This window comes from Thermogemmatispora argillosa, assembly GCF_059696725.1.
This window is the reverse complement of sequence record NZ_AP019377.1, coordinates 4,088,897-5,011,642: the sequence shown is the minus strand read 5'-3', so window position 1 is coordinate 5,011,642 and position 922,746 is coordinate 4,088,897. Positions and strand designations below refer to the sequence as shown.

At 59.3% G+C, this 922,746-nt stretch carries 712 protein-coding genes, 10 tRNA genes, 2 other RNA genes, 3 pseudogenes, 4 CRISPR repeat arrays and 1 riboswitch (2 of these 732 only partly in view); of the genes and pseudogenes, 360 read left to right on the top strand and 367 right to left on the bottom strand.

Annotated elements, in window-relative coordinates:
• The 9 genes from AC6H1L_RS19585 to AC6H1L_RS19545 form a co-directional block, all read left to right on the top strand.
• On the top strand, positions 1-949 hold the 3' portion of the coding sequence (locus AC6H1L_RS19585; protein WP_497599135.1) for an amino acid ABC transporter substrate-binding protein. Its footprint begins 401 nt before the window's first position; only the last 949 of its 1,350 coding nucleotides appear in the window; its start codon lies off the left edge, out of view; the stop codon is at positions 947-949.
• A 141-nt stretch (positions 950-1,090) separates the two neighbouring features.
• The gene (locus tag AC6H1L_RS19580; RefSeq protein ID WP_497599134.1) at positions 1,091-1,963 is read left to right on the top strand and encodes a branched-chain amino acid ABC transporter permease; all 873 of its coding nucleotides are present in this window, start codon (positions 1,091-1,093) and stop codon (positions 1,961-1,963) included.
• A 41-nt stretch (positions 1,964-2,004) separates the two neighbouring features.
• Complete coding sequence (locus AC6H1L_RS19575; protein ID WP_497599133.1) at positions 2,005-3,096, top strand: branched-chain amino acid ABC transporter permease; 1,092 nt, start codon at positions 2,005-2,007, stop codon at positions 3,094-3,096.
• Positions 3,086-3,922, top strand: a complete 837-nt coding sequence (locus AC6H1L_RS19570) for an ABC transporter ATP-binding protein (protein WP_497601574.1) — start codon at positions 3,086-3,088, stop codon at positions 3,920-3,922. The genes AC6H1L_RS19575 and AC6H1L_RS19570 overlap by 11 nt, the downstream gene beginning before the upstream one ends.
• A gap of 119 nt (positions 3,923-4,041) precedes the next feature.
• Complete coding sequence (locus AC6H1L_RS19565) at positions 4,042-4,755, top strand: ABC transporter ATP-binding protein (RefSeq protein ID WP_497601573.1); 714 nt, start codon at positions 4,042-4,044, stop codon at positions 4,753-4,755.
• 182 nt (positions 4,756-4,937) lie between these two features.
• Complete coding sequence (locus AC6H1L_RS19560; RefSeq protein ID WP_497599132.1) at positions 4,938-6,029, top strand: LacI family DNA-binding transcriptional regulator; 1,092 nt, start codon at positions 4,938-4,940, stop codon at positions 6,027-6,029.
• A 680-nt stretch (positions 6,030-6,709) separates the two neighbouring features.
• A complete protein-coding gene (locus tag AC6H1L_RS19555) occupies positions 6,710-8,134 on the top strand; it encodes a GH1 family beta-glucosidase (protein WP_497599131.1) in 1,425 nt (474 codons plus the stop codon).
• A gap of 721 nt (positions 8,135-8,855) precedes the next feature.
• The gene (locus AC6H1L_RS19550; RefSeq protein WP_497599130.1) at positions 8,856-9,614 is read left to right on the top strand and encodes a zinc ribbon domain-containing protein; all 759 of its coding nucleotides are present in this window, start codon (positions 8,856-8,858) and stop codon (positions 9,612-9,614) included.
• A gap of 191 nt (positions 9,615-9,805) precedes the next feature.
• Positions 9,806-10,537, top strand: a complete 732-nt coding sequence (locus AC6H1L_RS19545; RefSeq protein WP_497599129.1) for a metal-dependent transcriptional regulator — start codon at positions 9,806-9,808, stop codon at positions 10,535-10,537.
• 41 nt (positions 10,538-10,578) lie between these two features.
• On the opposite strand, the gene AC6H1L_RS19540 is transcribed toward AC6H1L_RS19545, so the two are convergent.
• Positions 10,579-11,610 carry a universal stress protein gene (locus AC6H1L_RS19540; protein WP_497599128.1) on the bottom strand — a complete coding sequence of 344 codons (1,032 nt, stop codon included), beginning with the start codon at positions 11,608-11,610 and terminating at the stop codon, positions 10,579-10,581.
• A 4-nt stretch (positions 11,611-11,614) separates the two neighbouring features.
• Positions 11,615-12,928 (bottom strand): Nramp family divalent metal transporter, encoded by a 1,314-nt coding sequence (locus AC6H1L_RS19535; RefSeq protein ID WP_497599127.1) that lies wholly within the window; start codon positions 12,926-12,928, stop codon positions 11,615-11,617.
• Positions 12,929-13,388: 460 nt separating this feature from the next.
• On the opposite strand from AC6H1L_RS19535, the gene AC6H1L_RS19530 reads away from it, so the two are divergent.
• The 7 genes from AC6H1L_RS19530 to AC6H1L_RS19500 all read left to right on the top strand — a co-directional run bounded on the left by AC6H1L_RS19530 (position 13,389) and on the right by AC6H1L_RS19500 (position 21,855).
• Positions 13,389-13,610 (top strand): hypothetical protein, encoded by a 222-nt coding sequence (locus tag AC6H1L_RS19530; protein ID WP_497599126.1) that lies wholly within the window; start codon positions 13,389-13,391, stop codon positions 13,608-13,610.
• A 997-nt stretch (positions 13,611-14,607) separates the two neighbouring features.
• Positions 14,608-16,092, top strand: a complete 1,485-nt coding sequence (locus tag AC6H1L_RS19525; RefSeq protein WP_497599125.1) for a vWA domain-containing protein — start codon at positions 14,608-14,610, stop codon at positions 16,090-16,092.
• Between the two features lie 396 nt (positions 16,093-16,488).
• Complete coding sequence (locus AC6H1L_RS19520; RefSeq protein WP_497599124.1) at positions 16,489-17,583, top strand: hypothetical protein; 1,095 nt, start codon at positions 16,489-16,491, stop codon at positions 17,581-17,583.
• The gene (locus tag AC6H1L_RS19515; protein ID WP_497599123.1) at positions 17,580-18,245 is read left to right on the top strand and encodes a ThiF family adenylyltransferase; all 666 of its coding nucleotides are present in this window, start codon (positions 17,580-17,582) and stop codon (positions 18,243-18,245) included. The genes AC6H1L_RS19520 and AC6H1L_RS19515 overlap by 4 nt, the downstream gene beginning before the upstream one ends.
• A gap of 84 nt (positions 18,246-18,329) precedes the next feature.
• A complete protein-coding gene (locus AC6H1L_RS19510) occupies positions 18,330-19,169 on the top strand; it encodes an SDR family oxidoreductase (RefSeq protein ID WP_497599122.1) in 840 nt (279 codons plus the stop codon).
• A 181-nt stretch (positions 19,170-19,350) separates the two neighbouring features.
• Positions 19,351-20,358, top strand: coding sequence for a GAF domain-containing protein (locus tag AC6H1L_RS19505; RefSeq protein ID WP_497599121.1), 1,008 nt, complete (start codon positions 19,351-19,353; stop codon positions 20,356-20,358).
• 237 nt (positions 20,359-20,595) lie between these two features.
• Positions 20,596-21,855: a lactate racemase domain-containing protein gene (locus tag AC6H1L_RS19500; protein WP_497599120.1), complete on the top strand. Its 1,260-nt coding sequence runs from the start codon at positions 20,596-20,598 to the stop codon at positions 21,853-21,855.
• A gap of 233 nt (positions 21,856-22,088) precedes the next feature.
• Here AC6H1L_RS19500 and AC6H1L_RS19495 read toward each other — a convergent pair whose 3' ends face one another.
• Both AC6H1L_RS19495 and AC6H1L_RS19490 read right to left on the bottom strand, forming a co-directional pair.
• On the bottom strand, positions 22,089-22,580 hold the full coding sequence (locus tag AC6H1L_RS19495) for a hypothetical protein (protein ID WP_497599119.1): 492 nt from the start codon (positions 22,578-22,580) through the stop codon (positions 22,089-22,091).
• A 506-nt stretch (positions 22,581-23,086) separates the two neighbouring features.
• Positions 23,087-23,254, bottom strand: a complete 168-nt coding sequence (locus AC6H1L_RS19490; RefSeq protein ID WP_497599118.1) for a hypothetical protein — start codon at positions 23,252-23,254, stop codon at positions 23,087-23,089.
• Between the two features lie 213 nt (positions 23,255-23,467).
• Between AC6H1L_RS19490 and AC6H1L_RS19485 the strand changes: the two genes are divergently transcribed.
• From AC6H1L_RS19485 to AC6H1L_RS19405, 17 genes are all read left to right on the top strand, one after another.
• Positions 23,468-24,595, top strand: coding sequence for a DegT/DnrJ/EryC1/StrS family aminotransferase (locus AC6H1L_RS19485; protein WP_497599117.1), 1,128 nt, complete (start codon positions 23,468-23,470; stop codon positions 24,593-24,595).
• Positions 24,586-25,674, top strand: coding sequence for a Gfo/Idh/MocA family oxidoreductase (locus AC6H1L_RS19480; protein ID WP_497599116.1), 1,089 nt, complete (start codon positions 24,586-24,588; stop codon positions 25,672-25,674). Before AC6H1L_RS19485 ends, AC6H1L_RS19480 begins: the two co-directional genes overlap by 10 nt.
• A gap of 120 nt (positions 25,675-25,794) precedes the next feature.
• Complete coding sequence (locus AC6H1L_RS19475; protein WP_497599115.1) at positions 25,795-27,255, top strand: nucleotide sugar dehydrogenase; 1,461 nt, start codon at positions 25,795-25,797, stop codon at positions 27,253-27,255.
• Between the two features lie 66 nt (positions 27,256-27,321).
• Positions 27,322-28,632: a glycosyltransferase family 4 protein gene (locus tag AC6H1L_RS19470; RefSeq protein WP_497599114.1), complete on the top strand. Its 1,311-nt coding sequence runs from the start codon at positions 27,322-27,324 to the stop codon at positions 28,630-28,632.
• Positions 28,633-28,670: 38 nt separating this feature from the next.
• Positions 28,671-30,203 carry an exopolysaccharide biosynthesis polyprenyl glycosylphosphotransferase gene (locus AC6H1L_RS19465; protein WP_497599113.1) on the top strand — a complete coding sequence of 511 codons (1,533 nt, stop codon included), beginning with the start codon at positions 28,671-28,673 and terminating at the stop codon, positions 30,201-30,203.
• 246 nt (positions 30,204-30,449) lie between these two features.
• On the top strand, positions 30,450-32,543 hold the full coding sequence (locus AC6H1L_RS19460; protein WP_497599112.1) for a P-loop NTPase: 2,094 nt from the start codon (positions 30,450-30,452) through the stop codon (positions 32,541-32,543).
• Positions 32,544-32,555: 12 nt separating this feature from the next.
• Positions 32,556-34,076, top strand: a complete 1,521-nt coding sequence (locus tag AC6H1L_RS19455; protein WP_497599111.1) for an O-antigen ligase family protein — start codon at positions 32,556-32,558, stop codon at positions 34,074-34,076.
• A gap of 38 nt (positions 34,077-34,114) precedes the next feature.
• Entirely contained in the window at positions 34,115-36,376 is a 2,262-nt protein-coding gene (locus AC6H1L_RS19450) for a glycosyltransferase (protein WP_497599110.1), read from the top strand.
• Positions 36,373-38,049, top strand: a complete 1,677-nt coding sequence (locus AC6H1L_RS19445) for a lipopolysaccharide biosynthesis protein (RefSeq protein ID WP_497599109.1) — start codon at positions 36,373-36,375, stop codon at positions 38,047-38,049. Before AC6H1L_RS19450 ends, AC6H1L_RS19445 begins: the two co-directional genes overlap by 4 nt.
• Entirely contained in the window at positions 38,046-39,314 is a 1,269-nt protein-coding gene (locus tag AC6H1L_RS19440) for a glycosyltransferase (RefSeq protein WP_497599108.1), read from the top strand. Before AC6H1L_RS19445 ends, AC6H1L_RS19440 begins: the two co-directional genes overlap by 4 nt.
• Positions 39,315-39,319: 5 nt before the next feature.
• On the top strand, positions 39,320-40,633 hold the full coding sequence (locus AC6H1L_RS19435) for a glycosyltransferase (protein ID WP_497599107.1): 1,314 nt from the start codon (positions 39,320-39,322) through the stop codon (positions 40,631-40,633).
• The gene (locus tag AC6H1L_RS19430) at positions 40,633-41,391 is read left to right on the top strand and encodes a polysaccharide deacetylase family protein (protein WP_497599106.1); all 759 of its coding nucleotides are present in this window, start codon (positions 40,633-40,635) and stop codon (positions 41,389-41,391) included. Before AC6H1L_RS19435 ends, AC6H1L_RS19430 begins: the two co-directional genes overlap by 1 nt.
• Positions 41,392-41,478: 87 nt before the next feature.
• Positions 41,479-42,621, top strand: a complete 1,143-nt coding sequence (locus tag AC6H1L_RS19425) for a hypothetical protein (protein WP_497599105.1) — start codon at positions 41,479-41,481, stop codon at positions 42,619-42,621.
• 440 nt (positions 42,622-43,061) lie between these two features.
• Positions 43,062-45,035: a non-ribosomal peptide synthetase gene (locus AC6H1L_RS19420; protein ID WP_497599104.1), complete on the top strand. Its 1,974-nt coding sequence runs from the start codon at positions 43,062-43,064 to the stop codon at positions 45,033-45,035.
• 181 nt (positions 45,036-45,216) lie between these two features.
• Positions 45,217-46,458: a cytochrome P450 gene (locus tag AC6H1L_RS19415; RefSeq protein ID WP_497599103.1), complete on the top strand. Its 1,242-nt coding sequence runs from the start codon at positions 45,217-45,219 to the stop codon at positions 46,456-46,458.
• A 10-nt stretch (positions 46,459-46,468) separates the two neighbouring features.
• Entirely contained in the window at positions 46,469-49,846 is a 3,378-nt protein-coding gene (locus AC6H1L_RS19410) for a non-ribosomal peptide synthetase (protein ID WP_497599102.1), read from the top strand.
• Positions 49,847-49,946: 100 nt separating this feature from the next.
• Entirely contained in the window at positions 49,947-57,359 is a 7,413-nt protein-coding gene (locus AC6H1L_RS19405) for an amino acid adenylation domain-containing protein (RefSeq protein ID WP_497599101.1), read from the top strand.
• Positions 57,360-58,182: 823 nt separating this feature from the next.
• On the opposite strand, the gene erpA is transcribed toward AC6H1L_RS19405, so the two are convergent.
• Complete coding sequence (erpA, locus tag AC6H1L_RS19400; protein ID WP_497599100.1) at positions 58,183-58,584, bottom strand: iron-sulfur cluster insertion protein ErpA; 402 nt, start codon at positions 58,582-58,584, stop codon at positions 58,183-58,185.
• A 271-nt stretch (positions 58,585-58,855) separates the two neighbouring features.
• Complete coding sequence (locus AC6H1L_RS19395) at positions 58,856-60,502, bottom strand: S8 family serine peptidase (protein WP_497599099.1); 1,647 nt, start codon at positions 60,500-60,502, stop codon at positions 58,856-58,858.
• 461 nt (positions 60,503-60,963) lie between these two features.
• Between AC6H1L_RS19395 and AC6H1L_RS19390 the strand changes: the two genes are divergently transcribed.
• Together AC6H1L_RS19390 and AC6H1L_RS19385 are read left to right on the top strand one after the other, a co-directional pair.
• Positions 60,964-62,049: a M20/M25/M40 family metallo-hydrolase gene (locus AC6H1L_RS19390; RefSeq protein ID WP_497599098.1), complete on the top strand. Its 1,086-nt coding sequence runs from the start codon at positions 60,964-60,966 to the stop codon at positions 62,047-62,049.
• A 232-nt stretch (positions 62,050-62,281) separates the two neighbouring features.
• On the top strand, positions 62,282-63,061 hold the full coding sequence (locus AC6H1L_RS19385) for a rhomboid family intramembrane serine protease (protein ID WP_497599097.1): 780 nt from the start codon (positions 62,282-62,284) through the stop codon (positions 63,059-63,061).
• A gap of 193 nt (positions 63,062-63,254) precedes the next feature.
• Here AC6H1L_RS19385 and AC6H1L_RS19380 read toward each other — a convergent pair whose 3' ends face one another.
• Entirely contained in the window at positions 63,255-64,301 is a 1,047-nt protein-coding gene (locus AC6H1L_RS19380; protein ID WP_497599096.1) for a GAF domain-containing protein, read from the bottom strand.
• A gap of 342 nt (positions 64,302-64,643) precedes the next feature.
• Here AC6H1L_RS19380 and AC6H1L_RS19375 point away from each other — a divergent pair, with 342 nt between their 5' ends.
• On the top strand, positions 64,644-66,074 hold the full coding sequence (locus AC6H1L_RS19375; RefSeq protein ID WP_497599095.1) for a mannosyltransferase family protein: 1,431 nt from the start codon (positions 64,644-64,646) through the stop codon (positions 66,072-66,074).
• Between the two features lie 133 nt (positions 66,075-66,207).
• Here AC6H1L_RS19375 and AC6H1L_RS19370 read toward each other — a convergent pair whose 3' ends face one another.
• Entirely contained in the window at positions 66,208-66,903 is a 696-nt protein-coding gene (locus tag AC6H1L_RS19370; RefSeq protein ID WP_497599094.1) for a LuxR C-terminal-related transcriptional regulator, read from the bottom strand.
• A 734-nt stretch (positions 66,904-67,637) separates the two neighbouring features.
• On the opposite strand from AC6H1L_RS19370, the gene AC6H1L_RS19365 reads away from it, so the two are divergent.
• Positions 67,638-68,567 (top strand): L,D-transpeptidase, encoded by a 930-nt coding sequence (locus tag AC6H1L_RS19365; protein ID WP_497599093.1) that lies wholly within the window; start codon positions 67,638-67,640, stop codon positions 68,565-68,567.
• Positions 68,568-68,989: 422 nt separating this feature from the next.
• On the opposite strand, the gene AC6H1L_RS19360 is transcribed toward AC6H1L_RS19365, so the two are convergent.
• A complete protein-coding gene (locus tag AC6H1L_RS19360) occupies positions 68,990-69,910 on the bottom strand; it encodes a C39 family peptidase (protein ID WP_497599092.1) in 921 nt (306 codons plus the stop codon).
• Between the two features lie 470 nt (positions 69,911-70,380).
• Positions 70,381-70,887: an acyl-CoA thioesterase gene (locus AC6H1L_RS19355; RefSeq protein ID WP_497599091.1), complete on the bottom strand. Its 507-nt coding sequence runs from the start codon at positions 70,885-70,887 to the stop codon at positions 70,381-70,383.
• 326 nt (positions 70,888-71,213) lie between these two features.
• Between AC6H1L_RS19355 and AC6H1L_RS19350 the strand changes: the two genes are divergently transcribed.
• On the top strand, positions 71,214-71,705 hold the full coding sequence (locus AC6H1L_RS19350) for a pyridoxamine 5'-phosphate oxidase family protein (protein WP_497599090.1): 492 nt from the start codon (positions 71,214-71,216) through the stop codon (positions 71,703-71,705).
• Positions 71,706-71,867: 162 nt separating this feature from the next.
• Here the strand turns inward: AC6H1L_RS19350 and AC6H1L_RS19345 are convergent, their stop codons facing one another.
• On the bottom strand, positions 71,868-72,089 hold the full coding sequence (locus tag AC6H1L_RS19345) for a heavy-metal-associated domain-containing protein (RefSeq protein ID WP_497599089.1): 222 nt from the start codon (positions 72,087-72,089) through the stop codon (positions 71,868-71,870).
• 24 nt (positions 72,090-72,113) lie between these two features.
• Positions 72,114-72,431, bottom strand: a complete 318-nt coding sequence (locus AC6H1L_RS19340) for a metal-sensitive transcriptional regulator (RefSeq protein ID WP_497599088.1) — start codon at positions 72,429-72,431, stop codon at positions 72,114-72,116.
• Between the two features lie 295 nt (positions 72,432-72,726).
• On the opposite strand from AC6H1L_RS19340, the gene AC6H1L_RS19335 reads away from it, so the two are divergent.
• The 3 genes from AC6H1L_RS19335 to AC6H1L_RS19325 all read left to right on the top strand — a co-directional run bounded on the left by AC6H1L_RS19335 (position 72,727) and on the right by AC6H1L_RS19325 (position 75,273).
• Positions 72,727-73,854: a WD40/YVTN/BNR-like repeat-containing protein gene (locus tag AC6H1L_RS19335; RefSeq protein ID WP_497599087.1), complete on the top strand. Its 1,128-nt coding sequence runs from the start codon at positions 72,727-72,729 to the stop codon at positions 73,852-73,854.
• A 339-nt stretch (positions 73,855-74,193) separates the two neighbouring features.
• Positions 74,194-74,880: a copper resistance CopC family protein gene (locus AC6H1L_RS19330; protein WP_497599086.1), complete on the top strand. Its 687-nt coding sequence runs from the start codon at positions 74,194-74,196 to the stop codon at positions 74,878-74,880.
• Positions 74,881-74,886: 6 nt separating this feature from the next.
• Positions 74,887-75,273 (top strand): FixH family protein, encoded by a 387-nt coding sequence (locus AC6H1L_RS19325; protein WP_497599085.1) that lies wholly within the window; start codon positions 74,887-74,889, stop codon positions 75,271-75,273.
• 76 nt (positions 75,274-75,349) lie between these two features.
• On the opposite strand, the gene AC6H1L_RS19320 is transcribed toward AC6H1L_RS19325, so the two are convergent.
• The gene (locus AC6H1L_RS19320) at positions 75,350-76,396 is read right to left on the bottom strand and encodes a sensor histidine kinase (protein ID WP_497599084.1); all 1,047 of its coding nucleotides are present in this window, start codon (positions 76,394-76,396) and stop codon (positions 75,350-75,352) included.
• Positions 76,397-76,653: 257 nt separating this feature from the next.
• On the opposite strand from AC6H1L_RS19320, the gene AC6H1L_RS19315 reads away from it, so the two are divergent.
• On the top strand, positions 76,654-77,445 hold the full coding sequence (locus AC6H1L_RS19315; protein WP_497599083.1) for a response regulator: 792 nt from the start codon (positions 76,654-76,656) through the stop codon (positions 77,443-77,445).
• 3 nt (positions 77,446-77,448) lie between these two features.
• On the opposite strand, the gene AC6H1L_RS19310 is transcribed toward AC6H1L_RS19315, so the two are convergent.
• Positions 77,449-80,133, bottom strand: a complete 2,685-nt coding sequence (locus AC6H1L_RS19310; RefSeq protein WP_497599082.1) for an MGH1-like glycoside hydrolase domain-containing protein — start codon at positions 80,131-80,133, stop codon at positions 77,449-77,451.
• A gap of 350 nt (positions 80,134-80,483) precedes the next feature.
• On the opposite strand from AC6H1L_RS19310, the gene AC6H1L_RS19305 reads away from it, so the two are divergent.
• The 8 genes from AC6H1L_RS19305 to nagZ all read left to right on the top strand — a co-directional run bounded on the left by AC6H1L_RS19305 (position 80,484) and on the right by nagZ (position 89,811).
• Positions 80,484-81,647 (top strand): acetyl-CoA acetyltransferase, encoded by a 1,164-nt coding sequence (locus tag AC6H1L_RS19305; protein WP_497599081.1) that lies wholly within the window; start codon positions 80,484-80,486, stop codon positions 81,645-81,647.
• A gap of 24 nt (positions 81,648-81,671) precedes the next feature.
• Complete coding sequence (locus AC6H1L_RS19300) at positions 81,672-82,082, top strand: Zn-ribbon domain-containing OB-fold protein (protein WP_497599080.1); 411 nt, start codon at positions 81,672-81,674, stop codon at positions 82,080-82,082.
• Positions 82,083-82,263: 181 nt separating this feature from the next.
• Positions 82,264-84,468 (top strand): acetate--CoA ligase family protein, encoded by a 2,205-nt coding sequence (locus AC6H1L_RS19295; RefSeq protein ID WP_497599079.1) that lies wholly within the window; start codon positions 82,264-82,266, stop codon positions 84,466-84,468.
• A 33-nt stretch (positions 84,469-84,501) separates the two neighbouring features.
• A complete protein-coding gene (locus tag AC6H1L_RS19290) occupies positions 84,502-85,005 on the top strand; it encodes a MaoC family dehydratase (RefSeq protein ID WP_497599078.1) in 504 nt (167 codons plus the stop codon).
• A gap of 296 nt (positions 85,006-85,301) precedes the next feature.
• The gene (locus AC6H1L_RS19285) at positions 85,302-86,048 is read left to right on the top strand and encodes a GntR family transcriptional regulator (RefSeq protein WP_084659202.1); all 747 of its coding nucleotides are present in this window, start codon (positions 85,302-85,304) and stop codon (positions 86,046-86,048) included.
• Between the two features lie 132 nt (positions 86,049-86,180).
• Positions 86,181-87,119: an N-acetylmuramic acid 6-phosphate etherase gene (murQ, locus tag AC6H1L_RS19280; protein WP_497599077.1), complete on the top strand. Its 939-nt coding sequence runs from the start codon at positions 86,181-86,183 to the stop codon at positions 87,117-87,119.
• 26 nt (positions 87,120-87,145) lie between these two features.
• Positions 87,146-88,129, top strand: coding sequence for an N-acetylglucosamine kinase (locus AC6H1L_RS19275; protein WP_497599076.1), 984 nt, complete (start codon positions 87,146-87,148; stop codon positions 88,127-88,129).
• Positions 88,129-89,811, top strand: coding sequence for a beta-N-acetylhexosaminidase (gene nagZ / locus AC6H1L_RS19270; protein ID WP_497599075.1), 1,683 nt, complete (start codon positions 88,129-88,131; stop codon positions 89,809-89,811). Before AC6H1L_RS19275 ends, nagZ begins: the two co-directional genes overlap by 1 nt.
• A 144-nt stretch (positions 89,812-89,955) precedes the next feature.
• Here nagZ and AC6H1L_RS19265 read toward each other — a convergent pair whose 3' ends face one another.
• From AC6H1L_RS19265 to AC6H1L_RS19255, 3 genes are all read right to left on the bottom strand, one after another.
• Entirely contained in the window at positions 89,956-90,930 is a 975-nt protein-coding gene (locus AC6H1L_RS19265) for a carbohydrate ABC transporter permease (RefSeq protein ID WP_497599074.1), read from the bottom strand.
• Entirely contained in the window at positions 90,927-91,847 is a 921-nt protein-coding gene (locus AC6H1L_RS19260; protein WP_497599073.1) for a carbohydrate ABC transporter permease, read from the bottom strand. The genes AC6H1L_RS19265 and AC6H1L_RS19260 overlap by 4 nt, the downstream gene beginning before the upstream one ends.
• A gap of 490 nt (positions 91,848-92,337) precedes the next feature.
• Positions 92,338-93,738, bottom strand: a complete 1,401-nt coding sequence (locus AC6H1L_RS19255; protein WP_497599072.1) for an ABC transporter substrate-binding protein — start codon at positions 93,736-93,738, stop codon at positions 92,338-92,340.
• A 484-nt stretch (positions 93,739-94,222) separates the two neighbouring features.
• Here AC6H1L_RS19255 and AC6H1L_RS19250 point away from each other — a divergent pair, with 484 nt between their 5' ends.
• The 7 genes from AC6H1L_RS19250 to AC6H1L_RS19220 all read left to right on the top strand — a co-directional run bounded on the left by AC6H1L_RS19250 (position 94,223) and on the right by AC6H1L_RS19220 (position 102,330).
• Positions 94,223-95,809 carry an NB-ARC domain-containing protein gene (locus tag AC6H1L_RS19250; protein ID WP_497599071.1) on the top strand — a complete coding sequence of 529 codons (1,587 nt, stop codon included), beginning with the start codon at positions 94,223-94,225 and terminating at the stop codon, positions 95,807-95,809.
• A gap of 151 nt (positions 95,810-95,960) precedes the next feature.
• Complete coding sequence (locus AC6H1L_RS19245) at positions 95,961-96,584, top strand: RNA polymerase sigma factor (RefSeq protein WP_497599070.1); 624 nt, start codon at positions 95,961-95,963, stop codon at positions 96,582-96,584.
• Positions 96,581-97,900, top strand: coding sequence for a WD40 domain-containing protein (locus AC6H1L_RS19240; protein ID WP_497599069.1), 1,320 nt, complete (start codon positions 96,581-96,583; stop codon positions 97,898-97,900). The genes AC6H1L_RS19245 and AC6H1L_RS19240 overlap by 4 nt, the downstream gene beginning before the upstream one ends.
• Positions 97,901-98,311: 411 nt before the next feature.
• Entirely contained in the window at positions 98,312-99,694 is a 1,383-nt protein-coding gene (locus tag AC6H1L_RS19235; protein WP_497599068.1) for an ABC transporter substrate-binding protein, read from the top strand.
• A 399-nt stretch (positions 99,695-100,093) separates the two neighbouring features.
• Positions 100,094-100,630 carry a hypothetical protein gene (locus tag AC6H1L_RS19230; RefSeq protein WP_497599067.1) on the top strand — a complete coding sequence of 179 codons (537 nt, stop codon included), beginning with the start codon at positions 100,094-100,096 and terminating at the stop codon, positions 100,628-100,630.
• A gap of 125 nt (positions 100,631-100,755) precedes the next feature.
• Complete coding sequence (locus AC6H1L_RS19225; protein WP_497599066.1) at positions 100,756-101,169, top strand: PleD family two-component system response regulator; 414 nt, start codon at positions 100,756-100,758, stop codon at positions 101,167-101,169.
• Positions 101,170-101,691: 522 nt separating this feature from the next.
• Positions 101,692-102,330 (top strand): helix-hairpin-helix domain-containing protein, encoded by a 639-nt coding sequence (locus AC6H1L_RS19220; protein WP_497599065.1) that lies wholly within the window; start codon positions 101,692-101,694, stop codon positions 102,328-102,330.
• Between the two features lie 43 nt (positions 102,331-102,373).
• On the opposite strand, the gene AC6H1L_RS19215 is transcribed toward AC6H1L_RS19220, so the two are convergent.
• Both AC6H1L_RS19215 and AC6H1L_RS19210 read right to left on the bottom strand, forming a co-directional pair.
• The gene (locus AC6H1L_RS19215; protein WP_497599064.1) at positions 102,374-103,216 is read right to left on the bottom strand and encodes an aminotransferase class IV; all 843 of its coding nucleotides are present in this window, start codon (positions 103,214-103,216) and stop codon (positions 102,374-102,376) included.
• A gap of 2 nt (positions 103,217-103,218) precedes the next feature.
• Positions 103,219-103,647: an EVE domain-containing protein gene (locus AC6H1L_RS19210; RefSeq protein ID WP_497599063.1), complete on the bottom strand. Its 429-nt coding sequence runs from the start codon at positions 103,645-103,647 to the stop codon at positions 103,219-103,221.
• 403 nt (positions 103,648-104,050) lie between these two features.
• On the opposite strand from AC6H1L_RS19210, the gene AC6H1L_RS19205 reads away from it, so the two are divergent.
• Together AC6H1L_RS19205 and AC6H1L_RS19200 are read left to right on the top strand one after the other, a co-directional pair.
• Positions 104,051-104,905: a RibD family protein gene (locus AC6H1L_RS19205; RefSeq protein WP_497599062.1), complete on the top strand. Its 855-nt coding sequence runs from the start codon at positions 104,051-104,053 to the stop codon at positions 104,903-104,905.
• Between the two features lie 360 nt (positions 104,906-105,265).
• Entirely contained in the window at positions 105,266-106,855 is a 1,590-nt protein-coding gene (locus AC6H1L_RS19200; RefSeq protein ID WP_497599061.1) for a chitinase, read from the top strand.
• Between the two features lie 630 nt (positions 106,856-107,485).
• Here AC6H1L_RS19200 and AC6H1L_RS19195 read toward each other — a convergent pair.
• The 3 genes from AC6H1L_RS19195 to lexA form a co-directional block, all read right to left on the bottom strand.
• Positions 107,486-108,439: a DedA family protein gene (locus AC6H1L_RS19195; RefSeq protein ID WP_497599060.1), complete on the bottom strand. Its 954-nt coding sequence runs from the start codon at positions 108,437-108,439 to the stop codon at positions 107,486-107,488.
• A 155-nt stretch (positions 108,440-108,594) separates the two neighbouring features.
• The gene (locus AC6H1L_RS19190; RefSeq protein ID WP_497599059.1) at positions 108,595-109,881 is read right to left on the bottom strand and encodes a hypothetical protein; all 1,287 of its coding nucleotides are present in this window, start codon (positions 109,879-109,881) and stop codon (positions 108,595-108,597) included.
• A gap of 489 nt (positions 109,882-110,370) precedes the next feature.
• Positions 110,371-111,009, bottom strand: coding sequence for a transcriptional repressor LexA (gene lexA, locus AC6H1L_RS19185; protein WP_297161883.1), 639 nt, complete (start codon positions 111,007-111,009; stop codon positions 110,371-110,373).
• A 394-nt stretch (positions 111,010-111,403) separates the two neighbouring features.
• On the opposite strand from lexA, the gene AC6H1L_RS19180 reads away from it, so the two are divergent.
• The 12 genes from AC6H1L_RS19180 (at position 111,404) to AC6H1L_RS19125 (ending at position 124,363) form a co-directional block, all read left to right on the top strand.
• Complete coding sequence (locus tag AC6H1L_RS19180; protein ID WP_052888665.1) at positions 111,404-111,925, top strand: bifunctional nuclease family protein; 522 nt, start codon at positions 111,404-111,406, stop codon at positions 111,923-111,925.
• A 694-nt stretch (positions 111,926-112,619) separates the two neighbouring features.
• On the top strand, positions 112,620-114,131 hold the full coding sequence (gene gltX, locus AC6H1L_RS19175; protein ID WP_497599058.1) for a glutamate--tRNA ligase: 1,512 nt from the start codon (positions 112,620-112,622) through the stop codon (positions 114,129-114,131).
• 125 nt (positions 114,132-114,256) lie between these two features.
• On the top strand, positions 114,257-114,943 hold the full coding sequence (locus tag AC6H1L_RS19170; RefSeq protein ID WP_497599057.1) for a DUF6483 family protein: 687 nt from the start codon (positions 114,257-114,259) through the stop codon (positions 114,941-114,943).
• 80 nt (positions 114,944-115,023) lie between these two features.
• Positions 115,024-115,707 carry a CPBP family intramembrane glutamic endopeptidase gene (locus AC6H1L_RS19165; protein WP_497599056.1) on the top strand — a complete coding sequence of 228 codons (684 nt, stop codon included), beginning with the start codon at positions 115,024-115,026 and terminating at the stop codon, positions 115,705-115,707.
• A 228-nt stretch (positions 115,708-115,935) separates the two neighbouring features.
• Complete coding sequence (locus tag AC6H1L_RS19160; RefSeq protein WP_497599055.1) at positions 115,936-116,886, top strand: UDP-glucuronic acid decarboxylase family protein; 951 nt, start codon at positions 115,936-115,938, stop codon at positions 116,884-116,886.
• A gap of 87 nt (positions 116,887-116,973) precedes the next feature.
• The gene (locus AC6H1L_RS19155) at positions 116,974-118,611 is read left to right on the top strand and encodes an O-antigen ligase family protein (RefSeq protein WP_497599054.1); all 1,638 of its coding nucleotides are present in this window, start codon (positions 116,974-116,976) and stop codon (positions 118,609-118,611) included.
• A 411-nt stretch (positions 118,612-119,022) separates the two neighbouring features.
• Positions 119,023-120,186: a lysylphosphatidylglycerol synthase transmembrane domain-containing protein gene (locus AC6H1L_RS19150; protein ID WP_497599053.1), complete on the top strand. Its 1,164-nt coding sequence runs from the start codon at positions 119,023-119,025 to the stop codon at positions 120,184-120,186.
• A gap of 220 nt (positions 120,187-120,406) precedes the next feature.
• Positions 120,407-120,592 (top strand): 30S ribosomal protein S21, encoded by a 186-nt coding sequence (gene rpsU, locus AC6H1L_RS19145; protein WP_081839175.1) that lies wholly within the window; start codon positions 120,407-120,409, stop codon positions 120,590-120,592.
• Between the two features lie 389 nt (positions 120,593-120,981).
• Positions 120,982-121,572 carry an rRNA maturation RNase YbeY gene (gene ybeY / locus AC6H1L_RS19140; protein ID WP_497599052.1) on the top strand — a complete coding sequence of 197 codons (591 nt, stop codon included), beginning with the start codon at positions 120,982-120,984 and terminating at the stop codon, positions 121,570-121,572.
• 11 nt (positions 121,573-121,583) lie between these two features.
• Positions 121,584-121,997 (top strand): diacylglycerol kinase family protein, encoded by a 414-nt coding sequence (locus AC6H1L_RS19135; RefSeq protein ID WP_497599051.1) that lies wholly within the window; start codon positions 121,584-121,586, stop codon positions 121,995-121,997.
• 269 nt (positions 121,998-122,266) lie between these two features.
• Positions 122,267-122,340: transfer RNA gene (locus tag AC6H1L_RS19130), tRNA-Arg, on the top strand.
• 463 nt (positions 122,341-122,803) lie between these two features.
• Positions 122,804-124,363 (top strand): peptide ABC transporter substrate-binding protein, encoded by a 1,560-nt coding sequence (locus AC6H1L_RS19125; RefSeq protein WP_497599050.1) that lies wholly within the window; start codon positions 122,804-122,806, stop codon positions 124,361-124,363.
• A 229-nt stretch (positions 124,364-124,592) separates the two neighbouring features.
• Here AC6H1L_RS19125 and thiO read toward each other — a convergent pair whose 3' ends face one another.
• Positions 124,593-125,732, bottom strand: coding sequence for a glycine oxidase ThiO (thiO, locus tag AC6H1L_RS19120; RefSeq protein WP_497599049.1), 1,140 nt, complete (start codon positions 125,730-125,732; stop codon positions 124,593-124,595).
• A gap of 291 nt (positions 125,733-126,023) precedes the next feature.
• Here thiO and AC6H1L_RS19115 point away from each other — a divergent pair, with 291 nt between their 5' ends.
• Complete coding sequence (locus AC6H1L_RS19115; RefSeq protein WP_497599048.1) at positions 126,024-126,911, top strand: manganese catalase family protein; 888 nt, start codon at positions 126,024-126,026, stop codon at positions 126,909-126,911.
• 197 nt (positions 126,912-127,108) lie between these two features.
• On the opposite strand, the gene AC6H1L_RS19110 is transcribed toward AC6H1L_RS19115, so the two are convergent.
• The 5 genes from AC6H1L_RS19110 to AC6H1L_RS19090 form a co-directional block, all read right to left on the bottom strand.
• Complete coding sequence (locus AC6H1L_RS19110; protein ID WP_497599047.1) at positions 127,109-128,041, bottom strand: DnaJ C-terminal domain-containing protein; 933 nt, start codon at positions 128,039-128,041, stop codon at positions 127,109-127,111.
• Positions 128,042-128,645: 604 nt separating this feature from the next.
• Positions 128,646-130,553 carry a molecular chaperone DnaK gene (gene dnaK / locus AC6H1L_RS19105; protein ID WP_497599046.1) on the bottom strand — a complete coding sequence of 636 codons (1,908 nt, stop codon included), beginning with the start codon at positions 130,551-130,553 and terminating at the stop codon, positions 128,646-128,648.
• A gap of 244 nt (positions 130,554-130,797) precedes the next feature.
• Positions 130,798-131,367 carry a nucleotide exchange factor GrpE gene (locus AC6H1L_RS19100; protein ID WP_497599045.1) on the bottom strand — a complete coding sequence of 190 codons (570 nt, stop codon included), beginning with the start codon at positions 131,365-131,367 and terminating at the stop codon, positions 130,798-130,800.
• A gap of 410 nt (positions 131,368-131,777) precedes the next feature.
• Positions 131,778-132,398, bottom strand: a complete 621-nt coding sequence (locus AC6H1L_RS19095) for a MerR family transcriptional regulator (protein ID WP_497599044.1) — start codon at positions 132,396-132,398, stop codon at positions 131,778-131,780.
• Positions 132,399-132,720: 322 nt separating this feature from the next.
• Positions 132,721-133,521 (bottom strand): hypothetical protein, encoded by an 801-nt coding sequence (locus AC6H1L_RS19090; RefSeq protein WP_497599043.1) that lies wholly within the window; start codon positions 133,519-133,521, stop codon positions 132,721-132,723.
• A gap of 357 nt (positions 133,522-133,878) precedes the next feature.
• Between AC6H1L_RS19090 and AC6H1L_RS19085 the strand changes: the two genes are divergently transcribed.
• The 4 genes from AC6H1L_RS19085 to AC6H1L_RS19070 all read left to right on the top strand — a co-directional run bounded on the left by AC6H1L_RS19085 (position 133,879) and on the right by AC6H1L_RS19070 (position 138,696).
• Positions 133,879-134,385, top strand: a complete 507-nt coding sequence (locus AC6H1L_RS19085; RefSeq protein WP_497599042.1) for a MerR family transcriptional regulator — start codon at positions 133,879-133,881, stop codon at positions 134,383-134,385.
• 476 nt (positions 134,386-134,861) lie between these two features.
• Positions 134,862-136,223, top strand: coding sequence for an MFS transporter (locus tag AC6H1L_RS19080; RefSeq protein WP_497599041.1), 1,362 nt, complete (start codon positions 134,862-134,864; stop codon positions 136,221-136,223).
• A gap of 753 nt (positions 136,224-136,976) precedes the next feature.
• Positions 136,977-137,786, top strand: a complete 810-nt coding sequence (locus AC6H1L_RS19075; RefSeq protein WP_497599040.1) for a lipoyl protein ligase domain-containing protein — start codon at positions 136,977-136,979, stop codon at positions 137,784-137,786.
• A 70-nt stretch (positions 137,787-137,856) separates the two neighbouring features.
• Complete coding sequence (locus tag AC6H1L_RS19070; RefSeq protein ID WP_497599039.1) at positions 137,857-138,696, top strand: PIG-L deacetylase family protein; 840 nt, start codon at positions 137,857-137,859, stop codon at positions 138,694-138,696.
• Positions 138,697-138,834: 138 nt separating this feature from the next.
• On the opposite strand, the gene AC6H1L_RS19065 is transcribed toward AC6H1L_RS19070, so the two are convergent.
• Complete coding sequence (locus tag AC6H1L_RS19065; RefSeq protein ID WP_497599038.1) at positions 138,835-139,764, bottom strand: C39 family peptidase; 930 nt, start codon at positions 139,762-139,764, stop codon at positions 138,835-138,837.
• 434 nt (positions 139,765-140,198) lie between these two features.
• Here AC6H1L_RS19065 and AC6H1L_RS19060 point away from each other — a divergent pair, with 434 nt between their 5' ends.
• Positions 140,199-141,917: a hypothetical protein gene (locus AC6H1L_RS19060; protein ID WP_497599037.1), complete on the top strand. Its 1,719-nt coding sequence runs from the start codon at positions 140,199-140,201 to the stop codon at positions 141,915-141,917.
• A gap of 89 nt (positions 141,918-142,006) precedes the next feature.
• On the opposite strand, the gene AC6H1L_RS19055 is transcribed toward AC6H1L_RS19060, so the two are convergent.
• Positions 142,007-143,635 (bottom strand): long-chain fatty acid--CoA ligase, encoded by a 1,629-nt coding sequence (locus AC6H1L_RS19055; protein WP_497599036.1) that lies wholly within the window; start codon positions 143,633-143,635, stop codon positions 142,007-142,009.
• Positions 143,636-144,071: 436 nt separating this feature from the next.
• On the opposite strand from AC6H1L_RS19055, the gene AC6H1L_RS19050 reads away from it, so the two are divergent.
• Entirely contained in the window at positions 144,072-144,278 is a 207-nt protein-coding gene (locus AC6H1L_RS19050; RefSeq protein WP_497599035.1) for a KGG domain-containing protein, read from the top strand.
• Here AC6H1L_RS19050 and AC6H1L_RS19045 read toward each other — a convergent pair.
• Both AC6H1L_RS19045 and folP read right to left on the bottom strand, forming a co-directional pair.
• Complete coding sequence (locus tag AC6H1L_RS19045; RefSeq protein ID WP_497599034.1) at positions 144,270-145,694, bottom strand: bifunctional folylpolyglutamate synthase/dihydrofolate synthase; 1,425 nt, start codon at positions 145,692-145,694, stop codon at positions 144,270-144,272. The two genes, AC6H1L_RS19050 and AC6H1L_RS19045, sit on opposite strands and share 9 nt — an antisense overlap.
• A gap of 21 nt (positions 145,695-145,715) precedes the next feature.
• Positions 145,716-146,627: a dihydropteroate synthase gene (folP, locus tag AC6H1L_RS19040; protein ID WP_497599033.1), complete on the bottom strand. Its 912-nt coding sequence runs from the start codon at positions 146,625-146,627 to the stop codon at positions 145,716-145,718.
• Between the two features lie 556 nt (positions 146,628-147,183).
• Here folP and AC6H1L_RS19035 point away from each other — a divergent pair.
• Complete coding sequence (locus AC6H1L_RS19035) at positions 147,184-147,678, top strand: B-box zinc finger protein (protein WP_497599032.1); 495 nt, start codon at positions 147,184-147,186, stop codon at positions 147,676-147,678.
• 29 nt (positions 147,679-147,707) lie between these two features.
• Positions 147,708-148,835, top strand: coding sequence for a polyprenyl synthetase family protein (locus AC6H1L_RS19030; protein WP_497599031.1), 1,128 nt, complete (start codon positions 147,708-147,710; stop codon positions 148,833-148,835).
• A gap of 163 nt (positions 148,836-148,998) precedes the next feature.
• On the opposite strand, the gene AC6H1L_RS19025 is transcribed toward AC6H1L_RS19030, so the two are convergent.
• Positions 148,999-150,507, bottom strand: a complete 1,509-nt coding sequence (locus AC6H1L_RS19025; RefSeq protein ID WP_497599030.1) for an EsaB/YukD family protein — start codon at positions 150,505-150,507, stop codon at positions 148,999-149,001.
• A 305-nt stretch (positions 150,508-150,812) separates the two neighbouring features.
• On the opposite strand from AC6H1L_RS19025, the gene AC6H1L_RS19020 reads away from it, so the two are divergent.
• From AC6H1L_RS19020 to ligA, 4 genes are all read left to right on the top strand, one after another.
• Positions 150,813-152,681, top strand: a complete 1,869-nt coding sequence (locus tag AC6H1L_RS19020) for a M28 family peptidase (protein WP_497599029.1) — start codon at positions 150,813-150,815, stop codon at positions 152,679-152,681.
• Entirely contained in the window at positions 152,682-154,328 is a 1,647-nt protein-coding gene (locus AC6H1L_RS19015) for a putative manganese-dependent inorganic diphosphatase (RefSeq protein ID WP_497599028.1), read from the top strand.
• 417 nt (positions 154,329-154,745) lie between these two features.
• On the top strand, positions 154,746-155,822 hold the full coding sequence (locus AC6H1L_RS19010) for a phospholipase D-like domain-containing protein (protein ID WP_497599027.1): 1,077 nt from the start codon (positions 154,746-154,748) through the stop codon (positions 155,820-155,822).
• Between the two features lie 548 nt (positions 155,823-156,370).
• The gene (gene ligA, locus AC6H1L_RS19005; RefSeq protein ID WP_497599026.1) at positions 156,371-158,452 is read left to right on the top strand and encodes an NAD-dependent DNA ligase LigA; all 2,082 of its coding nucleotides are present in this window, start codon (positions 156,371-156,373) and stop codon (positions 158,450-158,452) included.
• A gap of 210 nt (positions 158,453-158,662) precedes the next feature.
• Here ligA and glyA read toward each other — a convergent pair whose 3' ends face one another.
• The gene (gene glyA / locus AC6H1L_RS19000) at positions 158,663-159,955 is read right to left on the bottom strand and encodes a serine hydroxymethyltransferase (RefSeq protein WP_497599025.1); all 1,293 of its coding nucleotides are present in this window, start codon (positions 159,953-159,955) and stop codon (positions 158,663-158,665) included.
• 799 nt (positions 159,956-160,754) lie between these two features.
• Between glyA and fusA the strand changes: the two genes are divergently transcribed.
• On the top strand, positions 160,755-162,812 hold the full coding sequence (gene fusA, locus AC6H1L_RS18995) for an elongation factor G (protein ID WP_497599024.1): 2,058 nt from the start codon (positions 160,755-160,757) through the stop codon (positions 162,810-162,812).
• Positions 162,813-163,387: 575 nt separating this feature from the next.
• Positions 163,388-164,224, top strand: a complete 837-nt coding sequence (locus AC6H1L_RS18990; protein ID WP_497599023.1) for a hypothetical protein — start codon at positions 163,388-163,390, stop codon at positions 164,222-164,224.
• On the opposite strand, the gene AC6H1L_RS18985 is transcribed toward AC6H1L_RS18990, so the two are convergent.
• The 4 genes from AC6H1L_RS18985 to AC6H1L_RS18970 all read right to left on the bottom strand — a co-directional run bounded on the left by AC6H1L_RS18985 (position 164,221) and on the right by AC6H1L_RS18970 (position 169,508).
• On the bottom strand, positions 164,221-164,883 hold the full coding sequence (locus AC6H1L_RS18985; RefSeq protein WP_497599022.1) for an LON peptidase substrate-binding domain-containing protein: 663 nt from the start codon (positions 164,881-164,883) through the stop codon (positions 164,221-164,223). The two genes, AC6H1L_RS18990 and AC6H1L_RS18985, sit on opposite strands and share 4 nt — an antisense overlap.
• 306 nt (positions 164,884-165,189) lie before the next feature.
• A complete protein-coding gene (gene cysS, locus AC6H1L_RS18980) occupies positions 165,190-167,595 on the bottom strand; it encodes a cysteine--tRNA ligase (RefSeq protein WP_497599021.1) in 2,406 nt (801 codons plus the stop codon).
• Positions 167,596-167,891: 296 nt separating this feature from the next.
• Complete coding sequence (locus tag AC6H1L_RS18975; RefSeq protein ID WP_497599020.1) at positions 167,892-168,371, bottom strand: GatB/YqeY domain-containing protein; 480 nt, start codon at positions 168,369-168,371, stop codon at positions 167,892-167,894.
• Between the two features lie 171 nt (positions 168,372-168,542).
• Positions 168,543-169,508, bottom strand: a complete 966-nt coding sequence (locus tag AC6H1L_RS18970) for a hypothetical protein (protein WP_497599019.1) — start codon at positions 169,506-169,508, stop codon at positions 168,543-168,545.
• A gap of 263 nt (positions 169,509-169,771) precedes the next feature.
• Here AC6H1L_RS18970 and AC6H1L_RS18965 point away from each other — a divergent pair, with 263 nt between their 5' ends.
• From AC6H1L_RS18965 to AC6H1L_RS18955, 3 genes are all read left to right on the top strand, one after another.
• Positions 169,772-171,028, top strand: a complete 1,257-nt coding sequence (locus AC6H1L_RS18965) for an MFS transporter (RefSeq protein WP_497599018.1) — start codon at positions 169,772-169,774, stop codon at positions 171,026-171,028.
• 133 nt (positions 171,029-171,161) lie between these two features.
• The gene (pruA, locus tag AC6H1L_RS18960) at positions 171,162-172,742 is read left to right on the top strand and encodes an L-glutamate gamma-semialdehyde dehydrogenase (RefSeq protein WP_497599017.1); all 1,581 of its coding nucleotides are present in this window, start codon (positions 171,162-171,164) and stop codon (positions 172,740-172,742) included.
• Between the two features lie 85 nt (positions 172,743-172,827).
• Positions 172,828-173,802 carry an MBL fold metallo-hydrolase gene (locus AC6H1L_RS18955; protein ID WP_497599016.1) on the top strand — a complete coding sequence of 325 codons (975 nt, stop codon included), beginning with the start codon at positions 172,828-172,830 and terminating at the stop codon, positions 173,800-173,802.
• 125 nt (positions 173,803-173,927) lie between these two features.
• On the opposite strand, the gene AC6H1L_RS18950 is transcribed toward AC6H1L_RS18955, so the two are convergent.
• Positions 173,928-174,764 carry a DUF4388 domain-containing protein gene (locus AC6H1L_RS18950; RefSeq protein ID WP_497599015.1) on the bottom strand — a complete coding sequence of 279 codons (837 nt, stop codon included), beginning with the start codon at positions 174,762-174,764 and terminating at the stop codon, positions 173,928-173,930.
• Positions 174,765-175,370: 606 nt separating this feature from the next.
• On the opposite strand from AC6H1L_RS18950, the gene AC6H1L_RS18945 reads away from it, so the two are divergent.
• Positions 175,371-176,678, top strand: coding sequence for a phospholipase C (locus AC6H1L_RS18945; RefSeq protein WP_497599014.1), 1,308 nt, complete (start codon positions 175,371-175,373; stop codon positions 176,676-176,678).
• Positions 176,679-176,751: 73 nt separating this feature from the next.
• On the opposite strand, the gene AC6H1L_RS18940 is transcribed toward AC6H1L_RS18945, so the two are convergent.
• The 10 genes from AC6H1L_RS18940 to AC6H1L_RS18895 all read right to left on the bottom strand — a co-directional run bounded on the left by AC6H1L_RS18940 (position 176,752) and on the right by AC6H1L_RS18895 (position 186,668).
• Positions 176,752-177,375 carry an acyltransferase gene (locus AC6H1L_RS18940; protein WP_497599013.1) on the bottom strand — a complete coding sequence of 208 codons (624 nt, stop codon included), beginning with the start codon at positions 177,373-177,375 and terminating at the stop codon, positions 176,752-176,754.
• A gap of 98 nt (positions 177,376-177,473) precedes the next feature.
• Positions 177,474-177,911 (bottom strand): divergent PAP2 family protein, encoded by a 438-nt coding sequence (locus AC6H1L_RS18935; protein ID WP_497599012.1) that lies wholly within the window; start codon positions 177,909-177,911, stop codon positions 177,474-177,476.
• A gap of 12 nt (positions 177,912-177,923) precedes the next feature.
• Positions 177,924-178,169, bottom strand: a complete 246-nt coding sequence (xseB, locus tag AC6H1L_RS18930; protein ID WP_497599011.1) for an exodeoxyribonuclease VII small subunit — start codon at positions 178,167-178,169, stop codon at positions 177,924-177,926.
• A 214-nt stretch (positions 178,170-178,383) separates the two neighbouring features.
• Positions 178,384-179,598, bottom strand: a complete 1,215-nt coding sequence (gene xseA, locus AC6H1L_RS18925; RefSeq protein WP_497599010.1) for an exodeoxyribonuclease VII large subunit — start codon at positions 179,596-179,598, stop codon at positions 178,384-178,386.
• A gap of 14 nt (positions 179,599-179,612) precedes the next feature.
• Entirely contained in the window at positions 179,613-180,140 is a 528-nt protein-coding gene (locus tag AC6H1L_RS18920) for an acetyl-CoA carboxylase biotin carboxyl carrier protein (protein ID WP_497599009.1), read from the bottom strand.
• A 28-nt stretch (positions 180,141-180,168) separates the two neighbouring features.
• Positions 180,169-180,726, bottom strand: coding sequence for an elongation factor P (gene efp / locus AC6H1L_RS18915; RefSeq protein ID WP_297161697.1), 558 nt, complete (start codon positions 180,724-180,726; stop codon positions 180,169-180,171).
• Between the two features lie 13 nt (positions 180,727-180,739).
• The gene (locus AC6H1L_RS18910) at positions 180,740-181,840 is read right to left on the bottom strand and encodes a M24 family metallopeptidase (protein ID WP_497599008.1); all 1,101 of its coding nucleotides are present in this window, start codon (positions 181,838-181,840) and stop codon (positions 180,740-180,742) included.
• Positions 181,837-182,307 (bottom strand): type II 3-dehydroquinate dehydratase, encoded by a 471-nt coding sequence (gene aroQ / locus AC6H1L_RS18905; RefSeq protein WP_497599007.1) that lies wholly within the window; start codon positions 182,305-182,307, stop codon positions 181,837-181,839. The genes AC6H1L_RS18910 and aroQ overlap by 4 nt, the downstream gene beginning before the upstream one ends.
• Positions 182,304-183,995 carry a 3-dehydroquinate synthase gene (aroB, locus tag AC6H1L_RS18900; RefSeq protein ID WP_497599006.1) on the bottom strand — a complete coding sequence of 564 codons (1,692 nt, stop codon included), beginning with the start codon at positions 183,993-183,995 and terminating at the stop codon, positions 182,304-182,306. The genes aroQ and aroB overlap by 4 nt, the downstream gene beginning before the upstream one ends.
• Positions 183,996-184,070: 75 nt before the next feature.
• A complete protein-coding gene (locus AC6H1L_RS18895; RefSeq protein ID WP_497599005.1) occupies positions 184,071-186,668 on the bottom strand; it encodes a CHAP domain-containing protein in 2,598 nt (865 codons plus the stop codon).
• Between the two features lie 387 nt (positions 186,669-187,055).
• Between AC6H1L_RS18895 and AC6H1L_RS18890 the strand changes: the two genes are divergently transcribed.
• A tRNA-Val gene (locus AC6H1L_RS18890) sits at positions 187,056-187,130 on the top strand.
• Positions 187,131-187,521: 391 nt separating this feature from the next.
• Here the strand turns inward: AC6H1L_RS18890 and ispG are convergent.
• From ispG to rpsB, 9 genes are all read right to left on the bottom strand, one after another.
• Positions 187,522-188,760, bottom strand: coding sequence for a flavodoxin-dependent (E)-4-hydroxy-3-methylbut-2-enyl-diphosphate synthase (gene ispG, locus AC6H1L_RS18885; RefSeq protein WP_497599004.1), 1,239 nt, complete (start codon positions 188,758-188,760; stop codon positions 187,522-187,524).
• A 192-nt stretch (positions 188,761-188,952) separates the two neighbouring features.
• Complete coding sequence (locus tag AC6H1L_RS18880; RefSeq protein ID WP_497599003.1) at positions 188,953-190,197, bottom strand: M50 family metallopeptidase; 1,245 nt, start codon at positions 190,195-190,197, stop codon at positions 188,953-188,955.
• A 45-nt stretch (positions 190,198-190,242) separates the two neighbouring features.
• Positions 190,243-191,478 carry a 1-deoxy-D-xylulose-5-phosphate reductoisomerase gene (dxr, locus tag AC6H1L_RS18875; protein ID WP_497601572.1) on the bottom strand — a complete coding sequence of 412 codons (1,236 nt, stop codon included), beginning with the start codon at positions 191,476-191,478 and terminating at the stop codon, positions 190,243-190,245.
• Between the two features lie 367 nt (positions 191,479-191,845).
• Positions 191,846-192,742 carry a phosphatidate cytidylyltransferase gene (locus AC6H1L_RS18870; RefSeq protein ID WP_497599002.1) on the bottom strand — a complete coding sequence of 299 codons (897 nt, stop codon included), beginning with the start codon at positions 192,740-192,742 and terminating at the stop codon, positions 191,846-191,848.
• A 17-nt stretch (positions 192,743-192,759) separates the two neighbouring features.
• Positions 192,760-193,437, bottom strand: coding sequence for a polyprenyl diphosphate synthase (gene uppS / locus AC6H1L_RS18865; RefSeq protein WP_497601571.1), 678 nt, complete (start codon positions 193,435-193,437; stop codon positions 192,760-192,762).
• Positions 193,438-193,619: 182 nt separating this feature from the next.
• Positions 193,620-194,177 (bottom strand): ribosome recycling factor, encoded by a 558-nt coding sequence (gene frr / locus AC6H1L_RS18860; protein WP_297167906.1) that lies wholly within the window; start codon positions 194,175-194,177, stop codon positions 193,620-193,622.
• Between the two features lie 153 nt (positions 194,178-194,330).
• Complete coding sequence (pyrH, locus tag AC6H1L_RS18855) at positions 194,331-195,116, bottom strand: UMP kinase (protein ID WP_497599001.1); 786 nt, start codon at positions 195,114-195,116, stop codon at positions 194,331-194,333.
• 262 nt (positions 195,117-195,378) lie between these two features.
• Positions 195,379-195,975 (bottom strand): elongation factor Ts, encoded by a 597-nt coding sequence (gene tsf / locus AC6H1L_RS18850; RefSeq protein WP_497599000.1) that lies wholly within the window; start codon positions 195,973-195,975, stop codon positions 195,379-195,381.
• A gap of 877 nt (positions 195,976-196,852) precedes the next feature.
• The gene (rpsB, locus tag AC6H1L_RS18845) at positions 196,853-197,719 is read right to left on the bottom strand and encodes a 30S ribosomal protein S2 (protein ID WP_497601570.1); all 867 of its coding nucleotides are present in this window, start codon (positions 197,717-197,719) and stop codon (positions 196,853-196,855) included.
• Positions 197,720-198,254: 535 nt separating this feature from the next.
• On the opposite strand from rpsB, the gene AC6H1L_RS18840 reads away from it, so the two are divergent.
• The gene (locus tag AC6H1L_RS18840) at positions 198,255-198,986 is read left to right on the top strand and encodes a response regulator (RefSeq protein WP_497598999.1); all 732 of its coding nucleotides are present in this window, start codon (positions 198,255-198,257) and stop codon (positions 198,984-198,986) included.
• Positions 198,987-199,190: 204 nt separating this feature from the next.
• Here AC6H1L_RS18840 and dxs read toward each other — a convergent pair whose 3' ends face one another.
• The gene (gene dxs, locus AC6H1L_RS18835) at positions 199,191-201,158 is read right to left on the bottom strand and encodes a 1-deoxy-D-xylulose-5-phosphate synthase (RefSeq protein WP_497598998.1); all 1,968 of its coding nucleotides are present in this window, start codon (positions 201,156-201,158) and stop codon (positions 199,191-199,193) included.
• Between the two features lie 790 nt (positions 201,159-201,948).
• Here dxs and AC6H1L_RS18830 point away from each other — a divergent pair.
• Positions 201,949-202,536, top strand: coding sequence for a hypothetical protein (locus AC6H1L_RS18830; protein WP_497598997.1), 588 nt, complete (start codon positions 201,949-201,951; stop codon positions 202,534-202,536).
• 235 nt (positions 202,537-202,771) lie between these two features.
• Here the strand turns inward: AC6H1L_RS18830 and AC6H1L_RS18825 are convergent, their stop codons facing one another.
• Together AC6H1L_RS18825 and gatB are read right to left on the bottom strand one after the other, a co-directional pair.
• Positions 202,772-203,995, bottom strand: a complete 1,224-nt coding sequence (locus tag AC6H1L_RS18825) for a Glu/Leu/Phe/Val family dehydrogenase (RefSeq protein WP_497601569.1) — start codon at positions 203,993-203,995, stop codon at positions 202,772-202,774.
• A 214-nt stretch (positions 203,996-204,209) separates the two neighbouring features.
• Positions 204,210-205,703 carry an Asp-tRNA(Asn)/Glu-tRNA(Gln) amidotransferase subunit GatB gene (gene gatB, locus AC6H1L_RS18820; RefSeq protein WP_497598996.1) on the bottom strand — a complete coding sequence of 498 codons (1,494 nt, stop codon included), beginning with the start codon at positions 205,701-205,703 and terminating at the stop codon, positions 204,210-204,212.
• A gap of 500 nt (positions 205,704-206,203) precedes the next feature.
• On the opposite strand from gatB, the gene AC6H1L_RS18815 reads away from it, so the two are divergent.
• Positions 206,204-206,788: a GTP-binding protein gene (locus AC6H1L_RS18815; protein WP_322481196.1), complete on the top strand. Its 585-nt coding sequence runs from the start codon at positions 206,204-206,206 to the stop codon at positions 206,786-206,788.
• Between the two features lie 353 nt (positions 206,789-207,141).
• Positions 207,142-207,843 carry a LuxR C-terminal-related transcriptional regulator gene (locus AC6H1L_RS18810; protein ID WP_497598995.1) on the top strand — a complete coding sequence of 234 codons (702 nt, stop codon included), beginning with the start codon at positions 207,142-207,144 and terminating at the stop codon, positions 207,841-207,843.
• A 96-nt stretch (positions 207,844-207,939) separates the two neighbouring features.
• Here the strand turns inward: AC6H1L_RS18810 and AC6H1L_RS18805 are convergent, their stop codons facing one another.
• Entirely contained in the window at positions 207,940-208,455 is a 516-nt protein-coding gene (locus tag AC6H1L_RS18805; protein ID WP_497598994.1) for a hypothetical protein, read from the bottom strand.
• 570 nt (positions 208,456-209,025) lie between these two features.
• On the opposite strand from AC6H1L_RS18805, the gene glgP reads away from it, so the two are divergent.
• The 9 genes from glgP to AC6H1L_RS18760 all read left to right on the top strand — a co-directional run bounded on the left by glgP (position 209,026) and on the right by AC6H1L_RS18760 (position 223,266).
• Positions 209,026-211,569 carry an alpha-glucan family phosphorylase gene (gene glgP / locus AC6H1L_RS18800; RefSeq protein ID WP_497601568.1) on the top strand — a complete coding sequence of 848 codons (2,544 nt, stop codon included), beginning with the start codon at positions 209,026-209,028 and terminating at the stop codon, positions 211,567-211,569.
• 133 nt (positions 211,570-211,702) lie between these two features.
• Positions 211,703-213,715 carry an oxidoreductase gene (locus AC6H1L_RS18795; protein ID WP_497598993.1) on the top strand — a complete coding sequence of 671 codons (2,013 nt, stop codon included), beginning with the start codon at positions 211,703-211,705 and terminating at the stop codon, positions 213,713-213,715.
• Between the two features lie 39 nt (positions 213,716-213,754).
• Complete coding sequence (locus AC6H1L_RS18790; protein ID WP_497598992.1) at positions 213,755-215,761, top strand: mycofactocin system FadH/OYE family oxidoreductase 2; 2,007 nt, start codon at positions 213,755-213,757, stop codon at positions 215,759-215,761.
• 225 nt (positions 215,762-215,986) lie between these two features.
• Positions 215,987-218,125, top strand: a complete 2,139-nt coding sequence (locus AC6H1L_RS18785) for a glycoside hydrolase family 15 protein (protein WP_497598991.1) — start codon at positions 215,987-215,989, stop codon at positions 218,123-218,125.
• Positions 218,126-218,210: 85 nt separating this feature from the next.
• Positions 218,211-219,239, top strand: coding sequence for an electron transfer flavoprotein subunit alpha/FixB family protein (locus AC6H1L_RS18780; protein ID WP_497598990.1), 1,029 nt, complete (start codon positions 218,211-218,213; stop codon positions 219,237-219,239).
• Positions 219,240-219,424: 185 nt separating this feature from the next.
• A complete protein-coding gene (locus tag AC6H1L_RS18775; RefSeq protein WP_497598989.1) occupies positions 219,425-220,372 on the top strand; it encodes a quinone oxidoreductase family protein in 948 nt (315 codons plus the stop codon).
• A gap of 262 nt (positions 220,373-220,634) precedes the next feature.
• Entirely contained in the window at positions 220,635-221,954 is a 1,320-nt protein-coding gene (locus tag AC6H1L_RS18770; RefSeq protein ID WP_497598988.1) for an FAD-dependent oxidoreductase, read from the top strand.
• A 71-nt stretch (positions 221,955-222,025) separates the two neighbouring features.
• A complete protein-coding gene (locus tag AC6H1L_RS18765; RefSeq protein WP_497598987.1) occupies positions 222,026-222,328 on the top strand; it encodes a ferredoxin family protein in 303 nt (100 codons plus the stop codon).
• Positions 222,329-222,390: 62 nt separating this feature from the next.
• On the top strand, positions 222,391-223,266 hold the full coding sequence (locus tag AC6H1L_RS18760) for an electron transfer flavoprotein subunit beta/FixA family protein (protein WP_497598986.1): 876 nt from the start codon (positions 222,391-222,393) through the stop codon (positions 223,264-223,266).
• 133 nt (positions 223,267-223,399) lie between these two features.
• Here AC6H1L_RS18760 and AC6H1L_RS18755 read toward each other — a convergent pair whose 3' ends face one another.
• From AC6H1L_RS18755 to AC6H1L_RS18740, 4 genes are all read right to left on the bottom strand, one after another.
• Complete coding sequence (locus AC6H1L_RS18755) at positions 223,400-225,850, bottom strand: flippase activity-associated protein Agl23 (RefSeq protein ID WP_497598985.1); 2,451 nt, start codon at positions 225,848-225,850, stop codon at positions 223,400-223,402.
• Between the two features lie 110 nt (positions 225,851-225,960).
• On the bottom strand, positions 225,961-228,312 hold the full coding sequence (locus tag AC6H1L_RS18750; RefSeq protein WP_497598984.1) for a flippase activity-associated protein Agl23: 2,352 nt from the start codon (positions 228,310-228,312) through the stop codon (positions 225,961-225,963).
• A gap of 47 nt (positions 228,313-228,359) precedes the next feature.
• Positions 228,360-230,741: a DUF2298 domain-containing protein gene (locus AC6H1L_RS18745; RefSeq protein WP_497598983.1), complete on the bottom strand. Its 2,382-nt coding sequence runs from the start codon at positions 230,739-230,741 to the stop codon at positions 228,360-228,362.
• A gap of 359 nt (positions 230,742-231,100) precedes the next feature.
• Complete coding sequence (locus tag AC6H1L_RS18740) at positions 231,101-232,960, bottom strand: phospholipid carrier-dependent glycosyltransferase (protein WP_497598982.1); 1,860 nt, start codon at positions 232,958-232,960, stop codon at positions 231,101-231,103.
• 458 nt (positions 232,961-233,418) lie between these two features.
• Here AC6H1L_RS18740 and AC6H1L_RS18735 point away from each other — a divergent pair, with 458 nt between their 5' ends.
• Positions 233,419-235,200, top strand: a complete 1,782-nt coding sequence (locus tag AC6H1L_RS18735) for an acyl-CoA dehydrogenase family protein (RefSeq protein WP_497598981.1) — start codon at positions 233,419-233,421, stop codon at positions 235,198-235,200.
• 453 nt (positions 235,201-235,653) lie between these two features.
• Here AC6H1L_RS18735 and AC6H1L_RS18730 read toward each other — a convergent pair whose 3' ends face one another.
• Together AC6H1L_RS18730 and AC6H1L_RS18725 are read right to left on the bottom strand one after the other, a co-directional pair.
• On the bottom strand, positions 235,654-235,860 hold the full coding sequence (locus AC6H1L_RS18730; RefSeq protein WP_497598980.1) for a hypothetical protein: 207 nt from the start codon (positions 235,858-235,860) through the stop codon (positions 235,654-235,656).
• Positions 235,861-236,252: 392 nt separating this feature from the next.
• Positions 236,253-236,702 (bottom strand): cupredoxin domain-containing protein, encoded by a 450-nt coding sequence (locus tag AC6H1L_RS18725; RefSeq protein WP_497598979.1) that lies wholly within the window; start codon positions 236,700-236,702, stop codon positions 236,253-236,255.
• 378 nt (positions 236,703-237,080) lie between these two features.
• On the opposite strand from AC6H1L_RS18725, the gene AC6H1L_RS18720 reads away from it, so the two are divergent.
• Positions 237,081-237,380, top strand: a complete 300-nt coding sequence (locus tag AC6H1L_RS18720; protein ID WP_497598978.1) for a hypothetical protein — start codon at positions 237,081-237,083, stop codon at positions 237,378-237,380.
• A gap of 212 nt (positions 237,381-237,592) precedes the next feature.
• Here the strand turns inward: AC6H1L_RS18720 and lepA are convergent, their stop codons facing one another.
• The gene (lepA, locus tag AC6H1L_RS18715) at positions 237,593-239,407 is read right to left on the bottom strand and encodes a translation elongation factor 4 (RefSeq protein ID WP_497598977.1); all 1,815 of its coding nucleotides are present in this window, start codon (positions 239,405-239,407) and stop codon (positions 237,593-237,595) included.
• Complete coding sequence (gene mnmA, locus AC6H1L_RS18710) at positions 239,404-240,552, bottom strand: tRNA 2-thiouridine(34) synthase MnmA (RefSeq protein ID WP_497598976.1); 1,149 nt, start codon at positions 240,550-240,552, stop codon at positions 239,404-239,406. The genes lepA and mnmA overlap by 4 nt, the downstream gene beginning before the upstream one ends.
• Positions 240,553-241,289: 737 nt before the next feature.
• On the opposite strand from mnmA, the gene AC6H1L_RS18705 reads away from it, so the two are divergent.
• Entirely contained in the window at positions 241,290-241,706 is a 417-nt protein-coding gene (locus AC6H1L_RS18705; protein WP_497598975.1) for a hypothetical protein, read from the top strand.
• 431 nt (positions 241,707-242,137) lie between these two features.
• On the opposite strand, the gene AC6H1L_RS18700 is transcribed toward AC6H1L_RS18705, so the two are convergent.
• Positions 242,138-242,419, bottom strand: coding sequence for a hypothetical protein (locus AC6H1L_RS18700; protein ID WP_052888578.1), 282 nt, complete (start codon positions 242,417-242,419; stop codon positions 242,138-242,140).
• Between the two features lie 899 nt (positions 242,420-243,318).
• Here AC6H1L_RS18700 and AC6H1L_RS18695 point away from each other — a divergent pair.
• The 4 genes from AC6H1L_RS18695 (at position 243,319) to AC6H1L_RS18680 (ending at position 247,959) form a co-directional block, all read left to right on the top strand.
• Positions 243,319-245,187, top strand: a complete 1,869-nt coding sequence (locus AC6H1L_RS18695) for a S53 family peptidase (RefSeq protein ID WP_497598974.1) — start codon at positions 243,319-243,321, stop codon at positions 245,185-245,187.
• Between the two features lie 437 nt (positions 245,188-245,624).
• On the top strand, positions 245,625-246,200 hold the full coding sequence (gene aat / locus AC6H1L_RS18690; protein WP_497598973.1) for a leucyl/phenylalanyl-tRNA--protein transferase: 576 nt from the start codon (positions 245,625-245,627) through the stop codon (positions 246,198-246,200).
• 51 nt (positions 246,201-246,251) lie between these two features.
• Positions 246,252-247,400 (top strand): glycerate kinase, encoded by a 1,149-nt coding sequence (locus tag AC6H1L_RS18685; RefSeq protein ID WP_497598972.1) that lies wholly within the window; start codon positions 246,252-246,254, stop codon positions 247,398-247,400.
• Between the two features lie 358 nt (positions 247,401-247,758).
• Positions 247,759-247,959 (top strand): hypothetical protein, encoded by a 201-nt coding sequence (locus AC6H1L_RS18680; protein WP_052888571.1) that lies wholly within the window; start codon positions 247,759-247,761, stop codon positions 247,957-247,959.
• 177 nt (positions 247,960-248,136) lie between these two features.
• Here the strand turns inward: AC6H1L_RS18680 and rnpB are convergent.
• Positions 248,137-248,547, bottom strand: an RNA gene (gene rnpB, locus AC6H1L_RS18675) — RNase P RNA component class A.
• 219 nt (positions 248,548-248,766) lie between these two features.
• Between rnpB and selD the strand changes: the two genes are divergently transcribed.
• The 3 genes from selD (at position 248,767) to rpoN (ending at position 252,079) form a co-directional block, all read left to right on the top strand.
• Complete coding sequence (selD, locus tag AC6H1L_RS18670) at positions 248,767-249,834, top strand: selenide, water dikinase SelD (protein ID WP_497601567.1); 1,068 nt, start codon at positions 248,767-248,769, stop codon at positions 249,832-249,834.
• Between the two features lie 5 nt (positions 249,835-249,839).
• The gene (rnc, locus tag AC6H1L_RS18665; protein ID WP_497598971.1) at positions 249,840-250,529 is read left to right on the top strand and encodes a ribonuclease III; all 690 of its coding nucleotides are present in this window, start codon (positions 249,840-249,842) and stop codon (positions 250,527-250,529) included.
• Positions 250,530-250,633: 104 nt separating this feature from the next.
• Positions 250,634-252,079, top strand: a complete 1,446-nt coding sequence (gene rpoN / locus AC6H1L_RS18660) for an RNA polymerase factor sigma-54 (protein WP_497598970.1) — start codon at positions 250,634-250,636, stop codon at positions 252,077-252,079.
• Here the strand turns inward: rpoN and AC6H1L_RS18655 are convergent.
• Positions 252,065-254,107, bottom strand: coding sequence for an Rqc2 family fibronectin-binding protein (locus tag AC6H1L_RS18655; protein ID WP_497598969.1), 2,043 nt, complete (start codon positions 254,105-254,107; stop codon positions 252,065-252,067). The genes rpoN and AC6H1L_RS18655 overlap by 15 nt on opposite strands.
• Before the next feature lie 571 nt (positions 254,108-254,678).
• On the opposite strand from AC6H1L_RS18655, the gene gmk reads away from it, so the two are divergent.
• The 3 genes from gmk (at position 254,679) to AC6H1L_RS18640 (ending at position 257,330) form a co-directional block, all read left to right on the top strand.
• Positions 254,679-255,329 carry a guanylate kinase gene (gene gmk, locus AC6H1L_RS18650; RefSeq protein ID WP_497598968.1) on the top strand — a complete coding sequence of 217 codons (651 nt, stop codon included), beginning with the start codon at positions 254,679-254,681 and terminating at the stop codon, positions 255,327-255,329.
• 30 nt (positions 255,330-255,359) lie between these two features.
• Positions 255,360-256,376, top strand: a complete 1,017-nt coding sequence (gene glpX / locus AC6H1L_RS18645; RefSeq protein WP_497598967.1) for a class II fructose-bisphosphatase — start codon at positions 255,360-255,362, stop codon at positions 256,374-256,376.
• Between the two features lie 429 nt (positions 256,377-256,805).
• Positions 256,806-257,330 carry a cupredoxin domain-containing protein gene (locus AC6H1L_RS18640; RefSeq protein ID WP_497598966.1) on the top strand — a complete coding sequence of 175 codons (525 nt, stop codon included), beginning with the start codon at positions 256,806-256,808 and terminating at the stop codon, positions 257,328-257,330.
• A gap of 218 nt (positions 257,331-257,548) precedes the next feature.
• On the opposite strand, the gene AC6H1L_RS18635 is transcribed toward AC6H1L_RS18640, so the two are convergent.
• Entirely contained in the window at positions 257,549-258,634 is a 1,086-nt protein-coding gene (locus tag AC6H1L_RS18635; RefSeq protein WP_497598965.1) for an isocitrate/isopropylmalate dehydrogenase family protein, read from the bottom strand.
• Between the two features lie 172 nt (positions 258,635-258,806).
• Positions 258,807-261,404: a type I DNA topoisomerase gene (gene topA, locus AC6H1L_RS18630; protein WP_497598964.1), complete on the bottom strand. Its 2,598-nt coding sequence runs from the start codon at positions 261,402-261,404 to the stop codon at positions 258,807-258,809.
• Between the two features lie 478 nt (positions 261,405-261,882).
• Between topA and AC6H1L_RS18625 the strand changes: the two genes are divergently transcribed.
• The 4 genes from AC6H1L_RS18625 to AC6H1L_RS18610 all read left to right on the top strand — a co-directional run bounded on the left by AC6H1L_RS18625 (position 261,883) and on the right by AC6H1L_RS18610 (position 266,548).
• The gene (locus AC6H1L_RS18625) at positions 261,883-263,037 is read left to right on the top strand and encodes a glycoside hydrolase family 113 (protein WP_497601566.1); all 1,155 of its coding nucleotides are present in this window, start codon (positions 261,883-261,885) and stop codon (positions 263,035-263,037) included.
• 291 nt (positions 263,038-263,328) lie between these two features.
• Positions 263,329-264,990: a MurT ligase domain-containing protein gene (locus AC6H1L_RS18620; RefSeq protein WP_497598963.1), complete on the top strand. Its 1,662-nt coding sequence runs from the start codon at positions 263,329-263,331 to the stop codon at positions 264,988-264,990.
• Positions 264,991-265,869: a type 1 glutamine amidotransferase gene (locus AC6H1L_RS18615; protein ID WP_497598962.1), complete on the top strand. Its 879-nt coding sequence runs from the start codon at positions 264,991-264,993 to the stop codon at positions 265,867-265,869.
• A gap of 40 nt (positions 265,870-265,909) precedes the next feature.
• On the top strand, positions 265,910-266,548 hold the full coding sequence (locus AC6H1L_RS18610) for a ClpX C4-type zinc finger protein (RefSeq protein ID WP_497598961.1): 639 nt from the start codon (positions 265,910-265,912) through the stop codon (positions 266,546-266,548).
• Between the two features lie 354 nt (positions 266,549-266,902).
• Here the strand turns inward: AC6H1L_RS18610 and hpf are convergent, their stop codons facing one another.
• On the bottom strand, positions 266,903-267,571 hold the full coding sequence (gene hpf / locus AC6H1L_RS18605; RefSeq protein WP_497598960.1) for a ribosome hibernation-promoting factor, HPF/YfiA family: 669 nt from the start codon (positions 267,569-267,571) through the stop codon (positions 266,903-266,905).
• A gap of 407 nt (positions 267,572-267,978) precedes the next feature.
• On the opposite strand from hpf, the gene AC6H1L_RS18600 reads away from it, so the two are divergent.
• Complete coding sequence (locus AC6H1L_RS18600) at positions 267,979-268,263, top strand: DUF6788 family protein (RefSeq protein ID WP_497598959.1); 285 nt, start codon at positions 267,979-267,981, stop codon at positions 268,261-268,263.
• Between the two features lie 287 nt (positions 268,264-268,550).
• Positions 268,551-269,009: a transcriptional regulator NrdR gene (gene nrdR / locus AC6H1L_RS18595; RefSeq protein ID WP_052888556.1), complete on the top strand. Its 459-nt coding sequence runs from the start codon at positions 268,551-268,553 to the stop codon at positions 269,007-269,009.
• A 269-nt stretch (positions 269,010-269,278) separates the two neighbouring features.
• On the opposite strand, the gene AC6H1L_RS18590 is transcribed toward nrdR, so the two are convergent.
• A complete protein-coding gene (locus AC6H1L_RS18590; protein WP_497598958.1) occupies positions 269,279-269,710 on the bottom strand; it encodes a cyclic nucleotide-binding domain-containing protein in 432 nt (143 codons plus the stop codon).
• Positions 269,711-269,920: 210 nt separating this feature from the next.
• Here AC6H1L_RS18590 and AC6H1L_RS18585 point away from each other — a divergent pair, with 210 nt between their 5' ends.
• From AC6H1L_RS18585 to AC6H1L_RS18560, 6 genes are all read left to right on the top strand, one after another.
• Positions 269,921-272,149: a tetratricopeptide repeat protein gene (locus AC6H1L_RS18585; protein ID WP_497598957.1), complete on the top strand. Its 2,229-nt coding sequence runs from the start codon at positions 269,921-269,923 to the stop codon at positions 272,147-272,149.
• A gap of 229 nt (positions 272,150-272,378) precedes the next feature.
• A complete protein-coding gene (locus tag AC6H1L_RS18580; protein ID WP_497598956.1) occupies positions 272,379-273,152 on the top strand; it encodes a hypothetical protein in 774 nt (257 codons plus the stop codon).
• Positions 273,153-273,335: 183 nt separating this feature from the next.
• Positions 273,336-274,763 carry a hypothetical protein gene (locus tag AC6H1L_RS18575; RefSeq protein ID WP_497598955.1) on the top strand — a complete coding sequence of 476 codons (1,428 nt, stop codon included), beginning with the start codon at positions 273,336-273,338 and terminating at the stop codon, positions 274,761-274,763.
• A gap of 399 nt (positions 274,764-275,162) precedes the next feature.
• Positions 275,163-276,902 carry a peptide ABC transporter substrate-binding protein gene (locus AC6H1L_RS18570; protein WP_497598954.1) on the top strand — a complete coding sequence of 580 codons (1,740 nt, stop codon included), beginning with the start codon at positions 275,163-275,165 and terminating at the stop codon, positions 276,900-276,902.
• Between the two features lie 562 nt (positions 276,903-277,464).
• On the top strand, positions 277,465-279,183 hold the full coding sequence (locus tag AC6H1L_RS18565; protein WP_497598953.1) for a peptide ABC transporter substrate-binding protein: 1,719 nt from the start codon (positions 277,465-277,467) through the stop codon (positions 279,181-279,183).
• A 595-nt stretch (positions 279,184-279,778) separates the two neighbouring features.
• Complete coding sequence (locus AC6H1L_RS18560; protein ID WP_497598952.1) at positions 279,779-281,497, top strand: peptide ABC transporter substrate-binding protein; 1,719 nt, start codon at positions 279,779-279,781, stop codon at positions 281,495-281,497.
• A gap of 368 nt (positions 281,498-281,865) precedes the next feature.
• On the opposite strand, the gene AC6H1L_RS18555 is transcribed toward AC6H1L_RS18560, so the two are convergent.
• Positions 281,866-282,057, bottom strand: a complete 192-nt coding sequence (locus AC6H1L_RS18555) for a hypothetical protein (RefSeq protein ID WP_497598951.1) — start codon at positions 282,055-282,057, stop codon at positions 281,866-281,868.
• Positions 282,058-282,285: 228 nt separating this feature from the next.
• Here AC6H1L_RS18555 and AC6H1L_RS18550 point away from each other — a divergent pair, with 228 nt between their 5' ends.
• From AC6H1L_RS18550 to AC6H1L_RS18535, 4 genes are read left to right on the top strand one after another with little or no spacing between them, the layout of a single operon-like run.
• A complete protein-coding gene (locus AC6H1L_RS18550) occupies positions 282,286-283,245 on the top strand; it encodes an ABC transporter permease (RefSeq protein ID WP_497598950.1) in 960 nt (319 codons plus the stop codon).
• 12 nt (positions 283,246-283,257) lie between these two features.
• On the top strand, positions 283,258-284,352 hold the full coding sequence (locus AC6H1L_RS18545) for an ABC transporter permease (RefSeq protein ID WP_497598949.1): 1,095 nt from the start codon (positions 283,258-283,260) through the stop codon (positions 284,350-284,352).
• Positions 284,353-284,382: 30 nt separating this feature from the next.
• Positions 284,383-285,360 carry an ABC transporter ATP-binding protein gene (locus AC6H1L_RS18540; RefSeq protein ID WP_497598948.1) on the top strand — a complete coding sequence of 326 codons (978 nt, stop codon included), beginning with the start codon at positions 284,383-284,385 and terminating at the stop codon, positions 285,358-285,360.
• Positions 285,361-285,385: 25 nt separating this feature from the next.
• Entirely contained in the window at positions 285,386-286,393 is a 1,008-nt protein-coding gene (locus tag AC6H1L_RS18535) for an ABC transporter ATP-binding protein (RefSeq protein ID WP_497598947.1), read from the top strand.
• A gap of 524 nt (positions 286,394-286,917) precedes the next feature.
• Here the strand turns inward: AC6H1L_RS18535 and AC6H1L_RS18530 are convergent.
• Together AC6H1L_RS18530 and AC6H1L_RS18525 are read right to left on the bottom strand one after the other, a co-directional pair.
• The gene (locus AC6H1L_RS18530) at positions 286,918-287,334 is read right to left on the bottom strand and encodes a response regulator (protein WP_497598946.1); all 417 of its coding nucleotides are present in this window, start codon (positions 287,332-287,334) and stop codon (positions 286,918-286,920) included.
• Positions 287,335-287,654: 320 nt separating this feature from the next.
• Complete coding sequence (locus AC6H1L_RS18525) at positions 287,655-288,098, bottom strand: response regulator transcription factor (RefSeq protein WP_297160717.1); 444 nt, start codon at positions 288,096-288,098, stop codon at positions 287,655-287,657.
• Between the two features lie 330 nt (positions 288,099-288,428).
• On the opposite strand from AC6H1L_RS18525, the gene AC6H1L_RS18520 reads away from it, so the two are divergent.
• Together AC6H1L_RS18520 and metG are read left to right on the top strand one after the other, a co-directional pair.
• Positions 288,429-289,451, top strand: a complete 1,023-nt coding sequence (locus tag AC6H1L_RS18520) for a ThiF family adenylyltransferase (protein WP_497598945.1) — start codon at positions 288,429-288,431, stop codon at positions 289,449-289,451.
• Positions 289,452-289,788: 337 nt separating this feature from the next.
• Positions 289,789-291,483: a methionine--tRNA ligase gene (gene metG, locus AC6H1L_RS18515; protein WP_497598944.1), complete on the top strand. Its 1,695-nt coding sequence runs from the start codon at positions 289,789-289,791 to the stop codon at positions 291,481-291,483.
• A gap of 130 nt (positions 291,484-291,613) precedes the next feature.
• Here metG and AC6H1L_RS18510 read toward each other — a convergent pair whose 3' ends face one another.
• The 7 genes from AC6H1L_RS18510 to AC6H1L_RS18480 form a co-directional block, all read right to left on the bottom strand.
• Positions 291,614-292,657 carry an ROK family protein gene (locus tag AC6H1L_RS18510; RefSeq protein WP_497598943.1) on the bottom strand — a complete coding sequence of 348 codons (1,044 nt, stop codon included), beginning with the start codon at positions 292,655-292,657 and terminating at the stop codon, positions 291,614-291,616.
• A 165-nt stretch (positions 292,658-292,822) separates the two neighbouring features.
• A complete protein-coding gene (locus tag AC6H1L_RS18505) occupies positions 292,823-294,004 on the bottom strand; it encodes a tRNA (adenosine(37)-N6)-threonylcarbamoyltransferase complex transferase subunit TsaD (protein ID WP_497598942.1) in 1,182 nt (393 codons plus the stop codon).
• 228 nt (positions 294,005-294,232) lie between these two features.
• Entirely contained in the window at positions 294,233-294,847 is a 615-nt protein-coding gene (gene rimI, locus AC6H1L_RS18500; protein WP_497598941.1) for a ribosomal protein S18-alanine N-acetyltransferase, read from the bottom strand.
• A gap of 4 nt (positions 294,848-294,851) precedes the next feature.
• Complete coding sequence (gene tsaB, locus AC6H1L_RS18495) at positions 294,852-295,676, bottom strand: tRNA (adenosine(37)-N6)-threonylcarbamoyltransferase complex dimerization subunit type 1 TsaB (protein ID WP_497598940.1); 825 nt, start codon at positions 295,674-295,676, stop codon at positions 294,852-294,854.
• Entirely contained in the window at positions 295,666-296,223 is a 558-nt protein-coding gene (gene tsaE, locus AC6H1L_RS18490; RefSeq protein ID WP_497598939.1) for a tRNA (adenosine(37)-N6)-threonylcarbamoyltransferase complex ATPase subunit type 1 TsaE, read from the bottom strand. Before tsaE ends, tsaB begins: the two co-directional genes overlap by 11 nt.
• Positions 296,224-296,322: 99 nt before the next feature.
• Positions 296,323-296,847, bottom strand: coding sequence for a zinc ribbon domain-containing protein (locus tag AC6H1L_RS18485; RefSeq protein ID WP_497598938.1), 525 nt, complete (start codon positions 296,845-296,847; stop codon positions 296,323-296,325).
• Positions 296,848-297,057: 210 nt separating this feature from the next.
• Entirely contained in the window at positions 297,058-297,498 is a 441-nt protein-coding gene (locus AC6H1L_RS18480) for a YraN family protein (protein WP_497598937.1), read from the bottom strand.
• 185 nt (positions 297,499-297,683) lie between these two features.
• Between AC6H1L_RS18480 and AC6H1L_RS18475 the strand changes: the two genes are divergently transcribed.
• The 6 genes from AC6H1L_RS18475 (at position 297,684) to AC6H1L_RS18450 (ending at position 304,088) form a co-directional block, all read left to right on the top strand.
• On the top strand, positions 297,684-298,457 hold the full coding sequence (locus AC6H1L_RS18475; RefSeq protein WP_497598936.1) for an alpha/beta fold hydrolase: 774 nt from the start codon (positions 297,684-297,686) through the stop codon (positions 298,455-298,457).
• 64 nt (positions 298,458-298,521) lie between these two features.
• Positions 298,522-299,277: a YebC/PmpR family DNA-binding transcriptional regulator gene (locus AC6H1L_RS18470; RefSeq protein ID WP_497598935.1), complete on the top strand. Its 756-nt coding sequence runs from the start codon at positions 298,522-298,524 to the stop codon at positions 299,275-299,277.
• Between the two features lie 99 nt (positions 299,278-299,376).
• Positions 299,377-299,931, top strand: coding sequence for a crossover junction endodeoxyribonuclease RuvC (gene ruvC, locus AC6H1L_RS18465; protein WP_497598934.1), 555 nt, complete (start codon positions 299,377-299,379; stop codon positions 299,929-299,931).
• Between the two features lie 93 nt (positions 299,932-300,024).
• On the top strand, positions 300,025-300,609 hold the full coding sequence (gene ruvA, locus AC6H1L_RS18460) for a Holliday junction branch migration protein RuvA (protein ID WP_497598933.1): 585 nt from the start codon (positions 300,025-300,027) through the stop codon (positions 300,607-300,609).
• Between the two features lie 71 nt (positions 300,610-300,680).
• Positions 300,681-303,041, top strand: coding sequence for an ABC transporter substrate-binding protein (locus AC6H1L_RS18455; RefSeq protein ID WP_497598932.1), 2,361 nt, complete (start codon positions 300,681-300,683; stop codon positions 303,039-303,041).
• Between the two features lie 390 nt (positions 303,042-303,431).
• The gene (locus AC6H1L_RS18450) at positions 303,432-304,088 is read left to right on the top strand and encodes a hypothetical protein (protein ID WP_497598931.1); all 657 of its coding nucleotides are present in this window, start codon (positions 303,432-303,434) and stop codon (positions 304,086-304,088) included.
• Between the two features lie 166 nt (positions 304,089-304,254).
• Here the strand turns inward: AC6H1L_RS18450 and AC6H1L_RS18445 are convergent, their stop codons facing one another.
• On the bottom strand, positions 304,255-304,647 hold the full coding sequence (locus tag AC6H1L_RS18445; protein ID WP_497598930.1) for a hypothetical protein: 393 nt from the start codon (positions 304,645-304,647) through the stop codon (positions 304,255-304,257).
• 267 nt (positions 304,648-304,914) lie between these two features.
• Complete coding sequence (locus tag AC6H1L_RS18440) at positions 304,915-306,006, bottom strand: GGDEF domain-containing response regulator (protein WP_497598929.1); 1,092 nt, start codon at positions 306,004-306,006, stop codon at positions 304,915-304,917.
• 1,065 nt (positions 306,007-307,071) lie between these two features.
• Between AC6H1L_RS18440 and AC6H1L_RS18435 the strand changes: the two genes are divergently transcribed.
• Both AC6H1L_RS18435 and AC6H1L_RS18430 read left to right on the top strand, forming a co-directional pair.
• A complete protein-coding gene (locus AC6H1L_RS18435) occupies positions 307,072-307,746 on the top strand; it encodes an alpha/beta hydrolase (protein WP_497598928.1) in 675 nt (224 codons plus the stop codon).
• Positions 307,747-308,257: 511 nt separating this feature from the next.
• On the top strand, positions 308,258-309,298 hold the full coding sequence (locus AC6H1L_RS18430) for a type I phosphomannose isomerase catalytic subunit (protein WP_497598927.1): 1,041 nt from the start codon (positions 308,258-308,260) through the stop codon (positions 309,296-309,298).
• A 141-nt stretch (positions 309,299-309,439) separates the two neighbouring features.
• Here the strand turns inward: AC6H1L_RS18430 and AC6H1L_RS18425 are convergent, their stop codons facing one another.
• The 12 genes from AC6H1L_RS18425 to ftsH (AC6H1L_RS18370) all read right to left on the bottom strand — a co-directional run bounded on the left by AC6H1L_RS18425 (position 309,440) and on the right by ftsH (AC6H1L_RS18370) (position 324,739).
• Positions 309,440-309,862 (bottom strand): hypothetical protein, encoded by a 423-nt coding sequence (locus tag AC6H1L_RS18425; RefSeq protein WP_497598926.1) that lies wholly within the window; start codon positions 309,860-309,862, stop codon positions 309,440-309,442.
• Between the two features lie 294 nt (positions 309,863-310,156).
• The gene (locus AC6H1L_RS18420) at positions 310,157-312,361 is read right to left on the bottom strand and encodes a glycosyltransferase family 39 protein (RefSeq protein WP_497598925.1); all 2,205 of its coding nucleotides are present in this window, start codon (positions 312,359-312,361) and stop codon (positions 310,157-310,159) included.
• On the bottom strand, positions 312,330-313,760 hold the full coding sequence (gene thrC / locus AC6H1L_RS18415) for a threonine synthase (protein ID WP_497598924.1): 1,431 nt from the start codon (positions 313,758-313,760) through the stop codon (positions 312,330-312,332). The genes AC6H1L_RS18420 and thrC (AC6H1L_RS18415) overlap by 32 nt, the downstream gene beginning before the upstream one ends.
• Position 313,761: 1 nt before the next feature.
• Positions 313,762-314,802, bottom strand: a complete 1,041-nt coding sequence (gene thrB, locus AC6H1L_RS18410) for a homoserine kinase (RefSeq protein WP_497598923.1) — start codon at positions 314,800-314,802, stop codon at positions 313,762-313,764.
• A gap of 322 nt (positions 314,803-315,124) precedes the next feature.
• Positions 315,125-316,102, bottom strand: coding sequence for a branched-chain amino acid transaminase (locus tag AC6H1L_RS18405; protein ID WP_497598922.1), 978 nt, complete (start codon positions 316,100-316,102; stop codon positions 315,125-315,127).
• 237 nt (positions 316,103-316,339) lie between these two features.
• Positions 316,340-317,521, bottom strand: a complete 1,182-nt coding sequence (locus AC6H1L_RS18400; protein ID WP_497598921.1) for a 2-isopropylmalate synthase — start codon at positions 317,519-317,521, stop codon at positions 316,340-316,342.
• Between the two features lie 142 nt (positions 317,522-317,663).
• Complete coding sequence (gene ilvC / locus AC6H1L_RS18395) at positions 317,664-318,695, bottom strand: ketol-acid reductoisomerase (protein WP_497598920.1); 1,032 nt, start codon at positions 318,693-318,695, stop codon at positions 317,664-317,666.
• Positions 318,696-318,710: 15 nt separating this feature from the next.
• Complete coding sequence (gene ilvN, locus AC6H1L_RS18390; RefSeq protein WP_497598919.1) at positions 318,711-319,250, bottom strand: acetolactate synthase small subunit; 540 nt, start codon at positions 319,248-319,250, stop codon at positions 318,711-318,713.
• 41 nt (positions 319,251-319,291) lie between these two features.
• Positions 319,292-321,058: a biosynthetic-type acetolactate synthase large subunit gene (ilvB, locus tag AC6H1L_RS18385; protein WP_497598918.1), complete on the bottom strand. Its 1,767-nt coding sequence runs from the start codon at positions 321,056-321,058 to the stop codon at positions 319,292-319,294.
• Between the two features lie 199 nt (positions 321,059-321,257).
• A complete protein-coding gene (locus AC6H1L_RS18380) occupies positions 321,258-321,638 on the bottom strand; it encodes a hypothetical protein (RefSeq protein ID WP_497598917.1) in 381 nt (126 codons plus the stop codon).
• Positions 321,639-322,369: 731 nt separating this feature from the next.
• A complete protein-coding gene (thpR, locus tag AC6H1L_RS18375) occupies positions 322,370-322,987 on the bottom strand; it encodes an RNA 2',3'-cyclic phosphodiesterase (RefSeq protein ID WP_497598916.1) in 618 nt (205 codons plus the stop codon).
• Positions 322,988-324,739: an ATP-dependent zinc metalloprotease FtsH gene (ftsH, locus tag AC6H1L_RS18370; RefSeq protein WP_497598915.1), complete on the bottom strand. Its 1,752-nt coding sequence runs from the start codon at positions 324,737-324,739 to the stop codon at positions 322,988-322,990.
• A gap of 499 nt (positions 324,740-325,238) precedes the next feature.
• Here ftsH (AC6H1L_RS18370) and AC6H1L_RS18365 point away from each other — a divergent pair, with 499 nt between their 5' ends.
• The 6 genes from AC6H1L_RS18365 to AC6H1L_RS18340 all read left to right on the top strand — a co-directional run bounded on the left by AC6H1L_RS18365 (position 325,239) and on the right by AC6H1L_RS18340 (position 336,228).
• Positions 325,239-328,460 carry a molybdopterin-dependent oxidoreductase gene (locus tag AC6H1L_RS18365; protein ID WP_497598914.1) on the top strand — a complete coding sequence of 1,074 codons (3,222 nt, stop codon included), beginning with the start codon at positions 325,239-325,241 and terminating at the stop codon, positions 328,458-328,460.
• A 137-nt stretch (positions 328,461-328,597) separates the two neighbouring features.
• Complete coding sequence (locus AC6H1L_RS18360; protein WP_497598913.1) at positions 328,598-329,515, top strand: 4Fe-4S dicluster domain-containing protein; 918 nt, start codon at positions 328,598-328,600, stop codon at positions 329,513-329,515.
• 6 nt (positions 329,516-329,521) lie between these two features.
• A complete protein-coding gene (nrfD, locus tag AC6H1L_RS18355) occupies positions 329,522-330,661 on the top strand; it encodes an NrfD/PsrC family molybdoenzyme membrane anchor subunit (RefSeq protein ID WP_497598912.1) in 1,140 nt (379 codons plus the stop codon).
• Between the two features lie 287 nt (positions 330,662-330,948).
• A complete protein-coding gene (locus AC6H1L_RS18350; protein WP_497598911.1) occupies positions 330,949-333,582 on the top strand; it encodes a CDC48 family AAA ATPase in 2,634 nt (877 codons plus the stop codon).
• Between the two features lie 442 nt (positions 333,583-334,024).
• Positions 334,025-334,414, top strand: coding sequence for a hypothetical protein (locus AC6H1L_RS18345; RefSeq protein WP_497598910.1), 390 nt, complete (start codon positions 334,025-334,027; stop codon positions 334,412-334,414).
• A gap of 32 nt (positions 334,415-334,446) precedes the next feature.
• On the top strand, positions 334,447-336,228 hold the full coding sequence (locus AC6H1L_RS18340; RefSeq protein WP_497598909.1) for an ATP-binding protein: 1,782 nt from the start codon (positions 334,447-334,449) through the stop codon (positions 336,226-336,228).
• Between the two features lie 147 nt (positions 336,229-336,375).
• Here the strand turns inward: AC6H1L_RS18340 and AC6H1L_RS18335 are convergent, their stop codons facing one another.
• The 6 genes from AC6H1L_RS18335 to AC6H1L_RS18310 form a co-directional block, all read right to left on the bottom strand.
• Positions 336,376-336,894, bottom strand: a complete 519-nt coding sequence (locus AC6H1L_RS18335) for a hypothetical protein (protein ID WP_497598908.1) — start codon at positions 336,892-336,894, stop codon at positions 336,376-336,378.
• A gap of 91 nt (positions 336,895-336,985) precedes the next feature.
• The gene (locus AC6H1L_RS18330; protein ID WP_497598907.1) at positions 336,986-337,630 is read right to left on the bottom strand and encodes a protein-L-isoaspartate(D-aspartate) O-methyltransferase; all 645 of its coding nucleotides are present in this window, start codon (positions 337,628-337,630) and stop codon (positions 336,986-336,988) included.
• A 566-nt stretch (positions 337,631-338,196) separates the two neighbouring features.
• Positions 338,197-338,268: transfer RNA gene (locus tag AC6H1L_RS18325), tRNA-Val, on the bottom strand.
• 370 nt (positions 338,269-338,638) lie between these two features.
• Entirely contained in the window at positions 338,639-340,117 is a 1,479-nt protein-coding gene (gene lysS / locus AC6H1L_RS18320; protein ID WP_497598906.1) for a lysine--tRNA ligase, read from the bottom strand.
• A 340-nt stretch (positions 340,118-340,457) separates the two neighbouring features.
• A complete protein-coding gene (gene greA, locus AC6H1L_RS18315; protein WP_052888503.1) occupies positions 340,458-340,922 on the bottom strand; it encodes a transcription elongation factor GreA in 465 nt (154 codons plus the stop codon).
• 265 nt (positions 340,923-341,187) lie between these two features.
• Complete coding sequence (locus AC6H1L_RS18310; protein ID WP_497598905.1) at positions 341,188-342,138, bottom strand: biotin--[acetyl-CoA-carboxylase] ligase; 951 nt, start codon at positions 342,136-342,138, stop codon at positions 341,188-341,190.
• A 745-nt stretch (positions 342,139-342,883) separates the two neighbouring features.
• Here AC6H1L_RS18310 and AC6H1L_RS18305 point away from each other — a divergent pair.
• The 3 genes from AC6H1L_RS18305 to AC6H1L_RS18295 all read left to right on the top strand — a co-directional run bounded on the left by AC6H1L_RS18305 (position 342,884) and on the right by AC6H1L_RS18295 (position 346,683).
• Positions 342,884-343,138, top strand: a complete 255-nt coding sequence (locus AC6H1L_RS18305) for a DUF433 domain-containing protein (RefSeq protein ID WP_497598904.1) — start codon at positions 342,884-342,886, stop codon at positions 343,136-343,138.
• 700 nt (positions 343,139-343,838) lie between these two features.
• Positions 343,839-344,021, top strand: a complete 183-nt coding sequence (locus AC6H1L_RS18300; protein WP_497598903.1) for a hypothetical protein — start codon at positions 343,839-343,841, stop codon at positions 344,019-344,021.
• Between the two features lie 157 nt (positions 344,022-344,178).
• Complete coding sequence (locus AC6H1L_RS18295; protein ID WP_497598902.1) at positions 344,179-346,683, top strand: sugar phosphate nucleotidyltransferase; 2,505 nt, start codon at positions 344,179-344,181, stop codon at positions 346,681-346,683.
• A gap of 324 nt (positions 346,684-347,007) precedes the next feature.
• Here the strand turns inward: AC6H1L_RS18295 and AC6H1L_RS18290 are convergent, their stop codons facing one another.
• Both AC6H1L_RS18290 and AC6H1L_RS18285 read right to left on the bottom strand, forming a co-directional pair.
• The gene (locus AC6H1L_RS18290; protein WP_497598901.1) at positions 347,008-348,024 is read right to left on the bottom strand and encodes an NAD-dependent epimerase/dehydratase family protein; all 1,017 of its coding nucleotides are present in this window, start codon (positions 348,022-348,024) and stop codon (positions 347,008-347,010) included.
• Positions 348,025-348,438: 414 nt separating this feature from the next.
• Positions 348,439-348,639, bottom strand: coding sequence for a helix-turn-helix domain-containing protein (locus AC6H1L_RS18285; protein ID WP_497598900.1), 201 nt, complete (start codon positions 348,637-348,639; stop codon positions 348,439-348,441).
• 459 nt (positions 348,640-349,098) lie between these two features.
• Between AC6H1L_RS18285 and AC6H1L_RS18280 the strand changes: the two genes are divergently transcribed.
• The 5 genes from AC6H1L_RS18280 (at position 349,099) to AC6H1L_RS18260 (ending at position 358,247) form a co-directional block, all read left to right on the top strand.
• Positions 349,099-350,505 (top strand): metallophosphoesterase, encoded by a 1,407-nt coding sequence (locus AC6H1L_RS18280; RefSeq protein WP_497598899.1) that lies wholly within the window; start codon positions 349,099-349,101, stop codon positions 350,503-350,505.
• A gap of 100 nt (positions 350,506-350,605) precedes the next feature.
• Positions 350,606-353,761, top strand: a complete 3,156-nt coding sequence (gene polA, locus AC6H1L_RS18275) for a DNA polymerase I (RefSeq protein WP_497598898.1) — start codon at positions 350,606-350,608, stop codon at positions 353,759-353,761.
• An 88-nt stretch (positions 353,762-353,849) separates the two neighbouring features.
• Positions 353,850-355,022 (top strand): LL-diaminopimelate aminotransferase, encoded by a 1,173-nt coding sequence (locus AC6H1L_RS18270; RefSeq protein WP_497598897.1) that lies wholly within the window; start codon positions 353,850-353,852, stop codon positions 355,020-355,022.
• A gap of 262 nt (positions 355,023-355,284) precedes the next feature.
• Positions 355,285-357,429 carry an amylo-alpha-1,6-glucosidase gene (locus AC6H1L_RS18265; RefSeq protein WP_497598896.1) on the top strand — a complete coding sequence of 715 codons (2,145 nt, stop codon included), beginning with the start codon at positions 355,285-355,287 and terminating at the stop codon, positions 357,427-357,429.
• 332 nt (positions 357,430-357,761) lie between these two features.
• Positions 357,762-358,247 (top strand): Hsp20/alpha crystallin family protein, encoded by a 486-nt coding sequence (locus AC6H1L_RS18260; protein ID WP_497598895.1) that lies wholly within the window; start codon positions 357,762-357,764, stop codon positions 358,245-358,247.
• 480 nt (positions 358,248-358,727) lie between these two features.
• On the opposite strand, the gene AC6H1L_RS18255 is transcribed toward AC6H1L_RS18260, so the two are convergent.
• The 3 genes from AC6H1L_RS18255 to AC6H1L_RS18245 form a co-directional block, all read right to left on the bottom strand.
• The gene (locus AC6H1L_RS18255; protein WP_497598894.1) at positions 358,728-360,626 is read right to left on the bottom strand and encodes a protein kinase domain-containing protein; all 1,899 of its coding nucleotides are present in this window, start codon (positions 360,624-360,626) and stop codon (positions 358,728-358,730) included.
• A gap of 245 nt (positions 360,627-360,871) precedes the next feature.
• Positions 360,872-361,279 carry a RidA family protein gene (locus AC6H1L_RS18250; RefSeq protein ID WP_497598893.1) on the bottom strand — a complete coding sequence of 136 codons (408 nt, stop codon included), beginning with the start codon at positions 361,277-361,279 and terminating at the stop codon, positions 360,872-360,874.
• A 111-nt stretch (positions 361,280-361,390) separates the two neighbouring features.
• Entirely contained in the window at positions 361,391-362,440 is a 1,050-nt protein-coding gene (locus tag AC6H1L_RS18245) for a DUF4097 family beta strand repeat-containing protein (RefSeq protein WP_497598892.1), read from the bottom strand.
• A 460-nt stretch (positions 362,441-362,900) separates the two neighbouring features.
• On the opposite strand from AC6H1L_RS18245, the gene AC6H1L_RS18240 reads away from it, so the two are divergent.
• Positions 362,901-363,896, top strand: coding sequence for a hypothetical protein (locus AC6H1L_RS18240; protein WP_497598891.1), 996 nt, complete (start codon positions 362,901-362,903; stop codon positions 363,894-363,896).
• A gap of 276 nt (positions 363,897-364,172) precedes the next feature.
• On the opposite strand, the gene AC6H1L_RS18235 is transcribed toward AC6H1L_RS18240, so the two are convergent.
• A complete protein-coding gene (locus AC6H1L_RS18235; RefSeq protein ID WP_497598890.1) occupies positions 364,173-365,792 on the bottom strand; it encodes an AMP-binding protein in 1,620 nt (539 codons plus the stop codon).
• 96 nt (positions 365,793-365,888) lie between these two features.
• On the opposite strand from AC6H1L_RS18235, the gene AC6H1L_RS18230 reads away from it, so the two are divergent.
• The 4 genes from AC6H1L_RS18230 (at position 365,889) to AC6H1L_RS18215 (ending at position 370,337) form a co-directional block, all read left to right on the top strand.
• Entirely contained in the window at positions 365,889-366,071 is a 183-nt protein-coding gene (locus tag AC6H1L_RS18230; protein ID WP_497598889.1) for a hypothetical protein, read from the top strand.
• Positions 366,072-366,184: 113 nt separating this feature from the next.
• On the top strand, positions 366,185-367,813 hold the full coding sequence (locus AC6H1L_RS18225) for a GxGYxYP domain-containing protein (protein ID WP_497598888.1): 1,629 nt from the start codon (positions 366,185-366,187) through the stop codon (positions 367,811-367,813).
• A gap of 2 nt (positions 367,814-367,815) precedes the next feature.
• The gene (gene mftF / locus AC6H1L_RS18220) at positions 367,816-369,468 is read left to right on the top strand and encodes a mycofactocin biosynthesis glycosyltransferase MftF (protein ID WP_497598887.1); all 1,653 of its coding nucleotides are present in this window, start codon (positions 367,816-367,818) and stop codon (positions 369,466-369,468) included.
• Positions 369,469-369,515: 47 nt separating this feature from the next.
• Positions 369,516-370,337, top strand: coding sequence for an alpha/beta fold hydrolase (locus tag AC6H1L_RS18215; protein WP_497598886.1), 822 nt, complete (start codon positions 369,516-369,518; stop codon positions 370,335-370,337).
• A gap of 185 nt (positions 370,338-370,522) precedes the next feature.
• Here the strand turns inward: AC6H1L_RS18215 and mftC are convergent, their stop codons facing one another.
• The gene (gene mftC, locus AC6H1L_RS18210) at positions 370,523-371,764 is read right to left on the bottom strand and encodes a mycofactocin radical SAM maturase (RefSeq protein WP_497598885.1); all 1,242 of its coding nucleotides are present in this window, start codon (positions 371,762-371,764) and stop codon (positions 370,523-370,525) included.
• 32 nt (positions 371,765-371,796) lie between these two features.
• On the bottom strand, positions 371,797-372,114 hold the full coding sequence (gene mftB / locus AC6H1L_RS18205; protein ID WP_497598884.1) for a mycofactocin biosynthesis chaperone MftB: 318 nt from the start codon (positions 372,112-372,114) through the stop codon (positions 371,797-371,799).
• A 351-nt stretch (positions 372,115-372,465) separates the two neighbouring features.
• Here mftB and AC6H1L_RS18200 point away from each other — a divergent pair, with 351 nt between their 5' ends.
• The 3 genes from AC6H1L_RS18200 to AC6H1L_RS18190 all read left to right on the top strand — a co-directional run bounded on the left by AC6H1L_RS18200 (position 372,466) and on the right by AC6H1L_RS18190 (position 375,486).
• Positions 372,466-374,100 (top strand): peptidoglycan D,D-transpeptidase FtsI family protein, encoded by a 1,635-nt coding sequence (locus AC6H1L_RS18200; protein WP_497598883.1) that lies wholly within the window; start codon positions 372,466-372,468, stop codon positions 374,098-374,100.
• A gap of 332 nt (positions 374,101-374,432) precedes the next feature.
• Complete coding sequence (gene mftA / locus AC6H1L_RS18195; protein ID WP_497598882.1) at positions 374,433-374,642, top strand: mycofactocin precursor MftA; 210 nt, start codon at positions 374,433-374,435, stop codon at positions 374,640-374,642.
• Positions 374,620-375,486 (top strand): mycofactocin-coupled SDR family oxidoreductase, encoded by an 867-nt coding sequence (locus AC6H1L_RS18190; protein WP_497598881.1) that lies wholly within the window; start codon positions 374,620-374,622, stop codon positions 375,484-375,486. Before mftA ends, AC6H1L_RS18190 begins: the two co-directional genes overlap by 23 nt.
• An 83-nt stretch (positions 375,487-375,569) precedes the next feature.
• Here AC6H1L_RS18190 and AC6H1L_RS18185 read toward each other — a convergent pair whose 3' ends face one another.
• Complete coding sequence (locus AC6H1L_RS18185) at positions 375,570-376,547, bottom strand: VOC family protein (protein WP_497598880.1); 978 nt, start codon at positions 376,545-376,547, stop codon at positions 375,570-375,572.
• A gap of 380 nt (positions 376,548-376,927) precedes the next feature.
• On the opposite strand from AC6H1L_RS18185, the gene AC6H1L_RS18180 reads away from it, so the two are divergent.
• The 4 genes from AC6H1L_RS18180 (at position 376,928) to AC6H1L_RS18165 (ending at position 381,811) form a co-directional block, all read left to right on the top strand.
• Positions 376,928-378,034 (top strand): Zn-dependent alcohol dehydrogenase, encoded by a 1,107-nt coding sequence (locus AC6H1L_RS18180; RefSeq protein ID WP_497598879.1) that lies wholly within the window; start codon positions 376,928-376,930, stop codon positions 378,032-378,034.
• Between the two features lie 315 nt (positions 378,035-378,349).
• Positions 378,350-379,513 carry a thiolase family protein gene (locus AC6H1L_RS18175; protein ID WP_497598878.1) on the top strand — a complete coding sequence of 388 codons (1,164 nt, stop codon included), beginning with the start codon at positions 378,350-378,352 and terminating at the stop codon, positions 379,511-379,513.
• Positions 379,514-379,516: 3 nt separating this feature from the next.
• A complete protein-coding gene (locus AC6H1L_RS18170) occupies positions 379,517-380,623 on the top strand; it encodes an acyl-CoA dehydrogenase family protein (protein WP_497598877.1) in 1,107 nt (368 codons plus the stop codon).
• A 6-nt stretch (positions 380,624-380,629) separates the two neighbouring features.
• On the top strand, positions 380,630-381,811 hold the full coding sequence (locus tag AC6H1L_RS18165; RefSeq protein WP_497598876.1) for an acyl-CoA dehydrogenase family protein: 1,182 nt from the start codon (positions 380,630-380,632) through the stop codon (positions 381,809-381,811).
• A gap of 511 nt (positions 381,812-382,322) precedes the next feature.
• On the opposite strand, the gene AC6H1L_RS18160 is transcribed toward AC6H1L_RS18165, so the two are convergent.
• Both AC6H1L_RS18160 and AC6H1L_RS18155 read right to left on the bottom strand, forming a co-directional pair.
• Positions 382,323-382,538: a hypothetical protein gene (locus AC6H1L_RS18160; protein ID WP_297160450.1), complete on the bottom strand. Its 216-nt coding sequence runs from the start codon at positions 382,536-382,538 to the stop codon at positions 382,323-382,325.
• 664 nt (positions 382,539-383,202) lie between these two features.
• Positions 383,203-383,580: a hypothetical protein gene (locus AC6H1L_RS18155; RefSeq protein WP_497598875.1), complete on the bottom strand. Its 378-nt coding sequence runs from the start codon at positions 383,578-383,580 to the stop codon at positions 383,203-383,205.
• A gap of 261 nt (positions 383,581-383,841) precedes the next feature.
• Here AC6H1L_RS18155 and AC6H1L_RS18150 point away from each other — a divergent pair.
• A pseudogene (locus AC6H1L_RS18150) lies at positions 383,842-383,985 on the top strand (double zinc ribbon domain-containing protein); the annotation flags it as partial.
• 87 nt (positions 383,986-384,072) lie between these two features.
• A complete protein-coding gene (locus AC6H1L_RS18145) occupies positions 384,073-384,567 on the top strand; it encodes a ComF family protein (protein WP_497601584.1) in 495 nt (164 codons plus the stop codon).
• Here the strand turns inward: AC6H1L_RS18145 and AC6H1L_RS18140 are convergent.
• Positions 384,554-385,558: a hypothetical protein gene (locus tag AC6H1L_RS18140; protein ID WP_497598874.1), complete on the bottom strand. Its 1,005-nt coding sequence runs from the start codon at positions 385,556-385,558 to the stop codon at positions 384,554-384,556. The two genes, AC6H1L_RS18145 and AC6H1L_RS18140, sit on opposite strands and share 14 nt — an antisense overlap.
• A gap of 663 nt (positions 385,559-386,221) precedes the next feature.
• Between AC6H1L_RS18140 and AC6H1L_RS18135 the strand changes: the two genes are divergently transcribed.
• A complete protein-coding gene (locus AC6H1L_RS18135) occupies positions 386,222-388,834 on the top strand; it encodes a glycoside hydrolase family 48 protein (protein WP_497598873.1) in 2,613 nt (870 codons plus the stop codon).
• 123 nt (positions 388,835-388,957) lie between these two features.
• Complete coding sequence (locus AC6H1L_RS18130; protein WP_497598872.1) at positions 388,958-390,229, top strand: beta propeller repeat protein; 1,272 nt, start codon at positions 388,958-388,960, stop codon at positions 390,227-390,229.
• A 537-nt stretch (positions 390,230-390,766) separates the two neighbouring features.
• On the opposite strand, the gene AC6H1L_RS18125 is transcribed toward AC6H1L_RS18130, so the two are convergent.
• Entirely contained in the window at positions 390,767-393,268 is a 2,502-nt protein-coding gene (locus AC6H1L_RS18125; RefSeq protein WP_497598871.1) for a glycoside hydrolase family 9 protein, read from the bottom strand.
• Positions 393,269-393,885: 617 nt separating this feature from the next.
• Positions 393,886-395,187: a helix-turn-helix domain-containing protein gene (locus AC6H1L_RS18120; RefSeq protein ID WP_497598870.1), complete on the bottom strand. Its 1,302-nt coding sequence runs from the start codon at positions 395,185-395,187 to the stop codon at positions 393,886-393,888.
• Positions 395,188-395,749: 562 nt separating this feature from the next.
• Between AC6H1L_RS18120 and AC6H1L_RS18115 the strand changes: the two genes are divergently transcribed.
• Entirely contained in the window at positions 395,750-398,713 is a 2,964-nt protein-coding gene (locus AC6H1L_RS18115) for a cellulose binding domain-containing protein (RefSeq protein ID WP_497598869.1), read from the top strand.
• A gap of 202 nt (positions 398,714-398,915) precedes the next feature.
• On the opposite strand, the gene AC6H1L_RS18110 is transcribed toward AC6H1L_RS18115, so the two are convergent.
• The gene (locus tag AC6H1L_RS18110) at positions 398,916-399,947 is read right to left on the bottom strand and encodes a methyltransferase domain-containing protein (protein ID WP_497598868.1); all 1,032 of its coding nucleotides are present in this window, start codon (positions 399,945-399,947) and stop codon (positions 398,916-398,918) included.
• An 819-nt stretch (positions 399,948-400,766) separates the two neighbouring features.
• Between AC6H1L_RS18110 and AC6H1L_RS18105 the strand changes: the two genes are divergently transcribed.
• Together AC6H1L_RS18105 and AC6H1L_RS18100 are read left to right on the top strand one after the other, a co-directional pair.
• A complete protein-coding gene (locus tag AC6H1L_RS18105; protein ID WP_497598867.1) occupies positions 400,767-402,044 on the top strand; it encodes an L-lactate MFS transporter in 1,278 nt (425 codons plus the stop codon).
• Positions 402,045-402,269: 225 nt separating this feature from the next.
• The gene (locus AC6H1L_RS18100; RefSeq protein WP_497598866.1) at positions 402,270-404,561 is read left to right on the top strand and encodes an FdhF/YdeP family oxidoreductase; all 2,292 of its coding nucleotides are present in this window, start codon (positions 402,270-402,272) and stop codon (positions 404,559-404,561) included.
• Positions 404,562-404,823: 262 nt separating this feature from the next.
• On the opposite strand, the gene AC6H1L_RS18095 is transcribed toward AC6H1L_RS18100, so the two are convergent.
• The 5 genes from AC6H1L_RS18095 to AC6H1L_RS18075 all read right to left on the bottom strand — a co-directional run bounded on the left by AC6H1L_RS18095 (position 404,824) and on the right by AC6H1L_RS18075 (position 411,557).
• Positions 404,824-406,209, bottom strand: coding sequence for a glycoside hydrolase family 5 protein (locus tag AC6H1L_RS18095; RefSeq protein WP_497598865.1), 1,386 nt, complete (start codon positions 406,207-406,209; stop codon positions 404,824-404,826).
• A 189-nt stretch (positions 406,210-406,398) separates the two neighbouring features.
• Positions 406,399-407,316, bottom strand: coding sequence for a carbohydrate ABC transporter permease (locus AC6H1L_RS18090; RefSeq protein WP_497601565.1), 918 nt, complete (start codon positions 407,314-407,316; stop codon positions 406,399-406,401).
• 129 nt (positions 407,317-407,445) lie between these two features.
• Entirely contained in the window at positions 407,446-408,366 is a 921-nt protein-coding gene (locus AC6H1L_RS18085; RefSeq protein ID WP_497598864.1) for a carbohydrate ABC transporter permease, read from the bottom strand.
• A 302-nt stretch (positions 408,367-408,668) separates the two neighbouring features.
• Positions 408,669-409,994: a substrate-binding domain-containing protein gene (locus AC6H1L_RS18080; protein ID WP_497598863.1), complete on the bottom strand. Its 1,326-nt coding sequence runs from the start codon at positions 409,992-409,994 to the stop codon at positions 408,669-408,671.
• Positions 409,995-410,465: 471 nt separating this feature from the next.
• Positions 410,466-411,557 (bottom strand): LacI family DNA-binding transcriptional regulator, encoded by a 1,092-nt coding sequence (locus AC6H1L_RS18075; RefSeq protein WP_497598862.1) that lies wholly within the window; start codon positions 411,555-411,557, stop codon positions 410,466-410,468.
• A 339-nt stretch (positions 411,558-411,896) separates the two neighbouring features.
• Here AC6H1L_RS18075 and AC6H1L_RS18070 point away from each other — a divergent pair, with 339 nt between their 5' ends.
• Positions 411,897-412,337, top strand: coding sequence for an acyl-CoA thioesterase (locus AC6H1L_RS18070; RefSeq protein WP_497598861.1), 441 nt, complete (start codon positions 411,897-411,899; stop codon positions 412,335-412,337).
• Positions 412,338-412,729: 392 nt separating this feature from the next.
• Positions 412,730-414,733, top strand: coding sequence for an ATP-dependent zinc metalloprotease FtsH (gene ftsH / locus AC6H1L_RS18065; RefSeq protein WP_497598860.1), 2,004 nt, complete (start codon positions 412,730-412,732; stop codon positions 414,731-414,733).
• Between the two features lie 237 nt (positions 414,734-414,970).
• Here ftsH (AC6H1L_RS18065) and AC6H1L_RS18060 read toward each other — a convergent pair whose 3' ends face one another.
• Positions 414,971-415,609 (bottom strand): class IV adenylate cyclase, encoded by a 639-nt coding sequence (locus tag AC6H1L_RS18060; RefSeq protein ID WP_497598859.1) that lies wholly within the window; start codon positions 415,607-415,609, stop codon positions 414,971-414,973.
• A 576-nt stretch (positions 415,610-416,185) separates the two neighbouring features.
• On the opposite strand from AC6H1L_RS18060, the gene argJ reads away from it, so the two are divergent.
• Together argJ and AC6H1L_RS18050 are read left to right on the top strand one after the other, a co-directional pair.
• Complete coding sequence (argJ, locus tag AC6H1L_RS18055) at positions 416,186-417,397, top strand: bifunctional glutamate N-acetyltransferase/amino-acid acetyltransferase ArgJ (RefSeq protein WP_497598858.1); 1,212 nt, start codon at positions 416,186-416,188, stop codon at positions 417,395-417,397.
• A gap of 55 nt (positions 417,398-417,452) precedes the next feature.
• Positions 417,453-418,661, top strand: a complete 1,209-nt coding sequence (locus AC6H1L_RS18050; protein ID WP_497598857.1) for an acetylornithine transaminase — start codon at positions 417,453-417,455, stop codon at positions 418,659-418,661.
• A gap of 224 nt (positions 418,662-418,885) precedes the next feature.
• On the opposite strand, the gene AC6H1L_RS18045 is transcribed toward AC6H1L_RS18050, so the two are convergent.
• The 3 genes from AC6H1L_RS18045 to holB all read right to left on the bottom strand — a co-directional run bounded on the left by AC6H1L_RS18045 (position 418,886) and on the right by holB (position 421,846).
• Entirely contained in the window at positions 418,886-419,812 is a 927-nt protein-coding gene (locus AC6H1L_RS18045; protein ID WP_497598856.1) for a hypothetical protein, read from the bottom strand.
• Positions 419,813-419,881: 69 nt separating this feature from the next.
• Complete coding sequence (locus AC6H1L_RS18040) at positions 419,882-420,679, bottom strand: enoyl-CoA hydratase-related protein (RefSeq protein ID WP_497598855.1); 798 nt, start codon at positions 420,677-420,679, stop codon at positions 419,882-419,884.
• A 129-nt stretch (positions 420,680-420,808) separates the two neighbouring features.
• Complete coding sequence (gene holB, locus AC6H1L_RS18035) at positions 420,809-421,846, bottom strand: DNA polymerase III subunit delta' (RefSeq protein WP_497598854.1); 1,038 nt, start codon at positions 421,844-421,846, stop codon at positions 420,809-420,811.
• A 292-nt stretch (positions 421,847-422,138) separates the two neighbouring features.
• Here holB and AC6H1L_RS18030 point away from each other — a divergent pair, with 292 nt between their 5' ends.
• Together AC6H1L_RS18030 and AC6H1L_RS18025 are read left to right on the top strand one after the other, a co-directional pair.
• Positions 422,139-422,996 (top strand): RNA polymerase sigma factor, encoded by an 858-nt coding sequence (locus tag AC6H1L_RS18030; protein WP_497598853.1) that lies wholly within the window; start codon positions 422,139-422,141, stop codon positions 422,994-422,996.
• Positions 422,993-424,903, top strand: coding sequence for an anti-sigma factor family protein (locus tag AC6H1L_RS18025; RefSeq protein WP_497598852.1), 1,911 nt, complete (start codon positions 422,993-422,995; stop codon positions 424,901-424,903). Before AC6H1L_RS18030 ends, AC6H1L_RS18025 begins: the two co-directional genes overlap by 4 nt.
• A 255-nt stretch (positions 424,904-425,158) precedes the next feature.
• Here AC6H1L_RS18025 and AC6H1L_RS18020 read toward each other — a convergent pair whose 3' ends face one another.
• From AC6H1L_RS18020 to mtnA, 6 genes are all read right to left on the bottom strand, one after another.
• Positions 425,159-426,307 carry an acyl-CoA dehydrogenase family protein gene (locus tag AC6H1L_RS18020; RefSeq protein WP_497598851.1) on the bottom strand — a complete coding sequence of 383 codons (1,149 nt, stop codon included), beginning with the start codon at positions 426,305-426,307 and terminating at the stop codon, positions 425,159-425,161.
• 358 nt (positions 426,308-426,665) lie between these two features.
• A complete protein-coding gene (gene metK / locus AC6H1L_RS18015; RefSeq protein WP_497601564.1) occupies positions 426,666-427,958 on the bottom strand; it encodes a methionine adenosyltransferase in 1,293 nt (430 codons plus the stop codon).
• Positions 427,959-428,194: 236 nt separating this feature from the next.
• Positions 428,195-428,317: riboswitch (SAM riboswitch) on the bottom strand.
• A 239-nt stretch (positions 428,318-428,556) separates the two neighbouring features.
• Positions 428,557-429,825: an adenosylhomocysteinase gene (gene ahcY / locus AC6H1L_RS18010; protein ID WP_497598850.1), complete on the bottom strand. Its 1,269-nt coding sequence runs from the start codon at positions 429,823-429,825 to the stop codon at positions 428,557-428,559.
• A 157-nt stretch (positions 429,826-429,982) separates the two neighbouring features.
• Positions 429,983-430,951, bottom strand: a complete 969-nt coding sequence (locus AC6H1L_RS18005) for a PfkB family carbohydrate kinase (protein ID WP_497598849.1) — start codon at positions 430,949-430,951, stop codon at positions 429,983-429,985.
• Between the two features lie 164 nt (positions 430,952-431,115).
• The gene (locus AC6H1L_RS18000; RefSeq protein ID WP_497598848.1) at positions 431,116-431,751 is read right to left on the bottom strand and encodes an HD domain-containing protein; all 636 of its coding nucleotides are present in this window, start codon (positions 431,749-431,751) and stop codon (positions 431,116-431,118) included.
• Entirely contained in the window at positions 431,751-432,902 is a 1,152-nt protein-coding gene (gene mtnA, locus AC6H1L_RS17995) for an S-methyl-5-thioribose-1-phosphate isomerase (RefSeq protein WP_497598847.1), read from the bottom strand. The genes AC6H1L_RS18000 and mtnA overlap by 1 nt, the downstream gene beginning before the upstream one ends.
• Positions 432,903-433,241: 339 nt before the next feature.
• On the opposite strand from mtnA, the gene AC6H1L_RS17990 reads away from it, so the two are divergent.
• From AC6H1L_RS17990 to hepT, 8 genes are all read left to right on the top strand, one after another.
• A complete protein-coding gene (locus AC6H1L_RS17990; protein WP_162179504.1) occupies positions 433,242-433,778 on the top strand; it encodes an RNA polymerase sigma factor in 537 nt (178 codons plus the stop codon).
• A 428-nt stretch (positions 433,779-434,206) separates the two neighbouring features.
• A complete protein-coding gene (locus AC6H1L_RS17985; protein ID WP_497598846.1) occupies positions 434,207-434,626 on the top strand; it encodes a hypothetical protein in 420 nt (139 codons plus the stop codon).
• 299 nt (positions 434,627-434,925) lie between these two features.
• On the top strand, positions 434,926-436,806 hold the full coding sequence (locus AC6H1L_RS17980; protein WP_497598845.1) for a sensor histidine kinase: 1,881 nt from the start codon (positions 434,926-434,928) through the stop codon (positions 436,804-436,806).
• Between the two features lie 122 nt (positions 436,807-436,928).
• Positions 436,929-437,333, top strand: a complete 405-nt coding sequence (locus tag AC6H1L_RS17975; protein WP_497598844.1) for a response regulator — start codon at positions 436,929-436,931, stop codon at positions 437,331-437,333.
• 36 nt (positions 437,334-437,369) lie between these two features.
• Positions 437,370-438,932, top strand: a complete 1,563-nt coding sequence (locus AC6H1L_RS17970; protein ID WP_497598843.1) for a leucyl aminopeptidase — start codon at positions 437,370-437,372, stop codon at positions 438,930-438,932.
• Positions 438,933-438,993: 61 nt separating this feature from the next.
• On the top strand, positions 438,994-439,251 hold the full coding sequence (locus AC6H1L_RS17965) for a MoaD/ThiS family protein (RefSeq protein WP_497598842.1): 258 nt from the start codon (positions 438,994-438,996) through the stop codon (positions 439,249-439,251).
• Positions 439,252-439,354: 103 nt separating this feature from the next.
• Positions 439,355-439,768, top strand: coding sequence for a molybdenum cofactor biosynthesis protein MoaE (locus AC6H1L_RS17960; protein WP_497598841.1), 414 nt, complete (start codon positions 439,355-439,357; stop codon positions 439,766-439,768).
• A 483-nt stretch (positions 439,769-440,251) separates the two neighbouring features.
• The gene (gene hepT / locus AC6H1L_RS17955) at positions 440,252-441,091 is read left to right on the top strand and encodes a type VII toxin-antitoxin system HepT family RNase toxin (RefSeq protein WP_497598840.1); all 840 of its coding nucleotides are present in this window, start codon (positions 440,252-440,254) and stop codon (positions 441,089-441,091) included.
• A 162-nt stretch (positions 441,092-441,253) separates the two neighbouring features.
• On the opposite strand, the gene AC6H1L_RS17950 is transcribed toward hepT, so the two are convergent.
• From AC6H1L_RS17950 to AC6H1L_RS17920, 7 genes are all read right to left on the bottom strand, one after another.
• Positions 441,254-442,690, bottom strand: a complete 1,437-nt coding sequence (locus AC6H1L_RS17950) for a tetratricopeptide repeat protein (RefSeq protein WP_497598839.1) — start codon at positions 442,688-442,690, stop codon at positions 441,254-441,256.
• Between the two features lie 647 nt (positions 442,691-443,337).
• Entirely contained in the window at positions 443,338-444,081 is a 744-nt protein-coding gene (locus AC6H1L_RS17945) for a GntR family transcriptional regulator (protein ID WP_297160648.1), read from the bottom strand.
• 216 nt (positions 444,082-444,297) lie between these two features.
• Complete coding sequence (gene trxA, locus AC6H1L_RS17940; RefSeq protein WP_497598838.1) at positions 444,298-444,645, bottom strand: thioredoxin; 348 nt, start codon at positions 444,643-444,645, stop codon at positions 444,298-444,300.
• Between the two features lie 391 nt (positions 444,646-445,036).
• Positions 445,037-445,795: a Bax inhibitor-1/YccA family protein gene (locus tag AC6H1L_RS17935; protein WP_497598837.1), complete on the bottom strand. Its 759-nt coding sequence runs from the start codon at positions 445,793-445,795 to the stop codon at positions 445,037-445,039.
• Between the two features lie 269 nt (positions 445,796-446,064).
• Positions 446,065-446,274, bottom strand: coding sequence for a hypothetical protein (locus AC6H1L_RS17930; protein ID WP_497598836.1), 210 nt, complete (start codon positions 446,272-446,274; stop codon positions 446,065-446,067).
• 643 nt (positions 446,275-446,917) lie between these two features.
• On the bottom strand, positions 446,918-447,613 hold the full coding sequence (locus tag AC6H1L_RS17925; protein WP_497598835.1) for a hypothetical protein: 696 nt from the start codon (positions 447,611-447,613) through the stop codon (positions 446,918-446,920).
• A gap of 162 nt (positions 447,614-447,775) precedes the next feature.
• On the bottom strand, positions 447,776-448,039 hold the full coding sequence (locus AC6H1L_RS17920) for a 4Fe-4S dicluster domain-containing protein (protein ID WP_497598834.1): 264 nt from the start codon (positions 448,037-448,039) through the stop codon (positions 447,776-447,778).
• A gap of 781 nt (positions 448,040-448,820) precedes the next feature.
• On the opposite strand from AC6H1L_RS17920, the gene AC6H1L_RS17915 reads away from it, so the two are divergent.
• The 3 genes from AC6H1L_RS17915 (at position 448,821) to AC6H1L_RS17905 (ending at position 451,586) form a co-directional block, all read left to right on the top strand.
• A complete protein-coding gene (locus tag AC6H1L_RS17915) occupies positions 448,821-449,735 on the top strand; it encodes a class I SAM-dependent methyltransferase (protein ID WP_497598833.1) in 915 nt (304 codons plus the stop codon).
• Positions 449,736-449,880: 145 nt separating this feature from the next.
• The gene (locus AC6H1L_RS17910; protein WP_497598832.1) at positions 449,881-450,012 is read left to right on the top strand and encodes a hypothetical protein; all 132 of its coding nucleotides are present in this window, start codon (positions 449,881-449,883) and stop codon (positions 450,010-450,012) included.
• Between the two features lie 176 nt (positions 450,013-450,188).
• Positions 450,189-451,586, top strand: a complete 1,398-nt coding sequence (locus AC6H1L_RS17905) for a GNAT family N-acetyltransferase (RefSeq protein WP_497598831.1) — start codon at positions 450,189-450,191, stop codon at positions 451,584-451,586.
• Between the two features lie 125 nt (positions 451,587-451,711).
• Here the strand turns inward: AC6H1L_RS17905 and AC6H1L_RS17900 are convergent, their stop codons facing one another.
• The 3 genes from AC6H1L_RS17900 to AC6H1L_RS17890 all read right to left on the bottom strand — a co-directional run bounded on the left by AC6H1L_RS17900 (position 451,712) and on the right by AC6H1L_RS17890 (position 456,110).
• Positions 451,712-452,845: a carboxylate-amine ligase gene (locus AC6H1L_RS17900; protein ID WP_497598830.1), complete on the bottom strand. Its 1,134-nt coding sequence runs from the start codon at positions 452,843-452,845 to the stop codon at positions 451,712-451,714.
• Positions 452,846-453,066: 221 nt separating this feature from the next.
• The gene (locus AC6H1L_RS17895) at positions 453,067-454,800 is read right to left on the bottom strand and encodes a protein kinase domain-containing protein (RefSeq protein WP_497598829.1); all 1,734 of its coding nucleotides are present in this window, start codon (positions 454,798-454,800) and stop codon (positions 453,067-453,069) included.
• A 272-nt stretch (positions 454,801-455,072) separates the two neighbouring features.
• The gene (locus AC6H1L_RS17890) at positions 455,073-456,110 is read right to left on the bottom strand and encodes an aminopeptidase (protein ID WP_497598828.1); all 1,038 of its coding nucleotides are present in this window, start codon (positions 456,108-456,110) and stop codon (positions 455,073-455,075) included.
• 392 nt (positions 456,111-456,502) lie between these two features.
• On the opposite strand from AC6H1L_RS17890, the gene AC6H1L_RS17885 reads away from it, so the two are divergent.
• Positions 456,503-457,162 (top strand): type III secretion system chaperone family protein, encoded by a 660-nt coding sequence (locus AC6H1L_RS17885; protein ID WP_497598827.1) that lies wholly within the window; start codon positions 456,503-456,505, stop codon positions 457,160-457,162.
• Between the two features lie 137 nt (positions 457,163-457,299).
• Here AC6H1L_RS17885 and AC6H1L_RS17880 read toward each other — a convergent pair whose 3' ends face one another.
• Complete coding sequence (locus tag AC6H1L_RS17880; protein WP_497598826.1) at positions 457,300-457,584, bottom strand: hypothetical protein; 285 nt, start codon at positions 457,582-457,584, stop codon at positions 457,300-457,302.
• 323 nt (positions 457,585-457,907) lie between these two features.
• On the bottom strand, positions 457,908-459,950 hold the full coding sequence (locus AC6H1L_RS17875; RefSeq protein ID WP_497598825.1) for a protein kinase domain-containing protein: 2,043 nt from the start codon (positions 459,948-459,950) through the stop codon (positions 457,908-457,910).
• A gap of 920 nt (positions 459,951-460,870) precedes the next feature.
• On the opposite strand from AC6H1L_RS17875, the gene AC6H1L_RS17870 reads away from it, so the two are divergent.
• Positions 460,871-462,181, top strand: coding sequence for a DUF1015 domain-containing protein (locus tag AC6H1L_RS17870; RefSeq protein WP_497598824.1), 1,311 nt, complete (start codon positions 460,871-460,873; stop codon positions 462,179-462,181).
• 229 nt (positions 462,182-462,410) lie between these two features.
• Positions 462,411-463,220, top strand: a complete 810-nt coding sequence (locus AC6H1L_RS17865) for a carbon-nitrogen hydrolase family protein (protein ID WP_497598823.1) — start codon at positions 462,411-462,413, stop codon at positions 463,218-463,220.
• A 102-nt stretch (positions 463,221-463,322) separates the two neighbouring features.
• Here the strand turns inward: AC6H1L_RS17865 and AC6H1L_RS17860 are convergent, their stop codons facing one another.
• Both AC6H1L_RS17860 and AC6H1L_RS17855 read right to left on the bottom strand, forming a co-directional pair.
• A complete protein-coding gene (locus AC6H1L_RS17860) occupies positions 463,323-464,990 on the bottom strand; it encodes a HEAT repeat domain-containing protein (RefSeq protein ID WP_497598822.1) in 1,668 nt (555 codons plus the stop codon).
• 403 nt (positions 464,991-465,393) lie between these two features.
• Positions 465,394-467,007, bottom strand: coding sequence for a phage terminase large subunit family protein (locus AC6H1L_RS17855; RefSeq protein ID WP_497598821.1), 1,614 nt, complete (start codon positions 467,005-467,007; stop codon positions 465,394-465,396).
• A 409-nt stretch (positions 467,008-467,416) separates the two neighbouring features.
• Between AC6H1L_RS17855 and AC6H1L_RS17850 the strand changes: the two genes are divergently transcribed.
• The 4 genes from AC6H1L_RS17850 to AC6H1L_RS17835 all read left to right on the top strand — a co-directional run bounded on the left by AC6H1L_RS17850 (position 467,417) and on the right by AC6H1L_RS17835 (position 471,699).
• Entirely contained in the window at positions 467,417-468,139 is a 723-nt protein-coding gene (locus AC6H1L_RS17850) for an RNA polymerase sigma factor (protein WP_497598820.1), read from the top strand.
• A gap of 52 nt (positions 468,140-468,191) precedes the next feature.
• Entirely contained in the window at positions 468,192-469,442 is a 1,251-nt protein-coding gene (locus tag AC6H1L_RS17845; protein WP_497598819.1) for a hypothetical protein, read from the top strand.
• Positions 469,443-469,829: 387 nt separating this feature from the next.
• Entirely contained in the window at positions 469,830-470,783 is a 954-nt protein-coding gene (locus tag AC6H1L_RS17840; RefSeq protein ID WP_497598818.1) for an ABC transporter ATP-binding protein, read from the top strand.
• 58 nt (positions 470,784-470,841) lie between these two features.
• Positions 470,842-471,699: an ABC transporter permease gene (locus tag AC6H1L_RS17835; RefSeq protein ID WP_497598817.1), complete on the top strand. Its 858-nt coding sequence runs from the start codon at positions 470,842-470,844 to the stop codon at positions 471,697-471,699.
• 192 nt (positions 471,700-471,891) lie between these two features.
• On the opposite strand, the gene AC6H1L_RS17830 is transcribed toward AC6H1L_RS17835, so the two are convergent.
• Positions 471,892-472,884 carry a sigma-70 family RNA polymerase sigma factor gene (locus AC6H1L_RS17830; RefSeq protein ID WP_497598816.1) on the bottom strand — a complete coding sequence of 331 codons (993 nt, stop codon included), beginning with the start codon at positions 472,882-472,884 and terminating at the stop codon, positions 471,892-471,894.
• 271 nt (positions 472,885-473,155) lie between these two features.
• On the opposite strand from AC6H1L_RS17830, the gene AC6H1L_RS17825 reads away from it, so the two are divergent.
• Together AC6H1L_RS17825 and AC6H1L_RS17820 are read left to right on the top strand one after the other, a co-directional pair.
• Entirely contained in the window at positions 473,156-474,313 is a 1,158-nt protein-coding gene (locus tag AC6H1L_RS17825) for a hypothetical protein (RefSeq protein ID WP_497598815.1), read from the top strand.
• A 179-nt stretch (positions 474,314-474,492) separates the two neighbouring features.
• A complete protein-coding gene (locus AC6H1L_RS17820; protein WP_497598814.1) occupies positions 474,493-475,464 on the top strand; it encodes a uroporphyrinogen decarboxylase family protein in 972 nt (323 codons plus the stop codon).
• A 102-nt stretch (positions 475,465-475,566) separates the two neighbouring features.
• On the opposite strand, the gene AC6H1L_RS17815 is transcribed toward AC6H1L_RS17820, so the two are convergent.
• Both AC6H1L_RS17815 and AC6H1L_RS17810 read right to left on the bottom strand, forming a co-directional pair.
• Positions 475,567-475,803 carry a helix-turn-helix domain-containing protein gene (locus AC6H1L_RS17815; protein WP_497598813.1) on the bottom strand — a complete coding sequence of 79 codons (237 nt, stop codon included), beginning with the start codon at positions 475,801-475,803 and terminating at the stop codon, positions 475,567-475,569.
• A gap of 196 nt (positions 475,804-475,999) precedes the next feature.
• On the bottom strand, positions 476,000-476,236 hold the full coding sequence (locus tag AC6H1L_RS17810; protein ID WP_497598812.1) for a helix-turn-helix domain-containing protein: 237 nt from the start codon (positions 476,234-476,236) through the stop codon (positions 476,000-476,002).
• Positions 476,237-476,670: 434 nt separating this feature from the next.
• Between AC6H1L_RS17810 and AC6H1L_RS17805 the strand changes: the two genes are divergently transcribed.
• The 3 genes from AC6H1L_RS17805 to AC6H1L_RS17795 are packed head-to-tail and all read left to right on the top strand — an operon-like array spanning position 476,671 to position 478,271.
• Complete coding sequence (locus AC6H1L_RS17805) at positions 476,671-476,946, top strand: hypothetical protein (RefSeq protein ID WP_497598811.1); 276 nt, start codon at positions 476,671-476,673, stop codon at positions 476,944-476,946.
• Positions 476,930-477,211: a hypothetical protein gene (locus AC6H1L_RS17800; protein ID WP_497598810.1), complete on the top strand. Its 282-nt coding sequence runs from the start codon at positions 476,930-476,932 to the stop codon at positions 477,209-477,211. Before AC6H1L_RS17805 ends, AC6H1L_RS17800 begins: the two co-directional genes overlap by 17 nt.
• Entirely contained in the window at positions 477,162-478,271 is a 1,110-nt protein-coding gene (locus tag AC6H1L_RS17795; RefSeq protein WP_497598809.1) for a helix-turn-helix domain-containing protein, read from the top strand. The genes AC6H1L_RS17800 and AC6H1L_RS17795 overlap by 50 nt, the downstream gene beginning before the upstream one ends.
• Before the next feature lie 311 nt (positions 478,272-478,582).
• A CRISPR array of direct repeats spans positions 478,583-480,976; the repeat unit is 37 nt; unit sequence CTTTCAGTATCCTCTAGCGGATCGTCCCCTCTGCAAC.
• A gap of 658 nt (positions 480,977-481,634) precedes the next feature.
• On the opposite strand, the gene murJ is transcribed toward AC6H1L_RS17795, so the two are convergent.
• The 6 genes from murJ to AC6H1L_RS17765 all read right to left on the bottom strand — a co-directional run bounded on the left by murJ (position 481,635) and on the right by AC6H1L_RS17765 (position 489,819).
• Positions 481,635-483,167 carry a murein biosynthesis integral membrane protein MurJ gene (gene murJ / locus AC6H1L_RS17790; protein ID WP_497598808.1) on the bottom strand — a complete coding sequence of 511 codons (1,533 nt, stop codon included), beginning with the start codon at positions 483,165-483,167 and terminating at the stop codon, positions 481,635-481,637.
• 372 nt (positions 483,168-483,539) lie between these two features.
• On the bottom strand, positions 483,540-483,746 hold the full coding sequence (locus AC6H1L_RS17785; RefSeq protein WP_297166151.1) for a KGG domain-containing protein: 207 nt from the start codon (positions 483,744-483,746) through the stop codon (positions 483,540-483,542).
• Positions 483,747-484,259: 513 nt separating this feature from the next.
• Positions 484,260-484,679 (bottom strand): response regulator, encoded by a 420-nt coding sequence (locus AC6H1L_RS17780; RefSeq protein ID WP_497598807.1) that lies wholly within the window; start codon positions 484,677-484,679, stop codon positions 484,260-484,262.
• A gap of 189 nt (positions 484,680-484,868) precedes the next feature.
• Complete coding sequence (locus AC6H1L_RS17775; RefSeq protein ID WP_497598806.1) at positions 484,869-486,266, bottom strand: sensor histidine kinase; 1,398 nt, start codon at positions 486,264-486,266, stop codon at positions 484,869-484,871.
• Positions 486,267-486,527: 261 nt separating this feature from the next.
• A complete protein-coding gene (locus AC6H1L_RS17770) occupies positions 486,528-487,295 on the bottom strand; it encodes a CAP domain-containing protein (RefSeq protein ID WP_497598805.1) in 768 nt (255 codons plus the stop codon).
• Positions 487,296-487,803: 508 nt separating this feature from the next.
• Positions 487,804-489,819, bottom strand: coding sequence for a S9 family peptidase (locus AC6H1L_RS17765; RefSeq protein WP_497598804.1), 2,016 nt, complete (start codon positions 489,817-489,819; stop codon positions 487,804-487,806).
• 296 nt (positions 489,820-490,115) lie between these two features.
• Here AC6H1L_RS17765 and AC6H1L_RS17760 point away from each other — a divergent pair, with 296 nt between their 5' ends.
• Complete coding sequence (locus AC6H1L_RS17760; RefSeq protein WP_497598803.1) at positions 490,116-490,733, top strand: PadR family transcriptional regulator; 618 nt, start codon at positions 490,116-490,118, stop codon at positions 490,731-490,733.
• A 426-nt stretch (positions 490,734-491,159) separates the two neighbouring features.
• Here AC6H1L_RS17760 and AC6H1L_RS17755 read toward each other — a convergent pair whose 3' ends face one another.
• The gene (locus AC6H1L_RS17755) at positions 491,160-492,884 is read right to left on the bottom strand and encodes an MFS transporter (protein WP_497598802.1); all 1,725 of its coding nucleotides are present in this window, start codon (positions 492,882-492,884) and stop codon (positions 491,160-491,162) included.
• 538 nt (positions 492,885-493,422) lie between these two features.
• Between AC6H1L_RS17755 and AC6H1L_RS17750 the strand changes: the two genes are divergently transcribed.
• Both AC6H1L_RS17750 and AC6H1L_RS17745 read left to right on the top strand, forming a co-directional pair.
• Positions 493,423-494,367 carry an MBL fold metallo-hydrolase gene (locus tag AC6H1L_RS17750; RefSeq protein ID WP_497598801.1) on the top strand — a complete coding sequence of 315 codons (945 nt, stop codon included), beginning with the start codon at positions 493,423-493,425 and terminating at the stop codon, positions 494,365-494,367.
• 160 nt (positions 494,368-494,527) lie between these two features.
• On the top strand, positions 494,528-495,556 hold the full coding sequence (locus AC6H1L_RS17745; RefSeq protein WP_497598800.1) for a fumarylacetoacetate hydrolase family protein: 1,029 nt from the start codon (positions 494,528-494,530) through the stop codon (positions 495,554-495,556).
• Between the two features lie 162 nt (positions 495,557-495,718).
• Here AC6H1L_RS17745 and AC6H1L_RS17740 read toward each other — a convergent pair whose 3' ends face one another.
• From AC6H1L_RS17740 to AC6H1L_RS17725, 4 genes are all read right to left on the bottom strand, one after another.
• Positions 495,719-496,339, bottom strand: coding sequence for a hypothetical protein (locus AC6H1L_RS17740; protein ID WP_497598799.1), 621 nt, complete (start codon positions 496,337-496,339; stop codon positions 495,719-495,721).
• An 83-nt stretch (positions 496,340-496,422) separates the two neighbouring features.
• A complete protein-coding gene (locus AC6H1L_RS17735) occupies positions 496,423-496,968 on the bottom strand; it encodes a hypothetical protein (protein ID WP_497598798.1) in 546 nt (181 codons plus the stop codon).
• A 186-nt stretch (positions 496,969-497,154) separates the two neighbouring features.
• Entirely contained in the window at positions 497,155-498,948 is a 1,794-nt protein-coding gene (locus tag AC6H1L_RS17730) for a protein kinase domain-containing protein (RefSeq protein WP_497598797.1), read from the bottom strand.
• 145 nt (positions 498,949-499,093) lie between these two features.
• Positions 499,094-500,689 carry a tetratricopeptide repeat protein gene (locus tag AC6H1L_RS17725; RefSeq protein ID WP_497598796.1) on the bottom strand — a complete coding sequence of 532 codons (1,596 nt, stop codon included), beginning with the start codon at positions 500,687-500,689 and terminating at the stop codon, positions 499,094-499,096.
• 587 nt (positions 500,690-501,276) lie between these two features.
• Between AC6H1L_RS17725 and AC6H1L_RS17720 the strand changes: the two genes are divergently transcribed.
• From AC6H1L_RS17720 to AC6H1L_RS17695, 6 genes are all read left to right on the top strand, one after another.
• A complete protein-coding gene (locus AC6H1L_RS17720) occupies positions 501,277-501,993 on the top strand; it encodes a response regulator (RefSeq protein WP_497598795.1) in 717 nt (238 codons plus the stop codon).
• A gap of 5 nt (positions 501,994-501,998) precedes the next feature.
• Entirely contained in the window at positions 501,999-503,159 is a 1,161-nt protein-coding gene (locus AC6H1L_RS17715; RefSeq protein ID WP_497598794.1) for a histidine kinase, read from the top strand.
• Positions 503,117-503,566 (top strand): sensor histidine kinase, encoded by a 450-nt coding sequence (locus tag AC6H1L_RS17710; RefSeq protein WP_497598793.1) that lies wholly within the window; start codon positions 503,117-503,119, stop codon positions 503,564-503,566. The genes AC6H1L_RS17715 and AC6H1L_RS17710 overlap by 43 nt, the downstream gene beginning before the upstream one ends.
• Positions 503,567-504,427: 861 nt before the next feature.
• Positions 504,428-507,121 carry an aconitate hydratase AcnA gene (acnA, locus tag AC6H1L_RS17705; protein WP_497598792.1) on the top strand — a complete coding sequence of 898 codons (2,694 nt, stop codon included), beginning with the start codon at positions 504,428-504,430 and terminating at the stop codon, positions 507,119-507,121.
• Between the two features lie 489 nt (positions 507,122-507,610).
• Positions 507,611-508,087, top strand: coding sequence for a DinB family protein (locus tag AC6H1L_RS17700; protein WP_497598791.1), 477 nt, complete (start codon positions 507,611-507,613; stop codon positions 508,085-508,087).
• Positions 508,088-508,320: 233 nt separating this feature from the next.
• On the top strand, positions 508,321-509,169 hold the full coding sequence (locus AC6H1L_RS17695) for a nucleotidyl transferase family protein (protein ID WP_497598790.1): 849 nt from the start codon (positions 508,321-508,323) through the stop codon (positions 509,167-509,169).
• Here AC6H1L_RS17695 and AC6H1L_RS17690 read toward each other — a convergent pair.
• Together AC6H1L_RS17690 and AC6H1L_RS17685 are read right to left on the bottom strand one after the other, a co-directional pair.
• Positions 509,117-509,812, bottom strand: coding sequence for an FHA domain-containing protein (locus AC6H1L_RS17690; protein ID WP_497598789.1), 696 nt, complete (start codon positions 509,810-509,812; stop codon positions 509,117-509,119). The two genes, AC6H1L_RS17695 and AC6H1L_RS17690, sit on opposite strands and share 53 nt — an antisense overlap.
• Positions 509,813-510,289: 477 nt before the next feature.
• Positions 510,290-511,075: an IclR family transcriptional regulator gene (locus AC6H1L_RS17685; RefSeq protein ID WP_497598788.1), complete on the bottom strand. Its 786-nt coding sequence runs from the start codon at positions 511,073-511,075 to the stop codon at positions 510,290-510,292.
• A gap of 269 nt (positions 511,076-511,344) precedes the next feature.
• Between AC6H1L_RS17685 and AC6H1L_RS17680 the strand changes: the two genes are divergently transcribed.
• The gene (locus AC6H1L_RS17680) at positions 511,345-513,111 is read left to right on the top strand and encodes a CocE/NonD family hydrolase (protein ID WP_497598787.1); all 1,767 of its coding nucleotides are present in this window, start codon (positions 511,345-511,347) and stop codon (positions 513,109-513,111) included.
• A 200-nt stretch (positions 513,112-513,311) separates the two neighbouring features.
• Here the strand turns inward: AC6H1L_RS17680 and AC6H1L_RS17675 are convergent, their stop codons facing one another.
• Both AC6H1L_RS17675 and AC6H1L_RS17670 read right to left on the bottom strand, forming a co-directional pair.
• Entirely contained in the window at positions 513,312-514,781 is a 1,470-nt protein-coding gene (locus tag AC6H1L_RS17675; RefSeq protein WP_497598786.1) for a serine/threonine protein kinase, read from the bottom strand.
• A 217-nt stretch (positions 514,782-514,998) separates the two neighbouring features.
• A complete protein-coding gene (locus AC6H1L_RS17670) occupies positions 514,999-516,954 on the bottom strand; it encodes a HEAT repeat domain-containing protein (protein WP_497598785.1) in 1,956 nt (651 codons plus the stop codon).
• Positions 516,955-517,451: 497 nt separating this feature from the next.
• On the opposite strand from AC6H1L_RS17670, the gene AC6H1L_RS17665 reads away from it, so the two are divergent.
• The 6 genes from AC6H1L_RS17665 (at position 517,452) to AC6H1L_RS17640 (ending at position 523,519) form a co-directional block, all read left to right on the top strand.
• Complete coding sequence (locus tag AC6H1L_RS17665; RefSeq protein ID WP_497598784.1) at positions 517,452-518,153, top strand: dienelactone hydrolase family protein; 702 nt, start codon at positions 517,452-517,454, stop codon at positions 518,151-518,153.
• Positions 518,154-518,244: 91 nt separating this feature from the next.
• Positions 518,245-518,892 carry a LysE family translocator gene (locus AC6H1L_RS17660; protein WP_497598783.1) on the top strand — a complete coding sequence of 216 codons (648 nt, stop codon included), beginning with the start codon at positions 518,245-518,247 and terminating at the stop codon, positions 518,890-518,892.
• 289 nt (positions 518,893-519,181) lie between these two features.
• Positions 519,182-519,607 carry a helix-turn-helix domain-containing protein gene (locus AC6H1L_RS17655; RefSeq protein ID WP_497598782.1) on the top strand — a complete coding sequence of 142 codons (426 nt, stop codon included), beginning with the start codon at positions 519,182-519,184 and terminating at the stop codon, positions 519,605-519,607.
• A gap of 220 nt (positions 519,608-519,827) precedes the next feature.
• Positions 519,828-520,721 carry a hypothetical protein gene (locus tag AC6H1L_RS17650; RefSeq protein ID WP_497598781.1) on the top strand — a complete coding sequence of 298 codons (894 nt, stop codon included), beginning with the start codon at positions 519,828-519,830 and terminating at the stop codon, positions 520,719-520,721.
• Between the two features lie 40 nt (positions 520,722-520,761).
• A complete protein-coding gene (locus tag AC6H1L_RS17645; protein WP_497598780.1) occupies positions 520,762-522,324 on the top strand; it encodes a flotillin family protein in 1,563 nt (520 codons plus the stop codon).
• Between the two features lie 226 nt (positions 522,325-522,550).
• Positions 522,551-523,519, top strand: a complete 969-nt coding sequence (locus AC6H1L_RS17640; RefSeq protein ID WP_497598779.1) for a PspA/IM30 family protein — start codon at positions 522,551-522,553, stop codon at positions 523,517-523,519.
• A gap of 153 nt (positions 523,520-523,672) precedes the next feature.
• Here the strand turns inward: AC6H1L_RS17640 and AC6H1L_RS17635 are convergent, their stop codons facing one another.
• Positions 523,673-523,801, bottom strand: coding sequence for a hypothetical protein (locus AC6H1L_RS17635; protein ID WP_497598778.1), 129 nt, complete (start codon positions 523,799-523,801; stop codon positions 523,673-523,675).
• Between the two features lie 93 nt (positions 523,802-523,894).
• Complete coding sequence (locus tag AC6H1L_RS17630) at positions 523,895-525,907, bottom strand: response regulator (RefSeq protein ID WP_497598777.1); 2,013 nt, start codon at positions 525,905-525,907, stop codon at positions 523,895-523,897.
• 543 nt (positions 525,908-526,450) lie between these two features.
• Here AC6H1L_RS17630 and rpiA point away from each other — a divergent pair.
• The 11 genes from rpiA to AC6H1L_RS17575 all read left to right on the top strand — a co-directional run bounded on the left by rpiA (position 526,451) and on the right by AC6H1L_RS17575 (position 539,099).
• Complete coding sequence (gene rpiA, locus AC6H1L_RS17625; protein ID WP_497598776.1) at positions 526,451-527,209, top strand: ribose-5-phosphate isomerase RpiA; 759 nt, start codon at positions 526,451-526,453, stop codon at positions 527,207-527,209.
• A 262-nt stretch (positions 527,210-527,471) separates the two neighbouring features.
• Entirely contained in the window at positions 527,472-528,092 is a 621-nt protein-coding gene (locus AC6H1L_RS17620) for an ECF transporter S component (protein WP_497598775.1), read from the top strand.
• 19 nt (positions 528,093-528,111) lie between these two features.
• A complete protein-coding gene (locus AC6H1L_RS17615) occupies positions 528,112-528,951 on the top strand; it encodes an ATP-binding cassette domain-containing protein (protein ID WP_497598774.1) in 840 nt (279 codons plus the stop codon).
• On the top strand, positions 528,936-529,820 hold the full coding sequence (locus AC6H1L_RS17610; RefSeq protein ID WP_497598773.1) for an ATP-binding cassette domain-containing protein: 885 nt from the start codon (positions 528,936-528,938) through the stop codon (positions 529,818-529,820). The genes AC6H1L_RS17615 and AC6H1L_RS17610 overlap by 16 nt, the downstream gene beginning before the upstream one ends.
• A 21-nt stretch (positions 529,821-529,841) precedes the next feature.
• The gene (locus tag AC6H1L_RS17605) at positions 529,842-530,681 is read left to right on the top strand and encodes an energy-coupling factor transporter transmembrane component T family protein (protein WP_497598772.1); all 840 of its coding nucleotides are present in this window, start codon (positions 529,842-529,844) and stop codon (positions 530,679-530,681) included.
• Positions 530,682-531,074: 393 nt separating this feature from the next.
• Positions 531,075-532,532, top strand: coding sequence for an NAD(P)/FAD-dependent oxidoreductase (locus AC6H1L_RS17600; protein ID WP_497598771.1), 1,458 nt, complete (start codon positions 531,075-531,077; stop codon positions 532,530-532,532).
• 147 nt (positions 532,533-532,679) lie between these two features.
• Positions 532,680-533,573, top strand: a complete 894-nt coding sequence (locus tag AC6H1L_RS17595) for an FAD-dependent oxidoreductase (protein WP_497598770.1) — start codon at positions 532,680-532,682, stop codon at positions 533,571-533,573.
• Positions 533,570-534,037 (top strand): SRPBCC family protein, encoded by a 468-nt coding sequence (locus tag AC6H1L_RS17590; protein WP_497598769.1) that lies wholly within the window; start codon positions 533,570-533,572, stop codon positions 534,035-534,037. The genes AC6H1L_RS17595 and AC6H1L_RS17590 overlap by 4 nt, the downstream gene beginning before the upstream one ends.
• 285 nt (positions 534,038-534,322) lie before the next feature.
• A complete protein-coding gene (locus AC6H1L_RS17585; RefSeq protein ID WP_497598768.1) occupies positions 534,323-535,870 on the top strand; it encodes an amino acid permease in 1,548 nt (515 codons plus the stop codon).
• A gap of 167 nt (positions 535,871-536,037) precedes the next feature.
• Positions 536,038-537,516, top strand: a complete 1,479-nt coding sequence (gene glpK, locus AC6H1L_RS17580) for a glycerol kinase GlpK (protein ID WP_497601563.1) — start codon at positions 536,038-536,040, stop codon at positions 537,514-537,516.
• A gap of 329 nt (positions 537,517-537,845) precedes the next feature.
• Positions 537,846-539,099 carry an ROK family protein gene (locus AC6H1L_RS17575; protein ID WP_497598767.1) on the top strand — a complete coding sequence of 418 codons (1,254 nt, stop codon included), beginning with the start codon at positions 537,846-537,848 and terminating at the stop codon, positions 539,097-539,099.
• On the opposite strand, the gene eccCa is transcribed toward AC6H1L_RS17575, so the two are convergent.
• From eccCa to AC6H1L_RS17545, 6 genes are all read right to left on the bottom strand, one after another.
• A complete protein-coding gene (eccCa, locus tag AC6H1L_RS17570) occupies positions 539,096-543,208 on the bottom strand; it encodes a type VII secretion protein EccCa (RefSeq protein WP_497598766.1) in 4,113 nt (1,370 codons plus the stop codon). The two genes, AC6H1L_RS17575 and eccCa, sit on opposite strands and share 4 nt — an antisense overlap.
• Before the next feature lie 126 nt (positions 543,209-543,334).
• Positions 543,335-543,769: an EsaB/YukD family protein gene (locus tag AC6H1L_RS17565; protein ID WP_497598765.1), complete on the bottom strand. Its 435-nt coding sequence runs from the start codon at positions 543,767-543,769 to the stop codon at positions 543,335-543,337.
• Between the two features lie 164 nt (positions 543,770-543,933).
• Entirely contained in the window at positions 543,934-544,242 is a 309-nt protein-coding gene (locus AC6H1L_RS17560) for a WXG100 family type VII secretion target (RefSeq protein ID WP_497598764.1), read from the bottom strand.
• 309 nt (positions 544,243-544,551) lie between these two features.
• Positions 544,552-545,484 (bottom strand): serine/threonine-protein kinase, encoded by a 933-nt coding sequence (locus tag AC6H1L_RS17555; protein WP_497598763.1) that lies wholly within the window; start codon positions 545,482-545,484, stop codon positions 544,552-544,554.
• A 125-nt stretch (positions 545,485-545,609) separates the two neighbouring features.
• Entirely contained in the window at positions 545,610-546,488 is an 879-nt protein-coding gene (locus AC6H1L_RS17550) for a protein phosphatase 2C domain-containing protein (protein ID WP_497598762.1), read from the bottom strand.
• A 35-nt stretch (positions 546,489-546,523) separates the two neighbouring features.
• Positions 546,524-547,273, bottom strand: a complete 750-nt coding sequence (locus AC6H1L_RS17545; RefSeq protein ID WP_497598761.1) for a hypothetical protein — start codon at positions 547,271-547,273, stop codon at positions 546,524-546,526.
• Between the two features lie 182 nt (positions 547,274-547,455).
• Here AC6H1L_RS17545 and AC6H1L_RS17540 point away from each other — a divergent pair, with 182 nt between their 5' ends.
• Positions 547,456-549,279, top strand: coding sequence for a hypothetical protein (locus AC6H1L_RS17540; RefSeq protein ID WP_497598760.1), 1,824 nt, complete (start codon positions 547,456-547,458; stop codon positions 549,277-549,279).
• Between the two features lie 378 nt (positions 549,280-549,657).
• On the opposite strand, the gene rimM is transcribed toward AC6H1L_RS17540, so the two are convergent.
• The 3 genes from rimM to rpsP form a co-directional block, all read right to left on the bottom strand.
• On the bottom strand, positions 549,658-550,236 hold the full coding sequence (gene rimM, locus AC6H1L_RS17535) for a ribosome maturation factor RimM (protein WP_497598759.1): 579 nt from the start codon (positions 550,234-550,236) through the stop codon (positions 549,658-549,660).
• Positions 550,237-550,331: 95 nt separating this feature from the next.
• Positions 550,332-550,583, bottom strand: a complete 252-nt coding sequence (locus tag AC6H1L_RS17530) for a KH domain-containing protein (RefSeq protein WP_112428083.1) — start codon at positions 550,581-550,583, stop codon at positions 550,332-550,334.
• A 2-nt stretch (positions 550,584-550,585) separates the two neighbouring features.
• Positions 550,586-550,891, bottom strand: coding sequence for a 30S ribosomal protein S16 (gene rpsP, locus AC6H1L_RS17525; RefSeq protein ID WP_497598758.1), 306 nt, complete (start codon positions 550,889-550,891; stop codon positions 550,586-550,588).
• Between the two features lie 744 nt (positions 550,892-551,635).
• On the opposite strand from rpsP, the gene pyk reads away from it, so the two are divergent.
• From pyk to serA, 3 genes are all read left to right on the top strand, one after another.
• Positions 551,636-553,165, top strand: coding sequence for a pyruvate kinase (pyk, locus tag AC6H1L_RS17520; RefSeq protein WP_497598757.1), 1,530 nt, complete (start codon positions 551,636-551,638; stop codon positions 553,163-553,165).
• 291 nt (positions 553,166-553,456) lie between these two features.
• Entirely contained in the window at positions 553,457-554,620 is a 1,164-nt protein-coding gene (locus AC6H1L_RS17515; protein WP_497598756.1) for a pyridoxal-phosphate-dependent aminotransferase family protein, read from the top strand.
• Positions 554,621-554,656: 36 nt separating this feature from the next.
• Positions 554,657-556,375, top strand: coding sequence for a phosphoglycerate dehydrogenase (serA, locus tag AC6H1L_RS17510; protein WP_497598755.1), 1,719 nt, complete (start codon positions 554,657-554,659; stop codon positions 556,373-556,375).
• A 196-nt stretch (positions 556,376-556,571) separates the two neighbouring features.
• Here serA and AC6H1L_RS17505 read toward each other — a convergent pair whose 3' ends face one another.
• The gene (locus AC6H1L_RS17505; protein WP_497598754.1) at positions 556,572-557,261 is read right to left on the bottom strand and encodes a DedA family protein; all 690 of its coding nucleotides are present in this window, start codon (positions 557,259-557,261) and stop codon (positions 556,572-556,574) included.
• Positions 557,262-557,856: 595 nt separating this feature from the next.
• Here AC6H1L_RS17505 and AC6H1L_RS17500 point away from each other — a divergent pair.
• Complete coding sequence (locus tag AC6H1L_RS17500; protein ID WP_497598753.1) at positions 557,857-559,227, top strand: spinster family MFS transporter; 1,371 nt, start codon at positions 557,857-557,859, stop codon at positions 559,225-559,227.
• A gap of 175 nt (positions 559,228-559,402) precedes the next feature.
• Here AC6H1L_RS17500 and AC6H1L_RS17495 read toward each other — a convergent pair.
• A tRNA-Gly gene (locus AC6H1L_RS17495) sits at positions 559,403-559,477 on the bottom strand.
• A gap of 271 nt (positions 559,478-559,748) precedes the next feature.
• On the opposite strand from AC6H1L_RS17495, the gene AC6H1L_RS17490 reads away from it, so the two are divergent.
• On the top strand, positions 559,749-560,507 hold the full coding sequence (locus tag AC6H1L_RS17490; RefSeq protein ID WP_497598752.1) for a PspA/IM30 family protein: 759 nt from the start codon (positions 559,749-559,751) through the stop codon (positions 560,505-560,507).
• A 202-nt stretch (positions 560,508-560,709) separates the two neighbouring features.
• Here AC6H1L_RS17490 and AC6H1L_RS17485 read toward each other — a convergent pair whose 3' ends face one another.
• The 3 genes from AC6H1L_RS17485 to AC6H1L_RS17475 all read right to left on the bottom strand — a co-directional run bounded on the left by AC6H1L_RS17485 (position 560,710) and on the right by AC6H1L_RS17475 (position 564,309).
• The gene (locus AC6H1L_RS17485; RefSeq protein WP_497598751.1) at positions 560,710-561,060 is read right to left on the bottom strand and encodes a hypothetical protein; all 351 of its coding nucleotides are present in this window, start codon (positions 561,058-561,060) and stop codon (positions 560,710-560,712) included.
• Positions 561,061-561,458: 398 nt separating this feature from the next.
• The gene (locus AC6H1L_RS17480) at positions 561,459-562,313 is read right to left on the bottom strand and encodes a CehA/McbA family metallohydrolase (RefSeq protein WP_497598750.1); all 855 of its coding nucleotides are present in this window, start codon (positions 562,311-562,313) and stop codon (positions 561,459-561,461) included.
• A 7-nt stretch (positions 562,314-562,320) separates the two neighbouring features.
• Positions 562,321-564,309: a GAF domain-containing sensor histidine kinase gene (locus AC6H1L_RS17475; RefSeq protein ID WP_497598749.1), complete on the bottom strand. Its 1,989-nt coding sequence runs from the start codon at positions 564,307-564,309 to the stop codon at positions 562,321-562,323.
• Positions 564,310-564,627: 318 nt separating this feature from the next.
• On the opposite strand from AC6H1L_RS17475, the gene AC6H1L_RS17470 reads away from it, so the two are divergent.
• Positions 564,628-565,440, top strand: coding sequence for a TrmH family RNA methyltransferase (locus AC6H1L_RS17470; protein ID WP_497598748.1), 813 nt, complete (start codon positions 564,628-564,630; stop codon positions 565,438-565,440).
• Here the strand turns inward: AC6H1L_RS17470 and AC6H1L_RS17465 are convergent.
• The 5 genes from AC6H1L_RS17465 to rdgB form a co-directional block, all read right to left on the bottom strand.
• The gene (locus AC6H1L_RS17465; RefSeq protein ID WP_497598747.1) at positions 565,430-567,604 is read right to left on the bottom strand and encodes a molybdopterin-containing oxidoreductase family protein; all 2,175 of its coding nucleotides are present in this window, start codon (positions 567,602-567,604) and stop codon (positions 565,430-565,432) included. The two genes, AC6H1L_RS17470 and AC6H1L_RS17465, sit on opposite strands and share 11 nt — an antisense overlap.
• A gap of 106 nt (positions 567,605-567,710) precedes the next feature.
• Positions 567,711-568,565 (bottom strand): class I SAM-dependent methyltransferase, encoded by an 855-nt coding sequence (locus tag AC6H1L_RS17460; RefSeq protein ID WP_497598746.1) that lies wholly within the window; start codon positions 568,563-568,565, stop codon positions 567,711-567,713.
• Complete coding sequence (locus AC6H1L_RS17455; protein WP_497598745.1) at positions 568,501-569,676, bottom strand: tRNA-ribosyltransferase family protein; 1,176 nt, start codon at positions 569,674-569,676, stop codon at positions 568,501-568,503. Before AC6H1L_RS17455 ends, AC6H1L_RS17460 begins: the two co-directional genes overlap by 65 nt.
• A 90-nt stretch (positions 569,677-569,766) precedes the next feature.
• On the bottom strand, positions 569,767-573,003 hold the full coding sequence (locus AC6H1L_RS17450) for an exonuclease domain-containing protein (protein WP_497598744.1): 3,237 nt from the start codon (positions 573,001-573,003) through the stop codon (positions 569,767-569,769).
• A gap of 87 nt (positions 573,004-573,090) precedes the next feature.
• Complete coding sequence (gene rdgB, locus AC6H1L_RS17445; RefSeq protein ID WP_497598743.1) at positions 573,091-573,765, bottom strand: RdgB/HAM1 family non-canonical purine NTP pyrophosphatase; 675 nt, start codon at positions 573,763-573,765, stop codon at positions 573,091-573,093.
• A 357-nt stretch (positions 573,766-574,122) separates the two neighbouring features.
• Here rdgB and AC6H1L_RS17440 point away from each other — a divergent pair.
• A pseudogene (locus AC6H1L_RS17440) lies at positions 574,123-574,776 on the top strand (HD-GYP domain-containing protein); the annotation flags it as partial.
• A gap of 88 nt (positions 574,777-574,864) precedes the next feature.
• Here AC6H1L_RS17440 and AC6H1L_RS17435 read toward each other — a convergent pair.
• The gene (locus AC6H1L_RS17435; protein ID WP_497598742.1) at positions 574,865-575,254 is read right to left on the bottom strand and encodes a response regulator; all 390 of its coding nucleotides are present in this window, start codon (positions 575,252-575,254) and stop codon (positions 574,865-574,867) included.
• A gap of 567 nt (positions 575,255-575,821) precedes the next feature.
• On the opposite strand from AC6H1L_RS17435, the gene AC6H1L_RS17430 reads away from it, so the two are divergent.
• A tRNA-Thr gene (locus AC6H1L_RS17430) sits at positions 575,822-575,893 on the top strand.
• A 51-nt stretch (positions 575,894-575,944) separates the two neighbouring features.
• Here AC6H1L_RS17430 and AC6H1L_RS17425 read toward each other — a convergent pair.
• The 4 genes from AC6H1L_RS17425 to larC all read right to left on the bottom strand — a co-directional run bounded on the left by AC6H1L_RS17425 (position 575,945) and on the right by larC (position 581,799).
• Complete coding sequence (locus AC6H1L_RS17425) at positions 575,945-577,438, bottom strand: APC family permease (protein ID WP_497598741.1); 1,494 nt, start codon at positions 577,436-577,438, stop codon at positions 575,945-575,947.
• Positions 577,439-577,785: 347 nt separating this feature from the next.
• Positions 577,786-579,396, bottom strand: coding sequence for an APC family permease (locus tag AC6H1L_RS17420; protein ID WP_497598740.1), 1,611 nt, complete (start codon positions 579,394-579,396; stop codon positions 577,786-577,788).
• Between the two features lie 582 nt (positions 579,397-579,978).
• Entirely contained in the window at positions 579,979-580,539 is a 561-nt protein-coding gene (locus tag AC6H1L_RS17415) for a DnaJ family domain-containing protein (protein WP_497598739.1), read from the bottom strand.
• A gap of 36 nt (positions 580,540-580,575) precedes the next feature.
• Positions 580,576-581,799: a nickel pincer cofactor biosynthesis protein LarC gene (gene larC / locus AC6H1L_RS17410; protein ID WP_497598738.1), complete on the bottom strand. Its 1,224-nt coding sequence runs from the start codon at positions 581,797-581,799 to the stop codon at positions 580,576-580,578.
• Between the two features lie 232 nt (positions 581,800-582,031).
• Between larC and AC6H1L_RS17405 the strand changes: the two genes are divergently transcribed.
• Positions 582,032-583,021, top strand: coding sequence for a sensor histidine kinase (locus AC6H1L_RS17405; protein ID WP_497598737.1), 990 nt, complete (start codon positions 582,032-582,034; stop codon positions 583,019-583,021).
• 239 nt (positions 583,022-583,260) lie between these two features.
• Here AC6H1L_RS17405 and glgA read toward each other — a convergent pair whose 3' ends face one another.
• From glgA to extP, 6 genes are all read right to left on the bottom strand, one after another.
• The gene (glgA, locus tag AC6H1L_RS17400) at positions 583,261-584,712 is read right to left on the bottom strand and encodes a glycogen synthase GlgA (RefSeq protein WP_497598736.1); all 1,452 of its coding nucleotides are present in this window, start codon (positions 584,710-584,712) and stop codon (positions 583,261-583,263) included.
• Between the two features lie 305 nt (positions 584,713-585,017).
• Complete coding sequence (locus AC6H1L_RS17395; protein ID WP_497598735.1) at positions 585,018-586,523, bottom strand: hypothetical protein; 1,506 nt, start codon at positions 586,521-586,523, stop codon at positions 585,018-585,020.
• 421 nt (positions 586,524-586,944) lie between these two features.
• Positions 586,945-587,925 carry a c-type cytochrome gene (locus tag AC6H1L_RS17390; protein ID WP_497598734.1) on the bottom strand — a complete coding sequence of 327 codons (981 nt, stop codon included), beginning with the start codon at positions 587,923-587,925 and terminating at the stop codon, positions 586,945-586,947.
• Between the two features lie 311 nt (positions 587,926-588,236).
• The gene (locus AC6H1L_RS17385; protein WP_297164863.1) at positions 588,237-588,941 is read right to left on the bottom strand and encodes a QcrA and Rieske domain-containing protein; all 705 of its coding nucleotides are present in this window, start codon (positions 588,939-588,941) and stop codon (positions 588,237-588,239) included.
• Between the two features lie 39 nt (positions 588,942-588,980).
• Positions 588,981-589,520, bottom strand: a complete 540-nt coding sequence (locus tag AC6H1L_RS17380; protein ID WP_052888330.1) for a cytochrome b family protein — start codon at positions 589,518-589,520, stop codon at positions 588,981-588,983.
• 217 nt (positions 589,521-589,737) lie between these two features.
• Complete coding sequence (gene extP, locus AC6H1L_RS17375) at positions 589,738-590,559, bottom strand: selenite/tellurite reduction operon b-type cytochrome ExtP (RefSeq protein WP_497598733.1); 822 nt, start codon at positions 590,557-590,559, stop codon at positions 589,738-589,740.
• 971 nt (positions 590,560-591,530) lie between these two features.
• Here extP and AC6H1L_RS17370 point away from each other — a divergent pair.
• Complete coding sequence (locus tag AC6H1L_RS17370) at positions 591,531-592,667, top strand: HAMP domain-containing sensor histidine kinase (RefSeq protein WP_497598732.1); 1,137 nt, start codon at positions 591,531-591,533, stop codon at positions 592,665-592,667.
• The gene (locus AC6H1L_RS17365) at positions 592,664-593,338 is read left to right on the top strand and encodes a response regulator (protein ID WP_297166318.1); all 675 of its coding nucleotides are present in this window, start codon (positions 592,664-592,666) and stop codon (positions 593,336-593,338) included. Before AC6H1L_RS17370 ends, AC6H1L_RS17365 begins: the two co-directional genes overlap by 4 nt.
• 104 nt (positions 593,339-593,442) lie before the next feature.
• Here AC6H1L_RS17365 and AC6H1L_RS17360 read toward each other — a convergent pair whose 3' ends face one another.
• The 3 genes from AC6H1L_RS17360 to AC6H1L_RS17350 all read right to left on the bottom strand — a co-directional run bounded on the left by AC6H1L_RS17360 (position 593,443) and on the right by AC6H1L_RS17350 (position 597,379).
• Positions 593,443-593,790 carry a hypothetical protein gene (locus AC6H1L_RS17360; RefSeq protein WP_297166321.1) on the bottom strand — a complete coding sequence of 116 codons (348 nt, stop codon included), beginning with the start codon at positions 593,788-593,790 and terminating at the stop codon, positions 593,443-593,445.
• A 269-nt stretch (positions 593,791-594,059) separates the two neighbouring features.
• Positions 594,060-595,541 (bottom strand): hypothetical protein, encoded by a 1,482-nt coding sequence (locus AC6H1L_RS17355; RefSeq protein WP_497598731.1) that lies wholly within the window; start codon positions 595,539-595,541, stop codon positions 594,060-594,062.
• A 602-nt stretch (positions 595,542-596,143) separates the two neighbouring features.
• Positions 596,144-597,379, bottom strand: a complete 1,236-nt coding sequence (locus tag AC6H1L_RS17350; protein ID WP_497598730.1) for an NAD(P)/FAD-dependent oxidoreductase — start codon at positions 597,377-597,379, stop codon at positions 596,144-596,146.
• A gap of 184 nt (positions 597,380-597,563) precedes the next feature.
• Between AC6H1L_RS17350 and AC6H1L_RS17345 the strand changes: the two genes are divergently transcribed.
• The 5 genes from AC6H1L_RS17345 to AC6H1L_RS17325 all read left to right on the top strand — a co-directional run bounded on the left by AC6H1L_RS17345 (position 597,564) and on the right by AC6H1L_RS17325 (position 602,012).
• The gene (locus AC6H1L_RS17345; protein ID WP_497598729.1) at positions 597,564-598,043 is read left to right on the top strand and encodes a MarR family winged helix-turn-helix transcriptional regulator; all 480 of its coding nucleotides are present in this window, start codon (positions 597,564-597,566) and stop codon (positions 598,041-598,043) included.
• Between the two features lie 168 nt (positions 598,044-598,211).
• A complete protein-coding gene (locus AC6H1L_RS17340) occupies positions 598,212-599,732 on the top strand; it encodes an MFS transporter (RefSeq protein WP_497598728.1) in 1,521 nt (506 codons plus the stop codon).
• A 339-nt stretch (positions 599,733-600,071) separates the two neighbouring features.
• Entirely contained in the window at positions 600,072-600,518 is a 447-nt protein-coding gene (locus tag AC6H1L_RS17335; protein WP_497598727.1) for a Fur family transcriptional regulator, read from the top strand.
• Between the two features lie 93 nt (positions 600,519-600,611).
• Positions 600,612-601,247 carry a VIT1/CCC1 transporter family protein gene (locus AC6H1L_RS17330; protein ID WP_497598726.1) on the top strand — a complete coding sequence of 212 codons (636 nt, stop codon included), beginning with the start codon at positions 600,612-600,614 and terminating at the stop codon, positions 601,245-601,247.
• Positions 601,248-601,340: 93 nt separating this feature from the next.
• On the top strand, positions 601,341-602,012 hold the full coding sequence (locus AC6H1L_RS17325) for a phosphoribosylanthranilate isomerase (RefSeq protein WP_497598725.1): 672 nt from the start codon (positions 601,341-601,343) through the stop codon (positions 602,010-602,012).
• Between the two features lie 119 nt (positions 602,013-602,131).
• Here the strand turns inward: AC6H1L_RS17325 and AC6H1L_RS17320 are convergent, their stop codons facing one another.
• From AC6H1L_RS17320 to AC6H1L_RS17290, 7 genes are all read right to left on the bottom strand, one after another.
• Positions 602,132-602,560 carry a M67 family metallopeptidase gene (locus AC6H1L_RS17320; RefSeq protein ID WP_497598724.1) on the bottom strand — a complete coding sequence of 143 codons (429 nt, stop codon included), beginning with the start codon at positions 602,558-602,560 and terminating at the stop codon, positions 602,132-602,134.
• Complete coding sequence (locus AC6H1L_RS17315; RefSeq protein WP_497598723.1) at positions 602,554-603,489, bottom strand: PLP-dependent cysteine synthase family protein; 936 nt, start codon at positions 603,487-603,489, stop codon at positions 602,554-602,556. The genes AC6H1L_RS17320 and AC6H1L_RS17315 overlap by 7 nt, the downstream gene beginning before the upstream one ends.
• Before the next feature lie 15 nt (positions 603,490-603,504).
• Positions 603,505-603,786 (bottom strand): MoaD/ThiS family protein, encoded by a 282-nt coding sequence (locus AC6H1L_RS17310; RefSeq protein WP_497598722.1) that lies wholly within the window; start codon positions 603,784-603,786, stop codon positions 603,505-603,507.
• A 266-nt stretch (positions 603,787-604,052) separates the two neighbouring features.
• Complete coding sequence (gene moeB / locus AC6H1L_RS17305) at positions 604,053-605,231, bottom strand: molybdopterin-synthase adenylyltransferase MoeB (protein ID WP_497598721.1); 1,179 nt, start codon at positions 605,229-605,231, stop codon at positions 604,053-604,055.
• 379 nt (positions 605,232-605,610) lie between these two features.
• Complete coding sequence (locus AC6H1L_RS17300; protein ID WP_497598720.1) at positions 605,611-607,962, bottom strand: xanthine dehydrogenase family protein molybdopterin-binding subunit; 2,352 nt, start codon at positions 607,960-607,962, stop codon at positions 605,611-605,613.
• 672 nt (positions 607,963-608,634) lie between these two features.
• Positions 608,635-609,735, bottom strand: coding sequence for a right-handed parallel beta-helix repeat-containing protein (locus tag AC6H1L_RS17295; RefSeq protein WP_497598719.1), 1,101 nt, complete (start codon positions 609,733-609,735; stop codon positions 608,635-608,637).
• Positions 609,736-610,151: 416 nt separating this feature from the next.
• Positions 610,152-611,456 carry an O-acetylhomoserine aminocarboxypropyltransferase gene (locus AC6H1L_RS17290; protein ID WP_497598718.1) on the bottom strand — a complete coding sequence of 435 codons (1,305 nt, stop codon included), beginning with the start codon at positions 611,454-611,456 and terminating at the stop codon, positions 610,152-610,154.
• Between the two features lie 363 nt (positions 611,457-611,819).
• Between AC6H1L_RS17290 and AC6H1L_RS17285 the strand changes: the two genes are divergently transcribed.
• Positions 611,820-612,347, top strand: coding sequence for a CoA-binding protein (locus AC6H1L_RS17285; RefSeq protein ID WP_497598717.1), 528 nt, complete (start codon positions 611,820-611,822; stop codon positions 612,345-612,347).
• 242 nt (positions 612,348-612,589) lie between these two features.
• On the opposite strand, the gene AC6H1L_RS17280 is transcribed toward AC6H1L_RS17285, so the two are convergent.
• The 9 genes from AC6H1L_RS17280 to AC6H1L_RS17240 form a co-directional block, all read right to left on the bottom strand.
• Positions 612,590-613,474: an LLM class flavin-dependent oxidoreductase gene (locus AC6H1L_RS17280; RefSeq protein ID WP_497598716.1), complete on the bottom strand. Its 885-nt coding sequence runs from the start codon at positions 613,472-613,474 to the stop codon at positions 612,590-612,592.
• A gap of 147 nt (positions 613,475-613,621) precedes the next feature.
• On the bottom strand, positions 613,622-614,632 hold the full coding sequence (locus AC6H1L_RS17275; RefSeq protein ID WP_497598715.1) for a Gfo/Idh/MocA family protein: 1,011 nt from the start codon (positions 614,630-614,632) through the stop codon (positions 613,622-613,624).
• A 366-nt stretch (positions 614,633-614,998) separates the two neighbouring features.
• Positions 614,999-615,817, bottom strand: a complete 819-nt coding sequence (locus AC6H1L_RS17270) for a hypothetical protein (protein WP_497598714.1) — start codon at positions 615,815-615,817, stop codon at positions 614,999-615,001.
• Positions 615,818-615,923: 106 nt separating this feature from the next.
• Positions 615,924-617,213 (bottom strand): phenylacetate--CoA ligase family protein, encoded by a 1,290-nt coding sequence (locus AC6H1L_RS17265; RefSeq protein WP_497598713.1) that lies wholly within the window; start codon positions 617,211-617,213, stop codon positions 615,924-615,926.
• A 355-nt stretch (positions 617,214-617,568) separates the two neighbouring features.
• A complete protein-coding gene (locus AC6H1L_RS17260; protein WP_497598712.1) occupies positions 617,569-618,576 on the bottom strand; it encodes an FAD binding domain-containing protein in 1,008 nt (335 codons plus the stop codon).
• Positions 618,577-621,126, bottom strand: coding sequence for a xanthine dehydrogenase family protein molybdopterin-binding subunit (locus AC6H1L_RS17255; protein ID WP_497598711.1), 2,550 nt, complete (start codon positions 621,124-621,126; stop codon positions 618,577-618,579).
• A gap of 80 nt (positions 621,127-621,206) precedes the next feature.
• Positions 621,207-621,719: a (2Fe-2S)-binding protein gene (locus AC6H1L_RS17250; protein WP_497598710.1), complete on the bottom strand. Its 513-nt coding sequence runs from the start codon at positions 621,717-621,719 to the stop codon at positions 621,207-621,209.
• 225 nt (positions 621,720-621,944) lie between these two features.
• Positions 621,945-623,630: a mucoidy inhibitor MuiA family protein gene (locus AC6H1L_RS17245; RefSeq protein WP_497598709.1), complete on the bottom strand. Its 1,686-nt coding sequence runs from the start codon at positions 623,628-623,630 to the stop codon at positions 621,945-621,947.
• A 634-nt stretch (positions 623,631-624,264) separates the two neighbouring features.
• The gene (locus tag AC6H1L_RS17240) at positions 624,265-625,557 is read right to left on the bottom strand and encodes an amidase (RefSeq protein WP_497598708.1); all 1,293 of its coding nucleotides are present in this window, start codon (positions 625,555-625,557) and stop codon (positions 624,265-624,267) included.
• Positions 625,558-625,833: 276 nt separating this feature from the next.
• Between AC6H1L_RS17240 and AC6H1L_RS17235 the strand changes: the two genes are divergently transcribed.
• From AC6H1L_RS17235 to AC6H1L_RS17210, 6 genes are all read left to right on the top strand, one after another.
• Positions 625,834-628,092, top strand: coding sequence for a BACON domain-containing protein (locus AC6H1L_RS17235; protein WP_497598707.1), 2,259 nt, complete (start codon positions 625,834-625,836; stop codon positions 628,090-628,092).
• Positions 628,093-628,324: 232 nt separating this feature from the next.
• Positions 628,325-630,187, top strand: a complete 1,863-nt coding sequence (locus AC6H1L_RS17230; RefSeq protein WP_497598706.1) for a serine/threonine-protein kinase — start codon at positions 628,325-628,327, stop codon at positions 630,185-630,187.
• 222 nt (positions 630,188-630,409) lie between these two features.
• A complete protein-coding gene (gene speB, locus AC6H1L_RS17225; RefSeq protein WP_497598705.1) occupies positions 630,410-631,291 on the top strand; it encodes an agmatinase in 882 nt (293 codons plus the stop codon).
• 271 nt (positions 631,292-631,562) lie between these two features.
• Complete coding sequence (locus AC6H1L_RS17220; protein ID WP_497598704.1) at positions 631,563-632,420, top strand: hypothetical protein; 858 nt, start codon at positions 631,563-631,565, stop codon at positions 632,418-632,420.
• Positions 632,421-632,937: 517 nt separating this feature from the next.
• On the top strand, positions 632,938-633,774 hold the full coding sequence (locus AC6H1L_RS17215; RefSeq protein WP_497598703.1) for a hypothetical protein: 837 nt from the start codon (positions 632,938-632,940) through the stop codon (positions 633,772-633,774).
• Between the two features lie 991 nt (positions 633,775-634,765).
• Entirely contained in the window at positions 634,766-635,755 is a 990-nt protein-coding gene (locus AC6H1L_RS17210; RefSeq protein ID WP_497598702.1) for a polyprenyl synthetase family protein, read from the top strand.
• 405 nt (positions 635,756-636,160) lie between these two features.
• On the opposite strand, the gene AC6H1L_RS17205 is transcribed toward AC6H1L_RS17210, so the two are convergent.
• The 3 genes from AC6H1L_RS17205 to AC6H1L_RS17195 form a co-directional block, all read right to left on the bottom strand.
• Positions 636,161-637,888 (bottom strand): protein kinase domain-containing protein, encoded by a 1,728-nt coding sequence (locus AC6H1L_RS17205; protein WP_497598701.1) that lies wholly within the window; start codon positions 637,886-637,888, stop codon positions 636,161-636,163.
• Between the two features lie 853 nt (positions 637,889-638,741).
• Entirely contained in the window at positions 638,742-639,176 is a 435-nt protein-coding gene (locus AC6H1L_RS17200; protein WP_497598700.1) for a hypothetical protein, read from the bottom strand.
• Positions 639,177-639,468: 292 nt separating this feature from the next.
• The gene (locus tag AC6H1L_RS17195; protein ID WP_497598699.1) at positions 639,469-640,344 is read right to left on the bottom strand and encodes an LLM class flavin-dependent oxidoreductase; all 876 of its coding nucleotides are present in this window, start codon (positions 640,342-640,344) and stop codon (positions 639,469-639,471) included.
• A 207-nt stretch (positions 640,345-640,551) separates the two neighbouring features.
• Between AC6H1L_RS17195 and AC6H1L_RS17190 the strand changes: the two genes are divergently transcribed.
• Together AC6H1L_RS17190 and AC6H1L_RS17185 are read left to right on the top strand one after the other, a co-directional pair.
• Positions 640,552-641,022 (top strand): GNAT family N-acetyltransferase, encoded by a 471-nt coding sequence (locus tag AC6H1L_RS17190; RefSeq protein ID WP_497598698.1) that lies wholly within the window; start codon positions 640,552-640,554, stop codon positions 641,020-641,022.
• Between the two features lie 5 nt (positions 641,023-641,027).
• Positions 641,028-641,900 (top strand): Cof-type HAD-IIB family hydrolase, encoded by an 873-nt coding sequence (locus AC6H1L_RS17185; RefSeq protein ID WP_497598697.1) that lies wholly within the window; start codon positions 641,028-641,030, stop codon positions 641,898-641,900.
• A 78-nt stretch (positions 641,901-641,978) separates the two neighbouring features.
• Here AC6H1L_RS17185 and AC6H1L_RS17180 read toward each other — a convergent pair whose 3' ends face one another.
• Positions 641,979-642,521: a YceI family protein gene (locus tag AC6H1L_RS17180; protein ID WP_497598696.1), complete on the bottom strand. Its 543-nt coding sequence runs from the start codon at positions 642,519-642,521 to the stop codon at positions 641,979-641,981.
• A 283-nt stretch (positions 642,522-642,804) separates the two neighbouring features.
• Here AC6H1L_RS17180 and purU point away from each other — a divergent pair, with 283 nt between their 5' ends.
• From purU to AC6H1L_RS17160, 4 genes are all read left to right on the top strand, one after another.
• Positions 642,805-643,662: a formyltetrahydrofolate deformylase gene (purU, locus tag AC6H1L_RS17175; RefSeq protein ID WP_497598695.1), complete on the top strand. Its 858-nt coding sequence runs from the start codon at positions 642,805-642,807 to the stop codon at positions 643,660-643,662.
• Between the two features lie 323 nt (positions 643,663-643,985).
• Positions 643,986-644,522 carry a redoxin domain-containing protein gene (locus AC6H1L_RS17170; RefSeq protein ID WP_497598694.1) on the top strand — a complete coding sequence of 179 codons (537 nt, stop codon included), beginning with the start codon at positions 643,986-643,988 and terminating at the stop codon, positions 644,520-644,522.
• Positions 644,523-644,557: 35 nt separating this feature from the next.
• A complete protein-coding gene (locus AC6H1L_RS17165; RefSeq protein WP_497598693.1) occupies positions 644,558-645,145 on the top strand; it encodes a hypothetical protein in 588 nt (195 codons plus the stop codon).
• Positions 645,142-646,383 carry a trans-sulfuration enzyme family protein gene (locus AC6H1L_RS17160; RefSeq protein ID WP_497598692.1) on the top strand — a complete coding sequence of 414 codons (1,242 nt, stop codon included), beginning with the start codon at positions 645,142-645,144 and terminating at the stop codon, positions 646,381-646,383. Before AC6H1L_RS17165 ends, AC6H1L_RS17160 begins: the two co-directional genes overlap by 4 nt.
• Positions 646,384-646,468: 85 nt before the next feature.
• On the opposite strand, the gene AC6H1L_RS17155 is transcribed toward AC6H1L_RS17160, so the two are convergent.
• Together AC6H1L_RS17155 and AC6H1L_RS17150 are read right to left on the bottom strand one after the other, a co-directional pair.
• Positions 646,469-646,660 carry a hypothetical protein gene (locus AC6H1L_RS17155; RefSeq protein WP_497598691.1) on the bottom strand — a complete coding sequence of 64 codons (192 nt, stop codon included), beginning with the start codon at positions 646,658-646,660 and terminating at the stop codon, positions 646,469-646,471.
• A gap of 192 nt (positions 646,661-646,852) precedes the next feature.
• A complete protein-coding gene (locus AC6H1L_RS17150) occupies positions 646,853-647,854 on the bottom strand; it encodes a BON domain-containing protein (RefSeq protein ID WP_497598690.1) in 1,002 nt (333 codons plus the stop codon).
• Positions 647,855-648,061: 207 nt separating this feature from the next.
• On the opposite strand from AC6H1L_RS17150, the gene AC6H1L_RS17145 reads away from it, so the two are divergent.
• Positions 648,062-648,301, top strand: coding sequence for a hypothetical protein (locus AC6H1L_RS17145; protein WP_497598689.1), 240 nt, complete (start codon positions 648,062-648,064; stop codon positions 648,299-648,301).
• Between the two features lie 27 nt (positions 648,302-648,328).
• Here the strand turns inward: AC6H1L_RS17145 and AC6H1L_RS17140 are convergent, their stop codons facing one another.
• A complete protein-coding gene (locus AC6H1L_RS17140) occupies positions 648,329-649,717 on the bottom strand; it encodes a glycoside hydrolase family 1 protein (RefSeq protein ID WP_497598688.1) in 1,389 nt (462 codons plus the stop codon).
• A 178-nt stretch (positions 649,718-649,895) separates the two neighbouring features.
• Positions 649,896-650,051 (bottom strand): hypothetical protein, encoded by a 156-nt coding sequence (locus AC6H1L_RS17135; RefSeq protein ID WP_497598687.1) that lies wholly within the window; start codon positions 650,049-650,051, stop codon positions 649,896-649,898.
• Positions 650,052-650,324: 273 nt separating this feature from the next.
• Here AC6H1L_RS17135 and AC6H1L_RS17130 point away from each other — a divergent pair, with 273 nt between their 5' ends.
• Positions 650,325-650,972: a hypothetical protein gene (locus AC6H1L_RS17130; protein WP_497598686.1), complete on the top strand. Its 648-nt coding sequence runs from the start codon at positions 650,325-650,327 to the stop codon at positions 650,970-650,972.
• Positions 650,973-651,088: 116 nt separating this feature from the next.
• Here AC6H1L_RS17130 and AC6H1L_RS17125 read toward each other — a convergent pair whose 3' ends face one another.
• The 5 genes from AC6H1L_RS17125 to AC6H1L_RS17105 all read right to left on the bottom strand — a co-directional run bounded on the left by AC6H1L_RS17125 (position 651,089) and on the right by AC6H1L_RS17105 (position 656,761).
• Positions 651,089-651,295, bottom strand: coding sequence for a helix-turn-helix domain-containing protein (locus tag AC6H1L_RS17125; protein ID WP_497598685.1), 207 nt, complete (start codon positions 651,293-651,295; stop codon positions 651,089-651,091).
• Between the two features lie 269 nt (positions 651,296-651,564).
• Entirely contained in the window at positions 651,565-653,973 is a 2,409-nt protein-coding gene (locus tag AC6H1L_RS17120) for an FAD-dependent oxidoreductase (RefSeq protein ID WP_497598684.1), read from the bottom strand.
• Positions 653,974-654,162: 189 nt separating this feature from the next.
• Complete coding sequence (locus tag AC6H1L_RS17115) at positions 654,163-655,494, bottom strand: complex I 51 kDa subunit family protein (RefSeq protein ID WP_497598683.1); 1,332 nt, start codon at positions 655,492-655,494, stop codon at positions 654,163-654,165.
• Positions 655,487-656,227 carry a hypothetical protein gene (locus AC6H1L_RS17110; RefSeq protein WP_497598682.1) on the bottom strand — a complete coding sequence of 247 codons (741 nt, stop codon included), beginning with the start codon at positions 656,225-656,227 and terminating at the stop codon, positions 655,487-655,489. Before AC6H1L_RS17110 ends, AC6H1L_RS17115 begins: the two co-directional genes overlap by 8 nt.
• A gap of 3 nt (positions 656,228-656,230) precedes the next feature.
• The gene (locus AC6H1L_RS17105) at positions 656,231-656,761 is read right to left on the bottom strand and encodes an NADH-quinone oxidoreductase subunit B (RefSeq protein WP_416224287.1); all 531 of its coding nucleotides are present in this window, start codon (positions 656,759-656,761) and stop codon (positions 656,231-656,233) included.
• Positions 656,762-657,279: 518 nt separating this feature from the next.
• Between AC6H1L_RS17105 and leuB the strand changes: the two genes are divergently transcribed.
• Positions 657,280-658,389, top strand: coding sequence for a 3-isopropylmalate dehydrogenase (gene leuB, locus AC6H1L_RS17100; protein WP_497598681.1), 1,110 nt, complete (start codon positions 657,280-657,282; stop codon positions 658,387-658,389).
• A 231-nt stretch (positions 658,390-658,620) separates the two neighbouring features.
• On the opposite strand, the gene AC6H1L_RS17095 is transcribed toward leuB, so the two are convergent.
• From AC6H1L_RS17095 to AC6H1L_RS17040, 12 genes are all read right to left on the bottom strand, one after another.
• Positions 658,621-658,842, bottom strand: coding sequence for a hypothetical protein (locus AC6H1L_RS17095; RefSeq protein WP_497598680.1), 222 nt, complete (start codon positions 658,840-658,842; stop codon positions 658,621-658,623).
• A 292-nt stretch (positions 658,843-659,134) separates the two neighbouring features.
• Positions 659,135-663,970: a response regulator gene (locus tag AC6H1L_RS17090; protein ID WP_497598679.1), complete on the bottom strand. Its 4,836-nt coding sequence runs from the start codon at positions 663,968-663,970 to the stop codon at positions 659,135-659,137.
• Positions 663,971-664,126: 156 nt separating this feature from the next.
• The gene (locus AC6H1L_RS17085; RefSeq protein ID WP_497598678.1) at positions 664,127-666,280 is read right to left on the bottom strand and encodes a methyl-accepting chemotaxis protein; all 2,154 of its coding nucleotides are present in this window, start codon (positions 666,278-666,280) and stop codon (positions 664,127-664,129) included.
• Between the two features lie 56 nt (positions 666,281-666,336).
• Positions 666,337-666,975 carry a chemotaxis protein CheW gene (locus AC6H1L_RS17080; RefSeq protein ID WP_497598677.1) on the bottom strand — a complete coding sequence of 213 codons (639 nt, stop codon included), beginning with the start codon at positions 666,973-666,975 and terminating at the stop codon, positions 666,337-666,339.
• 83 nt (positions 666,976-667,058) lie between these two features.
• Positions 667,059-667,424, bottom strand: coding sequence for a response regulator transcription factor (locus AC6H1L_RS17075; RefSeq protein WP_052888275.1), 366 nt, complete (start codon positions 667,422-667,424; stop codon positions 667,059-667,061).
• Between the two features lie 593 nt (positions 667,425-668,017).
• Positions 668,018-668,452, bottom strand: coding sequence for a response regulator (locus AC6H1L_RS17070; RefSeq protein ID WP_052888274.1), 435 nt, complete (start codon positions 668,450-668,452; stop codon positions 668,018-668,020).
• Between the two features lie 2 nt (positions 668,453-668,454).
• Positions 668,455-669,858, bottom strand: a complete 1,404-nt coding sequence (locus AC6H1L_RS17065; RefSeq protein ID WP_497598676.1) for a DUF4388 domain-containing protein — start codon at positions 669,856-669,858, stop codon at positions 668,455-668,457.
• A 23-nt stretch (positions 669,859-669,881) separates the two neighbouring features.
• Entirely contained in the window at positions 669,882-670,649 is a 768-nt protein-coding gene (locus AC6H1L_RS17060; RefSeq protein WP_497598675.1) for a response regulator, read from the bottom strand.
• A 253-nt stretch (positions 670,650-670,902) separates the two neighbouring features.
• Positions 670,903-671,637: a response regulator transcription factor gene (locus tag AC6H1L_RS17055; protein ID WP_497598674.1), complete on the bottom strand. Its 735-nt coding sequence runs from the start codon at positions 671,635-671,637 to the stop codon at positions 670,903-670,905.
• Between the two features lie 2 nt (positions 671,638-671,639).
• Entirely contained in the window at positions 671,640-674,273 is a 2,634-nt protein-coding gene (locus AC6H1L_RS17050; protein ID WP_497598673.1) for a sensor histidine kinase, read from the bottom strand.
• A gap of 353 nt (positions 674,274-674,626) precedes the next feature.
• Positions 674,627-675,760, bottom strand: coding sequence for a lipocalin-like domain-containing protein (locus AC6H1L_RS17045; RefSeq protein ID WP_497598672.1), 1,134 nt, complete (start codon positions 675,758-675,760; stop codon positions 674,627-674,629).
• A complete protein-coding gene (locus AC6H1L_RS17040; protein ID WP_497598671.1) occupies positions 675,757-678,198 on the bottom strand; it encodes an MMPL family transporter in 2,442 nt (813 codons plus the stop codon). Before AC6H1L_RS17040 ends, AC6H1L_RS17045 begins: the two co-directional genes overlap by 4 nt.
• Before the next feature lie 225 nt (positions 678,199-678,423).
• Between AC6H1L_RS17040 and smpB the strand changes: the two genes are divergently transcribed.
• Both smpB and AC6H1L_RS17030 read left to right on the top strand, forming a co-directional pair.
• The gene (smpB, locus tag AC6H1L_RS17035) at positions 678,424-678,930 is read left to right on the top strand and encodes an SsrA-binding protein SmpB (RefSeq protein WP_497598670.1); all 507 of its coding nucleotides are present in this window, start codon (positions 678,424-678,426) and stop codon (positions 678,928-678,930) included.
• A gap of 107 nt (positions 678,931-679,037) precedes the next feature.
• A complete protein-coding gene (locus tag AC6H1L_RS17030) occupies positions 679,038-679,505 on the top strand; it encodes a PaaI family thioesterase (protein WP_497598669.1) in 468 nt (155 codons plus the stop codon).
• A gap of 24 nt (positions 679,506-679,529) precedes the next feature.
• Here AC6H1L_RS17030 and AC6H1L_RS17025 read toward each other — a convergent pair whose 3' ends face one another.
• The 10 genes from AC6H1L_RS17025 to AC6H1L_RS16980 form a co-directional block, all read right to left on the bottom strand.
• Positions 679,530-680,852, bottom strand: a complete 1,323-nt coding sequence (locus AC6H1L_RS17025; protein ID WP_497598668.1) for an MFS transporter — start codon at positions 680,850-680,852, stop codon at positions 679,530-679,532.
• A 164-nt stretch (positions 680,853-681,016) separates the two neighbouring features.
• Entirely contained in the window at positions 681,017-681,172 is a 156-nt protein-coding gene (locus AC6H1L_RS17020) for a hypothetical protein (RefSeq protein ID WP_497598667.1), read from the bottom strand.
• Positions 681,173-681,437: 265 nt separating this feature from the next.
• A complete protein-coding gene (locus tag AC6H1L_RS17015) occupies positions 681,438-682,169 on the bottom strand; it encodes a GNAT family N-acetyltransferase (RefSeq protein ID WP_497598666.1) in 732 nt (243 codons plus the stop codon).
• 106 nt (positions 682,170-682,275) lie between these two features.
• The gene (locus tag AC6H1L_RS17010) at positions 682,276-683,118 is read right to left on the bottom strand and encodes an ABC transporter permease (RefSeq protein WP_497598665.1); all 843 of its coding nucleotides are present in this window, start codon (positions 683,116-683,118) and stop codon (positions 682,276-682,278) included.
• 9 nt (positions 683,119-683,127) lie between these two features.
• Positions 683,128-684,069: an ABC transporter ATP-binding protein gene (locus AC6H1L_RS17005; RefSeq protein WP_497598664.1), complete on the bottom strand. Its 942-nt coding sequence runs from the start codon at positions 684,067-684,069 to the stop codon at positions 683,128-683,130.
• A 446-nt stretch (positions 684,070-684,515) separates the two neighbouring features.
• Positions 684,516-684,731 carry a hypothetical protein gene (locus tag AC6H1L_RS17000; RefSeq protein ID WP_497598663.1) on the bottom strand — a complete coding sequence of 72 codons (216 nt, stop codon included), beginning with the start codon at positions 684,729-684,731 and terminating at the stop codon, positions 684,516-684,518.
• A 284-nt stretch (positions 684,732-685,015) separates the two neighbouring features.
• Positions 685,016-685,390, bottom strand: a complete 375-nt coding sequence (locus AC6H1L_RS16995; protein WP_497598662.1) for a hypothetical protein — start codon at positions 685,388-685,390, stop codon at positions 685,016-685,018.
• Positions 685,391-685,532: 142 nt separating this feature from the next.
• A complete protein-coding gene (locus tag AC6H1L_RS16990; protein ID WP_497598661.1) occupies positions 685,533-688,031 on the bottom strand; it encodes a transglutaminase TgpA family protein in 2,499 nt (832 codons plus the stop codon).
• 1 nt (position 688,032) lies between these two features.
• The gene (locus AC6H1L_RS16985) at positions 688,033-689,256 is read right to left on the bottom strand and encodes a DUF58 domain-containing protein (protein ID WP_497598660.1); all 1,224 of its coding nucleotides are present in this window, start codon (positions 689,254-689,256) and stop codon (positions 688,033-688,035) included.
• A gap of 3 nt (positions 689,257-689,259) precedes the next feature.
• Positions 689,260-690,231 (bottom strand): AAA family ATPase, encoded by a 972-nt coding sequence (locus tag AC6H1L_RS16980; RefSeq protein WP_497598659.1) that lies wholly within the window; start codon positions 690,229-690,231, stop codon positions 689,260-689,262.
• Between the two features lie 385 nt (positions 690,232-690,616).
• Between AC6H1L_RS16980 and AC6H1L_RS16975 the strand changes: the two genes are divergently transcribed.
• From AC6H1L_RS16975 to mfd, 7 genes are all read left to right on the top strand, one after another.
• Positions 690,617-690,916 carry an acylphosphatase gene (locus AC6H1L_RS16975; protein ID WP_497598658.1) on the top strand — a complete coding sequence of 100 codons (300 nt, stop codon included), beginning with the start codon at positions 690,617-690,619 and terminating at the stop codon, positions 690,914-690,916.
• A gap of 177 nt (positions 690,917-691,093) precedes the next feature.
• Positions 691,094-691,384 (top strand): Asp-tRNA(Asn)/Glu-tRNA(Gln) amidotransferase subunit GatC, encoded by a 291-nt coding sequence (gene gatC, locus AC6H1L_RS16970; protein WP_297164408.1) that lies wholly within the window; start codon positions 691,094-691,096, stop codon positions 691,382-691,384.
• A gap of 3 nt (positions 691,385-691,387) precedes the next feature.
• Positions 691,388-692,854: an Asp-tRNA(Asn)/Glu-tRNA(Gln) amidotransferase subunit GatA gene (gatA, locus tag AC6H1L_RS16965; protein ID WP_497598657.1), complete on the top strand. Its 1,467-nt coding sequence runs from the start codon at positions 691,388-691,390 to the stop codon at positions 692,852-692,854.
• Positions 692,855-692,954: 100 nt separating this feature from the next.
• Positions 692,955-693,989, top strand: a complete 1,035-nt coding sequence (locus AC6H1L_RS16960; RefSeq protein ID WP_497598656.1) for a D-alanyl-D-alanine carboxypeptidase family protein — start codon at positions 692,955-692,957, stop codon at positions 693,987-693,989.
• A 204-nt stretch (positions 693,990-694,193) separates the two neighbouring features.
• Positions 694,194-695,396 (top strand): metallophosphoesterase family protein, encoded by a 1,203-nt coding sequence (locus AC6H1L_RS16955; RefSeq protein ID WP_497598655.1) that lies wholly within the window; start codon positions 694,194-694,196, stop codon positions 695,394-695,396.
• 100 nt (positions 695,397-695,496) lie between these two features.
• Positions 695,497-697,005 (top strand): aminoacyl-tRNA hydrolase, encoded by a 1,509-nt coding sequence (gene pth / locus AC6H1L_RS16950; RefSeq protein ID WP_497598654.1) that lies wholly within the window; start codon positions 695,497-695,499, stop codon positions 697,003-697,005.
• 594 nt (positions 697,006-697,599) lie between these two features.
• Positions 697,600-700,902, top strand: a complete 3,303-nt coding sequence (gene mfd / locus AC6H1L_RS16945; RefSeq protein ID WP_497598653.1) for a transcription-repair coupling factor — start codon at positions 697,600-697,602, stop codon at positions 700,900-700,902.
• 98 nt (positions 700,903-701,000) lie between these two features.
• On the opposite strand, the gene AC6H1L_RS16940 is transcribed toward mfd, so the two are convergent.
• The 6 genes from AC6H1L_RS16940 to AC6H1L_RS16915 all read right to left on the bottom strand — a co-directional run bounded on the left by AC6H1L_RS16940 (position 701,001) and on the right by AC6H1L_RS16915 (position 708,706).
• Positions 701,001-701,618 carry a DUF4388 domain-containing protein gene (locus AC6H1L_RS16940; protein WP_497598652.1) on the bottom strand — a complete coding sequence of 206 codons (618 nt, stop codon included), beginning with the start codon at positions 701,616-701,618 and terminating at the stop codon, positions 701,001-701,003.
• 380 nt (positions 701,619-701,998) lie between these two features.
• Positions 701,999-703,234 (bottom strand): hypothetical protein, encoded by a 1,236-nt coding sequence (locus AC6H1L_RS16935; protein ID WP_497598651.1) that lies wholly within the window; start codon positions 703,232-703,234, stop codon positions 701,999-702,001.
• A gap of 42 nt (positions 703,235-703,276) precedes the next feature.
• On the bottom strand, positions 703,277-705,508 hold the full coding sequence (locus tag AC6H1L_RS16930; protein ID WP_497598650.1) for a DUF2079 domain-containing protein: 2,232 nt from the start codon (positions 705,506-705,508) through the stop codon (positions 703,277-703,279).
• Positions 705,498-706,682, bottom strand: coding sequence for a lysylphosphatidylglycerol synthase transmembrane domain-containing protein (locus AC6H1L_RS16925; protein ID WP_497598649.1), 1,185 nt, complete (start codon positions 706,680-706,682; stop codon positions 705,498-705,500). Before AC6H1L_RS16925 ends, AC6H1L_RS16930 begins: the two co-directional genes overlap by 11 nt.
• The gene (locus AC6H1L_RS16920; RefSeq protein ID WP_497598648.1) at positions 706,679-707,716 is read right to left on the bottom strand and encodes a glycosyltransferase family 2 protein; all 1,038 of its coding nucleotides are present in this window, start codon (positions 707,714-707,716) and stop codon (positions 706,679-706,681) included. The genes AC6H1L_RS16925 and AC6H1L_RS16920 overlap by 4 nt, the downstream gene beginning before the upstream one ends.
• A gap of 222 nt (positions 707,717-707,938) precedes the next feature.
• A complete protein-coding gene (locus tag AC6H1L_RS16915; protein WP_497598647.1) occupies positions 707,939-708,706 on the bottom strand; it encodes a glycerophosphodiester phosphodiesterase in 768 nt (255 codons plus the stop codon).
• Positions 708,707-709,017: 311 nt separating this feature from the next.
• Between AC6H1L_RS16915 and fxsT the strand changes: the two genes are divergently transcribed.
• The 3 genes from fxsT to ssrA all read left to right on the top strand — a co-directional run bounded on the left by fxsT (position 709,018) and on the right by ssrA (position 713,012).
• Positions 709,018-711,960: an FxSxx-COOH system tetratricopeptide repeat protein gene (fxsT, locus tag AC6H1L_RS16910; protein ID WP_497598646.1), complete on the top strand. Its 2,943-nt coding sequence runs from the start codon at positions 709,018-709,020 to the stop codon at positions 711,958-711,960.
• Positions 711,961-712,112: 152 nt separating this feature from the next.
• Positions 712,113-712,490, top strand: a complete 378-nt coding sequence (locus AC6H1L_RS16905; RefSeq protein ID WP_497598645.1) for a thioesterase family protein — start codon at positions 712,113-712,115, stop codon at positions 712,488-712,490.
• Positions 712,491-712,644: 154 nt separating this feature from the next.
• Positions 712,645-713,012, top strand: a transfer-messenger RNA (tmRNA) gene (gene ssrA, locus AC6H1L_RS16900).
• A 15-nt stretch (positions 713,013-713,027) separates the two neighbouring features.
• Here the strand turns inward: ssrA and AC6H1L_RS16895 are convergent.
• From AC6H1L_RS16895 to AC6H1L_RS16765, 27 genes are all read right to left on the bottom strand, one after another.
• Positions 713,028-714,308 carry a tyrosine-type recombinase/integrase gene (locus AC6H1L_RS16895; protein ID WP_497598644.1) on the bottom strand — a complete coding sequence of 427 codons (1,281 nt, stop codon included), beginning with the start codon at positions 714,306-714,308 and terminating at the stop codon, positions 713,028-713,030.
• Between the two features lie 3 nt (positions 714,309-714,311).
• Positions 714,312-714,464 carry a helix-turn-helix domain-containing protein gene (locus tag AC6H1L_RS16890; protein ID WP_497601562.1) on the bottom strand — a complete coding sequence of 51 codons (153 nt, stop codon included), beginning with the start codon at positions 714,462-714,464 and terminating at the stop codon, positions 714,312-714,314.
• A 210-nt stretch (positions 714,465-714,674) separates the two neighbouring features.
• On the bottom strand, positions 714,675-714,995 hold the full coding sequence (locus tag AC6H1L_RS16885; protein ID WP_497598643.1) for a hypothetical protein: 321 nt from the start codon (positions 714,993-714,995) through the stop codon (positions 714,675-714,677).
• 30 nt (positions 714,996-715,025) lie between these two features.
• A complete protein-coding gene (locus AC6H1L_RS16880; protein WP_497598642.1) occupies positions 715,026-715,427 on the bottom strand; it encodes a hypothetical protein in 402 nt (133 codons plus the stop codon).
• Entirely contained in the window at positions 715,393-715,917 is a 525-nt protein-coding gene (locus AC6H1L_RS16875) for a DUF488 family protein (protein ID WP_497598641.1), read from the bottom strand. The genes AC6H1L_RS16880 and AC6H1L_RS16875 overlap by 35 nt, the downstream gene beginning before the upstream one ends.
• A 32-nt stretch (positions 715,918-715,949) precedes the next feature.
• A complete protein-coding gene (locus tag AC6H1L_RS16870) occupies positions 715,950-716,162 on the bottom strand; it encodes a hypothetical protein (RefSeq protein WP_497598640.1) in 213 nt (70 codons plus the stop codon).
• Between the two features lie 73 nt (positions 716,163-716,235).
• Positions 716,236-717,702, bottom strand: coding sequence for a radical SAM family protein (locus AC6H1L_RS16865; RefSeq protein ID WP_497598639.1), 1,467 nt, complete (start codon positions 717,700-717,702; stop codon positions 716,236-716,238).
• The gene (locus tag AC6H1L_RS16860; protein ID WP_497598638.1) at positions 717,699-717,932 is read right to left on the bottom strand and encodes a hypothetical protein; all 234 of its coding nucleotides are present in this window, start codon (positions 717,930-717,932) and stop codon (positions 717,699-717,701) included. The genes AC6H1L_RS16865 and AC6H1L_RS16860 overlap by 4 nt, the downstream gene beginning before the upstream one ends.
• Positions 717,933-717,996: 64 nt before the next feature.
• Complete coding sequence (locus AC6H1L_RS16855; protein ID WP_497598637.1) at positions 717,997-718,857, bottom strand: ATP-binding protein; 861 nt, start codon at positions 718,855-718,857, stop codon at positions 717,997-717,999.
• Positions 718,858-719,925: a winged helix-turn-helix domain-containing protein gene (locus tag AC6H1L_RS16850; RefSeq protein WP_497598636.1), complete on the bottom strand. Its 1,068-nt coding sequence runs from the start codon at positions 719,923-719,925 to the stop codon at positions 718,858-718,860.
• A 103-nt stretch (positions 719,926-720,028) separates the two neighbouring features.
• Entirely contained in the window at positions 720,029-720,970 is a 942-nt protein-coding gene (locus AC6H1L_RS16845; protein WP_497598635.1) for a hypothetical protein, read from the bottom strand.
• A 72-nt stretch (positions 720,971-721,042) separates the two neighbouring features.
• Complete coding sequence (locus AC6H1L_RS16840; protein ID WP_497598634.1) at positions 721,043-721,840, bottom strand: 3'-5' exonuclease; 798 nt, start codon at positions 721,838-721,840, stop codon at positions 721,043-721,045.
• A gap of 82 nt (positions 721,841-721,922) precedes the next feature.
• A complete protein-coding gene (locus AC6H1L_RS16835; protein WP_497598633.1) occupies positions 721,923-722,345 on the bottom strand; it encodes a hypothetical protein in 423 nt (140 codons plus the stop codon).
• Positions 722,342-722,614, bottom strand: coding sequence for a hypothetical protein (locus tag AC6H1L_RS16830; RefSeq protein ID WP_497598632.1), 273 nt, complete (start codon positions 722,612-722,614; stop codon positions 722,342-722,344). Before AC6H1L_RS16830 ends, AC6H1L_RS16835 begins: the two co-directional genes overlap by 4 nt.
• A 16-nt stretch (positions 722,615-722,630) precedes the next feature.
• The gene (locus AC6H1L_RS16825; RefSeq protein ID WP_497598631.1) at positions 722,631-722,951 is read right to left on the bottom strand and encodes a hypothetical protein; all 321 of its coding nucleotides are present in this window, start codon (positions 722,949-722,951) and stop codon (positions 722,631-722,633) included.
• Between the two features lie 35 nt (positions 722,952-722,986).
• Positions 722,987-723,505: a hypothetical protein gene (locus tag AC6H1L_RS16820; RefSeq protein ID WP_497598630.1), complete on the bottom strand. Its 519-nt coding sequence runs from the start codon at positions 723,503-723,505 to the stop codon at positions 722,987-722,989.
• A 186-nt stretch (positions 723,506-723,691) separates the two neighbouring features.
• Positions 723,692-724,198 (bottom strand): hypothetical protein, encoded by a 507-nt coding sequence (locus tag AC6H1L_RS16815; RefSeq protein ID WP_497598629.1) that lies wholly within the window; start codon positions 724,196-724,198, stop codon positions 723,692-723,694.
• Positions 724,199-724,213: 15 nt separating this feature from the next.
• Positions 724,214-725,299 (bottom strand): hypothetical protein, encoded by a 1,086-nt coding sequence (locus AC6H1L_RS16810; RefSeq protein WP_497598628.1) that lies wholly within the window; start codon positions 725,297-725,299, stop codon positions 724,214-724,216.
• A complete protein-coding gene (locus tag AC6H1L_RS16805) occupies positions 725,292-725,594 on the bottom strand; it encodes a hypothetical protein (RefSeq protein ID WP_497598627.1) in 303 nt (100 codons plus the stop codon). The genes AC6H1L_RS16810 and AC6H1L_RS16805 overlap by 8 nt, the downstream gene beginning before the upstream one ends.
• Before the next feature lie 209 nt (positions 725,595-725,803).
• On the bottom strand, positions 725,804-726,145 hold the full coding sequence (locus AC6H1L_RS16800) for a hypothetical protein (protein WP_497598626.1): 342 nt from the start codon (positions 726,143-726,145) through the stop codon (positions 725,804-725,806).
• Between the two features lie 34 nt (positions 726,146-726,179).
• Positions 726,180-726,413, bottom strand: a complete 234-nt coding sequence (locus AC6H1L_RS16795) for a hypothetical protein (RefSeq protein WP_497598625.1) — start codon at positions 726,411-726,413, stop codon at positions 726,180-726,182.
• Between the two features lie 96 nt (positions 726,414-726,509).
• Positions 726,510-726,902 carry a hypothetical protein gene (locus AC6H1L_RS16790; protein ID WP_497598624.1) on the bottom strand — a complete coding sequence of 131 codons (393 nt, stop codon included), beginning with the start codon at positions 726,900-726,902 and terminating at the stop codon, positions 726,510-726,512.
• A gap of 574 nt (positions 726,903-727,476) precedes the next feature.
• The gene (locus AC6H1L_RS16785; RefSeq protein WP_497598623.1) at positions 727,477-727,728 is read right to left on the bottom strand and encodes a hypothetical protein; all 252 of its coding nucleotides are present in this window, start codon (positions 727,726-727,728) and stop codon (positions 727,477-727,479) included.
• A gap of 103 nt (positions 727,729-727,831) precedes the next feature.
• The gene (locus tag AC6H1L_RS16780; RefSeq protein ID WP_497598622.1) at positions 727,832-728,125 is read right to left on the bottom strand and encodes a hypothetical protein; all 294 of its coding nucleotides are present in this window, start codon (positions 728,123-728,125) and stop codon (positions 727,832-727,834) included.
• Positions 728,106-728,561, bottom strand: a complete 456-nt coding sequence (locus AC6H1L_RS16775; RefSeq protein ID WP_497598621.1) for an NUDIX domain-containing protein — start codon at positions 728,559-728,561, stop codon at positions 728,106-728,108. Before AC6H1L_RS16775 ends, AC6H1L_RS16780 begins: the two co-directional genes overlap by 20 nt.
• An 11-nt stretch (positions 728,562-728,572) precedes the next feature.
• Positions 728,573-728,911: a hypothetical protein gene (locus AC6H1L_RS16770; RefSeq protein WP_497598620.1), complete on the bottom strand. Its 339-nt coding sequence runs from the start codon at positions 728,909-728,911 to the stop codon at positions 728,573-728,575.
• 30 nt (positions 728,912-728,941) lie between these two features.
• Positions 728,942-729,241, bottom strand: coding sequence for a hypothetical protein (locus AC6H1L_RS16765; protein WP_497598619.1), 300 nt, complete (start codon positions 729,239-729,241; stop codon positions 728,942-728,944).
• A 349-nt stretch (positions 729,242-729,590) separates the two neighbouring features.
• On the opposite strand from AC6H1L_RS16765, the pseudogene AC6H1L_RS16760 reads away from it, so the two are divergent.
• Positions 729,591-729,803, top strand: a pseudogene (locus AC6H1L_RS16760) (GntR family transcriptional regulator); the annotation flags it as partial.
• Between the two features lie 126 nt (positions 729,804-729,929).
• Positions 729,930-730,394, top strand: coding sequence for a UTRA domain-containing protein (locus AC6H1L_RS16755; protein ID WP_497601561.1), 465 nt, complete (start codon positions 729,930-729,932; stop codon positions 730,392-730,394).
• A 338-nt stretch (positions 730,395-730,732) separates the two neighbouring features.
• Here AC6H1L_RS16755 and AC6H1L_RS16750 read toward each other — a convergent pair whose 3' ends face one another.
• The 4 genes from AC6H1L_RS16750 to AC6H1L_RS16735 form a co-directional block, all read right to left on the bottom strand.
• Positions 730,733-730,891 carry a hypothetical protein gene (locus AC6H1L_RS16750; RefSeq protein ID WP_497598618.1) on the bottom strand — a complete coding sequence of 53 codons (159 nt, stop codon included), beginning with the start codon at positions 730,889-730,891 and terminating at the stop codon, positions 730,733-730,735.
• 256 nt (positions 730,892-731,147) lie between these two features.
• On the bottom strand, positions 731,148-731,399 hold the full coding sequence (locus AC6H1L_RS16745) for a hypothetical protein (RefSeq protein WP_497598617.1): 252 nt from the start codon (positions 731,397-731,399) through the stop codon (positions 731,148-731,150).
• 216 nt (positions 731,400-731,615) lie between these two features.
• A CRISPR array of direct repeats spans positions 731,616-732,025; the repeat unit is 37 nt; unit sequence GTTTCAATCCCCCATCGGGCTTACGCGGCCTTCCGAC.
• A gap of 204 nt (positions 732,026-732,229) precedes the next feature.
• The gene (locus AC6H1L_RS16740; protein WP_497598616.1) at positions 732,230-732,481 is read right to left on the bottom strand and encodes a hypothetical protein; all 252 of its coding nucleotides are present in this window, start codon (positions 732,479-732,481) and stop codon (positions 732,230-732,232) included.
• A 215-nt stretch (positions 732,482-732,696) separates the two neighbouring features.
• Positions 732,697-733,396: direct repeats of the CRISPR family, unit length 37 nt; unit sequence GTTTCAATCCCCCATCGGGCTTACGCGGCCTTCCGAC.
• A 204-nt stretch (positions 733,397-733,600) separates the two neighbouring features.
• The gene (locus AC6H1L_RS16735) at positions 733,601-733,852 is read right to left on the bottom strand and encodes a hypothetical protein (protein ID WP_497598616.1); all 252 of its coding nucleotides are present in this window, start codon (positions 733,850-733,852) and stop codon (positions 733,601-733,603) included.
• Between the two features lie 215 nt (positions 733,853-734,067).
• Positions 734,068-734,690: direct repeats of the CRISPR family, unit length 37 nt; unit sequence GTTTCAATCCCCCATCGGGCTTACGCGGCCTTCCGAC.
• A gap of 301 nt (positions 734,691-734,991) precedes the next feature.
• On the opposite strand from AC6H1L_RS16735, the gene AC6H1L_RS16730 reads away from it, so the two are divergent.
• Both AC6H1L_RS16730 and AC6H1L_RS16725 read left to right on the top strand, forming a co-directional pair.
• On the top strand, positions 734,992-735,285 hold the full coding sequence (locus tag AC6H1L_RS16730) for a hypothetical protein (RefSeq protein WP_497598615.1): 294 nt from the start codon (positions 734,992-734,994) through the stop codon (positions 735,283-735,285).
• Between the two features lie 45 nt (positions 735,286-735,330).
• Positions 735,331-735,720 (top strand): hypothetical protein, encoded by a 390-nt coding sequence (locus AC6H1L_RS16725; RefSeq protein ID WP_497598614.1) that lies wholly within the window; start codon positions 735,331-735,333, stop codon positions 735,718-735,720.
• A gap of 172 nt (positions 735,721-735,892) precedes the next feature.
• On the opposite strand, the gene AC6H1L_RS16720 is transcribed toward AC6H1L_RS16725, so the two are convergent.
• The 11 genes from AC6H1L_RS16720 to AC6H1L_RS16670 all read right to left on the bottom strand — a co-directional run bounded on the left by AC6H1L_RS16720 (position 735,893) and on the right by AC6H1L_RS16670 (position 745,663).
• A complete protein-coding gene (locus tag AC6H1L_RS16720; RefSeq protein WP_497598613.1) occupies positions 735,893-736,891 on the bottom strand; it encodes an exonuclease domain-containing protein in 999 nt (332 codons plus the stop codon).
• Between the two features lie 165 nt (positions 736,892-737,056).
• Positions 737,057-737,290, bottom strand: a complete 234-nt coding sequence (locus AC6H1L_RS16715; RefSeq protein ID WP_497598612.1) for a hypothetical protein — start codon at positions 737,288-737,290, stop codon at positions 737,057-737,059.
• Between the two features lie 167 nt (positions 737,291-737,457).
• On the bottom strand, positions 737,458-737,685 hold the full coding sequence (locus tag AC6H1L_RS16710) for a tyrosine-type recombinase/integrase (RefSeq protein WP_497598611.1): 228 nt from the start codon (positions 737,683-737,685) through the stop codon (positions 737,458-737,460).
• Between the two features lie 17 nt (positions 737,686-737,702).
• Positions 737,703-738,119, bottom strand: coding sequence for a site-specific integrase (locus AC6H1L_RS16705; protein WP_497598610.1), 417 nt, complete (start codon positions 738,117-738,119; stop codon positions 737,703-737,705).
• Between the two features lie 76 nt (positions 738,120-738,195).
• Complete coding sequence (locus tag AC6H1L_RS16700; protein WP_497598609.1) at positions 738,196-738,519, bottom strand: hypothetical protein; 324 nt, start codon at positions 738,517-738,519, stop codon at positions 738,196-738,198.
• Positions 738,520-738,969: 450 nt separating this feature from the next.
• Positions 738,970-740,313 (bottom strand): pyruvate dehydrogenase complex dihydrolipoamide acetyltransferase, encoded by a 1,344-nt coding sequence (locus AC6H1L_RS16695; RefSeq protein ID WP_497598608.1) that lies wholly within the window; start codon positions 740,311-740,313, stop codon positions 738,970-738,972.
• Positions 740,306-741,307 (bottom strand): alpha-ketoacid dehydrogenase subunit beta, encoded by a 1,002-nt coding sequence (locus AC6H1L_RS16690; RefSeq protein ID WP_497598607.1) that lies wholly within the window; start codon positions 741,305-741,307, stop codon positions 740,306-740,308. The genes AC6H1L_RS16695 and AC6H1L_RS16690 overlap by 8 nt, the downstream gene beginning before the upstream one ends.
• A 2-nt stretch (positions 741,308-741,309) precedes the next feature.
• Entirely contained in the window at positions 741,310-742,362 is a 1,053-nt protein-coding gene (gene pdhA / locus AC6H1L_RS16685) for a pyruvate dehydrogenase (acetyl-transferring) E1 component subunit alpha (RefSeq protein WP_497598606.1), read from the bottom strand.
• Positions 742,363-742,533: 171 nt separating this feature from the next.
• Positions 742,534-743,007 (bottom strand): CBS domain-containing protein, encoded by a 474-nt coding sequence (locus AC6H1L_RS16680; RefSeq protein WP_497598605.1) that lies wholly within the window; start codon positions 743,005-743,007, stop codon positions 742,534-742,536.
• Between the two features lie 574 nt (positions 743,008-743,581).
• The gene (locus tag AC6H1L_RS16675) at positions 743,582-744,787 is read right to left on the bottom strand and encodes an alpha-hydroxy-acid oxidizing protein (RefSeq protein WP_497598604.1); all 1,206 of its coding nucleotides are present in this window, start codon (positions 744,785-744,787) and stop codon (positions 743,582-743,584) included.
• A 180-nt stretch (positions 744,788-744,967) separates the two neighbouring features.
• Complete coding sequence (locus AC6H1L_RS16670; protein ID WP_497598603.1) at positions 744,968-745,663, bottom strand: helix-turn-helix transcriptional regulator; 696 nt, start codon at positions 745,661-745,663, stop codon at positions 744,968-744,970.
• A gap of 527 nt (positions 745,664-746,190) precedes the next feature.
• Between AC6H1L_RS16670 and AC6H1L_RS16665 the strand changes: the two genes are divergently transcribed.
• Positions 746,191-747,099, top strand: coding sequence for a Rieske (2Fe-2S) protein (locus AC6H1L_RS16665; RefSeq protein WP_497598602.1), 909 nt, complete (start codon positions 746,191-746,193; stop codon positions 747,097-747,099).
• A gap of 180 nt (positions 747,100-747,279) precedes the next feature.
• Here AC6H1L_RS16665 and AC6H1L_RS16660 read toward each other — a convergent pair whose 3' ends face one another.
• From AC6H1L_RS16660 to AC6H1L_RS16650, 3 genes are all read right to left on the bottom strand, one after another.
• Complete coding sequence (locus AC6H1L_RS16660) at positions 747,280-747,528, bottom strand: helix-turn-helix domain-containing protein (protein ID WP_112428347.1); 249 nt, start codon at positions 747,526-747,528, stop codon at positions 747,280-747,282.
• 1,198 nt (positions 747,529-748,726) lie between these two features.
• Positions 748,727-749,422, bottom strand: a complete 696-nt coding sequence (locus tag AC6H1L_RS16655) for a C39 family peptidase (RefSeq protein ID WP_497598601.1) — start codon at positions 749,420-749,422, stop codon at positions 748,727-748,729.
• Between the two features lie 381 nt (positions 749,423-749,803).
• Positions 749,804-750,280 carry a hypothetical protein gene (locus AC6H1L_RS16650; RefSeq protein ID WP_497598600.1) on the bottom strand — a complete coding sequence of 159 codons (477 nt, stop codon included), beginning with the start codon at positions 750,278-750,280 and terminating at the stop codon, positions 749,804-749,806.
• Positions 750,281-750,699: 419 nt separating this feature from the next.
• Here AC6H1L_RS16650 and AC6H1L_RS16645 point away from each other — a divergent pair, with 419 nt between their 5' ends.
• Together AC6H1L_RS16645 and AC6H1L_RS16640 are read left to right on the top strand one after the other, a co-directional pair.
• Entirely contained in the window at positions 750,700-751,788 is a 1,089-nt protein-coding gene (locus tag AC6H1L_RS16645) for a toprim domain-containing protein (protein WP_497598599.1), read from the top strand.
• 138 nt (positions 751,789-751,926) lie between these two features.
• Positions 751,927-753,930 carry an acetoacetate--CoA ligase gene (locus AC6H1L_RS16640; protein WP_497598598.1) on the top strand — a complete coding sequence of 668 codons (2,004 nt, stop codon included), beginning with the start codon at positions 751,927-751,929 and terminating at the stop codon, positions 753,928-753,930.
• A gap of 155 nt (positions 753,931-754,085) precedes the next feature.
• Here AC6H1L_RS16640 and AC6H1L_RS16635 read toward each other — a convergent pair whose 3' ends face one another.
• Complete coding sequence (locus AC6H1L_RS16635; RefSeq protein WP_497598597.1) at positions 754,086-754,265, bottom strand: hypothetical protein; 180 nt, start codon at positions 754,263-754,265, stop codon at positions 754,086-754,088.
• Positions 754,266-754,308: 43 nt separating this feature from the next.
• Here AC6H1L_RS16635 and AC6H1L_RS16630 point away from each other — a divergent pair, with 43 nt between their 5' ends.
• From AC6H1L_RS16630 to AC6H1L_RS16575, 12 genes are all read left to right on the top strand, one after another.
• Entirely contained in the window at positions 754,309-754,446 is a 138-nt protein-coding gene (locus AC6H1L_RS16630) for a hypothetical protein (protein WP_497598596.1), read from the top strand.
• A gap of 204 nt (positions 754,447-754,650) precedes the next feature.
• On the top strand, positions 754,651-755,577 hold the full coding sequence (gene pqqB, locus AC6H1L_RS16625; protein WP_497598595.1) for a pyrroloquinoline quinone biosynthesis protein PqqB: 927 nt from the start codon (positions 754,651-754,653) through the stop codon (positions 755,575-755,577).
• Between the two features lie 105 nt (positions 755,578-755,682).
• Complete coding sequence (gene pqqC / locus AC6H1L_RS16620; RefSeq protein ID WP_497598594.1) at positions 755,683-756,459, top strand: pyrroloquinoline-quinone synthase PqqC; 777 nt, start codon at positions 755,683-755,685, stop codon at positions 756,457-756,459.
• Positions 756,460-756,509: 50 nt separating this feature from the next.
• Positions 756,510-756,761 carry a pyrroloquinoline quinone biosynthesis peptide chaperone PqqD gene (pqqD, locus tag AC6H1L_RS16615; protein WP_497598593.1) on the top strand — a complete coding sequence of 84 codons (252 nt, stop codon included), beginning with the start codon at positions 756,510-756,512 and terminating at the stop codon, positions 756,759-756,761.
• A 102-nt stretch (positions 756,762-756,863) separates the two neighbouring features.
• Positions 756,864-758,084, top strand: coding sequence for a pyrroloquinoline quinone biosynthesis protein PqqE (gene pqqE, locus AC6H1L_RS16610; protein ID WP_497598592.1), 1,221 nt, complete (start codon positions 756,864-756,866; stop codon positions 758,082-758,084).
• A gap of 129 nt (positions 758,085-758,213) precedes the next feature.
• A complete protein-coding gene (locus tag AC6H1L_RS16605; RefSeq protein ID WP_322480683.1) occupies positions 758,214-758,456 on the top strand; it encodes a DUF2630 family protein in 243 nt (80 codons plus the stop codon).
• A 161-nt stretch (positions 758,457-758,617) separates the two neighbouring features.
• The gene (locus AC6H1L_RS16600) at positions 758,618-759,223 is read left to right on the top strand and encodes a hypothetical protein (protein WP_497598591.1); all 606 of its coding nucleotides are present in this window, start codon (positions 758,618-758,620) and stop codon (positions 759,221-759,223) included.
• Positions 759,220-761,772: a peptidase domain-containing ABC transporter gene (locus AC6H1L_RS16595; protein ID WP_497598590.1), complete on the top strand. Its 2,553-nt coding sequence runs from the start codon at positions 759,220-759,222 to the stop codon at positions 761,770-761,772. Before AC6H1L_RS16600 ends, AC6H1L_RS16595 begins: the two co-directional genes overlap by 4 nt.
• Positions 761,773-762,106: 334 nt before the next feature.
• Entirely contained in the window at positions 762,107-762,355 is a 249-nt protein-coding gene (locus tag AC6H1L_RS16590; RefSeq protein ID WP_069803490.1) for a mersacidin/lichenicidin family type 2 lantibiotic, read from the top strand.
• A 614-nt stretch (positions 762,356-762,969) separates the two neighbouring features.
• Positions 762,970-766,317 carry a type 2 lanthipeptide synthetase LanM family protein gene (locus AC6H1L_RS16585; protein ID WP_497598589.1) on the top strand — a complete coding sequence of 1,116 codons (3,348 nt, stop codon included), beginning with the start codon at positions 762,970-762,972 and terminating at the stop codon, positions 766,315-766,317.
• A 658-nt stretch (positions 766,318-766,975) separates the two neighbouring features.
• Positions 766,976-767,224, top strand: a complete 249-nt coding sequence (locus AC6H1L_RS16580; protein WP_497598588.1) for a hypothetical protein — start codon at positions 766,976-766,978, stop codon at positions 767,222-767,224.
• Positions 767,225-767,320: 96 nt separating this feature from the next.
• Positions 767,321-768,448: a YeiH family protein gene (locus AC6H1L_RS16575; protein WP_497598587.1), complete on the top strand. Its 1,128-nt coding sequence runs from the start codon at positions 767,321-767,323 to the stop codon at positions 768,446-768,448.
• A 120-nt stretch (positions 768,449-768,568) separates the two neighbouring features.
• On the opposite strand, the gene AC6H1L_RS16570 is transcribed toward AC6H1L_RS16575, so the two are convergent.
• The 5 genes from AC6H1L_RS16570 to AC6H1L_RS16550 form a co-directional block, all read right to left on the bottom strand.
• A tRNA-Leu gene (locus AC6H1L_RS16570) sits at positions 768,569-768,649 on the bottom strand.
• A 161-nt stretch (positions 768,650-768,810) separates the two neighbouring features.
• A complete protein-coding gene (locus tag AC6H1L_RS16565; protein WP_497598586.1) occupies positions 768,811-769,770 on the bottom strand; it encodes an acetyl-CoA carboxylase carboxyltransferase subunit alpha in 960 nt (319 codons plus the stop codon).
• Entirely contained in the window at positions 769,754-770,737 is a 984-nt protein-coding gene (accD, locus tag AC6H1L_RS16560; protein ID WP_497598585.1) for an acetyl-CoA carboxylase, carboxyltransferase subunit beta, read from the bottom strand. The genes AC6H1L_RS16565 and accD overlap by 17 nt, the downstream gene beginning before the upstream one ends.
• A 63-nt stretch (positions 770,738-770,800) precedes the next feature.
• Positions 770,801-771,658 (bottom strand): signal recognition particle-docking protein FtsY, encoded by an 858-nt coding sequence (gene ftsY, locus AC6H1L_RS16555; protein ID WP_497598584.1) that lies wholly within the window; start codon positions 771,656-771,658, stop codon positions 770,801-770,803.
• A 1,386-nt stretch (positions 771,659-773,044) separates the two neighbouring features.
• A complete protein-coding gene (locus AC6H1L_RS16550) occupies positions 773,045-773,260 on the bottom strand; it encodes a hypothetical protein (RefSeq protein WP_052888209.1) in 216 nt (71 codons plus the stop codon).
• 963 nt (positions 773,261-774,223) lie between these two features.
• Between AC6H1L_RS16550 and AC6H1L_RS16545 the strand changes: the two genes are divergently transcribed.
• Positions 774,224-775,306, top strand: a complete 1,083-nt coding sequence (locus AC6H1L_RS16545) for a sigma-70 family RNA polymerase sigma factor (RefSeq protein ID WP_497598583.1) — start codon at positions 774,224-774,226, stop codon at positions 775,304-775,306.
• Between the two features lie 355 nt (positions 775,307-775,661).
• Here the strand turns inward: AC6H1L_RS16545 and prfB are convergent.
• The 3 genes from prfB to AC6H1L_RS16530 form a co-directional block, all read right to left on the bottom strand.
• A protein-coding gene (gene prfB, locus AC6H1L_RS16540; protein WP_497598582.1) for a peptide chain release factor 2 occupies positions 775,662-776,781 on the bottom strand; the annotation gives its coding sequence in 2 pieces (ribosomal slippage) (positions 775,662-776,714 and positions 776,716-776,781; 1,119 coding nt in all).
• A gap of 153 nt (positions 776,782-776,934) precedes the next feature.
• Positions 776,935-777,453 (bottom strand): GNAT family N-acetyltransferase, encoded by a 519-nt coding sequence (locus AC6H1L_RS16535; RefSeq protein WP_497598581.1) that lies wholly within the window; start codon positions 777,451-777,453, stop codon positions 776,935-776,937.
• A gap of 94 nt (positions 777,454-777,547) precedes the next feature.
• Positions 777,548-778,519: a threonine ammonia-lyase gene (locus tag AC6H1L_RS16530; RefSeq protein ID WP_497598580.1), complete on the bottom strand. Its 972-nt coding sequence runs from the start codon at positions 778,517-778,519 to the stop codon at positions 777,548-777,550.
• Between the two features lie 485 nt (positions 778,520-779,004).
• Here AC6H1L_RS16530 and AC6H1L_RS16525 point away from each other — a divergent pair, with 485 nt between their 5' ends.
• Positions 779,005-781,146 carry an exonuclease domain-containing protein gene (locus AC6H1L_RS16525; protein WP_497598579.1) on the top strand — a complete coding sequence of 714 codons (2,142 nt, stop codon included), beginning with the start codon at positions 779,005-779,007 and terminating at the stop codon, positions 781,144-781,146.
• Between the two features lie 201 nt (positions 781,147-781,347).
• Complete coding sequence (dcd, locus tag AC6H1L_RS16520) at positions 781,348-781,980, top strand: dCTP deaminase (protein ID WP_497598578.1); 633 nt, start codon at positions 781,348-781,350, stop codon at positions 781,978-781,980.
• 121 nt (positions 781,981-782,101) lie between these two features.
• On the opposite strand, the gene AC6H1L_RS16515 is transcribed toward dcd, so the two are convergent.
• On the bottom strand, positions 782,102-787,498 hold the full coding sequence (locus AC6H1L_RS16515; RefSeq protein ID WP_497598577.1) for a HEAT repeat domain-containing protein: 5,397 nt from the start codon (positions 787,496-787,498) through the stop codon (positions 782,102-782,104).
• Positions 787,499-787,966: 468 nt separating this feature from the next.
• Between AC6H1L_RS16515 and AC6H1L_RS16510 the strand changes: the two genes are divergently transcribed.
• The 3 genes from AC6H1L_RS16510 (at position 787,967) to AC6H1L_RS16500 (ending at position 792,139) form a co-directional block, all read left to right on the top strand.
• Positions 787,967-789,745, top strand: a complete 1,779-nt coding sequence (locus tag AC6H1L_RS16510; RefSeq protein ID WP_497598576.1) for a glycoside hydrolase family 3 N-terminal domain-containing protein — start codon at positions 787,967-787,969, stop codon at positions 789,743-789,745.
• Between the two features lie 102 nt (positions 789,746-789,847).
• Complete coding sequence (locus tag AC6H1L_RS16505) at positions 789,848-790,282, top strand: hypothetical protein (protein WP_497598575.1); 435 nt, start codon at positions 789,848-789,850, stop codon at positions 790,280-790,282.
• Positions 790,283-790,300: 18 nt separating this feature from the next.
• A complete protein-coding gene (locus AC6H1L_RS16500; RefSeq protein WP_497598574.1) occupies positions 790,301-792,139 on the top strand; it encodes a lipopolysaccharide biosynthesis protein in 1,839 nt (612 codons plus the stop codon).
• On the opposite strand, the gene AC6H1L_RS16495 is transcribed toward AC6H1L_RS16500, so the two are convergent.
• The 8 genes from AC6H1L_RS16495 to AC6H1L_RS16460 all read right to left on the bottom strand — a co-directional run bounded on the left by AC6H1L_RS16495 (position 792,120) and on the right by AC6H1L_RS16460 (position 802,811).
• On the bottom strand, positions 792,120-793,232 hold the full coding sequence (locus tag AC6H1L_RS16495; protein WP_497598573.1) for a DmpA family aminopeptidase: 1,113 nt from the start codon (positions 793,230-793,232) through the stop codon (positions 792,120-792,122). The genes AC6H1L_RS16500 and AC6H1L_RS16495 overlap by 20 nt on opposite strands.
• A 153-nt stretch (positions 793,233-793,385) precedes the next feature.
• Positions 793,386-794,609 (bottom strand): glycosyltransferase, encoded by a 1,224-nt coding sequence (locus AC6H1L_RS16490; protein WP_497598572.1) that lies wholly within the window; start codon positions 794,607-794,609, stop codon positions 793,386-793,388.
• Between the two features lie 256 nt (positions 794,610-794,865).
• Entirely contained in the window at positions 794,866-795,714 is an 849-nt protein-coding gene (locus AC6H1L_RS16485; RefSeq protein WP_497598571.1) for a hypothetical protein, read from the bottom strand.
• Between the two features lie 54 nt (positions 795,715-795,768).
• Positions 795,769-796,518, bottom strand: coding sequence for a histidine phosphatase family protein (locus tag AC6H1L_RS16480; protein ID WP_497598570.1), 750 nt, complete (start codon positions 796,516-796,518; stop codon positions 795,769-795,771).
• Between the two features lie 478 nt (positions 796,519-796,996).
• A tRNA-Arg gene (locus AC6H1L_RS16475) sits at positions 796,997-797,072 on the bottom strand.
• A gap of 578 nt (positions 797,073-797,650) precedes the next feature.
• A complete protein-coding gene (locus tag AC6H1L_RS16470) occupies positions 797,651-798,073 on the bottom strand; it encodes an ArsR/SmtB family transcription factor (protein ID WP_297165498.1) in 423 nt (140 codons plus the stop codon).
• A gap of 391 nt (positions 798,074-798,464) precedes the next feature.
• Entirely contained in the window at positions 798,465-800,273 is a 1,809-nt protein-coding gene (gene aspS / locus AC6H1L_RS16465) for an aspartate--tRNA ligase (protein ID WP_497598569.1), read from the bottom strand.
• A gap of 177 nt (positions 800,274-800,450) precedes the next feature.
• Positions 800,451-802,811: a Stp1/IreP family PP2C-type Ser/Thr phosphatase gene (locus tag AC6H1L_RS16460; RefSeq protein WP_497598568.1), complete on the bottom strand. Its 2,361-nt coding sequence runs from the start codon at positions 802,809-802,811 to the stop codon at positions 800,451-800,453.
• Positions 802,812-803,749: 938 nt separating this feature from the next.
• Here AC6H1L_RS16460 and AC6H1L_RS16455 point away from each other — a divergent pair.
• The 7 genes from AC6H1L_RS16455 (at position 803,750) to AC6H1L_RS16425 (ending at position 811,534) form a co-directional block, all read left to right on the top strand.
• Positions 803,750-804,991, top strand: a complete 1,242-nt coding sequence (locus AC6H1L_RS16455) for a glycosyltransferase family 4 protein (protein WP_497601560.1) — start codon at positions 803,750-803,752, stop codon at positions 804,989-804,991.
• 89 nt (positions 804,992-805,080) lie between these two features.
• Positions 805,081-806,685 carry a sugar transferase gene (locus tag AC6H1L_RS16450; protein ID WP_497598567.1) on the top strand — a complete coding sequence of 535 codons (1,605 nt, stop codon included), beginning with the start codon at positions 805,081-805,083 and terminating at the stop codon, positions 806,683-806,685.
• 5 nt (positions 806,686-806,690) lie between these two features.
• Positions 806,691-807,866 carry a glycosyltransferase gene (locus AC6H1L_RS16445; RefSeq protein WP_497598566.1) on the top strand — a complete coding sequence of 392 codons (1,176 nt, stop codon included), beginning with the start codon at positions 806,691-806,693 and terminating at the stop codon, positions 807,864-807,866.
• A gap of 76 nt (positions 807,867-807,942) precedes the next feature.
• Positions 807,943-808,776, top strand: a complete 834-nt coding sequence (locus tag AC6H1L_RS16440) for a YveK family protein (RefSeq protein ID WP_497598565.1) — start codon at positions 807,943-807,945, stop codon at positions 808,774-808,776.
• A 219-nt stretch (positions 808,777-808,995) separates the two neighbouring features.
• Positions 808,996-809,676 (top strand): CpsD/CapB family tyrosine-protein kinase, encoded by a 681-nt coding sequence (locus AC6H1L_RS16435; RefSeq protein WP_497598564.1) that lies wholly within the window; start codon positions 808,996-808,998, stop codon positions 809,674-809,676.
• Positions 809,677-809,894: 218 nt separating this feature from the next.
• Positions 809,895-810,554 carry a hypothetical protein gene (locus AC6H1L_RS16430; protein WP_497598563.1) on the top strand — a complete coding sequence of 220 codons (660 nt, stop codon included), beginning with the start codon at positions 809,895-809,897 and terminating at the stop codon, positions 810,552-810,554.
• A gap of 59 nt (positions 810,555-810,613) precedes the next feature.
• Positions 810,614-811,534, top strand: a complete 921-nt coding sequence (locus tag AC6H1L_RS16425) for an alpha/beta hydrolase (RefSeq protein WP_497598562.1) — start codon at positions 810,614-810,616, stop codon at positions 811,532-811,534.
• A 285-nt stretch (positions 811,535-811,819) separates the two neighbouring features.
• Here AC6H1L_RS16425 and AC6H1L_RS16420 read toward each other — a convergent pair whose 3' ends face one another.
• The gene (locus AC6H1L_RS16420; protein WP_497598561.1) at positions 811,820-812,983 is read right to left on the bottom strand and encodes an acyl-CoA dehydrogenase family protein; all 1,164 of its coding nucleotides are present in this window, start codon (positions 812,981-812,983) and stop codon (positions 811,820-811,822) included.
• 358 nt (positions 812,984-813,341) lie between these two features.
• Here AC6H1L_RS16420 and AC6H1L_RS16415 point away from each other — a divergent pair, with 358 nt between their 5' ends.
• Positions 813,342-814,550, top strand: a complete 1,209-nt coding sequence (locus tag AC6H1L_RS16415) for a tRNA dihydrouridine synthase (protein WP_497598560.1) — start codon at positions 813,342-813,344, stop codon at positions 814,548-814,550.
• A 63-nt stretch (positions 814,551-814,613) separates the two neighbouring features.
• On the opposite strand, the gene queC is transcribed toward AC6H1L_RS16415, so the two are convergent.
• Entirely contained in the window at positions 814,614-815,294 is a 681-nt protein-coding gene (queC, locus tag AC6H1L_RS16410; RefSeq protein ID WP_497598559.1) for a 7-cyano-7-deazaguanine synthase QueC, read from the bottom strand.
• 490 nt (positions 815,295-815,784) lie between these two features.
• Here queC and AC6H1L_RS16405 point away from each other — a divergent pair, with 490 nt between their 5' ends.
• Positions 815,785-816,456, top strand: coding sequence for a queuosine precursor transporter (locus tag AC6H1L_RS16405; protein ID WP_497601559.1), 672 nt, complete (start codon positions 815,785-815,787; stop codon positions 816,454-816,456).
• Positions 816,457-816,609: 153 nt separating this feature from the next.
• Here AC6H1L_RS16405 and queF read toward each other — a convergent pair whose 3' ends face one another.
• A complete protein-coding gene (gene queF / locus AC6H1L_RS16400; RefSeq protein WP_497598558.1) occupies positions 816,610-817,077 on the bottom strand; it encodes a preQ(1) synthase in 468 nt (155 codons plus the stop codon).
• A gap of 563 nt (positions 817,078-817,640) precedes the next feature.
• Here queF and AC6H1L_RS16395 point away from each other — a divergent pair.
• From AC6H1L_RS16395 to AC6H1L_RS16360, 8 genes are all read left to right on the top strand, one after another.
• The gene (locus tag AC6H1L_RS16395; protein ID WP_497598557.1) at positions 817,641-820,340 is read left to right on the top strand and encodes an AAA family ATPase; all 2,700 of its coding nucleotides are present in this window, start codon (positions 817,641-817,643) and stop codon (positions 820,338-820,340) included.
• A gap of 463 nt (positions 820,341-820,803) precedes the next feature.
• The gene (gene pstS, locus AC6H1L_RS16390) at positions 820,804-821,943 is read left to right on the top strand and encodes a phosphate ABC transporter substrate-binding protein PstS (RefSeq protein WP_497598556.1); all 1,140 of its coding nucleotides are present in this window, start codon (positions 820,804-820,806) and stop codon (positions 821,941-821,943) included.
• 149 nt (positions 821,944-822,092) lie between these two features.
• Positions 822,093-823,094 (top strand): phosphate ABC transporter permease subunit PstC, encoded by a 1,002-nt coding sequence (gene pstC, locus AC6H1L_RS16385; RefSeq protein WP_497598555.1) that lies wholly within the window; start codon positions 822,093-822,095, stop codon positions 823,092-823,094.
• Positions 823,091-824,020, top strand: coding sequence for a phosphate ABC transporter permease PstA (gene pstA, locus AC6H1L_RS16380; protein WP_497598554.1), 930 nt, complete (start codon positions 823,091-823,093; stop codon positions 824,018-824,020). The genes pstC and pstA overlap by 4 nt, the downstream gene beginning before the upstream one ends.
• 66 nt (positions 824,021-824,086) lie before the next feature.
• On the top strand, positions 824,087-824,893 hold the full coding sequence (pstB, locus tag AC6H1L_RS16375) for a phosphate ABC transporter ATP-binding protein PstB (protein ID WP_497598553.1): 807 nt from the start codon (positions 824,087-824,089) through the stop codon (positions 824,891-824,893).
• 67 nt (positions 824,894-824,960) lie between these two features.
• Positions 824,961-825,173 (top strand): hypothetical protein, encoded by a 213-nt coding sequence (locus tag AC6H1L_RS16370; protein WP_497598552.1) that lies wholly within the window; start codon positions 824,961-824,963, stop codon positions 825,171-825,173.
• Positions 825,174-825,195: 22 nt separating this feature from the next.
• Positions 825,196-826,095: a phosphate ABC transporter ATP-binding protein PstB gene (pstB, locus tag AC6H1L_RS16365; protein WP_497598551.1), complete on the top strand. Its 900-nt coding sequence runs from the start codon at positions 825,196-825,198 to the stop codon at positions 826,093-826,095.
• A 15-nt stretch (positions 826,096-826,110) separates the two neighbouring features.
• A complete protein-coding gene (locus tag AC6H1L_RS16360) occupies positions 826,111-826,872 on the top strand; it encodes a response regulator transcription factor (RefSeq protein ID WP_497598550.1) in 762 nt (253 codons plus the stop codon).
• Positions 826,873-826,955: 83 nt separating this feature from the next.
• Here the strand turns inward: AC6H1L_RS16360 and AC6H1L_RS16355 are convergent, their stop codons facing one another.
• Positions 826,956-827,747, bottom strand: a complete 792-nt coding sequence (locus tag AC6H1L_RS16355; protein ID WP_497598549.1) for a PhzF family phenazine biosynthesis protein — start codon at positions 827,745-827,747, stop codon at positions 826,956-826,958.
• Positions 827,748-827,954: 207 nt separating this feature from the next.
• Here AC6H1L_RS16355 and AC6H1L_RS16350 point away from each other — a divergent pair, with 207 nt between their 5' ends.
• The 4 genes from AC6H1L_RS16350 to AC6H1L_RS16335 all read left to right on the top strand — a co-directional run bounded on the left by AC6H1L_RS16350 (position 827,955) and on the right by AC6H1L_RS16335 (position 830,984).
• Complete coding sequence (locus AC6H1L_RS16350) at positions 827,955-828,497, top strand: vitamin K epoxide reductase family protein (RefSeq protein WP_497598548.1); 543 nt, start codon at positions 827,955-827,957, stop codon at positions 828,495-828,497.
• Positions 828,498-828,833: 336 nt separating this feature from the next.
• Positions 828,834-829,382 carry a hypothetical protein gene (locus AC6H1L_RS16345; protein ID WP_497598547.1) on the top strand — a complete coding sequence of 183 codons (549 nt, stop codon included), beginning with the start codon at positions 828,834-828,836 and terminating at the stop codon, positions 829,380-829,382.
• A gap of 126 nt (positions 829,383-829,508) precedes the next feature.
• Positions 829,509-829,582, top strand: a tRNA-Glu gene (locus tag AC6H1L_RS16340).
• A 178-nt stretch (positions 829,583-829,760) separates the two neighbouring features.
• Entirely contained in the window at positions 829,761-830,984 is a 1,224-nt protein-coding gene (locus AC6H1L_RS16335) for a molybdopterin molybdotransferase MoeA (protein WP_497598546.1), read from the top strand.
• Positions 830,985-831,106: 122 nt separating this feature from the next.
• Here the strand turns inward: AC6H1L_RS16335 and AC6H1L_RS16330 are convergent, their stop codons facing one another.
• The 4 genes from AC6H1L_RS16330 to AC6H1L_RS16315 form a co-directional block, all read right to left on the bottom strand.
• The gene (locus AC6H1L_RS16330; RefSeq protein WP_497598545.1) at positions 831,107-832,231 is read right to left on the bottom strand and encodes a sigma-54 interaction domain-containing protein; all 1,125 of its coding nucleotides are present in this window, start codon (positions 832,229-832,231) and stop codon (positions 831,107-831,109) included.
• A 161-nt stretch (positions 832,232-832,392) separates the two neighbouring features.
• Positions 832,393-833,976, bottom strand: a complete 1,584-nt coding sequence (locus AC6H1L_RS16325; protein ID WP_497598544.1) for a DUF4388 domain-containing protein — start codon at positions 833,974-833,976, stop codon at positions 832,393-832,395.
• Positions 833,977-834,256: 280 nt separating this feature from the next.
• A tRNA-Ser gene (locus AC6H1L_RS16320) sits at positions 834,257-834,340 on the bottom strand.
• A 157-nt stretch (positions 834,341-834,497) separates the two neighbouring features.
• Positions 834,498-835,763 carry an aminoacyl--tRNA ligase-related protein gene (locus AC6H1L_RS16315; protein ID WP_497598543.1) on the bottom strand — a complete coding sequence of 422 codons (1,266 nt, stop codon included), beginning with the start codon at positions 835,761-835,763 and terminating at the stop codon, positions 834,498-834,500.
• Positions 835,764-836,095: 332 nt separating this feature from the next.
• Here AC6H1L_RS16315 and AC6H1L_RS16310 point away from each other — a divergent pair, with 332 nt between their 5' ends.
• From AC6H1L_RS16310 to AC6H1L_RS16300, 3 genes are all read left to right on the top strand, one after another.
• Positions 836,096-836,563 (top strand): ribonuclease FAU-1 family protein, encoded by a 468-nt coding sequence (locus AC6H1L_RS16310; RefSeq protein WP_497598542.1) that lies wholly within the window; start codon positions 836,096-836,098, stop codon positions 836,561-836,563.
• Positions 836,564-837,217: 654 nt separating this feature from the next.
• On the top strand, positions 837,218-837,679 hold the full coding sequence (locus AC6H1L_RS16305; protein WP_497598541.1) for an HAD family hydrolase: 462 nt from the start codon (positions 837,218-837,220) through the stop codon (positions 837,677-837,679).
• 315 nt (positions 837,680-837,994) lie between these two features.
• On the top strand, positions 837,995-838,939 hold the full coding sequence (locus AC6H1L_RS16300; RefSeq protein WP_497598540.1) for a DMT family transporter: 945 nt from the start codon (positions 837,995-837,997) through the stop codon (positions 838,937-838,939).
• A 36-nt stretch (positions 838,940-838,975) separates the two neighbouring features.
• On the opposite strand, the gene AC6H1L_RS16295 is transcribed toward AC6H1L_RS16300, so the two are convergent.
• The 4 genes from AC6H1L_RS16295 to AC6H1L_RS16280 form a co-directional block, all read right to left on the bottom strand.
• Positions 838,976-839,890 (bottom strand): DUF429 domain-containing protein, encoded by a 915-nt coding sequence (locus tag AC6H1L_RS16295; protein ID WP_497598539.1) that lies wholly within the window; start codon positions 839,888-839,890, stop codon positions 838,976-838,978.
• Positions 839,891-840,152: 262 nt separating this feature from the next.
• Positions 840,153-840,728 carry a GTP-binding protein gene (locus AC6H1L_RS16290; protein ID WP_151726936.1) on the bottom strand — a complete coding sequence of 192 codons (576 nt, stop codon included), beginning with the start codon at positions 840,726-840,728 and terminating at the stop codon, positions 840,153-840,155.
• Positions 840,729-840,755: 27 nt separating this feature from the next.
• Positions 840,756-841,250: a roadblock/LC7 domain-containing protein gene (locus AC6H1L_RS16285; RefSeq protein ID WP_497598538.1), complete on the bottom strand. Its 495-nt coding sequence runs from the start codon at positions 841,248-841,250 to the stop codon at positions 840,756-840,758.
• A 193-nt stretch (positions 841,251-841,443) separates the two neighbouring features.
• The gene (locus AC6H1L_RS16280) at positions 841,444-841,809 is read right to left on the bottom strand and encodes a roadblock/LC7 domain-containing protein (protein ID WP_497598537.1); all 366 of its coding nucleotides are present in this window, start codon (positions 841,807-841,809) and stop codon (positions 841,444-841,446) included.
• Between the two features lie 365 nt (positions 841,810-842,174).
• On the opposite strand from AC6H1L_RS16280, the gene AC6H1L_RS16275 reads away from it, so the two are divergent.
• Complete coding sequence (locus tag AC6H1L_RS16275; RefSeq protein ID WP_497598536.1) at positions 842,175-842,930, top strand: N-acetylmuramoyl-L-alanine amidase; 756 nt, start codon at positions 842,175-842,177, stop codon at positions 842,928-842,930.
• Positions 842,931-843,069: 139 nt separating this feature from the next.
• Here the strand turns inward: AC6H1L_RS16275 and guaB are convergent, their stop codons facing one another.
• Positions 843,070-844,629, bottom strand: coding sequence for an IMP dehydrogenase (guaB, locus tag AC6H1L_RS16270; protein WP_497598535.1), 1,560 nt, complete (start codon positions 844,627-844,629; stop codon positions 843,070-843,072).
• Positions 844,630-845,064: 435 nt separating this feature from the next.
• Positions 845,065-845,238: a hypothetical protein gene (locus AC6H1L_RS16265; RefSeq protein WP_497598534.1), complete on the bottom strand. Its 174-nt coding sequence runs from the start codon at positions 845,236-845,238 to the stop codon at positions 845,065-845,067.
• A 259-nt stretch (positions 845,239-845,497) separates the two neighbouring features.
• Here AC6H1L_RS16265 and AC6H1L_RS16260 point away from each other — a divergent pair, with 259 nt between their 5' ends.
• A complete protein-coding gene (locus tag AC6H1L_RS16260) occupies positions 845,498-847,042 on the top strand; it encodes an amino acid permease (RefSeq protein WP_497598533.1) in 1,545 nt (514 codons plus the stop codon).
• Positions 847,043-847,258: 216 nt separating this feature from the next.
• Positions 847,259-848,827, top strand: coding sequence for a helix-turn-helix domain-containing protein (locus AC6H1L_RS16255; protein WP_497598532.1), 1,569 nt, complete (start codon positions 847,259-847,261; stop codon positions 848,825-848,827).
• 15 nt (positions 848,828-848,842) lie between these two features.
• Here AC6H1L_RS16255 and AC6H1L_RS16250 read toward each other — a convergent pair whose 3' ends face one another.
• Both AC6H1L_RS16250 and AC6H1L_RS16245 read right to left on the bottom strand, forming a co-directional pair.
• Positions 848,843-849,787, bottom strand: coding sequence for an ABC transporter permease (locus AC6H1L_RS16250; protein ID WP_497598531.1), 945 nt, complete (start codon positions 849,785-849,787; stop codon positions 848,843-848,845).
• The gene (locus AC6H1L_RS16245; protein WP_497598530.1) at positions 849,784-850,773 is read right to left on the bottom strand and encodes an ABC transporter ATP-binding protein; all 990 of its coding nucleotides are present in this window, start codon (positions 850,771-850,773) and stop codon (positions 849,784-849,786) included. The genes AC6H1L_RS16250 and AC6H1L_RS16245 overlap by 4 nt, the downstream gene beginning before the upstream one ends.
• 485 nt (positions 850,774-851,258) lie before the next feature.
• On the opposite strand from AC6H1L_RS16245, the gene ade reads away from it, so the two are divergent.
• From ade to AC6H1L_RS16185, 12 genes are all read left to right on the top strand, one after another.
• Positions 851,259-852,995 carry an adenine deaminase gene (gene ade / locus AC6H1L_RS16240; protein WP_497598529.1) on the top strand — a complete coding sequence of 579 codons (1,737 nt, stop codon included), beginning with the start codon at positions 851,259-851,261 and terminating at the stop codon, positions 852,993-852,995.
• 97 nt (positions 852,996-853,092) lie between these two features.
• A complete protein-coding gene (locus AC6H1L_RS16235; RefSeq protein ID WP_497598528.1) occupies positions 853,093-854,052 on the top strand; it encodes an FAD binding domain-containing protein in 960 nt (319 codons plus the stop codon).
• A 4-nt stretch (positions 854,053-854,056) separates the two neighbouring features.
• Entirely contained in the window at positions 854,057-857,002 is a 2,946-nt protein-coding gene (locus AC6H1L_RS16230; protein ID WP_497598527.1) for a molybdopterin-dependent oxidoreductase, read from the top strand.
• A gap of 73 nt (positions 857,003-857,075) precedes the next feature.
• Positions 857,076-858,104 (top strand): alpha-hydroxy acid oxidase, encoded by a 1,029-nt coding sequence (locus AC6H1L_RS16225; protein ID WP_497598526.1) that lies wholly within the window; start codon positions 857,076-857,078, stop codon positions 858,102-858,104.
• Positions 858,105-858,244: 140 nt separating this feature from the next.
• Entirely contained in the window at positions 858,245-859,486 is a 1,242-nt protein-coding gene (thrC, locus tag AC6H1L_RS16220) for a threonine synthase (RefSeq protein WP_497598525.1), read from the top strand.
• 62 nt (positions 859,487-859,548) lie between these two features.
• Positions 859,549-860,481 (top strand): amino acid kinase family protein, encoded by a 933-nt coding sequence (locus tag AC6H1L_RS16215; RefSeq protein ID WP_497598524.1) that lies wholly within the window; start codon positions 859,549-859,551, stop codon positions 860,479-860,481.
• A 413-nt stretch (positions 860,482-860,894) separates the two neighbouring features.
• On the top strand, positions 860,895-861,914 hold the full coding sequence (locus AC6H1L_RS16210; RefSeq protein ID WP_497598523.1) for a hypothetical protein: 1,020 nt from the start codon (positions 860,895-860,897) through the stop codon (positions 861,912-861,914).
• 440 nt (positions 861,915-862,354) lie between these two features.
• The gene (locus tag AC6H1L_RS16205; RefSeq protein ID WP_497598522.1) at positions 862,355-863,704 is read left to right on the top strand and encodes a tetratricopeptide repeat protein; all 1,350 of its coding nucleotides are present in this window, start codon (positions 862,355-862,357) and stop codon (positions 863,702-863,704) included.
• 95 nt (positions 863,705-863,799) lie between these two features.
• A complete protein-coding gene (locus AC6H1L_RS16200; RefSeq protein ID WP_497598521.1) occupies positions 863,800-864,711 on the top strand; it encodes a tetratricopeptide repeat protein in 912 nt (303 codons plus the stop codon).
• A gap of 101 nt (positions 864,712-864,812) precedes the next feature.
• Positions 864,813-866,780, top strand: a complete 1,968-nt coding sequence (locus AC6H1L_RS16195; protein ID WP_497598520.1) for a protein kinase domain-containing protein — start codon at positions 864,813-864,815, stop codon at positions 866,778-866,780.
• Between the two features lie 295 nt (positions 866,781-867,075).
• A complete protein-coding gene (locus tag AC6H1L_RS16190; protein ID WP_497598519.1) occupies positions 867,076-867,396 on the top strand; it encodes an antibiotic biosynthesis monooxygenase in 321 nt (106 codons plus the stop codon).
• Between the two features lie 280 nt (positions 867,397-867,676).
• On the top strand, positions 867,677-868,168 hold the full coding sequence (locus AC6H1L_RS16185) for a hypothetical protein (RefSeq protein WP_497598518.1): 492 nt from the start codon (positions 867,677-867,679) through the stop codon (positions 868,166-868,168).
• Between the two features lie 357 nt (positions 868,169-868,525).
• Here the strand turns inward: AC6H1L_RS16185 and AC6H1L_RS16180 are convergent, their stop codons facing one another.
• A complete protein-coding gene (locus AC6H1L_RS16180; protein ID WP_497598517.1) occupies positions 868,526-868,903 on the bottom strand; it encodes a hypothetical protein in 378 nt (125 codons plus the stop codon).
• A 221-nt stretch (positions 868,904-869,124) separates the two neighbouring features.
• Between AC6H1L_RS16180 and AC6H1L_RS16175 the strand changes: the two genes are divergently transcribed.
• Positions 869,125-870,144, top strand: a complete 1,020-nt coding sequence (locus tag AC6H1L_RS16175; RefSeq protein WP_497598516.1) for a tyrosine-type recombinase/integrase — start codon at positions 869,125-869,127, stop codon at positions 870,142-870,144.
• A gap of 186 nt (positions 870,145-870,330) precedes the next feature.
• Here the strand turns inward: AC6H1L_RS16175 and AC6H1L_RS16170 are convergent, their stop codons facing one another.
• The 3 genes from AC6H1L_RS16170 to AC6H1L_RS16160 form a co-directional block, all read right to left on the bottom strand.
• Positions 870,331-870,903 carry a hypothetical protein gene (locus AC6H1L_RS16170; protein WP_497598515.1) on the bottom strand — a complete coding sequence of 191 codons (573 nt, stop codon included), beginning with the start codon at positions 870,901-870,903 and terminating at the stop codon, positions 870,331-870,333.
• Between the two features lie 501 nt (positions 870,904-871,404).
• On the bottom strand, positions 871,405-874,011 hold the full coding sequence (locus tag AC6H1L_RS16165) for a ComEC/Rec2 family competence protein (protein ID WP_497598514.1): 2,607 nt from the start codon (positions 874,009-874,011) through the stop codon (positions 871,405-871,407).
• Between the two features lie 39 nt (positions 874,012-874,050).
• Complete coding sequence (locus AC6H1L_RS16160) at positions 874,051-874,851, bottom strand: ComEA family DNA-binding protein (protein WP_497598513.1); 801 nt, start codon at positions 874,849-874,851, stop codon at positions 874,051-874,053.
• A gap of 373 nt (positions 874,852-875,224) precedes the next feature.
• Between AC6H1L_RS16160 and AC6H1L_RS16155 the strand changes: the two genes are divergently transcribed.
• Positions 875,225-875,299: transfer RNA gene (locus AC6H1L_RS16155), tRNA-Arg, on the top strand.
• Positions 875,300-875,630: 331 nt separating this feature from the next.
• On the opposite strand, the gene AC6H1L_RS16150 is transcribed toward AC6H1L_RS16155, so the two are convergent.
• From AC6H1L_RS16150 to AC6H1L_RS16140, 3 genes are all read right to left on the bottom strand, one after another.
• A complete protein-coding gene (locus AC6H1L_RS16150; RefSeq protein WP_497598512.1) occupies positions 875,631-876,077 on the bottom strand; it encodes an Hsp20/alpha crystallin family protein in 447 nt (148 codons plus the stop codon).
• Positions 876,078-876,337: 260 nt separating this feature from the next.
• Entirely contained in the window at positions 876,338-877,132 is a 795-nt protein-coding gene (locus AC6H1L_RS16145) for an ABC transporter permease (RefSeq protein WP_497598511.1), read from the bottom strand.
• A gap of 37 nt (positions 877,133-877,169) precedes the next feature.
• The gene (locus tag AC6H1L_RS16140) at positions 877,170-878,150 is read right to left on the bottom strand and encodes an ABC transporter ATP-binding protein (protein WP_497601558.1); all 981 of its coding nucleotides are present in this window, start codon (positions 878,148-878,150) and stop codon (positions 877,170-877,172) included.
• Between the two features lie 481 nt (positions 878,151-878,631).
• On the opposite strand from AC6H1L_RS16140, the gene AC6H1L_RS16135 reads away from it, so the two are divergent.
• On the top strand, positions 878,632-879,603 hold the full coding sequence (locus AC6H1L_RS16135; protein ID WP_497598510.1) for a dienelactone hydrolase family protein: 972 nt from the start codon (positions 878,632-878,634) through the stop codon (positions 879,601-879,603).
• Positions 879,604-879,656: 53 nt separating this feature from the next.
• Here AC6H1L_RS16135 and AC6H1L_RS16130 read toward each other — a convergent pair whose 3' ends face one another.
• The 3 genes from AC6H1L_RS16130 to AC6H1L_RS16120 form a co-directional block, all read right to left on the bottom strand.
• Positions 879,657-880,178, bottom strand: a complete 522-nt coding sequence (locus AC6H1L_RS16130) for a hypothetical protein (RefSeq protein ID WP_497598509.1) — start codon at positions 880,176-880,178, stop codon at positions 879,657-879,659.
• 440 nt (positions 880,179-880,618) lie between these two features.
• Positions 880,619-881,122 carry a hypothetical protein gene (locus tag AC6H1L_RS16125; protein WP_497598508.1) on the bottom strand — a complete coding sequence of 168 codons (504 nt, stop codon included), beginning with the start codon at positions 881,120-881,122 and terminating at the stop codon, positions 880,619-880,621.
• 218 nt (positions 881,123-881,340) lie between these two features.
• On the bottom strand, positions 881,341-881,724 hold the full coding sequence (locus AC6H1L_RS16120) for a hypothetical protein (RefSeq protein ID WP_497598507.1): 384 nt from the start codon (positions 881,722-881,724) through the stop codon (positions 881,341-881,343).
• A 270-nt stretch (positions 881,725-881,994) separates the two neighbouring features.
• On the opposite strand from AC6H1L_RS16120, the gene AC6H1L_RS16115 reads away from it, so the two are divergent.
• On the top strand, positions 881,995-882,237 hold the full coding sequence (locus AC6H1L_RS16115) for a hypothetical protein (RefSeq protein ID WP_497598506.1): 243 nt from the start codon (positions 881,995-881,997) through the stop codon (positions 882,235-882,237).
• Positions 882,238-882,404: 167 nt separating this feature from the next.
• Here the strand turns inward: AC6H1L_RS16115 and AC6H1L_RS16110 are convergent, their stop codons facing one another.
• Positions 882,405-883,886, bottom strand: coding sequence for a hypothetical protein (locus AC6H1L_RS16110; RefSeq protein WP_497598505.1), 1,482 nt, complete (start codon positions 883,884-883,886; stop codon positions 882,405-882,407).
• Positions 883,887-884,527: 641 nt separating this feature from the next.
• Here AC6H1L_RS16110 and AC6H1L_RS16105 point away from each other — a divergent pair.
• From AC6H1L_RS16105 to AC6H1L_RS16060, 10 genes are all read left to right on the top strand, one after another.
• Positions 884,528-885,013, top strand: coding sequence for a hypothetical protein (locus AC6H1L_RS16105; protein WP_497598504.1), 486 nt, complete (start codon positions 884,528-884,530; stop codon positions 885,011-885,013).
• A complete protein-coding gene (locus AC6H1L_RS16100) occupies positions 885,003-887,177 on the top strand; it encodes a phage major capsid protein (RefSeq protein ID WP_497598503.1) in 2,175 nt (724 codons plus the stop codon). The genes AC6H1L_RS16105 and AC6H1L_RS16100 overlap by 11 nt, the downstream gene beginning before the upstream one ends.
• A 19-nt stretch (positions 887,178-887,196) precedes the next feature.
• Positions 887,197-888,252: a hypothetical protein gene (locus AC6H1L_RS16095; protein ID WP_497598502.1), complete on the top strand. Its 1,056-nt coding sequence runs from the start codon at positions 887,197-887,199 to the stop codon at positions 888,250-888,252.
• Positions 888,253-888,334: 82 nt separating this feature from the next.
• Positions 888,335-888,625, top strand: coding sequence for a hypothetical protein (locus tag AC6H1L_RS16090; RefSeq protein WP_497598501.1), 291 nt, complete (start codon positions 888,335-888,337; stop codon positions 888,623-888,625).
• 40 nt (positions 888,626-888,665) lie between these two features.
• Positions 888,666-889,262, top strand: a complete 597-nt coding sequence (locus tag AC6H1L_RS16085; protein ID WP_497598500.1) for a hypothetical protein — start codon at positions 888,666-888,668, stop codon at positions 889,260-889,262.
• A gap of 170 nt (positions 889,263-889,432) precedes the next feature.
• The gene (locus tag AC6H1L_RS16080; protein WP_497598499.1) at positions 889,433-890,566 is read left to right on the top strand and encodes a hypothetical protein; all 1,134 of its coding nucleotides are present in this window, start codon (positions 889,433-889,435) and stop codon (positions 890,564-890,566) included.
• A gap of 60 nt (positions 890,567-890,626) precedes the next feature.
• Positions 890,627-891,022 carry a hypothetical protein gene (locus AC6H1L_RS16075; protein ID WP_497598498.1) on the top strand — a complete coding sequence of 132 codons (396 nt, stop codon included), beginning with the start codon at positions 890,627-890,629 and terminating at the stop codon, positions 891,020-891,022.
• Between the two features lie 5 nt (positions 891,023-891,027).
• Positions 891,028-891,468: a hypothetical protein gene (locus tag AC6H1L_RS16070; RefSeq protein WP_497598497.1), complete on the top strand. Its 441-nt coding sequence runs from the start codon at positions 891,028-891,030 to the stop codon at positions 891,466-891,468.
• Positions 891,469-891,695: 227 nt separating this feature from the next.
• On the top strand, positions 891,696-892,976 hold the full coding sequence (locus AC6H1L_RS16065) for a hypothetical protein (protein WP_497598496.1): 1,281 nt from the start codon (positions 891,696-891,698) through the stop codon (positions 892,974-892,976).
• Positions 892,977-893,766: 790 nt separating this feature from the next.
• Entirely contained in the window at positions 893,767-895,263 is a 1,497-nt protein-coding gene (locus tag AC6H1L_RS16060) for a hypothetical protein (RefSeq protein ID WP_497598495.1), read from the top strand.
• A 215-nt stretch (positions 895,264-895,478) separates the two neighbouring features.
• Here the strand turns inward: AC6H1L_RS16060 and AC6H1L_RS16055 are convergent, their stop codons facing one another.
• From AC6H1L_RS16055 to AC6H1L_RS16045, 3 genes are all read right to left on the bottom strand, one after another.
• On the bottom strand, positions 895,479-896,849 hold the full coding sequence (locus AC6H1L_RS16055) for an ABC transporter permease (RefSeq protein ID WP_497598494.1): 1,371 nt from the start codon (positions 896,847-896,849) through the stop codon (positions 895,479-895,481).
• Complete coding sequence (locus AC6H1L_RS16050; protein ID WP_497601557.1) at positions 896,846-897,610, bottom strand: ABC transporter ATP-binding protein; 765 nt, start codon at positions 897,608-897,610, stop codon at positions 896,846-896,848. Before AC6H1L_RS16050 ends, AC6H1L_RS16055 begins: the two co-directional genes overlap by 4 nt.
• A gap of 327 nt (positions 897,611-897,937) precedes the next feature.
• Complete coding sequence (locus AC6H1L_RS16045) at positions 897,938-899,467, bottom strand: efflux RND transporter periplasmic adaptor subunit (protein ID WP_497598493.1); 1,530 nt, start codon at positions 899,465-899,467, stop codon at positions 897,938-897,940.
• A 375-nt stretch (positions 899,468-899,842) separates the two neighbouring features.
• Here AC6H1L_RS16045 and AC6H1L_RS16040 point away from each other — a divergent pair, with 375 nt between their 5' ends.
• The 3 genes from AC6H1L_RS16040 to AC6H1L_RS16030 all read left to right on the top strand — a co-directional run bounded on the left by AC6H1L_RS16040 (position 899,843) and on the right by AC6H1L_RS16030 (position 903,575).
• Positions 899,843-900,808 carry a hypothetical protein gene (locus AC6H1L_RS16040; RefSeq protein WP_497598492.1) on the top strand — a complete coding sequence of 322 codons (966 nt, stop codon included), beginning with the start codon at positions 899,843-899,845 and terminating at the stop codon, positions 900,806-900,808.
• 144 nt (positions 900,809-900,952) lie between these two features.
• Complete coding sequence (locus tag AC6H1L_RS16035) at positions 900,953-901,435, top strand: DinB family protein (protein ID WP_497598491.1); 483 nt, start codon at positions 900,953-900,955, stop codon at positions 901,433-901,435.
• Positions 901,436-902,135: 700 nt separating this feature from the next.
• Entirely contained in the window at positions 902,136-903,575 is a 1,440-nt protein-coding gene (locus AC6H1L_RS16030; RefSeq protein WP_497598490.1) for a hypothetical protein, read from the top strand.
• A gap of 38 nt (positions 903,576-903,613) precedes the next feature.
• Here AC6H1L_RS16030 and ispF read toward each other — a convergent pair whose 3' ends face one another.
• The 6 genes from ispF to AC6H1L_RS16000 form a co-directional block, all read right to left on the bottom strand.
• Positions 903,614-904,123, bottom strand: a complete 510-nt coding sequence (ispF, locus tag AC6H1L_RS16025; RefSeq protein WP_497598489.1) for a 2-C-methyl-D-erythritol 2,4-cyclodiphosphate synthase — start codon at positions 904,121-904,123, stop codon at positions 903,614-903,616.
• Positions 904,120-904,830 (bottom strand): 2-C-methyl-D-erythritol 4-phosphate cytidylyltransferase, encoded by a 711-nt coding sequence (ispD, locus tag AC6H1L_RS16020; protein ID WP_497598488.1) that lies wholly within the window; start codon positions 904,828-904,830, stop codon positions 904,120-904,122. The genes ispF and ispD overlap by 4 nt, the downstream gene beginning before the upstream one ends.
• 239 nt (positions 904,831-905,069) lie before the next feature.
• Positions 905,070-906,230 carry a PIN/TRAM domain-containing protein gene (locus AC6H1L_RS16015; protein ID WP_497598487.1) on the bottom strand — a complete coding sequence of 387 codons (1,161 nt, stop codon included), beginning with the start codon at positions 906,228-906,230 and terminating at the stop codon, positions 905,070-905,072.
• 337 nt (positions 906,231-906,567) lie between these two features.
• Positions 906,568-908,007, bottom strand: coding sequence for a DNA repair protein RadA (gene radA / locus AC6H1L_RS16010; RefSeq protein WP_497598486.1), 1,440 nt, complete (start codon positions 908,005-908,007; stop codon positions 906,568-906,570).
• A 224-nt stretch (positions 908,008-908,231) separates the two neighbouring features.
• Complete coding sequence (locus AC6H1L_RS16005) at positions 908,232-910,778, bottom strand: ATP-dependent Clp protease ATP-binding subunit (RefSeq protein ID WP_497598485.1); 2,547 nt, start codon at positions 910,776-910,778, stop codon at positions 908,232-908,234.
• Between the two features lie 572 nt (positions 910,779-911,350).
• Positions 911,351-912,820 carry a 30S ribosomal protein S1 gene (locus tag AC6H1L_RS16000; protein ID WP_497598484.1) on the bottom strand — a complete coding sequence of 490 codons (1,470 nt, stop codon included), beginning with the start codon at positions 912,818-912,820 and terminating at the stop codon, positions 911,351-911,353.
• A 661-nt stretch (positions 912,821-913,481) separates the two neighbouring features.
• Here AC6H1L_RS16000 and AC6H1L_RS15995 point away from each other — a divergent pair.
• Both AC6H1L_RS15995 and AC6H1L_RS15990 read left to right on the top strand, forming a co-directional pair.
• Positions 913,482-914,093 carry an NUDIX hydrolase gene (locus tag AC6H1L_RS15995; protein WP_497598483.1) on the top strand — a complete coding sequence of 204 codons (612 nt, stop codon included), beginning with the start codon at positions 913,482-913,484 and terminating at the stop codon, positions 914,091-914,093.
• 332 nt (positions 914,094-914,425) lie between these two features.
• On the top strand, positions 914,426-914,656 hold the full coding sequence (locus AC6H1L_RS15990; RefSeq protein WP_497598482.1) for a hypothetical protein: 231 nt from the start codon (positions 914,426-914,428) through the stop codon (positions 914,654-914,656).
• 27 nt (positions 914,657-914,683) lie between these two features.
• Here AC6H1L_RS15990 and AC6H1L_RS15985 read toward each other — a convergent pair whose 3' ends face one another.
• The 7 genes from AC6H1L_RS15985 to AC6H1L_RS15955 all read right to left on the bottom strand — a co-directional run.
• A complete protein-coding gene (locus AC6H1L_RS15985) occupies positions 914,684-915,028 on the bottom strand; it encodes a hypothetical protein (protein WP_497598481.1) in 345 nt (114 codons plus the stop codon).
• Positions 914,982-915,947 carry a P1 family peptidase gene (locus AC6H1L_RS15980; protein ID WP_497598480.1) on the bottom strand — a complete coding sequence of 322 codons (966 nt, stop codon included), beginning with the start codon at positions 915,945-915,947 and terminating at the stop codon, positions 914,982-914,984. The genes AC6H1L_RS15985 and AC6H1L_RS15980 overlap by 47 nt, the downstream gene beginning before the upstream one ends.
• A 318-nt stretch (positions 915,948-916,265) precedes the next feature.
• Entirely contained in the window at positions 916,266-916,982 is a 717-nt protein-coding gene (rpe, locus tag AC6H1L_RS15975) for a ribulose-phosphate 3-epimerase (RefSeq protein WP_497598479.1), read from the bottom strand.
• Positions 916,979-917,728 carry a 6-phosphogluconolactonase gene (gene pgl, locus AC6H1L_RS15970; protein WP_497598478.1) on the bottom strand — a complete coding sequence of 250 codons (750 nt, stop codon included), beginning with the start codon at positions 917,726-917,728 and terminating at the stop codon, positions 916,979-916,981. The genes rpe and pgl overlap by 4 nt, the downstream gene beginning before the upstream one ends.
• Positions 917,729-917,877: 149 nt before the next feature.
• On the bottom strand, positions 917,878-919,119 hold the full coding sequence (locus AC6H1L_RS15965) for a glucose-6-phosphate dehydrogenase assembly protein OpcA (protein WP_497598477.1): 1,242 nt from the start codon (positions 919,117-919,119) through the stop codon (positions 917,878-917,880).
• 522 nt (positions 919,120-919,641) lie between these two features.
• A complete protein-coding gene (gene zwf, locus AC6H1L_RS15960; protein WP_297162407.1) occupies positions 919,642-921,192 on the bottom strand; it encodes a glucose-6-phosphate dehydrogenase in 1,551 nt (516 codons plus the stop codon).
• A gap of 380 nt (positions 921,193-921,572) precedes the next feature.
• A protein-coding gene (locus tag AC6H1L_RS15955) for a bifunctional transaldolase/phosoglucose isomerase (protein ID WP_497598476.1) crosses the window boundary here: on the bottom strand, positions 921,573-922,746 show its 3' portion. Its footprint extends 572 nt past the window's final position; the window shows 1,174 of its 1,746 coding nt (coding positions 573-1,746); its start codon lies off the right edge, out of view — the gene reads right to left on this strand; it ends in the stop codon at positions 921,573-921,575.

Sequence of the window (922,746 nt, the reverse complement as noted above, 5' to 3'; positions counted from 1 at the left end):
GCAGCTGATTACAGCAGATAAGGTCAATTTCCTCCTCGGCCCTTATGGTACTTCGGCTACCCTGCAGGACGAGGCCATCGCTGAGCGCTATAAGATCCCGATGGTAGAAGCCAATGGCGCCGCTAAAGCGATCTTCTCCCGCGGCTTCCACTACATTTTCGGCGTTCTGAGCCCGGCCTCGGAGTACGCAAAGGTCATGCTGGAAGCGGCTCTGAGTTTGCCCAATCCGCCGAAGACCGTGGCCATCATTTCCGCTAACGACTCCTTCTCCGAGGAAGTGGCCACCGCAGCCCGCGACTTTGCTAGCAGTCATGGCATGGAAGTCGTTTATTATCAGACCTACCCGTCGGGCGCCACGGACCTCACAGGCATCTTGACGGCCTTGAAAACCTCAGCCCACGGCTCGGTCCCCGATATGCTGCTCGGCTCGGGCCATGAGAGCGAGGCTGTTACTACCATGAAGGAATGTAAGCAGCTCAATATCAATGCCAAACTCTACGCTTTCACCGTGGGTCCCGCCACTCCTGATTTCATCACTTCGCTCGGCCCCGACGCCAACTATGTCCTGGGTTCATCGCAATGGACTCCCCAGGAACGGTATCAAGGCATCGACTTCTTTGGTACGCCGGCGAACTACGAGCGGATCTATAAGCAGACCTTTGGCCATGAGCCATCGTATCAGTCTGCTGAGTCCACCGCCGCCGGTCTGGCATTCCAGTATGCCATCCAGAACGCCGGATCGATCGACCCGCAGAAGGTGCGCGATGCTCTGGCTCGCCTCAATATTATGACCTTCTACGGCATCATTCGCTTCGACGCCACGGGGGCAAATACCTTTAAGCCTATGGCCACTATCCAGATCCAGAACGGCCAGGTGGCGACAGTCTATCCCAAGGAGGTCGCTAACGCGCAGCTGCTCTACCCAACTCCCCCTTTCTCTCAGCGCTAATCCAGCTCACTTCATAGTGTGAAAAGCTCGCTCATACCCAGCGTCAGGCCGCGAGCGGCCTGAAGGCCGGGGCGCGAGCATCCTTGAGCCGTTGGAAGCCTGCCAGTGCGCAGGCTTCGCTTTCACAGCGAGGTACCTGTAATGCTGATTTTGCAGGTTATCGTCAATTGGTTGCTTCTGGGCTGCCTCTATGCAGCGGTTGCGCTAGGCTTCTCGCTGGTCTGGGGCATCATGAATATCGTGAATCTAGCCCACGGCGCCTTTATCCTGGTCGGAGCCTATACTGCCTACTGGGCCTTTACACAGCTGCACCTTGATCCGTTCCTTGGCCTCCCTTTGACCATGCTCCTGCTCTTCTGCCTGGGCTGGCTTGTGCAATATGGGGCCATTAATCGCGTGATTCGGGCCCCATTTCTAGTAACGTTCCTGCTAACCTTCGGCCTCGACTTGCTGATCGCCGATGTCGTGCAGCTTCTATTTACCAGCGACCGGCGCTCGATCAATACAGCCTACAGCGGCTTCGGCTTGACAATCGGCACGCTGCACATACCCTTTGATCGTCTGTTAGCGGCCCTGATTGCCGTCGTGTTGACAGCCGCGCTGAGCCTTTTTCTGCAGCGTACGCGTCTGGGAAACGCTATCCTGGCAACAGGGATGGACCGTGACGCAGCGCGTCTCATGGGTATCCGCATCGACCGCATTTACGCGCTCACCTTCGGCCTTGGGGCGGCCCTGGCCGGCGCAGCAGGAGCGATGTTAGTAGAACTCTACCCCTTTGATCCCTCACAAGGAGGCGTCTTTACGCTGCGAGCCTTTGTCATCGTCGTGCTCGGTGGCCTGGGAACGCCCTGGGGCGCTCTTGCTGGCGGCCTGGTCTTTGGCCTGGCCGAAACCGTTGTTCCCTTGCTTCCTGGTATCGGTCCCGGCTATGACGACGCCATTGCCTTCGCCCTGATGGTCCTGGTGCTCATCTTCCGTCCCCGTGGCCTCCTGGGCAAGGCCTTCTACGCCTGAACGACGCTCAGCCAAAGGAAAGAAGGGAAGGAGCAAGCACCATGCCTGGATTTCGGCGCAGACCTTTACCGTCCAGCCATGCGACTCCTGAACAGCGGGAGCATGAGCAAGGCGAGCAGCAGCGGAGGCAGTCAAGAGCGCCATTCCGTTGGCCCTGGTCGCTACTGATAGGGCTGATCATCTTGGCCGTGGCTGCCCTGATCCCCCTGAGCGGTGATGCTGCCACGCTCCACACATGGACCTTGATCCTTATGTTCGCGGCTCTCGCTCAGAGCTGGAACTTTCTCGGCGGCTTTACCGGTTACGCCTCTTTCGGCAATGTCTTTTTCTTCGGTGTCGGCGCCTACAGTACGGGGCTCTTGTTGCTGGCTGGCTACTCATTCTGGCTTGGACTTCTCATCGGGGCAGTGGTAGCCGGCTTGTTGGCCTTTCTCCTGGGCTTGCCTGTTCTGCGCCTGCGCGGTCACTACTTCGCTATTGCCACCCTGGGCATTGCCGAGGCTACGCGTGAGTTGGTCGCTATCCGTAACATCGGCGGTAGCGGCGGAGAGGTTGAGCTGCCTCTGCCGGTGCTTTCGGATACGGCCTTTTACTTCCTGTTCTGGCTTCTGGCCCTGGTCTGTTTCCTGGTGACCGCCTATCTACTGCGTAGCAAGCCTGGTTATGCGCTGATCGCCATCCGCGAGAGCGAAGAAACAGCCGAAGCGATGGGCATCCCCACCTATTGGTACAAGATAGGGGCCTTTGTGCTGAGCGCCGTGCCCACAGCGCTCGCCGGCGGTCTCTACGCGTACTGGTCAACAGGCTTTGATCCCCCAACGGTTTTTGATGTCGGTATCTCAGTAGAGATGGTCCTCTTGACCGTGCTTGGTGGCGCAGGAACCTTGCTCGGCCCGCTGATCAGCGCCATCCTGTTCGAGCTGCTGTCTTTCCAGTTCCAAATCAGTGGCTCCGCTTTCCATAATTCGCTGCTGGGCTTGACTATCGCAATTGTCACCATTTTTATTCCCAAAGGGCTGGTGGGCCTGGGGCAGGAGTTTTTCCGACCGCTGGCCCCCGGTATGAGTCACCGGCAACTGCTGGTGGAAGGAGTGCGACGTGTCCGACGTGTTATCGCCGCCAATGGCGTCTAAGTCAACAGGCAGCCAGCAGAGACCCGAGCCTCTGCTAGAACTGCAGGGTGTCACGAAGTTCTTTGACGGGTTGCCCGCAGTGAAACAGCTCGACTTCGCTGTTTGGCGCGGCGAAATCGTGGGCATCATCGGTCCCAACGGCGCCGGTAAAACAACGATGATTGGTTTGATCAGCGGCACGCTACCTTTGAGCAGCGGTCAGATCCGCTACCGCGGTCACGATATCAGTCGCTTGTCGCCCCATCAACGGGCTCACCTCGGGATCGCGCGCACTTTCCAGGTGACCCAGCCATTTAAGGGGTTGAGCGTGCGCGAAAACGTGATGATCGGCGCCCTCTTCGGACGCCGTGGCTTGAAACAGGCTGCCGCCCGCGAGGCAGCGGATGCAGTCCTGGAGCGCGTTGGGCTGGCAGCTAAGGCCCACTACCGGGCGGATCAGCTCACCGTCGCCGATCGCAAGCGCCTGGAATTGGCCCGCGCTCTGGCTCTGGAGCCGGAGCTGTTGCTGCTCGATGAAGTCATGGCCGGTCTCACACGTCCCGAGGTGGAGCAGGCAATCGCGCTGATTCGCTCAATCCACGATACTGGAGTAACAGTACTGGTGATCGAACACGTGATGCAGGCCATTATGGGCCTCTCGCAGCGCATCATGGTCTTGCACCAGGGTAGCAAAATCGCTGAAGGACCTCCAGAACAGGTGTTAACAGATCAGCGCGTCATCGAAGCATATCTGGGCGAGCGCTATGCCCGCGAGCAGCAGGCCCGCCTGGGAGCCGCCCGCTCGACCTCAGAATCGGCCAAGGATGGGCAGGAGGTACAGGGATGAGCGAGAAACAGCCTGGAGAGCCGCAGTCACAACCAGGCACGCTGAGTAGACAGGCAGGCTCAACGCCTGAACAGCTCACAGCGCCGGTCAGCAGCCCGGCTCAGGAGGACGGGCAGGTTTTGCTACAAGTCGAGCACTTGGAGAGCGGCTACGATGAAACACGCGTGTTGTGGGATGTTTCATTGGAAGTACGCCGTGGCGAACTGGTAGCCCTGATTGGAGCGAATGGCGCTGGTAAGTCGACACTACTGGCTACCCTCTCTGGCCTTTTGCCAGCCTGGGCAGGGCGTATTCGCTTCGCCGGACAGGAGATCACGCACCGGCGCGCGGAGGATATCGTCCGTCTGGGGTTGAGCCACGTGCCCCAGGGCCGGCGCTTGTTTAGCGCACTGACAGTGGAAGAGAACCTCTTGCTTGGTGCCTATACCAGACGCGCTGGCTCACAGCAGGCCATCAAGCAGGATTTGGAGGAGGTCTATACTCTTCTGCCCCGACTGCGCGAGCGCCGCCGCCAATTAGCAGGCTCGCTCTCAGGCGGTGAGCAACAGATGTGCGCTATCGGACGCGGCTTGATGAGCCATCCCGAATTGCTTCTGATCGATGAGCTATCGTTAGGCCTGGCTCCCCAGGTCGTGGACGATTTGCTGATGGCCCTCGATGCCATCCACCGCGAGAAAGGTCTGAGTTTTTTGCTCGTCGAACAGGATGTCCAAATTGCTCTGGAACGCGCCGATCGCGCCTACGTTCTGGAAAACGGCCAGATCGTCCTTGAGGGAACAGGCCAAGAGCTGCTGCAACATGAAGGCGTACGTACCGCCTATTTAGGCACCTGAGTAGCCGGCCTCCTGTTCTGTTAGTGGGCGCTGCCCCTTGACATGAAAGCGGTTTCATATTATGCTTACCACGAAAGCAATGAAACCGCTTTCATAGTGGAGGCCGAGAGGGAACAGCAGGGAAGCGCTGACGAGAGGGAAGAGAGCGAGACTTGGAAGGCAGCAGGGAGTGAGCAAGTAGAATGAAGCCAAAGGTGACGATTGAGGACATTGCCAGGCTGGCAGGAGTATCGAAGGCTACCGTTTCGCGTGTGCTCAATGAGCGCAGCAATGTGAAGGCCGAGACACGCGAGCGGGTGCTACGCGTCATGCAAGAACAAGGCTTTGTGCCGAGCCTGGCAGCGGCAGGGCTGGCTGGAGGGCGCAGCCGGCTGGTCGGAGTGCTGACTCCTCCCTTGACCCAGCCGACCATTCCCGAGATTCTACGTGGAGTGGCCGAGGCAATCGAGCACACCGACTATGAGATCGTCCTTTATAGCACGCATGCTGGCCAGAATCCGGCTACGATTGTCAATCGGATTCTGGCTCTGGGATTGACCTCGTGCCTGCTGGTGATTCAACCAGGTTCGCTGACGCCGCGCCTGCTGCAGCTCGCCTCTCAGGGTTTGCCAGTTGTCGTGATCGATGATCAAGGCCCCCTGCCTGAATTGCCATCTGTTGGCATCGATAACCGCGTCAGCGCTTATCAGGCGACCATGCACCTGATTCGCCTCGGCTATCGGCGCATTGCTCATCTGCAAGGCCCCAGCGAGTTTCGTTGTGCTCAGGAGCGCTACGAGGGCTACCGGCAGGCTCTCGATGATGCCGGTCTCCCTTGCGACCCTGCGCTTGTCTTCAGCGGCACGTTCGAAGCAAGCAGCGGACGCTCCTGTGCCTCAGCCCTCGCTGCCTTACCGCCCGCAGAACGTCCCGAGGCCATCTTTATCGCCAATGACCAGATGGCCTACGGCTTCCTGAGCGCCGCCGAGGCCCTAGGCCTGCGCATCCCACAGGATATAGCCGTTGTCGGCTTCGACGATATTCCCCTCTCGGCTCACGTAAGGCCACCCCTGACTACCATCAAGCAGCCGTTCTACGAGATGGGGCGCAACGCCGTTGAGTTGCTGCTCTCGCTGCTGCATGCCCAGTGGTCGCAGCCTGCCAGTAGCCCAGAAGGTGGACTTCAACCGCCTATCCGCATTCAGTTGCCCACCCGGCTGGTGATTCGGGCATCCTGTGGAGCATTGACAGCGCATCGCCGTCAGGAACAGGAGCATTCTTTCAGCGACGAGTAAGCCCCACAGAGGTAGCAGGGCCAGGAGCGTGCATATCTGTTGTCCTGTTGGCCGTGATCCTGTTGTCCTTATCAATCCAAAGGAGGCTGATGATGGGCATATCCGCCCGCAGCCAGAGGAGAGCAGCATAGTCGTGGTACTGTCAGCGTCAGCCTTGCCTGCTGTAGATGGCGCCTGCAGATAGGCTAAAGCGCTGAGGAAGCGAGGGAAAGATCCGCTCTTCCCTCATATGACCTATCTTCATTACCCCTTCAGCTTAGTAGGGACGCTCTTTCTCGCCTGGCAAGCAGACATGGATGTGAGTTTGACAGGCAGGGATGCCGCAGGGGTAATCGCCAACCGATGGGGCGACTGCACTTGCGGTCGCCCCATCCTTATTCAAACTCAGTCTGCCTGTCTGTCTGACAGCCATCAATAGGCTGTGCTGTCGTCTCCGCCAGTCTCAGCATGCCGACACTACGCGATCGATTGGTCGAGTAGTTGAGCAAGAATCAACATAAGGCGCAAAGATAACGATAGACATCGGAGAGGTGTCTATTCGCTCTAGATTATACCAGCAGTATCGGGGGAGAGAGGCAAGATCTATGGCAGCCACAGCAATTCAGCCGCTTGCGCTTCGGAAAGAACTGCCTTCTGAGCAGCGACACTTTGCAGCAGCTCCGTTCGAAAAAGGAGGATTAATGGATCAGCCAGCGTACACAGTTCCTGATAGGCAGGAGCAGGAGGCGGACGCGCGTGAGATTGGCGTCAGCTTTCCGTCCGACTTCCTGTGGGGCGTGGCTACCTCAGCCTACCAGATCGAGGGAGCGGCCTACGAAGATGGGCGCGGCCCCTCCATTTGGGATGCATTTTCGGGGACCCCTGGCAAGACCTATCAGGGCGACACAGGCGACATCGCCGCCGATCACTATCATCGTATGGAGGAAGATGTCGCGCTGATGGCCCGCCTGGGCATTGGTGCTTATCGCTTCTCTATCTCCTGGCCGCGCGTGCTCCCCCAGGGCAAAGGTACGGTCAACAGTCGCGGCCTCGATTTCTATGAGCGTCTTGTCGATTGTTTGCTCGCCCATAATATTACGCCACTGATCACACTGTTCCACTGGGATCTGCCGCTGGCGCTGCAGGGAGACGGCGGCTGGCTTAACCGTGAGACGGCGCTAGCTTTTGCTGACTATGCCGAGGTAGTTGCGCGTCGTCTGGGTGACCGCGTGCGTTGGTGGGCCACGCTCAATGAGCCCTGGTGCAGCGCCTACCTCGGGCATGGCTCTGGCGAGCATGCTCCCGGCCTCTGTGATCTGCAGGCGGCCATTACTGCAGGTCATCACTTGTTGCTGGCCCACGGTCTGGCTCTGCCACGCCTGCGCTCCTACACCCGCAGCGACGCCCAGCTCGGCATCGTGCTGAATTTCACGCCAGTCTATCCAGCGGACGAACGGCCCGAGACTCAGGAGAGCGCTCTGCAGGCCGATACTTTCCATAACCGCTGGTTTATCGAGCCGCTCTATCGCGCCCGCTATCCTGAGACCCTTTTCTCTGCGCTGCGCGTCCAACCACCCGCGATGGAGGCTGCTGATCTGGAGCTGATCGCGGCTCCCCTTGACTTTCTGGGGGTGAACTACTATACCCGCTTGCTGGTGCGGGCCAGCTCCTCGGCCAATGGAGAGCCGATCTCCGCGCGCTTAGCCCATGAGACGGTGGCTCCCGTGCCTGGCGCCTGCTACACAGAAATGGGCTGGGAAGTCTATCCTTCCGGCTTGAAAGATCTGCTGCTGCGCCTTCAGCACGATTACCAGCCCAAGACGATGGTTGTGACCGAGAATGGGGCTGCTTTCCGCGATGAATGGGACGGCAATGAGCATGTCCATGATAGTCGTCGCGTTGCCTACTTGAGGCAGCATATTCAAGCTCTGGGTGAGGCCCTCGCTGCGGGGGCTGCTGTGCGCGGCTACTTTGTCTGGTCGCTTCTGGATAACTTTGAGTGGGCTTTCGGCTATAGCAAACGCTTTGGCATTGTCTACGTTGACTACCCTACTCAGAGACGCATTATCAAGGATAGCGGCTACTGGTATGCCTCGTTCATCGCCGCTCGTCGCCCCCGTCTCTGAGGGAGAAGCAGGCGCACGCTCGTGGTGAGCCAGAGCAGGAGATCAGCCCCATCCTATTATCCGCTCTGGCTCACCACGAGATCTCTCCCCTCCTTCGCTCCCTTAAAGCTCACTCCGGAGAATCACGCTTCTTCGGCAGTTCGTTATTTCTCTCCAATAGGAGAAGATTTGCTTCTCAGGAAATTATTTCAATTTAAAGTGTATATATGACAATAGTATCTTGTCAAGATTCATAAACATGAGAGATTATAAAGCTTTAGCCTATTGTAGGAGAAAAGAACGGGCTTTTTGTTCCTGGTTCGCCATTGCCTTTTCTCGACGGTCAGATTAGAATGGAAAAGTAGTTCTCCCAGGCGGCAAGCGGTTCCAAGCACCACACAGGCCCGGTCGCTGATCCACACCTAAGGCTGTGTCCCCGGCTGGCAACGGCCTCCTGGGGAGTCCGGCGCTCTGTCTTGGGAGAGCCTATCTTGCTTTCTCTCAGCCGCCTGCTTCAGCCTTTGGCGGTCGCAACGGAGAAAGGGAGGGAGACCGATACGCTCTCCGGCCAAAGCCAGCATCGGTCAGGATAAAGTAGACAACTGATCTGCGGTCTTTTCAGGAGGGGCGGCGGCCCGTATCATGATCATCACTTGCAAGGCAGACCTTGCGGCGTGTGGGTCTCTCATGTTTCAAATTTGGAGAGGGCGCGGCCTTCACCTCTGCCGCGTAAGGAAGTGCAATGAAAAGATGCTGTCCCAGTTGCGGTCGAGAGAACGACACGGCCAGTAGCTTTTGCGCTTTTTGCGGTAGCACCTTATCAGAAGCGTACACCGATCTGACTGAGCTGCTGCCGCGAGAAGAACAGCCAGGCTACAGTAATGTACGTCTGCCGCTCTCATCAGAGCGTCTCGATCCGCTAGATGAGCGGCAATACAGGCCTTTGACGCCGCTGCCATCTTCGCCGGGAGCAGCGGCCTCTCCCTATCCGCTGGTGCCACCTGCGCCACCGGTGCCGTCGGTACCAGCGATGGCCTCGGCTCTTGATCCCTATGCCCAGGGAATGAACGGGCTGCCGTCCGGGCCTTATGTCATCGCCGGCGTTGATAGTATCTCGGCAGGACTCCCCTCTCAGCCACGGCGCCGTGGCTGGGGCGAAGGCCTGATCGGCACCCTCCTCTACCTGTGGGGAGCCTTCTCCGCCTTTATAGGCGTGACAGGCCTGCTGATCCAAACCCCAGAGGCCATCCTGAATACCTTTATGATAGGAACCTGCATCGGCGAGCTGATTGCCTTGCCTCTGCTATTGATTTTTCACCGTTACCCCCGTTTGCGTCTGGGGAAACGCCTGCTTGCTCAGGGCCTGACGCTACTCGGCGGCATTGCGCTCGTGGTGATCGGAAGCGTGGTGGCCAGCCTGTATAAGCCGCTCAGCGATTTTGCCCTTGGCCTGGCTTTTCTGCTCTATGGGGTGACGACTATGGCCTTGGCCTTCTGGTGAGCATGGTCTTGCCTTGCAGGAAGGGAAGCCACTGGATAGCTGCCAGGCGCTGATCAACAGCCGTCGATCAGCGGCAGAGCCTCAGCGCCTCGCCGCGGCGCCCTTCTCTCTCTCGCTCTACCTTGCTTACCTGCTGGAGATGTGATATAGATTTCCTGCACTAGAAATTTCAGACATCGGGATATGAGCGCATGGATGAACCGATACAGGCACTGGCCCCGCGCGTCAGCGATTGCTTGAAGGTCATCTATACCATGCAGGAGCGTGGCCAAAAAGTCTCTACCTCGGCGGTGAGCGAGCGCCTGGGGGTCAGCGACGCCACTGTCACCTTACTCTTCAAAGAGTTCGCGAAGGCCGGTTGGGTCCAGCATACGCCTTATCGCGGCGTCTGTCTGACTCCGCTGGGAGAGCGCAAGGCTAAGGAGGTCATTCGCCATCATCGGCTCCTGGAGCTGTACCTGGCGCGCGAACTGGGCTATAGCTGGGACAAAGTGCATGAAGAGGCCGATCGCCTGGAACACGTGATCTCGGAGGAGTTCGAGGAAAGACTTGATGCCCTGCTTGGCTATCCGACCGTCGATCCTCACGGCGATCCGATTCCCAGCAAGGAAGGGGTCATTGCCCAGCGTCCTGGTCAGCCCCTGCTGCAGTTACCTGAAGGGCAGTCAGCGCGCATTTTGCGCGTCAATGATCAGGATGCAGCCAAACTGCGCTATCTAGGTCAGATGGGCCTGTATCCCGAGGTACGTGTACGTGTCATTGAACGAGTTCCCTTCGGAGGAGCGCTGCGCATCCGTGTCGGTGAGGAGAGCCAGGCGGTCGAGCACCTGCTGAGCGCCGAATTGGCGGAGCAGATCACGGTAAGCCTCCAGGAGGACGAGGATGATCCGACGGATCGTCTCGAGCCCAGCCTGCCATCGTGAATGAAATGGGCAGGGCGCTGGCTAGCCGTTAGAAGAGTGCTTCATGGATTCCCAGCGCGCACCAACAGCAGCGGCACAGTCACGCGCCCTACGAGGCGAGGGGCCACGCTGCCGCTCAGCAGGGCGTCCAGTCCTGCTCGACCGTGGCTGGCCAGCACTATCAGGTCTATCTCCTGACGTTCAAGCAGCTTGACTACCTCTAGCACGGTCTCGCCCCGCAAGACTGTCCCTTGTGCTTTGACCCCCTGGTCCTGACAGGCGGCAACAACTTGCTGCAAGTAGGCCTGTGCTCCCTGCTCAGCCAGATCGAGCACAGCGCGCATGGTAGCTGGCAATAAGGCACCCGAAACCGCTTCTTTGCCCGTCAGGGTTGCAAGCGTTGGAATAACAAAGACAAGGAGTAGTTCGGCCTCAAAACTACGTGCCAGGGCGATGGCCGCCGGCAGTCCTGGCTCATGCTCCGGCGTCCCATCGAGCGGGACCAGGATACGCCTCAGCCTGAAAGGAGGCGCCCCGCCATCCTTGCGCGGCTGAACCAGCCAGAGGGGGCAAGGACTACGCTGCAGCACCTGTTGCGCGATGCTGCCAAAGAGGAGGTCACGGATGCCGCCATTGCCGTGCGTGCACATGACCACCAGGTCACTGCCTAGCTCCTGGACATGCTCGACAATGCCACGCGCTACGTTCTGTTCACGATTCTCGTGGACATGGACGGAGACCGTCAGCGCTTCGGCCCGCAGCCGGGCCGCGATCGCTTCAAGATAGGCGGTGGCCTCAGCGACATCACGCAGATGGCGCTCACCATGTACCTGGGCAGGTGGGTGCTGCTCCAGGATATGGAGTAGGAGAGCCTCACTCCGATAGCGCTGGGCCAGAGCGACTACGCTCGGGAGAACTACTTCTGCCAGGCGCGAGCCGTCTAAAGGGACAAGGAGCCTCTTGATAGGGCCCTGACAGGTGCCCTGGACTTCACGCTGAGGCTCCAGGTCCTGCGCGAGGTCACGCCTGTTATCTGGCGCGCGACTGGGCTGCTGACTATACTCGCATTCTTCTTGCCCACAAGCCAGTAACATGCCATCAGCCTCCTGTAAAGACCTGATATAAGAGAAAGACATTCAGGGCGATGATCAGCGCAGCCACCAACCAGGCCAGGGCGGTCGTCGCCCGGCTGTTAACCAACGCCCCCATGATATCACGGCGCTGAGTGAAAAGAATCAGCGGCACGAGGGCAAAGGGGATGCCAAAGCTGAGCACCACCTGACTGATCACCAGCGTCCTGGTTGGCTCCAGACCGATTAAGATTACGAGCAGAGATGGCAGCATGGTTATAAGACGCCGCAGCCAGACGGGAATCTGCCGATGGAGAAAGCCTTGCATGATCACTTGACCCGACATTGTCCCCACCGTCGAGGATGAGAGTCCCGAAATGAGAAGAGAAAGAGCAAAAACCCAGCTCGCGGCGCCCCCTAGCAAGGGCTGGAGCGTTCGGTAGGCCTCTTCAAGCGTGCCAATCTCGCGCAATCCGGCCTGAAAAAAGGTGCCCGCGGCCATAATGAGCATGGCTGCATTGACAAAGCCCGCGATGCTCATCGCGATGATCACATCGAGAATCTCGTAACGGAAGAGCCGTCTGAGCTGGTGCGGATCGCGTACGACGATCCTTTTCTGCGTAAGGGCGGAATGTAGATAGATCACGTGGGGCATGACGGTCGCGCCGAGAATGCCCGAGGCGAGTAGAATGCTCTCAGGGCCGGAAAATTGCGGCACCAGGGCGTGATAGGCAATGGCGCCCCAGGCCGGCTTGACCAGCACGGTTTCAATGACGTAACAAAGAGCGATGACGCCGACTAGGGCGCTGATGACGGCCTCCAGTGGGCGAAAGCCATAGCGCTCTAGCCCCAGAATCAGAAAGGTCACAGCGGCGGTGAGAAGGCCGCCGAGCAGGAGAGGCATATGGAAGAGGAGCTGAAAACCGACGGCGGCTCCTAGAAATTCAGCGAGATCTGTGGCCATCGCCACGATTTCGGCCAGCAGCCACATGGCCCAAACAATAGGCCGCGGGAAATAGGTGCGACACATCTCGGGCAGGTTCAGCCCGGTGGCAATACCTAACTTGGCAGAGAGGGATTGGATGAGCATGGCCATCAGGTTGCTGGCGACAATGACCCAAAGCAGTAGGTAGCCAAAGCTGGCTCCACCTTGAATGTTGGTCGAGAAGTTGCCCGGATCAATGTAGGCGACGCTGGCGATGAAAGCCGGCCCGAGAAAAGGGAGTATTCGCCGCACCAGTCCACGCTTTGTTTGGCCGCTTAAGACTTCGTTGGCAGCCTGGATGGTGCCCTGGCTCCTAGCTCCATCGTTAACTGCCACGTTCGAGGATTCAGATCGCATAATACATTGCTCCTCGTGCGTTCTTTCTGACAGGAAGCGGAAAGAGGAAGAAATCGGCGCCGCGATGGGCACAGGCTCAGCTCCAGCCATTAGGGCGCGAAGGAACGGTATAGCCCAGGCCAGGATGCCCCGCAGAGCTTGTCCCTCTGCCTCCTTCCTCCCATAAGCCCAAATTTTACTTATATAAAAATTGATTTTTCTTCCTCTTAAAGAGGAAGTATAAGCCTGGGGAAAGCCCTTGTCAAGGGCAAGGAGGTCCCCGCTTCTGGCAAAGCGATGGGAATTTTCTCCATAAGTTCAGAAATCAGGAGCTTCCCCCTTGACAAAGGTGGAAAATGCGAGTATATTTACTTCCGTAGTAAGGGTTGACATTCCACAAGGAGTTAGCGAATTCGTCTGATAACAGGTCAGGTCAGGCAAGCGACGCCAATTCTGAGCAGAAGTCAAGGAGGTGAGCGCTATGGCAGAGAGAACGCTGGAGGCTCTCCTGCACGTGCGGTACGCTGGTCGCAGTGAGGAGCTGCCCCTGTCGAAGCTGGGCCTGTCCTGGCAGGCTTCGGACGCTGAGATCAAGCAGGCTGTGGCGCGCCATCTCGACGTCGCTTGCAATCAGCTGGCCTCGTACGTGGTGGTACGCACCAGTCAGGCGATTATCGTGCGGCCGGAGGCCCTCTACGGCTGATGGCCTATCCTCAGAGGCAGGATGCAGACAGCGATTTGGGCGCACCCTAACCGATAGGGCATACATACTAGTGGCTCTGGTCTGGCCGGAACCTTCGCCCCAAGCGAAGTTTAGACCTGCTCTTTCGACTTGTGCGCCCTACTCATCTCCCCTCAGAGCAGCTTTGAAGTATATCTTCTGCCCTGAGACGCGCTCTCACGAAAAGAGCGTACAAACGCTTTATAGGTCATGTGGCGCATTGCGTGCTGACCGCCCTGGTGTTATGGAAGCTCTTTTGACTCGCGCGTCTCAGGACGCTCAAAGACTCGCTTCCAGCTACTGGCTCTCGCTCTTATTTCCGGGCTGGAATGTGCCCTAACCGGCATAGTGCTTGCGGTCGCGGGTTCAAATCCCGTCAGCCTGTTTAGGCTGTAGCTCAGCGGTAGAGCACATACAAGACTCTAGGCCCTTCCGACTTGCCCGTTCCAGCCCGATCAATGCATCAGGTTGCTTCAGTGCAGCTATCAGGCTCTGACGGGAGCGGCGCCTTGCACATGCCTGGCCGGGACCTCGATGCCGTGGCCCTGCCGCTTCTCGCCCGAACTGGTGCTGAGCCAGTCCTATTTTGCTTGAACGCGCTCTCACCGAGCGGGCTTACATACCCTTGGGAGCGCCACTCTCGCAGTGGTTGCGGGTTCGAATCCCGTCGGCGCGACCTTGCAGCGCCGGCATATGGAGGAATATGGAAAGCTCACTCAACTCGCGCGTTCTAAGCCTGGTGCTCGGGATCGGCCATCCCGGGGCACTGGGTTTATTTCTTTCTGCCGTTCAATACCTTGGTAGGGTAACTGGGTCTGCCTCTCTAGGGAGCACTCCCAGAAGAAAGCTGCCCGTCCAGGGATAAATTGCCTGGTAGCCTGGGACTGCGCTGCGACGGCCCGGGTGTTCGTCTGTTTGTCGGTCTGGTTGCTTTCCTCCGCCATGTTCTGGAATCCATCGATAAGGGGATGATGACATCATGACTCAGCTTCCTCACGGACAAGAGCAGGATGTACGCGTGCAGATCTTGAACTCGTTTCTGAGTACACCGCACGGCAAACTACAAAACCTGGCGTCGCTACACCGCGATGCGCTGGAGCGTGATCCGCTCTTCTATGGCCATCTGGCACCCTGGTACTTCGAGCATGGCGAGGTACGCGACCATAAAATCCTTTTTGTGGCTCATCTGGCCACCAGCGCCTACCCCGAGTTCCGCGGGGCTGCCTGGGTACTGTTGCAGCAGCTGGCTCCCTATGAAGTGGCGCGCGTGCTCGACCATGCCAAGCAGGTCATTGGCAAAGTTCCGCGTTCGCTGCGCAGCGCGATTCAGCACTACTTGCGCACACGCGAGGCGAATCCGCGCCAGCTCGATGGGGCAGCGCTCCGCGCCCGCTCAGCGATGAAGCATCTGTACGCTAGCTTGCGCATTAAGCCTGGACCGCGGGCACAGGCCCTGCTCTTCGAGAAGCAGCCCCCTGCCGATAGTCCCCAGGCCGTGCTTAAGCGCCTGGCCAGGGCAGAGAGCGCCGAGGAACAGGCTCGCTTGATCATTGAGGGCGGTATCCCGTATATCACGGCTATCGGCGCTGTGCGTACCATCACTCCAGCGCTGCTGGTAGCGCTGATCAACGCGATGTCGCCCCAGGAGGTCATCAATAACCTGGCCGCCTTGAAGCGCCGCGGCGCCTTCGACCATCCAGAGGTCAAGGCCCTGATCGATCAGAAGCTGGCAATGGCCACCAGCGATCAGCGTGTCTCAACGATGAAGGTGAAGAAGGCGATCGAGGCCGCCCAGCCCGATGAGGCAACGGCTCGTCGTCTGTCGCGCGTTGCCGATGAGCGCGTGGCGAGCAAGGTGGTCATTAAGCGGCCAACCGCACTCTTTGTCGATAAGAGTGGCTCGATGACAACGGCCATCGATGTGGCCAAGCAGTTGGCCGCCCTGATCAGTGCTGTGATCGAGGCTCCTTTCTATGTCTATGCCTTCGATACGGTAGCTTTCGCCATCCAGCCACCTGCCAGCCAGCAGCGCCCGACGCTCAGCGACTGGGAGCAGGCCTTTAAGTTGATCCAGGCCCAAGGCGGCACCAGTATCGGCGCTCCGCTGGCCAAGATGACTCGTGAGCAGGTCTATGTGGAGCAGATCATCGTGGTCAGCGATTGCGGCGAGAATACTCCTCCTTTCTTCTCTACGGCGTGGGCGGAGTATTCCCGTGTGCTTCACATCAACCCGTCGGTGATTCTGGTAGCTACAGGGGACTATAACTCAGCATTCCAGCGCGGGCTGACAGCAGCCGGCATCGAGGTGACCAGCTACCAGTTTACTGGGGACTACTATAGTCTGCCGAATCTGCTCCCCTTGTTGGCTCAGCCAACCCGAGCTGAGCTGGTTGATCAGATTATGGCTTACCCATTGCCACAGCGGCCACCGTCCGCATCAACGCAGGTGGTCACTCAGGCTTGAGTGGCCGCTGTCGCATGGCGACCCTGCTCTCACAGCGGTCACGCTCCTGTGCCGGGCTGCCCGCTTGTAAGACGGCGGGCAGCTCCCAGGGCGTGATCGTTTTTGCAAGGCAACGCATGGCTGGTTGCGCTTCCGGTTGACGACGCCATCGATAGCTCCTCACTCACATGGCCCAGGTTCTGCCTCCAGCTCGCATCTGCCAGGCGACCTATCAGGAAGCGCTCAGCATGCAGCAGTTGCCACGATTGTCAGACTTCCATCCCATTGACGGTTTGCGTTAAGATGCTTCCAGGGGACTGAGCTGAGCACCGCTGGTCAGTCCTGACAGGTCTTCAGACGCTCACCCGAATGCTGCGCTTGCTTTCAAGCGTCAGCGGGCGAAAAAGAGGCTTTGCCATGCCTAACCAACCACAACAACCCTCAGCGCGCAAGGAGCTTCTACGCCTGGTTAGCCGTCTGAGCGCGGCGGCTGAGCGCTTGCGCCAGCAGGAGATCATCGCCCCACTTCTCCCCGGAGGGCGCATCCGCACGCGCATTGAAGGGCTGATCTATGAATTCAAGGTGCAGACCTCCTTTGCTGGGTGGGGACGTTTTCGCCCCCGCAATGAGCAGGAAGCCGAGTTCCTTGGCGAGGCTCTTCCCTGGGAGCGGGGAGCCTACCTGGAACTTTGGCCAGCGCTGCGCATGATCCTGCTCTGGCCCGTCCCGGGTCCAAGAGCCAGCCAGGCCGGGCTTTGGTTGGCGCTGCCTTTTAATCCAAGCGATGCCCAGCAACGCTTTGGCTTCTCTCAAGAGCCGTTGCCAGTTCTGCTGTGCGACCCTTTCAACGGTGCCGAGGCCTTTGAGCGCATTATCGCTCGCGTTGATGGTCAGACCCTCTGGTTCGATAGCGCCGATCCGCGGGCCGATCCCTCGCACGCCGCCTGGCTGCGCGAAGCGAGTTCAGCTTCCGAAGGAGAGCACGAGCGCTTTCCCGCCGGCCTGACCGCTACAGAGCGCCGGGCGCTGCTGCTCTGGGACCTTCACCGCCTGGAGACGGAGATCCTTCGCCAGCGATCGCCAGCTACGAGCACCGATCTTGATGCGCACTCAGACGCCAGGCAGGGAGCAAGAGGAGGTTCTGCCTCGACTGGGTTGCGGGTGCCGGAGCAACTGGCTCAGGCTCAGAGTCGCCGCGAGCAATTGGCTTGGCTGCAACAGGAGCGTCAGCGCCTTGAGCTGACTGAGCGCCTACGGCATGCGCTGGCTAAGGCCGACGCTGTGCTCCACAGCTATACCGTGCTACCTGGTCCCTCTGGATCAGCCACAGAGATCCTTGTCGAGTGGAGCGAAGAGGGGCGGCCCTACCGCTATCGCTCAGTGATTGATCCTGAGCTGACGGTCGTCTCTAGTGGCATCTGCTTGAGCGGACGCGACCGCGACTTTGATCTGACGAGCATCGTGAGCGTGATGCGCGCATCGCCTCAGAGTGAGGAGGAAATGGCAGAATGAATGGAGCCAGCCTTAACCCACAGAGTCCGTTTTTCCATGAGGAACGCTACGCCCCCCTGGCCACGGTTGCTGAGCGACAAATCACGATTTGTGGCGCCGGCGCACTGGGCGCCAATCTCGGCGAGACGCTGGCGCGCATGGGCTTTCGGCGCCTGCGGGTGATCGACCATGACCGCGTCGAGATGCGCAATCTGTCGACACAACCTTATCTGCGCGGCGAGATTGGCGCGCCCAAGGCCCGCGCTTTAGCCGCTACACTTTATCGGGCCGTCCAGGCTCGCCTTGATCCAGTAGTCGCTATGCTCACCTCAGCGAATGCCGTGGAATTGCTGCGAGGAAGCGATCTGATCGTCGACACCTTTGACAACGAGGCAGCTCGCTCCGCAGTGAGCGCTGCCAGTCGGGCTTTGTCCGTACCGTGCCTTCATGTGGGCTTCAGTGCCGATGGCCTCTACGGGAGCGGCGAATGGGAGCCTGGTTACAAGCCTCCTCAGACCAATACTGGCGACCCCTGCGATTATCCACTTACGCGTCCCTTCGCTATGCTGTTGGCTGCTCTGGCCGCGCGAGCCGTTACCGATTTTTTACGTCAGCAGATAGCCTATGCCTTCGAGGTAACCTGGCATGATCTGCGCATCGTTTACTGCCCTGTCCAATCCTGACTAAAGCAGCGCAGCCGGGAGAGGACCTGACTGAGGTCGCCTTTGCCATCATCGGCAGCTTAGGGGAAAGCGAGGTTGTAGGAGATGAGCGATCGCTCCGCTCGCCAGCAGGCTCTGTTTACCATAGGCAACCAGACAGCCGTGATTACTGGAGGCACCGGCGTGCTGGGAGGAAGCATGGCCCGTTTCCTTGCCGGCTGCGGCGTGCGTGTGGCCCTGTTGAGCCGCAGCGCCGGCCCCACGAGCGAGGTCGTACGCGCTATTCGTCAGGAGGGCGGCGAGGTTCTCGCCCTTTCCTGCGATGTGAGTGACCGCGAGGCTATTGAAAGGGCCGCCAGAGAGATCGAGGCCCAGTTTGGGCGCGCCACTATCTTGATTAATGCCGCCGGCGGCAATCGCGAGGCCGCCTCTACGGCTCCACAGCGTTCCTTCTTTGATCTGAGCGCGGAAGCTCTTCACGACGTAGTGACCTTGAACCTCCTCGGTACCTTCTACTGCTGCCAGGTCTTCGGGCGAGGCATGGCCGCCGAGGGATATGGAAGCATCGTTAATATCGCTTCAATGGCAGCCCTGCGCCCGCTGACGCGCGTACCTGCCTATGGCGCTGCCAAAGCCGGCATCGTGAACTTGACCCGCTGGCTGGCCGTCTATATGGCTCAGGAGTATAGTCCAGCCATCCGTGTCAATGCCATTGCCCCCGGCTTCTTCTTGACCGAGCAGAATCGCACGCTACTCATCGATCCTTCTACGGGCAACCTGACTGAGCGTGGACAGCGCATTCTCGACCATACCCCCATGCGGCGCCTCGGCCAGCCAGAGGACCTCTTCGGTACTCTGCTCTGGTTGTTAAGCCCAGCCTCTGCCTTCGTTACGGGCATCGTTGTGCCGGTCGACGGCGGTTTCTCCGCCTACGCCGGTGTTTAAAGCCAGCATCTACCAATGATCAAGAATTGATAATAAATAGCAAAGTGGAAGCCTATTGTACTGCCGTGGAATAGGCCGATTCGCGTTGATATTTACACAGGATTGGGCTAAAATGTGACAGTCACAAGCAGATCAGGACCGGCGACGCAGCACTTAATAATCCCCCCACATCGAGGCGATTATGACAAAGCTGGAGACCTGGCGGAGACTGCTTGAGCAAGCCATTAGCAATGCGCAAGAGCTTCAGCGGCTGGCGCAAGCTGTAGGTGTGAATAGCATCACCGTCACTCGCTGGGCCAAAGGTCTGAGCAGCCCGCGTGCCGAGCACCTACGGCAGCTCTATCAGGCGGTGTTCCGTGCACATCCCATGTTGGCCGAGCATCTCAAGCAGGCCTATCCTGAATTGTTAGGCGGTAGGTCACTAGTAGAAGATTCGGAGGACCAGCATATTCCCTCTGCCTTCTACCGCCGTATTCTCACTACCTGTCTTGAATGCGCACCCGCACTGCGCTCAGTGACGATGCGCAATCTTATTTTTCAGCAAATGCTGGGCCAGTTCGATCCGCAGGAGCTAGGCGTGAAAATCAACTTGATCCTCTGCGTTCCACCCAGCTCAACGAACCAGAAAGTGCGCAGTCTGCGTATCGTCCAGGGGCGTGGCACGCCTCCCTGGCGCTCAGTACCAGAGCCGGAGATTCTCCTACTCGGAGCCGAATCGCTGGCTGGCCACTGCGTGGCTTCTGGTCATTACGCGGTCATTCCAAGCCACGAGGAGCTCACTTACTATTTCCCTACCCATAGCGAGCCTTTTGCGGAGAGCATGCTAGCCTATCCCCTTCTACAGGGGGGCAGAGTCGCAGGCTGTCTTTCCATTGCCAGCACCCAGCGCAACTATTTTCGTCAGCCCCAGCTCGACCTGGCACGTGACTACGCCTATCTTCTGGCCCTGAGCTGCGCACCGGAAGAGTTCTTTGAGAGCAGCCAGATAGAGCTAGGCCTCATGCCCCCCGCGGCGGAGCAGCGCCCCTATACTGCTACCTTTGTGGGCCGCGTTCTGGAGCAGCTGCGCCGTGCCGCCCAGCGCAGCACCCCCCTTTCCCATACGCAGGCTGAGCTACTCGTGCTCCACGAGATCGAAGAAGAACTCTTGCTACTCGGACAGCGCTGGCAGGGTCTCACGCTCAACTAGGGTCCTTCTCCAGCGCGGACAGGGGGTCAGCACAAGACGACGCTAGCAGACCAGCAGCAGCCTATCACCAGACCCTGCCATCAACGTGGTACAATGATGGGGGAAGCAAACAAGCCTGTCTTGCTTGAAGCCGCCTACAGGCTCCCGGTCGGGCAAATTCATTGCCCTGGCCTGCAGGGTATACAGACATCCATACAAGACGGGACCGGCAAGTAGATCAAAGAGGAGAACAGGCTGATGCTGCTCGGCGCAGGGAGTACCAGCGAGCCACTCACTGAAACCCAGGTCAGCGACCTACTTCAACGTGCCTTTGAGCCACTGGCGCTTACGGGCAAACGCGTCCTGATCATCATTCCCGATGGAACGCGCAGCGCCCCTCTTCCTCTCTTCTTTCGTCTTCTGAATGAACACCTGTACGGTCGCGTAGCCCAACTAGACTACCTCATTGCTCTTGGCACCCACCCCCCTCTTAGCGAGGCCGCCATTGCCTCTCTGGTAGGCCTCTCAGCAGAAGAGCGCGCTCACATGTATCCTGGCCTGCGGATCTTCAATCACCAATGGGACCGGCCCGCCATGTTGCATACGCTCGGCACCCTTAGCGCCGACGAAGTTCACCAGCTTACCGATGGACTGCTCAGCGATGCAATCGTCGTGTCCCTTAACCGGCGCATTCTCGACTACGATCAGCTGATCATTTGTGGCCCGGTTTTCCCGCACGAGGTCGCCGGCTTCTCCGGCGGCGCTAAATATCTTTTTCCTGGTATCGCCGGACCGGACATCATCAACACTACTCACTGGCTAGGCGCACTTGTAACCAGTTTACACACCATTGGCATTAAGGATACTCCTGTACGACGCCTGCTACATCGCGCAGCCGAACTCGTGCCCAGACCGCTGCTCGTTCTGGCCCTGGTGATGCAGGGGCAGAAGCTGCAAGGACTCTACATCGGCGATTACCGGCAGGCCTTCGAGGCGGCAGCCGATCTTTCGGCTCGCCTCAATATCGTTACCCACCCCCGCCCCTATCAACAGGTGCTGGCCATTGCCGCCCCTTTCTATCCCGACCTCTGGACCGGCGCCAAAGCCATGTACAAGACGGAACCAGTGGTAGCTGACGGTGGCGAGGTAATCATCTACGCGCCTCACATCACCGAATTCTCCTACACCCACGGTCCGCTGATCGAGCGCGTTGGTTACCACGTGCGCGACTATTTCCTCAAGCAACCCGAGCGCTTCCGCGCTATTCCCGGTACCATTAAAGCACACAGTACCCACGTTAAAGGAGCCGGCAGCTACGATGCCGTCCATGAGAGGGAACTCCCGCGTATCCAGGTCACCCTTGCGACCGGGATAGACGCTGAACGCTGCCAGCGCGTCAATCTAGGCTATCGGGACCCGCGAACCATCGATCCTGCAGCGTGGCAAGGGCGAGAGGCAGAGGGCATCCTGGTCGTCGAACAGGCGGGCGAAGTACTCCATCGCCTCCGTAGGAGTTGACAGCGCATCGGTATCCGGTCCGCGGCGAGAGAAAAGAGCAATATCTTTCGATTATACACAGATTCCCTACTTTTAGGCTAATTAAAGCAGAGAGCAAGCAGAGCATATCAGGAAGTACAGATACAACAAGGAAAGTTTGAATTGTTGACCTGCCACCCTTGCTGTCCTGCTTGCTCTCCGTGCTTCCTAGATCATCAAGCCAGGGTTGGACCCACGGCGCAGGGGCCACAGGCTTAGACTACCTCTCGCTGGGCCAGATTATCGCTAGCATAGGTCAGACATGTCAGACTACAGCCACGCTCACGAACATTTGAGATCTCCAGGCCGAAACGATGCAGCTTACTGCGCACCGATGAAAGTGCGCGGCGAATCGGGCGTAGCTCCTGCTGCCACCGCTGACTGCCCTGAGCCTCCAGCAGCCGCTGACGACAGCGAGCAATGGCACTGGCAGTCACCGGCGTCGATGAAAGGCTGGCCAGTAAGACCTCATAGGGGCAATAATGGGGAAACGCCTGCAAAATAGGTTCGAGGACACGCAACTCATTAATACTGAATTGCTGATCAAGCACCATTTTTCCATCACAAAGTAAAGAGAGAGTCCGCGTCCCCAAGCTCAAGACCAGCGTCTGCCCAGGCGGCAAAAGGTCCTGAAAAGCGAAATGGAGAATACGCGTCTCCGCACCTTTGCGACGTTTTCTAAAATGAGTTAATACCTGCTCTGACATAGCGTTTTTCCTTCATAACATACACGCTTAGGCGACAACCCGGATCTAGCCACGGTGGAGATCCCCAGCGCAGCCAGCCACTGGCCTCCTCCACCGTCCAGTCAGGCTCTGCCCAAGCAGGGAGCACTTACTTATCGCCTGGCTATCTGCCTGCTCGTCCGAGCCTGAGCGACCACGCTGCTCGTCCTGCCCCGGAGAGCGCCGCCCCAGGCCCGGCCTGGAATGCGCATGAACGCATTGACACATTCCAATCAGAGCCTTCGCTGAGGATATATAGCACAGGTATCTGACAGGACATAGGCGAGTAGCCAGAATGGCCAGGGAGGTCCTGCAAGCGCTACCTCGGCTCACCCGGCTTCGGAAGCCCTTTGACGATCCTTGATCACTGTCAAGGGCGGGCGAGCGGTGTGTAATTGTTAACCAGCGCCAGCGGTATATGTTGCCGAAAAAAACGGTTATCAGTTCCCGGAAAAATAGCCATTAACAGGACGACAATTGCAAAGAGGTCAGTTATACTGGTCTTCGACAGTGTGGCAGCGCCGTGAATAGTAAGCTGTGGCAGCATCAGTACACAGTACATAGCGCTTGCTGGTGGAAGGGACTATTCTCTCAATATTGATCAGATAGTGACCAATAAGTAGAAAAAAGCGTGTTGCCGGGTGGCGCAGGAGCATCGAGCTTCCTTGGCTTATGTTATAAAAACCATCATCTGGCCTGCATGCAAGCTTTGAGACGCATGCCGACCGCCGAACAGACAGAAGCCGCCTCCCGCATCTTGCCGCTGACCAGTGAGTGAGAGATCCACGGCTCTAGCACTGCTCCGCTCGGTTCACAACAGGCCGAGCTGACCGCAGCTGATTGATGGTGCAGTGAGAAGAGAGAAAGCGATGATTCCGATTGCGCGCCCCTTGTTGGGAGCTGAGGAGGAGGCTGCTATTCGTGAAGTACTGGCCTCGGGCTTGCTTGCTCAGGGCAAATATGTTGCAGCATTTGAGCAGCGTTTTGCCGAACTCTGCCAGGTCGGAGCTGCTGTAGCTGTCTCTTCAGGTACGGCGGCCCTTCACCTCGCTCTCTTGGCCCACGGTATCGGCCCAGGCGATGAAGTGATCACCACAGCCTTCAGCTTCGTGGCTACTGCCAATGCGATCCTGCAGGCAGGAGCTACTCCCGTTTTCGTTGATATCGAGCCAGAAACCTATACCCTTGATCCTTCACAGGTGACGCTGGCCCTCACTGAGCGCACGCGCGCTATTCTCCCCGTGCATCTTTATGGCCATCCCTGCGACCTTGGCCGCTTGCTACCGCTGGTCGAGGCCCACAACCTGATTTTGATCGAGGATGCCTGTCAGGCCCATGCCAGCAGTTTCGCCAATAAGCCGGTGGGTAGCTTTGGTACCGGGTGCTTCTCGTTTTATGCGACAAAGAACATGACGACTGGCGAGGGGGGAATGATCACGTGCAGTGATCCCCAGGTGGTCGCACGTCTCCGCCTTTTGCGCAATCATGGTCAGGCCAGCCGCTATTATCAGGTAGCGTTAGGCTACAATCTGCGCATGACTGATTTGCAGGGCGCCCTCGGTCTGGTGCAGCTAGCGAAGCTGGAGGAATTTACCCAGCGACGCATTGCCAATGCTACCTATCTAAACCAGCGTTTAGCGGGTGTCGTGCAGACCCCGGTTACGCGCCCAGGCTGCCGCCATACGTATCATCAGTATACGATCCGTGTTCCTGCGCGACGCGATGAGGTTGCTGCCGAGCTGGAGCGGCGTGGCATCGCGACTGCGGTTCATTATCCGCTGCCTATCCATCAACAACCTTTCTACCGCAGCCAGGCGGAGCGCTTTTATGTGGTGAATCCCGAACAGCAGGTGCGCGTACGGGGAGATAGCCCTCTGGCACGCTTACCAGAGACAGAACGGGCAGCGCGTGAGGTGCTCTCGCTTCCAGTGCATCCCGCCCTGAGTCAGGATGATCTGGAGACGATCGCTCGGGAGGTGATCGCCCTATGCGCTTGAGAGTGGCCGTGGTAGGGGCCGGTTCAATGGGCTGGAACCATTTGCGTGTTTTGAAGGAGCTGGAGGACTCGGTCCAGCTTGTGGCTGTCGCTGAAACCAATCCGGTTGTCTTGCAGCGCGCTATGCAGCGCTTCCATATCGCTGGCTACAGCGATTATCGCCAGATGCTGGACGAGCAACGTCCCGAGCTGGTCGCTGTGGTTGTTCCGACTCACCTCCATTGCGAGGTAGCAGCTTTTGCCCTCGATCTCGGCCTCAATGTTTTGGTTGAGAAGCCTTTGACAAGCACGGTTGAAGAGGCCGAAGCCTTAATCGAGCTGGCGCGTCAGCGCAATGTTCGCCTGGCTGTGGGCCACATCGAGCGCTTTAACCCTGCGGTTACAGAGGTGAAGCGCCGTTTGAGTGCTGGAGCCCTCGGGCGTATCTTTCATCTGCACGCGCGACGCATCGGCCCTTTCCCGCCGCGTATCCGCGATGTCGGTGTGACTCTCGACCTGGCCTCGCATGAGATTGATACGATGCGCTACCTGGTGAACGCCGAGATTAAGCAGGTCTCGGCTCAAACTCAGCAGTATATTCATCATACGTGCGAGGACTTGTTATTGGGCTTGCTACGCTTCAGCAACGGCGCTCTGGGAGTGCTTGATGTCAATTGGCTGACCCCCACGAAGGTGCGTGAGTTGACGATCACCGGTGAGAAAGGCATGTTCTTGCTGAACTACTTAACCCAGGATGTCTTTTTCTATGAAAACGATTATACCCCTACTTCCTGGGACGCATTGCGCTCACTGACAGGGGTGAGCGAGGGCACGATGACCCGTCTGAAGGTCCAGAAGGCAGAGCCATTGCGCCGTGAGTATGAGGATGTCATTCGCTCGATTGTGGCCGATAGCAGCCCTGCGGTTGCAGGCGAGGATGGCCTGGCTGTTCTGAAAGTGGTTCAGCAGCTATTGGCTTCGGCGTTGGCTAATAACGGTCTCGCGGCCCGGGAGTTGCTCACCCCGCCCGGCCAGCTTGAACAAAGCCCATCAGTAGGGTCTAAGCTGGGCCTCTCTCGCGAGAAAGAGACCCAGAGATAGGCTCTTTCTGAGCCTTTCCCCCTGTCCCTCAGTTGGTCGAAAGAGGGACGCGGAGAGAGCCTCTCGCCTGGTAAGCGAGATGTGGCGATGAGGATCAGAGACTGCAGCGCAGAGAAGGATATGGAGGAAAAACTTTCAAGCCAGTCAGTACCAGTCCTGTCACCCGCAACAGTGGCTGTTGTCGGCTTGGGAAAGATCGGGTTGCCGCTGGCTGTGCAGTATGCACGCCACGGTTGGCAGGTTATTGGCTGCGATGTGAATGCCGAGGTCGTAGAGCAGATCAATGCCGGCCGTTCTCATATCCATGAAGAACCTGGTCTGGAAGAAGCGGTGGCAAGGTTGGTACGGGAGGGACGTTTGCGCGCAACAAACGATACGACGGCAGCGGTCCGCCAGGCTCGTGCGGTTGTGGTGATCGTCCCGGTCCTGATCGATGAGGCACATCGCGTCAATTTTGCTGCTCTGGATGCCGCTACCTGTGCCATCGGTAGGGGCCTCCAGCCCGATACGCTGGTCATCTATGAAACTACGCTGCCAGTGGGAACAACCTCCCGCCGCTTGGCTTCGCTGTTGGAGAGAGTGTCTGGCTTGCGGGCAGGCTCCGATTTTTGGTTGGCTTATAGTCCTGAGCGGGTCTCGTCAGGCACGATTTTCCGCGATCTGCGTCTCTATCCCAAGGTCGTGGGAGGGGTCAATCCCTCTAGTGCGGCTGTGGCCGTGGCCTTCTATCGATCGGTGCTCGATACCTCAGAGATCATTGTGATGCCTTCAGCTGATGATGCCGAGTTTGTGAAACTGATCGAGACGACCTATCGCGATGTGAACATCGCTCTAGCAAACGAGTTTGCCCGCTTCGCTGATGCGCATGGCCTGGATGTACAGGCGGCCATCGCCGCAGCGAATAGCCAACCCTATTCACACATTCATACCCCGAGCGTCGGTGTTGGTGGCCACTGTATCCCTGTCTATCCCTATTTCTTGCTCGCTGGCGCAGAAGAGGTCAGCGAGTTGGTCAACGGTCAGGCCCCGCTGCTTCAGCTTCCTCGCCTGGCCCGCGCTATTAACGATAGTATGGCTACCTACGCTGTCCAGCGTCTCGAAATGGCTCTTGGTTCTTTACGTGGGCAGACCATTCTGATTCTGGGGATCGCTTACCGCGGCGATGTACGCGAGTTAGCTTTCAGCAGTGCAGCTTTATTGCAGGCGGCCCTCCAGGAGCGGGGGGCTTTGGTACTGGCAGATGACCCGCTTTTCAGTTCTGCAGAGATCCGCGCCGCCGGCTATACGCCTTTCTCTCCGTCGAGAGCTGCAGAAGTTACAGCTATTATTCTGCAAGCTGCACACACCGCTTATCGCTCCTTTGACTTCCGTCCGTTCACACGCTGTCAGGTGGTGCTTGATGGTCGCCTGGCCCTGCAGCGTTCTGCTATTGAGTCGCTCGGCATGCGCTATCTCGCGATCGGCGACGGCTGCCCTGACGGAGCGAGAAAGCTGGCGGCCTCTCGATGCAGAGAAGGCCCAGCCGCCCATCAGGATGCCACAGCGGCTACAGGCCAGCATGCAGCAGACGGGATGCCCTAGGAAACGGCAATAGCGCTCTGCTTGAGTAGTGTTAGCCCTCGCATGAGATGAGGAATAGAAAAATCTATGGCATATATTCTATTTTTAACCCTGTATTATCCCCCAGAGAAGGGGGCTGCAGCTTCGCGCATCAGTCAGTATGCAGAGCATCTTGTGGAACGAGGTCACAAGGTCACTGTTCTGACGACTGTACCTAACTACCCGAGCGGTGTAGTGCCGCCCGAGTACCGTGGGCGTCTCCTTCAGGAGGAGACGCGCGCAGGCGTACGCGTCGTGCGCATCTGGAGCTATACGAGTCCTAATCGGGGCTTCTTGCGGCGCATTCTCGCCCATCTCTCTTTTGGCTGCCTGGCCCCAGTGCTGGGAGGGCATGCTGTTGGGCGCCCCGATCTGTTGATCGTCGAGTCGCATCCGCTTTTTAATGCCATTGCCGGGCGTCTTCTCGCGCGCTGGAAAGGCTGCCCTTATATATTTACCGTCTCAGACCTCTGGCCGGAGTCGGCGGTTCAGCTCGGTGTTCTACGGAACCGTCTGTTGATTCGCCTGGCTGAGTGGCTGGAGTGGTCCTCCTACGAGCGCGCCGGTCTGGTCTGGGTACTCACTGAGGGCATTCGCGATCAGCTACTGCGGCGCGGCCTGGCTCCAGAGAAAATCTTCTTCTTGACGAATGGCGTCGACACACGCAAGTTCTACCCTCGTCCCCAGGCCGAGGCCCGTCAGCAATTGGGCTGGGAAGAGCCGTTTACTGTGCTCTACGCCGGCACCCTTGGTATTTCTCACGGCCTGACCACAGTCCTGGACGCCGCCGAGCAGTTGCGCGCCTATCCCGCGATTCGCATTCGATTGGTCGGCGATGGCGGCGCTAAGCCCGAGCTGTTGGCTGAGGCCCGCCGACGCGGGCTAGAAAATGTCATCTTCATGGACCCCTTCCCTCACGAGCAGGTGCCTCTGCTCTTGGCCGCCGCCGATGCCTGCTTGATCATTATGCGCAAGCTCCCTCTCTTCGAGGGTGCCTTGCCCTGCAAGATGTATGAGGCCCTGGCCTGCGGACGCCCAATTCTGTTAGCCGTCGATGGGGAGGCCCGCCGTCTGGCTGAAGAGGCCGGAGCTGCTATCTTCGTCGAACCGGAAAATCCTACGGCTCTGGCACAAGCGATCTTACAGCTCTACGAGCAGCCGGCTTTGGCCCAGGCCCTCAGCACCCGCGGGCGCGCCCTGGCCGAAGAGCGCTTTGATTATGATCAGTTGAGTGCGCGTCTCGATGGACAAATCGCTGCCCTCTTGTCCTCTTCTTCCACTTCACCAGCTCCTTCCTCAGTGCCCAAACAATCGCCTCAATATGAGCAAGATACTGACAAATTTGCTATATACAGATAAATCATATATAGATATAAGTGGGATAGAAAGGGCAAATCATGCTAGAAGAGCAGAAATATCAGCAGGAGAGAGAGCCGTTAGCCAGGAGTACCTATCGCGGCAACACTGCTACCCTTACCTGGTCTGCCGCCTCTCAATGCGAGCAGGGGCAGCTCAGGCTGCGGATCAGGCGGCGCCTCTCTCCCAATGACTGGCGACTCATCATGATCGGCGGTGATAGTTTGCTGCTATTGGCTACCTTCATCCTGTTCGTGGTGAGCAAGCAGCCGACGGAAAGTAGCAGCCGCCTGGTCACACCCTGGGAAGTGCACCTCACCTGGATCGGCTGCGCCGCCCTGCTCTGGAGCTTTGCAGCACGTTTAACCCGCGCCTATGACCTCAATGCTATGTCGAGCCGCCTGGTTAGCCCTCTACGAGCGATGATGGCGCTGCTCCTTCTGGCCGGCCTCTGGTTCGCTCTGAGCGCAACCCTGGAAGGGCGGGCCTTGCGCGCCTTACTGATCACCATTCTCTCCTTCACCGCGGTCAGCGTGCCTCTGATTGCGAGTTGGCGTCTGATTATTGCTCAGTGTCTGCACCTGCCGCCCTTTCGACGTCAAGGAGTGATTGTCGGTATCAGCACCATCGGTGAAGCAATAGCACGGGAACTGCAGTTTGCTCCCAGGCGCTCAACCATCGATATTTTAGGCTATATCGCTGAAGAAGAGGATCAGCAGACCCATACCGAGCGGCAGTTGCCCTTGCCTATTCTCGGCGGGCGAGCCACCCTACGACGCTTAATTGAACGACAAGCCGTTGATGTTCTGATCATGGCCACTGAGTACCAGGAGAGTCCAGCGCTGGTGCAGGAGGCCATCACAGGAACGCACTTGGGAATCTCGCTTGTGCCTGCTCTCTGTGTCTACGAGAACGTTAGTGGCAAGATCCCTGTGGAGCAGATCGGGGGACAATGGTATATTGCCTTGCCAGGAGCCAATCTCTCTCCCCTCTACCTTTGCTGGCGTAAGTTGCTCGATCTCGCTTTTGGCCTGGCCGGCTTGCTACTGCTGCTACTACTGCTCCCTCCCCTGGCCTTGCTGATCCGTCTCGATTCGCCCGGCCCTCTCTTCCATTGCCAGGAGCGCCTGGGCAAGAACGGCCGCAAGTTCAAGATGTATAAGTTTCGCTCCATGCGGGTCGATGCCGAACCAGAAGGGAAAGCTATCTGGGCCAGTCAAAATGATGCCCGCGTGACACGCGTCGGGCGCCTTTTGCGCGCCACCCACCTGGATGAGCTGCCCCAGGTCTTGAATATTCTGCGCGGAGAAATGAGCCTGATTGGACCTCGGCCCGAGCGCGAGGAGTTTGTGAAACTGCTCGAACAAACTATTCCCTTTTACCGCTGTCGACTGTCTGTTCCGCCCGGCCTGACAGGCTGGGCTCAAGTGAAATATCACTATACCTTCACAAGCCAACAAGCTCTAGAAAAGCTTCAATATGATCTCTTTTATATTAAACATCAGTCATGCATGCTAGATATACTTATTCTTCTAAGAACCATCATTGAAGTGATCAAGTTACGTGGAGTCTAGAGTCATGTCATAAAAGTCAGAGCGATGGTCAGCCGCTCGCGGAGGAAGGCTGGCAGGCAGGCGAAGAGGCGACGAGGTCAGCAGGTTAAGATCAGGTAAAGCCTCGCACCATACCTGTTCTTCCAGGGGACAGGACCTTCTTACCACTCTTTCTCTAGAAGTTTACAATTCTCGGCCAAGATCGATACATATAACAACGAGAGCACAGACGACAGGGTAAAGGTATCTGCAGGAGAGGAACATCTAATGACTATTGCTCAGTACGCAGCCGTGCTAGCCAAGCGCTGGTGGCTGGTTGCCATCTGCTGTGTGGCGGTCGGCGCAGGAGCACTGATCGCCAGCAAGCTGATGACCCCCCTCTACCAGGCGTCGGTCCTGATGCAGGTCACGGTCCGCACAGGCAACAATTTAGCTGACTATAATAATCTCCTGGCTAGCGACCAGCTTGTCGACACTGAGGCAACACTGGTCACCAGTCAGCCGGTTCTTACAGAGGTGGCTTCTCATTATCCGGGCCTGAGTGCCGCCACCCTGGCCTCGCGCGTTTCCGCCACTACGGAGACAAATACCCAGTTGTTTAAAGTCTCTGTGTTGGATGAAAGTCCGACACGGGCCGCCGCTTTGGCCAATGACATCGCCCAAACCTTCATCAAGCAGCAGGATGCTGCTATTCAGCAGGATAATCAGCGTTCGCAACAGCAGCTACAGCAAGAACTTACTTCTACTGAGCAGCAAATCAATAGCGTTAGCAATCAGATCAGCAAAATTGAGAGTACTGGCGGAGACCAGCAGCAGATTAGCATTCTGCAGGCACGCCTCAAAGCTCTCCAGGATCGCTATTCTCAAGTTCAAGAGGCGCTTGTCCAACTAGAGTTAACTGAAGCAGAAAACGGCAATTTCCTGCGTATCGTCCAGCAGGCGACTCCGCCGACGAGTCCCGCGCAGCCACGAATTGTGCTTAACACCGGCGCCGGTCTTGTTACCGGCTTCCTCATTGGTGTCCTGCTAGCGCTGCTGCTGGAGCAGCTCGACACACGAGTTCGTACCGGTGAACTGCTTGCCCAGCTCTTTGGTTATCCTGTGCTCGCCACCGTTTGGCGTGTGCGTTCCTCAGAGGAAAAGGAGATCTTTAATCCAAAGGAGCACGCCGGCCTTATTGAGTCTTACCGCATCCTCCGCACCAATATTGGCTTCTGTTCTATTGATACGCCTGTAAACTACCTCTTAATTACCAGCTCTCTACCAGGAGAAGGCAAGAGCACCGTTGCAGCGAATCTGGCTATTTTTATGGCAAAGGCGGGCAAGCGCACCCTGCTTGTAGATGCTGACATGCGCCGCCCCATGCTGCACCGCCTTTTCGGCGTCTCGGCTGCCGAAGCTGGCCTGAGCAGCGCCATTATGGCCATGAGCCAGTCATCGACTACGCCTTTACCAGGCGTTTCGTCCTCGCGCAAGCGCCCGATCGGGCAGGGCGGTATTCTCGATAGCTTCCTCTACGAGACTAGCACTCCTAGCCTCTGGCTCATGCCTGCTGGGCATCTTCCACCTAATCCTCCTGAGCTGCTGGATTCACAGGCCATGCGCAATTTGCTATCCAATTTGGCAGATTATTGTTTCGACATTGTGATCTTCGATGCGCCTCCATTGCTGGGTCTGGCTGACGCGAGTATTCTCGCTTCGCGGGTCGATAGCACTTTGCTGGTAGTTGACATCACTCGTGCCCGCAAGGAGCATGTTCGGCAGGCTCGTGCAATCCTCCGTCAGACCGGTGTACGCATTATTGGCTGTGTAGTTAATAAGCAGCAACAGCAACGGGGTGGTATTACTCCCTACTACTACCAGGCGGCAGGTGATGAGCAGGGTGAACGCGAGGGAGCGATCTCCTCTAGTAGCCATTGGGGGTCGGAGCGGGCCCAGCTCGCTGCGGCAGGGAGCGAGGTTCCTCATAGACAGGCGCTAGCGAAGGGGATGAGCGATTCTCCTTCTACTCAGCTCTCATCGGGACTTCCTGCCACTTCTAGTCAGCGCAGTGGGACAGGTCACCCAGTGCCTGAGCCGGCGACTCCTGCGCAGGTCCAGCGTGTCCTGAGTTCTTCGCCAGGGCCAGGGACAGATAAGGGTTCGCCAGTGCCTGCGCGTCCCCGGCTGACGCGTGAGCGCGAGCGCGCCGATACCGCCAGTCCGTGGGCGCAACGTGAACAGGAATCTGGACCAGAGCATCAGGGGTCAGTCGGAGCTCCCTCCGCTCGCCCGGGACAGCGCGGCTCGGATATCGCCGAGCTGAAAACCTTGGAGATGCCTTCGATAGAACCCCACCATAGACAGCGCGGAGAGCGCTAGGACCAGGCTGCTATGAGCATCGTTCAGAAGATGAGACAGTCAGCCACGTCAAGGGGACAGGGACGGAGGGAGCTGCCGACTCCCTCCGTGGGGCTCGCTGCCTTGCTGATTGGGGCCTTGATTCTCGTGGGCATGCTGGAGGTTTTGGCTCCTTTGCTGGTAGGCACTGTTATCCCTTCAACTAGCGTGACCCGTCAGGCAGCCTCTATGGCCCCAGTCATGTTTGTCGGCCTGCTCTTCCTCAGTCTGCTGCTCTACCTACGCTACGATGAGGCACTCGCCATCATCGTCGCTCTGGTCCACCTCTACTTTGATTTTTATATGTCGCTCATTGCGACCGCCCAGCTACTTACGCTGCTCATCCTGCTTGTGTTCTTTCTCGGTCGCTCGTCGCAGCGCCCTTGGGCCGAGCCTCGCCCTTTGTGGCTCTGGCTTCTCTTCTTGGGCCTCACGATCTTCCCTTCTCTGCGAGGGGCAACAAACTTAGATGATGCTCTCTTCTATTACCCCAATATCATTGTTGGTTCTTTCCTCTTTTTCTGGTTGGGCTTGAATACAGCACGTAATCTGAAAAGCCTCTGGCTGACCCTGGAACTCCTCGCCGGTCTGGGAGCTTTGCTTGCTGCCCATACTCTCTTAATTGAGCTAACGGGCAAGTTTCTCTTGGGCACTTCTCTACACGATCCTTTTCTGAAGAGTGTCTCGAATTTCACTCTCGGGGAGACTGGGGTCCAGCGCATCGGTGGCTTTTTTATAGATCCTAACTGGAATGGCACTTTCTTTGCATTCGTTATCTTTATTCCGCTTGGACTCTATGCACATAGTCGTTCGTGGCTGGCTCGACTGATCTACCTCGGCGAGGTCTTGCTTATTGGGCCAGCCTTGCTGTTTACATTCAGCGGTGGTGCCTGGGTGGCAGCCTGCTGCGGCTTGGTGTTTTTTCTGCTTCTGGTGGATAGTTGGCGGCTACGTTTGCAGATTGCTCTGAGTATCTTTCTGGTTGCGCTGATTCTGCTTCTCTTCTTCTCCGATGAGCTCCAGCTCCTCTTTGCACACTTGACCGGCGAGGGAGAGCTGTCGCTACGTCTGGGCGCCTGGGAAACTGGCTTGAATGTGATTATGGCCTATCCATTGACAGGGGTGGGCTTTGGCCTGAGCATCTATATGCAGGTCTCAGGTGCTTATCGCTCGCCGCTACAATATGTGCCTTTAGCCCACCCTCATGATTCGTACCTGGAATTTGGAGCGATGGGAGGCCTGCCCGTCCTGGCGGTCTTTCTAGCGCTTCTAGCTTGCTATCTTTGGAAAAGCTGGCGCCACTGGCAGCTGTGTGATCAGCGCCATCGCGCCTTGCTCGCCGGAGGCCTGGCCGCCGTCGGCGCTCTCTGTGTGAATAGCATCAGCATCAATGGCTGGACGCTGCCACCACTGGCCTGCTTCGGCTGGCTGATGCTTGGCCTGCTTTCTTCTCCTTTGTTGCTAACGAACTCAGGTTCTACCCCCAGAACGGCAGAACCTGCTAATCATGACTGATCTCTGCTATTCGATAGAAGCGCCTCTGGAGAAGACGGATGTCTATCTCTTATGAGTACGAAGAAATACGTAGTGGTAGTGAGCATCAGACGGGGGACCTCCCTCAACGGCCCGGTCCCTACCCTGTGGCGGTTCTAGAACACTGTCAGAAACATCCCCTGGCAGTCCTTAGCTCGGCTGCTCACACGACTGAGCTACAGGTCGCCTGGCGCGCTTTGGCCCATTGGAATCGCTATTTGAAGGAAAACGATCCACAGGAGCAGCATCTCTTTCTTGAAGAAGCCAACCATTTGCTGGCGCTGGAGCAGCCTATCGGCGCCCGAGCAGGTGGCTGGCCACTAACGGCGAGGCGTCCAGGCGAAGCACCTGTCCCCTGCCTTTCCGCCACTGTCCAGAGTGTCGCTCTGGCCGTTTTGCTGCGCGCCCTCAGCATTACAGGCGAGGCAGCTTATGCTGCAGCCCTGGCACGCTGTTTAGCAACCTTCCATCGCGATATCCTGGATGGTGGTATTCGCACCCCCCTCTATGCCGAGGGGATCTTTTTCGAGGAGCTAGCACTCTATCCGGCCTTCCATCATTTCAATGGGATGGCCTTCGCCTTACTGAGCCTCCAAGAGCTGGTCGCATCCTGGTCCGCCTGCGATGAGGAGAGTCGCAAGCTTTTCCAGCAAGCTCTGGCAACCTTTGAGCAGAGTTTAGATGAGTTTGCTGGGCCTTACTGGCCTTATCGTGAGCTGGCGACACGCAGCTTGGCCACGCCCCAAGAACTGGCTTTGCAGAGCGTCTTGTTGTCCGCCTTGAGCACTGCAACGGAGAGCAAGGCTTGCGCTCGCGCCCTTCTCCGTTGGAGTCATTTCTCAGGAAGCAAGCTTTGTCGCCTACGCTATCAGTTGCAGCATCTGGGGCGCGCAGTCATCAGACGTGTCTGGCACTGCTGGCAACCGCGCCTCTTTCCACGTCCAGTGGCAGCCTCTGGGCAGTTGCGTGTCTGCGTCCCGCTGCCAGCCTTTCCCGCTATGGGGGGAGTACTGACGGTGCTAGAGGCAGTCGAGCAGGTTACGCAGGATCTGTGGCAGATGGAATATCTGACCCGTGCTCTTACTGGGCAAGAAACTGATCGGTACGTGGTTCATCGCTTTGGCCGCCCTTGGATGGGCGCCTCACATTTCCCCTTTGTCTGGTTCTACGTTTTGGCTGGCACGGCAAAGCTGTTTGCCTTGCTGCGCCGGGGAAGAAGCTTTGACCTGGTATTGCCACAGGATGCGGTCTTTTCAGCGCTACTTTCGGCGCCACTGGCGCGTCTGAGCGGTGCACGCGTGGTCTGCATCGATCATGGCCATTTGACCTTGCTGCAAGAGGATGTTCATCAGCAGCATCTGGCTGAGCGCAGGCATTTGCTCGCTCATCGTAGCCGTCTGCGCCGTCTGATCGGGCGCCTCCAGGAGTGGTGCTACTGGCCTTCCTATCGCCTTATGCTGCGGCTGGCAGCTCGTTTTGTCGATCAATACCTGGTCCCAGGCGTTCCAGGAGACGGCGTCGAGACAATGGCAGCACGTTTCGGCATTCCCGCCAGTCGCGTGGTTCGCTTCGCCAGCATGGTCAATGTTGAGTATTATCCCTCCCTTACCCGCGAAGAACGGGCGGGCCGTCGCCAGAAGCACGGGCTACAAGCAGAGGACACGGTGGTGGCTATTGCCTGCCGCTTGACCCCAGAGAAAGGTTTAGATATCGCGCTGGAGAGCCTGGCCCGTGCACTGCAGCAGCTACCCTATGCGCAACGGGCGAGCGTGCGCTTAATTATCGCCGGAGAAGGCCCCCTGCGCCAGGAGATCGAAGAGACTATCCAACGGCTCCAGCTAGAGAGCTATTGCTCTCTATGGGGAGAGCTGTCTGCACCGCAAATCGCTCATCTGCTCTCGATCAGCGACATTTTCCTCTACACCAGTACTCGCGGAGCCTGCTTCTCAATGGCTGTGTTGGAAGCTATGGCGGCGGGTTGCGCTGTCATTGCTTCAACTCGCCCGCCCTCGAATGCTGCGCTGCTGGCGGAGGGGCGCGGCATTGCCGTACAGCCTGCTGATGTGGAGGAGACGGCGAGAGCGCTTGTGCGCCTGATCGAAAATCCTACGCTTTGTCGCCAGATGGGGCAGGCTGCCCGGGCCTATATAGCGGATCACCATAGCCCCGAGTCCTTTCGTCGCGTCTTGCTGCGGGCCTCTGGCTGGGCCAATTTGGAGCAGCTTCTTGAGGGAAAGGTAAGGGCAGCTCACACTGGCCGAGAGGGGGAAGTTGAGGATTGAAGCCGACAACGCAGCAGCCCTATCCAGTCTATCCGGGGCCACAATATCCGCAGTATGCTTCCGGTTATCAGTCGCTGCCATCAGCGCAGGTCGTCCGGCCCATGCCGCCAGCGCAGCCAGCGCTACCTACCCCATCACCATCAACGATATCAAGGTCAAGGGCCAGCGCCCCAACACCAGCGCAAGACAAGGGCAATGACTATGTTGGTCAGCTTCGAAGGCTGGTCAAGAGCAGCGGGATCTATGCCCTCTCCTCTCTAGCCGGCCCACTCACCTCGCTGGTGCTGGCTCCTTTTCTTACGCACGCCCTCTCGCGCGATGAGTATGGCGCATTGTCCGTCCTGCTCTCGGCCATCTCTCTGATCGCCGGGATCACTCAGCTCGGCCTGGGTAATGCTTTTTTCCGCGCTTATGGCTACGACTACGAATCACGCCGTGAGCGATTGCGCGTGCTCTCAACGCTAGTAGCACTTCTGCTGGTCATCTCCATCGCTGCGACGCTAGCCATGTCGCTAGGAGCAGCTCTGCTAGCTTCGTTGCTCTTTCAATCGGCCCTGCTAACGGCTCCGGTTCAGGCCGCAGCGCTGGTCGTGCTGCTGCAGAATCTGAGTGTGCCAGGTCTGGCCTGGCTGCGCGCCGAGAATCGCCCAGCCCTCTATGCTACCCTCTCGATCACTAACCTGCTGGTGGGATTGCTTGCCACTCTCCTCTTTGTGGGACCTTTACACCTGGGAATGACTGGCGCCTTGCTAGGTACAGCCAGCGGCTACGCTGTGGTAGTGTTCGGCATGCTCCCTGTGATCCTCTGGGAGGCAGGCCTGGATTTCGATCGGGAGATGGCTCACAATATGCTGTCTTTCGGCGTGCCTTTGGTAGCCAGCTTTATTTCAGTCTGGGTGTTGCAACTCTCGGATCGCTATCTGCTCAGCCGTTTTGGATCGTTGGCTGAGACCGCCAGCTATTCCATTGCCTACACGTTGGGGAATGTCCTGGGGGTACTGGTGATTTCACCGTTTAATTTGGCCTGGCCTACAACTATGTTCTCTGTGGCCCGTCGCCGCGATGCTCCTCAGCTCTTCAAATTAATCTTCCGCTGGTTCAGTGTGGTTCTTTTGCTGGCTGCTTTCGGTCTCTCTCTCGCCGGTAAGTTTCTGCTAGAGATCCTTTTTCCGGCAAGCTATCATGGAGCTTCTCCCGTGATTTCTTTGGTAGCTATGTCAATGGTCTTCTACGGCATCTATAATGTCTTCAACGTAGGAATATCGATAAAGAGAAAAACCTGGTATGCAGTAGTCCTTACTGCTGAAGCCGCTATTTTCAATGTCGTTCTGAATGTGGTACTGATCCCACTTATGGGAGCGCTAGGGGCAGCCTTCGCAACGCTGCTGGCCTACGCCTTCCTTTCGCTGCTCGCCTATCTGGTAAACAATCAGATGTACCCCGTGCCCTTTGAAATCGGGTTCTTTCTCAGCGCCCTGGTCCTCGGGATTGTCTTCTACGTGGGAGCAGCCTTCTTGGCTCAAAACCTCGATCCAGTGGGCGCCGCCATCTTTTACGGGCTGACCTGGCTGGCTTATGCCATTATTCTTCTGATGCTGGCGCGCCTGCCAGTGCGGCAGCTTGCTCGTCTGCGCCATGCCCTTTCAGGAAGGAGAGAGAAGAGAAGCATATGACTATGCTCACCGATGTCTCCGACGTGACAGCTCGCCCACAGCCGCTTTTCCAGGGGCAGCGCGTCGTCATGCTCAGGTTCGCCCCTGCCGCAGGCGACGCTCGCTTGTGGCGTACAGCGACAGCTCTTAAGCAAGCAGGTTTACAGATCACAGTGGTAGATATAGTAGGATCACCCTCCTCTCCTCCCCAAGAGCTGCGCCAGGGGATTACTCTGAAGCATATCATCATGCCCGCCTGGTTCGTTTCTGCTCGCTTTAAACCCTGGTTTCTAGTGAAGCTGCTGCGAGCCAATGTGCTGGCCGCCCTTCATTTGCTGCGCGAAGAGGCCGACATCTATCACTCCTTTGTGGAGCATGCCCTGCCCGCCGCCTATGTGGCCGCCAAGTTGCGCCATAAGCCTCTGATTTTTGACTCGCCCGAATTGCCGCTTTCAGACCGGGCAGTCCAACGCTGGCCGCGCTTGCTCGCCATCGCGCGCCGGGTGCTGCGCTATCTTATCCGTCGCAGCCAGGGAGTGATCGCCGTTTCTCCGCCGATCGTGGCCTTCATCGAGCGCGAGTACGGGGGCCAGCATGTTACACTCTTGCGTAATGTTCCCCCTTACCGGCAGGTTGAACGCACCAATCTTTTACGGGAAAAACTGGGTTTATCACCCAATGTTCGGATCGCCCTGTATCAGGGGAATCTTCAGGAAAATCGTGGTCTCGATCTGCTCGTACGTGCGGCTCCTTTCCTTGAGCCAGACGTAGTGATCGTGATGCTGGGAGCAGCTCGGGAGCCTACCCATCAGAAACTGAAGCAGCTCATTGGCGAGCTTGGCGTGGAGGAGCGCGTGAGATTGCTGCCGCCTGTTCCCTACGAGGAACTCCTGAGTTGGACAGCCTCCGCAGATCTTGGCTTGACTTTATTCCCCCCCGACTACTCGCTCAGTATTCGCTACTGCCTGCCCAACAAGTTCTTTGAGTATCTGATGGCCGGCCTCCCAGTGCTCAGCTCCCAGCTTGATGTGATTGCTGAACTCATCCGCACCCACCATGTGGGGGTGGTTGAAGCATCACGCGATCCAGCAATCGTAGCCGCGACGATCAACCGTGTCATTCACGACGATAAGGCTTTGGAAGAAATGCGACAAAATGCCTTGAAACTCGCGAAAAATGAGTTTAATTGGAACCGCGAGCAAGTTCATTTGTTTGAACTCTATCAGGCTCTGCTGCCAACGACACTAGCCAGCGCGCCGTTGCCGTGGTCAGCGCAGGAGGGATGACTACGATGAGTGAGCTGCTAGCTAGCGAGCACGAGCAGCGCGCTGCCTTGAGCACAGAGGTAGAGACCACCAGGGCCGGAAGCGCAACCAGGGGCTTCCCCCCCTTGCGGATCTGTATGCATGTGCTGGGCCAGGGAAGTAGCGATGTGCGTGTGATGCGCGCCGCTACAGCCCTGAGCGCCGCCGGCTGCCAGGTCAGTATCGTGGATCTGGAGTCACGCGACAAACCCGCGTGCGAGAACCTGCAGGGCATCAGCTTGCACCATGTGCGGCTGGCTCCTGATTTCTTCTCGTCACGCTTTAAACGACAGGCGCTGCTACGAGCGGCGACGATCTTTGTACGCAGCCTGTGGCAGGTGCTCAAGACGGATGCCGATCTCTACCACGCCCATGACGTCGCCGCTTTACCAGCCTGCTATCTGGCCTCGCGCCTGCGCCGGAAGCCCTTGATTTTTGAGGCCCATGAGATGCCGCTGGAGGAGCACCCGCTGTCTTCGATGAGCCGAGGTCGGCGCTTACTGCATCATATGCTGGCTCTCCTGGTAAAAGTCATGATTCCAGCCAGCGATGGCGTGATTACCGTCTCGCCGCCGATCGTCGAGGAGCTTCAGCGTCGCTACCGGCTTCGACGCCTGGCGCTCGTGCGTAACATTCCTCCCTATCAGAAGGTAGCTCGCACGAGACGACTGCATGAGGCTCTAGGACTGGCACCTCAGATGCGCGTCGCTCTTTACCAGGGACGTTTCCAGGCTAATCGCTCACTGGATCTGCTCGTGAGAGCCGCCCGCTACCTTGACCCTGAGATCGTGATTGTGCTCCTGGGGAAGGGATTAGGTAATGCCGCTGAGGAGCTGGAGCGGCTCATCGCACAGGAACAGGTTGGTGATCGCGTGAAGCTTTTGCCCGCTGTTCCCTACCGCGAGCTGCTGAGTTGGACCGCTTCGGCAGATCTGGGCCTGCTCATTGCTTCGCCAGATTATTCGCTGAATGTGCGCATGTTCTTGCCGAATAAGCTGTTCGAGTATATCATGGCCGGCGTGCCTGTCCTGACCTCAGCTCTGCCTGCGGTTGTGGAGCTGGTAGAGAGATATGGGCTGGGACAGGTGGTGAACGAGTTGACACCGGAGGCGATCGCCCAGGCTATTAATGGGATGCTTTCCCACCCGGAGACTCTGACAGCTATGCGTAGGAACGCCTTGCAGGCCGCAGCCAACGAGCTGCACTGGGAAAAGGAGCAGCAAAGTTTACTTGACCTGTATCAATCGATCGTGACAGAGATAAATAAAGAAACAATTCTACTAGAAGAAGGTAGAAAGTAGTGGAAGACTTCACTTTAGAAGGATATCGTCAGTTGCTCCTGGCTTTCGCCAATCAAGGTTACCATTGCTCGCTTTTCAATGGCCTTGAAGAGCGCTTAGAGCGAGGAGAGAAGGTCCTTATTTTGAGGCATGACATCGATATTAGCTTAAAAGCAGCCTGGGAGATTGCGCGCCTTGAACACGCATTAGGTTTCCAAGCCACCTATTTTGTCATGTTATCGTCTCCTTTTTATAATGTACTGAGTACAGAAAGTGCGCGTTTTTTGGATCAGATGCATGCCTATGGGCATGATATTGCCCTTCACATCGATCTCCAGGATCATCATGGTCAGTATCTTGATGTAGAACATGAAATAGAGATCCTGGCACACTTTTACCCGTATGTGAATCGTGAGATTGCCAGCGTCCACAGCCCGCGCACGCTCGCCAGCATTCCGGTGGAGCAAGCCAGACCGATCTATCGGGTCTACCACCTAGCGCAGCGCGGCGATCTTGCCTATATCAGCGACTCTACAGGGCGCTGGCGCTACGGTCATCCGCTGCAATCAACAGCTTTCCGTGAAGGGAAACCCATTCAGCTGTTAACTCATCCGATTTGGTGGGTGGCTGAGGGCGCCACCCCCAGGCAAAAACTAGAAAGCTGGTTTTATCGGAGCTACGAAGGGAATCTGGAACTGGCCAGAACCTTTCTGCCCAAACTTTTTAGCCAACTGAGCCAAGCACATCAAGCGAGCCAACCAGAGCCAGAGACCCCCTAGGCGCCAGTTCTGCCCGTTCCAGGCTCAGCGCAGCGGGCCGTAGCCTATCCTGACAGTTGTCTACGAACTGAACAGGGAGCGAAACCTATGAGGCAAGTCTATCACGAGCACAAGCATGCTCTGTTGCTGCTCAGCGTGCTAGTTGTAGCTATCCTTGTAGGAGCGAGCCTGCTGCTCCATCCCTGGTGGCTTATTACCCACTCACCGTTGATCTCCCAGCTGACAGCCAGCAATCAGTTGAATACGACTAGCGGCCAGGGGAGCCGCTTTAAAGATCTGCATCTGATCGGCGGCTTTACCGTTGGGACACCAGCCGAAGTAGCCCAAGCAGCTTCTCTCGGTATTCGGGTCGTGTTCGAATATGGCGATCCTCCTTCACCAGAGAGCGAGCTAGGCAAGGCCTTGCAGGCAGCTCACATGCAAGTCATCGATGGCTATATCTCTAGCTACCTGCAGTATTATGAGTGTCATCGCACTAAAACGGTGAAGCCACCCCCACCAGGCGCTCACCCCTATTGCGGACGGGACTCCGTGCCGATCGCCAGCGAGGAGGCCCTGCTTCAGCTTGTCAAGCAGCACCTTGAAGAGGTCCAGTCGAATCCTCTGATCTTGGGATACTGGGTACTTGATGATTGGGTGCTGTGGGACCCGGGTAGCGCGCGCGAGCTGCTAGTGAAGTTCCATGCCTTGATTCAGCAATATACGCCCCAGCGTCCCGCGATCTGCGGCTTCGGGGCCTCGCTCCCTTCAGGCTTCGATACTGGTTGGCATGATGAGGTTGCCGCTAATTTTACCTCCGAGGGCTGCGATATGATCGGCTTCTATATCTTTACGGTCTTGCAAGCCCAGGAAGATGCCTCAGCGAACCACTACGATTGGTCGATGCGCAGCACGCTGAACGCTATGTTCGCCAGCCTGGAAAAACGAGGGTGGGACTATACCCAGACCCCTCTCATCGGCATCGCCCAGGCCTTCGGCGGCCCTTCGACGCGCGCCGGCCTGAGTTGGCCGCTGCCCAATACGGCTGATATTGTGCAGCAAAGCCAGAGCTTCTGCCAGCATGGAGCTATCGGCATCGCCTATTACGGCTGGGACGCCAATCTCTATGGCCCTCAAACTCAAACCCCTGCCAATAATCGCGCCATTCAGGAGGGCATCCGCCAGGGTATCGCCGCTTGCCAGCAGGTTTGGAGAGCGGCGGAGCAGCAGACGCCAGCTTCTCTGGATTAGATACCTTCGAAAGCGGTCATGATTGCCGAGAAAGACGGCAATCATATTCTGTCAAAAGAGCTATCCCAGCGGCGACTTGCAGCCACTAGAGCAGTATACTGTTATCTAGCGTCCTTCTTCCTCTCCTTATTTTTTCAAGTCATCCTTAGAAGGCGCGCTTCTTTGGTTGTGCGCCGCCTCTGGCCCAAGCGCCAGGGATAACGGGAGAGCAAGCCGTGATGACAGGTCCTGGGATATGAAAGTAGAGAAGGATGCTTCGATTCAAAGCTGTGAGCATATGGTTGCTGCCTGTCTACGCTCGATCAATATCTGGTGATGAGAGCGATCTTTTCCCGGGATAGGTGGTTATAGCGCGATCTCTATTTTGGCAGGAGTAAGTCCTTCTTATGAGTTTTGAGAGAAAAGAGGTTCACAGTAGCCAATTTCATGCGCAGACAGTGATGGCAAGAGGTGTAACGGCGGAGCATCCCGGTTGTCTCCCAGAGAGCAAAGTAGATCAGCCACCCAGCCTCTGGCTGGCGAGCAGGCGAGATTATCCACGCGATGCCTGTATACCCGCTCTCGTCGCACAACAGGCGCAAGAGCGCCCGCTGGCACCGGCAGTGGTGACAGCGGAAGTCACTTTGAGTTACCAGGAATTGAATAGACGCGCCAACCAGCTTGCCCATTATTTACGCATGCGTGGTGTCCGCCCAGGGGTAGCGGTCGGCCTCTATCTGGAGCGCTCACCTGAGCTGATCGTAGGTCTGCTGGCGATCCTCAAAGCGGGTGGGGCCTATGTGCCGCTAGATCCGTCGTATCCGCGCGAGCGCCTCTCTTTCATGTTGGAGGATGCTCAAGCACCTATACTGGTCACGGTTGCCCGCCTGGCTAACCAGCTCCAGCAGGAAGGTGCTATTCTCCCTCCAGGGCAGCTCGTTTGTCTGGACCGGGATGCCGGTCAGTTAGCCGTCCAGCCGATAGGGGAGGTTGAGGAGGAGCAAGCTGGACCAGACGATCTGGCCTACGTGATCTATACCTCGGGATCAACCGGGCGCCCCAAGGGCGTGGAGGTCACGCACGATAACTTATTGAATCTGATTTTCTGGCATCAGCGGTCTTTTGCTGTGAGTGCCGCAGATCGGGCCAGCCAGGTAACCAGCCCCGCTTTTGACGCGACTGGTTGGGAGATCTGGCCCTATCTGACCTGCGGCGCTTCTGTCTATCTGCCTTCCGATACGATCCGCCATTCGGCGCCCGCACTGCGCGATTGGCTGGTCGAGCAGGGCATTACGATCGCCTTTCTGCCTACGCCCTTGGCCGAGCAGGCGATTCAGCTCCCCTGGCCTGCAGACACCGCTTTGCGGTTTCTCCTGACAGGCGCTGATACCTTGCACCGTTATCCACGCCCCGGCTTGCCGTTTACTCTGGTCAACAACTATGGGCCGACTGAGACGACGGTCGTGGCAACCTCTGGTCCGGTGCCGCCGGCCAGCGAGCCTCTAGCAGAGCCACCTTCCATCGGTTGGGCCATCGATAATACGTCTCTCTACATTCTTGATGAAAGGTTACAGCCTGTCCCTTGGGGGATGCCAGGTGAGCTGTATATCGGCGGCCAGGGTGTGGCGCGCGGCTATCGAGGGCGTCCAGAGTTGACCGCTGAGCGTTTCTTGCCCGATCCATTCTCCTGCCATCCTGGTGCTCGTATGTATCGCACGGGCGACCGCGCGCGCTTTTTGCCAGATGGCCAGGTCGCTTTTCTGGGCCGCCTGGATAATCAGGTCAAGCTGCGTGGCTATCGCATCGAGCTAGATGAGATTGCTACCGTGCTTAATCAGCAGCCGGGAATCACTGCTAGCGCGGTTGTCGCGCATGAGGAGCGGCCCGGTGAAAAGCAACTGGTTGCTTATGTGGTCACAGCGCCGGATGTACAACTCACCTCTACCCAGCTACGGATGGCGCTGGCCAGGCAATTGCCTGACTACATGCTGCCTTCGGTCTTTGTGCGTTTGGAGACACTGCCTCTGACCGCTCATGGGAAGATCAACCGGGCTGCGCTGCCCCCCCCGAGCGCCTGTGAGATTTTACAGGAAACGGCAACAGATTCAGCAACGCTTCCATCAGCAGAAGGTGCCTCGGCGCCCGCTCATGCCATTGAGCAAAAGGTGGCAGAGGTGGTCTGCTCGTTGCTGGGTCGGACGGATATCGATGTCACAGCTAATTTCTTCATGCTCGGTGGTCATTCGTTGCTTGGGGCCCAGCTCATCTTGCGCCTGACCGAGCTGTTTGGAGTACAGATCTCGCTGCATACGTTGTTTACCGCTCCAACAGTACGCCAGCTCGCCGCGAGGATTGAGCAGCTCTTGCTTGAGCGTTTGGAGGCACTGAGTGAGCAGGAGGCGCGCAATCTGCTAGAGCAGCTGCAGCACAGTTGAGATGCAGCGGCTTGGGTCCTGTGCTGGCTGCTCGGGTAGGGGGAGAGAGCAGGCAGCACGGTGGCCGCTTGAAGTAACAAGACGTGAAGAGAAGACGCTACGAGAGGAAAAGTGGTTGTTGCCAAGGCAAGGCCAACCAAGCCAATGGCCTTGCGCCTAGATAGAGGAGCCTAAGACCATTATGCAGGAGCCGAGGTCGGTAAGACAGCAGCAGGAACCACCACTGAGTCTCTATCATCTGCTTGATCCAGAAGTCCTGGCTAATCCTTATCCGCTCTACCACCGTTTGCGTCGGGAGGACCCCGTCCATTGGGACCCCTTTCTGCATGCCTGGGTGGTAACACGCTATGCGGATGTGATCACGGTTTTTCAGCGCTTCTCCGCGCAGCGAACGCCAACCCCCGAGCAGCTAGAGGCTATGGGGATGCAGGCGTTAACTCCTTTGGCTCGCGTAATGGTGAAGCAGATGCTGTTTCTGGACCCACCTGCCCATACGCGGGTACGCAGCCTGGCAGCAAAGGCGTTTACTCCACGACGGGTGGCAGCGCTCCGCGAGCATATTCGCGATATCACCAACAGCCTGCTTGATAGAGTACAGGCTCAGGGACATATGGATGTGATCGCGGACCTGGCTTATCCTCTGCCCGCTATCGTCACTGCAGAGATGCTCGGTGTGCCTACCGAGGATTGGCAACAGTTGACAGCCTGGTCCGCCGACTTCGCTCAGGTGCTCGGGAATTTTCAGCATAATCCAGATCGGGTGGCTCAGGTGATTCGGAGCCTGAATGAGATGACAGCCTATTTCCGCTCAGCTATTAGAGACATTGAGCGCCACCCGCGTGAGGGCTTGATTCATGCGTTCCTCACAGCTGAGATCGATGGTGATCGCCTGAGCGAGGAAGAGGTTATCGCAAATACCATTATTACGATGGTGGGAGGGCAGGAGACAACTACTAACCTCATCGGGAATGGCGTGCTGAGCCTCTTGCGCCACCCTGATCAGCTTGCTTTGCTACGCGCAGATCTCTCACTGATCCCTTCGGCAGTGGAGGAGTTGCTGCGCTACGAGAGTCCCAGCCAGCATACTGCTCGTCTGGCCCCCGAGGATACAGAACTGGGTGGGAAGAAGATTCGTAAACGCGATGCGGTGATCGCAGTGATGGGAGCTGCCAATCGCGACCCGGAGCGCTTCCCGGACCCCGACCGCCTCGATATTCGACGCGAGGATAATCGCCATGTGGCTTTTGCTTGGGGTAGCCATTTCTGTTTCGGTGCCGCCCTGGCACGCATTGAGGGTCAGACTGCTATTGAGCTAATTGTGCGTCGTCTGCCCGGCCTACGGCTGGAGCCAGGCCCGCTTGTCTGGCGCGAGAATCTCGGATTGCGTGGTCTCAAACATTTGCTGGTATCTTGGGAAAGGTGAGAGGTGAATAATGAGCGATAATCATTCTTCAGCTGATGTACGTCAATTGCTGATAGAACAACTGCGGCAGGGAAAATTGGTCGGTGAGCCGCTGGCGCATAAACTCCTTCCGCCGCTCCCTCGACGAGAGCCAGGTCAGTGTGTGCCTCTATCGCTTGGACAGCAACAGCTCTGGTTTTTGTCTCAGCTCATTAAGGACAGGCCGGTCTATAACGAGTGTGTGACTGTGCACCTCCCTGGACAACTGGATCGCGATTTGTTTGAGCAGAGCTTCAATGAGTTCATTCGCCGCCATGAGATCTGGCGCACCAGTTTTCCAGAGAAGGATGGCCAACCTGTTCAAGAGGTTCATCCCTTCAAGCCGCTTAAACTGCCCTTTGTTGATCTACGCTCTCTGCCACCGGAGAAACGTGAGACAGAAGCACGACGTTTGGCGGAAGAACAGGCCCGCCTTCCCTTCGATCTGGCAAACGGTCCCTTGCTGCGTGGTCTGTTGGTCCAGCTCGAAGATCAGCTCCATCGCCTGTATTTAACACTGCATCATATCATTTTCGATGGGGTGACTCTCTATCAGATCTTTTTACCAGAGCTATGGGAACATTATGAGGCACTGTGTTCCGGGCGCCCGGCTTCCTTGCCTGAGCCGGCTCACCAGTATGCCGACTACGCTCTTTGGCAGCAAGCTTCTCTCCATGAGCGCTTGCTTGATGAGCAGCTTGCGTATTGGCGACAGGCGCTCGAAGGGGTCCCCGCTTTGATTAATTTACCGACGGATTTCCCCAGGCCACCAGTGCAGAGCTTCCGCGGGGGAATGGTGCCGTTTCGGCTGAGCAGGGAGCTAGCAGAGGCCATTAAAAGGCTGGCCCGCGAGGAGGGGGTGACGCTCTATATGGTCTTAATGGCCTCATTACAAGCTCTGCTCTATCGCTACACTCGTCAGGAGCATATTGTGATTGGGGCCGTGCTGGGTAGCCGCGAGCAGCGACCTGAGTTTGCCAGGATGCCTGGTTATTTTCTGAATACGCTGCCGCTCGCCTGCAAGTTGACCGATAGCTTGAGCGTCCGTGAGCTGCTGCAACAGGTTCGGGAGAGGATTATAGGGGCAATTGCTCATCAGGATATACCGTTCAGCTATCTGGTGGAGCAGCTACAGATTGAGCGATCTCTGGCGTGGAATCCGCTGTTCCAGGTGGCTTTGACACTTGAGCCTCATTTACCTGTATTGCCTTCCGGGTGGACAATTACTCAGATGGATGTAAGTGCGGGGACGTCTAAATTCGACCTTTCTCTAGAGGTGGATGAGCGGCCTGATGGCACTCTCATCGGGCGCTTTGAATACAGCAGGGATTTGTTTGAGGAGGAGACCATCGTCCGGCTCGCCCGCCATTGGCAGACCCTCCTCTCTTCCCTCGTCTCCTCCCCTTCCTGCCCCCTGGCCTCTCTCCAGCTCCTCTCCCACGACGAACTCCACCAACTCCTCGTCTCCTTCAATCCCTCTCCCGACTCCCTCCCGCCTGCTCCCGTCCCTGCCATTCATCTCCTCTTCGAAGCCCAGGTCCTGCGCTCTCCCTCCTCCTGCGCCCTCCTTCAGCTCCCTTCCGGCTCCTCTCTCTCCTACCTCTCCCTCAACTCCCAGGCTAACCAGCTCGCCCGCCTCCTCCTCTCCCTCGGCCTCTCCCCCGACTCCCCCGTCGCCATCCTTCTCCCTCCTTCCCCCTCCTTCTTCATCGCCCTCTTCGCCGTCCTCAAAGCCGGCTCCTTCTACCTCCCCCTTGAGCCTTCTACTCCGCCCGCCCGCCTCTCCGCCCTCCTCTCCCACATCCAGCCCTCCTTCCTGCTCACCTCCCAGTCCCTCGCCTCCTCCCTGCCCGCTCTCCCTCCCTGCACCTCCCTCCTCTGCCTCGACTCCCCCTCCCTCCTCGCTCAGCTCTCCTCCCTCCCCAGCGACAACCTCCCCTGGTCCGGCTCCCCTGACCAGCTCGCCTACCTCATCTTCACCTCCGGCTCCACCGGCTCCCCCAAAGCCGTCTCCATCTCTCACGCCAATCTCCTCGCCTCTACCCTCTCCCGCCTCCTCTACTACCGCCACCTCCCTCCTTCCCGCTTCCTCCTCCTCTCCCCCTGCTCCTTCGATAGCTCCGTCGCCGGCATCTTCTGGTCCCTCTGCTCCGGCGCTACCCTCGTCCTCCCTCCCTCTCCCCTCTCCGACCACCTCCTCCTGCTCCCTTCCCTCCTCCAGCAGGCCCACATCTCCCACCTGCTCGCCGTTCCTTCCCTCTACCGCTTCCTCCTCGAACACTCCTCCCCCTCTCAGCTCTCCTCCCTCCGCTGCTGCATCGTCGCCGGCGAACCCTGCCCACGCTCCCTCGTCCTGCTCCATTTCTCTCTCCTCCCTCACACCCCCCTCTTCAACGAATACGGCCCCTCCGAAACCACCGTCTGGGCCTCCGTCCATCCCTGCTCCCCCTCCGACCCCTTCCCCATCTCCCCCATCGGCCGCCCTCTCCCCCACTGCCGCCTCTACGTCCTCGATCCCTCCCTCCAACCCGTCCCCATCGGCGTCCCAGGCCAGCTCTTCATCGGCGGCCCCTCCGTCTCCCCAGGCTACTTCCGCCAGCCTGCCCTCTCCTCCCTCTCTTTCCTCCCTGACCCCTTCTCCTCCTCCCCCAACGCCCGCCTCTACCGCACCGGCGACCTCGTCCGCTGGCTCCCCGACGGCTCCCTCCTCTTCCTCGGCCGCCTCGACCAGCAGGTCAAGCTCCGCGGCTTCCGCATCGACCTCACCGAGATCGAGGCCGTTCTCTCCTCCCACCCCTCCATCCAGGAGGCCGCCGTCCTCCTCTCTCAGCCCTCTCCCTCCGACCCCTCTTCCTCCCACCTCGTCGCTTACTTAGTGCCCCGCCCAGGAGCAGAGCTTGCCTTACAGGATCTGCATCTGTACCTGAAAGAGCATTTACCTGATTATATGATCCCTAAGATATTCGTGAAGCTGGAAAGGCTCCCAACGAACGAGCATGGAAAGATCGATCGCTCTCTTCTTCCTCCACCAGAGGAGGCCAATCTTTTGAGCGAAGACGCCAGTTCGGTTCACAGAGAGAATACTCCGGTTGAGGCAAAAATCGCCGAGCTGACCGCCGCTATCCTGAACAGAGAGCATGTCGATCTGGAAGAGAATTTCTTCAGGTTAGGCGGCAACTCACTGCTAGGCGCTCAGCTGGTGCTTCGCATCTCAGGTGCTTTTGGCATTGATCTGCCACTACAGGTACTGTTCCGAAGCCCATCGCTGCGTACCCTGGCCGCAGAAGTTGATCGGCTTCTCTTCGAGAAAATAGAGAGCATGAGTGACGAAGAGGCCGAAGAGTGGCTCGCTCGCCTCGGTCTGGCTTGAGCTTGAAAGAATGATTTGAAGAATCTTGGAGTTGCTTGGATTCAGGGAACAGGTGATAGATATGGCATCAAGAAGAGAGCTTTCTGCTAAGAAACGTGCATTGCTTGATAGTCTACGCAAGGGGAATTTAGTACAAGAGAATGAGGGGTCTTTGTTGCCACCGCTGCCACATCATGATCCCGAGCAGCCGGCACCTCTCTCCTATGGACAGCAGCAACTCTGGTTCCTCTCCCAGATGCTGCCAGATTCTTCTGTCTACAATACCCCTATTGTTATTGAAATTCCCGGCACCTTGAATGAGGCCGCGCTTAAAAAGAGCTTGCAAGCCTTTTCACAGCGTCATTATCTCTGGAGCTCGTCTTTCCCTTCTCATGATGGTATTCCTCTGCAGGTAGTGGAGCCTTGTCTTTCTTCTTTCTCTCTTCCTGTCACTGATCTCTCTTCTCTACCTGCCCCTGAGCAACTCTCGACGGCCCACTCCTTGATTGAGCAACAGGCGCGCCTCCCCTTCAACCTTTCTCAGGCCCCCCTGTGGCGCGCCTTCCTGCTGCGCTTTTCTTCAGAACTCCACTGGTTGTGCTTGATCGTCCACCACCTGATCTGCGACGGTCACACCGTCCAGCGCATCCTTCTCCCCGAGATCTCGCATTTCTACCACCTCTTCTGCAACCAGTCTAATGCTACTATTCTCGAACCTGCAGCCCATCAATATGCTGACTATGCGCTGTGGCAGCAGAGCCGTCTCTCTCCTGAGCGGTTGCAAGAACTGTCTGCCTTCTGGAAACGCTATCTGCAGGACGCACCTACCACGCTCGCTCTGCCAACGGATCGTCCGCGTCCAGCCCGGCAGAGCTTCCGCGGTAGCACTTATCATTTCACTATTGCTAAAGAGGAGATGGATTCGGTGCGCAGTTTTTCGCAGCAGGAAGGCTGCAGTCTTTACACAGTTCTGCTAACGGCTTTCCAAATTCTGCTTTATCGCTATAGCCGCCAGGAGGACTTTTTGATCGGTATTTTCAATAGTGATCGCCACCTTCGGCCTGAATTTGAGAGCATTCCGGGATATTTCCTCAATACGCTCGTACTGCGCAGCCGATTGAGCGACACGCAGGAGGCTCGCGAGTTGGTCAAGCAGACCTGGCAGAACTTGACTGAAGTGCTGGCACATGGCGATATGCCGTTCCACTACCTGGTCCAGCGTGTGCTCCCAGAGCGCGACTTATCTCAGAATCCGCTGTTTCAAGTTGCGATTTCGCTAGCCCCTGCACCGGCTGTGTTGCCCAATGGCTGGCGCGTTCAGGAGAGCAGCTTGTCGAGCGGTAGTAGCCGCTTTGACCTCTCATTGATCCTGGAAGAACTACCCGATGGCTCACTGCACGGCAGCTTTGAATACAGCAGGGATTTGTTTGAGGAGGAAACCATCGTCCGGCTCGCCCGCCACTGGCAGACCCTCCTCTCTTCCCTCGTCTCCTCCCCTTCCTGCCCCCTGGCCTCTCTCCAGCTCCTCTCCCACGACGAACTCCACCAACTCCTCGTCTCCTTCAATCCCTCTCCCGACTCCCTCCCGCCTGCTCCCGTCCCTGCCATTCATCTCCTCTTCGAAGCCCAGGTCCTGCGCTCTCCCTCCTCCTGCGCCCTCCTTCAGCTCCCTTCCGGCTCCTCTCTCTCCTACCTCTCCCTCAACTCCCAGGCTAACCAGCTCGCCCGCCTCCTCCTCTCCCTCGGCCTCTCCCCCGACTCCCCCGTCGCCATCCTCCTCCCTCCTTCCCCCTCCTTCTTCATCGCCCTCTTCGCCGTCCTCAAAGCCGGCTCCTTCTACCTCCCCCTTGAGCCTTCTACTCCGCCCGCCCGCCTCTCCGCCCTCCTCTCCCACATCCAGCCCTCCTTCCTGCTCACCTCCCAGTCCCTCGCCTCCTCCCTGCCCGCTCTCCCTCCCTGCACCTCCCTCCTCTGCCTCGACTCCCCCTCCCTCCTCGCTCAGCTCTCCTCCCTCCCCAGCGACAACCTCCCCTGGTCCGGCTCCCCTGACCAGCTCGCCTACCTCATCTTCACCTCCGGCTCCACCGGCTCCCCCAAAGCCGTCTCCATCTCTCACGCCAATCTCCTCGCCTCTACCCTCTCCCGCCTCCTCTACTACCGCCACCTCCCTCCTTCCCGCTTCCTCCTCCTCTCCCCCTGCTCCTTCGATAGCTCCGTCGCCGGCATCTTCTGGTCCCTCTGCTCCGGCGCTACCCTCGTCCTCCCTCCCTCTCCCCTCTCCGACCACCTCCTCCTGCTCCCTTCCCTCCTCCAGCAGGCCCACATCTCCCACCTGCTCGCCGTTCCTTCCCTCTATCGCTTCCTCCTCGAACACTCCTCCCCCTCTCAGCTCTCCTCCCTCCGCTGCTGCATCGTCGCCGGCGAACCCTGCCCACGCTCCCTCGTCCTGCTCCATTTCTCTCTCCTCCCTCATACCCCCCTCTTCAACGAATACGGCCCCTCCGAAACCACCGTCTGGGCCTCCGTCCATCCCTGCTCCCCCTCCGACCCCTTCCCCATCTCCCCCATCGGCCGCCCTCTCCCCCACTGCCGCCTCTACGTCCTCGATCCCTCCCTCCAACCCGTCCCCATCGGCGTCCCAGGCCAGCTCTTCATCGGCGGCCCCTCCGTCTCCCCAGGCTACTTCCGTCAGCCTGCCCTCTCCTCCCTCTCTTTCCTCCCTGACCCCTTCTCCCCCTCCCCCAACGCCCGCCTCTACCGCACCGGCGACCTCGTCCGCTGGCTCCCCGACGGCTCCCTCCTCTTCCTCGGCCGCCTCGACCAGCAGGTCAAGCTCCGCGGCTTCCGCATCGACCTCACCGAGATCGAGGCCGTTCTCTCCTCCCACCCCTCCATCCAGGAGGCCGCCGTCCTCCTCTCTCAGCCCTCTCCCTCCGACCCCTCTTCCTCCCGCCTCGTCGCCTTCGTCTCCCTTCGCCACGGCTCCCAGCTCGACCCCTCCTCTCTGCGCTCCTTCCTCTCCGACCAGCTCCCTCCCTATATGATCCCCACCTCCTTTGTCTTCCTGGAGACCCTCCCTCACACCTCTACTGGCAAAGTCGATCGCCTCGCTCTCGCTGCTCTCCCACTCCCCGAGAGCCGTGAAACGGCCAGCAACAACCCACGCCCCTCTACTCCAGTAGAGACCGCCCTGATCCAGCTGTGGGAGGAGGTACTCAATACCAGCCCTATCAGCACAAGTGATAACTTCTTCTCGCTCGGCGGCCACTCTCTCCTAGCAGCTCGCCTCTTTGCACGCGTCGAACAATGTTTCGGCGTGAAACTTAGCTTGAGCACGCTTTTCACGCATCCCACGGTTGAAGAGCTGGCTAAGGCTATCGAGGAGATGGCGACTACGAGCTCAACAGAAGCAGCTATCATAGCGGCCAAAGCCGACGCTGTCAGCGCTTCACCGCTGCCACATCATGATCCCGAGCAGCCGGCACCTCTCTCCTATGGACAGCAGCAGCTCTGGTTCCTCTCCCAGATGCTGTCGGATTCACCGGCCTATAATGTCTCCGTAATCATTGAAATCTCGGATAGCGTCGATGCGAACGCTCTCCAGCAGAGCCTGCATGCCTTCTTACAGCGTCATCACTTGTGGCGCTCAGCCATTCTCTCCCTCTCTGGCTCCCCTGCCCTCCTACTGCAGCCCTGTCCTTCTCTTCCCTTACCCCTCACTGACCTATCCTCTTTACCTGCCGAGGAGCAACTTTCCGCAGCTCGCTCCCTCATCGAGGAACAGGTACGACTGCCATTCAATCTCTCCCAGCCGCCCTTACTGCGCGCTTTCCTGCTCCGCCTTTCTGATCAGCGCTATTGGCTGTGCCTAATCGTTCATCATATTATCGCAGATGCCCAGACTCTCTATAGTATTTTACCCTCTGAGCTTCAAAAGCTCTACGAATCATATGCTAGCGGACACATTCCAGATTTGCCCGCACCACGCTATCAATACGCAGATTATGCTCTTTGGGAAGAGAAACACCTGTCTTCTGAACGTTTAGAGCAGCTTCTGAGCTTTTGGAGAGAATATCTCCAAAATGCTCCTACAACTCTGGCTTTACCCGTTGACCACCAGCGTCCCTCTACCCGCCGCTATCATGGGAGCAGCTACTATTTCTCTCTGCCTCCCGAGCTAGTAGCAGATCTCAAGAAACTCGCCGGTCAGGAAGGGGTCAGCCTCTATACGGTGCTGATAGCAGCATTCCAAATTCTTCTTTATCGCTACAGTTCTCAGGAGGACTTCCTCATCGGTACATTCACGACGAATCGTCATAAGAGACCAGAGCTTGAAGAGATTCCTGGCTATTTTTTGAATGCAATACCATTGCGTAGCTGCATAGCCGACGCACATCGGCTCAGCGGACACGAGCTAATTCAGAGAACGCGCAAGGCCCTGGCCGCCGCACTGGCTCACGATGATTTGCCTCTACCCTTGCTGGTTCGGCACGTCTTTCCTCAGCGCCTAACCCAAGGAGATGCTCCTTTCCAGGTGGCAATCACCATGAACTCTTACCGTAGGCTGGGGAACAGTTCCTGGCAGATCCAGGAGCTGGCTATTGATACTGGAGCTAGCAGATTTGATTTGACACTGAGCCTGGAGGAGCGTTCCGACGGAACACTGCACGGCTGCTTTGAATACAGCAGGGATTTGTTTGAGGAGGAGACCATCGTCCGGCTCGCCCGCCACTGGCAGACCCTCCTCTCTTCCCTCGTCTCCTCCCCTTCCTGCCCCCTGGCCTCTCTCCAGCTCCTCTCCCACGACGAACTCCACCAACTCCTCGTCTCCTTCAATCCCTCTCCCGACTCTCTCCCGCCTGCTCCCGTCCCTGCCATCCATCTCCTCTTCGAAGCCCAGGTCCTGCGCTCTCCCTCCTCCTGCGCCCTCCTTCAGCTCCCTTCCGGCTCCTCTCTCTCCTACCTCTCCCTCAACTCCCAGGCTAACCAGCTCGCCCGCCTCCTCCTCTCCCTCGGGATCACCGCCAACACGCCTGTTCCGCTTCTACTGCCTGCCTCCTCTGCTTTCATCGTGGCCCTGCTGGCCGTTCTCAAGGCTGGCGCTTGCTTTGTTCCTTTAGATCCTGAAACACCGACTGCACGTTTGCAAGCCATGCTGACTACTCTGCAGCCCACGCTGCTGCTCACAACCCAATCGCTAGCAGGAAAGCTGCCAGCTCTCACCTCTGCCTGTACAGTAGTCTACCTTGACGCCGCAGAGACACAGAGTCAGCTCGCCTCCCTGCCGAGCGACAACCTCCCCTGGTCCGGCTCCCCTGACCAGCTCGCCTACCTCATCTTCACCTCCGGCTCCACCGGCTCCCCCAAAGCCGTCTCCATCTCTCACGCCAATCTCATGGCCTCTTTCACAGCGCGCCTGGAGTATTACAAGGCTCTTCCACCAAGAGTTCACGCTCCTCTGCTCTCTCTGAGCTTCGATAGTGCCCTAACAGGTGTCCTCTGGACACTCTGCGAGGGTGGCAAGGTGGTCCTCCTGTCGGAAGAGCAAAAGAGGAATCTGAGCAAGCTACCGGCCTTGCTACAGCAGTTCCAGGTATCGCATCTACTTGTAGTGCCCTCCCTCTACAGGCACATTCTCGAATACGCTACCCCTTCACAGCTGGCTTCTCTGCGCTGCGTGTTGGTAGGAGGCGAAGCCTGCCCACGCTCCCTCGTCCTGCTCCATTTCTCTCTCCTCCCTCACACCCCCCTCTTCAACGAATACGGCCCCTCCGAAACCACCGTCTGGGCCTCCGTCCATCCCTGCTCCCCCTCCGACCCCTTCCCCATCTCCCCCATCGGCCGCCCTCTCCCCCACTGCCGCCTCTACGTCCTCGATCCCTCCCTCCAACCCGTCCCCATCGGCGTCCCTGGCCAGCTCTTCATCGGCGGCCCCTCCGTCTCCCCAGGCTACTTCCGCCAGCCTGCCCTCTCCTCCCTCTCTTTCCTCCCTGACCCCTTCTCCCCCTCCCCCAACGCCCGCCTCTACCGCACCGGCGACCTCGTCCGCTGGCTCCCCGACGGCTCCCTCCTCTTCCTCGGCCGCCTCGACCAGCAGGTCAAGCTCCGCGGCTTCCGCATCGACCTCACCGAGATCGAGGCCGTTCTCTCCTCCCACCCCTCCATCCAGGAGGCCGCCGTCCTCCTCTCTCAGCCCTCTCCCTCCGACCCCTCTTCCTCCCGCCTCGTCGCCTTCGTCTCCCTTCGCCACGGCTCCCAGCTCGACCCCTCCTCTCTGCGCTCCTTCCTCTCCGACCAGCTCCCTCCCTATATGATCCCCACCTCCTTTGTCTTCCTGGAGACCCTCCCTCACACCTCTACTGGCAAAGTCGATCGCCTCGCTCTCGCTGCTCTCCCACTCCCCGAGGGCAACGATACGCGGGAGCAGAAAACAGCCCCGCGCAACCTGCTAGAGCAAAAGCTCACACAACTCTGGGAAGAGCTTCTCAACGTTCAGCCGATTGGCGTCCGCGACAACTTCTTTGAGCTAGGAGGACATTCTTTGCTCGCCGCCCGCCTCTTTGCACGCATTGAGGAACACTTCGGGAGGCAGTTGCCACTCTCGCTGTTCTTCGAGGAACCGACAATAGAAAGACTGGCGAGAGCTATCGAGGACGAGGAGCAGCAACGTTCTCGCACGCCCGTCATTGCCGTACACCGTAAGGGAAAGAAACGGCCACTCTTTTACCTACACGGAGATTGGACCGGCGGCGCCTTCTACTGCATCGAGTTGGCGAGGCTTCTAGGAGAGGATCAGCCTTTCTATGCTGTTGAACCCTACCGCTTCGCCGAGGGGACACCGCCGCCAAGCTTCGAGGCGATGGCCGCCGCCCACATTGAAGCTATTCGGCAAATCCAGCCTCATGGGCCTTACCGTCTGGCTGGCTGGTGCAATGGCGGCTTGGTGGCCTACGAGATGGCTCGCCAGCTACAGGCCAATGGCGAGCAGGTCGAGCTGTTGGTGTTGATCGATCCTACCGCACCAGAACAAGGCTGGAGCCGAGCACGTCTAACTTGCTCCTTTATCAGAGTCCTGGGTACTCTCCTGGGCTGGGATGAGCTACAACAGATAGAGTGCTTCCGCAAATGGCGTTATCGCTATAGCCTCTGGCGCTACAGACTCGCGCGGCTGCGCCAACAAAGGCAGCCAAACGCCGATGAGGAGGAGGTCGGGCCAGCGCTGCCCGACGAGAGCCATCAGCGTTGGACGAGTACCTGTAGCTGGATTCTCACTCGCTATCGCTCAGGCCCCTACTATGGAGATCTCATCTTTTTCTGGGCCGCTGAGGACGAACGATGGCGCCGTAAACCTTGGGAAAGCTTCGCCCGGCGCCATCAGCAGGAAGGCCGCGGGCGAGTTGAGAGCAGAGAATTGCCCGGCACCCATATCACAAGCCGCACTACTTACCTTGAGGCCTTCGCCACAGAACTCAAGCGCTGCCTTGAGGCGGTGGATAAGCAAGACCTCCCCCAAACAAATGAACGCATATCATAGATAATAGATAACAAACAATCATACGCAGCTTATGATGATTTTGTATGGCAAACGCTTCTTACAAGAGGAGAGGCCCATACCATGAGTCCTATCTTCTTGCAGAGCTTTCCTGGAATTACTATAATGGAGGTGTCAGGCCATACCAGAGGTGGCGTAGACAAAACCCAGAGATCTGCTCGGGAGCGGGTCGCCGGCGGGCGACCCTGTTAACCCGGCAGTCAGCGTCTGGGAGAAAAGATCTGGGATCACGGTTGGGGTCTGCGCAGAGGTGGCCCATGCGCAAGCCTCAACCTTTTTTGTTGGTCTGGAATGGCCACGGGATTGACCGGCGCTGCGCCTGATCGCAGACGAACGCAGAGAGGCGAGGCAAGGGCAGAGAGTGCACAAAAGGAGAAAAGGGGAGCTTGGGCTGAGGGACAGGAACCTGCCTCAAGGAAGAACGAGGGAGCTGCTGACGAAAAGGCCAAGAGCGAGGGGAGAAAGTACCTCGATGCCTTGGGAGACCATGAAACTGACGATGCACGAGAGCAAAAGGAGGCAAACGATAAGCGAAACGACGGCTCATGCACACTCCTTATATAGCCAGAAGAACAGTCAAAGCAAGTGACCCCGATCCATACAAGACCGGCTACAGGTAGCTAGAAGTGAGCCAGCCCGTTTTGCCCGTAGAGATAGGCACAGGGAGACCTCACCATAAATTACGCTGGGTGAAGTCCCCCTGTCACAAAGCACAGCGGTATAAGTCTAGAGGTCCTATCAGGGAACAAAGAAAAAGAAAGCGCTACTCTAACATCAAGCGAGGTAGCGCTAAGAGCGAATGCGACTAGCGACTGCAGGCGCAGCCACGAGGCTCGCCGCCGCCGCTGGCCGTCCTAAAGGAATGACCACAGCTGCAGGTCGTCACGGCGTTCGGGTTATTGACCGTAAAGCCGGCGCCCATCAGGCTATCAACGTAGTCAATTTCGCTGCCGTTGACATAGTCCAGGCTCATCTCATCGATGAGCACCTTGAAGTCACCCTGAGAAATGACCGTATCGCCTTCCTGCTCCTCATCCAGCGTCATACCGTACTGGAGGCCGGAGCAGCCACCGCTGGCAACGAAGATGCGCAGCCCCAGATTAGGATCATTCTCCTGCTGGAGAAGCTCGCGAATCTTCTCCGCCGCCAGAGGTGTCAGCGTCACGACGCTGCTTTCGTTCTTTTGCTGCTGCGTCTGCTCGATCATAAGTATCTCTCTCCCAAAGGTTGAACCTGCTTGCTCGCCTCAAGCCCACCGACACGGGTTCCACATGAAGGCATTTCAAGCTCCCAGTTGCGTCTTATTATATCCCACGAGGCAGACAGCGTCAAGGGAAGGACGGCGCCCCTTCTCCGAGCACGCAACAGGAGCCTGCTTCCAGCCTGCTCCTCATCTGCACTCCAGCAACTGCACAAGCGACGAAGGACAAGAGGAGCCATAGCCGCACACTGGAGCCAAGCAACGCCGAGGGAAGGGACTAGAGGCCGAAGCGCTGCTGTGCACGGATCAGATTAGCCAGTAAGGTTGGCACCTCAGGCGGGGAGCCATAGAGCAGCCCTCCATGTCGCTCGCCACTGGAGGTCATTCGCAGCATCGTATTGGCCGCCGACCACCCCTGAGCCAGCAAATGGGCCGCCAGCCCGCTGACAATGGGAGCGGCGAAAGAGGAACCGGACCAATCCGCCCAGCCTGTCGTATTTGGCTCACCGTTAGGGAACGAAGGAGAAATATAGACTCCCCTGACAGCATCGGGCAGATCGTTACTATCTTTCACCCCCTCGACATCACCCCCAAAAGTAGCTACCCCGCCATTCACCGGCGGCATAGCGGCAGCGTTGGCAAACTGCGATGGCTCGAAACGGCTATTCACCGCAGTCACGCTGACCACCGTCGCATAGCGCGCTGGAGCCCGCGGCGGTCGCCGCCTCCTTCCCTGACGACTTTCCAACCAGGAATCGTTACCGGCTGCTGCCACTAATAAGGCCCCTTGAGCATACAGACTCTCACAGAGGAGACGTAGCCCCTCTTCCAGCAGGGAGAGCGCGCTCATAGCGCTAGCCAGTCCGCGACTCGGCCAACGGCGATCATCAAACCAGATATACGGCAGACGACGAGCATCAGGCAGTGTCGTCAGGCTCAAATTGACAACCAGGCGTCGAACGGCGCCAGTAAACAGCTCTTTCTCTAAACTCGTCAGGGCAGCAAACAACCCATAGAGGTCGCCGCCTCCATAGTCGTTGAGAATGCGAATGAGGCGAATGCGCGCCTGGGGAGCAATATCCCGAATCAGGCCGGCCACAAAGAGGCCATGATCAGGCATAGGATAGTACAAAGCCTCTCCATAACGATCACGCCCAGTGCGAATAGCCTCCCAGAGAGGATAGCGGTCATACTCGATTTGGAATAGCCCACTGCCATTGCTCAAGTCAGCCGCTAGCCGCTGAAGCAGCCAGTTGCGTCGGAACTCGGGACGCTCAGCAGCCTTGAGAAGACGATCGGCCTCAACCGCTGTGTCAAGCACAGCAACCAGAACCTCACTCGCTCCTTCAGGGTCAAGCAAAAGGCCTTGATCAAGAAAAGAAATATGCCAGCCCAGCGGCGGCTCACTGGCTCCAATAGCCGGCAGCTCTAGACGCGGCGCAGGCCGCGGTGGTAGGGCTGGCCCCCCCACGCTGTAATAAAAAGGGGCGGCGGTGACCAGCCAGTTCGGCATAATAGATACGAGGCGCAGGCCTCGTTCGGCCAGCTCCTCAAGATGCACTTGCAAATATGCCAGCGCCAGAGGCATGGGGTCGACCAGCGCCTGCTCTAAATGGCGTACCTGGTAGAAAATTGCGACAAGTGGCTGCTGGCGGTGATAGCCAAAGAGAAAGGCTCGCTTGCGAATTGGAGGCCGAGGTGGCCTCACTTCCTCTTGCCAGCGCCCCCCACTCCCATACGGTTCCAACACCAGATGATGTGGCTCTAGAAGAGCATTGAGCTGGCTCCGTACTTGCTCAGCCAGCAATTCTAAGGCATCCTCAGCAGGCCTTCTGGGTAATTGCACTACGACCACCATCTCACCGCGTACCCAATAAAACAGCTCGGTTGGCCTCCCTACAAGATCAGCAGCACCAGGAGTCATGCACAGATCCCCTTCTAGCTAGAGCTAGCACGGCTTGAGCGAGCACATAGGATGGTGAGCACTGTTTCACAGGCAGACAGCTAAAGGCAGCAGGAGTCAGATGGTGCCTCTGCGATCCCTCCCGTCTGGCCCAGTCCAACAAGCTCCCACCGGCAGGTGTTCCAGCTCCCGCCCATTTCTTCGTCGCCTACTTCGGGCAAAATGGGATGGAGCGACTGTTTCCTATCATCGGGCATTATAACTGAACCAATAGAAGATGGCAAATGGGAATCTCCAGCCCAGAGCGATCTCCGGGGCAGGCAGACAGACAGGCTATATTGCCTCAACGGGACCAGGGATCAAAGGCAAGAGGAGCGAGCGCTTTACCTTTGCCCTTCCCTGGTCTGTCGAATCCCGCTATAATGAGAAAAAAGGCTCTAGGGCCAAAGACAACAAGAGAAGAAGAGAAAGCGTATCACCTGATGAGCGCAAGTCGACTCTACGCCAGCCTGGTTGATCTCGTGGCTTTGCCCTCAACGTCCGGCCATGAAGAGCACATTCGGCAGTATCTTGAGACTACCTTACAGGCCCAAGGGCTAACGACGAGCGTCGATGCTGCCGGGAACCTGATCGCCGTGTTGCCCGGTCAGGGCCGCCCTGTGCTCCTGAACGCTCATATGGATCGCGTACCTCCGGGCAGAGGACAGCGCCCCATTTTGCGAGAAGGCGTGCTCTATAGTGATGGAAGCTCGAATCTCGGGGCCGACGATGCTGCCGGCCTGGCCATTATCCTGGAAACGCTCAGGCGTCTCCAGGAGGGTTCCCATGCTCATCCGCCGATCGTGGCTCTTTTCACCGTTCAGGAGGAAAGCGGCCTGCACGGTGCCCGCGCGTTCGACCCGGCTCCCTGGCAGGTAACCGATGGCATCGTCTTTGATAATGCCTTTGAGGCGGGCGTGGTTGTCTCGCGTGGTGCCCATTACGAGGCCTTCGATATAGAGATCATAGGTCGCACAGGCCATCCCGGCAAGGATTTGGCTCAAACCGTCAACGCTCTGGAGATTTTCCGCCAGGCGGCCTACCCTCATGGCTCGCTCGCTAACGATCAGACGCGTATTCTGATCGGACATATCGAAGGAGGGAGCGCCCGCAATGCTGTGCCTGATCACGTCCTGCTGCAAGGAGAGCTGCGCAGTTTTGAGAGCAGCGAGCAGATAGAGCACTACCGCGAGTGTATCCGCGAAGCCTTTACGGCGGCAGCGCGGCAGGCCGGAGGAGAGGCCAAGATACACTTTGTCTCGCATTGCAGTGCCTACACCGTTGACGAGCAAGAGCCGCTGCTGAGCCTCTACCGCCAGGTGCTTGCCGACCGCGGCGAGCATCTTCAGTTGCGCCCAACCTTTATTGGCAGCGATGCCAGCGCGCTACGCCCGCGTGTTCGTGTCTTCACCATTTCTACAGGGGTCGTCAACGAGCATACGCCTGCCGAATACGTACCACTCGCCCCACTGGAGCAACTGGTAGAGGATACCTTAGAAGTGCTGTATCGCTGGTCACGCTCGGCCTGAGCCGGGTACAAGAAGAGCCTGTCTGCAGGCAGACAGGCTGGCAGGTAGGCCCAGAGCAACGGCAAGTGAAGCCGAACGGACAGAAGCGAGATCGGAGAGTCAGGCTGGAGGACGGTTCTTTCTGTCTCGCGATCTACCTTTTCCGGCGCATTTCCCCAGTTTCCTGAAGCGTCGACAGGGCGTGAATCGTATTGGAGCATAGTAACCTACAGGCTAAAGGAGGAGGCTGCAGGTGATACCCTTCCAGGACTTCCCGGGGCCACGCCGCCACGTGCCCTGGATGACATGGAGCCTGATTCTGGTCAATGTACTGGTTTTTCTCTATGAGCTTTCCCTGGGCAGCCGTGCAGATGAGCTGATCTTCGCCTATGGCGTGGTACCCGTCGCCTTATTGCACGGCGTCCCCCAGACAGCTCTGGTACAAGCGCACCTTCCTTTCCAAACTCCCGAGCCGGTCTACTTTACGCTGATTACCTCCCAGTTTCTCCACGCCGGTTGGCTACACATCGGCGGCAATATGCTCTTTCTCTATGTGTTCGGGGATAATGTGGAGGATCGCATGGGACATTTCCCCTATCTCTGCTTCTATCTGCTCTGCGGCATTGTGGCCGGCGTCGTGCAAGCTGCGGCTTTCCCTGAGTCCACTATTCCCAGCATTGGCGCCAGCGGAGCCATTGCAGGTGTTCTGGCCGCCTACCTGGTGCTTTTCCCACTGGCCGGCGTACGTACCGTCATTTTCATCTTCTTTTTCTTCACTATCGTCACCGTCCCAGCCATTATACTCATCGGCCTCTGGTTCCTTCTACAGCTCTTCGACGGAGTGGCCTCGCTGGCTCAGGTACAACAGGGCCTGGGAGGCGTCGCGTATCTGGCCCATGTCGGTGGCTTCTTGACCGGCCTGATCATCACGCTGCTCTTACGTCCCTGGCTCAAGCCACCCGCGCCCATTAGCTACCCGTCTTACCCTTATCACCCCTACTCGCGTGAAAACGACTACCGTCGCTGGTGGTAGGCAGAGCTTAGCCAGGCTGACGCTGTTCTTCTGGGGCCGCAACTAGGATTCTTTCACGAGCAATCAGACCGTCTCCTCATATGGGGGGCGCAAGCATGCGCTCTGGAGTGGCGTAAGCCCTATCGCCAAACCAGAGCGTATGCTACTGCCAACGCAGGAGGATGGGCAGATTCCTTCCACCTTCCGCACCGTTTCAGGAGCTTTCTGCCCCCTCGTCAGTCTGACGCAGGGGCAGCTCCAGTAACTGCTCCTCGATCTCGCGCCAGGCAGCTTCCTGGGCCTCGGATAGCGACAATGAGCGACCAGCCATGTTGGCTTCTTCTACCTTACGATTGACATACCTTCTAAAATTGCGAAGATACGGCAATTGCTCGGTATAGAGAGGCATCAGGCGCAGCTCAATATCACTATGACTGTAGAAAGCATCAGGGGTAAAGGTCAGAGACATGAGCTGGGCATAGCGCTCAATCAAGGCCTGCTGGGCCTGAGTGAAAGCATGAGGCAGGGCACTAGACACGATGAGGCAGCCGCCGATGCGTGTCTGCCAGAGAATAGGACAGGCTACAGCGCTCTGCTCATGCTCGACCCAGTGAGCAGGGAAAAGATTGTACTCTTCGTCACGGCTAGGAATGGTCACTAGACGGCAGTGGGTTACGGCAGCACCAGCTAGGGATTCAGCCCCCAGGAAAATAGTCTGTTGACTAAGATCGCGTGGCCAGGGCGGATTGCCACGTCCGACAATCTCGCGCAGGCTGCGCACCTTCTGTCCGGGGGCCGGTGGAGGCATACAGCGCGCAACTGTTACAGCAAGACCGCGGCACTCAGGATCAAGCTGCCTGAGCATCTGCTGTAACAGGAGATCGTAGAGGGCCTCCGGATAAAGCGAAGGAGGCGTTGTCGTGTACATGCTGAGCGCCCTTACATAGATCTCAACGGGCGGCGCCGGCAAGGCTGCCGGCGTCGGGGCTTCAGTGGGCTGCTCCAGTAGCTTGGGAAAGTCCTTGGCCAGGAGGCGCAGTAATTCGGGATAGACTTCGCGCGGCACCGCCTTTAGCAAACGCCGTATGTTATCCTCCCGCGGCTGTACCACTCCTCTCGCCCAACGTCTCAGCGTAATCGGCTGCACCCCCATCTCCTGCGCAAGCCGCCTCTCTAGCTGAATGTCCTCAATAAGCTGACTCAGCAGTTCTTGCCAGGTTTGCAAGTGTCCTCCCTTCCCATAGTGTTCCTGAAATATCATTAGTAACCATTCTTAGAAGAAGCGTTTGATCTACGTCTCAATTCCAAGAGGAAAATCTGTTTCGTGATGGCTCTTCTATGATAGCATATCTCCCATTGAACAACAATATCCCATGCAAATATTAGAACATATTACCCTGCTCAGCAGAAAAGCCCAAAGAGGACCCGCTTGTTATTCCCGCGCAAGCTGAACCGTTTCTCTAGGAGAACTGCCCAATTAACCTACAAGCCTGGATTGCGGGAACGAGCCGGGCGACTGTCGGCTGGGCCCGGAGAGTAGCCCAGCTCATCGCCCATCGAGAACGTTGGCATGTCCACAGTCTGCTGACCTGTGAGGAGACCAATGCTACGATCACAACATTCTCGTAGTCTACGCCCTGATCAGTTGAGCCAGCCTCTTTCACAGGATAAGGCGCCGACAGCAGCCGGCGAGGAAAGTAGTGCGACGCCTGTCGCGCCTGCGCTGCCCGAGCCGAGTAAGCAGCGAGAAGAGGCTCTTCCTAATGGCTTGGCTCGGGAGGAGACGGCCAAGGATCAGCCAGTAGACCAGGAGCATGCATCTGAGCAGGAAAGCTCAGATAGAGTTAGGAGAGGGAGCACAGGCCGAGAGGCAGTAACCTCTTCCGCGCGTTCGTCGTGGCTGAGGGCCGTTCAACAGGCTCTACCGGTCTACACTGCTACCCACATGCTCTATTTTCTGCTGAGCTATGTTGCTTTTCTCTTCCCGGGGGACACGAGCAGCACCAGCGGCCCTGTTTTACGGGCCATGATCAATAGCTGGAGGCACTGGGATACCGGCCATTTCATTTTCATCGCCCTCCACGGCTATACCGACTGGTGGCGCACAGCCTTCTACCCTCTCTATCCCCTGCTCATCCGCCTGGTCAATTATCTGGCAGATAATCCTGTTCTGGCGGGCCTCGTCATCTCTAATCTGGCCGGCTTCGGTGTGTTGGTCCTTCTTTATCGCATCATCGCCGAGGATTTCGATGAAGAAGTGGCCAGACATACTGTCCTCTACTACGCCATGTTTCCGATGGCCTTCTTTCTGGCTACGGCCTATAGTGAATCGCTCTTTATGCTGCTTGCCCTCCTCTGCTTCTATGCTCTACGACGAGGGTACTGGTGGCAGGCCGCACTCTGGGGCGGCCTGGCCAGCCTGACCCGCGTTACAGCTCTTCCGCTGCTTATTCCCTTCGCCTATGAGTACTTGCGCCAGCACCACTTTCGCCTGCGAGAGCTGCGCCTTGACGCGCTGAGTATCTTTGGCATTCCCGGCGGTCTTGCTCTCTTCGCAGGCTACTGCTTCCTGCGCTTCCACGATCCGCTAGCCTTCTCCCACGCTGAATCGGTCTGGCAGCGCAGCATTCAGCCACCCTGGCTCGCCTTTAGCGCGACCGCCGCCGCTCTTTTTCAGGATTTCAGCCACCTTGACTTTATTACCATTCATCGCGCTATTGACCTGGCTCTCTTGACAGGTGTGTTCGCTCTTGTCATACTACTCTTTATTGGACGCTGGCGTCTACAAGGCCCTTTCGCCGCTACTTATACTCTCTATACTGTTGTATCTTTTATCTTCTTTTTACTCGTTCCTGCGGCGGGGCGCTACCCTACCATGTGCATGCCGCGCTATGCCCTCGCCCTTTTTCCTGCTTTTGTGGTTCTGGCACGCCTCGGCAGAAGTGACAGCTTCCGCCTTCATTACCTGATTGTGTCGGGGGGACTGCAGACCTTCTCAGTGCTCCAGTTCCTCATCGGGCAGTGGGCAGGATAAGCATTTCCACCGCACGCTTATTTGTCAGGCCGCTGCAGCTCAGGATCACGGGACCTCGCCCCTCAGAAGATGCGGTCTGGCAAGTACAGTAGGGGAGTTCGATGGCCCGTCTAGAGCGCTCAGCATGGCTGGCTTACTGCTCCTTCTCAATCGTGATCCAGCCATGCTTGAGCGCATAGACAACTGCCGCTGTACGGTCATTGACGGCCAGCTTCTTCAGGATCGAAGTAATATGGTTCTTGACGGTCTGGTCACTGATCTTGAGCACTTTGGCGATTTCCTTGTTGCTCCGCCCGCGAGCAATATGATCAAGAATTTCGATTTCGCGGCTGGAGAGCGGCGACGGCTCCTTCTGGACGTTGTCCGTCTCTTCTTCCTCCTCATTGAGCGCGCGGAAAGAGGCCAGAACGCGCGAGGCAATCTGCGGTCGAGAGAGCACATCATCGTTCATGAGGTACTCACCGCGACTGACCTTACGCACCGCCTCTTTTAGCTCCTCCAGTCCAATATCACGTGTATAGTAGGCCGCAGCACCTACCTTGATCGACTGGAAAAGGTCTTCCTCGTTCTCAGCAGGCGTGAGCATAATCATGGCGACCTGCGGCGCGACCCGGCGCATCTGACGAGCAATCTCCAGCGGATCAGCACAGGTCAGGCCGGTATCGATCAAGGCGACATCGAGCCGGCCATCGCCGGCGATCTCCAGGATCTCAGCGGGATCAGTGGTCTCGCCGACAATCTCACAATCTCCCATGCGCTCCAGGGTAGCATGAATACCAACGCGCAGCAAAGGCTGTTCTTCAACAATTAGAACACGTATTGTCTCCATCCAGCTTACGGTAGTCCTCTCGGTGAGAGGAACTCCCCTCCTCCTTCCGGCTCTACAGCGTTGTTAGTCTCCTCTCTTCAAGCCTCACCTTGCCCGGCCCTTCCGCAGGACAAGGACCGCTTGCGACCAGCGGTGTGAGGTCAACCCACGCTCTTCCCCCGCCCAACGGTACTATTCTACCCCGGTCGTCTAGTCAAAAGTACTATTCGCAAGAAGAAAGTACTAGTCCATTTCCCCACTGTGCTATTTCTCCCTACCAGGAATGCGGCGCCCTTCCTCCAGGGCCTTTCTCTCTAGCAGGCCAATCAAAGCACTTCCCTCACACGGAAGAGGAACAGAACCATCACCATGAAATGAAGGAGCCTCACTCCGCGTTTTTCTCAATAGGCGTAGTATGATGAAGGGGGAGTAGAGAGAAGGCTACCTCTGCGGCGCGCTCTCGCTCAGCTTCTCGGGTGGAGCGAGCTGTCTCCCCCTTCTCAGGACGGCAGAAGAGCGCTAATACAGGTATGCAGGAAAAACGAGGAAGGGCAATGAAACGGGCAGCCATACAGGTCCAGGCTCTTTGGCGCCGATCCCCCAGGCGACCAGCGGGGGGGTTAGTGCTGGTCACGCTTGCTCTGATCGCGCTGCTGCTGAGCGCCTGCGGTTCCAACAGTTCTAGCTTGCTGGCTAGTGGACCCAGGACTGTCCCCACCCCGGCTATCTCTCCAACACTACAGAATGAGGGAAAGATGGCCTTGGAAACCTTCCAGCAGTGGATCACGCTGATGCAGCAGAACGGTGGAGATGTGACAACCTATCAGCAGCAATATCAGCGCGATCAGCAGGCTCTGCAACAGGCCCAGACAGCCAGCGCCTATAGCCGGGCCTTGACAACCCTCAAAGAGCACATTAATGCTATCCAGATCCCGGCCATGAAGGCTGAAAGCGCCCACCTTCAGCAGCAGCTAGCCCAGGAGGTAAGCGCTTGGGGAAAAGCGCATACCTATCACGATAGCTACAATAATCAGACCTACCCACTGGGCTATGAATACGGCCCCCAAGGCATCGGTGGTAGCGACTGGCTCGGGGAAGAGTTGAGCCAGGCCCAGACCCTGGCCGACTATCAGCAGGTGGTTGAGGACCTGCAGATGTGGCTGACAAACTTTGAGGCCATGAAGGCCAACTTCAGCGATAAGACTCCCTATAACCAACCACATAAGACCGATCTTGAGCTGATGCGCCACTATGGCTATATGGATAAGCGCGTGGTAGTGGTCTCGCTCAGCGAGCAGGCCCTACGAGCTTATGATCATGGCAAGCTGGTCAAAGCTTTCCTGGTAACCACCGGCCAGCCTGATCTGCCGACTCCTCCGGGTACCTGGTGGATTGAAAGTAAGCAGCATCCAACGGTCTTTAAGTCCTCTGAGCCTAAAGGATCACCTTACTGGTATCCCGATACGCCTATTAACTACGCCATGCAGTACCATAGCAATGGCTACTTTCTGCACGACGCCTGGTGGCGCGCCGACTTCGGCCCAGGGACTAACTTCCCTCACCAGGACCCAACAGGTGATCCTTTCGCCGGTCAAGGCTCTCACGGCTGTGTCAATATGTCTACTGATAACGCCGCCTGGCTCTACAACTTTGTCAGCCTGTATACGCCGGTCCTGATCTACTAGCTCTGGAGTCCTGGCCGCCTCTCCGCTCTGTCGGGCCAGCAGATGGGCGGGGTCGGTCCACCACAGGGCGGGCCGGTCCAAACGGCAAGGGGAATGATAGCAGCCGGCGTTCAACAATCAGCAGAGCCAAGCGAGAGAGAAGGGCAAACCCCAACGCATGGTCTCAGGGTCGAGAGGTAAGTGGCTGCCTTCTCTCTCGCTTTCCTTTTTCGGCTTCGCTTGCTTGTTAAAGGCCACCAGATAGACATCGGTGGCCCATCGATAGCTAGAGGCCCGGTCTTGCCCAACCCGGCCTATGTTGCCCGCCGCTGCAAACTGCACACGCCTGCACAGCCTGTGTGGAGAGTATGCAGCATTGTTTGTCGTTCCACTCATCAGCCAGCTCGCCAGCCAATGGCGCAGCGAAGCGAGTCGGGGTGTGGCTAGCGCGGCGTAACAACGGCGCTGAAATTGTTGTTAGCTCGCCACATGGCGGTGAACATCGCATAGGTCATGCGCGTGAAATTGGCCGGCGAGGAGTCCACAGTGTAGACATACTGGCTATCGCCGCCACGAATGACAAAGATATGACCGCCGGGGAAATAGTAGCTATCGCGGATGCTGACGATGACTGGCGTGCCATTGTTAGCGATAGAAATAATATCCTGCAGGGTGCGCGTGTGACTCAGGCTTGCGTTGAAGCCGAAATAGTTGGCTGTCATAGCAATCCCCTCTTCCCTCAGCAGGCCTAGCTGCACGTCCCAGACGCCAAGCTGCAGCTCAACCTGCAGCACATCGGCGGCAATGAGATGGCGACCATAGGCATTCATGACCTCTTCCAGAGCGATCCCCGAACAGGAAGAGTAAGACCAGACCTGCCATTGGTAATCGGTGTAGTATTGGCTGCGAGAGGCTGAGTCTACACGCACGATGCGCGCGCTGGCCGTATCGGGTAGAGGATGAGGGGCGGTTTGTAAATCCATCGTCGAGGATGCAGAGAAGAAGCTAAATGTAGCGGTCAGGGAGCGGAAGGTATCGCGTACGATTCCACCCTGACTGGCCAGAGCCAGCCCGAGCATGAGCAGCAGGACCAGTGAGACCACCATGCGCCAACGACGATACCAGACAGGAGGAAGGACAAAACCCGGCAGCGACTCAGCTTTTTGGAGAGAGACTAGCACCCCTTCCCGCGTGGGCAGGATGGCACTGACCTGCTGCTCCTCATAGGCAGCAACCGCAGAACGATTCTGGGTTATCCTCGCCTGCCTGGACCGCCGATACAGGCGCCATGCCCAGAGTCCCAGGCCACCCAGCAGCAGGAGCGCGCTGCCTATTGTCAGCGCCATCACTAGAGAAGAAAGCATATGACAACCTCACGCTGTGCAGAGAATGAGGCTTAATCTTCAGACAAGTATAGCTCAGCGAGGGCTGAAAAGGCGATTCTTCTAGGAAAAACAGCCTGATCGTGCTAGTGCCTCTCTTGGTCGACCTCTACTGCTCCCCCAACATACGCCACACCTGACTGTGGCAGTGACTGGTGGTCGGCGACAGCTTCCTTTGCTGCCCACAGAAGACAGAGCTTCTGTCACACGCCACCAGCCACCATGCTAGAGCTAGCACCGCCATTTGTCATCAGCCACTCCTCTCGCCAGCTTCGCCCAGTTCTGCAAAGGAGGAAAAGCAGAGAGAACCGTCGAAGAGCGGGGAGCCTCGCTCTGTAGAAGAAACAGGCTGCTTGCCAGGCTTCTCAGTCAGGTGGCGGGGTTACCGCCGAGCGTGATCAAGCGAGACGGCTGGCCAATAGAGAAACTTCAGTCAGGGGAGCACGGCCCTACTACTCAGGTGCGGGGAAGCTTCGCCCTTCCATCTGTTCGAAAGCATGGCGTAAAGCTGGCGGCAGGGGATGAGGACGCCCTGTGCGATAATCGCACCAGACCATCACGGAGCGCCCGGTGGCGAAAATACGTTCGTGTTTGTGAGCATCACGAATCTGGTGCTCCATAATAAAGCTCGTGCGACCAACGTGGGAGACACGTACGCCTACCTCAGCACGATCTGAGCGGATCAGCGGCAGCTCATAGGTGCAGCTGACTTCTTTGACCAGCAGGCCATAGCGTGCCGCACGTGGCCCTGTCTGAATGCGCGGATTCTCGCCGCTTTGCCGTTCCGGTGCCGCTTCCTCGCCTGGCCAGCCATCCAGCCAGCGCTCTAGCAGACTCAGATAATAGCTGCGTGCTTCCTCAAAATATGTAAAATAAACGGCGTTATTAACGTGACTCAATGGGTCAAGGTCGCGAAATCTGATCTGCAGGGGATACCAGCAGGGAAAACGTTCACTCATTGAGCTTCTGCCTCTGGTCCTTTCGTCGCTAAATAGGATTGTGTTGAATAGAGGTTGTACGCTTCTAAAAGCATAACGAAAAGGCCCTTCTCGAAACAAGGGCCGGCAGATCTCGGCACGGATCAGAGCCTCTCTCAGGGGCCTTCACCTCTGCCACAGCTAGCGCAGGACGGCCGTCCAGGTCAGGGGCCAGTCCGGCCTATCCTTAGCCCGCAGCGAGGCTGGCCCTTCTTGCTATCTTGCGGTATGCTACTGGCAGAACCGAGCATTGTCAGTCGGCCAGAAAGAGGGCCTTTGAGGCTCAGATATCATTGGGGACGACCATCATGGACGTACAGGACGAAGCCCGACTACGCGCAACTATTAATGAGTTTCTTGCCCGTCATGATACGCTGGCAATCGCCACGGAGGACAATGGTCAGCCCTACGTGACGCGCGTTTTCTACGCAGAGGAGCCGCTGAGCGAGGAGCGCAATACGCTGACGCTTTACTGCACCTTTATCTTGACGTCGCGCAAGCTGGCCAATCTCCAACGCAATCCGCGTGCGGGGATCTTTATCGGGCCTGAAGAGCCTACTACCTGGCTGGAGGCTACGGCTGAGGCCCATTTCATTACCGATGAGCAGGCCAGCGCCGCCGTTCGCGAGCGCTTGATTCGGAAGTCTCAGGCAGCAGCCTCTTTCATTGCCAGACTTCCAGTGCAAGCCCTCACTTTAGAGGTCCGCTGGCTGCGCATTACTGATCTGACCGAGCTGCCTCGTCAGACCGAGGCCACTTTTCCCTTGCAGCCGCGGCCAGTGGGACCAACAACGTACTAGGGCCGTGCTCCTCCAGCTATGAGAGCGAGCAGTCGGCCCCAGCGGGGTAACAGCCGCTCAGTCGGGGTCTTTTTACAAGACGGAGGGCCGCATCTGGTCTGGTAGACACGGCCCTCCGTCTTGTCTGGTCGACCATAGGCCTAAGCAGGCCCGGACGGCCCTCTAGTGAACAATGCTATAACCGATCTCGTCGAGCTGCTTTTCGATCTGCTCTAGCGAGATTCGGGCCGGATCATAGGAGAGCTGGATGCTCTTGCCAGCGATGTCGACACTCACCCGCTCGACTCCCTGTAATGCTCCCAGCGTGCTTTCGATCGCTCGCTGGCAGTGCTCACAGGAGATGTCTGGAGAGATGAGCGTGACCGAGGTGCTCGCGCTATTCATGCGGTTCACTTGCCGTCCTTCCTGTTATTCTTCGCCTTCTGCAGGAGGTAATTCAGCGGCCTCCTGCGTCTTCAGGTGATTTCCTGCCAGCGTGAAAAGCTGCAGGAGTTCTGCAACGACCGCCTCTTGGCGCCCGCTTTTAATGCCTTCAGGAACGCACGTGTGCAGATGCCCTTCGAGAATGATGGCCTCGACTTTCTCTAGTGCCCGACGTACGGCATAGCTCTGGCGTAGAATATCGACGCAGTACTTGTCTTCTTCTACCATCTTGGAGATGCCGTCGAGATGGCCCTTAATGTAGGAGAGCCGTTTCAAGACTTCGCGACGGCGCTCTTCCTGCACAGTAACTGGCTCCTTTCCGCTGCAAGATTACCTGCCTTGTCTATTGCGGACCTCCTTCTGCACTATACCATACCCCCCGGGGTGGGGTCAAGAGCGATGACAGCTAACCCTCCGCTCTGACGCCTGCAGCCTGGCCGCTTTTCCCGAGCGACCGATCTTGTGGCGGCTATCGGGAATTCTCCCTATTGACCTCAATGGTATGTTTTTCTGTAGGGACAGTTACCGGGCCAGGCTGACCTGTGATTGCCCGGCGAGCTGAGCCTGAGTGCCTGGGTGAATGAGTGAAAGAGGAGCGATGGCAACTTCGCAGCAGCGTCCGCAGAGCGAGCCTGTTTTGAAGGATCAGGAGCCGAAAGCCAGCAGACGAGGGATACGCGGTCCTTATGTGCTTTTAACCATTGTATTGATAGCAGTGATTGTAGCGGCTGGCTGGGAACTGTTAAGTAATCGCCGCAATGCGACCGATCCGACGGTGCCCGGGCGCCCGCTCTCGAACCCGGAGACCCATCTGCATACGCTGGCCGTGGGGAATGACGGGCGCAGCCTCTACTTGGGAACCCACTTCGGTCTCTTCATCAGCCATGATGGAGGCCAGAGCTGGCCCCAGCAGCGCGGTGCACTGGCTCCGGCGATGGTGACCTCGATCGCTCCTGCACCAGGCGATCCTAACGTGCTGGCGGTGATTGCTGTCCCAAGCGGCATCGGCAGCGAACAGCCCGGGGTGTACATCAGCCGCGACGGCGGGAATAGCTGGCGCCTGAGCAATCCGCCGCATCTACCCCCCTCGGCCTATCCTTTTTCAGTGTACGCGGGGAGCGGTCCCGTTGGCCATTTCTACGCTTTCTTCGTCTATGCTGGCTGGTACGAAACGACGGACCTGGGAGCACACTGGCGCTCGATTACGAGTGGCGCGCTCTCGGCTATGCAGACGCCTGTCTTTCTGACTGATCCCCACCAGCCTCGCCATCTCTTGCTTGGAGGGGATCAGGGGCTTTTCGAGACGGTTGATGATGGCCTCCACTGGCAGCGCCTTCAGGGAATCAATGGTACGGTGCTGAGCTTGACAGCTACTCAAACCCAGCCTCGCATCATCTTCTGCGCCACTGATGAAGGCCTTTACCGCTGGCAAGAGGGAAGTCAACAGATCAGCCACCTGCGAGGTCCTACGCCGAATACTGCTCTGACACGCCTGGTCAGCTCGGCCAACGGTAGCGCCCTCTACGCTCTGGCAGGCCGCGATCTCTGGTTTTCCAGCGATCAGGGCCTGAGCTGGCAGAAGCGCTTTACTTTCGTGCGCAGCGACCTGATGACCTTGCAGCTCTCTCCCACGCGGGCGACGCTGCTTTATGCGGCCTTTTTCTACCCTGCCAGCGTGCTCTTTAGCCAGGACGGCGGCCACTCCTGGCAGGTTCTCACCGACTAGCGAGCGTTCTCCTTCTATGACCGCTCTTCTCTCTCTATGTCTAGTTGCTCTGTAGCCTCTCTCCTGATCCTCCTGTCGCTATCCCACCCCTGTCCCGGCCTGCCTGCTGTGCTACTTCCTTCACTATGAGCAGAGCGCTCTGTCTGAACAGACAAGCACCTTACGGTATCTCGCGGACAAAAATAGGGATTCTTCCCAATAGACAGCATGCCGCCACTTCCCTATGCTAGGGTGAGAGGCTGTCTGGCCCAATCGCTGCCTTTTGTACGCTAGCTACTGCCGGGCAATGATGGGGTCAGAGCAGAGCAGAGAGCCACTTGTGGAGATGACACAGAGGGGATGCTGACTATGCTGTCTTCTCGCAGGCCATCTATGCGCTTAGTGCAGCTAGGCTGCGCACTACTCCTGAGCGCACTATTGCTCTTGGTTGTCGGCGTTGGCCCTGCTTCGGCCCATGCGAAGGTCATTGATGCCAATCCGAAAATAGGGTCAACAATTAGCCAGGTGCCCTCGACGGTGACGGTCTTCACTGCCGAGAATCTGAATCCCGACCCCAGCAAAAGCAATCTTTTTGTTTATGGGCCAAGCGGGGCGTTGATCAGTCAGGGGAACGCTACCATTCCCCTGAATAACCCGCGCGAAATGTCGGTCCGCATTAAGGCGGACGGCAATGGGGTCTACATCGTGCGCTGGATTACTGTTTCTGCAGAGGACGGAGACGCCGCAGAGGGAGCCTTTATCTTTACAGTGAAGCCCGCTGGGACAAGCGGTGCAATGGCGACGCCGACTCCCGGTCCTACAGCCAGCGCTTCCGGCTCCGCGAGTGCTTCCAGCAGCGCTGGTGGAGCAACTAACTTGCCGCTATGGGTGAGTCTGGCAGGTATCGCCGGCCTGCTCGTTGGCGGCGGCGCCGGCCTCGGGCTGGGCCGTGGCCTTGCTCGCCAGTCCAGCAGTGCGGCCAGCTTCGCCCAAATGCGACGCGAGATTGCCCGCGAAGAGGAGAAGGATACCACGCCGAGAGGGTGAGCACTCATGCGCGTGCGCCCGATCTTCTGGCTGTTGTTGGTCTGCTCCTGCGCGGCGGCCTTAACGCTGGCCGCTCTCTGGCCGGTTCAGGTTCCAGCAGTGCTCCAGGTGCATATAGCGGAGCAGCCGCCGCTACGTGTGGGTACAGCTCAGTTGCAGCTACAATTCACCGATCCCCAGGGGACCCCTATCGAGCAGGCTCAGGTGACTTCCTCGGCCTGGATGCCAGATATGGTGATGGGGCCGACCCCGATCCATATCCGGCAGGAGGGACCCGGCAGCTATAGCGTGCAGGTCTTTTTCTCGATGCCAGGCGCCTGGGCGATTAAGATTGAGGCGAGGGCTGCCGGCTTTACACCGCAGCAGCAGATTCTCCATCTAGAAGTCGCTTGAGGAGCACCAGGGCCAGGCCCCGGAGCGCGCGAGCGAGGCCAAGGTGAGGTATATCACAGGCAGGCAGGCTTTCATCTCATGAGGTCGTGGGCAAGGGCAAAATGGCCTCGACACGCGTGCCCTGGCCGGGGCGCGCATCGATAGACAAGCTTCCTCCGAGGAGGGCCGCGCGCTCTCGCATACTGACCAGTCCCAGCCCACTGCTGCGCTGCTCTTGATCGTAGCCCGAGCCGTCATCTTCAATACAGAGATGGATGGCTTCTGAGGTCAGCCGGAGCGAGAGCTGTGCCCGGCTGGCGCGCGCGTGACGGGCCACGTTGGTGAGCGCCTCTTGAGCGATGCGAAAGAGTGCTGTCTCATAGGGGGAAGGCAAGCGCTGCCAGAGGGCTTGCTCCTCGATGGTCAGCTCAACCGGGAGGCAAAAACGCTGCCGGCTATCCTCAACCAGCCAGCGCAGGGCCGCCACCAGTCCCAGATCATCGAGAACGGGAGGACGCAAGCGCTGGGAGAGATGTCGGATAGCGTCGAGGGTACGCTGAGCTAGTTCGCTTAACTGCTGGCAGCCAGCTATCAGTTGTTGACGTGTCTCATCAGCAATCGCTCTCTCGGGCAACCCTTCCAGGGTTCGCACGAGGATTTCACAGTAGACCAGGATGGCGGTCAAATTCTGACTGCTCTCATCATGCAGCTCGCGTGAAACGCGTCGCAGCTCCTCCTCTCTCGCCTGCAAAATCAGCGCCGACTGCTGACGGCGCTGCTCTTCCAGCCGATCCAGCATCGTATTGAAAGCAGCCGCAAGCTGGCCCACTTCAGAATCGGAATCCGCAGAGGCTGGATCAGCTCGCGCATCAGTCTTGCCTGCAGTGACCTGGCGAATGATCTCCAGGAGACGGAAAAGCGGTCTGAAGCTGGCTCGCAACAGAAAAGCATTGATGGAGATGCTCAGCAAGGTAGCTGCTACTAAAAACGAGGTATCAATGAGAAAATGGTGGGCTTCCAGTGCATGGCTGGTCACCCAAAGCGCGGCAATGGCCTCCGCTAGCAAGAGGAGGCTGTTGGTGAGAATCACTTTCTCGAAGAGAGAGAGCTGCCAGCGCCGCAGCCATTCCCAGATGATCCGCATCGTTGTTCTCTTTCTGGCATGCTCTAAGAGTGAGCTGCAGATGGGCAAGTTTGTGCAGAGCGGGAAGAGGAGAGCAGATTGAGTTGCCGTTTCGACCGCAGGCCGTTAGCTCCATGCCCAAGGTCGGGTGAGGGTGCCGCCTCGGCAAAGGCTGGCCTTATCCCGGTTGGCGCTCGGTTCTCCCCGACGTTCCACTCCCTACTAACTAAATAATAATAAAATACTGCTGATAGGAGGAGGCAAGGAGGAAAAGAGCAATGGAGGATCTGCAGACGGCAAGCGCTGATCCCGCGACCGCGCGAACGATTAGCCTGGTACTGGCCGACGACCATGATATTTTACGCCAGGGGCTGAAACTTCTGTTAACGCTGCAACCCGAGATCCGCATTGTCGGGGAGGCAAAGACCGGCATCGCCGCGGTAGAGATGGCGCGCCAACTGCGACCAGATATTGTGGTGATGGATATCACTATGCCAGAAATGGACGGACTGGAAGCTTGCCGCCGTATCCGCGCTGAGCAGCCGGAGACCCAGGTGTTGATGTTGACCATGCATGATAGCGAGGAGTATTTTTTGCAGGCCCTGCGCGCCGGCGCCAGCGGCTATCTGGTCAAGAAAGCAGCGCCAGCGGAACTGCATAGCGCTGTTCGCGCCCTGGCAGACAACGGGGCCTTCCTTTATCCCGGTCTGGCTCGCTCGCTGATCCGCGTCTATGTGGAGCAGTGCGCGGCCCAGGAAGAGAGCCAGGCCGCCGAAAGTGGTCAGTCCGCGCCCGAGGTGCAGAGCAGCCCCGAAGCGGCCAGGCTGGCAGAAGAACTGCGCGTCCTCAGCCCGCGTGAACTAGAAGTGCTCACCCTGGTTGCAGAAGGCTACACCAGCCAGGAGATCGCTAACCGCCTCGTGCTGAGCGTCAAAACAGTGCAGGCCCATCGTGCCAATATTATGGAGAAACTTGGACTCCATGATATTCCTCACCTGGTGCGCTTTGCTATTCGCCACGGCCTCATTTCGCCCGATGATGGCCCACCTGGTACGCGCTTCGGCCATTAGGAATCAGGGCGACGCAGCCTCAGCCAGGTCCGTCAGCAGGCGAGCAATGAGCGCAGTCCAGCCGGTCTGGTGACTGGCGCCCAAACCTCGCCCTGTTTCGCCATCGAAATACTCGTAAAAGAGGGTCAAATCACGCCAGTATGGGTCGGTGAGAAAGCGCTCTTCCTTGCCACACCAGGCGATTTTCCCCTGCTCATCAGGGAGGAAGAGTCGACACAGACGCCTGGTCAGCTCTTGGGCCACCTGCGCTAGCGTCAACTGCCGCCCCGAGCCTGTGGGACACTCGACCAAGAGACTCGTCCCGTAGAAATGATGATAGCGCTCCAGCGCTTCGATGAGGAGGTAGTTTAACGGAAACCAGACAGGCCCGCGCCAGTTGGAATTTCCGCCAAATAGGCCGCTTTGCGATTCCGCTGGCTCATAATCTATGCTGAGTTGTTGGCCATCGAGGACAATGGTGTAGGGGTGGTCACGGTAGTAACGCGACAGCGAGCGAATGCCATAAGGAGAGAGAAACTCATTCTCATCCAGAAGATAGCGCAGAACGCGTAGCAGACGCTCACGCGAGGGAATAGCCAGGAGCCGATGCGCTTCGGAGTGTTGTCCACCTCCCTGCAGATAGGAGATGTGACGAGCAAGATCAGGACGATTGTTCAGAAACCAACGCAGGCGTTTGGTGAAGCCGGGCAGGGCGGCAAGCCGCTCGTCATCGAGAATATCGACCGCCAGGAGAGGAATAAGGCCAACCGCCGAACGCACACGTAAAGGAAGACTCCGTCCATCGATGAGGAGCTGATCATAGTAGAAGCCATCCTCTTCATCCCACATGCCATTTCCTCCAATGGCGTTCATCGCGTCCACAATGGCGATGAAGTGCTCAAAGAACTTGGAGGCCACATCTTCATAGGCATGATCCTCGTGAGCCAGCTCCAAGGCAATCGCCAGCATGGTCAGGCAGTAGAAGGCCATCCAGGCAGTACCGTCAGCCTGCTCTAGCTGTTCCCCCCCAGGCAGAGGACGCGAGCGATCGAAGAGTCCGATATTGTCGAGGCCCAGGAAACCACCACTAAAGAGATGCCTCCCAGCCACGTCTTTGCGGTTCACCCACCAGGTGAAATTGATGAGCAGCTTATGAAAGGTGCGAGCTAAAAACTGGAGGTCACGGGAGCCACGCGCCGCGGTCATTTTGTAGACGCGCCAGCAAGCCCAGGCATGGACGGGCGGATTAGCGTCCGAGAAGGCAAATTCGTAGGCCGGTAGCTGCCCATTGGGATGCATATACCACTCACGCAAGAGGAGGATCAGTTGCTGCTTGGCAAAGTCGGGATCAAGATTGGCAAAGGCTACAGCGTGGAAAGCCAGATCCCAGGCCGCATACCAGGGATATTCCCACTTATCAGGAACGGAGAGAATATCTCGATTGAAAAGGTGCTTCCAGTCGTGATTGCGCCCATAGAGGCGTGAGGGGGGCGGCGCTGGCTGGGTTGGATCACCTTTGAGCCAGGTGGTCACGTCATAGTTATAGAACTGGCGATTCCAGAGCAGGCCGGCGTTAGCCTGGCGGATCACACGCCGAGCCTGCTCCGAGAGCGAGGCCGGTATGCGAGCCGCGTAGAAAGCGTCAGCCTCCCGTTGGCGCTGGGCGAAGAGCGCAGCAAACTCGTTGCCAAATGCAGAGGGCTGAGCCTCATCTTCTGCAAAGAGGCGTAAATGCAGCACCTGCTCCTGGGAGGCAGGCACCGTCAGTACGTAATAAAAGGCGGCCTTGGTGCCCTCCTGAGCAGGATTGACCGCCTCCTGCCTGCTTTCGATGACATAGGCATGGAAGGCATCTTTGACATAGGGGGTAGGGTTGGGAACGCCGAAGAGACGCTGGAAGTTGGTTTCGTTCTCCGTAAAGAGCAGGCGCGGCTCTGGCAGCTCTGGCCGTCGCTCGGCCAGCAACCAGAAACGCCCCAGCGAGGGATGCTCAGCTAGCAGAGCCTGGCCATCGGGGGTGCTCAGGTGCGGTTTGGGCCAGTAATCTTCCCCACGCTGGCCCCAGACCCATGTATTGCGAAACCAGAGCGTGGGCAGCACATGCAGCGTAGCAGCCTCCGGCCCACGGTTAGCCACGGTCAGACGGATCAGAATGTCGTTGGGGGAGGCTTTAGCATATTCGACGGTCAAGTCGAAGTAGCGATCCTCGTCGAAGATCCCCGTGTCAAGCAGCTCATACTCTGGCTCGCTCCGCGAGCGTCGGCGATTTTCCTCAACCAGACGGGCATAGGGATAGGCCCGCTGAGGATATTTGTAGAGCGCGCGCAGATAGGCCGAGCTGGGCACGGCGTCAAGGTAGAAATAGTATTCTTTGACGTCTTCGCCGTGGTTGCCCTCGCTATTGGTAAGGCCAAACAGGCGTTCTTTGAGGATGGGGTCCTGACCATTCCACACTGCCACAGCAAAGCAGAGCCGGCACTCACGGTCACAGATCCCAAGCAGACCGTCCTCTCCCCAGCGATAGACGCGGCTGCGTGCGTGATCATGAGGGAAATAGTCCCAGCAGCTTCCATCGGCGGAATAGTCCTCGCGCACCGTTCCCCACTGGCGTTCGGCCAGATAAGGACCCCAACGCTCCCAATTACGTTCGTGAGTTGTGGCTTCCCGCAAGCGTTCCTCTTCTGCCTGGGCCAACGTCTCTCCGTCCATGCAGAGATAACTCCTTTCCCTGTTTGAGCCTGGTTTGTGAGTGGGTAAGTCGTGAAGTCTCGGGCTCGGCAAGCTCGCGTCAACTGCACTGGCCAGAGGCAGCGAGCCTGCTTTCACACTAAAGTATCTGTTTATAGAACGGAGGACTCCGACGACCGGCTGCAGAGCGATCCCTTTCTGGCTTACCAGCGCCAGGGCGCAGGAAGGAGAGAGAGGGGAGACAGCCTCTCCTCTTCTGCCAGGTCTCCCGCCGGCTCTCCCCTCGTGCTCGTCTGGCGTCTAGGCCGAGCCGGGCAGGAGATGGTACACTATACTACTACTACAAACAAGTAGACAGGCTGGAGGCACGCATGTCCAGAGCATCCGCGCCGCGTAGCCCGCGCGCCGCCATTGTCGGTGTTGCTGAGTCCGACCTGGGCTATACCCCCGATAAAACTGTTCTGCAGCTCCAGGCGCAGGCAGCTCGCGCCGCCCTTGAAGACGCTGGTTTCGGCTTTGATGAGGTCGACGCGCTCTTCTGCGCCGGCAATTGGTCTTGGTCTCCCACCTTGACCCTGGCTGAATATCTCGGCCTCAGACCGCGTTATAGTGACTCCACCAACATTGGAGGCTCTTCGTTTGAGGCGCACATCGAGCACGCTGTAGCAGCTATTGAGGCTGGCCTCATTGAGGTGGCCCTCATTGTCTACGGCAGTACTCAGCGCTCGGATCGTTCCCGCGGACGGATCAGCTCAACCTACCGCCTTACGGAGCAGTTCGAGGGTCCGTTTGGCCTGCCCACTCCTGTAGGGGCCTATGCCCTGGCCGCTATGCGCCACATGCACCAGTTTGGCACGACCAGCGAGCAACTGGCAGAGGTAGCTGTGGCTACACGCAAGTGGGCCATGCTTAACGAGAAAGCCATGATGCGCGATCCTATTACGATTGAGGATGTGCTCACTTCACGCTGGATCGCGGAGCCTTTACATCTGCTTGATTGCTGCCTTGTGACCGATGGCGGCGGGGCCGTAGTGCTGGCCTCAGCGCAGCGCGCACGCCAGGCTCGCAAGCCGCCGGTCTGGGTGCTCGGTCATGGCGAAGCTCACACCCACGCGACGATCGCCAACATGCCCGATCTGGCCGTCCACCAGGCGGCCATCGCTTCGGGACGGGCGGCCTTTGCGATGGCCGGCCTGCGGCCAGAGGAAATCGACGTTGTGGAAATCTACGATTCTTTCACGATCACGGTCATCATGACGCTAGAGGCCCTCGGATTCTGTCAGCCTGGCGAGGGCGGCCCCTTTGTCAGTGGTCAACGTACAGCTCCGGGTGGTCCTTTCCCCATGAATACCAATGGCGGAGGTCTCTCCTATTGCCACCCCGGCATGTACGGCATCTTTCTCCTCATCGAGGCCACACGCCAACTACGCGGCGAGTGTGGTCCGCGCCAGGTTCCGGGGGCCCGTCTTGCTTTGGCCCACGGCACCGGAGGCGTTCTTTCCTCAGCGGCAACCGTTCTGCTTGGCAAGGATTGAAGAAAGAGAAAGTGAGTATGGACTATGAGCGAAGAGCCAACCTACGCCCTGCCGCAGAGTGATCCCGAGTCAGCCCCTTACTGGGAGGGCATCCAGCAGGGAGAGCTCCGTATCCAGTTCTGCACGGCCTGCCAACGCCATGTCTTCTATCCACGCCTGCTCTGCCCACACTGCCACAGCAACCAGCTCACGTGGGTCACGGCCTCGGGCCGCGGGATGATCTATTCCTACACAGTTGTTCACCGCGCCTTTGGCCCGTTTGCCGCCGAGGCCCCTTTTATTATTGCTATCGTCGAGCTGGAAGAGGGCGTACGCCTGATGACCCGCTTGCTTGACGCGCCGCGCGAGCGCGTACGCATCGGCGCCCCTGTACGCGTCACTTTTGATCGGGTCAGCGGACGCCCGGCGCTACCCTTTTTCCGCCTGGCAGAATAGGGCTAGAGAGCCGCCAGCAGCCAGACGGACGACGCACAAGCGGGCCTCAAATTAACACCCTTCCCCCCTGCTTGTGGCCCGCCTGTTCCTGTCGGCTGGCTGGTTGACCGATTTTGTTACGCCATAGCAATGAGGCGCGTCTCCTGTCGTTTGCAATGCAGCCCATAAAGGACGAAGGCCCATGAAACAGGAGAAACCCATCGCAGCAGAGCGGCTGAGGGCATTCTTTCATCCGCGTAGCATCGCCGTAGTCGGAGCCAGCGACGCATCGCGTTGGTCGACCTACCTGGTGCAAAATCTCAAGGCCAGTAATTTGGCCGGCCCCCTCTATCTGATCAATCCGCGGCGCTCCCAGGTGCATGGACAGGCCACTCTGCCGAGGCTAAGCGATCTGCCAGAACCGGTTGATCTGGCCTTTGTTATGGTCCCGACCGCGCAGGTGCTGCCGGTCGTCGCCGAGGGAGCAACGCGCGGCATCCGCCATTTCGTGATACTGACAGCAGGCTTCCGCGAAACCGGCCCGGAAGGAGCAGCCCAGGAGCGGGAACTCTTGACCTTCGCCCAGGCCCACGACCTGCTGATTTTGGGACCGAATGGCAACGGCTTCATTAACGCCACTGCTGGCATCACCCCTTATGGATTGCCCATCAATTTCCCCCTGCGAAGCGGACCAGTGGCCGTGATCCTGCAGAGCGGGGCCCTGGCCAGTGCCGTACTGGCCTTTGCCCAGGCCCATGCCATTGGCCTGAGTCTGCTGGTCTCGCTAGGCAATGAGGGCATGATCAGCGTTTGCGATGTTCTTGAGTACCTGCTGAATGACGCCAGGACGCGCGCAGTGGCCCTCTTTCTCGAAAGTATCCGCCAGCCCGAGGCCCTGCGTCGCCTGGCGGCCCGCGCCCTGGCCCAACGCTGCGCCCTGGTGGTGCTTAAGGTCGGACGGAGTGAGGCTGGCTCTCGCAGCGCTGCGGCCCATACCGGCGCCCTGGTTGGCAATGCGGCTGTCAACGAGGCCGCCCTGCGCCAACTGGGCCTGATCAGTGTCTCCTCCTTAGAGGACCTGCTGACCACTGCAGCGCTGGCCGCTTACTACGGTCCCCTACCAGGTCGCCGCTTGGGAGCAGTCACTCCCTCGGGCGGCGCCTGCGATCTGATCGCTGACCGCGCCCAGGAGGAGGGCCTGCTTCTGCCCGCCTGGAGCGGGGAAACATGCGAGCGACTACGGGCCGTGCTACCACCCTTTGCTACCCCTCACAATCCGCTGGATGTGACCGGGTATGTGGTGGTCGATGGTACGCTCCAACAGCGAGCCCTGGCCATTGTACGGGAAGATCCCCAGCTAGACTTCGTGCTCAATGTGGTAAGCATCGACGGCCTGCGCCGTCCCACGCCGGAGAGCCAGCAGGCACTGCTCAGCCAGTATGAGCACTTGGCCGAGCTGGTCCATACTTCTGCTCGCCCAATAGTGCTGGTCTCCAACACCTGTGTTGACCTGCCCGCCGCCATGCTGCCGGTTGTTGAGCGCACTGGCCTGCATATCATGGCTGGCCTTGAACATGGCCTGCGCGCCCTGGGCCGCCTGCTCTGGTGGTCAGAGCAGCTCGGCCAGCCACAGCAGCCGGATCAGGAGGAGGCAGCGCCGACGCCAGCTCTGACCCTGGATAGGGCCGGGCTGCCAGCTTCTCTGGAAGGCCGCTGGTCAGAGGTGCGCACCCGCCCATTGCTAGAACGGGCCGGTATTCCAGTCGTTCCAGCCCAACTGGTGCATTCCCCGGCTGAAGCCCTGACTGCCGCTCATCACTACGGCTTTCCTGTGGCCCTGAAGCTTCAATCACCCGCGGTCCTCCACAAAAGCGACATCGGGGGCGTCGCCTTGAATCTGCGTAACGATGAGGAGGTAGCGAGCGCCTTCCAGCGCTTGCTCACAGTCGCCCGCCAGCACGTGCCGGAGAGCGCCTTCGAGGGCATGCTTGTCAGCCCCATGCGCCAGTCTGGCTGCGAATTGCTGGTCAGTGTCTTCGCTGATCAAGTCTGGGGCCTGACGCTGACTGTCGGCCTCGGCGGCCTCTGGGCCGAGGTACTCCACGATCTCGCCCTGCGCCCGCTGCCGCTGACGCGCCGCGAGATCCTCGCTATGCTCGCCGAGCTACGCGGTTTCCCCCTCTTGCGCGGTCTGCGCCATCAGCCCAGCGTCAATCTAGAGCGTCTCAGCGCTGTGATCTACCAGATCACGCTGTTGGCGCAGGCTCTGGCCCCATACCTGGAGATACTGGAGATCAATCCCTTGCTGGCTAATGGCGATCAGGTGGAGGTGCTCGATGCCTTGATCATCTGGCGCTCGGCCCCCCACAAGGGAGAGCGTTCCCTTACTTCACCTATCCCTGGCTAATCCATCGCTAGAGCGGAGGAGAACAAGATACGCATGGCAGCCTCAGAAGAGTTCAAGGAGCAGGTGCGCCGCTCCTTCGCAGCTATTCAGCCCGGAGAGCGCTTTGTCTTTCGCCGCACCTTTACTGAGGGAGATATGACCCTGTTTTGCGGCCTGACCGGGGACTATAATCCTTACCATTTGGATGAAACCTTTGCGCGCGCAAGCTGGTATGGGAGGCGTATCCTTCCAGGGCTGCTCATCAGCAGCATGATTACTCACATTGGCGGCCTCTTGGGCTTCGTGGCTACCGAAATGCACTTCCGCTTTGTGAAGGCCGTCTATCCCGGGGACACCATTACCTGTACAGTGACCTTTGTCGCCAAGGATGAGGAGCAACGCCTGTTCTCGGCTCAGGCCAGCTTTGTCAATCAGGACGGGGTCGAAGTCCAGCAGGCCTGGTTCAAAGGCTTCCCGAGCTTTATCCGCCTGCAGGCCACGTCTGACCCCGGCCCCCAAGAAAGAAAGGCTGAGGCAGACAAGATGATCAAAGAGTAACGAGCTACCAACGCTGGTCAGGCAGCGAGCTGCCGCTGAGCGCCGGTCTAGTGGTATATACAACTATCAGAGTAGACCATAGGAGGGAGACTGCGGTTACGGTACCGAGGCCTTCTTTAGGGGAGAGAGCGTCTATGGTCTAGACAATATACCAAGTAGACAGGCCGTGTGGTATACTGTAATCTGTGTTGGCCTTGAACGGCGTGCCCCTGAAAAGGAGGTCTGCCGCGAGCGAGGCCCAAACTGGCATCTGAGGAAGTCAGTCAGTACGCAAACACTGCTGAACAGGAACAGCCATGAGCACGATCGTGAGAAAAAGCCCATTACCACGTTACTATCAGCTCAAGGAGATCATGCGTGAAAAGATTCGTAGTGGTGAATGGAAGCCGGGGGATTTGATCCCTTCGGAGCGCGAGCTTGGCGAGCAATACGGGATCAGCCGCATGACGGCCCGGCAAGCCATTACCGAGCTGGTGAACGAAGGGCTATTCTATCGTGAACAAGGGAAAGGCACCTTTGTTAGCCGGCGCAAGATTACCCAGCAACTCATCCACCTGACGGGCTTCACCGAAGACATGAAGGCCCGTGGACAGCAGCCTGGCACACGGGTTCTCTCCGCCGAAATGCGCCCAGCAGACGAAGCCGTCGCCGAACGCCTGCGCATCAAGCCCGGGCTGCAGATCTTCCGTCTTCACCGTCTGCGCCTGGCCGACGGCGAGCCACTGGCTATTGAGGTCTCGCACATTAGCTTTATTGGCTGCGAAAAACTCCTTGAAGAGGACCTGGAGCACAATTCGCTTTATCGTCTGCTAGAGACCAAATACGGCCTGCCCTTGCTTGAAGCCGATCAGGAGCTAGAGGCCGGACTCATCGGCAGCGAAGAAGCTCAATATCTTAAGGTCCCAGTGGGCAGCCCGGCCCTCTTCACACGGCGTGTGACCTACACTGAGCGTAACCAGCCCATTGAGTACGCCTCTTCTGTCTATTGTGGCAATAAATACGTGTTCTATACCCATATGAAGCGCGAGCAGCTGCTCTCGTAGTCACGCGCGCACTCTAAACCAGGCAGCGGTGAACAGCACAAGCAGGAAACCCAGGAGCGGCTCAGTTCGGCCGGACAGCACAAGGAGCCGAGTCTGAGAGCTGTTGTCATACAAGAGTGAGGAGCAGTCAACATGTCAGCCTCTTTACAGCCTGATCACTCAGGCGAATCTGCCCTGAGCGAGCTTGTCACCGAGCAGGACAACCCCGCCAGTCGCGATATCGATCGCAAAAGTGCTCTAGAGATTGTCCAGATCATCAACGCGGAAGATGCCCGGGTGGCAGAGGCAGTCAAACAAGAATTGCCCCAGATCGCGCGTGCCATTGAGGCCATCGCTGCCCGCCTAAGCCGTGGTGGGCGCTTAATCTATATGGGGGCCGGCACCTCGGGACGGCTGGGCGCCCTGGACGCCTCTGAGTGCCCTCCGACCTTCAATGTTCCCCCCGATCTGGTGATCGGCTGGGTCGCCGGTGGTCCTGCCGCGCTCAACCAGGCTCACGAAGATGTTGAAGACAGCGCCGAGGCAGGTCGCAACGATGCCCAACAGCTGCAGATCAGAGCTACCGATGCCCTGGTCGCTATTACGGCCAGCGGACGCACTCCCTACGCGCTGGGGGCTGCCACCTATGCCCGCGAGCAGGGTGCTTTGACCATCGGGCTGGCCTGCAATCGTCACACGCCACTGGAAGCTCTTGTTGACATCATGATCGCCCCCGTTGTTGGTCCCGAGGTCATCACTGGCTCCACCCGCATGAAAGCCGGCACTGCCCAGAAAATGGTGCTCAATATGCTCAGCACCGGCACCATGATCCTGCTCGGGAAAACTTATGGCAATCTGATGGTCGATGTTCAGGCCACCAATTACAAGCTGCAGCAGCGCGCATTGCGCATCGTCCAGCTTGTGACCGGCCTGGAGCGAACTGCAGCCGAAGCGGTGCTGGCGCAGGCCAACGGCGAGGTGAAAACAGCGATCGTCTGCGCCCTCAGCGGCCTTGATCCCCAGAGCGCTCGCCAGCGCCTGGCTGAACACCATTTTATCTTACGCGCTACTCTGGATTCGCTGTCATGCTGAGAAATACGCCACAGAAGCAGGGAGCTATGCGCGACGAAGAGTTTTATCTTGGGGTCGATGGTGGAGGCAGCAAAACCCTGGCGATTGTTGTTGATCGTCACGGACGCGAGCGCGGTCGTGCTCTGGCCGGCAGCGCAAACTATGTCTCTGTCGGCCAGGAAGAGGCCATTCGTCAGGTGCGCTTGGCCGCTGAGCGGGCCTTACAAGCCGCTGGTGCCGTCAATCGACCGCGCGCTGCCTGGATCGGCCTGGCCGGTCTCGATCGCCCAGCCGATCACGCCGTTCTTTCTCCTCCCCTGGCCACACTGGCCGAGCAGGTCTATGTGACGAACGATGCTGAGTTGCCTTTAGCAGCGCTGGAGCAGGCTATCGGGGTGGTGTTAATCGCAGGCACCGGATCAATTGCCCTGGGACGGGATGCCTGCGGGCGCGTGCGTCGTGCCGGCGGCTGGGGCTATCTCTTGGGCGATGAGGGCAGTGGCTATGATATCGGGCGCCAGGCTCTGCAAGCTGCTGCACGCGCTGCTGATGGCCGTGGTCCGCACACCAGCCTGCTGCCCCGTATTCTCGCTCACTGGGGACTAGAGCGCGCCGAGGACTTGATAGGCGTTGTTTACCACAGTCAAGAGACTGCAGCCATTGCGCAACTGGCTACTTGCGTCTTTGCAGCAGCTCGCGAGGGCGATCCGGTAGCGCGTCGCATCGTGGGAAATGCTGCCGCTGAACTGGCTCTGGCCGCTCTGGTGGTCAGCCATCAATTGGAGTTCCCCGAGAACGTCGTACCACTGGCTCTGGCGGGAAGCCTGCTGGTACGTGAGGCACCTTTTCGGGCCCAGATCCTGCGCCGGCTGCGGGCTCGGCGCCGTCTTGGCCAGGTAGTCATTGTAGAGGAGCCGGCGCTGAGTGCCGCCAAAGCGGCGATTCATCTGGAAGCCGTGCGTCATCCACAGAGCGCCGCCCTGTCTACTGCCAGCACCTACCCGAGCGATGAAGGAAGAGGGAGAGGCTAATGTTTTCTTCTCAGCACTCCTCATCAGAGACGCTTCTCAACGGAGAAGGAGCTACCTCTAGCGCTGCAGATCTCCGCGATCAACTCGGCCAATTATTGATGGCCGGCTTCGAGGGGACCGAACCCTCGCCCGCCATTCTCGATCTTATCGAGAACCATCAGCTAGGCGGGGTCATCCTCTTTTCACGTAACATCGCGAGTGCCGAGCAGGTCTATCACCTGACCAGTACTTTGCAGGCCAAAGCTCGCGCCGCTGGTCACCGCTACCCATTACTCATTGCCATCGATCAAGAGAATGGCATGGTCCAGCGCTTGGGCGAGCATGTCACTTTATTTCCTGGTAATATGGCCCTGGGTGCCAGCGACTCCCCTGAGCTGGTGACTGCCGTTGCCCGCGCTACCGGGCGCGAGTTGCAGGCCCTGGGCATTAATATGAATTTGGCGCCTGTCCTGGATATTAACAATAATCCTGCCAACCCTGTCATCGGTGTCCGCTCCTTTGGCGAAGATCCCGAACAGGTCGCCCGCCTGGGATTGGCCGCTGTACGCGGCTACCGCGAGGCGGGCATCATTAGTTGCCTGAAGCATTTCCCAGGGCATGGCGACACGGCGACCGATTCACACCTCGCGCTACCGCTCATTCCTCACGATCTGGCCCGCCTGGAACGCCTGGAGCTAGTTCCTTTTGCCCATGTGCTAGAGAAAGCCGGGGCCGACTCTATTATGACGGCTCACATCGCCTTTCCGGCTCTGACTGGTGATCCCCAGCTTCCCGCAACGGTCGCCCCGTCAATTATTACGGGCCTCCTACGGCAACGCCTGGGTTTCGACGGTGTGGCCATGAGCGACTGTCTGGAGATGGAGGCCACCGCCTCCACATTGGGCATTGAACAGGCCACAGTGAGGGCTTTAGAAGCCGGCCTCGACCTCATTCTGATCTCACATCGCTATGATCGTCAGCTTGCCGGGCTGGCGGCTATGCGCGCTGCCCTCGACGAAGGACGCCTTTCGCCCGTTCGCCTTCAGCAGGCATTAAGACGCCTGCAGCAACTTAAAGCACGCTATCTCTCCTGGGAGCGCTTGCCGCAGCCCGAGGCGCTGCGCCAGCTCAAAGCCCCCGAGCATTTGGAGCTGCAACGACGCAGCTACGAGCGAACCATCACACTGGTGCGCAATCATCAAGGACTGCTTCCCCTCCGGCTGGCTCCTGAGCAGCGCTTGCTCATTCTGATCCCCCAGAAAGAGGGGGCTAGCCGTGTTGAAGATCAGCGCTATCCTGCCGAGGCGCTCATCGCCGCTATCCGACGCTACCACCCTCATACAGAGGCACGCCTCTTGAGGCTCCCCCTTGCGGAGTCCGAGCGGGCGGCCCTGCGCGTAGACATCGCCCAATCTCAGCTCGTGTTGCTCGTAACGGTCAACGCCTATCTGGACAGTGCTCAAAGCGAGTATATCAATTGGCTACACAGAGAAGCCCCTTGCCCTATCGTGGCACTGGCTGTCTATAATCCCTACGACCTTCTGGCCTGCCCACAGCTCACCACTTACCTGGTCACCTACGAATATACGCGGCCAGCCATCGAAACAGCCAGCGCCGTGCTCTTCGGAGCAGCCCATCCCCAGGGTCGCCTGCCAGTTAGCCTCCCTCCTTTGCACGCTCGCGGTGAGGGTCTGAGTTGCTAGAGAGCCTGCATGCGGGAGCAGCAGCAGCAAGAAGGCGGTCCACTCTTGTATCTGCTCCTGCGTGGAGTGGAGGCCGCCTTCCTGCTCCGCCTGGTCTGGCGAGATCAGGCGCGCGAGACAGCCAGTCGGGCCAGAGGCCGGGGATCAGCCTTTGACAGAGCCAGCCAGGATACCGCGCACAAAGTAGCGCTGCAAGGTAAAGAAGATCACCAACGGTAAGGCCATCGAGATAAAGGCCGCCGAGGTCAGCACTTCCCAGTTTGAGCCATAGGAGTTGACCAGGTTGGCAATCGTCACCGTCATCGGCGCTCGATCGGGGTTGCTGCCCATAAAGACCAGGGCGACCAGCAGATCATTCCAGACCCACATGAACTGGAAGATCACCAGTGAAGCCAGAGAAGGTACGGAGAGAGGTAAAAGGATACGGAAGAAGATGTTGATATTGGAGGCGCCGTCAATGCGGGCCGACTCAAAGAGGTCGCTGGGTAGACCGGCAAAGAAATTGCGCAGCAGATAGACGGCGAACGGCAGACCGAGGGCAGTATGCATCAGCCAGATACCGAGGTAACTACCCGCGAGCTGCAGGCCCGTCGCCTGAGCCAGCATCGTATAAAGGCTCAGCACGGGGATCAAGGTCATCTGCACCGGGATGACCATCAGAGCTACGATTGTCAGGAAGATCCAATCGCGCCCGGGGAAATCCATCCAGGCGAAGGCATAGGCAGCGAAAGCCGCTACCAGGGTCGGGAGAATCGTGCCCGGGACAGCAATGATCAGGCTATTGAGGAAGGCCAGGCCCAGTCCCTGAGCCTGTAAGACATTCACATAGTTCTCAATCGTAAAGCTCCAGGGCGGGACCAGGGCAGTCCACCAGCCAGTGGTGTGAATCAAAGCCGGGGGACGAAAGGAGCTAATGAAGAGTCCCAGAGTAGGTACCGACCAGACAAGAGCGATCAGGATAACGATCACGGAGACCAGGCTATGGTTGACCAGGCTCAGGAGCCGCTGATGCAAAGGCCGGCGCTTCACCTTGACAGCGGCCTGCCCTATTGGCCAGGCTGGCACTGTCCTCTGAGGGGCTACCAGGCTCGATTGTGCCTCTGGATTCATCGTACTCATCGTTGAGCCTCCTGAACGCGGAAACGGCGAATATTGAAGTACATAATGGGTATGACTGCCAGCAAGAGCAAGACAGCTAGAGCACTGGCCACCCCAAAGTTGTCGAAATTGAAGAGTTGCTGATAGTAATCGACAGCAACCACGTTGGTGCCATAGTTTCCACCTGTCATGACGTAGACAACGTCGAAAATCTTCAGGATATTGATGACCATCGTCGTTGTGACTACGGCAATGGTCGGGCTGATCATCGGCACAATGATGCGGAAGAAAATGGTAATCTCCCCGGCACCGTCGCAGCGGGCGGCCTCCAGAATCTCACTGGGAATCCCCTTGATGGCTGCAGAGAGGATCACCATACAGAAGCCTGTCCACATCCAGACATAGACCGCAATCAAAGCGAAGTTATTGAAACGACTATCGGAGAGCCACGCCTGGGGCTGACCACCAAGGGCGGTCAACAGAGCATTCAACAGTCCGATCTGCGTCTGGCCAGGCGGCGCATATTCATAGACAAAGCGCCAGATGACGCCGGCAGCCACGAAGGAGAGCGCCATCGGAACAAAGATAGCCGCTTTGGCCAGGCTTTCAAAGCGCACCCGATCGACCAGCACGGCGATCAGCAGACCCAGGACGACTGTCGCCACTGTGGCCAATACGAGCCAGAGCAGGTTATTGCGCAATACCTCCAGCAGAGATGGATTCGTAAAAATCAAGAGATAGTTGCGCAACCCAACAAAGTGAGTGGAGGTGGCGTCAAGGAAGCTGAGCCAGATGGTGAAGAACAGCGGATAGACCAGAAAGATGGCCACAAAGAGGACCGCCAGAGCGATCCAGAGCCAGGGGGTTAGGCTGAAACGCTTTCTGGGCGTTGCTGTCTTTGTCGGAAGGCTTCGCCGCTCTTCGATGGCTTTGATCATAAGCACACACCCCTGGGAATCATATATCAAATGACACAGTGGCATGCCAGCCTGTCAGTTTGTCCTTACAGACCTGACACCAGTACCACGTAGCAAGAGGCGAAGAGGCTCCATCTGGTCAGCCAGCCCTGCTGCTCGCACAGGTCAGCGCTGAACTGTCCCAGCGAAGGAGCAAGCAAAGCGCCAGGTATGAGAGAGGCCTCTTATCCATCGCGATGGGTCAGGGATGATCTGGCGAGTCAGACCGGCCTCGTTGCCAGTCATCACCGAGCAGCGCCCCTGGCCCGAGGAGAGAGGTGGGAAGCGCTTTCTCCCTCACCCGCCTGCGCTCATGTGAGCCTCTCTCAGCAGCCATTTGTCCAGGCGGAGCCAATGAGCTACCAGGAAGAAGCAGGCCCGGCCAAGCTCGACCCGGCCAGGCCTGGTCGTCAGAGGAGAGCCTGCGAGCTAGCAGCTGCACGCCCCCCAAGTGCGGCACTTCCCTTGGTTCCTAGGAGGAAGCGTACGCCTGCTGGGCAGTGGCTTCCAGCGAGCTTAAGATACTATCGAGCTTCGTCGGGTCCTTAATAAAGTCCAGCATGGCTTTCCAATAGGCGGTCTCCATAGCCGGCGGCATCAGGTCATCGGCGCCAAAGCGGAAGATTGTCGCACTGGTCAGCATCTGCGCCGAGGCGCGGGCCACATCATTGGGATAGGACGACAAAGAGACTGCCTTGCTCGGCGAGGTGAAGCCACCGCGCTTGACCCAGATCTCTTGAGCCTGGGCTGTCTCCAGATACTTCACCAGCTCGCGCACACCGTTATTATCCTTCAAGGCCACGATGACATCGGCGCCCCCAGTCACGGCCCCTTGATACTGAGCATTGATCGTCGGGAAGGGGAAGAAGTTGAAATCTTTGCCGGGCTGGGCGTTCTTGAACTGCGCCGTGATAAAGCCGGCGGTAAAATCGCCGAGGTAGTAGAGGTAAGCCTCTGGGGGATTTTTGAAGGGGGCATAGCTGGCATCCTGGAAATTGGTCGCCAGGATCGACTGGGGCGCCCCATTGATATAGTGCTTTCCGGTGATGATCTGGGCGAAGGTCTGGAAAGCCTGCTTCACGCTGCTGTGCGTCCAGGGAATTTTGTGATTGACCCACTGGTCGTAGAGATCAGGCCCCGACTGGAGCAGGAAGATTTCATCGACCCAGTCGGCAGCCGGCCAGCCGCTGGCCGAGCCGCTCTCAACGCCCATCGACCAGGGATACTTTCCCTTGCTGGCGATCATATCGGAGAGCTTGATCAGATCATCCCAGGTCTTGGGGATCGTTCCCCCAATCGCCTGCAGCTGCGTGGGATTATACCAGATAGTTCCCTTGTTGGCCGCCTTATAGAAGAGGGCGTAGAGCCGACCATTATAGGAGCCGAGATTGATCCAGGTCGAAGCATAATCGCTCTTGACCTTGTTCATATCAAGGAAGGAATCGAGGGGGATCAGCTTGCCCTGGCTGGCCAACTGCTGCATCTTGCCCGGGTTAGGCAACACTGCAATATCCGGCGGGTTGCCACCGCGCAAGCGGGAGGTGAGCACGGCATCCAGGTCACGTGTCGCCTCGATCTTCACGGTGATCTTCGACTGGCTCTCAAAAGGAGTTACGACGGCATCAAATGATTGCTGCTCCTCGCCGCTCCAGACATTGAGCACATCGACCGAGGTGACGGTTGCCGGCGTGCCGGTGCCTCCTCCCGTGGTGCTAGGCGTGCCACAGGCCGCCAGGACCGAGGCGGCAGCGCTGGCCGTCAGCCCCAATGCCATTGCGCGCTGCAAAAAGACCCGCCGCCCGATCCGCTGCTCGTTGAGGTCCTGCACGAGCTGGTCTAGTGCCTCGCGCTGTTGCCGATCATAAATAAACATATGCTCCTCCTTTGAGCTGATGATGCTCGGCTTACTACAGTTGCTTGCTGCTTGCAACTGCTACAGACAAACAGGGAGTGGAGCAGAAAGCAGTCTGTACAGACAGAGAGTGTAGCCAGGCCGCCCCGCACTGGCAACGTCCTTGCGGGGACAGTACGGCGGCTCATAGGCGGCTTGACCCTGCTGGCGTCCCACGCATCTGTTTTCCTCTGCTTCTACCTGTTTGACCCGCCTAATCGCTTATTGGTCGGTTGATTAGCTGGCTGGATCGCAGCGGTCAGACACGCTACGCCAGGCTGGGCGGCCAGCATGTCGCTCATCATCCGGCTGATCAAGGAGGCTGATCACACAGCGCCAGCGCAGCGATTTTCCCTTTCTTCTCCAATGGCAGAGGCAGTTTTGCCCGTTTCACTGTCAGATTTTTCATGGCTCTCCTGTCATACAGTATAGGCACAGGGACAACAAGCTCAGAAAGGATACAGCCGTGAGCAAGGCCAGAAAAATGCCTGCTAATGATCGGCTTCGTAGCGAGCGACTCCGTCGAGGCTGGTCGCGCGAGTATGTAGCAGCTCAGATCGGAGTAGCTGATCCGAAAACGATTGGTCGCTGGGAGCGCGGAGATGCTACCCCTAGCGCCTACTTCCGTCAGAAGCTTTGCAGCTTCTTTGGTCTGTCGGCCCAAGAGTTGGGCCTCTACCAGGAGCCTGCTCAGGCGTCTCCACAGACCAGTGAGTCATCCGCTGGTGCCGCTGGTACTCAGGTCAAAGGGCCGCAGGGGAGCAGCGGCGAAGAGCCAGAAACCAGCAAGGGCATCTTTGACCCCGCCATTCCGCTAGCGATCCCGGAGAGTCTCTCGCCTATTGGCCGCGCTCATCTCCTATCTCAGCTGAAAGCGCAGTTGCTGAAAGATCAGAGCTGTAACACTGTGGCTCTCTATGGCTTACCCGGGGTTGGCAAGACAACGTTGGCGCTGGCGCTGGTGCATGATCCAGAGGTGCAAGCCTCCTTTAAGGAAGGGATTCTCTGGGGCCGGCTCGGCAGCGAGCCTGATCTACCGGCTTTGCTGCGTCACTGGGCAGCCTTGCTAGAGATTCCTCCCCACATTCAACTTCGTCTAGAAAGTCTTGAAAGCTGGGTCCGGGCCCTGCGTGCCGCTATTCAGCGCCGACGCATGTTATTGGTCATCGATGACGCCTGGTCTTATGCTGAGGCCTTGCTGCTAATGGTCGGCGGGCCTCGCTGCGCCTACCTGCTGACAACGCGTTTGCCGGTGGTGGCGCTCCAGTTTGCCAATGAACGGGCTTTCCGCGTGCCTGAGCTGGAAGATGATCAGGCGCTGGCGGTGCTGGAGCGCTTTGCCCCGCTGGCTACGCGTTTGGCCCCCGAGGCGAGTTTAGCTCTGGTGAAAGCTGTTGGCGGCCTCCCTCTCGCCCTGACGTTGATTGGGCGCTATCTCCAGGCTCAGGCCTATAGCGGTCAGCTCCGTCGGCTGCGCGCCGCACTGGAGCGCCTTCAGAACCCACGGTTGCGTCTTTCTCTAGAGGGTTGCAATGCCTCCGTGGAACCTCACCACCTTCACGCTCAGGCCGCTCCACCTTCGTTAGCAGCGGCTCTTGAAAGCAGCTATCGCCGGTTGAGCCGCGAGGCCCGCCAGGCCCTGACTTCCCTGGCTGCCTTGCCACCCAAGCCACATATCTTTCAGGAAGCGTCCTTAAGCAAGCGGGTTTCGACGCAGACCCTCGATGAGCTGCTGGATGCGGGTTTGCTGGAAAGCGCTGGGGCAGACGGCTATACGCTGCATCCCGTGATCGCTGAGTACGCGCGCTATCGGGCGCAGATTGCGGAGCAGGAGATTCCCCGTCCCGCGTCGAAGCCTGTGACTGCCTCTGGATCACTGGCAGAGCGCTCGCCTATGGCCAGCCTTAGCTCGCCCGAGCGTTCTACCCGCTGCCCAGATCCGACATTGGTGGTGTATCATGGAGAGGAGGGATCTCAGCCGCCGCTGCCTGCGCTCCATTACCAGGACCATCAGCAGCCGGCTCACGCTGATCCCCTGGCGCTCTCTCCTTGAGTGGTCTTCAGGGGGCTGAGCCTGAGCGTTCCTCGCGCGTCTGTCTCCTGAGACGCCAGCGGAGAAAGCGCTAGCGGAACGCAGCAGGTCCAAAGGAGGTGCCAGGGTCTCTCTACAGTCGTCTTCGGCAGCTCGTTAAGGAACCTCGCCCATGGCTTACAGGATAGAGGATACGTCATCATCGGGGACCAATGGCTCGCTTGATGAGCCAGCTCTTGTACAACGAGCGCAACGCGGCGACCAGGCTGCCTTTGATACACTGTTCGAGCGCCACGAGCATCGGATCGCTCGCTATCTGAAACACATGGTTGGCAACGATGGGATTAGTTGTGATTTGACCCAGGAGACCTTTTTCCGCGCCTGGCAAGGACTGCCGGGCCTGCGCGATCCGCAGCGTTTCGTGAGCTGGCTGTACCGTATCGCCACCAATGTCGCTCATAATTATCTGGAGCAGGCCAGGCGCATGCAGTACGTCCCCTGGGAGGACTGCCAGGAGGAGAGGAGCGAGCTGAGCACCCGGCGAATGGAACAGCATATCGAGGAGCGTGAGCTGACCCAGATTGCGCTTGCACAGGTTTCACCAACTTATCGCTCTTGTCTCATCCTCTACGTGATCGAAGGCCTGCCACAGCGCAAAGTGGCCGAACTACTGGGCATGAAAGAATCGTGTGTCAGTAAATATGTTAGCCGAGGCAAAGAGGAAATGCGCCAGATCTATCAGCGCTTGCTGAGTGAAGGCCTCCCCGCCAGGCAGAGAGGAGGCAAGCGGAAATGAAGCAGCCGCTACGTCCCCCCTGCTCGGCCTGGGCAGAGAAACTGGCTCTGCGCCCGGAGGATCTGTCAGCAGCCGATCGCGAGGCGCTTGAGGCCCATTTGCAGCAGTGCCCGGTCTGTGCAGCCGCACGGGCCGACTACGAGCTGATCGATGCACGGCTCCGGGCGCTACCTGATCCGGTGCTGAAACCCGTGCCGCGCCTGGCCGCCCTCTTGAGCAAGTTCGAGAGCGAGGCAGAGTCTTGCTCGCCGCAACAGATTGGCAGGCAGGCCCGGCCTGCGCGCCATCCCCATCTGCGCCTTGGATCGGCCCGCCCGCTGCACCAGCGCCTGTGGACAGCCGTGACGGTTCTGATCGCAGCCTGCCTGCTGTTGGCTTTGGGCTTGCCGTTGCTGAATCAGCTTATGAAGAGCGGAGCCTCCAGCCCGGGCACGCTGCTGGTCACCTACCGCGGACATAGCAGCGCTATCAGCTCTCTGGCCTGGTCGCCTGATGGCAACTCGCTGGCCTCCAGCGATCTCAAGGGCACGATCGAAGTCTGGAATGCCCTGACCGGCACTCTGCGCTATCGCTACGCGACTGACGCCGGCATTGCTTATGCCGTCGCCTGGTCTCCTAACGGGCGCTATCTGGCTGCGGCCTTCGAGAATCACACCGTCGAAGTCTGGGATACAGATACGGGTCAGCGTCTCTTCCGCTTCACCCGTCACACGGATATTGTTTATGCGCTGGCCTGGTCACCAGACAGCCGGCGTCTGGCTTCGGGCGGGGGCGACAATCATGTCTGGGTCTGGGACGCAACCACGGGGGCGCAGGCCGTTATCTATAACGGGATCTTTCCTGTGACTACCTTGGCCTGGTCACCCGACGGTACTTATCTGGCAGCAGGCGACGCCGGTAATATTGTGCGCATTTGGAACGTGCACACCAGCAATCCAGGAACACCGCTTCTTTCTTATACGGCGCATAGCGATGCCATTACCTCCTTGAGTTGGTCACCCGATGGGCGCTATCTCGCTTCCGCCAGCAAAGACGGCACGGTGCGCGTCTGGAACGCCCGCAATGGTAGCACTCTGCGGGTCTATACTGGTCACCACGGTAGTGTCGATGCTGTCGCCTGGTCGCACGATGAACGTTTTATCGCTTCTGCGGGAGCTGATGCCACGGTCCAGGTCTGGAATCCCTTTAACGGCGAGGTAGCCCTGATCTACCGCCAGCACAGCGATGAAGTCACCGCTGTCGCCTGGTCTCCCAACGATCATTATCTGGCCTCGGGTAGCTGGGACCATACCGTACAAGTGTGGCGCGCTCCCTGAGCATCCCGCGTAGCTTCGCAGGCTCTGGCCTGCCTTCATTCACACCACGCAAGCGGCGAGCAGCTCAGGTTAGCTTGCTTCGCCACGTCAGGCGAGGCCAGGGTGATTGCTTCTTCAACCAGCATTGGTGGCCAGTCAGTCAGATCTGCGGGCAGGCTGAGCACAGGGGAGCTGTTCTTTGCTTATTTGATCTGGTGGTCATGCCGCTTTCTTTTGATTTACAGCATCTATCACTAAAACCATCGAAGAATCAGAAACATCTCAGGTCGTTCGAACATTACCAGTTGAGCAGTGCGTTTTTCTGACAGGTACCATATTGCACCGACAGCGCGAAGCAACTATACTGTGAGGTAGTTAACTCACGCCCCTTATCGCTGGAAGCTCAGTGCGCACTGAGCCTGGGAGGAACACATGCCCGCGCCACACCATCATCACCAATGGCGCGATGAACGGTCGGGCAGGCAGGCTCTGTACCAGCGGAGGCAAGGCAAGCAGGGGCGCCTCCGTCGTCGCGTCTTCTTACAGCGTGCTGTGACCCTGGGCCTGGCTGCCCACTCCGCACTCGCTTTGCTGGCAGCCTGTGACAATCAGTCGGCCTCGATCGATGTTTTGACCGTTTGGAGCAGCGAGGAGCAGGACTCTTTTCGGGCAGTGGTTGCTCCTTTCGAGCAACAGACTCAGATTAAGGTGCAAGTTGTCTCTACGCGCGATCAAGACACGCTCCTGACCACCCTACTGCGAGCGAATACCCCCCCGGGGGTGGCCATTCTCCCGAATCCGGGCGGAATGCAGCAACTGGCCGCGCAGGGGAAGCTCCTGCCTCTGGACAGCTTTTTGGACATGGAAACGATCAAGCGTGACTACACGCGCACCTGGATCGATCTCGGCAGCTACAAAGGGGCACTGTATGCGCTCTTTTACAAGGCGGCCAATAAGGGGATCATCTGGTACAACCCCAAGCAGTTGCAGGCTCTGGGTCTGCGTATCCCTCGCACCTGGGATGAGCTGATTGCGGTCTCAAACGCCATCGCCGCCCGGGGACGCTATCCGTGGGCGCTGGGCGTTGAGAGCGCGGCTTCGAGTGGCTGGCCTGCCGCGGACTGGATCGCAGAGCTGTACCTGAAGGAGTGGGGGCCAGAGATGTATCAGCGCTGGGTTAACCACAAGATTGCCTGGACCGACCCGACTCTCAAGCAAACCTTTCGTCGCTTTAATTCTATTCTCAACGGCAAGCACTATATCCAGAATGGGCCGTCCTCGGTTCTTCTGACGAACTTTCAGGACGCCAGCTACGCCCCTTTCGAACAACCTCCACGCGCTTACTTCTACTATTCGGGTGATTTCGTGCTTGGCTTTGTCACGAGCCGCTTTCCCACTATCGTACCCGGTGAGGAGATCAATTTCTTTCCTTTCCCGGCGATCGATCCGCGCTATGCCGATGCCGTTACCGGGGGAGCCGATGCAGTGGTCGCCCTGCAGGACACAGCCGAGGTACGGGCATTGGTTCAATACCTGGCTAGCGCCCAAGCGCAAGAGATCTGGGTCCGGCGTGGTGGCTTCACCTCCGTCAATAAGGCGGTCCCAATGAGCGCCTACCCTAATCCTGTCGCACGGGCCTCGGCGCAGATGTTAAGCACGGCGCCTCTCTTCTGTTTCGGAGCGGGCGATCTGATGCCACCGGTAGTACAGCACGCGTTCTGGAAAGGCATGTTGGCTTTTATCCAAGCGCCGGATCAACTGGACACGATCCTCGAGTCTATCGAAGCGGTCGCCCGGCGCAACTATCCCGACTAGCTAAGGTTCAATGCGCAGCCTTGCTGAGCAGGCGAATGAGCCAGCGCGAGGCCCGGTCACGATCTTCTCTCTTCTCCTCGCGCATGGTTATCCTGACTGAAAGCGCAAGGTCGGCCTGGCCTGGTAACAGGATCTCCTTTGTCTGTGAGGGGAAGGCCCCCTTGTGAAAGGGAGCGCCGCGTTGTAAGCTATGACAGAGAGTAAGCCATTAAGCAACCAGAACAACTGCTGCGGAAGAAGCAGTCTAGCTAGCTAGCCAGTAGGAAGACGTGACGGGCTGATCGCTTCGGCGGCGTGAGCCACCGACTCCTTGTCCGCCAGTGAGTCGGACAGGGTCAGGTCAGTTCGCCCAGAGGAATGCCGCTTTCTCTCCGAAAGCGCTTGTAGCTAAGGAGCACAATGGTGCCTGAACAGAATCATCCCAATAATCAACGTAGCCTTCGTGCATCCAATGGGAAGCCTCTGATTCTGGGCCAGTCGCGCAGTCTCTCCGATCACGAAGCGGCTATGATTCAGCGCATGATTCGCGAAGAGCAGCACTCTTCGCGGGCGCTGGAAATCCCCAAGGAGGATCTGGCTCAGGAGGCTACCACCCGCATGCGGCCAGAGGTTGCTGAGGTAGTGGCCGCCAGTCGCGTGCGTGAGATTCTGCAGATGTTTAACCGCGACTATCTCTACGGACAGGGCCGTTTCGATGAATATGAGAGCGGTCTGCTGCTAAAGTGGGGCGATGGCTACTCACGCAAGCATATTTGGGTGAGTGTGGAAAATGGGAATCTGCTCTTTGAGACGAGCCACATGCGCAAGTGCAGTAAGCCCTACTGCACAGGCACACACCACGTGTTGAGCCGCGAGCAGTACACGAATATCGATCTCATTAATGAGGAGCTGGCCGAGCTTTTCCGCCGCCCTGTGCAGGAGCCAACCGACGACTAAGAAGTTGGGGGCAGCCAGCGTAACGCGGCAAGGGGAGAGGAGTAAGCAACGACGGCAGCATCACAGCCAGAAGAAGTACGGACAGCTTCCTGAGTCAGAAAGCCTGTCAGCAGGAGTATCAGCCTGTGTCGCAAAGAGTGCTTGCTCTAGAGCGAGACCTCTTCTTCGCGGTCAAGATACGCGATACGCTCCGCCATCTGGCGCTGGAGACAGTCGTGGTACGCGATGTAGCAGGGTTTGCGCAGGCGCTGGCCAGCAGTGGCCCGACGCGCGAGCAGCCGGCGCTGGCAATCGTTAATATCTCGATCCCGGGAGTAGCCTGGGATGAGGCGATCCGGTTGGCCCGGCAACACGGTCTGCCTGTGCTGGCCTTTGGTCCCCATGTTGATTTGGAGGCTCGTACAAAGGCCCTAGAGGCAGGCGCCCAGCGCGTGGTATCTAACGCGAAGCTGAGTAGCTCGCTCACAAGTCTGGTGCAGGAGCTGCTAGCTTCGGAGGGTCAGGCCAGCTCTGATGCCGCCTCTGAGGACGAGCCTTGAAGCTACCTGCTTTGGTTCTCTCCCCTTTAGAGTGTGGCTGGCTGAGCCTGGTAGTCCCTCCCAACAGGCCGCAATCATGACGGCCTCTCGCAGGTTAAGTGTCTCAGGGAGAAGCCTGAGACTTGCCGCAGCCTCATCGGTCCTGGTTTGATGGCCAATCGACGGTAGCCTACCCTCACATCGGACCAGGAGGCAAAAGGACAGGCGTTCGCAGCGGGCACGCTGAGTTGATGAAAGAAAGAAGACCGCACCAGGGGTGATTCGGTCTTCTTTCTTTACGTCTCACTCCTCAGCCCTTTGCATGGCCGTTCTTTTTGTGCTATACTGTCTCGAACAGATTTTCTAGTTACCACTTCACGAAGACAGCAAGGAGCAGGAGAGCAACGAGTCGCCAACAGCCAGGACAGCCTTCTGCGACGCTGCCGATTGGGGGATAGCCGGGCAGAAAAGAAAGAAAGAGTGAATCATAGTCCTTCCGATGAATAAGAGAGAATCCCAGCAGTGTCAGGGGGTATAAGCAGTATGACGCATCACCTTCTCAAGTTGACCCAGACCATCGAGGTACTGCCGAGCAGGGCTATCCAGCGGCGCCGCGGAGTGGAGCAACCAACGCTGCCCGGGCTGGAGCCAGAGCCGACGAAGAAAGAGCAGCGGCCTATCCATAGCAATCGCCAGCTTGCTGAAGTGCTGGCCAGCGTCGCCGATTTGCTTGAGCTACAGCATGGTAATCCTTACCGCATTCAGGCCTATCGCAATGCGGCTCGGGCGATCCTTGCTCTGCGGGAGCCAATTGCGGAGCTTGCCGCGCGGGGCGAGCCACTACCCATTGAGGGCCTGGGGCGCCGCATGCAGGCCCATATCAGGGAGCTGCTGCAGCGCGGCACCTTGACGTTTTCCTATGATCTCTTGCCCCAGGGCCTGCCAGCCGGAGCGCGCCGTCTTCTGGCCATTGCCCATATCGGACCACGCACTGCTCTGAGGCTCTATGAAGAATTAGGCATCGACTCTGCCGAGAAACTGTGGCAGGCAGCCAGCGAGCAGCGGCTGCAACGCTTGCCCGGCTTTGGTCCCCGCAGCGAGCTGCGTCTGAAGCAAGCCGCCGCGCAAGCACTTCAGCAACAGGAGCCAGATCAACCGGTTAGCCTTGGAGGAGCGGCTTGAGCGAACGGTTTGCCCCGCCAGCCGCAAAGCGAGGCCTACTCAGCTAAAAGCGTCCCTGTTCGACCAGGGCAATAAAGCGCTGTTCCAGCTCCCAGGTACGCGGTCCCGCCTGGCCCGTCCCAACTACCAGGTCGTCGATCTGCACCACCGGCATGATTTCCTTTGATGAAGCGGTCAGAAAGGCCTCATCGACTGACGACAACTCGGAGAGAGCGATGGGCCGCTCCTCGATCGCGAAACGATCCCGGGCCAGTTCCAGAACCACCGTACGAGTCACGCCCGGCAGGATGCCCTCACGCGGCGTGATCAGCGTATCACCTCGGAAGACAAAGAAGTTGCTGCGCGTTCCTTCCAGAACGTACCCCTGCTCGTTGACAAAGAGTGCATCTGCGGCGCCGCGGCGCGCCGCCTCTTTGAGGGCCCGCACTGCAGCGATATAGTTAGTCGTTTTGGCCTCCGGCGCCTCCCGCTGCAAGCGACAGGTAATCAAGCGGAGTCCGCGCTTGAAGGCCTCCAGGTCACGCTCGGGCAAGGGAGTAATCATGACCGCCAGCAAGGGCTTTCCCGAGGGGAGAACGCCATCTTCGCTAGAGCCTCCAGTCACCAGAATGCGCAGTGAGGCATGACGAAAGGCGTTGCGGCGAATGATCTCCTCTAGCACAGCCCGAATCTCCTGCCGCGTGTAGGGGATCGCCAGATCGATCAGTTCCGCTGAATGGTAGAGGCGATCAAGATGATCAGCGAGACGAAAGGGACGGCGATCATAGGTGCGCAGCGACTCAAAGACGCTATAGCCGCGCAGAATAGCCACGTCGGTCAGCGGGATACAGGCCTCTTGGGGGTGAACCCAGCGTCCATCAACATACCAGACTGGCTGCTGTTCCATAGCTATCCCAAGCCCTCCTCTTCTGTAGGATCGAGCAGACCCTGTTCGCGTAACCAATGCCTGAAGCGCTCCGGCACAGGCATGACTGAGAGACGCGGCTGCCGCACCAGGCTCCAATCAGTAAAGAGCCGGCTTTCCTTGATCTCACGCAACGTGACGGGGCGCACCAGGCGACGCACAAACTCGATGTCAACAACCTGACTTCTCTGATCAGCAGGGTCGGGACGTGGCCAGGAAACCACGCGGGCCAGGCCAACTAGCGCCGCCTGGACTCCGCTATGGTAAAGCAGCACCCAATCCCCAGGGCGCATCTGCGCGATGAAGCGCACCGCCTGGGGATTGCGGACCCCATCCCAGACAGTGCGCTGCTCACGCTCGAGATCGTCCACGCTGTAATCTGCAGGCTCAGTCTTCACCAGAAAATAGGCCATAAGCAGCTTTCGCCCTTCTCTTTTCCCCAACCTCTGTTTGAGTTGGCTCCATCGCGTCAACCTGAGCACCACTCCAGGCCCCTATCTCCCTCAGCCCACAACCGTCAGTGAGCCAGAGAGAGCATATCATAGCTGGCCCCGCCTGTAAACACTGTCCAGCATAGCACGACTTGCAAGAACCAGTAGATCACCATAGCAATGGTTGATCCTACATCAGGGGCATGACGACGAAGGCGAGCAGCTTAATAGTCTCGTCTCCTCGACAGGCCGCAGGACGTGCTACAAAAAGAGGAGGGGAGACCAGGGCTTGTCAGGCTCAGTCTCTGTGGCCAGAAGGCTCGATGTGATAATTTAGGAATAGAGTTAGCTAGATCAGCTAAAGAAAGAGGGCAGCTCACAAGTCATGCAAACATTATCACCGCTACAGACGCTCTTTGAGCAGGTAGGCGGCCAGGCGGTGCCACTGCCCCCAGGCTTAGCCCATCTCTACGGGTCACTTGCCTTTCCTGCCGTCCCTGAATATCATCCCTATATTATAAGTAATTTCGTCGAGACGCTCGATGGCGTAGCTGTCGCCCACGCCAACGGGGAAAGCCTGGATATTAGCGGCGGCAGTGAGCATGATCATATGGTTATGGGACTGCTGCGCGCCTGCGCCGATGCAGTGATTGTCGGTGCGGGAACGCTTCGCGACGCCCGTGAACATCGCTGGACCCCAGACTATATTTATCCTCCTCTGGCTGCAGAATACCGCCAGCTACGTCAGCAATTAGGCCTGGCACCACAGCCACTGAATGTAATCGTCAGTAGCAGCGGCCACATTGATCTCAGCCTGCCGCTCTTTCAGGAGACCGCTATCAGCTCAGTGCTGATTACTAGCGCTCAAGGTCACGCTCGCTTGCAACAGCAAGCTCTTCCGCCCACGCTGGGCGTACTTGTTGCCAGCGAGCAGGGACCTTTGTCGGCGCGTCAGGTCGTGGAGACGCTGAGCCGCTGGCAGCCCTGCCGGCGCCTTCTTGTGGAGGGCGGTCCGCAGCTGATGGGCCGCTTTTTGGCAGAAGGGCTGATCGATGAGCTGTTTCTCACCCTGGCCCCGCAACTGGCTGGTCGCGATGATAGAGAGCAGCGCCCCGGCTTCGTCTCAGGCCAGCTCTTTCTGCCCGCTGATCCGCGCTGGGGCACACTGCTTAGCGTGAAACGGGCAGACAGCTATCTCTTTCTGCGTTACCGCATGAAACGACCAGCACCAGCGTCCTAGCCCTAGCACGCTCTGTCCTCTGTCGATCACCCTCTCCGCTAAACCAGCTAAAGATGAAAGAGCGTCACAGCCTACCCATCTGAGCTTGCCTCTGAGCCAGACCTCTCTCGGCAAGCTCAGCCAGTGCTCGGCTCAGGCCTGACACCGCTTGCCTTCTCCCCAAAGTGGTCTAGACATCTTGACGATATGATTACACCTGGCTATCATTGATGATGAAGGATCTGCTGGCAGGGCACGACCTGCCTATCTAGCGCTCATCTAGAGGGCAGGTTGCAGGCATGAGGCCGCGATGCCCTGCCGCGGCACCAAACAGCCTGCGGCTGTTTGAGCATCTCAAGGCAAGGAGGATAAGCCATTACCATGCCCAGGAGTCTACCCAAGGTCAGGTCACTCCCTCCTCTGCAACGCCGCTTCCTGCTGCTGCTTCTCTCGGTGTTCCTGATCACCAGTGGCCTTGCAGTGGCTCTTTTCCTGCGCTGGACCAGCGAGGTCTTCGCAGCAGGCAGCAACCTCGTCACTAACCCTGGCTTTGAAAGCGGCAACCTCAGCGGTTGGACCTGCGACCCCGGTGACACCGTTGTGACCGCACCGGTGCACAGTGGAAGCTACGCTCTGCAGATGAACCCTACAGCTTCCACCACTGGGCAATGTACCCAAACCATCAGCGTACAGCCCAACAGCAGCTATACGCTTAGTGCCTACGTCAACGGACCCTATGCCTATCTCGGCATCAACGGAGGAGCCAGCAACTGGACTAGTAGTAGCAGCTATACTCAGCTCAGTGTTTCCTTTACTACTGGGGCCTCGACCACCAGCGTCACGATCTATGTGCACGGGTGGTATTTGCAGGGCAGCGTTTATGTGGACGACGTCAGCCTGAGCGGGCCCGCCGGCAGCGCGACCGCGACTCCATCTCCCACTGCCAGCAGCACCCCTGGCGCGACTCCCACCCCAAGCCCGACGCCAACCTCAGCACCGACCCCCACGCCCGCACCTACCAGTACGGCTGCCCCTACCCCCACCCCCACGCCTTGCCCAAACTGCGGCGGTAGTCTTCCCCGCCATATCCTCACTGGCTACTGGCAGGACTTCACTAACGGAGCCACCCCGCTCCGGTTAAGTGCCGTCAATTCCTATTACAACCTGATCGCCGTGGCCTTTGCCGACGCTGATCCCTCCCGCCCGGGCGGTGTCACCTTCAGCATCGACCCCGGACTCTCCTCAGCTCTGGGTGGGTACACGACCAGCCAGTTTATCAGCGATATTGCCACGCTGCACGCTCAAGGGAAAAAGGTCATTATCTCTGTTGGGGGACAGAACGGAACTGTTACGGTTAATGATGCAACGAGCGCTAGCAACTTCGCTAACAGCGTCTACCAGCTCATGACCACCTACGGCTTCGATGGGGTCGATATTGATCTCGAAAATGGGATCAATCCAACCTACCTGGCCAGCGCTCTGCGCCAGCTCTCTGCCCTCGCCGGGCCTAACCTGATCATTACCCTGGCTCCCCAGACGATTGACATGCAGTCGACGGCGGGCGCCTACTTCCAGCTCGCCCTGAGCATCAAAGATATTCTGACGCTCGTCAATACTCAGTATTACAACTCAGGAACAATGAACGGATGCGATGGCAAAGTCTACGCTGAGGGCAGCGAAGACTTTATCACTGCCTTAGCCTGCATCCAGTTGCAAGGAGGACTGCGCCCCGATCAGGTTGGTCTTGGGCTACCAGCCTCGCCCTCAGCCGCGGGGGGCGGCTATGTTGCCCCCTCGGTGGTCAACGCGGCCCTTGATTGCCTCAGCCAAGGCACTAACTGCGCGAGCTTCAAGCCTTCGACCACCTACCCGGCTTTGCGGGGTGCTATGACCTGGTCAATTAACTGGGACGCCTCTAATGGCTACGCCTTTGCTAACACCGTAGGACCCCATCTCAGCAGCCTGCCCTAGTCCAACAGCGAGCGCTTGAGCACTCGCCTTTCCCCTCCTCTCAGCCGGAGGGCACCGCTGACTATGAGCCGGTGCCCTCCGGTCTTGCTACTGAGCCCACCGCCAGCCCGCCCCGCGCTTTCAGCCATCGAGACCACAGCTGAGTTCCTCCAGCGTGACCAGATGACAGCAGAGGGCAATAGAGGTCTGCCGGACCAGCCTGGCAAGCAGACAGGCGGCCCTCTGGCCAAGACTGAATTCTTTACAGAATCTTTGAAATTGGCTTAGGATTTTTTGATTTCTTCTCCCTATTATAGGAAGCAGACAGACCCCTATGGTTCCTGCTGTCAAGATCAACGCCTGGGAGGATCTCCCCCACCCCCGTTCCTCCGACCAGCACTCCCAGGCGTTGATCTCCCCCCGGATCAGCCTGACCAACTAGCCAGCAGCGCCCCGAGCCTGAGCTAGTGGCGACACCTGTCTGCTTGTCCGCCAGCGATCGCAGCCCTGCCTCTCACCCGCATGGCAGGTCCTGCGCTCTGCAGGCCACAGGCCGCCACCTCCATATCACCCATAACCGGCAAAAAAGCCGGCCTGGGCAAGAAGCCCTACCGGCTGCCGGAAATCTGCCTGTCTTGCGCTACTCGCCTGCTACTGACGGGGATATGGTCCCGCAGGACCGGTCTGCCCCTCTGCAGGCCAATGCGGACGATAATCCTGCCCGACCCAGGCTTGCCCCTGCACCGGCGGAGCCTGCCGGGGAAGCTGAGAGGGAGGAACAAACTGTGACGCCGGTGGAGAAGAAGACGGAACGGAGGAAGGCGGCCAGGTCGGCATCGCCTGCGGCTGCGACAGAGGCTGTCCCCAAGGAGGAGTAGCCTGCTGAGGAGCTGCTGACCACCGCTGCTCGTCAGAACCAGCCTGCAGTGGCGGCTGTTGGGCAGCAGTCGCATGGGCAGCCCGAGCGCGACGATCATTGCGAATATGTCGCCAGATATAGAGTACTACCAGCACGAGGAAAGCCAGAACGATGACGCCATCGAGGCTGTGGAAGATCGGGGCCAGCGTATCGAGATGATTCCCCAGGACCGTGCCAGCATACGCGAGGGCCAGGCACCAGGGCAACGACCCCAAGAAAGTGTAGAGGCAGAAGCGCCCAAACGGCATCTTTGTAATACCGGCGGGCAGCGAAATGTAGGTGCGAACGACCGGTAGCAGGCGAGAAAAGAAGGTAGTCGCACTTCCCCAGCGTCTAAAGAACTCGTCTGCCTTATCGGCGTCGTGCTGCGAGATCAAGACATAGCGACCGTACTTCAGCATCAAGGGGCGGCCGCCAGAGGCTCCAATGGCATAAGCCAACATAGAGCCGAGCAGGCAACCGAGGGCTCCGGACAGAGCTACTAATAGCAGAGCTAACCAGGGATGAAGCCCGGGGAGCAACCTGCCTTGAGCCAGCATCACGCCTGCCAGAGGCATAACGATCTCACTGGGCAAGGGAATGCAGCAGCTTTCAATAGCCATTGCCACGATGATCCCCACCAGGCCCGTCGAAACATAGAGATTCGTGATCAAGCTGGTCAGAGCTTCGATCAAATGATTCAGCAAAACACAGCCTCCTTCGTAAGGCAAGCTCCTGCACTTTTGCCCAATCCTAGCACACTCACTGGCTAGACGCCAGGGAGGGGGTACCAACGCCTCTTTGCCCCGGGACCTGGCCAGCCAATATGGCTGCTAGCATCAGCCTCCCTCACATACCCAACCTAGGCTTCATCAGAAGCAGGGAAACGTCGAAGGCGAGAAGAACGGCGGGTAATCGGCTCCTCAGCGAACTGGCTCAGCTCCGCGCGCAGAGGGTCATCCTCGTAAAGATAAGGAGGACGACGCACCAGAGGATTCCTCAAACTTCCCGAGGGAGAGCCACGCAAGAGACGCTGCTCCCCCGTGAGGCGCCCCTGCCCCCGACCGTCACCGTCAGCAGAGACCAAGGGAGCAAAGGTTTCCCGCTCAGCACGTGTAATAGCCATTGAGTCGCCATAGACCTCATCAGCCTCTAAGGGCAGCGGAGGCCGGCGCCCAGCCATCTGGGAGGGTGTAGCGGCAGTGCGCTCTGGCTTCGCAAGAGATTGTGAGCGCTGTGGCTGACGTGGCGAGGCGGAGGCAGGCAAACCCGCAGTAGATGTAGACAACTGTCCAGACAAGGCCGCAGAACGACGCGCCGCCAACCGGGGCGGTGGCGGCGGAAGCATCGCTGAGACCTCAACATTCTCTTCATCAAGGGCCTCTTCCTGCTGACGCAAGGCCTCCAGGCGCGCAGTGCGCAGCGCCTCAGCAAAGTACTGGCTCTGACGGCGCTGAACGCTGGCTTGAGTGCGCGGCACACCAGGGTAGGCCGGGCCAGCCGACGGGGAAGCAAGGCGAGATCCTCCCGGCTGAGGCTGAGCCCGCAGGCCCTCAGCACGCGTCTGAGGATGGAGCGTAGCAGAGTTGCGTCCGGTCAAGCGAGACTTTGGCGAAGCAGAAGAGGAAGCGCGAGCCGGAAACTCTGGTGATAATGAACGGGATAGACGCGATGAGAGCGGAATAGAAGCCGGTCTCCGGCTGTTCATGCTCGCCTCTTCTGGCTCCTCATCATCGAAGGTGACATAGCCATCATTCGAATCAGCCTCGTCCCCCCCTTCAGCGAACTCCCATTCTTCTTCTCCTTCGGCCAGCAAGTCATCGTCAGCAGCAACACGGGGAGAGCGCGATTCTCCCCGCCAACCCTCCACTTCAGCGAGCAATCTCTGACGGGCGGCTCGTGTAGGTAAAGGAGAAGGCAACTGATGCGCTGTTTCGAGAGCCATGCGGGCCTGTAACTCAGCCCGGAAGTACTCATCATGACGCCGAGAAAGAAAAGAGAAGAGAGAGAGAGAAATGGGGATACTAAGCAGTAAGGCTGCCAATCCACCTATTAGGCCACCAAGCACCCAGGAATTCAAGGTATTCCCGAACCACAGGACCACGGCAGCTCCAGCAACCAGCACGAATGCCACGGCGGCAGCTCTCATAGGAAGTGTGTCCTTTCAGCAAGCAGAAGTTCTCCTCAGTACAGGCGAGAGCATGACGAAAAAAGAGCATGACCTGCCCCTCAAGGGCCATGCCTCCCTTCTCAAAAACCCGGCCTGGGTATGAGCTTATCATCTTTAGTGACAGTATAACAGCGACGGGATTTCTTGGCAAGAAGCGCGCTAGCAGGCGCGTCTTGGAGATGGAAAAGGAAAAGCCAGGCAGCGCAGACCGCCCCGGCGAGGGAGAGAGTTAGCCGCTCCTTGGACCTCCTTGGCAGGAGGCAGAGCAGCCCTGAGAGAAAAGAAGAGGACGCGGCACGGCAGGATATGCGCGTCCTCAGCTTTGCAGGCCACTTAACAACCTTTGTTCTTCAGAGGAAGGCCAGCGCTTCCAACCAGGCGGGACAGGACCGGAGAGAGAAGGAGCGAGAGCCACAGTTTCCTGTTAGAACAAGCGTAGCGAAGCAGGCCAGGCGAGAACGATTTGACCTAGGCAGCGCGTCCCGGGCCTCCGTAGTGGCGCACGATGGCAATCACCTTGCCCTGAATCTCCCACTCACGGTCCCACTCGTCGCGCGGGATGTAGATCGGCTCCAGCTCAGCATTTGCTGGCTGCAGGCGAACCTGCTCCTTCTCCAAGAAGAAGCGCTTCAGGGTAGCCTTGCCAGGCGTACCCTCTACCAGGTGAACAGCCACCACGATATCCCCATTTTCGCAGGTCCGCTGGCGCTTAATTACCACATAATCGCCATCGCAGATATGGTCTTCAATCATCGACTGGCCGCGGACAATCAGCGCAAAGCTGCTCTCGGGATCAACGCCATGCCCCACCTCGATCGTCTGATCCGGCTCTGAGAAAATCTCGATTGGCTCGCCAGCGGCAATGGTCCCCTCGACAGGAATGCCCCAGGGATGCCTGGTTAGCTTAATACCGCGGCTCTTCTTCGCCTCACGGATAATGTAGCCACGTTTCTCCAGCATGCTCAGGTGATAGTCGACATGGCCAGTGCTCGCGATCTTCATGGCCTTGCCGATCTCACGATTGGTTGGGGGCATTCCTTCCCGGCGAATGTAATTCACGATGAATTCCAACATGCGCCGCTGGAACTCGCCTAGTGGTTCAGGCATAATCCAGGTTCCTGCCTTTCTCCAAAAACCCGTTCTATACACTCTATCGCTGTCAAGAGTAGAACGGCTATTCGAGTCAATGATATCAGACAGGGTAAGACAAGTCAAGCTTTTTCTGGAACGTATTTTCGGAACAGCCTTTCAGGGATGATCACGAGCGGGCCGGGCCATATCCAGGGGGAGGAAGCCCCTTGGAATAGCCGCTAGTCTTTGCTATACTATCCGACGAGGGGAGGCGATGGCGGGTCGTAGCCAGGTAGCGCCTGCTCCTTTCCTGTCCTGACCGTAGCCAGCGAGACGAGGGCAAGCGATTTGCGCCAGAGCCGTAGATAGATGTACAATAAAGGCGTCGGACACTCGCGGAACCGGCCATGAAAGAGGGAGTCAGAGACACATGGTTGAAATGACAGTTGAGAGTGTACGCATAAATCTGGCGACACAGCAACGGGTAGTCATCCTAAAGGCGCTAAGGCAGGAGCGCTATCTCTTCATCTGGATAGCGCATGCGGAAGCCTATGCGATTGCCATCGAGCTGCAGGGAGCCAGCTCTCCACGGCCTTTGACCCATGACCTGCTCAAGAATGTGATCACCGAGCTGGGCGCGAAGATTATGAGCGTCGTGATCTCTGACTTGATCGACGATATCTTCTACGCCCGCATCATCTTGGATGCCGACGGCAGGCATGTGGAGATCGACGCCCGCCCAAGCGATGCGATCGCGCTGGCTATTCGTGCCAAGGCTCCGATCTACGTCGAGGAGAGTGTGCTGGAGCGCGCCGGTGTCACGCCTGAGACCAGCGAGGAGCAGAGCTTGCCCAAGACCCCTCCGAAGAAGGAGCCAGAGCCGGATAACTTGGAGGCCTATCGCGACTTCATTAATAGCCTCGATGTGCTGGACGAGTTCGGTAAGGACTGATCTCACCTGCCGTCCCGCCGCAGCCTCTTCCGGCCCATCTCAGCGTAGTGGGTCTCGCCCTCCGCTCGCTCAAGGCTTGAGCGGCTATGCGATGCGGTGAAGGCTCTGCTCGGCTTTCCTCCGCTGACAAAAGAGCGTTATGCGCAGTGCTTTGCTCCGCTCTGCTCAGCGCGTAGGCCCTCGCTCTTGCGGCCCGGCTTGTCTTCCTCATGAAGGGAGTGAGGCGAATAGCAGTTATCCCTCATCCCTGAGCAGCGTAGGACAATGATGGTCGATCATTCTAAAGAATGGTCGATCGCCTGTCCTTTAATCTAGTATTTGAAAGATGTTATATTGCAAAAGAAGTAAGAGGCGCAGCCTCCCGCAGGTGCTGTGAGGGGTGCTTTTTACCTTCTTCCCTCTATAGGCCTGGCTTTGTCGCCTGCGCGCGTTCAAGGTCGTAGCCACGGCCTCACCCGGCGCAGCGTAGCCGGGCTGTCATGGCTTCCTCTGCCAGGAATCTCCCGTTCTGGGCCAACATACCGCCATTAGAGGAGCGCCGACGAGGCCCGAGAGCTTATTTTTCTGGTGTCTCTCGTTTACATCCTTCGCCCGATTCCCGAGGCCCTTACCTCCTGTTGCCAGGTATGGTACAATGGGGCCGTTCCTAGCCGAGAAAGAGGAGAGCCTATCGCCGCCTATGATTCAGTCCGACATGCCTATGCAGGAGGAGCAGAAAGAAGCGAAAGCGACACCTGCTCCACGGTTACGCTTTGCACCGAGTCCCACTGGCTTTCAACATATTGGCGGTTATCGGACCGCCCTCTTTAGCTGGTTATTCGCTCGCCATAGTGGTGGCACCTTTATTCTGCGCATCGAAGATACTGATCTGAACCGCACGGTCGAGGGCGCGGTAAGCTATTTGATTGAGGGACTGAAGTGGTTAGGGTTAGACTACGATGAGGGCCCCCTCGTGGGTGGCCCCTATGGCCCTTACTATCAGACGCAGCGCAAGGCCCTCTATCAGCAGTATGCGCATCAACTGATTGCCAGCGGTCACGCGTATCGCTGCTACTGTACTCCCGAGCGCCTGGAGCAGATGCGCAAGGAGCAGGAGGCTCAGAAACTTCCTCCGCGCTATGATCGCCGTTGCCGCTTCCTCAGCGCTGAAGAGCGTGCAGCCTACGAGGCCGCTGGTCATAGCTGGACGGTGCGCTTTGCGATGCCTCTAGAAGGGGAGACCGTCGTCCATGACGAGCTGCATGGTGATATCGTCTTTAAGAATGCCGATCTCGACGACGCTGTGATTCTGAAATCGGATGGTTATCCAACTTACCATCTGGCTAATGTCATCGATGACCATCTGATGGGTATCACGCATGTGCTGCGTGGTGAAGAGTGGATCGCAAGCGCTCCGCGCCATGTGCAGATTTACCAGGCGCTGGGCTGGCAGCCACCGCTCTTCTATCACTTGCCCAATGTGCTGGGCAAGGATAAGAAGAAGCTCAGCAAACGGCATAATGCCCCCTCCTGGGATACGCTGCAAAAGCAGGGATATCTGCCAGAGGCGGTTTTTAATTTCTTGGCGCTGCTCGGGTGGGCCTACGATGATAAGACCGAGATTTTCACTCGCGAGGAGCTGATTCGCGTCTTTACTCTCGACCGTATTGGAGTCTCGGGCGGTATTCTCGATCCCGATAAACTGACCTGGATGAATGGGGTCTATATCCGTCAACTGCCGCTAGAGGAACTGACGCGCCGCACTCTGCCCTATCTTGAGCGCCCAGCAGCCGAGGGAGGCTTGCCCGATAGCGTTCCCCGTCCGCTCGACTTCGCTTACACGCAGCGGGTGCTCCAGTTGGAGCAAGAGCGGCTAAAGACGTTGGGAGAGGCCGCCCAACTGGTTGACTTTTTCTATGTTGATGAGCTGCATTATGACCCGGCGCTCCTTATTCAGAAGCAGATGGATGCTACCAGCACGCGCACGGCCCTCGAGCGCACGCGCGAGGTGCTGGCAGGACTTGACCAGTGGGAACACGCCTCGTTAGAGGAGCCGCTGCGAGCCTTGGCTACTACGCTTGGTCTGAAAACTGGCCAGCTTTTCGGCGCCATTCGGGTAGCTGTCAGTGGCCGCACGGTCTCACCGCCGCTCTTCCAGATGATGGAGGTGCTCGGCCGTCAGCGCACGCTGCAACGTCTCGACGAAGCAATCGCGCGTCTCTCCTGAATTGGTTGCCGCCTTCCAGGTCGGCCCAGGTCGGCCTATGCCCAGCCGCCTCTGCCCAGGGGATAGGCTGATGAGCATGCGCGCTGCTCGCTATCCTCGTTTTTCGCACCAAGGAGGTCAGTCTCTTGATCAATCGCGATTATATTCTGAGGCTGATCGAGCTGTTTAGCCGGAGCTTAGCGCATGTGCTCTTCTTGCGCCAGCAAAATCAGCATGAGGAGGTCTTGATTCTCACTGACGAGCTACTGCGGCAGAGCCTGGGCTTAAGCTCGGACTTCCTGGTGGCCATTCCGGAGGAGATGCTGCTAGCCCTGGTAAAGCGTATTGATCTGCTCGATGTAGAGAAGTGCCTCTGGATCGCTTTGCTTCTCAAGCTAGAGGGTGACACCTATCAGGATCTGCAGCGCTATGAGGATAGTTTTCCTCGCTATCAGCGCTCACTCCGCCTCTTTCTGGAGGCAATTTTGCTTGAGAAGGAACCACGTCTGTCCGATTTCTTTGTGGAGATTGAAGAGTTACTGGTGTTGCTGAGCCGCTATGAGTTGCCCGCCGCTCTGCAGACTCGCATCATGCTCTATTATGAGAAAACGGGTCGCTACGCGCAGGCAGAGGATGCTCTCTTTGCAGCTCTAGAGGCTCCCGATGCCAGCCCTGAGATCTTTGAAGAAGGCCAGGCCTTCTACGCTCGCCTGCGCACGAAAAGCAAGGCCGAGCTGGAAGCCGGAAATTTCTCGCCCGAGGAGGTCGAGGAGGGTCTGGTAGACCTGCAACGCTTACAGGCACGCCGCTGTTCTCTCCCCTCCTCTGAGTAGGCAGAGCAGGCAGATAGGCGGCGTGCTTTCTTCTTCCTATCCAATTGGATCGGTCCCTACGCCGTCCGCGAGGTGAGACGATGCCGTTAGCCGAGACGTCCAAACAGCAGCAGATCTCGCCCTCTTATCCGCGTTCAACGGTGGGCACAACCTGGCGCTGGCTTTGGCCTGATCTGCTGATTCGCATTGTACCACTGAGCGGGATACCGCTGCTCTGGCTGGCTTTTACCCACTGGCCCCCAGCAGCCTTTGGCCTGCTTCTGCCACCCGCTCCCGCGGTCCAGCTTATCCTTGGGCTGAGCCTGGGGGGAGCGATGGCCCTCCTGGCTATGCTCTATCGCAGCCTGATTGTTGGACCGCATTTTCAGCGCCCCACGCGCAGCGACCATCTCCTGCAGGCAGCCTACTATCTCTTTATTAATGCGCCAGCCGAAGAACTTTTCTTTCGCGGCTTCTTACTGCGTCTGCTATGGCAATGGACAGGCTGGGTCGGCTGGGGCTGGCTGATCAGTACGCTCGTGTATACGCTCTATCATCGCCTGGGCGGCTGGAACTGGCGTAGCGTGGCAGGCGTAGGGCTGGCCGGCATGGTTTTCAGTACCCTCTATGTGCTGCAACCCACCCCTCCGTCTTTGTTGAGCGTGATCCTGGTGCACGGCCTGACCACCTGCGGCTTTCTGAGCTGGGGCGATGAGTTCTTGTATCAACGCTGGCGCCGACGCCAGAGCCAGCCAGCCTCATTCCATAGCCAACGGGCGATTTGAGATGCCGGCCAGTCAGGTAACTAACAAAGGAGCAGGCCGTAAGAGCGCCGCCGCGCGCTTCAGCTCGGCTCTGGTACAACCCAGCGGCAGCCTGCTCGTCCAGAGAGAATCACCCCCCGATTGGGCCGCCCCCAGGCTGGTGGCTTCCCTTGCAGGGAGAAAGTATGATATCCTTGCCTTGACTCACCAAGCAGTAGTCTCTACCCTATTGGTTTGGAGGTTCATTCGTTGAGAGTCGTTGTCACTGGTGGAGCGGGCTTTATTGGCTCCCATCTGTGTAAACGTTTGCTAGAAACAGGCCATTATGTCCTCTGCGTGGATAACCTGATCACAGGATCAGCAAGAAATATAGCAGAACTGCGCCATCACCCTCATTTCACTTTTCTCTATCATGATGTGACCCAGCCATTTGCTTTTGAGGCGGATGCTATTTTTCATTTGGCCAGCCCGGCTAGTCCCGTGGGCTATATGGAACATCCTATTGAAACGATTCTGGTCAATAGCCAGGGCACCTACCTTCTGCTGGAAGAGGCTCGGCGCCAGCAGGCGCGCTTTCTGCTCGCCTCCACTTCAGAGGTCTACGGCGACCCCCTGGAGCATCCTCAGCGTGAAGACTACTGGGGCCATGTGAATCCAATCGGCCCACGGGCCTGCTACGATGAAAGCAAGCGGCTGGGTGAGACATTGACTATGGAATTTTATCGACAATATCGTACAGATGTCCGCATTGTGCGCATCTTTAACACCTACGGCCCCAACTGCCAGCCGAACGATGGGCGGATGATTCCCAATTTCATCACTCAGGCTCTCAGGAATGAGCCGCTGACGATTTACGGCGACGGGAGCAAAACACGCAGCATCTGCTATGTCAGCGACCTGGTCGAAGGGCTGATGTTGGCGATGTTTCAGCCGCAGACAACCGGCGAGGTCTTTAATCTGGGCAACCCAGAAGAGCATACGGTCCTGGAGTTTGCGCAGACCATTATCCGGCTCTGCCATTCCTCGTCACCCATTGTCTTTGAGCCGGCCCGCGTTGATGACCCTGAACGACGACGCCCCGATATCTCAAAGGCTTGCCGCCTCCTGGGCTGGAGGATCACTGTCCCAATGGAGGAGGGTTTGCGACGCACGATAGAATGGTTTAGTAAGGAGCAAAGCTCCCTCTCAACTATTCTCTGAGGGGCGATTGAGCACCGATGTTAAGAAGGGGCAGCTAGCGCCATTGGGCTGGGCTGAGTTTGAACGATTTGGCAGATTATGAGAAGCTTGAGCACCTTGACTGAGGGAGCCGGCGCCGACGCCTCCCACCTGGCCCGGATCGGAAAGGCTTTGCGTTCCTACCTGACGGCAGCTAATCTGGTTGGCGTCATAGGGGCAGGTGTGACTCTCGGCTGCCTATTGGCACTTCCAGCACCCTGGAATATTCGTCTCCCACTCTACTTGATCCTCAGTGTCTGGGTCCTGCTGCGTCCCCAGGTCGCGCTCTACCTTCTGCCGCTCAGTATCCCCTGGGGCGCGCTTGACTATATCGGCCTTGGCTCGCTGCGCTTTAACAGCACCGATATTCTCGTCTTGCTGCTCGCTGCCGCCTGGTTGGCGGGGCACGTGCTACGTAGCGGCGACCGGACTCACGGACCACGTAGTTATGAGCGGCAGGCCATTCCGCCGCTCTTGCTGCTGGGGCTGGCGGCGTTCTTAGTCAGTATGCTTGTTTCTATGACGGTAGCCATCAGCCTCAAATCCAGTCTGAAAGAGATTTTTAAGTGGATTGAGGTGCTGATTATTGTGGTAGCAGGCAGCAGTTACATCCGCACGCGGCGCCAGGGCTGGATCATCGTGATCCTTAGTCTGGTGGCGGCCCTCTCGCAGGCGGCACTCGGCTACTACCAGGAGCTGTTTAATATCGGCCCTACGAGCTTCGTGCGGGGCGAAAGCCTGCGCGTCTACGGTACCTTCAATCAGCCTAATCCCTACGCTGGCTATATCAATCTCTCGCTGGCCATCGCTCTAGCTCTGGCAATCGCCGGGGGGCGCAGGCAGACCCGCTGGTTGGCAGCCGTGGCCAGCTTGCTGCTGGCACTGGCAGAGTTCTTTAGCCAGTCGCGTGGCGGCTGGTTGGCCTTGATTACAGCCACTCTCTTTATTCTGCTCGTCGGCTTACCAGGCTTGCGCCCGTGGTGGCGCCTGCTCATCACCGGTTTCTGGATTCTGCTAGAAGGCTTCTTAATTGGCGTTATTCCTCAGCGCATCTTCAATCCGCTACTAAACTTTATTGGGGTCAATCAAATCTCCTTTACGCATCCAAGCTCACAGCAATATGCAACGGCAGAGCGATTGGCCCACTGGCTGGCGGGCATCCATATGTTTCTTGATCATCCCTGGCTAGGCGTCGGTATCGGGAATTATGGCGATGCCTACCCTCAGTACGCGATCGGCATCTTTGTTATTCCCCTGGGACATGCTCACAACTATTTCATCAATGTGGCAGCTGAGATGGGTCTTGTGGGACTGATCACCTACACTTTCTTTGTCCTGGTCATTGCCGCGCTTAGTGCACGCGCCTACCGTCGTCTGCGCCGGGCCTATCGAGGTTTGCAGCAAGGTCTGACACCCAGCAGCAGGACGCTTGGTCCGTTCAGCCGCTGGCGCATACGGCGCGCACAGCTTGGCGATGATCAGGCCCTGGCACTGGGAATCGTGGCCGCCCTTCTCACAGTGCTCGTACACAACATGGTTGATAATCTTTATGTGCAGGGGATGGCCAATCTCATGGCGCTGCTGTTGATTGTGCTCCTGCGTTTGGAGCGCTTGGCCGTGACGGAGCAGGCGCCACAGGGAGAGCAGGAGGCCTACGCCCGTCAGGCCGCTGGTGCAGGAGAACGAATAGCGACCGCGCGCACGTGACCAGGCTGGTCAGCTTTGCGTTTAGCAGAAAAGGAAACATCTAGTCAGAGGAGGGACCCTTTGCTCAAGGACAAAGAAGGACAAGGGCTAAATGATGAGCCGGCTTCGTGGCTAGCCAGATCTGACCGCAGCGGATTGAATTCATGCCGGCCTTCACGGCTTTGAACAGCGCAGTTGTGCGATTGACAACCGTAGAGGCCGGTTCCTCCCGAGAACTGGCCTCGTCTCCGCTGCACGACTAGCTTTCAGACGGCTCCGCGACTATCCTTAGCCTGCTCAGCGCAAGATTGGCTTGACAGCGGCTTACTAGCTTCTCGGAAAGCGCAAGCACGCCAGGCGCAGGCAAGCATCCGGCCCCGACAGCTATCATAAGTAGCAACAGGAGAGGGATCTCCGAAGGAGTCAGCACTGATGAGTCAGTGGTTTCAGCATGGCAAGGATGACGCCGCAGGAGAGACACCAGGCCGCACAGTGGAACAGGCGGCGCTCTATCAGGAGGGGGCAGTCAGCCAGACCCCTCTGACGGTCAGCGGACAAGATGAGCAGCCTATCACGGCAGAGCAGCTTTCGCTGGGGAAACGTCTGCTGAATTGGCGCACTATTGTGCCCTTGCTCATCGTTTTACTGGCCCTGCTGATTTTTCTCAAGCAGGAAAAGATTGATTTTCAGCAGACATGGCAGGCGATTCGGGCGGCGAATCCTTTCTTTTTCGCCATAGCCTTTGTCGTCTACTATCTATCTTTTCCTCTCCGCGCTTTGCGTTGGCGCATTCTGCTGCAGAACGCCAATCTAGAGGCTAAGCAGGAAACACGCTTGCCACCTTTCTGGAAGCTAGTAGAGATCATCTATATCTCCTGGTTTGCCAATGTTCTGGTGCCGGCCAAGCTGGGCGACCTCTACCGAGCCTATCTGCTGCGGCAGGAGAATGGTTCTTCAGCAACCCGCACCTTCGGCACTGTGCTGGCAGAGCGCTTGCTCGATCTCAGTGTGCTGCTCTGTCTTTGCATCCCGGCGCTGATGATCAGCCTTCATGAGCGCCTGCCCTGGCAGGTGCGCTTTGGTCTGATTGTCACCCTGGCGGCTGTGCTCTGTGGCATCGCTGCCCTGGGAGTGCTGCGGCTGTTGCATGAGCCTATTGGCAAGCGTCTCCCGTCACGTTTGCGCAGCTACTATGAGCATCTCCAAGGGGGTATCCTCGGCTCTTTCCGTCATTTGCCCACACTGGGCTTGCTTACTCTGGCCGTCTGGAGCTGCGAGGCTTTGCGTTTCTTCTTCGTTGTCCTGGCTCTGCAGCTCTTGCAGGGTCCCTTGCTCCATTTGCTGGCGGTGGCGCTGCTGATTGCTTTAGTGGAGGCTCTGCTGACCGTTATCCCCTTCACCGGGGGCGGCGTGGGCCTGGTTGAAGGCGGTATGATCGCTATGATCGCCCTCTTCCGCCCTAATGCTACAAGCCTGGCTCTGGCAGCCATTGTATTGGATCGTACGATTAGCTTGCTGAGCATTTTGGTGATCGGCTTTATTGTCTTCTTCATCGCCTTCGGGAGACAAACAGCAAAGCAGTCCCTAGATGCTTGACAGAGCGATCTCACCAGTCTTATAATCTCCCCGTAGGCCCGCGGGATGGCTTGAACGGACACCAAGACTGCAAGGGCTCCACTCTGACCAAAGCGCTCTCACCTAGCCAGGCAGAGGAGCCCTCACCCCCACGATCCGTTTGGGGATGCGTCCAGGCATAGGCCCTGGCGCAATGGCAAACACCATCTCCGAAACCAGGCCGAGAGGGGGGGGAGTCCTGCTGTCGGAAGTCAAGGTTAGCGAAAATGAGCCGTTTGAGGCTGCGCTGAAACGCTTCAATCGCAAGATTCAGCAAGACGGCATTCTCGCTGAGGCGAGACGCCGCGAGCACTACGAGAAGCCGAGCGTGCGGCGCAAGAAGAAGGAAGCTGCCAAACGCCGCAAGACGGCCCGTAAAAATAAGTAGCTCGTGACCCCTGTCGGATCACGCTTGAGCGCTTGATACCCTGCAAAGCACTTAGCGGGTTGTAAGCATTGGCTGGCAAGGTTCACGCTTGAGCGCTTAAAAGGCAAAAGCAGATAAAAATGTAAGCGAAAGGCAGGTGCTTTTCCGACAGGGGTTTCTTTTTGGCTACGTCGCGCCGCTAATCCGCGGCTGTAGCTCGTGTGGCCTGGCTTTATTTCTCCTTCTGTTTTGTTATTTATTGCTGTATCTCTCGCTGCTTGCTCCTGCTGCCAATCTGAGCACCAGCACGATGGAGAGCAGCCGCTTGGGGAGCAAGCCAACGCAACGGAAGAAGAAAAGGCGTGATTTCGCCCAGACTTCACCAAGTTCCTGCAATTATGAGGGGCCTTATGGACGAACAACTGTCACAAGTTGTTGACCTGTATGTCACGCTGGAAGATGTGGCGCTGAAGCGCTCGTTCGATGAGGCACTGGCTTCGGTCGATCTGGACGCCTTCGCACGCCGCGCTCTGCAGGAGGCCGGAGTGCATCAATCTGTCATGTTCACGCTGATGGTAACCGACGATGCGACAATCCAGGAGATGAATAATCAGTACCGCCAGCAGAATAAGCCGACCGATGTGCTCTCTTTCCCCCTTCTTGATCACCCGCTGGTCGAGGCCCCTGCAGAGCTGCTCTGGCAGCCCCCTGAGCAGTCTACCACTTCACCCTCCGAGGCCGTTGCCGCTACTCCTCCGCCCTTTGTGACTCCTCCAGGTCAGCCGACAAACCTGGGTGACATCGCTATCTCCTGGCCTACCGTGCTGCGCCAGGCCGCCTCTGCCGGTCATAGTCCCCGACAGGAGTTTCTCTATTTGCTGGCCCACGGTATCCTCCATCTGGTTGGCTACGACGACCAAACGCAGGTCGGCTATGAAACAATGGTCCGTAAACAGGAGGCCATCCTTGCTGCCAGCGGAGAACGAAGCGGCGGCCGATGAACGGGCGACTGATGAGCGAGTTGAGCGATCCCAGAGGCACACAGCGCAGCGCCTGGGGCCGTTTTCTAGCTGGCTTCGCCTATGCTTTCAGAGGCCTCTGGTACGCTCTGCGCACCCAACGTAACATCCGGGTCCATACAGGGGTCGCTCTGTTAGTGATTGTCGCCGCTGTGCTTCTCCGCCTCTCCGCTACCGAAATCGCCCTGGTGGCAGTGGCTATTGGTGGCGTCTTTGCCAGCGAGCTGGTTAACACGAGCATTGAGTTGTGTCTGGATCTGCTGCATCCTGAATACCACCCTCTGGTCAGGGCCGCTAAAGATGTGGCAGCCGGGGCCGTTCTGCTGAGTGCTTTGCTCGCCGTGGTGATCGGCGTCTGTGTCTTCGGGCCTCACCTCTGGGCCTGGTGGCTGACTCTCCGGCGCTAGGTTAAGCCAAGCCGCAGGCTTTTACAGGCGCTTCTCTTCTCCTTCTTCCACGCCGTTCGCCCGCTCTCTCGCTCTCACCCCGGCCCTGCCAGCCGTCCGTACGCCCCAGAGGCCAGGGTCAGGCTGCTTCTTATTTGTTTTCTCCTGCTCTCCTCCATGCCCGGTGTGACAGGTCGGGATACTTGACAGATCGCAAGAGAGATTGCTATCATCAAAGAAGAAGGCGTAGACCATCACCGTGTGTCTGGCCAGTGGTCTATGCCTATGCTGCGCCCGTAGTTCAGTTGGATAGAACAGCGACCTTCTAAGTCGCCTGTCGCAGGTTCGAGTCCTGCCGGGCGCGCCTTGTATCTCGCATAAAGGAGAGGGAACAGATCTCGGCTGGCTGGCAGGCCAGCCGATCTTCTCCTCTCCTTTTTTCCTTGCCGGGGGAGATACGCTGAGCCTGAGCAAAAGGGACAGTCAGAGAAATTTTTTTACAGTTTCCTGACAGTTTCTTGAGCAACAGCCCCTATAGTTAGCGAAGGGAAAGTAGGGCACTCCTCCGCTGACCTGGGACTCTTTCGAACCGGCCCCTGGTAGGATGACAGACAGGCTGAGGCGAAGAGATCAAGATAGAGAGGCTCGCTTCGATTGACCGGGAGCCGGTCTTATCCCATTCCCGCGAAGGGAGATCATCTGTGCATTGCGAACCATGCTCCAGATACCCTGCGCCCGGATGGCTGCGCCTTGGTCTGCTCGCCGGGCTGATAGCTGCCATCGTCATTGCTATGACTGGTTGCAGTACGGGCAATTCTTCCTCAGCGATGAGCAGCTCTCCAGCGCCAACACCCCGACAGGTGCTTATTCTGCCTAACGTCGGAACCCAGGACCTCAACTATCTTGATCCCGCTCAGGAGCCGGACGCCAACGATCCAGCCCAGGGACCTGATCCTAATTCAGCGCTCGCCCTGAGCATGCTCTATAGCGGCCTGGTACGGACTGATAAGGATTTGCATGTGATCCCCGATCAGGCTAGCTGGGAGATCTCCGCCGATGGGCGCGTCTATACTTTTCATCTTAAACCGAATATTGCCTTTTCGGACGGTACCCCAGTCACAGCAGCCACTTATGTCTATTCGCTGACACGCGCTTTGCTGCCAGAGGTAAAATCTCCTCTGGCAGCCATCCTTGAGAAACCTATTGTGGGCGCAAGCGCAGTGAGCAGCGGCAAGAGCCGCGTCTTGACCGGCGTGCAGGCCGTCGACCGCTATACGTTGCGCATTACTTTGACGCGACCAACTCCTTATTTCCTGGCGTCTCTCACAAATGAACTCTTTTTCCCGGTTAATCAGAAGCTGATTGAGCGCTACGGTCAGAGCGGCTGGACTGAGCACGCAGCCGGTAACGGCGTTGGCTGTGGGCCCTTTATGGTGAAAGCCTGGGAACATAATGTCAAGATGATCCTGGTGCCAAATCCTTACTACTATGGGACCCGCCCGCGCCTGAGCGAAATCGATATGATCTTTGTGAATGACCCGTCAACCGCTTACCAGCAGTACCGCGCCGGACAGTTCAGCCTGATCTGGAATATCCCCCAGAGCGACCTTGCGGCGGCCCGCGGCCTGGCCGGTTTCGTTTCCTATCCACAGCAGGAAACGGATATGCTCTTTTTCAATACTCGTATGCCTCCCTTCGACAACGTGACCGTACGCCAGGCTTTCGCTTATGCGCTGGATAGAACGACGCTGGTACAAACGCTGCTCAAGGACGCCGCCACCTCAGCCTCGACATTGATCCCTCCAGGTCTGCCAGGCTATAAGATGGACTACCAGGGACCCGCGTTCGATGCGGAGAAAGCTCGCGCTTTGCTGCGCTCGGTCTATCCCGATACGGCCCTGGTGCCGTCTATTGTCTTCACCTATCCGACTGCGTTGCTCTCACGCAGCGAGGCCAATGCTCTCTGCAGTATGTGGTCGAGCGTTCTTAATATTTCCGTGAAGCCTCTGCCAGTTGAGCTGAATGCCTATACGGATGAGCTGAGCCAGCATCAGATCCAGCTTGGCTTCATTCAATGGTACGCCCTCTATCCCGATCCTCACAATTGGCTCGCTCCTAACTTGCTGTCCAATGCGCCCCATAACGAGTCTCTCTGGCAAAACCAGACTTTCGATCAGCTCATTGCTGCAGCCGATCAAGCTAGCGGGGAGGAACGTTTCTCGCTCTACCAGCAGGCGGAGCAACTGGCTCTTGAGGAGGTGGCCATCCTGCCGCTGGATCACGAGACCATCAGCGCCGTCATTCCCCCGTGGGTTCATGGGATTGCGCTCAACGCCCGCGGCCTTTATGTGGCCGACTGGTCACAGGTATACCTCTCGCCACACTGAGAGTGGTCTGTCTAGTGAAGCGCTACACCTGCTTTCCAGGCGAGACGGTCCGCTCTGTGTGCGCCCTGGGCATCTGCATCTACTGCAGTGTCCAGCTACCCAGACCAGGCCCGTTGACCAGATAGCAGACGGCGGGAGGTGGGCAGGGCGAGCGGCCACGCGCACCCCTCAGCGGCGCCCTGCCGCTCGCTCACTCTTTCTTTCAAGGGGATCATCTGTGGACGGACGGCTATCGGGCCGAGGGCGTGCTGAAACGTCCAGGATTGCAAGCAAGCAACAAGGGAGAGCGCTGTCCCGTACAGATGAATTCGCTGATTAACTGACCGGTGAGCGCACTCAGCATCACGCCAACGCTCCCATGCCCAGTAGCCAGAATGACATTCTGCCAGCCAGGCAGAGGGCCTAAAAGCGGCAAGCCATCCGGTGTGCTCGGGCGCAGTCCAGCCCAGCTACGTTCCACAGTGGCCTGCGCCAGCGCCGGCACGAGACCTTGAGCCTGAGCCAGCAGCCAGGCCACGCCATCTGCTGTCACTCGTAGGTCAAAGCCCACATCTTCGCGCGTAGCTCCTACGGTCAGCGAGCCGTCACGACGAGGAACAAGATAGATCCCTCGGCCAAAAATCAGATGGTGGAGCGTCGGCAGCACCGGCGGCAAGCGCAGGCTCAGAAGCTGCCCGCGCACAGGTTTCACCGGGAGCGGGAAGTCAAGCCAGGCACAGCATTGGGCACTCCAGGCGCCCGCCGCAATCACCAGGCAATCGCAGGCAATCTCTCCCCGGCTCACCGTCTGGACCGCTAGCACCCGACCGGCTCGCTGACGCAGGCCGTTTGCTTCGCAATGTTGGTAACAGCGAACACCGGCCTGCTGCGCCGCTTGAGAGACTGCCCGCAGCAGCTCATCGGCTCTCAGCTGTCCCTCCTGAGAAGCATAGACAGCCCCCTGAACTTCAGTACTCAGCAAGGGTTCCCATGCTCGCGCCTCTTCGCCAGTAAGCCAGCTCAGCTCTACCCCCAGCGTCCGCCAACGCTGCAGGCGCCGCTGCAGACGCCCTACTGCCCGCCGATTACATGCCAGGCGCAGAGCTCCCGCCTGCTCTAAGTCAATGCGTCGTAAGGCGATCTTCGCTTCCAACTCGGCAACTAGCTGGGGCAGGAGTGAGCAGCCCGTGAACAACAGCGAGGCCAGCGGGCCTGGTCCGTCAAGCGGACCAAGAGGAGCCAGCAGCCCCGCCGCCGCCGCCGAGGCGCCAGCCCCAATTTCAGCCCGCTCCAGGAGGCAAACATCGACCCCAGACCGACGCAGATAATAAGCAATCGACCAACCGATGATCCCAGCTCCAATAATAACTACATCTGCTTGTTCAGGCATTGCTCTCTCTCCGCAGCTAATCAAGGAGGTACTCCTTATTTAAGCAAAAGTATAGCTTCTGTGCCGGGTCAGAGTGCAGCCCTGGGGAGCAGAAGCCGATCAATTCACTATTGCAGAGGTATATCATACTCTATAATCTCTTCAGTTTATAACAACTTGATATATTGCTAGCTTGCATTAGTGTTTTAAAATAAGTAAGGGATGGGAAACGGGTTTACTGAAAGATAAGGTCAGCAGTAATGCCAACAAGCCAAACAAACTAGAAAGTCAACAATAAGGAGGAAGAACTACATGTTCTTTCACGTACAGAAGCTCATTAACGAGATTGTACCTGACGAGCCTGACCCGGCAGCGGCCAACGCCCTGCAGGAAGGATTAGGTGGCCAGTTTGGCGAAATGCGCACCATGATGCAATATTTGTTCCAGAGCTTCAACTTCCGTGGCAAAGCCAAGCCCTATCTAGACCTGATCCAGGGCATTGGGGTTGAGGAAATCAGCCATGTCGAGCTGATCGCCACCACCATCAATCATCTGCTGGATGGCTCGCCGCGCTACCGCGGAGAGATTCCGGCCAACGGGGCCACTCCCCTTAACATCGCCCTGAAAGAGGGCAACATCCATCACTTCCTGGTCGGGGCCCAGGGAGCGCTGCCCATTGACGCTGCCGGCAACCCCTGGTCAGGCTCCTATGTCTACAGCAGCGGGAATCTCGTTCTGGACCTGCTCAACAACCTTGTCCTAGAGGCTACCGGGCGTCTCCAGAAGTGCCGCCTTTACGAGATGACCAACAACAAGACCGCCCGCTCCACTATCGCCTACCTCATCGTGCGCGACGAGGTACACGAGAAAGCCTATGCCAAGGCACTGGAGACGCTTGGCGTCCAGTGGGGCAAGATCCTGCCCATTCCCAAATTTGACGCCAGCAAGCTCCCTGAAGTCAAGCGCCTGATGGACATGGGCCTCCACAATCAGCTCCACCACTGGCGTCTTGATGGCTCCGAGATGGGCAAGATCTTCCAGGGGCCCTCACCTGCTCAGGATGGCACCTTGACGACCACGCAGAAGCCACCCGAGGGAGCGCCGATCAAGCTCGCAGAGGCACGGCCCGAAGAATTTGCCCCCGGTTTGACCCCGGAGCTAGAAAAGCTAGTCCAACAAATCGAAGCCGTCAAGGTCTGAGAGAGGCGCTAGCCGCTAACAAACAAGCAGGCACATAGCCAAGCCATAAAAGAACCGGGAATGCTCTCTACGCCTTGCTGGAGAGCATTCCCGGTTCTTCTCTCGCTTGCGCTTGCAGTCTGCCCTGCTCCGTCCCACCCGGCTCTCACTTAGACCAGTCTTGCAGCACGAACAAGCGTTGAGCGGCGCTCACTCAGTCACTGCAACGAGCGAGCGAAAGCCTCAAAGAGACGACGCTGCTCCGCCGTCAGATGAGTCGGCAGCACCACATTCACCTCAGCGTAGAGGTCGCCACGCTGATCGGGCTGCCCAAGCACCGGCATGCCCTGGCCACGCAGGCGGAAAGACTTGCCATTGGGAGTCTCCGGCGGGATCTTCAGCAACAGGCGACGGCCCGATGGTGTAGGTACCTCTACCTCGCCTCCCAGCATGGCCGTCACTAGGGGAACATCGACCCGCGTGCGCAAAGTCGTGCCCTCACGGGTAAAACGCGGATCAGGCCGGACATGGATGCGCAGATAGAGGTCGCCGCGTCCGGCAGCGCCCTGAAGCCCCTGGCCAGGAATACGGATGCGAGCCCCATCCTCCACGCCGGCAGGGATCTTGACCTCCAGGCGGCGGCGACTACCATCGATATCCTCCAATTCGATCATACGAGTGGCGCCATCGTAAGCCTCAGCTAACGAGACCTCTAGCACCGACTCCACATCGCGCCCAAAGGGCGCCTGACGCCCAACAGTGCGGCCCGTTCGGGCGCGCCCGCCGAAGGGGCTGCCGAAGAACATCTCGAAGAAATCGGAGAAGGGCGAAGCGCCACCGAGCAGATCTTCCAGATCTTCTTCGGTGATCGTCTGATAGCGATATCCGCCCGAGCCAGAGGCACCCGGCCAGCGCCCATAGCGCTGATAATAGCTGCTCAGCTCGTCATACTTCTTGCGCTTCTCAGGATCAGATAAGACCTCATAGGCCTCATTGATCTCCTTGAAGCGCTCTTCCGCCGCCTTATCACCTGGATTGACATCAGGGTGGTACTGACGTGCCAGCTTGCGGTAAGCCTGCCGAATGGTCTTATCGTCGGCGTTACGATCTACACCCAGTATCTTGTAATAGTCTTTATAATCAACAGCCATAGGTGCCTCCCCCCAGGAAGATGTGAGCTACAGGCCGTTTAACCACCTGGCCGACCGACCAACCAACCAATCAGCCAACCTCCACCGAGTCCGTCACGGGCCTGGCAGGTTGCGTACCATGAATGGGCACGACCGCCGGTAGAGCAGCGACGGGCATCGAATCCCGCTAGCAGCAGACCCCTTCCAGCGCAGGAAAGACAAGGGAGTCGCACGCACAGGGAAGGAGCCTCCGCGGGCGAACGAGCTGACAAACGAACGCCTCAGCACCTCACCCACCAACCTGACGCAGGCACCACCTGCAAAGGTGAGAACAGAAGGCGGACAGGACTGCCGGCGTCAGTCTGCTGCAGAGAGGAGACAGCCCGGTTTGAGAGCAGTCTGACGCCGCCATCAGCCAGTCAGCCAGCCAGCCGGAGCAAGCGCGGCAGCCCTTGCCCTGGTAGAGGCAAGCCGCCCAATGCGCTGGTAAGCCGGCTGGCTGGCCCCTCTCATCTATGCTAACCGAAGGCTAGGCTAGCCGGAGCAGGCGAGACGGAGCCGCCTGGCTCAGAGCAAGAGCCAGCGAGGTCCGGGGTATCAGGACCAGCTCCCCCGGGAGAGCGGCTCAGACCTCACGATACTCGCCCTCGATGGGACCAGAATCACCGCCATCCGAGGGGTTCGAGCCAGAGGGTGAACCGCCGCTTGTGCTAGCGCCGGCACCGGCTCCAGCCTGGCTGTAGATCTCCTGACCGATGCGCGACAGCGAGCGCTCCAGCTCGTCGAGCGTGCTGCGCACCCGAGAGACATCACTGCCCTTGAGAGCATCACGCACTGCTGCGATCTTGCTCTCCACCTCGCTGCGCAGGCTGGCCGAGACCTTATCACCCATATCGCGCAAGGTTCGCTCAGCCTGATAGGCCACGCTATCAGCGCGGTTGCGCAGCTCAATCTCCTCACGGCGACGCCGATCCTCTTCCGCATACTGCTCGGCCTCACGCACCATGCGCTCCACTTCCTCCTTGCTGAGGCCGCTGGAAGCCGTGATCGTAATCTTCTGCTCGCGCCCGGTAGCCTTATCGCGCGCCGAGACGTTCAGAATACCATTGGCGTCGATATCGAAAGTCACCTCGATCTGCGGCACACCACGCGGCGCGGGCGGGATACCCTCCAGGCGGAAGCGACCCAGGCTCTTGTTATCGCGCGCCAATTCGCGCTCACCCTGCAGGACATGGATCTCAACCGCCGTCTGATTATCCTCTGCCGTGCTAAACAGCTCCGTCTTGCGCGTTGGAATCGTCGTATTGCGCTCAATCAACTTTGTCATCACGCCGCCCAGTGTCTCAACACCCAGCGACAGCGGCGTCACATCGAGCAGCAAGACGTCGCGCACTTCGCCCTTGAGCACGCCGGCCTGAATAGCCGCACCAATGGCCACCACCTCGTCCGGGTTCACACCCTTATGCGGCTCCTTGCCAAAGAGGCGACGCACCATCTCGATGACCGCCGGCATGCGTGTCTGACCACCGACCAGCACCACCTCATCGACATCATTGGGGCGAATACCAGCATCAGCCAAAGCCTGCATTACAGGCCCACGCGTGCGCTCGATCAGATCGCTCACAAGCTGCTCCAGCTTGGCCCGCGAGAGCGTCATCATCAGATGCTTGGGGCCGCTGGCATCGGCGCTAATGAAGGGCAGATTGATCTCCGTCTGCAACGAGCTGGATAGCTCGATCTTCGCGCGCTCGGCAGCCTCCTTGAGGCGCTGCAGGGCCATGCGGTCCTGACGCAGATCAATACCATGCTCCTTGCGGAACTCCTCGGCCATCCAGTCGATGATGCGCTGATCGAAGTCATCACCACCCAGGTGCGTATCACCATTGGTGGCCTTCACTTCGAAGACGCCTTCGCCGAGCTGCAGGATCGAGATATCGAAGGTACCGCCACCCAGGTCGTAGACGGCTATGATCTCATCCTTCTTCTTATCCAGACCGTAGGCCAGTGAGGCCGCCGTCGGCTCATTAATGATACGCAGGACTTCCAGGCCCGCAATCTTACCGGCATCCTTCGTTGCCTGACGCTGCGAGTCGTTGAAGTAGGCCGGCACCGTAATCACAGCCTGCGTAATCTTCTCGCCTAGCTTTGCCTCGGCATCCAGCTTCAGCTTCTGCAGAATCATGGCCGAGATTTCCGGCGGGCTGTACTCACGGCCTCCCATCACGACACGCGCGTCGCCATTGGGCGCCTTGGTGATCTTGTAGGGGACCAGCTTCATTGTGCGCTGGACCTCGGGATCGTCGTAGCGGCGCCCCATCAAACGCTTGACAGAATAGATGGTGTTCTCCGGGTTGGTGATCGCCTGGCGCTTGGCAAGCTGCCCTACCAGTCGCTCACCAGTCTTGGTCACCGCCACCACTGAGGGGGTCAGGCGCGAGCCTTCGCTATTCTCCAGAACCACCGGCTCGCCCGCCTCCATCACTGCCACCACCGAGTTGGTTGTTCCTAGATCAATACCAATCACTTTAGCCATCGCTACAATCCCTCCTTAAGTGGAGGAGACACCGCTCTCTGCACGTGCAGGCGGCCCTCCTCACACCACTCAAGCTTACGCTTCCTTCCTTCAAGCTTTCTTTGTCGTCTTGTCCGTTCGTCACTCCAGCGCTGTCGTACCCACGTCACTAGCCATAGCAGGGCAGGTCTCTGTCAGTACTTGTATCACATATCACAAAAACTGTCAAGTCAATTTACCTAAACCGTCAGATATGGCCAGGTCGTCAGGGAGCAGACGGTGAAGAAGTAGTGGGTGGCGATCCGGCTACGACGACCTGAGCCGGGCGAACAATGCGGTCGCCGAGCATATAGCCGGGGCGCACGATCTGGAGAACAGTGCCTTCGGCGGCGCTGGCCTGGGTGTCGAGAGCCACGGCCTCATGGAGGCGTGGATCGAATTGCTCGCCCTGGCGCCCGATTTGACGAATGCCCAGCTCGGCCAGCGTGCTGGCGAGGCGCCGGGCCACCAGATGCAACCCCTGGACCCAGGGCTGATGAGCCAGCTCAGGGGGAGTGGCGCTCAGAGCGCGCCCCAGATCATCGAGCACAGGCAGCAGACGCCGCAGGAGAGCGATCTGAGCCCCGAGGCTGGCCTCTTCCTGCTCTTGTCCCACACGGCGCCGGTAGTTGATGAAATCGGCCTGAGAGCGACGCAGCATATCCAGGTACTCTTCTGACCGCCGCTGTTCCGCGGCCAGCTCGCGCTCCAGGCGACTAACCAGTTGCGCTTTATCATCCTCCACGGCCTGCTGTGGCCTGGCTTCCTGCTGTCGCTCCTGCCCTTGATGCCACATTTCCTGCCTCCTCTAGCGCGAAGACGAGGTCGGCACCGTCCCGGCACCTTCCTCGGCGCTTTCCGGCTGCGCTCGACCAGCCGTCTCGCGCAATGTCTGACCTGTAACTTTTAACTTTATCATACGCTGTCAAATGCTCACGGAGCTGATGGGCATCTCCTCAGTAAAAGATCAAGTAAATACACATCTTGCCTGGCCTCTGTCGCCGCCATCGCCTGTTTGCATCCAGCAGAACACGCCTTCCCAGGCTGCCGGCTGCTCACGCCTCCAGGCCTCCTAGCTTGCTGGCACCTCCACCCGCTGGTGTCCCCCTCGCTTTGGGGCGAGCGCTGTCGGAGCCAGGTCGGCACAGCGTGCGCACAGGCAGGCAGCCTGCCCTCTGCCACAGGCCCCTCTCTCTTCCACTCCGCTTACTCGCGCGCCGACTCAGAGCCGACCGCTCGTTCGGCGGGATCAGCAGCAGCGGCGTGCTGGTCTGCCTGCGCTAGCCTGATACGAGCAAGGGGGTGCGACGGCTGCCCTGCCGCGTCTGCCTTCCCGCTCTCTGTCTCCTGCGTGCTGTGCTGCTCGCTCCCGCCGGCCTGTTCGCTCAAGGCCCGGCGTACTTCGATCCGTACACCAGAGCCTTCTCCGACTTCGCCCAGCCCCAGCACTTCGAAGAGCCGACGCATCTCGCGCAGCGCGTTCTCCGCACGCATTTGCGCCTCTCGCGCTTCTTGAATCTCTTGCTGGAGAACACGGACATGCTTGCGAATTTGCATGATATAGCGGATGCCGACCGCGTTCACTCCTTGCTCATATAATTCGGCCACCTCTTCAAGGATGGCCAGATCATTATCGGAGTAGAGGCGATTCTTGCCGCTTTGACGCGCCGGCTCCAGGAGGCCCGCTTTTTCCAGCTCTCCTCCATAGCGTCGCAACATGTGCGGAGGTAGCCCTAGCAGCTCCGAGACGACCCCTATGGTGTACTTGTGGATCGTGTCTCTCGGCTCACTAGGGCCTCTCGCCGTTGGCCTGGATCGTCGCTTCATGCCAAGCCTCCTTCCTCAACGACCTCTGACCTGGCCCGCTGTGCCACGCTGTGCCACGCCGTGTTTCGCTACGCTACGCGGCGCGGCGCACGTTCACCACTGCTCTGCTTCTCATCTTTGCCGCCTCTCCACCAGACCACGAAGCCTTTGCTTCGCTCGCTTGCGCTCAAATGGTGCGTGCGCTCGCGCGCTTCCCGCTCCCGGGACCTATCCATAGCATATACTTTTTAACAAATTTTGTCAAGTGATTTGTCCAAAAATCAGAGGAGCAGCGAGGAAGGAGCAGGCCAGGTCTGGTGCGAGGAAATGGGCGACGGCAGACTCAGGAATGGAGCAGTCGCTCCAGAGCGGCTGTTTGAGCGCTGAAACGGGCAAGGCGCTTTTTTTTGAGATTCTCTCGTAGAATCCAGGCAATGTCTTTATCGTTCCAGGTGGCGCAGGTCTGCATCAGCGCAAAGCCCTCGTCGGGAGCAGCCGCGGTGACTACGCTGAGGCTGTAGCTCAGGGTCTGACGCAGCGAGCGAAAGGCCAGCTGACGACGTTCAGCCGGAGTCAGTTGGTGCAGGCGCTCCAGCACCTGGCGCTGAATGTTGAGCGCCGCTGCGACGAACCGCTGATCCAGGAGCAGTGTCGGTTCAGCCAGGGCGGCTACAGCAGCACGCTGCTGCAGCAGGCTGCCTTCAGCGGCGAGTCGGGTGAGCCGCTCCAGTGTCTCTGCGCTGGCCACAGAGAGTAGTTGCTGATAGGCCATGACTACTCCTTCGCGCAGGCGCCAGCAGGAGGAGAGCGCCCGCTTTTCTAGGAGCGCAAAGGCCCAGGCTCTCCAGTCTGGCTGAACCGCGGCACAGGCTCCCAGGGCCACCAAACCGCAGAGGACGGTGAACTCAGCAGGGGTATTGCTTTGGATAGCTTCGCGCTCTGTATCAAGGAGATAGGTCAAGAGTACGTTGACGGCCTGTGGCTCTTGATGAACACGTAAGGCAAGCAGGTGCGCAAGGTCATAGGCTAAGGTCAGGTTGGCCCGCGGTCCCGGCAGATGACTTTGCTCCCGGAGATAGAACTCTAGTAGTCGCGGCCTGCCACGTAGGGCTTTCTCAATGAGAGGTTCTAGTGTGTCTTGCATGTTATGCTGTTCCTTTGTTTACACCGTTAGAATCTTTGCCTTGATTGTAACACAGAGTCGTTCGCTGTCTCTAGCTGCTCTTTGCGGGCTCGCAGTCTGCGTTCTCTTCCTCCTCTTCTCCCGCTGGCTCTGATGCCTGTCTGTTTGCTCTTGCCCCCAGGGGCCGCCAGCTTCATTAACCTTGACGTAAACGGTAATCTGTGTTACACTATTCAGCGGATATCTGGTTCAGACAGAGGCGATGCGCGGGCCTGCTTACCAGGCAGCGCGGCCTTGCTTATGCAGTGATAAGGTCGCGCAACGGTAGCCGCTCGTTGCTCGCTCTATTCGCTCTCCGGGAGGGAGGTCGCGGGTACGATGGCTATGGCAGATGTGGCTGGCTCCGAACAGCAGTCTGTTGCTGGTAAACGACGCTTCTCCCCTCTGCTTACGATCGAGCAGGTGGCTTCGCGTACGGGTTTGACCAAGCGTACGCTGCGCTACTATGAGGAGGTGGGCCTGCTGCAGCCAACCGGACGCAGCGATGGCAATTATCGCCTCTATAGTGAGGAGGATGTGAAGCGCGTCGAGCGCATTAAGGAGCTGCGCGACCTGTTGGGCTTCTCGCTGGCTGAGATTCGCGTCTTCTTGGAGGCCGATGATGAACGCGAGCAGCTTCGTGAGGCCTTTCGTCAGGAGAGCGATGTCGAGGCTCGCCTCGCCCAGCTTGAGCGTTGCGATGCCTTGATTCGGCGCCAGTTGCAGTTGATTGAGCAGAAAATCACTGGCCTGGAACAGTTGCGGGCCAGTCTGCAGGCAAGGCTGACCCGCCATGCTCAACGCCGCGCTGAGCTGCTGCAACAGTTGCCCTCCTCTCATGAGTGAGCAACCTGTGCCTCTATGAGTTCTATCAAATAATAGATATATTTCTATAAATTAAGGCCTGTCTCAGGGGAGCAGACCCATCCCTGAGCGTAGGCAGGTCAGGGGTCTGGTCACCGACAGATGCTTGCAGGTGCAGGGGTACATGAGGTCCCCGGCATAGTGTTTCCTTCCCGAAGGAGATGTGGGCCGGCGACAGCGGCGAGCTTTTGCCGCCTGGCATAGCTCGCGCGGCTTTGACAAGCGCTCTGGCCCACATCTTCGCCTTTCGTGGCTGTGTCCACTGACTCTTTGTTCTGGCCTTGCACTGAGTGGCCTCGGCCCCGGCCATCGTAGAGCCCCTCTCTTCCTGCCCGGCTCTCTTCGTGATGTGCCTGCTCCCCCGGCTCTCTTAGTCGTGTCTCTTGCATTCATTAAGAAAAAGCTACTTCTTGTCTGATTTGGAATGATTTTCTTGAAAGAAGGGATGTGTTAGCAAGATGCGCGTTTCTTCAGAGGAAGAGGTGACTTTATCTCCGCCCGCTACGGCGAGGGAGGCTGCTGCAGCTACGACTACCGCTGTTCTTCAACCCGCATCCCGGCAAAGCGGGATTTTTCGCGCTTTCCGGGCTTTGCGCCACCGTAATTTTCGTCTTTTCTGGTTCGGTCAACTTATTTCCTTGATCGGGACCTGGATGCAGACCACGGCGCAAGCGTGGCTAGTCTTGGAGCTGGCTCATAATGCCTGGTTGCTCGGCGTTGTCGGGGCCCTCCAGTTTTTGCCTGTGCTTTTCTTTGCTCTTTTCGGCGGCATTATTGCTGACCGCTTGCCCAAAAAACGGATTTTGGTGCTGACGCAATCGTCAGCGGCAGTGCAGGCCTTCCTCTTATGGGTTCTGGTGGCCAGCGGCGTGGTGCAAATCTGGCATGTGTTGGTTTTGGCTCTGCTGCTGGGCATTACGAATGCGCTCGATATGCCGACTCGCCAGGCTTTTGTTGTGGAGATGGTGGGGCGCGACGATCTACCGAACGCTGTGGCTTTGAATTCGTCGTTGTTTAATATGGCGCGCGTGCTGGGTCCCGGCATCGGGGGCCTATTGATCGCTCGTCTGGGTGTGGCGCCGCTCTTTTTGCTGAACGCGCTGAGCTTTGTGCCGGTGATTGTGGGGATCGCAATGATTGATTCGCGCCGTCTCTACGCGCAGGCCCGTCTGCCGCTGGGCAAGCAGGGACAGCCGAGCCCCTTACAGAGTTTGCGCGAGGGCCTGGCCTATGTGGCGCATACGCCTTCCGTGCTGCTGGTGATCGTGGTGGTGGGACTGGTCTCGCTCTTCGGTATCAATTTCAATGTTTCGCTACCGCTCTTTGCTACGGACGTGCTCCACGCTGGACCGGAGGGCTTCGGTTTCATCTCTTCTGCCTTCGGTATTGGTTCGTTGCTCTCAGCGTTGTGGCTGGCCTGGGCTAATAAGCGGCCGACGATCCGCAGTCTCTTGATCAGCGGCATTGCCTTTAGCATCTTGGAAGCAGCCTTCGCTCTTTCGCCCTGGTACTTGCCGTCACTGGTCCTGATCGCGCTGACGGGCTTCACGCAGATTGCTTTCTCGGCTCTGGCTAATACTACGCTGCAAGCCGTGACGCCGGATCACCTGCGTGGACGCGTGATGAGCGTCTATATGATGGTCTTTGCTGGCAGTTCACCTATTGGCAATCTTTATACAGGCGCGTTGGCCGATCTGTTCGGGGCCCCAGTGGCGGTGCTGGCTGGTGCGATTCCCAGTTTGATCGCTGCTGTGGCCGGCTGGTTCTTGCGCGAGGCTGCGGAGAAGGATTTGAGGGAGGCTCGTTCGTTCTACGGTTGATGTTGCAGGCTCTGGCCATCCGCATATCCTGCCGCTGGCATGCGGTGGGCAGCCAGTATGGCTGGAGGCCAATACTGCGGCTGCCTGCCGGCGCCAGGGCCGAGAGGTGTCAGCTACCAGGCTCCTCATGGTCGCAGGCTTGCTCACCTGGTCTGCTGTTTGAACAGCTCTTCAGGGCGGGAGTCTTCTTTCTCTTTTGTCCGCTAGTTCAGACTGCGTCGCTCAACCAGCGCCGGATTAGCGGCACGACGGTGCCGGTTGGCTCTGCCTGACTGGCCTTGAAGGCGCTTTTGGTTACTGCCTGTCATACGAGAACGATGCGTATGTGCCGAAGATGCTTAAAATTGCTGACATAGAGGCTAGCTCACTGCTCTCAACCTCTTGGCGGCCTGCCCTGGTTGGTCAGAGTCAATGAGCAGTCTACTTTTCGCAGTTTTCTTGTCGGCGGCAGCGCTTGCAGTATACTGGAAGCAGGGTTCACGCTCTCGCTCTGGTATCTGCCGCCGCTGGCTCTGATCCGCCCTGACCGGCTTCGTTCGGATCGTCTTTCCCAGCTCAGGCCGGTATCACCCTGCAGCAGGCTGCGACCGCCGGAGCAGCTACGTGGCATAGCGTGAGCAAGCTTCTCCGGGGACTACAGCGGTAAGCGCCGATGGAGGCGCTTCTTAGTCCGTCTGCGTCGCTGTCACCGCTAACTGGTTTCTGGATAGACCGTTAGAGCAAGAATCGACCCGAGGGGGTTGCGACACATCTATGGCTGATACCGATGGTCTTGCCTGGCGCATCCTGCCGCTCACGGTCGCTGATCAGCAGGTGCATCTGGACTATGGTCAGCGCTTGCTCGCCGCTCCTGTGCCTCCGCCGCCAACTCTCTATTGGTCGCAGGCGCAGAGCACGGGCCTGGTGCTGGGCTTCTCTCAGAAGGCTTCCCAGTTGAACGTAGAGGCTCTGCGCCGTTTGGCTTTGCCGCTGTACCAGCGCCAGGCTGGCGGCACGGCGGTGCTAGTTGGCCCTGATCTGTTGGCCCTGGATGTCTTTCTTCCTCCCGGCCATCCGCTGATCCTGACGGACGTGGTGGAATCCTACCGCTGGCTGGGAGAGACCTGGGTGGCCGCTTTGGCCCGCCTGGGCGTTCCGACTCGCCTTGTGCTGCCAGCAGAGGCGCGCGCTCAGCAGGCTTTATTGAGGCAGCCAGCGACAGCACCACGTGAGGCCGTGCTACGCCGCGCTTGCTATGGGTCGCTCTCGCCCTACGAGGTGGTGACACATGATCAGCGCAAGGTAGTAGGGCTGACGATGGTTCGTCGACGCACGGGAAGCTTGCTGCAGGCCGGGCTGTTGCTGCGCTGGGAGGTGGAGCCTCTCGCCCTTGTCTTGGGTCAGACGGCGGAGGAACAGGCTTTGCTACGGAGCGAGTTGCCGCGCCGCGCCGTGGGACTGGAGGCCCTGGCTGGCCGGGCGATCACTGCGGCTGAGGTGATCGCTGCGTTCGAGCTGGCCCTGCTGGCTCTCTCTTTCCCTCAGCCCCCAGCAAAGTATTCCAGTTCTCCTGCTGAGGCTTGACGAGAGACTGCTCCCAGGCCTATACTAGGCAAACTCCATAAGTATCGCATAGCAGCAGAGGTTCTGTACTATGGCAGATAGAAATGCTCCAGGAGCAATTGAGGTTATTAAGGTCCCTGATTACGAAGCGATGGTCATCGGGGCCCATCCCGATGACGCTGATTTTGCCGCTGCGGGAACGAGTGCCCTGTGGGTCCGGCAGGGAAAGAAGATCGTCTGGGTCATTATGACCGACGGCACAGAGGGCACTGAGGTGCCCAGCATGGTGGATAGTGAGTTAATGGTCATCCGTGAACAAGAGCAGCGCATGGCTTGCGAGGTTCTTGGGGTTCAGGCAGTGGAGTTCCTGCGCTTTCGCGATGGTCACCTGGTGAATAACGACGAGACGCGCAAGGCAGTGGTACGCCTGATTCGCAAGTATCGGCCGCGTATTGTGATCACGCATGATCCCACGCAACATATTTTTGCGCCCGATCCTGATGAGGAGCCGGATGAGACGGCCTATCTTAACCATCCTGATCACCGTGCCACAGGCAATATTGTGCTCGATGCCATCTTTCCGGCGGCGGTCAATCCCCATGCTTATCGTGAGCTGCTCGTTGAGGGTTTCCTCCCCTACCAGGTTCACGAGCTGTATCTGTTCAACAGCGAGCATGATAATACCTACATTGACATCAGCGAGACAATCGAGCTGAAGGCCAGGGGCTTACAGTGCCATGTCAGCCAGTTTGGTCCCCAGGCCAATCTACTGGAGGGCGTGAAGCGCTGGGCTGCCGAGACAGCCCGTGAGGCCCAGCAGAAAAAAGGTCTACAGATGCAGTATGCCGAGGGGTTTCGACGAATCAAGCTCTATATCCCCGGGAAAGAGCGAGGACAGCAGGAGTCAGCCCCGAAAGCACAGCAGGAGTAACTAACCATCCTGTCAGCCCGGAGAGCAGCAGCTCACCGGGTGGCTCTTGAGCCTGGGGTGGGGACTTGCGAATGGCCAGCTCTACCAGGACCACATCAGCCCAGGTGCTGGGGAAGCGCTGACGCAGTGTGATCACTATCACGAGGCCTGCGGCGTCAGCACGGCGTAGAAGCCGCCCCAGAGCTGCAGGAAGCGTGAGCGTGCCATTGATGTGTAGTTGAGGCGTGAGGAGTCAACCAGATAAACAGTGCTAGCAGTCCCACCACGCACCACCAGCAGGTGACCACCGGGGAAGCGATCTGGCGGGAAGCTCACGATCACCGGGCGCCCACCGTTGGCGATGGCGAGCACCTGATCAAGTGAGAGGTTATGTCCCCAAAGGGTATTAAAGTGAAAATGGGCGGCAGTATGAGCAATGCCGACCTCTTCTAACAAGCCCTGGTCAGGTGTGATTTCATGGAGGGCAGACTCTACTTTGAGGATATCGGCGATACGGTAGTGGTAGCCATAGGCGTTGATGACTACCGTCATGGCGGCGGCAGAGCAAGCCGAATAGGCCCAGGTCTGATACTGCTCCTGCGAGTCATACTGTGCCGGATCAAGTTGATTGATGCGCACCAGGTGACTGGAAGCATCATAGTGAGGAGTAGAGGCAGAGGAACTAGAGGTCACTGTCGCCGCCGGTTCGGCGGTCCACAGATAGGGAAGGACAAAACCAACACCGCGCGAGAGGAAGAGCTGCGAGCCAAGAAAGATCACGATCAATAGTGAGACCAGCCCGATCAGGATGATTTTCCAGGGAATTTCACGCCAGGGGAACGGGCCAGCTCCATAGAGACGCTCGGGAGTAACTGAGAGCGATAGTGTGCTTACGCTGCGTCGGCGCGGTTGGGTCATGGTAGCGATCTGACGCGCGCGTAAGCGCGTTGAGCCAGGAGCCCGTAGCAGCCGTTCTGCAGCTACAGGACGGCGCTTTTTGGCAGTGAGATAGGGACGCGCGGAGAGGTAGAGGCCACACAAAGAGACGGTCAAGGCGACCGCAAAGAGCATGAACACGAGCGCTGGCATCGATACAGGCTCCTCAGCATCGCCAGGAGTCACGTCTCTAGATCGGCAGTCGCGCTGCAGGACGCGCCATTTTCCTGGCAGGCAGTATAGTGTAGCCAACAGTCTGGCCAGAAGCAAGTATAGCATAGCTTGCGCCTGGCGGGCAAGGCGTATCCTGAACAGGGGACAGGCTGCCACACGTTTTATGCACTGGCGCCCTGAAGGATAAGGACAATGACAGGGCGCCTTTCTTGATACCATCCTGTCTGCCCGATCGCGGTTTTCCTGGCACTCTTCGACTCCCCTACTTTTCCTCTTTTTCGGCACATAGCTACGCGCTGTGTTATGATCAGCCATGAAGGATCTGAGAGGCATGCTCTGAACAGCAGGTTGGAAGAGACGTCAGGGCACCACTTCCTACTCAGGAGGGGCGTTAGCAGGAGAGGAGTTCGACGATGGCTATTCTGGCTGGTTGGTTAAGTAAGCAGGCCATACCAGAGGCAATCATTGAAGAGCGGCTCTTGCGCATGGCTGCGGTGCTGGAGCAGCATGGCGGTGAGCGGATGATGGTACTGCAGCCCGGCGCCGGCCTCGTGACCTTCGCTGATCCGCTGGTGGGAGCAGTTGCCCAGCCGAGAACGGCCCTACTGGACTGGCTGCCAGGTCAGCAGACCTTTGTTTATCGCCGCCCGCTTACTGGCTGGCATCCGCTCTATTATGTGCAGGATTGGCCCGAACCAGGGGACCTGCTCTTTGCCAGCGAAATCAAGGCGCTTTTAGCGGCGGGCGTACCTTGCCGCTTATTTCTTCCCGCGCTGAAAGCCATGCTGCGCTATGGCTTTTTGCCAGCACCCTGGACGGCCTTCGCCGGTATTGAGGTTGTTCCCGCTGGTTCCCTTCTGCGCTGGCAGCAGGGGCGCACACTGGTCAGTGAGCTGCATGATTATCGTCTGGCATTCACGGATGCTGCTGATGCGGAGCGGGAAACCGCTTCTGATGTCTGGATGGCGGCTTTGAGCGAGCTAGAGCAGGCGCTCCGTGCGCAGCATGAGCGCCTGCTGGCGCTGCCCATGTCCCCCCTGCTGGTGTTCACTGCTGGTACGGGGGCCGCCGCTCTCAGTGCAGAGCTGCTGAGTTGGGCCGCTCAGCAAGAGCCGGGGAGCACGCCCCTTCTCCAGATCGCTACCGTCGCTTTTCCCGGTCAACGCGGTGTCTATGCGGCGGCTGAAGCCCTGGCGGAGCGCCTCAAGGCCGTCTCTCTGGCTATTCGGGGTGTTGATGCGCCTGAGTACTGGCTAGCCACCCTGAGCGCTCTGGAGGCTCCTTGTGCGCACACTTTCCCACTGGCCTTACATCAGGCGCTGCATACAGCCAGGGTTGAGAGCGGCGGGCGCCTGGCCCTGCTTGGGCTTGGGGCGCGTCCGTTGCTGGCGCCACCGCCTTCCTTCTCTCTTGTACGTCAGGAAAGTGGCGAGTTGCTAAGCTGCTACAGTGCACTTCTGCGCGGCAGGCCGTCCACGCTCCAGCCTGACTCAGACGAGGAGCGGCAGCTATGGATGCCGGAGGTTGCCCGCTCTCTGGCTGAAGGCCCGAGCTGGGAAGAGACCCGCCATGCTCGGCGCCTGGTTCGCAAAGCGCTGGCGCTCCCTCAGACCTGGCAGCGCTGGCGCTATCTAGATCTGCATCTACGCCTGCCTGATCTGCTGCTCCAGACAGCACAGCAATTGGCCGCTTTCGATCAATTAATTCTGGTGGCGCCATTTGCACAGCCAGAGCTGGCCGCGGTCCTGGCCGCCCTGCCTCCGGACAATCAGCGTCTGAAGCTGGCCGTTAGCCCCAGCGGCGAGAGTCAGCCTCAGATACACCTGCTTGCGACGCTGGTTCACAGTTACTACAGGTCGCCGGGACGCGGAGCCTGGCCTGCGACAATCCTGCTCAGCGCCCCCGTACATTCACTGGCAGCCGAGCTGGATAGGACCGCCACCCTGAGCAGCGTCAGTCGCGACCTCCTGGCAGAGACGCTGGCTCCGACGGCCCTGGCTCAGACAGGCCTCTTTGCGCCCGAGGCGGTAGCAGCGCTAAAAGCGCGTTCCCGTGGCGGGAGAGTGCCACGGGAACTGGTGCTGATCTTTACCACTCAGCTGCTTTGCAAGCTCTTCGGGGCTACGCTCTAGCGCAGCAGCCAGAGCCTACCTGGCAGCGTCTTCTCTGCGAGATCAGCCCGGCAGAGAGGTGGCCAAGGAAGCCCGTTGGTGAAGTCTGGCTAGGCCTGGCTCGCCAGGCGCGATTCGTACTGCGCGCGCAGCACCTTCTTATCGAACTTGCCCACGCTGGTCTTGGGGATAGCCTCTACAAAGATCACCTCGTCCGGCAGCCACCACTTGGCAACCTTCGGACGCAGGTATTCGAGGATCTCTTCGGCGCTCACCTGGCCAGCAAATTCAGGCTTTGGCACGACGCAGGCAATCGGTCGCTCGGACCACTTTGGATGCGGCACGCCGACAACACAGGCTTCCAGTACCTTGGGATGGCCCATGATCAGATTTTCCAGTTCCACCGAAGAGATCCACTCGCCTCCCGATTTCACCAGGTCCTTAGTGCGATCGACAAGCTGGATCATGCCTTCGGAGTCGACGACAGCCACATCGCCCGTGCGCAGCCAGCCATCGACAAACTTCTCACCGGAGGCCGCATCTTTATAGTAAGCCCGCGCTACCCACGGGCCACGGACCTGCAGCTCACCGAAGGTTTGACCATCCCAGGGGACTTCTTCGCCGCTCTCGATGTTGACCACCCGGAAATCGACTCCAGGCACGACGGTGCCCTGCTTGGCACGGATGCGGAACTGCTCTTCAGCGGGCAGATCGCGTTGATAGCTGCGCAAGCGCGAGATAGAGGCCAACGGTGAGGTTTCAGTCATGCCCCAGGCATGGATAATGGTAATATTCTTGCGCGCGAGGCCCTCAATCAGCGATTGAGGCACCGCTGAGCCGCCGCTGATAATGGCGCGCAAGGCAGAGAAGTCAAACTGCTCTTTCTCCAGGACGTTGAGCAAGCCAATCCAAATGGTGGGGACACCAGCGGCAAGCGTTACGCGCTCTTTCTCCATCAACTGAGCGATACGCAGGGGATCAAGGAAGCGTCCCGGCATGACAATGCTTGATCCCATCATGACACCCGCATGTGGGAAGCCCCAGGCATTGGCGTGGAACATCGGCACAACTGGCAGCACACGATCCTGCTCACAGAGGCCAGGGCCATCGGCCAGGCCAACGCCCATCGAGTGGAGGAAGATCGAGCGGTGGCTGTACACCACGCCTTTCGGATTACCAGTAGTACCGGAGGTATAGCACATGGCAGCCGCGGTATTCTCGTCCAGCTCGGGCCAGGCGTACTCCGCTGGCTGCGAGGCGATGAAGTCTTCATAGTCCACTACGGGATGCAGCTTCTGGGGCTGATAAGGCGGCTGACCCATTACCACGTAGAGCTTGACGGTCGGCAGCCGCTCGGCGATCTGCTCCAGGGCCGGCACCAGGTCGCCATCGACAAAGATTACGCGGTCTTCAGCGTCGTTGACAATGTAGACTAGCTGCTCAGGGAAGAGGCGAATATTGAGTGTATGCAGCACCGCCCCATAGCAGGGGATGGCAAAATACAGCTCCAGATGGCGATAGGTATTCCAGGCAAAGGTTGCGACGCGGTCGCCTTGGGCAACGCCCGCCTCCTTGAGAGCGTTCGCCAGCTGCATGGTACGCTTGCCCCAATCGGCGTAGGTGTACCGGTGGAGACCATTCTCCGTTTGGGTCACGACCTCCTTGCGGTAAAACAGGCGCGTAGCTCGATTGAAGGCGTGTTGCAGTGTGAGCGGGTAATTCATCATCAAGCCTTGCATGTGCGCATCTCCTGTCGTGGATCAAGCGTTACGACATCGTACCGTGGCGGGGCATGGGCCGGGACCGCAACGCCCTGCTCTACAGTATTGTACGTTGCAGGAACCGCTTTCTTCCAGAGAGGGAGGCGCCTTTTTTCCGGGCGCAGGGGTCAGCCTGGCTTGCGGCACCGGTAAAAAAATGTCAGAACCTTAAAGGCTGCTGAGAATTTTAGCGATTTCTGGAGTTTTGCTTGCCCGAGGATTTGCGCTTCTGTTATTCTGATATACAGAAGAGCCAATAATACAGCGCGCCTGGCTGCTGACACCATCCGGCGCAGGAGCAGTGAGTGAGGTGAACGCCAGGGGTAGGAGGGCCGGTCTCAGCCAGCAACCGGCGGCAAGGCATAAACGCAGAGAACGACTGCAAGGAGAGATCGAGCGAGCAAAGGAGCCGACCATGATGATAGGTAAAACGGGGCGTCCGCGCGGGCTGGCCGCCCTCAGCCCCGAGCGTCGACGCGAGATCGCCAGCAAAGGGGGCCGCACCTCGCAATCGCGTGGCACGGCCCACCAGTGGACAGCCGAGGAGGCTTCGGCTGCTGGCAAGAAGGGCAGCGCCCGCTACGCCCGCAGACGCGCTGAGCTGCAGAGCCAGTTACCCTGAGTGATCCACGCCTTCTATAGTCGCGGCAACTCGCTGGTTGCCGCGGGCTGCTGCCCAGCGCAGTACCTCGCCGGCCAGGTAGAGCGAACCAGCAGCGCAGACAGCATCGTCGGGCTGGGCTAGCTGCAGCGCCAGATCCATCGCCTGGCGACTGGTCTCCGCACGATAGAGGGGGACATGAGGAGCGTGCGCCTTGAACTGATCGGCGATCTCCTCGATCGACAGTGAGCGCGGGTTAGCGACAGCCGTGATGACAACAGCGTCCACACCGGCCAGAGCCCGAACCATGCCTGCAATGTCTTTGTTGCGCAGGGTCGACAGGACAACGATGAGCCGCTGGAAGTGGAAGGTCGTCCGCAGCGCCTCAATGAGTCGCTCCATCGATTCGGCGGTATGGGCCCCATCGACTACTATCAGTGGCGCCTGCCCGATCACCTCCAGGCGCGCCGACCAGTAGACCGAGCGCAAGCCCTTGCGTAGGGCCTCTTCGCTCCACTGAATGCCTTTGCTGCGCAATGCCTCCAGGGCAGCCACAGCGGCGGTGGCATTCTCAAGCTGGTGCTGGCCGAGCAGCGATAGCTCTAGCCCGCGATAGACATGGGTGGGAGTTTCGACGGTAAAACGCTGGCTCTCCGAGGTGCATGCTTCGAGCGCATAGCGGTACCGCAGTGGTGGCAGGCGGCCCGCCTGGACCTCTGCCTGCGCTGGGTCACCTTCCGCAGGCCCAACACGGATGAGTTCGGCCTGCTGTCGCTCGCTGACGGCGGCAATGGCCAGCAAGGCCTCCGGCGCCTGGGCCGAGGTGACGACTGTGCCCCGAGGTTTGATAATGCCAGCTTTCTCGGTGGCGATCTTGGTGAGTGTGTCGCCTAGCACCTCCATGTGATCAAAGCCAATGGAGGTAATGACCGAGACCAGCGGCATGATGACATTGGTGGCATCGAGTCGCCCCCCCAGGCCAACTTCGATGACTGCATGCTCCACCCCTCGGCGAGCAAAGTAGAGAAAGGCCAGAGCGGTTGCCACTTCAAAGGTAATATAGGGGCCAAAACGTCCCTCCTGCTCGATCCGCTCGACGGCAGCACGCAGCTCAGGCACAAGTTGGGCTACGTCCTCTTCGCTAATGAGCTGACCATTGATGCGAATGCGCTCGCGGAAGGTATGCAGGTCCGGCTGCGTATAGAGGCCAGTACGTAGGCCAGCCTCGCGTAAGACCCGCTCAATCATGGCTGCCGTTGAGCCTTTCCCCTTGGTGCCAGCTATATGGGTGCTGCTGTAGCTCTGCTGGGGGTTGCCGACGGCCTCTAACAAACGACGCTCGCGGGGCAGGTTCTCGTTACGGTCGCGCACGTAGCTGCCACCGCGCTCATAGTCACTGAGACTGTAGAGATAGGCAAGGGCTTCCTGATAGTTCACGTCGCTCGCTACGCCTTTCGCTCAGGAATGTGAGAGGGAGAAAGCGCCGCGCACAATAGCGTCGCTCATTTTGACGACCCGCATCATTTCCCGCACATCGTGCACCCGAACGATGTCGGCCCCCTGGGCAATGCCGAGGGCCACTGTGGCGGCGGTACCTTCAACGCGCTCGTGTGGCGGCAATCCTCCTAGCACCAGACCAATGGTCGACTTGCGCGACGTGCCCAGCAAGAGAGGGCGCCCGAGGCTGCGTAGCTCGTGCAGCCGTCGGAGCAGGGTGAGATTCTCTTCGGGGGTGGTGCCGAAACCGATGCCCGGGTCAATGATGATGCGCTCCCAGGCTATTCCCGCGGCGAGAGCGATTTCAATGCTGCCCGCCAGAAAGCGCAGGACGTCGCTGACGATGTCTCGCTTCTGAAAGCCGCGCATGTTGGCCATCAGGACTACAGGGACCTCGCGTTCCGCAGCCAGGGCCGCCATCTCAGGGTCAGCCCGCAATCCCCAAATATCGTTGATCAGGTTGGCTCCAGCCTCCAGGGCCTGCCGGGCCACCTCTGCTCGATAGGTATCGATGGAAATAATGATCTCTGGCGGTAGGGCTGCCCGCAGCGCCCGAATAACGGGGAGCACTCGCTCCAGCTCTTCTGCGGGCGAGATCGGCGAGGCTCCAGGGCGCGTCGATTCGCCTCCTACGTCGATGAATGTTGCGCCTTCGGCGACAAAGTGTTGCGCCTGCGCGACGGCCCGTTGTACTACCTGATCACGGACCGCGGGATCATTAACGGCGCCTGCCCCCGCGGGGAGCAAGCCGTCACCCGCAAAGGAGTCAGGGGTGACGTTGATGATGCCCATAACGTAGGTACGCTGGCCCCATTCCAGATGATAGCGATCCCAGACTGTTGGCGGTAAAGTTGCCGCTGTTGCTATGGACATAATCGGCTGCCCTCACACACATGTGCTAGTTGCTGGCTGCTGTCTGGCCAGTCATGGTCACCCAGATGGCGAATGGGCCGGAGCTGATCCCCCCGCTCTTTCGTATCTTATCATCAGACGCTGCTCCTCTCGCCACCACCGTTAACCTCCAACTCTCTCTGGGTTGATCCTCTCCGCGACAAGAGACCATTATGCGCGTGGTCAACCGTAGCGGGATCGCAGGCCGGGCCCCGGTCCTCGTTCGACCACGCTGCTTTTGCTCGACGTCTGGTGCCCTATATATCTTATCCTGTCGTGGTCCGAGGCTGCAAATATGGTCTGGCTGGCGCACGTTCCAGGCAGAGCCAGGCTAGGTCATCCCGGTCATTATGCGGCACAGGTATGCCCCTCATGCTATACTACACAGAGAGATAGAGATATTGCTCTCCTCGTCAGGTCAGCCGGCCAGCCAGATTACGTACCTGACTTGCGATCCAGCGAATGAGGTTCTGATCACATCGGTCGATGTTCTTATAATAGCTATAAGAAAGACAGCAGAGCAGAGGAAGCAGCAACGATGGAAGACCCCATTACGACGCGCCGACGCCAACAGACGCTGAGTCTGTCCCGTCGCTGCCGCGAATGCGATCAGGAGGCCCTCGGGCGCTGTCCCGACTGCCACCGCAGTTTCTGCCAGGAGCATTTTCCCAAGCAGCAACACTCGCCCTGCGCTGAGCGACAGCTACGTCTGGCCGAGATCCAGGTTTGCTACGTCTGTGGCGTTCCGGTTTATCCAGATCAATGGTCGATCTCTCGTACTTCCCATTTTATCGATCAATACCGCTGTAAAGGCTGTGGACGCTACATTTGCGAAGAGCTGCATACGAGAAAGAAAGACGAAGACGTCGTCATTGTCCGCGAAGGCTTGCGCGGCCATCGCTATCAGTACGTAGTCCGCTACTGCGATCTCTGTGCCCCCCTCTCCTATGTAGGCGGTCTTAAGGGGCTGGCGCGCTGGGTGACGTTGCTGGGAACCATTGCGGCCCTTGTCTTTTTTCACTTTCACCCCTAAGATAGGGAAAAAGCTTTCCGTGGAGAAGCATGGCCATCTCAACAACTGTTCAAACAACGCTCCAGCGCTATCGTGAGGAGATCCAAACTGCGCTCAGGGAGGCCGTGGCTCTGGCCACAGCCTCCACTGGGGCGGAGTCCTCACCGCTCCTGCAGGATTACTACGGCCAGATGCGCTATCATCTCGGCTGGGTCGATGCACAGTTTCGCCCCACCAGCGCCCAGACAGGCAAACTCTTGCGCCCTACTCTGTTGCTTCTCTCCTATGAAGCCGCTGGCGCCTGGGGAGAGCTTCCCCACGAAGATGAGCCGCGTCGCTACCTGAAGCGGGCTTTACCAGCGGCGGCAGCCATCGAGCTGACTCACAATTTTACGCTCATTCACGACGATATTGAAGATGAAGATAGCGAGCGCCATCATCGGCCCACAGTCTGGAAGCTGTGGGGCGTGCCCCAGGCAATCAACGCCGGCGACGGCCTCTTCGCCCTCAGCCGCCTGGCCCTCTGGAGGGTCCTGGAGGTCGGGGTCGATCCCGCTCTCGCTGCACGTCTGGCGGCGCTCCTCGATCGCACCTGTCTGACGATTGCTGAGGGGCAGTATCTGGATATGCTCTTTGAGACGCGCATGGACGTCTCAATCGACGCCTATATTGAAATGATTCGACGCAAAACCGCCGCCTTGATGGCTTGTGCGGCAGAGATGGGGGCCCTGCTTGGAACCCAGGACGCCGAGACCGTGGAGCGGCTGCGGCATTTTGGCGAGGCCATCGGTCTGGCCTTCCAGGTGCGTGATGATTTGTTGGGTGTCTGGGCCAGCCTGGATGAGCTGGGCAAGAATCCCGCCGGCGATATCTACCGACGCAAAAAGAGCCTGCCTGTTTTGCACGCTTTGGCGCATGCCCAGTCAGAAGACCGCGCGCGACTGCACGCGCTCTATCAGCAAAACAACCCTCTCAGTCAGGAGGAGGTGGCCGAGGTATTGGCAATCTTCGCCCGCACGGAGACTCGCCCCTACTGTCAGGCTTTCCTGGCCGAGCAGTGCCGCCGGGCCCGGGCGGCCCTAGAGGCTGTGCCCGCTCCTGCCACCCCGCTGGCTGAGCGCGCTCGCGGCGATTTAAAAGCCTTCATCACTTTTATCGAGGAGGCCAGTCAGAACTAACCAGACCACACAAGGTAGAGTAAGGCCCCCTCCAGGCCGGAGGCCTAAAGATCCCCTCTCGTGAGCCATTGCTTACTGACACGTCTGCCGCGGCAGGACTGAGCAGCGGCCAGCCTGGCCCGGTTCAGCCTGGGTCAGCCCGAGCAATCGGGCGGCCACCCATTCAGAGAAGCTGCCAGAGAGTTACCCGATTTCCTGCCGCGGTGGCGATGGTGCGCCCATCAGGGGACCAGTGCAAGGAGAGAACTGGCATACCGACGCGGACCGTGAATAGAGGCATCTGACTGCGCGTCGGATACCAGACTGCCAGTATCCCATCGTTACCAGCGCTGGCCAGCAGCTTCCCATCAGGCGACCAGGCCAGCGTACGCAGAGGCTGCGTATGCAGACGTAGGCGCTGCGGCTGGTCAATGCATCGTGTTCCGAAGGCATCCGCCTGCTGCCGCTGACAGCTCAGACCATTCCAGAGGCGAATCAGGCCGTCGTCTCCCCCGACCGCGAGCTGCATTCCTGTGGGAGCGAAAGCCAGAGTGCGCAAGGTCATCTGCCCATCTTGGTAATAGCCATGCACCTCCTGCGCGTCATCGGCACGCCAGACACGCACCAGGCCCCCAGTAGAGGATGTGGCAATCGTCTGGCCATCCGCGGCCCACGAGGCCGCTTCCAACGGGCTGGTATGGCGTCTGAATACCTGCAGGGGGCGCCAGAGCTTGCCGTCCCAGACAATAGCCAGCTTATCAAGGCTGGCGGAGACAAGACGCGTCTGACCTCGTGGCGCCCAGGCCACAGCGGTAACTGTAGCCGTATGACGCTGAAGCGGCTGGGTGAATGGCGTCCCATTGTAGGGATCAAGAAACTGCACTGCCGAGCCGGCCCCAAGCGCTAGCTGTGTGCCATCGGGCGACCAGGCCAGGGTACGGACGGCGCCGTTGACGGTGAAGGTATGCTGAATCTGCCCTTGTGTGTTCCAGATGAATAGTCGCCCGTCCAGCGAGCCGCTGGCCAGCAGGCGGCCATCGGGCGACCAGGTCAGTGCTCGTACGGTCTGTTGGTGCTGGCTGAAAACAAGGCCTGCCCGGGCCGTGGTAGGCAAGGGCGCAGTCGTGGGGGTCGGCATCGGCCTCGCTAGGCTGGTCGCGGTCGGCCTGGCTGGCGGCAGGAGCGTTGCCAACCATCCCCCCAGAAGACCAGAGCGATAGGCCGCATAGCCGGCGCTTGCTCCAGCCGCACCCAGGACTGTCAGGCCCAGCAATCCCAGGACCAGACGCCGCGGGCGCCTGCTTCCTTTTCCCCGCTGGCCCAGGTCGCCAGCCGCGGCCTCTGCGGCTCCTACGGCTGGCAGCGCTGCACCATCGGCCAGCGTTACTGCGTCATGCAGCCCATCGGCCACAGGCACGCGCCCGCTAGCGCCGGCTCCTACTACATAGGGCCGCAGTTGCAGGCAGGCCCCTGCTTTGATCCCGGCGGCCTCCAGACTGAGTTCACGTGGCAGCTCACGCCCGCCTTCCGCCAGGCACAAACGATAGCTCAGCCGATTGCCGGCGCTATCCTCCTGCGGTAGCCTCAGTACCTTGACCAGTGCCGGCACCAGCGACCAGAGTGGCGCGTCGCCCGCCACCTCCACGGGGTACCTTAGCCCAGAAAGGGCATCTTCTACGACGACCTCTAGCATGCTTGTCTCCCCTCTTCCGAGGCTCTCGCCTCTTGTCCACGGTTTCTCTGGCAGGAATCCACGAACGACCAGGCGGGCGATTTTTTACAGCTCCTTTACCTCCCCCAAAATGGCCACCGCAGACAGGGACACGCGAACGTCCTTTTAGGGGAGAGCATAGGAGAGGGAGCGCGCTCTCTCTACCCCTCTCCCCGGCCAGGTCCAACCAACATCACGATCAGGTCGATAAGCAGCAAGCAACGAGCGCAATAGCAGGTCAAACGCAGACAGCAACTTCGTCAGCAGCCACTACGGAGAGGAAGCTCATGCAACTAGCAGACAGGGCAGCCACCTGGTTAGCCATTGGCCGTAAGGCGCCACCGGCTCAGCAGCTCCTACTGTCCGTCTTGCTGCTCTGTTTGATATGGCCGAGCAGCTTTGAGCCGCTGCCCGCCAGGGCGGCTGCACATGGCGCTAACATGGCTGATTTTCCCAGCGTGGACGGCAATTATATCTACCAGCAACTTTTCTACATGGCAACCCATTTTCTGCGGCGCGAAGCCGGCTATGACCACAACCTGCCCCCCAACATCAACGGACATGACGAATTTGCCACCTACTGGAGCAGGGAGATGCTGCACAACCTCGCTGGCTTTGCCCATCAGATCCGGCGGGATGCCTTCGCCATTCGGGGTTGGTTGGGCCGTCCCGCCGTGGTCCCAGCCTTCAATGTTGAGGTCAGCATCCCCGGCAGCGTGCACCCAGAGCAGATTGTCATCATTGGCTGCCATTATGATGGGATGGCTTTCTCAACTCAGTCCGCCTATGACGACGCCAGCGGCTGCGCTATCGAACTAGGCATCGCTCGCGGCCTGGCCAGCTACTGGCGTGAACATCGGCTTTATCCAGCCCGTACGCTGCGCTTCCTCCTCTTCGATGCTGAGGAGCAGGGACTTTACGGCTCCTTCTATGCAGTCAACGAGACTATGAATAGCGACCTGGGGAACGTCATCGCCATGTTCAATGAGGAACAGAGTGGCATCGCCTACCCCGTGCGCTATCTCGGCCAGGCCGCCAATCCCCTTTTTCCACTCTACGTCGATCTTTCGCCTTTGACAAGCAATAAGCTCTATCCACAGCAAAACATGCTCACCTTCGAGCAACGTCAGCGCTTACAACAACTGCGCAATCTGATGGATCAGGCAGTCCCCGCCGTCTTTTCCGAGCTATATGAAGAGGGCTACCAAATGCTTTCCTATCATGGCCAGGGTCAGCAAGATATCTTTGAGCCGATCTTTACGCCTGACCAGCAGCGCGAAGTAATCCGCGAGGACGACCATCTTGGCAGTAGCGACCAGGTGCCCTTTACCCTGGCAGGAATTGCCTGCGCAACCCTGGTCGGCAATGCTAGCTACTACAGCACAGCCGCCACACCGGGGTACCCGTTCGATCAGCCAGAAGACACCATCCAACTGATGAACACCTTCGCCGACGGCAGTTCACAGCAGTCGCAGGCTCTGACCTTAGCCCTCACGCTGCCCGCCATGCTCACGACCTGGCTGCTTAACCAACCCGCCATTCTGGGCAGCGCTCCCTCTGACGGTCGTCCGCTTGCGGCCATTGGCGACCTCGGCAGGGCGCTAGCAGGCCAACCCCTGGCCTTCGAGGCCCAGACAGCCCAGATGCCCGGCCCTGGTTCCTCAGGAGAGGGCTTCCGCTACCGTTGGGACTTTGGCGACGGCACGAGCGCCCAGGGTCAACGTGTCAGCCACGTCTATCACCAGGCGGGAACCTATCAGCTTAGACTGACCGTGATCGCTGCCAATGGCGCCCAGCGTCTCATCAGCAAGACACTGGTTGTGAGGCGCCAGCCCTTAACCTATCCCAATCCCTACGCGCGCTTCCTCACGAACGGCAGGCCTCCTGGCAATCCTGGCATTGTGCTACCCAAGCCCAACGATCGCCTCAGCGACCGCGTTACGACTGCCGCCCAGGCCAGCGCCGCTGCAGAAGCGCCGGCAGCAGAGACGGCCCTGCCCTCCGCTCTCGCCTTGGGCCTGCCTATCGGCCTGGCCCTGCTTTCTGTTATACTGATAGGCGTACTACTGTTCATCTTTCGCAGCCAACGCAACGATCGGCAAAAGAACGCCAGTGCTCGCACTAACGGGGAGCACAGGTCTGGAGGAAGCAGCTAGATGGCACAGCCAATCTACGTCATTGGACATAAACAGTCAGATCTCGACTCGATCGCCTCAGCCTACGCCTACGCGCGCCTGTTGCAAACTCAAGGGGAGGAGGCTATTGCCGCCCGGCATGGACCGATTAAACCCGAGGTACGCTTTGTCTTAGAGCGCTACGGAGTCGAACCGCCCGAGGCCCTGGAAGATGTCTATTTACAGGTGCGCGACGTCATGAGGCGTGGCGTTATCAGTATTCATGTCGATCAGCCTTTGCTAGAAGCCGGGCGCTTGCTACAGGAGCACAACCGGCGCGCCATGCCCGTTGTTGACGACGAAGGCCGTGTCCAGGGTATCATCGCTATCGAAGATCTGGCCAAGCTCTTTTTCAAGGACCTTGACCCCCAGGCAGTCAACCGCGTTCCCCTGGAGCGCGATAATCTGGTGCGCGTGCTACATGGGCGCGTACTCGTTGAGGGACGACGCAAGCTGGGCAATCGTATTCTGGTAGGGGCCATGCAGGCAAGCACTATGCGCGAATACCTTGAGCCGGGCTGTCTGGTAGTGCTGGGAGATCGCGAAGACGCTCAATTGGCCGCCATCGAGGCCGGAGCTGCCGCTCTGGTCATCACCGGCGATCTGCTCGTCTCTGAGCGTACCCTGGCAGCCGCGCGCAAACACGGCGTTCTGGTCATCAGCACCGCCTACCATACCTTCACGGCTGTTCGGCTCATCAATTTGAGCATGAAGACCAGCGAGATCATGAATCGCGACTTCGATTCATGCAGGCCGGAAGACCTGATGAGCGAAGTACAGCCGCTGTTGGCGCGCCATCGCTCGCTGCCTGTGCTCGACGATGAAGGCCGTCTGGTCGGCTACCTCTCACGCACCGATATGCTCAATGCGCGTCCCAGGCGCATCGTTCTGGTCGATCACAACGAGCGGGCGCAGGCTGTTGACGGCATCGAGGAGGCTGACCTGCTGGCCATTATTGACCACCACCGCATTGCCGACGTCCATACCAGCAAACCGATCATGTTCCGGGCCGAGCCGGTCGGCTGCACGGGCACTATCATCGTCAGCCTCTATCACGAGGCCGGCGTACCTATCTCGCGCGAGGCCGCTGGCCTTCTGCTCGCTGGCCTGCTGTATGACACGCTGATCCTACGCTCCCCTACGACTACGGAACGCGATGAACAGGTAGCCGCTGAGCTGGCCAAGATCACGGGCGAGGATCTGGAAGCCTATGGCCAGGCGATCTTTGCCGCCGCCGCTTCGGACCTGAATGAGCGCAGCCCCGAGGCCCTGCTGACCGCCGACTTTAAGGAATACACCGTGAATGGCCTGCGCTTCGCCATTGGCACTGTCGAAACTCCTACTCCTGCGCTGATCGAGCAGCGCAGCGAGGAGCTGTTGGAGGCCATGCGCCGGCTCGCGCAAGAGCGCAGCTATAGCGTTTTCCTATTCATGATTGTCGACATTATCAACATGCGCTGCCGACTGCTTGTCCACGGCGGCGAGCAAGCGGTAGCCAGTGCCCTCGGGGCCCCACTTGGAGTCGATGGGCACTCTATCGAGGTTGAGGGCCTGGTTTCGCGCAAGAAACAACTGGTGCCGCTGCTAGGGCGCATTCGCAGCTTGTTGCAGGAGCGCGCCAGATCCTAGCCCCGCCTGGGCCCTCGTCGCCCGAGCCAGCCGGGTCAAATCAGGCTCGCCGGGGCAGAACAGCTAAGGAGCATCAGGGATGTTCTGCCCTGCCTGTCCTTGCCTTCACTCGCCCCACTGGCCGACACAGGGCGACCTGCGCTCCCTTTTCTCTACTCTCTGACACTCTACGTCCGGCCTGGTATGGCCGCCTGTCCGTCGCTGCCCGTTTTCCCAGTCCTGGTTTTTGCATTTCGGGTCGCCCGTTACCCTCGTACCTGAGCCGGCCAGCAGGCCGTTGACGCCCCTGCAGCGTCCAAGACGTGCTTATTTAGAGAGTACTGCTCTTGCACTGCTCGCCTCTAGCTTGAACAAGATATGATGAGGCATGGAAAGGCTTTGTGCCGTCTCAATTCTGCCGATCATGGAGTCGCTTCAATGAGAATGAAAAGGTACGCCCAACCCACCCCTTCCCTCTGGCAGAAGGGCCTTTTTCCTTTACTCCTCTGCCTTCTTCTTCTCTTTCTAAGTGCCTGTAATGTCGACATTACCGCTGGCGGAAGCACGCTGCTGGCTTCCCCGACCGTCACCGTAGGCAGCGGGGCCCAACAAGGGCTACAAGTCTTTGTCGAGCCGGACGCCGGCGAAGGAGTGATCACCAATGCCATCAATGGCGCCCACCGCTCGGTCTGGCTGGAACTCTATTTGCTGACCAACCGCAACGTGATTAATGCCCTTGAGGAGGCAGCCAATCGGGGCCTGGATGTGCGCGTAATGCTAGAGACCCATCCCTACGGCGGTGGCTCGCTCTCGCCGACAGAAACGATGGATCGCCTGAGCGCCGCAGGAGTGAAAGTCAAGGCTACCAGCCCCGCCTTTGCTCTGACTCATGAGAAAGGAATGATCATTGATGGTACCACGGCCTATATCATGACCTGTAATCTGACAAATGCCGCGTTGGGAGTCGGTAGCACCAAAAACCGTGAATATGGCATTATCGACACCAATCCCGCTGACGTAAAAGCCGTCAGCGATATCTTCGAGGCCGACTGGAACCGTACCTCGGTCTCGCTCAGCAATCCGAATCTCGTCGTCAGTCCGATCAACTCGCGCAGTGTCCTTGAATCGCTGATTCAAGGAGCGCACAAATCGCTACTCATCGAAGCCGAGGAGTTGATCGACGATTCCATTGAGCAGGCTCTGGCTGCGGCAGCGCAGCGCGGCGTCACGGTGCAAGTCATTCTACCCTATCAGAGCGGTTCCTCCGATAGCAACCGCAGCGGGATCAAGACGATCAAGCAGGGCGGGGCCCAAGTGCGCGAAGATAAGCAGCTCTATATGCACGCCAAAATGATGATTGTCGATGGCGAGAAGGCTTTCGTTGGCTCTGAAAACTTCTCCAGCCAGTCGCTTGATCACAATCGTGAGCTAGGTATTGTTCTCTCGGACCAGCACATTATCAGTGTGCTCCAGCAGACCTTTGCCAAGGATTGGAGCGTCTCACGCAGCGTTTAAAGAGTCTTTTTCCATGTCCCTCTTATCGCGATCACCGGCATTCTCTCGCCGGAAACGAGACGCAGCCGCTCGCTCCAGAGCTTGACTTGACACTTGCCAGGCCGAGGCCGAGGGACCAGCCGGGCACAGAGCCGCTCCGGTCTGGCTGCCCCTCTGGCCTCTCTCTCCCCCCGTTGCTGCTATGTGATACGATAGGAAAGCATGTGCTGCCGCTCTGCCGCTCCCTGCCGTTTGGCAGAGCTGGCAGCCGCCTTAGACAGCCGGGCCTGGGCCACTGAGCGGCATAGCTCGGACGAGTTCCAAGCCCTTTGTTTTGGTTCTACTTCTCAGCCCGGCCCTCATAGCGTAGCGACTCTGGGCGATGACGCCCAGTAAGCGACAAGAAGACGGTGCTACCTGGGCAAGCACCTCCAGGGGCAGGCAGACCAGTCAGACGGAAAACCAGGCAAGCTTATACGCTTGCTTCTTCCATTCCTGATCCTTCTGAAAAGAACAAGACGAGTGGGGAGGCATTCCAGCGAGATCTTTTTTCCGGGGAGGCAATTGTGATGGCAGATCAGTTGTTTGAGCGCGAGCATGAACAAGCCGGCGTCGAGCCAAGTCAGGAGGCAGGTAGCAGAGCGAGCGAGAGCGAGGAGCTAGCTGCGCGTGTGGCCGAGCTGCGCCGTCGCATAGAGGAGGCCAACTATCAGTACTATGTACTCGATAACCCAACACTCACTGACGCAGAATATGATCAATTGATGCAAGAACTGCGGCGCATCGAGGAGGAGCATCCCGAGCTACAGACGCCTGACTCACCGACGCAGCGCGTTGGGGCGGCGCCGCTTCCCGAAGTGAGGCAGCACCGGCATCCTATTCCTATGCTGAGCCTGGCCAACGCGCGCAGCGAAGAAGAACTTCTGGCCTGGCAACGGCGCGCGCAGAACATCCTGCCCAATGCCACTTTTGAGTATGTCTGCGAGCTAAAGATCGATGGGCTGGCTATGGCGCTGACCTACGAACAGGGGAGACTGACAGTGGGAGCGACGCGCGGCGATGGTCTGATCGGCGAGGACTGGACTCCTAACGTGCGCACGATTCGCAGCATCCCTCACCGTCTGCGCGATGCCAACCCGCCGGTGCGGGTTGAGGTGCGTGGTGAGATCTACATGACCATTGAGAGCTTTGAGAAGCTTAACGCCTCGCTTACCCGCGAGAAGCTTTTTGCCAACCCGCGTAACGCCGCCGCCGGCTCGCTCCGTCAGAAAGATCCGCGCATTACCGCCGAGCGTAACCTTGACTTCTTCGGCTACCAGATTGGCTATATCGAGGGCCGCAACCTAAGCACGCATTGGGAAGCCTTGCAGCTCATTGCGGACTGGGGCTTTCCGGTCAACCCTCACAATCGGCGGGCGCGTGACCTCGACGAGGTGCTACAGTATTGTCGCGAGTGGGAGCAAAAGCGTTTCGACCTGCCTTATGAGATCGACGGCGTCGTCATCAAGATCAATGATCTGGCCCAACAGCAGGAATTGGGCTACGTCGGACGAGAGCCGCGCTGGGCCATCGCCTTCAAGTACCCTCCCATTCAGGTTGCCACGCGTCTGCTTGACATCCGCATCAACATCGGGCGCACCGGCTCAGTCAACCCCTGGGCCATGCTGGAGCCGGTCAACATCCGCGGCGTCACGGTTTCGCGGGCCACGCTCCACAATGAACAGGACATCCTGCGCAAAGATCTGCGCGTTGGCGACTGGGTTATCGTCCAGCGCGCTGGCGAGGTCATTCCCCAGGTAGTCAAACCCATCGTCGAGCGACGTACCGGCGAGGAACGCCCCTATACACCGATCGAACGTTGCCCGGTCTGCGAGACGCCTATTATGCGTCTGCCAGATGAAGCCATCGCCTATTGCCCAAATACTGACTGTCCGGCACGCCTGCTGGAAAGCGTGATCCACTTTGCCTCGAAAGGAGCAATGGATCTGGAAACGATCGGCGAAAAGCAGTGTAAGCAGCTCGTCGAGGCGGGCTATATCAAAACGGTCGCCGACTTCTATGACCTGACGCGTGAGCAGTTGCTCAAGCTGGAGGGAGTCAAGGAGAAGAGCGCCGACAATATGCTCAAAGCCATCGAGGCCAGCAAGAAGCGGCCTTTCTGGCGCCTCCTCTTTGGCCTCAACATCCGCTACATTGGCGAAAAAACAGCTCAGCTCATCGCCGAACATTTCGGCTCAATGGATCGCCTGCTGACAGCCAGCGAAGAGGAGATCATGGCGATTCCTGGCGTGGGACCGAAGAGCGCCCACAGTCTCTACACCTGGTTACAGCAGGAGAAGAATCGCCAACTGATTGAACGTCTGCGCCAAGCCGGCGTCAACATGGCCATTGAGGAGCGGCCCACCGGCCCGCTGGCTGGCCAGTCTTTCCTGTTCACTGGCAAATTAGCGCACCTGACGCGCACAGAGGCTGAGGAAGCGGTGCGCCAGCTCGGCGGCACGGTGGCCAGCGGCGTCACTCGCTCATTGACGCACCTGGTCGTGGGCGAAGACCCCGGCTCCAAGCTGGAAAAGGCCCGCCGGGCCGGCGTGCAGATCCACGACGAACAATGGTTTCTCGATCTGTTGCGTCAGCACGGAATCCAGGTCTAGCAGGTCCTCTCGCCAGTGAAGCAGACAAGGCCAGCCTGGCGGGACGCTCTGCAGGCGGCAGGTCCCGCCAGGCCAGCCACGAGGCAAACACCTGCTTGATAAGCCTCCGCCCGCTCAGCAGCGTCTTGCCCGCGGCTGTTCAGGCGAGCTGTCAGCGGACAGACAGCAACGGGGCTGTTGTCGAGATAGCAAGACTGAGGCGCTCCCTCCTCAGACGTACTTCATTTCTAGATAGCGGGCGCGCAGCCGATGGACAGCCTCGCGTACCTGCTTGCCGCGAATGGCATCGTGAATGAGCTGAGCCAGCTCTCCCATCGCGCGCTCATCCATACCAAAGCGGGTCATCTCCTGCACTCCAATGCGCAGGCCCGAGGGATTGCGCGGATCAGCATCGCCGGGCAGCATGTTATAGTTAACAATAATATCGTTCGCCTCTAGACGTCTGGCGACCTCAACGCCACCCCCCCAGGCCGCGACATTGACCGCGATCATATGACTACGCGTATAGCCGAACTCGCGCGCCTCGACTGGCGTTCCCAGCTCATCAAGAGCCTGGCCCAAAGCCTGCGCGTTGCGCACAATCTGAGCGGCATACTCACGCCCGTAGCGCTTCATTTCGCGGATCGCCACTAGCAGAGCTGGCAACGAGAAGAGATGATGATTGCTAGAGGAGCCGGGGAAAACTCCGCGATCTGCGGGCGGCCAGTATTTCTTAGCTGTCTCTTCATCCATATTGCCCAGGATTACCCCACGCTGGGGACCAGGAAAGGTCTTGTGCGTGCTGCCGGTCAGCCAGGTCGCTCCCTCCTGCAGCGGAGATTGGAACTGGCCACCAGCAATCAGGCCGAGCACATGCGCCCCATCATAGAGCAGCGGAATGTCTTTAGTCTTGCAAAAGGCCGCAACCTCTGCAACCGGTTCAGGGAAGAGAAAGAGGCTCTTGCCCATGACGACAATCTGCGGATTGACACGATCGATCAACTCGATCGTCTTCTCAACGTCAATGTGATAGCGATCCTCAGTGAGGGGCAGATAGTGTAGATTGATGGCCTGGGGCCCGCCGACTTTCAGGGACTGCCCGCGCGTCTGGATGCGCCGCCCGAAGACTCCGACAGCACCGTGGCTGATATGCCCGCCGGCATCGGTTGAGTTCACTACAATCGTGTCACCGCCTCGCAGGAAGCCAAGGGCGATTGCCGTATTGGCTGCATTGCCGCTGATCGGGCGCACATCAGCTTGTTTAGCCCCGAAGAGATCACAAATCTCCTCTCTCGCCATACGCTCTATCTCATCGATATAGCGCGTTCCTTGATAGTAGCGGTTGATGCGCTCGCCTTCATTGGGATGTCCCTCTGCGTAGCGTCCCATGAAATCGGAAATTTGGACGCGACGCACCGCCGGGCTAGGGGTGTTCTCACTGGCGATGAGATTGATGCACTGTCTCTGGCGCCAGTCCTCTTGCTTGGCAAGGATGGCCTCAATGTCACTGATATCGACCGTCATCAGTATTTTTCCTCCCGCACAGGCAGATTAGCATCCGACAGCCAGCCATTCAGCCAGCCAACCAGTTTGCTAGAGACTGACCGACCGGCAAAGAGCAGGTGTTTTGAGCGATCCAGCACGCGTCAAAAAGAAAGAACAGTTCTCGCGACAGCAAGAGCAGGGTACGCGGCTCCCCGGTTCTTGTCCACCGAGGTTAAGGCGATCACGAGGGCGACCGCGAGCCGGGAAGAGCGTCACCAGAAAGCCAGGCGGGGCAAGCCGGAGCAGCGGATCAGCAGGCTATCTGGGGCGACCAGCGAGCAGAGTGGCTAGCAGCGTACATCAGCCCCACCTGCCATGTCTCGCCGGTATCGTCACGCATAGTCAGCCATATTCTGTCAGGCTTGCTTAAGCGCGGACCGTTTGCCCTGGCAAGGACCAGAGAGCGTGTCTTAACAGACCAGACCGCTCCGCGCTGATCTCGCGTCACGCTGGCGGGTTTAGTGTAACATGGCCTCTGGCATCTGTAAATGGCTATCGCCTCTCGTCAGGCGCGAGGAGGCCTCCGATAACGTTCAGAGGCGGCTCTAAGCGCGCATCGCCGTAATAAGCTGAGCAAAAGATGAGAGAAGGCGAACCCTGATCATCTTCAAACAGCATTGAACAAAGATGGCGATCCTGTTATACTACCACCATAGAAAAGGAGAAGCGTCGCGTCTGCGATTGCCAAAAAGATTGCAATACGCATGGAAAGGAGGGGCGGCATTCTGCACCTCGCAGCCAGGAGCGATCCTGGTAGGGGTTCTGCCGCAACGTTTTCATGAAGGTCTACACGGCAGAACAGATTCGCAATGTAGCGCTGATCTCGCATGTAGGAGCGGGCAAGACGTCGCTGGTGGATGCCGCGCTCTACGACAGCGGAGCTGTGACCAGGCAGGGCAAGGTGGATGAGCGGACGTCGGCGGTTGATTACGACCCGGAGGAGTTGAAGCGAGGCATGTCCCTCCACGCCAAGCCGGTGCCAGTGGAATGGCGGGGTCAGAAGCTGAATCTGATCGATACGCCGGGTTACCCTGACTTCGTCGGTGAAGTGAAAGCAGCGTTGCGCGTGGCCGACGCCGCCTTGATCGTGACAACAGCAGAGAAAGGGGTCGAGGTCGGCACCGAACTCACCTGGCAGTACGCAGATGAGCGCAAGCTGCCGCGCATGATCCTGGTCAACAAGCTGGATCGTGAGAATACCTCGTTCGAGCAGACGCTGGAGGCACTGCGCACGCGCTTCGGTCTCAAGGTGGTTCCTCTTCAAATCCCTATCGGAAGCCAGTCGAGCTTCAAGGGAGTGGTCGATCTGGTCTCTCGCCGCGGCTTCACCTTTGAGGGCGGCAACAAGGTGCAAGAGATTGCTATCCCCGCCGACCTTCAGGATCAGGTCAACGCTTTCCGCGAGCAGCTGATTGAATCCGCTGTAGAGAACGATGAGGCCCTGATGGATAAGTTCCTCGAAGGCGAGGAGCTGAGTGAGGAGGAGCTGCGCACGCTCGTGCGCCGGGGTACGGTGAGCGGCGAATTGGTGCCCGTGGTGTGCGCGTCCGCGCTAAGGAACATCGGGGTGCAGACCGCACTTGATGCGCTTCTCGACTACTTGCCGAGCGCCGCTGAGGCTCTGCCCGATGAGGTTCGTTCCCTGGGCGAGACGCTGGCGCTCTTTGTCTTTAAGACCGCCGCTGCTCAGGTCGGTACGATCTCGCTCTTCCGCGTCTACAGCGGAACGCTGAAGGCTGATAGCCATGTCTTTAATGTGCAAACGCATGCCGAGGAGCGTATCGGCCAGTTAATCATTCCGCGCGGCAAGGCTCAGGAGAACGCGACCGAGATCGCCGCCGGCGACATCGGTGGTGTGGCTAAGCTGACCAATACCCATACGGGCGATACGCTGGTGGGGAGCAAAGAGGTCACCACAGCGCTGGAGCCAATCCAGTTCCCCCAGCCGTGCTTTACGGTGGCTGTCTTCCCCAAGAGCAAGGCTGATCTCGATAAGATGAGCAATGCTTTGACACGCCTGGTGGAAGAAGATCGCACGCTCCACGTGTCGCGCGATCCAGAGACGGGCGAGACACGCATCTCAGGTATGGGTGAAACGCATATCCAGGTCGCGGTTGAGATGATTAAGCGACGCTTTGGCATCGACCTGGAGGTGCGCGATATCCACATTGCCTATCGCGAAACTATTCGTAAGAAAGCGCGCGCCAATGGACGCCATAAACGACAGACAGGCGGTCATGGCCAGTTTGGCGATGTCTGGTTGGAGATTGAACCGCTGCCCATTGGGGGCCCCGACACCTTCATTTTCGAGGATCGCATTGTGGGTGGCGTCGTTCCAAGTCAGTTTGTGCCCGGCGTTGAGAAGGGCGTGCGCGAGTCTCTGAAGCGCGGCTTCATCTCCGGTAATCCGATGGTGTATGTCAAGGTGGCCCTGGTTGACGGCAAGTACCACCCAGTCGATTCCTCTGCCCAGTCATTTGAGATTGCTGCCTCGATCTGTATGCAGGAAGCTGTTCCCCAGGCCAGCCCGACGATCCTGGAGCCGGTGATGAATGTGACGGTGATCGTGCCTGAGCAGACGATGGGCGATGTGATGAGCGATATCAATACGAAGCGCGGGCGGGTGTTGGGCATGGAACCCCTCGGCAACGGGATGCAGAAAATCATCGCTCAGGTTCCGCAGGCGGAAATGCTCCACTATGCGACAGATCTACGCTCTCTCACTCAGGGCCGCGGGACCTTTACGATGGAGTTCTATCAGTACGAGGAGGTTCCTCCTCAGATTCAGCAGGAGTTGATTGCCCGTTATAAGAAGGAGAAGGGCGAGTCTGCCTGAATCTCTCTGCCTGTAAGATCAGTGCCCGTCGAGCTGACAGAGCGGGGGCCATCTTGTCACGGCAACATAGGGCGGTCTGCCTGGAGGCCCTTGACTGGTCCGCTGTGACAGGATGGTAGCCCTGCTTTCTTTGCTTTTGGCCCTGGCGCTGGCAGCCGTTCATCTTGTTTCCTTCCGCTACGTTCACCAACACTGCTGGCGCTGCCTGAGGCGCGGAGCAGTTTGCTGGTCGGGAGCAGGCCAAGGCTGGTCGGTAGCCTGCTACGCCCGGCCTCCAGGGCCGGCCTCGGTGATTGTGTAGCGCTAGCTGCGCTGTGTTCATCGATCCTCTTTTACTTGACAGGCATTTGCTATCTACCTGGTTTGCAATGGTGCGCTGGTGCGCTTTCTCCCTCTTGCAGCAAGGTAGCAGAACGCGAGCGTTTGGCCTAAGCGGCTTACCCGCGAAGAAGGAAGCTCTGCGGACTTGACAGCGGACACCAGGATACGTACAATTCCAGAGACAACGAACAGTTCGTGTTCCTTTTTAAGGATGAGAGCAGGGGGCCTGCACCAGAGCTCAGTGAGGTGGCCGTATGCCTTCCAGACCGGTTTTCTCTGCGCCTTCGCTTGCGGAGGTGCTCAAGCAGCTCAGGATCTACCGGCCCAGCGGTCTGCTAACCATTCAGCGAGCACGGGGCGCGCCGCCCGAAGAGGTTTATATCACGGTTGAGCGGGGACAGCCAACGCTGGTTGTCTGGAATCGTCAGCAGCAGGAGGCTAGCGAGGCCGTGCTGGCCTGGTTGAATTCATGGGGTGAAATTCGTTTTACCTTTCAATCTGCCGAGCCACTTTTGCAGCTTCCAGCGCCGGGCCAGCCGGAGCTACAGGAAGGTGCTCCCGCGGGCGAGGGCACGCGGCGACCAACCTGGCCACCTCTCTCGCTCCAGAGTGGACCTTTGCCCGCCGTCGGAGGTCGGAGTAGTGGCCGTCAGACAATCTCGCTGCAGGGTCAGCCCGCTGGCCCGGCTCAGCCATCCGGCCAGGTTCGGGGGCAAGGTCCCCATCAAGGCCCTGCTCACGCCCCGGGCCCGGGGCGTCCTCAAAATGGGCGTCTGACCCCCCGCTTCGGCGATTCGCTCGTGTTGCCAGCTATTAAGCCTACCCAGCCGCCTGGTCCACTGCCGCCGGAAACCGTCGTGCCCAGCCTGACCGCTCGCGGTAAAGAATACGCCGCGACCGCTGTTCCGCGCTATGATCGGATCGTTTTCCTCCTCATCAATGGTCGGCGTACGCTCGGTGACCTGGCGCAGCTTACTCGGCGCACACCTGCCGAGGTGTATGCCTCGTTACAGCGTCTGCAGGAACAGGGGTTGATCCAGCTCACGCTGCCGCCCACTAATGGGCATGGCCCTTCTTCCTCGCGACGCTAATTCAGAAAGCTGCGGTCTGGATGAGTCTGCAGATGGGCATTCCGTCGCAGCACCTGCTGGGCAAAGGGAACCTCTCGTTTTAAGATGTCGTTCTCCTCTGCCAGGCGCTGGCGCGTCGAGGTCAGCTCCAGCAGGTGCTGTTTCTGCTCATCTTGCATATCGAGCAGATAGGCGATGAGATAGGAGAGTTCCTCTGGATCGCCTGGGAGATGCTCTTTGATCTCCTGGCGATTGTGCGTCTCTAGCAGGATCTCCAGGTAGCTGCTGAAGAGGTCAAGCGCGCGCTCGGCGTAGGGTCGCACCAGGCCCGCAGGCTCCTGCCTATCGCGATAGGTCTCAACCAGGCCCTCAAGATAGGGCTGCTGGTGCTTCAGTTGGAGAATACGAAAGCGCTCGGTGCCTATAGCGATGAGATTGTAGCGGCCATCTTCCAGACGCTCGCTTTGTTGAATTTCAGCCAGCGTTCCTACGCTGTAGGGCACTTCCTGGAGATGACGGCTCTCGGGACGCATCAGCACGATGCCAAAGGGAATCTTTTCCTCAAGACAGCGGGCTATCATCAGGCGATAGCGCCGCTCAAAGATATGCAGTGGGACTACGGCGGTCGGGAAGAGCACTAACTGTAACGGGAAGAGCGGAACCTCAATGATTCTCTCCACGGGATTCTCTCCTTAGTTAGCCCAAAAGCTCCCCTGTCTGGTCTTCAGTGTAGCTGGCTGGCTGGCTAAGCGCTTCCGCCAGGCACGGCAGCAGGCGCGGCCCGCCAGTCTGAGCGCCCGGCTTTCGGGACGCCCCGCCGGCTGACAGCAGCGGACCGACCAGGTTCACGGTTCAGGTCAGCTCTCAGCAGGGCTTTCCCACCTGTTGAAGCCTGATTGAGTAAGGTTAGCGGCTGGTCTGGCTGGCTTACCTGGCCTCCCTCTGTCCTGCCAGGCTGGGGTGCACCTGGCAGGAGCCTTTCAGCTTCAGCTCGCTTGAGTTGCATGGAGATGGGGATGACAGTGAGCATGATCGGGCCAGTGTCGGTGCTCGTGGCTATGCATGACCCCTGGCGGCGGTAGCTCCTCGGGCGCATGGCTATGGGTGCCGTCGAGATGATAGGGATGATCATGTCCGTACCAGCGCTGAGCCGGATTGCAGTGCGCCACTAGCAGGCTCTGCCCGTGATGCCAGCGTGCGCGAAAGACATCGTAGTTTTTCTTACTCTTCGTTCGTCGCTCCTCCTCGGTCAGACTATACCATTCGCGATGAGGATGCCTGATGACGCGTGTCGCTACCTCGGGACAGACGACTACGCGATAACCAGCGGCTTTGAAGAAAAAGCTGTAGTAGACGTCAGCTAGGCGATAGAAGCGGAACTTCTCATTGAGCCATCCCACCTCGTTGAGCAGGGCCCGGCGAAAAGCAAACAGGTATCCTTCAATGGCGTCAACTTCGGGGCCGCTCTCTTCCCGGAACTCGCGCAGGTCCTCCGTGACCAGGCCAAAGGGGCCAGTGACTCCTACCTGCGGATCAGCTAGCGTGTGCTCCAGCGGCGTCCAGATATCGCCGCACAGCTCAAGAGAGGTATCTAGCCAGACAATGATCGCCCCCTGACTGGCGCGCATGGTCGCATTGCGTCCCGCGGCGAAGCCTAAGTTATGGTCGGCGAAGAGGACACGTAGAGCAATCTTTTCGCCATTGGCCCCAGTCAATGCTGCACACCTGGCCAGTTCGCGCAGGTAGGGGAGCGTCTCATCAGTTGAGCCATTCTCGATGACGATCACTTCCAGACTGCGCCCGTTGGCATGGCGACAGATACTGCTGAGGCAGCGCTCAAGGTCCGCCCGGTTATTGCGTGCGAGCAGATTCAGTGAGAAAGCATAGCGCGAGGGCTGTTGTGTGGCATCAGGAGCATCTTGCCAGCGCGACAGGACAGGGAACTCTTCGCTGAGGCGGCGCGCTTGTATCAGCGTGCCTGTGGGTAGATCGCTCAGCTTCCAGCCATGCTGGAGCAAGCGGAGACGCAAGGCATCGGCACGCTCATAGGCGCCTTGCTGGCGCAGCTTCTCTCGTTCACGGACGACTGCCACCAGCTCAGCCGGCAAAACGTGCTGGGAGTGTTCTGGCATACGCCGCTGGCGCGCTTGCTCGCTCAGGAGATAAGATTTGAGGTTGAAGCCCAGCACGCGATCGAAGTCGAGCAGGAGCTGTAGCTTGAGAGTGGCGTCTAACTCGGGAGCATGTAGCATAGCGCGGAGCACAGCCATCGCCCGCGGAATGTTGAGGTCGTTCTCTAGTTCACGACGAAAAGCTAATCGCCACGGCTGCTGTTCGTCCTCTACTGGCTGGAGCGCGCGCTCCTGGTTCGCCCGTAGCCATAAATCATAGGCTCGCTCGCGCAGGCGCTCTAGCGCGATCTGCGCCGCTTCCAGAGCGCGAAAAGTGAAATTGAGGCGGCTGCGGTAGAGGGCCGTGGTGTAGAGGTAGCGCAGAGCCAGTGGATCAAAGCCGCGGGCCTCGATCTCGGCAAGCGTGTAGTCGTTGCTCACCGACTTGGCCATCTTTTGGCCATCAGCCAGCAGATGCTGGGCGTGAACCCAGTAGTTCACAAAGGGCTGGCCGCTATAGGCTTCACTCTGGGCGATCTCATCCTCGTGATGGGGAAAAATATTGTCGACCCCCCCTGTATGAATGTCGAAGTGCGGCCCCAAATACTTCATAGACATGGCTGAACATTCAATGTGCCAGCCGGGGAAGCCGCGCCCCCACGGGCTATCCCAGGCCATATCTCGCCCAGGCTCGGCGGGCTTCCAGAGCGGGAAATCCTCGGGATGCCGCCGATCAGCATCGCTGCCCTCGTGAATGCCAATCTGCATATGCTCTAACAGATTGCGCGAGAGCTTACCGTAGCCTGGGAAGCGCTGAATATCAAAGTAGACGTAGCCATGCACTTCATAGGCAAAACCTTTACGCAGGAGTTCCTCGATGATGTGGATCATATCGGGGACATGTTCGCTGGCCCGCGGAAAGACATGGGCGGGTAGAATATTGAGCCTGGCCTCGTCACGATGGAAGGCTTCGGTGTAAAAGCGCGCAATCTCAGCCGAGGTCTTCCCTTCCTTACGAGCCTGAGCCTGAATTTTGTCCTCACCGCGGTCCAGCAGCTCATGACGCATATGTCCGACATCGGTGATGTTCTTGACATGGAAGACCTCGAAGCCGAGATACTCCAGGGTGCGGCGCAGCCAGTCGGCCATTGTGAAAGTGCGTAGATTCCCAATGTGGATATAGCGATAGACGGTTGGGCCGCAGGAGTACATCCTAATCTTGCCCGGCTCCAATGGCACGATTTCTTCGACGCGCCGCGTGAGTGTATTGTAGATTCTCATTGCCTCGTCACGCTCCCAGCATGCATCACAGAGAACGACAACGAACGAACGGCCTCAGAGGCTCCCTCTGCAGGCCACGATGCGAGCGCTCGTGAGGCCTGGCTCAGCAGCCGTCACATCTTGCACCGCGACACATCTTAACCGCCCCACCCATGCTCACCTTGCTCCTCATGGAAGCATTATATTCCCGGCCCAGGGCCCGCGACCAGGCGAGGAGGCAGGTAGTTCCGTCGGCCCGCGACGGGTTGTCGCCCTCCTCCTCACCAGTTATTGGGCGCCTGGCTAGCTCCTCTGGCTCAGGCTGTCATCTCTTTCACTATCTGCTGTACCTTGGCGCCCGGGGCCTTGCCTTTCAGTTCGCGGGCAGCCAGGGGCATGACTTTGCGGAAATCACGCCCTTGCTCTTCGATGAGGCGCGCCACCACAGCCCGAATGTCGTCATCGCTGAGCTGAACAGCTTGTAGATAGGCTTGCAGGATGGACTTTTCGCGCTGGGCCTTCTCTACCAGATCGCTGCGTCCCCCTTTCTCATACAGAGGAATAGCCTGATCACGCATCTTGATTTCGCGCTCTATCACCTGATAGCAGTCGGCCTCAGTGAGCGGCTTGCCATATTCAGGATGTTTACGATCGGTCCGGGCGACCTCCAGATTGTGGATCGCTCCTAGCGCCATACGCAGTGTATCCATCTTGAGCTGATCTCTTGCCCTCTGAGCATCCTGAATATCTTTTCGAATTTGCTTTTCGATGGGAAACTCTTCGCGTGTTTGTGCCATGTTACATATTCCTCCTATACTCTCAGCGATTCCTGGGGCAATCTCCAGTATAGCCTTTGATGCCAGTTCTGTCGAGCCAGCACCGGTGAGCCTCAGCCGAGGCCGGCGCAGCCAGCCAGGCGGCTCTTGCAAGCCAGTGCTTCAGATGGCTTGCGCTCTCTCTCCTTCTCCTCAGAAGAGGCGCTGGCCACTCAGCAGCAGACCTTGAGCTAGCAGATGCTCGCGACCAACAGGGCTGGCCGCCATAATGGCCTCGCCGATCTGCCGCAGTGGTACCTCTCCTGCAGGCAGCCGCAGGCGTAGGAGAAAAGCTGCTTGCGGCATGCCAGGCCACGGATCGCGCTGCCAGAACGAGGCATGACGCAGAAAAGGCTGCTCTGCAAGCAACTCCAGCAGGGCCATTACCTCATACCTTAAAGTACTATACGAAAGATCACCGGCAGAGAAGAAGAGCGAGAGCGTCTGTGTCCCCAACTCTGGCGCCACACCACTGAGCAGATCATCGCCGAGTTGATAGACAAGATGGTAGGTAAGCGCTCCGACTGCCACGGCGGGTAAGTCAGCCATTGCCGGCGGCTCGTTTTCCGCCCCTGGCGCTTGATCGGCGCGCAAGGCGGCGGGCCATTCTGCAATGAATTGATTGAGCACATCGAAGGCGAAGGACCCGCGGAGGAGAAACCACAGCTCATAGAGCTGATGCTCAGGCAGCCCGCGGCGCCAGTGTTCCCAGCTAGCTCTACCGGCCTGTACTGCTCTCGCCAGATCAGAGGCTAGCGGCCCCGGCCCCAGCTCGGGAGCAGTGCAGCTCACGAGGGCCGGCCCTTCAAGAGTGAACAGACTCACTGTGCCCAGGCGCGCTGCGAAGTGACGCAGATCGCGCTGCAGAGCTGCCGAAGCTTGCAGCGGCTCAAGCGCGGGGGCGAGAAAGCCCTGTCGCTGAAGCCGCTGCGCCGCCTCCTCTGCATAGCGCGTACACTGCTCCTCAGTCCACTGTTGCAAGCGCGCAGCCACAGTGGCGCAGCGCTCCCGCAGTGCAACAAGGCGCGGTAAGAGCTCGGTCTCAGCATTTCGCACTAGCAAGCGGACACAAAGATGGAGGATCGGCACATCCAATCCCAGGGCGCGATAGATGTCCATGCGCTTTCCTCGCTTTCCCTAATCATAATCGACAATGACAAGAGCAGCCCATGCCGGCAGCGCCATCATCATACCAGCCGGGCGGCCTTTCCGGGCCTTCTAGCGCGCACGCGCACCGACCCCACCATCCTATAGGGCCGGTGCCAGCAAAGGCGGGCTGTGAACGCGAGCGACCGTCTAGCTAGCGAGCGACCATGAGGCTATAATAGAAATATCCGCCTCTTTTCTGGCAGTCTCTTGCATCTGGAAAGGTCTTCCCACTCATGTCTAGCACGACATCCTTTTCTCCGCGCCCAGAGCAGCAAAGTATTCGCGTCGGAGCCCTGATCGCCCTTTTCTTAGGCCCGGCCTTTGTTTTCGCCAACATGTACACGACTCAGGCGATCCTGCCTGTTCTCAGTCGGGTCTTTCGGGTTGACGCTCCCACAGCGGGTCTTACCATCTCGATTATCGTCCTAGCGGTCGCAGTCGGCTCGCTTTTCTATGGACCGCTCTCTGACCGCATCGGACGCAAAATCGTCATGGTAGGCAGCAGCCTGCTCATCACCGTTCCCACGCTGCTATGTGCCTTTGCTCCGAATTTTCCCATCCTGCTTGCTTTGCGCGCCTTGCAGGGGTTACTGATGCCAGGATTGACCAGCGTGGCCATTTCCTACGTCAACGAAGAATTTCGCGGCTATGAGCGCGGCCTGGCAATGGGCGTCTATGTCAGCGGCCAAACCCTGGGTGGCCTCTTTGCCCGCCTGGGCAGCGCCGCCCTGACCGCTGCTACCAACTGGCAGGTTGCCCTTTTCTCCTTTAGCCTGCCGACCCTGATCGCCGCCCTGGCCATGTGGCGTTTTCTACCTGACACCCAGGGACAGCCGGTTTTTCAGCATTCTCGCCTCCTAGAGGATCGCCGTCTTCTAAAGGCGCTCTCAGACCACGCCAGCGAGGAGCCAGGGGGCAATGCCCTGCGTCAGTCGCTCAGCGATATCTGGTTACACTTGCACAACCGGCATCTTGTCGGCGCCTTCATTATCGGCTTCACCCTGTTCTTCGGCTTTGTTGGCACATTTACCTATTTACCCTACTATCTCAGTGGACCTCACTTCGGCCTCTCAACGGTTCAGCTTGGCCTGGTGTACTTACTCTGGCTGACTGGCCTCTGCTCCCCCATTGCAGGCAGTCTGGCCGGACGCGTCGGCTCACGGAGCGCTATCGCTGTCAGCATGAGCGTCGCCGGTTGCGGTCTCCTGATCACGCTCATCCCACAGCTGCCACTGGTCATTACGGGCCTTGGTCTGCTGGCTCTTGGCATGTTTTGCACTATTCCCGCCGTCAATCTCTACCTCGGCGAGCAAGCCCATAAGGCCAAAGGGACAGCAGCCTCGCTCTACCTCTCCTGCTACTACTTCGGCGGCAGTCTGGGCGCGGTCCTGCCCGGCGTCGCACTCTTGCACGGCGGCTGGCCTGGTGTTGCCCTGCTCTGCCTCGGCGCCATGCTGATCGCCATCGCCAGCGATCTCATTCTTTGCTGAGCGGTCTGGCAGATCCCAAGACGCTGCCAGCAAGCAGCCAGTAGCGCAGGCCTTTCCCTACCGGGCGAGCCACCTCGTGGGATACAATAAAGGGGAAAGTACCCGTTGAGAACACGAAGGAGTGTGAATAATCATGACCATAACCGCAGAGCACGTCTTGGAGCGTGCGCGGACCCCCTTTAGAAATGAGCCGCTCACAGATTTCTCGCGTCCCGAGAACCGACGCGCCCAAGAAGAAGCCCTGGCCCAGGTGCGCAGCGAGCTAGGCCGTACCTACCCGCTGATCATCGCCGGCCAGCATATTCAGAACAGCGAAACGTTTGCCTCGGTCAATCCGGCCCAACCTGACCAGGTTATCGGCTATTTCTCGAAGGCTACGCTAGAACAGGTTGACCAGGCCGTACGTGCCGCCGCCGAGGCTTTCGAGCAGTGGAAGCGTGTTCCCGCCCATGAGCGCGCTAACTATCTCTTTGCCGCCGCTGATCGCCTGCGTGAACGTCGCTTTCTCTTCAACGCCTGGATGATCTATGAGGTGGCCAAGAGCTGGACCGAGGCCGATGCCGACACTGCCGAGGCCATCGATTTCCTGGAGTTCTATGCGCGTGAAATGCTGCGCCTGGCCGAAGAACAGCCGCTTGTTCGCATTCCCGACGAGGATAACGAGCTTGTCTACATTCCGCTCGGCGTTGGCGCAGTCATTCCACCGTGGAACTTCCCTGGCGCCATCATGGTCGGCATGACCAGCGCCTCCTTTGTGGCTGGCAATACCGTGGTACTCAAGCCATCGAGCGCCTCGCCCACTATTGCCGCCCAGTTCGTGCGCATCCTTGAAGAGATCGGCCTGCCGGCTGGCGTGGTCAACTTTTTGAGCGGACCCGGCTCCAGCATCGGCGACGCGCTTGTCGCTCACCCCTTGACCCGCTTCATCGCTTTCACCGGCTCACGCGATGTCGGTCTGCGCATCAACGAGCTGGCCGCCAAGACACAGCCTGGTCAGCGCTGGATCAAGCGCACCATTCTCGAAATGGGCGGTAAAGATGCCATCATCGTTGATGAGACCGCAGATCTGGAGGCAGCCGCCACCGGCATCGTCGTTTCGGCCTTCGGCTTCCAAGGCCAGAAATGCTCAGCCTGCTCGCGCGCCATCGTTGTCGAGAGCGTCTATGATCAGGTCCTGCAAAAGGTCGTAGAGAAGGCCAAACAGCTTAGCGTCGGCGACGTCACGCAACCTGAGACCTTCATGGGGCCTGTCATCGACCAAAATGCCTTTAACAAAATTACCAGCTATATTGAGATCGGCAAGCAGGAAGGGCGGCTTGTCCTCGGCGGAGGGCACCACGGTCCCGGCTACTTTATCGAGCCGACCATCTTCGCCGACGTTGATCCTCACGCCCGCATTGCCCAGGAGGAGATCTTTGGGCCTGTTTTGGCCTTTATCCGGGCCAAGGACTTTAGCGACGCCCTGCGCATCGCCAACGATACAGAGTACGGCCTCACCGGCTCAGTCTACACCCGCGACCCGGCGCGCATCCAGCGGGCCAAAGAGGAATTCCACGTTGGCAACCTCTACTTTAACCGCAAGTGCACAGGGGCCTTGGTCGGTGTCCATCCCTTCGGGGGCTTTAACATGTCAGGCACGGACTCCAAAGCCGGAGGCCGCGACTACCTCCTGCTCTTTACCCAGGCAAAAGCGATCTCGGTCAAGAAGCTCTAGCGCCCCAACCGAGCGAGTAAGCAAAAGCGAGCCAGCTTGTTGCCGCAGTGCTACCCAGCCGCGCGGCACGAGAGAGGTGTATTGCGTGTCTGCAAACTTTCAACCTGTTGTTCGCCTACGGAAAGAAAGGCCGGGGACATGGCAGATCTCTCTGCCGTTCCTCGGCGAACACGGGATCATCGGCACCTATCTCATCACAGATGAGCGCCAGACAGCTCTTATTGATCCCGGGCCAACCAGCACTGTGACAGCCTTGCTGAGCGAACTGCGCGAGGCGGGCTTTGATCCCGAGGCTATTACACATATTCTGCTCACCCATATTCACCTGGACCATGCCGGGGCCACGGGCACCCTGACCCGTCTGCTACCGCAAGCTCAGGTCTACGTCCATAGTCGGGGCGCACCGCACCTGGTCGACCCCTCGAAAGTCATCGCCAGCGCCAGCCGCATCTATGGTGAGCAGATGCCCACGCTGTGGGGCGAAGTCGAGGCCGTGCCTGCCGAGCGCGTTCACAGCCTTGAAGATGGGGAGGTGCTCAACGTCGCTGGGCGTCGGCTAGAGGTCCACTATACCCCGGGGCACGCCGTTCATCATGTCATTTTCTTCGACGTCCACTCTGGGGAACTCTTCGCCGGAGACGCCGCCGGCGTCCGCCTTCAGGACGTCGATTACGTGCGCCCGCCGACCCCACCTCCCGATCTCGATCTGGAAGCCTGGTTCGAGAGCCTGAGCCGCATGAGCCGCCTGCGACCTGATGTGCTCTACCTGGGCCACTTTGGACCCACGCGCGATGTTACGCGCCACATCGCTAACCTGCGCGAACGCCTCATCGCCTGGGGCGAGATCGTCTTACAGGCTATGCGCGAGGGGAAAAGCGAGGAGGAGATTCGCGAGCGGCTCATCGCTGAGACTCAGCCAGAGCTGGAGCGCCTTGCGCGTGATCCGCAGGCCGTCAGACGCTACGATCTGGCGACAAACTATCCGATGACGGTTCAGGGTTACATGCGCTATTGGCAAAAGAAACACCCCGAGCGGCTCCAGGGAGGCCCGCTCAGCTAGGAGAGGCGAGGACAAGGCCAAAGGAAACGGCATCACGCCGCTGCAGCCCGGCCCGGCTTCGGCCCGGTCTCATTCGCGCCGGGTTGCAGCGGCGTGGCCTGGCTTCCTCCCTCTGCCAGGCTTAGCTAGCCACCATTCAGGAGCAGACGGTTATCGACCTGAAAGACCCCCAGGCTGACAAGAGCTGGCGCGATGTCCCCCAAGGCGCGAATAATCAGCTTATGAGCCTCCACCTCGCCGACAATGGGAGAGCAGAAATATTGGCAGATAGCAATCAGGGCCGAGAACCCCTCCAGCAAGTCTTCACGCGGCATACGGTCAAGGTGGGACTTATCCATCACATAGAGATAGCCATTGGGGGAGATTTTCAGGCCAGAGAAGGCCGGGAAAGCAGCGGAACAATCGTCAATGATGTCGCGCAGGACATTCATAGCCTCCTTTGGCCCGACCAGTTGGGCCACAGCTAGCGAGACTCGCCGGGTAGCCTCTACCAGCAATTGCCACTCCCAGGGCGAGATCAGCTGATTGACCTTGGTGCGGGCCACCACCTGGCCCTCCACAATCTGCGGACGCGGCTGGGCCACAGGCGGCGGCGTGGATGTGCCCGGAGCCGGCCCTGAACGCGGTACCGTTCCAGAGCTGTAACGCGCCTGCAAATGCGAGAGCCAGCGCTCAAAGCGCTGCTCATGGGCAGGTGTCACATTCTCACTCTGGACCATCACGCCGCGCTCAAAGCGCAAGGTGGCACGTGTCCAGCTCTGCAAATCCGCCAGTACGGCATCGACCGCGCCCCGCGTCCCGATCACATGCACCAGCCTGCCATTCCGAAAATAGAGATGAGCCAGCCCCAGGCGCGTATTGTTCCGCACGGTTAGCCGCCCAAAGGCGCGCAGGCGCTTAATACTGCTGATAATACTGGGCAGGTCAGCTAAGGAACCCTGCCACTGTGCATTGGAAGACATAGTACAACGCCGTTCTCCGAAACTGCCCTAACGATGGACAGGCCATCATCAGTGTTCGGGTGCTGCCCCCCACGAGCGGGAGACAGTGCCACGTGCGGGTCACTTACTCACTCAGCCATTCCTCCCCCACCTCTTCCCCCAGCCTTCCCCTCTTGCTCGCTCATCTGCCCCTCCCCACGTTAGCGCTTCCCCACCCACTGTAGGCCAGCGGCTCTCGTCCAAGCATCTTCCAGACAGGCTGACCCACTGGCTGGATCGATCGCTTGACCCCAAAGCGCTCGGAGTGCCCTGCTCCATCAGCAACCCAGAGCAGCCTACGGTCACCGCGCGGTCTCGGTCTGGGCCCTGCCCATACCCCACAGACGAGCGGGCGAGCGAGCCTGCTCTCTCCGCACGCGAGCGCTCAGCCGGCAAGCGCAGTCATAAGGCGCCGAGTGCCAGACCTATTCTAACGTATACTGGACTACCGGTCAAGCTATGCGCGCTTCTGCCTGTCAGTACCACTTCCCACCTTTCTCCCCTTATATTCATAGACATTGTGTTCACTTTTGCTACTCATACCGCTATAATAGCAGCAGGATGGTTTAGTAGAGCAAAGGAGGCTACATGAACTTTTCACAGCAATTTCTCCGCCGTCAGAGCAGGCGTCGCGCCCTCAAGCGGCTTGGAGCCTTCGCCTTTGGCCTCGGTGCCAGCGCAGGCCTGGGAGCGCGAGCGCTGACCGCCAGCGGGCCAGCCGTGGCTCGCTCAGCGGCCCCAGCCCCGGCGGAGAACCCGCTGAAACATATTCTCATCCTCTGTCAAGAAAACCGCTCCTTTGATACCTACTTTGGCTACTACGAGCGAGCTGGGCGCTTCGCCGTACCGGCCAACTATAGTCAGCCGGGCGGAGCCGGCAAACCAGCCGTCAAGCCCTATCACTTCAGCAGCTACACCACCCGAGATATTCCCCACAACTGGCAGGCTCTCCATGCCGAATGGAACGGCGGCAAGATGGACGGCTTCGTGACCACCGACGGCCTGGAAGCCCTGGGTTACTACACGCGCAACGACCTCCCTTACTACTACGCTCTGGCTGACGCTTTCACCCTCTGTGGCAACTACTTTTGCTACCAGCTTGGGCCCACGCTGCCGAATCGCCTCGCGCTTTGGAGCGGCACCTGCGGCGGCATCACCAATAACCGGCCCGGACCAGGCTCGCTGGACTGGCCAACCATCGCCGATCTGCTCGATCAGTACGGTATCAGTTGGCAAAGCTACAACCTCAATAGCCACAGCCGGCAACATATTGGCAGTCCTAACGGCTTCAACGGCCTGGCCTATTTCAAGCGCTGGATCAAGGATGCACGGCTCTACGGGAGCGAAGATGACTACTATCAGGCCCTGGCCAATGGCACTCTTCCCCACGTTGCCTTTCTCATTACCAGTGGCGAGGTCAGCGAGCACCCCCCTAGCAATGTGCGTGCAGGGGAGAAGAAAGTCGCCCAGATGATTAACGCGCTCATCGCCTCGCGCTACTGGAGCAAGGCGGCCTTTATCCTGACCTACGATGAGAACGGCGGCTACTTCGATCATATCGCCCCGCCGCAACTGGACGCCTACGGCCTCGGCATGCGCGTGCCCACGTTGATTATCTCGCCTTGGGTCAAGCGCGGCCACGTCGCTGGCCAGCTCTACGAACATAGCTCCGTGCTCAAATTCATCGAACGCACCTTCGGGCTCCCGCCGCTGGCGAGTCTCAACCATCAATTTGACGAAGAGACGCCCGCCGCCAATAACGAGGCCGCCGCCGGACGCAGCGCGGGACCGCCCGCTCCGCCACGCGACGGGTTGGCTCAGATCGGCGACCTCTACGAGGTCTTTGACTTTAGCCAGGACCCCCACTACTATCCCCCCCTTCCCCCGGCGCCGTGACGTCCACGGCTGCCACTTGACCTTGCGGGGTGAGCAGGGAAGCGCAGCGAACTACCCCGTTGCCTCTCCCTGTTCACCTCCGCCCTGCGGAGTGAGCAGGTAGCGGGCAAAGACACTGACAGGCAGGACACCAGCCGACGAGCTGTCCGTGTTCCTCACGCAACTCGCTGAGAGGCCGGGCACAGCGACAGACATAGCCATGTTGGCGTGCCGGATTGCCATACACTAATGCATGAGGAGGGACATCGCGTGTCACCACTGAACCAGCTCCTACCAGAGCAAACTCTCCAATGGTTACCCCACAGACGACGACCGTCCGCGCCCCAAGCGAAGCTCCATAGCGTACCAGGGTCGGGGTAATCTGCCAATCCTGTGCCCCTTTCAGACGCCCGTCAGGCGTAATCGCCCGCGGCAGCAAATCGTTCGTAAAGCAAACATGCGGGCCAATAAAGACTCCGTCTTCGATAGTTACCCCCTCGAAGACTGAGACATAGTTTTGGATCTTGACCCGCGCCCCGATATGCACCCGCGCATCGATATAGACGCCCCTTCCCAAAATGCATTCTGCTCCGATCACCGCCCCCTCACGCACCTGAGCCAGCCCCCAGATGCGCGTACCCGCGCCGATCTGAGCCTCTGGCGAGACCTCCGCCGTCGGATGAATAAAAACATCCTTTCGACTGATATGCTGCTCCATTACTACTGCGCTCCTTCTGGATTCCACTCTTGAGCTGCCGCTCCGCTTCCGTGGGAAAAGAACAGGCGCTTGCAGAGATCAGAGGCAACCGACGTTGCTCAGGCTGTGACGAGCAGGCCAATGGCAATGCCCAGTAGTCCCCCTACCAGAACCTGGATCGGCGTATGGCCGATCAGCTCTCGCAGACGCTGCTCCCCAATGGGATGGCCTTTAAAGGCCTCCTCAAGCATTTGATTCAACATGCGAGCCTGGATACTGACTGCACGCCGCACGCCCGCAGCATCGTACATCACTACCCCCGCCAGCACAATACTGATGGCGAAAGGAACCGAGGAGAGACCTGTGAGTCGGCCTACTGCCGTGGCCAATCCCATGACGAGAGCTGAGTGGGCGCTGGGCATGCCCCCTGCCGAGACCAGGCGGCGAAGGTTCAGCCGTCGCTGCGTCACAACCTCGATAAGGGTTTTGCTCATTTGAGCCAGGGCCCAGGCTAGCAGCGCTGCCAATAAGGCACGATTTTCCAGCAACGACGCCATCGCTAGCCGTCACTACTCGATCTCTTCTTCGAGCTGGCTCAGCTCCACCGGCTGAACTACTGGCATCCCCTCGTTGTCAACGGTCAGTTGCCTGACGCGCAGCTCCGCCCGCTGTAAGAGATCGTTGCAGTAATGCACCAGACGCATGCCACGCTCAAAATGCTCAATTGCCTTTTCTAGAGGAAGCTGTCCATTTTGCAGAATTGACACCGTCTCCTCTAACTGCTGAAAAGCTTCCTCAAAAGTCAAATCTTCCATAGTGCGCACATCTCGCCAATTCTTCGGGTGAATTCAATATAGCAAGCAATACAGGCAGGACAAGGGATTTGGCCGGCACTCGCGAACAGCGCTGAAGCTTGCAGCCCTCTTTTCGGGCCGTCGAGCAAACCGGCCATCGACCAGCAAGCCACTCAAAAGGAGCGCAGACTAGAGCGAGCCAGAGCGATTGCGCAGTGCGGCAGGAACAATTGACCTAGGGGAGCACCTCAACGGTCACGGAGCCATTGGCGAGCTGGAGCACTAGGCGATCGCCGGGGTGAACCTGCTCGACAGCAGTAATCAGCGCCTGATCATCGGCGCGCCGAGCAATCGCATACCCTCGCGAGAGTGTCTCCAGAGGACTAAGGGTTGCCAGGTGGCGCGCCATTCCCCGGAGGCGTTCGCGCTGGAGGGTCAGAAGCGTCTGCATACTAGCAAGCAGGCGCTCGCTCAAATCATCGAGCTGTTGGCGTCGCTGATCCAACTGACCACGCGGGCTAGCGCGTTGGAGGTCACGGGCGACAAGCTGCAAACGCTCACGCTGTGCAGCCAGATAGGTCAACATGCAATCTTGCAAGCGCTGCTGCCATTCAAGCAGATCCTGACGCCAGCGGGCCACATCGGGGACAGCCGCCGTCGCCGCGGCGGTCGGCGTTGAGGCTCGATAATCGGCCACCAGATCCGCGATAGTCACATCGGTCTCATGGCCGACGCCGCTAATGACCGGAATGCGCGAGCGGGCGATGGCGCGCGCCACCACCTCGTCATTGAAGGCCCATAGCTCTTCACGCGAGCCGCCGCCGCGCGCCACGATAATCACCTCTGCCTCTCCATGCTCATTCAAGAGATCGATAGCCGCCGCAATTGAAGTCGGGGCCTCTGAGCCTTGCACCAGAGCGGGGGCAATCAGCACCTCCGCCAGTGGATAACGTGTACGGAGCACGCGCAGCATATCGCGGAGGGCTGCCGCCTGTAGCGAGGTCACGACCCCGATTACAGCCGGAGCCGCAGGCAGCGGACGCTTGCGGGTCTCAGCAAAGAGACCCTCAGCGGCCAGCCGCTCCTTGAGCTGCTCAAAGCGTCGATAAAGTGCCCCCTCTCCCAGCGGCTCGACATACTCGACATAGAGCTGCAGCCGACCGTGTTGCTCATAGAACGAGACATACCCGGCAGCCAGCACCGCCATACCATTGCGCAGCTCGGGCAAGCCGGCCCGCTGGCGGGCATGCTTGAAAAAGACGCATAGCAGCTGCGCGGTCTCGTCTTTCAGCGTGAAATAGCAATGACCAGAAGCAAGATGAACCTTATAATCAGAGATTTCGCCCTGAACCCAGATACTGCGTAGCAGCTCATCCTGCTCCAGCACCTTTTTCAAGTAGTGGACCGCCTCCGAGACCGTCAGCGGCGGCTCGCTCAGTGTCGCCAGCATCGGCGCCCTCCCGGCTAGGCTTCGCCGGAGCTATCGACTACCATGAGGGGCTGCCCATACTCGACCGGCTGGCCCTCTTCTACCAGGATCTCAACCACGCGGCCCGCCACTGGCGACTCAACTTCATTGATTACATTGAGGGCTTCGACCGTGGCCACAAGCTGGCCCACCTTGACCTGATCACCGACCTGAACTAGAGGACGCTGCTCCTTGGGCCTGGCCCAGCGATGGAAGATGCCAACCCAGGGAGAGACAATTGTATGCCGGGTCTCAGCGGCAGGCGCTGACTGTTCCTCTGTCGCCGCCTCTCCCTCATCAACGACTTCGGTCGCGGCCAGGCCATCAGTAGCGCTGAGTCGCGCCTTGCGCAGCGCCAGGCGCAGACCAGCCGTCGGCGCCCTCAGCTCTAGCTCGCTGACATCGCTGCTGTCAAGCAACTGCACCAGGCGCTTAATTTGCTCAACTGTCAATGCTTCAGTGGTATAGGAACCGTTCTCCAGAGCGGCGCGGCTGCCCCCCCGGCGTGATCCCTTGACTTCCATTGCTCCAATCCTCCCTTATGCTGGCAGGCTAGGCGCGCTCAACGTACTCGCCTGTCGTTGTATTGACGCGGATCAGGTCACCGATATTGACAAAGAGCGGTACCTGAACCACTAGCCCTGTCTCTGTCGTGGCTGGCTTCGAGCCACCAGTAGCCGTATCGCCTTTCACACCAGGTTCTGTATAGGTCACACGTAGGACCACCTTCTCAGGCAACTCAACCGAGATCGGTCGGCCCTCATGCATCATAATATCTAGCTCCATATTATCGGTGAGATAGAGCCGGGCATCGCCGAGCTGCTCTTCGGTCAAGACGATGTCTTCGTAGGTGGTCGTATCCATGAAATGGTATTGATCGCCATCCTGGTACTGGTACATTACATGTACGCGATCCAGGAAGACCCGCTTGAATTTCTCGCCAGCATCAAAGGTGCGCTCGACGATGGCGCCCGTGCGCAGATTGCGCAGCTTGAGGCGAACCGTGGCACCACCACGGCCAAGCTTAATGTGCTGCCAATCGAGAATGGTATAGAGCTGTCCATCTAGCTCTAGAGAAAGGCCCTTCTTCAGGTCGCCAGTCGAAATCATCGCCACACACTCCCTATTGTGGAATGATCAGATCGAGCGGCGAGCGCGTTAGCACCTCCGCCCTCTCTTCCAACACCAACACACTATCCTCAAGGCGCAAGCCCCCCCAGCCGGGTATGTAGACCCCTGGCTCCACAGTCACCACGGCGCCTGCGGGCAGAAGCGCGTCTTCGGGGGCTCGCTGCGACAGCATAGGTCCTTCGTGTACCTCCAGGCCAACGCCGTGGCCAGTACTGTGGATATAGTACTCGGCTAAGCCGTAACCTGCTAGCACATCTCGCGCCAGACTATCGGCCTGACGCCCAGAGAGACCGGCCCGCAAGCCGCGCTCACAGGTGCGCATCGCTTCTAGCACGGCCTCATACAGGGTGCGCATACGTTCCTCGCGTGGCTCCCCAAGGCAGACTGTGCGTGTCATATCAGCACAGTAGCCCTGGTAACGCGCCCCCATATCGATCGTAATCAGCTCGCCCGCCTCGATAGGGCGCCCGCTCGCACGTGCATGGGGCATGGAGCCATTGGGACCAGAAGCGACAATCGGCTCAAAGGCTGGACCATCCGCCCCCAGGGCGATCATCGTTCGAATAATCTCCCACTGCACTTCTCTTTCTGTCAGCCCGGGGCGCAGCCATCGGCAGAGATGAGCAAAGGTTTCGTCTGTGATCTCCACAGCCTTCCTTAAGCGCGCTAGCTCCGGGCCCGACTTGACCTGACGCAGGCGGTCGACGATCGTGCCCTCCAGCGGCTGCAAGGTGAACTGCCCTTCGCCCCTGTGAGAGAGCCTGGCATAGTAGCCATAGCTGAGGGCCTCCGCCTCGAAACCGATACGCTGCCAGCCATACTGGCGAGCCTGAGCCGCGACAGCCTCAGCAAACTCACGCCGCTCCGGTACGAGCACTTGACAGCCAGGGGCCTCTTTCTCCGCCACCTCACGGTAGAGCGTCGTCGTAATCAGGAGGCATAGCTCACGCGAGACCAGTAGCCAGGCCGCCTCGGGATCGTCTTCCAGCCAGCCGCTCAGATAGGAACGATTGTGAGGCTGCGTGATCAAACAGGCGTCAAGCTCCTGCTCGCCTAGCCAGGCGCGCACAGCAGCGATGCTCTCGTCGTTCATGCATCCCCCTCTTTCGCGCGGGCATCCTCTTCAGCAATAATATCCAGCAAAGCGCGCAAGGCCAGCTCATAGCCACGCCAGCCCAGACCGCTGATCTGGCCACGACAGACCGCCGCAGTTACGGACTGATGACGGAAAGGCTCCCGCGCATAAATATTGCTCAGATGAACCTCAATGACCGGGGCCGAGAGAGCCGCTAGAGCATCGCGCAGAGCCAGTGAGTAGTGCGTCAAGGCCCCCGGGTTGATGATGACACCGGCAGCTTGCTCTCCGTGTTCTTGGAGGAAATCAATGAGCGCTCCCTCGTGATTCGACTGAAAATCGAGCAGCGTCACCGCATGCTCAGCGGCCAGACGGCGCAGGCGTTCAATGATCCAGGGCAGAGTGACCGTGCCATAAATGGCCGGCTCCCGTTTCCCCAGTCGATTCAAATTTGGTCCATTGATCACCAGGATCGTGCGCGTCATACTTCTTCCTGCCTCACCCCGGCCTGCGTAGTGCCTTCGCCAGCAAAGAGAGAGTGCACCACCTTGCTGACCAGCTCATCAGGCAGCGTGGTCTGGAAGACCTCACCGATGCGGCGGGGCATGATCCAGCGCACCTGCTTCTGAGCCACCTTCTTATCGAGCTGGATGGCCGCTAGCAGTGCTTCGGCCCGTGGCACTCCATGATAGACAGTTGGCAGGCCCAAAGCCTTCAGCAGCGCTCGCTGACGCTCAGCTTCCTCGCGCGCCAGTAAGCCCGCCTGGCAAGCCAGTTCAGCTGCGGCCACCATACCCAACGCTACCGCTTCCCCATGCAGCCATTCACCATAGCCGGTCACACTCTCCAGCGCATGGCCTAACGTATGCCCGTAGTTGAGGATCGCCCTCCGCCCCTGCTCGCGTTCATCCTCCTCAATCACTGCGGCCTTGAGGGCAATACAACGCGCGATGATCTGCGCCAGCAGAGAGGCCGGGGGCAAGGAGAAGTCGCGCAGAGTTGCCGCATGGGTTTCTAGCAAAGTAAAGAGTTCTGCGTCGAGTATGATACCATACTTGACAACCTCTGCCCAGCCCTCAGTGCGCTCGCGCTGCGGCAGCGTCAGCAGTGTTGCAGGATCGGCCAGCACCAGACGGGGCTGATAGAAAGCGCCGATCAGGTTTTTGCCACGTGGGTGGTTGATCCCTGTTTTGCCACCAATGGCCGCATCGACCTGGGCCAACAGCGAGGTTGGTAGCTGCACCAGGGGGACGCCGCGCAGATAGGTAGCGGCGGCAAAGCCTACCAGGTCGCCCACAACGCCACCACCCAGAGCGAGGAGAGCTTCACGACGCTCTGCTCTCTGCTCGATGAGCCAATCGTAAATGGCGCTCAATTGCTCCAGCGACTTGCTGGTCTCGCCTGCCGGAACGACATAACTGCTCGCGCTCCAGCCAGCCCGTTGCAAGGTCCGCAAGAGCGGAGGGCCATAGAGATCATAGACATGCTGATCGCTGAAGAGAAAGACCCTCCGTGGCAGATCGAGACGGGCGAGATAGGCCGGAAGTCGTCCCAGCCCGCCCCAATCGACAATGGCAGCATAGCCCCCGCCGGCCCGAATCTGACGTTCAAGGGGTTCCTCTCCTTCCAGAGCGCCCAGGGCAATCAAGGCCGCCAGGGCAGCGCGGACTACCTGCTCCAGGCTTTTCCCGTCGGTCGAGCAGCACGCTTCGGCCTCGGCATAGAGGGCCTGGCGTTCGGCCTGCAAGCGACGCAGGGCCGCCAGAGGATCATCTCCGGCTAACAGGGGACGTATCTCGGGAGAGAGGCCTGCGCGCCGTGCCGCTGCATCCTGCTGGCGCAGGCGTTCAAGAGCAGTCTCCGGCTCGACGCTCAGGAAGACCCTGATTCCCCGTTCCGCCATTAGGCGGCGATTGTCCGCATCGAGGACAATGCCCCCACCGGTGGCAATGATAGCACCCGTCTGGGCAGCCGCTGCCTGGAGAGCCTGTTTCTCACGGGCCCGGAAAGCGCTTTCCCCCTCTTCTGCGAAGATGGTGGCAATGCGCTTCCCGCTGCTTTGCTCTACCAGCAGATCAGTGTCGATGAACGGTCTTCCCAGGCGCTCCGCTAGCAGACGTCCGACGGTCGTTTTGCCACTCCCAGACAACCCAATCAAGAAGACGTTACGCATGCGCATTATTCTACCACGAGCTGATCGGTCAGCCTGGCAGCCGCCGAGGCTCTTTCCTCCCTCCTCATGACATGATTAGTAAAGCTCTTCGCTGTGCACTGGAGTATCCAGGATGGCCAGCAAGCTGAAAGTCGAGGTATCTACAATTTTGAGATAGCTATCCTGCTCCTGGGCTAGTCCCTCTCGCACAAAGGCCTGAATGCGGTTGTCGTAGATCCTGAACGTTGACTGGAAGCGGAAGGCATACTGTTCGAGGCGCCCTGTCTGGCGATTAAGGACCAGAATGTCATCGTCAGGTGAGCACGTTGCCTTGAGGTCGCAGCGCGAGGGATTGGCAAATGAGCCGATCAGAACCTGCCAACGCTGATCCCAGCTCGCTACGGTATATTGATGAGTAATCTGCCCATCATGATCAAAGGCGATAAAGGTGCTCTGAGCTTGTAATGGGTCATAGAGCATAATGCCCTCTGCTGCACTGCCAAAGTGACCGGTGTAGAGAATATCGCCGCTGCCCCACTGGCTGTAGTTCTGCCGCGCTTTGACTTGCAGAGCGCTATTCAGCAGCAAGAGCTGAGCTTCGCCAGCGATGGGATCATAGAGCAGGAGCTGGGCCTGACCAAGACCACAGAAGTCTCCGCTGTAGATCTGCCAGTTGCCATCGAGGCCCGTCACGGCCTGGTTACGGGCAACCTGCAGGCGGGCATTGAAACTAATCAGGCGCCCCTGGCCACCGAGGCGATCGTACAGGAAAAGACCATCTTGCTGGGCGTTCACAAAACGTCCGATATAGATTTCCCAGGAGTCCTGAGAGAGCAGATAGCGCTGGAGATGGTTGATTTCAAATTTTCTCGTAAAGTCAACTACCAGCACATTGGGAGAGAGCTGAGATTGACTGCTCTGGCTTCCACCCAGATCATTCCCCCCGCCAGTTCCTCCCGCGCCAGGATTCAAGCTCAGGGGCAGACCGCCTTGCATGACGAGGGCTCCTGCGCCACCAGTGGCCACCTTCCGCGTAATGGTGCCCGCCGTAGGCGAGGGGGTAACGCTAGGAGTAGCCGTCGGCGTGCCGGTAGGGGTAGCCGTAGGCGGCGTGGGCGTAGCCGAGGGGGTTACCACGGGCGAGGGAGTCGGCGTCGGCGATGGTGTTGGGGTTGGACTGGGCGTAGCGGTCGCTGTTGGGCGTGGCGTGGCTGTGGCCGTAGCCGTCGGCTTTGGAGTCGGCGACGGACGTGGCGTGAGGGTTGCTGTTGGCCGCGGTGTGGCGGTAGCCGTAGGCGTCGGTTTCGCCGTAGGCGTGGGCCTGGGCGTGACCGAAGGGACAGGCGTCTTTGTCGGCACCAGACTGGGCACAGGTGAGACTCCCGGCCCGCCCGGCACGGTCGGGAAAGGCGTCGGCGTCAGACTCGGCGCAGGGATGCTCGGCGTCGGCGAGTTGACAAAGCGATTGTAGAGGAGCAAGCCCGTTGTCTGACCGTTGAAGCGACCTGTGTAAACTTCCCAACCGGGTCCCCAGCCATCAAGCGTAATATGCTGGCGAATCTGCAGATCTGGACCGAGACTCAGGATCTGGATCTTGCCAGAAGATCGGCTATAGAGCAGGATCTGATCATAGCCGAGGCCTGCAAAATCGCCAAGGCGGATATCCAGATCCGAGCCCCAGCCATGCGGCCCTACCTGGCGATCAGCCAGGGTGACCAGCCGCGCGCCGGCAAGCGTGCCAGAGGTGGTCGAGGGCGCATCAGCATAGGGCCAGAGGCGTCCTCCCGGGCGCTTACTCAGTTGTTCAGCATCCAGTAGCTGCAGCACCTTCAGCGTGCCCTGTTGGCGATTATAGAGCAGGAGCGCGCCCTGGCCCGTCCCCGTGAAATCAGCATCAAACTCTTGCTCCGAGGAGGTTGGTGGCAGACCGAGGGCTAAGCGCGCGCTGGTCAGGGTAGCTGGATCACGCTGCTGCTCCTGATTAGCCGCTAGTACCTCAGCCAGAGACTCGCCGTCAACGCCGGGCAGACGCGCGAAGAGCTGAGGATCGATTTGGCCCGGGAAATAGATGAAGCGGAGCTGGCCACGCTGATAGCGTGGCTGGTTAATGACCGAAACGCGGTAACCAATACCGAGGTGCACGGGGGTGGGGTCCCCGTAATTTTGATAGGTCACATTAAAGGTATCGCCGTCGGGACTGACCCAGGTAACAAAAGCCACATGACCGGCAGAGCTATAGGCCCATACCCCATCGGCTAGCGGGAAGACAGCAATAGCTCCCACCCGTGGACGCGTTCCCACAGCCAGGCCAGCCCGCTGCGCTGCGCTGATCCAGTCTGCTGCATTGCCCCAGTTGAGGGGCAGATCATAATGCAGCCAGTGCCACTGCTCCCAGGCCCACCAAACGCAGTTTCCACCCTGCGGAAAAGGGCCAGGGCAGAGCGCAAATGGATTGCCATCAGCGCTAAAGCTCAGTTGGTCACAGCCTGTATTGAGCGTCGGAGCAGTATATCCCAGCCCCTGAGCATTGGCCTGGAGCCGATTCACTAAGGCCAGGACTTGCGAGAGCAGTAGACAGAGACAGAGTGCAGCGACGAGGGAAAGCGTGAGGAAATGGCGACGCTTCGTGCGACCGGCAGCAGGATGTCGATCATGACTTCGCAGGAGCCTCCGCAGGAAGGCCAAAGGATGCATCTGGTCTCTTCCTCCCTAAAATAAGACCTGTATGCAGCCACGGCTGGCCAGTTTTGCTTGAAGCACGCTCGCGGTCTTTCTGCTACTGTGCGATTTCTTGGAGAGTATACCATTGTGAGTTCATGCGCGCAAGGTGGCCTGCCTGCTTTGCGGCTTTCTTCTGGTAGGCTAGGCCTTCGCACCCCGTCAGGAGCCAGCCACCAGCGCGGTAGCTTTCTGGTTCTATTGTACCCCCTTTTCATCCATAGGTCGGGGAGAAGGCAGGCGGACGGCCAGGTAGGGACGCGGACTTGTTTTCCCGCTGCTCCTCACACTGGCCCAAAAAGGGCTTGACAGGGCTTGGGGGCAGTGCTATCATAGGATCATCCTGAATGAAGAGGTTGGCTTGGGCAATTAGCTCAGTCCGGTTAGAGCGCTGCCTTGACATGGCAGAGGTCACAGGTTCGAGTCCTGTATTGCCCACTCTATGCGGCGTCCCCCAGATAGGGACGCCTATTTCCGTTTTGGTCAGGGTGGCGAAAGAGATCGTTGAAAAGCTCGAGCAGAGCGGAGAAACGGCGAGGGGAAAAGAGAGCTTCCCTACCGCACGATCTTTCTGGCCAGGCTCCTTGCCCTCCGGCATAGCCAAACTGGCGCATTGCTGGCTGCCCCTTGCCATCTCGCCCCTAGGTAGATGGGGCGGGGGCCTTATCGCGGTCGATCGAGCAGCCTGGCCCCGTAACGAGCGCCGCTCTTCTCCATCGCTCCTCTCCATTTTGCCAGCTCTGCCCGCTTCGCCGGGGCCAGGCTGCGCTGAGATTTTGGCGCTGGTTTCTCTTTATGCCTTCTGCCTGCTCAGCGCCTCCATTCATCCTTACTTCTTCAGCACGGGGATTTCAGTAATCCCCTCATCGCGCGTGCGATGACGTCCGGCGCTTTCCTTGATGCCTCCCTCGGGATAGACCAGGCGTGCTTCATGCTCGGGGAGCAGCGAAGCTACCTCTTTTAAGACAGCATCGAGAAACTCTTCTTCTGGTACCGTGCGTACCACCTGTCCTTTGCGGAAAATGACGCCTTTGCCTCGTCCGCCAGCCAGGCCGACATCGGCATCCCGCGCCTCGCCCGGCCCATTCACAACGCAGCCCATCACGGCCACATGAATAGGCGTCTGGACCTTGGCTAGACGGCGCTCTACCTCATTGGCAACTTCGATAACATCAATCTCGACACGTCCACAAGAAGGACATGAGACAAAGGTTACACCCCGATTGCGTAGCTCCAACGAGCGCAGAATCTCATAGGCCACAGGGATCTCTTGCTCAGGCTCAGCGCTCAAGCTAACGCGGATCGTATCGCCAATGCCCTCAGCTAGCAAGATGCCAAGACCGACCGCCGACTTGACAGCACCTGGCACCAAAGGCCCGGCCTCAGTGATCCCCAAATGCAGCGGATAGTCAGAGCGCTGCGAGAAGCGTCGATAGGCTTCAATCGCTGTCAATGGGGCTGATGCCTTGAGCGAAACCTTGATTTCATGAAAGTCCAGCTCCTCACACCAGCCAATGTACTCCAGGGCTTTATTCACCATGCGCTCGGCTAGCTGCTCGCGCTGACGCCGACGCTCCTCTGCCGGATCGCTGCGCTCAACTACGCCATCCGAGCGACGCCGGACCTGGATACGCTGCATCTGGGCCTGCTTGTCGAGGGCATCAAGCGAGCCGGCATTGACGCCGATACGCATCGCTATGCCTCGCTCTTTACAGGCCTTGACGATCTCCTCCAGCGCCTTACGCCCTTGAATCAGATTACCAGGATTAATGCGCACGCAATCAACACCCTGGCGGATTGCTTCCAGGGCAAGCTGATGATTATAATGAATATCGGCGATCAGAGGAATGTGAATACGCTTTTTGATCTCACCCAGCACGAGAGCATCTTCCATCTCGGGGACAGCCACACGCACCAGCTCGCAGCCCACCTCTTCGAGGCGCAAGATCTGGGCTACAGTGCTCTCTACATCGCGGGTGTAGGTGGTACACATCGACTGCACCGCAATGGGTGCATCGCCACCGATCGGCACATCTCCGACATGAATCTGTCGTGTCTTTCTTCGCATAAGCACTCCATCAATCCGACGCATCTATCGAGACAGCAGCACCCTGCGACACAGGGCTGCTGAGCGAAGCGAGCAATTTCCGAGCGGGCGCAGCTCATCCAGTAGGCGAGCGCCACTGTACCCCACTGGTCACCTGGCCTCATCAATGCCAGCCCAGCAGGGGGACAGGAAGACCGGCAGCCCCTGAACCAATCAGCGAGCACTCCAATTCACCACATCGCTGATGGTGACCACCACAATCAACATCAACAGGATAGCCATGCCCACCAGATTAATCAGGCCCTCACGCTCAGGACGCAGGCGCTTGCCGCCGCGTAGCAGCTCGATGAGGATCAACAGGACGCGCCCCCCATCAAGAGCAGGGAACGGCAAGATATTGATGATGGCGAGGTTCAGGCTCAGAATACCTGTCAAGGTCAGAATAGGCCACCAGCCAATCGTCGGCACCGTTTGGGCCACCTCGCCCGTCATCTGCACGATTCCCACCGGACCAGCGATTTCCGGCTTCATCGCCCCTGTCACCATCTGCACAATACTGGTGATAAACTGGCCGGTCACAGAGAAGGTCTGCTCGATGCCCTTGAGAGGAGCCTGCCAAAGCGGATAAGTCACATAACGGACCTCATTCCCGCGCTCGATTCCCATCGGCCCCTGACCAGGAGGCGGGTTAACCCGCACATTGATGGTCAAGGCTACCGGCTGAGGCTCATCAGCATGCCTGATCACAATGCGCACCGGCACGGTCGCCCGGCCATGAGCCTGGGCAATGGCCTGCTGCACGATATTCTGAACATCCGAGAACTGTTGAACTGGCTGTCCATTAACCGAAAGGAAGGTATCGCCCGGGCGCAAGCCCGCCGCCGCGGCTGGCGATCCTGGCGCCACCTTCGCAATGACCGGCGGGATCACTGGCTCCCCAACGCTATAAGCAATCGAGAAGAGGACGATCGCCAGCAGGAAATTCATCGTTACGCCGGCTACCAGCACGATGAGACGCTTACCAGCAGACTTTGAAGCGAAGCTCTCCGGGTCATAGCGTCCATACTCATCGTACATCTCTCCATTCTCGCCGGGCATACGCACAAAGCCGCCGATGGGAAGCAGGTTCAGCGAATAGATCGTCGAGGAAGGAGGGGCCACAGCAGCCGGGGAGCCTTCCCGTTCGCCCCCTCCAGCGCCGGGAACGGTCGGAGACCAAAGATCATCGGCGGCAGCCGAGGCAGCCGGCTGGCGAAGCTGAGAGCCACCATTAAACCAAATCACTTCCCAGCCACCGCCAGGGCGGCGCCGAATACCCACGATGCGCGGAGGCAGCCCAAGACCAAACTCCTCGACGCGAATCCCAGCCCACTTGGCAGTCAAAAAATGGCCCAGCTCATGGACAAAGACCAGCAGACCAAAGACCGGTATGGCAGCTAATAAGTACCAGTAATTCATTCCCACTTCCCTCAGACAGCTTTGCAAGCAAACAAGCAAGCAAGACTAACCGGTAGCCTGGCGCACGACCCCCAGGGCAGCAGCCTGCTCCTGCGCCATTTGCCGCGCCCAATCGCGCGTCTGGAGAATCACCGGGATATCCGGCTGAGCCTGAGCCACCACGGCATGACGTTCTAGCACCGCCTCGATCAGGCGGGCGATATCAGTCAGGCTGATCTGGCCCGCCAGAAAGAGCGCGACCGCCTCCTCATCGGCCCCCACCAGCGCACAGGGATAGGTACCGCCGAGTTCAGCCGCCTCACGGGCCAGGCGATAGCAGGGGAAGCGAGCTACATCGAGAGGCTCAAAATGCAGCCGTGCCACCTGAACCCAGTCCAGAGGGCGAATCAAACGGCGCGCTGCTGCGTCCAAGCGCAACGGATAACTCAGCGCGTCGAGGATCGGCAGATGCATACTGGGCAGGCTCGCCTGCATTTTGATGGAGCCATCGATGAACTCGACCATCGAATGGATAATGCTTTCGGGATGAATCACCACCTCGATGCGATCATAAGGAACAGAGAAAAGCCAGTGAGCCTCGATGACCTCCAGTCCCTTATTCATCAAGGTAGCCGAATCCACCGTGATTTTCGGCCCCATGCGCCAGGTTGGGTGAGCCAGAGCCTGAGCGACCGTCACCGAGGGCAATTCCGCGAGGGGAGTCTGCCGGAAAGGGCCCCCGGAAGCCGTCAGGATCAAGCGACGCACTTCGGCCCCCTCTTCGCCCCGCAGGCACTGCCACAGTGCACTGTGCTCACTATCGATCGGCAAAATAGCTACTCCGGCCCGCCGCGCTGCCTCCATCACCAGATGGCCAGCCATCACCAGCGTCTCCTTATTAGCCAGAGCGATAGCCTTGCCAGCCTGGATGGCCGCCATTACCGGCTCCAAAGCTACCAGGCCGGAAGTAGCCACCACCACCAGATCCACCTGTGGCAACGTAGCCGCCTCCAGCAAACCACTCAGGCCAAAAGCCAGTTGGGGCGCAGGCTTCTTCTCACTCCTCCCGCCCCCGCTCACTACGCGCCGTGCCTCTTCCCGAATCGCCGGCGTTTCCGCGAAACAGGCTACGAGGGCAGGAGAAAATTCCTCAACCTGCTTGGCCAGCAGGGACAGATTACTATGGGCAGCCAGGGCTACTACCTCAAAGTACTCAGGGAAGCAACGCACCACATCTAATGTTTGCCTCCCAATTGAGCCAGTGCTTCCCAGCACGGCGATACGCCTGGGGAAGCACTCCATACCAGTTGTCGGACCCGTAGCCCAACGGCCAGGTTCTTTCTCAGCATTCCGTTCCATTGCTTTTTTGCCGCTCCCTTGCTGGCTCTACCCAGGGAATATTGTAGCACGGCAGAGCGAATACAGCAGGAGACGTTTTTGCACTTGTTCTCATGGTTGGGTCGGGACAGGACAGGGCCTCAAAGCCAACAGAGCGCCGTGCACCGGGTTAGTCTGCTTGCTCGACATGCTCAACCGCCAGCCTCATTCCCTGGTAGGCTATCTTCTGCCCAGATATGCCTGGCCTGGCCAGCCAGACTCTCTCTAACTGGCTTTGGAGCCTTTGCAGAGAGCGAAAGAGCACGATGCCTGGCAGCAGGCGCTCAGCCGGTTAGCGAGGAACCAGCAACACCAGCTGAGAGAAAAAGTAGACAACAACAGCAGCAAAGAGCAAGCTGTCGATGCGATCGAGCAAGCCACCATGACCGGGCATCAGCTGCCCACTATCCTTCACCTGAGCCTGGCGCTTCATCAACGACTCAGCCAGGTCGCCCAAGGTAGCCGCCAGAGAGAGGGCCAGGCCGAGGATCAGAGCCAGATACCAGGGGACCTGGAGCAGCCAACTGGCCAGCAGCAGGCAGAGGATCAGCGTACAGAGCAGGCCCCCAAAGACCCCCTCCCAGGTCTTGCCAGGGCTGATATGAGGCGCCAACTTATGGCGTCCCAGGAAATGGCCAGTGAAAAAAGCCGCCGAATCGAAAGTCCAGACAGCCGCAAAGAGCAAGAGCAGCCACCAGAGACCACGAGGAGGAGGCCAGCCGAACTGCGAGCCGCGCAACAAGAGCAAGAGGCTGAGCGGCCAGCCAAGATAGAGCGCAAAAACAACCGTTAGCGCCCAGTCGACCAGCGAACCATCGAGGCGCTCCCGCCAGAAGAGCAGCGGGAAGGCCACTAGCAAGGCGACGCCCAGGCTGATTTCTAGCAAGAGCAGACGCCACTGGGGGAACATAGACGCCAGCAACAGCAGCACCCCCAGCCCGAAACTCATCCAGAGCAAGGGACGGCTGCCCGAGTGCAACATCATCTGATGCAACTCGTAGCAGCCCCAGGCCAGCACAAAGAGCGCCGCCGCAAAAGCCACCCAGCCACCCAACCAGACCACGAGCAAGACAATAGGAATCGCGATAACGGCGGTCAGCACTCGCAGAACCAGTGTATTCGCCCACTGCCCGCCGCTGTCAGCAGCTCTCTTCCCTGATTGTACCTGTTTCTCGGTTGCGCGCTCCACGCGATGCTTCCACCTGCTTAGCGGCCACTGGGAGAAGCGACTAGCCGCCCGAAGCGCCGCTGGCGCTGGCGATAGCTCTCCAGGGCCGCGCGTAGATCTTCGCGCCCGAAATCGGGCCAGAGCGTTGGTGTTGAATAATATTCGCTATAGGCAGACTGCCAGATCAAAAAATTACTGACGCGCATTTCTCCGGCAGTGCGGACAACGAGATCAGGGTCAGGCAGGTCATGCGTATAGAGATAGGAACTAATCACCTCCTCGGTGATCGCCTCGGGCGGCAGCCCATCAGCGATAATCCGCCGCACGGCATCGACCAGCTCAGCGCGACCGCCGTAGTTAAAGCAGACACTCAGATGAATACGACTATTATGACGAGTCAGCTCCACTGACTCCTGAACGGCGCGCTGAATAGCAGGGGGGAGATCTTGCAAGCGACCAAGATGGCGCAGCCGCACCCCGTCACGATGCAACTTCTCCAGGTCAGAGCGGATGGTTTCCCAGAAAAGGCGCATGAGGCCCTCAACCTCTTCCCTGGGGCGGCCCCAGTTTTCGGTCGAGAAAGCATAGACACTCAAGTACTCAATATGCTCATCCACTGCGGCCTCTACCACGCGCCGGAGCGCAGCCACGCCTGCTTTATGGCCAGCCAGACGTGGCAAATGGCGCTGAGCAGCCCAGCGACCATTGCCATCCATAATAATAGCCAGATGACGCAGCGGACAGCTCGATCCCTGCGTTTGCCCCTGCTCCTGCCCCTGAGTCTGCAGAGCTTCCGCCCGCAGCCCCGGCTCCTGAGAGCGCACCTCTACCGCTGGTTGCGACTGCTCACTCTTTTTCCCTGTCGACGAGGGAAAAAGATCACGTATCCTGGTCAACGTCAGACCTCCAAAATCTCGTGTTCCTTGAGCTTGCCGATCTTATCCATCTCCTCGATGTAGCGGTCGGTCAGCTTCTGCAGGCGTTCCTGACCGCGCTTCAGCTCATCTTCGGAGATCTCCTTCTTCTTCTCACGGTCGCGCAACTTATCCTGAACATCGCGACGGATATTGCGCACCGCGACCTTGTGCTCATCCAACTTCTTATGAAGGAGTTTGACCATCTCGCGGCGCCGCTCCTCATTGAGAGGCGGAATCGCCAGGCGAATTACCTGACCGTCGCTACTGGGATTGATTCCCAGATCCGACTTCTGGATCGCTCTCTCAATATCCGGGAGCAGCTTGCGATCCCAGGGCTGGATCACCAACAAACGCGGCTCCGGCGCTGAGATTGAGGCGAGCTGGTTAATCGGCGTGGGGACGCCGTAGTAATCGACCTGAATCCGTTCCACGAGGGCAGAACTGGCGCGACCCGTGCGGATGCTCCCCAAATCATGGCGGAGCGCTTCCACAGCTTTCTGCATCCGGCGTTCGGCATCTCCGAAAATATCATCTACCATAGCAATGCTCCCATCGTAAGGTACCTTGGATACGCGTGCTGAGCAAGCGACAGACCAGGGCAGAGCGACTGGCGAGCGAGCCGCCAAGCAGACCGGGCGCGGCAAGCCCGTTCCTGTATGCTTGCTTGCGGTTTGCAGCCAGCCAGCCGGTATTCAGGCGCGCTCACTGACAGCGCTCTCCTCAAGGTCATGAACGAGCGTCCCACGCTTCTCGCCACGCATGATAGCCTCCAGCGTCCCAGGCTGATCGAAGTTAAAGACCACGATCGGCAGGTGGTTATCCTTGCACAGCGAGATCGCCGTACTATCCATCACCTTGAGGCCCATATTGAGCGCGCGCATATAGCTTAACTCTTCGAACTTACGAGCGTTCGCATTGCGCATGGGATCATCATCGTAGACGCCGTCAACCTTAGTGGCCTTCAGCAGCACCTGGGCATTCAGCTCGATGGCGCGCAAAGCCGCCGCCGTGTCGGTGGTAAAGAAAGGGTTGCCACTACCCGCCGCCAAGATCACCACCCGCCCCTTTTCGAGGTGGCGAACAGCACGACGACGGATAAAAGGCTCTGCCACAGGTGGCATCTCTATCGCCGTCTGAACGCGCGTCACCAGGCCGAGCTTTTCCATCGCATCCTGCATGGCCAGAGAATTCATCACCGTGGCCAGCATACCGACATAGTCGGCGGTCGCGCGATCCATACCCGCGGCAGCGGCATCTGCCCCACGCCAAATGTTACCGCCACCGATGACCATCGCTACCTCCACCCCAAGATCATGAACGCGCTTGACCTCTGCCGCGATCCGGCGGACCGCCACCGGATCGATTCCAATGCGTGGCTCGCCAGCCTCTGCAGTATGGCGGGGGCCCAGTGCCTCGCCACCCAGCTTGAGCAGGATACGCCGATATCGCAACGATGCAGCCGTCTGAGATTCAGCCATCTTCTCTTCTACTCCCATGCGCTTCTCGTCGAGGGGCGGCCTCGGCCCTGTCCCCGCGGGCGCCGACATGTGACCCCTTCAGATCCGGGCCAGCGTCGGTAGACAGGGAAAGAGGAAGGCAGGCCGGCCCTCAGCAGACAAGGCCGGAGCGGGAGCGGATGCCACCTTGGGCGCCTGGGCGGTCGTCCAGAGCGCATCTCGCTCGCCTCCAATCCCACACATAGCATAGCACGCCGCAAGACTGACTAGGAAGTGCCGCTTTCTACTCGCCCAAAGCAAAGCGACAGAAGCGACGAATCACAATGTTCTCCCCAGTTTCTGCAATGACTTTGCGTACCAGGTCTCCCACCACCTGGCTCTCATCGCGAATCCAGGGCTGCATCATCAACACCTGCTCACTGAAGAGTTTCTGAAGCTTGCCCTGAAGCACTTCTTCGCGCTTATGCTCCGGCACGCGCGCCATCGAGGGGTCCTCAAGGAGCTGCTGGCGCGCCTGCTCAATGACCTCCGCAGGCACATCCTCGTAATTCACATACTGCGGATTGGTGCCGGCGATCTGCAGAGCCAGCTCATTGGCCAGCTGGCGAAAGCTTTCGCTGCGCGCGACAAAGTCCGTGCTGCAGTTCAACTCCAGCAAGACTCCTACGCGGTTGTTGTGATGGACATACGAGAAGATGCCTCCCTGCTTGGTCTCACGACCGGCAGCAATCATCTTCTCCGCCTTGCGATTAGTCTTCGCATTGAGGATCTTGATAGCCTCCTCCCACGACTGGGCCTCCTCCAGAGCACTCTTGCAGTCGGCAAAGGTCGCACCGGTCTCCTCACGCAACCTCTTCACATCGGCAGCAGTATAGTTCATAAGGGTGTTTCTCCTTCAGCGTACTTTGATAGCATACTCAGGTTTCAGTCTGGCTGACAATGACTCTCGGTCACTCGCGGACGGTTCCGAGTGCTTGACAGATGCGATACAGTAGGATTCTAGGCCCCGAGTAGCTGGCCTGGCGGCGAGCCAGGCGAAGCAGGCCCAGCTCACGCCGCCGCACTCTGGCCCTCCTCTAACAGCTTTCCTTCAGGCCAAAGCGTATAGCTTGCCCCCGCCAGCCCACAGCCCAGACGGCATAGAGAGGACCTGGCATCCACGCCGGCCAGCTCCTTACGGAAACAACCTTTCTGCCTTTCCGGTCTGGCGCACGTGTGGTCACCAGGTCCAACGCCCAATCATGGCAGCCCAGCGTACAGCTACTGCCGGCTACAGGCCGCAAGCCGTCCGTGTTGACCCCGGCTGGGGGCACGCGGGATGACAAGAGAAGAGAAGAACAGCGTAGATGAATCCAGCCCGCAAGGCTACCTGCCTTGCCTACTCATCCGCCTGATTGCTTTGACCGCTTGCTACCCAGCGTAGGCAGCCTGGCCATTCCATCGGTAGACTCATTGAGCCGCCCTCCGGCTCGCCGAGAGCAATTGGCTGGCGCAGCCCTGATCTCTCTCCGGCACAGCAGTAGGTGCCGACGTTCCAGCCTCACAGGCGCTCGCTGGCAAAGCCTAGACCGAGAGAGGACGCCAGCCCAGGCCTGCCCACTCAGCTTCTTCCTCAGCAAGCGCAGGTAGCCGCCTCTCTCCAGCCAGCTGAAACCAGCCGGTCGGGGAGTGCAGGGTAAGCAAGCGCAACAGTGCAACGAGACTGCAACGGACGACAAACGGCAGGATGGGACAAGCTATAGGGGAGCGAGATGGCACTAGGATTCTCTGGCCACCAGCTCGGGCTCAGAAGCATCCGACGAATGCTCAGCCTCAGCGGCAGAGGAGGCAGCCTCACGCTGAGACGAGCCGGCACCAGAGGCTGAGGCCTCTCCGGCCTCCGTCTGAACAGCCCCTTCTTCGCCCGCAGCGACCACGCCCTCGGCAGGTGTCTCGCTATCCTTCTGCTGCGCCTCCAGCTCGCGGCGTCCTTCAATTACCGCATCAGCGATCTTTGAGCAGAGGAGGCGAACAGCGCGAATGGCATCATCATTGGCAGGGATCGGATAGTCGATCTCGTCGGGATCACAGTTCGTATCGGCCAGGGCCACGATGGGGATCTCCAGGCGGCGAGCCTCCAGCACAGCAGTATGCTCTTTGCGCGTATCGATGATGAAGACCGCCCCAGGTAGACGGCGCATTTCCTTGATGCCACCAAGAATGCGCTCCAGACGCACCAGATCATCTTGCAGGCGCTGCGCTTCTTTCTTGGGTAAGCGCTCGAACTCTCCTCGATCACGCCGCGCTTCCAGCTCGCGGAGATAGCGGATACGCCCCTGAATCGTCTGGAAATTGGTGAGCATCCCGCCTAGCCAGCGCTGGTTGACATAGAACATACCACAGCGCTTGGCTTCCTCCGCAACCGCCTCCTGGGCCTGCTTTTTCGTCCCGACGAACAACAGAGTTTCACCACTGGCAGCCAGTTCCTTCACAAACTTGTAGGCCTCGTTGAGACGCGCTACAGTTTGCTGAAGGTCAATGATGTGGATGCCATTGCGCTCCATGAAGATGAAGGGCTTCATTTTGGGATTCCAGCGCCGTGTCTGGTGCCCAAAATGAACGCCAGCTTCCAGAAGCTGTTTCATCGAGATGATGTTGGCCAAAAAACAGATCCTCCCTTTTATCCTCCGCTCTCCTCCTATCGGCGATAGGGTTCCCCTTGCTCGCTCCTTCGCGCTGCACAGCTTCCTGGTTGGCTGGCCTGCTCGTTCGCTCGCGCCCCTCCCCTCGCCACGTTGGTGCCAGGGCTGCTCAGGGTATTGAGATACCGAGGGTGTCGGGGCACCAGGGAAACGCCGATCAGAGAGCGTGTGTACTTGATAAGCAAGACAACACTACACTTGCCTTGACCCGCAGGAACCTTCGCTCCTGCTAACTTGCAAGTATAGCATAGGTTGCAGACGGACGCAAGCAAGATTTCCCGGCTCGCTCTCTCCCCACCCCCTACTCTGCTCCCCAACACCCCCGATCGCGCTTTTAGCCCCTGCTTCTTGGTGGCTATAGTACAGTGTAATGTGTACACATATTCACTTATGTGTGCTCTCCGATCCTGCACACGTGCATATTTGCTTATATACTGATAGAACTTAAGACTGCAAAGGAGGCAGAAAGGGTTACATTATGATTAGCGTTCTCGTAGCAGATGACCATACGTTGGTTCGACGTGTCGTGCGTGAGATCCTGGAACGGGCCGGAGATATGGAGGTGGTTGCAGAGGCCAGTAATGGCCTGGAAGCCGAGAACCAGGCTGCTCAAACTCACCCGGATGTTGTATTGATGGACCTGGACATGCCAGAATGTGACGGTTTCGAGGCCACAGAGCGCGTTTTAGCTTGCTCGCCGGAGTCACGTGTCGTCATTCTCACCGCCTCGCAGCAGGAGCAACTGGCGCTGCTTGCTATCCAGCGCGGAGCCATTGGCTACTTAACGAAGGATATTGAACCAGAGACGCTGGTGGCAGCTATCCGCTCCGCCGCACGCAATGAGATTTCGATCCCCGGTCCCCTGGCGACGCGCGTGCTGGCCCATCTGCGGACATTAACCCTCAGTGGTAAGCTTCGCGAGGTGCCGCCAGCCGACTTTTCTCAGGGCGCAGCCAGTCGCTCTTTCTATTATAAGGTTCAGCAGCGGCTCCACGGCTCGGCGCTTAACCTGCAAAATCTCTCGCGCCCCCTCACAGAGCGCGAAATCGAGGTCCTCGATTTGATCCGCAAAGGACGCAAGAATAGGGAAATTGCCCAGGAACTCAATATAGCAGAATCAACGGTACATAAGCACATTCAGAATATTTTTGAAAAGCTACATGCGCGTAGCCGTACCGAGGCTATTTATCTACTTAGCTCGCGGAGCTGAGCACTGAGTGAGCGGCGCGCCTCGCGCCTGGCCGCTCTCGCGGGCGGAGATCTGTCGCCTGGCCTGTTCATCCATCCGCCCACTTATCTGTCTGCTGATGGCTCTCTTGCTCCGGGGTTGTTACGCCTCGCCCTGGCTGAGAGCAGATGACCTGGTCAGCCTACCTCTGCTCTCAGCCAGCCTTCGCCGAGCCGGCTGGCGCGCTCAGGCTGAGGCCGGGCTATGCTGCCCGCTTGGGCTGGGCCCGCTGGAGCTGGCAACGGTGAGCAGATCGCGCACAACCTCTTTAATATGGGAGCTGGAGAGGCCATAGAGTTCTTTGAGAATAGAAGGGGCCCCGTGCTCGACAAGGCGATCTGGGAAGCCAATGAGTTTGACCTGGACATTATGGTATCCTTCGCGGGCAAGCAATTCCAGGACGGCGCTGCCGAAACCGCCCGCTACCATGTGGTCCTCAATGGTAACCAGGCAGCGCGTGGTACGTGCCAGAGTCAGAATGAGCGTCTCATCTAGCGGCTTGGCCCAGCGCGCGTTGACAACCGCGACGCTGATTCCCTCCGCCTTTAGTTCTTTGGCAGCCTGCTCCGCCAGCTCGACGGTGGTACCATAAGCGAGTAAGGTGCACTGACAGCGCTCGGCCTCTTCAAGAGTTGATGGTTGGAGCAGCTCGGCTTTGCCAATCTCCAGGGCGCGTAGCTCTTTGTCTAGCGGCACACCGCGCGCCTTGCCACGCGGATAGCGCAGGCAGACTGGCCCATCCATGTACAGGGCCGTGTAGAGCATATGACGCAGCTCGTTTTCGTCGCGCGGGGCCATGACCCGCATGTTAGGGATCATGCGCATGAAGGCGATATCAAAGAGGCCATGCTGCGTGGGGCCATCCTCTCCGACGACTCCGGCGCGATCCATTGCAAAGACAACGTGCAGGTTCTGCATGCAGATGTCATGGATAACCTGGTCAAAGGCTCGCTGCATGAAGGTGGAATAGATGGCAACGACAGGGCGCAGGCCTCCGACAGCCAGACCGCCAGCAAAGGTCACAGCATGTTGCTCGGCGATGCCGACGTCGAAATAGCGCTCGGGGAAACGCTGATGCAACTTCTTCAAGCCTGTGCCCTCGGCCATAGCGGCAGTAATGCCGACAATAGATTGGTCGCGCTCGGCTAGCTCAACCAGGGTATTGGCAAAGACCTCTGTATAGGTCGGTGGATCGTTAGGATTCTTCTTAATGACGCCGGTGCGGTAGTCGAAGGCCCCAGGTCCATGCCACTTGGTGGCGTCCTCTTCAGCAAAGGTCCAGCCCTTGCCTTTCTTGGTGACCACCTGGACCACAATCGGCCCTTCGATGCGCTTAATATTTTCCAAGACATCGATGAGCAACGGAAGGTCATGCCCATCAAAGGGGCCAAAGAACTTGAAACCCAGCTCTTCAAAGATGGTTCCGCTTTTACTATGCAGGACAAACTGCTTGAAACTGGTCTCAGCGCGGGCAGCAGCCTCTAGAGCAACATCGCCCACCACCGGGAGGCGTTCGATAGAGCCTTTGGTCATTTCTCTGAGACGCTGGTAGCCAGGTGAGGTCTGCATGCGCCGCGCCCTGGCGAGGACGGCGGCGATGGCCCCTACATTGTCTGAGATTGACTTCTCGTTATCGTTGAGGATAATAATGAGATTCTTCTTTAAGCTGCCAGCGTTATTGAGCGCCTCCAGGGCCATACCACCGGTCAGGGCCCCGTCACCAATGACGGCCACTACTTTGAAATTCTGGCCCAGGAGATCGCGCGCCACGGCCAGCCCCAGAGCGGCAGAGATGGAGGTACTGGCATGGCTGGCGCCGAAGACATCGTAGGGACTCTCCTCGCGGCGGAGATACCCCGACAGGCCTCCGAACTGGCGGATTGTGCGGAAGCGCTCGCGACGCCCGGTCAGCAATTTATGTACGTAGGCCTGGTGACCAATATCCCAGACAAGCAGATCGTGAGGGGTATTGAACACAGTATGCAAAGCAATAGTCAGTTCTACGACTCCCAGGTTAGGAGCAAGATGCCCCCCTCTGGACGAGACGGTCTCGATAATTTCCTGACGAATCTCTGCGGCCAGCGTACGCATCTCAGCAATACTGAGCGAGCGAAGCTGAGCCGGACTGTCAATGCGATCCAGTATCCTTGCCAAGGCGGTCCTCCCACAGGAAAGCTTATCCCGTATTATAGGGCGGAGGAGACAGCGAAAGAAAGGTCGCGATACGACAGAGGCATGCACCTAAAGCCTTGACAGGACAACGGCTGCGGCTCATGCGAAAGGTGGAGGCGCGGCAGCCAGCCGCCAGGCGTGGTCGTGTCAACTGCTTTCCGGCGACAAGCCGACTGGAGGGCCTGCCAGGGTATAGCCGGTAGCCTCTTGACATGGTTCCACTTTCTTCTTATTATGGCCTTTCGGAAAAAGCATATGGGACATCCAGGTGGGTTGGAGCGTTTCCAGGAGATCAACGCTCCCCCGCAAGGGGAGGTCCGTTTACGCGCTAGAATGATGGCAGGCGTGGCCCAATGGACCGCTTGACGTTGCCCTTTCCTGCCGGTATACTGATCACATTGGGGTGGAGGCGGCTCTCCTACATCCCTTCAGTGTTTCGTCTCCCGCAACTCTGTCCGTGCCGTGGGAATGAGGAAGATCCCCTTTCAGCCTGTGAGTAAACGAGTCGAGCTAAACCGAGCCAGCCAAATAGCCAGCAAGCAGACAAGCAACACGGCTGAAGCAGCCCCGCAGAAGAGCATGTCGACAGAGTCGCCAGGGAGACGAGCAGCACGCCCGGTCCGGGGAGAGAGGCACCGGCAGTAGTGCCCAGGCGGCTTGCCGTCTGAACGGACATTACGGCGCTTTTGTCGTCATCTTCTGATTCTGTTTAGGGAAAGGAGGCGGCGCTTTTCCCCAGATTCCTGATGGGGGTCGTTGCGCCGCAGGTCCAATGACGAGGAAAGAGAGCGAAAAGGACACCGAACGTCCGCACTACTATTCGCAGTTCTGGCTCGATGTCGCCGCCGGACGCCGGGTGATCGGCAGCTCCAAGACCACTGAGGAGAGCGAGACGGGCGAGCGCGACTCCCAGGAGTCAGGGGCAGCTCGAAAGTCGGCCCGCGGTGGCCATACGTCCAGCAGTGAAAGCCGCGACCGTGAGGAGTCTCGCACTCCCCAGGCGGAAGCGGTCACCGCTAAGGCTCAGCCGCCAGAGCCTGAGGTGACTGCGCCCGCAGCTCAAGCGGCTACTACCGTTCCAGAAGAAGAGGCCTCTCCCACCGAGGACGAGGAGAGCGAGGTTGAGGCTGCTGAGGATGAGGAGCTGCTAGAGGAGGCTCTTGAAGCCGAGCCTGACGAGGAGGATGAGGAAGAGCCTGAGCTAGGCTACGAGGACGAGGAGGAGGAGGAGTTCTTTGAGGATGAGGAGGAAGATGAGGACCTCTGGCCCGGCGGCAAGGGGAAGAAGAAGCATTTGAAGCCCGGTCGTCAGACCAAGGCTTCGAAGCGCCCGCGACGGGATACGCGCCGCGGTTATTAGACGGCGCTCCTCTATCTAGTATCAGGCTGATAGGCAGGTTCAGCACAACGCTCAAAGAGAGAGCCGGCGGCAGCAGCTGGTTCTAGTTTGCGTGTGGCTGATCCGCTGGTGCGTCAGTTGGTTCCAGGGAGGAAAAGCCAGGAGCCGGTTTCTGGCTCCTGGCTTTTTTGCTGATGCATCACTTATCTGCAGCAGCCCGCTGGCGACAGCTTGTTTGGCTTCATGCTCGCTCCCGTCAGGGGTAGATGCCGCGGATTTGCGTAGCCTCAGCCACGCGCGAGATAGCCAGCATGTTAGCGGCCAGCCGCAAATCGCAATGATATTGCTCGGCCTTCTCAACTACTGCAGCAAAGGCCCGGTTCATGATGATCTCCAGCTTCTGGGTGATCTCTTCGACGCCCCAGAAGAAGCTCTGAAGGTCCTGCACCCACTCGAAGTAGCTGACCGTGACGCCGCCGGCATTGGCCAGGATATCCGGGATTACGATCACACCCTTGCGCCCAAGAATCTTATCGGCCTGGGGCGTTGTCGGACCGTTGGCCGCTTCGGCAATGATGCGCGCCTGGATACGACCGGCATTGGCCTCGGTGATGACTCCTTCGGTCGCCGCCGGGATCAGGATATCGCAGGGAACTTCCAGCACCTCATGAGGGCTGATCTGTTGAGCCGCCGGGAAGCCCACTACGCTCCCTCGCTCTTGCTTGTGCCGCAGCACAGCAGCAGGGTCTAAGCCGGCCTCGTTATAGATTCCACCCCGCGTATCGCTGACAGCCACGATTTTACAGCCCTCCTGATGGAAGAGGCGTGCCGCAATCGAGCCAGCATTACCGAATCCCTGGATGCTGACGCGCGCACCGCGCAGGGGCATTCCGATCCGGCGCGCCGCCTGACGAGTAACGAAGAGCACCCCCATCGCTGTCGCATCGTTGCGCCCTTCGCTGCCCCCAATAGAGAGCGGCTTGCCAGTGACGACGGCGGGAATAGAAAAGCCCTCATGCATCGAATAGGTGTCCATAATCCAGGCCATAATCTGAGGATTGGTGTTGACATCGGGCGCCGGAATATCGCTGTGAGGGCCAATAATGATCGAGATTTCAGTTGCGTAGCGCCGTGTCAAGCGCTCTAGCTCGCCCGGGCTCATGGCCTTGGGATCACAGATGACCCCGCCCTTAGCTCCCCCATAGGGAATACCCACGACCGCACACTTCCAGGTCATCCACATGGCCAGTGCCTTGACCTCGTCCAGGGTCACATCGGGACTGTAGCGAATGCCGCCTTTGGCAGGCCCGCGATTCACGTTGTGCTGTACGCGATAGCCGGTAAAGGTTTTGATGCGGCCATCATCCAGGCGTACAGGAAAGTTGACTGTCAGCTCACGCTTGGGCTTGCGTAGAATCTCTCGCATGTCCTCCGAGAGATTCAGCCGATCGGCAGCCTCCTCAAACTGCTGAACAGCCATTTCATAGGGATTAACACGGGTCTCGCGAGAGGACTTCACGTCGTTGTGCAGGTCCACGTTTTTGCTCCTTTTCCGTCCGTAGGTTGCAGTTGAGAGCAGGCTCAAGCTGGCCAGCGATCGAAGCGGCCAAGAGCAGCCAGGCTGGTCCGCTTAGGGACACTGGCTCGGCCCGGTAGGTAGCGCCCCGCTATCAGCACCAGTCAGCTAGACCTCTTCAGGCCGTGGGAGCCTCGTCGAGCTTAGCGCGCAAGAGCTTCTGAACAAGATCGGCCTTGGCTTGACCGCGCGTGCGCTTCATGATCTGACCGACCAGGTACTGAGCGGCGTTGGTCTTACCCGAGCGGTAATCGGCCACGATCTTCGGGTTTGCCTCGATGACCTCTACGATGATGCGTTCCAGCGCTTGCGGATCAGTAATCGGCGGCTCAATACCTTTGCGTACCACGATGGCCTCGGGTAGCTCGCCGCTGACAAAGGCCTCATCCAGCACCTCCTTGGCTTGCTTACCAGTAATGCGCTGACGATCAAGGAGGTCGAGCAGATTGACGAGGGCCTCGGGCTTCAACGGACAGGCAACAGGGGCGATACCATGCGCATGGAGCAGGCGCACAACCTCGCTCAGGAGCCAGTTACTGGCCGCACGCGCCCTGGCCTGGCGATCCTGGACATGGGAGGAGAGGGCCATTACCTTATCAAAGTAGTCGCCCAAGGCTTTCTCTTCTGTAAGAATATCGGCATCCTGAGCCGAGAGGCCATAGTCACGCTGATAGCGTAGCCGCCGGGCATCGGGCAGCTCTGGCAGGCGCGCCCGCAACTCCTCAACCCACTCGCGGCTGATCACCAGCGGCGGCAGGTCCGGCTCAGGGAAGTAACGATAATCATGGGCATATTCTTTAGTACGCTGGGGCACTGTGACGCCCCGCGCCTCGTCCCAACCACGCGTCTCTTGCTGAATCGCCCCGCCAGCCCGCAAGACTTCGATTTGACGGCGCGCCTCATACTCCAGGGCCTGCTGCAGGGCTTTGAAGCTATTCATATTCTTAATCTCGGTCTTCACCCCTAGCGTCTGCTGGCCACGGGGACGAACCGAGATATTGGCATCACAGCGCAGGCTACCCTCCTCCATCCGCCCCGAAGAGACCCCCAAATAGACCAGGATTTGGCGCAGCTTCTGCATGTAGAGCCGGGCTTCCTCCGGGCTGCGCATGTCCGGCTCGCTGACGATTTCGATCAGCGGCGTCCCAGCGCGGTTGACGTCAACGAGGCTGTAGCCATCTCGATGCAGCAACTTGGCCGTATCTTCTTCAAGATGAACGCGGGTGATACCGATGCGCCGCACCTGCCCATTGCACTCAATCAGCACATAGCCATTGCGACTGAGAGGAAGATCATACTGAGAAATCTGGTACCCTTTCATCAAATCAGGGTAAGGATAGTTCTTGCGGTCAAACTTGGAGTATTCGGGAATGCTGCAGTTGAGCGCGAGGGCCGTCATAATAGTGTAGGCGACCGCCTCCCGATTGATCACCGGCAGCACGCCCGGCATACCCATGCAGACGGGGCAGACATGCGTGTTGGGGGCCGCATTGGCGTAGTCGGTGCTGCAGGAGCAGAACATCTTGCTCCGCGTAGTGAGCTGAGCGTGAACTTCGAGACCAATGATAACCTCGAATTCTGTGGTAACCTCAGTCTGAGCAGGTACAGCCATCTTTCCCAACCTTCCTGAAAGCTTCTTCAGCGTCACTGTCACCCGTTAGTCTAGCCCTTTCCCCTGGATTCGTCAACTGGGTAGCCGTGACAGGCTTAGTTAGGGCCTGACTGCCAGCCTCTTCGTTCGATACTCTCAGCCATCGCTTCATCGGACTACTACCCCACCCGCTGCCCTCCTTTCGCTAAGGACCGCACAGAGGCTGGCTGGCCAGGCGGTCACAGCGAGACAGGCAGGAAAGTGGAGCGGGAGTCCTTGCCAGATACGGATGACTCTGGTATACTGAAGGCACAACATCGTGGGACGTCTTGCGCCGAAACGCAGGCTCTCCCTGGTAAACTCTGGAAATACCTTTTGTACTGCTTCACACGAGAGAACTGTTGCTGAGACTCATCAGGTACGGTGCCCTCCTCTTGCAGAGAAGAGAAGAGAAGAGGAGACAACGCGCTACCACGACATGACGAGGCACACCAGCGAGCGGATGAGGAGAATGACCACCTATGTCCCTGATTAATATGGCCAAACGCGAGATCATTTGTAAGCTCGTCTACTACGGTATTGGCTTGTCCGGCAAGACTACCAACCTGCACTATATCTATCAGGCAGTTGATCCCCGCGATGTGGGTGAGATGGTCTCAATCGATACCGAGACAGAGCGTACCCTCTACTTCGATCTGTTGCCGTTGGAACTGGGTAAGGTCAATGGCTTCTCGATCCGTTTCCAGCTCTATACGGTGCCCGGCCAGGTGCTCTACCAGCAGACGCGGATCTCGGTGCTGAAAGGCGCTGATTGTGTGATCTTCGTGGCCGATTCCCAGGCCAGTAAGCTGCAGGAGAATATTGAGAGCTGGAATGAGCTTCAGGAGCAGCTGCGCCGCATGAATAAGAATATCGCTGAGTTCCCGCTGGTGATGCAGTGGAATAAGCGCGATTTGCAGGATATTCTGCCAGTGTCGGTGCTTGAACAGTACTTGAACCCGTATCGCGTCCCTAGCTTCGAGGCCGTTGCCGTCACCGGCTATGGCGTCATCGAATGCCTGCGTGTCGCTATTAATGCGACGCTCCGCCGCCTCGAACGCATCTAGTCCAGCTTATTGACGGCGCTCGCTCGCCTCGCCCTCCTCCGATGGCAAGGAGATGCCGCTTGCTTCTCTTCCGGCTGGCAGGATGGCCCGATCCTTTTTTCAGCAACTCTTTCTCCCAGTGTCTCTTCCACCGCCCATGTAAAATAACTTTATTCTTGTCCTGCCTGTTGTTCATCGAAGGTTTTCTGTGTATAATACAGTGAAACCTGGTTGTCTTCTCCTTTTCTCCGAATGGGGAATTGGCCTTTCCTCCTGCTGAGGATGAAAGGCCGCTGCTTTGGAATGGCCCAGCTTTGCAGGTGGGCCGTTTGCTTGACCGATCGACCGACCGACTGTCTCGTTGCGAGGTTCGTATGGAGACTATCCGTGTCATCATCGTTGATGAGCAGCCGTTGTTTCGCGAAGGCATTCATTACACGCTGGAGCATTTGGGTCACTGTACCATCGTTGGCGAGTCCACTAATCCCGCCGAGATCCTGGCGCTGGCACGCGACCCGGGAGCTGAGGTGATCTTGCTCGACGCTGGCCTTAAGAGCATAGACGCTCTGGAGCTGGCTCGGCAGCTCCGCCAACTGGCCCCCCAGATGGCTATTGTGATCCTCACTCCCTCTGAAGACGAGGAGCGCCTTTTTCAATCGATCAAGGTGGGCGCCGCCGCCTACTACACCCGCAATATTTCGCCCGAGGAGCTGATTGAGGCTGTCCAACGCGTAAATCGCGGCGAGTATTTGATCAATGATGAAGTGCTCGCCCGACCTCAGATCGCTAGCCGTGTGCTGCAGTCATTGCGCGAATTACCTGTAGCAGCCCAGGATGGGGCCGATGAGGGCAGCGGCAAAGATAGCTACTCGCCGCTCTCCAGCCGTGAAATTGAGATCCTGGATTATATCGCCCGCGGAAATAGCAATAAGGAGATCGCGAAATCCTTGAAGATCAGCGATCAGACCGTGAAAAACCATATTACTTCGATTCTCAAGAAGCTCGCGGTGAATGATCGTACTGCGGCAGTGGTCCATGCCCTGCGCCACGGCTGGATCAAGATTCAAGATACATAGGCCGAGGAAAGAGGAGAGGCCACACCTACGACGAGCAAGGCTCGGGCCTGGCTGGGGCCTTTCAACCCAGGATTGGGTGGAGATGGCCGCCCTGAACTAGGTCCAAAGGCTCAGAAGCACTTTGCCGCTCTTGGCATCAAGAAACAGGTAGAAGTCATAGCTTGAGCGCGGGAAAGGTGTAGGATCAACGGAGGCATCGGCTGGCTGTAACGGTATCTGCTCGTAGATAATCATCCAGGCAGGAACTTTCTCAATCTGGGGCCGGCTAGCATTGTGGGGAATGTAGGTAAGCAGGACATAGCGTGCCAACACCTTTTTGGCTTTGCTGGCCGCCTCTGGCTGCCAGTGGCTCGCCAGCAGCAGCGCCTGCTCCTGTGTAATGCTGGCCGGTTGTGAGGGAGTGCCAAGAATAATGCCGGCGGTATAAAGGGCAGGAAGCTGGACAGTCGAGGTCTGATTTGTCACTGGCAGGTGAGGAATAACCAGCCTCAGCCCACTCTGGGGCTGTCTGAGCAGGGCTAGCAACCAGATCAGTCCGATCCCCAGAAAGAGCGCCCCGATGAGGCCGCTGATTTTCCAGGTCCATGATTGGATACGCTGCCGTCGCTTCATGCCGACGCCTCTCCCTTCTTCTGCGTACGCCTGACCCGCCTGCAAGGCATTGGCGAGTGAATCGTCGACCATCTGTCCCTCACAGGCAGGCTGGCCAGTGGCTTGAGCCGGCAGGGGCCTGGCCCTTCGGCTGGCTCTCTGCCGCCTTGCTCAGTCGCGCCGTCACCCAGCATTGCCAAGTATAGTCGAAGATGCCGGGCCGAGACAAGCATTCCCTTTGCGAAGAGGAGGCATCGCGCTCATGCGGTATGCCATAATGAGAATGAGAAGAAGCAGAAGAGCAGGAAGGGCTGAGCCTGTCTGCGGCTGGCAGGTTTTGTTCAGCCCGGCCTGCCAGCCTTGGGCAGAGAGAGCGAGCACCCACTTGCTGAGGAGGAAGAAGCAGAAGCAGCAGGGGGCACCTCTTGCCGGCTGTGGTACCCTGAAAGAGACTGTTGCTTAGCCCTAGGGCGAGAGGCCGGCCATTGTAGCCTCTGACCTCTCGCTTGTGTCTGTGTGGTAAGCGCCGCCCAGAAGCCAGTCCAGTAAGCGAAGAAAGGGAGCTTGATTTCCGTGAAAGTATTCGGACGCATGACTGTTTTCCCTATCATGCCCGCCCGTATTAGTCGCCTCTATGAGCTTGCCTATAATCTATGGTGGAGCTGGCACCCCGAAGCCTGCGCACTGTACAGCACACTGGACCCTGAGCTGTGGGAGACGGTTGGTCATAATCCTGTCCACTTCCTGAGTGAGGTGCGGCCACAGTATTTAGAGAAGGCTGCGCATAATCCGCAGTATCTGCAGGCCTATGATCGGGTGCTGGAGGAATTCGATCGCTATATGCACCCGGCGCCGGGCAGCACCTGGTTCGCGCGCACCTACCCGGAGCTGACCCAATGCGTGATTGCTTATTTCTCGGCTGAGTTTGGCCTGCATGAGGCGCTGCCTATTTACTCCGGCGGCCTGGGCATTCTGGCGGGAGACCATTGCAAGGAGGCCAGCGATCTGGGTCTGCCATTGGTGGGAGTGGGCTTTCTCTACCCCCAGGGCTACTTCCGGCAGAGCATTACTCGCGAGGGTATTCAGGAAGCTTTCTACGATAAGCTGATCTTCTCTCAGGTGCCGGCCACTCCAGCCTGTGGCCCCGATGGTAACGAGGTGCTGATTAGTGTCGATTTGCCGGGGCGACGTATCCACGCTAAGGTGTGGCGCGTCCAGGTAGGCCGTATTCCTCTCTATTTGCTGGATACCGATGTTGAGCCGAATGCCCCCGCTGATCGTGAGCTGGCGGCTCGCCTCTACGGCGGCGACCGTGAGATGCGCATTTCTCAGGAAATCGTGCTAGGCATCGGAGGAGTGCGCGCGCTGCGCGCTTTGGGCATTTCTCCTGCTGTCTGGCATATCAATGAAGGCCATGCCGCTTTTCTCAATCTGGAGCGCTGTCGCGAGTTGGTGGCCTGTGGCCTGACTTTTCGTGAAGCGCGCGAGGTGGTGGCCGCTAGCTCTCTCTTTACAACGCACACCCCAGTACCCGCAGGTAACGATACTTTCAGCTACGATTTGATTGATAAGTATTTCAATACCTACTGGGGACAGCTCGGCCTTTCGCGCGAGCAGTTTCTGGAGGTGGCGCGCGAAGATCATGGCTGGGGACCAACCTATGGGATGACCGTGCTGGCTCTGCGCCTGACAGGACAGCATAATGGGGTGAGTAAGCTGCATGGGGCTGTTTCGCGCCGTATGTGGCAGTTCCTTTGGCCAGGCGTTGACCCCGATGAGGTGCCCATCGATTCAATCACGAATGGTATCCATACCCTCTCTTGGGTAGCCCCTGAGATGAATGCTCTCTTTCAGCGCTATCTGGGACCAGATTGGGCCGAGCACGTCGATGAGCCGGATCTCTGGAATCGCGTGCTGGAGATCCCCGATGAGGAGCTATGGCAGGTGCATTTGCAGCGGAAGCGCTTGCTGATCGACTACGTGCGCCGTCGCTTGAAGCAGCAACATCTGCGCCTGGGCGAGGGACCGCTGCAGATGGCAGAGTTTGAGCGCATGCTTGATCCCGATGCTTTGTTGATCGGCTTCGCACGCCGCTTCGCTACGTATAAGCGCGCAACGTTGATCTTCCGCAACCTGGAGCGCTTGAAGCGGATTATGAATAATCCTGAGCGTCCTGTGCAGATCATCTTTGCAGGTAAGGCTCATCCTGCCGATGAGCCAGGCAAGGCGCTGATCGAGCAGGTCTATCGCATCTCGCGTAGCGATGATTTCCGCGGTAAGGTGATCTTCCTTGAAAACTATGATATCGATATGGCTCGCTATCTGGTGGCGGGTACGGACCTCTGGTTGAATAATCCGATCCGCCCTCATGAAGCGAGCGGCACCAGTGGTCAGAAGGCCGCTTTGAATGGACAACCTAACTGCAGCGTGCTCGATGGTTGGTGGGCAGAGGCTTATAACGGGCGCAACGGCTGGGCTATCGGCGAGGAGCGTGAGTATCATAATCCCGATATCCAGGATGAAGCTGATAGCCTGTCACTCTATGACTTGCTAGAGGGTGAGATCATCCCTACCTACTATGAACGCGATCTGGCCAATAGTGGCCTCCCCCATCGCTGGATAAGCTATATGAAAGAAGCGATCCGCTCCTGTGCCCCTCACTTTAGCACTCGACGGATGGTGAAAGAATATACTACGCGCTTTTATGTCCCACAGATCCAGCAGGGCCAGCGCGTTGAACAGAACGCCTATGAGCTGGCTCGGGCGCTGGCTCAGTGGAAAGAGCGCATTCAGCGACACTGGGATAGCCTGGCGCTCTACGTCGAGGGACGGCGTGAGGGTCAGCTCAGTCTAGGTGAAAGCATTGAGGTGCGTGCCTGGGTCCGCGCACAAGAGATTACACCAGATGATCTCCTGGTCGAGCTAGTCTACGGCGAGAGCAGCGACGGTGAGCAGGTCACCAGCCAGCGAGCTATTCCTATGCAGTATCGGCATCAGGAACAGGATGGCTCTTATCGCTATGAAGCCCGCCTCCAACCGGAAGAGAGCGGCAGCCTGGTCTATGGCGTGCGTGTGCTGCCTAATCATCCGCTGTTAGCCGGAAAGCATGACATGGGCCTGGTACGTTGGGCCTAGGCCACTCATTGGATCTAGACCTGGTGATCTGAGCTACCAGCTTGAGAGACTCAACCGATTGCTCTCGTGTCAGTGAATATGGGCGGCACTGGCACCGCCGCTGGAGGCAAAGCCGCCCTAGGCCATGATGAGCATGGATACGAAACTGTTTCAACCTCTCAGTATTGGGCCGCGTGAAGCGCGCAATCGCCTGATTTTCGGGAGCCATACGACAAACTTTGCCCGCCATCATTTGCTCAGCGAGCAGCACGGCGACTACTACGCGAGTCGAGCTGAAGGCGGCGTAGGCACCATCGTGCTAGAGGAGCACATCGTCCATCCCTCTGACCTTCCCTATGAGGCCGCGCTGCTCGGCTATTTGCCTGAGACCCCGGCAGCCTTGTCCCGGGTGAGCGCTCGCCTGCGCGCTGCAGGGGCGCTGACGCTTGTTCAGCTGAACCACAATGGTCAGCAAGGCGTGAGCGATCATCACCAGCGTGAGCTGTGGGCCCCCTCGGCCGTACCCGATGTAGCTACTCGCGAGGTTCCCAAGGCGATGGAGCTGGAGGACATTCGCGCCGTGGTCGAGGGTTTCGCGCTGGTTGCTCGCCATGCCGTGCGCGGTGAGGCCGACGGGGTAGAGTTGCAGGTCTCCGATCGCTCACTGTTACGTCAGTTTCTCTCACCGTTGACTAACCAGCGCAGCGACGCCTATGGTGGATCACTAGAGAATCGCCTGCGCTTCCTCCAGGAGACCATCGAGGCCGTGGCTGCCGTCCTGGGAGGCAATTATGTCCTCGGAGTGCGCCTCTGCGTCGATGAGCTGGCCCCCTGGGCCGGTATTACTCCAGAGCAAGGGATTGAGATTGCACGCCGCCTGGCAGAAACAGGCCGGGTCCACTATCTGACCGTGACGCAAGGGAGCATTCTGAGCACCCATCTGTTTCCCTTCCACGCCTCAATGCATGTGGCCCCCGGCTATGCGGTAGAGCTGGCGGCAGCCGTGAAAGAGGCCGTCTCTATCCCCGTTTTTGCCGCCGGTCGCATTATGGATGCCGGGCAAGCGGAGGCTATTATAGCAGCCGGCCAAGCGGATGGCGTGGAAATGATCCGGCCTTTGATCGCTGATCCCGCCCTGCCCCGCCTGGCTCAGGCAGGCAAGGCGGAGCGTGTACGCCCTTGCCTGGCCTGTAACCAGGGCTGCCAGGTGCGGGGTCTGCTCAACGCAGCCCTGAGCTGCAACGTCAATCCCGACGTGCTCCATCCCTGGCCAGCGCCCGCCTCCTTGCTAAGCGAACACGAGCCACCCGCCCATCATCCGAGTCAGTTTTCTCCAGTCAATCAGCTATCGCTGAGCGAAGCCTTTGTTATTGTGGGAGCTGGGCCAGCAGGATTGGAGGCAGCGCGGACTGCCGCTTTGCGCGGACGTAGAGTTGTGCTCTTCGAGCGCGAGTCGGAGCCAGGCGGAGCGGTGAGGCTGGCCGCCCAGGCCCCAGGACGCGCCTCCCTGCGCCGTATTATCGACTACCTGGTACAGGAATGCGAGCGCCTCGGTGTGGAGCTACAGATGGGAAGGGCCGTCAATGCCGCCTGGCTGCTGGAGCAGCGTCCGGGTGCCGTGCTGGTGGCTACAGGAGCCAAGGCGGGCCAGGGTCTGCTACCGATCCCTGGACATGATCTTCCACACGTCTTGGATGTGCGCCGTATCCTGCGCGGCGAGCGAGTACATGGGAACGCTCGACGGGCTGTCGTGATCGATGAGACGGCCTCGCATGGGGTCCTCTCGGTAGCGGAGCTGCTGGCGGAAGAAGGTTGGCAGATCGAGATTGTCACTGAAGACTGGTATGTCGGGCGCGACTTGGTTGCCACCTACGATCTGCCGGCCTGGCTAGGGCGGGTGCTGCCACGCGGGGCGGTTCTGACCACTCATACAAGTGTTGTGCGCATCGAGCCTGGACAGGTGATCGTGCGCGACCGCTTTGCCCTGGGTGAGCGTGCATTGCCCGCAGATATGGTCGTGCTGGGAGTCTATGAGCAGCCCGATCAGGATCTCTACTTTGCCTTGAAAGGGCGCCTCGCTCGTCTGCGCCGGGCCGGCGACTGTGTGGCGCCCCGCCGGATTGAGCAGGCGATCGCAGAGGGGCGCCAGGCAGGCTTATGGGCCTGAGCGTTAGCAGGCGCCCGAGCAGAGCAGGAGGGTCCGCCAATGGCAGGCCAGTTTCAGTATCTGTTTACGCCGTTGCGCATCGGCACAGTCGTGGTTCCGAATCGCATCGTCTTCGCCGCCCATTTGACCAATCTGGCTGAGGAGAATCAGCCTGGTCCGCGCTTGACCGCCTACTATGTCGAGCGCGCCCGTGGCGGTTGCGGGTTGATTATTACAGAGGAGCAATCGGTACACCCTAGCGACTGGGCCTATCAGAAATTGATCCACGGCTTCGATCCCCGGGTAGTTCCCGCTTACCGCCGTCTAACGCGTGCCGTCCACGAGTATGGAACGCGCATCTTCGCTCAGCTCAATCATAACGGCATGCAAGCGAGTAGTATCTACTCGCGCCGCCCTGTACTCGGCCCTTCGCCGTTGGTCGATCCTATCCACCGCGAGATGTGCAAGGAGATCGAGCCGGAAGAGATCGCCGAGATCGTGCGCGGCTACGCTCTGGTGGCTCGTCATGTACGCGAGGGCGGTTTCGATGGGGCCGAATTGCAAGCCTCGCATAGTTCTCTGATTCGTCAATTTCTCTCTCCGTACTATAATCGGCGCCAGGATGCCTACGGTGGTTCATTGGAGAACCGTCTGCGCTTCGTGCTGGAAGTTATTGAGGCGATCCGGGCCGAGGTTGGTCGCGACTTCCCGCTGGGGATTCGTTTGTGCGGCGATGAGCTGATTCCCGGGGGGCTGACGTTCGCCGATGTGCGTGAGATTGCCCTCCGCTTGGAGGCTACTGGGCAGCTTGATTTCATTAATACCAGCATCGGCGAATTCCATAATCTCTATATGGTTGAGGGATCGATGCACACGCCGCCCGGCTATCAGCTCTTCGTTTCGGCAGGCCTGCGTGAGGTGGTGCAGCTCCCCGTTTTCTGCACGGGACGTATCAAGGACCCTGTCCAGGCAGAGCGGATTCTGCGCGAGGGATTAGCGGACATGGTTGACGTCGTGCGCGGTCAGATCTGCGATCCTGCTTTTGCCCGCAAAGCGCGCGAGGGACATAGCGAGAGCATCCGCCTCTGTATCTCTTGCAACCAGTATTGCATCGGACGCATGGGCCTGAATCTGAGTCTAGGCTGCATCCAGACACCGGCGACAGGCAACGAGTTACGCTTTCGACCTCTACCTGCCCGGCCCTCATGGCGGAGCGGTGCTCGTCGCCCGCGCATCCTGGTGGTCGGCGGCGGACCAGCCGGTATGCAGGCGGCTAAGGTTCTGGCCCAGCGCGGGGGCCTGGTCCGCCTGTATGAGCGCCAGTCTGAGACCGGAGGCCAGATCAATCTTATTGTGCGCGTGCCTGGCCGTGTAGAATTTGGCGATGCCGCGCGTAATCTTCAGCGCGAGCTGGCCGAGGTAGGGGTTGAGGTCATCACAGGCACCGAGGTCGATGCCGATTTGGTTCTGGGAGAGCAAGCAGATGCGGTAATCATCGCCACCGGCTCACGGCCCGGGCCGGTTCCGGTGCCCGGCGGCGATCTTCCCCATGTGGCCAACGTCTGGCAAGTGCTGATGGGAGAGAAGACAGCGGCAGCCGGTCAGCGCGTTCTGGTCTATGATCAAGTTGGCTTCCACCAGGCGACAAGCGTAGCCGAGCTGTTAGCCGAGCGTGGCTGTCAGGTCGAGGTGGTCACACCGCAGTTCTACGTAGGAGGCGACCTTAGCGTGACGCTGGATATCGAGCTGTGGTATCGTCGCATGCTGGCTCACGGCGCCGTCTTTACTCCTCACCATTATCTGGCAGCCTTACAGCCTGGAGGAGCGACGATTGTCAATAACTATACGGGCCAGGCCCGCACTATCGACGATCTGGCTTTAGTAGTGGTGGTGGCGCCCCAGGTTGCTGACGACGCTCTCTATCTGCGCCTTAAGGGGCGGGTGGCCCGGCTCTATCGAATAGGGGACTGCCTGGCGCCACGGAGGGTCGAACATGCCATCCTCGATGGCGAACGCATCGGGCGGGCGCTGACTCTTGAGGGCCTCTCGCCCGTCGACGGCAGCTAAGGCAAGCCCTGTCTTGCCTTGCTCTCGCGGTGTCTGCTGGACCAAGAAGGCTCTGAGGCTTGCCGATTTCGCTCTGGATGCTACAATACAGGGAAATCCGCCGCGCTGAACTCAGCGAGGGCGCCAGGGGCCCAGATTTCGCCTGGTTGTCTCCTGCTCGGCAGAGGCTGGCCCTCAGCCAGTGTGGCGGGTCACGCTAGGCCAAATGTTGCTTGTGGAGTAGGTATGTCTGTTGAGCGTTCTTCCTTCTCACCAGAAGAGCAGGGGGGGCAAGTTCCCACCTCTGGCGGCTTGCCTTCCTCCGATCTTGCCGCCCAGCTCAGTGCTGGCATCAACGCCAACTATTTGACAGAGCCACCTGCCCGGCGTGCTAGTGTGCCGCCACTTCCGCCAGAACGGGCCTTGAGCCTGGCCTGGCTCTATAGCGCGCTCCTCGGCAATGGCAGAGTGCTGGTTTGCCTGGATGAGACGGCCACTCCCGTACAATGCTTCTATCCACATATTGACGGCGGACCGCATCTACGTTCTCTGCTGCAGGGAGTACAGGTCGAGCGTGAGGATGGCGCAACGTCTGTGAGTTGGCTGGCAGAAGAAGGCTGGTCGCACGAGCTGGGCTATGTGCCCGCCAGTCCCGTGGTCAGCGCGCGCTCGGAGCGGCCTGATCTGGGCTTAGTTGTTGAGCGGCAGCTTGCTGTCCACCCTGAGCACGACCTGCTTGTGATCCAGCTAAGCTTGACGAATCGAGGTCAGGCTCCTCTGCGCTGCAGTCTAGTCACTTATGCTGCAGTTGATATCGATTTGCGCCCAGCAGGCAACTGCGCCTGGTACGATCCTGAGACGGAGCTGCTGACCTTTTTCCATGCTGATCGCTATCTGACTCTGGGCAGTAACTGGCCCGTAGCCGATTTTGCCTGTGAGCAGAGCCGTCCCGGCGTTGTCGATGTTGTCTTCGAGATGGCCGCCGAGCAGCGCTATAGCCGCCAGGAGTTCGCCGTTGGTCAGGTGGCAGCGGTTCTTCGCCATGCCATTGGTGAGCTGGCACCAGGGGCGAGCTGCAGCGGTGCTTTGCTCTTCTCTTTCGGTCGCACGCTAGAGGCCACGCGTACGCTCCTCTCTCAGCAGCGAGATAAGAGCAGTCAGTTACTTGAGGAGACGCTTACCTACTGGCGGCAGCATTGCGCGCGATTTACTCTCAATGTCATTAATGACGATATTAAACATCTTTATGAGCGATCTCTATTAGTGCTTCATTTGCTGAGCGATCGCGAGACAGGAGCGATTCTTGCCGCCCCAGAGATGGACCCGACCTTTCGTTCCAGTGGGGGCTACGGAATGTGCTGGCCACGCGACGGCGCGTATAATGCCCATGCTCTCGATGTGGCCGGAGAGCACGAGCGTGCTCGCGCCTTCTTTGATTGGGCTTTACGGACCCAGGAAGCTTCTGGCTGTTGGTACCAGCGTTACGATACCCGTGGGAATCTGGCACCGACCTGGGGCTTGATCCAATTCGATGAGATCGGTATTGTTGTCTGGGCTGTGGGTCAGCACATCGATCTCACAGGTGATGTGGAGTACGCTCGCTCGGTCTGGCCAGCGCTGAGGCGGGCCGGCGACTATATGCTGCGCGAGCTTGACGCGGAAACAGGCCTGGCCCCAGTCACTAAGGATCTGTGGGAGGAGTTCGATGGCATTAGCACCTATGCTTGTGCCACGACCTGGGCCGGCTTCACTGCGCTCGCTCGTCTGGCCTCCCTACTGGGACAGGAGGCCGAGGCCCAGCGCTGGCAGGAGACCGCCGCTCGCTTAAAACAGGCGATCGAGCAGCACCTGTGGAGCGCTTCCGCAGGGCACTTCCTGCGTGGCGGTCGCTTGAAAGTGGCACCGCTTGAGAGCGAGGACATGGCCCCCTTGGCTGCCGATGAGATGGCTATTGAGATCAGAGGTCGACGCTGGCGCGCACGCCGCGCAGATCCAACGCTCGATATCTCTATCCTGGGTCTGGCCGTTCCCTTTGGCGTCTTTGCCCCTACAGACCCAAGAGTACAGGCCACTGCCCGCGCGATCGCCGAGCGGCTGCGTAGTCCTGTTGGCGGCATCCTGCGCTATCAGGGAGATAGCTACCGCGGCGGCAATCCCTGGATACTATGCACTCTCTGGCTGGCCTGGTATGAGGCTCTGGCCGGCGATTTAGACGCAGCCGAGCAGCTCTATCGGTGGGCCGTTGATCATCGCACTGCTCTCGATTTGCTCCCCGAGCAGATCAGCCGCCAGGATGGCCAACCCTGCTGGATTATGCCCCTCGGCTGGTCGCATGCGATGTTTGTACTCGTGACCCAGGTGCTCAGGGCCAGGGGCCGGCTCTAGATCCCCCGATCTGGATGACGATCATCTACTAATGAATCTAGTTTGAAGTGCTGCAGATGAAGCGGCGCTCATGTGAGGTGAGAGCTTGGCTGAACTCTGGGTTGTGTTACAGGAACAAGAGGGTCTGCCCCCTGAGTATAATCAGGAAGTGCTCGCTGAGGCGCAAGAAGTCGTCAACCAACAGGCAGGGAGCTTGCAACTGTGTGCGGTGCAGTTGCGTGCCCCGCACCTTTCCTCAGCAGAAGAGAGCCCCGAAGCCTTTTTCAGGACCATCGTGCCTGAGCGCCTCTATATCTTGGAGCACCCTGCCCTGGAGCGCTACACAACCGAGAGCTATGTAGCAGCGTTGAGCTGGTTGATCAGAGAGCGCACTCCGACACTGATCGTAACCAGTGCCACTGCCAATGGCCAGGACTGGGCCCCCCGTCTGGCGGCGCAGCTCGGCTTACCCTTTGTGGCGCGTTGTCTGGGTTTCTCTTTGGAGCAAAACGCGCTTTTGAGCTTGCGGGCACTTTATGGGGGGCGGGCTTATGTGCAGACTCGCACACGGCTGCAGAGGCGGCCTGCGCTGGTCACCTTTGCCCCAGGCACACGGGGCACGCCACCAGCCTCAAGCTCTCAACAGAGAAGGCCCTTGCCGGAGAAGATCCTCTATCGGCCCTCCCTGCCAGTTGAAGAGCAACGCTCGCGTCTGCAGCACATCGGGATCGAGGCTCCGGCAGCAGAGGAAGTAGAGCTTGAGGCAGCCGAGAAAATTGTCGCTGGAGGTCGGGGAGTTGGTCGCGAAGGCTTTGCCGAGATCGCGACTTTTGCCCGTCTGGTGGGGGCTGCCGTCGGAGCCAGTCGCGTCGCTACTGATCGTGGCTGGATTGAGCCGGAGCGCCAAATCGGGGCGACCGGCAAAAGCGTCAGTCCAAGACTCTACATTGCCTGCGGTATTTCGGGCGCAGCTCAACACACCAGTGGCATTCGGGAGGCCCAGACTATTATTGCCATTAACCCTGATCGCAATGCGCCGATCTTTGCCTTGGCTGATCTCGGACTCCTGGGGGATGCCAGAGAGATTCTCCGGCGGGCCATCCAGCTCCTGCAAGAAGAGCCAGTAGGTGCCTGAAGCCTGAACAGCTTAGCCGATGGCTTTTCCATGCCTGCCTATCTGTCTGTTCCTCATTGACCGGCGGTTGGCTGATCCTCTTTTCTCTGGCTTTGCCACCCGTCACATAGAATGGATACAATGATATCTGCCAGGAGCAACATATCCTGACGATTCACGAGAAGCGAGGAGCAAGAGACATTGCCATGAAAGCTGTGCAATTTGCTCGTTACGGCGGACCCGAAGTTTTGGAACTGCGCGACGTCCCGGACCCTGTTCCCGCCGCAGATGAGGTCCTCGTCGATGTGAAGGCGACGACGGTGAACCGTCTAGACCTTTTTCAGCGGGCGGGCAGCAGGCCGGTCCCGAACTTGCCTTATACGCCAGGTCTAGAGGCAGCGGGTGTAGTAGTTGCGGACAGCAATGGCTTTAAGGCGGGTGAGCGCGTGCTCACCACGCGGGCGCCGGAGGCTCGCGGCGGGGGTGGCTATGCCAGCCGGATTGCGGTACCCGCGTCTCATCTCGTGCGCATTCCCGCTGATGTCTCTTTCGAGCAGGCGGCAGCAGCAGGTCTAGCAGCTTCAACAGCCTGGGCCGCTCTGTTTGATCTGGGCAATCTCAAGGCAGGCGAGCGTGTGCTTGTGTGGGCGGGAGCGAGCGGTGTCGGCACCTGGGCCATTCAGTTTGCCAGGCACATCGGAGCTTGGGTCACTACGACCGCCAGTAACGCGGAGAAGTCCGAGGCGCTACGCCGCCTGGGAGCTGATATGATCGTCAACTATCGTGAGGAGAAGGTCGGTCAGGTGGTGCGTAACGCCCACGGCGTTAACCTGGTTATCGAACTCGTCGGCACTACGCTTCAGGATAGCATCGATGCCTGCGTGAACGATGGGCGAGTGGTGTTGATTGGTAACCTGGGCGGTCAACAGTCTACCGTTGATACGCAGTCCTGGCGCCTGAAGCGAGTGACTGTCATCGGAGGAGGCACTCTGCGCACGTCTCCCGCGAATGAGCAGCGCATCCTGCAGCTGATCGCTGAAAAGGCGGTGACGCCGATCATCGCCCGTGTCATGCCGATCAGTGAGGTGGCCGAGGCGCATCGACTTTTGGCAGCCGGCGAGGTCACAGGGAAGATCGTTCTGCTGCATTCCTAGGCCGCTGTCATGGCAGGGAATGAGAGGGAAGCTGGACCGCGCGAAGGCGAGACGGGGTGAATTAGTCTGGAGTGCTACCCCGTCTGATTTGGCTCAGGCCAGCATTCCCTCAGCTCTCTCACCTTCCCCGGCGCTGGCTGGCTGGCTGGCAAGGTCGCTATGAGCAGTGCAGCGCGGAGGCGGAGCGCTTGAGCGCGCTCCGCTGGCACCGGGCGAGCGCATAGCAGCGGTTCTGGATGATAACGAAAGCTGAGACAAAGCGATGTATGTGCAGCAGCAGAAGCAGCAATTTGATGTAATTGTCGTGGGCGCTGGGCCAGCGGGCAGTAGCGCAGCATTGGTGCTCGCGCGCGCTGGTTTGCGCGTAGCGTTGATCGAGCGTGGTGAGTACCCAGGTGCCAAAAATGTCTCTGGGGCTGTCTTCTACGCTCCTGGCCTGCTGGCCGAATTGCTCCCCACTTTCTGGGAAGAGGCCCCTTTCGAACGCTATGTCACCCGCCGAGTCTTGACCTTTCTGGGGAAGGAAGCCGCTCTCTCGCTCGATTTCCGTAGTCGCCATTTTGCCGCTCCTCCTTACAATGGGGTGACGCTGCTGCGTCCCAAATTTGACCGCTGGTTGGCCGGTAAGGCAGTTGAGGCCGGTGCTTTGCTCATTACTTCGACCGTAGTCGATGATCTGCTCTACGAGGGAGAGCGAGTTGTAGGGGTACAGTGTCGGCGCGAGAATGGCGCCCTCTATGCTCCCGTGGTCATCGCCGCTGATGGTGCTAACTCTTTCCTGGCCAAAAAGGCTGGCTTGCAGCGGGAGTTTTCTGCAGAAGAAATGAGCCTGGGCGTCAAGGAGGTGCTGCGTCTCGGCGCGCGTACGATCGAGGAGCGTTTCAATCTGACTGGCGATGAGGGCATGGCGAGCGAGTATGTGGGTGAGGCTACGGGTATCGTCAAAGGCGGAGCCTTTCTGTACACCAACCGGGAAACGCTTTCGCTTGGTATTATTGTTCAGATCGCTTCCCTTGCTCAACATCGAGTCAAACCGTATGAGCTGCTTGATCGCTTCAAGCAGCATCCGGCGGTCGCTCCGCTGGTCCGGGATGGCGTGACCTTGGAGTACTCGGCCCATATGATTCCCGAGGGAGGTTGGCAGCTTGTACCCCGCCTGTCTCGCGCCGGCTTGCTGGTGGCCGGCGATGCCGCCGCTCTGGTCTTCGCCGCTGGCATCTTCTTGGAAGGCATGAACTTCGCTGTTGCGTCGGGTCTGGCTGCCGCTGAAACGGCTCTGGAGGCCCATCAGCATGGCGATTTCTCCGCGGCAAGTCTGGCAGGCTATCAGAAGCGCCTGGAACAGTCCTTTGTCTTGCAGGATCTGCAACGCTTCAGGCTAACGCCTGCTTTCGTGAACAATGAGCGACTCCAGAACCTCTATCCTGAATTGTTGTGTCAGGCTGCTGAGCAGGTCTTTCGCTCGGAAGGTAAGCCGCGTAAGAAGCTAGGATCGACAATTCTGAGAACGTTGCGCGGCAAGGTCTCGCTTTGGACCCTCCTGCGCGATGGGTGGCAGGCTGGGCGCGCTCTCTTCTTCTGAGTGAGCATCGTCTCTGAAGATGCTGGCCTTACGCTTTTGCGCGCTTAGGGGACATAGGAGTACAAACTATCATGCAACCGATCGCTTCTGATCCTGTGGCAACCCAACCCATCGAAGAGCTCCTGGAGCTAGTGCGCTTCAAAGTCGATAAAACACCTCATATTCGCGTCAATACTGAAGCTTGTAGGGGGTGCGATTTAACTCCTTGTGTCTATGTATGTCCTGCAGGGTTGTTTGAGATTCTCGGTGGCGAGATGCACTTTTCCTACGAGCATTGTCTGGAGTGTGGCACCTGCTATGTTGCCTGCGAGCGGAAGGCCATCGAGTGGGATTATCCACGGGGAGGCTGGGGAGTCAGCTTCCGGGCTTCGTAAGCAGGCCTTCTTGATCGAGCTGGGTCTGATCACAAGGAAGGATCAACAACGAAGGAGAGACCATGCGCGTCGCTGTCTGCCTGAAACAGGCTCCCGATAGCAGTTCAGTGTATGTCGATCCCATTAGTGGAGAGGTTGATACCGAACGCTTTGTACAAACCTTGAACGCTGCTGATGCCTGTGCGCTGGAGGCTGCACTCCGTTTGAAGGAACAGCTAGGAGGCTCGGTCTTTGCGCTGACGCTGGGGCCAAGCGAGAGCGAAGAGGTGCTGCGCGTCGCTCTGGCAATGGGAGCTGATACCGTTGAGCGCCTCTGGCATCCACATGCTGTCAATTGGGGGCCGCTGACGATCGCAGCCGCCCTGGCGGCTCGCCTGCGCGTTGATTCTTCCTTGCCCGACGTGATCTTCTGCGGGGAGGAAAGCAGCGACTGGGCTTCCGGGACAGTAGGTCCCGCGCTGGCGGCCTATCTGGGCTTGCCCCAAATCACCGGGGTGATAGGACTGGAGGCGCATCAGGACGCCGGGCGGCTTGTTTTGCAGGTGACTCGTCGCTTAGAACGCGGCTATCGCGAGCGACTGCGCGCTGAGCCTCCTCTGCTGCTAACCACGCATGAAACGCTCAATGAGCCACGTTATCCTTCGCTGCCCGCTCATCTGGCTGCCTTGCAGGCCACGATTGCTGTGTGCAATCCCCTGGATCTGCCAGGGTTCGTGGCAGATCCCGAGGCAGACGAGACGACCATCGTGGAGGTTCGTACGCCCCGCCCTCGTCCTCATCGCATCCCTATTCCCAATAGCCAGCTTAGCCCTTTCGAGCGCATTGGAGAGATCATCACTGGCGGCACCGCCAGGCGACAGGTTCGCCTGGTCGAAGGCCCTCCCGAGGAGCTAGCTCGCGAGTTAGTACGCTTTCTGAGGGAACGGGGCTTTGTTTGAAACTCTTCCCGCACTGCTCGTAAGTCTCAGTCGGTAGCTTGAGCATAGAGCAGCGCGCTGCTTCCTTCACCACCCAGACGGAGAAGATGCTCCGTCTGGGTGGTTTCCGGTTGGACTGAGCGTGACCGACTGCTTAAGGAGTTACCCCCAGACCCTTACGGATGAGCAGGGCCATTGGGTAATAGCCTGCGTTCTCTCCTATGGGTTGGCGCTGCCACCACCAGGCCCAGATGCGTTCTGCCGCCAGCACTGGATTGAAATGCGCTCCCGGCGGCGGATTGTCCCCATAGCTCAGCCACAGCAACGGCCCTACTCCAACATAGGGGGCTGGTGGACCACACTGCTGCTTTGCGCTGGGAATGCAGGGCGGAGGCATGTAGCCCTGATCCCACCAGGATCGCATTTGATATTGGTGATAGAGATAGTCGCCATTGGGACCTGCGTATTGCTGCTGGAAACCATTGGCGATGCTGTCGCCACCGGCAATGATGACAGGGATGTTTTTGGCTGTTGCCGGGCAGCCATTGGGGTATTCAAGACAGACATTGGGATAGTCCCGCAGGTACCAGATCAGGGGCCAGGTTGCATCGTCAGTGAGGCCGATAGGGAGCTGATGGCGACCGCCATAGAGCCGGCGATCCAGCTCGTCGATCTTGGCCATCACCGTGTTGACATCCGTCGTCGTCTGTACATAGATCAGCATCTCATGCGGCGCATCCGCCGCATGCACATACGTCACCTCGTACATATTGTGCACCGTCGGCACCAGCAACAGAACCCCCACCAGCACCGTTCCCACCGCTCCCACCAGTTTCCCTCTCCCCCTCTCGGGCCACTTCTCCCTCCCCCTCTCTCCCTCCTCCGCTCCCACGGCCTCCCGCTCCTTCCTCCTCTCCCGCCAGCTCCTCCAGCCTTCCTGCCCCCACCTCAGCACCACCTGCACCGCCGGCTCCAACCCCAGCCCCGCCAACAGCATCAACGGCAGCGTGATATGGATCGCCAGCCACGGCATCTTCTCCGCCGCCCACGAATACAGCACCAGGTTCCCCACACACCAGTACACCAACCACAGCCGCAGCCGCGTCGGCCTCACCAGACAGCGCACGATCCCTACTACCCCAAAGACTACCCCCACCTGCTCATACAGCGGGATCAGCAACAGATAGTAGTACCACGGCTGCCCTCCACGCGCGACTTGCTGCTGCTCAAGCCAGTAGTAGATACCTGCCCAAATGCCATCACCAATACCCCCTCTGATATTGGTGAAGAGGACCGTGAACAAGACCAGGAAAATGACCCAGAAGAGCAGGAGAGCAAAGAACCAATGGGTCCAAGGCATCCTCACCAGCGTCGCCAGCACCGGCTGCCTCTTCTCATCCACCCAACGCGCGAGGCCTCGCCGCTGCTCTTGCTCTGCAGCCTCGGTCGTGGTCTCGCCCATGAACATCTCCCGCAGCAAGATCACTAACACCACCAGGCCCAGAGCGATCCCTAACCAGGGGATGACCTGAACGGTGCGATCCTTCAGAGCAGCCACGAAGGCATCTGACGTTTGCTGATGAGCCGTGATGTAGAGTGAGAGATTATGGAGCCAGCGGAAGAGCAGCAGGGCCATTCCGCCGCCGATGAGAACATAGGCCAGCAGGAGCAGTGGGGCCCAGCTCTTCGGCAGCCAGCGCGGCTCTCCCTTCACCCTCTCCCTCAGCTCCCACCGACTCCCTATCTCCCATACCACTACCCCCAGCCCATAGCTGCCCACCACCGCCAGCGTCAAAAACGTCGCTTCCTTCGTCGCATACGACAGCCCCAACCCCAACACCCCCACTAACAACCACCCTAGTTTCCTCTCCTGCACATACCTCACCAGCCCCACCACCAGCAGCAGCGTAAAGCACGCCATGTAGATATCCTCTCGCGCAAACCGCGAGTAGTACACCAGGCTCGGCGAGACCGCCAGCAGCACCGTCGCCAGCCACGCTGCCACCCTCCCCAACGAGCGCCTCAGCAGATAGGGCAGCCCCACCAGCACCGTGCCCAATGTCGCCGCCAGCAGCCGGACCGTGGTTGTATTCACCCCCTGGTCCGGCACCCCTACCAACTGCGCCAGCTTGTACACCAGGGCCATCGCATGAAACTGAAATGGCCCATGCAAGAGCGGGTCATAGTGGTAGCAATCACCGAAGGCAAAGCAATGCTCCCAATTGGCCAGCTGATTCATCAGCTGGAGGGAGAAGTAAGCGTGGAGACTCTCATCGTGGTGCAAGGGACGCGCTCCCAGGTCCCAGAACCGCAGCACCGCCGCCACCACCAGCACCACTCCGTAGGCCACCCACTCCAGCACTTGCCCGCGGCTTATGGTCCGCATCCTGGCCTTGAGACTGGTCTCTTCACGTCCAGTATCACCACGAGCCTGAGAGAGAGACTGGTCATCCTGACCTGCTTCGGCAGACTGCATGGCTTCCTGCGTGCTTACAGGCGTATCCTCCTGCCCTTGAACCTCAGCGGGTAGCTGCTGAGACCCAGATGAGGGCGCTTCAGCAAACTCCTCAGCAGGAGATCGCGCATGCTCTCCATTCAAGTCCAAGTGAGGTCTCCTTCCACAGTGTAGTCAAAAGTTGATCCTGCCCGGTTCTATCTTCGCTGCGACTGGCCTCGTCTATCACTCCATCACAAGACCAGCAGCAAGGTTGCCGCTCAGGGAGCGACCCCCAGGCCCTTTTTAATGAACAGCCCCATATCGTAAGCGCCATCGGTCGCGCCAAAGGGCTGACGCTGCCACCACCAGGCCCAGATGCGCTCTGCCGCCAGCACTGGATTGAAATGCGCTCCCGGCGGCGGATTGTCCCCATAGCTCAGCCACAGCAACGGCCCAACGCCACCCCAGGTTTGTTGCCCCGCACAGTTATTGTTGGCTTTACTCGGTAGACAGGGCGGCGGTTTATAGCCCTCATCCCACCAGGTACGCATATGATACTGATGGAAAAGATAGGCCCCCGTATGCGTGGCCGTATCAGCATACTGGCTCTCAGCTAGATAGAGGTTGTCACCTCCGGCAATAATGACCGGGTAGCTGCTGGGATTAGGGCAATCTGCAGGGTAATTATAGCAAGCATGAGGATAGTCCCGCAGATACCAGATAAAAGGCCAGACGGCATCATTCATCACGCCGATGGGGAGCTGATGGCGACCGCCATAGAGCCGGTGATCCAGCTCGTCGATCTTGGCCATCACCGTGTTGACATCCGTCGTCGTCTGCACATAGATCAGCATCTCATGCGGCGCATCCGCCGCATGCACATACGTCACCTCGTACATATTGTGCACCGTCGGCACCAGCAACAGAACCCCCACCAGCACCGTTCCCACCGCTCCCACCTGTTTCCCTCTCCCCCTCTCGGGCCACTTCTCCCTCCCCCTCTCTCCCTCCTCCGCTCCCACGGCCTCCCGCTCCTTCCTCCTCTCCCGCCAGCTCCTCCAGCCTTCCTGCCCCCACCTCAGCACCACCCGCACCGCCGGCTCCAACCCCAGCCCCGCCAACAGCATCAACGGCAGCGTGATATGGATCGCCAGCCACGGCATCTTCTCCGCCGCCCACGAATACAGCACCAGGTTCCCCACACACCAGTACACCAACCACAGCCGCAGCCGCGTCGGCCTCACCAGACAGCGCACGATCCCTACTACCCCAAAGACTACCCCCACCTGCTCATACAGCGGGATCAGCAACAGATAGTAGTACCACGGCTGCCCTCCACGCGCGACCGCAATCTGCTCAATCCAATAGTACAGGCCTCCCCAAATGCCATCACCAATACCAGCCCGCACATTTGTAAAGAGGACCGTGAACAAGACCAGAAAGACCGCCCAGAAGAGCAGGAGAGCAAAGAACCAATGGGTCCAAGGCATCCTCACCAGCGTCGCCAGCACCGGCTGCCTCTTCTCATCCACCCAGCAAGCAAGCCGCTGGCGCCATCCCCAGCGTGGGGTCACTGCCGCGGCCTCGCCCATGAACATCTCCCGCAGCAAGATCACCAACACCACCAGGCCCAAAGCCACCCCTAGCCAGGGCACCACCAGAGCCGTATCATCCTTCAGCACAGCCACAAAATCGTCAGCAGCACGCTGATGAGCAGCAATATAGAAAGAGAGATTATGCAGCCAGCCAAGAAGCCACCTGGCAAAGAGGGCAGCAACGAGCGCATAGGCCAGCAGGAGCAGTGGGGCCCAGCTCTTCGGCAGCCAGCGCGGCTCTCCCTTCACCCTCTCCCTCAGCTCCCACCGACTCCCTATCTCCCATACCACTACCCCCAGCCCATAGCTGCCCACCACCGCCAGCGTCAAAAACGTCGCCTCCTTCGTCGCATACGACAGCCCCAACCCCAACACCCCTACTAACAACCACCCTAGTTTCCTCTCCTGCACATACCTCACCAGCCCCACCACCAGCAGCAGCGTAAAGCACGCCATGTAGATATCCTCTCGCGCAAACCGCGAGTAGTACACCAGGCTCGGCGAGACCGCCAGCAGCACCGTCGCCAGCCACGCTGCCACCCTCCCCAACGAGCGCCTCAGCAGATAGGGCAGCCCCACCAGCACCGTGCCCAATGTCGCCGCCAGCAGCCGGACCGTGGTTGTATTCACCCCCTGGTCCGGCACCCCTACCAACTGCGCCAGCTTGTACACCAGGGCCATCGCATGAAACTGAAATGGCCCATGCAAGAGCGGGTCATAATGATAACTCAAAATATTCAGCATCAGCTGGAGGGAGAAGTAAGCGTGGAGACTCTCATCGTGGTGCAAGGGACGCGCTCCCAGGTCCCAGAACCGCAGCACCGCCGCCACTACCAGCACCACTCCGTAGGCCACCCACTCCAGCACCTGCCCACGAGACGGCCTGCGATCTCGTCTCGGCAGCCGCCCCTGAGTAGGAGCAGGGACAGCTCCCTGTTCTGCTGAGCCAACCTCTTCAAGAGCCGGGCCAGCGACTAGCTCTTTCTGACGCTGACTATCGACCGGCTGACGCTCAAACCGCTTCAAACTACTCAAGGCCCAAACTCCTCAACTAACCGTTGCAGGCAAGGCAAAAGTCACGTTTAAGACAACGTGACCTTATAGATCGTCACACCCTCAGCAGAGTAGACTATACGAAGGAAAGAAGAGAATCGACTCAAATTAATTGTCTGATACTTGGCTAACTCCAGAGGCCCGACGTAGATATAGCTCACATGATAAAGAGCCAGAAGCGAGCGAACCGCCGCGGCCTGAGAACTGGTGTAGATCGTTGCCACATCAGTGGCCCGCCGATTAAAATCAGCGGCGTAAGCTAGATTATTCAACCAATTCACACGCCACTGATACTCGTGGCCGACCCAGCCCATAATCGTCGGCAAACCAGTGAAGGCCGAGACACGCGCGTAATCACTATAGTCCGGGCCAACAGCCTCCACAATCACGGGGTCACCGCTCACATGGGCATTGAGCCAGCGGATCGCGGCATAATCACCCGGATCAGTTTGAGCAAGATAAGCCAGGCCATCCAGACTATTGCTCCGCTGCGCGAAATGATCCGTGCGGGCATAACTTCCCGCCACTGGATAGACCGCGCCGGCCAGCAACAAGAGGCAGAGAGCCGCCGTCCAGACCACCTGCAGGCCCTCCTGCAAGAGGCGCTGCAGCGACGTCGCCATCTCCCCTGGCCGCAGCGCCTCCAAGATAAAGAAGAGAGCTGCGCCACAGGCGATCGATAGCTGAGCCCACGACTGGAAATAAAATTTAAAAACTGTATTCATGCGTGGATAGCTATCAGCGAAGACATCGCGCAGATAGAACACCTCACAGCCAGCCACCAGAGCAAAAGCCAACGAGCCAAGCAAGAGAGTGAAAGCCAGCGCCCGATCGCGCAGATGAGAGAGCACCAGCACAGCCCCAACAGCTGCCAAGGCGCCCGCTGCAACAAACGTACCGCTATTGCGCACCAACAAGAGAGCCACCAGGCCCAGCAAAGCAATCACCCAGAAGCTCAGCCACTGACCACTGAAGCGTACCAGCCACTTAAGCCAGCCTGGAGCAGGCGCCGGCTGCTCTGCGCTTACTACTGAAGTCTCCTCTTCTTCCTCAAAAGCAGGCAACCTGACTATAGAGGCCACCAGCAGAGAGACAAAGACGAAAGCGAACAGGCCATAGATCAGAATCTCCTGGCCAGGAGACGAGCGATCGGCAGGGCCAACGACCCCGATGCCCTGGGATGGTGAAACAAAGCTCAAATAGAAAGGCAGATAGAAGGCCAACGAGAGAATAATGAGCGGGACCGCTGCCGCGGCAATATCCACCAGCAGTGTTCCCTTGAAACGACGCTCATGAACCAACCACTGCTGAAGAGCAATACAGACCAGGGCCAAACCGAGATAGGTTGGATAATCCCAGCCATTCATCGTAAAGAGGGCGCCGATGACCAGGGCCGTTGTGCCCAGCGTCAAGGGCAGGCGCCAGCCACGGCCAAAGATGAACATCCCCACACCTTCGCGCTCCAGCAAGAGATTGAAAGCCAAAGCAATGGCCAGGATGGTGAACGCCAGGGCCAGGACATGGGCATGAAAGCAGGAGAGCAGGAAGCTGAACGCCGGAAACTCATTGATCGTCTTATCCACCACCCGCGAGGGAGCGAACCAATCAAATTGACTGAGATCGCCATGATCACGCCACCACTGTTGGGTCGCGGCCAGATTACCGAGAATCAAGCCAAGCGCCATCGTCAGCAGTCCGTAGGGAATAGCCGCCGTCAAACGCGGGAAAGCGCGCGCTGGCCCCTCGACACGCCCATCATCTGGAGGCGGGCCGCCAGCGCGGACATATTTGGCCCAGGCAACGATATTGCAGGTCACCCCAAAGAGATTGACCGCAGTCAGGCCGAAAAAGATACAAATACCCGTGTTAAAAGCGATAGAAGGAGATTGCCCCAATAGCTTCGCCAGCACCACGATCGTAAAGTGGGCATAGTAATAATAGTTGATCGGGTAGCCAGCATACCACATATCGTTTGGCGGCAAATGCGGACTGCGCATAATTGCGGCGATAAAGCCTTCATCCATAAACATCTCAAAGCCGCGAATATCAGGGCCATAGGAGCGAATCCAGCCGAGCAGAAAGACCATGCCCAAAAAGACTAGCTCGCAACTGGCAAGATAGCCCGCATTCTCCCGCAACAGCTTCACAAGAGTCGCGCGTGTAGAGAGCAAACCAGCGAGGGCGGGAATCGTAAGCACTACGAGGACCCCACCAATAAAGGCGCGGCTAAATGGCCATGATTGAATGCACATCAAAGGCAGCCAGACACAAAAGGCGAAGAGGGCCAGCGCCAGAGCCTTGCTAAAGGCCCAACCACGGTCGGGGAGATTGCGCAAGACAGTCACAGTCAGCGGCAGGCAGAGCACACCCAGCAGCTCCACCAACGCCCACATCAAGAGCAAATCAAGCATAGGAACACTCAACCAGTACCAACACAGTTTTCTCAGCTCCTGACCCTGAAGCTCCCTTGCAGCGGCCACCCATGTGCCCGACCCCTCAAGAGGGTCAAGATCTTATCTCCTAAATCATGGATCATGATCAGCGCCTCATTCAACCGTGTGCCCACGTGCGGCACTGCTTCATTAGCCAGGGATTAGCTCGGAGCCGGTATCTCTCACTCTCTCCTCATGGCATCTCAGCCTACTCACCCGTACTTACAGCTGCTTCCCAGCACCTACCTCCAATTACCTACCAACGAATCTGCCCCCTATTCTGTCCCGTGAACTACTCCGCTCCTACGATAGAAGCCCAGAGTAGCAGCCCTTACGCCCTAAGCAGTCGCAAATGAGCAGCTCAGTGAAGTGACAGGCTGAGGCCAGCGCACCCCAGCCACAAGCTTTTCAAAGAGCTGCTGCGGCGTATAAGGATAGGGCCTATCGCGCACAAAGATACGGGCTACCGGATGGTCGAAGACCGAATAGCTCTCATCGGCCCCGCTATCATCGAGCGTAATTCCCAAGAGATGGGGGCGCACCACGAACTGAGCAGCCAGATGGAAACCTAGCTGTCCACTGAACAGAAGCTGATAATAGTGAATTGTGAGCGGATAGCGTGCGGGCAAGCGCGGGATCGACTTATCGAGACGATCAGTAGGCATAGTAATCGCATCGACAGTCGGTAAGAGCTTGGCCAGCGTACAAGCCTTCTGCGGGGTATCATCGCCGTAGAGATCGAGGCCAGTCTGGGGCTGACCAGCAGCATTCAGGTAGGTTGCCTGACGATAGATGCTGGGATCATGCCCATCGACAGGGACAGGCAAAGGATCGTCCCACTGCTCGTAAGTCAACACGCTGCCTGGAGGCAGATGGCTATATATCCAGCGAGAAGCCATTATTCTCGTATTTGGCTCACTGTAGACGTTCAGCAGTGCCAGTCCCTGAAAAATCGTGCCAGCCAAAACGAAGCCCAGGAGTCCATAGCCAAGGCCACGCGCGAGGCGCACACGGCCAACTCGGAGCGTATCTTGGGCCTCCCGCAGAGCGCCAACCAGCCATCGCCCCAACCAATCCTGAAACTGCAGCACCAGCAGCGCGGCCAACAGCGCCAGGAAGGGATAGAGCGGCAGCATATAACGCATAAACTTGACATAGAAACTGCCCGTAATCGCCCCGTAGACCAAGATCCAGGCCAGCGGGACAAGCCAGGCCGAAAGCTGGCGCCGTGTAAGCAGGGACCAGCAGAGCCAGAGCAAGCCAAGGAGGGCAGTCAGGCCCAAGGTTACGCCCTGGCCCCAGAGAACCATATTTTGCAGCTCATAGAGATAGGGAATCGTGCCAGCGAACTGGCGTACATAGGGCAGATCAATCAGGCCACGGGCAAGGTCTCCCTGAAACGAAACCTGCTGGATAAAATCACGAGCATCGAGGAAAGCATAGGGCATGGCTACAAAAAAGACCAGTACGCTCGTGATCAGCGACAGTGGAAGCAGCTCCCATCCATCGAGAGATCCCTGACGCCACCAACGCAGCCCACAAGCCAGGCCTAACGGGACGATCAAGGGAGCGGCACTAAACTTCGTTGCCAATGCCAGCCCATAGCCCAGGCCCGCCAAGAGCGCCCAGCGCAATGGCCGTTCGCTTTTGACCAGGGCCACACACGCCAGTATAGTGAGCGTAATAAAGAAGACCAGAATAGTATCGACGGCGTAAAAATGCGAAAGCTGCAACTGCAGAGGAGTAAACACCACGAAAGCCGCAGCCAGCAGCGCCACGGCCCAAGCATGAGGCCGGCCAGGCCGCTCATCCTGGATCAGCACGAGTGCCAGCAGCGCCGTGAGAGCGATCGTGCCACTGTCGAAGAGGGCCGAGATCACGCGTCCCACCAGTGTGAGATTCGCAAAGCTTCCCAGGGTGGGAAAGAAGTGCTTCAGAACGGCTCCCACAGCGGCCAATAAATAAATTGGGAATGAGCCGTAAGCGAAAAACTGAGGATTCAGTGGAGAGCGAGCAGGGTCCAGAAACTGGGACCAGCTCGTCGGCCAGGCAATCGCCACGACGTGAAAGAGAATCTCTCGCTCATCAGGATGAAAACTGTTACCATCATCCCAATTCAAACCATAGAGACGGAGGGCCAGGCCTAGAACCGTCAAGGCAATCAGCACGAGTGGACGCCAGCGAATAACAAGCTTCACGGAGCGCCTCTGTCGTCTCTCTCTAGCAGAAATGATCCATCTATCACCACCGCTGGCTACTATAGCAAGCAATCGTCTTTTTCTCGCGGTTGTGGCCTTTAGTATAGGAGGATTGCCGGCGGTGGTCAAGAGACAAGGTGCCTCTGCTGCATGCAGGGGTCCAGAAGACTGCTCGTTCCGATCGCCAATCTCGGGGCCACCCAAGAAACGGAGGGACCTGAAGAGGAATGCTCGTCAACATAGTCGGACTCCTTCCGCACAATAGCAGCCTGGCTGCTCTCCTCTAGTAAAGCATACCATAGCCACAGCAGCCAGGCAACAGGCATAGCTGCCCCTATCTCCAGGCTGAAGATATGCTACACTGCCTATATACAGGCAGTCACCAGGCTGACAACTGACGCCGGCCCTGCCAACAACCAATCATGAGCGACGAAGCAGAAAGGAGGCCACGAGTGCCCATGCTGGACGCACAGAGTCTGATGCCTGGCACCGAGGGCATAAACTTCTATCAGGCTGACCCCACCCTAGAGCAATTGCTGCAGCGTCACCTCTCCCCTGATGACTACGAGCGCGCACATCCTCTGCTCCTGCGCATGGGAGCTGTTGCCTCCGAACGTATGGATGAACTGGCCGCTATTGCCGAGCGACATGGGCCAGTGCTGCGCCAGTACGACCGGCGCGGTCAGCGTATCGACGAAATAATCTTTCACCCAGCCTATCATGAACTTGAGCGCATCGCCTATCAAGACTTTGCCATTGCTGCCTGCACACACCGCGAGGGTGCTTTAGGCTGGCCAGGACGAGTGCCGCAGCCTGTTAAATTTGCTCTGGCTTATCTCGGTATGCAGGCCGAAGCAGGGGTTTTCTGCCCCGTTTCCATGACGGATGCTCTGGCCCGTGTCCTGGAACGCTATGGTGATGAAGCTCTTAAGCGGCGCTTTCTGCCGCATCTGACAGCTCTCACCCTGGATGAGCTACAGCAAGGGGCCATGTTCCTTACCGAGAAACAGGGCGGCTCAGACGTGGGTCAGACGGCCACTGTCGCCTGCCGCCGTGAGGCTGATGAGCATAACGAGGGGGAGGCAGAGCCTTGGCCTCAGTGGCAGCTCTGGGGAGAGAAATGGTTCTGCTCCAATGTCTCTGCCGACCTGATCCTCACGCTGGCCCGCCCCAACGGAGCCCCAGCAGGAACCCGGGGCCTGGGCCTCTTCCTGGTCCCCCGCCATCTGCCAGACGGGAAACGCAACGCCTACAGGATCAACCGCCTAAAGGAGAAACTGGGCACACGTTCACTGGCGACAGGCGAAGTAACCCTGGAGGGCGCCTTCGCCTATCAAGTTGGGGCCTTAGAACGTGGCTTTATTCAGATGACCGAGATGATCAACCTTACGCGCATCTGGGCCGCCATCGGTTCGCTGGCCGCGATGCGGCGCAGCCTGCTGGAAGCCGCCGTCCATACTCAGGGACGCATGGTCTTCGGACGCCGTCTCTGTGATCACCCGCTGATGCGGCGTCAACTGGTCGATCTTCTCCTGGAAGTCGAAGGCTGTGCAGCGCTGGCTTTCGAAACAACCGCGGTTCTGGAGCGAGTTGACCGTGACGGACGCGAGGAGGACCGTCGCCTGCTGCGTATCTTGACGCCCCTCTGCAAATATTACATTCCCAAGCGAGGCGAATATGTGACCCTTGAAGCCCTGGAGATGCGCGGCGGAAACGGCTACGTTGAGGACTGGGTGAATTCACGCCTGCTGCGCGATGCCATCGTTAATGCTATTTGGGAAGGAGCCAGTAACGTGATCGTCCTGGATGTCGCACGGGCCATGAGCCGCGAAGGATGCCATCAGTCCCTTTTCGCCTGGCTCAGGGAACGCCTGCATCTGCTCCAGCGACCAGAAGTTAGCCCACATGCTCGTACGCTACAAGCTAAGCTGGAGCAACTGGCAGCCCGCTTTGAGCAGACAATGGCCCTTGATTTCGAAAGCGCTCAGCTCCCTTTGCGCGGCTTGGTTGAGCGTCTGGCCCAAGTTACTATTGCCACGCTCTTGCTAGAGCAGGCAGCGAACGCTCTCAGCACTTCATCGCTCAGTAGCGAACGGCAGCTGTTGGTCGCTCAACTCTTCATCAGACGCCATCTGCAGCCCCACCCCGACGGTTGGCAGGCCGACGACGACCGCCGCCCTCTGGAACAGTTTGACATCTTGCTCCGGGGAGCGGTGCGCTTGCCCCGTGAAGTCAAGTGAAGTGAGAGAAAACGAGACCCGGGCAGAAAGCGCTCCGTGGAGAAACCTGGCTCAGTGAGGGCAGAGATCCAGCTCTTCTCTTAGAGTTGCTTGGGTAGAGTTGCTTGGGCTTGCAAAAGGACGCAGCAAGAGATTCCAGTTAGAGAAGAGAGAGGGCCTTCAGCGATGCCGGCCCGGCGTATCGATGCTGACCGGGATCGATGGGCCGGCATCGCGACGGCGGACAGGTGAACATAGACTATCTCCATAGCTGGAGAAGAAGGAAACAAGCAGGCAGACAAACAAAGCCAAAGTGAAGATGATTGGATAGCAAGATCAGAGAAAGAGACAAAAGGCCAGTCTCTCCCCCTATTCCTGCGAGACAGAACCCAGCGAATTCAACCAGGCAGTGGGGTTCAAAGGGGCGGAAGGTTCTTAGCGGCCTGGGCGAAAGCGACGCACACGGCGCCTCGCTCAGGCCAGAACCCCATCGCGCTCCCCTACCAGGCGCTGGATCTCACGCAAGCGCCACTCAGCCTGCTCCACATTCTCCAGGGCCTGGGCCAAGATGCGCTCCTCAAGGGAAGAGAAGGACTGCTCGATTTCGGGATCGATCGAGCCGCCAAGCAGTTCCAGAGCACGATGGAGCCTGGGATCTTCAGTTGCAGCTACTGTTGACATGGCGTGTCACCTCTCGATCAAGAACTGAGTCAGACAGTAAGCAAGTCCATCAGGAAAAGAAATAAGCAGCAGCCCGCTCCTGTCTCAGGCACTCCTACAATGAGAGAAGAGCGGGATCACCTGACGCTACCCAGGGAGATGCTCGCTCCTCAAAAGGATACGCCTGAAGGCCGAAACAGGTTGCAGCCTCCGCACCACTGCCCACTTCATTCATAGTCTCCATTTCTATGATACGTCCGGCGCCAAAAACAGTATAAAGGGACTACCAACATTCCTATCTGCAAAAGTCCCAAAGTGCCGACTCTTTCTGGGAGGAGGGCTTGAGAGATAGCTCTCAGCCGACAGCGCTCTCCCGCTGCTCTTGCCCCCCCTCCCACAGCATAAAGTCTCACCTACTTAACGATCACCGTCAGGTTCATGCCCTGATGGATCGTACAATAGAGCTTAAAGGTGCCAGCCGTGGTGAAAGGGCCGATTTGCTTTGTATCGTTGCCGCTGAACTGAACGTCAATCTTGGGAGCGCCCGGCTCGATTCCAGGCTTGGCCGTCCCATTCACCCACGAGCCGTTTTGAATAATGTGCGGCACAGCAACCGTATCGACCAGAGTAATGGATTCCCCTTTCTTAATGGTGATAGAGGACACCTCGAAGTTCGTGGCGTCCATCTTCACCGTGTTCCCCTCACTGGCACTGCTCGCCGCCGAGGAACTACTACTGCTGCTGCTCGCATTGGCCGCAGTCGAGCTAGTCGTTCCAGGCCGCGTACAGGCCACCAGCAGCAGGCTGACCAGCGCCAGCGCTGTCAACACCAGCCACAACAAGCGTAGAGGTTTTTGCTCCATAGCAACCTTAGCCTCTCAATCCTAGCCGATGCCGAAAGCAGAAACGATTTGCACGCATGACAGAACGCTGTAGCCCCTCCCACCTGGCTAACGGAGCTACAGGTAACGCTCTCTCTGTCTCTCGGCTCATCTAACTTTCGAGGATATGATACGGCAACTCGCCACCCCTGCAAATCCGGCAAATACCCGATATTGCGTCGGGTATTTACCTGATCTGTTAGCTCAACTGCTGACCCCCTGGCTGCGGCGCTTGTGCCTTCCTTCCTCCAAAGCGTCGAACCGTGAAAGGGAGGGAGGGTATCAATCAGCTCCAGTTGGCATAGATCCAGGTTCCGTCGGTAGAAAGCAGCACCGACACGCGCCAAAGGAGCCGCTGGCATGGTCGGCTCTGCCGGCCCTACTATCACTATCCTTCTTCAGGTTTTCTTGCTTCCTGAACAGCAGGACTGCTACAAGAAGCCAGACATTGATTTTGCAAATTTTCAACAAGCTACCTTTCTTGCCCGGGTCCTCCTTGACTTCTGTGAAACAGCGTGGTATACTCTAAGTGTTCCTGGCAGGGAACACTTCCAGGGCACAACCCTGGCACAAGGCGCAGGCTTTGCTTGGAATCCCGAAAGGAGGTTGTATGCAGATGAAGAAACCGATACGCCTCTTAGGGATGGTGTTCCAGATTGACTAGGAGCGCCCGTAAAGGCGGGCTTTCCGAGCCTCTGAGCGCTGCGCCATCGATCTGACAACCGCTTCAAGTAAGAGGTTTACGTGCGGTCGCGACGACGGGGTGACCGTCGGGTCCTGGCAGGCGTAACCAGAGGGTTGCGGGGCATACGTAAGATCTATTTATGCCCCGTTCTCTGTTTTTTTTGGGCTCATGTCTCTGTCTTCCAGCCTCATTCCCCTTCCTCTTTGAGGGAAAGCACCGCCATAAAGGCCTCCTGCGGGATCTCCACGCTACCAACCATTTTCATGCGCTTCTTCCCCTCTTTCTGTTTCTCTAGCAGTTTCTTCTTGCGCGTGACATCGCCCCCATAGCACTTGGCCAGCACATCTTTGCGTAGGGCTTTGATTGTTTCACGCGCGATGACTCGCGAGCCGATAGCTGCCTGAATCGGTACTTCGAAGAGCTGGCGTGGAATAAGCTTGTGTAATTTCTCCACCAGGGCACGCCCGCGGCGATAGGCCTCGCTCCGGTGCACAATGATAGAGAGAGCATCGACCGGCTGCCCATTGACCAGAATATCCAGCTTCACCAGATCGGCCTCACGGTATCCGGCAAAGCTGTAGTCCAGCGAGGCATAGCCCTGTGTCCGTGACTTGAGCTGGTCATGGAAATCCACAATTAACTCTGCCAACGGCATGCTATAGGTTAGCAGCACGCGGCCGGCCTCGATATATTTCATCTCCTTGAAGACGCCGCGCCGTGTCGTGACCAGCTCCATAATCGGGCCAATATAGCGGGCGGGCGAGAAGATAGAAAGATCTACCCACGGCTCTTCAATCTTCTCGATTTCGCCAGGCGAGGGGAAAGCTGAAGGGTTGTCGACCTTGACCACCTCTCCATTGCGCTTCGTGACATAGTATTCCACATTAGGGGCTGTGGCCAGAATGCGCAGGCCATACTCACGCTCCAGTCGCTCCTGAATGATCTCCATGTGCAGCAGGCCCAGGAAACCACAGCGGAAGCCGAAGCCCAGGGCTGCGGAGGTCTCAGGCTCGAAGGAGAGAGAGGCATCATTGAGCTGCAGGCGCTCCAGGGCGTCACGCAGCAACGGGTAATCCTCACTATCGACCGGGTAGAAGCCAGCAAAGACCATTGGCTTGGCCGGCTTATAGCCCGGCAAGGGTTCGATCTGGCCAAGAGCCTCGGGGACGGTCGCCGTATCGCCAACCCGACAATCTTTCACATTCTTGAAGCCTGTCGCCAGATAGCCTACCTCGCCCGCGCTGAGCGCCTGCGACGCCACCATACGTGGCTGAAAGTAGCCCGCTTCGAGAACCTCGGTCACGCTACCGGTGGCCATCATGGCAATCCGATCGCCGGCGCGCACGCTCCCATCCACAATGCGGACGTAGGCAATGACCCCTTTGTAGCTATCATAATGCGAATCGAAAACCAGTGCACGTAAGGGGCGCCCAAGGTTGCCATGCGGCGGCGGGATGCGCTCAACGATGGCCTCTAGAATCTCGCTGATGCCGATCCCTTCCTTGGCCGAGGCAAGCAAGCACTCGCTACCAGGGAGACCGATTACTTCTTCGACTTCCTGGCGCACTCGTTCAGGGTCAGCGCTAGGAAGGTCGATCTTGTTGATTACTGGAATAATGGTGAGGTCGGCCTCCAGAGCGAGATAGAGGTTAGCCAGGGTCTGGGCTTCGATTCCCTGGGTGGCATCGATGACGAGCAAAGCCCCTTCGCAGGCAGCAAGGCTGCGCGAGACCTCATATGTAAAGTCGACGTGCCCCGGCGTGTCAATCAGATTCAATTCGTACTGCTCGCCATCGCGGGCAGTATAGAGCATGCGCACAGCCTGGGCCTTGATGGTAATCCCCCGCTCTCGCTCTAGCTCCATCTGATCCAGCACCTGCTCCGTCATTTCACGGCTGGAAATGGTGCCAGTGTATTCCAGGAGGCGATCAGCCAGGGTCGATTTGCCATGATCGATATGCGCAATGATACAGAAATTGCGAATATGGGCCTGATCCGTCATGCTTCAATGATGCCTCCGCACAACACTTCATCACCGTCGGCGCCCCCATAGAAGACGGCGCCCTGCCCTGGTGTTACCGCCCGCACCGGTTGCTCCAGCGTGACCAGAGCCCGTCGGCCCTCCAAGGGCACCACACGCGCTCTTTGCTCGCTGGCCTTGTAGCGGATGCGAACAGCAGCTTCAAACGGCTCCGTCGGCATGTCGCCACTGATATAGTGCATGGAGTGAACGGTAAAGCTGGTACGCTCCAAGGCCTCTGCTGGGCCAACAATGAGGGCGTTCCGCTCAGCATCGATCTTGAGCACATGGAGCGGGCGGGACGAGGTCAGCCCGAGGCCACGCCGCTGCCCAATGGTGTAGAAGGCCAAGCCCCGGTGTTGGCCGAGCAGATTCCCCTCTTGATCATAGATCGGGCCAGGACGCGGAACCGGCAGGACACCACCAGGCTGGCCCCGAACAATCCCAGCCGCGACCTCACTGGCCGCATAGCGCTGGATAAACCCCCGATAGTCGTCGCGGGCCACAAAGCAAATTTCCTGGCTCTCCGGCTTGCTGGCCACGGGTAGACCGCGCTCCGCCGCCATGGCGCGCACCTGCTCTTTGGTATACGTCCCAAGTGGGAAACAGGCACGCGCAAGCTGCTCCTGGTTCAATACATGGAGCACATAAGACTGATCCTTTTGCCGATCAACTGCCCTCAGCAAGCGATACTTTCCTGTCACGGGATCGCGCTCAACACGCGCATAATGACCCGTGGCCAGATAGTCCGCCTCTAGCGCCAGCGCTCGGCGCAGGAGCACAGTGAAACGAATAAAGCGGTTGCAGACGAGACAGGGATTGGGCGTGTGACCAGCCACATACTCTCGATAAAAGTAGTCGACGACGTGCTCCTTAAATTCGTGCTCGACATTGACCAGATAGAAAGGAATGTCTAGCAGGCGCGCTACGCGCCGCGCATCGTCAACTGCCTCTAGCGAGCAGCACTTGTTCTGTACAACACGCTCAACGCCGTCGTCTTCCTCACTGCCAGGCTCAGCCCAGAGGCGCAGCATGATGCCTATGACTTCATGCCCCTGCTCTTTGAGAAGGGCCGCCGCCACCGAGCTATCCACACCGCCACTCATGGCAACAACAATCCTCGCCATATTACCGCTCCCTTCTCGCGACTCCTCACTCCTTTGATACCTTTCAACACCTCTAAATAGCCGAATACTGCATTTTTATAAAGCACCGTTATACTGCGCCACCGGCTCTCTTTACGCCGTTGATTGCTCGCGGCTCTCCTTGCTTTCCTGTCACCGACCCGCCTGCTAGCAGTCTAGAGTGAGCGAAAAAAGACTAGCCGACGAAAATGGCTAGCCTCCACGTGCAGACGGCGCTGGTCTCCTGTGCGGCTGTTGTTTCTCGACAGGGCAATGGAGACAGACAAAAGATGCGTACTCTCCTCTCTCGCTAAGCGTAGCACAGGTTGCCGGCCTTGTCAAATGGGCACAAATGGAGACGGTGCCTTCCTCGCAGCGCTCGTGCCCGTAGTGCTTGCTTCAAGGGGCCTCTCGACGCGAAGGCTACAATCGTGTATAATAGGCGCAACGTCCAGAAGCCCCGCAGCTACCTGCTGCCTGCCGGGCCAGGGCCTACCTCCCGCTTCTGGATGCCTGTAATCCAGCGGTAGCGGGTTGTGCTGTATCTCTGCATTCTAGCTAGCAATGTGGAGAGCTTGAGCTATAGAGTCATGCAGGCAGACAGGTCAGCAATACCAGAGCAGCTCTATTGCTGCGTGAAGATCTTAGCGGTGCCGTGCCGATCGCAGTGCATTAAGCCAGCAGGCCCGAAGAGGCCTGGAGCGACGGCAGCGGGCTCGCGTGAGCAGGAGTGAGTCAGCATGGCAAAGAAAGCAGGTGCACGCAGCGGGACCCGGCAGAAGGCCCGCGCGCAGAAGCACATCGAGCTGGTTCGCCAGGCGGGAGGAGAGCAAGTCGGTGCCTCTGCCCGGGAAGGCGGCGCAGCAGCGCAGAGTAAACCAAGCCCTCAAGCGGCTGTTACCGCCCAGTCTAGCCCGGCGGAGACGCGCGAGCAGGAGCAGACAGCGGCTGCTGCTGAAGTTTCTCGCTCGGCCAGCGCGGCCAGTAAGTTGGCTTCTCGCCGTCAGGCAAGCCGAGCTGCACAGCGGAGCGCTGCTTTAATTACTCCAGAGCACTACGCCTATGTCCGTCGAGATCTAGTGGTGATCGCGATCCTGGCCGCCATCATGTTCGCGACGTTGATCGTGCTCCATTTTGTGCCAGCTCTTGGCGGCTAAAGCTTCGCTTGAGCATGAGCGTTGTTGCTGTATGCGATCCGGGTCGGGTTCTTGCTGATCGCCGATCGATGGCAGCCGCGCGATGGCGGTAGGGGTTTTCTCTCGCGTCTGCCCCCTTGCTCAGTGCAGCTTCTGGCCTCAATCAAAGCCGCCCTAAGCCTTGCAGTGGAGTGTTTTTCTCTCTGCATTCACGGTCGCAATCATCCAAACCTGAATGGCCGGCAGGTTCCCAGGCCCCCAAAAAGAAAAGAGCAGAAGCACCGAGGTTCTCCACCTGCCCTCAGTGCTTCTTCTTTTTCTTCTCCTTCAGCGTGAAGCTTTCTTCATCTTGGATGGCTCGCCTGGCGACCACACAGCCGCCTAAAGCCAGGCCTCCAAACGGGAAAAGCCATGTGAGGCCCGCGGTACTGTGCTCCCTGTCCTTACCACCACTAGTGCATTAGGGGGCCAGTATTTAGCCCAGCGGAAATACCCTGGCGATGCTCAGCAGGGATGGTCACACCCAGCACGCGCTGCATGGCCATGGTGTGTGAACAATGTCCCCAATCCTGGAAGAAACGGCAGGTGCAGTTCCAGACCCCATGATCATAGTTGGTGGTATGGACATCGTTCTCACCACGGAACTTGGCTTCGAAGCGCGTGAACTGGATACGCTCCGGCTCTTCCGCATAGCGCTTGGCTTTGGCAATTTTGCTGATCATGCTTGAATTCACGGTCGGTACTCTCCTTCAGGTATAGCAAGCAAGCAACCACTGCGCATAGATGTCAACGGCGATTGCCTCACGAGGTGCGGACACTAGTTCATGCCAACAGGCTGGCCAATCCCATCCCATCAGCAAGGTGCTTGATGTACAAGAGGCTGATGGCCCGAGAGCAAGTCTCACCCTCCTTTCACGCGAAGTCTCGCCCCGGAGCAGAGGGACGAACAGCTACCAACTCTGGCCCACTCACTCCTATTCGCAATCAGATACGGAGGCCACCTGCGCCTGGGAGACATCCCAAGGGCGCAATCAGCAATCATGTGAAGAATTCGCTGCGTAGAGCCTGGCGATGAATGCACATTGACCGTGATTAAGAGAAATAAAAAACACCAGGGCCGAACCTCCCCAGTGTGTATGAGTCCTAGCTTTTGGCAGTATGGGCTGACACGCCTGCCTTCCGCGACGTAACCCGCACATCCTCTTTCTCTGAGTGCATAGGCGGCAACCCTCGTAATTGATGTCTTCCCCGTTGAAACTCTGTACCGTCCTGGTGAGAATAAGTATACCACAGATCGGCCCTAATGTCCAGGGGGCCTTGTGACCCCCTCCCCAAGCAGACGGACTCGGCCAGCACCCCAGCCGGGTTGAGCGCTGATTTCAGCGCTCAGTGCAGAGCTTCCTTCGCACAGTATTCGGCAGCCCTTCCTTACTTAGGCCACTCCGTTCATCTTAGATTGCCCACTTCTCTGTTAGCTACTCCACAGGAAGGCTATGGGTGGAATCACAGCGGTAACCGGCCAGGAAGGCTATGCTTTCTGATGAGATCCGCGATCGTTTCTCACGCGCGAAGTAGTGTGATCGTGACTCTTTAAGTTTTTTCCAAGGTTAGTATGTCAAAAGGAGCCAGGCCAATGAAGAAGGATTCCCGGTTACGTGCCACTGCCTCAGTGCGGACCGTAGCTAGCCAGCTTCTTAGTTGGCTGATGACCCTGATGGTTGTTTCTCTGCTGGATGGTTGCAACCTGCTTGCCAGCCCGGGCACTGCGCAACACGGCTCAAGCCCTACTCCCACGGCGGTCATCCCAAGGCAGGCCCCTAGCCCTCTGCCTCCCGAGCATCAGATCGTTGATCTGCCCACGCTTCGTCAGCTCCCGGGAGGCCAGCCGTTGCCAGCCAATCTCTCTCTCTCGTTGAGCTTCACTCTTATCTACAATAACGATGCTCTTGACCGCACTCTCCGGCAGATCTATACTCCCGGTTCGCCTCTTTACGGGCACTATTTGACCCCGCAGCAGATTCGTCAAAGCTTCGGCCCCGACGAACAACAGATCACGCTGGTCAAGCAGTGGCTGCTAGATCAAGGCTATCAGGTAGGGGCTGTTGATCCTCTAGCTACCCAGCTAGAGGTGACTGCCACTGTGGCAACGATTGAGCGCAGTCTCCATCTTCAGCTCCGGGAGTATGAGCTAAACGGGCAGCATTTCTATCTCGCTAGCGGTGTTCCCTCTCTTCCTCCACAGATTGCTTCTCTGGTACAGTCAATCATTGGCCTTAGCACTTTTGCTATGCCGCGCCCCTGGTCCTTCTTTGAGCCTCTAGGCCCGGCTCTGGCTGGGACCCAGGGAGCCGCCGCTTGCTCCAAGTATGGAGCTAAGCAGAGTCTGACTCGTGCTCAGCTAGCAGGCGCCTATCAGTTCACCCAGCTTTATCAGCGGGGGCTACAGGGCCAGGGTATCTCTATTGGAATTGCGGAATTCAGCGAGCCGTTTGACCCGCGCGATATAGTCACCTATGCAGCTTGTGCCGGCGTCCCCGCGCCGCGTATCCAGGTAGTCGACGTTCAGGGCCACACTCCTCGCGGCCCAGGTCAGGGCGAGGCCGCTCTTGACATCGAGTTGGCTGCCAGCCTGGCCCCGCAGGCTCAGATTGTGGTTTATCAGGCTGCCCAAGCCTCCATTCAAGCTATGCTAGCGGTCTTCCAACGCGTGGCAGCCGAGAATCGGGTTCAAGTCTTCAGCGTGAGCTACGGCGCAGCAGAGGACCAATTGAGCACTAACGAGCAGGAGATTTTCAATCAGCTATTGCGTATCATAGCGGCAGAGGGTATTTCGGTCCTGATCAGCAGCGGGGATTGTGGGGCTTTTACGGAGCGCATCCCCAATATCGCCGTGGTCTCGGCCCCGGCCAATGCGCCGTTTGCCATAGCAGTCGGAGGCACTACCCTCACAGTGGATCGGCAGAATCGGCGGCAAAGTGAAAGCGGCTGGGGTCGGGACCAAGACGCTGGTTTCATCTGTAGGAATGACTGGGGCAGCGGTGGCGGGGTCTCGCAAACTGCTGCCTTTAAGCGTCCGTACTGGCAAGTCGGGCCTGGTATGGATACTTCTTACAATGGCCAGAGGGGGCACATCCTCACTCCTAACCTGGAGCCATTGCAAGCGCCTAACGGCCTGCGCCAGGTTCCAGACGTAGCCGCTGCAGCCGATAATATCTGCATTTTCTGGCATGGACAATGGATACGTGTGGGTGGCACGAGTGCCGCAGCTCCTATCTGGGCGGCCGGTCTGGCCTTAGTTAATCAGGGTCTGCGGCAAGAGCATGCACCTCTCTTCGGGGGAGTGCCAACGGTTTATCGGCTCGCTCATCAGTCAGGTAATCCAGCCCCCTTCAACGATATTCTGCGCGGCGACAATGGTCTCTACCAGGCAACTCGCGGCTGGGACTACGTGACCGGCTGGGGTTCGCCTAATTTCCTGGCTCTGCTGCAGCGCCTGCGCTAAGCCCGGCGGACGTTGAAAACCCTCCGTTGTCAGGTCAGGGAGCACGCTCAAGCAGGGGTACAACGGCGGATCACGCAGGAGGGGAGAAGGGCAACTCCCTGCCCTGGCAGCCATGCCAGCTAGTCCAGCGAAGATCATGTCCCAATCGATCAACTGAGGACGGAATGTTTCGTCCGTCCCCGCTCGCTCAGACGCAGAGGCCAGCCCTCGGGTGAGAACTGCCCCACTAGAGAGGTCAGCCCGCCTGGCTGCCGACAGTCGTCTTGTGTTCGCTTCTGTGGCCCAGCCCAAACGAGCGGTGGGCCGTCCAACCCCTAATGGCAGCAAGCTCATGCCTTGCTAGAAGCTCATGAGCTTGCTATGCTACAATACATGGCAGCACAAGATCGGTCAAGCGCTCTATTGAAGCTTGTGGTACAGCTCGGAGGGCAAGCCGGATGGCGGATCAGCTTGATGTGACAACCGTGCTTTATGCCTATACACAAGGGATCTTCCCTATGGCCGATGCTCAGGGACACATCCACTGGTATGCCCCAGATCCACGCGCTATTCTTGAGCATGAGCGGCTGCACGTCTCTCGCTCGCTGCGTGCCACGCTACGTAAAGGCCTCTATGAGATTCGCATGGATACCGCCTTCACCGAGGTAATGCGTGCTTGCGCGGCCCGTGAGGAGACGTGGATCAGCGAGACGTTCATCGAGACCTATACAAAACTGCATTATCTTGGTCTGGCTCACAGTGTCGAGGCCTGGCACGCCGGCCAGCTCGTGGGAGGTCTCTATGGGGTAGCTCTTGGAGGGGCTTTTATGGGGGAAAGCATGTTCTCGCGGGCGACTGATGCCTCAAAAGTCTGTCTGGTGGCACTTGTTGAGCACCTCAAAAGTCGCGGCTACGTTCTGCATGATGTCCAGTTCTTGACACCCCATCTGGCCAGCCTTGGGGCGAGCGAGATTCCCCGACGCGAATATGAGCGGCGTCTGCGTCACGCTCTTCAATTGCCCTGCACCTGGTAGAGGCCGACGAAGCAAGGCCTGGACGAGGAAGAGAGAGGAAGGAAACGAGCTATGCGTATTGTGATCGCCCCCCAGGCTCTCAAGGGTAGCTTGACGGCCCCGGAAGCTGCGCGCGCTATTGCCCGCGGCCTTCAAGCCATGTTGCCAACCGCCGAGCTGGATCTTGTGCCCATTGCTGATGGCGGCGAAGGCACAGTTGAGGCGCTGGTCAGCGCCACAGGTGGTCGGCTGCTGCATCAGCGGGTGACCGGTCCCTTGGGTGAACCGGTGGAAGCGACGTTCGGGCTGCTCGGAGATGGACAAACTGCGGTGATCGAGATGGCCGCCTGCGCCGGTCTGCCCTTGGTCCCCCCAGAGCGGCGCGACCCTCGTTTGACAACGACTTATGGCGTAGGTGAGTTGATTCGGGCCGCGCTTGACCACGGCTGCCGTCATTTGATCATCGGTATTGGTGGCAGTGCGACCAACGACGGTGGGGCTGGTATGGCTCAGGCCCTCGGGGCCCACCTGCTCGACGCGGAGGGGAGGGAGCTGCCTTTTGGAGGCGCCGCTCTGGCACATCTGGCCCGTATTGTCATCGATGAGCTTGATCCACGCCTGCGTGAGAGCCGCGTCGAGGTCGCTTGCGATGTGACTAATCCACTGTGTGGGCCGCAGGGAGCCTCAGCGGTCTATGGTCCCCAGAAGGGAGCAACGCCTCCTATGATTGCCCAGCTTGATGCTGCCCTTGATCACTATGCCGAGATCATTCGGCGCGACCTGGGCTGCGCTGTGCGTGATATTCCTGGGGCGGGCGCCGCTGGTGGGCTGGGAGCCGGTCTATTGGCTTTTCTTCAGGCTACTCTGCGCTCAGGCGCTGATCTTGTGCTGGAAACGGTGCGTTTGCCAGAGCGTCTGCAGGGAGCCAGTCTGCTCATTACGGCGGAGGGACAGATCGATCGCCAGACGGCCTATGGCAAGAGCGTTGGCGCTGTGGCTTCCCTGGCCCAGCGCTACGGTATCCCTGTGCTGGCCCTGGCCGGTAGTTTGGGAGAAGAGTACCAGGTGGTCTACTCTTTGGGAGTCGAGGCGGTCATGCCCCTGCTCCCGGCCCCCCTCTCGTTGCAGGAGGCCATGACTCAGGCCGCTACCCTGCTGGCCGATGCGAGTGAGCGCGCTGCTCGTCTTCTTTTGCTGGGCCAGCGCCTTTCACCCTCTTGAAGGGTTTACCTTCTAGGGATATAATTCGTCTATACTAAAGGGAACAACTGTATGGGTCGGAGACGTGAAGAAACCGCTACGCCCTACCTGCCTGCTCAGCTGCCTCCGGGTAATGACCCTGCCCGGGCCTCCTGGTCGCTTCAAGCGGACTTCAGCAGCCAATCAGGCAGGACGTGGGGGAAACAGGATCATCACCTCTTGATTGCCGCTTCCAAAGCTCCGTCTGAGAAATATTGGAAGGGCGCAAAGATGTTGTATCCTGTGAACGGTTTCAAGCGTCTCTATAATTAAGCAGAGCGATAACAGGAGACGCTTGCTCAATCCGTTGGTAGTCCAGAATAGAGGGAGCGCCGTTATCATGCCGGACCGTCTCTACGCGACCGATAACGCAGACTTCGAACGCCTGCTGTCACTGGGATTCACAGAAAGCGAAGCCAAGCGGCTTCTCTATCTGCGAGACCATGTCGATGAGCAAGTTGAATATCGCGAGATCCTGGAGGAGAGCCGTCGACTTAACTTTATCCGCTGGTTGATCGAGCACGATCGGATCAGCAGGTAATGCAGATAGATTAAGCCAGAAAAGCGGTGGGTTAAGAGCCTGCCGCTTTTTTTGCTTGTTGCTGCGCGAGGCAAGCTGTCAGTCGACCTGGCTATGCAGGTATCTGGCAGGAGGAGCGGGATGGCCCTTTTCCAATGAGAAGCAGAGCAGGGCCGTTCTTGTGGAAAGCCGCTGTACGGGCCTGAGTAGGCCATAAGCCGAATTCTGTTCCCGTGTCACCTTGCGGTGGCCCGGGCGGCAATCATCCCTCTGGGACGACGGTTACCCGCCGCCTCTAGCGACCAACCCGAGGGTTAACAGGCGAGCAACCTGCGAGCACCCTCGCTCGCAGCCTCCAGCGCAGCCCACGAGGAGGTGTGCTACTCCCTCTGCTCGGTCTTGCTCCGGATGGGGTTTGCCCGGCCAGACGGTCACCCGCCTGCCGGTGGGCTCTTACCCCACCATTTCACCCTTACCCGCAGCGGCTAGTCAGCCGGCGGGCGGTATTGTTTCTGTGGCACTTTCCTTGGGGTCACCCCCACTGGCCGTTAGCCAGCATCCCGCTCTGTGGAGTTCGGACTTTCCTCGGATCAGCAGCCTGCCGCTCCGCCCCACCGGCCTGCGGTTAGCACGGCTGGAAGGCCGGAAGGGGGGAACGTTCAGCTGAGCTGACCCGCGATTGCCTGGCCTGCTCAGACCCGCACAGCCGAAATATAGAGTAACACAGTGAGAACAGTCCGTCTACAACGTTGACGAGCCTTATGCCAAGGCGTTACAATGACCTTGCACCTAATGAAAACGGGTTACGAACACGGGAACATTCCAGCCATGAGTACCGGTCGGCGCATCCGTTTAACTTCGCTGGCAAGCTGTGCCGGTTGAGCGGCCAAAATGGGCCCGGCGGCCCTGGCGCAGGTTCTGCGTCCCTTGAAAGCCCAGCATTTTCCGCCTTCCCTGCTCGTAGGCTTGAGCGCCGCCGATGATGCGGCGGTCTACCAGATCAATGAGCAGCAGGCGATTATTAGCACGGCGGACTTTTTCCCGCCCGTGGTAGATGACCCTTATGTTTTTGGGGCGGTCGCCGCTGCTAATGCCATGAGCGATGTCTATGCGATGGGCGGTGAAGTGCTGATGGCCATTAATCTGGTCGCCTGGCCCGACGATCTTGATCCGGGGCTCCTGAGCGAGATCTTACGCGGCGGAGCTGAGACAGTGGCCCGCGCTCAGGCAGTGATCGCCGGCGGCCATACCGTGAGCGATCGCGAGCCAAAGTATGGATTGGCTGTCACCGGTAGCGTCCACCCACAGCGCATCTTTACCAAAGGCGGCGCCCAGCCAGGCGATCTACTCGTACTCAGTAAGCCGCTTGGCACAGGGCTGATTACCACAGCCCATAAGCGCGAGCAGGTCGCCGAAGAGGATTTAGCGGCTGCCGTGGTCTCGATGATGCGCCTCAATCGCGACGCCAGCCGCGCCCTGGCCGAGCTGGCCGCCACCAGCGGGGGTGTGCATGCCGTGACCGATGTGACAGGCTTTGGTTTGCTTGGTCACGCCTGGGAAATGGCCTCTCAGAGTCTGACCAGCATGCGCTTCGCTTTCTCGGAGCTGCCGCTCTTGCCCCACGTCGAGGACTACGCGGCGCGCGGCTGTACGCCCGGCGGGACAAGCCGCAATCGGGCCTACTTCGGTCCCCATGTCCGGCTGGATCAGCGGCTGGATGCTACGGCGGAAGCCATTCTTTGGGACCCGCAGACCTCCGGCGGCTTGCTGGCCGCGATCGCCCCAGAATTGTGGCCCCGCCTGGCCGCATTGCAAGCTACTACCCCGTTCTGGCTCATCGGCGAGGTGACCACCAGGCATACAGAGGAGGCACAGGTGTTACTGGAGGTGTATTAACGACAATGGCTGCAGGATATAGAGCACTGGAAGAGGCCTTGGGCGTCGAGTTTCGCGACCCTGCTCTGTTGCAACTGGCCCTGACCCATCGCTCCTATATCTATGAAACGCCCGGTGCCGGGCGCGAGTCGAACGAACGCCTGGAGTTTCTCGGCGATTCGATCCTGGCTTTTGTCTGCGCTGATTTCCTGTACCGTACTTTTCCTCAGCTTAATGAGGGTGAGCTGAGTAATCTGCGCGCCGCCTTGGTGAAGACAGAGACTCTTGCTCAGTTTGCACGCGATCTCAATTTGCGCTCTTTCCTCCTCCTTGGAAAGGGAGAGCAACAGAGCGGCGGCAGTCAGCGCGTGCTTGCCTCAGCCTTCGAGGCAGTATTAGGGGCGATCTATCTTGATCAGGGGTTGGAGGCGGTGCGTCGTGTGATTATTCCTCGCGTAGAGCCGCTGGCTCACACCATTGTTGAGAAGCGCCTCTTTAAGGACAGTAAATCGTTGCTTCAGGAGCTGGCTCAGGCTCGCGAGGGCATTACTCCCTCTTACCGCCTCGTCAGTCAGGAAGGCCCTTCCCATAACCGCGAGTTCACGGTCGAGGTGCTCCTAGGCGAGCGGGTCATTGGTCGTGGCCAGGGGCGCAATAAGCAGGCAGCTGAACAGGAAGCCGCCCATGCGGCGCTGGATAGTCGCGGCTGGCTATAGTCCAGCAGCTCTACCCGTCAGGAAGCATTGGTTCAATGGCACGACGCTTACTCTTTCGGAAAGAAAGGGTTGGTTGGTTAGCAGGATAGGGAGGAGGGAACGCTATGCGACTGGAGCCGACGCCGCGTCCAGAACAGACCCTGCGAGTCAGCGCGCGGCTAATCACAGCGAGTACGATCCTGCATTTATCTTCAGACGAGTTGGAGCGTTGTATTAATCAGGAGCAGACCGAGAATCCTGCCCTGGAGGTTCAGGAGCAGCGCGTCTGCCTTTTCTGTGGAGCCTTGCTCCGAGGCACCCGCGCCACTGTTTGCAGCTCCTGCGGTCACTATCTACCTGCAGACAGCGCCGAGGGTTCTCCTCCCCTCGATGAGAACGGGGCCGGCCCGGCCTGGGAGTCTTTCCGGCAGCCCTTCTACGATATGGATAACTACGGCTTCGTCGAGGCTGACTCCGAGGCCGAGGGCGACCCGCTGGCCCGCATTGCCACCCCTGAACCACTAGCGGAGCGCCTGCTGCACCAGCTAGAGGCCCTCATCCCCCCCGAAGAGGCTCCCATCGCCGAGCACCTGGTCGGGAACTTGAACGAGCGCGGCTATCTGGAGATCAGTACGGCAGAAATTAGCCGCTATCTGCATGTCCCTCTAGAGCGGGTCGAGTATGTGCTCAAGCAGCTTCAAACCCTGGAGCCGCTGGGCATCGGCGCGCGCGACCTACGTGAGTGCCTTCTGATCCAGCTAGAAGCCTTGGCCGAGCAAGAGGAACCTCACCCGCTGGCCCGCACGCTGATCGAGCGCTATCTTGATCGCCTGGGACGCAGTCAATTCCAGGAAATCGCCCGTGAGCTGAAGGTGCCTGAGCAGGAAGTCCGGGCCGCCAGTGCTTACATTCGCAGTCGCCTCTACCCTTTCCCCGCCCATACCTACCGCCTCGATAGCCATTCCTCCCAGCGCGCAAGCAGCGCGATGTACGTGCGCCCCGACGTCGTGATCCGCCGCGGCGATAACGGCTTCGAAGTCGAGTTGATTGAAGAGAAGCGCTATCACTTCTCAGTCAATCGCAGCTACCGCTCTCCAGACGGTACAGCTACAAACTCTGCCTTGCAGCGCTATTTCTCCCAGCAGAGCGATCGCGCTCGCTTTTTTATCGATTGCATTCAACGTCGCTGGCGCACACTGAAACAGGTGGCAGAGGTCGTTGTTGAGCAGCAGCGCGACTTTCTGGAGAAGGGCATTCGCTATCTGCGCCCGCTAACCCGCGCCGAGGTGGCAGCCCGTCTGGGCCTTGACGAAGGGACCGTGAGCCGCGCCACCGCCAACAAGTATGCGCTGCTGCCCAATGGACGCTTGATTCCCTTCTCCGACTTTTTCGATAGCTCGCTTGGCGTCAAAGATATCCTGCGTGAGATCATTCAGCAGGAGGCTCCGCAGCGTCGCTTGAGTGACGAAGAGCTACGCCGCTTGCTGGCCGAGCGCGGCATTCACCTGGCCCGGCGCACGGTGACCAAGTACCGCGAGGAGATGGGCATCGGCTCTTCACGTGAGCGCTGACGGTCGCGCATAGATGGTTCGTTCATGGTCGTAAACGACCATCCCTGGCCCTCCCCCTTTCATATGCCTTACGTAGCGCTGGAGGGTATAGTCCACTGGTACGCTACTGTTGCCACGCGCCTGACTGTAATAGGCCGCCAGGCTGGCCGCCTGCTCAAGGGTGCTCTGCGGCACCTGACGGCCTGCCGTCTTGATAATGACATGCGCACCAGGTACCCCGCGAGCGTGTAGCCAGATATCATTGCCGCTCGCTTGATGGAAGGTTACCTCCTCGTTCTGGCGACTGTTGCGCCCCACTAGAATGGTAAAGCCATCGCGGCTCTGGACGTAGAGCGGCACACCGCCGCCTGGAGGCACGGCTTTTCCACGACCAGCTTTCTTCTTGCTTGCTTTCGTCTGCCCTTCAGGGCCTTTTTTCTCATGCAGGTACCCAGCCGCCTGGATCTCAGCCTTGACTAGCTCGATCTCTTCCGGCGTCTCGGCCAGGGTCAAGTCGGTCAGCAACTGCTCTAGCGTCGCCAGCTCGGCCTGATTGCGCTCAATTTGCTCAGGTAGGAGTGCCGCCGCCCGGCGCATCTTCTGATACCTGGCAAAGAGCCGGTTAGCGTTGCCCACGGCGTCGAGACGGGGATCAAGCTCAATGGTGACCTTGGGCAGGTCATCCTGGTGATTCTGGAGATTGTCGGCCGCAAAAAGATCAGGCAGGCTGACCTGCGTCTGCCCACGTTCTATCTCGTGCTGAAAGGTCAGTAGCAGCTCGCCTTGCCGACGATAGTTCTCCGCCCCGGCGAGCGCCTGCTGTTCTTCCTCCAGTGCCGCAGCGCGTCGGCGGCAGCGTTCAATCTGGGCCTGGAGCAGTCTGCGCAGTGGCGCTTTCCGGCTCTCAAGGGCATCGAGCCACTCGCTACGAGCGTAGAAGTCGTCGATCAGAATGTTGATCGATGACGACTCGCGAATGCGCACCCCTGCCAGAGTGCTATATTGCTCCAATACGTAGGGCGCAAAGGCCAGGGGGATAGTCTGCTCCTCTGCCCCGGCCCCCGCCGCAGAGGCCTCCTCCAGACGCTCGACAAGCTGTGGACGCCAGCGATGAGTATCGTAGAGAGTCGCCAGATCACGAATATTCCAGGCCAGCTCTTCCCACTGCTCTTGGCTCAGGTCTAACCCGGCCTCGCTGTCGCCCAGGGCGCGATAGACGGCCTCGCGCGCCAGTAGGGGGCTGAAGCCAAGCAAGTGGCGGACAAGCAGCTGCCACAGCCTGGGCGACTCTTCCCTACTTCGCCGCGGCGCCTTGAGCGTCTCCCCTCCCTCTGCCGACATCGACTCGCCTCCCTCGTTGCCTGGAATGATGGCAAGCTGGGCTGCGGTGACGGTTGTCGGCTCCAAACGCGGCAGGAGCTGACCGGCAAAGTGACGCTGCTGGGGCGGTGGCGGTACATAGGGGACGTTGGGCACGATCACCCGATAACGGTTGATCTCTGAGCCAATGCGTTTATGACAGCCAAGAATCAGCCCTTCCTCATTACAGAGCACAATGTTACTGGTGCGCCCCATGATCTCGGCAATCAGGTGGAGTCGCTGATAGTCGGCAGTCGGCATGGTAGTGACGCCCTGGTTGCTGCCTCCAGGCTGCTCGTCAGGGTCGAGAGCTTGAAGCTCATCTTCATCATCGGATCGAAGCCGCGCCCGAAAGACCAGATCAAGGACTCGCTCCCAGCGCGGTTGCTCGACGGCCTCAAGGCGTGCCCCCTCCAGATATTTGCGTAATAGCATCACGAAGGGCGGGGGCTCAGGGACGATACGCGGCGGTTTGCGCAGAGTGAGATGGAGACGCGCAAGCTGCGGATGAGCAGAGAGATAGAGCCAGCGTTTCTGCCCCTTCTCGTCGACTCCTGGCCGTGGCGGACAGTAGCACTCGATAGCAATAGAGTGCTCCGTGGGTGGGATGATCGTTTCGACACGCGCACCAATTAAGAGGGCGCGCAATTCATCAGCGACAGCAGCAAGAGTGATGGCGTCGACGTACATGCGAGAAACCTCACCGGTGGCTATAGCGTTTCGGGATATTGTACAATTATAGCAGTCCTGGTTCATCCCTTACCTTACGCCGGGCAGGCGCCAGGGAGAGCAGATCGGCACCTCCTTCGCGTGGTCTTCTCCGCAAGTGTTGTGCCCCCGAGAAGCCTCGTCTGTGCGTCACGCTGCCCGCGTAGCCAGCCAGCTAGACGCAGTCAGTCGGCTGAGTGCGTCGATCGGCGCAGTCCGGTCACCCGGGCGGACAGATCAACCAAGGCCTGTCATAGCCACTCTTTGCGCAGTAGGCACCTTGCAGGCGATCCAGGCAGACCGCCTGAGTCTACGTACGAATACGACGTCAAGACGCTGGAAGACAAGGACGTCTATCGCCATCCACGAGCCAGGGTTACTCTGCAGGGAGGGTCGCCCTTGTTCTGTCTTTCCGGTCTTGCTGCCTACGGGATGAAAGGGATGACTGGATCGGCTCAGGCGTTGGTCAGCCACTATGCCCAGGCTACGCCTGGCACAGCAACATAAGTAGCTCGGCAGCTCAGAGCATAGCCCAATAGAGCAGGAACGCAGCATGCATCTTGAGATGGAGCCAACAGCCGAGAAAGAGAGTATTACGCTCCGAACAGGGGAGAAGCAAGGATTGCTCTTTGTGCTTTCCGCTCCCTCGGGGACGGGCAAGGATAGCGTCATTCAGGCGCTGAAGCAGCAGGGCATGGATTTTCATGTGGTGACCTCGGTGACCACACGGGCACCTCGGCCCGGCGAGAGCGAAGGTCATCCTTACCATTTCATTAGCTACGAGGAGTTTCAGCAGCTCGTGGACAATGACGAGCTGATCGAGTATGCCAATGTGCATGGTCACTGGTACGGGCAGCCCCGCCGCCAGATTAAAGAGAACCTGGCAGCGGGCCGCGATGTTCTACTCAAGGTTGATGTGCAGGGCGCCGCAACTATCCGGCGCAAGATCCCCCAGGCCATCCTTATTTTCCTGGCCCCTGAAACACACGAGGAGCTGGCTCAGCGCTTGAGCCGGCGTCAGACAGAAGACGCGGAGCAATTCCGCCGGCGTCTCGCCGATGCGGCTAACGAGCTGGCCCAGTACCACTGGTACGATTATCTGGTCATCAACCGCGAGGGCCAGCTTGCCCAGGCGGTCGAGCAGGTTCGCGCCATTATGATCGCCGAACACTGCCGCGTCCAACCGCGTTATGTGGAACTCTAAGGCAGCTTTAGACGTTTGAGAGGAGGCCGTATGACGGACGTACGTTTCGAGCAATCCGGTACCAAAGAGCGTAACTTAGCAATGGAGCTGGTGCGTGTTACCGAGGCGGCGGCCCTGAGCGCAGGCCGCTGGATGGGACGGGGCGATAAGGAGAAGGCCGATCAGGCCGCTGTGGATGCCATGCGCCAGGCCCTCGATGGGGTCGATATGGACGGCGTTGTTGTGATCGGTGAGGGCGAGAAAGATGAGGCGCCCATGCTCTACATTGGGGAGCGCGTCGGGAACGGCTCGCCCCCACAAGTCGATGTTGCAGTCGACCCAATTGATGGAACTCGCCTGCTCTCCCTGGGTCTGCCAGGCGCGCTGGCAGTGGTCGCTACTGCTGAGCGCGGTACCATGTACTCTGCCCCGCCCGGGGTCTTCTATATGGAGAAGATCGCCGTTGGTCCCGCAGCCAGGGATGTTATCGATATTAATGCTCCGGTCGCTGTCAACCTGGAGCGGATCGCTCGGGCTAAGGACGCTCAGATTGACGACCTGACCGTGATTATTCTCGATCGACCGCGCCATCAGGAGATCATCCGCCAGATTCGTGAGGCCGGCGCTCGCATTCGCTTGATCAGCGATGGCGACGTGGCGGCAGCGATTCTAGCCGCGATGGAGGACTACCGCGGCGTCGATGTTCTGATGGGTATCGGAGGCGCTCCAGAGGCTGTTCTTGCGGCAGCAGCTATTAAGTGTCTGGGCGGCGCAATGCAGTGCAAGGTCTGGCCACGCTCAGATGAGGAGCGCGAAAAGTTCAAAGCCGAGGGCATCGATGTCGACCAGGTGCTGACTATCGATGATCTGGTGCGCAGCAACGATGTCGCCTTTGCGGCTACGGGCATCACAAGCGGCGAGCTGCTTGATGGTGTTCAGTACTTCGGCTGGGGTGCGCGCACCTCCTCTATTATGATGCGTTCACGCTCCGGTACCGTACGCTATATCCAGGCGCGCCATAAGTGGCGCCGCGGCTCAGGTCTTGCCCAGGCTCAAGCCGCTCGCTAGCAAGTTTGCGCTCTCCTTTCACTCTGTAGCGGCGCTTCCCGTTCCCCTCTACTTGGAGTGCACACCGGCGTATATGGATGGCTTATGTCTGTCTCTTATCAGAGTAAGCAGGCAGGCGGAACGGGAAGCGCCTCCAGGCGCTGGATCAGTTTCTCCCACACGTATTCGTAAGTGCATTTACCCAAGATGGTGTCTCTGTCTTAAGTGCTTCAACCTCCCAGGCGGTTTATTATCTCCTCTTTTGGGAATCGCTCTCCGGGCGCGATGTAAGCCCTTATCTGTTGACACGAGCTTCCCCTGACGTATGTAACCCTCTTCCGTATTGGCCTTATAGAGATCGCGAGAGACAGGCGAAGAGACGGCGCCGCCTTGCCTGTTGGAAGAACACCAGGAGCTGCATCCTTTGCTAAGCAGGAGGAGGAGCTTATTATGCCTCGATCACCTCGTGGAGCAACAGCCTTGGCGCGTCACAATCCCAGTGGGAGACCGGGCAGGCCGCGCCAGTCGCTCAGTGTCTGGTTACCGCTGCTCAGCGCCGCCGTCCTCATTACCTTCCTTCTCGTAGCCTGTGGCGGTAGTAGCAGCCCCACCAGCAGTAGTACCACGCCAGTGGCCAGCAGCACTCAACCTACGGCTAGCTCCACTACGGCTGTCACTCCCCAAACTACTCAACCGGCCTCTGGGGCTGCCACGGTGCAAATACAGATTATCGAGCAGAACGAGCGTTATCAGTTCACGCCTCAGACACTGACCATCAAGAAGGGCACGCGAGTCGTATGGCTCAACAAGTCGGACGCGCCGCACACTGTAACGAGCACCAACGGAGCCTTTGCCGATTCTGGCACGATCGCGGCGGGTGCGACCTTCACCCTGCTCTTCACAACAGCAGGCACCTACCAGTACCACTGTAGCATTCACACCTACATGACAGCTACTATCATCGTCACTGCCTAGCCCACGGCACGGGGACAAGAAAGCAAGGGGGACAAATAGACTAAGGGAGCCAGGGGCTCGTTTCAGGCCCCGCTATCAGCGGCGGGCGAACTCAAGCTACCCGCTTCTGAAGCGGAGAAACGTGGTCTGAAGCGAGTCCCATCAGTCAAAAAGAGGCTGTTATCCAGCAAGAGAGAGCGCCTGGCTGAGCCAGCGATCCAGCAGGCCAATCTTGGCGCTCACAGGCGCTGGAGCTTCTCGATCACCGCATCAGCAACCTGAGAAGTGCCCACCGCCGTCGGATCGTCAGGGCGTGGCTTAAGATCGTAGGTGACGTTCTTCCCTTCAGCAATCACTTGAGCAATCGCCTTCTCTAGGCGATTGGCAGCCTCCTTCTCGCCTAAATGACGGAGCATCAGCACGCCGGAGAACATCATCGCCATCGGATTGACCTTGTTCTGCCCGGCATACTTGGGGGCACTGCCATGCACTGGCTCAAAGACAGCGTACTGATTGCCAATATTCGCCCCAGGCGCCACCCCCAGCCCACCAATGAGACCCGCCGAGAGATCGGAGACGATATCACCGTAGAGATTGGGCAAGACCAAGACATCGTATTGCTCTGGTTTCTGAACAAGCTGCATACAAATATTATCTACAATACGGTCTTCAAACTGGATATCGGGATACTCACGGGCGACCTCTTGGGCTGTGGCGAGAAAGAGGCCATCGGAGAACTTCATAATATTCGCTTTATGAATCGCTGTGACCTTGCGGCGACCATGCTCACGGGCATAGTTAAAAGCAAAGCGAACAATGCGGCGGCTGGCAGCCACCGAAATATATTTGAGGCTAATGGCCGATTCGGGGTCCAGGCGCGTACCGGTGGTGCGCTCCACAAGCTCAATCAGCTCTGCCAGCTCGGGCGAGCCGCGCTGAAACTCAATACCGGCATAGAGATCCTCAGTATTCTCGCGCACAATGATCAGGTCAACATGCTCGTAACGGGAGCGGAGTCCAGGGTAAGTCTTGGCCGGGCGAACATTGGCATAGAGATCAAGCTTTTTGCGCAGAGTGACATTGGCGCTGCGCACTCCTTTGCCCACAGGCGTGGTAATTGGTCCCTTGAGAGCCACTTTGGTGCGCTTGATCGATTCGATGACCTCATCGGGTAGAATTGTCCCCTGTTTCTCCAGGGTTTCCATGCCCGCCTGGCAGACCTCCCAGCGGAATTCCACCCCCGTCGCCTCGAGCACGCGACGGGTCGCCGTGGTAATCTCCGGTCCGGTCCCATCTCCAGGGATGAGGGTTACCGCATGCGGCATGAAGTCCTCCAGAACTGCAGAGTTTGTTTGTAGCAAAGAGCTTGAGCAATCATGTAGAGATTATAGCACGAGCACCAGCCACAAGCCCACCTGGACAGCCGGACTTGCCGACCGCAGAGGGATCAGTCAGGCCCCCACCTGGCAGCAGGGCACGGGCAGAAAGCTACCCCTCTTAGTCCTCATCAGCCTCAGCCGGCGTGCCCGCCAGCGACATCCGTGCCGCTTCCCCAGCCGTGATCGTCTTTTCAGTCGCCTGCTGACGCCTGCTCTTGCTGCGCTCTGCAGCGGTCTTCTTCTGCCGCTTACTTGTCTTGTTACCCTTAGCTTTAGCTTTAGTAGTTTTACTGGTATTTTGATTCTTAGCTGTCTCCTTCCCCTTTCCATTAGAGGTTGCGCGAGCAGCAGAGCCTGCTTTTCCGCCCCTGTTCTTGTGAGGGGCATTCGGCGAGACAGAAGGGTCAGTCTCCAGAGCTGCGGCTGCAGCATTTGCCGCCCCATTCACAGAGGAATCGGCCTCTGACTTTGGTTCGGCCCTTGCCGGGACCTTCTTACCACGCTTGGAGCCTGAGCTTGACTGAGCCGGCTCCAGGCCGTTCTGCTGGGGCCGCTCCTCGGGGCTTTGCTGCGGCAGCACCTCCTCCTCATAGCAGACCGGCTCCTGACTGCCGCGCGGAATCACCATCAGCCCTCCGCAGCGAGGACAGGGCTCCGGTACTGGGCGCTCCCAGATCGCGAAGTTGCACGTTGGGTAATTGCTGCATCCGTAAAAAGTACGCTTGGTTTGGCGCGTCTTACGCTCGACGAGATCGCCACCGCACTGCGGGCAGAGGGCCCCGGTCTTGTTGACAAAGGAGCGTCCATAGCGGCACTCCGGGAAGCCCGAGCAGGAGATAAAGCGTCCGAAGCGCCCGCTCCGAATCACCAGTTTCCGCCCGCATTCGGGACACAACTCATCCAACTCCTCGACCGGCTTCTGCACGCGATCCATCTCGGCCTCGGCCCTGGCCACCATCTCTTTGAAGGTCTCATAGAAATCCCGCAGAAACTCCGTCCAGGACTGGCGCCCCTCCTCGACGTTGTCTAGCTTCTGCTCCATATCGGCGGTAAAGCCAACGTCGACGATCTCGGGGAAATGTTTATTGAGCAGATCATTGACCGTCTCGCCGAGCCACGTCGGTACGAAACGCCGCTGCTCCTGAGTGACGTAGCCGCGTTCTTGAATGGTCGAGATAATGGGCACATACGTACTGGGGCGCCCAATGCCTAGCTCCTCCAGCTCTTTGATCAAGCTTGCCTCTGTGTAGCGCGGAGGGGGCTGCGTAAAGTGCTGCTGCGGCTGCAGCTCGTGGAGCGTGAGCACCTCGTCGACAGTCAGCTCCGGCAGGAGCCGCTCTTCCTCATCGCGTGGCCAAACCGCATAGAAGCCCTGGAAGCGCAGACGAGAACCACTGGCCCGAAAGACATATTGGCTCGCCACGATATCGGCGCGCACCGTATCGAAAACGGCAGGGGTCATAAAACTGGCCACGAAGCGGCGCCAGATCAGACTATAGAGCTTATACTGATCAGGCGTCAGATACTCACGCACGAGCTCGGGTGTCAGTGTCACATCGGTCGGGCGAATGGCCTCGTGAGCATCCTGAGCCGTGGCTTTGAGCTTGCCAACGCGCCCCGGACCGACAAAGGGCTGCCCATAGGTCTGCTCAATAAAGCGGCGTACACTGGCCTTCGCCTCGTCAGAGACGCGCGTCGAGTCGGTACGCATGTAGGTGATCAATCCCTGCGAGCCGCGCGGTCCTAACTCGATGCCTTCGTAGAGCTGCTGGGCCAGACTCATCGTTTTCTTCGGCTTAAAGTACAGGCGCGATGAAGCGTCCTGTTGCATGGTGCTGGTCGTATACGGCAATGGCGGCTGACGGCGCACTTCGCGCTGTAACAGACGCCAGACCGTGAAACTTGCCCCACGCAGCTCAGCTAGAATGGCCTCGGCTTCCTGCTGATTGGCAATATGCAAGCGGCGCCGCGTCTCCTCCCCACGGCGTTCACTTTCGCCCTCCTGCGTCCCCTCGTGCTCTTCGCCCTCACCCGCCGCTTCCTCTTCCCCTTCCGATAGGTGCTGACCGGTCAACTCGTTGAGGCGCGCTACAAGCGTAGCCTCAAAGGGCTGCTGCTCGCCTTGCTTGCTCAGCAAAGCCGAAATCGTCCAGTACTCTTGAGGAACAAAGTTCCGAATCTCTCGCTCGCGGTCGCAAATCAGACGCAGCGCTACCGACTGGACACGCCCCGCACTGGTGCCCGACTGCACACGCCGCCAAAGCAGGGGACTAATTTTGTAGCCCACCAGACGATCAAGCACTCGGCGCGCCTGCTGCGCATTGAATAAATCTTCATTGATGGTCCGCGGCTTCTGGATCGCCTCTTGTACTGCTTTGCGAGTAATCTCATTAAAGACAGCGCGGCGCGGATTCTTGAGTCCCAGGGTCTGCATCAGGGACCAGGCGATGAACTCCCCTTCGCGATCGGGATCGGGGGCTAGATAGACTTCCTCGGCCTTCTTCGACGCCGCCTTCAGTTCGGCAATGACGCCCTTTCGTTCCTCGATAATTTCATACTGTGGCGCAAAATCCTTGCGCGTGTTGACGCCAAGGCCCTTCTTCGGCAGATCGATGATGTGCCCCATAGAGGCGCGTACCTCGAAATCGCGCCCGAGGAACTTTTCAATTGTCTTGGCTTTCGCCGGAGACTCCACAATGACAAGCTTCTTTGCCATTAATCAACCTGTACCTGATTTGCAGATGTTGTCCTGTTGAACGCCAGGTGAGCCGTTCAATCTCACAGGATAGGATAGCACACGTTGACAAGAGGGGTGACAAACCAGGCCGCCAGTCGACGGCCCTCTGAGCTTGTCACTTCTCTTCCTCTCATTACGTATGCTTTCTGAGTGAGATAACACAAGACGGCCCCCCGATCTTCCCTCAGCCGCCAGAGCGAGTGGCCCTAGCTTGCCACAGACGCTCATCATCTTTCTCACCACGAGTACAATAGAGGAGAATCCGCCCTTTCGCAGCTCTTACTCCAGAAAAACTGCTCGGCTCCTCTGTGCACCCTACGCAAGAGCGCGAAAGGAGAGTACGGGCAGAAGATGGATGGGAGGGTTGAGAATGTCTGGTAATTTGGCACGCCGCCAACAAAGAGCTGGCCGGGGACACACCAGCACACCTTGTGCTCGGTCTGACCGCTTGTCGACCATGCTCCAGATCCTCCTGCTCTACAGCTGTATCCTGAGCCTGCTGCCACTTAGCAGCGCCTGCGAGCCGTTCGGCCGGGCCAGCACAGCACCGGGGGATCACCAGGCGAGTAAGCATGCGATAGCCACTCCGACGCCGACCCCGACACCGACGCCAATTCCCAAGCCAGTTGAGCAATACGGTTTCCAGAAAGGGATTGTCTACCCTGGCTGGAGCCGCAGCGCCTATGGCCTGAGTGATCGCCGCTGGCAGGAGAGTCTGCAAGAGATCCGGCGCAGTACCGCCGCTGAGTGGCTAGAGATGCCAGTACTTTTCTCCCAATCGACCCCAGACGCAGTTGATATCGGCCTTGACCAGGCAGCTCCTAGCGTGGCCTCCTTTATTGCCGGCGTACGCAAAGCCCACGCAGTAGGCTTCAAAGTCTTTCTTGCGCCCTTGCTCACCGTACGCCAACCGGGTGGCTGGGCCGCCCTCGTCATGCCGGCCCCTGAACGTCAGCAGCTCTGGTTTGACCGCTACTGGCAGGCTCTGCGGCCCTACGTCGAGGCCGCTGAAGCCAATGGCGTTGAACAGCTTGCCCTGGCCACCGAAATGGAATGGCTCCAGAGCAATGCCCCCAGTGCCCTCTGGCGGCAACTCATCGAGCGGGTACGCAGCATCTACACTGGAAACCTGACCTATGATATCAACTGGTCCACGATGGATCAGCCGCCCGCCTGGCTACATGATCCTCGCCTCACATTCATCGGCGTCTCCGAGTACATCTCCCTCGCTGACGCTCCCGTGCGGCTCGATGCCCAGACAATGATTGTCCTCTGGCGCGAGCAAATCAAGACGCGGCTCGACCAGCTTGCCGAGCAATTGAACCGGCGCATCGTCATCAGTGAAATCGGTTATCGCAACAGCGCTGATGCTCTTTACCAGGTCTGGTCACCTACCTCTTCAGCCCCAGCAGATCCCCAGCAGCAAGCCGAGGCCTATAATGCCGCGCTCACCAATGTCATGACGGATGAGCATATCGCCGGGATTTTCTTCTGGGGGTGGGATGGCGTAGCACGCTTTTCGATCCGCGGCCAGCAAGCCGCTGAAGTGCTGCGCCGCTGGTACAGTGGCGCCGGCCCGGCGCCCACGGATCACCAGGCGGGACAGGCCTAACCAGAGCGAGAGAGCCTCAAGGCCAAGACCCGCAGGCGATGGCGAGCCATCAGGGAACCAGAAGATCTATCCCTGGCTTGCGGTCTTGACCGCTTCACGCGCGCATGCTATGCTGCAACTAGGCAACGAGAAAAATAGATATAACTATTGACACAGGCGCTGGTTCGGAGGAGAAGCATGCAGCAACATCGGCCATCTCAGGTGATCTCTCAGGGAGCCAAACAAGGCGAGTCCAGAGGGAGCAGATGGCTTCGGACAAAGAAAAGCCGCCCAGAAGTTAAGCCAGGATCAGTGACCGGAGCGGCAAGAGCCGGCCAGCGCTCACGGAAGCGCCGTCTCTCGCTGAGAGCAGCCCTGGCAGTCGTCAGCGGGCGCGCCGCGGGAGCCTTAAGTCGCCGTCTCCGGCTCGGTGGCGGGACCAGCATTGTCGGTCTGGTGGCTCAACGCCTCTACCCGGATATCATTCGCCACCTGGCAGCTCAACTGGAATACGGCAGCGTTCTGATCACCGGCACCAACGGCAAGACAACCACAAGCGGCTTTCTGGCCGCCATTTTGCGTGATGCCGGTCTGCGTGTCTGGCGCAATCGAGAGGGCGCGAACCTGCTGCGGGGTGTTGCCGGCGCTCTGGTAGTGCGCGCGCTCCCTAATGGGAATCTCCGCCGCGCGGGCCAGGCTATCTCGGTCTTCGAAATCGACGAGGCGGTCATGCCCCAGGCCGCACGCCTGCTAGAGCCACGCGCCGTTGTCTTTGTGAATCTGTTCCGCGACCAGCTCGATCGCTATGGCGAGGTAGAAAGTGTAGCCTCCCGCTGGCGCCAGATGGTGAAGGAGCTGCCCGAGACAACGACCCTGGTCCTGAATGCCGATGATCCGACAACCGCCAGCCTGGGGGAGCTGGCTCGCGGCCCCGTTCTCTATTTCGGCCTGGAGGATCTGTCGCTGGACCTGAGCAGCCAGAACGGCCAGGGAACGCCAGGGGCCTATCAGGCCGTCGATAGCCGCAGCTGTGTGCGCTGCGGCAGCGACTATCAGTATAGCGCCCGCTTCTATAGCCATATGGGCCATTATCAGTGCCCCCACTGCGGTTTGGGGCGCCCGGCTCCCAGTGTACGCGCCGTGCAGGTGCGCCAGGATAGCTTTGATCGCCTGCGCGTGACAGTCGAAACACCGCTGCACGAGGGCGAGATTGTGATCCCTTTGCCCGGGCTGTATAATGTTTATAATGCCCTGGCAGCGATCACTGCCGCCCAGGCCCTGGGGATCAGCTGGGAGCCAATCGTCTCAGGGATCGAGCAATTCAAGCCCGCCTTTGGACGGGGTGAGCGTGTGCAGGTCGCAGGGCGAACCCTGCGCCTCTTGCTCGCCAAAAACCCCACAGGCTTGAATGAGGTACTGCGCACGCTCTTCAGCGAGGGAACGCCACGCCATGTGCTTTTTGTGCTCAATGATAATATCGCTGATGGCCGTGACGTCTCGTGGATCTGGGATGTGGACTTCGAACGCGCTAAGGGCTTGGTCGCCAGCTTGACAGTGGCCGGCACGCGCGCCTTTGATCTGGCCTTGCGCCTCAAATACGCCGGCTTCACACCCGAGGAGATGACGATTATTCCTTCAACGCCACTGCGCGCGCTCCAGGCGATCACTGCCTCCCAGCCGCGAGGACGGAAGGGCCGCGGCAGGATTAAGGATCAGTCTCAGCAGCGCCAGACTGCCACGGCGACAACCAGTGCAACGGCAACTTCCGAGGCGGTGGAGAGCGCTGCCGCTCGCAGGGTGACAGGGCCTTCGCCCGCAGGCTATGGACTGGCTACCGCTCTCGATCAGGCCATCGAGCAGACCCCAGTCGGCGAGACGCTCTTTATCGTGCCGACTTATACCGGGCTGCTGGAGATTCACCGCGAGCTTGAACGGCGCGGGCTGACGCCTCACTTCTGGGAGGGACGAGATTAAATGCATGGCAGGCATGAGGCCCGGCTTACGCTGACGCTCGGGCATCTCTATCCCGATCAGCTCAATCTGTATGGGGACCGCGGTAATATTCTGACGTTGAAGCGCCGCTGTGAGCTAAGGGGCATCGAACTGCGTGTTGTGGGCCTGGGCATCGGTGATGCACTGGCCCCCGATGAATATGACATGCTTTTCATCGGCGGCGGCCAGGATAAAGAGCAGGCCCCCGTGGCTCAGGACCTCTTCGAGACAAAGGGAATTGGTCTTTGGGCCGCCATTGAGGACGATATGCCCGTGCTGGCCGTCTGCGGCGGCTATCAGTTGTTAGCGCACTACTATCGCCCAGCCGAAGGCCCCGATATGAAGGGATTGGGAGTCTTCGATGCCTGGACCATCCATAAAGGCCCGCGGACACCGCGCTGTATCGGCGATGTGGTCATCAGTTGGAACGGCATGACTGTAGTCGGCTTCGAGAACCACGGCGGACGTACCTACCTGGGTACCGCTCGCCCGCTGGGCAAGGTTCTCAAGGGCCACGGGAATAATGCTGAGGATGGTACGGAAGGAGCGGTCTATCGCAATGCCTATGGCACCTATCTGCATGGCTCGCTCCTGCCAAAGAATCCACATTTCGCTGATCACCTGATCGGCCTGGCGCTGCAGCGCAAGTATGGCCTCCGACGCCTGACAGAGTTGGCAACGCCGCCAGGCGAGATCATGAATGGCTCTACGCCCGCCCAGCTCGCCCCCGCGGATGATCCTGCTACTCTGCTGCGGCCCCTGGATGACCGCCTGGAGTGGCAGGCCCATGCCGCTATTCTGGAGCGCCTGGGCCTCTACGAGGAGGCTGCAGCCGCCTTGCAGCGCGCCTTGGCGGCGTAGAGGTTGCTTTGCTTGCTCTAGCATCGAGGATTGGGCCATTATGAGCTTTGATCGAACACTGGCTCGCTGCTCTTTCTGCGGTCGGCGCCCCCCCGAAGTGAGACGCATGATAGCAGGGCCAGGCGCCGCCTACATCTGCGAAGCCTGCCTGCAGACCTGCAATGAGATCTTGCAAGATCCGAGGCCGTTTTCTCCCCAGGCTCTAGAGCTGGCCTCACGCCCCCCTGTGGTCGTCGCCGCCCCGCTGGAACCCCCTACCAGCAGCCAGGAAGAGCAGCCAGCTCCACGTGAGGCCCTGCGTACCTTGACTTTGGAGCTTGAGCAGAAGCAGCAGGACATGACCCTGATGCTCTATCAGATCCAGTTTTTCCCACATTACTTTGATCTGCACTATCTGTGGATCAGGCCGCCTCTCACGCCTGGCTTTGCCTTCGTCCCGCGCTTGATCTTTTTCTTGAAAGATAACCTGGGCCAGCAATGGAGCGGAGATCAGGGGGGAATGTTGCTGGCCCGGCCCGAGCTGGCCAGCGATCCGAACCACGCCGTTTATCAGGGACGGGCACGCTTCCGCCCCTTGCCATCGCCAGAAGCCCATCGCCTGACCATTCGCGCCGCTGACCCGCTTGGCCAATTCGAAGATCCGCCACCACGTCCGTGGCAGTTCGAAATCACGCTCTAGTCAGTCTTCCAGCGAGAGGGCAGCTTGCAAGGCCAAGCAGGTGGGAGGATAGGCAAGAAAGGCTAGCATCCTCCAGATCAGAACAAAAGGGGCAGTGAAAAGATGGCTGAGGTGGGTGCTCCTGGGTTGAGCGCTCTACCTCAGCCATTCTGTGTCTATTTATTTAGACTGACTGGTCTCGCTTCCCTACTGACTACTCCTCATTGCTTAGTGACCAGCAATGGCTGCAAGCCCTGTTCTGGCGCCTCTCAGGCCACTCCTGCCCGGCGATTGTGGCTGTCCATTCCCCTGCGAAGGATCAGCAAAGAACACCCTTGGCATAGAAACCCGATCAAGCGGGGAGACAGATGGAGCCTACTCAACCGCGGGGATCAGCAAACCATAGCCACCTTTCTCCAGACGATACATGACGTTCACGCTATTGGTGGCCTCGTTCACAAAAGGATAGAACGGCAGGCCGAGGGCTTCCATCTGTAGGATGGCTTCTTTGTCGCTCATGGGCTTGGTGGGAACGCTACGAATCTCCCTAATCCTGGCCCATAATGCTTCGTTCTGCTCCTCGCTTAGGCTGGCAGGGACGGTTAGATCTGCCTCTTCTTGAGCTGCCTCCCCCCTCGCCGCCGTGGCCGCAGCTACCTCCTCCCCCTCAAGCGCCGAGAGCTTCCCCGAGCGCGCTAAGGCCAGCACCTTAATGGGCAGGCGCTGATGACGACGCGCGGTGGTGAGCCGATCTTTCTGACGACAGAACTGCGCCAGTAGCTTGCTGAGCGCCTGATCAAAGGCAACAGTGGCTTTGGAGGCACTGACTTCACTACGCAGCGTGGGCGTAGCTCCAGCCAGCAGGATCTGCACAGTGTAGCGATCCTGAGCGCTGCGCGTGTGCTCCTCTGCGATGGTCACTTCCAGACGGGCGGCATTGTTGTGGGGAGAGATGAGACGCGTAAGCTTGTGAGCCTTGCGCTCGATGTGCTGCCGCAGACGAGGCAAGACCTCCATCTGCTTTCCTTTGATGATGATCTGCATAGCTTTTGACTCCCTCTTTCCAAGGCCACAACACCGGTCAGCCCAGGGAGGCCCGTGGCCCCTGGGCCATAGGCAAGGCAGGAGAGCCGACCCGAACCGTGGGCGCAGCAGGGTCTGGCTCATTATATCATCCTTTATCTTGCTATGGCCAGTCCAGCCTAGCCCCCTCCCGCTCAGCGGCAGGCAACCCATATCAGCACGTGGCCCCCGCCCTCTGCGACCTCCCTGCAACATGAAAAAGGTGTTATGAAATTGCTGCATTCCAACAACAGGTGTACCCTCAAAAGATGAACAAATTTTCATTTATGGCGGTCCTGGATTCATAAAATGTTCATCTATTGCTGCTAAGCTAATGGTAGCGTTGCAGCAAGTCTGCACAGTGGAATGAAGGAAGGGGAGTGGCATTCATGGCGCAGATTCCGAGCGATCACCACATTACCTATCAGCTCCAGTACCGCAAGTGTGGGAAACCGACCTGTAGCACCTGCCGCGAGGGGCAGGGGCATGGCCCCTATTGGTACGCTTATTGGCGTGAGGGGTCACGGCTGCGCTCGGGCTATGTAGGCAAAGAGCGACCGGAGGGGAGCGCCCTGCCGGAGCGGCAGCGAAAGCGGCGGCCAGGAGGTCCGCGGGATGAGCGACAGGCACGCCGGGGAAACACTCGCCTGTCTCTGGTGCCGGCTCTGAGCTAACAGAGCCAGTGCGGGCAGAAGAGCCAGGCCAGCCGCCGGATGCACAGGCATAATGGTTGTCAGCGCCTCCAGCCGGGCAGAAGGTCGATCGGGCAGACAGCACCAGACCCAGCATCGATATCGCTCGGCCCCTACAAGAGGAAAGCCGGCTCTCTGTCGCCTGCTGTAGAGAGGGGGGCCAGAGAGTGCCAGCTACGGAAAGCACCGCTCCGTTGTCTCTGTCGCCACTTCTGCTTCTGTGATAGAATCATCTCGACAGTATTCTACCCAGAGTTGGGAGCTGCGGGATGAAATGTCCATATTGTGGCGGCACCGAGTCACGCGTTAAGGACTCGCGTGATATCGGAGACGCGATCCACAGGAGACGTGAATGCGAACGCTGCAAAGGGCGCTTTAGTACCTATGAGCGAGTCGAACCATCTCATTTGATGGTCATTAAGCGCGATCAGCGCCGCGAGCCTTTCGACCGCCAGAAGCTCTATATCGGCATTCGCAAAGCCTGTGAGAAACGGCCCCTACCCGTCGGGGAAATCGAAAGCGCCATCGATGAGATCGAGCAGGAGCTATACCGTATGGGCCGGCAGGAGGTGCCCAGCAGCGTCATTGGCGAGCTGGTCATGGAGCGCTTGCGCCGCATGGATAAGATCGCCTATATCCGCTTCGCAAGTGTCTATCGCTCCTTCGGAGACGTGGAAACGATGTTCGAGGAGATCCAGCAGCTGCTCAATCGCGAGAAGGCAGAATAAGCCCGGAGCCTTGCTTATCCCGCCTCCCTCACGACCCGAGCAGAATGGTTTGACCGAGCGTTGTGGCAGGAAGATGGTGTTTTCTTCCAATCCGCCGCGATGGTCTCCTCTCGTGTGAGCCGGCTCCACCCGTCGAGCTGGCAGATCGGGGGACTCTGGCGTCTTGTGCTGTCCTTTGGATATGCCTCCTTCTATTCTCTCTCATTCCTCCGGCCCTGCGCCGGTCCCCCTCTCCTTGTTTGGTCTCGCGGCGCCCCCTGGCGGCGGCCCTAGCGTTCCGCGAGACGTCCCTCTGCTTTGCGCAGGCGACGGCTGAGTACGCTCAGCAATTTGAGGGCGATCTCGGGCTGTCTCCGCAGCACGGCGCGAAACTCCCAGATCGGCAAGAGGATCGCCGTTGTCTCCTCTTCGGCAATGACGCTGGCCGAGCGCGGCAGATCATCCAGTAGGGCCATCTCTCCCAGTACTTCCCCTGGCCCTGCCGTCCCGATGACCTCTTCCGCTCGATCGGGGTCGTTGGCCTGGACAATACGCACCCGTCCCGCGGTGATGATGTAGAGTCCAGTCCCGGTATCTCCCTGATGAAAGAGCGCTGCTCCGGCGCTGTAGTGTCTCTCCTGAGCGCTTCCAGCGATCTCCTTCAGCTCTTTGTCGTTTAGTCCAGAAAATAAGCTTACCTTTCTTAGTGTCTCTTCATACATTGCAGATGGCTCCTCATCCAAAATCGGCTCGATACCCGAGCAGGCGCTTGCCACGCTTCCATCGCTCTGGCCCTGTCGTATTGTATCACAGCGACTCAGCCTTGTCTCCTTTTTGACTTTCTGACGGCGACGCACTACAATAAGTGGGACGACTGCTACACACTCAGACAAACGTATGCCCGAGCCACTCGCTAGAGAGATCATAGAGCCATGACAACGCAAGATATCTCAGTGGCCCACCAGCGGCTCCGCGAGGGAGTCGACGCCCTCAACGAGGGGAAACTCGATAAGGCCGCCGAAGCCTTTAGCGATGCCGAGGCGCGCTTTCGTCTCGCTGGCGACTATCGCCATGCCGGTGATAGCCGTATGCTGCTCGCAGAGGTTCAGCAGCAGAATAATCTCATCGATAGTGCTATTATTAGTTACTCACGTGCACGCAACTACTATCGCCAGGCCGAGCAGCCACTGAGCGAGGCCGCTGCTACGATGGCTCTGGGCCATCTGGAGCGGCAGCGGGCCCATCTCGATTTGGCTCAGCAGGCTTACGAGGAGGCAGGCACCCTCTATCAGCAGCAGCGATCTGCTCGGGGACAGGGCAATGTCTGGCTCGCTCTAGGCCATTTGGAGCTACAGCGAGGCCATATCTCGCAAGCGGCTGCTTACTATCAGCAGGCCATCACAGCTTTTCAGGAGGCTGGCGAGTCAATTACGGAGGCTGATGCCCGTCGCAGCTACGGCGATACCCGTCGGTTGGCGCAGGAGTTCGCAGCCGCCGAGGAGGCCTATCGGCAGGCGTTGGCTGTCTATGAAGCTCAGCGGGACTATTACGGCGCTGTTGATGCGTTGAACGGCCTGGCCCAGATCTGTCTGGAACAGTGGCGATTCTCTGAGGCTGCCGATCTCTTCGGCGAGGTGATTCGGCGTTCTCTGGAGCTGGAGTATGAGCTGGGTCAGGCCGATGGCAATCTTGGTCTGGCTGCGGTGGCGCTGGCCAACAATCAGCTTGAGCAAGCTCTGGCTAGCGCCCAACGCGCTCAGCAGGTCTATGAGGATCAGCGCAATGCGTTGGGTCTTGCCCAGGCTCTGCGCCTGTTGGGAGAGATTAATCTCCGTCGCGGACAGTTGGCCTATGCGAGTTCACAGGTGCAGCGCGCCTTACGCACGTACCAGGCCCTCGCCCGCCGCCCCGGGACGGCGGAGGCTCAGCTCTGTCTCGCAGAGATTCTGCGACGGCGTGGTCAACTGGAACGGGCCGCGGAAACTTTCTCGGCAGCTCACGAGCAAGCGCATCTTTCAGCGAACGCGCTCCTGCCAAGTCAGGCCTTGCTCGGATTGGGCGATATCCATCGTCAGCGCGGTCAGACAGCCCGCGCTCTGGCGCTCTACGAGGAGGCCGCGACGCGAGCCGCCGCGTTGCTTGAGCCTTTCCGTTCTTATGGCTTGGCAGAGGCTGCGCTCCGTCAAGCACGGCTGGCTATTGCCAGCGGTTCGCTGCAAGTCGCCTGGGAGCGGCTTAACCAGGCCCGTCCAAGCATAGAGTCAGGTGCGCAGCATGTTCGCCTTGCTCCGCTGCTGGCTCTGATCGAGGGAGAGTGGTATCTGACGCTTGGCGAGTTCTCGCGCGCTGAGGGCCGCTTTAGTGAGGCACGCCAGCGGGCTGAGGCTCTTCAGGAACCGCTGCTAGCCGCTGAGGCGCTGCTCGCTCTCGCCCGCACCTACCTGGCCCGCAGCGAGCTGGAGGCAGCCTTGCTGACTTACACTGAAGCTGAACGCCAGTTTCAGCAGTTGGAGCATGCTGTTGGCACAGCAGCCGCAACGTTGGGCAGCGCTCAGGTGCTGATCGGCCAGCAGCGTTGGTCAGAGGCAATCGAACGCTGTGAAGCAGCTTTGACGCGCTTCGAGCAGAACGAGGATCTTGCCGGTCAGGCGGAGACGCTGCTCGCTCTGGGCCTGGCTCGCCGTAACAATGAGCAGCTCGCTGAGGCCTGGGCGAGTTTTGAGACCGCTCTGCGTCTTTATCAGCAACAAGGTCAACCTTTGGGAGAGTCGGATGCTCGCTATGAGCGCGCTGGCGTGCTGCTGGCTCAGGGACGGCTCGATGAGGCTGCCAGCGAGCTGCAACAGGCGATTCGCCTTGTCGAGAGCGTGCGCCAGACTCTGCCTTCTCCTGAGCAGTGGACGGCTCCTTTTATGCGCCAGTATGCAGCGCTCTATGCCCAGGCTGCCATTACAGAGCTGCGCCGTAATCGGGAACAGCAGGCCCGCGCGTTGCTTGCGTCGTATGTCCGCCTCGCCGGTTCGCACGAGCTGCAGGAGCAGCTGAAAGCTTATGAAGAGAGTATCCCTACTGGGGGAGAGCAGTTGAGTGAGGAGGCCATCAGCGCGAATAAGGATCTGCTGAAGCGCCTCCGCCAGCTTCGAAGGGATGTGGCCTCATAGAAATGGCCCGACTGGCTTTGCTGGCAGGGGTCAGGTGGCCTCTCTTCAGCCGCTCAAGCTATGGCTTACTGGGCCTTGCCTTGGTTGGCGCCCAGAGAGGAGGGTGGAGATGGCAGCGCTGTCTCATGGATGGGGTGCTGACCTGATACCTTGCCAGTGGGCTTCAAACGCCTTATTATCTAGCTAGCAAGATAAGAGTAGAACAGGCCACGAGCAACGGGAGGAGACTATGGATTTGCGCTTCTTGCGTGGTGACCCCCAGGCACCCAAGGGACATGCGATCTTTTTCGCCCGCAGCAGCGAGGATGAGCGGCGTATCTTCTATACTTACTGTGTGGTGCCGCCTCTCCCGCTGTCTTTGGCCAGATATCTGCCTTCGATTCTGGCCGCTCATTTGCCAATGGATGAGCCTAATGTCCAGGTGATGCCTATTCCGCCGATGCTGGAGGAGCTGGAGCAGGGGCAGGGCCTCGATTATCTGCAAACTCTGGCTCAGTATCGCGATGATGATCTCTGCGAACTGGGGGCGATCCACCCGCGCGATGAAGCGGCAAAGATGCAGTTGGCTGCTCAGGCTTGTCAGGAGTATGGCCAGCTCTATCTGAACTACAGCGCCTCTTTCGAGCAGGCCGCTGGCCGCTCTTCAAAGGATGAGCTGCCGGCTTTGGATGACCTGGACCCAGAGGAGCTGCTCTTTCAGACGATGACTGACCGCCAACGCCTGGCAGAGCTGGGGAAGCTGGTCGGGGTCGCTCGCTACGCCCTCGAAGGGAACGATACTCATCTGCTGCAGGAGACTCGGCAGAAAATGCAGCGTATCGTACGCCTCCTCCCCGAGAAGTATAAGGGAAACGCGCTGATTACAGCGGCTTGCGATACAGGCAAGCATTCTGCGCGCATCGCCGAGCTGTATCTAGAGCGCGCTTATAAGCTTCTCGATGAGGAATACGCTGACATTCCGCGCATCGAACAGGCGATTCGCGAGCTGCAGCAGTCTGCTTGAAGTGTGTGCCTCTCTCCCCTACCTCGGGCCTTTCCAGCTCGTGTGTCAGTGCCCCAGCGCCGCAGGGTTCACGGTCAGCAGCTGGTCTGTCTCCTCCCTCTGTGGCCTTGCTTCCTTCTCTTTTGCACTTGTTTGCTTGAAGGTGATCACGAAAGAGATCAAATAAGGTAATGGAGATATTTTATGGCATCAGTCGGCATGAGGGTTGATCTCTCGGAGCTGGTCGAAGCCGCGGCTGCGGCTGATGCGCCACGCCTGGCCAGTCTGACCCGGGAGTTAGTTCATGGCAAAGCAGATATTGATGTGCTCATCGGGCGTGTCGGCATGATCGCTGCTCATGGCGATTCTGAAGGACACGTCGTGCTGACCTTGACCGCCGCCAGCGTCTTGAGTCGCTGGTTGCATGCCTATGATCACCTGGTAGGCGAAAGCGTGGAGAATCGCCTGCGTCCACTGCCGCTCTTGGTGCAGGCTCTGTGCGCGGCCAGTGCAGCTGTGCGCCAGGGACGCCGTCAACAGCCGAGCTATCCTCGTCCTTACTACCCCAGTGAGCTGCCGGAGGGGAAGAGCGTCGGTGCTTTGATGCGCGAGGCTATCTATCAGGATCAGGCCGAGCTGGCTGAACGGCTTCTTTTCGGGCTCTATGCGACCGGCGCCGACTATCGTACGCTGCAGGCCCGCACTTACGAGGGGCTGGCTATGACCTTCCATCGGGCAGGACATCCTCTGCTATTGGCGGTACGTGGCTACCAGCTACTCGACCCAGTAGAGTGGGGTGATCGCGTCCCCAATATTATTCACTGGCTGGCTCCCCATCTGCCGATCCGTAGCGAGGAACCAGCCTGGATCGGAACCGTGCGCGACTTTATCGCCCAGCACCAGGGCGATTTCGATATCATTCGCCGGCGCATCTCGCCGCCGAAGAACGAGCGTGCTCTTCCTTTGCGTGATCTCCTGCTGAGCGATGCCAGCCCTGTGCAGGTCTGCCAGGCCGTGCATGAGGCTCTGATCCAGGGCGAGGCTTCGCCTCCCGCCGTTGGCTCGGTCATTGCTCTTAGCGCCGCTGATATTTTGCACCAGATCGGCGACGAGGATCGCTCGGCTTTCATTGAGGCAGCTCACGGTCTGCTTTATGCCGCTGCCGTGCGCCTGGTCTTCGCCCAGGTCCAGGACATTGAGGTGATTCCGTTGCTCTTTACTTCGGCTGTTTTCGTTAATGAGCTGCGCAAACGTCTGGGGTTGGCCAGTGGCCAGCGACAGCAGAGCGTTCCTCATGTGCATGTCGGCGGTGGCCTGCTGGCCCCTGCTTTGCTGGAGACCCTCCAGGGCGAGCTGGAGGCGCGTGATCTGGAAGGGGCCTATCTGGCTGCCCGCCGCTACTTTAATCTTGGCTATGAGCCGAAGCCCCTCTTCGCAACCATTGGCCTGGTCGCTGCTCAGGCCGATGCCGCCGCTGATCAGGGCCACACCTTGCAGATTGTCCAGGCGGCGGGCGAGGCCTTTATGGGCTGGCCCCGCGATCTGAGGGAGGTCGATCTGAGCGTCTTCCTGCGGGCTGCTCTGCGGGCTGCAGCCCTGGCCCCGCGCAATACTGTGGCGTCAGGGATCTAGATCAGCTCACAAGCAAGCATAGGACAGAGGGGATCGCTCAGGCGCAAGCGGGAGGCCGGGATAGGGTCGTTAGCCTTTCTCTGAGGCGAGAGGCCGGGACGTCGGCGACTGGATCTGCTCGGCAGGCAGGCTGGCTGGCTGGCTGGCAGGGGACCTTAATATCAGGACAGACGAGGGAGAGAGGAGTACGCCTCCGGGCAGCACTGTTCTGGGTCCCGGCCTTTTGTCTCGTCTGCCGGCTTTCTACCATCTCCCCCGCCTGGGATGGTTCAGTTCCAGGCCTGTCAGGGCGGCCGGCGTCCTCTCTTGATCCCGCCTTCTCTTGATACTTTTCCCATTGCTCCGCGTTTTCACCTTAGATATCTTTCAGCGCAGCGATTTTGCAGGAGCACAAGTAGAATGATGAGTCAGATCGATCTTCCGCAGCAGAAGAGGAGCAGGCATCTTCAGCACAGTCTGACGATCGCGCTCTGCCTGCTGGCTCTCATGCTCACACTGACCTCCTGTCAGATTGGCAATCGACAGTCCCGCCTGGTAAAAGCTCCGGCCAGCAAGCAGGTCTATCGTGAGCCGCAGATTGGTCTTTCGGACTATACGACACTTGATCCGGCCCTGGTCACTGATCCTTCAGCGATCCGGGCCGTAGAACTCGTCTTTACCGGCCTGGTCCAGCTTGATGATCAGTTGCAGGTGCGCCCCCAGCTCGCCAGCTCATGGACAGTCTCTAGCGATGGCCTTAGCTGGACCTTCCATCTGAAACCGAATCTGAAGTTCAGCGACGGTACGCCGCTGACCGCGCAAGATGTGGCTTACAGTCTCGATCGCGCTCTGCAGCCGTCGACACGCTCGACGACTGCCCCTCTCTATCTGGCGCTACTGCGCGATGCCGATAAGCTGCTGGCTGGTACCATTTCAACGCTCATCAACGATAGCATCCTGGTGCAGGATCAAGAGACGGTCGTCCTGATTACGCGGCAAAAGGCCCCGTACTTTCTGAGCATGCTCACTAATCCTTGCTCTTTCGTTGTCGAGCGGCGCCTGATCGAAAAATATCATGGGAACATCAGTGATCATCTCACAGAAGGCGGCGGCGCTGGTCCCTTCAAGGTGGCTCGCTATGTCCACGGCCAGGAAATCGACTTCGTCCCTAACGCCTACTACTACGGCGCCAAACCCCAGTTGGGCCGCATTGTCTTTTCCTTCTATCGCCAGGCGAGCGACGCCTATCAGGCCTACCAGAGCGGCCAGGTCGATCTGACAAGTGTCCCCTTGGCCAGTTATGCCAGCGATAAAAAGCGAGCCGACTTTCACCAGGTGCCGCAACTGTGGATTAACTACTATACGATGAACTATCTCGTGAAGCCTTTCGATAATATTCATATCCGCCAGGCTTTCGCACTGGCGATTAATAAGGTCACGATTGCTGAGCAGGTTTGGAAAGGGACCGTACTACCGACAAATCACATTGTGCCACAAGGGATGCCGGGTTATAACACTAAATTGACCGGCCCTGACGGTACTCAAAATCTGACTGGTAATCCAGCCAAGGCTCGCCAGCTTCTTGCCCAGGGCCTGCAAGAAGAGCATCTTTCAAGCCTGCCACCTATCAAGCTGACCTACGCCACAGGGCTGAGTACTCTGGATCAGGAGGCCAAGGCCCTGATTGAGATGTGGCGCCAGAATCTGGGCGCTACCGTAACGCCTGATCCTGTCGACTATAATACGCTGCTGAGCCGTGTGACGGCAGCCACGAATAACCCCAATGGGCTGCAGATGTGGGGGCTGGCCTGGGTGGCTGAGTACCCTGATCCGCAGGACTGGCTCTCGGCCCAGTTTGGGCAGGGTGTTCCTAACAATAATATGAACTATGGCCAGAATGTCAGCAATGATGCTGCTATGCAGCAGCTTGTACAAAAGAAGCTCCAGGAGGCCGATAGCACATTGGATACAGCCACTCGCCTGCGCCTCTACCAGGAGGCCGAGCAGCAGCTTGTCAATGACGTCGCCTGGTTGCCGTTAGAACAGGTGAACGCCGTCTTCCTGCGCAATCCGCTTGTGGTAGGCTTCAAGGACAATGGCATGAATCTGGTTCCGCCCGATGACTGGGCTAACATTTACGTTGTCGAAAGCCAGTCGTGAGCGGATCGCCCGCTACAGCTATCGCAGCAAAGGAGGCGGCAGAGTCCACGAGCCCAGGCCCTAGACCGCTAGAGAGGTCTTTGGCCAGGAGAGCTATCCTCTGCCGCCGCTCTTTTTTGGGGTATCCAGCGGTTAACCGCGCTGGCTCAGGATGTTGGCCGTGGCACCTCTCTACCGCGGGCATAGGCTGAGCGACTGACTCAGCCCTCTCCTTGCGTCAATGGTCCTCCTTTCCTACCCGCAGCTTCGGCGCTTGCTCCCGGAGGAGAGGCTCCGTATCATAACAGCGACGGTGGTGCCAGACTGCTGATGCTGCTTACTCATTCCAATAATTCCTCCAGCCCCGAGCAGGCCGAATACAGGTATCACGGCGCTCGTGCGAGACTCTCACCTTGCCGAAGAGCAGTGACCGCGTCAGGTGAGCAGCTCACAAGGAAAGCGCTGTGCGGTCGGGCCGCCTTAGTGGGTTTGCTCGCTGGCTGGCAGGCACAATTATCCACAGCGCTCAGCGATCTCTAGCCAACATGCCAGCTTGCTTTCAGCAGCAATGGAGAAGCTCCCTATGTCTACCCAGCAACGTGTGAGCACGGCAGGCCTTGTAGCGCTGCTTTCTTTGCTAGTTATCCTGCTGGGAGCCTGCGGAGAGGGCAGCTCTGGAAACCCAACCTCCGCGCGTAAAGCTCCGCTCAGCCAGCAGGTTTTTGTCGAGCCGGAGCGAGGGATCACCGATCTGTCAACCTTCGACCCCGCTCAGGCTTTCGATGTGCCTTCGGTGACAGCGATTCAAATGGTCTTCACAGGCCTGGTCTCGCTGGATAAGGACCTGGTCGTCCGCCCGCAACTGGCCAGCTCCTGGACAGTCTCGCCCAACGGCCTGACGTGGACCTTTCACCTGAAACCCAATCTGAAGTTTAGCGATGGCACTCCCTTGACTTCAATGGATGTCGCTTACAGCCTTGATCGGGCACTGCAGCCCGCTCAACGCTCATCTACAGCCCCTACCTACCTGGGCCTCATCAAAGACGCGGATCGACTGGTCAAGGGACAAATCCGCACCATCATCGGCGACAGCGTCCTCACGCCCGACCCCCAGACGGTCGTTATTCTGACTCGCCAGAAGGCTACCTACTTTCTTGACGCCCTCACTTATCCCTGCTCCTACGTCGTGGAGAAGAAGCTCATCGACAAGTATGGATCGAAGTGGACAGATCATCTAGAGGAAGGCGGTGGCGCTGGTCCCTTCGTGGTCAAAGAGTATACCCATAACAAGCGCATTGTTTTTGCGCCCAACCCTAACTACTACGGTCCCAAGCCACAGCTACAGCAGGTGATTTTCCCCTTCTATCGGGATAACACCACCGCCTATCGGGCCTATCAAACAGGACAGGTCGACTTCGCCATCGTGCCCAGCCAGCAAATCGCTAAGGTCCGCAATCAGCCAGAATTCCACCTGGTGCCACAACTCTCGATCAGGTACTACGGCATGAACTACCTGGTTAAGCCCTTTGATAGCGTCAACATGCGCCGGGCCTTTGCTCTGGCGCTTAACAAAGAGGAATTAGCCCACGCGATTTGGAAGGATGTTCCGATCCCCACCAACCACATTATTCCGCTGGGGATGCCGGGTTACAATCCTAACTTGCGCGGACCAGACAACACTACCAGCACGCGTGGCAATCCTCAACTGGCACGCCAGTATTTTCAGAAAGGTTTACAGGACGAGGGCCTCAGCAGCCCCTCGCAGCTTCCAGCGATTACGATCACCTATTCTGCTGGCAACCAGGACCAGGCTAACGAGATCGCCGCAGCCATTCAGATGTGGCACAACGTCCTGGGAGTGACGGTCAAGGCTGAGGCCATCGATTTCAACAAAATGCTCGACGAACTCTCGAATACAGCCGGTAATCCCCACGGTCTGCAAATGTGGGCTATCGGCTGGGTGGCCGACTACCCTGATCCCCAGGACTGGACAACTCTCCAGTTCGACGCCGGGTCTCCCTATAATCAGGTGAACTACGGTCAGAACAACTCGCCCGACCGCTTGCAACAGCAGGCCACCCAGAAACTGTTAGAAGTAGCCGATACCCTGCCCGATTCCAATGCACGCCTGCAGGCCTACCAGAACGCCGAGCAGCAGCTTGTCAACGACGTCGCCTGGCTGCCCATCACTCAGGTGCGCAGCGCCTACGTCCTCAAGCCCTATGTGCAGGGCTTCGCCTTGAATGCGCAGCTGCAGGTACCTCCCGACGATTGGTCTCAGGTCTACATCAGCGTGCACTAAGGAGCGCCCAAGCGGCTGCAGGGTTATCCGCACGTCATAAGTTAAGATAGATAAGCCGCGGCCACAGCAGTGCAGCCAGAGAGGTCAGTGATCACGGCGATCAGAGGCGCTTGGCGCCCCCTCTGGCTGCACTGAAGGCCGCCTGACTCAGTCCCCTTTGCCGTCCTGCACTCTCCCCACTCTCTGGCGCCCGCCCCGCCATCCTATTCACCACTCAGGCCTTTTCCAGGACCGAGAGGCGAGAGATCCATCGCCAACGAGACGTATATAATAGTGTCTTTCATCCTTCCCGGGTGAACGGACGGCTACGCTATCAGAGCGATGCGGCTGATCAGGGTGCCAGCGCAACGCATTTAGGGACAGCCATGCTGCAGCCCAGCCCCGAAGAAGGGCCGTTCTCTTTGCGTGCCGTGTTTCTCTAGCAACACCGCACGTACTTAGTTTCTCGGATCGGTTATTGCTCCCTCTGCTGTCTCTGCCCGGAAAGAGAGAACAGCGGGGACTTGAACGTCGGTAACTGCCACACCCAGACCTGGCACATAGGAGCCGGTTGCCGTAGTGGCTTGCGTTCATTGTGTGACGAGGAGTACGATCCATGTCCGCGCTACGCAAGAGAACCTACCCGGTGGGTCTCGCCCTCACCCTCATTGCTCTATTTGCTCTCTTGCTAACCGCCTGCGGCGGTGGCACAGCAACAACCTCGACGCAGAAAGCGCCAGCCAGTAAGCAGGTCTTTGTCTATCCAGAGGCCGGAGTCACCGACATCGCTACCTTCGACCCTGGCCTCTCTACTGATCTCTATTCGATTCAGGCCATTGACATGGTCTTCACCGGCCTGGTGCAGCTTGACAACAATCTCACCGTTCAGCCGCAGTTGGCCGCTTCCTGGCAGAGTTCCGAAGATGGCCTGACCTGGACCTTCCATCTGAAACCGAATCTGAAGTTCAGCGACGGTACCCCCCTTACTTCGGCAGATGTGGCGTACAGTATCGATCGGGCCTTGCAGCCAGCAGAGCACTCGACTACAGCCCCTATCTACCTGTCCCTGATCAAAGACTCTGATCTGCTGCAGAAAGGGAAGATCAAGACTATCATCGGCGATAGTGTGCAGACTCCCGACCCTAACACGGTGGTCATCACCATCAAAAAGAAAGCCGCCTACTTCCTGGACGCCCTCACTTACTCCTGCTCCTACGTGGTAGAGAAGAAGTTAATCGATAAATATGGGAAGAGCTGGACCGACCACCTTGACGAGGGCGGCGGCGCCGGTCCCTTCAAGGTGCAATCTTACCAACACAGCAAGCAGATTGTCTTTGTTCCCAACCCCAACTACTACGGCCCCAAGCCACAGCTGCAGAAAGTGATCTTCCCCTTCTATCAGAAGGTGGAGACCGCTTATCAGGCCTACCGCAGTGGCCAGGTTGATGAAGCAAGCGTGCCTAGCCCCTACATCGACCAGGCGCGCAAAGGGAACGATTTCCACCTGGTGCCCCAACTGTGGATCAACTACTATACCATGAACTACCTGGTCAAGCCTTTCGACAGCATCAACATGCGCCGGGCCTTTGCCCTGGCCATCAACAAAGACGAAATCGTCCACGCTGTCTGGAAGGATGTCCTTATCCCCACCAACCACATTGTGCCCAAGGGGATGCCGGGCTATAACCCGAACCTCAAGGGGCCGGATGGCACGACCAGCACCGCCGGTAATCCAACGCTGGCCAAGCAATATCTGCAGGCTGGCCTCAAAGATGAAGGGCTCACCAGCGTCTCGCAGCTACCGACGATCACCCTGACCTATTCCACCGGTTCCGCCGACGCTGATCGCGAGGTCGCCGCTTTGGTTCAGAGATGGCAGGCCGTTCTCAACATCAGCGTCAAGGTCCATGCCGAGGATTTCAACAAGCTGCTCGACGACATCGTCGCTGCAACCAACAACCCGCACGGTCTCCAGTTCTGGGGCATCGCCTGGATCGCCGACTATCCTGATCCACAGGATTGGCTGACGTTGCAGTTCGATGCTGGCGTGCCGAACAACAACATGAACTATGGCCAGAACAATAGCCCCGATGCCAGCCAGCAGAAGGCCACCCAGAAGCTGCTAGAGCAGGCCGATGCCATGCCCAACGGCCCAGCCCGCTACCAGGCCTACAATCAGGCCGAGCAGCAGCTTGTCAATGACGTGGCCTGGCTGCCAATGGAGCAAGTTCAGGCTGCCTACGTGGTCAAAACCTATGTCCACGGCTTCTTCTACAATCCGCAGCAGCTGATTCCGCCTGACTATTGGTCGCAGATCTACATCACCCAGCACTAACCTGACTGTTCCTTTTCACGAACAGGCTCAGGTTCGCCCTGTAGGTAGCCCTGGCACCTGAGAACAGCCGGCAAGGCAACCAAGGGCTGGCCATGCAGCCAGCGGAGTCAGCCGGGCAGCTCACCGATCCCCGCCTGGAGTGAGTGGCTGCGTGACCAGCCCTTCACCCCCTGAGCCTGGCGGAGCAGGTGGCGGAGCACTCCTCTCGCCAGGCTCTCTACCTTTTCTCTTATTCCTCCCTCTCAACCCTTGACCGCTCCCCAACCGCTCCTTATAATAGCCCCTGGCTGTCCGTCTGTCTGTTCTACTCTCTTCTCTAGTCTGTTTCCCTGCTTGACCCAGCAGCCAAGACAGTGCCATCAGCGCGACTACACGGCCACACGCACGTAGGGGACGGGCGCCCAACCAGCAGCCCAGTCGAAGAAAGAGACGATGGGAAGCTGTTCTACGCGCATGTGAGCAATGCAGACAGGCGAGCGTAATAATATGATGGCAGAAGCATAACCTCTAGCTTGACAAGCCTGATAGCGCTCCTTAAAATAAGGGACAAGATACGTCATGTAACGTCTGTTGTCCGCTACAGTCCAGATCCATCTATGAGAGGGTGCCATTTCATAGATCTTCCACCTCTGGCGGAACGTGACATGGGTACACTTGTCCATGAAGGAGGCAAAGGGGCAAGGTTCAGCGTTGGGTAATTGGGGGGAGTGGAGAGAGGCACCGGTTAACGGCAAAGAAGAGCCTCCTTCTCGTCAAGCGAGCGCTGACAGGACAGTAAGGGGCTTAGCATGATACAGTTTCTGATCAAGCGCCTCATAGGCCTAGTCTTCGTGGTGATTGGAGTCACCTTCATCACCTTCATCATGGGCTATTTTGCCCCGGGCGATCCAATCCGCACGATGCTGGGTGAGCACTTTTCCCCCCAGCTTTACGCCCAGCTAAAGCACGCCTACGGACTGGATCTACCCTGGTATCAGCAGTACTGGAACTTCCTTGTCCACCTGGCGCACTTCGATTTCGGCTACTCTTTCAAGACGCAGGGACGACCAGTCTGGGACATTCTCAAAGACGGCGTCCCTGTTTCTATGGAGCTGGCCCTTTGGGCCCTCGTAGTCTATCTGTTAATTGGGGTCCCCGTGGGGATTATCTCCGCCCTCAAGGCTAATACCTGGGTGGACACCCTCAACATGGGCATCATGCTGGTCCTCTACGCGATGCCCATCTTCGTTTTCTGCGTCCTGGTTCAGGTGCTGATCGTCTTCATCGATCAGGAAACCGGTGCAGGTTGGCCAGTGGCCAACTGGGGCGAACCCTGGCACTACACCTGGACCGATATCCAGTACAAGCTTGCACCTGTGCTCGTCTTCGGGCTGGCTGGTGCCGCCTACTTTGCCCGTATCACCCGTACAAGCATGCTGGAAGTGATGCGCCAGGACTACATCCGTACGGCTCGCGCGAAGGGATTACCTGAGCACCTCGTCATCTACCGGCATGCCTTGCGTAATGCCCTCATTCCCTTGATTACCGTGACAGGCGTCACGTTGGGCTTCACCATCACGGGAGCCTTTCTCATTGAGAACATCTTTAACATCCCTGGCATCGGTACGATCACTGTCTCATCCGTGCTTGACCGTGACTATCCGGTAATCCAGGCGACGACTGTGCTGCTGGCCATCGGGGTCGTGCTGGGCAACCTGCTGGCGGATATCGCCTACACGCTGGTCGACCCTCGTATCAAGCTCGAATAGGAGGCTTAGCCAATGGATACGCATGACCGAGAGACACAACCAGCCTCCCCCTTGATCGCCCCGGACACGAACCTGATGTTGCCTGCTGAGCCTGATCTCCTCGTTGAGACCCCAGGCGTCATACCCGAGACCGAAGGGCCAAAAGAGCGTAAACCGGTCTCTCCGATGCGCGAGTCGCTGCGCCGCCTGCGGCGCGACACCCGCGCTATGGTCAGCCTCGGCGTGATTATCTTTATGGTGCTGCTGTCGCTGTTTGGACCGTTCGTCTATCAGCATCTGGGAGGCATCTACGACAGTCCCGATAACGGGCCGATTCCAGCGACGGTCTACCGCACCTTCTATCATCAGGAGCTGAGCCGTCAGGACGAACTGCCGTCTGCCCAGTACTGGCTAGGCACTGACGATCTGGGACGCGATATTCTGGCGCGCTTAATGCAGGGCCTGCTTGTCTCCATCAGTGTGGCGGTGCTGGTAGAGGTCATTGATATTACGATGGGCATCCTGGTTGGTGTGCTGGCGGGTTACTTTGGAGGCTGGATCGATCAGGTGCTGGCTCGCCTTACGGACATCATATTCGCCTTCCCGGGCCTGCTGTTTATCATCTTGCTCACCGGTATCTTTGGCACGTGGGCCGATACGACGCTGAGCAACATTCCTATCGTTGGCCCCAATGGGAACGCGCGTCTTCTCCTGGTATCAGGAGCCTTGGCCCTGGTTTCCTGGCCGCTGATGGCTCGCCTTGTACGTGGTCAGACCCTGCAGATCAAGGAACAGCAGTTCATCGAAGCGGCCCGTACCGCCGGTAGTAGCAATCTCAAGATCATCTGGCGTCACATCATTCCTAACCTGTTCAGCATCGTCGTCGTGGCCGCTACTCTCGATATCTCCAACACCATTATCGGTGAGGCGAGTATCAGCCTGCTGGGCCTTGGCGTTCAGCAGCCTGGCTCCAGCCTGGGTTTGATGATCTCCGAGGCCAGTAATGCGGTGGATACGCACCCCTGGGAGGTGCTGGTCCCCTCTCTCACGCTGGCGATCCTGGTGCTGGCCTTCTCCTTCCTCGGCGACGGCCTGCGCGATGCCTTCGATCCTCGCACCAAAGACTAAGCGAACCATGCAAGAGCGGAGCATACACCCATGCCAGAAAATCTGCTGGAAGTGAATAATCTCAGAACCTACTTCTTTACTCGCAGCGGCGTTGTCAAGGCCGTAGATGATGTCTCTTTCACCATGCGGCCTGGCGAGGCCCTGGGAGTAGTGGGCGAAAGTGGCTGCGGCAAGAGCGTAACAGCTCTCTCGATTATCCGCTTGATCGCCTCGCCGCCAGGCAAGATCGTCGGGGGTGAGATTCTCTTCAACGGCGAGAACATCTTAGAGAAGAATACCGACGAGATGACCGAGCTGCGCGGCAGCAAGATCTCAATGATCTTTCAGGACCCGATGACCTCGCTCAACCCCGTCTTCACCATCGGGTACCAGATTGCTGAGACCGTCAAGCGCCATCGCAAAGGCATTTCGAACGACCAGGCCTGGCAGCGAGCCGTTGAGATGCTGGAGCTGGTCCGCATCCCCGACGCGCGCCGGCGGGCGAAGAGCTATCCGCATGAGTTCAGCGGCGGTATGCGCCAGCGCGTCATGATCGCGATTGCTCTGGCCTGCAATCCACAGCTGTTGATCGCCGACGAGCCGACGACTGCTCTCGACGTTACCATTCAGGCGCAGATTCTTGAGCTGATGAAGGGCCTGGCCAAGGAGTTCGGTACAGCTCTGATGTTGATCACTCACGATCTGGGTGTGGTGGCCGGCACCTGCGAGCATGTGATCGTCATGTACGCTGGCCATATTGTGGAGTCGGCCCCTGTACGACAGATTTTCCAGACGCCCGCCCACCCCTATACTGTTGGTCTCTTGCAATCAATCCCTCGCCTGGACGAGAAGCGCGGCACACGCCTGACTCCCATCCCCGGGCAGCCCCCCGATCTCTCGCGCGATATTGTCGGTTGCCCCTATGCACCGCGCTGCCCGCGTGTCCAGCCCCGCTGCCGCCAGGAACGGCCCGAGCTGAAACCGGTAGGCCGCGGTGAGCAGCTTGCCGCTTGCTTCTATCCAAGCTAGTCAGGGAGAGAGGGAGAAGGACGCTATGGCACAACAGCAGATGGCAACTTCGACAGCGACAGGAACGACGCTGGTCGAGGTCAAGGGTCTGAAGGTCCACTTTCCGATTAAAGGTGGCCTCTTTAATCGCACGATCGCTCACGTTAAAGCGGTTGATGGGGTCGACTTGACGATTCGTCGCGGGGAGACGCTCGGCCTGGTAGGCGAGAGCGGCTGCGGCAAGTCGACAACAGGGCGGGCTATCCTGCAGCTCATCAAGCCAACCGCGGGTAGCGTCAAGCTGAACGGGGTCGAGCTGACCAAGCTGCCGCCTTCCGAGCTGCGCAAGAAGCGCGCTGAAATGCAGATGATTTTCCAGGACCCCTTTGGCTCGCTCGATCCGCGCTTTACTGTAGGGCAGATTATCGCTGAGCCTTTGGAGAATTTTAAGCGAGGCAATGCCCGAGAAATCCGCGAGCAGGTGGCTCATCTGCTTGAGGTCGTCGGGCTAAACCCGTATTATGTGAATCGCTTCCCGCATGAGTTCAGCGGCGGTCAGCGCCAGCGTATCGGCATTGCCCGCGCTCTGGCGCTGCGACCGTCATTCATCGTTGCCGATGAGCCAGTCTCAGCGCTCGATGTCTCCATTCAGGCCCAGGTGCTAAACCTGCTTCAGGATCTACAGGCTGAGTTTGGCCTGACCTACTTGTTTGTGGCGCACAATCTCTCGGTGGTGAAGCACATCAGCGATCGGGTCGCTGTGATGTATCTGGGGCGCATCGTCGAGCTGGCCGAGAGCGAAAAGCTCTATGAGCTGCCGCTGCACCCCTATACACAGGCCCTGCTCTCGGCTATCCCTGTGCCCGATCCCGAGGTTGAAGCCCGGCGCAAACGCATCATTTTGGAAGGCGATGTACCCAGCCCCGTCAATCCTCCGTCGGGTTGCAATTTCCACCCGCGTTGTTGGAAAGCTCAGCAGATCTGTCGCGAAGTAGTGCCGCCACTCGAAGAGAAGGAGCGGGATCACTACGTAGCCTGCCATTTCCCAGGCTGAGTACCTCCGCACCTGGCCTGCTTGCTCAGTCTCCCCACAGACCAGGCTGTAGCTGACGCCCCCGCCCGAAGCTCAGCAAGCCAGAATACGCGGAAGAAAGCAGGCATCGACCAATCAAGGGAGCGGCGCCTTACCTTGCGCTCGTCCGTCTTGCTCAGGCTGGGCAAGACGGACAAAGACAGACGAGTGCGCAGAGAGGGATGCCGCTCCTCTCTTGCCTTGTCTCAACTGCCACGTGGGTCGCCATAACGCGAGGCGCTAGCAATAGCGAAGTGTGCAGGAGGCAAGCAGGAGCGCTTTCTTATGAAACAGGTTTGCCTCCGCTCGCCTCTGCGCCCAAGAGAGAGCAGGCCTGCAGCACGGAAGGGAAGGTAGGCAGGAGGAGAGGGCCCGGCCTGCGGCGCTTGGAAGCCAGTTCGTCTGCCAGCAAGGCAGAGAGAGGGCAGGGAGAACCCGACCCGCCTCGTCTCTATCCCCAGCTCTTCCCAGGAACATCCCCTGAGACGTCTGGCAGGTTCTCCCTGTCAATCCTGGTTACGCAATTCCAGTTGCTTAATGCGCAAGAGGAGGCGCAAGCGAGCAGCGAGATGACGGGCATCGACTGGCTTCACGACGTAGTCGTCGGCGCCCGCGGAAAAGCCAGCGATTTTATCTTGTACTGTCATCTGCGAGCTGAGGATCATCACGGGGAGATGGCGCAAGGTAGATTGACCTCGCACAAAGCGACAGAGGTCGAGGCCATTCTCATTGCCGAGCACGATCTCGCAGATCAACAGATCAGGCGGCTCTTCGAGGAGACAGCGGCGAGCTTCTTCCAAAGAAGAGGCACAGCGGACCAAAAACATCTGCTCCAGAGCTTGCTTGATGCGCCCCTGGACATGTGGATCGTCATCAACGAAGAGCACCCGCGGCAATTGCGCTGTCCTTGGTTCACGAGCCATGAGACGGATAGATATCATTGTCGATCAGCAATTACAGAAATAAATTTTCAAGCAGCTAGATCAAGCGACACGACGGAGAGAGGGAGACGAGGAGCGCGGTGCGGCGCGGAGCGCCGCCTGCCACTGCCTTCCTCCTTCTTAGCAAAGATGAGCAAATCAGGGATCTGCCAGCCAGGCAGGCGAGGCACAAAAGAACTCAGCCACTCGCCTACCTCAAAAGCAGTTCGGTTTCGACCTGTCAGTCACGAGCCATTGCAGCAGTGTACTCCAGCAAGGAGGGCGAAGCGGAACGGGCGCTGTCCCCACGGTGCCCAGCCGGCTCACCGCTGCTGTTGTTGCTGCTGTTCACCCTGGCTCCGCATCAATTCATCCATGCGGCGCTGGCGGTCGGCGGGAGTCAGGCGCAGAACGCGCTCAATAGCCGCATTGAGGGCGCTAGGTTTAAAAGGCTTGGTCAGATACTCATCCACCCCGGAGAGAAGGCCAGTGAGCTGATCCTCCTCGCGCGTCATCGCACTCAAGATGATCATAGGAGTATCGGCAGTGCGCGCATCGCCCCGCAGGCAGCGCACCAGTTGGTAGCCATCCATCCGAGGCATTTTCACATCGATGATGACGCAATCGGGGTGATGGGCATAGACCTGTTCCAGGCCCTGGACGCCGTCATAAGCGACGATGACCTCGTACGAGCCTTGAAGATTGACCGCATATTTGATAAGTTCAACAATAGTCGGATTATCGTCGATGACCAGCACTTTCTTCATCGTCTTTTCCGCCGTATAAAGCCGTCTTGCTCGGGCACTGCACATTATTTCTCCTCAACAGCAAAGACGACCCACCCCTTTGCATTGTAACACACCTGCGTGGTCTTGCCAACCGAAGCCCTCATGAGTACTAGCCAGACGAGCGCCCCGTACGACCGGGCCGCTCATTACGCTTGAAGCCTGTATCCGCCAGAGGGGGCTGTCTTTGCGCGCAGCGGCTCGCTGTGGTACAATGGAGGCGCGAGCTGGCTAGAGAGAGCTTTTGTGTCTGGGTAGATTGTGCCAGGCCACAGGACAGCGGCCTGTTCTAGTTCAGGGGAGGCACTGCTCATGGTTGCCTTTGAGCGCTACTCGCGCCAGATTCTCTTCGCCCCAATTGGTCGCCAGGGGCAGGAACGTCTTCACGCTGCCTCTGTGGGGATCATTGGCTGTGGGGCGCTCGGCACTATGCTCGCTAATCATCTCTGCCGGGCCGGCATCGGGCACTTGATCATTGTGGATCGCGACTATGTCGAGCTGAGCAATCTGCAGCGCCAGATTCTTTTTGATGAAGCAGATGTTGAGGCTCACCTCCCCAAAGCCATCGCAGCGGCCAGGAAGCTGGAGCGGATCAATAGCGAGGTGCGCATCGAACCCCTGGTGCTCGACCTCAGTGCCGAGGAGGCAGAAGCCCTTATCCAGCGTGTGGATCTGGTCCTGGATGCCACTGATAATTTTGAAACGCGCTATCTGCTCAATGATGTCTGCGTGAAGTACCGACGGCCCTGGATCTACAGCGGAGTGATCGCCGCTCATGGCGTGACGATGAATATCCTTCCCGGTGAGACGGCCTGTTTGCGCTGTGTCTTCCCTGAGCTGCCTCCGCCCGGCAGTACTCCAACCTGCGACACTGCCGGTGTCATCAACGGCATCGTTAGTCTGATCAGTGGCATCGCCGCCACTGAGGCCCTCAAGATCTTACTGAACAGTCCGCTGATCAGTCGGGCCTTGCTGGTTGCCGACCTCTGGGAAAATACCTTCGAACGCCTGGAGCTACCCCGTCAGGCTGATTGCCCGACCTGCGCTCTTGGGCGCTTCGAGTTCCTGACTGCCTCTCTCCAGAGCCATACGACAACGCTCTGCGGACGCAATGCCGTCCAGGTACGCAGCAGTCAACGCGGCACGAGCGTCGATCTTGCGACGCTCGCCCAGCGTTTGCAGGCCCTGGCTCCTGTCCAGTATAATGCCTACTTGCTGCGCTTCAGCGTCGACGGCTATGAGATGACAGTCTTCCCCGACGGACGGGCCATCATTAAAGGCACCGATAATGAGCAGGTGGCTCGCTCGCTCTATGCCCGCTATATCGGCATGTGACTGACTGATCTGTCCTGATCTCCCGGCCCGCAACTCAAGCCGATCAGAGACAGGAAGGAAGCGGAACGCTCTCTTTCCTTCCAGGCGGGACGCGATCAGATGCGGCCTCCTCTGCACAGGTAGGGTCTTGTTCCTCACCCACTCTATGCTATAATGAGGCACAATCCGCCTAGTGGTCTCTTCCCTTCTCCATCCGTCGTCTTGCCTCTCTCAGAGAGAAGGCTATCAAGCATAAGTAAATAAACAAGAGCACTAGCTAGCTGGCTGACTGGCAAGCAACCAGGAAGAAGATAGAGTGACTGAGGACCTCCATCAGCAAGCAAGGGAGTCATGTTCTATGGCTGAGCATATTCTGGTCTGCGTGGCCTGGCCCTACGCTAAAACGTCGACCCATGTTGGGCAGATCGCTGGCGCTTATCTGCCCGCTGATACCTTTGCGCGCTACCATCGTTTGGCCGGCAACCACGTGCTGATGATCTCCGGCAGCGATGAGCATGGCACGCCGATCCTGGTCGATGCTGAGCGTCAAGGGATCTCGCCGCGCGAATTTGTCTCCTACTATCATCGCCAGATCTGTGAGATCTGGGAGCGCCTGGGCATCTCTTGGGATCTGTATACAGAAACCGGTACCGAAAACCACTATCGTATTACGCAGGATTTCTTTTTGACGCTCTATCAGAAGGGCTATGTTTATAAGGATACGATGCAGTCGCCCTACTGCCCGACGGACCGCCGGTTTCTGCCCGACCGCTATGTAGAAGGCACCTGCCCCCACTGCGGCTATCCGCAGGCGCGCGGCGACCAGTGCGATAATTGCGGGCGAGTCCTCGATCCCGTCGATCTGATTCAACCTCACTGCCGCCTCTGCGGTAGCAAAGAGCAGCCTCTGCAGATTCGAGATACTGAGCATTTCTTTCTGGATCTGCCCAAACTGCAAGAGCCTATTCTGCAGTGGCTCTCGCAGGGTAAGGAGCATTGGCGTCCCAACGTCTATACTTTCACGATGAACTGGCTGAAGGAGGGGCTGCGCCCGCGCGCAATTACGCGTGATCTCGATTGGGGGGTGCCGATCCCTCTGGAGGGCTACGATGAAAAGCGTATCTATGTTTGGTTCGATGCGGTGATCGGCTACTTCTCGGCGACTGTGGAATGGGCACAGCGCCAGGGCGACCCCGACGCCTGGAAACAGTGGTGGATTCCCGGTATGACCGATCCTCCGGTGAAGGCCTACTACTTTATTGGCAAGGACAATATTCCTTTCCACACGATTATCTGGCCAGCGATGTTGATGGGCTATGGCAACCGCAATTTGCCTTACGATGTCCCAGCTAACGAGTTTATGACTATGCGCGGCAGCAAGGCATCCAGTAGCCGCGGTAACGTGGTGTGGACAAAGGACGTCCTGGATCTCTATGGGGCCGATCCTCTGCGCTATTATCTGTCGGCCTCCGCTCCCGAGGGACGCGATACCGATTTTACCTTTGAGGAGCTGGTCCGGCGTAACAATGATGAGCTGGTGGCAACGTACGGCAATGCCGTTCATCGCACGCTGACTTTTGTTCAGAGCCGCTTCGGGGGAACCGTGCCTGAGCCAGGGCCGCTAAGCGCCGCCGATGAGGCAATGCTGGCTGAGGTGGAGAAGGGATTTCGTACCGTTGGTGAGTTGATTAGCCGCTGTCGCTTTAAGGATGGTCTGCAGGCGGCCATGGCCGTAGCCCATGTTGCTAATCGCTATCTCGATGAGCAGGCCCCCTGGAAGCGCATCAAGCAGGATCGCCAGGCGGCTGGAACTACGATTTATGTCATGCTGCAGGTTTTGAGCGGCTTGCGCGTTTTGCTCTACCCATACGTGCCTTTCTCGTCGCAGAAGCTCCACGGTTACCTGGGCTTTGAGGGCGATGTGAGTGGCTCTCGCTGGCAGCTTGAGACGGTACCGGCAGGTAGACGGCTACCGCCTCCTCAGCCTCTCTTCGCCAAGCTGGAGGAGCCTGCCGACCTTCCTTCTGCTGACAGTCAGCCATTGCCGCAGTGATCTGCCTTTGTTGGCAGGTCTCTTCAAGGAATTGACAGAGGAGAGCGGCGAGCGGCCTCTTCGCTCAAGCGCGAGCCGGATGGGTGACATCTCCCCTGGCTTATCTCCCACTGCCCAGCCGGCTCGCGCTTTATTCCTCTATCGCCTGCTCTTCGTCTTCGCGAAGACGATAGCCCGCCGCCTGAGCCGCAAGGCAGGCGGCCCCTACCACACCGGAGAAATCGCCCAGGCGGGTGCGTAAGATGGGCGTCTGGCGGGCAGGCAGAGCCAGCGCCACGGTGCGCGCTCGTCTTACTGCGCGCTCAAAGAGCAGATCAACGGCCTCAATGACTCCTCCTCCCAAGATAATGGCCTCGGGATTGTAAAAGTTGATGATCGATGCCAGGCCATAGCCCAGATAGTCCGCCGCTTCGCTGACGACCTCGATGACCAGCTCATCATGCTGTTGAATGGCGCTGGCCAGCAACCCTGAGCGAATGATGGTCTCGCCACCCTTGAGCTGAAGCAGGGCTTCATCGGCCAGCACTGATTTGCGGCCATGATGGATCTCGGCCAGGATGGCCCGTGTGATGGCCGTGCGCGAGGCATAGGCCTCCAGGCAACCGCGCGCGCCACAGCCGCAGATGCGTCCGCTGGCTTCAACCGTGATATGGCCAACCTCGCCAGCAGTGCCGGAGAGTCCCGTATAGAGTCGCCCGTTTTGGATGATGCCAGCTCCGATGCCGGTGCCAATAAAGACACAGACAAAATTTTTATAGGCGCGTCCGGCCCCATAGAGATACTCACCCAGAGCAGCGACCTCCACATCGTTGCCAACAGCGACCGGGCGTCCGAACTCGGCGCTGAGCAGGGCCGCTACAGGCATATTGCGCACCCCGAGATTGGGCGCCTCTAGAATCACGCCCGCTTGACGATCGATCTGGCCAGCGGCCCCAATGCCTACAGCGAGCAGTTCGCGCCCATTGCGCAGGTCGGCGGCCTCCAGGGCGGCACGGGCTACCTCCACCACCCGTCGGGCAACGAAATCCTGCCCTCGTTCTGCTTTTGTCCGTTTACGCGCTGAGGCGATCACTTCGCCGCTGGAGACATCGATAACTGCTGCCAGTGTCTTTGTGCCTCCCAGGTCGATGCCAAGGGCATAGGTTGGCGTATGCCCCGCCTGATTTTTGGCCATAACTCTCTCCTCAAGACAAACAGAACGGCGCTGACAGGCGGCGCCTCTGCCTTATCAGCCAGCCACTGTGGTGGGGACAGAGCGGTGGTCAGGCTTGTTCGCCGCTCCTGCCTGCTCTTTGCCCATCTGCTCCCCAGGGGCATCGCTCTGCCTGCCAGCCTTCTGCTATTCTTGCCGAAAGGGAAGGCTCAGGCTTGGCTCTACATCAAGATCCAGGTCGTGCCGCTCACCACGCAGCAAGTGGAAGAAAGCCGCCGCCGCTACCATTGCTGCATTGTCTGTGCAGAACTCGATCGGAGGATATTGCAACTGGACGCCTAGCGGCGTCAGTTCTTCCTCCAGGCGCGCTCTCAGAGCGAGATTGGCCGCTACCCCACCGGCGAGCAGAACCTGACGCACGTGATACTCTTGCGCGGCCAAGCGCGTCTTGACAGCCAGGACATCAACAATGGCTTCCTGGAAGCTAGCGGCCAGCAGACCGATATGGACATGACCGCGCCTGGCTGCTTCGCTCCCCATCGTTGTATAGCGGCTTACCTGGCGGCCCCCGCTGGGCAGCGGACGGCCTGGTTGCTGATCAGCTACGAGTCCTTCGGCCAGATGCAGCATGGCGGTCTTTAAGCCGCTGAAGCTAAAGTCATAGGTTCCTCGCAGCCAGGCCCGAGGTAGACGATAGGGATTGCGCGCCGGCAAGCGTTGCTGCCGGAGCTCCTCTTCGGCCAGGCGCGCTGCCTGCTGAATAGCCGGCCCCCCGGGATAGCCGAGACCCAAGATGCGCGCAACCTTATCAAAAGCTTCTCCTGCCGCGTCATCGCGTGTTCGCCCCAGCAGGAGATAGTCGGTGTGGTCGCGCATAAGGACCAGCTCGCTATGAGCGCCAGAGACGATCAGACAGACCAGGGGAAAAAGCGGATCACCGGGCAGATAGGGACGCTCGCTCTCTTCTTCGGGGCCCGCTTGGAGGTCGGCATCTGGCGACTGGCGCAGCCAATTGGCGTAGATATGGGCCTCCAGATGGTTGACCCCAAGGAAGGGCAGATCATGGGCCAAGGCAAGGGCCTTACCCACCGTCAGCCCTACCAGCAACGAGCCGGCCAGGCCGGGACCATAGGTAGCGGCCACAGCGTCGATTTCCTCCCAGCGACAATGCGCCTGCTGCAAGGCAGTCTCGATGACCGGCAGGGCGGCAGCCAATTGCTGCCGTGAGGCGACCTCTGGTACAACTCCGCCGTAGCGCTCATGAATCTCCGTCTGCGAGGCAACTACATTGGCCAGGATGTAGCGACCATCTTTCACAATGGCCGCCCCAGTCTCATCGCAGGAGCTTTCGATCCCCAGAACGAGCATAATTCACCCCCTTTCTAAAACAGCATGACTGGAATGCCCGCATTGCGAGCCGACACAGGCTGCGCCCCAAGGGAGCCAGCTAGCGAGGAGACGTTGAAGAATGCTACCACGCCTGCTGCGCCTCTCCCGCCTTCGAGGCCAGGTGCTAGTGGGTGCCCTGGCGACTATCGCCCGCTGTCTCAGACAGGCCCAGCCCATGCATGCCTGAGCCAGCTCTCCCTTGCCTCCTTAGCTTTGAGCCTCCAGCTTCCGTAGCAGGGCGGCTTTTTGCTCCTGAAACTTCTGGAGATAGGCCGGACTGTGGATCTCGTCGGTCCACATGATCAAGGCATCCTCTTGGTTGTCGCTGTAATAGCGGTGGCGCAGGCCGGCCTCACGGAAGCCGTACTTGCGATAGAGATTCTGCGCAATGTAATTGGAGACACGTACCTCAAGCGTGACCCATCTGGCGCCGATAGAATAGGCAATATCGATCAGACTGGTGAGCAAAAACTCCCCCAGTCCCTGACGGCGATAGTCAGGATGCAGGGCGATCGTCGTGATATGCGCCTCGTCGACCATGAGCCACAGCCCGGCAAAGCCAATGATTGAAGCGAGCTGCGGTGAAGTTGTCGCCGTCGACGAGCGGCCCGGCAACAGCGACAGAGGGAAGAAGCGTCTTGGCTTCTCGGTTTCAGAGGCCGCAGGCTCCAGGTGCTCCTCTAGAATCTTCTTGTCACGCAGGACAATATAGTGCGCCCAGCGGTTATCTTGCAGTTCTTTGCGATAGGCACTAGGAGGCCAGGTCGATGGATAGGCCAGACGCTCGATCTCGATCACCCGAGGCACGTCTGACAACGTCATGCGTTCAATGATGTAACGCACGTTCTTCCCTCTCTGTCTCACGTTGAGGTAGTGAGCGCGGCTGATCCACCGCGTTCAGCAGCGGTTGCTTACGTGCACTGGCAGTAATGGCAGGGGGGCGCAAATAGAGCGGCTCCAGGCGCAAAGGGTCATCGCTCTCGCCGCGCAATAAGCGCGGCAAGGCGAGCGAGGCCAGGGTAGCGGCCCGCCTGGTGGCCTGCAACGGCTCAGCGAAGGCGCACTCAGGTAGAGAGGAACGCAGCGTTGCCCAGGTGGCCGCTTTCATCTCCCCACAGAAGAGAAAAGGTGGAAGCTCGCGACGCCCCGGTACAGCCAGCACTGTGGCAGCCAGCTCCTTGAGATAGGCGACAAGCTGCTGAGGAGGCAGCAACACGTAGTCACCAAGCCGCCGCAGCTCCTGGACAAGCTGCCCCTGCTCATCTTGGCTTTCTGTGCTGAGATAGCAGGCGGCATATAGCTCTGAGCGCCCTGCTTCTAAGACCGCGCAGATCGGGCCTGGCCAACGGCGCTGTTGCGCGGCAATGATATCTAATGTGCCCACTCCAATCAGCGGCTTGCCCAGAGCGAAGGCCAGGCTACGGGCTGTCGCTACTGCGACCCGCACGCCATTAAAGGAGCCTGGGCCTAAAGCCACCGCCAGGGCCGAGAGATCCGCCGGGCGCCAGCTACGACGAACCAGCAACTGACGGATTGCAGGCAACAGCTCAACGCTATGATTGTTCTCGACAAGCCAGGTCTCTTCCGCATAGAGCGTTTCCTCTGAGCAGAGGGCCAGGCTTGCCTGGCGCGTGGAGGAATCAATTGCCAAGAGCAGCATAGGTATTTTTCTGGAATTGTTGCAGCAGATCACAATAATACGATCCAACGGCCTCGAAGAGAAGCGCGCGCTTGGTCTCGCTGAGTACCTTCAGGCGGATGCGGAGATACTCGCCAGACCAGAGCGTCGCGGCCTTATCAGCCCATTCTACCACGCAGACACCCGCTGGATTAGCAAAGTAATCTTCGAAGCCCAGATCGAGTATCTCTTCAGGTTGCTCCAGGCGATAGAGATCGAAATGATAGAGCGCCAACCCTTTGGCGTGCTTTGCCTGCCCTTCTCCGCCGCGACGCGGCTGGCCACGGTACTCCTTCAGGAGTGTAAATGTTGGGCTGCTGACCACCTCAGTGATGCCCAGACCTTGAGCCAGCCCCTGTGTAAAAGTGGTCTTTCCCGTGCCCAGTTGGCCAGCCAACAGGATCAGCTCGCCGCCGCGCAACAACTCCCCTAAGCGCATGCCAAGCCGCTGGGTTTGGGCCGCACTATGGCTGATCACGTCAAGGGAACAGCTCACCTCTTCTTGAGAAGCACCAGTCACGCCGTCTTCCTTTGCCCCTGCTATAGCCGTGGCTCAAGTATCTCTTGAGCCTTTCCAGAGAGCCTCAAATTATTATAACACAGTCCTCCCTGCTTCGCCTCAGCCGATTTTCTTCCCACAGCTAGAGCAATAGAGCGCCCGTGCACGCACTAACTGGCCACAGTGGGGACAGGGCACTTTATCCGCCGCACGTGGGCCGCTACTGGCGCTCGTCGCCCCCGGCGCGCCTCCCGTCGCATTTCCGGCTGCTACCTGATCCGCCGGTGGGGCTGTCGGGGCTACCGGCGGTGGCGTATAGTCGCGGGTCGGCTGCGGGGTAAACTGCGCTGGCTGATACGTCTCATTCTTGATCTCCTGCAGCTGCTGCTCTCGATTACGCAGATCCGCATCCAGCTCCTGAATGCTAGCACAGATGCGCGCTAGCTGGGGCTGAGACAAGGTGCCCTGCTGATAGAGTGTCATAGCTGCCGCGGCCAGCTCCTCCAGCAGAAGCTGGCGCTGCTTGAGCAACTGATCAATTTCTCCTTGCTTGCTCCGAATGCGCAGTTGCTTCTGCGCCTCCCATGTGGTACGGCTAACTGCTGCCGAGACAAGGTGTTTTGCCGACTCGACAAAGTCCGCCATCTTTGCTGCTCCTTCTCTCTCGGTTGGTGCGCTGAAGCGAACAAGCGCCAAGGAAAGGCCGCCAGCCTCCCGTTCCGCTATGAGAGATGAGCGCTGTCCGTCTTCAGGCACCTGACTGTGACGTCCGCTTTTACTGATATTGAGCCACGCCTGCAGCCCAAAATTGCAAATGCGCGCGACCTGGCAGGCAGCTACCTGGAGAGACCCGCTCTACTCCTCGTACTCTACGGCGCCGCGATGGATACGCAGAGCTTCCAGCCGACCGCTACTGCTGAGCTGAATGGCCACGACATCAATGCGCCAGGGCCGCTCATAAGCCCCGTGCAGCTCAAGGTAGTGGGAGGCCACCTCGATCAGCTTGCGCCGCTTGCGGGGCGTCAGGGCTTCTTCGGGAGGCCCCCAGCCAGTCCCGCGCCGCGTCTTAACCTCAATAAAGACCAACTCCTCCCCTTCGCAGGCAATGAGGTCGATCTCTCCCGCCCGACAGCGGAAATTGTGCTCACAGATGCGATATCCACGCCGACGCAGAGCGGCTGCTGCCAGATGCTCGCCCGCCCGGCCAAGCGCTCGCCGGCGTCTGGCTCGCGACAGCTCAACGGATGCCAGTGCCCGCCCTCGGCCATCAGCTTCCTCGTGACCAGAGCAATTCATGAGAGTAATACGCCCTTTCCACTACGAATGTTGTATCCTTCCTACAAGGAGAGCATCATAGACTGTATGCTCTTGCCGTCTCTGCAAGGATAGCCCAGATAGCGACGAGTTGCAAGCAGACTCAGGAGCGTCAGGGAAGCCGCTTCGCTGCCCAGAGACAACAAAGGAGAGGAGCAAACCAAGAGATGGCCAATCAACCTGCACTTGTTTTTCTGCATGGCGCGGGCGGGAGCGCACGCAGCTGGAGCGCGCTCCTGGAGCATCTCGGCTCATACCCAGCGCTTGCTATCGATCTGCCCGGGCACGGTCAGCGCGCGGACACGCTACCAGCCGAGGTAACGGTGAGCGACTATGCTCAGGTCGTCTGGGATATTCTCACTACTGAGCTACAGATCCGCAGGCCCATCATCGCCGGGCACTCGATGGGTGGAGCCATTGCACTGACGCTGGCCCTGGAACACGGCTCAGAGCTGACCGGACTGATCTTGATAGGCACTGGTGCCCGCCTGCGTGTACGCGCTGATTTGCTGGAGGCTGCGCGTACAGCTTCCCCCGAGGCGCTGCAAGCACTGGCTACCTGGAGCCTGGTCCCGACGAGCAGCGAGAGCCAGCGCCTTCAGTTCCAGCGAGAGCTAGCCAGCGGCGCTGCGCAATTGTACCGCGATCTCCTGGCCTGCCATACTTTCGACTGCATGGCTCGCCTGAGCGAGATCCGCTTACCTACCCTCATCGTGGTAGGCGCAGAAGATCAGATGACGCCAGTCAAGTATAGCCAGTACCTCCATGATCATATCGCAGGCTCAACGTTGCAGATCATCCCCGCCGCTGGCCATGCTCTGATGCAGGAACAGCCTGAGGCGCTTGCTCGTGTCATCGCTGCCTGGCTGGCAGCAGCCCCCTCGACGCCCTCCCCCGGTTCATGCTACAATACAGCCAGTGGTTTCCCTCACGAACAATAGAGCAAGCAGGGCAGCAACGGCCCTTCTTCATACAGAGCATTTGCGATAGATAGGGGGCAACGGTATGTCAGGCCATTCGAAATGGGCACAGATTCGCCGAGCTAAAAGCGTGAACGATGCGCGCAGAGGGCAACTGTTCACGCGCCTCGGGCGTGAGATCGCCGTTGCCGTGCGCGAGGGAGGCAGCGGAGATCCCGCCGCCAATCCGCGCCTGCGCATGGCAATTCAGCGCGCACGCGATGCCAACATGCCGCTGGAGAACATCGAGCGCACCATTAAGCGAGCGCTCGGCGGTGTGGAAGGCACCAACCTCGAAGAGGTGACCTATGAGGGCTACGGCCCCGGCGGAACAGCTATTCTCATCGAGGCGATGACAGAAAACCGCAATCGTACGGTCGCGGAGATTCGCAACGCCTTTAGCCGCAACGGTGGGAGCCTGGGCGAAACGGGTAGTGTCTCCTGGATCTTCGAGCCGCGGGGAGTAATCGAACTGGCGCTGGATGGGCATGATCCCGATGAGGTCTCCCTGGAGGCGATCGATCTGGGAGCCGAAGATGCCGAGCCATCCGAAGATCAAACCTTGACGGTCTATACAACACCAGCTAACTTGGAGAAGGTGCGTCAAGCTCTCCAGGAGAGACATTACAAGATCCTGAAGGCAGAGAGCACGATGGTCCCCAAGACGCGCGTCGAGCTGCACGATGCCAGAACAGCCCATCAGCTCATGCGGCTCGTAGAGAAGCTGGAGGACCTGGACGACGTCCAGAACGTCTATTCTAACGCCGATATTCCTGACGAACTGGTGGCCTCCTATGAGTAGGGCTTGTGGCAGCGGCAGCGGCGAGCTGGGGAGCAGAGCGCCCCTGGTAGGCTCTCTGTCTTCCCATCGGCTGCACTGCGAGGAAGGCGGCATGCCCCTATGACCCCAAAGGCTCCGCCGCGGCGGGTCGCCCTGGGCATCGATCCCGGGACGGCAATTGTGGGCTATGCCGTTGTCGCGGCCCAGGGCGACAGATTAAGCCTGCTCGCCTGCGATGTGATCACTACCCCCGCCGGTATGCCTTTGCCTCAGCGTCTCCAGCACATTTACACGCGTTTGGGCGAGATCATTACCACCCATCAGCCGGCGGAGGCCGCTATGGAGGAACTCTTTTTCGCCAAAAATGCCCGCACGGCCATGATGGTTGGTCAGGCGCGCGGCGTGGCTATGTTGGCGCTGGCGAATCATGGGCTGCCCATCGCAGAGTACACGCCTCGCCAGGTGAAGCAGGCAGTCACCGGCTACGGTAGTGCAGACAAGGCGCAGGTCGGTGAGATGGTGCGGATTTTGCTGAACCTGCGCTCTGTCCCGCGCCCTGATGATGCGGCGGATGCGGCGGCCATTGCCATCTGTCACCTCCACAGCTCCCACCTGATGAGGGCCAGCCTCCTTTCAGAGGACCTGCACCCCTCCTCAGAATCAGGAGGATGGTAAGCATTCCCCAAAAAGTCAGCAGCCGTTACTCAGATCACGCCAGTGGCGTTACTTCCTATACGACAACAGAGGGAGAAATATAGGCAGGCAGGGATGATTGCAAGCATTCATGGCATTCTTGAGGCACAGCGCGAGGACCATCTGATCATCCGGGTGGGAGGTTTCGGGCTACGCGTCTTCGTGCCTGCCTCAACTCGCAATCGCTTCAGCACCCCTGGCAGCGAGGTTTCGCTTTATACCCATCTGCACGTCCGTGAGGACGGCCTGGCGCTCTATGGCTTTGCCGAGGAGGCCGAGCGCGATATGTTCGAACTGCTGATCAGCGTCAGTGGCGTGGGACCCAAGGTGGCCCTGGCACTCCTCTCGGTGCTTGATGCCCCCACGTTCTACCGCGCGATCGCTCAAGAGGATGTCCAACTGCTGGCCCGCGCCCCCGGCGTCGGCAAGAAGCTTGCCGCTCGCCTGGTCCTGGAGCTGAAAGGCAAGGTTCCAGCCGTGGCACCGGGGGCCTCCACGTCTGGCGGTATCCGGCGCTCAGAGGTGCTGGAAGCGCTGGTCGGCCTGGGCTACAGTCCGGCTGCTGCTCAGGCAGCCATCGCTCGTCTGCCTCAAGATCAGAATCTGACGCTGGAAGAACAAATCACCCTGGCCCTGCGCTCTCTCGCCCGCGAACTCTGATCTATCTATCTGAGTGACGGTCGTCGTAGCAGGTAGGATTCGCAGAAAACGCCTATTTCTGGAGGATGCTGATGGCAACGGACGAATTGCTGCCGCCAGCATGTGCTTTCGCTGTCTCTGTCCTGGCTGAATATGAGCAGGACCCCGAGGCCGTGCCCGAGGAGGCCGTCGAGGCCGCCCGCCAGCATATGGCCTCGTGCCCACGCTGCAAGGAAGCTTCGGCAGTTAGCGGGACCAAACGCAAAAAGAAGAAGGTACGGCGCGCTTCTCCGTCGGAGTCTCTGGCTACTGCAGAAGGCGACGAGGCGGCTGTTGCCGCGTCGGCCCTGGCGAGCGCCGAGCCTTTCCAGGCGCCGCCTCCGCCCTCGCAGCCGCCTGCTGCGCCAGGCTTTTCCTCTCCTCCAGCTAGCGCTGAATCGCAGGAGCAGACGATTCGTATTTCACCTCCCTCGGCTGGTGATGGCCTGATCGATTGCCAGCAGTGTCGCCAATTGCTGCCTGAGTATGCGGAAGCGATGGATAGCGGCCAGAATGTGGCTTTGCTCTATCCAGAGGTTCAGGCTCATCTGCTTGTCTGCGATACCGGCTGTCTGGTATTGCTGGATCTCTTCCGCCAGGAGGCCAAGGCCAACCGCAAGTATCGACGCCGCCCGGTGCGTGATCCCTTCCGCGTGATGTGGTGGGAGATAAGTGGCTTTTTCCGTGGCGGCTTGGTGCCGATCGCCCCGCGTGCTCTGGCTTTTGGTACGTTGATCCTGGTCTTGCTGCTGACCTCTTTGACGGCTTTTCTGGCCATTCGTTGGGATGATGCCCGCTACTATCATCCCCCTAATACTCGCTTACTGCCAACACCGGACGGTATCGGGCTGAGCGACGGGCTGAAGATCTTCGATGCCTGTAATGCCACCGGCTACCAGGATAAGCGCCAGGCGGCTCAGGCCATGCGCGAGGGCAACACTAAGAAGGCAGAGGCCCTGCTCTCGGCGGCGGTCTCTATCAGCGACACAACTGGCTGTAACAGCGCTGAAGCCGCCATTTATCGCGAGGATCTGCGTGTGCGTCTCTCGGGGCACCCTTATGGCATTATTGTGGTGAGCTTCGATAGTGGCCCCGGTGTGGCTGATCCCCAGGGGGGCACCGATCGCCACATCCTTTACGCCGCTTATACCCAGGAGCTGGTTGGGGCCTACATTAGTCAGGAGCAGTACAACAGCGCCCAGATGAAGATTCCTGGCGCCCCATTGCTCTATCTCGTGCTCGCGAACACGACAGGCGAGGAGGAAGGCGCGCTCCAGATCGCCAACGCTGTGGCGACGCTCACCGCCAAAGGGAACTTCGAGGACTTCGGCCTGCAGGTCAGCGGACGACCGCCGATCCTGGCTGTGCTGGGGCTGGCCCCCAGTCGCTTGACAGAGGTGGTGCTGCCGGTGCTTTGCCGCGCCGGTGTTCCCTTGATTGCTCCGACAGCCTCGGGCCTCTTTATCATCGACTTGCTCACCCAAACTTCGCTTTATCGCCATTGTACCCCCGGCTTCGCCTTTATCCGCTTCTCGGCAGACGACTCGGCCCAAAGCCGCGCCGGAGCCGACTACGCCTACAATGAGCTGGGAGCGCGCAACGTGGCGATCTTCTATGACCCAAGCAATCCGTCCTCCAGTAGCTCTGCACGCTATTTTAGCCAGTATTTCACAGCCCATCGGCATGCACGTATCGTGGCCCAGGAGACCGCTGTGGCTAGCGGCCTCCTCGACGCCAATGGTCGCCCCCAGGCTTCGCGCGATGATCTGCTAGCCGGCTTGAAGGATGCGTTACAAGCGCAACCGCGACCCGATTTGATCTTTGCGCCGTTGCTCTCGAACGATGTGATGACGCTGGCGGAGGCGATCGCTCAGCTTCCACGCGACCAGCAGCCGATCTTGCTGATCGGGGGGGAGTTCGTCCAGCCAACGGCTATCCAGAAGCTGGTTCCCTGGGTTCGTCAAAATCAGCTCACCCTCCCTCGCATTTATGTGACGGTCAGTAGCGCTGCTCGTCCCCCGAGCGGAGAGAGTCCCTGGCCCAAGCAATTCTACGCCGCTTTCTGCACGCTCTTTGCTTCACCGGGCAGCTTCTGCAGCGGGGCCGCCGCTCTGGATCAGGGTGCGCTGCTCTTCGGCGACGGTGTGGAAATGGTGGCCTTGAGCCTTGGTCAAAATCAGCAGTCCGGGCAACAGGCCCAAAGTACCCAGGGGCAGGGAGAGAGTCAGGCACAAGCTTCCTCCTTGTTCCCGACTCCCGCTCAGCTCGTGCAACGGATCAGCAATCAGAGTTTCAATGGCGTGAGCGGCCCTATTGCGCTGCGCTTCTGGGACAATGTGCTGATCACCAGCACACGTGCGGCCCCGGCGATCTTGGAGCTGCAACAGGATGGTAGTATCCAGATTGCTCAGTAAGGAGAAGAGGGGCAAGGCCAGGCTCTTTGCTCCTCGCTTCGCCACTGGGAACGAGAGAAGAGATGAGCCATAGGCCATAGATAGGGGCGGCGGACCCGCCTTAGATCAGCCGGGCAGCCGCCCCCTTCACTGGCCCCCTCTGTATTGGCTGCCTCTCCGGCAGCTCTGAGAAGACGACGCCGGGCGCTTTCATTCCCCTGATCGCGTTGCCAGACCTTGATCGCCGCAGCCAGCCGTACCTGGGCCCCGCTATCGCCAGCCAGCCAGCCAGCCAGTCAATTAGTCAATCAGATAGCGGCATGAGGCAACTTCAACAAGCCAAGATCAGGCTAAGGAAAAAGTCATGAGAGAAAACTAGAGTCTAGGGTATCTACGTGGAGAGCTGAGTAAATGGAGCTACTCATCGCAACATTGGCCCATATTCGACCAGCCTACGAGATTGATGCCCAGTCGCAGGTACGACAGGTAACTGAGTCTCTGCGTCCAACCCCCGGCCTGCTGAGTGTGCGTAGCTATACCAGCCGCGATCGGCGCTATCACCTGCTGCTCAGCACCTGGGAGAACGAGGAAGTGTGGAGAAAAGTTCGCGACCGCTGCAGTCCCGCTCGCCTGCTGCAGGAGATGGCCGGCCCGCAGCTCATGGACGTGCCAGAGCAATGGGCAATGCGCTATATCTGGGGCTATGTGCGCCCGGCAGTGAGTCCCACCCTGGCCGTAGCGCTGCTGGCCCGGGTTCATCCAGAGCAAGCCGAGACCATCGAGCAGTATTGGTTAGAAAGCCTCCATCGTCAGGCGGCGGAGTTGCTGATGGCTTCGGCCTTTCTGGCTCGTGGACAGGAAGAGGCAGGGCGGCAAACAGGAGGGGTGAAAGAGGGCGAAGGTCGCGAGCCAGGCTATCAACGCTGGGAAACGGTTTTTCTCAACCTTCTTAGTTGGGCGAGCGAAATTGAGCAGGAGGAGTTTTACACTCAACCTGGCTATCAGAATTTCACTATGCAACTGCACCAGGCGGCGCTTGTCCAGATGCTAGCTCTGGAGCAGCCATGAACGCAGTGGCAGCCTCCTTGCTATGCTATTGCCTCAGCCGACTGGACAGGGCAGGGCCAGGCCCTGGCCAGTTCTTCGTTTTTCGTGTGGTTCTTGTCCTCGTTGCAGCCCTTTTGCAGGCCCGAGAGGGGGAGGGAGGGAGGACAGGACATAAGCCCCCTCCTGCTTAATCGCTGGAACTTTCGGCCACTGGCTTGGCGTAGTATTTCTGCAGCTCGGACCACAGAAGGGCCCGATCACGCCACATGGCGGGCGTAAAGATATGGTACTCCCCATCACAGATGGGGACCTGAGTGGGACAGATCCGGTGAGGGGTGAGGCGAAAGCGAATAGTATCTTCAACCACCTCGACCCAGATGTGACGTCCCGTGTAGCCCGATCCCCATTTGAGGAGCACCAGCGTATCATACTCTTCAAAGCGCCCGCGTCCTTTGAGCATCTCGCGATCGAGGCGGCGTAAAAGCGAGGGGAGGTCACTCTCTCGCATAATGCGCCGGGCATTCTCTCGGCGCGCCTGACGTTGACGCTCAGTGTCAAGTAGCTCTTCAGACTGACTCATCTTTAGAGGTATTCAGCCGTCCTTTCTTTTCAGGAGAGCATGAGATGATCAGCACAGCGATCCAGCCATGCCCTTGACTCGCCAGGGAGGCAGCTCGGCAGTCTTGCCGCCGAGCCTCTTATCATCCTCCTGCTTGCTGGCCGCCTCTACCACTCTGGCGATGGGTTTTGCTCCCTCTACTCTAAGAGCATAGCATAAAGAGGAGGCTGCGACCAGGAACGCGACCCAGCCAGAGAGCAAGATCATATCCTCCTCCTTCTTCGGCTCCTAGGGCCGCAGGCGCACTTCATAATCACTGCGGGCCTCTTCGCCACAGAAAGCATGAGCCAGTTCGCGCTTGCTGAACTCCCATCCCCAGCCGAGAGCGGTGAAAGGCAGTACAGAGGCGCTGGCCGAGAGGGGCAGTGGAGAGGCAAGAGGTTGCTCGAAGCAATCAGCGACGCCGCGGGAGGAAATATAGTAAATATTATCGCTGGAGCGCTTGGCGTTGCGCTTGGCCTCAGCAACAAGATAGCTGATTTCCTGCAGGCTATGAGCGAGATAAGGGAGGTTATTGACAATGCCAATCGAGAGAGAGACAAGTGGGAACTGATAGGGTCGCCCTTTCCGGTCCACTCCGCTGATTGTGCCGCGCTTGAGGTCTTCAGGCCGATAGAAAGGTTGGCTCAGCTCCTTATAAGCCGCAATGATGCGGCAACTGAGCAGCCGGGCCCGGTCAGGCGTAGTGACCACCACAAAGTCGTCACCCCCGACATGGCCCACGAAATCCTCCACATTACCGTATTCACAGACTACACGGCGGCAGATGCGTCCCACCAGACGAATCATCTCATTGCCGGCAAGGAAACCGTAGGTATCGTTAAAGGCTTTAAAATTATCGAGGTCAAGATAGAGGAGGCTCCAAGGCTCCTGACTCGTCAGCTTACATTTAATTGTCATCTCGACCTGAAGCGCCCCCGGAAGGTCAATCAGCCTCGATAACATCACTTGCTGTACATGCCGTAATTGGGTGCGGACACGCTCCAGCAATTCCTCAGCATCGAAGGGTATGACAATATAGTCATCTACCCCCATACGGAAAGCACGCACCTTAGCGCCGGGGTCGTTTGCGGCACTGACGACAATGATGGGGATATACATCGTCCGAGCATGCGTGCGCAGGCGCTGAATGAACTGCTCACCATCTCCCCCAGCATTCGCCATATTTATGACAATGAGCTGAGGCATCTTGCGCAGCGCAAACTGGACAGCATCCTCGCCGTGAAGGACAGTGACCGTATGATCTCCATCACTTTCCAGACGTTTCTGAAGGATGCGAGAGATCAGACTGTTGTCCTCGACGACTAATACATTGCCCATAAGTGCTCCTGCCTCTACGCTTCACTAGCACAACGAAAGCACATTTTACCTTCCACACCTGATCTTCACAGGAACAAAAACAGCCCTATGTGACGCGGTGTGACAGAGGTGCAGAGGTATCTGTGTAAAGAAACCTCCAGGTTCGCTGCCCGGGGTGAGCACGAGCGTGCGCATGAGCATGTAAGCCTGCTCACCACCCTTTTTCACCAGGCAGGATCAGTTGTCATAGATCGTAGACCCTGGCCACTAACGACCCCTGACGACAGGGCAAACGAGCAGCTCACCGAGCACAGGGCGAGGACTCATGCACTGCCACCACTATCTCTGCTCCCCTCTGAAGATAAGGCAGCGCGCATGAGCAAGAGCACAGAGCAAAACAGAGCATCAAATAAAGGTAGAGTTGCGATTGTCTTCCTCCCCCACCGCTCCGCTGTCCCTTTAATCAGCCGAGCTACTGACCGCGGGCACAGACAGAAGGCCTTGCGCTCCTCCGGCGGCTTCTTGCCCCCGGTCATGATCGCCAATCCTGAAGCCCTGTGGAGCTGGACCCAGGCTGCTTTCCACGGGTCCTGGCAACAGCGCCATACCTGCTTGCCCCATCATATTAAACGCTAGCACATAAAGCAAGCAGTGTCAACACATCAGAGATGAATTTTTCATCATCCACCTGAGCACGAGAAAGTTCAACATTTGTCTGTACGATCCAGTGTAATATCCCCGGATGGATCTGCAAAGAAAGTACTAACAAATGTTCTTGTCATGTTGTACAGAAGCAGATGGAAAACTATCCCTTCATCCAACAGGTATCAAGGTGCTGCTAGGAGTGGGGCAGCATCGCCTCCTGATGGTCTACCGCTCGCTTTGGCGCCGCTAGTCCGCCAGTGGCGGAGACAGGTGAGACCGCTGGGCAGCCCTTTGCGGGTTACGGATCAGTCAGGAGAGCGGTTCGCTGCACTGAGTGAGAGGATTTCCAGGTTTTGCAGTTGACGTGCCGCCTGGCCTGCGCTAAGATAAAAGCGCCCATCCAGGCGCGAGAAACTTCTAGCGAGTCTTGAAGGGGAGCCTATGGCCATATCCTCCGCACCGACTGAGCGCAGCGTGATTTTCCCCAGTAAGGGACAGCCCTCCTTTATGCTGGAGGGTATTCTTCACTATCCCGGCCAGGCTCGTCAGGCCCCCGCCGCTGTGCTCTGCCATCCTCAGCCGGCCAGCAGCGATATGCAGGACGTGCTGACTTTGCTCCTGGCGCGCCGTCTGGCCGAGCAGGGGATGATTGCCCTCCGCTTCAATTTCCGCGGCGTTGGCCGCAGCCAGGGGCAACAGACCGATGGCCGTCTGGAGCCGCTGGATCTGGCTGGAGCTGTCGATTTTATTCTGGCTCAGCCCGGTGTCAATCCAGCTAAGCTCTGCGTGATCGGCCACGCCTTTGGCGCCTATATTGCTCTCCAGTACGCACCCTATGACCCGCGCATCCGAACAGTGGTTGCGATTAGTCTGCCGCTCTTTCGGGCCATTGGCGGCCTCCCTCGCCAGTTCGAGCGTCCGAAGCTGTTTGTGACTGGCGAATTCGATGAGGTGTGTCCACTCTATAAGCTGGAGCCGTTTGTCGAACAGCAGAAAGGGCCCAAGGGGATTAAGGTGATTACTGGCGCCCGTCATTTGATGCGCGGCTACGAGGAGCCAGCAATTGAGGCGATTACGCGCTATTTGAAGCGCTGGGCCGAAATGCCCGATATTTGAGCCGGGCAGGCGGTGGCAGTGCCGGCGCAGAGCGCTAGGATGCTGCCATCCTGGCAGCATGGGGGAGTCAGCCACGGGCGCCAGGTTGAGCGCTTCTCTACCCGCCGCCTGCTCTAGTATGTGGGGTCCGATAGAGCAGGGATTACCTGGAGCGGCTCGGCAGTCTCGGGCAGGGATACCCGAGGGCTTTCATGCCAACCTTGACAGCACTCTGCAGCGATGTTACCCTTGACAAGACCCGTATCTGCTCTTGGAAAGAGATAATATGCTAGAGGTCAGGTCTTTCTAGGGCCGCACAGGCGCGCTTTGGGCCTATCTCACCGCCGACGCCGGTCGGTGCAGCCTCTCAACGGCACGGTGGTAGAGCGGTTCACAGCTCTGTGGTGTCTGCGGGCAGGAAGCCGCTTGGTGGCGAATGGGTGGCCCAGAGCCTGGCAGGTAGGTTGCTTGATTGCTGCTTTTGCGTTTGCTCGCTTGTTAATGACTAGGAAGCAGAAGAGGAGTTAACCCTGTGGAGAGCCTTCATCCGATCCTTCTTGAAGCTTCGCTCCATGAGACGATTTGGGGAGGAAGACGCCTGGAAGAGGACGGCTGGAAAAAGCTGCCTCCGGCGAAGCTGATCGGTGAAGCCTGGGAGACTGAGGTGAATACGCTGGCTCAGAATCCGCCCTACGCTGGGAAAACCCTGGGTCAGCTGACAAAAGAGCTAGGGGCCTCTCTTCTTGGCCCACAGAGTGTAGCGATCTTCGGCTCGCGCTTCCCCCTCTTGGCCAAGTTTATTGATGCTCATCAGAAGCTGTCTGTGCAAGTGCACCCTGACGATGCTTACGCCGCTCAGCATGAGGGGGGCAAGCTCGGCAAAACTGAATGTTGGTATATTCTGGCCGCGGAGCCGGGGGCTACGATTGTTCATGGTTTTGCCGCGCCCACGAGCCGCGCCGAAGTAGCCGCCGCTATCGAACAGGTACAGCTTGAGCGGCTTCTCCACGAAGAGCCTGTCAAAGCAGGAGATGTGATCTTTGTCCCTGCTGGCACGGTGCACGCGATCGGCGCGGGCATCTTGCTCTATGAGCTGCAGGAATATTCTGATATTACTTATCGCATGTACGACTATGGGCGCTTGACGGCCGAAGGGAAGCCGCGGGAGCTGCACATTGAAAGCGCTTTGGCAGTGGCTCACTACGGGCCTTCAAGGCGCATCAAGGTCCGAGCGGTGGCTCTTCCCGGCGGGGCTGGCTACGAGGAACGCTGTCTAGTCGCCTGCCGCTATTTTGTGATGCGCGAATTAACGCTGCGGGGAGCAGTTCGCGACCAGCCGGCTGGAAGCTGCCAGATCCTGTCATCATTGGGCGCCGAGGTGACGCTTCACTATGGTCCGGCGCTGCAGCAGCATCTGCGCTTTGGGCGTGGACAGAGCGTGGTTTTGCCTGCGGCGCTTGGTCCCTACTGCCTGGAAGGTCAAGGGGTCCTGTTACGCTCCTATGTGCCGGCCCCTACAGATTCCGCCTGGCAGGTTTGGCAGGCGGCCAATCCTGAGCTGGCCCGAGCATGAACGAGCACTGGCGGGAGACAGCCAGTGGCCATCTGGCCTCACTTGAGGAGGGCCCCTTGGCACGGGCTATGCGACGCCCCGCCCAGTCCGAGCTCATCAGCGCAGCTTGTGTACAATTCAGAAGGGCTGGTCCTGCGCTCGCTAGCGGCCTCGTTCACGCCGCTTCTCATCCAGGTAGACAATGGAACCTTCGACGACGCGCGGCTCAGCTTGCTGCGAGCTTTCGCTTGAAGGGGAGAGAGGATCAGGGCTAAAGTTGCTTAGTTCTCGCTGGAGCTGCTCGACGGTCGCGAGCACATGCGCGACTCCTCGGAGCAGTTCAGCAACTCTGAGCACGGCCAGGAGCACTATCCAGAGCGCTAGACCGAGCAGCAGTGTGATGCCAGCCCCAAGCAGGCCATTAAGCAGGCCCTCATAGATGACGCACCCCAGGAGGGGGAGCCAGTAGAGGCGGACCATAACGCGGAGCAGCCAGTACAGGAACCAGAAGACCGCCTTGATTGGGTCCGCCGGCATCTCCCACGGCGGTATCCATTGTAGGAGGAGACGTTTCCTTCTTTCCATTGCTCTTGAAGCGCTTCGCTATGCTGGCCCCGCCCTGTCTCTCTGGCTCTCCTGGGATTTCTCTACCCTTCATTCCTCCCCCTCCCCTCAGCGGGCAATCCCGCTTGCTTCGCCCCCAAGGATGGGCGGGACAATGGAGGACAGTTCCGCAGCTCCTTTTGCTAAGACCATTGTACCAGCCAGGAGGCATAAGCGCCAGGGCTTTCGTGCCGAGCAACCCCAGCCCCTTTAGCTTGCGCTCCCTGCCTCCTGACCGCTATCGCAGCCTTCGCTCCTATTAAACGCGCACTCGCCTCATTCTCTCGCTTCTCCACTCACCGAGAGCAGGAACTGGCTCAGGCCCTTCTTTGTCTGCAAGAGATGGAAATCTATTTTCTCCGATATAGAGGTCTCTAGATGGAGAGGGCCATAGTTTGGCAAATAGAAAGTGGTACGGTATGACCAGATGCGCAGAAGCAGACTACTCGGGATCGTCTCCTTGTCGGCCAGCGCGAAGGTCACAAGGAGCGACTCCCCAGCCTGCAAGCGATTAAAGCTACACGTTGTTTGTAAGCTTTGAGATGATGGGGCTCCGGTAGTGGCAACAAAGCGATACGTATAGGTGGTATTGAAAGCAGGCGCTGCACTCTGCGTGAATTGCCACGGGGAGACCAACCAGGTTGTAGCCTGATTGTTGTCAACCAGCGTGAGAGACTGAGCCTGCTGTGAAAGGGCGCGCAGTTCGCTCAACTGCCAGGAAGAGGCCGGAGGAGAGGAAGCTTTCGCCAGCCCTGGCCCTGGATCGACCACATAAAGAGAGAAGGGGAGGCCAGCCGGTCGCGGGAGCCTGGTCACGAGGGTAGCATGGGTAAAACGCTCCAATAGCGCTGTCACCCAGGGATCATAAGGACCTACCAGCATTACGGCGCGCGCCGTTGGCAGCACCAGGCAGCGAGCATCAAAAAGCGTGACAGGTGTCTGCATCTGGCGACTGAGAAAGAAAATGGCGGTGCGCGTAGCATCGTCTACAGTGATATAGGCATGAGAGAGATGCTCGCGCTGAGCAAGCTGATCGGTGGCGGCCAGAGCCTGCTGTAAAGAGGCGAGATCATTGTGATACGGATAAGGCGGGAAAGAGCGATCATCGAAGTGGCCTTCGACGGTATCGATGACACTCACGCTCGCCGCCAGGCTCTGAGCAGCGACGAGCAATCCCACCAGGAGATAGCCAGCCAGACGCAGGCGTCTCAGCCAGCCCTCTTGTCGACCCAGCCAATTGATCCCTTGCGCTACACCGATGCCGACCATGAGAAAAGGACCGGGCATCAGGAGGAGCAGGTATTGGGTATGTAGCTCCCCGCCATAGCGCAAGAATACCAGTAGCGGAACAAGCTGCCAGACCAGCAAAATCAGCGCGCCAGAGCGCTGCCTATCAGCGCGTAGATGCTCCCAGCCTTCTCGCAGCCGTTGCCACCAATGACCGATACGGGCTATTGAGAATACTTGTCCTCGATCTTCCTTGCGCAGCTCAATGCTCTGCTGCCCTCTGATGATGAGCATCAGCAGCCAGAGGACAGCCAGAATGAGCAGCGCTGGCATCGCCAGCTTAAGCCAGGAGAACAGGCGATGAAGTGGCAGCAGAAGCGTATCGACCCGATTAGGAAGTTGATCGTATGGAACTATGAAGAGGCGATAAATACGGAGAGCTTGCAGAGAGAAGCCGCCAGCCTGATGGTTAGAGAAACTAAGGGTAGAGCGTAGATCTTGCAGTCCAGAAAGCAGCAGCCAGAGGAGAGAAGGCGCAAACACTACGAGCAGCGCTAAGCCAGCCAGCAGGCCATCACGCCAACGCAGCGTCTTGGGAGCCAGCGCCACACAGAGCAGCAGCGGCACCGCCAGCAGGAGATTGACCTCATGGGCCTGGTAAAGGAGCGCTAACCAGAGCACGGCCCACCCTAACCAACCCGGTCGCCGCTCCACGGCACCGCGAAAGAGCGCTAGAAAGAAGAGGATGACAAAGGGAGCAGCAATATTCGGCTGCCAGATAAAACGGGCATACTTGACCGGCAGCACGGCAGAAGCATAGAGAAAGGAGCCAGTCGTAGCAGCCAGGCGGCCATAATAGCGATACAGGAAAAAATAAGACAACAAGACCGCCAACACATTGAGCAGGGCAATAAACACGGCGGCCCAAAGCGGATTAGCGCTTAAGGCCGCAGGCAGCATTAACAGGTAGACCACGCCGGGTGGATGCTGCGAGCCAATCGAGCCTGTATTGCTCGTCACTGGCAACAGGCCCTGATGGACAGCATCGTAGGCCATACGGAAGAGAGTAGCCTGATCATCATCGAACTCAGTGCGATTGAGACCATAGAGGCGCAGAGCTGCCGAGAGTAGCAGCAGGCAAGGGACTTCAGGATTCAGGAGCCAGGACCACCAGGAGCGCTGCCGCTCAGAGCGCCCTGGTGGCTGCTGAACCGCTCTTCCCTCATGATGAGCTGGTGAGGGGGCCAAGCGCATCAAGTGTCCTCCTGACACTAGCGAGATCTGGGTCAATGCTGACCGTCTCGGCGCGCGGAATACCCGTTTGATTATCCTTGAGCAAATTGCCGGTGAGGATAGCAACCACGCGCTCGCTTGGCTTGATTATACCAGCCCTGACAAGCTTACGAATGCCGGCTATCGTTGTCGCAGACGCAGGCTCGCAGCCAATGCCTGCGCGGTCAACGACAGCCTTCGCCTCTAGGATTTCTGGATCACTGACCTCCTCGACAACCCCAGAGCACTCCTCGATCACAAGGCGTGCACGGCTATAGCTAACAGGGTTCCCGATCTTGATCGCGCTGGCCACGGTTTGGGCCTGGACCGCATGCCGTCGGGCGAAGCCCTCGCGATAGCTCAGGTAGAAAGGATTGGCTCCGGCGGCCTGGATAGCAGCCAGGCGAGGCACCCGGCTAATCAATCCCAACTCGCGCGCCTGCAGAAAAGCCTTGCCCAGCGCCGAAGTATTCCCCAGATTGCCAGCCGGCAGGACCAGCCAGTCGGGAGCCTGCCAGTCGAGCTGCTGCAGCAACTCAAAAGCGATAGCCTTCTGACCTTCAACCCGGAAGGGATTAAGCGAATTGAGCAGGTAGATGCCCAGCTCATCACAGACCTGCTCGACCAGTCGCATGGCAGCATCAAAATCGCCATTGATCTGGATCATGCGCGCCCCGTAGGCCAGCGTCTGCGCTAGCTTGCCGCCGGCGACCTGACCGGCGGGCAGAAACACCAAAGCCTGCAGGCCTGCGAGAGCGGCGTAGGAGGCCAGCGAGGCAGAGGTATTGCCAGTTGAAGCGCAGGCGACGGCTCTCGCACCCATCAGGCGAGCCATCGTCACGCCTACCACCATGCCGCGGTCTTTGAAGCTTCCCGTTGGGTTCTCACCTTCATGCTTCAGATAGAGCTGAGCTACGCCAGCATAGTCACCAATGCGCCGCAGCCCAGGAGAGGCCTGGATCTCCTGCTGCTGATCGCTACCTGCCGCATACAAAGTCGTATTCCCCTCCGCCCGCGAGATCAAGGCCTCTTCGGGCAGCGGCAGAATCAGCTCACGGTAGCGCCAGACGCCGCTGCGCTGCACAACAGAGGCGCCTGGCGTGCCCGGCACGAGTGCGGCCCGCTCGGCGAAGAGCTGACGCCAGGCTGCCGCAGCATCGCAATCCTGCTGAGCCGTCTCCGCGCGCGCAGGCAACAGTGTTGGCAACCGAAGAGGGATCTCGACATCAAGCACCTCTCCGCAATCGCAGCGATAGCGCGCCGTCCTTCCCGCCTCCAGTACGGGATAGACCGCCCGGCAAGCCACACAGCGCAGGCCCACCTGTTGCAGTGCCAGCCGGGCGGGCGCCGTGGGCTGAAACCCCTCTTGACGATCATCCATCCTAGCGTCCAAGCGATCCCTCCTTCACCGGTCGGGCAGGCGACCAGCAGAATTGATCTTCGTAGTAACGAGCGCGCGGACGACGCGTTCGATGATGACGAGGATTGATCACCCGCGCCCCATGCTTATCGGCTCGCAGGATCATACCGGTTCCCTCCACGCCGCGGGCGCGCGCTGCTTCCTGCATCGCGCGCAGAATCTCTTGGAAGCGCGAACTAGCAAGAGCAATCAGAGAAGAACCGCCGCCAGAAAGAGAGGCACCGTAAGCACCGGCAGCGACCGCAGCGTTGATAATATCAGGCATGGCAGGAAAGAGCGCCTGACGATAGGGCTGATGCAAGCGATCCTGCATAGCCTCGCCGATCAGCTCATAGCGTCCCGTCTGCAGGGCAGAGAGGAGGAGCGCCACCCGCCCAGTATTGAAGGTCACATCATCCTTGGGATAGCTGGGCGGAAGCAACTTTCGCCCGGCCAGCGTATCCATCGAGAAAGAGGGGGTAAAGATGACCGCCTTCAGAGCGTCCGGGAAGGGAGTCTTGACCGCATGGATCTTGCCATCTTTGACCGTGGTCGCAACTAGCCCTCCCAGGAGAGCCGGCGCCACATTGTCAGGATGATTGCCCTGCTCACTAGCTACCGCCAGCTCCAGAACCTCCTGCTCCGAGAGAGTCACCCCCCGCAGACGCAGAAACTCGCTCGCCGCCACAACTCCGCCAACCGCTGCGGTCGCACTACTGCCCAGTCCAGCCCCCGGCGGGATCTGAATGATCATGCGAATGCGTACCGCCGGCGGCTCCAGGCCTTTAGCCGCAAACACCGAGGAAAAAGCGCGGAAGAATAGATTATCTGGACCAGTGGGTAGCCCTGCCCCCAGCTTACCCTCAATCTGAATGACAGGATGCTGCGGATCAGCGCCACCCTCTACAATCTCAAAGCGATTGTAGAGCTGCAAAGCCAGGCCAAGGCTATCAAAACCTGGTCCGAGGTTAGCCGAGGTGGCCGGTACGAGCACAGTAAAAGCGACAGGAAATACCGGTGCCATCGCCACGGGCCTCCTGTCTTTCAGCTGCAAGACCTTCCATTGCTCTAAGCATCTCCTTTCTGTCTGCTTTGCCAGCGGACAAGAGTGGTTTTTATTGTAGCACGATCTCAGCCAGTCGTCAGTAGCTCCAGCCGCCATGCGCCGCCCCTGGAGAGCGACAGGGATGTCTCCCTTGTTTCCCTTGTCTCCCTTCCCACCTCGCTTCACCTCCGCTCTTGCCAGGTGAGCAGCCAGCCATACTAGCAGGTGCCGCGTTCACAGTCGCGAACGAGCACGGATGTCAGGAAAGACAACCCTGTCCCCTCCGCCGTGCCTCCCTCCCCTATTGGTAGACTGGCGTGAGCCAGTGACGGTACTTCTCGTTCTCGCCGCGACAGGCCGCGAGATAGAGGGCCTGCAACTTCATCGTAAAAGGCCCCGGGCGCCCAGTGCCAATGGGACGATGGTCAACACTGATCACCGGCGAAACCTGGACGCCTGTCCCACAGAGGAACATTTCTTCGCTGGCGTACAGTTCTGTGCGATCGATGCGTCGCTCCTCGACAGTCAGACCGAATTCATCACGTACAAGCTGAATCAAAGTATTGCGCGTGATGCCTTCAAGAATATCCTCAGACGGCGCCGGAGTAATCAGCTTGCCATTTCGCAAGATAAAGAGATTGCAGGAGCTGCCTTCGGAGACATAACCGTCGTGAGTCAGCATGATGGCCTCATCAAAGCCGCTGGCTAGCGCATCTTCGGTCGCCAGCGCGCTGTTGACGTAGCCTCCGGTGACCTTGGCCCGCACAGGCATGGCATTGCTGTTGGCGCGCCGCCAACTCGATGTGCAAACGCGCAGGCCGGAGTCGATGTCTACATAGTTGCCCATGCCAAAGGTGTAGATAGCAAACTCATCTTTGAGACCGGTCAGGCGCGGCTTCACCGTTAGCGAGGCCTTATAAGCGATTGGGCGAATGTAGACATCCTGCCGATAGTTATGCTTACGCAGCAGCTCAACAGTGATACGCTCCAGATCTTCGATGGTATAGGGCAGATTGAAGCGCATCACGTTCCAAGAATGCATCATGCGCTCATAGTGTTCGCGCATTTTGAGGACATAGAGCTGCTCATGATTAGGATTCCAGTAGGCGCGGATACCTTCAAAGCAGGCAGTACCGTACTGGAGGGCATGGGTAGCAATACTGACCTTCGCTTCGGCAATGGGCACGAAGCGACCTTCGAAGAAGGCGTAGCCCTCCAATGGGTCCTGAATTGAGACCTTCTGCGGTGTGGCTTCCTGAGAACTCTGTGTCTGCGTCACGACCTCACTCCTTCGATCGATACAGGACAGGCAAAGCAGTGGGCGGAAGGAACCACCCCACGATCAAGCAAATAAACAGCATGGCAACAAGGAAGAAGGCGCAAGGGTGTGTCACCGGGCAGAAGGCTGGACACACCCTTGCGGGCCAGGAGCGATCTCTTGACCTACTGCTCTCCCAGTATGGAGCCTCTTGACCTGGAGTAGGCCTAGCTGATCTCTTGCCCCAGAAAGGCAAGGTCAGATAGCCGAAGGCGTCTCCAGGCTGCTTTCGACGATATAGATCAGATCGTCGTCAGTCACATACTTCTTCTGATCAGCGAGAGCGATGAAACGCGCATAGGCCTTTTTCAGCTGCTCGGCATTCAAGCGATAGCCGAGCTGGCGCAGGCGAGCATCGAGGCCGTGGCGTCCGGAGTGCTTTCCGAGCACCAGGCGCGTATCGTCCCAGCCGACAGACTGCGGCGTCATGATCTCGTAGGTCAAGCGATTCTTGAGCACCCCATCCTGATGGATGCCGGCCTCATGCGCGAAGGCATTCTGGCCCACAATCGCCTTATTCGGCTGCACCGGGATGCCAGTCAGGCGGCTGACTAGCTGGCTGGCCGCCACAAACTCACGGGCATTGATGCGCGTATCGGCCTGGAAGACATCCGGGCGCGTACGCAGGGCCATCACCACCTCTTCCATTGCCGTATTGCCGGCGCGCTCACCGATGCCATTGATGGTCACCTCCACCTGCCGGGCACCGCCACGGATCGCCGCCAGGGTATTAGCTGTAGCCAGGCCGAGATCATCGTGACAATGCGCGCTGAGCACCACATCCTCCATACCTGGCACGCGCTCACGCAGGTAGCGGAAGAGCATCTCATACTCATGCGGAGTGATATAGCCGACCGTATCGGGCACGTTGATGGTAGTCGCACCCGCCTTAATGGCCAGCTCGAAGACACGGCAGAGATAATCCCAATCGCTGCGTGTTGCATCTTCCGCCGAGAACTCAACCCGCGGGCAAAGGTTGCGCGCGTAGGCCACCATTGTCTTGACCCGCTCCAGGGCTTCCTCAGGTGTGATCCTCAGCTTATACTTCAGGTGGATATCAGAGGTTGCCAGGAAGACATGAATCACTGGCTGTTCCGCCTCGCGGACGGCTTCCCAGGCCGCATCGATATCCTCGGTATTGGCGCGAGCCAGGCCAGCGATGGCCACATCGTGGCCACGCACCCGCTGAGCAATGGCCTTCACCGCCGCCAGGTCCCCGGGTGAGGCTGCTGGGAAGCCAGCCTCAATGATATCGACATTCAGGCGCACGAGCTGCTCAGCGACCTGCAGCTTCTCCTCAGTCGTCATCGTGGCGCCAGGCGACTGCTCGCCGTCACGCAGAGTTGTGTCAAAGACGCGAATTACCGCAGGATCTCCCATAATTGTTGTTCCTCCTTGTGACCATTCACCAGGCGGCGAGAGGCCATTTGTCGGCGTCTCGTCGCCCGCAAGCGCAGGCAAGCTGATGAGCGCGCCGGTGCTCAGGCTATCACCGGCGAGCCACTTCAGGCTGCTCTCTTCCTCACTTCTTCGTCGGCCCAGCAATTTCGGGCCGCTTGTCTACAGGCTTGAGCCAGGGCATCATCGCGCGCAGCTCACTACCGATCTGCTCGATCTGGTGCTGCGCGTTGGAGCGGCGCATGGCCTGGAAGGCCGGGCGTCCGGCCTGATTCTCCAGAATCCAGCGCGTCGCGAAGGTGCCATCCTGGATCTCGCGCAGGATTTTGCGCATCTCGTTGCGCACCTGCTCATTAATGATGCGGGGGCCAGAGACGTAGTCGCCGTACTCGGCGGTGTCGCTGATCGAGTAGCGCATATAGCTCATGCCGCCCTGATACATCAGGTCAACGATCAGCTTCATTTCGTGGAGGCATTCAAAATAGGCTACTTCGGGCTGATAGCCAGCCTCTACCAGCGTCTCGAAGCCGGCGCGGATCAGGGCCGTTAAGCCTCCACAGAGGACGGCCTGTTCGCCAAAGAGGTCAGTCTCCGTCTCTTCGGCGAAGGTTGTGCGCAGCACGCCAGCGCGCGTGCAGCCAACGGCGCGAGCATAGGCCAAGGTCAGCGCCTCTGCCTGGCCGGTCGCATCCTGATGGACCGCCCACAGGGCTGGCACGCCCACACCCTCGGTGAACAGGCGCCGCATCATATGGCCGGGGCTTTTGGGGGCCACCATTGCCACATCAATATCGGGTGGCGGCACAATCTGCGAATAATGGATACTGAAACCGTGGGCGACCATCAGCATCTTGCCCGGGGCCAGACCCGGCCGGATATCGCGCTCAAATACCTCGCGGTGATACTGATCGGGGATCAGCAGCATAATAATGTCTGCCTGCGCCGCCGCATCAGCGGTGGTCATGACCTGCAGCCCGTCGGCTTCGGCCTTCTCGCGGCTCTTACTGCCCGCCGGCAAGCCGACCACGACATTGCAGCCGTTATCGCGCATGTTGAGGGCATGCGCATGGCCCTGGCTGCCATAGCCAATGACCGCCACGCGCTTGCTCTGAATCAGCTCAAGATTGGCATCAGCATCGTAGTAGATATTCGCCATTGACTGCTCCTCCTCCTATTCATCGCGCGCAATTGCCAGGCAACCGCTGCGCGCCAATTCGCGAATGCCATAGGGCTGGAGCCGCTCCAGGAGCTGCTCCACCTGTTCCCCTTTGCCAGTGATCTGCAGCGTGAGGGTCTCAGGCGCCAGATCGATGGCCTGCGCCCCAAAGTGCTGGCCCAGTTCGATGATTTCACTACGATTGGTCGCAGTGCAGTTGACCTTAACCAGCGCTAGCTCTCGCTCAATTGCCTGCCCAGCCGGGAAGCGCAGCACCTGACGCACGTCGACAATCTTGCGTAGCTGCTCACAAAGATGCTCGACTCCGACCTCAGCATCGTCGACAACTACGGTGACCCGCGCCACGCCAGCCTCTTCGCTCGGACTGACGACGAGCGTCCGCATGTTGGCTCGTCGACGACGCAGGACATTGACCACACGATCAATCGCCCCCTGGCGATCATCGACCAGCAAGACCAGCGTGTAGAGCTGCACGCATCCTCGGGGGGCATCAGCCTGTCCAGCCCGCGCTGCAGCAACAGCCTGCTCCGTCATGTTCAATCCCATCCTTCCGTCTCGCCTCGCAGACCTGGCGGTTACTCATGCTCAATAATCATGTCAGTGATGGCAGCTCCAGGCGGCACCATCGGGTAGACATTGGCTTCGGCCTCGATAGCAAAGTCGATGATGACCGTACCAGGCGTTTCCATAGCCTTCCGCACAGCAGCTTGAACGTCTTCACGCCGCTCCACGCGCATACCGGTCAGCCCATAGGCCTCGGCCAGCTTGACATAGTCAGGGCTACTAATGGGGGTCTCGGAATAGTTGCGCTGATGGAAAAACTCCTGCCACTGACGCACCATGCCGAGGTAGCCATTGTTCATGATGGCCACTTTGATTTCAACGCCCTCGTCACGGATGGTCGCTAGCTCCTGGATATTCATCTGAATGCCTCCATCGCCAGCCACCACCCAGACAGTCGCTTCGGGCCGCCCCATCTTGACACCCATTGCCGCCGGCAGGGCGAAGCCCATCGTACCGAGGCCGCCAGAGGTGATATGGCTGTTGGGGCGGGTCCACTTGTAGAAACGAGCTGTCCACATCTGGTGCTGGCCCACATCGCTGACCACCGTGGCCTCACCATCGGTGACCTCGTAGATGGCATCGAGGATATCGGTCGGTGTGGGATAGGGCACGGAACGGCGCAGGCGGCGGGAGCGCTCCTGTTCCTCGGCTTCCCACTGGCGCAGCTCGCTGAGCCACTCCTGATGGTTGCCCGGCTCAACTGCCTCCACCAGGGCCGCCAGAGCAGCCTTGGCATCGGCCAGGATCGGCACGGCTGCCGGCTTAACCTTGTTCAGCTCCGACGGATCGATATCGATATGGATAATCTGAGCCTGCGGGGCAAATTCGCTGACCTTGCCGGTCACGCGGTCGTCGAAGCGCAGGCCGACACCAATGATCAGATCTGTGACGCCGATGGCGCGATTCACAAAGGCCGGCCCATGCATGCCCGGCATGCCCAGGAAGAGCGGATGATCAACCGGGAAAGCGCTCAGACCGAGAAGGGTGGTAATCACCGGGATGTTGGTTTTCTCGGCCAGGGCGCGCAGCTCTGCATAGGCATTTGAAAGGATGACGCCATGACCAGACATAATAACTGGGCGACGCGCCTGAGCAATGAGACGAGCCGCCTGCTGAATGGCTTCAGGCTCGGGTTGAGGTACGCGCATCGTGCGATACAGCTCGATCGAGCGCACAGAAGCAGCAGGGCGATAGAGGGTCTTGGCAAACTGGACGTCCTTGGGGACGTCAATCAGCACAGGACCGGGGCGCCCGCTGCGGGCGAGCTGGAAGGCCTCATGAACCACATCAGCCAGCTCCTCGACGCGCTTAACCAGGAAATTATGCTTGGTGATGGGCAGCGTCAGGCCAAGGACATCGGTCTCCTGGAAAGCATCGCGTCCAATGAAGGGACGACCCACCTGGCCCGTGATGGCGACCACTGGCGTAGAGTCCATGTAAGCGGTGGCGAGGCCAGTGACCAGATTGGTGGCCCCCGGGCCGCTGGTGGCCACGCAGACGCCTACCTTGCCAGTAGCGCGAGCATAGCCGTCGGCGGCATGCGCAGCGGCCTGCTCATGGCGCACCAGCACATGATGGAGCTGGGGATAGGCAGGGAGAGCGTCGTAGAAGGGCATGATCGCCCCGCCTGGGTAGCCATAGAGCAACTCTACGCCCTCGCGCACCAAGGCCTCGCAGAGAATGTGACTGCCGGCCAGCTCACGTGCCTCGTCAGTGATAGGCAGGCTGGCCCTACGGGCATCTCCTGACTCCTGAGTAACCGTCGCAGTTGTTGTCATATTACCTTCCTCCTTAACCTAGGGGCGTCCCTGCATAGCTCGCTAGAGATTTTCGACGTGTGATAGACCCTTTGAGTCCAGATATTGACTTGTAAGAGTGCTGCGAAACGCCCTGCAAGCAATAAAAAACGAGGAACCGCCCTGCCGGGAGGCCCTCGTTAGGTTACCTGCGCTGGATCGGGTTGCGTCGTTGCTCCCGCTACTCTCCTCTCGGCGTGCCAGGCGTAAGGCCCGTGGTAAGCGTTACGAGGCTAAGGCTAAGGCTCGTAAGGCTTACCAACCCGCTAAGGGTAAGGCTAAGGCCAATAAGGAGCACAAGCCCTACAAGGAGGAGCGTCGACGCAATCACAATAGCTAGAGGGGCAATAAATAAAGAAATCGGCGTCAAGACGCCGATTTGCAGAACGAGGAGAGAAGCAGCCATCATAGCAGCAGCCATAGCCACGGCAGCCGTCATAGCGGCAGCATGCCCCATGCCACTCCGTGTCACAGTGGCAGCAGAGCGACCGCCCTTTGTTGGCTGTTCAGCCCAGGACAGTGTTTCGGCCCGCTGGTTGCCGGTGCAACACGCTGCTGACATGCTCACTGGCTCCTTCTCTACAGAGAATTGCTTGCTATCCGTCTGTACTTCCGCTCCGCGCGATTGCTCAGCTTAGGGTAGGAAAAGACTACCCTCTCTTTGAAGGAACAAACGTCTCAACAGCTAGAGAAATTTTTGCTTGCTTGCAAGAAACGTTTAACAGCTTGAGGCAGGTCGTCGCCTCAAATCCTGCTCTGCATTCTTCTCTCGCTGCTGGCTGGCCACCCTGGCATTATAGAGAATATCTCTGCCAGCCTGCACCAGGAAAGAGCGCAAGAGCATGCGCGGCGTCTCGGAGGTCACTGACTGCGGGCATCGTTGCCAGGTCGTTTTGCGAACCCTGTATCGGCTCTTTGTTCCTTCCCTCCTTACCACCCTCGCGCAGCCACTGCTTTGTAACGGGTCCTGCTGTCTGAGAGGATACACCACTTGCCGGAGTTTGTCAACCCCTGAATCGCTTTTTGCCCCTCTTGGTAGGAGCATTGCGAGCCAGCGCGGCGGGCTAGAGGCCACCCCAGGCTCTTTCTTCCTTTCTGCTCTGCGTGACATCGAAGCCCTCCCCCAAGAGGGAAACAAGGGGGGAGAAACGGCTCTCACGCTCCTGGCAGCAAGGAAGGGCCGGGGGTGGAGCAGGCTGACTGAATGCGCTCAAGGCTGGGAGGCTTTCCGCGGGCAAGTACTCTACTCTTGATAGTTGAGCAGCGCGGCCCGGCCTAGGCCTCGCCCGCGAACTAGCTGCTACTTTTGGCATTTTCAGCTGAGGCGAGGCGGGCGCGATGCAAGCAACTATAGCGCGCACCCGCGCGTGATAGCTCGCTCTTCATAACATCGAGAGACTCGACGGTATGCACTGGTAACGAAGCTGGGACTCGAATCTCATAGAGCAAGCGCTGCAAAGCCTGCTGCTCCTCGCGCGAGAGAGGAGCCTTGAGGCGTGCCAGCGTCAAGTGTGGCGAAAAAGGACGCTCCTCGGGTGGGAACCCCCGCGCCTGCAACTCACGCATCAGCGTCTGCTGCAAGGCCAGCATTCGCCCCGAAGGGTCCTCAATCCCCATCCAAATCACCCGTGGTGCGCGTGCCGGTCCGAAGGTCCCCAGTCCGGTTAAGCGATAGCTGAAAGGCGGCACCTGCCGCGCCGCAGCCTCACCGGCTTCAATTGCTTGCGCCAGTTGTTCATCACTCAATTCTCCTAGAAAGGCCAGGGTCACATGGAGCGAAGCAGGCTCAACCCAACGGGCCGCAGGTAAAAGGTGCGCGCCGCGGCTGATGGCGCGGCCCAGAAAGGCTTGCAGCTCCGGGCTGAGATCGAGAGCGAGAAAGGTGCGCGTCATGGTTCGCAACAACTCCACTCAAGCGGCGAAGAGCATCGCATCCAGCTCCTCGCCATCGATGGTTTCGACCTCAATGAGACGCTCAGCAATGGCAATCAGCTTGTCGCGCTTCTCGCGCAGAATTCTCAGAGCCGTCTGATGGGCTTCCTCCACCAGGCGTGCGACCTCGGCATCGACGCGGGCAGCCATCTCGGGACTAATCAGGGTACTGCCATCTTCGCTCATTTTGAGGGCGACATTCCCCAGGGCGCTCATGCCGAACTCGCAGACCATGCGTCGCGCCAGCTCAGTTACATACTCGATATCCTGACTGGCGCCGGTGGTGATGTCGCCGAACATCAATTCCTCAGCGGCACGGCCTCCCATCGCTCCGGCCATCTTCGCCAGCAGCTCCGAGCGGCGCAGCAGATAGCGGTCCTCTAGGGGCGCCTGCAGCGTAATGCCCAGGGCCATGCCACGCGCAATGGCGGTAACTTTACGCACCGGGTCTGCGCCAGGCAGTGAGCGCATGACGATGGCATGGCCTACCTCGTGATAGGCAATGATGGCTTTTTCGGCCTCTGTAATGACACGGCTCTTGCGTTCAGGCCCGGCCATTACTCGCAAAATAGCTTCTTCTAGCTCGGCATTGCCGATGGTCTCACGCCGTCGACGGGCTGCCAGCAGGGCCGCCTCATTGAGCAGATTAGCCAGGTCAGCCCCGGAGAAACCCGCTGTCTGACGGGCGATGCGCTGCAGATCGACGTCGTCTGCTAACGGTTTACCACGCGCGTGGACCTCAAGAATCGCCAGCCGTCCGCGAATATCGGGCTTGTCAAGGACAATCTGGCGATCAAAGCGGCCAGGACGCAGCAGGGCCGGGTCGAGGACATCAGGCCGGTTGGTGGCGGCAATGACGACGACGCTGCTGTCCTTTTCGAAACCGTCCATTTCGACAAGCAATTGGTTGAGCGTCTGCTCTCGCTCATCGTTGCCACTGGCCGCAGAGGCATGGCGTTGCCGACCCACAGCGTCGATCTCATCAATAAAGATGATACAAGGAGCATGGGCCCGGGCTTCGCGGAAGAGATCTCGTACGCGCGCTGCGCCAACGCCTACGAACATTTCCACGAATTCTGAGCCGCTGACGCTGTAGAAAGGTACTCCCGCCTCACCCGCAACCGCGCGCGCAAGGAGCGTCTTGCCTGTGCCCGGTGCCCCTACCAGCAGGACACCGCGCGGGGTACGGGCCCCCATGCTGCGGAAACGCTCGGGCTGTTTGAGAAATTCGACGATTTCCTCCAGCTCGACTTTGGCTTCCTCGACCCCAGCGACATCTTTGAAGAGGATCGAAGGGCGTCCCTCGTGAAAGCGCCGCGCACGCGAGCGAGCGAAAGGCAGAGCCGAGGCGCCGGGACCGGCACGGCGCAGGAGGAAAAAGGCTCCTCCCACCACTAGCGCTACAAAAAAGAGATAGACGAGCCCTTGCTCCCAGCTCGTCCGCTGTCCATTATCGACGGTCACGGTGACCCCATCCCGTCGCAGGAGGTCAGTCAGGGACTGCCCCTCTTCTTTTAAGGCGTGGTATTGCTCACCGCTTCGATCGCGGGCGTAGACATCGCTGCCGCTGATAAGGGCACTCTTGAGCAGATGGCGATCGGCCATATCTAGCAAGGCGCTGATCGGGACTTCATGCGTGGTCGTCCCTATTAAAGGACTACGCACCACACGCATGGTCAGCAGGACAAATAAGGCCACCCCGACTACGATCAGCGGCAGGATGAGACGCATCCAGGGATTCTGTTTCCAGAATGTCCTTAGCGAGAAGCGACGCTTGTTTCTCGATGGTGATTCGTGCTTATGCTCAGGAGACCTATCCATGCATCCTTCAGACCCTTCTTACAACTTTTACCTCCAGGGCAGGTTATGTTCCCCCAGAGTATATCAAAGTAGCTCTCTGTGTTTTAGATCGGTTCAAATATGTGATTACTATAGCCCGCTATGGCCCGGTTTAGCAAGTCTGTAGCTGATTGTACCAGGAGCAGGGCGACAACGGCGATAGTGGCCCGATCTGGCCAGCCCCATTCGCGTGACGGCCTGCGTCGGCAGTCGGGGGGAAGAAGATGAGGCCCGAGACTGGAAATCGCTCCCGGCCCGTGCCATAATGATTCTGTTCCTCCATCAGAAGAGGTAAAGCAGAGGCTGAAGGCAATGGCGTTCTAGGCTTCTGAGTCTCCCTGCGCTGCTCGGCAAACGCCGAGCGGCAGACGGAACGGAAAGGAAAGTGCCTATGTCAGCCAGGAAGCGCGAAGGTGCAAAAGAAGCAAGTGCGGTGTGGCCATCGCTGGTGAAGACACTGCAAGAGGCTGCTGATGAGGTGTTGGAGATCGGCTCAAAGCGCCAACCGTTCAGCGCAGAGAGCCGCCAGAAGGCGCCGCGCATCCGCGAGGCGCGTGTTGTTCACAGCGTCTGTCCTTACTGCGCCGTGGGGTGCGGCCTCAACGTCTATGTGAAAGATGACCAGGTGATTGATATAGAGGGGAATCCCGATAGCCCCATCAATCACGGAACGCTTTGTCCGAAGGGGGCTGCAACCTTTCAGTATACGGTTAATCCCAGCCGTCTGACGCGCGTGCTCTACCGGGCCCCCTACAGCGATCACTGGGAAGAGAAGTCGCTTGATTGGGCAATGGAGCAGATCGCGCTGCGCGTCAAGCAGACGCGCGATGCTACCTTTGTTGAGCGGCTTCCCGATGGGCGCGAGGTTAATCATACCCTGGCGATTGCTTCGCTGGGCGGTGCCACGCTCGATGTGGAAGAGAACTATCTGATGAAGAAGCTCTTCACGGGCGCTTTGGGCATCGTCTCCATTGAGAACCAGGCCCGTATATGACACAGCTCGACAGTGCCCGGTCTGGGCACAACACTCGGGCGTGGCGGGGCCACGACCTTCCCACAGGATCTTGTTAATAGCGACTGCATCTTGATTATGGGCAGCAACATGGCGGAAGCCCATCCGGTGGCCTTCGCCAATGTTGTGAAGGCGAAAGAGCGCGGCGCAAAGGTTATTCACATCGATCCTCATTTCTCGCGCACATCCGCTCTCGCTAATCTTTACGTACCTATCCGAGCAGGAAGCGATATCGTCTTCCTCGGGGCCATTATTCGCTATTTACTGGAGAATAAGGCCTTCTTCCATGAGTATGTACTACACTATACGAATATCGCCACGCTGATCCGCGAGGATTTCCGCGATACCGAGGATCTCGATGGGGTCTTCTCGGGCTACGATCCAGAGACTGGCACCTACGATCCGACAAGCTGGGACTACGAGCGCGATGCTGATGGCCGCCCGTTGAGCGATCCTACGCTGGAGCATCCGCGCTGCGTCTACCAGATCATGCGCCGCCACTATGCCCGTTATACACCCGAGCTGGTTGAGCAGGTTTGTGGAGTGCCACGGGCGCTCTGGCAGCAAGTGGTCGATACCTTGATTGCCAATTCGGGCCGCGAGCGTACCAGTGCCATCTGTTACGCGGTGGGCTGGACGCAGCAATCGAAGGGCGTGCAGATTATTCGCACTGCAGCCATGCTGCAGCTCCTGCTGGGCAATATCGGGCGCCCAGGCGGCGGGGTGATGGCTTTGCGCGGTCATGCTTCGATTCAGGGGTCGACCGATGTGCCAACGCTCTATGACCTGCTCTCGGGCTATATGCCGCAGCCGGCGGCTCTGCTTGCTCCTGGCTCGGGAACCAGGCGCCCGCGCTCCGAAGAGGTGCAGGCGCCGGTGGCTGGTGAGGAGATGAGGCCGGTCGGGCCTTCTCAGCAGACTCTGGCCGAATATATTGCCGCGGTTGGTCAGAAAACAGGGTGGTGGGCCAATCTGCCGGCCTATATTCGCAGCCTGCTGAAGGCCTGGTATGGTTCATATGCCGATGAGGAGGATGGGGAGCGTAGCTATCGCTTCCTGCCAAAGATTATTGGCGATCATTCTCACCTGGCTACGAGCTACGAGATGCTCGATGGTAAGGTGCGCGGTTACTTCCTCTTTGGCCAGAATCCTGCCGCCGGCAGCACCAATGCCCGCATGCAGCGCAAGGCTTTGGCACAGCTCGATTGGCTGGTGGTGCGGGATCTCTACGAGGTGGAGTCGGCAGCTTTCTGGTATCGCGGGCCTGAAGGAGAGGCGGTTGATCCCAAGCAGATCAAAACCGAGGTCTTCTTGCTGCCCGCCGCCGCCTCCACAGAGAAGGAGGGAACGTTTACCAATACGCAGCGTCTGCTGCAGTGGCGCGATAAGGCCGTTGATCCGCCCGGCGATGCGCGCTCCGATCTCTGGTTCGTCTATCACCTTGGTAAGCGTCTGAAGGCGCTCTATGCCGATAGTCCCTATGAACGGGACTTGCCTATTAAGGCCTTGACTTGGGACTACGAGCGTGAGACGCCAGAGCCAGGCTCCCGTATTCCCGATGAGCCTGATGTCCTGCTGGTGCTTAAGGAGATTAATGGCTATTATGCGCGCACGCCGGATGGCAAGGAGTATGGTCTGCGCGAGGCGCCACATGTGCCCGATTTCACGGCGTTGAAGGCCGATGGCAGTACCGCCTGCGGCTCCTGGATCTACAGCGGTGTTTATCCAGAGCCAGGGCGAAACCGCGCCGCCTCACGTGATCCTTCTGGCTATACCTTCCCCAACTGGGGTTTTGCCTGGCCGGCTAACCGTCGCATTCTCTATAACCGGGCCTCGGCTGACCCCCAGGGCCGCCCCTGGTCGGAACGCAAAAAGTATATCTGGTGGGACGAAGAGCGTGGACAATGGACGGGTTACGATGTGCCTGACTTCCCGCTGCGCAAGCCGCCAAGCTATACGCCGCCGCCGGGGGCCACCGGGATCGATGCGCACTCTGGTAGCGATCCGTTCATCATGAAGCCCGACGGTAAAGGCTGGCTCTTCGCGCCGAGCGGCCTGAAGGATGGTCCTCTTCCCACGCACTATGAGGCGGCGGAGGCGCCCATCGCAAACCCGCTCTATCATCGCCAGAGCAATCCCGCGGCTCGCTATTACCGTGATCGCCCGGACAACCGTTTGGCGGCGGTCGGCGATGAGCGCTATCCGATCGTGGCCACCACCTACCGCCTGACGGAGCATCATCTGAGCGGCCCGATGACGCGCTGGCTCCCCTGGCTGAATGCGCTGCAGCCGGCCCTCTTTGTGGAGATCAGTCCCGAGCTGGCAGCGGAACGCCAGATCCGCCACGGTGATCAGGTAATCATTGCGACACCACGCGGTGAGATCGAGGCCCGCGCTCTGGTCACGCGGCGCCTGCGTCCTCTGCGGCTCAACGGGCGTATCGTTCATCAGATCGGGCTGCCCTTCCACTGGGGCTTTCAGGGCAAGGCCACGGGCAGCATCACCAACGATTTGACGCACATGGTCCTTGAGCCAAACGTCAGCATCGAGGAGGCGAAAGCTTTCCTCTGCGATGTGCGTCCAGCGCGGGGCAGACGCTAAGCGCTTACGGAGCGGTATGGCACGCCGGCGCCGCTCATTACACTGCCCGGGGGGATGGCGCCTGATGAACATGGGCCGTCCTCCCGCGTCGGGTGCCGCCGCTTTGGTATGTCGGCAGTAAAAGAGGAGAGAAGACTATGGCGGTTGAAGCAGCGAGACCTCTGTCCGGAGTGCTCAAGCAGGTGCGCGCTCTGCTGGAGCCGCTGCGCAAGGAGGAGCCGCTCCCCCCACAGCCAGCAGTGGGCTTTTTTACCGATGCCAGCCTGTGTATCGGCTGTAAAGCCTGCGAAATTGCCTGTAAGCAATGGAACCAGCTTCCGGCGCGTGAACCGGCCTGGGCGGGTACCAGCTATGACAATACGCGCGAGCTGAACGCGATCAACTGGCGCCATGTGCTCTTTATCGAACGCATCAGGCGGGGCGAGGAAAGTGACTACGACAGGCCTGGCACTGTCGAGACGACCACAGCTCCCGGTGAGCTGCCTTTCTTCAATCCCGATCGCTGGTTGATGCTGAGTGACGTCTGCAAGCATTGCGCCAATGCCCCCTGTCTTGAGGCCTGTCCGACCGGTGCGATTATTCGCACCGAGTTTGATACCGTCTATGTGCAGCAGGATATCTGCAATGGGTGCGGCTACTGCGTGGTTGCTTGCCCCTTCGGGGTGATTGCTCGCGATGCTCTCGGTGGCACGGCGCGCAAGTGCACCCTGTGCTATGACCGTCTAAAGGACGGCCTGGAACCAGCCTGCGCCAAGGTCTGCCCGACGGACTCTATTGTGTTCGGTCCGCTGGATCAGCTACGCCAGCAGGCAGAGGCTCGCCTGGCCCAGTTGCATGAGCGTGGCGTACGCGAGGCGCGCCTTTATGGCGCTGACGATACCATTTTGGAGGGCGGGCTGCACGCCTTCTTTCTGCTGCTAGACGAGCCTGCGGTCTATAATCTTCCTGAACACCCGTCCCGTCCCAGCAAGCATGTTCTGCCAGCTTCGCTCTGGACGGTCTTGGCGGCATTGATGTTGAGCCTATTGGGAATCTTTTCCTTCAGGAGGCGCTGAGGAGCGATGCAGCTAGAGAGACATGGTGTTTCCATCTGGCTTGCTAGAGGTCGAGCCCTGGCGCAACGGCTCAGGCAGGTTTCTGGGGGCGACGGCTGGCTTGAGCCTCTGGCTGCGCTCAGTACAGGCTATCGTCCCGATCCTGAGCGGGAACAGCAAGAGCCAACCTACTACGACTATCCTGCGCTTAAAGAGCCGGTCTGGCGGTGGGAAATCGTCTGGTACTTTTTCCTGGGCGGCCTGGCTGCCGGCTGCTATTTTATCGCCAGCTTGGCGGCCCTCTTCGGCGGCCCCGAGGACCGTGCAACGCGGCGCATTGGCTATTATCTTTCATTGCTTGCGCTGCTGCCTTGTCCGCTCTTGCTGATCAAGGATCTCGGACGCCCAGAGCGCTTTCTGAATATGTTGCGCATGTTTAAAGTGCGCTCGCCTATGTCAATGGGCGTCTGGTGCCTGGTAAGTTTCTCTTTCTTCAGTGGCCTGACAGCGCTGATTCAGGCCGCACGCGACCAGTGGTTGGGTCGCTGGTGGGGAGCACGCTGGCTGGCCCGCCTGCCTCAGCGTCTGCTGGCGCTACCAGGTATGGCCCTCTCGCTTTTCCTGGGGGGCTATACCGGCGTGCTCCTGGCTACGACCAGTATTCCTCTCTGGTCGCGTAGCAAGATGCTGGGCGCCGTCTTCATTTCGTCCGCTATCTCCACCAGTTCAGCCCTGATTGCTCTCTTGCTACGCCTGGTCGCGGCCCCAGCCACCGCCCTGCACAAGCTGGAGCGCCTTGAGTGGGGTGCTCTTCTGAGCGAGATGCTTGGTCTCTTCGCTTTCTTGCGTGGTTCTGGACGTGCCGCCCGTGCTCTGGTAGGCAGCGGACCAGATGAGCATGGCCTGCGGTTCTGGCGTTTCGTGGTTACTGGCGGCCTGCTGCTGCCCTGGCTGCTTCAGACGCGGCTGCTACTTCGCGGGGAGAAAGCCGCGTCCGAGGTCGCAACCAGCCAGCCGGAGCGCAGTCGCCCGAGCGTCAGCGGTCTGTTGCTCTCGCTCCTGGTTCTCAGCGGGGGCTATTTTCTGCGCCGCACCATCATCGAGGCAGGCCATAGCTCCAGCCGCGATGCTCGCACCGCGCTTTGGCACGCCCGTACCGCTCGCTGAATAGCAGGCATTGCTTGCCTCACCTGACCCAGGTTGCTGCCGGCTGGCTAGCTAGCTGGCTGTGACAAGTCCCGCCCTCCCGAAGGAGCAACTTGCCCGCCAGGCTGGCGCGAAAAGATTCTCTCCGGCTTACAACGCCAGCTATGCAGTGCTCTTTGCTCTTTAACCCTGACCCCGGCTGTAACGTAGATGGAGTGAGAGAGAAAGAGCAAGCTGACAGCAAGCCAGCTATTCTTCAAGGGACAAACAATACAAGCGTTATTCTACGAAAGAGCAGGAATCGAGCAATGGAGGAGCGGCAACATCAGAGTAGCAGTGGGTCCGGCAACGTGGGAGCCGGTAGGATCACCAGCCGTTTAGACCAGGAGCCAGAGACCACAGCTACGAGCAGCAGCAAAGGGTCGGGCCCAGAGGAAGCCCATGAGCAAGCGCCGGCAGCAACGAGCGAGGACGAAGGTCTGCAGTTCATTGTCGTCGAAGGCCTGCAGGTAGGACGGGGGGTCGCCCGTGTTGATCCACGCGATATAGAAGCGTTGGGCTGCCAGCCAGGCGACATCGTTATGATCACAGGGGCACGCACGACCGCCGCCAGGCTGTTGCCAGGTGTACCACAGCAGCGCGGACAGCGCATCATCCAGATGGATAGCCAGGTACGCCAGAATAGCGATGCCGGCCTGGGTGAGCGCGTCACGGTCCGTAAGGCGCGAGTGCAGCGGGCGGAGAAGATTACGTTGTTGCCTCTGAGCCGCGGGGCCCCTATTCAGGAGAGCGACCTGCAGTACATCGCACGCTACCTGGTGGGCCTGCCAGTGGTCACGGGTGACCTGCTGCGCCTCAATTTACCAGGGACAGCCAGTCGCGAATTCTTGATCATTGGCACAGTGCCAGCCACGCCTAGCTACGCTTCTCGCCGTTCCCAGCTTGAAGGCACAGGGGTTGCTTCCTTCGCCGAGCAGAACGAGCGCGCAGAAGTAGAGGCGGTAATTGTCCAGCCCGGCACTGTGGTTCGCGCTCAGGCACGTGGCGCAGGACGCCCCGGCGGTTTAGGGCGTGTCAGCTACGAAGATATTGGGGGCCTGGGCAAGGAGTTACAGCGCATTCGTGAAATGATTGAGCTGCCGCTCAAGTATCCAGCGGTCTTTGACCGCCTGGGAGTTGAGCCGCCCAAAGGGGTCCTGCTCTATGGCCCACCGGGTACGGGCAAAACGTTGATCGCCCGTGCAGTAGCTTCAGAAACGAACGCCGCCTTCTTTGTGATTAACGGGCCAGAGATCATCAACAAATTCTACGGCGAGAGCGAATCGCGCTTGCGCGAGGTCTTCCAGGAAGCCCAGCGGCGCGCCCCCAGCATCATCTTTATTGATGAGATAGATGCCCTGGCCCCGCGTCGCTCGGAAATGGGGGGCGAAGTTGAGCGCCGCATCGTTGGCCAGTTGCTGGCTTTGATGGACGGGATGGCCTCCCGTGGTCAGGTCGTCGTGATCGGTGCCACCAATCAACCAAACGCCCTTGATCCAGCGCTGCGCCGGCCAGGGCGCTTCGACCGGGAAATCGCCCTGCGCGTGCCCGATCTCTACGGACGCATGGAGATCTTGCGCATCCACACGCGCGATGCGGCGCTGGCGGACGACGTCGATTTCGCTCGCCTGGCCCAGCTCACACCCGGTTTTGTGGGGGCTGATCTGGAGGCCCTCTGTCGAGAGGCGGCCATGATTGCGCTGCGTCGCGTGCTTCCCTACATTGACTACCAGAGCGGCTACATCCCATTTGAGACGCTGGTGAATCTCAATATCACAATGGCCGATTTCCAGGCTGCCCTGCGTGAGATCGAGCCGTCAACGACCCGCGAGGTTTATGTTGAGGTCAGTGAGACGACCTGGGATGACATTGGAGGACAAACACACGCCAAGCGACTGCTGACCGAGGGCGTTGAGTGGCCACTGCGTTACCCCGAGATCTACAGCAAGGCCAAGGTTGAACCGCCTCGCGGCGTGCTTCTGGCCGGCCCCCCAGGCTCCGGTAAAACGCTATTGGCGCGCGCCCTGGCCAATCAGTGCAACGCCAGCTTTATCTCGATCAAAGGCCCCGAGCTGCTTTCAAAATGGGTCGGCGAATCTGAGAAGGGGGTACGCGAGATCTTTAAGCGCGCCAAACAGGCAGCTCCCTGTATCATCTTCTTCGACGAGATCGATGCCCTGGCGCCACGCCGAGGGGCCGAGCTGGATCAGCATGTCGGGGACCGTGTGATTGCTCAGCTGCTGACGGAGCTGGATGGTATCGAGGGGCGTACAGGCGTCATTGTGCTAGCGGCCACCAATCGTCCCGAGTTGATTGACCCGGCTCTGCTCCGTCCGGGTCGCTTCGACTTGATCGTCGAGCTGACCTATCCAGACGAGGCCGATCGCCAGGCGATTTTTGCGGTACACACTCGCGGTAAACCACTGGCCCCCGATGTCAGCCTGGCAGAGCTGGCCCAACTGACGCCGGGTCGCAGCGGCGCCGATATCGAGGCCATCTGTCGCCGGGCCTCAATGCTGGCCCTACATGATTGGATTGAGCCGCGTCTGCAGCAGGTCGGACGGATACAGATCAGCGAGGAGCAACAGGAGGGCAAGACAGCGAGCGAGGCCACTTCATCCACGCAGACAGCTCAGCCCAGCGGCGAAGATCAGCAGTTCTTCATCCGCCGCGAGCACTTCCTGCATGCTATCGCAGAGCAAGAGGAGCGCTATCAGACTCAGGCCAGGCTGGAGGCCGAACGCGCCCGCCGCGAGGAGGCCCGCCAGCGTCTGCTTGATCTGGCCGCCAGCTACGGCAACCTGGAACAGGCTTCGTCACAGCCAGCCCTTAAGCCTCCAGCCCTGCGCGGCTGGCGCCTCTGGCTGGCGCGCCTGCTCGGGCTGCTGCCACGCCAGTCCTAGTTAGCCGCTTCATCAGTCTGACAGAACGACAGAGCAGGGAAGGGAAGAAAGCGACGCTATCAGGTCGGCCTCTGCCCCTCCCCTCTCTGACTCTGTCACCTTTTCTCTTCTTCCCCCACTCCAGCATCTGTGGCCAGAACAGAACGACATGAGACAGGCTCACGTAGTCACAAAGCCAGTTTGTTTGTACTTGAGGTTGCCCCTTGCTGGCCGCCGAAGAGACGCCGCCTGGGAGTGCAACCGCCCCTTTGAAGCAGTGCTACTCAATACATTGAGTAGGCATGCACATTAACACTTGATAAAGCGAAGCTGCTTCTCTCATGGATCAAAGCAAAGACATGTCAATACAACTACTTCGACTCCAATCAAAGTTAGCTGACTGGGATAGTTAGCGTGTGATATAATATAAAGGAGAGTGTGAGCATAGCGAAGGGAGACAACATTGTCGCTGTACTCATCAGACACCAGCCCTGCAGACTCCCGGAAGCCTGTCGTCGCGGCCTATCTGGAGGTCATCCGCCTGCTCGATGACCGTGTCGCGCCTCTCCTGGGGAAAGTGACCACGCGCGTGCTCGTTCAGGGAGCAGCCCGACGAGTAGCGGAGAAGTACCCATTTCTTCACTTTCTTGAGCGTATCCCGTATACTGAGGTTACTCCGGCCATTGCCCAGGAGCAGCTTGGTGGCCAGTCTCCGCAGGAGCTGAAGGCAGGGCTAAACGCCCTTCTGGAGGAGTGTTTCGCGGGCTTGAAGGAACTCACAGGTGACCTGATTGTTACTCCGCTTCACGATGAGGTGACCCGCCAGCTCCAGCACATGTCGATCTTGCAGTAGATAGCAGAGACAATGTAGCGTAGCAGTGAGCAATGGAGAAGAGCAGCGTGCAGTCTCAGTCGACACTCCCAGATGGCGCGTACCGCTCTTCCAGAGGATCGGGGGAAGATCGGCTGGCGGTCCTCCGCCATGAGATGGAATATCTCAACACCATTGGGAAGCGCTTTGTTGCCGCCAACGATCGCTTCCAGGTTCATCGTGCCTTGCTGGCTACGTTGCAAGAACTATATAGCTTCTCCGCCTGCGCCATTCTCCTGAAAGGGCAATACGGTGATCCCTTCGAACTCTCCATCATCCCCCGCTATCCACTCAGCGCCTCCTTCCTTCAAGAGATGATCCAGCGCATCGCCCGGGCCGCCAACATTATCGATTTCCCCAGCGTGACCCCCGAAGAGCTGGCTGTGGCCGCCTACCTCGATGCCCCTGACGATCTGGCTCTGATGGAACCACAGTCCCCGCTCGGCGGCAGCGAAATCGGCGATTTTCTTCATCTGCCACTGGCCGTCGAGGATCGCATCATTGGCCTGCTCAGCCTCTTCCACGAGCGTGAGGGGGTCTTTGATACGCAACTCCTGCAGCTGACCCGCATCATCGCCGACTACGCAGCGATCGCTTTGGAGAATATGCGTCTGCGTGAGCGTGAGCAGGCTCTCTGGCGTGAAGCTGAATTCGAGCGGCGCCGGCTGGAGCTGATTATCAGTAGTATGGCCGAAGCGCTGCTGATTACCAATGCTCAGGGCGCGATTGTCTCCCTGAACCGCTTCGCCGAGCAGCTCTTTCAGCAGGCTCAGATCGACACCCGTCTTGAACGCGGTATCCCCCTCCGCCAACTCGCCGCCCGCAGCAACGTGCCCTGGTTACGCGAACTGGCTCATGTGGTTGATCAGGCTCTAACCGGGCAAACCATCAAAAACCAGGAGCTGATCATTGGCGAGAGCAATGAGACTGTCCCTTTAACGCTGAGTATCAGCGCCGCTCCGCTCAATCAAGATAGCCATCACCCTCTGCCTGGAGGCGCGGTGGTCGTGCTCAACGATATTACTGATCGCAAACAGATCGAGAAGCTGAAGGATGAGTTCGTCTCGGTGGTCTCGCACGAGTTGCGAACTCCTCTGACCGCCATCAAAGGCTATACGCAGCACCTCGTCCGGCGCCTGGAGCGGCGTCTCCGCCACCAGCCACGTGGGGAGCGTGGGCAGCCAGAGCCACCTGAAAGCTATGATCTGCGCAGCCTCTATATTGTGCAGAGTCAGGCCGAGCACCTGGAGCGCCTGGTTAGCGATCTGCTGGATTTGTCGCGTGTGCAATGGGGACGCCTGGATCTGCAATATACATCCTTCTATCTGGCAGACTTGCTGGCCGAGCAGGTCCGTCTAGCCCAGGCCAACACAGAGCAGCACATCATCCAGCTTGATCTACAAGTGCAGGATAGCAAAGTGATCGCCGACCGCCAACGCATTGCTCAGGTCGTGGGCAATATCCTGGACAACGCTGTTAAATACTCTCCCCAAGGGGGACACGTCACGGTGCGACTAGAGCGTACAGGCGATGACTTCCTGGTGAGCATCAGCGACGAGGGCATCGGCGTCAGCCCCGAATACCTTGACCACATCTTCGAGCGCTTCTATCGCGTTCGCAACGCCGCCAGCCGCCAGTATTCAGGCATTGGCCTGGGCCTGTATGTGGCTCGCGCCATTGTCGAAGCTCATGGAGGCCACATCGGCTACGCCAGCAATCAGCGTGGCATGGGCAGCACTTTCTACTTTAGCCTACCGCGGACTCCCCATACCTCACCCGAAGCCAACCGACTCTAGATCATGAGACACGCCAAGCGCCCACTCAGTCCTCAGCCCTGGGGCAGGGTCGATCTTACCTTACCGTTCCCTCATGTGCGAGGCCAGGGAGAGCTTCCGGTCTGACAGCTAACCCGCCGCCTGCCTCGACTCTCGTTGTCCTTCTAACTAAAAGGCCTTCAATAGATCGGTTGGCGTCGCCTGGAAGCGGTCCAGCAAGTAAGAGCGACCGAATGGAGTAAAATGGATAGTAGCCCAACTTGCGCGCAGAATCTGAATGTGGCGCAAGACGCGAGCTTCTCCCCAAAGCGGATACAGCAAATCGCAGAGGGCATTAATGATATCGCCAGTACTGGTGATGAGCACACCGACCAGCGTCACCCCGATCACCAACAGGATATGATGGGGGAGAGAAACCGGGCCGAGAGCCGTAAAAAAGCCGATATACACTACGCTGCCTGAGACCAATGCGGGCAGGAGGGCCTCCAGCACGATATAGAGGCGCGATGGCTCGCGCACAAACAGGGTCGTGATGCCCAGCGGACCAATGGCCCAGCCGATCAGTTGATCGCGCCGCAAGAGTGCCAGCAACAGGTGGGACCCTTCAAACAACAGCAGCCAGAGCAGCACAAAGGCAATCAAGCCCGGCACCGAACGAAGCTGGATACTGGCCAGTATCCCCGGCATGCTCATCCTCCTCGAACATCGAAAACAGCGCTACCAGAAACCTCTGTTTGTATTGTACGCCCAGTGAGGGCGTGCCGACAACAAGCTTTCGCTATTCTTCCCATCCTCCTTTACCGACCAGCGGCACGAAAACACAGCCGCCAAGCGAATGCACCTCTTGCCCTCTAGGAGTACGCCGCACCACCAGCAGCTCCTGATGATCATGGCTGCCAACCGGAATGACGAGCAGGCCCCCTTCCACCAACTGGGCGACCAGCGGCTGAGGAATCTGTGGCGCAGCGGCAGTGACCACAATTCGATCATAAGGAGCTGCCTCCGGCCAGCCCAGCGAGCCATCGCCTACAAAGACCGAGACATTTTGCAAGCCAAGCTGTAGTAGCCGCCTGGCCGCCTGGCAGGCCAGTTGCTGATGTCGTTCAACCGTCGCCACAAAGGCCGCCAGACGCGCCAGAATCGCCGCCTGATAGCCAGAACCGGTCCCTATCTCTAGGACGCGCTCCTGACCGCTCAGCTCCAGGGCCTGCGTCATTGTGGCGACAATGAGAGGCTGAGAAATGGTCTGACCGCAGCCTATTGGAAGCGCTTGATCAGCGTAGGCCCACTGACGATGTTGGGGATCGACAAACAGCTCGCGCGGCGTGGCTCCAATGGCCGCCAGTACACGTTCATCGTGGATACCAGCACTGCGCAAACTCTCCACTAGATAACGACGCTGCGTCTCGAAATCGCGAGTCATAGCATTCTAGGGCGGTACCGAGTGGCAAAGGTGTATCAACTCACTGAGAGAGCAGCCAACCTATGACGACCTGCCCGCTTCATGATGGCCCTGGCACTGATCCCTCGGGGAGCGTTCTCAGCAAGCGCAACCATTCCGCATCTTCCCGGGCGTCGCGCTGCCCTGTCTCAGTACCCGAGCAGCACCAGCCAGGATGAATTATCAATCAAGACCAGCATGACACTTCTCTACCTACAGGGACGGCTGACAAAATGCTGTGCCTGACAGGGAGAGACGCAGAGGGACAGCCCGGCCAGAAAAGATTACTCCTGCCCTGGCAACTGACCGCCTCAGCGAATCTCAGCCTTCTTCGACGACTAAGCTGCACGCTTCGAGATAAGACGCGCGAGGGTATCCATCTAGAGTCTAATGCCTGGTACTCTAGACGTCAAGGAGAACAGAACAGAGAGCAGCCTGCTACCCTGCCCGATGAGGGCAGGCAAGATCAGTCACCTCAACTGCAGGCCATCGAAACCAAACCGGAGCACACTTTCCACCCAGAGAACCAAAACAGGCATAAAAAAAAGTGGGCGCTACTGGGCTCGAACCAGTGACCTCTTCGGTGTGAACGAAGCGCTCTCCCACTGAGCTAAGCGCCCTTTACTACTCATAGCCGGTCTGATCACCAACTCGCCTGACTGGGTTTACTGCTGATCACCCGGCTCTTCGGTATAGCTACTATAGCACTTCAGGCGAGGCTTGTCAAGTAGTGGCGAGAAGACCAGGAGGAGAGCGCTACGGCCTCTTTCTGCTCGGCCTCGCCAGCCAGGCGTATTGGCGAAGCAAGCGAGCGAGGCCGAGTCATTGACACAGCTTGCCCTGGGCACCAACCAAACCAAGAGAAGAGAGAGCCAGGCTTCGGCGCGCAACGCCAGTGTGTGGAGCGCCGCCCGGAGCGAGTACGTTAGCAGGCAGCGCAGCAGCGCGAGCAAAACAAACAAGCAAGCGACGATAGAGATGGCTAGCACATCACAGCTCGTTAGGGGCCTTGCGCATCGTGGGGAAGAGGATCACATCGCGAATAGACTCCTGATCGGTCAAGAACATGACCAGGCGATCTACACCGATGCCCAGCCCGCCCGTAGGCGGCATACCTACCTCCAGAGCTTCTAGAAAGTCCTCATCGAGTACCTGCGCCTCAACATCGCCGTGAGCGCGCTGACGCATCTGATCCTCAAAGCGCTGGCGCTGATCGAGCGGATCATTGAGTTCAGTGAAGGCATTGCCGATTTCCAAGCCCCCCAGGAACGGCTGGAAGCGCTCCACCAGATCGGGCTGAGACCGATGACGCTTGGCCAGAGGCGAGACGTCTAGCGGATAATCGATCAAGAAGAGAGCGCGGCGCAACGGCTCTGCTCCCTGGCGGAACATCGCGCTCTTCAGCTCGTCAATTAAACGGCCCCGGCCCAAAGTGGGATCAACCTCATAGCCGCGAGCCCGCATCTCGGCGGCCAGGCTCTCACGATCGGGATAGCGATTCACATCGATCCCGGTAAACTCCTCAATGGTCGCCAGCAGCGGCAGCCGTGGCCAAGGAGGCGTTAGATCCACCTCGTAGCCTCGATAACGAATGCGCGGCGTGCCACAGGCCTCCAAAGCGATCGAATAGATCATTTCTTCCGTCAGGCGCATCATATCCTCATAATCGGCATAGGCCTGATAGCACTCCATCATGGTAAACTCGGGATTATGAGTACGATCGATCCCCTCATTGCGGAAGTTGCGACCAATCTCATAAACCCGCTCGAAGCCTCCGACGATCAGGCGCTTCAAATACAGCTCCACCGCGATACGCAAATACATATCGCGGTCCAGGGCATGGTGATGCGTCACAAAGGGGCGCGCCGTCGCGCCGCCATAGATCGGCTGCAGAATCGGGGTCTCCACCTCCAGAAAGCCCCGCTCATCGAGGAAACGGCGCATAGCCCGAATCACGCGGCTACGCGTCACAAAAATCGGCTTCACCTCATCGCCGTTTGCTAGCAGATCCAGATAGCGCTTACGCTGGCGCAGTTCGATATCTTCCAGACCGTGATACTTCTCGGGCAATGGGCGCAAGCCCTTAGCGATTATCGCGAACTGCAGGACATGCAGCGTGCGCTCACCGGTGCGTGTATAGAAGAGAAAGCCCCGGGCCTGAATAAAGTCGCCGATATCCAGAAGGCGAACTGTGCGATAGGCTTCCTCGCCAAGATCGTTAATGCGGAAGTAGATCTGAATACGACCAGTGCCATCCTCAATATGGGCAAAAGCGACCTTGCCCATCTCGCGGAGCAAGCGGATGCGCCCAACCAGACAAAAAGAGTGCTCCTCTCCCAGCCACTCATCGAAGTGCTGCAGCACCTCGGCAATCGTATGGCTGCGCTCAACATGGTTGGGATAGGGATTGATACCGCGCTCTCGCAAGGCCTCTAGGCGCTGGAGCCGCACACTTCTTTCATCAGCCATAACGCTCTTGAAAACTCCTCACAATGGTTTGCCGCTATTTTAGCAAAATTCCGGGCCAGTGGATAGCAGGGGGAGAGTAAGAGGAAGGAAGAAAGGAAGCAGACCGGTTCGCAGCCTGGTCTATGCCTCCATTTACCTTTCCGTTCTCCACGCTTCACCACGCACCCCAATCAGCAACGGGCGGGCAGATTGTGAACGCACCCAAAGAGGAGGGCCGCACAGGAGAAGGCGGCCCCCAAAGCAAGACACAGCGGCATACTCCATCCTGGCTGGATCAGAAGACGAAAGCACTCGGGGAGGAGACAGCAGGAATGCTCTCGTCGCAGGGGGAGAAGCTCACTTACTCAATGGCGAGGACAGTGTACTCTTTTACACCACCAGGGGTAGAAACCATAACCAGATCGCCCACCTTATGGCCAAGCAAAGCTTTGCCTACTGGGGACTCGTTAGAAATGCGGCCCGCGCTTGGATTGGCCTCATAGGCGCCTACAATCGTATAGCAAGCCTCACGTCCGTCGCTGCTGCGCACACGCACCACCGATCCCAGCGTGACTTCATCGCTCTGGACCTTCTGAATCGTGCGCGCCGTGGCAAGCATCTGCTCTAGCTCGTAAATCTTCCCTTCGAGACGCGCATATTCCGTCTTGGCTTCCTCATAGGCCGCATTGTCGTTGACATCGCCCCCCTCTTTGGCATCATGCAGGTAGCGTGCAACCTCGGCCCGCTTGACTGTACGCAAGAACTCCAACTGGTTCAGAAGACGTTGCCGGCCATCCTCGGTCAGATAGACGCCCTGTGTCTCCATCCTATGTTTCCCTCCATTGTCTGCAGGAAATCGCTCATCTACTACCAGAGTCGCAATCTGCCTCCTGAGCTGCCGCGCCACACAGCAGGGACAGCGCCAACAGTCAGTCAAGCAGCGTTTTCAAGAGAGAGCCGGTCCAGGTCTCTGGCTTGCTGGCCGGTTTGCCGCGAGTAAAGGCATGGGATCGGTAAAGCGAGACAAGCCCCTCTTCCTTCAGTGACCTTACGCTCAGAGCGCGATCTCTCACGGGAGCAGGAGCCGTTACTCACTGAGCGAGATGCCCTACATCTCCCCAGGTGACTGTCACCAGCTCGCCCGAGTGGCAACGCAGCAGCAGTTCGCCGCTTTCATTGATCCCCTCCGCCTTACCCTCCAGTAGACGGGCACCTTGCTGAATGCGCACCGCCCGTCCCAGCGTCTGTAAAGAACTACGCCAGCGCTCGCGAATGAGTTGCACCACCGGCAGCGAGAAAATCGCTGTCGAGATAGCAGGCGCTGTCAGCGCGGACGGTTCGCCGTGGGCTTCGACTTCCTTCTGCAAGGCCAGATAGAAGTCTTCTACATGCTCCAAAAGGTGAGCTATGAAGGCCTCGCGGCTCACAGCGTGACCGCACTCGGCTTCCAGGGTCGTCGGCGTCGGCGCTTGAACCAGCGGAGCTGACGCAGCTGCAGGAGCCTCGGGGCGAGACTGCACTGATCCGCCCGCACTCTGCTCGATCGCTAAGTCTTCACTGCGTCCATTGACATTGACGCCGATGCCCAGTACGGCCACCAGGCGACCGGCCCGATCAGAGCTGGTCTCGATTAAAATACCGGCAACTTTGCGTTCGCCGATCAAGATATCGTTAGGCCATTTGATAGCAGCGACAAGGCCAGCCGTATCGGCAATGGTTTCCAGCACGGCCAGGGCGGAAAACATCGTCATCAGGGGGAGCGGGAAGCGTGGATAGAGCACCATCGACAAGAGGACATTGCGCCCAGCCACGTCAACCCAGCGGCGGCCCTGCCTGCCACGCCCGGCGGTCTGACTTTCTGTGAGTACTACCAAACCTTCTAGACTCTCGTCTGCTCCAACCTCGATGGCGCGCTGCATGGCTAGCGTATTCGTCGAATCAACCACCGGGAGATACAGCAGACGTGCCTCACCTTTGCCAATCAGGCGTGTGCCCACCATCTGCCGTAGCCTGTCGAGATGCAGTCGTTCACTGCCAGTCATCTGCTTCTAGCACCTCTGCTCGTCTCTCTTCCACCTTCCTGTCGTTCCCACCCCTTATTACCTGCGAGCCTCTACCTGGTTATCGGCGCCCAGCAGCCTTGCATGTATGCTTGTCTGGACCCCCTGCCCTATCGCAACTTCTCTTGCTTGTACGCTCGCTCTGCCCAATCAGCGCCACCGCTGCCGCTCTGCTAACCAGCTCTTCTCGGTCTGCCTGATCCAGGACCTCCCTCGGTAAGAGAGACCGCGGGTACCAGGCCGGCTGGCAGCGATACTGTAACGCCAATTGCCAGGCTGACAGCTGATAAGCATCAGGAGCAAAGAGCGTGAAGACGCTACCCACCGGCACCGGCCCTGCGGTAAACCATACAGGCGGGAGTTAACCACGCTTCCCAGGCGGGCCAGGTTGCTTCCCACCTTCCGGCTGGCACCACCATCAGGAGGCGCCCTTCCCTCCTCGCTTGGTGTGGCCGGTTAACTCGCCACCTGTGTGGCAATTTCGTTCAGGCATGTGCACACCACCTCCTTTCATTGCGCTAATTGTAACATCGCATTTCAGGTGCTGTCAAGCTTTTCGTTGAAATTTACTTGAACACTTTTTCCTTGAGCTTTTCGACCAGAACGCCAACGTCAGCAGGAACGATCAACCGTACGGATTTTAAGGGTTCTTTCATGCCCATGCGCAGGTTCTCAATGCTTGAAATAATATACAATAAGATTGGTCCAGGAAAGGAGGAGTCCCGCTATGGCTATCGAGCGTACCGCTCATCCCTATATTGTTCGCGACCCTGCCATTTACGGCGGCGAACCTATCATTGAAGGCACACGCACGGGCGTGCGCCATGTGATCTTGCTCTTCCAATCGGGCAAGGACCCCGAGGAGATCGCCCGCATCCATCGCCTGAGCCTGGCTCAGGTCTACGATGCTATCAGCTATTTTTACGATAACGAAGAGGAAATCGAGCACTACATTCGCAACCAGTCATGGGGTAGCGACTGACGGCCAGGTTAGGTTTCGTTTGTCAGCCTCTGCCTGCCTTTCACTGGTGCGGAGCCCGCTCGCCTCTGGCTCTTTCCTGTCTGTTGATCCTACTTTGAGGCGATAGCCGCGCCAGCGGGGTCGCGTTGGGGTTTTTCGGCCTCTCCGCTAGCCACCGCGCCGCAGCCTGCGCTATACTGTACAATAGGTTCGTTGATATTGATGAACGTCAGCTGGGTGGAGCTGAAAGCCAGCGACTAGGGGATTGCTCATCTCCTCTCGCACGCGTTTGACAGGGTGTTCCTTTGGCTTCACTGCTCCATCGCTCCTCTTGTCATTGTCGCAGTTTTCAAGGCTGACGCTGCAGGCTGACACCAACGCTGCTAGCGACGCCTCAACGCTGCCGGCCTCGTGCTCTCCCCTCTTCGCTCAGGCCGCTGTCTTCTGTCAGACTTCTCAGCCAGTCGCGGCCTGGGCCTATCCAGGCGCAACTGTCGGAGGCGCCTGGTTCCGCTCCAGGAGGCAGGGGTGCCTTATCCAGTGGGAGCTAGTGCGCGAGCCAGCCAGTCAGGGCTGGTCTGACTGCTTCCCTGCTCTGTCTCTTCGGCCTGCTTGCAGAGCCTGCGGCAGGGAAGACGCTAGCTCCTCGCCGTAGCCGTTCCATTGGTCTTGTTTGTGAGTTCCGCAAGCTATGGAAGAGAAGAAAGGAGGACCTTGACAGATGCAGCAATACAGTGATCTGCTGATCGATGCCCTCCTGGACGAGGGATTCACAGTCGAGGAGGCCAATCGTTTGATCGAGCTGCGTGAGGCGTATGAGGAACGGCTTGCCCGCGAGGAGGCAAGCTATCCGCGTTTCGTGCACTGGCAGATCGAGCACGGACACCTGAGCGATTATCTCTAGCGCGCAAGCCAGGCAAGGGCAGAAGATCCTTGTAGCTGCCTTCTGCCGTGAGGTACAATAGCAATGAGGCAGGCAGTAGACCACGGCGCAGCCCCCTGCTGCGCCGTTGCAGTTTCGATGACCAGATGAGCAACCCCGCGCCAAGGAGAGAGAAGTCATGAAAGCGGTTGTTATGGCCGGAGGGGAAGGATCTCGCCTACGTCCCCTGACCATTAAGCGCCCCAAGCCAATGGTGCCGATCGTGGGCAAGCCCGTCATGGAGCATATCCTGAACCTCCTGAAGCGACATGGCATCACCGAGGTCATCGTCACGGTCCAGTACCTGGCGAGCAATATCGAGGACTACTTCGGCAATGGCTCGCAGTTCGGCATGCGCATTACCTATTCCCGCGAGGATGTCCCCCTGGGCACCGCCGGCAGCGTGAAAAACGCTGAAGAGCATTTGACCGAGCCGTTCCTCGTGATTAGCGGCGATGCGCTCACTGACTATAACCTGAGCGATATCATCCGCTTTCATCAGGAAAAGCAGGCGTTGGCAACTTTGACGCTCGCTCATGTCCACAATCCATTAGAGTATGGGGTCATCATTACCAATGAGGATGGCCATATCACGCAGTTTCTGGAGAAGCCTAGTTGGGGCGAGGTCTTTAGCGATACGATTAATACGGGCATCTATGTGCTCGATCCTCGTGTGCTGACCTACTTCGAAAAGAATAAGCCTTTCGATTTCAGCCAGGATCTGTTTCCTTTGATGCTGAAGAAAGGCGATCCCATCTATGGCTATATCGCGAATGGCTACTGGTGCGACGTGGGTAATCTGAGCGAGTACATGCGCGCCAACGCCGATGCCCTGCAGGGTCGCGTCCAGATCGAGATTCCGGGCCGCCATATCGGTAACAGCGTCTGGTGTGAGGAGGGTGTGGAGATCGCCGAGGATGCTCAGCTCTATGGCCCGGTCTACCTGGGGCACGACTGTAAGATTAAGTCGGGCGCCATTATTCACGGCCCCAGCATTATCGGCCATTATACGATTGTCGACGAGCGGGCGCAGGTGGACCGCAGCATTATCTGGAATAACTCCTATATTGGCGAGCGGGCCGAGTTGCGCGGCGCACTCGTCGGCTCTTCAACCAGCATTAAGAGTAAGGCGGTGATGTTCGAGGGCTCGGTGATCGGTGATAATTCGATCGTCCAGGAGGGCGCGATTATTCAGCCCAACGTGAAGATCTGGCCCGATAAGGAGATCGAGACCGGCGCCGTGGTCAATAACAGCATTATCTGGGGCTCGCAGGGTCGTCGCGGCCTCTTTGGGCGCTATGGGGTGACAGGCCTGGTCAATATCGATCTCACCCCCGAGTTCGCCGCTAGCCTTGGCGCGGCCTACGGCGCCATTCTTCCCAAAGGCAGTATTGTCGCGGTAAACCGCGATTCGTCACACCGTACCTCGCGCATGATTAAGCGGGCCATCGTGGCCGGCCTCCCCTCGGCTGGCATCAATGTCCATGATATTAATCAGGTGCCGATCCCCGTGGCTCGCTACTATGTGCGCAACACCGAGGCCGTCGGTGGGATTCACGTTCGCCTCTCCCCCCATGATCCCCGTATTGTCGACATTAAGTTCTTTGACCAGTACGGCCTTGACATTAACAAGGCGACAGAGCGCAAGGTGGAAAACCTCTACTTCCGCGAGGACTTCCGCCGCGTCTACATCGACGACCTGGGGTCGATTGAGGTCCAGGAGAATGAGCGCGTGCTCAATCTCTATCTGGAGGGCTTCCATAAGGTGGTCGATGAGGGCTTGATCCGTCAGCGCCGCTTCCAGATCGTGATGGACTATGCTCATGGTAGTACTACCCAGTTGCTGCCCGGTATCTTCAACCGCCTCGGTGTGGATGTCATTATTCTCAATACGAGCGCTGATGAGTCGCTGGTGACGCGCACCAAGGACGAGGTGGAGCGCGATTTGCAGCGCCTGGCAACGATCACGGCGGCTCTGCACACTGATCTGGGGATTCGCATCGATCCGGCGGGCGAGCGGATCTCTGTGGTGGACGATCGCGGGCGCATTCTGGATGGTATGAAGATGCTGGCTGTGATGACGAGCCTGACGCTGCGTCGCTTTCATCAGGCAACGGTGGCGGCTCCTGTGACAGCTCCCAGCGCCCTTCAGCATATTGCTAAGCGCTATGATGGCTATATTCTGCATACGCGCGTCTTGCCCCAGGCCCTGATGGCCACTGCTAGCCGCGAGGGTGTGGTGTTGGTTGGCGATGGTGAGGGTGGCTTCATCTTCCCAGAGTTCTTGCCAGCCTTCGATGGGATGATGGCCGTGGCTAAGCTGTTGGAGTTGTTGGCCTACTTTGAGGTCAAGCTCTCTGAGGTGGTCGATGATCTGCCAAGCTACTACCTGAGCCGTACGCGCGTGGCCTGCCCCTGGGAGCACAAGGGAAAGGTGATGCGTATCCTGAGCGAGCAGTACCGCGAGCGACGCGCGAAGCCGATTGACGGTATTAAGATCGACTTGGGGAGCAAGGAGTGGGTGCTAGTGCTGCCCGACGCCGATCGACCGCTCTTCCATGTGGTGGCGGAGTCAGAGTCAAGCGAGCAGGCTCAGGCGCTGGCGGAAAAGTATGCGCGCGTGGTCAGTGGCCTGCAACAGTAGAGTCGGTCTGCGCACCAGCCTGCCTGGCCCCGGGCCGTGCCGCTGGTGCGCCTCTCTCTTTCATTTTGCTTCCGCTATCGTTTCTCTTCCATTCTCCGTATCGGCAAAGAAAGGAGCCCCGCCGCGGTGGAGGGAGTGGCCGCAGCGGGGCTTATCCGTTCGGGGTCCGGTCCGCTGTCGCTGCCGCGTCAGTATGAGGAAGAGGTCGCTATCTGCCTGTCTGTTTGCCTGGAGATGGTCAGCCCTGTCCTCATCACGCGGTTCTCTTAGGCCGGAAATGGACGCCTTTGTTGGGCGGCTTCATCTCTGCTCTCTCCCCCTTTTCTATGCTGAGGCGGAGGCGGCCAGGCGCGAAGTGGATGGCGCTTCTGGGGCCCGCGGCAGGATGGGCTGTAGCGGTACAGGCGGCAGGCTATGGCCCAGGCTGGCGCAGATGCTTTGGGCAGTACGTCGTATCCCTTCTTCTAGATCAACGGTTGGCTGCCAGCCAAGGACTTGCCGTGCGCGGCTGTTGTCAAGAGCGATAGTAGTTCCGGTGCGCCCACGTTCGTTGAGGTAGAGTGGCGCGCTCTCACTGGCCAGGAGGGCCGCGGCTCGTTGATAGAATTCTTCAAGACTGGTGGCGGCGCCGCTGCTGATATGCATGGTCCAGTTGGCGCCACGCTCTAGAGCCAGGAGATGGGCCTGGATCACATCGCTGATGTAAATGTGATCGCGTTTCTCTCCCCTTGGGGCTCGAATAACAACCCGCTTCTTCTCTAAGAGATTGTAGATGAATTCTGTTAGAGGATGCTGAGCGTTCTGTCTTTCGATCTCTCCATACACATCAGCATAGCGTAGAATAACATGTTCTATTCCGTAGTGTCGGCTATAGTAGCGAATATACCATTCTCCGGCGAGCTTGCTAATGTCGAGAGGACGCCGTGGACAGAGGGGGGCCTCTTCGCTAAGGGGCAGGGCCTGGCCTTCTGTCCTGTAGAGATCGTTGCCGCTAGAGGCAAAGATAATGCGCCTGATGTTGGCTGCGACACAGCCATCAAGGAGGTTGAGCAGGCCGTGCAGGTTGATGTCAGCGTCAGTGAGCGGACGCGGACCAGGGAGGAGCGCTGAACGACAGGCCGCATGGTGGCTGACAATATCTGGACGCTCCATCTGGAGCACAGCGTGTAGCTGCGGATCACGAATGTCCAGGTGATAGAAGCGTGCACGTGGATCAAGGCGCTCCCGTGCGCCGCTGGCCAGCGAGTCAATCACAATGACCTGGTGGCCAGCCTCCAGGCAGGCACGGGTCAGGTGCGCCCCAATAAACCCAGCTCCGCCAGTAATGGCGATCTTGACCAAGTGTGTCTCTCCCTTCTGTGCTTGCTTGGCTTGCCGCTGTCCCAATCGGTGGCTCTCCGCTATCTCCAGTGTAGCGCTTACTCCTATTGCATAGATGCGCATTTATCTATGAGGAGAAAGATCGTATGTATAGTTGTTGGGCAGCGCGAAAGGCGATGAGGCCTTGGATCAACCTGATTTGCCCAGGAGCAAGCTCAGAAGGGCTGCTTCACCCGCCTGGTTGCCCGCTATCTCTGCCGGGCATCAGCAGAGAAGGTGAGCGCAGCAACCTGGTTTAGGGGGAGGCAAGAGGTGCTGTCGGTCGCAGTAGCCTGGCGGGGCGAGAATGTGACATCGAGGGGCTGTCTGCTGCCCCGCCAGCGGTGCCAGCCGCTGCCGGACAGCTCTGCGGCTAAACCGGCAGCGGCTGGTTCCCTACGATGAGGAAGCGGTCCCCCTCATGAGGGCATCTAGCGTGGACTTTTTGATGCGGTAGGCCTGGCGCTTGCCACGATGGGGGAGGGTGATGGCCTCCAGCGCCCCGCTTTTAATCCAACGACGTACCGTTGTATCGTCCACGCGCAGACGGCGCGCAACTTCACGTACTGTCAGCAGTTCTTCCAGCTCCTCAGCCATAACATGCTCTCCTACTTTTTGGGATTAGCCTATAACAGGCACAAGCATAACAGGCAGGATCACCAGCGTTCTTCTGACACCCAAGCGCGCCGCCTTCTCCTCGCCGATGGAAGAGAGCCGGTTCGCTTCCCGCTTAACCTCGGGAAGGGGTGCCATCTGGCGATTCACGAGCAGACGTTTTTTCGGTCCCTCTATACGAGAGTATATCCCTGGGGGTAGCATCCTCCCGTGAGGCCAGAACAGTTGAACGCTGTCCGCCAGTTAACTACACTATACAACTACGCACAAACGTACTAAAATGGAGCAGATGTCAGGTGAGTGGTTGCTTGTTGCCGTTGGAAACGAGCGGTCGTTTGGCTGCCGCTTCGGAGAGCGTCGGCCGGAATAGCTCCCTGATAAGGAAGCCAGGTGAGCGTTTTCCAGGCAGTCCGAAGGAAGGACTGGAAGGGGTTCCTTTTGATGTCTGTGACCATTCTCGTCGTCAGTGATCTCCATCTTGCCGATGGGCATGAGCCTTTTGAGGGTTTTGCTGAGGAGCAAGAGCGCGCCTGGGAGGAGTTTCTGGGCGCCGCTTCGCCGGGAGGGGCGCTCACTGAGAAAAAAGATGATGCGGTCGAGTTGGTGATCAATGGCGACTGCTTTGATTTTTTGGCCACCTCGCCCCTGGTGCATGCCCGCACCCGCAGTGTTGCCCAGGCAGTAGAGAAGCTAGAGCGCATCCTTGCCGCCCACAGGTCTTTCTTTGAGGTACTGGCCCAGTTTCTGAGCCAGCCTCAGCGGCGCGTGACCTTTGTGCCCGGCAATCATGATATTGAGCTGCTCTTTCCCGCCATTCAGCAGCGCCTGCGCCAGGCGCTGGGGCACTCCGTCGCTTCGGAGGAGCGAGTCCGCTTCTGGCCACGGCCACGCTATGAGCCCCTGCCAACCATTGTGATAGAGCATGGCAATTTCTATGATTTTTGGAACCATCGTAGCGCTGGCTTGTGGACCGCCGACGGTGAGCCGCTCCCACCGCCGGAGGAGATTCTCCTCTCTGCCGGTTCGTGGTATTATCAAGAGGCAGGGGCGCTTATTCACTGCCGCTTCCCGTACTTCGACCACCTGGAGCCGTCTTTGAGTTATCCAAGCCAGATGGCTCTGTTGGCTCTGTTTGCACCCGAGCTGCTGCGCGCAGTGGTGACGAATCTCGTCGGACTCATCAGCCGGCCTCGCCAGCCATTGGCAGGTCTGCGTCCAGGGGAGATGCACGTGGCCCTACGCCTCTTTGAGGAGGCTATGCAGGATTTGGCCGCTTTCCAGCGCGATATGCAGCGCCAGAAAAGCGACTGGCAGCCGGTTCCAGGCTGGGACGAGCAGCAAGCTACGGCGGCGCTGCTGGAGGAGTATCTAGATTTGCGCGAAGCGCTGGCAGAAGCAAGCAAGCCAACGGCTACGGAAGAGACACGACAGGAGGCGGTGGCGCGTATCTTTGGGAGATCGGCGGCCCGGCGACTAGACTCGACGGCTGCTGGTATGTGCGCGCTGTTGCAGCGTGAGCCACGTCTGCGCTATGCTCTGGCCGGCCATACCCATTCCTGGCTCGTGCAGCCGTTGGCCAATGGCTACCAATCCTATTTGAATACAGGTACCTGGACACGACGCCTGGCGAGGCCTGCGCCAGAGGAAATGACGCCGGCGCTCTTCGCCTGGCTGCGCGCCCCTCAATGGCCGCCTACACCGACCGCTTCACCGCTGCGCGAAGTGACGCAGTATACGTTTGCGCTGATTCGCGCGGATGAGGACGGTTCCCGACCAACGGCAAGTCTCTGCGCCTGGGAGAGCGCCTCCCAGCCAGCTTACCGTGTCCTGGCAGCAACTCCCTCCTGAGTGAGGGAACACCCGCGTAAGAAGCAGTTGCTTCACTAACGAAAGGACCTGTACCTGAGTCGCGAGGAGCTTGTGGGGCCTGAAGGGTTGAGCGAAAGATATGAGCGAGAGTGAGATTGCAAAAACACGCGAACCATCTCAGTGCGGCGAGAGTGGTAAAAAGCTGCTCCTGGTCGATGGGCACGCCCTGATCCACCGCGCTTTCCATGCGTTGCCAGAAATGCTGACGACCAGCAGCGGCGAGGCGGTGAATGCGGTTTTTGGCTTCGCCAGCATGTTGCTGAAGGCGCTGGCCGATGTGCGCCCGGCCTATGTGGCTGTGACCTTCGATCGCTCGGCGCCGACCTTCCGTCATGAGGCTTTGTCAACATACAAGGCGCAGCGCCCTCCTTTGCCACCTGTGATGCGCTCGCAGTTTGAGCGGATTCGTGAGCTGGTTCACGCTTTCAATTTCCCCGTTTATGAGCTGGACGGTTTCGAGGCCGATGATCTACTTGGGACCCTGGCGCGGCAGGCAACAGCGCAGGGCCTGCAGACCATTATTCTGACCGGCGATATGGATACGCTGCAGCTCGTTGATGACTGCGTGCGTGTCATGGTGGCCAAGCGCGGTATTAGCGAAGTAACCGTCTACGACCGAGCAGCAGTGCGGGCACGTTATGGCATTGAGCCGGCCCAGTTGCCAGACTTTAAGGGGTTGGTCGGTGATCCGTCAGATAATATTCCTGGCGTGCCTGGTATTGGCGAGAAGACCGCCAGCCGCCTTATCGCAACCTATGGCAGCCTTGAGGGGGTGCTGGAGCACCTGGCAGAGTTGAAGCCCAAGGAGCAGAAGGCCCTCAGCGCAGCCCGCGAACAAGCCCTTCAGAGCAAGTACCTGGCTACGATTGTGCGCGACGCACCGGTACAGCTTGATCTGGCTGCCTGTGATATCGCGCGCTTTAACCGCGAGAAGACGCTTGCGCTTTTCCGTACGCTGGAGTTTCATTCATTGGTTGACCGATTGCCAGGACTCGGCGGTACCAGCGGCACTACAGGCACAGGTGATCAGGCGCAAGCTTCAGGACAGGCTGTCGCGCCCGGCAGCCCCCAGCCGGAGCACGTTTCTCGTGAGCAGTCAGCAGGGGTCCAGGCAGAGGCCACTTCAGAGGAGATGGAGACCGCCCCACTCGGGCTTGTCCCCATTCTGGAGCCGCCGCCTCCTCCAACGCAGCTGAACAAGCCCGGTGCGGTGAGCGCTCCGACGAAGCAGGCTTCTTCTACCCCGGAGCCTCCCGATGTTCCAGTTGCTCAGATCAGGGAGCACGCGCAGGTGGAACAGTTGGCGCTCTTTGAGTTGCCGGCCCAGGGTGAGGCAGAGGTACGTCACTTGCGCCTCCCAGCTATTGGCGAAAGTCTCCCCCTTCTTGAGACGGTCAGTGAGAAAACAACCAGCACGTTGCTGATTACCAGCGAGGAGGCGCTTACGGTCCTGGTGCATAGCCTGCGCCAGGCTGGCGCTTTTGCCTTTGACGTGGAAACGTCCTCAGAAGATCAATGGCGGGCCGAGTTGGTCGGTTTGGCCTTTAGTATGGCCCCAGGTGAAGCTTACTATATCCCCGTTGGCCATCAGCGCACGCTTGACGCAGAAGAGCCTCCGGCTCAGCTTCCCTTACCACTGGTGCTGGAGCGGCTACGCCCGGTATTGGAAGATGAGCAAATTGGGAAATACATGCATAATGCCAAGTACGATCTTGTGGTGATGGCGCGCTATGGGGTCCGCATCCGGGGCTTGACCTTCGATACGCTGTTGGCCGCCTACTTGCTCGATCCAGGTCGGCGGGGCCTGGGACTGAAAGAGCAGGTTTTTCAACGCCTGGGGTACGTGATGACTCCCATCGCCCAGCTCATCGGCAGTGGGAGCAAGGCTATCAGCATGGCGCAGGTTCCTGTCGCGCGTGCCGCCGATTACGCCGGGGCCGACGCCGACATGACGCTACGCCTGGTAGAGCCACTGCGGCGTGACTTACAGCGCCACGGTCTGTGGAAGCTGTTCGAACGCATAGAGATGCCGCTTGTGAATGTGCTGGTCCAGATGGAGCTACATGGCGTGGCCTTGGATGCCGACTTTCTGCGCGACTTCGGTGAGCGTCTCAATGAGCAAATCCGCGTTTTGGAGCAAAAAATTTACGACTCGGTCGGTCACCGTTTCAACATCAATTCAACACGCCAGCTAGCTGAGGTCCTCTTTGGCGAGCTGAAGCTACCTGTAGGACGGAAGACGCGCACAGGCTATTCTGTCAGCGCTGAGGTTATTGAGGGTCTCAAGGGCCTGCACCCGGTCGTTGATGCCTTGCTGGAATATCGGCAGCTCACTAAGCTGAAGTCTACCTATGTCGATGGGCTGCTCGCTTTGATGGACCCCGTGAGTGGGCGCGTGCATACGTCCTTTAATCAGGCTGTCACCTCTAGCGGGCGCCTCTCTTCGAGTAACCCCAATTTGCAGAATATTCCGGTACGTACGGATCTCGGGCGCCAGATCCGTCGGGCCTTCATCGCAGACCCGAGCTATGTCCTGCTCACGGCTGATTATTCGCAGATCGAATTGCGTATCCTGGCGCGCATTACTGGAGAAAAGCGGCTCATAGAGGCATTCCAAAGGGGCGAAGACATTCACACTATTACCGCCTCCTCTCTCTTTCATGTGCCAGTTGAACAGGTGACACCTGAGCAGCGTCGCTTGGCCAAAACCGTGGTCTATGCCATTCTCTATGGGCAATCGGCCTTCGGGCTGGCTCAGGTGACCGGCATGAGTAATGCTCAGGCCAGTGAGTTCATCAGGCGTTATCACGAGACGTTTCCCGAGGTGCGGCGCTACGTCGATGCCACCCTGAATCAGGCCTATAAACAGGGCTACGTGAATACGCTTTTCGGGCGTAAGCGCTTCCTTCCAGATTTGCGGACACTGAGCGGACCGGAGCGTCAGGCTCTGGAGCGTGAGGCGATCAATATGCCCATTCAGGGCACCAACGCCGATGTGATCAAGATCGCCATGATCCGCATCCACCATGCTTTCGAGGAGAAGGGACTGAAAGCGCGTATGATTCTTCAGGTGCACGACGAGCTAGTGTTTGAGGTGCCAGTGGAGGAGCTGGAGACGACCCGCCGCCTGGTGCGGACCATTATGGAGGATATCCCTGAGATCACGGAGAAAGTCCCGCTCAGGGTAGAAACCAAAGTGGGACGGAACTGGTACGAGGCTGCTCCCGCCGACTAGGTTGGGGGCCGCTGTTCCCTTCACCTGCCGCCGTCGTCAGAATGCTGGCGGCTCGATCTTGCTGACGAACGCAAAAGGAGAGCCATCCGTGCAGCTATCACGCCTTGTTCAGAGTTTACCTCCATATCACTTTGCCGAAACACAGAAGAAGCTGGCGGCCCGTCTAGCAGCGGGCGTCGATGTCATCAATCTCTCGATGGGTGATCCTGATTTGCCGGCGCCCCCTGCCGTTATTGAACGCCTTTGCCAGGCGGCACATGATCCTCAGAACCATCGCTATCCCGAGTATCGCGGCATGCGTGCGCTCCATGAGGCCTTTGTCGCCTGGTTTGAGCGGCGCTTCGGCGTGACTTTGACTCCAGAAGAGGAGACCTTGCCTCTCTTGGGATCAAAAGAAGGATTAGCCTATGTCGCGGCGGCGGTGCTTAATCCGGGCGATGTGGCCCTCGTCCCAGATCCCAATTATACTGTCTACGTGACGGGTACCACCAGTACCGGGGCTCACCCCTATTTGCTGCCGCTGCGCGAAAGCCATGATTATCTGCCTGATCTGGAGAGCATTCCCTCCTCAGTGCTGCAGCAGACCCGTCTCCTCTGGCTCAACTACCCGAACAATCCTACGGCTGCGTGTGCCGATCTTGCCTTCTTTGAGAAGGCGGTCGCTTTTGCTCGCCGCCATGACCTGTTGATCGTGCACGACATGGCCTATGCCGAGGTGTATTTCGAGCAACGTCCCCCGAGCATTCTAGAGATTCCGGGCGCCCGTGAGGTGGCTGTCGAGTTGCACTCTCTGAGCAAGACTTACAATATGGCGGGCTTCCGCGTCGGCTGGCTGGTTGGCAATCGCCAGATTGTGGACGCGGTGGGACGGCTCAAGAGCAACGTCGATAGCGGTATGTTCCGCCCGATCCAGCAGGCAGCCATTGCGGCTCTGCAGTTGCCCGATTCCTGGATACAGGAGCGAAACGCTATCTACCGCCGCCGTCGTGATCTGCTTGTGGCGGGCTGCAATAGCTTGGGGCTGCGCGCTCGCCAGACGCAGGCCGGCCTCTATGTCTGGGCAGCAGTACCCGAGGGTTTTAAGGCGCGTGATTTTGCAGGCTGGCTCTTCGATCAGACTGGCGTTTTGTTGACGCCAGGGTCAAACTTCGGCGCCGCGGGTGAGGGCTATTTGCGCATTTCTATGACGGCTCCCGAGGAGCGTATTGAGACCGCTCTGCAGCGGATGAAAACGGCTCTACGTGAGCTGCCACGCCCTTAAGTAAGGGTTCCTCGTCTGGGTAGGTCTCTACTTGCCAGCGAGGCCGGGCGGCTACTTCAATTTTCGCGGGCTATTGCCTGCTTCACATGCGCTGCTCCGCTTTGCCAAGGCTCGTGCAGCAGCGATAGCGATGGATGGAGAGATCTTTCATAGATAGGATGGGGGAGTATGCTCAGGCCCCCGCAGCGGTGCTTGCTCTCTCGGAAGCGCTCCGGCGGCTCTCACTCCTCCATCTTAGCTTAGCGCCAGGGGAACGAGGGCCATGATGCAACAGTTTGAGACTAGCGCAATGAAGCGCACTTCGCTGAATGCATGGAATCTCTCACTTGGCCGCGCCATCTGCGGCGATGTTCAGGCGGGCCTGGAACGCGAATGGTTGGTTACGAATGGCCTCGGCGGTTACGCCGCTGGCTCGCTGCTCGGGGCCACAACGCGTAGCTACCACGGCCTGCTTGTCGCCGCCCTTCGCCCGCCGGTTGAACGCTGGGTACTCGTAACGAAGGTCGATGAGGAGCTTCGCCTCCCCCAGGGTTCGGTTCTGAAACTGGGGGTCAACGAGTACCACGATGGCACGCTTGACCCGCAGGGAATGTCTTACCTCGATAGCGTTTGTTTAGAGGGTGACATTCCCTGCTTTCGTTATCGCTTGGGTAAGGCTCTCATGCTAGAGAAGCGTATCTGGATGGAGTACGGGCAGAATACAACGTACGTCCAGTATACCTTGCATGGCAGCTATGACGAGGGAGGCGAGCAGGAGCAAGCTTCTTCGCTGCTCACACTGCTTCCTTTCTGTGTCGCCCGCAGCCACCATAGCACTATGCGCGGTGACCCCGGCTGGCATTTTCAGGTCGAACAAGAGGGTAACCGCTACCGTATTCGCGCCAATGCTGATGCCCCGATTTGCCAGCTCATCGTTGGTCCTGCGGCCCGCTTTGAGCCGCGGGGATTGTGGTATTGGCGTGTGCTCCATCGCCACGATCGTGAACGCGGCCTGCCCTGTGAGGAGGATGTCTATTTGCCCGGTGTTTTCCACTTTCCGCTGATCCCGGGCGAGCGGGTTACCTTGGTGCTCAGCGCCGAGCAAGAGCCGCCTGCTGCGTTGGGCGGCCCTCAACATGAGGAGCATGTCGCTCAGGCCTATGCCCATCATCGCCGTCGCCTCAAGCAGTTACTCGCTGTAGCCGATCGCAGTGTGGATGATCTGGCCCAGAGTGATCCTGTCCGGGCGCGTCTGGTTGTAGCCGCTGATCAGTTTATCGTGGCTCGTCCACAGTATGTACTGACTCCCACTGGCAAGCGCTATTTGCAGCTCTCGCCCGATCACAAGACCATTATTGCTGGCTATCCCTGGTTTGAGGTTTGGGGGCGCGATGCGATGATCGCTCTGCCAGGCCTGCTTTTAAGCACTGGTCGCTATAGCGAGGCGCGGGGATTGCTCAAGGCTTTCGCTTCCTCTGCCAATCAGGGCCTGCTCCCGAATCGCCTCCCAGAGAATGCGGCAGAGCCAGAGTATAATACTGCCGATGCGTCGCTCTGGCTTTTCCGCGCTCTTGACCGCTATTTAGCCGCTACTGGTGACTGGACGCTGCTCAAGGAGCTGTTTGCTACCCTTGAGGAGATCTTGCAATGGTATATCCGCGGGACGCGCTACGGCATTGGCATGGATGAGCGCGATGGCCTGCTCTTTGTGGGATTGGGAACGACCGACTTACAGTTGACCTGGATGGATGCGCGTGTGGATGGTTGTCCGGTGACTCCGCGCCGCGGCAAGCCTGTGGAGATCAATGCTCTTTGGTATAATGCACTGGCCTGCATGGAGAGCTGGGCCATGCGCCTGGCTGTTGATGCTACACGCTATAGTCAGTTACGCATCCAGGTGCGGAAACACTTCGCTGAGCGCTTCTGGTACGCTGAGGGGGGCTATCTCTACGATGTGGTGGATGTCGACGGACAGGCGGGGCAGAACGATGCCGCGCTGCGCCCCAATCAGCTCTTCGCCGTGGCGTTACCGCGTCGCCTGTTGAACGATGAGCAGGCGCGCAGTGTCGTCGAACGGGTGAGAGCCGAGCTGCTGACGCCGTTGGGGCTGCGCACGCTGAGTCCCCGTGATCCAGCTTATCGATCCCGTTTCAATGGCGATCAGCGCCAGCGCGATAGCGCCTATCACCAGGGGACGGTTTGGCCCTGGCTAATCGGGGCTTATATTGATGCCTATCTGCATGTCTACAAGGATAATCAGGCGCTCCTGCCTTTGCTGGAGCCGCTGGTGCGCCATCTGTGGGAGGCTTGTTTGGGAACGATCAGCGAGGTAGCCGAGCCAGAGCCGCCTTTCACGCCTGCCGGCTGCTTCGCTCAGGCCTGGAGCGTGGCCGAGGTGTTGCGCTGTTGGACCCAGGTCACAGAATAGCTGTCCGGCGAATCTCTGTGCGAATCTCTCCCCTTTCATGGGAATAAACTCCCCCCTCGTCAGTGTTTCTTGGGGGTGGAAAGGCCAGAAGGAGAGCAGCCAGTACAGGGTATGGCAGCTGGCCCCCAACCTGGCAACGCAACCGGCGAACGGTAGGGCAGGTTGGTTGGTTGGTTGGTTGAAGATGAGCCGGAGTAACTGGCTGGCTCTCTGAGGAGTGGAACGCGTCCAGAATCTCTCTGGCGCGTGGCCACCCGAGCGTAAGGTGTCGCTCTAGTGGCCTGACATCGCTGCGTGACAAGGTAGTCATGTCACGAAGGAGGTGAGGGACCATGACGACGATGGTTCGCTTCGATCCCTGGCGTGAGATGATGAGCCTGCGCGAGGCGATGGACCGGCTGTTCGAGCAGACCTTTGTGCGTCCGTTCTTCGGTACGCCCGTCAGCCCAAGCCTGCCCCTGAACGTTTATGAGACCGATCAGGGCTATCAGGTGCAGGCGCTGTTGCCGGGCGTGAAGCCGGAGGACATCGATCTGACGGTCCAGGAGAATACCCTGACGATTAAGGCGCGCTATCCGGCCCTGGTGGACGAGGGGAAGCAGGTGAGCTGGCTGCTGCACGAAATCGGCTCCGGCGAGTGCACACGCAGTATCACCTTTGCTAAGCCGATCGTGGCCGATCAGATCGAGACGCACTATGAGCACGGTCTGCTGACAATCAGTGTTCCGGTGAGCGAGGCCAGCCGGCCTAAGCGCATCGCGATCACTGTCGGTCAGCCCGAGCCTCAGAAGGAGCTGGCAGCCGCTGGCGCCCGCTGAGGTCTGAGGGCAGCTCACACGTGGCGGATTGAATCATCGGGCTACTCCTCCGCCCGTGTTGTGTGCTCTCACCGGAAGCGGCACAGGCAAGGTGCAGGCAAGAAGAGAGGACCGCGTGGTAAGGGACGCTGGTCGGATAACGAAGGCTGATACCGGTCCTGTGGGCGGCTGACCTGTCAGTCGCAACGCATTCGGCGTGCGCTTCCGGTGAGGGCCAAGGCCCAACATGGCAAAGGGGTGGCTTCTGTCTGGAGTCAGGCTCTTGTGAGTGCCCAGGCCCGTAGGCCTGGTTTTTTTTGTCTTCGGAGGCGCAGCCGTGCGCCAGTTTGCCTTAGGCGTGGCTGAACCTGGTAGCGGTAGGGGAGGGACGGATTAAACAGCCCTTTCGTTCTTGCTCGGGCCGGCGCCGGGCAGTGCAGTAGACAGGCAAAGCGAGCAGGCAAGGCAGTACGGGCCGAAGGAGAAGGGAAGGCCAGCGCCTTATTGGACGCGGACGAGAATGACGCTGATGTTGCCTTCACCGCCGGCCCGATTGGCCTCATCAACGAGCGAACGGGCCAATTGCTGAAGGTCACCCCCACGCGCCAGCAGCTCGCACAAACGCTCATCGCGGAGCATATGCCAGAGACCATCGGTACACAGCAGAATGAGGTCGCCCGCTGCGACCTGGCGACTGAAAAAGTCAATGGTCAGATGGGGCGCCAGGCCCAGATGACGGTAGAGGCGATGGCGTCGGGCACTGCTGTAGAGTTCATCTGGCGCTAATAGCTCCGCCTCGACCAGGTTGGCCGCCAGCGAGTGATCACGGGTGATGCGCTCTAGTCGCTTGCCGGGGCCAAAGTGATAGGCCCGACTGTCGCCAACGCTCGCGACATAGAGGCGATGGCTGTGAAGGAGAGCCAGCGTCAGCGTGCTGGCCATAGCGGTATTATAGTCGGCGTTAGAATGGTAGATGACCTGGTTGGCACGCAAGACGCTTTCTCGCAGCCAGGCCTCAGCTTGCTGGGCGGCCTGCGAGTCGTTGCCATTCTGAGCCTTGGGCGGAGATGCGGTCAGGCGCGGGATCAAGAAATCGGCTACCGTGGCGATGGCCAGGTGGCTTGCCTCGTGTCCCCCTATGGAGCGCCCCTCTGGTCCACGCAGGCCATCGGCAACCCCAAAGAGACCGAAGGGACGTGGCGGTAGCCCGAGGCCTAGACCAAGCCCTTGGACAATCAGTAGCATGTCTTCGTTGTCCTGCGCCACGTAGCGCCTCCCCACATCGCTGACATAGCCGACCTGGCAGACATCGATGACCAGCGGCGAGGTGCCAGTGAGGGCGTGCCCACAGTGGCGGCAATAGCGCGAGCTGGGACGGTTCTCCCGTCCGCAGCTCCCACAAGGATTTTCCGGGATGAGGGCGCGCACTAAGAGATTGGCACCGCTGCGCAGGGAGGCAGCGCGCTCTGGCGGCGAGACAATTACGGTCGGAGCCAGCTCGGCTGAGGAAAGAGCCGCTTTTACAGCGTCAGCAAAGGCGCGCGCGCTCGGCCAGCGCTGCGCTGGATCGATGTGCATGGCTCGTAGAATGGCTGCATCTGCTTCGGCATTGAGCGCCGGGTTGAGCTGGCTCGGTGGGGGTAACTCGGCTGAGTGGCTGCGCACAATCGCCTGAAACGGGAGCAGGCCCGTGAACATCTGATAGGCCACTACTCCCATTGAGTAGATATCGCTAGCCGGCTCGGCATGCCCCTTTTCTTGCTCGGGTGCGATATAGTGTTGAGTACCGAGCGCCCAACCCCGCTGCGTCAGCGGTACCTCCTTCTCCATCGCGCGGGCAATGCCGAAATCCGTTAGCACTAACCGTCCGTCGTCCTGGTGAATGAGCAGATTTGAAGGCTTGATATCGCGGTGAACAATGCGCTGCGGATGGGCATGCACCGCATCCACCGCCTCCGCAAGGTCTTCGAGATAGCGTAGAGCCACATCCAGCGGCAGCGGCTTCTCATCCTTAAGCAGGGCCTTGAGCGTCCCTCCTGTCACGAGTGGCATCGCCAGATAGAGCAGGCGCCCGTCTTGACCGAAGTTGAGGACCGGTACGATGTTCTTGTGGCGTAGCTGATGCGCATAGCGAGCCTCTCGCTTGAAGCGCTCCACCGCCGTCGGAAGATCCATGTTGCTGATGTGGAGCGAGAGGATCTTCAGCGCGACTTCCTGCTCATCAAAGCTATCTCTGGCCCTATAGACCGCCCCCATGCCCCCTAGCCCAAGTAGCTGTTCAATGGTATAGCGTCCAGCAACGACAGCCCCCGGAAGCAGACATTGGCAGAAAGGCTTGCTGCACTGGAAGGTACCTTCAGGATAGCAGGCCTGACAACGCGGATTCGGACAACGGAGCATCAGGGATTCCTCCCAACACACGCCGCACGCACCTGGCGGGCGGTAATGGCCTGGATAGCTGCAGGATGCTTGGACACCTGGACATGGAGAGGCGGATAGAGTGCGAGAGCAGGCCTCGGCCCTCGCTCGCTTCTCGGGCTATAGTGTAGGAAAGCAATCACTCCTCTGTCAATTGCTTGCTCAGCTTGCATAGCCTGGACCAAGACCCTGTCCGCAGCGCTTCCCACAGCGCCGCTTTCTCCCCCCTACGGTCTCTTCTCAGGGAGAAGTGCGTCCGCCTCGATCTCTACCAGCCATTGCGGATCAAGCAGGCGCGCTACCTGGAGCATGGTGGAGGCCGGGCGCACCGCTCCAAAAAACTCGCCATGAACGCGGCCTACTTGCTCCCAATCCTCCGCGCGCGTCAAGAAAATGCGCGTACGGATCACCGCAGAGAGATCGGCCCCTAGCTGCTCAAGGGCAGCCTGAATGATCTCTAGACAACGGCGGGTCTGAGCAGCAGCGTCGCCAGGAGCGACCGTCTTTCCATCCGGGCCAAGCGGGGCGGTGCCCGAGACCGCGATCATATTGCCCAGACGTACCGCGCGTGCAAAGCCAATGACTCCCTCATAGGGTGAGCCAGAAGAGACCGACTGACGTTCCGCGTGACTCATGTGAAGTAAGGCTCCTTTTCAAGCAGTTGCGTTAGCTGCGCCTGGCCTGGGACCAGCCGCCGTTCAACTGTTGGTTAGCTTAATCCAGCCGGGGGCGGCTCCGCCAGCCGATCAAAGGATCGCTGGCTCTCCACGGTGAACAGCTATGCTGCCCAAATTGGTATGCAGGAGCAGCCGCGCCTGGGGCGGCCCTCCAAGAGATGGCTGGGCAAACTCGTTGGTGACGCTGCCCAGGTCGGAAGAGGCCGTCAGGAACAATGGCGTGTCTGGCGGCAAAGTGACATTGATCGAACCGGCGTTCGTTGTCATCTGATACTGGCCACCAGGTTCCAGGGACCCACTAAAGGAGATGGCGCCCGCACTCGTATGACAGGCAACCTGCCCACAGAGCCGGCTCTGCTGCACTGCGATACTACCGGCATCAGTGGACAGGCTTGACTGAGCTTCGAGCGTTGCCTGTAGGACAGTGATCGTGCCCGCATTCGTTTTGACTAGCAGCTTTCCCTGTCCACCCAGCACGTGGATAGAGCCAGCATTGTCCTCGATCTCCAGGTCGCAGACAGCAGGTACTCTAATATCTAAACGCACATACCCCATGTTTACGCCTAAAAAGGAGTGCCGATAAAGGCCCGAGACCGTGACACTGACCGTATTCTCCTGCTGCTGACAGTCGACGACCAGCTCATCACGCCCTCCGAAAAGCCCATTCAGATACTTGGTCGCCAGGACCTCGATGACCTGGCCCTCTCCTCGGTGGATGGAGACAGGCCCCGCAAGGTGGCGAACGACCAGCGTCGGACGCCCAGTCACCTCGAAACGGCTGACAGGCAGGGCGACCACCCGCCTAAAACCCCAGACGGCTATGATGAATCCTAGCGCCGCAAGAGCAACTAGCGCTAGTAATAGACCTAGCAAATTATTCAGGTAGCTGATAAATAAGCTGCCGATGATTACCAGGGCGACAACGATGAGAGCACGCTGCCAGGCGGGAAGAGAGGAGCCTTCTGGCCGCACTTTGCCAAAAGCCTCGTGGGCCTCGTAACCTGGATCAAAAAATGGAGGGGCAGCCTGGCGCGGTTCTCCCTCACTCTGTACCTCTCCCTCCTTCGGAGCAGGTTCTGGCTCCTCAGCCGGTGGAAACATCATCTGTTGTTGGCTCATAGTTGGTTGCTCCTCTTGTCTCCATGTTTTCTCTCTCCGATCCCAGATCAAGATCAAAACAGGCGCTTCCTCTGCCACTGCCACTCCGCCAGCCCCTCGCTGAAGCGACATCGCGACCAGGCCAAGCGGGGTCAGAGACGGGCTGCAGCAGATCAGTGCTCCTCACCAGCATGCTCCTCTCCTGCCTTTACCGTAGCAAGTACGCAGAACTGAGGGAAAAGTTGCACAGCCAGTAAGCCAGGAACGAGCCTTTCATAGGGATTGCAGCACAGATGGCTAACCTACCAGACACAATGAGCATGAGACGGATAGAGACCAGCGGTCTGCTGATTGCCGGATTGTCCCGGCTGGCGACAGAGGAGTATAATCTGTCAGGGTGAGGACAGCTTTTGCTCTCTGCTGGCGAGGCTGTCAGCTTTACCCCCATGGAAGATGCGAGCTAAAAGGATATGTCCCTGGCATGATACAGACACTCCCACTGGTGCTTTCGATTGTAATGAGCGAGCTGGCCATCGGCTCGTTTGTGCTGCTCTATGTGCTGGACTGGCGTAGTGAGGTACGGCGGAGCTTTCTTCTCTTCTTCACCATCATTTATCTTCTCTTCACCGGTCTCACCTATCTTTTCCAGCAGAGTTTCGCCTCTCAGCCGCTGCTCGACAGTTTTGAGCGACTCGACAAGCAGTGGACTGGCTATGCAGGCCCGACGCTGCTGGCCTTCCTGCTGCTATTACTTCCCTATCTACTCTTTCTGATTCTGGATCGACGGGCCGGCGTAGATGGGAAAGAGAAGGCGACCCAGACAGGCGAAGGAACAGGGCAGTTTTCCGCGATGCGCCTTCTACGCCTGGTCAGTGGTGGTCTAGCCTCGCTGGCCGGTCTGCTCGTGCTCTTTGTGCTAGGCATGATTTACCGCCCACTGGCCCCCTCGCCGCTCGGGGGCGCGCTCACCGTATTGAGCTTCTTTATAGCGGCCCTGGCCGTGGGTGGCGTGATGACCTCGATGTGGCTCGGCCACTGGTACCTTGTCACTCCAGCCCTAAGTGAGCGTCCACTCTTGTTCAGCACGGCAGTAGTCTTAATTGCTATTGTCCTCCAGATTCTCCTGACGCTGATCAGCGCCACGGTAGGCAGCCCTGCCGTCTCCACAGCGGCCACCCACGCTTCTCAGGCAACAGCAACAGCCCTCGCTACGCCTCTGCCCACTTCAGGCGCCTCTAGTGCTCCTATAGCAGTCAAACCAGCCGGCGTCCCGACAGTGAGTCCTCTGAGCATGGACGTTCTCGGCTGGTTGCGCGTCCTGCTCGGCTTTGCCTTCCCGCTTGTCCTTGGTGCCCTCACCTGGAAGCTAGCGCGCGAGCGCTCCTTTCAATCGGCCACCGGCATGCTCTATCTGATTGTCGTCATGACACTGGCGGGCGAGGTTCTGGCTCGCGGCATGTTTCTGAGCACCCTCTGATCGTGATCAACCTCTCAGGGGGCTGAGCGTATAGTGGGGTGTCCTGGAGGACTCACAAGATCACCTGAGCAACAAGGCGTGAAGGAAGGCACGCCACCAGATTGGTAGCTGCCCACAACAAACAGGGTGAGAGCAGCATCCTGATAGCGGTCGACGCTCTCACCCTGTTGTGCTCTCAGCATCGCCAAGCGGCCTGGCCTTGAGTTAGCCCGTCCCTTTAGGACAGGCGACCTGCTTGTCTGGCCGCGCCGCCGAGCCGCACCTCTCAGCCATGCCTCAGAGCGTTTGCTGCTCGGCAGCGCGCCGGGCGCGCTCGCGTTCCTTCAGCTCGCGTCGCAGGATCTTGCCCGAGGGGACCTTGGGGATGGCATCAATGAATTCCACAAAGCCCAGGCGCTTGTAACCAGCCAGGCGTCCGTTGACGAAAGCGATCAGCTCATCGGGAGTCACGCTCTGGCCCGGGCGCAGGACGACGAAGCCTTTGGGCACCTCGCCCGCCTCGGGGTCAGGCACAGGGATGACCGCCGCATCCATGACCGCCGGATGTTCCAGCAGCAGGGCCTCAATTTCGGCGGGCGCAATGCCGAAGCCCTTGTACTTGATCATCTCTTTCTTGCGATCAACAATGTAGGTGTAGCCATCCTCATCGACATGGCCGATGTCACCTGTATAGAGCCAGCCGTCGCGCAGCGTCTGGGCCGTCTCTTCAGGCGCCTTCCAGTAGCCTTTCATCACCTGGGGACCGCGAATGATGATCTCCCCGTCTTCACCGACCGGCAGCTCCCGCGTCCCAGTCTCGATGTCGACGATCTTCTGCTCGGTATTGTGCACCGGCAGGCCGACGCTCTCCAGCCGCACCAGAGCCGGATCTTTCGGCTGAGCATGAGTGAGCGGCGAAGCCTCAGTCAGGCCATAGCCCTGAACGACCTGAATGCCGGTCTTCTCCTGCACTTTGCGCGCTGGCTCCGGCGCCAACGGGGCCGCACCAGAGAAGATATATTTGACGCTCTTGAGCTTGCTCAGGTCAATGGGAGCATTAGCCAGCGCTAGAATAATTGGAGGTACTGCGAAGTAGTAGGTAACATTGTATTTCTCACACAGCTCCAGAGACTGGAGCATATCAAAGCGCTCCATGATGATCTGGGTTGCGCCGCAGGCCAGGAAACCGCCAGTCAGCATCACACCATAGATGTGATAGAAAGGCAGGAAGAGGAGGGCCACATCGGTAAAGCTTGTCTGGAGCGCTGTCGTGAACTGGAGGTTATTGGAAACAAGATTGCGGTGCGTGAGCATGGTTCCCTTGGGCAGACCGGTTGTGCCCGAGGAATAGGGGAGAGCCAGGAGGTCATCGGGATCGATCGGGACCGCTGGCGGCGCCTTTGGCGAGGACTCGCGTAGCAGGCGTCCAAAGGGAATGGCCTGGGGCATGCCTTCAGGTACATGGCTGCCGGTCACGATGATATGCTTCAGATTGGGCAGCGATTTCTGCGCTAGCACAGCCTGCAGCAGTGGCAGCAGCTCGCGTTGCACCAGGATAGCACTGGCCTCCGAGTTTTCTAGCTGATAGGCGATCTCGCGCTCTTTGTAGGAGGGATTCATAGGGGTCACAACCAGACCAATGGAGGCCGCAGCAATGAAGGTGATAGTGTATTCTGGTCGGTTGAGAGTAAATATGCACAGCCGCTCGCCTTTGCGCAGCCCCAGATTGTATAGCCCGTTGGCGATGCAGTTCACCATCGAGACGACCTCTCGATAGGTCAGGCTGAGATCGTGGTAGATGATCGCCCGCCCATCGGGATTGCGCTCCGCCGCTCTGCGCAGCAGATGATCATAGGGAACTTCAGGGAACTCAACGGGAGGTCTGAACAGCTCGGGAGCAAACATTTTCTCTGGCATATTCCTATCCTTTCTTGACCCGGCCCTGGGTCCCAACTGCAATGCAGATTGCAGATTCTCTGGCAAGCAGTAATAGCAGGAGAAAAAAGCTACCGAGTGTCGAGGAGATGCGGTAGCCCGATTCTGCTCAGCTTCGCTGCTTTCGCAGGCTTGTATAGTAGCATACTCCAGACCCGCGAGCTGGTCAATACGGCATTCATTCCGGTTTCGTACATTGGGCGCGCCGCGGCGCTCTGGCCCGCACGGATGAGCCTCATGCTCTTGACGAGCGCTGCTTGATGCTCTATAATCCCCTTCACAGGAAGCGATGCTAGCCAGTGCCCGCTGTAGCCCAATGGCAGCGCAGGCAGAGCGTCGGCTTTTGCCAGACCAGAAAGGACCCGTCCCCCTCTATGGATGCCGACCAGGGCGCGGCGTCGTCCTCCCTTGATTGGCCAGCGACCTCCTTTTTCCCACACGTGAGGCCGCCACAACGCTTGACTGTGGCCGATCTACGTAGTGCCTCTTTTGCAGTCAAGTTGGCGGCAAGCACGCTGGCTGGCCTGGTGAATGTGCCGCAGCCACAGCTCTACCTGGTGACCTATGACGACGATACCTTCTGGCTGCAGACCGCCATCATCCCTTGGCTCATGGCCCAGGAGATGCAGGCTACATCAGGGGAGATGCTGCTCAGGGAGCTTGTGGCCCGTTTTCGAGAACATCTGTCCGGCTTCATTGTCTATGATCCGCAGTGCGCCGCAAGCATCAATGTGGCGACAACCCTGGCCGGTATTTCGGCAGCTGTGGTTACAGCCCCCGAGCTGCTACCGCTGCTGCAGGAGGTCTGCCCAAGACCAGTCTTGGTCGATCTGCGCCGCTTCCACTGGCGCAGTGAGAGTCTCGCCTATCGTTGGGCGCAAGTAACTACCCAGACCCAGCGATCACGACGATCGCTGGCCGGCATGCATCCAGCGATTGCCAGCGGCTTGCGCTCCTTCCTGGTGGCAACACGCACCTTTGTCCATTGGCTGGATTCACGCGCCTGGCTTCCCTCCACAAGTCAAGAGCGCCGGCTGTTGGAGGAGCTACTGTCGGATCTCGATCCTGGCAGCGTTCATCTGGGCTGGTTCCCGGATGAGGGAAGTGGGGTCAGTCTGGCCTCAGAGCGCGCTATTGCCGTGCTGGCCAGCGACCACTGTAGCAATCTGGAGGTGTGGAATGCTCTACGGCCTCCGGCGCTACTCGAACGTCTTCAGAGCCTGGCCCAGCGTTATCGGCGTCAGTGTGCAGAGCGGCTTTTACCTGCCCTGGAGCCATGCGTCTACCTGGCTATGACGATCAGCGATGGCGATAACTTGCAATATACTCAGCATCGCATGTTGCATTTGTGGCGCGATCCGGCCCGTGGCAGGCTACCGCTCGGCTGGACCATCGCACCAGCGCTGGTGGAGGCCGCGCCCGCTCTGGCAAGCTATTATCTGGAGACGGCCAGTTCTCAGGACGAGCTGATCGCCGGCCCTAGCGGCGCCGCCTATATCTTTCCTTCGCGCTGGCCGGCTGCCCAGCTTCCACTTTTCCTGGAACATAGTCAGCGTTTGCTGGCGGGGATGGGCCTCTCTCTGGTGCAGGTGCTTGACGGCGATTGGCGCCAGCGGCTGGGCCTCCCGCTCCCTACGGGCATGCGTATGACCAGCGTTGAGCGCCAGCGCGCTTTTATCGAGGCTCTTCAGCCTGCCGGCCTGCGCGGCCTGCTTACAGGCGCCGGCGGCTTCTCTCTAAGCTATAAGAAAATTGCCGGCCTGCCTGTCTATCATAATCTGGGTTTGGTAAGCAGTGTCTCTCAACTGGTGAATCTTGTCAGGGGCATGCAGGCCATCTATCGCCGGCGCCCGCTGTTCCTCCACCTCTATGTGTTGGCCTGGCGCCTGACACCTACTGCCCTGCTAGAGGCTCTTCAAGCCTTGGGCGAGACGGTCTATCCGGTGACTCCAGGTCAGCTTTTACAGCTTATTGCTCAACAAGGAGCAGGGGGAAGTGAGTAGGAATGAGCAGAGAGAGCGTTTCGTATCCGGCGCCTGGCTGCTATCGTCTGGCCCCCGGGCTACGTCTGCTGGAAGGAAGAGATGATGAACCGGGGGGACTGGTCATTGCTTCGTACCCGCTGCGTGTCGTGCGCCTTGGTCAGCAGGCCTGGCAACTGCTCAGGCTCTGCCAGCAGGAGCGTAGCAGCGAGGAGCTGGCCCGACTGAGCGGACTTCCACCGAAGCGGGTAGCTCTGCTTTGCCAGCGGCTTAGCGCCCGAGGTCTGCTGGAGGCTGGTCCACCGCCACCACCGAGGCAGTGGCCTGCTGTCTCTGTGATCGTGCCTACCTGCAACCGCGTTCACCAGCTTGAGCGCTGTTTGCAGGCTCTGCTTGCGCTCCATTATCCCTCTCAAGCGTTCGAAGTCATCGTAGTTGACGACGGCTCGCGCGATCAGACGCCAGCGCTGCTTGTCAGGCTAGCACCCGCTTTCGCCAGGAGAGGCGTGAGGCTGCATTGTCTGCGCCACGCCCGACGCCAGGGCGCCGCCGCCGCTCGCAACAGTGGGGCCGCCGCAGCCCGTTATGAGCTGCTGGCCTTTCTCGATGATGACTGCGTGGTAACGCCGGGCTGGCTCACAACCCTGGTCCCGCTCCTCGCTGAGACCCAGGTGGCCGCCGTGGGCGGTCAAATTCGCGCCTATGAGACGGGGAGCTCCCTGGGGCGCTACGAGGATGTACGTTCTTCGCTCTTTATGGGATTGCAGCCGCAGGAGGTGCGTTTGAGCGGGCCGTTAACCTATCTGCCTACAGCCTGCTTGCTGGTAAGACGCGAGGCATGGCAGGCTCTGGGAGGCTTTGCCTCGCTGACCTGCGGCGAGGATGTTGATTTCTGCTATCGACTGCTCGCTCAAGGCTGGCGTATCCGCTATTGGCCTGCGCCAGAGGGCACGGTCTATCATGACTATCGCACGCGTCTGGTCGCGTTCCTGGGGACCCGTGTGCGCTACGCTTCTGCTGAGGCGGTGCTTCAGCAGCTTCACCCCAGCCAGCGCCGGGTATTGCTGCTGCCACCACTGGAAGCCAGTTTCGCCGCCCTGACAGTCGGCGGTCTCTGGCAGCTTCTCACTGCCAGTCTGATTGGTCGCTTTCCAGGCGCCAGGAGCAGGCAGCCGCAGCGCCGGAGGAGACTGGCGCGCGCGCCTCTTGCGCTCTTGTTAGCTCTCCTCTTCCCCGGCCTTAGCGCCTGGCGCCGCCTTCGGCTTGTCCATCTGGCCCATCTGCCGCTGACAGCCTGGCAGCTCTGGCGAGCCACGCTGCGCAGCTACCTGGCCTACACTTACCATCTTTGTCGCCACCTGACACGCTATTACACGCTTGCGCTACTGGTGGCAGGCCTGCTTTTGCCGCCGCTGCTAGCGCTAGTCGGTCTGCTTCAGGCGATCGTCGTGGGTGTTGATTATGTGCGCCTGCGTCCACGCCTGAGCCTGCCAGCCTTCGCCTTATACTCGCTGCTAGAAGACTGCGCCTATGCTCTCGGCTTGCTCTGCGGCTGTTGGCGGCAGCGCACCTGGCGGCCATTGCTGGCCGTGATACAATGGAACAATGCCGCAATGAACCACCTGGCTCACGCGCCCGCTGACCTGCGCCAGTCACCGTTAGTTACCCCCGACTGACCAATGATACCAGTGAAAGTGAAGTGAAAGGAGGTGACGCAGGGAAAATGCCAGGAACACTGCAACCAGAATGGGGCTTTATTGAGGCTCGCGGCACTCGCCTCTACTACGAGGTGGCCGGACGCGGTCATCCGCTGGTCTTGCTTCACGGTGGGCTTCTTGATCATCGCGTCTGGGACCCCCAGTTCATGGAATTCGCTCGCCACTACGAGGTCGTGCGCTATGACTTGCGCGGCTTCGGTCGTTCGGCTATGGGCAGCGTCGAGTATTCAGACGTGCGCGATCTCTACGATGTCCTGAACGATCTGGCCATCGACCGTGCCTACTTGCTGGGCCTCTCCCAGGGCGGCCAGGTAGCCATCGATTTCACGCTGACCTATCCTGAGATGGTGGACGCCTTGATTCTGGCCGCCGCCAACATCAGCGGCTACGATAACTATATGCCGGAGACCCTGGAGCGCGGGGAGCGCATCGCTGCTGCCGCGCGAGCGAAGGACAAGGAGCAGCTCTACGAGCTGTGGGCCAATGATCCCGCTATGCCTCACGAGGATGAGTATCCCGAAGCAGCGCAGCGCTACCGCGAGTTGCTACGTGACTATAGCTTTGTGCATTATCTGAATCCGGTGCCCAGCCAGCAGCTCAATCCGCCTGCCCTTCAGCGCCTGGCTGACATTCGCCAGCCGACGCTGATCCTCATCGGAGACGCCGACTCTCTAGAGCTGCAGGCTCAGGCCGATTTGCTCGAAGCCGGCATCATCGATGCTAAGAAAGTGGTGATTCGTGGCGCGCGCCACATGTTGAACCTGGAACGGCCCGAGACCTTTAATCGCGCCGTGCTGACGTTCCTGCGTAGCCTGGAGCGTCGCTAGCCAGGCAGCGGCGAGGCCAGGCAGAAAGCTCCTACCCTGATTCAGCCCTGCCCGCGGTGGGCAGTGCCAGGCCTCATCTGATCGCCGCTGCCTGCTGGCGACCTTGCCTTTAGCCCCCACTCCACTTGTCCCCTCTCGTTCTACCGCTGTCACGCCAGGCGACTGCTTTCGCTACATCGCTCTCCCTATTCCTGGCACGCGCATCCCTGGCCGATCGGAGACGAGCATGCAGCGACGAGCGCGCCATCAGCGGTCTCTTGCTCAGTGGTCAGAGGGAGAGCAGCGCTGTCAGCAAGGACGCACTCGGGGTCGCGTACCCGCAGGCTGCGCTGGACAAACCACTTGGTGGCAGGACAGCCTCCATGACAGAGATCGTAGCGCGCACAGCCGCCACAGGCCCCAGCTCCCATCTGACGATAGAAGGCAAAGACCGGCGAGCGCTCCCAGATCTCGCGAAAGCTCTGCTCATGTAGATTGCCTGCCTCAAATTCGGGCGTCTGGAAGAAGGCGCAGGGATAGACCTCTCCCTCGGGACAGATACAGCAGGTGGCTGTCGCCGCACCGCACATATCCAGGCCTGCCAGGCGTTCGCCAAAGGCATTGAGGTGAAAAAACGAATCCGCGGTCAGGACGTCGGGATGCTCTCGTAACCAGGCGACAAAGTCGCGATACTGCTCGCGCGTAGGATGAAGCTCTGCCCAGACAGTCCGCCCCCGCCCAGAGGGGCGCAGGCGCGTCACGCGCAACTTGGCACCAAAGCTGCTGGCAATGGCATAGAGACGATCCAGCTCGGGAAAGCTATAGCGTGTTAGCACGCTATTGACCGTCAAACTCAGGCCCGCGGCAGCCAGACGCTCCAGACCGCGTAAGGCTCGTCGAAAAGCGTCTCGCCCCCGAATACGATCATTGGTCTCAGGAGTAGCGCCATCGAGACTGACCTGAAAATAGATCGGCTCTAAAGCTGCCAGGCGCCGAGCACGCTCAGGAGTTATCAGCGTGCCATTTGTGCTGACACAGATTACCAGGTCACGCTCACGGCAGCGCTCCAGCACGCGCCAGATGCCAGGATACATGAAAGGCTCACCGCCTCCAAAGTGAACCTGGAAGACCTGCATCTCAGCCAACTCGTCGACCAGAGCAAGAGCCTGGTCGGTCGTCAGCTCACGCGGACGGCGCTTCCCGGAGGATGACAGGCAATGGACACAGGCCAGATTGCAGGCAGCCGTGATTTCCCAGGTCACAGTGATCGGCGCCGAGAGACCTCCTCGCAGGAAACGCTGCGAGCCACTGACCCGCGCCGCTGAAGGCGGATTGTCGGTCTCGGCAAAGGCGGCTCTGGCCAGAGGATGAAGTGTCGTTGGCCCTGGGAGTCCCCGGTCTTCGGCTCCCCGGCGACCACGCCCAAGAAACTGCACGAATTGGGTCATGCCCTCCTTGCTCCTTCCTTAAAGCAGGCTCGCTACTCTGCCGCCGCTGGGGCTACTGCTTCTTCAATCGCTACGTAGCCGCGTTTGGCTAGCTCGTCAAGGGCCGTATAGAGCCGGGCCTTGCTAGCTGCTGAGGGAACTCGCTGTTCAATAGCCATGCTCAGATCGCCGGCAAACTGCTCCCGCGCCAGAAGCAGCAGCTCTATGAGAGGTCTGGAATTAATGAAAGAGAGCGCTCCGCGATCAGCGCAACCATACTTGTAGAGGATACCCCCAAAGGCCTCACGCCGAATCTTGACCTCGGGTAGCAAACGATAGCGGTAGCCGGTGGGATGCGCGGTCATGGTCATAGCAGTCCTTCTTCTTTCCGCCTAATGGTAGGCGCGCACATGAGTCGAGACAAGAGGAGAGAGGGGGCAAATGCCCCTCCTAACCCCATTCTAAGCGGGAATTGGATACAGAGGAAGCATACTCAGAGATCTATCCCAGCGTCAAGGCTGGGGGGTCCAAGCGTTAGATACTCTAGGGAGGGAGCTTTGTCCGCGGCTCCCCTTTGTTAGCTAGAATACTTGGCAGGCAACACACCGCGTGCTACACTTGCCTGGATCTTACCTGACGGCAAGCAAGCAAGATCAATAGAAGAGACATCACAGGCAAGAGAGCACAGAACTGTTCCGAGATAGACGCAAGGATCGAACGTCATGAATATCCATTCGGCCATACGCCGTCTCAACCAGATCTTCATCGTGCTCTTCCTCGGGCTGAGCCTCGGGCTTGTCTACTGGCAGGTGGCAGTCGCGCAGCAGGTCACCTCGAACATCCACAATATACGCCAGTGTATGAAAGATCATGCCCCAGTACGAGGCAAGATCTATGACCGCAATGGAGTGCTCCTGGCCGAGTCCAAGCCAATTGATCCCAACAACCCCTTTAAGGGAGTGCTCTGCGGCTACCAGCGCCACTACTATCTTGATGGTATGCCCTCGCTCGCCAATCTGATTGGCTTCTATATCAGCCCGCTCTTTAACTCCACAGGGATCGAGCACGCCTTTGACGACTATTTGAGCGGGCGGGCCGGTTTAACGGAGCTGACCAATAACCTTAATTTGATCCTGCATCGCCCCCCCGTGGGTGATAATATCTACCTGACTATCGACACGCGCATCCAGAAAATTGTCGAGCGCGATTTTGATAAATATGCCCCGAGCTACAATCCCGCGGTGCCAGAACTCAAGATCGATAACGAGAACGTTTTCGCCACAAATCGCGGGGCGGTGATCGTCACGGACCCGCATACGGGCGAGATTCTGGCGATGGTGACGCGCCCTACCTACGATAGCAATCGCGTGGCTGCTGGAGACCTGGCCTACTATAACCAGCTCCTGCGCAACCCAGATGCTCCGCTGTTGGAACGCCCGCTCCAGGGTCAGTACGTGCCTGGCTCGGTATATAAGGCGCTGACTCTGCTGGCTGCACTCGATACCGGTACCTACCAGCTCAATACCCGCTCTTTTGACTATCAGCATGCCGTTGGACCAGTAACCATCGGCGGTGAGGTCTTTGCTCCTCAGCTGAGCAATATCTATCGTGCAAGCTATGCGCGCACGTTCCCTGTGAGCATGAATATGGGCTTCTCTCACTCGGATAACGTGATGTTCGCGGTGATTGGGGCGAAGCTGGGAGCCGATACCTGGCTGGAATACAATAAACGCTTCTACGTGGGCCAGGATATCCCCTTTGATTTGCCCGTCGCTCGTAGCTCGGTCCTGCCGCCCAATGGGCAGCTACCAGAGAACCTGCTGGCGGAAAACTCCTTTGGCCAAGGCGTGGATCTTGTAACGCCCATGCTCATTTCGCTCATCGACGACGCCATCGCCAATGATGGGCAACTGATGCGTCCAATGCTGGTCTCGCGCATTCAGGCCCCGGATGGCACGATCATCAAGTCAATGTCGCCGCAAACGCTGAGCACTCCAATTTCGGAGCAGACGGCTAGCTCCGCTCGCGAGGCTATGTATGGGGTGGTGCGCTGCGGCTCGGGTTCGGTAATCCCCGAACTCTACAGCTCCCCCTGGAATATTATCGCTAAGACGGGCACGGGCCAGGTCGGTGGCGGTAAGGCCGCCCACGGCTGGCTGATGACCCAGGCTCCCTACCAGGACCCGCGCCTGACGATTGTGAGCATGCGCGAGAATGCTGGCGAGGGCGCTAATGTCAACGGCCCGGCGGTCGCTGCAATGTATAATGACATTTATACCAGCGTGCTTAAGCTGCAGCAGCCGGCACCGGCTGATCCATCGGTGCCCTATTGCGCAGAACACGGCCTATGGACCTGATGCGGGCGCCAGTCCGCCCGACTTCGCGGTCGCTTTTGTCAGGCTCCGCGTCGTTTGGCTCCTTCTCTTCAGGGCCAGGCGCGGGGCCTGCTTGTTCCACAGGTCTTCCTACCGCTCTCCTGCAGAGAAAGATGCCAAGGCTTATACCCTGCCCGACCTTGCCAGCAGCTTTTAAGGATGGTATCCTTGGTTGCAGAGGATAGAGACGAGAAGCCAGCCTTCGACGAGAAACAGGCGCCACTTTCAGGTGTTCAAGCGCCTTGGTTTCCTTTTCTCTGGCATGGTCAATGACATTCTTAGCAGGCTAGTGCAAGTAAGGAGCGATAGCAGGCATGGAGCAACTTTTCGAGCACAATCGGTCGGTCTCTCAAGCCGAGCAAGCTGAGGTCAGTCAGCAGGAGCCGACTGTCTCTCTCTCGCTGTCGGGCGAGCAGTCCCTTAGCTCGATTCCAGAGAGCGCGATAGAGCTGGATGAGGAGGAGTTTGAGGAAGAGCTGATTATCGAGGACTTCACGATCGATGGTATCTGCGGAGTCTACTAGCCCGGCGAGTGGGATGCGCTTTCACGATCGCGTGGTTTTGATCACTGGCGCTGCGCGCGGCATGGGTCGCGCGCATGCGCTGGCGTTCGCCCGCGAAGGGGCACGCCTGGTCATCTGCGATGCTTGCCGGCAATATCGAACGGTTCCTTATCCGCTGGCCCGCCCAGAGGAGTTGACTGCCGTGGCCAGGGAGATCGAGGCGTTAGGGCGCCCGGTCCTTGCCGCTCAGGTGGATGTGACCGACTTGCGGGCGATGGAGACGCTGGCCGAGCGCGCTCTTCGGGAACTGGGACCGATCGATGTGGTGGTGGCAAATGCCGGTCTCTATTCCTTCGCTTTAAGTTGGCAGATGACTGAGGAGCAGTGGGACGAGACGATCAACGTCGATCTGAAGGGAGTCTGGATCACCTGTAAGGTGGCTATTCCTCAGATGCTGGAGCGGCGCCAGGGCAAGATTATTTGCATCGGCTCAACCGCCAGCTTTAAGGGCATGGACCACCTCGCTCACTATGTGGCCGCCAAGCACGGGGTGATCGGCCTGGTGAAGACACTGGCCCGTGAGCTGGCTCCTTACAATATCAACGTCAACGCGGTCTGTCCCACCAGTGTGGCCACCACCATGTGCCTTAACCAGGCGCTCTACGATCTCTTCGCCGGCGGCCCCGGCGCCCAGGCTACCTATGAGCACATGGTCAACCAGATGAACCAGATGAATCTTTTTAGCGATCGCAATCTGCTGCCACCCGAGGATGTCAGCGCCGCGGTGCTCTGGCTGGCTTCCGACGAGGCCCGTCATTTAACAGGCTGCGCCCTGCCCGTTGACGCTGGCTATTTGACACGCTAGCCAGGCCAGGCAGGCATAGACCACCTCGCTTTCACGGTCCTCCTATGCGCCCAACCCACGTACGATCAGCGAGCGCTGGCCCTCTAGCCAAGCCACGAGCGGAGCCAGGTCTCTAGCAGGTCAGGCCGGCGCTTTCCTTCAGGCATGAGCAGCACAAGATGACGCCAGGGATCGCGCACAGCGAGAATCTCACCCTGGCGCTCAAACGGCCAGCGCTCCCGTTCCAGGCGATGTGCGACCGCCTCGACTGCAGCCTGAGTCGGTAGCTCAATGGAGAAGAGCCGCAAGCCCAGGCTGCCTTCAGGAGGGGCCGGCGCCCCTCGGCTTTCCCAGATGTTCAGGCCGAGGTGATGATGATAGCCTCCTGCAGCGACAAAGAGCGCTCCCGGCAGGCGAGCGGTAATTGAGAAGCCGAGCAGTTGATGATAGAAGTGCTCAGCCGGGCGCAGATCAGCAACGCGCAGATGAACGTGACCAATGGTGGTGCCAGCGGGCAAACCCTCCCAGGGGTGGCGCTCTAGCTCACTTCTCCCCTCCGCAAGCATGGCCCGCAAATCAATGGGGTCGGTGGCCATCGCTACCTGCCCGTTGTGCCAGTGCCAGCTTTCGCGCGGACGATCGCGATAGATCTCAATGCCATTGCCCTCGGGATCGGAGAGATAGAGGGCCTCGCTGACGAGATGGTCAGCATAGCCTCCAAGGGGGTAGCGACTGGCTACGAGCTGAGCCAGCGAGCGGGCCAGGTCTGGTCGTGAAGGGACCAGGATCGCCATATGATAGAGGCCAGTACTCCAGGTTGGAGGCCGTGGCGCCTCAGTGCGCTCAATCAGGAGGAGCAGCGGCTCCCTGGGTATTGCCTGTTCTCCAGTCTCACTCTGCGTAGCGGCTGTCCCGAGCCAGGCCCGCCCTTCACGTTGGCCCGTGAGGCGAAAACCGAGGACCTCTTCATAGAAATACCGCTCTCGCTCTAGATTGGCAACGGTCAGGGCCACAAGGCCAATATGGGTCGTGGCAGGCAGTCCAGTCTCTCCATGAATACCGGGTTCCTCTTGCTTCTGCATGGCTGGTGCACGGCCTTTGAGCTGCTGCGCCGTGCCTCCTCCTTTCTTGGCAATTACTCTATCATCCGCTGCCTCGCTACCTACACGCTGCCACCAAAGCAGCGACTGGCCTTTCCAGGGTTCCCTTACTTACAAAAAGTAAGGGTGACACCGCAGTATACACCATGAATGGATTGAGTGCAAGGCAAGGCGAGAAGATCGGGTTTGTTACTGGCCGACAAAAGGTGGTCACACTCTTGCACCAGAGCAACATTGTAGAAAAAGCATCCTTTCCAGTATACTTATGGATGATCGTATTTGTCGCAGACTTGGGTAGCCAGTCCGGGCAGCGCGCCGGCCCGGGGCTCTCAGCGTTCCCAAGAGAAGAGAGGACTTCAACGATGAAAACCAGAACCGCCGTCATCTATGAACCTGGTACCCCTATCCGCGTTGAAGAGATCGAGCTTGACCCACCCAAAGACCAGGAAGTGCTGGTACGGATGGTTGCCGCTGGCGTTTGCCATTCCGACTACCATGTGGTCAAAGGGGACCTGCCAGCCTACTTGCCGATGGCTCTCGGACACGAAGGGGCCGGCATCGTCGAACAGGTTGGCCCTGGTGTCAGTGACCTGAAGCCGGGCGACCATGTCCTCATGAGCTTCATTCCCGCCTGCGGTAGTTGCCCTTCCTGTGTTTCTGGCCATAGTAACCTCTGCGACAAAGGGGCGGGCACGCTGAGCGGGCCTCTGCTCGACGGTACTTTCCGCATGCACGGTGAGAAAGGCAACATTGGGCAATTTTGCTATATCGGCAGCTTCAGCGAATATACCGTTGTGCCCGCCATGTCGGTGGTCAAGATTGCCGACTACTATCCTCTGAACCGGGCCGTGCTTGTGAGCTGCGGTGTCCCCACCGGCGTCGGCTCTGTCATCCACCGAGCCCGTGTCACGCCCGGCAGCACCGTCATGGTCATCGGCTGCGGCGGTATTGGCATGAACATTGTCCAGGGAGCGGCCATTGCTGGCGCCCGGATGATCATCGCGGTCGATATCCACGATTTCAAGTTGGAGAAGGCCAAAGAGTTCGGCGCCACCCATACTATCAATGCCAGCCAGGAGGACCCTGTCAATAAGGCTCTAGAACTGACCTGGGGCGTCGGCGTTGACTACGCTTTCGAGGCCATCGCCACGCCGGAGACTATCGCTCAAGCCTTCAATGCCACAGCCAAAAATGGCACGGTGGTGGTGGCCGGTCTCTCGCCCTTCTTAGCGCAAGCCATTCCCATCTCTCCGCTCAATCTTGTTCTCTACCAGAAAACCCTGATGGGCACGCTCTTCGGAGATTCGCAGCCACGCAATGACATCCCCATGCTGCTGCGTATGTACGAGAGCGGCAAGCTCAAACTCGATGAGCTGGTGACTCGCACCTACAAGCTGGACCAGATCAACGAGGCCTATGACGACCTGCTCGCTGGGCGCAATATTCGCGGCGTGATCGAGTTCAGTTAGCCGGCCCCGCAGCAGTTCAGTTGCCCTGTACCCGGTCAGGCCAGTGCTCAGCCCCAGATAGGCGGCTTGGCTGATGCTAGCTGGCCTGATTAGAAGGCGCTCAGGGGAATAAGAGCGGCCCCACAGCCTTCTCTCCACCAAGACTGAGAAGGTTGTGGGGCCGGGCTGTTAGCTGGCTACTGGTAAAAATCCGCGCCGATCACGTACAATAACTCCAGTGAAGGCGTGATTGTCTGTCCCGACTGCCGCCGTCAGAGGTGCCTGCCCGCCGGGCAGCGAGCGAGAGACGAGGCAGCAAGCAAAGGAGCAAGGACTATGAAGCACCAGGAAGCTGTCATTGTCGCAGCGGTTCGTACCCCCATTGGCATCGGCAAGCCTGATAAAGGGAAGCTCACCGGCATTCGTCCCGACGAGTTAGCCGCTATGACCCTGGCCGAGGTAGTGCGCCGGGCCGGCATTGAGAAAAGCCTCGTTGAGGACGTCATTATGGGATGTGTGACCCAGATCGGTGAGCAGGGCCTCAATATTGGGCGCGTGGCGACCCTCATTGCAGACTTCCCCGTCGAAACCTGCGGCGTTAGTGTGAATCGCATGTGCGGCTCCAGCGAGCAAGCCATTCACTTTGCGGCGCAGGCCATTATCTCTGGCACAATCGACGTCGCCATCGCCGCCGGCGTTGAGAGCATGAGCCGCGTCCCAATGGGTTCAGACAAGGCCGGAGCTAGTTTCAGCGAGAAGCTCATTGCGCGCTACCCATTGGTGCCCCAGGGCATTTCTGCCGAGCTGGTCGCTGAAAAGTGGCACATCACCCGCGAAGAGGCCGACGCCTTCTCGTTGGAAAGCCATCGACGCGCAGCCGCTGCCACGGCAGAGGGGCGTTTCAAGCAAGAGATTATGCCGATTGAGGTGACTCTGCCCGATGGCAGTCGCGAAGTCATGACCAGTGATCAGGGCATTCGTCCCAATACCTCTTTAGAGCAGCTCGCCGCCCTCAAGACCGTCTTCAAGCCCGACGGGATCATCACCGCTGGCAATTCCAGCCAGATCAGCGATGGCGCCGCCGCCGTGCTTCTGATGTCTGATAGCAAGGCCCAGGAGCTGGGTCTCAAACCTCTGGCGCGCATCGTGGCTATGGCCACCGCTGGCGTTGACCCTGTTCTCATGCTGAGTGGCCCCATTCCCGCTACGCAGAAGGTCCTCAAGAAAGCTGGCCTTCGCCTGGCCGATATCGACCTCGTGGAAATTAATGAGGCCTTCGCTTCAGTACCGCTCGCCTGGGCCCGCGAGCTTGATCCTGATATGAGCCGCGTCAATGTCAATGGCGGAGCCATCGCCCTCGGCCATCCCCTGGGAGCCAGTGGCGCTCGTCTGATGACGACGCTCGTTCATGAGCTACAGCGCCGTGGTGGACGCTACGGTCTGCAGACGATGTGCATCGGTCACGGCATGGCAACAGCCACGATCATTGAAAGGATCTAGCCTATGCTCGACTTTGCTCCAACCGAAGAGCAGGAGGAGATTCGCAAGCTCGCCCAGAGTATCGCTCTTGATCACCTGCGGCCCCACGCTCGCAAGGCCGAGGCCGAGCACGACAGCTCGACTGAACTCCGGCTAACGCTGGCCCAAACCGGCTTGACTTCGCCTTTCCCAGAGGAGTACGGCGGCTCTGGGCCGCTAGAAGCTGTTACCTATACCCTGATCGCTGAGGAGCTGGCTTACGGCGATCCCGGCCTGGCGCTCAATATCATTGGCTCCTTGATGGGACCGCTCACAGTCTGGCTTGCTGGGAGCCACGAGCAACAAAAACAATATCTTCCCGCTTTCTGCGAGCCGACGAGCGGCTACTTGCAGCGCGGTAGCCTGGCTTTTGCCGAGCAGACCGGCGGCTATACGTTGGCAGATATTCGCTTGCAAGCACGCCGCACGGGTGAGGGATACCTCCTTGAGGGCAATAAGCGCGACGTTGTGCACGGTCAACACGCCGATCTGCGGGTGGTCCTGGCTCGTCTGGTCGAGTCTGAGGAGGAGGGCGCTGAGGGCAGGCTCTGCGCCTTCGTGCTGCCCAATCCCTTGGAGGGATTGAGCATTCAGGTCGAAGCAGAGAAACTCGGTTTGCAGGCCGCTCCTAGTGCTCGCTACCGCTTCAACCAGGCCCAATTGCCAGCCACGGCTTTGCTTGGCGAGGCGGGCAGCAGCGGCGTCGTGCGCGCTGCTACTCTGTACCAGATTCTGCGGGCTGCTATTGCCTGCGGTACCGCCCGCGCTGCCTTCGAATATTGCTCAGCCTATGCCCGTGAACGCATCGCCTTCGGACGTCCGATTGTCTCTTACCAGGGGATCGCCTTTATGATCGCTGAGATGGCGATGAAGCTTGACGCCGCACGCTTGTTGACCTGGCGTGCCGCTTGCTCCTGGGACCGCGGTGAGGCCGACGAGACGCTGCTTCGTGAGGCCGAGAGCGCTCAGCGTCAGGCTGTTAAAATGGCTCAGGCGGCCACAACGGATGCGATCCAAGTCATGGGTGGCGCTGGCTTCATGCAGGACCACCCCGCCGAAATGTGGATGCGTGATGCAGCCGCGATGGAGTGATGCCCCATGATCGATTTTACTCTGAGTAAAGCACAACAGGCGGCCCGCGAGTACGCTCATCAGGTGGCCCTGGAGGAAATGCGTCCGATCTCGCTCGAATGCGACCGCACCGAGGAGATCCCCGAGTCTTTCTTCTGGAATATGCAGCGCCGTTACTGGGGCGGCGCCGCAGCTCAGGCCCGGGCCTTCGGTCAGGATGAGGGGGTCAGACAGGAGAATTTGCTCACTGTGATTTCTCAGGAGGAAATGGCCTGGGGCGACGCCGCCCTCGCGACGGCCATTCCCGGGCCCGGCCTGGCCGCTCCTCCTATTCTGTCACAGGGCACTCCCGAGCAGCAGGCCCGCTTTCTGGGTATCTATATGGATGGCCAGCTCCATTGGGGCGCTCTGGCTCTTACCGAGCCAGGCATCGGCTCCGACGTGGCCGGTATGTCTACTACCGCCGTGCTCGATGGCGATGAGTGGGTGATTAACGGCCACAAACACTATATTACCAATGGAGCCCGCGCCGACTTGATCGTGACCTTCGCTACGATCGATAAGCGGCTGGGACGCGAGGGCATCCGTCCTTTCGTGGTCCCTAAAGGCACGCCTGGCCTGATCGTGGGACGTATCGAGAAGAAGATGGGCCTGCGTGCATCTCAGACGGCGGAACTCATTTTCGATAACTGCCGCATTCCTAAAGAAAACTTGCTTGCCGGACGCGGCGAGAAGAAAGAGGGCTTCAAAGCAGCGATGGGCACGCTCGACGCCACCAGGCCGATGGTGGGTGCAATGGCGGTGGGCATCGCCCGCGCCGCCTACGAGGCGGCCTGCGAATGGCTGCGCGAGGAGCTGCCTGCCGGCTATCCTCCTCATAAACGGCGCGCCTGGGAGGAAGAGCTGCAGGAGCTAGGTCAGGAGATTGAGATGGCTCGCTTTTTGGTCTGGCGAGCCGCCTGGATGGCTGATCGCCGTATCCCCAACTCTAAAGAGGCCTCGATGAGCAAGGCCTACGCCGGCGCGCTGGTGATGAAAGCAACCGCGACGGCGGTGCGTATCACGGCCCCGGGCGAAGAGAGTGAGCGGAAACTGCTGATTCAGAAGTGGTTCCGCGACGCGAAGGTCTTCGATATCTTCGAGGGCACCGCTCAGATCCAGCGCCTGGTTATCGCGCGGCGCCTCTTCCCCAATATCGACATTCCTTGAAGGCAGGAATCAATCAGCAGCAGGGCGGGTGACGGCCAGCGGGGGAAGACGGCCGAGATAGTTGACTGATTGCAGCGCTTCATTGCCCGCCTGGAGGAGTAAGTCCGAGGCGCTTTGGCTGTTGCGCTGTTGATGGCTCCAGGCAGGCAGCTCCCCCCTCATGCCAATAGCGGCGCGGGCTTCCCGTCGCCTGCTCCCCCCTGCTGCGCCTGGTCACAGCTCTGCTGTAGCAGACAAAAAAACGGCACCGCCGGGAGCCTGCGATCCTGCGCGGTTTGGCCCTCTAGCTCTGGCCGGATCAGTGTGGAAAGGCAGGCAAGGAAAGGCCTGCCCAGCCAGAGCGGCTGCTAGCTCCTTTTGTCGGTTTGCTGCTCTGCCGCTTCGCTGCTCGCCTCTCTCTTGTGTTCCCTGTCTTTTCCGCGCTCGGCTAACATCCGGCCAGACCAGCCAGCAATTAGCCCAGCAGGACAGCTCAGGCCGATGGACGCCGGCAAGTGCCGCCTCTCTGACCTCAGCGCGTGGCTTCTTCCTCGTCGAACTGCTCTTCTTCTTCGTCCGACGGGTCAAGCATTTCCTCTTCCAGCTGCTCGTCAAGCCACTCGTCCAGGTCACGATAATCGCGTTTGACAAGGCGACGCCGCCCCTCGAATTCGCGTTCGCGCTCACGCTTGTATTTGAAGCGTGAGCGCTTCATGTCGGCGCGCTTGTCACGCAGCTTTCCTCGCACGCTCTCACCTCCTCTCTACGCGGGATTGGCACGCATTGAACCAGACACCACTGGAGAGAGGTCCTACTGAGGCATCCCTGCAACACAAAAGCCTCTCCGTCAGCGCAGGCTCCTTCATCTTATGCACAGAATGCATCTCAGATCAGAACAAAGAGCCATCCTGGTAAGGATAGGAGTAGAGGAATCGTGCAGCTTGGTGTATACCAGGCCCATACCGTCCTCACATCATCAGCGCAACAAACCCTTTCCTTCCTGGAGGAGAACTGATGACACGGCGGGAGGGAACATAGGGGAAACGAGCAGCCGGCACAGAGCGCTCCGGCCTGCCAGGCTCTGCCATTGATGGGAGGGAACCGTAATCATTGTTGCACCCTCACGAGGCTCGCCTTCCTTGCAGTAGACCTCCTCGTAGGCGTCACTTCTGTACATGGTTCCTGCAATGGACCAAGAAATGAAGTATGAAAGTCTGAGAATGAGTGTACCTACAGCGCTTCTAAAAGTCAAGAGCCTCTTCGCCGTTCCTTCCGCTCGAAGGCAGGCAGGTCCATTCCTCTTTGCAGCCATCAAGAAGGGAAAGTTAGCGCCGGCTGGGCGGGAGCGTGCTCAGCCCTGGCTCACCTGGCTGTCTCAGGATAGGAGCGGCCTCCCGCCCCGGCGCTTCGGCTCAGGTTCGATAGTTCCAGCTATCGGTTAGGAAGATCTTCAGCAGCCCTCGGGCGACCAAGGCCGCGATCACGACCTCAACGACAATCATTGTGATCCACAACCAGGCCAGAGGTACCCCCTGGTGAACTGCTGCTGACTCTCCATTGAAGGAGGTGGTTAACAGCAAGGTGATTAAGAGCACCAGAGGCACGAGGAAGAGGGCCACCGAAGCCAGAATGATAAAGGCCGGAATGGCGAGCCGCCACCAGCCGGAATCTCGCAGGCTCTCGGTCTTTGCCGTGCCAAAGGCGTGGCGCTCTTCTGTTGGCTGCCCTGCCATCCCCGTTGGCTGGCTGCCAGCCCCCGCAGTAGCAGCCTGCTGTTTCTGTGCGCTCATTGAGCAAACCCCTCTTTCCATAAGGCATGATGGCTGCTTTCAGTATATCATATCGCCGCCTTAGCCGCGTCCTGTTATACTGCCCGTCTCTTGCAATTCTCGGCGCAAGAGGCTATCCTGCCTTCGACGTGGGCCACCAGCCCTGTCCACGGCAAGTCAGCAACGGGCAGACTTGAAGGATGCGCCTCGCCTCGCTGCGCAGCGAGGCGAGTTCCCCGACCTGATTAGACCAGGCACAGGCTTCACTGTGGAGGAAAGGAGATGGCGCTCACCTTGAAGGGAAGGCTTCGGTTCGCTCACTGGAGAGAGCACTTGCTTGATCTGCTCTTTCCGCCGCGCTGTGCGGGGTGCGCTCGCAGTGGGAGCCTTCTCTGTCCTGCTTGTCAGCAAGCTATCGAGCGGCTTCAGACGCCGCGCTGTTCGCGCTGTGCTCTTCCCTGTCATGACTCCTGCTGCCGGCGCTGTTGTTCAGCCGCCCCGAGCTTTTTCACTTTGCAGGCTGCCGCGCTGTATGAGGAGCCGCTGCGCACCTGCATCCATCGGCTGAAATATCAGGGCCTCACACGTCTGGCGGAGCCGCTGGGGAGAATGTTGGCGCTGACCTACCAGCGCTATCGCTTACAAGCCGATCTTGTCATCGCTGTACCGCTTCATGCCGAGCGTGAGCGCCAGCGTGGCTATAACCACGCCCGTCTTCTGGCAGATGCCTGTGCGCACGAGCTAGGGCTGCCCTGCGCTCATCCGCTCTTGGAGCGCGTGCGCGCCACCGCCGCTCAGGCTGGCCTCTCCGCTATCGAGCGTCTGCAAAATGTGGCTGGCGCCTTTCGCTGCAGCTCCCAGCGGGCTGATTGCCCTTTGTATGGCAGGCGTGTGCTGCTGATCGACGATGTCTGTACGACAGGTGCGACACTGCAAGCCTGTGCCATAGCCCTCCGTCAGGCAGGCGCGGGTCCGATTCAGGCGCTGGTGATCGCTATCCCTGGCTAGCCTGGCCAGGAATGGCGATCACGATGGCTCCCGGGTTCTCTACGCCCGTCGGTCCGACGGAGAAGATCGCATAGGTAATGCCTTTCATTGAATGGAGATTCTGATGGGCTAGCGAGGAGCTGTCAGTGTAGGAGGTTCCTTTGACGGTAGCCAGCAAGTGGAACTGCTGATCAAGGTCGGAGATTTGCCGGTAGACTTCATAGGCTACTGCATGCTGGCCACTCTGCCAGGTCAGGATGATAGCCCCGTTGGCGTCAAAGTGATAGCTCCCGTTTCTGGGGGCCGCCGGTATCTCTCCCGGTGCAATCCATCTGATGCGCGTACTGAAGGTTACAACGACATCGCTGGCGTTGGCATTGATGAGAGCTGAAGGATTGTAGTACTGCTCGTAGTGGACAGTCAATTGCTCTTTGAGCAAGGTTCCTTCAAAGGTAATGGAGACAGTTCCAGCTTGCGAATCGATGTTCTGACTGTAGGTGATTTGCACTCCCCCATTGGCTGCTACTCCGAGATGAGCGCTGACGGGCGGGACTCCAGGACTATAGACCTTCATGGTGCTGTTGCTGTCAATCACAAAGAGGAGATGGCGCAGCTCTTCTGTGATTTCATTGCGGATGGTCTGCTCATCAAGGGGAGTGACATCGCTATCGCTGATGACTACGCCTCTGGCCAGTGTGAATTGCAAGGGAAGGACCAGTACGAAGTTGCCAGGTACGTGTAAATCAGCACTATCCCAGGCCGGCGCTGGCGGCGCTGTGCTGTCAACACTGGCTGTCGTTGTGGCGCTGGCTGCTCCGGTCGCTGCGCTCGTGCTCGTTGCTGACGAGCGAGTCATTTCCTCTTGCTGAGCGGAATTGCCACAGGCTACGCTTATAAGCAGGAGGCTAAGTACGGTGGCTACTGTTATCAGCCTGGAGACGAGCCAACCAAAGATCTGCCCCCAGGAGCGCGGTTCTGAGGTCTTTCCTTGCTCGTCTGGTCTATTGCTCATTCGTGACATGTTCTCTGCCCGTCCAGCGCAGCGCGAGGGTTGCAGCCATTCGTTCCTAAACAGCCCTGGCCTGGAACAGAGAGTACTATACCTGATAGCCAATACCTCTACCAGAGCAGTTACTAGACATCCACTAAACAGATCTGAACAGCGCCTGCCTCTTCTGCTTTCCTTCGAGTGCCAGTGGTCAAGGTCTGCTGTTCTTCACTGCCGCTCATCCCGCCCGCTGGCCCTGGCTGTCAGTTTGTCCGCTACCCCCTACGCTTACTATCTGCTCATAGGCTGCCTAGTAGCTGCCGTTGCCCCCGCTACGCTGGCTCTCCTACAATAGGGGTACCGCAGGTTCCCTGCAGTCACGGGTCTTTTTTATACAGCGTTTCCGTAACCGGTCACGTAAGCGGTTGCGGAAAGGCATGCAGGACCAGGTAAACGGAGCGAAGGAGACGAAAGAGAGGAAGAGAGGCCTGAGAGCCTCGCGAGTGAAAGGAAGGAGGTGAGAGTGAGCAGGTATGCTGCTCGGAGCTTTTCCGAAGGGAATAGTCTGCCCTCGTCCCGGGGAACGAGCAGAAGGCAGCGATGTATACCGTCTCTTGCGAGCAAGAGGGCAGCAAACAGACCTGCCAGTGAAGATTTCCGGTGCAGTTTGATAGCAAGGAGGTTAGTGTGAATCGAAAAAGGATTTTGCGCACCGCGTCGCTGGCGCTGGTGATGCTCGCCTTGCTAGTTGGCGGAGTCCTTGGCCTCCAGCAACTGACCATCACGCGGGCGGCCAATAACCAGAGCACCAGCGCAGCTCAAGCCACATCGGTCTACACGCAACGCTTTCTGACGCTCTATAACGAGATCAAGAATCCGGCGAATGGCTACTTCAGCTCGCTGGGCATTCCCTACCATTCTGTGGAGACGCTGATCGTCGAGGCCCCCGACTATGGGCACGAGACGACCTCTGAGACCTTCAGCTTCTGGATCTGGCTGGAGGCGACCTATGGCGAGGTGACGGGCAACTGGCAGCCCTTCATTAACGCCTGGCAAACGATGGACAAGTATATGATTCCTGCGCATGCTGATCAGCCGACCAACAGTGGCTACAACCCCAGCAGCCCCGCTCAGTATGCGCCGGAGTCACCCAATATCACCGATTATCCGGTACAGCTCGATTCGAGCGTACCCGTTGGGCAAGATCCTCTCTTCAATGAGCTGCAGCAGACCTACGGCACACCTGATATCTACGGTATGCCCTGGCTGCTCGATACCGATAACTGGTACGGCTATGGCCACTGCGGCGATGGCACGACCAAGCCCTCTTACATCAACTCCTACCAGCGCGGCTCGTCAGAGTCGGTCTGGAAGACGGTCGTCCATCCTGAGTGCGAGACCTTCACGTGGGGCAGCAACGATGGCACCGGCTTCCTGAGCCTCTTCACCAAGCCGGCTTCCGGTGGCAGCTATCAGCAGCAGTGGCGTTATACCGACGCCCCCGATGCCGATGCGCGCACCATCCAGGCCGCCTACTGGGCCTACACCTGGGCCAGCGCCCAAGGCCAGGCCAGCACGATCTCTGCGCAGATCGCCGAGGCTGCCAAGATGGGCGACTATCTGCGCTACAGCCTGTTCGATAAGTACTTCAAGACGCTGGGCTGTCAGAGTCCAAGCTGCCCGGCAGGTACCGGTAAGAACAGCGCGACCTACTTGCTTGGCTGGTACTATGCCTGGGGCGGCGCTCTGCCTTCCGCCGGTAACTGGGCCTGGCGCATCGGTTCCAGCGCTGCCCACCAGGGTTATCAGAACCCGCTGGCAGCCTGGGCTTTGAGCAACGTCCCCGCACTTGAGCCGAAGTCGCCGACCGCGCCAAGCGACTGGGCGACCAGCCTACAGCGTCAGCTGCAATTCTATCAGTGGCTCCAGTCTGCCGAGGGCGCTATCGCTGGTGGGGCAACCAATAGCTGGGATGGTCACTATGGCACGCCTCCCGCCGGGGACCCGACCTTCTACGGCATGGCCTACGACTGGGAGCCTGTCTATCATGATCCTCCTAGCAATAACTGGTTCGGCTTCCAGGCCTGGTCGATGGAGCGCCTGGCCGAGTACTACTATGTGACCGGCAACGCGACCGCTAAGTCGATCCTCGATAAGTGGGTCGCCTGGGCGAAGTCGGTGACAACGGTCAATTCCAACGGCACCTACTCGATCCCCTCGACCTTGAATTGGAGCGGCCAGCCATCGCAGAACTGGACGGCCAACTCAACGCCTGTGCCCAATACGAATCTTCACGTGACAGTGGTCGATACGACCACGGACGTGGGGGTGACGGCAGCGCTGGCCAAGACGTTGCTTTTCTACGCTGCGAAGTCGGGCGATACCTCTTCGCGCACGCTGGCTCAGACGCTGCTGGACGACATGTGGAACAATTATTCGGATAGCATCGGTGTCTCCAATCCCGAGACCCGCACCGACTATAACCAGTTCAATGACTCGGTGTATATCCCCTCAGGCTGGACCGGCAAGAATGCCCAGGGCGCGACGCTGAATTCGTCGACGACCTTCCTGACGGAGCGTCCGAAGTATACACAAGATCCGAACTGGCCCAAGGTGCAGGCTTATCTGAATGGCGGTCCTGCTCCCACATTCAACTACCATCGCTTCTGGGCTCAGGCCGATATCGCGATGGCGATGGCTGATGTGGATATCCTCTTCCCGCCCTCGTCTTCCGGTACGCCAACGCCCACAGCGACGGCGACAGCGACCAGCACAAGCACACCAACGGCGACACCCACGCCACGGCCTACGGTGACGCCGACGGCGACAGCGACTAGCACGCCGACCCCGACACCTACCCCGCGGCCTACGGTGACGCCGACGGCGACGGCGACCAGCACGCCGACCCCGACACCTACGCCACGGCCTACGGTGACACCTACACCGACGCCCAGTCCGACCCCAAGCGCGGGCCTGAGCTGTCGTGTGCAGTATGTGATTACGAGTCAGTGGCCGGGCGGCTTCGGAGCCATCATCTACATTACGAATACGGGGACGACGACGATCAACGGCTGGACGCTGCAGTTTACCTTCCCGAACGGGCAGACGGTCACGCAGGGCTGGAACGGGAGCTTTAGCCAGCAAGGGAGCACGGTGACGGTGACGAACCTGTCGTACAATGGGACGATACCGCCGGGGACGACGTTGAGCAATGCGCCGGGCTTCAACGGGACCTGGAACGGGACGAACTCGCCGCCGACTTCCTTTACGCTGAACGGCGTGGCCTGTAGCACTAGCTGAGCTATAGTCTCCAGTTGCATGGGTCTGCTTGATGTCGAGAAGAGTGAAGGCGGCGGAGCGCTCCGCCGCCTTCATCCATTTTATAAGGTCAACAATTCATTCGTGTGACAGGGGTTCTAGCGTATGATGGAAGACCAACAGCGTACACCGTACACATTTCATACTGCTTCTCCTTATACACCGCCCCCTCCTCCCGAAAATAGACCGCCTGCAGAGCCAAAAGAGGAGCGGCCACGCGGTTTCTCAGGCCGTGTCAAGCTTCTCACCGTTCTGCTCGTAGCTCTCTGCGTCATTGCCGGCGGAACCTTCCTCCTGCTACAAAGCTGGCACAGCTCTGGCCCCACAGCAGGCGTGCAGAACGGAGCCCAGGCTCCCGCCAAACCGTGGTGTGCCCCACCTCAAGGCCTGTCTACCAACTTCGTTGGCTTTGGCATTGCAGGCCGTTCCTCTCATGATGTCTGGAGCATCGGCGCCGGTATCATGCACTGGGACGGGAAAAAATGGAGCGTGTCATTTCGGCCACTCTCAGCTCAGCTTGTACTGCGTAACATGGTCGAGATCGCCCCAGATAATATTTGGGCAGTAGGAGAGCAGCTCACAAATGGCCTCGCCTCCCATCCCTTCACAGCCCACTACGATGGCAAGAACTGGAGCGTTGTGACCGCCCCCGATGGCGCTCCTGGTGGCAAAAACACCCTGGTCGCAGTCTCGGGAACCGCCAGTGATAATGTCTGGGCGGTAGGCTTCCAGGTTCCTGCCCGTGGGCCATTGGCTTCGCTGATCGAGCACTGGGACGGCCAGCGATGGAGCGTGGTCAAGCATCCTGAGCCGGTGAGTGGCCTTCAGTTTACCAGCGTCAAGGCCTTCGCCAGCAATGACGTATGGGCAGTAGGCTACGGTAGCGTGCTGCGCAACGGCAAAAGCGTAAATCAGCCCGTCATCGAGCACTGGAACGGCCAAGCGTGGAGCGTGGTCGCCAGTCCCGATTTAACGCCCTCTGGCGGTGGTGCCCTCTACGCCCTCGACGGCCCCAATAGTAACGATCTGTGGGCCGTAGGTAGCGCGAGCAATCGGCTGTTAAGCGAGCACTGGGACGGCCAGAGCTGGAAGATCATTGATACGCCAGCGGTGCCCCCCGACAGCAGCAACTGGCTGGCGAGCGTAGCGGTCAGCAGCTCGGGTGGCGTCTGGGTCGTCGGTCGTATCCGCGATGGCAGCAACGCTTTTCAGCCTTTCATCGGCCACTGGGATGGCCATCAGTGGCAGGTTCTTCAGGATACAGCAGATAACGCCGGTGAGCTTGACCAGATCACTCAGATCGATGGTCAGTACTGGATCGTCGGCATTCCACGCAGCAACGGCGGTCATGCCTTCATCCATGTGCTCTGCCCCTAATCAGCCGAAGCAAAGGGGGTCGCTGCTCCCATAGACCAGCCCGGTGCCACCATTGGCCTCTCAAGGGCCACCAGTCACAGCGGCCCCCTTCGGGGAGAGCATGCCTGGCCTGCCTTCCTCTCCCAGCCATGCCAGATCTCCCCAAAGAAGAGCCCCCGGCAATCGGACAGAGAAGGGACAGCGCTTGACCGCCCACCTCCAGCGAGCAAAAGGACCAAGGCCGCGGGAAAGGCGGAAGGTGGGAGCACCAGCAAGGGGAGAGCCAGTCAGCCGCCACAGTCTCGCGCGGGCACTCCGACACAACAAGCAGGAAGGGGGAGGGTAGCTCTCTGGAGCTACCTCCCCCTTCCTTGCAGCTAGAGGCGACGGGATAGAAGAGAGGAGGTCTTATCTGCCCTTGTGATCACCGCTGGTGAGCAAGAGCGCGCGCTCAGTGCCCTCCCCACCAATCGATCGCCCCATTCTCACCAGCGGTCCTCTCTTCCACCGCCCAGCAAACACGTCCCACACTAGCTCACAGCGATCTGCGCTGCTACGCTAAGAGGTAGAGCAGGTCATACCATTCAGCGTAAAGGAAGTCGGCGGCGAGTTCGTCCCGTTCCAGGTCCCGTTGAAGCCCGGCGCATTGCTCAACGTCGTCCCCGGCGGTATCGTCCCATTGTACGACAGGTTCGTCACCGTCACCGTGCTCCCTTGCTGGCTAAAGCTCCCGTTCCAGCCCTGCGTGACCGTCTGCCCGTTCGGGAAGGTAAACTGCAGCGTCCAGCCGTTGATCGTCGTCGTCCCCGTATTCGTAATGTTGATTACTGCCCCGAAGCCGCCTGGCCACTGACTCGTGATCACATACTGCACACGACAGCTCGCCCCGGACACCGGCGTAGGAGTGGGTGTCGGGCTAGGAGCAGGGCTCGGCGTAGGCGTCGGGCTGGGGCTGGGCGCCGCCGTTGGGGTCAGCGTAGGCCGCGGCGTGGGCGACGGCGTCGGCGTGCTGGTCGCCGTCGCTGTCGGTGTGGCGGTGGGTGTCACTGTCGCTGTCGGTGTTGGCGTGGGCGTTGGTCCGGTGCCATTGGGCTGCGTTCCCCAAACCTGAGTATTCCCATCAAAGACCACGATATTGGTCACCTTGACCGGTGTCGCTCCGGCAGGCGTCGCCACACCCTGATATGACCAGTCATTGGTTGGGTCCCAGGCTCCAGAGCTGGTAATGCGGAACTGCACCTGCTTCTGATAGTTGCTTTGTCCGCCCGGGTAGATCGGCACACCGGCACAGCTCACCGTCACATAGTAAATGTTGCCTGAGTACTGCGTCGGCCCTGAAATCTGGTTGCCGCACTCGGTGTAATTCATGCTCAGCGTGAGCATGCTCGGCGTCACGCCCGGCTCCAGCGTAAAGTAGTAGCGCAGCGACAAGTTATTAGTCACGCGCGCCGGCCAGCCACTCTTATTGATAAAGATGGCCTTAATCTCAGTAAAGTTGCTCCCCGAAGCGTTGACCGCCGCCGTCACGTAGATCTCGTCATCATCCTTGGGCTTATCGGGCAACGAAGCGACCGGGCTGCCGCCATACTCCTGATAGAGGCGAGCCAGGGCGCCCACCAGGGCGGCATTGTAGTCATCAGCAGGCTCGTTCGTCTGATAATCCTGACGATTATCAGTAAACTGGTCATTGGGCGAGCTGGGACCGCCGACCATCGCCCCGTAGAGAATATGACGCTCGTACGTCGGATTATTAATGTCGTTCGTCCACGAATCGTGCGCTTCACGATGATGCGGCGTCTGAGGGTAGCAGGAACCGAAGCCTACAATGTAGCTGCAGTTGCGCGGATTAGCCCCCAGAATATAGTTAATCTGCTGGACAGCGAAATCGTGATAGCGCGAATACAGCGGGTTGCTCGGGCCAAGATAGTCGGCATACACCAGGGCCAGGAAAGCGGTGTTAGCTGCATAGCGCAGCGAGCCCCAGCTATCAAGGAAAGCCTCGCCGCCCGGCGAATAAGTCACACGCGAACCATTAACCCCAACCGTCCACCAATCCAGAAAGCGCTGAGCGTCATCCTTGTACTGCTGCTGGCCTGTGATCTCGGCCATCAGGATATAGCAGCCATAGGACACATCATCCCAACTAATGGTCCACTGGTAGGAGTGGACATTGGTCTGCGACTGATAGCTGAGATTGTTGTAATAATTCTCAGCTTTGGTCAGATAGCTGCTATCGTTCGTGGCCAGATAGAGCCAGATCGCTCCCCAGACCAGCTCATCGTTGTAGCCACTATACGAGGTATAGTAGCCGCTAGCCGCTGTGATGCAGGCATCATACTTGCCACGGTATGTATCGGCAAAAGTATAGAGCTGCTTGGCATGGGTAAGCAGCGTACTGGCATAGGTGGGATCTGTCGGCTGGAAAACGATCGAGGCGGCAGCCATCGCAGCAGCGGTCTCGCCGGCCAGATCGGAACCAGGACAGCTCGGATCAATCTTGTAGGCAGGGCGGGCCATCTGCATGACTTCCGCCGGCCCCCAGAAGGCATGATCGGCGCTCGGGTCACCTACCTGTCCATAGAGGACATTTGGTGAGGGATGGGCTTTGATAAAGTAGTCAGTTGCCCAGCGAATATTGTTGAGAATGTAGGGGAGCTGCCCATCCTGGACGAAGGCATTGCGGTACTGAATCACCCCCCATGAGAGCATCGTCACAGTGTAGGCCATCGGCAAGCCGAACTTCACATGGTCGCCGGCATCATACCAGCCTCCCGTGAGGTCCAACCCGACGTCGGAGCCATCTTTTGTGGCCGAATCACCGATCCACGGCACGCGGTTCCACGATGGCTTGGGACCAGACGATTGCTCTTCATAAAAGTAAATGGCCTTCTGCAACGCCTCACCGTAGTTGAAAGCCGGTGCCGCCCGCACCGAGGTGGGACGATGGAACGGGCCGACCAGACAGGTTGTTAGCAGAAGCAAGGCCCCTAGCATTAGTAGCGCCACCGCCGAGAGCGTGACCCTGCTCCTGACACGTACCCCTATGTGGAAAGTGCTCATAGGTCTCTCTTTCCTTTCACGGTCTTCCTGCTGTCGCAAAGCTTTCTCCTCGGGCAAACGACTGCAGGTGGGGTATGGCCCACACACGGAAGCAAAAGACAAGCAGATGCTGAATAAATGGAAGCTTCTCACATCAGCCGCAGAGTGACCCAGAGCAGAGACATCTCTTCCCCTCTCTCTCCTAGCAACGCCTGGCCACCCCGCCAGCCAGCGGTGAGCGAGCTGAGCGGAGAAGGGCACGCGAACGGAGAGGGGATGCGAAAGCCATCACTCTGCGACGCTGGATCACCTCCTTTGAGTGAGCGAGAAGGCCTGATCCTCTGCCCTTGAGGAAGCCCGCTCAGTGCTGGTGGAAAGATACTCTATCCTAGCTGCCCTATGCCCACAAGAACACCCGGTAGACAGTCACTAGGCACCTGACGGGCAGCGGAGAGGGTGAACCTCTTCACACTGCGCGCCGGGTGCCTGAGCTTTTACCGAGCGATGCCGCCGTGACCAGACCAACCGTTACCCGCCAGAGAGCTAGGTAGGCCGTGATAGGACAGGCCCCGGGCCAACTGGCCAGCGGAGCAGAGAGACAGCCCAATCAGTGAGCGGACCGGCAGCATACTCGCCGGCTAGTCTTGCCAGAGCACAACTTGCGTGTATGTGGCGCCCGAAGATGGGATCGTGAAAGCAAAGAGGAGGTGCCCCTGCTGACCTGAGCTGCTTACAATGTAGGCAATCACCTCAAACGGCTGACCCGGCGTGCAGGTACCTCCCGGCGGATTGAAGCGCACAGGAAGATCTCGACTGCTAGCCTGCCAGGAGAGCTTGCTCGCCTGGCCCGTGAAAGGCCACAGCGTTAACGTACAACGATAGCCCAGAGCCTCAAGAACGCAGTCACGAGGGGTCAACTTGGCCGGATTAACCGTAATCATGAGAGAAGCAGAAGTAGCAGCAGCGGCAGCAGGAACAGGCGAGGTGGCTTGAGGCGGGATCGTAGGGGAGGGAGCGGGCTGCCCAGGTTGAGGTGTCATCGCTGACCTGGCAGCTGTGGTAGTGGGAGTAGAAGACGAAAGGGTGGCCGCTCTTGTTGGAGAAGCTGTCGCAACTGCGCGGGCATCCTGCCCAGAGCCAGCAAGGCGAGGCGAGGAAAGAACTGTAGGCTGTAGCTGACCAATCGAGAGTCCACAGAGGATCACCGCAGCTACGATCATGAGCACCAGGAGGAAACCCAGGCTCCTGCCATAGCCAAAGCGGCGAATGGCTCCCACTGGCCTTTCAGTGGTCCCAGACCCGGAACCCGACGCCGACACGGTAGAAGATGGCGGCTGGTGCTGTTGAGACCCGGGTGAACCAACAACCTCAGTAGAAGAGGAGGAGGAGGATGAGGAAGAGGTAAGCAGGCCGTGCTGCTGTAACCATTCGCGCAGGACGGCAGCGTTGATATGCCCGACTTGCTCGAAGGCGCTCAGACTGGCCTCCCCCGAGCGCTGCGCCTGCGCCCTCTGGCCCTGCAGTACGCGCACATAGGCATCTTCCCACAGGAGATGTGCCTGCACGTCATGCACCGCGCTCTGTAAAATATAGGCAAAGGTATCTGTGCGCTGCTGCCAGGAAGGCGCTTGAGGTGGTAGCACGCCCCAGGGGAAGGGATGACCATTCTCCCCGACTTCTGTCCTCACAACCGCTGGCGCCATCGCCGCAGCCCCGCTCCCTTCGGGCTGCTCCTTGCTGTTGTCTAGTAACCCTAGCTCTTCGGCGTTCTTGCCAAAGAGCTGACAGAGTTTCTCACGAAAGTAAGGGGTCGGGGAAAATAATCCTCGCTCCCAACGACTGACTGTGGTGGCATCGGTACCGATCTGCTCCGCAACTTTGGCCTGGGACCAACCTCGTAGTTCGCGTGCCTGCCTAAGGCGACGATTTGGGGTCGGCATGCGTGTCTCCTCCAAAGACCTCGCAGCATTGGCTGATCTGCTGAGAGCATCCTGCTCTGCAGTTCTGTGACGGCCTTTGCTTGCTGATCGCAACCTCACAGCGTTCCGTTGCTCTCTGCATTGCTCACTCTCTCGATTGTACACTCTCGATACTGCCAGCCGCCGTACAATGAGAGATGCTTCCTAACAATGCAGATCACAACAGTTTCATTCGTTATGTAACCGATTACGGAACCGTTTACGATTGCTATTGTAGCATTACCGCTCGCTCGTAGCAACCTCCAGTCGTGTCAATGCACCCTAATTGTACATTTATGCACCCCAATCACTTCGATCCCTCCTCTCCGCCTTCTGGGCTGGCCCCGGCCTGGGTCGGTGCACTGCTGCTGCACATCTGCCTACTATCTGCTCAGCCCTTGCTCTTGTGGTATCGCTCCCGGGAGCGATACCATCGCGTATAGGAGCCGGTATGAACGAGCGAACAGCAAGGCTCTCCCCGCGCCGGTGTCAAATGCTTGCTCAGTGTACTTCCTGATCACTACCGCTGCAAAGGAGTGCTGCTATGGTAGAACACGTTTCACCTCCCCGCAGATGGCAGCGATGGCACGAGTGGGTCAGGCGGGCTCTGCCTTTGCTCCTTCTCTGTGCCATGCTGCTGCTCACCATCGCTCTGGCTAGCGTGCGCTCCCCGCGCGCCGCTAGCGCAGCCCCCGCGGCCACGCAGGCCTACACCTGGCGCAATGTGGTTACTGGTGGTGGCGGTGGCTATGTTGTCGACGTGATTTTCAATCCCAAACAGAAGGATCTGATCTACGCGCGCACAGACATCGGAGGAGCCTACCGCTGGGACCCCAACACCGGCACCTGGATTCAACTGATGTCCTGGGTGACCCCCGACAACTGGAACATGGCTGGCGTCGAGAGCATCGCCACTGATCCCGTCCAGCCCAACCGTCTCTACATCGCCGCCGGCATGTACACCAATAACTGGACCAACCAAAACGGGGTCATCCTGCGCTCGACCGACTACGGCAATACCTTCCAGATCACGCAGATGCCCTTTAAGATGGGCGGTAACATGCCCGGGCGCGGCATGGGCGAGCGCCTGGCCATTGACCCCAACGACGACGCCATTCTCTACTTTGGTGCCCGTAGCGGCAATGGTCTCTGGCGCAGCACTGACTACGGTGTGACCTGGAGCAAGGTGACCAACTTCCCTGACACCGGTCCCTTCGCCGAGAACCCCAACGATCCCACCGGCTATCTCAGTGATCCTGTCGGCGTAGTCTGGGTCACCTTTGATCCCTCGACTGGCACGCCAGGCAGCCCCACCAAAACGATCTATGTTGGGGTTGCAGACAACCGCAGCGGAGCCTACAACATCTATCGCAGCACCGATGCCGGTGCAACCTGGGCGCCTATCCCGGGCGAGCCGACCTGCAGCGTCAGTGGCACGACTGTGACCTGCACCGGCGGCGCCACCTGGAGCACGACCAGCGATGCTTCTACTGGCTATCTGCCCCACCAGGGAAAGGTTGATTCACAAGGGACCTTGTATGTGACTTACAGCGATTGGGAGGGTCCCTACAATGGGAGCCGTGGCGATGTCTGGAAGTTTACGCCCAGTACAGGGACCTGGACGAAGATCAGTCCCGTGCCCGGCTCCGATAGCGCCAACGATTACTTTGGCTACGGCGGCCTGGCGGTCGACTGGCAGCATCCTGGGACGATCGTGGTAGCCAGTGTTAATTCGTGGTGGCCTGATGCCCAGCTCTTCCGCACGACCAACGGCGGCGCCACCTGGGAACCTATCTGGACCTGGGCCAGCTATCCTAATCGCAATCTCTACTACACGATCGATGTTTCGAACGCTCCCTGGCTTGATTTCGGCAATAAGAACCCAGTGCCGCCAGTGCCGGCGGTGAAGCTGGGCTGGATGATCGAGGGCATGAACATCGATCCCTTCAATTCGGATCGCATGATGTATGGCACCGGCGCCACGCTCTATGCGACCAATAATCTGACGGCCTGGGATAATTACCAGAATGGCGGCATTGTGAATTTTAAGAGTACAGCTCTGGGCATCGAGGAGGAATACGTTACCGATCTGGTGAGTCCGCCGGCCAATGCTCATCTCTATAGCACGATGGCCGATGTGAGCGGCTTCCGCCACGACGATCTAACCAAGTCTCCGCCGGAGATGTACTACATCCCCTACGCCGGTTCGTATGCCGCCATCGACTACGCTGAGCTGAACCCGAACTTTATGGTGCGCGTCGGCTATGGTAACCCCAGCGCCAGCCCACCAGTGACCAGCACCGCTTTCAGCTACGATGGCGGGGCTACCTGGTTCGCTGGGAATAAGGACATCCCCGGCGTCTCGCAGAACGGTGGCACAGTGGCCGCTGCGGCAGATGCCAGCCGTGTGCTGTGGGCCCCGGTGAACGCTCCGGTCTCTTATTCGACCGACAATGGTAATAGCTGGGTGGCCTCGGCCAATGTGCCGCAGAATGCTGTCGTGGCCTCGGACCGTGTGAATCCGAAGAAGTTCTACGCCTACGGACAGGGGAAGTTCTGGTACAGTACGGATGGCGGCGCCACCTTTACGGCCTCTTCGGCGACAGGCCTGCCCCAGGCCGGAGATTCGGTGGTGGTGAAGGCTGTGCCGGGCCGTGAGGGCGATGTCTGGGTGGCCGGTGGCAACGCCTGGACCAGCGACTATGGTCTCTGGCATTCAACCGATGGCGGTCAGACCTTTACGAAGCTGACCAGCCTGGCAGGTGCTGATAAGATTGGCTTCGGCATGCCTGCCCCCGGCCAGAGCTATCCGGCGATTTATATCAGCGGCATCGTTGGCAATGTGCGCGGCATTTTCCGCTCCGACGACGGTGGTAATACCTGGGTGCTGATTAACGACAGTCAGCATCAGTACGGCAACATTACAACGATTACGGGCGACCCGCGCATCTATGGTCGCGTCTACCTGGGCACGAACGGTTTCGGAATCGTTTACGGCGATATCGCTGGCGCCGCGACGACGCCGACTCCTACGGCAACTGTGACAGCGACCCCCACGCCGACGACGGCTGTCACTCCGACGCCGAGTCCGACGCCGTCTCCGACGCCCACGCCTCGCCCTACGGTGACGCCGACTCCTACTCCGGCGGCAACGCCGTCGCCGACGCCTACACCGACCGCTACGGCAGGCTTAAAATGCAGTGTCCATTACGCTGTGAATCAATGGCCCGGTGGCTTTACAGCGAACCTGACGGTGACTAACACCGGAACTACGACTATTAATGGCTGGACACTCACCTTTACCTTCCCTGGCAACCAGACGGTAACCCAGGGTTGGAACGGTGTTTTCTCCCAGCAAGGGAACCAGGTGACGATTACGAACGCCAGCTACAATGGTTCGATCCCGCCAGGCTCTTCGGTCTATCCAGGCTTCAATGGGACCTGGAGCGGCAGTAATCCGTCGCCGACAGCCTTCTATCTGAATGGCACTGCCTGTACGATCGTCTAGCGCCTCCGTCTCAATCAGCGGTCCGTCCCGCTGAGATGGAACCTGGTTCCGCCCGGGACGGACCACTCTCTCCCGTCGGGGCAGGCTCGGGAATTGGCCTGCCCCATTCCTGTTGATGCTGCCGCGGACCAGCGCATCTCCCATCAGAGAGAGATGCGCTCAGTGCCCTTTTCTGGTTGGCCCCTTCGCCCGCGGGCCGCTGTCAGCCAGGATGGCCAAGGCGCTCGATCACAAGCAATCCTCCAAGGAGGTCCTCACACCAGTAGGAGGCCCGCCCCTCCAGTCGCTCACAGCACCATTGGCCCCAGAACTGCAGTTTCTCCGCCGAGAAAATCTGACGATGTCCATAGCACTCTTGGGCGCGTTCCTCATAGGGAACGGCAATGAGAAGACGTCGGCGAGTGACGTGAAGTAGCTGATCGAGCGCGCGCGGCAGATCGCTTTCATCTAGATGCTCCAGCAGGTGGATGGCAGTCACGGTATCAAACTGCCCCAGGCGAAGAAAGGCCGGCTGCAGCAGATCGAGCTGCACTAAATGCAGACGATCCGTCAAACCCAGGGCTTCGGCCACTAAGGCCGATAAGCGTAGGGCCTCGACTCGGCGATCAACGGCGACAATTGGTCCCGGCGAGCAATGGCCTCCCTTGACAACGAGCAGCGGCCAATAGGCACAGGCGCAGCCGACATCAAGCAGGCTGCCTCCTTGCAGCAGAGTGAGTAAACGGCGGTAGATAGCCGCGAAGGCAGTGATAGTTTCACCACTGTCCTTCTTCTCACCAGGGTCCACGCCTGGCGGAGCCGGAGCGATCAGGGCGCTGAGCCGGGCGAACGTGTTGAGGGCAAAGCGACGCCAGGCTTGCAGAGGCTCTGTCGGCCCAAAGGAGACGATGAGGGCGTTCAGGGTAGCATTAAAATCGTCTTCTCCCTGTAGCCAACCAATGCTGACCAGTTCCTGCTGAAGATAGTCAACGAGACGGTTATCGCTCTCCTCTATGCTCAGACGATGAATAAGGACCCGCTCCTCTTCTCTTGCCTGCTGGCGCCGAAAGGCAAGAAAATGGGGCGTGCGCCGAAGGCTCCAACCCTGGCGTAGGAAGTGACGCGCCAGCATCTCGCTTTCAGACTCGCTGCCCAGTGCAAGCACTCGCAGGCTCCCTGCTCTGATGGCTCGCAGATGGCGAGGTTGGAGCCTGCCATCGCTCTTCTGATTATCCTTGGTCGGCTCGCTGGTCATTCTCCTCTTCTCCGGCTTTGGACTACGTGTCTTGCCCGCTGAGGCAGTAGCGGTTTCACAGGTCGAGATTGGCAAACTGAGCTTCGCTAGTGATAAATACTGTTCTCGCCACTAAAACATACTGCAATAGATTTTCTGAGATTAAACAGAGATGGACTTGATTGACTCAAAGGAGTCTGGTATACTTATCGTAGATTATCACAGCTCCTCAACATACTGTTTCCCTGAGCGAAGAGCCGGGCGGTGAAAGTCTCAGCTCGGGCCACTGAGGCTTTTCCTCCAACGTGCGTGCGCAGTGCTCGGGTCAGGATATTCCCCTTATTCTCCTGTATCTCTGGCGCATGGGGCCAATCTCTATCTTTGCTCTGTGAATAGGCACCAGGGCGGAGGGTCAGCAGGAGGGGGAGGAGCAGCCTGCCCCGGCAGTGGCAATCAGCCACCGCTCCTGTACGGTTGGCAGACCGGTTCTGACGCCGGGAAAGCAGCCTGGGGCCCGTTCCTTCTCTTCAGCATAGCGGCCTGGCTGACTGTGGCCAGAGGAGGAGTTTACTGATCGACCAGTCTGTTGGCAGGATGCTGAAATGCGTGGCGCGCGCCGCATCGGGTCGAGACGCGCCGCCATGCTTGGCGCCCACCGCCGGGATAGTTTTGGCCTCCACGGCTCATCAGCCTGGATCAGTCAGCCTGTAAGCAGCCACTATTTCCCCAGGTCCGTTCTCGTAGCTGTGAGCAGCCGGCAACGGTGAGCACGAAGGCTGGCATTGCAGCCAGCCCATCAGGGCAAGGCTAGCGGAGCTAGCAGCCAGAAAGGATGAGCTTATGGCAACCGCCACCTCGACGATGCAGGTACGCAATCGCTGGATTATTGTCATCGCTGCCATTGTGATGCAGCTTGCGCTTGGCTCGGTCTATGCCTGGAGCGTCTTTTCATCTCAGCTGCAAAAGCTGTACGGCTGGGATAACACGCAGGCAACGCTGCCCTTCACGATCGCCATCCTCGTTTTGGGGATCGCTGCGGCCATCGGTGGCTTCTGGATGGACCGCGTAGGCCCCCGCATTGTGGGAACAACCGCGGCTGTTTGCTATGGATTAGGGGTCTTCCTGTCCGGTTTCACTGGCAATCAGCTAGCGCTTCTCTGCCTGGCCTACGGCGTCTTGGGAGGCCTGGGCATGGGTCTTGGCTACATTGTGCCTGTGGCGACCCTGGTCAAGTGGTTTCCCGATAAGCGTGGTATGGTGACCGGCCTGGCTGTCTTTGGGTTCGGCGGCGGAGCAGTCATCGTCTCACAGGTAGGCCCTCTGCTGATGAGCGCCTATGGCGGCGGTGTGCAGTCTCACGGCGTTGGCCCAGCCTTCATGACGCTGGGGATCATCTATCTGATCCTGATCGGCCTCGCTTCTCAATTCTACGCTAATCCGCCCGCCGACTATCGTCCCGCCGGCTGGACCCCCAGCGCCCAGGTGATCGCGCAGCGCGCCGCCCGCGACTTCACTCCCAGCGAAGCCCTGACACGCTGGCAATGGTACGCCCTTTGGGGCATCCTCGCCCTCAATGTGACCGCTGGCATCTCGATGATCTCTCAGGCTAAGCAGATCGCCCTTGGCGGCGGTGCCCCCGATACCCTGGCCACGCTCTTTGTTAGTCTGATCTCGATCTTCAACGCCTGCGGACGCTTTATTTGGGCCTGGCTCTCTGACTTGATCGGGCGACGTCAGGTCTTTATGGTCATGTTTGCTCTGCAGGTGGTGCTCTTCCTGCTGATGGCTGCCTTTATTAAGTCGTTCGCTATCATTCTGGTACCAGCGCTGATTGTGGCGCTCTGCTACGGCGGCGGCTTCGGCACTATGCCCGCTTTTACTGCGGACTACTTCGGCCCGAAAAACGCTGGCTCGATCTACGGTCTGATGCTGACAGCCTGGAGCGCCGGCGGCGTGCTCGGGCCGATCCTGATCGCTCAGGTCAAGGACCGCACCGGCGGCTATGTCGTAGCGCTGGTGGCCCTGGCTATCCTCATGGCCCTCAGTTTCCTGCTGCCGCTCGTCACGCGTCCGCCGCGTAGCGAGGCCGAGGCTGTGAGCGAGGCCGCTCCTGCATAATTCCATTTGCCCTGATCGGCCTGGGCACAGGCAAGCAGACCACCACAACAGGTAGCTGTCAGATTGGGCTTGCCTGTGCCTCTACTGTTCAGAAAGAGCTGAGATCTCTTCTGAACTGGTGCGGTGTCGCTCAACTAAGACAATCGGCAGTATAGCAGTCTTCATCTTGTGAATGTTCTTTCGCTCGCACGAAAGTAGACGTTCAGCCAGAGAAAGGGCGAGGTTATGGCTGTAAGCAAGCTCCTTTCACCGCGTTTGTGGGCCAGTTGGAAACCCTTCGGGCTGGGTGAGCGCAAGCCTCACCACTTTACAGAGATTGCACGCACTGTCTGGCAGAATCGTCGCCATCCGCTCTATGCCTGGCGCATCCTGACGCGCGGCTGCTGCGACGGCTGCGCTCTTGGCACCTACGGCATGCGCGACTGGACGATGGACGGTATCCATCTGTGTACTATCCGCCTCAATCTGCTCCAGCTCAATACAATGGGGGCAATGCCCTGGGAGCGCCTTGTCAACGACCTGGAGGGCCTCAAGCAGCTCTCCAGCCCCCAGTTGCGCCAGCTCGGTCGCCTGCCCTATCCGATGGTACGGCACCGCGGTGATCGCGGCTTCCGGCGCGTCTCCTGGGATGAAGCCCTTGACCTGATCGCTGAGCGCATCCGTGCCACGCGTCCAGATCGTCTGGCCTTCTACTTGACCTCGCGTGGCATCACGAACGAGGTCTACTACGTTGCCCAGAAGGTGGCCCGTTTTCTGGGCACGAACAACATTGACAATGCCGCTCGCGTCTGTCACTCCCCCAGCACGGTCGCGCTTAAGCAGACCCTGGGCGTCGGCGCTTCCTCTGTCTCCTACAAAGACTGGATCGGTACCGACCTGCTCATTCTGCTCGGCAGCGATATTGCCAATAATCAGCCCGTCACTACCAAGTATCTCTATTACGCCAAGAAGGCGGGCACACGTATCGTCGTCATCAACCCCTACAAGGAGCCGGGCCTGACACGCTATTGGGTGCCATCGGTGCCTGAGAGCGCCGTTATGGGGACGAAGCTCATGGATGACTTTTTCCAGGTGTCTACTGGTGGCGACATTGCCTTCCTCAACGGCACCTTGAAGTATCTCATCGAACAGGGCTGGGTTGATCACGACTTCATTGCCCGTCATACCACCGGCTGGCCAGAGCTACAAGCCGAGCTGGCCCACCAGGATTGGGAAACGCTAGAGCGCTACAGCGGCCTCCCGCGCGCTGAGATGCGTCGCTTCGCGGAGCTGATCCACCAGGCGCGCAGCGGTATCCTGATCTGGAGCATGGGACTGACCCAGCATACCTTTGGCGTCCAAAATGTCAAGGCCGTAGTAAATCTTGCCCTCTCGCAAGGCTGGGTCGGCAAAGAACACTGCGGCGTTGTGCCCATCCGCGGCCATAGCGGCGTCCAAGGCGGGGCTGAAGTTGGCGCCGTTCCCGATCTTCTGCCGGGTGGGGCCTCCGTCAATAATCCTGCCGATGTCGAGCGCTTCAGCCAGCTCTGGGGCTTCGAGGTGCCCGAGGGGGCTGGCCTGCGCGCCGTCCAGATGATCGATGCTGCTTACGACGGCGATCTTGATGTGCTCTACTGCAGCGGCGGCAATTTCCTGGAGGTACTGCCCGATCCAGACTATGTACGCCAGGCTCTGGAGCGCATCCCTCTGCGCGTGCATCAGGATATCTTTGTGACCAGTCAGATGCTGGTCGACCCGGCGGATACTGTTGTGCTGCTGCCCGCTCAAACGCGCTACGAGCAACCGGGTGGTGGCACTGAAACCAGTACTGAGCGTCGCATTATCTTTACCCCCGAGATTCCTGGGCCGCGCATCGGCGAAGCACGCTGCGAGTGGGAGATCTTCCAGGAAGTCGCGGCCCGCGTCTATCCTGAGCGTCGCGACCGGATTATCTTCCCTAACGCCCAGGCCATCCGCGAGGAGATCGCGCGCGTTATGCCGCTCTATGCCGGCATAGAGCGCTTGCGCAAGCCAGGCGACCAGGTGCAATATGGCGGACGCGTGCTTTACCGCGACGGCCAGTTCAAGACACCCGACGGCAAGGCCCATTTCTCTGTCTTGCGTCCGCCAGAGCTGAACCTGCCCGAGGGGCGCTTTATCCTTTCAACGCGGCGTGGCAAACAGTTCAATAGCCTGATCTACGGCAAAAAGGACACCATGAGCGGAGCCCCGCGCGACAGCCTCTTCATGTCCGCCGTGGATGCCGCTGCCCTCGGCCTGCGCCACGGCGATCGCGTTCTGGTCAAGAGCGACAATGGTCAAAGCATGCCTTGCCGCATCTACATTGACGAGATCAAACCGCGCAACGTGCAGGCCTTCTGGCCAGAGTGCAATGTCCTGATCCGTCGGCGCGTCTGTGATACTGCTGCTGGCATGCCTGACTATAACGCCATTGTTGAGATTGTGCCGCTGACCAGCCCCGCGCTCGCGACCAGCGGCGCGGGCCAGCCCTCCTCTCATGTAGCGGCGAGCCAGTAGAGCGAAAGAGAGGCAGGTCTCTTCTCTAGCTAAGGAGAGCCAAACGGGCGGCTGCCAATGCCGCAGAGGCATGGCAGCCGCCCGTTTCTCCTCCCGGGGACAGGGAGGCTAGTGCGAGAGCCTCACGGCTCTCCAGGAAAGGGAGCCAGGGTCGGGTACCGCGGTGCTCAAAGGGGGGAGAAATCTGCTCGCCAGAGATGGGAGCACCGGCGCCCGGCTTGGTTTGCTTACCCAGTGCCGCTGAGCGGTTGCTACTGCGCTGTCATCGCTGGGCGTACTCCTTCAGAATGTCGTTGAGCGGCTCACGCTGCAGACACTGTTCGAAGCGGAACGACTGCAGCAGGCGATCAAGCTCCTCCTCGCTCAAACCGGCGAAGTGCGCCGCGAATTCTTCTAGCAGAGGCTCCGCCAGCAGAATATGGCGCACCAGACGGCGAATGAGCCAACCCGCACCAAACGGGAAAGGGGCATAGTTAGGAAACTCACGCGCAAAGGTCTCCTCCAGCGGCTGCATGATATGGCGGATCTGCGTATCCAGTGTGCCCCAAGTATCGGCGCCAAGGCGAGCCTTCTTCTCCAGGAACGGGCGCAGCAGCTCGTTCCACGGCGAGTCAGGAGCGGTATAGACTAGGCCTTGCAGGCCGATATCTTTGTAGGTCCAGATCGCCCAGCTCGCCCCATAGCGCTGATAGATCTCCAACTGATCGCGCAGCACCTGGTAGCGCATGGCATCGGCCTCTGGCTCTCCACGATAGACAGGACCGAATTCGCCGATCCAAATCGGGCTGCCCTTCTCACGCATAAAGGCGGTACGCTTCAGAAAGACCTCTTCGAGAACCCTGGCATCAAAGTACTGGCCATCGGTATAGCCCGGATAGGGACCGCCATAGATGAAGCCCGGCTCAGCGTAGTCATGGGCAGTGAATACCGTGTTGGGCCAGACCTCATGGAACATGTGAAACTCTTGCGAATAGCGGTTCCCGTCGAAAAAGATGATGTGGTTTGGGTCAACTTCACGAATAGCCTCATAGAGGCGGCGATAGAACGGCTCGATCAGCTCGCCAGTGGGATCGCCAGGCTCATTCATGGGATTGTAGCCCGCTACCCAGGGATGATCACGATAATGGCGAGCGAGAGCCTGCCAGAGATGTACCGTCCGGTCCTGGAAATGCCGATGCTTCCAGAATAGCGCCTTGTGCGTCGGATTATCGCTATGCCAGTCCTGGTTTTGGCAACCCGGCAGAGCATGCAGATCAATAATGGTATAGATTCCCTGCTCCGCACAGAGATTGACCACGCGATCCAGATGCTGGAAGCCCTCTTCTTTGATCACAAAGGGCTCCATATCCGACTCAAAGTGACGATAGTTGATCGGAATGCGCACGAGATTCAGGCCCAGTGAGGCGATAAAGCGCGCATCCTCGGGTCCGAAGAAGTACTCTAGAAAGCGATCGAAGAAGAAGCGATATTTCTCCGGGCCTAGTACCCTGTATAAAGCTTCACGCTGCGCCTCCTCATTGGCCGAATAGCCAGTGATGAAGCTTTCCATATTCATCCAGCCACCCAGCCCGACGCCGCGCAAGATGACGGGCTGGCCCTCGGCATTGATAATCTGTGACCCCTGCGTAGTGAGCATACCTGATGTCATGCTATCCTTTCCCGTTTTCATGGTTGTAGCGAACCGCCCCGCCAGTTGTCGCCTTGCCTCCTTTTCCCTTCATTAACCCGCTCCCCCTATCGCACCCCGGCAAGCAAGGCAGCAAGCCCGGCATGACTGCGGCGCCCCGGAGCGGCAACGCAGCCCTGCGATTGCCGCCCCGCCGTTTGCCAGGTCGCCTCAACGGCTGAAACCGGCCAGCAGGCCCGTCAGCAACTGCCGCCGACCGAAGATGTAGAGCAAGAGCATGGGGACAGCCGAGAGGAAGACCGCCGCCATAATGGCCGGCACGTCAGCCGCATACTGTCCCTGGAAACTCCACAAGGCAAGCGGCAACACTCGCACCTCCGGGCTTTGGGTCAGCACCAGCGGGAACAGGAAGCCGTTCCAGACCTGGATTGACTCATAGATCGTCACAGTGATTAGGGCCGGGCGCGAGAGCGGAATGACGAGCCGCCAGAGAATCTGCAGATGGCTGGCTCCATCCAGGCGCATTGCCTCATGCAGCTCGGAAGGAATATCGCGAATAAAGGTCACCAGTACCAGCACCGACAACGGCACCCCGAACGCCACATAGGGCAGAATCAGGGCGAAGAGCGTATCATAGATGTGCATGCTACTGATGATGGCATAGATCGGTATGATTACCGCCTGCAGCGGGATGGCCAGCCCCAGCAAGAACAGACTAAAGATCGCCCGCGTGAGCCGGTTGCGCATGCGCGCGATCGCGTAGGCCGCTGGAACAGAGATCAGCAAGATCAGGGCCACGCTGATCACCAGCACGAAAAGGCTGTTCAATAGATAGAGGCTGAAGCCATTCTCCCAGACACTGATATAGTTTTCCAGCGTCGGCTGCGCTGGAGGTAACCAGGGATTATCAAGATAGAAGCCGGCCTGAGAGCGCAGGCTGCTCATAAACATGTAGAGCAGCGGATAGAAAGCGACCACAAACCACAGCAAGCCGCAGAAGGCCGGAATCAGCTCGACCAGCCGGCTCGCCCGGAAAGGCCGTCGTTGGCGCGGGGGCCGCTTCTCCGGCGCGCGCTTCTCCTCCAGGCCCTGCCTACCGAGGGCCTCCGGTGCCACCTCGGTCCTCATTGGCGCGGCTCGCCCCCCCGTCAAGGGGAGCACACTCAGAAGCGCACGGTTCAGCCGCATCGCCTTTCCTCCTTCTCTGCTACTGCTACTATCCATTGCTTCCTTTCTGTCCTCTCTCAACCAGGCCGCTCAGAGACCCTCAAGCTGACTGGACATGCGCAGAAACCCAGTGACCCTTAGCAGCAAGAGAGAGAGCGCTATGCCACTCACGGCTAGAACCAGAGCAATGACGCTACCGTAGCCCACCTGCTCATTCATAAAGGCCGTAATATACATGTGCAGCGGCAAAATGCGCGTGGCATAGCCCGGCCCGCCTCCTGTCATCACCCAGATCAGGTCGAAATAGGTGAGCGAGCCAGTTAACATGAAGATCGAAGAGGTGATGATTGTATACTTCAGCTGTGGCAAAGTAATTGAGAAGAACTTGCGCAACCTGCCGGCCCCATCGATCTCGGCCACATCATACAGCTCGCGGGGGATCTGACGCGCGCCGGTCATATAGAGCAGGGAATGGAAGGGGATAAACTGCCAGGCGATGACAATAGCCACCACATAGAAAGCCAGATTGGGATCACCCAACCAACCACGCGCCCAAGAGGAGAGGCCGAGAGCACGCAAGGTCACATTAATAAGGCCGAAATTAGGATCAAGGATCGAGACCCAAGTGATCCCGATGGCCACTGTTGAGAAGAGCAAAGGCAGGAAGTAGAAGACACTCAGGACAGCGCGATAGCGCTGCTGGCCGGCCATAAAGACCCCCAGCAGTAAGCTGAGCGGGGTCTGTAGCACCCAGGTCAGGATCATCATCTCTATCGTCAGCCCGATCGCGTGCAGGGTCAGCGGATCAGAGAAGAAATGCAGCCAGTTCGCCGGGCCGACCCAGGCCGCCTGGGCAATGCCATTCCAATTCGTGAAGCTCAGATATAAGGCCACCAACAGGGGGAAGAGCGCGAACAAGGCATAGAAACACAGGGCCGGGGCCGTCCACAAGAGCGCCGGCCAGGAGGCAGGCCCTCTTCGCGTAGGGGCAGTGCGCGCGGTCACACTCATACTCATAGCTCTAGCCTCAGCACAGCGGAGAACAGCGGGTGCTAGCAGCGCCTCATGCCTCGCAAGCCAGCCGGTGCGTCAGCGATCGGCGACGCAGAGAAGCAGCCAGCACTAGCGCTTGAGCAACCTTCCCGTTGCCATCGACTGCAACAGGAGACCAGCAGGATCATAACAAGTAGAGATGGATAGGTGGATAGATGGATGGGTGGAACAGAGGACCCTCCCCGCTCGTAGACCCTGTTCCACCCATCCCACCGGCTCAGCTACCGCTGCGAGCAGCTTGCACCCTATCAGTCAATCAATCAGGTACCGATCGTCTGGTTCATGTTCGCCGAGAACTGCTGCGGCGAGATCTGGCGAAGGAAGAGCTGATCAAGATTGGTCAGCAGGGCCTGCGCCGGCTGCGGCGGCAGGGCCTGATCCCAGGCAAGCTGGAAGTGGGCCGCTTTCTGGACCAGGCGATACACGAAGAGCAGCCAGTCGCTATGTGGGGCGTTGCTCAGCTTGCCCTCGATTCCCTTGACCGGCGGGATCTCGCCAAGAGCAATGCGCCGATCGACCGCCTCGTCGTTAAGGACAGCATCCTTGAGATAGGTCACACAGGCCTGAATAGCTTTTGATGTCTTAGCGACCGAGTAGTAATTACAGGGCACGCCGGTCAGGTTAGACGGATCGCCGACTCCTCCTTCGACGGCCGGGAAGGGGAACCAGCCCAGCTTACCCTGCTGAATAAAGGCAGGGTCGTCGTTCATAATCGTGCCGAAATCCCAGGTACCCATCAGATGCATGGCCGCCTTGCCGGTATAGAGCAGGGCGCTCGCCTGACCAGTATCGTAGCTGACCGAGGCAAAGCCGCTACCGAAGGCACCGGCAGCCACCAGGTCCTGAATCATGGTATTGGCCTTGATAATGACCGGATTCGACCAGGCATTGGGCTGGTTGGCCATGATGGCATCAAAGACCTGCGGGCCGCCGAGGCGATCGACCAGATACATTTCATACATCAAATAGGTCCACTTGCTTGCTCCACCAAGCGCAATCGGCTGCAGTCCTTGCTGCTTGACCGTCTTCACCAGATTCAGCAGCTCGCCCCAGGTCTGTGGGACCGACAGCTTATACTTCTCAAAGATGTCCTTATTATAGAGGAAGACCACTGGCTGTACGCCGTCGTTGGGGATACCATAGATGTGGTTGTTAAAGGTGACAGCACCCAGTGAAGAAGGCAGGAAACGGTCGCGCCAGGCCGGATCGGCGTTCAGATCAGGGGTCAAATCGTAGACATCGCCGGCATCGATATAGGACTTGAGGATGCCACCGCCCCAGCCGAAGAAGATATCGGGCGGCTGGTGCGCTCCCATCGCCACCTGGAGCTTCTGCTTATAGGGGTCATTCTGGAAGAACTGCACGGTGGCGTGAATCGTGGGGTGCGTCTGGTTAAACTTCGCCGTGATGTCCTGGATCAGCTTTTGCTGATTACCGGTGCTGATATCCCAGATCACAATCGACTGGGCGCCGCTACTGCCACCGCTCTGGCCGCCCACACCAAAGCAGCCCGAGAGCAGTGCGGCCAGCGAGACCGCACCGGTTGTCTGGAGAAAGTCGCGGCGAGAGATTCTCCTTTGCTGCATAGTTCCATCTCCTCTGGCATCTTTGCTCGCCCGTCGTGATTGAGGCCCACGCATACAGTGGCATGGCGCTGCACATGGACAGGACAGACCCGAAAACATCCTTGCTTTGGCCGGCAAGACAGGCAGCCGTCTGGCTGGCGCGCCACAGCTGCCGTCCCGGAACGGGGGCCAGACAGGAACAGAGAGATCGAAGCAAACGAGTCGGCATCGGGAACGGCCAGCCAGGGCGACTGCCTTGTGAGCAAATCAGGCGCTCGACGCTGAGAGTAGCCTCCTTTCTACAGCTTGCTTGTGCTGTTGGTGCTGCCTCCATCGCTGGCAGTGGCGGCTTGCCAAGGCCTGGCAAGCGGCAGGCCACTCTAACCTGCCATCCTTAACATACATACAGCCAGACATGCATACATACTGATGTGTTTGTGCCAAGCAATCTATGAGCACACGCCTCGCCGCGCTGATCAGCGCTGACGCACGCTAGCGTCTGGACGAGGGTGGAGGCGCACAAGATTCACGAACAACCAGGGAGGTTGCCAGCTCGACGCGCATGCTATCGAGTGGTTCGCCCGCAATCAGGCGTAGCAGCATTGTTGTCGCCATGCGACCCATTTCGGCCAGAGGCTGGCGGATCGTTGTCAGAGTTGGGGAGACCATCGTGGCAATGGGCACATCGTCGAAGCCGACGACGCTGACGTCGTCGGGCACACGCAGGCCGTGTGCCCGCAGAGCGGCATAGACTCCCATCGCCTGCAGATCGCTACCGGCGAAGATGGCCGTTGGTGGCTCGGGCAAGGCCAGCAGCGCGCAGGTTTGATCGTAGCCGGTTTGCTGGCGGAACTCGCCGGGGCGGATCAGCTCCGGGTCGACAGGCAGACCAGCCTCTTCCAGAGCCGCGCGATAGCCGGCGATGCGATCCTGGCTGCAGCGGAGATTAGGCCAGCCGGCGATAATGGCGATGCGGCGATGGCCTAACGAGAGCAGATACTCTGTCGCAGCCCGCCCGCCGGCCCAATTGGTAGCGCCAACTGACGGCACATCGGGGCCCAGCTCACCGCGATGGTCCACCACCACAAAGGGGATACGATGCCGGCGCAATTCGTCGAGGCGATCCGATTGGCCCTGCGCGAGCACCAGAATGGCCCCATCCGTCGCGCCCTCAATCACCTGGCGCAGCCACTGCCGCTCACGCCGCGACTCATCATGCGTCGTCGAAAGGGCCATGCGCAGCTCGGTGCGCTCCAGTACCTCCTCTACACCGCGAATGATCTCGAAATAGTAGGGGCTATCCAGATCGGGGACGACCAGATCGATAATACCGCTGCTCCCACGTCTGAGCGCATTCGCCACCCGGCTGCGCACATAACCGGCCTCACGAATTACTCGCTCCACGCGTTCGCGTGTGGCCGGAGCCACATCCGGTCGGTTGTTTAACACGCGGGAAACCGTCGGGATCGATACCCCAGCGCGGGCCGCAATTTCGGCGATGGTGCTCCGTCGCCGATTCGTATTTTGCCTCGACTTTGCATCCATTACCGGTAACCTTATCGCCACAGTGGTTGCTTGAATCATACCCTGGAATCCGCTTTCTGTCAAGGGTAATCTTCAACTGGTTGCTTTTCGCCCCGTTGGTGGAACCGTTTACTGCTGAAAAAATGTCGGCGCTCTTCGCCGATTTTTTCCGATAACGTTATCATAATCGGAAGGTCCAGGACCGCCTTCTCGATTCGCCTGTTCCGGGCCGGCTATGCTACCATAGATTTCAGAGGGCCGTCGGGAGACCGGCTCTCGATTGGATTGGCGTTCTGGCTGCCGCTATTCTGTTTGCACCGCTCTCGGTCCTGCCAGCATGCCGCAGGGCAGGGGCAGCCTCACCAGTTGTGAAAAACGCTGCGAGGGAGAAGCGAGAACGTGGAGCAGAGCAATCACCGACCCCTGGCGCAAGCCGTTCAAGAGTTCGATGTTTCTCTGGTGGACATGGACCCGTTTTTTATTCACTATACTGCTTATACCGTCTGGATGGACCGCGGTTTTCTCCATTTGCTGAAAACGCTAGGTCATCCTTTGCACACGCTGTTTGCTGAGGGTTTTGGCTTCCCGGTAGTGCACTGCCAGCTTGATTTTTGGGAGCCGGCGGCCCTCGATGAGCGGGTGCGCCTGACTACGGCGCTGGTGCGTCTGGGGAGGACGAGCCTGACGGTGCGTTACGATTTTGCGCGTGTGGAGGCTGATGGTTCGTTGACACCGCTGGCCCGTGGGGAGAGCGTCCATGTGTATACTCAGCGCGCGACACGTCAGGCGCATGAGTTGCCCGCCTGGTTGCGGGCCCTGGCTGAAGATCCTACCGCCTGAGCAGGCCTGAAGAAGCAGGTTCTTCGTTTTGCTGGAGCGACGCGCGCTGCGTCGCCTCCTTTAGCCTGGTCCCATTGCAGCAGTGATACTTTTCATACAAAAGTCATCACAAAAGCGGCTTTGTTGATAGCTTTCTTTCTGGTCCCCCGGGTATGGATGGCTAGCCTTCTCGGATGGCTTGTCGTGGCCTTTCAAGAGGACGCAGCACGCTTTTAGGTGCACTCAGCGTTACATCAGAATTCCGTGGAGAATTGAGGGTCCACTATGTTATAATACCCCTCGAATGAGTCTTCCATTGACACAGTGTAATGCGTAGTAATGCATAGTACAGCTCTCCTACATTCCTATACGAGCTTGCCCGTTTCCAGGAGAGGTTAGAGAGAGGAATTTTGATGCCAAGTACAGGGAAATGGCTCAGAAACAGCCTGCTGTGGCTGCTACTGGCAATCGCCATTGTCCTGGTCCTCGTTGTCTTCTTCCGCCCACAGAGCGGCGCCAAAACGGTGACAGTTTCTACCCTCTTGGGGCATTTGAAGGCGGATCTGCGCAACGGGGTTCAGGACACTTTGAACGTCGGCACGAATACCCTCACCTTGACGCGGGGCACCGCTCCCTCGGCCCAGCGCGAGGTCGCTAATATCAACGATTCTTTCGATATTACTCGCGTGCTGCGGGACAACAATATAGACTATACGAATAATCGCCTGTTGACCTTGCAGTACGAGGCTCCGAGTTCGCTGGGTGCCTGGCTCAACTTGCTTGGGGGGCTGATCCCCTTTGTGCTGATCGCCGCGGTCGTGATCATTCTGCTACGCCAGGCGCAGGGTACCAACAATCAGGCTCTCTCGTTCGGCAAGAGTCGCGCTCGCATGTTTCTGGGGAATAAGCCGACGGTGACTTTTGCCGATGTGGCCGGCGTCGATGAGGCGAAACAGGAGCTGCAGGAGATTGTCGAGTTCCTGAAGTATCCCGATAAGTTCGCCGCTCTCGGGGCGCGCATTCCCAAAGGCCTTTTGTTGGTGGGGCCCCCGGGCACCGGCAAAACCCTGATCGCCCGCGCTGTGGCCGGCGAGGCTGGGGTACCTTTCTTTAGTATCAGTGGCTCGGAGTTTGTGGAGATGTTCGTCGGGGTGGGGGCGAGCCGCGTACGCGATCTCTTTGAGCAGGCGAAACGCAATAGCCCCTGCATTGTCTTTGTCGATGAGATCGATGCGGTGGGGCGCCAGCGTGGGGCCGGTCTGGGTGGCTCACACGATGAGCGTGAGCAGACGCTCAATCAGATCCTGGTGGAAATGGATGGCTTCGATTCAAGCACCAATGTGATTGTGATCGCAGCTACCAACCGCCCTGATGTGCTTGATCCGGCGCTGCTCCGCCCAGGCCGCTTCGATCGCCAGGTAGTGCTTGATCGCCCCGATATCCGAGGCCGCATGGCGATCCTCCAGGTGCATGCTCGCGGCAAGCCGCTGGAAAAGGATGTTTCGTTAGAGACGATCGCCCGCCAGACCCCTGGCTTCTCTGGCGCGGATCTGGCCAATCTCCTGAATGAGGCGGCGATTCTGGCCGCCCGGCGCAATCGCCGGACCATTAGTATGAAAGAGCTGGAGGAGGCCATCGATCGGGTAGTAGCAGGGCCAGCGCGCAAGAGCCGCATCATCAGCGAGCGCGAAAAGGCGATTACCGCCTACCACGAGGTGGGTCATGCTCTGGTAGCGCGCATGCTCCCCAATACTGACCCCGTGCACAAGGTCTCGATCGTGGCACGTGGCCAGGCGGGCGGCTTTACGATGCTGCTCCCAACGGAGGACCGCTATCTGTGGAGTAAGTCCCAGTTTGAAGATATGCTGGCCTACGCTCTGGGCGGTCACGTCGCCGAACTGATTATCTTCGGCGAGGTGACGACTGGCGCTTCCAACGATATTGAGCGCGTGACGAAGATCGCCCGCTCGATGGTCACCGAGTATGGTATGAGCAATCTGATCGGGCCTGTGGCCCTCGGCCATAAGGAAGAGCTGGTCTTTCTGGGCCGAGATTTCAATGAGCAGCGCAACTATAGCGAGGAGACGGCGCGCGAGATCGATATGGAGGTGCGCCGCATTGTCCAAGAGGCTTTCAACAAGGCCTATCAGGTGCTCTCCCAGAACAAGAAGCGTCTGATTATGATTAGCGAGCGCCTGATTAAGGAGGAGACCCTGGAAGGACCGACCTTTGAGGCGCTCTTCAATCAACCAATCCAAGAGGACGAGTACGAGTCTCCCTCGATTTTCACCGGCATGCCGGATGCTCGCTTCAACGGCAAGCGAGACGATGCCGACCGCCTGCCCGATACGCTCTTTCCTTCGTTGCCCTCGGGCTTTCAGTCCCCTTCCCACGGTGAGGGGAGCCGCGAGCCGTAATCATTCGCTAGCCAGCCAGCCAACCCTTGGCCTGGGCGACGCCGGACCTCACCGGCGAGGCTGGGCTGAGCTGAGGTCGGGCGCTTTGGGCAAGCGGTGGGTGGGCTAAGCGATTTGCTTGCCCGCCCGCCACTGCGGCCTGACCCGACGCGGCCACAGTGGGAGCTTGTCCCCGGTCCGCTCTTGCGCCCTGCGCTACACCTGCCTGCGACGATTGGCGGCTTACCCAGCTTCCTGCTAGTCACACTGCCCAGTGAGCAGCTCGCTGTAGGAGTAGGGCACTACTGGTAGCCGATCTAGTTCGAGCAGCGAGATGAGGGCCGAATGCTCGGCGCTGGCCTCCCCGGGAGAGATCCCCTCGTCGATGACAGTCTCCAGCTCAACAAAGGAACCAAGATCTTTGACCTCATCCAGGTGAATGCGCGTGTGCCCATAGCGATAGAAACGACGGGTCTTTTCTACGACGACCAGTACTCCTAAGGCTGCTGAGAGCAAGGCCCGGAGGACCAATGGCTCGCTGACAGGATAAACCAAATACTCGCTGGTGCGAGTTCCTGCCCGCTCTTGGGGCAGTGAGGAGATCAGGACAGCCCCCTCTCTGCCGCTCTCACGGCTTTCCTCCCCGGCCCGCTCACTTTGTTGAGCAGGCCTCTTGGCGGCTTCGCCCGCAGCCACGTTGACTACGCTGGCTGTGTCGGCTATCTCATCTTCACGCCACCACTCGCGCAACTTGAGGCGGGCGTGCGCTGTCGGAAAGTAGGTATCGCGCTGCTTCACGGTGCGCACGTAGGTTGCTCCTGCGCTGCAGGCCAGCGCTTCTACCTGCCGCAGCGTTGTAGCACCGAGGCAGCGGACTTTTAATTCCAGGTTTTGCACGGTCAGGCTATCCTTCCAGCTAGAGTCTCCTATGTTGTTCATTATACTCCCGCGAGCGCCTCGCTGATAAGAGCTAGATGCCGCGCCGAGGCGAAGTGGTTCCAGGACGAAGGCTTTACAAGGATTGCCCCCCGCACTATACTATTCAGCAAAGGTTGCGAGATTTGCGCCGCGCCGGCTATGCTGGTGCGTCCGAAGGGGAGGCCGGGGAGGCGACTCCTTTCTGAGCTGATCTGTAGTCCTCCTCTGGCTTTAGCGCCCTGTCCCTTTGCTGGCACGCTGATCATCCCGGTTAGCTGCGCGGCCTCTGTTACCAGAGCCGGTGTTTGGCCGTCGCCGGTTTTCTTTTTTTGCCTAAGATCCTCTTTCACCTCGGTCAGGTCAGCCAGGTCGAAGCGGCTCCCGCATCCAAGGGAGCAATGGGATGTTTTCTAGAGAGGGAAAAGCAGCAGGGAAGGAGGCCTTCGCACCTCCTGAGACCTGCCGCCTATCAGTCAGAGAGAAGGCTCAGCAGCTCACGCCGCCCCTGGCTTGCTGCCGAGTCGCCAGCTCTAGCTGTATCAGGAGGGACAACCATTGACTGAGGAGTTCCGTGAGGTAGACCTCTGTGTCACTGCTCCGCGCGGCTTTCGCGCTGGAGCTGTTGCTTGCGGCATTAAATCCGATGCGGCGATAAAGGATCTGGCGATCCTGGCTTCGGATGTCCCTTGCGTCGCCGCCGGGACCTTTACCACGAGCCGCACTCCTGCCGCCCCAGTGCTGCTGTGCCGTGAGTATCTGCGCAGCGGCAAGGCGCAGGCGGTGGTCGTCAATAGCGGCAATGCTAACTGCGCTACTGGAGAGCAGGGCCTACGCAACGCCTATCGCATGGCTGAGCTGGCCGCCGCTCACCTGGGTATCCCAAAAGAGCTGGTGCTCTGCTCTTCGACCGGTATTATTGGCCGACAGTTGCCTATGGAGAAGATTGAACAGGGCATCGCGGCCATTGAGCTAAGCAGCCAGAGCGGGAACGATTTTGCCGAGGCCATTTTGACGACTGATACACGTCCGAAGCGGATCGCTCTGGAATTTGAGATCGAGGGCCGCACGGTGCGCCTGGGTGGAGCAACGAAGGGCGCCGGGATGATCTACCCCAATATGGCAACGATGCTGTGCTATTTGACGACCGATGTCGCTGTTGAGCAGGCCTGGCTGCAAGAGGAGCTGCGGGCCGCGGTGGCGGAGTCGTTTAATATGATCTCCGTCGATGGCGATATGTCGACGAACGATACTTGTCTGCTCTTCGCCAATGGCCTGGCCGGTAATAGGCCGCTCAATGAGGCCCATCCCGATGCGCCGCGTTTCCGCGAGGCGCTGCGTCGCGTGACAACTTACCTGGCTCGCGAGATTGCGCGCGATGGTGAGGGAGCCACTAAGCTGATGACGGTCCATGTGCGCGGCGCGCGCGACCGGACCGATGCGATTAAAGCGGCCCGCGGTATTACTCTGTCGCCTCTCTGGCAGTGTGCTTTGGCCGGCGGTGATCCCAACTGGGGCCGGATTGTCGCCGCTCTTGGCGCCTGTGGCTGTACTCTTGATCCCAACCGCTTTGATATTTTCATTGGCCCGGTCCAGGTGGTGCAGCAGGGAGGAGCCGCCTCGTACGATGAAGCGGCTGCGCGCGCTGTTATGGCCGCCAGCGAGGTGACTGTTACGATCGATCTCCATCTGGGCGAAGCTGAGGCGACCGCCTGGGGCTGCGACCTGACTCATGGCTATATTGATGAGAATACGCTCTACACGCGCTAGCTCAATGGTTGGTCAACAGCAGGTCCGGTCCGTGGCAGAGTAAGGAGCTTGATCAATGGCTACACATATGCTTAAACGTGATTGGATTGCACTTGAGCAGAAATATTATCAGGCCACCTTTAAACGCCAGCCTGTCACCTTCGTGCGCGGCCAGGGCATCCGCGTCTGGGATACGGAGGGGCGCGAGTACCTGGATTTTGTGGCCGGCATCGCCGTGAATGTTCTTGGGCACTGCCATCCAGCGGTCGTGCAGGCTGTGCAGGAGCAGGCCGCGCGGTTGATCCATGTTTCTAATCTGTACTACAATACGCGCCAGATCGAACTGGCCGAGCAATTGGCCCTGCTGAGCGGCGGCATGCGCTCGTTCTTTAGCAACAGTGGGGCCGAGGCCAACGAGGGCGCTATCAAGCTGGCCCGCAAGTTTGGACGGCTGCACCGCAACGGCGCCTATGAAATCATCAGCATGGAGCGCAGCTTTCACGGGCGCACACTCGCTACAACGGCGGCTACCGGTCAGGCTCACTATCAGGAGACCTGGAAGCCGCTGCCCGATGGCTTTAAGCAGGTCCCGTTCAACGATCTCGACGCCCTCAAGGCTGCGACCAGCGAGAAGACCGTGGGTGTGCTGCTGGAGTCCGTCCAGGGCGAGGGAGGGATCTGGCCCGCGACCAGGGAGTTTATGCAAGGGGTGCGCCGCTGGTGCGACGAACAGAATCTGGTGATGATCTGCGATGAGGTGCAGGCGGGCATGGGTCGCACGGGTAAGTTCTTCGGTTTCGAGCACTACGGCGTGATGCCCGACATTATTACCCTGGCTAAAGGCCTGGCCGGTGGCGTGCCGATCGGGGCTATGCTCACCGGACGCCGTACTGATCTGTTCGTGCCCGGTGATCACGGTTCAACCTTCGGCGGCAATCCACTGGCTTGTGCCGCCGCCCTGGCTACGCTGAAGACTATCCAGGAGGAGCGCCTGATTGAGAATGCCGCCCGCATGGGCGAGTACTGGCATGAGAAGCTAGACGTACTTTGTCAGAAGTACGATTTCATCGCGAATCCGCGGGGCATTGGCCTGATGCGCGCTGTAGAGGTCAAGCACGATCTGGCACCGGCCATTGTTGATCAGGCGCTCAAGCATGGCTTGCTGCTGAATAGTCTGGGCAATGCTACCCTGCGCATGGTGCCGCCCTTGATCCTGACGAGGGCCGATATCGACGAGGCTGCCCAACGCCTCGATCGCGCCCTGGAAGATGTGGCCCGCCAGTAGAGGGCTGGCGTGCCGTCGCCGTCCTGGCTGACTGGCTTCATGGCCGTTTGGTGTGTTTGTTTAATCTGGGGCGCTCGCCTGGCTGAGGGTTGGCTCTCAACCGCTCCACTGGCTTAGCCCTGGCGAGCGCCCTTCTTTAGCGCGCAACAGCGTGCAACTTGTGATCTCAAAGCCCCGGCGTCCCAGCCAGGCCAGGCGGGTCGCCCAGCCCAGACGACCCAGGCTCAAGAGACAGCGGCCAGATAGCCGACTACCTCGTAGCCCCGGCCCGGTCGTTCGGGAGTCGGTAAATCGCTCAGCCATTCCCAGCGTCGTTCGGCCAGCACTGTAAAGGTCTGCCGCACCAAATCAAAGAACGCGTAAGGTACCAGCGGCAGCTCGCGACGCACTGGCCCGGCCTCTTCCCCCTGGCCCTCCTTAAAGAGAAAGCCCCGTACGTCGCTCAGCAGTACGACCAGCCCACCTGGCTCTACAAGCTCGCGCAAGAGATGCAGATGAGCTGTAATAATACGCAGGCGGAAGCGCTGGGCCGCCTCTTGATAGCGGCGATGGCGCTCTTGGGTTCCTAGATGGCGGGCAGCTCGCTGCTGGACGCTATCGAGAAGGTCGAGCAATGGATAACTGAAGAGTTGGGAGAGCACCAGCGAACTGATAGCCAGACCGAAAGTGGCCTGGGGCAGACCCTGAATCTGCGGCGGATCAGGTACAGGGCAGTCATCGAGAACAGCGGCCAGCCGGTCCCAAAGCGCAGAAGCCTCCCCTTGCTCCAGGGCCTGCCAGGGAAGCAAACGCAGGCGCTCTTGCAGCCAAGTACTGACGCCACCAGTCAGGTCACAGGTCAGTAACTGCACGCGTGCCCGCAAGGAAGCCACAGGCAGCTCAGCCCGTGCCTGCTGCAGAGCCGCCCGATCCAGATCCACCAGGAGCACCTCATCCGCAGCGCGTGCGAGCTTCTCCAGAGGGATTTCAGTACAGGCACCGGCCCCTAACACAACAATCCCGCGCGAAAGTGCCGGCGAGCGCCGTGCCACAGCCTCCAGCATCAGCGCAGCAGACTGCTCTAGATGCTGGGGAGCATGCTCTTGCAGCCAGCGACGACGTGCCGGCCCCTGCGTCTGAGCGTTATTATAGGGCAGCGAATCGATACGCACAGCCGATCAAGACAGGGAAAGAACGAGCCAAGACCTCACCCCACCGTTTTGAGGGCACCAACCCTGAACTTACTGCCCAGTATAGCGCGGCGCACGCTTCTCACGGAAGGCCGTCACGCCCTCACGATGATCAGCGGTCTCAATCGCGATCTCCTGCAGCTCACCCTCCAGACGCAGGACAGTCTCCAGATCGCTACTCACCGCCGTATTGAGCAATTGTTTGATCAGACCATAAGCGCGCGTTGGTCCCTGTGCCAGCCGGCGAGCCAGGGCCTGGGTGGCCTCTTCAAACTCAGCGTCAGGGACACAACGATTGACCAGCCCAAGGCGCTCAGCCTCGCGTCCTGAAACCTCCTCAGCCAGCATGGCTAGCTCTAGCGCCTTACCCAGGCCGACCAGCCGAGTCAAGAAGAAGCCGCCACCGGCGTCGGGGATCAAGCCGATGCGCGCAAAAGCCTGCAAGAAACGGGCATTTTCAGAGGCAATGCGGAGATCGCAAGCCAGCGCCACACTGCACGAGGCCCCTGCCGCTACGCCGCGCACCGCAGCAATGACCGGCTTCTGCATTTCCCGAATGCTGCGGATCACGCGATGGTACTTCTGTAGATGCTCGCTCACACGGCCTCGGCGCTCACCTGCGGCCCGGGCCTCAAAGGCACGCAAATCCTGGCCGGAACCAAAAGCCCCACCGGCGCCGGTCAGTACGACACAGCGGACAGCCGCATCAGCGGCGGCTTCCTCCAGGGCCTCAGCCAGCTCCTCAAGCATGCGGTCGTTGAAGGCGTTACGCACCTCGGGACGATTGAAAGTGATCGTCAGCACGCCTTCCGCCTGGTCGACAAGCAGATGTTGGAATGTCTTCGGCATGGCTTTCCTTTGCTCCTTCCCTCAACGAAACGAGGGGAACAGGCATCGTTGCCAGTCAAGGCGTTAGTCGGTCAATCAGCTTGTGCAGGTTCGCAGGCCACACACGCGCCGTGCAAGGCAGCCTTCAGTTCAGGCGCGACTCAGCACAGGGAGATCTAACATAAGCACCTCCAGGGCAGCCCGCGGGTTCACATTTTGGTCGAGCGCCTCCAGCGTGCGCAGGATCGCATAGATCATGCGACGCGCCCCAGCGGCGCCGAGCCGTTCCGCTTGCTGCTGAAGCAGCTCGCGCATGTCGACATTGACAATCAGATCCTGTCCACCGTTGGCCAGCAGCAGCAGATCGCGCCACCAGAGTAGCCATAACTCCAGCACCTGGCGCAGGCGCTCCGGCTCTGCACTCAGTCGCTGGGCGACCGCAAAGCGCTCTGTCCGTCCCTGCCCCGGGAGGCGCGCCAACAGCTCTAACTGCTCGCGTCGCTCTATGAGCAGTTGCTCATCTTCTACTGCCCGTACCGCCCACCCCATACGCCCCGAGGCCAGGGCCGCAATCAGCTCCGCCTCCTCGGCCTCAACCTCCCAATAGGTTTCGAGGGCCTCGCGAATCTGAGCACTGCTGAGCAGATGCAGCGGGATATGCTGCACACGCGAGAGAATCGTTGGCAAGAGCAGCCCCCGCTCAGGAGCCGTCAGCAGCAAAACTACCCCCGGCTCCGGTTCCTCCAGCGTCTTCAGGAGACAATTCGCAGCCTGGGGATTCATCTCATGGGCCCCTACAATAATGAAGATCTTATAGCGTCCCTCAAGCGCATGACGGGCGGCCTCAGCCTGGAGAGCGCGAATCTGATCAATGAGAATAAACTGCTTGTCTGGAGGGCGGGAGATGACATGGACATCGGGATGGTTGCCATGCAGCACTTTCCGACAGGCCAGACAGCGATGACACGGGTTGACGGGAGCCTGCTGCGGATCAGGCCCCCCCGTGCAGAGCAGTGCCTGGGCAAAGCGCTGGGCCAGCAGCGTTTTGCCTATCTGATCAGGGCCAGTAAACAGATAGGCATGGCGCACTTGCTGCGAGGCTAAGGCCCGGCGCAGACGCTCCAGGGCATGCTCATGTCCAATGATCCCCCAACCGTGCGCGGCTGCCTCAAGAGCTGTCACAGTCATGGTCTTATTATCGTAACAGAAAGAGCGCTTTCAGGCAAGACGGAGCGGCCTTCTCGCCTTGCTGCGAGTGCCGCCTTGACCCATCCTGCGCCAGTTCGCTTGCGTGTGCTATACTGTATGCTGTACTATTGTCTGCCCAGTTGAGGGAGGCCGTGGGAAAATTCGTCCAGCGGCTGTCACCTACCTCATAGCAGGGATGACAACGATATGCTATGCTGTATTCACAAGAGAGCAGTATGATACATGTGCGCATCCAGCACGATCTCCTGAAACACTAAGGTTGATGTAACCAATGGATACCTCTATCCGTCTCTACACTACGAACGGTGGCTGGCGCTCTACCCTGGATGCCTCGCGCGGAAATCAGCCGGAGATGGCCCTGCCTGAAGAAGAGCAGGCCGCTCAGCTTGACCCAGCCGGGGAAGATATCGAGACGGCGGAGCCAGCAGGAGAGGCCGACATACCCGCTCAGTCTCTCCCGCTCCAGGCAGCAACGACAAGCCAGGGCGAGGCCCGCAGCGTGGATGTGGCGGACTTCGAGGCGATCTTTCAACGCTATCAAACGCCAATTACGAATTTTATCTATCATATGATCGGGAACCGAGAGCAGGCTTACGATCTGGCCCAGGATGTCTTTGTGAAAGCCTACCGCGCCTTGCTGGCCGGTACCGTGGTCCGTCCTGGGGCGCTCTCTTCCTGGCTCTACCATATCGCTGAGAATACCGCCATCGATGCACTCCGCCGCCGCCGCCTGATCTCCTGGCTGCCTCTGTCGCTCTTTAACGACGACCGGGGCATCGGCGCCGGCGTGCTCTCAGAGACGGGCAGTGCGACAGGCGATGGCTTCCCCGGCAGCGGTGAGGACGGCAGCGAGGGACGCCCAGGCGCCGCCACTATGCTCTACGAGCGGGGAAGCTATGACGGCGGTCGCTTTGAAAGTCGCGTCGCTGAGCATGAGGTGGTCGAGCGCGTTATGAGGCAATTGCCTCCTAAGTACGCCGTCTGCCTCTGGCTCTATGAATATCATGGCTTCTCATGCGCTGAAATAGCAGAAATGTTAAATATTAGCCCTTCAGCTGTTAAAATGCGGCTGATGCGCGCAAGAGAACGCTTTATTACGCTGTACCGACAAGAGGTGGGGGAAGAGTGAACTGCACAGAGGCGCGGGTTCTTCTCGCGATCTATCGCGATCTGAAAGAAGCAGAGGCCCAGCCATCTCTTCAAGACGAAGAGACACGGGCCACCTTGCAGGAGCTGGAGCAGCATTTAGAGTCCTGCTCAGGCTGCCGACAAACGCTGGCTGACTTTACGTTGGTCGGCACCCGCCTGCAGCGTCTGCCCGCCATTGAGCCGCCGCCTGAGATGCGTGAGCGGCTGATGCGTGCCCTGGCGGCTGAGCATGCGCGCTTTCTCAAACGTGGCCTGCCCGGCACGCCTCCGCCTCCTGACTTCCTCAAGCCTTATATGCAGGAGCAGCTCAAACAGGAGACGGGCCGCGATCCGTTGGCTACGCTTTCAACAGCTGAGACCGGCCCGCTGCCGGTTATCCAGATGCCGCGGCGCGTTCGCAGCCGGCCTCACATGCCTCAGCTCGCTGCTCTGGCTGTAGCTGCTACTTTCTTGCTGGCTCTACTGACTGGTGGACTGACCTCTGTGCTTTTGTTGGCTCAGCATTCTTCCGGCTCGATTCCCCCACCGGCGGCCATTAATCACCCCACAAACGTGGTGATGATGCGCTATGCCACGGCCACGATCTATCATCATGTCGTCAGCGCCGCTGCTGATGGCAATGCGGTTTATTACAGTGCCTTCAGCGATAGCTCGCCAGCGGGCTGGATGCTGTTGCGCCTCGATCGTCAGACCCAGGTGAGTCAGCCGCTGCTGGCTAGCGCCCAAAGCAGTCCGTTGATTATCTTGGGCAGCTCGCACAATCGCCTTGTCTGGCTCCAGTACGATCCGCCCGTAGCCGGCATCTCTGCCGCTCCTGTGGCGAAAAAGAGCCAGCATAGCAGCAATCCACCACGCGATGGCGCCATCGAAGGGCTGCGTGCCTGGAAACTCTTCTATGCCGTGGATGATCCGCAGGCCGGCACCGGCTTGCCGCATCCCCAGCTACTCTTAAGTGGGGTCTTTAATCCTGAGCTGGCTGCAGGCATTGTACACACACCTGTGCCGGGCATCTGGTTCCTGCAGAATGGCCTGCTCGTCACCGCTCTAGACCAGCATGGGCTTTCCCACCTTTGGCTTTACAGTCTGCAGGAGAATGGCCAGATTAGCAGCCGCAGCGAGCTGGCAGCAGCTCCAGCCGGCCACATCTATACGTCGCCGACGGCTACCTCCGACGGAAGCCGGATCTTCTGGGCAGACGAGTGGCTTGACAATACAGGTCTCTTGCATAGCAATATCTGGACGCGGCAAGAGGTCGAGCTGACCGCGCCTACGCCTGGTCGCTGGCTGCCACATACTCAGCCTCAGACCTGGCTTTTCCGCGCCGACGGTACCTCGTTCCGCCCCGTTGTCGTGGGCCATACCTTCTTTATGCTGAATACGAACGATGGGCTGGACGGCACTTCAGCCCTGGCCACCCCGACACCGGCGGCCAGTCCCAGCCCCCAGCCAGCGTTACAGGCCGCTGAGCCGAATTTGCCTTTGAATCCCAGCGTGACGCCGTGGGCTAACGCCAGCATCTACCCGCCCTCGCTGGACTTCCTGATCAGCGGCTCGCTCTATATGCTCTCACTAGAGCCGACCTCGGATGGTACCTTTAGTCAGCTGAATACTATCAGCCATGTCTCGGCCCTGCAGGGCGGCACTACCTTCGTCCTCTGGCAGGATGACAACAATGCTTACGGCATGTTCGACGTCGAATCAAATTCCTTTGTTCAGGTCGGCTCGGTCCTGAACGGCGCCGCTTTTGTAGCGGTCAACGGCAATAGCGCCGTCTGGAGTGAGGCAGCGACCCCAGCAGCCAGCCGCTCTTCAGCGAGCACAAGCCCGCTCGCTCAGCTCCGTATGTTTAGCTGGCCTCTTACCTCCACTGGCAGCGGCCGCGAGTGAGCTACAAGTGAGGCAAGATCAGGCAGACCAAGGGGCAGGCCAGCGCGGACGTCGTTTGATCTGGCAAGCCCAAATGAGCCACCACCGCAACCATTGGGCAGCTCAACTGCCATAGTCAGGCAGCCGCAGGGGTCCAGGTCTAGCTTTGCTTCATTCCCATAGATACCATATATATACAAGCAAGAGAGGCATCTCCTTCCAGCGGAGGTGCCTCTCTTGCTTGCGCTGGTCTTTGCCTGGTCAGAACTTTCTTCTTCAACAGCCAAGATGCTTGGCAATGATGAGGCGCTGGACCTCACTGGTGCCTTCACCAATCTCGCTGGCCTTGACATTGCGCCAATAGCGCGAGACAGGGAACTCATCCATGAAGCCATAGCCGCCATGAATCTGTACCGCCTGATCTGCGGCGCGCTTGGCGGTCTCAGAGGCAAAGAGCTTGGCCATCGAGGCCTCAGCGCTGTAGGGCTTTCCTTGCATCTGCAACCAGGCCGCCTTGTAGTACATCAGCCGGGCTAGCTCAATTTCCATCGCCATATCGGCCAGCTTCATCTGGATGGCCTGAAACTTGCTAATCGGCTGCCCAAACTGGCGGCGCTGCTTGGCATAGTTGAGGGCCTCATCTAAACAGGCCTGAGCCAGGCCGACCGAGAGGGCTGCAATGGCCACCCGCCCCCCATCGAGAATCTGCATAAACTGCTTGAAACCCTCACCACGCTGGCCCAGTACGTTTTCCTCTGGCACCTGACAGTCCTCAAACGTCAGAGGGCGTGTATCGGAGGCTCGCCAGCCCATCTTGCGGTAGGGATTACCAATGATATAGCCGGGGGTACCACGCGGTACAATGAGATTGGTGATCTCGCTGCGTCCATCAGGACGAGTGCCCGTGACCGCCGTAATGGTCACGCCTCCACTGATCTCGGTGCCGGCGTTGGTGATGAAAGCCTTGGCGCCATTGATATGCCAGTAGCCATCACGCAGAACAGCGCGTGTATGAGGACTGCCGGCATCGGAGCCGGCTTCTGGCTCGGTCATGCCGAAGGCCCATAGCTGCTGCCCGCTGACCAGGGGCGGCAGATAGCGCTCCTTCTGCTCCTTTGTTCCAAAGAGATAGAAAGGCATGGTCCCCAGTGAGGTGTGAGCCTCCATCGTAATCGCCACCGCGGCATCGCCACGGGCAATCTCTTCGACCGCAATACAGTACGAGAGGAAATCAGCGCCCGCTCCACCATACTCCTCCGGGAATGGCAGCCCCAACAGCCCTAGCTCTCCCATCTTGCGAATCAGATCGTAGGGGAACTCACCCGTGCGATCCATTTCCTCCGCACGTGGCTTGATCTCCTGCTCGGCAAACTCGCGACAGGTATTGCGAATGGCAAGCTGCTCCTCGTTGAGCGAAAAGTCCATTGCAGCGACTCACTTTCCTTTCAAGTTCAGAGGTGTGATTGCCAAAGGGTTAGTCATGCAGCCATGTGGCTTACATCATAGCACAAAGCGCGCCAAGAGGCGAGAGCCTGCCAGCACCTACCTGCCAGCCAGCACGAGCGCCGAGCCCCCCCACGTCGAGGATGCCGCACCGCCGGCAGCCGGCCTTGCGAGCAGATAGGGGCGAGGCCGCACTCAGCAGAGAGAGAGACACTTTGTCCGAGACGCAGGAAGAGCTAGCGCCTGCTTATCCTCCCCCCGCTTCTCTCACTGGCGCTCAGCCTCAGCCCCTATGCAGATGAGCAACTCTCTCAAATTCGCTGCCCTTCTGGCTCTGGACTCAGTTGATCTCTGCCGCCTCACCAGCGCGCGACTGCGGCTGTTGCTGCTGGGATGCAGCAGAAGCCCCCTCATCAACGCTGGCGCCGACGCTCCGCCGCAAGGCCGGCACCATATCAAGCGCCTCCCAGGGGGCGTCGATATCAGTCCGTCCGAAATGCCCATAGGCCGCTGTCGGTCGATAAATCGGGCGACGAAGGTTCAGCTTCTGGATAATGGCGGCAGGACGGAGATCAAAATGCTCATTGATGAGCCGAACCAGCTCTTCATTAGAGACTCGCCCGGTACCGAAGGTATCGACAAATAGCGAGAGCGGGCGAGCAACACCAATGGCATAGGAGATCTGCAGCTCCAGGCGGTCCGCCAGACCGGCAGCAACCAGATTTTTGGCAATATAGCGAGCCATATAGGTCGCCGAGCGATCGACCTTTGTCGGGTCCTTACCACTGAAGGCCCCACCACCGTGACGCGCCATACCACCATAGGTATCGACTATAATCTTGCGCCCTGTCAGACCGGCGTCGCCCATCGGTCCCCCGATGACAAAGCGCCCGGTGGGATTGACCAGAATGCGCGTTCGCTCATCGAGTAGATGGGGGGGAATCACGGGCTTAATCACATACTCGAGCACATCGTGACGAATCTGCTCCTGATCAACATAGTCCGCATGCTGTGCCGAGACCACAATCGTATCGACACGCACCGGACGCCCATACTCGTACTGGACAGTGACTTGACTCTTGCCATCAGGGCGCAGATAAGGCATAGGTCCATCGCCGGCCCAGGAACGCCGCCGCACTTGCGCTAGCTGGTAGGTCAATTTGTGAGCCAGGCTGATCGGCAACGGCATCAGCTCAGGGGTCTCGTTACAGGCAAAGCCAATCATCATGCCCTGATCCCCAGCGCCGATCTGCTCCAGCTCATCATCGGTCAGAACCAGACCGCTCTTAACCTCAGCCGAACGACTGACCCCCAGATCGATATCCGGGGACTGCTTGCCAATGGAGGTCACTACACCACAGGTGCGATAGTCAAAGCCATACTCAGCATTAATGTAGCCAACCTGCTCGATCGTCTTGCGCACCACCGCGGGCATGTCGATCCAGGCCGAGGTCGTGATCTCACCGGCCACCAGGACCAGACCGGTGGTCGTCGCCGCCTCACAGGCAACACGCGCTTGAGGGTCCTGGGCCAGAATGGCATCAAGAATGGCATCCGAGATTTGATCACAGAGCTTGTCAGGATGCCCCTCTGTTACCGACTCGCTGGTAAAGAACAACTTTGGGCTGCTCATGAAGCTGCTCATAGTACTGCTCACCGAAGACATTCCTCCTGACGAGAAAACTGGCACTCTCTGCCTTTACTTTTTCTCTATTTGCCTGCTAATCGAGCAGGTCATTCGCTTATGCACTGACTTAGGTAGTCACTGGAGACAGGCGATGCGGGGATCAATGCAGTGGTTGCAGCGGCGCATAAGGCACAAAAAGACCCCTGGCAAGCAGGGGTCTAGCAACGTCACCTTGCTTATCCCCCTCATCTTGCGGAACGCTCCGCCGGAATTGGCACCCTTCCTGCAGCGCGGGCAGTGGCCACGGCGGCAGATGGGTTGCCGGGCTTCATCGGGCCGTTTCCCTCCACCTCTCTGGATGAGAGCAGATCTCACGTGAAATGTATTCAATTGTAGGTGTGCTGTCTACTCAGTGGACCCCAAACAAAGCACCGGAGACGCTGGTGCTTCCTGTCCACAACAGGTCAGGTTTTTCTCAGTATATCGAAGAATGCCGCTCACTGTCAAGAGAGCGGGCCGACTCGTGGCCCACCCTCCTGATGAACAACAGGCCAGCGCTACCTGGGCACTGTGCTGGCTTGAGAGCCTGGCACTGGTAGCCGGCTCAAGTACCGGCCTCCCAGGAATTGAGATAGACCTGCTGCTCGGAAGTCAAGGTATCGATAGCCACCCCCATTGCTTTCAGCTTGAGGCGCGCGATATCCTGGTCGATTTCCAACGGCAGCGTATAGACCCGTGGTTGCAACTCACCGGCATGCTTAAGCATATACTCGGCCCCCAGGGCCTGATTGGCAAAGCTCATATCCATAACACTGGCTGGATGCCCCTCAGCAGCGGCCAGATTGATCAGGCGCCCTTCTCCCAGCAAATAAACCTGACGCCCGTCAGCATAGGTATACTCATCAACAAAATCGCGAATACGCCGCTTGCGTACGGCCAGCTTTTCCAGCTCAGGGATGTTAATCTCATCATTGAAGTGGCCCGAATTGGCCAAGACCGCCCCATCCTTGAGGCGCTCCAGATGATGGCGATCAATCACATTGAGATTGCCAGTCACCGTGATAAAAATATCGCCGATGGCCGCCGCCTCCAGCGAAGGCAGCACGCGGAAGCCGTCCATAACCGCCTCCAGCGCCCGAATCGGGTCCACCTCCGTCACCACGACGTTGGCCCCCAAACCTCGCGCCCGGGCCGCTACTCCACGTCCACACCAGCCATAGCCCAGTACCACGATCGTCCGTCCGGCCAGCAGCAAATTGGTCGCCCGAATGATACCATCGAGCGTACTCTGCCCCGTACCATAGCGATTATCGAAGAGATGCTTGGTATTCGACTCGTTGACGGCCAGCACCGGGTACTTGAGTACTCCCTGCTTCTCCATACTACGCAGGCGGATCACGCCGGTAGTCGTCTCCTCCATACCGCCGATCACCTGCCCCAGCAGATCGCTGCGGCTGCTATGCAGCGTTGAAACCAGATCACAACCATCGTCCATCGTCAACTGTGGACGATGATCGAGCGCCGCATGAATGTGGCGATAGTAGGTTTCCTCATCCTCGCCCTTGATAGCGAAGGTCGGAATGCCATACTCCTCCACCAGTGCCGCGGCCACATCATCCTGCGTCGAGAGCGGATTCGAAGCGCAGAGCACCAGATCGGCGCCGCCAGCCTGCAGCGTCAAAGCCAGATTGGCTGTCTCCGTCGTGATATGCAGGCAGCCAGCCATACGAATACCCTTCAACGGCTGTTCCTGACTAAAGCGTTCGCGAATGAGGCGCAACACGGGCATGTCCCGCGCGGCCCATTCGATGCGCTCCTTCCCACGCGGAGCCAGAGAGCGATCCTTAACATCTCCTTGCGTTGATATGGTCATAGACCCTCTTTCCCTTCTTCTCCTTTACTCATTTCACGGAGGCCATTGCTTCAGCCCCTCGCGCATTCCAGAGCAAGCAGCTCACCAGCCGTGTTTCCCCACCGGCTCGTCCCCAGGCCGGACGGCGCAGCGGCGGCAGGTCAGACCCCGGCCTGGCTCATCCGACAGGAGCCGCCTCTGCTGAACGCGGAGGCAGCCAATTGGGGTCAAAGTGCGAGCAGGCCACCAGCGCCTGATAGCGGGCGGCGACATCAGCCAGCGTCAGCTGCTGCAGGCGACGGATGCTGAAATCCTCACAGACGAAAGACCCAAGAATATTGCCATGCACAACGGCCCGCTTCAAATCCTCAAAACGATAGCGCCCATCTGGCCCTGGCTCCACCGTTGACAGATAGCCCAGCAAGCCACCCGCGAAAGCGTCACCGGCGCCAGTAGGGTCGACCACTTCCTCAAGAGGATAGGCGGGAGCACTGAAATAGCTGCCATCACGCCCGAAGAGCAAAGCGCCATAGCTGCCCTGCTTCACAATCACATACTTCAGCCCCAGGCTGAAGAGCTGGCGGGCACCAGCCACGACGCTGGCGCAGCCAGTATAGAGGCGCAGCTCCTCCTCACTCATCAGCATGATATCAACACGGCGCATTACCTCCGTCAACTGCGAGCGCGCCGTAGTGATCCAGAGGTCCATCGAGTCTAGCACAGACAAGCGCACCTGGGGCATGGCATCCAGGACCTCTCGCTGCAGATCGGGCTGAATGTTCGCCAGAAAGAGCAGCGAGCTATCGCGATACTCAGGAGGAATCACTGCATGGAAATCAGCATAGACGCCAAGCTGGGTATCGAGCGTATCGCGCACATTCATATCGAGATGATAGCGACCGACCCAACGGAAAGTACGACCCTGGCGCACCTGCAAGCCAGTGAGATTGATCGCCCGGCTGCGGAAAAACTCCAAATACTCTTGAGGGAAATCGGTACCGACCACCGCCACCAGATTGACCGGGCTATAGAGGGAAGCCGCCGTAGAGAAATAGGAAGCGGCTCCCCCCAGCACCTCCTCAACTCTGGCAAAGGGGGTTTCAACAGTATCCAGGGCCACTGAGCCGACAACGAGGATAGATGACACGTCCTCACAACCTCCGTGCAAGAGAGAAATCAGCGCCTGGCTGACGAGCATCGGCAGAGGCGATCCAGGCGAGCACGGCAGGGGAGCCGAAAAACTTGCCAGACACACCTTAGCCGGCCAGTCAGCCGAAGGCCAGCCAGCCATCCAGGACAAGCGAGCGTCGCTCAGACAGGAGTAGCCCCACTCAGATGCTCAATGACCCCATCCAGGAAAGCCAGGGTCTTGCCAAACTTATCGCGAGCCAACTCGCGCGCAGGGGCCGTATTGAGCGACTGATATAACTCCACAAAGCGCTCCTCGATGTGGCGCAGGATCGCCGCCAGCACCTCGCTGGTAACAGCCCGATTGGGATAGCGTGCGCCGAACTCAATGAGCGAGGTGACGACGGCCAGCCCACTGAGGCGCCCCAACTTATCGGCATCATAGAGGATACGCGTCTCCAGAGGAACCTTGCGGCGCTGCTCGGCGGGGACAACCGTCGTGTGGGCCAGAATGATCTGCTCCACTTTTCGAATGCGCTCCTCGGGCACATCCAGCTCACGCAAGAAATCGACAGCCAGCTCTGCGGACTTAATATGATGGTCCTGAAAGCCGTAGGTCGCAGTTGAGATATCGTGCAGATAGGCGGCGATAATCAGCGCCTCCATATCCAAATGAGCGGCCTCCTCATCCCCCCGAGCCTCCAGGTCCAGCGCAAGCATTTTACAGTTAGCCACAACGGCGCTGACGTAGCGAAAACCTTCCTTGCCCAGCGTCTCTTCGGCATGCTGGGCCACAGCCTGCACAACGTCTGTCTCCATTACCTCTCTGCCTGCTTCTCGATAGGATGATGATCATTTGCACAGAGGCCGCGCAGGGCCACGCTATACGGAGCGCGCGCAACCCCTCTCTCGGTAATAATAGCACTTATATATGTATGAGGGGTGACATCAAAGGCCGGATTGGCTACAGAGACACCATCGGGAGCGATGGCGACGCCACGGATGGCTGTGACCTCACGCGGGTCACGTTGCTCAATGGGAATCTGGTCCCCGGAGGACAATTCGAGATCGATTGAGGAACAGGGGGCAACCACGTAGAAAGGAATGCCATGCGCATGAGCGAGCACCGCCAGGCTGTAGGTGCCGATCTTGTTGGCGACATCTCCATTGGCCGCAATGCGATCGGCTCCCACAAAAACGGCGGCGATCTGCCCCCGGCGCATGAAATAGCCGGCCATATTGTCGGTGATCAGCGTGAAAGGTACCCCTTCCTGCTGCAGCTCCCAGGCCGTGAGGCGCGCCCCCTGGAGCACCGGACGCGTTTCGTCAACAAAGACATGAATGCGCTTGCCCGCCCGATGCGCCAGGTACATCGGTGCCAGAGCCGTGCCCCAACCGGCGGTCGCCAAAATCCCCGTGTTACAGTGAGTTAAGAGTTGATCACCGTCAGCGATCAGAGCCTCACCGTAGCGCCCCATGCGCAGGCAGGCCGCGCGGTCTTCAGCCGCAATGGCCTGCGCCTCTTCCAGGAGCCGACGCTCTAATTCGACAGGATGACAACCAGCCCTGGCAAGCTGCTGAGCCAGGCCGAGTAAGCGGCGAATAGCCCAACGAAGATTGACGGCGGTGGGCCGCGTCGCCGCCAACAAAGCTCCCGCTTCCTCAAGTCTGGCCAGGGCGTCTGCCAGACTAACGCCCTCCCCGCGTTCTTCCAGCAGGCGCCTCAGTGCTAAGACTAGCCCAAAGGCTGCCGCCATACCGATGGCAGGCGCTCCTCGCACCTTCAACGCTTTGATAGCCTCGGCTACCTGGTATTCGTCTTCAAGGCGACAGTAGACTACTTGCTGCGGCAATAGCGTCTGATCAAGCAGGATCAGGGCCCTGCCCTGTTGATCCTCTTGCCACCAGAGAGGACGTACACGCTGCTCCGGCTCAGGCCCGTGCTCCAACCCCCCTGCAACCTTGGACATGCTCTCTTCTCTTCCTTCCTTCGTTAGCTAGCTTTGTGGAGATCGGACTCTCTTCCAATGGCTGATTTCTGCTGCTGTTATGGTACCATAATTGCTCCTCGCTGGCAAAAGAGGCTGCCCCCCAAATAGTACTAACATAAACAGAACCGTTTTCAACGAACCCGCTCAATATGCTAACATGATAAACAGCATACGAGAGCAGCAGTGTGAATAGCGCAATGCTACTAAGGTGTAGGTTTCCCGTTCCTCCCCCATGCTTGACCCTGCCCCAGCAGGCTCCGGCTATGAGCGAGGGACAGCAAGATTCTAGCTATAGTCAACATCGAAGGGATGTCGCGCATGGCTAGGGCGGAAACAAAAGAGAGAACCTGGTCATTCGATCAGATCTACGACGAGTATAAAACATCTATTTATAATTATGTGTACCATCTGGTAGGCGATCGCGAGCAGGCAGATGACCTGACCCAGGATACCTTCCTGAAGGCGTTCCGCGCTCTGCCAAAGATGGACAGTAATCTGAAGGTGTCGGCCTGGCTCTATCGTATTGCGACAAATACTGCTTACGATGCCCTGCGACGCAAGAAGCTGATCGCCTGGCTTCCCTGGCAGGACCTGGACCACGAGCCAGCCGATATGGAGAGTGCTGACCCGCAGGAGGTCTATACAACGACTGAGCTGGTGCGCGCCGCCCTGCGACGTATGCCCCAGCAGTATCGGGCCGCCCTGCTGCTCTATACTCAGGAAGGTTTCTCCTACAGCGAGATCGCTCAGGCGCTCAATATCGCCGAGAGCGGCGTGAAGATGTATCTGTCGCGCGCACGCCAGTCTTTCCGTGAACACTATAAGGCGTTAGAGCGAGGAGCTGGCTCTAAGTAGCTCCGCCGTGGGAAGGTGATGGTCCGGCACCGTCAGCCAAGCAGGGAAGGGCGCATCGCTCTGGTTGACGCATTCGCCCCTCCGTCCATGTGGCCATCGCTGGCGTCCCCTGCCCTGTCGCTGCTCTCACTGTCGGCGCTGTTCACGGCGGGACGCTCTCTTTGCCCATCGCTTCCCTGTGTCGTCCCGTCCCGCGGTCACGCAGCGCTCCTCGCTCGCCTCTTTTTATTCTTTCGCCCGAATTTCTCTCTCCACCTCCCCCACAATTGCTTTCTATTATCTTCCCGCTACATATCCTTTTTGCAGTCCTGCCAACCGATCAGCTACCTAGGTATGGTGAGTATAATGTAGTAGTGGTGGGTCCCAGGCCCTTCCCAAGAACCAGGGGTGGCCTCGCAGTGCGAACTGAATAGGTTAGGAGGGATGTCATGCTACGAGCTTGGGGTCTCAGTAAATATTTGAAGCATGCCGCGACACGCGCCGCACCGATCTTGCTGTCCGCGTCTGCCACGTCGTCTGCTCCCAGGCTAGAGCGCAAGGCCGCTGCGGAGGCGGCAGCGCCAGGTGAGCTGCACTACGATGTGTATTTTCGTGCTCTTCCCGAGGCGGCCAGGCCGGAAATTATTTCTCAGCTCGATCGTCGTGAGCGCCTGGTCTTTCTGCTACTGAATGGGAAGCGTAGCCTGAGCGAGATCGCTCGCCTCGTCCACCGCGATGAGCAAGACGTGGCCTGTACCGTGGCTCGTCTGCTCCGCAATGGCTATGTAGAACATATCGAGGAGACCACCCCAGCCAGCACAGACACACCGGTCCCCCAGCTAACCCAGGCTCCCTCTCATCCGTTATAATAAAGGAGCCTGAAACGGATGGCGGGGCTTGGGTATGCCTACCCGCAAGCGGCGGCAAGCAGCATGAGCAGAGCAAGCTCTCCGATGGTGCTGCCTGCCAGGACGAACGTCCTTCCAATGCATTGGGCGCTGCAGCTTCTTTTCTTTGAGGCTGACTGCGTACCTCGCCGCGCTACTCGCGTTGCTTGCTGGCCAAGCCAGTGCCAGCTCTTCTATCTATCAGTACCAGCGCGGTCCGCGAAGGGGAGGACGAGCCGGACCCCGCCCTCCCCTTATCTATTGCTGAGGCTTGTGCTCGCATGCGTGCGATGGTGCGTTCCTTGGGCGCTAAACTGATTCTGGCGGCGGGGTTGATCTGCCTCCTCTGCTTGTGCCTGTTCCTGGCCTTGAGCTGGTTTCTGCTCTCTTATTTCTCCGCCCACCACACGCCTTTCCCCCATATTTGGCTGGCCATCGTCGCCTTGTTGCTCTTTATCAGCGCCCCAGGCTTCCTACTCTTCAGCGTTATGGTGCGCCGCTTCATTTCTCTCCCTCTTGCTAAGCTGTTGAGCCAGGTCGACCAGGGCCTGCGCCTGCCGCTCTCGCTTCCTCCGCGTACGCCTTCCCCTGCCTCCAATGCGCTGCCATTGCCGATGGCCTCTGGAGATGAGCTGACCGCGCTCTCACTCGCCTTCCAGCAGCTTAACTCTACGTTGGCGCAGCAGGACGCCGAAAGTCGCTTGTTAACACGTCAGTTGAGCGACCTGCTGAGCATGAGCGATGCTCTGATTTCGACCCTCAATTTGGAGCATTTGCTAGCTGAGATTGTCTCTCGCCTCGGGGTGATCATGCAGGTGCGTCAGGTCTCGCTCTTGCTCTATGGGCGCGATCAGCCTGCCCCCTGGGCCGTAGCTCTGTGGAGCAATGACCCCCCGCGCACTGAGCTATTGACCGGCGAGACCTATCGTCAGGGTCAGGTGCGCGTCTATACTGATCCTCGCGCCGATATCACGCTGGCGGCAACGACGAAAATGGCTGCGCTGCCGCGTCCGACGCCCCCTGCACCACGGCGCCGCGTGATTCGACCGCCACGTCTTCAGGCGGCGGTTGCTCGTGTGGAGCCTCCTCATCCCCGCATCCCTCAAGAGGCGCTCCGCGAGCTGGATATGTTACTTGCCCGCATGGCTATGCAGAAACAGAAAATCGCTTATGGTGAGGATGTGCGCGCTATCTACCAGGAGCGTCAGGAGCGCTGGGCCCGGCTGGCGCTGGAGGCCGGTTATGGGGCGGTAATTGCTACACCTTTGCTGCTGCAGGATGAGACGATTGGGGCCATTATGCTTTACTCTGAGCGCCCCTATCAATTGACTCAGCGCGATACCTTTCTGCTGAGTACGGCGGCTATTCAGGCAGCGATGGCGATTCAAGATGCTCTGCTCTTCGCTGAGGTCAAGGAGAAGAATGTGGCTCTGGAGCGTGCTAATCAGCTGAAGTCTCAGTTTCTGGCAACAGTCACCCATGAGCTGCGCGCTCCTTTGCACAGCATCATTAGTTACGGCTCGCTGCTGGTAGACGGGTTTGTTGAGGGAACACTGACTCCAGAGCAGGAGGAGCATATCCGTTTTATGATCCGTCGGGCTGAGGATCTTTCGCACCTGGTCGATGATATGCTTGATCTGTCGAAGATCGAGGCTGACCGTCTGGAGGTGCGTCCTGAGCCGTTGGCCATCGAGGGCTGCCTGCGGGAGGTTGTGGATCAGCTCAAGCCGCTGGCCTTCGCGCGCGATCTCACCTTACAGCTAGAGCTGCCCGAGGAGCTGCCGCGAGTGTTAGCCGATAGCTACCGCTTGCGTCAGGTCCTGGTCAATATGGTCTCCAACGCTATTAAGTTCACTGAACGCGGCGGCATTACGATCCGTTGCAGTCTTCTGGAACGCTATGATATGCTGCGTATTGCTGTGCATGATAGCGGAATCGGTATCTCGCCAGCAGCGCTGGAGTATATCTTTGAAGCATTCCGCCAGGCCGACAGCAACACAGCACGCAAGTTCGGGGGCACGGGCCTGGGGCTGACGATTGCCCGTAAGCTTGTAGAACTGCAGGGCGGTGAGGTCTTTGTGGAAAGCATGCCAGGGCGAGGCTCGATCTTTTCTTTCGTGCTTCCCCTGGCGGCTAGCGCTAAGTCTCCGGGTCGCTCATAAGCGACGGCTCTCAGAGCTTAGGACAGGGGAGTCCGCCATCGCCATGCCTCTGCCGGTCCGTCGGATCAGCCCCTCCGTCTCTCTACGAGAAGTATCTAGGACGACAGTGACGATCGATGACGATGGATACCGGTGCATCATCCACACGGCGTGAGGCCACAATTCTGATTATTGAGAACGATCCTTCTGATCGCCTGCTCCTTGAGAAGGTTCTTGCTTCCCGCGGCTATCGCTGTCTTTCTGTGAGCAATGGCCGCGAAGCCCTGGATTTATTAGAACGTTTGGAGCGAGTCGACTTGATTCTTACCGATCTGCTCATGCCCGTCCTCGATGGGCAGCGGACAGCTCAGCTGATCCGCTCGCGCCCAGGCATGGAGAAGGTGCCCATCGTGGCTGTCACGGCTTATCCTCCCGATGAGGCACGCGGCACAGGTCCCAGTAGCGGCTATGCAGAGTATTTGCTGAAACCTTTTAAGCCGCGCCAGTTGTTGGACCTGGTTGAACGTCTGCTTGGCTCGCGGGCCTGAGTTTGTTACCAGTTGTTGTGCAAAGGAGCGAGTGCTGTGGAACTTGATCTTCAGTTGCTAGATGAACCTCCTACAGAGATCACTTGTGATGCGCTGGTGGTAGGGGTTGGCCGCCCACATGGCAGCGAACAGGCGCGTCTGAGCAGCGCCGCCCAACTGGTCGATAGCCGCCTCGAGGGTCTGCTCCAGGAGAGTTGCGCCCGCGGGGAGATAAAAGGCCATAGCGGCGAGGTTACTACCTTCTATGTTTCTGACCGGCTGGCCGCCAGACGGGTGGTTGTGCTTGGCCTTGGTGATCTGGAGCGCGATGGACCACGTACCCTGCGCCGTGCTTGCGCTACCGTGGCCCGTCAGCTCCAGGAGAAGGGCGCAAGACGGGTGGCTTTGGCCCTCGATGTGACGAGCCTTCAGCCTGAACCAGGTTCACCGCAGTCATTGACAATGCTGGCCGCGCTGCAGGCCCAGGTAGAAGGCTTTTTGCTCGGCCTCTATCGTTTCAGTCGCTATCGCAGCAATGGCGCGCGCGAGTCTGAGACAGCCTGTCGGGAGCTGGTGCTCCACGTTGGAGCAGCTCAGACGGCTTACGATAAGAGTACACTAGAAGCCGCTGTTCAAAAAGGCCGCGTTCTGGCCGAGGCGACCAACTTCGCGCGCGATCTGGTCAATGAACCGCCGAATGTGCTCACACCCGGTGAGCTGGCACGCCGGGCCCGCACTATGGCTGCAACCTGGGATCTCGCTTGTGAGGTGCTGGAGCGCCCCCAGATGGAAGAGTTGGGCATGGGTGGCCTGCTGGCCGTCTCGCGAGGGAGTAGCGAGCTTCCTTATCTGGCCATCCTGCGCTATCGCGGCGCCCCAGAGCAGGCAGGTGGCCTGGCCCTCGTTGGCAAGGGGATTACCTTTGACAGCGGCGGCCTCTCCTTGAAGAGCGCAGATGGTATGACGACAATGAAAGGCGATATGGCGGGGGCTGCCGCCGTTCTGGGAGCAATGCAGGCCATTGCGCGCCTTAAACCAGCTCTGAACGTCACCGCCCTTGTGCCCACAACTGAGAATATGCCAGACGGTCACTCTTATCGCCCAGGCGACATTCTGCGCATCATGAATGGTAAGACAATCGAAATCGTGAACACCGATGCTGAGGGGAGGCTCATCTTAGCCGATGCCATGTCCTACGCCTCGCGCGAAGGGCTATCACCGATTATCGATGTTGCAACCCTGACCGGTGGCATTGTGATTGCATTGGGCCACGTCTACACAGGCCTCTTTAGCAACGATAGTCGCTTGAGCGAAGAACTCATCGCCGCCGGCGAGGCAGTGGGAGAAAAGCTGTGGCGGTTACCCCTCGACGAAGAGTACGAAGAGCAGATTAAGAGTGAAGTAGCAGATATCAAGCAGACGGGAGGCCGGCCTGCTTCTTCGATTACTGCCGCCAAGGTGCTGGAGCACTTTGCTGGCTCAGCCGCCTGGGCTCATTTGGATATCGCTGGGACCAGCTTTGTGGACAGTCCCAAACCGTATCAAGAGAAGGGGGCCACGGGGGTGGCGGTGCGAACGCTAGCCGAGTTTGTTCTGCGACGCGCCGCTGCACACGGCTAAGCCAAGGTAAGCGGGTGCGACTAACTGTACAGCCCGCTCAGTAGCGTGATATACTCTTGGCATGAAGATCCGTGTTCGTTACTTTGCGGGATTACGCGAGGTTGTCGGTCAGAACGCCGAAGTCTTGACGCTGCCCGAGGGGGCGACCGTCGCGGCAGCGCGGACGTTGCTGATCACGCGTTATCCCCGCCTGCAGCCAATTCTGGAGCGCTCGCTGTGCGCGGTGAACCGCGAGTATGTGCCCGCGGATCACACGCTGCAGGAGAACGATGAGCTTGTCTTTATTCCTCCGCTCGGCGGTGGGGCGGCTTGGGCTTGAGCTTGGGCTTGGGCTTGATGCCGGCTTTTACCAGCCAGTTAGCTAGCCTCCGCCCTGCCCCGACAGGGGAAGCCAGTTCCTCCCAAGCAAGTAGGATAGGCCTATGGAGCCAGTGATTCAGATTACACGCGAGCCACTGAATCGCGAGGCGCTGGTGGCCGCGGTGGCCGCGCCCGAAGTTGGCGGCATTGTGATCTTTGAGGGAGTGGTGCGCAATCACGCCCGCGGGAAGCAAATCCGCTATCTGGAATATGATGCCTATCCCGAAATGGCAGAGCAGCAGATACGGCTCATCGTGGAGGAGGCGCGCAAACGCTGGGGGGCAGAACGGGTAGCGGTCGCCCATCGTCTCGGGCGTGTAGAAATTGGTGAGGCCAGCGTCATTATCGTAGTTGCAACGCCCCACCGTGCCGAAGCCTTCGAAGCCTGCCGCTATATCATCGATACCCTCAAGACGACCGTACCGATCTGGAAAAAAGAAGTCAGCCTCGACGGGGAAGCCTGGGTAGAGGGCTGAATGAGCAAAGAGCGCCGGCCCCTTGCACCTGAGCAGCCCAGACAGAGACGCAGACGTTTCATCCCTCTAGAACGAAATGAGAAGCTGAAGAAGCGCGGTGCCTGCTTGCCCGAGCGGCGAACCAAGGGACCGGCGCCAGATAGATCAGCCCGCAAAGGAGCCTTGTCTGATCCGCCCACTGTTGGATCGGACCGCATCCCTAGTTTATCGCCTGCCAGAGAAGAGGAGCAAGGCAGGCTTATCCCTCCCCGCTAGCTGAGCGGGGGCAGGGGCCGGAGGCCGCCGCAGGCGCATTTCTATGGTAGAATATTACATACAGAAGAGAGACAGAAAAGCGCCTCTCTTCTCTCTAGACTGCTGTTAGATGCAGGCAAAGGACTGGCTGGAAAGCACCCCCGGTCTCTCAACGGATGGGGGATACTCCTTGAAGCCTTCTGCTACTGTCTCCCGACAGTCCTCAAGGAGTTTGATCGGAGGCTGCTGATGAATCTCTTTGAGAAGCAGGCACAGCTTCACCAATTCTTCGCCCAGAATCCCGTCAATGCGGCCTACCTCACCGGCGTGCTGAAGGGGCGCACAACCTTTGGGGAGCTGAGCGATATTGATATTGCCATCCTCCTGATGGATCAGGTGCGCTCGGAGCAGTTCCTTGACTACCAGCTCTACTTTTTCAGTGAGCTGGCCAGACGCCTGGAGACCGAGAATATCGATGTCATGATCCTGAATCAGGCGTCCTTGTTGCTCAAGCTGCAAGTGATCAAGTATGGCCAGATCCTCTATAGTCGCGATGAGAAGCGGAGGATCATGTTTGAAACCAAGGCGGTCATGGACTATCTGGACTTCAAGCGCTTCGACGAGATCCAGAATCAGGCGCTGAGCCGCCGCTTGCAGCAGCAACTGCTGCCGATCGATAAGGATCTGGTCCAGCGCCACTTGCAGCAGCTAAGCGAGGCCATCTCTATCCTGCGCGGCCTGGGGGAGACGCAGCGCGAGGAGTTCACCAGCGATTACCGCATCTACGGCCTGGCAGAGCGCTATCTTCAGCTTGCCATTGAAGCCTGCCTGCAGATCTGCAGCATCCTGGTCGCTTCTTTCGGCCTGCGCCGACCCGAGGACTACCATGAACTCTTGAGCATTGTGGCAGCCCAGCAGCTGATTCCTAAGACGCTCGCCTACCGCCTGGAAGTGCTGACCAATCTGCGCGATGCCTTGATCCGCGATCCTGGCACGCTGAACCGTGACCTGCTCTACGATCACATCCGGCAGCGTTTGGATGATCTGGAGAGCTTTGCAGAGACAATCAAGGGGCGCATAGAGCCATAACCATACCAGCGGACTGAGATGAGACCAGAACCGGCCCGCTGCCAAACCAGGCCTTCTTCGCAGTGTGCGGCGCGCAGCATCTGCTGCGCCGTGCCGCGCACCGCGCCGCTTCTACCCCGCCTTGGCACTGCCGAGAGAGAGCAGGATTGGACAAGGGCCTGGCTAGAGGGCTTCACTGGCCTGACGTAGCTCGCTCGCCTGAGCCAGGATTTCGCGTGCTTCTTCGGGTCGTCCCATTTCCTGGTAGATCTGGGCCAGGGTCTCGTAGGCCAGCACAAGGGAGGGATCTAGGGCTATGGCTTGCTTGGCCATCTCAACCGCCTCGTTGTAACGCTTGACCTCGCGGTAGGCATCAGCCAGGTCATTGTAATAGTCCGCATTGAGCGGATCGGCTTCGATAGCATTCTCATAATTCTCGATCGCTTCCTGATAGCGCCCGAGAGCATCGTAGGCGGTAGCAAGCTGATAGTATCCCTCGGCATCGTCTTCGAAGCGCTGGAGCAGTTCGCTGGCTGCCACAATAGCCTCTTCATGGCGGCCCTGGGCATTATAGGCATCAGCCAGACCAGCATAGGCCGCCGCCAGATCCTCAGTCTGCAGATCGTCGGCAGCAGCAATCAGTTCCTGGTAGACACGAGCTGCCTCCTCATAGCGCTCAGCCTCCATGCAGGTCTCCGCCAGGCCAAAGCGAGCGCTCTGACGCTGAGGATCAAGCTCCAGAGCACGGCGATAAGCCTGAAGGGCCGCTTCTGTCTGCCCTTGCAGCGAACGCCAGTAAGCGAGCCGCTCCCAGGCCGTGGCATCCTCTGGGGCCAGGGCCACAATCCGCTCATAGGTTTGAGCGGCCTGATCACGCTCACCCATTTGCTCATAGACTAAGGCCAGCACATCATAAGCTGCCCGACCATCAGGGTCTAAGGCCAGCATTTGATTAGCGACTGAGAGAGCCTCATCATAGCGCCGCATGTCGAGATAGATGGCGGCCAGCTCACCATAGCGCGCAGGATCAGCCGGATTCTCATCGATCTCTGCTTCCTGGGCCATGAGGCGGCGGAGCTGGTCGTTGATCCGTCCACGCACGTCGCGCAAGCTGAGCGCAGCCTGCGGATGTTCAGCATTGAGAATGAGCGCCTGGCGGTAAGCCTGAACCGCATCCTGATAGAGGTTCTGAAGACGATAGGCATCGCCCAGCCTGACGTAAAGTTCATCATTCTCGGGATCGATCTCTAGCGCCTGCTGGAATGTCTCGATAGCCTCCTCATAGAGGCCCAGTTCGCTGTAGAGCTGCCCCAGATTGATGTAAGCTTCGATCAGACCGGGATCTAAGTCAATGGCACGACGATAACCAGCAATGGCTAACTCGCGATCCCCCAGATATTGCTGTGCCAAGGCCAGGTTGTAACGCGAACGGGCACTGTCAGGATTGGCGGCTACGGCTCGTTCAAAGGCGGCTGCCGCCCGTTCATAATCGCCGATACGTGCCGCCTCATTGCCGCGATCAGTCCATTCCTGTTCCTCACGACTGCGCCCATCTGCAACGCCATTCTGAGAGGTGGCCCCCGACTCTACGGCCTGTTCTCGCTCCGGTATGTCTTCCATTAGTAGCTACCCTTCTGTGTTTGCTCGTTAGACGTGCTCGACTACGCAACGGCCAACGGAGGAAGGCCCAGACAAAAGCACGTCCCGGGCTAGTATAACATGCCTCCTAAGCTTCTTCTAGTCTGTTCTTGCTGGCACGTAAGAGGCAGAAGAGAGCCGGGGCAGAGCCAAGGGATGAGGCTAAACCCGGGCAGATGGTGGAGAGCAGGGTCAGAGCAGGCTATGACGGGCCGGGCCGCTATCAGCCCCCTATCAGAGGAGAGAACCCAGAAGGGAGGGAGCGCAGGCTCGCCCGTCCTGGAAAGCAGGCCGGCCTGATACTTGCAGACATGGCCGCAGGCAGGTCAGATCTCTTCTGGCAAAGGGCGGAGCCAGGTCGCTGCCCTTTGCGCCAGCGTTGCAGTGCCTGCCCCTACTGACCCAGGCCGGCCTGCTTGCTCTTGCCCGAGACGACGAGCTAGTTAGGCTGCAGTGAGTCGTATAGGACAGCTCGCGTGAGCCGTACGGCTGGTAAGCCAAGATAGACAGTCTTCCTGCCAGGAGAAGGATTCGGATCGTCGGCTCAGTTCACCCCGGAGCGCGGGGGTGAAGCGGGATTCCCTAACCACCCCCGAGACCACGCCAGGCTAGCAGCGATTAGCAACTGCTCAGGATTTTGCAACACGTAGCGTCACCATATATTCATAGCGCGAGCCGGGATAGAAGACCTCACTATAGGCGATAGGTGAGCCAGTTTGATCGAAAGTTGTGCAGGTGACACGCAGACCTGGTTCGTCTGGAGGAATACGCAGAAGCTCGGCCTCGCGCGCCGAGGGCAGGGCCGCCTTAACATTCTGCTCGGCGATATAGGGGGTAAGGCCCTCCGAGGCCATCATGCTATAGAGTGAACCTTCACCCAGCTCCTTGGCTCGCTGATAGATGCCTGTCGCCCGCGGGTATGGCAAGTAATCGACCTCATAGGCGATCGGCACATCATCAGCCGTCCGCACGCGCACCAGACGAATAGCCTGCTCTTCATCGAGGAGACGCAGGCGCTCGCGCACTGTCTCCGAGCCGCGTACCAGCTCGCTGACAAGCAACAGGCCGCCCGGACGCTTGCCACGGCGGCGAATATCCTCGCTCAGGCTGGTCAGCTCGCTAAGGGTCTGCTGTACTCGCGGCTCGCAGACAAAGGTCCCTTTGCCATGTTGACGATACAACAGGCCTTCATGGACGAGCTCGGTCAGGGCCTGCCGCACCGTTGCACGGCTGACACGGTAGCGCGCCACCAGCTCTGGCTCGGACGGAATGGCAGTATGCGGAGCCAGATGGCCGGCTCGGATCTGTTGCTTGAGCACCTCTTTCAGCTGGTAATAGAGCGGCAGCGGGTTCGAACGTTCCAACATTGGCATAATATACAGTCCCCCCTATGTCCAGACAACAGGATTCTACCTCTCAGGCAGTCAAGCTGATGAGAAGAATATATCATAAAAGCCGCAAAGCGTCGAGAGGGGAACATACATGGAGAAGTGCGAGACAGACGGGCGGTTTTGGAAACAGCCTCTATCATCGCACTTCTCCTTCGACACTGCCTCTTACTTTCTCCCTTTACCCGCTCAGCAAGCGGCTCAGGCGACGCTGGCCTGAGCAAGAATGCGATCGATCTCGCTCTTCAGGCGCAGCGGATGGGGGCCTACCAAGCGAGCTATCTCTCGACCATCTTTAAAGACAATCAGGGTTGGAACGGCCTGGATATGCAGACGCGCGGGTGTGGTTGGGTTCTCGTCGATATCCATCTTGGCAAAAGCCAGCTTCCCCTTATACTCGTCGCTCAACTGCTCGTAGGTAGGAGCAAGGGCGCGACAGGGGGGACACCAGGTTGCCCAGAAATCGACGATCACGGGCGTCGGAGACTTGAGCACCCGCGCTTCGAAGTCACTATCACTGATATGGAACAGATTGGAACGCTCAGCCATTCACGTGACTCTCTTTCCCTGGAAATGGATTTCTTCCTTGCCTTTGATGCAGGCTAACTTCTTACTTAAGATAGCCGCAAGGGCTTTCAGTTAGGAAAACACTGGCAATCTTGTCCTTATTCCAGAGAGCCAGGCCCACCGTCTGATTATACTCGTCGGCGGGCGACCCCTGCAATAGCGAGGGCCATGATCGCTACGGGGTCTCCCGGCTGAGCTGAGCAGGCGACTCCCGCCCCATGCCACGCTCCTCCTCAGCTGTTCTCATTGCCAGTCATCCTGACCTGCTTGACTGAAGCGAAGTAAGTACCTGCTGGGCTGGCTCGCCGCAGTGGGAGGCCTGCCAATCACCACGCCAGCCCAGCGCTTTCCAGAGCCGTCCTCCCCATTGGCGTTAGCGATTATCGCGATTTCCTCCCTGCAGAATCATGAGCAAGCGCAGGATGTAGAGGAAGAGATTCATCACTGTCACAAAGATAGCGACAGTGAGCATGATGGCATTGGGCAGGGTATCGGCCAGGTACTTCGCGCGCTGCACATAGTAGAGCACGTAGCCGCCGAAAATGGCAATGCCCACGATAGAGATGAGCAAGCCACCCACCCCAGTGCCGAAGAGGCCAGGCAAGAAGATGCCGATGATGCCCGCCACGAGCAAGAGAATCAGGCCAAAGAAGAGGTACTTTCCTAAGCCTGAAAAGTCACGCTTTGTGGTCCAGGCATAGGCGGCCAGTCCCAGGGACGATAGCGCCGTAATCAAGAACGCTTCGCCCAGAATGTTCCCCATGCCGGCGCCGGTGAGGGCCATCACCAGGGGCGCGAGCGACATCCCCTCCAAGAAGGTGAACAGGTAGAGCAAGAAGAGGTTCAACCCATGAACTTCGATCGCCAGTTGGAGAATAAACAGGACGACCAAGCCGCCCAGGGCCACCAACAGGTAGGCACCCAAGCCAGCCACCTGGGAGAAGAAGGAGATACCGACAAAGGTGCCGATGCAGGCAACCAGGAAGGAGATGGCCAGCAGGAGCATGACCTTACTGACCAGGCTTCCCGCCCGCTCGTTAACATAAGGGATCGTCTGGTAGGGGTAGGGGCCCAGCCAGCTATTGCGCTCCCCTCCCATACCGAACGGCGAATTATAGCGTGGATTATACATTTGCTTCACCTCTCTCAGGGAAACAGCTGCTTCCGCTGCGACTCGGCTTCCTCCGCTGCCATCTGAGCACTAGTCTCGCTGAGATATGACAGCCGGCAGTCGGAGCACCGTAGTCCCTTGCTTCCTTCCTCATCAAGGTATTACGCAGCCGCGGGCCTGAAGTTGTACACCCCTCCCTTTCTCTTCTCTGCCGTCCTTCTCTCTGTCTTCTTTTTCAGGCGCAGCGCGGCCTTGCCCATCCAGAAAAGGAAACGCCCGGCAGGGCGGATTTATTTCGGCTGCTCGCGCCTCTCTGCCGGGTTTTCGGCCTCTGCGCTGCGCGGCTTGAAGGAAGATTCGGCAATATTGGTAATATCGCAGGGCGGATGGTTGCTATCGGCATGCCAATAGAAAGAACTACCCAGGGGCTTGTAAAGCAGGCCCCCACAACGGGGACAGCGTCGCGGCGTCTCGTTCTCCTGATCCTGACTCGTCGTCATAGATCTCTCACTCCTTCGGATCAAGGCGGCATAGGAGTCTGAGCTGAGAGCAAGCTCTCACTAGAGGGGGAGAGGAGGCAGGCCGGCTAGCCCGCCAGGCCAGGGGAAGTGGCAGCACCGTCGAGCGACGGTTTCGCACTCTCTATCTCTTCTCGCCTCGCTCTCCCACCTGCCCCTATGAAGCCAGGACGATCGCACAGGACCACAAGACGGCCTGGCGGCAGGCGATGGTTTTTTGCTCCTTGCGTCTGCGCTTTTGCGCTCTGCTCCGCTTTCCTTCTTACTTACTTACTATGGTGCCATTTGCATTCCCTTCGCCCGTCCGCCTACCGCTTCTGTGGCGCAGCCCACTGCTGATCACGGGTCCCAGGCACCGGCCTTCTTCCCAGCAGCCTGCTGAAGCAGCTGGCTGCTAGTGCAGTCAGGTTGCTCGCCGGGAAGGGAACATCTCCCCTGCTGCACCAGCCTCATTCGATGGTGCTCGGCTGGCAACGGATGGCCAGGGAGAGCAGCAGATCCGCTTCATCGACTAGTGGTGGTTTCTCGCCCTAGCGAAGAGCAGCGATCCTGGTGGCGCGGGGCAAACAGCGAGGACCTGGCATGGCAGAGGCCGCTGCCTGCCGCACACGGCCTGCTGTCTTAGTTACATGACACTCCAGACGCCACAGATCTCACAGTAAGCGACGCCCACTTCGCCGAAGGCCTTGCTACGGGTTTCCCAGCGGTCGTAGACGACAGCCAGCGAACCGCAATTCCAGCAGCGGGCCCGTCCTCCAGCCTTACTCTCGCTTTCCAGACGGCGCAGTAGCTGGCTGCGCGCCTCTTCGGCACCTGTATAGCTGGGATTATAGGCCAGATGCAGGAGATTCCCCAGCGGCAGGGTAATCTCATGGGACGGCGCTGGCGGTGACGGCTGCTGGAAAGTTGCTACAGGGCCGGAGGCACTGCTAGCGGCAGCCGGCACAGGTCGGCGGAAGTACTCGCGGGCCACACGACGGCCCCCCTCTGGGGGGACGGCTGGGAGATACTCAGGACCTTGCCGCTCCGTCACTGGGCGTTCGCCATTGGCCACCGGCGGCGATCCCGGGCCAGCGGGCGCGGCGAGCGTTTCACTGGGAGGGAATGGCAGAGGAGCGGCCTCCCCCGCCTGGGCGGAAGGCTGCGCCCCCGGGCGAGGAGCCGCCGCTGACGCCTGCTCACCATCCAGCGGTACAATGGGAGCCTGCTCCGTTGTCAGTGGCTCGGCTGCAACCTCCTCCCCCTGCTCCGCCACATGGTTATGATTGTCGTTCTCGGGTTGCTCTGGTGGATTCGCGCGTCTGCGCCTCGTTACTGGCATAGGGGCAGCTCCCTCAATAGAAGTTCTTTTCTCCTCGATGATACATGCACCTGCATTATATCACAGCCCTTTCAGTACCCTCAAGCAGATCGATGGTCTGCCCGCCCCTCACGTTGCCAGGCGACCAGCACGCTCCGCTTCCTTCCTTGTTCGGCTCAGCCCTTACCTCTTCTTGAAGAAGTCGGCGTTGATCTTGATGAAGTGCCGCCACTCGTCGGGTACTGCCGATTCCTCAAAGATAGCGTTGACCGGGCATGCCGGCTCACAGGCGCCGCAGTCGATGCACTCGTCAGGGTTGATGTAGAGCTGCTCGCTCTCCTCAAACCCTTCTTCGTTCGGCGTTGGGTGAATGCAATCTACCGGGCAGACATCAACACAAGAAGCATCTTTCACGCCAATGCACGGCTGAGTGATCACGTAGGGCATCCAACATTCCGGCGCATCAACCCCTGCCTACGCCTTAGCACGCACGGCCTGCAAGCAGGAAGGGGGGAACAGCGCCGCCTCCTTTTCCTCTGAGATGAGCATGTTTCCGGCTGAGATCCGACACGCCTGAGCTGACAGTCAGAAGAGCCGCCAGTCAGCACGCGGTCAGACTCTACCTGTCTTCCCAATCTCATGGCTAGCGCCCCCCTGGCTCTCTCAGTCCGCCCAGAGAGCGGGCGCCTCGCTGCTCCGGTCTCTCTCTGGCTGCTGGTGGTGGAATCGCTTGGTGGGTCGGCGCCGCCACAAGCCTTGTTTTGTTAGTCGTTGCCCTGAGCCTATCCAGAAGGTCCGCTGCCGTTCCCGGTGAGCGGTCGCTGTGCTCGCTGGACAGGCTCTGATTCTAGCCTAGTTCAGTATAGAAGGTTGGCAACTCGATGTCAATTCCAGATCGCTCCTTTTCCGCGCCTTCACCGCTCCCCGCAGCACGAGCTTGCCCCTCTCTCACAATTGCCTCACAGGATTCTTTCTGCCCCCCTGGCTCTTTTCTTGCGATGGAGCTGACTATTATAGGCACGCTCCTGTCACGGGTCGGGGGTGAGGCTGCCGCTGTGGGAATAAGATGGGCAGAGGGGACAGGCAAGGAAAGGAGTTGTCAGTACAATGACGGTGATGGTATGCCAAGGCTCCTAGAGATGGCTCTCTTCTTGCCAAATTGGCTTTGATCCTTTAGAGTATTGGCATGAGTCAGGGTGAAGGCAGTCTCGCACCACGGCGCGCGGAGATGCCCCCGCTACTTTTGCTGGCTCCTTCGGATTGGCAGGACTATGCGCTGTTGGATAGTGGCGCCGGGGCTCGCCTGGAGCGGCTTGGTCCCTATTGCTTTGTGCGCCCCGAGCCGCAGGCGCTTTGGCAGCCCGCGCTGCCGCGTAAGCTTTGGGAGAGAGCCGATGCGGTGTTCGTGGGCGGTTCTCCGCTGCTGGAAGATCAGGAGCAGCACGGGCGCTGGCAGTTCCGCCGTCCGATTGAGTCGCGCTGGATGGTGCGCTATAAGCATTTGAGTTTCTGGGCCGCTCCGACGCCGTTCCGCCATTTGGGGGTCTTTCCTGAGCAGGCCAGTCACTGGAACTGGCTGGCAGAGTTGGTTAGCCGTGCCGCTCGGTGGCGCCCGGTACGGGTGTTGAATCTGTTCGGCTATACGGGTCTGGCTTCTCTGGCCGCCGCCAGTGCTGGCGCCAGTGTGACGCATGTCGATGCTTCAAGGAAGATTTTGGAGTGGGCCCGCGCTAATCAGGCGCTCTCTGGCTTGAGTTCACGCCCGATCCGCTGGATTGTCGATGATGCTTTGAAGTTCGCTCAGCGCGAGGTGCGCCGCGGGTCACGCTACGATGGGTTGATTATCGATCCGCCCAAGTTCGGACGGGGCCCGCGTGGCGAGGTCTGGAAGCTACAGGAATCGCTTCCGGGGCTGCTGCAGACATGCCGCTCGTTGCTGAGTGAGGAGCCGCTCTTTGTAGTGTTGACAACATATGCGATCCGCGCTTCGGCGCTGAGTTTGTATTATGCTCTGGCGGAGATGATGCGGGGTTACGGTGGCACGATTACGACGGGTGAAATGGTGCTGATAGAGGAGAGCGCGCAGCGTTTGCTGTCAACGGCGATTTTCGCTCGCTGGAGCTGCGAGCCGCTGGCGCTATGAGCGCAGCGTCAGCCAGGAGCAGGCAGTTTGAAGCCAGGGTTCTCAGGCTGGCGGCGCTTGACAAAGCGCGTTTAGCTGGCTACACTTTAGATAATTCTTCACAGGTCTTTTGGTCCACTTCAGGTCTGCGAAGGGGGCTCTGGCGATGGCATTGCAATTGACGATAGGGTTTGGTCAGGTAGAGGCAGTTCTTGGCTCAGTGGCCAGTCTGACTCTCCTCCCCGAGATTGCGCAGGCGCTTGCTCTTCTCGCCAGTTGTCGCCCGGCGCATCGTTGATCTCGCTCAGCTCTTGCTTTTTCCCTCTGTTCTCTCCTCGTGGTTAGGGCCTGTAGGCGCTGCGCTACCTCCTCAGCGGCTCCTGGCTGGTCCCTGGTTTGCTCCTTCAGAAGCGCTGTCTGTGGGCTTTTTTTATTTTTCAAAAACTCCTGTGAATCGAGAAAGGGGTCTTTCCTATGCCTTCCAGGCTTTCTCCGGCAGATCCACAATATGTGCGCGAGTTAGGCGATGGTTTGCGGCTGCGCTGGTCCCGCCCCGAGGATACTGAAGAGCTGGCGCGTCTGGAGTGCGAGGTTTTTCTACACCGGCCGGCTGATCCTTTGCAGCAGCCGTTGGCCTGGCATGTGCGCGAGCTGGTCAGCGGCAGCCATCCGCTGATGGGGAGCCACGATTTCGCGCTGGTGGAGGATAGGCGCCGTCGCTCCAGGAAGGTGGTAGCCTGCGCCTGCCTGTGGCGCCAGCCCTGGGAGTATGAGGATGTCCGCCTGCTAGTGGGCCGCCCCGAGCTGGTGGTGACCGATCCGGCCTATCGTCATCGCGGTCTGGTCCGGGCGATGCTTGAGTTGCTGCACGCACGGAGCGAGGTCTTGGGTGCCCAGGTGCAGGCGATTACGGGTATTCCCTACTTCTATCGTCAGTTCGGTTACGAGTATGCGCTAGCGCTAAGCGGCTATTTGACCTTCCCGGTGGCCTCGATTCCGCCCGCGTCGGAGGAGGGTCAAGAGCCGGTGTGGCTGCGCGATGCGACGCTGGAGGATCTTCCTGCCATTATGGCGCTCTATGAGGCTGACCGTCGTCGGGGCGGGTTTGCAGTGTCGACGCCGATCAGTGAGGAGTGGTGGCGCTACCATTTAACTCACTGGCAGCACTGCCGGACGGGGGAGCATTGGCATATTTTGGTGATGTGCAGCCACCACAGCAGCTTTCTTGGCTTTCTGGTGATGCCGACGATGCGTTGGCGCTCGGTGGTGCCGGTGTTGAGCTGCTTCGAGGTGGTGCCTGGAGTCGATCTGTTCTGGCTCTTGCCTCCTGTGCTGCGGGCAGTCCTGGCCGAGGGAGGCAGGATGCTGGTGCGCCGCGATCCGGCTGAGATCGATCAGTTGCGCATCTATCTGGACGATGGGCATCCAATTCGAGCAGCGCTGCTGCGCTTGTCCAACTATTATGGCGAGCCGCTGGCGGTGAGGAGTAGCCGCTCTTATGCCTGGTATGTGCGTGTCCCCAATTTGGCGGCGTTCTTGCACCATGTGACTCCGGTACTGGAGCAGCGGCTGAGCTGTTCGCCGCTGGCTGGCTACAGTGGGAGGCTCTGTCTGCATTTCTATGGCTATGAGGTGCTGCTGCATTTTCAGGCGGGCCGACTGGAGATGGTGGAGGAACAGGAGCCTGCTTTTGACTATGAGCGGGCCGATGCGGCTTTTCCGCCGCAGGCGTTTCTACCGCTGCTGTTTGGCTACCGCAGCCTGGATGAGCTGAGCTATGCCTTTCCCGATATTGAGGTGAGACCGACGGCGGAGCTGCTGCTCCAGACGCTCTTTCCTAAGCGGCCTTCTTGGGCGCTTCCGTTGGGTTAGCATGGTTGGCGTTGAGCGTCGCCGGGCCAGGCAGTGAGAGGGAAGAGGAGGGAACCGGCGGGCGAGTGGCTGTTTGTTGTTGCGTAGGGGTGCTCGCCCACCGGCTGGGCGGGTCGCTGGCCGCTTCAAGCGACTTCCAGGACGCCTTGGGTCGTCTGTTCGATCAGCAGGCGAATGACCTGGTCAATGGCGCCCGTTTGGCGATAGATAGCGATCTGGCGATCGGCTCCGGTGCCGCGGGGATCAGTCAGCAGAGCGCGCAGGTAGGCCATTTCTCGCTGACTCCCCAGCTCATCGGCTACGTCGGCGACGAAGTCCAGAAGTTCTCCGATGGCTTCGCGCATGCTCAGGCGCCGACGGTTGGGGAAGTCGATGTAGGTGGCGTCGAGTCCGTCGCGCATGGCCAGCCATTTGTTTTCTTCGATATAGAGGCGCGGGAGGACGAAGGTGGTCACGCCTTGCTGATGGAGGAGGCAGAGTTTGGCAACCAGGGCCTGGCAGAGGGCTGTCAGGGCCAGGGTGTCTTCAAGAGTGGCTGGCATGTCGCAGATGCGAAATTCGAGGGTGTCGAAGAAGGGATGGAGGCGGATATCCCACCAGATGCGCTTGCCGTTGTCGATGGCTCCCACCTGGATGAGGTCATCGACGTAGCGCTCAAAGTGGGCCAGGTTGGGCAGCACTTCGGGCAGGCCGCTGCGGTTACAGCGCTTCCAGACGACGGAGCGATAGGATTTGATGCCGGTCAGGCGGCCCGCCCAGAATGGCGAGTTGGCGGAGAGGGCAAGCAGGTGCGGCAGCCACAGACGGGCCTGGTTCATGACGGCTATGGCGATTTCACGGTCGGGAATGCCTACATGGATGTGCAGCCCAAAGATCAGTAAGGAGCGGCCTACATCCTGTTCCTCTTCCTCTAGCTCAGCGTAGCGCTCGCGTTCGGTGCGCTGCTGATCCTGCCAGCGGGCTGTAGGGTGGGTGCCAGCGCTGACGGGGACCAGGTCTTCTGCCGCCAGCACTTCGATGAGGCTCCGGCGCAATGTGCCCAACGCTTGCCGTACGGCGGCGATATCGGCGCAGACCGGGCTGATGATTTCAACGGTCGAGGCGTGCATCTCAGGTTTGATCTGCTCACCAAAGAGAGGCTGGCCTTTCTCCAGGACGCGCTCGATGGCGCTGCAGAGTTGACCGCTGCGACGCTCAACAAGTTGAAATTCTTCCTCGACGCCAAGAGTGGGACGATAAAGGGCTGAACGACGTTTCATACGTGATCCTTTGCTCTTCAAAGCGACAGGTCCGGCAGAGGTGGCTCCTTCGACACGCAACGCCTTCAAGACGATCCTTTTGAATTATACTCTACTTTCTGGCAGGGACGGAACAAATCGCCCCTCGCCTTTGAGACAAGCCAGGCCAGAAGCTGCCGGTGCGCTGCCTCGACCAGGCGTTATCTGCGGGCGTGGGCCAGTCTTTGGTTAGGGCAGGTTCGTTAGAAGCGAGCAGGCCCGATATAGAGTTGCGAGAAGGCAATTTCGCTGCCTTCTTCTTCCACGTAGAGGCCAATGCCACCGTTGACAGGAGCGGAAGGCGTGGGATCACGCAGCGGCGAAGCAGAGATAGCTTTGCCATTGATAAAGAGGCGCAAGAGCGGACCATGAGCATCGACCTCCAGGGTATTCAGCGCCCCTGGTCCGATCAGCAGGCTGGGAGCCGGCCCCTCGATGAGGGTGGTCCAGTGACCGCCATAGCGCCAGACGGCGTATGAGCCGCCTCCCCAGCTAGCAACCGCAAACACGTAGTAGCGTTGCTGGTCGCTGCTGACCCGAAAGACGACCCCGTAATAGTCGGCCTCATCATGGGAGCCACGCACCTGACGTACGTTGACGGCGAGGTGAAAATTGTCAAAGCGGTGGTGAGCATAGAGGGCCAGGGCACTGGTATGGGCCGAGGTATTGAGCAGATGATACTCGCCGTCGGCGAAGAAGGCGCCAGGACCATGCGGCCAGTCGGCGGCTCCGACGAGCAGTTGATCTACAGGAGCAGTGGCCACGATCGCGGACTGGGATACGGTTCTGTTCGCTTGGGAGGCGCCAGGGCCAGAGGGGCTGGCCGACGGCATGCGAGCAGCATGGAGGGCATAGGAAGCATAGGCAAGCGAGCCAGAGCAGAGTAGAAGCGACAGGAGCAGGATGAGAAGCAGGGGTTTCCATCTGATGTTCAAGAGCGGCGACAGCGGCAGAGTCTCCAGGCGTTGGACGAGTGAGAAGGGCACCCAGGCCGGTAGCAGCAGGCCATGCAGGCTCAGGCGCAGGCGCGCCGGGGTGTCGGGGCCGCTAATGGCCAGGCGGAAGGCGTCGCTAAAGAGTTGAGCAGAGGCGAAACGCTCTTCAGGAAATTTGGCCAGGGCTTTGCGCAGGACATAGTCAACCTGGGGCGGAATGTGCGGATCAAGCTCACAGAGGGCTGGCGGTGGCTCGTGGACATGGAGCAGCGCCAGGGCAATGGGCGAATCGGCCAGGAAGGGCGGACGCCCGGCCAGCAGATAGAAGAGGGTGGCCCCCAGCGCGTAGATGTCTGTCCGGTGATCAACTGGCTCATTGAGCGCCTGCTCTGGAGCCAGATAGTCCGGCGTGCCCATCAGTGGCGACTCGCCAGTTACCTGCTCACTGGCTGGCGCCCCTTCGCCCTCGCCTGGCAGTTCATCCCTTAGCAAGCGAGCGATGCCGAAATCGGAAAGGAAAGCGTTTCCCCGCCCATCAAGTAAGATGTTGGCGGGCTTGACGTCGCAATGGATGTAGCCACGCTGATGAGCGTAGTCCAGGGCTGAAGCAATTTGCTCCAGATAGTGCGCGGCCTGTTCCAGGGAGAGAGGACCGTGCTGCCGCACGTAGTGGGCCAGCGTGCCACCGGCCATATAAGGCATAACCAGATAGGCGAAACCGGCTTCCTCGCCCCACGTGTAGATAGGCAAAATGTGGGGATGCTCTAAACGGCTGGCGGCCTGAGCTTCCTGCAGGAAGCGGCGCAGGAACTCGGCCCGCTTGGCCGGCGTCAGGTGAGTGCGCGGAAGAAAGACTTTGAGCGCTACCGGTGCGGCTGGCGTGGCAGGCTCGCTGCTGCGCGCCAGGTAGACGGCGCTGGTTCCACCGTAGCCCAGCAATTTTTCGAGTACGTACCCCCCCAGGGTCTTGCCGATCAGTTCCTGCCCCCTGCTGTGCAACACTTCGCGGCTCCTCTTTCCTGTGCCTCTCGCCCTGGCGGTGGGCGGTGGAAACGCTTATGCCAGGCCAGAGACAGGCAGGCTATGCTCTCTGCGGTTGTTCTTTCCTCTTATGCCGGTCGGTGGCGGTTACGGTGTCGCCGGACTGGGAAGCTCCTCCGGGCGACCAGGTGGCATGACCGGACCGGACCGGAACCGGCAGAACAGGCGCAGCCTGGGCCTGCTTTCGCCGAGGCGCGAGCAGGCTCAGGCCGAAGGGCGCGGGCGATCAGACTTTAGAAGCAGAACTCGCCATCGCGCATAATCAGACGGCCATCAACTTCGATGGTGCATCTTGTTGGCACTACATCTACATGAATGCGGGCATCCCAGTCGGCCCCGGTATATTCGGGGTAGGGATTACCAAAGGCTATATGCAACCCAGGGATCTTCTCGTCCTGGAGCAGGTTGCCGACAGGCTCTTTGAGGCTGATGAGAGTACCTATGGCAAACTCGCCGACACGGTTCCCATTAGGCACCGAGAAGAGATAATCGCGCAGTTCCTTGGCGATCGCCGTGTCTTCGCTTGTCACTTCTGTGGCATAGCCATTCTTAATGGTAATGCGCACGGGATGCTTGAGGACGCCATATTTGGCGGAGAAGAAGTCGCCGAGAACGTCGCAGACTACCACCCCATTGACATCCGCCGGGGCTGTAAAGACCTCGCCTTCGGGGAGGTTGCCCCACTGGCCTTGCTCGTGATAGCGCCCGTGACAGGGAATCCACTTCCAGTGCTTGTGGAAAGTTGCGGTCAGGTCGCTGCCTTTAGCCGAGGTGACATGGATGCGCTCGGCCTGACGCACGATCTCATAGACCTTATTGGTAATCTCGTAGACCTGGTCGTAGTCGGCGCACATCCCCTCGGCCATCAGCCGTTCATCAACGCCTGGCATGTGACCATGCCGGACGCGCAACTCCTTGGTGAGGAAAGGCAGCAAAGGAATACGGAAGCCGATCTCACCTGGGCGAGTGGTGGCGATGTAGAAAGTGACTGTAGGATGGAACTGCTGCAGGTCCTGGCGCAGACTGTCAGGAAAGGTCGTTAGGGGGCGCTTGCCATAATGCTCCAGGAAGTGCACGCTGACATCGGCGTGGCGATCAAGTGCCGCCGCCGCGATTCGACGGGCGATTGCTCCCCGCTCATAGTCGGTCAAAATAAAGAGCCGGTCGGTGGCCGCCACCCCCATGCAGCTCAGGGCGTTTTCGGCCCCACGCTGGACTCTCTCTTCAAAGCTGAGGCTGCTCTGAACGTTCGTGGTTGCTCGCTGGCTCATGGTTCTCCGTTCCTGTCTTCTTCTGACTGCACTAAGCTCACGATGCGCTTCTCGCTCTCCCTACTCTAGAGAACGCAATGAAGATCGCCGATTTTTTCATCCAACTTCCGACTCACCCTTCGCCTGCCAGGCCGCGGAGGCCCGGTCAGGTCTCTTCGGGACGCTCTGGAGAGAGAGACGCCGTCACTCCCGTCAGGGTAACGCCTCTGGGAAACGACGGTCAGCCTGCTCTCTCCGCTTCCAGTATAACGAGAAGGTGAGAACTACCGATCCAGGTCGTTGCTATACTCCATACAGAAAGACAGAGCCTGCTTGTTTTGAAATGAAACGGAGGGGGAGTAGCGGCAGAGCGGCGGCAACAGGTGGGCAGTGAATGAGAAGGGAGGAGAGCAGTGAGCGAAGATTTCCGCATAAGCGATGTGGTGGACTATCTCACACGGCTCGGACTGCGCGTCGCCAGCGTGGATGAGCGTCAGGGGATAGTTGAGTTAGTCTTTCACGATGAGCTGGGTCAGTGGCAACTGCTGATCATGCTGCAGGCTGGTCCGCTGGGGCGAAGGCTGCTCTTTATCGTCCCCCACCTGAGTATTCTGCCGCAGCGGCAGCGCCTGAGTTGCCTGGAAGCGTTGATGAGCCTGAACTACACCCTTCCGCTGGGACGCTTTGGCCTGGATCTGGAGGACAGCGAGATACGCTTTAGCGCCAGCCTCTATCTGGGTCAGCAGAGGCTGGCGTTACAGGCGTTTCGCCACTATCTGGAAGGGGTCATTCAGACGATTGTCATCTATCACAGCCTGCTGCCGCGCATCATCTATGGGCAGTGCACGGCACGGGCTGCCCTCGCTGCTTGTGAGCAGGCGTTTCTAGAGAGCTACGAAAGAGAAGGCCTCTCCTGGGGCGAGCGACTCAGCAGCGAGCAAGCACAGGCGGAAGAAGACGAGTCCCTACGTGAGGCGCCGCAGCCTGAGCTGGATGCTGCCGAAGTGTTGGCAGAGATCAGGCGTATGCTTCAGGAGAGACAGAGCCAGGAACGCGATAGCAGTTCCGACTAAGTTCTTGACCTGACTGAGCTTCGCTGGCTTGGGCATCTCCCAGGCCCTGGACGCAACTGCAGGGCGAGCTGTCACAGCATGTCACGCCAGGGGAGCGCTTGCTCATTGCTTTGGGCCGATTCGCTGCGCGCACTCTGCTAGAACGTTTTCTTGCTCTTATTCGAATAATGGCCATTGAGCTGTGAGCGCATTGGAGGAGAATAGGGAGGCTCATCCTCATCGTCGTCAAGGGGAGCCTCGGGCGCCATCTCCTCTAGCTGATCGAGCTGAGTGGAGTTCAGCCTGATCCAGCGATCTGCCGTCTCGGTCTCGGTGCTTGTGCGACGGAAGGCGCTGAGGCGTTTCCCGATCTCCAGGGCGGCCCAGGCCAATATGAGGGCGGCTACGACAAAGCCGATATAGCCCAAAACGGTCTCATCCATTTGGCCATCTTTTGCGGCGCCTCCTCACCCTGGACGGCATGCTCAGGCGAAAGTTGAGAGGCGCCGCCTCCTTCCCACGTGATTACTGTGCAGTCGACGTTGAACTCTCCCCCACCAGGGGAGGAAGCGGCTCACGGAGTCACTGGTTGTAGTCTACCCAGCGCAACCGTTGCACGTCAAGCCAGAGATGGCCATCCCGGCTAGCCGCCCTGGTGGGAGAGAAGGGCCTGCAGCGAGCGACGCGCCTGGCGCACGCCGAGGCAGGCCAAAGCCGGGGCCGGTCCGGGTCGCGCCTCCTCGCTTCCGTCTCACTCACTCAGGCTCTAGACAGTCGTGATGGAGCCGTCGGCATTGACGCGGATCATGATCTGTGGAAGCGGGGTCGTGGCAGGACCCTGGACAACGCTCCCCTTCTTGGCCGGATCAAAGATCGCCCCATGAGCAGGACAGACCAGCAAATGGGTGGCAGGGTCGTAGTTGACGGCTACCCCCTCATGGGTGCAGCTACGCGAGTAGGCGGCGAATGTCCCGCTCGGCAGATGAATGAGCAGCCCCTGTTTGCCATCGGCAGGGTTGGTAAAGGCCTGGGCAGAATTGAGAGCCAGGGCTGTGGTGCCGATGACTTTCGCGTTTGACTTGGTACCAGAGCTGGCGCTGGTCTTGCCTGGCTGGCCGGTGGTCTGCGACTGGCCAGTGCCCGAGGGAGAGGACGAGGTCGCCGCGCCGGGTCCCTGGCTGGAATGGAAGAGGCCGCTCAGGAGCGATTGCGCCGCCGAGGTTTTGAGAGCCAGCCCCAGGCCAGCCGCCGCCAGCCCACTGCCGGCCAGGAGTGCTACGACCTGGCGCCGTCGCCGCTTGCGACCACGGCGTGTGCTCACTGGGATGTCCGTCGCCAAGGGGACCCCTTGCGGCAGTTGGCGCGCGCGCCCCGCCAGATCTTCACGCTGCTCCCGCGGAGCGGGCAGGACCACCGGAGCCGCTTCTGCGTTCTCAACCACGGCGGGCGCCCTGGCAGCCGCCGCGGCGGTCTGCCCTGATGTTAAGCGTTTTGGAGCGTAGTCCTCGGGCCGCCCGGACCACCAGGCGAAGCTATCAAGATCGGCGCTGCCGCCACTGGGTACGGGCATGGGCGGAGCCGGAGGCATGGGAGGCACAGCCTGGGGCAATGTACCAGGCAAAGAGACCATCTCACGCCTGGTCCCGCTGGCCGCCGGGGCGCCAGTCCCAAGGCCAAGGGCGGGCGCCTCCTTTACCAGAGGCAAAGGCTGGTCTTGCCAGGCGCCGCCTCCGGCCAGAGGGCCAGTCGTCGGCAGCTCTCGCCCGCGCTGTATGCTGGGCAGGCGCCCGGTGATGATGGGAGGCCGGAGCTGCCAGTGAGCGCCGGAGCTGGTTAGCTCATTGTCCTCGGCCAACCGGGTTTGAGTCTGGCCTGTGGCAGAGGCGGCGGGCGCGGCTACCGCAAAGCTCTGCTCTCTGCGCAGCGCGCGGGCGTAGGCGGCGACAAAGGCCCCCGCCGAGGGGAAGCGCCGCGCCGGATCGCGCGCCAGCGCCTGAGAGAGCACCTCATCGATCTCTGGAGGCAGCGAGGGACAGAGGTTGCGTAGCGCTGGCACCGGCTGTTTGACATGCTGGAGGGCGATCTCTAGCGAGTCGTTGCCTGTGAATGGCGGCTTGCCGCTCAGCATCTCATAGAGGATGATCCCCAGCGCGTAGATGTCAGCGCGGGCATCGACCTGCTGCTGACCAAGGACTACCTCCGGGGCCAGGTACTCAGGCGCCCCGAGGAAGGTTCCGGCTAGATTGAGCAAATGGAGATAGGGATGCTCGACACGCCGGACACCGCGCAGTTGGAGGAGATCAACCAGGCCAAAGCCCGCGACCGTCACATGGTGCTCATCACCCTGAAGCACAATATTGGCCGGCTTCAGGGCCCGGTGCACAATGCCTCGCGCATGAGCGTAGTCCAGTCCCGCCGCCACCTGCTGGAGGACCTCCAGCGCGTAGGAGGGGGCACAGCGCCCATCACGCTTGAGAATGTGCGCCACTGAGCCATCGGTGACGTAGGGAGAAATCAAGTACGGATAGCCGAGCTGCTCGCCAAAGTCGTAAATCGGTAGAATATGCGGGTGGTCCAGCTCAAGCAGAGCCGTCGCGATCTGGGTGAAACGCCGGATGAAGCGGTTACGAGCACGGACCGAGAAGTCTTCGGGAATAATGATGGCGGTAACTGCCACCGGCACGCCGCTCACGGGGTGCCGGGCCAGATAGACGGCACTGACACGACCTTTGCTCAGCAGTTGCTCAACACGGTACCCTCCCACCATCTGCCCCACCAGCAGATCTTCTTGCTGCTGCGTCTCGTACATAGCATCTCCGTTCTCCAAAACTGTACCCATCGCTGGCTGGACGGGTCAGAGACAGTTCCGGTACCTGTCGAGCGAGGGCCAGCGCCCCAGCTCGCCACAGAAAGCAGGGCAGAAGCTGAGACTGTGCACCCCTCCTCACAGGCAGCCCATAGGCTCGCATTCTGCAGATGCTGCTCGCTCGCCTGGCGCGCCACGCCACAGGCCGGCTCCCTCCCTGAGATCGCCTGCAGGCAGCGCGCTCAGAGCCTGTTTGCTGGGCTTTGGTTGCGTGTGTTCACGGCTCCGACGTAATGAGATTACAAAGTATATCAGAGCGAGTCAATCTGTTACGCCTATTGTAGGACTTGTGGGTTATTCCCGCAGGAAACTCTTTCACCAGCGACTCCCGCCAGCCCGGCAAACCGGGAGCTGCACGCAGCAGGGGCGGGGCGCTCTCTGCTCCTCAGTCGCGGCGGCTAGCAGCGACGGGACCCAGGCGCCGGCAGAGCCAAACAAGAAGACGGGCAGTCGGGGGGAGCACGGTGGAACCCGACCGCCCGTGGAGAGCGAAACGAGAGAGAGTGCGAGCCGGGAGGCGGCGGGGGACCGCCTCCCGCACGGGGAAAAGGGGAGGTCGCTTCGGTTGCGAGATTTGAACTTATGTTCTAGTTTCAGGATACCATAGCAGGCGCGAAAAGTCAAGAGGGGTGTCCTGGTTGGTGGCCACGTCTCGCGCGGGTCAGCCGCTGTCGTCGCAGCGGCCTGCTCCCGGCGCATGGGCTGGGCCAGAGCTGACAGAGATGGTACAATGGGCAGAGAAGGCGCTGCCCCCTTTGCCTCCGCCGTCGGGATGCTCTTGCGGCAAACGAGGCGATGAGGGTCTTATACGCTATTTATTTGTGGGAGCGCTGAATCTGGAGAGAAAGCGAAGTGCCTCGACTATGGCAGATGTACGACCTTTCCGTGGCATACGCTATGCGCCTGAAGTGGTGAGCGATCTCGGACAGGTACTTTGTCCGCCGTTTGATGTGATTTCACCGGAGGCGCAGGAGCGCTATTATGCACGCCATCCTTACAATATGATCCGTCTGGAGCTGGGGCGCGAGTTTCCCGACGATACGAGTCTCAATAATCGCTATACGCGGGCGGCCCAGACCTTTGCCGAGTGGCGCAGGGAGGGCGTGCTCCGCCAGGACCCTGTTCCCAGCTACTATCTGTATCAGCAGCGCTTCAGCTATGGGGGCCAGAGCTATACGCGTACGGGCCTGGTGGCGCGTGTGCGCCTGGAGCCGTGGAGCGCGCGGGTAGTGCTGCCCCACGAGCTGACGCTGAGCAAGCCCAAGGATGACCGACTCCAGTTGATGCGGGCCTGCGCCGCCAATTTTAGTCCGATTATGGCCTGGTACGAGGACCCGCAAGCGCGACTGCGACGCCTGCTGCAGCCCTATGCTGAGCGCGCTGAGGTCCAGGTCCGCGATGAGCTGGCCGATGAGCATCGTCTGCACCCGATCACGGACCCGCAGCAGATCGCGCTGATCCAGGACTTTTTCAGTCAGCGCCAGCTCTTTATCGCCGACGGTCATCATCGTTATGAGACGGCTTTGAGCTATCGCGAGGAGATTCGTGAGCTTCATCGCGGGCTGGACCCGGAGGATGGGGCCAATTTCGTGATGATGGTGCTGATCGATGTGGACGATCCTGGCTTGCTGGTGCTGCCGACGCACCGCTTACTGTCGGGTCTATCCGCCGAGCAGTTGCAGCGGCTGTCTCCCACCCATCTGAGCCGCTATTTCCAGGTTGAGCACCTGGAAGGGGAGAGCGGACGGGGCGCGGCCCTGGTGCGGCGTCTGGCCGAGGCGGGGCGGGCGGCGCCGGCCTTTGCGCTGCTGACCAACGAGGGGAGCTGGTTGCTGACGTTGACCGAGGCGGGACGGGCACGGATGGCCGAGAGCGGGCGAGCGCCGGCCTGGAATGCGCTGGATGTGGCCATCGCTCATCGGTTGTTGCTGGAGGAGCTGCTTGGTCTCAGCGCTGAAGATGTGAGCGCAGGGCGCTATTTGCGCTATACGCATGAGACGGAGGAGGCGCTAGCCGCTCTGCCGCGCGGCGAGGCGCAGGCGGTGCTGCTGCTCAATCCAACGCCTGTGCGTCAGGTCTGTGAGGTGGCTCGCGCCGATGAGCGCATGCCTCAGAAGTCGACCTATCTCTATCCGAAGTTGGCCAGCGGGCTGGTCATTCATCCGCTCTGGTAGCGTCGGCCAGGCTGATGGTACGAGCTGCCTCCCTTCTTTGTCTGTCAAGTGGCCCGGCTGACCAGGTGCCAGGTGCGCGCCCTCATCCCCGGGCCTCTCTGGGCCACAGGCTGACTGTGGCTCAGCCGTTCGTCTGTGCAATGGCTTCTTGATGCTGCTGAGTTGTGGAGACCGACCAGGGGTCTGGTCGCACGTCTACGCGACGCCAAGGAGAGGAGCGACGTCCACTATGACGACGACACTGATTGCTGCCGCACAGCTTGAGTCAAGTCCCTCTGTAGAGGAGAATCTTGCGAAGGCCCGTTCGGCGATTGCGCTGGCGGCCCAACGGGGGGCGCGCCTGGTGATTCTGCCGGAGATCTTTATGGCCTATCTCTCGCATGAGGAGTTTACAGCTCCCCATGCGCGCAGAGTGGCGCAGTCCCTGGATGGTCCTTTTGTGACTGGCCTGCGCGAGGCGGCGCGGACGGCCCAGGTCTGGGTTGTGGCCGGGATGATCGAGACGGCCAGCGAGAGCGAGGAGAAGACCTACAATACGACGGTGGTGATCGATGGGCAGGGCGAGCTGCTGCGCGCCTACCATAAAACGCATATGTTCGATGCCTACGGCTATCGCGAGTCGGATGTGTTTGTAAGTGGCGATCAGCTCTTTGAGCCGCTGGCGACGCCGTTCGGGCGCATGGGGCTGTTCGTTTGCTACGAGCTGCGCTTTCCCGAGGTGGCGCGTTATCAGGCGGCGCGCGGCGTTGATTTCTTTGTGGTGCCCTCTGGCTGGGTTAATGGCCATTTGAAGGAAGTGCATTGGCGCCATCTGGTGGTCGCGCGCGCCATTGAGAATACGGCCTATGTCTTTACCTGCGACCAGGCCGGTCATCAGTTCCTGGGCCGCTCGCTGCATGTCGACCCGCTGGGGGTCGTGCTGGCAGAGGGGAGCGAGGGCGAGCAGGTAGTTTTTGGTGAGCTTGATTTGCAGCGTCTGGAGCAGGCCAGGACAAAGGTGCCTTCGCTGCAGCATCGGCGTACGGATCTCTATCGCTAGCAGGCTGCGGCTGGCCAAGGTTTGAGCAGCAGCGTTGGCTGCCAGGTGACTTCTGCCTGCCCAGGCCAGGCGCGGAGCCGGTCCAGAGGTGGACCGGCTTAGCTAGCGTGGTGGGAAGAGATCACCTGGCAGCGGCTGCAGCTCGTCATTGTCGAGCGTTTCCAGGAGCATGCGGAAAGGTCCCTGACGGATCGAGAGGCTGAGGAAGGCGCGGACAAAGGGCTGTTCTTTGAGGGGGTGGCCCGAGGCTGGATGCAAGGCTGCCGCGACGGCCCGGATGAGGGCGACCTCCTGCTGCCGACCGGCGAAGGCGAAGAGCTGGCCTTGACGGCGCAGGCGCGCCTCATAGAGGAGGCGCCATTGATCGTCAATCAGCTCCTCTAAGGCCTGCTCGATGACGGCTTCCAGGGCCTGACGCTGATCGGTTGGGGTGGGCTGGCTTTGCCTGGAGCTGCGTCCCCGTCCTCGGCTGCTGGCCGAAGGGACATGGGGGAACTCTATGGTGCCCCAGTAGCGGGCCATAAAGGGCTGGATGCGCTCCAGTGGCTCATACATCCAGGAGGCAAATTCAGGCAAGCGAAATAGCTCATCGCCTTTTTGGACGAGCGGCAGCAGCTCGGGGGCGAAGGGTTGCGGTTCAAGGGCTGTGGCAACGGGCTGGCCCTGGTGCTGCTGCATTTCGGCGGCGAGCAGGGGGCGCCAGATGGCGTAAGCGATGGGGAGCTTGTGGCGCCCGCGACGGTTGAGGGTGGCGGCCTCGGCGATCAGGGCCAGACAGTAGGCCGGCGGGACGGCGAAGTTTGTGAAGCCCTGGTCGCTCATTTCGCGGACGAGGCGCTGCCAGCGTTCGACAGCCATTTCATCGGTGCTGTAGCAGTCTTTGATGCCCCACTGATCTTGACAGAGTAGATTGATCCCCTTGACGGTCCCTTCAGAGTGTTTCCAGGCGAGCATGATGATTTGGGAGCCGGTGCCGTCGATAAAGCTGACCCGGGTTTCATAGAGCGGGTAGGCGGGACGAGCGGCGTCGGCCAGGGCCTGGGCTTCGGTGCCGGGGGTGGCCTGCATGGTGAGGCGTCCGAGGGCGGCGCGGGCGTGCTGCTTGAGGAGACGGTTAGAGCTGGTGCTCAGAAGATGGTTGAGGGCCGGGATCGCCTGCGGCGCGGCCAGGCTGCCCAGTTGTTCGAGGGCGTCAATGGCGGCCATGACAAGGCGCGTTGATTGGTTTTCGAGGAGGGGCAGGAGCAGATGAACGGCCCGCGGGTCATGGCTGCGCCCGAGCCAGTCAACGAAGCCAAGGCGTCGCTCAAGGGGCATGCTGAGCACGTCCTCAAGGACGGCTTCAACGCCCAGCTCGCTCTTGCCAACCAGTTCGAGCAGGCGGCTCTGCATCTGGAGCATGGCGGCCTCGGGGTCGTTGAGGTACTCGACCAGGCCCTCTTCAGCCAGCTCGGAATTGAGTTCGCGAAGGACGGGCGCCAGGGTGAGCTTGGCCAGGTCGCTGACGGTGGGATCGGTGATAAAGTCTTCGAGTACTTCGCGGTCGTCTTCGGTAGCGAGGTGCGAGAGGATATAGACCGCGGTGGAGTGGGCCGCCGGGTCCCGGCGACGGAGCAGGGATAGCACTTTGTCGCGCGCTCCGGCTAGCCATTCCTCGTCGAGCCGCTCTAGATAGGCATCCATTTGCAGCGGCTCGATGGTGTCGCGGTGACACATGGTTTCAAGAATGTCATCGATGCTCGGGAGTGATTCTTTGCGCTTTTTTGGCATGCCTCTCCCTCTTTTCTCTGTCTGCGCTGTCTTCCATCCAAGCAATTCAGGCCACAGGAGTGGAAGTAAACGGCATACGTTGACGCTCGTGCTCTTCTCTTCTCTGCTAGCTGTTCGTGTCTGGGTGGCTGGTGTTGGCTCTCTCTGGCGCCTGCTTGTGCGCCGGGTCGCCGCAGCAGGGGACGACGCGCTGTGGCCCGCTCCGCTCCGCTGGATCAATTGAGCGGCGCGCCTCTGCTGTGGTGAAGGTTGCTGGCTGGCCTCTCTGGCCTGGCCGCTGGTTTCTGGTGCCTGTCCAGCTATGCTTGTGAGGATTGTACCACGTCATAGGGTGTAAGTCGATAGGAGGATGGCGCTGGCTGAGGGACAGGCAGAGCGGGCCAGGGGAACCGGGAGCGATAGCTCAGAAGGGGCTTTCGTCGCGGTAGAGGCGAGGTGGCGGGACAAGGGTCGAGATGGGCGGCTGGTCCAGCTCGTTGAGGGCTTCGCAGAGCAGGGCCAGGCTGATGAGAAAGTCGTCGTGGCCGTCGCTGGGGTTGACGTACATGTCGAGGCCGCTTTCTCCGAGCAGACGGTAGCGGGCCTGACGCAGTTGGTGCCAGCACTCGTGCACAATGGCTGGCGGGGCGCTGGCAGGCCGGTAGAGCTGGAGACGTCCGCCGTTGATGGCGGCCAGGAACTGGTAGGTGAGACGCGATTTGCTGGCGCGCGTGAAGGTGAAGGGGAGGAGCCGCTCATCGCCGAGGCGGCTGCGCAGGAGGGCGGCCAGGCCGGCGCCCAGGCCGGTGGCGTCAATGATGAGGCGGCGCAGGCGCCAGCGCTCGGCCAGGGCCAGGGCGGCGGTGTACTGCTCCAGATAGGGGCGGCCTGTCCACCATTGCTGGTGGACGACGAGCAGGCTGGATAGCCCTAGCTGGTTCCGGCTGAGGGCAGCGATGGTGAGGACGGTGCTATCGCGGCTCCGCCGGTGCGGCACGGCGCCGCTCTGAGTCAGGAGGGCTAGCTCTTGCTCGGGTCGCCGCTCCTCACCGCCAATGTCGATGGCGCCGACGTAGTGCCCTTCTTCGTGCGGTTCCTCTTGCCAGGCGTGGTCTCCCTGGAGGAGGCTGCGCTGGAGGGGGGTGAGCAGGTAGCCGGCGCCGCTGATGGGTTGCAGCAGGTACTGCGTTTGAATGGCGGGATGGCGCTCGCCCAGGCGCTGGATCTCGCTTTCGACAAAGCGCCGGTAGGCCGGGTTGATGGCTGCCAGAGCGCGCCAGTCGTATTCAAAGTGGGTGCGCCGGCCGGCCTGTTGCTCGCGCTCCAGGTTCAGGGCACGCTGGCGGGCCAAGAGGGTGTCATCGCTCCAGGCGGTGCCATAGAGCACGGTGGTGGCGTTCGTGGTGGCGGCCATTGGGCGGAAGTCGCGATCGAATTTGTCGGGGCTGACGTCTTGGGCCTCGTCGATTTCGAGGAGCAGGCTGGCGGTGGCCCCGACGACGTTGCTTTCGGGGGCGGCGGAGAGGAAGAGGATGCGTGGTCCGCAGTGACGGCGCACGAGCAGCGGATCGGGTTGGGGCGCCAGCCCGAGCAGGTGATCGCCGTCGCGCCAGAGACGCTCGGCCAGGGGCGAGGATTGCAGCAGGCTGAGCAGACGCAGGCGGCTGGTGAGAAGCTGCGGTTTGAAGGTGGGGGCGGCTTTGACAATGGTGCCTTCGGGGGCGGTGGCTAACAGATAGGCTTCGAGGACGGCGGAGAGCTGGTTTTTGCCCATCTGGCGCGCCAGCATGACGCTGAAGATGTCGCCGCGCCCGCTGCGGACGGAGTCGAGAATGGCGGCGGCGATCTCGCGCTGGTAGGGATAGAGGGGGCGCGCCAGCACTGTGCTGGCGAAGTGGTCGATGGCGTCTGCGGATGGCTCAGAAGGGAAGAGCTGCGGGTCGATCATGAGTGCACTAGAGCGGGCCAGGCCGGCAGTTGGGTAGTGCTGACGTGACGGAAGGCCAAGACCGCTGCGGCTGCGGCAGGTTGTCGCCACGCTGGGAGAGGTACGACAGCTTGAGCGAGGTGGGTGGCCAGAGGTGAGCAGCCTGGCCCGCTCGCTCGGGTCGAGTGGAGGAGCCTGGAAGGACCGGCCAGCGCCTCGCACCGCTCTCGCCTGGGCGCGGCCTGGGGCCGGTCCTAAAGAAGAGTATAGCATACCGCCCCGCGCGCTGGCAAGAGCCTGACCCGCTGATCCGGCCCCGCCCTGCTCTTCGGCGGGTCGGCAAGGCAGGGCCGGGCGAGTCAAGGGGGACAGCCCGGGGTTGAGGCGCGAGTCCGTGGGTGGGGTGACTCGTGCGCCGGAGAGCTGTAACGTTGGGCCGGGTCGCGGTGAATAGAATGATGTGAGCAGGAGCCGGTTCCTGCGAAGGTTGGTAAGGACAAGGAAAGGATCGCCAGAACTCATGAAGCGTGAGCCAGCGCAAAGCGGGTCTTCGGCAGTCTTCTCGACAGAGGCTGCTCAGTCGAGGTCTGCGGCTGCCTCTGCTGAAGAGGTGGCGCGGGCAACGCTGGAGCGCTTTCTGATCGAGCATACTGAAACGCTGCTGCAGAACCTGCAATTCTATGCCGTACGCCTGGGTCTGGCACGAGAAGGCGAGGCCCGGCTGACGGCTCAAGAGCTACTACAAGAGGTCGCTGTCGAGGCGCTGGCCCATGCTGCGCGCTTCGAGCCGGAACGGCAACCGCTGGCCTGGTTGCTTGGGATCGGGCTGAATGTGATTCGGCGGCAGAAGGCCGAGCGCGCGCGCCAACTGCGGCGCGAGTGGTCTGCTACGCGCCTGGCCCAGGTCCTGGTGCCAGCGGAGGCGGCGAATGAGCTGGATATTTTCGAGCAGGTGCAGGATAGGACAATCCACGGCCCGGAACAGGTGGTTGAGGCCAGGGAGGAGGCCCAAGCCCTGCTGGCGCTCGTCGACGAGGACGATCGTGAGCTGCTGCGGCTGGCGCTGCTTGAGGATTGCGAGCGCGAGGCGCTGGCACGCCGACTGGGGATCAGTTCCGGCGCGGTCCGGGTGCGCCTTCATCGCGCGCTGCAACGCCTGCGCCGCGCCTTCCGTGAGCGCTACGCTGCTCATGGGGCCAGCCGTTCGGCCAGGGGCGCACAGGAGTCAGAAGATGTTCGCTAGAAGACAGCGACCGTGAACAGTGCGAGCAGAGCAGAGAAGGGATCGATGTACTATGCAACAGTATGAGCAAGCGCAGGCTCTCCATCAGGAAGAGCAGCGCGCACAGTTCTTGCGGCGCTATCTGGAGGCGCTGGAGAGCGGCGATGAGGAGGCCCTGCTCAGGCTGACGCAGGAGGCCAGTACCGACGCCAGTTTAGAGCGCCTGATGCTGGAGGCAAATGCGGCCTGGGCGGAGGAGGAGGGCCAGACGGTGAGCGCCGCCGAGGGCGAGGAGGCGCGCCGGCGGCTGCGGCAGGTGCTGGCCAGGGCCGGCAGGACGGGCGATCAGCCGAAGCCCTCGGTCGCGCCCGCCTCTGAGGGGGCGCTGCTGGGCGCGGCGGGGCCACGCGTGCGCCCGGTGCAGCTTCCGCAGGGGCGCCGTGTGCCCGTCCGGCAGGTGCTGCGCCGCTCGTGGATGGCGATCGCGGCGGCGGTCTTGCTCTTGGCCCTGCTGTTGGTCGGGACCAGCACCGGGCTGGCGGCGACCCTCCTGTCGTTCTTTAGTGTGCAGCGCTTCCAGCCGGTGACGGTCAGTCAGCAGGCCATGCAGTCGGCCCAGTTCCCGTCGTTGCGCGATCTGGGTGAGGTGCAGGCGTCGCCAGGTCTGCTGCAGCCGCAGCGCAATTTGACGCGCGCCGAGGCTGAGCGGCTCGCCGGTTTCGCGCTGAAGTTGCCGGCCCAGTTGCCAGCGGGCTTCAGCGGACGGCAGCCGGTCTTTGATGTGCTGGAAGGCGGCCAGGCCACCTTTATCTTCCGGGCGGCCAGCGCGCGCGCCTATTTGACGCGCATCGGACATGCTGAGGTGCCGGTCCCGGCGCAGTTGGACGGGGCAACCTTTGTGATCCATGTCTCGCGCATTGTCGAGGCGCACTATGTGAGCAGTGGCGGCAAGCTGTTGGCGATTTTGCAGACGCCGTCGCCGACGATCGAGGCTACGGGTAAGGCTTCGCTGGAGGATCTGCGCGCTTTCTTGCTCTCGCTACCGGGGCTGCCCTCTTCGCTGGTGCAGCAGTTGCGGCAGATCGATTTGCGCAGTGGGACGGTGCCGATCCCCGTGCTGACCGGGATGACTTCCCAGGCGGTGACGGTCCAGGGTCAGGCGGGTCTCTTGCTGACCAGTCAGCAGTTGGCGTCGTCTAAGAAGGTGACTGATCTGCCGGACGGGGTGGCCGTGCTCTGGCAGGCTCAGGGGTATATCTATCTGCTGAGTGAGAGCGGTGGCGATCAGCATGAGCTGCTGCGTGCGGCGAATAGTCTGCAGTAAGCGGTAGCCTGGGCTGGCCGCGCTCCGCGACGGCTCTGGCAGGCGTTCGTGTTCCATAACGCTTCATTTCACTCCATTCCGTTCCGTCCCGTTCCGTACCTGCCCCTCGCTGTGAGGTCGAGCGGCAGATCGGCGGAAGCTGGGTGGCGGCCAGTCCGCTGCGGCGGCTTCTGTTCGATCTGCCGCCGTTTTGTGCGTAGCGTACGGGGCGAGTAAGGGTCAGGCGCGCGCCTGGCCTCGGAGCGTGGGAGGGAGGGAGGGGGGGCGCCCTCTCGCCGGGTAGGGTGGTGGCTCTCGCGCTGCTGCCGCGAGGTCTTGACAGATTGGCCAGCGCCAGGCAGACTACGACCCAGGTGACCGATTGACAGAGAGGAGCAATACGGGCTGATGAGTGCAGAGCGACAGCCAGGGAGTCGTGAGCCGGCGATCGAGGTCGAAGGGCTGACGAAGCTCTATCATCGGTTGCTGGCCGTTGATCATATCAGCTTTGTGACCTATCGCGGTGAGGCGTTCGGCTTTTTGGGGCCGAATGGGGCGGGCAAGAGTACGGTGGTCAAGATCTTGACGGGTCTGGTGCAGCCGACCGAAGGGACGGTACGCCTGTTGGGGCGCCCGCTGGGCGATCGCGAGGTGCGGCACCGCATCGGCTATTTGCCGGAGTTGCCAACCTTTCATCGTTGGCTGACGGCAGAGGAGTTTTTGCAGTTTCATGGTTCGCTCTATGGTATGAGCGGTTCGCTGCTGCGGGCGCGCATTGAGGAGGTGTTGGCTCTGGTCGGGCTGGCAGGCCGCGAGCGCCAGCGGCTGGGGACGTTTTCGAAAGGGATGTTGCAGCGCATCGGTCTGGCGCAGGCTTTGCTGAACCGCCCGGAGCTGTTGATTATCGATGAGCTGTCGACGGGTCTCGACCCGGTCGGACAGCACGATTTGCGCAGCTTGTTGCTCGATTTGAAGCGGGCCGGCACGAGTATCTTTATCAATTCTCATCAGCTTCCCGATGTTGAGGCGCTCTGCGATCGGGTGGCGATTATCAATCTGGGGCGCATTTTGAAGGTGGGGGCGCCGGAGGAGCTGTTTGATGAGCCGCTGCTTGTGGAGGTGCGCGCCGAGCCGCTGAGTGAGGCCCTGCTGCAACAGTTCGCCCGGCTGGCGCTGTCGGTGGAGCGCGATCCGTACGATCCCTGCCGCGTGTTGCTGCGTTTGCGGCGCGAGGAGCAGAGCGCCGAGGTGGCCGCGGCGGTCCATGCCTGCGGGGCGCGTCTTTATCGGCTGGCTCCGCATCGGCGCTCGCTGGAACAGGTCTTTTTGCGTACGATCGAGCTGTCGCGCAGTTTGCAATAGGTCTGGGGAGTCAGGCAGGCAGGCAGACAGGTAGGAAAGAAGGAGGTAGCGCGCTGCTATGGGCTGGGCGGTGATCGCTCGCTTTACGCTCAAGGAGATTGTGCGCCGCCGCATCTTTGTGGCGGTGGTGCTGCTGACGCTGCTGCTGTTGGGCCTCTTTACGCTCTTGTTGAGCGCGCTGGTCGATAATCTGCAGCGGGTCCAGCCCGCTGATTTCGATCTGTTGCTGTTGGGGATCGGGGCTTTGATGGCGGTGCTGGCCACCTGGTCGGTCTATTTGCAGTCGAGTCTGATGACGCTGCTGCTGACGGCGGGGATGCTTTCGGGCGAGATCGAGGCGGGAACGCTGGCGGTGATTGTGCCGAAGCCGTTGCATCGCGTGGAGATCGTCTTTGGGAAGTGGCTGGCTTATGCGCTGGTGCTGGGGGGCTATACGGCGCTGTTGGAGCTGGGCTTTCTGGGGGTGATCTATTGGAAGACGGGCTATTGGCCCGATGGGATGGGGCAGGCATTGGGTCTGTTGGAGCTGGGGATGTTGAGTCTCTTGGCGCTGCTGACGCTGGGAAGCGCCAGCTTGCCTACGCTGGCCAATGGGGCGATGGCGGCTTTGCTTTTTCTGGCGGCGCCGATCGCCAGTTTTACTCAGGTGGTGACGCAGATTACGGGGGAGAGTGCTACGGTGGAGCGCATCAGGACGGTCTTTGAGTTGCTGATGCCCGCCGATGCGCTCTGGCATGCGGCGTCTGCGGCCCTGCTGCCGCCGGCGGCTCAGGACCTGATCGGGTTGCATCAGGTGCAGAATCTGCCGATCATTGGGGCCCAGGCCTTGACGCCGGCGATGGCGCTCTGGGTGGCGCTCTATATTGTGGTGCTGCCGCTGTTGGGGATGCTGCGCTTTGCGCACCGCGATCTGTGAGGGCGCGGGAGGGGGCCGCAGGCGCCGGGTCGCCAGGTCGGCGGGCGGGATGGCCGGCTGATCCGGTCCCTCCCGCCGGGCAGGGCAGGGCAAGGGGAACAGCGCGCAGGCGCTCGCATCCAGGCGGCGCGGGCGCGGCGCTGTTCCCGCTCGCTCTATGACCAACGCCATGAAGTTGCTGCCTGCGTCCTGTCAGGCAAGGTCGCGCAAAAGATGGGCCTGGATCGGCTGACGTAGGGTACGTAATGCCTTGACTTCGATTTGGCGGATGCGTTCGCGCGTCAGTTTGAAGTGCGCGCTTAGCTCTTCCAGGGTGTGACAGTAGCCGTCGGCCAGGCCGTAACGCATTTCAATGACTTGTCGCTCACGTTGGTTGAGGAGTTCGAGGGCGCTGGCGATCTGGTCGCGTAAGGCCCGATGGGTGACGGCCTCCGCCGGAGCGGTGGCGCGCGTGTCTTCCAGGGTGTCGGCCAGGTGATAGGGTTCGTCGTCGGTCAGGGGCGCGTCCAGTGAAATGGGATTCTCGGCCATGCCCTGGAGTTCGACGACGCGCTCTTTGCTGAGTCGGGCCACGCGCGCGATCTCTTCGGCTTCGGGATCACGCCCCAGCTCCTGGTAGAGGTGGCGCGTGATGCGTTTGATCTTGTAGATCATTTCGACAACGTGCACCGGGATGTGTATGGTGCGCGTGTGTTCGGCTACCGCGCGGCTGATGGCCTGGCGTATCCACCAGGTGGCATACGTGCTGAAGCGAAAGCCCCGCGAGGGGTCGAATTTTTGGGCCGCGCGGATGAGGCCAAGGTTGCCTTCTTGGACCAGGTCGAGCAGCGAGATGCCTTGCGTGTTGTAGCGCTTGGCAATGCTGACGACAAGCCGCAGGTTGGATTCGACGAGCCGTTGCTGAGCTTCGATGTCCCCTTCGGCAACGCGCCGCGCTAGCTCCATCTCTTCTTCGGCGCTCAGTAGCGGGTAGCGCCCGATCTCTCCTAGATATTTGCGGATGGCGTTGTCTAGGGTCTCGTCCTCTTCCTCTTCTTCTAGCCCTTCTTCGTCTCCGGCGACAAGGTCGTCGTCGTCTTGAAAGAGTTCGTCGTCGTCCTGGTAGAAGGCCAGGACGGGATCTTCGTGACATCCGTGCTTCGCTTTGCGCGCGCTCCTCGATGTTCTTCGCGCATTGGTTGGCATAGCTTTTTTCCTGACTCCTTTACCTCTCATAACCACTTCCCACTCATTGGTTGCCGGGGCAAAACCCGAAATTTTTTCGGTCTCTTTCCCCCCATCTTTCTTCTTTGCAAGAAATGTGCCAATATAGAAGTAGGCGCGTCTATGACGATTTTTTCATGCTTTTGTGCTCACAATAGTGCCGGCTTGCCGTAAATTTTTTCAGGGTGGTGCGGATTTTTCCACAGTGCTCCTGGCGCTCCGCGAAAAGGCGGCTGGTTCCGGTTCTGTGTTGATGGGAAAGGTGAGGCGTTGTTTTGCTTTGTCTTGCTCGCTGGCTGGCTGGCTGCTGCGCCTGGGGCAGCAGGCGGGTCCGGGCGGGTGGGCTGCGTTCGACTGGTTTGAGAAAGTGGATGGCCCGGTTATGCATGTTTTCCGTCGCTCGCAGGTTGTCTCTTCCGCGGCGCGCGTTCGGCTGTGTGTGCGCTGCGGGCGGGTGCTGCGTCCCGGGGTGGGACGCTGTGGGTTTTGTGGTCGTGCGGTGGCCGTTTCTTGGGGGAAGGTGCGCAGTGGGGAGGTTGGGCGCTCGCCTCTCTGGCGGCGCGGGCGCCCGTCTAGACCGGGTGGGCGGGCGGTTTCGGGGGGAGAGGCGGCGCTCTCGGTGGGCGGGCCGGAGGTGGCGCGCCGCCGGGGGCTGGCTGAGCTGCCAACGCGTCCGCTGCTGCGGGTGGAGCGGGTGCGCTCGGGGGCTGCTGTGGGCGAGGGGCTGGCGGGACAGCGTCGGGCGCGGGCTGAGGCTCGACGGGCGCGGCTGGCGCTGGTGACGACGCTGCCGCTGCGCCAGGTGGGTGCTGTTGGTGGGTCGCCGACGCCGCCGTCGTTTCCTTCGCTGGCGAGTTGGCCGCGCGGGCGCTCGCGGGCTGAGCGGGGGCTGTGGTTCGGGGGAACGGCGGTGCTGTTGGGGCTGGTGATGGCGCTGGCCTGGGGGATGCTGCTGGGTCCGGGGTGGCCGTTGACGGTTTCGCGCGCCTGGCTGCCTGCGGGTCGGGCCACGGCTCCGGCGCATGGGATGGCGGCGCCGACGCTGACGCCGGCGTCGGGGCTGCGTTTGTGGTTGCTGGCCGGGGATGGGGAGCCTTTGCGGCCCGGGATGCGGCTGCGGGTGGCGGGCAGTGGTTTTAGTGCCTTTGCGCCGGTGCGTTTCTGGTTGGATGGCCGGTTGCCGTTTGTGGATGAGCGCGGCTGGCCGCTGTTGGTCGAGGCGGATGGGGCCGGCGCTTTTACGGCAACGCTGCGTCTGGCGCCGCAGTGGCCGCCGGGCCGTCATTTTGTGCTGGCGCGCGATCTGCAGACGGGCCAGGGGACCTGGTTGGCGCTGAGGCTGGGGCCGGCTTCGGCTCCGACGCCAATCGCCAGGCCGTGGCCTTCGTCGGGGCCGGCGGCCGGGCCGTGAGGTGGCTGCGGGGCTGCTCTGTCGCCGTGCCTTGCATCGCCGGGCTGTTGCTGCGCCGTCTCGGGCCGGGCCGGGTGGGCGTGATATAATCCAGTGGTTGTCTGTTGTCTGCGCTCTTCGCCTGGCGACAGGTGGGAGGCCGGCAGAAAAAGGAAGGAAGGAAAGAAGGACGGTTGACGATGGCTGAGACGATGACTCCTTATGAGCGGGTGCGCGCGGCTCTGGCCGGGGAGGCGGTGGACCGCGTGCCGTTTGTGTTCTGGCATCATTTCCGGCCCGAGGGGTCGGGCCAGCGTCTGGCTCAGATGACGCTGGAGTTTTTTGTGGAGAAGTTCGCGCTGGATATTATTAAGGTGATGCCGGATCTGCCGTATCCGCTGCCGACGGATGGGTCGGCGCGCCTGGAGGAGCTGGCGGGACATCCGCGCCTGGATCTGACGACGCCGAGTTTTCGTGAGCAGGTGGTGTGTGTGCGGGCGATCCGCGAGCGGGTGGGGCCGGAGTATCCGCTGATCGTGACGCTGTTTAGTCCGTTGACGTATGTGCTGCGGGCGATCGGGAAGCGTCAGGGGGTGGCGCTGATCCGGGCTCAGCCGGAGGCGGCGCGCCGGGCAATGGAGACGATCGCGGCCAATTTGCGCTTGTTGATGGGCGAGTTGATTCGGGCGGGGGCGAGCGGGATTTTCTTTTCGTGCATGGGGGCGACGACGGCGGATTTTACGCGCGAGGAGTACGGCGAGTTGGGTCGCCCGTACGATCTGGCGGCCCTGGAGGGGGCGCAGGGCGGCTGGTTGAATGTGGTGCATGTGCATGCCGATCCCGATCAGACTGAGGATGAGGTCTATTTTGAGAGTTTTGTGGATTATCCGGTGCAGGTGATGAGTTGGAGCGATCGTTTGACGGGGCCGAGCTTGAGTGAGGCGCTGCAGTTGACGTCGAAGGCGTTGATGGGCGGTTTGCATGAGCGGGGGCCGCTGACGCGCGGCAGCGAGGAGGAGCTGAAGAATGAGATGTTGTCGGCGATCTCGCAGACGAATGCGCGGCGCTTGATTCTGGCGAATGGGTGTTCGGTGCCGGATGAAACGCCGGAGGAGTGGCTGCATCTGGCACGCCGCTTGCTGGAGACGCCGGGGTTGGCGCGCTCGCAGTGAGAAGGGACGGGCGTGAGTGCAGGCCTGGGGCTGAGAGTATCCCCCTGGGAGCAGAGCGGCACCGCCGCCGCCAGGTCGAGCGGCCAGGCAGGCGCGGGGAGGTCAGCCGATCTGCTCCAGCTCGCGCCGGCGTTGTTCTTCGGAGACGTCTTCTATGAGTTCGGTCACCGGCACCCCCAGGGCCAGCGCCAGCCGGTCCAGGGTGTCGGTCCTGATCACGTGGTAGGGATTATGAAAGAGGGCCCTGACGATGTTATAGCTGATCTCGGAGCGCTGCGATAGCTTGTTCATCGACACGCCCTTCGCCTCGGCCACTTCCCTCACGCGCAGGCGTAACATCTCTGTTCTATCTCCTCGCTGATTAGCTTCTCTACTATTGCGCAGCGCCACAGAGCCTTTGAGATCATCATGGCCTTACTCATCATCGGGGAATGTTCGAGCACTGCCAACCTGACGCGGCCTTCCTTGCTACTCATAACTGATGTTCCTCTTCAGCTATGACTATAAGATATTTTGGCCTACACCTGGCAAGTTGTTAATCTCCCTGCCCTGTCTCACGCCTCCACTGCTCTTCAGGCACATCTTCAATTAGCTCGGTCACAGGCACGCGCAAAGCCCTGGCAAGGCGCTGCAAGGTGTCCGTTGTGACCACGTGATAAGGATCGCGAAAGATCTCCTTGATGATGTTGTAGCTAACCTCAGATCTCTGAGAAAGCTTAGTTCTTGATATGCCTTTTGCTTCCGCAACCTCCTTCACGCGAAGGCGCAGCATCAGGTGACCTCGCTTTTTCCCTACTATAACAAGAGGTTAGAAAGCGAGGTAGTCCCGTTATATTCTCGTTTCTAATGTTATCTCTCTAAAGTTATGTTATAATACTATTGTATATAAACTATAGTAACTTTAATGACTATATCCAGTGCGGTAAGCCCAGAGCCACAGGTAGCCAAGCCAAGAGAGAGGCAAATTACTGATCAAATTGCCTTCATTTCTGACAGCTAACATATCGATGCCCCCAATGATGTAGATACTATATTGACTAGAGTATGCTCTCTATGATAAGCTTATAGCAGTGAACAGCCGGCAACAAAATGAAGAAGAGCAGCCAGATTGAGAGCTGAGCTGCGACGACGGAAGGCACAGCGATTGATCAGCGGGTGAAGGGCATTGGGATTGAAAGGAAACGAGGCAGGAAGGAGAATACGAGAGTGAAGGCAGAGAGTGAGGTAGCGCGGCTGCGGCGGCAGATTGAGGAGGAGTATGCGGCGGCCTTATGGGGGCTGAGGGGGCTGGCCTGCTGGGCGCGGCACGACTTTATCAACGCGCGCATGGGGCGACTGGCCGAGCTAGAGGAGGCCTTGAGCGCGCATATAGGGCTAGAGCGAGCGCAAGAGGAGATGGCGGCGGCCTATGAGCGGCAGCGGCGAGCGCTGCGGGCTGTTGCCTCTGAGCGAGAAAGGACGGAGGATGATGGCCGAGAGTGAAGTAGCGCGGCTGTTAGAGCAGATCGAGAGGGCCTATGAAGCGGCCTTTCGGGGGCTAGCGGGGCTGGCCTGTTATGCGCGACACGACTTTATCAATGCGCGCATGCAGCACATTGGGGAGCTGGGGCATGAGCTGAGCCTTTACGTGGGGTCGGAGCGGGCGCTGACGGCGGTATTAGAGATACACGATCGCTGTGTCAGGAGGTACCTGTGTCATGACAGCGGTGGCAGCGGAAGCGGCGAGCCAGGCGCGCGGGGCGAGTGAGGTGGGGCGAGGGCCGCTGTGGACGGTGGCCCAACTGCGGCGGCGCTGTGGCGGGCTCACGGCGTCTGAGCTGGCGCGATTGGCGGGGGTGCCGTTGCGCACGGTTTACTTGATGGAGATAGGAGGGGCAGTCAAGCGCGAGGAGGCGCGGCGAGTGCTGCTTGTTCTGCGCGAGCGGCTGGCGGGTTGTGGTCTGGGGGAGATCGGTGTTGTCGGGGGCTTTATCGTCAGCGAGGAGTTGCAGCGGCAGGCCTGGCGGGTGCTCACAGAGAGCGACTTTCGGCTCTTTGTGTATGGGAGTCAGGTGCCGCTGCCTCCTCTGGCGGGTGACCAGGCTGGTGCGGACGCTGGTACAGGCGTTAGTAGTGGTGTTGGTACAGGCGCCGCGACGGGGGATGCGAAGCCGGCGCCTGTGGTGCCGCTGGTCCTGGCCGGTGCTGGTAGAGACATCGGGAGAGACATTAGTACAGGCAACGCTGCGGCTGTCGCCGGTTCGGGCCTGTCCCTGGTAGAGGCTGATGTCGGTAGAGACATCGGGAGAGACATTAGTACAGGCAACGCTGCGGCTGTCGCCGGTTCGGGCCTGTCCCTGGTAGAGGCTGATGTCGGTAGAGACATCGGGAGAGACATTAGTACAGGCAACGCTGCGGCTGTCGCCGGTTCGGGCCTGTCCCTGGTAGAGGCTGATGTCGGTAGAGACATCGGGAGAGACATTAGTACAGGCAACGCTGCGGCTGTCGCCGGTTCGGGCCTGTCTCTGGTAGAGGCTGATGTCGGTAGAGACATCGGGAGAGACATTAGTACAGGCAACGTGACAGAGGATCAGGGGAGTGTGGCCGGTGTAGTCGTGAGCGACGCTGGTCCGGGTGGCGGTAGAGGTGGGAGGAGAGGCAGCGAGGCAGCGGGAGCGGAGGCGGACGGAGCTGCTGAGGCAGGGCGGGCGGAGCGGGGGCGGGTGCGACCGTTGAGCGTGGGAGGGGCGACCTCAGTTTCGGCGGGAGCGGCGCGACTGGGGCGCTGGGCGAGGAGCCAGCGTTTGAGCAGGATACCATTTCCCTAGTTGCTTTGCTTACCGAGCTCTCTCTGATCCGAGTTTCCGCTTTGTTCCGAGCGGGGGGAGTCGGCGCGTGTTCTCAGCGGGAGCTGGGGCGCGAGCTGGCTCCTCTTGTTTTTTGTGGGTATGGGTATGTGGGCGAGTGGAGGGGGGGATTGGTATCCGTCAAAGTGGAGGAAAGAGCCGTTTTGTAGGAATGTAGTGTATTGTCGCCGGGCTAGTCGGGGGGCGATGCCCGGGGCAATACACTATTCTTTTTATATTGTACCTCTTTTTCAGCATTTTATTCCTCTTTCTTTCTTTCCGTATCCTCGGATCTTTCAGTATCCTCTAGCGGATTGTCCCCTATGCAACCGGAGGTCAGATTTTTCCCAGCAAAAAAATCTGACTCTTTCAGCATCCTCTGGCGGATCGCCTCCTCTGCAATCGGAGGTCAGATTTTTCCCAGCAAAAAAATCTGACTCTTTCAGCATCCTCTGGCGGATCGGCCCCTCTGCAACCCGAGGTCAGATTTTTCCCAGCAAAAAAATCTGACTCTTTCAGCACCCTCTGGCGGATCGCCTCCTCTGCAACGCCAGGTAGCTGAGCGCTGGGCGCGGGAGGTCTACGTCTTTCAGTATCCTCTAGCGGATCGTCCCCTCTGCAACCATAGATGATGTGCATATGGGGGGAGGATGTATTGATCTTTCAGTATCCTCTAGCGGATCGTCCCCTCTGCAACCGGCGACGCCGGCGTCAGATTGAGGATGAAATTCATGGTCTTTCAGTATCCTCTAGCGGATCGTCCCCTCTGCAACGCTGATAGAGATCATCCAGGCGCGGATCTGACCAGCCCTTTCAGTATCCTCTAGCGGATCGTCCCCTCTGCAACTCAAACGCGTGCGGCGCAATCTAACAATGCCGGAACCTTTCAGTATCCTCTAGCGGATCGTCCCCTCTGCAACTCAAACGCGTGCGGCGCAATCTAACAATGCCGGAACCTTTCAGTATCCTCTAGCGGATCGTCCCCTCTGCAACTCAAACGCGTGCGGCGCAATCTAACAATGCCGGAACCTTTCAGTATCCTCTAGCGGATCGTCCCCTCTGCAACTCAAACGCGTGCGGCGCAATCTAACAATGCCGGAACCTTTCAGTATCCTCTAGCGGATCGTCCCCTCTGCAACTCAAACGCGTGCGGCGCAATCTAACAATGCCGGAACCTTTCAGTATCCTCTAGCGGATCGTCCCCTCTGCAACTCAAACGCGTGCGGCGCAATCTAACAATGCCGGAACCTTTCAGTATCCTCTAGCGGATCGTCCCCTCTGCAACTCAAACGCGTGCGGCGCAATCTAACAATGCCGGAACCTTTCAGTATCCTCTAGCGGATCGTCCCCTCTGCAACTCAAACGCGTGCGGCGCAATCTAACAATGCCGGAACCTTTCAGTATCCTCTAGCGGATCGTCCCCTCTGCAACTCAAACGCGTGCGGCGCAATCTAACAATGCCGGAACCTTTCAGTATCCTCTAGCGGATCGTCCCCTCTGCAACAGCTCCTCTAATCCCAGTCCCTCCCCCCTCGGGGGACTTTCAGTATCCTCTAGCGGATCGTCCCCTCTGCAACACAACCGCACAGGTGTCCAGTGTTGAACACTTGTGCGGCTTTCAGTATCCTCTAGCGGATCGTCCCCTCTGCAACAGCCGGTGACGTTGAGAGTGGATTGTTCTTTATATGAACTTTCAGTATCCTCTAGCGGATCGTCCCCTCTGCAACATTAAAAAAACTCATCTGACTGAATGTACTCGTAAAACTTTCAGTATCCTCTAGCGGATCGTCCCCTCTGCAACACGGTAACTGACCAGCCGTCGAGCTGTACAGGTTATACTTTCAGTATCCTCTAGCGGATCGTCCCCTCTGCAACAGTTAGCCCAATGCACTGGGCCGGTGGAAACTAGGCTTTCAGTATCCTCTAGCGGATCGTCCCCTCTGCAACTCAGCGCGGAGATTGACCGCGAAAGCGGAGGAACCTTTCAGTATCCTCTAGCGGATCGTCCCCTCTGCAACTTTGTCCGTTGAGTAGCTTGATGCGCTCCGGCTGTTCACTTTCAGTATCCTCTAGCGGATCGTCCCCTCTGCAACATTACGATACGACATACGAGAAACATAAGATTTTTTGCTTTCAGTATCCTCTAGCGGATCGTCCCCTCTGCAACGCTTGCCACCGGGACGGCGTATCTCTTCGGAGAGCGTCTTTCAGTATCCTCTAGCGGATCGTCCCCTCTGCAACCTCGTCATGTGTCGTCATGTCGTTTCCACCGGTTTGCTGTCTTTCAGTATCCTCTAGCGGATCGTCCCCTCTGCAACTTCCGTACTCTTGATACACGCCGTACTTCACGGATCTTTCAGTATCCTCTAGCGGATCGTCCCCTCTGCAACTATGATTTGATTATCTACCAAGAGCAGATTTTGCAACTTTCAGTATCCTCTAGCGGATCGTCCCCTCTGCAACATACAATGCGTGGACATTGAGAACGGCGCGTGGGGAAACTTTCAGTATCCTCTAGCGGATCGTCCCCTCTGCAACATACAATGCGTGGACATTGAGAACGGCGCGTGGGGAAACTTTCAGTATCCTCTAGCGGATCGTCCCCTCTGCAACGAAACAGACGCGCAAGCTCGTCGCGGTCGCTCATCGGCTTTCAGTATCCTCTAGCGGATCGTCCCCTCTGCAACCGCAGCCGGCGCGAGGGGGGTCGGGATACTTCTTTCATATTCTATAACGATCGAGGCCCCATTTTTGGCATCTGAGCGCCTCGTTTTTTCCCTCCCCCGGGTCCAAAAATCTATCGTATCACGACCTTTCTCGAAACTCGTTTTCTGCAGCGCGCAAGGGGCGAGTTTCGAGAAAGCACCAATAGAAACTATCATCCTTTACCTGCAAAACGGGCATGAAACCGGCCCATTCGGGCCAGATTCCGAGGGTCCTCCCCAGTGACCCGAGGAGAGTTTCGAAAGAGGCCCTCACAAAGGCCATGACAAAGGGGGGTTCGGCCCACCACCCTCATTGCGTCCGGCCCCGCCTCACCAGGCACGGACCAGCCCCCACCGCCGTCGCGATCACCGCTCCCAGCCGCGCCGCACCAACGGCCAGGCCGTTCGGCGCGCCACAGCGGGAGAGCGACGCCCCGAGGAAAAAAGCAGAACAGGAAACGGGAAGCAGAAAAAAACCTGGCCAGAGCCAGGAGAGAGGAGCACACCAGCCGCCGCCGACCCCGTCAGGGCCAGACAACCGCCCCAACCAGGGACCCGCCCAGGCGCACCGGCGCGGCAGAATCGACCGGAGAAGAGAGCAGAACACGAGAGAGCAGGGCAGGGGCGCGCCGTCGCCTCATCAGCCCTGGCACGCCACCTCCTGCCCACGCTGGCGCCGGCGCAGCCGTCCCCACAGCACCAGGCACAACAGCAGCGCCTCCGCCGACGCCGAACCTGACAGACTCAGCGACACCGCCAGAATCCGCTGTTCGCCCGACAGCCAGACAAACAGCCCCACCATCAGCCCCACCCGCGTCAACAACGCAAAAACATTCGTCAGCAGCGGCGTCCGTGCATCCTTGAGCGCATAAAAACTGCGCGCCACCACATCCCCGACGCAGACCCCCGGCAAGCCCACCACATACCCGAATAGCGCCAGATTCGTCAACCAGGCCGAATGATCATCAAAAGCCCCGTGGCGGAAGAGCAAATCGATCACCAACAGCCCCAGCGCCCCCAAAGCCAGAGCCGACAACAAACTCAGCGCCAGCGACGAACCAATCACCTGCCCAAAGAGGCGACGCAAACGGCCATAGCGGCCCTCCAGCTCCAGGCGCGCCATGCGAGGCAGCGCCGCCTGACCGATAGCCTGCGCAATCAGCGACACCGGCAAATAAAACAACATATAGGCATTATGCAGAGCCGCCAGACTCGCCAGATCCGGCAGAAACGACGTCACCGTCGTCTCCAGAATCGAACTCGCATAGGCCACCGCCACCGCCAGCATACTCGGCACAAAGAGCGCCATCACCTCGCGCAAGCCAGGATAGCGCAGATTCCAGGCGAAGACATAGCGGCCCCCCTGCTGCCAGAGGGCCGGAAGCTGGACCACAATCTGCAGCGCCGCCGCCAGCAAGACCCCCAGCGTCGGCCCGTAAATGCCCACCCCCGGCACGGCCAGCGCCACCAGCAAGCCAGCAATCAAGCCCACATTATAGACCGCCGTCGCCAGCGCCGGCAGCAAAAACTGCTCACGACTACTCAAAATCGCCGTCACAATCGTCCCCAGGCCCAGCAACAGCGGCTGAATCAACATAATGCGCGTCAGACGGATCGTCAGCTCCTGCACCGCCGGCGGATAGCCCGGCACCAAAATATGAACCACAAAGGCCGGCGCCAGCAAACAGCCCAGCAGCAGCAAGACCGTCAGCGCCACCAGCAAGACATTAAAGACCAGACTGGCCAGATACCAGGCTTCGCGCTGATCGCCCCGCCGCTGATAAGCCACAAAGACCGGAATAAAGGCCTGCGTCAGCGCCCCGCCGGCCACCAGATTAAACAGCGTATCGGGCAAGCGATAGGCCGCATAATAGGCATTAGCCTCCGGCCCCGTCCCGAAGAGGGCATTAAAGAGCGCCTGGCGCACCACCCCCAGCCCCTTCGACGCCAAAATACCCAGCATCAACAACAGCGCCGCCTCCATCACCGAGAAGCGGCGCACAGTCAGGCCCCGACCCGGGCGCAGGCCAGCCAGACTGAACGGCAAGCGCAGCCCCCACAGCGACCAGCCCCGTTCCGTCTCCTCCTCCTCCTCGGCCTCCCCCCCAGCCAGCCCCGGATCAGCCAGCGCCGGCGCCTCGCTCGCCGCAATACCCGTCGTCGGATCAATCAAACGTGGTGCTCGCTCAGGAATGGGAGCCTCCTTCTCGACAGCAAATTCTCGTCCATCGCCTCTGCTCTGGCGTACAGAGAAGATTATACCAGCCCCCGCGCGCGAGCAGACACCGCTCCCTCAAAAAAGTACTCCCAGTCCTCGCCCGCGCGCGAGCAGGGCGGTCCTGGTCCGGGCCAGCACCCCACAAAAAAAAGGCTGTCCGTGTGGGAGAACGGCCAGCCTCTGTAGCGTTACCTGGGAAAGAAACCAGAGTTAACGAACAAGAAACACCGAGAAGTAAGTAAGCAAGACCGCAGATAGCCCCGTGCAGCCTTCACCACACCAGAGCGCGCGTGGCGCACGAGGCCATACCCAGAAGCGTGAGCCTACCTACGCCTGAGCCTGCGTCTGAGCGCTCTTCGGGCGCCGCCGACTGATCGAGCCGCCCTTACGACCGGCGGCCTGGGCCTCCTCGCTGGTCCACTTATGCGCCGTGCCCAGCGCATGGGCCGCCTTACCGCCCTTGCTGGCAATCTCGCGCTTCTTCTCCGGGCTCATGGAAGCGAAACCACGACCACGACCTTTCTGATTTTGCATGCTGTGCTCTCCTTCTTCTTCTTTTCTTCGTCTTCTGCGTTCAAGCGCTAGAAAAGTTGCTGTTACCGACACGCAAGCGCCAACCGCAGCGAACCCGCTGCGACAGGCTGGCGTGCCTCCTGCCTTGTAGCAGTCGGGGTGCATTCCCTACTGTTAGGATAACAGGCACATGGGGAGAAGAACAAGTCAACAATACGCCTCTACCAAAAAGTTTCAGCTTTCTTTAAGGTTAGCCAGAGCATGTCAACCGAAGACCGACCGCTGAGCGCCGGGGGCCAGCCCGCTCAGCCCTGGTCGGCGCCAGGCGGGCCGGCAGACCGCCTGACAGATTGGTTGCTTGACCGACAGCGCACAAAAAGCGCAGACGGGAGCACAGGCATGCACGCACGCACGCACACAGGCACAATCAGCGCAGGATCAAGCGAGCTTGGGCCTACATTGCAGATCTGATCTTGGTCTGGGGACGCGCCGACGCCGGCGCACCAATTGGGCGATACGTTCCTTTCTGCTCGATTACGAGGCCTGATGCTCGGAAGAACTCTGATGCTGTGGCCGCTGGGTCAGATCGCGGATCAAGCGCACCATCTCATCGATAGCAAAAGGCTTCTCAAGGAGCTGGACCTGCAACCCCTGCACCTCGGCATCCTCGGGCTCGGTCAGGGTGGCAGCGGTCGTCAAGATAATGGGGAGCGAGCGATACTGAGGGAGACTGCGGACCTGTTGGATCACCTCAATCCCGGAGACCAGCCCGGGCAAGCGCCAGTCAACGATCAGGAGATCGGGCGAGGGGGCCTGATTCTGCGCGGCACCCCGGAGCGCATTCAGGCATTCCTCAGCAGTAGGGTAAATCGTGACGCTATAGCCCTCGTCCTGCAAGACGAGCAGGAGCATCTCCTGAATGGCGGAATCATCTTCTAACAGGCTGATATGCATGGCCTCGTCCCTACCTTGTTGAGTCTCACTATCATTCCAGCCACACTATATCAAACTGGACTATATTTCGCAAGTAGGGGTCGCGGCCACAGCGAGCCTGAAAACGCGCCTCACTGGCCGGCCCGGCGCCTTGCCGGGGAGCGGCAGACCGGTGCCCGGAACGCGGGGAGCGGGCGCTAAGCGAAGGAGCTAACCCGCGCGGCCAGCCGCCTCGGGCAGAGCCGTGGCCAGCGGCAGCGTAAAGGTCACGCGTGTCCCCTCGCCGGCGCGGCTGCGCAACTGGATACGTCCGCCCATCGCCTCGACCAGGCGGCGCGTAATATAGAGGCCCAGGCCCACACCTGGCATACACCCACTGCCTGGCTGCTCCAGGCGGCTAAAGGGTCGGAAGAGGCGCGCCTGCTGTTCGGGCGCGATGCCGATCCCCTGATCGCAGACACTAATCTGCATCATCGCGCTCGCACTCGCGCTCGCGCCCGCGCCGGCCTGCTGATCGCGCAGGACGGAAGCCTCAAGGGAGATCACGCCCCCGGCCGGAGAATATTTCACTGCATTTTCCAGCAAATTTGTCAGCACCTGCTGCACGCGGTCGGCATCGGCCCAGACGGGAGGAAGCGGCTCACCAAAGCGGCAGCGAAAGGCATACTTGCCGGGTGTCTCGCGTTCGACGCGCTGGCGGATCAACTCAACGGAGCGGCGACAGAGGGTAGCGATATCCAGCGGGGCGCAGCGCAGCGCGAGATGGTTGGCATGAATGCGCGACACATCGAGCAAATCGCCGGCCAGGGCCTCCAAATGACTGACCTGCTCCATAATCACCTCAAGATAATGGCGCTGGAGTTCCTCCGGCAAACCATCGCCGCCCTTGCGTCCCTGGCCCGCCGGACCATAGGCCTGGAGCAAGCTGGCATAGCCCTTAATCGCCGTCAACGGTGTCCGCAGCTCATGGCTGACCATTGAAATAAACTCATACTTCAACTGATCCAGTTCCGAGGGCGAGGCCGGGCAGAGCCGTCTCCCAGCGGGGCCGGCGCCGCCCTCTCCCGAGGGCAAGCGCGCCAGTGCCAGGCGAGGCCGTGCGGGCAGCTCCTCTGACGGGGCAGGAGAGCGAGCGGACTGCGAGAGGCGGCGCAAGTGCTGCTCCAGCTCGCGAGCCAGCCGCGAGAGGAGGGCCGTCAGCAGCCGACTTTCGCCCGCCGCGAAGGCTGTGGGCCGCTCATCGAAGAGCAGCAGGCTGCCCAGCACACCCGCCGGGCGCTCCAGCGGCGCCGCCGCCACACTACCGATGGCCAGAGCGTGGCGCAGAGCCGGGCCAGCCTCGCACCAGTGCACGCGCCCGCTCTGAGCGGCAATATCCAGCAGCGCGCGCACCTGCTCATAGCGCAACAGCGCCCGCAGCGTCTCCTGACTGCAGCCATAGCAGCCGACATAGCCGGCAGAGACGGGGACAAAGAGATCGAGCAGGGGATGACGGACCGACTCATCGGGGCACCCGAGCAGCAGGCCTGCCGCCTGACAATCGACCAGCTCGCGCGCTCGCTGGGCCACGCGCCAGGCCAGCACCTGCACATCTCCATCGGCTGTCATGCTACCTTCCCTCCCGCTTACACCACGTGACTCCCAGAGTTTCCCTTTTAGTATATGCTCCCTCACAACAAGCGGGGTGCCCGTCGAGCCGCTTCCTCGCGGAGGCCTTGCCCCCGCGGGCGTCGCTGGCAGCCGTGGTAGTGGCGCAGAGCATGAGCAGAGCGAGTACAGCGAGCAGCAAGGCCGAGAGATGGGCCGGCGTCGTCTTCTCTCCCGTTTGCGCTGGCCCGCGCTATGGCCCGTCTCTCTTCCGATGATCACCTAGCTGATCATATCCTCGGTGAACCAGATCCAGCCGTTAGGGGCCACATAGACGCCGATCCCGATCTGATGGAGCGTCGTGCTGAAGAGATGAATGTGGTGCCAGCCCGTTGCCGGCTCATTGGCCATGCTTGCCTGAATGCTATAGGCGCCGCCCCAGGGCGTCGGATAGGGGCCGGCCAGGCCAATATTCTCGCCGCAGTCGCTGAAAGTAAAGCCCTCGTTAGCGATGCGCGTACACTGTGGCAGGCCATCAGGACAGGTATGGCTGAAACCGCAATGATACATATTCCAACTATGCAGGCGGGCGCCACCCGAGAGCGTCGTATTCCAGACAAAGGGAGGCAGACCGCAGGCGGCCCGATCCTGATTGATCTGCTGAAAGAGCTTCTGAGTCAGCATGATCTCCTCAGCGGTCAGAGCTGGCGGCTGCCCGTAAGGAGCGCTGCCCTTGCCCGTGGAGGCAATCGCAGAGGCGGCGGGGACGGCGCCACCCGTCGCGGGGGCGGTCGCGCCACAGACATGCGCGTTACTGGTGCTGGTCTGCGTAGCCGGGGTTGGCGTCGGCGTGGGGGTAGCGCGCTGACTGGGGATGACAATGCTCGTCGGCCTGGGATGCTGCTCCAGATTGCCAAAGGCATCGCCCACGGTGCGGGTCGTTGGAGACGTCCCCTGCTGTGACCCGTGCGACCCGCCAGCGTTCCCACAGGCCACACAGAAGGCCAGGAGACAGAGGGCCAGGATGAGGCTGAGGTGTGCGCGACGCATGCGGCTCGGACTCATGGCTCTCGCTCCGCTCCTTTCTTCACTACGCGCTCGCTTCGACGCTCTATCCCTGTTCTTGCTTTGTCGATCGCCAGGGAACAGTGTAGCATGGTCAGCAGCAGTCGAGCAGCAGAGCAAGCGAGAAGTGGTACTTTCGGGCGAGAGCCAGGAGAAGGCCATGAAGCATCAGATCATTCGCGCGGCAGCAGCGCAAGCAGGTCAGCAACTGGCTTTACCTGGCGGCGGCTCGCTCTCAGCGCTCTACCGGGCGAGCGGCCCTGTGAGCGGAGCGGAGGCCCAGAGCGAGCGCCGGGCCGGGACCGCGACGAGACGCAAGCGGCGACCTGGCAGGTTTGCAGCGGCAACGGAGCTGAGCCGGGCGCCATCTGCCCGCCTCCGGCGAGCGGGCGTCATCTGCGCTGGCGAGCGGCGAGAGGCGGCCTTATCCGGCCTGGAAGCACAAGACCACCCCTCTACCGACCACACCTCCGAGCGGCAGCCGCCTGTCTTCCTACCAGAGATAGCGGTTGAGCCAGCTCAGTATACGCTCTTCGCGATCGCGCAGGTGGGCCAGCTCGCGCAGGCCATGCCCCTCGCGCGGATAGATCACCAACTCGGCGGGTACATTGCACTCGCGCAGGGCGCGATAGAAGGCGTAGGCCTGGCTGACCGGTACGCAGTCGTCCTCGGCGCCATGCAGAATCAGGGTCGGGGTTGTCACCCGAGCCGCGTAGGTCAGCGGCGAGCGTGCGCGGTAGATCTCCGCTTGAGTCAGCGGATCGGCCTGCAGAAAGCGCCTATCGAAGTCAGGAATATTCGTCTGAGCGTGGAAGCCATGCCAATCGCAGATCCCGGCGCCCATGACTGCCGCCCGAAAGCGACGAGCCTGAGTCACGGCCCAGGCCGCCAGGAAGCCGCCGTAGCTCCAGCCGACGATGGCCACGCGCTGGCCATCGACCAGCCCGCGAGCCGCCAGCGCATCGATGCCCTGCAACACATCCTGTAGATCCTTGCCACCCATATCGCCGACCACAGCCTCCGCGAAGGCCCGGCCGCGCCCCAGGCTGCCGCGCACATTGGGGCGCAGCACCGCATAGCCAGCGGAGGCCAGCAACAGGCTCCAGCCGGCCTCAAAGCCCGCCAGGAAAGCCCCAGTTGGGCCGCCGTGCACCCAGACCACCAGCGGCGGCGCCCCCTGGTCGCGGCGCACCAGTGGCGGCGTAAAGAGCGCCGCGATCTGCCAGTCATCTGCGCCGCGATAGCTGAGGCGCTCGCTCCGTGGCAAGAGCCAGGTCTCCTCGGCCAGCGGATTCAGGCGTGTCAGGCGCCGCCAGCTCAGGCCGGGTCGCAGGGCCTCTCCCTGGTCCCCTGCTGGAGCCTCTTGCAGCTCGGCGCAATAGAGATCAAGCGGCTGCTCAGGCGAAGTGCGCGTTGTCAGCAGGCGACGCAGATCCGGGGTAGTCGCGAGGCCGGGCCAGCCCTCTCGCAGCACCACATCAGCCTCTACGACCTGGCGCCTGCCGCTCGCCTCATCCAGGATGCCGATCTGCTGGCTCAGCTCGCACCAGGCGGTGTAGAGCAGGTGCTGCCCGTCGGGGAACCAGCGACACCAGGCCACACTGATGTCGGCGTTGGGAGTCAAGTTACGGCTCTCGCCACGCTCCAGAGAGAGCACGAAGAGATCGCCGGCTCCGCGGATCACATCGCTCCACTCGCCTGAGACGAAAGCGATGCGCCTCCCATCCGGCGACCAGGTCAGGCCGCTGGCCTGGTGCTCCAGGTGGGTGAGCTGTTGCAGCGGGCCGCCTTCGGCCTCGACAAGGCCGATCTGGCCGCGGTACCAGGTTGTCAATTCTGGCCCTTCAGAGAAATAGACAGCGAAGCGACGGCCATCTGGAGACCAGGCATATTCCCAAATGGCCAGGCCCTGGGGCGTTACCGGGCGAGGCAGACCCTCATCGAGATAGACCGTCCACAAGCGCTGGCAGCGCTCGGCCTCGTGCCCAAAGACGCGCGGGTCATCCTCCGGCTTCGGCTGCTCATAGCCGAGGAAGGCCAGGCGCGAGCCATCCGGGGACCAGGCGAGGTCACTCATGCCGCCCGGCAACATACAGAGGCGGCGGGCTGGCCCGCCCTCAGCCGCCATCACAAAGAGGGCCAGCCGCTCTTTGTCATCGTTGCCTCCGGGGCTGCTCTTCGCCAGAAAGGCGAGCCGGCGCCCATCGGGCGACCAGCGTGGACAATACTGCTCACCCATATCCAGGCCGGCAGAGAGCGGGCGCGGCTCACTCGCAGCTTCGCCGCCCTCTTCGCCGATCTCCAGCAGCCAGATCCGTCGCAGCGGACATGACTGACCGGGCACCGGTTCGCGCACCACAAAGGCCACGCGGCGCCCATCGGACGATAGATCATACTCCTCCAGCCAGCGCAGGCGCGCGGTCTCCCCCGGGCCGACCAGACGCCGCGAGCGCGGCACCCGCTCAGTTTGACCGGCAGAGGACACAGACAGAAAAGCTTCGTTGCTCACGGGCTGCTTGCTCCTTTCTTCCCTTCTCCGATGCACCTGTCGCCTCGCTTCTCAGCCCGCCTGGCGCGTCAGACATTCTTGCGCTGGCCGGGCCGAGCGCTGCCCTTGCCATCTACAGGAAACGCAAAGCGCACGCACCACCAGGCGGGGCAGCGTTGTTCTCGCCGCAGAGCCGTCCATCACAGGCAGACGGCCAGCCGTCAGCAAGAGAGCGGCTCTGTCAAGAAGGAGGCGTTGTCTGCTATTATAAGGGAAAGGAGAACCAGAACCCACCCGAGCCGTCGAGGTACCTGAACATGTACGAACTCCTCATCCTGCTCATGCTGATGCGCGGGCCGGCCCACGGCTACCTCATCGCCAAAGTCATCAACGACATGATCGGCCCCTATGCCGCCCTCAGTCATGGCCGGCTCTATCCACTGCTGGCCAAGCTAGAGCAGCAAGGACTCATCCAGGTCGAACAGAGCGGCAGCGGCCAGCAGAGCGACCGACAAACGCGCGTCTATCGCATCACCGAAGCCGGGCGCCAGCGTTTTCATCAGCTCATGATGGACACCACTTCCAACCTGGGAGAATACCGCGAAATCTTTGCCCATAAAGTCGAAGGTTTTGAATTCCTCACCCCAGCCGAGCGCCTGCACTTAATCGAGCACTACATCAACTACTGCGAAGCCCACATCCAGCACCTCTATGCCAAAGCGGAAGAAATCCTAAACAAATTTGCCAACAGTCCAGCCCCCTGGCCCTCCGAGCGTCTAGAAAACAAGCTGAACACCTTCTATCACCGTATTGAGCACTGGAAACTTGAATTGCGCTGGGTCAAACGACTGCGCGAGAGCGCTCTACAGAGTCAGGCCAGGCAGGAAGAAGCCGCCGCCGCCAGCGGGCAGGGCCTGGCCCCACAAAGCGACTAGCGCCGCCGCGCCGCAGCCCCACCCGTGCGCAGCAGCAGCCGGGCAGCAGCCGATCGCCCGCTCACCAGAACATCCATCCCCGCGATCGCCCAGACCACCACCTCCCCGAGCCAGACCCCTGAGCGGAACCTCGCGGAGACTACAGCCAGCGCAGCCTTCGCCCCGCGCAGCCGCAGCCCAGGCGACCCACCTGCCTCCACACCACCCCGTAGACTGACCTGGCAACTGCCCTGGCCAGGCTGCCAGCCGCTCTACAGGCCCGCTCTAACCAACATACCCTATCTACCTTTCCTGCCTGACACACCTGTTTCGCCCGCAAGCGCGACCGTTTGGCCTTTCCACCAACAGCATCGGTCGGCCCGGCGAGCCACTCCCTTCTCTGCTCAACCTCCCCGGCTAACCGGAGCTGACTGCTGGCGCTGCTCCCTAGAGAGCAGCCAGCGTCTCGGCCACGGGCACCTCAGCGCCGCTGTCCCGTCCCCCATAGCGAGCGTGTCCACGGCCCGCGAGCAGCGCCAGCAGCGTCAACAAGCAGCCCAGAGCCGCAAAAGCCGCGGAAGCCCACCACGTAGCCGCAAAAGCCGCCATGACCTCTTGCTGAAAAATGTCCGTGAGCCGGACGCTGAGCTGGCGCAGATGCCCGCGCACCATCTCCCGCTGCGGGCCAGGAGAGGCCATCTGCGCCAGCGGAGTCAAATCGACCGTTGTCGTCGCTCCCGTCTGAGCCTCCCCCTTTGCCTGCCCACCAGCGACATGCTGCAGGCCGGCCACCAGGCGACTGCGCAAAGCTGGCGGTAGCTGCTGATCAGCTACCACGAGCTGCACACTGCGGCTCTGGGCCTGCTGGACATGCTGCTGCACCTGGGAAGTAAAGAGCGCAATCAGCACAGCCACTCCCAGAGCAAAACCTAACTGGCGGCAGGTATTCAAGATACCGCTACCAACCCCCAACTGAGCCGGCGGCACCTCACTGAGAGCAAACGTCGGAAAACTCTGAAAACACAGGCCCATACCCACCCCAATCAAGGCCAGATGCCAACTTGTCGTCAGCGCATCCGCCGAGGCATCGATGAGAGCCAGCAGCGCGAACCCCAGCGCCACCAGCAGCAGGCCGGTCAGGCCCACCAGCGGCGGCGGCAGGCGGCGCCCCCAGGCCCCCATCAGCAGCGAGACCACCAGCGAAGCCAGCGGCAGCGGCAGGAGAGCATAAGCCGCATCCAACTGACCATAGCCGCGCAGCTCGATAAAGTAGAAGACCGCAATCACAAAGGCCCCCTGCATCGCCACCCCAAAGAGCAACATCGCTACATCGGAGAGCAGAAAACTCCGCACCCTGAAGAGCCGCAGATCGACCATTGGCTCCCGTACGCGGACCTCCACCGCGACAAAGCCCAGCAAGCTCACCAGCGCCAGCCCCAAGAGCGCCAGCGTTGGAGCCGAGAGCCAGCCCCAGCTATTGCCCTGCAGAATGGCCAGCACCAGCAAGAACAGGGCCGCGCTCAACAGAAGCAGGCCGGGCCAATCGAGGCGCTCGGCCCGCTCCCCCTGGCGCACAACCCGCGTCTCCGGCACCCACAGCCAGACCAGGACCAGCCCCACCAGACAGAACGGCAGATTGACATAAAAAATCCAGCGCCAGCTCAAAAACTGAACGATCAGTCCTCCCAGCACTGGCCCAAGGGCCGAAGCCAGACCAGCCGCCGCCCCCCACAGGCCCACCGCTGCCCCCCGTTGTTCGCGGGGAAAGATCGCCATCAGAATGGCCAGGCTGATCGGATTGAGCACAGCCGCCCCCACCGCCTGAAAGGCGCGGAAGCCGATCAGCCAGCCGATCGCAGGAGCCAGCCCACAGAGCAGCGACCCCAGCATAAAAATCGCCATCCCCGCCATAAAGATCCACTTCCGCCCAAACAGATCGGCCAGCCGGCCAGCCGTCACCAACAGCACCGCGAACACCAGATTATAGGCATCCAGCACCCAGCCCGCCGTTGTCAGATCGGTATGCAGTTGCTGCACAATAGCCGGCAAGGCGATCGTCACAATCGACAGATCCAACAAGGCCATAAAGAGGCCGAACATCATCGCCAGCAAGGCCAGCCAGGGATTGGCCCCTGGCACCCGGCTGGTCGCCGGCCTTGATGATTGCACCATGCCCTTTACCTCCCTCTCTGCCTTTGCGCCAGAAAGAGCCAGATCTCCGAAAGAGAGCCTTCCCTCCACCGCAGTTCTTTCCCTGCCGTGAACAGGCCTGATCGCAGGGCCGATCAGCTCCTGAGCAGGCGAGCACCGCTAGCAGATTCTGCGGTGAGGGGGTGATATCTCACAGTGACCTACTATACTCTCATTTTTGATGAAAGTCAATAGCTGGATAGACTAATCCACCTATTCATATTGATATTTTTGGAGGTTTATAGAGGTCACAATGACCGTTCCTTGACGTGAAAGGGGCCAGGCTGAGAGGGCGGGAGATTGCGCGTAGATGGTGGCAAAGGCAGGAGGGCCGATCAGCAAGCGGCGAGAACTGGAAGTTTCCCCTCGTCAAAGCGAAAGAGACGTGCGATACTGTAGCCGTGCATCAGAACACCGAGAGGCACAACTCAACAACGTCCTTGCCGGACCCAAATCTTGGGCGAACACTGTAGCGCGCTGACAGCTCCTCGCCCACTCACAAGGGAGGAAAAGAGAAAGCATGGCGAGCTTTGCCTACACCCGCGGACTACACGACCTTGGCAACGACCTGTACGCCTATCTGCAACCGCCTGGCACCTGGGGTCTGAGCAACGCCGGCCTCATCGCCGATGGTCAAGCCACACTGCTAGTCGACACCCTGTTCGACCTCAAACTGACCCGAGAAATGCTCGAGACCATGAAGCGGGCTGTTCCAGCGGCGTCGCAGATCGGCACCGTTGTCAACACCCACGCTAACGGAGACCACTGCTATGGCAACCAGTTGCTTGCCAACGCCGAAATCATTGCCTCCGAGCAAGCCGCCATTGAGATGCGAGAAGACCCGCCCGAGCGCCTGCATATGTTGCTCTCCCAAACGGCGAACCTGCCCCAACTGCAGCGCTTCCTCCAGCGGGCCTTTGGGGCCTTTGACTTCAGTAACATCACCCTGACCCCGCCAACACGCACCTTTAGCGGTGAGCTAACCCTCCACGTTGGCAGCAAAGAGGTGCGCCTGATCGAAGTCGGGCCGGCCCATACACGTGGCGACATCATCGTTTACGTTCCCAGCGACCGCGTCCTCTTCAGCGGTGACATACTCTTTATCGGTGGCCACCCGATCATGTGGGCCGGCCCTACCGCTAACTGGCTGCGGGCCTGCGACCTGATTCTGCAGCTCGACCCTGAAATCATCGTTCCTGGTCACGGCCCCATCACCGACAAGCGCGGCGTCAGCGAAGTCAAGGGCTACTTGCAATACGTCTATAACGAGGCCCGCAAGCGCTACGAAGCCGGCATGTCGGCCCTGGAAGCGGCGCGCGATATCCCTCTGGACCGCTACGCTACCTGGACCGACGGCGAGCGCATTGTAGCCAATGTCGCCGCTATGTACCGCGAATTCAGCGGCGATCAGAGCCAGCCGGAAAAGCCCCTGCTCTTCGCCAGCATGGCCGCGCTGGCCTCTTAAGGCCGGGTTCAGGCCCCGCTTCTCTCCTGCTCTGCCCTCTGGCCAGAAGAGGCTTGAGGCCAGGAGAGGGGATAGATAGCAACAACAAGACGAGACCGGGGAGTCGTGGCCTTTCGTTCTCCGGCTACAACATAAGCCGGGATTACTGAGGGCAAGCACCATGAAATTGGTCACCTACGTACTCGACCCCAGCACGCCGCGCGAAGAGGGGCGGGCCGGCGTGCTGCTCAATGATCTCGTGCTCGACCTGGCAGCCCTTGGTCGCTGGGCCGCCCAGCGCGAGACCGCCTTTGCGCGCCTCAGCCCGGACCGCGAGACGCCGCTACCTGCAACGCTCCTGGCCCTGCTCCAGCAAGGAGCTGCGGCCTGGGAACGGCTGCGGGTCGCGCTGGCTCTGGCGGCTCAGGAGGAACCGAGGCGGCTGCAAGAGCAGGCCGGCCTGGCCTTTTCGCTGGAGCAGGTTCGCCTGCGCCCGCCCATTCCCAACCCGCCCACCATTCGCGATTTCTTCGCCTTCGAGGCCCATGTACGCAACGCACGCGCCCGCAGCGGTCTGGAGGTTCCCGCCCAATGGTATCAGATACCCGTCTTCTACTTCTCCAACACCTCAGCTCTCTACGGACATGACGAAGCCATTCCCTACCCGCGCCTGAGCCAGGCACTGGACTACGAGCTAGAGATCGCCGCCGTCATCGGGCGCGCAGGCCAGGACATCCCCGCCGAGCAAGCCTCGGACTACATCGCGGGCTATATGATCATGAACGACTGGAGCGCGCGCGATCTTCAACTGCAAGAAATGGCCGTCCAGCTCGGCCCCGCCAAAGGCAAGGACTTCGCCACCTCCTTCGGCCCCTGGCTGGTCACGCCCGACGAACTGCAGCCTTACCGGCGCGGCAGCGGCGCCGACGAGCGCTTCGACCTGCCCATGCGCGCCCGCGTCAACGGTCTCCTGCTGACCGAGGCCAACTTTCAGGAAATCTACTACACTTTCCCCCAGATGATCGAGCGCGCCTCACAGCATGTGCGCCTGCGCCCCGGCGACATCCTCGGCTCCGGCACCTGCGGAGGTGGCTGCCTGCTCGAATTGGGCCAGGAACGTCACCGCTGGCTCAACGTAGGTGATGTTGTTGAGCTAGAAGTCCGGGGACTGGGCCTGCTGCGCAACACCATCGGCGCCTCTCACGCCTGAGCTGGCCGGCCTGGCCCAGCGGGGCAGCTAGCAGCAAGCAGACAAGAGAGAGCGAGGAGCGAAGGCGTGGCCTGAACTTCAGCCTTCGCTCCCCTTGCTTGTCCTTAAAGGAGACCCGTGGAAATGCGGCGGCTGTTCACTCTCCTCCTTCCCTGCCCTCGGCTAGCCAGGTCGTCCCTCCTGCGGCGGAAGCTGGCGCGCTCTATACTCTTGCTGAGCCTCGGTCGCACTCGAACCGGACGCGGAGGGAGGCCTCCCCTCCTCTACAGAGAGGACCCGCTCCTCCGCTAGCTCTTCCAATACTCGATCACGCCGTCGCTGATCGCTAATGGCCCTGGCCAGACGTAAGCTGAGACAGATGCGCTCAATCTCTAATGTCGTCAGACGCAGGGCCTCTAGCCGCTTTCCCAGGTCTTCCCGCTCGCTGCTCTTGACTTTGATGAGCTGTCCTATCAGACTCACCAGCAACGTGGCAACAGAGAGAATGGAGCCACCCACAACGGAGGCGCGGAACATGATGACTAGCGCCACCATCACGCAGAGCCAGACAATGACTCGCGTCTCATAGAAGATGATGCGATTGGCGCGGCGAAGCTCTTCATAGTCCGACTTCAGCAATTGATAGAAATCAGCCAGATGGTCGGGAAAGTATGCCAGCGGCTCAGAGGGGGGATCTACCATCTTCGAATGAGCCTGGCGCCGCCTGGCGCGGCGGGATGTACCCTCCGGTCCTTCAGCTCCCTCAGAGGCCCCTGCTCCCTGCTCAGCCGAGCGATCACGCATACTAGCCCCCCAACCCGGCACAGGATCGCCTGCAACGCATATTATATTGATATTCTATTCATCAATAGCATCTTAGACAGTTCTTACTCGCAAGAGAGAGGAGGCTGATGGGGGCCCTGCCAGTGCGCGAGCAAGGAAGCAATGGCCTCTCCACGTTTCTGAGCATCAGCCACCTCATAGGCCCGAAAACATTCCAGATAGGCAACATACAGCTCTTGCAAATGTTGCAAGTGCTCCTCCAGCTCGCGCTGATAGCGCTGGTGCAGGCGCAGCAGCGCCAGCGAGAGCACGATCGCCAGTGCGGCAGCTCCAATGCTCCACTCCAGCGGCGCGGCAAGCAAGAGACCAGCCAGGGCCGCCCCCAGGAAGACTATGCTGACCGGTAAGATGCCGATCACCAATCGATAGATAAGAGCCAGGCGCAAACGAAGGCGCCCATGTTCCTCACTCAGGCGCTGATAGCAGGCATCCAGCCTGGCAAGATGCTCCTCAGCCAGATCATAGCAGACTGCCCCAGGCAGCTCCTCCGTCTCATTGGGCAGGGCCTCATCACTGACCACCAGCGTAGGGGCGGCTAGCCCCCTCTCGTTCCCGCGTAGCACCCTGGGAGTACGGAACCGTGTTCCCATCAGGGCCTCCTTCTCGCCGACCAGGAAGGAAGTGTAAGCAATAGCAGATCACCTTAGTTCTTATTATAATTTAATAAAGAAATTGAAGATCTCTATATAACTTAAAAGGAGATAAAACAAACGAGATATAACAGAAAAATGAGAGGAAAATGGGGAGTGAAACACTTGACAGAGTGCAGAAAGAAATCAGCTCAGCGGTCCCCAGGGCTTCATCCGGCGGCGGGCCTTCTGGGCCTCCTGATACTGGCCGAGCAGCTCATAGATCTCAGCCTTCAGCATCCAGGCGCGGGCATAACTGCGATCAAGCTCCGTGGCCTCATTGAGGGCATCCAGCGCGGCCCGATGGTGGCCGAGCCGCAGCAGGGCCTCTGCCTTATTGCACCAGGCCACAGCGCTGTGAGGATTAATCAAGAGCGCCCGCGTATAGGCCTCGACTGCCCCCGCAAAATCATGCAGCGCCGAGCGAGCATTGCCCAGCCCATTCCAAGCATGGAAACTGTGAGGATCACAGGCCAGCGCCTGCTCATAGGAGGCCAGCGCCTCTGTGGTCAGCCCCATATCTAGCTGCGCATCCGCCTTCCCATTCCAGGCCGCCACATAATGCGGATCGAGAGCCAGGGCCCGTTCAAAATGGACCAGAGCCTGCTGATAGCGCTGCAGGCGGTGTAGCGCCAGCCCGGCGCTTACCCAGACCACCGCGCTCTCGGGATCGATCTCCGTGGCCCGCTGAAACGCCTCATACGCCTTACGATAGTTGCCCTGATTATACAGCGCCGTTCCCTTACCATTCCAGGCATGGAAGTTCCGGGGAGAGAGCTGCAGCGCCTCCTCATACGCCCGCAGCGCCTGTGCATAGTGCTGCTGCCGCAAGAGCTGATCGCCCTCCTGGCACTTCTCACGCACACTACTGCTAATGCGCGAGGAAACACGCGCCTGCGACTGGACCGGCAAAGGCGCACTGGCGCGCGTCTCCAGGGTGTCGCCCTCAACCTCGCTCGGCAGAGCAGGCGCCGCCTGAGCAGGCAGCGCGCGCCGACCGCCCGCCATCGGCGGTAGACGCACCGCCTCGCGAGAGCGCAAGACCAAGGCCCGCGCCCCCGTCCCTGGCTGCAAGGCTCGGTCAAAATCATATTGAAACTCTAACATGTCGCTATAGCGCTCTTCCGGGCGCGGCGCCAGCGCCCGGAGCAGCACCTCATCCAACTCCGGCATCAGCTCACGATTGAGCGAAGAAGGGGGGACAATCGTGCCACTCAAGGGATCATGGGGATGATAACCGGTGAGCATTTCGTAGAGGACGACCGCACAACCGTATTGATCACTGCGAGGATCAACAATACCATGCGCCTGCTCGGGAGCCATATAGCCAACTGTGCCACGCACAGTCACAGTCATTCCAACCCGCGCCCCCGGCGCCAGCGCGCGAGCAATGCCAAAGTCAGTGATTACCAGGCGGTGATCTTCCTGGTGAATCAGGAGATTTTCAGGCTTGATATCGCGATGAATCACGGGGCGAGGACGCGTATGAGCATAATGCAGCGCCGACACCAACTGATGGAAATACTGGACGCTTTCCCAGAAGGGCAAGGGCCCGCCAGCGCTGGCCAGACGTGTGCGCAGCGAGCCAGCGGTATAGAGCGGCATAATCAAAAAGACGCTGGGGCCATCGCGGCCATAGTCCAGAACCGGGGCGATATTGGGGTGATCCAGGGCAGCCGCGATACGCGCCTCGCGCAAAAAATGCTCCCGCTCGTTTGTTGTGGTGCGACTGGGCAGCAGCAACTTGATCGCCACATAGCGCGACAAATGGCGATCGACCCCCCGGAAGACCGCCGCATAGCCTCCCTTACTGATCAGGGCCTCAACCACATAGCGACCGGCGAGCGCGGTTCCCAACAGAGGGAGAGCGCAGGCCCGGCAGAACAAATCAGACTCGCGATTCTCGTACCCGCAGTCATCCAGGTCGGCGCAGCGTCGCATGCCCTCCTCCTCTTTGCAGTCTCTCACAGTCTCTCCGTGCACGGCACGCACTCAACACCAGGCGCACCTGATGTCAACCGAGGCAGCAAGCCACCTCGTGTCCTCCATACCTCTCACGTGCTCGTCCTCTTTCACCCAATCCAGATCACGTCTTGCGCAACGCCGCCTGTTGCTCCAACGAGCGTACCCACTCCTGGCAGGAGCGGGCCTCCTCGCTGCGTCCGAGGCGTTCCAGCACGACCGCCTTATTATGCCAGGCATCAGGCTCCTCAGGCGCGAAGGCTGTCGCCTGATCCAGCGCGGCCAGAGCTTCCTCAAGGCGGCCCAGCGCGAAGAGCGACAACCCCTTATTGTTCCAGGCAGCAATATAGTGGGCATCGAGGGCCAACGCGCGATCAAAAGCCTCTAGAGCCTCCTGATAGCGCCCCAGCTCATGAAGAAGGCTCCCCTTGTTGTACCAGGCGGAGATGAGGCCATCATCGTAACGCAGGGCCTGGTCATAGGATTCGAGGGCATCCTCATACATATGCAGTGCAGCCAAGACGTTTCCTCGATTATACCATGCGCCGGCCAGAGTGGGATCAAGCTCTAAGGCCTCATCATAGGCGGCAAGCGCCTCCGCATAGCGGCGCAGGTCGCGCAGATCGTTGGCCTTATCAAAATGATAGAGGGCATTATGCGGCTCCAGTTGCAGGGCGCGCTCATGCAGCGGAAGCGCCTGATCGGGCTGCTTCAGGCGCCGCAAAATATTGCCCTTGATATCCCACAATGACGCCCGCTGACTATCCAGCTCCAAGGCCCGATCGACCGCGATGAGGGCCTCCTCATAGCGCTGCAGACTATAGAGTGTATCGCTCATCGCCTGCCAGATCACGCTTTGATTAGGATCAAGCACCAGGGCGCGATCGAAAGCAAGCAGGGCCTCCTCCGGGCGATTCTGCTCGGCCAGCGCCATCCCGCGACCACTCCAGGCGAAAGCCGAATTCGGATCGAGGGCCAACGCCTGGTCATAACAATACATCTCCTCATCGTAGCGCCCCAGCTCATGCAGCACACTCGCGCGCGAGTTCCACAGCTCGGGATCATCAGGGCGCAGGCGTAGAGCATAATCATAGGCTGCCAGGGCCTCCTCTGGACGCCCGAGCAACATCAAGGTTGCTCCCTTGCCGATCCAGGCCTCTACTGGGCTGCCCTGTGAGCGAATAGCTACTTCGTAAGCCGCTAAGGCCTCCTCATAGCGCTGCTGTTCATAGAGGCTGTTGGCCTCAGCCAGCCAATCGCGGACGCCCGCCGGGGTCGTTCGACGCTGAGTGACGGCGCCGCGCGCCAGCGCCGGATGACGTTCGGTGCTGACTTCGTCCTCTGCCGCATCCACCATCTCCTCTTTTACCTCAGCCGCGGCCTGGACTGTCGTTTCCGCCTCCGGCCAGAAGAGATCACTTCCCACGCGGACCGTCATATGGGGACGGAACTGGCGCGCGGGTTGGCGCGCCGGGTCAAACTCCGTCTTCACCAGAAAGGCCACCGGCCCATCCTGGCCATAATCGGTCACGCGAATGCTTCCTGGCTCATGTACACGACTAGAGAGCGACATGGCCAGCTCCGCATCCTGCAGGAACTCTTCCCGCTCCTGCTCCGTCGTCTCACGTGGGCGCAGCACACGCACCATCACCGGTAGCCCGCGATGATGATCCAGGGCCTGCAACGTTACCGTCTGGCGGTCGCGTGAAAGGAGATCCATAATTTCATAGCGCCCCAGCAGGAATGAGCCTCTGGTCGGAATTCCACATCGGGCGCAAAAACGCACTTTATCGGGATTCTGATAACCACAGCCTTCGGCGTCCAAACAGCCCCCCATGGGCCTCCTCCCTGCTCAGCACATCGTTTTAACAATGTTCCCTCATACATACAGACACGTAGACATCGCAGAAACGGTGAAAAAGTAGCATGCAAGCATATGGGGACCCGCGACCTACTCTAACGAACGGGTCCTGCTCTGTCAAGAGAACGTTCCAGCATGCTTTTCTCATGATACCACAAAGTGCGGTCTAAACGCTGCCCAGCGGCCATTTTCGCCTGTCCCTCCCCCTCCCTGGGGGCTTGCCTTCTGTCTCAGGCCGTGTCATAATGAAAAGGATCTCAGCAGATTTGCTGTAGTCGTCGCCTGCGGAGATCCTCTATAGTAAGAGCAAAATGCTGTGATGGTCGGTGCTTGGCTGAGCCCGGCTCGGCTCGCTTTGGTTTGATTCGGCCTGGCTGTGAGGAAGTTGCTCCGCAGGAGGGTTCTTTACCGTGTTCAGTGAGCTACGAGAGCAGGACGATAGCAGGATGACAATACAGGCCGCCCCCGGCGCTGTCAATGGCGACCATGAGGAACAGCGGGTGATTCGCGTACTGCTCGCTGATGATCATGCTTTGGTACGTGAGGGAACACGGCGCTTGCTCGAGGCGGAGAGCGATGTCGAGGTGGTGGCTGAAGCGGCAAGCGGCGAGGAGGCGGTGGAGGCCGCCCGCCGCTTGAATCCCGATATTGCGATTATGGATATCGCTATGCCTGGCATGGGGGGGATCGAGGCTACTCGCCAGATCAAGGCCCATTGTCCCAAAACGGCTGTGCTCGTCCTCTCGGCTTATGACGATGAGCAGTACTTGATCGCGCTGCTTGAAGCAGGGGCCGCCGGCTTCCTTTTGAAGAATGTGCACGGTCAGGAGCTGGTGAATGCGATCCGCGCCGTGGCGCGCGGTGAGTCGGTGCTGCAACCGTCACTGACAGAGAAGATGATGCGCCGTCTGACCAACCGCAGCCACCCGGCTCAGCGTTCCTCGGACCTGCTCAGTGAGCGCGAGTTTGATGTCCTGCGTCTGGCAGCCCGCGGCTTGCCGAATAAGGAGATCGCTCGCCGCCTGGGCTTGAGTATTCGCACCGTGCATAGCCATCTGGCTAACATTTTCCAGAAGATGCAGGTCGGCTCGCGCACTGAGGCCGTGCTCCAGGCCCTGCGCCAGGGGATGATCTCACTCCAGGATACCTATGATACTCAATGAGAACCATGCTCAAGCAGGCACAGTTCTCGTGGCTACGACTGCTGGTCAGTGTGCTCTCCCTGGCCATCGCTTTCCCCCTGTTGCTCTGGTCCGTCCACAATTATCGACCAGCCCCTAATTTTTACGGTCCGCGCGCGATCTATAGTTTGGTCGCTCTGACTTCGCTGTTGGCTCTCCTGGGGCGCTTTTCTCTCTTGCGCCTCCTGCGCTCCGAGCTTGCTAATCCCAAAAATACCCGCCAACAGGTTCTTGACACCTGGCGTCCGCTTTTCCTCTTCGATATTACCGCCCCTTTCTATTTAGCCGCCAGCGTCCTGATCAGCGTGCCCGCCGCGGTGCTGACGGCGCTGATCACTCAGATAGTTCTCCAGAGCTATACGCTGGCACGCGGTTTCATTTCCTGGAGCGAGGCTTGCTATCGCCTGGCCAGCACCGCACTGATCGTCTTTGTGGCCGGCACGGTCTATGTCTGGGTGGCAGGCAGCACCCATCTGCCCATCCAGCAAAACGGACGTCTGGCGGAAACCAATGAGCTGCTCGGCAGCGTGCTGGCTGCTGTCGTCATGATGGCGCTTATCGCCCTGACTGCGCTCCCGGTGCTGATTCGTTGGTCTGATCGCTCCGCCAGAACTTCCTGGCGCGCTTATCTGACGTCTCCTTTCCTGCGCTTTCAAGCGCTCGTGCTGAGCGTCGGCCCACTTCTACCCGTTGTCGATATTTTCGACGATGCGGCGGCCGAGTTAGCCTGGCTCTTCTTCCTCGTGCCACTCTTTGCCATCTATTATCTGGCTCTGGTCAGTACACGCCTGAGTATCCAGACCAACGAGCTGCAGCGTGCTCTCGAAGATTTACGTAGCGCGCGGCGGCGCCAGGATGAGTTACGTGACTATGCTTCCTTGATTACGCGCGTGCAGGAGGAGGAGCGGCGGCGCCTGGCTCGTGAGCTGCACGATGATACAGCCCAGGCGTTGATCGCGCTCTCCCTGGGATTGGATGGTTGGGCCGGGCGATGCGTCAGCTTCAGTTGCCTGAGAAAGATTTGGAGTGGCATGCCAGCCTGCAGAATCTGGCCGATCGCACGTTGGAGGGCGTGCGCCGCGCATGCCGCGATCTGCGTCCATCGGTGCTGGATGATTTGGGTCTGCATGCGGCTCTTGAATGGCTGAGCGATAGCTCAGCCGAGCGTGGCGTACCGTGTACGTTCAGTTGCTCGGGCGAGCCTCGCCCAACCTCTTCGGAGGCGGAGATCGCTGTCTTTCGCATTGTGCAGGAAGCGCTGTCTAATGTGTGGCGCCACTCGCAGGCAACTCAGGCCTGGCTGCACGTGGCCTATTTGCCTGACTGCCTGACGGTCACGGTCAGTGATAATGGCCGCGGCTTCGCTCCCGAACAGGTGGGGACGGGACGCGAGCACGGCTCTCAGGGGGGCCTGGGCTTGCTCGGGATGCGCGAGCGCGCAGCGTTGATCGGCGCAACTTTGTCGATTGAGTCAGCTCCGGGTCAAGGGTGCGTCGTCCGCCTGTCGCTGCCTTTGCAGCCCGAGCATGAGGAGGCCGGTCAACAGGAGCGGTAATACAGAGGAGGCCCGGCCCGCACTTCCCTTCCCTCTTTTGGCCCTTCAGCCCTGGCTGCTTTTTTTTTCCTGCCGATGGCAACCCGGACCCGGTCCGCTTTCTTCTCGCCCCCAGCGGACCGCGGCTCCCGCTTTTTTCTGCGAAGAAGACTAGGTACATCTGCTGATGCGTTTTGCCAGCCAATGACGCATAGTAATAACTGGGTGGGGTCCGGGAAGCGGCCAGTGTTCATGGAAGCTTACCTCGGTTCGGTGGGTCGACGGTAAGCTCTAGCCAGGGACCGGGACCTGGCTACGGGGGCCAAGATTATCGACGACTCATCACCGGTGCTCGGAACGGTCTTTGTGCCCGTTGCGGGTTTTGAAACGAGTAGCATCTTTGTCTCTCCGTGCGGTGTTCACTCTTCGTTGTGTAAGCTTCTATCGGACACATTGGCTCTCCCGGACCCCTACCTTTTTGCTCCCTCTCCTCTCCTCTCCTCTCTTCTCTTCTCTTCTCTCCCTCTTTAGCTCTCCCTTCCTATTCGCTGCGGAAATCGATGGCTCTCTTGCGGTGAGCCGTTCTTGTGAGATGGTACGATACAGGTTAGAGGTTCCCGCACGCTTGCCGTGGCTCTTGCTCATCCATTATAATTAATGAAGCTGAATACTGTTGTAGCCGTCAACCATCGCTACGCTGGCGGTCAGGAAACCCGAGTGGCGTAGGGGAGTTCCTTTTAGACCAGGTGGCCCCTGTCCTAGTGTGTGGACATTGCGCGCTCGTTACCGATTGCGCTTCTCTCTCAACTCTACTCCCCTAGCTACCAGCCCTGCGCTTTCCCCAAGATCGCGAACCTATGAGAGGATAGAGGTCAGAAGAGCATGGCTAATTACAATGACGCCTTCCAGGCCCGCTCAAAGTTGAGCGGTAGCTATGGCACTGTTACATATTATCGCCTCGGGGCGCTTGCCAGTCAGGGCGTGCAACTGGAGCGCCTCCCCTTTACGGTGAAAATCCTGCTGGAGAATCTGCTGCGCCACTGTGACGGCGAGCTAATCACCGCAGAAAATGTGCTGGCGCTGGCGCGCTGGCAGCCTGGTCAGGCCGCCACCAGCGATGAGGAGTTTCCTTTTATGCCAGCCCGTGTGCTCCTGCAGGATTTCACGGGCGTGCCTGCGGTCGCCGATCTGGCTGCGATGCGCTCAGCCGTTGCTCGCATGGGCGGCGATCCTCAGAAGATTAACCCGCTGGTTCCGGCAGACCTTGTCATCGACCACTCGGTGCAGGTCGATGTCTTCGGCTCTACCCTGGCTTTTCAGCGCAACGTGGAGCGCGAGTACGAGCGCAATAGTGAGCGCTACGCGCTGCTGCGCTGGGCCCAGCAGGCTTTCCGCAATTTCCGTGTCGTGCCTCCAGGCACGGGCATCGTGCATCAGGTCAATCTGGAGTACCTGGCCTCGGTCGTGATGACCAAGGAGGAGCACGGTGAACGCCTCGCCTTCCCCGATACGCTGGTGGGCACGGATTCGCATACGACGATGGTCAATGGTCTGGGGGTGCTTGGCTGGGGTGTTGGTGGGATCGAGGCCGAGGCTGTTCTGTTAGGTCAGCCGTTGTATCTGTTGACGCCTGAAGTGATCGGTGTGCGCATCTTCGGCGCGCTGCCGGAAGGCTCTACGGCTACTGATCTGGTGCTGACGGTCACTCAGTTGCTGCGCAAACGCGGCGTGGTAGGTAAGTTTGTGGAGTTCACTGGGCCTGGCCTGCGCTATCTCTCGCTGGCTGATCGCGCGACGATCGCCAATATGTCGCCGGAGTTTGGCGCCACGGCCACGCTCTTCCCGGTCGATGAGGAGACGCTGCGCTATCTGCGCAGTACGGGACGCGATCCTGAGCTTGTTCAGCTTGTGGAGGACTACACCCGCGCTCAAGGCCTCTTCCGCAGCGATGATGACCCCGAGCCGCTTTTCGATGATCTCTTGGAGCTGGATCTGGCGACGATTGAGCCGAGCCTGGCTGGTCCGCGCCGTCCCCAGGACCGCGTGCCGCTGGCGCGCGTGGGGCAGGTCTTCCGCGAGACCTATGCGGAGCGTATCGGTAGTAATGGTCACCGCCGCAGCGCTACTGTGCGCATCGGCGATACGCAGGCTACTCTCAGCGATGGCGCGGTGGCTATTGCCGCCATTACAAGCTGTACCAATACCTCCAATCCCTCGGTGATGGTCGCCGCCGGCCTGCTGGCAAAGCATGCTGTGGAGCGGGGCCTAAGTGTGAAGCCTACTGTGAAAACGAGTTTGGCTCCTGGCTCACGGGCTGTCATTGATTACCTGGAGAGCGCTGATCTCCTTCCTTATTTGGAGGCGTTGCGCTTCCATCTCGTGGGCTTTGGCTGTACCACCTGTATCGGAAATAGTGGTCCCCTGCCAGAGCCGGTGGCTGAGGCCGTGCAGGCCAATGATTTGGTCGTGGCGGCAGTCCTTTCGGGTAACCGCAATTTTGAGGGTCGCATTCACCCCCAGGTTCGCGCTAGCTTCCTGGCTTCGCCGCCTCTGGTGGTGGCTTATGCGCTGGCTGGCACTGTCGATATCGATCTCACGAAGGACCCTATCGGCTACGATGCTAACGGCGAGCCTGTCTATCTCCGCGAGATCTGGCCCAGCCAGGAAGAGATCAATGCGGTGGTGAGCCGCGCGATCTCACCCGAGCTGTTTAAGAAGAACTATAGCCATGTTTTCGAGGGTGACGAGCACTGGCGCTCACTGAGCAATGCCACTGGCCCGCTTTTCAATTGGGACCCGAATTCAACCTATATCCAGGAGCCGCCTTTCTTTAAGGATATGGCCCTTGAGCCGCCTCCTCTGAAGGCCATTGAGGGGGCTCGTGTTCTGGTAATGTTGGATGATTCGATCACTACGGACCACATCTCCCCCGCTGGCAGCTTCTCGCCCGATAGCCCCGCCGGTAAGTATCTGCTAGCGCGCGGTGTGGAGCGACGCGATTTCAATACGTATGGGGCACGCCGCGGTAATCACGAGGTGATGGTCCGTGGTACCTTCGCCAATATCCGCCTGCGCAATCGCCTGGTGGGCGGTAAGGAGGGATATTATACGCTTCACTTCCCCGATGGCGAGGAGATGACGATCTATGATGCGGCGATGCGCTACCAGGCGGAAGGTGTGCCGCTGCTGGTGATCGCCGGCAAGGAATATGGCTCTGGCTCGTCGCGTGACTGGGCCGCTAAAGGGCCGCTGCTGTTAGGGATTCGGGCGGTCATCGCCGAGAGCTTCGAGCGTATCCACCGCAGCAATCTGGTCGGGATGGGCATTCTGCCGCTGCAGTTCCGCCCGGGCGAGAACAAGGAATCGCTGGGCCTAAGCGGACGCGAGCGCTATGATATCCTGGGCATTGAGCAGGACCTCCAGCCGCGTCAGGAGGTTACTGTGCGCGTGACCCGCGAGGATGGCTCAACTTTCACTTTCCAGACCATTGCGCGGCTGGATAGCAAGGTGGATGTTACGTACTATAAGAACGGCGGCATCTTGCCAACGGTCCTGCGTCGCTTGATCCAGGATTAGACCAGCTCGCTCACTGGCAGACCTGGCTGACAAGGGCTTGTACCTTGCTTGAGATAGGAAGCTGAGAAGGCTTCGCACAGGAGCAGTTGGGGACATCACTGGCAGGCAGGTGGCTTGTCCTGCGATGTCCCCGGCTGCTCTTTTTCCGTTTGCTGGGACGCATAGTATATCTGCGGGCCTGCGCTCTTCTCTCTTTATGCAGCCGGCACTTTTGCGGTTTACAGTGCGCAGCGGTATGCGCTACAATAGCTTAGCCGTTCTCTAGGGAGAGCAAGCCATTGCTTTGAGCCGACGCCCCCACCTCCTTCTCTCGTGCCTCCGTGAGTCGTTCGCTCTCTAGCTGGGGTCACTCTCCTGTCAGAGTCGGGCAGGCGAGCCTGGCCGGCGGCTGGGACGGAGCGGCAGCGGCTCCCGGTTGCAGCATGAGCGGGCCGGTATGTCTGGGGTCCGATCAGGGAGGAGAGAGGGAAGAAAGGAAGGAAGAACAGGATGAATGCCAGCGATGTTTTAAAATACGGACATTTGACGGTTATGAAAACGCTGGAAGGTTTCCCCGAGTCGGCGCGCGAGCAGAGCGGAGCCTGCGGGATCTGGTCCGTCAAAGATATCATTGCGCATCTGGCCTCGTATGAATTGGTTCTTGTCGATGTTTTGATCTCGTTTCTCGAAGACGATCCCACTCCCTATCTGGGCCGCTTCACCGAATTGGGGCGCCAGTTTAATGAGGCAGAGGTGGCGATGCGCAAGGGGTGTAGTTTCGATGAGGTGCTTCAGGAGTATGTCTCTGCCCATGAGCGAACGATGGAGCTGATCGCTCGCATCCCGGCGGAAACCTGCCGTCAGACAGGCACGCTGCCCTGGTATGGTGACCCGTACTCGCTTGATGATCTGCTTGTCTATATGTACTATGGACATAAACGTGAGCATAGTGCCCAGATCGCGGCTTTCCGCGACCGCCTCCGCTAGCCAAGAGGCAAGAGGAATTGCTGCTATTCAGCTTACTGAGCAGCGCCAGCTCTCAGCCGGCGGCGTTGGAGGCCAGGCTTGCTTTGCTCTCTCCCGGTCACTACCGCGTTAGTTAGTCCTCTCTCCCCGGTCCTCACAGCGTGTGCTATGCTTACAGAAGCAGCTTCGCCTTTGCCCTTCCTTAGCTTAGATCAACCGCACCGAGCAGCTAATTGACGAGGAGCAAGCAGCGCATGGAGCAGCTACCACTTGAGCTACAAGAGCAATACCGCACTCTCCAGCCATTGTTAGAGCAGCTCGATCCTCACGAGCCGCCAACAGCGATCGTTGTGCCCCCTTCGCCGGAGCCGCGGGGGCGGATTATCGTCTTTCCAGCCTCTTTTAATCCTCCCACCACGGCCCATCTTGCTCTACTGCGTAAGGCCCAGGAGCAGGAAGGAAGAGACGTTACCATCTATGCGGCCCTAAGCAAGCAAATCGTCGATAAAGAGCACGTCGAGCGCCCAACCTTGCTAGACCGCCTGGTCCTACTGCAGCAGATTCTGCAGCACTGGCTACCTCATGTGGGCCTGCTGCTATTTAACCGAGGGCTCTATGTTGAGCAGGCGGAAGCAGTATACCGCTGTTTCCCAGCGGTCAGCCGTCTGACCTTCCTCGTTGGCTTTGATAAGGTTGTGCAGATTTTTGATCCGCGCTACTATAGCGATCGCGACGCGGCATTGCATCAGCTTTTTCGCCTGGCGCAGCTCCTTGTCGCGCCGCGAGGTGCCGCCGGTGAGGAGGAGCTACGAGCGCTACTGGCACGGCCCGAGAATCGCCAGTTTGCCGAGGCCGTGCAGGCCTTGCCTTTCGATCCGGCCTATCGCGATATCTCCTCAACACGCGTGCGTCAGAACCCGGCAGCCCATGCGAGCGATGTGCCACCGGAGGTTCTGCGCTTCATCCAGGAGACCCATGCCTATGAGGCGCCCGCGACTTCGGGCGGCCCTGATCCTTATGAGGAGCACCTCAGAGCTGTGGCCGCTGCGCTTAGGAAGGGGGCACCAGGCGAAAAACGATGCGATGATTGCCAATCTGGATGACATCCCCATTGTTGAGGATACAGCGCGCGATACGTCGGCCATTGACAAAAGTGCCCGTGGCCGAACGTCGATCTTCTAGCTCGTAACGGCCATCTGGCAGTTGGCGAATGGTAGCATGCAGACGACTGACGGTCAGATCCTCCAGGAAAAGATCGCAATCGCGACTACGGCCAATCGTCATCTCAGGCAGCAGCTCAAAGGTGCGTGGCGCGGCGGTGACGTTGTCCAGTTCCAGACGTGCAATGACACTCGTTGCGGGATCGGCCTGCCTGGTCAAATGCAGCTCTTTTCCGCGCGACGAGGCCAGTTGGAATGGACGCGTACCCTCGTGAGCGTAAAAGGTCAGACGCGTATTGCCGAAGCGCAGCTCATCTCCGTCACGCAGCAGCGCCTCTTTCACCGGTCGCCCGTTGACAAAGCTATCACCGCTGCCATGATCGTCTCGCAGCAGATAGCCCTGTGGCGTGTACAAAATGCTCGCCTGCCGACGATGGACACTGATATCTTCCAAGAAGATGTCGCAGTCGCGACTACGGCCTATAGTGGTACACTCATTCCACAGCTCAACGCGCTTGTTGGGCAGAGGTTCGCGGTGAATCACCAGATAGGCGACCCCTGGCTGCTCTGAAGATTCTCGCAACATCTGGCGGCACTCCTCGCTGAGGCGTCTGTGTTCCCGAGTACGCTTCAACCAAAACACATTCCGCATGGACCAGCATCCAGTTCTCCATTCTCATTTCCACTACTGCGGGTTAGGCATACAGGCCCACGGGCAAAGGCAGCGCGCTTGACCTCATTCACTCACCTCCCCAGCGCTCAACCCGCTGGCTCGGCTTGCCGGTCAGCATGATCTATCTCGATAGATGGCCGCGCTGCTGGTTCCCAGTGGCCTCGGTGGCCCCTCGCTGTAGCCGTTTGTCACGGCTTCGCCTGTGTGTGATCAGGAGCAGCGAGAAGCAGGCCAGGCTGAGCGAGCAGAGTGCGCTCACCCCTTCCCTCCCGCATTGATTGTAGCATACCACAGACCTCTCGGCGGACCTGGCCCACTGGTCGAATACGGCTCCCATCTGCGTTTCTCGCCTAGGAGGGAACCAGCAGCGGCGACAGGCCAGGCCTCGCCTTAATTCCAGCCTACGTAGCGCAGCGCCTGAGAGATGCGCTGGCCCGCATGCACCGCCGCTGTGATAAAGTCAGGGAGGCGGGGATGAAAGCGCTCACTGGGACCACCGATCGAGACGGCGGCGACTGCCGTTCCTAGATGATCAAAAATGGGCGCAGCGACCGCGTCGACGCCTTCTTCCAGCTCCCCACATGAGATCGCATAGCCCTGCATGCGGATCTGACGCAGTTCTTCGATAAAGCGCCGGGGATCAGTGATTGTACGCTCCGTGTAGCGCTCTAGCTTGATCTGGCCAATCAGCTCACTGAGACGATGCTCCCACTGGTAGGCCAGCAACAGCTTACCCGTCGAGACAGCATGTGCCGGCAAATGCTGGCCCGGCACATTGACGACGCGCACGAAGAAATAGGAGTCCTCCGTATCGATAATGACCACCTCCATCCCTTCCAACACAGCGAGATGGACCGATTCGCGTGTTTGGTCACGCAGCTCCATTAAGATGGGCCGGGCCACCTTGCGCACGGCGTGCGAACTGAGCACGCTCGCGCCCAGAGCTGTCACATGCAAGCTGAGACCATATTTATGCGTGTCCTCGTCCTGAACAAGTAAACCTTCATTCACCAGGGCCGTCACCAAACGATGCGTCGTCGACTTGGGCAGGCCCGTCGCCTGGGCCAGGTCCGTGATCCCCAGCAGACGGCGGCTATGAAAGGCGCGCAGCACACTGGCGATCCGATGAACAATCTGGACAGTCTTTTCTCCGTCCAGGGGCGCTCCATGCCGCATACGTCTCCCCCTTATACCGGCCTGCCTGGTTCGCCTGCCGGAATAGAGTGTCCCAGAATTGATGAGTGGCAGTATAGTCAGAGGGGTGAGGGAGTGTCAAGACTGGCATTCTCCTCGCAAGGCGTTGTATCATACACCATGATCACTTCGGCCTTTCTTTCTAGCTAGCTAGCCAGGCCTCGTCTGGGCTGGCCTGGCCTGACCTGAACGGCCAGGCAGGCCGCCACAAAGGCAGGCAGGTATCCTGGTATGAAGGAGTTTCAGCACCTATGACAACGCAATCGGGTCAGCAAGTCATCGTGGACTATGATGTCCCTGCTCGTATGCGCGATGGGACCATATTGCGCGCAAATGTCTATCGACCGGCCGGTGAAGGACAGTGGCCGGTACTGTTGACACGCCTGCCGTACGGCAAGGATCTGCCGCTTGGCAACGCTATTCTGGACCCTGTCCAGGCCGCCAGACGCGGCTACGTGGTCATCGTACAGGATACACGCGGTCGCTTTACTTCCGACGGCGACTGGGTACCAATGGCCAATGAGGCGCGCGATGGCTTCGATACGATCGAATGGGCTGCCCGCTTGCCATATAGCAATGGACAGGTCGGAATGTATGGCGCCTCCTACTTCGGCTTCACTCAGTGGTCGGCGGCGGTTGAGCAGCCTCCCGCCCTGAAGGCGATGATACCGCTTTTCACCTGGAGCGATCCCTTTAATGGTGTGGTTTTCCGCGGCGGAGCCTTGGAGCTGGGCACAATGGCCCATTGGCAGCTGCAGATGGGCATGGACGTCCTGATGCGCCGCCATCGCAATGATCCCCAGGCCCTGGGCCAGGCGATCGCTCTCTGGGCGAAGGAAATGGATGCACTGGGCAAGGAAGGCTACTGGTCGCTGCCTCTCAAGGAGTTCCGTCCCCTGAAAGCCCAGGAGATCGCGCCCCAGTTCTTTCTGGCCCTGGAGTTCCCGATGCAGCGCGCTGCCGCCGAATACATGAATATCAGTGGGAAGCACGATCGCGTGACCGTGCCAGCGTTCAACGGCGGCGGCTGGTATGACATCTTCTTGCAGGATACGCTTGAGCACTTCACGGCCATGCGTCAGCGCGGCGCTACTCCCCAGGCGCGTCAGAGCAAGCTGCTGATTGGTCCCTGGGCCCATACGTCGCAGGGCACCCTGGTTGGCGAGCAGACCTTCGGCTTCGCTTCGACGACAGCGTTTATTAATCTGCAGCAGGATTTTATGACCTATCAGTTGCGCTGGTTCGACTACTGGCTCAAGGGTATTGAGAATGGCATCGCCCAAGAGGCTCCCATCAAGATCTTCGTGATGGGTGCTAATATCTGGCGCGATGAGCAAGAATGGCCCCTGGCCCGCGCCGTTGAGACACGCTACTACCTGCATAGCCAGGGCCACGCCAATACCTTGCACGGCGACGGCACTCTCTCCACCGAGCCGCCAGAGGATGAGAGCGCTGATCAGTATACCTATGATCCAACCAACCCGGTGATCACGCGCGGTGGTGCCCTGCTGATGGCTCCCGAGTACCCCGCCGGCCCCTTCGATCAGCGCCCCGTCGAGAGTCGTAGCGATGTCCTGGTCTATACCAGTGCTCCCCTTCAGGAAGACCTGGAGGTCACCGGTCCGATCCGCGTCCATTTGTGGGCCGCCTCCAGCGCCCCCGATACTGACTTTGTAGCGCGCCTGGTCGATGTCCATCCCGATGGCTATGCCCAGAATTTGACAGACGGCATCATTCGGGCCCGCTACCGCCATGCACCGCGCGGGGGCGAACCCGAGCTGATCGAGCCGGGCAAAGCCTATGAATACGTGATTGATCTGTGGGCAACCAGCAATGTCTTTAAAGCAGGCCACCGTATCCGTCTGGACATCACGAGCAGCAATTTCCCTCGCTGGGATCGCAACCCGAATACTGGCCAGCCGCTGGGAGCCAGTGCTGAGATGGTCTCTGCTCAGCAGACGATCCTCCATAATCGTGCACACCCTTCCTATGTTGTTCTGCCAATTGTACCGCACTAGCCAATCAGGAGGGAAATAGCCTGTCATGAGAGCTGACGCTCCCCAGATGGGCTGATCAGATGGTACGCCTGCCAGTTTCAGTGAGTGGGCTGGCCATCCCGCGTCGGCAGTCCCTTGGGGCCGTGGGCCTGCCAGGTCAGGCGCCACTGCGTGGCTGCTCCTGGCCTGTCCGGCGCGGCTATCGCGGTGCCAGGTGCTGTTCAATACCAAAGATGCGTCCCTGCCTGCATGGCATGGGAGAACAGGCCAAGATGATCTGCGAGCAGCAACAATACTAGCAGGAGGCCACCGAGGAGTACCACTACGGCCAGTAAGGTCAGCGTCAGAACGAACAAGCGGCTTGTGAGCAGGAGCGATCCCGGTATCGAGGGGACAGCAACTTCGATGCTGGCCTCGGCACGGCGTTCGCCTTCGCTGAGCGGCGCCGGCTCGCTCCTCTCCTCCGACGCCGTATCTTGTGCAGGTTGCCGTGCGCTGGCTGGGGCAGGCGTTTGTTTCTGTTTCTGTCGCCCCTCCTGCTCCTCCTGGGCCTTCCGCAGTTGGGCCGCCGCCTTGAGGGTTGTTTCCTCTGGTTGGGGCGTGCGTCTCGGGGTGATCAGACGCTCTTCCACTGCTTCTGGCACAGCCAGACAGGCCGGGCGATTGAGCGCTACCGCCAGCGCTCGTACCTCACTGCGTTGCTGATGCGGCTGACTGCCAGCTTGTAGCCTGGCCTGAATCACGGCATCATAGGCCTGGGCAAAGGCGAGAATCGTCGGAAAGCGCTGCTCCGGTTTCTTAGCCAACGCCCGCAGAAAGACCTCATCCAGCTCGCGAGGTAAAGAAGGATTATAGACGCTGGGAGGCGTTGGAGGAGTATGATGGTGATGATGTAATAGCTGACTGGCGGTCCCTTCGAAGACAGCGCGCCCAGTGACAAGTTGATAGATCATGACCGCAAGGGCATATTGATCGGCTGGCGGCCCAACAGCAACCGCATCGGCTTGAGCAGGATCGTCAAACTGCTCCGGCGCCATATAGAGCGGTGTTCCGACAGAGCGGTGGAACGAACGGCCCTGGCGGTAGAAGGTCGCCAGGCCAAAATCAGCCAGTAGCAAATGAGGCCGTCCATGCGGGAAGATACGATTCAGCAGGGCCGCCCGTTCAGCATCCATCGTGGGACTGAGCGGGCTGCGATCCACCCGAATCAAAAAATTTGTCGGCTTGATGTCGCGGTGGACGATGCCATGATCATGGGCGCACTGCAAGGCTGACGCAGCCTGGAGCAGATAGTAGCCTGCTTCCTCAGCCGAAATGGGCCAGCTAAAGCCATACTGCTGCGTCCGCCTCTGAAGCCACTTCCAAAGCGAGCCTTCAGAAAGATAGGGCATAACCAGATAGGTAATGACCGTTGAGTCTGGCTCAAGTGTCTCTTCACCGAAATGATAGAGAGGCAGAATATGCTCATGTTCCAGCTCAGCGACAGCGCGTGCTTCGCGGATAAAGCGGCGAGCGGCCTGAATACCTTCGGGAGAGAGCGGAGCAGAGCGGAGATCGCTACAGATGACCTTAATAGCAACCTTGCGCCCAATGCGTTCGTGTTGAGCAAGATAGATATCCCCCATCCCACCACTTTCGAGGAGCCGTAAAAGACGATATCCACCGAGCGTCTTCCCCACCAACATATTCATTCTATTTGACCCTCACTACCTGGATAACAGAGAGAAAGCTCGCCAGGAAGCAGCCGCGAGAGAGGGACAGTGATTCTCCCTGACGGGCAAATAGAGTTTTCTTGTTCCTATTGTATAGTATACAGACGGGGCTACGACGCAGGACTGCAAGAGAGGCAAAGAGGCCCGGGACCGCCGGGGGATCTCTACCGCCAGTGCAGGGCCGGGCCCAGGCGTGCTAGGCCACGGCCTGCTCTAGCTGGGCAAGTGCCGCCGCTGCGGCCTCACGCACCGAAGGGCGCGACTGAAGCAGGTAGCGCAGGGCCGGGAGCGATTCACGATCGTGGTACTGAGCGGCCAGGTGACAGGCCAAAGCCGCTACTCCAGGCGCTTGGTCGCTGAGAGCTTCCCGCATGAGCATGCGACTGAGGCGCTGCTCGCCATGTGCGTCCAGTTTCATGAGCGTCTCTAAAGCGGCCTCGCGGACAACCGGATCGAAGTCATGGCAGGCCTGCGCGACAAGGTCAAGGCCCTCACGGGTGGCAAGTTGAGCCAGGGCCCGCAGCACGGCTACAGCGAGTATGCTGCCTGGCACATGCTCATCTTCGGGCGGCAGGGGCTCCGCTCGCTGAGCTAGAAGAGTGCGATCCTGGAACGCAACGACTTCGCGCAGCAGCCGACGGTAGGCCTCTAATGCTCTGCCTTCCCCAAGGGCAGCCAGGGCCTCGCAGGCCAGCGCAAGACGCTGCGCCTCCTCAATGCTCTCCAGACGACGGGCTTTTGCTAAGACATCAAGTAAGGGAGTAGCTAGTCGCAACTCGCGCAGGTCTAGCAGCGTCCTGACGATTGGCGACCAGGCTCGCTCATCCTGAACCTGGAGAGCCGCCAGCAAAATATCGCGCGCTGGTCCGTTCATCCAGGGCTCGATCTCCGGCATCAGGGGCAGACAGCTAGCGACCATGTGCACAATGCGCGGTTCGCGGATCAGGCCGCGCGCGATACCAGCCCAGTAGCGACCGAGCAGCAAGGCGAGCTGATGCAGCGCTACGACCTGTTGCCAGCCTCCATAGCGGCGCGCACTTGTGAAGAGAGCCTGGGCCAGGGGCTGTAGTTCGCGGTCAAAGGCGATAGGCGGCTGCTCAGGATGGGCGTTTGCATGACGAATGCTCTCCAGGAAGACATAGTAGCAGATCAGCGCCGCGTGCTGGACCAGCTTCGGCGGGAGCGTTACCTCTGGCGGGGGATTAAGATAGGTCTCCAAGGGAATGGCGCTGTAAAGAGAGGGGGCCACATAGGCCTCGAGTCCCGTAATGCGCTCTAGACCGACAGCTAACAGAAGATCAAAGAAGCCAGACTGTTTCAGCTTCAGGCACGCTTCAAGCAGATCTATCCGCGCCCACCCTTCTGCCTCTTTCAGGGCACGCACAAGCGTCTGACGGGCCAATAAGGTATTCTGGCGCAGTAGAGCCTGAGCGGCATAAAACGAGAGACGGGCATCAAGAGCGAGACGTCCAAGCAGGGCTGTCAGCTCAGGGTCTCTATAGTTGCCGAGCATCAACACTGCGAGACGGCGCGCTTTCCCTAAAGGTGTCTCCGCCGGATTGCCTCCCTGAAGCGCTCCCTGTTCCTGGGGTTCAGTGCGCTCAATCAGCATCCGCCAGACAGGCACCAGGATACCAGCCCGATCGATCTCATACAGTTGGGCAGCGACCAGAGAGGCCCACTGAGGAAGCGGGCTGAAGTCAAGTAGCGGTACCAGGCGCCTGGCTGCCTCCTCCAGGCTGATCGCTCTCCAATACAAATCGGTGAGCAAGGTGGTGGCATCGGTGCGGAGCCGACTCAAGCGCTCCCTGACTGCCAGCGATTCTGTGTCCAAGGGGGGCTGTGGCTGGCGAAGAAGCAGATGCTCTACCGTGACAGCCTGGTCAGGGAGCTTTCTGTGTTCCGCCCCGGCTGCCGCTGCGTCAGAGACATCACGCGGCCCGGCGCTCTCGCTCTCAAGCGATATGGCAGTTGGCGCGCTTTCGTCTTCCGCCGCTGCCGCCGGTACTGTTCCTTCTTCTCTCTCAGGCGGCACCGTCTCGCCCTGTGGCCTCATCTCAACGGCGGGCGCTTCCTTGTCGGGCGCCGGCGTCGTGTCGGCTTCCTGCCCCAACGTCGGCTTCGCTGGCTGATCATGATACATGTCTGCCATGTTCTTTCAGTATCCTCTTGCTTTCCGTATCAGGATGCGGCTCAACTCCCTAGCAACCGATCCTAACCGCCGAGACCCCTGGATGCTCCTGTCTGCCTTACTTACTTACTCTTACTTCAGCCATGCCCGCCTGCACCTGATCAGGCTCAGGTGCGGGCAGCTGTACCGCCAGCGCGCTCATCTGGCATCCTGCCGGTGATGCCAGCGGTCAGCCAGGCTCTTCGCTATTGTATGCGCTTTCGCTTTCTACGGTCAAGACTATTGTGCTATGGGCAGAGCCAGCCCTCTGTACTGTCGAACGATGGGTTCCGCCTCCCCTGTGCCCTTTCTATGTGAGCTTCCAGCCTGGTCACAGCGCCTGGCAAGGTAGGCGCTGCTCGCGCGCAGCCGGTCTAGTATATAATTATAGGGGGTAGACCTGCATGTAGCGCACACCGCAGAGATGATCGCGGCCAGAAGCGCACTATTTTCTATCTACTTCTGAAGGAGTCGGAGCTATGGCAGTCATACGTACCTCGCTGGTAGACCTCAAAGTCAATGGCAACGGCGCCTATGCCTTCCTGGCTCAGCCGGATGACGACTTGAAGCATCCCGGTGTTGTGATGATCCAAGAATGGTGGGGTATTGAGCCGCACATTCAGGATCTGGCCCAAAAGCTGGCTACCGAGGGCTTTATCGTGGCCGTGCCCGATCTCTATCACGGGAAAATTGCCACTGAGCCAAATGATGCGCTCAAGATGATGATGACGATGATCCGCGAAAAGATGGATCGCGCCGTCAAAGAGATCATCGGAGCGCTAGAAACCCTCAAGGCGATGCCCAATGTGGAGCCGAAAAAGCTCGGTCTCATTGGTTTCTGCGTCGGCGGTTTACTGACCTATACGGTGGCTGAGCGCTATTCCGATCTGGCTGCGGCTGTGCCCTTCTACGCAGGCGGCTATGATCCTCAGCCGGAGAATGTGGCCCGGGTTAGTGCTCCTATTCTGGCAATCTATGGCCGCTACGACGATAGTATCCCAATGGAGCAGGTCGAGAAGGTCGAGCGGGTCTACAAGGAGGCCGGCAAGGATATCACGGTCAAGGTCTACGATGCGGGCCATGCTTTCCTGAACCCGATGCATGGCATGGGGAACGAGAAGGCGGCTGCCGAGGCCTGGCCTCTGGCCGTACGTTTCCTCAAAGAGAAGCTCGGCCAGTAAGTAAGCCGCTGGCTCTCCTCCGGCTCGCCTAATTGGCCCCGCAGTCAATGAGAGCCGGACGGCGGGCACGATCAGAGTTTTTGAGCCGCCAATGTTAACTGCTCTCTTCCTGGGCATCTCTTACGGCTTCACCGCTGGTATCAGTCCAGGTCCAATGCTCGGCCTGGTGATCACGCAGACGCTGCAGCGCGGCTGGCGTGCTGGCAATCTGGTGGCGCTGGCCCCGCTCTTGACCGATCTGCCAATTATTCTGCTGGCCGTCTTGTTGATCAGCCAGTTGCCGGCCAGTACCCTGGGCTGGCTGGCGGTGGCCGGTGGACTCTTTGTGCTCTATCTGGGCTGCGAGACGGCCCTGACAGCCTATGGCTATGGGCGCACGCCTTCCTCTCCTCAGAGGCTCGCTTCCTCGGTCTCCGCAAGCAGCGCCGGTGGCCCTGTGCTTTGGCGCGCTATTGTGACGAATGCTCTGAACCCCCACCCTTATCTCTTCTGGGGCACCGTGGGAGCTCAGTTGCTGATTCGCAACTATGAGGAGCAGGGGGCCGTTGGGCCTGTTTTGCTCCTCTTTAGCTTCTACGCTGGTCTGGTTGGCACGAAGCTCGGCGTTGCTTTCGCTGTCAACCGCAGCCGCCATTGGCTTCAGGGCGCTGCCTATCGCCGGGTGTTGTTCCTGAGCGCTTTGTTGTTGATGGCGTTGGGCCTGTGGCTCCTGGCTGAGGGTCTGAGCAGCTTGCTATAGGCTTCGATCCAGCCCAGCCCAGTGGGAGAAAAGATTGACGCGTCGCTGCTGACGATCGGTTACCCGTCTGTCAATCCGTTTGGTCAGACCGCGACAGGCAGCTTTCTTTGCTAGAAGGAAGGGAGGGAGCTGCGGGCGTGCTCTCTTCTTTACTTGACACGCTGATAGCAGATCGCTATAGTAGAAAAAGGTAATTTAACAAATAGCTATGTGAGGCACTATGGATCTCGCTGAGAAACTCAGGCATTTACGGAAGGTGGAAGGAGAGCTACGCGGCCTCAACCGGCCTATGACGCAGACGGAAGTCGTCACGGCAATGGAGAAGGAGCTCGGTGAGACCATTAGCCAGGCCTATCTGTCGCAACTGGAGAGCGGGAAGCGGGTTCATCTGACGGCTTCCACGCGTGACTTGTTGGCCCGTTTCTTCAAGGTGCATCCAGGCTATCTGGTCAGTGACCCTCCCGACTTCAGCACTGATCTGCTGACAGACGTGGCTGAAGAGAGCGATCGCCTTGCTACCTGGCTGGAGGCCAGCGCCGAAGAGTGGCGGGCAGAGCCGGAGGTGGCTGGCTTTTTCACTGCCCTGGCGCAAACAACGGACCCGCGCCGCTACCTGGCCTTGCTCAGTGAATTGTTGGCCCTGCCTCTTTCTGAGCTTGAGCAGCTTGTGCATACGCTGACAGGGCCTGGCTCGGGACAGCAGAGCAGGAGCTAGCGCCGTAGGCAAGTCGCTACCTCCTGACAAGCAGCCCGCGAGGTCAGGCCTGTCTCTCGCCGTTAGGCGGCAGCGCAACAGGAAAAGGGTCATGGCGTTGTAAGCCTGCATAGGTGAAGCGTCTATACACAGTGGACCTGAAGGTAGAGCGCGCAACAGCTCTCTTGTGAGAGCCGTTGCGTGTGCGCAGCATCAGCAGCAGCAGCAAAGGAGCCGGGTTATGCTCATTGCCACTGATCCGCTTTCGCTTGTCTTCATCGGTTGTTTTCTGTTCGGGACCTTTTTCCTGGTCATTTCGGCGCTGCTCGGGAGCCTGGGACATGGTCTGACCCACCACATTGGTGGCACTGGCCCCCATGTAGCCGATGGCCTGCATGGTCTCGCTCAACATTTGCATCTGCCCCATGCCCATTTGGGTCCTTCGGCCTCCAGTGTGTCTGTAGACACAGGCGCTGGTCACGCCGGTCACGTTGCTCATCTTTCTTCCGGGCATGGCCCAGGGACGCATGGGGGCCCCGCTCATGGCCAGAGCCAGCCCGCTCAGAGTCTTTCCTCTTCGTGGCTCTCCCATCTCCTGGCTTGGGTTAATCCCTGGACAGTGATTTTCTTTCTCTTGGGCTTCGGCTTCTTCGGCTACGTCTTCCATAACGCTACTCACCTGGATGTCCTCTTCTCTCTCCTGCTGGCCCTCTTCGCAGGTTTGCTGCTGGCAGGGCTGGTCTTGGCGCTGCTGTTCCGCATCTTTGGTGACAGCGAGGCTGAGACTATTCAGGATGTCTCAGATCGCACGGGCTTGATCGGTAAGGTCAGTCTGCCGATCCGGCAGAATAGCGTCGGCGAGGTCATCTATGTCTCGCCTGGCGGTTTGCGTAAGAGTGTGCCAGCCCGTAGTGTCGATGGTCGGCCTATCGAACGCGGACAGGAGGTGATTATCCTCAACTACGAGCGCGGTATCGCTGAGGTGGAGACCTGGGAGCGATTCTTCGAAGGCGAGCCAGGACAGCAGCCGCTGCATACGCCAACTGGCGCAGAGTTGGAGCAGTTGCGCGCGCTCCTTCAGGATCAGGACGGAAATGATCGCTCCGAGTTGCTTACTGGTAAAGATCTCCTCTGATACTCAGAAACGCTATCGTTGTAAGTAAGGAGAGGCTGCTATGTTCAATGGCATTCTCGGGCTGGTTGTCGGCGGCGTCTTGCTGCTTGTCGTGCTGGTCATTATCGCCATCGCTTTATGGGCCAGCATGCTCCGTAAGGTGGGACCTAACCGGGCCTTGATTATCTACGGCGCCGGGGGTACCGATGTGGTCACCGGCGGCGCAAAGTTCGTCTTCCCTCTGATTAGCCGCGCTCAGGAGTTTCCCCTTGAATTGATGTCCTTTGATGTCGCTCCGGCTCAGGATCTCTATACTTCGCAGGGGGTGGCTGTCAATGTCGAGGCGGTCACTCAGATCAAGGTGCGCTCCGATAAGGAGAGCATTAAAACGGCGGCGGAGCAGTTCTTGAGCAAAAGTCAGCAGGAGCGGGAGAACCTGATCCGCCTGGTAATGGAGGGACACCTGCGCGGCATCGTCGGTCAGTTGACCGTTGAGGACCTGGTCAAGGACCCGGAGAGCGTCAGCGCCAAAATGCTCAAGACGGTCAGCGCCGATATGGAGAAGATGGGCCTGGAGGTCATCTCCTTCACGATCAAGGACGTGCGCGACAAGAATGACTATATCGCCAATATGGGACGCCCGCAGATCGCCGAGATCCGCAAGCAGGCCGATATTGCTGCCGCTCTCGCCGCTCGCGATACGCAGATCCAGCAGGCTCAGGCGGCTCGCGAAGCCGCAATCGCCCGTTCGCTTGCCGATCAGGAACGCGCCAAGGCCGAGGCCGAATCTCAGGCCAAGCAGGCGGAGTATCAGCGCGACCTGCTGCTCAAGAAGGCGGCCTTTGACGCCGAGGTCAAGAAGCAGCAGGCGGCTGCTGATAAGGCCTATGACATTCAAGCCAATATCATGCAGCAGCGGGTTGTCGAAGAGGCGATCAAGGTCACCGAGGTCGAGAAGCACGCGCAGATTCGTGTCCAGGAGGCTGAGATCCAGCGTCGTGAGCTAGAGCTGCAAGCTACAGTCCAGAAGGCTGCCGAGGCCGAGCGTCGCCGTATCGAGACGGTGGCTGAGGCCGAGCGTCAGCGCCTGATCCTTGAAGCCCAGGGCCAGGCCGACGCGGCTCGCATGCGCGGCATGGGTGAGGCTGAAGCGGCACGGGCTCGCGGTATGGCCGAGGCTGAGGTGATCCGTGCTAAGGGCCTGGCTGAGGCTGAGGTGATCCGTGCTAAGGGTGAGGCTGAGGCTGAAGCGATGAAGGTTAAGGCCGCCGCTTATCATGAGTACAATCAGGCGGCAGTGCTTGACAAGCTGCTGACCAATATGCCAGAGATTGTGCGTGCGATTGCCGAGCCACTCAGCAAGGTTGACAAGGTGACGATCGTCTCAACCGGCAATAGCGCTAATGGCGTCGGTGCCAGCCGCCTCACAGGTGATATCATGAATATGGCGGCTCAAATTCCGGCGCTCTTTGAGTTGCTTAGCGGCGTACGGATCAATGAGCTGATGGCGCGCGTTCCCTCTCTCAAGGGCCAGACTGATCAACAGGCTACCAGTAGTGACGAACGCGCCAGCGAGGCAGAGGCCGGTGTTGATCGCTCCGGGGTTAGCAATCATCAGGCCTAAGACGCAGGGCCTTTGGCAAGCCAGCCTCTTGCTCTGTGGGTAGCGTCTGGCTACGCCGCCGCTGAGCCAGGGGAGCAAGTGAGGCTGCTGGCTGCCAGTCTGCTCGCTCCCATCTCTGTGGGGAAGGCGTCGGGAAGCGGCGAGTGCTTCCCGCTGCGCTTTCCCTTGCCTGCTGTTGTCACCGCCGGTGAGAGGTCCGCTATGTCTCTTTGGAAAGGGATGTGCTATGAACCTGTTGGAACGAGTCCTTACGCTGTTGCGCATCAACATCGATGCTTTCCTTGAGAAGGCTCCAGATCCACAGTCATCTCTCCGTCAGTTACAGCTTGATATGCGCAACCAACTGGTACAGGTGAAAACGCAGGTGGCCACGGCGATTGCTGCTGCCCATCAGCTGCAACGCCGTGCGCGCGAGAAACAAGAGGAGGCTGCCACCTGGCTACAGAAGGCTGAGCAGGCTCTTCGGCAGGGCAACGAGGAGGCTGCACGTTCGGCCCTTTTGCAATACAACGAGGTGAGTCGCCTCGCTCTTCGCTATGAGCAGCAGCGGCAGGCTCAGGAGCAGCTCGCCCACACCATGCGTGATGCTCTCCAGCAGCTTGAAGCGCGTTTGCGCGAATTGGAGGCAACCAGTGAGTTGCTGGAGATGCAGCAGCGGCAGGAACGTATTCAGCAGCGTATTTTTGATGAGCAACAGCGGCGGCGGCAGGATATCGAGCAGCGGCGGGAACGGCTTCAGTCCCATCTGGTCGGCGGACAGCATCAGCATCTGCAGGCAAAAGAGGAGCAACAGCGATCTGACGCTGGCGATCGGCCTCCGACTACGGAGACGCTGTCACCCTCTCTCTCGGCGCTCCGGCAAGCGTCTCAGTCACCGCGCGCCGATGCTGGCCTGGCGGATCTTGAGCAGCAGCTACAGGCGCTGAAGACTCACAAGCAGAGCCAAAGGGTGCCTTCGCTGAAGATGAAAGGCCCGCAGAGGCCAGAAGCTCCCCCCCAGCCTGGAGAGGAAGGGGAGGAACAGGAGCAGACGGCGTCTGCCTCTGGCCGAACGCAGGCCAGTGCGCGCCGAGCCGCTAGCAGAGCAACGACACGCACCACAGAGGCTCTCGATAAGGCGACACTTGCAGATCTCCCGCTCCTGCTAGAGACGCTCCAGGCCCACCACCGCCACCCGGATGAGCCATCCGAATGAGTAAGCCAAGTCGCTGGCTTTAGCAGTCGGTCCTGCCTCTATCCGGTGGCGCTGTGGCCTATGGTGCCTATGCTCATCCGCGGAGCAGGTGCAAGGCAGACTTACTTACCTTCCTCCTCTGGCGCCCCTTGCTCTCGCCGCTTCGGCCACTTATCAATGGCTAAAGAGCAGCGTAAAGGCAATGAGGATGATCATGCCTATGACCATCCCAATGATGAAGGAGTATTGATTTCGCCGCCGCTCTTCCTCCGTTTTTGGGGCTTTGCTCTGGCTTTCACTCATCGTTGGTACTCTTCTATTATCCTTGCGTGTTGTTAGTGAAGCTTCACAGGCGGGCAGGTTTGCCGCATACCTGCTTTCATCCATTACTTTGGATTATAGCGCGGCGGCGATTGCGCCCTCAACATTGGCCATTACTTCCATGCTCTCTTTCAGATCAGCCTCGCGGGTGGTAACCAGCACATGGAAGGCGGCGCTACCTCCCTCGATGAGGCGCAAGAGCAGGCGATGGTGTGAGCTGGTCACGACGAGGTCTTCGTAGGTACCCCAGCCACCCAGCTCCAGCGAGCGCAGGATGCCCTGGATGGTCGCCCTGAGATGACTTCCCATCGGAGAGAGATCGAGGTCGTCCACGGAAACCTGAGCGATGGGCTGGCCATCCATACTCAGGACGGCTGTCGCCACAAAGCCCGGAATGGCATAGCCGAGTGTTTGCAGCGCAGCGACAATAGCACTGATATTCCGCCGCGTCGTGCGCGGCAAAGGCCCACTTTTGCCGCTGGCTGGGCTCGCCGGGAGCGGTCCACTGCGGCCAGCGCTTCCCACGCTTGTGCTTGGCATACTGCCAGTGGCCGACTGAGATGCTCCCATTGCTGGGCGGGGACCGGTGAGGGCTCCTGTGTCAGGCAAAGCGGGGCTTTCTTGACGTACGCCAGGCAACGAGGAGGGGTGAGAAGAAGCCATGCCCAATGGTCCGCTTCCTCGATAGAGAGATTTGAGGCTCTGCAACGGCCCGCTTCCGGGACCGGAGCCAGACGAGGGATTGGAGAAGGCGATCAATGGCTGGTTTTCATTGCCCCCGCTCCCGATTCGGCGCAGTCGAATGCCTGTATCGGTCGAAAGGGGACGGTGCAGGGGCTGCTCTGGACTGGCCGGAGCCGAGGGGTGCCCTTCACCAAAAGTTGCCTCCTGGCGCCTGGTCGGTGCCACCGGCACCTGCCCCGTGGTAAGAGACGAGCGCGTCGCGGGTGTGACTGGCGGCAGCTCGGACTGAGTCGGTTGCTCAGTTAACCACGAGGGAAGCTCTACCGGTTCGGAGGGGGCTAGACGCTGCAGGCGGCTGGGCGTTGGCATCTTGCCCGTGCTCCCACCGCCGGGAGCTGGGGCCGAGGTAGCAGCCAGATGACCGGTCACCGGCAGGGCGCCACTTTCGCTGCTCCGACCGCTCTCTCCTCCTTGTCGCCGCTCACTCCCCCCTAACTTGGGCATGTACCCCGTCGCCATCCACCACTCGCGGGTCCCATCTTCGCTTGCACTAGCCTGAGAGGCGCTGCTTTGACTCGCCTCTTGGCCCAGCGACGAGCCGGCCATGTCCTCCGCTAGCAGGCCAAAAGGCGTATCGTCAATCTCGTCAAGTGCGAGAGGCTTTGTCTCGCGGGCCTGCTGATCCTGGGCAGGCAGCGCCCCACTAGCCCCACCGCCTGCCTCGTTGCCGTACTTCGCCCGATACTGTAGGGCCTGGAGGATGAGACGAGAGAGCGGCTGCGTTACATTCGGAGCAGTCTCGTCCTCCCAAGGCTGATAGGAGACCGTCCCATTGCGGTGAGCCGCCAGCGCGAAAAAAGCCTCCTCACCACGCAGTACCCCATATTCTGCCCATACCAGTTCTCCATTCTGGAAGCGTAGCAAGCCGCGCTCTCCCTGGTCCGTACTCACGACCAGGGCAATTTTCTTACGGCTCATGGTCACGATCTGAATGACATCCAGCAGATCAAAGGAGTCCAGGCTTGCAGAAAAGCCGGACTGCGTGAGCAGACGCCGCACCTCGACTCTCAGCTGTTCGAGATTGAGAGGCTTGTCAATGAGAGCCGCTACGCCTCGCTCAAGGGCCTGTGTGCGTTCTTCGCCGGCCTCGGGCGGCGTCAATAAGAGGATGGCTGTGCGCGGATAGTAGAGCCGCAACCAGCGCACTAGCTCAAAATCATCGGCGCTGGCCAGCCTCAGATCAGCAACCACAAGATGATGCATCTCGCGCCAGAGCACGCGAAGGGCCTCCGCAGTTCCGCTGGCCCCCTGCACTAGATAGCCATCAGCGCGCAGGGCCGTCAGTATCGCCTGACCCTCTCCTGCATCATCAGTGACCACAAGAATGCGCGACTGCTCCGACATCTTCAGTATCCTCGTGCTTTCAGCATCCTCGTGAGGACCGTCCTCCCTACAACATCGCGCCCTTTCTTCTCTCTCGCCACGGCCCCATGATACCATGCGAGAGCTGGGGTGACAAGCGGAACGAGCTTTTCCACCTCAAGCACTGCAGGAGTTGGCTATTGCCCCCTTGGGAAGGGCTAGCAGCAGAAAAGAAGGGATAAGCGACACCCGCTGCTCTCTCGCTTAGGCACATAGTACCGAAAAAAGACCAATTTTGAAAGGGTTCTCCCCAAGAGAGGTTATCTTGATATATCGCTTGACAGGAGAAGGCCTTCAATCCCCGTGCCTGTGCCTGGCGGTCAACCGCCGTGAGCAGGTCGCCAGCTCGCGTGGCGCTGCTCGCTTTAGCGCAAAGTCCCGACCGTGTTGCTCAGTCAGGCTACTTGCAGGTCCGTGCAAGAGCGCCTCACTTTAGGATATGCTATAGAAGAAGAGAGAAGCCTCTATCCTCTGGCTTCTTTGTTTTCAGCCTATGCAAGCAAGCAGGTAGCGAGGATAAAACGCATGACGGAAAGCGCAAGCACACAGCAACAGGAGAAGGAAGCCTGGAAGCGGGCAGTAGGAGAAGCGGCAGCCGCCCTGGTTGAGCCGGGGATGGTCATCGGCCTGGGCAGTGGCTCTACTGCTGAGTGGATGATCCGCGCTTTGGGGCAGCGGCTTCAGCAGGAAGGCCTGCGGATCGCTGGGGCGGTGCCCACATCGGAGCGCACAGAGGCCCTGGCGCGGGCGGTAGGCATTCCCCTCACCGATCTGGATCACCACCCCGAGCTAGATCTTGATATTGATGGCACCGATGAGATCGATCCTCATCTCCATCTGATCAAAGGCGGCGGCGGGGCCTTGCTTCGCGAAAAGGTGGTGGCCTCGGCTTCGCGCCGTTTCATTGTGATTGCCGACATCACGAAGCAGGTACCGCTGCTTGGCCTCCATGTTCCCCTGCCTATTGAAACTGTGCCCTTCGCCCTGACTCCCGTCAGACGTCGTCTGGAGGCGCTAGGTGCTGAGACCCGGCTGCGCCAGCACGATGGTCAACCGTTCTATACGGACAACGGCAACCTGATTCTCGATTGTTACTTCCACGAGGGCATCGCTGACCCTAGCGAGCTAGAAAACCGTTTGCGACGGATCGTAGGCGTGGTTGAAACCGGTCTCTTCCTGCATATGACCACTGAGGCCCTGATCGCAGGTCCAAGCGGGATCACCCACCTGGTCCGTGGCACCGAGATCGACAGCAGCGTGACGCCAGGTCCAGCCGTTCCTTGACAGCTCACTTGCTTTGTCATTATAATCTTTTTAAGACATCTAAAAACCTCCTTCGACTTCTTTCTCGTAAGAGGAGAGGAGGTTTTTTTGTAGTCTAGCTATTTCTTCTTCTATCGCGGGTGGGACCCATTGTTGCGTCCTGGCCAGCGCTGGCTGTTGCTTTTTGGGCTGTCTGGTCTACCAGTGCTGGCAGAGGAGACAATGCGGAGCCGCAGCGAGCGAGCAAGCTAGCTAGTGCTTCTGGACCAAAGGAGTGCCAGCGTTGAGCAATGATACGTTTCGCCCACAGGGCAAATTTACACCTCCGAAGGAATCTCCCTGGTCACTCTCGACGAGACGGATCGTCACTGCCGGTGTGCTGGCCGGCCTGACCATCTTGATGGCTTACATTCCTTTCGTTGGCTATATTCCTCTGCCAACTCCGGCGGGGGCTGCCACGACGGAGCATCTGCCGGTTATCGTTGGTTCCGTGCTTGAAGGCCCGCTGGTCGGTATGATCACGGGTTTCTTTTTCGGCCTGACCAGCTTCCTGCGCGCCGGTAGTGCCTTGTTTAAAGACCCGCTGATCGCTTTCCTGCCGCGTATTTTGATCGGTCTGACTTCCTGGCTGGCTTTCGCCGCTTTGCAGCGCGCGAATCGCACCGCCGCCTCAGCTCTGGCGGGCGCGGTCGGCTCAGCCACGAATACCGTTTTCGTGCTCGGTCTCGGTTTCCTGCGCGGTTACCTGACCTGGGGTTTTATTGTGCTGATTATCCCCCAGGCCGTAGTAGAGGCCATCGCCGCGGCCATTGTGATCACTTTGATCGTGCGCTCCTATGAGGCGGTCCGTGGTCGGCTGGCCCGTGCCCGCGAGACCAGGCCGCGCGATAGACTGCCCTATTAATCGCCAGGCGCGCTGTGCTATGATCGAGGTCAATAACGTTACGTTCCGCTACAGTGGCGAGGCCGAGGAGGGCATCGCCCCGGCTCTGGCGGAGGTCACGCTGCGGATCGATGAGGGCGAGACGATCGCCCTCATCGGTCACAATGGCTCCGGTAAGAGTACCTTGGCTCGCCTGTTGGCGGCGATTCTGTTGCCACAGCAGGGCTACGTCATTGTCGACGGCCTGCGTACTGATGCCGGCGGTGAGAGCCTGTGGCAGATCCGTCAGACGGTGGGCCTCGTCTTTCAGAATCCCGATGATCAGCTCGTCGCCAATACGGTGATCGATGAGATCGCCTTTGGGCCGGAAAATCTGGGCCTGCCGCGCTTTGAGATCGAGGAGCGCGTCGAGGAGGTGCTTGACCTGCTCGATCTGCGACCATATGCCCACCGGGCGGTCAGTGATCTCTCGCAGGGCCAGAAACAGCGTCTGGCGGTGGCCGGGGTCCTGGCCATGCGTCCCCGCTATTTGATCCTGGATGAGCCAACGACTATGATCCCGGGACGCACTGCCGAGCAGTTACTTGAGACGGTGCGCCGCCTGGCGCGCGAGCGCGGTATCAGTGTGCTGCATATTACGCACCATATGCATGAGCTTGTCGATTTCGATCGCGTGATTGTGATGGATCGCGGGCGCGTGCTGCTGGACGGAACGCCGGCGAGTGTTCTGCGCCATCGAGAGGAGCTGGAGCGCGCGGGCCTGGGCTTGCCTCTGATTACACAGCTTGGCCAGCGCCTGCGCGCTAGAGGATGGTCACAGCTCCCGGAGGTGGTTCTGAATCTGGATGATCTGAAGGCGGCTTTATGCTCTTTGAAGTAAAGGATGTCTACTATACCCGCATGCGGGGGACGCCGTTTGCTGTTGAGGCGCTGAAGGGCTGCAGTCTGGCGATTCCCGAGGGCGAGATTACGGCTATCGTGGGACCGACCCAGGCCGGTAAGTCCACGTTGCTGCTGATGCTGTTGGGTCTGTTGCGCCCAAGCCGCGGCTCGGTGCTTTTCCGCGGTCAGGATATCCATCAGGCGCCTTTTAATGTTGAAGAGCTGCGTTTGCGTGTCGGGATCGTCTTTCAGTCGCCTGAGGCTCAGCTCTTTGAGGAGACGGTAGGCAAGGATGTCTCCTTTGGGCCACGTCGTAAGAAGCTGCCACCGGCTCAGTCGCGGCGTCTGGTTCAGGAGTCACTAGAGGCGGTCGGACTTCCCTACGAGGAGTTTCGCACGCGCTATATTTCCTCTTTGAGCGGCGGCCAGAAGCGCCGTGTAGCGATCGCTGGGGTTTTGGCGTTGGAACCGGAGGCTATTCTCTTCGATGAGCCAACGGCGGGCCTTGATCCCCAGGGCCGACAGGAGTTGCTGGCGCTGATCCAACGCTTGAAGAGGGAGCGCCGGCTGACAATTGTGCTGACTTCCAGCAGCCTGGCCGATGTGGCCGCATTGGCCGATCAGGTGATCGTCCTCCATGAGGGACGCGTCGTGTTCAGTGGTAGCCCGCGCGAGGTGTTGGCTCATGCCGAGGAGCTGCTTGCCCTCGATATTACCTTGCCTGAGATTACTCAGATCGCTTTGGGGTTGCGTTCGCTGTGGCCCGCTCTCCGCTGCGATGTGCTGACCTTAGCCGAGCTTGAAGAGGAGCTGGTCCGTTTCCTTCCGCATGCCACCAGCCAGGAACCTCAGCTTTCCTCTTCTTGACCTTGCCAGCAGGGGGAAATTATGATCGAAATCTCTCGCCATATCTCCTTTGGCCAATATGTTGATAATGGCTCCCACTTGACACGCCTTGATCCACGGGCTAAGATCTTGTGTTTTATCCTGGTCGTGGCGGCTGTTACTTATATTAGTCACTTTATAGCATTGGCTATCTGTCTGCTCTTTTGCCTGTTTCTTCAATGGCTCTCTCGCTTGTCGCTGCGCTATGTGCTGCAGGGTATGCGCATGTTCATCAGTTTCTTGCTGATCCTCTTTACGTTCCAGGTGCTGTTTTATACGTCAAGCACGCAGGCGGCAAGCACGATTTGGCACTGGGGCGTGTTGACGGTTTCTTGGGAGGGCATTATCCACAGCACGCAGGTTGATTTGCGGGTGATCTTCCTCTACTATTTGACTTCGCTCTTAATGCTGACAACTTCGCTGGTCGATCTGGCTGATGGGGCTGAGGCTCTGCTGCGCCCGCTGCGTCGTTTTGGGCTGCCTGTCCATGAGCTAGTGATGGTGTTCGTAGTGGCGCTGAAGTTCGTGCCGCTTCTCATTACTGAGGTTGAGCGCCTGAGTATCGCTCAGGCAACGCGCGGCGTGCGTTTCGGGCGCGGCAATCCGTGGCAGCGTATTCGCGCTTTAAGTGGTATCATTGTGCCGCTTTTCATGAGCGGTCTGCAGCGCGTGGAGATGCTGAGTACAGCGATGGAAGCGCGTTGCTATCGTGCCGGCTATCGTGGCTGGCGTCGCAGCAAGCTGCGCGCGTTGCAATGGAGCAGCTCCGATAGTCTGGCTCTGGCGTGCAGCGTGCTGATCTGTGCGTTGTTGATTGCTCTCAATGTAGTCAGCCCTTTTTAGCAAGCCCAGCAGCCAGCTATGCCCCACGCCCCACGTTCAGCCGCCTCGCTCCTACGCCACGCCCCAAGAGGCTTCTTTGATCTCTCCCCCAAGGCACGCCCGGCTTTCTTGCTGAGGATAAGGTAGCCTCTCGCTTCCTCTGGTGCTCGCTCCCGGTCTCGCTCTTTTGCTGGCGCTTCCCCTCTCTCTCGCTGGCTGCCTTGTGGCAATCTCGCGAGAGAAAATGTTGACAAACTATCATCCATTCCGTAAAATTGTATCATAAACTATCATAGTCATCTGAACGGACGTGGGGGAAGGGCAGAGAGGGCTGTAGCCGGTGCTGGTCGTCGTTGTGCCGCCTGGGCCCGGCGATCCAGGCGGGCTACCTGAGCGAGGAAGGTAATCAGGCTTATGGAGATGACTGGCATAGATCATGTTGACATCCTTGTTATTGGCGGGGGCGTCGTTGGCTGCGCGATTTTGCGCGCGCTGACGCGTTACGACGCTTCCACCGCACTGTTAGAGCAGTACCCCGATGTCTGTGAAGGTACCAGCAAGGCGAACAGCGCCATTGTTCATACAGGCTTTGACGCTCGCCCTGGTACGCTGGAAGCACGTCTGCTGGCCGAGGCGCGTCAGCTCTGGCCGGAAGTGATCACCCACCTCCATATTCCCTATCTGCAGACGGGGGCGCTGATGGTGGCCCTCAGCGAGGAGGAGCAGGCTGCTATTGTTGGGGAGATCAGGCCCAAGGCCGAGGCCAACGGAGTGGCGCTGCAGCCGTTGGGCCGGGCCGAGATCCTGGAGGCCGCCCCCTACGTCAACGAGCAGGTTGTTGGGGGTGTCCTGGTTGAGGGTGAAGGAGTGATTGATCCCTTCTGGACGACGCGCGCCTATTGTGAGCATGCTCTTCTCAACGGGGCTCAGCTCTTCCTGGGCGAACGCGTGAGCGCCATCGAGGTGGGCAGCAGGCAGCTTCTGGTACGTACGGCCAGTGGCAAGGCCTTTTCAGCGGCGCTCGTTATCAATGCCGCCGGGCTGTGGGCCGATGAGGTTGCACGCCTGGCAGGTGATCATTCCTTCAGGCTCACGCCGCGCAAAGGCGAGTTCTTGATTACCGAGGAGGATCACGGTGTTGCGCAAATCATTTTGCCGGTTCCAAGTGAGGTTTCCAAGGGTATTCTGGTAACGCCGATTGTCTTTGGCGGCGTCCTGCTTGGGCCGACAGCAGAGGATGTCAGCGATAAGCGCGATCTGGCGACTACGGCGGCGGGGCTGCAACGCATCCGCGAAGGTGTAGGGAGGCTGGTGCCCGCGATGGCCACGGCCTCAACGGTTCGGCAGTTTGCTGGCCTGCGCGCCGTGAGCAGCACAGGCGACTATATCATTCGCCCTTCGACCGTCAGTGAGCGGCTGATCCATGTGGCTGGCATTCGCTCGACTGGCCTGTCGGCCTCACCGGCGATCGGAGAGTACGTTGGACGGCTGGCCGCGGAGACTCTGGGATTGCGCTTACGCACAAGCTATCGCGAGGCTCTGCCAGAGCCGCTCAGCGGGGGCACCTCTGAAGACGGTGAAGTGGTTTGCCTTTGCCGTTCGATTACGCGTGGCGAGATTCTGGCCGCTCTGCGCTCGCTCCTCCCTCCAAGGACCTTGGACGGTCTGAAACGGCGAACGGGGGCCATGCTGGGGGAATGCCAGGGCAACCTGTGCCTTCCTCGCCTCATTGAGCTGTTTCAGCAGGAGCTGGGGCGCGATCCCCTGTCTTTGGAGAAACATGCTCCCGGCTCACGCTTGCTCAGCGAACGCCTGACGCGCCTGGAGAACGTCACTGCGCCTAGCGGCGAGCGATCTGAGCGAGGGCAGTAGATTGGCTCTACTGCGCTCTCCCGCTCATCCTATCCTGGTCGGCCAGGCTGGCCTGAGCCTGGGGCGCTCTGAAGTGCAGGGATGCAGCTGATAAGGCAAGCAAGAAGGAGCAGGCTATCAGCATATACCCTGGAGGATATGCTTCTGATGAACGATTTGCATGAGGGAGAGGTCTATGATGTGGCCATTGTCGGAGCCGGCCTGAGCGCTTTGAGTTTACTGCGCAGTGGGGCCGCGGCTCTCGGGCGCACGGTGGTGCTCGATTATCAGGAGCAGGTGGGGGGCTTGCTGCGCTACCTGTTGCCCGCCGATGGCTTTGGGGAAGAGTGGGAGCTGCTACGAGATTTTCGCCTTCCCCAGGGAGTGAGGTTGCTCTTGCAAACGACGGCTGTGGGGCTGCTGCCCGCCAGCGACGCTGAGATGGCTCATACCCTGGTCGTGCGCCAGCGACAGGGGACGGCGCACTTGCGCGCCAGGAGTGTGGTCATTGCTTGTGGCGGCCTGGAGCGGCCTCGCGAACATGATGCTATCCCAGGGACGCGCCCGGCAGGTGTGATGACCCCTGTCCTGGCTTTGCAGCTCTTGGCCCGTGGCTACTTGCCTGGGCGGCGGGCTTTAGTCTATGGTGCGTCGCGCTATGCTCTGGCCACGGCCAGACGTCTGGCCGCTGCGGGCCTGGAAGTGATTACAGCCGCCCCCACCGCTGCCAATGGTCGTCAGGTCCGGTTCTGTGGGACGCTAGAGGAGATCTGCGGTTTTCCTCGCCTCAGCGCTGTGCGCTTGCTCTGTGATCATCAGCCAGTGGAGATCGAAGTCGATACGCTGATCTATGCCACTGCTCTGCAGGCTAACACGCACTGGCTGAAGGGCAGCGGGGTAGAACTGACAGCCGCTGGGGCGATTGTCGTTGACGGCCAGTATCGCACCAGCATCCCGGGTATCTATGCGATCGGCACGGTAGTCAGACCTGAGCTGGACCATCAGCATTCCTTACGCATGGGAAAAGAGGTGGCAGCCTTGCTGCCAGGAGGTGTATCATGAAGCTCAACGGAACGGTCAGCGTCAGTGCACCTCGGGAACAGGTCTGGCAGATCTTTATGGACCCGACTCAGCTCTGCCGTGTTGTCCCGGGCTGCGAGGAGGCCCAGCGTGTCGATGAGACGCACTACGAAGCTCTCCTGGCGGTCAAGATCCAGTTTATGACCATCCGCGCCCGTGCTCATGGTACTTTGCTGGAGGCCCATGAGCCAGACCATCTGGTCGCCGAGATGGTTGGCGAGCCGTTGGCAATGGCAGGGGCTTTTCGCGCCCACCTGGTGATTGACTTGGTCCCCAGCGCGGGAGGAACGGAGGTACGCTACACCATCGAACTTTCGATGTTGGGACGTCTGGCAAGCCTGGGCGAGGCCATCATCCGGGCAACAGCGAACCGTCTGGCGTCGCAGTTCGCGGCCAATGTTGCTCAGCTCTTCTCGACCCAGGCTCGGGAGTCTGGCCAGCTCTAGAGGAGACCCTTGCCTTAGTATCTCTCCGCTTGCCAGTCGGCTAGCCAGCCCCAGGCCCGTCTTCTTCTCATTCCTCACCAGCTCAAGGAATGAGAGCTAGCAGGTGGCTCGCTGGCAGATGAGCCTGCCAGTGCGGCTCTCTCTCTGCTCTGGGCCGAGGGTCATTCTCAGCTCGGTTAGTTAGCCAGCCAGTGTAGCGCCCGCAGGGCTGGCCCTTGGTAGCCCGGCTAGCTACCAATCAACAACGTGTAACCATTTGCCCTGCAGGAGAAAGGAGCACCTTCTATGTCGCTCAGCAAGCAACCTCAGCTTATCTCTGAAGAGCAGCTTGTTGAAAAGTTCGGTTATCGGCAGGAGTTCCGTCGCGAACTGAAGCGCTTCGCTTCCTTCGCCGTGGGTTTCTCCTTTATCTCGATCACAACGGGCATCTTCACGACTTATGGCTCAGTGCTGAACTGGGGCGGACCGCGCGGTATCTGGACCTGGCCGCTGGTCATCGTCGGTCAGCTCCTGGTAGCCCTCGTCTTCGGTGCCTTGGCCTCCCGTATTCCGCTGGCCGGCTACTCTTATCAGTGGGCCTCGCGTCTCATCAACCCTAAGATCGGCTGGCTCACGGGTTGGATCTCCTTCACGTTCCTGGTCGTTGACGTGGTGGCAGTCGATTACGCCGTGGCTCAGACCGTTCTGCCAACGCTCTTCGGTTATACGGAGACGCCGGTGAACGCCTGGGTCGCCACAGCGGCTGTGATCCTGATTCAGACGCTGCTGGTGCTCTTCTCTACTGTCTGGGCAACGCGCATCAATAATACCGCCGTTGGCACCGAGGTGGTCGGCATCATCGGTTTGACGGTCTTGCTCCTGATTGTCGGCGGCGTTCGCGGCTTGTTGCATCCCGATCACCTCTTTAGCACTGGCAGTGTTCCCGCCGCTCATTACTTCAGCTTCGGCGGCCTGTTCTCGAGCGGTCCCTTCATGCTCTCCTTCTTGTTGGGAGCCTTCACCATCGTGGGCTTTGAGGCCGCGGCCAATCTAGCAGAAGAGACACAGGAGGCACACCGCACTGTGCCTTTCGCGATGTGGTCTTCGGTCCTGCTGAGCGGTATTGTCGGCTTTGCTTTCTTGATTGCCCTCAATCTGGCCTCAGATAATCTGCAGGAGCTGGCCGGTTCCGCAACGCCGGTAGCCGATATCATTACGCATGTCCTGGGGCCGATCGTAGGGGATATCTTTCTGGTGCTGGTGACCTTCTCGATCTTTGCTTGTGGCCTGGTGATCTTTATCACCTTGACACGCTTGATCTGGGCGATGTCGCGTGATGAGCGCTTCCCGGCCTCGCACTGGCTGCGTCAGGTCAACCCCAATACGGGTACGCCTGTCCCCTCGACGGTGCTCTCTTTCGTGCTCTGTGAGCTGGTCCTGGCCCTCTTCGCTGGTATCGGCCTGGCGCAGAATCAGACAACGACCCTCAGCAATCTCTTCTCAGCGGCCACGCTCTTGCCCGCGATTATCTATCTGCTGACGGTGATCTACTACCTGGTTGCCCGGCGCCGTTTGCCTTCCATTCCTGGCGGCCTCGACTTGGGCATCTTTGAGTGGCCTGTGGTTATTCTGGCCCTCGTCTGGCTTGTCTTCGAGTTGTTGATTTTCCGCGACGCTCAGTTCGCTATCCCCTGGCTCTACACGCTGGGAATGTTCGCCCTTGGCTTGATCTATTTTGCTTGGCTGCTTATCGCGCGACCAGAGGTGCTCAAGACAGTGCCAATTGAGGAGACGGTACGTGCTCTGAACAGTTCTTCACCCTCCACCGAGATCTCAGGCTCATCAACAACGTAGCAGAGTCGGGCTTGCTAGCTCACTCAGTCAACTGGTCTGCTGACAAGGCCTGCTCGTGCTCTCGTCTCTCGCTAAGAGAGGCAGCGCGCGAGCAGGTCAGCAGGCGACGAGATGCAGCCGGCTATGCTGCGTTGGAAAGGGCATCATACAGGAGGAGAGCAAGGATGATGGCCCCCGCAATACTCGCTATTGACCAGGGAACCACCCGTACCAAAGCGCTCATCTTTGATGCTGAAGCTCGCTGCCTGGCTCAGGCAGCGAGTGAGGTGCCGCTGACCTATCCACAGCCAGGCTGGGTGGAGCAGAATCCCTACGATTTGCTGGAGAGCGTGATCTCTAATGCGCGCACGGTCATCCAGGCCGCAGGTGAGGTGCCGCTACTGGCCTGCGGCCTGGCTAACCAGGGGGAAACGGTGGTAGTCTGGCATCGGCGCAGCGGGCAGCCGCTCTATAACGCCATTAGCTGGCAGGATCGCCGCACCGATGTGCTGTGCGAGCAGTTGCGCCGCGAGGGCGCCGAGCGCTTGATCCGCGAGCGCACTGGGCTGCCCCTTGACCCTTACTTCTCGGCCACAAAGATCCGCTGGATTCTGGATAATGTGGCCGGCGCACGTGAGCTGGCCGCTCGTGGAGAGCTACTGGCAGGAACAACTGATGCCTGGCTGATGTGGTGCTTGCTGGGCGAGCATCGCACTGATGAAACTACCGCCTCGCGGACCATGCTCTATAATCCTCATTTGCGCGATTGGGATGAGGACGTCCTGGCACTACTGGAGATCCCGCGCTCGATTCTGCCAGACATTCAGCCATCTTGTTCGCTCTTCGGGACAATCGCATCGGAGCATTTTGGGCGCGCTTTGCCGCTGACTGCTTCGCTGGTGGATCAGCAGGCGGCGCTCTTCGGCCAGGCCTGCTATGCTCCAAACGATGTCAAGGTGACGTACGGTACCGGCGCCTTTATCTTGCTCAACGCCGGTCACACCCTGCCAACCTCGCGTCACGGTCTGCTCCCGACTGTCGCTTGGTCCCGGGGTCGAGAGATTGTCTACGCTCTCGATGGCGGCATCTATGTGGCAGGGGCAGCTATTCAGTGGCTGCGCGATATTGGCCTGGTGCATAGCCCAGAGGAGACGCTAGAGCTGGCGCTGTCGGTCCCCGACAGTGGCGGGGTCTTCTTTGTCCCGGCTCTGGCCGGCCTGGCCGCCCCTTATTGGGATAGCTATGCCCGCGGTACTATCATCGGCCTGACACGCGCGACTACACGCGCCCACCTGGTACGGGCTACGCTCGAAGGCATCGCCTTTAGTACTCGCGATGTGCTGCAGGCAATGGTTCAGGATACCGGTCGTCCAATCCACAGTTTGAAGGTCGATGGGGGAGCTTCGGCTAACAGCTTCCTGATGCAGGCGCTGGCCGATATCACCGGGGTCGAAGTGCATATCGCAGCCGTCCAGGAGACGACAGCGCTGGGCGCCGCTTTCTTAGCTGGCATCGGAGCCGGCCTCTGGCGCGATGAAACGGAAACCGCTCTCCTCTGGCGTGAGGCAAAGGTCTACCGTCCGCGCGGCAATGGTTCGATCGAGGCCCTCTATCGGCGCTGGTTTAATGCGGTGGAGCGCGCCCGCGGCTGGGCCGCTATCGCTTGATAGAGACGGCCCGTGCCTGTTCTGCCCCCCCATTTTCTTACATCCCAGGCTTAACCCTGCTCTTGCCCGCCATAGCATAGCAGGGGGAGCTATCTTGCGACCGCGAGATAGCTCCCCCTGCCTGCTTTGGGCTAACCCTGGTCGGCCAGGCTGATCAGGCCTGGAGACGAACGGATGCTCTTGACAAATGTTCTCAACCGTGAGTATACTTTGAATTGCATAAACTGTCGTTATTGTTTCTGTCTGTGTTGCTCGGGTCAACCACATGTTGAACACTTGTTCTAACAGAGTGCAGCACCCGGGCAGGAGCCGCTAGTAGGATCAGGGACATGGTGCCAGAGCTGAGCGTGGCGGTCGGGGTGGAGATTGGAAGTAGTCGGGCGACGATCGCCATTATTGCTGCCGATGGTCAGGTCCGAGAGCGCTTCGAGGCTAGAACGCTGCGCGGCCGTCCGGCACGAGCCACGCTAGAGCCATATTTACGGGCCATAGATGCGGCTGTGCAGCGAGCCGAGGGAGCGGGCTATGCCTTGCAGGGTATTGGTGTGGCCTTGCCGGGTAAACTTGACCAGACATACCGCCGTCCTTTTCTCATTCCTCTCCTTCCCTCGCTCAACCATTTCCCGCTGTGTGACCTGCTAGAAACACGCTATCATCTTCCCGTGCGCTTACATAGCGACGTTGAAGCGGCAGCGCTTGGCGAATACGCTTATGGAGCCGCCAGGAGCAGCCGACGCGCCTTGCTGCTCACCGTTCATGCGGTAGTAGGTGCGGCCCTGATTAGCGATGGGCAGCCGGAGCCAGGTGCCCGCGAATACACCGGGCACGTCTGTCACTTACCTGTGGCTAACAGTGGTCCACGCTGCAGCTGTGGGCACCGGGGCTGCATCAGTACCCTCGTCTCACTGGAGGCTATCCAGCGTCTCATTCAGCGTGCGGCCCGCAAAGGTGAGCCGAGTAGCCTGATCCAGCGCCTCAGCAACCGTGAGCAATTCAGCGCACAGCTGCTGGCGGAAGAGGCGGCCCGTGGCGACACGGTAGCGCTCACGATCTATCAGGAGATGGGCCATTGGCTTGGCATCGCTGCGGCCCATTATCTGCGGCAGTTCGCCCCCGAAGTAATAGTTCTGGGCAGCGGTTTGCTGAATGCCGATGAGCTGCTGGTCACCCACCTGCGCCGCTCGCTCCTGTCGCAACTGGGGCCCCTCTCAAGCGCGGAAGCAGGCCAACGAGTCGAAGCCCTGAGCATTGTGCCGGCCTACCTGGGACGGGATGCGGCCCTTATCGGGAGCGCTGTCCCCTTTCTGGCCTCAACACAGGCCAGCCGTGACGCGGCTGCTCTGCCTGCACGACACTATGAAGAAGCCCCGGCTTCGGTCTCCCAGCCCGATTTCGAACAGCTCGCTATCGCCCGGCGGCGTGAGGCCCATCTCTATCGCCTGCCCGCGGTGAGCGATGATCTCAGTCGCCTGGTCGTCGAGCGTCCGCTGCCGTCGATTCCCCATCCTCCTGATGACCTTGGTGCTGCTTCACCCTCTCACACCCGCCTCAGACCCCGCCGCCTGCGTGGCCGCGACCATTAATCTGCAACCTGGGCTTCTTCCCACTGAGGAGCAGCAAAAGCTAACTGCACTAACATAGGCGGATGCTTTGGCTGCACCAGATAGGCCCGTCCGGGCGGCAAGGGTGTCGCCGCTTGCCCATGCAAGAGCTTACCTTCCATGGGGTCGCCGCTTAGAATGAGCCCCGGCGTGCCCATCTCGCGCAAACGTTGCATGATCGGTTCAAACATAGCCCGCGAGACCCCGCCGACGCGGTGCACCAATACGAGATGAAAGCCAACGTCGCGGCCCACAATCAGGTACTCCTGGAGAGGCATGAGCGGACTGCCTCCTGAGCCTCCGATGGCCTCATAGTCATCAACGAAGAGGAAATAGTGACGCCCATTCCATTGCTGGGGACGCCGTAGCTCACTCAGCGGTACCTCAGAGATCTTCTTGAGACGACGCTCTAGATCGACTTTTAGGTTGCCTACGCAGCTTGTCAGCGTCTGGCTATTGTAGGCATAGGTCAGCAACGATTTACTGTCAACGAAGTCCAAGAGACGCTTGCGGAAATCGATGATCGCATAGGCCACCTGTTGAGGCGTATAGCGCCGCTCTATGCCCCGTATCCAGGCGCGCAGCAGCGAGGTTTTGCCACACTCGCTATCGCCTAGAATCAGGAAGTGAGGCCCTCCAGTGATGAGATCGATGTAGACCGGCTTCAGGCGAAATTCTTCTAACCCGATGGGCACACCAGGCGGCTCGTCGGGCGACGGCCCTGGCAGGTCTTCCCAGCGGACTAGCGGCGGCAGCATGAGAATAGGTGGCGCAACCAGGCTCTTCCAGCTACTCCGAATGCGCTCGATGAGAGCCAGGAGATACTCTTGAATGCGTAGATGGAGATCCTCGATCTCCGTTTGCCCGCCAGCGACCATGAGCGGCAAGGCAATCTGGAAGAAGAGCTTGTCGCGATTGGCTCCCCGTCCAGGCACACCGGCAGGAATGGCCGACGCGATCGCTCTGCCCAGCTCTGAATCGATAGGATCATTCAGGCGCAGCTCCAGGCGAGTACCGATGTTATCGCGCAGACGAGGACGCACTTCGGCCCAACGGTTGGTCGCAATGATCAGGTGAACCCCATAGGCCAGACCGCTGGAAACAATCTCTACAAGGTCAGGTTCCAGTTGGTCGAAGTCTTGATAGAATTGGGCAAAGTTATCGATAACCAGAAAGACATCGCCGAATGGCACGTCATCTAGCTCGCCACGCTGTCGCAGAGCGCGGAAGGTCGTCATACTATCGATGCCGCGCTCCCGGAAGAGAAATTCCCGCTCCTCTATCACTCGCCGCATCTGGCGCACAACACGCCTGATCTTATCGCGCTCGGGTTTGCTACAGACGGCCCCTACATGTGGCGCCTGCTCAAAAATGCGTAGCAGGCCACCACCCATGTCAATGCAATAGAACTGAACATCGCGCGGCGTATGCGTCAGCATGAAGGACGTGATCAAGGTGCGCAGAAAAGTACTCTTACCGGACTGCGGGGCCCCTATAATGGAGAGGTGCCCACCGGTACCTGAGAAGTCCAGCCATAGAGGTTCTTGCGTCTGTTCCAGCGGTTTATCCACCAGGCCAACCGGCACGCGTAAATCGCCAAAGGCCGGCGAACCATTTGCATAAATGCCTGTCAAGTGCGGATGCTCTGTATGAGCAAGCACGGTATCAAGTGTAAGCACCCGTGGCAGTGGCGGCAGCCATACCTGATGAATGGCACGAGTGAAGGCCGGTGGAACCGCCTGGGCAATGCGCTTGATGATCACATCCATTTCTGTATGCAACTCTGCTGAGCCGGCGATGGCTGGCGCTAAATGGCGCGCGCCCCCCACTGCTTGCTGATAATGCAATAGCTTGCCGTTGGCAGTAAAGATGCGAATCTTGCTTTCCAGCGAGGTCTGTTCTGCCAGAGGCAAATAGGGGACCGAAATCAAGGCGCACTTAAACAGCTCGTAGGTCTCGACATCGACCTTGAAATAGCCGATCCCAGGCACCGAGGGCAGATAGTAGGCGTCGGCTGTGCCGAGCACTGTACGACTTTCCGTGGCGCTATAGGTGCGCAGGCAGATGCGGTAGCGCAGATGGCTCTCCAGGCCCTTAATGCGACCCTCCTCCAGGCGCTGGGTAGCGAAGAGCAAATGCAGTCCCAGGCTGCGCCCAACCCGCCCCATAGTTACGAAGAGATCCAAAAAGTCGCTGCGCTGGGCTATCAATTCAGCAAACTCATCGACAATAATCAGCAGATGAGGCATAGGCTCCATCTCGGGGTGCATCTTCCACTTGGCCCGGTACTGCTTGATATTATCGAGATTGCCCGCGTCACGCAGCATGCGCTGACGTCGCTGCTGCTCGCCGAGGAGGGCGGCGTAGACGCGATCCACCAGCGCAAGATCACTTTGCAGATTGGTCACCACCCCGACTACATGGGGCAGCGCCTGGAAATCGTTGAAGGAAGCTCCACCCTTAAAGTCAATCAGCACGAAGTTCAAGGTACGCGGGTCATGAGTGATGGCCAGCGCGCTGACGAGTGTGCGGAGCAGCTCACTCTTGCCGGAACCGGTGGCCCCCACGATCAAGCCATGTGGCCCCATCCCTTTATCAGCGGCTTCCTTCAGATCGAGCAGCAGAGGATGGCCATCGGCGCGGCGCCCAATAGGCACGCGCAGCAGCTTCTCATGCTCCCCTTCCGTAGCCTGCCAGCACCGGCTTAGCTCGATGCTATCGGCGGAAGGGATCTCCAATAATTCGAGCAGACGAATATCTTGCGAGAGATCTTGCTGGGAAGCCTCGCTAAGCGTCAGCGGAGCCAGACTACGAGCAATACGCTCACAGAGCGCCGGCTCAACGTGATCGGGCAGCAGCCCCTCCATGCGACGCCCGCCGTAAGCGATCTCTTCAAAGTGCAGGCCACCGACCTCTGAAAGCTCCAGGCGCGCCTGAATGGCCGCAGGCTCATGATAGCGGTCCTCTACCAGACAGATGACGGTCGTCCCCGCCTGACTGGCCCTCGCAAACAGGAGCTCCAGCTCGGGTAACTGGCCAATAGGCTCGTGAGGAGAGAAGCTATCGAGCACGACCACCAGGTGAGGCAAACTGGCCTGCGCGGCCCGCCGGCGCTGTTGCTCATCGCTTCCCGCTTCTTCGCTGAGCTTTGTCCGCCGTTCGACTTCCGGTTTAATCTGCTGCTTTAGAAGTTGCTGCAAATCCTCGATTGTCGTGGCGAGCATGCAGAGCTGCTCAGGAGCATAGCGATGCTCGGCCTTCACCTGATGGAGACGTCGCACATGGGGCAGCCACTTCAGCCAGTTCCATTCCTCAACGTGCTCACCAGGGAAATAAACCAGGCAGCGCACATCTTCGGGGGCATGGAACGCGACAAGCTGGCAGATGATCGCGCGCGCCAAAGCCCGACCGGCGCTCAAGTTTCCGCTGATGGCCAGGGTGCCAAAGGAGCGCAGAGGGATCAGAGCAGCGACATCGTTGAGATAGCTATATTCGGCCACCAGAGCCTCAGCCTGGGCTCGCAGCTCGGGCACATACTGCACCATGAAATTGGCGCTACTCATATCTAAGCGCAGAGGACAGCATAGGGGACCAGGGCCAAACCCAATGCGCGTCATCATGAAATCGAAGTCGGTGGGACGGCGTTCCCAGAGATATTCACGGCGCTCAACCCGCTCCGCCAACTCTTCATAGGAGGGATAGAGCCGCTGCTCAACCAAACGCTGTTCCTTAGCCAGCCAGAGCAGATGCTTGCGAACTCGCTCCAGATAGTCAAGGTAGAGGCTGCGCTGCTGTTGCTGCTGCTTTTTCAGGGTGCGGCGCTGGATAAAGCCCATGATGAGACCAGACATGATCATGAAGCCCCCCAGGCCTCCGCTGATCATCATCATGAGCGGGTTCGTATGGAACGTGAACATGAAAAAGATAGACCCCAGGCTTCCCAATACCGGTAGCAGATACTGGAGCCAGCTTAGAGGCCCGCTCTGGGCCGGTTGTAGCGTCGGCGGGGCGCTAATCACGATCTCATCGCTCGGCAATCGCGGCGGGTAGGCCCGGGCCGGACGATAGAAGGTTGTCGCCTGCTTTTGCATGATGCATCCTTCTTGCCATCGCTTGACCAAGGCTCGGCTCAGACAGACCGCGCTTCAGAGAGAGGAGTCAACACCAGGTCCCTCCCTGGCTGCCCCTGGCGTCAGCCAGCTAGCTCCGCTCATTGATCAATCGGCTCCAGTCAAGGAAAGCTGCTCCCAGGTTACCCCAATGCCGCCGGTCCCCTCGCTGGGAGCAATGGAAGAGGGTAGAAACAGCTCTTGCGTCTCGATAGCCGCAATCTGCTCGCTGCCAGGGGGCAAGGCTCGCAGGAGCAGGCGCATACCATCGAGAACACCAGCCTCGCCCAGCGTTTCTTCTGGGGCCAAAGGATCGTGAGATCCTTCAAGAAAGAGCAGCCACTCCGCGCTGGCTTCATTGGCTGCTGCCTTCGCCCCCATGCCCGCAATGGCTGACCGCGCTTGCCTGGTAAGGGTAGCCGCTGGAGAGACGCATAACTCACACAGGAAAGGCAATAGCTCAGCAACTGCACTATCTGCAGGAAGCTCCAGATCAAGCGTGCGATCCGGCCCTATGACAGTGACCAGCACCTTGTTACGCATCGTTGTTCACTTCCTCCGATAAGGCAGTCCAGGGGCTTCGCTCTCAGGCCGCCTCGGCCAGCCGTCTCCTCAGAGAGCAGTGGCGGCCTCCTTGGAACCCTGCTAGAGGCCGCCGAGAAGTAGACATTTGCGAGGGGAAGGCTTACAACCGCCGCGGCCCTGGTTTATTCGTAGCCGCTGAACTTGGAAGCCATGAGCTGGTCCAGCTCGCTTAAGGCCTGTGAGCTGCCCTGCAATCCCTCTGTGAGCCGATGGAGATCGTTGAGGACAGCCATCAAGTGGGTGTTCCAGGTGTTCATTGCACTCTGGTAGGCAGCACTACCACGGCCAAACCAGTCAGCTTCAAGATCGGCCACGGCAGCAGTGATGCGTTTGGAGGCATCTTCAAAACTAGCAAGCTCCGAGAGGAATCTCTGAGCGGTAGCGTCCATCTGGTGGGTACGACCGCCAATCAGATCTCCCTGTGAAGACATCGTATACCCTCCTTAGCTTTGGCTACAAACAAACGAGCAATCAGTCAAGCATTGGCACAAGGTTCGGCAAAGCAATCAAGCAAGCCTGACAGGCAAGGCCCAGCCTGGCACGGGCTTAGGATGCATCACCCGCCTTGCTTGCTCGTTCGTTTTCTTGTGCCAGGAAGAAACACTTTACCCACCCTGCTGGCTTACGAAGCTCTCCTATCTTCGGCCTATTTAAGCACCCAAACTTACCAATTTAAGGACTACTTCGCAGTATCGCTTCGAACTAAAGGATACCTATTTTCCCCAGATAACGCAATGCGACTACACGAAAATTGAATAGAGTGTCATGGCCCATGTCGCCAGTTCAGGACACTCAGCAAGGCTTGAGGAGGCCCATGCCTGATCGAAGAGATAAAGCAAGTCTCTACTAAGAGAAAGCAGTACCTCACGCACCGCTCTCCAGAGGGGAGTCTGAGTCTGTTGCAATTCATGGGGATGAAACAGTGTTTCCGCATGATCAGCCACATGGGCACGGACCCGCGGCTCCCACCAGGTCAGCATCTCAGTGAGGAGCACCGCTCCGGCGAAACGATCGCCCTGGGGACACCACTGGCCCTGACGCGGGAGATTGCGATGCTGATAGCCTGGTGAACCCCAGCTTACTTTCTTAGGCTGAGGCAAGCCCGGGGCGTAGAGGCCTTCCAGGTCCAATAGCTGCACGCCGCTGAGCTGTGGTGTGAGCAAGATATTGGCCCCGGCGATGTCACCGTGCGCCAGGCCCCGAATTTCGAGGTTCCACAGTACCTGCGCCGTGGCCAACGCTAGTTGACGCGCCTGCTCGAAGGTGTAGTCTACACTGGCCGCCTGATCTAACATCAGCCCGGCCCAGGTCCGTGCTTCAATCCAGGGCATGAGCATGGCATACTCCAGCTCTGGAAATGCCTCGACCGCCTCTGGATAGTGGGCCCGCGTGAGACAGATACGATACCCCAGATAGAGGCCCGGCAGATGGGCATGGCGCTGGAGCACTTCCGCGACACGGACCAGGTGCGGCCCTCGATACGAGGCTTTGAAGACCTTGAGTGCGCAGCGCTCCTGTGTATCCAGGTTGCGTACCTGATAGACTAATGCTTCTCCCCCCTCTAGCGCAAATACCGTTTCTTTATCCTCTGGTATTAAGGGATGGGGCATGAATTCAAAATATGATGATCCGATCCGCAAGAACATGCCAGGAAACGGTTGGAAGCGTGTCACCGCTCAAACTCCTTCTTCTCTCGCATTGCAAGTTTGCCGGGCCTGCGCGGATGGCCTTGGCCGGGTTGGGAGCTTTGCTATGCCTGGCCTGCTGATCCTCTTTCTGCCCCACCACAGAGCGCTTGCTAGTCGGGCCGCTCGTCCTGTGGCAGCCAGTGCAGATCAAGTGCTGTCATATCATCGTTTTCAGGCAACAGGAGTAGCTCGCGGGCGCGCGTCTGCAATTCGTCATCATTCAGCTCAGTCAGCGACGAGGCCAGAGGGAGCAAACCATCGGTATAGACAATCAGACGCTCAATAGTTGAGAGGCCCATGCTCCAGGCATTCAGCAGCCCACGCGAGCCACGGGCTGTCGACCAGCGTCCCTCATCGTCGCTACTGCCCCCCAGCGTCAGGGAATGTTCGCCTGTCACGAAAAGGCGGGCCGTGACGTTGCCCATCCAGCAGAGGAAAGCCTCCATTGGGCGAGCCACCTGCAGCTCTGTCTCCCAGGGCGCCAGAGCGATGCGTCCGGCGAGAAAGACGGTTTCGCTGCCGTAGTCCTCGCGCAATTCTTCTAGCACCTCTCGCACCAGGGCTGGCGTGTCAGGGGCCAGGGGCAGCCGTCTGAGTTCTTCTTGCGCTGCCTGGGCCCACTCATTCATGCGTTGACGCAGGCGGGTGGCAATGGCCTTGATCGGCCCGGTGAGGGCGTCGCGCTCTTGTAACCAGGCCACCAGGGCGCTCCCTAGATAGTGAGCGGCAAAATCGCCGCGGTACGAGCTGCCCACGCCATCGCAGACGCAGAAGTAGAGGGTTGAGCCATCAGTGCTGGCTACCACCTGAGCGTAATCCTGATTGACCAGCTCTTGGGTCTGAGCTTCGCGGCTGCGCAGCGAAAGCAGGCGTAGGGCCACGCGGTTGTTAATGGTTCGCGAGGCAAAGTACTCTCCTGACTGGCCTGTCTCAAAGCAGAAGCTGGTTTGGGCAGAGCGCTCTGTCCGCTCAGCATCCTCAGATAGCATTGGTCGCTCCTTCCTCTGGTGCAGGAGAGCAATGGCTATTTGAGCTGGGTTGCCGTTGAAATGGTAAAGGCCAGACGCACAAGATCCGTATGGACCCCAGGGAAGAAGAGGGCTGCACCCGGCTGCAGATTGTAGCCATAGTTGTTGATGTTTTGGCGATAGATTTCAGGCATCGGAGAGGAGAGCGAGAAGAGAAAGCGTGCATAGTCGTTGGTGAGCTGGCTCGCTCGGGTGACCCCTCCCCATTGCCGCCAGTCCCGGACTGGCATGCGCAGCATTTTGTCGGCTACGTAAACATTTTCGACCAGTACCGGCCCGTCGCGTACGGCCATCGCTTGAATGCGTCGCACAATTGGGGTGGGATCGCTCGCTGTGATCAGGGCATCCGTCAGGTGGCAGACCAGGGGAGCCGGACAGCTATCAAATTCTATCAGGTGCTGCTGGAGCAGCCTCTCTACTGCTGCAAAGCCCACCGCGGTGTCAGTCTCGCCTCCGGCGCTGATGACGGGTACGCCGTGCTTGACTAGCTCGGGCAGGTCACGAATACCTCCCAGGATGTCAACGACCGCTGTGCTATAGGCGAGAATGGCTACTTTGTAGCGTCGCTGGACAATGCCATCGCGAATGGAGCGTCGTACCATGTCCTTGATCGCTTCTTTCAAGGCCCGGTTTACCAGCCCCATTTTGGTGGTAGTACCACAAGGGTCATTCATGGAGTGGCTGGCATCGATGAGGTAGATGACCAGGGCCGGTGTGAGGGAGGTCGCCGGCTGCGTGTAGTACATCGTCGTCTGCCTCCTCTCCTTTCCAGAATAGTCAGGCCAGTCGGGATCGATCCGCCTATTACCAGGTCGGTCCCGCGTGTTACCAGAGACATGGCCTTTAGAAATACCCTCAGCTTGAATATGATACCACACCATGTTATACTCACAGAGATGTTCTTGCTGGTTAAGAAGAGCTATATCCTATGCCAAAGCGAGGACACGTTATGAGTTCTCCCGGCGTCTTCATCTGTCATGACCTTGATGCGAAGGCTCATCAGGAATTGCAAATTCTCACTCGCTTGCGCCAGCGGCTTGAGGAAACAGGGGCTACCGTCACAGTATATCCAGGCCGCGCTAGCGACGATGGCTTTCTTCCCTTTTTGAATCAGACATTGCCCGATCTTCAGTGGTTCATTCTATTCCAAACTCCTACCACGGCCCAGTCCTATCAGGTACGGATGGCCGTAAATACGGCGCTGAAGCTGTTAGAACAGCACCGCTTACAGGGTGTGGTGCGCTTTCTGGCAAGCGCCGATGGGTCTCCAGGAGAGGTGCCTGCAGAGTGGACCGCCCTGCCTACCTTCGATGGCTCGTATGACTACCCGCGCGCGATTGAGAAGCTGGTACTTACGCTGGAGCAGGACCGGACGCATTTACCGGTGAGCGCTCCTCCCCAGGCTGTGCAAGCCTTAATGGCTACACCTTCGCCTGGCCCTGCTCCTGCAAGTGGTCCTTCAACGTTGACCAGTCTGCGTTCGCCAGCTCAGGCCGATTATGATCGTCCTCTCCTTCCTCCTAATAGGCTCGCTCCCTTCGGCGGCTCTTTTAGGGACTTCTATTTTGGAGCGACTGAGCGCGGGCGGGCCATTATTGGCCTCTCGTTTTTATTGGTCGCAACTCTGGTCCTCGGTACCGTTATGGCGCTGCTTTTGACTCATTCGTCACAGACCCCAGCCACCGGCAACGTTACCATCAGTTACGGGCGCCTCCAGTTCTTCAATACTGGCCTGACCGGCGCTGATAACACTACTGGTATCTGCGATGGCCTCGATATCCATCTGCAGAATCTGGGGACCCCTCAAAGTGGTCAAAGCTTCTATGCCTGGTTGCTGCGCGATAAAAGTCAGCTCGGGGGAGCTTTGCTGTTGGCGAAGTTTACGCCGGTTCATGGCCGGCTCGACCTGCGCTATACCAGTCCCAATCACCAAAATTTGCTGGGAAGCTATAGCCGCTTCTTGATTACGGAGGAAAGCGCCTCCCTGACGCCCGATTCACCTACCGCTGATTTAACGCGCTGGCGCTATTATGCAGAGATCCCCCAGGTTCCTGATCCCCAGGCTGAGACGGTGGGGAATACGACGGTTCACTATAGTAATCTGGACCATCTAAGACATCTACTAAGCGGTGAACCTCAGCTAGATCAGTTGTCGCTTCACGGTGGATTAAGCGTTTGGTTCTTCGAGAATGTGAGCAAGATCTTTGAGTGGGCCTCGGCCGCGCGTGGTACCGGCGTTCCGCGCGATGCCGCGGAGATGCATAATGCGCTGGTGAAGATTCTGGACTATCTCGACGGCACGGAGCTGGTGGCTCAGGATGTCCCTCGCGGAACACCTATTCTGGTTGATCCTACGGTGGGACGCGTTCCTCTGCTCACCCTGGATGAGAAGGCGCTGCCGGTGCCTGGCTATATCCGTCATATCGAGCTAGATCTGATTGCGCTAACAAGCTCGCCTCACTCCACTGCAGCTCAGCGCCAGCTCGCCGGTCAAATCGACGCTGAGCTGAACCGCGTGAAGGCCAACCTCGATCAGGTTCGTCAGGATGCGCGCCAGTTGGTCAACATGTCGCCTAAGCAGTTGCTTGCATCTTCGACCTTTCCTCTGCTTGACGATCTGCTCAGCCAGGCCCGTACAGCCTTCATCGGAGAGGTCAATCCTGCTACCGGCATTCGTAGCGGCGGCGCCGTTTGGATTTTCGACCATATGCCAGAGCTGGCCGCCCTCAACGTGACACCATATAAAGCTTGATGACAAGCCCGGGTGAAGTAGCGCTGCCCCACGCTCTCCCTTCTCGGCTGCGGTCATCAGCAGGTTGGCAGGGGACAGCCGTCTCTTCTGCCCGGGTTGGGATCTGTCCCCCGCTCCTGCCAGGCGCTCAGGCAGACAAGATCATTTGTGGAAACAAAGCCTCCGGTCTCAGGTCGGCCCCGGTGCGAGCGCTGGCCGAGCGAGGCGCCGAGTCGGCTGCGGCAGGTACCTGGGATGGGCAGACGAGCGCTTGTTTCTACTCAGGCTACGAAGGGAAGAAGGGAGAGCTAGCTAGCACCCTGCTTCTGAGGCCGAGCAGGAGTGCAGACCCTTGAGGCTGAAGAAAGGGGAAAATGAGCAGGCACAAGAAAGGGGCAGCTAGAGGTCATGGGTCTCGCCTGCCTCTTCGTCTAATTCGCCACGGTCGATAATCGCTTCGCGCTCATCGAGCATCCCCGGCAAGGGATCGATATACATTGTGCGGCGCACCAGATCGACCTGTTTGATTACCTCTTTGATGGCAGGGATAAGGGCCTGCCTGCCATCTGGCATGCGGATCGCGTAGACATCGTTGCTTCCAGTCAGCCAGATCTCGGTGATTAACCCCACCTCCTGACCATCGAGGGTAAAAACACGTAAATTCAGAATATCGTGTTGATAATATGAATCGGGAGGTAGAGGGGGAAGCTCGGCCAGCGGTATCTGCAGCTCGCGATTCCGCAGAGCCTCGGCAGCCATCAGCGAATCGAAGCCTTGCAACTTCAGTAAGACAAGCCCGCCCTTATAGGGACGGACGTGCTCGATGCGATGGCGCCGGGGAGGGAAACCACAATAGACAGCCTCTAGCTGCGCGAAACGATTCGGCAGGTCACTCATTGGCAAGACCTTGACCTCACCGCGCAGCCCGAAGGGGGCGATCACTCGCCCCACGGTTGCCCATTCAGTATTGCCCTGCATAGAACTGGCTGCCATTGCCCGCTTAATGCATCAGGGTGGAGTGCTCAGTGAATGAATGAGCCAGACGGGAGAGACAAGACCAGACCAAGACCGGACTAAACAACCTTCAGGGAAGTATGACGGCCTTCGCGCGTCCCCATAGCGCGCATCAATGTGCGCAACGCCTTGGCCACCCGCCCCTCTCTCCCGATTACCTTGCCGTAGTCCTCGGGCGCCACGCGCAGCTCAAGGACCACCGCTTGACGATCGTTGCGTACCTCGCGCACCTGCACCGCCGCCGGGTTATCGACCAGCGACTGTGCAATATATTCTACCAAGCGGCGCATCGAAGAATTTCTGACGGCCATAGCTACTCTGCCTTACCAGAGGAAGCGGAACCAGCCTTCGCCGCAGCCTTCATCTGCTCGAAGCGCTCCAGGACCCCAGTGCGCTTGAAGAGCGAGATCACGGCATCCGAGGGCTGCGCTCCATTCTGCAGCCAGCGCAACGCCTTCTGTTCGTCCACCTGCACCGCCGCAGGCTCGCGCAGGGGATTGTACCAGCCGATATTTTCAATAATGCGCCCATCGCGCGGCGAAGGCGCATTAGCTACCACAATACGATAACTGGGCGCCTTCTTCTTGCCCACTCGCATCAAACGAATCTTAACAGCCATGCTTTCCTCTTCTCACCTCTCCCCAGTGGGGAAAGTCCTCGACCGTACTTTCTCGCTCGCTAGCCCGATCCGACCAGTGTACGTTTTCAGTCCACCACCTTATGAAGAGCTAGCGCCCTCATTGCAGAGAAACCACGCCCACAACGTGCCCGCCAAGCCCTCCGCTAAGCGACGTCGGCCTGCGCCTCCTCCCCTCATCTATCTTGCCTGGCCATGTGGTCTAGAGAGCACATTACACCCCGGCCACGCCGAGGCAAAAGAGAGAAGGTGTCGACGCTGTGCCGCTGCGTAGCGTAGTTGTAAATGCTGGGCAAGGCATAGAACATGGCCCCAATGGCGTCATCAGGATAGCACGGGCAGCAAATTTTGTCAACAGGTGAGGGCCCTACCCCACCGGCTTAAGCTGGAGCCTCCTCAGAAGAGGCTCGCTCGCCAGGCCTGGCCGGCCAAGGCTCCTTTCAGGTAGCAGGCGACCACCCATGAGCAGGGTGAGCTAAGGGAGCAGTTGAGTTACGTAAGAGTCTTTCACGCCCGTTGCTGAAGAGGCGGACCACTGACGGCATTTGTTGCGCCTACAAGCCTCCCCTGCTGGCAAGGGACAGCCTTGGCCCCAAGCGCCCAGCATGCCCAACCAGCCAGCCCCCAGAATAATGGCCAGAGCGGCAGGCTGCCGCTGGCAGCAAGTGTCACCCGGCTGGAAAGGAGGCTTTCAGCCCGGTTGCTCTCTGCTATAATGAGGCGCGAATGCAGAGTATGAGGGGGCATAACTTGTTCATGCGCCGTACAAAGATTGTCTGTACTATCGGGCCGGCCAGCAGCAGTGAGGAGCGGCTTGAGCAGCTGATGTTGGCCGGTATGAACGTCGCCCGTCTCAATTTTTCTCACGGAAGCCACGAGGAGCACGCAGTCGTGATCGAGCGCATTCGACGCCTCTCGACACGGCTGGGTTGGCCTGTAGCCATCTTGCAGGATCTACAGGGGCCCAAGATCCGCGTTGGTAGTCTGCCGGGCGGGCAACCGCTGCGCCTGGTTTCAGGGAGCCAGGTGATTGTAGCGACACGCCTGCCGGCGACGAATGGGGAGGGTGCTCCTCTCGACGAGGAGAGCGCCAGGTTGCCGGTGATCCCTACCACGTACGGGCTGCTCGCGCAGGATGTCAAGCCCGGCGATCGTATCTTGCTCGATGATGGCCTGATGGAGCTGCGTGTACTTGCCAGCGACGGCCTTTCAGCACGCTGCGAGGTCGTTCACGGGGGCTTACTTAAGGAGCACAAAGGCATGAATTTGCCAGGGGTGACTGTCAGCGCGCCCGCGCTGAGCGAGAAGGATCGCGCAGATTTACGCTTTGGCGTGCAGCATGGCGTCGACTATGTGGCTCTGAGCTTCGTACGTCGACCGGAGGATGTGCTTGAGGCGCGCCGTTTTCTCCAGAGTCTGCAGGCGGAGATGGCCGCCAAGGAGGGTCATCGCCAGCATGCTGGCGATATTCCTCTTATTGTCAAGCTGGAGAAGCCGGAAGCTGTGGCGCGTCTCGATGAGATTCTGGAGGTGGCCGACGGGTTGATGGTGGCGCGCGGCGATCTGGGAGTCGAGATGTCGCTAGAGAAGGTGCCCCTGATTCAGAAGCGCGTCATTGCCCGCTGTAATGAGCTGGGCCTGCCAGTGATTACGGCCACGCAAATGCTGGAATCGATGGTAACTAATCCTACTCCCACGCGCGCCGAGGTCGCTGATGTCTCTAATGCTCTGCTCGATGGTACCGACGCCGTGATGCTGAGCGCCGAGACGGCCAGCGGCTCCTATCCGGTGGAAGCGGTCGCTATGATGGTACGCATTATTCAGGAGACAGAGGCCGATGATCGCACCGCTCAGCCCCCCCAGTGCCGACGTCTCTCTCAGGAGCATGCCGTAAGCCATGCGGCGCGCGCCCTCTCTGAGGAGGCCAGTGTACGCGCGATTGTGGTCTTTACACGCTCAGGCAACTCGGCCCGCTTGATCTCGAAAGATCGACCGCGCCGTCCGATTTTGGCCTATACCCCCTCGGAGCGAGTCTATCGCCAGTTGGCTCTGTGGTGGGGAGTCTGGCCGCGTCTGATCGAGATGCATGGGACGACTGAGGAGCTGATTGCTACTGTTGAGCGGCGTCTCTTGAGCGATCATTTGCTCGCTGAAGGCGAGCATGTGGTGATTATGGGTGGGCTGCCGGTGGCCAGTCGGGCCCGAACCAACTTTGTGAAGCTGCATCGTATCGGTGAAGGGCGTGCCTCTGACTAGGTCAGGTCAGCCTTGGCTAGCTTCTTTTTGACCTGCCTCCTCCGCAGCGGTGCCCTGCTCTTCTGCCTTCCGACGCCGGCGAGACAGGGCAACAGCAGGCAGGCTGAAGCGCGTTTCGTTTGACATCGTCGCTGAATAGGACTATACTGGAAAACATCAGACCAGCGCCATCGGCTGCGGCGGGTAATAGCGATGTTATCCCGCCGCGCCTTATTGCAACGGGGCAAGATATGGCACGTACCGCCTGGCTGGCTCGGCTTTTGAGTCCTGTTTCAGGAAGAAGAGGTGTGCATGACTATTCAGCAGGAAAAGAACGCAATCCCCGTTCCCCAGGTTGAGCCACGGGCTCCGATTCCTAAGCAGAATCTGCGCATTCCCGGCCCCACCGTGGTGCCGGATGAGGTCTTGGCTGAAATGGCCCGCCCGATGATCAACCACCGCGGGCCGGAATTCGCTGCTATTCTGCGCCGTGTGACAGCACGGCTGCAATACTTTTTCCAGACGCGCTCACCTGTGTTGACCTATCCAGCTTCGGGCACTGGTGGCCAGGAGAGCGCCGTTGTTAATTTGTTCTCCCCAGGCGACCATGTGGTGGCGATCACGATCGGGGCTTTCGGCAATCGTTTCGCCCGCATTGCCGAGGCTTATGGGCTGCAAGTGAGTCGCATTGAGTTCCCCTGGGGTGAGGGGGCCGATCCCGATGTGGTGGAGAGCCGTCTGAAAACATTGCCCCCCTACCGTGGCGTGCTGGTAACCCATAATGAGACGTCGACGGGAGTAACCAACGATATCCAGACGTTGGCCTCCGTGATCAGGCGCCATAATCCTGATGCTCTGATCGCGGTCGATGCCGTTAGTTCTCTGGGCTGCATCCCGCTGGAAATGGACCTGTGGGATCTGGATGTGGTCTTCACGGGTTCGCAGAAGGGCTGGATGTCTCCCCCGGGAGTGATGATGATCGCGGCCAGTGAACGCGCCTGGGAGGCTAATAAGCGTGCCAAGCTACCGCGTTTCTACTTTGACTGGGCCAGTTCGCGCAAGAAGCTGGAGGTTGGTCAGCACCCGACAACGCCGGCGGTCTCGGTCTTCTATGCGCTTGATCGCGCTCTGGAGCTGATGCTTGAAGAGGGGCGCGAGGCAATCTTTGAGCGCCATCGCCGCGCTGGCGAGTATGTGCGCCGCCGCGCTCGTGAGATGGGCCTGGAGTTGTTCGCTAATCCGCGCTATGCCTCGAATACGGTAACGGCGGTCCGTCTGCCAGACGGTTTCAATACAAAGGCCTTCATGAAGGCTCTGCGCGAGCAGGATGGCGTTGTTCTCGGTGGCGGTCAGGAGCACCTGGAAGGTAAGATTTTCCGCGTCGGCCATTTGGGATACTTCCGCGAGGAGGACCTGGCCGAGGCTATGGATAAGGTGGAGCAGCGCTTGCGCTCCTTCGGCTTCACAGGCCGCTGAACGCCGCTGCTGGAAGAGGGGAGCAAGGCTATGGTGATGGCTGAGGATGCACAGCCTGCGCAGCCCGCGCCGACAGAAACAGTGAGAATTTTGATCGCCGATCGCATTGCGCAGGAGGGCGTCGATTTCTTGCGCACGCATCTGCCAGAGGCGACCATCGATGTGCGTACAGGCCTCTCGCCCGCTGAGCTGTGCGCGATCATTGGTGACTATGCCGCGCTTGTCGTGCGCAGCGAGACCCAGGTCACACGCGAGGTGCTCTCTGCCGGCAAGAACTTGAAGATCGTGGCGCGCGCCGGGGTGGGGGTGGACAATATCGATTTGGAGACAGCGACCCGCCTCGGCATTATGGTGGTAAATTCTCCGCTGGGAAATGTGGTGGCCGCTGCTGAGCATACCATCGCGATGCTGTTGGCCCTTGCGCGCCATATTCCCGCCGCCGACCGCAGTATGAAGGGCGGCAAGTGGGAGAAGAGCCGCTTTCTGGGCAGCGAGGTCCGTAACAAGGTGCTGGGTATTATTGGCCTGGGAAAGGTCGGGAGTGAGGTGGCGAAGCGCGCCCGTGGTCTGGAGATGGAGGTGATCGCTTTTGATCCCTATGTCTCGTCAGAGCAGGCCAGCAAGCTGGGCGTGCAGATGACCACCCTCGATGACCTGTTACGCCGCGCCGATTTCGTAACAGTCCATACCTCTCTGACGACAGGGCCTTCGGGAACACGCGGCCTGATCGGGGCTCGCGAGTTAAGCCTGATGAAACCTAGCGCTCGCCTGATTAACTGCGCGCGTGGCGGTATCATCGATGAGGAGGCCCTGCTCCAGGCTCTCAAAGAGCAACGCTTAGCCGGAGCCGCTCTCGATGTCTTCAGTCAGGAGCCGATTCGTGATCATCCCGTTCTGCGGGAATTGGTTGGTCACGAGCAGGTGGTGGCGACTCCTCACCTGGGCGCCTCGACCGAAGAGGCTCAGGTTGGGGTGGCTCTCGACGTCGCCGAACAGATCGTGACGGTCTTGCGCGGTGGCTTCCCGCGTGCTGCGGTCAATGCGCCGTTGATCCTGCCTGAGACTCTCAAGGTTCTTCAGCCCTATATGACGCTGCTGGAGAAAATGGGTCGCCTCTACACGCAGCTCCAGCCGGGTCCACTCCACCGCATTGAGCTGTCTTACAGCGGCGAAATTACGGCCTACGATCTGCGCCCGCTGCAGGCCGCGCTCATTAAGGGTTTGCTTGAACCGATCTCAGACGCCCATGTTAATATGATCAATGCCCCCTTGCTGGCCAAACAGCGGGGCCTGGAGATCACAGAGCAGAAGTCACCGACTTCCACTGAGTTCGCCAATCTGGTGACCCTCCGGGTCCTGGATGTCAATGGTCGCGCTTCCTTCGCCGGTCAGGGCGAGGGTGAGGCTGAGCGTGTTGAGCTGCTCAGTGGTACGGTGATGCATGGGGAACCGCGTATCGTGCGCGTGGGTCGCTATTGGACAGAGTTTGTGCCGGAGGGCTACATTCTCTTCTGCCGCAATCCCGATCAGCCCGGCATGATCGGGCGCGTGGGGACTATTCTGGGCAAGGCTGGCGTTAATATCCGCCATATGGATGTCGGCCCCATTCAGCGCGCCCCACGTCCACGTCGCCCAGGCGCCAAGCCCGATATTGCTCTGATGATTATCTCAGTCGATGATCCAATCCCTGATTGGGCGCTCGAAGAGATCCGCGCCTCTGGCGATATCTTTGGCTTGACGGTGGTCAATCTCTGAGACACCGCTCCTCGTCTAAGGTCAGGCCGCTAGCCCACCGGTCGAGCGAGCCAAGGTTTGTCTCTGCCCCACGAAGCATAGGCTATCAAGTCAAGGCAGTCCTTTCCCCTCTGAGCAGCGTTCCCGATTCGTCGGAAGGGAGGGGCTGCCTTGTTTTTGGCCCGCTCCTGCTTCCATTGCAGGTGCAGGCGCTCGCTCACTGGACCTTGAGGAGCTGACGCTCTCTTTCTTTGGATGGTGAGCGCTCCTGCAGGAAGCGCTGTCTGAGCTGGCGCTGCAGGAGACGGCTCGCGACCAGGGAGAGCGCCATCAGAGCGACTAAGATGAGACAGGCCGGGAGCGTATACTGCTGGATCAGGGCAACGCCCCAGCGCCAATGCTTTCCTAGGACCATACCGATGCGAATGATGGCAACGCACCAGAGGAGGGAGCCGAGGAACATGGCCAGGAGAAAACGCTGATAGACCAGACGCGATATGCCTGCCAGAAAGCAGGCAAAGGGGCGCACATAGGGGGTGATTCGGGAAAGAAAGATCATCCAGGCCCCTGCGTGCTGAAACCAGCCTTCCGCCACGCTCGCTTTGCTCTCATCAAGGTGCAGCAATTTCATTAGACGCAGGAGCGCCGGACGTCCTCCCCGTTCGCCAATCCAGTAGGCCAGACAGGCCCCCGCACAGCTCCCAATAAGCGCCGCAGCCGCCAATGGCCAGAAATGCAGATGGCCCAGCGTGACCAATGCCCCGGTCAGCAGCAATAGTGTGCTGTTAATCACCGGGATACCACAGCTTTCTAAGAAGAGAAAGAGCGCGACAATCCCATAGATAGCCAGCGGATGTGCTTTAAAGAGCACGTTGTCTATCAGGAACTGGATTAGTGCCTCTAGCATGTTCTTCCTTTCTGCTTAGACCAAACCATACCAGCCAATTCGTCAGCCAACCGCACTCCGCCTGTCCTCTGCGCTACGCCTCCCTCTTTGGAGAGTATACAACAGAAAAGGCTCTTGCCTATCAATCAGGCAGCGATCACGAAACTACTTCAAGCCGAGTCGTTGTGTGCCCTGCTTACTCCACCCATAAGACGGGGGCATCGGCGAGAGGGTTGCAACCTCTGGCCCAAAGCGGTGAGTCTTTCTCCTCTGCAACAAAGTTGGTCTGGCAACGTATCATCTAAGCGAATGGCTTGCTTCGCCGCGAGGGGAGCGCACAAGCAAGTAAGCAAGCAAGTGCAGTTCTCCAGCGAGACAGCTTGTCACAGTTCGAGACAGCAGCGGACTCGGCAAACCTGGCAGACCACAGATCAGAAAGAAGGTCGCATACGAGAGAAAAACTCGGCGCCTTCCGTTCTGTTTGTCTGTCTTTCTTTGTCATGTTTTGCTGAGATGCTCGCTGTTTCGCGAATCTGTTGGTCACGTCGATCGAGCTGCTTATGTATCAGGTTTGAGCACTGTCACTCTGCACAGAAAGAAAGGAGTTACCTGATAGATGACCGCCGTCACCCCGGCCTCCAGAGGCCAGCGCCTGCGGCGGCCTACACGCGCCGAGGCCCGCTTTGCCCTGGCAGTCTTATTAGCGATTAACATGCTCAATTACGCCGATCGCTATATCCTGCCGGCGATTCTTCCACGCGTTCAGCACGATTTAGGGATCAGCGATTTCGAGGCTGGCCTCCTGAATTCAGCCTTCCTGCTCGTCTACGGATTGACAACCCTGCCGTTGGGTATCTGGGCAGATCGCACGCTGCGCAAGCACATTGTTAGTCTCTGCGTCGGCCTCTGGAGTCTTGCTACGGCTATCACCGGGCTAACCCGCAACTTCATCCAACTCTTCATTACGCGCTCGATCCTCGGTATCGGCGAGGCAGGCTATGCACCTGCTTCGCTTTCGTTGTTGGGGGACTATTTCCCGCGCGCCCAGCGTGGGCGTGTGCTTTCCTATTGGGCGGCTGCAACCTTGATCGGCTCAGCGCTGGGCTTCGTGCTCGGCGGCCTGATCGCCGACACGCTTGGCTGGCGCTGGGCTTTCTATGTGGTTGGGCTGCCAGGATTGCTAGCCGCTTTTCTGGCCTGGCGCATGTACGAGCCTGCACGTGGCACCTTCGAGGAGGAGGAACCCGAGCAAGCAGCTCACGGGGGTTCTGCAGCCGCTTCATCCGCTGTGGTGGCTGAGGGGCATGCCAGCCTGAGCGGCGATTTCTGGCGCCAGGCCGGCGCTATTCTGAGCATTCCGACCTACTGGGTGCTACTGGGCGCACTCATCTGCAGCTTTTTTACGATCGGCGGTACTTCGGCCTGGCTCCCCACGTACCTGTTCCTCGACTTCCATCTGAAGCTGAGTCAGGCGGGCCTGCTGGCCGGCGCCCTGCTGGTTGGAAGTGGCCTGGTCGGCACGGTGCTCGGTGGCTTTCTGGCCGATCGCGCTCAACGCCGCTTCGCCTATGGCCGCTTGTTGGTAGCCACCCTGGGTTTCCTGATTGGGGCACCTCTGGCCTTGCTGGCTCTCCTCTTTCATCAGCTGCCTCTCTTTGTGGCGACACTCTTCGTGGCAGGTGTGGCCCTCAACTTCTGCACCGGCCCTCTGAATGCCGTGATTCAGGATGTCGTCTTGCCAGAGATACGCGCCACAGCTTTAGGGCTGGCTCTGTTGCTCGCTCATCTGCTCGGCGATGCCTCGGCACCTGCCCTGATCGGCCTGCTGAAGGAGCACAGCTCTCTCCATCTGGCCTTGCTGAGCACTGCCCCCACGGCTCTGCTCCTGGCTGGTCTGATTTGCCTGGTGGGCTTGCGCACGGTAGCGCGCGATATGCAACGGATGCAGCGTACATTAGAGGAACGCCGTCAACAAGCGTCAGAGTAAGGTGAGCATCGCTGTGGCGAGCGCGGGTATGTATGGGGAAGACCGATGATTAAGAGAGAGGAGGAAGGGAAAGGCAGGCTAGCAGGGAAGGTAGAGATAGGGCAGCGATGAGGACCCGGCTCAGCGAAGAGCAGCAAAAAGGAACGCCCCGCAATGCGGGGCGTTCTCACAAACCTGGAGCGGGCTACGGGATTTGAACCCGTGATCTCAACTTTGGGAAAGTTGCATGTTACCGCTACACCAAGCCCGCGTTTCACTCTTGACGGCAATTATTATATCCCCCTCTCCGGCAAATGTCAAGAGGGGGAAGGCCTCGGATTTTTCTCTCCGGCAGATAGAAGCAAGCGACTTTGTCTGTGGTATCATGTCAACCAGGGAAGCCTTTGGCGTCCGAGGGTGCTCCGTGAGAAAGGCGGGCGGCGAAGGCAACGGCGAGGGAAGCAGTGAGCGCCAGAGGACCGTGAGCATGAGCTACGAGGGATCTTCCATTTGGTAAGCAGCATGCACGAGAGGAGGCAAACATGGGCCTGCTTTCACGTTTGGCCCTATTGCTGCGCATCCGCAGTAAGGCCGCCCTTGAGCGGGCAGAGGACCCGATTCAGGTGCTCGATTACGCTTATCAGAAACAGGTGGAGCAGCTTCAACAGCTCCGCCGCGCCGTTGCCGATGTGGTCACGAGCGAAAGACGCCTGGAGCTTCAGCAGAGCGAGTTACAGCGCCGCGCTGAGCGCTATGAGCAGCAGGCTTTCTCTGCACTGCGGGCCAATCGCGAGGATCTGGCGCGTCTGGCCCTCGAGCGCCGAGAGCTGTTGCTTGCTCAGCTCAATAGTTATGAGCAGCAGCTTGGACAGGTACAGGCCCAAAAGGAACAATTGATCGAGTTGGAACAGCGGCTAAGGATGCGCATTGAGGCATTCCGCGCCCAGAAGGAGGTTTTAAAGGCCCGCTACAACGCCGCTCAGGCCCAGGCGCGTCTCGAAGAGGCCCTCGCAGGGCTGAACACCGAGACGACGGAAATGCGGCTTGCTCTGGAGCGCGCTCATGAAAAGTTGCTGATGCTAGAGGCGCGCGCAGGTGCTCTGCACTCTCTCCTTGAACAGGGGGCGCTGGATAGCTCCGCCCCTCTCCCAGCCAGCTCTGGGGATGCCCTTGATCATGAGCTGGCGCGTCTCGACCAGGAAGAACAAGTTGAACGTCAGCTACAATTACTGAAACAGCGTCTTCTACTCGATAAATCGATCTCGGAGGCACAAGGTCAGCTTCCCCCCGGGGAGCCGTAAGCGAGCGCTCCCAGTCACTGTCTGGTTGGGCGCCAGAGAATGCGACCTGGTGCTCACTCAGCGATCTGATCTTCTCCACAAGGTTGGTTGCGGCTCCCCTTGCCTTGCCTTGTCGCTCCAGCATGGACCGGCTGGCAGCCCTTGCTCTCCCGTAAGAGGAGAGCAAAGGTCAAGGCAAGAGCCGGTCTTCCTTCGCTGAGATCTAGCTGCTCTTCTTCTCTTTGGCTTTGCGCGCTTTGTAGTAGGAGCGAGGCTTAGGCCGGCGCGTTGTATCCTCATACGCTGGTGGGGCCGCTTCTTCGCGAGCCATCAGCTCAACCTGGGAGTGATCGCCCATCAGCTCCTGCAGGTCGTTATAAATATCGTAATTATCGATCACATCAGGCATACGTAGCATATGCCTTAAAACTTGCATCTGTGAGACCTGGGTCCGGTCGTACTTGGTAGGCTCGGCACGCTTGAGCAGCTTCTCTACCAGGGCGATGCTGTCTTCATGGGCCCCAATGCTGTTCAGGCGCTCATGTATGACCTGCAATTGTTCGTATAAGTTCATGAAGGCCTACTCTCTTTCTAGGGTAGCGGCTACCGCTTGCCGTTTATCAACCTCTATTATATGTTACTTGAACGAGCTGAGGAGTGACTCATCTTTCCCAGAAGGGCAACGAACTATCGCGGCTGGAGTATCAGCCCGCGCTTGCTAATAGCGTGAGCCTGGAGAGAAGGCCAGAAGCGGGAGAGCTTCCTGCTTCCATAAAAAAACGGCAGGCGAGCCGCCGTGTGAGTAAGATAAGGAAGGGAGGTGGGCGCTAGACGCTCTTCCTTGAGCGTTTGGAGCGACACGCCAGCGAGCCGCTCGCTGGTAGCGTGGCGGACGTGGGAGCGCGCTTAATGATCAGCACCTCACCAGCGAACCGCCCCGCCCGGCTTGAAGCCAGTAAGCCAGGTCACCACTTATCGCACCACGGCGCCGCGGTGATTCTGGTGATTGCGCCGCGCGCGCCAGGCGCGTCGGGGAGGATCAACCAGCCAGCTCCAGGCACACTGAGCCACATAGACCCCCAGTGGCAGGCGAGGAGTAGGTACCTCTTGGCCACCGGGGGTGGCTCGCCGCTGGACAATGGCCTGACGCAGCTCCTCCGCTGTCTGTCCGGGGAAGAGCGTATAGGCTACGCCTATATGTTGCCAGAAATGGGCATCGCTGCCGCCTACCTCGCCAAGTTGCCACTCCTGGTTAGCCAGGCGCACCATATGGCGCTGCGAAGCATTGGCCGGCGAGGGGTTATACATCTCCAGGGCATCGATACAATAGCCCTTGCTCAGTAATTCCTCGATTCTGGCCCGGCTCAGGCTAGGCACCAGGCGCCCGAAGGGATGAGGGACAACGACCAGCCCTCCCTGGGCCTTGATCTCGTCAATGGCCTCCTCTACTGGTCGCTGGGCACGGGGGGCTTTTTCGACAAACAGGCCTAGCAGATGGCCATCACGCGTAGTGACTTCGACCCCTACCACCAGCTCAAGAGGCGGCGCCGCCTCCTGGCCATCGGAGCCACGCGCCTGCTCCTTGGCCAACAACTCAGCCACACGCCAGGCCCCTTCCAAATGATCATGATCGGTGATCGCAATGAGGCGCAGGCCACGACGTCGGGCCTCTTTGATGACTTGAGCCGGGCTGGCCCAGCCATCACCCAGGTTGGTATGCATGTGGATATCTGCACGACTATATCCAGCAGCGGTCATTAAAGTTGTGGCGCTGGCTGGGCTCGTCTTGTGATTATTGGCTGTCGCAAATGAGAGTTCCTTCGTCACCTACAACTCACTCCTTGTTGTGCTGTTCCTCAGAATAGAGCGGCAGCGCGATGTAGAAGGTCGAGCCTTCGCCAGGGATACCCTCGCTCTCCATCCAGATCGAGCCACCCATCGCCTCGGTCAGCTGACGACAGAGATAAAGCCCTAACCCTGCACCGCGCTGCATACTGTTGAGAGCGTTGGGTAGGCGCATGAACCTGGTAAAGAGGCGCGCCTGATCTGCTCGCGAGATCCCTGGTCCCCAGTCCCGCACCGCAATCAGGGCAAAGGCCCCCGACGGCGGCTTGGCCGGACGGTACTGGTCCGCCAACGAGGGGAGGCAACAGAGTTCTTCCCAGCTCAGACGTCGCGCACTGATGGCTACAGGCGACCCCGCCGGCGTGTACTTGAGCGCATTGCCAACGATGTTGAGGAGAATCTGACGCAGCCGCAGATCGTCGGCCCACACCTGTAGATCCTCTGGTACCTCTATGTGTATGCGCCGCTCCTCTCGCACCAGGATTGGCTCCAGGATCTCCAGGATGAGCGTGACAGGGCGAATGACTTGCACCGGCTCCATTTTGAGCATAACGCGATCTTGGTCAATGCGACTGGCGTCCATGACGTTGCCAAGCAGCAGGACTAGTTCTTCACAGGCCCGGCGCGCGTTGCTGATAAAGCGCGCTTTGGCCTCCTCATCCAGGGATTCCCCAAAGTCTCCCAGGAGTTCTAGATAGCCCTGGATGGCCGTCAGTGGGGTGCGCAGCTCGTGTGAGGCGGTCATGAGGAAGTGATTCTTGAGGCGCTCCGATTCTTGGGCCTGCTTGAGGGCTTCGCGCAATTCTGTATAGAGCTGCGCGTTATTCATGGCAATAGCAGCCTGAATGCCAATCTCTTTCAACAGCTCTAAATGCCGCTGCGTGTAGGCATGGGGACGATAGGATTGCACGGAGAGCAGTCCCAGCACCTTTTCTCCGTAACGCAGCGGTACAAACAGGATCGATTCCGCCGGTCGGTTACTCCCTAGCAGATTCGTCTCCTCTTCGCTGGCAGTGAGTCCGGCGAATTCGAGAAACTCGCGGCTGGTCGTGATGAGGCGACCGACAGGCTCGTGAAAGAGAATGTTGTGGGTCTGCGGCAAGATGAGGCCGAACTCGACCGCTGGATACTTGATTCCGTCATCAATCAGGAACTCCATGACCAGCTTTTCGCCATCAGCGGCGCGCACGTAGCGGGCAATATAAAAAGCATCGACGGGCATCATGGGCGCAACTTGCTCATAAATGGTCTGGTAGATGCTCTGCAGGTCCCCTGGATCTTCGGGGGCCGAGAGCGCGCGACCGATCTTGACCAGGGCTGCCCGTTCTTCGCTATGCCGCTTTAGCTCCTCGTAGAGCCGTGTGCCTTCGATGACAATCGCTGCCTGGTTGGCAAACAGTTCAAACAGTTCCAGGATCTCCTGCGTTGGACGCAGGCCATTGAGGGGCGAATCGGGGGTTAGGAAGCCAAGCAAAGAGTTATCAGCCCCTCGTAGGGGGACGATCAGCAGGTCCTCGACGTGCCATTCGGGGCCCAGGTCTGGCTCACTTAAGGGGGTGGAATCCAACGGCACCGCCTCGACGCGATCATCGACGATGATGAAGAAGCTGGCGAGGGTCGCATCGCGCCAGATGGGGTCGCCCTTGGGAATAAAGTAGGAGTTCCCTATACGGTAGCGCTCACAGATGAGCTTGTTGACTGCTTCTTCGGGCAATGGATGCTCCAGCAGATAGCGATGCTGCTCCGGCGAGAGGCCTGCCGAAGCTCTCGCCTCAAAAAAACCAGCCCCGTTGTTGAGATAGAGCGCGGAATAACGAAAACGTAGCGCCTTGCAGGCAGCTTCCGATACGCGCTGGAGCAGCGTATCGGTGTCCATCCCTAGACGTAATGAGGCTCCTATATCAATAATGTGACGGAGCAGCTCGCGCTGTTGCTGCTCTAGGCTGCTCTCCTGCTGCCTGGCTGATCGCTGTTTCACACGATGCTTTCCCCTCTTCATGCCTGAAGACGAGACGAGACCCGCGAGTCAAGCTCATTATAGCACAGTCTCAGCAACCTCTGACAAATACGGCTCTCATCCCAGTTGAGAGGCCGCTTGCATGCCTTGCCATCGTCGGCAATGGCTTCTCTGGCCGCTTGTGGAAGCGGCCACTGAACCGACTTGCCTTTGCAGCGTAGAGACAGTATGATAAGCGGGCCGAGAGGGCGATGCTCTCTGTCCCCAGAGAAGTCCCCTCAGCAGAACAAGTCATCTGTCAGCCAGGTAGCTATCGGTAGGTTAGGTAGAGATTCGCCTATGCAGATTGCCAGTCCTGCTAATCCACGGCTGAAAGCGATTCGTGCTCTTCGCCAACGCCAGGAACGGGAGCGCAGCGGTTGCTTTTTCATTGAGGGCATTCGCCTGGTGGCCGAGGCTCTCCAGACAAGAGCCACAATTGAAACACTGGTGGTGGCTCCTTCTCTGCTGCGTAGCGACTTCGCGCGCTCGCTGGTGGCGGAGGCTCAGGCAGCCGGCATTTCCATCCTGGAGGTCAGTGAGGCGGCCTTTGCCAGCCTCTCACAGAAAGAGGGCCCCCAGGGTCTGGCCGCCGTCGTACGTCAGCGCTGGCAGCGCCTGGAGGAGCTTCAGCCCGCTCCTGGTGACTACTGGGTGGCTTTGCATGCTGCCCAGGACCCGGGCAATATCGGGACCATCTTGCGTACGGCGGACGCGGCGGGAGCTCGGGGGGTGATCCTGCTTGATCATTGTGCTGATCCCTACGATCCTAATGCTGCCCGCGCCAGCATGGGCGCGCTCTTCTCCCAGACTCTTATTCGCGCCAGTTTCGCCGATTTCTGTCGCTGGAAAGAGCGGACAGGCTGCTTTGTGATCGGCACCTCCGGGGCCGCAGCGACTGACTATCGCTCGCTGCGCTACCCGCTCCCTCTGGTCCTGCTCATGGGCAGCGAACGCCAGGGTCTTTCCACTGAGCAGCAGGCCAGCTGTGACGCTATGGTGAGCATCGCGATGGTGGGCCGCAGCGATTCGCTCAACCTGGCGGTCGCCACGGCCCTGGTTCTCTATGAGATCTTCTATCAGCTTCGCGCATCGCGCGGCTCTAGCTCCTGACGGCCTCTTCCGGTTCGCTGACAGACTGAGGCGCTGTAGCTACCGGCTCAATATGGACAAGCGTGGTGTGAAAAGTGCTGCCGCCATTGAAGTCCGCCAGGCGATCGGAGGTCAACCAGTTGATATTGCGCCCATCGGGGCTGAAGCGTGGCCACCAGACTGAGCTAGCTGCCAGTACTCCGGGACGCACCTCGTCGCTTACCTCGGCAAAGACCAGACAGCTCCCCCTCTCATTCCAGAGGCGCACCAGTTGACCATCCTGGATGCCGCGCGCGCGGGCATCCTCTGGATGGAGGCGTACACTGGGCCGACCTTCTTTCTGGCGTAAAGTGGCCACATTGCCAAAACTGGAGCTGATAAAGTGGTGCGCTCCCGGCGAGACAAGGACAAGACGTTCGCGCTGGTCATCGGTGCGCGCGGTAAAGGGCGATTCGGCGTCGGGCACCCAATCGGGGAGGGGGTCATAGCCTAGCTCCGCCGCCTGCTGGGAGTACAGTTCGACTTTGCCAGAAGGGGTGCCAAAGCGCCCGTCGGCGAAGGGAATGCGCCGCTCTTCGGCTATGGTCAGGGGGACCCATCCTTCGCATTTGAGTCGCTCCAGGGTGATACCCTCCAGGAGAGCTGAACGCGCCGCCGTGGCTTCTAGCACGCCCCGAATGACGGCTTCCGCATCTTCTTGCAGCCAGGGTTCTTTGAAGCCCATCGCTTGCGCCAGCCCGCGCATCACATCCCAGTTACTGCGCGCCTCTCCCAGGGGAGCAATGGCCGGCGCGTTGTATTGGAGCGCCAGATGCCCATAGGCTTTGTGGAGATCGGTTTGCTCAAGTTGGCTGGTTGCCGGTAGTAAGATGTCCGCATAGCGCGCTGTATCGGTTTCAAACAGGTCGTGGACCACGACGAAGAGGTCATCGCGCTTGAGGCCCTCGACGATTTTGCCGGCGTTGGGGGCGGAGGCCACGGGGTTGGCGTTATAGACATAGAGGGCATAGATGGGGGGATCTGCCTCGCCGGTGAGCAAAGCCCCTAGACGGTTCATGTTGAGGGTACGCGGGGCGGGCGGACAGGCCGGATCGTGCTCGTGTTTGACGGCTTCGGCATCCCACTGCAGCCAGTCGCTGGTACTGTACATGACCCCTCCGCCAGCTAGTCCATACTGACCAGTCAAGGCCGGTAGACAAAGCAAGGCGCGGACGGTCTGCCCGCCGTTGGTATGGCGGTTGATGCCATCAGTGACGCGCAGCATGGCCGGCGTGGTCGTGGCGTAGGTCACAGCCAGCTCCGTGATGGTCTCGACCGCCAGGCCCGTGATCTCTGCCGCCCGTTCAGGTGGATATTGCATGATGCGCGCCCGCAACTGCTCCCAGCCAATTGTATGGGCCTCGATCCAGGCTTGATTATGCAAGCCCTGGGTGACGATGACATGCATCATGGCGAGAGCCAGAGCCGCATCGGTGCCCGGATATGGCTGAATATGGAGGTCAGCGGAGCGGGCTGTCAGAGTGCGCACAGGGTCAATGACGATGACCTTGGCTCCCTGGCGCTGCGCTTGGCGCAAGAAGGGCATGATGTGCGGGGCCGTGCTCGCTGGATTGCTGCCCCAGATCAGGATCAGCCGACTCTGGAGCAACATTTCTGGCGAGGGGGCCAGACGCCAGCCAATGGTGAGGCGTACGGCCTCCTCGGCGGCATAGCCACAGATCGCGCGCTTGAGTCGCGAGGCCCCCAGGCGGTTCCAGAAACGCGAATCCGCCACCGCCCCATTCACTAATCCCAGGGTGCCGGCATAGCTATAGGGTAGAATACACTGCGCCCCGTGTTCAGCAATGATCTGTCGCCAGCGCTCACTGATTTCGGCAAAGGCCTCCTCCCAACTGATGCGCGTAAAGGAGCCGCTGCCCTTTGGCCCCTTGCGACGCTGGGGATAGAGCAGGCGCTCAGGATGATAGACACGCTCAAGATAGCGGTTCACCTTGGCACAGAGCCAGCCGCGGGTAATTGGGTGATCAGCTCGCCCGCGGACAGCTAGCGCTCTTCCCTGCCCGTCAACCAGGGTCTCAAGAGCACACCCATCGGGACAGTCATGGGGGCAGGCACCGTAGACCACACGGACAGATGCCTGCGCCGTTTGTTTCCTTTCATCATCAGCCGAAGAAGACACGACCATGTGAAACAAGCTCCTCTAACAGTCCAGAGATCGCCGGCTTACTTCTCTCCCGCTCGCCCCTGCTTCTGCTCCTCTCTTCTCGCTGTCTGCTGAGACAGGCGCCGGCTTACTCTTTTTCGATGCGAAACACTAATTCCCCAGGGAAGGCGAAGCGCTCAAGCCGCCAGCCGCAATCAGCGACCAGGGATCGAAAGCGCGCTTCATAGTAGGTCGCCATTCCACGTTTTCCACCCCCAAGGCTCTGCCCCGGGAAGGAAACCAGCAAATAGCGAGCCTGGATAGCCTGCAGGAGCCGCAGGCCAGCCTCTGGCTCGATGTGCTCCAGACAGGGCAGCACTTTCAAAACGAAGGCCAGATCGACGGCGAGGTCCGGCGGCGTCTGCACAATATCACAAACCGTCGCCTCACCAGGCACCCCCAGCACCTTTAGCACCTCCTGCAGAAAGGAGGCCAAATCTTCATAGATGTCACAGGCGTAGTAGTAACAGGTGCTGCCGCCGGATCTAAAAAACGGCATCCAGGGCAAGGCCAATGGATGGAAACCACAGGCGACATCAAGCACGCGCCTCACCGACGGCAAATCAGCTAGCAAGCGCTCATAAAAAGTCGGGAGCACAGCGAGCCGCTCACGGGTTGAGGTATGCCAGGACATCACCCGGCGACAGGCCGCTCGTAGTTGCTCCTGATCGTTGCTCTCGCGTGCCAGGCGTAACTCTTCCAGCCAGCGTGCATATGGCGCCTCTCCAGCCAGGTACATCCCAGCGATCTGATGCAGCCGGCGCTTGGTGGCCTTAATCGCCTCTTCCAGATTGGCGCGGCGGGCCAGCTCACGGGCGCCCACATAGGCGATCGTTCCCCCATAGAGAAAGCGATACTTGCGGCTCGCCCGTACCGCCTCAACCAGTTGCCTGAGCTGTTTGCTGCTCTCGCTGCTCTCGCTGCTCTGCCACTTGCTGACCATGTAACAGCACTTCCAGGCGCTGCATTAGCTGCACCATAAAGCGTAGATTATGGATCGTCGCCAGGCGCAGAAAGAGGGCATCATTGACCTTAAAGAGATGATGCAGATAGGCCAGACTATAGCGCGAGCAAGAGAGGCAATCGCAGAAAGCCGAAACAGGTCGTCGCTCGCGGCGCAGGCGTTCATCGCTGAGATAAACATAGGTCAACCACGACCCATCGGGATCAAGGCTACTTGTAGCGGGGTCCTCTGTAAAGCAATACAGCCGCGCGTGGCGAGCGTCCCGCGTTGGCATAGCGCTATCAAAGAGATCGTAGCCCATCCGGGCGCAGGCCACCACATTGAGAGGATGGCCGATGCCCAGGCCATGCAGCGGAAAGCGGGCCGGAATCAGCTCGCGCGTCCAGGCCACAATCTCGCTCAGCAACTGACCTTCACTATCCAGTGGCCAACCACCAAACCCAAAACCATCAAAGCCGATCTCCAACAGAGCTTCAGCACAGGCACGGCGCAGCGCGAAATCGCCCCCTCCCTGCACGACCGCGAACAGCAGCGGACGGCGCTCGGGCGGCAACTTCTTCTGCTCCATCAGGCGCATGAACTCAGCCTTGCTGCGCCGTGCCCAGGCAATCGTTCGCTCAACCGACTCGCGCTGTCTGGAAGGCGGCTCGTCAACGTGAGTGCAATCGTCCAGACAGACCACGACATCGCTGCCATAGCTGCTGACCTGCAACTGAATGCTCTTCTCGGGCGTGAGCAAGAAACGCCGCGCTGCCCCTTCCGGCTGAAAGGTCAGTCCCTTCTCTGTCAGGTGGCCATAGCGAGCATTCTGACGAATCAAGGAATAAGCCTGAAAGCCACCCGAATCGGTCACAATGGGACGCCGCCAGCCGCTCAGAGCATGCAATCCCCCGAGAGCCGCCACCGCCGAGGAGCCAGGGCGCTGCATGAGATGGAAGGTATTCATAACGACCGCCTGGACGCCACACTGCTCCAGATCAAGGCTGTCAACCGCACGGACTACCCCATGCGTTGCATCGGGCAAAAAGGCTGGCAAGGAGACCGTCCCATGTGGAAGGGCCAGCGCAACACGCTCTTCCGCACTCATCATCACTATGCCGCTCTCAACAGGCTATGTACTGCTACGCCCTGCCATTCTTCAATGCCAGTACGATACCATAGGGCGGGGGCCCGGGTCAAGTTAGCCCGCCCCAGAGCTGGGCGTTAGCTGGTCACCGAGGCCCTCAGAGGTGAGCCAGTCCAGAACGGCATCGGGCATGTGGACAACGCTATCCTGGCGTTGTGAGCAACGCGGCAGCGAATGTAGGATTAGCTGTCCGTATTCCTTCGAGATCAGGCGCCGATCAAAAATGATGACACTGTTGCGCTTAGGGCTGCTCCAGGCCAGGCGATTGAGGGTGCGGCGCAGGCGAAGTGCGGCGACAGGCACCGTCATCTGATGAAGCTGGTCGGCATATTGTTCGGCCCGCGCCGCCAATGGAGGATCGTTGAGGGCCGGCATAGGCAGCCGGGTAATAAACAGACAGGACGGCAGCGTCGGTAGCTCCTCCACTCCCTCCCAGAAGCCTCCCGCCCCAAAAAGCATCACCCGTGGCTGCTCAGCAAAAATCTGCCAGAGCTGGCGCGGGGAGCCATCGATTCCATGCCCCAGCAAGAGAATGTCGCGCGCCTCTAAGGCTGCTTTAATAAAAGAGTATGAGCTGCGCAATGCGGCGTGAGAGGTAAATAAGACAAGGATCTGCCCCTCTAGGGCCTCCGCCAGCTGCAGGATGGCCTCATCGAGATGCCGTTGATATTGAGGCATATTTGGCTCAGGGACGTCATTAGGGATATACAGCAGTGTCTGAGCACAATGATCGCCTTCCAGCGAGTAAGCCGGGCAGTTCTCCATTTCCAGCGCCAGTCGGCCCCGCGCAAAGGAGAAATCCCCAGCCACGGCCAAGGCCACGCCCGCCAGGATGGTAGCCCGTTGGGGATGGAAGAGCAGGCGCTTCAGCATGGGCGCGATCTGGATCGGCTGCCCATAGAGAGCAGGAGCATGCTCCTGCGCTTGCTCGACGGCTGCCGCAGAAGAAGCGGCTGTCTCTAAACTCCGGGGCAGAGGATGAAGGGAAGCGGGCGGTACGCGCAGCCAATAGACCATCTCACCTTCCGCCAAAGCGAAGGCGTGATCTCCCTGTTCCTTGAGGGTCCGCAGGCGCTGAGCGCTGATGGCGAACTCCGCCGCCAGCGCATCGACTAGCAGTCCTCCTTGCTCCAGGCGGGCGCGTCCGCGAGCGCTTATCAGCAGTAAGCGTTCCGCTTCCTGAGACAACTCGATTACCGTCTGCAGATGCTGCGAGAGCTGGCGCCAGGCATGGGCAGCCTCATCCCAGCTCTCTAGATTCAACAGCGAACGCTGGAGACGCAGGGCCTGATCAAGACGCTCGGCAAAGCGCGGATTGGCGTTCTGATTGCGCGCGGTGGAAGAACGTCCACGTTCATGGCGCGTCCCCTGGCTGCTCGCCGGCGTATGCAGGGCTTCATCGAGCAGATGGGTCAAGGCCCCGAAAAAGTGATTGGCAGCTCCGCAGGCCTGGCGCAGAGCCTGGAACCACGAGAGCAGCCGCATATCCAGCTCGGCCCGCGTCACGGTGGCAGAGGGAGCGACGTTCAAAGCATTTCCAACGGGGAGGCCTCCCCCTTCTCGTAAGACCGGAGCGGCCAGCGCGAGCAACCCCTGATAACGCCCATTTTGTAGCTCCATTCCCAGGGTCTGCAGCAGCGCTAGCAGGCGCCCATGACTCAGCTCTACGCCACTGCGACGGGCCCACTCTTCTTCGAGCAAATCAGCGTCCAGAATGAGACGATAAGGGATCTCGCGCAGGAGTGAATGAGAAGAAGACAAGTCATCAAGCAGCCCTGCATGGGTGGTGATCACAATCTGCGCGGCCCGTACCCGCTCCTCAGCCCGCTGATAGAAGCAATACCCCTTGCGACGATACGCACAGCGCTCATAGATGCTGCCCAGGCGCTCATCGCTGGCTACGAGGCGCTCTCCTCCCGAACAGATACGCTCCCAGCTCGGGACCTCATGGGGCAACAGCGTCAGTTCTCCCCGCTCACCGGTCAAGGTCTCCTGGGCCCAGAGAGTGAACTTGGCAAAAGCGCGGGCTTCCTCCGAGCGCGGGCCATTCCCTAATCGCACCTGGGCAGCGCCAAACCAGCGATGCAGACAGAGGTAGCCATCACGCTCGGCCAGATAGGCCACCGTGAAGCGCGCGCCAAGCTGCTCCTGTAGACGCGGCAGCAGCGCATCTCTGATGCGATAGGCGGCATGAGCAGAAGCGCAGGTAATCAGCAGGCGGGGGCCAGGCTGCTCAGCTTCACTAACTCGCGTAGCCACATGCTTCAGCCATTCGAGCACAGAGAGCAAGAGAGGTAGATAGTCATCGCTACCAAGAGTTGTCTCGATTAAAGCTGTTCCAAAGCGAGCCAGTGTCTCGTGTAGGAGGTGCTGCACTGCCTCGTAGCCGCTGAGGCGTTCACGCTCACACTCTGAGCGTCTGGCCTCGGCCAGAACCAGAAGCTCAGAGCCAGCCTCCGGCGAGAAGAGCGCCGAGGTCAGAGCCCGGCTAGCGGAGCCGGATTCGGCCCCAGGTGAAGGCCGGGATGGGCGAGCTTGCTCGGCCGAAGAGGCAGTAGCCGACGTAGGGAGCGGTGGCCCGGCACGCGCTACCGCAAACGAGAGCACTCGCGGGTCCATGCCTAACTGAGCGGCAAAATGCTGGCCGAGGCTGCCCCAGATAGAGCCGCGCTGCTGCCCTTGCTCTCGCTGACGCTCACGCCATTCCTGGCGAAAGAACTCCAATAATGGCCAATCGGGAGGGGCATCGAGATGAGCAAGCTCCTCAAGAGCCGCCAGATCAATGGCCTGCAGACGCTCATAGAGGGCCAGGAAGACATGCATGGCCAGCAGGGTATCAGCCATTGCCCGATGGCGCTCCGGAGAGCTGGGAACCCCCAGAAAGCGCGCAACGTAGCCCAGGCTGTAGCTTGGCAGCGAGGGGAGTAAGACCGAGGCCAGCTCGAAGGTATCGATCAGCTGATTATGATAGGCTAATCCCTGCCGGCGTAGGAAGCTGACATCAAAAGGGATGCTGTGTCCGACTATCGGAAAACTGCCGACAAACTGCTGTAGCTTGCGGGCAATCGCCTCAAACGAGGGCACACCGATCAGCTGGCGGGGAGTAATCCCCGTCAGACGCTGCACCCGATATGGAATAGAGCGCCCTGGAGCCACCAACGTTTCAAGGCGATCGAGGATCGTCGTGCCCTGGAACTTGACCGCAGCCACTTCGAGGATGGCATCTTGCTCCACATGCAGGCCGGTTGTTTCCAGATCAAGCGCGACCCGGATAGGCGGCTTTCTCCCCATAGAAAATCTTTCTCTCCTGCTTGCTCACTCGCTCTCTTGCAGAACCTGCTGACACGCTCACGCAGCCTCTCTAGCCACGAAATCCAGCTAGGGCCAAGAGTCGAGCAGGTCGGCAGAAGTAGCGAAGGGAGGCCAGCTTGCGAGCAGTTTCCGTGCCAGTTGAGCCGCCCTTCCCCGGTGACTGATGCGATGCTTCTCCTCCGGGGGCAGCTCGGCTGTGGTCTTCCCAAGCTCGGGAACGAGGAAAATCGGATCGTAGCCAAAACCGTTGCTGCCGCGCGGCTCCTCTGCGATCTGGCCTTCTATGACCCCCTCAACCGTGCGGCAGTAGCCCCAAGGCTCGGCTATCGCGATGCAGCAGCGGAAACGCGCCGTGCGTTGCTCTGGCGGAAGCCCCTGGAGGCGCTGCAAGATTACGCGAAAGCGCTCCTCATAGGGGGTCTCCGGCCCCAGGAAACGGGCCGAATAGATGCCAGGCGCCCCGCCCAGGGCATCGATTTCCAAACCAGAATCGTCAGCCAGTGCCAGCAGGCCTGCAGCTTGCGCATAGGCTTTCGCTTTTAGCTCGGCATTCTCGCGGAAGGTTTGCCCGGTCTCCTCTACCTCCAGCGTCAGACCAATCTCTGCCGGAGAGACCAGACGAAAAGGCAGATCCTGGAAAAGCGCGCGCAATTCTTCTAGCTTGTCGCGATTCGACGTCGCGAGTAGCAAGCGCCGTGATGCCGCTTGAATGGGTTGATCCCTGGTTTCGCGTTGCTTCATCGATTTCAGACAGCTACGGAGCAGACGCAGGCGGGAATACTTATCTTCTTTGGCGCCACTGGCAGGAACCGCTTCCCCTCACCCTGATCCTGAGAAAGCAAGACCTTCTCAGGCCCGTTCGCTCCTTGTCGCAGGCGGATGATATAAAATTTGATCCCATATTACCATACTGGGGCTGCCTTGTCGAGAGGAGAAAGGGCTGTTAGGCGCGCTGGCACCTGTCTCGCGGGTCCGCCGGCGAATATGCTCCAGGCTTTTGGACCCCTCAACTTTTTCGCTATCCAAAACGTATCTCTCTTAGAGGAACAAACCATTCGACTGTCGAAGAAACGGGCACCAGGCTGACCTGGATGAGAGATGATGAGAGACAGCAGCAATAGATACAGCAATGCCGCTGTAAGGCAAGCAAGACGAGCAGGCAAGACCGGATTTTTTCCTGGCTGGCGGGAGCGCTGGCCTGACGAAGCAGGCGCTCCCGCCTCTCAGCTCATAGGCAGCGGATCAGGGCCAGCAGAAACGCGGCAGAGGCTGCCTGCTCCTCCTCAGCTAGAGCCGCCGCTCCCTGCTGGTGGTTTTACCTATCTTCTCCGCGCCCTGCGCGAGTACGATGGGCAGCTGTATCATCACTCGTTGCGCGTCTATCTGCTTGCAACGCCGCTCCTGCAAGCGCTCCAGTTGCCGGCGTCTGAGAGTGTCCTGATTGAGCTGGCGGCCCTCTTCCATGATATTGGGAAGCTGGGCCTACCCACCCAGCTCCTGCATAAAGCGACCGCCTTGACGGCTGAGGAGTTTGCGCTCATCAGAACCCACTGTCTAAAAGGGGCCTTGCTGCTGAGCCGCCTGCAGGCTCCTCAGGTCCTGGTACGCACTGTCTACCACCATCATGAACGTTGGGACGGCCACGGCTACCCGGCGGGACTGGCCGGTGAGGCTATTCCTCTCGGGGCCCGTTTGATCGCCATCTGCGATGCGTTCGCTGTCATGACAAGCGGACGTAGCTACCAGGCTCCCCGCACTCCTCGCCAGGCTTTGACAGAACTGCACCGCCATGCTGGCACACAGTTCGATCCCCTCCTGGTTGAGCTTTTCTCTGTGATTTTCAATATCCGGGAGGAGCTGCATCAGGCAGTAACAGGGCCATTAGCTGGAGCAGTTCCTCTAAATCAAAGGGCTTGCGCAAGAGATAGATACCGCGACGGCGTAGCTCTTCAGGCGGTAGGTCATCCCAGGCCGTGATCAGCACCGTGGGCACGTTTCGCATCGTCTCGATCTCCTGGAGACGGTCGTAGAGTTCCAGACCATGCATACGTGGCAGCCGATAGTCCAATAAGATCAGCGCCGGCCTCACGTGGGGGGCTGCGTAGAGCGTTAGCTCGCTTTCCCCAATCCACAATGGGCGGTAGTCTGTGCGTTCCAGGATGACCATTTGCAGCAGCTCGCTGACATCACGGTCGTCATCGATGATGAGCACCGTTTTGCTTTGCTTCATAACCCAGCCTGCAACTACTCTAGGCAAAGCTACAAGACGACATGCCGCTAGAACAAGATTCCTCTTCTCTACTCCTTCGATAGAGACGCACCAGCCCCGCAGGAGGCACAACTCCTACAGAGAGTACTATCTTAAGCTTCTCTGGCCCCTCGTCTCGGGCCATCCCTCCCGGCCTACCCTGCCAGACCTTTGCCAGCTCTCCACTCTCGCTTATGCTCCCCTTCTTCCCCCACTCTCTCACCTCCGCGCTGATTTCGTGGCTGCCTCTGCCCTGCTCCTGTGACCGAGCTGGCAGAGACTATTTTCTTGCGTCTTGAAGAGGAGGACGCTCATAGCGCTTGAAGTGGATAGCGCTTGCGCCAGCAACTTCTTTTTTCTTTGCCATTGGCCGGGTCTGGGGTCGAGGATCGCTCAGCCGCCGCAGCCTTCTTCCCTTCGGTCCGCCTCCCAAACTGGTGCTTGACAGCAACTCCAAGCCAGAGTATAATCAACAGCGGTAATGGTCCAGTTGGCCAGTTTCATCGAAAGCAGCCACGCTGGATAGTTGCCAATGTTTCGCCAGCTTTTGCCGGTGTAGCTCAGTGGTAGAGCAGCGCCCTCGTAATGCGCAGGCCGTCGGTTCGAGTCCGACCACCGGCTCTTTTTTTTGCCAGTTGCTTTTTCCCCTGTAGCCTATCCTCCGCCTGGTTTTCACTCGCCGCTTAACCCCTGCCAGTCGGCCTCACTGGCGGCGAACATACTGCCAATGGCGGCAATAATGAGGCAGAAGCAGGTCACTCCCCCAATGATATACCACCAACTGCTGTTAGGAATAAGCGTCGGAATCCAGGAGAAGACCAGAGAATCTACCACGGCAAAGAGCGCTGAAAGCAGGCCCAGTATTACGCTTCCCCAGAGAATCGGAGCGGGGAAGATCAATTGAGCGTGGAATGCCTCTCGATTGCGTAAGGCAAACATAATCAGATTGGCGAAGAGAAATGAGGCAGAGGTAGCCCAGACAAGCGTTGAAGAGGCGAGCATCACATTGTAGACTTCCGTGGTCAGGTCAGCGGGTGAGCCAACATGCACGATCAGAGGGGCCACAATAAAGATGAGTGTGGTGAGCACAATCGCAACAATCGTTTGAAAGAGGATAGCCCTGGCTGGAACTCGGCTGCGGTTGAGGCGTCCCACACCCACAGGGAGGCGCTGGTCAATACCCGCCACCAGGAGCAGGCGGGCATAGCTGCAGTTATAAGCGACAATGGCGGTGAAAAAAAAGATGATCAGGCAGACCGCCAGGAGATTGCCGGCGACCTTGCCGAGGCTAAGATCAACGGTGGTCACTAATGCCGGTAGGAGTGCACCGCTGGTCGGCCCTTCGACAATGAGCAGAGCGGCGGTGGCAATCAGGTAGCCGAGCAAGACCACCAGCGGCCCCCAGCAGAGATGACGCGTCACGACGCGCCGATGTTTTACCTCACCAGCCATGTTGAGCGGCGTCTCAGCTCCAAGATAGGCCAGGATGACCAGACCAAAGGTAGCGATGTTGCCACCTCGGGGCGCCAAGTTGGGAAGCCAGGCTTGAATCTCACCGAAGTCGCTCAGAGGAGCATGGCCGCTCAGGAGCCACCAGGCCGCCGCTCCCCCTAGCAGAGATACCGCCCCTATGCTGGCAGCCGCGGCTACTATGACAACATTGGCCACGGTTCGAAAGCGCTGGAGCGCCAGCAGACCCGCCAGAGCGAGCGTACCGATGATCACTAGGCCTTGCTGCCAGGGCGACATGACCCATTGGCGATTGAGTCCCTGGATAAAGGCCAGCACATTATTGGCGGCACTGACCATCACTAATACCCCAGGGAACCAGGCACAGAAAGCTGCAAAGAAGCTCCAGTAGCCCCCAAAGGCTTTGTGGGTCCAATTATATAGCGATCCCTCATACGGAAACATCGCACCTAGTTGGGCGGTGGCAATCACACTAGGTAGAAAGAAGACGAAGGCGCCTATGACCAGATAGGTCAGCGCCGCCGGCCCCGCGGTGCTGGCCGTGTTGCAGTTGGTAATGAAAAAGACAATGACGATAAAAAAGGCGGTCATTTCCAGGGTGCCTAGCACCGCTGGCATGGCTTTGACTACATATTCCTCTGAGGCCAATGGCCCTTGAGCATCACGCCACTTGCTACCCTCTGAGTAAAGTGCCATGAGCTTCCTCCCCTGACCGAACCTTTCCACCCACGCCGACAGCAGCTCCGCTGCTGCTCTCCTCGTCCCTTTCCTTCCTTTTCTACCTCCGGCTAGATGGCACTGGGTCCGCTGTTCTCTATGCTGAGTTTACTGCTTTATGCAATTTTTGCAAGAAAAGTAACACAAGATTGGCCAATTTTAGCTAAAATAGAAGATATTATATTTACCAATCTTTAGAGTGGGAAACGAGCCGGGAGAGCGTACCCGCACCAGAGCGGTTCCTCTCCCGGCTGGGATGCGGCGGCCAGGCAGTCAGGAGTCGGGGGAAGGCGCCTGCCACCTGGCTGGCGGAGTTTCCAGGCTAACTAAGACACATCGCCGCGTACGATTCGCCCCATTTTTTCGTAGCGTTCGGGGTCGTGGCGTGCCAGATAATTAGCGTAGAGCAGGCCGCAGATGATCCAGGCCAGCACGAAGAGAGGTAAGATATTGGTCGGGAAGGGGGTCGGGGCAAAACCCAAAGCGGTAAAGAAGTCTCCGATCGCTCCTGGGACGGCTGGCATGACGAAGGAGGCCAGCGGGATCAGCAGCACTACCGAGCTGAGCAGTGGAGCTACGATATGGCGCATGATCCCAAAGCTAGAGCGATCAAAGCGCCAGGCGAAGAGGGGGGCCGCCAGGTTCACCATGATGTAGACGATAATGAAGGCGATCGTTCCTGTCGTTGCCAGCCAGCCATAAGGAGCCAGGCCGTCTACTGGCTGGTAGCCGTTGCCTGGCAAGCCAAAGCTATAGTTCGCTGTTCCAGGCTGCTGCGTTACCAGGGCGAAGAAGCCGATGAGGAGACAGGTGAAGAGTGATTGCGCCACGATGGCAATATGGGGACTACGATAGCGCGGATGCGTCTTACCGAAGATGGACGGTAGGATGCTTTCTCTCCCCATAGCATACAGGTAACGGACCATGCCATTGTGAAAGGCAAGGCCACAGGCAAGAGCACTGGTGCTAATGGCGACGATCATGAGAGCCTGCAGCCAGCCGCCGACATAGTGGGTGGCCAGGGTGTAATAGGCAGTGGTGGGATGAGCGGCAAATTGATCGACGGCATGTTGCCAGCCATAGCCAATGGTGGCTGAATAGGACGTCCAGACATAAAGGATGATCAGGAAAGCTATTACACTGAAGATGGCTACTGGTACGGCCACGCGCGGATTGCGTGCCTCCTCTCCGTAGACAGCTCCGGCTTCGAAGCCAACCCAAGACCAGACGCCCAGGGCCATGCCTATGCCGATGCCTAACATGCCGCCCGGCGTCGCCCCTTTGAGATCCGCACCCGCAGCGCTGAAGGTATGCAATAGGTCATGCCCGCTCGCTCCTCCACGGAGACAGATGACCAGGTCTAGGATGACCAGGACGCTGATTTCGAGGAGCAGGAAAGGGGCCATAGCAAAGACCGACCATTTGACGTCAAAGTAGGAGAGCAGAAAGATGAGGAGTGTTCCGATAAGCGCCCAGCTGACCCAGCCACCGGGAAGGTTGATATGAAAGTAGGTGGCAAATGAGCTGTTGGTGTAGGAGCCAAAGGCCCCCATCAGCGCCGCTTCAAAGAGGGCGTAGCCCCCCATCATGAGCCAGCCCGCCTGGAAAGCTGTGCCTTTCCCAAGACTATGGCTAACCCAGGTGTAAAAGCCGCCCGCAGAGGTGAGCCGCCGTGAGAGATAGACTATGGAGACCCCTAGCAACAGCAGCCCAATCCCCGACAGGAGGAATACCAGCGGAGAGGCTGCCCCTGCTTGCTGGGCTATCGGCGGTACGTTGAAGAGCATGGCCGAGATGGGGGCCGAGCCGGCGATGCAAAAGTAGAGCACACCAGGCAGGCTAATGACGTTCTTATGCAGCTTGTCAACGTTGGCTTGATCAACATCTATATCTCCTTCAAGCAGCCCTTTCCGTACCAATTCATTTTGCGTCGCCAAGGTCACACCTCCATGAAAACGTTTCCAAGCAGCGCATCGCTGGTAATGGTCGGTACGCCGCTGGATAGGAGAGCTGCCGGCAGGCCCACCTGCCCGCGCGCGCACCTTCTCTACGAGCCGGCTCACTGGTGAGGGATCTCTGTTCTCTTCTTAGTCAGGCTAGCCTGTTAACCGGATAGCCTTCCAGGCATGGCGGCCGTGTCTCGCCTCCCCTGGTGCTTCTGTCCGTGATCTGCGATCCCTTCGATAGGCAGTCTACTCAGTCTTCAGAGGGACTGCTATGCCGCTCTGTCAATTAGGAGTATTTGCTTACCGTCGGTCTCTGGCGCGAACGATTGGCTAGCCTCGTGAGGCGGTTGGCAGGTTTCTGGTCCCCGGCAGCCGTCAGGCAGGCGTTGGAGCACCAGGCCAGCCAAAAGAGAGGCGCGGGAAACGCCTCTCCAGCAAGGTCAGGAGCTGAGAGGGCGCTCCGCGTCTCGTGATGGCGGTGTAGCTCCGGTGGCCAGGTGGCCCCGCATGGCCCACCAAGACGGGCCGTTGTCCCTGTCATCCTCGTCGTGCTGGGCTCCTGTCAGACGAGCGTCACAGGGGGAATGGTGGACAGCTTTCGCGGAAGGCTTTTACCTTGCTATCGACATCCACCATATTCATATGCATCGCTGGTGGCACCATCAAGCTAAGGGTCAAGATCTTGCGATTAAGTTCGCGCAGGGTCGCTTCGTAGTCGCGCAGCGCCTGGGCGAGGGCCGCATTAAAGGCCCGCTTCTCGCTTGGGAAGGGTGGAACACGCCGCCTGGCTAGCCGCTGACGGCGCTCGCGGAGCCTGGCCAGCCTGGCATCCGCCTGCTCCAGCTCACTGCGAATCTCCTTTGCCAGCTCGATCTCTTGGGGAGCAAACCCATTGCTTTTGAGCAGGTGATAGGCCAACTCCTTGTCACGGGCATAGGGATTCTCATCCAGGCGTAGCGGTTTGCCCATGCCTGGCAGATGGTCAAACAAGCCTCGCTCCTGAGCTTCGCGAATCTGGTCCTCTACGAAGTCCCGAAAGCGCCGCTCATCATACCCCTGCTTGACTCGCTCGCTCTCGCTCTCCTGCTCTTCCTGTCTCGGCTGTCGCTGATAAAAAGATCTCTTGGGCTCCATGTCAATGATGCTGTCCTTGTTATGCTCTGCTGACGATCAGCCTTCAGCGATAGATGGCTTCTCGGTTTGCCTCTGGAGGTGGGTTGTAAGGCATTGCTGCACAAGATCATAGACGGCACTCAGGGACATGCTATGTTCTTGAGCCAGGCGCCGGCAGCTCTCGTATTCGGGCGCTGCGCTTACAATGCGCTTGCCCAGGCGCTTGACCTTCACCGTCACTGGCCCCAGCGGCGTGGGTAGTTCCTCCTGGTAACGCTGAGCCTTGAGGCGTTGCATCTGCTGCAAGCGCACGCCGAGCGTTCCTGTGGAGCGCAGAATCAGGGCTGCTAGCTGCTCGCTCTGTTCTGGCAAGGCTAACACGCTCAGCAGGGTGCCGGGTCGATTCTTCTTCATCTGCAAGGGTGAGAAAGCTACATCGAGAGCTCCTGCACTCAGCAACTCATCCATCAGGGCCCCCAGTAGCTCCGGCGTTGTATTATCCAGGTTACTTTCGATCAGGGTCACCCAATCGCGATCGAGCGCTTCGCCAGCCTGCCCATCTATTTGCTCAGCGCGGCCCAGGCAGAGGCGCAGACAATTGGGCCAGGGCAGTTGACGATGGCCAAAGCCGTAGCCTACCTCTTCAATCCGTATAGCGGGCATCTCGAAGCGCGCAAGCGTAGCGAGAATCGCTGCGCCGGTCGGCGTTACTAGCTCTCCCTGGGCCGGGCAGGGTCGCCAGGGGGCCGCCACGCGCCGGAGAATCTCCAGCGTTGCTGGAGCTGGGACCGGCAGGAGTCCATGCGCTGTCTCAACCGTGCCAGTGGTCAGTGGCAACGGCGAAGCATAGAGTTGCTCGATCCCGAGCAGGTCAATAGCGATCGCTGCTCCGACGATATCGATGATGGCATCAACAGCTCCCACCTCATGAAAATGCACCTCTTCGGGAGATACACCGTGCACGCTCGCCTCTGCCTCTGCCAGTGTCCGAAAGATTGCTAGCGCTCGCTCTCGCACCCGGGCGGGGAGCGGGGCTTGCTCCAGCAAGCGACGGATCTCAGACCAATGGCGCTCTGGTTGTTCAGGGTTCTCTAGCACCACTTCAAAGCGCTGGCCCTGGATTCCTCCCTGCTTGACCACTTCTCTTCTGAGCTGATAGCCCTCCACTGGCAGCAGAGCTAGTAGCCCCTGCAGGCTCTCCCACGAGAGTCCGGCATCAAGCATGGCCCCGATGAACATGTTGCCGCTGATCCCTGAATAGCAGTCCAGATAGGCTATCATTCATCCTCCTTGTTCTAAATACAGCCCGAATGGCCGTCTTGTAGCCTCAGCCTCTGCTTTCTCGTAGAAGGCTATTCCGCGCTTGCGAAAGCAGTTGAAGCAGACAGCAACAGTTTTTTTTCTGTTTGGCTAGATCCAAGAGTATAATTAAGAGATTGGCAAGAGACCATCTTCGTTGTCCTAGAACAGGACCAGCCACTCATTCTGAGCCTTGTCCGAAGGGGTCTTCACGGTGAAAAATTACATGGCCATGCTTCACACCTGCCTGCGCCTCTTTTGCGTTGTGCTGGTGATAATCAGCTTGTTGAATCTCATTAGCCTCATCATAATACCATTCCTTTTTAGATCATCTAATGCCTTTATTTACAGTAACCTTATCTTCGCTATAGTCCAGATCCTCATCGTCGGCTGCGCTTTCCTTAAGATAGGCAGCGAAGTGCGGCATATCGAGCACGAAGACCGACAGCTTCGCCAGCAAAACGAACAGCTCATCGAGGATCAGAAGAGCCGCGAGCAGCTCCTGTTTATTCTCAACCACGAGGTTAGAACACCGCTCGCCGCTATTAAGGGCTACGCCGAGCTGCTGCGCTGCTACCGCGAGCAGATCTCTGGGGAGCTTTGCGATCAGTATCTTCAGCAAATTAATCATGCCTGCGATGAAGCGACTTTCATCCTCGACTCAATTATTCTCCCCCAGCGCTCCGGTGAATCTGGTGGCGTTGAGCGCCTTGACTTGAAAGAAGCAGTGCTTTCTGTATTGGCCTCCTTCGCCCCTCGCCTGCAATTCGAACAGCGGGAGCTTGAGCTGAAGCTGAGCAAGTGCGATGTCATGGCACAGCCCTTACAGCTGCGCCAGGTGCTTCGTAACGTACTCAACAATGCTCTTTCCTACTCCAGTCCAGGTAGTTGCCTCCACATCACGCTCACCGAGACCAGGCCAGCCAGTGCACCACCACTTATAGATACGGTGGATCAAGGAGAACGACGCATCTATCTTGCCATCCGCGATGAGGGCGTCGGCATCCCTCCCGAGGATCAGCAACGTCTCTTTCAACCCTTCCAGCGGCTAGAGACGGCTCAGCGACTGGCGCCCCAGGGCAAGGGTCTTGGTCTCTACCTTAGCAAGCGGCTGCTTCAAGAGATGGGTGGGGAGATCTGGCTAGAAAGCGAAGGGGTCGCCGGCAAAGGGACCTGTGTCTGGCTGAGCCTGCGTCAGGTTTGAGATGCGCCGTACTGGCGCTCGTCTCCACTACGAGCCGGGCAAGCCTGTAAAGGCTGGGGATGAGCCGTTCCAGGGTCTTCCCCTCTAAGGGAGGATCGAGCCTTCTCAGCGATGGGGCTTTCGCTAGCCCCCCAGCTCCTTCCTGACTCCAGCAGCATTCCTCTGCCATAGCTCGGCGGCTTCTCCCCAGCAGTCGTTCTGGCCGCTATCCTCGGCCCACCTTCGACCCGCCTGCTCGCCTACTTTCCCTGCTGATGGAAAGCAAGAGCATTGCGGTAGACATCAACATAGCGCACAGCCGAAGCATGCCAGGAGTAGTCTGCCGCCATACCACGACGCTGGAGGTCGCGCCAGATATCCGGGAAGCGATAAAGCTCTAGCGCCCTCACGATTGCCGCAAACAGCTCCCAGGGATCATAGCGGGTAAAGGTAAAGCCGTTGCCTTCGCCACTGCGCGGATCATATTCATGCACCGTATCAGCCAGGCCTCCTACGCTATGCACAATGGGTACGCTGCCATAGCGCATGGCAATCATCTGGCCGAGGCCACACGGCTCGAAGCGCGAGGGCATCAGGAACATATCGCTGCCACTATAGATACGATGGGCTAACTCCGTGTTAAAAGTAAAGAAGCTGGCCACTTGATCAGGATACTGCTGCTTCAGCTGCTGGAACAGCTCCTGATAATGGGGATCGCCAATACCTAGAACAACAAACTGCACCCCTTGAGCCAGAAGAGGATGCGCGATCTGCGCGAGGAGATCGAAGCCTTTCTGATCGGTCAGGCGCGAGATCATGGCCAACAGGGGAACATCGGGGCGTGTAGGCAAGTGGGCCTGCTGCTGGAGCGCTCGCTTATTCTCCGCCCGTCGCTCTAACGTGTTGGCATCAAATGTTGCAGCAATATAGCGATCATTGGCGGGATTCCACTCCTCGTAATCAATACCATTTAAAATACCAAAGAGCCGATCTTTACGGGAACGCAGCAAGTGATCCAGTTTCTCGCCAAAAGCGGGCGTCAGAATCTCCTGAGCATAACGCTCACTGACCGTAGTAATGGCATCAGCAAAAAGGATGCCTCGCCCCATAATATCGACCACATTCGCCAGCTCGGCGATCTGCGGATAGAGGAAACCGTTGGCCGCTACCCCGGCTACTTCGAGGATGCGATACCCAAAGATGCCATGATAGGCCAGGTTATGAATCGTGTAGACAGTTGCCGCACCTGCGTAAAACGGATCATGACGATAGATAGTATGCATCCAATTCGGCACAATGCCAGTATGCCAGTCGTTGCAATGAATAATGTCGGGTGACCAGCCGAGCGCTCGCATGGCTTCAAGGGCGGCGCGACAGAACAGAATAAAGCGCTCCCCGTCATCGGTATAGCCATAGACATTCTCGCGCTCAAAAAAGCGAGGAGCATCGATCATGTAGACAGGAATATCGTTACCGATTGTGCCCCGGCGCACACTCACTGTCGCCTGGAACTTATTCATGTCCACCGTGATACGCTCAAGCACCGGCGTGAGCTGAAAGCGCTCGGGATCAACCTGGCGATAACGCGGCATAGCCAGGCGTACATCATGCCCCAGGGCCTGCAGAGCTTTGGGAAGGGCGCCGACGACATCCGCCAGGCCGCCAACCTTAACAAAGGGCACGATTTCCGCAGCGAGAATTAAAATCTTCAACGGACTCTCACCCTGCATAACGTTTACCTGGTCTTCCCGTTCTCACACTCTGTCCCCCATTATACATCATCCAGCGCCCAAAAAAGAGAGCGTCGCAGGCCCTCTACAAGCATGATCACCTCGCGATTGGCGAGTGCCAGCCAGGCAGCCCTACGACGCTCTGAAGCTCGCTGAGCCTTGTCTCACACGATCAGCAGGCAACAGGGAGGCTGCGGATACCTTTGGGCCACATGCAACAGGCTTTCTCTTGCAACACCCTGCAAGCGGCCCGCTGCAGCCTCCCTGTTCTCATCTTCTTTGTTTATTTATACCTTGTAGCGATTGCGCACCAGGAAGTAGAACTGAAGAGCGGCGAGGAGGCCCATCAAGATAAAGACAATGATGGCATCCGGTGCTCCTTTGCCAGGGATCAGAAGGCCTGGCGTAAAGGTGATGTTAGGCTCTGTCTCACGGAAGCCAGGGATTGAGAAGAAAGCAAAGGCCGCGATATAGACAAAGAGACAGGTCCCCACGACGAGCCATTGACCGAGACAGCCAAGATTGCGCTCGCCCACCACCGCAAACTCACGCCGTGCCACGCTCGTCCAAATTGTGACCATGACCAGCGTGCCTCCACAGAGGAGCAGGGCAATCAGGGCCTCTTCGGGATGCAGGTGGGTCACCAGGGTCGCCAATCCCAGGATGGCGGCAACCCAAAAGCTTCCAATGATGACCATATTGCGGTTGGTGCGCCAGACCCGGATCGCTGCCATCAGCAGGACAAAGAAATTCATCGTCAGGAAAGCGTCAACGATGTATCCCGCCTGCTGCGAGAAGGTGCAGGAACCAGGCACCACCGACTTACGCGCACAGACCGTCAGCCAATCACCCAGGCCAGCCAGAGACCAACTGTGAATCCAGGTGAGCAAAGGATAGAGGAGGAACCAGAGCAGCAAAAAGACTAGACCGAAGGGCAAGAGATTGACCCCAACCGCGTAGAAAGGCGCCATGACCCGCTTGCGGACCGGGCGCATCAGGTAATGCAAGCGCAGGGCAAAGGCTCCCAGGGTCGCGGCCACAGCGATCGCCAGCAGTGTGCCCTCAATGGCGTTTACCACGAAGAGGCCGGTAATCATGCCACAGCCCTTGGCAAAATCAATCGCCGTGGGACAGGAGGGATTGATACGCGCCGCTAAGGCGTTGGGATCAACCAGCATCGAGAAGATCATGTAGGCGAAGAGCACTACACTGCCCAGTACTGTGAGCCCCCGGATCGTGGGCGTGGTGCCAGGATCACTGCGATCAGGATCGCGCTGCTCCTTGAGCGCCAGGCCGCCGTAGAACATGGCCGCCGCTCCGGCAATGAGCAGCACGACTGCGATCATGACAAAATCAATCGCTCCCGGCTCCAGCCAGAGGACATTGCCATCAAGGACCGGGTTCCAGAAGAAGTTTGCCGAGGGGAAGTACTGGCTGTTGGTCGTGACTCCTCCCGCCGTGACCGGCGTGAGCACCGCCCACAGAAGAAGAGCCAGCCCGCCAATGAAGAGCACGCCGCCCAGGCCAACAAAGAGCATGGGCGGTAGCACTGGCTTGGGATCAAAGAGGAGGACAATGACCTCTACGACAAAGAAACCAAGCAGACAAACCAGGCCAAGGGCAAGGGAGCCTTGCTCCATGCCTTGAAGCGTCGAAGCCGTTAGCTCGTCGAAAATATAGCCCGGAAGCTGCCCAATCAGCAAGGCTGTAATAAAGAAGAAGCCAACACCAAAGATCAGGGCACGTGCCCACGACATGCGCTCAGGCAGCTCCCGTGGTTGAACTCTCTGCATAGTTGCCAGCCCTTTCAACGACATGTACCACAAACAGTTGCGGCGACATGCTTGCTATGGGGCACGAAGCCCCGCTCTGATCAGAGCGCCTTTTGCCAGAAGCAGCAAGTCTGCAGAGAGCTTTCCCTGCGGATGATCAGCGAGCAAGCAGGCAGAGCCATCCAGTCGCTCGCTCCACAGCTCCCGTCTCCTAAGACGTGCTGCCGGCTGCCTGCACGGCAAAAGACGCTCTCACGCACATCTGCGCTGAAGCAGAGGCGTATCTACTGTCCCAGCACCCACGTGGCTGCCAGCCTATAGCCCGCGCCCTCTCTCAGCCTCACCTCAGCCTGGTTCAAAAGGGCAACGGTCGGAGCGCAGAGCCAGATGAGGCCGGCAGCCAGGCCAAGCAGGCCGCTCGTACCCTCATCATGTTCCATGACTAGGGCACGATGAGCAGTACAGCTACCATGCTTGGATGGTACTGGCAGTAGTAGTAGACCTTATGGTCTTTATTCAGATTATAGGCATCCATCGTCACTGTGTAGGTGAAGGTGCCATTGGTCAGGATCGGCTTCGACAGGCCAGAGTCGAAGATATTAGAGGCGATCTTCTTATTGTTCAGATCCTCTGTCTGCAGAGCCGTGACCGTATGGGCCTGCGTATCCTTATTGACCCAGGTAATTGTGGTCCCAACCTTCACCTTCACATAGATGGGATCATAGCAGGCCGGTGAACAGCTCGCCCCACTGGGCGAGGTCACGATATCGATCGTGATGTTCTTCTTCGAGGTCAGATCGACCGGGTTGCCAAATTGTCCGGCACTCTCCTGCGCCACCGCCGTCTGATAGGCCGTCGGATTGTTCTTCTGGATGAGAGACGGCACCTGGTCGAAGCCGTTCCCCGCCGGCAGACCATTGGCCTTCAGATAATCAGGATCAGACGAGCGGATCAGCTCAAAGAGGTACTGGATATCGATGTTGGTCAGCGGGCCCCCATAATCCTCGCTCCAGGCTGGCATGATCGCCACATTGAGCTGATTGGTATTCGTATTATAGATACCTGCACTAATAATGCGCAGGAGATCGTTATCGCTCAACTTATTGACCTGGGGATTATTATTCAGGCTGGGGCCGACCCGCCCCTGGCCCTTGGTGCCATGACACTGGAAGCAGTACTGAGCATAAAGCTCAGCGCCGCGCTCCAGGGCAGTTTGATGCTGCTGGGCCTTGGCCATCGCCTGGCCATTGCTCTCCATGATCCAAAAGACAGGGATCATCAGCGTAATCAAGGAGAGCATTATCAGCGCCCCATAGCCACTCTTTTCAACCGCATTGGTACGCGAATAAAAGAGATAGAGCAGGCCACCAACGGTCACCAGCAGCACGACAATGCCTATAGCTGCCTGGACAGGATTGATCATAAGCTCTACCTTTCCAAGAGTTTTTCCTGTGTGCTTGCTCTTTTCACCCGCTTTCCACCAGGGACCCACGCCAAGGCAGGCGGGCGGTATCTTCCTTTTGCTGACCAGAGCCAATCACTGACCAGTGGGACCGGGCAGGCAGCAAAGCGAGCCAAGCATAGCCACTGACCTCAAGCCGCGGCAGTCCCACTGCAGACAGGTTAGTCCGCGCCTGGTACCTGCTTTACTTATCTACCTACCCGCTACCCACCTGTCCGCCCGCTCAGGCGCGAGGCCGGGGGAGAGAAAGCAAGCTAGCAAGTAAGCAAGCATCAGGCGCAGGCAATCGTCGGCTCGGGGATCAGGCGCGTGGACGCATCGGGATGCTGAACCTTATTGTTCAGCTGAGACGTGTCCACGATCACACTTTCACCCTGGAAGAGAATGCGGAAGCGATCCAGGCTGCGGGGCGCCGGGCCATCGAGGAACTCGCCATCGACATTATAGTGCGAGCCGTGGCACGGGCACTTAAAGCTTACGCAGTCATCACGGAAAGGCACCGTGCAGCCCAGATGGACACAGCGCTGATAGAGCGCTATCCAGTACGAGCCATCGCTATCCTTGACAATCCACTCCGAATCCAGCTGATCGCTCAGCGCCTGACCGGAGAGCAGCAGAGGCGTGTCCTTCGCCAGATGAATCACATAGGTTTTGGCCTCCTGGCGATAGAAGACGGCAGCCTGATCGAGCTTGGCCTCAGAGGGCTTAGCGGCAGGAAAATCGCTCTTATTGCCTACATTAAGCGCTGAGCCGAACTGGCCAGCCAGATTCGGATAGAGCATATTCAACGCCCCGGCCACCGCAGTAGTCGCCGAGAGGCCCCAGACCGCCAGCGTGGCGCGGCGCAGAAAGCGCCGGCGCGAAAGGCGTTGCCGGGCAAGCTCGGCAGCCTCCGCGCCGCCGCCGTGGAGCACCTCGTACTGCTGCGGTGTCAAGGGTGGCTTATCTACATCCCGCGGCGGGAAATCCATACTCATAGAGAACAGATCCTTTCCTTCCGTTTTCCCAGAGTTTCCCTACAGGTCAAAGAAGAGACCTTGCCAGGGCCAATACCATACCCAGCCGGGGCCACGGAAGAAACTCCCGGCCAGAGTCACACAGGCCCAGAAGACCACAAACATCGTGAAGGTCACGATGGCGATCTTGCGGTCTGCGTAGGCACGGCTGGGATTGCGATCCACGTAGGGCAGGCAAGCCAGCCCCACTAGCACCAGCCCGGGGATGAGCACACCGGCAGTCGTTGGTGGGAAGTAGTGCAGCAGCTCCTGCAAGCCCAGGAAGTACCAGGGAGCCTTGGCCGGGTTCGGCGTGACGTTCGGATTCGCTGGCTCCCGCAAGGGCGCGTCGATCGCCACCGAGAGTAAGGTCAGCATGACCATCACGATGGTGGAGGCAAAGAACTCCCGCACCAGCAAATGAGGCCAGACAAAGACCGAGTCCTCCAGCGGTTTTTCAACGCGCGTGATGGCTTCCTGCCTCACTACCGCCAGCGTGCGATAGCGCCGCTGGGTTGCCGCTGCTTGCGTCTGTACCTTCGGCTCTTGTTCGATTGCCATTGTCGTATCCTCTCACCTTCTAATCCCTGAGCGTGGCTTCTCCCGACCCGACCCGACCCGACCAGCCGGGTTGCTCCAAGCGGCCACTGACCGGGCGGGTAGGTAGCCAGCCAGAGGCGGCAACGGCTGCTATTCTAATCCCTGAGCGGGTTTTGTTAGGCCGCGAAGGAGTGCCGCCCAGGCCACTCCCTCGCCTCGCGAGCAAGGGCTAGCCTACCTAGCGCGTAGCCGTTCGCGCCAGCCCTTGCTCAGCCTCTGCCAGGCGAGCCTCTAGCTCACGCCGTGGCGGCGGCGGCGGTCCTGCCGCTCCACCATCCTTACGGATGCGCCAGAAGTGCACTGCCAGCAGGATAGCTGTAGCCAGCGGCAGCAAGATCACATGCCCGACATAGAAGCGAATCAGCGTTGCCTGGCCGACCGCGGGGCCACCTACCAGCACCTGGTAGACTGGCTGCCCCAGAATCGGCGTGTAGGGAGCCAGGTTTGTTCCTACAGTGATAGCCCACAGGGCGATCTGGTCCCACGGCAGCAAATAGCCAGTAAAACTCAGGAAGAGAGTGCAGAAGAAGAGGCCCACACCCACAACCCAGTTGAATTCACGCGGCGGTTTATAGGCCCCATGATAGAAGACGCGGATCATGTGCAGCGTCACGGAGACGACCATCAAGTGGGCCGCCCAGCGATGCATGTTGCGCACCAGATGGCCAAAGGAGACCGCGCTGCTGAGCTGGTTGATGTTTTGATAGGCCGTGTGGGTCTCAGGGACATAATAGAACATGAGAAAGACCCCGGTCAGGGTCAGCACCAGGAAGAGGAAAAAGGAGATTCCTCCCATACACCAGGTGTATGTGATCTTCATAGCCTGGCGGCTTACCTTCACCGGGTGCAGATGCAGGAAGACATTCCCCATCATCACCAGTGATTGGTTGAGTGGGGTGTCCGGGTAGCCGTGGCGGAATATCGATCGCCAGAGCTGGCTCGTCACGATCTTCTGCGTGATGATGTCGAGCAAGCTCTTCTTTTCAGGTAGTGAACTCACACACAGTTCCTCCTGTTCTCATCCCTCAGCGAGCGTGACAACCATCTGAGCTCCCGCCCAGAGGTTCCTAGCGTGCTGCCTCTCAATTCCTCTGGGGCCTGACAGCATAGCGAGACGGAAGATGGGCGCTCAGCTGCGTGGCAGATTATACCACACCGGCTCTCCCCCTGAGTACCCCTCCCCACGAGGGTCGGTGGTATGCTCTTGGCCCGGCCCGGCCTTCCCTCTCCTCTCTCAGTAGGAAGAGGCTGCGCCGACGCCAGATGGGTAAGGCTTAGTCAGGCAGGTGACAGGCTGGCTTCTCCGTTCTTCCGCCCCCACGCTTCTCCCTGTCTGCCCTATGCTCACTTAGCCCTCCCCGGCTCTCTGTTGGGAACAAGCTGGTTTTTCTCTGCCTTCATTGTTAGATTACAGAGTTCTCCTGAGGAGAGCATCAGGTGTTTACCTGATTTTGCCAGTCGCTAGCTCGCTCACGCCCTTCTGATCCCTGGATTATGCTCCGTTCGATGAGCTTTGCTCGTTCCAGCCCCTTAAGTCAGGTGATCCCTTCTCTGTCCTTTCTCTCCAGAGAAGATTCTGCCTGTCTTCTGGGCAGAAAGGCCAGTAGGGAGGTTTCTTTGCTACCCGGAAGATTATAGCATGGGAACCCGAGGGGAGCATCAGGTAAATACCTGATTCTAGGCTGCTCTTGCCATTTCACTACTGCGCCGGCGGAGCCTATGCGCTGCCACCTTGCTGCGCAACCAGCGGCTACCATCAGCGCGGGAGTATCCAAAAAAACCAAGCTGATATTCATTGTTATTTAATTAGGAATACATTCATCATGTTTTTTGGCATTTAGATGAGAAGCAGAGAAAGAGAGGGTAGAGAGGGTTCAGCACGCTCTGGTTTGACAGGCAAGCCCCCCAACGCTACAATTAAAAAAGAGGAGGGAGGCTTTTCTCTGCCAAGCGTAGAGAGGTTCGAGAGCTATGGAGCGCAAGACTACCCTGGCCGGGTCGGGGGTGCAGAGCTGGCCACGGCTGCTGAGACCCCTCCTGAGCCTGCCTATCTTCTATAAAGTTCTGATTGCTAATAGCTTAATCATTTTTGTTGGCGCCACCGGCGGCACCTGGCTGGCCTCCCATTTGAATGATAGCCGACAAGGGCTGGCGACTCCTACCTCGTTGATCATTTTTATTACAGTGGGCTGGCTGGTGAGTGTGGCCCTGAACTTCCTGCTGCTGCAGATCGCTTTTCGGCCTCTAATGGATCTCGGCAAGGTCATGAGCCGGGTCCAGAAGGGTGAGCGCTCTCTGCGCGCTCCTCTGACCGGGCTTGATCCCCAGGCTGATCAGCTCGCTGCTACCTTCAATGTGATGCTTGAAGCTATTGATGAGGCTTCGCGCTTGCGTTCGACGCAGATTATCAATGCTCAGGAGCAGGAGCGCAAGCGCATCGCTCGTGAGTTGCATGATGAAACCAGTCAGATGCTCACTTCCCTGCTGATCAGTCTGGCGATCTTAGAGAAGTCGGTGACCAGCCCCGAGGCCCGCGAGCGCATCGCCGATACGCGCAATCTGGCTCATCAGACGTTGCGCGCCATCCGTAATCTGAGTATTGATCTGCGCCCTAGTGCGCTGGACGACCTGGGACTGCTGCCGGCCTTACGTTGGTATATTAAAGAATATCAACAAAAGTGTTCCATCGAGGTCGAGTTTTCGGCCACAGGCTTTAAGGGTCGGCTACCCGCTGAGATGGAGACCGTGCTCTATCGCATTGTCCAGGAGGCTCTGACCAATACCGCCCGCCATGCCAATGCTACCAGGGTCTCTATTGTCTTGCGGGAGGAGGAAGGAGCCGTCTACGCTACGATTAGCGATAATGGTTGCGGTTTCGATGTCGAGGCCCTGATGAAAACGCCGGGCCAGGAACGCGGGCTAGGTCTGGCCGGCATGCAGGAACGGGCCGTTCTTCTTGATGGCACCCTGGAGATTAAGTCGCGTCCTGGCGAGGGAACAACGATCGAGGTGCGCCTGCCTTTGCGCCAGAGCGACGCTGCGCCTGTCACTTACCCTGAGTTGACGCCTTCAGAGAAGCAACCGCGTGGAGGTCCGGTGAAGGTATGACTACGACAACCAAAGCCTCGCAAAAGATTCGTATTCTCCTGGCCGATGACCACACGATTCTGCGCGCTGGCCTGAAGATGATGCTGAATGCTCAGCCCGATATGGAGGTGGTCGGCGAAGCGCAGGATGGCCGCCAGGCCCTCCAGGAAGCGCTTCGCCTCCAGCCCGATATTGTGCTGATGGATATCACCATGCCCGATATGAGTGGAATCGAGGCCACACGGCAAATCAAAAAGCAGGTGCCTGAGACCAAGGTGCTCATTCTGACGATGCACGAGAATGATGAGTATATCTTCCAGGCCCTACGGGCAGGAGCCTCCGGGTATATGCTGAAGGAGGCCGCCGATACAGACCTGATTTCGGCGCTGCATGTCATTCAGAATGGCCAGGTCTATCTCTCGCCGGTGGCTCAATCGGTTATGGTGGGTGACTATCTCCAGCGTGTGCGCGCCGGTGAGGAGAAGGATAGCTACGAGAGCCTGACTGAGCGAGAGCGGGAGATTCTCAAGCTGGTGGCTGAGGGCTATACCAATACGAAGATCGCCGAACGGCTCGTTATCAGCCCCAAGACCGTTGACACACACCGCACCCACATTATGGACAAATTGAATCTACATAGCCGCGCCGAGCTGGTCAAGTATGCGATGCGGCGCGGCTTGCTGGAAGACTAGCAGCGCGGCGTGTCAATCCCGCCCGCCCAGCGAGATCTATCGGCTTGGCTACCGTGTGAGCCTCCCTGCAGGGCAGCGGCGAGGAGGGGCCAGCAGCCACCACCTTATACCTCGTCCTCATCGCTGAGGTCGGCTCCTCGCTCACCCTCCCCGGCGAAATACTCATCGCTGTAGAAGCCGACATCTCTGCCGACGTAGACGCTCACCAGAAAGTCGTCGCGCGGCATGTCCGCTGAAAGGACCAGATCTTCATCGATTTGCTCGATCAGTTTGGTCAGCTCAGCCTCCTCCAGCTCGCGTTCAAGGATCAGGGTACCGTGCACCGCCGTTGTGGTGAAATGGATGTCAATGGTACCAAGGCGTGTGCTGTTCTGCAGGCTATTACCCTGCATGATGTAATAGCCTTCTGAGTAGGGTGTGCGGAAGTGTCGTTCGAAACGAATGTCTTCCATAAGCCTGCCAGGTCTGCGCGGCGGCTGGGCTCTACCGCCACGCCCTCCTTTCTGATCACCAGATCTACGCCACACTGTCCGTCGATCGTGAAGCATGGGGAGCTATCCGCTATCCCGTCTCCCGGTACCTGACCTATCCCCGGGGGGAATAGGCCAGCACCGGATATCGCGCACATTATAACATAGTTCCGTCGCGATAGGGGATAGACAGATCACTTCTTCCACGCAAAGCCAGCCTCCCCAGTTTCGCCGGTCTCGCCCGTCTACACTTAGTTCAGAAAGCGGAAGGAGGCACGCACCGGCGCAAAGATCTGCTTTTCTTCATCTGTGTAGATTTTTTGATATGCAAGCTGTATAAATGTGTAGAGGTGCCCCGCATGCGTGGTGGCTAGCAGAGTTTCTGTATAACTGGCGCCCGCGATGGTCGCTGTTCCTCGCAGCTGCTGCCAGCTTGCGCCTCCGAAGGTTAGGGAGGCTTCCGGCTTGGCGTTTGTCAGACCTATCTGGCCCGCCTCCTTCTGGAGATAATGGGATAGGTCTTGTTCACCAGCCGGCGCCACCAGGATCACCATTTGTCCTGTGTGCGTGCTGTCACTAAAGGTAACCTTCCCCTTCTGATAATCGATCTGATAGCTCCACCCCTGCGGGTAGGAGAGCGCTATCCCGAGACGCTGATCGCTAAACGCGCGTAGAGGCTGAGTAATGAGCGGGACGCTAAAAGGCTGGTAAACGACCACCCAGGCGGTTAAGCCGCCACTGATGAGCAGCAAAGCCAGGATGAGAGCCACCACGGCCAGCGGTCGTCTGCGTCTCCGTGGAGCATCCGCCTGGGGTGCAGTTGATCGCTGGGTGAGTGTTGCAGGGGACTTTTCCACCTGCGGTAGAGCCGCGGTTTCCTCGGCCTCCCACTGGCGAACAGAGGCAGCGGCTCCCTGCGATGCCCGCCCGGCCTCGCCGCTGTTCCAGCCAGAGGTCTCCGGTGTCATGAAGGAGGGCGCCCCCGCCCCGGCTCCCGCGGCTGGTCTCCCAAAGAGGGGCGTCTCTCGCATTCCAGCCGGCGAGGAAGCCGGCCAGCCCGAGGGCGTAATCGGAGAGGCTGGGAGAGGCGTAACGGGCTGGGAGCGCCGCAAGCCTGCCTCCTGCCCCGAGCTCGGAGTTTGGACCGCGAGCCGCATGGTGTCGAGCTCATCAATACCACCGGCGCCGGAGCGAGGACTTTTCTGCTCAGCTTCGGCGATCTCCGGCTCCTTGCTTATGCCACGCTTCTGCAACTGCGGAGGACGGGGCGTCGAGGCCCGTTCGATCACCAGCCCGGGCCCAGGACTGGCCTTGAGCGGCATTGTGGGAAGATCGTCAAGAGCCTGCTGATCCTGGTCACGTTGCAGACCAGCCCGTAGATCCTCTGTCGTAACTTGGGCCGTAGGCTCCGGCGCCAGGACAGGCCTCTGCGGCGGTTCACCTTCGTACGAGGTAGAAGTCGCAACCCTATCGGCCTGGGGCCCCCCTTCCAACAGCGCAGCCGCCCCTGGTAGCTGCTGCGTCTCAGCCTCACTGGTCTTGTCCGGCTGAGGCATAATCAACGTCTCATTCTCTTCCCAAACGCGCACATGCAACTCACGCGGGGAAAACGAACGGGTAGAACGCGCTCCCCCTTCCGCTCCACCCTCGCTCTGAGCTGGCTCAGAGCGCGCTGCGGGGACCGCCGAGGTCGGAGCATCTGCTAGCCAGGCCCGACGCCAGGCCTCCGCCACCGCTGCAGTCTCTGATTGGCTCTCCAGAGGAGGCGACTCCTGCTCTTCAGCATGCGGGTCAGACCGAGACGAGGCAGGCGACGTTGAGAGCGAAGGACCAGACCCAGCATCTGACTGCACGGAGGCCGAGCCTCCAGATGAGCCTGACGCATCGGCCTGAAAAGTAGTTGCCGTCTCCCGAGGCAGGTCGGGAAAACGCTCAAGCGAGTCACGGCGTGGGGTCCTCCAGCGGCGACTAGCCACCTCCCGATCCAATTGATCTAACCAGGGCGGCGGCACATTCCCAGGAGTCGGCACCTTGCTACCTGGCTCCTGAGCTAGTAGAGAACCCTCGGGGGGCAACTCCCCACTAGTGGTAATGGAAGGAGCAGAGTGCTTCGTCGGAGGCAGAAACCGACCACAATTATTGCAGAAGCGTGCATTTTCTCTGGGCAAAGCTTTGCCACAATGCGGACAGAAAACGGCCACGAACTCCCTCCTGCATATGCTCGCTCCGGCGCGTAATCACGACCTGCCCGAGTTGGCGAGTCTGACAATACTTGATGGTACCTACGGTACCCGACCAGCCCAGTTTCGTCAAGCGCGATAGCCCAAAAGGAGCGTTATTTCAGGGTCAGGACCGCCTCGCGCTCAGCAGGACTGGCCAGCACCTGCTGATTTCTGATCAGCTCGACAAGCTTTTTGCGACCTTTGGGACTGCCAATCATCACCGCCCCAACGAGCTTGTTGTCACGCAAAAACAGCTTGCGGTAGTTCTCATGGCCCTTTTCGCCCGGTTCACGCAGCGAGACACTCTCTAGCTCGGGATTGTTCGACTCGGCAGTGCCAATAACAGCGATGTTGACATCAAAGAGTGGGCTAGTATAGGTAGGAACATCGACATATGGCTCATGGCCACCAGCCATGTTGATCCCAGCAATGCGGCCATGCGCTAAGGCATTATCCCAGGTCCCCATCGTATGGTGACGGCCAATCGTCGGATCGTAAAACTCGGCAACGTCGCCGGCGGCATAAACGTGCGGCACATTCGTTTCCAGGTACTCGTTCACTACCACCCCCGTGCGCACCTCGATAGGCGTGCCTTTGAGGAAAGAGGTGTTGAGAGTAATGCCTAACCCTACCCCGATGATGTCCGCCTGGATCTCACGCCCCTGCTTCGTCTTGACGTAGGCCGGCACGCCATCCCGTGCGACCACCTCACTAATCTCGTCACCGTGAATGACATTGACGCCAAAACGTCTGGCGATGGCGTCGACAATTTCCCCTCCTTCGGGGTCAAGACAGTTGCGTAGCCAGTACGGTCCACGCATGAGCCAGGTCGTCTCCAGCTTACGCATGGCAAAGCCGTCGCATAGCTCATAGGAGATGAAGCTGCCACCGTAGGCCAGCGCTGTGCGCGATTCGAGGATGCGCGCTATAATAGTCTTCGTGTCATCCAGGGTGACAAAGTTGTAGATGTGTTTCGTGCCGGCAGCCCCCGGCACCTGCAGCGGTTTGGCCCACCCCCCGCTTGCAATCAGCAGCGCATCGTAGGGGAAATGCTGCCCGCTCTCCGTTACGACAACGCGCTCATCTGTGTTGACCTCTGTTACCAGGGTCTCGGTCAATAGACAGATTCGGCGCTGCTCATGCCAGGCAAAGTCACGTATCATTACTTTCTGCTCTGGCAGCACTCCCTGCAGGAAACGCGGTAATGAGACACGGTTGTAGAGTGGATAAGGCTCGTTCGTAATGAGATGGATGCTGCAGTTCGGATCAAGTTTGCGGAGGGTCTCGGCGGCTGTGGTGCCGGCGATCCCGTTTCCAATGATAACGTACCGTTTGTCGTGCGTTGCCAAATGCCGTTCTCCTTGCCTGCGATGGTTTTCCTGGTCTCTGTATCATGGGCGATTCTAGCATAGTTCAGGCAAAATTGCTACTGGACTCTGCCGTCAGCTCTGCTGTGGCAGCTTTCTTCCCTTTACTTGCTTCGCTAGTTTGCCTATCATATAATTAGATTGTCAAAGTAAGTAAGGAGCGACCATGCGACCGGATTCGCTGGACGATAGCGCAGCGTTGGCAATGGAGCTGCTGGATATTGTCCCCAAGGTGCTGCGCCAGATGCACGCCGACGCGCTCAATTCCGAGGTTCTGGCTGAGCCTGACCGTGAGGATCTCTCGGAGATCCGTACGACGAGCGGTCAGTTGAGCCTCTTGCGCATTCTCATTGAGCGCAAGTGCTGTATGATGCAGGAGTTGGCCCGCCAGCTCGGGGTGACGCCCTCAACGGTGACGGCAATGGTGAAGCGCTTGCAGGCTCAGGGCTACCTTGAACGGAGCCGCGATGAGGCCGACTGGCGCACCGTCTGGGTGAAGCCAACGGCTCGCGCTCAACGCCTGGTTCAATTGTACGATCGTGGCCGCTTGGCCTCTCTCGAGCGCCGCCTGGCTCGCCTGAGTGAGACTGAGCGCGAACGTCTCGTCGCTGCGCTTCCCGCCTTGCGCCGCCTCATCGAGGGTTGATGAGGGGTTGTTTGCCACACGCTCTCTCACCCTGCTGCAAGCGCCTGTTCACTCTGTTTCGTTGGCTTCCAGCCCTTTCGCTCTTTTTGCGTGATTTCTCCTCCTTTTATTATTGTCTCGTTCCCTCAACAGGTACTTTAGCCAAAAGGAGAGAAGAAAGGTTTTATTATGCAGGCTTCTTCGGAGTCTTCTTCGACGCCTTTGACGCCAGAGATGGCCACTGTTCACGAGCAGATGGTGGCTCCCGCTGAGGCTCAGGCCGGCAACCAGAAGGATAGTTATCGCTGGACAGCCTTATCAGTGACCACTGTGGGCGCCTTGTTGGCCTCTATTCAAGGTTCGGCCTTGCTGATCGCCTTGCCTGCGATCCTGGTGGAGCTGCAGGCTTCGTTCTTTACGATTATGTGGACGTTGATGGGGTACCTGCTGGTGCTGACTGTCCTGACCCCTATCGTTGGTCGCCTGGCCGATATTTGGGGCCGCAAGCGCCTCTACAATAGCGGCTTTTTGCTGTTTGCCCTCGGCTCGCTGGTCGCAGGCCTGGCCCAGCCGCTCTTTCACGGTGCCGATTTGGTAGCAGGTCGTCTGATTCAGGGGATCGGGGCCGCCTTGCTGATGACCAATAGCACAGCGATTGTGACGGATGCCTTTCGCAAGGGCGAGGTTGGCCTGGGCCTGGGTATTAATCAGATCGCCGGGGCGGCAGGTTTCTTAATCGGCCCCATTATTGGGGGGTTGCTGACCGAGTGGTCGTGGCGCTGGGTATTCCTTTTTAATGTCCCTCTGGCTGCTTTTGGCACGCTCTGGGGCATCTGGCGCCTGCGCGAGCCAGTGCGTCCCGCTCGTCAGACTCCCATCGACTGGCTTGGCGGCCTGACGCTGGCGGTGGGTCTTTTTGGTTCCTTGCTGGCTCTGACGATGGTGGCTTTCCCGCTGCTGGGCGAGGCAGCTACTCTGACTATTCTGGTGGTGGGGCTGGTGAGCCTGCTCCTGTTTGCGCTGATTGAGCCGCGCATGAAAGCCCCGATTGTGCAGATCCAGCTCTTCCGCGAGCGCCTCTTTGCGATGGCCAGCTTGAGCGGTTTGCTAAATGGAATTGCTCGCGGGGCTGTGCTTTTCCTGTTGATCTTCTTTCTGCAGGGACCCTATGGGAAAGATCCGCTGACCGCCGGGTTGATGCTTGCTCCCTTCGGGGCCGCTTTTATGATCATCGGCCCGCTGAGTGGCCGGCTCTCGGACTATATTGGGTCCCGCATTTTGACACCGATCGGCCTGGCCGTTTCGGCTCTTGGCCTGCTGGGCTTGACAACGATTACTCCAACCACGCCGTTCTGGCTGCTTGCGCTCTACATGGCTTTGATGGGGGGTGGCTCCGGGTTCTTTGTCTCGCCGAATACTAATGCCATCATGAGCTCGGTTCCTCCCCACCAGCGCGGGGCCGCCGCCGGGCTGCTGGGCATGCTCAATAATACTGGCCAGATGCTCAGTATTGCGATTGTCTTTCCCCTGGCCCTGAAGGGGGTACCAATGCAGGCTGTGATGCAGGTCTTTGTCTATGGCGGCGGTATGGGCCAGTTTCCTTCGGCTCTGGCTACCTTTATGCACGGCTTACATGTGGCTTTCTTGGTGTCGTTTGTCCTGAGCCTGGTGGCCATGCTGGTGGCTGCTTTACGCCCTGCACATCGCTAAATATGCAGATATCAACGCAATAGCGATGGCTGATGACCGGTTGGGTTAGGGAGCTTTTCCTGCTGGCCTGCGGTTGGTCTCCCCGGTAGAGCCTTCCTTCTAGGCCAGCTCCCCAGCCGGTTGTTTAGTTACCTCTCTGCTGTTTTCTCTTTCTCTCTCTTGCCTCGGCTTGCTCGTTCGTGCCTTCGCAGCGATCACTCCTTCTGGCGCATTCCCGTGAAGGAGGACGTTTCCCTTGACAAGAGCCTTCTCTGGGTCTACAATAGAGACAGAATACTGAGAATGATTATCATTATTAGGTGACCCTAATGTCAGGGTCTGGGGAAACCGACGACTTTTATGAAGGAGACGCTCAACGCCAACGCTCAGGCGGTTTTGGAGGCTGTGCGCAGCAGCCATAATCATCCGACCGCCTTGGAGATTTATGAGGCTGTGCGCAAGGTGCGTCCTCGCATCGGGGTGGCGAGTGTGTACCGTATTCTGCACAGCCTGGCGCAGCAGGGCTTGATTCGCGAGTTGGGGCGCAGCGATGAAGCCTGTCGCTATGATGGGCACATCGAGCGTCACGACCACGCGATCTGCACGACCTGCGGGGCGCTCCTCGATCTGCCTGTTGATGTGCGCCTCTCGGAGGAGGCGCTGCGTATGGCAGCCCAGGCGGCAGGGATCGAGCTGCATTCTCATGAGGTGCGGCTCTATGGCCAGTGCGCCGCTTGTCGCCAGAAGGCACAGACAGAGCAGGTGAGACGAAGGGAGCCACCGCCGGAGGCGGCTGAGCTTGAATGAGCGCTAGCCTCGCTAGCCTCAGCTCATCCGGTGCTGATCCCGCAGGTTCGAGAATTGGATCAATCGATTACAGGCATGGTAGGGAGTCCTTTTATGCCACAGCATTCGGAGGCCGAGATCCGACAAGCGGACAATGAAACAACCGTACAGGAGGAGATGACATCAGACGTGCAGGAGGTCTTACAGCGGCGACCTTCGGAATTCGAGCGGGTGAAGGTAGAGCTGGCCGAGATTCTCCGCGGGATCGCTACCAAGAATACGGATTCGCGCCACTTCTTACTGCGCGTGGTTCAGCCAGGTCTGGCCGGGCTGATGGATGGCTCCGTCTCTACGCTGGCTCCTATCTTCGCTACGGCCTTCGCGACGCACCGACCTTTCACCGCCTTTCTGGTCGGACTGGCCGCGGCGACGGGCGCAGGGATCAGCATGGCCTTTTCAGAGGCGCTCTCGGACGATGGCGTGTTGACCGGGCGCGGTAGCCCCATTATTCGCGGCGCCATTACGGGTCTGATGACGTTTGTGGGTGGCTCGCTGCATACGCTTCCGTTCTTGATCACCCATCTGCAGCTTGCTCTGGCTACTGCCTATCTGGTGGTTGCCGCCGAGCTGCTGGCTATCGCCGCTATCCGTCATCGTTACTTTGGCACGAAATGGCTGGTCTCTATTGTGCAGGTTATCGGGAGTGGTATACTGGTGTTTCTGGCAGCTCTTTTCTTCGGGAACGCCTGAGCCGGCGCTCGCTCAAGCAGGCCAGGCGCGAGCTGCCTGGTAGGCCCCTTTCTCAGGAAGAGTGCCTCACAGCCAAGACAAGGAGCCTTAGCGATGGAGCCTGTACAGAGACCACGTGTGAAGATCTGTTGCATCAGTAGTAAGGAGGAGGCACGACTGGCGATCAGCTACGGCGCCGCTGCCCTGGGCCTGGTTTCGCAGATGCCGAGCGGACCAGGGGTCATTTCGGAAGCGCTGATCGCTGAGATTGCGGATACTATTCCTCCGCCCATCGCCTCCTTCTTGCTGACCAGTCTACAGGACGTTGAGGCGATCATTGAGCAGCAGCGTCGCTGCCGCACGAATACGCTGCAGCTCGTTGATCGCCTGCCGCCAGGAAGCCATCAGCGCCTACGCGAGGCGCTGCCTGGTATCGCCCTGGTGCAGGTGATCCATGTCCGCGGCCCAGAAGCCATAGAAGAGGCGCTGGAGGTTGCTCCTTTTGTCCATGCGCTGCTGCTCGATTCGGGCCGGCCCGACCTGCCGGTCAAAATCCTCGGTGGCACTGGTCAGGTGCATGACTGGACGATTAGCCGGCGCATCCGCGAGCTGGTTCCAATTCCTGTCTTTCTGGCAGGCGGCATCAGCGCCGAGAACGTGCGCGCTGCTATTGAGGAGGTTGCTCCCTTCGGCCTCGATCTCTGTAGCTCGGTGCGCACGGAAGGCCGCCTTGACCCTCACAAGTTAGAGCGCTTTTTCAGGCAGCTTGAGCGTTCTGGCTTGTAGGGGCAGGTTGGCACGTTGAGAGGCACCAGGCCGGAAGGATGGGGGCCGACAAAACGGAGCGCCAGCGAGCGCAAAGCAATCGCCGGCTAACCAGCCCCCCACTCGCTTGCCAGCCTCGATCAATCAATTAGCTCTAGTTTGCCCTCACTGACACTCCCATCGGCCTTGATGGAGAAAACGCGCGCGTAGGGAGGTTCAGGATGGTACTGTAGCGAAAAGATAATGTAGTAGAGGCCATTGCGCTTGGCCCACTCAATATCACGAGCAGAAGGGTAGGCCTCGCTGCGCGGGTGAGAATGATAGTAGGCGAACATCTCCCCATCATAGGTGTCGATGTCGTTGGCAATACGCAGCAAGTCCTGGGAAGAGATCTCGGAGAAATCATCTGGGTGCTCGGCCGCATTCGGGGTCGGGTAGTTCTTCACCACCCGACCATCCTTGCTGGCCAGCAGGCCACAGGCTTCATTGGGATAGCCGGCGGTGACATGGGCCACCATCTCCGCATACATTGTACGGGGGATACGCACAACAAAGGTTTCTGCTACCATAAGAGTTTATTCTCCAGATCTTCCTCCAGCGCGCCCAGGTCGCGCGTCCAAAGATCCTCACTGAGATATTTCCAGCCGCCATCGGCGAGGATCACCACAATCTTACCGTGTTCCATGCTGGCAGCCACACGTAAGGCTGCATGCAGAGCCGCGCCGCAAGAAGGGCCGGCAAAGATGCCTTCCTGATCCTTGAGCTGGCGCGTGCGCCGGATAGCGTCGATCCCTGAGACTAGAATGCGCGCGTCGAGCAGAGAGAGGTCCAGTACTGGCGGGACAAAGCCATCTCCCAGGCTGCGTAAGCCTTGGACGCTTTCCCCCTGCATAGGCTCGGCAGCTACTACCCGAATGGCAGGGTTATGCTCCTTCAGGCGGCGTGCATTCCCCGTGAGGGTTCCCCCGGTTCCCAGACCAGCCACAAACACGTCGAGATCGGGCAGATCGTTGATGATCTCAACGGCTGTCCCATAGTAGTGGGCATCAGGGTTAGCCGAGTTGCCATACTGGTAGAGCATCACGTAGCGCTCATCTTGGCGCGCCAGCTCCTGCGCCAAGCGCACAGCGCCATTGCTCCCCTGTGACCCGTCCGAAAAGATGATGTCCGCGCCATAGAGTTCCAGCAACTGGCGACGCTCGCGCGTCACGTTATCGGGCATCACCGCAACGAACTTATACCCTTTGACCCGCGCAATCATCGCCAGCGCAATGCCAGTGTTGCCGCTCGTAGGCTCTAGCAAGATCGAGCCCGGTGCCAGCTTGCCGCTGGCCTCAGCCTCCTCGATCATGCGCTTGGCGATGCGGTCCTTAATACTGCCAGAGGGGTTGACCCCTTCCAGCTTGGCGAAGATCTGCACGCCCGGTCGCGGACTGAAACTTTTCAGTTCGACCAGCGGCGTATTGCCAATGGTCTCCAGTATGCTGCTATAGCGCATGATGGTTTTCCTTATTTAGTCCTCCTGGCCTCCGCCAGCCATCGCGGGCAGCAGGATTACTGTATCGTCGGGATTCACTGCTGTCTGCAGGCCCTGGAGGTAGCGCACATCCTGATCGTTGACATAGATATTGAGAAAGCGGCTGAGTTCTTCCTCCGGCTGGATCTGCTCTTTCAGGCTGGGATAGCGCTGATAGAGATCCGCCAGCACTTCCGCCACGGTGCTCCCCTGGGCCTTGACATATTTGGCTCCCCCAACCGCTGCGCGTAAGACTGGGGCAAGCTGCACTGTTGCCATAGCTTCCTTCCTACTCCTTTCTGTTCGGATCAGATAGTGCCACCGCTCCTCTACCATTAGCCCTTGCTCACTCACCAAGTTAGCAGAGCAACAGAGCGCTAGCGCGAGCGAGCAGGCACACCAGGACGCCCGCCTGCGCCAGCGCTGGCCTGTTCCCTGCATGCCAATGGGGCCCGCCGAGTGCCGCTGGCTGTAGCGGGTTACTGCTAAGCCACTTGTTCCGCGCTACTGGAACAGCAAGCACATGCCTCGCTGGCAGCAGCCCATCAAGCCGAGACGGCACAGATATCAGCGTAGGTCGGCAGATTTTCTGGATGCGCGTTCTCGCCACAGGCCGGGCACTGTGGATCACGATAGAGCTTCAGCTCATTGAATTCGCCAGCCAGGGCATCGTAGGTCAGCAGACGACCAATTAGCGGCTCACCAATGCCCAGCAGCAGCTTGATGGTCTCCACCGCCTGCAGCAGGCCGATCACGCCAGGCAGGACGCCCAGTACGCCAGCCTCAGCACAGCTTGGGGCCAGAGAGGCCGGAGGTGGCTCCGGGTAAAGACAGCGATAGCACGGCCCCTCGTGCGGCTTGAAGACTGTGACCTGCCCCTCAAAGCGGAAGACACTCCCGTGCACTACCGGCTTATTGGCGATGATCGACGCATCGTTGAGCAGGTAGCGCGTCGGAAAATTATCGGTGCCATCGATGATAACATCGTAGTCGGCGATAATACGCGCAACATTTGTTTCATCGAGACGATCAACGTATGTGATGACCTTCACATCAGGGTTGAGCGCCTCGATGGTCTCGCGTGCCGACTCGGCCTTGTACTTGCCGATGCGACTGACGTTATGCAGAATCTGCCGCTGGAGATTGCTTTCATCAACGACGTCTGAGTCAATGACGCCAATGGTGCCTACGCCCGCCGCTGCCAGATAATAGGCTGCCGGCGAGCCAAGACCACCCGCGCCCAGTAAGAGGACGCGCGAGTCGAGCAGCTTTAACTGCCCCGCCTCACCGACCTCGGGAATAAGCAGATGGCGGCTGTAGCGCTTGCGCTGCGCCTCTCCTAGTGTGCGCGGCTGCACCACCTCATAGCCACGGGCGCGCCATTGACCAAAGCCGCCAGCCATTGAGATGACGTTTTGGTAGCCCATCTGCTTGAGGGTGGCTCCCGCCATGAGCGAGCGCACTCCACCAGCGCAGTAGAGCACCACCGGCTTTGTCTTATCAGGTACCGCCTCTTCAATTTGTAGCTCTAGATAGCCACGCGGCACGTGCAGCGCACCGGGAATGTAGCCCTCGCTCCACTCGTGCTTCTCTCGTACGTCAACCAGGACCAGATCTTGGGCCCCCTCCGCCTTGCGCTTGAGAGCCTCATGTACCTGATCGGGCGTCCACTCCGGTACTAGCTCGCGCGCGCGCCGCATGATTTCCCTGGACGCTTCGCCCATCGCTCTACACCTTTCGATTGTTGACTATGTTCATCGAGTTTGTCGCGTCGTGCTAAAGACAGACTATCACGCGCTCTTTTGATCTGTCAAGGAAGAGCTAATCGGTGAGGAGGGGTCAGCCTTTTCACGACATTTCTTATTGTTACATAACAGCCGAAGCTGGGCCTTTTATTCCTCGCGATGCCGGCCAGATGGGGACCAGCCAGCCAGCTCCTCCTCGATGAGGGGAAGCAACAGGCGGGAGGAGCTAGCTGGCTCCTGGCTTCAGGCAGGAAGGCCCCAGCCTCTTTCAGCAAGAAAGGAAGGCCAGAGCCAGACGAGGCATACTGAGCAGGGCAGGTCACAGCCTGATTTCCTGTGCCGTGCTTACTGACTTTATTTAGCCTGCCCGGCTTTGCCGCTGCTGGAGAGCTGACAGGACACGCTCGGGCGTCATAGGCAGATGAGTCAGGCGGACACCCAGGGCCGCTTTGATGGCATTGGCAATGGCCGCAGCTACAGGCACGACTGGCGGCTCACCGACGCCTTTGGCGCCAAACGGGCCCTGTTCGGAGGGCACCTCAACAAGCAGAGGAGTAATGGTCGGGACATCGGTGCTATGGGGCAGGGCGTAGTCCATGAGCGTGGCTGTGAGCAGTTGCCCTTGCTCGTCATAGACAAAGCCCTCAAAGAGGGCCCAGCCGATGCCCTGGGTCACGCCACCGTGAATCTGTCCCTCGATCTCAGCAGGATTGATAGCGAAGCCAACATCCTGCGCTGCCAGATAGTCGAGCACTCGCACTTCGCCCGTTTCGGGATCAACAGCGACACGTGCTACATGGGCCGCGTACATAGGTGAGGAGCTGAGAGCCGAGCGCCCACGACCATAGATCGGTTGATAGCGGCTGCCAAAGGCCGTGGTCACCTGACCAATCCTTTGTAAGGACACAAAGCGATCAGGCACGCCGCGCACGACGACGCGGTCCCGTTCGATTTCCAGGTCCTCTACAGCAGCTTCCAGCAGTTCGGCAGCCACTTCCAGAATCTGCTGACGGGCGTCGCGGACAGCAGCCAGGACAGCAGGCCCCATTGTATAGGTGATCTTGCTGCCGCCGGTGCTCCCGCTGTGGGGCACGCTGTCAGAATTACCATGCTCGATCTGCACCAGCTCGGGCGAGACTCCTAACCCTTCGGCCGCAATCAGGGTGAGCGCCGAGTCGGTGCCGGTCAGATCGACGGTGCCTACGATCACCGTCAGGCGCCCATCGCGGTCGAGCCGGCAAGCTGCCGCCGCCGGTTCGGTCCCACCCGGCCAGCCCCCAACAGCCAGGCCGATGCCAACTTTCCAGCCGCTCAGTTCGGGCGGTGGGCTGGTTAGCTCTCGACGTTGGGCCCACAACGGATGCTCGCGCACTTTTTCCAGGCAGTCGAGCAGCCCAATGCGCGGCCAGCGAGGCCGCCGACGATCCAGGGAGGGATCTCCTTCGCGCAGGCAGTTCTTGAGCCGAAACTCCAGGGGGTCTATGCCCAACTCGCTACACAGGTCGTCAACTGTTGACTCCAGGGCAAAGGTGGCTTGGGGCGCTCCTGGGGCGCGATAAGCCCCTACCCCCACTTTGTTTGTGAGCACCTCGTAGCAGCGAATGTCTACATTAGGACAGCGATAGGTACTGGCCAAAATAAAGCCAGCAAGACCAGCAGCAGCGCCAGGATAGGCCCCGCTATCGAAGATGACTTCGCCCTGCAAAGCGACCAGGGTGCCATCGCGTTTGGCTCCGAGTTTGACGGTAATGATGGCCTGCGGCGCAGGATTGGCCGCCAGGAGGTCTTCGCTGCGCGTAAGGACGAGGCGCACCGGACGTCGAACGGCTCGGGCCGCGGCGACAACCAGCGGCTCCAACAGGGTGAATTTGCCGCCAAAAGCGCCCCCGATGGGCACTGACTCAACATGGATCTGGCGTTCGGCCAGCTTGAGGGTCTCGGCGATTTCCGTGCGCGTGGTGAAGAGGCCCTGGGCACTGGCCCAGACGGTGTACTGTGTCCCGTCGGGAGAGGGCATGACCGTAATCGATTGTGGCTCTAGATATGATTGATGGACCACGCTGGTCTGATAGCGCCGCTCGACAATTACTTCGGCCTCGCGCCAGCCGGCTTCGATGTCGCCTTGATGCAGGTGGCTCTTGTCACAGACATTCTCAGAAAGGGGACGGCTCTCCCGCTCTTCTCCCTCCTCTCCTCCAGAGACAGCGGCGTGGGCTTCCCCGCCTGCTATCTCACCAGCCTGCTTCTTGGTCAGCAGCCGTGTCAGGGGCGCCTCTGGCTCCATCGCGGCTAGCGGGTCAATGACCACAGGCAACGGCTCATAGTCAACTTCGACCGCCGCAGCACCATCGGCGGCTGCAGCCTCGCTCTCAGCCAGGACCAGCGCTACGGGATGGCCTGCCCAGAGCACTTCTTCGCGCGCCAGGGGGGACCTGGTACGCTCGCCAGGGTTATAGCCCTCAAGGGGCAGGCTTTCGCCTGTATAGACCGCGCGCACCCCCGGTACGGCTAGGGCCTGGCTTATGTCGACCTTGACTATGCGTGCGTGAGCATAGGGACTTAGCACAGGTCGTGCATAGAGCAGTTTGCCAGGTACCGGGATGTCGCCAGCATAGCGCGCTTGCCCGGTGACCTTGGCGGGCGCGTCAGGTCGCTGAAAGGGCTTGCCTATGGCTTTGTACTCAGCCGATCTGTCAGCTGTTTGTGTCATCGGTCACTCACTCTACTGCAGAGAAAGGTCAAGGAAGGGACACCGCTCACTCAGGTCTACGGTACGGTCTCGCCCTTCCTCTCGGGTCAGCAGCTCTTAGCAAAAGATAGTCCGCCCACAGTGTAGCACAAACTCTGCTTGCCTGTCATGGGAGCTGGAGGGGAGCATACGAGTAGACTGGCCTGGCGAACACGGGGAGCGGCGCTAGAGAAGAGACAGGCGGCGCACTCGCCAGGCCGGATAGCATGAGGGGAACATGCCCCAGGAACGGCTTGCACCGCCTGTCGCAGATGGAGGTAATTGAGATGACAAGGCCACCAAGAGAACCAGGACCAGGAGGATCTTAAGCGTCAGCCGGACCGCTGAGCATGATGGGCCATGTCCTTTCCTCTTCTTCTTTACTTATTCTGACTATGCCTCTTAGGCTACTCTTACTCTTTTTCAACTCCTTCTACATCGATGCTCTCACTTAGATGCAACTTACCCGAGCATGCTCCTGATCGGTCAGGCAGTTAAGCCAGGCAGTCAGCCGAAGCGGCCCGCCATTACCTTATACGAAGTGGAGGGCCAGGCGAAAGGAGCAGGACCCCTGGCGGCAGCCCAGAGACCGAGGCCCAGGCCAGGCGCCAGGGAGTCTCAGGCTCCTTTCGCCCCTAACTGTGTTGAGAGCACTTAGAGGACCAGGGTCACCAGCAAATGGCTCTGAACATCTGTGGAAGCGCCCAGACCGAGCGAGAGATCAAGCGCCGAGCCTCCACAGGCAGTATTGCCGCTCAGCTTCAGATCGGTAGCCAGCACCAGATCGATCGGGTAAATGTAGCCGGAGACAGCGGCATGGGCCGTCGCCAGATAGCCAGCACCACAGATAGTGTTGCTGATAATGCTGACTCCAGTTCCCTGAACGGTAATCCCCGCCTGATAGGCCTGGCCCGCCGCGCCACTGACGTTGAGGATGCGTGTATTGCTAATGGTGTTACTGACTACAAGAATGTGAGTGGCTGTGTGCGCCGCCACGCAGAGCCCCTGACGTGCTCCAGCGTTCAGCTCCGAGATCCAGATACCAATATCGTTATTTTGCAGAACGTTCGATTTCAGCTGTAAACCAAGCGTGAGAGGTAGGCCGTAGCAGGAGCCACCGACGACAACGATTCCAGCCGCCACGCCGGGCTGACTGCCAATATAAATATTGGCGCTAATGTGATTGCCACTCAGAGAGACATGGGCCCCACCAACCACCTGAATGCCAGTCTGGGCCACGAAGGAAATCGGACCCAAGCCGATCAGGGTGTTATTGGTGATGACGGCGCTATCGGAGGGCCCGGCTATGATGACGCCCGAGCGGAGATAGCGCGTAATGGTGTTCCCCTCAATGGTGCCGCAGGCATGGCTGTCATTGGCGAAATAAATGCCCACCCCAACGTGAACGTTGCTCAGATGGACATCGCCAATGTCATGAATGCGCGACTGCTTAATCGTCACGTTGGCCCCAACGTTCAGAACACCAAAATCCAGCGCACCGTAAATATCTGCATTGACGATGGAGCCGGTCACACCGCTGCTGAAAAAGACCCCCACATCGCAGCCCGTCGCATTGACGACGCCCGTGACCGTGGTCGAGGGGTTGACCAGCGCCGCCGTCAGAGTGACTCCATGCCAGCTAAATCCCGTCGACTTGCAGCTCGTGTGCCAGGCACGCGCCCCAACAAGTTGCGAGAGACCCAGGCTTAACAAGGCCACCACAAGCGCCAACGGTACACATGCCGCCAAAATCAAGGAAGCTTTTCTTCTCAATGCCTTCCTCCACTTAACACCTTTTGATTTGCGCAGCCCCTCTCGCCCTTCACAAGCCAATGGACTGCGCGATCTTCTAGAAGGTACTTCGTCGAGTACCTTCTACTATCGAAGCGTGGAAAAATATAACACGCTTTCCCATCGATGTCAATAAAGAATCTGCATTGTGATAATTTATGAATACATTGTAATGTTGAGCGATATGAATATATAAATGCAGGAGGAAGGGACAGAGAGGCGGCTATCTGGAGTCAGCCCGTGGGCTGCGCCAGCAGGACAGGGGAGCGGAGTCCGGCCCCGGCAGGCGGACGGGTGCCGCCTGCCGGGGGCCAATCGCGATTGGCAGCTACCCAGCGCTCGCTGGTCTGGCGGATCGCGGTGGCTCAGCAGCGATGAGATCAGGAGACCTTCATGGCGGCATGCAGGGCCCGATCCAGGTCCCACAAGATGTCTTCGATATCTTCGATGCCGATGGAGACGCGGATCATATCCGGCGTTACGCCGCTTGCTAGCTGATCTTCTTCAGAGAGCTGCTGATGAGTGGTGCTGGCTGGGTGAATAATCAGGCTGCGTGTGTCGCCGACGTTGGCCAGATGAGAGAAGAGGCGGACATTGTTGATTACGGCCTTGCCGGCCTCATAGCCGCCTTTAACGCCAAAGGTAAAGATCGCCCCGGCCCCGCGTGGCAAGTAGCGCTTGGCCAGCTCGTAGTAAGGGCTATCGGGCAGGCCAGGGTAGTTCACCCAACTGACTGCCGGGTGCTCCTTGAGAAACTGAGCTACCTGGAGAGCATTCTGACAATGGCGTTCCATACGCAAGGAGAGCGTTTCCAGGCCCTGCAGAAGCAAGAAAGCATTGAAGGGGCTCAAGCAGGGGCCAGTGTCGCGCAAGGTCTCACAGCGAGCCTTCATGACGAAGGCGAAGTCGCCGAAGGTTTCGTAGAAGCGCACGCCATGGTAGCCCGGCGACGGATCAACGATGTGCGGGAATTTGCCGTTATCCCAGGGGAATTTACCGGACTCGACAAGGACGCCGGCAATGGAGTTGCCATGACCTCCGATGAATTTGGTGGCTGAGTGTACCACGATGTCGGCGCCGTGCTCAAAAGGACGGCAGAGATAGGGTGTGGCAAAGGTATTGTCGACAATGAGCGGCAGGCCTGCCTCATGGGCAATGTCGGCAACGGCTTTGATGTCGAGCACGTCCCCGCGCGGGTTGCCGATGGTTTCTCCGTAGAGCGCGCGCGTGCGTGGGGTAATGGCGCGCCGGTAGTTCTCAGGGTCGCTGCTGTCGACAAAGATGGTGTTGATGCCCCAGGTGCGTAGGGTGATGTCAAACTGGGTATGTGTGCCTCCATAGAGGCTGCTGGATGAAACCAGTTCATCGCCGGGTCGCAGTAGCGTCAGCATGGTGACCATCTGGGCCGCCATGCCCGAGGCGGTGGCGACGGCGCCGGTCCCTCCTTCCAGGGCGGCGATGCGCTCTTCAAAGGCCGCCGTTGTGGGATTCATGATGCGTGTGTAGATGTTTCCGAAGCGCTGCAAGGCGAAGAGGTGTGCTGCGTGATCGGTATCATCAAAGACAAAAGACGTGGTTTGATAAATGGGTACTGCCCGGGCTCCGGTGGTCGGATCAGGCCGCTGACCGGCATGGACAGACAGGGTGTTGAAGCCGAAGACATGATCGCCATCGATTTCTGGCATCCTCTAATCCCCTCTTCTTCGTGTGTCGTCTATGATGTTGGTCATGCTCGCTATCGTCAGTCAGGTCGGATCAGCCTGGGCCGGAGCGCTGAGATTGTCGCTCTCTCCGCCAGACGGCTGGCTGACGGGTTATGTGTGTTGTTATGTAGTATGGTATCACATGCGCTCCGCTGCCCGGCAGTCTTGGCACGGGGGCACGGTGCGAGTGCAGCTTTCTCCGTCTCTGCAGTACAATAAAGGGCAGGGTCTGGCCATCGCTCTGTCTCGTGGCTCTCCTTGCCTGGCTGTGAGAGAGCCGACCTGGATGGCAAGAGCGGCAGTTGCATTGGTCCTGTTGTTGATTAGAATGAGGTCAAGTGTCCTATGAAGCAGTTTGCTCCTGATATGTACGATCGTCTGAAGCTTCTTCAGACGTATCGCCATGTGGCTATTGTCGGTATCTCGGCTGATCCTTATCGTCCGAGCCATTTTGTGGCCATTTATCTCCAGGCCGAGGGCTACAATATCATTTTGGTCAATCCGCGCTATGCCGGGCAGACGATCCTTGGGAAGCGGGTCTATGCTTCGCTGACGGAGGCAAAAGAGGCCGGTGAAACGATTGAGGTGGTGGATGTCTTCCGCAAACCCGAGGATGTGCTACCTATCGCTCAGGAGGCGATTCGCATCGGGGCCAAGGTGCTTTGGCTTCAGCTTGGCATCCGTAACGACGAGGCCGGGCGTCTGGCTCAAGAGGCCGGCTTGATCTTTGTACAGAATAAGTGCATTAAGATGGAGCACGCGCGTTTCTTCGGCGGTCTGCACACGGTCGGGCTGAATACGGGCGTGATTCTTTCGCGGGCCTTACCCCGTGCCGAGGTGCTGAAACCTTCTGCTGCCGAGCTAGTGCGTTAGGCTGCCGCCTGGCAGGCGAGTCGAGCCGAGCGGTAGGACGGCAGGACAGGGCAGCCTCGGCCCTGGATCGGGCTAGCGCGCTAGGCTAGAAGCAGGCCTCAGAGGATGGACCAGGATTCGGCGCCAGCTCCGATGCAGCGCTCACCCCAAGAGGCGGGCGACTGCAGAGCGGAGCTGGCGCCGGCTGGTAGCTTTCTGTTCAGTGGAGCGCAGTGAGGGGGTCGAGTCACCTGGCTCCGGTCTCAGCGGAAGTGAGGCACAACGCTACGCACAAAGCGTTCTAGCGAGGGCAGATCCAGGAAGCGGAAGATAAAGTGCGAGACGCCCACCTCAATGAACTGTTCTAGCTCATGTATGACTTCCGCAGGACTGCCCGCGATGAAATGCTTCTTGGGGTCGCGGACGACAAGGGCGGGGTCATCTGCGACGCTGGCAGTGCTGAGATAGGTCAGGGTGATTTCGGCAGGGTTACGTCCGAGACGCTGACAGTGTTCGCGGAGGATGCTCAGTTTACGGCTGTATTCTTCGAGCGTGCAAGAGTTGAAGTTCCAGAGGTCGGCGTAGCGCGCCGTAATGGCTAGGGTGCGCTGCTCACCTCCGCCGCCGATGAGGAGAGGGATTGGCTGGCGTGGGGCCGGCAGGCAGTGCGCTGCTTCGATGCGATAGTGTCTCCCGATAAAGGTCGCTGGACCTCCCTGCCATAAGAGCCGTATGATTTGAATCGCTTCTTCTAGCTGTTCCATGCGTTCTTTGACGCTCGGGAAGTGATAGCCATAGGAGCGATATTCATGTTCCTGCCAGCCGGCCCCAAGGCCGAGGATAAGCCGCCCGCCGGACATGAGTTGCAGGTTTGCGGCCATTTTGGCCAGTAAGGCCGGATTGCGGTAGCCCTGGCCGAGGACCAGTGAGCCGACTTTCAGATGGGGGTAGCTCGCCGCCACATAGCACATGGTTGAGAAACATTCCATGACCGCCGTCTCTCCCCAGTCAAAATGGTCCTCAACCCAAATGGTGCTGAAACCCTCCGCTGTCTGTATCAGTCTCTGGTTATAGTCCCACAGCTCGTCTGGCCTTAGTGGAGGGCGCTGCATCATCTGGAGCATTAAGCCAAATTCAATACGACTCACGCTTGTTAGTCCCTTCTATCAGATTACATCTAAGCAGGCTTGCTCTCGTAAAGAGCATGATACCACATGCCGGCCTGCGAGGATGCAAGAGGGGGGCAGGCCGGCGCGGCTCACGCTGGCGAATAGTCTCCACCGCGAGGGGTGGCTTTAGCCGAGTGGCCATTGATAGCCAGCAGAGCGATAGATGGCCTCCATTGTGGCCAGGTTCTCTAGCGACTCTTCAAGCTGCAATAAGGGTGGGCGTCCGCTGCGAATGCAGCTTCCAAAATGCTCGATCTCTAGCCGATAGGGGTCGCTGGGAGGGAAGCGCCGAACGATAATCTGCTCTCCGACCGTCAGGGTAACGGTGGTTTCAACCTGACCGGGCGTGAAGGGGCCATTGAGGAGCAGCGTTCCGTTCTCGCCGACGATCTCGGCAAGCTGGCGGGTAGGTAACTCAAAGCTGCTGTCGATGAGCGCAAAGCGCCCCTCTCCAAAGTCGAGGAAGGCTACTACGGCTCGCTCGACTTCTCCGCGGGCCGGCGCATAGACGCGGGCTCCGACGGCCAGCGGGGCCCGCCCATAGATTGCCCGGCAGAGGTTGAGTGAGTAGCAACCTACATCAACAAGCGAGCCTCCCCCCAGGGTGGCCTGGAGACGAATGTCTTGGGGACGACTGCGCAGATCGAAGTAGAAGGAGGAGCGGACCAGCTTGACTGCTCCGATCAGGCCTTCGCTGATCTGCTCCATGACCCAGAGCATTTGTGGATGGAAACGGTACATGAAGGCTTCCATGAGCAGCCGCCCCTGCGCGCGGGCGGTCTGGAGCATGCTTAGCCCCTGCTCAACGGTCAGGGCCAGCGGCTTTTCACAGAGAACATGCTTACCAGCTTTGAGGGCGCGAATGCTCCATTCTGCATGCATGCTGTTGGGGAGGGGAAGATAGAGCGCCTCAACTTCTTCATCAGCTAGCAGGCTCTCGTAATCACCGTAGATGCGCACGGCGGGGGGCGCAGCTAACAGAAGACGAACACGGTCCGGTTCCCGGCTGGCAATGGCCACCAGTTGAGCGTTGCTAGCCGCCTGCATGGCAGGGATCACGCGCTTGATGGCCACGCTGGCGGCGCCGAGTATCCCCCATTTGATCGGCACTGCCGTTGAATGTAGCTCGCTTTGCATAGGCCCCTCTTCCTGAAAGAACGCCTGGAAACGGCGTTCTGTTCTTAGTCCTGCGTATCTGGTAACACTCTCTCCCGGCTCTGCTCCGGTTACTTGGGTCGCAGGCCCTGCTGGCTTAGTCCTTGCTCCTTGACGTGTGAAGCCAGCAAACCAGCAAGTAAACAGGCACAACGACCAAAGGAGAAAGAGAGGACCGGTGGCCCACAGGCCAGAGTCTTCCAGTGCCTGGGTATGCTGGATGTGCCACCGGTCGAGCGCTGCTAGTAATGTAACAGCGGTTGCCTGTTACCTTTGATTTTAGAACAGGCACAGGCTGGCTGTGCGTCACTTCTCCTCTCTTGCCGGCTGCCTTAAGGCTAAGCCAGGCTAGACGCGCCAGCTCTCCGCCCCCGCAGGCTGGCTGACCAGGAGCGGGCTATCAGTTGTCTGCTCCTCGTCTGGCATCGCTGGCTGAGCGACCGGGGCATGGCGCTGCACAATGACGCGAATGCCATCCAGGAATTCATCGCCTAGCCAGGCCTCGACGTCGCTGACGAGTTCGAAGGCCTCAGTTGCAAAGCGATGAGCGCGAATGACGAGCAGGGCCTCATGCTCTTCACGAGGTTGGAGCCAGAGGGCCTGACCAGAAGATAAGATACCGCTTTTCCCTGGTAGTTCGATCCAGACCCGGCGGGTTCTTTCGCTCAGGTCTGCGCTTTGGGTATGTAGTCGCAAGCGCAGGGGCTGGGCCTGCTCGGTGGGATTGCTCAGGTGAAATGGAATTTGCCAGCGATAGGCCTCGGCTGTTGCCCGAATGACCCTGAGATTGCGGCCAACAATCCAGGGTTGCTCCCATCCCTCGATGTCCAGGTGGATACGCAGACAACGGTGCCCAGCGCTGCGCGGTAGCCAGTGCCAGGTCAGTGTTTCAACGTGGGTCGGGTCAGGGGGCAGGGTCAGAGGCCCCCTTTCCGGCAGGCTTTCGTATTGACAGGCGCCTATGCCAAAGTAGTAGATCCTTGGCGTGATCGTGCGCACTGTGAGTGGCTGCGGCTCTTCGTTACACAAGAAAAGATGGACCGTGGCCGCTTCACCGGCGCGTGGCGGATTGGGTACAATCTCCAGTCCTTCGGCAGCAAAGCGCAGCCTGCGCCTGGCTTCCTCTGAAGGAAGCTTGTGTTCGAGAGACAGAATGTTAGGCCTCATGGAGCTCCTCCCTGAATGGCAAGCAAAAGCAGCTCTTCACGAATCGTTTCATTTTACGCTCTAGAGAGAGAGTGGCGCAAGCGACACCAGAGGGGCAAAGGACAGGTTAGGGCCGTCGCCTACGGCGATCTTCGACCCGCTTGGCCTTCAGTTCGAAGCGCGGCAGGCTGCCCTCAGCCACGGCTTCCACAGGGATACGTAAGCCGAAAGCGGCGCGCAGAGCTTCTTGAATCTCGCCCACCAGTGAGGGAGGACACTCGACCTGGAGAGCAACCTCATCCAGAGGGCCATTGTTAGTCACGATGATGCGATACTCAGCCACCTGGGGGAAGCGGTGCAAGACATCGGCAATGGCCGAAGGGTAGAGATTGACCCCGCGCACGATCAGCATGTCATCAATACGTCCCAAGATCCCACCTGGCAATAGGAGGAAGGCGCGACCACAGGGACAGCTATAGCCACCATTGCGCACCAGGTCACCGGTGCGATAGCGCAGAGCAGGATTCCCCCAACGTCCCAGGTTCGTCAGAACCAGTTCGCCAACCTCGCCCAGGGGCACAGGCTGATTGGTGCGTGGGTCAAGGATCTCAGCGATGAATTCGCCTTCATTGACATGCAGCCCCTGCTGTCGTTCGCAAGTAAAGCCGTAGGCACCCATTTCGGACATGCCAGCATGGTCGTAGGCTTTGGCTCCCCAGGCCTCTTCAATGCGCCGGCGCGTGGCCGGAATCGAGGCCCCCGGCTCACCTGCGTGAATCGTAATGCGCACTTTGAGCTTGTGCAGATCAATGCCCTCCTGACGAGCCACCTCCGCCAGGCGCAGGGCATAGCTCGGCGTGCAGACCAGGACTGTGGCTTGCACGTCCTGCATCATGCGGAGACGCTGGAGCGAGTCCATGCCGCCGCCAGGGACCACCAGGGCCCCGAGATTTTTGGCCCCTTCGTAGGCCGCCCAGAAGCCGATGAACGGCCCAAAGCCAAAGGCGATGAAGATGACATCGTCGCGCGTCACGCCCGCCGCCTGATAGACCGTTTTCCAGCAGTCGGCCCACCATTTCCAGCTCTCGGCTGTATCGAGGACGCGCAACGGTCGCCCGGTGGTGCCCGACGTCTGATGGTAACGTACATATTCGCTAAGCGCGTAGGTCATGTTCTCGCCGTAGAGAGGATGCTGCTCTTGATCGTCAAGCAGCTCTTGTTTGGTTGTAAAGGGCAAGCGCGATAGGTCGCGCAACTGAGCTAGTGATGGAGCCTGTCCGTCCGCCATCAATTTGCGCTCATAGAAACCATTGCGCGGTAGAATGCGCATCAGCCCAAGTTGCAGTCGAGCTAATTGTCGTTCTTCAATTAATGAACGCGAAGCTGTCTCCAGCCGTGGATGATGCGATTGAGGCATGGATCACGTCCTTTCACTCCCGGTCCCGCGCTGTCCGGAAGGCGGGAAAGCGCGCCTTCGCTTCTCTCTGCGGCTCGCTCCTGCTTCTTTCCTGCCTCTCTCGAAAGCTGTGCTTGCAGCAAGTGGTCGTTCAAGCTGAGCGACTGATCTCGCCTGTGTCGTCTCCAGCTTGCTTGTTACATACCCACTGCCCAGCCAGGGAGGGCGCCGGAGAGAGCCAGCGTCAGGCGTCTACGGATAGCAGAGGGCGGCGCCCTCTTCCCGCTTTTACCAGACAGACAGAGGGGCGGAGCTTTCTCATGCTGTAACACGCCAGGGCAGAGGCAGAGCGCTTCAGCCAGGAGAGGTTCTCTGTCTACTCAGCCCCGCTGTGCTGCTCTGCCCCTACCAGCAAATCAAGCGCTCGTCGCACATAGACCGGTGTGAGCTGTTTGCGATAGGTGATTGTGAGATCGGCGTTGTCCAGAGGCCTGGCGCGTTTCGCCGCCAGGGTTGCTACCTCCTGTAGCAGGGCTGGCGTTGGCCGTTGCCCTCGCAGGCGTGCCATTGCCTCTTCGGCCTCGACCGGATGGGAAGCAACAGCGCCCAGCGTAATGCGAGCCTCGCCTATGCGGCCATCCTGCTCACTGCGCAGGGCCACGGCCACTCCTAGAATGGGGAAGTCAAAGGAGCCACGTCGGCGTAGCTTGAGATAGGTACTGCGCCAACCAGGCGCGGGCGGCAGCCAGATTTCAGTTAAGATCTCATCGGCCTCACGAGTATAAGGCCGCATGCCATCGTCACGGAACAGTTCCTGAATCGGCATCTCACGCTCACCGCGCACACTGACCAGGCGTACCCGCGCTTGCAAGGCAACGAGCGCAGGAACTGTATCCGCCGAGGAAATGGCCCAGCAGCGCGGACTACCCGGGGCGACCAGGCAGATGCTGCCGTCACGCTTCATGCAATAGCCGATGGAATGGCGCCAGAACTCGGTTTGATTATAATAGTTACAGCGCGTATCAAGCAAGATATTGCCGCCAATCGTGCCAGCATTGCGCAATTGCGGAGTAGAGACTGAGGCGGCAGCCATCGCCAGGGCAGGATAAGAGGCCCGAATGAGCGGGTGATTGCTAATGCTTGTCAGGGTCTCACCCGCGCCGATGCGCACTCCCATGTCTGGCGTGCCACTGATTCCCTTCAGCTCGCGCAAGTGGCGCAGTCCAATGAGGACCGCCGGCGTGAACTGGCGGCGCTTCATATTGGGCAGGAGATCTGTTCCACCGGCCACGAGCATAGCCTGCGGTCCCTCCTCGGCCAGCAGGCGTGTTGCCTCGCTGAGAGTGCGCGGAGCCAGATAGCGAAAAGGAGGCAGACGCAGCATTCAGACAGTTCCTCCTTCCTGCTGAAGCTGGGGAGAGCTTTCTCTCTGCTTCGAGGGGTGATGGTGACCGTTGCCCAGGCCGGGCAGACGCTCTGGCGACCAGCGAATAAGCCGCGCTGGCCACGGTTCGCTCAGAACAACGGGCGTTACCTGCGGTGGCGGTAGCGGACGCTCTCCAGGCTCACTATGGGCAGCTTTGAGGGCACGGAGTACCTTATCTGGTGTGATGGGCACTTCGTCGATGCGGACACCAACGGCGTTGTAGATAGCGTTGGCGATAGCCGGAATAACCGGTAGTAGCGGTCCCTGTCCGGCCTCTTTGGCTCCAAAGGGTCCCTCATCATCAGGTCGGCCCACGAGAATAGTTTCAATCTCGGGCGTGTCAAGAGTCGTAGGAATCTTGTAGTCCAGGAGCGAAGGGATCTTATGCCTCCCTTTGCGGAAGATCTGCTGTTCCATGAGGGCCTCTCCATAGCCCATATAGGCGCTCCCTTCGACCTGGCCAGCGACCAGCAAGGGATTGATGGCCTGACCGACATCGTGAGCCAGCCAGAGTTTCTCAACCTTGACTTCGCCCGTCTCGACGTCAACTGCAACCAGGGCAACACAGGCCGAGTACGAGTAAGCGGGCGAGGGGCCAACGCCCGCCCCTTTAAAATCGCCATGAATATCTTCCGGCGGCGCATAGGAGCCGGCGGCGACCAAAGCCCCGTAGCGCGCTTCTGCAAGCTGTACTGCCTGCTCAAAGGAGAGGGCAACCCGCGGATCGTCGACGTCGTAGATGGACCCGTCAGCGCTCTCCAGGCGTTCTGCCGGTACGTGCAGCCGCTCAGCGGCCACGCTGTGGAGCAGCTCCTTAAGCCTGCGCGCGGCTTGAATGGCGGCGTTGCCGGCCATAAAGGTGACGCGACTGGAGTAGGAGCCGAGATCAACCGGGGTCAAGGTGGTATCGGCGGTCTCCAGATGGATGCGCTCCGGGTCAATGCCGAGTTCTTCAGCAACAATGTAGGCCAGCACTGAGGTTGAACCCTGGCCAATATCGGTGGCGCCGCAGTAGACGGTGACTCCTCCGCCGCGGTCGAGACGGATCTGTACAGCCGAATGGGGCATGTCGTTCCAGTAGATCGGTTTGCCGGCCCCACAAATATAGGTTGACACAGCCAGTCCCATGCCGCGCCGTACGGGCGAGGCTGTGCGCACAGCCTCGGCCTCACGGGCCGGGCGGCTGGCATGAAATTCGCGCCAACCTGCGCGAGCCACAACTCGATCGAGGCATTCCTCAAGCGCGCAGCTCGTGATGCGCAGACCGTTGATGGTTCGGCTGTAGGGCCGAACCAGGTTGCGCTTGCGCAGCTCTATGGGGTCCAGTCCTAGATCAACGGCAATCTTGTCAAGGTGAACTTCGACGGCAAAACGCGGCTGGGGCGTACCATGACCGCGCTTGGGACCACAGGGCGGCTTGTTGGTGAAAACGCGCATGCCCTCGAATTTGTAGGCTGGCAGGGCATAGGTGACAGGCTGGAGGGCACCTGTATAGTAGGTAGTGGCTACGCCGTAGGAGCCATAGGCGCCACCATCCAGGAATGAACGGAAATGCATGGCGGTGATTGTGCCATCGCGTTTGACTCCCGTCCTGATCCACATCTTGACGGGATGGCGCCCGCGGTGAATGAGAAAGACTTCTTCGCGCGTGCAGGTGATTTTGACAGGGCGCCCGGTACGGCGGGCAAGCTCGCAAGCGCAGATCTCATGCGAGAAAGGATCGCTCTTGCCCCCAAAGCCCCCGCCAACATGAGGGGCAATGACTCGCAGATGGGAGGGCGGTATACCCAGTACTTTGCTGACTTCGCGATGTACATAGTGGGGGGTCTGGGTCGAGGACCAGAGCGTCAGCTTGCCTCCGATAGGATCGTGGGGGTCCGGCTCCCAGCGCGCTACGCAGGCATGGGTCTCAATCGGTACGTGATTGTTGCCTTCATAGTAGAACCAGTCTTCCCGCACGTAGTCTGCAGCGGCGAAGCCGGCTTCGATATCGCCAAACTCGTAGGAGACGGCTTTGTGAATGTTGCCCTGGCGCGCTTCCTCGTGAATCTTGATGTCGGGGTGCGCTAGGGCCTCATCAATGCTCATGAGCGCCGGCAGAAGCTCGTATTCGACTTCGATCAGGCGCAGGGCTTCCTCTAACGTGTCGGGGTCAACGGCGGCTACGGCAGCTACCGGATCACCGACATAGCGCACTTTGTCGACGGCAAGCGCCGTTTCGTCTTGGCTGGAAGGCAAAATCCCGTATTTGCGGGGGAGGTCCTCGCCGGTGATTACCGCGAGCACGCCCGGAAGTTCTCGCGCTTTACGCGTGTTAATGGAGACAATGCGTGCATGCGGGTGGGGAGAGCGCAGGAGGCCCCCGTAGAGCATGCGGGGGAGCATGATGTCATCAGCATAGAGGGCCCGTCCAGTCACAGTGCTATAAGCATCAACCTTGGGCAGCGGTTTCCCTACCACTCTGTAGGGACCTGCTTTGCGCGGTTGTAGACGCCGCCATTCGTCCATAGCTTCTCCTCTCTTCGTGTACCGGTCCTGAGTGGACGCCAGCAAATCAGTGCTAAGCTCGCCTGACCAGGGTGGCCGCTCTAGGATTGCAGAGCAGGGTCAGGCTGCCGCTCAGGTTCGCCTCTGGCTTGCATACGTTCCACTGCAGCTTCGATCGCTTCGTAGATCTTCGTGTACCCGGTGCAGCGGCAGAGGTTCCCGGAAAGAGCGTGTTTGATCTCTTCACGCGTGGGATGGGGATTCTGACGCAGGAGCGCTACAGCAGAGAGGAGCATGCCAGGGGTACAATAGCCACACTGTGCAGCTCCTAGCTCTGCAAAAGTCTCCTGAAGCGGGTGTAATCTGCCCTGCTCCTCTAGCCCTTCGATCGTCGTAATCTCGCAGTCTTGGACCTCTAGCGGCAGAGTCAGGCAGGAGAGGACGGGCACGCCATCAAGAAGCACGGTGCATGCTCCACATTCGCCTAGCTCGCAGCCGTGCTTGGTGCCGGTCAGTCCGAGATCCTCACGCAGGACCTCAAGCAAGGTCCGATGAGGCAACACCGCCACCTCATAGCGTTCGCCATTGACACGCAGGGTAATCAGTTCGCGCATGTGGTCTCCTTTCGGCCCGATGGTCATCTCCAGGGTGACCTAGGGAGAACCCCTCAGTGAGCACTTCGGCTGACAGGGGACCGAGCGGGTTCTTCTGAGAGTGTAACCCTGTGGTATTATAACACTTTTCCTTGGCCAGCGATATTGCCCAAGTGCAGCACTGAATCTGTAAAGCGCGCTGATACCCTGCTCTCGGCGGATCACTCTTCGGACAGGGCCCCTTCATCAGGGCAGGCCTCTGAGACGTAATTCGCGCGGGTGCTCGATGACGAAACGCTCTTCTATCTGCTGTTTGCCTCCTGCAGGCAAGGTGAAGCGCCAGGTGAGTTGTTCCAGCTTGCTGCGTTCCTGCGGCTCGGGCTGTAATGAGAGAACACGTACTTTGATGCGCTCGTGACGCGAGACAGGGAGATGGTCCATGACAACGATGCGCCGCTCGCTCTGGGCGAAGTTCTCGACGGTGATGCGGTAGGCATAGGTGATGCGTCGCAGGCCGCCCTGGAGACGGCTCGTTTGCTCAACTGTGCGCTCGCTGAGCTTGCGCTGAACGCGCACGGCGTCATCAAGGCCAAGGAAGAGGTGGAACGTCTGGCCTGGAGCCGTCAGGTCGATCTCGGTTGTGCCCACATATTCATTGTCAACGAAGATGTTGGCCTTGCCTTTGAGCAGGACTCCGGCAGTGGTGTTCTCGATGATGGCGCGCAGGTGCGCCGCTTCCTCCTGGATGGGAATAGCGACGACCTCCAGGCGACAGGGTAGTCGGTACTGGGCGATGAGGGTGCGGTGGGGCGAGCCATCTGAAGGGATGTTCACCGAGCGCCCACAGCGAAAGACCAGCGCGGTCGCTCTCTGCTCGAGATCGGCGCTGGCTTCGACTACTGCTTCTTCGGATTCGGAGAGGGGGCTTTCTTCTTCTGCTGTCAGGCTCTCCGCTTCCTCTGAGGCCGGCGCCGGCAGCACCTGGTTGAGGGCCTCCATGAGAGAAGGTCGTTGCCTGCTACCGAAAGAGGGAGCTGGCATGGACATGGGAGCTGCCAAAGGAAGAGGCTGCGAGGGAAGCACGGGCTGGAAGATATCCAGATACCAGGGCTCCAGCTCTGGCAAAACCGTCGCCTGGGCCGGGCGCGCGGTGGAGAGTATGAGCGCTACTTCGTTCCAATCTTCTCCTGTGCGTTGCTCTACCAGGCCAATACAGGTGAGGTCGAGACTGCTTTCTTGATTGCTCTGGCTCTCTTGGCGATCCTCGAAGGAGAGGCGCGCATCGTAGCTAGGGCGCCAGGCGGCTCGCTCGCTCAGATAGCTTAGCTCTAGTGTGAGTTCGCCGGCTCGCGGCAGCTCGACAGTTGCGAGTACCGCCAGACGATCAGAGTTGCTGCCGAGCTGTTTCTGTTCCAATTCTCGCTTTTTGGCCTTCAGCTCTTCGCGCAATTGCTGGAGCTGAATGGCCACATCCTGGGCGGCTTCGGCATCCTGCAGCGTTTGCTCTAGCAGGACCGCAAAGAAGTTTCGGTAATCATCTGGTTGCAGGCGCCCTTGTGTCAATCCCTGGATGAGGGCCGGGGCCTGCTCTCCCAAGGCTTGTACCCAATGACGACGCTGGTCAAGCGCCTGTTGGCGAGCCTCGAGGAGCTGAATCTTGCGCGCGAGCAGCTCGCAAGCCATCTGCAAGCTCAGCAGCTCTTGCTCTGGTGGGCGTGCCAGAAAGGCTGTGGCAACTTCAACTCCCAACAGGCGGGTTCCTGCTGGTCCTCTACCGTTCGCTCGCAGCGAGTCTCTGATAAAGGGGGGCAGATAGTTGACTCGCAATTGGTGCTCACCAGCCTCCAGGGAGACCCTCCCCTGTCGCTTGATGAGGGCCCGATCAGCATAAACAGTGACTTCAGTGATACGGGTCTCCAGCTCAATGACCATCCTCTACCTCCTGCTGTACTCATGATTGACGATGCTGACTGATAGTCTGAATAACGGGGTGGTAACCCCTGTCTTTGCTCGCTGGTTAGCTTCGGCCGGCGATCCCAGCGGCTGGCCCTGGCTGCTGCTTTTGTTCAGTCAAGGGCGCTGACTCACGATAGGAGCTTCTGCTATTTATAGACGCCCGCTCCGGCGCTCTATAGCGGATCTCTTTAGCCTGTTGCCGGCTCAAGCGAGGTAGATCTTGTCTAAGGAGGTCACGCATAACTGACACTCCCCTGCTTAGAAAGCAGGGGAGTGTCAGTCAACGCCTGGTACGATAGCCAGGGAAGCGCAATCGGCGATAAGTGCTCCTGGGCATGCGGTTCACTCGATACTGACTGACGGTGGTAATGTCTCCTGGAACGGACATCGCTACATCGTTCAGCAGGAATAATCGCAGCGGCGGCTGCGCCCTGAGCGGTCCCTGAGTGGGGACCACTTACCAGGAGCAGGCCTGGTCGAGTGCCTTTACGCGCCCGCTAGCCGGCTTTCAGCACAATGCTGATCCTCAACTCGGCTCTCTGCTCTCCTTGGCCCGCTATTTGCCCTCAGAAGCATGAGGCCTGCCAGGAAGAGGGTGCGATCAAGCTGATCAAGCCTGGCTGGTTAAGACAGCAGCCAGTGGAGCAGCCCAGGCCAGCAGCTCTTCATCGTGTCGCCAGCCGGCCACGCATTGTAAGCCGAGCGGCAAGCCATTAGCGGCTACCCCGGCTGGTAGGCTGATGGCCGGCAGGCCGGCCTGGGTCCAGGGTAGGTTCATCAGGCCACTGCCTGTCGTTTGTAGGCCCTGGGGTGCCGGCCCGGGCGCTGCTGGAGCCACCCAGAGATCGATGCCTTCCCGCGCCATTATGCTTTCTAGCTGCCTGCGCAAGTTCTCGCGTTCGGCCCGCGCCTGGCATATCTCCTGGATAGAGATCGTGGCCCCCTCGCGAATGGCAGCCGCCGTCAGCGGACGGTAAAGAGAGGCGTAGGGCTTGAACCAGCGCGCATGCACGCGCGCCATTTCGGCATGGACAAGACGCAGGTGACGCTGATTGATGGTCTCGATGTCTTGTAGGGCCGGCACGCGTTTGACACGGTACCCCGCCCGCTGCAGGCGCTCTAATTGCTCTTCAAAGGCCTGTCGTCCTTCTGGCGCGGCCTGGTCAAGATAGGGCCCCTCGGGGACGCCCAGCACAGGAGGCAACGGCGGCAAGGACAGGCCGCGCCAGCCCCGACAGAGTAGGGAGGCCGCCAGGGTCAGGCCCTCAATGTCCTGGGTGAACAGACCTACGGTATCCAGGGAAGGGGCGCAGAGGATTAAGCCATCGGCGGAGATCCGTCCGAAGGTTGGTTTGAAACCCACGATGCCGCAGAAGGCCGCCGGACGCAGCACTGAGCCTATGGTCTGCGTACCGAGAGCCAGTGGACAGTAGCCGGCAGCCACCGCTGCGGCAGAACCGCTGCTGGACCCTCCCGGGGTATGGAGGGGATTCACCGGGTTGCGCGTCGGCCCCGGCTCGAAATAGGCGAATTCAGCGCTGACAGCTTTGCCGAGGACAAGCGCCCCCGCATCGCGCAGGCGCGTGACACAACTGGCCTGCGGCCCATTCAGAACCGTACTTGGGAGTTGGGAGCCTGCCCGAGTTGGGAAACCATGCACGTGAAAGAGATCCTTGACAGCGAACAGGACCCCATAGAGGGGGGGACGCCCCGCCGGGTCAGGGTATCGCTTTTGCAGGCGGGATGCTTCTCTGCGCAGTCGCTCGCGCCTTCCTTCTTCGGGCAGCAAGGCCTCAAGCTCTGGCTCGGCTCGCTCGATCCAGTCGCACGCTTCCTCAATAGAAGCTACAGGCTCTTCTTGACCACTGCGAAGCCGCTCTGCCTGGCTTTTTAAGCTCATCATTTTCGTCCACATCCTCTTTCTGTGCCCCTTTCCTCGGTTCGGTGAATATTTCACAACGCGCATGTAGCCAGCGAGGTTGTCACTTCTGCGCCGTCACAGGCTTTGTGAAGGCCAATGAGTCTCCTGACATCGCTATGTTCTTCTCGTAGCATTTTTAGCCGGCTGCCACAGATTTCTCAGCAAGAATTTGCAGTCTCCCTATTTGCGGTAGACTATGATAGACTAGACACAGTTTCACCACTCACGAGAGGGATTACGCTGCGCAGGAGAGATAGCATGTACGTCTGCAACTATTGTGGCACGGAGTTGCCAGATGATGCCAGATCCTGTGGACACTGCGGGCGTCCTCTGCCCTCCGAGGAGCCAATGCAGCTCCGGGCGGCTCAGTCGGCTGGGAGCGCTGGAAAGCCATTCGATGCCGCGTCTGGTCCTGAGCAGGCTCGCACAGGCACAAGCGCGGAGGAGCTGGAAGAGAGCACGCTGATCCTGCCAGAAGCGGCCCAGGATCAAGCTCCTTCTTTCACTGCTTCCGCTGGCTCGACGCTTTCCGACCAGTGGCAGACGATTCCTGCCTCGCTCACCGCCCTCGGGCTTGGGTCAGAGGCGGCCAGTGGCTTCCAGATGCCTAGCCCAGAGTCGGCCTTTACCGCTCAACAGGACAACCGGGCAGCGCAGGCGCAGGAAGAAGAGCGCCGGCGTCGTCGACGGTGGATATTTCCGCTGCTTTGGCCAGCCGGCGTGAAGCTAGCTGAGCAGCAGGTCCCCTCGGTCCAGGGTGCTCCCCCGGCCAGCGTACCTTTTGTGCGCGGCAAGCTCCCCCGCTCCCCCAAAGCTGGAGGGACCAAGCACAAGGCGGCGATTGAACAGGGAGAGGCTCATTCGCTTACGCCCGCCGCTCAGCCTCCTGCTGCTGGCAGTTCTCGGCGCCTGCTGAGTCACTCAGGCAGCGGTCTTCCATCCTGGCTAACGCTAGCCCTGATCCTCTTCTGCGCAGCCCTGCTGATCACTGGCAGTACAGTAGCAGCGGCCTTCACGATCTGGGCGCCTACGCTGGCTTTGCTCTCCGGCAATACGATCGTGGCCCCTGGCAGTTTGCTGCATGTGCATGGCGCTCATTTCCTTCCTGGCAGCACCGTCGCTTTGACTCTCGATCAGCATCTCCCCCTGCATTTCAGCAGCAGCATAGCCCCGCAGCAGCAACCAGCACATGCGGCAGTTGTAGTTGTAGCTGAGGCCTTTGATCCGGCGAGGCTGTCATGGCAAGCCTTGAATGGGACCAGTTTGCAAACGCGGGGAGATGGCACGTTTGATATCGCTCTCACGATTGACCCAAGCTGGCCATTGGGCCGGCATGTGCTTGAAGCGACGGAAGTTCTGACTTCACGGAGCGCTAAGCTGGCCTTTACAATTGTTAGCGCTGTGCCAACTCCTACGGCTACGAGCAGTCCAACCCCCACAGCCACGGAGGGAACTAGCCCGCAAGGTCTGCCAACAGCAACAGCGACGCCATCTGTTACAGCTACGCCTGCGGTTCCTCCGCAGTCAACGCCGGCCTCCTCCCCCGGGGGATTAAGCTGCGTTAATCCCTCGGCGGTTACCTTCGGCCCGCTGAGCAGCGGTTACCGTGCCCAGGTCAGCCAGACAATCACCCTCTGTGCGTCAGGCCGCGGGGCGGTAGGCTGGACGGCAAGCTGGAATCAGCAGCAGGCCCCCTGGCTCTCTCTCAGCGCCACTTCGGGGTTGCTGGCAGCGCCGGGCGCAGAGCAAATTAGTATCAGTGTAAGCAGTAGCGCCCTCGCCGCAGGCCGCTACAGTACAGAAATTAGCTTCCGCGACGATGCGGGGCATCCCGCCCTGTCCTTGCAGGTGAGCCTCACGGTGGTCGATGCCTGCTTGAGCGTCTCTCCGACTTCGCTGAGGTTCACTTCGGTCTCCGCCACCAGTGATCCTGCGCCTCAGAGCTTGAGCATTGGAAACTGCGGAGGGCTGGAGAGCTGGTCAGCCGCTTTACAGCTAGAGACAAAGCAGATGTGGCTCAGTCTGAGCCGCACCAGCGGCACGCTGGCAGTACACGAGACTACCTCTATCACGGTCTCTGTGAGCAGTGTAGCAAACAACCTCCAGGCAGGTAGCTACCAGGGAAAGATCTTGCTAAGCAGCGGTCAGAGCCTGGTGACTATCCCCGTGACGCTGACAGTCGAGCCAGCCCCGGCTCTGGTCCTCGATTCTCCTGCTTCGGGAACTCTCCAGGCAGGCAGAGATTGTCAGGAAGACAGCTCACAGACAAGCTGGCTATGTAAGGTTGTTATCGGTGCTGATAGTCAAAATGCCGCCGCACTGACCTGGAGCAGCGATAGTAATGGTATCAAGGGGATCACCTTTGTACCTGCGCAGGGAACGCTGGACCCAGGCCAAACTGTCTCGATCCAGGTGACAATTCCTGTGACAAGCTGTCCATCTTCCGCTCAGCTTTTCTTCGAGGGTCCGGCCAATACCTTGCAGGTGGCCTGGAGTTGTTTTTCTTTCGCTTCCTGAAGGTGGGTAAGGTGGGGTCTCCCCTTCCAGAGCCAGGCCTCAGAGAGCCTCAGACAGATGAAGGAGCCCCCGCCCCACCGTAGAGCAGTCGACAGGAGATCAGGATCTGGCCCCAGGTAGGGCTTTATCACGCAATTTCGGTGACACACAAAGCAACCCAATGAATAGCGATGCATTGATCGGGCACCGGCTTGGCGCGTATCTGATTCAGCGCAAACTGGGAGAAGGCGCTATGGCACGGGTCTATAAAGCCTACCATTCTCGACTACGGCGCGACGTGGCTATTAAGGTCATTCGCCCGGAGGTGGCAGCGCGCCCCGGCTTTGCCGCCCGCTTTGAGCAGGAGGCTCAATTGATCGCTAGCCTGGAGCATCCGCACATTGTGGCTGTCTATGACTTCGGGGAGGCACAGCTTGGTGAGTTGGGCACTATTCCATACCTGGTCATGCAATATGTCGGCGGTGGCACACTACGCGACCTCTTGCGTGAGGGTCGACCGCTTGATCATCTGCAGGCCATACGCTACGCTCGGGATATGGCCAGCGCTTTGCAACTGGCTCATGAGCGCGGCATCGTGCACCGCGATGTGAAGCCGCAGAATATGCTGCTGACGCGCAGCCCACAACGTCAGATCTTGCTTTCCGACTTTGGAATCGCGAAATTGCTCGATCGACGCGAGCCCCTCACACTCAGCAGGGGCTGGCAAGCGCTGCCCGCCGAGAGCGAGGATGAGGGTGAGCCAACGCAACCAGAGCTAGAGCGCTTGCAGCTCACCGGTACGAGTGAGCTGCTCGGCACAGCGGCCTATATGGCCCCAGAGCAGATCAGACGGCAGCCAGTCGACGCACGCACAGATATCTACGCCCTGGGAGTGGTCCTTTTCCAGATGCTGACTGGACACCCTCCCTTTGAGGCCGAGAGCACCGCCGTCCTGCTCTACCACCATATCTATAGCCCAGCCCCCGATGCCCGCACGTTCAACCCAGCAGTACCGGCCCCCCTGGCGCGCATCATCGCCCGCGCCCTGGCGAAGACTCCTGAAGAGCGTTTTCAATCGGCGGCAGAGCTGGCCGCTGCTCTGGATGAACTGCTGTTTTACGAGAGTGAAGCCCTGCATCAGACACCCGCGACCTTTTTCGACCTGGACCGACCAGACCCAAGGAGCACGCCCGCCAGCCCAGCGGCCCAGTCCAGCCAGCCCGCTGGTCAGCCAGCCGGACTGGCAGCCCCGGCCCAGATCAAGCCCGCCTCATACCAGATGGAGCGGCCACCTATCGTGACTTCTGCCCTTACTTCAGGCTTGCGGGCCCCCGGCGTCGGCGACGAGAGCCTCGGTCCGATCCGCCAACGGAGGCCTTCTCTCTCTACAGACCAGCTTCTGAGGCGACGCAGGCTCCCTCTTGCTCTTGGTATCTTTATGCTTCTTCTCCTCATCATTGCAATGCTGCTGCAAAGTCAGCTCAGCAACTGGATGGCATTCTGGGGGAGCAGCGGCCCCGCTTCCGAGGGTGTGGCCCAGCCCTTTACAGATACTTTTCAGACCAATCAGCAGCGCTGGACCGAGAGCGCCCCGGCTTTCAGCACGGCCATTGGCAATGGCCAGTATCTGATCACTATTGGCCAGACTCCACCGGCAACCTATTATTTCCCCTACCCCCAGGCCGCAGGCAATTTGCCAGCCAACTTCACCCTGAGCGCTCAGATTCAGCGTCTGGAGGGCGATCAGGAGAACTGGTATGGTCTGGCCTTTCGCCTCCATCCCGAAGGAAACTATGTCTCCTGTTATGCACTGGTGATCGATGGTGTTGGTCACTATGCCTTCTGGAAGTTTGATGCTCATGCCGCCCAACCGGGCACACCTCTGATAGTGGTGAGCGGCCAATACTCTCCGCGTCAGCACGCTCCCGATCTGCTGGAAATCACTGCCAGAGGGGACACCTTCACAGCCCGTATCAACGGCGCTGCTTTAGATTTCAATACCTCGACGAGGAGTGTGAGCGATCCAGGAGGCTACAGCGGGGGCCGTCCCGGCTTGCTGGTCACTGGCCCCCAGGCCCGTTTTCTTATCACACGCTTCACGCTCGCGCTCCCCTGACAGCAGCAAGGAGAGAGCTTTCACCGGCGCCGGCGGCCTTGCCCCCCGCTCTAACGAGGGTGCCCCAAACCAGCAGACAGAACAGGGCAGGAAAAAAGAAGAGAGCCACCCGCTGCCCTAACCGAAACGCCTAGGGAAGATCTCTGAGAGCTGGGCAGAAACGGCGCATTGTGGTAGAGTACAAGACGGCGCGTAGAAGAGAGAGGAGGTCGGTTGCTTCTCATGAGGGAGCCTACGATTACCCAATTTTTGGATGAACCGCAGTATAGCCATCCTGACAAGGCCCGGGTGGTGATCATTCCGGCGCCGCTTGAATATACCGTTTCTTATCTGCAAGGGACACGTCACGGCCCACAGGCTATTCTCAATGCCTCTAGCCAGTTGGAACTGTATGATGAAGAGCTAGAGTGCTGTCCGCTCGAAGAAGTGGGCATCTACACCCGCCCGGCCCTGGATTACCGGGGTGTAGACCATGCCAGTGCGCTGAAACTGACGGGCGAAGCGGTGCGCGAGGTGCTAGAGCGGGGGCAATTTCCCCTCCTGATCGGGGGAGAGCACTCGCTTTCTCTGCAACCGATTGCTATAGCGCGCGAGTTTTTCCCCGACCTGACAGTTATTCATATTGACGCGCATGGTGATCTGCGCACTGAATACGAGGGGTCTCCCGTGTCGCACGCCTGCATCGCCAGGCGCGTGCTGGAGCTGGGCGTCCCCGTGCTTGAAATCGGCATCCGCAGCCTCAGCGCCGAGGAAATGGCTTTCCTACGCAGCGGGGCTGATGTTGCAATTGTCTGGGCCCGTGACTTGATCAACGGCCAGGCCCGTATCCCTTGGGAGCGTCTGACCGAGCACACCTATTTGACTTTCGATCTCGACGCCCTTGACCCCGCCGAGATGCCTGCTGTTGGCACTCCCGAGCCGGGCGGGCTGAGCTGGTATCAAACGTTGGCGCTGCTGCGCGAGATCTACCGACGCACGACCGTCGTCGCCCAGGACGTGGTCGAGCTTTGCCCGATTCCTGGCCAGATTCGCGCGGACTTTCTGGCGGCCCGCCTGATCTACAAGATGATCGGCTACCGTTTTTGCGCCCAGCTACGCGCGTAGGTCGGTTCCCAGATAGCATCGGTGAGGAGAGATGAACGGAGAGAATAGAGCCAGGGACTTGCGCCTCCCGATCAATGGGCAAACAAAGATAGCGGCCTGGCAAGGATGCCCTGCTGTTGAGCGCCGCTCAGGCCAGTGCCGCGGCCGGCACGGGCAAGAGAAGCCCACGCTTTGGCTCGGATGTCGCCTTGCTTTTTGGCTACTCCTGGTGCTGGCACTGCTGACAGCCTGCGAGTCCAACACAAGCGAACCTGTCGCTGGACAGGCTCACTTGCGCCAGCTTGATAACGGTACTATTATCTATGATAGTAGCTCCGAAGCGGTGTTGCTGCGTACTTTCCGCGGCGGGGGCCACCTGGGAACGCTTGACCTCAGCCCGCAGTTGAGCATCTACGGAGACGGTACCTATATTCTCGGCCCCGGCCTGCAGATGCGCCAGGGGCATTTGAGTCAGGAGCAGTTGAGCCAATTGCTTCACACCCTGGTCAACAATTATAAGCTGCTGAGCTTTCAGCGTCAGCAGTTCTATGAGATACCCGATCAGGACGCGGTCCTGCTCCAATTCAATGTGAACAATCAACACTATCAATTTCTCTACAGTACCTTTGGACAGCGCCAGGAGAGCCAGCAGGACCTTGACGAGTACCAGCGCCTGGGCCAGGCGCTCACGACGATCAACGAGGCCGTGAGCGGGGGGCCAACCACAGCCTATGACACGAGCCGCAAAGTCCTGCTCGTTCGCCAGGACTTCGGCCCCGATTTGAGCCAGCCGGTTCCTACATGGAGCCTGCCTGACTTCACTTTGCACCAGGTGGCGCTGTTTGAATGTGGTCCAGTGCCCGAGGACATCACCGGGCCAAACGCAGATTCAGGCTGCCTGAGCTTCACGACGCCCCAGCGAGCTTTGCTGCTGACGCCTGAGCAAAGCCGTACCGTTAGCAATCTGCTGCACGGCAGGCTGAGCGGGGAATTTTACGAGCCTGCCACAGGGTTATACTATACAGTGATGCTCCGCGCACTCCTGCCGGATGAGCTAAGTCAGGGGGTGCTGGCCATGTACGGCAGTCAGGATCTGACCTATAGCGGGGTGCCGCTGCAGCAGGGGCCGCTTCCAGCCACAGCCTCTTAAGTTCCAATAACAGAGCAGCGATCTCATCCCGCTGCAGCTCAGGTACGGTGCGGGTTGGTTAGACCAGGCACGTAGGTCTACCTAACCCCACCCAGCGAGCCATGTCGTCCACAAGCAGTCAATCAGCTAGGGAGGACAGACAGGTCATGGCGTAGTGTGGTATACTGAGTCACAGAGAGCAAGGTCCCTCCACAACACCGCTAGCAGTGTGTCACTAACGCACATCAACCTTGAAGCAGGTTCGTTTGCCGATGTAAGGTAGCGCCAGGACAGGCAGCCTACGCTCCAGCCACCGTTAGTCCAAGACAGCAGAGAAGAAGGCGTAGGGTCTCTCCTCTCCTGGTTGCTCCATCTACCTCGTGATTACTCTACCCCTCAATGGGACGAGCAGAAAGGACATATGACCAGAGAATTTGAAAACAGGCGAAGAGATACTTTTCGCTTTTCCGCTCGCAACCAACCGTCAGCCAACGGCAGATACAATCAGGAGCGACCTGCCCGCCCGAAGCGCCCTCGTTTGAGCCGTGAGATTGTCGACCGGGCCTGGCAGATGGGTGCTCGCCTGCATCACCCAGACTATCAGCCGCGTGCGGATCTGTATGGATCTTCCTACTTCCAGTCGACCAGCACTCCACCCTATCGGCCCGGCAGCCTTTGGACACCGCCGCTGCAGAACCGCTCAGTGCAAGGCCAGCAGAATCGACAGCCCCGAGGTCGAGGCCATCTGGCTGGCAACACGGGGCGCACGGGCCGGGGTCCTCGTGCCCAGCAGGGACCGCGCTCTTACGAGCGAGAGCCAGGAGCGTCCTCTTTCCCCAATGGCAATAGCCGCTGGCAGCCGGGGAAACCACAGCGCTCGCCGCGTGGCGCTCCACCATCCCAGCGCCGGTACTATGGCCCCTATGGAGCAGATATCGAGCCATTTAAAGGCGGCGGCAAGCATAACGGCGTCTATGAATACGATGCTGCTCCTTATCCGAGTCCAGGGCAACGCCATACACCAGCTTCGATGAACGGCTTCCGTTCTGCAGCCGGGAATACGCGCGCGGCCCGCGAGACCCGTGAGCGTGGCAAAGCAGACAAAGAGAAGAGGGGCCGTAGCCGACAACGCGAGAAGGCCTTCTGGGAGGAGATCTCGCAAGAAACCGATGATCTGCTTGGGCGTCTCTCGCTCAATGGCCATCACCCGGAGCTGTCAGCTTCGGAGTCCGCGGGGTATCCCGCCCCGCCTCAATCAGCAGAGCCTGACTTTCTCGACTCCTCTCAGGCCGATCACCTGCCAGCGCCGGAGACGCTAGACAGTCCCAGCGCCTCCAGCGCCCAAGAACGGCAGCAGCAGCAACAAGAGGATTAGTCTGCCCACTCCCTGGTCCTTGAGAGCAGGGTAGGATTAGCGTCAAGCTCAGGCTCAAGGCCCTACACTGCCTTGCTTTACCTATCCGCCCGCAGGTGCGCTAGTTCATCAGCCAGCTAGCTTGCAACGGTCTCGTACCTCTCGCGAGAGGTCCGCATACTTGCATCCATGCGAGATGAGCATCTTATGCCCCAGGGCCAGCATACTGGACTTGCTTGCAGGCAGCCGGTGCCTTGCTCAGGACCAGAGCAAACCCTGAAGATCCCTGGCCAACAGCTCCATCGATCACCAGATGGAGGCCAGCGGAAACGCCAAGGGTGCCAGCGGCGAAGAGAAGATTAGGAAGGCGAGCCACGAGAGCAGGAGAGACAGGGAAGCCTGAGCCTGAGTCAGGTCGTGGATAAGGCATGCTATAATCTGAAGGGAGGTACGCACAGGGGCGCGGTTTCTTCCCGCCCCTGTCTGCGTATCGGGATGCTCGTCACGACCCTGTGGTGAGAGACAGCAGGCAAACAGGCAGGAACTTGCCCTTTCGCGCCTTCTCGCTAGACCGAGAAGCACCATAGGAGGTAGAAGCTGCATAGCATCAATGCAGGCCTCCGCTCTTACCCTGCGTGCTCCAGCCAAAGGGCCAGGCCACCTTCCTTCCCCTGCAGGGAACGGGGGAAGACACAGGGCCACCTGATCCTGGCCCACTCGGCACAGCACTCTCTCTGCTCTGTCTCGGGGCCGGCTTGGCCCGCATCCGAATCTGAGGGACCGGCATGGCATATCAGGCGCGACGACGGAATCCGCAAGGGCTTCCGTTCGCTCGCAGCAGGTGATAAGCATCTCCTTCCCAGTGAAGGGTAGTATTTTGCTGTCGCTCGCCAAGACCAGGAAGGAAAGGAGGACGGCGTTTCCCCCGGCTGAAGCGCAGGGCGCGCAGCGCAGCCAAGTCCAGGCAAGCAAAGCTAGCTCAACCAGCCAGGGGCCTCGCGCCGCACGTCATATGAATGATACAGCCACATTAAGCCGCCTTTTTGCGAGTATCCAGGCTGACCTTGATGAAGTAGATAGGGTATTTCAGGAGCGTGCCAGATCCGGCCTCCCAATCCTGAACTCTGCTTCTATGCACGCCCTTTCCTCACCCGGCAAGCGTTTGAGAACGGCTCTCACGCTGCTCTCGGGAAAGCTGAAGGTGTATCGCTTTGAGAAGCTACTGCCCCTAAGCGTCGCCTTCGAAATGGTTCACCTGGCGACGCTTATTCATGACGACATCGTCGATGGGGCCCATACGCGGCGCGGTCAGCCAACGGTCAATGCTCTTTGGGGCGACCATATTGCGATTCTGCTCGGCGACTACTATTTTGCCAAAACCGCCGGCCTGATCGCTGATATCGAAGATAATCGCATCAATCATCTCTTCTCGGACACGGTTGCCACCGTCTGCGAGGGCACCATCATGGAGATGCTCAGCGCCCGCCGCCTCGATCTCACTATTCAGGGCTACTACGAGAAGATCAGCCACAAAACAGCCTGTCTGATTGCGGCTTGCTGCAAAGGTGGCGCCATCCTTAGCGAGGCCACCGACGAGGAGATCCAGCACCTACACGAGTACGGCATGAATCTAGGCATTGCCTTCCAGATTATTGATGACGTGCTGGATTACACCGAAGACCAGACCACCATAGGCAAGCCAGCCGGGAACGATTTGCGTCAGGGTCTGGTGACGCTTCCGCTCATCTACGCTCTGCAGAGCCAGCCTTACAATGGCCATCACCAACAGGTACAGCTTCTGCTCTCAGGCGAAGGCAGCAGTGAGGAACAGATCCGCGAGATTGTTGAGTGGGTGGCCCGTGGCAGTGGAATCGAGCGCTCGCTCGAAGATGCTTACCGCTACGCAGCACGGGCACGTGAGGCCCTGTATCACTTTCCTCCTTCACCGGACCGCGATGTCCTTGACGAGCTGATTGACTTCGTTGTCTTGCGCAAGCGCTGAGGCTAACTGCATTAAGAATAAGAATCAGTAGAGGAAAGTAGATTTAGTCCCCTGCTTCTCGCTCTGACCGATCTGAATTTGAAGGCATGCCTTCCAGAGAAAGTGGTATTAGAGCCACTGGCCTCGGCGGTGCGCCAGGAAGGATCTCCAGCCCGATGCGCCTCCTGGCCACCTCCAGGCAGAGAGTGAACAAACCGACGGGCCAAGTCAACCCGCAGGCTAGCTGTTGCCGCTCATCTGTCCGCCAGTCCCTAGCGCTTTGCGGATAAAGCGCTACTCCTCATGCACCAGCAGTCGCTGCCACCCTTCTGGTTCCCTCTGGGTGTTTCCCCAAAGAGCAGAGCAAAGTGGCAAGAGACGGGGGCAGAGCCAGAAGCAGCCCCCATTTGCTAGAATAGTCCGCTGCTAGAACAGCCCGCGCGCGAAGATAACCACGGCAATCAGCACGACCAGAATACCAGCCACCCAGAGCGCGGCATTCAGCGTATCGTTCCCTTCACGCATCGGGGGCAGATCCTCGGGGCGCGGTAACAGCAGACGCTGCTCCTCCTCTTCCAGTACCGCCCCCAACATGAGTGGCAGAGCCTGAGCCACGCTATCGGGTATTGATGACCCTGACGAGGAAGATGACGAAGCCGACTCCGTCTGAGCTGCAGCCGATGCTGAGGCCGCGTGCGAAGAGAAAGAGAGCGGCTGAGAGGACCACTGTTCACCAGCGGAGCTGGTCTCCCCCGCAGCCGAGCGCAGAGCCAACAGATCGCGACGGAGTTCAGCAGGGCGCTGATAGCGCTGGCTGGCGATCGGACGCAGCCCCTTGGCAAGAATAGCCTCGAACTCCGAGCTGACCGCAGGATTGAGCCGCTGAGCCGGTGGAATGCTGCCACTCATGCCCGTTGGAGGACTACCAGTCACCAGATGATAGGCCGTCGCCAGCAACGAGTAGAGATCAGTGCGACTATCTACGGCGCCCCGCACGAATTCCGGCGGTAAATAAGGCGAGAGACGTGAGCGATCCAGCCCAGAAATAAACTGAGTGGCGCCGCCCGCCAGCACAATCGAAAAGTTGGTCAACAGATACTGAGAGCCGGAACGAGCGACGATGATATGCTCGGGCCGGATCAGGCCATGCACGAGCGGCGGCGTCTGTTGGGCCATCGTCTCCAAAATCTCGGTAATCTGCAAGCAGCATTCGATAACTTCCTGCTCCGGTAAGGCCCGCCCGCTGCGGCGGAGACGCGCGAGCAGACTTTCACCTTCCACCGCCTCGAAAATAAAGAAGTTACGCCCTTGATCGCTGAAGGCATCCAACAAGGCGGGAACGCGCGGATGCCGCCCGATAGAGGAGAGCGTCATAGTCGCCGTGCGCAACATTGATTGCACAGCAGCGGAAGAGCCTTCGGGGATCACCAGCTCACAGATAGTCACCTGTGACCCGGCGCGCTGGGCATCCTGACCACTCCAGCTAGCCTCAAAGACCCCATTGAGCCATTCCTGACGCTCCAACAACTCCTGCAGGCGATAGCGTCCACCCCTGAGTATCGTTCCAGGCATCAAAGGCCGCAACGTGCTCCCCGAGATTCCACTACCGCTAGAGCCGCTAGTGGCCGGCGGCATAGAGGCCGGGAAAGGAGTAGCAGCGGACACCGCAGGAGTCGGCGTCGAAGGGAAAGTAGGCGGTACCGGCGTTTCACGCGCCAAGGGATCAGTCACGAGACGACTCACCCGCAGCGGACTTTGCGAGCGGGAGAGATCCGGCGATAGAGCGCCGCTGGTACGATTAGGGCGAGTGGGTACCTGGGCCCGGGCGGGCATACCTGGGCGCGAAGGAGAAGAGAGGGAAGAGTCGCCCGCAGCCTCCCTGCGCATGGACGGCGAAGACCCCAGCGAGGAACGCTGCTGATTAGGATGAGTAAGATTCCTGGTCGCGACAGCATCGGAGCCAGCGATTCCCGGATGGGAGAGCGGCCTGCTCACATTCGAGCCAGCGAGGCCCGGCCCTGTACGGCGAGCCGCCGGGTCCAGAGGGTTGGTCCCCAGGCCCGCCCCGAAACCGGGAGTAGCTGAACCGGTGCCAAAGGAACCGGAAAGAGGGCCCGAAGCCCCCAAAGGCGACCGCCCACCTGACGCACCCATACGCGCCCCACCTGCCCCCGGATTGCCAAGCGCTCCACTCCGCAGAGGCGAGGGCCCCGTAGAGAACGCCGATAGCGAGCCTGAACGTTGCTGCTGCTGCTGCAGATCAGCAGGATTAGAAGGCCTTGATGGCTGTTGGACAGGGGAAGATGCTGACCATCCTGACGCCGATGCCCCCCCAGATAGGCCCGGTAGGCGAATGACCAGGCCACAGCGGGTGCAAGGGCCTTTGCTTGCATCCCACTCGTTGCCACAACGAGGACATATCATGGACTCTTCCTCCTCATTTCTAATCCCTGGCGGGCTTGAGAGGTGCGCCCAGCTTGCTTGCTCGTTTGCTGCTTCTTCGTTTGCTGCCTAATCCATGAGCGGGCGTCAGATGTCAGGCCAGTACGGCGCCTGCCCTGACCAGGTTGCCAAATCAATGGGGAGATCCAAACAGTGCACTCGCCTGTCGTGAGCAGATGCAAAGAAGACATCTTCCTGCCTGCTAACTGGTCTACCCGTCTTACCTATCTCCCACATGCCTGCTCAATGGAGCGCCAGTTGCAGCGAAATTGTTTTGTTGTCTCTATTCATCAATAAGGGAATAACGCGCTTGTTCCTGGTGCGTCCCGTCCCATTACGCGAAAGAGAGAACTGGGAGGCCAGGCCAGCGCGCCACTGCCTTCAGCAGCCCCTCTCACCCCCGCGGGCGCGCGCAGAGGGAACCTTTCACGAAATAAAAAGCAAACCTTCTTTACACCACATCCCACAATAAATTCGTGCAGGGTGCACTTGTCGAGAGTATAGAGGAGAGTATTTACAGCTGTCAATGCCGCTACCCGTTTGTGCTATCGGGCCACACCTTCGCTCAGCGCGTCTTACGCCCGATCGGGGCCAGCGCTGTAAAGAAAGTCTCCAAGGTCTTCGCTAGCTCGTAGAGCTGGGTAGCCTCATAGACCGTCACCTCATGTCCAGGGTGGGCCACCTGATAGAGCAGTTGCACAGCCGGCAGCTTCAGCGACTGGCTTGCTTCTTCGGCTAGCGCCCCAATCAGCGAGGCACGCATGGCATCTACGCTGGCATTGACTTCCTCAAGTCGCTCAATATCAATAAAGCTTGTCTTCTGCTTCTGCTGCTTTTGAGACTGTTCTCTCTGTCCTGCTTGTATCCCCTGACCTCGGCCTGCCTGAGCGGCCTCCCATTCTTTACGCGCTTGTTTTCCCGCCGAGCAATAGCAGAACTGGGGGTGAGCCGAATCGGAATTCTGCAGGCCGGTATCATCGCAGATTGGGCAAATAGGCATGCCTGCCCTCCTTTGCTCTCTCAGCCATTGCACAACTACACGGCGCCTGCAACAACTATACCACACTGGAGAGCAGGGCGACACCTCCTTTTGCTATGACCAGGACTTTCTTCAGGAGAGGAGTGGTAGCCAGGCTAGGGGAGATGGGCCTGCGAGCAGACGGGCCGGCCTGCCGGGCCAGAGACTGATGTGAAACACATCAGCCAACAAGCAAGCATACAAGCAAGTAGTATACAAGGAGGAAGAGGCAAGCACGGTTGGTCTGCCCGCAAGCCCATGCTGTCCTTATCTGTTAGATCTGCAGGCCCGCGATTGCTTCGGCCAGCAGATCGATCTGCTCAAGCTCGGGAATAGTGGCCCAGAGCATTAACTCATCGGCGCCTGCTTCGGCAAAGGTCTGCACGGTGCGGCGAATCGCCTCCGGTGTAGTTGGGATCATGCGCGCCATCTGATGGGCTCGCGGGCCAGCAAAGGCATAGTAATGGCTCAGATAGGCGTCGGCCTTCTCAACGGCGTTTTCGCCCAGACCATAGTAGACGGAGCCAACAAGTCGCGGCCTGCCAGGCTTACCGGCTTCTTGCCAGACCTGCTCGGCCAGGCGGAAAAACTGGCCGGCTTGATCGGGGGCACTGCCACCGGCAATAAAGCCGTCTCCCCAGCGCGCCAGGCGCCGGATCGCCGCCGGCGAATAGCCACCGAGCAGCACTTCTGGTCCTCCAGGACGCACCGGCTTGGGGCCGATCGGGCCAATCTCTGCGCTCAGTGGCTCACCGGACCAGATGCGTTTCATGAGGGCGAGCTGCTCATCAAAGATTTTGCCGCGCCGATGGAACGGTACCCCAGCCGCCCGAAAATCGTCTTCGCGTGCTCCAATGCCCAGTCCGAGCGTCAGGCGCCCGCGCGAGTAGGCATCAAGGGTCGCCGCTTCTTTGGCCAGAATCGCTGTGTTGCGCAGTGGAGCAAGTAGGACGGTTGTCATGAGGCGGATACGCGAGGTGACCGCCGCTACGGCCCCCAGGGTGATCATCGGCTCAAGGTTGGGATAGACAAGTCGATCAATCAGGCCGAGAGAAACGAATGGTCCTTGCTCGGCACGACGCGCCCATTCTAAGACCAGGCCGGGATCAACCCCAGGGATCGAGGCCGGTAGCCCAATGCCAATCTTCATGAGTCCCTCCTCCCAGAAATCAGCTGGCTGACTCACTTTGTGATTGGTGCTGTACTTATGTAAGTGTGACACACAGGGCCACCGGTTTGCAACCTCGCCTGTGGAGGTGATAAGCTAAGCTATGGCTGGCAGACCGCCCCGCCAGGGCAGGTCTGGCCTCTAGCCTCTGCTGAGCCTGGTACCATATAAGGAGTGAACGTGAAGCCTATGCCCCTCATACGGCGTGCCACCAGCGCCGATATTGAGATCTTAACGGCGCTCCGTCTGGCCCTGCTGCGGGAGACAGGCAAGGTGATCAATGATCAGGGTGAGCAGCAGCTCCGCGCTCTGACCTACTCCTATTTTCGCCGGGCAGTGCCACGGGGGGAATTCCTGGCCTGGGTTGCTGAAGTTGATGAGCATGGCACGATTGCGGCCACCGGCGGCCTGGTCTTTTTGACCCGTCCCCCTTCGCCCGATAACGAGGCCGGCTTGGAGGGCTACGTGCTCAATATGTATACGCTGCCAGCCTGGCGCGGGCAGGGCCTGGCGAGGGCGATCTTGCGGCACATTATTGCCTATGCTCGTCAGCAAACCCCCGCACGCCGTCTCTGGCTGCGCGCCACTGACGCAGGCCGCCCGCTCTATGCTAGCGAGGGCTTTCGTCCAGCAACGCGCGAGATGGAATTACTCTGGTAATCGTTATGCAGCAACGCTATCGTCTCCTGGCCATCGATCTTGATGGGACTCTGCTGACCCCTTTTCCAGAGAAGCAGGTGACGCCTCGGGCGCGTCAGGCCTTGGAGGCCGCTAGCGCCGCCGGCCTCGCTATTACGATCACAACAGGGCAGATGCTGGCTGTCTTGCGCCATGTCTGTGCAGGCTTGCCGCTCAGCGGCCCTCAGATTCTGGAAAATGGGGCCCTGATCGTCGATTTCACCACAGGCTCGGTGCTCTCTGAACGCCTCTTGCCAGAAGAGCATATTCTCCCGGTTCTGGAAGCAGCTCGTTCCCTGGGACTTTATCGCGCTTATCATACGCCAGAGGGCGTCTATGTCGACCGGCATACGCCGCGGGCCCGCGACTGGTACCGTCCTCCTTTACCACCGGTCATCGAAGTGGACGACGTGGCTACCCTCTATCCGCGTCCCTGCATCAAGGTCGCTGCTGTCGGCCTGCCAGAGACGTTGCCAGCCAAGCGCCAGCAGCTTCAGCATTGGTTCGGTAAGACGTTGCATGTGACGCAGTCGACGCGTGACCTTCTGGAAGTGCTGCACCCGGAGGCCAGTAAGGGGCAGGCGCTGCGGCAAGTGGCGCGCTTGTTGGGAGTGGCTCCTGACGAGATCGTGGCCATCGGTGACCATTATAACGATGTGGAGATGCTGCGCTTCGCCGGCCTGAGCATCGCCATGGGCAACGCTCCCCCCGAAGTGCAAGCGGTGGCTGACTATGTGACGAGCGATAATGCTCACGATGGTGTGGCTCACGCCTTGGAGCGCTGGGTCTTGCCGACCTTTGGACGGTCCCGCTCAGAAGAGAGGGCAGAGAGGCCGGCGAACGAGGAAGCCTGCTGGTAACGCAGTCCTGGTCAAGCGACGCTTGGTTACCAACAGGCTTCTTGATCTGGTATATATAGGATCTATTGTAGGAAAAACTCAGGCCTTCGAGGCAGCAGGCACCTTTTCGGTGATTTCCAGTTCGATCTCGATCTTGACTTTGTCGTCGACGATGACTCCACCACTCTCAATAGCCCGGTTCCAGGTCAGGCCAAAGTCTTTGCGGTTGATGGTGGCCGTGGCCTGAATGCCCGCACGGCGCAGCCCAAAGGCGTCGACGATGGGGCCATTGAATTCGCCGGTGAAGGTAACAGGGCGGGTGACACCGTGCATGGTCAGATCACCTGTGACACGGTATTCGTTGCCGCCTAGCGGCTCGATCTTGGTGCTGACAAAGGTGATGGTGGGATATTTCTCTACGTCGAAAAAGTCGGCGCTGCGCAAGTGCTGATCGCGCTCGGGTTGGCCGGTGTCGATGCTGGCCGCCTCAGCCTGAGCAGTGATCTTCGAGTTGGCAGGATTCTGCTCGTCGTATTCGATTTCCCCACTAAAAACCTTGAATGAACCTCGCACCGTGCTCACCATCATGTGCCGTACGGCAAAGGCAACACGTGAATGGGCAGGGTCAATCTGCCAGGTCACTTCTCACTTTCCTCCTCTTGCAAAGTTAAAGTTTGTTGCTTTGATAAAGTTTGTTGCTTTACTTATGTAAGTAATATACCACCGCTGCCCCCTGGCTGTCAAGGGGAGGCTTCTTTCCCGTGGGCATTTTGCTCTGATTGCTTTGCTGCTATACTACTGCAGAGATAGCCCACGGGGCAGAAGAGGGGATGGCAGCCGGCGCTGTCCCGGCCGACGCTCCTGCCCCTTCTCTCTCGCTGGCTTGTTTATCCTACTGCTGATGTTCTTTTGGGAAGAGGGGTCTATGCAACAAGATCATGTGATTACGCTGTTGATCTCCTGCCTTGATCGGCCAGGCATTGTGGCGGCTGTCTCGCAATTCATTTTTGAGCACAATGGCAATATTGTTGAGTCAGACCAGTATGCAACGGCGCGCCAAAACGGCACGTTCTTTATGCGCATTAGCTTTTCTGAAGAGGGTTTTCGCCTGAACGAGCGTGAGCTGATTACAGCCTTTCAGCCAATCGCCGAGCGCTTCGGCATGCAGTGGAGCGTTCACTATTCGCGCTATCGCAAGCGTGCAGCCATCCTGGTTTCACGGCTGGACCATTGTCTAGTGGATCTGCTCTGGCGCTGGCGCAACGGTGAACTGGTGATCGATATTCCCTGTATTATTAGTAATCATCCTGATCTAGAGCCGCTGGCGCGCATGTATCAGCTTCCCTATTATCACTTTCCTGTCCGGCGCGAGAGCCGGGCCGCTGATCAGCAGCGCATGTTAGAGTTTCTAGAGGGCAAGGTTGATTTTCTGATTCTGGCGCGCTACATGCAGATTTTGGAGCCGTTCTTTGTCCAGGCCTATCCGCAGCGCATTATCAATATTCATCATAGCTTCCTGCCGGCTTTCACCGGGGCACGCCCCTACGAGCGAGCTTTTGAGCGGGGCGTGAAGATTATCGGTGCGACGGCTCACTATGTCACGGAAGAGCTAGACGAAGGGCCAATTATCGCCCAAGATGTCATTCACTGCAATCATCGCGATAGCGTCGAAGACCTGATTCGCAAGGGGCGCGATGTGGAGCGGCGGGTCCTGGCCGAGGCCGTGCGTTTGCACAGCGAAGATCGTGTACTCGTGTACAAAAATCGCACCATTGTTTTCTAGCCAGGCGGCGCCCCCTATGCGATAATCTCTTGAGGGAGATTGTAGCCCGCTCCGCTAGGTCCTCGCGGGGGATTTCCACACCGCACCCAGCAGCGAGCAGAGTAGCAATCCGTTTTTTCAAGCCACCCGTACTACGAGTACTACGAGAGGTCGTCAGACTCGGGTCTTGCAGGTTCTTTCGCCCTGCGGTTCAGGATGGCTGGCTGATGCTCTTGATTACTGGCCAGATCAGCTCAGGGCGGGCAAGAGAGGTCAGCCTCCTGAAGAGGGAGAAGCAGGCAGGGAGCCATCTGAGAGGAGAGAGCACACAGAAAGTGGTGAGCATGATGGCCGAGTTGTTGTCGTCGTCGTCTACCTCATGCAGGCTGCCCACGCAGGCGGCTCAGGCGAAGCTAGAGGCGCGCGAAATGCTGCCGGCTTTCGCGCTTCCAGACGCTTACGGGGTCTTGCGTGGTCCTCAAGATTACAAGCAGCGCCATCATCTTTTGCTGCTGCTTGTGCGCAGCGTTGAGCTGCCGGCTACGCGCGCTTTCTTGCGGCAGTTCGCGGAGGCGGAGCCAGCGCTGCGTGAAGAGCAGTGCCGGCTCCTGGCGATCAGCCCGAATCAGATAGCCCAGAACGCCGAGGCTCAGGTCGGGCTGCGATTGCCCTTCCCGTTGCTCGCGGACCCCGAGGGGCGGGTTATTGCGCGCTTGACGCAGTGGGACGCCGCTCAGCACACGCTTCATCCAAGTCTGTTGCTGGCCGATCGCTACGGCGAACTCTATCAGCAGTGGGTCGGCCTTCATGAGCAGGAACTACCGCCGTTCAGCGAGTTGCTGGCCTGTTTGCGCTATTTAAACTGCCTGTGTTGTCCCTAGCCAGCGGCGGACCGGGAAGGTTGAGTGAGAGAGCAATGCAGATGAGCGCTTGGGGCCGGGCTGCGATCCTGCTCTTTCTCCTGGGAGCCTGCGGAGGAGGCGCCCTTGATGCCTTTTACGTCTCTCAGGGAGTCAAGCGTTACAGTTCGGCGATGGTCGCCGGTCCCACGCTCCTGGGTGTGCCCTGGTGGGCGCCCTTGCTCGCCGGCAGCGCCGCCGTCGCTATTGGTCTTTCTCATCCCCTACTAGATCCTCTCCTGGCTCATTCGAGGACCGCGCGTCGTCTCTCAACGAGCATCGCCGCTCTCGGCTGGCTGTGTTTAGCCTACCTCCTGGGAGCTATTCCACTCGCTCCTTTCGCTCGCTTCGGCCTGTTGGGCCTGCTCTACCTCAATTTCTGGCTGCTGGCCGGACGAAGCTGGCAAAACCTCATTTTTTCCGCCGTGGTGGCGATTACGGGGACGCTGATTGAGATGATCTTGGTGAATGCCGGGATCTTCTCTTTTCCGCAGAACGCCGATCTACTCGGTGTGCCCGCCTGGCTCCCCTGGCTCTACGCCTGCGCCTCGCTCGCGTTGGGAGACCTGGGTCGGGCTCTCATTTTACTCCAGAGAGGGGGATGACTTTGACAGTTCAGCATTCTTCAGCCGCCTGGAAATTGGAGACGCATCTAGTACAGGATGGCAGGCAGCGCTGGAGTGAAGGGCCTGCTCACGTTTCAACCGTGCAGCCGATTTATGCCAGCACGACCTATCTGCACGGCAATATGGAGCGTCTGGACCAGGCTTTCAGGAGCCCGGCTCCGGGAGAGAAGCGCAGCTATGTGTATGCACGCCAGGGAAATCCCAATGCAACGCAATTGGAAGAGGTGCTAGCGCGCGCTGAAGGGGGCGTAGGAGCGGTGGCCTTCGGCTCCGGTATGGCGGCGATCCATGCGGCTTTGTTGGCTGCGGGAGCGGCGCCAGGCGCAAAGATTCTGGCAGCCCAGGATCTCTATGGCCAGACTATCGCTCTGCTGCGCCAGGTTTTCGCTCCCCAGGGCGTGGAAATCGTGCTCTGTGATCTGTGTTGCGCCTCCGCCGCGGAGCGTATCCGCAGCGAGCAGCCCGATATTGTCTTTGTTGAGACTATCTCGAATCCTCTGGTGAAGGTGACCGATCTCGACGCCATTAGCGCCGCCGCTCGTGAGGTGGGCGCCGTGACCCTGGTCGATAGCACTTTTACGACTCCCTGCTTGCTGCGCCCCATCGAGCACGGCTTTGATTTGGTGATCCACAGCGCGACAAAGTACCTTGGAGGGCATGGCGATAGCACCGGCGGCCTGGTTGTGAGTGCCCGCGCAAGCCTGTTGCAGTCGCTCCGTTCGTACGCTTCCCTGCTCGGCGCCATGCTCAGTCCCTTCGAGTCCTACTTGATCTTGCGCGGCGTGAAGACCCTGGCTCTGCGCATGGAGCGTCATTGTGAGAATGCCCTGCGCATCGCTCATTTCTTGCGCGATCATCCCGCCGTGGCTCGCGTCCACTATCCAGGCCTGCCTGAGCATCCGCAACATGAGCAGGCCCGACGTTTGTTGGCCCCAGGACGCTTCGGGGGCTTGCTCTCTTTCGAGTTGAAGGCGCAGACACGCGAAGCGGTCTTCCGCTTTATGGATAGCCTGCAGCTCTGTGCGCCCGCTACCTCGCTGGGCGATGTGCATACGCTGGTGAGTTATCCACCGGTCTCGTCGCATCGCGATCTCTCTCGCTCAGAATTGCAACAGGCCGGCATTACGGAGGGCTGTGTACGCCTCTCCGTGGGCATCGAGGATGCTGAGGATATTATGCAGGATCTGGATCAGGCTCTGCAGCAGGCGACAGCTTGAGTGAGAGTCACAGCTAGTGTGTATGGAGGAGGCCGGGAGAGTACCGCGCTCTGGGGTAGCTCCCGCCTCCTTCCACCTGCCCTGGCTAGTGCTTGCCGAAGTAGCGGCCCTGCCGCTGCGGCGGCGGGGGAAGAAAGCGCTCGCTCTGGGCAGCGGCGGCCCTCCCTTTCAAAATGACCTCATGGGCCCAGAGGAGGTCTTTGGCCAGGATCACCGTGCGATTGTCTTCCAATGCGTGCCAGGGGAAAGTTCCGAAAGAAGCGGAGGATTTCGGCAATCGACGCGGAAGGATCAAGGCAAGGCCGGCCCGCTGCAGCCTTTGCCATCCGCCCGAAGGTCTTGGCGAGCAGAGTCTTGCAATCACTCCTGCTTACTCGCCGCGGCATCAAGAGCGGAGAATCCTGATCTGGGCGCAGCGAAGCGCAAGCGGGCCACGGCCATAACGATCCAGTTACCGGTGAACAGTGGCTTACTTTGTATGGCGTACATAGCGTCCGCCCGGTACCAGATCCTCATCTTCGGCCCCCGTCGAGGCCATGACCGGCAGACGCTCAGCCCTGGGATTGACAGTCAGGTCATTGACGACCTGACGAACGCCCGGCACGGCGCGGGCGATCTCGGCGGCGACGCGCTTCTGCTCTGCTGTATGCACTGCCCCGCTGAGGCGCACAACGCCCAGCCGGGGGTAAACACCAATGGGCAAGCCACGGGTGCGCGGGTCACGGCCCAGGGCCAGCGCAACCTCACTCGCCAACGTATCATCGGCCACCAGATTATTTCTGATCTCCAGCAGGCCAGGCACTCCCATCACCTGGCGCTCGACCAGGTCGGCGCGCAGAGCGCTGGAGATGTTACCGTCAAGATAGAGCACGCCATCGAGCACGCGTGCGGAGATGCCACGCATGTCTACATGCAGCGGATAGAGATCGAAGAGAACCGCTTCTACCTCACGCTGCAGTTCGCGATCGGGCCGATAGGGCGGCAGTCCTTTGAGAGCCTCGGCAGAGAGATTAAGCCGCACCACGCCGCCGGTCAGCTCAGCAATCATCTCAGCGCGGAAGAGGGTATCCTGTCCCCCGGGAAGATTATGAGCCACCACATAGGCGATCTCTCCACTGCCGGGCTGGGCCGCCAGCAGTAGCAGGCTGCCACGCTGACCAGCAGCCGGCGCCTCGACCAGACTGCGCCCCGAGAGACGCGCGCCAGCCGGATCAGCGACCGCCACCTGTTCCAGCTTCGCCAGGCTTGTCGTCAGGGTTACGCCGTCGCTCGACGCCTGGTTGACCTGGCTAAAGGCCAGATAGAAGCGCTTCTTCACAAAGAGGCCCCGGCTGACCCCTATGTGGGTAATGCTGCGCCGGGCCGCATCCACGACGACCTCATCCAGTAGACCATATTCTCCATCGGAGCAAAAGACTTTGCTGCCGAAGCGGAATTTAAGCAGCTCAGAGATAAGTTCGCTTTTCATCATGATATTCCTCGCGTACCTTCCCAATGCTGGCAGCATGCATCAGTAGAAAACTAGCGAGCCGCCAGCCCTCGCTACAAGAGAGTGTAGCATGGGCTGACATAACCAGGCAAGGCGCCTGCGCGACGACAGACTTTCTGGTAATATGAAAGAGCCGGAAGCAGTCAGCTATGTCTTCAGGCAGCCAGCCATTCGGGAGGTAAGAGAGCGATGACGAGTGAAGAGCATGAGTGCTATATCGAACAGTTTCCCCACAGCCTGCCGCACCGCGATCAAGCAGAGCTTCGCCCCTGTGGCCACTACGCCTGTCCGCCGCATACGATCACCTACTATGGTACCGGTGACGATGAGGAGCTGGTCGGCGATTATTGCATGGTCTGCTATACGCGCCGCTTTCCGCATCTCTGCCCTGATCCGCTGCTGCGCCGCGCCCTGCTCGGCCAGAGCTGAGGGACAGCGCTCGGGCCTCCGAGCCAGTCAGGTCAGCACGCGCGTTCCCGTCCCCAGGGCCGTTGTAGCGCCAAAGATGGTGGCCGCGGCCTCGGGGGCATAGCGTTCGACAATGCTTTCTGTGATAGCGTTGGCGCGACAGATCTCTCCGAACATACTGGCACTGGGACGCGGACGCCGCTCCTGTGTCTGCGGATTCAGCTCGATCAAACCAAAGTGGGCGCCCCAGCCCTCGTTCCATTCGAAGTTATCGACCAGCGTCCAGTGAAAATAGCCACGCACGGGCAGCCCATCGCGAATAGCACGGTGGAGCATGGCCAGATGCTCCAGAATAGCGCGCGGACGGTGACGATCTTCGCGATCATTGAGGCCGTGCTCAGTGACATAGAGCGGCTTATTGCCTCGGGTGCTGCGATAGACCTGATGGAGGACCCGATAGAGACCCTCGGGATAGATCTCCCCGAAGTAACCGGCCCGTCCGGGGTCCTGCATAGGCGCCCCCGGACGCGGAAAGCGCCGGCCAAACAGCTCGGCTGGTCGCCCTGGATCGAAACGGACAAGATCACGAGTATAATAGTTGATGCCGTGATAGTCGCGCGCCCCCGCCGCTCGCGGCACTGCCGGCAAAGCCAGGCTCAGTGGCCAGGGGAGATGCTGGCCCTCCGCTAACTGCAGCGCCACCCGATTATAGAATTTGTCCTGAAGAGAGGCCACAGCCCGGTCGAGCGGCGACCAGGGGCTCGCCGGGTCGAGAGGACGGTAGTTGAGGCAATAGCCGATCTGCCCTTCAGGCTGCAGCTCACGAATAGCGTAGAAGGCCTGCACGTGAGCCGCCATCAGGTTGCGCAGAACACGCAAGGCCCGCAGGACAGCGCGCTCTCCCGGTGGAAATTCACCCGTGAGATAGCCCAGAAAGGCGTAGACGTTCGGTTCATTGATGGTCAGCCAGAATGAGCAGAGATCGCGCAGGCGCGCGACGACAAAGCGCACGAAACGCACAAAATAACGAATGTTCTCTTCGCGAGCAAAACCACCACGTTCGGCGAACCAGAGCGGGTCAGTAAAATGGTGTAAAGTGACCAGGGGCGTCATATGACGCCGACGCAGATCGCTCAGGAGCACGCGATAACGCTCCAGGGCGCTTTCGTTCCAATGCCCCATCTCTGGCTCAATGCGGCTCCACTCCAGGCTCAGGCGCAGGGCGTTGTTCTCCATCTGCTCGGCTAGCTCAAAATCGCGCTCAGCTTGCTGCCACCAGTTGGCGGCTGCTTCACTGCGCTCGCCCGTTAGCGTACGGCCCTGCTGCTCCCAGCGATACCACTGATTGTTGAGATTGCCCCCTTCGCACTGATGAGCCGATGAGGCCGTGCCCCAGAGGAAGCCTTCGGGAAACTGCAGCTTGCGTTCTCTCGCCATTGTCTCTCCTTACATTTGAGCTTGCCTGCGGGAGGCACAGCGCAGCAGCGCGGCACCCGTGTCTATTCTAGCCTGCATAGTCAGCCAGAGCAAGGCTAAGCGCCAGTAAGGCGGGCAGACAAGGTCAGCCCCCCACCTGCCCGCCAGCGGAGAGACCGACGGATGAGAAGCTCACCGACTACTCGGGAAGATAGACAGCGACACGTCCCGTTCCCTGACAATCAGGACAAACCTGCGTTTTGAGAGGGTCTAGATAGCCGAAACCCCCACACATGTTGCATTCGTCTTCCTCGCCGTTGCGCATACGCTGAGGATCGTCATCCTGGTTGTACATACTTCCTCCTGTCTGGCTAAGATGGCTGTTACAGTCAAAACGATTTTGCCCCGCCGGGATAGCCTTTTGCTGTGCCTTTCTTCGCCGGCTACGCCCGGTGATACTTTCTGCATAGAGTGTATCCATGCTTGATCAAATGGGAAAGTTACTTTTTTCCTATTTTTTGGGAATTTATGGCACATGCCCTAAAATAATTCTTATCAGAATTTATTATTTACTTGTGGACTAGAATTGAATCAATGTTACGATATTCTCCTTACAAGGAGGCAAACGATGTTAGAACAATGGGAAGCATTGAGGAAATATTTCTCAGAAGTGACCGATGGTCTAGGGAAGCGCATTGACGAGGAGATCTTCGAAACGGTCGTGACGCTCAACGCCGCAGGTTTTCCAACGGTCATGTCTTGCGGTGGTCACCTTGACGAGAGACGCGGCCTGCTGCTGCCCTGGGTTGACATTGGTCCCCAAGATTCAGCCTTTAAAGCGCTGATTGAGGAAGAAGAAGAACTGGTTCTTGCAGTGCGCCTGGCTCATCAGCGTCTCACAGCGCTGCGCGAGCAGGAGCATTGTGAGGAGGCGCGCTTGACAGAGGTCCAAAACCAGGTCTATGACCTTGCCCGTCGCCTGCGCGAGGCTCAGCGGCAGTTACGCCTCCGGCAAGTTCCTCTACGCACCAGGCTCGTCCAGTACCTGAGTCAGTTCTACGATGGGCGGATGGTGCCTTTCGATCGCCGTCTGATCCTGACGACAGGCCTTTACACGCGCTTACAGAACCAGGGAGCCATCGATCTCTACCTTGAAGCTCCGCGAGAGCTTCAGCTCCAGAAGCTGGAGGAGTACCGCCAGGAGATGCGTGAGTTTACCGCCTTCTTGAAGAAGCTCTATTTCTCTGGCCAGACAGGTCAACATGGATCAGCCTGAAAGCCTCGCAGGGAAGGCAGGAGCAGATCAGAACAGGCTGCCAGACAGACAGGCAGGCTGAGGCCGTGGAAGGCGGACGTGGACCGGGCGGGGGAGCCGGTCCACGTCCCCGTCACTCAATCGAGCGGAATAAAGCCAATCACATCGTAGGGAATGTTCAGCGCCTTTTGGAGCGCCTTCAGGGTCTGGATGTCACTGATGACCCGGTTATACAGTTCAATCTTGGCAATCGCATCGCGGCTCATACAGACGGCCTTTCCTAGCTGCTTCTGGGTCAAGTGCCGCCGACGGCGGTACTCCCTGAGCTGCCTTCCTGTGAACATGGTCGCCCTCCTCCCGTAAAGCGTACAAAAAGTAGAGTACTTTTACACTTAAAAATTCACAATTTGTACGCCTATCACTGTATATGACGAACGACGGAGCGGCGGATCAAATCACAAAAAAATCCGCTCGCCGGCTTATGCTGGCGAGCGGATGAGCAGAGTAGAGTCTGCAGCTCTGATGAGTAAGAGGCGGCCCAAACGAGGGCGCCCACCAGAACGGAAGCGAGGGGCAGCCCAGCGAGCCGCCTCTTGTTGGACTGCTTGCCGGGTTACTCGCGGATGCTGCGCGGAGGCAGCGGGCGCACCAGCGGGCTCATCATTGGCGTCTCCTTCTTATCGCGCGGCAGGCGCTGACGTACCAGGTAGTTAGGAGCCAGGGCCAGATCCTCCTTTTCCAGGGTGACATCAGGGCCGAAGCGATTGAAGAAGGACAGCTCAAAGTTGGGCGTCTCGCCCAGAGCGCCATGCGGACAGACCTCCACACAGTCGCCGCAGAAGATGCAGCGATCCAGGGCGAACGAATAGCGCGTCAGCTTGCGCTCGGCCATCATCAGCGAGCCGGTAGGACAGACCTGTACACAGGCGCCGCAAGAGACGCAGTCAGTGTCGTGCAGGCTCACATTGAAGGGAGTCGACACGATCGTATCGAAGCCCTTGCCGAACATTCCGTAGCAGTCAGGCCCGATTACATCGTGGCAGACACGCACGCACTGCGTGCAGTTAATGCATTTATTGGGATCGCGCAGGATGAAGCTGTGTGACAGGTCGACCTCATAATCGTGATAATCGCTCGGCTCGCCATCGTGGAAGCGATTATCGACCAGGCCATGCTCAATGCTATAGCGCTGCAGATCGCACTGACCGGCAGCCGGGCAGGCGCACTGCAGACAGCGAGCCGCCTCGCGCTTCGCCTGCTCCTCCAGATAGCCCATCTCGATGATGCGGAAGTTGCGCTTACGCTCCTCATAGGGGAGCATCGGCATCTTGACTTTCGGCTCAACAGGCTTATAGGGCACAATATCGAAGAGGTCAGGCTTGCGCTCCTCCAACTCCAGGCGGCGCGCCACCTCATTCATATCCTCACCATTCAGGTAGGCATGGATCGAGCGCGCAGCCAACTTGCCCTGAGCGACACACTCGATAATGGTGCGGGCGCCCATCTGAGCGTCGCCGCCAGCAAAGACGCCGGGGCGATCGGTCATCAGATTATAAGGATTGGTCTGGATCGTGCCCCACTTGGTCCACTTGACGCCCGATTTCTCATCGAGCACCGAGCGATCGGGCTTCTGGCCATAGGCCGGGATAATCGTATCGCAAGGAATGACGTGCTCGGAACCAGGGATTGGGACCGGGCGACGGCGGCCACTGGCATCAGGCTCGCCCAGCCGGTTCTTAATGAACTCCAGGCCCTTGACGCGATTATGTTCATCAGTAATGACACGCGTCGCCTGCTCATAGAAGAGCAGCTCCGTTCCCTCGGCCTCGGCGTCCTCGATCTCCTCCATTGTGGCCGTCATCTCTTTGATCGAGCGACGATAAGCCGTATGGACCTTGGCGCCCAGGCGTAGCGAGGTGCGTGTACAGTCGAAGGTTGTGAAACCACCGCCGAGGACGATCACCTCAGCCCCTTCCTTGACAGGCACGGGCTTGCCCTCCACCTTTTCCCCGAGGAAAGCGATGGCGTTGACCACCCCCTCCGCGTCCTCACCTGGCGTTCCCAGCGGGTTGCTCGTCCAGGCTCCGATAGCCAGGAAGACGGCATCAAAGCCCTGCGCAAAGAGATCATCGATCGTGAAGTCGCGGCCCAGCTTGACATTGCACTGCAGATCGACCCCCAGCTCCCACACATGGTTCAGCTCGCGATCCATCATATCCTTCTGCAGGCGGTACTCTGGGATGCCGTAGCGCAGCATTCCACCGGGCTGCGGCTGCATATCGAAGATCTTGCAATAGTGCCCTTTGAGGGCCAGATAGTAGGCACAGGTCAAACCGGCGGGGCCGGCTCCCACAATCGCCACCTTCTTGCCGGTCGGAGGGTCCTTGACAAAGGGCACCGGAGGATCAAGCAAGCAGGTCTCTGCGGCATGGCCATGCATGCGGCAGATGGCGATCTCCTCATCGACCAGAGCGCGCCGGCAGGCCTTCTGGCAGGGCGCCGGGCAGGTCAAGCCCAGGATATAGGGGAAAGGCAAGACCTCTTTCACCAGGCGCGCCGCCTCTTTCATCGACCCTTTAGCGATCAGCTCCAGGTAGCCCGGGATATCGATGTGTGTTGGACAATCGACCTGACAGGGAGGCTGGCAATAGGCATTATGATCCGACAGCATCATTTCCAGGTTGGTGCGTCGGATGCGAAACAGCTCATCCGACTGGGTTCGCACCACCATCCCGGGCTGTGCTGGTGTATTACACGAAGGCAGGGGCCGATCATAGCCCTCGATGTGCACCAGGCACATGCGGCAGGCTGAAGTCGGCTCCAGCTTCTCATCGTTACACAGGTTCGGGATCTCGATGCCATTCTCCTCCGCCACGCTCAGGATCGTCTGATTCTCGTAGGCACGCACCACCTTGCCATCGATGGTCAGCGTGAAACTGGGCTGGCCCACCTCATTGCGCACCATTCCATCATGCCCATCCTGAGCAAGCGGCGTGAAGCGATCTCTGACTGATAGCGCCATGACGAATATGCCTCTTTTCGAGTGAGCGGTCTCACAACGTGCCTGGCACGCTGCATCAGCGCGCAGAACAGAGGCAGAACGCCGCCTTGCGTCCCAGACACCGACTATTTGACTGCCCGTTTGATCGACCGTTTCATGAACCGTTGAGCTGTCCGAGCTGGCAGTTGCGCTTACTTCCTGACTCTCTACCTACGGCAGCACATGTTTGGTGACGAAGCGATGGGAGCGCACTGGCACACACGTCCCCGTCGGACACTGCTGCTCTTCAATATGCATCTGGAAATGCTCAGGCCAATAGCGGCGAGCCGTCTTATATGCGTTGGGGGCGTGAATGCCGAAGCCGCAGAGAGAGCCATCGGGGACATAGCCAGCCAGCTCGTCCAAAAGATCGAGGTCCGAGCGCAGGCCCAGGTCGCTGACAATGCCTTCGAGCACACCTGTCATGCGCTTCACCCCGATGCGACAAGGCACACACTTGCCACACGACTCGTTGCTTAGATAGCGCGTGCGCTCCATAGCCCAGGCCACCATACACGTCTGGGCCGGCAACAGCTCAATGACCCCGGAGCCAACGATGGCCCCAGCCTCTTCCAGGGGATCGAAATCAAAGGGAAGATCAAGCAGGCTGACCGGCAGAGCACCACCCTCAGCGCCGCCAACCACAACAGCGCGCAGCTCGGTGTCTGGACGGCGAATCCCGGCGTGACGCAGAATCTCGCGCAGGCTGGCCCCGAAGGGAACTTCGACCACGCGCGGCTCGGCATCGGGGACCGCGTCATAGACCGTCAGCACTTTGGTACCAGGGGTTGCCTCGCTGCCTAGACGCCGGAAGGCCTCGGGGCCTTCGCGCACAATGAAGGGGACATTAGCCAGCGTCTCCAGTGAGTTGATGGCCGTTGGTTTATCCCACAAGCCATAGACCGCCGGATAGGGTGGACGCTGCTCGGGCATGCCACGCCGACCTTTGATGACAGCAATTTGAACGGTCTCTTCGCCGCCAATGAAGCCGATGTCGAAGCCCACCACATTGATTGTGCAGTGGAAGGTCGTTCCAAGAATCGAACGACCGACCAGGCCGGCCTCCAGCGCGTCATTGAGCGCTTGCTGCACCGCCTCGATGCCCTCGCGGAAGAGGCTGCGCGTCATCAAATAGGCCTCCGTTGCCCCAACGGCATAGGCGGCCAGTAAGATTCCTTCGATCACCTGATGAGGATTGCGCTCCAGTAAGGAGCGCGCCGCCCACGAGCGCGGATCGGCATCGTAGGCATTACAAATGACATATCTGGGGGTTTCCTGCTGACGGCGCACAATACGCCACTTCTCACCTGTCAGGCGTCCAGCCCCACCGCGCCCACGCAAGCGAGCATCGCTCACCAACTGGATCACCTGTTCAGGCGTTTGCTCATGCAGAGCACGTTCGAGCGCGCTATAGCCCCCTTGCTGCCGGTAGCTCTGGAGCGAGCGCAGATCAGGCTCGCCGCGCCGTCGCAGAACGCGATAGGCCGAATCGAACTCAGGCATCTGGCTGCCTCACATGATGAATATTTCCCCACACTCCACGCTTATCGGGTGCCAGCCCGCGTTCGGGCTGATCATCGCGCCTGATTCCCTTGACTGCAGGCGCCGGCTTGAACTTCGGGCTGAGCGTTGCAATCCCAAAGATATCACTGAGATCGACGCCGCGCGCCTGGACGATGCGCTTGGCGGCCTGCAATGGCAAGTAGCCGTAATGGTCCATTACGGCATCCAGCAGAGCCGGCAGGGCCGCCGCCTCATGCGGCCACTGCGCCAGCAACTCATCCACCTTGCTCAGATCGATCTCTGGCTCCAGGTGATCTTTTACCGGCATCGCCACACAGGGCGCGACCGGGCGATGAGGATACTCTGTCGCATACTCGGAGATGCGCGGCGTATAGAAACCGGCTTTGGAAATGCCGGTTGCTTCTGGGATCTTGCGCGAAGTGAACTTCTCAGCGCCCTCACGAATATAGGAGCGGAACCAGGGTCGCTCTTTCCAACGGTGCAGGGGCTCGTACTCGATAGTGATGGCGCGCGGCGGACAGGCCTTCTCACACAGCAAACAGGCCTCACACTTTAGGTTCAGCTCGGTCTTCAGCCCCTCTTCGGCAATTAACTGGATCAGCCCGCGACTACGCGGCGGGAGCTTCGGCTTCTCATAGGGATAGAGCCGCGTCACCTTGGGCCGGAAGAGATGGCTGAAGGTCAGCCCCATTCCCTGCAGGATGCCTCGCATGCGCTACACCTCGCCTTCCTTCACACCGCGCACCTTCAGGCCCTGCTTGAGAATCTTCTCACGCAGCTTGAGTAGCCCTTCGATCAGCGCCTCTGGCCGCGGCGGACAGCCGGGCACGTAGACATCAACCGGCACGATGGTATCAACACCCTGGACGGTGTAGTAACTATCGTAAAACTCACCGCCCGAGTTGGCACACTGCCCCATACTGATGACCCACTTCGGCTCGGGCATCTGCTCCCAGAGCAGGCGCAAGCGCGGCGCCATCTTGACCGAGACCGTGCCCGCGACAATCATCAGGTCGGCCTGACGCGGGCTGGAACGAAAGACTTCCGAGCCAAAACGGGCTAAATCATAGTGCGACTGGGCGCTTGCCATCATCTCAATCGCGCAGCAGGCCAGACCATAGCCCAGCGGCCACACCGAGCGTGAGCGCGCCCAGTTCTGGGCCCATTGGAGCATATCGGCCAGGCTGGTAATCGCCACCGGTAGCTCCTGGTCACCAGGCGTATATTCGTGGGGGCCAGTCGCCATAGCGATGGGAACGGGCTTGCGCCGCGTCCCTGGTACTGCGGCTTTCTCCCCCGCTTGCTGGCTCGTCGTATTGCTCATAGGATGATTGCTCCTCTATTGATTGCCCCTCGCCAAAGATGAGGTGACTTGCTCTCTCGGAACTGGAACAGGGGTTCCTCGCTCGGAGGGGCGATGCTTCTCCTGGCCTTGTGGTCCGCAGTTTATTATAGCACGTTTCACCCATTGGCGCCAGAAAAGGGCGCCCTCGCGGGACGCCGCTCGCTTCCTCTGTTCGATCGCCCTGCCTTCTGCCACTTCTCTGCTCTCCTTGCTTCCTCTGCCGGCATCGGGCCGCTCGGCTCGCTGTTCAGCACCGCCTTGTTGTGCCTTGCTTTGCTCTGGCTAATCAGCTATCATGGCTCTGTCCGTCCGTCCGTCCAGCGGATAGCGAATGGCAACCTAACCTATCTAATCTAAGCCTCTCTCAAGCAAGCAAGGTAGAGGTCGAGGCCTAAGACTGTACAGGGAGGATTCCTGCATTGGGTACCTACAAGATCGCCGTTCTGCCGGGCGATGGCATCGGCCCCGAGGTAACCGCCCAAGCCTTGCAGGTGTTGGAACGGGTCGGTGCTCGCTTTGGCCACACTTTCCAGACGACAGAGGCTCTCGTCGGAGCTGCGGCCATCGAGGCCGAAGGCATGGCGATTTCCGATGCGACCATGGCTCTCTGTCACGAAAGCGATGCCATTTTGTTTGGCGCGGTGGGAGGTGTTTCCCGCTACGCAGGCCCCAATTCTCAGGTCCAGCCCGAGCACGCCCTGTTCCGCCTGCGCAAGGAACTGGAGCTGTTCGCGAACCTGCGCCCTGTGCGTCCTTTGAAGGCGCTGCTGAACGCTTCAACGCTCAAGCCCTCAGTCCTCGAGGGCACTGATCTCCTGGTGGTGCGCGAACTTACGGGCGGGATCTATTTCGGGAAACCCAGCGAGATCCGTCAGACTCCCCACGGCCTGGAGGCGATTGATACGCTGCTCTATAGCGAAGGGGAGATCGAACGGATTGTGCGTACAGCGTTCGAACTGGCCAGGGGTCGCCCCAAAAAGAAGGTAACCTCGGTTGATAAGGCGAATGTGCTTAGCTCGTCCCGCCTTTGGCGCCGCGTGGCCGAACGTGTCGCCGCCGATTACCCCGATATTGCTTTTGAGCATCTGCTAGTCGACGCCTGCGCCATGCATTTGATCCGTCGTCCTGCCAGCTTCGACGTGATCGTTACAGAGAATATGTTTGGCGATATTCTCACCGATGAGGCTGCTATGCTGGCCGGCTCAATGGGTATGCTGCCTTCGGCAAGCCTGGGTACACGGCGCACAGCACACGGTACCTTTGGCCTTTACGAGCCGATTCACGGCTCAGCTCCCGATATCGCTGGTCAGGACAAGGCCAATCCGATCGCTTCGATTCTCTCGCTAGCCATGCTGCTGCGTCACTCTTTAAGCCTTGAGGCTGAGGCTCAGGCGGTTGAGCGGGCTGTGGAGCAGGTGATTGAAGCTGGCTACCGCACTGAGGATTTGCGGGAGGAAGGGAAAACGCTCGTTGGTACCAGGGAGATGGGTCGCCTGATCGCCGAGGCGGTCGGGAGCGCTGCTTCCTGAGCGGCTGTCTCTCTCGATCTGTTTTTTTCCTCACTCTCGCTTGCTGTTCTGGATACCTCGCCTTTGACAGGCCTGCTGTCTGCCCTTACAGGCAGCCGCTAGGAGCAAGAGGTCAGACGACGCAGAGCGGGCGAGATTGCTGGCTCAGCCTCATTCGCCAGCCCGGCGGGAGCGTTGGCGCTATGCGGAGGAGCGCGCGGCCTCTGCCAGCGCCCTGGGATTCTATCTTACTTAGCCCATCATTGGCTTGGGACAAGGCCCCAGGCGCTGCAGACGCTCGCGCGCTTCCTCTAGACGAGCAATTAGCTGCTTCTGTTGATCTGGTCCCTGAGCTGCTCCTGCTGACTGCCCTTCTCTCTGCTGCTCAGCAAGGGCGCGCTCAAGGCTCTCAATCTCAGCAAGCAGGCGCTGACGCTGGACATACCAGCGCGTTACTGCGCGTTCTACGCCCATTATCCTCTGACATCTCCCTAAAGCATCAGGCTTATGATAATTAGCTCGGGCTGTTTGCCGTCCTATCAAGAGCCACCGCTGTCTCTCGGCGAACAGAGCGCCGGCTCCCTGCTCACAGGTGATCGCGATCTACCAGCGGTAAGGGAGGCTCTGGCTTGGTTACCATCCTGACCTGACCAGACGAGCCAGTGAGCCAGCTCGCTGAGATTGTCACTTGATTGAGAATCAGGCCGGGACCGGGAAAGGGAGCCTGGCCAGAGGTGCTGCTCTGACCAGGCAGGCTATCCCGGGCCTAGGCACTGGCGCCATAGACCAGGCGATTCAGGGTCGAGATCAGCTCCTCGTCCTGATAGGGCTTGACAATGTAGGCGCTGGCGCCAAGCTGCATGGCTCGCTGTTTATGCTTCGAGGCTGCGCGCGAGGTCAGCACTACCAGCGGCAGGGTGCGATATTGCTCTTGAGAGCGGACGGTAGCCATCAGCTCATATCCATCCATGCGCGGCATTTCGATATCGAGCAAGACGGCTGCTGGCGGCTGGCTGGAGATCAGTTCCAGAGCCTCGACACCGTCGCGCGCCGTCTGGACCTCCCAGCCGTGCTGCTTGAGCATGTTGCTTACTACGCGGCGCACACTCGGACTGTCGTCCACGACTAATACGTGTCTGCCGCGCTCTGCACGCGGCGATGGGAGCGGCGAGACTGGCGGACGTACTGCGGGCAAGCTGCTGGTATTGACGGTTACTGTGGTCGGAGCCGTTGCCACGGCTGCCGGCACTTGAGCCGCTGAGGCTGGCGCCACCACCCGACTCTCTTGAGGCTGGGAGAGCGTAGCGGCGATGGCCCCTGAGCCGCGTCGCTGCACCGATAGCAGCTCGTTCAGTTCCAGGATCAGAATGACGCGCCCGTTACCGAGGACGGTGCCGCCGGCGATGCCATGCACGTGACGCAGGTGCGGACCAAGGTTCTTCATTACAACGTCCATGCGCGTCTTGACCTCATCCACCACCAGCGCTACGCGATGGCGCCCCGTATTGACCAGGAGGAGCGGCGAGCGCTCGTCGATCTCGCCAGCAGGCAGCTTGAGATAGTAGGCGAGCTGGCTGAGCGGGTAAACATCGTTCTGCACCACGACCGCCGGGCGGCCAGCATGAGTCGTGCGTTTAAAGGTGTCCAGTCGCCCAATGGCTTCGACCAGCGTTGTCGGAATGGCATACTGCTGGTCTCCGACGCGCACCATCATGACGCTCTGGATCGCCAGGCTGGTCGGGAATTTCATGGTGAAGGCCGTGCCCTGACCCGGCGTAGAATCCACCTCCAGCGTGGCGCGCAGGCGAGAGATACTATCACGCACCACATCCAGCCCCACGCCTCGCCCGCTCTCTTCGCTCACTACCTCGGCGGTCGAGAAGCCGGGACGGAAAATGAGATCGATGACATCGCTGGGCGAGAGCACCTGATCGGGCCGGATCAGGCCACGGGCGATAGCAGCCTGACGCACTTTCTCGGGATCGATACCGGTGCCATCGTCCCGCACCGTGATCACTACCTGGTTGCCTTCATACGAAGCCGAGAGTTTGACAAGTCCAGCCGGTGGCTTGCCTTTACGTACCCGTACCTCCGGCTCTTCGATCGCATGGTTCACGGCATTGCGCATCAGGTGCAGCAGGGGACCAGCGATCTCTTCATAAACGGTGCGATCAACCTCGGTGTCCTCGCCCTCGGTCACGAAGTTGATTTCCTTGTGCTGCTTCAGAGCAACGGAGCGGACCGCACGATAGAGACGGGGGATCATCGACGAGAGCGGCACTAGACGCGTCTTCATCAGACGGTCCTGGAAGGTGGTGCTCAGCCTGCTCTCGCGGGCGAAAATGCTTTCGCATTCACGGATAACCGCCTCCATCTCGCTACTGAGGGTAATCATATCAGAGACACCCTCGCTGAGGCCGCGTGTCAGCTGGTGGAACTCAGTATAGCGATCTAGCTCCAGCTCATCGAACTCCGCCAGGTGGGCAGGCTCCCCACTGGCCGAGCCAGAGCGGGCAGTTTGCAGAGCGGGCAGGCGTGAAGCGCCATTACCGGTGCCGGGCAGCACCTGGACCACTCGCCCGCTAGGTAGAGTTGCCGCCTCAAAACGACTCTCCAGCTTCTGGCCGACATCGCGCAGACGCTCACTACTCATGCTGACGTCAGCCACCAGCCGCATCAAGCGCTGGATATGCTCCTCAAGGGCGCTGCGGTTGACCAACAATTCACCGAAGAGGTTCACCAGCTCGTCCAGCTTCTGGAGGCGCACACGCACACTCAGCTCAGCGGCTGGCGAGCGCTGCATGAGCAGCTCACCGGCAGCGGGAGTAGCCTCGGAGACGGTCCGGGAGAGCGTTGAGCTATCGGCTCCCTCTCCACTATCGAGGAGGCTTTCTAACTCTTCTTCAGCGGGAGGAGGCGAGAGCTGCTGCTCGCCAAGCAGCTCGGCGTAGCGCGCTCGCATGGCCGCCACGGCAGCCTCCAGGGTTGCGCGATCCTCGCCGCGGTTATTAATGAGGCGGTCGAGGGTCTCCGCAGTATCGAGGATAATACCAATGACAGCCGGGGTGATGGCGACCTGCCCCTCCATGATGCTATCAAGCAGATCCTCAGAGACATGACAGAGGTCTGCAATGAGGCGAAAGCCCATCATGCCCGCGGCCCCTTTGAGGGTATGGGTAGCGCGCCGGATGCTCTGCAGGATGTCGCGGTCCTCGGGCGACTTTTCCAGGGCGGCTACATTCATACTGATCGTCTGCAGGTGCTCCTCTGCCTCCAGCCGGAAGATCTCGGCAGCCTCCTCGCCGAAATCTGTGCCTTCGCTGACCGCCGAGCCACCCGTTGCGGATGTGGGAGAGGGCGCCGGCGAAGCCGGGGGCGGCGGAGCAACCACCGGCGGAGGACTGACCTGAGCCCGCGGAATCTCCAGAGCGGGCAGCGGCCCACTTCCTGAGCCTGCTTGCTGCAGATTGGCGACAGTTTCCAGGTCAGCATTCCCTGTCAGCTGCGCCAGAAACTCACGGCGTACCTCAATCTCGATCTCATTGCGCAGCCGCTTGACCAGCTCCTCATAACTCTCCTGACCGTCGGGACCAACTATCTCGCGCTGCAGCTGACGCTGACGCTCAAACTCCTGGCGTACCTCTTCACGGATCTGGCGCTCCAATTCCATACGAGCAGCCAGGGAGAGAGGGCGCTGCTCATACTCACGGCGCAGCTCCTCGCGGATCTTTGCCTCCAACTCGGCCCGTAAGGCAGCCAGATCTCCCTGACGCTCAAAGGTCACCCGTTCGCGCACGCCACCTGCATCGCGCGAGACCTGGACCTGCCAGGGCGTCCAGCCGCTTTCCTGACTAGTAAGAGCCTGGGGGAGGCGCTCTAGTAGGTCACCACAGGCCTCGATCGAGCCTCGGAGCTGCCGTAATGTCGCCTGAATCTGCTCATCAGTTGCCTGGACATTGCTCGTGATGCGGGAGAGTAGCTCCAGAACCTTCTTGAGCTTGGTATTGACCACCCACATCACTGAGAGCGGCAGATAGCGGCGTACCTTTTCAGGGCTTTTGCGCAGATTCAGCCCCATTGCCTGGCCAGCCCAGTCCTCCATACGCTCCAGCGCATCTTTCGAGCCATCGAGGAAACCGCGGAATTCACTGCGCTGGTCCTCGATAATGCTCACGGCTTGCTGAAGCTGGGCCAGCAGGGCATGGAGCGTATTCGCCTGCTCCTCAAGTGAGAGCGCTTCTTGACGTAGATCGCTATAGAGCCGCGAGGCGGAAGCCGGCAGAACAAGCGCATCATCAGATCGGCCTGCTGCTTGTTCTGGCGTCTGTGCCAGAGACTGCGACCAGGCTGGCGACAGCAGAGATGACTGCTGCGGCTGCTGCCCAGGCTGGGGCGCTGCTGGCCCCTGCTGCACATAGTAGGAAGAAGGCTGTTGCAGTTGTGACTGCTGGGACGGCGGTGCCCAGTCGGGGGCAGCACTGGGACCAGCTTCGCCGGCTGCTCCTCTCCCCTGAATCTCTGGATGCGCCGCCGTAAAGCGATTAACCAGCTCCTCTAAGGGCGAGGGAGCGCGGGGCGAACGCGGCGGCTCCTGCTGAGAAGCAGGTGTAGAACCTCCTGCAGCGGCGGTGCTCTCGGCGCGGAAACTGGCCGCTAGCATATCGAGAGCGCTCGGCGTTGACGGCGCGGCAGGCGAAGCAGACGAAGCCGTTTCGGGAGACTGCTGAGCCAGCGGCACCGGGTCCTCCGGCCAGAGCGGTTCCTCTTCGGGCGGCGTACTGGGCGTACGGAAGGCCGCCAGCATCTCATCAAAGGAAGGTAAAGACCCCTCCTGAGCAGCCGGATAGGGCGCTTCCGGCGCAGGCGTTGACTGAGGAGAAGAAGCAGGCGCGGCCCGCTGCTGATACGAGTAGGGTTCACCTAGGCCCAGACTACCCTCCAGAAAATCATAGCGCTGAGAAGATTGCGTGGGAGCGTGGTAGTGCGGAGAGTCATGCTGATAATCCTGATAAGCCTGCTGAGGCTGACCCTGGTAGCCTGGCTGATCCGTCTGCTGATTCTGATAATTGGCAGCAGCATAGTGCTCATACTGCTCATAGCGCTCCGAAGAGGTAGGCGGCAATTGAGAGCCTGACGACTCTGTAGTCGTCAGAGCGGGGGCAGAGGCGCTGTCTGCCGAGCCGGGGACGAGCTTTCCCGCGGCCTCTTGGAGAGCGCGATAGCGACTATAATCGGCATCGTCCTCGGCGATAATGGCATCCTGGTTGACGGAATTATCGCGGATTCCATCGATCAGCACATGCAGGCGCCGTAGGGAGCGACGCAAGAGGGCCAGCGTAGGTTCATCGAGGGTAGCCAGGCCATCGAGCACATCCCCCAGAATATCCTCCATGCCATGAGCCACATGAGCCAGGCCGGGGAAATCCATCATCGAGGCGGACCCACCGATCGTATGCGTGCGGCGATAGGTCTCTTCGAGAGCATCCATGTCGCCGGGAGACTGAGCCAGGCGGTCAAGGTTCGCCTCGATCTCTGGCAGGTAGCTCTTCACCTCTTCGATAAACGAATCGAGCACTGACAGTTTATCAAATGTATTTGACATGCTGCACGCACCCACTTATTCTAGTCGATCGAACTCGGTTTCGCGGGATGCCGAAGCGCGAAACGCAGAAAGACGGCGGGGGCGCTGGCCCGACCTCGCCCCCTGGTCGAAGCCTTGGGCGCCCCTCCCTGTTGTCCTTGCCGGTTTGAGCAATGGCTACTGGCCGAACTGACCGTTATTGCCTCGCGGGAAAGGCGTCTGCTCTGATTTTGGGAATGGCGACTGGCCCGGCTGCTGGTGCGGCGACTGCTGAGGAGGGGCTCCTGGTGGCGGCGTCCACGGCTGGCGCACTTGAGGCCCCTGCCCCTGACCGGATTGAGGCGCTGCGCCGAACTGAGCAGCTCCAGGATAGGAGGCAACGCCCTGACCTGAGCTACCGAAGCCCGCCCCTGACGCGGGCGGATTGCCGAAAGGCTGCTGGGAGAAAGCCGACTGTGCCTGCTGGCTAGCGAAGCCCTGGCCAGCAAAGGCATCGAAGGCTCCAAAAGGTCGCTGAGCCTCAAAAGGCTGCGAGTTAGAGAAAGCCGAGGAGCCGAACTCGTTAAAAGAAGAGGCAGGGCTTGCCCCAAAAGCGGCCCCGAAATCCTGCTGACCGCTATTGGCAAAGGAGCCCATCTCAGAGAAGCCAGGAGAAGCGGCGAACTCCTGCTGTGGCGAAGGGAAGCCAAACTGAGCTTGCATCTGGCTCTGATGCTGGCTTTGGGCCACAGGAGAAGACATCGCCACCAGGCCAGCGCTCTCCGGCTCAGGCAGAGGCGGGAAGTTGCCGCCGTAGCTCTGCTGTTGCTGGGGCTGCATCCAGCCATCGCCGCCCGAAGATGGATAGAACTGATCTCCACCGGCAGGCAGACCAGGCATCGTTCCTGGCCCTGTGGCCATACTGCTGTTGATCGACTCCAGCACATGATCAGGCAGGCGGAAGGTTGAGACCGAAGCGCGGAGCTGATCCGCCAACTCAGCCAAATAACTCACACTGGCGGCGGCCTCCTGCGTACCAGCATTCGTCTGGCGAGTGATCTCTGAGATCTGGCTCATCGCCACAGCCACCGCCTCCGAGACGCTCGTCTGCTCATTAGCAGCCCGAGCAATGCTCTCGATCATCTGGGCCTGGCGCTCCACGGCGCTATAGATCGAGTTCAGGGCGCGACCGGCCTCATCGGCCAATTGAGACCCCTTCACAACCTCCTGCGTGCTATCCTCCATCGCTACCACTGCCTCATAGGTATCACCCTGAATGCTCTTAACCAGGGTAGCGATGCGCTTCGTTGACTCCGTTGAACGCTCGGCCAGGAGGCGGATCTCATCGGCCACCACAGCGAAACCACGGCCATGCTCACCGGCCATTGCCGACTGAATCGCAGCATTCAGTGCGAGCAGGTTTGTCTGATCAGCAATATCCTCAATGATACGTACAATTTCGCCAATCTCGTTCGAGCGCTCGCCCAGGCGCTTAATCTTCTTAGCGGTCTCCTGAACGTTCTCGCGGATCAGCATCATGCCTTCGATCGTCTGGCGCACCGCCTCTTGACCGCTTTGGGCATTGCGCAAAGCCTCCTGAGCGGCTTCGTGGCTGAGCTGAGCATTACGGGCCACATTCTGGATAAAGATAGCCAGAGCTTCGACCGCCTCCGTGGTCTGAGAGATCTGCTGTACCTGCATCTCGGAGGCCTGGGCTAGCTCGGCGGCGCGATCCAGAATACGGCGAGTAGCGTTTGTCACCTGCATCGCTGTGCTCTGCACGCGCCCGACGACCTTGGCCAGCTCCTCGATCATGTAGTTGAACGAGTCGGCGAGCACGCCCAGCGTATCAGGAGTCACCTCAGCCTGGACGCGCAGATCGCCATCGCCGACAGCGCTCACCTCCTGGAGCAGCTTCTCAATCTGGGCCTGCAGGGCAGCAGCATCACTCCCAGACCCCAGGCCAGAAGCATTGTTAGCCTGCGCGCTCTGCTGATCGAGCACCGTATTCACAGAAGCAACCAGGCGAGCGAACTCATCATCGCCATCCACCTGGGCGCGCACTCGGCGATCACCGCCGGCGAAGTCATGGCAGACATCGGCCAGGGCCAGGAAGCGATCTTTGATGCGGCTATTGACCAGGTAGTTGGTGATGACCACCGCCAAAAGAGCAACAATAGCGCAGATAATGACTACGACGATCAGGACCGACGTATCGGCGGTGGGCATACTCAGCCGGGCATAGATGCCCACCAGGATGAGCAGGAAGGCAGGGATAATGGCGGAGACAGCCAGCCCCAAATTCATCAGGCCGCTTACCGTCATCCCGCCTCGATTACGATCCGGGTTCATCCGCCAGACCTCCTCTATATGAAATACAGAACAATGGCTGCACTGTCCGTCCTATCCTAATCCAGAGCTTCGTAATGTTGCATCTTTTCCGAGAACAGCAAACGTGCCGCATCGAGCAAGATAATGACACGTTTACCGAGCACTGCCGTTCCGGCGGCATAGGGAGCAACCCACTGTGGAATATTGGTCTGGCGTGTGCTCACACTGGCGATCACATTGTCAGGAATGGGGAGCATCTCGCTGACGCTATCCACCACCAGACAAATCACCATGTCGTTATACTGCACCGATAGCAGGCGAGTGCGTGGATTATAGGGTAGCGGCTCCCTATCCAGGAAAGTACGCAAGTCGACCACGGAGACGATGGAGCCGCGGAGATTGATCACCCCTCGGACCCAGGGAGCGACATTCGGGACCGGGGTCACGTCGAGCAGGCGCTCCACGCTCTGAATATACTCCGCCTTGAAGGCAAATTCTTGATCGAGCAGAGTAAAAGCAAGGTACTGCTCGCCGGGTACCTCAGTAGGCACACCGGGAGCAGCTGCTGCATTGGCCCGCAATTGCCCAGGCTGCAACGCCGAGGCCCCCCATGCCGGAGGATGCGCTCCCCGTTGCTGCTGCTGAGCCTGGAGAGCGCGTTGCAACATGTTCAGGTCATCGCTTGCCACAGGATTACTCCCAACTTCTGGTCGCACATCGGGCTGTTCCCCTTGCCTCGCCTCGCCTTACCTCGCCTGTCCAACAAGTTGGACGACCGACCACGGCTGGACAGGCTGGGCTAGAGGAGCCGGCGCACATTGGCCACCAATTCTTCCTCATTAAAGGGCTTAGTCATGTAGAGATCAGCGCCTTGCCGCAGGCCCCAGGAGCGATCAAGGGGTGTATTCTTGCTCGTGAGCAAGATAATTGGGATATGCCGACTCAGCTCCGACGACTTGAGCTTGCGGCACAACTGGAATCCACTCTGCTTAGGCAGGACCACATCCAGGACGATGCACTGTGGACGCTCCTTAAAGACCTTCTCCACAGCTTCGTCACCGTCAACCGCGGTTACCACCTCAAAGCCGCTGTTGCGCAGCGGAGTAGCGATCATCGTGAGTTCTGTCCAGCTGTCGTCTACAACGAGCACCTTCTGCCCTGGCATTTCCCCTATACCTCTTGTTGTAACTTCTCCAGAGTCAAAACTTTAGCCTTCTAGGAAAGAAAGGCCAGTCGACCAGGATGCGGGGAAATAAGCCACCCAAGCCGTCCCGGAGGTCTATTACGCTGCCCTGGCTTCTACTCTGCTTTGCCCTGCCTGCGCACCGGCAGTCTTTCCCTGTGGCAGCTCGAAAAAGTGCTGGACGGAGCAAGCGGAGTAACGCTATCCTGTAGGCCTGGTCAGCCAGCGTTGCTCACTGGCCAACCCTCTTGTGTCTGGCGTAGTCTCATCCATCCTGGCTGCTGCGCAGCCCTACCCCCTCCGCCTTTCCCGCACTTTCCCCTAGACCAGCCACCCTGACTGGCAGTCTGCTTTCTCCCTCTTCTCCTCTCTTCGACTCGACCTGATACGCCGTCCAGTCCAGGGTGGCCACGCCTTCAACAGAGCCACAAGCAGACCAGACCGGACCGCACCTGCTTTTCCCCTGCGCCCGCCCGTCCCATCCATTTGCTCTCTCCATCTTCGTGGCCAGGGGTTGGAGCCGGCCCGGCATCGTCCTCAGCCAGAACCTGATCATCTGGCCCGCGAGCCCTTACCTAACCACGGCGGCGCAGCCGCGGGCGCATGCCTTCGTAGCGCGGTGGGACGCGCTCCTGCCAGTTGACCAGGTGTTTCTTGACCGTCTGGACCAGCTCAGCAGAGTCGAAGGGCTTTGTAATGTACTCAGTAGAGCCGGCTAGGCGACCACGCATCTTGTCGAACAATCCATCTTTCCCACTGAGCATAATAATAGGTATCTGTCTAAACTGCAAGTTTTTTCGTATGATCTGGCAAATTTGGTACCCGTCCATGCGGGGCAGTTGCACATCCAGGAGGATTAGCGCCGGCATTTCGTCCGCTACCGAGGTGAGGGCGCTTAGCCCATCGCCCGCGGCAATGACACGGATATTTTCGCGTTGCAGAGTCATCTGCACAATCTTGCGCACGGTAGGGCTATCATCTACAACCAGTACCGTCGGTACTGCTGACATGCTTAGATCGACCTCCTTCGCGTCTCAGGCCACCCGTAAGCGCTACCGCTCTCCGGGAACCCTCGCCATTGTCCCTCCTCCCCTCGACGTGGCGGTTGCGGCTGAAACTCACGCCCCCTGGCTCGCTGGACGTTGCGATAGGCTCTGACCTTCTGATACTCTTGAATCTCGGCGTCGATCTCGGTCAGAAAGGCCTTCCAGGCAACGTTGAGCTGCTGTCTCGTGTGCGAATTGCCGACTTCATCTTGCAAGACGGCGGTGAAGACCATTCGCAAGAATGCCGACAACCCCACGACCGCCTCCCAATAGAATTCTTCTAGCTGTTCACCTTTGACCAGCTTGTCCAGTGTCAGGATATCACCACAGTCAAGCTGCCCATCAACAAAGCTGGCTGTCTCCAGAATCGGATAATATTGCTTGGCCAGGAGCTGCAGCGGCTGCGAGAAGGTTCGCTCAAGATAGCGTATGATTTCGCTCGTAGGAACATGTCCCCTCCCCCGCAGGCTCCTGGCAAATCGTCCGTGATGAACCAGTAGACCATTAATGCATTCAACCAGAACACGGATGAGATTCAGCAGGTGCTGCTCAGGGCTGACGTTCCTGCGTTGCTGCCAGAGCGTATGCTGACAGCGGATCAGGAGATCATGGAGATCATGCTGCAGGGCCTTCTCCAGTTCGGTATCTACCAGCTCGATCAAGCCCAGCTCCAGCAAGCGAGCCATGAGCCGGGCCACGCGGGCCTCCGGCATCATCAAGGCCAAGGAGATTGCCTGCAGCGGGATCTCTCCATTGCAGAGCGAGAGCACTTCAATATATTCCTGGCTTAGACCAAGGCTGCGCAGGTCATTGCTGTTTTTGACTTCCGGCAACCAGCGCGCGACGCTGCTCCGTGTCAGGTGGAGCTCGCCCACTTCTTCCCACTCGTCAGCCTGCCGCAGCGCCTCCAGCAGGACCGAGTCAATGTCAAGCGGCTGCATGCGGCTCTCGATCGCCAGTAAACGCCGATGAAAGGAAAAACGCCCTTCGGCCCAGCGTAAGGCGTGGCTGATCGACTGGGTGACTGCAAACTCTAACCGGCGCTGCATTTCTTCGGCACTCATCCAACCACGCTCAACGAGCAGGGCCAGCGCCACTTGCATGTCTCCTCGCGCCAGCTCGCGAATCATCTGGGCCCTGCGCGGATCAAGTCGATTGAGCAGGCAGAGCATCGTGAGCAGATCGAGCTGGGGAGCGCCCTCCTCCCGTAAGGCGACGATCTGTCCTTTGCGCAAGGCGATCGACAGCGTCTCGGGGCCGGAATGGACAAACAGCGTGCCTGTCTTGCCACTCAGGGCAAGCATCTTGAGAATGGACTGCAAACCCAGGGTTTGCAGGTCGCCATCCATAATACGATCTTGCTGCTCCATTCTTCTCTTCTTCCTTTTCTTCTCTATGCAAGTGGTCGCGTTGCCGGTGCCAGTTTCTGCAGCGCCTGCTCAATCGCTGCTTGCAGGTGCTCAACAAAGAAGGGCTTCTCGACGTAGACCACCGACTTCTCTTCTCGCAGATAGGGTTTGCGCGCCAGTTGCCTCGGAGTCAGCGCGCTCATCAGGACAAAGGCCGGCGGATTGGGCAGGGCACTGCGCCTTAAACAGCGCATCATTTGGTAGCCATTCATCCAGGGCATGATCAGGTCAGCTACCACGCAATGCGGTCGCCACTCGACGCAGCGCTCCAGTGCCTCTAACCCATTGTGGGCTATCGCTAGCTCATAGTCGGCAACGGTCTTGAGGGATTGTTCAATCGTCTGGGCCACATCTACGTCGTCATCGACGATCAAGACTCGCGCCCGTTGGCCCGCTGCTTGTTTCTCACTGCCGATCAAATAGTCGCCCCGCTCCTCGCTTACCTGGACCAGCCGCTGCAAGGTGCTGAGGTAACGCCCAAGCCGTTCTACATCAAAGGGCTTGAGCAAAAAGGCCACTACGCCTAGCTCCTCTAGCCGGTCCCGTGAGACGGAGCTGCTTCCCATGACAACGGTAAAGCGAGCTTCCGGCCAGCGTCTCGCGGGCGACAGCAGCTTCTCTCCTCCCACCCCATCCATATCATATAATAGGACGTCTCCCACCCAATCCCCGGGTTCTGATTCTCCCTCAGACGGTAGGATGTGGACCTCGTAGCCACGCTGTTGGAGATGCCTCTCTAATATGATGTTCAAGCTTTCCTGCTGTCCCAGAATGAGGACCCTGAGCGGCCTTGGCCCCTTCATCGCTTTAGCCATAGCATGCCTGCTCGCTTTGCCTCTGTCAAGAAATACCGGTAATATAGTAAAGAACTCCCAATCCTCCGTATAACAGTGTACAGCAAGCCGGCTCAATTCGCCATAAAGAACGGTCTTGCTAGCATTAAAATCCCATTAAATATTTCTTCGCCAGGGCCATCAGCCACAAACAAGAGAGCAGTCGGCCAGGCTACTGATCTCTTCGCCCTTCTGCCTGGAATACATAGCCAACGCCAGGCTCAGTGAGGATATAGCGCGGGCGGGACGGCTCTTGCTCGACTTTGCGTCGGAGCTGCCGGACATAGACGCGTAGATAGTCCGCCTCTTCGCCATATTCAGGTCCCCAGACTGCCCGCAGCAGTGTTCGATGCGTTAGAACTTTGCCAGCGTGCAGCATGAGCTGCCGCAGCAGCTCAAACTCTGTGGGGGTGAGGCGTACTTCGCGATCGCCTGCCCGTACATAACGGCGTTCGACATCCATGATGAGATAGCCATCGCTGCTGCGCAATATCTGGGCTTGCTCCTCTTGCGGCTTGCCGCTTCCGCCATTGGCGGCGCGGCGCAAGCAGGCCCGTACACGCGCCAGCAACTCGGCGCTGCTAAAGGGCTTGGTCAGATAATCATCCGCTCCCAGGTCAAGGGCACGGACTTTCTGTTTCTCTTCAGTTCTCGCTGAGAGGACAATGATGGGTACCTGACTTTGACGGCGAACTTGCTCGCAGACTTCTAGCCCGTCGATGCTCCCCGGCAGGCACAGGTCAAGCAAGATCAGATCAGGTTCGTGCTGGTACACGGCCCTGAGCGCTTCTTCTCCGTTGTCGGCTACCAGCACTTCATAGCCGCTCATGAGCAGGTTTCTGCGCAAGGTGCGCTGAATTGAGAGTTCATCATCGACAACCAGGATGCGCTTGCCTCGGGATCTCATGACTATTCCTCCGACAACCGTGCAGCGGGCGAAGGCAGACCGTGGGCTGAGCCGGGACCAGGACCACAGGAGCAGACCGGCAGGGTAAAGGCAAAGCTCGCTCCTCCTTCGGGGGCCGACTCTATCCAGATTCGCCCTCCATGCGCCTCGATGATCCCTCGACAGATGGCCAGGCTGAGACCATTGCCTTGCGGATCGACGCTATAAAAGGTTTTAAAGATACGTTCTCGCTCGCCCTCCGGCAATCGATAGCCACGATCAAGGATGCGACCGCGCAGTATCCCGTCAACGATCTCCAGCTCGACGATTATCTCCTCGTTCGATCCGCTATGGCGCAGCGCGTTCTCCAGCAGGTTGTAGAAGACACGCTCCATCTGCGCGTAGTCAACCTGGGCAAGCAACGGTAAGGGAGGCTGTAGGCGGAGACGAATGTTGTGCTTCCTTCCTACGCTGCGTTCTAAGCGTAGTAAGGCACTGTTGAGCAGTTCGCCCATGTCGCACCATTCTTTTTCCAGGGTCAGGGCCCCCATTTCAATGCGCGACATTTCTATCAGGGCATTGATGAGCACGGTGAGGTGATCGGTCTCGGCATCAACCTCGCGCAGTATCTCGCGCAGGGTCTCGTCATCCCAGACAATGTCTGGCTCCAGCAGCCCGGTGATGGCGGCTTTGATGGATGTGAGAGGCGTACGCAGGTCGTGCGAGACTGAGGAGAGCAGGGCCTGTTTGTTCTTTTCATCACGCACTTGTTCGGTGATGTCATGAGCCTGGAGCGCGTACGCCTTGAGCTGGCCTTGCTGGTCCATGACAGGATGGCGCGTGAAGAGATAGTAGCGATCGAGGTTTGCATGATCTGGATTGGCCCCAGCCCCACCTCGAGGCTTGTGGCGCTGGTTCTCACCGCTCTCCGCCGCTTCAGTGGCCGCTTCTTCGTGAGGCGGTTCACTGGCAAAGGCGCAGCGTAGCTCCCACACCCGCGCCTGCTCTTGGGTCAATTGGCTCAGGTACTGCTCTAGCTGCGCACGATTGCGCGCCAGCGCAAGCAGGGTCGAGAAGACTTCTTCGAGCCTTCGACTGTCTCCGGCCTGCAGACGAACGCCACAGAGGCTCTCTGCTGCAGGATTCATATAGATACAGCGCCCACTGAGATCAACAGCAAACCAGGCATCGGTGAGATGGCCCGGCAAACGCTCGTGAAGCTGAACCAGGCGGCTCAGCTCGCTCAGAATACTGGCGCGTTCAAGTGCTTCCTCCGCGCTGCGTGTGAGCAGGGCAGCGCTGGGATTCTGCGACGGGACACCATCCGTGAGCTGTCCATTGAGCAGCGCCTGGGGGGAGGTGGAGGTCACTACCGCCTGGCTCCGCTGGCGCACCGCCTGCATAATCTCTCGCAGATCCTGCTCAGGGCAAGCTAGCAGGTAGTCGGCAATGAAGCGTAGGAGGCTGATAAAGCTGATCCCAAAGGTGCGCTCGAATTCGCTGCGCACTTGTGCAAGCAAGCGCTCCTCCTCTTCGTCGGTGCGCTGCCTCTGGATCGCTTCGAGGCGGGCTATGGTCTCCCGAAAGCGCTGCTGCCGCTGCACTGCTTCGAGCAGCATGCCGTTGTGAATAGCTATGGTAGCCTGGCTGGCAAAGAGCGAGAGGATGTCTACTTTGAGCGGTGTAAAACCGCCCGGTTCCTCAGAGCAGAGCAGTAAAGCCCCGTAGACGGCGGAGCCGGTGACCAGCGGGTGGACAAAGATAGAGCGAATCTTGAGCTGGCTATAGAGAGGTTGGCTGGCCGGGAAACGCGCATCGCTGCCAATGTCGTTGGAAAATTGTGGTTGGCGGTGCAGCAGGCTAAAGCCAATGATACAGCGCTCGCTGAGAGGTTGCCCATTCTCAATGATACGCGCGAGGGTGTCAGCCTCTAGACCAGCCTGCGCCTCCAGCCGTAAGCCTCCTCTCTGGCGGTCAATGGTCACAATTGCAGACCAGACGCGCAGCGCCTCGGCGACGCCACTGACAATCCGCTGAAAGATTGTGGCCAGATCCATCGTGGAGGCCAGAGCGCTGGAGACAGCTTTAAGCGCCTCTCGCTGCCGGTCCTGAATTTGCGCGCTACCACCCACCTGGACCCCTTCGATGGCTGCCGCTAAGACGCGCCCTAGCGCCTCCAGCAGACGGCGTAGCGAGGGATCATCATAGGTGCCTAGCTGGCAGCTACCCAGCTCCAGGGTGCCCAGGACCCGATCTTCGACGGCCAGGGGAACAATGGCCGCCGAGCGCAGTTGCGGATGGCCACTGAGAGCATCGCCCACCTTCGCTGGTGGACCATCCGCTCCCTGCGGATAGTTTTCAATGAGCATGACAGGGTGTCTCAGCACCTGCTCCGCGCGCGATTCAGGGAGCGGATGCTGATGGTAGCTCGCTTGCCAGGCATTGCCCTCCCCCCGCCAGCAGACAGTGACTCGCACGGCTTGACGATCATGCCGCAGGAGGACTACGCCGAAGATGTCAAACGGGATGGTCGGTGCCAGCTCTGCTGCAAGCCTGGTATAGTCGGGTTTCGAGCCGCGTACACTCGAAATAATGCGAAACACACGCTCGACGATAGCAGATTCATCTAGCGTGGAGACGCGCGTCCCTGCTTTCATTGTTCCCCCCAACAATGAACCGGGCTACCACCTCTCGAACAGTCAGCCTGGAGTTTTTTTTCTACACAATCATCAGCAGTATAACACAAAAGGATGCTCTCAGTAGTTGGCAAATTCATCAGCATTGATGGTCTTGCTCTGCTTTTGGTAAGCCTGAGGTATGGCTTGCTCTGGCCCGAAGGTACTACCAGAGCCGCCCACAAGCCAGGCGAAGGGGTTACCGGGATGGGCCTATGTGGCCTTGTTCCTTTTCCCCGCAGAAGTCTACTCTATCCGCCGATTGGCGGCAAGAGTACGGGCGTTCGTTCCCGTGGCCTGGGCAGCCACCACCTTCATTTCTCCTTTCTGAGGGATTACGCAGCAGCATAGCCGGTCAGTTCAACATATCCCTCACCGCTGACGGTGCGGCCTGCGCTTTGCCCTTGAATGCTGACGGCGCCCTCCCAGTAGGCGTTACCGGTCGATTGGTAGGTGACCAGCTCTTGATCTTTCAGTTCAGGCTGCAGAATGAGCCGGCTAGAGAAGCGCACGTCAGTAATCGTAATCTGCCAGCCTGACGGGTAACGAGCATGGGTTACCGGACTGACCCAGCTACTAAGGGCCTGGACGCGCAGACTGCTGGCCGGTAAGAGATGGTCCTGACCGGCGGGATCAATGACCCCAACGTAGGTAGAGATGATCTGTCCGCTAGCATCGCGGATCAGGTAGAGCATCAGCTCACTGTTATCACTGAGCTGCAAACTAAACCAGTCCCAGCCACCGCCGGCTAAGGTTAAGAAGTTTCCCCACTGGTGATCCATCCAGGCCAGACCGCTCACCGTAAGCGGTTGGCCATGATCGGTGAGCAGGCCGTTGACAGCTAGACGGGTGCGCGAGTAGTAGTACGAGAAGCCGGCCAGGCCATAAGTGATGAGGCCATTTCCATTATGCAGTACTGCTGGTTTTAGAGCCTCCAATTGAAGCTGCAGGCTATAGTCCGGCATCACGGCTGCAAGCTGATCACGGCCATTATAGCCCTGCATGCTCCAGGGTCCCACCTGGAGATGAAAGCCTCCCTGGGCATTGGCCGGGCCAGACGCGGCCTCCAGCTGCAGTACCCGCTGCTGGGCAAAATGAAACTGGCCACGGTTGAGGTCGCTGATGGCGAAGTGGGCCGCGTAGACAGGCGGCAGGTCACTACGCAACACCTGGAAAAAGACGAGTTCGAAGCCGTAGCGCAGAAGGTGCCCAGCGGCGCTACGGGCCTGGAGGTGGCCCGTATAATACCACCATTCTGTAAGGTCCTTATGTGGTGCTTCGTCCTGCGGCAGATGAAGAGGAGGCAGGGGTCTGGCCTGCGGAGCAGCGGGCACAATGGGCAGTTGGGCCGAGGTGGCCGGTATGCCCGGAAAAGTACAGGCACTCAGGCTACATAGTCCCATCAGCAGCGCCAGCCAGAGAGCGAGAGGCCTTCTGAGCCATCGCCATTGTTTGTCCACGGGGCTCATCGTCTTCCTCCTTGCCGCGGATTAGCAGGCTGATCACCGCTGCTTCGATAGTTTCCTTCGCTGCTCAGGCTTTCACCTCTCTGGGCAGCCGGGGCCTCGCTCAGGCCGCGCCCGCTTTCGGCCAGCAAGGTAGGTCGCCGCTGGACCCCCGCAAAGGGGAGCCACCAGTTGAGATTGCCGAGCAGACGCATGGTTGCTGGTACCAGTAGTCCGCGCACGAGGGTGGCATCGCTGATGACCGCCAGGGCCATGCCCAGGCCCAGCGCTTTGACCAGGATCATGTCGGCGGTGGCAAAACAGGCGCTCACTACAACTACGATGACGGCGGCGCTGGTGATGATGCCCCCACTGCGTTGCAGGCCGAGCGCGACCGCCTGGGTGTTGTCGCCGCTTTCCCAGTAGGCTTCTTGGACACGCGATAGTAGAAAGACCTCGTAGTCCATTGAGAGGCCAAAGAGCGAGCAGAAAAGCAAGATAGGGCTGGAGGCTTCGACAAAGCCCAGGGGGGTGAAGCCCAGGAGCTGATGCAAAAAGCCTTCCTGGAAGATGACAACCAGTGCCCCGTAGCTGGCCAGGATGGAAAGCGTATTCATGAGAATGGCTTTGAGCGGCAGCACAACGGAGCGGAAGAGGAGCAAAAGCACGACATAGGTAATAGCGGCCACAATGAGGGCGGCCTTGGGAAAATCACTGTAGAGCGCCTCCACGTAATCGATGTTGCTGGCACTGCCCCCGGCGACCAGCACATGCATGCCTGGCCCTGGCGGCGTATTGCGAATGGTCAGGACCAGCTCCTCCGCCTGCTCGGAGAGCATGTCATATTTGCTGATCACGGTAATCATCGCCAGGTTGCCTGCTACAGAGGATTTCAGGAGGCCCGCTAAGTAAGGATCAGCGATGAGCTGCGGATGAGTGTAGAGCAGCTCATATTGTTGCAAGGTCAGGCGTGGGTCGGCGCTGACAATGCTGTCCACCCGGGCAACGCGCGGATCAGCTTCCAGGCGTTGCACGTACCGATAGAGGAGGGCAATGTTATCGGGGGTCAGAACGTTGCCCGGCATCTCGACGGCCAGCAGAATGGGTGTGGTCTCACGCGCGTTGAAACGCGAGGTTAAAAGATCATAGGAGGCCCGTGAGGGGACATCTTGGGGGAGGATCGAGGCCCCCGGCGCTGAGAAGCGCACGGCCAGGAAGGGCACTCCCAAGGCCACAAGCAGGAGGAGTACAGGGAAGAAGAAGCGCAGAGGATAGCGCATGACCAGATGGGATAGCCGATACCAAAAGCCCTGATGCGGCTGGATGAGGGCGCTGCGGGCCCCGGCTAGCGCTACTTCTTCCTCTTCTGCCTTCTCACCTGGACGAGCCTGTACACGGCGACGCCACCAACGCCAGAGCCAGGAAAGGCGCACAGGCAGGGCATTAATACGCGTCCCCAGAATGGCGAGCATGGCCGGTAAGAGGGTCAGAGCAGCAATGACACAGAGCATGACGACAAGCATGCCACCCAGACCAACAGAGCGCAGCATGTTGATGCGGAAGAAGGTCAAGCCGAAGAGGCCGATCGAGACGGTGAAACCGGAGAAGGTGACAGCCCGCCCGGCGGTGGCCACGGTGATGGCTACGGCCTCGCTCGGCGTCCGACCACGCGCCAGTTCCTCGCGAAAGCGACTGACCATAAAGAGGGAATAGTCAACGCCTAGGCCCAGGCCGAAGAGGGTAGTGATGTTTAGGACAAAGATCGACAGCGGTGTAAGGTGCCCTAAGCCAAAGATAATGGCCAGCGCGACGACGACTGCTGCACCGCCGATGATGGTAGGGAGAAGTGCAGCCACAACCGAGCGGAAGACCAGGAGCAGGGCAATAAGGGCGAAAGGAAAAGCCAACAGCTCAGCTCGGCGCAGGTCGCGCTCGCTGACGAACTGGATATCTTCGTAGAAGACAGGGCTACCACCAACGTGAATCTCCAGATCCGGCTGTGCCTTCAGGCGCCGTTCCAGCTCCGGCAAGAGATGCGGCGCAGCATCAGGGTCGCTCTTGAGCATGACGTTGGCGTAGGCGCCGTGATGGTCGAGCGAGATCTGACGCGGGTTATCGAGATAGGTGACGACACTGGCTACTTCGGACCAATGGCGCACGTCGGCAAGCGCTTGCTGCATCTGCTGGACAAATTGGGGGTTGTCCACGCGATAGCGCTGGCTGATGAAGATGACCTGCACAACGGTCGGATTGAGATGAAGCTTGCTGGTGAGGAGATCGATCGCCCGCTGCGACTCAGCATCAGGGCTGAGCAATCCCCCCGATTGGAGAACCTGGCTGGCCCGTGGGGCGAAGGGCAAGGCGATCAGAACCACCAGGAGCCAGAACAGAAGCATGAACCAGCGCGCTCGAACGGTCACCTGGCCCAGCGCATAAAAAATTGACCTTCTCGGTTTCTGCATGTATACTCTTCCTCACCTGGGGGCTGCGCCTGGCAGACTGGCTGCACTGCTGGCTCAGTCAGGGCTACCGACCGAGCCGTCCAAGCCGCTTAGTCGCTGGCCCCCGCACTCCGCGTTCTTCTCCACGCGGGAGTCGCAGCGAAGGTTTCTGCACACTGTTGCTGTTATACTAGTAGACAGCTTTTGTCTGTGTGTCAAGGGGAGCCGGCATCCGGAGGAGGTTCTATGACAAAGCAATTGGCAAAGCAGACAACCACCAAAAAGCCGGCGCAGGGCAATGACAAGCCGATTCAGGTGATTAGCGTCAATCGTCAGGCTTACCATGACTACGATGTCGAGCGCACGGTAGAAGCGGGGCTTGCCCTGGCCGGAACCGAGATTAAGTCGATTCGGGCTGGCAGGGTGAACCTGCGCGGCGCCTACGCTATTGGCAGGAATGGCGAGCTGTGGCTAGAAAATATGCATATCGCCCCCTATGAGCATGGGAATGTCTACAACCATGAGCCCCTGCGCCCCCGTAAGCTGCTGCTGCACCGCCGTGAGATTAATCAGCTGCTCGGAAAAGTCAGCCAGAAGGGTATGACGCTGATTCCTCTGAAGCTCTATCTCAAAGGTGGTCTCGCTAAGATTGAGCTAGGCCTCTGCCGCGGGCGCAAGCTCTATGATAAGCGGGCAGCCATCGCTGAGCGCGACGCCCGTCGCGAGATGGAGCGGGCCCTGCGCCGCCGCTAAGCAGGTGCCTAGCCCCGCCACTACAATCCTGGTGAAAGGGCATCCTGGTAGCCATGCATCCACTTCTTTTTTAGATACTTCATTGCTGAACAGAGGGTCAGGCAAGAATGGAGCAAGAACATCAACAGCAACAGGAACAGATGTTTCGCTTTGTTGAAGAGGTTAACCAGCGTTCAGGCTTTGGTCAGCTTTTGGGCATGCGCGTAGAAGCAGCAGAGCCGGGGCATGGGCGGGTTCGTCTGCAAGTCGATGAACGCTTGATGCACCCACAAGGCTTAGTGCACGGAGGCGTGATCTTTTCCCTGGCCGACACCGCGATGGCGATGGCTCTGTTGGCCTCCTACCCGCCAGGGACACGGACCGGAACAATCGAGGCCAAGATCAATTATCTCCGTGCCGTGCGCCACGGCCAGCTCTTGGCGGAGGCCGCCATTATTCATCAGGGCCGGACGACCGCCGTGCTGGAGGCCACTGTCTATCATCTGGGCGAGGATGGGAACGAACAGCGGGCGGTGGCACGGGCTTTGAGTACCTTCTATATTTTCCCACCCGAGGAGAGCAAGCCTTCCCGCTAGACAGCAAGCAAGCTAGCCGGCTTGCTAGAAAGAGGCGATGCGCGAACGCTCAGGGACTGATGCATCTTCAGCTTCTCTGGCCTTGGCCGCATAGTGCTGTTCGAGACGGAGTAGCGAAAGGAGCGAGAGCAGTGCAATTAGTCCGAGGATAGCCGTCAGGCAGATGAGGCCATCAAAGCCGAGACGATGGGCGAAGAGACCGGCCAGGCCGTTGCCGAGTAACTGCCCCAGGCCAAGAAAGACCGAATAGAGGCCCATCAGCAGGCCGCGGTCCATTGCGCTCTCTTCGGTGAGGTCTGCCAGATAGGCGAGAGCCGAAGGGGCGAAGCTGCTTTCAGCAAAGATGCCCAGCAGCAAGACAGGAATCCAGACGCCTGGCGCAAGATCGCCGCCGAGACGGTGATTCATGCCCCACAGAGCCATCACGCCAACATAGAGGCCGGCCACTGAAGTAAGCATCATCACCAGGCGAGGCAAGTGAGCCAGGAAACAGGCCCAGAAGAGCAGCGAGAGGCCGAAGAAGAGCACATAGCCCCCCAGGACCAGGCTCAGCCGGCCACCACCACCGGGCCCGCTCATGATTCCCATTAAGAGCTGATCGCCCATGCGGCCGGGACGGGAGAGTAAGAAAGGCAATTGCGAGCTGACCCAGATGCCTAAGAGGGCACTGATGCAGATCCAGGCAGGTATGAAGATAAAGAGGCGCGGTTTGTGCAGGATCGCCAGGTAGCGTCGGAAGAGGAGGGCCGGGCCGCCAGGCTCGGTGACCTGGGCCACCCGCGGCGCCAGAAACATACAGAGCGTCACTAGCGCATAGAAGAAGGCCAGCAAGGCAAAAGCCCAGGGACCAAAGCGGTCCCAAGCAAAGCCTCCTACTACGACCCCTGCAGCAATCCCTCCGCTGGTCGCCAGCTCGTAGAAACCCATGACCCGCATGCGCCCCTGTTCATTCTGCCTGGTCAGGTCGGCCAGGTAGCCCAGGACCGCCGGTGTGATCATGGCCGTGGCCAATCCTGAGAGCATCTGCAATGTCAGCAGAAAAGGTAGCGGCGAGGGGGCCGGCGTCAGCGGCACCAGGAGCATGACCACTACGCCCAGCAGCGGGCCAAGCATCATAAAGAGGCGCCGTCCCCAACGATCGCTTAAGGCTCCCATGAAAGGAGCAAGTGTTAGCTCGGTAGCATAGTAGACGACGGCTAGCAGGCCTACCTGAATGGCAGTGATGTGGTGCCCCGCGTGGATAGCAAGGCGGGCCAGGAACAGCCCCAGGACAATACCTCCAGCCCCCGTATTGACACGCAAGAGAAAGGTTCCCACAACCAGCGGAATGGCTGATCGCCGCACCATATTGCTCCCTGATTTCCAGCCAACCTACCTGCCTACTCTCTTCTCGTCTGGTCTAGCTCTAGTGTCTCACCGTTGCATCCGCTTGCCTTACGGGTCCCGAACGCTCCATCTCCGTTGAGGCTTGCTTATCTATGTGCGCGCTTTGCCCGCCTACCCTGCGCTGATCAGAAGCCTTCGAAGCGCGGCGTTTGGCGGTTGCCTTCGCTTGCAGGGTCGTACGGCCCGGCCAGCATAGCTTTGCGGTAACTGCGTAACGTCCAGACGGCAATGACCCCTCCACTGATCAGCAGAACGACCGCTACGATGAGTAGTGCAAGCAACAATATGCGCAATCCTTGAGAATCAGAAGCACTGCTTAGGGAAATAGCCAGCAGTGGCATTAATGACAATCCTCTTTCTCGCTGATAAATTTGTTCCCCCGAACAGCTCTCTATCATCAGGACGGGAGAGGCAGAAAGAAAGTAACGCAGTGCCCGCAGCCTTCCTGAACGTCAAGCAGGCCAGTCTCTGGCTCGCCCGTCATGTATGAGCAGTCATAGACGAGCAGAGAGAGGCTGACCCGCCATTCGCATGCCGCTGGCAGCCCTAGCCTGGCCAGGCCCCGGCCTCGCCGCTCTCCTCCCTCCCCGCTTCCAGTGCACGTGGCCCAGCCAGGAGCGATTTCTCATAATAGGAGCAGTGACGCACCACAGTCCTTCCGGCAGCCTCTAACAGGCGCGCCGGGCTTTTATAGGCGGGGAGCAGGCGCCCCTCCTCCTCCAGCTCTAACTTCAGCATCAAGTGCCCACTCTCAGGCCAGGCAGCCAGGGTTTGGCCATCAATGACAATCTGCCAGAAGCTTCGCTTTAACTGGTACCCCTCACGTTCCAATAAGGCCCGTGCCGATCGATTGCCGTAGGCCACAGTCGTCGTGAGCAAGATGTTACCACGTTCCTCCGCTCCGGTCCTCTCCCCCAGGTCACGGGCCCGCTGCTCTGCCAGACGCAGCAGCAGCGTACCGATGCCACGCCCTCGATAGGCAGGATGGACACGCACGCAGAACGCCAATGGGCCCCCTCCGGCCAGTTCAGCCGTTTCGCCCTCAACGGACCACACTGCGCCATAACCGATAATTTGCCCTTGACGTGTGAGAATCAACCAGGCATCGCTGCTCAGCTGAAAATCTGCCCGTTGCCAGCAGGCACTGAGATCCCCATCTTCTTGATGTCCTTCTCTCTCCCCTTCGATCCGCGCACAGACGGCAAACAGCGCTTCGACAGCCGGCAAATCTGTAGCAGCCGGCGCGCGTGCCACGAGATCGCGCAGGTAAATAGCCATCCGCTGACCTCCTGTGGGGAGGGAAGCCCGGCAGTCACGGCCCAGCCCCAGCCGCCCTCTGCTGGCCATGTGATGGTCACAGGCAGGGGCAGCCAGGGCCTGGGCCTTAGCCGTTTCTCTTCAGCTTCCCCGTTCGTTTGGCATAGCGCTCAGCCAGGCCGAACGCGTAGACACTGGCTGGCACACTGATCAGGCCCGTAAGAATGAGGGGCCAGGTGCAATTCCAGATTTCAGGCGACCAGAGAGGCTGGCCATGCATGACCGCTTCGCGCAGTCCCTCTAGCACATAGGTGGCTGGCGAGATATGCGCCAACGGCTGCATCCAGCCCGGCAGCACCGAGATGGGATAATAGACCCCCGATACCAAGAGTAGCACGGCTTTGACGATGAATGACATCTGCATACCTTTCTCTGTATACAGAAGCGGCAGGATAGCTGCACCAATGCCAAAGCCGATAAACGATATACTTCCTAATAGAAGCAGAAAGATTGCCGATAGGTAATTAGCATGGCTTAGATCAATATGAAAGAAGGCAGCAATGACCAGCAGCTGAATGAAGGTAAAGAGCAGCCCGTGAGCTACAGCGTAGAGGCAGCTCCCGACCATATGGGTAAAGCGCGAGATAGGAGCCATGAAGGTGTATTCGATCGTTCCTTCCCAACGCTCCATATTGATAATGTCGGTAACGCCGTCGAAGGTTACGCTGAGATAGGACCAGACCGAGGTACCGATTACCAGCACCAACAAGAGTGAGTTGGTATCGAATTTGACCTTCGCTCCAGTAATCTGCTCTGCGGCGGCTCCGATAAAGGTCACACTGAGGGCATTGACGATGTTATAAAGCAACCAGACGATTTCCCAGGCCCAATAGCGTTTCGTCAGGTTCCAGTTGCGCTCAAAGAAAGCGTAGGTCGCACGCCCACGATGAATTAAAGCTGTGAATAACATAAACTTCTTTCACTCCTCCTCTTCACGCAAAGCTTCGAAAGCCTCAAAAGCTTTCTCCCAACTACCGTAGCGATGAATATCCTCCTCTGTGATGCGATGAGCCGCGGTAAAGTGCATGAAGACCTGATACATAGTCACCGGCTCCGACAATCCCAGTTGCTGCATTACTTGCCGCTTAAGCTCGCTAACTGACCCAAGAGCGACAATCTGTCCCTGATCGATAATCGCGATACGATCGCAGAGGGCCTCAGCTTCCTCCAAATCGTGCGTTGTCAGGATAATGGTCGCGTCGTGAACCTCACGCAGCTCGCGGACAAAGGTCTGCACATCAAGCTTGGAGCGAGGATCAAGGCCGGTCGTCGGCTCATCCAGGAGAAGCAGGACGGGGGCGGTCAGGAAGGCGCGCGCAATAGCGACCTTCTGCTGCATACCGCGAGACATGTCCTCCAATGGCTGCTTAAGGCGTCCAGCGCTGATTCCCAGGCGTCCGAGAATGCTCTCAATGCGCTCCCGGGCTTCCCGCCCGGGCAAATTATAGAGACGCGCCGCATAGATCAGATTTTCCATTGGCGAGAGCTTCTTGAAGAAGGAAGCCTCGACGCTCACGCGATTGATCAGACGACGGACGACGGCCTCGTCACGCACAACGTCATAACCAAAGATGCGAACCCGCCCGCTATCGGGAATGAGCAGCGTAGAGAGAATACGGATCAGTGTTGATTTACCTGAGCCGTTAGAGCCAAGCACGCCAATGATCTCGCGGCGCTTGACCTGCAAGCTCACCCGATCAACTGCCCGTACAACACGCTCCTTGCTGCCCTTGCGCCAGGGGAGTCTGGCGGGCGATTGCCTAAAAACCTTCGTTACCTCTTCCACAATGACAGCATCCTGCTCCTGTTGATTCACAATGATCGGTGTCGCTAGTGTTGGTAGCGGGCGCTCTACCGCCATGCAGGAAAACCTCCTTTGCTACAGCTAGCTCTGGCAATCGACAAGATAGCGCCGGCGCAGGCCCTCCGTCACGTTCACTTGACCAGTTTTCCACCTGTCCCGAGGGGCAGCCTCTTCAGCCCCGGAGGGGTCTCACGACGTGGCGGGTAAGCCAGTTGAGAGAGAAACAGACAGCAGCAGGCAATGACCCAGCCAGCCGCGAAGTAGAAGCCAGATGAGCGGGGAGATGAGCAAGAGATAAAGCGGACCTGCCGACTGTGGCAGCTTGCTCAGCTCAGTTCCTTCGAGGCCTCTCAGCTCACCGCTCCGGGGCTATCCTCACTCAGGTATCAGCGGATTGCCCATCGCCTGGGATGCAGAGTAAAAAGGCGAGAAAAAACCGTGGGACTGAAGGTTTCGGTCTCAGGCCCACGGTTGAGGGTCGCTCTTACACATCTGGCGTTGCGTTACCCCTCAGGCGCCAGGTGCAAAACAGGCGGAGCTCCACCCTCAACGGGCCCACTGATCCCCCAGTTAGTTCCCCAGCGAGTAGTGAGCAGTAGGGGAAGAAGGTCAGCGAAGCCATCGGGAAAGGCAGAGGGAGCGACAGAGACAGCAGACACAACAATTCCCCTGCTCATCTTCTGCCAGCGAGGCAAGGAGACCAGGATCATGCTGGACATCGCTCTTTCCTCCTTTCCCTGGGCTTGCGCTAAGCGCAGCGAGTATTTGCTGTAACGTCAGATAGGGACAGCAAAAGCCCCGCCCGAATCAGCGGCACGGGGCCACACGTTTCGAGAGGATGACTACTTTTCCAAAAAGGTCTATACCGAGTATACGATGAAGAAATAGCTTTGTCAAGGGATGATCCAGATCAGTCACTTCGTGAGAAAGGGGGCCAGAGGAGGAGATCCCAAGCCATAACGGGAGGAGCGAAGGCCGGGCCAGCCCAGCCAGGCTACTGGGCTTAACGGCCATTCTGCCCGGCCTTCGCCTGCTTCACGAACTGCGTCAGCTTGCCCTGCTGGATAATTTTTGCAAGCTCTTTATGGCACTCAATAGCCTCTTGCGGGGTATTGCTACTATGCTCGTAGACTACCAACCGATAGAGGGTGAGATAACCATTCTGCTGAGGGTAGACAGCGGTAACGAAACCGCGGCCCAGGCGGCGATCATCGAAGGTCGCCAGCACGTAGCGCTTTCCATCCGGGGCAATCACCACATGGCGAGCCAGGTCGAGTACCTGCAGCTTCACCGGGTAGGCATCGGGGATCTCCAGAGCCTGCTCCCGGATGGTGGCCAGCATCTCCCGATCCTGTTCCTGCACAACACGATCAATCATCGCAACACTCCATAAGGATCAGCTTAAAAAGGGCACATGCCACCCTGGCTCACAAAGCCCCAAGGTGGCATAGTACAGTTTAACGGAAGAGAAAGAGCAGGTCAAGTGCCCCTGGCCTGGTCCCTGCCCGCCCCTGCAAAGGTCAGAGATCCTCCACAGGGGTGGGCAGAGGCAGCTCAAGGGAGCCACCTCCGCGCCACAGGCGGCGCAATCGCTCCCAGAGCCAGCGCCCAAGACGGACCGGTATGCGGCCCAGGATATGAGGATGGCGCAGGAGGTAGAGAAAGAGACGAGGCTCAACCTGACGCCAGAGGGCCGGAGCTTCGCGCATCTCGCCCGAGGAAGCGGGGTGCTCTGGGCTACCAGGCGGTGCCCACAGGTCACGCACGTAGAGGTCCCCCAGGCGCTGCAGGAGCGGTGCCTGCTCGGGAGCCACGTGAGTGAGACGCTGGATGTACTCGTTTGGCGTCTCGGCGCGGCGCAAACTGAGGCCGGCCCAGCTTGCCAGCAGGCAGATACGCCCATAGATCTGGGCCGTGAGACGCAGGTGACGGAAGAGCCGCCGCCACCAAATGGTGAAGAGCATGAGCAGGCAGGCCAGCACAAAGACCACGCTCAGGGCGAAGTAGCTCAACGATTGCTGCCAGCTCAGGCCCCCTTCCTGGGTGCCGCCACCCGTCGCCTGGGACTCATCATTGGGCAGCGGCAGCCGCGGCGGCGTCTGAGCGCCCGCTGAGCCTCCCTGGCCCGGTGCAGTGATCGAGTTATTAGTTGAGGAGCTGTACTGATTGGGTTGTGGTCGCGTAAAGGCAGGGAAGCCAGGCGAAGGCTCAAAATTGATCCAGCCGTAGCCGGCAAAGTAGATCTGCGTCCAGGCATGGGCCTGAGTGCCACGCACAATCCACTGATGGGTAGCAGCATCGTAATCGCCCGGCGCATAGCCTGTTACTACACGGGCCGGCATACCCAGCTCACGCGCCATGACCGCCATCGCGGTGGCAAAGTAGTTACAGAAAGCCCGATGGCCACTGCGGAAGAGTAGCCAGGAAACCGGCTCATCCCCCGGCGGAAGCTGGACATCGACCGAGTAGGTATAGCTGCGGAAGTAGTTTTCCAGGGCGACGGCCTTATCGTACATTGTGTGAGCATTGGCGGTGATCTGCTCTGCTAAGATGCGAATATTTGGATCGAGATGAGGGGGTAACTGCAGATAGGTCTGCAGAATAGCAGGATCGTAATAATTGGTCGGGAGAGGCCCTTCGTAGTTAGAAGGCAGCTTGGGCGCTTCGGAAGGGAACGGCACCGACTCCAGGGTCTTGACATCTGCCGAGGAGACGTACGCTTGGACGGTATAGCGATCGCCTGCCGCTAGCTTGGACCCTTTGCGCAGCACCGCCACAATACTGGTGGTGTTCTTGCTCACCAGTACCACGGCTGGCTGATCAAGCTGGCCCGCCTGCCAGGGCGTGAACAGATAGGGCTGCTGCTCGCCCGGGGGATTGACGACCGTGATATGCAAGGTTACGACATGCACAGGCGTGCCCTCGGGCGGAATCTGCTGGCCCTTTGGCAGGGAAATGCCGTAGGTGGGACTCGTCGACCAGCCACGTCCATCGTAGGTGTCGTAGGCCAGCGAGGCAATGTATTGGCCTCCCTCGCTGCTCGTGACGCGAAAGACAACATCGTTATTCAAATGGGGGTTGCCGCCGAGGACTAGCGAATTGGTGAAGTTGCCGCGATTGGAAGGGATCACCCCACCATTGACAGCAATCAGGCGGTTCCAGGCATTCTCCACCTGGACCCAGGGATTGCTGTCCAGATCCCAGATCTGAGCGGCCTCGGCGTTAACATAGCTGCCTGGCAGAATCCAGGAGAGAATGACCACCGCCAGCGAAACCAGCAGTCCGGCCTGCATGAAATCCCAGCCCAGGTCATCAGCACAGCGCAGGCCCAGCCGCTTCCAACGACGCATTGACTCGAAGAGGGAAAAGCGCAGTAAAAGCAGCAGAGAAGCGCACAGAAAGACAAAGAGAAAAATGAGGTAGCCGATCGGCACATTGCTAAGATTAATGAGCAGGACAGCGCCGTTGAGCAGGATCATGAGCAGCGGCAGGCGGGTACGATAGACCAGCCAGACGCTGGCGTAGGCCAACCAGAAGCTGAGGGCCGTGATCAAGAAGAGAAAGATCGAATCGTCGCTACTGGTACCGCCGGCCAGAGCGATCACCAGCCAGGCCCGCAGGGCGGCGAAGAGCAGCGGGAAACTGCCGTTGAAATCGGCGGTAGCGGTCTGCCAGTAAGCGATGAACAAGCCGAACACCAGGGCCAGGGGCTGAACGAGCCAGGGAGAGAGCCAGCGCTGACGCACGGCCAGCAGACCGAGCAGCAGGCCAAGCGCGGTCGTCAGGGTCAGCACCTCCAGATGGGCAACCCAGCCGGCGACCTGCACCGACCAGATGGTGCTATAGACCACAACGGTCACCAGCACCAGCGAGAAGTAGCCTTCTTCGAGACGGAATAGCTCCCTCAGAGAGGACCAGCTCAGCCCTGGCTTATTTGGAGCGGGCGAATTTGCCCGCTTCGGACTGGGTTCAGACGGCGAGAACAGGCGCGAGAAACGATCAGCAGTGGCCTGGCCCATATCAAGACCTCCATTGGAGAGAGCGCACGCTTGGGCCGCGTTCAAGAGCTTCCGCCAGCGAGTCACCCCGCTTGATACGCAGCACGGGAACACCTTCCCCTTCCAGCAAGGCCCACGTATCTTCATCAGCGGGTCGTCCATCAAAAGACGCAGCTTCCAGTCCAATCACGGCCACCTGGACCCCACGGCGGCGCAAGTGCCTCAGCCCCTCGTGCCAGTCGCGCGAGGTGGAGGGAGTAATCACAATGGCTGCTGTATTGCGGCCAAAATGCAAGGCATCCAGCGCCAAGGCCTCTTTCAGGTCCGGCCCAGGTCCAGCCCTCACTACTGCTAGCAACTCCAGGACGCGTTCGATCTGGCGCTCACCACGATCCAGTGCCAGGAACTCGCGGCGCTCACCATTGACAATCAAGCCAAGAGATAGATCCTGACGCAGCAGGTAGACAGCAAGCGAGGCCGCGATCGTGATGCCGTATTCTTCTGTCGATTCTTCCCCCTCGCCTGCCTGTACCGCTTGATGGAGATCGAGAAAGATCCAGGCATCCATTGCTGGATCAAGATCGAACTCTTTCACCATCAGTTTATTATAATGCGCCGTTGAGGGCCAGTGGATGCGGCTAAGCGAATCACCGCTCACGTATTCTCGAATAGTCGTGGCGTTTGTCGTTGTATGGAGGGCCCGCCGGGTGCTGCGCCCTTTACCAGGCAGACCACCGGTAAAAAAGGCAAAGGTCGTTAAAGGAATCACACGCGGCAGGACAAGAATCTCATAGGCTGGTGAGAGCAGGCGATGGCGACGGAAGAGGCCGAAAGGGTCGCCACTGCTAGCGATGACCGGGCCAAGCTGGTAGCGGCCCCGGCGCCGACAGACGGTACGAGCCCGCCAGAGCGCCCGCTTACGCCCGCCCATGCTAGCGACGTAGCCGGCGCGATGGCCAGGCAGCGTCGAGCCGTCAACAATCTGCACCCAGAGTTTGGGGAAGATGCTCAGATTGTCTAACATCAGGCGCTCATCGAAAGTATCGCCCACCTGCACCCGTCCAAAGGGAGCCGCTCGATGGAAGACCAAACCGCGCAGGCTGTAGTAGGCCCAGAGGAGCGAGAGCAGAAAGACGGCCAGCAGCACGTAAGTGACCACATAGAGCGCCTTCCAGCCGCTACTGATGGCCAGAAAGCCAGTCACCACAATCAGGAGCGCGAGAAAGACGGTCTGCCAGCTTCGCATAGCTCAGCGCGCCTTTCCTCCTCCGACCCAGGCGCCCGGAACCGGCACGGTCTGCAGGATCTCGTCCAGAATGGATGAAGAGGTGACCGAGCGCACACGGGCCGCTGGGGTGACAATGATGCGATGAGCCAGTGTTGGCTTGACCATTAGCTTGACATCGTCGGGAATCACATAGCTGCGCCCGCGAATGGCCGCCAGCGCTTGAGCGGCGCGGAAGAGCGCCAGGGAGCCGCGGGGACTGGCTCCCAGATAGATGCTCCCGTGATTGCGTGTGGCGTTGGTGATCGCCACAATGTACTCACGAATAGACTGGTCGACGTGGATGCTACGAATCTGCTTCTGTATCTCTAGTAGCTCCTCCGCCGTCATGATCTGCTGCAGATCATCAAGCGGGTGATGGTGTTGCTGGCTGTTCAGAATGTTGATCTCGTCGGCAGGAGAGGGATAGCCCAGGCTGATATTCATCATGAAACGGTCAAGCTGGGCCTCGGGCAAGGGGAAGGTTCCTTCATATTCAATGGGATTCTGAGTGGCCATCACCATAAACGGCTCAGGTAGAGGATAGGTGCGGCCATCGACGGTAACTTGCGACTCCTCCATCGCTTCTAGCAAGGCCGATTGCGTTTTGGGCGTTGCCCGGTTCACTTCGTCGGCCAGCACGATCTGCGCCATGATTGGCCCGGGGCGAAACTCGAAATTGCCCGTCTTCTGGTTATAGATTGAGACCCCAGTGATGTCGCTGGGCAGAAGATCAGGAGTGAACTGAATGCGCTTGAAGCTACAGCCGATTGAGCGAGCGATGGACTTGGTAAGAACGGTTTTACCCACGCCAGGCACATCCTCGATGAGGACATGCCCCCGACAAATCACAGCGATCAGGGTGAAGGTCACCGCCTCGGCTTTGCCAACGATTACACTCTCAACGTTGCGAATCACTCGCTGAACAGCAGCGGCGAGATCCTGTACAGACTGCATGCTTTACTCTCCGATCAGGTCGCGTCGCGGAGGCCCGCATCCAGGAACAGGTCAACCTGCTTTAGTGTACCACACTGCCCGCTCTGGATGATACCGGTTTGCCCGGGGTGCCAGCCTCGCCCGCCCTTCTCCCTCGGGCTGAGCACTGCTGACCACTGCAGCATCTGCCTCCGTTATTTTTCTATAATAACGTTGATAGTGGCGCTACGATTGCAATCTGCTGTCAGTCTAGCAAAGATTGCTGAATTTTGGCTGAAGGCTCGCTTTCCTGCGCCGGCAGTTCTGCCGACGAGGACGGATGACCCCCGCCGGGGTCCCGGGCTAAGTAAACCATCCGTCCTGTTCCCGAGAAAGGGACTATCCTCCAAGAGGTGAGTATGGTATCATGAAAGCCATGCAACAGGACAACGAGAGGCAAGAACTCTACGCCCGCGTCTTGGGATATGTCCAGGGGGTTGGTTTCCGCCAGTTTGTCATGCATCACGCCACAGCCCTGGGCCTGCGCGGCTACGTGCGTAATCTGGCCGATGGCAGCGTAGAGGTACTGGCGCAAGGGCCACGCCCCGCTCTCGAACGGCTGCTGGCTTTGCTCCATCGTGGCCCGTCCGCCGCCGAGGTCCATGAGGTTCGCGTTGAGTGGCGCCAGCCCAGTGAGCTACTGAGCGGCTTTCATATCCGCTGGTAGGCTGCCTGCTACTCCGCGCTTGCAGCGGGCAGCGCGGTACCATCTGCATCGCTTCCTTGTGGCACTTGTTGCAGATTCTACACTCGTCAAGCGTCTCTATCCTGGCTCGTTGGAGCTTCCACCTTATATTACGCAGAACCGATGATCAGGTGAGTCAGAGTGAAGGAGGCTCGGGGTTTGATCGATCGAGAAACGGTACTTCACATTGCTCAACTGGCCCGGCTCGGCCTCAGCGAAGAGGAGGTCGAGCTGTTCCGCCAGCAATTGTCGAGTATCTTAGAGCACATGGCCATTTTGCGCGAGGCCGATGTGAGCGGGGTCTCTCCCCTGGCGCACGCCTCACGCCTTACGAACGTGATGCGCGAGGATGAGCCTGGCCCCTCTTATCCCCCAGAGGTGCTGCTGGCCAACGCCCCCGACCAGGAGGAGCAGTGTCTGAAGGTGAATGCTGTGTTGGAGGAGTCCTAATCGATGAGCGCTTTGCATGAGCTAACGATCAGTGAGGCGGCAACGCTACTGCGCCAGCGTCAAATCTCGGCTGTTGAGCTGACGCGTGCTTTCCTGGAACGAATCGAGGCGCTCGATGGGCGCATCCGCGCCTTTACCCTGGTGACGGCGGATCTGGCTCTGCAGCAGGCTCAGGAGGCAGACCAGCGCCTGCAGCGCGGCGAGCAGGTAACCCCTCTGACAGGTATCCCTCTGGCCATTAAAGATGTGATCTGTACCAAGGATATTCCCACAACCTGCAGCTCGCGCATGCTGGAGCATTTCCGCCCCCCGTTCAATGCCACGGTGATGGACCGTCTTGCCGCCGCCGGCGCCATAATGTTGGGGAAAACCAATATGGATGAGTTCGCTATGGGGTCCTCAACCGAGCACTCGGCGTTTTTCCCAACGCATAACCCCTGGGACCTGGAGCGCACTCCTGGCGGTAGCAGTGGCGGCTCAGCGGCAGCGGTAGCTGCAGGCATGGCCCCGGGAGCGCTGGGAAGCGATACCGGCGGCTCGATTCGTCAGCCCGCGGCACTCTGCAACGTGGTGGGACTAAAGCCAACCTATGGCCGCGTGTCGCGCTTCGGCCTGGTCGCTTTTGCTTCTTCTCTGGATCAGATCGGCCCCTTTGCACGGACGGCCCGCGACGCAGCTTTGCTCTTGCAGGCGATCGCTGGCCCTGACCCGCGCGATTCGACCTGCTCTCCCACTCCTGTGCCGGACTACACGGCTGAGTTGACGGGTGACATCCGTGGTCTGCGCATCGGGGTGCCCGTGGAGTACTGGGAGGCTCCCGGTATGGAGCCTGGCGTAGCGCGTGTCGGCCAGGAGGCTATCCAGCGTCTGCGTGAGCTAGGGGCTGAGATTCGCGAGGTCTCTCTCCCCCATACCCGCTATGGAGTCGCCGCTTACTACATTATTGCCCCTGCCGAGGCCAGCGCCAATCTGGCCCGCTATGATGGCGTCAAGTACGGCTATTCCTACCGCGATACCAGTGATATGTGGGAAGCCCTGGATAAGACGCGTCAGTATGGCTTTGGGCCAGAGGTCAAGCGGCGCATCATGCTGGGAACGTATGTGCTCTCTGCCGGCTACTACGACGCCTACTATAAGCAGGCCCAGAAGGTGCGGGCCTTGATCGCTCAGGACTTCGAGCGCGCCTTTGAGCAGTGCGATGTGTTGGTCAGCCCCGCTTCGCCAACGGTAGCTTTCAAGCTAGGAGAGAAGCTGTCAGATCCTTATCAGATGTATCTGAACGATGTCTTTACTATTCCGGCCAATCTGGCCGGGATCTGCGGCATCTCGATCCCTAGCGGCTTCAGCGAGGGCCTGCCCGTAGGTCTGCAGATTCTTGGCAATGCCTTCGCCGAGGCCACGATTCTGCGGGTGGCCGATGCCTTCCAGCGCGTGACGGACTATCATACCCGCTACCCTTCTCTGCAGTAGGTAGAGGATGAGGGCCGCCTGACAGGAGAGCCTGCCTCGCCCTGTGTGGCGCGGGGCTGCCCTCTGTTTGGGGACCAAGCGGAAGAAGGAGAACTTTGCTTTGCCACAGCAGCAGCGTTCCCGTTCTGCTTTTCCAACTCTGTCACCCCTGGTAAGTCGCATTTTGGCGGTGCTACTGTTGGTTCTGGCCGCCTGCATCGCTATCGGGGCCTCTTTGCTGGTTTTCACTCCGCTCGGAGCCAAGCCAGCAAGCGGTCCCTTTGGGCTAGCGACCGCGACCGCAAGCGTCAGGTCGCTTTCGCCAACCCCCAGGCCGACCTTGTCCCCTGTGCTGACTCCTCGCGGCACGCCACCAGCGCTGACCGCCGCTGAGGCGATGCTGATCGACGCCGATAATAACCGTATTCTGGCCGATATTAATGGTGAGGTGCCACGCCCAATGGCCAGTACTACGAAGATTATGACAGCTGTCATCGCTCTGCAAATTGGCAATCTCGACCAGGAAATCACTGTCGGCGCAGATGCGGTGGCTGAGGCACGCGATAACGACGGGAGCAACGCAGGTCTGCAAGTGGGGGAACAGCTGACGCTGCGCGATTTGCTCTATGCCTTGCTTCTGCCCTCGGGCGATGACGCCGCTATCGCTATCGCCGATGGCCTGGCCGGCTCGTCAGCAAAGTTTGTGGCCCTCATGAACCTTTTTGCTCTGCGGTTGCATCTGTTCCAGACACACTACGCCAATCCCGATGGTTTGCCGGCGCCTGATCACTATACCACCGCTTTCGATCTGGTGCGGCTGGCTCGCTACGCCATGAATATTCCGCTATTCGCCGAGATCGTGCATACGCGCGTCTACTCTTTGCCTGCGACCGCTACTCACCCGGCCCACGTCTGGACTTCGACGAATGAGCTGTTGAGCACGTACCCCGGGGCCACAGGCATTAAGACGGGTTTTACTGGCGAGGCCGGCTATTGCCTGGTCTTTTCAGCAACGCGCAACGGTCATCACTTGATCGGCGTCGTTCTGCACGCCAGCAGCGCCGAAGCTCGCTTTCAGGACGCCCGTCGTCTCCTGGATTGGGGCTTCTCGCTGCCGACTTTACCTGTTGGCTCTTCTGTGCCTCCCCCACTCTAAGAAAGCCGCGAGGCTGCCGGCAGTTCCCAGGGCAGCCTGGTAGCTCTCCCTCCCGGCATCGTCCACTCTGCCGGGCGTGTCGCGCGGGGCGCGATTCTGGTCTATCTTGCCAGCAGGACAGACTGGTCAGGTGGGCACAAACATGATAGAATAAGCTTTACGACCTGACCATGCTCGCACTAACCTTTGGCACAAAGGACAGCAATGCGTTACGCCGTTTTCAGCGATATACACGCGAACCTGGAAGCACTGGAAGCAGTGCTGGCTAAGATCGATGAACTCTCTAAAGAGAAACCCATCGATCAAATCTGGTTTCTGGGGGATCTGGTTGGCTATGGCCCAGATCCCAATGCCTGCATTTCTTTGCTGCGCGAGCGCACTGATGTGATCATCGCTGGGAACCATGACTGGGCGGCGGTGAATAAAATCGATCTTGACGACTTTAGCGCTGCGGCCCGCATCTCCGCCGAGTGGACAGCCCAGCAATTGACAGAGGAGCACCGCGAGTTTTTGGCTAATCTCCCTGAGCGCCTCGATATCGGCGATGTCACCCTCGTGCACGGCAGCCCTTATGGGCCTCTCTGGGAGTATCTGACCTCTGAGGTGCTGGCTGAGCGCAGTTTCCAGCATTTCACCAGCCGCTTTTGTTTCGTGGGCCATACTCATATTCCAGTGATCTTCCAGCAGCCAATGAGCCTTCATAAGACCAGTAGCGCCGGCGCTTCCAGGGAGCATACGCAGAAAACGGCATCTGCTGCGACCACCGTCGCCGATGCAGGCAATGCTGAGGAGACCGGCGCCGGTGGTTCAGAACAGCCTGTCTCCGCCAACCAGAGCGAAGGCGAGAAAGGGAGGCCATCAGAGGAAGGCTCTTGCGATCAGGGGCTTCAGGGCGCCGCGAAGACGCCGGCCGCGGCTACGGCTCGCGAAGCCGCTACTGCTGAATCCAGCTCCACGGCAGAAGAAACGCTTAGTGCCGCTCATTCCTCCGAGCTTGAGCCCGATGGACAGCAGGAGGAATATGCCGATATTGTGGCGGCCCTAGAGGCGATCGAATCACGGACTTCTGAGGAGGAGATTCTGAGTGCCGAGGATCGCCTGAATAGCGAGATCGAGGAGTTGCTCGCTTTGCTCGGCCTCAGTCAGAGCATGATCAAGGTCACAAATGAGATGCTGACACCCCCAGAAGGCCATTGGGACCCCCCCGCCGGTTACCGCGCGATTATTAATCCCGGCGGTGTCGGCCAGCCGCGCGATGGCGACCCACGTGCCGCTTTTATGATTTACGATACGGAATCTGGATTCGAGTTCTACCGAGTACCATACGATATTAAGAAGACGCAAGAGAAAATTATTAAGGCCGGGCTGCCCCAATATCTGGCCGTGCGTCTGGCCTACGGTCGCTAGCGGCTCGTAGCTATCTGCCGCATTTCTAATGACTCTCTGCGCCGAACCTTTCTCGCATCGAACATACATCATAGATGGGAAGCGCTAAAGCTGACAATAGATGAAGCTGATTGTTGGATTGGGCAATCCTGGCCCGCAGTATGCGCCGACGCGTCACAACGTCGGCTTCCGTGTAGTTGAAAAGCTGGCTCAGAAGCTGGGTTGGCGCTGGAGCGAGGAGCGTAGCCGGGCCTTGTTGGCCAGTGGTTTACTTGGGGCCGAGAAGGTCATCCTAGTGAAGCCCCTGACTTATATGAATCTTAGCGGCGAGGCCGTGGGAGCCCTTGCCCGCTGGTATCGGCTTTCTCCTCAAGATATCCTGGTCGTCTGCGATGACCTGGACCTGCCTGTCGGACGCCTACGCCTGCGTGCTCGCGGCAGCACGGGCGGTCATAACGGTCTGGAAAGCATCGTCCAGCATTTGCATAGCGATCAGTTTCCGCGCTTGCGCATAGGCATCGGACGTCCGACTGACCGACGCGTGAGCGTGGTCGATTATGTATTGGGGGTGCCGCCACCGACCGAGCGCACTCAGCTTGACCAGGCCGAGGATGAGGCTGTAGCAGCTATTGAGCTGGTGCTCGCGCGCGGCCTGGAGGCAGCGATGAGTGTGGTCAACAGCGATCCAGAGTCCCGCCGTCGCTTAGAGGAGCAGCGTCAGCGCCAACACGCCCGCCGGCCCCCGATCCAACTGGGTATGGTTGCCCGCCTCTTCCCTACCCATTGGCGGCCCCTACGTGAGGAGATCACCTTTGCTCGCTCATGTGGCTTCCAATGGCTACAGCTCCGCGGTTCAGAGGCTGGACTCTCCGAGCAGGAGCTAGGCGATTCGTTTGAGTCGCTCGCTGTGGCTCTACGCGAAGCTGGCCTGACCTGTGCTTTAGAGATTGCGCTCTCGCTGGGCGAGACAGGGACAACGGCAAGTGGGGCGACGCTGGTCACGGTGCTGCGCGCCAATCTCACTGCGATTCGCTGCTTACCATGCAGCCGCGTGCATTTTCATCTGTTGGCCTCTCTCAGCAGTCCCGAAGCCCTGTCGGGCCTGGAAGAGCGCCTGGTACCAGCTCTGCAGGAAGCGCAGGCACTTGCTGCCGCCCAGACTCCCCCTTTCTTGTTGGGCATTGAGCAGAACGAGCCTGCCGCTGGCCTTTTTGCCCAACCTGCTCGCTGTGCCTGGCTGCTGGAGCAGGTGCCCGGTTTGGGCCTGGTCTGGGATGTCAATCATACCGCACCTGAGAGCGTGGAGGACTATCTGAGGCTGGCTCCGCGCATGATCCTGGTCCATGTCTCAGATACGCCGCTACCACAGTTAAATTATCACCTGCCTTTAGGGTTGGGAACCCTGGACATTGAGGGCTACTGTGAGGAGCTGCTTGCGCGCGGCTTTGCTGGTCCTGCTATCCTGGAAATCGGAGGGACTCCCCGCTCTGGCGGCTTTGGCCGCGATAGCGATGAGGCACTACAAGCCTCGGCTCAGCGCCTGCGTGCTGCCCTCGGACGGGCTTATGCCCGTGTACGCAGCCGGTCAGCCGGAGATACCACAGGCCAGGCGTCTTTAACGTCCAGGTAGGGGCCGTTCGTTGCCTCCTCCGAGACACTCGCCCTGCGGTTCCCCCTGGCCGACTCAGTCCTGGTTGTGATAAGATGAACTATAAGAAAAGCAGGCCCGGGAGGAATGCAGCCCCGAGCGGATCTGACTCGCGCTTAGGCCAGTTCACTGGCGATAGCATCGCGCTGGCCTGGCTAGTTGATTGATTCTGTTAGAAAAGCCTGTTCTCTCGACAGAGATGGTTCGCTGTGCTACACTAGGGATGGCCTACGCGGGCCATCTCCTCTTCGTCTCACCAGCCAGCGCCAGAGGAGCGGGTGATCATTCTTATACCGCACCCGCTCAGTTAAGCTCTCAGCAATACGCACAGCAGACCAGTCACCAAGAAAACTTACTCGGTGTTGTGAGGCAAGATTGACACTCCAAGGCTTACTACCATTACTCACCCAGCGAACAGATTTCAAACGACTACTCAGGCGGCTGCGTGCTGCTGAAGGGCTGCCGGTTCTTGACGCAATTACCGAACCGGCTCGCCCGTTCGTCATCGCCGCGCTGGCGGCAGCATATGAGCAGCCACTGCTAATCATAACAGAAGATGAAGAAGGGGCGCGCCAGATGGCTGAGGGCCTGAGCGCTTTCGCCCCCGAGGGCAGCCAGGTTCTCTACTTCCCTGGCCGCACCGCCCTGCCTTATGAGCGCCTGCTCAGCGACGCCGAGACAATACAAAAGCGCATGCAGGTGCTCATCCGTTTAGCGCGGCGCGAACCACGCCTGTTGCTCATTTGCGGAGCGCGAGCGCTGACGCAGCCACTCATGCCGCCCCATGAACTGGAACGCACGCTGTACGAGCTGCAACAGGGTGAAGAGCTAGACCTCTCGCTGCTGTTAGAGCACCTCTACAACCTGGGCTACGAGCCAGTAGCGGAGGTTGAGGAACCTGGCCAGTTCAGCCACCGCGGGGGGATTGTCGACTTTTTTCCTCCCACCCTATCCCGACCGGTGCGTGTCGAATTCTTTGGCGATCAGGTTGAGTCGCTGCGAACCTTCGATCCGGAGACCCAGCGTTCGCTCAACCCACTCACAAGCTGCCTCATTGGCCCGGCGCGCGAAGCGTTGCCAACGCGGGGAGCCCAGGCGGCACGCGAGCTAGAGAAGCTTGATCTACGTATCCTCCACCGCGATGCCGAGGAGCGCTGGCGGCGCGATCTAGAGCTGCTGCGCCAGGGCCGTTCCTTCGAAGATATCGCCTTCTACCTACCATACTTACACGAGCCGGTCACGCTCCTCGATTACCTGCCTCGGGATGCGCTCATTATTCTCAATGAGCCTGAGCATATCCAAAACCGCATTCGCGACCTGGACGCCCAGGCTCAGGAGATGAAAGCGCGTCTGGAAGCGGAGCGAGAGAATCCAGCCCACCTGCGACCGGCGCATTTTTGCTGGGAAGACCTGCATGTACGCCTGCAGCAGCGCCGTCAGCTTCACTTTGCAGGCATTCTCTCCGCCACGGGAGAGCCCACTTCTGACGGCGCTCCCATGAGCGGCCAAGAGCCATTGCTCCCGGCCTGCAGCAGCGCGAACTCTTACGGTGGACGCATCCGGGCTTTCGTCCACGATTGCCGCAAGGCCCTGGCTAACCGTGAGCGCGTCGTGGTTGTCACTGCCCAGGCACGTCGCCTGGCCGAAGTCTTTGCCGACGACGCCAGCACCGAAGAAGAAGGGCCGCTTCATGTCAGCCCCGGCAGCAGCATCAAGGAGCTGCCCCCGGAGGGTAGTCTCACCCTCATTCAGGGACATCTGGCCGAGGGTTGGCAAGCGCGAGCTTTGGGCTTGACCGTCTACTCTGACACCGAGGTCTTTGGTTGGTCCAAACGTCGCCCGGCCCAGCGGCGCCGGCCAGTTACTCCAGCCTCCTTCCTGACCGAGCTGAATCCTGGCGACTATGTTGTCCACCAGGAGCACGGCATCGGGCGCTTCGAAGGCCTGGTCAGAATGAATCTGACCGGGGTCGAGCGCGAGTATTTGCTGATCCGCTACGCCGGTAACGACAAGCTCTATATCCCGACGGATCAACTCGACCGCGTGACACGCTATATTGGCATGGGGGACGCTGTACCGGCGCTCAGCAAGCTCGGCACTACCGAATGGACACGAGCCAAGGCGCGCGTAAAAGAGAGCGTCCAGGACATCGCCCGCGAGCTGCTGCGGCTTTATAGCTTGCGCGAGACCACCGAGGGGCACGCCTTCCCACCCGATTCCGAGCAGCCGTGGCTGAAAGAGTTAGAGGACGCCTTCCCGTACGAGGAGACCCCTGATCAGGCACGCGCCATTGAAGAGGTCAAGGCCGATATGGAGCGCCCCAGACCGATGGATCGCCTGGTCTGCGGTGACGTTGGCTATGGCAAGACTGAGGTTGCCCTGCGCGCCGCTTTCAAGGCCGTGCTCGACCAGCGTCAGGTAGCCGTGCTGGTGCCCACCACCGTCCTGGCACTCCAGCACTACAACACCTTCAAGGAGCGCCTCAAGCCCTATCCTGTGCGCGTCGAGCTGCTCAGTCGCTTCCGTTCCGAGAAAGAGCAAAAGCAGATCCTGGAAGACCTCGCCTTGGGGAAGATCGACATCATCATTGGCACCCATCGCCTGCTGCAGAAAGATGTCGTCTTCTTCCAGCTCGGCCTGCTCATCATTGACGAGGAGCAGCGCTTTGGCGTGATGCACAAAGAACGGCTCAAGCAATTGCGCACTGAAGTTGATGTTCTGACCATGACGGCCACGCCGATTCCGCGCACCCTCCACATGGCCCTGGTCAACCTGCGCGACATGAGCGTCATCGAGACGCCACCGCAGGAGCGATTGCCGATTCGTACCGCCATCCGCGAGTACGATGAAGGGCTGATTCGTGAGGTGATCCTGCGCGAGCTTGATCGCGGCGGCCAGGTCTTCTTCGTCCACAACCGCGTCGCAGGCATTCAACAGTTGGCCCAGAAGCTCCAACAGCTTGTACCCGAGGCGCGCATCGCCGTGGCCCACGGGCAAATGAATGAAGAGCAACTGGAGCGCATCATGCTCGGCTTCGCCAACGGCGAATACGACGTCTTGGTCTCTACCACCATCATCGAAAACGGCCTGGATATTCCCAACGCCAACACCATCATCGTCAACAATGCGGCCCATTTCGGGCTGGCGCAGCTCTACCAGTTGCGTGGCCGCGTGGGGCGCTCAGCTCAGCAGGCATATGCCTACTTCCTCTACAATAAAGAGGCCCGGCTGACGCCTCTGCAGGAGAAGCGTTTGCGCGCAATCTTCGAAGCTACCGAGCTGGGAGCAGGCTTTCGGATCGCCATGAAGGATCTGGAGCTACGTGGCGCCGGCAATCTGCTCGGAGCAGAGCAATCAGGCTTCATGAACTCGGTGGGCTTCGATCTCTATTGCAAGCTCCTGGCGGAGGCTGTGCAAGAGCTGCAAGGGAAGAAAGAAGAAACAGGCACGCCAGGGGTCACCATTGACCTGCCTCTGGATGCCTATCTACCGGATGAGTATATTGGGGATCGCACCCTCAAGGTCAATTTCTATCAGCGGCTCGCTAACCTGACCACCCATGAACAGGTGGAGGCGATTACGGCAGAACTCACCGACCGCTTTGGGGCCCCACCGCCCCCGGTCCAGAACTTGCTCACCCTCATCCGGCTCAAGATAGAGGCGGCGCATCAGGGCATTGAGGCCATCTCGCTCAAAAACAATGAACTGGTGATCACCGTCAGACGCTCGGTGATTCCCAATCGTGTCGCGCTCTACCACCGCTTCCGCAACGAGGCACGCGTACAACAGGGTGTCATCCGCATCCCACGCCGCCTGCTGGGGCCGAACTGGTTGCAGCAGTTGAACGAGCTGCTACCTATGATGACCACGGCTGCCTGACCTGCTTGCCTGGCCAGCAGGCGGACAGCTTGAGAAGAAGAGCGGTTCACTAACTGCTGCCCTCGCGGGCCGGCCTTGCCAGCTAGCCGCCTGCCCGGTCAGACAGCGACTAATCCCTGCTCTTGCAGCTCAACAAGGATGCGCTCGATTTCCTGTACGCTCTTCTTCGTACAGCGGGCCAGATCAGCTACCGTGCGCCGCCCGTCGACAAGGAGATAGACCGAGCGCTGTCGCCGGCTTAACAGCGATAAGACACTGAGATCGTCGCTCAAGCGCCGGGGCACCAGCCATTCGAGGCCGGGCCTGTAGCTGCTACCATATGTAGATATGCCAATATATCCAGCAGCATCATCGTTGACCTTCTCCGGCGCCAGAGGGAGCTGAGGATTCCCCTCGCTGCGCGCTACACTGGGCAGCAAGGGAGTCAGGCGTGCCACAGGAAGAGGGGAACTATCTGGGCGAATGGGGTAAGGAGCGTCTGGGAAAAAGGCAAAGCGAATCGGGCTCCAGGTTAGCAGGAGATTCAGAGCATCCTGGCCAGAGAGCTGGCCGGCGGCGGCATAGACAGGTCGGCCAGCGCGCAAATAGATCTCCCCCTCCTCAAGCTGACCATTGCGCAGACGCTCGACACTCAGTAGCCCTGTTTGTTGCCTTGCACGGAAAAATTCCAGCACGGGTAGAAGGCTATCAGCAGCATTCTCACGACCTTTAGCCATTAGGCATAACACTCCCTCTCAGGGTCCCTCCTAACAAGAGCCACCCGCCTCCCTTTAGGAAGCATCCGTTCTCTTGCCGGTTACTAGAGCGGGTAAGCTGCAAAACGCTGTATCCCCAGGTCTTAAAAATCCTCGTATTGCTATACGTGTTATACCATAGCCATACGGGAGCGGGAAGGTGTAAAAAACATAAATATTTCCATAGGGAAGATTTTTAACGAAATTTTTATGGAGGTCCTGTTTTCAAAGGTAGGAGCACTTCATGCTATAACAAGTAAAAGAAAGGCCCTGTGAAGGAAAACTGAGCTATAAGCAAGAGATTGTTTTGCCTCTGGAGAGGCGGCTGACTCTCCAGAGGCAACCTGTCGAGCAGTGCAGCATTAGGGGCGAAGCTGACGTGTATGCATGAGGAAGAACATCAGCCCCTGCTTATAATCCATTGGGCTGGCCTTACCATTCCTGAGCACCTGAGCAATCAAATTCAGCAAGCTTGAAATAACCTGCAAGCGCGTCTGCTCAAAGCCGTCCTGGCGCCGCAGCAGTTCGATCAACTGAGAGGGGCTCTGACCAGAAATATCCAGGCCCAGGCGCACCGCCTCCAGGCGCAGCCAGAGCACGAGCTGCTGACGCATCTCCTCAAAAATCGTCACATCCTCATTGGCCGGCAGAGGGGTTCCCTCGGCAGGCGCAGGCATAGCTGAGCGCCCGCCCGCCGGTGTTCCCACGGGAGAGCGAGGCTGGACCGGCACCGGCGCAGTTGACGAAGCCGCCTGGGCCGCCGGAGGCTCTGTCGGCTGAGGGCCGGGCTGCGAGAGCTTTCCCGAAGAGCGGCGCACGGGAGGAACCGGCGTGCCTGCCGCTGCCGGGGGCGAACCGGGCAAAGCGCGCGACGGAATAGGAGGAGCGCGCCGTGCTGGAGGCGAGGAGGCTGACGCAGCAGAGGCAGCCGCAGCCGGACGTTCCTCTGCCGTCGCGGGCGTTCTGCCGGCGGCCACCGTGCCTGACACCGTCGGCAAGGGCATGGCAGGCCGTCCCGGAGCTGAGGGCAAGCTCGTGCCTGCCTGGCGGCTCTCATAGCCATCCATCTCTCCGCGCAGCTCCTGCAGCTGCTGCTGGAGCAACAGAGTGGACTGGCTGATCTGCTCCCATGTTAACTCAGGCTCAGGGGTCGCGCGAGTCGTGGCCCAGGAAGGCACGGGCCGCGGGCTACCGAAAGAGGACCTTTTCTTCTGCGGATTGGCCAGGTGGGCGCGGAGACCCTCGGCCACCGCCTGGGCTGAAGTAGTAATCAGCATGCGCACATCGGCCATGCGCTTACGCCCCTGGTTGCCAAAAAACGCCCGATTGCGCTGCACAAAGTGGATAAAGAGGCGCTCAATATAGGTTTGCAGCTCCGGCGACATCACGTCCACGCGGTTCCAGGCCGTGAAGTCGACCGAACTCAAATAGAGCCAGACCTCCTTGCGTTTCGCGCTATCGACCGGGCGCATCCGCAAAGACTCGGTTCGATAATCGTAAAATCGCGGGTAGCAGAAGTTAGCGATCAAAGTCTCCGCCAGCTCAGCTTTCAAGCGTCCCATTTCTGCTAGCGGGAGTTGACCAAGCAAAACTCCCATGCCACGAACCCTTTCTACGCGCACTCAGCGGCGCCTCTGAAGTTAGCGAACAAATACGCTCGTCAACTGCAACTCCCGTGCATCCGGCACGGCCCTCACTGCCCCGGATGCACCTTGGACCTGCACAGGCAGTCTGGCCTGCACATCCATCATTGTACTGCCCGAACGGCTCGCAGGTACAAGCGCAATAGAAATATGGGCTAGCCCGGGAGCAACATGGACAGAGCCAAGACTGAAAGCCAGCGTTTTCAGTCTCTGGATCTGACCAGGCTGCCAGGTAGTAGTAGGACAAAAAGCGAAGCCTGGAAAATCCTGAGACAAGAGGTGCTCCCGACCGGCGCTATCCCTGAGCAAGACCAGCAAGTCGAGTGCTGGCAGCGAGGCGCTTCTAGCTCGCAGATAGAACGTAAACTGGAGATAGGTTCCCTGATCAAGGGCAGCCGGTGTTGGCGTACTGTAGCCTACCACATCCACCAGAGGTTTCGCTCCATCGGCGCTCGTGAAGGTGGCAGTGATCGGATGCTCGACCTGCTGCGCTCCGACCCATTGGAAGGAGCAAAAGGCCTTCGGCAGAGCAGGCAGGGCTGCTGGCCCGCCAGATACCGACGAGACCGGGGAAACACCGGGGGCCGGCAGACCGCGTTTGAGCAGCAGATAACCGTCCTCAGCGGCCACGATCCCGTAGTGTCCGCTCGAGAGCACCTTCTTGACCTCGGAGACATAGCTGCCCAGAAAGAGCGGATACATATCGCTGGTCACATCCAGGAAGACATAATCGGCCTGCTCATCGGCATAGGGAAAAAGATAGATGTGCTGGCGATGGCTGAGATGGGGAACAAGGGCCGACTGAGCAGAGACGGAGGCCTCTGGCGGAATCATCTGGATGAAACGCTCAGCGAGCTGGGTGTGAGCATTGATAACCGGCCACTTGAAGCCCGGCGAGAAAGGGATCGTGCCGTGAGCGTCATCCGCCCGCACTGCTGAGAAGAGCAGATAGACCGTGAGCAAGGTCAGCAGTACGATCTGCCCCCAGCTTAAGGCGCCACGAGAGCGCGCCAGAGCCGAGAACGGGTTACGCACGGCCAGGCTCGCCTGCCAACGCCGCCAGGCCGCTATCATCCTCTGCCAGAGAAGGCCGGCCCACCGCAGAAGCCGCTGCGCTACCCATCCGATGACTACCACAGCCTCGATGCTGGCAAAGATCAGCACTGGCACGATCTCGGCATTATAGTGGTAAAGGCCGCTATACATATCAGGCTTTGAGCTTAGCAAATTGAGCGCCAGGGTTGGCACCGCCAGCACCAGTACCCAGGGCGCCAGGAGCGGTAGATAGCCAGTGGGACTGAGCACCTGGCGCAGGTAGAAGAAATGCTGTCGCTCAAAGACATAGTTTTTCAATATAGTGAGCGGGTGAAGCAAGATATTTTTAGCAATATCGAGCGGCCCATTGCCCAGATGAGCATAGCGCGAGGCCAGCAGCGGCCCACCAGCAAGGCGCGTAATCACCAGCTCCAGCCCAATCCAGCCCAGAGCCAGCAGCACCAGACCCAGACCCGAACGCCAGCGACGCTGGAAGAGTAGCGACCAGAGGCCAAAGAGGGCCACCAGGATAGGGATCTCCTCTTTGCAGGCCATAGCCAGCACGGCGCAGACGAAGAGCCACACCGTCTGTCTGGTGTACATAAAGTAGAGAACGAACAGCAAAAGTGCCGATGTAAAAGTGACGGCGTGAAAGTCATTGAGCAGGGCCAGGTTCTGGAGAGGATGCAAAAGGTAGAGCAGCGCAAAGCCGCTGGCAATCCACTCATTGCGCAGGCGGAGGCGAGCCAGCCAGAAAGCAGGGAAAGCTCCAGTGGCTACGACCAGCGTTTGCAGCACCAGTAAAGTTTTTGGGGTGGCCCAGAACAGATAGAACAAGGCCACCAGGAAGAGCACAGGCTCAAAGTGAATGGCGAAACGACTAATGCCATTGAGGCTATAGCAATTCGTATCGCCGACAATATTGCAAATCGTTTGACGGGGGATGGCGCCATGAAGAATTGACCAGACCGCCTGATCCATAATCCCCAGATCCTCGGCGTTGGTCTGGAAAGCATCCTGCCGCGCCGTCAAGTACCAGATAAAGAAAGCAGAAAAGAGCAGAGCAGCCAGCGTCACCAAAGCCGTCGCAATCCAAAAAGAGCGACGGCGCGGCAGCGGCTCAGGAGGGGGATAAAGATAAAGACGGTTCCAGCAGACAGCCAGCCACTTACGCAGAGCAAAGCTACTGTTCATATCCCCTCCCTCCCTCAAAGGGAGCGACCGACGCCTCAGAGGCTGCGGCCTGCGGGGCAGGTTCTGCCTGCTCTGTCGATAGCTCATCAGCAGTGATGGCCTCCGCTGCCAGTGAATGAGCCTCATCCCTTAAGGCCGTCGGCTGTTGACCGAGTGGCTGCGGTTGCGCTCCCTGCGGCTGTTGCCGTTGCTTCTGCTCCTCCGCCTGCTCGGCGCGAATCTGCCGCACCTGGCGCAGGCCACCGAGGTAGGCTACGCTGACACACAGTAGCTCAGCCAGCGTCGAGACCAGGCGCGAGAGCAGAGCCATCACGTAGCCGAGCGCCGTAGGCAGCATAGGTAAGGAGAAGGCGAAGAGTAGTGCTATGGCCCCTTCACGGAAGCCTAGCCCACTCGGTGTAATAAACGAGATAAAACCGATATCCCACCCCAGGGAATAGATGCCGATGCAGATTGGCAAAGCGCTCACTGGCGTCGCAGGCCACAGCGCCAGTACCAGCACATAGAAGGCCAGGCCCGCTATCAACCAGCTCAGGCACCAAAAGAGCGAGACGAGCAAAATATCGCGATAACGCAGCGCCAGCCTTACTGGCTCGCGCCTCAACAGACGCAGCGCCAGATTGAGGAAGCCTCCCAGGACGCGCGGATGCAGACCGATAAGCACCGCCAGCACAGCTGCAGCGCTGAAGGCCAGAAAGAAGAGGCCCTGGGTTGAGCCGAGGGCATGGACATCGTGCCAAAATAACAGACTGAGAGCGAAGACGAAGGCCCCCGTTGCCAGCTTAGTCACCAGCTCCACCACCATACTGGTGAAGGCCAGCGAACGCGGTACCCCATACTTTCCGACCCAGAGGATGCGCGTCAGCACATGCCAGACATTGCCGGGAATATAGCGCACAAACTCCGAGGCCAGATAGATACGCAGGCTGGCACCCAGGGGCAAATGATAGCCCAGACGAGCCAGGACATTTTTCCAGATCAGCCCGAATGAAAGCTCCTGCAAGACGAAGCCCAAGAAAGCCAGACCCAACAGAACAGGATTCCACTCGAAGCGATGGGAGGCCAGCGCGCTCCAGTTATTCCTCACCTGGATGGCGAAGAAAGCCAAGACGATGACCGGCAGGCCGAAGCGCACCAGCACCTTGCCCCAGCGTAGAAGGATCGCTCTGCTCATTGGACATCGATTTCCTGCTTAATGCTATATTCCTCCCCTGGCTGGAAGGCATAATGACGGATCATCTCACTCTGTAGGCCCACCAGAACAAACTGCACCCCGAAGATCATCAATAGAATGCCAACGAAGAGCATTGGCTGCGTATGAATAGGCTGATTCTCGATCAGGCGGCTGCGAATCACCACCCAGGCATCGATTAGTAGCCCCAGCACAAATGTCCAGAAACCAAAAGGCCCAAAGAAACGCAAGGGTGTGCGCAGAAAAGTGGTCAGGAAAAGCACATTGAGCAGATCGATCAGCCCACGAGCGAAACGCCGGGCCCCAAATTTCGAAACCCCAAAGCGACGGGGATGATGGCGGACCTTGATCTCCGTCACACGGTAGCCGCGCCACTGGGCCATGACCGGGACAAAGCGATGGAACTCGCCATAGAGTTTTAGATGGACATCATCGATCACTTCGCGCCGATAGGCTTTGAAACCATTATTGATATCATGCAGTGGCACGCCGGTCAGCGTTCTGACCAGAGCATTGAAGACGCGCGAGGGGAAGGTTTTAGTGATAGGGTCAAGGCGCGGATATTTCCAGCCGGAGACCAGATCATAGCCTTCCTCAAGCTTCTCCAGGAAGCGCGGGATCTCAGCAGGGTCATCCTGGAGATCGCCATCCATTGTAAAGACAATCTCTCCCCGACAGCGGCTAAAGCCCGCCACCAGCGCCGGCGTTTTACCGAAATTCTTGCGGAAGCGAATGACCCGCACGATCCCGGGATGCTCATCGTGCAGCGCCTTCACTTCGGCAAAGGTGTTATCGGTGCTCCCATCATCAACAAAGATCACCTCATAGGATTGGCCAAGCTGCTCAAGCTGGGCAGTCAGCCGTTCGAAGAGAGGGCGGACATTCTCCTGTTCGTTCATAACCGGGATGACGACCGAGATCGCCACACGCTGCCTTCCGTTCTTCTCGGCAGTGGTAGCGACGGCGGTGTCCGCTCGCTGGGGAATGGCTAGCGATGACATTTCCATCTGCTGCATACTCTTGGGTCTCCACAAACGCTGAGTTTAGGCTCATGCCTGCTCTCCGTGCGCCGGCCTATTATAGCATACTGCCGCTCCCTGACAGTAGCTGATGGTACCTTTACATATGGGGGAAGGGAGAACCACCTCATTGGATCTAGAACGAGTGACTGCAGAGAAAGGACACGTTTCCCCCTGAAGGGATGAGGTCTTGACCTGTGTATTGACTCAGCCGGCGACTTATGACAAAGCCTCGAACAGATCAGGCTGATCACTGGTCAGGGCATCGACGCCGCTCGCCGCGAGCATACGGAGGCGTTCGGCGCTATTGACCGTCCAGATCCCCAGTTTCAGGCCATAACTGTGAATGAGGGCCGGATGCTCCGGCTGAAAGAGGGCGTCTTCCAGATCCAGCCAGTCACAGCCTAGCTCGCGCACCTGTTCCAGCAGCGTATCCAGCGCCTGGCCAGCCTGGGGGTCCCAGATCTCTTCGGAAACGATAGCGCCCGTCTGCATTTCCGGCGCCAGGCGCTTGATCTCGGGCAGCAAATACCAGTCAAAGGAGATGACGACAGCCTGATCGAGCATGCCGCACTGCCGCAATTCGCTGACGACGGCCTCGCCAATGCCTGGATAGCGTCCGTAGACACTCCCGCGCCGGCTGGGCTTGATCTCGATCCAGACGAGTCGCTGCCCTTTGACAACTTCGAGAGCTTCACGCAGGGTCGGAATACGTTGCGGCTCCGGCCAGCCACCGGGGAAACGCGCCGCAGCGTTTAGACTGCGCAGATAGGCGAAGTCCAGATCGAGAATGTTTCCCCGACCATCGGTGAGCCGCTCAACCGTCGCATCGTGGAAGACAATGAGCTGGCCATCACGACTCATCTGAACGTCTAGTTCAATGGCATCAACTGGTAATGCTAACGCCCGTCGAAAGGCTGCCAGGGTATTCTCTGGCGCGAGCCGCGCCCCGCCGCGATGTGCGATACGCTGAACTACACTTACCATACATCACTCCATATAGAATGGTACACTATTTTTTAGATAAATTTCTCTAGCGAAGCAGATAGGCCGTATCGGCTCTGAAGCCGATAGGGAGCAAGGGGCATGTTGGATTCCTCGCCTCATTTATTGCGACCTCGCTCTTAGTGAGTGTATACTAGATGTGTAGCCACTGTACAAGATGCACGTTACCTTCGTGTTTCGTCCGAAGGGCGTTCATCCTTTCTCTCTGTTCACCAGGCAATGAAGAACCCTGGGCTTCCCGGCGGTAGGGCAAGGAACTGCCCTTGTTTCACACAGACGCAAGGAGCCAGAACATGGCAGTGAAGGTCTTCCTGGCCTACACCTTCAAAGATGAAGCCGCGCGCAATGAACTTATCAATCACCTCTATCAACTTCGCTGGCAAGGTCTCATTGCCGATTGGGAGGAGCGTGCTACGGGTCAGGGTTTTTCCTGGCAAGGAAGCGATGAGATCAGTTCTGCCCTGGAACGAGCGCAGCTTATTCTCCTGCTTATCAGCCCTGACTTTGTGCACTCTGCTTACTGCTATAGTCCAGAGCTGAAAGTGGCCCTCCAGCGTCATGCAGCAGGTCTGGCGTGTGTGATCCCTGTGCTCGTGCGACCGACTGAGCGTGAAGACACGCCGTTAGCTGATTTAGCGGTTCTGCCGACGAACGGCGTGGCGATTAGCGCCTGGGAGGATCGTGAAGCGGCCTGGGAGCAGGTAGTGACAGAGCTTCGTACCTGGCTCTCTGCCGCTGCTGCTATGAGTACGGCGGCTTCCTCTGCTGCTGCCATGCGTTTGCCGCCTCCGCCGGCGCCGCGAGCTACTGCAGCGGCGGCAGAGCCAGCCTGGTCCAGGCCCTCACCCTGGCTTGTGCCTTATCGGCGTAATCCTCTCTTTTCTGGACGTGCTTCGTTGCTCACCTATCTGCACGACATTCCTATTAGCAACAAGGCCAGCGCCGTTACGCCACCACAGGTGGTGAGCGGACCGGCCGGTAGTGGTAAAACACAGCTTGCTCTCGAGTATGCCTATCGTTACGGCCATGAGTATGAAGCCGTCCTCTGGGTCAATGCGGCCAGTCGTCAGCTGCTTATTCATGAGTTGACACGTATTGCTGAAGCGCTAGAGCTGCCCGAGCGCTCGCTTCCTAATCAGTATCTGGTGGCGCTGGCGGTTCGTCGCTGGTTGGAAAAGACTCCGGGCTGGCTGCTCATCTTGGACAACGTTGGGAGTGCCGATACGGTGCGTGATCTCCTGCCCGTAGGGGCGCGGGGACACTTGATTCTCCTGGCGCGTCAGCCGCTGGCGCTCTCCACAGCACAGCATGTGACGCTTGCGCCGCTTGCGGCTGAGGAGGCAGCCCTGTTGCTGCTGAGGAGTGCGGGGGTGCTCCCGGCGGAGGCAGCCCTTGAAGATGCTCCGCCAGCGGAGGCCAGTCGAGCAGATGAGCTGGCTGCGATGCTTGGCTCTAACCCTCTGGCGCTTGTTCTGGCTGGGGCTTATATTGAGACGGAGCAATGCAGCCTCAGCAGCTACTTGAATCTCTACAAACAGGCCAGCGTTGAGCTTCAGCGGCAGCGGAGCGCCGGGCTGGTTACCCATCTCGCTGAAGGCCTTCCCGAGTCGCTCGCTGCCGTGCTCTACATCAGTCTCTCACGCGTTGAGCGTACCAGCCACAGTGCCACTGAGCTGTTGCGTCTCTGCTCGTTCCTTCAGCCTGATCACATTCCTTTAGAGCTGCTGGTAAACGGCGGTGGCGAATTGGAAGAGAGCTTACGTCAGCTCTTGCTGGAACACTTTGATCTGCTGCGGTTGATCCATGAGTTGCGTCGCTTTGCGCTAGTCGACTACAGTCGGGGGACATTGGTTCTTCATCGGCTGGTAAGTGCCTTTGTGCGCCAGCGTCTCAGCCGCGAGTCGCGTCTTTTGTGGGCAGAGCAGACCATTCGTCTGGTAGAGAGTGCCTGCATGAGCGAGGCCGCCCCTCCTGGGGTTCTCTGTCGGGCCTATCTGCCGCACTTGCTGACCTGTGCTCGTTGGATTGAGGAGTGGCAGCTTGTCAGCCCCGATGCCGCCTGTTTATTGGAGCAGACGGGCTATTACCTGCAGCGCTGTGTGGCCTATCGTGAGGCTGAGCCGCTCTTACGCCGTGCGTTGGCTATACGTGAGCAACAGCTTGGGCCAGAGCATCCTGAGTTAAGCGCCAGCCTCTATAATCTTGCGCTTTTCTATGAGGAGCAAGGTCGATCCCACGAGGCGGAAACTCTCTATCGACGGGTGGTAGCCATTGAAGAGCGCCAGAGCGGGGCTGATCGCCAGGGTTTAACACGGGCTCTCTATCGTCTGGCCTTGCTTTATCGCGACCGTCGCGATTTTGAGCGCTCTGAGTCGCTGTTTCTCCAGGTCTTGGAGAGCTGGCAGCAGGAGCTAGCCCCAGAGCATCCGCTGCTCGCTACGCTGTATCACGAGCTGGCGACGCTCTATCGGCTGCAGGGACGCTACGAGCAGGCTGAGATCCTTTATCAACGGGCGTTAGGTCTGCGCCAGCAGTCGCTAGGTGGTGATCATCCGTCTGTGGGCCAGACGCTCAGTGCTTTGGGAAGCCTCTACCACGCCCAGCGGAAGTATGAGCAGGCCGAGCGCTACTATCTGCAGGCTCTGGCGATCCATGAGGGTTTGCCTTTAGCTGAGCAGTTGGATCTGGCGACGACCTTGAATAATCTGGCTCTGCTCTATCGCGAGACTGGCCGTTATGGGCAGGCCGAGCTGCTATATCAGCGGGCGTTAGCCATTTATCGGCAGCTTGTTGGCGATGAACATCCTTATACAGCAAGCTGTCTGGAAAATCTGGCGATGCTGTACCATGACCGTGGTGAGTATGAGCGAGCGGAGCCTCTCTATCAGAGTGCTCTCCAGATACGCGAGCGGACGCTCGGCGCTGACCATCCGGCACTGGCGGTCAATCTGAATAATCTGGCAACGCTTTATACTGTTTTGCACAAGTATGGTCCAGCGCGAACGCTCTTCAAGCGGGCCTTAGAGATCGGTGAGCGTGCCTTCGGCAAGAATCATCCGACCTACGCGCGTTTTCTCGAAAACTATGCCCTCCTGCTACAGCAAACGCGCCAGGTCAGCCGAGCACTCGAGTTGCGTGCGCGCGCCCGCGAGATTCAGACACGGCAAGCTCAAGGTTTCTCAGTGGGTCAGGCTGGAGCGGGAGCCGGTCAGGGTCAGGCTATGGCCTCCAGTTAGCCAGCAGTAGGCCAGGCAGAGCGCGATGTGAGGGACCAGTATTGTGAAGGATATAGTGCCTGCGGGCATGGAGACGCAGGAGACAGGCCTATGCTATGCTCCTGCGTTCTCCTTTGAGGAATATTAGACTACAAGAAAGGTGCGAGAGCGTAATGAGTTTGCAACCAGGGCTGAAGGGCGAGGCAAGCACGACAGTAGTGTATGAGAACACGGCTGCGGCTGTTGGGGCGGGTGGTGTTGAAGTTTTTGCGACTCCTATGATGATCGCTTTGATGGAGAATGCAGCCTGGCGAGCGGTGGCGGATTTTTTAGAGGAGGGGTATGTTTCGGTAGGCACGCAGGTCGATGTGCGGCATCTGGCGGCGACTCCGATCGGCCAGCGTGTGCGTGCTACTGCCGAATTGGTCGAGGTGGATGGCCGGCGCCTGGTCTTCAGGGTGGAGGCCTATGATGAGGAGAAGAAAATCGGGGAAGGTACTCATGAGCGTTTTATCGTTCATCTTCAACGCTTTTTGGAGCGCCTGAAATAATCCCCCCTTGCCCAGTGTTATATGGTGTGGTAGAATAAAGAGGCCACTAAGAGAGTGGTCTTCTATGAGATCCTTGAAGATCCTGCCTCTGATCGCCTAGACTGGCTAGGTGTGCATGGCGATCGGGGTTGATTCGCCCGATCGACCGCACTATGGGGATGTCGGGTTTCGACAGACAAGCTGTTGAAAGGATTGCAGGCCGAGGTGCCGGTACGCTCTCTCGTTAAACAACCGGCGAAAAAATAACTGCCAACAAGGCGAATTACTCCTACGCTCTCGCCGCTTAATTAGGCGAGCGTCGTCCCTCTGACCTTTGCCTGTGGGGTCAGATGCGGGCGTCGACGACATGGGCTGCGATGCCGATGACCACCCTCTAGTCGGCGTCTAAGACCAGAGGGTCAGCGCTGAGGAATCCTGTCGGTGGGAGTCCTCTGCGTGTAGGCAATACACCGACTAAGCCTGTAGGATATCCTTTAACAGGTTTGCCTGGACGGGGAGTTCGACTCTCCCCCATCTCCACCACTTTCAGACCACTCCTCATCTGCCTTCGGAGTGGTCTGTTTGCTCTGTGTCAGTCTGCGTGTCAGTTTGAGGGGTCGTCTGATGCCACAGGAGGTCCCACTGCTCCGCCGCTTTCCCCAGCATCTCAGGGAACACATGCGAATAAATGTCTGCCGTCACCTGGATGCTACTATGCCCTAACATGGCCTGAATGACCTTGATGTCCACCCCCATACTTCTCAGCAAGGTCGAGGCAGTATGTCTTAAACTATGGAAGGTCACCTTCAACCCCGCTGTCTTTGCCAGCCGTCCAAACGTCTTCTCCACGTATCTCGGGCTTAAATAGCCTCCACGCTGGTTGGGAAACACCAAGTCGTGATCCTGCCACTTGCTGGATTGGACTCGCTTTGCTTCCTCCTGCTTGGCACGATGCTGCTTCAAAAGCTCCATCGCAAATACTGGTAAGATGATGTGCCGTTTGCCTGCTTCTGTCTTCGGTTCATCTTCCACATATCCCACATGCGGAAAGTACTCAACAGTTTTGCAGACTTCCACGCTCCTCGCTTTCCAGTCAATATCCCCCCACGTGAGCGCAAGCAGCTCTCCCCTCCGCATCCCAGTGACTAGGGCCAGGATAATCATCGGCTCTAACCGATGTCCCCGTGCCGCCTCCAAGAGCCTGTGTACCTCCTCCAGTGAGAGCGCTTTCCTCTTGGCTCTCCCCAAGCGCGGTGGTCTAACAACGTCGCAGACATTCCAGGCAAGCATCTTCCAATCGACAGCAGTTTGGAGCGCTCGATGAAGCACTCCGTGGATATCCCGAATCGTTTTCGGGGACAGCGCCTGCAGCTTCTGTACATAGAATTTCTGGACCATCTGGGGAGAGAGCTGTTCCAGGCGTATTGATCCGAGCTGGGGAAGGATATGCGTCCGAATGAGTTTCCGATACTTGATATAGGAGCTGATCTTGATCGTGGGTTTATGAACCTCCTCTATCCAGTACTCCAGGTACTCCCGGACAGTCATCGTCCTATTAATCATCAGTCCTTCTTCTATCTCTCGATGCAACTTCCTTAACAACTTCACCCCTTCAGCTTCGCTCTTTACCCGGAACTGCTTTTGTTTCCCATCCTTGAAAGTAATCTGAGCAATCCACTGGTATCGGTGTAGCTGACTATCCCAGCGTTTGAACACTGAACCTTCTCCCTGAGCACGTCTCCTTTTCTTCATGTCTGCTTGACTCCTCCTTGAGAGAGAAGCCCTGCTCCCTCCCAGGAACAGGGAGACAGGGAAGCAGGGCTTCGCTTCGGGATGCATCGCTCAGAATTGATTTAACCACTGCTCCAGTTCATCTCGTCGAATACGCCTGATCCCTCGAATTTTCTTCGAAGGCAGTCCAGCTCGCAGATAGCTGTAGACTGTCTGACGACACACCTGGAGCAATACTGCCACGTCAGCAACACTGAGCCACATAGGGGAAGTTGCTTGCAGGTTCTTTTTCGTCGGGGTGGGCTGTTTCATCGGTTCTCCTTTCACTTGAGTCTGAGTCGGATAACAATGGCAGCCATACCTTTCCCGCCAGGAAGCCTTCTGGGAAGCGGGGCACCCAACGGGAAGCGATGGGCATGCCGCCGGCATGCGCAAGGAATTCGGACAGGAATAGTGAGAGAACCGCCAGGGGACTCAGGCCTCGTCGGGATAGGGACAGCACGGGTGCAGCGGCGGGTCCTGCTGCCCCGCCGGTAGCAGAGGAAACACTCCCGCTGAAGAGGCACACGCCCGCGCCTGGCGGATCACCTGCAGCAGGGTCTGCAGCTGACGCTGGTCCTCTTCGAGGACTTCGTCCGTGGGCGTGTGCACGCCCCGACGCTTTCGGCGGTCGAGATAGGCCCGCTCGCGGGCCAGCTTGCGCTCCAGCCAGTGCTCCCACATGCCCAGTTGCTCCGGCGATGTCCCGCAGAAGGGACAGCCCCCTGCCGCGGGTCCAGGTGGTGATCCTGTCATGTCAGCATCTCTCCCTCCTGGGGTGCTGGCTCACTCCCACAGGGTGGCCGCCGCGTGCTGTTCCAGGCCTGCCTGGCCCCCGCGGGCAGCGCCAGACGCACGGGTCAGGCGCCCCGGCCGACAGGAACCGCTGGATCGGTGCGTCTCTCCCTCAATACCGGCCAGCAGGGTCTCAAGGCGTGGGTCTGCCGGCAGCTCTTTCAGGAGCCGCTCCGTGGCCCTGGCCAAGGCCTGGAGGGCTTCTTCGGCGCTCATCTCCGCCAGGATGGCCTGCCTGAGTTCCTCCACGCAGGCGATCAGCTCCTCGACCCAGACCGCTGGGAGGATGGCGGAGAACCGCCTGACCAGGTCAGCGAACCGTTCACCCCCAGCCGCGCGGGCGCGCTCGATCAAGGGCTTACAGCCGTCTGGCAGTGTCTCTGGCGGCTTCATGGCTTGTCTCCTCCTGACTGCTCAACGCTCCCAGCCAGAGCTGCACCTGCTCCGGCTGCCAGATCGTCACGGCGGGATCAGCAGCCTGGACGGCCTCGCAGATGACCCGCCGATGACAGCGCCCGTAGACCGCGCAGCCGCAGAGCAGCAAGAGCGGCGACTGCCCCTGCTCCAGGAGCTGCAGCAGGGCTTGCACGCCTTGCGGGAGCGTATCGATGCAGATCTGGCCGGGCTCCCGATAGGCCCGGTTGCCCAGGAGCCGGCCGAGATCCAGATAGTGGCGCGCCCCATAGCGCCTCTGCAGCGCGGCCCCGGACCAGCCGGGGCAACGCGAGCGGGCGGACCAGCGCACATCCACCAGCAGCGCCGTGGGCAGGCAGGCGAGCGCCTGGGGAATGAGTCGACGATGCAGCCGGGCGCCATAGCCGACCGGGATGATGGCGCGCTGCAGCCAGCGCCGGGCGGCCTCACTGGATGCTCCTGTGATCATTGGTTCCTCCCTAGAAGTAGTCAGGGCAATCCTCATGCCAGCCCGTATGTACGAGAGAAGATGCTCTTCTCACACGCCGAGCAGATGATTTTCCGGCAGAACCAGCAGGTGGGCCGGTAGACCTCTGGCGGCACGTACTGGCCGCACTGGCCGCAAAAGCGCGCGAGGTGCAGCTGCTCGGCGATATAGCGCTCTTGTCGCGCGGCCTGCTGCAGCCGTTGGCGGGATGGGGGCTGTTGGAACATGGGTGACCTCCTTTCTGTAGGCCTCAGCGGGTCTAGCGCATTCCCAGCCGCTTCTCTCACGGCCGAGCGAACGTCAGAATGGTTTCGGTCTGCATGCGTCTCTATCTTCAGGTCTATCATGGGAGGTCTCCTTGCCATATCTGAGCACAGGCAGCGGGCCGCGCTGGAGCTCGGCCCGGAGTCGATAGCTGATGTGGCAGGCGCAGGGCATGCTGCTAATCACCCCCGCCTTCAGAAACTGCAAGGCCTCGCGCGGGTCCGCCTTGCAGGGCGTCGTCTGCACCTGCCCGAGGCCATAGCGCGCCAACAGCAGCCGCACCCAGCGATAGAGCCGCTGCTGTCGCGTCACCGACGGGCGATACTTGTGCGCCACCACCTTGGTCTCTAGCTCCCCCAGCAAGGGCGCCACCTGCTCCTCGGGCAAGCTCGCCCGCAGCACCCGTGGCATCTGCGGCGAGAAGCGCAGGATGTCCACCGTCATCCGCTTCAGCCGCGGCCCCAGGATGTCGCGGATCTGGGCAAACAGCTCGTGGTAGGCCTGCCGGTAGCCGGCCACCGGAATGATCGGCCCCAGCCGGATCGTATGATCCAGTGCCCCGTGGTCGATGGCCCAGGCCAGCCCCCGTAGCCGCGCCTCGGGCGGCGCTCCCCCCGGCTCAAACTGCGCCGAGATGGCCGCCGGGTTCAGACTGATCGCCACCAGGGCCAGCCGCCCTTCCAGCCGCAGGTACGGCTCATAGACCCCCTTGGTCAGCAAGAACGAGACGATCCCGCGCGCGCTGGCCAGGTCCAGGATGGTCTGCACCAGTGACCCCTGTCCCTGCTCGTCGACAAACCAGGGATCTTCTTCGACGGGGCCGCCCAGCTCCGCCCAGTTGACCACACTGCCCCGCGGGAGCTGCTCTAGCTCGGGCACGACGTCCTCCAGATTGAGGGCCACGCTTTTGATGCCCATGCCATGCAGGCCGCGCAGGTAGCAGAAGCTACAGGCGACCGGGCACACCCCCTGCGCATAGTTGCCGCGCAGGAAGCCGCGGATCGGTTCAGCCCCGCGCTCCTGTTCGGGCGGACGCGTGCCGGCAATCCAGGTCTGGCGGCCTCGGCGATAGGCCACGATCGGCGTCCAGGCCCCGCAGGTGGTGCCGGCGCCTCCGACAAAGGGGGCGATGAACTGCGGCTTGCCCGCTCCCCCGCGGCGGATCAAGCACAGCAGGCGCGCTTTGCGCCGGGCTTCCTCCTCCGCGGGCCAGAGCTGCCGATGCAGGGCCAGGGCCTCGCTGGCCACCTCGGTGCGACTGCGCAGTCGCCGCAGATGGACGGCGGCCACCAGCGGGGCCAGGGTCGCCGTCGCCTCGCGCGCCAGGTCCTCTTCGCGGGGACTGTGGGCGTGCAGCAGCAGGTGGGCGGGGCGCCCCGGCGCCAGGCGCTGGCGGTTGGTCAGCAGCCGCCGGGCACGCGCGAGCGCTGGCCCCGTGCTCACTGCCGCATCCAGGGTCACCAGATCGATCTCAGCCAGCCGCTCCAGCATGAAGGGGGTCATGGCCGTGACTCCTTGCTGCGACTCCTTGCTGCGCGAAACGCCGCCCGAGCCTCAGCCTCGTGTCTGCGCAGCAGCTCCTGGTCTTCCTGCTCCCATTGGGCCAGGAGCTGCTCGCGCTGCCTGTAGCATTCCTCCATGCGGGTCCAGTATCTGATAAATTCAACCAGACCGACCGCACAGAGCACCACCACTAGCCCCACCAGGGATGCCAGCAGCAATGTGTCATTCATGGGGAGTGCTCCTTTCTTCCTTTCGTGATGCGTACCGCTGCTGCTCCGATCGGGAGCAGCGCCATCAGGACAGGGCACGGGCCCGCTTGGGCAGTAACCGGTAGTCCGGTCCTTCCAGCTCAACCACGTGCGCCTCAGCCAGCAACCGCGAGACCCCCGCGGCTCCCAGCCAGGGCACGAGCTGATCTGGGGGATGATTGGCCGTCACCACCATGGCTCGCCCGCTCTGGAGCCGCTGATCCAACAGCCGATAGTACACCTCTTCCCGGAAATCACTGGGTTTGGGTTTATCCAAGTCATCTAGCACCAGCAAGGGCGTCTGCATCGCTTTCTGGAGGAGGCGCAGGTAGTCGTCGTCCTGGCGCAGCAGCACCTGGATCTGCTCGAAGAGAGCTACCGCGCTGGCGAACAGGCACGCCTGTCCTGCGGCTACCCGGGCGCGGGCAATGGCCGCCGCCAGATGGGTCTTGCCCACCCCAGGGGGGCCGACCAGCAGCAACGTGCCCTGGGGATCGTGCGCAAACCGCTGCGCTTCCTGCAAGGCGATCCGGCGCTGCCGCACGGTCTGGGGCGTATCGCCTGGGAGCATAGCAAGCCGGAACGACTCGAAGTGCCCAGCGGGATGGGCTGCTTGGGCCGGGGCCAGCCAGCCAAAAAGCTGGCTCGCCAGCAGCTGTCTCCGCTGTTCCTCCAGGAGGACGCGCTGCTGCGCTCGCTGCTGCTCCGCGCTCGCCGATACTTCGCAACCGCAGCGCAACCGGAGCCAGCGCCCGTCGTCCAGCGCGAGCGGCTCGACGACGGTCCCGCAGGCGGGACAGGTCCAGCGCGCCTCAGCTTGCGAGGCCGCGATGCGCTCTGGGGCAAACTGGCTGGCCAGCCGTGCCGGCACACGCAGGGCGGCCCCGAGTCGAGTGAATGCCCCCATTCAGCTCCCTCCCGCAGCGGCCCCGGGCTCCTGCGTCTCGGCCTGGCACGCTGCTTTCCAGGCCTGCCGCTGCACCTCCACATAGGCCCGATACTGGGCCATTGCATCAGACTGCCAGGCCGGTTCTGGGCGATGGGAACGAGTGCCCCGCCTGGAGGGCCAGCGACCGCTCTCCGGCCTGGCCGCGCTCGCCGGGCTGGCCCCCTCCGGCCCAGCTGCAGCCTCTTGTCTGGAGAGCAACGGTTCCTGAGCCTGGGCGACCTGGACGCGCTTGAGCCACCGCCGGAAAAAGCCCGGGGTCAGGCGCTGCTGCTTCTGATTCCTTCGCGGGTCCTGGATATACTCAACGCATTCGACTGCCTCGCCGCGCACGGCCGACCAGCCTATGGTCGCCGCGAATTCCTCGATCACCTGTCTGAGATGCCGTGAGAGCGGTATTCCCAGCATCTCGGCAATCTCCTGGCAGAGCGAGATCTCCCCGGCGCTGGCGCCGGCGCTGCTGGGGGCGGAGCGTGGTGGCACGGCCGGGCGAGGGAACGGGACAATCTTCTGCGCCTCGCACGCCTGCGCCGCCCCGTCTCCATCTCCTTCCTCTTCCCGTTCTCCTTCTCTTCCTCTTTCCTTTTCCCCTTCCTCTTCCTTTTCCCCTTCCCCTTCTTCTTCAGGTAGGAAAGCCCCGGGTTTCCCTGGATTTTCCTGGGGATTCCCACCCAGATCCGCTGCTGGCTCCGGCTCAGCGACCTGGGACGCTGGCGGTGGCGGCAACTGGGATGGGGTGGGCTTGGATAAGGACTGCCATTTCCTCCAGGTCAGCCACTGATAGTAGGACTGGCGCCCGATCTGGTAGCGCAGCAGCAGCCCCCGCTCAACCAACTGGCTGAGCGCCTCCTCCACGGCAGCTTCGCTGACGTTGAATAAACGGGCCAGTAGTCCAACATGGGCTCGCCCGCGCCCTTCGTCATCGGCCTCCAGGATGAGGCCGATGAAGACAACGCGGGCCTCGGGGGACAATTCAAAGAAATCTGGCTCTTTCAAGAGGGCCACAGGGATACTCCGGCTTCTCGCCATCGTTTCTCTCCTTGGTCGTTATGTGGTCGTCATGGCAGCTGGGGAGGAGCCGCAACCTGACCGCACAGGCTGCTGTCCTCCCCCGCTGTCCGAACACCTGTCCTCAGGCGTGCTCGTCATGGCGGTCCTGGGAGCACGGGGCCAGCAGCTCCCGTACCCAGGGCAACGGGACTCGGAAGGAGAACGACACGGACTCCGCCGGGTCCCGGACCAGCCAGGACCGTCCGTGGGCCTGCTGCCACCGGAACCCGCGGATCTGCTCCTGGCACAGCTCGGTGAGTTCCCAGGGCAGCTCGGCAGGGCTGGTGAACTCATGGCGTTCAAAGAGGGGCCGATGCAGATTCGGATCGAGTTTGAGCAGGCGCTCTGGGCCGTCCGCAGTCGGCTCCAATCTCAGGTAGCCGTCCGCATCCGGCTGGTCGGCGCGGCACCAGCCCGACGCTTCCAGCCAGTGCTCGCCATCCTCTGTCGCGGCCACGCCCCGAACATAGTGGACCTGGTAGAGGGTGAGCGTCTGCCCCTCTGGCCACGCGCAGGCGCGCGCCTCCAGCTCCGCCTCCCGCTGGGCCAGCTCGGCACGCGCCGCCTGCTCTTCCGCGACCAGCTCCTGCCAGCGTTCATGCATCCGCCGGGAAGCTTCGAGCCGGAAGAGCAGCCAGCGGCTGAGCGATTCGGGCTGGAGCCTGCCCGTGATGTCCAGCCCGAGTCGCTTGCACCGAGCCTGCACATACCACGCTTCCCGTTCCTGGCTTGGGGACAGCTCCCAGTCACAGTCCGCGCACCCAAAGGGTTCCGGGATCTGCACCTGGAGGCACAGGAAGGAGCCTGGCTTCCTGCGCATCCAGGCGCAGAGGGCCTCCGGTAGGCCGTACCGCTCGTGGAGCAGCCCAAGGAGCTGCTCGCAGCGCTTCTGGGCCTGCTGCTCGGCCTGGTGGCGCTCTGCTTCTTCTGCGGCCCGGGCAGCTTGACGTGCACGGCGTTGTCGCTCCGTTTCTTCCTCGTAGACGGCCCGGGCTCGCTCAGCCAGATACTGCATCGTGTTCACGTGTGACCTCCTTTCTGCCTGCAGCAAGCAGCTCCAGGGCAGGGCAGGCCCTGGAGCTGCAGCAGAGTACGCTTAGAAGGGCTGGGAGTCTTCCAGGTCAGGCCCGTCGTCTGCCTCCTCTGGCTCAGAGAGGGAGTGCAGCGGCCCCAGGCGCCCTTCCGCCATCGCTCGGAGCACCAACAGCTGCCCCCGCGCGCGGTCAAGCGCTGTCGCTGGCTGCGGCAGGGGAGCACCGAGGAGCCGGCAGAGGGTGGGCAGGCCCGCATAGGGCTGGGAGAAGAAGGTCCGCGCCGGCTCCTGCAGGTCGATCCCTAGCAGCACCGGCAGCCCCAACCCGAGCTGGCGGCTGGCCCGGCGCAGCTGGTCCGCATCCCATGCCCAGTTCCAGCCGATCAGCATGTGCCCTCTGGCTTGCTGCAGGAATGCGGGCCAGACCGTTGAGAGGTCTTCTGGAGCCTGCTCAAGCTGTGCAGGCGTCAACCCATTGTAGGTCAGTGATGCCGGGTCGTACCCCCGCTGGGGACGAAGGATCTGGTCGAAGATGGTCTGTCCGTCACTGGGGCGCACCAGCACCAGCCGGAGCAGCTCCGCGGTGCTTCCCAGGCGGCTCGTGTCCACTTCTACAATCAGGCTGGAGGGGAGAGCCAGCAGCGCCTGGGCCCAGGCCATCCCCTCGGGGTCAGGCAAGGCCGGCAGCTCGTTGAGGATCTCTTCCAGAGACCTGAGCAGGGCCTGTAGCTGGCTCCGATGCGCCAGGCGACGCTCCACCTCGGCGAGGGAGAGAGCCTGCGGCAGCGGTTCCATGACGGTGGCGCTCAGCTGCTCGATCTGCTGGAGGAGCGTCGTCAGGTGGTGCAGGTGGTGTTCCATACAGCTCCTTTCTGTTACCCATCGCATGGCTACGATGGCTCCTATCCAGGACTACCCTCTGTGGAAGGAGGGTCACGTGGTCTCAGGAGGTGGGACGCAGCGGAGGGGCTGGCGGCTCCGGCAAGGGGTACCAGTCCAGACCCCACACCTGCCGGAGCCGCGCCCGGATCTGCTCCGCGCGCTCGGGCGCCCGCCGGCTGGCATACACCCAGAACCGGCTGCGGTGCGCAGGAGCCTGCGGGTCTGCCTCGCGCAGCTCCGGGTCGGGACCCGCCAGCCAGATCACCTCGGTCCCGGCCGCATCCGTGTAGTGGTACTGCGCCGGCAGCCAGCCCCAGCGCCGCCGGCAAGCCGCCAGTCGAAAAGTCAAGCGATAGCCTTCCCGTCCGAGCAGCGCGCTCACCTGGGGCCTGGTGAGGCGAGCCAGCGCCAGCGCGCTCCAGCCCTCCTCGACGGCAGGCTGCTGCCGGGCCTGGGATGGCGGGGGCGTCTCTCGGCAGGTCATGCCTGCTCCTTTCGCTGCTGCCAGCGGTTCAGCCGGCGTGCAACCAGCTTGAGCTTGGCCGTACGTCTGTCAGCGTCCCCACTGGGGTCAAGACAAGGATCGCTAGGGAACTGGTTGGGGATTTCCCTGGCTTCTTGCAACCATTCGTCTAGCAATTGATCCAGCTTCTGCTGAGCCTGCTCAATCTGCTTTTCGTAGAAGAACCATACAGCTCCGATCGTCAGGAGAACCATCGTCAGGAGAACCAGGAAGAGGCCAATATCTAGCATGGTAGTGCTCCTTCCTTCAGTGTTCGGCCAGGATCTCGCGGAGGATCTCGGCGCGGACGCCGTAGCGTTCAGCGACAATGGTGAGCTCCTCCTCATTGGCTGGTCTCCGGCAGATGGCCAGATGATCCAGCTCTTCTACCGAGCAGGAGAGCAGACGGGCCAACTCTTCCCGCGAGCACTGAGTCCGCTCTTGATATGCTTTGAAAGCCGAGGCAAGGAAGTAAGAGAAGTCCTCGGCATGGGAGGCCAACAGGGCGAACAATTTGCGCTTGTTCAACTGATACGTCATGGCGATCCTTTCTGGAAGCATTGAAACTGTCGAAATCACTCGTCTCATGGGGCGCCTCCTCGCCTTGGGCTGGAGGGAGCCAGCTACAGCCAGGAGGCCAGCCACAGCGCGCCGACCAATAGCAGCGCCCCGACCAGCCAGAGCCGCTGCTGCCGCCACCAGGTCAGCAGCAGCCAGCCGCCTAGCAGGGCGCCGGCGACCACTTCATCCAGGCCCCAGGCCAGCCAGGAGGGCGGCGCTTGCCACCCCTTCGCCAGGGCCAGCCCGTTGAGGAGCATCGCCAGCCCCCACAGGCCGGCACACCAGCCCCCGTTGACCCGGATGCTGCCCGCGCTCCAGGGGCACGGCTCCTGGCCGCTCGCCCCGGCTCGGCTGGGGGGTGATCCGGCGTGCCCGGCTGATGACGGGGTGAGGGACTCGGCTCGCTCCATGAGCAGCCAGCCGTCTTCTGTCTCCGCTGTCGTCTCGGGCAGCGGATGGCAGACCAGGTAGCCCCCTCGCTCCGGCTGTGCGACCACCTGCCCGCCAGCGGCTTCAATCACTCGACGCGCCTCTGGCGTCACCATTTGTACCTGATAGCTCGTAAACGTCGCTTCGTGCATGGCTTCCCTCCCGGGTGAGCCAGAGCAGAAACAGCAGCCAGCCTTCCGGCGATCGGGATGGTCCCACTGATCACCAGCAGGATGAAGGACACCTCAGGCATGAAGGGCCCTCCTTCCTCCGGAAAGAACTCTCAGAGATGGACGAAAACGGGGCAAAAACCCTGCCGTGCCTAGCAACGGGCAGGCTCACTTCTGCCCACTGCTCTCCACTTCTGCCCGCTTGTGGCTCTCCTCTGACCACATCTTGGGGCAGCGCCGCGGTCTGCCACGCCCGCTGAGCATGGTCTGCACAGCACGCTCATACCGGCGGCGGGTCGAGCGCGGGAGAGTCGATAACCGTTGATAGGCCTCTTGCAGGCCTGCCAGCAGCGCGCCGCGAAAGACCGGCGCGCTCTTGCGCGTCAGTTTCCCTTCCAGAGAAAACCACTTCGGCAGCTCATAGGCCGCGTAGCAGTACCCCTCCCGCAACGAGAGGGTCGGGCAGGGCAGGCATGAATTATGCTCCCAACAGACCACCAGGCTGCTGGCAGGATTGGGGCGTACGCGCAGCGTCCAGTACTCGGTTGAGGTGGCCAGAAAGAGCAGGAGTCGACGCCCCCACTCAGAGGTGAGGATTTCCTCTGGCCCCAGGAGCGTATACGAGAGCCGCGGCTGCTGGGCCTCCAGCAGCCGTCGCAGAGTGCTCTCCTGCATCTTCTCGCCTCCCTCCTAGGTGCGGGCCTGGTGCCCACGCGGATTCCAGGCCTGCTGGCTCGTGAGCAGGCTCCAGGACGGCGCTTCTTTCACCGGCGGTAACTCCTCCGTCTTGCTCTGCTGCGGCTGAGCCGGCGGCAGCGCTGGCTGGACCGCTTCGCTCTCAATCACCTTCACCTGCCGTTCCAGGGCCGCCAACGCGCCGCGGCTCTGGATCTCCAGCATTTTCAGCAACACTTCCTCATTCCGCGCTCGCATCAAGCGGTATTCTTCATATTCCCTCTGCCTGTTGGCTGCCTCCTGCTCCGCCGCTTTCAGCCGGAGCTCCGCTTCGCTGAGCCGCTGGATCGCCTCCGCTCGCCGATGTAAGCCAGCAAGAAATGCCTCCAACGATTGGAAATCCAGCGTTGCGACGACAGCCATTCCCCCCACTTCAATGAGGATGGGAACAAGGACCCGAAAGGCAAGCACGATGGGGGGAATCGGGGAGGCGGAAAGCGCCCACCAGAGGGCAGTGGCCGAGCCAATCGAGGCCACCAGAAAGAGCGCTCCGCAGAGGACAGCTCGCGGCAGCAGGTGCCGGTCCGACCCCACGCGCTTCAGGCTCCAGGCAGTGGCCAGAGCCAGCCCTGCGATGATCAGCTCACCGGAGAGGGAAAGGACATGCAGGGCCGTGCTGAAAAAGAAATCCCCCTTGCCGAACAGCTCTCCAAACTCCCATCCCAACAATGCCGCACAGCAGACCGGCGCCACGTAGCCGGTGGTCAACAACAGCAGCCGGACGCCTTTCCCTATGGGGGCTTCCCTGTCTGCATCAAACTCCTCTATTTTTTGGCGGTAGCGCGCTATTGGGTCGTCTTCCGCTGCTGTCGGCAGGGTCGAGGGCAGGGGCTGATCACGCCCCTGCCCCTCTGCCTGGGCCGCAATGACGGCTGCCTGCGCTGGGTCGGAGGCCGGCACGGACGCTTCCGGCGCACCCTCGGGCTCCGGCGATGGCCCCGGGCCCAGGCTCCAGCGCTGGAGGGCCTGCAAGGCCAACGAGACGAGATCGCGCGTCTGCGGCTCGCCTCCCACAGTCTTGGGGTCCTCAGCCTCAGCCATTGGTCTCCTCCTGCTTTTCCTCCCCCTGCCCCTGCGCTGCTCTGGCGCCGTGCTGACTGCGCGCCGCCTTGGCCGCCTGCAGCACCGCCGAGCGTTCTGCGCGAGTCAACGCCCGCTGGGCGCGCAGATGGGCGCGGGAGACGTGGGCATGCAGCGTTTCCCAGAGACTGGCCATGAATGGCGAGGCTGTGGCTGCCTCCTGACGGACAATCTCCCGCAACTGCGTTAATTTCTCGATGTCCTCGGGAGACGGCGCCGTCATGCGTCGCTGTGCACTGGTACTGGGTTGCGTCATCTGACATCCTCCTCAAAACAGGCTTCAGATCCTTTCCTTGCTCCAAGGAAAGAGAGCACAACCGGTCCGCTGCACCAGATCGGACCGAACCGGCTGGCTCCCTGCTGGCGGTGATCCCGTCGGGACGACCTCCCACGACGCCCCTCGCGTCGCAGACAGGCACCACCGCCAGCCGGCAACCAGCCCGTTGCCTTGCCCGGCCAGGAACGCTACCGCAGCAGCGCCCCGATGATCCCAGCAAGCAGGAACGCCAGCAGGACCCACCAGTGGGCCGCCCGCCGCCACAGCGCCAGCCCCAGCACCACCTGCAGCGCCGCCGCCGCTAGCAGCGCAATCCCCAGATCCGCCCGCACCCGCGCCGCCCACGGCAGCGCCCGCACCAGCAGCACGCCGCCCACCAGCTCAGGCAGCGTGAGCGCCACCAGCCAGATCCCCACCTGGCGCAGCCACTCCCCCACGCTCGGGCGCGCCGGCGCTGCCGGGGGCAGCAAGGAGGCCACACGCTGCCACTGCGCGGCTCGCTGGCCGCGCCAAGAAGCCTGTGGTCGCATCAGACTGCTCCTTTCTTGTCTTGGGAACGGAAACTTAGACGCTCCGCTCCTCCACCAGGCCGTCAACCATCCCCTCCAGCACCCCTACCACCCAGGCCCGTTTGCCCCATTCTGCCTGCCACCCAGCTTCGGCAGGCGCCGATCGCTCCAGCAGGCTCGCCAACTGCCTGAGCAGCGAGGCTGTCGGCAAGCACGCCCACGCCTCACTCTGTTGCTTCCCCAACTCGTAGCCCTGGGTGTAGTCAAAGGAAGAAGGTGATAGCAGCATACGATTGCTCCTTTCCGATGAGGGAGTGAAACAACGCCTCGGCACTTGTAGCCAGCGCTTCTTGTAAGGTCATTGCTCTCTCCTTTCTGGCTGACTTCAGGCAAGCCCTCGACGGTTTGCCCCTCCGTCCGCCAGCCATTGGCTGGCGCGCCTGATGAGCCAGGCTTCCTGGCCTGTCAGAAGGGCTGCCGCCTCCTTGGCCGGCCACCAGCAGCCCCCGGCACTGCTCTCACCCCCAGCGCCGTCAGGGAGCAGGGCCAGATAGGCCGCCACAGGCGGCCAGAGGCCCAGGAGCCACAGTCGCTGGCCCGGACAAGACCCTGCCAGCGACTGCAAGAGGACCAGCGCAAGCTTCCCCGTGTGGGCACCCGCCGCGCACACGGCGGCAGGCAAGTGCCAGGCTCCGCGGCGGTCCCGCAGCAGCCAGATGAGTGGCTGCTGCGGATCGCTGTGAAAGATGAGCAAGACAACGCGCGAGATGTGGCTCATGATTCTCACCCCCCCTTGGCTAGAGCCACCCGGCCTGCATCGCACAGCCCAGGCAGAGTATTTTCCGGGGCGGGTCCTCATCCACCCGCTCCAGGACGTGGGCTCGACAGTAGCGCCTCCCACAATGCCAGCAACGGAGCCGCTGCTCCGAGCGGCGGGAGCAGCCTGGCTCCGCACAGCAGTCCTGCTGGCCCTCGGCCTGCCGCCGCCAGATCGGTCCCCAAGCCATTAGCGGCCTCCTTCAGAAATCGCAGATCTCCATCTGCTCTGCTACAGCGCCGCATTGCGCGCATTGCATGGAGGAATGAGAAGACAGTCGAGATGACATCTCTGGCTCCTTTCTGGTCTGGAGCCAGGCCGCTGGGGGTGATCCGCCGCGCCGGCACTGCGACCGCTGCTCCCTCCTCTGTGAAGCTACCCGCCAGGGGTTGCGCCCTCAAAGGCACCGGGGCTATAATGGAGAGGGAACAAGGCAGGATCGCGGGGCACGGCATGGCCCCGCGGCCTGGCCGTGGGGCGCGCCGGGAGGTTTGCGGGACCAGCGGCGCGCCCTGGTCTTCCATTCAGCGACACATCAAGCTGAGGGGAGCATCGTGGCCCGCCTCGCCCGGCGCTCGCTCAATTGCCGAGCGAGGTCTTGGGCCACGAGCTTTTGGATCAGTTCCTCTAGTGAGGTCTCCGCCCCAAATTGCTCCACCAGCTCTGCAATGGCCGCCTGCGCCTGCCCAAGCGAGGCATGGCAGCCGAGAAGGGTCTGCTGCCACTGGCAGAGGGCCACGCGCAGATGCGTTTCATCGGGGAAACAGGGAGAAGGGGAGGGAGGCATGCAACACCTCCTGCAAGGAGAGAGTGGAGAACCACGAAGCGGTTCCAAGAGGCACGACAAGACGCTCTACTTCTCCTCCAAGAGGGAGCGGCGTTCGGTATGGTTAGAGACTTTCTACCAGCAGCGCAAACGCCTCTTCGCCCGTGATGGCTCTGAAATGCGGGCATTCCATCAGCGCCGCGAACCGGACCGCCCACCAGGGAAGCGGCCGCCAGCACCGGGGCGAGCAGAGCGCCTGACCATAGGTCCCTGCGGCGCTGTCCACGCCCATCAGCCTCCCGCTGCGCTCCGAGAGCCAGCGGGCCAGCGGATGATCAAAATAGCGCCCGCGCTGCCCAACGTGCTCTGAGGCATGCCGCAGCAGCCAATCGGCAAAGTCATCCAGCGAAAGCTCCATGCTCCACCTCTCGCGAGCGGTGCATGAGGGCGGCCTCAACAATCGCCCCATGATCAAACGCCAGCGGCTTCGGCAGCGCCCCGAGGGCAAACCAGGCCGCCTCCGCCGCATCATCGCCGGCCCGGGCCTGCGTCCCTGCTGGCACTCGTGCCAGAAACGCGCAGCTCACGACTCGCCCTCGCGGATCTCGGCCCGGATCGGCAAAGATCCCGACGACCCCCTGATTGATTTGCTTCGGCGACAGGCGCAGGCCGGTCTCCTCCCACAGCTCGCGCGCCGCCGCCTGCTCCACCGACTCGCCCTCCTCCACCTTGACCTTGCCTCCGGGCAGCGCCCATTGCCCCTGGAATGGCGACTTGCTGCGCCGGATCAGCAGCAGCTCCGGCCCGCCCTCGCCAGGCCGGAGCACAACCAAGTCGACGGTCAACATCAGCATCTTGTCCTCCTTTAGGCATGCTTCGAGACAGCGCGCCGCCAGACTACCAGCGGCCCGCTCGGACACGACCACCAGCGCAGCCCCTCCTGCGGGTCCCAGCGCACGCCCAGCCGTGTGAGCCATCCCGGCAGCAGTTCCAGGAGACGCTCGGCCTCTTGCTCGGACGGACCTGCTCCCGTCGCTTGCTCTACCGCGGCCAGGATATCGGCAACACGGGCCGCCCGATGGGCAGGCGGCACCAGCCAGATCGGGCAGGGAGCCTCGTCAGGGAAGCGCTGAGGCTGCTCCCACGCGGGAGGCTCTGCCTCATGCAGACGGTACCATTCCATATCTCGATAGGAGAGAGGCATACCGTTTCCTTTCTCAGAGAGAACTTCACACTACGACACCACGCGGCATCGCTCAAGCAGGAGAGACACCCCGAAATAGCGCCGCTCGCCCCACTCAAGCACCACGCACACGCTGCCTCCCTCGCTGACGGAGGCCACGACGCCTTGCGCGCCAGGCTGCCGCCCGATCCGCGGCGGCAGCCGTCGCCGGTTGGGGAATAATAGATCCTCGGGGATCTCGATGACCCGCCCGCACAGCTTCCGCCGAGCGCGGGCGACGACCTCATCATAGGTCGGCGTGCGCCGGCGCGCCTGTCGCCGGCGGGCAGGCAGAATCAGGGGAATGGGCATCTAGCCCTCCTTTCTTCTTTTCGAAGGGGGAATTCTAGAGGAATTCTGAGGGGAAATGAACGCCAGGGCTGCTGGCCGGTGCGCCTCCGCTGCGGCTGCTGCCCTCTCCCTCTCCTGATCGGGGGCGAGAGCAGCAGGCCCGCCCGCAGCGGCCTTTTCCGCGGGCTGCCTCCTCCTCCCTCTCCCTCTGGCCGCGGGCGCCGGCCCCTGGCAGGCCGACCCGTATTCGGTTGTCGAAGGTTCTGAAAAGGCCTGCCTGAGCAGCCACGCAGGCCAAGATATGAATACTGAGCAAATGCTCTAGACTAAGAATACAATGATCTAGACCACTTTGTCAAGCATCATTTTAATGGTATTGATTTCCCATGTCACCAAGCGCTATCCTAGGATATACCCTAGAGCAGAGGAGGATCACATGTCGCCAGACTCAAAGATAGATTCTGTTACCGACGAGCTTCGCCGTCGAATCCTTGGGGGAGCCTACGGGACCCAAGGACGCCTTCCTGGGCTAAGGATGCTGGCGAAGGAATTCGGAACCTCCCAAGAAACGATGAACAAAGTGCTGCAGCGGCTCCAAGCCGAGGGCTTACTCTCTAGCCTCGGTCAGCGAGGGATCTTTATTCGAGCCAGCCGAACCCGGATTCCAGGTCTGCTCCCTCGGTTCGACCTCTATCTAAAGGAGATGGGTTTGGAACCTATTGAGGAAAACCTAGAAGAACCTGCGCTGATTCCAGTGCCGCTGGCAATTGCTAATCTCATGGGAGTACCGCCAAATGCTCTTGTTGTTCGCCGCATCCGAAGGCAGGGAACGATTACCGCTTACATGCGGATTGCAGAAAATTTTTATCCTCAAGAGCTTGCCGGTGAATTCATCGAGCAGATGAAAGCGGATGCCCGCATGGATGTTGTCGAGGCAATCAAACAGCGGCATGGTATAGTCATCAATCAGGTTCATGAAGATATTATTGCGCGTCTTCCATCAAAACAGGAACAAAGCTGGCTCAAGATCTCAAGAGGAACGCCGATTATTGAGGTGGATCGCATCTGCCGATCAAGGGAGGGCGCAGTAGTGATGTTCAACCGGCTGCTTCTCGTCGCAAGTTTTTTCGTTTTATCCCGAGAGTATAGCGTCTCTCATTGGGATCAGGCTTGAGTGGCATTCTAACACAAAGCGGGGACGTCGGAAGGCGCAAGCCCCCTGCGGCCTGTTCTAATCCTGCTCCAGGCTGGAGCGGTGTTCTGCCTGCCTACAGACACCCGCGTCGGCGGGCAGGCAGAATCAGGGGAATGGGCATCTAGCCCTCCTTTCTTATTGAAAGAGAGGAATATCAGAGGAACACAGAGGGGAAAGAACGCCAGGGATCACGGCCGAGCGCCTCCGCTGCGGCTGCTGCCCTCTTCTCGATCTCTCGATCGGGGAGCAAGCAGCAGGCCCGCCCGCAGCGTTCTAATCCCTCAATGGGCTGGAGCAGCGGTCTGACGGAATATCGCCTATCCTCGTCTCAGCCGCGTCATGAGTTCTAATCCCTCAACGGGCTGGAGCAGCGGTCTGACCGTAGAGGGATTTTCATCGATCACATCATCTCCGTGGGGTTCTAATCCCTCAACGGGCTGGAGCAGCGTTCTGACATCCGCAGACATGCCGACCATAGAAGCCACCTTCGCGTTCTAATCCCTCAACGGGCTGGAGCAGCGGTCTGACGGCACCTTCTCTAGCGTAGCATCAGGAGCGGCGCCAGTCAAGGGTTTTCGATGATCCCAAAAAAGCGGTCAGGAGTGACCGCTTTTATACGGCTATGATGCCAGCCACTGTAGCCCACAGACGGCCAGGGAAGCCCTTCGAGGATCGCTGCACGAGAGAGCGGGAGCCGGGATGCTCGAAGGGAGCGGCAGCAGTGGCAGGTTCTCATCTCGGAGTGGGGAGGAGCGTCAGGAAGGGGGGATGAAGGAGTGTCAAGATCTGATCCAGTTGCTGCTCCAGATGAGCGAGGCGGTCAGCAACCGTGCGGAGCTGCTCGGAGAGCGTGCTGGTGACGCGCACCTGATCCGTCACTAATCCTTTAACAATGGTGAGTTCGTAGACCACATCTCGCAGGACAGGCCGATACTCGGCAACCGTCTGCTCCAGTAGACTCAATCGCTCTTCTTGAGTGGGCATTTTCGCTGTCCTTTTCGTTCATCCTTCTCTGCTCTGCCGATCTCTGGACGGGCAGAAGCGGCGATGTGACGCCTTCCCCTCTCTACGAGAGCATCTGGGGCGGCGCCCGTCAAGGCTGTTCGATTTTTCGTGCTCTTCCCAGAGCGGACGAGAGCGGGGGTCTGACCTGGGTGGCGCGGCGCTATCTCTCGTCCCATGAAGCGGGTTCTCATCCCTGTTTCAATCCCCCATCGGGCTTACGCGGCCTTCCGACCCATCTTCGCTGCGTCACCGTTACGGGGCGAAGCTCATTGTTTCAATCCCCCATCGGGCTTACGCGGCCTTCCGACCCTCATAGGAGATCTCTCGACCAAGGTATCTCGCAAGGTTTCAATCCCCCATCGGGCTTACGCGGCCTTCCGACTCTGTTGACGCCGCAGGCGATTGTCGGCAGACGGAATGTTTCAATCCCCCATCGGGCTTACGCGGCCTTCCGACCAAACTCACCGAATCCGGATCGTTAGCTCCCGTAATCGGTTTCAATCCCCCATCGGGCTTACGCGGCCTTCCGACTCCTCCTCTCTGGTTCTTCATTGTCCATGGTCCATGCGTTTCAATCCCCCATCGGGCTTACGCGGCCTTCCGACGGCGTCCTCTCTAGAGTAGCATCAGGAGCGGCGCCCGTCAAGGGTTTTCGATGATTCCCAAAAAGCGGTCAGGAGTGACCGCTTTTATACGGCCATGATGCCAGCCACTGTGGCCATCAGACGGCCTGGGAAGCCCTTCGAGGATCGCTGCAGGGGAGAGCGGGAACCGGGATGCTCGAAGGGAGCGGCAGCAGCGGCGGGTTCTCATCTCGGAGTAGGGAGGAGCGTCAGGAAGGGGGGATGAAGGAGTGTCAAGATCTGATCCAGTTGCTGCTCCAGATGAGCGAGTCGGTCGGCAATCGTGCGGAGCTGCTCGGAGAGCGTGCTGGTGACGCGCACCTGATCCGTCACTAATCCTTTAACAATGGTGAGTTCGTAGACCACATCTCGCAGGACAGGCCGATCCTCGGCAACCGTCTGCTCCAGTAGACTCAATCGCTCTTCTTGCGTGGGCATTTTCGCTGTCCTTTTCGTTCGTCCTTCTCTGCTCTGCCGATCTCTGGGCGGGCAGAAGCGGCGATGTGACGCCTTCCCCTCTCTACGAGAGCATCTGGGGCGGCGCCCGTCAAGGCTGTTCGATTTTTCGTGCTCTTCCCAGAGCGGACGAGAGCGGGGGTCTGACCTGGGTGGCGCGGCGCTATCTCTCGTCCCATGAAGCGGGTTCTCATCCCTGTTTCAATCCCCCGTCGGGCTTACGCGGCCTTCCGACTGCCTCAATTATATTTCCCCAGGCAGATCTCCGCAGTTTCAATCCCAGAGCGGGCTTACGCGGCCTTCCGACATCTCGCAGAATTCATTCCGGGAAGGCCGCTGGATCTCGTTTCAATCCCCCATCGGGCTTACGCGGCCTTCCGACGGCAGCAGCTCGCTTAGCTCTGGAGGCGAGAGCATGGTTTCAATCCCCCATCGGGCTTACGCGGCCTTCCGACAGCAGCAAATCTTCGGGGATTTCGATGCAATGCCCGGTTTCAATCCCCCATCGGGCTTACGCGGCCTTCCGACAGCAGCAAATCTTCGGGGATTTCGATGCAATGCCCGGTTTCAATCCCCCATCGGGCTTACGCGGCCTTCCGACCTGCAAATACTTACTGGATCGTGGTCACGGCGGTTGTTTCAATCCCCCATCGGGCTTACGCGGCCTTCCGACGGTCATTCGGGCGCGCATTCGACCTCATCCAGCGATAGGTTTCAATCCCCCATCGGGCTTACGCGGCCTTCCGACCAAACTCACCGAATCCGGATCGTTAGCTCCCGTAATCGGTTTCAATCCCCCATCGGGCTTACGCGGCCTTCCGACTCCTCCTCTCTGGTTCTTCATTGTCCATGGTCCATGCGTTTCAATCCCCCATCGGGCTTACGCGGCCTTCCGACGGCGTCCTCTCTAGAGTAGCATCAGGAGCGGCGCCCGTCAAGGGTTTTCGATGATTCCCAAAAAGCGGTCAGGAGTGACCGCTTTTATACGGCCATGATGCCAGCCACTGTGGCCATCAGACGGCCTGGGAAGCCCTTCGAGGATCGCTGCAGGGGAGAGCGGGAACCGGGATGCTCGAAGGGAGCGGCAGCAGCGGCGGGTTCTCATCTCGGAGTAGGGAGGAGCGTCAGGAAGGGGGGATGAAGGAGTGTCAAGATCTGATCCAGTTGCTGCTCCAGATGAGCGAGTCGGTCGGCAATCGTGCGGAGCTGCTCGGAGAGCGTGCTGGTGACGCGCACCTGATCCGTCACTAATCCTTTAACAATGGTGAGTTCGTAGACCACATCTCGCAGGACAGGCCGATCCTCGGCAACCGTCTGCTCCAGTAGACTCAATCGCTCTTCTTGCGTGGGCATTTTCGCTGTCCTTTTCGTTCGTCCTTCTCTGCTCTGCCGATCTCTGGGCGGGCAGAAGCGGCGATGTGACGCCTTCCCCTCTCTACGAGAGCATCTGGGGCGGCGCCCGTCAAGGCTGTTCGATTTTTCGTGCTCTTCCCAGAGCGGACGAGAGCGGGGGTCTGACCTGGGTGGCGCGGCGCTATCTCTCGTCCCATGAAGCGGGTTCTCATCCCTGTTTCAATCCCCCGTCGGGCTTACGCGGCCTTCCGACTGCCTCAATTATATTTCCCCAGGCAGATCTCCGCAGTTTCAATCCCAGAGCGGGCTTACGCGGCCTTCCGACATCTCGCAGAATTCATTCCGGGAAGGCCGCTGGATCTCGTTTCAATCCCCCATCGGGCTTACGCGGCCTTCCGACGGCAGCAGCTCGCTTAGCTCTGGAGGCGAGAGCATGGTTTCAATCCCCCATCGGGCTTACGCGGCCTTCCGACAGCAGCAAATCTTCGGGGATTTCGATGCAATGCCCGGTTTCAATCCCCCATCGGGCTTACGCGGCCTTCCGACAGCAGCAAATCTTCGGGGATTTCGATGCAATGCCCGGTTTCAATCCCCCATCGGGCTTACGCGGCCTTCCGACCTGCAAATACTTACTGGATCGTGGTCACGGCGGTTGTTTCAATCCCCCATCGGGCTTACGCGGCCTTCCGACGGTCATTCGGGCGCGCATTCGACCTCATCCAGCGATAGGTTTCAATCCCCCATCGGGCTTACGCGGCCTTCCGACGGCAATCTCCTGCGGAGACATGGATGGACCTGGCTGTTTCAATCCCCCATCGGGCTTACGCGGCCTTCCGACGGCGTCCTCTCTAGAGTAGCATCAGGAGCGGCGCCCGTCAAGGGTTTTCGATGATCCCCAAAAAGCGGTCAGGAGTGACCGCTTTTATACGGCTATGATGCCAGCCACTGTGGCCCTCAGACGGCCTGGAAAGCCCTTCGAGGATCGCTGCAGGGGAGAGCGGGAGCCGGGATGCTCGAAGGGAGCGGCAGCAGCGGCAGCAGCGGCAGGGCTGGGCCTTCCAGGAAGGGTTGACAGCGGTTGATCCCGATGGTATGCTCAGGTCGAAGGAGCATGGTGTGGCTTGTCCTCTGAGGAGCGCATGATGGAGCACGGATCATTGGAGCAGCGCTTTGGCGCATTTGAGGCGAAGGTGAGCAGGCAGCTCACCGATATCATTGGGCTGCTGCAGCAGTTGGTGGCGGAGGTGCGAGATCAGGGCCATCGGTTGAACGCGATGGAGATCCGCATGCATACGTTTGAGCAGCGGATGGCCGGCTTTGAGCAGCGGCTGAGTGCGCTGGAGGCGCGGCTCAATGAGCAGCAGCAGAGTATGTCTCTCCTGAACACGTTCCAGCGTAAGATGATGCAGAAGATGGGGATTGAATACGAGTAGTCTGCGGTGAGCCTGGCGGGGGATGCCGGAGAAAGGACCGTCGCGATGGAACAGCGGATCGCCGATTTGGAGCGGCGGGTGAGCGAACTTGAGTTTGTGTATCGGAACCTGGCGAAGGACACGACGATTCTCTATGGGATTTTGCGCACGGACCTGGACACGCTCAAGGCGCGCACAGAACGGATCGAGCAGCGCGTGGAAGTGCTCAGCGGCGAGGTAGGGCAGGTCCAGGAGCGTCTGGAGCGCCTGGAGCAGCGGATGGATCAGCGTTTTGCCCAGGTGGATCAGCGCTTTGCCCAGATCGACCAGCGCTTTGCTCAGATCGACCAGCGCTTTGCCCAGGTGGATCAGCGCTTTGATCGCCTGGAGCAGCAGGTAGGGCAGATCCTGACGCTGCTCCAGCAGCAGCACGGCAACGAGCGCCCTGGCACGTGAGGGCGAGCGCTTCACGGCTGTGCCCGCCCGTGGTAGCCACTGCCTCTGCAGCCCGCCGATCATCGTCTGAGGGGGGCTACCGGCGACAGGCTGGCGGCTGTGCTCAGGCCGGGCCGAGCGCTGCCGGGAGCGTGCCTTTCCTGTGCCGCTGGCCCCCGAACGGTTCGGTTGCTCATACCTTTTCCAGTCCCGCCAGCACCCGCAGCAGCGCGAGCGCCGCCTGTGCATCCAGCTCCGCCGTGTGCGGGTGCCAGCCTGCCGCGATCCCCTCCTGGCGACAGGCCCGCTCCAGCGGCACCCAATCCTCCAGCCCCATCCACTCCGCATACAGCTCCATGAGACAGTGCCATTTCTCCCTCGCCGTCAGCCAGCCTGGCAGTTCCACCCGCCAGCGTCGCGCACTGGCCTCCAGGGCCAGTCGGTCGAAGGCCGCATGGTAGGTCCAGATGGAGTCAGAGGCCTCTAACAGCCTGGAAAGCGCTCCCCAGATTTCTGGGAACGTCGGCGCCTCCTTCAGATCCTCTTCCCGTAGCCCATGAACCGCCTGCGCCCCCGGGGTGATGGGCGCGTCGGGCCGGACGCGGGATCGAAAGAGCAGCTCCCCTGCTCCGCTGACGACCGCTACCTCGACCACCTGGAACCCTGGGTCCTCCGGTAAGCCCGTCGTCTCCGTGTCAAGCACCACGAGCTTCCGCCGCAGTGCGTCCTGCAGCCAGGCCCGCCTTTCCCTCCGCCGCTGCTGCAGCCGCTCTTCCTCCTCGCAGGCCCAGCAGCTCCGTCGCCTCTGCCGGCGCCGTTCCGGCTCGATGACGCCCCCGCAGTGCGCACACGTGCGCCACCGGCGCCAGCCCTCTCTGGCCCGTTCCAAGGCCTGCCGCTGCGCCGCAGCCAGCGGCCTCGCCGGCACCGCCTCCTTGATCCAATAGAGCAGCACCCGCCGAGGCCGTCCTGCTGACCGCTCATAGCAGCCCGCTGGCTGCTGCCTCGGAGCGAGCCGTAACCCCCGACGTCGAAGCCCTGTCACGGTGGCCAGCCGCTCCCAGTCAATCGCCCAGGAGTTCCAGACGCGCATGCCTGCACAGCTTGACCTGGGCTTGCTCTCCCACTCCTTGGCACACCGCTCGCACTGCCACTTTCCCCCCATGCGCTTGAGCTGATGCTGCTGCTCCATCTCACGGCCTCCTTTCTGCAGCGATCGCTTCCGAGAGAACGTCGCGCCTCCCCGTCCTGCCCTGCCTGGGGTGCCAGGACGCGCAGCTCCAGCAGGCCTCCGACCCATCCATCTGTGGGGAGATCTGCTTGAGCCACCTCATCCTGCGCTCCTTTCGGAACACGGTCAGCGCAGATAGTGCCGCAGGACGACATCGACCCGGCTGTGCCCCAGTGCGGCGGCCACCGCCTCAGCAGCCCGCCGATCGTCGTCACTCGGGCGCAGCCGGCCCGTCGCCGGCGGCAACAGTGGCGTGATCCTCCAGGTGCAGTGCTGCCCGCTGCTGATCAGCGGGGCTAGTGGATACGAGTCTGTCAGTTTCAGTGTCAGTTCAGCGAGGCGACAGCCTTGGAAAAGCAACGCGACGATTGGACAAGGTGGGGGAAAGAGCGAGCTTCTGATCGAGGTTGACAAACATGGGGGGGAAAGAGGGCTTGGGTGGCGGAGAGTTCGACTCTCCCCCATCTCCACCACGTCGAGGCCGCTTCTGAAGCGGCCTCGCTCTGTTACCTCCCTCGTGTGGCAGTTCAGTCGACAGTTCTCTCTCCTCCTTCCAGGGCACTCCACCGTTTCATCGCCTCTCTCAGTAACTCTACCGAGCCGTGCTCATAGATGCCCGCCGTCACACTGAAGTCTCGATGTCTCAAGAGGAGCTGGATGATCTTGGTGTCCACCCCATCCTGCAACAGCAAGGTGGCCGATGTATGCCGGAGATCGTGAAAATGGATCGCCGGCAAGTCCAACCGCTGCAGCAATTGACGAAAGAGCCGCTCTAAGTAGCGAGGATTGAAATAGCCCCCAGACAGATCGGTAACGACCAGGTCCTGTTCTTTCTACGTTTCTTGCGCCAGCCTGCCTGGCGCTCCCGCTGCTGGTGCAGCTTCTCTATCAGCAGCACAGGCAAGGACAACCGGGACATGCCTGTTGGCGTCTTTGGCTCATTTTCTACATAGCCATAGTGAGGAAGATAGTCCACCGTTCTTCTGATCCTCATCTTCGCATGTTCCAGATCGATATCCGTCCAACGTAACGCCCAAATCTCCCCTCTTCGCAGGCCACAGAGTAAGGCCAGCGCTACCGGAAGTTCCAGGCGATGCCCTCTGCTTCCCTCTAGCAGACGGCGAGCCTGCTCCAGGGTCAAAAAGGGGCGCTCTTTCCTGAGCAGGCGCGGGGAGAGACTGGGGCGCATGCCCTTTCTAATGAGCTACGCCTTCCTCTCTACAGGAAGCAGCCAATTGCTCCAACATTGGCACAGAGATCTATCCCTATTTAGAGCGTCTCTCGAACCTCTCGCACGAGCAACGGATAAAAGCTATGCCCAGCCCCAGGGTCCCAAAGAGCAGAAAGACCGTAGCCGCTCCGACTCGATCGCTCAACGTCCCTCCAAGCACCTGCCCCAGCGGAGCTAGACCCAAAGAGCCAATGGTATCCAGACTGATGACACGCCCTAGCTTATCACCAGGTACCTGCTCCTGCAAAATGGTGAAGTAGACCGTGTTAAAAAAGGTCAGGCCAAAGCCGATCAGGATCGACGCCAGCGGGACTAGCCAGAGGGCCAAGGCCGCCGGGATCAGGCCAAGGGAAAGCATCCCTGCTGCGCTCAGCATCAACAAGAGATAGGCCAGCAGCCCGCGTCGCCCCAGCTGTGGCCAAATGCGTCATGAGCCAGACTTGCCAGGCCAGCGCCAGCGAGAGGACATTGTTGCCCACGTTCGAAATCGTCTGGCCCAGCCGGAGCAAGCGGAAAGGGCGACTGGCTAAGCCCGCGCAAAGGTGAGACGCTGCGCCAATAGAACAGAGTCACAACAAAAGGATGAGATTCTCCACTCTGAAGAGGAAAACTCGATTACTCCCTCCCAGCAGCCAAAACAGACAAAGGAGGTCCCTGCGGCACTAGCCGAGGAGCCTCCTCACTGTCTGCAAGATAGGACGGTCTTTCCCGCCGGCTTGCCTGGCGGTCAGCCTTCAGCCATCAAACAAGCAGGCAGGAGAAGCCGCCCACACATGTCGCTCATTGCTGAGCTTAGCCAGCTTCAGTCTTACCCCAGCAAGCTAAACGGGTTCTGCAGCAAGCGCTTGACTTCCTGCAGGAAGCGCGCCACCGTCGCCCCGTAGAGGATACGGTGATCAGCCGAGACGGTAACATGCATCATATCACGCAGCACAGGCTGATCGTTGATAGGCACGAAGGTGCGGCGCACCGAAGCCACTGCCATGATAGCCGCTTCGGGCGGATTGATCACCGCGATGAACTCGCTAACATCGAGCATGCCCATATTCGAAATCGAGAAGGTGCCGCCCGAGAGATCAGCAGGTGTCAGCTTGCCCGCATGAGCCTTCTCGATCAAAGCTCGCGCCTCACGGGCAATGGTGCGCACCCCCTTCAGGTTGGCATCGCGAATCACCGGCACCACCAGGCCATTGGGAATGTCCACCGCAATGCCGATGTTGATGGCCTGGTGACGCACAAACTGGCCATCACGATAGGAGCTGTTGACCTCCGGGAATTTCTCCAGGGCCAGGGCACAAGCCTTCACAATGAGATCGTTGATCGAAACCTTGATGCCCCCCTCGCCGGCACTCTCGTTTAGCTGGCGGCGCAGCGCCAGGGCCTCGGTCATGTCGATCTCAGTGCTGACGTAGAAATGCGGAATTGTCTGCTTGGATTCGGTCAGGCGCCGCGCAATAGTCGCCTGCATGCGCGAGAGCGGGACAAGCTCCTCCGCCGGCGCAGCCCCCGCCTCGGCTACCGCCGCCGGAGCTGGTGCCGGCGCAGCCTCCGCCGGAGTCGCGGCAGCCACCGCCCGGCGACTCTCAAGGAACGCTTCGATATCATCACGCACAATGCGCCCGCCAGGGCCGGAACCACGGATCTGGCGCAGATCGATATTGTGCTCTTCCGCTAAGCGACGGGCCAATGGCGAGGCCTTAATAACGCGATCCCCATTCTCCTGACCGACAGGCGCTGTCGATGAAGGCACCTCAACAGGCGTCACTGTTCGCTGCCGAGGCGCTATCTCCCTTTGAATCTCCTGAGACTTGACGGCGCCTTCATCTGCAACGCGGCTAGTGCTACCACCTGCTGCAGATGAAGCGTTCGGCGCCTGGGAAGCCGCGCCTGGGGCTTTGGCTTCTTGAGCAGCCGCAGCGCCACTCCCAATTACCGCAATCACCTGGCCGATTGGCGCGCTCTCCCCTTCCTGGACGACAATCCGTTCCAATACCCCACTTTCATAGGCCTGCAGCTCCATCGTTGCCTTGTCGGTCTCGATCTCAGCGAGCACTTCCCCCCGCTCAACGCGATCGCCCGGCTTCTTCAACCAGCGGACGATCGTCCCCTCCTGCATCGTATCGCTGAGCCGGGGCATAGTCACCTCAGGCATAGACGATCCTCCTCTTCCGAATAGCCAGGCGATCGACCGCCTCCACCAGTTGCCGCGCGCTTGGCAAAGCCGCCTGCTCCAGAGGCTTCGAATAGGGGAGCGGCACCTCCGCACCGGCCACGCGCTGAATGGGCGCATCTAGATAATCAAACGCTTCCTCCTGAATAGTGGCCGCTAGCTCGGCCCCGACCCCATAGGAACGCCAGTCCTCTTCAAAAATGATGGCGCGATTGGTCTTCTTCACCGAATTGACAATAGTCTGATGGTCAAGCGGACGCAAAGAGCGCACATCCACAACTTCAATGCTGAGCTGCCGCTCCTGCTCCAGGCGACGAGCCACATCGAGCGCGACAACCGCCATACGCGAGTAGCTGATGATGGTCAGATCATGGCCCTCTTTCATGACCTGAGCCTTGCCAAAGGGGATCGTGTAGTCCCCCTCGGGCACCTCGCCCCGCGTATTGTACAGCGCCAGATTTTCCAGGAAGAGCACCGGGTTATCGTCACGGACAGCGGTCCGCAAGAGACCACGGGCATCGGCTGGTGTGGAAGGCGCTACGACCTTGAGGCCGGGAACATGGGCAAACCATACCTCCAGGTTCTGGGAATGGGTGGCAGAAAGCTGCTGACCACCTCCACCCGGAGTACGGATCACCAGCGGCACCGGGCACTGACCGCCAAACATGTAGTAGATCTTGGCCGCATGATTGACGATCTCATCCATTGCCAGCGCAATGAAGTTGATCGTCATGATTTCCACGATCGGGCGCAGTCCCAGCATGGCAGCCCCGATCGCCAGCCCCACAAAGCCATTCTCGCAGATCGGCGTATCAACCACCCGCTTTGGACCAAATTCCTGCAAGAGACCGGCAGTGATCTTGTAGGAGCCTTCGAAACGTCCGATCTCCTCGCCGATCAGGAAAACATTCTCATCGCGCAGCAGCTCCTCGCGCAGGGTATCGTGTAGAGCCTGGCGATAGGTCATCTCGGCCATACTCAGCGCCCTCCCTCACCGGCATAGACAAAGTCGTAGAGTTCGTCGACAGAGGGGAACTCGCTTTCCTCGGCAAAGCGCACCGCCTCCTCGACCTCCTGCTGAGCCCGCGCCTCCAGCTCCTGGCGCTTGGCATCATCCATCAGCCCCGCTTCCTTGAGCCGGGCCGCATAAAGCAGAATAGGATCACGCTCACGCCAGCGCCGGACTTCGTCTTCAGGACGATAGCGGTCAGGGTCAACGACCGAGTGCCCCCGGAAGCGGTAGCTGACCGCCTCGATGAGGCTCGGCTCACGCTCCTCGCGAGCAATGCGAGCTGCCGTGCGTACGGCTTCTAAAACGGCCAGGACATCCGTGCCATCAACACGCTCGCTGCGCATGTCATAGGCACAGGCTTTGCGATAAAGATCAGGGACTGCCGACCCCTGGTCAACGCGCGTGCCCATGCCGTACTGATTGTTCACAATGAGAAAGACCACCGGTAGCCGATAGAGCTTGGCCAGGTTGAGCGATTCATGGAAAGGACCGCCATTCGTGGTACCATCCCCCATCTGGCAAGCTACGATCTCGCGCGCCCCCCGGTAGGCCAGCGCAAAGGCAGCCCCCACCGCTAGGGGCAGTTGCCCGCCTACAATGCCATAGCCACCCATGAAGCGGCGCTTGATGTCAAAGAGATGCATCGAGCCCCCACGCCCAAGGGAGCAACCGGTCTTCTTGCCGAACAATTCGGCCATGACCACGGCGGGCGAGATGCCCCGGCAGATGGCATAACCATGCTCGCGGTAGTTGGTATAGACGTAATCGTCAGGCTCTAGTCCGGCACAGAAGCCGACCACCGTGGCCTCTTCGCCAAGGTTGAGGTGACAGTAGCCGCCGATGCGCGCACGGGTGTACATCTCGCCGGCTTTCTCCTCAAAATAGCGAATGAGGACCATCTGATAGTAGTAATTAAGGAGCGTTTCGCGGTCCGTTCCTTCGAGCAGCGAAGCCGAGGAGCGGGCATCACTCGGCCCAGCTCCCTGCGCGGCTGCCTTGCGTTGTTGTCTGGTCTCCATAGGTACACTACTTCTTCTTTCTCTGGCTAATCGACACTGCATCAACAAGATTGCGTTGGCTTGATCGCGCTCTGTTCAAGCGTCGGAACAAGAGCGAGCCGGAACAGGCAAGAGCACAGAGCCAGCACTTTGCTGCTGGCCTGAGCCGCGTTTTCTAATAGGCCAGCAGCCTTAGAACCCAGGAGGAGCCGGCTCGGCTGACGCCACCATCTGAGGCGCAGCACAGCGCGGACAGCCCTCCGGCGGCTCCTCACCAGGCGCGACCTCTCCACACACGGGACAGGTCCAGCGCGTCGCTACCTCCCTGACCAGGTCAGCCCGGCTGACAATACCGACTAATCGCCCCTCCCGAAGCACCGGCAAGCGCCGAATACGCCGATTCACCAGTAACTGGGCGACGTCTTCTAGCTCGGTCTCCTCGCTCACACTGATCAGGCCGCGAGTCATAATTTCCCGCACGAGCCGCCCCTGACGCGCTAAGACATCATGTTCAGTGACAAGCCCGGTGATCATCCCCTCTTCGTTGACCACCGGTAGCCCACTGACCCGATGGCGCGCCATCAAAGCTGCAGCCTGTTGCTTTGTCTGATCCTCCCGGACCGTTACCACTGTCGTGGTCATCACATCTTTGACTTTTCTTCCCATCGCCTGTTATCTCCTCTGAGCTTCCGGTCTGCAGGCATACTGCATTTGCAAGCGGCAGACAGGATCACTCATCCTCTTGCAGGCGATGCCCTTCTTCTCTGCTCTCTCGGCTGGCAGCGCTCTTCTGTTCCCTGGATAAGGTGACAACTTCCTTCAGTGCCTGTTGTCGTGGACTCCTCTCCCTTGCCGTCTAACTAACAGTTCAGTGTGCAGCCGTGCTCTCCCTTACCTGGTCGGGAAAAGCCGGAGCCAACGACAAACCTGTCTTCTGACAACCTCCTCCCAACGCTGATGATAGAGAAAGACTGTCTGTTGCTTCCCGCAGGTCCGCTCAGGCACAAGCGCGTGAGCGAGCAGGTTAGCTAGCTAACGGTTGTTTCCCCCTCCTCTGGCACACACTGCCCCTCAGTGGCCAGTGGGGGGAAAAGGAAACCGCTTGCTCTCCTGCTGCTACGCCTTGCTTCCTTCAGGGCATGCTCGTCAGAACTAGCTGTCTCTCCAGCGGGGCGCCTGTTTGGCTGCTTTCCTTGCCCACAGACAGAGGCGGCGCACCTCGCTTTTCTTCTTTATCTTATCACGCTCTCTCGGCTTTGGCGAGGGCTGAACGATCCAGCGAGCTGACGGCGGCGAAACCACTTAAGGCCAGGGTGAGATCCAGGTCGGCCAGCATATTCTGCAACACCTCACGCACGCCAGCCTCTCCACCTAGAGCCAGCCCCCAGATGTAGGGACGCCCAAGCAAGACGGCTCGCGCCCCTAGCGCCACCGCCTTGACAATATCGGCTCCTTGCCGAATGCCACTGTCAAAGAGCACAGGAACCTGTCCGGCCACAGCCTCCACTACACCCGGCAATGCATCGAGAGCCGCAATCGCCCCTGCAACCTGGCGCCCACCGTGGTTCGAGACGACAATACCATCGACACCACACTCTACGGCCCGGCGCGCATCGTCGGGATGGAGAATTCCCTTGAGCAACACCGGTAGTCGTGTATGCTCACGTAGAAAAGCGAGATCTTCCCATTGAAGCGTTAAATGACCAAAACTGGAGACATATTTTTGAATCGCTGGGAAAGGATTTTCTTCGGGAAGCTGTGGCAAATCTCGGCGAAAGACGGGGTCGCTGAAATAATTGGCCAAACCTTGAGCCTGCAGGAACGGCAGATAGGCCCGCTGCAAATCACGTGGACGCCAGCCGATCAGGCGCGTATCGAGCGTGACTACGATGGCGCTGTAGCCGGCTCGCTCAGCACGCTGGACCAGGCTGGCACAAAACTCGGCATCGGCAGGCCAGTAGAGCTGAAACCAGCGCGGCCCATTGCCTGCCGCCTGAGCCACCTCCTCTAGTGTGTGCGAGGAGACAGTACTCAGAACAAAGGGTATGCCTAATGAAGCGGCAGCCCGTGCTACTGCCAGCTCGGCTTCGGGGTGAATGATCGATTGAACACCAATCGGGGCAAGCAGCAACGGCGCTGGCAGGCGCACTCCCAGCAGCTCGACGCTGAGATCACGTCGCGCAATGTTGCGCAGCATGCGCGGGACAATCACCCAGCGTCGAAAGGCCGCCAGATTGGCTTGCATGGTATCTTCCGCGCCAGCGCCCCCCGCCACGTAGTCATAGGCTTCGGGACTCAGGCGCTCCTTGGCGCGCCGTTCCAGCTCCTCTACATCTAGAGGGAGGGCCGGAAGCTGCCCCTGTAGGCCCGCCATGTAGATCTGAAACTGGCGCTCGCTGCCGTAGGGTGGCGATATATGCCCGCCCTCGTGGGGAGTCTCAGACATTGCGACTCTGTCCTTTCCTTCCCTGGGGATTGCTACAAGGCCGTTTCCTTTTCATTGTACCATGCATGCTCTGCAGTTGAAAGCGGCAAAGAGGACGAACAGGGAAGCGCTCCAAGGGCACCCGCCTCCAACTCCCGCTTCGCCGATCAGATCGGCTGGCACCGCCTGGCGCCAAGCAGGCTAATCCGTCGTTGGTCGCTCAGCCAAAAGCTCGATCGTAAAGCAGCATTGCGGTCGCTCGGTGCACCGACAACGGGTCCGTACAGGTAATGCTGTTAACTCAGTTAATAACGCTTCGATCATGAGGCAGAGGCAAGGATAGGCAGGAACCAGAGCGGCCAGCGGGCAGCTAGCAGCGCGTATCAGCACCTGGCGGCCAGGGTGGTCCTCCTGCGCCTCGATAGCTGTCTCCTCTACTTCCGCCAAGGCTCCTATCTCATTGAGCGCGGCCACAGCCCAGTGCACACGACTTAGCGGCTCGGCCATCTTCTCCGGCTCTCTGCTGAGATGCCAGCGCCGCGCCAGGCGTTTGCCAAGATCACGTAGTAGCTGTTCTAGTTCACTGGGAGAGAGCCGCTCGGTCAACAGTTCAAGCAGCGCCTCCAGGGTCGGTTGATAGGCGCGCGGAAAAAGGCGATCAGCCGCTGGCGTCAGCTCGTAAATGTAAGCGGGCTTCCCTTGAGCAGCGCGCCGCTGCCCTTGTTGGATCACGAAGCCGTCGCGCTCTAGCGTCGCCAGATGGGCCCGGACCGCATTATCGGTCAGTCCTAATTGCTGGGCCAATTCTTCAACTGTCGCCCCTCCACGCGAGAGTAAGGCAACAATGCGCCCGCGTGTGCTTCTGAAAAAGCGCCAGTGGGCCTGACCTACAGCCATCAGCCTTTCACTTCCTGACTAACTCTCAACGGTTCGCTTGCTCTGCTTCAGTGTAGCAGAGAGGCGTTCTAAAGTCAAGAAATTATTTGACTTTCTTGACTTTCTTTAGCGCGTATGGTATATCAGGAAAGAGAAGAGGGGGCTGAAGGCTGGGAAGTCTGCCCGGGAAAACACGTGAGCCGATCAGCTAGATTTTTCACAATCGTCTGCTGTCTGTCGACGCTCGCTTGCTTGCTCTTGTGCAGAAGCGGAGTAGGAAGAGACGCAGGGCAATGGCGAACCAGGCTCACCGGTTAGGGCCAGGGCAATGGCCTGCACTGAGCACTGAGGGACGCCCGAGACCCACCGGGTATAGCTCTGCTCGCCATTGCTCTTTCTGTGCCTGGGAGCGAGTGGGGCAGATAGCCGCCAGCCTCTGCGAGCTGAACTCACAGGGGGAACGCATCCAGCCCCACCTGAATGAGGTGGGTGAGGGTAAATGTCCAAGCTATCACATCAGCCCTTGTGAAGAGACAAAGGAGAGCACCATGAGCGACACAACCCATGAGCCGACCCCGTCAACGGCCAACGTCTGGCAGTCTGTTGCTGATCGCTTCGGCGATAGTCTGCAGTCTCTGGCCCGTGTCTTGACCGGCGGCACCCAGAAGCCGCCACGCTTGCTGAAAAGCCTCCTCAGCGGCACCCCGTGGGGCCATCCCCTGCATCCGGCTATTACTGATCTGCCCATCGGTGCCTGGACCTTGACCGTTATTCTCGATATTATTTGGCTGATTGCCCCAGTCAGCAACGGCTGGGCGGCGCGCGGGGCTTTGGTGAGCATCATTGTCGGGCTCATTGCCGCCCTGGGAGCACTCTTCACCGGTTTGGCCGATTGGAGCGATACCTATGGCGCCGAGCGAACGGTCGGTTTCTATCATGGCCTGCTCAATACAGCGGCTTTTCTCCTCTATCTGATCTCATTCATCTTGCGTCTGCTCTCGCCCACGAACGAAAGCCTTGTTGCCGCCGTGCTCGGCTTCATTGGTTTTGTGGCTCTGCTGGTAGCTGGCTATCTGGGCGGGGATATGGTCTTTGTGAAAGGCACCAATGTCAACCATACAGCCTGGGAGGCAGCGGGAGAGGACTTTGAGCCGGTGCTCCCCGTCAGCAACGTGGAAGAGGGGCATCTCTATCGGGTGACCGTAGCTGGCGTGCCTGTGCTCCTGCTGCGTCGTGGTGAGCAGTACTATGCTATCTCGGCCACTTGTCCTCATGCGGGAGGTCCTCTGGATGAGGGAACGCTTGACGGCGATGTGGTAGAGTGTCCCTGGCATGGCTCGCGCTTCTGCGTGCGCGATGGGCGCGTCTTGACTGGCCCGGCAACCGTGCCGGCGCCACGCTATGCCGTACGCGTGCGCAATGGTCAGGTTGAGCTACGTCGCCTGGGCGGGCATTGATTCACAGGTCTATCCTGTCAGGGCAACTTTGAGCCTGGGCTCGAACTTATCCAGGCACGGCAGCCACGGTCGCCAAGGCCGTGAGTAGCAAACAACGGACCCGAGGGAGATCCCTCGGGTCCGACTTTCTTTCCTGGGCTTGGATCGCCGCCGAACTGCCTGCGATCTGCGCTGCGTCTTTCACGAAGCGGCAGTCGCGGGCGTGTTCAGCAACTCGTCTAGAGTATTCTTCTTAACGCGATAGACCTCGCGCTTGCCCTTGTGCGGCAGAGTAATGGCCTGCAGTGCACCGGTCTTGATCCAGCGGCGCACCGTGGTGTCATCGACACGGAGGCGCTTCGCTACTTCGCTGACAGTGAGCAACTCTGTCGTATACTCTTCACGAGAATCGCGCTCGCGATCCACAACTGCACTTTCCCGACGAGCCATAGGTTTTCCCTCTCCTCTCTACTGAATTCGATTGGATTACAGTTCCAGGCAGTTCGCCTGGAGCGTTCTATCATTTCCAGCTAATATGAGTAAAACACTCCTCTATTAAGAGGAACTGTGAATTAGCTGAAATTTCGCTGAGAATTTGGAACTCCCGATCTGCCCGTCCCGTCAGGGAAGCCGCTCAGTTTGTCCGAAATGGAAGAGACAAAACGCCAGTCGCTTCCCCGCTTTGGGCCGGGAAATTGAGACTTTTCACTTTTCCGATTTTATAATAGCACATTTCAGATCTATTATCCAATCCACTGGTAATAACAACCGGGAAGCCGGAGAATCTTCCCAGCCAGCGAAGAGCCATATGTGGGGGGGAAGAGGCGAGGGGCTGAGCGAGGGCGAGTGAGGGTAGAAGCAGGTGATCAGCTCGGCAAAGGAAAGGAGAAGCGGCACAGGCTGGCAGTCCAGAAAGCTCAGCGAGACGGCAACGCTGGTCCAGCGTTTTATCGACACACCTGCATAACTATCAGCGGCTAACCCGGCTCACCCGAGTCGGCCCGCCAGCCCCCCTTTCAAGACTGGCCGCCTCTCGGCACCCGCTGACTGTTCTTGTGCCCGCCTCGTCGAAGCTGCCCCCTGCCGGCACTTCCCTCCCTTCTGGCCTGACGCGCCTGGCCTTCGCACAGCATTGCGCTCCGGCAGGCTGCACGGGACGAGGCCGCCTGCGCGCGCTGGTCCTGTTTGCATACCATGCGCGGACAGGATAGGCATTATGCAAGTATAGCGAACTTGTGTTCTATTGTCAAGGGTTTGTACGCTCTCCCCGACCAGCCAGCGCTATCCACCTGACGCCTATGCACATCGCCTGCGCCGCTTGTCACTGTTCCACCACTTCCCCAGACCAAAGGCGTCCCCGGCGGGCCTTCCTGGCTGCGCCTTTCTCTTGATGAGTCGATCTCCATGCTCGGGATGCGCCCCTTACGCTAGCCCTGTTCCCCAGTTGGCACCTGCTTTTATCGCTCACTTCCTGAGCGCTCCAGGGCCGCGCCTGGCCGTCAGGCGCTTTGGATGTATCGCCAACCTACCGGCGGCAGCAGGGTCAGAAGCACGGAGGTTCTGCGTGTATGTAGCTGCCACCCCTCATGAAGGCCTCTGGCCTGGGGTCAGCCTCAAGCAAGGAAGAGAAAACCGCACCGGATGCCGCTTAGTCAAGAGGTGTCACCACAGCCGCGTAGCCACCCCACCATTGCAGAAACTGCTCGCGGCTGAGAACGCGGCGATTCCAGGCTGAGGAGTCGGCTAGATAGACAGAGGAGGCGTCGCCTCCCAGAACGACGAGCAGATGGCCACCGGCATAGCGATCCGGTGGGAAGCTGACGATCACCGGCGCGCCACTGTTGGCCACGGCCAGCAACTGCTCCAGCGACCAATGCTCCCCCCACTCGGTGCGAAAGCCAAAATGGGCGGCGGTGATGGCTATGCCCGCTGGTGAAACCAGGCCCAGCTCGGGTGTGATTTGCCCAAGAGCTGCCTCGACATGCAGCACATCACTGATGCGATAGTGCCGACCATAGGCATTAAAGACCTCTGTCATAGCTGCCGCCGAACAGGCAGAGTAAGCCCATATTGCATATTCCTCTGGAGAGGAGTACTGCGAGGGATCAAGCTGGGAGATACGTACGAGATTGCGCGAGGCATTGAAGCCATGAGGCAGCGTCTGGACATCCAGGGTTTGGCTACGACTGTTGCGAAAAAAGGTTAAGGCCGCATTCCAGGGTAGCTGTCCACCATCGGCCAGAGCACTGGTCATGGAGAGTGCCAGAAGGAACATCACAAGCAGAATCAGCGAGAGCATCACGCGCCAGCGCCGGTACCAGATCGCTGGCAGAGCCAGAGCCAAGCCGGGCTTTTGAGGGCCGTTCCGCTGGACTCTCTGCAGCAGGTGGAGAGGAAGAGAGGTTAGCCATCCCTGGCCCCCTGAAGCGATGGAAAACAGCCTGCTGCTCTCGTGATTAGAGCGCAGCCAGCGCTGATGCCAGTTGCCACGACGTCCAAGCCTGGATACCAGGATCAGCAGTAGCACAGCAGCTAGCAGCACAATCAGGACCACTGAGCAACCTCCCGGGGCTTTATCTTCATAAGCACATCAACATCATTCGCCATGCAGTATCCCGGGAGTTGAGGCCCTTCGTCAAATCACTCCCACAATGGTACCATATGAAGTGTATTGACACACTGTTGGGAGCCTGGGCGGCCGGCAGGGCGGAACGCCCGGCCCAGCCTATTGCACCAGCGGTGGTTCTTCAAGTGGATACTCGACCTGAGGCTCTTCGTACTGCGGCTGAGGACGCCCTGTCGCTGATTGAGCTCCCTGGGAACTCGCCCCCGCCACCTCATTCGGACGCGGCCCGGTCTGGGCTCGATATCCCTGGTGATAGCGCTGCTCCTGTTCGCCAGAATAGGGAGCCTGGTACATTCCTGCTGGCCCCGACGGCCCCTGGGGCCTCTGGGGTGGCTGCTGCCACTGCTGCCACATACCTCTCCCCATCGGCCAGTGCTGCCCCGCCGCTGGACCCTCCTCGGCAAAGAGGAATGAAAGGCCCCAGGCAAGCAGAGCAATCAGAAAGACGCTTAACATGATGCTAAACACCGCGTTCCCCCAACCCCACCACCAATGCGCTGGTCCCAGAAAGAATAGCGGGATGAACCACCAGAAAAACCAACCTCGGTGGCGTCCAAAAGGCTTCCGTCGATACATTGTCGGTCCTCTCTATCTATGCAACAAGCGCACGAAAGGCTCAATCTATATATAATTCCAGCCTTTTCCTGCAGGTTCTAATCGTCGTCGCGCTCTTCACTCACAAACAGGGTATAACAGATAGCTATCGCTGTCAAGGAACGGAGCAACTCTCCCACCAGGAGGAGAACGCAGAGCGGTTCCCCTGATCCAAGCGCTCATCTCTTCCTGTCGGGAAGCTCATGACCCGAACTGAACTGAAGCCCGGCTCGCCTCGGGCAAGAATGAGAGTTCGACAGATCAGAACAAATATTCTATAATTGCAATGAGCAGGAGGAGAGCGGCGCAAGCAGGCGTCATCAAGCAGATCGCCACCTGGAGAGAGCTGGCGGGGATGGTTAAGAAGCGACGCCGGAAAGGAGCACAGAAGGGCTGCAGGCATGATCACCATCTTGACCCGCCGAGGCAAACGCATCGAGATCCTCTCAGAGAGTGAGCTCCGCCAACCACGGCTTACAGGTAGTCGGGTACGTGCCTTTTGCCCGATTCACGGTAGTGATCATCAGCGCTCGCTCTCGATTGACCCATCCAGTGGCTGGGGCCACTGCTTCAATGCCACCTGCCAGGCCAGAGTCTTGATTGCCGAATGGAACCCGAACACTGCCCGGCACCTTCTGGGAGCTGCTGGCGAGGGGGAACATTTGGTCAAGGTCCCGGCATCCCTGAGCAGCCTGACCTCCGCTTCTGCCTCTCAAATGCCAGCGCGGTCCGAAGAGCGGACGCCTGGGGCCGGTCTCCTCAGCCGCTGGCAGCAGGAAGAGCGGCACTTGCTCCAGGCGCTGGAGCCTGCGATGCAAGAGGCGCTCAAAACTACCCACCAGGGACGTATCTATCTTCGCGAGCGAGCCATTCCCCTGGAGATCGCGCTCACTCACGGCGTTGGCCTTCTCACGCCGGCCATTATCGCCGGGTTGCCGCGTGCCAGACAGCGGCGTCTTCTGCAGCGCTGGAGCGGACGGCTGATCTTTCCCCTCCAGGCTGCGGGCAGCCGAGGCTACATCGGGCGCACCCTCTGGGGCTGGCGTCCTGGTATGGATGAAAACGCTCACAAGCAGCTTCTAGAGCGCCTTGGACGTCCTCAGCGCTGGATCAAAACGAACCCTGCCGGCTGTTTTAGCGTACCACCAGAGCAGCTCTCTTCTCAGCTCATTGTTGTCGAGGGGACCTTCGACCGTCTAGCCTTGCTCTCTGCTGGTTTCCGCGCAGAAGAGGTCGTCGCTCTGGCCGGCGTCGCGCTGCCCGCCACCTGGCTTCCCCCTCACGTGCGTAGTGTTCTGCTGGCCCTCGACGGTGATGAAGGAGGAGGCGAGGCCACGGCTCGCCTCAGCGCCCAGCTTCGTGAACAGGGACGGGCTGTCAACTGCTGCCTGATCCCTCCGGACGGCCAGGGCAAGGACTGGAACGAGCGCTGGCGCCTGCTGGGTCACGCAGGCTTACAGCCGCTGCGAGATAGCTATCGGCGCCTGTAGTGCTATTGACTTGCCCTGATGCGCGGCATAGACTTACTTACAGCAGCAAGAAGAAGATCACCAGCGCGGGCCGACCTGTCTCCCTGCCTCGAAGGTCACGGGCCCCGAAGCCCATCTATCTGAAAGGAGCACAAGCCGATGAACACCTCGTTCAATGCCGAACAGCCTCTTTGGGAGCCTTCAGAGGAACTGAAAGAGCAAGCCAATATCACCCACTATATGCGCTGGCTTGCCGAGCAGCGAGGCAAAGAGTTCACAACCCGTCAAGAACTGTGGGAGTGGTCGGTTAGCGACCTTGAAGGTTTCTGGTCTTCACTCTGGGACTACTTCCAGATCCAGGCCAGCCGGCCATATACTCAGGTGTTGGCCAGCCGCACTATGCCGGGTGCCAGGTGGTTTCCGGGGGCTGAGCTGAACTACGCCCAGCATGTCTTTCGTCAAGCCACTACCAGCCATCCGGCCATCATCTTCCGCTCCGAGCGAGAGCCGTGGCGCGCACTCTCCTGGAGTGAGCTGCAGCAGGCAGTAGGAGCAGTCGCCCAGGCCCTGCGCCGGCTCGGGATTAAGCGCGGCGATCGCGTTGTGGCCTATCTACCTAACATTCCCGAGACTGTCATTGCCTTCCTTGCCTGTGCCAGCCTCGGCGCTATCTGGTCAAGCTGCTCGCCTGACTTTGGCACCAGAAGTGTGGTTGACCGTTTCAAGCAGATTGAGCCACGGCTCCTCTTCGCTGTCGATGGCTATCAATACAATGGCCGCTCCTTCGACCGACGAGGCGTGCTGGCTGAGCTGCAGGCAGCCTTGCCCACCCTCGAACATACCGTCATTATCCCCTACCTGAGCGCCAGCCTAGAAGAAGCCAGCGCAGGTCTTAGCAACGTTCTTCCGTGGAGTGCCCTGCTGGCCGAGCCAGCTCCCCTGGTTTTCGAGCAGGTCCCCTTTGAGCATCCTCTCTGGGTACTCTATTCCTCCGGCACCACTGGACTGCCTAAAGCCATCGTGCAGGGCCAGGGCGGTATCTTGCTAGAACATCTCAAGGTGCTCTCGCTGGAGACTAACCTTAAACCTGGTGACCGCTTCTTCTGGTTCACCTCTACAGGCTGGATGATGTGGAATTTTTTGGTGAGCGGTTTGCTGGTCGGCGCCACCATTTTGCTCTACGACGGCGCGCCAGGCTACCCCGACATGTACACTCTCTGGCGCTTCGCTCAGGATAGCGGCATGCATCTCTTCGGGACCAGTGCCGCCTACATTGCAAGCTGCATGAAGGCCGGCATTGAGCCAGGTCAGCAGTGTGACCTCAGCCAGCTCCGCTGTATCGGTTCCACAGGCTCACCGTTGCCCCCCGAAGGCTTCCACTGGGTTTATGAGCATGTCAAACGCGATGTCTGGCTGGCCTCGGTCAGTGGCGGTACCGACGTGTGCTCGGCTTTCGTAGGCGGCTGCGTCTTGCTGCCTGTGTATGCCGGTGAGATCCAGTGCCGTGCGCTCGGCGCCCGCGTCGAGGCCTTCGATGAAGAGGGACGCTCTTTGATCGATGAGGTCGGCGAACTGGTGGTTACGGCCCCCATGCCCTCAATGCCGCTCTTTTTCTGGAACGATCCCGATAACCGCCGCTACCGCGAAAGCTACTTCGAAATGTACCCAGGTGTGTGGCGGCATGGTGATTGGATTAAGATCACCCCACGCGGAGGCGCTATCATCTACGGGCGCTCTGATTCGACGATCAATCGGCAGGGGATTCGCATGGGAAGCAGTGAGATCTACCGCGTCGTCGAGAGCTTTCCAGAGGTGCTTGATAGCCTGGTGGTCGGCGTGGAGCGCCCTGGTGGCGGCTACTATTTGCCCCTCTTTGTGGTTCTGCGTGAAGGGGTCAGCCTTGATGACGACCTTAAGCGCCGTCTGAGAGAGGCTTTGCGTCGCGAGATCTCGCCTCATCATGTGCCGGACGAGATTATCGCAATCCCGGAGGTGCCTCGCACGCTGAGCGGCAAGAAAATGGAAGTGCCAGTCAAAAAGCTGCTCTTGGGTATGCCGCTAGAGAAGGCCGCTAGCCCCGATGCCATGAGCAACCCCCAGGCGATCCAATTCTTTGTCGACTTTGCACGCCAATTCCAGGCCCGTGCCGGAAGTGCAGGTTGAGCGCCCCGCCTACCTGATCGACCTCGGCACTCCTCTTCCTAAAGTATAGATAAATTTACACTTATTATTTATTGGCGTCGGTTATAATGGAAGTGTAGCTTTGCCCGGCGTCCAAAGAAGGCAAGGCTGAAGAGAGTGAGGAAGGCATTGACCAGTCAGGCGCAGCCCTGTTCATCGTCGAGGGTGATCTTGGCCGATGGATAGCTTGGGAAGCCAGCCAGCCGGCTGGTCGGCAGGAGAGAGCAAAGGCAGGCAAGGTAAGGCAAGGCAAGGAGCGGAGAGCTATGGACCGTGATGGTCAGAGCGCGCTCCGCAGAGACGTCTTGAAGTGGCATGTGGCGCTGGAACTTCGTGCAGCCAGAAAAGGAAAGGAGCAATATGCAAGAGAAGCCCCGGTGGGTCAAGCCGTCCTTCGAAGTGATTGCTGTGAGCCTTGAGTGCACTGCCTATGCAGGAGTACTCTGGTTGCTTGAGCCTGGTCCTGAGCAGCAGTACAGCAGTACGCGAGCTAGCTAGGCAGTCAAGAGAGCAGGCAGAGGGCGCTAACAGAGGGAGGGTGAGCCACAAAGGGAGGTGGCGGGACCCCGTGGGTCTCCGCCACCTCCCTGCTCATCAGTCAAGCCACTCTGGTCTGACCTCACGGGCGCTTGGGCCTCATCTGGGTCTGAGCGCGCTACTCAGAGATGCGCAATACAGGAGAGAACAGGAGAGACTGGCTAGATGCTGGTGCGACTGCTTGGTACGGCAGCGGGGGGAGGCTTCCCCCAGTGGAACTGTAATTGTTCTAATTGCCGGGGCCTGCGCACAGGGCGGCTGAAAGCACGAGCACGGACACAGTCCTGTGTGGCGGTGAGTGCCGATGGAGAGCGTTGGTTTCTGCTGAATGCCTCTCCTGATCTCCGCGCTCAGCTCGAAGGCTTTCCACCTCTTTGGCCTCCCGCCTGCTGTCGGCGCGGCACTCCTCTCGAAGCTATTCTCCTAACCGACGCCGATCTTGACCATACGCTTGGCCTCCTACTCCTCCGGGAGCGCTCGGCATTGACTGTCTATGCGCCTTCAGCGGTGCAGCAGGCCTTACGCCAGGGGCTGGCTCTGCCCCAGTTGCTGGCCCACTATTGTAGCATCGAGTGGCGCGAGCCAGCCGAGGAGCTTGCACCGCTGCCTACCGCCTCGGGAGCTTCTAGCGGCTTGCTCTTTCAGGCCATTCCGCTAGCTGGTAAGCCGCCGCGCTATATTGCCGAGGTTGGCCCGCCCCCGACCAGCCCCCGCTTTCGCTTTGGCTATTATCTTAGGGATGAGCGGACGGGCGGACGTCTGCTTTTCTTACCAGGGTTGGCCCAGCAGGAGGAACATTTGCTGCCTTACCTGCAGGCCTGTGACGCTGTTCTCTTGGATGGAACTTTCTGGAGTGAGCATGAGCTGCAAGAGCAGGGCCTGGCTCAGGAAACAGCCAGCAGTATGGGCCACCTTCCGATCAGTGGGCCGCAGGGCAGTCTGTCCTGGCTGTCTCAGCTCCCTATTCCCTATCGCGTCTATACTCACATTAACAATACTAATCCAATCCTGGCTGAGGAATCTCCCCAGCATGCCGCTGTACGCGCCGCAGGGATCACTGTCGGCTGGGATGGGCTGGAATTCACCTTATGAGCAACCTGGCTACCTTTGTCTTACGCTGCGCTGATCAGTATGCATATGCACAAGAAGAGAGAAGCCAGGCCATTAGCGCAAAGTCAGAGCGAGGAGAGGGCTATCATGAGTGCAGAGCATCTTGAGCCGTGGGACCGCGAGACGTTCGTGGCCCAGCTACGAGCCGTGGGGATGACTCGCTACCATCATCTTCATCCCTTCCACCGGGCAATGAACCAGGGCGCCCTTACGCCCGAGCAGATTCGCGCCTGGATTGCGAACCGCTTCTATTATCAAGAGCATATTCCTATGAAAGATGCTGCTATTATCTCCAATTGCCCGATTCCAGAGGTGCGCCGCCTCTGGCTCCAGCGCCTGCGCGATCACGACGGTGAGCGCGAAGGCGAGGGCGGCATTGCCGCCTGGCTGAAGCTGGCAGAGGCAAGCGGCCTTTCGCGAGAGGAGGTGCTGAGTGGCCGGCATGTTCTGCCTGCGACGCGCTTCGCGGTTGACGCCTATGTGACGTTCGCCCGCCGGCAACCGTGGCCCCTGGCGATCGCCTCCTCCCTCACGGAGCTGTTCGCCCCCGACCTGATGAGCGAGCGTCTGGCGGCTTTTGAGCGCTATTACTCCTGGATCGCACCAGAGGGACTGGCCTATTTCCGCGCTCGTCTGGAGCAGGCACCGCGCGACGCCGCTCAGGCCCTGGAGTTGACCCTACGCTACTGCACAACGCGCCAGCTTCAGGAGGAAGCTGTCCAGGCGCTGGCTTTCAAATGTGAGGTTCTTTGGAGCATGCTCGATGCCCTGCAGTTCGCCTATGGTCCCCTGCCCGCTGAGGCCGCGCTGAGTCCTGCCACTAGCAGCGCTGCTACTCCCCTTCCCCAGGAAGGTCGACTATGAGTCACCCCGATCGGGAGAGGGTCCTGCCTCCCAGCCGCCTTCGGCCTCGTTTGCTGCCTAGAGCACGGCTGGAGATCGATCGTCTCAGCAGACGGCCTGTCTTGCTCTACCCCGAGGGCGTGCTGATCCTCAATGAGACCGCGGCTGCTATCCTGCAGCTCTGCAACGGCGAACTGACTCTGGCCGAGATTCTCCACGAGCTGGCCAGTCGCTACGAGGCCAGCCCCGAGCAACTGCAACGCGACGTTTATGAGTATCTCTGTTCGCTCAGGGATCAGAATCTCATTGCCCTGCTAGAGTAGACGGGGACGGCATAGAGATCAAGGCCGCTCCATCTTGAGCCGCTGCTGCCTCCGTTGCCAAGATGCCAACAAGCTGGCTCAGAGCCAGGAAGGACGATCACCATGTGTCCTGACGAGCAGCAGATCAACTATACTTCACTAACAGACAGTAGGGAACTGCCGGCCATCTCCCAAGCCGCCGGGGGTAGTAAGTTGCGCCCCTTCGGCCTCTTAGCGGAGCTGACCTATCGCTGCCCGTTGCACTGCCCTTACTGTTCAAATCCAGTTCAGCTTTCTCAAGAGCAGCGAGAGAACGAACTCACTACCGCCGAGTGGCAGCGTGTGATCCGCGAGGCCGCCTCTCTAGGGGTGCTCCACCTCCTCTTTTCAGGCGGCGAGCCGCTCCTGAGACGCGACTTGCCCACCCTGGTGGCCACCGCTCGCAGCGTTGGCCTTTACACCAATCTTCTCACGAGCGCTCTCGGCCTGACACGTCGCCGTCTTCAAGAACTACAGGAGGCTGGCCTCGACAGCGTCCAAATCAGCTTTCAGGCCGATGAAGCGGCGCTGGCTAATGGCATTGCCGGCTGCCCGGGAGCCCACGAGCGCAAACTAGAAGCTGCTCGCCTCGTCAAAGCGAGCGGGCTGCCCCTGTCGATCAACCTGGTGCTACACCGCGGCAATATTGAGCGTCTACCGGCTCTGATCGCCCTGGCTGAGCAACTCGGGGCCCAGCGCTTAGAGCTGGCCAATACGCAGTATCTGGGTTGGGCCTTCTGCAACAGGATGGCGCTCCTTCCCACCAGGGCCCAGGTGCAACAGGCCGAAATCATCGTGCGCGCTGCTCAGGAGCGTTTACGCGGGCGTATGGAAGTGCTCTACGTTCTGCCCGATTACTACGCCGAACGTCCCAAGCCCTGCCTGTATGGCTGGGGGCGCCGCTACCTCAGTGTGACTCCCGACGGGGCCGTCCTCCCCTGTCAGAATGCTCGCATGATTCCTGACCTCCACTTTGACAATGTGCGCCAGCGCTCTCTGGCGGAGATCTGGGAGCGGTCGGAGGCCTTCGAGCGCTTCCGTGGCAGCCATTGGATGCCTGAGCCTTGCCGTAGCTGCCCTCTACGCGAGCAAGACTTCGGCGGCTGCCGTTGCCAGGCTTTTCTCCTGACAGGCAATGCCGCCAATACCGACCCTGCTTGCAGCCTCTCCCCCTACCACTCCCGTCTGCTCTCCATCATCGCCGAAGTTGAGCAACAACAATCGGCTAGCTCCTCTGGCCCAGACAGCCCGTTCGCCCCAAATGGTCAGCCATTGATCCCCATCCGCTTCCGCACCAATCCCTAATCCCAGGCAGGGGAATAAGTGGGGATACCTCGGAGTTTTATTTTTATGCTGTAGCCGGAGAGCGCCGGCAATGGCGCAAAGCAGGTAATCGCCACGCAGTCGTTCCAAGAGAGGAGGTTACCCCTAGCGATGGATGATGCGGAGATTCTGCAGCGTATCGGTGAGTTGGTAGATGAGGAGCATAAACTGCTGAAGAAAGCTGAGGAGGAAGGCCTCACGGACGAGGAGCGCGGGCGCATGAAGGAGCTAGAGATTCGCCTTGATCAATGTTGGGACCTGCTGCGCCAGCGGCGAGCCCGCCGCCATGCCCATCTCAATCCTGATGAGGCTCAGCCCCGCGATCCTCGTATCGTCGAGCATTACCTACAATAAAATCCTGCGATCCAGATCTGCCTATCCCCAGGGAGGTAGCCTGGCTGCCTCCCTGTCCCCTTTTCTTTAGCCCTTCCCCTCGCCCAATTGGTTCCCTTCATATAATGCACTTAGAGGCTCTTTCTCTATTCCTTAACTGGTAGCAAGGCAGAACAGGATCGATGCAAGTACATCAACGTCCTATCTTTCGGCAACGTGCCCTACATCACCATCTCTACGGGCGTGAAAAAGATATTCTCCCTCATTTTATGGCTTTGCCCGTCCCTGTGCTGCTCTGGCTGCTCTTCGGGCTGCTCCTCACCGCTGCCGCCCTCGCCTGGACAACAGAGATTCCCACTTATACTAGCGGTCCAGGCGTTGTGCTCAGTGCGCAAGCAGCCAGTGAGCGACTCCAGCTACAGCAGAACAGTGGCACTCTCGCACTGATCTTTCTTCCCTGGGAAGCACACCAGAGGCTACGACCAGGGCAGCCGGTACAGATTACTCTACCTGCGGCCAATCTCACGCTGCATAGCCACATTGCGCGTATTCTACCGGAAGTGATCAGCCCCGCAACTGCTTGTACATACTACACAACTACTATACATCAGGCGCCTTCACCGGTCACGCGTCCGTCAGTCGCCGCGCTGGTTCCTTTAGGCCAGCAGCTCTCGGCTAGCGTCTATGCAGGAAGCAGCCTGACTGCTCAGGTACAGACCGGTTTCACACGCCTCGCAAACTTGCTGCCAGGGATTGGGATGTTGTTGGGAGGCCAGGGAGCGTTATGATGCATGATTACGGACAGCAAGGACAATATGGACAGGAAGCAACTCAGGATCGCGACTATGTAGACATCTTCGATCCACAAGAATATATCACTGCACGCCGGCCACTTAAACGGCGGCGGATTCGCCCGATTGTGCTTCAACAAGAGGGCGATTATCCTGCTATCCGTCCCCATCTGCGCCTACCAGCCAAAATAAAATCGGTAGCGTCGGCCGCAGCCTCAGCCACAACTACCCACGACAGTGCGCCTGGTGAGCCACTGACTCCCGCCACTGAACTTCAGCCCGCTCAGGCGGAGACACTGGCCGGGCCGGCGGTTGCGGCAAGCAAAGATAGCAAGCCGACGAAGAAGCGGGCCCGGTCTGGTTGGGGCTGGCGACGCAGACGTGTCCGCCCTCTCACACAAATGAACGTCGTTGAGTGCGGCTATGCCTGCCTGGCGATGATTCTCAACTACTATGGACGCCCAACCTCGGTCTCCGAGCTGCGCATGCGGCATGGCCTGGGACGAGACGGCCTCTCCGCTCTGAGCATCGTGAAAGCCGCACGCAGCTACGGTCTGCGCACACGTGCTATTTCTCTGCAACGCATCGAGGATTTTCGCGCCGTTCCGTTGCCGGCGGTAGTTCACTGGGAATTTAAACACTTTATTGTTGTCGAGCGCTGGACCCCACGCTGGGTCGAGGTCATTGATCCCGCCTGGGGACGCAAGCGACTCACCCATGAGGAATTTGATGCCGGCTTCACTGGCATTGTGATCCTGTTTGAGCCAGGCGTCCACTTCAGCACCGAAGGCAGCGCTCACCGCGTCACCCTTTGGATGCAAGTCAAGCAGTTCGCCCGCCAAACACGCGGCCCCATGCTGCAAGTCGTGGGAGCCTCGCTCTTCTTGCAGCTTTTCGGGCTGCTCTTACCGTTGCTTACCAAGGTGATCATCGATCAGATTCTGCCAGCCCATATGCTCGACATCATGGGCATTCTGGGCCTCGGCTTGCTGCTGCTGCTTGCTGCTCAGGCCACAACGACTATTCTCCGCGAGTGGCTCCTTGTTTACCTGCGGGCGCGCGTTGATATTCAGCTTGTGCTAGGCTTCTTTGAGCACTTGCTGACTTTACCTTTCAGCTTCTTCCAGCAGCGTTCCAGCGGCGATCTGCTCCAACGCCTTGGCAGTAACACAATCATTCGCGATACCCTGAGCAACCAGCTCATCTCTACCCTGCTTGACAGCGGCACCGTGGTCGCTTATCTCTTCATCCTTCTCTGGCAGTCGCCAGTCTTCGCGCTTCTAACCGTCGGCCTGGGGCTGCTACAGGTGCTGGTTCTTCTGGGCACTCACCGCATTGTGCTGGATCTGGCCAGCCGCGATCTGGCGGCACAGGGCAAAGCGCAGGGCTATCTGGCAGAAACGCTGGCCGGGATGGCGACGCTGAAGGCCGCCGGCGCCGAGCAGCGCGCCCTGGAACGCTGGTCTAACCTGTTCTATGAGCGCCTGAATATCACTCTGCGGCTCAGCTACCTGCAGGCCGGCATCAATACAGCCATGACTATCCTGCGCGTCTTCTCACCAATCGCCCTGCTATGGATCGGAGCCTACCAGGTTCTCAATGGCCACCTGAGCGTCGGCACGATGCTGGCTCTCAATACGCTGGCCAGCGCCTTCCTGACACCGGTCGCTTCCCTTGTCAGCAGCGGGCAACAGTTCCAGATCCTCTACGCCCATCTGGAGCGCCTGACCGATGTCACTACGGCAGAGCCAGAGCAGGATATCACGAAAGCTCAGTTGCCGCCGCGGCTGAGTGGACGCATCCAGGTGCAGAATGTCAGCTTTCAATATGGGCCAGACGCGCCAAGGGTGCTCAAAGGGATTAATATCAGTATTGAGCCAGGCCAGAAGGTCGCTATTGTCGGGCGCACTGGTTCGGGTAAAAGTACCCTGGGCAAGCTGCTGCTGGCCCTGTATACGCCAACCGAGGGCGAAATTTACTACGACGGGCTGCCATTGCGCCAGCTCAACTACCAGGAAGTGCGGCGTCAATTCGGCGTGGTTCTGCAGGATAGCCAGATTTTCAGCGGCTCTATCCTGCAAAATATTACGCTGAATGATCCTAATGTTCCCTACGAGCGAATCGTGAAAGCTGCGACTGCCGCCGCTATTCATGAGGATATCATGCGGATGCCCCTGGGCTACGATACCCCTGTGGCTGAGGGCGGCAGCGCTCTCTCAGGGGGCCAGCGACAACGTCTGTGTATCGCCCGCGCCCTGGTCAATGAGCCAGCCATCTTGTTGCTCGATGAGGCTACTAGCCATCTCGATGTCATCACTGAGCAGCGCGTTTCCGAGAATCTGCGCGCTTACCCCTGCACACAGATCATCATCGCTCATCGCCTCAGCACTATCCGCGATGCCGATCTGATCCTCGTCATGCATGATGGCATGATCATTGAGCAGGGAACACATGAGCAGTTGCTCCAGCGCAATGGATATTATGCTCAGCTGATGCGCCAGCAGCTTGAACAGGAGGAGCGCCAGGCTCGCGCCGGCACCTGCTAAGCACAGGGCTCCGAGCCTGGCTCCCCCTGGAGATAGGGCGCTCCCCTCTTTTCCTTCTCTCCTGCTTCATGTCCCTTCATATCCTACATGTATTAGCCTGGAATACATATATATAAACTTATGTATTTGGGCTTATCCGTACAATGTACTTAGGCGTTCGGGTAACAAATACGCTTTGAACGTATTTTGTTCGGGCAGGTAAGCCGGACGTCGGAGGGCCACCTTGGGGATGCCGGGTGATACCTGTCTGGGCAGCGTCCTCTCAAAGCGTAGACGGGGTGCCCGAACGCGCGACACCACAACACCAAAGGTACAAGAAAGGAAACGCACGCACATGAAGTTCGACATCGTTCGCGCATGGAAAGATGAAGCCTATCGCCAGAGCCTCAGCGAGGAGGAGCTCAGCCTGCTGCCTGAGAGCCCCATCGGTGAGGTCGAGCTGACTGATGCAGATCTGGAGGCCGTCCAGGGTGGTCACGGCAACACTGACGAGTGCAACAACACGGTTGCCGTGCTCTGTCTGCAGTCCCTGGCTGTGCTCCTCGGCCTCTGCAATACCAACGCTGCCGGCGGCTGTCTCTAGCGGTCGCTACCCCACGCCAGGGGTCTCGGTATGGCCTGATCAGGATATACAGAGGGTTGGGATGTCTGACGCCGTCCCGACCCTCTGTTCGCGCCAGTTGAGGCCGCTATGGATGCTCAGGTGAAGGTTCAGCCTCCTGGCGCTCGCTTCCCACCCCGGTCGACCGCCAACGAGCAGGCGCTGACTGGCGGAACCCCGTACGAGGAGTGAAGCTCTGGCCCTTGCTCGTGTTGCGCGCGTTTGCCCTGAGTTGGCCGAGCTGCGAGCTGCCCCGCTTCTCCGGGAACACGGAAAGAGACTCTTCGCTCCACCGTCGCCCGGCTCGGCCTATCTAACCACGAGAGCCAATTGAGATGAGCCACCACCGCGCTCTTAGTCACCTTCCAGCGCTTACCTATGCGTTGATCGTGCTTACCTCCGCGCTTCTACAGCGACTGGCTGGGCCTGGCAGCAGGCGACCAATCAATCAATGAAGCACTGTGGCAACCTACTGGTGATTAACGATATTGAAGAGGAAGAAAGAAGGCAGATGCGACATCGGCTAAGCATCTCTCCCGCCGCCAGCCAGGGTGGCCGGACTGCTTGCGCTGAGCCGCATCTGAGCGTGTGATTCCATGAGCGAGACGACAAGCGAGACAACCACTGCTTCTGTTCCTTATTCACAGGATCGCTGGCAAGATGCCGGCTGGTATCGCGCTTTCACCTTGAGTGAGCGCCTGGCTCAATTGCGCGCCAGCCCTTCCCCACCTACTCTAGACTCGCTTGACGCTGAGGCATACGCCCGCGCCCAGCAGCGCCTGAAGCGCTGGAAAGAGTTGCCAGCTTTGTGCGAAGACGAGGACCGTTTTGCCGCTCGTCTCGCGCTTGAGGGCTTGTGTGAGGAGGAGCTCCTGCTCCTGCTGGGCGAATCCGCCGAGGCTCTGCGGGCTCGGTGTCCGACTGCTCCCCCCTGGCTGCTGACCCTTCAACAGGCTTTTGATCCTGCCGAGGCCGCCGCTGCCGGGGAGACGCGGGAGCAGGAGGCCGTCGATGTCTCTCCTTTGCCAGATCTGGGCGAGGGCAGCCACACACGCTCGTTTTTGCACCCCTTTTTACCGCTGATCAGACATGCCAGACAGCAGCTGGCTACCGGCTTACGGGAGCTGGCCCAGCGTTCACCAGCCTTCGCCTTCGATACGAAACGGGTCCTTGATCTGCTGGCGCGCAATATTCCCGGGCTGCTGCTGCCCTCGATCGCGCGCGCTATTGTCCTGGAGCTGCACGTGGCACGCGTTCAGGGCCGCCTACAGGGAGCTACTTCGGAGGAGCGCTTTCAGTATTTTCTGGAGCGACTGAGCGAGCGTGAAGCAACGCTGGATTTCTTGCAGGAGTATGTCGTGCTGGCTCGTCTGGTGACAGAGACACTCGAGCGCTGGGTTTGCCGATCTCTGGAGCTGCTAGAGCGCCTTGCTGATGATTGGCCCTTGATCCGCTCTATCTTTCTCTCCAGCGACGATGCCGGTGCTTTGTGTGAGATCCACCAGGGCGCTGGCGATCTGCATCGCAACGGACAGAGCGTGATCTTGCTGCGCTGGGACTCCGGTTTTCGCCTGGTGTATAAGCCTCGTTCACTGGCTGTTGATCGCCATTTCCAGGAATTGCTGGCGTGGATGAATGAGCGCGGATTTACGCCACCTCTGCGTACGCTGACAATCCTTGATCGGGGTCGCTATGGCTGGGTCGAGTTTGTACAGGCTCGCCAGTGCTCGTCTCACGAGGAGATCGAGCGCTTCTATCTACGCCAGGGCGCTTATCTGGCTCTCCTCTATGCCCTGGAAGCTTCGGATTTTCACGCGGAGAACATTATCGCCTCCGGTGAGTATCCCATGCTGATAGACCTGGAGACTCTCTTTTTACCTCAGATTAATCCAGAGGTGCTCCAGGCTCAGGGAGCACCTGGCCTGGAGGCGATCGGCCATTCAGTGCTGCGCGTGGGCCTGCTGCCACAGCGCCTGTGGTCCAGTCAGGAGGGCGAGGGGATCGATATGAGCGGCCTCGGCGGTCAGCCCGGTCAGCTCTCGCCGCGCCCTGTGCCAACTTGGACGGGAACCGGCACCGATGAGATGCGTTTGATTCACGAGCGTGTTGAGCTACCTGTGAAGGAAAACCGTCCTCGCCTTAATGATCAGGACATTAATGTCCTGGATTACAGCCAGTACGTCATCGAGGGCTTCACGCGCGCTTACCGCCTTCTCATGGCTCAACGCACGGAGCTGCTGGAGACCTATCTCCCACGCTTCGCCGACGCCGAAGTTCGCTGCGTGCTCCGTCCCACCCGCATTTATACACAGCTCCTGCTCGATAGTCTGCATCCGAACGTGTTGCGCGATGCTTTGGATCGTGATCGCCTCTTTGATCGCCTGTGGGCCACGACCGAGCGCCTTCCCTATCTGGTACCGCTGATTCCCGCCGAGCGGCGCGATCTCTGGCGCGGCGATATTCCGGTGTTTACTACTACTGCAGCTTCGACCGATCTCTTTACCTCGGAGGGCGAGCGCCTTCCCGCTTTTTTCTCTGAGCCTGGCCTGGAGGTGGTGCGCCGACGTTTGGCCGAGCTGAGCGAGCAGGACTTAGAAAAGCAACTCTGGATTATTCGCGCTTCTTTCACCAGTATGATTGATGCGACTACTCCTCAGAGCTATACGCGCCTGGAGTTGCTTCCCGCTCGTACGGCCCCAACGCTGGAGCGGCTCCTAGCGGCAGCCTCGGCTATCGGGAATCGCCTGCGTCAGTTCGCTCTCTATCAGGGCGAGTACGTCGGCTGGCTGGGCGTGACCCCGGTGAACGATCGCGAGTGGCATCTTTTGCCGGCCGATGGGGACCTGTACAATGGGTTGGCGGGGATCACGCTCTTTCTGGCTTACCTGGGCTATCTGACGGGGGAAGAGCGGCACGCCGAGCTGGCGCGTAGGGCGGTGCAGACGATCCAGCAGGTGATTATGCGCCGCAAGTATTTTCCTCGCGCCTATGGAATCGGGGCTTTCAACGGCCTCGGCTCGCTGATCTATCTCTTTTGCCATCTGGGTGCTCTCTGGCATGAGCCTGCCTTCTATCGTCAGGCAGAGGCGCTGGTCCCTCTGCTCGTGGAGAAAATCGAGCAGGATCAGGTCTATGATGTGATCGGCGGAGCGGCTGGCGCTATTGCAGCCTTGCTCTGTCTGCACACGGTCGCGCCTTCGTCCGAGACCCTGTCGGCGGCGGTCCGCTGCGGTGAGCATCTGTTGGCTCACGCTCAGCCGCAAGCGCAAGGTGGCTGTGGCTGGCCCACGGCGCGTCAGCCAGTGGCCCTGTCCGGTTTTGCGCATGGCAATGCAGGCATCGCCCTGTACCTGATGCAACTGGCTCAGGTCAGTGGTGAGACGCGCTTCGCCGAAACAGCGCGCGCCGCTCTGGCCTACGAACGTACTCTTTTTTCTCCCCATCGTCAGAATTGGTTGGATCTGCGCCAGCGCCCGCCCTCTTCTAATGGACAGCCATCGTCAGGCGAAAAATATATGGTGGCCTGGTGTCACGGTGCTCCAGGTATCGCCCTCTCTCGCCTGATTCTGCGCTCTTTGCTGGCTGATGCTCAACTGGGAGAGGAGATCAGAGCCGGCTTGCGTACAACTCTCACGCAGGGGTTTGGGCTGAATCACTCTCTGTGTCATGGCGATTTCGGCAATCTGGATATTCTGATTACCGCTGCTCATTTGCTGCCAGGCGAGACCTTCGCCGAGCATATCCCACGCATTGCCGCGGCCTTGTTGGAGAATATGGAGCGCCAGGGCTGGGTTTGCGGCGTGCCTTTCGGCGTGGAAACCCCCGGACTGATGACAGGGCTGGCCGGCACGGGCCTGGCCCTCTTGCGCCTGGCAGCCCCCGAGCGCGTTCCGTCGGTGCTGCTGCTTGCCCCACCCGCAGCGCCGCTCAGAGCAGATGTCTGAGCAGCGTAGAGGGATGGAGCTGCGGCCAGCGTTACTGGCCCGGCTAGGGAGAGAGAGGATGAGAGGGGCAATCAGACAGGTATGAGACTAGCCTGTAGATTGCCCCTCCTCTGTGGACGATAGGCCGCCTCGCTCGTCGTTCCTCAGCGCTGTGGCCCATTTCCCAGAAGAAAGCCAGGCTGTCTGTCAGCTCAGCCGCAGAGCTATGGCCAGGCTCAGGGAAGATGGGACCGGGGACCGGATAGAGGGCAGGTAAAAACCAGGGCTCATGCTCTTCTTATCTGGTGGCTGGTGGCAAACTTAGCCAGGCGGCCCCCGGAGGGAGCAGCCCACGCGACTGCTCCCCACAACGCGGAGTGCGCTGTGAAGCTCCCTTGCTTCTTGCGGAAGCACGCACCAGGCTCGCGCTTTCTCTTCCCTTAGTATAGCGGGCGGAGCAAAGATAAGGCTTGCGCTTCTTGCTATTCACCTGCTCTCATCGATCCCCCGCTCTCGGAGATTCTACTGACTGCCTGCCTTGGCCTTGACAATGTCCCATTTCTATGGCAAACTTTTCTCTACTAAATAAATCAACAATATCAACAATAGGGGTGAGCAGCGCAGCTCGCCGGTGACACCTGGCGATCAAACAAATCAGCAAGTGAGAAGGAGGAACCAGATGGCAACAGAGGAAAATCTGCCCTCGACCCCTGGCGCGATCGAGCAACCTACCGCAACGGGTCAGTCCCCTACCCCTTCTACAGGATCATCTCATAGCGAGATCAGTGCAGGCCCGGCAACGAGCCACAGCGGCCTCATTGCGGCCCGTCCCTGGTACCAGCGGCTCAACGAAGATTGGTGGGCCCTCATTCTCGGTCTGACCCTGGTCGTGCTGATCATTGCCCGCGTTCTGCACTCCATTCCTTAATCGGACAAGTATTTGTCAGGTTGTCCTGTTAATCTCGCCCCTCTAGCCCACGCTGGGGTCCGAATCCCGCTATCAGTCAGTAAGGAGGAGCAACCTGTGAGCACAAGCCCATCTGCTATTTCGGCACCTGCGGCGCGCAAGCAAGGCGCGCAATGGCCTCTGCTGCTCGCGTCTCTATTTATCGTCTTTGTTCTCAGCGTCGCCGTCTGGTGGCTGACCAAGGTCCTGCCTACCTTTTTCAGTGGCACCCTGCGGCGGACGCTCAGCAGCATCGAATTTCCCGTCTACGCCATCGCTCTAGGGTTGCTGGCCAACGGCATTCTGACGCTGCTTGGCTGGCGCGAACGCCTGGCCGCGGCCTTTCGCACTGAGCTGTTTCTCAAAACGGGCGTTATTCTGCTGGGAGCTGGTCTTAATCTCTTCGACTTGCTTAAGATCGGCCTCGGCGGTATCATTCAGGCCGTGATCCTCATCACCTCAGTCTTTTTCACAGCCTGGTTCCTGGGAGGAGCATTCAAGCTAGAGCGCCATTTGCGGGCCTTGATCGCAGCCTCTGTCTCGATTTGTGGTGTCAGCGCAGCCATTGCCGCTGCGGCGGCAGTACAGGCCAAGCGCGAACAACTGGGGTATGTAGCCAGCCTCGTGATCGTCTTCTCCCTGCCACTGATCTTCCTGCAGCCGCTGATCGCCCACTGGCTGCAGCTCAGCCAGGCCGTCGCCGGCGCCTGGATCGGCGGCAACATCGACACTACCGCCGCCGTCACAGCCAGTGGCGCCATCGCCGGTCAGGTTGCCTTACAGTATGCTACCGTCGTGAAACTCTCGCAGAACGCCTTGATTGGCCTGATTGCCTTCCTGCTCACCCTCTACTGGATCACGCGCGTCGAACGAGACAGCGGGCGCGAGCGACCGCGCTGGAGCGAGATTTTCACCCGTTTTCCCAAGTTCGTCATTGGCTTCATTCTGGCCTCGCTCACGATGACCGTACTTCTGAACCTTCACTTGCTCCAAGCGAGTCAGGCCATTCTCAACGACCTCAACGCGCTGCGCACCTGGTTCTTTACCCTGGCTTTCGTGAGCATCGGTCTGGGCTTCCGACTGGAGGGCTTTAGAGAGGCCGGTCTGCGCCCCGTGCTTGTCTACGGCCTGGCCACGCTTTTCAACACTGCCCTTGCTCTGTTGCTGGCATTCCTCATCTTCGGCGTCTTCGCCTTCCACAGCTAGCCGACTGTCCAGAACAGCAACGATAAGCCTAGCTCAATGACCGGGGGGAAACAAGAGGAGAGCGGGATGGCTCTGCACGAGCAGAGCACCATCCCGCTCTCTTCCTCTATGGTATGGAGGTGCCGGTGGTGAGACTCGAACTCACAACCCTTGCGGGACCTGTTTTTGAGACAGGCGCGTATACCGTTCCGCCACACCGGCTCTTGTAAAGCCTCGGGTCACGCTTGCCGCTCAGGGGAACCGCCAGACCGGAGAGCGCTTTCCTCCCTCCGGACTGGCAGCTTTCAGTATACAAAAGTCTGCGGCTGACGTCAAGCCCTGTTTGAGCAAGCGGCAACGCGCGCACGATGGTTCCCTGGATCTCAAGAAGCGAAACCGAACGGTCCAACAGCGCGATACTTCTCGTAACGCATCTGTACCAGGCGATCGACCGGTATCTGCTTTAATTCTTGCAGATGACGGATCAGAGCAGCCTTTAGATTCTCGGCCGCCAGACGATGATTATGATGAGCGCCACCCAGTGGCTCGGGCACCAGCTCATCGATCAATCCCAAAGTGTACAGATCGCGCGCGCTGATCCGCATGGCCTCCGCCGCCTGGGGAGCATAGACCTTATCGCGCCAGATAATTGAGGCCGCAGCCTCGGGAGCGGCTACTGTATAAATACTATATTCTAACATCAGCAGACGGTCGGCCACACTGATCGCCAGAGCGCCGCCGCTGCCTCCTTCGCCGATAACGGCAGCAATAATTGGCACGCGGAGGCGGGCCATCACATAGAGGCTGGCTGCAATGGCGCTCCCTTGGCCTCGCTCCTCATCCTCCAGGCCAAGAAAAGCCCCCTGGGTATCGACCAGGCAAATGACCGGATAGCCAAATTTCTCGGCCTGCTCCATCAGGCGAATGGCCTTATGGTAGCCTTCAGGATGAGGCATGCCATTGTTACGATATATCTTCTCGCGCATGCCACGCCCCTTCTCGTGGCCGATGATCATCACCGTTTCGCCATTGAAGAGGGCCGGGCCGCCAATAATAGCGTGATCATCGCCCACACGGCGGTCGCCATGCAGCTCGAAGAACTCTTCACACATCAGATGGATGAAATCGGCGGTGTAGGGACGATCCTTGTGGCGTGCCACCTGAACCGTCTGCCAGGCCGTCAGGTTGCGATAGATCTCCTCGGTGCGGCGACGTAGCTCGCGCTCGTACTCTTGTAGCTGAGTATGCTCCTCTGGGCGGAGACGTTCCCCTTTACGCTGCAGCGAGGTAATGCGCTTCTCTAGCTCGGCTAGTGGCTTCTCAAACTCAAGATCGTAGACCATCCTGACCTCCTCCGACCTCAGCCCGCGCCTGCGCTGTCTGCTGGGACAGCAGGGAAGCGGCCTGCTTCTGGGTCTGTGCTGCTGGCGAGGCAGTTGTCGCTACAGGGGCCGCTGGCACCTTGTAGAGACGCAACAGGCGCGCCAGCGTTGCGCGCAGCTCGCGTCGATGCACGACGGCATCGATCATACCATGCTGGAGCACAAACTCAGAATTCACTGTTCCCTCGGGGAACTTTACATGCATAAATTGCTCAACCACACGCGGGCCGGCAAAGGCGATCAGGGCCCCCGGCTCGGCCAGAATCACATCGCCGAGCATGGCAAAGCTAGCTGTCACGCCGCCAGTTGTCGGATCAGTAATCAGGCTGAAATAGGGAATGCGAGCCTCGCCCAGACGCGCCAGAGCCGCCGCTGTCTTGGCCATCTGCAGCAACGAATAGAACCCCTCCTGCATGCGAGCGCCACCCGAGGTCGAGACAATCAGCACTGGCCAGCGGCGTTCCAGGCCCAGCTCAATGGCCCGCGTAACTTTCTCGCCCACCACCGAGCCCATGCTCCCGCCGATAAAGCGGAAGTCCATCACCGCCAGCGAGAGCGGCAACCCTTCGATTGTCCCATAGCCGCGAATGACCGCCTCATTGAGGCCTACTTTCTCCCGCTCTTCCTGCAGCTTCTGGGCATAGGACTGCGAGCGGCTGACAAAGACCAGGGGATCTACCGATACCATTGCCGCGTCAAGCTCGACAAAGCTGCCGGGATCAAGCAGGAGATTCACGCGCTCATGAGCCGTCAGGCGGAAGTGATAGTTACAGCGTGAGCAAACCTTGAGATTCTTTTCCCAATCGCGGCTGTAGAGGATTTCCTTGCATTTCGGGCATTTGACCATCAAGTTATCGGGAGCAACCCCCGGTCCTGAGCGTCGCTCAGGCTGCTGCCCGCCGGAAGAGCTCGCCGCTTCCTTCGCCATATCAGTACCCTCTTACTGTTGATTGGAGAGGTTGAATCGCGTCGCATCGTCTGGCGTCGGTCTCTACTCATCTTGGGCCAAGAGCGCCTCAACGAAGCTCTCAGGATCAAAAGGCGTCAAGTCTGTGACCTTCTCGCCGGTGCCCAGGAATTTAATCGGCACCCCCAGATCATCAGCGACCGCGAAAGCAAAGCCACCCTTGGCCGTACTGTCCATCTTGGTAATGATGACCCCAGTCAGACCGACATCCTCAGCGAACTTGCGAGCCTGCAACAGGGCATTCTGGCCCGTTGTGGCATCGATCACAATCAGCAGCTCCTGGGGTCCCTCGGGCAGGAACTTCTGCACGACCTTGCCGATTTTCTTCAGCTCCTCCATCAGGTTGAATTTGGTATGAAGGCGCCCAGCCGTATCGACCAGGAGCACATCATAGCCACGCGAGAGACCCGCCTGAATGGCATCGTAGACCACTGCACCAGGATCAGAACCGGGGTTTTGGCTGATCACCGGCACATCGATACGCTCACCCCAGGCCTTCAACTGCTCGATAGCCCCAGCACGGAAGGTATCAGCAGCCGCCAAAACGACTCGGTGCCCCTCCTGCTTGAGGCGGTAGGCGAGCTTGGCCACCGTGGTGGTCTTACCTGAGCCATTCACGCCGATGATGAGCATAACCGTCAGGGGCGCCTGAGAGGCAAAGCGCAACGGTGCGGCCCTGCCGAGCAGAGCTAGCAACTCCTCACGGAGAGCACGCCGCACCTGCGACGTTGTACGCAAGCGCTCCTGCTCGGCCCGCTCACGCAGGCGCTCCAGCAACCAGGTCGTCGTACTGGCCCCTACATCGGCTTCGATGAGGGACTCCTCAAGCTCGTCCCAGAAAGTGTCTGTGACCGGCTCGTCCTGCCGGAAACTTTCTTGCACACGTTCAAAGAGCCGGCGAGTACGACTCAAGCTGGCTTTGAGAAAGCTCAGCCGCTGTTCTGACGCTGAATCCGCCGCTTTCCGCTCCTGCGCTAGAGCACTTTCTTCTTTAGTAGATTCTTCTCCCTCTTTTTGCCTTCTGCCAAAAAATCTATTCAGCACAGTGATTTCGACTCCTTCAGGCAATCCAACGCTCAGCGCAACCGTTCACAAACAGCGTACTGTGCTCTACCTCGCCCTGCATCTTTCTCCTCTTGCCGCCAGTAGCCGCTACCTCAGCAGGGAGAGCAAGCACGAGATTGACCGCTGGCTGCCGAGGCCCCCTGACAATGGCAGACGACACTGAGAGACTGGAGCAGCTGAGTGGCAAAGCCAGAGCTGACCTTCTTTGGAGAGAGAGCCTGGACAGAGGCAGGCCCCTATTCTCAGCCTCAGCAGAGACAGCATATGGCGAGCCGAGCCATCGCCTCTGCAGGAAAGGGGGACTTGTCCACTCGGCCCAGTTTACGCTTTGGTCTCCCGACAAGGTACCACTTGCCCGCCGCTGGCCCCAGCCATCAGCTTCCATTGTAGACGATTTTCACCTGGGAAGTAAAGGGAAAGCGGGCCACGCGTATCCACCGCTTCAAGGAGGAAGGTCAGAAAAAGGCGGAGATGCGCCAGTCAGAGCCACGCTCACAAAGAGCTTGACCTCCTGGCCCGCCAACTGCGAGCGTCTCCAGTCCCCGGACAGTCAGGCAGGTCCATCAAGCTAGCTGTCTCCTTGGGGAGAGCCTCCGCCGAGTGGAAGCACTGCCGCGAGGATCGGTCTACCTCTCTCTATTCCCCCCTACCTGAGCCACTGCCCTCGTTTGCTTCTCTGCTCGCTGCTATTCCCAGCACAGTTCTCAGGCAGCTTGCTATCTACTAGCGCTGATAGCGCCAGTGCCTCCGGCGAGCAGACGAGCACGGGCCAGCATCGTTCCGGGCTGCGCTGCAACGTGATGAGCCACCTCCTTCTTTCGCCTTTCCCACAGGTTATTGGGGAAGTGAGAGAGCCTGATCAGGCGGGAGCGAGGGATTAACCGAGCCGAGATCGAGACCAAGGGGCGGCGGAGCCAGCATAGACAGCGGACTTGCAAGTGAGGGCCTGCTCACCTGGGACGGAGTCGCACGGCAGGTGAGAACGCCCTCGCTTTACAAGCACGTGCTGAAAAGGCATCAGGCCGAGCAAGAGCATCGTGCCAGCGCCTTTTCAGCAGGTAAAGACATAAAGAGAACCGTTGCACGCGACAGAACCGGACCGGGGGCAGGGCAGCGGCGAGAATCCCTGTCGCCCACCACCATAGCCATCCAGGTACTGCCTTAATTGCTCTACAGATGAGGTTTTAGCAACTGGAGGCCGGTTCACGAGCGGCTGCCACGGTACTGATGGAGAGAGCCATCACTAATGGGTTCATTAATGATGATATCTCCATTCCTGATCTTGATGTTGTACAGGCAAGAGGGATTGGTACAGACCCAGGCCTTGTACTCGATAGAAGCTCCCTGGCTGCCGAAGTCCGAAAGCGGAACCAGATCACCTTCACTACATTTGCGACACCGAGGAAACGAGAATTCCACGAAATCGCCTCCTTCCTTCTCTCTGGAGGATTGTATTCGCCTGCCTAACCGCGAGACCAGGCGAGGCTGGGCGAAGAAGTAAGCCGAGGGGGAGCCTCCGCCTCTGCATCCGCGTCCCCACAGCAGTCATACATAGTCCATGCCGCCGCTATCATACCACAGATTGTCTCTTGTGTGACACCCTCTTTCCCTATGAGGGGTCGGTTTTGCTGGGAACGGCCAATCCCAACCGCTCGCGCGTGTATCTCTTCGATACCACACGATTATAACATATCTATTCGTCACACACAATTGTTTCTGCCGAAATGGCAAGCAAGAAGCAAGCGTAGGGGAAGGTCCTGAGCGTTGTCTGAGGCTAGTCGGGGTACTTATCTGAGCGATCTACGCCCGCCCTGGCCAACCTCCTTCCCTCGTGCTTCACCTCCTGCACCACTCTGCCGCCTGTTTGCTCACTCTACACTTTAGCATACCAGGGAGAGGCAAGCCCCCAGCCCAGTCAGGCCCGGGCCGCGTCTTCTGCCTTCACGCCTTCAGTTGACCGCGCTTCAGCCAGCCACGGGCCTGCTTCCCCCTTTTTTGCCCGCCTCTCCAGGCTGACATCTGTTGGATTGCTCAGGTGAGCAAATTTCCCCACAGGTGGAAATCTCTTCACCCTTCCGCGGCCCTGCTACAACCGGTCAGCCTGGCCTCCTAGTTCGCTTGATCCCGTGCGCCTGGCTCGCTGCGTCCGAAGACCACGCCAGGCGCGCCCCCCACAGCCAGAGGGGTGACCTCTTTCTTTTTTTTTCTCGGGTCTTCGCTTACCCTTTGGCACGCTTTTTGCGAATCCTGAGAAGTGTGGGAGCGCAAACCCTGCGCCGTCCCTGGCCTTTCAGGGAGGGCTTCTTTCCAATCCACAGGCATCGGTTGCATGAGCAGCGTGATGAACGCGACCTCATCTGCGCCATATAAGGAGCTTGAGTAATGGGAGTGCGAGGAAACAAGGCAGATACGCAGCTTGGTCTGCTTGAGGTGGATGACATGTCTGTCGGGGTTCAGCGTCCGAAAAAGAGAGCCGGCCAATCCAGGCCAGCGAGCAAACGGCACCGTCAGACCACTTTACCTTTCGAGGAGGCTGGTCCTTCTGATTTCGATCTGGAAAGCGAAGAAGCCGTGCTCGCTGAGCTGGAGGAAGAGGACGCGGACGAAGATGGGGAGGCAACATCAGAGCGCAGCGCTATTGATGACACCGTCAAGCTCTACTTGAAAGAAATCGGTTCCTATCCCCTACTGACTGCCGAGCAAGAGCTTATGCTTGCCGAGCGCGTGGCTCAGGGCGATCTCCGTGCCCGCCAGAGCCTCATCGAGTCAAATCTGCGCCTGGTTGTTAGTATCGCTAAACGCTATACAAATCAGGGCTTGCCCCTTCTCGATATGATCCAGGAGGGGAATATCGGCCTTATGCGCGCCGCTCAGAAGTTCGACTATCGCCGCGGGTTCCGCTTCAGCACTTATGCCACCTGGTGGATTCGTCAGGCCATCAGTCGGGCGATTGCAGAGCACTCGCGCACTATTCATATCCCGGTGCACGTTGTTGAACTCATTTACCGCATCAAGCGCGTAGCCCGGCGCATCTACCAGGAGCAGGGCGTTGAACCGCTCCCCGAGGAGTTAGCCGCTGAGGTGGGCCTCCCCAAGGAGCGCATTGTTGAGCTTCTCAATATCTCGGAGCAGCCCGTCTCGCTCGATGCGCCGGTGGCCGATGATGAACAGTACCACCTTGCTGACACGCTGGAGGACCCCAGCATGATGGCCCCAGAGGACAGCGAGGCACGCCAGCGGCTACATGATCATCTTGAGCAGGCGATGGAGATTCTCAATCCTCGTGAGCGCACTATTCTTGAGATGCGCTATGGTCTCCAGGATGGCTGTTCTCATTCGTTGGATGAGGTAAGCGCCCGCTTCAAGCTAACGCGCGAGCGCATTCGCCAAATCGAGGTGAAAGCACTGCGCAAGCTGCGCTATCCCGAGCGCTATTATGGCCTGCGTGAATTCGCTTCGCTGTGAAAGTCAAGATGCGGACGAGAGAAGAGTACGCTTTCCCTACCCTGGGGGGACGGGCGAAGAAGAGCGGGTTGCTCTCTCCCATCAGCGCCGGCCAGCGCCCTTTTCCTCTCCTCTATGCTGTCACCCACCAGAGATAAGCGTGCTGCAGGAGAAGGAGGGATGATGAAGAGAGAGGATCTGGCCCGCCCTGCCCTCCCCAGTGCTGGTCAGCCTCTGAGCAGCCGCTCTCTGGCTCTCGCAGCAGACAGGAACCAGACCAGCGGCGGCATAGGGAAGGCCACCGCTGGTCTGGTTCCTTTCCTTCTCCGACTTCTGCCCGGTTGGCTCTCGCCTGTCTGTCTGCTCGCCCGCCAGGCTACTGCTGGATGCCTGCCGCTTCTTGACTCGTTTGCATTTGGAGGTAAGCGCGAATAAAGGGATCAAGATCACCGGCCAGGTACCCCTGAGTATCGCTGGTCTCATAGCCGGTACGATGGTCCTTGACGATGGTATAGGGATGCAGCGTAACCGTGCGAATCTGGGTACCAAAGTCGGCCTGGACGTACTCGCCCTTTAAGCGCGCGACTTCCTCTTCGCGCTTGCGGCGCTCCAGCTCGTAGAGGCGCGCCCGTAGAATGCGCATCGCTACCTCACGGTTCTGGATCTGCGACCGCTCATTCTGACAGGTGACCACAATTCCTGTCGGAATATGACGGATGCGTACCGCCGAGTCGGTTTTGTTGACGTGCTGCCCACCAGCCCCGGTCGAGCGATAGGTATCGATATCGAGATCCTCGGGGCGAATGGTCACCTCAATGGCATCCTCGATATCGGGGATAACCTCGACTCGGGCAAAGGAGGTATGGCGACGGTGAGCGGCGTCAAAAGGCGAGAGGCGAATGAGGCGATGGGTTCCAATTTCAGAACGCAAATGCCCGTAAGCATAGCGCCCGGCAATCTCGACCGTGGCGCTTTTGATGCCCGCCTCTTCACCTTCATTGTATTCATAGATCTGCGTGCGAAAACGATGCCGCTCGGCCCAGCGCAAGTACATGCGCAGGAGCATCTCAGCCCAGTCTTGGGCATCAACGCCGCCACTGCCGGCATGAATGCTGAGAATGGCATCGCGCTCATCATGCTCTCCGCTGAAGAGCAAGGCCAATTCAAGCTGCTCTACTTCTTGCTCTACGGCAGTGAGCGAGCGCACAACCTCAGCCTCCAGCTCGGCATCTGGCTCCTCCTCCAGCAACTGCGCCAACTCTCCGAGGTCCTGGAGTTGCTTCTCCAGCCTCTCCCAGGTGTCAACTTCTTCACGCAGCGCCGTGAGACGCTGCATGTGAGCCTGGGCTCGGCGATTATCCGACCAGAAGTCGGGCTGAAGGGTCTCCGCCTCTAAAGTTGCTATCTGTTCTCGTTTGTGCGCCAGGTCAAAGACGCACCATCGTTTCGTGAACTCGCCATTGCAGGCGTTCGATACGCGAGGTCAGCTCACTCATGGTAGTTATTGTAGCATGTTTGAGGCTTGATCAAAAGAGGGAACAGTGTAGCCTTCCACGGTGGCTGTCAACTCAGGCGAAGAAGCCCAGATCGGGAGAGCGCAGGTGGCGGCCCGGGCTTCTTCGCGCGCCTGGGGCTGTTGCTCAGATGACTTAGTCCAGGAGTTTGGCCATGTAGTATTCATCGACGTAGCGACCGTCGACGTAGAGGGCATGGCAGCGCCTGCCTTCGATCACAAAGCCTTGCTTGTGATAGAGGGCCAGCGCTCGCTGATTATGAACCATAACCGTCAGTTCGAGACGATGAAAGCCTCGCTGACGGGCCCAGCGCTCCATTGCCTGGAAGAGGCGGCTTCCAATCCCTTGCCCGCTGAAGGCTTGCACTACTCCAATCACCAGTGAGGCCCGGTGTTGCTCGCGGCGAAAGGTGCCTCCTCTAATCGCCAGGTAGCCAACAAGTTGGCCACTTTGCTTCTCTTCTGCCACAAAGATCATCTCGCGCCCGCTAGCTATGAGTCGCTCAAGCGCCTGCCGCTGCTCGTCTACCGTCAGAGTACGCTCGTCAGGTTCCAGCAGCATGAAATGTGTCTCCTGGTCGAGACGATGGCAGAGCTGGAGGAAGGCTTCGGCATCTTCCACCGCAATTTCTCGAATATGGACGATAGCACTCATTCCGCTTTATCTCCTTGTAGAGCTGGCGCTCAGGGCGCAGCTACCACTCTCTTACCGATCGCTCGTTTGATCAGCAGCTCTGGCGAGCAGCAGGCTAGCGGCTCTGGAGATGGAGCGCCAGGGCGCGCTGCAGTTGGTCCAGCGAGACATTACCTCCTGAGCAAACAAGAGCGACTTTTTTGCCTCGCAGCTCGTCTCGCAGGCGATAAGCCGCAGCCAGAGCAGCGGCGCCCGCTCCTTCGGCCAGGGTATGGGCCAATTCGACCATCCAGGCCATCGCCCGCAAGATTTCGTTATCAGAGACCAGCACGAATTCACGCAGATACTGGTGTAGGATGCGCTGCGGCAGGGCAAAGGCGACCCCGGTGGCCAGGCCCTCGGCCAGGGTGCGGTTAGGTGCGGTGACTAATTGCCCCCGGCGCCAGGATTCGTAAGCCGCTGGGGCCGCTTCAGATTGTACGCCGATGATGCGTAGGGCTGGATTGACGGCCTGGGCTACCAGGCAGGCTCCTGCAGCGCCGCTGCCGCCGCCGATGGGAACAATGAGGACCTCTAGATCAGGACAGTCCTCCAGGATCTCTAGCGTCAGGGTCGCGACCCCGGCAATGAGCAGTGGTTCATCGCCCGAGTGGATGTAGCGGTAGCCATGCTGTTGCGCCAGCTCCTCGCAGTGGGCTTTTGCCTCATCATAGGTGGGGCCGTAGAAAATGACGTCTGCTCCCATGCCGCGCATGGCTGCGACTTTGCCGGGATTGGCCCCCTCCGGGACTACGATCCGCGCTTTGACTCCGAAGAGGCGGGCGGCGTAGGCTACCGATTGGCCGTGGTTGCCGGTGGAGGCCGCAATTACGCCTCGGGCGCGCTCCTCGGGCGTGAGACAGGCGATCAGGTTGATCCCCCCACGCACTTTGAAGGCCCCTACCGGCTGATAGTTCTCATGCTTGACATAGACGTGGGCCGCGAGTAGTTCATTGAGGGCCGGATAGCTGTGCAGAGGAGTGCGTGGCAGATAGGGGGTAATGCGTCGCCTGGCCCGTAGGATATCTTGGAACGTTGGGATCTCCATGTCTATCGCCATCTTCGCTTCTCACTTGCCAGTAGTATTGGTCGCTCAGTCAGCGCTCTCTTCGCTCTCGGCTCCCTGCCCCCAGTCCAGTAGTGCAGCCGTTGAGCAGGCCTTTCTAGTTGGCCAGCCATCCGCAGCCGGAGAGAGCGGACCGCCTCGGTGAGCGTGATAGGATCAGTATATCATCTGATGACGGATGAGCCACTCCGCGGGATTGAGCTGGCTTTTGCTGGCCGGTCAATCGTCGGCCAGAACCAGCCGTTCGTAACTCTGATCCGTTCTGGCTTCAGCGGACTACTGGGGACCCGGCGCCGTCCGAAACCAGCCCTCCTGGCATCTTCTTGCTCTCGCTCTTGTCAGTCTATCGCCGCTCATGTTATCCTCTCTGGCACGGGTAGCATTGGGGGTCAGGGCCTGGTTGCAGGCCTTTCGTCTCTTTTCTGTCAGGCACGTGTAAAGAAAGGGATGCTGGTTAGCAGCACCATATGTCTGGGTCGAGGCTATCAGTGCACTATGCTGAGGAGCCGGAGTTTGTAGCCAGCTCCGGTCGTCTCTTATGGGAAATGGACGCTGTACTCCAGGCAGCAGGTGGGTCGCTGGATGTGGCTACCCTTGTGCAACGTCTTCCGGAAGGAGCAGAGCCGGCCTTAGAGAGCTTCGAGCACCAATCGATCGCTCGCTTCCTGGCAAGCTCCCATCTCTTTGAGCGCGATGCTGAGGGGCGCTGGTGGCTTGCTACTGAGACCGCCAGCCTCTGGCAGCGCTCGCTGACAAGCCTGGATTTTGTCGCTCTGGATATCGAGACCACGGGACTGAGGCCGGGGCGGGACCGCATTATTGAGTTGGGGGCCTGGCGCTTGCGTGGCGAGGAGATCAAAGAGCAGTTTCATAGTCTGGTGAATCCTGAGCGGTCAGTCCCCACAGCCATCGTGCGCTTGACCGGCCTCGACGAGCACAGGCTGACGGCTGCGCCTCGCATCGAGATGCTCTTGCCCGAGTGGCTGCGCTTCTGCAGCGGAGCCATCCTCGTTGGACATAACTTGAGCTTCGATCTGCACTTTCTTGCTTACGAGGCGGCGCGCCTCAATTTAGATTGGCCCCGCCAAGGGATCGATCTCCTCGCGCTGGCCCGTTATCTGCTCCCCCATCAACGGCGTTTCAGTCTGGCGGCTCTTGCAGAGCGCTTGCACGTTCCATTGACAACTCCTCACCGGGCGCTGGCCGATGCCAAGGCAACGGCTCTGCTCTTCGTCAAGCTGCTGCGGCTGGCCCAGCACCAGGGCATAACAAGCTACGCTCAGCTTCAGCAGTGCTTGCTGCCGGTCACCGGCCAGCGAGGTCAGGAGCCGAACGCGGGGAGCGCCAGACTCTTTAGCCTGCCAGGGCGATCAGCTTTACAAGACGCCGCCTGGCAGACCGAGACAGGAGTGACCGAGGAAAGGGGCGGCGCCGCTCTTTCTGCCAGCCCCTCACGCGTGAGAACTCGGCAGCTTAATCCGGCCTGGCGCCGTACTTTTCCCGCGCAGCCCGGCGTCTATTTGATGAAAGATAGCCAGGGCCGGGTGCTCTATGTGGGCAAAGCCCGCTGCCTAAAGACACGCCTGGCCTCCTACTATCACCAGCGTTCTGCTTGTAATCCGAGGATCGCGCGCCTGCTCCAGCACGTGCAGGCCATCGAGACTCGTCCCCTTGGGAGCGAACTGGAGGCGCTGCTTGTCGAGTCCCAACTCATCAAAGAACTGCAGCCCCCCTATAACATCCAGCTACGCGATTACGCGCACTATCCTTTTCTCAAGATCGATGTCCAGCATCCCTTTCCACGCCTCACCATTACTCGTCAGCCCGAGGCCGATGGCGCTCGCTATTTTGGTCCCTTTCGCAGTGGACGCAGTGCCGAGCTGACGCTAGAGCTACTACAGCGTCTTTTTCCTTTACCCACCTGCACCCGGCCCCTACCGCCTGAGGTGGCACCCAGCACGCCCTGTCTCCGCTACCATCTCGGTCGCTGTCTGGCCCCCTGCAATGGCCAGCTTACCCCAGACCGCTACCATCAGCTGATCGAGGAGGTCTCTGCCTTTCTAGCAGGGGAGCGTCCTCAACTTCTGGCCCACGTGCGCCACCAGATGGAGGCAGCCGCCCAGGAGCTGCAATATGAGCGGGCCGCGCACTTGCGCGACATGCTCCATAGTACAGAGGAAGCGCTCATCAGCCAGCGCCTGATCGCCAGCGCCATTGCCGCTAACAACCTTCTCATTGCCTACCCTTCCGCCTGGGAAGGTCAGAACGAAATCTTCTTGATCCGTCATGGTCGCCTGATTGAGCTAGAGCGTGTCCCCCATGAGGAGCAGGCCACCCGCCGAGCGCTGTGCAGGTTGCTGGCCAGGGCAGCACTACTAAAAAAGCCTCCGGTCATCATTGGCCAGGTAGAGATCGACCAAATCATGATCATCAGTCGCTGGATCAAGCATCACAGCCGGGATCAGGCCTTTTTCCCTTTCACTGACCAGACCCTAGAAGTGACCCAGGCCAGCGAGGAACTGATTGAGCACATCTGGCAAACGCTCTGTGCCAGGCAAGGCGAACTGAGATCAGACAGGCCAGGCGGGCCAGGCGCGCAGACAAAATAGCCCAGATGTGATACCATAGCAGCTACACCATCGCTCTCCTTCCCACCGATTTCTGACCGGCTCAGGATCAGCAACTAAGAATCGGCAGCGATGCCAGCGCCGACACACGCGTCTCGGCAACGCCCAGGAACGGAGCCGCACCCTGACGACGGTGGGTAGGTCAGTAGCGCCAGTTCATCCAGTGCGGAGGAATGAGGAACTATGCTGCTATCGGATAAGCGTATCAAAGAGGAGCTTGCACGCGGCAATATAGTCATCGAGCCTTTTGACGAGCGCCAGCTAGGAACGAACTCCTACGATTGCCGTCTGGGTGAGTGGTACTTTCAGGGCGATGCCAATGTCGAGATCCTCCATCTAGACAACCCGGAAGAGATCCGACGCTACTGGGGCGAACCACGCCGTGCGAAGAATGGCCAAATCGCTATTCGCCCAGGAACCACCATTCTTGCACATACGCAAGAAATTATCGGCGGGCGCAATGGCTACCTGGGCAAAATGTATGCCCGCAGCACAGTAGCTCGCTCGGGTCTGTCGGTCTGTCGCTGCGCAGGCGTGGGCGACGTAGGCTATATCAGTCGCTGGACAATGGAGATCAGCAACCATACCATGACTACGATTGTCGTTCCCGTCGGCTTCCGCATCTGCCAGATCACCTTTGAATACGTCGGCGAAACGCTCAAGGAATACCAGGGGAAATACGGGCAGCAGCATGAATGGACCCCGGAGGACATGCTCCCCAAAGCCTATTTGGATTGGGACTACGCCCTCTACAGCCGCCATCGCCGCCAGCCGCAAGAGCCTGAGCTACTTATGGGCGGCGAGCACAAGGACTAGCCCCAGTGGACACGCAGGCCGCACCGGGCCAGAGTCTTGCTGTTCGCCAGCGAGCGCGCTGCTCTCTGGTCAACCCAGGGTTACCGGTGCGGTCTATTCTATGCCCGCGCCGGGCCGGCCCTCACGGGTTTTCTGCACCCTGGAGGAGATTGATCTGCTCAACAAGCTGAGCATTGTGGGCGTGCAACTGATTAATCTGTTCTTGCAGTAGGCGTTTCTCATGAGCGACCACATTCAAGCGCTCTTGCAGCCGCTGAATAGCCTGCTGAGCCTGCTCTAGCTCCTCACTCTGGGTCCCATGCTCTTGCTGCAGACGCTGACATTCCTGTGTTAAACGAGCGAGTTCCTGCCGTGCAGCATCAAGCTCCTGTTGCGTCTTCTTCAGAGAATCCTCCAGATTCTCCCGTTCGTGTTCCATATCGCTAATCTGGCTACGAGCCTGCAGGAGCTGCATTGTCAAGTTACGCATATTTTCCTTGTGAGCCTGCTCGACACTCTGCAAATCGTTTTCCAGGCGAGTAATGTAGGCCCCATAGCGCCAGCCGAGAAGGACCTCCACCAAATCGCGCTCTGCACTGCCCTCTTTCAAGCGCTGACGCAGCTCCTCCAGCGCTTCGACATTCCAATGTCCTCCCGCCAGAAGACCCCCCAAGGCTCGCAAAGAAATCTCTAACTGATCAGGGCTTTGGAGCCGCTCCTTATTTAGCGTGAGCCCATACTGACTGAGGCTCAGAGCCAGCTCGCAGATCTCAGGATAGGCGCGCAGCATGCCCAAAACACTGACCACCTGATTGGCCAGATCCGGCGGCGTCTCAGGATCATGATACATCTCCCACAGAGCCGTCTCGCCCTCTCGTCCCAGGAAGAGGAAGCACCGCATCAAGAGATCCTGCCGCTCTGAGCGCGCATAGAGGGCCTGAACCAGATGCTGTACGATATACTCGCCTCCCATCAGCAGGAGCAGAGCCAGAATACGCCGGCAGAGTCGTTCATCGCTCTGAGGGTGCTGCACATACTCCAGCAGAGCCGGGACCATCTCCTGACGCGAAGGGTCAGCGCTATTCGCCTCATCGTGGATGCGCTCCTGTAAGAGCGTAGCCGCCATAGCGCTCTCTTGCACTGTCCGGCTGGCGAGATGAGAGAGAAGCTCATCCTTAATGACAAGCGTCGGCATACTGCGGAAAATCTCCAGAGCAGCCTCACGCCGCTGACGATTGGCCAGATCACTACAGGCCGCCCAGATAAAGGGAAGGGCCGGCGTACCGATATCGCGCAGAATCCGCCGCGCAGCGCGCGCCACCTGGGGATCTGAATCAGTGATCAACTCGCCCACAGGCCCAACCGCCAGCTCGCCCAGCTCCACCAGCGTGATTTCAGCGCCATGCCGGCGCTCTTCCGAGCGCAGGGCCTCGACCAGGCCCGCCAGCGCCTCACGTCCAGCGGGCGTAAGACGACGCCGGGCCAAGCGCGCCAGCACCTCAGAGACCCCCCCAAGCAAATAGGCGTCGCCCAATCCTGCCAGGAGGGCCGGAATAGCCAGATCAGCGAGATCGCCAGCAAGGATCTCCACCAGGCTTTCATAGGCACGCGCAGGTAACGAGGGACTAAAAAGCTGGACCACCTGCTCTACGGCCTCCGGCTGCTGACGCACCAGCGAGATCACCAACTGCTGGGCGCGCCTCCTCGCTAGCTCATCCTCCTGGGCCAGCCCCGGCACGATCGCTGAGAGAATCTCAGGTCCGAACTGCAACAGCACCGAGACAGCCGCATCGCCACGCTCAGGATCACCTAAGAGGCTGATCAGCGGCGGTACAGCCTCAGCCGGATAGCGTATCAGATATTCGGCAAGGACCGGGCGCCAGGCCGGGCGATTCAGTACCTCCAGCAGAGCTGGTACCAAAACTTGTCCCGCCATGCCATCGAGAATCTGACGAACATAACTCCTGGTTCGGGCATCAGGATGGAAAAGATGATGGACGAGCAACAAGGCTGCCTCGGCCCCTCGCTCCTGGAAGATTCTCGCCACCTGCCTCACCTGAGCCTCGCTCCCGTGGGTAAGCACGGCAATAAGCTGCTCGCCCGGAAATGGCTCCATGCCCAAAATCGCCCGTCGGGCCCGGGCCGTAACCACCGTCTCGCGCTCCGGTTCGACATCCAGAGCCTCCAACAGATCCGAGAGCGCCACCTCACGCAAACGGCTCAGCGCCAAAATAGCCTCTTCATAGACAAGCGTCTCTTTGCTGTCGAGCAGTGCAATCAGCGGTGGCACCACCTGCGCATCAGAAAAACGGCTCAAAGCCCGGACAATAGCCACCGTCAGCAGTGTCTCGGCCCGAGCCTCCTGCAAGAGACTCACAAGCGCAGGAATGACCCGAGGGTCATCTAATCCTTCCAGTACCTGGATGAGCAACTGTGTACGGCCTGGAACGATCTGCGGGAGAGCCTGTAAGATAGGCTCAACCACCTCTTCCCCCATCTCACCGAGGATACGCGCAGCCAGCCCGGCCACCTGCTCCTCCTTGCCCCGCAGCACCAACTCAATCAGGCCAGGAATACTTTCGGGCACATAGGCATGTTGTAAGGCAATCCCCACCTGCTGACGCACCAATGGAGAACTATCAGCTAACATTTTGAGTAATACAGGCAAAGCCTGCAGATCGCGTATACCCCCCAGCACTTCAACCACGCGAGCCCGCACCACATCGGCGCCCTGGCTCTCCAACTGCTCTAAGAGCAAGGGAGTCAGGCGCGCATCACCCTGCTGCAGAACGCGAATAGCATTGCGCACCAGGAGATCATCCGAGCTAGCCAGGGCCTGGATCAAGAGCTGGACGCACTCGGGCTGCGGCTGCCTCTGAAGCTGGCGGATAAGCAGATCACGAGCTGCGCGCTGCACTTCGGGTGGCTGTTGCCCGGACAGGAGCGGACAGACAGCATTGAGCACGCGCGTGCGCTGCTCCTGAGAGAGGCCACGCTGTGGATCAGCTTCGCTGAGAAAATAGTCAAGCACGACCAGAATGGCCCGCAGTACTTGCCGGGCAGCCGCCATACCGGGTAAGTACTGCTCTAAGGCCTCAAGCAATGGCTCTAAGGCCCGCGCTGGACCAAGACGAATCAGGGCTTTCAGCGCCCCTTCGACAATGACTTGCTCACTGTCGCTCAGGCAATCGAGCAGCGGCTGAACCGCCTGCTGCGCATCACAGCGGGCAAGAATACGGACCGCCGCCGCCCGTAGACGGAGAGAATGATCGGCTGCCGGCTGTACCAACTCAGCAGCATAGGGGATCACCCCCTCGCCCAGACGCCCTAGCACAGGGATCAGACGACGCACCTGGGTATCATAAGCGGGCAGGTCGATGACTTCATAGAGATAATCGAAAAAGCGATCGAGCAGCGGCTTTTGATCACAGAGCCGCAACAGGTTTTCAATGCCGGGCAGCATGACCGTTGGCAGTAGCCCCTGATAGACCTCCAGCGTTCCTTCTGCCGCAAAGCGCGCAATGAGATGGGCTAAGCGCTCAAGGCCAGTAGTGTCGCGCAGGACACCAGTGAGTAAGCGCAAGAGGCGCGGAGGTAAGCTCAGCGGCTCATCAGGCATAGAGCGCGGAGGACGCCAGGCGACCCCAACGCAGATGAGGGCTAAAGCACTGGCGGCTACGGCAGAGGTAGGATGAGCCTCTCCAAAATTCGCAAAGCGCTCTGCCAGCTCCAGCGGTTCATCTACGATGCCCGCCCACATGGCCACCGGGCCAGCCCAACGCGCAGCATCGTCACAACACAGGGCTAGCACCGTCTGACGCTCCCCTATTCCCTGGTCTGCCTCCTGATCGATCTCCAGCAAGACGCCAGCGACCAGATACTCAACCAGCCAGGGATGACGGAAGCGCAGGCTGTCGGCGCTGAGCGTCAACAGGCCAGCGGCCTCCAGGCAGGCCAGTTGCTGTTCTAGCAGGGGGGGATCAGCGAGCGGCGCCTGCACATCTGTCGGAAGCACGGCTCCCTGACCTGACAAGAGTGAGCGATTCTCTTCAAGCCAGCGAGGAAGAGCCAGCGCGGCTGCACGCGCCCCCGCTCGCTGGCGGCGCCCCCGGGCAGCGGGTAGCACCATGAGGGTCCGGGCACCACTCTGGTAGAGGAGCCAGGCCAGTTGACGAAGCAGGGCTATTAGCTCTTCTTCTGTGATTCTTTGCTTTCCACGCCGCCAGCGCTTCTGGCGCAGCTCGCGCGCTAACCAGAGGTGCAGCAGGCGGTCCAGCAGACGCCCACGGCTATCAAACTGCTCTGGATCTCTCAGATCGAGCGTGTCTAGAATCTCTAGAAAGCTAAAGAGAGTTAAGGGGAGACTGCAGAGATAGCGCAGGCGACTATCTTCAAGCGCATGCATGATCTGACCAGCCGTGTATTGTCGCCGCGCCACGATTTGCTGCTCTTGCAGTGCCTGCTCAACGAAACGCCGGACCAGCGCGGGTGGAAGAGGAGCAAATACAGCGCAAGCCATCTCGCCTTCTGTCAGCAAGCGCTCAAGCTCGGGCAGAGCCTCATGAGAGAGATCGCAGGCGCTCACCACCAGACGATTGCCCGTTTGCCTCATGAGGTAAGTGAGTTCAGCGATGATGGCTTCGCGGAAGGTCGCTTCAACCAGATGAAAATCATCGCACAGGAGCAACAACTGCCCACGCTCCGCTAGCTGACTCAGATAGGGCCGCACATGTCGCAAACCCACCGCCTGGCTCTCTAGCAGAAAGTCAAAGAGGGTCGCCTCCGGCTGCAGACTGGCTACCGCCACACGCCTATCCGCAGCTCGCCCTTCTACCCCATCCTCACGCTGCCCCGCCGCTAGCTCACTCCCCAACTCCGTCCCCAATTTTATCGACGATCTTCTATTAAGATAGAGGCTATAGTGCTCTAGAGAGAGATATATGGGCAATCTGGCCCCTTTTCCTCCACTGCGGAGGAAAGCATCGAGAGCAAATTTTTGCAGTTGAGAGAGAGCAAAAGTTTTGCCGGTGCCTGAAGCGCCCAGGAGCAGCAACTGAGCGGATGGCTCCTGCAACAAAGCAGAGAAAGTCAGGTCCTGTTTATATGGCAGAGCGCTCTGATCAGTGATATCCTGATAGTAAGCGAGCGCCGTTTCGTAGATACTAGAGGTAGTGAAGAGAGGGAGGCCGGTCTGCGGTCCTGCCAAAGAAGAGCGAGCAGAGCGAGCATAGGCGCGGAGGGCTAGCGGGCGGCGCAGCAGGCCAGTGATTACAAAGACAGCCAGGCCAACCCCCACAGGAATGGCCAGTGACCACCATCCACTTAAGGAGAGCGTAGGAAGCCAGGAAGCAAGAGACAACAACAAAGCAGGCTGTCGGCCCTCTCCCTGTCTCAGCGGCCAGTGAAAAGCCACGTATTGCAACCAGTGCGGCACCAGCTCAATGGCGAAGCCGGCCGTGGTGGCCAAGGCACCAGCCAGCAGCGGCCAAGCGAGCAGCCGTAGAGCTGTCGCCCTGCCTCCCAGTTTTTGTATGCTCACGAGGGCCTGTGGATTTTGTTCCGCTCTCATTCCGTCCAGCGACCTTTCGCAGAACTTGCCGGTTGATAGCAGTCACAGTATAGCGTAGAAGCGGTGACTTGAACAAGTGTCAACATGGAGGCAACCGAGAGCAATGAAGAGCCAGCACACAGGAGGGCTACCTTATGGCACAGAAGACTTATGAACCTCAGCTTGACGCATAGCGAGGGAGAGCGAGAGACCGCGCGGCGCGAAGCTCCTCCTATGCCAGCGAGGAAGAGGGTTCTTCAGCTCTTGGTCAGTCAGTCTGTCAGCTTTGGGCTCCCCGCGCGCCTGTGGATCACCAGAGTACGGACAAAAGGCCCTGGACCGGCAACCAGGCCATACGTCATTGGTAATAGCAACAGAACAAAGCGAGTGGCAAGCTCCTCTGTTAGAGAGAAGCCTATTCCTAAGACAGGGAACAACCGATCACGAGGTATCACGATTATGGAGAGAGAGCAACCGCCCGGCCAGAGCAAGAGACCAGAGGCATCACCTGCTGAAGCGGGTGTCGAGGATGAGGATACTGTCAAGTTGGCCGTGATCAGGATTCCCGGCAGGCCTTCGTCCAAACGTCGCCCCCCGCACGCCGGTACAGAGGCCGGCAGCGGGGCCGATGCTAGAAGGTTACAGGCCCCCTTCCTGACGCCGCTTGACCACCCGGAGCCGGCCTCAGACGAGCACTCTCGCGAGGAGCAGGCTGAAGAGATCGCGCAGCAGGAGACTAGAGAGCTGCCTACTCCGCCGGTTTCGGCAGAGCAACAGTCTCGCCTGGCCGAGCTTGAGACGCTGAAGCTATCTGCTGCTGTTGCTACTTCCGCCCTTCCTTCCCCTTCTGGAGTGAAGTTGGCGGAGCGGGCGGCCTCTGCCCTGGCACTGCTACCCACGCGTAAACTGCCTGCTTTGGCGGCAACCAGCGGACGGGGACATGAGCAGAGCTGGCAGCTGAGCCGCGGTCAGGCTCTTGCTTTGATAGTGCTCCTGCTCGTCCTGGTCGCCAATGCCAGCATGACCAGTCTCGCTCAGCTACTGGGGCCACAGGGCTGGGCCTTTATGCTCTGGGGAGCAGGCAGCAGCTCTAAAAATGTCCTGCAGCAGATTCGCTCGGCCTTGCCCTCCGCTACACCAGCGACCCGCACGACAGAGCACGGCTCGCAGCAGCAGCTTACTCCTTCAGCTTATATTAATCTGATTCTACGTAATATGACGCTCGATCAAAAGCTGGGGCAAATGCTCTTTGTACAATTCACTGGCCCTTATTATTCACTCGATCTCAGCACTATGGTTACCCAACAAAATGTTGGCGCTGTTATTCTGTTCACTGCTAACAATAACATTCTGAGCGCCCCCCAACTGAAGCAGTTGACTCAGGAGATTCAGGCAGGGGCGCGCACTGCCGGCAGCGGCATTCCTCCACTCATCGCCATCGACCAGGAAGGAGGTCGCGTTGATCGCCTGCGCGGTCTTGACGGTCCGCGTCCCTCAGCCGCCGAAATTGGCGCCTCTAACGATCCCGAGCGTGCTCGGGCAGCCGGCCTACAAGACGCCCACGATCTGGCCGCCTACGGCATTAACCTGAATCTAGCCCCGGTTGTGGACGTGACCAGCGTCTATAATCCTCAGCTAGACACGCGCACTTTTGGCAACGATCCCGCAGTTGTGACACGCATGGCCGGGGCATATCTGCAAGGACTGCAGCAAAGCGGCCAGGTCTTTGGGACGCTGAAGCATTTCCCAGGCCTGGGCGATGTTAGCGTCGATCCTCACAGCGGGCTGCCTATTCTCACCCGCAGCCTGGCCCAATTGGAGACCAACGATTGGTTACCATATCGGACGTTAATCCAACAGGGGCAGGTCCATGCCGTCATGGTGACTCACGAGATCGTGACGGCGGTCGATAGCAGTACCCCCTCCTCGCTCTCGCCCAAGGTGATCACCGGTATTCTGCGCCAGCAGCTCGGCTTTCAGGGGGTGGTCATTACTGATAGCCTTACGATGGAGGGCGTCAGCGCACATTATAGCGAGAGCCAGGCAGCAGTGATGGCAGTGCAGGCCGGAGCCGATTTGCTCATGGGACCGATCTCAGCCCAAACAGCGGCCTCCATGCTAGCGGCTTTGAAATCAGCCGTCGAGGCCGGTACGCTGAGCGTCCAGCGGATCGATGAGTCAGTCCGCCGCATTCTGCTGCTGAAATACCAATTGGGGCTGCTGCATCTCCCTCAGTAGCTCTCTCTCGTTTCAAAGGTACGGAAGCGTTTCTATGATGCATCCATGCTTTGAGCGTATCATACCTTAAAAGAAAGAGAAACCATAATGTTGCGTTTAAGTGTGCCAACCGCTGAACAAGAGAGACGCTGGCATATTACTGTTCTCTGTTTGATTGCCCTGGAGACCCTGCTCGTGTTAACGGCGCTGGTGCCGGCTCAACTGTGGACGCGCCTCCTCCCCCAATCGGCAGAGGCGGCGCTAGACGGCCCCTATCCGCCGATGCTTGCCCCGGTTGTGGCAGCCTTACTGTACCTGCTCCCTACGCTGATTGGCTTCCTCTGCCATGCCTGGCAGCGGGCCTTGCTCTACGCTACCCTGCCAGCCTGGTTCAGCCTGGGTCTCTTTCTGGTGGCCGCTACCTTCAAGGTCGGAGCTTTCTACCTGGTCTCACCGGACCATGTGACGGCCAATGTGAACACGCTGGAGCTGTTCGCCCTGCTGGGTGGGATTGGTTGGCTAGGGCGACAGGTCTTCAAGCTGCACCAATCTAGCTAAAGGTGTATACTACGAGCTATGCAGCGCCCTAGGTTTCACCCTTTGCGACTGAAACGCCTCTACACAGGCCAGCTTCCCAACGAGGATGCTCAGTCCGGCGGGAGCGAAGCAAGCCAGCCGGCTCGTCTGGCAACGCTTGAGGGAGAACTTAGCAAACAGGAAGGCGGTCAGTGCGATGAGCAGGAGGCAGGTTCAGGCTCTGCTTCTGATCTGACCAGCGGTTTAGCAGCGAGCCAGGAGCAGAGTGGAGCTGAGGCCGAGGCCCGTCATTTGCTGCGCCGAACGCCTATCAGCTATTTGCTCAATCAGGTATACGGGCTGTGGTTTTTTCTCTCTTCCTTTATTCTAACGCTCATCATTACCCGTGCGTTCGTCAATAGCCATGAACTCTATGGCATTTACGCGGTGGCAACGTCAGCTTTTAACACTATTGCCTACATCGTCGCCTTCGGACTGGAGGATGCTACAACCACCTATGTGCCAAGAGTGCTGGCAGAGCACGGGCAGCCTGCAGCCGCAGCCCTCATCCGACGGCTGTTGCTCCTGCGCTGCTTGACGCATGTGCTATGCATGGGAGTCATGCTTTTCGCCTTGCCGGCCCTGGCCTGGCCCTTCAGCCTTCTACCTGCTTCGTGGACCTGGGCGAGAGATCTGGCCAATGGCTTGCGCAATCCTCAGTTACTCCATCATATTACGCCTATCGCGTTTTACGTTCTCGGCAACGGCATTTTCAGCCTGCAGACCGCTGTCTGCGCCTCCTTTATGCGCATGCGCCTGGTCTTTGTGATCGGCAGCCTGGCCCAGCTTGTCCAGCTTCCCCTGAGCTATCTGGTGCTGCTACTGGGTGGAAGCGTCGATGGATTGCTCTGGATGCAAGCTTTGGTCTCACTCGCTAGCGCCGCGGCTTTTCTGATCTGGCAGGCCCCCCTTCTACTCAAGCGCGGAGCAAGAGCAAGCTATTACCAGCCGCTGCGGCCAGTGATCCGCCTTGGCCTTTCAGCCTGGCTCACAAACCTGGTCTCTGGGGCCTTGCTCAAGCAAACGGTCATCATCATGCTGGGGAGCTTCGCCGTGCCGCTAGCGGAAATTGGCTATTTCAACCTCTCTTATCAGCTCGGTCATACTGCCAGCCTGCTCATGGTCACTGGCTTCGGTGGCGTGGCCGGCTCAGCCCTGGCGGCGGCTTTTGTCGGCCAGAACTATGCGCGTCTCGCGCGCTCCTGGCAGGCCCTCATCAAGATTGAAACGCTGCTCGCGGCCCCGGTCCTGGTCTTCAGCTTCTTCAACGCTGCGCTCATTGCCCATCTGCTCTATCAGGGCTATGAGCCTGTTGGGCCTCTCCTGGCGCTCTTCCTGGTCTTCCAGATTCTGATTCGGACCCTCGGCACGAGCGTCCATCAGTCGACGCTCTATGTGGTAGGCAGAGCCTGGCAGGTGGTGCTTGGCCAGTGGGTTAGCCTGCTCTCGCTCATCATCCTGGGAGTCGTTCTTATCCCGCGCTGGGGACCAGCCGGCGCCCTGATCGCCGATGGCCTCGCTCAGGTCATCGGTGGCGCCCTGCTGCTTAGCTTTCTCCGGCGGCTGCTGCCCGAACGCTATCCGCTGGGCTATACGCTACGCCTGCTGCTCGGGCTGGCGCTAGCCGCTACCCCCTCTCTACTGTTGCGTCCCTCTAACCTCCCGACTCTTGTTCTCACGGGTTTGCTCTATCTTGCTGGCGCAGCTCTGCTGCTGGCCCTGATTCGCCCTCTTACTCAGGAGGATCTGGCAATGTTGCAGGCGCTGCATCCACGACTGGCCAGCTACTTGCGCCCCTTTGCGCGCGGACAGCAGGCTGCTAATGGTAACGCATCATAATGCGCTGCAGCTCGTCCAGAGGCAAGGCATAGGCCGTATGGCCTTGCCAGCCGCTGAGAGTTTCAGCCGCGGTGAGCGCGTTGAGAATGGCCTCTTCGACGGCCTCAACGGCAGCTTCGAAGAGGAGATCAAGCTGATCGTGAGGTAACATCGTTAGCGTGTAGGGCCGTTGCTGGCCTGCAGGCAGATGGTTACCGGTAGCAAAGGCGAGAAAGAGATCGCCACTGCCATTGCTGGCGATGCCTCCCACTCGCGCCAGCCCGAGCGCAGCCCGGCGAGCCAGGCGCTTGCACTGCAGGGGCAAAAGCGGCGCATCGGTGGCAAGAATGCCAATGATTGAGCCGGCCCCCTCTCGCCCGGAAGCAGGTGGCAGGGAGACCCAAGGACTGGGCACCACCTCATAGCCGAGTTCACGCCCCACCGGCACGCCAGCAACACGTAGGAGATGGCGCGCACCATAGTTGGCCTGGACCAGGGCCCCCACTACATAGCGCGCATCTCCTAGCTCGACCAGGCGCGAGGCGGTTCCAATTCCACCCTTCAGCTCGTGGCAGATCATCCCTGTACCGCCACCGACGTTCCCCTCGGGAACAGCTCCCCCCTGAGCCGCTCTCAGTGCCTGAAAAACATGCTCCTTGCGCACATGAAAAGCAGCAATATCGTTGAGCCAGCCATCCCAGGTCTCCCCCACTACTGGCAGGGCCCCAGTCCACGAGGAGGAGACCGCCGCCAGGTCTGTTTCCCCTTGCTGCTCTGCGGGGAAGGCGCAAAGGGCATCGCGCACCACACCCACCGCATTCGTATTGGTGATGGCAATGGGCGTATGCAACAAGCCGGCCTCCTCAATCCAGGCTGTACCGGTCATCTCGCCACAGCCATTGAGACTGAAATAGCCAGCAAAGGCCTGATCAGTCCAGATTGCCCCTTCACGCGGCACAATCACCGTGACCCCTGTGCGCGCCACCCGCGGCTCATCATAGATCAGCGTACAGTGGCCCACCAGCACCCCAGGCACATCCGTAATGGCATTGAAGCGACCAGGGGGTAACCGTCCTACAGCGATGCCCAAGTCACGTAGACGCGCGCGTGTCATCGCTCATCCCTCCTTCTCATGCCATGTCTCTGCTCGCCTTCTCCTTTTGACAGCTCCAGCAAGAGTACAGGAGCCGTGAACTGTCGCCGCCCTGCCTCCAGATCAGGCGGCAGGTCACGGCGCCGGGATAGAGGCCAGGTGTACTCTTCTCTGCTATTGTGCTAGCAGGCAGCGCGTGTCACTGAGTAGCTCAGCGTAGACCCCCATCACCTGAGCAGCAATCTGCTGCCAGTTGAAACGCATGACCGAGGGGCGCGCGGCCCGACGCATCTGAGCAAGCAAGAGAGGGTGATGCAGCATGAAATCCAGGCGCTCAGCGAAGAAGCTGGGGCAACGCGGCACTAAATAGCCGGTTTCGCCGTGGCGCACAATGGCAGCCAGCCCTCCGACACGGGTTGCGACCACGGGTGTTCCACAGGCCAGCGACTCAACCGCCGCCAGACCAAAGCTCTCATTACAGGAAGGCACAACCGTCACATCGACGGCGCTATAGATAAAGGGCATCTCACAGGGCGGGAGCGCCCCCAGAAAATGCACCCGCGAGGTCAACCCGAGCGAGGCGGCGAGCCGCCGCAAACGCTGAAGCTCTCGATCGCCTCGCAATTTGCCCCCGACAATGACCGCCTCAGCCTGTTCCTCCATCAGGGCCAGGGCCTGCAGGAGCATATCAGGCCCTTTAAAGGGGTCCAGGCGTCCGGCAAAAAGGATCAGCGGACGATCAAACGGCAACTGATAGCGCTGACGGGCCTTGAAACGATCCTGCGGGGCAAAGTGGCGCAAATCAACCCCACAGGGAATAACACGAATGCGCACGGGCGAAGCAGCATAGAGATTGAGCAAATGCAGCCGCTCCTCAGTAGTCGCGGCAATAATGCGATCGACCTCGGCCACAACGCGTGCTTCCATCTGCGCGCGGAGCGGCGGCTCCTGGCTAGACGGATCGCTCAGCAACTTCACACGAGCCAGGGTATGAAACATTGTCACATGAGCGATCCCCCAGCGCCGGGCCAGCTCCAAGCCAGCGCAAGCCGAGAGCCAATAGTGACTATGAACAAGGTCATAGGTCAGGCCTTCACTGAGACGGAAGGACTCAACAGCGGCACAAAACTGAGGGAGATAGGGGTAGAGATCCTGCTTTGGCAAACGCGCGATCGGGCCAGCCTCAACGTGGATTACTCGCGTGCGTGGTCCCAACGGAACGATTGGAGGAAGATGCTCATCGGTGCGACGGGTAAAGATATCAACAGCGATCTGGCGCTGCCCAAGCTCGCGCGCCAGAGAACGAATATAGACATTCATGCCGCCAGCGTCCGGCGTCTGTCCCGGCATATCCAGCGGAGACGTATGGACGCAGAGCATGGCAATGGCATGCCTCATAACACGTAAACTCCTTCTCCTTTTCAGAATTGGAAGATCCCTTCACGAGTTGCAGATGCGGGGCCAGCGTCCTTCACTCGCAATTAAGAGCAGATGCGCGGACACAGGCATCCCTCCTTTCCGATCCTGAACGCAGGCGGAAGACACCAACGTACCATGAAGGCTACAGCGCCATGCTGTAGCCATTACATAGAACACGCGGACAAAGCGCAGATATTTCCACTGGGGCCAGGCCGCCATTCCAAGGCGAGGCGACTCAGGAACGCTGCTGACGCTCCTGCTGACGTACCTTTTCGATAGCATCGAACATTTCGTTCATATCGATTCCGCGCCCTTGAGAGATTTCCTGAAGGCAGGCCACGCGACGCTTAAAGGCGGCCCTAAATTCCTGAGAGGAGAGGCCAGCGATCGTAGCCAGCTCATCAATGACACAGGCATCGGCATGCTCAAAGCTATCGTGCTCAGGGTCCCAGATGGAAAGAGGCAGCTTCACGATCTCGTCGGGCCGCTCAGGCGGAGCGGCAGGATGCAGATAATGCGTGGTAAACCAACGCCGGCGAGGTGGATAGATACGGCCTACCAGGCCTATATTGATCACCAGGCCCAGGCGGCGAATATCTTCCGCCTCCAGGCGCAGGTCACGACGGTACATGCGGATCACCTCATCGACTGTATCCGCGTGGACACTGGTCGCGATATGGAAGCCCTGAGCGGGCAGCCGCAAATAGCGGCGGGCCACCCGTCCCCACATATAGATTGGCAAGTGATCGCTGACCTCATTGCAGAGAGCGTAGGTGCGGGCAGGATCGACCTCCGGCAAGCGCGTGAACGAGAAATCCTCATACATGCCGGACATATAGGCCAGCGCCGTCCCCTCGGGGAGAAACTGGAGCAGAGCATTCAGCGTCGTTGTCTTGCCAACGCCGGGCTGAGGGTCCGTCGGACCAGCCACAGTCAGCGAAGCGCCATGCTCCAGCATCAACCAGACCAGGGCCACGGTCTCTGCATCAGTTGAGCCTAGGGCAATGATCTGCGCAATCGAGAGCGGGCGGCGCGACTCGTAATGCCACCAGTAACGCTCGTAAGGATCTCGCGGATCAAACATGCTGCTTCTTTCCTTCCAGCTCTCTCTCAGCATACACGACAGCCAGACAGCGCGCTAAGCCTCTCCTTCTATTGTACCTTTTTCCCCAGACTGGCTGCCACCATCAGACGAGACCGCCGTAGATGAGGAAGGAGGGGCCGCCGGGTCTGAAGCCCCCGACGCAGGAGCCTCCGGCAGACGCAACCAGCCTGGACGTGGAGTCCAACCAACGGCTACCAGACGAGGAGGCAACTCGCCTTCCAGTTCCACAATACTCACTGAGGCATTGTCGATCACCAGCAGTGGAGCCCTGCGCGCAGGCAGACCACTGTAGTGGGCCAGGAGCAGTTTGATCACATCAGCATGGGCCACAAAGAGTGGCCAGGCGCCCACTTCGGGACGTTGACGCCAGCGCTCGACTGCGGCGACGGCACGCTGCTGCACTTGGGGAAAGGTCTCAATATCAGGGGCAGGGGCCACTGTCGGATCATGCACAAAGGCTTTCCAGGCAGGATCTTTCTTTAGCAAGTCATCATAGCGCTCACCAGCCCAATGCCCCACATCGGTGTCCATCAGATCAGGCTCCAGCCAGACCTCCAATCCTCGCCCCTGGGCAAGAATCTCCGCCGTGTCACGCGCCCTCTCTAGAGGGCTGCTGATAATAGCGCTAATCGGCAACACACTCAAGGCATCAGCCAGACGCGCCACCTGCTGCCTTCCGTGATCCGTCAAAGGGATACCAGGCAAGCGACCAGGAAGGCGATGTTCAATGTTCCACGCAGTCTGGCCATGCCGGACAAAGAGCAGTGTTTGTTTATTTCCCATCGAGCTTGCAGTAGCTGCTTTCTCCCCAGATTGAGATGGCCGCCACCAGAGCAGGAGCCGACGCCGCCACATAAACAGGCGGTATCTTGTCGCGCCAAAGAGTACCAGTACCTGGAAGCAACCAGCAAGGCGCTCCCAGATCAGGCGCCAGCGCGCACGCAGCAGAGAGCGAGCAAACCAACTCTGAGTCACGGCCACCTTCCAGCGGCAGGCGGGACAGGACAGGATAGACCAGAACAGAGCGAACAGCGAAAGCGGGGCCCCAGCCAGGGTCGGCAGGATGCTGCTCAGCGACGAAGGCCTCATCCGCCCTGCTTATCCCGCCGCCATGTGGTTTTCATTGTAACAGGGAGGGAAGAGCGCTGCAAGCCGGCCCCTGCCCACCCCGAGCCAGCGCGGGCAGCCATTCAGCGCAGCAACATTCGGCCAGGGATAAAGAAAAAGCCCTGGTCATCGTTGATGACCAGGGACTCTTTGTTGGCGTGCCTGAGAGGGTTCGAACCTCTGACCTTTGGCTCCGCAGGCCAACGCTCTATCCACTGAGCTACAGGCACACTGGCTACTTAGCGTTTCCGCCTTGTAGGATACAAAAAATTTTGAGCCTTGTCAAGGGGGAAATTGCCAAGTTCGGCAGGTTTGGGGGCAGTTCCATGCCAAGAGAAGGCCTCATCTCGGCTTTGCAGCGGACACCAAGCAAGCGGCCTCTCCTGCAATGGAAGCCCCCACATGAAGCAGGTAGCGCTGCAGGACTGGCAGCTTGACAGCGCGGAGCCTGGGCCCGGCCTCCAGCCATTGCCGCGGCAGAGGCTCAGTAGCCTCTCCACAGGGGAGATAGCCCCGCCGCGCCAAGGCGCTTTGTCTGTCCCTTTCCGCATCTGGCACTCTGAAAAAGGGGACAAGGTCAGCAAGCTACGCGTTCCCCGGAGTGGGCTGTCCGCAGAGGAGAGATTACCCCCTCTCTCTACTCACTCTACCCATCAGCGCCCTACCAAGGGCAGCGCTCTCGAGGACAGAGCTGCTCCACGCCAGAGAAGCGAGCACTCCAGACCTCTACCTTGCAGCTCAGCCGCCAGCCTCAGCCAGATAGGGAATGAGAGAGACCTGGCCAGGGGACACGGCCAGGCTAACTGGACTAAGAGACAATGCCGCTGATCACATCGCGCGCACGGTTGAGCGCCTCACGGCGCACATAGTAGTAAGCCCAGAGGCCTTTCTTGCGGCAATCGACCAGCCCCGCATCTCGCAAAATACGGAGATGATGCGAGATAGTCGGCTGCTCCAGGGTAAAGCTCTCCACGATCTCAAAAACACACACCTCCCCTTCATAACGACTTAACAGGCTCAGAATGCGCAGGCGCGTGGGGTCCGCCAGCGCCTTCAGCAAGCGAGCCTGACCGATGGCCTCATCTTCGCTAAGAGCCGGCACAAACTTGGGCCCAACCCCAACCGACGAATGGTGAGATGAACCTGACTGCCGGCTCAAGACGCTCAGTGATCCCGTTGAACCAGACTGTGTATTGCTGCGAGTTGTGTTTCCCTGATTCGTTGTGGCCATTGTCTTCTTCTCCTTCCATCCTCCCATCCGGGTGATTTGAAACTTTCTCTAGATCTGGGGGGATCTACTTCCAGTATACTTGCCTATCCAAATCGTATTAAGGAGAAATCTATCGTTAACTCACAGGCGAATTTTTGGCCGAGAAAAAGACACAAATTTTACTAAACAATATCAGCAAATTCAGATGCATATAAATATTAACCTTCAATTAATTATCTATAGAGAAAAAGCGGTACACGCAAGAGAGGAACAGCGCCCGCAGCGTTGGCGGCAGCGTAGCGGGAGCCAAGCCAACCCGGCTGCGGGCGAGAGTCGGACCCGAGCGAGACAGAGCAGGCATCTTTCTCACGCCAGGCAAGGCCCAGAAGCGCCCAGAGACGGCATCTGCTCCTCAGCTATGGACAGAAGGCTGAGGAGACTGATCACCGGTGCGTACTTGTAGATGTAGCTCACGGAGCTGCTGCTCATCCACCGGCGAAGGAGCATTGAGCAAGACATCCTGAGCGCTTTGAGTCTTGGGGAAAGCGATCACCTCGCGAATCGTCTGCTCGCCGGCCAGAATCATTACCAGGCGGTCCAGGCCCAGCGCAATACCTCCGTGCGGCGGAGCGCCGTACTCGAAGGCCTCCAGCATATGGCCAAAGCGCTCGCGAATCTCCTCATCGCTATAGTTCATCAAGGAAAAGACCTTACGGAGCAACGGCGCCACATTAATACGGATGCTCCCCCCGCCGATTTCAGAGCCATTGCAAATGATATCGTACTGGCGCGAACGCACCTTAAGCGGCTCTGTCTCCAACAGAGGCACATCCTCCTCCACCATTCCAGAGAACGGATTATGCTCGGCCTCGTAGCGTCCCTCTTCCTCGTTGTAGCTCAGCAGCGGGAAATCGACCACCCAGCAGAAAGCCAGCTCCTGGGGATCGACCAACTGTAGACGCTCAGCCAGATGCAAGCGTAAGCGAGAAAGCACTTCATTACAGACCTCGACCCGATCGGCCACGAAGAGCAAGAGGTCGCCCGGGCCAGCCTGCATGCGCCCGACAATAGCCTGCACCTGCTCCGCACTGAGAAACTTAGTCAGCGCTGACTTCAGCTCGCCGCTTGGGCTAATCGCTAACGAAACCAACCCTTTTGCCCCGTGGCTGCGGGCAAATTCGGTCAGCTCCTCAACCTCGCGACGACTGTAGCCCGCCGCCCCAGGTACGCGGATGCCTTTGACCGCGCCACCGGCAGCCAGCGCCTGCTGGAAGACTCCGAAATTGCCAGCGGCCAGATCAGAGATCGTCACCAGCGGCAGATCAAAGCGCAGATCGGGGCGATCGGTTCCGTAGCGCTCCAGGGCCTCCCGATAAGAGAGGCGCGGGAAAGGCTTCTGTTTAATACGCTTCTGCGTCACTTGCTCGACGACGAAGATCAGCAGCCCCTCAATGAGGTTCATCACATCATTCTCATCGACAAACGCCATCTCAATATCAAGCTGAGTGAACTCCGGCTGCCGATCCGCTCGCTGGTCCTCATCGCGAAAACAACGCGCAATCTGAAAGTAGCGATCCAGTCCGGCCACCATGAGCAATTGCTTGAGCTGCTGCGGCGACTGCGGCAAAGCGTAGAAGTGGCCGGGATAGAGCCGGCTGGGCACCAGGTAATCGCGCGCCCCTTCGGGTGTGCTCTTGATCAGAATAGGTGTCTCAATCTCCAGAAAGCCGCGCTCATCGAGATAATCGCGCATGGCCTTGATCAGGCGATGGCGCAGGATCATATTCTCGCGCATTTTAGGCCGGCGCAGATCCAGATAGCGGTACTTCAAGCGCAAGATCTCATCCGCCCGGCTCTCATCGGTGATCGGGAACGGCGGGACGCGCGAGGGATTCAAGACGCGGATGGCCGCCGCCGCTACCTCGATTTCGCCCGTCGCTAGATGGGGGTTCTCTGTACCTGGCAGACGCTGGGTTACTGTTCCTGTGACCTCGATGACATATTCCGCACGCACTTCGCTGGCAACGTGATGCGCTTCTGCTGAGCGCGATGGATCACAGACAACTTGCGTGATCCCATAGCGATCGCGCAGATCCAGAAAGATGAGACCACCATGATCGCGTCGGCGGTTGACCCAGCCCGCCAGGCGCACCTGTTGCCCACAGTGCTCTCGACGTAGCTCTCCACAGGTATGAGTACGATAATGTACGGCAAAACTCACGATTGCTCAGAACTCCTTCCTTCCTCACTGCCATTCATGCACATATGAGAGAGGAACCGCCACGGGGTGAGAAACTCAGCCTGGCTGGCCAGGAAAAGAAAGAAAGCCTCCCTGGCAGCAATCCCCGTCGACCACTCTCCAACGAGAGTTTTTCACCCAGTGTACACCATCTCGCGGTCAGGCACAACTCCCCGACGAGGCGGTGTTTACGGTGATCACAGTGAACAGGGAGGCCGTATTTTGAGCCAGCGCATAGAGCTGGTTAGCACTGGCCGGATCAGGCTGCACGTTGCGCAAGGAGGCGAACAAGGTCGGAGAGGCGTACTGTCCCGTTAGCTGCAGCAAGATACTGTTCGACCCCGATGTCCCTCCGGCTGATCCGCCGCCGAGAGGTGTAAAGGAGAGCAGGCGATGAGTAGTGCTATCAGCAACATAGAGATGAGGGATATGATTGACGAGTCCAGCCGCGAGAGTAGCCTTGTTAGAGGTCAAGAGCGGAACAGGGCCTTGCTGCGACGGCACTGCGACAGTAGGTACAGGAGTTGCTGCTGTGAAGCCCTGATCACTGATAGGGAGAGCGCTCGGTATAGGACGTTGCACCTGCACAGGAACGGGCACCGGCTCCTGAGCCTTACCCGAGCTGTATTGCAGGCTCTGGACGCTCCCATCGCCTAACAAGAGGAAGAGCTGATTGTTAGGGAAAGCCGCAATGCTGACGACATTGGCAGAGATCGGAAGCGGCGCCTGTTTGGCTGCTAGCTTGGTGCGATCAAAATCAACGATCTGGGCGCTGTTAGGGGCTTGCTTGGAGGAGAAGACCACATAGATATCGCTATCCCAGACAGCAATTAATGATGGGACCTGACCATTAGCGAGGAGAGCCGTATCAATGGGTGTCGTTTTGGCTTTCGTCTGCCCCGCCTGCAAGACTGCCAGCTCATAGCTGGTCGTCGTCGCCCCCTGGTTTTGCCCGGAATGAGCCAGGAGCAGATAGAGCTGCGAGCCATCGTTAGCGCTAGCCATGCTGAGGACTTTCCCATCAAGATCAAGATGACTCTGCAGACTATACTGCTGATTGACTTGCATCAGCGGGTAGAGCTGGTTGTCTTCTCCCAAGGCGTACAAGAGCGCCTTTCCCTTTTGCTGCAGGACAGCCAGGCTGCGAGCATGGGTAGCGATGCTACCGGTATTGATCGGACTCACGCCCGTATTAGAGCAAGGGAGGGAAGTAATGCCAAAGCGCTTATTGTACGCTACCAGGGCCGCCTGAGTGCTGCTTGTGAGCGAGCGCTGCAGGCTGGTTAGCTGGGCACGCTGAGCATCCGAGAGCGCCACCCCCTGGAGCGTGCGCAGAGACTGCTGAGCTGTGGCCAGATCTTGCAAAGCGCGCGCCGGATCGCTACTTAACTCATCTGCCGCGCGATTGACCAGCGTCGTGGCCTGAGCCAACACCTGATCAGGATCGGGACCCTGACGCAGCACCAGATAGTAGAGAGATCCAACAGCCAGCGCCAGGAGAACGACCGCAACCAGGGCGACAGTGAGAAAGAAGATCCGTCCACGCCGCCGGCTCTTGGGGCGAGGCAACGCCGGAGCAGCTACCGCCGCCTCAGCCAGAGCTGGGGCCGAACGAGCAGAGAAAGAGAAGGTGCCACTATGGCCATTGCCATAGCGTGTCCCAGTCTGCCCCCTCGGCGAAGCCGCCGTCTCCAAAATCGCCGTATCCTCCTCGGGGCCGCCGACCGTTACCGGGCGGCGCTGACGAGGAGGAGGCTCCACCCCAACCTCGTTGACACGGATCACGATCGCAGTAATATTGTCGGGTCCCCCGTTCTCATTCGCCCGCTCCACCAGATGATAGACGCTCTCTTGAGGAACGAAGCGATTAACGATTTCTTGCAGCTCATCCTCAGTAATCAGCCCGGAGAGGCCATCGGTACAGAGGACCAGCGAATCTCCTTCCTGCAGTGGCTCGGTGAAAATATCGATCTCGACATCGGGTTGAGTGCCCAGCGAGCGAGTAATCACATTGCGCTGCGCGTGAGTACGGGCCTGATCCTCAGTCAGCAAGCCTGCGCGTACCTGCTCGGCGACCCAGGAATGATCCTGAGAGATCTGCTTGACCGTCTTGCCGCGGATCAGATAAGCGCGGCTATCGCCCACATTGGCAATATAGGCCATATTCCCGCGCAGCACCGCTGCCACGCAGGTCGTGCCCATGCCGCTGCGCAGCATATTCTCTGCTGCACGCTGATGGATGGCGGCATTGGCGCGCTTGATGGCACGGATCAGGGCGACCGGAACGTCATCGCTGTCGTCCTGATAGTAAGCCGTGCTCACAGTGTCTACGGCAATTTCGCTTGCCACTTCCCCCGCCGCATGACCGCCCATGCCATCGGCCACAATGAACAGTGAGCCTTTGGTTGCCATCACCTGGGGGTCCTTGGGGATGACATAGGCCATATTGTCTTCATTGTGCTCACGCTTGCGGCCAACGTCTGTTAGCTGTGCAACGTCGAGACGGAGTTGTTTGGCCAAAGCACTTCTCTCCCGTACTTGATAGCTCGCGATTGAGTGATGTGCACACTAGGCAATTCCGAGACTTTAGGCTATATTACACCGACGCCGAGAAAAACGCAACGCATGGGAAAGGGCATAGCAAGGCCGAGTAGAGGCCACTTCCCAAGGGTGCTACCAGCCTCGCGATCTCTATTTGACCCGCCCCACTGAGACGGAGCCACCCAGCTAGTGAGCGGGCTGAGCAGATGAGCGGAGCGGAGCGAGCCTTCGACCGTGTGCGCAGCGTACGCGCTCGTCGCTTCCTCTCCTCCCGCCCGCTAGACCCTCCCGCCACCGGCGATCGTGACCGGTATTGAGCTGGCTGTCATCCTGTCTGCTTTTCCCCTCCTCCCTGGCTGGCTAGCCAGCGCATTGAGCAGCCAGGTCGCCTCGGGCAGAGCCGACCAGGAGGAGTGCTTCCTTTTTTGCATTGTATACAGGCGAGGGGCTTCGGTCAAGAAAGCTGGCCTGAGTGGTTCGGGGTCAGGGGGCCAGTTTTAATCAGTTAGATAGAGAGAAAAGTAGCGGCAGGGCAAGCAAGCAAGGTAAGAGGCGGAGGCTCATCAGGACAGAGGCGCCGGCCAGGCACTGGGAACGCTGGCTGGCATTGCAATCGTACATCGTGGAGATTCGTCCAATCCAGGCCAGCCAGAATGAAGAAAGGACTCTCTGTGTCTAAAGGTCAGGGCCATGCGTTTATGCGTAATAGGGTAGGTGAAGGAGGCAGTAGGAAGGCAAGAAGATGTCAGTACACTGAGCTATTGCTCTCGGGAAGCGAGGAGGGATCAAGAGGGGGCAGGCGAAAAGGCCCAACGCTGTTACTCCATGAGCATGCGGGCCGTTCTTCTGGCAGGTTAGAGCGGTTGCTCTAGCATAGAACCAGGAAATATGCCGCTCTGAGAGGGGCCGCGATTGTGATGCATATTGGGATCAATGCCCAGCTTTTATCATACAGCCAGAGCTATCGCAACAGTGGCGTAAGCCGCTACATTCGTCGACTGCTTGAAGGATTGGCCCAGGAACCTGGTGAGTATCGCTATACGATCTTTGTCAATGGCCATGAGGTGGAGGAGCAATTAGCTCCGGTGGCGCGCCACCCACAGCTGACCTATGTCAGTGCCCCCTGGCCGGAAGAGCGGCCCTGGACACGGGTGGCCTGGGAACAGCTCAAGTTACCAGGTGAGCTGCGCCAGCGGCGGATTCGGCTGCTGCACTCGCCGGTGAATGTGCTACCTCTACGGCTGCCAGCGGGCTGCCGTGGGGTGGTGACTCTCCACGATCTGGCTTTCCTCCGCTTCCCGGAGGTTCTTACAGGTCCTAAACGGCTCTACCAACGTACCTTTACGCTGCGCAGCCTACGTCGCGCGACGCTGGTGGTTACCGTCTCAGAAAGTACGCGTCGCGACGCTATTGAGCTGCTCTCTCTACCGGCGGAACGCCTGCGCACCGTCTATCCCTGTATCGATGCTCGCTTTAGGGCCAGTCCGCGGGATGAGCAAGCGGTGCAGGCGCTGCGCGCGCGCTATGGACTTGAGAGCGGTTTTATTCTCTATCTGGGGACGCTAGAACCACGCAAAAATCTGGATACTTTGATTGAGGCTTTTGCCCGCCTGAAGCGCCAACAGGGCCTTCGTGAAAAGCTCGTGTTGGCAGGCAGCAAGGGCTGGCTCTATGATGCGATCTTCGCCCGCGTCCGCAGCCTTGGACTTGAGTCAGAAGTCCTATTCCCGGGCTTCATTGCGGATAGCGAGCAGGTTTTATGGTATCATGCAGCCACGGCCTTTGCTTACCCCTCCCTCTATGAAGGGTTCGGCCTGCCGGTGGCGGAGGCGCTGGCCTGCGGGCTGCCGGTGGTCACCTCTTCTGTCTCCAGCCTGCCCGAAGCGGGTGCCGGTGTGGCTCTGACGGTCGAGCCTCGCGATGTGGATGCTCTGGCGCACGCTCTGTATCGGGCACTCAACGATGAGAGCTATCGGCAGCACTGCCGCGCAATGGCCAGTACGGTGGCAGAACGCTTCTCGCTGCGCACAATGGCTCGTCAGATACGAGCTGTCTATGAGGAGGCGCTCAGCGAGAAGCAGAGCGAGGAAGAGAGACAGGTCCTCCAGTCTGAGCCGTGGCCGCAACGAGAGGAGCACCATGTTTCTTCACTGGAGTAGAAAACGTTCGATAAAGCAGGACTATGGCCGTGAAAGGTAGTGAACTCTCACAAGTACAGTTCTCTGGTACCTCAGCAGAAGCAGGCCCGGTGGTTGCAAAATCGCAGGCCCAGGAGGCGGCTACAGCCTCTGCAGCGCCAGGCTCCAGTGTGATGACGGGCACGACTGGAACAATGGGAGTGACTGGGGCCACCGGGCAATTGACCCGCATTATCTCGCAGCGGCGTTCACATCGCCGTCAGTGGCGTATCCTCGAGTGTCTGGTCATGGTGCTGTTGGATGCGACGCTGGTGGCCATCTCGTTCTATCTTGCTTATCTGATCCGCTTCCAGCTCTTGTTTGAAAGCCCCTGGCTGGATCGCCTGCGCCGTGCGCTGACTGACGCCGGCCCTAGCCATGCCACGTTTATCCCTCTCGATAAGTTAACGGAGATGCAGATCGGCATCGTGATCGGGGCCATTGCGATTTTTGCGGTCCGCGGTCTCTATCGGCTGCGGCCCACCGGCACCTGGTTCCGTCAGATGTGGACGATCGTTAGTTCGGCCACTATTGGCATGGCCTTCTTGATCACCTACTACTTTGTCTTCCAGCCAACGGCTAATTCGCGCTTGCTGGTGCCGTTCGTTTGGGCCACCTCGATTGTGCTGCTTTGTCTGGGGCGCCTGATCGCCTCGGCCATCATGGGTATGCTCTATCAGCTCGGCTTAGGAGAGACGCGGGTCCTGGTGGTCGGCTCGGGGCGCCTGGCCAAGATGATTATGCAGCACATTACGGCCAATCCCAGTCTGGGCTATTCGATCGTGGGTTTTCTCCATGATCTGGAGAACCCACCCGGCGACTTTGGCCGCTTCAAGATGCTGGGAACGCTCGATGATCTGGGCATGGCTATTCGCTCGATGCAGGTGGATGAGGTGATCATTGCTTTGCCCTCTCACTTGCATGAGCAGGTGATCAGGACCGTGCGCCTCTGTGAGCGGCTGGGCACTTCCTTTAAGTTGATCCCCGATCTGTATGAGCTGAGTCTGTCGCGCATCGATATGGAGTCGATCGAGGGTATCCCCCTGATCGGCATTAAGCAGTCTTCTCTCAATCGCTGGCAGCGCGCCGTTACCCGTGTGGTCGATATCGTGGTCTCTAGCCTGGTTCTGATTCTGGGCGCGCCGCTCTGGCTGTGCATTGCGCTGGCCATTCGCCTGGATTCGCCCGGTGGGGTGATTTATAAGTCGACGCGCATCGGGCTGAATGGCAAGCCTTTCCAGATGTATAAGTTCCGCTCGATGTATCAGAATGCCGATCAGATGCTGGCGGCTCTGCTCGATCGCAATGAGGCTCAAGGCCCGCTTTTCAAGATGCGCGATGACCCTCGTATTACGCGCGTTGGGCGCTTTTTGCGCAAATTGAGTCTAGATGAGATTCCACAGTTTATCAATGTCCTGAAAGGTGAGATGAGCCTGGTTGGCCCGCGCCCGGCCCTGCCTCGCGAGGTTGCCCAGTATGAGGAGTGGCAGAAGGGTAGGCTGGCGATTAAGCCCGGCGTCTCGGGCCTCTGGCAGGTGCGTGGTCGCAGCGATTTGAGCTTTGATGAGGGTGTGTTGCTTGACCTCTATTACATAGAGAATTGGTCGCTGCGTCTCTACTTCCAGATCTTGCTGCGCACTATTCCAGCGGTCATTTTCAGGCGGGGTGCATACTAAAAACGATGAGAGTGGCGCTCGTCCATGATTATCTGAATCAGATGGGGGGCGCAGAGCGTGTCGTTTTGGCTCTGCATGAGCTGTTTCCCGATGCCCCCCTCTATACTTCTATCTATGATCCGAAACGGGTCGATCCAGCGTTTCGGCATCTGGACATTCGTACCTCTTTTATGCAGAGATTCCCTCTAGTGACAAGCCATCATCAGCCCTATTTACCCTTCTACCCCTATGCGATGGAAAGCCTGGATCTACGTGGCTATGACTTGGTCATTAGTAGCTCCAGTGCTTTCGCCAAGGGGGTGATTACGCGCCCGGAGACGTTGCATATTTGTTACTGCCATACGCCGATGCGCTGGTGCTGGAACTATGAGGAGTACGTTGAGCGTGAGCACTTGGGGCGCCTTGCTCGCACTCTTTTGCCGTTCTTGATCAGCCGACTGCGCATCTGGGACCAGGTGACGGCGGCTCGCGTTGATCACTTCATTGCTAATTCTCCCGTGGTGGCGGAGCGCATTCGTAAGTACTATCGCCGTGAGGCGGTGGTCATCCCTCCGCCGGTCGACGCCAGCCGCTTCAAGTTTGAGCCGCAAGCGCGGGGTGATTATTTTTTGATCGTGAGTCGCCTGGTTCCTTATAAGCGCATTGATCTAGCCATTGAGGCTTGTAATGCGCTGCGTCTACCTCTGGTGATTATCGGGAAAGGACGCGATCTGCCACGCTTGAAGCGGTTAGCCGGGCCGACTATCCACTTTGCTGGTCAGCTCAGTGATGCGGAGGTGTTAGACTACTTTGCTCACTGCCGCGCGCTGATCTTTCCAGGTGAAGAGGACTTCGGCATCACGCCGCTTGAGGCTCAGGCCTCGGGTCGCCCAGTGATCGCTTATGGGGCTGGTGGCGCCCTGGCTTCCGTTATCGAAGGGGTAACAGGCGTCTTTTTCCGCGAGCAAACTGTAGAGAGCCTGGCCGCTGTGCTGGCGACGTTCGATGAACGAGCCTTTGATCCCTATACGATCCGCGAGCATGCTTTAGAGTTTGATAAATCGCGTTTCCAACGCCGTATCCAGCAATTTATCGAAGCGAAGCTAGCAGAGCACAGAGCGCGCGCACAGTCCCTCGCTCCTTTCGCGCAAACTGTGCAAGGGAGATGGCAGGGGCAGAGAGAGACCTCTGGAGCGCCTTAGTGGCTCGGCTGGGCCGCTGCTTGCTGGCTTCCGACGCTATCAGCAGGAAGAAGGAAGAGAGGAAGGATAGTTTATCGTGGAATTGCGAGCGTATTGGGGTGTTGTCAGGCGCCGTCTTTGGATCATCGTCCTGGTAGTAGTTGTTGCTGCTCTCTATGTTGCCTATCAGGGCTATCATCTGTGGAAAACGCCCGGGGCGCTGAAAGCCTATCACTCGTCTGTGACGGTCCAGGTCGGCCTGCAACCAGCTCCCCGCAGTATGATTCCTAGCTATATTGAGGACATGCAGGTTGCTGAGGCACTGGCTGACGCTGTCCCCAATGTGGTCACTCTTCCGGGCTTTGATCAGGCAGTTTCGGATCAGATCGGGCGAGATATGGAGGCCATTCAGGCGCGCTATGGCAGCAATCCCGATCTGGGCGACTGGCAGAACCCGGGAGCAATTGCCGGAGCGCTCTCGGCGAGCCGCGTGCATAACCTGGTGACTATTGACGTCAGTTGGCCAACCGCTCCAGGAGCCTGGGCTATTGCTCAGGCAGTGGGCGAGGTTTTGACGCGCCATCTGAACACGTATCTTGATTACATCATTGAGGGCACGCCAGGCACGAGCCTCAATGCAGAGCAGTTACAGCCGGCGGCCATTGGACGCCTGGTAAGCCCTGCTTCTGATCCAGCGCTTGGTTCTGGCTCAGCAGGCAATCGTTTGATGCTCTTGGCAGCGATCATAGTGGTGGCGCTGATTATCGGCCTGGCGCTGGCTTTCCTGATAGATTATCTGGATGATCGCCTGCGCAGCGCCGAGGAGGTTGTAGAGCTGTTGCAGCTACCGGTCTATGGTGAGCTACCGCGGGCACCACGCGCCGGGGAGCAGCGCGAGCAACGACGAATTCCCCCTGCCTCGGTGGCTTAGCCGATATCGCTGCCGATAAGGTTTTCTTCCTGAGTAAGGGATAGATTGATAGCTACTAGACTTACTCTGCAATGTGATGGTTCTTTCGTGCTGCGATCGGCAGGAGGAGTACAAGGGTAAGGCGTGAGGAGCGAGGGAAAAAGGTTGATGATGAGTGGTTGGCCGGAAGGAGTTCTCTGTCTGTAAGCTTGACCTTCTGGCAGCTTAGGAGATTGTATCGTGGGTGAATCACATACGCAGATGCAGCCTTTGTTATCAGATTATGATCCCGGTTCGGCCTATGTGGAGGCGGTCTTTTCGCTTTTCGCAACGATTCGCTTAAATTGGGAGAGTCAGCAGCGCTCTCTGGCCCTGCTGCTGACTAGTCCGTCGCATCCCGAGGAACAGGCGACTGTGGCGGCCAATCTGGCTATCGCTTCGGCCCAGAGCGGCCTGCCAACGGTGCTGATCGAGGCCCATGTACGCCAGCCCAGGCTGAGCCGGCGCTTTGGCTTGAGTCAAGGCCCAGGTCTGTCGGATTTGCTGCAGCAGGAGCGAGCTTTGACTCCTCAGCAGATCAGCCCTTACCTGGTGTCAACCTTTGTGCCTCAGCTCTGGCTGTTGAGCAGCGGCACAGGCAGGCTGCCGCACGGGCTGGCTCCTTATGCAGCCCGTCTACCTGAGCTGCTCCAGAGCGTCCGCCTCTTTGTCGAGGAAAACCAGAGCCAGCCAGGCTTAGTGGTGGTGCATGGAGCGCCCGTTCTTGAAGGGGCCGACGCTTCGCTGCTCGGGGCTTGCGTTGATCAGACGTTCCTGGTAGTCGTTTTGGGACGCAGCACCCGGACGGCGACGAAGAAGGCCAGTGAGCAGCTACAGCGGGCCCGCGCTCGCTTGAGTGGGGTTATCCTGGCCCAGGCATAAGCCTGGCCCGGGAAGCCTTCTCTTTTTAGCCGGGCCTGATCAGACTGCGCTGAGCCTGGCTTGCCTTTAGATGGTTCTCCATCCATAATTAATAGGAAGCAAGCGAGCAGTTCGGAGATCGAGCCTCGCTTGTCAGGTCGTGCTAACTCACAGAGAACAGGCTCAGAGTCGCGCGTGAATAGAGCTATTGCGATGCTACAGCTTGGCGGGAGGATTGCATGCCAGGACGCAGGGACTGGGATGAAGAGTCTCAGGAACGCTATGAATATGAGGAGGACTTTGCTGAGTTTGAGATGGCCGATGGGGTCAATGGTCGGAGCCGCCGTCGTCGCAAGTCGGCAGCGTGGAGATCACCTGCTGCCTGGCTGCCTCCTGATGTCGAAGTAGAGCCTTCACGCAGGTGGAGATGGCGCTGGCTTTGGATCGCTGTTGCGTTGGTCATTTGCGGAGTCTGCGGCTTCACAGGTGCTTTTGCCGCCGTCAATTTTAGTACCGGCTTGAGCCTCAGTAAGGATGCTGCTGTCACGGCCAGCAACTTTCTCGCCGCTCTGGGAACCCAGGACTACGCTCAGGCCTACCGTTACCTGGGGCCTCCCATGACGCTTCAGCCAGGCGCTCAGAGTAATTTCATTGCCCAGGCCCAGCGCTATGATGCATGCTTTGGTACTGTTGTAGACTATAAGCAAGTCGAAGGGACAACTGTTGTTCAAGACAATACCTGGAGTTCCACCTACGAGATTACCCGCAGCAAGCTTCAGCATAGCTATCGTCTGACGCTGACGCTGCAGGAGGATAGCAATCATCAGTGGCGGATTATAGACTATCAAAGCGAGGGAGCCGATAACGCTTTGGCCCCTTCGCAGCCGGCCTGTCAGTAAAGGGTCGGCTGGCCAGCGTGCAATAGACTGAGGGCTTCTCGACTGGAAAAGAGCGCCTTATGCCCAGTTTGCGGAGTGTTCTGTTTCGTCATCTCGTACGTCTTGGCTCGCTTAGCAATCGAGCAGATGTCAGTATCGCTCAGCTCCGAGCCAGCATGGAGAAAGGAAACTGGTTCCTTTCTCTTACGGTTCCCTGTGGCACAGAGATTCTGCCGATCTCTGCGGGAGGAGTGCCGGCTGAGTGGGTCCTGCCTCCGAACAAGAGCTACCGCGGGACACTGCTATTTCTGCACGGTGGCGCCTTCGTCATGGGTTCGCCGCGCAGCCATCGTGGCCTAGCGGCCCGTATTGCGGCGGCGGCCCTGCTGCGGGCCCTGGTCATCGATTATCGACTGGCGCCAGAACACCCCTTCCCGGCGGCGCTTGAAGATACGCTGACCGCCTACCGCTGGCTGCTCAAAGAGCATTGCCAGCCCACAGAGGTTGTCTTAGCCGGGGATTCCGCTGGAGGCAATCTTGTCCTGGCAGCTCTTCTAGCGCTGCGAGCCGCTGGCGAAGCCCTGCCTGCCGCGGCGGTCTGTTTATCCCCTGCAACGGCTCTAGACGGCAAAGGCGAATCGCTGCGCACTCTTGCCGGGCGCGACCCTGTGCTGCGCGCCGAGACAGTCGGCCCCCTGGTCGCCGCTTATGTCGGGGACCACGATCCGGCAGAGCCACTGCTTTCACCACTCTATGGTGATTTACATGGCCTGCCGCCATTGCTGCTACAGGTAGGCAGCGATGAGATTCTGCTGAGCGATGTGATCGCTTTTGCAGAGCGCGCGCGTCAGGCTGGAGTAGCCGTAGAGCTAGAGGTCTGGGAAGGCATGTGGCATGTCTGGCAAATCGGCGCGCCCTGGATGCCCGAAGCCTCCAGGGCTATTCAACGAATCGGCGCCTTTATTCAGCGCCAGCTCGCCATTCGCGCTCAGGCCGCCTGATAACATTGCTTCCCAGGGCGAGAAACAGTAGCAGCAGGCCCGAGGACGACCGCAGCCGTAGCGGCTGAGCCAGGGTCGCCTCACTCTTGCCTGCTGCTTTTTGCGGGCCTGCCTTGTCTCTCTTACTCCCAACAGTGTGGGCAGGTTGCCCGCTACAGTGGAGCGGAGCGGATAGCTGAGGTTGATCGGTCTGGGCGGTAGAGGAAGCCCCTCAGCCGGGAGACCGAGCTAACAGGCCCGCTTGGCAGAGTATTAGTCGGGATGGATTGAGACCCCTGGAAGCGCCTAGTACCAGTTGAGCAGGTTGTCCTTGACAGCGCGCGCGATGATCAGGCGCTGAACCTGGCTTGTCCCCTCGACAATGGTGAGCTGGCGCGCATCGCGATAGAAACGCTCTGTGAGCGACTCATGCATGTAGCCCAGGCCTCCCATGATCTGGAGGGCCTTATCGCAGGCTTCGACAGCGGTCTCAGTAGCAAAGGCTTTGGCCATTGAGAGAAAGTGCGCATGCTCCCGATCGGCCTTTCCTTCGTCGACCAACAGAGCGGCCTGGTAGGTCAGTAAACGCGAGGCCTCAATCCGCATGGCCACGTCTGCAATCATCATCTGAATGGCCTGGTGCTCGATCAGCGGCTGGCCAAAGGTTCGGCGCTGGCGCGCATAGTCAACAGCATATTGAATAGCACCTTCGGCGGTGCCAACCCCGCGCGCGGCAACACAGGGGCGTACCGAATTGAGATTCCACATGATGAGCTTGAATCCCTCATTCTCGCGCCCCACCAGATTGCGGGCAGGTACGCGCGCTTCTTCAAAGATCAGTTCACAGGTGGGCACACCATGCACGCCCATCTTACGGTCTTCTTTGCCAACGCGGAAACCAGGCGTGTCCCGATCGACGATGAAGACGCTGAAGCCCCGAGAACCAGCCTGGGGATCGGTTTTAGCAGCGACCAGAAAGAAATCCGCGACGCTCGCGCCTGAGATGTAACACTTGGTGCCTGTGAGAATATACTCGTCACCCTTGCGGACAGCGCGGGTGGCGATATTGGCCGAATCGGAGCCGGCACCTGGCTCGGTGAGGGCGAAGGCACCACGTAGCTCACCGCGCGCTGTGCCCGCGCAGTATTTCTGTTTCTGCTCCTCGGTGCCGGCTTTCAGGATGGCACTGGTGGAGAGGCGAGTCAGGAGAAGGATCAGGGCACAAGCGTTGTCGACTTTAGCCACCTCTTCTATCGCCAGCGATAGCCCAAAGATGCCGGCGCCACTGCCTCCCAGTTCTTCGGGGAAGCCCAGACCCAGGAGACCAGTCTCCTTGTAGACCTGAAAAATATCCTCGGGATAGATCCCGGTATCATCAAGCTCAGGCGCGCGAGGCGCAACGACTTCCCTGGCGATGCGTCTGGCCGTGTCGCGAATTAACTGCTGCTCTTCAGTCAGATAGAAATTCATCGCGCGTAGACTCCTTTACTGCAGCCGGAGATCCAGGCAGGATAGCAGAGTACGATAGTCTGCTGTTCCGAAGCGGCAATGAGCACCACTGCTCCTGCGGCCCATTATATCCCAAGGCTCGCGGCAGATGCCAGCCGAGCAAGTGAAGTGAGGTCGGCTGGCCGGCTTGTCAGAATGACCGCTACAAGGCTATAATCGCAATGGAGACGATAGCAGTAGAGAGGGGAAGGGAGGGAAGGGTCTTCAGGCCAGGTGTTCATAGCTGGACCTGGTTCAAAGCCTGCCTTCAGGGCTTCGGACGTTATTCAGCTTTAGCAGGTAGCCAATCCGGTAGGAGAAGGTGGCACTTGAGGGAGATATGACGAGGTATCCATCATTCTGGGAGAAGATACCACAGCCAATTGTCGGGCTGGCCCCAATGGACGGCGTGACAGACGCGCCATGCCGCACTATGCATGGCCTCTACGGGCGGCCTGACCTTGTGATTACAGAGTTTACCAATGTTGAGGGTCTGTGGCGAGGGAGCGATCGCATCTTTCGCGACTTCCTTTATACGCCTGCCGAGCGACCCGTGGTGGCGCAGATCTTCGGCAATAACCCTGAGTCCTTTTATCGCGCTGCGCATGTGGTCTGCGAGCTGGGCTTCGACGGGGTTGACATTAACATGGGCTGCCCGGCGAAAAGCGTAGCCAGCCGTGGTGGCGGCGCCGCCCTGATCCGTACACCAGAGCTGGCCAAAGAGATCATCCGCGCCACTCAGCGCGGAGTGCGCGACTGGGCCAATGGTCAGACGCTGGAGGACCTGGGCATGGAGCCTGAGCGCATCCAGCGCATTCGGCAGATGAATGAGGAGCGCATCCGCATCTGGGGCGACCAGCCGCGCAGCGAACGGCGGCTGATCCCCGTCTCGGTCAAGACTCGCCTGGGCTACGATTCGATCGTGATTAAGGATTGGGTGCAGCATTTACTAGAGACCGAGCCGTTTGCCATTTCGCTGCATGGGCGGACATTGGTCCAGCACTATAAGGGTGAAGCGAATTGGGAGGCCATCGCCACTGCCGCAGAGATTGTGCGCCAGACGGATACGCTGATTCTCGGCAACGGCGATATTCATTCGCTCTACGAGGCAGCCAAGCGCATCCGCGAGACAGGTGTACATGGGGTGCTGATTGGGCGTGCCACCCTGGGTAATCCCTGGATCTTTCGCGATCGCGAACGCATGAAGAGTCTGCTCAATGCCGGTTTTGAGCCGACAGAGGCCGATCTGCCCCCACCCAATCCGAGTCGGGAGGAACGTCTGCTGATGGCCCTGGAGCACGCGCGCATCTACACCAGGCTGAAGGGCGAAGATCATTTCGTCGAGCTGCGTAAACACATGGGCTGGTATCTGGGCCACTTCCCCGGCGCGAAATACGTCCGCAATGCGCTGGTGCGGGTCAATAGTCTGGCAGAGGTGGAGGCCATTATTATGCAGGCGCTGGCGAATCCCCGCGCCTTCTCTGGGCACGGCGGCGAGGAGGAGCTTGAAGAGGCTGTGCCAGCACTTGATCTGAGCTGCGCTTGCTAGCCAGCCCTGGGTGAGGGTGCGGCGTCACCCAGGGCCCGGCGCGCAGGCCAGTCTCCACTCACCTCACTGAAGATACTCAGTGGGATCAGGGACGCCAGCAAGCTGGAAGGCCTCTTTACGTTCGTGGCAGGTGCCACAGGTGCCGCAGTGTTTCTCGCCCCCTTTGTAACAGCTCCAGGTTTCCGCGAAGGGGACCCCGAGCGCCGCGCCCAGGCTGACGATCTGCTCTTTTTTGAGGTGGGCGAAAGGCGCCTCCAGGTGCAGGCGTGGATGTCCGTGGCCTTCGACCGCCAGACGCTCCATTGCCCCAAAGGCTTCGATAAAGGCCGGTCGGCAGTCAGGATAGATAAAGTGGTCGCCGGCATGAGCAGCAAAGGCTACAACCTCCGCTTCTTCGGCGACAGCAATGCCGTAGGCAATGGCAAGCATGATAGCGTTCCGGTTAGGCACCACGGTAATGGCCATGTTGGCGGCGGCATAATGCCCATCTGGGACAGCGACGCTCTCGTCGGTTAGAGCTGACCCTTTAAAATGCTGGCCAAGCTGACGCAGGTCAAGAAGAGAAAAGGCTGCCTCTAGTCGACGTGCGCAGCGCTCGGCGAAGAGCAGTTCCTTTCGATGACGCTGGCCATAATCAAAAGAGAGTATATGGAGTTGATACCCTTGGGCATGGAGCAGGTGAGCCAGGGTCACGCTGTCAAGACCTCCGCTGACAATGGCGATCGCTTTGGGACGAGATGACATGATGGCTTCTCCTTCTCTTTGTTGTTCTCACGCAGGCCTGGTCAGGCGAGCTATGTAAGCAGAAGATGAGATGACGATACTCCTCACCGGGCTTTCCGGGTCGCCAGGCTGATCCGGGACCAGAAAGAGACCAGGCTGGTCCACATCCAGTGAGGAGGCCAGAAGTTGCCGGGGCTTCTTTCCGGGCTGGACTGCTTTGGCTTTTGATATTGTAGGTAGGGATGCACGGCCCGGAAGGGTCCCCCCAGCCAAGGCACTTAGCGAAAGATGAAGGCTACAGGGCCTGGCATAGTTCCGCCGCCTTGTTCTCTCTGACTCGACTATTCCAGCCTCGGCAAGCCTAGCCCTGCAGGCTCCGCTTACTTTTTTCAGGTGCGGCTGCCGCGCTCCGGTCTCAGTGAGCTGCACGTAGTTTGGCAGTCCCCGAAGGCTACCGGTCTATAGCTTGAGTGCAATGAGCAGCATGCCCAGCCAGGAAAGGATGAGTCAGTTGCGAGTATCTTTCTGGTTTGTGATCATCGCGGCCTTATTCGTGACTTGCCTGATTACCGCGAATATTATCGCCGTCAAAATTATTGCTCTCGCAGGCCTGCTGGTGCCTGCGGGAATCATCGTCTTTCCGTTGAGCTATCTGTTTGGCGATGTTCTGACAGAAGTCTATGGCTACGCCGCGGCCCGGCGTGTCATCTGGCTCGGCTTCGCCTGCAATCTGCTGGCGGTCATTGCCATCTTCTTGGGAGGGTTGGCTCCCGCCGCGCCTTTCTGGAAGCAACAGGCCGCCTACAATGCTATTCTTGGCTTTACCCCGCGTTTGTTACTCGGCTCTTTTGTGGCCTATCTCTGCGGTGAGTTCGCCAACTCGTTTGTTTTGGCTAAGCTCAAGATCCTGACGAAAGGGCGTTGGCTCTGGACACGGACCATCGGTTCGACATTCGTGGGCGAGGGACTGGATACGCTCATCTTTATTACGATCGCCTTCTGGGGTGTCATTCCCCCCAGCGATTTGCTGACTGCAATGCTCACGCAATGGTTCTTTAAGGTCGGCTACGAGGTCGTAGCAACCCCTCTGACCTATGCCGTTGTCACTTTCCTTAAAAAGCGCGAGCAACTCGATACATTTGATTATCATACCGATTTTAACCCGCTCTTGCTCTCACGCTAAGTAAGCGGCTTGGGATGTTCAGCCCTGAGCGGCGAGCGCCCGGCTAGCGAGAGAGGAAGGAAGCGTCTCTAGCCTTGCTGGTATGTCGGACCGGATTGTTGGGAGCGCCAGCGGTAGGCCACATCCTCTCTCGCTTTTTCTTCTGGGAACCGCTTACAGTGTGCTTCCCAGCATGTAACGGCGGTAGTCAGGGCGAGGGCCACTATAGCCGGGCGCAGCGTACTCGGCGAAGATGATGGTTTTGATGTTGCCCCGGACGTTGAAGTCGCCAGCCACACGCATCCAGCGCGGTTCTAGCAGGGCTACCAGGTCGTTCAGGATGGTGTTCGTGGCGGCTTCATGGCTGATCTGCCGATCGCGATAACCATTGATATAGAGCTTGAGGCTCTTTAATTCAACTACTGAGCGATCGGGGACATAATCGATGACTACCGTGGCGAAATCTGGGAAGCCGGAGCGCGGACAGAGACAGGTGAACTCAGGGATCTCCAGATGAATGACGTAGTCGCGCTCCGGGTTCGGATTGGGCCAGGCTTCCAAGCGATTGGCCGCAATTTCATCCAGGCCGTAGCGCCCCGGTACACGTGTTTGCTGCTGCTGCTGCTGCTGATCTTCACTCATAGAGATATGACCTCCAACGCTTCAAAAACCTGATCAGGAAAAGCCTATGGACCTGAGCGAGCTGTCTTGAGGCTGTGGCAAGATCGTCGCGGGGTTGGCCCTCCGCAGCCTCATCTTTTAAGCTCAGCCCGCGAGCAAGAAGAGAGCAGAGACAGTCGAGGCTGCCCCTGCTCTGGCTGATTATCAACCAATACTATACTTGACTGCCACTTCAGATGAAGGTTGCGAAAGAATCGTAGCATATCCCAGTTCCCCAGTCCAGTCCAGGGTGAGCACGCCAGTTGCGGGCCAGGCAGGTAGCCAGCCGATGGGCGGGAGATAGGCTGTCGATGGACTGGCGGACCAGAACTATTTTCCCCTTATGGCAGACGCTTCTTCTGCCGACAAGAGTATTGCAGAGGTATTTATCTCTATCGATTATTGATGAGTTTACTTGCATGGACCCCTGCTTTTCGCAAGCCGCCTGGCAGTCCGCTCGGCTCGGGAGCGAGAGCGAGAAAGCAGCGGGTCTCTGCCACCTGGTGCCCTTATCCTGACAGAATATGGCTAACAAGGCTCAATCGATGAAAGAAGTTTATGAGGCTTATACACCTGCGGCTCGCCTGGCGCTGCACTATGCCCGCGAAGAGGCCAGCAAACGGCACCGCAGACTGATCAGCAATGAGCAACTCCTGTTAGGCATCTTGCGCCTTAACGATCCTCTCATCAGTCAACTGCTGAACTCCTTCATGATGCGACCGGCGCTGCTCTGCCGCATCATTGAGGGTCTGGACAGGCGTCACAAGCGCGCCTGTTCAAGTCGCCATCAGACACTCTCACCGGCAACGCGAGCAGCCTTACGCAGCGCTAGACGCCACGCCCGGCGATTAGGTGCCACCTCTATTGGCCCCGAACACCTTCTTCTGGGTCTGCTCAGTGTTCAAGACCGGCAAGACGCGCTGCTCCTGGGTTTACTAGAGGGCTTTGGCATAACCTGCTCCAGCGTACGAGCCCGGCTGCAGACCTTGATCACACCCGCGCCAGGACCTGATCAGGTCGCCATTGCTGCTCCACGAGCAAGCGAGCCAGGCGCCCAAGACAGCGCTGGGCTAGATCTGGCCACCAGCCCGCCAACCAATGATCTCCAGGCAGCCTATCGCGAGCGCTACGAGCGCACGCCGGAGCTAAACAGCGTTAGCCACGATCTAACGCTAGCAGCGCTAGAGGGGCGTCTTGACCCACTCATTGGACGCGAGGCCGAATTGACACGCACCATCCAAATCCTGCTGCGCTATACCAAGAACAACCCGCTGCTGCTAGGACCAGCAGGCACGGGCAAGACCGCCATCGTCGAAGGTCTCGCTGCCCGCATTGCCGCTGGCGAGGTTCCAGAAAGCTTGCGCGGCAAACGAGTCGTTGCCCTCGACATTGGCCTGCTGGTGGCAGGCACACGCTATCGGGGCGACCTCGAAGAGCGAGTACAGGGAGTCCTGGCGGAAATCAAGGAAGCCAGCGATATACTCCTCTTTATCGATGAGATTCACATGTTGATCGGGGCAGGCGGGCCGGCAAGTGCTCCCAACGTGGCTAACCTGCTCAAGCCCCTGCTGGCGCGCGGGCGCCTGCAATGCATTGGAGCCACCACCTTCGAAGAGTACGCCCGCCACTTTGAGCACGATGCCGCTTTAGCCAGGCGCTTTCAGCCCATTGTGATCGCCGAACCGGACGCCGCCGAAACGCTAGCGATCTTGCAGGCGCTGCGTCCACGCTATGAAGCCTTCCACCGTGTTGCCATCAGCGATGAGGCACTGCAAGCGGCGGTACGCCTCTCTAGCCGCTATCTGGCCGGACGCGCCCAGCCAGATAAAGCCATCGACTTAATCGACGAGGCTGCCGCGGCTCTTCGGATGCGCCAAGCCCTGCCTCCAACGGCCTTGCGTCAGATCCACGAGGAGATAGCTCATCTGCGCGCACAGCGTGAGACAGCCATTCGTCAGCGGCACTTTCCTGCAGCCCTCGAACTGCGCCGACAGGAGCAGCAGCTTCTACGCCGTGCTCTGGCCATTGAAAGCGAGTGGCTGACACAGAAGCTGCTCCCGCCCGCCGACGACAGCGCTCTTGCCACCGCCAGGCGCCCACTCGTGAACGAGGAGGCCGTTGCAGCGGTCGTGTCCCAGTGGACAGGGCTGCGCGTGACCTTCCCCGGGGGCGAAGAAGCACGATATCTGCTCTCCTTAGAGCAACTGCTCCAGCAGCGAATCGCTGGACAGGAGGAGGCGATCAGCGCCGTCGCCCGAGCCGTGCGGCGCGCGCGCAGCAATCTGCGTGATCCGCGACGTCCCGCTGCCTCATTTCTGTTCATTGGCCCCAGCGGCGTCGGCAAAAGCCATTTGGCAGCAGTGCTGGCTGAGGTCCTGACAGGAGACGAGAGAGCCTTGATCAGACTAGATATGGCAGCCTTCTCGGAGCGCCATCAGGTGCAACGCCTCCTTGGCAGCCCACCGGGCTACCAGGGCTATGGAGAAACTGGCCTGCTGAGCGAAGCCATTCGCCAGCGACCAGCGAGCATTGTCCTTTTTGAGGGCCTCGAAAAAGCTCATCCGGCTCTCCATGACCTTCTGCTTCAGGTTTTGGAGGATGGGCATCTGAGCGATGGCCAGGGCCGTCCGGTCAATTTCCGCGAGGCGATCATCATCCTCACCACTGACCTGACCAGTCTCCCAGAAGCCACCAGCGCGGGTTTTGGGCTCGCTCTGCCTCACAGCGAGCCACACCAGGGACGGCAGTGGCAGCAGCAGCTCTTGACCCAACTCCAGCATACCTTTCGTCCTGAGCTGCTGAACCGACTCGACGCCATTGTGCCATTTCATCCCCTCCAGAAAGTGCATCTGGGCCAGATTCTTGATCAGCTCCTGACGGCAACCCGCCAGCGCCTGACCGGACTTGGCATCAGCCTGGAAATCAGTGCCGCCGCACGCGACTACCTCCTTAGCCAGGGGCAGGAGCGGCTCTCTCGCGCCGGGGCCCGCCCTCTGCGACAGCTTGTACGTTCTGAAGTAGAAGATCGCGTCAGCGAAGCGCTACTGAGAGGCGAGATTAGACGCGGCGAGGCACTGCTACTGGTGGCAGATCAGGCGAGCGGCAAGCTGCGCCTGGAACGAGTGGCAGATCAGATCAGGCCCCACGCTCAAGGGCGAGAGCCAGTCACCTTGTTCCTGACAGACAGTCCGAGCGACTCAGCAATGCGCCCCTGGTCGGAAGCCCCCGACCATAGCGCCGCCTGATCCATCCGTCCGCCAGGCCAGGTAGAGAGTCCTTGCTCCTTGCTCACCCACAGCCCGCCGTGGGGCAGGGCATGCCGACCACCTTCAAAGCCAGGTCGCAAGCCTCACCCCTACGGCGGGCAGCGCTTACCTTACTGACAGTCAAGCAAAGAAGATAGACAGGCAGCAGTGTCAGTCACGCTCAGCCGAGCAGCAGCCTCATTCACCCCCCTTAACAGAGTCTTCCTATCCCTTCGGCAAACTTTAACCTAGCCTTAAAGGGGCTTAACCCCCCTTTAAAGGAGCATTAAAGCGACAACTGTACAATTCGGGTGGTGCGGAAAAGAGCCAGGGCACGCCCGCAGAATGAAACAGCGGCCCAGCAAAGGCCGTCAGCGCGGCCTGTCCTGTCGCCGATTCGCTTCTCTATTTTGCTGCTGCCGTCGCGCCACGGCAGCATAACTGAGGAGGGGAAACCAGCGCTATGACACACTACCCATTTTCAGCCAGCCATCAAGGGCACCCGCGCCTGAGATCCTTCGGTGCCCTTCTGCTGCTGGGCTTGCTGGCCTTACTGGCCGCCTGTGGTAACAGCCCCAGCACCAGCGGAGGCACCACCACAGGCAGCGGCAATACCTGCCCTTCGACCAAGCAGCTTACGGGCGCTGGATCGACGTTTGACAATCCTTTATTCTCAAAAATGTTCCAGGAATATCCCAAAGTTAAATGTGGTATTAACGTAAACTATCAAGCGGTGGGCAGTGGAGCTGGCATCAATAACCTACTGCAGCACATTGTCGATTTCGGCGCCACCGATGCTCCCATGACCGACGATCAGCTTAAAAAGAGCACCAGTGGGCCGATCCTGCACATCCCGATTACCATCGGAGCAGTTGCTATCTCCTACAATCTGAGCGGTGTCAGCCAACTCAAGCTGACCGGGCCGATCCTGGCCGCCATCTACGAAGGCAAGATTACCACCTGGGATGATCCCCAAATCAAGGCCATCAACAGCGGTGTCAACCTGCCCCACAAGAACATCACCGTAGTCCACCGCTCCGACGGCAGCGGTACAACCAGCATCTTCACCCACTATCTTTCGGCAGTCAGCCCGGACTGGCAGAGCAAGGTGGGAGCCGGCACAACCGTTAACTGGCCCACCGGCGTTGGAGCAAAGGGTAGCTCGGGCGTCGCCGGGCAAGTCAAGAATACCGACGGTGCCATTGGCTACGTCGAGCTAACCTACGTCCTTGCCAACAACATTCCCTACGCGCTGCTTCAGAACGCCGCCGGCAAATTCGTGGCCCCTTCGCTTGACAGCGCCAAAGCCGATGCCGAGAGCTTCACCAATATCCCGGCAGACCTGCGCTTCTACATCGTCAATGGCAGCGGAGACAACGCCTACCCCATCACGGGCTTCTCATGGGTCGTAGTTTACCAGAACCAGAGCAACAGCGATAAGGGAGAAGCCCTCGCCCGCCTGCTCTGGTGGATGGTGCACGATGGGCAGCAGTACGCTCAGCCCCTCAACTATGTGCCTCTGCCAGACACGATCGTCAGCAAGGACGAGGCCCAGATTAAGGCCATGCGCTGCGGCAGCAGCGCCTGCTACAGCGCTTCTTGAGGTCTGTCAGGATCTGGCAGATGCTCAGCTCAGCGTGCTCGGCAACAAGAAAACCTCGCTAGCAGTACACAGCCCAGGCAGGGGACTGCATCCCACAAAGATCAGCCCCTGCCTCACCACCTAGGTGAGAGTGAGCCAGGGGAGGGCCAATGATTCAGGAGAGAGCCAATCTTACTAAAGCACAGCAGCAGTGGCTTCGCTGGCAACGTCTGCTGCGGGCGCAACGACCCGGGGACCTGTTTTTCCGTGGCATCACCTTGCTGTTCGTTCTCATCGTCCTCGGCCTAGTCGCAGGCACAGCCTGGATACTTGTCAGCAACTCACTTCCGACAATCAGACGCTTCGGCCTGAGTTTCCTGACCAACAAGGCCTTCGATCCAGTGCATGACGTCTACGGAGTCCTCCCAGCGATCTTCGGCACCCTTATCACCTCAGCCTTTGCCCTCATCTTCGCCGTACCGCTGGGACTAGGAGCCGCGATCTTCCTGGTCGATTTCTGTCCGCGCCCGCTGCGGCTGGTGCTGGCATTCCTTATCGATCTACTGGCGGCGATTCCGAGCGTCATCTACGGTCTCTGGGGCTTCCTCGTCCTCGCCCCCTGGCTACACAACTACGGCGAGCCGTGGCTACAGCAGCATCTGGGCTTTCTCCCACTGTTTCAAGGCCAACCAGAGGGCGTCGGCTACCTTGGAGCCGGGATCGTGCTCACCATGATGGTCCTGCCCCTCATCATCTCCGTCTCACGCGAAGTGATGCTGGTGACCCCTGTGGCACAGCGCGAGGCCTTGCTAGCCCTCGGAGCGACCCGCTGGGAGGTCATCCGTCACGCAGTGCTGCCATTCGCGCGCGTGGGTATTCTGGGCGGCGTCATCCTGGCCCTCGGGCGCGCCCTTGGCGAGACAATGGCCGTCACCATGATCATTGGTAACCAGGCAAATGAGCCAAGCCTCAGCCTTTTCACCCCTGGCTATACCCTGGCCAGCGTCATCGCCAACCAATTCGGAGAGGCCACGCCCGGTCTCTTCCTCTCGGCCATTATCGAAGCCGGTCTGATCCTCTTCATCATCACTTTGATTACTAACATTCTGGCGCGCTGGTTAATCGCCAGCCTCCAGCGCCAGGCCCAAGGAAGCAGAGGAGGGCGCCCATGAGCGTGCCTATGCCAACCCATTCTTCTTCTTCAGCTTCAGTACTCCAGCCAAAGGAGAGCCAGATTCACCCGTTTCTTGGCGCACGCTCCTCCCTGAATGTGAGGCGACGCCTGGTCAATGCCCTGGTCATCCTTCTTACCAGTCTGGCAGCCCTCTTTGCCGCCGGACTGCTGATCTATCTGCTCTGCTATGTGCTCAGCCAGGGCCTGCGCTACATCAATCTCGACTTCTTTACCCAATTGCCAACGCCCAACGGCGAACCGGGCGGCGGTATGGGCGAAGCCTTCCAGGGTAGCCTGATTCTGATCGCCCTCGCCTCACTGATGGGCGTACCACTAGGGCTATTTACCGGCATCTATCTGGCTGAATTTGGGCGCGGGCCGTTCGCCCAGGGCGTGCGCTTTCTGGTCGATGTTCTCAACGGCATCCCTACGATCATCTTCGGTCTGCTGGCCTGGGTGCTGATTGTCATTCCAATGCAGACCTTCTCGGGATTGGCCGGCGGCTTCGCGCTCGGCATGATCATGATCCCGATCGTTACACGGACATCAGAGGATGTTCTGCGCCTGGTACCGCGCGAGCTGCGCGAGGCCTCGCTTGCGCTTGGAGCAACGGAGGCGCGCACAATCTTGCAGGTAGTACTCCCAGCAGCACGCAATGGCATCATCACGGGCGTGGTGCTGGCAATGGCCCGCGTGGCCGGCGAGACAGCCCCCCTGCTGATGACCGCCTTCGGGACAACCTTTTGGAATACGGACATCACTCAGCCCATCGATGCCCTGCCGCTGCGCATCTTCCAGTTCACGCTCAGCCCGTATCAGCAGCAGGTCAATCAGGCCTACGCGGGCGCCTTCGTGCTCATCGTCCTGATCCTGCTCGCTTCCCTGGCCGTGCGCCTGGCTACCGGCGGCTTCAAGCAACATTGAACACGCGCAAGGACACGGTGAGCAGCAAGGCTCAGTCAGGCACGAGGATCAGAAGGGAGTTCATCAATGGATCAGGCTATCGCAGCGCAGATGAGTAGTAGCGTGCCAACGAGAGCAGGGATGGCTCTGAGCATCGAACAGCTCAATGCCTGGTACGGACGTAAGCAGGCCCTCTTTGACATCAGTCTGACAGTGCCGCCACTGAGCGTCACAGCCCTGATCGGACCATCCGGCTGTGGCAAATCGACGCTGGTGCGTTGCCTTAATCGCCTCCACGAGACCATTCCCGGGGCTCGCGTTGAGGGGAGAGTCCTCGCTAACGGGCTTGACATCTACGGGCGCGGCATTCGCCCCATGAATGTCAGGCGTCACATCGGCATGGTCTTTCAACAGCCCAACCCGCTGCCGACACGCAGCATCTTTGAGAACGTGGCGATCGGGCCGCGGCTCAATCTCGGACTGCGTGGGGCGAGGCTCAAGGAACTGGTTGAGCGCAGCTTGCGACAGGCCGCGCTCTGGGAGGAGGTCAAAGACCGCCTGCATAGTCCAGCTACTAGCCTCTCAGGCGGCCAACAGCAGCGCTTGTGCATCGCCCGCGCTCTGGCACTGGAGCCAGAGGTGTTGCTCATGGATGAGCCTTGCTCAGCCCTCGATCCTATCTCCACCCTCCAGGTGGAGGAACTGATCACCTATCTCAAGCGACAGTATACCATCGTTGTCGTTACCCATAACATGCAGCAGGCCGCGCGTATCGCGGATCGTACGGCTTTCTTCTTGCAGGGTCATCTCATTGAAGAGGGAGAGACGCAACAGCTCTTCACTCACCCGCGCAGGAAGGAGACCGAAGATTACATCAGTGGACGCTTCGGCTAGTCGAGTCGGTCAAGACAGCTCAGCAATAAGAGAGGGGATTACCGTGAAGGATACCTCAGCAGAGAGCATGAATAACGTGAGCACCACGGGTAACACCTTCCCGGAGGGCGTCAGCATCTTCTCGCGGAAAGTGGCCCGGAGTGGGCACATTTCCTACGAAGGGCGCCCGTACTTTATCAGCAAAGCCCTCGCCGGGCGCTACATTCGCCTGATCGTGACCAATAACCGCTTGATTGTAGATACAGCGATTCCACTACATAAGGAGTATCAGCTACTCTAGCGGTGCAGCGCGAGGAAAGGCAATGGAGAACAATGTGAGTGGGCTAAACTCGCGGCTGCCAGCGATGGAGGGGCGTCTCGCCAGCCGTCTATCCGAGACGCCCCCTGTCGATCTCAGGCTGACCCACGCCCTCGGGGCAGCTGAGCCAGGCCAGCCGCCGGATCAGAACGCCGGCATAGCGATTGATGTCCGGCACCTCAATTTCTACTACGGGACGCGGCAGGTGCTTTTCGATGTTTCGCTGCCGATTCGCGAGCGGCAGATCACAGCGCTGATCGGCCCATCCGGCTGCGGAAAATCCACGTTCTTGCGCACGCTCAATCGCATGAACGATCTGATCCCCGAGACCCGTATCGAAGGAGAAGCGATCTTCGACGGACAGAACATCTACGACCCAGCGATCGACGTCATCCGGCTCCGTCAGCGCATCGGCATGGTCTTCCAGCGCCCTAATCCCTTCCCCAAATCGATCTTTGAGAATGTCGCTTACGGCCTGCGTATTCAGAGGAAATCGCGTCGGCAGATTCAGGAGGAGGTGGAGCGCAGTCTGAAGGCCGCCGCCCTCTGGGACGAGGTGAAGGATCGTCTGAAGGCCTCAGCTCTTGGCCTCTCAGGTGGTCAGCAGCAACGCCTCTGCATTGCCCGTGCCCTGGCCCTTCATCCCGAGGTGCTCCTACTCGATGAGCCTTGCTCGGCGCTCGATCCGATCGCGACGCTTAAGATCGAAGAGCTGCTCCTTTCGCTCAGCAAGGAATATACCATTGTGATCGTCACACATAATATGTCTCAAGCAGGACGCATTTCTCAATACACAGGCTTCTTTCTCAATGGCCGCTTAATTGAGTACGGAGCAACTGTCGAGCTGTTCAAACGACCACGGCGGCGAGAGACAGAGGACTATATTAGCGGGCGCTTCAGCTAAGGATGAGAGCGCACTATGGTCAGAGGTCAACGCGAAAAGATCCTGGTGGTCGATGATGAAGAGGTGCTGGTCGAGACTATTGCCTACAACCTGGAGCAGGAGGGCTATCAGGTGCTCACAGCGCTTGATGGGAGAGCCGCTCTGGAGCTGGCGCGTCGCGAGCGACCCCACTTGATCATTCTGGACATCATGCTACCCGAGATCGATGGTTTAGAGGTTTGCCGGCAGCTAAGACGCGAGCCAGCTACGGCCACTACCCCAATTATGCTTCTGACAGCGCGAGCGGAAGAGATCGATAAGGTTGTAGGCCTGGAAGTGGGGGCCGATGACTACGTCACTAAGCCATTTGGGCGACGCGAACTGCTGGCCCGCGTACGTGCTTTATTGCGTCGCGCCGCCTATCCCGTGACGCAGGCGCCACCCGAAGTTGAAGGGGGCAGCCCTGGTCAGGAGACAGCCGCTCAGCCGCGGCGCAGTCCGAGAGAGCTGATCGCCGGCCCTGTGCGCATCGATGTGCCCGGACGCCGGGTCTGGTGCCGGGGCCAGGAGATCGAGATGCAGCCGAAGCAGTTCGATCTCCTGGTCTATCTCGTGCGCAACCGCGGCACTGTTCTCACCAGAGATCAGCTGCTACATCACGTCTGGGGCTACGACTATGCCGGCGATACCCGTACCGTTGATGTCCATATCCGCTGGCTGCGCGAGAAATTAGAAGAGGACCCGGCTGCCCCCAAGCTCATTCAGACCGTGCGCGGCGTAGGTTATGTTTTCCGCTAGCCAGCCGCTTGCGGCTACCTTAAGGCGCGGCGCGGGCTATCTTGCTCTCTAGAGGTGAGCCGTAATGCTCACCTCTTTTCGAATTAGAAAAAGCACTCAGCACGCATCACCGTAACCGCCTGGCCACCCAGTGAGACACGCTCGCCAGCCAGACGTACACGCACCAGGCCGCCACGGGCGGAAGCCTGGTAGCCGGTCAAAGCCGGGCGTCCAAGGCGAGAGCACCAGAATGGCGCCAGGGTACAGTGAGCCGAACCGGTGACCGGGTCCTCATTGACTCCCACCGCGGGCGCGAAGAAGCGCGAAACGAAGTCATAGCCTTCGCCCTCGGCCCGACTGGTCACAATGAAGCCACGTGCAGGGATCGTCAGCAAACGCGTCAGGTCGGGCTGGAGGGTACGTACGACCTCTTCGCTCTCCAGTTCAACCAGGTAATCGAACTGGTTTCTTGCCACCAGCAAGGGGGTAACACCCAGCGCTTCGCTTAAGCCCGGAGGAGGTGGAACAGGCACGGCAGGGGTTGCAGGAAAGTCCATTTCGATCCAGCCGTTCAGACGCCGAGCGGTTAATAGGCCACTGCGCGTATAGAAACGGGCCGGGTCCTCTGGCAGTAGCAGCCCCTCCTCCCAAAGGACATGAGCACTGGCTAGCGTGGCATGGCCACAGAGATCTACCTCAACCGTCGGCGTGAACCAGCGCAGGCGATAACCATCGCCTTCCGGCAGCAGAAAGGCTGTCTCCGAGAGATTCATTTCGCGTGCAACGAGCTGCATCCACCGTTCGTCACGCGGCTCCGCTAACAGGCAAACCGCCGCCGGATTGCCGGCAAAAGGACGGTCAGTAAAGGCATCAACCTGAATAATGCGCAGTCCCATCTCAGCCTCCTCTCTTCTCTTTGCTTTCATGGCACCAGGGAGCAAGCAAGCCAGGCGAGCAGGCCGCAGGCCAGTCTCTCGCATGAGAGCCAGCAGATGCCCATCTATTGTAGCACGTGATTGAGCCTTGACAGAGGGTGAGCAGCGCAGTATCCTCTCTACAGAGAGTGCTATTACGACCGATTTTGTAGCGAAGAGTCTGACTTGATGGAACTGTTGCTACGACGTTCAGGCCTGCAGCTCGTGGTCTTTCTGCTCGCTCTAGCGGGGATGGGAGATGCGATTTATTTGACCATCGTGCATTATCAAGATGCACCGCTGGTCTGTCCCGCCTCGGGCGCTATCGATTGCGCGCACGTGCTGAGCAGCAGCTACGCCGTGGTGCCCGGGACAACTCTCCCTATCTCGCTGCCTGGTCTTGCCTGGTGTCTGATCCTGGCCGGGCTGGCCTTGGTGAGCCTGCTACGCTCTTCAGAGCCTGGCTGGCTTCGTCCCGCTCAGTTTGTCTGGTCGCTGATCGGGCTGGTCACTGTGCTTTACCTGATTTACGTCGAGCTGGTCCGCCTGCACGCCATTTGTCTTTGGTGCACCGTTCTCCATGTCTTGATCGTGGTCGCCTTCCTGATCAGCCTGGCCAGGCTGCTAGAGCCAGAGCCAGCAACGGAGGCAGAGGCCGCCTCAGACCGCCCGTCGCCGCCATCCGCTTCACTCGCTCGCTCTCGCTCCCGTTCCTCGCAAGTCAGCCGTTAAATATAAATAGACGCATGCCATGACATCGAGCCACCAGGGCTGGCTGATAAGAGGAAGGTGAGAGCAGAGGAGGCGGACCTGCCTGCCAAGCGACTCTGGCAGATTGGCGCGAGATAGCGAGCATGAGGGGGATGGACAGCTCTCTTGCTCCCGACGGGGAGTGTCTCCTCCCCGTGGGCGGGGCAGAGTCGTGGCGAAGAGGAGCCAGTGGAGTGAGCCAGGCGGCCGTTGAGAGTCAGTGGTTGCCCTCTCTGCTCGGCCCTCTCCCTTGCTGGGAATGGAGAAAGCAACAGGAAGCGCTCCACGCCAGCTTCTGGAGGGAGAGGGCGAGATGCCATGAAGCAACGCCTGTGGTTAGGGCTTCTGACTGGCTTGCTTGCAGCTGTGCTCCTTGTGGTGGGCGCGCTGGTAGGTAGCCAGCAGCTACGCTCTGTTATAGGACGCAAGCCGCCACTTCCGCGTGTTCAGCTCGTACGCAGCCCTAATAGCGCCTATAAGTACCATCTCTGTGCTGAAGCCTATGCCTATCTTCACGCCACTCCCGACAATCCCTACAAGACTGACTTCACCTTTCACGATCCTTTCCGCAATGCCCAAGACACGATTATTCCGCATCTCATCGCCTTCGACGCCCATGACCATAGCCTCAGCTTCAGCGTCACCGTTATCCTGCGTCAACTGGCTACCTTCGAGGCGACCATCACGCGTATCCACGAGCTGGACGGCATTGGCATCCGGCTTCCTGATCAACAGAATCAGCTGCAGGCCTCCAGCGTTCCTCAGTTTGTTGTGGTGGCCATCGCGGAACCCGGGACTGTGGCCGTTCTCGACTACACCTGTCCTCAGCAATGGCGCTGGTCTGCCGTTAGCCCCGAGGGGCCTTAAGCCGCCAGCAGCAAATAGTCGCCAAAACCCGCTTGACAAAGCGAGTCGGATACAGTACAATCCAGATGACGCATGCGCAATGGCGCTCAAGCGCCTTATGAAGCGCTGGCGCACAGCAGTTGTTGGGCCTCGTTCGTCTAGTGGACTAGGACGCCGCTCTTTCAAGGCGGAGATCACGGGTTCGAATCCCGTACGAGGTACTACAGCAATCGCAGGAAGAGCCTGGCAGACCTGACGCTTTCGCTGGTTTGCCAGGCTTCTCTACTTTTGGGCTGCTCCCTGATCAGCCAGCCCGATGGTCAGAGTCTGTTCCGCCCGCTCTCCCCGCTATAGCTGCGGGGAATGAGCCTAGACGAAGCCAACCAAAGGATAAGGCCTATGATGACTGTAGAGGAAGCGCAGGCGCGCATGCTGGCTACCATTCAGCCACTCCCGGCCACGACCGTTCCCCTGGCAGAGGCTGCGGGTTTGGTCCTGGCGGAAGATATTGTCGCCGAGGAAGATCTTCCGCCTTTTGCTAACTCAGCAATGGACGGCTACGCGCTACGCAGCGTAGATACCCACATGGAGCATGGGCGTCCGGCGCGGCTGCGCGTGATCGGCACCATCGCAGCCGGCTATGTCACTGAGCAGAGCATCGAGCCAGGCACAGCCATGCGCATCATGACCGGGGCGCCGGTACCGCGCGGAGCCGATGCCGTCATCCAGATCGAGCTGACGCGCAGCGATCCCGCCGATAGCAACTGGGTTGAGATTCTGCAGGAGGTCGCACCGGGGAACAATATCCGCGCCGCAGGCGAGGATATGCGCCGCGGACAGCGTGTCTTGAGCCAGGGGAGCGCGATCGGCCCCTGGGAAATCGGCGTCTTAGCCACGGTGGGACGGGCCCGGGTACGCGTCATTCGTCGCCCGCGCGTTGCCATTGTCAGCACAGGGGATGAGCTGATCGATGTCGACGAGCCGCTCCAGCCCGGCAAGATACGCAACAGCAACGCTTATCTACTGGAGGCGGCAGTACGACGAGCTGGAGCTGAGCCGCAACGTCTAGGAGTAGCGCGCGATACCGAGGAGAGCCTACGCCAGATCTTTAGTCAGGCTATGCAGCACGACCTCATCATTACCTCGGGAGGCGTCTCCGTTGGCGAATTCGATCTAGTCAAGCGCATTATGCATGAGCAGGGCGCCATCGATTTCTGGCAGATCAATATGCGTCCCGGCAAGCCGCTGGCCTTTGGGCGCATCGGGCAGGTACCTCTGCTTGGACTGCCCGGCAACCCTGTCTCAGCCGCTGTCACCTTCGAGCTATTCGGGCGCCCACTGATTCGCAAGCTACTGGGCCACCGCCACCTGTGGCGCCCCCAAGTAGAGGTCACGGTTGAGGATGGCGTGAGTGAGCGTACACCGCGGCGCCATTATGTGCGCGCCCATGTGCGTCGGGAGCAGGGGCGCTTTGTGGCCCGCACAACCGGCAATCAGGGATCACATATTACCACCTCTCTGCTGAATGCTAATGCCCTGGTGATCGTGCCCGAAGGAGGCAAGACCCTGAAGCCAGGTGAGACCGCTCAGGCCATCATGCTCGACTGGCCGGAGGAGCAATAGCCATAGGCCACTTGCGACGGAGCGGACCAGCAGCCGAGCTGGCCCAGTTGGTCCGCTCCACTCCGCAGAGCCCGGCAGGCGCTGAGTGCTCTCCATTGCCAATGGCCGAGCAGAGGTATAACTTAGCCAGAGCATGGGCGCAGCCTGGAAAGGCTTGCGCTCTGAACTTGTCCCCGGCCTTTGGCTCCACTGCGCGCCAGGCGATAGCGCAACTGGTCGCGCGAGAGACCCAGCAAAGCCGCAGCTCTCACCTGGTTATAGTTGCAGCGCTCCAGCGCCTCGCGGATAAAGCGCTGCTCGATCTCTGCAAGAAACTCCTCTAGCTTCACCCCCTCGGGGGGTAAATGGAGCTGATCTTTGAGTTCCAGCAGACGCTGTAAGGCACCGCTACTGGCAGATTGCAGATAGGCGGGAAGGTGTTCGACCTGGATTTCATCTCCCTCACACATAATCTGGCCGTGCTGGACAACACTGCGCAGTTCGCGCACATTGCCCGGCCAACTATAGCGTTCCAGGAGGGCCAGGGCCTCGGGACTGAGGCGCTGAGCGCGTCTCTCTTCACCTTCCTGCTGACGCAAGAAATAGTCGACTAGTGGGGCGATATCTTCAGGATGTTCACGCAGAGGAGGAATGTGAATCGTGAAGACCTTGAGCCGATAGAAAAGGTCCTCGCGGAAGGTGCGTCGGGCGACCGCCTCCGCAAGATCGACATTGGAGGCCGAAATAACGCGCAGGCGGACCTGAATCTCATGAGTGCCTCCCACGCGGCGAAAGGAGCGTGTTTCCAAGAAGCGTAAAAGCTTAGACTGAAGCACAAGAGGCATGGAAGCAATTTCATCGAGAAAGAGAGTGCCGCCATCGGCCCGAGCGAGATAGCCATCGCGTGTCACCCGAGCATCGGTATAGGCTCCAGCCTCTACGCCGAACAGCTCCGTTTCTAACAACGTCTCGGGAATGGCAGCACAATTAATGGCCACAAACTGGCGAGCGGAACCGCCACTGAGGGCATGAATCGCGTAAGCAATCACCTCCTTACCAGTACCGCTTTCGCCCTGGAGCAAGACCGTCGTTGTTGGGAAAGCAGCGACCTGCCGAATGAGGGTAGCGATAGAGCGCATGACCTGGCTGCGTCCGATGACCAGGCCGAACCGTTCTAGATCAAGCAGCGGCTCATCACGGGTAGTGAGCGAGCCCGCCGCAGCAGGTTGGGCGCTTTCACAATGAGAATCTGAACCCTGCAACATCATCCCCACCCTTCCAAGTTCAACCAAGAGCCGAAGCCAGGACTGGGGTCAGCAAGAACCGGTAGCCAATGGCGGCCAGAAGGAACCAGGTAGCCAGGCGAGCTAAAGGCGATCTCAGATGAGAGAGAGCAACCAGCGATCGACCAGGCTTCCCGGCATCTCTCCTATCTGCTGAGCTGGGAGCCTCCAACAGGGACCGAAGCGCTGTAAGGGGACTGCGCAGAATTGTTCGGCGAGAGCGGCCTTGTTGGCTGCACTCCCCAGCCACGACCCACAATGAAGCGGGCGCCGTTCCCACCATTGCCCCACTGCGATTCAGTTTCCACATAGAGTGGCGACTGTGGGACCGAAGCAGGAGCGGGGGCAGGAGCGAAAGCCCCTGTAGTCTGGGCCGGCGCCTGGGGCGGAGTCGGCCATCCTTGAGCGGGGGCAGGCATCCAGGGCTGCGAGCCAGTCATCTGGGGTTGCGCAGCATAGGGGCTATTCATCGGAGGCGGAGCGGCAGGCGAAAGCTCCTGAACAGGATAGTGCGGCTGCATGCCATATGGATACTGAACCAGCCCCAAAGCCATCAGCTCTCCAAGCACGACATAGACCTGCTCTAGCGGCATACCCAGGCTCTGGGCGATCTGGAGGGGCGTTTTTTCCCCTTCCATACAGATGCCAAAGACACGCCACTCATCAGGAGTCAGCGGGATCTCCACCGTACCGGCGCGTAAGGCAGAGAGATCAGCCGGGATCAGCCGCAGCTCAGGGTACATAAAGGATACATCGATGCGCCGAGGCGTATAGGGCGTCATAATCGGGCGAGGAGCAGGCAAGCTACCAGGAGCAGCAGGAGCCGGCGCAGCCTGCTGGGAAGCGGAAGACTGCCGCTGTGAAGGAGCAGCCTCGGTCACTGACGACGATGCCGCCGAAGCGACCGCCGAGAGGCGAGCCAGGGCATCGGGATCAAAGAGCGAGCTCAGATCAATGCGTCCGCGCTCCTGACGCTGAGGGGCCGGAGCTGAGCCTGTTTCAGGCAGCGCCTGCGTCACCCGCGGCTGAGGGGCCTGTTGAGCAGGCGGCTGCTCCTGGCCTGCCGGCTGCAGCGACTGGGAGAGCTGTGGCTGCGGCCCTGGAGGCAACGGCTGCGACAGCGGCGGCTGCTCATAGCGCAGCGGAGCGGGGCTGGCACCTGGGTGAGTGGGTCCCGAGCCAGCATTGGGCATAGACGGCGGTAGCTGGCTTTGAGCGAGCGGCGATGACGACGGAGAGGCAGACTGAGCAGGTGAAGCGGGCAAGAGAGCAGAGGGCGAAAGGGAGACGAGCAAGCGCGATGGCGGCGGCGTGCGCCCCTCTTCGAAATACACCTCACCTGAGCGCCATGAGAGCAACACCTCAAGCACACGCGAGGCCTCGCGCGCCGCCCAGGCGCGCAATTGCTCCCGCGTCGCATAGCCCAGCTCCATCAGGAGAAGAGCAATGCGGGTCTCGCCTGGCTCCTCACCGCGTTCGCGCAAGACAGCCATCACATGAGCAAGTGCAGCCTGGGAGATTACCCCAGCCTGCATCAAGCGATCGCCCAGCGTCAACTGAGCCCGCACAGGGCCAATACAGAGCAAGCGCCCCTGGCTGAAATACAACTCCACCCAGAGGGAGCCTTGCTTTACGACCAGCATCCCGCTTTTCTCATGGGCCTCTAAGCGGCGCAAGAGATCAGCCAGATTGACCCGATCTAACGTTGTCGCAAAACTCACCGTAGACACAGCAATTCACCGCCTGTCGCCATGCCCCTGCTGCGCGCGCGTGCACCTGTCGCCTCTCGTGAGCACGGCATGCGTGAGAGACATTAGCAATATCTACAAACAGAATACGACCCGAGTCAAGTTCAACAGCGTTGAGCAGCGTTGGCGTCAAACACCCCTGTTCGACGGCGTGAGAGTGACCCTATCCACTGGCCGCAGTCGTACAAACACAAAATTGCGCTGTACCCACAGCGCCCCCCGGGCTATGGATACAGGCCAGCCGCTTCTCATCAACGCAGGGCGGAGGGGGGGGGATTCGAACCCCCGGGGCTCATCGCCCGGCCGTTTTCAAGACGGCTGCATTAAACCACTCTGCCACCCCTCCGCTAGATAGTTTACCACAAGCGGTTTCAATTTGGAAGATTAGGGCTGCTACGAGCATACCATTTGGGTCATTGTCTCATGCATTGCATCACATGGATGAGTGACATCGTCAGTACTTTGTCAGTGTGGGGAACAAACATTTGTTAGAATCGTGTTCTTCAGGGGGTCAGCAAGGAGAGGCCCATCAGAGGGCGGAGCACCTTGGGGACCACGACGCTCCCATCGGCCTGCTGATAGACCTCCAGAATAGCCGCAAGAGTCTGCTCGATGCTCAGCGCGCAGGCTCCCAGGCTATGAGGGTAGTCGAGCTGGCCGTCTGGGGTGCGATAGCGGACATTGGCGCGCCGTGCCTGAAAGCTTTCACAATTGCTCACCGCGGCCAGGGGGAGAAAGCGGCGCTGAGCCGGCAGCCAGGCCTCAACCGTAAACGTCATGGCTGCCGCAAAGGGCAAGTAGCCGCTACAGAGCATGATGACGCGATAGGCCAGCTCCAGACGCTGCAGCAGAGTTTCGATTTGCAAGAGTAGCGTTTGCAAGAGAGCATAGGACTCATGGGGCTGAACCACTAGCAGGACTTGCACCTCGCTGAGCTGATGCCAGGGCAGGCGAGCGATGCTCGAAGGCAAAGAGGCGGGGCCGCCATCGCGATGGAATACAGGGGTCCAGGTGACCAGGCGCAGGGGCAGGGCTTCGGCTGTGAGGACTGTATCGCTGTAGAGGCTGATCAGGGAGGGTTCGCCTCCCGGGTTCAGGTAGAGTTCATCAGCCTGACAGCTATAGCTCTGAGGCTCCAGCGTTGGGAACTGCCCGGCTGCCAGCAAGGTGCCATATTTCAACAAAAGCGGCATGTGTACTTCTTTGTAGCCCCACTCGCGTGTGAAGACTTCGAGGGCAAAGGTAAGCAGCGCCCGCCAGAGCCGTGCGCCGTCCCCACTGATAACCACAAATTGACTACCGCTCAGACGGCTGCCGGCGGTGCTATCGATCACCCCCAGCGAGCTGGCCAGCTCGCGGAACGAGCGTGGTGAAAAATAGAAGCTCATGGGGGCCCCCCAACGACGTAGCTCGCGGTTGGCTGAACGCATAAAGCCGGTGGGGACATCGGGATGGGGCAGGTTCGGCAAGGGCCAGAGCGACAGCCGCAAACGCGTATCCAAGTCGGCAATCTGCAATTCCAGAGTGCGGATCTCCTCACTGATGGCCGCAATCTGCTTGTCAAGCCTGGCCCGTCGGTTGGCCGGCAGCGTACGACTTTTCTCCCGCAGTTGCTGAAGTTCGGCGTAGAGTCCCTCACAGCGCCTGGCAAGGCCATCGCGCTGCTCTGCCAGACGTAAGATCTCTTCCAGGGCCACCGAGACCTGACGTTGCTGGAGTCCTTTCCGTACCAGCTCGGGACGTTGACGGAGCAAGTCGAGACTGAGCATACGCTGTTAGTATAGCATAGCAAGCGAGTGGAGCAAGTCAGTGTAGCTTCTCTCTCAATGCGTGCTTCTCCTCCTGGAGAGCAGAATTCAGCAAGAAAGCAAGGGCCTTGCTGCTCTGGCATGCGCCGCTCAGTGCGTTGGCTTCCTCCTCTTTCCGTTGGGAATACAGCCTTGTGCCATCTGAATGCTCTCTAAAGCGCTCCGGCGGCTTTCTCATCTGACTCTCTCGCCACTTGACAAGGCAGGCTCTTGCTGCTACCCTTCTCCCAGGACGGATGAGTCATGCAGGCACCGGCCTAACCCGTCTGGGATTGCCGCGGGGATTGCCAACGATGATTACCATCATTAAGAAAAATCCGCAGGGTGAAGCGCTCTTCTCCTATCAGGGTGAAGTGCTCGCTGCTACCTCGCGTACCTGCATCATCCGCGCCTTTTGGACGTGGCCTGACCGGGACCTTGGCTACGCGCGCTTCGAAACAGGTGACTGTTTTACGGAGTATTATTATACTGATCGCTGGTTCAATATCTTTGCTATCGCGGGGAAGGATGGTGAGCGCAAGGGCTGGTACTGTAATATCGCCGAGCCAGCGGTCTTCCAGGAAGATCGGATTGAGCAGGTCGATCTTTTGCTCGATGTCTGGGTTGATCGCCGGGGTAACGTGCAGGTGCTGGACGAAGATGAGTTTCAAGCGGCTACTAACTTGAGTTCAGCCCAGCGTCGCGGTGCCCAGGAGGGCCTCCAGACCCTGCTGGCGATGGTTACCCACCGTGAGGGTCCGTTTGCCGAGATAGAGCCATAAGCTTGGCGTGGCCGCTGCGTCTACCCTTTTTTGTTCAGTCATTCGTTCGCTTCCTGGCGCTCGAAGGGTCGCTAACCGCCCGCCCTGCTTATGGCTCCTGCCTGCCTTGCAGGCAGGCAGCCAGTCATTCTTTTGCATGCTTGAGCTGAGTAGGCCTGTCTGGTTCAGGCTACCAGTTTGATCAAGCCAGCCAGCCTGTCTGTCTCTCTGTCTGCCTGATGGCTCAGAAAGGCAAGCCAGTGGCTGTCGATGGTTTCAGCGGCCTCAGTGACCAGCGGGCAGGCTGACTACCTCTCTCGCCTGCTCACCTGTTCAGCAGGATCGCAGTGAGAGCCTGTCTCGCCACTGTTAACGTACGCTGGCTCGCTGCTCACCTGATGGGGTGGAAATGAGGCTCCTCGCGTCAGATGCCGGGGGGGACGTGCGGAACGCATCTGGCACGCTTGATGACGTGTGCCGCTTCGGATGGCTCTGCCGATGACGGTGCGGGAGAGGTGAGGATGGAGTATGGCAGCGCTCCTTGCCGCCTGTCGGCTGATTCATCCGGCTGTCGCTTCGGCTTTTGCCTCCTGGCGTCCCTGGGGGAATAAGCCTGCGCAGCGGCCAGTCCTATCATTACGATGATGAGCGCTATTATACCTTCAGTTGATAGAGATGATCAGGATCGAGATTCCACAAAGAGAGACCATTGAACTAAAGCATGCTGTCTTTGATATCAATGGTACCCTGGCCCTCGATGGGAAGCCGTGGCCCGAGGCAGTTAGCCGCTTGAAGCGCCTGACTAGTTTTCTCTCCATCCATCTTCTTACAGCAGCCACGCATGGCCAGGTCGCCGCACTGGAGCGCAGCCTGGGCCTGCCCCTGCACGTTATCAATACAGGCGAGGAAAAAACTCGCTATGTCGAGGAGCTTGGCCCAGCCAACGTGATCGCCTTCGGCAACGGGGTCAATGATGCCGGGATGTTGCGCCGAGCCGCTATCGGCGTGGCAATCCTGGGGCCCGAGGGTGTGGCACGTGAAGCTTTGCAAGCTGCCGATGTGCTGGTGCGCAACCCCATCGATGGGATCGACTTGCTCTTTTATCCGAAACGCTTAATTGCCACTTTGCGTCCCTAGAGGCCCCAGGGTATGATAGGAACCTATCGCCCTGGCCCAGGCCTGGCCTGGTTACTCGTGATGGGTGCTTTGAGCGAGCGCCGGCAGAGGGGCACACCGCTCTAGCCTGGCCGCTGCCAGGCCTCGCTCAGGTCGGCTTGGACGGAGGCCGGCGGGTGCTCTGCAACGCGCCACAATGCGCAGCGCACGACGTCGATGGCTGCCGGCCTGCTCGTCTGTCCCCTCTTATCCGCTCGTTTAGCCCCGTGGTGCTGACCTCGCTATCACTTCACTGCTTGCCTGATCAGGTGGTCGGGCCATGCTAGGAGGAGCCTGATGAAGTTTCATTCTTCTTCTGATTCTGAAGACACGAGCACGAATGCTGCTGTTCCCACCAGCGTCGGTACGCAAGGTCGTCCCTGGCAGGGCCTACTCTATGCCTGCCTGGCAGTTTTCTTTTTTTCGACAAGCCCTGTCTTTATTCGTCTGGCCAGTCCTTTTACTTCGGTCGAAATCGCCTTCTGGCGCCTTGCGATCGCTGCTTTGCTCGTATTGCTGCTGGGACTGATCACACGTCAATCTCTGCGGCTCTCTCCTGGAGAGCTGCTCCGCTTTGTCTTCTATGGTCTGGTGACCGCCCTGCATTTTATTTTTTACATTGCTTCTCTGAGCTTTACAACTATCGCCCATTCGCTGGCTATTGTCTACACCTCCCCCATTTTTGTGGCACTCTTTTCGGCTCTGGTGCTGCGTGAGTCGCTGCCTGTGCGCAAGTATGTCGGTATCGCTGTGGCAGTAATTGGCGTGGCGTTTATGGCCGGCTTTGAGCCGCACTATACGGCCTGCCAGCCTCAAGAAGGACACTGCATGCTGCTTGGCGACGGTCTGGCTCTCCTTTCAGCTATCTGTTACGGGATCTACTCGATTGCCGGCCGTGGCGAACGAGATCGCCATCCACTCTTCCGCTATACTTTCTATGTTTATGGTCTGGCCGCCCTCTGGTTGCTACCAGTGATGCTCTATTTTGCCTTCCGTCACGCTTATCCGCTGCCGGCTCTAGGTGCTGTTATCGCTCTGGGAGTTTTGCCCCTCGGTCTGGGGCATACGCTCTATAATGCTTCGCTCCGGACGCTGCACGCGACCTATGCGAATCTGATCGCTACGCAGGAGGTTACTGGCGGTATTCTGCTGGGCATTCTCTGGCTGCACGAGATCCCTTCTTTGACGGCCAGCATTGGTGTAATCATTACACTACTGGGCATTATTAGCGTCCTTCTCTGAGACTTGCCCGAGGCTCTGGTAAAATTGCCTTTTCTCTCAAGCAAGGCGAGCCTCGCCAGAGAGCGCAGGGTCCCAGATCCAGCCCTCATTGGGATTGCAGGGCGGCAGGAGCGCGTAGAGCTGGCGCCGCATCTGGTCGGGGGTAGCAGCGTGCACAGCGCCGCTGGCATGGGCAGCCCAGGCGGCCTGGATGGCACAGAGGAGAGCATCGAGATGATCACCGCGCGCATCCTCCAGGCAGAGCAAGCTATAAGTTTCAGGAAGTGCGAGCGTCAGACCATAGCTCTGGGTGAGAGCGCTGGAAGTCAAGGCGGTCAGCAGAAGAGCACGCGCCTGGCGGTGGGCAGTTGTGTCCTGTCCTCCACGCTCGCTTTTGTAAGGCTGGCGCCCCAGCCAACGCCGTGCCACCAGGGCGGGATAGCCCTCCAGGAGAAAGCGCGCCTCTTCCACCGGGTGACAGGGAAGCACGCAGGCCCCGCTAGCCAGAAGGCGGGGCGCTCCTTGCCAGAACATGCGGGCCAGGGGAATGCCGTGGAGCATGAGGGGACTAAGCGCGCCAGCGAAGATATCCGTTTGTCGACGTGGCAGCCTCTGGCCCTGCGGTTGACGGGCGCTGTAGCTTTGAAGCCGATCTAAAAAAATGGGGAGGTCCAGCCGGGCCACGAGGGCCACGTAATCCGCCCAGGTTGATGGCCAGCCCAGGGCCGATATCACTATGGCTGGCAACCCAAAGGGGAGATCGAGGGCTGCGATCCAGGGGCCGGGGAGATGCAGGTAGGTTTCGAACGAGGCCCAGTCGTAGCATTCTTCGAGGCCAAGGATAGCGAGGCCAAGGCCCTCTAGCTGTCCTATGGCCACCACGATCGGCTTACGACGGCAAGGAGCACTAGTAAAATCGACGCCATAGATATACATAGCGCGGGCCGAGATGGTCAGCCAGGAGCGCGCCAAGCAGCAACCTCCCTGGCGGCTCGTCGCCCTGCCTGACGGACCCTCTTACCCCCCTTCCCCCTGCCTATTATCTGCACCATATTCTACCATGTGCCCTTGCTACCACGCTTCTCCACCCAGCAGCAGTGAGAGGACGAAGGAAGAAGAGCAGCGATCTTGGTCGCGAGGGAAGCAGGCAGCGGGCTGTTTGGCCGCCGCTGCAGCGTGTCGGGGTCCGGTCCGAAAAGCCCGCAGTCCACAGCCCAGCCCGCCAGCCAGTCGCTCAGAGCTGGGCGATGACACTCTTACTAATAGCGCGCAGCGTAGCGAAGACGCCAATTCCACTCGAAGCAACCGCCTCGAAAGCTGGCACCCTCCGGCGGTTCAAATAACGGTCGAGCACATGAACGGGCAAAGCCGAGGGGAGATCACGTTTATTCCACTGCATCACAAACGGGAAATGGCTGAGATCCTTACCGAGGCGCCGCATATACATCTCCAGCTCGGCAATGCTCTGGACATTTTCCTCAAACTTTTCCGCTTGCGAATCCACCACAAAGACGATCCCATCGGCGCCATTGAGGACAGCCAGGCGAGTACGCTCATAAAGGATCTGGCCGGGCACCGTATACAAATGGAAGCGAGTGCGGAAACCATGCACCGTACCGAGGTCGAGGGGGAGGAAATCGAAAAAGAGCGTACGCTCAGTTTCAGTCGCGATGGAGAGCATCTCACCGCGGATGGCGGGGTTAATGCTCTTATACACGTACTGCAGATTAGTAGTCTTCCCACAATATCCAATGCCGTAGTAGACAATTTTGCAATGGATCTCGTGAGTAGCGATATTGATAAGAGCCATAGAAACCAATTACCTCGGAAGCAGGCCCTAATCGCGGAAAAGCAGATCGATCGTATCCTCGACAGAGGAGCGGAACTCCACATTAATCACGGACGTCTTGCGACGAGTCGTATCGGCCTTGACGCGAGCCAGGACACGCACCAGCTCATCGGTAGCCTTTTTAGAGAGCACCTTGACCAGGCCGATATGAGTGAGTTTATCAAAGACGATGACCAGCAGCCACTGTTCCTCGACGAGGGTGGTATAGATATTCTCATGCATGCCCTGCTGGAAGATCGTACGGAAATCCTTCTCCCCGAGGAGTTCAGCCACCTGGCGAGAGGAGGAGAAGGCGCCGGCGAGCAAGGCACCCAGGGAAGTCACATTGCGGCGCACCCCATTGCCGAAGTTAGAGATCACCTGGCCGCTCTTATCGAGCAGCATCACAGTGGACGCGCTGGTATCGTGCAACAACTTGCTGAGTGTTGCCCGGATAGCCTCAAGTTCATGATCCGAAATAACCAGATTTGATAATTGCTCCATGTACGCGCCGCCTCCGGTCCGGTACAACAAGCTTAGCGTGCACAGCACAGGCACAGCTTCATGAGCGCCAGCGAGCAGCGGGCGTCATGAACAAACCGCAGCAAGAAAGCCACAAAGACAGATAGATAGCCAAACAGACAACGTAACCGCACACGAGCGAGCTAGTGAGCGAATGGCGAGCGAAGGCGCCTGATCAAGCGATATCGAGCGCTTCGAGGATCTCATCGCGGCTGCTTTTGATCAGATGGCGAACCCGCCCCAGAGCCGAAGCGGAGTCGAAGACCGTCACGATCAGCGCGAAATCGCCCAGAGGGTCAGCGCTCACCAGGCCGTGCTCGAACTCGACGAGAGTGCCAACAAGCCCGCCGCGAGCGATCTCCCGTCCCAGAGCCTCCGCGGCGCTCAGGCCACTTGTCATAATAGCTCCCACGGCTTCGAGATCCTCCTTGCTATCGCGGGGGACGCCCTCGATCAGCAGGCCGTCTCGTCCGACGAGAATGGCCATCCTCACGCCCGGGATGGTCAAGAAGCGGCCCAGCGCCTGCTTCAGGTCAACCATGCTCTCCTCCGTCTCTCACGGAACGCACCACCGCAACGGGTTGGTCGGTAGATCGATCGATCGGTCGCACAGATAGAACTACCTTACCTTGCTGACTGGTAGCTAGCTAGCGAGCGAATGAACGACGAAAGAAGCCAGACAAACATATGGTATGGGTTTGCGCCTCGCGGCAGGTGGATGTAGGGAACGCCGGTGCCAATTATCCAGCGTGTTCCCGCCTATGCTCTGCCATACGGGGACTGCTGGTATTGTATACGATACGGCTTGGGAGCGCAACTAGATGAGACTTCTTGGCTAATGGTTATATGTAGATGTTTGCGCGAAGCCGTTTCAGTCATCAATCCAAGGACAAGGAGTAGCTCTCGATGGACGAACCTGGAGCGTTGTGGTGCCCTTCGCCCAATTACTTCCCCGGTCGTCGTGGGGAGCGAGCACGTTGGATTATTGTGCATGGGACCGCTGGTTTTGCTACTGCAGAGGAGGTGGTGGCCTTCTTCCAGCGCCCTGAGACAGAGGCGAGCACGCATTATCTGGTTGGGCGCGATGGGCGCATCTTTCAGCTTGTGCGCGAGGCTGATGCCGCCTGGGGCAACGGTTTGGTGAGCCGCGGGCACGATCGCTGGTGGGGAGCCGTGGGTAATCCCAACTACGTGACGCTCTCGATTGAGCACCATAAGCTGAGGCGCGATAATGGCGACGAGCTAACTGAAGCGCAAAAGCGCGCCAGTTTCTTGCTGATTGCCCATCTCTGTGAGCGGCACGGCATTCCGCGGCGGTACGCCGATGCCCAGGGCGGCATCACTGGTCATTTCTCGCTCGACCCAGAAGGACGCAGCTATTGCCCGGGTCCTTATCCCTGGGATGAACTCTTTGCCTACCTGGCTAGCTATGGTCAGCCTGATGAGGTGGGCCTGACCAGGTCTTTGGCTCCCGGGCAGCGTGGTGCTCCTGGGACTGGCGATTCTCCTTGTGCCGAACTCCGGCAACAGCTCGCAGAGCTGCGGGAGGTGGCTGCTGCTTTTCAGCGCCGCTTGATTAATGTAGAGCTAGAGTTGGCCCGGCTGCGGGGCCAAGAGAGGCCGCCCGGCAGCCGGACGCCCAAGCGCTCAGCGGATTGCTGAGTCTGGGCCGTTCATACGCCCTGGCTGTCTGGTAGGCCCGGCCCGGTCGGGGCAGAGCAAGTCATAGCGGGTGCTTGTGGCTTGCTCTGCCCTCGGGCGAGCGGGTGCCCCGCTTCTCCCAAGGCTACTTTTTACGAGACTAGCGGAACTTGGTACCGTAGTTGGGCGCTTCCTTGGTGATCATGACATCATGGGGATGGCTCTCGCGCAGCCCGGCACTGGTGATGCGCACAAAGCGCGTGCGCGTTTGCATCTCCTCAATTGTGGCGCAGCCGGCGTAGCCCATCGCCTGGCGCAGCCCACCGACAAGCTGATGTACGAGGGGTCCTAACATGCCTTTGTAGGGGACGCGTGCTTCAATGCCTTCAGCGATTAGCTGAGACTCGTCGCCGACTTCGCCTTGAAAGTAGCGATCCTTACTATAGCTGCGCTGCTTCATGGCAGCGATCGACCCCATACCCCGGTAATCTTTGAAGCGCTCGCCGTGCGAGATGATCAGCTCGCCAGGGCTTTCATCAACACCAGCCAACAGGCTGCCGAGCATGACGGTATCGGCACCAGCGGCAATGGCCTTGGCGATGTCGCCTGAGTACTGGATGCCGCCATCACCGACGATCGGGATGCCATAGCGGCGGGCCACGCGCGCACATTCATAGATGGCTGTAATCTGCGGCATGCCAACGCCAGCGATGACGCGCGTCGTGCAGATGGAGCCTGCTCCAATGCCAACCTTGACGGCGTCTGCTCCCGCCTGGATCAAGGCCTCGGTAGCTTCGCCGGTGACAACGTTGCCGGCCATGATCTGGACTCGTTCGCCGAAGAGGCGCTTGAGACGCGCCACGGTGTCCACGACCATCTGCGAGTGTCCATGCGAGGTATCGACGACCAGAACATCAGCCCCTTCTTCAACCAATGCCCCAGCGCGCGCATCGGTGTCAGGTCCAACTCCAACCGCTGCCGCGACCCGCAGGCGCCCGTATTCATCTTTGGCGGCATTAGGATAGAGGATCTTTTTCTGAATGTCTTTGATCGTTATGAGGCCGCGTAACATGCCGTGCTCGTCAACGACGGGCAGCTTCTCGATCTTGTGGCGGTGAAGAATGTCGCGCGCTTGCTCCAGGGTCGTGCCCACCGGTACGGTGATCAGGTTCTCGCGCGTCATCAGCTCGGAGACCGGTCGGTCAAGGTTGGTCTCAAAGCGAATGTCGCGATTGGTGAGGATGCCTACCAGTTTGCCGTTTTCGACAACGGGAATCCCAGAAATGTGGAAGTGCTGCATGACCTGGAGCGCTTCGCGCAGGGAGGCCTGTGGCCCCAGGGTGACAGGGTCGGTGATCATACCCGATTCGGAACGCTTGACTTTATCAACCTCTCGCGCCTGGTCCTCAATCGAGAGGTTGCGGTGGATGACACCGATGCCCCCCTCGCGCGCCAGGGCAATGGCCATGCGCGCTTCGGTGACCGTGTCCATTGCGGCGCTGACGATGGGAATGTTGACGCTAATGGTACGGGTGAGGCGGGCTTTGGTTGAGACATCACGGGGTAGGACCCGCGAGGCTGCCGGGATGATCAGGACGTCGTCGAAGGTCAATCCTTCGCCTACGAATTTCTCTCGGCCATCTAGCTCAAGTTCGGCCGGTGCAATGGCAGGATGCGCTTGCAGGTCGTCAATGGTTTCTGCTGTATGAGCCTCGGCCATAGTTCTCCTTCCTTTCCTCCTTCAACATACGCGAACGCCCGGCACGTGGTCCCGCGTCCTCCAGGCTGTGGAGTTCGGTCGGTCTGTTGTGCCGGGCCACTCGTTCCTCTTCCGCAGGATAGACGAACGCCGCACTACGGGACGCCTTCCCTCCGGCTTGCTCCTCCCTCTGGCTGGTCGGCCTGGCCAGCATGGTCGCAGCAGGCCTGAGCGCACAGTCGGGAGGTCGCTCGCTGGCTTTTCCCCTCTGGTTTGTTCAGGGGTCATCTTATCGTTTTCACAGGGGTGCGCTTCCTGGGTTGCCTGTCCTGCCTTGATCCTGATTTTGCGGGCAGTATGGCAAGCAGTACGTCTGTCCTTCTGGCATGGTGGCACTGTGGCGCCCCGCCGCATGAACCCGCTGAATACAGGCCTTGGAAGGGTCGCGGTCCGTCTCTACACCCGCTGGCCGCTCTTCGGCTTCATCTGACCGGTCAGGACCACATCCTCCCGCTGATCAATGAGCGAACCAGCCTCTGAGTGAGACTGATAAGCGCTCGCTCGGGTCGGGCGAGGCGTCAGGGTTGGCACCGCCTTGGGCGGCTGCCTTGGGCGGCTGCCTTCGGCCATTTGTTCTTTCTATAAGAACACATCTTTCCCCCCTCTGTCAAGGCACGCCAAGCATGGACAGCTTTCGCATGCTTCTACTGCTTATACTTCCTTCAGTACAATATGAATGAAGGTGTTTCTTGTGTAAAATGCGGACTTGATCGTGAGGCGAGCCGCCCGCTTGATGCGCTAGCTCGTCTAAGCGCTCTCGTCTCTTCTGTTCTGTCTATCAGCACCTGGAGGCGCAGGGTGGAAGGAGAAGAGGAAGGAGGAATAGGTTATGAGAGGGCAGCAATCAGATGGCAGGGATGCCAATATACAGAGCGGAACCGGCGGCTTAGCAGGCCGCGTTCCCCAGACAATCTGCCCGCCAGCGCTCTCCCACTATTACACGAGACGGGCCTTACCCCGGCCTATCGGATCGCTTGATCTTTGCCTGTTACACTTTGCAGCGTCGTTCGCCCCCGGTCCGCTATGGCAGTTGATCAGGGAAGGGCCACTGACTGCGCTCGCCGCGACTGTGAGCGCCGCGCTATTCTTGTTCCCTGTGACGTTCGCCGCTGCACAATTGATGGCCCTGGCTCCCGCTGAGGGAGCAGTCTATACCTGGAGTGCACGCTTGCTAGGACCTTACTGGGGCGCGGTCGTGGGAATCAGCGACTGGCTGCCCGGTTTATTGGCCGCCGTCAGCGCCCTGATTAGCTTTGTCACGACACTGCAGAGCCTGAAAGCAGGTTGGCTGGCTGAGCCGTGGCAGCGCGGCCTGGTGATTATGGCCTTACTTCTCTTACTGCTGCTCCTGGGTTGGCAACGCCAGCGGACAGTACAGCGCGTTGTCAATGCGCTGAGTATGCTGATGCTGCTCATCGTAATACTCAGCGGGATCTGCAGTCTTGTGCTGCTACAGCAGCGAGCCTGGTTACTCCCGCCCTTCTGGCGCGCCGGCTGGTCCGCCAACAGGCCCCCATCCGCGCCCAGTAGTCTGGCAGCATTGCTTTACCTGGGTTACAGCGCCCCTTTAAGCATGGCGGGCGAGCTGCGCCCAGGTCTCCCCCCGGGCCGTTCCTTGCTTGGCAGCGCTTTGCTGCTTAGCGGTAGCTACTTGCTGCTGGCCTTCTCGGCGCTGGTTGCTCCCAGCGATGAACCTGGTCTTGTGCTGGAAATGGCCCTGGGGCACGCCGCTGGCAATCTGGCCCTGGTCGGCTTGCTGGCTTTCTATCTCTGCGCGGCCTTTGTCCATACTGCTGCCTGCACACGCCTGCTACTGGTGGTCAGCCTCGATGGCCTGGCGCCAAGCGGCCTGGCCCGGCTGAATCAGCAACGCATCCCCTGGCGCGCTTTCGCCACGCAGACGCTGCTCACAGGCTTGGTGACTATCTTGCTCAGCGTGCTGCTCCCCCAGATGCATCTGGAGACAGTTTCTACTGCGATCGCTCTGCCATTGCTGCTAGCCACGATGGCTTTGCTGCGGATGTTCGTCTCTTTCTTCTGCTTCTATATACTCATTCTGGCATCTTACCGAGGGCCAGAGGCGAGAGTGAACGGTAGAGCCGGTAGTCCCTGGCTGCTCTGGCCAACGACAGCCACGGGTGTGGCGGGAAGTACGCTGGTCAGCCTGGGAATACTTGCACATTCCTGGACTCCGGCGCTGCCCGACGCCACCTGGACTTTGCTGGCCGGCATCCTTATCTTGCTCTCTATAGGTACAGCGACTATGGCTGCTTTGCCAGCAACTGCCCACGCTGGTCACCTGGGTTCTCTGCCTGCTCATGGGACCGCTGAGAGAGCAGACGGAGCCGCATCAGGAGCAGGCCCCTGTCCCTGAGTAGCCGCGATGCGGTCAGTACTGGGCGGAATAGGGCCAGAGAGAACAGATCAGCCGAACGCGGGCCGCTTGCAAAATGATCGTCGAAACGTTACAATGACTGATTGAGATTGAAATATTCAAATTATCAGTCTCTTTCTTGTGTATCAAGAAGAGATGTTTCAGTGAGCACAGAGGCTCTCAGATGCAGAAGCGGAAAGGGTAAGGGAGAGCAGCATGGCAGCTGAGTGGTGGAGGACCTACGGAGCATTTGACCCCGAAGATGAACACGGGCACTATCCCCATCCTGGTCAGGTTGTGGCGCATTTCCGTCGCCAAAAAGGCTGGTCCCAGGCGGAGCTGGCGCGCCGGCTAGGCGTTCACGCCCGCATGATCTACTACCTGGAGAAACAGCAGCAGGGACTTGACTCGCTGAAGCGGCGACGCCAACTAGTCGAGTTACTCGCCATTCCACCGGAGCTGCTGGGACTTGATCCGCAGCATCCACGTCAGACCGGCTCGCCGCCGTGGTGGGTACAGGAAGGCTACCCGGCCTTTCCTGCCGGCGAGGACGGCTATCCGCAGCCGGGAGCCATCATCAAGTACTATCGTCAGCAGCAAATTCGGCGTCAAGAGAGCGGTGAGCGCACGTGGACTCAGGCCGATCTGGCAGAGGCTCTGGGCCTGTCGGAGCTGGCGATCCGCCGCATGGAGAATCGCAGCGATTATCTGGATTCCTCACGGCGCCGCCGCATGCTCTCCGCCATTCTAGGCATTCCGCCCCATTTGCTCGGGCTGGCCACCCAACGCCCCCCATCTGCAGACCACCTCGCTTCTCCCCCACCTGCCCTACTCCTCCCCAGCGATGCGAACGAGGAACCTCTACTAGCTACCTACCAACGTCTGCAGGCAGAGCTATATGCCGAGTTCCGCACGAGCCGCCAACCAGCGCTATTGACGCGCGCTCTGCGACGCTTCACGTACCTGAAGCGACTTGCCCCCCTTATACGGCATGACCTCAGAGGAGAATGCCTACGCTTGAGCTTTAACTACGCGCAACTGGTAGCCGATGGCCTGACAGATCTCTACGGTATGGCCACGGCCCTACCGTTCATCAAGCTCTGCCTGACCGTAGCTCGTAGCTGGGAGGCCCTCGACAGCCCTGGGCCTCAGCCTCACAGTCGCGTTCATCTTGACCTGCTGGCTAATGCTCTCATCGGGCAAGCCATTGCCCATTTCGAGCTAGGCGAGCCGGAGAGCGCCAGGCGACACGCTGAGGAGGCTCTGGAACGCGTGGCCCAGACCTGCCCTTCTGTGAAACGCTTCGTCCTGGAGGAGGCCGCACATATCCTGGCCCACCTGGCCAGAGATGAACCAGAGCGCAAACAGGCTCTGACCCTTATTGATCAGGCAGGGCACCTGCTGAGCGCGGCAAGCGCAGATGACGACCCCTACTTTCTCGCCGCTGATCTTGGCTACTACCACTTGAATCGCGCCAGAACGCTGCTGGCCCTGGGCCAGGCTCGCCAGGCCCTTGGCGAGCTTGACCAGGCCAGTCAGCATATAGAGCCGCTGTTTGTCACACGCCGGCTGTTCATCCTGATCTATCGCGCCCTGGCCCACCTGGAGCTGAAGGAATACGAGATCGCCACCTCGCTCGCCGTGCAAGCGGCCAGCAACGCCCGCGAGGTCAACGCCCGGCGAGCGCTAGTCTATCTCTGCCTTCTCTATCAGCGCCTTAAGGCCAGTCCTTACGCTAGTCGGCCAGCCACGGCCCGTTTGGGTTGGTTACTTGGTCAGTGCTGACGCTGCCAGCGCAAGCTACTCTTTCACGTCGCGGTTGCGCGTCAGCACCAGCGAAATGGTCAGAAAGACCAGGGCATAGCCAAGCAGGAGAAGCCAGATGTGACGGGCATCGATCAGCTTCAGGTTCAGGGGCAGCGTGCCGAGCGAGACAAAGCGGAAATCAGTGAGGACGCTCGCCATCGCGTTGAGGTTAGGGCCAAGCAGGTAGGCAGAAAGATCCTGCCAGAACGGATTATCCGTCAGCCGGAAAGCAAAGTAGAGGAGCGCAACGAGAAAGTTATCTGCCGGAAAGTAGCCAATAGCAGCGCTGACTCCAAAGGCCTGGGAGCGTCCGATGACGGCCAGCGTCACCGCCATCAGGATGGAGAGGAGCATGCTGCACCCCACACTGAGGACAGCCAGCCCGGCATCATGCCAGAATGCAGCGTTAGCCGCTTTGAAGACCTCCAGATTGCCGACCTTGATGAGGGTCAGCAGGGACGCGCAGACAAAGACTTCTATCACACCGAGCAGGAGGACGAGAGCACTGACCAGTAGCAGCGTCAACAACTTTGCCCAGAAGAGTTGGAGGCGTCCGACGCCCCGCGCCAGGAGAATGCGAATCGTGCCAAGCTGATATTCCAGGCCGATGCAGCGAGCCGCCAGAACGATCAGCACGATTCCGCTGAAGACGCGCAATATGTCTATTCCTCTCAATTGTTGATAGAGGTATAACAAAGGATCTTTCTGGATCTCACTCCCAGGAGTAGCAAGAGCAAACTCTAAAACATAGAGACCGGCATTGCAGCAGAGCAGCAGAGCGAACAAAGTCCAGGTGGTCCACTGACGTGAGAGCTTGAGCAGCTCGGCCTGTACCAGTCCCCAGAAGCGAGGTCGCAGATGGCGCACCTTCAGGTGGGGTAGCCCGCTGCTGCTGCCATCATTGGAAAAAGCCGTTGTTGCCTGTGTTACCGTTGTCATCGTAGCGCGCTTCCTCCTATGAGCGAGTCGTTACCGGTTAGTTGCAGGAAAACCTGCTCCAGGTCGAGCGTTGCGGGGGACAACGATTCCGGAATGAAACCTGCTTCCATCAGAAAGCGATTGAGCTCGCGCCCGCGCCCTCCGGGAGCGGGTGACACCAGCTCACCGCTCTCGTTGAGGCGGGCGCTTGCCCCCCAGGGCTGACTGCGCACGAGGCGCAGGGCCTCCTGTGGACGCTCCACCCGTACGATGAACTCGCCCCGCCCGCGAGTCAGCTCTTCTACGCTGGCCACGGTCACCAGTCTCCCCAACCGGATAATTCCCACGCGCGTACAGATCTGCTGGACCTCGCTGAGCAGATGACTGGAGATAAAGATGGTTTTGCCTTGCGCGGCAAGTGCATGCAGTAGATCGCGCATCTCGACGATGCCAGCAGGATCAAGGCCATTAGCTGGCTCATCGAGGATCAATAACTCAGGATCATGCAAGAGCGCCAGAGCCACGCCCAGACGCTGCTTCATACCCAGCGAGTAGGTTTTGACGCGATCCTTTTGCCGGTTTCTGAGACCCACCATTTCCAGAACTTCATCAATGCGGCGCTCGGATACGCCCCCCAGTGCTGAGGCCACGGCTCGCAAGTTGTCGCGCCCGGACATGTACAGGTAGAGTGCCGGCGTTTCGATCAGCGCTCCGACACGCGGCAAGACTGAGCTGGCCCGGCGGCGCAGGTCCTGGCCAAAGATCTCGATGCTACCAGCCGTTGGCGTAATCAACCCCAGGAGCATGCGAATGGTGGTTGTCTTGCCCGCCCCATTGGGGCCCAGAAAGCCAAAAATTTCGCCGCGCCTGACTTCCAGATTGAGATCAGCCACCGCCAGACGCTGGCCATAGCGCTTGGTGAGGCCACGTGTACGCAATGCCAGGCTTTCAGCCGATGCCGTGTATTCTGCCCCAGAAGTAAGCATGGGCTGTGTACTTTGTAACATAAGGTCTTCTTTTTGCCTCTAACTAGCTAGTAGTATGTATCTGCCATCGGTGAAGAAAGAGAGAGGTGATGAGCCGGAAATGAGAAGGAGGAGCAGACAGCTCCGGCTTCTCATTCTTGAGTGCCCTTATTCATCACCGTCTGGGAGAATTTTCAGCGAAGCTGAGTCCCGTGTTACAGGGCCACAGACCTCGCCAGAGAGCGCGGCTCATCAGTTCAACAGTAGTAAAAGGGAGGAGGCGCAGGCCCGAAGCAGGCTATGCCCTCTCGACGTGAGGCCATATTTCTGCTACCATGTGCGGCAATAGCAGGCGTGATAGCAGGGATGCCCAGCCGGCAGCGGATGGATCAGCGACTTATCAAGCCCATAAGCCAATCTGGACAACGCGGAACACGCCCGCACTCCAAAGGTGTCAACTGATCCCCAAACAGGTGAGGTGTACTAGCAGTCTTAAGCTGCCTATTTTCCGGCCAGGAGGTTCTTGGATGTACACGGTGGAAGGACTCCGGCAGCGCATTCGTGTGGCCCGAGGAGATGAACCTGCCGATCTGGTCCTGCGCAATGCCAGGCTTGTGAATGTCTGCAGCGGCGAATGTTATCCCGCCGATATTGCTATTGCCGACGGGCGCGTGGTCGGCATCAGTGTTCCTGCTGGAGGCTATCACGGCCAGCAGGAGCGCGATCTTGAAGGGCGCTGGCTTGCGCCGGCTCTCATGGATGGGCATATGCACATTGAGAGTACCATGCTGGTTCTCTCAGAATTTGCCCGCTTAGTTGTTCCTCGCGGCGTAACTGCCGTGATGCTTGACCCACATGAGTTTGCCAACGTTCTGGGCCTCGCCGGCATTCGCTTTGTGCTAGAGGCGGGGCGTGATCTGCCGTTGGACGCCTTTGTCCTGCTCTCTTCCTGTGTTCCCGCCTCGCAGTACGAGACACCCTATCGCCCTCTGCTGGCCAGTGATTTGCTCCCTCTGTTGACTGAAGAGCGGGTGCTTGGTCTGGCTGAGATGATGAATATGCCAGGTGTACTGCGTGGTGATGAGCAGGTGCTCGCCAAAATTGCCGCCACGCTGAATCACGGTCTGGTTGTTGATGGTCACGCCCCAGGGCTGCAGGGGCGCGATCTTTGCGCCTACGCTGCTGCCGGCATTCTGTCCGACCACGAATGTACTACCCCCGCCGAGGCACGCGAGCGCCTACGCCTGGGGATGTGGCTGATGATCCGCGAAGGCTCGGCGGCCCGCAATTTGGAGGCCCTGCTCCCCCTCATCAAGGAGCTGCACCCTCCCCGTGCCTTCTTCGTTACCGATGATCGCGACCCGTTGGATCTGTTGGAGCGTGGTCATATTGACTCGATGGTCCGGCGCGCCATCGAATTGGGGCTGGACCCTGTGGAGGCTATTCGGCTGGCGAGCTACAATACAGCCCAATATTTTCGCCTCAGCGATCGTGGGGCCATTGTCCCGGGAGCGGTGGCCGACCTGGTCGTGCTCGACGATCTGACGACCTTCCAGGTGGAGTCGGTCTATAAAAATGGCCGGCTGGTCGCTCAAGGAGGGCGCTTACTCGTTGAGCTACCTGCCAGTGAGCCGCAGGGCCTTAGCAATACCATCCGCATAGCCGCGTTGCGTGAGGAAGACCTGCGCATCGCGGGGCGGCCCGGACCAGTGGCTGTGATCGGCATCGAGCCTGGCCAGATCGTTACTCGCCATCTGCAGCTAGAGGCTCCGCTGCGCGAGGGAGAGATCGTCGCGGACCCCGAGCGTGATCTACTGAAGCTTGTAGTGATCGAGCGCCATCACGCCAGTGGGCGCATCGGCCTGGGGCTGGTACAGGGCCTGGGGCTGAAGCGCGGCGCGCTGGCTTCAAGCGTTGCGCACGATGCCCATAATCTGGTGATCGCCGGCGCGAGCGACCGCGATATTCTCAAGGCTGCCGAGGCCCTGGCCGCGATGGGAGGCGGGTTCGCCCTCGTCGTTGATGGCGAACTGCGCGCCAGCGTTCCCCTACCGTTGGCCGGCCTGGTCTCCGCTGCTCCGATCTCTGAGCTGGTCGCTCGTCTACGCGCCCTGGACGAAGCCGCCGCCGCCCTCGGCTGTAGGCTAGAGCATCCCTGTATGACCCTCAGCTTTCTTTCTCTCTCAGTGATTCCAGCCTTGAAACTCACCGATCAGGGACTGATCGATGTCGAGCGCTTTGCACCGGTACCACTGCAAAGGTAGCTGATAAGCTAGCGGGCCTGGGGAAGGGCAAGCTAAGGTACAGTCTGATTGCTTGTCCAACCAGGCCTTGAGGCAAGGAAAGTCCGAGGATTCTAGCATGCTGCCAAATCTACTTGAATATCACTGGGTTGAGGACGTTGATGATGCCCTCATTCTGCTCTCGCGTCCTGATATTAAAACGGTGCCCCTGGCCGGCGGCACCTATCTGCTGGGTCAGAACGACGAAAGCATCCAGGCTGTTGTGGATCTACGCGATCTGGGCCTGGCCTATATTTCAGAAGACCAGCGCGGCATTCGTATCGGAAGCATGACGACCTTGCAGAGCATGGCTGAGGCGCCACTGCTCAAGAGTTTTCTCGGCGGTCTGCTCGCCCAGGCCGCCCAGTATTCAGCCCCCTCACCGCTCATGCGCAACGCCGCCACCCTCGGAGGCACGCTTGCGCTTGGAGCCGCCTCACAGGCTGATCTATTGACAGCGCTGGCCGTCGTCGATGCGGAAGTTGTCCTGCGCTCTGGCCAGAAAACGCAGGTCGACCTCCGCGGCGGTACGCCGGAGCGGCCAGGCCTCGCCCTTTCTGGAGTGACCTATAAAGGGAAACAGGAGCGGCGCATTCCCTGGCAGCGGCTCTTACTTGAGCGGCGTCCCCAGGAACTGATCATTGAAGTGCAGATCGCTCCCCCCGGTCGCGGCTGGGGCACAGCATTGCAGCGTATCGGGCGCAGCGCTGTTGATACAGCCTTGCTCATCGCTGCCGCTCTGGTGGAGGTCGAGAACGGACGCTATCGCCATGTGCGCCTGGCGCTCGGTGGGGCCAACATGGAACCACAGCGCCTGCACACCGTTGAACGGCACCTGGAGGGCCAGCCCGTCCAGGATCTGCGCTTATTGGCCGCTGCTGTTCAGGCCGGGCTGGCTGACTTTCGTCCTCCCGCCGATTTCCGGGCCAGCCAGGGCTATCGGCGCGTCTGCGGGGCTAATCTTGCCTATCGAGTCCTCGAAGAAGCTGCCAATATAGCACGCTGGCGCGATATTACCTCCTCGGAAGGGAGAGCGTAATCCTATGGAACTAGAATTGCGCATCAATGGAGTGATCAAAAGCCTGGATGTTGCCCCGAATGAGCTGCTGTTAAATGTTCTCCGGCGCGAGGGTTATTTTAGCGTCAAGCATGGCTGCGATCACGGACACTGCGGCGCCTGCACGGTGCTCATCGACGGCTTGCCGCGTCCAAGCTGCATCATGCTCGCAATGCAGGCAGCCGGCGCAACGGTCACCACAGTCGAGGGACTCGGCTCTTTCCGCCGCCTGCACCCTTTACAGGAGGCCTTTATCGACGCTGGCGTGGTTCACTGCGGCTTTTGTACGCCTGGCATGGTGCTTTCAGCTTACGCTCTTTTGCAGCGCAATCCTAACCCCAGCGAAGAGGAGATTCGCGAAGCACTAGCAGGGAATCTCTGTCGCTGCAGCGGCTATAATCGGATTGTGCAGGCAGTGCAGCGAGCTGCGGCCCTGTTGCGCGGTGAGGATATCGAGCCACTGAGTATCCCCGACAGTGGCGCTCGTACCCGTCCCTGGGACCTTGGACGCGCTTTGCCGGAGCCGCCCGAGCAACGATTAGCCCCAGAGCAGTCCACTGGAGGAGCGCAGCGCATCCATGTCATGATGGGGCGACCAGAGCGCCAAATCGATGCCATCAAGCTTGTCACGGGCAAGCCGGCGTTTGCCGACGACTGCGCCTTGCCCGGTCTCCTGCATGCCCGCCTGCTGACGAGTCCTCACGCCCATGCCCTCATCCGCGAGATCGATACCACGGAGGCGCGGGCCTTACCAGGAGTGCATGCTGTCTTGACCTACAAAGACATTCCGCGCATTCCCTACACCAGTGCTGGTCAGCCCTGGCCCGAGCCTGAGCCGCACGATCAGTACAGCCTGGACTATATTGTCCGCTATGTCGGAGACCGGGTCGCTGTTGTCGCCGCCGAGAGCGCGGAGATCGCCGAGCAGGCGCTTAAGCTGATCAAAGTCGACTATGAGCCATTACCCGCGGTCTTTGATCCCCGCCAGGCGCTGGAGCCGGGGGCGCCCCGCCTGCATCCAGAACCGGAGTCCTACCGCATCTATGACGCCGATCGCAACATTGCAGCCCGCGTCCAGTTTGAGCAAGGCAACATCGAGCGAGCCTTTAGCAGCGCCGAGCTGATCGTAGAGGGCGAATACATCGTTCCACAGATCCAGCACGCGACCCTTGAAACCCACGTTGCCATCACGTACTGGGACGAAGATGACCGGCTGGTCGTGCGCACAAGCAGCGAAGTACCTTATCATGTGCGACGGATTGTTGCCTCGCTGACAGGATTAGCGCCACGACGCATTCGCGTGATAGCACCGCGCGTAGGCGGTGGTTTCGGAGCCAAGCACGATCTCATAGGAGAGGATCTGTGTGCCTTGCTCACCCTGGCCACCGATCGCCCAGTACGCCTTGAATACAGCCGTGCAGACGAGTTTCACAGCGGTCGCGTGGTTCCAGGGCAAATTATTCGCCTCAAGACCGGTCTCCGCCATGATGGCACAATCGTCGCTCAGCAGATGCTGGCCTTGATCAACACGGGTGCCTATGGCAGCCATGCCACTGCTACCTCAGTCGGGACTGGCTTAAACAGCCTGGCGCTGTATCCCTGTCCGAACGTACGCTACAGCGCCCAGGCGGTCTATACAAACCTGCCTCCCGCGGGCAGCTTTCGCAGCAACGGGGCCACAGCCGGTCTCTTTGCCCTTGAAAGCCACATGGATGAAATTGCGCGCCGATTGGGCATGGACCCCCTGGCACTGCGGCGCAAAAACTGGCTCAAAGAAGGAGATGCCTACCCGTCCTTTGCCTTGACCAGCGGCGGCTATCAGTCCGCGCCGACCTCGGCTCCTCCCGCCGCGCCAGAGATACGGCTCAAACATTGCGGCCTGCCTTACTGCCTGCAGGTGGTGGAGGAGCAGCTCAACTGGCGAGAGAAACGCCGCTCGGGACAAGGCAGCGCCCGTCAGGGGGGACGCGTGCAGCGAGGCGTTGGCATTGCTCTGGCTGTGCACCTGCCTGATCCCCGGCAGCCCTCCCTGAGCAGCGCCACTCTCAAGCTCAACGAGGACGGCTCTTTCAACCTGCTGATCAGCCTTCCTGAGAACGGCAACGGTAGCCATACCATCCTGGCCCAGATTGCTGCCGACGTCCTTGGAGTGCGGCCCGAAGATATCCTGGTTCACCCCCCTGACACCGACTGCACGCCTTTTGACACGAGCAGTGACCCCTCGACCTCCCTCTATGCCTGTGTCCACGCCGTCAGGCAAGCCGCCGAGCAAGTGAGACAGCAGCTTCTCGCCACTGCGGCGCGCCTGTTCAAGGTGCCAGCGGAGAACCTGATGCTGGCCGACTACAAGATTACCGCCCCGGGCGGGCAGAGCCTCAGCCTCTCTCAGGTTGCTCTGCAGGCGCTCTATGGCGAACACCCCCGGCAGATCAGTGCTACCGCCTCCTGGAGCGCACCCTGTACGGCTCCGACCTTCGCGGCTCAAGGTGTAGAGGTCGAAGTCGATACGGAGACCGGCGGAATACGCATACTGAAGGTTGTTTCTGCGATCGATGGCGGCCACATTGTGAACCCGGTCATCGCCGAGGGACAGATCGAAGGCGGCATCGCGCAAGGCCTGAGCTATGGTCTGTGCGAGGAAATAGTGTATGATCAGCAGGGGAATGTAGTGACAACCAATCTGAACGATTACCGGATTTTGAGCGCCCGCGATATGCCCGAAACCAGCATTGTCCTCATGGAAGGAGACGGGACCGACCCGCTTGACATCCGCGATATCGGCGAGATCGCTATCGCAGCCGTAGCCCCCGCCCTGGCCAACGCCGTCGCCGACGCCATTGGAGTGCGCCTGCGTCAGCTTCCGCTGACCCCTGAACGTGTCCTGCGTGCGCTCTATCTGGCCAGGCAACAAGCGGCAGGCAGGCCAGCATGACGATCGCGCGACCGCCAGCCGGGGTAGCCGGACGGACAAGCGAGCGAACCCAACAGGAGGGAAGCAAAAGATAATGGACCTGCTGAATGTTTTCGACTACGAGGCACTGGCTCGTGAACGCATGGACATCAGTTCCTGGGTCTACTATGCCTGCGGAGCCGATGACGAGGTGACACTACGGGCCAACCGCAGTGCCTTTGAGCGCATTAAGCTCCGTCCCCGTGTGCTGGTCGACGTCAGCCAGATCGAGATGATCACCACGGTCCTCGGGACCCCTCTGCCGATGCCCATTCTCATCGCTCCAACGGCCCTGCAGGAACTGGCCCATCCCGAGGGAGAGTGCGAGATGGCGCGCGGCGCGGCCCTCGCCGGCACATTGCTGGTAGTCAGCACCTCAGCCAGCCGCAGCCTGGAGGAGGTAGCTGCTGCCGCTGGTGGGCCCCTCTGGTTCCAGCTCTACATCACGACGCGCCCTACAGCCCAACGCCTGGTTGCTCGTGCCGAGGCCGCTGGCTATCAGGGCCTGGTCTTAACTGTCGACACACCGCGTTGGGGAAACAAGGAGCGGGCGGCGCGGCGCCCCCTGACCCGCAGCATCCACAAAGCCAATTTTGAGGATGAGAGCGAAGGAGACCTGCCTGATCCTTCCTGCACCTGGGAGATCATCCCCTGGCTGCGCTCCCTCACTCGCCTGCCACTCATTCTGAAGGGCATCTTGACCCCGGAGGACGCGCAGCGAGCCTGCGACTATGGCGTCGACGCCATCATTGTCTCCAACCACGGGGGACGTCAGCTTGACGGAGTTCCTGCCACCATCGAGGTCCTGCCTGAAATTGTTGAAGCCGTGGCAGGGCGCTGCGAGGTTTACCTTGATGGAGGCATTCGCCGCGGCACCGACATTCTCAAAGCCCTGGCCCTGGGGGCGCGAGCGGTCCTTGTGGGACGTCCGCCGCTCTGGGGCCTGGCCGTCAATGGGGCCCAGGGAGTAGCCGATGTGCTGGACATCCTGCGCGACGAGCTAGAGCAGGCAATGGCCTTAGCTGGCTGCCCTCGCCTGGCCGACATCGATCGGTCTCTGGTCAGGCTGACACATGTGTCATAATAGCAAGCGGTGGCATGAGTGGAGGAAGAGAGCAGCTTCCTTTCTCCTTCTTGTCTCCCCAGCAGGCTGGCCGCCAGCCTGAGTCAGGCGCATGCCAGCCGTGCAATGTACCATCTCAAGTCAAAAGGATAGGTCGTTCTATGCTGTTAGCGAGCCATATTCTGAAGCTAGAATGTGTTCTCTGCGGCAGCAGCTATACACCGGGCAGCGTGAGCTACACCTGTCCGAACTGCGGTCCCCAGGGCACGCTACTGATTCATTATGACTACGATCAGATTCGTTGGAATTACCATGCCGAGAGCCGTGATCCCTCAATCCGGCGCTACCGCCCTTTTCTGCCTATCCCCTATGGCAATCGCTTAGCGCCACTCATCGTCGGAGGAACACCGCTCTATACAGCGGAGCGCCTCCGCAAACATCTGAACATGCGTAACCTCTGGGTGAAGGATGAGACACGCAATCCCAGCGGTTCATACGCGGACCGCGCGGCCTTCGTGGCAACGAGCCTGGCTCTGCCAGAAGAACGCAAGCTTGTCTGCGCCTCAACGGGCAATAGCGCCCTGGCCCTGAGCCAGCAAGCGGCAGCACTGGGACTGAGCTGCCAGCTCTTTCTTCCGTGGCAGAGTGCGCGCAAACTCGCGGGCGTTTTACAGCTGTGCGGCGCCAAGATCTTCGCCGTCGACGGCAGCTACGATGACGCCTTTGATCTGAGCATTGAGGCCACAGGCAAATTCGGCTGGTACAACGTCAATATTGGCTACAATCCCTATATGGTTGAGGGCCTCAAGACCGTCGGCCTGGAGATTGCCGAGCAATTAGGGCATGCTGTACCTGATGCCATCCTGGTGCCGGTGGGCGATGGCGGCTTGATCAGCGGCATCTACCGCGGCTTTGAAGACCTGCGCCAGCTCGGCATTGTCCGCCAGATTCCGCGCCTTATCGCAGTCCAGACGGAAGGTGCGCCAGCCTTTGTACGTTCCCTGGGGAACGAGGCCCTGAAGCAACCAGAGAGCGTTTCCCCAACGACGCAGGTGACCAGCCTCGCCGTCGGTCAGCCCCACAATGGAGCGATGGCCCTGCGCCATGTGCGTCAGAGCGGCGGCTTTGGCATCACCGTGAGCGACGAGGCGCTTTTCACAGCCCGTAAAGAGCTGGCGGCCTTGACCGGTATCTTTCTTGAGCCAGCGGGAGCGGCCTCCTACGCGGCCCTGCTTCAACTGCTGGAGGAGGGCAAGATCAAGCGTCATGAGACGGTGGTCTTGCTGGCCACGGCCAGCGGTCAGCGCAGTGGCGAGACGGTTGAGCAACGCGCAGAAGAGCTGGTCACCCTTGCCAGAGGGGCCGAAGGACTACGGTCCCTGGAACTACAGATCGGTGCCTGAGAGCGTCACAGCAGATACTCGCTGGCCAGTGGAGAGAACTCTCCAAGGAGGATACCCGTTCAATGAGCAAGCTGGCTGTTGTTGCCCTAGGCGCTCACTCCTTCAGCGAAGACGAGGGAGACAGGGATGGGCCTGGGCAGCTTGAGGCAATATGCACGTCAGCACGATATATAGTCGACTTGCTCGTCAACGGCTGGAACGTTGTTATTGCTTATGATAGCGTCTTCCAGGCCGATCTACCTGGCGAGCGCCTTGCTCACACGCCTACGCTTGCTTCCCAGTGGCTACCCGCAAACTGCCTGCCAGAGCTGCAGGGGAGAACAGGCTACCTGATTCAGCAGTCTCTGGACGAAGAGCTGCAACGCCGCGGATTGAATCGCCGCAGTGTCTGCTTGCTCACACGGGCCATTCTTCGCTCCAAGAGCGATGAGATGGCCCCCTCCCAGCTCACTGGGCCACATGGCCGCACGGCCCAGGCGACAGAGGAAGCGCGGGCAAGCAAGACCCAGCCGGCCCACCCAGCGGTAGAGGTTCAGTCGACTGAGGAAGTCGGAGAGATTGTAGAGCAAGAGGCCATCAAAACCTTGCTCCAGGCGGGGTTCATCGTGATCGCCGCCGCCGGGAGCACCGTCCCAGTTGTACGCGATAGTGAGGGGCGCCTGCGTGCCGTAGAGGCCCGGCTCCACGGCGATCTGGCGGCTAGTTTTTTGGCCACTCAGTTGAATGCCGATCTCTTCCTGATCACGATGGCCGCCGAGAAAGTGACCCTTTCTTCTCCGCAGGCCGAGGGAGCCTATCCACTGGAGATGCTTACGCTCGCCGAGCTGCGCCAGTACGAGGCTGCTGGCTGCTTTGCCGGCAACCAGCGTATAGGGTCAAAGATTCGCGCCGCCATCCGTTACCTGGAGCATGGTGGCGGCGCGGCTTTGATCACCTGTCCCCAGGCCATCGGACGCGCTTTAGCAGGACGTACGGGTACCTGGATACTTCCCTGAGCGCCGCAGCCCAGGAGCGGCCAATAGGGCAAGTGCCCGTAAGTGTCAGCAAGACCTTCCGTCTGGCTGGCTCGCTCGGCCTGGCTGATTGATTGGTTGGTTGGTCCCCCTTACACAAACAAACTAAGGCTTGCATCAAGGCCAGCGAGCCAGCCTTCACCTGTAACTTAGAACAAGACTGGACAGATTCTATTTCACGGCCAGCCGGCGTTTGTCGGCTCGCTCAAGTGGCCAGGCCTTTGCTTTCCCCGGCAGGAGCCAACATAGCCCGCAGGGTAGAATAACAATAGGGATCGACCTTCGTCGTCCGAGGAGCCTGCCCTGCCGGTCCCCCTTTGATAGCCAGCAGAGCGCAGTCTTGCTATAATAGCACCATGCCTAGAGACGGCATGAAGTGAGGGGAAGAGCACCTTATGGCCAGTCGCATACCTTCACGCCCGCGAGCAAGCGGCGCACTCCGCTCGCTGTTGCGTTTTATACCCTGGAAGCTGTTGCTTCTCTTGATTCTGTTTGGAGCTGTCGTCACGCCTGTTTTTGGCTACAGTTTCCACCTGGGGGACCGCATCATGCCGGCTATCAGCGGCTTTTTTTACGCGCTCGGGGTACCGGCGACGCCAGTGCCGACGCCCTATCCAGCCTTTGCCCGAGCCTTGCCGCAGCCTGGCTCGGTGCTTTACACGGTGCAGGAGGGGGATAACTGCGACGAGATTCTGACCGTCCAAATGCACATGATGGACGCAAGCCAGATCTTCAGCGATGCCAAACCGGAGACGGTGCAGGCCTTAAGCAGAGCCATTGGCAAAGACTGCCACAAGCTCCAACCGGGGATGGTGATCCGCCTCTCGCCGCACTACCCCTTGATGGCCCTTGGAGGAATTATCCTCAAGGCGCGTCCTGTCACTCCACCCCAGGTGCTGCCCACGCCGCTTATTCCCGTGCCGACGCCAGAGAATCAAGGCATTGACTGCTCACAGGGATGCACCATGCAGGTGCGTATCGCCCCTGGTGTTGAGGTCAATGTCGACGCCACGACCACCGTGCCCGTCCACGATGGCTCATGGATCTGGGCCTTTGCCACCTATCCACTGGCCCATGTGGCAGGCATGAGCAACTACCCCTACGCCAGTCCGCAGGCTTCGCTCAACGGCGCCACCCTGCACGCCTGCCAGATCCAGATTGACGATACCTACGACGACCACTCGTCTTCCTGCGACGAATTCCAGCCGAATACCATCGACGACGATGGTGGTGCCTGGCTGCTTGGTGTCGTTGGACCCAGCAGCCTCGATCACTGGAAACTCCCGCTGCACCTCCCCCAGGGCACGCGTGTCCTTCTCTGGCTCAGCCTGGACGCTCATGGTAATCTGGTCTTCCACAAAGGGAACGAAGTCTATCGCTACGATGAGCAGCAACAGATCTACGTACGGGTGTAAGCTGCATTAAAAGCAGCTTACACCTGCCGGCCTGGCCCGTCTCCTCCACCAGAGTCCCCCCTCAACGCTTGCTTCAACAATGCATCAGCCGGCATGAGCCGTTAGAAATCCTCAGCCCTTGGATCAGAGGTCGCCGGAGTTTGAAAGCGCCCTTCCCTTGCATTTCGCCACAGGAGCTGCTAAAGTTAACATGGATATGACCGGCAAGCGTTGCTTTAGTAAGCAGCTGTTGAGAGGAAGCAGTCTCAACGCTTGCCAGGCTTTCAGCAACATAGCCACACATAAAAGAGCGGTAGAGCCATTGGTACAGTCCGCCGGAGAGAGTCACACGGCCTGTCGCAGGGACGATTATCCGTATAGAGGAGAGAGGTGATTTTCAAACAAGAAGATGATCTTAGCACTTGCCGCAAGTCAGAGTTAGCGTGAAATAGGACATACCAATGACGTATCAGGAAGATAATCGCACCATTGACGCGTTAAAGGAAGCGCTAGTGGCCAGCCCCGAGAATGTTCCTCTGCGCAGATATCTGGCAGAGCTACTACTGAGCCAGGGGCGGATCGACGAGGCTATCGAGCAGTTCCAGGCAATCTTAGAACGCGGAAACGACCATGCCAGCCGGGTTGGCCTCGGACGCGCCTACTATCAGCGTGGCGATTTTGCACGCGCGGAGCAGTTTTTGCAGGCGGCTCTGGCCCAGCAGGCCACCCCGGAACTCTACTTGCTACTCTCGAAAAACGCCTTTGCGTGCAAAGAGTACCAGCGTGCTGCCGACTACTATGAGCAGGCCCTCAGCGCCGATGAGGAGCTACGAGACAGCTCCTACGAAGAGGAGCTGGCCAGGGAGGGCATAGTCATCAGAGGCAAGCTACGCCTGCTACGCTTTGCTGGGACCGCAGAGTCAGCAGAAGTCGGACAAGAGCAGGTCGAGCAGCCGACTCTGACCTTTCAGGATGTCGGGGGCCTGGAAGACGTCAAAGAACAGATCCGCCTTCAGATTATCCACCCGCTTCAGCATCCCGACCTTTTCCGCCGTTTTGGACGGCGCCTTGGGGGCGGTATTCTCCTCTATGGCCCTCCCGGCTGCGGCAAGACGTTTCTGGTCAGAGCAGCGGCGGGCGAGAGCCACTGTCACTTTATCAACATCACTATTCACGACATTCTTGACATGTACATAGGGAACAGCGAGAAGAATCTTCACAGGATCTTCGAGCTGGCCCGACGCAACCGCCCCGCGCTCGTCTTCATCGACGAGCTAGATGCCCTCGGAAGGAGCCGGCAGCAATGGCGCTCGTATGATCTGCGCACCTTGACCAATCAGCTCTTGCTAGAACTCGATAGCATGGCAGCAGACAACAGCGAGATCTTTGTCGTCGGCGCCACAAATAGCCCCTGGTTTGTTGATAGCTCGTTGCGACGGCCTGGGCGCTTTGACCGCGTTCTCTTCGTTCCGCCTCCTGACCTGGAGGCACGCTGTGAGATTCTGCGCATTCATCTCCTCGACAAGCCCAGCGAGAACATCGACTATCAGCAGATCGCCAGGCGCATGGAGAAGTTCTCCGGCGCTGATATTCGAGCCGTCTGCGAGCGCGCCACCGACGCCGTCCTGAGCGAAGTGCTCAGGACCGGGCAGCCGCGGCCTTTGCGCACCAGTGATCTGCTGGCCGCCCTCAAGCAGGTTCGCCCCTCAACCCTCGAATGGTTCGCCACCGCCAAAAACTACGCCACCTACAGTAATGAGGGTGGACTCTACGATGACGTGGTCCAGTTTCTGCAAAAGACCAAGTGGTAGCCATGCCAGAACAAGAGAGAAACAAGGCCCCCACCCCTGACAGCGAAGCAAACTATAGGAAAGCCATCGCCGCTCTGAAGCTGGATCGGCCACAGATGGCCATAGAGCTTCTGCGCAAGGTCTTGCGAGAGCAACCTGAGCATGTCAATGCCCATAGGCTCCTGGCCCAGGCCAGCCTTAAAAGCAGGGACCTCACTCAGGCCGAGCAGGCTGCCAGGGAAGCTCTACGGCTTGAGCCGCATTCCAGTAGCCTGCACATGCTCTATGGCCTGATCCTGCTCCGAAAAAAGCAAATCAGCTTAGCCAAAGCTGAGCTGAACGAGGCATTGCGGCTTAACCCCATGAACCCCTGGCCTTACTTCATTTTCGGAGCGCTCTATCTTTTTTTGCCGGTGCCTCTGGCAGACGAGGCCCGCCCTTACGTTTCCAAGGCCATCGAGTTGGCTCCTGATGAGGCGCCCGTACAGATGCTCTTCGCGAAACAGGCCAGCGCTGATGGTAACTTAGCCCTGGCAAGAGAAGCCTATCGCCAGGCCCTGGCACTCGAACCTCAGAATCCTTCTATCCTCAGAGATTATGGCGACTTTCTGCTCAACCGACAGGTACAGCCCCAAGAAGCGTTGGAGGTCCTCAAGCAGGCGCTCCGCCTCGACCCCAACGACAAAGAGACTCAAAAATGCTTGCTGAAGGCCATTCGCGCCGCCCATCCCCTCTATCAGCCTATCACTAGCTACCAGGCCTATCGCCAGCAAGCCCCACGAGCTCTCAAGATCGGCATCGGCTGCCTCGCCTCTCTCTTCGTTCTCATCAGCGGCAGGCTCTTTCTCTCCTTTGTAAAGGCAATATTCCAACTGGGGATCAAAAACAGCAACGCACAACTATTGAATATCTCTCTGATTCTCATGTGCCTCGGCTTCCTCATTGCTCCCTATGGATTGATTATGATCTACCGCGCGATCATGGCCCCGCTCTTGCTCTTCCTCATTAAGCGAGGTTGGGTCAAGTAACGAAAGGGAGGGTCAACCGTTGTATCTATAAGGAGATGCCATCTGGCTGCGAGCAGGATAATATTCTCCGAGACTGTGAGACTGAACTTGGGAGAAGATGCATGGCAGGTCTGGAGGGAAAGACCCTCGAACGCTATGAACTGCGTCGGCTGATTGGCAAAGGCGGCATGGCCGACGTTTATGAGGGCTACGACCTGGCGGTCGAGCGGACCGTAGCCGTCAAAGTCTTTAAGCGCGAAGATGAGGAGCTACTGCGCCGCTTTATCCGCGAGGCCCGCCTGATGGCCGCGCTCAAGCATGAGCATCTGGTACCGATTTATGATACTGGCTCGGGTCAGATCGATGGCCTCACCTGGTACTACATTGTGATGCCATTCATGGAGGGGGGAACACTGCGGGCGCGCATCCGGCAAGGACCGCTCCCGCTGAGCGAAGCCTGCCGCAGCCTGCGTGAGATTGCAGCCGCCCTCGACTATATCCATCGTCAGGGGATCATTCATCGCGATATCAAGTCCTCTAACGTACTGCTGGACGCCGAGGGACACTGCTATCTCTCCGATTTTGGGATTGCCCGCACTACCAGCGACGCCACCCAGCTCACCAGCACCGGCAATGTGCTGGGGACTGTCGAATATGTCGCGCCCGAGTTATTCGAGGGAGACAACCGGGCCAATGTACGTAGTGACCTCTACTCGCTCGGCGTCTTGCTCTTCGAGATGGTCACCGGACGCCTGCCTTTCACGGCAGAGAACCCCATCGCGGTCGTCACAATGCATATCAGCAAGCCACCGCCGCCGCCACACCTCTATGTTCCCAATCTTAGCCCCGCGGTCGAACAGGTGATTCTCAGGGGATTAGAGAAACGGCCCGAGCGACGCTATGGCAGCGCCAGCGAGTTGGCCGAGGCCTTCTGTCAGGCAGTGGCCAGCAGCAGCCGGGTCCTGGTCACGGGTGTCGCGCAACAGCCATATCAGGACTGGGTCCAGCAGGCCACCAGCCAGGGTGCAGGCGCCCCCGGGGCCCCGCAGCCGCTAGTCTTGCGCAGCGTAGGCAGCGTGCATACCCCGGCTCCACCACAACCGACATCCTACCCCCTCATAGGGCAAGCCTACGGTCCCGCGTCAGGGCTGGCCCCAACGGGTACAGGCTACGCTGGCTATGGACAGCAGCCCTCAAGTACGGCCTCTACACGGCGAGGCTTGCTCTTTGTCAGCCTGGCCCTTGTGCTCTTGTTCGCCATCTCTCTTCCCCTGGCCCTGGCGATCTTCTCTTCACCGCACCAGGGGACAAACGGGCGGCCCACGGTCTCTAGCGGTCAGCCTAGCGGACAACAGCAGCAGACTCCTACAGCCACGCCCAATCTGACCGCGACCGCTCAGGCCCAGGCCAGCGCCACCGCTCAGGCCGAAGCCCAGGCTACTCAAACGGCGATTGCCGGGGCAACCGCGACCGTACAAGCTCAGGCTACTGCCACTGCCGCAGTCTGGCAGACCGCCACTGCCGGCAGGTTGGTCTATAGCGATGCCCTGACCAATGCCGATAACCCGGCGACCAGACAAGCGAATTGGGACCGCAACAATCATTGTATCTTCGGGGGCGACGGCTATCACGTCGTTCAGGCCGTCAGTTTGACGACCTCACAGCGCATCTGCCACGAAGCCAACTATAGCTACGGGAATATCGCCCTCAGCGTGCAGATGAAGATTCTCAGCGGCGCCTCGGGAGGCGTCTTCATTCGCCTGGATACTAATCTTTTTAATCTCCCGTCGGGCTACCTCTTCGAGGTCGATAGCCAGGGACGTTACCGCATCGCCAAGTTCAGTGGCGGACTTGAACAGCCTTTCGCTGATTGGATGACGTCTCCTGCACTACAGGCAGGAACGGGTGTGCAGAATACCCTGCAGGTCATCGCCAACGGGAGTAGCCTTTCGTTCTACGCCAATAACGTTTATCTGACAACGATCAACGATGGCAGCTATACAGAAGGCACCATCGGCTTTCTCGGCACAGCGGGGGACAATGACGCCAACGTGGTCTACAGCAACCTTGCGATCTATGCTCTGAGCTGATCCGGTTTGTCAGGGAGAGCGTGCAGGCAGGATAAGGATACCCCCCTGGACCTGGGCCTCTACTCAGGCCAGTCTGGAGGGACCTGGCAGCAGCTCAATGCCAGCTACGCCCGGAGAAGGCGCAACCAGCCAGCCAGCTAGCAGAAAACTGGCCTGGTTGCGTCTCTGCTTTGGGAACATTTCACTACTGCTGTGCTTGCTATAGGCCAGTCCGGGGAGGTACAACTACAGCATCGGCCCGGTATCCGATGCGGTTCAGTCCTTTATTGCAAAACAGAAAGGTAAAACAAGTATCATGTATGGAACTGTTGCCCATTGTCGGATCAAGCCCGGAGCAGAGAGGCACCTCCTGGCAGAGCTACGCGAGTTTGAGCAGGCCCAGGTTCCTGGAGCCGTGGCAACGCTCGTCTACCGCATGGATGCCGATGCCCAAGAGTGCTATCTTGCCGTCGTTTTCAGCGACAAAGAAGCCTACATCAAGAATGCGCAGAGCGCCGAGCAGGATCAGCGCTATCGCCGAATGTTACGCTGGCTAGAGAACCCACCAGAGTGGCATGACGGCGAGATCATCGCCCCCCTGGGGCTGCTGCGGCCGGTCCAGCAACCAGCGCAGTAAACTGAGCCAGGGCCAGGAAGGAAACCAGGCGGCGTAACCAAATCTAGATGGCGCCCGTCGTTTTCGCCAGTCTGCAGCACGGAGTGACTGGCAGCGACGGGCTTCGTCCTACTAGCAATAGCCCGGGTTATGTGGTATCGTAAATAGCGGAAGGACACAGATCCGATTCTCCTGGTCTTGCCTGGCAGCAGCATTGAGGCACACTGCTCACAGCAACGCGGCACCAGGAGAAGAGACCAGAGCAGGTGGTCTCAGTCCTGGGAAGGACGGTTGACAAGCTATGAAAAAAGCGGAACGCAAGCGCTCGTCGTTACTAGCCACCCTGGGGGATCTGAACCGGCCTCTGCGCGTTCGCCCGGTGCGTCTGTGGGGACGTGAATGGTGGGCGATTGCCCCAGAAGATACCTGGCCCGGCATGGTCATGGACCTGCGTCGGCTGGGCTTCGAAGCTATGGCCTGGGGAGAGGAAGTCTTGGTTCGTGAGAGTGCTCCAGCCTATGAGCCGCAGCTTGAAGGTCCAGCAGCGCCGGAAGGGCTGCGCACCTTCCCCGCCATGCGCCCCACCATCCGCGTCTGGAAGGAGTCGCGACCGGTGCGCTATAGCGACTGGGGACGTGTGGTCAGTGCTGAGGAGAGCAGGGAGGTAGATGAGGAGTTTGAACCGGAGGATCTGGAAGCGTCCCTTTACGCTTTAGAAAGCGAGGAAGAGGAGGAGGAAGCGGGTGGCCTGGCAGAAGGGGAGCCAGAAAGCCAGGAGAGTAAGCCCGAGTGACTGTTTGACCCGCTTGACTCGCCGCCTGCAGAGCGCGGCGATGCTACTTATCGTCTGGTGCGACGCGCTCTTCGCCCTTGCCATCTCTCCTGTTCCAGCCAGGGCGGAAGGTGTCCGTTGCATCTTCTTCAGTACCAGGGCAAGATAGCAACCCGTCGAAGAGAAGACCTCAGCCGATTGCTCCTCAAAAGGTAAGGACAACTCGGATGAGGTCTGTTGCTTCTTGCTGATCGATGCCTGGAGCGCAGGCCAGCATAAGAGTGCCGTTGTTTTGTTGTTTTGCGAGTAGATAGGCGATAGAGCACGGTGCCGAGCGCCAGCAGGAGAAACATAGTGATAGATTCGGAATAGAGCCAGCTATCGTAAATATAAAGCCCAGGGTAGACAGCGGCTCATAGGCCATAGGCCGGCCAGCAAGCCCAGCCGCCTCCTATACAGGTCGCGAATGAAAGAGAAGACGAGCAGACAAGTGCCGGTGCCAACCAGCGAGAGCAAGAGGCGAATCGGCAGCTTCTGCGGGCCGAATAAGGTATGGATGCAGGCAATGATGGCAGGCCAGAGCGGGGCCCGGTAGACGGTCGGGACGAAAGGATGCTTGCAGAAGCAGCCCTCCTGCAGCAGATGGAGGGCAATCTGCTCATAGGAACGGGCATCAAAGCGAGGAACGTAGGCCGCCGCCACGGTCAGATTGTAGGTGATGCGCACCGCAAGCGCCAGACCCGCTACCAATATCACAGGGAGGAGTAGGCGCAGGCATTGTTTCATTTAAGCGAAGGGACCATCCTCTCCAGACATCGCACGAGGAGCAAGAAAGATCTCCCCCTTGAGGAACGGCGGGCGAGAGAAAGGAGTCACAGAGAGCGAGGGCGAAGGTTGAACAGTGCTGGCTTCTCCTGCTATAATGAAACATAAAAAGAACAGCTTCAGAGCACGAAACTACCACTGGAGAGCAGCTCATGCACGAGGACAGTCAGAAGAAGCAGCCAGCGGAGAGCGGAGCGAGAGCAGAGCCTGTCGTGGTACAAGCTGGTCTTTTTCCGGGCACAACGCAGGTTGTCACTCAGCCGGCAGACCCGCGCGAGGTTCCCTTTCCGCCGCTCGTACGAACTCAGCCGTTAACGGAACAATCTAGCCTGGCAGCCTGCGCTCTGCCTTATCAACAGGAGTTGAAGCTACGTGGCAAATCGAACTATACGATTACCTGCTTCCTTTCTGACCTCAAGATGTTCACCGAATTTATGGGGCCGGAGACTCCTGTTGGCAGGATTACCAAAGAGGACCTCGTCGATTGGCTCATGAAGCTGAAATTCGGCAACAAGGATCATACGCCGGCCCCCAAGACGATGGCCCGGCGCGTTACCTTCCTCAAAAACTTCTTTTCCTGGCTGGCACGCGAAGGTGTGATTCGGGAAGATCCTTCCGCCAGTCTGATCCTTGAGCGACCTCTGCCGCCGCTGCCCGAACTGCTCTTTGAGGAAGAGATCGAGAAACTGCTCAAAGCGGCAGCCGATGATGTACGCTGTCTTTGCCTGATCTATCTAACACTGCATGCAGGCCTTAAGAAAGAAGAAATCATGATTCTTAAGCCGGAGCATATCGATCTCTCCAATCCACAGCGCCCGCTGGTCAATGTTCACTTTCCCCCCTCGACGGGCAAACAGCACCGCGAGCGAAGCCTGGCTCTGCCCCCTGAATTTACCGACATTGTGCGTGAATATCTGCGTAAATATCAGCACCAGCCGGGCGAAACGCTGTTCAACTGCACCGACCGCAATCTCAACTATATTTTGGCGCGCGCAGTTAAGGCAGCCGGCATTAAAAAGCGTGTTACTCTGCAGTTGCTGCGCGATACTTTCGCTGTTCGTCAGCTGCGAGCTGGGGTTTCCTTCGAAACGCTACGCGAGCGACTGGGTCTCTCCGATGAGGCCTGGCTTGAATCGCGCGAGAAATACCGGCGCCTGGCCTTCCCGGCCTGATCAGTGTGATGTGCATGCATAGTCAGTGCACCCAAACGGCGGCTCCTGTTTGGTCGGCCAGGCCGCCAGCGAAGAGCACCAACAAGCTAAGTGCTCAGCATGAGGTTCAGAGCGTTGACGGTTCTCTCTTTTTCAGCTTTCTTTGCTCTCTTGCAGGTAGAGATTAGAGACCATTTGATGCTGTTTCTACCATCGTTGCTGCAGCGGTGGGGGGACCGCCATCATGCGGCTAGCTGCCCGGCGATCGAGATGATTATTCAGTAGCACGGCATTGATCACCAACCCCACAATGAGGAGCAGTTTGAGGCCACAGCAGGCAGGCCAGACCAGCAAAGAAACCAGGAGGAGGGGCCAGGCAACGATGATGCTGCCCACGAGCAGCAATACGCCAGCCAGCGTCTCTCCGCTCATCAGCCAGCCAACGCCGTAGATATTCAAGAGCAAAGATAGCAAAAGCTCGACGATGAGCGGAGCCGTTTCCTTCTGAGGTTGCATGACAGTCACATTGACCTGTTGAGGAGGGATATTGGAGGCAGAGGAAAACTGCGGAGGCCAGGCGTTAGCCTGGAGGCCAGGAGCAGACTCGCTCCCGCCACTTGCGCTATAGGAGGAGAATGGCTCGCTAGCGCCACTTGGCGGCTCGGGGCCTCTTAGGGAGGGATGGCTATTAAAGCCAGTAGCAGTGGTCAGGGAACCACAGACGGGGCAGATCGCTACATGGTGAGGGCTATCATAGCCACAGCGTTCACAGCGGCTCATAAGACCTCGATGCTCCTTCCTTTTGTCCTGCTGATTGCTGATTACCCTCCTAATAATAGCATGCTTTGCTGCTATAGCAACAGAGTTGCGATTGCTTACTTTTCCAGGCACACATACCACTAGTGAGCGCAGAGATCAGCAGAGCAGGCAAAGCCAGCCACCTGTATCGCTCGATGCCGACTGACAGAAGGAGCCTCAGCGCGAACACTGCAGGGAGTAGCGCATAGGCAGCAAGCAGCATCATTCAATTGCCGGGCCTTTCCCCTTCCAATTGCTCAAGCGCTAACTAAGGCCCGTGCAGATAGAGTTAAGCCAGATCTGCAGCTAGAGCCTTTACTAGTGATAGTATCGCCAGCAGTCGCTAGCACCTCCTGTTTGCGTGCTCAGCCATGCCTCCCACTTTGCCCGAGCCAGGCGCCCCGACCTACAGCCTCATCAGGCTGGGCTGATCCACCCTATCTCCCGCTCCAATGGGCCGTTGTTTTTGGCTTTTCAAGCCGCTCAGTCAGGAGGGGCCTGCATGCCGAAAGACCAGCCTGTCGCATTCTCCTGGAGACTGAAGGCGGCGGGTGCTCTGAGCCAAAACACACGGGTCTTCTCCTGAGCGATGAGAGCCGACAACTCAGCGCTCTTGGCAAGAGAAGAGGTTTGAATCGAGGAAGGAGAACGATCAGTTGTCTCATTCACGACGAGGAGCGCTGGACATAACAGCTTCAGCAGACGAATAAAAGCGGGTGGAGGCTGCTTATTGGCAGTCAGCGTAGCCAACACCACTTGCTCCTCTCCCAAAGGCAGCAGCCCAGCTATCCCGGCACTCGCCATTAAGCCATTGAGTGCATAAGTACTTTGTGCAGCTTCTCCCAAGAGCAAGAGGCGCAGGCCCGGGGCGACCAGGCGCAGGACCAAGGCGTTATTGCGTGCTTCATCTCCGCCACGATGAAGCGGAGACGGAGGCCAGAGCACTTCCAAACGCAGATCGTTTTCTAAAGGGAGCACCTGCCCCTGACGGAGCGTCTGATAGGGGATCGCGCGCTCACGAAGCGTACGGCGCCACAGCGCATAAGCAGTGCCAGGATGCAGGACCCCGCCGTCCAGCGCATAGCCGATCTCAAAACGCGAAGTCGCATCCAGAAGGCCTGCCAGGTGAGAACGCAAAGGGGAGGACAGTGCCAGCCAGTCAATACGGTGCCGCCACACAGGGAGGCGCTGATCAAGGGCCTCAGTCAGCGCTGCTGCGTCGGGACCGCCATCAATCACCAGTAGCTTTCCTTGAGCCGTCTGGCCAATGAGCGCAGGACCAGTTTCACCCGAAGAAGAAGCCAGAGCGAAAACCGTCAAGACCAGCCCGGCGCGGTGGCCCTCCAGCAGCGTCCGCAGGCCTGTCGTCAACAACAACAGCAGCGCCAGTGCCACCTGTATACTTAGCATCAGACCACGCCTGCCTCTATGCCGATGCCCATGCCCCCGTCCTGGCGCTGATCGGTCCATCGCTGTCTGCTGAATACCATTGCCTGACGGCGAGAGAAACCACTGCGGGCGGAAATGCCACCCCAGACCGAGCATGCCTAGCAGGACCAGATAGTAGCCCCAGGCAAGAGGGAGCGAGAGTGACCAGCCTGCCGTACTCAACCAGGCTCCTGGGAGATGGGCGCAGAGCGCCACAACCTTGATCACATAACGTAGAGGGAACCAGGCGAGCCAAGCCAGCACCGCGGCTAGCGGGAAGCAGAGCACCCCCATCAAACAGAGGCCAACTCCCAGCCCCAGCAGTAGATCCAGCAGCGGGACCGTCAGCAGATTAGCGAGCGGCGCTACAAACGAGAGCTGAGCGAATGTCAAGGCAAAGACTGGCAGCGTTGCCACCTGGGCCGCCAATGTCACCGCCAAAGCCTCTACCGTCAGCGTGCCGGCGGGTAAAGCTTCCAGCGCCCTCAAAGGGCGGGCGAAGACGGGGGTCAGGAGCACAATCCCCAATGTTCCCAGGAACGAGAGCTGAAAACCGCTATCCCACAGCACGAAGGGATCAACCCAACTCATCACCAGCGCCGCTGCGGCCAGAGCGCTATAGACATGGTAGTGACGCCCCACCCTGGGAGCAAGCACGAGCAGTGCACCCATGAGGCCAGCTCTCACAGCAGCCGGGCCGGCCCCACTTAGCACCGTATAGAGAGCAACCACCAGCAATTGAAGCCAACAGAGGAGCCACTGCCAGCGCCGAGAACGCCGGCGTTGAGCCGGCAAGAGGCGCCAATCATCAGTCTTGCGACGGGTCAAAGGATGCAGCGGCAGGGCCACCAGCCCAGCCAGGAGAGTCACTTTAAAGCCACTGGGAACAATCAGATGAGCAGTTCCAGTGACATTAAACAGAGGCGTCAGCGGCTCCAGGGCGGGCGTCCGCAGTCCGAGCAAGACTGCTACCAACAGCGCCGCCTCTGGCTGAGGCAAGAGCCGTCCAATCAAGGAAGCCAGCCAGAAGCGAAGCCTATAGAGCCAGGCCAGTACAGGATTGCCTCCGTGGTGCCTGACCGAGAGGCGAGGAAAAGCCATCGACGCTTGCAGATCCGGGCTGCTCCCGCCCATCGGTGGCAGCAAGCGCCCCCGCAGCACAACTTCATCGCCGTAAGCCGGGCCATAGGGGTCATCGAGCAGGCTACCAGAGGTGAATACAGCGATTTGACCATGCCGCGGCCACCAGTGCAAACCACCATCGCTGCTGACCGCCTCGACACTTACTGCGAGACGACGCGCATGCCCCTCCAGGGCAGGCGGCGCGCTCACCGTACCGCGCACCACTATATCAGCGGTACTGGCCGCAGGCCGTAGCAGACCAAGCACAGCCAGAGAGTCATGACGCGGATCAGCCAGAGCCATGCGCCAGGCCCCACAGAGCCAGGCCGATAGCAAGAGCAAAAGCACACTCGCCCGCTCCCAGCGGCGCCAACAGAGCGCGGTCACCAACACGGCGACCAGGGCCGGCAGCGCCAGCCAGACCGCGAGCAACTGCAACCAATAGGCGCACAAGATGCCCGCCAGCCAGCCTGAGCAGACCACCAGCAGGGGCCACCCTCTCAGCCACAGGCAGCTTCGCCTCACCGCTAACCAAGACACTCCCATCCCTTCCTTTCTAGCGGTTCCCGGTGGACCCGCTCAGACCGTCACCAGTCCCTTAATCCGATCATAGATCGAGCGACTGACAACTTGGAGAAGCTGCTCAACCGTCGTGTAGGGGCCATGTTGAAGGCGATAATTCACGATATTCTGGGCGGTCGTTGCGCTGACATGCAAACGCTGACGCAGCTCATCGACGCCTGCGGTATTGATATTCACAGGTGTAGCAGAAGAAGGATTCGTAGCCGAGTCACTGCTAGAGAGATCAGACGCTGAGCCATTCGTAGCAACAGGAGGCGAGGTTTCACCAACCCGGGTCACGTAGATCTCCTCGCCATCATGCAGCACAGCAGCCAAATTGAGAGCCACCAGATTGGCATCTGGCAGCGGGCCCCCAGCGAGCTGCAGCAGTCGATAGACGCGCGACCCTGCCGGCAGGGTATAGACCCCGGGGTGGTGAACAGCTCCCACAATGTAGACTTGAATAGCAGGTAGTGGGGTCAGAGTCGCTGCCGACGTAGGAGCCGGCGGGACGTCTCCAACAGAGACCCGACGCTCTCCAGGAGCGGGCGTTAGAGTAGTCATTGTCGCCTCAGAGGGTGCCGCTGCCGGCGTAGCGCCCTGCCAGAGCAGATAGAGCGTCAGCAACAACGCCCCCGTCAGTAGCAATGCCAGCGTTCGCAACAAGCGCTGTTTCATCGGCAGGGCAGCAGCCACCACTGCCAGTTTCTGGGTCTCAGCCAAGGCGATCTCATCGGAGCGCCACAGCCCCTGCTGCCCAGCAGCAGGCATCGTACCCTCGGAGGGCGGCCAATCAGCGTCGAAGGCGGAAGGTGACACAGATGGGGGAGAAAAGCATGGGTGTTTTTGGCTATGCTCCATAGGTCCAGCCCTTTCTACATATTCCCTGTTCCCGAAAAATACGGGGGCATGGTACCACGGCTTTTATGGATCTGTCAATAGTTAAATGCGGCAATTTCATTCCAAAGTAGGAGAAGGTATAAGAAGCAAACGGTAAAAATAAGAGAGGAGCCGATCAGAGACAGCCCAGTACTTCCCTGGAAGGCGAGCGCACTACCCAAGTAAGCAGGCAAGAGAGAACAAGGCCAGGCTCGCTTGAGAAGGGGCAGAGATGAAAATCAACCGATGCCGCAGCCTCTGGGGGAGTGGATGACGTACGTTGACAGATATGGTATAATCCTCGATGGAGTAGGTCCCCGTAGCTCAGTGGATAGAGCACCGGTCTCCGGAACCGGGCGCGCAGGTTCGATTCCTGTCGGGGACACCATCAGATCTACTTTGCTTAGGTATCTCCTCTTCACAAGGCCTGTACAGCCACCAGCAGAAGCGATCGCTGTGCAGGTCTTTTTTGTTAGGAGCCTTCACCGGCGCGGTCGTCGGGTCGGCGTCTGCCGCTCCTCTGGGGGCAAGAGGCAAGCAAGTAGGGGAGGGAGGGAATCAGGTAATAAAAGACTGACTGACCTCACCAAAAGCGCCAAAACCCCCTCACCGTTGCTAGAGAACGGTGAAGGGGTTTGACTTAGGCTCTGGCTCTCTCTCGGCGATCCTTCGCGACTTCAGTCTTGCGGCACTCCGTGAGCCAGCGTCTGGCTTCAGGCTCAGGCGGCCTTCACGCGGATCTTCTTCGGCTTGCTCGCCTCACCGAAGGGAACATTCACGGTCAGCACGCCGTTCTCATACTTGGCGTCGATCTTCCCGCTATCAATGTCCTTCGGGAAGGTAATCGTACGCGCGAAGCTACCGCTGCGAATCTCACGCACATGCCACTGACCACGCTGCTCCTCCACCTCCTCGCGCGGCACCTCCGCCTTGAGCGTCAGCGTGTTCCCCGTGACGTTCACCTCCAGGTGCTCCGGCTTGACACCCGGGATCTGCGCCTGAACCTGATAGCCGTGCTCGTTCTCACGGACATTGATGGGAATAGCCATCGAAGCATTATCCCAGCGCCAGATAGGCGCCACAAAGCTCTCTTCAAAGAGCCGATTGATGGCATCGCGCAGGCTGATTACCTCGCGGAAAGGATCGTAGCGGATGATGTCGACCATAGCCGCTCACCTCCTCTCACACGCTTGCCAAGGCTCGTCGTCCCTGCCTGTATGCACTCGCTCGAGTCCTTGAGCCTCCGCCGCTGTTAATGACCGGCCCAGCCGTTGCCGGCCCTTGTCGCACTGCGATCGCCTCATGAGAGGGCGACCGCGCCAACCTGTCGGACCGCTCGGCTGCGAGGCTTCTGCTCAGATCCTCTTCTTGGGGCTTCCACCTGACAAAAACAATGAGATGATTTGATTTATTCCCGTAGGTGGTGCTACTCCCAGCGGAACGTTCTGATGGCAACTCCCAGGATCACTATCATCCAGATCAGCAATGTCAGGAGTGCCGCGCCTGGGAAAGGTGCACCTGCAGTCAGAGCAGCTTGCAAGGACTGAGTGAAGGCCGCGGCTGGCAGATATTGGGCCAGGGCAGCCAAAGGCGCCGGCAAATGATCAAGGGGGAGAATACCGCCGCCAATGAGCAGGAAGAGCAGATAGAGACCATTGGCCACAGCCAGCGTAGTTTCTGCGCGCAGGCTACCGGCCATTGCCAGCCCCAAGGCAGCAAAGGTAATGGTTCCCAGGGCCAGCACGAGAATAGCCAGCGCCGGCGAGCCAGCGGGATGCCAGCCATAGAAGAGGAGAGCGATGCCCCCCAACAAGAGCACCTGTACCACCTCTAGCAGCAGCACGGCGACGATCTTGGCCAGAATGAGGCCGCCGCGAGGGAGAGGAGTAGCCCCCAGGCGCTTAAGCACGCCGTAGTACCGTTCATAGGCGGTAGAGATGCCCAGGTGAACCATCCCCGAGGCCATGATAGCCAGGGCCAGGATACCAGGCAGAAGGAAGTCAATGACCGAGCCAGAGCTGACAGGAATAATCTTGAGGGAGGCGAAAAAGACCAGGAGAATCACGGGCAAGATCAGGGTAACAAGGATGTTTTCGCCGCGGCGCGAGGTCAGCAGGAGTTCAGCTTTAATCTGGGCCCCAACTTGCTGGAGAAAAGGGGCCGCCTGCGATGACTGCGGCTGTGACTGCCCGCTTTGGCTTGTATCGGCAAGGGTTGTCATAGTAGATTCACCTCTATAAGTGAGTGCTCTCACTCACTCACTCGCGCATCTCTGCACCTGTCAGGCGCAGGAACAGATCTTCTAGCGACCCGTGACCAACACGCAATTCGGTCAGAGTAATGCCTTGATCGCGCAGCCAGGCCGTGAGATCAGCGAGCACTGCCGGCATGCTCTGCGGCTCAGCTTCGAGCAGATAGCTGCCGGGGCGCACCTCTTCGGCGCGTTGGACAGCAGGTAAGGCGGCCAGGGCGCGACAGTCGAGGCCGGCGGGGGCCACAAAGCGCACGATGGTGGCATTAGCGACGCCAGTTAGCCGATCAGGGGTATCGAGCGCAATGAGGCGGCCATGATCGATGATGGCCACCCGGTCGGCCAGGCGCTCAGCCTCGTCCATCAGGTGAGTGGTCAGGAGGATGGTCACCCCCTGGGCCTTCAGCTCGCGAATGATCTCCCAGGTGGCCAGCCGGGCCTGGGGGTCCATACCAGCGGTCGGCTCATCCAGAAAGAGAAGCTGGGGATTGCCGACGAGGGCTAGCGCGAGCGCTAGACGACGCTTCTGGCCACCGGAGAGTCGGCGACAGCTTGTTCTGGTGCCAGGGTCAATGCCGACACGTTCCAACAGTTGGTCAACAGGCTGTGGTTGCCGATAGTAGCCGGCGAAGAGCTGGAGCACTTCCCGCGGACGTAGGGCGGGATAGAGGCCGTCCTGCTGGAGCATGACTCCAATGAGTGGCTTGAGCTGAGCGGCCTCGCGGATAGGGTCCAGCCCTAGCACGCGGACGCTGCCGCTCTCGGGACGGCGATAGCCCTCTAGCGTTTCAACAGTGGTGGTTTTGCCGGCCCCATTGGGACCGAGCAGGGCAAAGACTTCGCCACGTTGTACACTAAAGCTTAGCTCGTCTACAACCCGTCGCCCGTTGTAGCTTTTGCACAATCTATCTACGACGATAGCTGCTGCTCTCTCAGGTGAGGCAGCAGCGCCGGCTATCTGTCCCGCCGTCTGCGCATGAGCAGACATCATGGTCAGTCTCTCCTTGGTGTGGTTAACAGGGGCTGGTGCTACCTCCGCCTTCGTTCAGGAGCGCTTGCTCGCCTGCAGATGACGCTCAGCCCCATCGGTAATACACTACCGCAGCTATTGCTCTCTGACAAGGTGAGCCTGGCCAGGGCCGCGCTCCCGACTTGCAATCCCTTGAGCAATGCATTACAATATGCATATCATACAATTCATACCTTTTCTGCTATACAAGAAATGAGAGGCTCGGGAAAGGTGAGTGAGTGAGGCGCTGCGTTGAGACGTACCTGTAACAGGCGATCCGTGGCCCGTCAGAGGCAGTAGCCCGGGCAGGAGGACTGCAGCCAGACGTAGAAAAGGGCAGTTTGCTTGCAGGTAGCAGACGTCTCGCGTTGCTGCTTCTCCTGCTTGCCACCTATGGCTGACGCTGCGCCGCCCAGGTTTCAGGTTGAGCAGTATTGCAGGTAGAAAGAGAGGAGAAGAGATGGAGAGTCGCCTGTTGCGAGAAAAGATCTTGGCACGTCTGGGCAGATTTCCCTCAAAGGTACCTCTAGAGGCGGTTTTTGAGGAACCTATCGATGAGGGCGAGTATACGCGCACACGTGTCACCTACATGGTGGAGCCGGGGGAGGTCATGCCAGCGTGGCTGCTCCGCCCACAGGGGGAGAAGCCGAAGAAGGGCTGGCCAGCGGTGTTGGCCATCCATCGCGATAGCGAGCAGTGTGAGCTAGGGAAGACCGAGGTAGCTGGGGTCAGCGGAGAGGCCATGTATCACTACGGACGGGAGATCTGCCTGCGCGGTTATGTGGTTTTATGCCCCGATCTGCTCTGCTACGAGGAGCGGCGCCCGCCCGAGGAGATCCGGCGACGGCGGAAAGCTCTGACGGGTGAGAGCTACGAGCGCTTTGAGTTTACAAAGCGCTTGCTGCAAGGCTCGTCGCTGCAGGCGAAATATTTGCATGATCTCGCTTGCAGCCTGGATCTCCTGGGTTCGCTCCCGGAAGTGGATAAGCAGAATGTAGGAGTCATCGGGCATTCACTCGGTGGACTTGAGGCCCTGTGGTTGACCTGGTACGACGCCCGAGTGATGGCCGGGGTGGCGGCCTGTGGGCTAACGCTGATTAAGTCGCTGCTGCGCGATGGCTTGAGCCAGCCACTGGCGAATTGCATTCCAGGTTTACTGGATGTGGCCGATATGGATGATCTGCTTGGATCGCTGGCCCCAACGCCGTTCATGATGGTCGGCGGCGAACAGGATTCGCTGCTGCCGATCGATGGCTTCTATTTTATGGTGAACTACGCCCAGAGTATTTATATTCAGTTGGGCGTGCCGGAGCGTTTTCGTTATCTTGTCTTCCAAGGTGGCCATGCCTTCCCGCCCGAGGCCAGGGAGGCAGCTTACTTGTTCCTGGACCGCTGGCTGAAGCCGCTGCCACCGGGTGGGCTCTTGCCCTAGCGGCCTGTTCGTGTTTTGAGAGGCTCCGGCGGCTTCGTCGGAACGGGAGAGAGTTAGCGCAGGCGCTGGATCTGAATGAAGTAGAGAATGACAAGCAGCAGAGGCAGTACCGCTAAGCAGAGAAAGCCTATGAAGATCCAGCCGTTGAGGCCACTGATGGCTCCCTGGATGAACATCCAGGAGAGGTAAGCCAGAAGGGCGCTGAGACAGAGCTTCAGCCCGGCCAGGAGCAGGCGCCCAAGTCGATAGTGATGCTCGGCCCGCTGAGGGGCGGTCAGGAAAGGGCGATGCAGGGCATACAGCCAACGGCTGAGTAGGCTGAGCAGGCCGTAGAGGGCAAGGGCCAGGAGGAAGAAGAGAATCAGTATCCATTTGCTGCCGCTCAGATCTGGATGAATCGAGCCGCTGAGGCTGTAATGAATCGGTATGGTGCCGGGCAGGAAGAAGAGACCCCAGCCACTGAGCATGGCCAGCAGCAGGAGGAGAAGGCGGGTCAGCAGTTCGACTCGTTGTTCAAGCGTGGTCGCTGCTAGGCGCAGCCCGGAACGGCACTTACTCGATGAGCTGCTGAGCATGGCTCTAACCTCCTTCCTCGCGGGTCCGCTTCAGCTCTGGATGCCTATAAAGCTCTCTCTTTGTAATAGAACGCAGGGAGGGAGCTTTCTTCCAAAAGCGGGCTGCCGCTGGCCTGGCTCACCTGCAACCGATGTCTGGGGCCTCCGTTTCGAGATGCGCTCTAGCTAGGGAGTATGGGGGCCATGCTGCGAGCGGCGCAACAGTGGAGGAGCCGCCAGAGCATCATCTGCCGCCTTCTAGAGGCCTGGATGGGTCTACGCTCGGGGGGCCTGATCAGCCTCATTTCATAATCTCCTCTGTTTCTGGGAGAGTCCCTTACGATAAGGGGAGAGAGCAGCAAGAGATACTATGCAAGGGCAGCCGCTGCTGTGAACTGGATAAAGGCTATATGTCAGGTACAAAGACAAGGAGGCCATCAGCGCCGACGCCTCCTCGTGCGTCACTGAGTCTGGCCGCTGACGGCCATGAGGCTCACGATGATGTCGTTGAGCAGGCGGCCACGGAAGTTAGCCACAATGGTATTACGCATGTTATCAAGTTTTTCTAGCGTCTCGCGAGGTATAGCTTGCGGTCGCGCGTACACTATAAGAGCAGTATGGTCCCTTTTGACACGAAGGATGTCATCGATATAATTCGACCAATCTTCCCAGAAAACAAGCAGGACGTTGGCGCGCTCGGCACGGCCCAGATCCTTGGGCGAAGTGACGACTATCAGGTTTTTTTGCTGGAAGAGGCGCGAATCAAGTAAGAGGTTGCAGCCGCTTTCCACATTGTTGCCACATGCCAGAATGGCAATTTTTCGGTGCGCCAAACCACGCCCTAGACGATAGAGAACCCACAGGGCCCTACCTGACCATTCATAGATGCCTAATATAAAGGCAATCAGAGCAGGAATGGTCAATATGCGACCAATCCAGTCAATGATGTCTAACAAGATTTTCATAATTTTTACCTCCTTTTCTCTTTTATCATGCATAAAAATGTCCAAAAAGGATAGAACAGGATTGCTTACTCCCTCTGAGAAGGGATCTTACGGGATAAAGATGCAATTAGACTCTCAATGAGAGCATATCATAGGCAGAGCTTGAAAGCAATCCTGCCGCGTTGCTGAGCGGCAGGTGATCTCATCTATCTATCACAGACGTCGCTAGAGCCTGTGGCTCAGCGCAGGCGGCGCAGGAGGACACGCAGGTGCGTTCCTCCGGGCAGCAGGCCCACAGGCACGGCTTCGATCAGCTCATATTTGGGAGCTGCAGCTACGGCGCTGGCGCTGGCCATAGTGCAATCGGCCAGGTAGACGACGCCGCTGAAGTCGGTTCCCAGAGGGGCAATGAGCAAGAGATCGGCTTCGGGTCGCGGCGGCTGACCACTGCTGTCATAGACCTGGGGATCAAGGCTATGCAGGGGGCGTACAATGCCTTGAATGAGCCGGTAGCTATAGCTGCCGGCGCTGAGGACAACAGCGACAAGGCTGCGCTGGCGCCCTGCGTAGCTGCGATTGATGAGCTGGAGTACGTGCTGAGTTTTGCGGGCGTCGAGTGGCATGGATATCTGGATCTCCTTTCTCTCGCCTTTGAGCAGGCCAGGGCTAACATCGTGTCAAGTTGCTCACCCTGCCCATCTCTTTGCAGGATGCCAACCCTCCGGGCTGCCTGCTGTCAGCCCTCTCGCGGTGGACTCTCATTGAAGATGGAGGGGGCCGGTACAGGCGTTCAGAGACGATCAGCTTGATGAGGATGTTTTCTTTGCAACTGCGGTAGAATCTCCGCTTTTTCAGGGTGATACTGAACATTTCGATGAGCATAGGCCAGAAGAATGAGCGATCCATGCTCATCTTATCTGGCCCTGGCTTTGGAGCGCTCAAGTAAAAGCAGGCTCTCACATGGGAAACTGATGCTCCTGGTCGCCACCTTCTTCAGCCCACCAGAACCGAGAGGCCGAGGTGTACGGGATGAGGTCGCGATTGTGGTGATGGCGCGCGAGCGGGTTACCCTGATGGCGAGCATGAAAGGCCAGCCCCCGGCGACTGACGAACGAGGGAAGAGCCTGAGTCGCTGAGCTGGTGAGCGCAGGCGACCAAGTCCGCTGCCGACGACGGCTATGGCCAGGGAGAGGCCTCTGAGGAAGAGGGTAAGACATGGTGACAACCTCCTTTGAGTTGGCAGGCCACCAATCTGCTGTGAAGAGAGAAGAGGCAGGCGGAGGACGAAGACAGCAGGCAGGCTTTACGGCTCAGGCTGGCTGTTCTGCCGACTGATGCGCCCCCGCTCTTCGTGCACATCGATTTCTTCGCCAGCGAACTGGAAGATGAGGCGCATGGCCGTTTCGTCACTGATCCAGCCCTGGCCTTTCGCGGCACTGAGAGCTGAGACCAGCATCTGTACGGCGCTGGCCAGGGTAGCATGATTGGTTATCTCGATTTCGGGGAAGATGATGTCATAGTGCTTGTCGACCTCTGAGGATAAAAGGCCCGCACGGCAGGCCTCTTGCAGGACGCGGTCAAGGATAGTGCGCAGCATAGCACGCATGACATATTGCCGGCGCTGGAATTTGAGCAGTGTGGGCAGACCCATTTCAGCGGCCGTGGCCCGATTGCCATAGCTGCCGTCGGAAAGGTAATGCTCTGGCAGTTGAGCGCCAACAGCGATCATCAGCTTAATGGCCCGCCCATCTTCGGCAGCCTCGTTAGCATTGATCTCGGGTCTGATGGCCGACCAGGTCTCGGCCTCATTGTGGATGATCACGCTGCCTGGTTCCGGCGGATAGCTATATTCCATCTTCTTACGCTCAATGGTCTTGCGATCGGCTCCCTGTAGGCGCACGTCCCACAAGAAAGCTCCCTTGTACTTGTTGATGCGTACGCGGTCGGTCAGCCAGTCTTTGTAACGACGCAGCCAGGGTAGCAAGGTAGCCAGATCGCTTTTGCCGCGCTTGGCGCTAGAGACCTTATTAATGGCGAACTGTACGACCTCTTCACCGGCCTTGAACCATTGCCCTTCGAGAGAGGCCGCCAACGGGTTCGCCTGGCCCTTGGATGAAACAGCGAGGCGCTGGCTGAGGTCGTCGGGGAGGCAGACCGCCGGGCCAATGGGACGGCGATGAAAGCGTAGGGGCTTTTCGCTATCTTCAGGGTCGGTTTCGATCTCATCAATTAGCGAAGGATCTATCTGGCGAATGGTGACCCGCCCATTGTAAGGATTGACAAAGAAACGGATGAATTGTTCTCCGTACAGAGCCAACTCGGTGCAGAGAGAGTAGACCCGCGTCTCCATGTGGTTTTCAGGATCATGCCAGAAGTCGAGCAAGACGCGCTGCACTCGCGGATCACGGGCGGCGATGGTGACGCCTTTGCCCATGACAAAGCTGGTGGTGATTTCGATAATGGCAAAGGCCAGAGGATTGGCGTTGTAGGCCTCGTAGTATTGGTTGTGTAGCTCAAGGTAGGTTGCGGGCAATGGGTCTTTTTGATAGCAGCTATCGGAAAGGCGGCGCCAGAAGTAGTCTTCTTCCCCTCCCGTTGCCAGGCGCCCCCAATACCAATCTTCTTGCGTGGGACCAGAGGCGAAGGCCGTCGGATTGAACTGCTCACTGATGCGGTCGAGCGCTGGAGGTTCAAGAGCAGCAGCGCCAGGGCGAGGACTGGATAGAAGGGGCGCCATGCTGCGACGACGGGAAAGCCAGGTACGTAGGGAGAATGGCCGGAGCATAGAGGCCTCCTCTTTGAGAAGATGCTGAAGAAGAGACAATCAGGGCTTTGAGGCAAGTGACAGGTCAGGTGGCCAGGACTACAGCGCCGTAGGCCACGAGAGGGGTGAGCGAGCAAGATGCGGCACGGCCAGGGAACGCAAGCCCAGCGCTCTCCCAAGCCGTGCGCGATAGGCGAGGATGCGGCAGGTGGCAAACTGCCAGCTAAGCCAAGTATAGGCTATAGCAAGCAACCTGTCAAGGAGATGTCTCTGCTGGCCTGTTCCAGCCTGCCTGAAGCAGGCAAGGGGCCAATGCCGCAAAGGCTTGACTTCTGAGCAGGCCTCTGCTATACTTATCAAGCGGTAAGCTCTTCTTGCTTGCCGCCGCACGATGCAACCACGAAACGGCCTCCGGCGTGCCCCCTCACGTTCCGGCAAGGCAGCGGTGAGTGTGCCCTCTCGCGCCCACCCATGATCTGTCCTTTCTTGCATGATGAATATGTCTGCACAGCGGCGCTCACCCTCTATTCGCGGCTGCATCGCCGATTTCTCTCCTTCGAGCGCTGGCTTGCTTCGCAATCCGATCGCTCTCGTCTCCGGTCTGCTCTGCGACCAGGCCAGGCTGTCCCGCCAACTCTCCCGCCCCTGTCAGGAGGTCCACCATGACCGATTACCAGCTCCCCGATTTCAACGTTCCCCCACTCTCAGCCGCTGAGCCTGGGCTGCCCGCGCTAACCTTGCCCGATCCAGAGCAACCAGATCCTCCGCGGCCAGCTTTACTGGAGCCTGCTCCCACCCCGCTAGAGCTACCGCCCGCCGAACAGCCTGATCCACCGCTGGCCGACCTGCTGGCGCCAATCTTTCCCCCCAGCCTGCGGCGCTTTCCCACGAGCGAGCACGCCCTTGGCAAGGTCAGCGCCACGCCGGCCATCGGCGAAGCACCCGCCACGCTGGCCCAGCATATAGCTGCCCTTATTGAGAGCAGTCCCGATGCTCAGTCACTCCCGTCCGACCTGCGCTACGAGGAGACGCGCACGACCCAGGACCGCATGACCCATCGCCTGCGGCACCTTGCCCCGCTGCTGCTGGCCCTGCTCTCAGCAGAGAGAGGGCTTGCGCCCGAGCAGGAGGCGCCTGATGCTTACTGAGCAACAACGGCCAGACCATCCCCTAGAGCCAACCCTCTCCCAGGAAAGCGGTAAAGCCGGCCCATCCTCCACGCTTGAGCGGGGACCTATCCGTATTGATGGCTTCATTCGCGAAGAGCAGGACCTCAGTCAGCAGGATAGCCGCCGCGACTTGCTGGTGACCGCCATTCGCGGCGGCGCGAGCCTTAACGGTTACTACTACAGTGAGGCTATTCTCCAGCGCCTTGCCATCCTGCTTGATAACGCTCACGCCTACGTTGATCACGCTCCCAACGATAGCGAGAGTCGCGCTCGCTCCGTGCGCGACATCGTTGGCTTCTACCGCACTCCGCGCTACGTGCCACCCACGGCTAGCGAACCCGGACGCGTCGATGCCACCCTGCACATTCTGGAATCCGCCGACTGGCTCTGGCGCCTGATTCGCGAGGCCTGCGCTCTCGGCCAGCCGAATCTGATCGGCCTCTCGATCGACATCTACGGCACCTGGCAACTGCGCGAGAGCCAGGATGGCAGCCGCCCGCTGCGCGAAGTCATCAGCGTCAGCACCCTCAACTCCTGCGACATCGTCACTCGCCCCAGCGCCGGCGGCGGTATTCGCCGCATCCTCCACGATTATCCGTCCAACCAGCAGGCCGACGCCCCTGTACCAAGTGCGCCGGCCTCCATTGCCAACCCGCGAGGTCTCCCCATGAGCGATGCCCAGATCAACACGCCTCTCAACACGGTCGGTCCGATCAACGATCCTCAGCACAGTCAGGCGCCCAGCCCGTCCAACCTGTCTGGCCCAATCCATGAGCAAGCGGAGGTTACCTCTGCTCCCAATTTTGAGGCCCTCTTACAAGAACTTCGCCTTGAGCGGGCCCGCCTGACTTTGGAGCAACGCCTGCAGGAGGTCCACCTGCCCGAGGTCGTCAAGCAACACCTGCGCCGCCGCTACGAGGGGCGCATTTTCGAAGTCGCCGAACTGGACGAGGCTATTGCCGAACAGCGCCATATCCTCGCCGAGCTGGTCACCGCCGGCCTTGTGCGCGACCACGGCTACACGCGTCCCGAGATCAGCGAGCAAATCACCGAGGCGGAAAAAATCCAGGCCGCCTTTGACCGCATGTTCGATCTGGAGATCGATACCAGCCGCCTCGGCAATATTCGCGGCTTCACCAGCATCCGCGAGGCCTACGCCCGCGTTACCGGCGATCCGAGCGTCAGCGGCTTCTCTGAGCGCAGCTTGTTGGGGCAGATCCGCATCGGAGAACATGCCCCACTGATGCGCATCAGCGAAGGCGACCTCACTACCGCCTCTTTTAGCTACCTGCTTGGCACATCCATGAACAAGCGACTGCTCAAAGATTATCAGGCCTGGCCGGCAGAGTGGCAGAAATTCTGTACCATTGTGCCGATCAAAGACTTCAAGCAACAGACGCGCGTGCGCCTGGGCGCCTTCGGCAGTCTCTCGACCGTGGCCGAAGACACCGCTTACACGACCCTCAGTCTGACCGACACAGCCGCCACCTATGTTCCTATGAAGCGCGGCAACCTGGTCACCATCTCGCGCGAAACCATCATCAATGACGACCTGATGGCCATTCGCCAGATTCCGACAAAGCTGGCCGTCGCTGCCGCCTATACCCTGGCCGAATTCGTCTACGGCTTCCTCTCGGGCAATCCCACCATCTACGATGGCTCTCCCCTCTTTACGACCGGCAACCCGCACAACAATCTAGGCAACGCCGCGCTTTCGACCGCTGCTATGCAGGCGGGAGTCACCGCTATGCGAGAGCAGACCAACTTTGCCGGCAAGCGGATCGGGCTGCGTCCACGCTACCTGGTTGTTCCCCCTGAGCTAGAGTGGACCGCCATGATTGCCACGCGCTCCGCAGGTATCCCCGGCTCGCCCAACAACGACATCAACCCCATGATGGGCTACGTCACCCCTATTGTCTCGCCTCAGCTGACTAGCCCAACACAATGGTTCCTTGTAGCTGACCCGCGCGAGGTCGACACCATCGAAATCGGTTTTGTCGGCGGACAGGTTAACCCCGTGCTCTTCATCCAGGATCAGCCTCTCTACGGGCTGAATTTTACTCAGGATGTCATTTCGTACAAAATCCGCCATGAGTACGGAGGCGCTGTCGTCGACTATCGCGGTCTCTATCGCGGCATCTAGCTTTGAAGGAGGCAGCCCCATGTCAGGCTACCTTAACGGCGACGGCTCGCTGCTGATTGGCGGCGTGAACCCCGCTGGCCTGGGTCAGGCGCTCCAGGTCGACGCCCAGGGGAACTTGAAAACCACCGCAACGCTCAATGCCGCTGCCGAGCAGAACGTGAACCTGAACCAGCTCAACGGCGTTGCCCCCCAGGCTGACGGCGCCGGGGCTAATCGCCTTGGCGTCAGCCTCTACGGCAAAAGCAGCGCCCCCGGCGATACTCCTGTCCTCCTCGATAGCGCCGGGCGCCAGATCGTCAGCGTCAATAGTCTGCCAGCTCTTCCGGCAGGCAGCAACCTCATCGGACAGGTCAGGCTGGCCGACGGGAGCGGCAGCAACCTGCTGGCCATCGATAGCGGCGGGCGCCTGCAGTTGGTGCCTAACCAGGCCATCAATGTCGCCCAGATCGGCGGCGTCGCACCGGGCCTGGACAGCAGTAATGAGCTGCGGGTCTCTAACTACGGCAAGAGCAGCAGCGCCGGCGATACTCCCGTCTTACTCGACAGCGCCGGACGCACCCAGGTCAATATTGCTCAGTGGAACGGCGCTGCCCCCAGCGTCAGCAATCCTGTTTTTGTGCGCCAACAGTTCAACGAATGGCTGAGCAACGGCCAGGGCTACAGCGTCACTACTGGTAAGCAGACAAGCACAGCTACTGCTACCACCGGCCTCAGCCTATTCAATCCGAGCAGCTCTGGCAAGACCTTGCTGGTCTTCTCAGCGCGCGTGGCTGAGGCCGCCTCAAGCTGGCATCAGCTCAATTTGACGAGCAGCGACCCGGCCCTCGGCACTGCTCTCACGCCTCTCAATCTCAAAGCGGGCGGGCCCGCCAGCGTCGCCAGTGTTAGCATGAGCAACAGCAATGTGACGCCAGCGGGTAACCAGCTCGATACCCTGCTGCTCGTCTCTAACACCACCATCGATTTCCTCAGTAACGGTGCGCTGGTCATCTTGCCCCCTGGCAGCGGCCTGGCCATCTACGTGGCAACCAGTAGCAATAGCTGGGCCGCCGCGCTGAAATGGCTCGAAGTCTAGCAGCGTTCTACAGCTACCCCGGCCGTGGCCATTGCCAGTGCAGCGCAATAACACAGCAGAAAGAAAGGAGTTGACCCACTGTATGATGGATATCCTTGAATTTGTCTACGGGCGCTACAATGGGGGAAGCACGGTGCCAGCAGGCAGCTACCTCAATCCGCGTACCATGTGCATTTTTCAGACGACGAGCGATGCGATGCTCCCTCAAGACGGCATTTTTTGCCGTGTTGACCCCTCGGGTAGCCAGACCTTTGCCAACATCGCAGCGGCCCTTAACGCCTTGCTCGGTACGAGCTATACGGCGGCCAGCTTCCATGCCTGTGTCGGAACCGACGCAGCTCCACAGCCTGGGCAGGGCGCCAACGATGCCTAGTGATCTCCTCATAGCGTTCCTGCGAGAAGGTAGGCTAAAGATGGGAGTCACCATCAGGCGCGGCATTATTCAGGCGTTCAACCCCAACACCTATCAAGCTGCGGTTCTGCTCTTCGAGGCGACGTCTCACATGCTACAGGGCATCCCGGTAGCTAATAGCCTCGATGGGAGCAGCAGCCTTGTCGGAGCTTTGTGCGCGGTGCTCTTTTTCGATGAGCACAACCCTCAAGATGCTGTGGTGATCGCCACCTACGCCAATGGTCTCAGCGGCCTGCCCACGCCACCCCCGGGCCGCTTGACCCTGCTGAACGGCACGTCTCAGCTTAACAATGTCGTTATCAGCAACGGAGCTACCGCTACCTTTACACTCACTGGCGGCAATAGCGGTATTCCGGCTGGCGCCCTGGCCGCCCTGGCTAAGATCTCCTTTACCGCTAGCAGCCAGCCAGCTCATCTGGATATCGCCCCGCATGGAGGCAACCTTGCCCAGACAGTCACCTGCGGTGATCTGCTCTCCACAAGCGCGCGCTGGCAAGGTCAGGCGCTGCTCCCGCTCGATAGTAACGGCCAAATCGACATCCGGGCTGTGGGCGCCACCTGCACAGTCACGCTGATCACCTGTGGCTACGTCAGCTAGTGAGCTGACCAGCCTGTCCGCCCGTCGCGACGAGAAGGAGCCAGACCAGGTCGAGCCGAGCCGATCAGGGCAGGGTCCGCTTTCCCTCTGCCGACCCAATAGGCTCCCTCTCGCGCGAGGCAGGCAGGTTTTCATACCACCTCAATCCAGCAAGGAGATCGCCAGCTCAGATGAACCTCTCGGAGATGCTGAACGCTCTGCGCCTAGACCTCTTCGATCCGGCTGGTCCTAATCAGCGCTGGTCGGACGCCGACCTTGAGCGCGCCATCGATAAGGCCGTGATCCGCTATAGCCAGTATTATCCCAATATTGGCTACTGCGATATGAATACACGCCCCTACCAGCGGACCTACCCCTATCCCCAGCCCTGGAATCCAGGCTATCCAGTCTGGTGGATCGAACGCATCATCTACCCACTGCAGGCCTACGGCAGCGCCTTCCAGCCACCGCCAGGCAGCATGAGCGCCAGCCCTGGCAGCGGCGGCGCCCTGAGCGCCGGTCTCTATCAGTATGCCGTCACCTTTCTTAGCGAAGGTGGGGAGACCACCCCTTCGCCTGTCACGAGCGTCACAGCGGTGAATAACGGCAGCGTCGTACTGAACAATATTCCTCTCGGACCAGTGCAGTCCAGCCCCGGCCCTAGCGCTGCGCACACCATCATCGGGCGCAATCTCTACCGCACCCAGGCCGGCGGTAGCACTCTGCTGCTGCTGGCGACCCTGGCCGATAATAGCAGCACCAGCTACCTTGATGCTCTATCCGATAGCGTCCTCGCAGGCCGACCCCGGGCCCCAAGCGTCAATACCAGCGGCGTCATGCTCTGGCCACCCCAGGAGCGCGATTTCGCCGAATATTCCAATCTTTTCGAGAGCAGCACAGCTCTGGCAGTCGGCGGCCAGGGTCAACCCGCCGCGCAGACACCGAGTTTCACTCTTAAGCTCTCCAGCGCCGAGCTGCCCCGCGATGACACGCTGGTCATGCGCATCTTCTATGCCACCAGGCATCAGCTCGACGCCAGTGGCTCTACTATTCCCGAAGTGCATCGCGATTTGATCGTGCTGGGGGCCAGTCTCTATGCAATGGAGGCGTATCAGGTGCCCACGAACGATAACTTCAGCTTCCAGGATGGGGAGCTACATGATCATCTAGATGACACCTCTATCCCTCGGGCCTGGCAACAGACTATCGCTGCACGGCGAGCCCAGTTTGAGGCACGCTTGCAGGAGATCCGCAATCAGCGCGACTTTGCCAGCGCAGCCCGTGTCCACTGGGGCGATATCCCGGTCCACTGGGCACGGCTCTAGCCGGCTAGCGACTGAGAGTGCCAGGCCAAACGGCCTCTGTAGGAAGGAGCTGCACAGCCTATGCAAGATTTCTTGAGCCTGACCAATGTGTTTATTACGCTGGCGCTGATCACTGGGGCCTTCGTCGCCTATCACCACGGCTTTGCCCGTACCGCCGATGAGGTTAAGGCACGCGTCATCAGCGTCATGCAACATGAAATTGACGCGCTCAAGGACCGCCTGGCCACCCTGGAGAAAGAGAATCTGCGTCTGAGCCAGATCATCGGTACGATTCGCCTGGCCCTGCAGCAGCGCGGTCTTTACATCACCATCGATGGCGAACTGGTCAGTATCCATGACCAGCGTGGCTATTGCACTCAGGCCAGCCGCATTATCGAGAAAGAGCCATTTCCCCCTACGGTTAGCTCTGCCGCTCATCCTAACACAGACATAGACTTCCGCAATGAGGAGGGCTAGTCTCTATGCCCACCATTGGCGTCGATTGCGAAATTATTCTGGATGGGGCCGGCTACTTCCTGAAACCGGGTAGCTATCGCATGACGCAGCCGCGTATTCGCCGGGCTACCGTGCGCGCCGACGGGGGCGAGGCTTATGTTGACCTGGGTCCAGGCCGCCGAACCTGGACTATGACGATCCTCTGCCTCAATGATCTTGTCGGCTACGATGGTCGCCCTACAGGCCTTAGTGGTCAGGACTATCGCGATGCCCTGCGCATGAGCTATCTCTCCTCGACAGGGCGTACACTTCTCTTTATTGAGCCAACCGGCGGCCCCCCTATTGCTGTACACTTCGATTACTACGCCGAAAGCGTTTGTGACCTGCATAGCCAGCAGGTTCCGCTCTCCAGCGGCGCGCCCGGCGGCCTCAGCTATGAGGTGACCATAGAATTGATCGAGGCATAGCCTTTCTGGCAAGGGTCTATGCGTGCTTTCTTGACACATAGGGAAATGCATCCTTACACTGAATAAGGATGGATTTATACACAATCACCGCACATCATAGCGGTCAGGCTCCCGCACGCGGGAGCTATTTTCACAGCAGAATGGCGTACCCAAGAAAGACAGTCGCGGCCTTGCGCGCAACCAGTCAGAGCCGTGAACAGCGCCCGGCGCGCCGAAGGCCGTGTAGAGTGCGATATCTTGGCAACGACCTCAAGAGAGGCTCGGGCCTCCTCTTCGCAGGGCTGGTGGTAGCCTGGCTACTGGTTGTTATGAGCGGCCTCGATACAGCTCAGGCCGCGAGCAGGGACAGTGGAACGCTGAGCAGTAGCCCCAGTTCGGGGCCAGCAGGGACCGTGATTACGGTTAGTGGCTCGGGCTGGACTCAGTTGAGCGACGGGTCACAGGTGTCTTTTGGCTACAGCCAGCAAGATTGCTTGCTCGGCTATACGCCAGTAAGTACCAGCCAGCCTGGCACGGTGCAGAACGGCAACTTTAGCGGCTGGCTGGTGTTGCCAGACAACCTGGCCCCAGGTACCTACAAAATCTGTGCGCTGATCGGGGCCACGCCGACGTCGGCAGGTAGCTATACGCTGCTGTCAAGCGCCTCCCCAAGCTTGAGCATCAGCCCAACAAAAGTCACAGCAGGCCAGATGGCGACCATCAGCGGCAGCAACTTTCTGCCCGGCGGCACCCAGGTAACGCTGGTTTTGCAAGCTGGCACCACAAGCATCAATTTGGGTAGCGTCACAAGCGATGGCCAGGGGAACTTTACGCGTACCATTCTCATTCCCAATGGGCTGGTTGGTTCAGCTCAAATCAAGGCCAGCGTCGGAAGCGGTTCACCCCCTACCCTGAGCGCCAGCGTCTCTTTCACGATCAACCCGGCTCCCGCACCGGCATCAACAGCTATGCCCCCGACCATAGTGGCGACAACCCCCAATCCGACGCCGACGCGTGCTCCTACCCCAACGTCTACCCAGGCTACGGCCACTGCCGACGCCAGCACTAACCGCATGCCGGCCATCGCCACCGCCAGCACCAAGGCAGGAACCCAGTCCCGGGGCACGCTGCCGACCAGCTCGTCTTCGCCGTTCAGTCAGGCGCTTCCCTGGATGGTGGGCACTACAGTCGGCGGCCTGCTCCTTTTCGGGCTGCTTGGCAGCTTCCTGCAGTACCGGCGTCGCCACAGATCAGCCAGCCTGAGCTTTCATGCACTTCACGAGGGCATCACGCTCCCTCTCGCCAGCCTTCGGCGAGCGTCGAACGGCGGGCGATCCGAGAGCGGTTCGGGACCAGCCCGGCAAGCTGAGCAGTCCCAGAGAAGTGAAGAGGGCCTGCCCGCTGCTGCGCCAGATGAGCAGATCAGCGCAGCTCCCACAGAGGTTGAGCTAGAGGCCTTAATGCGCCAGGTACAGGGCGGCTTATCGGTTCTGCCGGGTCGCGGTCAGTCCCCGAACCAACAAGAGTAGTTGGTTGGACCGGCCTCGGCACACAACTGAGGACGCTGAACGCAGAAGAGCGGTCAGAATCAAGACAGACAAGGGCCATAGCTCGGCCCGACCTCTCCTGCCGCTCTTCTGCGCTTCGCTCGCTTTGCTTTTGTCCATCTAGCGATAGTGGCGCGCCAGCTCCGAGGCATAGCTCCGGCCTGCCTCCGCTAGCCGAGGGCCAGCAAGCGACGCGCGATATATTGACCAGTGTAGCTAAAGGCACCGGTTACGACATCGATCTCGTCAGCAGCACACCGGTCATATTCCATGAGCAGCTTCTCCTCTCTATCCTTCAAGTACCTGCCTGGAGTGGATTGGGCTGCACTCATCAGGTGAGCGCCAAAGACGCGAGCACTTCATAGCAGACCTATCATTCTCAGCTTTTAATTCATATATATAAATACATCTCATAGAGGAAGAGCCAGAGAAGAGGCAAGACCAGGATATTACCAGATAGACCCACTTGGGTGTGTTCTCCATCAGATTGGCGCAGGCTCGCTCAAGGTCAATGGGTCCCAAACATTCACATTTCGACTAGTACATTTGGATATCCTCTTCAGATTGCTTGACCGTCTGAGACGCATATTTTATACTCCCCTCTAGGGCGATGGCAGCAGGACCAGGCAAGCATACGGCCATGAGCAAGAACAAGGACCGGACCAGCCATCGCCTTGAGCCTGCCGGTCGCGCTCCATGTCGAGCACGCGGCACTCTTGTGCGCACCAACCGCTGACCGGCAATGACCGCCGGTGCAGAGAGGTAGGGATCGATGTTTAGACAGACCGACCCCGACCTGGGGAGATTTTTATTACGAACGCTCACGCTCACCATCTGTGCTTGTCTGCTATCGGTTTCCGTGATCGGCGTGCTGGCTAATCTTGTGCCGATGTATGCAGCATCAGGCCCCCAGATCCCTCTTTTGCAGCCAGTAGATGACGTGCCGACAGGCACCCCTGTCCCCACGGAGGTCCCTTCGGCTACGCCCTCCCCTACGCCCTCGCCGCAGCCGACGACGCCGCCTTCTCCCTCTCCGACATCCGCACCGACGGCGCAGCCGACGAAGACGAGTACTCCCGCCCCGGCGCCGACGCGCAGTGTATCGCCAACCGTGGCCCCCGTCCCGACTGCCAGCGCGACCGCAGCGGCCACAGTGACCCCCACGGCGACCGCTAAACCGACTGCCACCAGTCAGGCAACGGCCTCGCCGACCGCAGCACCCGCCCTGTCGAACGATACCAGTGGTGGTCAGCAGAACAACGACAATAATGCTACAGCTACGACGCGCATCGCTCAGCGCAATAACCTGAGCTTTCTACCAGTGATTACGGCTGCGGTCTTGCTCCTTCTGGCGTTGATTCTCGTAGGCGTGCTGCTCTTGCGCCACTATATTGCGCCTGAGCCATTGCCGCGTCCACGCCTGGCCTCGGGAGCGCGCCCCTGGCGCCGGACCCGCAGTCCAGAGAGCCTGGCTGGAGATCGCGACCTGGCGGGCAATCCTCTGCCCTTGCCTGTCGAGGGTAGCCCCAGCGGCACCATGCTGAATAATAGCTGGCAGCCTGCTACCGCCGGGGCCGGTTCTACCCAACAGCAGCCGCTGCGTCTAGGCAACGCCAACGCGCCTGGTGAGGCCTTTGCCGCCGCGCCAACCCAAATGCAGCCGGCAGTTCCCACCCCAACGCCAGGTCCATCGTCCCCTGCAGCCCCAACGCCGGCGCTGACCACGCCATCACCTTTATCTGGCCATGACCTGCCTCTCCTACCTACCGGGCTGACTGTCACCCCGGGCAGCTCTTCCGCCGCTCAGCACAGGCAGAACGGACTTGCCTCCGGCTCGCTGGAAGATACTGCGCGGCGCCCTGCCGTCTCCCCGTCAGCTAGCGGTGGCAGCTCTCGCTCTTCCAGTCGTCTCAAGCGCAACTTCCTCTTTCCCACGACAAGCCTGATGCCAACGACAGGCGAGCTACCGGTCGCCTCCAATCTCGCCTTTCCGCCCCACGGAACCAGCCCCTTCAATGGGAACTTCCTCTTTCCAACCACCAGCCTGGTTCCTGCCGAGGGCCTCTCCCTCTCTCCCAGCAGCGGTTTCCACGAGCCGCCCCCTCAGCAGCTCTCGCCACAGCCGGGGCTGGCAGGCGAGGGGTCTACCGGCGAGCGCCAGACAGAGCCAGGAGCCTCAACCTTGCCCCCCTGGCTAGCCAGCCTGAGTGACAAGACTGACAATAAGGCTCCTTCCGAGGGCCAAGACTGGCTCCCAAAGCATTCGTAGCCGTCAGCTATAGGGAAAGAGGAGATCGCCGCATCTCCGCTAGCTTTGGCGTTGTCGGTTCAGCAAGGCACTCCGCCCCGCTGAGAGAGCCTGCGGGAGCGGGCCTAAGCCAGCCAGCCAGGCATATGAGCAGTGGCTAGCTCTCGCGCGGCCCCAGAGAGCTGCCCTGCTCTGCCTCTGTTCCCCCGGCGTAACCTGGCTCGCACGCTTACCCCTTACTCAGTGCGCAAGGCGATAATTGGGTCGAGGCGCGCCGCACGCACCGCCGGGTAAAAGCCGAATGTCACCCCCACCAGGGCCGAGACTCCAAAAGCGAGCATGATCGACAACGGCTGCGGCACAAAGGGCACGCCAAAATTGGTCGTCATGAGCCAGCCCACCACCAGGCCAAGGATAATTCCTAGAATGCCGCCGAGCGAGCTGAGCGTCAGCGCCTCAATCAGAAACTGATTGCGAATATCTTTGCGCCGGGCCCCGACCGCCATCCGCAGGCCAATCTCACGTGTCCGTTCCGTGACCGAGACCAGCATGATATTCATGATGCCGATCCCGCCCACTGTCAAAGAGATACCTGCGATTCCAACCAGGAGCAGGGTCAGGGTCTGAGTTGCCTGGCGTGCCGTCTGAAGTAACTGGTTAGCATTGCGAATCTGGAAGTCGGCAGGACTGCCGGCGTTGATGCGGTGGCGTTTTAAGAGCGTGGCATTGACTGCTCTTTGTACATCATCGACATGTTCAGCTTTATCGACCAGGACTTGAATCTGATCGACATAGCCGGTGTTCTTGAGACGCATCGAGGCCGCAGTAAAGGGGACAAAAATTACGTCATCCTGCGTAAAGGCGCCAAAGGAGCCTTTGGGCTGTAGCACGCCAACTACGCGAAACATTTGGGTGCCGATGCGGATCATTTGGCCCACAGGGTCGGTACCCGAGGGGGCAAAGAGGCTGTTAGCCACTACCTGGCCGAGCACCGCCACAGGTAAGCCCGCCAGTTCATCGTGAGCATTTAACCAGCGTCCGCGCGCGATCTCCCAGCCCTGGATCTGTTGGTAGCCCGGATAGACACCCTGGATGCGCGTATTCCAGTTCTGGCTGCCATAGACCACTTGGGCCGCAACGGAGAGCACCGGTGAAACCTGGACGACATGGGCAATGGAGGCCAGGGCATCGGCATCCCCTTGGGTCAGGCTCGGCTGCGTGCCAAGCGAGCTAAAAGCTCCACTGCTGGTGGCTGCACCTGGGATGATCAGCAAAGTGTTGGTGCCCAAGACATTCAGGCGCGCCTGAATCAGGACACTGGCACCTTGGGTCAGGGTCATCGCGGCGATCACGGCGGCTACGCCGATGACGACGCCAAGGGTGGTCAATAGCGAGCGCAGGCGATTGGCCCAGAGAGCTTCAAAGGCGCTCGCCAGATTGGCGACAAAGAGGCTGCCCCGGCGTCTCCCCCAGCGCCTCGGCTGCTGCTTTCTGCTCCCCACGGGCAGAGCCTGAGCTGTCTGGGAGTCACCGCGCTCGCGGACCTGCCGCTCCGGCAGGTCTGCGCTGATGCTTATCTGACGTTCCTGCTCAACCGGATCGCTCATTGCTCTCCCTCCGAAGGAAGCGCTCGATAGCCATCGCCACTGGCCTGATGTAACTGGAGCAGTTCGGTATGGGCCGAGCGCGTCGCTGTCACCGGCTCATCGCTGACTATCTGTCCATCACGGAAGAGAATGCGCCGGTGTGCATAGGCGGCGATGTCAGCCTCATGCGTTACCAGGACAATCGTCAGACCACGGGCGTTGAGCGTTTGTAAGATAGCCATAATCTCGACACTGGTTCGACTATCAAGATTGCCGGTCGGTTCATCCGCCAACAGCAGGGCAGGATTATTGACCAGAGCGCGCGCGATGGCGACGCGCTGCTGCTGTCCCCCGGACAGCTGTGAGGGTCGATGGTGCAGGCGGCTGCCCAGGCCGACTAACTCCAGGGCACGGCGCGCCCTCCGCTCTTGCTCAGCGCGCGGTAGTCCAGCGTACATCAAGGGAAGGGCCACATTCTGCAGGGCTGTCGAGCGGGCAAGCAGATGAAAGCTTTGAAAGACAAAACCGATGCGTCGATTGCGCACGTCGGCCAGCTCATCCGGGGTCATCTGACTGACTTTGCGCCCTACAAGCCAATAGTCGCCACTGGTTGGGCGATCCAGGCAGCCGAGCAGGTTCATAAAGGTCGTTTTGCCCGAGCCGGAAGGTCCCATGATCGCCACAAACTCGCCTGCCCTGACGGCCAGCGAGACGCCGCGCAGCGCTGGCACCATCGTTTCGCCCAGGCGGTAGATCTTGGTGAGGTTGCGTACAAGGACGATCGGCGGGCGCCGCTGGCCCACAGGCGAGGGTTGTTGATCTCCCTGCACCAGTTGTATTTCTTTGTCAGCCATACTGCTTCTCTTCTCTCTAGGTTTGAGCCTCAGCTCCTTCTCAACAGCAGTCTGTCACTGCCTCGCCTTTCAAGGCTGAGAGTACGCCCTGAGTAAGCCCGAGTGAGCCATGAGCGTCTGTTATGAACCTTCTTCTTCGTCAGACTGGATTGAGTGGTGCTCTCGTTATATCGACGTGCAGCTTGCAAGCTTGCAGCCTGGCGCTTGCTCAGCCCCTCACTGCCATCTCCGCCTCTATTAGACCACAGCAGCCGTCTAGCTGCCTACCTGAGTCAGAGCGGTGAATGGCCCGCCTTGTGCCCCGGTCACAATACTTTCACCGACCTCTAAACCGGCCAGGACCTCATACGTATTGCCATCGGTCAATCCCAACACTACCGGCTTGACGATCCAGTGTTCGCCAGAGCGCTCTAGCACGTAACCGGGCGTCGGTTGCTCGCCCGGCGGAAGGTTTCGCAGGTCTTGCAGCAACTGACGCGCCTGAGCCGAGGCGGCTTTGATCTGAGCCGGGTCGATGACCGGCGAGCCGTTGCGCTCGCTTAGAGTGGCAGCATTGCGCGCAAAATTGACGGCATCGGTAGGGATGAGCAGGACGTCCTCGTGTTGAAGCGTAGTAATAGTCAGGTTGGCAGTCATCCCAGGAAGCAGATGCGCATCGCGCGCACTGCTGAGGTCGACATCGATGGTGACCGGATAGGTCACGACATTGGAGACACTTTGACCAAGCGGGGAGATGGCGCGAATGGTACCACTGAATTGGCGATTACCATAGGCACTGACCGTAAAGTGGACCTGCTGGCCGGTGTTCACAGCTCCGATATCAGCCTCGTTGACATTGGCTGTGATTTGGAGGGTGGAGAGATCGACTAGTTGAATAAAGGCCGCTGTGGCGGGGCTTGCCGCCGTACTCGTTGTCCCCGCACTTGGGCCAGTGCTTTGACTGGTACCACTGAGGCTACTTGTAGTTCCTCCAATAGGCCCGCCAGGATAGCTGCCTACACTGCCGTTGATGGTGGCTACGACGCCAGCGTGGGGCGCTGTAATGGTCGTCAGGCTCAGGTTATGCTGCGCTGTCGCTAGCTGGGCCTGAGCCGTCTTCAACTGGCTTTGGGCGTTGTCGACTTGCGCTTGAGCTGAAGCGATCTGCGCCTCGGCCTGGCTTTGAGCCTGGGCATACTGGTCCTCGGCCAGTTGCTTGCAATTCGGTGGCACTGATTGATTCAAGGCCGGATGGTCACAGTTATAGAGAGCATTCTGCTCTTGGTCATAGGCGGTGGCCAGACTGGCATTGGCCTGGGCCTGAACTTTGCTGAGGTTATTCTGAGCATCCGCGAGCGCTGTCTGAGCCGCATTTACTTGAGCCTGGGCCTGGTTGACGGCGTCCTGCAGCGAAGTCGAGTCGAGTTTGGCGAGCACCTGACCAGCGCGCACCTGCTGGCCCACACTAACATAGAGCGCGCTGATCTTGCCACTGGTAGGAGCGTTGACGTTATAGACGGTTCCCTGCAAGGTCCCGGTGGCGCTGACCACCTGTGTAAAGGTCCCGCGTGTGACACGCTGGTATTGGTAGGTTACTCTTCCTCTTCGGAGAGCTACCACCGTGAGGATGCTCCCCCCGATGATCAGGAACAGCAAAATAAGGCTGATGACTACCTGCCAGCGCCGCTGCCGCCACCAGGGACGCGCAGGCTCAGGTTCGCTGAATTCTTCAAAAAGCTGCGTCTCCTGATCGTAGAAATCAGGAATAATCTGTTCTCTTCTCTCAGTATGCTCTTGCTCAGCCATAAGGCTATCAGCTCCTTAGCAGAAAATATCGTGCATATTACAATCAGTTCATCCTTGCCCAAAGCAATCCTCTTTTCTAAAATACAGGAGCAGTTGCACCTTTCACCTCTGGAAAGAAAGGAGGGGCGGCGGAGCCAGGAGCGCTAGCCCGCTGTTCCTTTCCAGAGTACCATAGAGCTAACAGTTTGGGAAAATCCTCATATGCGAGTACGATAAAGGTAGAGTAGGGTTACAGAGAGGATGGTCCAGTACCAGCCTCTTCAGCGTCTGCTCTGCCAGATGGCCCGTACCAGGTTGCTAGCTGAGTCAACGGGTTGAGGCCGAAGCTGGCGGCCCCTAGTAAGGGAGCAGAAGAGAGCAAGAAGAGCAAGAGCGATGGTAATTTACGGCTTTGACTGGTGGAGCTACCGCGATCAGGTGATGCCTGCTTTTGCGCGCTGGCTGACGGCCAATGATGCGACGGCGGTCGAAGCACTTTACGCTAGCACGCGTCTGGCCTATGAGGAGAGCTTTCTGCCCGCGGCCATGCAAGCCGCCCGTACCTGGCCACGGGCATTGGCCTTTGTCGCTGCTTTACCTCGCGGTCCCCATAGCCTTTACGAATATCGCTTGCTCTGTTCCGCCGAGGAGTTCACGGCCCTTAGCGATCGCTACCTCTATCGCCATGTGCCCCACCTCCATCGTCCTTCAGAGGCGCTGGCGGCTGTCTGGGGCGCCATCGTCGAGCATTACTGTCTGCGCGGCGAGATGCTGACCGAGGCCGCGGCGGCAAGAGAGCTGCAACAAGCTCCCAGGAGGAGCGGCGTGGCACTGCTCAGCCAGTCTGCAGAGGAACAGGCTGACAGCTCCTACCAGTTGAGCGAAGCCTACTTTGAGCTTGCTGGTCCTGGCGCCGGGCCGGACCAATCGCCATCGTCGCCAGTCGGCCTCTCTCTCGGACAGCACCCAAACATGTTGCGGCTGCGTGGCTGGCTGGCAACTATCTCACCGGCGGCACTGGCACTTTTTGAGTACCTGGCCTGTGGACGGCGGGCTCTGCCGTTCGAAGATGGCCTGATAGTGCCTGGTCAGACGGACTTCTTAAGTAGGACCTCGTTGTGCCATTATATCGGCTACCTGACCCCTATCGAAGTCAGACGACTGGCTGACTGCCTGCGCACTGCTTCCGCTCCAGACCCCGAGGTCGCTGCCAGGGACTATGACCTCTTCCGCCAGGGGCTGACCTCAGCCCAGGAGCCTCGCTTGATTGATGAGGTGCTTCCAGCTCACGGCGCGAGCTTGCTGACAGCAGTACGCCTGGCTGCAGAGCACAATCTTGGCCTGATCTGCCGCCAGGAATAAGGCCCATCTGCGCCTCCCATAGCTCCCCCCTGTACGCTGGCTCTCCCAGGTGATACGATAGCAAACAGCGGATGCTGGGCCGAGGCCATGCTCTGCTTCCCTCTTCTTTCTGCCAGCTCTTCTTTTCTTGATGGAGGAAGTTCGATGAGCGTGAGCGAAGGAACTTGCTTTGCCCATATTCTGGAGCGCCTCACACGCGATGTCCTTTTCCAGCTCGAAGACGTGCCGGAGGCCGATCTGAACCGGCAGCTAACCTTGCCTGAGACTAATACCCTCTTCGCACTGGCAACCCACCTGGTCGGAGCCGCCGAGTACTGGGTGCTGGCCCTTGTTGGACAGCGTCAGATCGCTCGCGATCGTGCCGCCGAGTTTCGGGCTCGGGGCAGCTTTTCAGAACTGAAAGAGCGCTATGAGCGATGGCTGCGAGCGATGCACGAGGTTTTAGACACGCTGCCGGATGGCCGCCTGCAGGAGCCAGTGAGTGAGCCAACGACCTACCGCTACGCCCCGTCCGATCGCCCGTTGATAGTGCGTGATGCCCTCTTGCATGCAGTAGAGCATTGCGCTCTCCATCTGGGTCATATTCAGTTGACACGCCAGCTCTTAGGGTTGCCGGTGCGCGCCTAGCGGCTGTAGGGTAGCGGGAAAGGCCTCTACTGGATTCCCGCCCTTATCCTCTTTTTCCCTGCCGAATCTGACTCGCCAGCGCGAGATCGCCAGCCGTATAATACCTCGGCCCCGCCCTCAGCGTTTATCCTGGCTCGTACCAGCCCGGAGAAGTCTATCTTTGGGCCGGCCTCTTCCAGGCGACGCGCAACCAGTTCGCTTACGCGCAGTAGTGCTAGCCAATCTTCATGCGACCAGTAGTATGCCCGATAGCTTGTCTCCAGGCGCTGCCATCGCTGTTGTTGGCTTCCTTCCCCTTCTTGTGCTCCTGCTTCAGCAGTAAAAGCTGATGGCGATCTTCTGAAGGATTTCATGCTGTGGTTGACCTCCTTTCCTAAGAGGAGCGGCATTCTAAGCTAGAATTCAATCTATCTGACTTTCCAGGCCAGTGTAACAGAAAGGAGCGCAGGGGAACCAGGTACCTTGACGCTTCGATCGCGCAGTGACTGGCGAGCAGGCAGGCCAGCCTCTCGTTATCGGCAGGAGGACCAACGGTCATCGGACACGCGATTTTGCTTACAGATTATGGCTTGACTTTTACATTAGCATATTCCAAAATTTATTTTGCAATTGAGCTTGATCAGTTTTCCTCCGAAGCGAAAGACTTAGTATAGGAATTGATGCCAGCCAGCGCTAGAGTGAGGTACGGAGAAGAGCCGTCATGAGCAGCTTTACAGAGCTTGCCAGGGTCGAGAATATGCCTGTGATCCACGCGCGCCGGAAAGATGGAGCCTTGGTAATTGCCACACGTGTTCCTTGCAGAGCGGAGATGATGGACTCCTGGGGCTGGGTGGTGACGATAGTCAACGGCGGGGGAAGAATGCCAGAGGGCGAGGCCATCGAGCTACTTTCGGATAACACGGGTGGCAAGTATTGCCGAGTACTAAGGTACCATGAAATGCTCAACTATAACGAACGCTGGGGCTGCGCGGATTGGACCCCTGGCTATCCGGGTGCTGAAGGTCGTGAGCCAGAGACAGAAGGTTTAGTCGAGAGAATCCAGGCTCTCCAGGAGGCACTTGAGCAGGTTCCTCGGCAGCAAGACCTGACCTCGCTCGCAACCTCGCTCCAAACGATCAGCGAGTGGCTTAAGGCCATTTCCCGTGAGACTCAACCACTGAGTGAGCAACTCCAGCAACTGAAAGAGAGCCTGAGCCAGGACGCACGGTACCTAGAAGAGAAGATTCTTCAGAACGACAGCGAGCTAGCTCAGCAGATACTGCGAGCGATTACCTTGATCGAGGACCAGGAACAGAAGTGGCAGGCCTCTCTAGAGCAATTGGTAACCAAGCAGGAGCAGTCAATAGCTCATGTCGTGGCACAGCAATTGGCTCCGTACCAGCAGCGCGCGGATGAAGGCTTTCAGCAGAGGCTCGCTCACCATCATCAAGCCCTCCAGGATCAGCTGAGCGCTTTAGAGCAAACAGTTACAGCTACGCTCTCCAACCAGGTCACTCCTGCCATCGACGGTCTGGCCGGGGAGCTTCGCACGAGCTTGCAGACTCTGGAAACGCGTCTCCTGCAGACTATTCAGGAGAGCAAGGACAAGGCTTTGGAGCAGCTTGTTAAAGCATCCTCAGATATTAGTAAGATCAAAAGCACAATGGAAGATATTTTCGAATCAGAAAGAGAAGAAGAAAGCACTGCAGAAGATAAAAAGCTTGCATCAAGCGTGCGCACCCTCTCCGATCGCTACCTTAACAGCATCGTTACGCGCATCAATCAGTATCTCCGCTCCTTCTATGAAGAAGCACGATCCTCCCAGAAGTTTTCACGAGTTTTCTTCGGGATAAATTGCGCATGCATGTGCATCACATTGATCATCTTCTTCTTCATCTTATTCCGAGGCGCCAACCCGGCACTGATCGGCGGGGGCCTTATCACAAGCACGCTTTCAGGGCTTTCCAGCTTCTTCGGTGCCTGGCAGCAACATTCTGAGAGCGCAGCCAAGCGCCAATTAGAGGGAATGGCTAACCTGATGGACATTGCCAGAATCGCTCACCTGCAGTTTATGGTGGAACGTATCGATGACGAGGAATGGAAAAAAACTCACTACAGCCGCATTCTTGAGCAGCTACTAAACAAATACGTGCAAATATAAGGGTGATAACGCTACCACTTCAAATGCGAAACTGACTATTAGCGGGCCGGCGTGTCCGGTACTGGCGAAGTTTCCGCTTCCAGCAGGGCCACAGCGGAGCAGGCGATGCCTTCCCCCCGACCAGTAAAGCCCAGGCCGTCGGTGGTTGTTGCCTTCACACTGACCTGCGAGAGCGGCAGTTCCAGCAGCTCGGCCAAGCGCGAACGCATTGCCATAACATAAGGAGCCAGGCGAGGGCGCTGCGCAATTACCGTCGCATCGACATTTGCCACGCGCCAACCATGCTGGCGTAACAGATCGCGCGCATAGGTCAAAAAAAGAGCACTTGGCTGATCCTTCCAACGAGGGTCATGGGAAGGGAAATACATACCAATATCGCCGAGGGCGGCAGCCCCCAGCAAGGCATCTACCAGCGCATGAATCACCACATCGGCATCTGAATGGCCAGCCAGCCCCATTTCTGAGGGGACCGTCACCCCCGCCAGCACCAGCGGTCGCCCCGCAACGAATGCATGAGCATCAAAACCGCACCCGATTCGCAATGTCATCGCAGCCCAGCCTCCTGCTGCGCCAAATATTCGGCCAGCAGGAAATCCTCCTGTGTCGTGATCTTCATATTGGTATATGAGCCGGGGAAGATAGCCACACGATAGCCCAGCCTCTCCACTAGCGCCGCATCGTCACCCACCTCTTCCTCCATGACCTGAGCAGAGAGAGCGTGATAGGCTTCCCAGAGCAGAGAGAAAGCGAACACCTGCGGAGTCTGCACCACCCATAGCCGAGCGCGCTCCGGCGTTTCGCAGACATAGCCGCCCTTAACTACCTTCAGCGTATCCTTGACCGGAACCGCGGCCACCGCCGCCTGATGTAAGCGGACCGCCTGCAAACCGGCCTCAATGAGGGCAGAAGAGACAAAGGGACGCGCCCCGTCATGGACCAGCACCCACTGTATATCTGGCAGGCGACGAGCCAGCGCCTCCAGACCCAGGCGCACCGAATCCTGACGCCGTGGCCCGCCGGCCACCACCGCGATCACCTTACGCCAACCCTCTTCGGCCAGCAGCTCCCAGGCATCGGCCTCGCGCGCGGGATGCACCACCAGCACAATGGCCTGAATCAGCGAACAAGACTCAAAGGCCTCCACCGTACGGGCCAGGGTCAAGCGTCCAGCCAGCGGCGTCCAAAGCTTATCACGACCAGCCATACGCCGGCTGCTGCCAGCGGCTACAATTACCACAGCGGCACGTTCCTGCATAGCAATAATCCACCAGCGCCTCCGCCTATAATGAGAGGCACCCTCGGCGCGGTGCCTACACGACATCTCCTAAGACGTTTCTCGGCAGCCAGAGAGAACCAGGTCCCCCCCTTTTTTCTTTGCCCTCCATCACCACTGCCTGGCGGAGGTGACCACCGCTCGTCCACCAAGCCACCATCTTCCCCCACCGGTAGACAGGCCATCCGCCTCTCTCTGGCCCTTGGCCAAGGCCGCCGGTCCTAGCCCTGGCGCTGCTTCCCCGTCGACTGGCCCTGATTGCTGGAGGACGCTGCATTGCTGCTGCCCTGTTTTGGATAGGCAAAGATCAGACGCCCCGCCACTGTCTGAATGACGCGCGTCACCGTGACATCGATCGTCATATTCATATACTGCCGGCCCCCCTCCACCACGATCATCGTGCCATCATCCAGGTAGCCCACTCCCTGGCCTAGCTCCTTACCATCCTGCATAATCTTAATCGAAATCTCTTCACCAGGCAGCAGCACCGGTTTCACAGCATTCGCCAACTCATTAATATTAAGAACCTTCACCCCCTGTAGCTCTGCCACGCGATTGAGGTTGAAATCGTTCGTGATAATCGGGCAATGGAGCGCACGCGCCAGCTTGACCAGCTTACTATCAACCTCCTCCGAGCTTCCCTCCATATCTGTATCCATAATCTCCACAGGAACCGTCGCATCTTTCTGCAACCGGTTCAACATCTCTAGCCCATGACGACCCCGATTGCGGCGCAGCGTATCGGCAGAATCAGCGATGCGCTGCAGCTCATTGAGCACAAAGCGCGGCACCACCAGCTTGCCAAAGATAAAGCCCGTCTGACTGATATCGGCAATACGCCCGTCAATAATCGCGCTCGTATCCAGCAGAATCTGTGGTCCCGTCGTCGTTGCCAGGGCCTCCGCCTCCCTGGCGCGCTCGCGTTCACGCTCCTCCTCCCGCTCGCGGCGGCGCGTTAAAAAGAGCGACTGAAGCATGTGCGCCAGCTCGCTTTTACGTAGCACGGCGACCATTGCGCCCAGATAACCGCAGATGAGAGCCGCCACCACAGGCAAAATGTGCCCCCAGTTCTCCGGCAAGGCCCCCAACGGAATTCCAAAGAGCACGGAGATCAGCAGGCCTACAATCAGCCCAATGGTGCCAGCGATCAGATCGCTGACCGCCACCGTGCGTAGCTGGTGGCTTACCCAGCGGTAGGGTACAATAGTCACATAGGGTGTAATCACAAAAGCGATGATTGCGCAGCCAACAGCAATAGCGGCGGACCACTCAAGCTTTTCCAGCAGGAGTGACGATAATGGATGTTCAAAGAAGAAGATGAAGAAACTGACGCTGGCAGCCAGAAGCGCCCCAATGCAGCGAGCGATCGTATTAACAGACATCCCATCAGCCTCCAGAAGGGTGAGAGGTTCAACCACCGACGACGGGCCAGCGTGAGGTAAAGCATGCGGGCAGGAGCAGAATAGATGATAATGAGACAAACAAGAATGATGATTCCGGATAACAGGGCCTGGCCTGCTGTGCTGAACCGCCAGAAACGCGCCCGTCGAATCACAAAAATCGTCATGCCAGCTATAAAGTATACCGTTTTCCCGGGTTAGAATCAAGAGCGAGGATCGACCTCAGCGAGTGAGAGCCAAGATAAAGCACGAAACACCCACCTCCTTTATTGAAGCTCAGCAGATGCTCCAGTTAGCAGCCAGGAGCCATCCTTGCTGGTTAGTGTAGCGCGATTTCCAGGGCCACTGCAAGAGTACTGGCGGGAATCACCCGACACTCATCAGCCAGCCCCGCCTCCTCCAACTCACGGCGCACCCGCTCCGTTCGCCCGCTGGCGGGAACCAGGCAGCGCTTGAAACCCAATTTTGCCGCCTCGCGCACGCGCAGCCCCAGGCGACTGACCGCACGCAGCTCACCCGAAAGGCCAACCTCGCCGATTAAAGCCAGATCGGCAGGAATACGGCGATCGCGATAGCTAGAGGCGATCGCGGCAGCCACCCCCAGATCAACCGCAGGCTCTTCCAGAGTGAAGCCACCTACCACGTTAGTATAGACGTCGTGGTTGCCCAGCGCCAGGCCGACCCGCTTCGTCAAGACCGCCAGCAGCATCAGCAGGCGATTATGCTCCAGGCCGTTAGCGGTACAGCGCGCGATCCCGAAATTGCTGGGGGTCACCAGGGCTTGCACCTCCACCAAGAGCGGGCGCGTTCCCTCCATGCTTACCACCACCGCCGAACCACTTGCGGCTCCAGGGCGCTCTGACAGGAAGAGCGCCGAGGGATTGGGGACCTCCTGCAGGCCATCGCCGTGCATCTCAAAGACTCCCACCTCGTGGGTGGCGCCGAAACGATTCTTCACCCCGCGCAACAGGCGATAGGTATGGTAGCGCTCCCCCTCCAGATAGAGCACACAATCGGCAATGTGCTCCAGGGCCTTCGGCCCTGCCACCGTCCCCTCTTTGGTAACATGCCCAATAATGAACATCGGAATGTGGCTATTCTTGGCCACCTGCATCAGATGTAAGGTACACTCGCGCACCTGACTGATGCTGCCCGGAGCTGAGGTCAGATGAGTGGCAAAGACCGTCTGGATCGAATCGACCACCACCAGGGCGGGCTTGAGACGCGCAATGGCCTCGCAGATCACTTCCAGCTCGACGGTCGCTAAGAGATAGAGGCGCTCACCACGAATCTCCAGCCGTTCGGCGCGCATCTTGATCTGCTCACTGGACTCCTCGCCCGAGACATAGAGCACAGGCCCCACATGCTCGGCGATATAGCCAGAGACCTGCAGCAACAAGGTGGATTTCCCGATGCCTGGTTCCCCTCCGACCAGAGTCAGCGAGCCAGGAACCAGGCCCCCGCCTAGAACACGGTCCATTTCAGCATAGCCGACTGAAAGACGTTCGTGCGAGAGCGCCTTCACCTGGGGCAGAGGTTGCGGCGTCGGCGGAGCCGTAGAGGCGCCAGCGGTGGCAGCCGCGCCGGTCAGTAAGGCGTAACGGCGCTGGGGAGAGGAGGCCGCCACCGCAGATGAGGTCTCTGGCAGGGCCACTTCCTCCAGTGTGTTCCAGGCCCCGCAATCAGGACAGCGCCCCAGCCACTTCGTCTGCTCTCCACCACACTGCTGACAGATAAAACGCGTACGGGATTTGGGCATAGGTAGATAACCAGAGCGTTCGCTTCAAAGCACTTCAGATCGCACCGCAGACACAGCTAACCTATCAGGCAGACTCCTCAATAGCATAGATAAGCCCAAGGAGCGCGCCTAGAGCAGACAGTCTTTCTGGCGGGCAGCAAGCAAAGAAACAAGCAAGCGAGGGCAAAAAAAGAGGAGAGCCACTGCGGCGCTCGCTGCGCGCCGTAGGCTCTCCTCGTGACACATCAACCTGGCAAGGTTTCACCGGCGGGGCTACCCTCACTGCTACCGGCAGAGAGCGCCGCCTGCGGCGAAGCCGGCGCAGGCAACTGCTCCACCCGGCTGCGCACCTGCAGTTCGAGGGCATTGCCCACAACCACCGCCTCGACCACGTCGCCGGCGTGGAAGCGACCCTGCAGCAGACCTTCGGCCAGCGGATCTTCGACCAGGCGCTGGATCGTGCGCCGCAGCGGACGGGCGCCGTACTGCGGATCGAAGCCCTCCTTGATCAGGAAGTCCTTGGCAGGCTGCGGGACCACCAGCTCGATCTGCTGCTCCGTTAGCTGATTGCGCACGCGATTGAGCAACAGATCGACAATCTGATACATGTCCTCGCGGCGGAGCGAGTGGAAGACGATGACCTCGTCGATACGGTTCAGGAACTCGGGCTTGAAGGTGTTCTTCAGCTCGCCGAGCACCTTATTCTTCATCTCCTCGTACTCGCTCTTATAGGCCTGCTCCTTATCCTTCGTCAACTTGAAGCCGATCGATGCCTCGCGGTTCAGCAAGGTGGCGCCCACATTCGATGTCATGATAATGATCGTATTGCGGAAATCCACCGTGCGGCCCTTCGCATCGGTCAGCTTACCATCCTCCAGGATCTGGAGGAGCATATTGAAGACATCGGGATGGGCCTTCTCGATTTCATCGAGCAAGATCACGCTATAGGACTTACGGCGCACGGCCTCAGTCAACTGGCCGCCCTCCTCATAGCCGACATAGCCCGGCGGAGCGCCGACCAAGCGAGCGGCAGCGTGGCGCTCCATGAACTCTGACATGTCGATTTTGATGAGGGCATCCTCGCTGCCAAACATGAACTCAGCGAGGGCGCGAGCCAGCTCGGTCTTACCGACGCCGGTTGGGCCGAGGAAGATGAAGGAGCCGATGGGGCGCTTCGGATCTTTCAGCCCGGCGCGAGCGCGGCGGACAGCGCGCGCGATCTTCTCGATCGCCTCATCCTGAGCGATGACGCGCTTATGGAGAGCCTCCTCCATATGGAGCAAGCGCTGAGACTCCTCCTGGGCGATGCGCATCACCGGGATACCGGTCCACATCGAAACAATCTGAGCGACCTCCTCCTCACCCACCACGGGGCGATCGCTGCCGCGCTCCTTCTGCCAGCCGGCCTCCAGCTTGGCGATCCGCTCGCGCAGCTTCACCTCGCGGTCCCGCAGCTCGGCAGCCAGCTCGTAATCTTGCTGCTGGATCGCGGCCTCCTTCTCGCGGAGCACCGCCTCCAGGCCCTTCTTGGCCTCTTTCAGGTTCAGCGGGGCCAGCGAATGCTGCATGCGCACACGGCTGGCGGCCTCATCGATCAGATCGATGGCCTTATCCGGCATGAAGCGATCGGTGATATAGCGGCTGGCCATCTCGGTTGCCGCCTTGAGCGCCTCATCCGTGATCGTCAGGCGGTGATGGGCCTCATAGCGCTCGCGGATACCCTTGAGGATTTCGATCGTCTCCTCAATGGTCGGTTCGCGCACGATGACTTCCTGGAAGCGGCGCTGTAGAGCGGCATCGCGCTCGATATACTTGCGGTACTCATCGAGCGTAGTAGCGCCGATGCACTGAATCTCGCCGCGCGCCAGAGCCGGCTTCAGAATATTAGCCGCATCGACAGCCCCCTCCGCGGCGCCGGCGCCTACCAGCGTATGGACCTCATCAATGAAGATGATACAGTCGCGACTGTTGCGGATCTCCTCGATGATCTTCTTCAGGCGCTCCTCAAACTCGCCACGGTACTTGGTGCCTGCCACCAGGGAGCCGACATCCAGCGTGAGCAGACGTTTGCCCGCGATGGTCTCGGGGACCTCGCCGGCGACGATGCGCTGCGCCAGACCCTCAACGATGGCCGACTTACCGACACCAGGTTCGCCGATGAGCGCGGGATTATTCTTTGTGCGACGCGAGAGGATCTGAATGACCCGCTCGATCTCCTGATGGCGTCCAATAATAGGATCGAGCTTACCGGCGCGGGCATCGGCGGTCAGATCCACGCCCATCGCATCGATGGTCGGCGTCTTCGAGTGCTTGGCGTCGCGCTCATGGGGCGAGCCGGACTGACTGAGCACCTGGATTGTCTGTGTGCGCACCTTCTCCAGGTTGACGCCCAGGCTCTCCAGGACACCGGCGGCGATTCCCTCACCCTCGCGCACCAGGCCAAGCAGAAGGTGTTCGGTGCCGATGTAGTGGTGGTTCAGGCGGCGCGCCTCGTCCACCGCCAGCTCGATGACCTTCTTGGCCCGGGGGGTCAGGCCAATCTCCCCAAGCACGATGCGGTCACCGCGCCCAATGATGAACTCGACAGCGCTGCGCACCTTGTTCAGCTCGACACCCAGATTCGCCAGAACCTTGGCGGCCACACCTTCGCCCTCGCGTACGAGGCCCAAAAGGAGGTGCTCTGTCCCGATGTAGTTATGCTGGAAGCGCTGGGCTTCCTCCTGGGCGAGGCTCAGGACCTTCCTGGCTCGCTCGGTGAATTTGTCAAATCTATCTCTATCCCTGTCGTTCACCTGTTTGTCACCCCCCTTTCAGTGGCAGAGGGTGGAACCGAGCCCTCTGTGTCGCTCAGGTAAACTTGGTAATTCATCATACAACACCCTTCTTTGCAGCGTCAAGCAAGAACGACCTGGGGCATTGCCATCTTCCATGGATCACTCCTCTACACGCTGAAACAAGCGACCCCCTTACTGCTCTGCTCTCGCCTGTCGCAGCAAGGAGGTCGAATCAGCTCAGCTGTTCAGGTGCGCATCCACGCTCTAGCGTCCGGTGCAGGTGCTATGTGCGGCTCGACCCACGCTGACATCGCCAGCGTCCCTTCAGCTAGAACGAGTGGCCGGCCAGCCATTGGAGCCGGCATCGTCTGGCGTCTTTTCAAGCCCGCCAGTACTCAGGCGTACGTTAGCGCTTCTGACCATTGATGAGGCGCGTAGCACGCAACGCCGCTTGTATTCTTCCCTTGTCTGCCCGGCATCCTGCCTTCCTGCCTGCCTTCCACTCAGCCACACGCACGCTGTCGCCCCGTCCTGCCCTCCAAGCCATTGAGCCGCGCTGCGCTACGCGACAGGTAGCTACTCGTCGTTCGTTAGCTGCCAGAACCCTCCGTCTCATCTGCAGTAGTGATATTCTTATTGCGCTGGCGGGCGGCGGCACGGAAGGCCTCAGCCATAGCCGTGATTTCGCCATCATCGCCCAACGGCAAGTGATCGAGCAAGGACGATTCGCTTTTCTCGGCACGCTCGCGACGCTCAGCCCGTCCCTCGCGCTCTCCCTTGTCTCCACGTTCGCGGCGCTCGCCTCGTCCCTCATGCTGATGTTGCCCGCTCTCCTGACGTCTAGCCGTCTCCTCAAGGGACAACTTCATTTTATCATCTGTGGCCCCCTTGGTGGTAGTCTCAGCCGGACCAGTGCTGGTAGCCGCCTGCTGCGGTTGCTGATTCTGAGCCTGGCTCTGACTCTGAGCTTTGGCGCTGTCCGGCTCTTCGACCTGCCGCAGACTCAGGCCCAGGCGACGGCGCTCAGGATCGATGCGCAAGATGCGCAACTGGAGCTGTTGGCCCTCGTGCAGGCTGGTCTTGGGGTCCATACCCGGGGGAAGCTCCGACAGATGGATCAGCCCCTCGATACCATCCTCGATCCGCGCAAAAGCTCCAAACGGCGCGATCTTGGTGATCGTGCCCGTCACAAGCTGACCGGGCGTGTAGCGCTGCTCCACCGTTGTCCAGGGATCAACTTCAGCCTTCTTAATAGAGAGCGCGATCTTTTTCTTCTCTTTGTCAACGCTGAGGACCTGCACTTCGACCTCCTGGCCGACGTGCAGCACCTCGCTGGGATGGTTGACCCGGCTCCAGGCCAGTTGGCTGATATGAACAAGGCCGTCCGCGCCACCGAGATCAACAAAGGCCCCGAAGTTGGCGAGGTTGCTCACCACTCCCTTACGAATCTCACCCGGCTTCAGCTCATCCAGAAGCTCCTCACGTCGCCGCTGCCGCCACTCCTGCACCGCCTGGCGCTCAGAGAGGATCAGCCGATTGCGGGCACGGTTGATCTCAATAATTTTGAGCTGCAGCTCCTTGTCTTTCATGCTCGCCAGCTTGGCCGCCGTCTCCTGGCTCTCGCCCCCCGCGGCCACCTCCTCGCGCTTCAAACTCTGAATCTGCGAGATCGGCACGAAGCCGCGGATGCCGTTGACATCGACGATGAGTCCACCCTTGTTATAGTCGATGACGCGCGCCTTGATCAGCTCGTTGTTGCGGTACTGCTCTTCAACCAGACGCCACTGGCGCTCGGCGTTAGCCTTTCTCAGCGAGAGCACGGCATGGCCATCCGGAGTCTCTGGCTGCACGACATAGACAAGGACCTTGTCGTGTACTTTCAGCTCGCTCAGAGAGCCGTAGCCACTGGCCGGCAGCTCCTTCGTTGAGAGCACGCCCTCTGATTTGAGGCCAATATCGACCAGAATCTCATCCTGGTCGATGCGCACGATTTCCCCTTCGACAACATCGCCACGTTTGAGGCTGGTGGGATTGTTCGCGGAGGCTAGCAGGGCCTCCATGTTCAGGTCTTCTGATTCTTCTGGGTTTCCGGTTCTACTGGTTTCAGGCTCTCTTGCTTCAGACATGGTCTGTACCTGCCCGCTTTGAGATTTTGCCGCTGGCGGTGTCGAAAGGTCGCCGTGCTGTTGTGCTTGCATGGGTAAAATACCCCCTTCGATCCACGGTTTTTTTGCCTTGCCCCTCGAGCGCCCTCTGATCCTGTCTAACGTATGTCGTACGTAGATCGCCCGCTTCCTTGGTCCGTCTTCGCTTCTGCCAGGGGTAACGACAGGAACGTCATCTTGAGATCGGGGGGATGCGTCTCGGACAACTGGCTATCGGAGGAGGCTGCTCAGGCTGCGATGGCTGCTGCTTGTCGTTGTACTTCCTACTATGAGACGACGATTCTCCATAGTACACCCATTCGTGCTAGAGAGTAGTTCTACGAAACGATGCCCGCAGACAGGTCATAAGGTATATATGGGCACAATGAAAGCCTTGTATAAGCATACCCCCACTCGATGCTCTAATTATACCAAAAGCCGCCTGTGAATGCAAGGCAAAAGCCAGCTTTTCGGCGGACCTCCCCGCTGTTTTTTTGTTTACCACATTGTATCATACCCACGCAAGTTCAACCAACCCCTTTTTGCGGCGTGAATGTGGTAGAATAGGCACATGAATATGTCTAGCATCAGCGAGGTGGTGGCCACGCTGCGCTCTCGCCTGGCCCCTCCCGACCAGGCTCCGACGCTCTCTCCACCTCCCGAGATCGCTTCTCGCCCACTACGGCGCGCCGCCGTGCTCTTGCCGCTCTTTGAGGCGGAGGGCCTGCCTTGCTTGTTGTTGATCCGCCGCGCCGCAACGCTGCGCACTCATAGCGGCGAGATCGCTTTTCCAGGCGGCTCGGTCGATCCCCAGGACCGCGATCCGGTGATGACGGCTCTGCGCGAGGCTCAGGAGGAGATCGGTCTCTCTCCTGAACGCGCTGAGGTCCTCGGTCTGCTCCCTCCTTCTTTTACTCTGGTCACCAATTTTTGGATCACTCCGGTGGTGGCTTTCTTGCCTTCCGGTCCCGGCCCTCTTTCTCTCCAAGCTTCTGAGGTCGCTGAGGTGATCCGCGCTCCCCTCCCCGCTCTGGCCGATCCTCGCATCTTCCATAGCGAGGTCTGGGATACTTCCGGCTGGCGCCGCACTGTCTATTTCTATGAATATGGCCCTTATCGCATCTGGGGCGCAACAGCTCGGATCTTGCATCAACTACTCTCTCTGCTGGAGGAGCCAACAGCCCAATAGTCATGGTCTCCTTGATTCTTCCCCTCACCCGGCTACAATAAACAATAGCTACTGCATTGGTAGTGCTGTTCTGTAGCGCGTCTCTTGTAGGTTCTGTTGTTTGTTGTGTGAGTTGTGGGTCTGGCTCTCAGTTGCCCCTGGTGGAGATTGCTGTGAGACTGCCGACTTCCGATGCCCACTCTGCGCAGCTCCGATCTGCTCAGGCGGATCAGGCGATGCTCCCCCACTCGCCTGCTTCGTCTCCCTCTTCCGCTGCATACCCCCCCCTCGCTTTGCCTGTGACCCCTCCTCCTGTCTTCCCCCCCTCGGAGCCGGCGCCGTCCGCTTCGGGAATGAGCAGCTCGCGCGGGCTTTCTCCTTCACGGGATCAGACAAGTGGGGGCCTGAAAACGCTGGCTACGCGGCGCGATCTGCCCCTGCGGGCTGAATGGCAGGCGCCTACTGCGGCGCCCGCTCCGCCTCCAGCGGCCCATGTCCCTCTCTTTCCTCTCCTGGTGTTGTGTTGTGTTTTGGTCACGCTGCTTAGTGGAGGGCTGCTGCTGTTGTTGATTCTTGAACCTTGATGCGCTTTGCCTGCTCCCACTCGCTGCTTACATCAGCATGGATTCGCTGATGGCCCCGGCACCGCGCCGGATCTTGTCCAGTTGCGGCCGTCCGTCGGTCTGGTCCCTTTTGCTCTCCGGCAACCAGATCACGGGTCGGTTCTGGCCCTTGTCAGACACCATTGCTCTTGCAATGGCCCCGAGCGAGTCGGCGCGTTCGCAGGCCCCTCGCTGGCCAAGATCCAGGTCTTCGGCCTTCTCTATCGTTGGCTGCTTGCCGGATGCTGCCCCGGGTACGGCTTGGCTGTGCAGCCGCTTGGGCGGGTTGCGCAACTGGCCGGCCGGCTTACTTTTCAGGCCGACTCGCCCGGTCGGCGATTGCCGGAATGCCATGTAGTCCGGTGGCTTGACGAACAGCCTTGAGAATGGCCCGCGCTACGGTGGCGGCTGCCGCGGCCCCTATGAGGCTTACCTGCGCTGCAGTGATTGCAGGGTCGGGGGGGATTGTTGTCTCTCTTCCTAGGGCTAGGGCAAAAACAAGATCGCCGTCAAACATGGTGTGCGTCGGTTGAATGGTTTGGGCCAGGCCGTTGTGGGCCATCTGCGCTATTTTGTTGACGCTCGCTTTGCTGAGGGTGGCGTTGGTGGCGACCACAGCCAGGGTGGTGTTGCTGAAGGGATGAAGCTTTTGTTCGAAGCCTTCGGCTCCTGGCTCTCCTGCGATTATGGTTCCACTTTGTGGATCAATAATGTTGCCCGCGGCGTTGACTACCACTAAGGCTCCAACAAGTGTCCCATCGGCTAGCTGGGTGCTGGCTGAGCCTAGTCCGCCTTTGATCGCTTTGTGACGACCGGCGAGCTTGGCTACGGTGGCCCCTGTTCCGGCTCCTACGCTGCCTTGCTCGATCGGCCCTCCGCTCGCTCGCTCGCAGGCCCGGTAGCCGGCGGCAGCATCGGGGCGTATTTGCGCTGAGCCAAGCCCTAGATCAAAGATGGCGGCTGCCGGAACAATGGGGACGCGGGCGTCGCCGGCTTGAAAGCCTTGGCCCTGTTCTTCGAGATAGCGCATGACGCCTGCGGCGGCTTCTAGGCCAAAGGCGCTCCCGCCAGTCAGTAGGATGGCGTTGACGCGTTCGACGAGACAGAGAGGGTGCAGCAGGTCGGTCTCGCGTGTAGCTGGGGCTCCGCCGCGTACGTCTATTCCGCCGACTGCAGGCGGGTCGCAGAGGACCACGGTGCAGCCGGTACCGGCTTCCAGGTTGGTGTCATGTCCAACGCGAATGCCTGGGACATCGGTGATGTCATCGTACATGTCTAGTGCCTCCTGATAGCGCTGTGACGCTGCTACGGTTGATGTGAGCTGAACGTCTGGTCTGGTCAGGGCCGGTGAAGGGTGCGAGCTGCAGGCCTCGGGCTTGCCTGCGTCGTCTGGTCGCAATGGCTTCGGCCAGGGCAAGAGTGGCTGCGCAGGGCAAGGCCGCCGCTCGCGCCCGCCAGACCTGCCCGGTGCTTAGGGTCAGGCCTATCCCTTGAGCGGGCTAGCAGCCCCTCGCTCTCTTGGCCGTTGTCGGGTGATGCTATTTATTGCTACGTCGATGGTTGGCTGAGGGACCAGCTAGCTGGAAGGGGATCAGCTGAGAGAAAGGGCCCGCCGGAGGCGCTCAACGGCGGCGGCGACGCTCTCGCGCTCGTTGTAGATGGCGCTGCCGGCTACAAGCAGGTTGGCCCCCGCTTGTACGACCAGCGGGGCAGTGTGCTCGTTGATGCCGCCGTCCACTTCAAGGTCGCATCGAAGTCGACGTTCGTTGAGTAGCTGCCTGGCACGCGCGATTTTGGGCAGGGTCTCGGGTATGAATTCCTGGCCTCCAAAGCCGGGGTTGACGGTCATGATGAGTACCAGGTCAAGCAGGGAGAGGATGTCTTCCAGCAGGCAGACAGGTGTCGAAGGGTTGAGCGCTACTCCTGCCTGTTTACCAGCCTCTTTAATTTGCTGCACGATGCGGTGCAGGTGAGGACAGGTCTCCTGGTGGACAATGATGACGTCAGCGCCGGCCCGCGCGAAGGCTTCGATGTAGTGCTCGGGATTGGTGATCATGAGATGCGCTTCGAGCGGGAGACGGGTGCTGCGCCGCACGGCTTCGACAATGAGTGGCCCCATTGTGATGTTGGGCACAAAGTGCCCATCCATGACGTCGATTTGAATGCGCTGAACTCCTGCTTCTTCGGCTTCGCGTACTTGTTGACCAAGACGGCTGAAGTCAGCGCTGAGAATGGAGGGGACAAGGCCTATGGGCAGCGACGGCTGTGGCGCTTGGGCTGTTCTGGCTGTTGGTTGCTCGGTCGTCATGCTGAGGGCCTCCTCTGGAGGGCTGCCGCGGCGGCTGCGTCCAGAAACCAGCTGACTTCACCAGCGGCGGCACGGACCAGGCGCGCCGGGTAGTCATCGGGTGTACCTTCGCCTTCAAGCACGGCGTGGACGGCTTCGGCTTTGTCGCTGCCAGTGACCAGAAAGAGGATGTGACGCGCAGCGTTGATCAGCGGTGGGGTGAAGGTGAGGCGCTCGGGTGGCGGTTTGGGGACGCTGACCGGCAGTACCAGACGCTCGCGCTCGTGCAGGGCTTGCTGATGGGGAAAGAGGGAGGCGGTGTGCCCTTCTGGTCCCATGCCAAGTTGAATGAGATCGAAGACGGGGATGCCAGTTGTGCTGAAGACACGGCGCAGTTCGGCGCTGTAGCGGTCGGCTGCAGCTTGGCGGTCGGCCTGCTCCGCTGGCATGCGGTGAATGTTGGTGGCAGGAATGGACAGCTTGCTGAGCATGACTTCGTGGGCCATGTGGTAGTTGCTTTCTGGATCATTGGGTGGGACACAGCGTTCGTCTGACCAGAAGATCTCGACGCGTGTCCAGTCGATCTGGCTGCGATAGGGATCGCTGGCCAGCAGACTGTAGAGCTTGCGTGGCGTTGAGCCTCCTGCAAGGGCAAGTGTGAAGCGCCCACGGGTGACAATGGCCTCCTGGGCAAGGCGCGTCACTAGACGCGCTGCCTCCTGGCTGAGGCTCTCGGCATCAGGATAGATGACGATCTGTTGCTGCATTTCTTTCGTTCTATCCTCTCTGATATCTGGATATCTGAAGGGTAGATAACTCGCTAGGGTGCTAGCCCTTTCGCAAGAGCCAGCCTTCCTGTCTGTTCAATAAAGAGCAGAGAGACCTGAAGGTCCCGCCTCCAGGCGGCTCGCCCGGGTCAGGCAAGCAGAGCGGCCAGCTCCTGCAAGATCTTCTCAAATTGGTCATCGTGTCCGGTGATCTCTAGCTCATCAACTAAGAGCTGGCTCTCCTGGCGCTGCTCGTTGAGGTTAAGGGTACGCTGGCGTGGCTGCTCCTGCTCAAGTTCGATGGAGGTCAAGACGTGCTCGCTGTCTCCGGGTAGACGGCTGATGCTGAAGAGTGCTTGTTGGTCCTCCAGCCGGCTGGAGAGCCGGAGGAGGCAAATAGTTCCCGGTGGAACCTCGCCTTCGGCACGCGGACGGATGTCAATGCGCGTTGGCTGCCCGGCTCCATTTTCCAGACACCAGTGATATGCGCCCGGCGGTAGACTTCCGCCGCTGCCGGGGCAGGAGGCGCTGCAGGCCACTCGGCGCCAGGTGAGACGCTCTTTGAGCCAGCCTCCCATCAGTAGGGCACGGGCAGGCTCCTGCAGTCGCTGCTGCTGGAGAGCGGCTGCTGTGACCGCCGTCTCCAGGGCGTCAGCCGGTGCGTTGAGGACGGCATGCTCGATTTCGATGCGCTGAATCCCCTCGAAATAGGGGCGATATTCCAGGCCATCAAAGAATTGGGCAACAAGCTGACGCAGCGGCGTGAGCCGTCCCCAATTGAGGTCACTGATGGCACAGTTCGGATATGCCTCTAGGAGCGAGGCCAACAGGCGCAGGGTTGGCCCTGGTGTTTGAAAGCTGGCTGAATCGACGATGAGCCGCTGGCTGATGGCGGCCAGCGAGCCAAGGGGGTCGCCGCTGGCTGGTGGCTCATCAAGCCACCAGAGATAGATCGGCAGGTCCGGCCTGACGAGCTTCTGCAGCAGAGCCGCACTATGCTCAACCACTGGCCCGCTCAGCAGGGCGGTGATCTGCTCAAAGTGGTGGCGAGTGAGGTCTGAAATGACTGGGAAGCTGCGCAGGGTTACCCAGGTCGCGATCGAGGCCGGCGCGGCGCGGTCGTCTTCAAGGATCAGAATGACGACACGCGCGATATGTGTACTGAGCAGATCGCGCAGCAGATTGCTGACATAGCGTGCGCGTGCGGCGGAAGGCGTGCAGATCACCAGGTTGAGCACACTGGTGCGCACGCTCATGTTCTGGCCGATGCGCATGTTATCGGCGGCCATTTTCCAGAGCAAAGCCACTTCTTCCTCTAGATGCTCCCAGGGAATGGCCTTACCGGCCCATAGCGAGCGTGTCCCCGGGGATAGGTCGAGGTCCACAGTCATTCCAGATCTCCCCTGATAGAGAACGGCATCGTTCCAGGCAACCGACGGACGGGCGGAGGCCGTCCTGCCTGGATAGCGTGCGTCAGCTACTGCAGTTGTTTGCTTGTTTGTCTGACTGTGATTGTTGTGCCAGAGCAAGGTACCGTGAGGCAAACAGCTCCTCCGGTACTCCATTGGCGGCGGTCAGCCAGCGGTGCGCTTGGCTGGCACCTGGCCAGGGCTGTCCCATGCTTTGCTTTGCCTGGCCTGCGATAGCCCTGGCGGCGGCCTTTTCAGAGGTCGAGTCTCAGACGGACCGGCGGCGCAGCAGGGCCAGCATACGCAGTAGGTGTGTCAGCCAGTCCCCCATGTCTGGCTGGCACGCTTTAGGTGCGAGATCAGCAGGCAAGCCGGCTGGTTCCTGCGCTCAGCCACGTGAGTACCCAGGAATCGTAGCTTGGGGTAGGGGCCTGGGACGCGAGCATGAGCACGGGCCTGCCGCCCGCACGTTGTATCCGCGCTGCTGGGCGCAGACACGAGGCATCAAGGTCGTCGCCAGCGACGCCCGTCGCGCCAAATGAACTCGTCGGCGGCCTGGGGGCCCCAGGTCCCGGCCTCATAAGGATGGATGGTCTCGCGTGGCGCCTCGGCCCAGGCATCCATAATGCCCTGAATGAACTCCCAGGCTGCTTCTACCTCATCTCTTCGTGTGAAGAGCGTGGAGTCACCTAGCATGCAGTCCAGCAGTAGCCGCTCATAGGCTTCCGGCTGCGGACGCATAAAGGATGAACCGTAGAAGAAGTCCATGTTGACCGAGCGGATCTGCATCTCGGTGCCCGGTACTTTGGCGCCGAAGCGCAAGGAGATGCCTTCGTCTGGCTGGATGCGCAGCACGATGACGTTGGGTTCGATCTGCCCCTGGATGTTGCTGCGCTGCCAGAACATCGAAGGCGGCTGCTTGAACTGAATAGCGATTTCGGTGACGCGCTTGGGCAGGCGCTTGCCGGTACGCAGGTAGAAAGGCACGTCCGCCCACCGCCAGTTGTCAACGAAGACCTTGAGGGCCACATAGGTTTCGGTGGTGGAATCAGGCCGCACACCAGGCTCTTCCGTATAGCCAGGCACCAGCCGCCCATTCATCCAGCCAGCGGTATACTGGCCACGGACGGTGTTGAGGAGGGCGTTTTGCCCCTGCAGGGGCTGCAGGGCGTGCAGCACCTTGACCTTTTCGTCGCGCACCGCTGTGGCATCAAAGGCGATCGGTGGTTCCATCGCGACCAGGGTCAGCAATTGCATCATGTGGTTCTGGACCATGTCGCGAATGGCACCCGCTTCTTCATAGTAGGCCGCTCGCCCTTCAAGGCCAATGTTCTCCGCTACGGTGATCTGGACATGGTCCACGTAGCGGCGATTCCAGACTGGCTCGAAAATGCCGTTAGCCAGGCGAAAGACCAGTATGTTCTGAACGGTCTCTTTGCCCAGATAGTGATCGATACGATAAACCTGCTCTTCCTTGAAGACGCGCAGTACCTGGCGGTTCAGTTCGCGGGCCGAGGCCAGATCATGGCCAAAGGGCTTTTCGATAATGATGCGCGTCCAGCCCTTACGGCTCTTGTTCAGGCCAGCAGCCCCCAGGCGCTGAATGATCTCAGGGTACTGGCTTGGCGGCGTTGACAGGTAGAAGATGCGGTTACCGCCTGTGCCGCGTTCCCGATCCAGCCGGTTGAGCAGGGCATTCAGTTTTTCGTAGCCCGCCTGGTTGTGAAAGTCAGACTGCAGGTAGAAGATGCCGGACGCAAAGCTCTCCCAGACCTGCTGATTGATGGGCTTCTGGCGCGAGTACTCGTTAATGGCTTCAAAGGCCTGCTCTCGGAACTGCTCATCGGTGTAAGGTCGGCGCGCAAAGCCTATGACGGAAAAGCCCGCTGGCAGCGGGTGTTCCAGGGCCAGGTTGTAGAGAGCAGGCAAGAGCTTCCGATGGGTCAGATCGCCAGTCGCCCCAAAAATCACCATCGCGCAGGGCTCAGGGCTATGCTTGATACGCAGCCCTTCGCGTAGGGGATTGGGCGCCTCGACCGCGCTGCGTTGAGGCATCGATGATATTCTCCTGGTCATCACTTGTTCTTGACAGACAATCTACGCTTTTGACTGAGTTCCAGGTTGCTCGTCCGTTACCGGGTCTGTAACCAGGACCTCTCATCGCCTGTCATCGGCTATATCCATTGTAGTGCAATGTTTGTGCAGATTTAAAATCTTCTGAAGATCTTCCCATGTGCTCAGGCCAGACAGGCTGGCAAGCCGACTGAGCGGGGGCCGCGTCTATCGAGGCAACCCTTTGCAGAGGAGGAGCCTGCCAGGCCGTCCTTTTTGCGGATGCCCTGCTCCTCCTTCCTGCCTGGTGCTGTAGGTTTCAAGTGCTCAAGGTGGGAAGGCGCTCCCGCCTGCCCATGTGGGCTTGCCTTGCTAGTGTTTCCTCAGTGCGAGGACTGCCCGTCGCCTTGCGTCTCTACGGGGGCCAGCCGTTGTGCAAGGGCCTGCAGGCCGGCAGCCAGATCACCTCCGATAGCGATGCGGATGTTGCGTCGTTGATGCGCCGAGAGGGCGAAGAGGTCGCCCAGCGCCTGTGCCTCTTTGAGGGTACCGAAGGTATAGGGCTCGCCCGGAATGGCGATGTCCTGCTGGATATCACCGGTGATCTGGAGAAAGACGCCGTTGTTGGGCCCACCTTTGTGTAACTGGCCGGTCGAGTGGAGAAAACGCGGACCGTAGCCGAGCGTTGTCGCAACGCGGTAGCGATCGCGCAGGCGCAGACGTAGCGCCTGCAGGGCGCGCTCATTGACCTCGCTACGCTGAACATAGGCCATAAGGGCGATGTAGTCGCCTGGACGTACCTGGCCAAGGAAGGCACGCAGGTAGTTGTCTAAACTCTCTTCCCCCTCGCCCATCCTTCTGCCGTAGATGCGCAGCGCTCCTTCGCTGACGACAGGCTCCAGCTCGGGAAGCTTCCCTTCCCGGCGGAAGCGCTCCAGGAGCCGCGCCGTGTTGTCTTTGCTCTCTTGGACGTTGGGCTGATCAAAAGCGTTGATCTGTAGAAAGATGCCGGCGACCGCTGTGGCCAGCTCCCAGATGAAGAACTGGGCGCCAAGCTCGTAACGGTCAGTCAACTGGAAACGCACCAGGGGTTGACCTGCAGCGCGCAGACGTTGCAGGCCCTCATCAAGGGCGGCGTTGTCGTCGCCTTCGAGGCGCAGGTAGACGAAGAGGCGGTCATGGCCATAGACGTCGGGGGCGCCCAGGGCTTCCCCTTCGACGGGCAGGAGACCACGCCCCTCTTTCCCGGTGCTTTCGGCGATAAGTTGCTCAACCCAGTAGCCGTAGCTGGCGATGGCTGGGGAGAGCACAAAGGTAACCTTGTCGCGCCCGTGGGTACCGAGGGCTCCCAGGATCGCCCCGAGGCGCAAGCCGGGATTGTCTGCGGCAGGGCGTCCAGCGCCGCAGCGGGTCATCGCCGCTTGAGCACGCTCTAGCAGCCGTTTGAGGTCGAGGCCGATCAGGGCGCCAGGTACCAGGCCGAAGAAAGAGAGCGCCGAGTAGCGTCCTCCTATGTCGGGCGGATTGGCAAAGACGTGACGGAAGTGATGGTCATGG

Bases quoted from the DNA above. Each gene is read 5' to 3' on its own strand.
- AC6H1L_RS19580 (WP_497599134.1), top strand. From the start codon at position 1,091: ATGCTGATTTTGCAGGTTATCGTCAATTGGTTGCTTCTGGGCTGCCTC.
- AC6H1L_RS19575 (WP_497599133.1), top strand. From the start codon at position 2,005: ATGCCTGGATTTCGGCGCAGACCTTTACCGTCCAGCCATGCGACTCCT.
- AC6H1L_RS19570 (WP_497601574.1), top strand. From the start codon at position 3,086: ATGGCGTCTAAGTCAACAGGCAGCCAGCAGAGACCCGAGCCTCTGCTA.
- AC6H1L_RS19560 (WP_497599132.1), top strand. From the start codon at position 4,938: ATGAAGCCAAAGGTGACGATTGAGGACATTGCCAGGCTGGCAGGAGTA.
- AC6H1L_RS19555 (WP_497599131.1), top strand. From the start codon at position 6,710: ATGGATCAGCCAGCGTACACAGTTCCTGATAGGCAGGAGCAGGAGGCG.
- AC6H1L_RS19550 (WP_497599130.1), top strand. From the start codon at position 8,856: ATGAAAAGATGCTGTCCCAGTTGCGGTCGAGAGAACGACACGGCCAGT.
- AC6H1L_RS19545 (WP_497599129.1), top strand. From the start codon at position 9,806: ATGGATGAACCGATACAGGCACTGGCCCCGCGCGTCAGCGATTGCTTG.
- AC6H1L_RS19540 (WP_497599128.1), bottom strand. From the start codon at position 11,610: ATGTTACTGGCTTGTGGGCAAGAAGAATGCGAGTATAGTCAGCAGCCC.
- AC6H1L_RS19535 (WP_497599127.1), bottom strand. From the start codon at position 12,928: ATGCGATCTGAATCCTCGAACGTGGCAGTTAACGATGGAGCTAGGAGC.
- AC6H1L_RS19530 (WP_497599126.1), top strand. From the start codon at position 13,389: ATGGCAGAGAGAACGCTGGAGGCTCTCCTGCACGTGCGGTACGCTGGT.
- AC6H1L_RS19525 (WP_497599125.1), top strand. From the start codon at position 14,608: ATGACTCAGCTTCCTCACGGACAAGAGCAGGATGTACGCGTGCAGATC.
- AC6H1L_RS19520 (WP_497599124.1), top strand. From the start codon at position 16,489: ATGCCTAACCAACCACAACAACCCTCAGCGCGCAAGGAGCTTCTACGC.
- AC6H1L_RS19515 (WP_497599123.1), top strand. From the start codon at position 17,580: ATGAATGGAGCCAGCCTTAACCCACAGAGTCCGTTTTTCCATGAGGAA.
- AC6H1L_RS19510 (WP_497599122.1), top strand. From the start codon at position 18,330: ATGAGCGATCGCTCCGCTCGCCAGCAGGCTCTGTTTACCATAGGCAAC.
- AC6H1L_RS19505 (WP_497599121.1), top strand. From the start codon at position 19,351: ATGACAAAGCTGGAGACCTGGCGGAGACTGCTTGAGCAAGCCATTAGC.
- AC6H1L_RS19500 (WP_497599120.1), top strand. From the start codon at position 20,596: ATGCTGCTCGGCGCAGGGAGTACCAGCGAGCCACTCACTGAAACCCAG.
- AC6H1L_RS19495 (WP_497599119.1), bottom strand. From the start codon at position 22,580: ATGTCAGAGCAGGTATTAACTCATTTTAGAAAACGTCGCAAAGGTGCG.
- AC6H1L_RS19490 (WP_497599118.1), bottom strand. From the start codon at position 23,254: ATGCTCCTGCGCCACCCGGCAACACGCTTTTTTCTACTTATTGGTCAC.
- AC6H1L_RS19485 (WP_497599117.1), top strand. From the start codon at position 23,468: ATGATTCCGATTGCGCGCCCCTTGTTGGGAGCTGAGGAGGAGGCTGCT.
- AC6H1L_RS19480 (WP_497599116.1), top strand. From the start codon at position 24,586: ATGCGCTTGAGAGTGGCCGTGGTAGGGGCCGGTTCAATGGGCTGGAAC.
- AC6H1L_RS19475 (WP_497599115.1), top strand. From the start codon at position 25,795: ATGGAGGAAAAACTTTCAAGCCAGTCAGTACCAGTCCTGTCACCCGCA.
- AC6H1L_RS19470 (WP_497599114.1), top strand. From the start codon at position 27,322: ATGGCATATATTCTATTTTTAACCCTGTATTATCCCCCAGAGAAGGGG.
- AC6H1L_RS19465 (WP_497599113.1), top strand. From the start codon at position 28,671: ATGCTAGAAGAGCAGAAATATCAGCAGGAGAGAGAGCCGTTAGCCAGG.
- AC6H1L_RS19460 (WP_497599112.1), top strand. From the start codon at position 30,450: ATGACTATTGCTCAGTACGCAGCCGTGCTAGCCAAGCGCTGGTGGCTG.
- AC6H1L_RS19455 (WP_497599111.1), top strand. From the start codon at position 32,556: ATGAGCATCGTTCAGAAGATGAGACAGTCAGCCACGTCAAGGGGACAG.
- AC6H1L_RS19450 (WP_497599110.1), top strand. From the start codon at position 34,115: ATGTCTATCTCTTATGAGTACGAAGAAATACGTAGTGGTAGTGAGCAT.
- AC6H1L_RS19440 (WP_497599108.1), top strand. From the start codon at position 38,046: ATGACTATGCTCACCGATGTCTCCGACGTGACAGCTCGCCCACAGCCG.
- AC6H1L_RS19435 (WP_497599107.1), top strand. From the start codon at position 39,320: ATGAGTGAGCTGCTAGCTAGCGAGCACGAGCAGCGCGCTGCCTTGAGC.
- AC6H1L_RS19425 (WP_497599105.1), top strand. From the start codon at position 41,479: ATGAGGCAAGTCTATCACGAGCACAAGCATGCTCTGTTGCTGCTCAGC.
- AC6H1L_RS19420 (WP_497599104.1), top strand. From the start codon at position 43,062: ATGGCAAGAGGTGTAACGGCGGAGCATCCCGGTTGTCTCCCAGAGAGC.
- AC6H1L_RS19415 (WP_497599103.1), top strand. From the start codon at position 45,217: ATGCAGGAGCCGAGGTCGGTAAGACAGCAGCAGGAACCACCACTGAGT.
- AC6H1L_RS19410 (WP_497599102.1), top strand. From the start codon at position 46,469: ATGAGCGATAATCATTCTTCAGCTGATGTACGTCAATTGCTGATAGAA.
- erpA (WP_497599100.1), bottom strand. From the start codon at position 58,584: ATGATCGAGCAGACGCAGCAGCAAAAGAACGAAAGCAGCGTCGTGACG.
- AC6H1L_RS19395 (WP_497599099.1), bottom strand. From the start codon at position 60,502: ATGACTCCTGGTGCTGCTGATCTTGTAGGGAGGCCAACCGAGCTGTTT.
- AC6H1L_RS19390 (WP_497599098.1), top strand. From the start codon at position 60,964: ATGAGCGCAAGTCGACTCTACGCCAGCCTGGTTGATCTCGTGGCTTTG.
- AC6H1L_RS19380 (WP_497599096.1), bottom strand. From the start codon at position 64,301: ATGATATTTCAGGAACACTATGGGAAGGGAGGACACTTGCAAACCTGG.
- AC6H1L_RS19375 (WP_497599095.1), top strand. From the start codon at position 64,644: ATGCTACGATCACAACATTCTCGTAGTCTACGCCCTGATCAGTTGAGC.
- AC6H1L_RS19370 (WP_497599094.1), bottom strand. From the start codon at position 66,903: ATGGAGACAATACGTGTTCTAATTGTTGAAGAACAGCCTTTGCTGCGC.
- AC6H1L_RS19365 (WP_497599093.1), top strand. From the start codon at position 67,638: ATGGCCTTGGAAACCTTCCAGCAGTGGATCACGCTGATGCAGCAGAAC.
- AC6H1L_RS19360 (WP_497599092.1), bottom strand. From the start codon at position 69,910: ATGCTTTCTTCTCTAGTGATGGCGCTGACAATAGGCAGCGCGCTCCTG.
- AC6H1L_RS19355 (WP_497599091.1), bottom strand. From the start codon at position 70,887: ATGAGTGAACGTTTTCCCTGCTGGTATCCCCTGCAGATCAGATTTCGC.
- AC6H1L_RS19350 (WP_497599090.1), top strand. From the start codon at position 71,214: ATGGACGTACAGGACGAAGCCCGACTACGCGCAACTATTAATGAGTTT.
- AC6H1L_RS19345 (WP_497599089.1), bottom strand. From the start codon at position 72,089: ATGAATAGCGCGAGCACCTCGGTCACGCTCATCTCTCCAGACATCTCC.
- AC6H1L_RS19335 (WP_497599087.1), top strand. From the start codon at position 72,727: ATGGCAACTTCGCAGCAGCGTCCGCAGAGCGAGCCTGTTTTGAAGGAT.
- AC6H1L_RS19330 (WP_497599086.1), top strand. From the start codon at position 74,194: ATGCTGACTATGCTGTCTTCTCGCAGGCCATCTATGCGCTTAGTGCAG.
- AC6H1L_RS19325 (WP_497599085.1), top strand. From the start codon at position 74,887: ATGCGCGTGCGCCCGATCTTCTGGCTGTTGTTGGTCTGCTCCTGCGCG.
- AC6H1L_RS19320 (WP_497599084.1), bottom strand. From the start codon at position 76,396: ATGCGGATCATCTGGGAATGGCTGCGGCGCTGGCAGCTCTCTCTCTTC.
- AC6H1L_RS19315 (WP_497599083.1), top strand. From the start codon at position 76,654: ATGGAGGATCTGCAGACGGCAAGCGCTGATCCCGCGACCGCGCGAACG.
- AC6H1L_RS19310 (WP_497599082.1), bottom strand. From the start codon at position 80,133: ATGGACGGAGAGACGTTGGCCCAGGCAGAAGAGGAACGCTTGCGGGAA.
- AC6H1L_RS19305 (WP_497599081.1), top strand. From the start codon at position 80,484: ATGTCCAGAGCATCCGCGCCGCGTAGCCCGCGCGCCGCCATTGTCGGT.
- AC6H1L_RS19300 (WP_497599080.1), top strand. From the start codon at position 81,672: ATGAGCGAAGAGCCAACCTACGCCCTGCCGCAGAGTGATCCCGAGTCA.
- AC6H1L_RS19295 (WP_497599079.1), top strand. From the start codon at position 82,264: ATGAAACAGGAGAAACCCATCGCAGCAGAGCGGCTGAGGGCATTCTTT.
- AC6H1L_RS19290 (WP_497599078.1), top strand. From the start codon at position 84,502: ATGGCAGCCTCAGAAGAGTTCAAGGAGCAGGTGCGCCGCTCCTTCGCA.
- AC6H1L_RS19285 (WP_084659202.1), top strand. From the start codon at position 85,302: ATGAGCACGATCGTGAGAAAAAGCCCATTACCACGTTACTATCAGCTC.
- murQ (WP_497599077.1), top strand. From the start codon at position 86,181: ATGTCAGCCTCTTTACAGCCTGATCACTCAGGCGAATCTGCCCTGAGC.
- AC6H1L_RS19275 (WP_497599076.1), top strand. From the start codon at position 87,146: ATGCGCGACGAAGAGTTTTATCTTGGGGTCGATGGTGGAGGCAGCAAA.
- nagZ (WP_497599075.1), top strand. From the start codon at position 88,129: ATGTTTTCTTCTCAGCACTCCTCATCAGAGACGCTTCTCAACGGAGAA.
- AC6H1L_RS19265 (WP_497599074.1), bottom strand. From the start codon at position 90,930: ATGAGTACGATGAATCCAGAGGCACAATCGAGCCTGGTAGCCCCTCAG.
- AC6H1L_RS19260 (WP_497599073.1), bottom strand. From the start codon at position 91,847: ATGATCAAAGCCATCGAAGAGCGGCGAAGCCTTCCGACAAAGACAGCA.
- AC6H1L_RS19255 (WP_497599072.1), bottom strand. From the start codon at position 93,738: ATGTTTATTTATGATCGGCAACAGCGCGAGGCACTAGACCAGCTCGTG.
- AC6H1L_RS19245 (WP_497599070.1), top strand. From the start codon at position 95,961: ATGGCTTACAGGATAGAGGATACGTCATCATCGGGGACCAATGGCTCG.
- AC6H1L_RS19240 (WP_497599069.1), top strand. From the start codon at position 96,581: ATGAAGCAGCCGCTACGTCCCCCCTGCTCGGCCTGGGCAGAGAAACTG.
- AC6H1L_RS19235 (WP_497599068.1), top strand. From the start codon at position 98,312: ATGCCCGCGCCACACCATCATCACCAATGGCGCGATGAACGGTCGGGC.
- AC6H1L_RS19230 (WP_497599067.1), top strand. From the start codon at position 100,094: ATGGTGCCTGAACAGAATCATCCCAATAATCAACGTAGCCTTCGTGCA.
- AC6H1L_RS19220 (WP_497599065.1), top strand. From the start codon at position 101,692: ATGACGCATCACCTTCTCAAGTTGACCCAGACCATCGAGGTACTGCCG.
- AC6H1L_RS19215 (WP_497599064.1), bottom strand. From the start codon at position 103,216: ATGGAACAGCAGCCAGTCTGGTATGTTGATGGACGCTGGGTTCACCCC.
- AC6H1L_RS19210 (WP_497599063.1), bottom strand. From the start codon at position 103,647: ATGGCCTATTTTCTGGTGAAGACTGAGCCTGCAGATTACAGCGTGGAC.
- AC6H1L_RS19205 (WP_497599062.1), top strand. From the start codon at position 104,051: ATGCAAACATTATCACCGCTACAGACGCTCTTTGAGCAGGTAGGCGGC.
- AC6H1L_RS19200 (WP_497599061.1), top strand. From the start codon at position 105,266: ATGCCCAGGAGTCTACCCAAGGTCAGGTCACTCCCTCCTCTGCAACGC.
- AC6H1L_RS19190 (WP_497599059.1), bottom strand. From the start codon at position 109,881: ATGAGAGCTGCCGCCGTGGCATTCGTGCTGGTTGCTGGAGCTGCCGTG.
- lexA (WP_297161883.1), bottom strand. From the start codon at position 111,009: ATGCCTGAACCACTAGGCGAGTTCCAGCGGCGCATGTTGGAATTCATC.
- AC6H1L_RS19180 (WP_052888665.1), top strand. From the start codon at position 111,404: ATGGTTGAAATGACAGTTGAGAGTGTACGCATAAATCTGGCGACACAG.
- gltX (WP_497599058.1), top strand. From the start codon at position 112,620: ATGCCTATGCAGGAGGAGCAGAAAGAAGCGAAAGCGACACCTGCTCCA.
- AC6H1L_RS19165 (WP_497599056.1), top strand. From the start codon at position 115,024: ATGCCGTTAGCCGAGACGTCCAAACAGCAGCAGATCTCGCCCTCTTAT.
- AC6H1L_RS19150 (WP_497599053.1), top strand. From the start codon at position 119,023: ATGAGTCAGTGGTTTCAGCATGGCAAGGATGACGCCGCAGGAGAGACA.
- ybeY (WP_497599052.1), top strand. From the start codon at position 120,982: ATGGACGAACAACTGTCACAAGTTGTTGACCTGTATGTCACGCTGGAA.
- AC6H1L_RS19135 (WP_497599051.1), top strand. From the start codon at position 121,584: ATGAGCGAGTTGAGCGATCCCAGAGGCACACAGCGCAGCGCCTGGGGC.
- AC6H1L_RS19125 (WP_497599050.1), top strand. From the start codon at position 122,804: ATGAGCAGCTCTCCAGCGCCAACACCCCGACAGGTGCTTATTCTGCCT.
- thiO (WP_497599049.1), bottom strand. From the start codon at position 125,732: ATGCCTGAACAAGCAGATGTAGTTATTATTGGAGCTGGGATCATCGGT.
- AC6H1L_RS19115 (WP_497599048.1), top strand. From the start codon at position 126,024: ATGTTCTTTCACGTACAGAAGCTCATTAACGAGATTGTACCTGACGAG.
- AC6H1L_RS19110 (WP_497599047.1), bottom strand. From the start codon at position 128,041: ATGGCTGTTGATTATAAAGACTATTACAAGATACTGGGTGTAGATCGT.
- dnaK (WP_497599046.1), bottom strand. From the start codon at position 130,553: ATGGCTAAAGTGATTGGTATTGATCTAGGAACAACCAACTCGGTGGTG.
- AC6H1L_RS19100 (WP_497599045.1), bottom strand. From the start codon at position 131,367: ATGTGGCATCAAGGGCAGGAGCGACAGCAGGAAGCCAGGCCACAGCAG.
- AC6H1L_RS19095 (WP_497599044.1), bottom strand. From the start codon at position 132,398: ATGAAGCGACGATCCAGGCCAACGGCGAGAGGCCCTAGTGAGCCGAGA.
- AC6H1L_RS19090 (WP_497599043.1), bottom strand. From the start codon at position 133,521: ATGCAAGACACACTAGAACCTCTCATTGAGAAAGCCCTACGTGGCAGG.
- AC6H1L_RS19085 (WP_497599042.1), top strand. From the start codon at position 133,879: ATGGCTATGGCAGATGTGGCTGGCTCCGAACAGCAGTCTGTTGCTGGT.
- AC6H1L_RS19080 (WP_497599041.1), top strand. From the start codon at position 134,862: ATGCGCGTTTCTTCAGAGGAAGAGGTGACTTTATCTCCGCCCGCTACG.
- AC6H1L_RS19075 (WP_497599040.1), top strand. From the start codon at position 136,977: ATGGCTGATACCGATGGTCTTGCCTGGCGCATCCTGCCGCTCACGGTC.
- AC6H1L_RS19070 (WP_497599039.1), top strand. From the start codon at position 137,857: ATGGCAGATAGAAATGCTCCAGGAGCAATTGAGGTTATTAAGGTCCCT.
- AC6H1L_RS19065 (WP_497599038.1), bottom strand. From the start codon at position 139,764: ATGCCAGCGCTCGTGTTCATGCTCTTTGCGGTCGCCTTGACCGTCTCT.
- AC6H1L_RS19060 (WP_497599037.1), top strand. From the start codon at position 140,199: ATGGCTATTCTGGCTGGTTGGTTAAGTAAGCAGGCCATACCAGAGGCA.
- AC6H1L_RS19055 (WP_497599036.1), bottom strand. From the start codon at position 143,635: ATGCAAGGCTTGATGATGAATTACCCGCTCACACTGCAACACGCCTTC.
- AC6H1L_RS19050 (WP_497599035.1), top strand. From the start codon at position 144,072: ATGATGATAGGTAAAACGGGGCGTCCGCGCGGGCTGGCCGCCCTCAGC.
- folP (WP_497599033.1), bottom strand. From the start codon at position 146,627: ATGTCCATAGCAACAGCGGCAACTTTACCGCCAACAGTCTGGGATCGC.
- AC6H1L_RS19035 (WP_497599032.1), top strand. From the start codon at position 147,184: ATGGAAGACCCCATTACGACGCGCCGACGCCAACAGACGCTGAGTCTG.
- AC6H1L_RS19030 (WP_497599031.1), top strand. From the start codon at position 147,708: ATGGCCATCTCAACAACTGTTCAAACAACGCTCCAGCGCTATCGTGAG.
- AC6H1L_RS19025 (WP_497599030.1), bottom strand. From the start codon at position 150,507: ATGCTAGAGGTCGTCGTAGAAGATGCCCTTTCTGGGCTAAGGTACCCC.
- AC6H1L_RS19020 (WP_497599029.1), top strand. From the start codon at position 150,813: ATGCAACTAGCAGACAGGGCAGCCACCTGGTTAGCCATTGGCCGTAAG.
- AC6H1L_RS19015 (WP_497599028.1), top strand. From the start codon at position 152,682: ATGGCACAGCCAATCTACGTCATTGGACATAAACAGTCAGATCTCGAC.
- AC6H1L_RS19010 (WP_497599027.1), top strand. From the start codon at position 154,746: ATGAGAATGAAAAGGTACGCCCAACCCACCCCTTCCCTCTGGCAGAAG.
- ligA (WP_497599026.1), top strand. From the start codon at position 156,371: ATGGCAGATCAGTTGTTTGAGCGCGAGCATGAACAAGCCGGCGTCGAG.
- glyA (WP_497599025.1), bottom strand. From the start codon at position 159,955: ATGACGGTCGATATCAGTGACATTGAGGCCATCCTTGCCAAGCAAGAG.
- fusA (WP_497599024.1), top strand. From the start codon at position 160,755: ATGAAGGTCTACACGGCAGAACAGATTCGCAATGTAGCGCTGATCTCG.
- AC6H1L_RS18990 (WP_497599023.1), top strand. From the start codon at position 163,388: ATGCCTTCCAGACCGGTTTTCTCTGCGCCTTCGCTTGCGGAGGTGCTC.
- cysS (WP_497599021.1), bottom strand. From the start codon at position 167,595: ATGAGAATCTACAATACACTCACGCGGCGCGTCGAAGAAATCGTGCCA.
- AC6H1L_RS18975 (WP_497599020.1), bottom strand. From the start codon at position 168,371: ATGGCACAAACACGCGAAGAGTTTCCCATCGAAAAGCAAATTCGAAAA.
- AC6H1L_RS18970 (WP_497599019.1), bottom strand. From the start codon at position 169,508: ATGGACATCTATCGCGCCCTGGGATTGGATGTGCCGATCCTCCATCTT.
- AC6H1L_RS18965 (WP_497599018.1), top strand. From the start codon at position 169,772: ATGTCTAGCACGACATCCTTTTCTCCGCGCCCAGAGCAGCAAAGTATT.
- pruA (WP_497599017.1), top strand. From the start codon at position 171,162: ATGACCATAACCGCAGAGCACGTCTTGGAGCGTGCGCGGACCCCCTTT.
- AC6H1L_RS18950 (WP_497599015.1), bottom strand. From the start codon at position 174,764: ATGTCTTCCAATGCACAGTGGCAGGGTTCCTTAGCTGACCTGCCCAGT.
- AC6H1L_RS18945 (WP_497599014.1), top strand. From the start codon at position 175,371: ATGAACTTTTCACAGCAATTTCTCCGCCGTCAGAGCAGGCGTCGCGCC.
- AC6H1L_RS18940 (WP_497599013.1), bottom strand. From the start codon at position 177,375: ATGGAGCAGCATATCAGTCGAAAGGATGTTTTTATTCATCCGACGGCG.
- AC6H1L_RS18935 (WP_497599012.1), bottom strand. From the start codon at position 177,911: ATGGCGTCGTTGCTGGAAAATCGTGCCTTATTGGCAGCGCTGCTAGCC.
- xseB (WP_497599011.1), bottom strand. From the start codon at position 178,169: ATGGAAGATTTGACTTTTGAGGAAGCTTTTCAGCAGTTAGAGGAGACG.
- xseA (WP_497599010.1), bottom strand. From the start codon at position 179,598: ATGCTGGCGACACTGAGCGAGCCGCCGCTGACGGTCTCGGAGGCGGTC.
- AC6H1L_RS18920 (WP_497599009.1), bottom strand. From the start codon at position 180,140: ATGGAAGTCAAGGGATCACGCCGGGGGGGCAGCCGCGCCGCTCTGGAG.
- efp (WP_297161697.1), bottom strand. From the start codon at position 180,726: ATGATTTCGACTGGCGACCTGAAGAAGGGCCTTTCTCTAGAGCTAGAT.
- AC6H1L_RS18910 (WP_497599008.1), bottom strand. From the start codon at position 181,840: ATGAACGACGAGAGCATCGCTGCTGTGCGCGCCTGGCTAGGCGAGCAG.
- aroQ (WP_497599007.1), bottom strand. From the start codon at position 182,307: ATGACGCGCACGATCCTGGTGATCAATGGACCAAATTTGAATCGACTG.
- aroB (WP_497599006.1), bottom strand. From the start codon at position 183,995: ATGCGTAACGTCTTCTTGATTGGGTTGTCTGGGAGTGGCAAAACGACC.
- AC6H1L_RS18895 (WP_497599005.1), bottom strand. From the start codon at position 186,668: ATGCATCCTTTGGCCTTCCTGCGGAGGCTCCTGCGAAGTCATGATCGA.
- ispG (WP_497599004.1), bottom strand. From the start codon at position 188,760: ATGCGAAGAAAGACACGACAGATTCATGTCGGAGATGTGCCGATCGGT.
- AC6H1L_RS18880 (WP_497599003.1), bottom strand. From the start codon at position 190,197: ATGAATTACTGGTACTTATTAGCTGCCATACCGGTCTTTGGTCTGCTG.
- dxr (WP_497601572.1), bottom strand. From the start codon at position 191,478: ATGGAGTGCTTCCCCAGGCGTATCGCCGTGCTGGGAAGCACTGGCTCA.
- uppS (WP_497601571.1), bottom strand. From the start codon at position 193,437: ATGGATGGCAATGGTCGCTGGGCTGCTCAGCGCCATTTGCCACGTCTG.
- frr (WP_297167906.1), bottom strand. From the start codon at position 194,177: ATGGTAGATGATATTTTCGGAGATGCCGAACGCCGGATGCAGAAAGCT.
- pyrH (WP_497599001.1), bottom strand. From the start codon at position 195,116: ATGGCTGAATCTCAGACGGCTGCATCGTTGCGATATCGGCGTATCCTG.
- tsf (WP_497599000.1), bottom strand. From the start codon at position 195,975: ATGAACTATACTGCTGCCGATGTGAAGAGGTTGCGTGAGGAGACCGGT.
- rpsB (WP_497601570.1), bottom strand. From the start codon at position 197,719: ATGAAACAGCTTCTGGAAGCTGGCGTTCATTTTGGGCACCAGACACGG.
- AC6H1L_RS18840 (WP_497598999.1), top strand. From the start codon at position 198,255: ATGATTAGCGTTCTCGTAGCAGATGACCATACGTTGGTTCGACGTGTC.
- AC6H1L_RS18830 (WP_497598997.1), top strand. From the start codon at position 201,949: ATGACGAGGAAAGAGAGCGAAAAGGACACCGAACGTCCGCACTACTAT.
- AC6H1L_RS18825 (WP_497601569.1), bottom strand. From the start codon at position 203,995: ATGGCTGTTCAGCAGTTTGAGGAGGCTGCCGATCGGCTGAATCTCTCG.
- gatB (WP_497598996.1), bottom strand. From the start codon at position 205,703: ATGGCTGTACCTGCTCAGACTGAGGTTACCACAGAATTCGAGGTTATC.
- AC6H1L_RS18815 (WP_322481196.1), top strand. From the start codon at position 206,204: ATGTCCCTGATTAATATGGCCAAACGCGAGATCATTTGTAAGCTCGTC.
- AC6H1L_RS18810 (WP_497598995.1), top strand. From the start codon at position 207,142: ATGGAGACTATCCGTGTCATCATCGTTGATGAGCAGCCGTTGTTTCGC.
- AC6H1L_RS18805 (WP_497598994.1), bottom strand. From the start codon at position 208,455: ATGAAGCGACGGCAGCGTATCCAATCATGGACCTGGAAAATCAGCGGC.
- glgP (WP_497601568.1), top strand. From the start codon at position 209,026: ATGACTGTTTTCCCTATCATGCCCGCCCGTATTAGTCGCCTCTATGAG.
- AC6H1L_RS18795 (WP_497598993.1), top strand. From the start codon at position 211,703: ATGGATACGAAACTGTTTCAACCTCTCAGTATTGGGCCGCGTGAAGCG.
- AC6H1L_RS18790 (WP_497598992.1), top strand. From the start codon at position 213,755: ATGGCAGGCCAGTTTCAGTATCTGTTTACGCCGTTGCGCATCGGCACA.
- AC6H1L_RS18785 (WP_497598991.1), top strand. From the start codon at position 215,987: ATGTCTGTTGAGCGTTCTTCCTTCTCACCAGAAGAGCAGGGGGGGCAA.
- AC6H1L_RS18775 (WP_497598989.1), top strand. From the start codon at position 219,425: ATGAAAGCTGTGCAATTTGCTCGTTACGGCGGACCCGAAGTTTTGGAA.
- AC6H1L_RS18770 (WP_497598988.1), top strand. From the start codon at position 220,635: ATGTATGTGCAGCAGCAGAAGCAGCAATTTGATGTAATTGTCGTGGGC.
- AC6H1L_RS18765 (WP_497598987.1), top strand. From the start codon at position 222,026: ATGCAACCGATCGCTTCTGATCCTGTGGCAACCCAACCCATCGAAGAG.
- AC6H1L_RS18760 (WP_497598986.1), top strand. From the start codon at position 222,391: ATGCGCGTCGCTGTCTGCCTGAAACAGGCTCCCGATAGCAGTTCAGTG.
- AC6H1L_RS18745 (WP_497598983.1), bottom strand. From the start codon at position 230,741: ATGCTTGATTTGCTCTTGATGTGGGCGTTGGTGGAGCTGCTGGGTGTG.
- AC6H1L_RS18735 (WP_497598981.1), top strand. From the start codon at position 233,419: ATGCTGGACGCACAGAGTCTGATGCCTGGCACCGAGGGCATAAACTTC.
- AC6H1L_RS18730 (WP_497598980.1), bottom strand. From the start codon at position 235,860: ATGTCAACAGTAGCTGCAACTGAAGATCCCAGGCTCCATCGTGCTCTG.
- AC6H1L_RS18725 (WP_497598979.1), bottom strand. From the start codon at position 236,702: ATGGAGCAAAAACCTCTACGCTTGTTGTGGCTGGTGTTGACAGCGCTG.
- AC6H1L_RS18720 (WP_497598978.1), top strand. From the start codon at position 237,081: ATGGTCGGCTCTGCCGGCCCTACTATCACTATCCTTCTTCAGGTTTTC.
- lepA (WP_497598977.1), bottom strand. From the start codon at position 239,407: ATGACGGATCAGGCCCATATTCGCAATTTCTGTATCATTGCGCATATC.
- mnmA (WP_497598976.1), bottom strand. From the start codon at position 240,552: ATGGCGAGGATTGTTGTTGCCATGAGTGGCGGTGTGGATAGCTCGGTG.
- AC6H1L_RS18705 (WP_497598975.1), top strand. From the start codon at position 241,290: ATGGCAAAGAAAGCAGGTGCACGCAGCGGGACCCGGCAGAAGGCCCGC.
- AC6H1L_RS18695 (WP_497598974.1), top strand. From the start codon at position 243,319: ATGAAGAAGGATTCCCGGTTACGTGCCACTGCCTCAGTGCGGACCGTA.
- aat (WP_497598973.1), top strand. From the start codon at position 245,625: ATGGCGGATCAGCTTGATGTGACAACCGTGCTTTATGCCTATACACAA.
- AC6H1L_RS18685 (WP_497598972.1), top strand. From the start codon at position 246,252: ATGCGTATTGTGATCGCCCCCCAGGCTCTCAAGGGTAGCTTGACGGCC.
- AC6H1L_RS18680 (WP_052888571.1), top strand. From the start codon at position 247,759: ATGCCGGACCGTCTCTACGCGACCGATAACGCAGACTTCGAACGCCTG.
- rnc (WP_497598971.1), top strand. From the start codon at position 249,840: ATGGCTGCAGGATATAGAGCACTGGAAGAGGCCTTGGGCGTCGAGTTT.
- rpoN (WP_497598970.1), top strand. From the start codon at position 250,634: ATGCGACTGGAGCCGACGCCGCGTCCAGAACAGACCCTGCGAGTCAGC.
- AC6H1L_RS18655 (WP_497598969.1), bottom strand. From the start codon at position 254,107: ATGTACGTCGACGCCATCACTCTTGCTGCTGTCGCTGATGAATTGCGC.
- gmk (WP_497598968.1), top strand. From the start codon at position 254,679: ATGCATCTTGAGATGGAGCCAACAGCCGAGAAAGAGAGTATTACGCTC.
- glpX (WP_497598967.1), top strand. From the start codon at position 255,360: ATGACGGACGTACGTTTCGAGCAATCCGGTACCAAAGAGCGTAACTTA.
- AC6H1L_RS18640 (WP_497598966.1), top strand. From the start codon at position 256,806: ATGCCTCGATCACCTCGTGGAGCAACAGCCTTGGCGCGTCACAATCCC.
- AC6H1L_RS18635 (WP_497598965.1), bottom strand. From the start codon at position 258,634: ATGCCGCATGCGGTAACCCTCATCCCTGGAGATGGGACCGGACCGGAG.
- topA (WP_497598964.1), bottom strand. From the start codon at position 261,404: ATGGCAAAGAAGCTTGTCATTGTGGAGTCTCCGGCGAAAGCCAAGACA.
- AC6H1L_RS18625 (WP_497601566.1), top strand. From the start codon at position 261,883: ATGCTCCAGATCCTCCTGCTCTACAGCTGTATCCTGAGCCTGCTGCCA.
- AC6H1L_RS18615 (WP_497598962.1), top strand. From the start codon at position 264,991: ATGCATGGCAGGCATGAGGCCCGGCTTACGCTGACGCTCGGGCATCTC.
- AC6H1L_RS18610 (WP_497598961.1), top strand. From the start codon at position 265,910: ATGAGCTTTGATCGAACACTGGCTCGCTGCTCTTTCTGCGGTCGGCGC.
- hpf (WP_497598960.1), bottom strand. From the start codon at position 267,571: ATGCAGATCATCATCAAAGGAAAGCAGATGGAGGTCTTGCCTCGTCTG.
- AC6H1L_RS18600 (WP_497598959.1), top strand. From the start codon at position 267,979: ATGGCGCAGATTCCGAGCGATCACCACATTACCTATCAGCTCCAGTAC.
- nrdR (WP_052888556.1), top strand. From the start codon at position 268,551: ATGAAATGTCCATATTGTGGCGGCACCGAGTCACGCGTTAAGGACTCG.
- AC6H1L_RS18590 (WP_497598958.1), bottom strand. From the start codon at position 269,710: ATGTATGAAGAGACACTAAGAAAGGTAAGCTTATTTTCTGGACTAAAC.
- AC6H1L_RS18585 (WP_497598957.1), top strand. From the start codon at position 269,921: ATGACAACGCAAGATATCTCAGTGGCCCACCAGCGGCTCCGCGAGGGA.
- AC6H1L_RS18580 (WP_497598956.1), top strand. From the start codon at position 272,379: ATGGATTTGCGCTTCTTGCGTGGTGACCCCCAGGCACCCAAGGGACAT.
- AC6H1L_RS18575 (WP_497598955.1), top strand. From the start codon at position 273,336: ATGGCATCAGTCGGCATGAGGGTTGATCTCTCGGAGCTGGTCGAAGCC.
- AC6H1L_RS18570 (WP_497598954.1), top strand. From the start codon at position 275,163: ATGATGAGTCAGATCGATCTTCCGCAGCAGAAGAGGAGCAGGCATCTT.
- AC6H1L_RS18565 (WP_497598953.1), top strand. From the start codon at position 277,465: ATGTCTACCCAGCAACGTGTGAGCACGGCAGGCCTTGTAGCGCTGCTT.
- AC6H1L_RS18560 (WP_497598952.1), top strand. From the start codon at position 279,779: ATGTCCGCGCTACGCAAGAGAACCTACCCGGTGGGTCTCGCCCTCACC.
- AC6H1L_RS18555 (WP_497598951.1), bottom strand. From the start codon at position 282,057: ATGACGTATCTTGTCCCTTATTTTAAGGAGCGCTATCAGGCTTGTCAA.
- AC6H1L_RS18550 (WP_497598950.1), top strand. From the start codon at position 282,286: ATGATACAGTTTCTGATCAAGCGCCTCATAGGCCTAGTCTTCGTGGTG.
- AC6H1L_RS18545 (WP_497598949.1), top strand. From the start codon at position 283,258: ATGGATACGCATGACCGAGAGACACAACCAGCCTCCCCCTTGATCGCC.
- AC6H1L_RS18540 (WP_497598948.1), top strand. From the start codon at position 284,383: ATGCCAGAAAATCTGCTGGAAGTGAATAATCTCAGAACCTACTTCTTT.
- AC6H1L_RS18535 (WP_497598947.1), top strand. From the start codon at position 285,386: ATGGCACAACAGCAGATGGCAACTTCGACAGCGACAGGAACGACGCTG.
- AC6H1L_RS18530 (WP_497598946.1), bottom strand. From the start codon at position 287,334: ATGGCTCGTGAACCAAGGACAGCGCAATTGCCGCGGGTGCTCTTCGTT.
- AC6H1L_RS18525 (WP_297160717.1), bottom strand. From the start codon at position 288,098: ATGAAGAAAGTGCTGGTCATCGACGATAATCCGACTATTGTTGAACTT.
- AC6H1L_RS18520 (WP_497598945.1), top strand. From the start codon at position 288,429: ATGGTTGCCTTTGAGCGCTACTCGCGCCAGATTCTCTTCGCCCCAATT.
- metG (WP_497598944.1), top strand. From the start codon at position 289,789: ATGGCTGAGCATATTCTGGTCTGCGTGGCCTGGCCCTACGCTAAAACG.
- AC6H1L_RS18510 (WP_497598943.1), bottom strand. From the start codon at position 292,657: ATGGCCAAAAATCAGGCGGGGCATACGCCAACCTATGCCCTTGGCATC.
- AC6H1L_RS18505 (WP_497598942.1), bottom strand. From the start codon at position 294,004: ATGCTCGTTCTGGGGATCGAAAGCTCCTGCGATGAGACTGGGGCGGCC.
- rimI (WP_497598941.1), bottom strand. From the start codon at position 294,847: ATGACGTTGTCAGACGTGCCTCGGGTGATCGAGATCGAGCGTCTGGCC.
- AC6H1L_RS18485 (WP_497598938.1), bottom strand. From the start codon at position 296,847: ATGGCGGACTTTGTCGAGTCGGCAAAACACCTTGTCTCGGCAGCAGTT.
- AC6H1L_RS18480 (WP_497598937.1), bottom strand. From the start codon at position 297,498: ATGAATTGCTCTGGTCACGAGGAAGCTGATGGCCGAGGGCGGGCACTG.
- AC6H1L_RS18475 (WP_497598936.1), top strand. From the start codon at position 297,684: ATGGCCAATCAACCTGCACTTGTTTTTCTGCATGGCGCGGGCGGGAGC.
- AC6H1L_RS18470 (WP_497598935.1), top strand. From the start codon at position 298,522: ATGTCAGGCCATTCGAAATGGGCACAGATTCGCCGAGCTAAAAGCGTG.
- ruvC (WP_497598934.1), top strand. From the start codon at position 299,377: ATGACCCCAAAGGCTCCGCCGCGGCGGGTCGCCCTGGGCATCGATCCC.
- ruvA (WP_497598933.1), top strand. From the start codon at position 300,025: ATGATTGCAAGCATTCATGGCATTCTTGAGGCACAGCGCGAGGACCAT.
- AC6H1L_RS18455 (WP_497598932.1), top strand. From the start codon at position 300,681: ATGGCAACGGACGAATTGCTGCCGCCAGCATGTGCTTTCGCTGTCTCT.
- AC6H1L_RS18450 (WP_497598931.1), top strand. From the start codon at position 303,432: ATGGAGCTACTCATCGCAACATTGGCCCATATTCGACCAGCCTACGAG.
- AC6H1L_RS18445 (WP_497598930.1), bottom strand. From the start codon at position 304,647: ATGAGTCAGTCTGAAGAGCTACTTGACACTGAGCGTCAACGTCAGGCG.
- AC6H1L_RS18440 (WP_497598929.1), bottom strand. From the start codon at position 306,006: ATGGGCAATGTATTAGTCGTCGAGGACAACAGTCTGATCTCTCGCATC.
- AC6H1L_RS18435 (WP_497598928.1), top strand. From the start codon at position 307,072: ATGGCCATATCCTCCGCACCGACTGAGCGCAGCGTGATTTTCCCCAGT.
- AC6H1L_RS18425 (WP_497598926.1), bottom strand. From the start codon at position 309,862: ATGGAAAGAAGGAAACGTCTCCTCCTACAATGGATACCGCCGTGGGAG.
- AC6H1L_RS18420 (WP_497598925.1), bottom strand. From the start codon at position 312,361: ATGCGCTTGGCCCCCTCACCAGCTCATCATGAGGGAAGAGCGGTTCAG.
- thrC (WP_497598924.1), bottom strand. From the start codon at position 313,760: ATGGATGATCGTCAAGAGGGGTTTCAGCCCACGGCGCCCGCCCGGCTG.
- thrB (WP_497598923.1), bottom strand. From the start codon at position 314,802: ATGGCACCGGTATTTCCTGTCGCTTTTACTGTGCTCGTACCGGCCACC.
- AC6H1L_RS18400 (WP_497598921.1), bottom strand. From the start codon at position 317,521: ATGGGAGATCCTGCGGTAATTCGCGTCTTTGACACAACTCTGCGTGAC.
- ilvC (WP_497598920.1), bottom strand. From the start codon at position 318,695: ATGGCGAATATCTACTACGATGCTGATGCCAATCTTGAGCTGATTCAG.
- ilvN (WP_497598919.1), bottom strand. From the start codon at position 319,250: ATGACGGAGCAGGCTGTTGCTGCAGCGCGGGCTGGACAGGCTGATGCC.
- ilvB (WP_497598918.1), bottom strand. From the start codon at position 321,058: ATGACAACAACTGCGACGGTTACTCAGGAGTCAGGAGATGCCCGTAGG.
- AC6H1L_RS18380 (WP_497598917.1), bottom strand. From the start codon at position 321,638: ATGTCAGCAGCGTGTTGCACCGGCAACCAGCGGGCCGAAACACTGTCC.
- ftsH (WP_497598915.1), bottom strand. From the start codon at position 324,739: ATGCGTCTCATCCTGCCGCTGATCGTAGTCGGGGTGGCCTTATTTGTC.
- AC6H1L_RS18360 (WP_497598913.1), top strand. From the start codon at position 328,598: ATGGCGGTTGAAGCAGCGAGACCTCTGTCCGGAGTGCTCAAGCAGGTG.
- nrfD (WP_497598912.1), top strand. From the start codon at position 329,522: ATGCAGCTAGAGAGACATGGTGTTTCCATCTGGCTTGCTAGAGGTCGA.
- AC6H1L_RS18350 (WP_497598911.1), top strand. From the start codon at position 330,949: ATGGAGGAGCGGCAACATCAGAGTAGCAGTGGGTCCGGCAACGTGGGA.
- AC6H1L_RS18340 (WP_497598909.1), top strand. From the start codon at position 334,447: ATGGAGAAGAGCAGCGTGCAGTCTCAGTCGACACTCCCAGATGGCGCG.
- AC6H1L_RS18335 (WP_497598908.1), bottom strand. From the start codon at position 336,894: ATGCCGGGGATACTGGCCAGTATCCAGCTTCGTTCGGTGCCGGGCTTG.
- AC6H1L_RS18330 (WP_497598907.1), bottom strand. From the start codon at position 337,630: ATGACTCGCGATTTCGAGACGCAGCGTCGTTATCTAGTGGAGAGTTTG.
- lysS (WP_497598906.1), bottom strand. From the start codon at position 340,117: ATGGCTGATGAAAGAAGTGTGCGGCTCCAGCGCCTAGAGGCCTTGCGA.
- greA (WP_052888503.1), bottom strand. From the start codon at position 340,922: ATGGAGACACAGGGCGTCTATCTGACCGAGGATGGCCGGCAACGTCTT.
- AC6H1L_RS18310 (WP_497598905.1), bottom strand. From the start codon at position 342,138: ATGACTGGCAGTGAACGACTGCATCTCGACAGGCTACGGCAGATGGTG.
- AC6H1L_RS18305 (WP_497598904.1), top strand. From the start codon at position 342,884: ATGGCTATCGAGCGTACCGCTCATCCCTATATTGTTCGCGACCCTGCC.
- AC6H1L_RS18300 (WP_497598903.1), top strand. From the start codon at position 343,839: ATGCAGCAATACAGTGATCTGCTGATCGATGCCCTCCTGGACGAGGGA.
- AC6H1L_RS18295 (WP_497598902.1), top strand. From the start codon at position 344,179: ATGAAAGCGGTTGTTATGGCCGGAGGGGAAGGATCTCGCCTACGTCCC.
- AC6H1L_RS18285 (WP_497598900.1), bottom strand. From the start codon at position 348,639: ATGGCTGAGGAGCTGGAAGAACTGCTGACAGTACGTGAAGTTGCGCGC.
- AC6H1L_RS18280 (WP_497598899.1), top strand. From the start codon at position 349,099: ATGTCTGTGACCATTCTCGTCGTCAGTGATCTCCATCTTGCCGATGGG.
- polA (WP_497598898.1), top strand. From the start codon at position 350,606: ATGAGCGAGAGTGAGATTGCAAAAACACGCGAACCATCTCAGTGCGGC.
- AC6H1L_RS18265 (WP_497598896.1), top strand. From the start codon at position 355,285: ATGATGCAACAGTTTGAGACTAGCGCAATGAAGCGCACTTCGCTGAAT.
- AC6H1L_RS18260 (WP_497598895.1), top strand. From the start codon at position 357,762: ATGACGACGATGGTTCGCTTCGATCCCTGGCGTGAGATGATGAGCCTG.
- AC6H1L_RS18255 (WP_497598894.1), bottom strand. From the start codon at position 360,626: ATGCTCCGTTGTCCGAATCCGCGTTGTCAGGCCTGCTATCCTGAAGGT.
- AC6H1L_RS18250 (WP_497598893.1), bottom strand. From the start codon at position 361,279: ATGAGTCACGCGGAACGTCAGTCGGTCTCTTCTGGCTCACCCTATGAG.
- AC6H1L_RS18245 (WP_497598892.1), bottom strand. From the start codon at position 362,440: ATGAGCCAACAACAGATGATGTTTCCACCGGCTGAGGAGCCAGAACCT.
- AC6H1L_RS18240 (WP_497598891.1), top strand. From the start codon at position 362,901: ATGATACAGACACTCCCACTGGTGCTTTCGATTGTAATGAGCGAGCTG.
- AC6H1L_RS18235 (WP_497598890.1), bottom strand. From the start codon at position 365,792: ATGCCAGAGAAAATGTTTGCTCCCGAGCTGTTCAGACCTCCCGTTGAG.
- AC6H1L_RS18225 (WP_497598888.1), top strand. From the start codon at position 366,185: ATGGATGCCGACCAGGGCGCGGCGTCGTCCTCCCTTGATTGGCCAGCG.
- mftF (WP_497598887.1), top strand. From the start codon at position 367,816: ATGAGCAGAGAGAGCGTTTCGTATCCGGCGCCTGGCTGCTATCGTCTG.
- AC6H1L_RS18215 (WP_497598886.1), top strand. From the start codon at position 369,516: ATGCCAGGAACACTGCAACCAGAATGGGGCTTTATTGAGGCTCGCGGC.
- mftC (WP_497598885.1), bottom strand. From the start codon at position 371,764: ATGACCCAATTCGTGCAGTTTCTTGGGCGTGGTCGCCGGGGAGCCGAA.
- mftB (WP_497598884.1), bottom strand. From the start codon at position 372,114: ATGACCATGACCGCGCATCCCACCGGCTACCGCTATCGTTTGCTACCC.
- AC6H1L_RS18200 (WP_497598883.1), top strand. From the start codon at position 372,466: ATGAATATCCATTCGGCCATACGCCGTCTCAACCAGATCTTCATCGTG.
- mftA (WP_497598882.1), top strand. From the start codon at position 374,433: ATGGAGCAACTTTTCGAGCACAATCGGTCGGTCTCTCAAGCCGAGCAA.
- AC6H1L_RS18190 (WP_497598881.1), top strand. From the start codon at position 374,620: ATGGTATCTGCGGAGTCTACTAGCCCGGCGAGTGGGATGCGCTTTCAC.
- AC6H1L_RS18185 (WP_497598880.1), bottom strand. From the start codon at position 376,547: ATGCAGAAGCAAGAGGAACCCGGTATTCATGGAGAGACTGGACTGCCT.
- AC6H1L_RS18180 (WP_497598879.1), top strand. From the start codon at position 376,928: ATGAAAACCAGAACCGCCGTCATCTATGAACCTGGTACCCCTATCCGC.
- AC6H1L_RS18175 (WP_497598878.1), top strand. From the start codon at position 378,350: ATGAAGCACCAGGAAGCTGTCATTGTCGCAGCGGTTCGTACCCCCATT.
- AC6H1L_RS18170 (WP_497598877.1), top strand. From the start codon at position 379,517: ATGCTCGACTTTGCTCCAACCGAAGAGCAGGAGGAGATTCGCAAGCTC.
- AC6H1L_RS18165 (WP_497598876.1), top strand. From the start codon at position 380,630: ATGATCGATTTTACTCTGAGTAAAGCACAACAGGCGGCCCGCGAGTAC.
- AC6H1L_RS18155 (WP_497598875.1), bottom strand. From the start codon at position 383,580: ATGAGCGCACAGAAACAGCAGGCTGCTACTGCGGGGGCTGGCAGCCAG.
- AC6H1L_RS18140 (WP_497598874.1), bottom strand. From the start codon at position 385,558: ATGAGCAATAGACCAGACGAGCAAGGAAAGACCTCAGAACCGCGCTCC.
- AC6H1L_RS18130 (WP_497598872.1), top strand. From the start codon at position 388,958: ATGATGGAAGACCAACAGCGTACACCGTACACATTTCATACTGCTTCT.
- AC6H1L_RS18125 (WP_497598871.1), bottom strand. From the start codon at position 393,268: ATGAGCACTTTCCACATAGGGGTACGTGTCAGGAGCAGGGTCACGCTC.
- AC6H1L_RS18120 (WP_497598870.1), bottom strand. From the start codon at position 395,187: ATGCCGACCCCAAATCGTCGCCTTAGGCAGGCACGCGAACTACGAGGT.
- AC6H1L_RS18115 (WP_497598869.1), top strand. From the start codon at position 395,750: ATGGTAGAACACGTTTCACCTCCCCGCAGATGGCAGCGATGGCACGAG.
- AC6H1L_RS18110 (WP_497598868.1), bottom strand. From the start codon at position 399,947: ATGACCAGCGAGCCGACCAAGGATAATCAGAAGAGCGATGGCAGGCTC.
- AC6H1L_RS18105 (WP_497598867.1), top strand. From the start codon at position 400,767: ATGGCAACCGCCACCTCGACGATGCAGGTACGCAATCGCTGGATTATT.
- AC6H1L_RS18100 (WP_497598866.1), top strand. From the start codon at position 402,270: ATGGCTGTAAGCAAGCTCCTTTCACCGCGTTTGTGGGCCAGTTGGAAA.
- AC6H1L_RS18095 (WP_497598865.1), bottom strand. From the start codon at position 406,209: ATGACATCAGGTATGCTCACTACGCAGGGGTCACAGATTATCAATGCC.
- AC6H1L_RS18090 (WP_497601565.1), bottom strand. From the start codon at position 407,316: ATGAGGACCGAGGTGGCACCGGAGGCCCTCGGTAGGCAGGGCCTGGAG.
- AC6H1L_RS18085 (WP_497598864.1), bottom strand. From the start codon at position 408,366: ATGAGTGTGACCGCGCGCACTGCCCCTACGCGAAGAGGGCCTGCCTCC.
- AC6H1L_RS18080 (WP_497598863.1), bottom strand. From the start codon at position 409,994: ATGCAGCAAAGGAGAATCTCTCGCCGCGACTTTCTCCAGACAACCGGT.
- AC6H1L_RS18075 (WP_497598862.1), bottom strand. From the start codon at position 411,557: ATGATTCAAGCAACCACTGTGGCGATAAGGTTACCGGTAATGGATGCA.
- ftsH (WP_497598860.1), top strand. From the start codon at position 412,730: ATGCCAAGTACAGGGAAATGGCTCAGAAACAGCCTGCTGTGGCTGCTA.
- AC6H1L_RS18050 (WP_497598857.1), top strand. From the start codon at position 417,453: ATGGCTACACATATGCTTAAACGTGATTGGATTGCACTTGAGCAGAAA.
- AC6H1L_RS18040 (WP_497598855.1), bottom strand. From the start codon at position 420,679: ATGCCGAAGACATTCCAACATCTGCTTGTCGACCAGGCGGAAGGCGTG.
- holB (WP_497598854.1), bottom strand. From the start codon at position 421,846: ATGACTGTGACAGCTCTTGAGGCAGCCGCGCACGGTTGGGGGATCATT.
- AC6H1L_RS18030 (WP_497598853.1), top strand. From the start codon at position 422,139: ATGGATACCTCTATCCGTCTCTACACTACGAACGGTGGCTGGCGCTCT.
- AC6H1L_RS18020 (WP_497598851.1), bottom strand. From the start codon at position 426,307: ATGGACTTTTCGCTCAACGAGGAGCAGCTTGCCATTCGCAATACCTGT.
- metK (WP_497601564.1), bottom strand. From the start codon at position 427,958: ATGAGCAGCCCAAAGTTGTTCTTTACCAGCGAGTCGGTAACAGAGGGG.
- ahcY (WP_497598850.1), bottom strand. From the start codon at position 429,825: ATGACCATATCAACGCAAGGAGATGTTAAGGATCGCTCTCTGGCTCCG.
- AC6H1L_RS18000 (WP_497598848.1), bottom strand. From the start codon at position 431,751: ATGGAGACAGACGTTGTGCAGGCTGTGGCCCAGCATGCCGAAGAGACG.
- mtnA (WP_497598847.1), bottom strand. From the start codon at position 432,902: ATGTCCAAGGTTGCAGGGGGGTTGGAGCACGGGCCTGAGCCGGAGCAG.
- AC6H1L_RS17990 (WP_162179504.1), top strand. From the start codon at position 433,242: ATGGCTAGGGCGGAAACAAAAGAGAGAACCTGGTCATTCGATCAGATC.
- AC6H1L_RS17985 (WP_497598846.1), top strand. From the start codon at position 434,207: ATGCTACGAGCTTGGGGTCTCAGTAAATATTTGAAGCATGCCGCGACA.
- AC6H1L_RS17980 (WP_497598845.1), top strand. From the start codon at position 434,926: ATGCGTGCGATGGTGCGTTCCTTGGGCGCTAAACTGATTCTGGCGGCG.
- AC6H1L_RS17975 (WP_497598844.1), top strand. From the start codon at position 436,929: ATGGATACCGGTGCATCATCCACACGGCGTGAGGCCACAATTCTGATT.
- AC6H1L_RS17965 (WP_497598842.1), top strand. From the start codon at position 438,994: ATGAAGATCCGTGTTCGTTACTTTGCGGGATTACGCGAGGTTGTCGGT.
- AC6H1L_RS17960 (WP_497598841.1), top strand. From the start codon at position 439,355: ATGGAGCCAGTGATTCAGATTACACGCGAGCCACTGAATCGCGAGGCG.
- hepT (WP_497598840.1), top strand. From the start codon at position 440,252: ATGAATCTCTTTGAGAAGCAGGCACAGCTTCACCAATTCTTCGCCCAG.
- AC6H1L_RS17950 (WP_497598839.1), bottom strand. From the start codon at position 442,690: ATGGAAGACATACCGGAGCGAGAACAGGCCGTAGAGTCGGGGGCCACC.
- AC6H1L_RS17945 (WP_297160648.1), bottom strand. From the start codon at position 444,081: ATGCCAATGTTGGAACGTTCGAACCCGCTGCCGCTCTATTACCAGCTG.
- trxA (WP_497598838.1), bottom strand. From the start codon at position 444,645: ATGGCTGAGCGTTCCAATCTGTTCCATATCAGTGATAGTGACTTCGAA.
- AC6H1L_RS17935 (WP_497598837.1), bottom strand. From the start codon at position 445,795: ATGTATAATCCACGCTATAATTCGCCGTTCGGTATGGGAGGGGAGCGC.
- AC6H1L_RS17930 (WP_497598836.1), bottom strand. From the start codon at position 446,274: ATGACGACGAGTCAGGATCAGGAGAACGAGACGCCGCGACGCTGTCCC.
- AC6H1L_RS17925 (WP_497598835.1), bottom strand. From the start codon at position 447,613: ATGCCAGTAACGAGGCGCAGACGCGCGAATCCACCAGAGCAACCCGAG.
- AC6H1L_RS17920 (WP_497598834.1), bottom strand. From the start codon at position 448,039: ATGCCCTACGTGATCACTCAGCCGTGCATTGGCGTGAAAGATGCTTCT.
- AC6H1L_RS17915 (WP_497598833.1), top strand. From the start codon at position 448,821: ATGCCCCCGCTACTTTTGCTGGCTCCTTCGGATTGGCAGGACTATGCG.
- AC6H1L_RS17910 (WP_497598832.1), top strand. From the start codon at position 449,881: ATGGCATTGCAATTGACGATAGGGTTTGGTCAGGTAGAGGCAGTTCTT.
- AC6H1L_RS17905 (WP_497598831.1), top strand. From the start codon at position 450,189: ATGCCTTCCAGGCTTTCTCCGGCAGATCCACAATATGTGCGCGAGTTA.
- AC6H1L_RS17900 (WP_497598830.1), bottom strand. From the start codon at position 452,845: ATGAAACGTCGTTCAGCCCTTTATCGTCCCACTCTTGGCGTCGAGGAA.
- AC6H1L_RS17890 (WP_497598828.1), bottom strand. From the start codon at position 456,110: ATGAGCCAGCGAGCAACCACGAACGTTCAGAGCAGCCTCAGCTTTGAA.
- AC6H1L_RS17880 (WP_497598826.1), bottom strand. From the start codon at position 457,584: ATGGATGAGACCGTTTTGGGCTATATCGGCTTTGTCGTAGCCGCCCTC.
- AC6H1L_RS17875 (WP_497598825.1), bottom strand. From the start codon at position 459,950: ATGTACGAGACGCAGCAGCAAGAAGATCTGCTGGTGGGGCAGATGGTG.
- AC6H1L_RS17870 (WP_497598824.1), top strand. From the start codon at position 460,871: ATGGCAGATGTACGACCTTTCCGTGGCATACGCTATGCGCCTGAAGTG.
- AC6H1L_RS17865 (WP_497598823.1), top strand. From the start codon at position 462,411: ATGACGACGACACTGATTGCTGCCGCACAGCTTGAGTCAAGTCCCTCT.
- AC6H1L_RS17860 (WP_497598822.1), bottom strand. From the start codon at position 464,990: ATGCCAAAAAAGCGCAAAGAATCACTCCCGAGCATCGATGACATTCTT.
- AC6H1L_RS17850 (WP_497598820.1), top strand. From the start codon at position 467,417: ATGAAGCGTGAGCCAGCGCAAAGCGGGTCTTCGGCAGTCTTCTCGACA.
- AC6H1L_RS17845 (WP_497598819.1), top strand. From the start codon at position 468,192: ATGCAACAGTATGAGCAAGCGCAGGCTCTCCATCAGGAAGAGCAGCGC.
- AC6H1L_RS17840 (WP_497598818.1), top strand. From the start codon at position 469,830: ATGAGTGCAGAGCGACAGCCAGGGAGTCGTGAGCCGGCGATCGAGGTC.
- AC6H1L_RS17835 (WP_497598817.1), top strand. From the start codon at position 470,842: ATGGGCTGGGCGGTGATCGCTCGCTTTACGCTCAAGGAGATTGTGCGC.
- AC6H1L_RS17830 (WP_497598816.1), bottom strand. From the start codon at position 472,884: ATGCCAACCAATGCGCGAAGAACATCGAGGAGCGCGCGCAAAGCGAAG.
- AC6H1L_RS17825 (WP_497598815.1), top strand. From the start codon at position 473,156: ATGGGAAAGGTGAGGCGTTGTTTTGCTTTGTCTTGCTCGCTGGCTGGC.
- AC6H1L_RS17820 (WP_497598814.1), top strand. From the start codon at position 474,493: ATGGCTGAGACGATGACTCCTTATGAGCGGGTGCGCGCGGCTCTGGCC.
- AC6H1L_RS17815 (WP_497598813.1), bottom strand. From the start codon at position 475,803: ATGTTACGCCTGCGCGTGAGGGAAGTGGCCGAGGCGAAGGGCGTGTCG.
- AC6H1L_RS17810 (WP_497598812.1), bottom strand. From the start codon at position 476,236: ATGCTGCGCCTTCGCGTGAAGGAGGTTGCGGAAGCAAAAGGCATATCA.
- AC6H1L_RS17800 (WP_497598810.1), top strand. From the start codon at position 476,930: ATGATGGCCGAGAGTGAAGTAGCGCGGCTGTTAGAGCAGATCGAGAGG.
- AC6H1L_RS17795 (WP_497598809.1), top strand. From the start codon at position 477,162: ATGACAGCGGTGGCAGCGGAAGCGGCGAGCCAGGCGCGCGGGGCGAGT.
- AC6H1L_RS17785 (WP_297166151.1), bottom strand. From the start codon at position 483,746: ATGCAAAATCAGAAAGGTCGTGGTCGTGGTTTCGCTTCCATGAGCCCG.
- AC6H1L_RS17780 (WP_497598807.1), bottom strand. From the start codon at position 484,679: ATGCATATCAGCCTGTTAGAAGATGATTCCGCCATTCAGGAGATGCTC.
- AC6H1L_RS17775 (WP_497598806.1), bottom strand. From the start codon at position 486,266: ATGACAGCCGATGGAGATGTGCAGGTGCTGGCCTGGCGCGTGGCCCAG.
- AC6H1L_RS17770 (WP_497598805.1), bottom strand. From the start codon at position 487,295: ATGCGTCGCGCACACCTCAGCCTCATCCTGGCCCTCTGTCTCCTGGCC.
- AC6H1L_RS17760 (WP_497598803.1), top strand. From the start codon at position 490,116: ATGTACGAACTCCTCATCCTGCTCATGCTGATGCGCGGGCCGGCCCAC.
- AC6H1L_RS17755 (WP_497598802.1), bottom strand. From the start codon at position 492,884: ATGGTGCAATCATCAAGGCCGGCGACCAGCCGGGTGCCAGGGGCCAAT.
- AC6H1L_RS17750 (WP_497598801.1), top strand. From the start codon at position 493,423: ATGGCGAGCTTTGCCTACACCCGCGGACTACACGACCTTGGCAACGAC.
- AC6H1L_RS17745 (WP_497598800.1), top strand. From the start codon at position 494,528: ATGAAATTGGTCACCTACGTACTCGACCCCAGCACGCCGCGCGAAGAG.
- AC6H1L_RS17740 (WP_497598799.1), bottom strand. From the start codon at position 496,339: ATGCGTGATCGCTCGGCTGAGCAGGGAGCAGGGGCCTCTGAGGGAGCT.
- AC6H1L_RS17735 (WP_497598798.1), bottom strand. From the start codon at position 496,968: ATGGGAACACGGTTCCGTACTCCCAGGGTGCTACGCGGGAACGAGAGG.
- AC6H1L_RS17730 (WP_497598797.1), bottom strand. From the start codon at position 498,948: ATGCGACGCTGCGCCGACCTGGATGACTGCGGGTACGAGAATCGCGAG.
- AC6H1L_RS17725 (WP_497598796.1), bottom strand. From the start codon at position 500,689: ATGGATCTCCTTTCACGCGACCGCCAGACGGTAACGTTGCAGGCCCTG.
- AC6H1L_RS17720 (WP_497598795.1), top strand. From the start codon at position 501,277: ATGACAATACAGGCCGCCCCCGGCGCTGTCAATGGCGACCATGAGGAA.
- AC6H1L_RS17715 (WP_497598794.1), top strand. From the start codon at position 501,999: ATGCTCAAGCAGGCACAGTTCTCGTGGCTACGACTGCTGGTCAGTGTG.
- acnA (WP_497598792.1), top strand. From the start codon at position 504,428: ATGGCTAATTACAATGACGCCTTCCAGGCCCGCTCAAAGTTGAGCGGT.
- AC6H1L_RS17700 (WP_497598791.1), top strand. From the start codon at position 507,611: ATGAATGCCAGCGATGTTTTAAAATACGGACATTTGACGGTTATGAAA.
- AC6H1L_RS17695 (WP_497598790.1), top strand. From the start codon at position 508,321: ATGGAGCAGCTACCACTTGAGCTACAAGAGCAATACCGCACTCTCCAG.
- AC6H1L_RS17690 (WP_497598789.1), bottom strand. From the start codon at position 509,812: ATGTTGCGAGAATCTTCAGAGCAGCCAGGGGTCGCCTATCTGGTGATT.
- AC6H1L_RS17685 (WP_497598788.1), bottom strand. From the start codon at position 511,075: ATGCGGCATGGAGCGCCCCTGGACGGAGAAAAGACTGTCCAGATTGTT.
- AC6H1L_RS17680 (WP_497598787.1), top strand. From the start codon at position 511,345: ATGACAACGCAATCGGGTCAGCAAGTCATCGTGGACTATGATGTCCCT.
- AC6H1L_RS17675 (WP_497598786.1), bottom strand. From the start codon at position 514,781: ATGAATATGTTGGTGGGGAAGACGCTCGGTGGATATCGTCTTTTACGG.
- AC6H1L_RS17670 (WP_497598785.1), bottom strand. From the start codon at position 516,954: ATGGCAGACATGTATCATGATCAGCCAGCGAAGCCGACGTTGGGGCAG.
- AC6H1L_RS17665 (WP_497598784.1), top strand. From the start codon at position 517,452: ATGGCAGTCATACGTACCTCGCTGGTAGACCTCAAAGTCAATGGCAAC.
- AC6H1L_RS17660 (WP_497598783.1), top strand. From the start codon at position 518,245: ATGTTAACTGCTCTCTTCCTGGGCATCTCTTACGGCTTCACCGCTGGT.
- AC6H1L_RS17655 (WP_497598782.1), top strand. From the start codon at position 519,182: ATGACGCAGACGGAAGTCGTCACGGCAATGGAGAAGGAGCTCGGTGAG.
- AC6H1L_RS17650 (WP_497598781.1), top strand. From the start codon at position 519,828: ATGCTCATTGCCACTGATCCGCTTTCGCTTGTCTTCATCGGTTGTTTT.
- AC6H1L_RS17645 (WP_497598780.1), top strand. From the start codon at position 520,762: ATGTTCAATGGCATTCTCGGGCTGGTTGTCGGCGGCGTCTTGCTGCTT.
- AC6H1L_RS17640 (WP_497598779.1), top strand. From the start codon at position 522,551: ATGAACCTGTTGGAACGAGTCCTTACGCTGTTGCGCATCAACATCGAT.
- AC6H1L_RS17635 (WP_497598778.1), bottom strand. From the start codon at position 523,801: ATGAGTGAAAGCCAGAGCAAAGCCCCAAAAACGGAGGAAGAGCGGCGG.
- AC6H1L_RS17630 (WP_497598777.1), bottom strand. From the start codon at position 525,907: ATGTCGGAGCAGTCGCGCATTCTTGTGGTCACTGATGATGCAGGAGAG.
- rpiA (WP_497598776.1), top strand. From the start codon at position 526,451: ATGACGGAAAGCGCAAGCACACAGCAACAGGAGAAGGAAGCCTGGAAG.
- AC6H1L_RS17615 (WP_497598774.1), top strand. From the start codon at position 528,112: ATGATCGAGGTCAATAACGTTACGTTCCGCTACAGTGGCGAGGCCGAG.
- AC6H1L_RS17610 (WP_497598773.1), top strand. From the start codon at position 528,936: ATGCTCTTTGAAGTAAAGGATGTCTACTATACCCGCATGCGGGGGACG.
- AC6H1L_RS17605 (WP_497598772.1), top strand. From the start codon at position 529,842: ATGATCGAAATCTCTCGCCATATCTCCTTTGGCCAATATGTTGATAAT.
- AC6H1L_RS17600 (WP_497598771.1), top strand. From the start codon at position 531,075: ATGGAGATGACTGGCATAGATCATGTTGACATCCTTGTTATTGGCGGG.
- AC6H1L_RS17595 (WP_497598770.1), top strand. From the start codon at position 532,680: ATGAACGATTTGCATGAGGGAGAGGTCTATGATGTGGCCATTGTCGGA.
- AC6H1L_RS17590 (WP_497598769.1), top strand. From the start codon at position 533,570: ATGAAGCTCAACGGAACGGTCAGCGTCAGTGCACCTCGGGAACAGGTC.
- AC6H1L_RS17585 (WP_497598768.1), top strand. From the start codon at position 534,323: ATGTCGCTCAGCAAGCAACCTCAGCTTATCTCTGAAGAGCAGCTTGTT.
- glpK (WP_497601563.1), top strand. From the start codon at position 536,038: ATGGCCCCCGCAATACTCGCTATTGACCAGGGAACCACCCGTACCAAA.
- AC6H1L_RS17575 (WP_497598767.1), top strand. From the start codon at position 537,846: ATGGTGCCAGAGCTGAGCGTGGCGGTCGGGGTGGAGATTGGAAGTAGT.
- eccCa (WP_497598766.1), bottom strand. From the start codon at position 543,208: ATGCAAAAGCAGGCGACAACCTTCTATCGTCCGGCCCGGGCCTACCCG.
- AC6H1L_RS17565 (WP_497598765.1), bottom strand. From the start codon at position 543,769: ATGCGTAACAAGGTGCTGGTCACTGTCATAGGGCCGGATCGCACGCTT.
- AC6H1L_RS17560 (WP_497598764.1), bottom strand. From the start codon at position 544,242: ATGTCTTCACAGGGAGATCTGATTGGCGGTCGTACCCACCAGATGGAC.
- AC6H1L_RS17550 (WP_497598762.1), bottom strand. From the start codon at position 546,488: ATGCTATCTGAGGATGCTGAGCGGACAGAGCGCTCTGCCCAAACCAGC.
- AC6H1L_RS17545 (WP_497598761.1), bottom strand. From the start codon at position 547,273: ATGTACTACACGCAGCCGGCGACCTCCCTCACACCGGCCCTGGTCATC.
- AC6H1L_RS17540 (WP_497598760.1), top strand. From the start codon at position 547,456: ATGCCAAAGCGAGGACACGTTATGAGTTCTCCCGGCGTCTTCATCTGT.
- rimM (WP_497598759.1), bottom strand. From the start codon at position 550,236: ATGCAGGGCAATACTGAATGGGCAACCGTGGGGCGAGTGATCGCCCCC.
- AC6H1L_RS17530 (WP_112428083.1), bottom strand. From the start codon at position 550,583: ATGGCCGTCAGAAATTCTTCGATGCGCCGCTTGGTAGAATATATTGCA.
- rpsP (WP_497598758.1), bottom strand. From the start codon at position 550,891: ATGGCTGTTAAGATTCGTTTGATGCGAGTGGGCAAGAAGAAGGCGCCC.
- pyk (WP_497598757.1), top strand. From the start codon at position 551,636: ATGCAGAGTATGAGGGGGCATAACTTGTTCATGCGCCGTACAAAGATT.
- AC6H1L_RS17515 (WP_497598756.1), top strand. From the start codon at position 553,457: ATGACTATTCAGCAGGAAAAGAACGCAATCCCCGTTCCCCAGGTTGAG.
- serA (WP_497598755.1), top strand. From the start codon at position 554,657: ATGGCTGAGGATGCACAGCCTGCGCAGCCCGCGCCGACAGAAACAGTG.
- AC6H1L_RS17505 (WP_497598754.1), bottom strand. From the start codon at position 557,261: ATGCTAGAGGCACTAATCCAGTTCCTGATAGACAACGTGCTCTTTAAA.
- AC6H1L_RS17500 (WP_497598753.1), top strand. From the start codon at position 557,857: ATGACCGCCGTCACCCCGGCCTCCAGAGGCCAGCGCCTGCGGCGGCCT.
- AC6H1L_RS17490 (WP_497598752.1), top strand. From the start codon at position 559,749: ATGGGCCTGCTTTCACGTTTGGCCCTATTGCTGCGCATCCGCAGTAAG.
- AC6H1L_RS17485 (WP_497598751.1), bottom strand. From the start codon at position 561,060: ATGAACTTATACGAACAATTGCAGGTCATACATGAGCGCCTGAACAGC.
- AC6H1L_RS17470 (WP_497598748.1), top strand. From the start codon at position 564,628: ATGCAGATTGCCAGTCCTGCTAATCCACGGCTGAAAGCGATTCGTGCT.
- AC6H1L_RS17465 (WP_497598747.1), bottom strand. From the start codon at position 567,604: ATGGTCGTGTCTTCTTCGGCTGATGATGAAAGGAAACAAACGGCGCAG.
- AC6H1L_RS17460 (WP_497598746.1), bottom strand. From the start codon at position 568,565: ATGGTCAGCAAGTGGCAGAGCAGCGAGAGCAGCGAGAGCAGCAAACAG.
- AC6H1L_RS17455 (WP_497598745.1), bottom strand. From the start codon at position 569,676: ATGATGAGTGCGGAAGAGCGTGTTGCGCTGGCCCTTCCACATGGGACG.
- AC6H1L_RS17450 (WP_497598744.1), bottom strand. From the start codon at position 573,003: ATGGGGAGAAAGCCGCCTATCCGGGTCGCGCTTGATCTGGAAACAACC.
- rdgB (WP_497598743.1), bottom strand. From the start codon at position 573,765: ATGAAGCAACGCGAAACCAGGGATCAACCCATTCAAGCGGCATCACGG.
- AC6H1L_RS17435 (WP_497598742.1), bottom strand. From the start codon at position 575,254: ATGAAGCAAAGCAAAACGGTGCTCATCATCGATGACGACCGTGATGTC.
- AC6H1L_RS17425 (WP_497598741.1), bottom strand. From the start codon at position 577,438: ATGGCACTTTACTCAGAGGGTAGCAAGTGGCGTGATGCTCAAGGGCCA.
- AC6H1L_RS17415 (WP_497598739.1), bottom strand. From the start codon at position 580,539: ATGGAGCCCAAGAGATCTTTTTATCAGCGACAGCCGAGACAGGAAGAG.
- larC (WP_497598738.1), bottom strand. From the start codon at position 581,799: ATGATAGCCTATCTGGACTGCTATTCAGGGATCAGCGGCAACATGTTC.
- AC6H1L_RS17395 (WP_497598735.1), bottom strand. From the start codon at position 586,523: ATGCAGAGAGTTCAACCACGGGAGCTGCCTGAGCGCATGTCGTGGGCA.
- AC6H1L_RS17390 (WP_497598734.1), bottom strand. From the start codon at position 587,925: ATGATCAATCCTGTCCAGGCAGCTATAGGCATTGTCGTGCTGCTGGTG.
- AC6H1L_RS17385 (WP_297164863.1), bottom strand. From the start codon at position 588,941: ATGAGTATGGATTTCCCGCCGCGGGATGTAGATAAGCCACCCTTGACA.
- AC6H1L_RS17380 (WP_052888330.1), bottom strand. From the start codon at position 589,520: ATGGCAATCGAACAAGAGCCGAAGGTACAGACGCAAGCAGCGGCAACC.
- AC6H1L_RS17370 (WP_497598732.1), top strand. From the start codon at position 591,531: ATGGAGCGCAAGACTACCCTGGCCGGGTCGGGGGTGCAGAGCTGGCCA.
- AC6H1L_RS17365 (WP_297166318.1), top strand. From the start codon at position 592,664: ATGACTACGACAACCAAAGCCTCGCAAAAGATTCGTATTCTCCTGGCC.
- AC6H1L_RS17360 (WP_297166321.1), bottom strand. From the start codon at position 593,790: ATGGAAGACATTCGTTTCGAACGACACTTCCGCACACCCTACTCAGAA.
- AC6H1L_RS17345 (WP_497598729.1), top strand. From the start codon at position 597,564: ATGCGACCGGATTCGCTGGACGATAGCGCAGCGTTGGCAATGGAGCTG.
- AC6H1L_RS17340 (WP_497598728.1), top strand. From the start codon at position 598,212: ATGCAGGCTTCTTCGGAGTCTTCTTCGACGCCTTTGACGCCAGAGATG.
- AC6H1L_RS17335 (WP_497598727.1), top strand. From the start codon at position 600,072: ATGAAGGAGACGCTCAACGCCAACGCTCAGGCGGTTTTGGAGGCTGTG.
- AC6H1L_RS17330 (WP_497598726.1), top strand. From the start codon at position 600,612: ATGCCACAGCATTCGGAGGCCGAGATCCGACAAGCGGACAATGAAACA.
- AC6H1L_RS17325 (WP_497598725.1), top strand. From the start codon at position 601,341: ATGGAGCCTGTACAGAGACCACGTGTGAAGATCTGTTGCATCAGTAGT.
- AC6H1L_RS17320 (WP_497598724.1), bottom strand. From the start codon at position 602,560: ATGGTAGCAGAAACCTTTGTTGTGCGTATCCCCCGTACAATGTATGCG.
- AC6H1L_RS17315 (WP_497598723.1), bottom strand. From the start codon at position 603,489: ATGCGCTATAGCAGCATACTGGAGACCATTGGCAATACGCCGCTGGTC.
- AC6H1L_RS17310 (WP_497598722.1), bottom strand. From the start codon at position 603,786: ATGGCAACAGTGCAGCTTGCCCCAGTCTTACGCGCAGCGGTTGGGGGA.
- moeB (WP_497598721.1), bottom strand. From the start codon at position 605,231: ATGGGCGAAGCGTCCAGGGAAATCATGCGGCGCGCGCGCGAGCTAGTA.
- AC6H1L_RS17300 (WP_497598720.1), bottom strand. From the start codon at position 607,962: ATGACACAAACAGCTGACAGATCGGCTGAGTACAAAGCCATAGGCAAG.
- AC6H1L_RS17290 (WP_497598718.1), bottom strand. From the start codon at position 611,456: ATGCCAGAAATCGATGGCGATCATGTCTTCGGCTTCAACACCCTGTCT.
- AC6H1L_RS17285 (WP_497598717.1), top strand. From the start codon at position 611,820: ATGAAGCAGTTTGCTCCTGATATGTACGATCGTCTGAAGCTTCTTCAG.
- AC6H1L_RS17275 (WP_497598715.1), bottom strand. From the start codon at position 614,632: ATGCAAAGCGAGCTACATTCAACGGCAGTGCCGATCAAATGGGGGATA.
- AC6H1L_RS17270 (WP_497598714.1), bottom strand. From the start codon at position 615,817: ATGAGGCCTAACATTCTGTCTCTCGAACACAAGCTTCCTTCAGAGGAA.
- AC6H1L_RS17265 (WP_497598713.1), bottom strand. From the start codon at position 617,213: ATGCCTCAATCGCATCATCCACGGCTGGAGACAGCTTCGCGTTCATTA.
- AC6H1L_RS17260 (WP_497598712.1), bottom strand. From the start codon at position 618,576: ATGCTGCGTCTGCCTCCTTTTCGCTATCTGGCTCCGCGCACTCTCAGC.
- AC6H1L_RS17255 (WP_497598711.1), bottom strand. From the start codon at position 621,126: ATGGACGAATGGCGGCGTCTACAACCGCGCAAAGCAGGTCCCTACAGA.
- AC6H1L_RS17250 (WP_497598710.1), bottom strand. From the start codon at position 621,719: ATGCGCGAACTGATTACCCTGCGTGTCAATGGCGAACGCTATGAGGTG.
- AC6H1L_RS17245 (WP_497598709.1), bottom strand. From the start codon at position 623,630: ATGGTCATTGAGCTGGAGACCCGTATCACTGAAGTCACTGTTTATGCT.
- AC6H1L_RS17240 (WP_497598708.1), bottom strand. From the start codon at position 625,557: ATGATGAGCTTAAAAAGCCAGGCAGAGCGGCTTCGCAGTGGTCAAGAA.
- AC6H1L_RS17235 (WP_497598707.1), top strand. From the start codon at position 625,834: ATGTACGTCTGCAACTATTGTGGCACGGAGTTGCCAGATGATGCCAGA.
- AC6H1L_RS17230 (WP_497598706.1), top strand. From the start codon at position 628,325: ATGGCACGGGTCTATAAAGCCTACCATTCTCGACTACGGCGCGACGTG.
- speB (WP_497598705.1), top strand. From the start codon at position 630,410: ATGAGGGAGCCTACGATTACCCAATTTTTGGATGAACCGCAGTATAGC.
- AC6H1L_RS17210 (WP_497598702.1), top strand. From the start codon at position 634,766: ATGAATGATACAGCCACATTAAGCCGCCTTTTTGCGAGTATCCAGGCT.
- AC6H1L_RS17205 (WP_497598701.1), bottom strand. From the start codon at position 637,888: ATGGGTGCGTCAGGTGGGCGGTCGCCTTTGGGGGCTTCGGGCCCTCTT.
- AC6H1L_RS17200 (WP_497598700.1), bottom strand. From the start codon at position 639,176: ATGCCTATTTGCCCAATCTGCGATGATACCGGCCTGCAGAATTCCGAT.
- AC6H1L_RS17195 (WP_497598699.1), bottom strand. From the start codon at position 640,344: ATGAAGATTGGCATTGGGCTACCGGCCTCGATCCCTGGGGTTGATCCC.
- AC6H1L_RS17190 (WP_497598698.1), top strand. From the start codon at position 640,552: ATGCCCCTCATACGGCGTGCCACCAGCGCCGATATTGAGATCTTAACG.
- AC6H1L_RS17185 (WP_497598697.1), top strand. From the start codon at position 641,028: ATGCAGCAACGCTATCGTCTCCTGGCCATCGATCTTGATGGGACTCTG.
- purU (WP_497598695.1), top strand. From the start codon at position 642,805: ATGCAACAAGATCATGTGATTACGCTGTTGATCTCCTGCCTTGATCGG.
- AC6H1L_RS17170 (WP_497598694.1), top strand. From the start codon at position 643,986: ATGATGGCCGAGTTGTTGTCGTCGTCGTCTACCTCATGCAGGCTGCCC.
- AC6H1L_RS17165 (WP_497598693.1), top strand. From the start codon at position 644,558: ATGCAGATGAGCGCTTGGGGCCGGGCTGCGATCCTGCTCTTTCTCCTG.
- AC6H1L_RS17160 (WP_497598692.1), top strand. From the start codon at position 645,142: ATGACTTTGACAGTTCAGCATTCTTCAGCCGCCTGGAAATTGGAGACG.
- AC6H1L_RS17150 (WP_497598690.1), bottom strand. From the start codon at position 647,854: ATGATGAAAAGCGAACTTATCTCTGAGCTGCTTAAATTCCGCTTCGGC.
- AC6H1L_RS17145 (WP_497598689.1), top strand. From the start codon at position 648,062: ATGACGAGTGAAGAGCATGAGTGCTATATCGAACAGTTTCCCCACAGC.
- AC6H1L_RS17140 (WP_497598688.1), bottom strand. From the start codon at position 649,717: ATGGCGAGAGAACGCAAGCTGCAGTTTCCCGAAGGCTTCCTCTGGGGC.
- AC6H1L_RS17135 (WP_497598687.1), bottom strand. From the start codon at position 650,051: ATGTACAACCAGGATGACGATCCTCAGCGTATGCGCAACGGCGAGGAA.
- AC6H1L_RS17130 (WP_497598686.1), top strand. From the start codon at position 650,325: ATGTTAGAACAATGGGAAGCATTGAGGAAATATTTCTCAGAAGTGACC.
- AC6H1L_RS17125 (WP_497598685.1), bottom strand. From the start codon at position 651,295: ATGTTCACAGGAAGGCAGCTCAGGGAGTACCGCCGTCGGCGGCACTTG.
- AC6H1L_RS17120 (WP_497598684.1), bottom strand. From the start codon at position 653,973: ATGGCGCTATCAGTCAGAGATCGCTTCACGCCGCTTGCTCAGGATGGG.
- AC6H1L_RS17115 (WP_497598683.1), bottom strand. From the start codon at position 655,494: ATGCCTGAGTTCGATTCGGCCTATCGCGTTCTGCGACGGCGCGGCGAG.
- AC6H1L_RS17110 (WP_497598682.1), bottom strand. From the start codon at position 656,227: ATGCGAGGCATCCTGCAGGGAATGGGGCTGACCTTCAGCCATCTCTTC.
- AC6H1L_RS17105 (WP_416224287.1), bottom strand. From the start codon at position 656,761: ATGGCGACTGGCCCCCACGAATATACGCCTGGTGACCAGGAGCTACCG.
- AC6H1L_RS17095 (WP_497598680.1), bottom strand. From the start codon at position 658,842: ATGGGCGTAGAACGCGCAGTAACGCGCTGGTATGTCCAGCGTCAGCGC.
- AC6H1L_RS17090 (WP_497598679.1), bottom strand. From the start codon at position 663,970: ATGTCAAATACATTTGATAAACTGTCAGTGCTCGATTCGTTTATCGAA.
- AC6H1L_RS17085 (WP_497598678.1), bottom strand. From the start codon at position 666,280: ATGAACCCGGATCGTAATCGAGGCGGGATGACGGTAAGCGGCCTGATG.
- AC6H1L_RS17075 (WP_052888275.1), bottom strand. From the start codon at position 667,424: ATGCCAGGGCAGAAGGTGCTCGTTGTAGACGACAGCTGGACAGAACTC.
- AC6H1L_RS17070 (WP_052888274.1), bottom strand. From the start codon at position 668,452: ATGTCAGCAGTACCGACGGTACTGGTTGTAGATGATAGCCCTACCGTG.
- AC6H1L_RS17065 (WP_497598676.1), bottom strand. From the start codon at position 669,858: ATGGAGCAGCAAGATCGTATTATGGATGGCGACCTGCAAACCCTGGGT.
- AC6H1L_RS17055 (WP_497598674.1), bottom strand. From the start codon at position 671,637: ATGAGATCCCGAGGCAAGCGCATCCTGGTTGTCGATGATGAACTCTCA.
- AC6H1L_RS17050 (WP_497598673.1), bottom strand. From the start codon at position 674,273: ATGAAAGCAGGGACGCGCGTCTCCACGCTAGATGAATCTGCTATCGTC.
- AC6H1L_RS17045 (WP_497598672.1), bottom strand. From the start codon at position 675,760: ATGAGCCCCGTGGACAAACAATGGCGATGGCTCAGAAGGCCTCTCGCT.
- AC6H1L_RS17040 (WP_497598671.1), bottom strand. From the start codon at position 678,198: ATGCAGAAACCGAGAAGGTCAATTTTTTATGCGCTGGGCCAGGTGACC.
- smpB (WP_497598670.1), top strand. From the start codon at position 678,424: ATGACAAAGCAATTGGCAAAGCAGACAACCACCAAAAAGCCGGCGCAG.
- AC6H1L_RS17030 (WP_497598669.1), top strand. From the start codon at position 679,038: ATGGAGCAAGAACATCAACAGCAACAGGAACAGATGTTTCGCTTTGTT.
- AC6H1L_RS17025 (WP_497598668.1), bottom strand. From the start codon at position 680,852: ATGGTGCGGCGATCAGCCATTCCGCTGGTTGTGGGAACCTTTCTCTTG.
- AC6H1L_RS17015 (WP_497598666.1), bottom strand. From the start codon at position 682,169: ATGGCTATTTACCTGCGCGATCTCGTGGCACGCGCGCCGGCTGCTACA.
- AC6H1L_RS17010 (WP_497598665.1), bottom strand. From the start codon at position 683,118: ATGTTATTCACAGCTTTAATTCATCGTGGGCGTGCGACCTACGCTTTC.
- AC6H1L_RS17005 (WP_497598664.1), bottom strand. From the start codon at position 684,069: ATGGCGGTAGAGCGCCCGCTACCAACACTAGCGACACCGATCATTGTG.
- AC6H1L_RS17000 (WP_497598663.1), bottom strand. From the start codon at position 684,731: ATGTCCAGCATGATCCTGGTCTCCTTGCCTCGCTGGCAGAAGATGAGC.
- AC6H1L_RS16995 (WP_497598662.1), bottom strand. From the start codon at position 685,390: ATGATTGATCGTGTTGTGCAGGAACAGGATCGGGAGATGCTGGCCACC.
- AC6H1L_RS16990 (WP_497598661.1), bottom strand. From the start codon at position 688,031: ATGGGCCAGGCCACTGCTGATCGTTTCTCGCGCCTGTTCTCGCCGTCT.
- AC6H1L_RS16985 (WP_497598660.1), bottom strand. From the start codon at position 689,256: ATGCGAAGCTGGCAGACCGTCTTTCTCGCGCTCCTGATTGTGGTGACT.
- AC6H1L_RS16980 (WP_497598659.1), bottom strand. From the start codon at position 690,231: ATGCAGTCTGTACAGGATCTCGCCGCTGCTGTTCAGCGAGTGATTCGC.
- AC6H1L_RS16975 (WP_497598658.1), top strand. From the start codon at position 690,617: ATGAAAGCCATGCAACAGGACAACGAGAGGCAAGAACTCTACGCCCGC.
- gatA (WP_497598657.1), top strand. From the start codon at position 691,388: ATGAGCGCTTTGCATGAGCTAACGATCAGTGAGGCGGCAACGCTACTG.
- AC6H1L_RS16955 (WP_497598655.1), top strand. From the start codon at position 694,194: ATGCGTTACGCCGTTTTCAGCGATATACACGCGAACCTGGAAGCACTG.
- pth (WP_497598654.1), top strand. From the start codon at position 695,497: ATGAAGCTGATTGTTGGATTGGGCAATCCTGGCCCGCAGTATGCGCCG.
- mfd (WP_497598653.1), top strand. From the start codon at position 697,600: ATGGCTGAGGGCCTGAGCGCTTTCGCCCCCGAGGGCAGCCAGGTTCTC.
- AC6H1L_RS16940 (WP_497598652.1), bottom strand. From the start codon at position 701,618: ATGGCTAAAGGTCGTGAGAATGCTGCTGATAGCCTTCTACCCGTGCTG.
- AC6H1L_RS16935 (WP_497598651.1), bottom strand. From the start codon at position 703,234: ATGGGAGTTTTGCTTGGTCAACTCCCGCTAGCAGAAATGGGACGCTTG.
- AC6H1L_RS16930 (WP_497598650.1), bottom strand. From the start codon at position 705,508: ATGAACAGTAGCTTTGCTCTGCGTAAGTGGCTGGCTGTCTGCTGGAAC.
- AC6H1L_RS16925 (WP_497598649.1), bottom strand. From the start codon at position 706,682: ATGAGCAGAGCGATCCTTCTACGCTGGGGCAAGGTGCTGGTGCGCTTC.
- AC6H1L_RS16920 (WP_497598648.1), bottom strand. From the start codon at position 707,716: ATGCAGCAGATGGAAATGTCATCGCTAGCCATTCCCCAGCGAGCGGAC.
- AC6H1L_RS16915 (WP_497598647.1), bottom strand. From the start codon at position 708,706: ATGGTAAGTGTAGTTCAGCGTATCGCACATCGCGGCGGGGCGCGGCTC.
- fxsT (WP_497598646.1), top strand. From the start codon at position 709,018: ATGGCAGTGAAGGTCTTCCTGGCCTACACCTTCAAAGATGAAGCCGCG.
- AC6H1L_RS16905 (WP_497598645.1), top strand. From the start codon at position 712,113: ATGAGTTTGCAACCAGGGCTGAAGGGCGAGGCAAGCACGACAGTAGTG.
- AC6H1L_RS16895 (WP_497598644.1), bottom strand. From the start codon at position 714,308: ATGCATCCCGAAGCGAAGCCCTGCTTCCCTGTCTCCCTGTTCCTGGGA.
- AC6H1L_RS16890 (WP_497601562.1), bottom strand. From the start codon at position 714,464: ATGTGGCTCAGTGTTGCTGACGTGGCAGTATTGCTCCAGGTGTGTCGT.
- AC6H1L_RS16885 (WP_497598643.1), bottom strand. From the start codon at position 714,995: ATGACAGGATCACCACCTGGACCCGCGGCAGGGGGCTGTCCCTTCTGC.
- AC6H1L_RS16880 (WP_497598642.1), bottom strand. From the start codon at position 715,427: ATGAAGCCGCCAGAGACACTGCCAGACGGCTGTAAGCCCTTGATCGAG.
- AC6H1L_RS16875 (WP_497598641.1), bottom strand. From the start codon at position 715,917: ATGATCACAGGAGCATCCAGTGAGGCCGCCCGGCGCTGGCTGCAGCGC.
- AC6H1L_RS16870 (WP_497598640.1), bottom strand. From the start codon at position 716,162: ATGTTCCAACAGCCCCCATCCCGCCAACGGCTGCAGCAGGCCGCGCGA.
- AC6H1L_RS16865 (WP_497598639.1), bottom strand. From the start codon at position 717,702: ATGACCCCCTTCATGCTGGAGCGGCTGGCTGAGATCGATCTGGTGACC.
- AC6H1L_RS16860 (WP_497598638.1), bottom strand. From the start codon at position 717,932: ATGAATGACACATTGCTGCTGGCATCCCTGGTGGGGCTAGTGGTGGTG.
- AC6H1L_RS16855 (WP_497598637.1), bottom strand. From the start codon at position 718,857: ATGGGGGCATTCACTCGACTCGGGGCCGCCCTGCGTGTGCCGGCACGG.
- AC6H1L_RS16850 (WP_497598636.1), bottom strand. From the start codon at position 719,925: ATGGCGAGAAGCCGGAGTATCCCTGTGGCCCTCTTGAAAGAGCCAGAT.
- AC6H1L_RS16840 (WP_497598634.1), bottom strand. From the start codon at position 721,840: ATGGAACACCACCTGCACCACCTGACGACGCTCCTCCAGCAGATCGAG.
- AC6H1L_RS16835 (WP_497598633.1), bottom strand. From the start codon at position 722,345: ATGACCTGCCGAGAGACGCCCCCGCCATCCCAGGCCCGGCAGCAGCCT.
- AC6H1L_RS16830 (WP_497598632.1), bottom strand. From the start codon at position 722,614: ATGCTAGATATTGGCCTCTTCCTGGTTCTCCTGACGATGGTTCTCCTG.
- AC6H1L_RS16825 (WP_497598631.1), bottom strand. From the start codon at position 722,951: ATGAGACGAGTGATTTCGACAGTTTCAATGCTTCCAGAAAGGATCGCC.
- AC6H1L_RS16820 (WP_497598630.1), bottom strand. From the start codon at position 723,505: ATGCACGAAGCGACGTTTACGAGCTATCAGGTACAAATGGTGACGCCA.
- AC6H1L_RS16815 (WP_497598629.1), bottom strand. From the start codon at position 724,198: ATGCAGGAGAGCACTCTGCGACGGCTGCTGGAGGCCCAGCAGCCGCGG.
- AC6H1L_RS16810 (WP_497598628.1), bottom strand. From the start codon at position 725,299: ATGGCTGAGGCTGAGGACCCCAAGACTGTGGGAGGCGAGCCGCAGACG.
- AC6H1L_RS16805 (WP_497598627.1), bottom strand. From the start codon at position 725,594: ATGACGCAACCCAGTACCAGTGCACAGCGACGCATGACGGCGCCGTCT.
- AC6H1L_RS16800 (WP_497598626.1), bottom strand. From the start codon at position 726,145: ATGCGACCACAGGCTTCTTGGCGCGGCCAGCGAGCCGCGCAGTGGCAG.
- AC6H1L_RS16795 (WP_497598625.1), bottom strand. From the start codon at position 726,413: ATGCTGCTATCACCTTCTTCCTTTGACTACACCCAGGGCTACGAGTTG.
- AC6H1L_RS16790 (WP_497598624.1), bottom strand. From the start codon at position 726,902: ATGAGCCACATCTCGCGCGTTGTCTTGCTCATCTTTCACAGCGATCCG.
- AC6H1L_RS16785 (WP_497598623.1), bottom strand. From the start codon at position 727,728: ATGCCTCCCTCCCCTTCTCCCTGTTTCCCCGATGAAACGCATCTGCGC.
- AC6H1L_RS16780 (WP_497598622.1), bottom strand. From the start codon at position 728,125: ATGGAGCTTTCGCTGGATGACTTTGCCGATTGGCTGCTGCGGCATGCC.
- AC6H1L_RS16775 (WP_497598621.1), bottom strand. From the start codon at position 728,561: ATGCTGATGTTGACCGTCGACTTGGTTGTGCTCCGGCCTGGCGAGGGC.
- AC6H1L_RS16770 (WP_497598620.1), bottom strand. From the start codon at position 728,911: ATGCCTCTCTCCTATCGAGATATGGAATGGTACCGTCTGCATGAGGCA.
- AC6H1L_RS16765 (WP_497598619.1), bottom strand. From the start codon at position 729,241: ATGCCCATTCCCCTGATTCTGCCTGCCCGCCGGCGACAGGCGCGCCGG.
- AC6H1L_RS16750 (WP_497598618.1), bottom strand. From the start codon at position 730,891: ATGGTCGGCATGTCTGCGGATGTCAGAACGCTGCTCCAGCCCGTTGAG.
- AC6H1L_RS16745 (WP_497598617.1), bottom strand. From the start codon at position 731,399: ATGCCCACTCAAGAAGAGCGATTGAGTCTACTGGAGCAGACGGTTGCC.
- AC6H1L_RS16740 (WP_497598616.1), bottom strand. From the start codon at position 732,481: ATGCCCACGCAAGAAGAGCGATTGAGTCTACTGGAGCAGACGGTTGCC.
- AC6H1L_RS16735 (WP_497598616.1), bottom strand. From the start codon at position 733,852: ATGCCCACGCAAGAAGAGCGATTGAGTCTACTGGAGCAGACGGTTGCC.
- AC6H1L_RS16730 (WP_497598615.1), top strand. From the start codon at position 734,992: ATGATGGAGCACGGATCATTGGAGCAGCGCTTTGGCGCATTTGAGGCG.
- AC6H1L_RS16725 (WP_497598614.1), top strand. From the start codon at position 735,331: ATGGAACAGCGGATCGCCGATTTGGAGCGGCGGGTGAGCGAACTTGAG.
- AC6H1L_RS16720 (WP_497598613.1), bottom strand. From the start codon at position 736,891: ATGGAGCAGCAGCATCAGCTCAAGCGCATGGGGGGAAAGTGGCAGTGC.
- AC6H1L_RS16705 (WP_497598610.1), bottom strand. From the start codon at position 738,119: ATGCGCCCCAGTCTCTCCCCGCGCCTGCTCAGGAAAGAGCGCCCCTTT.
- AC6H1L_RS16700 (WP_497598609.1), bottom strand. From the start codon at position 738,519: ATGCTTTCCCTTGGCCTGATCCCGGCGGCCTTGGCCCTCTGGCTAGTC.
- AC6H1L_RS16695 (WP_497598608.1), bottom strand. From the start codon at position 740,313: ATGCCTGAGGTGACTATGCCCCGGCTCAGCGATACGATGCAGGAGGGG.
- AC6H1L_RS16690 (WP_497598607.1), bottom strand. From the start codon at position 741,307: ATGGCCGAGATGACCTATCGCCAGGCTCTACACGATACCCTGCGCGAG.
- pdhA (WP_497598606.1), bottom strand. From the start codon at position 742,362: ATGGAGACCAGACAACAACGCAAGGCAGCCGCGCAGGGAGCTGGGCCG.
- AC6H1L_RS16680 (WP_497598605.1), bottom strand. From the start codon at position 743,007: ATGGGAAGAAAAGTCAAAGATGTGATGACCACGACAGTGGTAACGGTC.
- AC6H1L_RS16675 (WP_497598604.1), bottom strand. From the start codon at position 744,787: ATGTCTGAGACTCCCCACGAGGGCGGGCATATATCGCCACCCTACGGC.
- AC6H1L_RS16670 (WP_497598603.1), bottom strand. From the start codon at position 745,663: ATGGCTGTAGGTCAGGCCCACTGGCGCTTTTTCAGAAGCACACGCGGG.
- AC6H1L_RS16665 (WP_497598602.1), top strand. From the start codon at position 746,191: ATGAGCGACACAACCCATGAGCCGACCCCGTCAACGGCCAACGTCTGG.
- AC6H1L_RS16660 (WP_112428347.1), bottom strand. From the start codon at position 747,528: ATGGCTCGTCGGGAAAGTGCAGTTGTGGATCGCGAGCGCGATTCTCGT.
- AC6H1L_RS16650 (WP_497598600.1), bottom strand. From the start codon at position 750,280: ATGTATCGACGGAAGCCTTTTGGACGCCACCGAGGTTGGTTTTTCTGG.
- AC6H1L_RS16645 (WP_497598599.1), top strand. From the start codon at position 750,700: ATGATCACCATCTTGACCCGCCGAGGCAAACGCATCGAGATCCTCTCA.
- AC6H1L_RS16640 (WP_497598598.1), top strand. From the start codon at position 751,927: ATGAACACCTCGTTCAATGCCGAACAGCCTCTTTGGGAGCCTTCAGAG.
- AC6H1L_RS16635 (WP_497598597.1), bottom strand. From the start codon at position 754,265: ATGCCACTTCAAGACGTCTCTGCGGAGCGCGCTCTGACCATCACGGTC.
- AC6H1L_RS16630 (WP_497598596.1), top strand. From the start codon at position 754,309: ATGCAAGAGAAGCCCCGGTGGGTCAAGCCGTCCTTCGAAGTGATTGCT.
- pqqB (WP_497598595.1), top strand. From the start codon at position 754,651: ATGCTGGTGCGACTGCTTGGTACGGCAGCGGGGGGAGGCTTCCCCCAG.
- pqqC (WP_497598594.1), top strand. From the start codon at position 755,683: ATGAGTGCAGAGCATCTTGAGCCGTGGGACCGCGAGACGTTCGTGGCC.
- pqqE (WP_497598592.1), top strand. From the start codon at position 756,864: ATGTGTCCTGACGAGCAGCAGATCAACTATACTTCACTAACAGACAGT.
- AC6H1L_RS16605 (WP_322480683.1), top strand. From the start codon at position 758,214: ATGGATGATGCGGAGATTCTGCAGCGTATCGGTGAGTTGGTAGATGAG.
- AC6H1L_RS16600 (WP_497598591.1), top strand. From the start codon at position 758,618: ATGCAAGTACATCAACGTCCTATCTTTCGGCAACGTGCCCTACATCAC.
- AC6H1L_RS16595 (WP_497598590.1), top strand. From the start codon at position 759,220: ATGATGCATGATTACGGACAGCAAGGACAATATGGACAGGAAGCAACT.
- AC6H1L_RS16590 (WP_069803490.1), top strand. From the start codon at position 762,107: ATGAAGTTCGACATCGTTCGCGCATGGAAAGATGAAGCCTATCGCCAG.
- AC6H1L_RS16585 (WP_497598589.1), top strand. From the start codon at position 762,970: ATGAGCGAGACGACAAGCGAGACAACCACTGCTTCTGTTCCTTATTCA.
- AC6H1L_RS16580 (WP_497598588.1), top strand. From the start codon at position 766,976: ATGGCAACAGAGGAAAATCTGCCCTCGACCCCTGGCGCGATCGAGCAA.
- AC6H1L_RS16565 (WP_497598586.1), bottom strand. From the start codon at position 769,770: ATGGTCTACGATCTTGAGTTTGAGAAGCCACTAGCCGAGCTAGAGAAG.
- accD (WP_497598585.1), bottom strand. From the start codon at position 770,737: ATGGCGAAGGAAGCGGCGAGCTCTTCCGGCGGGCAGCAGCCTGAGCGA.
- AC6H1L_RS16545 (WP_497598583.1), top strand. From the start codon at position 774,224: ATGGGAGTGCGAGGAAACAAGGCAGATACGCAGCTTGGTCTGCTTGAG.
- AC6H1L_RS16535 (WP_497598581.1), bottom strand. From the start codon at position 777,453: ATGAGTGCTATCGTCCATATTCGAGAAATTGCGGTGGAAGATGCCGAA.
- AC6H1L_RS16530 (WP_497598580.1), bottom strand. From the start codon at position 778,519: ATGGAGATCCCAACGTTCCAAGATATCCTACGGGCCAGGCGACGCATT.
- AC6H1L_RS16525 (WP_497598579.1), top strand. From the start codon at position 779,005: ATGTCTGGGTCGAGGCTATCAGTGCACTATGCTGAGGAGCCGGAGTTT.
- dcd (WP_497598578.1), top strand. From the start codon at position 781,348: ATGCTGCTATCGGATAAGCGTATCAAAGAGGAGCTTGCACGCGGCAAT.
- AC6H1L_RS16510 (WP_497598576.1), top strand. From the start codon at position 787,967: ATGGAGAGAGAGCAACCGCCCGGCCAGAGCAAGAGACCAGAGGCATCA.
- AC6H1L_RS16500 (WP_497598574.1), top strand. From the start codon at position 790,301: ATGCAGCGCCCTAGGTTTCACCCTTTGCGACTGAAACGCCTCTACACA.
- AC6H1L_RS16495 (WP_497598573.1), bottom strand. From the start codon at position 793,232: ATGACACGCGCGCGTCTACGTGACTTGGGCATCGCTGTAGGACGGTTA.
- AC6H1L_RS16490 (WP_497598572.1), bottom strand. From the start codon at position 794,609: ATGAGGCATGCCATTGCCATGCTCTGCGTCCATACGTCTCCGCTGGAT.
- AC6H1L_RS16485 (WP_497598571.1), bottom strand. From the start codon at position 795,714: ATGTTTGATCCGCGAGATCCTTACGAGCGTTACTGGTGGCATTACGAG.
- AC6H1L_RS16480 (WP_497598570.1), bottom strand. From the start codon at position 796,518: ATGGGAAATAAACAAACACTGCTCTTTGTCCGGCATGGCCAGACTGCG.
- AC6H1L_RS16470 (WP_297165498.1), bottom strand. From the start codon at position 798,073: ATGGCCACAACGAATCAGGGAAACACAACTCGCAGCAATACACAGTCT.
- AC6H1L_RS16455 (WP_497601560.1), top strand. From the start codon at position 803,750: ATGCATATTGGGATCAATGCCCAGCTTTTATCATACAGCCAGAGCTAT.
- AC6H1L_RS16445 (WP_497598566.1), top strand. From the start codon at position 806,691: ATGAGAGTGGCGCTCGTCCATGATTATCTGAATCAGATGGGGGGCGCA.
- AC6H1L_RS16430 (WP_497598563.1), top strand. From the start codon at position 809,895: ATGCCAGGACGCAGGGACTGGGATGAAGAGTCTCAGGAACGCTATGAA.
- AC6H1L_RS16425 (WP_497598562.1), top strand. From the start codon at position 810,614: ATGCCCAGTTTGCGGAGTGTTCTGTTTCGTCATCTCGTACGTCTTGGC.
- AC6H1L_RS16420 (WP_497598561.1), bottom strand. From the start codon at position 812,983: ATGAATTTCTATCTGACTGAAGAGCAGCAGTTAATTCGCGACACGGCC.
- AC6H1L_RS16415 (WP_497598560.1), top strand. From the start codon at position 813,342: ATGACGAGGTATCCATCATTCTGGGAGAAGATACCACAGCCAATTGTC.
- queC (WP_497598559.1), bottom strand. From the start codon at position 815,294: ATGTCATCTCGTCCCAAAGCGATCGCCATTGTCAGCGGAGGTCTTGAC.
- queF (WP_497598558.1), bottom strand. From the start codon at position 817,077: ATGAGTGAAGATCAGCAGCAGCAGCAGCAGCAAACACGTGTACCGGGG.
- AC6H1L_RS16395 (WP_497598557.1), top strand. From the start codon at position 817,641: ATGAAAGAAGTTTATGAGGCTTATACACCTGCGGCTCGCCTGGCGCTG.
- pstS (WP_497598556.1), top strand. From the start codon at position 820,804: ATGACACACTACCCATTTTCAGCCAGCCATCAAGGGCACCCGCGCCTG.
- pstC (WP_497598555.1), top strand. From the start codon at position 822,093: ATGATTCAGGAGAGAGCCAATCTTACTAAAGCACAGCAGCAGTGGCTT.
- pstA (WP_497598554.1), top strand. From the start codon at position 823,091: ATGAGCGTGCCTATGCCAACCCATTCTTCTTCTTCAGCTTCAGTACTC.
- pstB (WP_497598553.1), top strand. From the start codon at position 824,087: ATGGATCAGGCTATCGCAGCGCAGATGAGTAGTAGCGTGCCAACGAGA.
- AC6H1L_RS16370 (WP_497598552.1), top strand. From the start codon at position 824,961: ATGAATAACGTGAGCACCACGGGTAACACCTTCCCGGAGGGCGTCAGC.
- pstB (WP_497598551.1), top strand. From the start codon at position 825,196: ATGGAGAACAATGTGAGTGGGCTAAACTCGCGGCTGCCAGCGATGGAG.
- AC6H1L_RS16360 (WP_497598550.1), top strand. From the start codon at position 826,111: ATGGTCAGAGGTCAACGCGAAAAGATCCTGGTGGTCGATGATGAAGAG.
- AC6H1L_RS16355 (WP_497598549.1), bottom strand. From the start codon at position 827,747: ATGGGACTGCGCATTATTCAGGTTGATGCCTTTACTGACCGTCCTTTT.
- AC6H1L_RS16350 (WP_497598548.1), top strand. From the start codon at position 827,955: ATGGAACTGTTGCTACGACGTTCAGGCCTGCAGCTCGTGGTCTTTCTG.
- AC6H1L_RS16345 (WP_497598547.1), top strand. From the start codon at position 828,834: ATGAAGCAACGCCTGTGGTTAGGGCTTCTGACTGGCTTGCTTGCAGCT.
- AC6H1L_RS16335 (WP_497598546.1), top strand. From the start codon at position 829,761: ATGATGACTGTAGAGGAAGCGCAGGCGCGCATGCTGGCTACCATTCAG.
- AC6H1L_RS16330 (WP_497598545.1), bottom strand. From the start codon at position 832,231: ATGATGTTGCAGGGTTCAGATTCTCATTGTGAAAGCGCCCAACCTGCT.
- AC6H1L_RS16315 (WP_497598543.1), bottom strand. From the start codon at position 835,763: ATGCTCAGTCTCGACTTGCTCCGTCAACGTCCCGAGCTGGTACGGAAA.
- AC6H1L_RS16310 (WP_497598542.1), top strand. From the start codon at position 836,096: ATGATTACCATCATTAAGAAAAATCCGCAGGGTGAAGCGCTCTTCTCC.
- AC6H1L_RS16305 (WP_497598541.1), top strand. From the start codon at position 837,218: ATGATCAGGATCGAGATTCCACAAAGAGAGACCATTGAACTAAAGCAT.
- AC6H1L_RS16300 (WP_497598540.1), top strand. From the start codon at position 837,995: ATGAAGTTTCATTCTTCTTCTGATTCTGAAGACACGAGCACGAATGCT.
- AC6H1L_RS16290 (WP_151726936.1), bottom strand. From the start codon at position 840,728: ATGGCTCTTATCAATATCGCTACTCACGAGATCCATTGCAAAATTGTC.
- AC6H1L_RS16285 (WP_497598538.1), bottom strand. From the start codon at position 841,250: ATGGAGCAATTATCAAATCTGGTTATTTCGGATCATGAACTTGAGGCT.
- AC6H1L_RS16280 (WP_497598537.1), bottom strand. From the start codon at position 841,809: ATGGTTGACCTGAAGCAGGCGCTGGGCCGCTTCTTGACCATCCCGGGC.
- AC6H1L_RS16275 (WP_497598536.1), top strand. From the start codon at position 842,175: ATGGACGAACCTGGAGCGTTGTGGTGCCCTTCGCCCAATTACTTCCCC.
- guaB (WP_497598535.1), bottom strand. From the start codon at position 844,629: ATGGCCGAGGCTCATACAGCAGAAACCATTGACGACCTGCAAGCGCAT.
- AC6H1L_RS16265 (WP_497598534.1), bottom strand. From the start codon at position 845,238: ATGGCCGAAGGCAGCCGCCCAAGGCAGCCGCCCAAGGCGGTGCCAACC.
- AC6H1L_RS16260 (WP_497598533.1), top strand. From the start codon at position 845,498: ATGAGAGGGCAGCAATCAGATGGCAGGGATGCCAATATACAGAGCGGA.
- AC6H1L_RS16255 (WP_497598532.1), top strand. From the start codon at position 847,259: ATGGCAGCTGAGTGGTGGAGGACCTACGGAGCATTTGACCCCGAAGAT.
- AC6H1L_RS16250 (WP_497598531.1), bottom strand. From the start codon at position 849,787: ATGACAACGGTAACACAGGCAACAACGGCTTTTTCCAATGATGGCAGC.
- AC6H1L_RS16245 (WP_497598530.1), bottom strand. From the start codon at position 850,773: ATGTTACAAAGTACACAGCCCATGCTTACTTCTGGGGCAGAATACACG.
- ade (WP_497598529.1), top strand. From the start codon at position 851,259: ATGTACACGGTGGAAGGACTCCGGCAGCGCATTCGTGTGGCCCGAGGA.
- AC6H1L_RS16235 (WP_497598528.1), top strand. From the start codon at position 853,093: ATGCTGCCAAATCTACTTGAATATCACTGGGTTGAGGACGTTGATGAT.
- AC6H1L_RS16230 (WP_497598527.1), top strand. From the start codon at position 854,057: ATGGAACTAGAATTGCGCATCAATGGAGTGATCAAAAGCCTGGATGTT.
- AC6H1L_RS16225 (WP_497598526.1), top strand. From the start codon at position 857,076: ATGGACCTGCTGAATGTTTTCGACTACGAGGCACTGGCTCGTGAACGC.
- thrC (WP_497598525.1), top strand. From the start codon at position 858,245: ATGCTGTTAGCGAGCCATATTCTGAAGCTAGAATGTGTTCTCTGCGGC.
- AC6H1L_RS16215 (WP_497598524.1), top strand. From the start codon at position 859,549: ATGAGCAAGCTGGCTGTTGTTGCCCTAGGCGCTCACTCCTTCAGCGAA.
- AC6H1L_RS16210 (WP_497598523.1), top strand. From the start codon at position 860,895: ATGGCCAGTCGCATACCTTCACGCCCGCGAGCAAGCGGCGCACTCCGC.
- AC6H1L_RS16205 (WP_497598522.1), top strand. From the start codon at position 862,355: ATGACGTATCAGGAAGATAATCGCACCATTGACGCGTTAAAGGAAGCG.
- AC6H1L_RS16200 (WP_497598521.1), top strand. From the start codon at position 863,800: ATGGCCATAGAGCTTCTGCGCAAGGTCTTGCGAGAGCAACCTGAGCAT.
- AC6H1L_RS16195 (WP_497598520.1), top strand. From the start codon at position 864,813: ATGGCAGGTCTGGAGGGAAAGACCCTCGAACGCTATGAACTGCGTCGG.
- AC6H1L_RS16190 (WP_497598519.1), top strand. From the start codon at position 867,076: ATGTATGGAACTGTTGCCCATTGTCGGATCAAGCCCGGAGCAGAGAGG.
- AC6H1L_RS16185 (WP_497598518.1), top strand. From the start codon at position 867,677: ATGAAAAAAGCGGAACGCAAGCGCTCGTCGTTACTAGCCACCCTGGGG.
- AC6H1L_RS16175 (WP_497598516.1), top strand. From the start codon at position 869,125: ATGCACGAGGACAGTCAGAAGAAGCAGCCAGCGGAGAGCGGAGCGAGA.
- AC6H1L_RS16170 (WP_497598515.1), bottom strand. From the start codon at position 870,903: ATGAGCCGCTGTGAACGCTGTGGCTATGATAGCCCTCACCATGTAGCG.
- AC6H1L_RS16150 (WP_497598512.1), bottom strand. From the start codon at position 876,077: ATGGTCGACATCATCCGCTACGATCCTTTCCGCGAGGTAATCAGCCTG.
- AC6H1L_RS16145 (WP_497598511.1), bottom strand. From the start codon at position 877,132: ATGACAACCCTTGCCGATACAAGCCAAAGCGGGCAGTCACAGCCGCAG.
- AC6H1L_RS16140 (WP_497601558.1), bottom strand. From the start codon at position 878,150: ATGTCTGCTCATGCGCAGACGGCGGGACAGATAGCCGGCGCTGCTGCC.
- AC6H1L_RS16135 (WP_497598510.1), top strand. From the start codon at position 878,632: ATGGAGAGTCGCCTGTTGCGAGAAAAGATCTTGGCACGTCTGGGCAGA.
- AC6H1L_RS16130 (WP_497598509.1), bottom strand. From the start codon at position 880,178: ATGCTCAGCAGCTCATCGAGTAAGTGCCGTTCCGGGCTGCGCCTAGCA.
- AC6H1L_RS16125 (WP_497598508.1), bottom strand. From the start codon at position 881,122: ATGAAAATCTTGTTAGACATCATTGACTGGATTGGTCGCATATTGACC.
- AC6H1L_RS16120 (WP_497598507.1), bottom strand. From the start codon at position 881,724: ATGCCACTCGACGCCCGCAAAACTCAGCACGTACTCCAGCTCATCAAT.
- AC6H1L_RS16115 (WP_497598506.1), top strand. From the start codon at position 881,995: ATGAGCGATCCATGCTCATCTTATCTGGCCCTGGCTTTGGAGCGCTCA.
- AC6H1L_RS16110 (WP_497598505.1), bottom strand. From the start codon at position 883,886: ATGCTCCGGCCATTCTCCCTACGTACCTGGCTTTCCCGTCGTCGCAGC.
- AC6H1L_RS16105 (WP_497598504.1), top strand. From the start codon at position 884,528: ATGACCGATTACCAGCTCCCCGATTTCAACGTTCCCCCACTCTCAGCC.
- AC6H1L_RS16100 (WP_497598503.1), top strand. From the start codon at position 885,003: ATGCTTACTGAGCAACAACGGCCAGACCATCCCCTAGAGCCAACCCTC.
- AC6H1L_RS16095 (WP_497598502.1), top strand. From the start codon at position 887,197: ATGTCAGGCTACCTTAACGGCGACGGCTCGCTGCTGATTGGCGGCGTG.
- AC6H1L_RS16090 (WP_497598501.1), top strand. From the start codon at position 888,335: ATGATGGATATCCTTGAATTTGTCTACGGGCGCTACAATGGGGGAAGC.
- AC6H1L_RS16085 (WP_497598500.1), top strand. From the start codon at position 888,666: ATGGGAGTCACCATCAGGCGCGGCATTATTCAGGCGTTCAACCCCAAC.
- AC6H1L_RS16080 (WP_497598499.1), top strand. From the start codon at position 889,433: ATGAACCTCTCGGAGATGCTGAACGCTCTGCGCCTAGACCTCTTCGAT.
- AC6H1L_RS16075 (WP_497598498.1), top strand. From the start codon at position 890,627: ATGCAAGATTTCTTGAGCCTGACCAATGTGTTTATTACGCTGGCGCTG.
- AC6H1L_RS16070 (WP_497598497.1), top strand. From the start codon at position 891,028: ATGCCCACCATTGGCGTCGATTGCGAAATTATTCTGGATGGGGCCGGC.
- AC6H1L_RS16060 (WP_497598495.1), top strand. From the start codon at position 893,767: ATGTTTAGACAGACCGACCCCGACCTGGGGAGATTTTTATTACGAACG.
- AC6H1L_RS16055 (WP_497598494.1), bottom strand. From the start codon at position 896,849: ATGAGCGATCCGGTTGAGCAGGAACGTCAGATAAGCATCAGCGCAGAC.
- AC6H1L_RS16045 (WP_497598493.1), bottom strand. From the start codon at position 899,467: ATGGCTGAGCAAGAGCATACTGAGAGAAGAGAACAGATTATTCCTGAT.
- AC6H1L_RS16040 (WP_497598492.1), top strand. From the start codon at position 899,843: ATGGTAATTTACGGCTTTGACTGGTGGAGCTACCGCGATCAGGTGATG.
- AC6H1L_RS16035 (WP_497598491.1), top strand. From the start codon at position 900,953: ATGAGCGTGAGCGAAGGAACTTGCTTTGCCCATATTCTGGAGCGCCTC.
- AC6H1L_RS16030 (WP_497598490.1), top strand. From the start codon at position 902,136: ATGAGCAGCTTTACAGAGCTTGCCAGGGTCGAGAATATGCCTGTGATC.
- ispF (WP_497598489.1), bottom strand. From the start codon at position 904,123: ATGACATTGCGAATCGGGTGCGGTTTTGATGCTCATGCATTCGTTGCG.
- ispD (WP_497598488.1), bottom strand. From the start codon at position 904,830: ATGCAGGAACGTGCCGCTGTGGTAATTGTAGCCGCTGGCAGCAGCCGG.
- AC6H1L_RS16015 (WP_497598487.1), bottom strand. From the start codon at position 906,230: ATGTCTGTTAATACGATCGCTCGCTGCATTGGGGCGCTTCTGGCTGCC.
- radA (WP_497598486.1), bottom strand. From the start codon at position 908,007: ATGCCCAAATCCCGTACGCGTTTTATCTGTCAGCAGTGTGGTGGAGAG.
- AC6H1L_RS16000 (WP_497598484.1), bottom strand. From the start codon at position 912,820: ATGGAGGCCCTGCTAGCCTCCGCGAACAATCCCACCAGCCTCAAACGT.
- AC6H1L_RS15995 (WP_497598483.1), top strand. From the start codon at position 913,482: ATGTCTAGCATCAGCGAGGTGGTGGCCACGCTGCGCTCTCGCCTGGCC.
- AC6H1L_RS15990 (WP_497598482.1), top strand. From the start codon at position 914,426: ATGAGCAGCTCGCGCGGGCTTTCTCCTTCACGGGATCAGACAAGTGGG.
- AC6H1L_RS15985 (WP_497598481.1), bottom strand. From the start codon at position 915,028: ATGGCATTCCGGCAATCGCCGACCGGGCGAGTCGGCCTGAAAAGTAAG.
- AC6H1L_RS15980 (WP_497598480.1), bottom strand. From the start codon at position 915,947: ATGTACGATGACATCACCGATGTCCCAGGCATTCGCGTTGGACATGAC.
- rpe (WP_497598479.1), bottom strand. From the start codon at position 916,982: ATGACGACCGAGCAACCAACAGCCAGAACAGCCCAAGCGCCACAGCCG.
- pgl (WP_497598478.1), bottom strand. From the start codon at position 917,728: ATGCAGCAACAGATCGTCATCTATCCTGATGCCGAGAGCCTCAGCCAG.
- AC6H1L_RS15965 (WP_497598477.1), bottom strand. From the start codon at position 919,119: ATGACTGTGGACCTCGACCTATCCCCGGGGACACGCTCGCTATGGGCC.
- zwf (WP_297162407.1), bottom strand. From the start codon at position 921,192: ATGCCTCAACGCAGCGCGGTCGAGGCGCCCAATCCCCTACGCGAAGGG.